This is a genomic window from Streptosporangium album (assembly GCF_014203795.1).
GTDB lineage: Bacteria > Actinomycetota > Actinomycetes > Streptosporangiales > Streptosporangiaceae > Streptosporangium > Streptosporangium album.
Map to the genome: position 1 here is coordinate 3130561 of NZ_JACHJU010000001.1, position 898971 is coordinate 4029531.

Consider the following 898971-nt stretch of genomic DNA (forward strand, 5'->3'; position numbering starts at 1 on the left):
CAAGGATGGCAAGTCATCGTGTTCGGGCGACTGCGCGGTGACGTGGCCGCCGTACATCACCGAAGGGAAACCCGAGGCCGGCGACGGCGTCAAGGCGGACCTGCTCGGCACCACCAAACGGGAGGACGGCACGTCACAGGTGACCTACAACCGTCATCCGCTCTACTACTACGTCAAAGACAAGAAGGCCGGCGACGTCACAGGCAACGACGTCAAGGATTTCGGCGCCGAATGGTACGCGGTGACCGCGGAGGGGAAGAAGGCCAAGGGGAAGAAGGCTGACTGAGATCCGGCACGTAACGCCGGGGGCCGCCCTCGTCCGGCGGCGCGGTAGGTGAAGCCCTCCGAGATCCTTGCCGGGCAGCGGCCCGCAAGGATCTCGGAGGGCTTCTCTGCCGTTCACGGTGATGAGTCCCCTCGCCCGTCTTCCGGCCATGAGAGGCCGGAAAAGACGTCCCGGCGGATACGTCGGCCTGCCCGTCGGCCGCCAGATGACCGGATCGACCACCCCACCCTCCATGTCCGGTCGCGGTGGAGGACAAAGCGACTGCCCGGAACTTTTTGTCAATGACAGACAGACCGCCTGCGAACTGACCCTGCGGGCGTCCCTCGCCAGGAGGGGGCGGCATCCGGCGCGATCGGCATCGTCACGAAAGGACACGTCGCGCGGTGAGACCCGCGCCGAGGCCGCCCGGTCGGTCTCCGAAGTGGTGTTATTCCACCTCACGGGGGGTATCGCCTGCGTTTGTAGGGAGGATCCGCCGCCGGCTGTGCTCGACCGCCGGTCGGACGAGGACCGCCGGGCGAACCCCACCATCAGGGGCGGCGGTCACTGTGGCGTGTGGGCCGTGCCAACGGCCCCACCAAGCCTCCGACAGACCAGGACCGGAAAGCAACCAGCCATGTGAGGACGACATGAGCGAACACCACGATCACACGACCGATCGGCTCGCCCGCGCGCTGGGCTGGGCCAGCCTCGGCCTGGGAACGGTGCAACTGGCCGCGCCGATGGTCGTAAGCCGGCTCAGCGGCGTCGACGACTCAGTCCGGGCCCGCCGCGCGGTGCCGCTGACGGGCGTGCGGGCACTGCTCCACGCGGGAGCCCTGCCGGGCGGCCGCCGACCCGCTCCCTGGGCGTGGAGCCGTGTCGTCGGCGACGCGGCGGACCTGACGATGCTGCGCCGGGCGGCGGCCAGACGCCGCGGACACAGGCGTCGCCGCGTCATGGCCGTCACGGCGGTGGTCGCCGGCATCACGGCCGTCGACCTGTACACCGCGGCGCGTGCCCGCCGGCAGCGGCTGAGCGGGACGGGCGAGCGCGGGATGGACCTGCACGCGGCCATCACGATCAACCGCCCCCGCCAGGAGCTGTATCTGTACTGGCGCGACTTCGAGAACCTTCCCCGCTTCATGGCGCACCTGGAGTCGGTGGAGACCAGAGGCGACGGACGCTCGCACTGGAAGGCGCGCGGTCCCGCGAAGACGGCCCCCGAATGGGACGTCGCGATCACCGAGGACCACCACGGCGAGCTGATCGTCTGGCGGTCCACGAGCGGCACCGTCGGCAGCCGCGGTCTGGTGAGTTTCACGGACGCGCCCGGCGGGCGCGGCACGGAGGTGCGGGTGAACCTCAAGTACGACCCGCCGGGCGGCAAGGTGGGCGCCGCCTTCGCCAAACTGCTGGGCGAGCACCCCGAGCAGCAGGCCCGAGACGACCTGCGCCGGTTCAAGCAGGTCGTGGAGACCGGCGAGGTGATCCGCTCCGATGGCAGCCCCGAGGGCACCCGTGCGCTGCGGCAGGCCAGGCAGCGTCCCGCTCAGCCCGTCAAGTCCCCTCAGCTCGTGAAGTGATGAGGAGAATTTCGTGAAAGCCAACTGCTGGATGGGCCGCAACACCGTCGAGGTTCAGGAGGTTCCGGATCCCCGGATCCTGAACGCCCGCGACGCCATCGTCCGCATCACCTCGACCGCGATCTGCGGATCCGACCTGCACCTCTACGACGGCTACATCCCGACCATGAAGAGGGGCGACATCCTCGGCCACGAGTTCATGGGCGAGGTGGTGGAGGTGGGCCCGGAGGTGACGAGACTGCGGGTCGGCGACCGGGTGGTCGTCCCCTTCCCCATCGCCTGCGGCAATTGCGCCGCCTGCGAGCACGGCCAGTTCTCGGTGTGCGAGAACTCCAACCCCAACGCGGGCATGGCGGAGAAGCTCATGGGCTACGCTCCCGCGGGCCTCTTCGGCTACTCCCACATGCTCGGCGGCTTCGCGGGAGGCCAGGCGGAGTACGCGCGCGTGCCGTTCGCGGACGTGGGGCCGATCAAGATCGAGGACGACCTGCCGGACGAGAAGGTGCTCTTCCTGTCCGACATCTTCCCCACCGCCTGGATGGGGGCGGAGATGTGCGACATCAAACCCGGTGACACGATCGCCGTCTGGGGGGCCGGTCCTGTCGGCCAGCTCACGGTCGCCTGCGCCTACCTGATGGGTGCCGAACAGGTCATCTCCATCGACCGCTTCCCCTACCGGCTGGAGAAGGCCAAGCGTGCGGGCGCGCAGACGCTCAACTACGAGGAGGTCGACATCCTCGACGCGCTCCGCGAGATAACCGCGGGCAGGGGCCCGGACGGGTGCATCGACGCGGTGGGCATGGAGGCCCACCACCCCACCACCGCCCTACACGCCTACGACCGCGCCAAGCAGGCGACGCGGATGGAGACCGACCGGCCGTACGCCCTGCGGGAGGCGATCCTGGCCTGCCGCAACGGCGGGACCGTCTCCGTGATCGGTGTCTACGGCGGCCTGATCGACAAGTTCCCGATGGGCTCGTTGATGAACCGGTCGTTGACGCTGCGGAGCGGCCAGTGCCACGTGCAGCGCTACCTCGAACCGCTGCTGGGCAGGATCCGCGACGGCGACATCGATCCCAGCTTCGTCATCAGTCACCGCATGCGGCTGTGGGACGCCCCGCGCGGCTACGAGATGTTCAAGAACAAGCAGGACGATTGCAACAAGGTCGTCCTCAGCCCTTAGCGCGGTGACCGACCCGGACAGGACCATCCGATACTGGCTAGGATCGCGTCATACGAGCCTGCTCTGATGGGGGATGGTGACCGAGCACACGCATCCGGACAGCCGCCCGCGTGATTCCTTCGCGGCGGCTGCGGCGGCGCTGTCCCGTCTGGGACGGCTGCGTGACCTGCCGGTCATCCTCATGCTGGCGTGGGTGGGCTGGCTGGCCATCCCGTGGCCGTTCAGTGGTCTCGCCCAGGCCCGCGGTACGGCCGACCAGTCTCTGAGCGCGGGCGCCTCGGCGGACCGGGTTCTGAGCGCGGGCGCCTCGGCGGACCGGGCTCTCGGCATCGGCGCGTCGACCGGCCAGGCCACGGGCACAGCCGTCTCGGCGGCCCGGGGCCCGGCTCGCCCCGCATTGCTGGTGAAGACGGCGCAGGCGGCTCTGAGCCCGCGGGAGCTGATCGCCTCGGAACGGGCACGCATCGCCGAGGAGGTGCACGACGCGGCCGGGCACGGCCTCGCGACCATCGCCATGCAGGCAGGGGTCGCCCTGCTCATGCTCGACGAGCGTCCCGACCAGGCCCGCGAGTCGCTGGAGGCGATCCGCTCGACCAGCATGAAGGCGCTCAGCCAGCTCCGCTCCGCACTGGACCTCATCGACCCCACGACCTCGGACCACGATCTGCCCGCACTGATCCACGGGGTGCGTGCGGCGGGGCTGCCCGTCGACGTCGAACCGGCCGAGCCACAGGTCCCGGCGCACCTCGAAGGTACGGTCTACCGGGTCGTGCGCGAGTCGTTGACCAACGTCCTGCGTCACGCCGGTCCGACCAGGGCCCTGGTCCGCGTCGCCAACGATCCGTGCGTGTTCGTCCTGGAGATCGCCGACCGGGGGAGCGGCCTCTCCGGAACGGCCGAGGGCCGGGGTCTGGCCGGGATGCGGACCCGGGTGACGGAGGCCGGTGGCCTGTTCAGCGCGGGCCCCCGCGAGGGCGGTGGCTTCCAGGTCATGGCACGCTTCCCGCGGGCATCGCGGGATTCGGGGAGTCCCGTGGCCGAGGGCGCCGCGTGAACCCTCCGACGGGCCCGATCCGTGTGGCGCTCGCCGATGATCAGGCTGTCGTGCGCATGGGGCTCAGGGTTCTCATCGACCGCGAGCCCGACCTGGAGTTCGCCGGTGAGGCCGCCGACGGCGTCGCCGCTCTCCGGCTGCTGGGCGACACCCGCCCCGATGTCCTCCTGCTCGACATCCGCATGTCCGGCATGGACGGCATCGACACGCTGCGGGCCATCGCCGCCGACCCGGCGCTCAGCGCCACCCGGGTGGTCGTCGTCACCACCTTCGAGCTCGACCAGTATGTCTTCGCCGCGCTCCAGGCCGGAGCCAGCGGGTTCCTCCTGAAGGACAGCGCCCCCGAGGAGCTCGCCCACGCGATCAGGGTCGTCGCCTCGGGCGAGGCCCTGCTCTCCCCCTCCGTCACCAGGAAGGTCATCGGCCGGTTCAGCCACCACGACGTCGCCCCGGTCGAGGGGCTCGACCATCTCACCCCCAGAGAGCGTGAGATGGTCGCCTGGGTCGCCACGGGCCGGTCGAACGACGAGATCGCCGCAGAGCTCGTCATCAGTCCCGACACCGTCCGCACCCACGTCAGCCGGGCCATGGTCAAGCTTCATGCCCGCGACCGGGCCCAGCTGGTCGTCTTCGCGGTCAGGGCCGGGCTGACGATCCCTTGAGGAAGCCCCGGTAGGTGCGCTGCTCCAGCTGCGACTCGATCTGCTTGACCGTGTCCAGCCCCACCCCGACCATGATGAGGATGGTCGTCCCGCCGAACGGGAAGTTCTGCTGGGTCCCCGGATCGCGCAGGATCACGAACGCGATGATCGGGATCAGCGACAGCGTGCCGAGATAGGCCGCTCCCGGCGCGGTCAGCCGTGAGAGCACGTGCCGCAGGTATTCCGCGGTGGGCCGCCCCGGCCGGATGCCGGGCACGAATCCGCCGAACCGTTTCATGTTGTCGGCCACCTCCACCGGGTTGACGGTGATCGACACGTAGAAGTAGGTGAAGGCCACGATCAGCAGGAGGTACGCCGTCACGTAGACCGGATGGTCACCCGAGACGAGATAGCGCGAGATCCACTCCGCGACCGGTCCCGTGCCGCCCATCAGCCCCGTCGCCAACTGCGGGAGGAAGAGCAGGGACGAGGTGAAGATGACGGGGACGATCCCGGCCTGGTTGACCTTCAGCGGGAGATAGGTCGAGGTCCCGCCGTACATCCTGCGCCCGACCATCCGCTTGGCGTACTGCACCGGGATCCGCCGCTGCGCCTGCTCCATGAACACCACCGCCGCCACCAGGAAGACACCCGCGGCCAGCATCACCACCAGCGCGAACGGGCTGAGCACGAAGATGTTCGACACGTAGGAGGGGAACACGGCGACCACCTGCGTGAAGACCAGGATGGACATGCCGTTCCCGATCCCCCGATCGGTGATCAGCTCTCCCAGCCACATGATCACGCATGTCCCCGCCACCATGGTGGCCACGATCACCACGACGGTCAGCGGGTCCTGACCGTGCAGCACCTGCCGGTTGCAGTTGGGGAAGATCCGGCCCGTACGGGCCAGTGACACGACCGTGGTGGCGTTGAGCACGGCCAGCGCCACCGTCAGGTATCTCGTGTACTGCGTGATCTTCGCCTGCCCCTGCTGTCCCTCCTTCCTGAGCGTCTCCAGACGCGGGATCATCACGGTGAGCAGCTGGACCACGATGCCGGCGGTGATGTACGGCATGACCCCGAGGGCGAACACCGACAGTTTCAGCATGGCTCCGCCGCTGAACAGCTGCAGCATGTCGACGAGCCCGCCGCGGGTCCCGCTCAGGCACTCCCGCACGGCGACCACGTTCACACCGGGTGCGGGCAGGATCTGCCCGCACCGGAACAGCACGATCATCGCCAGTGTGAAGAGCATCTTCCTGCGGAGGTCGGGCACGCGGAAAGCACGGATGAGCACGGTCAGCATGCGCCGAGTCTGGCCGCGTGGCGACGGCGGGACATCCGCTCACCGGCGGCTCCGCCGTACGTAGATCCGCGTACTCCCCACCAGGGCGGCCGGTGGTGTCAAGAACCCGCACGCGCCCGGGAAGCTCCTCCCCGTGCCGCCACGCGAGGCCCTCGATCCCCTCACATGCCGCGACCGACGCCCGGCTCGGTTGAGCCGGGCGTCGGGATGGGGGTGTCTCATGCGGCCATCGCGGGCTCTGCCTCCGCGGCGGGGATGGCGGGGGCGGCGTGGCGGCGCAGGACCACGGCCGTGACGACCGCCAGGGTCAGGAAGATCAGCGCGCCGACCGCGGCGACCGCGTGCAGGCCGCTGGTGAAGGCCGCACGGACCGCGTCGAGGTCCACGGCCGCGGCCACCGCGGAGGTGATGGAGTCGGCGTCGACGCCGGAGGGGAGCGCGCCGCGGAAGACGGCGGTGCCGAGGCTGCCCAGCGCGGCGATGCCCACCGCGACGCCGAACTCGCCGCTGGTCTCCGACAGTGACGCGGCCGATCCCGCCTTCTCCGCCGGCGCGGCGGTCATCATGATGCCGGTGCCGAGCCCCATGGGCAGTGCCATTCCCGCCGAGGCCAGCACCAGCCCGGCCACCAGCAGTGGGATCCCGCCGACCGCGGGCACCTGGGTGTGCAGGACCAGGCCGGCGGCGGCGAGCGCGAGTCCGGCGGCCATCACGTAGGCGGGGGCGACCCGGCGGGCCAGCGCGGGACCGGCCGACAGAGCCACGATCATCACCAGGTTCTGCGGCAGCAGCCACAGGCCGGCGGCGAGCGGCGACAGCCCGGAGACCGACTGCAGGTACATCGTGGACATCAGCGTGGTGCCCGCCATCACGATGCCGCCGAGCAGCCCGATCACCAGCGTCGCGGTGAAGGCCTTGTTGGCGAACAGCCGCAGGTCGAGCAGCGGGTCGGCGAGCCGGCGCTGACGGCGGACGAAGGTCACGCCCACGGCCAGACCGACGACGATGGCGGCGATGGGCAGCGGCTGCGAACCGTTCCTGGCGATCTCCTTGAGCCCGTAGATGACCGGCAGGATCGTGCTCAGGGACAGCGCGACGCTGGCCAGGTCCAGCCGTCCGGCCGACGGGTCACGGTACTCGGGCAGCAGCACCGGACCCGCCACCAGCACGGCCACCATGAACGGCACGCCCAGCAGGAACGCCGAACCCCACCAGAAGTGCTCCAGCAGCAGCCCGCCGACCAGCGGGCCGATGGCCATGCCGACCATGAAGCAGCTGAACCAGATCCCGATGGCCGCTCCCATCTGCTTGGGGTCGTCGAACATGTTGCGGATCAACGCCATCGAGGACGGCATCAGCGTGGCGCCCGCGATGCCGAGCAGCGCCCTGGCCACGATCAGCGTCTCCGCGCTGGTGGAGAAGGCGGCCACCACCGAGAGCACGCCGAACGCGGCGGCGCCGATGAGCAGGAGCCTGCGCCTGCCGATCCGGTCGCCCAGCGTGCCCATGGTCACCAGGAACCCGGCGAGCATGAACGAGTAGATGTCCATGATCCACAACTGTTGCGGGGCGGAGGCGCCGAGCGAGGCGCTCAGGTGCGGCAGCGCGAGATAGAGGACGCTGACGTCGACGGAGAGCAGCAGGGCGATGGAGGCGAGGACGCCGAGCCCGATCCAGTTCTTTGTCATGGCGCCTACGGTGTCGCAGGGCGCTTCAGGTCTTCTTTCCGTGGGCTTAAGGTCGGTCGTATGCGCTTTGGGGTGTTGGGGCCGCTGACGGTGTGGACCGATGCGGGGCAGAGCGTCCCGATCCCTGGTCTGAAGGTGCGCGCGTTGCTCGCCGACCTGCTGGCCCACGAGGGCCGGGCGGTCTCCACCGACCGGCTGGTGGACGACCTGTGGGGCGAGGACCTGCCGGGCAACGCGGTGGCCGCGCTCCAGGTACGGGTCTCGCAGCTGCGCCGCGCGCTGGAGGAGGCCGAGCCCGGCGGCAAGAACCTGATCGTTTCCCGGGCGCCCGGCTACCAGCTCCAGGTGGATCCCGATGCGATCGACGCCATGCGCTTCACCAGGTTGCTGGGCGAGTCGCGGCTGAAGGAGGCGCTGGAGCTGTGGCGGGGGGCGGCTTTCGCGGACTTCGCGGATTTCGAGTTCGTCCGTCCGGTGGTGGCCCGGCTGGAAGAGGCACGGCTGGGGGCGGTGGAAGAGTTCGCCGAGATACGGCTGGCGGCGGGCGAGCCCGTCGAGGTGTCCGAGCTCGTCGGCGAGCACCCGTTGCGCGAGCGGCTCCGGGCCGTACACATGAAGGCCCTGTATCGGGCAGGGCGGCAGAGTGAGGCGCTGGCCGTCTACGGCGAGCTGCGCGAGCGGCTCGCCACCGAGCTCGGACTGGATCCCTCACCCGAGCTGGCCGCGCTGTACGAGCAGATCCTGCGCCAGGATCCCGCGCTCAGCGGGCCGGAGCGGCGCTCCTCCGGCAACCTGCCCGCGGCCGTCAGCGAGCTGATCGGGCGCGAGGACGCGATGACCGACGTGCGCGCGCTGCTGGGGACGGGCAGGCTCGTCACGCTCACCGGTTCCGGCGGCGTGGGCAAGACCAGCCTCGCGTTGGAGACCGCGCGAAGGCTGGCCGGCGCGTTCACCGACGGCGCGTGGCTGGTGGAGCTGGCCTCCTATGACAGGCACACGCCGTCGCTGGCCGAGGCGGTGCTCGCGGCGCTGGACATCAGGGACGGCGCCGACGTCCCCGGCGCGCTCGACCGGCTGTCGGCCGCGCTGACCGCCAAGAACATGCTGCTGGTCCTCGACAACTGCGAGCACGTGGTGGACCAGGCGGCCAAGCTGGCGGAGCTGTTGCTGCGCGCCGCGCCGGGACTGCGGATCCTGGCCACCAGTAGGGAGCCGCTGGCCGTGGCCGGCGAGGCGCTGTGGAGCGTGCCCGTGCTGGAGGTGCCCGCCGGGGCGGGGCTCGACGAGGTGGCGGCGTCCGACGCGGTGCGGCTGTTCATGACGCGGGCCACCGCCTCCGCCCGGGGGTTCGCGCTCGACGCCGGCAACGCCGAGGCCGTGGCGCAGTTGTGCCGCAGGCTGGACGGCCTGCCGCTGGCGCTGGAGCTGGCGGCGACCCGGGTGCGCGCGCTGGGCGTGCACGAGCTGGTGGCCAGGCTGGACGACCGGTTCCGGGTGCTGGCCGGGTGGCAGCGGGGCGCGCCCGAACGGCAGCAGACGCTCATGGCGATGATCGACTGGAGCTGGACCCTGCTCACCGACGAGGAACGGATCGTGCTGCGGCGGCTGGCCGTGCACGCCGACGGCTGCACGCTGGAGGCCGCGGAGGCGGTGTGCGCCGAGCCGGGGCTGGACGTGCTCGACCTGCTGGTCAGGCTGGTGGACAGGTCGCTGGTGACGGCCGTCGACGGGCCTTCGGGGGTGCGGTATCGCCTGCTGGAGTCGGTGGCGGCCTACTGTCTGCGGCGGCTGGACGATGTGGGGGAGACCTCCCGGGTACGGCAGGCGCATGTCCGGTATTTCGTGAAGCTGGCCGTACAGGCCGAGCCGTACCTGCGGGGTGGTGAGCAGGCGCGGTGGATGCGACGGCTGGACGCCGAGGCCGCGAACCTGCGCGCCGCGCTCGACAACGCGCCCGCCGACAGCGCGTTGCGGCTGGTGAACGCGCTGGCCTGGTACTGGTTCCTGCGCGGCAGGCTGGGCGAGGGCAGACGGGCGCTGGCCAAGGCGCTGGCCGGGCGGGCTCACGGTGCCGAGTGGGACAGGGCACGGGCCTGGGAGGCCGGGTTCGCGCTGTTGCTCGGTGAGGACGTGGACTGGGCGGACGCGTTGCGCGTCCAGGATCCGGGCGACCTGGCCAGGGCGCGGTGGTTCATCGGGCTCGGGCTGGTCGACGAGACGTCCGCGCGTGCGCTGGTGGACAGCGCGCTGGCCACGTTCCGCGAGGTCGGCGACCGATGGGGCGTCGCGGCGGCGCTGAGCAGGCACGCCCGTGACGCCTTCACCCGGCGTGACCACGCCGCGCTGGAACGCGACGGCGGCGAGAGCGCCCGGCTGTTCGGCGAGCTGGGCGACCGCTGGGGGTGGTTGCAGGCCGACGAGTGGCTTGGTGGGCTGGCCGAGATGCGGCGCGACTACGAAGGCGCCGCCCGGCTGTTCACCGCGGACCTGAGCGCGGCCGAGGAGCTCGGGCTGTGGCCGGACGCCGTACGGCGGATGTGCTGGCTCGGCTGGATCGCCATGAACCAGGCCGACTACGACCGGGCCCTGGACTTCTGCGGGCGGGCCCTGCGGCTGGCCGCCGGTCAGGGCTACCGCGAGGGGCAGATCTTCGCCGAGATGGGGTACGGCTTCGCCGCCCGTCGCGCCGGTCGGCTGGAGCTGGCGGAGAAGCACCTGCGCCACCTCCTCGAAGGCGTTCCCCGCGACGGCGAGCCGGTGGTGTTCCTGTCCGACGTGCTGGTGGAGCTGGGCTTCGTCAGCGAGCTGCGCGGCGATCTCGACGCCGCCCGCGCGCTCTTCCTGGAGGCGCTCGCCGCGGCCAGGAAGACCGGCGACCCCTGGTCGACGGTGCTCACCGTCGAGGGGCTGGCGGCCGCCTCGCCCGGCGAGAGGGCCGCCGAGCTGCTGGGACTGGCGGCCGCGGCCAGGGTGGCGCATCAGGCGCCGCCCAGCGACTCCGGGCAGGCCGAGCTCGACCGGATCACCCGACGGGTCAGGTCCGAGCTGGGCGAGGACGTCTTCACCACCGCCTACGCGCGTGGTGGTGAGCTGACCCTCGACGACGCGGGCTAGCTGCTCGCCAGGTGCTCCGCCATGCGGTCGAAGAACTCGCTCCAGCCCGCCTTGGCCTGCTCGGCGTGCTCGGAGTCGGTGTTGACGCCGTACTGGTGGAAGCGCATGACCGTCGCGCCGTCCTGCTCCTCCAGCGTGAGCGTGACGACCGAGGCGGGGCCGTCGCCGGGGTTGTCGGGGTCGCCCGTGGTGAACACCAGCCGCCCGGGCGCGGCCACCTCGCGGTAGACGCCGTTCAACGTCACCTCGAAGCCCTCCTCGCCGACCATCGTGGCCTGCCAGGTCCCACCGGGCCTGGCGTCGAGAACGATCCGGTCGGCCGGGGTGGCGAAGATGCGCGGACCGAACCAGTGCGAGAAGCGCTTGGGCTCGGTCCAGGCCTCGTAGACCAGCTCACGGGGAGCGTCGAGGGTGCGGGTGATCTCGTACTCGGCGGTCGTCATCGCTCTGCCCTCACAGGGTCCATGGTCGGTTTCGACGAGACCTACGATGCCGGGGAGCTCTTACGATCGGCTTCCCATGTCCTTAAGACCGCTGTCCTTGAGGCCGCTGTCCTCAAGACCGCGTCGGTCCACTCCTTGAACTTCTCGGTGATCCAGGCCAGCTGCCCGACGGGGGAGTCGTGCAGCCCGTAGGCCAGGGTCTGCGGGCGAGTGGACTGGATGGTGACACCGTGTGGGGCGAGGCGCCACCGGACCAGGAGGGAACAGATCGCGGCCGGCTCGGCAACAACAGGTGTCCTGATCCAGAGCCGAGAGGCCACAGCATGAGCGAGACGAGCCGGGCAGAGGTCGATGACGCCTCTTTCATCGAACGGTCCCGGCACGATCCCGAGGTGTTCGCCGAGGTCTTCCGTCGGCACGCCCCGGATATCACGCGCTATGTCACCCGCAGGCTGGGGGACGACGCCGCCGAGGACGTGGTGGCCGAGACCTTCCTGGCGGCGTTCCGGCAGCGGGACGGCTACGACCTGTCACGCCGGAACGCGCGGCCGTGGCTGTACGGGATCGCGACCAACCTGATGCGCCAGCACCTGCGGACCGAGGTGCGGCAGCTACGTCTCGTGGAGCGCACCGGGGCCGACCCGGTGACGGCGTCGTTCACCGAGCGCAGCGACGAGCGGCTCAGCGCCGAGGCCTCCCGCCGGAGCCTGGCGGGCGCGCTGGCGGCGCTGCCCAAGGGGCACCGTGACGCGTTGCTGCTGGTGGCATGGGGCGGTCTCAGCTACTCGGAGACCTCCGAGGCACTGGGCATCCGCCTGGGAACCGTGCAGTCGCGCGTCAACCGAGCTCGAAAGAGACTCCGCAGGGAACTCGGCGGGATCAATCCCATGACCACCGTTAGCGAGGAATCCGTCCATGAATGAGATGACCCGGCTCGAGCGGTTCCGTTCCGAGATCCCACGGCCCGATCCGGCCGCCCTCCGGGCCCAGGAGGACCGGCTGCTGGCAGCCATCGCCGATCCGGCACCTGTCCGCCTCGAACGCGCCGGGATGCGCCCGCGCGCCGTACACCGCCTGAGGCTCAGCTTCGCGACGGGGCTGGCTGCCGCCGTGGTGACAGCCGGGGTCATGGTGGTCGCCGTCGATTCGGAGCCAGGCGCTCCGCCGGTTCTGCACACGATGCCGGTGAAGGTGGAGACGGTCCTCAACCGGGCTGCGGAGAATGTGAACATGTTCCCGGAGCTGTACCCGAAGCCCGGGCAGTTCCTGGTCTTCGAGTCACGGACGATGGATACCGTCGAGTCGAACGGCGCTGACGGCCACTCCCGTTTCCTGGCCCGGTCGAAGCGCAAAGTCTGGCTGCCCGTGGAAGGTGACTCGACGGGCGGGTTCATCGAGGGCGAAGGGCTTGCGCCCAGCGCTTACCCGGGCTGGCCGATTCCGCCCGAGGCGCGGGAGAACCTCGGCCGCAGCGGTCCGGAGAAGCTCGCCGACTTCGACGACCGCGCCGAGTACCTGCGTACGGACTACGCCTACCTGAGCCGTCTGCCCACCGAGCCGGCGAAGATGTACGAGCACCTCTACACCGGACTCACGCACGGTGCCGGTGCCGATGCCGATGCGTGGCAGCGGGTCGGGGGCATGCTCTCGGAGGCGTATATGCCGGCAGCGCAGCGTGCCGCGCTGTTCCGGGCGGCAGCGGCCATCCCCGGCGTCACGACCGTCGGCGAGGCCGCCGACGCGGCGGGCCGTACGGGCGTCGCCGCGGCGAGGGTCGACCCGCTGCTCGGCATCCGGGAAGAGTACATCTTCGACCGGGAGACCTACCGGTACCTCGGTGTGCGGAGAGTCGTCACGGACGCCGGCCAGGCCAAGGCGCCGGTGGGGAGCGTGCTGACCTCCTCGGCACTGCTGAAGGTCTCGGTCGCCGATCAGGCCCCGCGGTGAGCGGGCACTGACCGGCGCGGTCACGGATCAGCGACCCGGCGGGTCGGCCGAGTCCGTCCGGCAAGTGGCCGAGCGAGGCACGGGCCTCCTGCGGGGGCGTCCTTGCCTCCGGCCCGTCGGCGGCCGGCCGGTCACACCCCGGCCAGCACCAGGCTGAAGTCGCCGGTGGGGTCGGTGTAGTGGCGGAGCACCGCGAACCCGGCCGCGGCGAGCTCCCGCCGCAGGCCCTCGGGGCGGAACTTGGCGCTGATCTCGGTCCGCATCTCCTCCCCGTCGGCGAAGGAGACGGTCAGGCCGAGACCGTCGACCCGCACGTCCATGGCGCGGGTCGCGCGCAGCCGCATCTCGATCCAGTCGTTGCGCACGTCGTACAGCGCGATGTGCTCGAAGGCGTCCGGCTCGAAGTCGGCGTCCAGCTCCCGGTTGACCACGCGCAGGACGTTCCGGTTGAAGGCGGCGGTCACCCCGGCCGCGTCGTCGTAGGCCGCGACCAGCCGCCCGGTGTCCTTGACCAGGTCGGCCCCGAGCAGGAAGGTGTCACCGGGCCGCAGGGTGGCGCGCAGCTCCTTGAGGAACACCTCGCGTGCCGCCGGATCGAGGTTGCCGATCGTGCCGCCGAGGAAGGCCACCATCCGCCGTCCCTGGCGGGGCAGCAGGGCCAGGTGGCGCTCGAAGTCGGCGCAGACCGCCCGCACGGTCAGGCCGGGATAGCGGGTGGTGAGCCGCCGTGCGGCGTCGCCCAGGGTGACCGCGTCGACGTCCACCGGCGTGTAGGTGCGCAGCGTCCCCGTCGCGGAGAGGGCGTCCAGCAGCAGGACGGTCTTCTCACTGGTCCCCGAGCCGAGCTCGACCAGGGTGTCCGCGCCGCTGCGTGCCGCGATGTCCAGGGCCTCCCTGCGCAGGATGGCCAGCTCGCGGCGGGTCGGATAATACTCCGGCAGGCAGGTGATCTGTGAGAACAGGTCACTGCCCGCCGCGTCGTAGAACCACTTGGGCGGCAGCCACTTGGGCGTCGACGTCAGCCCGGTGCGGACGTCGTGTTCGAGGGCCTGACGCAGGTAGTCGTGATCGAGATGGTTGACCAGGTGTACGGCTGACTGGCTGACGGACACGGGTCCTCCTGGGTCGATGGGGCACGGGATCCTTCTCGCCCGGTGGCTCGCCGGCCCGTGCCCGGGGTGCTGTGTCTGCCGGTGATCTCGCTCCGCCCGCTCACAGCGGCTGGACGTGCACGCCGTCGGGCGAGGCGAGGACCAGGCTCCGCTCCGGTACGGCCTGCCAGCCGGACCGGTCGTCCAGCGGCTCGCTCGCCACGAGCACGCCGTCGTCGAGATGGAGAAAGAGCGTGTCGCCCCAGACGGTCGCCGCGATCGACGTGCCGTCACAGGCGAGCAGGTTCAGGCGGGCCTCGGGATCCTTCGTCCCGGCGTGGACGACGACCTCCGCCAGGGCGTCGCCGAGCGGATGGCCCGCGCGCCGCCGCGCGAACACCGCGGCGGCGACCCATGCCGAGTCGCAGGGACTCTCCGCCTCGTCGGCGAGTTCCCGCACCGCCTCCCGCGCGACGCGGCCGTTGTGGCTGAGCAGCCACGGCCCGTCGGCGAACGGAGCGGTCGCCGCCTCCTCGATCGGCATGCCGACGGTCGCCGACCGTACGGCGGCCAGCAGACAGCCCGAACGGGCGATCCGGGCGAGGCCTGGCAGGTTGGCGTCCGCCCAGATGGGGACCGTACGGCGGTAGCGGACGGGTTCCGCTCCGGTGGAGTCGTACCAGCCGACTCCGAAACCATCGGCGTTGACCGTGCCGTAACGCTGCAGGCGCGGGGCGTAGGACTGCCGGAGCAGGCCGTACTCGGGTTCCTGGATCAGTGAGGCGAGACTGCGGGGCGCGCCCAGCCAGGCTGCGTGACGGCACATCTATACCTCCTCCGGGGAGGCGGAGCGGGCGCAGCGGAAGCCGGAGAAGATCTGCCGGCGGATCGGGTGGTCCCAGTTCCTGAACGTCGTGCGGACCGCGGCCGGATCGGCCGCCCAGGACCCGCCCCGGAGCACCCGGTAGTCCTTGCCGAAGAAGACCTCGCTGTACTCGCGGTAGGGGAAGCTGCGGAAACCGGGATAGGGCAGGAACACCGAGTCGGTCCACTCCCACACGTCCCCGATCATCTGCTCGGCGCCGTAGGGGCTCGCCCCGGCGGGGAAGGCGCCGAGTGGAGCGGGCCGTGCCGCCCGGTGCCCGAGGTTCGCCAGGTCGGGCCGGGGCCCGTCGTCACCCCACGGGTACGTCCGCGACCGTCCGGTCGCCGCGTCCCACCCGCATGCCTTCTCCCACTCGGCCTCGGTGGGCAGCCGTCTGCCGGCCCAGCGGGCGTAGGCGTCGGCCTCGTACCAGCACACGTGCTGGACGGGCTCCTCCATGGGCACCGGTTCGGGCCGGCCGAAGCGGGTGCGCCACCAGGTCCCGCCCTCCCTGGTCCAGAACAGCGGGGCGGAGGCGTGGCTCTCCTGCCGCCACAGCCAGCCCTCCGGGGCCCACCAGTGTGGATCGTCGTAGCCGCCGTCCTCGACGAAGGCGGCGTAGGCGTCGTTGCCGACCGGGAACCGGTCGATCCAGTAGCCGGGCAGATGGACCCGGTAGGCGGGGCGCTCGTTGTCGTAGGCCCAGGGCTGAACGTCGGTGCCCATCAGGAAGGAACCCGCGGGGACGAACACCTCCTCGTCACCGGTGGCCCTGCCGGGAGGCAGGACGCCGTCGCGGACCAGGCCGGGCTCCTTCGACAGCTGCAGGGTGGCGAGCATCGTCTCGTCGTGCTGGTGCTCGTGCTGGATCACCAGGCCGAAGACGAAGCCGTCCCGATGGAGCGGGTCGGGGCCGTGCAGGTCGATCGTGTCGAGGACGTCCAGCGCCCGGCCGCGCACGCCCTCGATGTAGCGGCGTGCCTCGTCCGGGCCCAGTATGGGCAGGCTCGGGCGATTCTTGCGGGGGTGCTTGAACGCGTCGTACAGGTCGTCCATCTCGGGCCGGAGCGGGGTGATCCCGCCCGCCTCCCGCAGCACCCACAGCTCCTCGTAGTTGCCCACGTGCGCCAGATCCCACACCAGCGGTGACATCAGCGGCGAGTGCTGCCTGACCAGCAGGTCGTCCTCGGTGTCGGTGTAGGCCAGCGACCGGTTCCGCACCGCGACCAGCTCGGCGGCGATCTGCTCCTTGAAGTCGTTCATTCTTGTCCTTCCTCGGTCAACCAGGCCGACAGGCGCCGCGCCGGCCCTTTCACCAGATCCAGCAGGTCCAGGGCCGGAGGACGGCCGGACGTCACGTGACGGTCGGCGAACGCGGCCACCTCGCGGGCCAGGGCCGGAGGCATCCCCAGGCGGGGCATCGCGGTCAGGGCGGCCCGGAAGCAGGTCTCGGCGGCCCTCCGCAGCCGGGGGTCCGCCAGGCCGTGACGCGCCGCCTGCGGCCACATCGCCGCGCACGGTTCGACCGCGGCCATCGCCGCGTCCGCCGCACGGTCGTCCATCACGAGGGCGTGGGTCACCGCCACGCACACCGGCCAGCTCGCCGGGTGCTGGGCGTCGAGGTAACGGATCTCCAGCCAGCCGCGTGGCCGGACCGGAGGGAAGATCGTCGTGGCGTGGTAGGCCAGGTCCACCACGGTCAGCGGGCGCGCGGGCGCGGTCAGCCAGTCGCGGAAGGTCGAGCCGTCGCGGATGACACGGCACCGCTCCCCGTCCTCGCGCACGAGCATCAGCCGGGCGTCGAGCAGATACGCGGCCCAGGCCGCGGCCGGGTCTCCGGACGCCGGGATGGGCGCCGTCCGGGTGCGGTCGAGGTTCTCCCACACCGCCTGGCGGCCCGACATCCACCCGCACGGCCGGCCCTCGCTGAGCGACGAGTTGGCGAAGGCCGCCGTCAGGACGGGCCCCAGCAGGTGCGCGCGCTCCCACCGCACCGCGGGTTTCTCTCCCAGGTCCAGGTTGACCTGGATCGACGCCGTCGAGCACATCATCAGCGCCCCGTACGGCATGCCGAGGAACGCGGACATCGCCTCGTAGCGGGGCAGGCGTAGCTGCCGCCGCGCCGGCCGTAGCGGGTCGAGGCCCACCCCGGCCAGCACCAGGCCCGCCTTCCGCAGGGCCGTGCGCGCCGCCTCGACGTCGGCGGCGAGGAGGGCGATCGCGTCCGGCAGCGATCCGGCCGGACCGGAGAGTTCAAGCTGGCCGCCCGGCTCGAAGGTCACCCGGCTCCCGCCGGGCAGCGGTGGCAGGGCGTCGGCGGTCCTGGCCACCGGGACCTGACGGCCGGGATCCCCTCGGTCGAAGACCAGGAACTCCAACTCGACTCCCACCTGATCCCCGGTGGAGCCGAGGAAGCAGCCTCGGGCGAACTCCTCCACGTCCGAGGCGTCCCGGACCAGGGTCTCCTCGGCGGCCAGGTCGGTCATCGCGCCCCCTTCGCCCAGATGTGTACGGATCTATAGACCCGCGAGTCCCGCGAGCGTTACAGCGGGGGGCGGGTGTAACGGATCGATCCGCGGACGGCACTACGCCGTATGGGACACGGGTGGGGATGATGCGAGCCGGAGCGCGACGGGGGCGATCGGCCGGCTGTCATGAGGCTGTGGAGCTCGTCACGGACTACCTCGAAGGGGCGCTGCCCGCCGGTCGGCGGCGATGCCTCGAAGGCCATCTGGCCGCATGCGCCGGGTGCGCCGTCCATCTGGAACAGATCCGGGTGACGGTCTGGATCCTTGGCTGCCTCGGGGCCGGCGCCATACCGGATCGGGCCCTCAGCAGGCTGTGCGGGGCCTTCCTCGGCTCAGGGGTGTCGCCGTTCCCTGAAGGCGGTCAGTAGCCGCTCGCGCATGTCGCCGGGCAGGCCCTGGGGCCGCAGCTCGCCGAGGGCGACGACGGTGGTGCGGGACTGGGCGAGGTGGCGCGCGCAGCCCTCGCAGGCGACGAGGTGTTCCTCGAACCGGTCGCGGGTGAGCTCGTCGAGCTCGTCCTCCAGGTAGGCGGTGACGAGCTCCACCGACTCGTCGCAGCTGAACCGCTTCACGACGCTGACCGCCTTACCGTCTCGATCCTGCACTGATTCCACTACGCCGACCGCCTCGCCGTCTCGAAATATTCCTCCAGCCGCCCGCGTACCGACGCGCGGGCGCGGTGCAGCAGGACACGCTGGTTGGCCGCGGAGATCTCCATGATCTCGCAGACCTCCTCGGACGTGCACCCCTCGACATCGCGGAGGGTGATCACCGCCCGCTGCCTGGGCGGCAGCTCGGCCAGGGCCGCCGCGATCCGGCCGCGCACCTCCGCGGCGAGCACTTCGCCCTCCGGAGTCGGCCAGGCGGCGGGGAGCTCCTTCCAGTGCCCGGGAAGGGGGTCGCCCGCGCCCTGGAAGCGTGAACGGTCGACCGTCGGTCTCTCCTGCTCGAAGACGCTGCTCCACGGGACCGTGCGGTTCTCCCGCACGCCCTGCTTCTTGGCCGTGTTGACCAGGATCCGGTAGACCCAGGTCTTGACCGACGAGCGGCCCTCGAAGCCGTCGATCCCCCGGATCACCGCCAGCCAGGTGTCCTGGACGATCTCCTCCGCCGAGTCGTTGGTGGACACGTGCGAACGCGCCAGCCAGAGCATCCCCCGAGACCAGGTGTCCAGCAGCGCCGCGAACATCGTTTCGTCCCCGGCGCGCAGCGCCGCGACGACGACATCGTCCGGGGGCAGTCCACCGCCCGGCAAGGGCTCCACGATCGTCTCCTCCTGGTCGGGCCTCTGGAACCTGCTGAGAAGTGCTTGCGGAGCGAGGCCGGTACGCAGAAGAGAAGATTCCCGCCCGGAACCGGACCGACACCTCTCCCACCCGGCGGGTGGAGCCGGGTTGTTCGCACCGGTGTTCCAGGAGATTCCGGCGTGGTCGGGGGCATGCGCCATCCTTTTGTTTCCGCTATGGAAAGCTGTGTGTTGACGTATCGGAAAGTAAATGGCAGACTTTCCTACATGGAAACACACGATGGATCCGACGCCTCCGCCACCCGGCCGACCCCCGAAGAGGCGAGCGCGGCGCTCCGCGAAGTGGAGCAGGTCCGGTCCTCGCTCGACGTCGTCCCCGTACCGGGGTGGTACATGCCCCTCCTGGCCCTCCTGGCCGCCGGGTCCGCGCTGGCCCAGCTGCTGCCGACGGCCGTCACGGTCGTGGTGGTCCTGATCATGGTGGCGGGGATCGGGGCGACGGTGCGGCTGTATGTACAGAAGGTCGGGTTCCTCAGGCAGGTCAAGGGGCGTGAGGTGTGGCCCGCGGTAGTGCCTCTCGTGGTCATCTACCTTGCCGCCGCCGTGCTCGACCTGGCCTACGGCCAGGAGTGGGGGTGGATCGTGGCAGCCGTCCTGGGCGGCGGCACCATCCTCGGCATCGGCTACTACCACCAGCGGCGTGTTCGGAGGCAGGCATGACGGTCGTGCGCGAGCCCGCGGACGGCTTCGACGCGACGATCCACGCGCCGAACCGGCTGCGCGTCTGCGCCCTGCTGGACGCGGTGTCGGAGGTGGAGTTCGGCGTGGTCCAGGAACGGCTCGACGTCAGCGCCTCCGTGCTCAGCAAGCACGTGAGCGTGCTGGTCGAGGCCGGCTACGTCAAGCAGCGCAAGGCCACCCGCGACACCCGGCAGCGCGTGTGGCTCCAGTTGACCGGCGCCGGTCGTGCCGCCTACCGTGCCCATGTCGCCGCCCTGCGGGCGATCGTCGGGGAGTGAGCGGTATGGCAGGGCGTCCCCGTCGTGGCCGGCACCGCGGTTCAGCGGGTCTGGAGGCGGCGACGTGGGAGGTCACGGTGTCGAGGACCGCGACCTGTGAGCGTCACCAGCCATGGCCCGTACTTCTCGGGGACTTGACTTCCTCCCCACGGCTGAAGCCGGGGGATTCCCACCCTCGCAGGTCGGATTTCCTACTTCACCGCCAGTCGCCTGCCAGGAGGACTCTCCTTTTTGGAGGCCGAGCCGTGGCGCAGCGGGTGCCAGGCGCTCACCAGGGCGAAGGCCAGCAGCAGCTCGGCGATGTCCCCGCCGTAGTACATGATCTCCGCGGCCCCGCGGAGCTGGTCGGGAGGGACCGGCACATCGACCAGCAACCCGGCGTACATCAGCTGGGACAGCGTGGCGTGTACGGCGACCGCCACGCCCATCACGAGCAGCCGCATCGGCACCGACGGGCGTAGCGGCGCCGGATCGGGGCCGGCGATCACCCAGGCGAACAGGTAGCCCGCCAGCAGGAAGTGCAGATGGACCAGATGATGGGCCACCGGGCCGGTGGCGGTGATCCGGTACAGCGGCGTGCAGTACAGCACCGCCAGACCGCCCACGCTGAGCATCAGTGCCGTCCACGGGTTGGCGATCACATGTACGGCGCCGCTCCGCAGTATCCGGCCGACGCGGCGCCCCTGGGACGGCGGCAGGGAGCCCAGCAGCAGCCGCACCGGGGCGCCCAGCACCAGACCCAGCGGCGCCAGCATCCCGATGAGGAGATGCTGCAGCATGTGACCGCGGAAGTCCGCTCCGGCGAACGAGGCGACGGGTCCGGTCAGGGCGGCGGCGAGCAGGGCGGCGCCGGTGAGGAAGCTCGCCGTCCGCCACGGGCTCCACCCTCTGGTCTCATGGCGCCGGAGGGCCACCAGCGTCAGGTAGCCGGCCGCCAGGAGGACGGGCCCGATGACCGCGGGGAGCGTCCCGAGGTCGCCGCCATGGTGGTGCGCCGGGTGGGCGAGGAAGGTCATGGCGCCGGAGAGGCGGACGGGCGCCCGCTGTCCGAGCACAGGTCGACCGGTGTGCCGCTGCGCTGCAGCGCCCAGCCTCCCACCACCAGCACGGCGCCCAGCAGCAGGAAGCCCAGATCCCACCAGGTCTGGTAGGGGCCGGTCCGCACATGGTGGATGCCCAGGATGTGGTGGTCGATGAGACCTTCGACCAGGTTGAACGCCCCCCATCCGACCAGGATCCATCCCCACAGCATCCGTGATCCCCACACCCGGCCCCGGGACCGGCCGATGCGCGAGTACAGCAGGCCGAGGCCGAGCAGGACCGCCAGCCAGGTGAACGCGTGGAAGAGCCCGTCCCACAATGTGTTCATCCGGAGTCCGGCGACGGTGTTCGCCGGGTAGTACCGCAGGCCGATGTTGTCGGTGTCGGTGCTGCTCAGCATGTGATGCCACTGCAGGATCTGGTGGAGCAGGATGCCGTCGACGAACCCGCCCAGCCCGATGCCGAGAACCGTCCCGGGCAGGGCGATCCGCCGTCTCACGTCGGCTGGTCCTGCCGATCTGACCGCCATGTCGGCCGCCTTTCCGGGTCCGGCGCGTCGGTGCCGGTGCAGGCCTCGCGACTTCCGCCGGGCTCAACGGTGAATCTGCCCCGTAAGAAGAGATGAAATCGTGACATAGCGGTCAATTGTCTGATAAGCGGTCACGGTCTGCGGCGATCCTCGAGCGGGGATTCGACCGTCGCCCGTGGGCTGCGTGTTGCCATGCTACGTAGAACGAAATATAGTCTCCGGCATGCCAAGGGGATCATCAGAAGTCAGCGAGCCGATGTACTTCGTCCTCGCCGCCCTCCTGGACGGGCCGCTCCACGGATACGCGATCATCAAGGGTGTCGCCGAGCTCTCGGGAGGACGCGTCAAGCCGTCCGTGGGCACCCTCTACGGCGTCCTCGACCGGCTGGCCGCCAACGGTGTGATCGTTGTGGACCGGGAGGAGACCGTGGACGGGCGCAGGCGGCGCTACTTCCGGATCACCGACTCGGGCAGCGCGCTGGTCCGGGCGGAGGCCGAGCGCATGCACGAGGCCGCCTCGGTGGTCAGGGGCCGCGCCCTGGGGGCGTTCTTCGCATGACGGCACTGGAGCGGCGCTACCGCCAGCTGCTGCTGGCCTACCCCCGCGGTTACCGGTCCGCCTACGGCGACGAGCTCATCGGCCTCCTGCTCGACACCGCCGACCCCGGCAGCTCACTGCCGCCGCCCAAGGAGCGGGAGATCGGGCTGCGGGTGGAGCGTGAGTTCGGCGCGGTCCTGGGCTGAGGCCCCGTGCCCGCCGGGCTCGCCGGTGGTGGCCGAGCCGGGCGCGGTGATAGTTCGACAGGGAACGTAGGGTTTCCCCCCTAAAGTTCCACGTATGGAACAGACCATCACGGCAGAGCCCCAGGTGGATCGCCGGGCGCTCGTGGCGGCAGGCGTCACCGTGGTGCTGTGGGCCTCGGCATTCGTCGCCATCCGCAGCGCCGCACCGTACTTCTCCCCCGGTGCCCTGGCTCTGGGCCGGTTGCTGGCGGGCTCGGTGGTGCTCGGCACCATCTGGCTGGTGCGGCGTGAGGGCCTGCCGCCGCGCGCCGCGTGGCCCGGCATCCTGGGCTCCGGAATCCTGTGGTTCGGCCTCTACATGGTCGTCCTGAACTGGGGCGAGCAGGAAGTGGACGCGGGGACGGCGGCTATGGTCGTCAACGTCGGCCCGATCATGATCGCGCTCCTCGGCGGCTGGCTGCTCGGGGAAGGGTTCCCGCCCCGTCTGATGTCGGGGATGGCGGTGTCGTTCCTCGGCGCCGTCGTGGTGGGGGTGTCCATGTCCGACGGGGGCCGCGCGTCGGTCGTCGGGGTCCTGCTCTGCCTGCTCGCGGCGGTGACGTACGCCGGTGGCGTGGTCTGCCAGAAGCCCGCGCTGCGGCACGGCTCGGCGCTGCAGGTCACCACCTTCGGCTGCTTCGTCGGCACGGCGGCCTGCCTGCCGTTCGCGGGCCAGCTGGTGTCGCAGATGACGGATGCCCCGCTGTCTGCGACGCTGAACGTCCTCTACCTGGGGGTCTTTCCGACGGCTCTGGCGTTCACCACCTGGGCCTACGCGCTCGCCCGCACCACCGCGGGCAAGATGGGCGCCACGACCTATGTCGTTCCGACCATGGTGGTCCTGATGGCCTGGATGGTCCTCGGCGAGATCCCCGGCTGGCTGACCCTCGCCGGCGGCCTGCTCTGCCTCGCCGGCGTGGCCGTCTCCCGAGGGCGGCCCGCGAGGGCGTGAGCCCCGGACGGAACGGTCAGGCGGGTATCGAGACGCCGAGACCGCCGCGGGTCTGCGCGCCGTACCTCTCCTTCTCCCGGGCGATGTCGAGGGGCTTGATGCCGCTCCGCCCGCTCAGCACCTCCTCGGTGAGCAGGTCGGCCGGGACCAGCCAGGACACCTCGAACTCCAGTCCGTCGGGATCCTTGGCGTACAGGGCCTTGGTGGTGGAGTGGTCCGAGGCGCCGACCAGCGCGTCCAGCTCGCCGAGCTTGAGCGCGATCCGCTCCAGCTCCGCCAGGGTGTCCACCTCCCAGGCCAGGTGGTAGAGGCCGACGGTGGAGCGTCCGGCGCCGGAGGGGCCTGCCTGGGCGCCGAGCTCGAACAGGCCGAGGTCGTGGTCGTTGGTGGAGCCGGAGGCCTGCAGGAACGCGGCTCCCCGCATCTCCATGACGACCCGGAAGCCGAGGGCCTCCCGGTAGAAGGCCACGCTGCGCTCCACGTCGCGCACGAACAGGACCGCGTGGTTGAGCCGTTGGACCGGCATGGTTCCTCCCATAAAACTTGAACTCTCAAGCACTTTACCGCCAGATGTTTGAGAGTTCAAGTAAACTGAGACGGTGACGCGATGGCTGGACGATGACGAGCAGCACGCCTGGCGTGCGTTCCTGGCGGCCTCCCAGCTCGTCCAGGAGGAGCTGGACCGCCAGTTGCAGCGGGATTCCGGCATGCCGCACGCCTACTACGCGGTGCTGGTGAAGCTGTCGGAGGCGCCGGGCCGCACGCTGCGGATGAGCGAACTCGCGTCGGAGGTCAACTCCTCGCAGAGCCGGCTCTCCCACGCGGTGGCCCGGCTGGAGGAGCGCGGCTGGGTGCGGCGCGAGCCATGCGCGGCCGACAAGCGTGTGAGCTGGGCGGTCCTCACCGACGAGGGGTTCGCGGTGCTCGCCGCGGCGGCACCCGGTCACGTCGAGGCGGTACGGCAGAGCCTCTTCGACCTGCTCACCCCCGAGCAGGTCATCCAGCTCGCCGGGATCTGCGATGCGGTGCTGAGGAAGCCGGAGGCCTGAGCGGCCCCGGCGGCTCGCCGAGGAGATCAGCGTGGGCCGGGACCCGTCGGGTCTGTAAAACCGGTGGCGGTCAGCGCGGGGCGGGGGGCGTCCCGGCCGCGGCCAGGTGGGCTCCGGGGTCGGCGATGATCCGGTGGATGACCTGCCCGGCGGCGCCCAGGGTCGCGGCGTCGCCGCCGAGCCGGGAGACGGTGAGTTCGGGGACGGTGTGGCGCATCGTGCTCAGCCGGGCGGTCATCGTGTCGTGGGCCGGGCCGTGGATCCACGGGAACAGCGGGGCGAAGATGCCGCCCAGCACGATCGTCCCGGGATCCATCAGGTGGACCGTGGAGGTGAGCGCCACGCCGAGTGCCTGCCCGGCACGCTCGCAGGCGCGCAGCGCACCGGCCTCGCCCGCCCGCAGGCGCTCCACGAGCTCGGGGATGCCGCCCGCCGCCGAGCCGCCCGCCGCCCCTCCCGATCCGGTCGCTCCTCCCGATCCGCCCGCCGCCGATCCGGCCGTCCCGCCGAGGCCGGCCGCGCGCAGGAGAGCCTCCTGGCCCGCGTACTGTTCCAGACAGCCCCGGCCGCCGCAGCGGCAGGCGGGGCCGTCGGGGGAGACGATCACGTGGCCGAGCTCTCCGGCCAGTCCCCGGGTGCCGCGGAAGAGGGCGCCGCCGACCACCAGGCCCGCGCCGATACCGATCTCGCCGGACACATGGAGGAAGTCGCCGGTGCCGGAGCCGAACCAGAGCTCGCCCAGCGCCGCCAGGTTGGCCTCGTTCTCCACGTCCACGGGGAAGTCCAGCAGGTCGCCCACCCGGACGTCGTGCCAGCCGAGGTTCGGGGCGGAGTGGAGGAGCCCGTCGTCCACAGGGCCGGGGACGGCGAGGGTGGATCCGGCGATGGTGAGGCCTTGTGAACGGGCTTCATCCACAGCCTTGCGGGCAAGTTTCTGCAGGTGAGAAAGGGTTTCCGTAGGCGAGGTGACCTGGTTGTCCACAGCCTGTGCACAACGCAGCCGTACCGAGAGGGTGAGGTCCACGACGCACGCGGACAGGTAGTCGACGTTGATCTCGAGGCCGAGGGCCGCGACCCGGTCCCCGCTGAGGCCGACCGCCGTGCCCGGCCGTCCCCGCTCGCCGTCGCGCAGCGCGCCCGACTCGGTGACCATGCCGGCGTCGAGCAGGTCGCCGACCATCTTGGACACCGTGGTCTTGGTCAGTCCGGTGATCTCGGCCAGCGCCGCACGGGTGACGGGCCCGCTCCGGCGGACCTCGCCGAGGACCACGCCGAGGTTGCGGGCACGCATCGAGTCATGGCGTACGGCCTGCGTCATGGAACACCCCCTCTTGACGATCCCACCACCTCGCACCATATTAAGTCCATAAAGTGGATTAAATCGGAGGACCGCGCATGAGCGACTACACCCCCACACCCGAGGACCGCTTCACCTTCGGGCTGTGGACCGTCGGCTGGCAGGCCCGTGACCAGTTCGGAGACGCGAGCCGCGCCCCGCTCGACCCGGTGGAGAGCGTTCACCGGCTCGCCGAGCTCGGCGCCTACGGCGTCACCTTCCACGACGACGACCTGCTGGCCGTCGAGCCGGACCGGGACAGGGCCGTCGAGCGTTTCAAGAAGGCGCTGGCCGAGACGGGGCTGAAGGTCCCGATGGCCACCACCAACCTGTTCACCCACCCGGTCTTCAAGGACGGCGGGTTCACCAGCAACGACCGCGAGGTCCGCCGCTACGCCCTGCGCAAGGTGATGCGCAACGTCGACCTGGCCGCCGAGCTCGGCGCGACCACCTATGTCTGCTGGGGCGGCAGGGAGGGCGCCGAGTCCGGCGCCGCCAAGGACATCAGGGCCGCGCTCAGCCGTTACAAGGAGGGCATGGACCTGCTCACCTCCTACGTGATCGACAAGGGCTACGACATCAGGTTCGCCATCGAGCCCAAGCCGAACGAGCCGCGCGGCGACATCCTGCTCCCGACCGTCGGCCACGCGCTGGCGTTCATCAACGAGCTGGAGCACGCCGAGCGGGTGGGTCTCAACCCCGAGGTCGGCCACGAGGAGATGGCCGGGCTCAACTTCGCGCACGGCATCGCGCAGGCGCTCTGGCACGGCAAGCTGTTCCACATCGACCTGAACGGCCAGCACGGCACGCGGTACGACCAGGACCTGGTCTTCGGCCACGGGGACGTGAAGAACGCGTTCTTCCTGGTGGACCTGCTGGAGAACGGCGGCTACGACGGTCCCCGGCACTTCGACTACAAGCCGCTGCGCACCGAGGACGCCGAGGACGTCTGGGTCTCGGCCGCGGCCAACATGCGCACCTACCTGATCCTGAAGGAGAAGGTGAAGGCGTTCCGCGCCGACCCCGAGGTCGCCGAGGCGCTCGCCGCCAGCAGGGTCGCCGAGCTGTCGGAGCCCACGCTCGCCCCCGGCGAGACGCTGGAGGACCTGCACCGCGACGACTTCGACGTCGAGCGGGCCGCCGCACGCGGATTCCACTTCTCCCGCCTGAACCAACTGGCCATGGAGCACCTCCTCGGGGTCCGCGGATGACCCTCGTGGCCGGGGTCGACTCGTCGACCCAGAGCTGCAAGGTGATGATCAGGGACGCCGAGACCGGCGCCCTGGTCCGGCAGGGGCGCGCGGCCCACCCGGACGGGACCGAGGTCGACCCGGCCGCCTGGTGGTCGGCGCTCCAAGAGGCGATCGCGCAGGCGGGCGGGCTGGACGGCGTCGCGGCGATGAGCGTCGGCGCCCAGCAGCACGGCATGGTCTGCCTGGACTCCTCCGGCGCCGTCGTGCGGGACGCGCTGCTGTGGAACGACACCCGCTCGGCCGGGGCCGCCCGGGACCTGGTGGAGGAACTGGGCGGGCCGGCGGCGTGGGCGGAGGCGGTCGGCAGCGTGCCGGTCGCGTCGTTCACGGTGACCAAGCTCCGCTGGCTGGCCGAGCACGAGCCCGCGAACGCCCGCCGTACGGCCAGGGTCTGCCTGCCGCACGACTGGCTCACCTGGCGGCTGGGCGGGGAGTCGGTGACGGACCGGGGCGACGCGTCCGGGACCGGATACTGGTCGCCCGCGACCGGTTCCTACCGGACCGACCTCCTGAAGGCGGCCTTCGGTGCCGTCCCCGAGCTGCCGCGCGTGCTGGGTCCCCGCGACTCCGCGGGCGAGCTGCGCGCCCCCGGCGGCCGGCCGGTACGGCTCGCGGCCGGGACCGGGGACAACATGGCCGCGGCTCTCGGGGTGGGAGCCCTGCCGGGAGACGTGGTCGTGTCGATCGGTACCTCGGGGACGGCGTTCGCCGTCGCCGAGAGCCCGAGCGCCGACCCCGCCGGTGCCGTGGCCGGGTTCGCGGACGCCACCGGGCGGTTCCTGCCACTGGTGTGCACGCTCAACGCGGCCCGGGTGCTCGACGCCGCCGCCCGGCTGCTCGGGGTCGGCCTCGACCGGCTCGGGCAGCTCGCCCTCGACGCCCCCGCCGGGGCGGGCGGCCTCGTCTGCGTGCCGTACCTGGAGGGCGAGCGGACCCCGAACCTCCCGGACGCCACGGGATCGCTGCACGGACTGACCCTGGGCACCTCGACCCCCGCCCACCTGGCCAGGGCCGCGGTGGAGGGCATGCTCTGCCACATGGCCGACGCCTTCGACGCCCTCGGGCTGGACCCGGCCCGGGTGCTGCTCATCGGGGGCGGCGCCAGGTCGGAGGCCGTACGGCGGATCGCCCCGGCGGTCTTCGGGCGGCCGGTGATCGTCCCCCCGCCGGGGGAGTACGTCGCGGACGGGGCGGCGAGGCAGGCCGCCTGGCTGCTCGGCGGCGGTGACGAGCCCCCGGCATGGGAGGCGGCCGGAGCGGAGCGCTTCGAGGCCGACGCCACGCCCGCGGTGAGAGCTCGCTACGCCGAGGTCCGTGACGCCCAGATCCGCGACGGGAGCTGACGCCCCGCCTCTGCCCCGCCCCCCGCCGCCGGCTCGTCTCAGGGGTGGGTCAGGGTCGGATCAGGGGCGTCGCCGGATGTATGAACGGGGCCCCGTGGGACAGTCTTGGCGCATGCTCGCGTTGAAGAGGCTCTACCCGCTGGTCGCCTGCGCCGGGATCGTGATGGCCGCGGTGGCCACGGTCGTCGGTCAGATCGACCCGGATCCCCATCTGGACCCGCTCAATCTGACGATCGGCGAGTACGCGGCGCTGGACCGGGGAGGGGCCGTCGAGTTCGCCATGGCGTCCCTGGGGATCGGGTCCTTCGCGCTGGTCGCGGGCCTGCGGGCGGCCGGCGTGCCGGTCGGCGCGGTGGCGGAGCGGTTGATGCTGGCGTGGAGCACGGCGCTGGTCGTCATCGCGATCATGCCGGTCACCGCCCCGATGTACCCCTACGTCTCGGTCACCGCCTTCGCCACCGTGTTCGTCTCCATGCCGGTGGCGGGCGCGCTGATGGTGACGCGGTTCAGCCAGGACGAGGGGTGGCGGGCGGTCGCCCGGCCGATGGAGTGGCTGGCGCTGGCCGGCGGGTTCGGGCTGCTGGCGATCACCTATGTGGCGCTCCCCGGCGACCGGGTGCTGATCGGCCTCGCCGAGCGGGTGATGCTGGGCACGGAGATCGCACTGGTCGGTGTGCTGGCCGTACGGCTGTCGCAGCTGACCGTGGTACGGGCCATCCGGCTCTCGCCGCCGGCCTGGGTCCGGGCCACCACTCGCGCCTCACGCGCCGCTTTGAGTGGACTTGTCTCAGAACATGACTATTTCATGACAGGTCACAAATAGGATACGAATACCGCCATCAGTCAGTGCTATCCTCGGCGGCGATCTAGAGATCGTCCGGAGGCCTCCGCCACCGGCGCTCCGAGACCGGACCGTAGAGGTGACATGGCATCGAGCAAGTCCATCCGGTTCAAGATCTCGGTACTGGTGGCCATCCCCCTCACCTCGATGGTCGCCCTGTGGGGCTTCGCGGCGACCGTCACCATCGGCGACTCGGTGAGCCTGCTCGATGTCACCACGCTCTACGACTCCTTCGGCGGGCCCGGCGACACGCTGAACAGCGCCCTCCAGCGTGAGCACCTGCTGTCGGCCGAGTATCTGGCGAGCCGCTCGGACGCCGACCGCGCCACCCTCACCGGGCAACGCGTCGTCACCGACCAGGCCCGCGAACGCTTCCGGAAGGCGACCACCTCCGACCCGGCCCAGTCGGCCATGTCCGCGGAGACCAGGGCCCGCTTCGACGAGCTGATGAGCCGCGTGAACGCGCTCGACACGGTCCGGGCCAAGATCGACAGTGGCCGGATCGGGCCGGTCAGCCTCGCCAACGACTTCTCCACGGTGCCCGACGCCCTGAACCGGCTCTTCACCACCATGAGCCTCAGCAACGACCTGCCGCTCTACCGGCAGTCGCGCGGCCTTGCCACGATCATCTACGCCAAGGACTTCCTCGGCCGTGAGCGGGCGCTCGCGGCCGGGTCGCTGGCGCGCGGCCGCCCGCTGTCGGCCGGAGAGCTACGCCTGTTCACGCAGCTCTCCACCAAACGGCTCTTCCTCATGGACCAGGGGCTGCCGGAGCTGGAACCGGCGCTGCGCCAGCCCTTCGGCGAACTGACCGACTCGCGGCTGTACGGAAGGTTCACCAGGCTGGAGGAGCGCCTGCTGGCCGGTGCCCTCGTGTCACCCACCGACTGGCGGGCCGCCAGCGACGAACTGGAAACCGCCTACCAGAGATCGGTGACGGCGGCCGGCGTCGCCCTCTACGATCGCGCGACGCCGGACGCCGTGGCGACCTTCGCCAGAGCCGGAATCGCCGGTGTGCTCGGGCTCGTCGCGGTCGTCACGTCGCTGCTGGTCTCCTACCGGGTGGGCAGGGGACTCACCCGGGAGCTCGCCGGCCTGCGCCGGGCCGCCGCGGAGCTGGCGGAGGTGCGACTGCCCCAGGTCATGGAGAAGCTGCGCCGGGGCGAGCGGGTGGACGTGGCGGCCGAGGCCCCCTCGCTGGGACCGCTGGGCAGTACGGCCGAGGTCCACGACGTCGCCGCGGCCTTCGACAGCGTCCAGCACCGCGCCGTGGACGCGGCCGTGGAGCAGGCCAGGCTGCGTGAGGGTGTCGCCCAGTCCTTCCGCAACCTCGCCCGGCGGAGCCAGTCCCTCCTGCAGCGCCAGCTCAAGCTGCTCGACGGGATGCAGAAGCAGGCCGAGGATCCCGACGCGCTGGAGAACCTGTTCCGGCTGGATCACCTCACCACCCGCATGCGCCGTCACGCCGAGGGCCTGGTGATCCTCTCCGGCGGAGCCTCCGGCCGTAAGTGGCGCTCGTCGGTCCTGATGGAGGACGTGCTGCGCGGCGCCGCCGCCCAGGTCGAGGACTACGCACGCGTGCGGATCTATCCGATGCCCGGCACCACCCTGGTCGGCGGCGCGGTGGCGGACATGATGCACCTGTTCGCCGAGATCATCGAGAACGCAACGGTCTTCTCCCCGCCCGGGGGCGAGGTGTCGGTCCGGGGCGAACTCGTGGGGCGCGGCTTCACCATCGAGATCGAGGACAGGGGACTCGGCCTGACCGCTGAGAAACGTGTCGCGATCAACGAACGTCTGGCCGCCCCGCCGGAGCTCGACCCGGCCGAGACCGACCGGCTCGGGTTCGCGGTGGTCGGCATGCTGGCCGCGCGGTACGGGGTCGGCGTGACGCTGCGAACCTCGCCGTACGGCGGGACCGGCGTGGTCATCCTGCTGCCGGAGTCCCTGCTGGGTGATCCGGAGCCGGTCGAGCCGCCGGAGCCGGTGCTGCGGGAGATCACCAGGATCGCCGAGCCGGTGGGCCCCCTGAAAACCGTCGATTCGCAAGCGCCGGCGGAGCCCCTGGTGCCGGCCCCCGCGGGCCTGTGGAAGTCGTCGCAGCGGCGGGTCAACGGCGGGCTGCCCCGCCGGGTGAGCCAGATGAACATCTCGCCGCAGCTACGGCAGGAGCCCTCCCCGGTCGCCGAGGTGGAGACGCGGTCCCCCGAGGAGGCGCGGGCGCTGCTGAGCTCCCTGCAGGCGGGATGGCGGCGCGGGCGGGCGGACGGTGAAGACGGCGGTGGTGAGCCGTGAGCCGGGGCCGGGGCCGGGAGCGAGGCCGCCGGGTCGGATCGGCGGAATCGACGGAGACCGCAACGAGTGTGATCATCAGAGGGGAAGGGGTTTAACCACGTGCCGGGTGAGCTGTATTGGCTTCTGGATGACTTCGTCACAAGTGTGGCGGACGTCTCGCACGCGCTGATCCTGTCCAACGACGGGCTCATGGTGGCCTCGTCCCGGGGGCTGAGCAAGGAAGACGCCGACCATCTGTCGGCGGTGGCCTCCGGCTTCCAGAGCCTGGCCAAGGGGACCAGCCTGCAGTTCGGCGGAGGAGCCGTACGGCAGACGATGGTGGAGATGGACTCGGCGTTCCTCTTCGTCACCTCGGCCGGCCAGGGGAGCTGCCTGACGGTGATGACCACGGGAGCCGCCGATGTGGGCCTGATCGCCTACGAGATGGCCCGTCTGGTCACCCGCGTCGGACAGCACCTCGCCACCGAGCCCCGGGTGACCGGCCAATGAGCGATGACATCGAGTGGATCGACGAGGAGGCGGGGCCCGTCGTCCGCCCCTACGCGCTGACCGGTGGGCGGACCAGCACGTCCTCCGGCGCCTTCGACCTGCTGTCGATGGTGGTGGCGACGGGGTCGGCGGTCGCCGCGAGCTCGCATCTGGGCTCCGAGCACCGGAAGCTGCTCGGCCTCATGCGGCGGACCCGGCCGATCGTGGAGATCGCCTCGGACGCCAGGTTGCCGATCGGCGTGATCAGGGTGCTGCTGGGGGATCTGCTGGACCAGGGCCTGATCCTGGTGCGCTCGCCGCTCCCGGCCGCCACGGCGCCCGCGGAGAGCCTCCTGCAGGAAGTGATCAGCGGCCTCCGGGCGCTGTGAAACCCGGAGGCCATGACAGGCCGGCGGTCCGCGGTGAAGGCCGCGGACCGCCGGGTCCGGTCAGCGCTGGCTTGCCGTCAGCACCTTGAGGGAGTGCTCCACCAGCGTCACCAGCACGATCTTGGCCGATGCGCGACGCCGGACGTCACACAGCAGGACAGGCACGTCCGAGTCCAGGTCGAGGGCCACGCGCACGTCCTCGGCCTCGTAGCGTTCGGCTCCGTCGAAGCAGTTGACCGCCACGACGAACGGCGTGCCCCGCTGTTCGAAGTAGTCGATCGAGGGAAAGCAGTCGGTCAGCCGCCGGGTGTCGGCCAGCACGACCGCGCCCAGGGCGCCGTAGGACAGCTCGTCCCACATGAACCAGAACCGCTCCTGCCCGGGAGTGCCGAACAGGTACACGACCAGGCCCTCCCGGATCGTGATACGGCCGAAGTCCATGGCGACCGTGGTGGTGGTCTTGCCTTCCACGCCCTCGACGTCGTCGATGCCGATGCCGCGGTCGGAGAGCACCTCCTCGGTGCGGAGCGGACGGATCTCGCTGATCGCGCCGACGAGTGTGGTCTTGCCCACCCCGAAGCCGCCCGCGATGAGAATCTTGAGCGCGACGGGTTCGTCAGAGGGCCCGAAGTCCATTGATCACTTCCTTGAGAATGCGCTCGCTCGCCGAAGCGCGCCCGATCGAGATGAGCTGGTGGTCCTGCAGGTCGCCGAGGAGGACACGGACCACGCCGAGCGGCAGGTCGAGATCCGAGGCGATGTCGGCCACCGATGTCGCGGCGGTGACCAGGGAGAGGATGCGTTCCTGCTCCGGTCCGGGGACGAACCCCTCGGACGTGCCGGCACCGGTCGCGGTGACCATCGCGACCAGGTCCAGTTCGTCGCCGGAGGAGCGGGTACGCCCCCCGATGAGTGCGTAGGGCCGGACGATCGGTCCGGCCTCCTCGTCCACCCACTGCATCATCCGGCTCCCGCGTCTTCGGCTGGGGGACCGAACGACCGGTGTCCTCCGCGCGCGCCTGCCTCGTTCACGAGAGCCCTTGGCGTGGAAGGGTGGAGATATGCTGGCCGACCCGCTTGACCAGCATCGCCATCTCGTAGGCGATGTGGCCGACATCGGCGTCGGAACTGCTCAGTACGGCCAGGCAGGTTCCCTGGCCGGCTGCCGTGACGAACAGGAACGCCGACTCCATCTCCACGATCGTCTGGCGCACCTCGCCGCCGCCGAAGTGCCGCCCGGCTCCGCGCGCCAGACTCTGGAACCCCGCCGCGACCGCGGAGAGGTGTTCGGCGTCCTCCCGGTTGAGCCCCTTGGAGAAGCCGACGGCGAGCCCGTCGGTGGACAGGATCACCGCCTGGCGCACCGCGCCCACCCTGGTGGTCAGGTCATCGAGGAGCCAGTTCAGCTCGCCGGTGTTAGTCGCTTTCACGGTCATTAGTCCCCCTTGTCGCCTGTCGTCTGGTGTGCGAAGTCATTTCCCTGCTCCTCGCGCCCACGCCGTGCCCCCGCCTGGAAGGCGGAGAAGAGGGCGCGGACCTCGTCCGGCGAACGCTCGGGGGGTTCCGGCGCCTGCTCCGGCTCGACAGGCGCCGGTGGCTCTTGCCGTAGCTGTGGGGCCAGGTTCGCCTGCCGTACCCGGCGGGGCAGGTTCCCCGGCCCGGTGGTCTCTCGAGCCGGTTCGCCGGCCGTCTCGGAGACGGGGTCACGCGCAGGCTCCCGGGTGTGCTCCCGCGCGGGCGCACGGGTCCGCTCACGGTCAGGACGGTGAGCGGCCTCACGGTCCGGCATGTCCGCCACCACGACGAGGGCCGGGGCGGCCAGAGGCGGCGCGGGAGAACCCGCGGCGGGGGAGACCGTCCTCGTCCGGCGGGGCAGACCTGATTCGGAGCGGCCGGAGGTCAGGGCGGCGGGCGGTGCGGGCCTGAGGAACTCCGCCGGCCGTTCGGTGAGCCGCTCGGCGGTGAGAGTGAGTGGCGAGGGGGTGTCGGCGAGCACTGTGCGGGGGATGAGCACGATGGCCGTGGTGCCTCCGAACGGCGAGCCGCGCAGGAGGACCTGGATGCCGTGCCGAGAGGCGAGCTGGCCCACCACGAACAGGCCGAGCCGGTCGCTGTCGGCCAGGTCGAACTCCGGCGGGCTGGCCAGCCGCTCGTTGATCGCCTCGTACTCCGTGGCACTCAGGCCCAGGCCCCGGTCCTCCACCTCGACGGCGAATCCGTTGGCCACCACGTCACCGCGCACGGTCACCGTGGTCTGCGGCGGCGAGTAGATCGTGGCGTTCTCGATGAGCTCGGCTATCAGGTGGGCGATGTCGGCGACCGCGGCCCCGTCGATCGAGGCGTCGGGCATCGGCGGCACGCTGACCCGGGTGTAGTCCTCGACCTCGGCGACCGCGGCCCTGACGACGTCGACCACGGTCACCGGCGTGCGCCAGGCCCGGCCGGGCGCGGCGCCGGACAGGATGATCAGGCTCTCCGCGTGCCGCCGCATGCGGGTGGTCAGATGGTCCAGGCGGAACAGGTCGTCAAGGCTGTCGGGGTCGCTCGCCCGGCGCTGCATGCTGTCCAGCAGGGTGAGCTGGCGGTGGAGCAGGCCCTGCTTACGACGGGCCAGGTTCACGAAGACCTGGCTGACCCCGCGGCGCAGGTTGGCCTGGCCGACGGCGGCCTCGACGGCGGTGTGCTGCACCGAGCCGAACGCGTGGGCCAGGTCGCGGACCTCGAGCGAGCCGCTCGCGACGATCGGTGGCGCCTCGGCCTGCACGTCGACCTCCTCGCCGAGCCGGAGCCGTTCCACGACGCGCGGGAGCCGCTCCTCGGCCAGGTCCAGGGCCGCCGAGCGGAGCCCGGCCAGCTCGCCGGCGAGGCGGCGGCCGAAACGGACCGAGATGATGATCGACGCGACCACCGCGATCAGGCCGATGCCGCCGGCGACGGCGATCCGCACCATGATGCCGGTGGCCACCGACTGGGCCCGATCGGCCAGCGTGTCGGAGGAGGAGACGCCGAGCTGGTCGAGCCCGGTCGCGATCCTGTCCGTGGTCGCCTTCCAGCCACCCGCCTCGGCGGGCAACCGGCTGCCCGTGGCCCCTGTGACGGCCCTCTCCAGGGCGGCGAACTTCTCGAAGGCCGCGGAGTCGAAGGTTTCCCGGTACGGCTTGCTCAGTTGGGGGTCCAGCGCGGACAGACCGCGCGCGTGCAGGAAGCGCCGGGTGGAGGCGTACTCGCCGAAGGCGCTCCGCTCCTCCGCGGACATCCGGTAGTCGATCAGAGCCCCGCTCATCAGCGCGTTCTCTCTGGCGATCATCTCGCGGGCGTTGCCCATCGACTGCATGGCCGCGGCCTGCTGGAAGATCGACAGGTCGGGGACCGCGACCAGCTGGTCGTACAGCAGGAAGACCGCGTCCAGGATCTGGTTGTAGTTCGACAGCACCTCCAGCCGGGCGTTCTGGCCGCCGTCGATGCCGGCGCGGATGGCCGGCAGCCGGTCGAGCCGGTGGAGCAGCGCGTCCAGCGAGGCACTCAGCTCAGGACCGTGGGAGGTGTCGGCGAGCGCCGCGTCGCGGAACTTCTCGACCGCCCGGTCGGTACGGCCGCGCTGCTGGCCGACCTCGCTGGTCAGAACCCGGGAGCTGATCGCCACCGAGGACTGCGTCCGCTCGGCCTGAAGCTGGAGCCCTAGCTGGGTGGAGGTGATGCCGACGGTCTGGTAGAGGGAGTTCGCCCGGAGGAGGGCCGCTCCGTCGCCGACGGTCAGGTTGAGGACGAAACCCCAGAGCGCGCTGAGCGACAGCAGGGGTAGGAGCAGCAGCAAGAAGATCTTGAACCGAATCGACCGGTTTCCAGAGCCCATGCCCACTCGTCCCAACTTCTGAGCGTGTGGAGGCTTTCGCTGCTTTAGGGGTGAATACGCCTCCGGAAGATCGCACAGGAGACTAGCACCGATAAGGTCTTTACGCAGTGGAGGATCTGATGATTAGTGTGATTACCGGGGCTAGTGCCGGAATCGGCGAGGCCGCCGCCGTGGAGCTTGCCAGGCGCGGGCAGCAGGTCGTCCTGGTCGGCCGCGACCCCGCCAAGGTGGCCGGAGTGGCCGACCGGGTCAAGGCCGTCTCCGGGGCGGTGCCGGATACGTTCACCTGTGACTACACCTCGCTGGAGGATGTGCGCGGGCTCGGCGCGGAGTTGCTCTCCCGCTATCCGCGGATCGACGTTCTGGTCAACAACGCGGGTGTCATGACCACCGAGCGGACGCTCACGCGCGACGGTTTCGAGACGATGATTCAGGTGAATCACCTCGCGCCTTTTCTGCTGACGAACCTGTTGCTGGACCGGGTGGCCGGCCGGGTGATCACCACCTCGTCCAGGGCCGGCAAGACCGGGCGTCTGGACCCCTCCGACCTGAACCGGGAGCGGCGCCGGTGGAGCGGCTGGCTGCAGTACGGCGACTCCAAACAGGCGGGCGCGCTGTTCACGGTGGAGCTGGCCCGGAGGCTCACCGGGACGGGGGCGAGCGCCACCTGCTTCCACCCGGGTGTGATCAAAACGGAGTTCGCCGCGAAGACGTTCATGATGTGGATGGTGAAGAACATCCCCGGCATGGGCCAGACGGTCGAGCAGGGCGCGAGCACCATGGTCCATCTCGCCACCCACCCGGACGGCGTCGCCCACTCGGGCCGCTACTTCGCCAAGAGCGCCCCGGCGACCGTCCCCACGGGCATGAGCGACCCCACCCTGGCCCGCGCCCTCTGGGATGCCAGTGCGGCGGCCGTCGCCCTTCCCGGCGAGGCGTAGCGGGCGTCGGCGGGCAGGCCCGCAGGGCCCGGGGCGGGGCAGGGCGGGAGGGCGAAGGTGATCCAGGGCCGGGGAAGTTCCCCGGCCGGCCATCGGCCGTTCGCCGGGCGTTGGGCGGCCCTCGTTAGGGTCCCGGGGCTGTGAGCCTCGCAGCCCCTCTCCGGGTGTCCTTCCGTACCCCGGCCGGCAGGGATCCCTTCTTCGACAACGCCAAGTTCCTGGCGATCACCCTGGTGGTCTCCGGGCACCTGGTCGAAGGGCTGCGGGAGGTGCCCGCCGCGCACGCGGCCTACTTCTACGTGTACCTCTTCCACATGCCGCTGTTCATCGTGCTCAGCGGCTACCTGTCACGAAATTTCACCTTCTCATCGGGTAAGGCGCGCAAGCTGATCAGCACGCTCGCCGTGCCGTACGTGATCTTCGAGCTGGTCTACTCGCTGCCCCGCCTGATCCTGTACGGCAAGCTGGACATCAGCCTGCTCGATCCGTACTACCTGACCTGGTTCCTGATGTCGCTGTTCCTGTGGCGGCTGTCCACCCCGGTCTGGCAGCAGCTCAGATGGCCGCTGGCGGCCGCCGTCGCGCTGTCGCTGCTGTCGGGGACGAGCAGGCTGCCCGACGAGCTCTCGATGAACCGCACGCTCGGGCTGCTCCCGTTCTACGTGCTCGGTCTCATGCTCCGGCCGGAGCACTTCGCGTGGCTCCGGCGGCGCCCGGTCCGGGTCGCGGGGGCGCTCACCCTGGCCGCCGGGGCGGTCGTGGCGCTGGCCGTGCACACCCGGGTGAAGACCGAGTGGATCCGCTGGCGGCACGCCAACGACGCGATCGGGGTGGACGACCTCACCGGCAGCCTGATCCGGCTGGCCCTGCTGGCCGCCGGGGCTCTCCTGGTAGCCGCGTTCCTGGCCGTCACCCCGTCCCGGCGTACCTGGTACTCGGGGCTGGGCACGGCGACCATGTACGCCTACCTGCTCCACGGCCTGGTGGTGAAGGTCGCCGAGCGGTTCTACGGCGACTGGGCCACCACCCTGCCTGGTGTGGCCGCCGTGGCCGCCTTCGGGGTCGGGCTCGCCGCCGTGCTGTGCACCGGGCCGGTGAGGAGGGCGGCCCGGTGGGCGGTCGAACCCGGGATGAGCTGGGCCTTCACCCGGCTGAGAAGGCCCGGCTGAGAAGCGCGCCCGCCTTCTCGCATCCACAGCTCTCAGGCGCGCAACTCTCCGGCCGCTCTCAGGCTTGCAGTTCCCCGACCGCGCGATAGGCGGCGGTGATCGCCGCGTCGGCGTAGGCGGCCGGAACGGAGTCGGAGTTGGCGATCGCGATCCGGCCCGCCCGCCGGCGGGCCAGGGTCGCCGGGAACGGGCCCCGGGGGTAGAAGTCGAGATTCCACGGGGTGGCGTATTCGGGCGCGTAGCCGTGGCCCCACCGGTTGACCGTGATCGCCTGGATGTCGCGGCCCGGGTCGAAGCCGCCGGGGCCGAGCAGCCGGGTGAGCTGGTCGCGGATGCTGTACTCCATGTAGTAGTAGGGCGTCTTGATCAGCTCGTAGCGTCCGGCGACCGACCCGGCGGCGGGTGACATGCCCCGCACGGCGGGGGCGGAGATCATGTGCACGTTGATCGGCTGGTCCGGGGTCATCGGGGGCAGGTAGTCGCCGATGCTCACCGGGTAGTCGAGTTCGGCCACGGACCAGTAGGCGCCGGTGAAGCGGGTGCGGTTGACGCCCGTCTTCTGCCAGGCGCTCCAGTCGCGGAGCTGGACGGTCGCGTACAGCAACGGCACCTTGACCGCCTTGCGCAGCGCCTCCTTCTGCTCGGCCGGAAGCTCGCCGACCAGGTAGGGGATCACCATGTTCCAGCAGGCCATGATCACACTGGCTGCCCTGACGGTCCTGACCCCGTCCCCGTCGAAGTACCCCACGGTGGCGCTCGTGGCCGTGGCGGGATCGCCGTCGTTGGAAGCCGAGACCACCGGGCTGGACAGGCGGATGCGGATCTGGTTGCCCGGCAGGTCGAGCCTGCCGTAGTCGAACGTCGCGGTGCTGATGTCCTCCATGCCGGCGGCCGTGGTGAAGCCCGGGATCATCCGCCCGATCATCATCCGGACGATCGCCTGGTTCCCCTCGGGAAAGTGGTAGATGTACGGATCGTCCGCACCCCACCCTTTGATCATGCTCGGCGAGTTGTACGGGGACGGCGCGGTGCGGTCGAGAGCCAGACCCTGGAACCCGGGGTAGCCGTATTCATCGGCACTGCCCCAGGCGTCGATCGCGCCGAAGGCGTCGGAGCCGTAGCCCCACTCGTCGTCCGGCATGGTCTGCACGAACCGCACCACGTCCGGGTGGACCTTGCAGACGTCCTTGAGGAAACCCGCGTAGGTCAGCCGGGCCAGGCGTTCCTTCTTCTGCCCGTCGGACAGGCCGGGGAACCAGTCCGGCGGGTGCCCGTAGAGCATCAGCAGGTCCTTCCTGGCCTGCTCGGCGACCGGCAGTTCGGCGATCCACTGCGTGGCCTTCCTGCCCGGAGCGAGGACGACCAGTTTCTCCGTGTTGAAGGTCTCCCGGTCGCAGTAGACGCTGTCGTGCATCCCGAGGTCCGTGTAGAGCGTCTGGTTGAAGTACTTCTCGAACTTCTTGACCTTCACCCCGATCTTGTCGAGCAGGTCCTTGCCCTCGGGAGTCCACACCGAGGGCGCCTCGATCGACTGCGATCCCCCGTACCCGATCAGCAGTCCCCTGCGGTCCTTCGGATGGAACTCGTTGCGCCGGGCGTGCCCGCCGACCTCGTCGTGGTTGTCCAGGATCAGGATCCGCGCGTCCGGCGCGCGCTCCAGCCACCTGTGAGCCGCGCTGACGCCGCTGATCCCCGCGCCGACCACGACCAGGTCGTAGTGCTCGCCGGTGGGTTCGGGCACGCCCGCGTAGTCCCAGAACCGGTCGTCCCGCAGGGCGTGGGGCACGCTGAGCGACTGGGCGGTGTTGCCCCGCAGGCCCGTGAGGTCCGGCGGATAGTCGGTCTCCCGTGGGACCCTCAGCTCCTCCGGGCCGATGGCGTTGGGCAGTCCCGAGTCCCCGGCGCATCCCGTCAGGGAGCCCAGCGCCGCGACCCCCGCCACCGTGGCCACGCCGTCGAAGAAGTCCCGGCGGGTGATGGGCCGGCCCATGCCCAGCTCCCGGGCCCTGTCCGGAGTGACGTCCTGGGGATCGCTCATGGGGCGATCCTGACGATCGGGACCGAGGGCAGGAGCCGCCACGCGGTGCTCCCGGCAAGTCTTTGCCCGCCGTAGTGGAACAGCATCCGTGACGTCCGCCGGACGCGCGTCGCGGCGCGCGTCCGGCGGAGGCGGCCGGAGACGCCCCTTCCGCCCGCGCGGAGCGGGATGCAGGCCGAGCGTCAGCGTGACCCGTAACGCTCCCGGCGGACCGTCGCCTTCTTCCCCTTGACGGTGGCTCCCCGGAGGGCCGCGATCACATCGTCGGCCGCCGACTCCGGGACCTCCACGAGCGAGAAGCGGTCGGAGATCTCGATCGCCCCGACGTCGCGCCCGCTGAGACGCGTCTCGCCCGCTATCGCGCCGACCAGGTCCTGCGGCCGGATCCCGGAACTGCGCCCCGCGCCGATGAACAGACGCGTCATCCCGCCCGCCGGGCCACGGCCACGCCTTTCCTGGGGGCCGGTGCCCTCCCGGCGGCCGCGTCCCTCCCGCCCGGTCGCCGGGGCGACGTCCGGGATCTCCTCCTCGTCGTCCGCGGCCCCGCCGGCCTCGTGCGCCAGCTTCACCGCGGCCAGTGCCACCTCCATGATGTCGAACTCGTCGGTGAGCGTCTCGACCACGACGCGGAAGCGCTCCAGGTCGTCCTCCAGAAGGCTTTCGTGCAGCGCGGCACGCGTCAGCTCCAGCCGCCGGGCGTGCAGGTCGGCGATCGTCGGCACCTTCTCGACCGTGATCCGGCGTTTGGTCACCCGTTCGATGGTCTTGAGCATCCGGTGCTCCCGCGGCTCCGCCAGGGTGATGGCCACGCCCTCGCGGCCGGCCCGGCCGACCCGGCCGATCCGGTGCACGTAGGACTCCGGCGCGGAGGGGACGTCGTAGTTGACCACGTGGGTGAGCTGCTCGACGTCGAGCCCCCGCGCGGCCACATCGGTCGCGACGAGCAGTTCCGCCGTCCCGCTGCGCAGCCGTCCCATCACGCGGTCGCGCTGTTCCTGACCCATCCCCCCGTGCAGCGCCTCGGCGCGGTAACCGCGCCCGTTCAGCGTCTCGGTGAGCTGGTCCACCTCGTCGCGCGTGCGGCAGAAGACGATCGCGGCCGTGGGCGCCTCCACGTCCAGCACCCGCCCGAGCGCCGCGGGCTTGTGCGCGCGCGGGACGATGTAGGCGACCTGCCGTACGAGCGGGGCCTCACCCGGGGCCGTCGTGTCGCGCCCGATCTCGATCCGGACCGGGTCACTCAGGTGGCGGCGGGCTATCCCGTTGATGCGCGGCGGCATCGTCGCCGAGAAGAGCACCGTCTGCCGGTCCTCGGGCGTCTCCTGGAGGATCGCCTCGATCTCCTCGGCGAATCCCATGTCGAGCATCTCGTCCGCCTCGTCCAGAACGACCATCTTGAGATCGTCCAGGCGGAGCGTCCCGCGCCCGATGTGGTCGAGTGCGCGCCCGGGCGTCGCGACCACGACGTCGACCCCCTGCTGGAGCGCCCGCAGCTGCCGGCCGATCGGCTGCCCGCCGTAGATCGGCAGGATGCGCGCGCCCAGGTCGCGGCCGTAGTGGTGGAAGGCCTCCGAGACCTGTACGGCCAGCTCGCGCGTGGGCACGAGCACCAGCGCCATCGGCTGCCCGCCCTCGCCGTCCGGAGTCATCCGCTGGAGCACCGGGAGCGCGAACGCGGCCGTCTTGCCCGTCCCCGTCGCCGCCTGACCCAGCAGGTCGCGTCCCTCCATCAGGGGTGGGATCGCCTCGCGCTGGATCGGCGTGGGCTCCTCGTAGCCGAGGCGGGAGAGCGCGTTCAGGAGCTCGGGGCGGAGCGCCAGGTCGGCGAAGCTGCTCGTGTCGTCTGTCGTGTTCAGGGTCATGTCGGGCTCCTCGTTCCGGGACGGACGCGCACGGGACTCACGCCGGCTCCACGTTGCACTCCCTGCGGCGTGTTCCATCCGTGGGGCGATCCCGCCCGCCGGTTCCGGCGGCAGTGCGACTGCCGTGGCGGACAACCGGCCGCACGTGCCGTCAGGTCGGCCGACCGACCTTACCGGTGTGGGACCGGACGCTGCGAACCAGGCGGCCATCAGCAGGCCAAAGTGCGTATTACATGACATTCCCCACCACAGGCCAGACGAACAGCTCCGCCTGCCCTCGCGTCGGCCTCGCGCGGTGCGGAGGGCCGGGCGGGGTCAGATCATCACATGCGCCTCGGGGTGCCCCACGAAGGAGAACTGGGCTCCGCGGGTGAGCTTGTGGTCGTCGGGCTGCCAGGTGTGCATCGAGGGATCGCCGCTGCGCCAGTAGACGAAGTTGAACCGGTCCGCGGAGTAGATCTTGACCCGGTCCTCCTTCAGCCTCTTGACCAGCCGGGTGTCCTCACCCCGGGTGACGTCCTCGAAGCCGTAGTGGCGGAACATGCCGGCCTTGCCGAGGAAGGTGCCGCCCTGGACCAGCCAGCTGTAGCGGTGCTCCAGGCCGGGCATGCGCAGCATCGTGGTGTTGGTGCCCTCGAAGTAGGCGTAGTGCCCGCCCTTGCCGACGAGTTCGGCGTCGGAGTAGTCGAAGGCCCGGACCAGGTCGGACAGGTAGTGCTCGCCGTAGAGGTTGTCGTCGTCCATCTTGGCGATCAGCTCGCCCTCGGCGGCGGCGATGCCCAGGTTCATGCAGGCGCCCAGCGACAGCGACGGGTCGGCGGGGAGCACCACGACGTCGGAGATTCCCGCCATGCGGGCCTTGTCGGCGACGACGACCGGGTCGATGTCCAGGCCGTGCAGGACCATCACGAGCTGGAGCGGCCGGTGGATCTGCTTGGCCACCGAGGAGATGGCGTGCTCGATCTGCGAGGCGCGGTTGGTCGGCAGCACCACGGACACCGACCGGGACCGCGGCGCGACGGGCCGTCCGAGCAACTGGAGGATCTGGTCCACGCGGTGCGTGAACAGGTGCTTGTCGAAGACCTCGCGCATGGCCAGGTGGCCCTGGCGGGCACGGAGCTCGGGGCTGTTGATCAGGTGCAGGACCTGGTTGTAGGACTCCAGCTCGTCATGGGCGATCGGGATCAGCGGGCCGAAGGTCTCCTGGATGGCCCGGGACCAGCCGGAGACGACCGAGGTCGAGCAGGCCGACAGCTCGAAGACCCGGCGGGCGCACATGGTCGGCGAGTCGAGCACCGAGTTCACGTTCAGGAAGACCTTGTACATCTTGTACGCGGCCAGCATCTGGTCGTAGGGGAGCTCGCCCACGATGTGCGGGACGTACTCCGCCGGCCAGGCGTACTTCTCGTCGACCGTGCCGTTGCGGGCGAAGATGTGCAGGCCCAGCTCACGGACCGGGGCGAGGACGGTCTCCATCTGCTCACGGCGCTCGGGGTGCTTGTCCCGGAAGTACATGCCCGCGAAGACGACGTCGTGCAGGCGGCCGCGCCGCTCCTGGATCGGGTTGTGCACCCGGGGCTGGGCGGCGAACTGCAGGACGTCGACCCGGTCGTGCCCCAGCACCTCGCGGTACCGGGGAACCATGTCGCCGTCGCAGGTGAAGACGTAGTCGAACAGCTTGGCCGTGTCGATGAAGAAGTCGAAGTTCGGCGGGTCCTCCTTGTTCCAGAAGACCGTGGGGACGCCCTCTTCGCGGCACCAGTCGATCAGGGCGCGCAGCTCCGGCTTGGGGGCGTTGGAGCCGGTCATCTGGTAGCGCCAGCGGCCCTGGTTGCCGTGCCAGGCCGACTCCACGAACAACAGGTCGGGGCGGCGCTCGGCGAAGATCTCCGGCCAGTCGCGGAGCCCGAACTCGATCTGGTCCCACTCGTACTTGAACGCCATCCGGGAGAAGTCGTCCAGGATGACGGCGACCTTCAGATCCGGCCGGTTGATCGGCCCGGCGGGCCACTTCACCTGCGGCACGTCCACGACGGGCCCCTGGTGGTTCAGCTCCTCGACCACCTCGGCCACCGGCCGGGGCGCCGCGGGCCCCTTGCGGGGCCGCAGCGCCATGCGCAGCTTGCCCGGCAGCCGCACGACCCCGGACCCCTTGGCGCCCGTGATGGCCTCGGCCACCCGGTAGGGCCGCTGGACCTTGGTGGACTCCAGCTTCCACTGGGCGTAGTCGGCGCGCGCCTCGGCGATGGCGAGCCGCCGTTCCAGGTCCCGGACCCGCTCCTCGAAGCGCTCGACGACCTTGCGCTCCTCGGGCAGCCAGTTGACGGGTCCCAGGCGCCGGTATGCGGGCTCTTCGGGGGTCTGCTCACTCATGGGGGAACTCATGGAGGATCGCCTTTATCCGGGGTCGTGCCAGCGTACGGCTTACGCCGCGCCGAAATGGCCGTTTTGCAGGGATTTGGGCGGTACGGCTTGCGCCGCGGGGGAGAGGTTGCCGCCCTTGAGCCAGGAGTCGATCACCCGGGCGATCCGGGGGCCCGCCTTGCCGTCCCAGAGGGGAGGGAGCTCGCCCGCGGGGGTCGCCGCGCCGTCGGCCAGCGCCTTGTCGGCGGCGGCGGGCAGCAGCGCCGGGGTGACCAGGCGGTTGGTGCCGTGGGTGACGGTGATCGGCCGCTCGGTGTTGGGCCGGACGGTCAGGCAGGGGACGCCGAGCATGGTCGTCTCCTCCTGCACGCCGCCGGAGTCGGTGACGACCAGGGACGCGCCCCGGACCAGGGAGAGGAAGTCCACGTAGCCCAGCGGATCGACGATGAGCAGGTTCCCGCCGGTCACCAGCCCCGCCGCCGCCAGGCGCTCGCGGCCACGCGGGTGGATCGGCACCACGATCGGCAGGCGCTCACCGACCTGGAGAACGGCGTCGACGAGTTCCTTCGCCGAGGTGGGGTCGTCCACGTTGGCGGGCCGGTGCAGGGTGGCCACGCCGTACCGCTCCGGGAGGGCGAGCCGGGCGCGGACCGGGGCCGGGTCGAGGCGGTCCAGCGCCGAGAACAGGCTGTCGATCATCGGGTTGCCGACGAGGTGCACGCGCGCCGGGTCGACGCCCTCGTTGGCCAGGTGCGAGAGCGCGTCCGGCGAGGTGGCGAAGAGGATGTCGGACAGGGCGTCGGTGACGATCCGGTTGACCTCCTCGGGCATCCCCCGGTCGAAGGAGCGCAGACCCGCCTCGACGTGCGCGGTCGGGATGTGGAGCTTGGCGCAGACGAGGATCGCGGCCAGCGTCGAGTTCACGTCGCCGTAGACGACGACCAGCGTGGGCCGGTGCTCCAGCACGACCTCTTCGAGACCGGTCAGCAGGGCCGCCGTCTGGCGCGCGTGCGAGCCGGACCCGACACCCAGGTTGGCGACCGGCTCGGGGAGCCCGAGGTCCGCGAAGAACACGTCCGACATCAGCGCGTCGTAGTGCTGACCCGTGTGGACGATGCCCTGCCGCACCCCCAGTTCGGCGAGAGCGCGCACGACCGGAGCCGCCTTCACGAAGTTGGGCCGCGCGCCGAGCACGTGCAGGACGAGGGGATTTTCGGGCTCCGGGGTCGTCCCCCCGGGGGCGTTGTCCCTCATTGACCTCGCCTTTCATACGGGAGTATGGCAAACGTTGCCTATGGTACGGTCACGGCGTGGTATCCGATGCCAGCACGCCAGACTCCCCCAAGGTTTCCGCGAAGTCGGCCCGTGCCGGCCTGGGCGGGCTTATCCGCGGGTTCGTCAAGCACCCGGTGATCGTTTCCCGGGTCGTGGCGACCAAGGTCAAGTCCGATCCGGTCCGCGTGGCGCAGGCGGCCGCGGAGACGCTTCCCCCGAGTCTGCGCCCTGTCGTGGGACGGGTCGCATGGCCCGCCGCCCGCCGGGCCAGGATCGTCGTCCGCAAGTTCGGCATGCGCCTGGTCAAGGGGCCATGGAACGCGGCCAAGGAGCACTTCGACGCCGGGCGGATGACCGAGGCCGTCACGGTGCTCCAGCCGTACGTCAAATATCCCTTCATCAACCGCCGGGCCACCTACTACGCCGGCGAGCTGGCCGCCATCCAGCCGAACCCCATCCCGCCCAAGTCCAAGGTGATCGTGGGCGAGCGCGTCGAGGGCCGGGTGCTGCACTGCGTCACCAACGCCCTGCCGTACACGCAGGCCGGATACACCGTGCGCACGCACCGCATCGTCACCGCGCAGAAGGCGGCCGGGCTGGATCCGCACGTCGTGACCAGCTGGGGCTGGCCGATGATGCAGGGCCATGTCGACGTCACGCCGTACGAGGAGATCGACAAGATCCCCTACCACCGGCTGATCCCGAGCGGAGACGTGCCGTTCGAGAGCCACGGTCGCATGATCCGGGGCGTCGGCGAGGTGACCGAGCTGGTCAGGACGCTCCGGCCGCAGGTGCTGCACGCCGCGACCGACCACCGCAACGGCTCGGTGGCGCTGGCGGTGCGGGAACGGACCGGCACACCGATGGTCTACGAGGTCCGGGGCTTCCTGGAGGAGACCTGGGCGTCCCGCGACCCCAAGCGCGTCGGCAGCCAGCGGCACGTGCTCCAGCGCGACCGCGAGGCGTTCATCATGCGCTCCGCCGACGCCGTGGTCACCCTCGCGGAGACCATGGCAGGCGAGATCGTCGAGCGGGGCGTGCCGAGAGAGAAGATCTTCCTCGCGCCCAACGCGGTGGACGACTCGCTGCTGGTCGCGGACTACGACGGGGCGGCGTTCCGCTCCGCCTACGGCATCGAGCCCGGCGAGATCGTCATGGGCTCGGTGTCGAGCATCGTGGCCTACGAGGGCTTCGCGACCATGATCAGCGCTGCGGCCCTGCTGCGGGACCAGGGCGCCCCGATCAGGCTGCTCCTGGTCGGTGACGGCACGGAGCGCCCGGCGCTGCTGGAACAGGTCGAGGAGCTGGGGCTCGGAGACCTCGCGATCCTGCCCGGCCGGGTCGGCCCGGACGAGGCGCTGCAGGCACAGGCGGCCATCGACATCTTCGTCTGCCCCCGCGAGGACCTGCGGGTCTGCCGGCTGGTCACACCGTTGAAACCCGTCGAGGCCATGGCCCTCGGCAAGCCGGTCGTGCTGAGCGACCTGCCCGCCCTGTCGGAGCTCGTTGGTTCCGAGGGAGCCGGCCTGCTGGTCCCGGCCGGCGACCCCGAGGCGCTCGCCAAAGCGCTCTCCGGACTGCGTGACGATCCGGAGCGGCGGGACGCGATGGGCGAGGCGGGACGGGCCGAAGTGGCCGCGAAGCGCACGTGGAGCCGCGTCGCGGAGACCTACCGTGACATTTACCGATCACTTGCTGATTGATGGTCTGGTGTTGAGAATGAGTAACCCAGCCGTTTGTGATGCGTTCAAACGCATTAGGCGTGGGTTGCGCGGAGTTGAGATAGCCTTTGCCACCATGAAGTGTTGTTTCCGGCTTTCCAAGGTCACCCCGTGAGCGAGCGCAGCCAGCCGTCCAGCGGGCAGAGCGCCGTCGCGAACGCGGCCGAGGAAGGAGGCCGCGTGAGCGCCTATGACCTGGCCGTGATCGGTCTTGGCTACGTCGGCATGCCCCTGGCCAAGGAGGCCGTGGCGGCAGGACTGCGCGTCGTCGGGTTCGAGGTCGATCCGAGCAAGGTGGACGCCCTCAACTCGGGGCGGTCCTACATCGACGACCTGACCGACGCCGACCTCGAACACATGCTGGCGGGCGGATTCAGCGCCACCCTGGACGAGTCCGTGCTGGCCGACAGCCGCACCGTCGTCATCTGCGTGCCGACCCCGCTGGACGAGGACCACCGCCCCGATCTGTCCGCGGTGGAGGGCGCCACCGGCACCGTCGCCCGGAACCTGTCGGCGGGCACCCTCGTGGTCCTGGAGTCCACGACCTGGCCCGGCACCACCGACGAGGTCGCCCGTCCGATCCTGGAGGCCTCCGGCCTCGTCGGGGGCGTCGACTTCCACCTCGCCTTCTCGCCCGAGCGGATCGACCCGGGCAACCCCAAGTACGGCCTGCGCAACACCCCCAAGGTCGTCGGCGGCTACACGGCCGCCTGCCGGGACCGGGCGGTCGGGTTCTACTCCCAGTTCGTCGAGCAGGTCGTGCCGGTCAGCGGCACCCGCGAGGCCGAGATGGCCAAGCTCCTGGAGAACACCTACCGGCACGTCAACATCGCCCTCGTCAACGAGATGGCGATCTTCTGCGACGAGCTCGGGGTCAACCTCTGGGAGTCCATCGAGGCCGCGGCCACCAAGCCGTTCGGCTTCCAGAAATTCCTTCCGGGACCGGGCGTCGGCGGCCACTGCATCCCCGTCGACCCCTCCTACCTGTCTTACACGGTGCGCAAGCTGGGCTACCCGTTCCGGTTCGTCGAGCTGGCGCAGGAGATCAACGAGCGGATGCCGTCCTACGTGGTGGCCCGCGTCCAGCGGCTGCTCAACCGGCACAAGAAAGCCGTCAACGGCTCCAAGGTGCTGCTGCTCGGCGTCACCTACAAGCCCGACATCGCCGACGAACGCGAGACACCGGCCCTGCCGGTCGCGCGGGCGCTGCTGGAGCTCGGCGCGGAGCTGATCTTCGCCGATCCGTATGTCAAGGAATGGCACGTGGACGGCGATCCGGTGCCGCGTGAGGAAGACCTCTTCAGGGCGGTCGCCGAAGCCGATGTGACGCTGCTGCTGCAGCAGCACGCCGCCTTCGACCTGTCGATCGTCGAGGACCACGGCAGGCTCGTGCTCGACACCCGAGGCGTGCTCGCCGAGGGTGAACGCGTCGAGCGGCTCTAGCGACGGAGGGCTGCGCTCAGTGCACGTGCTCGTCATGACGGTGGTGCATCACCCCGAGGACGCCCGGATCCTGCACCGGCAGATCCGCGCGCTCGTGGATGCCGGTCATGAGGTCACGTATGCCGCCCCGTACACGGCACGGGGCGTCATGGCCCGGTCGTGGGTGAACGGCGTCGACCTCCCCCGGGCGGCCGAGCGCAAGCGGCTGTCGGCCGTGCGTGCCGCCCGCAAGGTATTCAAGCGCATGCGTGACCAGGTCGATCTGGTGGTCGTCCACGATCCCGAGCTGCTGCTCGCGGTCGTGGGCGTGCGCAAGCGGCCCCCGGTGGTCTGGGACGTGCACGAGGACACCCCGGCGACGCTGTCGCTGAAGCCGTGGCTGCCCGCGTTCCTGCGCCCGCCGGTCCGGTTCCTGGCCCGCATGCTCGAGGGCACGGCGGAGCGCCACCTGCATCTGCTCCTCGCCGAGACCGCGTACGCCGGCCGGTTCCACCAGGCCCACCTGGTGGTCCCGAACGAGACCTGGGTGCCCGACGACGTGACTCCGCCGGGGGACGACCGGATCGTCTACCTCGGCTGGCTGTCGGAGGCACGCGGAGTGCGCGACGCCATCGAGGTGGCCCGGCTGCTCCAGCCGTACCGGGTGGCGGTCGAGCTGATCGGCTACGCCGACCCCCAGTCCCGTCCCGCGCTGAACGCGGCGGTGGCCGAGGGCGTCCTGGAATGGCGTGACTTCATGCCGAACGACGAGGCGCTCAAGCGGCTGGACGGCGCGCTGGCCGGTCTCTCGCTGCTGCACGACGAGCCCAACTACCGGCACTCCATGCCCACGAAGATCGTGGAGTACATGGCCCACGGGATTCCGGTGATCACCACCCCGTCGCCGCGTGCGGTGGAGCTGGTCGAGCGCTACGACAGCGGCCTGGTCGTTCCCTGGGCGGACCCCAAGGCGGTGGCCCAGGCCGTGCTCTTCCTGAGGGACGACGTCCGCGAGCGGCATGCCCAGGGCGCCCGAGGGTATGCGGCGGCCCGTGCGAACCATCACTGGCCGAACTCGGCCCGCCGTTTCGTGTCTCAGCTTGAGGCCTGGGCAGGGGTCAAGAGCTGACTTCTTGTATGGCGATGCTGCTTATGTCCGCCTGATCGCAAGAACGGTAGTGTCCTGAACGTGCGCTGGTTCACCGCTTTCCTCGGCGTGGCGATCCTCGCGGCGGTGGCGGCGATCGTGCTCGTCCTCCCCCGGGGCGGAGACGCTCCGAAGAGCGAAAGGCCACCGATCGCGTCGCCCTCCACCACCTCCTCGGCGGCGTTGACCCCGGAGGCCAGTGCCTTCACCGACCCGTGTGGGACATTCGAGACCGAGACGCCCACGCCGTACGCGGTGACCGGCTACTGGCTCATCCCCACCGTCGACCACTGCACCTGGCGGCGGCAGCTCGCCGCCATCCACGAGGTGGGCGGCGACACCGTCATCCGGATCGGCTGGGGCCTGCAGGCCCGCCGCGTCGACGGCGAGGGCCGGGTGCTGGCCAACGAGGGTGACGAGGCGGACCCCCGCTACGAGCCGTGCGTCGAGGACGGGCTTCCCTGCGTGGCGGCGGCCGAGAGGGATCTCAAGGCGGCCAACCCGGGCAACCGGGTGAGCTGGACGTTCGTCTACCGGACCGACGAGGCCTTCGGCTCCGACCTGTTCCGCTGCCCCGAGTTCGAGCGGAAGATCACGATCGGCAAGACCGTTTTCTACCGGCTCGTCACGACAGAGGACGGCACCGACGACGCGAGCTGCGCGAACATCACGGCCAAGGGCCGCGGCTACCACGTGATCCTGATCGCGGCCGCGGAGAAGGACAGCCTCACCGAGTTGCTCGACCTCGGCGACCAGTTCGGAGTGCGGGTCTTCCCCGCGTTGCCGCTGGCCCCCCGTGACCCGGCGCAGAAGACCCGGGCCGCCAAGCAGGGGACCAACACCCTCATCACGCTCACCCGGCGCATCCTGCAGGACTACGGCGCCAGGTTCCAGGGCCGGGACTCGCTCGGCGGCTTCTACCAGCCGTTCGAGCTGCAGATGCGGGAGATGCGCTACACCGGGTCGGACGACCCGAAAGAGGTGGACAAGGACCATCCGACGCTGAGGGTCTACGCCGCGCAACACCAGATCGTCGAGCAGGAGATGCCGGGCAAGCCCATCCTGGTCAGCCCCTACCTGGACGCGAGGAAGGGGCGGCCGATCAGTGCCACCCCCAAGCAGGTGGCGGCGGGCTTCGAGGCGCTGGCCAGGACCGGGGTCGGGATCATCGCCCCCCAGGACAGCCGCGGGACCGGCAAGGTCGGGCTGTTCTGGCCGGACCAGCGTGACGAGCAGGTGGACGAGAGGCTCCGCCCGGTGGTCGGGAAGACGGCGACCAACGGCAGCGCCTACCACGGCTCCACCCGCGACTACTACCGGGAGATGGCCGCGGCGCGGGAACGGATGGTCGGACAGGGCTACAACGTGCAGCTCTGGGCCAACGTCGAGGCGTTCGAGCCGTCCCAGGGGGAGTTCTGCGAGGACAGGACGGGCGACCGGGGGCGCACCGACAAGAAGCGGCTCGACACGGCCGTGACCCAGGTCGGACGCTACGTCTCCAAGGTCGTCTCCTACATGTGGAGCGACTTCTTCACCTGCGGTTCGCCTTCGCTGTCGGAGGAGATCGTCCGCGACTACAACCGGCCGATCCCGGTGGACGCCGTCCGCAAGGAGCGCGACATCCAGGACGGCATGGAGATCCGGGGATACAACATGCCCCTGGGCTCCAAGGTGACGATCACCTGGGACGGTCAGGACGCCCCCAGGACCGTCGAGGTGGCCGGCGTGGACCTGACGGAGCCGCCGCCCGACCTGCCCGCCCGGATGGGGACGGCGTGGATCCCGTTCGACTGGACCCAGGTGCCCGGCGGCGCCTGGGTCCAGATCGAGGTCGCCGCCCCCGACGGACGGGCGGCCGCCGAGGCGCTGCACGTCCGTATAAGCGCCTGATCGGTGTAACGTGCCTGGCATGGTTCCGCGCATTCCCGTCAGCGTGGATCTGGTCGTCCTCACGGTGCGCTGCCAGGCGCTGAGTGCGCTCGTCTGGCGACGTGACAAACCCCCCTACGAGGGACGCTGGGCCCTGTCAGGCGGCTTCATCCAGCTTGACGAGGACCTGCCCGCCGCCGCGGCCAGGGTCCTCGCCGAACGGGCGGGCCTGCCCGGGGCGGCGGTCCATCTGGAGCAGCTCCAGACCTACGGCTACCCTGACCGCGACCCGCGCCAGCGCGTGCTGAGCGTCGCCTACCTCGGCCTCGCCCCCGACCTGCCGGCCTCCACGGAGGCCCACATGAGCTGGGAGCCGGTCTCCTCCCTGCGGGACATGGCCTTCGACCACCGGCGCATCATGGTCGACGGAATCGAACGCGCCCGCAGCAAGCTGGAGTACTCCCCGCTGGGGGCGGCCTTCTGCCCCCCGGAGTTCACCGTCGCCGACCTGCGCCGGGTCTACGAGATCGTCTGGGGGCGCACCCTGGACCCCCGCAACTTCCACCGCAAGGTCACCAAGGCCGAGGGCTTCCTGATGCCCACCGGCCACACCACCACCCGCGACGGCGGCCGCCCGGCCAAGCTCTACCGCCGCGGACCGGCCGTGCTGCTCCACCCCCCGATGCTCCGCTCCCTCAAGGAGTGACGGGGAAGGCGGTCAGAGGTCGTCGATCTCCGCCAGGTCGATGTCGACCCCGAAGGGGAGGTCGAGCTTCAGGCGGTCGTGGTGGATCCCGGTGAGCGCGTAGGACCCGGTCGCCGGGTCCAGTTCGTAGACGTAGACCGTCGGGTGGCCCTCGGTGTTCTCGATCCGCCAGAAATGGGGGATGCCCGCCGCCGCGTAGAGTTCGGGTTTGCGCTTGCGGTCACGGATCTCGGACTCGGCGGAGACCACTTCGACGGCCAGGACGACGTCCTCCGGCCGGTAGGTGGTCTGGCCAGGCCCCGTGACGGCTTCGACGTGGACCACCAGGATGTCCGGCTCGGGACGTTGCCGCTTTCCAAGGGTCACAGTCATCTCACGCTTGATCCGCAGATCGGCCGGGACCGCGCGCCGCAACTCGCTCTCCAGAAGGAAGAGCATCGACATGTGGAAATTGGTCTGGGGGCTCACGAAGACGAGAGTGCCATCGATCAGTTCGGTATGCGGGGGGATCCCCGGAAGCCGGTCGAGGTCTTCGGCGACGAATCCTTCTTTGGGGGGAATCGCCCATGCGGGCAGCGACTCCACCTCTGACAGCGGTGCGATGCTCATGTCGTCCTCCCGGTCGGGCACGCCTCTCACCTCCAGTCTTACAGGATGATGCCCCATCCGCCCGCTCCTCATAAAGTAAGGCCATGCCTCGTTTCCGCGCGATCCTGGACACAATGCCTCCCTACAAGGCGGGCAAGGCCGTGGTGTCAGCCGACGGCCGGTCCTACAAGCTGTCTTCGAACGAATCTCCCTACGCCCCGCTGCCCTCGGTGGTCGAGGCGATCGCGAAGGCCGCCTCCGAGATCCACCGCTATCCCGACCCCGCCGCGACCGGGCTCACCAACACCCTCGCCGAGCGGTACGGCGTGCCGCCCGAGCACGTCGCGCTCGGCGCGGGCTCGGTGACGGTGGCCCAGCAGCTCTTCGAGACCGTGAGCGAGCCGGGCGCCGAGGTGATCTACGCCTGGCGGTCGTTCGAGGCCTACCCGCTCCTGGCCGACGTGGCGGGGGCCACCTCGGTCCAGGTCCCGCTCCTGGCCGAGGCCCACGACCTGGACGCCATGGCCGGGGCGATCACCCCGCAGACGCGCATGATCTTCGTCTGCAACCCGAACAACCCGACCGGCACGGTCGTCCACGCGGCCGAGCTGGAGGCCTTCCTCGACCGGGTCCCCGAGAACGTGCTCGTCGTCCTCGACGAGGCCTACCGTGAGTACGTCAGGGACGCCGACGTCACCGACGGGCTCGCCGTCTACCGCGAGCGGCCGAACGTGGCCGTGCTGCGCACGTTCTCCAAGGCGTACGGCCTGGCCGGGCTCCGGGTGGGCTACCTGATCGCCGACGAGCCGGTGGCGGCCGCCGTACGGAAGACGATGGTGCCCTTCGCGGTCAACCATCTGGCCCAGGCCGCGGCCATCGCCTCCCTGGCGGCCGAGGACGAGCTGCTGGAGCGGGTGGACACGGTGGTCAAGGAGCGCACCCGGGTCCGTGAGGCCTTGATCGCCCAGGGATGGGTGGTGCCCGTCACCGAGGCCAACTTCGTCTGGCTCCGGCTGAAGGAGCGCACGACGGAGTTCGCCGAGGCCTGCGCGGCCGAAGGCGTCGCGGTGCGCCCCTTCGGCGGTGAGGGCGCCCGGATCTCCATCGGCTCCGCCGAGGCCAACGACACCTTCCTGGCCGCCGCCGCGGCCTTCAGAGGCGCCTGACGCTGCTTGACGGGTGGACCCGCGTCCGGTACGGGCGCGGGCTCCTACACGGACGCGGGCTCCCCCGCGGGTGAGGCCTGCGCCTTCCTGCGCCGCTCGGTGGAGACCACCAGGGCCACGCCGACGACGATCACCAGGCCGGCCGCGATCATCGAGGTCGTGACCGGCTCGCTCAGCACGAGCGCGCCGAGGACGACCGCCACGACGGGGTTGACGTAGGCGTAGGTGGAGACCAGGGAGATCGGGGCGTTGCCCAGCAGCCACACGTAGGCGGTGAAGGCGACGAGCGAGCCCATCACGACCAGATAGGCCAGCGCGGCCCAGGAGCGCCCGGAGACGGCACCGAGGTCGAGGTGTTCGCCGACGACCGTGCCGGTCAGCGTGAGGCCGACACCGCCCGCGGCCATCTCGATCGCGCTCGCGGTGAAGGGGCTGGCGGGCATCGGGATCCGGCCGGACAGGAACGAGCCCACCGACCACGACATCGACGCCAGCAGGATGACGGTGATCCCGGCGCCGTCCGATCCGCTGCCCCCGCCGGTCAGTGACAGCACCGCCACCCCGCCGAACCCGATGAGCACTCCGGCCAGCGTCAGCACCCCCGGCCTGTCCCTGGCGACGATCCTGAAGATCACCAGCCAGAGTGGCACCGAGGCCACCAGCAGCGCCGCCAGCCCGCTGGAGATGTGCTGTTCGGCCACCGCGACGAGGCCGTTGCCGCCGGTCAGCAGCAACAGCCCGACCAGGGCCGCCCCGCCCAGCTCCTTGCCGGTCATCCGGAAGGCCCGCCGTCCCCGGAGCAGGAACACCACGGCGCCGAGGACCAGCGAGGCCGTGGTGAAGCGCAGGGCTCCGCTGAGCAACGGGGGGAGGGTCTCGATGACGATCCTGATCGCCAGGTAGGTGGAGCCCCACACCACATAGACGATCGCCAGCGCTCCCCAGACGAGCAGCGGTGTGCGGCTGTCAGCAGTGTCATGATGCATGGCTCGTGACAATATCCCTTATGCCCGGCAGTTCGCTCGCGGGATCCGGACTGTGAGATGCCCCGCCGCACGGCCCTGATCCGAGGCCGCGCCACGTGGGACGGCCTCGGATCACGGAGACGGCTCTCAGCGGCTGCCGAGCTTCTCCACGATCAGACGGTAGAGCTGGCGGGGCCGACCCGGCTGCGGGGTACGGTTCGGCGGAAGCGGCCACGCGAGTCCCTCGTCGACCAACGTGCGCAGCAGTCGCCGTGCCGTACGCGGGGTGACGCCGAGCATCTTGCCCGCGCCCTCCGCGTCCACCACCGTGTCTCCCCCCTCCAGCTTGGCCGCCAGTCTGGCCAGCACCTCCACGCCCTTCGGCTTCAGCGGCCCGGCGCCCTGCGGCGACACCCTGGGCGCGGGGACCAGTGCCCGGCCCTCGCGATCCACCGCGAAGCCCTGCGCCTGCTTGCCCGCCTGCGTGCGCGCCAGGGCCGCCCGCGCGTGGGACTCGGCGTCGTGGGCGGTACGGCCCATGCCGACCCCGACCTCCACCGCCAGGCCGAGCTCGTCACGCACCCGCGCCGCGAACGGCAGCACCCGGAAGCCCTCGGTGGCCGTCGCCACCGAACCCCGGGTCGCGGTGACCATGTAGCTGTGGTCGTCGATCGAGGTCACCGACGCGTTGATCCGGTTCGCCTCCTGCACCAGAAGCCGGTGCAGGGACAGCCGGAGCTCGTCGCGCCAGTAGCGCGGCGCGGCCCTGCGGACCGGTTCGCGGAGCGTCGGCACCTCCACCAGAACCACGGTGAGCTGCGACTCCTCCAGCCGGTGGTGCGCGCCGAGCAGGGCCGCCGTGTGCAGCGCCGTACGGACCGCCGCGGAGGTCGGCCGGATCCTGACCACCGGGATCCCCGCCGTCTGCAGCCGCTCGGCCACGGCGGGCAGGCAGGTCAGTGCCCCGCTGGTGGCGCCCTGCCGGGCCAGCCGCTCGTGGAAGGCCGCGATCGTGCCGGTGGCTCCCGGCTCGTCGCGGCTGTGCACATCCGTGGCCGGCAGGTTCAGATCGGTATAGGCCTCCTCGACGTCCGTCCGGCTCAGCACGTCGACGCTGACCTTGCGCGGGTCGATCCGCTCGTCCAGCGCCGCCCTGGCCAGCGCGGCGATCAGTGCGGCACCGCCGAGCTGGACATACGTCGCGGGCATCGTCAGCACCCCCGAGCGCCGTGCCAGGTCGTAGGGGACCGGGCTGGCGAAGAGGCAGGCGTCCACCCCCGCCCCCAGACGGGTGACCTTGTCGGCGGCCTCCTGCTCGTCCCGGTAGGCGGCGGCCACCAGGCGGCAGGGCAGGGGAGCCGCAGCGTGTCCCATCAGCATTACTCGCTCCACGAGGTCATGGGGGCCCACCACACCGATAGTGAGGTCCGGTGTCATGGCACCCGGGCGTGACATTCGTGGAATTTCTTCGGCCCGCTCGACCAATGTTCGTCCCATCCTGCGTCCGTTTGTTTTCGGCTCTCTTTTGGAACGATCGCTTGTGGGGGCCGTAATGTCACGCCCGATTTGCCGTCAATTCCGGGGGGAACCTCCCGGCTAAACCCCTAACTGTAAGTGTTTACACAGGTCAGAGCGGTTTTTGGGAGACTGAAACCCGCTGATTATGAGGATGAAATCTCTCGCCGTACATCTGCTCCCAAGGCCTGCATGCGCTCGGCCAGATATGAGTGGCCGCGGTCGATGAGATAACCGGATTCGATGACGGTCTCCCCCTCGGCGGCGAGACCGGCAAGAACCAGGGCGATTCCGGAACGGAGATCGTGCGCGGTCACCTCGGTTCCGGTCAGTGGAGTTGCGCCACGGACGACGGCGCTGTTCTCCTTGACCTCGATGTCGGCGCCCATCTTGTTCAGCTCGGAGGCCAGGGCGAACCGGCCGTCGAAGATGCGCTCGTGGATGTAGCTGGCGCCGTCGGCGAGGCAGGCGACCGTCATGATCGGTGACTGCAGGTCGGTGGCGAAGCCGGGATAGGTGTCGGTGATGACGTTGATCGGGCGCAGCGGGCGATCCCGGCGCACGTGGAGCACCGCGCCGTGGTCGGCGAACTCGACCCCCATCTGCTCCAGCTTGTAGCGGACCACGCCGAGGTGGTCCAGGTCGGCGCCGACCAGGTTGACCTCGCCACCGGTGACCGCCGCGGCCATGGCGAACACGCCCGCGTCGAGACGGTCGGGCATCACGGTGTGTTCGACGGCCTGGAGCTCCTCCACGCCCTCCACGGTGATGAACCCGGTGCCCCCGCCGCTGATCTTCGCGCCCATCCGGGTCAGCATCTCGATCACGTCGAGGACCTCGGGCTCCAGCGCCGCGTTCTCGATCACGGTGGTGCCGCGCCCGATGGCGGCCGCCATGATCAGGTTCTCGGTGCCGGTGTGCGAGGGGGTGTCCAGGTACAGCGTGGCGCCGGTGAAGCCGGCGGTCTTGACGTGGATGACGGCGTCGCCCTCGTCCACGATCGCGCCGAGACGCTTGTAGCCCAGGTAGTGGAAGTCAAGGTTGCGGCTGCCCAGGTTGCAGCCGCCCACGCCCTCGATGATCGCCTCACCGAGGCGGTGCAGCAGTGCGGGCACGAAGAGCACGGAGCCGCGGAAGCGGCGGGCGATCTCGGCGGGCAGCACCGGGCTCTTCAACTGGGAGGCGTCGATCACCAAGGTGCGCTCGGACTCATGAAGCTCGACTCTGGCGCCGATCGCCTCGGCCAGCTCGACTGCGCGGCGCACGTCCTCGATGATCGGAACATTGCGCAGCACCGTGCGGCCCTTGGCCGCCAGGAGTGCCGCACCGATCATGGGCAGCACGGCGTTTTTGGCACCCTGGATGAAGGCGGTTCCACGGAGTGGGTTGCCACCGCGCACGCGGTAACGGACCATGCGTCATGCTCCTCGGGGAAGGGGAATCGGAGATTTGGGGTGACTCGAAAACGAGTGGCGGCAGCCAGAGGGGTTGTCGGCCAACAGTAGTCGCTGGGTGTCCCTGAACCGGCCACTTCGGGTGCCAATTACCCCATAGGTCACTGATCACTCTGAGGCTTGTGAGCCTCCACACAATGGTCCCGCACCGTTCGACGATCCGGCGCGAAGAGGCGGCGTTCTCACGCGGCCCGGATCCCTCTGTCCGCGGGGACGAGCGGTGAGGCGGCCGACAGGAGATTGTCGGCCCGTTGGTCGACGGAACGGGTGACGACCTGCTGGCCGTACCCGAAGGCCAGGGCCCACACCAGGATGGCGGGCTGGGAGCCGAGCCCCGGGAAACCGGGGACGGAGCCGGAGTTCAGGATCAGCGGTCCCAGCACGGAGGTGGCCACCACGCTCAGCACGATCAGGCTCAGCATGACCACTCCGCCTGTCGCCGATCCGTTCTGGGAATGCCGGCTGGTCGAGCGCCATCGTTCCTCCGTGGGGGCGGAGCGGCCGGGGACGGACGGAGACTGCCCCCGGCTTATCGCGGCATGCCGATCAGACGCTACGCGTCACGCGTTCCGTGTGACGCCGCGTGTGCGGCAGGGGAGTCTCCGGGGCCTGTCCCGGAGAGCATGGTGCCTCCTGCGATGTCCGTGCGGTGGTGCGAGCCGCGCATCCGGATGCGGCCGACTCCCTCGTAGGCGGCCGTGCGAGCCGCGGCCATGTCGGGGCCGGTGCCGACCACGCTGAGCACCCGCCCGCCGGCGGAGACGGTCCGATCGCCGTCGGACGCGGTCCCCGAATGCAGCACGTAGGCGTCGCCGCCGACCTCGGAGAGTCCCTCGATGACGTCGCCCTTGACGGGGTCGGCCGGGTAGTTCTCGGCCGCGACCACCACGGTCACCGCGGCGCCTGCGCGCCAGGACAGCGGCCCGAACCCGGCGAGCGCCCCGTCCGCGCAGGCCAGTAGCAGGCCCCCGAGCGGCGTCTCCAGCCGGTCCAGCACGACCTGGGTCTCCGGGTCGCCGAACCGCGCGTTGAACTCGATCACCTTCGGCCCCCGCGCGGTGAGGGCCAGTCCCACGAAGAGCACGCCGGTGTACGGCGTGCCGCGCCTGGCCAGCTCGGTCACGGTCGGGATGACGGTCTCGGCCATCACCCGGCGGGTGAGATCCTCGGGCGCCCACGGCAGCGGCGTGTAGGCGCCCATGCCGCCGGTGTTGGGGCCCTTGTCGCCGTCGTAGGCGCGCTTGTGGTCCTGGGCGGGCTGGAGCGGCACGGCCGTGGACCCGTCGCAGAGCGCGAACAGCGACACCTCGGGACCGTCGAGGAACTCCTCGATGACGACCCGCTCGCACGACGCGGCGTGTCTGAGCGCCTCATCCCGGTCGTCGGTCACCACCACGCCCTTGCCCGCGGCCAGTCCGTCGTCCTTGACCACGTACGGGGTGCCGAACTCCGCCAGCGCCGCGGTGGCCTCCTCGGGCGTGACACACGTGCGCGACCGTGCGGTGGGGACTCCCGCAGCGAGCATGACGTCCTTGGCGAACGCCTTGGAGCCCTCGATCCGGGACGCCTCCGCGGACGGCCCGAAGCATGGGATGCCCGCCGCCCTGACCGCGTCCGCGACCCCGGCGACCAGTGGCGCCTCGGGGCCGACCACGACCAGGTCGACCTCCAGCTCCGTGGCCAGCCGGCTGACCGCCACGGGGTCGGTCGGGATCACCGGATGCAAGGTCGCGACCTGTGCGATACCGGCGTTGCCGGGAGCACAGTGAACATCGGTGACCTGGGAGTCTGCTGCCAGTGACCGGCACAGGGCATGCTCACGCCCGCCGGATCCAATCACAAGAACGCGCACGTGCGAGAGCCTATCGGCCCTCGCCCCGCCGTCCGTCCACAGGCTGTGGACGGCGCTCCCTCGCGAGCCGCCCGCACGCCGGTGTGACGAGCGTTGCCGTAAAGGACGGGTGAATTCCGTCAGGTTCTGGATGATCCCTCATCGAAGGTGAGAGTAAGCTGGGGACATGCTAGATCTGTGCTAGGTTTGGTTGGCTATGCCTGTCTCTTGCTGATTGGAGGTGGTTGGGGATGTCCTCTGGCGATCCCAGCAGTACGTGCCGCGCACGCCTTCTGTGCGCACCCTCCCACCACTCCGGATCAGTGCCCGACCGGACTCCGCGCGCATTCCCCTTCGAACCGAGGTGACATCGCGTCGCGCGCGGACGCTGCCAGGCCGGGCGGGAAAGGCTCGCCATGCGCTCCTCGCTCCTTTTTCCTCGCATCAAGCACGCGCGGATCGTCCGTGCTCCGCACGCTCCCGCCGTCCCCGTCCGTGACCGTATGAACGGTGTCTGCGTCCCTCCGAGCGACTCGCTCGTCGAATACGCCGCCTACATCGACGGCAAGAAGATCGAGGCCATGGGCATCCCGGACGCCCTGGAGCTCGTCCGCGCGCACAATGCGGCAGAGGAGCAGGGCAACGCCTTCGTCTGGGTCGGCCTGCATGAACCCGACGCCCCCGAGGTCGAGTGGCTGGCGGAGGTCTTCGCCCTGCACCCGCTCGCCGTCGAGGACGCCGTCAAGGCTCACCAGCGACCCAAGGTCGAACGTTACGGCGACTCCCTGTTCATGGTCCTGAAGACCGTCGCCTACATCGACCACGACGTGCTGACCGCCACCAGCGAGATCATCGGAACCGGCGAGATCATGGTGTTCGTCGGGCCCGACTTCGTGGTGACCGTACGGCACGGCGAATACTGCCCGCTGTCGGAGGTGCGTGAGCGTCTGGAGGACAAGCCCGAGCTCCTGCGCCGGGGTCCGACCGGAGTGCTGCACGCGATCGCCGACCACGTCGTGGACAGATACCTCTGTGTGGCCGACCTGATGCAGACCGAGCTGGAGGACGTCGAGGCGATGGTCTTCGCCGACGTCAGCGCCCGTGACATCGGCCGGATCTACAATCTCAAGCGCGAGATGATCGAGATGAAGCGGTCCGTCACCCCGCTCCAGTCGCCCATGTCGACGCTGGCCCAGCGCCGGATGATCCCCTCGGAGATGCGCGAGTACTTCCGCGACGTCGTCGACCACCTGGCCCGGGTCTGCGAGCAGGTCGAGTCGTCCAACGAGCTCAGCAACTCCATCCTGCAGGCGGCGCTGGCCCGCTCCAACGCGCTCGCCAACGAGGACATGCGGAAGATCTCCTCGTGGGTCGCCATCATGGCCGTGCCCACGATGATCGCCGGGATCTACGGCATGAACTTCGAGCACATGCCCGAGCTCGACTCCATCTTCGGCTACCCCGTGGTGATCGGCGTGATGGTGATCGCCTGCTCGCTGCTCTACCGGGGTTTCCGCCGCAACGGCTGGATGTGACCGCCGGGCTCCGTGAGCCCGGACATCGACTTCTCCTCACCGCGTGCGGCGCCGACCACGCTCTCCAGCCGACCACGCTCTCCATGGGGAAAACGCCCTGTACCCGGGGCAGGTGGGCGGAGAGGCTCACGGAGACTCCGGGGCTGTTCCCCGTCCCGCGCTCAGCGCATGGGGGTGGCGGGCGCGGGGACGCGCATCCCCCGGTCGGCCCAGAGCGCGCGCATCCGGTCGGGGTAGTCGGTGACCACCCCGGCCACCCCGAGGTCCAGCAGCTCGGCGGCCCGCTCGGGCGCGTTGACGGTCCAGGGGACCAGCGGCAGCTCGGCCTTCTCGGCCCGGCGCGCCAGCTCCTCCTCCATCAGGACATGATCCGGAGACAGGGTGGTGCCCCCGGCCGCCACGGCGGCGGCGGGAAGGTCGCCGTCGAAGTCCTCAAGTCGCAGGCCGTTCAGCCACGCGCTGTCCATGGTGGCGCGCTCGATCAGGGCGTACCGCTGGGTCGCGGGGGACAGGGAGCGGGCGATGTCGAGAATCCGCCAGTCGAAGCTGAGGATCGCCGCCCCGCCGAGCCGGTGATGCCGGTCGAGCTCGGCGATCACCATCTCGGTGAACTCGCGCGGGTCGGCGCTGAGCTCCGGCCTCGTCGGATCGGACTTGAGCTCCACGTGCAGCCGCACGCCGTCGGCGCCGTAGGCGTCCACCAGCCCCAGCACCGCTCCGAGGGTGGGCATCCGGGTGTTGGGCATCGGCGTCTGGGTCCCGGCGAAACGGTCCTCGGGATGGCGCGGCAGCCGTATCCCGCACTCAAGGGTGCGCAACTGCGCCAGGGTGAGCTCACCGACGGGCCTGCCCACGTAAGGGAAGAGCGGATCGCCGTGACGGACCGGCCGGGTGTCGGCGCTCGTCACCGCCGACACCGTGAGGTCGTGGGTGAGGACCAGCCGGCGGTCGGCCGTCAGCGCGACATCGAGCTCCAGCGCGTCGACACCCAGTTCGAGGGCGTGGGCGAAGCCGGGCAGGGTGTTCTCCGGGCGGAGCCCGCGGGCTCCGCGGTGACCATGAATCTCGGCATGCACGGAAGGGACCTTACCGACCCGGTGTCCCGATCTCTCGGTACGGCTCGCCCCCGGAAGACAACAGACGCGAGCCGTACGGGGAGGAATCTAGATCATCGAGTGGATCTGGAGCGTCTGGGTGCGGCCGGGACCGACGCCGACGGCGGAGATCCGGGCGCCGCTCATCTCCTCCAGGGCCTTCACATACGCCCGCGCGTTGGCGGGCAGGTCCTCGAAGGACGTGGCGCCGGAGATGTCCTCCTGCCAGCCGGGGAACTCCTCGTACACCGGCTTGGCGTGGTGGAAGTCGGTCTGGGTCATCGGGATCTCGTCATGGCGGACGCCGTCCACCTCGTAGGCGACGCAGACCGGGATCTTCTCCAGACCGGACAGCACGTCGAGCTTGGTGAGGAAGAAGTCGGTGATGCCGTTGACCCGGCTGGCATAGCGGGCGATCACCGCGTCGAACCAGCCGCAACGGCGGTTGCGGCCGGTGGTCACGCCGTACTCACCACCGGTGGTGCGCAGCCAGTCGCCCATCTCGTCGGTGAGCTCGGTCGGGAACGGGCCGGAGCCGACACGGGTGGTGTAGGCCTTGAGGATGCCGATCACACCGGTCAGCCGGGTCGGCGGGATGCCGGAGCCGGAGCAGGCGCCGCCACTCGTCGGAGAGGAGGAGGTGACGAACGGGTAGGTGCCGTGGTCGATGTCGAGCAGGTTGCCCTGACCGCCCTCCAGCAGCACGACCTTGTCCGCGTCCAGGGCCTTGTTCAGGATCAGCGCGGTGTCGGCGATGTGCGGCGTGAGGCGCTCGGCGTAGCCGAGATACTCCTCCAGCACCTTCTCCGCCTCGATCGCCCGGCGGTTGTAGATCTTGGTGAGGATCTGGTTCTTCTCGTTGAGGGCGACCTCGATCTTCTTGCGCAGGATGCCCGGGTCCAGCAGGTCCTGGACGCGCACACCCATCCGGTAGATCTTGTCACCGTAGGCGGGGCCGATACCCCGGCCGGTGGTGCCGATCTTGGCCTTGCCGAGGTAGCGCTCGCTGACCTTGTCGAGGGCCTTGTGGTGGGGCATGATCAGGTGCGCGTTGGCCGAGATCAGCAGGCGCTCGGAGGAGACCCCGCGGGCCGCCAGGCCGTCGATCTCGCTCAGCAGCACGCCCGGGTCGATGACGACGCCGTTGCCGATCACCGGTACGACGTTCGGAGACAGCACGCCGGTCGGAAGCAGGTGCAACGCGTACTTCTGGTCGCCGATGACGACCGTGTGGCCCGCATTGTTTCCGCCCTGGTATCTGACGACGTAGTCGACCTTGTCGCCAAGTAGGTCGGTCGCCTTACCCTTGCCCTCATCGCCCCACTGGGCACCCACGAGAACGACAGCCGGCATCGTTAGTCTCCCACCACAAAAACGAAAACCCCTGACGCAATCGCGACAGGGGCTCTTGCGTGGAGAGAATACCCGACCGAGTGACATATGGGGGATCTCCCGCCCCCCGGGAGAGAGATCCCGGCAGTTCAGCGGCCGATCAGCTCCTCAGCGGCCTCGGCGCTGGAGTCCTTCAGGAACTGGAAGCAGCGTTCGGCCTCGTCCTTCTCCCCGATGGCCTGGGCGGCGCGGGCCAGTGCGTGGAGGCAGCGCAGGAAACCGCGGTTGGGCTCGTGTTCCCAGGGGATCGGGCCGTGTCCCTTCCATCCCGCACGGCGCAGCTGGTCGAGACCGCGGTGATAGCCGGTGCGGGCGAACGCGTACGACGTCACGGCGTGTCCGTTCGCGAAGTATTCGTCCGCGAGCGCGGCCCAGGCGGCGGGGTAGCCCGGGAAGCGTGCGGCGACATCGGATGCCTGGGCGCTGGATTCCAGTGCCTCTCGGGCCTCGGGAAGGTCAGGCAGCCGGGTGGGCGGCGGGCCGGCGAGGAGGTTCTCGTGCGATTCCGTCATGGCTAGTGAGCGTACTTGCTGAGTTTGCCCGGCAGGGGAGTCGCTCCGCTCTTATCGCCGGGCTGTTTCAGACGGTCAAGGTCTGGCCGCCGTCTCTCCCGCCGGGAGCGGCGAGATGACGGCGGCCGTTCCCGGCCGCCTGCCCCCGGAAGACGGTCCGGGGACAGGCGGCCGGGACTCGGATCAGGTGAGCCTGGTGCCGGCCGACTTCAGGTGCCGGCACGCCTCGACGACCCGGTCCGCCATCGAGGTCTCGGCGGCCTTGCCGTACGAGCGGGGGTCGTAGGCCTTCTTGTTGCCCACGTCGCCGTCCACCTTGAGCACGCCGTCGTAGTTCTTGAACATGTGGTCGGCGATCGGGCGGGTGAAGGCGTACTGCGTGTCGGTGTCGATGTTCATCTTCACCACGCCGTAGGAGATGGCCTCGTGGATCTCCTCCAGCAGCGAGCCGGAGCCGCCGTGGAAGACGAGGTCGAAGGGCTTCTCCTTGCCGTACTTCGCGCCCACCGCCTCCTGGATCTCCTTCAGCACACTCGGGCGGAGCTTGACGTGTCCCGGCTTGTAGACGCCGTGCACGTTGCCGAAGGTCGCCGCGAGCATGTAGCGGCCCCGCTCCCCGAGTCCCAGCGCCTCGGCGGTCGCGAGGGCGTCGTCGGCGGTGGTGTAGAGCTTCTCGTTGATCTCACCGACGACGCCGTCCTCCTCGCCGCCGACCACGCCGATCTCCACTTCCAGGATGATCTTGGCGCGGGCGCACTTCTCCAGGAGCTCCCCGGCGATCTGGAGGTTCTCCTCCAGAGGTACGGCGGAGCCGTCCCACATGTGCGACTGGAACAGCGGGTCCTGGCCGCGCGCCACCCGCTCAAGCGAGATGTCGATCAAAGGGCGGACGAAGCCGTCGAGCTTGTCCTTCGGACAGTGGTCGGTGTGCAGCGCGACCGTCACGGGGTATTTGGCCGCGACGACGCGGGCGTACTCCGCCAGAGCCGTCGCGCCGGTCACCATGTCCTTGACGGTGCTGCCGGACAGGAACTCGGCTCCGCCGGTCGACACCTGGACGATGCCGTCGCTCTCAGCCTCGGCGAACCCTCTTAGCGCGGCGTTGAGCGTCTGGGACGAGGTAACATTGATCGCCGGATAGGCGAATTCGTTCGCCTTGGCCCGATCGAGCATCTCGGCGTAGACCTCTGGGGTCGCGATAGGCATCGGTGTCATCTCCCTAGAGACGGCTGTGAGCGGCTGGCGCGGGACTCCTGACGACATAGCCCGTCGGCCAGTATTCCGGGTTCCTTCCCGGCCGGATAGCTCCGTCACCACTTCTGCCGGTGCAATCTCTCGGCCTGGGGTCCCCATCGCCGGTAGGCTTCACGCTGATGGACCTTCTGCACAATCTCCTCGACCCCAAGTGGTGGCTCGGCCTGCTCGGCCCGTTCGCCACTGTGGGTGTCCTCGGGATCATCTTCGCCGAGACCGGGCTGCTGCTCGGCTTCTTCCTGCCGGGTGACTCGCTGCTCGTCGCGGCGGGCATCTTCAGTACCGCCGAGGCGGCCGCGGCCATCCCCGGCCTCAGCCCGTTGTCGCTCCCGCTGCTGCTGGTCCTCGCCCCGATCTGCGCCATCGTCGGAGCCCAGCTGGGCCACCACCTGGGCGCCACCTATGGCCGCAAGTTGTTCGAGCGGCCCAACTCCAAGATCTTCAAGCAGGAGTACGTCGACAAGGCGGAGTACTACTTCGGCAGGTTCGGCCCCTCCAAGGCCGTGGTGCTCGCCCGGTTCATCCCGATCGTCCGCACGTTCCTCAACCCGGTCGCGGGCATGCTCGGCATGGACCGCAAGCGGTTCTTCCTGTGGAACTGCGTCGGAGGCATCATCTGGACCGACGGGATGCTGCTCTTCGGCCGCCTGGTCGGTTCGGCGGTGCCCGACATCGACAAATACATCCTGCCGGGCGCCCTCGTGATCATCTTGCTCTCGATCATCCCGATCATCAGGGAGTTCATGAAGAGCCGCAAGGGTGACGCCTCCACCACCGTTCCGCGGCCGCAGGGCAAGCACCACCGCGGCGCACCCACCGGCCCGTCAAGCGGCGACGGCCAGCTGTGATCGAACCCCGCCCCAGGTCGTAGGGCACCCTCACCGGCGGCTAACCTCCATTGTGTGGGACGCCACAGGTCCGACCCGATGGGTGTCGCCCGCCTCGTGCTCGCAGGGCTGGCGGTGCTCGTTCTGGTTGCCCTGATCGTGGTCGGCATCCTCTCGCTGGCCGGCGTGCTCGGCTCGGCCTCGGAGCCCACCGCGCCGCCCCCGTCTGCCTCCACCACCCCTTCCGCCGCGTCAAGGTGAACGGCGCCGTCCGCCCCCCGGGCAAGGCCGGGGAGCGTCAGGAGTTCACCGCCTCCCGCGGCTGACCGCCGCCGGAAGACCTCAGACCAGGCCGAGGTCCTGGAGGCTGTAGGCGGTCCGGTACGGCAGGCCGGCCGCGGCGATCGCGGAGGCCGCCCCCCGATCCACGATCGTGGCCACCGCCACGACCTCGGCGCCGGCCTCCCGCAGCGCCTCCACGGCGGTCAGCGGGGACCCGCCGGTCGTGGAGGTGTCCTCCACCGCCAGCACCCGCCGTCCCGTCACGTCCGGCCCTTCGATCCTGCGCTGCATCCCGTGAGCCTTCTGCGTCTTGCGGACCACGAACGCGTCGAGCTCCCGGCCCCGCGCCGCCGCCGCGTGCAGCATGGCGGTCGCCACCGGGTCGGCCCCCAGGGTGAGCCCGCCGACCGCCTCGTAGTCCAGGTCCTCGGTGAGGTCCAGCATGACCCGGCCCACCAGAGGCGCCGCCCGCCCGTCCAGGGTCACCCGGCGCAGGTCCACGTAGAAGTCCGCCTCCTTGCCGGAAGACAGCACCACCTTGCCGTGCACGACGCCCTTGCCCTTGATCTCCGCCAGCAGGTTCTCACGATCGCTCATGGCAACAAGATTAGGGCGGACGCGACAGCGCCCGGGGCCCGGCCGTCATCCGCCCTCTCTCGCCGTCGCCTTCGGAGGGCGCCCGGCCCCGGACGCGGAGAGGCCCGGAACGTCCCGGCCCGTGCCGTCGTGGCACCCTCCCGCGCCGGTCCGTCGGGCGCAAAGACGCGATCTCGGGTTAGTCATACCTCCGACTGTGGAATTATCCGGCAGGCAACTCTGGGTAATCGTGGGGTAACAATGGGTACGAAAACATCTCAAGGCGATGCTGAGCTGCTGGCCGAGGCCCGGTACGGAAGCACGGAGGCCTACGGCTGGCTGTACGAACGGCACGCACCGGCGGCTCGGATCCTCGCCCGCTGCCTCCTGCGGAGCGCCACCGAGGTCGAGGAGGTCGTGGCGGAGACGTTCAGCAGGATCCTCGCCCTCGTCAGGCATGGGGACGGTCCCACGGAGGCATTCCGGCCCTACCTGCTCACCATGCTCCGCCGTACCGTCCACGACTGGACGCAGGGAGAGGGCGGGCAGGCGGTCGCGGGAGAGACGGAGGTGCCCTTCGTCGACCCCGCGCTCACCGGTCTGGAGCGCTCACCGGTGGTCAGAGCCTTTCTGTCCCTGCCCGAGCGGTGGCAGCTCGTCCTGTGGCACACGGGAGTAGAGGGGGCCCGGCCCGCCGCGGTCGCCCCCCTGCTGGGCCTGACGACCAACGGGGTCGTCGCGCTGGCCTACATGGCCAGGGAAGGCTGGCGCCAGGCCTACCTGCGGATCCATCTTGAAGGGCTTCCCCGGAGAGGATGCCTCCCGGTGCTGGACAAGATGGCCGCCTACGCGCGGGGCGGCCTGACCAGGGAGGACGGCCAGGATCTGGACGAGCACATGGACGGCTGTGCCGACTGCCACAACGCCTTCCTGGAGCTCGTCGACGCCAACCAGGAGCTACGCGTCATCGTCGGTCCCCTCATCGCAGGCCCCGCGCTCACCGGTTATCTCGCGGGACTGGACAGGGCGGCCACGGCCGGCACGGGTGGGCTGTTCAACTGGTGGCGCCAGGCGCCCCAACCTCGTCGGCAGGCCCTCGTGACCGGTGCGGCGGTCGGCGCGGTCGTCCTGGCGGCCGCCCTCGTCCTGATCACGGCCCAGGAGATGCCGGCCACACCGGCTGCGCCGACCGCGCCGAGCGTGCCGAGTGCACCGACCGCGCCGGCCGCGCCGGCCGCGCCGAGCGTGCCGAGCGCGCCGAGCAGGCCGAGCGCACCGACCACGTCGACCGCGCCGGCCAGGTCGAGCAGGCCGAGCGCACCGACCGTGCCGACCGTGCAGGGCGCGTCGGATCCGGGGGCGGCGCCGATCGCCGCCGCCCTCGACCCCTCGTCACAGGATCCGCCGTCCCCGTATGCGGAGCCGGGACGGCCGCACAGGCCTCAGACCGTCGCGCCGATCCTCCGCCAGAGACAGAGCCCGGTGCCCGCGCCGCGCCTGATCGCCAGAATCGCCGCGCTCGGCGCGCTGGTCCGCTCCGAGGCTGGCATCGTCGCGGTACGGCTGCGCAATGCCGGGGACGGGGAGAGCGGGGAACTCGTCGCCGATGTCGACCTCCCGGACGGGGTGACGGTGCCCGCTGCGGCACACCGGGGGTGGGCGGTCGCCGAGGTCAAGCCGGTCGGCACGGTCGACGGCTGGGCATGCCGCGCCGGTACCGGAGGTGCGCGGTGCTCCCGGAGACCGCTGGCAGCCGGCCGGGCCACGGCGATCTTCCTCCGCGTCCTCGTCTCCCCGACAGCGGCTGAGGGGGCGGCGCCCTCGGTCCGTGTCTCCAGCGCGGGGGGTGGGGTGACGGCCAGGTCACGGACGGGGGTCCGGGCCGTCGGGGCTCCCGCCCGGTTCGCCACCGACGGACAAGTGATCACCGCCGCGATCGGGAACACCCTCCTGGACTGCGGGTCCACCGACCCCGCGTGTCAGGCCGCCCGGGCCCGCGAGGGCGACCGCCGCGACAACGACCTGTGGGAGATGAGCCCCCTCGACCAAGACCGGGATGCGTCGACGAGGAGTTCGAGCGCGGCACGGCTGACCCTGCCGAGGACGAGCAAAGTCGTCTGGGCCGGACTCTACTGGTCGGCCAGCGCGCCCGCCGACGGGCTGATCAGGTTCAAGGCGCCGGGAGATCAGGAATACCGGCAGGTGAAGGCTGAACGGGTGGTGGAGAGGGAACTGCCCGTCGGCGTGGGGTACCAGGCGTTCGCCGACGTGACGCGGCTGATGAGCACGCTCCACGGGACCTACTGGGCGGCTGACGCCTCGCTGACGCCCGGCCTCTCCCGGCACGCCGGATGGAGTCTGGTGGTCATCGCGGCCGATCCGCACCAGCCGTACAGCCATGCCGTCGTCGTCGACACCGTCACCGTGGTGGACCGCGAGCGCGGACCGGCGTGGATCCCCCTCGACGGGCTGACGCCCACCGCCGCACCCGCACGGATACACCTGGTGACCTGGGAGGGCGACGCCGCCGAGCGGGGGGACCAGGTCACACTCGGCGGCCACCCGCTCCGGCCGAGCGGCGGCGACCGGGACGCGGGCAACCCCTTTGACGGGTCCGCGGCAGGAGCGGAGGGCATGGGCATGACCTTCGGCACAGATGTGGACGATTTCCAGGCCGCCCTGGGCCGCGATCCGGTCCTCAAGGTGAGCACCGACCAGGACGTCCTGCTTTTCGGGGTGGCGGCGGTGCGGGTCGTGGCCCGTCTGTGAGTGGGATGTCGGTAAAGGCCCGGGGCCGGTACGGTCAAACCGTACGGCTTCAAGAACGGGACGAACTGGTACGGTCTGCGTGAACACTCCGGCGTATGGTCAGGCGCAGGTCGAATCGTCGGGATTCACCCTCGGACGATCAGTTGCTTGATTACCCTGAGGAAGGGCCGTCTGGCTGGTCTCTCAGGGGTCTTTCAGGCTTGTCTGAGCCGAAGGGGCGGGCCACGTAGGAAGGGCGGTGTCGCGTGGATCGCTGCGCGCTGTTCGTGGACGCAGGCTACCTGCTGGCCGACGGCGCGATGGCCGTACATGGGACTCGCCATCGTGAGGCGGTCTCCTGGGACTACCCGGGGTTGCTCAAACTGCTCAGCAACCTGTCCAAGGAGCGCACCGGGCTGCCGCTGCTGCGCTGCTACTGGTACGAGGCGAGTGTCGAGGGCCGCCGCACCGCCGAGCACGACGCGCTCGCCGACATCCCCGGTCTCAAGCTCAGGCTGTCACGCATCCGTCCGGGACGCCGCGAGGGGGTGGACGCCCAGGTCCACCGCGACCTCATGACGCTGGCCCGCAACAGCGCGGTCTGCGACGCGGTGGTGGTCAGTGGCGACGAGGACCTGGCACAGGTCGTCTGCGACGCCCAGGACCTCGGTATCCGCGTCACCGTCGTGCACATCGCCGCCGACGGCAGCTGGGCGGTGTCCCGTTCGCTCCGTCAGGAATGTGACGACCTGATCGAGATCGGCGGCGGCCACCTGCGCCCGTACGTCAGCCTGACCGGCGGGGCCGTGGACACGCCTCCCTCGGGCAACGGCCATCAGCCGACCGGCAACGGCCAGGTCGTGGCTTCTCCCGCCGTCAGCAACAATGGCGCCTCACACGTCGCCCCGCAGGCTCTGCGCGTCAATCCCGCGCCTTCCCAGCCTGCTCTGCCGTCCTATCCGAGCTACAACCACGAGCCCCCACCGGCACCGGCCCCGCAGCAACAGGCCCCGGCTCCGCAGCAGGCACCGGCTCCGCCACCCCCGACCCCCAACGGCCCGACCGGCCCGCTGCCGGCCACCCCGCAGTACACCCCGGGCAACACCGGCAGCATGCCCAGCTACCAGCCCGGCCAGCTCGGCGTCTACACCGGTCCACAGGCGGCTCCCGTGCCGGTTCAGAGCATGTCCAACAGCAGCACGACCACGCTCTCCGACGCCGTGAAGGCCGCTCACAAGGAGGGCTACGACTTCGGTGAGTCCGTTGCCAAGGACGCTCCCGCCCTGTGGCTGGAGGCCGTGCTCGCCCGTAAACCCCGCATGCCCTCCGATCTGGAGGCCCGCCTTCTCCAGGGCTCCTCTCTGCCGATCGACTTCCTCCTCCATGACGAGGTCCGCCACGCCCTCCGTCGAGGCTTCTGGGACGCCCTGGAGCGCGCTCGACGCTAGGTTGCCGCGCGGTCTGGCGGTCTCCGGGCCGGGACGGTGGGTGGGCGTCTCTGCGGGCTGGTCGGTGCTGCGGGTGTTCCGAGCTGTCGGTGTTCGCGCTGTGGATGTTCCGGGGTTTCGGTGTCCGTGCTGCGGGTGTTCCGGGGTTTTCGCTGTTCGCGCTGCGGTGGGTGGGTGTTCCGGCCGGCCGTCGCAGTCGCCGTCCGGTGTTTCAGGCCTCCGGCCTGGCGGGCGCGGTGGTCGCGCTTTTTTACAAGCCGGCCGGAACACCCACCCACCTCCGCGCCACTCCGTCTCGCCGTACGGCGTGCGGGCCGTAGCCGCTTGCTCTCGGGCCGTCCATCGATCTCGCTGACGCTGAAGCAATCCGTACGGGGCCGTTCAGGGCCGGTCGCCGCCGCTGAAGCCTCACTTTCGAAAGGAGCGCAGGGCCGGGCACAGTAGGAGTCCCCTCCATTCAGGGCTGCTCGTCATCCACCTGCTGGTCGATCCACTCCTCCAAGCGGCGGATCTGGCTGGTCATGAGGTCGGGATCGCGGAAGGTGTCGGTGAGTAGCGAGATGCCCTGGTAAGCGGCCACCAGCCGCTCCCGCTTGCCCGGCCGGGCCGCGATCGGACCACTGCGGCCGCTCTTCGTTGAGTCAGTCATCTCACTTAAAGTGTGTAGACAACCAGATCCTCGACCGGCTAAGGTCCTTTCTGAGTCAGTTGACTAACTAACTCGATCGAGTGATCGAGGGTCTGCTGACACGAATGGAGCAAGTCATGATCGTGGTAACGGGAGCAACCGGGAACGTGGGACGCTCGCTGGTGCAGGCGCTGGCTACGGCCGGTGAGCGGGTGACGGCCGTTTCCCGAACGGCTTCTCAGGTGCCGCAGGGTGTGACGCACCGGCAGGTCGACCTGAGCGAACCCGAGAGCCTCAAGCCGGTGCTCGACGGGGCCGACGCGCTGTTCCTCCTGGTCGCCGGGCAGGACCCGCAGGGCATCCTCGAGGTCGCCAAGGCCGGTGGGGTCGGGCGGGTGGTCCTGTTGTCGTCCCAGGGCGCCGGGACCCGGCCCGAGGCCTACGCTCACCCCCGAGCCTTCGAAGACGCCCTCCAGCAGGCGAGTGCGGACTGGACGATCCTGCGACCGGGAGGCTTCCACTCCAACGCGTTCGCGTGGGCGCAGACCGTCCGCTCGCAACGGATGATCGCCACGCCGTTCGGCGACGTCGCCCTGCCGTCCATCGATCCCTCCGACATCGCAGAGGTCGCGGCCGCCGTCCTGCGCGAGGACACTCACGCCGGCCACACGTACGAACTCACCGGCCCGGCCCCGATCACCCCGCGCCAGCGGGCTGCGGTGATCGGCGAGGCGCTGGGAGCGCCGGTGCGGTTCGTCGAGCAGAGCCGGGCCGAAGCGCGGGCGCAGATGCTGCAGTTCATGCCCGAGCCGGTGGTGGAGGGCACCCTCGCCATCCTGGGCGAGCCGATGCCCGCCGAGCAGGAGGTCAGCCCGCACGTCGAGCAGATCCTCGGTCGCGCGCCCCGTACCTTCGCCGCATGGGCGGCGCGCAACATCGCGGCCTTCCGGTGAGCCGTCCAGAACCGACCGCCACCGCCTGGGCAAGGAGGCAAGAGCGCGATGTTGTCAGCCTCGGCGGAGGCATTCCTGTCCGAGCCGCACCTGGCCACGCTGACCACCTTCCGGCCTGACGGCTCACCACACGTGGTGGCCGTGCGCTTCACCTGGGACGGCCAGGCCGGGATGGCCAGGGTCATGACGGTCGCCTCCTCGCGCAAGGCCCGCAATCTCCTGGCCGCCCCGGGCGGTCGCGCCGCGCTCTGCCAGGTGGCGGGCTTCCGCTGGATCACGCTGGAAGGCACCGCCACCGTCTCAGACGATCTACGGCGGATGGCCGAAGGGGTGCGCCGCTACACCAGGCGCTACTCCTCGCCGCCGCCCGATCCGCCCGGCCGGGTCGTCATCGAGATCGCGGTGGACCGCGTGATGAACCTCAACAGCTGATTCACCTTCGACACAGAAAGTCCTGCCATGCCTATCCAGCACGTTCTCGACTCGACGATCTTCTACCGGGAGGTCGGCACCGGAGTGCCGATGGTCTTCCTGCACGGTAACCCGACCTCGTCGTACTTGTGGCGGCACATCCTGCCCGCCGTAGGAGAACCCGGCAGGCGTCTGGCACCGGACCTGATCGGAATGGGCGAGTCGGGCAAGCCGGACATCGCCTATACCTTCGACGACCATGCCCGCTACCTGGACGCCTGGTTCGACGCGCTCGAACTCGATGACGTCGTGCTGATCGGACACGACTGGGGCGGCGCCCTCGCCTTCGACTGGGCCGCCCGCCATCCCGCGCGGGTGCGCGGCGTCGCCTTCACCGAGACGATCGTGAAGCCGATGTCCTGGCAGGAGTTCCCCGAAGGGGGTCGCTCCCTGTTCGAGGCGATCAAAACACCCGGGGTGGGTGAGGCCATGATCCTGGACGAGAACGCGTTCATCGAACAGGCGCTGCCCGGCACCGTCGCCACTCGCCTCAGCGAGGAGGACCTCGAAACCTACCGCAGGCCCTACCCAACCCGGGACAGCCGCAGACCGCTGCTGCGATGGCCGCAGGCGATGCCCCTGGGCGGGGAACCGGCCGACGTGGTGGCCAGGATCGAGTTCTATGACGAGTGGCTGGCGGCCAGCACCGAGGTGCCCAAGCTGCTCCTCACCTTCGAGCCCGGTCCCGGGACGATGATGGGTCCCGCAATCATCGACTGGTGCGCCGCCAGCATCGCCGGCCTCGAAATCGACAGGCACCCGCTGACCGCCGGCCACCACACTCCCGAGGATCAGCCCGAGGTTATCGCCGCCTCCATCGCGGCCTGGGCGGACAAGCACGCCCTGCGCTCGTATGGCCAGACCTGACAGGAGATGAGTCCGATCAGGATGAGGACCGCGGACTTGACGGCCCTCTACCCGGATCGGAGCGGCCAGGAACGCCGTACCCGGCGCGGTGCACCGCGCCGGCGCCCGCTACCCCGGTATCCGGGCACGCAAGGCCTGGATGAACCAGTCGAGCACCGGCGCCAGACTTTCCGGGGCCGGCCAGCCGTTGATCACTGCGAGCAGTTGAAGGTACAGCTCCCTGCGAGGGTCGTTCACGGTCTCCAGCCGCGTCAACAGCCGGCGCCGAAGACCGACGTCGTCGGGGCGGCCGACGACGTGCGCGTATTGAGCCATGACCGCCGCGACGACCGGTTCCGCCTGGGGCGAGGCCGGATCGATGCCGGCTGCCAGGGCCGGGCTGGCCTGGTCACGGACCATTGCGGCAGCGTCGCGGCGCGGGCCCGTGGTGTTGCCCTGGGCATGCTCGGCCGCGTGCTGCTCAGCCATGCGCCGCATGCCGGAGCGAAAACCCGGGTCCTGGGAGAGTTCGGCCAACTCCACCCACGCCTCGACCTGCTCGGCCTCGGGGTTGTCGGGCAGTTCGGGGGTCATCGAGCGCATGACCCCTACGAATCCGGCGTCGGAGCCCAGTCCGCCGAAGGCGGTGTCGAGGAAATCGCCGACCAGACGTCGGCGTTCGTCCTCGGAGAGCTTGGCCAGCTTGTGCATGAGATCCATCTCCTCAGGGGTGGACCCGCGCTTGACCACCGCCGTCAGCACCGCGCGTCGCAGGCGCAGCGTTCGGATCTGCACCGCCAGTGCTTCGGCGTGCGCTGCGGCGACCTCGGGAAGCGAGATCTCCCGGTCCACGACCTTCCGGATCGTGGGGAGGTCCAGTCCCAGGTCGCGCAGCGTCCGCACGAGGTCCAAGCGTGCGACGGCGTCGATGCCGTAGAGGCGGTAGCCGGCCGGGCTGCGGTCGGTCGGCGGCACGATCCCGCAGTCGGAGTAGAACCGGATGGCTTTGACCGTCAGTCCGGTCCGCCGGGCCAGATCACCGATCGAGTAGAGCGTGTCGCCGTCCATGTCCTCACCCTCGCGCCTCCCCTTACGGGAGACTCAAGCCCATCCCCCTGCCAGCGGCAAGCCACTCCTCATCCACAAGCCTTGACGGTTCCTCCTCGCGGACGGCGACCCTGGCAAGCCTGAAGCCTCACTCGAGAGGATCTCTGCTTGCCGATCCTCTGGTCAGGGCGGTCCTGCCACATCTGGTTCATTCACGACGAGTGATTTGACCTCAAGCTAAGTAGAGGTACGAGACTGATGCCCCAGATGGAGAGATCCGATGCAGCAGGGAGTGTCAGGGTGCGCGTGATACGGGTGACACGGTTCGGGGGCCCCGATGTGCTGATGGCGGGAGAGGCGCCGGATCCGGTCGCAGGGCCGGGCCAGGTCGTCGTAGGTGTTTCGGTCGCGGAAATCAACTTCATCGAGACGCAGCTCCGGCGGGGGATCACCCCTGGCCCCCCGCTGCCGGAGCCACCGTACGTCCCCGGCGGCGGGGTGTCCGGCCAGGTGCTCTCGACGGGGGAGGGCGTGGATCCCGCCTGGGCCGGCCGGCGCGTCGTCACCTCTACGGCGACCGGCGGCGGTGGCAACGCGGAACGGGTTGTGGCCGCGGCTGAGGACCTCATCCCGGTGCCGGAGGGCTTGGGGCTGCCCGAGGCGGCGGCGCTGCTGCACGACGGCAGTACGGCGGCGGGGCTGTTCGAGGGCGCCGGGATCCGTCCTGGGGAGTGGGTGTTGGTCGAGGCGGCCGGCGGCGGCCTCGGCAGTCTGCTGGTGCAGCTCGCGCATTCAGCCGGCGCACGGGTCATCGGCGCCGCCCGTGGTGAGCAGAAACTGCGCCTTGCCCGGGAACTGGGTGCCGAGGCCGTCGTCGACTACTCCCATGCGGGCTGGGCAGAGCGCGTGCTGAAGGCGAGCGGGGGCAACGGGGCCGACGTGGTCTTCGACGGGGTGGGCGGGGAGATCGGCCGGGCGGCGTTCGAGGTGACGGCGCGTGGCGGGCGGTTCTCCGTCCACGGCGCCTCCAGCGGTGAGGCCACCGTGATCGCCTCGGAAGACGCGGAGCGGCAGGGCGTGACCGTGTTCGGGCTCGAACAGCTGATGGGATTCAGGGCCGGCACGCGACAGCGGGCCATGCGGATGCTGTCGGAGGCGGCGGCGGGCCGGATCAGGCCGGTCATCGGGCAGACGTTCCCGCTGGAGCACGCCGCCGACGCACACGCCGCGATAGAGGCGCGGGCCGTCACCGGCAAGACCCTCCTGACGGTTTGACCGTCGGCGCGCTCGACGCTCCGCGTTACCGGTGAGCTGAACCGGAGATCCGTTCATCCGCCTTACGGTGCCCGGCCCTGCGCTCCTTTCGAAAGTGAGGCTTCAGCGACGGCGACCGGCTCTGAACGGTCCCGTACGGATTGCTTCAGCGTCAGCGGGATCGCTGGGCGGCCGGAAAGGGAGCGGCTACGGTCCGCCTGCCGTACGGCGAGACGGAGTGGCGCGGAGGTGGGTGGGTGTTCCGGCCGGCTTATAAAAAAGCGCGACCACCGCGCCCGCCAGGCCGGAGGCCTGAAACACCGGACGGCAACTGCGACGGCCGGCCGGAACACCCACCCACCGCAGCGCGAACAGCGAAAACCCCGGAACACCCGCAGCGCGAACAGCGAAAACCCCGGAACACCCGCAGCGCGAACAGTGAAATACCTCCTCACCTGACCCGGGCCCGGCCAAGACCACGCCGGACCCGGGTCAGGTGAGCGCGTCGAAGCCCGCCCGGAGGTGGCTGAGTTGGTGGGAGAGGTCGGACAGCGGGCCGGAGAGGTTCGGGTCGTTGTTCTTGCGAACCAGTTCACTGACCCGGAGAAGCTCGTCCTCGACCGCGCTGAGCCGCCTGGACAGCTCGGGGAGCACGGCTGCCTGGTCGGCCGCCTCGCCCGGGGGAAGCTCGGAGCCGAGGCGGTCGCGGAGCATGGACGCCTGTTCGGTCAGGCGGCGGTTCATGTTGTAGAGCTCGACGAACACCGCGACCTTGGCCCGGAGCACCCAGGGGTCGAACGGCTTGGTGAGGTAGTCGACGGCACCGGCGGCGTAGCTGCGGAAGGCGTAGTCGGGAGCGCTGTCGATGACGGTCAGAAAGATGATCGGGATGTTGCGTGTGCGTTCGCGGCGCTTGATGTGGGATGCGGTCTCGAAACCATCCATACCGGGCATGCGCACATCCAGCAGGATCAGCGCGAACTCGGTGTTCAGCAGCGCTTTGAGCGCCTCCTCACCCGACCTGGCCCGGACGGGGATCAGGTCGAGGGAGCTGAGAATGGCCTCGAGCGCGATCAGGTTCTCCTCGCGGTCGTCGACCAGGAGGATTTTCGCTCGGTCCGGCATCATCACGCCCCTTCGTCGGAGTCGCTCGCTGCCTTACCCCGGGTGAGCCAGCCGCGCAGGCGTTCCAGCAGGCGGTCTACGTCCACGGGCTTGGGCACATAGTCGGAGGCGCCGGACGCGATGCTCTTCTCCCGGTCGCCCTGCATGACCTTAGCGGTAAGCGCAATGATCGGCAGGTCGGCGAACTGGGGCATCCGGCGGATCGCGGAGGTGGTGGCCCAGCCGTCCATCTCGGGCATCATGATGTCCATCAGGACCAGGGCGACGTCCTCGTTGCGTTCGAGTTGCTCGATGCCCTCACGGCCGTTCTCGGCGTAGACCACGGTCGAGCCGTACCGTTCGAGCACGCTGGTCAGTGCGAACACGTTACGGATGTCGTCGTCCACGATCAGGATTTTGGCTCCGGCGAGCGGGTCGTCGCCGCCCTTCCACGGCGGGCCCCCGTTCTGGGGGAAGACCGTGTCGGGCAGGTTCTCCGGCATCGCGAGCTCCGGCAGGTCGTCGGGCTCCTCCAGCACCCCGATGAGCGTCTGGCTGCGAGGCGAGGAGTTCGGCGCGGACGCCCCGCCGTCACGGGAGGCCAGCGGCCCGGCGTAGGACGGCGGCAGGTAGAGGGTGAAGGTGCTCCCCTGGCCGACCTCGCTGAGCACATGGATCTCGCCGCCGAGCAGACGGGCGATCTCGCGGCAGATGGACAGGCCCAGTCCGGTCCCGCCGTACTTGCGGCTGGTGGTGCCGTCCGCCTGGCGGAACGCCTCGAAGATGACCTCCAGCTTGTCGGCGGCGATGCCGATGCCGGTGTCGACCACCTCGAAGGCCAGGATGCCGTCGGCACCGCGCAGAGTGTCGTCCACGAAGGCCACGGAGCGCTGGGCGTGGATCACGCGCAGCCGCACCTCGCCCTTGGGGGTGAATTTGATCGCGTTGGAGAGCAGGTTGCGCAGCACCTGCTGGAGGCGCTGCTCGTCGGTACGGAGCTCCTGCGGGATCGAGGGGTCCACCTCGACCGCGAACGACAGGCCCTTGTCCTGGGCCAGTGGCGCGAAGGTGGCCTCGAAGTAGTCGACGAGCTTGGGCAGGGAGATCTGCTGGGGGTGGATGTCCATCCGCCCGGCCTCGACCTTGGACAGGTCGAGGATGTCGTTGATCAGCTGGAGCAGCGCGGAGCCGGCGCCGTGGATGGTCCTGGCGAACTCCACCTGCTGGAGGGTGAGGTTGCCCTCGGCGTTCTCGGTGAGCAGTTTGGCCAGCACCAGCAGGCTGTTCAGCGGGGTGCGCAGCTCGTGGGACATGTTGGCCAGGAACTCGGACTTGTAGCGCGAGGAGACCGCGAGCTGCTCGGCACGCTCCTCCAACGTACGGCGGGCCTGCTCGATCTGGAAGTTCTGGATCTCGATGGCCCGGTTCTGCTTCGCCAGCAGCGCCGCCTTGTCCTCCAGTTCGGCGTTGGAGCGACGGAGCTCCTCCTGCTGGCGCTGGAGCTCGTCGGAGCGTTCCTGCAGCTCGGTGGTGAGGCGCTGCGACTCGGTCAGCAGGTCCTCGGTCCGGGAGTTGGCGATGATCGTGTTCATCGTGACGCCGATGGTCTCGACGAGCTGGGTCATGAAGTCGTGGTGGACCTCGCCGAACTGACTGAACGAGGCCAGCTCCACGACGCCCAGGACCTGGGCCTCGAACAGGATGGGCACCACGACGATCTGGGCGGGGGCGGAGGAGCTGAGACCACTGTCCACGGTGAGGTATTTCGCGGGGACGCTCTCCAGGATGATCCGCTTGCCCTCGAAGGCGGCCTGCCCGACGATCCCCTCGCCGACCGCGAAGCGCTGACGGATCTTCGAGCCGGGGCGTGCGCCGTACCCGGCGATCAGGTAGAGGTCGTGGTCGCCGGCGGGCTCGGCCAGGTAGAAGGCACCGTAGTGGGCGGAGACCAGCGGGGTCAGTTCGCTCATGATGAGCTTGGCGACCTCCATCAGGTCACGATGGCCCTGCATGAGGCGGGAGATCCGCGCCAGGTTGGACTTCAGCCAGTCCTGTTCCTGGTTGGCGGTGGTGGTGTCGCGGAGCACGGATACCATCGTGTTGATGTTGTCCTTGAGCTCGCCGATCTCACCCCCGGCGTCGACGGTGATCGAGCGGGTCAGGTCGCCGCGGGCGACGGCGGTGGTGACCTCGGCGATCGCCCGGACCTGGGTGGTGAGGCGGCCCGCCAGCTCGTTGACGTTCTCGGTGAGGCGCTTCCAGATGCCCTCGGCGCCCTCCACCCGGGCCTGGCCGCCCAGTTTGCCTTCGGAGCCGACCTCGCGGGCGACGCGGGTGACCTCGGAGGCGAAGGAGGACAGCTGGTCGACCATGGTGTTGATGGTGGTCTTCAGGGCGAGGATCTCGCCCTGCGCGTTCACGTCGATCTTGCGGGTCAGGTTGCCGTTGGCGACGGCGGTGGTGACCTCGGCGATGTTGCGGACCTGGTAGGTCAGGTTGTTGGCCATGGAGTTGACGTTGTCGGTCAGGTCCTTCCAGACGCCGGAGACGCCTCGGACGCGGGCCTGGCCGCCGAGCTGGCCTTCGGTGCCGACCTCGCGGGCGACGCGGGTGACCTCGTCGGCGAACATCGACAGCTGGTCGACCATGGTGTTGAGGGTGTCCTTGAGCTGGAGGATCTCCCCCTGCGCGTCCGCTGTGATCTTCTTGGACAGGTTGCCCTGGGCCACCGCGGTGGACACGGCCGCGATCTGGCGGACCTGGGTGGTCAGGTTGTTGGCCATGACGTTGACGTTGTCGGTCAGGTCCTTCCAGGTGCCGGAGACGCCGCGCACCTGGGCCTGACCGCCGAGCTGGCCCTCGGAGCCGACCTCGCGGGCCACCCGGCTCACCTCGGAGGCGAAGGAGGACAGCTGGTCGACCATGGTGTTGATGGTGGTCTTCAGGGCGAGGATCTCGCCCTGCGCGTCCACGTCGATCTTGCGGGTCAGGTCGCCCGTGGCGACGGCGGTGGTGACCTCGGCGATGTTGCGGACCTGGTAGGTCAGGTTGTTGGCCATGGAGTTGACGTTGTCGGTCAGGTCCTTCCAGACGCCGGAGACGCCTCGGACGCGGGCCTGGCCGCCGAGCTGGCCTTCGGTGCCGACCTCGCGGGCGACGCGGGTGACCTCGTCGGCGAACATCGACAGCTGGTCGACCATGGTGTTGAGGGTGTCCTTGAGCTGGAGGATCTCCCCCTGCGCGTCCGCTGTGATCTTCTTGGACAGGTCGCCCTGGGCCACCGCCGTCGACACCGCCGCGATCGCCCGGACCTGGGTGGTCAGGTTGCTCGCCATGACGTTGACGTTGTCGGTCAGGTCCTTCCAGACGCCGGAGACCCCGCGCACCTGGGCCTGACCGCCGAGCTCGCCCTCGGTGCCGACCTCGCGGGCGACGCGGGTGACCTCCTCGGCGAACGCCGACAGCTGATCGACCATCGTGTTGACGGTGTTCTTCAGCTCGAACATCTCACCGACCGCGTCGACGGTGACCTTGCGGCTCAGGTCGCCCCGGGCGACCGCCGTGGTGACCAGCGCGATGTCGCGGACCTGCGCGGAGACGCGGCTGGACATGGTGTTCACGGCCTCGGTGAGGTCGCGCCAGCTCCCCGACATGCCCCGCACGTTCGCCCGGCCGCCCAGACGGCCCTCGGTGCCGACCTCGCGCGCCACCCGCGTCACCTCGGAGGTGAACAGGGAGAGCTGGTCGACCATGCCGTTGATCGCCTTGCCGAGGCGGCGCACCTCGCCCCGCGCGCTCCGGTCGAGGTCGATCCGCCGGGACAGGTCTCCCTTGGCCACCGCGTCGATCACGTCCGCCGCACCGCTGACCGGTCCGACCAGGGCGTCGATCAGCGCGTTCACCGAGTCGACGCTCTCCGCCCAGGACCCTACGCCTGGCCCCGCGGTGAGGCGCTCACCGAACCGGCCCTCCTTCACCACCTCGCGGCGGACCCGGTGGAGCTCGTTGGCGAGGTGCTCGCGGCGGTCGGCGACCTCGTTGAGCAGCAGACGGATCTCGCTCAGGATCCCGGGAGGGGCATGCGGCACCCGGCGGCGGAAGTCACCGTCGCGCCAGGTGATGAGTGTCTGAAGAATCGGCTTCAGCTCCGATTCGCTGTAACGTCGCTCCTCGACGTCAGGCACGGTGTTGGCCGTGGTCATGTGACCTCCTTGACTCCCGGGGGGCGCAGCCGCGAGTCATCCCAGTCTGTCACGGTGCGCAACCCGCAGTCCCGCCTTCGATTTACCCCATGCCCGCAAGAAGTGTGGTAGGCACGGAACGATGACCAATGCTCCCCGAGCCGTCCTGGCTGCGACGTTCGCCCCAGGAGACACGGCCGTCCCCGCCGTCAGACGGTTCACCCGAGAGGTGATGACCGCCTGGGCCGCCATGCCCTTGTTCGCCCCGGCCGAGCAGCTGGCGGGGGAGTTCGCCGCGCAGGTGACCGAGGTGCCGTTCGAGGTCATCTGGAGCCATCTGGGAAACGGCGTCCAGATCGAGGTCCGCCGGAAGGGCGCTCCCGGGTTGTCCCTCGACGCTCCCAGCGTGCCGGTCGACGAGTGGGGTGTCACCTTCGCTGGAGAGTACCGCATTCACTGGGCGCGGCTGCATCTGCCCGGCTCCGCCGAGCGGGTGGCGGCGGAGTGGTCCACCGAGCGGCACAGCCGGGGGCCGGTCTGGCTGGGCTTCCTCGCCGACGCCAGTGATCTGCTGGCCGGCACCCTCGACCCTGACATGGTGCCCGCGATCATCTCGCAGATCGTCGTGCCCCGGCTGGCCACCTGGTGCGCCGTCTACACGTGGAGTGATGACGGCGGCCCGCAGCGGCCGGCCTACCTGTGGCACACCGACGAGCGGCGCATCGACGAGCTGCGCGAGGAGCTCGCCACGGCCCAGATCCCGCAGTCCGGCGGTTCCATGCAGCTCGGCGACTCGCAGATGCTCGTCATACCGCTGCTCGCGCGGGGGCGGGCGCTGGGGGCGATGTGCCTGGGGCGGCCGGACCGGTTCGCCGAGGACATCTTCCAGTACGCCGAGGACATCGGCCGTCGCGCGGCCCTTGCCATGGACAACGCCCGGCTCTACGCCACCCAGGCGGCCGCCAACCGGGCGCTGCAGCGCAGCCTGCTGCCCCCCAACGAGCCGGGCGAGATCCCCGGGCTCGATCCCGCCGTCGTCTACGAGCCCGCAGGGGAGACCAACGAGGTCGGCGGTGACTTCTACGACCTCTTCGCCGCCGGGGACGGCTCCTGGCGGTTCGCCGTCGGCGACGTCTGCGGCACCGGTCCCGAGGCGGCCGCGGTCACCGGCCTGGCCCGCCACACCCTGCGTCTGCTCGCCAGGGAGGGGTACGGCGTGGCGGCCGTCCTCGACCGTCTCAACCAGGCGATCCTGGACGAGGGGGAGCGAGCGCGCTTCCTGACCCTGCTGCACGGTGAGATCAAGCCCGTGCCGACCGGGTTGGACGTGTGGATGGTCTCGGCCGGTCATCCCGAGGCGATACGGCTGCGGCCCACCGGCGTCGTGGACACGGTCGTGACCTCCCAGTCGCTGCTGGGGGTCTTCCCCGAGGCGACCTTCAAGGCCGAGCTCGTCCACCTCGACCCGGGCGACGTGCTTCTCGCGGTGACCGACGGGGTGACCGAGCGGCGCCAGGACGGCCGGCTGCTCGACGACGACGGTGGGCTGGCCAAGCTGCTGGCCGAGTGCGTGGGACTGTCGGCGAGGGCGGTCGCCGAGCGGATCCGCCGGGCCGTGCAGGACTTCGCCTCCGAGCCGAGCGCTGACGACCTGGCGATCGTGGTCCTCCGCGCCCGGTAGCGGCGGAGTCGGTTACGCATCTCGTTCCCCAGCAGGCGACGGTGGATCGTTCGCTATGTCATCTGACGCCAGATCACCGGTCTCGCTATTGACAGAAAGTGTCAGTATTTGAGATTTAATAACCAATAAACTTGTTAGGCATGGTATCGGCCTATTTGCCCCTTTACTCTCCCGGGCATGCGTGTAACACTCCGGGCTCTTGCGACTCTTGTGACTGCCGGCATCACCGCCGGCTCGATCGTCGTACTCTCGTCAACCCCTGCCACCGCGGCACCGGGAACCATGGTCATCAGCCAGGTGTATGGCGGAGGCGGAAACTCCGGCGCCCCCTTCACCAACGACTACGTCGAACTTTTCAACCGCAGCGCCGCCCCCGTATCGGTGGACGGCTGGTCGGTGCAGTACACCAGCGCCGCCGGAACCGGAAACTTCTCCGCCAACAAGACCAACCTGACCGGCACTCTGGCCCCCGGCCAGTACCACCTGGTCCAGCTCGCCGCGGGTACCACCGCCAGTGGCTCGCTGCCCGAGCCCGACAGCGTCGGCACCACCAACCTGAGTGGCGCCGCGGGTAAGGTGGCGCTGGTCCGCTCCACCGATGGCCTGGCCTGCAACGGCTCCAGCACCCCCTGCGCCGACGAGCAGCTCGCGCTCATCGCCGACCTGGCCGGGTACGGCGCGACGAACTTCTCCGAGGGCACCCCCGCGCCCGCCCTCACCAACACCACCGCCGCGGTCCGCAAGAACGGCGGCTGCACCGACACCGACGACAACGGCGCCGACTTCGACGCCGCGGCCCCCGCCCCGCGCAACAGCGCCACTGCGCCGGCCCGGTGCGACGGTGGCGACCCGTCCCCGTCGCCCTCGGACACCCCCACACCCACACCCACCCCCACACCGACACCGACCGACACGTGCGACACCCCGATCACGCACCGGATCGCGCAGGTGCAGGGGAGCGGCGACGTCAGCCCGGTCGCCGGGCAGGACGTCCGGGTCGAGGGCATCGTCACCGGCACCTTCCAGGGAGCCGGCCAGTTCAACGGCTTCTACATCCAGGACCCCACGCCTGACAACGACCCGGCGACCTCCGAGGGCCTGTTCGTGCTCTCCTCCTCGCCGGTCAAGGTCGGTGACCGGGCGCTCGTCTCCGGCAAGGCGATCGAGTTCAGCGGTCTGACCGAGATCTCGCCGGCCACCGTGGTCAACGTCTGCGGCACCGGCACCATCAAGCCGGCCGAGGTGAAGCTGCCGCTCAAGAAGGGGATCACCTTTGAGCGTTACGAGGGCGTGCTCGTCACGTTCAAGGGCGACCTGACCGCCTCGGAGATCTACAACCTCGGCCGGTACGGCGAGGTCACCCTCGCGGAGGGCGGCCGGATGTGGCAGCCGACCGACCGCGAGGGCGTGAACACCGAAGAGGACGCGCGGCGGAAGATCCTGCTCGACGACGGCTCCAACGCGCAGAACATGCCGACCCTGCCGTACCACTCCAAGGGGGCGGACACCGTCCGGATCGGCGATGCGGCGAAGGACCTGACCGGGGTGCTCACTTACGGCTTCGGCGTCTACCGTGTTCAGCCGACCCAGCCGGTCGTCTTCAAGCCGGAGAACCCGCGTCCCGCCAAGCCCGCGAAGGTCGGCGGCAACATCCGGGTGGCGAGCCTCAACACGCTCAACTGGTTCACCACGCTCAAGTCCCGGGGTGCGACCACCGCCGTGGAGCGGGACCGTCAGCTCGCCAAGCTGGCCGCCAACATCCTGGGGCTCGACCCCGACGTGGCCGGGCTGATGGAGGTCGAGCGTAACTCCGACGTGGCGCTGAACACCCTGGTCGACGGGCTCAACGCCAAGGCCGGCGCGGGCACCTACAAGGCGATCACCCACCCCGACCCGGGCACCGACGCCATCCAGACCGCGCTGATCTACAAGCCGGCCAAGGTCACCCCGGTCGGCGCGGCGCAGTCCTCGTCCGACCCGATCTTCAGCCGGCCTCCGATGGTCCAGACGTTCCGCAAGGCCGACGGGAAGGGCCAGACCTTCACCGTGCTGGTCAACCACTTCAAGTCCAAGGGCTGCACCGACGCCGACGGCGCCGCCACCGGTGCCGACACCGACCAGGGTGACGGTCAGAGCTGCTACAACGCCAAGCGGATCAAGCAGGCCAAGGCTCTGCTGGCCCTGATCGACAGCCTCAAGCTGCAGAACACGCTCGTCCTCGGCGACATCAACGCCTACGGCGAGGAGGACCCGATCCACACCATGGAGAACGGTGGACTGACCAGCCTGAGCAAGAAGTACGTCTCGACCAAGGACCGCTATAGCTACGTCTTCGACGGTCTCTCCGGTGAGCTCGACCATGCCCTGGCCGACAAGAGCCTGAGCAAGCTGGTGACCGGTGCCACCATCTGGCACATCAACTCCGATGAGGGCCGGTTCATGGACTACAACACCGAGTTCAATCCGCCGTACCTGTACGCGCCGGACGCCTACCGCTCCTCCGACCACGACCCGTTGCTGGTCGGGCTGGATCTCTGAGAGAAGTGACCTTCCCTGTCCCGGCCCCTGCCGGGACAGGGAAGGTCACCAGGTACGGCATCCCCGTCATGATTCTCAGCTCGGTGACGGCCTGGACCCGCAGCCGCCCGCGTTACCTCACGACAGGCGTGTCAGATCTCTGTCCTGACGTACTTGCATGCGAATTCGAGCTGGGCCGCCATCTGCGCGACGCGCTCGGAGACGACGAGCGAGCCGTGGCCCGCGTCGTAGCGGTGGACGGTGTGCTCGTGGCCGCGCTCGGCGAGCCGGGACACGTAGGCGTCGATCTGCCCGATCGGGCAGCGGGGGTCGTTCTCCCCGGCCAGGATCAGCAGTGGCGCCTCGACCTGGTCGACGTAGGTGATCGGCGAACAGCTCGCGTACCGTTCCGGCTGCTCGGCGGGTGAACCGCCGAGCAGCGCGCGATGGTAGGCCCGCAGCGCCTCGGTCTCCTCCTCGTAGGCGGCCAGGTGGTCGGCGATGGGCGCCGTGGCGATGCCCGCCGCCCACACCTTGGGCTGACTGCCCAGTCCGAGCAGCGTCAGGTAGCCGCCCCAGGAGGCGCCGGACAGGACGAGCCGGTCGGGGTCGGCGATGCCGCGGCCGACCATGGCCTCCCTGACGGCGGCCACGTCGGACAGCTCGATGTGCCCGACCTCGCCGGTCAGGGCGTCCCGCCAGGCCGAGCCGTAGCCGGTCGAGCCCCGGTAGTTGACCCGGACGACCGCGAAGCCGAGGTCCACCCATGCGGCGACCTGTGGGATGAACGAGTCGTTGTCCTGCGAGCTCGGGCCGCCGTGCAGCAGGAACACCGTCGGGAACGGCCCTGGGCCGCGTTCGGGCCGTGACACCAGGGCGTGGATCCGCCCGCCGGGGCCCTCCACGTCGACGTCCTCGACCGGGACGGACGGCGGGGAGGTGGGGCCGCCGTGGTTCAGCACCATGGTGCCGTTGCTCGACCGGATCGCCGGCGGGTGGGCGCCGCTGGACCAGGAGTACTCCACGGAGCCGTCGGGGCGGGGCACGGCGGCGTCGATCACGCCGTGCTGGGTCTCGATCGGGAAGAGCCTGCCGCCGGGCAGGTCGTAGCGGTGCAGATGGGTGCGGCCGCGGTTGCCCCGGACGACGAGCAGCGAACGGCCGTCGTTGTACCAGTCCGCGGTGATCTCTCCGGGGTCGCGTATCCAGATCTCCCGCTGGTCGTCGCTCTCGGGATCCCAGACCAGCGGTTCGCGGCGGTCCCTGCGCTCGTGCAGGGTCAGCAGCCGGCGGTCACCCAGAATGGGCGCGAAGTGCAGGCCGAGGACGCCTCTGCCGGGGCCGTCGTGCAGGTCGCCGACGGTGTCGCCGTTCTGCCGGACCACTCTCAGCGAGGGGTGCCGGGAGTCGCCGTGCTCGCTGTGGCTGATCGCGATCAGTGAGCCGTCCAGGGACATGGCGGCCACCGAGGCGGCTTCGGCGTGCTCGTAGATCGTCTGTGTGGGCCGGCCGGGCCGTACGAGGTGGATCGTGAAACCCTCACCGGGCCGGGCGAGTCCGATCGCGGCCTCGCCCGTCGCGGACAGCGCGATGCCCGCCGGACAGCCGGGTCCGAGGTCGACGGGTTCGTCGGGGCCGCCGGTGAAGGGCTGGCGCATCCAGTGGCCCCACTCGTCGCCGTCGGTGTCGGAGAACCACCAGATCGACTGGCCGCCTGGGTCGATCGCGCCGTGCGCGGTGCCCTTGGGCCGGGCGGTCGCCTGGCGTGTGGATCCCGTCGTCCGGTCCCAGGCGTAGATCTCCCAGGCGCCGGAGGCGTTGCTGCGGTAGACAGCCCGGGCGGGAGCCCGACGCGCCCACACGGGCAGTGTCACGCGCGGCGCTCGGAACCTGGCCTGCCAGCGTTCCTCCGCCTTCATATGGCGCTTCCCTCCGTCAAGACATTCGCTTCAGGCGTCCAGGCGCGGTCTCGCCGATTGCCGTCCAGTATGTCGCTTCTCTCACCAATATGCTTGTGTAACGTGCCGGAATTTCGGGCTAAATGCCACGTCAGTAACATGCGCCCCGAAGGCAGCTGTCAAGCGCACGCCTTGATCAGGAGAGGTGTTGAAATGTAGACATGCGGAAAGAAGCGGTCACATAACTTGTTTTCGGTAGTTCCATTATTTTTCTTCGCATACCTTCTTGCTCGGTATGCCAGGCGCTCGGCCCCATCCCCACGACGGCCTCGACCGCCTGATGCCCCAGCGCCATCCCGAACTCGTGAACGCTCTGCCCGGTCTCGGCGAAGTGACCGCCCAGGCTCTCCGCCACCCGTCGTTCCTTCGACTCGTCCACCGAGAGCAGTCCCAGCCGCTCCACCAACGGTTCGAGATGCCGCGACGTGGGCGTGACCACGACCAGCACGCCGTCGTCGCGGAGCACCCGGGCGAACTCCGCACCGTTGCGGGGCGCGAACACGTTGAGGATCACATCCACCGTCCGGTCCCCGACGGGCAGGGGCCTCCACACATCGGCCACCACCGCCCCGAGCCGGGGATGCGCCCGCGCGGCCCGCCTGATCGCGTTTTTGGACACGTCGAGCGCGATCCCGACTGCTCCCGGGAGCCGGTCGAGCGTCCGGGCGAGGTAGTGCCCGGTCCCCGCGCCCGCGTCCGCGACCACCTTCGCGTCGGTACGGCAGGCGCCGGCGACCGCCTCCGCGAGGGGACCGAAATACCCCGCTCCCAGAAACGCCTCCCTCGCCGCCACCATCGCCGTGCTGTCCGCCGTACCGGGGGCCTGGGAACCGGTCAGGAGGCTGACATATCCCTGTTTGGCAACATCAAAGGCATGGCCCTGCGGGCATCGGAGAACCCGGTCGCCCAGGCTGAACTCATCACCGCAGACCGGACAGATGAGGAAGTCGACGACGTCAGCCAGCATCCCCCCATCATCCCGCTTTCCGGCGATGGCCGAACTACGGGTAGCCGGGAGTCACATGGCACTCGCATCGGGGTCGGACGGGGTGCCGAGTGCCGTGAGGATCGCTCGTGAGACCCCGGCGGGGTTCTCCAGCCAGGGGAAGTGGCCGCAGCCGGGCAGCCATTCGAGCGTGGCTCCGGGCAGCCAGCTCGCCCATACGGCCGGAGCCGCCAGTCCCACGCTCACATCGCGGTCCCCGGCCAGGACGGTCACCGGGGCGGTGATCGCGCTCAGGGAGGCCGGGTCGAACGGGGACGCGCCGAAGCCCGCCGCCGCTTCGGGGGCGGAGTCGCAGTCGTCCGGGCGGAAGGCGTGAGCCTGAGCGGCGGCGTCCCAGCGGCCGTAGAACACCGGGGTGAACTGCCTGGCCAGAGAGGGAAACTCGTCATCGGACGCGGTGGGGGCCTTCTCCAGGGCGGCGAGGGCGCCGTCGAGCCAGGGCTCGCCGTCGAAGAGCTCGCGGGCGAGGGCGGCACGGCCGGGCTCCCCGTCCTGGGGAGGGATCGGGCGGCGGGTCGGGGTGAGCAGGACCAGGCGTCGCACCCGTCCGGGACGGCGGGCGGCGTGGAGGACCGCGGGGAGCGCCCCTGCCGAGTGGCCCAGCAGGTCGAAGCCGTCGACGCCCAGGTGAAGGCGGAGCGCCTCCAGGTCCTCGGCCAGAGCGGCGAAGCCGTAGTCCTCGGCCGGATCCGAACCGCCGACACCGCGCGGGTCGAGCAGGAGCAGGGTGCGGTGTCGCTCCAGGCCGCCGAGGGTGTCCAGGTATGACGCCGGGCGGGCGGGGCCGCCGGGCTGGCAGACGAGCAGCGGGCCCTCGCCGCGCAGTTCGTAATGGAGGGAGGTTCCCGCAGCCGAGAAAAATTGTGTCATTCGATCAAATTAATAGGGAGATAACGGGATCTGCTATGGATTAAACGACCGACGGGATCTGCGGGAAAGCGAGGGACCCGGCAAGAGGACACAGAGATCACGCGGTCTGCTGGACCTGCTGGAGGAATGCGGCGTTGGAGGGAGTCTCCCGGAGCCTGTCGGTGAGGAGCTCCAGAGCCTGCTGCTTCTCCAGTCCGCCCAGGGTACGGCGGAGCCGCCAGGAGAGTTGGTGCTCACGCGGGTCGAGGAGGATCTCCTCGCGCCGGGTGCCGGAGGCGTCGAGATCGACGGCCGGGTAGAGGCGCTTGTCGGCGAGGGCGCGGCTGAGGCGCAGCTCCATGTTGCCGGTGCCCTTGAACTCCTCGAAGAGGGTGTCGTCCATCCGGGAGCCGGTCTCGACCAGGGCGGTGGCGAGGATGGTCAGCGAGCCGCCGTCGCGCAGGTTGCGGGCGGCGCCGAAGAAGCGGCGTGGGGGCAGCAGCGCGGCGGCGTCGATGCCGCCGGCGAGGGTGCGTCCGCCGCCGGGCGCGAGGTTGTTGTAGGCGCGGGCCAGGCGGGTCAGGGAGTCGAGCAGGACGACGACGTCGCGGCCGCTCTCGGCGAGGCGCTTGGCGCGTTCGACGGCGAGCTCGGCCAGCGCGGTGTGGTCGCGGTCGGGCCGGTCGAACGTGGACGCGGCCACCTCGCCGTGGATGGACTCGCGCATCTCGGTGACCTCCTCGGGGCGCTCGCCGACGAGCACGACCATGAGGTGGCAGCCGGGGTGGTTGCGCGTGACCGCGGCGGCCAGGTCCTGCAGGACCATGGTCTTGCCCGCCTTGGGCGGAGCGACGATCAGACCGCGCTGGCCCTTGCCGATCGGTGCGAACAGGTCGACGACCCGGGTGGTCATCGACTCGGTCTCCAGGCGGAGCCGCTCGCGCGGGTGGACCGGCGTCATGTCGGCGAAGTCGGGCCGCTGCCGCCAGCCGGCGGAGCCGTTCACGCTCTCGACCCCGTCCAGCCTGTCGTACGGCCTGCGGGCGGTGGCGACGACGTGGTCGCCGGGGCGCAGGCCGTACTGCCTGATCTGGGCGTGGGGGACGCGCACGTCGTCCGGGCCGGGCAGGTAACCGCGGGTGCGGATGTGGCCGGTCTTGTCGCGGACGTCGAGGAGGCCGGTCACGGTCTCGACGGGGGCGTCGTTCCCGCCCCTGGCCGGAGGGCCGCTCTCGTTCCCGGCGTAGGCGTCGCTCTCGCGAGGACGCGGAGGACGCGGGGTGCGCGAACGCTTTCTGGGGGTGGTGGTTTCTACGGTCATGGGCGACCTTTCACGGGGAAAGGCCATGGCAGGCCTTTCGCGGGGAAGCCGCATGCCCGGGTAGACGCGGTGCGGCCGGGTGCCCGGGTGGACACGGTGTGGCCGTACGTCTGGGAGGGCGCGGCAGAATAAGAGAGAAAACGGGGCGGATCATCGCACGCGGCTCGGCCGGCAGTACGTCACGCCCGCTATCACAGTAGCACCGTTAATCCGCACCGAACAGGAGACCGGATGCCACACCAGTCCATAACAGTCGCGGGGGTCGAGGTGTTCCCGCTGTGTGACGCCGTAGGGCCGATGGGTGACTCGATCCGGCGCCCGATGCCGGAGATGTTCCCCGGGGGCTGTCACGGTGAGTCCGACGAGTGGGTCCTGCACTTCCACTGCTATCTGCTCCGTGACGCGGTGGGCAGGACCGTGCTTGTGGACACCGGGATCGGCCCGGAGAGCTCGCCCGCGGCGAGCTGGGCGCCGGTCCCCGGGGCGCTCGGTGCCGAGCTCGCGCGGGTGGAGGTGGCCCCCGAGGAGGTGGACGTGGTGGTCATCACGCACCTGCACAGCGACCACGCGGGTGGCGCGGTGATCGACGGCGTGCCCGTCTTCGCCAACGCCAGGCACGTTCTCCAGCGGGCCGAGATCGACACGGCCGCCGAGGGGGTCCTCGGCCATGTCGTCCGGCCGCTGGGCGACCGCGTGCAGGTGGTGGACGGTCAGGCGGACGTGCTCCCCGGCGTCCGGGTGTTCCACACGCCCGGGCACACCCCGGGCCACCAGGTCGTCCAGGTGGGAGATCTGGTGCTGACCGGCGACGTGGTGCTGCACCCGGTGCAGCTGGCCGACCCGAAGGTCCCCTATCTCTACGACACCGATCCCGAGCTCGCCGCGGCGACCCGTGTCGAGCTATTGGAACGGGTCAGGGCCGAGCGGGGGATGATCGCCACCGCCCACTTCGAGGAGCCTTTCACCAGGCTCCGCTGATCATGATCTCCGTGGTTCCGTGAACCGGGTCACCTGCCGGGGCCGTCACGGCCCGCGTCTCCGCCGTGGCGGCGCGGGCGGCTCCCCCGCGCCCCCGTATGGCCGGCGCCCTCGCGGGCGACCTCTCCCGCGACGTGTCAGGCGCTCGTCTGGGCGGCCAGGAGCAGGCGCCGCGCCTTGCCCCGGTAGCGCAGGACCTGGACCGCGCCGAGCGCCCAGATGGGGTACTGCACGGCGAAGGCCCAGCGGAACGCGTCCAGGCCGGTCTCTCCGGCCAGGTCGAGGATGACCCCGACCAGGGCGATCACCGACATGGACGCGACGAAGCCGCCGCCGTTCACGATGCCGGTGGCCGCGCCGATCCGGGCGGCCGGGTTGAAGGTCCTGGCGTAGTCGAAGCCGATCATCGACCCCGGGCCGTTGGCCGCGAGCACCACCACGAGCAGGACGAGCAGCCAGAGCGGCGCCTGGCCGGGCCAGGCCAGCACGGCGGTCCACGCCGCGGCGGTGGTGCCGATCACGGTGAGGACCATCCGGGAGCGGTGGAACGGGAACCGTCCGGCGAGGTAGCCGAGCAGCGGTCCGCACGCCATGCCGCACAGGGTCAGGGTGGACAGCAGCACACCCGCCGTGGAGGGGTCCAGCCCCTGCCCCTGGACCAGGAACGGATAGCCCCACAGCAGCAGGAACGCGGCGGCCGAGCACTGGGTGGCGGCGTGGGTCCACATGCCCAGCCGGGTGCCGGGTTCGGCCCAGGCGGCCTTCAGCCCGGGAGGCTCTCCCGTCCGCTCCGGGCGCGAGTCCCGCAGCAACGTGATCAGTAGGAACGCCGACAGCACGCCCAGGCCGGCGGCGCCCAGGAAGGTGGGCGTCCAGCCGTAGGCGTGCAGGGACTGGATCAGGGGGACCGCGGAGGCGATCGCGCCCAGCTGCCCGATCAGTCCGGTGAGCTGGACCATCACCGGATTGCGGTGTGCGGGGAAGTGGAGGCTGACCAGCCGGATCACGCTGATGAACGTCATCGCGTCGCCGCAGCCGATCAGCGCCCGTCCCGCTATCCCGGGCAGCAGCCCCTCGGCCAGTGCGAAGACGAGTTCGCCGCAGGCCATCACGGTGGCTCCGGCGATGAGCATGCGCTTGGAGCCGAGCCGGTCGACGAACACGCCGACGGGCACCTGCATGGCCGCGTAGACCAGCAGTTGCAGCATGGCCAGGATGGAGAGCCCTGCCGCGCCCACGTCGAGCCGGGCGGCGGCCTCGATGCTGGAGACGCCGAGGGACTGGCGGTGGAAGACCGCGATGACGTAGGCGAATACACCGGTGGCCCAGAACAGCATTGCCATGGACCGTGATGTCATGGATTAGATATTACTTTTACCTTTTTTTGAAGATGTGGCCGGGCGGGGCGGTCCCGGACCTCCGGCGGCGCTCAGCGGTGTGGGTAGCGGATGAGCAGGCTGGCGTGGACGTCCTGGTCGCCGATCGCCGAGTAGGTGTGCGGGACGTCCGAGCGCCAGGTGAGGTGCTCACCCGGCCCGGCCCGGAGGGGCGCGTCGCGCGGGCCGGCGACCAGCGTCCCGGCGAAGACCGTGATGTGCTCGGTGACGCCCTCGTGATGGGCGGGGGAGACCTGCGTGGCCCCTGCGGGGATCACCAGCCGGTAGAGCTCGTAGGTGACGGCCTCGTCCTCGAAGATCTGGAGGAGCACGCCCTCGACGGCGGTGCCCCGGATGACGGGGTCGGTGCCCAGGACCAGCGCCAGGGGCACGCCGAGCTGGGCGGTGACCGCCCAGAGCGTCTCCAGGGTGGGGTTGCGGGTGCCGTTCTCCAGCCCGGAGAGCGTCGCCTTGCCGACGCCCGCGCGCCGCGCGAGTTCGGAGAGTGAGATGCTCCGTTCCTCCCTCAACCTGCGGATTCGCTGACCTACGTCCGATGTGCCGGTCTCCTGGGCGGGACGAGGACTTTGTGCGCCGGGCTCCATGAGGCTATGGTGCAGCATGACGATCGTTCCGTTTACGGAACGCCTGGGATGTGCGGCCCCGGAGACCCCGCGGAACGGGTTCCGGGCCGGATGAGCCGTGGACGGCCGGGGGAGATCGCAGGGGCTTCCAGAACGGGGAGGGGACGACAGGGATGACACGCCTTCTTCAGCCCGTGCTCGCGGGAGTGGTGACCGCGCTGGTCGGCTTTGCGAGCTCCTTCGCCGTGGTCCTGGCCGGGCTCCGGGCCGTGGGCGCCGACCAGCGGCAGGCGGCGTCCGGGCTGCTCGCGCTCTGTCTGGCCAACGGCGTGCTGGCGATCTGGCTGGGCCTGCGCCGGCGCATGCCGATCACCATCGCCTGGTCGACGCCGGGGGCGGCGCTGCTGGTCACGACCGGTGCCCTGGACGGCGGGTTCCCCGTCGCGGTCGGCGCGTTCGTGGTCTCCGGCCTGCTCATCGCCGCCGCGGGACTCTTCCCGCCGCTGGGGCGCTGGATCGCGGCCATTCCCACCCCGATCGCCTCCGCGATGCTCGCCGGAGTCCTGCTCAACCTGTGCATCGCACCGGCCCGAGCCCTCGGCGAGGTGCCGCAGATGGCCGGTCCCGTCGTGCTCGTCTGGGCGCTTCTCAGTCGTTTCGCCAGCAAGTGGGCGATCCCGGGTGCTCTCCTGGTCGCCGTCGTGGCCATCGCGCTGACCGGACCCAGCCTCGGGGCGGTGGACGTGCGCCCGGTGGTCGAGCTGACCGCCCCGGCCTGGAGCGCCACAGCCATGATCAGTATCGCGCTCCCGCTGTTCCTGGTCACCATGGCCTCGCAGAACGTGCCGGGCATGGCGGTCCTCGCCGGGTACGGCTACCGTCCCCCGCTGCGCGGCATTCTCGTCGGCACGGGTCTGGGCAGCACCCTCGGCGCGCCCCTGGGCGGGCACGCGGTGAACCTGGCGGCCATCACCGCGGCGCTGGCCGCCGGTCCGGACGCCGACCCCGACCCGGGCCGCCGCTGGATCGCCTCGGTCACCGCCGGAGGTTCGATGATCATCCTGGGCGTCGGCTCCGGGCTGGCCACCGCGCTGGTCCTGCTCTCCCCGCCCGTGCTGATCGAGGCCGTGGCGGGCCTTGCGCTGATCGGTGCGCTCGCCTCGGCGATCACCGCCGCCGTGGCCCGGCCCGAGGGCAGGGAAGCGGCGGTGGTCACCTTCGTGGTCACCGCGTCGGGGCTGACACTGTTCGGGGTGGGCGCGGCGTTCTGGGGGCTGGTGGCGGGAGGTCTCATGATGCTCCTGCAGCGCAGGAGGGTTCCCCCGGTCTCCTCTGAGCCGGAGCACGGGCAGGCCCGGCCCGCGGGCGACTCCGGGGAGCTCAGCCGGCAGTGAGCACCGGGCTCCTGCGCCGGTGGACCAGGAGGCCGGTGGTGGTCAGCCGCCCTCCACGCGCCCATGGCGGCCGGCGACGAGCTGGTCGGTGCTGTGCCGGCGGGGGACCTCCACCCTACGATCAAGAGGAGTCCCAGCACTATCATGTGACCTCATCTCGGGCAGCGTCTGTTGCAACCGCTGCTGCCCCGTGGCGGCGGGATTATTCACCGGGCCCGCGCGGTTGCCAGAAAACGTGGCAGAGATCGACGTCGTGGTCATCGGTGCGGGACAGGCCGGACTGTCCAGCGCCTACTTCCTGAGCAGGGCCGGGCTTGATTTCGTGGTTCTCGACCGCTCTCCGCGTCCCGGCGGCGCATGGCAGTTCCGCTGGCCCTCCCTGACCCTCGGCGCCACGCACCGCGTGCACGACCTCCCCGGCCTGCCGATGGGTGTGGCCGACACGACCCGGCCGTCGTCGGAGGTCGTCTCCGAATACTTCGCCGCCTACGAGCGGACCTTCGACCTGCCGATGCGCCGCCCGGTCGCGGTGCGAGCGGTCCGGGAGGGTGAGGGCGGGCGGCTGCTGGTGGAGACCACGGCCGGTGACTGGTCGGCCCGCGCGCTGGTCAACGCCACCGGCACCTGGGACCGCCCCTTCTGGCCGCGCTATCCGGGGCAGGAGACGTTCCTCGGCCGGCAGCTCCACACCGCCGACTACGTCACCCGGGAGGAGTTCGCCGGCAGGCACGTCGTGGTGGTCGGGGCGGGGGCCTCGGCCGTCCAGCTCCTGATGGAGATCGCCGAGATCACCACAACCACCTGGGTGACCCGCCGTCCTCCCGTCTTCCGTGAGGGTCCGTTCGACGAGGGGGCGGCCCGCGCGGCCGTCGCCCGGGTCGACGCCCGCGTCCGCGCGGGGCTCCCGCCGGGCAGCGTGGTCGGAGCCACCGGCTACCCGATGACGCCGCAGGTCAGGGCGGCCATGGCGGCCGGAGTCCTGGACCGTCTGCCGATGTTCGATCGGATCGTTCCCGAGGGGGTCGTCTGGGATGACGCCGTCGGGCAGAGGCGCCTGGTCACGGCCGACGTGATCCTGTGGGCGACCGGGTTCCGGCCGGTCGTCACCCACCTGGCCCCGCTGCGCCTGCGCGAGCCGGGCGGCGGCATCCGGGTCGAGGACACCCGGGCGGTCCTGGACCCCCGCGTCCATCTGGTCGGTTACGGCCCCTCGGCCAGCACCATCGGGGCCAACCGCGCGGGCCGTACCGCCGTCCAGCACATCCGCCGGCTCCTCGGCGAGCCCGTCGCGGCGTAGGGGGGCCAGTGGTAAGCGCGGCAAAAACAACGGACATGCAGGCCAACGCCCCTTGGCCGAGCTGTATGCGAAGTCCTTTGCTGAGGTTCTGGCCTGCATATCCGTCGAAAATTTCGCCGTTACCACTGGGACCCCTAGGTGGCGCGGGAGTCCTCGTCGATTGCCTTCCGAGTGGCGGTGTGGCTGCGGTCGATCGCGCGGCGGCGACCGTCACCGACGCCGCGCCAGGGGTTGCGTAAACGATTACAGAACGCGAAGATCACTGTGTTTGCGCCTTTGCCTTTGAAAGGAATACGGGTGCCCCAAACCCCCCACAGCGAATCGGGAACCCGAGGCCTGCTCCTGGCCCCGCTCGCGGCCCTGCTCACGTTCGTCATGTTCCTCGCGCTCACCCCGCCGGCGAGCGCCAACACCTTCGGGTGGTCGTACCTGCATCCGTCGGGGTGCTGCTCACAGGCGGACAACAGGGACCACTACTACAACTACTCGTCGCTGACCTCGTACATGAAGGTCGCCGGCAACTACGCCATGATCCACCTGGACTCCCAGACCGACATGGCCACGCACTACGACTCCTCCCCCGACATCCACACCGACGTGGAGATGTTCGACCAGTACTACGACGACTACTGGGGCCTGGACTGGGACGGGTCGAGCACCGGCAAGAACCTCCACGCCCGTGCCGAGTGCGTACGGATCATCAGCCCGGGGCTCATCAACGGCTGGTGGAAGTGCGACCAGTACGAGATCCGCTTCGATCTGGCCGACATGAGCGGTTTCTCGGAGAACGAGCGCAAGAAGACGGCCTGCCACGAGGTCGGGCACAGCGTCGGGCTCGGCCACTCCTCCGAAAGCAACTCCTGCATGAAGACGGGCCGCTCCACCGTGCGCAGCTACACCTCGCACGACGTCGCGCACATCAACGGCCGATTCTGAGGACGGGACACATGTCGAAGATGCTCCGATCCCGCACCGCGGGGGTGGGTCTCACCCTCGCCGTCGCACTCGGCCTGGCGACTGCCGCCGGAGTGGCCGCCTCCTGGCCGGGCGAGGCCGCTCCCCCGTTCTGGTCCATGATGCGCTCCGGCGTGGGCGAGTCGACCGGCACGTACCTGTACGACTCACTGGACGACCTGACGCCCGGCGCGCCCGCCTCCGGCGCCTTCACCCCCGCCGCGGCGCTGCTGGAGGGCACCGTCGTCGGCATCGAGCCGGGGATCGCCTTCGGCTCCGACGACAGCGCGGGCGCCGCGCCCGTCGTCGGATACGACACACCCGACGCGGCGATCCGCTACGCCAGTCTCGTCGTCAAGGTGGACCGCGTCCTGTCCGGAAAGCTCGGCCTGGGCCAGCAGAGCGGCCAGATCCGGCTGCAGATCGAGCAGCCGAAGCAGAGCACCCTGGCCGACCTGCGGGCCTCCATCAGCAGCGCGGGGCACGGCCTGTTCTACGTGCACAACGCCCTGGAGCGGTACCAGGCCGAGGGGCGGACGGTGCCCCAGGCGCTGGCCAGCTACCTGGCCTCGGTGCATGTGCCGATCGGCGAGGGCGTGTTCGTCGAGCAGGCACCGGGCCAGCCGGTCATCGCGCCGCTCATGGACGGCCCGGAACGGGTGGACCAGATACTCAACGGCGCCCCGGCGCCCGTGGAGGAGCCGCCGGACACGCCCTCCCCCAGGCCCCCCAAGCCCTCGGACTTCCCGCACGACGACAACCCAAACGGGACGCCGACGGCCGCCCCCGTCCCGGACCCCACGGACGACCCCGACGCCTCGGCGGTGGACGTCCCCGACCCGGTCACGACGGACACCGCCGGCCCCGTGGCAAGCGAGCCCGCGGTCGGCACCCCCACCTTGGACCAGCTGATGGGCCGCGCGGTGCGCGCGGCGTGCGTGGTCGGCACCAGCACCACGCTGACCACCTGCTGACCGAACCCCACGGGACCCCGTAGGGCGTCCGGTGGTCCGCCGCACCCTGTCACCACCCGCGAGCAGGCGTGGAGACGGTCATCCGTACCGCGCCGGACGGCGCCGCCTCCACGCCCGCCACACCTGATCAGGGTGTCTGGCCGGGCCCGTCGACGATCCCGGAGTCCAGCACGGACATGGCGGAGGTCTCACCGTCCCGCACGACCTTCGTACCGAGGTAGTGGTAGTCCCCGGGGTCGAGGATGTAGTAGCCCTTGCCGGCCTCCCCCACATCGAGAACGACGCCGATGCCCTTCCGCCCGTCCCCGTCCGTGGCGTTCTCCTCGATCGTGACATTCGGGATCTTCGCCAGGGCGCGGTACATCGCCGCGGACGTGTCCGGAGGGATCAGGGGCCCGTACTTCATGTACCACCCGATCGCCCCGAAGGCCCTGACGTCCGCTTCGGTTCCCTCCGGGCAGCCGGGCTGGCAGATCGACAGCGGTGCCCGCTCCTCCTTGAGATCGCGGAAGTGCTCCAGCAGCGCGTCCGGATCCGCGGGGAGGTCCTCCACCTCCCGCTGTGTCCGAGCGGGGTTGGTCCGCGCCCTCGGCTCGCCGTTGCCGAGCTTCAGCCTGCCGTCGACGCGGAGGGCGTCCTTGCGTCCGTCCAGCCGGCTCCAAAGCTCGAACGTCGGGAGGTCACCCCCCGCCATGTGCTGTGATTCCTTGATGTAGAACCACTGGTCCAGGCGGATGTCGACGGCCTTGGTCCGGGTGGCGACGAGCGCGGCGTTCTCCAGCACCAGCGCCGCGCTGGGCGGCCGCACCGCGGACGGCCGGCTCCCCGGTTCTGCGGTCCCCACGAGCTGGGGCACGAGCACGGCGGTGGCGGCGAGGGCTCCGGCTCCGGCCAGGGCAAGACCCCAGTGCAGGCGGGGCGCGGGCCGCGCCGGGCGTCGGCGGGGCACGGACGAACCCGCCCGGATCTCGGCGAGCAGCCGATGCTCTTCGGCCCGCAGATCGGACTGTGCCGGAACCTCGTCTCGCAGACTCTTGAGGAGCTCGATCTCGTTCATCTGTCCGTTCCTTCGTCTGTGGCGGTCGGATCGATGTCACCGAGCACCCGGCGTAGCTTGCTTCGAGCCCGATTGACCCGCGAACGCACCGTCCCCACCGGAACACCGAGTGCCTGGGCGGCCTGCTCGTACGTGAGGTCTGTCCACGTCACCAGCAGCAACGTGTCCCGGTGTCCCCGGGGCAGTCCCGCCAGCGCCGCGGCGAGCCGGCGCCGCGCTCCGCCCGCGGCCACCCTCTGATCGACCTCATCGGTGAACGGCTCGATCACCGAGTCCGCCCCCGTGCGGCTCAGTGCCCGATACAGGCCGATCTCGCGGCGGCGGTGCCGCCCGATGAGGTTGGTGGCGATGCCGTACAGCCATGGCCGCGCGTCGCCGTAGGCCAGGTCGTAGGACTCCCGGTGCTGGAATGCCGTCGCGAAGGTCTCGGCGACGATGTCCTCGGCGGGATCCAGGCCCAGCCGCCTGATGACGTAGCGCTTGAGCGCCGGTGCGTGGCGGGTGAACAGCGTGGCGAATCGTTCAGGCTCATGCCGGGATCGTTCGATCACCGTGGCGTCGTCGGCCGTCTCCACGCCCGCGGGCCGAGGCGGTGCGTCCGTCCGGCTCTTCTGTCGCATCTCTTGCCTCTCGGGTGTCTGCTGTGACACCGGTAATTACCGCCGGAGGGATCCGCGGTTCCCAGAAGTTCCGCGGTGAATACGGCGACCGTCCCGGACACCGGTGGCCGGGACGGCGCGCGGAAAGCCGTGGGTGCCGGAGCCGGCCTCCGCCGCACCCTTCCCCACCGGCTCGGCAGGCCTGTTCATCTCTTGACCACCCGGCTCCGGGTCTTAGTGTTGACGGGATGGAACGCACCCGTCTGTATCGCAACGGCGTCATGGAGGCCGAAGGTTTTCCCATCGACGACGTCTCCGATTACGTCGGAGACCCGTCCGCCGTGGTGTGGTTCGATCTGTGCTCGCCGACGCAGGCGGACCTGACGAAGATCAGCGAGGAGCTCGGCCTGCACCCGCTGGCGGTCGAGGACGCGCTCCAGAGCCACCAGCGTCCCAAGCTCGACACCTACGACAGCCATCTGTTCCTCAGCGTCTACGGCGCCAAGCTGGTGGACAAGCATCTCCAGCTCATCGAGATAGCTGCTTTCGTCACCAAGAACGCCCTGGTCACCGTCAGGGAGAGCCCTCAGTTCGACATCGACGAAGTGATCAGGCGCTGGGACGCCAATGCCGAGATGGCCAAGTACGGCGTGCCGTACCTGCTGCACGGCCTGCTCGACTACGTGGTGGACGGGCACTTCGAGGTGCTGCAGGCGATGGATGACCGGGTCGAGGCGCTGGAGGACGACCTCTTCGAGGAGAACGCCGGCGACCGGGCCTACATCCAGCGCCAGACCTTCGAGATGCGCAAGAAGCTGGTGCGGTTCCGGCGGCTGGCGGTTCCGGTGCGCGAGGTCGTGGGCAGCCTGCTCCGCAGGAGCGTGGAGCTGCTGGATCCGGTGCTGGACCCCTACTACCAGGACGTCTACGACCACACGCTGCGGGTCGCCGAATGGACCGACTCCCTGCGTGAGCTGGTGGGCAACGTCCGCGAGGCCCATATCAACCAGCAGGGATTCAAGCTCAACGACATCATGAAGAAGATCACGAGCTGGGCGGCCATCATCGCGGTGCCCACGATGATCACCGGATTCTACGGCCAGAACGTGCCGTATCCCGGCTTCAGCCAGCCGATCGGCTTCTGGACCTCCACCCTCGTCATCCTCGTGGCCTCGTCCATCCTCTACCTGATCTTCAAGAGGAGGGGCTGGCTGTAGTCGCCGCCGTGCCGGTCGCGCCGCCGGCGAGCGGGCGTCAGGGGCGCAGGCCGTGGAACATGACGGCCAGTGTCCTGGTCCGCAGCTCCTCGTCCCAGCCCTGGTGCTGCGCGGCCAGGCAGGCGGCGGTCAGGAGGGCCAGGAGCTCCGCCATCCCGACCTCCTCACGCACCGCGCCCGCCCGCTGGGCGCGGGTCAGCAGCGTCTCGACGGCGCCGCGGATGTCGTAGGTCCCCGCCGTGGCGGCCTTGACGTCGATTCCGGTGCCGGCGAGGGCGTCGGCGAAGACCTTCTTCACGGTGGCGTCCTCGACGATACGGGTGAAGAACGAGAAGAGGGCAGCGCCGGGGTCGGCGGCGGTGAACAGCGCCTGTGCCTCCTCGGCGAGCCGGCGTTGACGGTCCATGACGATCGCCTGGTAGAGGGCCTCCTTGGTGGGGAACTGGCGGTAGATCGTGCCGACGCCCACTCCGGCGTGCCCGGCGATCGTCCGCATCGACGCGGTCAGCCCGTCACGGGTCAGGACTTCTTCCGCCGCCGCCAGCACGCGGGCCAGGTTGCGTTGGGCGTCGGCGCGCATCTTCGTCCTCCGTGGGAAAGCCTCGGCAGCGTTGACAACCGGAACAAGTGTTCCGTATGTTTCAAGCGGAACGCTTGTTCCGATTCTACCGGAGGAGCGGCTTTGAACTACGTACGGCTCGGCGACTCGGGGCTGAAGGTCTCCCGGGCATGCCTCGGCACCATGAACTTCGGCACCGTCGGGGGGGTGGGCGGCTGCGACGAGGCGGAGGCCACCCGTGTCATCGACGCCTTTCTGGACGCGGGGAACAACTTCGTCGACACCGCCGACCTCTACCACGGCGGTGAGTCTGAGGAGATCCTCGGCCGGGCGCTGCGCGGCCGACGCGACTCGGTGGTCGTCGCCACCAAGGGCAGCCGTCCCCAGGGGCCGGGCCCCAACGACCAGGGCCTGTCGAGGGCCCATCTCACCAGGGCGCTGGAGGCCAGCCTGCGACGGCTGGGCACCGGCTACATCGACCTCTACCAGTGCCACATATGGGACGCGGAGACCCCGATCGAGGAGACGATGGCGACACTGGACGGGTTCGTCCGTTCCGGCAAGGTCCGCTACCTCGGCTGTTCCAACTTCACCGCCCCGCAGATCGTGCAGGCGCAGTGGGCCGCCGAACGCGTCGGGGGCACGCGGTTCGTCAGCCTCCAGCCGCAGTACTCGCTGGTGGCCCGTCTCATCGAGGTGGAGATCCTCCAGGTCTGCCGGGACCACGGCCTGGGCGCCGTCACCTACGCCCCGCTCGGCGGCGGCGTCCTGTCCGGCCGCTACCGTCGTGACACCGCCCCCGGCCCGGACAGCAGGATGGGCAGGATGATGTCGCTCGCGACACCGGCGGCCCGCCGCTGGGCGCGGGACATGCTCAGCGAACGGAGTCTCGGCATCGCCGACGAGGTCGCCAAGGTCGCCGCCGAGCTCGGCACGACGTCCACCGCGGTCGCCATCGCCTGGGTCGCGGCCCGCCCCGGTGTGACCTCGGTCGTCATCGGCCCCCGGAACCTGGAGCAGTACGGGCAGAACGCGGCCGGATTCGCCCTTGAGCTCCCCTCCGAGGTGGTGGCCCGGTTGGAGGAGGTCTCCCGTCCGGGCGACAGGCCGATCACCGGCGCGTCCTGGTGATCCCGTGTCAACCAAGGCGGTTGCGGGAATCAGTCATATCTGAACCTGTAATCCTCCGTGGAGGTATGGGTGGGCGCACGGGGAGTTGTCATCGTGGTTCTGGGCGCCGCGGTGATGTTCTCACTGGCGACCCAGGGCGATGGCCGGCCGAAGGACGAGACCAGGGTGAGAGTCGTCCCGCTCGCCAACCTGGACGGCGTGCGGCCGGGACTCGCCCCGGTCCGGTCAGCGGGTGACAGGTCCGAAGCGGTCGGGCTGATCAAAAGGCTGCGGGTCAAGGGGATGGGGCCGAAGACGGGTTACACGCGGACCCGCTTCGGCGGCAACTGGGCGGATACGGCCAAAGGCGTGCCGTACGCGCGCAACGGCTGCCGCACCCGCGACGACCTGCTCGCCCGGGACGGCGAGGACGTGAGATATCTCCGGGGATCGCGCTGTGTCGTCGTGTCGATGAGGCTGCGCGATCCCTACACCGGCAGGACGATCCGGTGGCGCAGGCAGCGGGCGGACGAGGTCCAGGTCGACCACGTGGTCCCGCTCTCCTACGAGTGGCGGATGGGCGCCTCCCGCTGGCCGATGGCCAAGCGGATGCGGATCGCCAACGACCCGCTCAACCTGATCCCCGTGTACGGCGACGCCAACGAGGCCAAGGGCGGCTCGGGCCCGGCCTCCTGGCTCCCGCCGGTGCGCCGGGTGCGCTGTGCCTATGTCGTACGCTTCGCGCAGGTCGCACTGAAATACGGCCTGCCGGTCACCCGGGCCGACAAGGCCACGATGCTGGCCCAGTGCCGGTAGGCCCCGGCTGTCTCAGAAGCGCCGTCGTCTCAGAAGCGCCGGAGCAGCGCCTGCTTGGCGGCGGTGAACTCCTCCTCGGTGAGCACGCCGTCACGGCGTAGCTCACCCAGCTCGCGCAGGCGGCGCAGGAGCGCGTCGGGGTCGTCGCCCTCTCCGGAGGGAGCGATCGCCTCCGGCGCGGGGGCCCCGAGGACGGACGGCTGGTCCGAGGGGTGCGGCAGCCGGGCGAGGAGAGCGGTGACGAACAGCGCCGCCGTCCTGGTCTCCTTGTCCAGGCCCCACAGGAGCAGGCAGTGCGGGTCGTGCTTGGGAGCCAGTTTGTGCGCCGAGCCCCTGACCTGGAATCGGAGGTGCCCGTTCTCCAGGCCGGCGGACGGGATCCACTCCACACCGGCCAGGTCCTTCAGCGGGAAACGCTGGGGACCGGCCGACTTCTTGGCCCCCTCGACCGCCCAGTTCCACTCGACGCGGACCGACTCGCCGTCGAAGGTCGCGGTGCCGTCACCTCCCGACACCGTCAGCGGCAGCCCGGGGCCGGGCATCAGGTAGCGGTCGCTGGGACCGTCGGGCACCTGCTCGATCACCAGGGCGTTGCGCACCTCGTCGACGAAATACTCGGCGACGCCCGTACGGTCGGGATCGATGGACAGCTGGTAAGGATCGGCCGCCTCGGAGATGCGCCCGCGAGCCGCCTGGGTGAACGGGTCGGCGCCCTCGCGGAGCCGGAGCCGGAGCCGCCCACCCTTCTTGCCGGGCTCGTAGGCGATGCCCGCGACCGCCGCGACCGGGACCTCCACCTCGCCGAGGAGCTGCCGCAGTTTGTTCACGCTCCGATCGCGGCCGGGCACGATCCTCAGGATCTCGCCGTCGAACGTCCACGTCCCGTCCCGAACCATGACCTCCGCCATACCGGGATCTTACGGCGACCGCCGCCGCCCGTGCCGACCTCCGGGAGGCCCGGGCCGGTTTCCGGTCACCGCCCCGGGCCTTCTATCCTCGAAGTCCACCCGCGATCCGCAGGCGAAGGAACCCCCGTGACCTTTTCGGCCCTGAACCTCGACGAGCTGACCGAGCAGCGTGACCGCGCTCTGCGTGACTACGACGCGCTCGTCCAGCGAGGACTCTCCCTCGACCTCACCCGGGGCAAGCCCTCGGGCCGGCAACTCGATCTGGCCTCGGCCATGTTGACCCTCCCCAGTGGCCACACCGCCGCCGACGGCACCGACTGCCGTAACTACGGGGGACTGCAGGGTCTCCCCGAGCTCCGGGAGATGTTCAGCGGCCTGCTGCAGGTCCCCGCCGGCCAGCTCGTCGCGGGGGGCAACTCCAGCCTCTCGCTGATGCACGACTCCATCGTCCACGCCATGCTCGGCCAGATGCCGGGCGCCGGGCGCCGGTGGGCGGACGAGCCGCGGATCGCCTTCCTGTGCCCGGTCCCCGGATACGACCGCCACTTCGCCCTGTCCGAGAGGTTCGGCATCGAGCTCATCTCCGTGCCGATGACCGCCGACGGCCCCGACATGGACGTCGTGGAGCGGCTCGTGGCCGAGGACGCCCAGGTCAAGGGGATCTGGTGCGTGCCCAAGTACAGCAACCCCACCGGCGTCTCCTACAGTGACGAGACGGTGCGCCGCCTGGCGGCCATGCCCGCCGCCGCGCCGGACTTCCGGATTTTCTGGGACAACGCCTACGCCGTCCACCACCTCACGGACACACCGGCGGAGATCGCCGACCTGCTGGCGCTGTGCGCCGAGAACGGCAACGCCGACCGCGCCTTCGTCTTCGCCTCCACCTCGAAGATCACTTTCAGTGGGAGCGGCATCGGTTTCTTCGGTTCGTCCCCGGCCAACGTGACGTGGCTGCTCGGCTCCATGGCCAAGGGGACCATCGGCCCCGACAAGATCAACCAGCTCCGTCATGTGGAGTTCCTCCGCGACGAGAACGGCATCCTCGCGCACATGCGCCGTCAGCGCGAGCTGATCCGGCCGAAGTTCGACACGGTGGACCTGATCCTCACCAAGGAGCTGGGCGGCACGGGCCTGGCGTCCTGGTCCGCTCCCGGCGGCGGTTACTTCATCGGTCTCGACGTGCTGGAGGGCTGCGCACGCCAGGTGGTGAGCCGGGCGGCCGACGCGGGCATCGCGCTGACCCCCGCGGGCGCCACCCACCCGTACGGGAACGACCCCCGCGACAGCACCATCCGCATCGCGCCCACCTACCCGGAGCTGGACGAGGTCGAGCTCGCCATCGCCGGCCTGGCCGTCTGCGTGCGTCTCGTCGGCACCGAGAAGCTGCTGGAGCAGGCCCGCTGAGCATTCTGGACCAACTGTTCTGACGGCTTTTGGACCTTATGGAGGAGGCGGCCCGCTCCCTACGGTGTGACCACACACCGCTCGGCGGGCGAGGGGGGACGCGGCGATCGGCGGCGGCGCGTACCACGTGTGCTCGGAACGGACCCGGGCGGCCTCCACGGCCGCCCTCCGGCCGGTGCCCTCTCCCTGATCCCTCAGGGGTGCAGTGCGAGTCCCTTGAGCACCTTGTCGACGGCGTTGCGCGGCCCGTGCACCGCGATGCCGACCAGACGGAGCTCGCCGGCGGGTACGGCGCGCACCGCAGCCCGGTTGTCCTCGTCGTGGTCGGTCTTGAAGAGCTCCTCGGTGTAGACGGCGACGTCGAGCCCGCGTGTCACCGCGCGGGCGTGCGCGCCCCGCAGACCGGCGGTGCCGGCCGCGTAGACGAGGACGGGCTGGCGGAACATCGCCAGGTAACGGTTGTCCGACCCGTCGGCGTACGGCTCGCCCATCACCTGCGGCCCGCCCCCCGCCACCCCGCTGGCCAGGAACGCGGTGACGTTGAGCTTCTGCCAGGCGGCGAGGTCCGCACGGACCACGATGCCGCTCTTCGTATCGAAACGCATGCGTCCCAGCCTGGCCGCCCGCGGCCCGCCGGTCTTGAACGCTCGTGCGGCGGGCACGGGCTGAGCGGCGGTGGGCACAATGGAGGTCATGGCAGGTGACTGGTCTCGCTACTGGAGGTCGCCCGGCAGGCGGCTGGAGGCGATGCACGCCCACTTCGAACGGCACGCCTACCACCGGCACAGCCATGAGACCTACTCCTTCGGCGTCACCGACGACGGGGCGCAGGCGTTCACCTGCCGGGGCGCCGGGCACACGAGCACGGCCGGGATGGTGATGGCGTTCAACCCGGAGGACCCGCACGACGGCAAGGCGGCGGACGCGTTCGGATTCACCTACCGCATGGTCCACATCGGGCCGGAGCTCGTCGCCGACGTGCTGACCCAGTCCGCGGGACGCCGGGCCGCGGGACGCCGGGCCGCGGGACGCCGGGCCGGGCTGCCGCTGTTCGCCGAGCCGGTCGTCCATGATCCGGTGCTCGCCGCCGGGCTGCGCCGCCTGCACGCGGCCCTTCTCGGCGGGGCCCCCGCGCTGCTCGGCGACGAGCTGCTCGACGCCGTCGTCCTGGCGGCGGTCCGCCGCGCGGCCATCGGCGGGCCCGGTCAACGGCGCGCGACCGCCGCACCGGCGGCGTCGGCCATCGCCAGGCGGGTGGCCGAACGGCTCCACGACGACTACCGGACCGATCTCACCGCCGACGCGCTGGCCGCCGTCTCCGGTTCCAGCCGTTTCGCCGTCTACCGGGCCTTCCGGGCGATGTACGGCATGGCGCCGAGCGACTATCAGCGGCAGGTCCGCCTGCGTGCCGCCCGCAGGCTCCTGGCGGGTGGCGCCCCGATCGCCGAGGCCGCGTCGGAGACCGGGTTCGCCGACCAGAGCCATCTGACCCGCTGGTTCGTCCGCTCCTACGGGATCACGCCGGGCACCTACCGCCGTGGTTCACCCTGACCGGCCGCCGGCCGTCCCCGGCGGTTCCGTGGCGGTCAGGGTGTCCGGGGGCGCTCCCGTGGCGCCGGCGGCGAGAGCGAGCTTGACCTCAAGTTAAGTTGAGATTTTAGGGTTCTTCCTGTGTCGCCAACCGGGAACGCCGGCGATGTCGTGGCCCCCAAGGGGGATCTGCCAGGACGGAGCGGAGCGTGACCCAGGTGTCCAGTGTGATCGCCACGGCCACGCGGCCGATTCCGCCGTCGCGCGGAGGCGGCCCGCGGCACCGGCTGCGAAGGATTCTGTCGGTGCCATGTGCGATCGTCATAGACCATTCCCCCGATCTCGGAGACAGCGCGATGGACATGGAAGTGACCGCGTGGACATCGCTCTACCACGCGATGAACGCGCAGGAGGATCGGCGGCCGTTCTCCATGGCCGCGCTGCGGCGCATCGGCGCCTTCGCACGGCCCCACCGGCGGCTGCTGACGTTCTACCTGCTGCTCAGCGTCGTGACGGCGGCACTGGCGGTCGCGACCCCCGTGCTCGCGGGCCGGGTGGTGACCGCGATCGTCAACGGCGCCGCGGCGGACGTCGTCATCGTGCTCGCGGTGCTCATCGCCGTCATCGCGGTGGCGGAGGCCGGGCTCGGGCTGATGACGCGGTGGCTGTCGGCGAGCATCGGTGAGGGCCTGATCCTCGACCTGCGCACCGCGGTCTTCGACCACGTGCAGCGCATGCCCATCGCCTTCTTCACCCGCACCCGCACCGGCGCGCTGGTCAGCAGGCTGAACAACGACGTCATCGGTGCGCAGCGGGCGTTCAGCGACACGCTCTCCGGTGTTGTGGGCAACATCGTGACGCTCGTGCTCACGCTCGCCGTGATGATCGGGACCTCCTGGCAGATCACCCTGCTCGCACTGCTGTTGCTGCCGGTGTTCGTCCTGCCCGCCCGGCGGATGGGCACCCGGCTGGCACACCTCGAACGCGAGTCGGCGAACCACAACGCGGCCATGAGCACCCAGATGACGGAGCGGTTCTCCGCGCCGGGCGCGACGCTCGTGAAACTCTTCGGCCGGCCCGGCAACGAGTCGGCCGAGTTCGCGGCAAGGGTCCGGCGGGTGCGCGACATCGGGGTGCGCACGGCGATGGTGCAGTCGGTGTTCGTCACCGCGCTGATGCTGGTCTCGGCTCTCGCCCTTGCTCTCGTCTACGGTCTCGGCGGCTTCTACGCCCTGCGGGGGCAGTTGGAGCCGGGGGCCGTCGTCGCGATGGCGCTGCTGCTCACCCGCCTCTACGCCCCGCTGACCGCCCTGGCCAGCGCGCGGGTCGAGGTGATGAGCGCGCTGGTGAGCTTCGAGAGGGTCTTCGAGGTGCTGGACCTCAAGCCGCTGATCACAGAGAAGCCGGACGCCCGGCGGGTGCCCGACGGGCCGGTGTCGGTGGAGTTCGACGGGGTGCGCTTCGGTTACCCGTCGGCGGACAAGGTGTCGCTCGCGTCGCTGGAGGAGGTGTCGACCCTCGACACGCGCGGCGGCGTCGAGGTCCTGCACGGGGTGTCGTTCCGCGCCGAGCCGGGACAGATGGTGGCCCTGGTCGGGTCCTCGGGCGCCGGGAAATCGACGATCGCACAGCTGCTACCGAGACTCTACGACGCGGAGGAGGGCGCCGTGCGCCTGTCCGGCGTGGACGTCCGGGACCTGTCGGCGGAGTCGATCCGCGAGACGCTCGGCATGGTGACGCAGGACGGACACCTGTTCCACGAGTCGATCCGGGCGAACCTGCTGCTGGCCCGGCCGGAGGCGGCGGAGGACGAGCTGTGGGAGGTGCTCCGCCGCGCCCGGCTCGCCGACCTCATCGAGGCGCTGCCCGACGGGCTGGACACCGTCGTCGGCGAGCGCGGATACCGGCTCTCCGGCGGTGAACGCCAGCGGTTGACGATCGCGCGGCTGCTGCTGGCGCGTCCGCGGGTGGTGATCCTCGACGAGGCCACCGCGCACCTGGACTCCACCTCGGAGGCGGCGGTGCAGGAGGCGCTGGGCGAGGCGCTGGCCGGGCGGACCTCGGTGGTGATCGCGCACCGGCTGTCCACCGTCCGGGCCGCCGACCTCATCCTGGTGATCGAGGACGGGCGGGTCGTGGAGCGCGGCACGCACACCGATCTCCTCGCGGCGGGTGGCCGTTACGAGGAGCTGTACCGGACCCAGTTCGACCAGCCGTCCGTCAGGGAGGCGATCCACTGACCGCATCACCGAGTGTGGTGCCCGACGCGTGGTCGGTGCAGCGGGCCGGGTGCCCCGGTTCCCAGCCCGTCGCCCCGCAGGTCCCTGCTCGCCGGGACAGCCGTGCGGTGAGCCGGGGTCTCGGCAGCACTGAGGACAGAGTCAATCCCTTACCCACGGGCCTGGTCGTGGGAATCGGCGGCCTACGGAGCCTTGAACCCCAGGGTGTAGGGGCCGGAGCCACTTGAGGCGACCACCTGGTAGCGGTAGTAGCCGGCCGTTCCGCTATAGGCGATCTTCTCGTCGCTGGTCGGGCCGGCGGAGGTGGCGACGGTCTGCCAGCTCGCGCCGCTCCACTTCTGCAGGTAAAGATCGAAGTCGGTGTCCTCGCCTGCGTTCAGGCAGCTGTAGTGGAGTCCTGTGACGCTTGACCTGTAGTACCGGTTGCCGGGCTGGTAGGCGGACTTGCCGCTGTCCAGGGTGCCGGTCGACGTCCGTGGGTAGCCGGTGCAGGTGCCCGTGGCCGGCGGTGGCGGATTGCCCGCGGTGGTCACCAGGGTCAGGCCGTAGGCCGACAAAACCGGGCCGATCGGTTGGAAGTAGGTGGTACCGCCGGAGCTGCAGTCGCCGGAGCCGCCGGAGGCGATGCCCTGGGCCTGGTCGACGGAGATGAAGGAGCCACCCGAATCACCGGGTTCGGCGCAGACGTTCGTGCGGGTCAGCCCGAAGACGTTGCCCTGGGGATAGGTGATGCTGGCGTCGCGCTGCTGGATGAGGCCGCAGTGCCAGTCGGTGGTGGAACCGGACCGGCAGACCGACGAGCCCTGGACGGCCGTCTTGGCGCCGGCGACGGACACGGTGCCGCCCTCCCCGTTGTCCACTGAAGGCCGGGGCGTCCAGTTGCCGTTCACCGCGATCCAGGAGTAGTCCCCAAGCGGGAAGGTCGACGCCTTGAAGACACCTTGAACGGTCCGGTTGAATCCGATGGTGGTCTCACCGGCCTTGCCGCAGTGCCCGGCGCTGACGAACCCGCTCTGGGTTCCGTGCATCACCGGGAAACCGATCGAGCAGCGGCTCGTGAGACCGATGTAGTAGGCCTGGCCGCCCACCAGGTCGTCGAAGGGCTGGGGTTGCTCGGTGGACGGCTGCACGACCACCACGGTCTTGTCCACGTCCGTGCCCTCGACGACGGTCTCGGCCTCGTCGGGTTTCTGGGCGAGGACGACGACCTTGTTGGTCTTCACGTCGATGTAGCGCACGCTCGCCACGAGCGGTCGCACGGGCAGGGCGTCGTCGAGTTTCTGTTTGATCGAGATGAGTTGTGCCAGAGACCTGCCGACGATCTCAGGCTGGGCGCCCGCGGCGATGATCTGGGGGATGTCGGCGGCGTCGGTGGTGGCCACCACGAGGGTTTGCGCAACGGTTCCTCTGAGCCAGGCGCCACCGAAGCGGTCACCGAGCCGCTGGCGTAGTCGTGCCTCGACCGGTACCAGCCGGGTCTCGTTGAGCAGGCGGGCCTGGGCTTGGGCCTCGCTGAGACCAAGATCGCGCTGGAGTGCCTCCAGCATGCCCGGTGGTGGTTTCCGGGCGAGCACGGCGGTTGAGGTACTCGCTGTCCGGCGTTCGGCCCCGGCAGGGATGGCGGTCAGGGTAAGTGCGGTGATCGCTAGGGCGCACGTGGTAGCGGCATGTCTGCGGGACATGGGTTTCTCCTCGACCTCGGCTTTCTGAACACGAGGGGAGGTCGCCCGCATCACGGATTGATCATGTGATGTGGGCGATGCCACTCTAATTCAGTTGTTGCCGGTCAATGCCGTGAACGCCGCGCGGCACGCGGGCGACGACGTGGAATGGGGCGGCCGGTACGCACCGATCCTCGCGGGGATCACGGTGGTCATCGCCAGAAGGGGCCCGGGTCGCCCGTGAAGCGCCGGTCAGCGATCGGAGATCCGGGCCTCGGCGTGTGCCCACGCCGGCTCCTCGCCACGGGGGTGGTAGGTGACGAGCCGCTCGCTCCGCCGTACGAGCGCCCGGATGTCGGAGACCACGCCCTGGGCGCGTGCCTGGACCAGGGCGTTGCCCAGGGTGGCGGCCTCCACCGGGCCCGCGACGACCGGCAGGCCGGTCGCGTCCGCGGTCATCTGGCAGAGCAGCGTGTTGCGGGCGCCGCCGCCGACCACGTGCACGACCTCCACGTCCTGGCCGCTGAGCCGTACGGCGGCGCGGATCGCCCTGCGGTACGCGAGGGCCAGGCTCTCCAGCACGCACCGGACGACCTGCGCCCGGCCGGCCGGGGGCCGCTGGCCGGTGCGCTCGCAGAAGGCGGTGATCCGGGCGGGCATGTCCCCGGGCGGCAGGAAGGCCGGGTCGTCGGGGTCGATCACCGCCTGGAACGGCGGGGCCTGCGCGGCGGCGGCGAGCAGTCCGGTCAGCCCGGTGTCACCCCATACGCGCACGCACTCCTGGAGGATCCACAGGCCCATCACGTTGCGCAGGTAGCGGATGGTGCCGTCCAGGCCGCCCTCGTTGGTGAAGTTGGCCAGGCGGCTCTCCTCGGTCAGGACAGGCCGGGGAAGTTCGAGCCCGACGAGCGACCAGGTGCCGGAGGAGATGTAGGCGAACCGTTCGGTGGCGGCGGGCACCGCCACGACCGCCGAGGCCGTGTCGTGCGAGGCCACCGCGGTGACCGGGGTCGAGCCGGGCAGTCCGGTCTCGGCGGCGACCTCGGCGCGGAGCGTCCCGGCGGCCGACCCCGGCTGCCGCAGCTCCGGGAGGATTCCGGCCGGCAGGCCCAGCCGGTCGGTCAGCTCCCGGGCCCAGCCGCCGGCCCGCACGTCGTACAGCCCGGTGGTGGAGGCGTTGGTGGTCTCCGCGCCGACGGAGCCGGTCAGCCAGTGGGTCAGCAGGTCGGGGATCAGCAACAGCGTCCCGGCGCGGCCGAGGTCGGGGTCGGCGAGCAGCTGGTAGACCGTGTTGAACGGCAGGAACTGCAGGCCGCCGACCTGGTAGAGCGCATCGGCCCCCACCTCACCGGTCACCCGCTCCATGATCCCGGCGGTCCGCCCGTCGCGGTAGTGCACCGGGTTGCCGATGAGCCGCCCGCCCCCGTCGAGCAGGCCGTAGTCGACCGCCCAGGAGTCGATGCCGATCGAGTCGACCGGGCCGGCCTCGCGCAGTCCGTCGAGCACCCCCCGGTACAGGGCGAGGATGTCCCAGTGCAGGGTTCCGCCGACCCGGACCGGCCGGTTGGCGAACCGGTGCGCCTCGGTGAGACGCACCCGCCCGTCCTTGATCCGTGCGGTCATCACCCGCCCGCTGGAGGCGCCCAGGTCGACTGCCGCGTAAACGCCCATTTCTCACTCCCCGTCCGTCGTCGGATGGTCGCCGCCGTCCTGTCGCGCGGGTCCGGTCGACTCGCGGACGACCAGCTCGGGCTGGAACACGATCTGCCGGTGGGCGTGCGTGCCGGGATCACCGCACTCCTCCAGCAGCAGCTGGGTGGCGATCTGCCCGAGCGTGTAGGTGGGCTGCCGGATCGAGCTGAGCGACACCGCCGAGGCCGCCGCGAAGTCGATGTCGTCGTATCCGATCAGGGCCACGTCGCCGGGCACCTTAACCCCGGCCTGCAGCAGGCCGCGGAGCATGCCGAGGGCGAGCAGGTCGTTGGCACAGAAGATCGCCTCCGGTAGCCGGCCGGAGCCGACGAGCCTCTCGGCCGCCTCCTGCCCCGCCCGTGCGGTCATCGCCGGCGCCTCCACCGTCTCCATGGCGCCCGAAGGGTCGAGACCCGCGGCGGCGAGGGCCTGGCCGGCGCCGTGCCCCCGGTCCAGGCACTGCCGGATGGTCTGCGGGCCGCTGAGATAGGAGATCCTCCGGGCGCCGCGGTCGAGCAGGTGGGCGACGGCCATCCGGCCGCCGGCCACGTCGTCGACGGTCACCGAGCACTGGTCGGGCCGGTGGGAGGGGTGGTCGACGAGCACCACGCTGATGCCGCGCTCGCGCAGCCTGTCGAGCTGGTGGGGGGCGTCGTCCGACGGGGTGATCAGCACACCGCGCACCCGATGCTCGGCGAAGACGGTCAGGTTGTGCTCCTCCTTGGACGGGGAACCGGCCGAGTTGCCCAGGATCACCGCGTAGCCGAGGTCGCTGGCGACGTCCTCGGCTCCGGCCGCCACGTCGGTGAAGAACGGGTTGCCGATGTCCATGACCGACAGCCCGATGGTCCGGCTGTGCCCGGCGCGCAGTGTCGACGCCGAGCCGTGCCGGACGAAACCGAGCTCGCGGATCGCGTCCTTGACGCGCTCCCGGGTCGCGGGGGCCACCCGCTCGGGCCGGTTGAGCACGTTCGAGACCGTGCCGGGGGAGACCCGCGCGAGCTGGGCGACCTCCTTGATGCTGACATCACCCAACGGTGCCTCTCCTCGGTCCGGCATAGATTAAAACGTGTTAGCAATCGTAGGCAAGACCCTACCCAAGTCTCTTCCTGCCTCGGCCGCGTCCCTGTCGGCGCGGGGCGCCGATGGTGCCGTAACGCATTGGAAACAGGACATTCATCCCCTATTGACAAGCCCTGATCCCCGGATTAGCGTCCCGGCAACTCTCTAAAACGTTTTTAGTCAGGGAAGGGTGTGGCCGGTGATCGAACCGGGCGAACGGGAGGCGCCGCCCCTCGAACGGATCCCTCCCGTGCTGGCGCTGGCCGGGGTGAGCAAGGCGTTCGGCGCCGTACAGGCGCTGCGCGAGGTCTCCCTCGAGCTGTACGCCGGGGAGGCGCACGCCCTGGCCGGGGAGAACGGGGCCGGGAAGTCCACCCTGGTGAAGACCCTCGCCGGCGTGCACCGCCCGGACACCGGACAGGTCCTCCTCGACGGGGAGCAGGTGGAGTTCCACAACCCCGCGGACGCCCAGCGGGCCGGGGTGGCGGTGATCTACCAGGAGCCCACGATGTTCCCCGACCTGTCGGTCGCCGAGAACATCTTCATCGGCCGCCAGCCCCGGGCCTCGCTCGGCCGTATCGACCGCGGCACGATGCGCGCCAGGGCCGCCGAGCTCTTCACCCGGCTCGGCGTCACTCTCGACCCCGAGCAGCCGGCCCGCGGCCTGTCCATCGCCGACCAGCAGCTCGTCGAGATCGCCAAGGCGCTCTCGCGGGACGCCCGGGTGCTCATCATGGACGAGCCCACCGCGGCGCTCTCCGGCAACGAGGTCGCGCGGCTCTTCAACGTGGTGAAGGCGCTCCGGGAGCAGGGCTGCGCGGTGCTGTTCATCTCCCACCGGCTCGACGAGATCTTCGAGCTCTGCCAGCGGGTCACCACGCTGCGCGACGGCACCTGGATCGCCAGCGAGCCGGTGGCCGGGCTGACCCATGACGGCCTGATCCGCCGGATGGTCGGCCGTGACCTCGACACCCTCTATCCCAAACAGGAGACCGAGGCCGGCGAGGTGGCGCTCAAGGTCGGCCGCCTCACCCGCGAGGGCGTGTTCACCGACGTCTCCTTCGAGGTCCGGCGGGGCGAGATCGTGGCGCTCGCCGGACTGGTGGGGGCGGGGCGCAGTGAGGTGGCCCGGGCCATCTTCGGCGTGGACCGGTGGGACGCGGGGACCGTCGAGGTGAACGGCAGGCGGCTGCCGGCCGCCTCCCCGACCGCCGCGATGGCCGCCGGCCTGGCCCTGGTCCCGGAGGACCGGCGGCAGCAGGGCCTGGTGATGGACCAGTCGATCGAGCGCAACATCGGCCTCACCGGCCTGAAGGCGCTGCGCCGCGGGCCGGTCATCTCCCGGGCCGCGGAGCGGGACCGTGCCCGTGACTGGGCGATCCGGCTCCAGCTCAAGTTCAACGGGCTGTCGGACGCGGTGAACGTGCTCTCCGGCGGCAACCAGCAGAAGGTCGTGCTGGGCAAGTGGCTGTCCACCCGGCCCGAGGTGCTCATCATCGACGAGCCCACCAGGGGCATCGACGTGGGCACCAAGGCCGAGGTCCACCGGCTGCTGTCCGAGCTCGCCGCCGACGGCCTCGCCGTACTGATGATCTCCTCCGACCTGCCCGAGGTGCTCGGCATGGCCGATCGGGTGCTGGTCATGCAGGAGGGGCGGCTGGTCGCCGAGATCCCGCGGGAGCGGGCCACCGAGGAGAGTGTGATGACCGCCGCCACAGGGAGGGCCTCGTGATCGGGGTAACGGAGAGATCCGGCGAGCGCGGCACCCCCGTCGCGCGTCCGGCGGTCTCATGGGATGAGGGTGGCCCGATGGCCGAGCGGAGCGAGGACACCGGCGAGCACGGCGGCCTGGTCATGTGGCCGGCGGAGGGGGCCGTATGAGCGCCGTCACCGCCGGGCGGAGCACCCGGGGTGTGGTGGACCTGGTCTTCCGGGCCCGCGAGCTCAGCATCGTGGCCGCGCTGGCCGTCCTGGTCGCGGTGACCGCGGGCGTCAACGGCAACTTCCTGTCCGGCCAGGGCATGAAGGACATCCTCCTCAACGCCTCCATCCTGGTGCTGCTAGCCGTCGGCCAGTCCGTGGTGGTCATCACCCGCAACATCGACCTGTCCGTCGGCTCGGTCGTCGGCCTGGTGGCCTTCACCGTCGGTGACTTCCTCGCCGCCGACCACGGGCGGGGCATCGTCTTCGCGGTCGTGCTGGGTGTGGCCGTCGGCGCGCTCTGCGGCCTGGTCAACGGCCTCCTGGTCAGCTTCGGCAGGGTCCCGGCCCTGGTGGTCACCCTGGGCACGCTGTACGTGATCCAGGGGCTCGACCACTTCATCGCGCACGGCCGGCAGATCAACGCCGTCGACCTGCCCCCCGCGCTGCTGTCGCTGGGCAACGGCACGGTGCTCGGCGTGCCGTACCTGCCGGTGATCGCCGTCGTGGCGATGCTGGCCGTCGGCTACTACCTGCGCTCCTACCCCTCGGGCCGGGACTTCTACGCGATCGGCTCCAGCCCGGAGGCCGCGGGCCTGGCCGGCATCCCGGTGCGACGGCGTGTGATGGGTGCCTACCTGTTCAGCGGCGCGCTCGCGGGTCTGGCCGGGGTGCTCTGGCTGTCCCGGTTCGGCACGGTGGTGGCCGATGCCGCCAACGGCTGGGAGCTCCAGGTGGTCAGCGCCGTCGTGGTCGGCGGCGTGGCGATCACCGGCGGCGTCGGCACCGTGTACGGCGCCGCGCTCGGCGCGCTGCTGCTCACCACGATCACCAGCGCGCTGGTCGTGCTCAAGGTCAACCCGTTCTGGCAGCAGGCCATCACCGGCGCGCTGCTGCTCCTGGCGATCAGCGTGGACCGGCTGCTCGCGCTGCGGGTCGCCCGGGTACTGCGGAGGAGGAACGCCCGTCATGGCTCCTGACGTGACGACCGCGGATCCCGCGGACGACGTGAAGGTCCCGGCGCCCGCCGGACGCGGCCGGAGTCCGTTCGGCCGGTTCCTCCGCTGGGACGTGCTGGTCGGCGTGCTGCTGGTGCTCGTCTTCATCGGAGGTTCGGCCGGGTCGCCCGGCTTCGCGAGCATCGACAACCTGTCCTTCGCCCTCGGCGACCTCGGCGAGATCGCGTTGATCGCGCTGGCGATGACCATGCTGGTGGTGGCCGCCGAGGTCGACCTGTCGGTGGCCTCGGTGCTCGGCCTGTCCAGCGCGCTGGTCGGCGCGCTCTGGGACGCGGGCTGGGCGATCGAGACGATCATCCCGCTGGTGATCGTGGTCGGCGCGGTGTGCGGCCTGGTCAACGGGCTGCTGGTGACCCGGCTGGGACTGCCCTCGCTGGCGGTGACGATCGGCACGCTGGCGCTCTACCGCGGCCTCGCCTATGTCGTGCTGGGCGACAGGGCGATCGCCGAGTTCCCGCAGCAGTACGCCGACCTCGCCGTCGGCGACGTGCCGGGCACGCCGATCCCGTACCCGGTCATGCTCTTCGTCGTGCTGGCGGCGGTCACCGGCGTGGTGCTGCACGCCACCGGCTTCGGCCGGTCGCTGTTCGCGATCGGCGCCCAGGAGGAGGCCGCGCTGTTCGCCGGCATCCGGGTCAAGCGGATCAAGCTCATCCTGTTCGTGCTGTCGGGCACCGTCGCCGCCTTCGCAGGTGTCGTCTACACCCTGCGGTACGGCAGTGCCCGCGCCGACAACGGCGTCGGGCTGGAACTGGCCGTGATCGCGGCCGTCCTGCTCGGCGGCGTCGACTTCGACGGCGGCAAGGGCACCCTCGGCGGCGTCATCGCCGGCGTGCTGCTGATCGGGTTGCTCCGCAACCTGCTCATGCTCAACGACGTGTCGACCGAGATCCAGTCCATCGTCACCGGCCTGCTCCTGATCATCTCCGTGATCACTCCGCGTCTCGTCGCCGCGGCGGGGCAGCGCCGGCGCAGCCCATCGCCCACCTCATCGTCCACACCCCCCGAATCCTGAGGAAACACCGATGTTCACTTTCCCCCGGAGGCTCGCCTCGACGGCGGCTCTGGTCAGCATGGTCACGCTCGGCCTGGCGGCCTGCGGCGGCACCACCAAGGACTCCGCCGCGCAGAGCACCGGAGCACCTGCCTCGGCCGCCGCCCCGGCCTCGGCCAACCCGAACGCCCCGCTCAAGGAAGGTCTGAAGATCGCCTTCCTGCCCAAGCAGATCAACAACCCGTACGAGACGATCGTCGACAAGGCGGGCATCGAGGCGGCCAAGGAGTTCAAGGGCGAGGCCAAGGAGGTCGGCCCGTCCGACGCCTCCGCCTCCTCGCAGGTCTCCTACATCAACACGCTGATCCAGCAGCAGCAGGACGCCATCCTGATCGCGGCCAACGACGCCAACGCCGTCTGCGGTCCGCTCAAGCAGGCCATGTCCAAGGGCGTCAAGATCGTCTCCTATGACTCCGACGCCGCCAAGGACTGCCGGAACCTGTTCATCAACCAGGCCGACTCCGAGGACATCGGCCGCAGCCAGGTCAAGATGCTGGCGGACATGATCGGCAACAAGGGCGAGATCGCGATCCTGTCGGCCACGGCCAACGCGACCAACCAGAACGCCTGGATCGGGTTCATGAAGGACGAGCTCACCAAGCCCGAGTACAAGGACATGAAGCTGGTCAAGGTCGCCTACGGCGACGACGACGACCAGAAGTCCTTCCAGGAGACCCAGGGGCTGCTCCAGGCCTACCCGGACCTCAAGGGCATCATCTCCCCGACCACGGTCGGCATCTCCGCCGCCGCCCGCTACATCTCCGGCTCCAAGTACAAGGGCAAGATCACGCTGACCGGTCTGGGCACCCCGAACCAGATGCGCGAGTTCGTCAAGGACGGCACCGTGCAGCAGTTCGCGCTCTGGAACCCCAAGGACCTGGGCTACCTGGCCGGCTACGCCGCCGCGGCGATCGCCTCGGGCCAGATCACCGGCGCCGAGGGCGAGAAGTTCACGGCGGGCAAGCTCGGTGAGTACACGGTCGGCAAGGACGGTGAGGTCATCCTCGGCAAGCCGTTCGTCTTCAAGGCCGACAACATCGACGAGTTCGACTTCTGACGGACCCCGCGGTCACGGCGTGCGCCCACCCGCGCGCGCCGTACCCCCTCAAGGAGCCTTATGAGTGACATCAGGGCCGCGCTGCGGGCGCAGGCCATCGAGACCCCCTCCTGGGCGTACGGCAACAGCGGCACCCGGTTCAAGGTGTTCGCCCAGCGGGGGGTGCCGAGGGATCCCTACGAGAAGCTGGCCGACGCGGCCCAGGTGCACGCCTTCACCGGGGTCGCGCCGACGGTGGCGCTGCACATCCCGTGGGACAGGGTCGACGACTACGCCGACCTGGCCCGGCACGCCTCCGAGCTGGGCGTGCGGATCGGCGCGATCAACTCCAACGTCTTCCAGGACGACGACTACCGGCTCGGCAGCGTCACCAACCCCGACCCCGCGGTGCGGCGCAAGGCGCTGGACCACCTGCTGGCATGCGTGGACGTCATGGACGCCACCGGGTCCGACACGCTGAAACTGTGGTTCTCCGACGGCACCAACTACCCCGGCCAGGACGACGTCCGCGCCCGGCAGGACCGGCTGGCCGAGGCGCTGTCCGCCGTCTACGACCGGCTGGGCGCCGGGCAGCGCTTCCTGCTGGAGTACAAGCTGTTCGAGCCCGCCTTCTACGTGACCGACGTGCCCGACTGGGGCACCGCCTACGCGCACTGCCTGCGGCTGGGTGAGCGGGCACAGGTGGTGGTGGACACCGGCCACCATGCGCCGGGCACCAACATCGAGTTCATCGTGGCGTTCCTGCTCCGCGAGGGCAAGCTCGGCGGGTTCGACTTCAACTCCCGCTTCTACGCCGACGACGACCTGATGGTGGGCGCGGCCGACCCGTTCCAGCTCTTCCGGATCATGTACGAGGTGATCCGCGGGGGCGCCCTCTCCGGCCGGTACGCCGGCGGGCCGGAGCAGGGAGTGGCGTTCATGCTCGACCAGTGCCACAACATCGAGCCGAAGATCCCCGGTCAGATCCGCTCGGTGATGAACATCCAGGAGGCCACGGCCAAGGCGCTCCGGGTCGACGCGGACGCGCTGGCGAAGGCCCAGGCCGAGGGCGACGTGCTGGCCGCCAACGCCGCGCTGATGGACGCCTACAACACCGACGTCCGGCCGATCCTCGCCGAGCTGCGCCAGGAGATGGGCCTCGATCCCGATCCGATGGCCGCCTACGCCCGCTCCGGCTACTTCGAGAAGATCGCCGCCGAGCGCGTCGGTGGTACCCAGGCGGGCTGGGGCGCCTGATCCCCGCGCCCCGTCTCGCCGGGTGCGTCCTGCGACGAGGCGGGGGACAGCACATCGTGAGATCACCGTTTATCCATTGGGGGGATATTTCATGACTTCGCCGGTTGAAGAACTGCTGCAGCGGTCACACGCGCTCGGCTCCGATCCGCGCAACACCAACTTCGCGGGCGGAAACACCTCGGCCAAGGGTGTGGCCGTCGATCCGGTGACCGGATCGGACGTGGAGCTGATGTGGGTGAAGGGCTCCGGCGGTGACCTCGGCACGCTGACCGAGGGCGGCCTGGCCGTCCTGCGGCTCGACCGGCTGCGGGCGCTCACCGAGGTCTACCCGGGGGTGGAACGCGAGGACGAGATGGTCGCCGCGTTCGACTTCTGCGCCTTCGGCAAGGGAGGGGCGGCGCCGTCGATCGACACCGCCATGCACGGCCTGGTCGAGGCCTCGCACGTGGATCACCTGCACCCGGACGCGGGCATCGCGATCGCCACCGCGGCCGACGGCCCGGAGCTGACGGCACGGATCTTCGGCGACCGGGTGGCCTGGGTGCCCTGGCGCCGTCCCGGCTTCCAGCTCGGGCTGGACATCGCCGCGATCAAGGACGCCAACCCGCAGGCCATCGGCTGCATCCTCGGCGGCCACGGCATCACCGCCTGGGGGCAGACCTCCGCCGAGTGCGAGGCCAACTCGCTGGACATCATCCGCACCGCGGAGGCCTACCTCGCCGAGCACGGCAGGCCCGAGCCGTTCGGCCCGGTGATCCACGAGCCGCTCGCCGGAGCCGTACGGCGGGACCGGGCGGCTGCGCTGTTCCCCCTCCTCCGCGGTCTGGCGAGCACCGACCTGCCGCAGGTCGGCCACTACACCGACACCCCCGAGGTCCTGGACTTCCTGTCCCGGGAGCGCCACCCCGGACTGGCCGCGCTCGGCACCTCCTGCCCGGACCACTTCCTGCGGACCAAGGTCGCCCCGCTCGTGCTCGACCTGCCCGGCGACGCGCCCCTGGCGGACGTGGCCGTACGGCTCCGCGAGCTGCACGCCGCCTACCGGGAGGAGTACGCGGCCTACTACCACCGCCACGCCACAGCGGACTCGCCCCCGATGCGCGGCGCGGACCCCGCGATCGTGCTGGTCCCCGGCGTCGGCATGTTCTCCTTCGGCAAGGACAAGCAGACCGCCCGGGTCGCGGGCGAGTTCTACGTCAACGCGATCAACGTGATGCGCGGCGCCGAGGCGGTGTCGTCCTACGCGCCGATCGAGGAGGCGGAGAAGTTCCGCATCGAGTACTGGGAGCTGGAGGAGGCCAAACTCCGCCGGATGCCCCCGGCCAGGCCGCTGGCCACCCGGGTCGCCCTGGTGACCGGCGGCGGGTCGGGCATCGGCGCGGCCACCGCCCGGAGGCTCGCGGCCGAGGGCGCCTGCGTGGTCGTCGCCGACCGTGACCTCGCCGCGGCCGAGAAGGTCGCCGCCGAGCTCGGCGCCAGGGCCTACCGGCCCGAGGACGTCGCGAAGGCCGTGGGGGTGGACGTCACCGACGAGGAGCAGGTCGTCGCCGCCGTACGGCAGGCGGTGCTGGCCTTCGGCGGGGTCGACCTGATCGTCAACAACGCCGGACTCTCACTGTCGCGGTCCCTGCTGGAGACCAGCGTCGCCGACTGGGACCTGCAGCACGACGTGATGGCCCGCGGCTCGTTCCTGGTCTCCAGGGAGAGCGCCCGTGTGATGATCGACCAGGGCATGGGCGGGGACATCGTCTACATCTCCTCCAAGAACGCGGTCTTCGCCGGGCCCAACAACGTCGCCTACGGCGCGTCCAAGGCCGACCAGGCGCACCAGGTCCGGCTGCTCGCCGCCGAGCTGGGCGGGCACGGCATCCGGGTCAACGGCGTCAACCCCGACGGCGTGGTCCGCGGCTCCGGGATCTTCGCCTCCGGGTGGGGCGCCAACCGGGCGGCGGTCTACGGGGTGCCGGAGGACAAGCTCGGCGAGTTCTACGCCCAGCGGACCCTGCTCAAGCGCGAGGTGCTGCCCGAGCACATCGCCGCCGCCGTCTTCGCCCTCACCGGCGGGGAGCTGTCGCTCACCACCGGACTGCACATCCCCGTCGACGCCGGTGTCGCCGCCGCCTTCCTGCGGTGATCTCGAAGTAGGCCCCGGAGCCCGGTATGGGCCGGCGCCCCCCAGAGAAGAAGAGAGGAAACGTCATGAGCACCGAGCTGGCTCGGATCGCCGCCCCCCGCACCAGGGTGGGCCTCGTCGCCGGAGGCCTCGGGGCCTACTGGCCGCAGTTCCCCGACCTGCTGCCACAGCTCCAGCGGTCGGCCGAGCGGGTCTCGGAGCGGATGCGCGAGCTCGGATGCGACGTGGTGGACGTCGGCTTCGTCTCCGACGCGCAGGAGGGGGCGGTCGCGGCCGAGAAGCTGCGCGTCGCCGGCTGCGACATCATCGTCGGCTTCCTCACCACCTACATGACCGCGACCATGCTCCTCCCGGTCGCGCAGCGCAGCGGCGCGCCGGTGCTGCTGATCAACCTGCAGCCGACCGAGTCGATGGACCACGCCACCTTCGACACCGGCCAGTGGCTGGCCTACTGCGGCGCCTGCCCGCTCCCGGAGATGGCCAACACCTTCATCCGCGCCGGCATCCCGTTCCGTTCGGTCTCCGGCTACCTGGAGGACGAGCGGGCCTGGGCGAAGATCGGGCGCTGGGTCAAGGCGGCCGGGGTGCGGGCCGCGCTCCGGCGCGGGCGGCACGGCCTGATGGGCCATCTCTACCCGGGCATGCTCGACGTGGCCACCGACCTCACCCTGGTCTCGGCGAACCTCGGCGGCCACGTCGAGGTGCTGGAGTTCGACGACCTGCGGGTGCGGGTGGAGAAGGTGACCGACGCCGAGGTCAAGGAGCGGATGGACCTGGCCCGGGGGGTCTTCGAGCTGGCAGACACGGTCAACGACGACGACTTCTCCTGGGCGGCACGGGTCTCGGTCGGCCTGGACCGGCTCGTCGACGACTTCGCGCTCGACAGTCTGGCCTACTACCACCGGGGTCTGGACGGCGAGATCCACGAGCGGCTCGGCGCCGGAATGATCCTCGGCGCGTCGCTGCTCACCGCCCGCGGCGTCCCGTCCGCCGGTGAGTACGAGCTGCGCACCTCGCTGGCCATGCTGATCATGGACCGTCTCGGCGGGGGCGGTTCGTTCACCGAGCTCCAGGCACTCGACTTCGCCCGGGGGCATGTCGAGATGGGCCATGACGGGCCCGCCCACCTGGCCATCAGCTCGCGACGGCCGCTCCTGCGCGGGCTGGGCGTCTACCACGGCAAGCGCGGCTGGGGCGTGTCCGTCGAGTTCGACGTCACGCACGGCCCCGTCACCGCGTTCGGTCTGCTGCACAGGCAGGACGGCCGGTTCGGCTTCGTCGTCTCCGAGGGCGAGGTCGTCGACGGACCGCTGCTGCGGATCGGCAACACCACCTCCCGGGTCGACTTCGGCTGCGACCCCGGTGAGTGGACCGACGCCTGGAGCGCCACCGGCATCTCCCACCACTGGGCCCTGGGCACCGGTCACCGCGTCGCCGAGCTGCGCGCGGTGGCCGACCTCCTCGGCGTCGACCTCATCGAGGTGAAGCCGTAGTCTCAGGCGCCGTTCAAGGGGGCACGTCCGGAGCACCGGGCGTGCCCCTCTTTTATGTCCGGGACGACAGGGGTCCACTTCTCTGTCCGGGACGACAAGGGGCCCACGCGGGAGCCGCGACTGCCGCCTGCCCGCCGCGGCATGGCTCTCTCGCATCCGCGTAGTGAGGGCGTCAAAGCTTGGTGTCCGGGCGTATGGAACCCGTCAAGAAGCGCATTTTGCCGCAAAAACCGCGATTTGCTTTTCTATGCGCCCCGACCATCCGGCGGTGGCGGGAACATTTCCGGATTTTGAGGAGTGGGGATGGCCGACGTCATCTTCGTCGTCCTGACGATCGCGATCTTCGTGATCTTCGGGCTCGTCGTGAAGGCGGTGGAGCGCCTGTGAGCGCTGTCAACGCCACCGGTCTCGTGGTGGTCGTCGGCCTGGTGATCTTCATGATCGCGGCCCTGCTCTTCCCGGAGCGTTTCTGATGAGTCCTACGCTCGCCGGGATCCTGTTCATCGGATCCCTCATCGTCGTGCTGGCCCTGGCGCACCGGCCGCTCGGCGACTACATGTACCGCGTCTACACCGGAACCCGGCACAACCCCGTCGAGCGGGTGATCTACCGCCTGCTCGGCGTCCAGCCCGGCGCCGAGCAGAGGTGGAGCGTCTACGCCCGGAGCGTGCTGGCGTTCTCGCTGATCTCGGTCCTGTTCCTGTACGGCCTGCAGCGCCTGCAGGACAAGCTGTTCCTCTCCCTGGGGATGGCCCCGGTCACCGACCACGTCGCGTGGAACACCGCGATCAGCTTCGTGACCAACACCAACTGGCAGGCCTACTCGGGCGAGTCCACGATGGGCCACCTGGTGCAGATGGCCGGCCTGGCCGTGCAGAACTTCGTCTCCGCCTCGGTGGGCATGGCCGTGGCGATCGCGCTGGTGCGCGGGTTCGCCAGGAGCCGGGCCGACGGCCTCGGCAACTTCTGGGTGGACCTGGTCCGCGGCACGATCCGCATCCTGCTGCCGATCGCGTTCGCCGGCGCGATCGTGCTGGTGGCCGGAGGACTGATCCAGAACTTCGCCGAGCCGCACACGGTGGCGACCCTGACCGGCGGCCAGCAGGCGATCACCGGCGGCCCGGTGGCCAGCCAGGAGGTCATCAAGGAGCTCGGCACCAACGGCGGCGGCTTCTACAACGTCAACGCCGCCCACCCGTTCGAGAACGCCACGGCGTGGACGAACTGGTTCGAGATCTTCCTGATCCTGCTCATCCCGTTCGCGCTGCCGCGCACCTTCGGCAAGATGGTCGGCCAGGTCAGGCAGGGCTACGCGATCGTCGCGGTGATGGCCACCCTCGCCCTCGCGAGCGTCGTGCTGACCAACGTCTTCGAACTGGTGGGCAACGCCACCGTCCCGCAGGCCGTCGGCGCCGCGATGGAGGGCAAGGAGGTCAGGTTCGGCGTGGCGAACTCCGCCACCTTCGCCGCCTCGACCACGCTCACGAGCACCGGCGCGGTCGACTCCTTCCACGACTCCTACACCCCGCTCGGCGGCATGATGACGATGGTCAACATGATGCTGGGCGAGGTCGCGCCGGGCGGCGTGGGCGCGGGCCTGTACGGCCTGCTCGTGCTGGCGGTGATCACGGTCTTCGTGGCCGGGCTCATGGTCGGCCGCACGCCGGAGTATCTCGGCAAGAAGATCGGCGCCCGCGAGATAAAGCTCGCGTCGATGTACTTCCTGGTCACGCCCGCCCTGGTGCTGGTCGGCACCGCATTCGCCATGAGCTCGGCCGAGCAGCGGGCGAGCATGCTCAACAGCGGGCCGCACGGCCTGTCGGAGGTGCTGTACGCCTTCACCAGCGCTTCCAACAACAACGGCTCCGCCTTCGCCGGCATCACCGTCAACACGCCCTGGTACGACGTCGCACTCGGCCTGTGCATGGCGTTCGGCCGCTTCCTGCCGATCATCTTCGTGCTCGCCCTGGCCGGATCGCTGGCCGGGCAGTCGCCGGTCCCGGCCTCCGCGGGCACGCTGCCCACGCACCGGCCGCAGTTCGTCGGCATGGTCGTCGGTGTGACGATCATCCTCGTCGCCCTGACCTTCCTCCCCGCCCTGGCGCTCGGGCCGCTCGCAGAAGGAATCCACTGATGTCCACTCCCGTGATCGAAGCGCCGGGCCGCGCCCCAGCTCCGCAGAAGAGGGTCGGCGGCGGTCTGCTCGATCCCCGGCAGCTCATCGCGTCACTGCCCGCCGCCCTGGCCAAGCTCAACCCCGTGCACATGTGGCACAACCCGGTCATGCTGATCGTCGAGATCGGCGCGGTGTTCTCCACCGTGCTCGCGGTCGCCGGTCCGTCGTTCTTCGCCTGGGCGATCGTCGTGTGGCTCTGGCTCACAGTGATCTTCGCCAACCTCGCCGAGGCCGTGGCCGAGGGCCGGGGCAAGGCGCAGGCCGCCACCCTGCGCGCCGCCAAGCGCGACACCACCGCCCGCAGGCTCGTGAACCGCGCCGACCCGGACCGCTGGGAGGGCGTCGGCGCGCCCGAACTCAGACAGGGCGACTTCGTGGTCGTCGAGGCCGGGGAGATCATCCCCGGTGACGGCGACGTGGTCGAAGGCATCGCCAGCGTCGACGAGTCGGCCATCACCGGCGAGTCCGCGCCGGTGATCCGCGAGTCCGGCGGTGACCGTTCGGCGGTCACCGGCGGCACCAAGGTGCTCTCCGACCGGATCATCGTCCAGATCACCCAGAAGCCGGGCGAGAGCTTCATCGACCGGATGATCGCCCTGGTCGAGGGCGCCAACCGGCAGAAGACGCCCAACGAGATCGCCCTCAACATCCTGCTGGCCGCGCTGACGATCATCTTCCTGGTCGCCACCGTCACCATGCAGCCGCTGGCCATCTACTCCAAGGCCGACAACCCCGGCATCCCCGACTCCCTCGCCCTGAACGGCAACGGCGTCACCGGCATCGTGCTGGTCTCGCTGCTGGTCTGCCTCATCCCGACCACGATCGGCGCGCTGCTGAGCGCGATCGGCATCGCGGGCATGGACCGCCTGGTCCAGCGCAACGTGCTGGCCATGAGCGGGCGCGCGGTCGAGGCCGCCGGTGACGTCAGCACGCTGCTGCTGGACAAGACCGGCACCATCACCCTGGGCAACCGGCAGGCCTCGGAGTTCGTCCCGACGCCGGGTGTGTCCGCCGACGAGCTGGCCACGGCCGCCCAGCTGGCCAGCCTCGCCGACGAGACCCCCGAGGGGCGCTCGATCGTGGTCTACGCCAAGCAGGCGTACGGCCTGCGCGAGCGGCAGCCGGGAGAGCTGGCCCACGCCGAGTGGGTCCAGTTCACCGCCCAGACCCGGATGTCGGGCGTCAACGTCGACGGACGCCGGGTCCGCAAGGGCGCGGCGACCGCGGTCATGAAATGGGTCCGCGACCACGGCGGCCACCCGACCGACGAGGTCGGCGCGATCGTGGACGCCATCTCCGGTTCCGGCGGCACCCCGCTGGTCGTGGGCGAGGCCGTCGACGGCAGAGCACGCGTGCTGGGCGTCATCCACCTCAAGGACGTCGTCAAGCAGGGCATGCGCGAGCGGTTCGACGAGATGCGCCGGATGGGCATCCGCACCGTCATGATCACTGGTGACAACCCGCTGACCGCCAAGGCCATCGCCGACGAGGCCGGGGTCGACGACTTCCTCGCCGAGGCCACCCCCGAGGACAAGCTCGCCCTGATCAAGAGCGAGCAGCAGGGGGGCCGGCTGGTCGCCATGACCGGTGACGGCACCAACGACGCGCCCGCGCTGGCCCAGGCGGACGTCGGGGTGGCGATGAACACCGGCACGTCGGCGGCGAAGGAGGCCGGCAACATGGTCGATCTCGACTCCAACCCCACCAAGCTCATCGAGATCGTCGAGATCGGCAAGCAGCTGCTCATCACGCGGGGAGCGCTGACGACCTTCTCGATCGCCAACGACATCGCCAAGTACTTCGCGATCATCCCCGCGATATTCGCCGCGGTCTACCCGGGACTGGACGCGCTGAACGTCATGCGCCTGGCCAGCCCGCAGTCGGCGATCCTGTCCGCGGTGATCTTCAACGCCCTGGTCATCGTGGCGCTGATCCCGCTGGCGCTGCGCGGTGTCCGCTACCGCCCCTCCAGTGCCTCGAAGCTGCTCAGCCGTAACCTCTACCTCTACGGCCTGGGCGGCGTCGTCGTCCCGTTCATCGGCATCAAGACCATCGATCTCCTCATTCAGTTCCTCCCGGGGATGGCATAAATGGAACGCCTGCCCAGCTGGATCCGCCAGCACCTCGCGGCGCTGCGCGCGCTGCTCGTCCTCACCCTGATCCTCGGCGGGGCCTACCCGCTGGTGGTCACCGGGGTCGCCCAGGCCGTCTTCAACGGCAAGGCCAACGGCTCGATCGTCCAGAAGGACGGCAGGGACGTCGGCAGCGCGATCGTCGGCCAGAACTTCACCGGCGCCGACGGCAAGGCGGTCGGAAGGTATTTCCAGAGCCGTCCGTCGGCGGCCGGTGACGGCTACGACATGCTCTCCACCTCTGCCAGCAACCTGGGCCCCGAGGACATCGTGGACGTCCTCGCCGTCCCGGGCGCCAAGGACGACAAGGGCAACCCCGACACCGGCCGGCAGAGCCTGCTCACCCAGGTCTGCGCCCGCAGCAAGGCCATCGGTGAGCTGGACGGTGTCAGTGGTGCCCGGCCGTACTGCACCCCCGACGGTGTCGGCGCCGTGCTGAAGGTCTTCCCCGCCGTCGGCGCCGTCACCCGCGCGGTCAGCGTCAACCAGGCCTGTCCCACCGCGCCGTTCATCGCCGACTACCAGGGTGTGAAGGTGGAGTGCGGCAAGCCCGGCGAGGACTACGCGGCCGGCCGTACCGTCCCGGTCCGCGGCACGCAGCGAGCGGTGGTGCCCGCCGACGCGGTCACCGCCAGCGGTTCCGGCCTCGACCCGGACATCTCACCCGCTTATGCGGAGCTACAGGCGCCCCGCGTGGCCAGGGAACGCGGCCTGCCCGTGGAGAAGGTCAGGCGGCTCATCGAGGAGAACACCACCGGACGCTCCCTCGGCTTCATGGGTGAGCCGGGTGTGAACGTCCTGAAGCTCAACCTGGCACTCGACAGGGGATGACCGGCATGCCACGCGGACGGCTACGGGTCTATCTGGGTGCGGCCCCCGGGGTCGGCAAGACCTTCGCGATGCTGGGTGAGGGACGCCGGAGACTGGAGCGTGGCAGGGACGTGGTCGTGGGTCTGGTCGAGACCCACGGCCGCCCCCGCACCGCCGAGCTGATCGGCGGTATGGAGATCGTCCCCCGCCGGACCCTGGTCCACCGGGGGACGAGCTTCACCGAGCTGGACGTGGCCGCGGTCATCGCGCGGGCTCCCCGGATCGCGCTGATCGACGAGCTGGCGCACACCAACGTGCCCGGCTCGAAGAACGCCAAGCGCTGGCAGGACATCGAGGAGATCCTCGACGCCGGGATCGACGTCGTCTCCACCGTCAACATCCAGCACCTCGAGTCGCTGAACGACGTGGTCGAGCAGATCACCGGGGTGGCGCAGCGCGAGACCGTCCCCGACGAGGTGGTACGGCGGGCCGACCAGGTCGAGCTGGTCGACATGTCACCCGACGCACTACGCCGCAGGATGGCCCACGGCAACGTCTACGCGCCGGAGAAGGTCGACGCAGCGCTGTCGAACTACTTCCGGATGGGCAACCTGACCGCGCTGCGGGAGCTGGCGCTGCTCTGGGTGGTCGGCAAGGTCGACGACCAGCTCGACCGCTACCGCGCCGAGCACGGCATCGCGGGGACCTGGGAGGCCCGCGAGCGCGTGGTGGTCGCGCTGACCGGCGGCCCCGAGGGAGAGACGCTGGTACGGCGGGCCGCCCGCATCGCGGACAGGACCAAGGGCGCCGACCTGCTGGCCGTCCACGTCACCCGGGCCGACGGGCTGGCCGGAGCGGATCCGGCGGGCCTGGCCCGGCAGCGCACGCTGGTGGAGGACGTGGGCGCCACCTACCACCAGGTCGTCGGCGACGACATCCCGCGCGCCCTGCTGGACTTCGCCCGGGGCGTCAACGCCACCCAGCTCGTGCTCGGCGCGTCCCGGCGCGGCCGGTTCGCCCAGCTCCTCTCGCGGGGGGTGGGGGTCACGGCGACCGCGATGTCCGGTTCCATCGACGTCCACATGATCACTCACGCCCATGCGCAGAAGGGGCGTCGTCCCACACGGTCCGGGGCGGCGCTCACCCGCACCCGCAGGCTGGCCGGATGGGCCGTCGCCGTCGCCGGGGTGCCGATCCTCACCGCCGTGCTGGTCCCGTTCAGGGATGCGCTGACACTGCCGAGCGAGATCCTGTTCTTCCTGCTCATGGTCGTCGGCGTCGCCCTCATCGGCGGCATGTGGCCGGCCGTCACCGCCGCTGTCGGCGGCTCCTTCCTGCTCAACTACTACTTCACGCCCCCGCTGCGCACCCTGACGATCTCCAATCCGGAGAACCTCTTCGCCCTCGTCGTCTTCGTCCTGGTCGCCGCCGCGGTGAGCGCCATCGTGGATGTGGCGGCGCGCCGTACGAGGGAGGCGGCGCGGGCGGGCGCGGACGCCGAGGTGCTGTCCACGCTGGCCGGGCACGTGCTACGCGGGGAGGCGGCGCTGCCGTCGCTGCTGGCCCGGCTGCGCGAGACCTTCGCGCTGGCCTCGGTCACGCTGCTGGAGCGGCTCGGCGCACCGGGTCCGGACGACCAGTGCGACCCGGAGTCCTGGCGGATCGTCGCGACCGCCGGGGCCGCTCCCTGTACCTGTCCGGGGGCGGCCGACACCGACGTGGTCATCGACGAGTACCTGGTGCTGGCCGTACGGGGCAGGCTGCTGGAGGCCTCCGACCGCCGCGTGCTGGAGGCGTTCGCCGCCGAGGCGGCCGTGGCGCTGCGACAGGACCGCCTGCGACAGGAGGCCGAGCAGGCCAGGCCGCTGGCCGAGGCCGACAAGATGCGCACCGCGCTGCTCGCCGCGGTCAGCCATGACCTGCGCACCCCGCTCGCCTCGGCCAAGGCCGCCGTCGACAGCCTGCGCAGCACCGACGTCCAGTGGAGCGAGGAGGACCGCGGCGAGCTGCTCGCCACCGCCGACGAGTCCCTGGTCAAGCTGGACCGGCTGGTCGCCAACCTGCTCGACATGAGCCGCCTGCAGGCCGGAGTGCTCGGGCTGATGCCGGAGCCGACGGCGTTGGAGGAGATCGTGCCACGTGCCGTCGACGACCTCGGACAGCTGTCCGAGAGGATCGACGGGCACATCTCGGTCGACCTCCCCGACATCCTCGCCGATCCGGCGTTGCTGGAACGGATCCTGGTCAACCTCATGTCCAACGCGGTCCGCTACAGTCCGGCCGGCGAGAAGGTCCTCATCACGGGAAGCCGGCACGGCGACCACGTCGAGATCCACATCGTCGACCGCGGTCCCGGCATCCCGCCCGAGGCGCACGACCGGGTCTTCATGCCCTTCCAGCGGCTCGGCGACCGTGACAACCACACCGGTGTCGGTCTCGGCCTCGCACTCTCCCGGGGGCTCGCGGAGGCCATGGGCGGCACCCTCGTACCGGAAGAGACACCAGGGGGAGGTCTCACCATGATCCTGACACTGCCCATCTCCTCACGTGCGCACGCCGCATCCGCCACCGTGGAGAGCGCATGACCCGCATCCTCGTCGTCGACGACGAGCCACAGATCCTGCGGGCGCTCCGGATCAACCTCCTCGCCCGGCACTACGAGGTCGCGGTGGCCGCCGACGGCGGCGCGGCACTGCGCGAGGCGGCGGACTGGCACCCCGACCTGGTCATCCTCGACCTCGGGTTGCCCGACATCGACGGGGTCGACGTCATCCACGGCCTGCGCGGCTGGACCTCGGTCCCCATCGTGGTGCTCTCCGGCCGGGTCGGCGGCGCGGACAAGGTGGACGCGCTCGACGCGGGCGCCGACGACTACATCACCAAGCCGTTCAACATCGACGAGCTGCTCGCCCGCGTCCGCGCGGTCACGCGACGGACCACCCTGCACGACGCCGAGCTCGCCCAGATCCACATCGGCGACCGTGTCGTCGACCTGGCCGGTAAGACCGTCTCCGGCGGCGTGCGGCTGACGCCCACGGAGTGGCACCTGCTGGAGATCCTGCTGCGCAACCCCGGCAAGCTGGTCAGCCAGCGCCAGCTGCTGACCGAGGTCTGGGGGGAGAAATACCTCAAGGAGACCCATTACCTGCGCCAGTACATGACCCAGCTGCGCAAGAAGCTGGAGCCCGACCCCGCCCACCCGGTGCACCTGCTGACCGAGCCGGGCATGGGCTACCGCTTCACCCCGTGAAGCCCGGGGACGGCGTCCCCGCGGAACGCGCCGGGCAGGGGCGCCGGAGCGAGCCTGATCGTCGACTACGTGCTCAACGTGGCGGTGTCGGTGGCCGCCGGAGTCGCGGCGCTCACCTCTGCCTTCCCCGGGTTGCTGCCCTTCACGCTCTGGCTGTGCCTGGCCGTGCTCGCCCTGGTCACCGCGGTCAACCTCAAGGGCATCGCGCACAGTGCCCGCGCCTTCATCGCCCCCACCGCCGTCTATGTCGGCGCCATCATGCTGGTGATCGTGGCCGGACTCGTCCGGGGTGAGCCCGCGACCGTCGCCGAACACGCCGCCCAGGCGGGGAACCTGCACACCGTGGGCGTCCTGCTGGTGCTCAAGGCGTTCGCCAACGGCTGTGCCTCACTTACCGGTGTCGAAGCCATCGCCAACGCCGTCCCCTCCTTCAGGAAGCCCCGGGTCAGGCGCGCGCAGAACGCCGAGCTCGCCCTCGGCGCCCTGCTCGGGATCATGCTGGTCGGCATCGCCGCGCTGATCGAGAAGTTCTCCATCGCCCCGGTCGGGGGAGTGACCGTGCTGGCCCAGGTCACCCGGGCCGCGCTCGGCGACGGACCGCTGTTCTACCTGGTCCAGTTCTCCACCGTGGTGCTGCTCGCGCTGGCGGCCAACACCTCCTTCGGCGGCCTGCCGGTGCTTGCCCGGCTCCTGGCCGCCGACAACAACCTGCCGCACCTGTTCGCGCTCCGCGCCGACCGGCACGTGCACCGCTACGGCATCGCCTTCCTGACGGTCGCCTCGGCCATGCTGCTGGTGATCTCGGATGGCGACATGAACCTGCTGGTGCCGCTCTTCGCGATCGGCGTCTTCGTCGGCTTCACCCTCTCTCAGGCCGGAATGGTCAGGCACTGGGTCGGGGCCCGACCCGCCGGCTGGCGGTGGCGCGCGGCGCTGAACGGATTCGGCGCGCTCCTCACCCTGGTGGCGGCCGTGGTGGTCACGGCCTCCAAGTTCGCCGAGGGCGGCTGGCTCATCGTGGTCGCCCTCCCCCTGATCGTGCTGGCCATGCAGTGGGTCAACCGCTCCTACGGCCGCATCGGCGAGCGCCTGGAGCTCGGCCGGACCCCCGCCCCGCCCCGGCCGCGCCGCTCCGTCGTGGTGGTCCCGGTGCACGCGGTCAACCGTCTGACGCGCGAGGCCCTGGCCGCCGCGCTCTCCCTCGGCGACCGGGTCGTGGCCGTCAACGTCACTCATCCGGGGAACGAGTCAGAGGCCCGCCGGTTCGTGGAGGACTGGGAGCGCTGGCACCCCGACGTCGATCTGGCACAGGTGTTCGACGCGCACTGGCGGCTGGACAGGCCCCTTCTGGATTACCTCAACGGCCTGCCCGAGGCGCACGTGTTCGTGCTCATCCCCGAGGTGGAGCCGGAACACGCCTGGCAGCGCATGCTGCAGAACCAGCGTGGTGCGGTGCTGGCCAGGGCACTGCGCCGCCGTACCGATACCGTGGTGTGCCGTATGCGTCTGCGCGTCGCGGACCATGCGACCGCCGCCCCATGAGCCTTCTCCAAGGCCGATGGCCCCATACGGGGCATGCCGTACAGAACCGAGGGGAGGGCGTCCTCCCCTCGGACGTGGATCACCTGGCCCTGGCGACACCGAGGACATGGTCGACGCGGTGGAAGGAGAGGCGGTCGAGGCGGTCGATCTGGAAACCCGCCCGGTCGATGACGGCGACGATGTCGCGGGCGGGATGGCAGCCGCCGCAGAGGCGCGCCCAGAGCGGGGTCGACACGGACTCGATCAGCGCGACGACCGGATTGCCGGAACGCCGGTGCTCGTAGAATCGGAGCTCGCCTCCCGGGCGGAGGACCCGCCTCACCTCCGACAGCGCCGTCTCGGGCCGGGCCGCGCAGCACAGGACCAGCGAGCAGACGACGGCGTCACAGGAGGCGTCCGGGACCGGAAGGCGCGTCAGGGCTCCGTCGCGTATGCGTACCGGCGTCGAGGTCGTCGCCGCCGCCAGCTGAGCCGCGGCACGGAGAAAGGGGTCCGGCTCGACGAGGACGATCTCGTCGACTCCGGAGGGGAAGCAGGTCAGCTTGACCCCGTCGCCGGCGCCGATCTCCAGAACGCGCCCGCTGAGACCCGCCAGCAACCGCTCGCGCTGCCAGGTCGGCCGGGACTCACTCCCCCGCCCGGTGCACACGGGCCGGGGGTGGTGGAACTGTTCCATCCCGCGCCCCAGGTCTTTCCGGGTATCCGGTGGTCCGCTGTGTTCCTGAACGCGCACCGTCATGTCTCCTCCTGAGATCGGTGCTTTCCATGGTGGACACGGCCCCTTCCGGAGGCGACCCCCTCATACGGGACTCATACGGGGGGAACGCTGATTCATATGGATTTCTGACGCCCGGTCAGCGACGGAACACGGCGTGGAGTCTCTCCATCGTCTCGGTGGCGGTCCGCAGGTTCTCCTGGAGCGTCCCGGCCGCGTCGCGCAACCGGTCTCCGATCACCTGCCGGTCGGTGACCAGCGAGTTGTCCGCATCCAGGACCTCGGCCGCCCGCGCCCGCGCCCGGGTCTCGGCGTCCCGCCTGGTCTGGTGGATGAGGTCCAGGATCGTCTCCGCGAGCTCGCCCGAGGCCATGCGCATCGCTCGGGGATCAATCTCGATCTTCTGGACGCCTCCGGTGGAGGAATACTCCACCGCGACGCGGCCGTCGCCGGACTCGGCCCGGACGGTGAGATCGGCGGCGGCCCTGTGCATCGCCTCCATCCGGTCGAACAGACGGCCCGCGTCACGCGCGACCTTCTCCGGATCGAAGCCCAGTGCCCGCGTGAAGTCGTCCATCGTCCTTCATTCCCATGGATACGTGTGGGAGCCGTCCGGATTCTGTTCCGGGACGTAAGGCCCAGTGACCGTCTGCTGGTTGCCGGAGATGTCGTTGGCACCCTTGACGGCCGCGGCCTGCGGGAGCCCGGGCGGGAGCGGCAGGCCCACGCGGGAGCCGGACCCGCGGCCCCAGAGGCCACCGGGGAACCGTCCGCCGATGCCGTGGGCGGTGAGATCACGCTCCACCCTGTTCAGGGTGCCCCAGACGAGCATGGGGCTCTGGGAGACGGTGGCCTGGACGGAGTCCGTCATCGCGCTGCGGTCGCCGGCCGCCGACTCGGCGAGGATGTCACCGGCGACGGCGGCCCCGAGGAGACCGGCGCACGTGTGGAGCAGGGTGTCGAATCCGGATTCGACCGCCTCGAATGTGCCGAAGAGCGTTCTCAACGCGTCCGTCGCCAGTATCCGCGCGTTCGCGGCGCTGAGCGGGGGGAGGGCGGCGAGGAGGACCCAGGCCGCGGTCGCCGCCATGGCCGACGCGACGGAACACATGAAAACGATCATTCCGGCCATCGCGGCTGCGGATACGTAGAGAACCGCGGCGATGAGAGACGCCCGGATCTCGATGCCCAGCAGGTCGTCGAGGAAGGCGTCCATGCGACGTTGGAAGGCCCTGCCGTCCTCGCTCCTCCAACCGTCCCGGGAGACGCCGGAGACGAGGTCACCGATCCGCTCCCTGGCGGCCCGCACATCCGTGACGACTCCGCGCCAGACCTCGGCCCCCTCCCAGAACGCCTCGGGGTCGTACTGGTGCACGTAGAACTTGCCGACGAACGGCCATCCCCCGGGCACTCCCAGTGCGGAAAGGGTGAGCGCGGCCCCGGTCCCCGTCTGCAGGCCCAGCCTGGCCAGCCCGGCGCCGCCGTCAAACATCGCGCCCGTTCACCGGCGCGTTCGCTGATGGGCCGGTCATCAGACCGCCCGGAGAGCGCCGGCGTGTTCGGCGTCCGCCCAGGTGGCGGCCGAGACTCCCGCCATCTCTCCCATCACCGCGATGTCCTCGGCCCGGTGACCCAGCTCCCGGAGGGTGAACGCCTCGATCTCGCCGTAGGCGACGGCCAGGGAGAAGGTGAAGGACGTGAACGCCGACTCTGCGACGGTGAGCCCGACGATGTTCCCGATCGCCCTGTCCAACGACCTGGCGGCCTCGGGGAGCCCCTTCCCGATCTCGCGCAGCCGTCCACGCTCGATGGTCACCTCGTGCGGGGACGCGGGAGGCGGTGGGGTGAAGGGGCCTCCGGGCCAGGGGAAGGGGGCGCTTTCCTGTGTCCCGGACCCTCCCCGTCCTTCCGGGGGCGGCCCTCCCGTCCACGGGCATGTCCCGTCGTCGCGAGCCGGGTCGCTCGGGTGCGCGTGAGAGGGCATGCCGCCGGTCTCCCCCATGATCGCCTTCCGTCAGCAGTCGTGCCGGGTGCACGTGATCACCTAAAACTAGGGATCTCTCCGCTGATCGGGCAATAATATTTACGCTTTTTTCACGCCTGTTCTCTCCGGAAAGAGTGGTCGTCAGGAAAACATCAATATCTTTCCGAGGGCTCGGCGATGAGAGCGGCGGTGCAGTCGGCGACGAGGTCCTCGGCGTACGCGGGGATCGGCTCATCGGACAGGTGATGGCGGCGCACCGTGGCATAGGGAAGGTCCACCGTGGCCAGGAAGAGCCGTTCCACCTCGTGCGGCTCGCGTTTCCCCAGGCGGGCGGCCAGATCGCGCAGGGCGCTCGCGACCCGGCCGTTGCTCTGTCTCAGGTGCTCGCGTGCTTCGTCGGGCCAGTTGGGTCTGTCGAAGTCGGCGGGGCCGTACAGCAGGATCCGTGTCTCCCGCGGGTGGGCGCGGCTCCAGCTCACGACGTGACGGGCCGCGTCCAGGGCCGCCTGTTCCGGCGGCCCGGTCTCCAGGGTGGCCAGAAACCCTTCCTGGAACCGGTCGACGGTGCGCAGCCAGAGGGCGGCGAGCATGGCGGAACGGCTGGGGAACCGGTGGTAGATCGAACCGCTCGGGGCGTGCGCCACCCGGGCGACCGCCGCCACGGTCACCGCGCTCGGGCCGCTCTCGGCCGCCAGTTCGGCGGCGGCGTCGAGCAGCCGGTCGATGTCGTGCTGAGCCGGTCTTCCCATGGGATCGAGGCTATCGGCTCCGGTCCGTATCAGAGAGAGGTCTCTTGAAGGGGGTTCCCCGCTCGTCCCGCGCGTTCAGTTCGTTCCACTTGTGCATCAGCCGGGGGACCTCGTCGCGGAGGAAGGCGAAGAAGCGCCGGGTCTCCTCCAGCCGAGCGCCCGCGGGCGTGTCCAGGCCGAACACCTCGACTCCGTCGCCGCGACCTCGGATGACCTGCGACGTGCCCGTGGGGCGGCGCGGAAGCCGAGCCCGGCGGCCGGAGCCGGGAGGCGGGGGAGCGCGACATGACCGCATGCCCAGGCGGAGCCGCCCCACCCCTTTTGGTAGAGAGCTTATTCTAGATTAAGCTCTCTAATACTGGCTGCGCTGTACGGGACCACCGGGAGGGCCGGGGTTCCCTGCGCCGCCGTCCGAGGAGGACCATGTCCGAGCTCATCGATCTGCCCGCGCTGCGCCCCGTGCTCGACGGCGCGGACCATGTGGACGTGCATACCGTCGAGGGGGAGGTGAGGTTGCGCAAGTTCGTCGCGGGCTCCACCGGATGGGCGCCCGGGTGGGTACGGGCGCTGTATCAGGTCAGGAGGATCTTCGCGCGTCTGTTGCGCCTGGCCCATGCCGATGTCAAGCCGGGATCCCACCTGCGGCCGGAGGAGATCCCGTTCACGCCGGGACGCAGGATCGGCTTCTTCACCGTCGTCGACGGGGAGGACGACCGTTTCCTGCTGCTGGAGGCGAGCGACTCCCATCTCGCGTCCTTCCTGGCGATCGTCGCCGAGAAGGCCGGGGGCGGCCGGAACCGGTTCCGCATGGTCACCGTCGTCAAGCATCGCCACTGGACGGGGCCGCTCTACTTCGCCGCCATCCGCCCGTTCCACTACCTGGTGATCCGCGGCATGGCCCGTGCCGGGACGAGCGGGGCCCATCCGTCCGGCCTGCGCGGGCCGGCACGGTGACGGGCGGAGCCGTGGGGCCACATGACGGCAGAAAGGCGCCGGATCGAGAGCGGACGGGCCGCCCGGCCGGGTTCGAGCGCGGCGACGGGGGCGGAGGCCGCGTCGGTGATGTCGCTCACCGGCGGAACTCCCCGCGTCGTCATCGCAGCGGAGACCGGACCGGCCGGTGACAGACTGGACGCCATGACCAAACTGGATCAGTTCGTGGCAAGTCGCCCCCGCTTGCTCGGGCTGGCCTACCGGATGCTCGGCGAGGCGGCCGAGGCCGACGACGTGGTGTCCTGGGCCGACGGCGGCGGCAAGACCACGGCGGCTCAGCGCCCGGTGATCGGCCGCGCCAGGATCATGCGCTACCTGAGCGGCCTGGCCAGGCACCCCAAGGTGACGCCCCTGGAGATGGTGATCGGTTCGGTGAACGGAGAACCCGCGCTGATCGCCCGGGACGCGGGGACGCCGACCTTCGTCACCGTCCTCGAACTCGACGGCGACCGGATCGTGGCGGTCCGTACGGCCCTCAACCCAGACAAGCTCGCCTTCCTCGCGGCGCAGTCGATGTGACGTAGCTCATAAGGGATCGCTGTCACGGACTCCCCCGGTCGCCGGTTCAAAGGGCGGACGAAGGGAGAAGGAAATGGCACATCACATGGTGGTCCTCGGCGCCGGCTACGCGGGGCTCCTCGCCGCGAAGCTCGCGGCCAAGCGGACGGGCGCCAGGATCACCCTGGTCAACGCCGGTGACCGGTTCGTCGAGCGCGTGCGGCTGCACCAGCTCGCCGCCGGTCAGCGGCTGCGGGACCTGCCGCTGAAGGACTCGCTCAGGGGCACGGGGATCGAGCTCGTCGTCGACAGGGTGACGGGGATCGACACGGCGGACCGGACCGTACGGCTGGCACGGACGCCGCAGGCGGTGGGCTACGACACGTTGGTCTACGCCCTGGGCAGCCGGGCCGATCTCGACTCCGTTCCCGGCGCCGCCGAGCACGCCTACGGCGTCGCCCTCGCGGAGCAGGCGTCACGCCTCCGGGATCGCGTGCGTGAAGGGGGAACGGTCACCGTGGCCGGTGGCGGGCTGACCGGCATCGAAGCCGCCACCGAACTGGCCGAGACCTACCCGGAACTGAAGGTCGGGCTGGTGACGGACGGGATGCTGGGCGGCGCGCTGTCGGAGCGCGCCCGGCGTTATCTCCGGCGGACGTTCGGCCGCCTGGGCATCGAGGTCCGGGAGAACGCGCGGGTGACCGAGGTCCGCGCGGACGGTCTGGTGCTGGAGGGAGGCGAGCACGTCGGCGCCGACACGGTCGTGTGGACCACGGGTTTCCGGGTGCCGGACCTGGCCCGTGAGGCCGGGATCGCCGTCGACGGTCATGGGCGCATGGTCGTCGACGAGACGCTGCGCTCGGTCTCGCATCCGGAGATCTACGGAGTCGGGGACGCGGCAGCCGTACGCAGACCGGGCGGGCAGGAACCGCGCATGGCCTGTGCGACCGGGTTGCCGTCCGCGCAGCAGGCGGTTCACGCCATCGCCGCCCGGATGGCCGGCCGCGAACCACGGCCGCTGCGGTTCCGCTACGTCAACCAGTGCATCAGCCTCGGCCGCCGGGACGGGCTCATCCAGTTCGTCCACGCCGACGACAGCCCACGCGAGGCCGTGCTCACCGGAAGGCCGGCGGCACTGTATAAGGAGAGCATCGTGAGGGGCACGATCCTCTCCCAGAGGTATCCGGCTCTGCCGACCTCCTTCTAGTCGCCGCTCCTGGCCGGAGGCGGCGGCGCTCATCACCCCACCGCGTGTCGTCGTCGACACGGAAGGTCTCACGTTCTGCGACTCCTCAGGGTTGAGCGTTCTCATAGGGGCGCTACGCGGCATGAGAGACGCCGGAGGACAGCTGGTGCTCAGCGGGGTCCGCGGGCGACGTCCACTCCCTCGGATGGCCCGACGCCTGAAACGGCACCCGGTTTCCGATGGTTCACCGCGTATGGCCGCACCGTGGCTGCGGTGACCGCCATGCCGTGCCCGTCCCCCTCATATGAGCGCATCGGCCTAAAATTCGCCAGAATCATTGGAATTCTTATCAGGAACCCATATGTCCGCTCATCTCGCGTCTGCTGTTACCGTATGCGCGATGTGCCGGAAGTCCGGACGGCAACGTCGTCCGGCGACGGCTCGGGCGGAGGCACCGGAGGCACCGGAGGTACGGCAGTCGGCTGATCGCCCGCCTGGCAGGGCCCGTCCGGGCACGGCTGCCGGGCGACTGACGGGCACTCCGCTGAGGGCTTCCGCCGGGGCCGGCGCGCCGGGCGCGTCCTGGACACGCCGCCGACGTCCGCCGGTTGGAGGGACCCGTTGACTCTGTTCTCCGCGCTCGCGCCGCGCGGGTGCATCCGTCGCCACGAGCCGCCCGAGGAGAGGACCATCATTGGCCGACCGTAGAAACGACCCCGTGGTGGTGATCGGGCTCGGCCGTTTCGGCAGTTCCCTCGCCCTGGAACTCGCCCACCGGGGCACCGAGGTGCTGGCCATCGACAGCCGGCCCAAGATCGTACAGAGCATGGCCGGCCGGCTCACCCACGTCGCCACCGCCGACTCCACCGACCTGGAAGCGCTGCGCCAGCTCGGGGTGCCGGACTTCTACCGGGCCGTCGTGGCCATCGGCACCGACCTCGAGGCCAGCATCCTGACCACCTCCCTGCTGGTGGAGCTGGAGGTCGACGACATCTGGGCCAAGGCCGTCAGCCGCGAGCACGGCCGCATCCTGCAGCGCGTCGGCGCCCATCATGTGATCTTGCCTGAGCATGACATGGGCGAGCGGGTGGCGCACCTGCTCAACGGGCGGATATTCGACTACATGGAGGTGGACCAGAACTACGCGCTGGTCAAGATCCGCCCACCGCGCGAATACATCGGCGTCCCGCTGGGCGAGTCCAACCTCCGCCGCAAGTACGGTGTGACCGTCGTCTGCGTCAAGGGGCAGGACGAGGAGTTCACCTATGCCGGAGCGGAGACCGTTCTGGCCTACGGCGACGTCATCGTCATCGCGGGAAAGGTCGACCAGGTGGAACGGTTCGCCGAGCTGCCCTGAGCCGTTCGTCCCCATCACTGGTCATACCGTCAATCGTGGGCGAAGGCGCAGGTGGAAGCCGTTAAAGGCCTGCCCGGCGACGACCATGAATACCTCTTGGCGACGCCGGGTCCCACGGTCAAATGACGGTCAGACGATGCCACCTGTGCAGCTCAGCGCGGGTCACCGGGTACGGCTGCGGGCGGTTCGTGTCCGACCAGGGCGGCGACGCGCAGAACGAGCAGAGCGGTGAGAACCGACAGTCCTCGTCTGACATCGCTGGAGCAGGCAGAGCTGCGGCGACGGCCGCGGCCATGGCCTCGCCCGCACCGAGCCCCGGGAAGTTAAGCACCGAGTTAACCTGGCGCTCAGGATGCCCTGATCTGCGCATTCCTAATGTGGGCGGCATGGACAGACGCGTCACCGCGGTGGTCTCGTCGCTTAAGGGCCCGCTGCCCCTGCTCCTCATCGTCGTCTCCGTCGGCATCGTTCTCGTGGTCGCGCAGGCGATCGCGCGCCTGTACCTCGGCGTCCATTACCCCACTGACGTGATCGGCTCGATGCTGGCCGCCACCGCCGGAACCTCGGCCGTAATCGCGCTGCGGGGCGGCATCGACCGCTGGATCGACCGGATACCGAGCACCGCCGGGCTCGGAACCCGGTAAATCGACAGGGAGGGCGCAGGATGTGGCCGACGGTGTCTGAGAGCACTCCGGACCATGCGGAAAGAGGGGCGTACGGCCGGCCTTCCAAAGACCCCGACCTGGTCTGCAGCGTGCCGGACCGGCCTTTACACAACCGGAACGCCTCCCGTCGTCGTCCGCGGGACCGCCGTAACCGCCGGAGTCGCCGCGACCGTCGCGGAGCGCATCCTGACCCCGCGGCTGGACAACGCCCGCCGCTGGTGATGCTCAGGTAGACGACCAGGCACAGGATCTTGATGATCCAGAAGTAGAGGGTGATCTCTGGAACCTTGTTGAGCATCCGGCCGCTCGGGGCATGGTGCCGAGGTTTTTCGTGTGAGGTGGTCATGACGCGTCAGCTTGGCACCGGCCACCTGAACATAACCTGATCGCGTCTTCCACCGGGGCACACCCGGGCGCCGGGTCCACTCCACGGACCTCCGCGGAGTCGCGATCAGCCGATCGCACTCACCGGCTGCTCCGCGTCGGGCAAGGTCTCCTTCCTCCGCTGCTGCCACATCGTGTGGACGATCAGCGCGGCCAGGACGGCCAGGAGCACCAGCGAGGAGCCGATCGTCCCGTAGCCGAGGCCGCCCTTGACGACGGGCTTGCTGAAAAAATCACCCACGGTAGCGCCGAGCGGGCGGGTGAGGACAAACGCTATCCAGAACAGCAGCGTGACGGAGACCCGGGTGAAGTACTTGGCGATGAGAATCAGCACCAGCAGGCCGCCGATCAGGAGTGCTCCTCCCGCGTAGCCAAGGCCGGAGTCGTCGGCCAGGAAGTCCCCGAGCGAGGTGCCCAGCGTGTTGGAGAACAGGATCGCCGTCCAGTACAGCAGCTCGCCGCCGAAAGTGCTGATCCGCTCGACGTGGAAGGAGTGACCGCTGAACTTCCAGAGAAGAAACACCGCGGCGAGGGCGGTGATGAGGACCAGGGCACCCCTCGCGTAGCCGAGCCCGGCGGTGCGGTTCATGAAGTCCGACATGGTCGTCCCGGCCGTGCTCGTCGAGAGGATGACGGTCCAGTAGAGCACCGGATGGAACTTCTCCGCCCTCAGCTGCGTCACGAGGCTGACCAGGAACAGCCCGACCAGGATCATCGAACTGACGGCATAACCGACGTTCAGCGTCTGGGCGAGAAGATCTCCACCTGTTTCTCCCAGGGTCGTCGCCGCGATCTTCATGATCCAGAAGGCCAAGGTGATCTGTGGAAGCTTCTTCATTTTCCCCCTGTCCCCGGGGTACGCACGCGGACATCACCAGGGTTTATGGGTGAATGCCACAGGTGTACGCCGGAGATGACTGCAATGTCTTGCTGGATCCGGCCCCTCGCATGGATCCGTCGTCCCGACCATAGGCTTGTGAAGCTGAAATCAACCTGAGCGGCTCGCGCAACTTCACGACGCGGTTCGTGCCCCCAACATCACTAAGACCCCTCTGGCCGTACCGCACCTACGGATCCAGGGCGATGGACAGAGCTTGGTCGAGGACCATGACCAAGCTCTGTATGAGGGGAAGCCCACCCAGCGCCGGCGGGCAAGACGGTTGTAGTGAAGCCGCTACGGCTGGGTGATCGAGTCGGACAGGGGGGTCATTGGTCGTCGGTGGCGTGCTGTGGGGGGTGGTTGGTGGTCGGATGTGGTGCGCCGGGTGCCGGCCAGGGCGGCCAGGGCGGTGGTGATGGGAACCGCGGCGATGAGTCCGATGGTGCCCACCACGCTGCGGACGATCTCCTGGGCGATGACCGGGTTGGTCAATACCTCGCCGATGGGTTGGTCGCCGACGCTGATGAGCAGCAGTAGCGGCAGGGAGGCGCCCGCGTAGGCGAGGATGATGGTGTTGATCACTGAGGCGATGTGGGCGCGGCCGACTCGGGCGGCGGCCCGGTACAGCTGGGCGAAGGTATAGCCGGGGTTGGCGTGGGCCAGTTCGGTGACGGTGACCGACTGGGTGACGGTGACGTCGTCGAGCACGCCCAGGGAGCCGATGATGATGCTGGCCAGCAGCAGGCCCTGAGTGTTGATCCGATAGTTCATGTCCAGGTAGAAGGAGCTTTCGTCAGTGATGCCGTTAAGGTCGGCCAGGCCGATGGCGGCCACCGACAGCGCGCCGGTGAGGCTGAGGCTGACCAAGGTGCCGACCACGGCCATCGAGGTGGGGATGGTGAAGCCGTGGGTCAGATACAGCACGGTGAGCATGATGGCCGCCGAGCCGACGATGGCGACCAGCAGCGGTGGCTGTCCGGCGAGGATGGCCGGGATGACGAACATCAGCAGCAGCACGAAGGTGATGGCCAGCCCGATGAGCGCGGTCACACCGCGCCAGCGGCCGAAGGCGATCACGGCCAGGGCGAAGGCGGCGCCGAGCAGTCCCAGGGGTGAGGACCGGTCGTGGTCGGAGATCTGGTAGGGCGGCACATCAAGAATGCCTTTCGGCGTGTAGATCAGCACCACGTCGTCGCCCGCGGTGAAGATCTGCGCGCCGGGGCCGCTGGGCAACTGGGTGGCGATACGTTGGCCGGCCTGCGGCCCGCTGGTCAGGTCGACTTTGGCCTCGCCGCAGGTGGCGGGGTCAGCCGGTGGCCGTTGGCCGCGGGGTTGGCCGTCTGCGGGAGGTTCCTCGATGCAGGGGGTGAGGGTGATGGAGGTGATCGTTCCCGTCATCTGCTGCAGGCTGGCCGATGGCTGGCCGGTGGAGGTGCGCTCAGTGGGCCACAGCCAGATCAGGGCGGTCAGCGTGGCCAGCGCCAGGGGAACGATGACGGCCAGCGTCGCCCACACCGTGCCGCGGGAGCTAGGGGCGGCTGGGCCGTGTGAATGGTTGGCACCCATGGTCGAGAAGGATCTCCTTAGCGGCGAGGAAAGGGGAAAGTACCGCACCGCTAAGGTGACCGTGTCGCCCTACGCCGGCGTGATGGAGGCCGCCGGGTCCCCGGTTCATGAGATGGGGCGTTGTCCGGCGAGCTGGGAGGAACCCTCCAGCGCACGGTTGGCGAGACGGTGCCAACAGTGCCTGCTCGGTGGCGGCGCCGCGACGGTGTCCCGCCCGGCCTCGACAACCTCGTGCGCATGATCAAGAAGTGGGAGGCGGGACGGCACCTTCCGGGTGAGCGATACCAGCTCCTCTACGGCAGGGTCTTCGGAATCTCGCGGGACCTCCTCTTCGGCACCCGTGCACAGCCTGTGGACAGCCCGCCGGAGCCGGTCTCCGCCGACGAGGTGACCCGGAGCGTGTTCGGGCTCGTCCAGAACGGCCGCCAGCGTCTCGGCCAGACACGGGAGCTGTACGTCGTGGCCGCCAGGGGCACGAGTGCTCGCCGAACGACACGATGAAGGTCTTTCTCGCCCGCCAGTTCAACTACACGATGACGGTCCGCCTGCGCGCCGCCGACGCACGGTCCGCGATCACCGCGGCCGAGCAGGCGCTCCTGACCTACCAGGAAGGGGCGATCGCGGCGGCGATCACGGTCCGGCCGGCGTCCATCGACCGCGACGAGCGCCTTTACCGCCGGCGAACGTACGCGACCACCCTTCTGGGAGGGGTCTCAGAAAAAAATGCATCTTATGGATAGCGTCAAAGCTGACTCTTCGCCAATCGACACCTCATTTCGGCAAGCTGACCGGTCCTTGTTTGAACTCGCGTCCCACTTTCCGCGCGTCGAGGCCGACCACGAACGGGCGGGGCTGGCAAACACCGAGGTTCAGGCCAACTGCTCGCCTCGCCTGGGGACAGCCTGGTCCTAAGCTGAGCGGCCTGATCTTTCGACGGCGGTAGACCGCGCGTGCCGCGTGGACCGGCCCGAAGGGCTTCGGCGGGCCGACGCCGTATGGAGAGTTCGCAGTTCCGTGGGCTTGCCGATCAGGACAGAATGGAGCCCTGAGGATCCTGCCCAGAGAAAGTGGCTCCGATGGACTTCCGCGATGACGTGGACCTCGACGCCTCCCAGGTGGAGGACATCGGTGGTGGAGGCGGCGGGTTCCCCGGTGGGGGCGTCGTGATCGGTGGTGGTGTCGTCGGCGTCATCGTGCTGGTTGTGGCGCTGTTCCTGGGGGGAAATCCGGCCGCGCTGCTGGGCGGTGGTGATGGTGGTGCTTCCCGGCCCGTCGGTGCGGCACCGACCTCGGATCTGGGCAGCAAGTGCCGCAAGGGTAGTGACGCCGACCAGTCGGACAAGTGCCGCGTAGTAGGCGTGGTCAACAGCGTCCAGAAATACTGGCAGGGCGCGTTCGCCGAGCGCGACAAGCAGCCGTACCGCACCGCCAGGACCATCCTGTTCACCGGGGCCGTGAACACCGGCTGCGGCCGGGCCAGCTCGGACGTCGGCCCCTTCTACTGTCCCGCCGACAGTCGTGTCTACCTCGACCTCGGCTTCTTCGACGAGCTCGAGAGCCGCTTCGGAGCCAAGGGAGGACCGTTCGCCCAGGCGTACGTCATAGCCCACGAGTACGGCCACCACGTGCAGAACCTGATCGGCACCTCCAAGCGGGCCGGCAACGACCGGCAGGGCGCGCAAAGCGCCTCGGTCCGGCTGGAGCTTCAGGCGGACTGCTACGCCGGGGTGTGGGCGAAGAACGCAGTCGACACGGGGTTCTATGAAAAGCCGTTCACCTCCGCCGACATCCAGGAAGCACTGGACGCCGCGGCGGCGGTCGGCGACGACAGGATCCAGCGGCGAGCCCAGGGCAGGGTTGACCCGGAGGGCTGGACGCACGGCAGCTCACAACAGCGGGTGAAGTGGTTCACCACCGGCTACGAGACCGGCGCCCCTGGTCGCTGCGACACCTTCTCCGGCGGTATTTGACAGCGCACGCCTCTTTACGGATCTGCGGATCGTTTCGGAACAGGATCCGGGCGGCGGAGACGGACGCCCCGCAGTCGGATGCGAAGCCGGTGCAGCCGCACGGCCGTTTCAAAGTCGGCCCATGATCGGTATCCGTGACTCTATGTAGAGATTAGGTGGAGGGCTCGCATCCGGTCGCGTCCGATGAACTGCACCGTTCGGGTGATCTCGGTGACGCCGGTACGGCGCAGCAGGCTCAGCGCGAGGTTGCGCAGGGTGGCCATGACCTGGCTCAGCGCCGTTCCGTCCAGGTCGAAGACATCACGGCGGATACAGGCGAGCTGCGCGGCGTGGGGTAGGTCGATCCCTTCCAGGGTGGTGGCGTCGGTGACCCAGGTACTCCACCGGCTGATTCGTCCGTGCCCACGCTCTTGAGCGACGTGGTCGGCCGCACGGCTGGTGATCATGGCGGTGCAGGCGGCGATGGCCGCCTTGAGCAGGTTCGCCCGGTTGCCCTTGATGGTGATCGGACATCAAGCGCTAGACGCCCCAACTAAGCGACCTTGAAATGGCCGTGCGCCCGCGTGGCAGCGCATCCACGCAGGTAAGCGGTGCGCGGCAGGGCCGGAGGGAACCCCGACTCGTTAGGGGCTGGATCCTATTCCCATTACTCCAGCCGCGGATCGTGATCTTCGTCGTTCTCCGGCGGCTTGCCGCTGGTAGCGGCATCTGCGGGTGAGGCTTGATCGCGTGGTAGGGACACACCCTTCACCTTGTGGTCCAGCGAGTTGGCCAGGTCGGCCGCCGCCGGTGCCGACCGCGTGCCCGATGGGGTACACGACCAGGGCGGCACCTCCGCCGACGAGGAGTTGGCGTGCGCCAGAGCGCAGAGGTGGCCTGCCGTTGAGCAGTCCGAGGGCAGAGCCGACCGTGAACAGGGCGACGGCGGCCAGGACGACCGCGGTGACCAGCGCGGTGGTGCCGGAGCCGAACAGGTGGGGAAGGACAACCACGACGGCGCCGAGGGCGAAGGCGATGAGGCTGGACACGGCCGCTGACCACGGCGAGCAGAGTTCCTCAGGGTCGAGTCCGAGTTCCTCGCGGAGTTCCTCGGCACCCCTGGAGAGGTTCAGGCACACGGCCAAATGATCAGGGGCCTGGTCGCTGTCTCCAGCGACCAGGCCCCTGAACTCGGGAATCAACGTCGGGGTGACAGGATTTGAACCTGCGACCTCTTCGTCCCGAACGAAGCGCGCTACCAAGCTGCGCCACACCCCGGTGCACGTCGGTCTTGCTCGTGCTTGGGAAAGTCTAGCGGACTTCGCGGGTGCTTGCGTCGCTTCGGCGGCGGGGTACGAGGGTGAGGAGGCTCGCCTCGGGGAAGCAGGCAAACCGGACGGGGGCATACGGACTGGTGCCCAGGCCGGCGGAGACGTGGAGGTAGGCGGAGTCGTGGCGGCTCAGGCCCTTGACCCGGGCCCGGTCGATGCCGCAGTTGGTGACCAGGGCACCGTAGAAGGGGACGCAGAGCTGGCCGCCGTGGGTGTGGCCGGCGAGCAGCAGCTGGTAGCCGTCTGAGGCGAAGCGGGTCATGTTGCGGGGCTCGGGGGAGTGCATGACGCCCAGGCGGAGGTCGGCCTCCGCGGGGGCGGGGCCGGCGATCAGGTCGTAGCGGTCCAGGTTGATGTGGGAGTCGTGGATGCCGCCCACGGCCACGTCGAGGTCGCCGACCTTGATCCGGGCGGTGGTGTTGTTCATGTCCAGCCAGCCCTCGACGGCCATGCCGGCGCCCAGCTCGTCCCAGGGGAGCGAGGGGATCTTCTGGCCGTGCTCACCCTTGGAGGTGCGCCAGAGATAGCGCACGGGGTTCTTCGGGCGCGGTGCGTACATGTCGTTGGAGCCGTAGACGAACAGGCCCGGCCGGGACAGCAGCGGTTCGAGGGCGTGCAGGAGCGGGCCGACCGCGTCGGGGTGGGCGATGGAGTCGCCGGTGTTGACCACCAGGTCGGGCTTGAGGTCGCCCAGCGAGCGGACCCAGTTGATGAGCATCCGCCTGCCTGGAGTGAGGTGCAGGTCGGACAGGTGCAGGATGCGCACCGGCCGCTGGCCGGGCTCCAGGACGGGCACGTCGAAACGCCGCAGGCGGAACGCGTTGCGCTCGACGACCGAGGCGTAGGCGAGGCCGGCCAGACCGGCGCCGAACAGGGACAGGGGAACCGCAGCTGCTTTCCTCACCTTCTCATCATGCCCGACATCACGCTCCCTGAAGGAAACTTGGGATACGGCGGAGCTGGTGAGACGGCAAGATGGACCGCATGAGCGCATTGAAAGACAGGCTGAAGGCCGATCTCACGGCTTCCATGAAGAGCAGGGACGAGGTCCGGACCCGCACGATCCGCATGGCCCTCGCGGCGGTGAACGTCGAGGAGGTCGCGGGCAAGTCGGCGCGCGAGCTCTCCGACGACGAGATCGTCAAGGTGCTGGCCAAGGAGGCAAAGAAGCGCCGCGAGGCGGCCGAGGCGTTCAGCGGCGCCGGCCGGACGGAGCAGGCGCAGGCCGAGGTGGACGAGCAGGCCGTGCTGGAGGCGTATCTCCCGGCCCAGCTCTCCGACGAGGAGCTCGGCAGGCTCGTGGACGAGGCCGTCGCCGAGAGCGGTGCCACCGGGCCTCAGGCCATGGGGCAGGTCATGAAGGTCCTGACCCCCAAGGTCGCGGGCCGGGCGGAGGGTGGTCGGGTGGCGCAGGCCGTACGTGCCCGCCTGACGGCCTGAGAGGGCCGCACGCCCGCCTGGCGCGGTCAGGTGGGGTAAAGGGATCGGAGCCCTCCCCGAGACTTCAGGGGAGGGCTCCGGCGTCTCTACTGGCCGGTGGGAGCGGGGGTGCCGTTGTTCGGGAAGCCACCGTTGCCGCCGTTGTCGTTGTTCACGGTGGTGTCGTCGGTGGAGGGCGGGCCGTCCCCGTTGTCGCGCGGCTTCCTGGCGGGCGGTGGCGCGCAGCCTCCGGAGCAACCGCCGAAGCGCTCCATGTTCACCGGGGTGAAGGGGGTCGGCTCGACGTTCTTCAGAGCGCTGGACATGGAGCTTCTCCAGATCTGACCGGAGATCGTGGCGCCGTACACGTAGCTGTAGTAGCGCCCGCCGATGGTCACGCCGACCAGGTCGTGTTCGAAGGCGCCGCGCGGGTCTCCGAGGCTGACCGCGGAGGCGAGGTCGGGGGTGAAACCGGCGAACCAGGCGGCGGTGTAGCCGTCGGTGGTGCCGGTCTTGCCTGCGGCCGGACGGCCGATGCCGCCGTATTCGCTCATCGTGCCCTTGGTGAACACCCCGGACATGATGTGGGTGGCCGCGTCGGCGACCTCCTCGTCCAGGACCTGGCTGCACTTCGGCTTGTACGATGCGGCCTTGCCGGTGCGGTCGCGGATCTCGGTGATGGCCATGGGCTTGCAGTAGGTGCCGCGGGCGGCGATCGTCGCGTAGGCGGCGGCCACCGTCACCGGGTCCATCTCGTTGACGCCGAGGGTGAAGGTCTCGACCTCCTGCAGCTTGTCGCCGTCGGCCCGCTTGATGCCCATCTTCTTGGCCGTCTTGACCACGTTGCAGAGGCCGACCTGCTCCTCCAGCTTCACGAAGAAGGTGTTCACCGAGCCCAGGGTGCCGGTGGTCAGGGTCTTGAAGCCGCCGCCGCCCTCGCTGGAGTTGCGGACGCCGTGGCTGGGGGCACCGACCCGGTTGCCCGCGCAGTCGCGGAACGAGCTGTAGCCCGGAGCCCTGTACTCCGCTCCGGTGCTGTTGCCGTCGTTGATCTTCATCCCCTTGTCCAGGGCGGTGAGCAGGGTGAAGGCCTTGAACGTGGAGCCGGCCTGGAAACCCCTGCCGCCGCCGTGCTGGACGTCGGCGGCGAGGTTGTAGCTCATCTCGTTCTTCTTCTTGTTCTGCCCGAACTTCCGGCTGGCGGCCATCGCCTTGATGGCGCCGGTGCCGGGCACGACCATCGCCTGCGAGGCGACCGGCTTGTCGCTGGTCTTCACGTACTGCTTGATGGCCTTCTCCGCCGCCTTCTGCGCCGTCGGGTCGAGCGTCGTCTGGATCGTCAGACCGCCCCGCTGGAGCTGCTTCTTGCGCTGCGTGGCCGTCTTGCCGAACTCCTCGTTGTTGAGCAGCTCGTACTGGGCGTAGAGGCAGAAGTAGGGAGAGGTGCTCTCGTCGCAGCCGCCGGGGACCGGGACGTCCTTGAACCCGAGCTTCTTGGCCTTGGCCTCCGTGGCCTCCTGCAAGGTGATCTTCTTGAGCTCGTACATCCGGTCCAGGACGGTGTTGCGCCGGTCCAGCAGCCGCTGACGGCTGGCCTTTCCCGCGTTCGGGTCGGTCCCACTGGGGTTCTGCACGGCTCCGGCCAGGGTGGCCGCCTCCCACAGGTTCAGCTTGGAGGCGGGCTTGTCGAAGAATCGCTTGGACGCGGCCTGGATCCCGTGGGCGCCCGCACCGAAGTAGGCGATGTTGAGATAGCGCTCAAGGATCTCCGACTTGGTGTATTTCTCCTCGACCGCCATCGCGTAACGCAGCTCGTTGAGCTTGCGGGAGTAGGACGTCTCGATGGCGGCTTGCTGCTCCTCCTTGGTCTCCGCGCTGTTGACCAACACCTGCTTGACGTACTGCTGGGTGATGGAGGAGCCGCCCTGGATGCCTCCGCCGCCGGAGAGGTTCTTCACCGCGGCGCGGAAGGTGCCCTCCAGGTCGATGGCCCCGTGCTGGTAGAACCGGTAGTCCTCGATGGAGACGATCGCGGTCTGCATGATGTCGGCGACCTGGTCGAGCTTCACCGACTCACGGTTCTCGTAGAAGAACTGCGCGAACTGCTTGCCGTCCGCGTCGAGCAGCGTGGTCTTCTCCGCGAGTGGAGGCTCGCTGAGCTCCTCGGGGAGCAGGTGCAGCTCCTCCGTGGCGGACTTCACGGTCATTCCCGCGCCGCCCACCGCCGGAAGCGCGACGGCAGCGACCAATACGCCTGTGGCAGCGGATGCGGCGACCAGCCGCAGAAGGTTCCCGACGACCGATCCCTGATCTTTGCCCTGAGCTTGCACGAGTCAAGGTTACGTCGTACGGATGCCCCAAACGGTAACGGAAGACTATTTCGCCGCGCGTCGAGCACGTAATCGATCAGGTGACTAGTCATTCCCGGCCACATGGCCGCTGATGACCATGCGAGAAATTGGTCCCGCCGGGGTCTGTCGGCCCGAACGTCTGGTTGCGTACGTTCTCTTTCTGCGGCAATTGAATACGGAGGCTCGACGCCCGCGCCCGTCGGCCCCAAGTCACGACTGACCACCTAAGGGGAGTGGGGTCGAATGTGGATCACGGATTGGACCTCCCGTGCGGCCTGTAAGGGTGCGGATCCTGATGCGTTGTTCGTTCAGGGTGCTGCCCAGAACCGAGCAAAGCTGATCTGCCGAGGATGCCCGGTCCGGACCGAGTGCCTCGCCGATGCGCTGGACAACCGCATCGAGTTCGGGGTGTGGGGCGGGATGACCGAGCGCGAACGCCGGGCGCTGCTGCGTCGGCGACCGGATGTCGACTCCTGGCGTGACCTGCTGGAGTTGGCCAAAGAAGAGTACGAGCGAACGAACGAGCTGATAGCGGGCTGAGTTCGCGCCGATCCCGTACGGCTGGCGCCGAGCGCCAGCCGTACATTCGCGTGTCCGCCCTATGGCAGGCTGCGCCCCGGTTCCGGGCGGTCCGGACGCCCAGGCCCGGGGATCACTGGGCGCCCAGGAGCCGCCCCACCTCGCGCAGCCCGTCCAGGTCGTGCACGTCCTCCGCCATGGCGGGGACCCGGGCCACCGGCACCGTGGGATGGGCGGAGGCGAAGTGTTCCTGCTCGCGGTGTTCACGGGCGGCCAGCTGCATCCGGCCGGCGTGCAACCGCAGGACGGCGGCGGTCAGCTCGTGCTCGCCCTTCGACTCCAGGTTCTCGGCCGCCGCGGTGCTCCGCGCCGCCGACAGGGCGGCCGCCGGTGAGAGGTGCACCCTGTTGACCACGAGCCCGGCCAGGGGCATGCGCTCCTCGGCGAGCCGCTCCACGAAGTAGGAGGCCTCACGCATCGCGTCCCGTTCGGGCGCGGCCACGACGACGAACGCGGTCCCGGGGGCCTGCAGGAGCTTGTAGGTCTGCTCGGCGCGTGCCCTGAACCCGCCGAAGACGGCGTCCAGCGCGGAGACGAACGTCTGCAGGTCCTTGAGCACATGCGCGCCCAGCAGCTTGGTCATGGCACCGGCGACGAAGCCGAACCCCGCGTTGAGGAGTTTGAACGCGCTGCGCCCGCCGGCCTTGGCGGGGGCCATCAGCACCCGGATCAGCCGCCCGTCGAGGAAGCGGCCCAGCCGTTCCGGCGCGTCGAGGAAGTCCAGCGCGGAGCGGGAGGGCGGGGTGTCCACGATGATCAGGTCCCAGTCGCCCGACCGGCGGAGCTGGCCGAGTTTCTCCATCGCCATGTATTCCTGTGTGCCGGAGAAACTGGACGACAGAGATTGATAAAAAGGATTCGTCAGAATCTGCCGGGCCCGTTCGGGGTCCGCGTGCGCCTCGATGATCTCATCGAAGGTCCGCTTCATGTCGAGCATCATGGCGTGCAGATGGCCGTCGCCCGCCACGCCCGCGACGGGCCGCGGGGTGTTGTCGAGCTCGGTGAGTCCCATGGACTGTGCCAGCCGCCGGGCCGGGTCCACGGTCAGCACCACGGCCGAACGGCCGCGCTCGGCCGCGCGCAGCCCCAGGGCGGCCGCGGTGGTGGTCTTGCCGACTCCGCCGGAGCCGCAGCAGACGATGATCCGGGTGCCCGGGTCGTCGATGATCGCGTCGAGGTCGAGAACCGGGACGGTCCGCTGCCTGCCGGACCGTTCGCTGCGCTCGCTCATGCTGCTCCCTGGGTGCGGATCGATTGGGCCAGCTCGTACAGCCCGGCCAGGTCCACCCCGTCGGCCAGCAGCGGCAGCTCGTAGCGGGGGCGTCCGGCTCTGTCCAGCGAGGCCCTCTCGCGGTGCTCCAGGCGCGTACGGCGGGCGTGGTCGACGATCTCCTCGCCGAGGGACTCGGCCACGGCGGTGGCGTCGGAGCTGCCGTCCGTAAGCCCGGACGCCTTGAGACCGAGTGCCAGCTCGGTCAGGTCGAACCGGTTCTCGCCCGCCTCGTCCAGGACGGATGCCGGTATCAGCGACTCCCTGACCATGTTCGTGAAGATCCCGCCGGGCGGCAGCCCGGCCGCACGGAGCTCGTCGAGCCCGTCCAGGGTCTCCTGGACCGGCATCTCCTCCAGGAGCGTGACGAAGTGCACCGCGGTCTCCGGAGAGGAGACGACGCCGTTCACCAGGTCGGCGTGGTTCTTGATGGGGCCCATCCTGGCCAGGTCGGCCACCTCGCTGGTGACGTTGAGGAAGCGGGCGATCCGGCCGGTCGGCGGCGCGTCGAGCACGACGGCGTCGTAGACCCGCCTGCCGTCCTTGGCCTTGCGGCGGACGGCCTCGGTGGTCTTGCCGGTGACCAGGACGTCGCGGAAGCCGGGAGCGATGGTGGTGGCGAAGTCGATGACCCCCATCTTCGTCAGGGCCTTGCCCGCCTGGCGCATGCCGTAGAACATCTCCAGGTAGTCGAGCATGGCCTCTTCGGCGTCGACGGCCAGAGCGTAGACGTCCCCGCCGTCGGGCGCGACGGCGATCTTCCTCTCCTCGTACGGCAGCGGCGGCAGGTCGAAGACCTGCGCTATTCCCTGCCGGCCCTCGACCTCCACCAGCAGGACCTTGCGGCCGTCCGCGGCGAGGGCGAGGGCGAGTGCGGCGGCTATCGTGGTCTTCCCCGTGCCGCCCTTGCCGGTGACGACGTGGAGGCGTACGCCGTCCCAATCGGTGTCGCGAGCTCTCACGTTCCGAAGGCTACCCAACAGTCACTCGACGATTCGCCGGAGCTGTCCACTGGTGGGACCGCAGGTGCGGATTGTCATAGTGATCCTGCCCACTCCGGTGCCGCGTGGGAGGCCGGCGGTCGCGCTCCACCCGCGGGGACGCCCGTAGGGAACGCTCAGCGGGAGCCGCCTCGCTAATGTGTCCCACATGACGAAATGGGAGTACTCGACGGTGCCTCTGCTGGTCCACGCGACCAAGCAGATTCTCGATAACTGGGGCCAGGACGGCTGGGAGCTCGTCCAGGTCGTGCCGGGGCCCAACCCCGAGCAGCTGGTCGCCTACCTGAAGCGGCCGAAGCAGTGACGCCGGAGGAGAAGCTGGCCGAGCTCGGGCTGACGCTGCCCGAGGTGGTGGCGCCGCTGGCGTCCTACGTGCCGGCGGTCCGCTCAGGCGACCACGTCTACACCTCGGGCCAGCTTCCGGTGGTGGACGGCAAGCTCGCGGCGACCGGCAAGGTCGGCGCCGAGGTGAGCCCCGAGGAGGCGCGCGAGCTCGCCAGGACCTGCGCGCTCAACGCCCTCGCGGCGGTGGCCTCGGTGGCCGGAGGCCTGTCGAACATCGTCCGGATCGTGAAGGTCGTCGGCTTCGTGGCCAGCGACCCCGCCTTCAGCGGCCAGCCCCAGGTCGTCAACGGCGCCAGCGAGCTGCTCGCAGAGGTCCTGGGAGAGGCGGGCAAGCACGCCCGCAGCGCGGTCGGCGTGGCCGTCCTGCCGCTGAACGCGCCGGTCGAGGTCGAGCTGATCGCCGAGGTCCGCTGACGATTGTCCGGTGCGGGAGCCGTGCCACATGATGGACCCTGAACCGAGTGTTGTTCTGGTGGAGGGTCTGAATGGGTGGGATTCCGCTTCCTGGTGAGTTCGGCGAGCGTGCGCGCGACATCCTGGCCGGGCGGGTGGAGCCCGTCCCGGCCAGGGACGCCGCCACCGTGGTCCTCCTGCGCGAGGGCGTCGAGGTCTACCTGCTGCGGCGGAAGGCGAGCATGGCCTTCGCGGCGGGGGCCTACGTCTTCCCCGGCGGTTCGGTGGACCCCCGCGACACCGACCACGCGATCTCCTGGGCCGGGCCCTCGCCCGCGGAGTGGGGAGCGGTCTTCCGCGCGGACGAGAGGACCGCGCGTGGCCTGGTCTGCGCCGCCGTGCGGGAGACATTCGAGGAGTCCGGGGTGCTGCTCGCCGGGACGTCCCCCGCCTCCGTCGTCGCCGACACCACCGGTGACGACTGGGAGGCCGACCGGCTCGCTCTGATCGACCGGAGCCTGTCGTTCGCCGACTTCCTGGCCAGGCGCGGCCTGGTTCTCCGTTCCGACCTGCTGCGTCCCTGGACCCACTGGATCACTCCCGAGGTCGAGCGCAGACGCTTCGACACCCGGTTCTTCGTCGCGGCGCTCCCGCCGGGCCAGCGCACCCGCGACGTCGGCGGCGAGGCGGACCAGGTCGCCTGGGTACGGCCCGCCGACGCGATCGACCAGGCCAAGAACGGCCAGATCTTCCTGATGCCCCCGACCTACCGCACGCTCGGCGAGCTGCGCGACTACCCGTCCGTGGCCGACGTGCTCGGCGCCGAGCGTGAGATGGTCACCTTCATGCCCGTGATCGTGGAGGTGGACGGGGAGATGCACATCGTGCTCGACGACGACTACCGGTCGGGGGCCGCATGAGTGGTCTGCGGATTCCTCTTGAGGGGCCCGACGGGTCCGGGACGGCTCACACTCTCAGCGTTCTCGCGCCCAACCCCTCCCCGATGACCCTGGACGGCACCAACACGTGGGTGATCGGCAGGGGGGAGGACGTGCTGGTCGTCGATCCGGGGCCGGACGATGGGCCGCACCTGCGGCGGGTCGCCGATCTCCTCCGGGAACGGAGGGTGACGACGATCCTGCTCACCCACGGGCACCATGATCACAGCGGTGGTGCGAGGAGGTTCGCCGAGCTGGTCCGCGCGCCGGTCAGAGCCCTGGATCCGGAGCACAGGCTCGGTGATGAGGGACTCGCCGACGGCGACGTGCTCACCGCCGGTGGGCTGGAACTCCACGTGGTCGGCACCCCCGGCCACTCGTTCGACTCACTCTGTTTCTGGCTGCCCGAGGATCGGGCGATGCTGACCGGGGACACCGTGCTCGGCCGGGGCACCACCGTCATCGCTCCGGACGGCGACCTGGCCGACTACCTGCGCTCCCTGGACCTGCTGCGCGCGAGGGCCGAGCGGGTCGGCGCCGAGGCGCTGCTCCCGGGGCACGGCCCGGTGCTGCCCGACCCGATCGGCGCCCTGGACGGCTACATCGCCCACCGGAGGCGGCGACTGGACCAGATCCGGGAGGCGCGAGAGCGAGGTGCGAGAACACCGGGGGAGATCGTCGAGATCGTCTACGCCGACGTCGACAGGTCGCTCTGGCCCGCCGCCGAGATGTCGGTCCGCGCCCAGCTCTCCTATCTCGAGGGTCGTGAAGGCGGTGCGGGCGGCGGCCGTTAGCGCGAGCGGTTGTGCAGCCGCTCCAGATCCATGATGACCACGGCCTTGGCCTCGATGCGCAGCCAGCCGCGCTGGGCGAAGTCGGCCAGGGCCTTGTTCACGGTCTCACGGGAGGCCCCGACAAGCTGGGCCAGCTCTTCCTGGGTGAGGTCGTGGTGGACCCGGACTCCGTCGTCGATCCGCTGGCCGAAGCGGTCGGCCAGGTCGAGCAGGGCCTTGGCGACGCGCCCGGGAACGTCGGTGAAGACCAGGTCGGCCAGCACGTCGTTGGTACGGCGCAGCCGCTGGGCCAGGGCGCGCAGCAGGTGCAGGGCGACCTCGGGGCGGCCCGTCAGCCAGGGACGGAGGTCGTCGTGGCCGAGTCCGGCCAGGCGGACATCGGTCAGCGCGGTGGCGGACGCCGTACGGGGACGGGGGTCGAACAGCGACAGCTCGCCGAACATCTCGCTCGGGCCGAGCACGCTGAGCAGATTCTCCCGGCCGTCAGGCGCGGTCCTGGACAGTTTGATCTTGCCCTCGAGCACCACGTACAGGCGGTCCCCGGTCTCGTTCTCGCTGAACAGGGTCTGCCCCTTGGACAGCTCGACCTCGGAGATGCTGGTGCGCAGCGCGGCGGCGCTCTCACGGTCGAGCGCCGAGAACAGAGGGGCCTTGCCCAGCACGTCGTCAGTGTTCACAGTGCCTCCTGTTTCACGGCTCACGCAGTCATTGTGACCCATCCCACCAAGCGACTCTCAAGGGGCCCATGCGCGTAGGCTTACCGGGTGCCTCGCAACGTCGGTCGTGCCGGTGAATCTCCGCTCGCCTTGGTCCGTCGCGCTCGCCGGATGGACCGCATTCTGGCGGAAACCTACCCGGACGCGCACTGCGAACTCGACTTTCGCACTCCCCTGGAACTGCTGGTCGCGACAATCCTATCTGCGCAGTGTACGGACAAAAGGGTCAACATCGTTACTCCAACGCTTTTTGCGAAATATCGGACAGTTGAGGATTACGCAGGTGCGGACCGGGCCGAGATGGAGGAGCTCATCCGGTCGACGGGCTTTTTCCGGGCCAAGACCACCAGCATCATCGGCATGGCCCAGGCCGTTTGCGACCGCTACGGCGGTGAGATCCCCGGCAGGCTCAAGGACCTGGTCACGCTGCCCGGCGTCGGCCGCAAGACCGCCAACGTGGTGCTCGGCAACGCCTTCGGCGTCCCCGGCATCACCGTGGACACGCATTTCCAGCGGCTCGTCCGGCGGTTCGGCTGGACCGGGGAGACCGATCCGGTGAGGATCGAGCATGTCGTCGCGGGGCTCATCCCGAAACGCGACTGGACGATGATGTCCCACCGCCTGATCTGGCACGGCCGCCGCATCTGCCACGCCCGCAGACCCGCCTGCGGCGTGTGCCCGCTCGCCGCGCTCTGCCCCTCCTACGGTCTCGGCCCCGTCGACCCCGTCCAGGCCGCCAAACTGGTACGTCCCGGCCCCTTCTCGTAACCGGCCATCCGATCGGGAAGCGCGGAGCGGGGTGCCGTGTTGCAGAGACCGGAGGTGTGCCCGTGGAAGTCCCCGGATGGTTGGAGACGCTGGCCGAGCGGGTCGCGAGGGCGCCGGTGCCTCCGGCCCTGCGTCCGCCGCGTTCGGGCGGACGCCCGGCCGCCGTGCTCATGCTTTTCGGCGAGGGGCCGCTCGGCCCCGACGTGCTGCTGATCCAGCGCAGCTCGCGCGGGCGCCGGCATGCGGGGCAGCCCGCCTTCCCCGGCGGCGGGGTCGATCCCGAGGACGACGGTCCGATCGCCGCCGCGCTGCGCGAGGCCCGGGAGGAGACCGGCCTCGATCCGGCCGGTGTACGGGTGGTCGGCACGATGCCCGAACTGTACGTCGGGCGCAGCGACAACCGGGTCACTCCGGTGCTGGGCTGGTGGCACACGCCCTGCGTGGTGCACGCGGCCTCGCCCGACGAGGTCGAGTCGGTGGAACGCGTCCCGATCTCCGAACTCGTCGACCCGGCCAACCGGCTCGGGCTGCGCCACCCGAGCGGTTACTCGGGCCCGGCCTTCCGGGTGCGCGGGCTGTTGGTGTGGGGCTTCACCGCGGGAGTGCTCGACGGGGTGCTCGCCGGCTCGGGCTTCGAGCTCCCCTGGGACCGGTCACGGATCGAGGATCTGCCGCCTGACGTCCTCAACCTCGCGTCCCGTTGACAGCGCCAGGCCGAGACAGGCCCAGTCGGCCACGTCGTCGTCGGGATCCTTGACCAGCCGCCGCAGAGCGGCCAGACCCATCGGGTCGGGCGGACTGCCCATGATGTTCGGCAGTGCGTAGGCCGCGCCGTACCGGACCCGGCGATCGGGGTGCTCACCCAGGGCGATCACCGAGGGCAGCGCGCGACGGTCCCTGAGATGGCCGAAGGCGATCAGCACCGAGTAGAGGACCATGCAGTCGTCCTCGCCGGCCGCCAGGAAACGCAGCACCGGCAGGCTGCGTTCGACGAACCCGAGCCTGCCCAGGATGTCCACTCCCAGCATCCGCTCGGAGGCGGTGTCGCCCGCGCACGGCCGCCGGGCCGCGATGAAGGTCTGCAGATCGCCTCGCGCGTGCAGCATGGTGATCGCGTGCCAGCGGGTCGTGCCGTCGTGGTCCTGGTCCCGCAGCGCGGTCTCGATGAGAGACTCCACGGCCGCCGGCCCCCCGATCGTTGCCATATGACCACGATAACCGCGTGGACCTACCGCAAGGGGTGCACGCGCGGGCCGGACGCTGGATACCGTAAAGGGGTGAGCGGTGATCTCCTTGATCTCATCCTGATCGCCCTGATGGTGGCCTTCGCTGTGTCGGGATACCGCCAGGGGTTCATCATCGGTGCCCTGAGCTTTGTCGGATTCGTCGGTGGCGGGCTGCTGGGCATGTTCATCGCCCCGCCGATCGCCGCCGCATTGGTCGACGGTGATACCGAGCGGGCGCTGCTCGCCATCGTCATCGTCTTCCTCACCGCCACGATCGGGCAGTTCGCCTCCTCGACCATCGGCGCGGTGGTCCGCAGCCATGTCACCTGGGAGCCCGCGAAGGTGGTCGACGCGGTCGGCGGCACCTTCGCGAGCGCGTTCTCCGTGCTGATCATCGCCTGGCTGATCGGGTCGCTGCTGACCTCCTCACAGTTCACCCTGCTCAGCGAGCAGGTCAGCAAGTCCCTGCTGATCGGCACCGTCGACCAGACGATGCCGAAGGCGGCCAAGGACCTGCAGAAGCCGTTCAAGGACTTCATCGACACCTCCGGCTTCCCCAGGGTGTTCGACGCCATCGGGGGCGGCCAGTTCGTCGAGGTCGCGCCGCCCGACCAGAGCGTGCCGAAGGGCGCCCAGCTCACACGGGCCCGCCGGGGCATCGTCAAGGTCCAGGGCGTGGCCACGAGCTGCCGCAGGCACATCGAGGGCACCGGGTTCGTCTACTCGCAGAACAAGATCATGACGAACGCCCACGTGGTCGCGGGGGTCGATCAGGACCTCCAGGTCACCGACTACCTGAACAACACCCACGCGGCCAAGGTCGTGCTCTACAACCCCGACAGGGACATCGCGATCCTCCATGTCCCCGGCCTGAACCTGCCGGTCCTGCGCTTCGACGGCAGCGCCAAGAGGGGCGACAACGCCATCGTCGCGGGCTTCCCGCACGACAAGGGGTTCACCATGGCACCGGCCCGCATCCGGTTGCAGCAGCGGGCGAAGGGGCCCGACATCTATGACCGCAAGACCGTGGTCCGCGGCATCTACTCGATCCGCGGCGATGTCAGGCAGGGCAACTCCGGCGGGCCGTTGCTCACCACCGACGGCCGGGTCTACGGCGTCGTCTTCGCGGCGGCCACCGACAGGGTGGAGACCGGTTTCGTGCTGACCGCGGCCGAGGTGGCGCCGGACGCCGAAGACGGCTCCAAGCTGTTCAACCAGGTGGGAACCCAGGACTGCGACCGAAACTAGCTAGAGCAGATCCCTGATCACGGCGATGGCCGTTCCGGCGTCCGGACCGTCCACCTCGGCCATCCCTCGCACCGCCACGGCGATCTCCTCGTACGGCATGCCGTACCGGATGATCCTGTCGGCGCCCCGCGCGAACAGCGCGGCCGCCCCGCGCCGGTTGCCCCGCTGGAGATGGGTGAGGCCCACGCAGATCTGCGCCAGTCCCTGCCAGAGCTCCCGCTCCTCCTCCGGGGCGGTCTTCCACCGGCCTTCGAGCACCTCGTGGGCGTGGAACGGCCGGCTCACACCGAGCAGCCGGCGTGCCTCCGAGAGCGCCTCGTCCGCACTCGGGGCGTAGTCGTCCGGGACGCGCTCCACGCCTTGCGCCCCATGCGGCAGGGGCCGTCCGAACGCGTCCCGGGGACGCTGGTTGCGGGGTCTTCCGTCGGGGTCACGGTCGCGGGCGGTCATCGGTCGGGCTCCGGGTCGGACAGCCAGCCGATGAGCTCGGCGTCGAACTCCTCCGGCCGCTCCTCGTGCGGGAAGTGCCCGGCGCCCTCGATCAGCCGCCACCGGTAGGGGGCCGCCACGTAGCGGCTGGAGCCCTGGGCGGTGCGGGGCAGGGCGTGCCTGTCGAGCGCGCCGTGCATCTGCAGCGTGGGCGTGCCGATCTCCTTCCGCATGGTCCTGGCATAACGCAGTCCGTCGGGACGGAGCTGGGAGCGGGCGAACCAGCGGTGATACTCCAGCGCGCAGTGCGACACGGTGGGGATGCGGAAGACGTCGCGGTAGGTCTTCGCCACCTCCTCCTCCGGCCAGTTCGGCCCGGACCACTCGTCCAGCAGCCGTCCCACCAGCGCGCCCTCGTTGGCGGTCAGGCGGCGCTCGGGCAGGAAGGGAAGCTGGAAGCCCAGTGCGTAGAGAGAGGCTCTGAGCTGGCCGGACCGATCGCCGAGCAGCGCGGAGCGGAGCCGGCGCGGGTGCGGGGCAGAGACCGGGACCAGCCGCAGGACCGTCTTGGGGTCCAGCACGGACATGGTCCAGGCCAGCAGACCGCCCCAGTCGTGGCCGACGACGATCGCCCCGGTCTCGCCCAGCGCCCGGACCAGCCCGGCCGCGTCGCCGGCCAGGGTGGGCAGGTCATAGCCGCGTGGTGGCTTGTCACTGGCCCCGTAACCCCTCAGGTCGACGGCGACGGCGCGGTAGCCGGCCGCGGGCAGCGAGACGAGCTGGTTGCGCCAGCTCCACCAGAACTGCGGGAACCCGTGCAGGAGCAGCACGAGAGGGCCCTTACCGGCCTCAACGATGTGGAAGCGGGTGCCGCCGGCATGCACGGAGCGGTGGGTCCACGGACCTTCGATCCTGACCAGGGACTCGTCGGGACGGCTCACTGGCCCGGTCTCACCGGTTCGCGGTGCGTGCCGATCTGGCCCGCGGTGGGCGAGGCCGACGGCGTGGCGACGAGCTTGTCCTCGCCGCCCTTGATGGTCTTCAGCGAGCGCAGGGTCCGCTTCATCCCGGGCAGGCCCTTGAACTTCCTGATGCCGATGAAGGCCAGCAGCCCGGCCACGACCAGATAGAACACGGTGACGATCGCGAAGGCCAGCCATGTCCACACGTGCAGCGCGACCAGGGCGTAGGCGAGGGTGAACGACGCCAGGATCAGGACCAGGTGGGCCATGAACGCGGCGGCGCCGAGGAGGCCCGCGGCCATGCCGACCCGTTTGGCGTTGAAACTGAGCTCCGACTTGGCCAGTTCGATCTCGGCGCGCACCAGGGTGGAGATCTGGTCGCTGGCCGCGGCGACGAGCGCGCCCAGCGACTCCTCCTGTGGCTCCGCGGGTGGAATCTGTGTCATGAGGGTCTCCTATCAAGCGCCGATATCACACATCATCCTGCGCGTTGAGGTGGTTGCGCACGCGCACCCGGAGCAGGAGCGCCGCGAGGACCGAGGCCGTGAGGCTCGCCGCGAGCACCCCGGTGGTCACCGCGTTCGCCCGTCCCGGATCATCGCCGTACGCCAGGTTGCCGATGAGCAGGGACACGGTGAAGCCGATCCCCGCCAGTATCGATACAGCGGCCATGTCCCGCCAGTGCAGTTCCTCCGACAGTTTTGCCAAGCCGAGCCGTACGGCCAGCCACGCCCCGCCGAAGACGCCCAGGAACTTACCGACGATCAGGCCGGCGATCACGCCGAGCACCACGCGGTCGGTGACCATCGTGCCGAGGCTCTCCGCGCTGAACACGACCCCCGCGGACATGAACGCGAACACGGGCACCGCGAAGCCCGCCGAGAAGGGACGGATGTAGTGGTCGGCCCGTTCGGCGGGGGAGCTCTCCTCGCCTGGACCGCTGTGCACGCGTGTCATCAGGCCCAGCGCTACCCCGGCGACGGTCGCGTGAACACCGCTGATCTCGATGGAATACCAGGAGAGGAGGGCGAGCGGCAGGTAGATCCACAGTCCGCGGACCCGCCTGGCCTGCAGCACGCCGTACAGGACGATGAGCGCCACCCCGGCCAGCAGGGCCAGGAGGTTGAGGTGCCGGGTGAAGAAGACGGCGATGACGGTGATCGCGCCGAGATCGTCCACCACGGCGCTGGTCAGCAGGAACGCCCGCAGCGCGGCGGGCATGGCGCTGGCCGTCACGGCCAGTACGGCGAGGGCGAAGGCGATGTCGGTGGCCATCGGGATGGCCCATCCACGGGACGCACCCGGTGCGCCGGCGCTCACCGCGAGGTAGATGAGAGCGGGGACGATCATGCCGGCGATCGCGGCGAGGATGGGCAGCGCGGCCTTGCGGAGGTTGGAGAGCTCCCCGTGGACGAACTCCTCCTTGACCTCGATGCCCGCGACGAAGAAGAAGACGGTGAGCAGGCCGTTCTGGACCCATCTGTAGAGCTCGAGGTCGAGATGGAGGGAGCCGGGACCGAATCTCACGGTGCGGAGCGCCTCGTAGGAGTCCGCGGAGACGTTGGCCCATACCAGCGCGGCGACCGTGGCCAGCAGCATGACGACACCGCCGACGGTCTCGGCGCGGAGTGCCTCGGCGAGCTGGCGGGTGTATCGGACGGTCGGCCGGAAGGGCCAGATCTCGACGGCGCGGGGCATGGAACCTCCGGGAAATGCAGAGAGGGTCGGTTCCCCCGCTGGCCGACCAGACTTCCCGGCACACCTGATGGCGAGCCTACCGAATCATCCCAAACGGGACGTCGGGCGGCTCCGCAGGCGGGAAGGCGCGGATTCCCCGTTGTCAGGGCCCCGCGCCTTCCCGCCCGGTGTTCAGTCGTCGCTCTTGGCGCTGGGAAGCTTCTCGGAGATGAGGTTCATCACCGTGCTGTCGGCCAGAGTGGTGACGTCGCCGACACTGCGGTTCTCCGCCACGTCGCGCAGGAGGCGTCGCATGATCTTGCCCGAGCGGGTCTTGGGCAGCTCAGGGACCACCAGGATCTGGCGCGGCTTGGCGATCGGGCCCAGGGCCTTGGCCACGTGGTTGCGGAGCTCGGCGGCGATGTCGGCGCCCTCCTCGGCGTTGCCGCGCAGGATCACGAAGGCCACGATGGCCTGGCCGGTCACCGGGTCGGTCGCGCCGACCACGGCCGCCTCGGCGACCTTCGGATGGGAGACCAGGGCCGACTCCACCTCGGTGGTGGAGATGTTGTGGCCGGAGACGAGCATGACGTCGTCCACGCGGCCGAGCAGCCACAGGTCGCCGTCGATGTCCTTCTTGGCGCCGTCACCGGCGAAGTACATGCCCTCGAAGCGGGACCAGTAGGTGTCGATGTAGCGCTGGTCGTCGCCCCAGATCGTGCGGAGCATGGACGGCCACGGCTCGCGGAGCACCAGGAAACCACCGCCGCCGTTGCCGACGGGCTGTGCCTGGTCGTCGACGACCTCGGCGCTGATGCCGGGCAGCGGGCGCATGGCCGCGCCGGGCTTGCCCGCGGTGACACCGGGCAGTGGGCTGATCATGATGCCGCCGGTCTCGGTCTGCCACCAGGTGTCCACGACCGGGCAGCGGCCGCCGCCGATGTGCTCGCGGTACCAGACATAGGCCTCGGGGTTGATCGGCTCACCGACGCTGCCCAGGATGCGCAGGGACGACATGTCGTACTTGGCGGGGATGTCGTCGCCCCACTTCATGAAGGTCCGGATCGCCGTCGGGGCGGTGTAGAGGATCGTGACCTTGTACTTCTGCACGATCTCCCAGAACCGCCCCCGGTGCGGGGTGTCCGGGGTGCCCTCGTAGAGGACGCTGGTCGCGCCGTTGGCCAGCGGGCCGTACACGATGTAGGAGTGGCCGGTCACCCAGCCGATGTCGGCGGTGCACCAGTAGACGTCGGTGTCCGGCTTGAGGTCGAACACCGCGTGGTGGGTGTAGGCGACCTGGGTCAGGTAGCCGCCGGTGGTGTGCAGGATGCCCTTGGGCCTGCCGGTCGTGCCACTGGTGTAGAGGATGAAGAGCGGGTCCTCGGCGTCGTGCGCCTGCGCCTCGTGAACGTCCGCCTGGCGGTCCACGATGTCGTGCCACCAGACGTCCTTGTCGGTCTGGGCCACGTCCTGCCCGGTCCTGCGCACGACTAGGACGTGCTCGATGCCGGGGCACTCCTTGACCGCCTCGTCCACGGTCGGTTTGAGCGCGCTGGGCGCGCCCCGGCGGTAGCCGCCGTCGGCGGTCACCACGACCTTGGCGTCGGCGTCCTGGATCCTGCCGCTGAGGGCGCTGGAGGAGAACCCGCCGAACACCACCGAGTGGACCGCGCCGATACGGGCGCAGGCGAGCATCGTGATCGGCAGCTCGGGGATCATCGGCATGTAGATGGCGACCCGGTCGCCCTTGCCGACGCCCAGCTCCTGCAGGGCGTTGCTGGCCTTGGCGACCTCGCGCTGCAGGTCCGCGTAGGTGAGGGTACGGCTGTCGCCCTCGGGCTCGCCCTCCCAGTGGTAGGCGACCTTGTCGCCGCGCCCGGCCTCGACATGTCGGTCGACGCAGTTGTAGGCGATGTTGATCTCTCCGCCGACGAACCACCTGGCGAAGGGCGGGTTCCACTCAAGGGTGGTGTCCCAGCGCCTGGACCAGGCCAGCCGGTCGGCCTGCTTCTCCCAGAACGCCAGGCGGTCCTGCTCCGCCTCGGCGTAGGCGTCGGCGGTCACGTTCGCGGCCGCGGCCAGGTCGGCAGGAGGCGCGAACCGCCGCGTCTCGTTCAGCAGGTTCGACAAGGTCTCCTGGGTCTCACGCGACTCGGAACCAGGGGTCTCCGGGGCCACTGCGCACTCCTCACGTACTGCTGGGCGACTGGTCGTGTCCCACTTCACCAGGCCAGAGGTCCCTCCCACAAGAGGTCTAGACAGGTCTGTACCAATCGGTGATAGGTGGTCATTACCGTTCACAACGGCCTTAACATCCGGTAACAATCGCAGCTAAACCGTTGTGTTTTCGACACCATAAGAATGTAGGAGACGTTATTCCGCAGGCATTAATCCGTTCCACTGGCTTTAGTACGGCGATGCGGTGGACGGCGGTATGTGTTCGCCCAACGGTCCACCGCCCCCTTTCGACGGCCGGGTCGGGGCTTGTTGACCGGCGGGTAAGGTCGGGGACCGTGAGTGACCCATTGGCTGTCATCGCCGAACTACCCGGAGTGCCCGAGGCGGTCATCGACGCGCGCAAGGCTGTGGACCGTCTCTACGGACATCGCGTGCTACGGCGCAAGAGCCCGGAGGTCTCGGCCAGGTCGGCCCTGCGCGGTGCCCGCGCGTCCGCCGCTCTGGAGGGTGTGGACATCCCGCTCGAGGCCATCCCGGAGGCCGTCGACCCCGTCGTCCAGGGCGCGCTGCGCGTGTCGGCCGAGTTGGGGCGCCTCGGCCCGACCTGGCGCGCGGCCCCGCGCCAGGTGCTGGCCAGGCTGCACACCCTCGCCGCCGCCGGCCTCACGGAGAATCTCGGCCGTCCCCGTGTCGGCGTCGAAGCGCCCGACCTCCTCGGCCTGGGCGCGGCTCCGGGGCCCGAGGAGACCGTGGCCCGCGTGGACGGGCTGGTCGATCTGGTGACGCGGGCCTCCACGGCGCCCGCGCTGGTGCTCGCCGCCATCGTGCACGCGGAGCTGGCGGTGCTCCGGCCGTTCGGGTCGGCGGACGGGATGGTCGCACGGGCGGCGGAACGGCTGACACTGGTGGAGTTCGGCCTGGATCCGAAGTCGCTGGCCGTCGTCGAGCTGGGCCATCTCGAACTCGGACCGGCATACGGCGAGAGCCTGAGGGCCTACCTGAACGGCACCCCGGAGGGGGTCGCGACGTGGGTGCGGCACTGCGCCTCGGCGGTCACGCTGGGTGTCCGAGAGGCCACCGCGATCTGTGAGGCCATGCAGCGCGGCTGATCGGGCCCGCCCCGGCCGCGGGGAGACCGGGTCGTCCTCGCCGTCCTGAGCCGTAGACCAGATGGGCCGGGGCTGCAGGGAGGGGCTGTAAGGGGGTGGGGCGCCGCTTGGGTGGACGCAGGGGGCCGTCTGGGCGGACGCAGGGGACGGAAAGATCCACAAAACGCGTCCTGGGCCGCAAGCAAACGGCGCCCCTGGTGTGGGGCGCCGTCGCTAGCACGTCCAGCCGGGTTACCAAGCGTGCACCAAATAATCCTCGGGACGGGACAAGCCCGGCCCGACGGTGCCTCCCGCGGCTCGGCGGCACGTGGGTGCCCGGCGGCCATGCCCGGACAACTGAGTCCGTGGGACCTTTCTATGCCGGATCCTGGCTGATGGGAACCCCTGAAACCAAGACCTTTACAGATCAAGGGACATTCGTCGACAAACTGGTACATGCATCACATAAGCCCCGTCAGGGGACGGGTGGGCACTTCGACCCCCACTCTGGTTACTCTCTGTGATCGGAGTGGGTCGGTTAAGCGGTATTTGATTGAACGATGCGTCGCGACTCAATCGTTACTTTAAAAAAGTTAGCAGAAATCGGGGATTACTCCTCGACGTAACTCAAGTTGATCGGGCAGCATGAGGTGGTATCTCCCTACTGGAGTGACTGTGCACGGGTTGGCACCGCTATCCCATGCCATACTCCGGGAGAACTGTTGAAGGCTTTCTTCTGAAACGGGTCCGGCTCTACCCCCCCAGAGCCGGACCGGCTGGCGACCCCCGCTACCCCCCCCAGCGGGGGTCGCCACTTTTCCAGGCCGGTCCGGCCACGCCCCGGTACAGCTCGCCATGGCGGGATCCGTCCGGCGGTTGTCCCCAGGCGACGACGGCCCTCTCCCGGTTCTCCACAGAACGTCGTTCGGCGACCTCGTCAAGGCGAGTCCTCCCGGAAAGTGGGCACTCCCCACCTCAGGGAGGCACCCTTGGACCGCCCGTTGGTCATCACCGAGGACCACGACCTGCTTGACGACCTGCTCCGCGTTGCCGCCGCGGCCGGAGCAGAGCTTGACGTCGCGCATGTGCCCGCACACGCCCGGCCCTACTGGAACCGAGCCCCCCTGGTCGTCGTCGGCAGTGACATGGCCGATGCCCTGGCCGCCACCGGGCCCCCGCCCAGGCATCGCGTCATCCTGGTCACCCGCACCCCCGAAGAGCCTGACACCTGGCGAAAATGCGTCACGGTCGGTGCCCAGGCCGTGCTGGAGTTGCCCTCGGAAGAGCGACGGCTCGTCGACGAGTTCGCCGACGTCGTGGAGCCGGCGGCCAGAGCGGGGCTTGTGGTGTGCGTCGCCGGTGGACGCGGGGGAGCCGGTGCCAGCGTCCTGGCCACCTCACTGGCACTGAGCGCCTCCCGGCAGCGCCTCCGCACCCTCCTCGTCGACGCCGATCCGCTCGGCGGCGGCCTGGATCTGCTTCTCGGCCAAGAGGAGGCCGACGGAGCACGCTGGTCCGACCTGGTCGCCCGTGAGGGCCGGGTCAGCTTCACCGCGCTTCAGGCCGCTCTGCCCACCATCGCCGAGTTGACCCTGCTCTCCTTCCACCGCGGCGAGGTCGAGCCCATTCCGGCCGAGGCGATGCGTTCGGTCCTCGAAGCCGGTCGACGAGGCTTTGACCTGGTGGTCGTCGATCTGCCACGCCACCCCGACAGCGCCGCTGCCGAGGCGCTGAGCAGGGCATCCATCACTTTGCTGGTCGTCACCGCCGACGTCCGCGGAGTGCTCGCCGCGGCGCAGGTGCTCGCCGGGCTGCGCAGGCACACCGGTGATGTGCGGGCCGTCGTGCGTAGCGGTGTCCTGGACGACGAGGTGGTCACGACCTCGCTCAACGTTTCGTACGCCGGCGCCCTCCCCGATCAGCCACGCCTCACCGCCGCTCTCAGCCGTGGCGACGTCCCTCCACTCGGACGCCGGACCCCCCTCGGCCGGTTCTGCGCCTCGTTCCTGCACTCGACGCTCGGGCCGGAGACATGAGGCAGCCTGCCATCGCGACCGCGGTCTCATCCGAACTGGTCGAAGCGGTCCGCGTACGGCTGGCCCGGGCCGGGGTCGAACCCAGCGCCGCGCACGTCGCGGTCGCGCTCCGGGCGGAGCGGGCGGTGCTCGGCGACGCGGAGATCCTGGCTGTGGCCCGTGTCCTGTGTGCCGATCTGATCGGCGCGGGCCCGCTGGAGCCGCTGCTCGCCGAGCCCGAGGTCACCGATGTGCTGGTGAACGGTCCGCGCGAGGTGTGGGTCGACGACGGTCATGGTCTGCGCCGGACCTCGGTCGCGTTCCCCGGGGAGGAGGCGGTCCGGCGGCTCGCCCAGCGCCTTGCCTCCGCGGCGGGCAGGCGTCTTGACGACGCTTCCCCCTACGTCGACGCACGGCTGGCCGGAGGCGTCCGGCTTCACGCCGTCCTGCCGCCGGTGGCGGCCGGTGGCACCTGCCTGTCCCTGCGGCTTCCTCCTCGCCGCACCTTCACCCTCCCCGACCTGGTCGGAGCCGGCACGATCAGGACCGACACCGTCCCCGTGCTCACCGCGGTCATCGAGTCACGGCTCGCCTTCCTCGTCACCGGTGGCACAGGCACAGGAAAGACGACCCTGCTGTCGGCCCTGCTCTCCCTGGCCGACCCCGGCGATCGGCTGCTGCTGGTCGAGGATTCGGCCGAGCTGAGACCGATCCACCCCCATGTCGTGCGCCTGGAGTCCCGTCCGGCCAACCTCGAGGGGGCGGGCGGCGTCTGTCTGCGTGATCTCGTCCGTCAGGCCCTGCGCATGCGCCCCGACCGTCTCGTCGTCGGAGAGGTCAGGGGAGCGGAAGTCGTCGATCTTCTCGCCGCTCTCAACACCGGCCACGAGGGAGGGTGTGGCACCCTTCACGCCAACACCGCGACCGACGTGCCACCCCGGCTGGAGGCCCTGGCCTGCGCCGCCGGTCTCAGCCGGGAGGCGGTTCACAGCCAGATCGCCGCGGCTCTGGACGCTGTCATCCACCTGACCCGCGACCATGCCGACGGCCGCCGCCGGGTCGCTGAGATCTGCATGATGACCCGCCGTCCCTCAGGTCTGGTCGAGGCCGAACCCGCCCTCGTCTTCTCCCCGGACGGCTGTGCGACCACCGGCCCGGGATTCGCCGCCCTGATGGCGCGAGCCCCCGGCCTCTCCGCCTTCTCCGGCTCTGTGCGTGGCCCATGCGGGCCCGCCCGGCCGGGCCGTCGCCACGAGCGCTCGGAAGGTTCCGCCACGACATGTTTGTCTCCGGGCAGTTCCTCCCCGGGTGTCGTCGGAGCACTGCCATGACGGCGGTGGCCGTGCTCCTCGCCACCCTGGCTGTCTGGCTGTGGGCCGGGCCCGATCCGGGAACGGCCCGGCTGCGGCGCATGCGGCACCGCTCTCGGGGCGGGTCCCGTCCGCTGAGAGCGAGGATCGCCGGCCGGTCGCGGCCTTCCAAACGTGCGGCCGCCTGGCGGGCCGCGTCGATCGAGCTGTGCCAGGGACTCGCGGCCGAGTTGGCCGCCGGCCGGACGGCAGGTGAGGCACTGGCCCGGGCGGTGTCGGCTGCGGGCTTTCCCGATCCGGTGGCGCTGAGGCCATTGATCGCCGCGGCGAGGGACGGCGGTGACGTCCCGGCCGCGCTGCTGGCAGCGGCGCCGGAGCAGGGAGGTGAGGCCTTCCGGCGGCTGGCCGCCTGCTGGCAGGTCAGTGTGACCGTCGGGGCGGCTCTGTCCGTTCTGGTCGATCGCGTGGCCGCTTCTCTCCGGGAAGCCCAGGCTCACCGTCAGGATGTCGCCGGGCAGCTCGCCGGTCCGCGCGCCACCGCCCGCCTGCTGGCCGGGCTGCCGGCGCTCGGCCTGTTGATGGCGGCGGGTCTGGGCATGCGCCCGCTGCACTTCCTGTTCGGCAGTCCGGTGGGTGCGGCCTGCCTGGCACTCGGCCTCGCACTCGACGGCTGTGGTCTGTGGTGGACGCATCACCTGGTCACCCGCGCGCGGCAGTCCTGATCGCTGTGCCCGGCCGGTGACCTGTTGATCGGAGGATGGAGCTAATGATCACTCTGCTTGCCGGTGCGCTCGCCGGACTCGCCGGATGGCTGTGGGCCTCACCGGTTGATCCTGCTCGGCGACTGCGGCGGGTTCGGCTGCTGCCGTCCCCTCCGGCCCCGGCGGTTCCGGCGATGCCGAAAGTACGGGAGCCCTCGTTCTTCCCCCATCTGAGGGGAGCCCGTGATTCACGGGAAAAGCGATGGCCGAGCCGGGGAGAGGCGATGCTCTCGATCGCCATCGGGCTGATGGCGTTCCTCGTTGTCGGTGGAGTGCCAGGCGTCTGCGTGGGAATGGTCGGCTCCGCCGTCACACTGATGGCCGTCCAGCGACGAGAGCCGCTCCGTTCGCGCAGGGAACACGGCCGGGTGGCGGCGGACCTCCCGCTGGCGGCCGACCTCATGGCCGCCTGCATGCGTGCCGGTCAGCCGGTCGCGGGGGCCATCGACGTCACCGTCGAGGCGATCGGCGGGCCACTCGGTGATCGGCTGGCCTGGGTGAGCGTGCAGCTCAGACTGGGCGCCGCGCCAGAGGACACCTGGCAGGCCCTTGCGGCCGACCGCGCATTGGCTCCGATGGCCCGCGCCATGAGCCGGGCCGCACTCAGCGGCGCCCCGGTGGCCGATGTTCTCACCAGGCTGTCCGACGACTCCCGGCACGCGGCACGCGCCATGTCGTCGGCGGCAGCCCGGCGGGTCGGGGTTCAGGCCGTCGCTCCGCTGGGGCTCTGTTTCCTGCCGGCCTTCGTCTTTCTCGGCATCGTCCCCGTGGTCGCCGGTCTCGCCGGTGACGTGCTGCTCCCCTGAGTTATCCACAGGATCTTCCCGGCTGTCCCCAGGTTGTCCACAAGGAAGCGCGGAGCCTGTGGACAGTGCGCCGGGAGTCTTCAGGAGGCCCCGATGGGAAGGGGCTGACCTCGTGACGGGCGCCGGCGGTGCGACATGTTGATGGACATGCTCCATGCGATGCAAATTTTCTGATGCTGCAAATTGTCAAAATCTGTCGTTGAGACTGTAGACATTCCTGAGTCGGGCGACTAATATTTGACTTATAGAACATGAAGACCAGCACGGCGGGGTGACCTGCCGTGGAAGACGAGCGACCCTGTCGGGCCTGACGGAGCCGGAGTGGTGAAAGGGCTCCGGCGGGGCGACGGGCCGTCGAGCGGCCATCAGGCCGCAGCAGGAAGAATGGCCGGCATTCGAATAAGAGGAAGGAGAGGTTCAGCGGTCATCAAGATCGCTCGCAGTGGATGCGCTGTCATCGCGCGAGTGCCTTGGCTGCCACGGAATGGAAGGTGATCTCCGGTTGCACATATGCGATCCAGACGCGCTGCCCATACGGAGGAGGCGACCGAAGCCGAAAAGCCGACGTGACAGTCGGTGGACGGTGTTGAAACTCTCTGGGCCCCGGTGCTTACAGGCATCGGGGCCCTTGTCCGTGTTCTTGCGATGTTCTCTCGGAAGGTGTGATGGGGCGGGTTCCTCCGGCTTCGGCCGACAAGTTCGACGACGATGACTATCCGGCTTACTCCATGGGCCGCGCCGCCGAAATCCTCGACGTCACTCCCGCGTTTCTGCGTAGCCTGGGCGCGGCGAAACTGATCGAGCCTCAGCGGTCGGGCGGCGGTCATCGCCGCTATTCCCGTTACCAGCTCCGCCTGGCCGCTCGCGCGCGCGAACTGGTCGATCAGGGCACCGCTCTGGAATCTGCCTGCCGCATCATCGTTTTGGAAGATCAATTGGCGGAGGCGCTGCGGCTCAACGCCGAGCTGACGGAACGCGACAGATCAGCGTGACCACGGTCGCCAGGATTTTCCCGGCAACCGCGGCCCATCGTTGTCCACAGGCGGCGGACTGAATCCACAGAATGCCGTTCGTGTCCACAGGGCCAGGGGTCCTTAAGGAAATCTCAACCAACAGATGCCGGGTGTCCGACCCGGCGGGATTTCCAGGAGGAAACGATGGCTCGATCGACCGGCGGCGTCCGACGTGACAGGTTGCGGTGGCTGCGTGCCCGTTGGGCGCTGCTGGCCGCAGAAACGGGCCGCGATCGGGGCATGTCCACCGCTGAATACGCGGTCGGCACGATCGCCGCCTGCGCCTTCGCCGCCCTGCTCTTCAAGGTGGTGACGAGTTCCGAGGTCCAGCAGATGATCTCAGGTCTGATCAACCGAGCACTGAATGTGGCCGGATGACCTCCACGGGGCCGGGCGACCCTGCCCGCCGATCGAGGGGGTCGGTCACCGCGGAGACCGCCGTGGTCCTGCCTGCGCTCGTGGTGATGCTGGCCGCCGCCCTGTGGGCGGTGGCGGCGGTCGGGGCCCAGCTGGAATGTGTGGACGCGGCCCGAGCGGGAGCTCGGGCCGCGTCACGAGGCGAGTCGCTGGAGCAGGTGCGGGGTGGTGTCCGCTCGGCCGCCCCGGCGGGTGCGCATGTCGTGGTGTCCCGGAGCGCGGAGACGACCCGGGTGGAGGTGTCCGCGCTTGTCAGGCCCCGCTGGGGCGTCTCGCTGCCGAGCGTCACCGTCCGCGCGACCGCGGTCTCCGCCACCGAGCCGGGAGCCGGACCATGAAGGGGGACCGGGGGTCGGCGACGATCTGGACAGCCGCACTCATCGCCCTGATCTTCGCGGTGGCCGTGGCGGTCGTGTTCACCGGCACGGCGAGGGTGGCCCGCCACCGGGCACAGAGTGCCGCCGACCTGAGCGCGCTCGCCGCTGCCCGATTGGCCCTCGCCGCCCCGGATCGTGGATGCACCGAGGCGGCCTCGCTGGCCGTCGGCAACGGAGCGCGGATCACGCGATGCACCGTTCACGGTGACGGCACCGCCGACGTCCAGGTGGCCGTGTGGCTCTCGCTGCCTGTGGTGGGTGCGCGGAAGATCACCGCCGAAGCACGTGCGGGACCCGTGCATATCGCCGATCCCGCGTCCTTCGATCCCGCGTCCTTCGATCCCGCGTCCTTCGATCCCGCGTCCTTCGATCACGTTTCGCGCGGGTCGGCGGAGAGCAGCACGGCGAGGAGGCGGAGGGCGCCCGCCTTGTCCAGCGGTTCGTTGCCGTTGCCGCACTTGGGTGACTGGATGCAGGAGGGGCAGCCGCGTTCGCACTCGCAGGAGGCGATGGCCTCACGGGTGGCCGTGAGCCAGTCGAGGGCGCGGGCATAGCCACGTTCGGCGAAGCCCGCGCCGCCCTCGTGGCCGTCGTAGACGAAGACGGTGAGCAGCCCGGTGTCGGGGTGCAGTTCGGTGGAGACGCCACCGATGTCCCAGCGGTCACAGGTCGCGAAGAGCGGCAGCAGGCCGATGGAGGCGTGCTCCGCCGCGTGCGCGGCCCCGCCCAGGTCCAGACCGTCCTCGACCAGAGAGGTGATCTCGGAGGTGGGCAACGTCCACCACACCGCGCGGGTGCGCAACGTGCGCGGGGGCAGATCGAGAGGCTCGTCGCCGAGGAGTTCGCCGCTCTGAGCGCGGCGCTTGATGTAGGACACGACCTGCCGGGTGACCTCCACCGAGCCGAAGTGGAGTTCTCCCGGGCCGAGCGGATGAGAGCGGAGGGACTCAAGGACCGAGACGTCGGTGACGTCTCTGGCGAAGGTCGTGTAGTCGGGGGTTTCGGCCTCGACGAGAGCGACACCCGCCTGCAGATCGAGCTCGACGACCAGATACGTCTCCCCCTGATGGACGTAGACGGCACCGGTGTGCACGCTCGTGTGGGCTGAGGGTTCGTCCACCGTGCCGAGCAGCCGACCGGTGGACACCTCCACGACCTGGACCGGCGCGCCGCCCGCCCCTCGGATGTCGGCTAGGTCGGTGGCCCGTTCCCGGCTGGTCCAGAACCAGCCGGCGGCACGCTCTCTGAGCAGGCCGTCTCTGACGAGGTCGGCGAGCACCTCCTTGATGGTCGGGCCGAAGATCTCCAGTTCGTCCCGGGAGAGCGGGATCTCGGAGGCGGCGGCGCACAGATGCGGACCCAGCACATAGGGATTGTCGGGATCGAGCACGATCGCCTCGACGGGCCGGCCGAACAGTGCCTCGGGATGGTGCACCAGATATGTGTCCAGCGGATCGTCCCTGGCGACCAACACCGCCAGGGCGTCCTGCCCGGCGCGTCCAGCCCGTCCTGCCTGCTGCCAGAGTGATGCCCGGGTTCCCGGCCAACCTGCGATGAGCACGGCGTCCAGCCCGGACACGTCGACGCCGAGTTCCAGCGCGTTCGTCGTCGCCAGTCCGAGCAGGTCGCCCGACCGGAACGCCTTCTCCAGCCCCCGGCGGTCCTCCGCCAGATACCCGGCGCGGTAGGCCGCCACCTTGTCCGGCAGGTCTCCCGGCGCCCCCACGTCGACCACGAGGTCCTGAAGTTTCGCCCGGGTGGTGAGGGCCACGGCCTCGGCGGCACGGCGGGAGCGGACGAATGCCAGGGTGCGGACGTCGGCGATCATCAGATCCGCGAGGAGGTCGGCACTCTCGGCTGTCGCGGGACGACGGACGGGGGCGCCGCCCTCGCCGCGCAGATCGGTCAGGGGAGGCTCCCACAGGGCGAAGGTGGTCGCTCCCCGGGGTGAGGCGTCCGCGGTCACCTCGGCCATCTGGAGGCCGGTCAGACGCGTCGCGAAGGTCCCGGGTTCGCTGGCCGTGGCAGAGGAGAGCAGGAAGGTCGGGCTGGATCCGTACCTCGTGCAGATCCGGCGCAGACGGCGCAGGATCTGGGCCACGTGGGAGCCGAACACACCCCGATAGCCATGACATTCGTCCACGACGACCATCCGCAGCCGTCGCCAGAAGGACGACCACTGAGAGTGACGAGGAAGGAGGGTGCGGTGGAGCATGTCCGGGTTGGTGAGGACGTAGTTGGCGTGCTTGCGGACCCAGGCCCGTTCCTCGAAGGAGGTGTCGCCGTCGAAGGTGGCCGCGCGGAGCTCGGGGACGTCCAACTCGTTCAGGGCGCGGAGCTGGTCGGCGGCCAGCGCCTTGGTAGGCGTGAGGTAAAGGATCGTGCCCCCTTCCAGCACCGTGGAGAGGGCCGGGACCAGGTAGGAAAGGGATTTGCCCGAGGCGGTCCCTGTGGCAATGATCACGTTTCGACCACGATGAAGGAGTTCGGCTGCTTCGGCCTGATGTGGCCACAGGCCCGAAATCCCGTGGTTCGCCCAGCGCGTAACCAGGCTCTCGTGAACCCAGTCCGGCCAGCGGACTTGACCCGCCTGACGTGCTGGAACGTGCTCCACGTGAGTCACGCGTTCGCGACGTGCGGAAACGCCGAGCAGGTAGGCGAGCGCGTCACCGGCCCGGATCGAGGAGGATGAGAGCGGAGTCACTGGTTTCCAGTCTGGCATCTGTGGGCAGAGTCGCCGGGAATCGTGATTTCGTATAGACACTGAGCGTACGCATGGTTGAATGCCGCGCGTCGGGGCTTGTCGTCTGGGGGCCACCCGGCCCCAGGAGTCACGCCTGAATCGGTACTTTCGCAGGCAAGGCGCTGGAGGATCTGTGGATCTGAAGTTGGACCACCATTCCGAGGACCGTCTCACCATCGTTGAGGTCGAGGGTGAGATCGATGTCTACACCGCGCCCAGATTGCGTGAGCTCCTGATCGATCTGGTCAACAAGGGGAACTTCCACCTCCTGGTCAACATGGAGAAGGTCGACTTCCTTGACTCAACGGGCCTTGGTGTCCTGGTCGGCGGGCTCAAGCGAGTTCGGGCGCACGACGGCTCACTGGAGCTGGTCTGCACCCAGGAGCGCATCCTGAAGATTTTCCGGATCACTGGGCTGACCAAGGTCTTCGGGATCTACGCCTCGGTGGATGAGGCCAAGGAAGCCCACGGTCGAGACAAGTAGTCGTGGCTACCGTCGAGCTGACGTTCAGCGCTCTCCCCGCGCACGTGCGCACGGCACGCCTGGTCGCCACGGCGATCGCCAGGCGCGCCGGTGTGGCGGAGTCGCTGCTGGACGAGGTGCGGCTCGCCGTCGGTGAGGCGTGCTCCCGAGCCGTCGAGGCGCACCGCCTCCACTGTCCGGGAGAGCCGATCCGCATCGAGCTACGTGATGATCTGGGGCGGTTCGAGGTGACTGTCACCGACTCCGCCCCGAGTGATGAGCTGGAGCAGGAACGCGAGCTGTCACGGATCGACGATCCGCTCGGACAGCTTCCCGATACGCTGATGTCCGGTTTCGGCATCGCGGTCATCGTGGGACTGGCCGACGACGTCCAGGTCTACCCGAGTCAGAAAGGCATGCGCATCCGCATGAGCTGGCCCGCGGCGACCAACGGCCTGTATCCGGGCTGACAGCAGAGAGCCCAGACGGCCGGGCGCGTCCACTGGACGCGCCCGGCCGTCCGCATGGGGGATGCGTATTTTCGGTCAAACATAAATTTGATATCTGCTGCCCGAAATCAAGGGGAAACGTGAGTTTAGGATCCGGGGCCTCCGTCCGAATGGCCTTGTAAGCGGGCTGTTCGAGACCGATTACCGGGCGGGGCGTTAATTGACCGCGTACAGAGGCTTCATATCCACGTCGTGGCTGCGTAGACTCCCGGAACCGGCCAAGGTTTGTCCCTCGGAACGGCCCATGAACGGGCTCGCCTCCGTGGGAAGTCTGCGGACGCAACCGGAAGCGGCACTGCCAATACCCGGAGTGCGCCGCTCTGTCAGCCGACCACATCCACCGTGCAGCGCACTCCGGGCAGGACGTGTTCCCGTCTTGCCGAGGAGAGTCGGATGTCTGTACTCCACCTAGCCGTTGCCGAAGAGCCAGCGGTATCCCTGAGCGGTTCCCATTTCACCATTGTGATCGTCGTGGCCGTTGTGGCCTTGCTCGCACTCGCCGTCGCGGCCGTGCTCGTGCGGGAGGTGCTCGCCGCCGACCAAGGCACCGAGCGTATGCAGAACATCGCGCGTGCCGTACAGGAAGGGGCCTCCGCGTACCTGGCGCGGCAGTTCCGGACGCTCGCGGTATTCGTCGTTCTGATCCCTTTCTTGCTCTATCTACTCCCTGCCGAGTCGACCGGTGTGGCCATCGGTCGATCGGTCTTCTTCGTGGTCGGCGCGGTTTTCTCCGCACTGACCGGCTTCATCGGCATGTGGCTCGCGGTCCGCGGAAACGTCCGCGTCGCCGCGGCCGCACGTGAGTCGGGCGAAAAGGTCGCGATGCGGATCGCCTTCCGCACCGGTGGCGTGGCCGGCATGATCACCGTCGGCCTCGGCCTGCTCGGCGCCGCCATCGTGGTGATCCTCTACGGTGGCGACGCCCCCGCGGTTCTGGAGGGCTTCGGTTTCGGCGCCGCTCTGCTCGCCATGTTCATGCGGGTCGGCGGCGGCATCTTCACCAAGGCCGCCGACGTCGGCGCCGACCTGGTCGGCAAGGTCGAGCAGGGCATCCCCGAAGACGACCCGCGCAACGCCGCCACCATCGCCGACAACGTGGGCGACAACGTCGGCGACTGCGCGGGCATGGCCGCCGACCTGTTCGAGTCCTACGCGGTCATGCTGGTGGCCAGCCTGATCCTGGGCAGGGTGGCGTTCGGCACCGAAGGCCTGGTGTTCCCGCTGATCGTGCCGATGATCGGTGTGATCACCGCCATCATCGGCATCTTCGCCACCGCTCCGCGCAGTGGCGACCGCTCCGGCATGGCCGCGATCAACCGCGGTTTCTTCATCTCCGCGGTGATCTCGGCGGTCCTCGTCGCCGGGGCCGCCTTCTTCTACCTGCCGAGCAGCTTCGCGGGCCTGACCGGGGTGAGCCCGGAGATCGCCGGGATCACCTCCGACCCGCGCCTGATCGCCGTCGGGGCGGTGCTCATCGGTTTGGTGCTGGCCAGTGTCATCCAGGTCCTCACCGGCTACTTCACCGAGACGAACCGCCGTCCGGTGCGGGACATCGGGGAGAGCGCCCGCACCGGCCCCGCCACGGTCATCCTGTCCGGCATCAGCGTCGGCCTGGAGTCGGCGGTCTACTCGGCGCTGGTCATCGGTGCGGCCGTCTACGGGGCGTTCCTGCTGGGCTTCGGCAACGTCACCATCGCCCTGTTCGCCGTCGCCCTGGCGGGCACCGGCCTGCTGACCACGGTCGGCGTGATCGTGTCGATGGACACCTTCGGCCCGGTCTCCGACAACGCCCAGGGCATCGCCGAGATGTCCGGGGACGTCGACGGGGAGGGTGCCCGGGTGCTCACGTCGCTGGACGCCGTGGGCAACACCACCAAGGCCATCACCAAGGGCATCGCGATCGCGACGGCCGTGCTCGCCGCGACGGCGCTGTTCGGCGCCTTCCGGACGGCGATCGAGACCCAGCTCGCCAAGGCGTCCGCGGGTGTCAAGGACGCGCTGGGCTCCTTCAGCACGTTCAGCCTGAGCGTCGACTCCCCGAACGTGCTGGTCGGGCTGATCGTCGGCGCGGCGGTGGTGTTCATGTTCTCCGGCCTGGCCATCATGGCGGTCGGCCGGGCGGCCGGGCGGGTGGTCTTCGAGGTGCGCGAGCAGTTCCGCACCAAGCCGGGGATCATGGCCGGCACGGAGCTGCCCGACTACGGCAGGGTCGTCGACATCTGCACCCGTGACTCGTTGCGGGAGCTGGCCACGCCGGGTCTGCTCGCCGTACTCACCCCGATCGCGGTCGGCTTCGCCCTTGGATACGCGCCGCTCGGGGCGTTCCTCGCCGGTGCCATCGCCTGCGGAACGCTGATGGCGGTCTTCCTGGCCAACTCCGGCGGCGCCTGGGACAACGCCAAGAAGCTGGTCGAGGACGGCCACCACGGAGGCAAGGGCTCATCGGCCCATGAGGCGACCATCATCGGTGACACCGTCGGTGACCCGTTCAAGGACACCGCGGGTCCGGCGATCAACCCGCTGCTGAAGGTGATGAACCTGGTGGCGCTGCTGATCGCTCCGGCCGTGGTGACCTACGCCGACAACGGGCTGCTGCGGATCGGCGTCACCGTGGTCGCGGTCGGCGTCGTCGTCGCCGCGGTGGTCATCTCCAAGCGTCGTTCGGCGAGCATCGCCCCGACGGAGGAGAACAACGCCGAGCGCGAGCGCGAGCCCGTCTCGAACTGAGCGAGAAACGGGCGCGAGCCCGTCTCGAGTTGAGTGAGGTCAGAGGGAGGGGTGCACGAGGCCGTGCACCCCTTTCGCGTGTGCGAGGCCCCCCGGTGGGAAACTGGGCCGTATGGAACAGCAGCCCTCCGGAGGCAAGACACTCGTACTCATCCTGCTGGCGATGGCCGCGGTGTTCGCGGTGATCGTGGGGCTCGCCATGTGGGCGGCGAGATGACGACCCGCACGCTGATCGTGCTGCGGCACGCCAAGGCGGTCCACGTGCCGGGTCTCGCCGACCGGGAACGCCCCCTCACCGCGAGGGGCGAGCACGACGCCCGCAGGGCCGGCGAGGCGCTCACCGGTATGGATCTCCGGCCTGACCTGGTGCTCTGCTCGCCGTCGACGCGGACCAGGCAGACCGCGGGCCTGGCGCTGCCCGACGCCGACATCGTGATCGAGCCGGGCATCTACGAGGCCTACCCCGACGAGCTCCTCGCGCTGATCCGGCAGAGCGCTCCGGAGGTCCGCACGCTGGCCCTGGTCGGCCACAATCCCGGGGTCCACGAGCTGGTCATGGGCCTCACCGCGAGGGACGGCGACTCAGGCTTCCCGCCCGGCGCGTTCGCCGTGATCGAGGCGGAGGGCGAGTGGGCCGAATTCGACGCCGGACGCGGCGTCTCCCGCTGGAGCCCGAAAGATGACTGAGCGCTCGAGGCGCGAGAAGCACTAAGCTTGCGATTTAACGTCACTCTCGGTGTTCGTTGCCGGTCGTTACGGTCTTTCGGTAGGGCGGACGCTTGTCCTTCGGCCGGTTCCTTGATCCTTTTGGGCGTCCGGGTCCGGGTCGGGTGAGTTTCGGCGAGCCGGCGGGCGTCCCCAATTTCGCACGGAGACGGCGAAAGCCGAGGCGGACCCGGTACGGGCTGAGCGGCCTTCCCGGTTCGGGGCGTGGATGCCAGGGGCGGCGCAGGTCATCGACGTGCGGGCTGGCCAGCCGGAGTTGGGCGTAGGCGGCCATGATCAGATGCATCCAGCGGTCGGTGGCCTGCGCGGAGGAAAGGTGGGCGCGGGCCATGCCCAGGTAGACCTTGGCGAACCGGTGGAAATGCTCTTGGTCGAAGCGACGCAGGTAGGCCTTCCACAGCAGATCCACCAGATCCAGATCGACCTCGACGGGCCCGGCATGCCACAGCCAGAGATCTTTGGTGGGCTTGCGGCCGTCGGGCAGCCGGTCCACGACGATCTGCAGGACGGTACCGCGCACGATGGGCAGCCGCTCATCGGCGGGGTGACCGGCCCAGCGACCGGTGCGGGTGAGCTTTTGATGCAGGCCCTTCCACGCGCGTACCCTCACGGTGCCGTACCGGGCCGATCCTGCGGCCAGGTCGATGTCCGGGGCATACCGCTTGGCCGCATCCGAGCAGGAGAACTCCTGGCCGTGACGCTTACCCGCGCCCATTTCGCCAGGTCGCCGGGGTTCGGGGTCGGCGTAGAAGACGCGGGTGGCGCGCAGCCGAACCAGGACCTGAACGTGCCGACCGGTCAGCGCGTGGGAGATGTCGGTGGCGTAGTTCCCGGCGTCCAGCATGATCAGCGGCGGCGGATCGCCCCCGGTGAGCCGGCCGGTCGACTCCAGGTCCGCCAGCAGGCCGGTGATCTGCTCGATGGTGACATCGGTGTGCTCCTGGCTCGGCCGCAGCCGGCGCGCCTCGATCGGGTCCACCCATGAGGAGTCTCCCCACTGCACACCCACCAGCAGGCTGTAGGGCCAGCCGGGCAGGAACTTGTCGCCGCCCTTGCCGCGTACCTGCACCATCACCCGCTCGTCGGCATATTCGGCGTCGGGCCGCGCGTCCGGCGTGATGTCCAGCGCGAACATCAACGGCTCGCCCGGCCGGGCCGCGGCAGACACCCCGAGCAGCAGGCGCCGCAGCCCGCCCGCGTCGATCCGGCCCTGATCCAAAGCGGCGTAGACCGAGCCGTGCCCGCGGCGGAACTCCGGCTCCATCGACAACTCCACCGGCGAGCGCACCGGCCCCTGCGCGCACAGCAACGCATCGGTGAGCTCGAACAACGCGTCCGCCCGGCGCCACAAGAGCCGGTGGAGGCCGGCCCGGAAATCGATCAGGGGACGAAGATGTGACCGACCGGATGCCCCAATGTGCTCCGTCACCTCGCGCGCTGCTGCGATAGTCGGCATCTGCGGCCACCTCTCGGGTCTCCGGCGTCTTGACAACACCGAAGATGGAGATGGTGGCCGCTCTCTTGGGCGCGACACGCCGTACCACGACGGTTACATTCCGGTGCATCCCGCCATGTCGCAATAGTCCTACTATCGGCCGCTATCTGCCCCAGACTGCACCAACACCCGGACCTGCTTAAATCGCAAGCTAAGTATTCCGAAGATGGGCAGAAAGGTGCCATCCCCGTCCTGACGACCTCGGAGGGTGGCATGCGGAAGATCACCGAGGCGCTGCGAGGCGACTTTGTGATCTCCCGACGCCCGGCCTGGGGGTACGGCCTGCTGTGCGCGCTGGGCATCTGTCTTCCGCTGCTGTTCGGAGTCGTGTCCGGCCACGTCCCCCAGGGCGCGGCGGTGGCGTTGGGGGGCTATCTCACGACCTTCGGGGACGCCCCCGGCCTGCCGTACGGCGAGCGCATCCGCAAGCTGCTCGTGGCCACGCTCCTGGTCACGTTGGGCTCCGGCCTCGGTGCGCTGATCCAGCCCTACCCCTGGCCGGCCGTCGCCGTGATGGGCCTGGTCGCCATGGCGAGCGCCTACTGGCCGGTGATCAGCATTTCCTCGGTGCTCGCCGTGGCCCTGAGCTACTTCTCCCCGGCGAGCATGAGCGCGCCGGCTCACATGGGGGTCACGGCGGCCGGCGGGCTGTTGATGACACTGCTCCTTGTCGGGCTCTGGCCGGTACGCCGTCTCCGGCCGCTCCGCGTGGCCTTCGAGGAGGCCGGTGAGGCACTCGCCGGCCTGCTGGAGGCCGCAGGCCGGGACCAGCTCTCCGACGAGAGCCGGGAGGCGCTGCGCCGCCGTGCGGTCACCGCGCGGGACGACGCGGCCAAGGCCTTCTCCCGCTACTGGATCTCGGAGGAGGACAGCCGGGCCCTGGAACGGCTGCTGGCCACGCTGACCCGCATCTTCCACGAGACCGTCGCCCTGCGGGTGCTGCGGGCGGCGGCCGTACAGACGGACATCCGCACGGAGTGGACCGCGGAGCTCGACGAGGCGACCGGCGCACTGGCCCGCGCACTGCGGGAGGCCGTGACGACCGGCTGCTCGACCGCGGTGCCCGCGGCACTGAGCGCCATGGGGCGGTTCACCGAGCGGGTCGAGGAGATCCGGCTGTCGGCTCACGCGGGCGGCGCGCCGCTGCCCGCGGCGGTGCTCCTCGGGCAGATCCGCCGATGTCTGGACCGGATCGGGATGGCGGTGCGGTCGGTGGCGCAGCAGGCGGCCGAGGGGGTCGAGATCGGACCGCGCCTGCCCCGGTTCGGCCGGCTGCGCAAGCCGGTGTTCTCGTCCGGTCCTCATCCGCTGCGGCTGGGCCTCGCGGTGACGCTGGCCATGGCACTGATGTTGCTGGCTCACGAGCACTACGCGAAGTGGTTCGTGGTGACCGTGATCGTCAGCCTCCGGCCGGCCTATCGCGACACCGTGGAGCGGGTGGTGCTGCGCGCGACCGGCACGGCGGTGGGTGCGACGGGCGCGGCGGTGGTGCTGGCGGTCGCGCCGGGTCAGTACTACCTGATCGTGTTCATCACGGCCTGCGCGGCGCTGGGGTTCGCGTTCCGGGGAGCCAGCTACGGCTACTGGACGATCTTCGCCACGCCGCTGTCGCTCATGCTGTCGGACTTCTCCCTGCGGCTCGACTGGGCCGCGGCGGCCCTACGGGTGGTCCTCACGATCGCGGGTGGGGCACTGGCGCTGCTCTTCGCCCGGCTGCTGTGGCCCAGGGGACAGCGGGCGGAGCTGAACGGCAGGATGGCGGAAATGCTCGAGGAGCACGCGGCCCTGGTGCGGTCTCTGGCCGACCAGGAGCCTGACGAGGTACGCGCCCGGACCTTCTCGGCGGCCGAGGCCGCCGACCGGTTCTCCGACTCCCTGGATCAGCTGGACAAGGAGCCGGGAGGCAGCGCGCCGCAGCGGCTCAGGGACGCCGTGCCCGTCGCCCGGCGGCTGCGTGACAACGTGCTCGCCCTGTCCGCCCTGCCGCCTCCGGGTGAGGAGTCCGGGCCCACGGCGACGATTCTCGACATGGTCGCCGACCGGCTGGAGAACGTCGCCGAAGCGGTCGGCACGGAGCGCCCGGCGGCGCCGGCCGACGATCTGGACGGCGTCCTGGACGAGCTCGGTGAGCACGTGGACGTGCTCTCCGCCCGACGCCTGGACGAGGTGGCCGAGGGGGCGGCCGACGAGATGACAGGGGTGCGTCGCGGGATCAGGCACGCGGCCGCCGCACAACCCGCCCTGAAGGGGCTCAGCGCCGAGGCGCTCCGGCTGGCCTCGCTCATCGCTCCACGACGGTGACGCCGTCCTCGGCGTCGGCGGCCTCGACCTCGGCGCGCGGTATGCCGAGCAGGTAGAGGATCGAGTCGAGGTAGGGCACGTTCACCGCGGTGTCCGCGGCCTGGCGGACCACCGGCTTGGCGTTGAACGCGATGCCCAGGCCGGCCGCCGCGATCATGTCCAGGTCGTTGGCGCCGTCGCCGATGGCGACGGTCTGGCTGATCGGGATGCCCGCCTGGAGGGCGAAGCGCTCCAGTGCCCGCGCCTTTCCTGGACGGTCGACGATCTCGCCGACGACCCGTCCGGTGAGCACGCCGTCCACGACCTCCAGGGTGTTGGCCGCGGAGTAGTCGATGCCGAGATCCTCGACGAGGGCGTCGGTGAGCTGGGTGAACCCGCCGCTGACGATCGCGAACCGGTAGTCGAGCCGCTTGAGCGTCCGCACCAGCGTGCGGGCGCCGGGGGTGAGCACCAGCTCCTTGCGGACCTTCTCGAAGATCTCCTCGGGGAGACCCTCCAGCAGCGCGACTCGGCGGCGCAGCGATTCGGCGAAGTCGAGCTCGCCGCGCATCGCCTCCTCGGTGACCCGGGCCACCTCGTCCAGGCAGCCGGCGTGCGCCGCCAGCAGCTCGATCACCTCGGCCTGGATGAGCGTGGAGTCCACGTCCATCACGATCAGCCGCTTGGCCCGGCGGTGCAGGCCGGCCCGCTGCACGGCCACGTCCACCTGCTGCGTGTGCGCCTCGGCGGCCAGCTCGGCCCTGAGCGTGTCAGGGTCGGCGCCGGAGACGGCCAGCTCGATGCAGGTGACCGGGTAGTTGGACAGTCGCTCGATCCGGTCGATGTTGGCACCGGCCGCCGCGATCCGGCCCGCGATGCCCGCCATCGCCGCGGGCTGCAGGGGCGCGCTGAGCACGGTGACGTGCAGTCGTCCGCGCCTCCGCTTCTCCTGCGGGTCGGAGCCGGTGGACAGCTCGACGTGCAGTCCCAGATCCTCGGCGGTCCGTTCGACGGCGGCCCACAGGGCGCCTATCGTGCTGCCCGTGCCGGTCGGGGTGTCGCCCGCGTATGCGACGAGGACGCCCAGGGTGAGCCGACCGCGGATGACGACCTGCTCGACATCGGCGACCACGACCGGGAAGCCGGACAGGACGGCGAAGAGCCTTGAGGTGACGCCCGGTCGGTCGGGGCCGGTCAACGTGATCAGAAGCGTGCGCTGGTTCATCGTTGTCTACGCTACTTGGCCCCGGAATAGAGCGTGAATGGGGTTCATCATCCGGACGCCTGAAGTTCGTGGTCCTCCCCCGTCCCGCGTCACCTGCGGCTGACTTCATGAAGTCATGACGACCATCCCCGTAGAGCCCCGTGTGGCTCGCTACACGGTCGGGCTGGCCAGTACCGCCGCCGAGCTGCGCGAGGCCCAGCGCCTGCGCCACCAGGTGTTCGCCGAGGAGATGGGCGTTCGGCTGGACACCCCCGTCACCGGTCTGGACGTCGACCCGCTCGACGCCTACTGTGATCACCTGCTGGTACGGCGCGGCGACACGGGCGAGGTCGTCGGCACCTACCGGTTGCTCGCTCCCCGCCGGGCCGACCGGCTCTACTCCGACTCCGAGTTCGATCTCGGCGCGCTGGCCCCGATCCGGCCGGACATGGTCGAGGCGGGCCGGGCCTGCGTGCACGCCGACCACCGGCGCGGCGCGGTGATCGGGCTGATGTGGGCGGGGATCGCACGCTACATGCTCACCGGAGGGTACGGCTGGCTGGCCGGGTGCTGCTCGGTGCCGGTGGCCGACGCGGCCGGGCTCATGGACCGTCTGCCGCTTTCCCCGCCTGAGTATCGCGTCATCCCGCACCGCCCCTGGCGCGACGGCCCGAGCCCCGAGCGGGCCACGGTGCCTTCTCTGCTGCGGGGCTATGTCCGCCTGGGCGCGTGGGTCTGCGGCCCTCCCGCCCACGACGCCGACTTCGGCACGGCCGACTTCTTCGTCCTGCTCTCGACGGCCGGCCTGGCACCTCGCCACCGGCGGCACTTCCTCGGAGCCCTCACATGAACCCGTGGCTCCCGGTGGCGCCGTGCATGCCCGCCACCTGCCTCACGCGCTCCGCTCCCGGGGTGTCCCGGCTCCGCCGTACCCTGCGGCTGGCGGCCGTCGTCTCCATGGTCCTCGCCGGGGCGGTGCTCGCGTTCACCGTTCGGGGGTGCGGTGTGGCGCGTCGGATCCGGTTGACGAGCGCCTGGTCCCGGCTGGTGCTGCGGGCTCTCGGTATCCGGGTGGAGGTGCGACGGGGCTTCATCTTTCTGGCCGGTTCCGCCGCTGGACTCCGTGTGGCCCCCTCCGTCGAGTCGGCACCGCTGATCGTGGCCAACCACGTGTCGTGGCTGGATCCGCTCGTCATGGCCGTCGTGCTGCCGTCCCGCCTGCTGGCCAAACGCGAGGTCCGGGGCTGGCCGGTGGTCGGTGGGCTGGTGGCGGGGGCGGGCGCGCTGTTCATCGACAGGGAAAGGCTTTCGGCGCTGCCCGAGGCGGTCGGCGGGGTGGCCGCGGCCCTCCGGGAGGGCCGGCCGGTGGCGGCCTTCCCCGAGGGCACCACCTGGTGCGGCCGGGAGATGGGCGCCTTCCGGCCGGCCGTGTTCCAGGCGGCACTGGACGCCGGTGCTCCGGTGCGACCGGTGGCACTCCGGTACCTGGACCGGGACGGTGCCCCGGCGTCCGCGGCGGCCTACGTCGGTGACGACACCCTGTGGTCCTCGATCTGCCGGGTGGTCGCGTTCCGGGGACTGACGGTGGAGGTGACGTTGCTCCCTCCGGTCCAGGCCGGCGACCGCCGCTCCCTGGCCTGGGCGGCGGAGTCCTCGATCGCCTCCGTGGTGGTGGCCCCGTCCGCGCACGGCATCCGGGTCGCCGCCTGAACGGAGGGACCGCCTGGCGGCAGGCGCGGTCGCGTCACCCGGGGTCGGGCCCCTTCCGCGGAGGGATCACCTGTCGCCGCGGCCCGAGGTAGGCGATGACGGCGGCGACCCTGCGGTGGGTGTCGGGGCTGTTCTCCAGCGCCAGTTTCAGGAAGATCGAGTTGACGTGTTTCTCGATCGCCGAGACCGACAGGTGCAGGGCGCGGGCGATACCGCCGTTGGACAGGCCGTGAGCCATCTCCCGAAGCACGTCAAGCTCCCTGGGGGTCAGCTCGGCGGGTGGCGGGTTGCCGCTCACCCCGCGCCTGGCCAGCAGGCCCTCCACCACCTTGGGGTCGATCACCGAGCCGCCCGCGGCCACCGACCGGATCGCGCCGAGCAGTTCGTCGATGTCCCCGACCCGGTCCTTGAGCAGGTAGGCGCGCCCCTCGGTGCCGTCCCTGAACAGGTCCAGCGCGAACATGGCGTCGGAGAACTGGGAGAGCACCACGACGCCGATGTCCGATGAGGCGTCCCTGATCCGGTGCGCGGCGTCGATCCCCTCCATGCCCGCACGTACGATCCCGGCCGAGCCGGGCATCCGGATGTCGGTCATCACCACGTCGGGCCGGAGCCGCCGGGCGGCGTCGAGCAGATCGTCGGCGGTGCCCACGGCGGCCACCACATCGATCTCCCCGGAGGCCTCCAGGAGCCGGCGGGTGCCCTCGCGCACCAGATAGTGGTCCTCGGCCAGGACGACCTTGAGCTCAGCCATGGGCCGTGTGATGTGCGGAGACGGTCATGGGGAGATCCTGCCCGCTCGACGGGCCCGGCGCATATGAGGCTGTCCGCACGTCTGGTGGCCCACCCGGGAGCCACCGGACGGCGGGACACCCCGCGCGGCCGGCTCCGGACGCCGGAAGCCCCCGTCCTGGGGCACAGGACGGGGGCTCCGGGTGAGCTGAGGCGCCGTACGGCTAGCGCGCGACGCGCGTGCTGTGCTGCTTGCCGAAGAACCAGCTCTTGACGCCGAGGCGCTCGAGCTCATCCCGGCTCAGCGTGTCCGCGCCCGTGGGTACGTCGTAGGCCAGCACGCCGAGGGCGGTCTTCAGCGTGCCCTTGGCGTCCTTCTTGACCTTGAACTCGAAACCGAACGAGACGGAGCCGCCCTTTTCGAGCTTCTTGTCGACCGCGCAGACCACGATCCGCTCCTCGGCGGCGCACTGGGCCTTCTTGGGCCCCCAGTAGGAGCCCCCCTTGGCGCTGATGTCGACGTTCTTGGGGACGTAGGCCACGACGAAGTAGGAGCCGGGGTCGGAGCTGTACGGGCCGGCGTTCGTCGCCTTGATGGTGTAGGTGATCTTCCCGCCGGGACGGACCTTCGTGGAGGCCGTCGCCTTGACGGTGAAGGTCGAGTAGGGGTTGTCGGCCTTCTTCGCGACCGCGGCGGGAGCCTTGGCGGAAGCAGCCGAGGCCGGTGAAGCGAGCATCATCGTGCCCGCGAGCGGAGCGACGAGAGCGAGAGCAGCGATCTTGTAGATCGGGTGGCGCATTAAACGTCTCCCAGTTGAGGGGGGCGGGGGTATTGCGATGATCCCCGTTTAAAGTTCGCAGATTTTTACCACATTCAACCGGGAAAACGGAAACAATATTTATATTGCCTCATTCTTCTCGGAGTGCCCGGTGTGGCGGACATACCGTGCCGACCGGAGTCCCCGCCGCCGGCGTGCCCGCGCTCGCGGACCCGGGGGTGAACAGCAGGCCTCCCGCCAGGGCGGCGGCGGTGAAGACGGTCAGATGCGGGCGTATTTCTCACTCCAGTCGGAATCCGGGGTTCCCGTCCATTGCTGCGGCCAGCTTGCGGCCGCCGGCTTGGAAACCCCTTGTGAATGACCGACCAGGACCGGGGCTAGGGGAGGATCAGATGGGTGTCGCCGAACTCGTGCCAGAGATAGCCCTCCCGGAGCGCCTCCGCGTAGGACCGGGAGAGCAGTTCGCCCCCGGCGATGGCGGACAGCATCAGCAGGTGGCTGGAGCGTGGCTCGTGCAGGCCGGTGACCAGCCCGTGCACCGCCCTCACCCCGGCTGCGGGGGTCACGATGCGGGAGGTCCAGCCCTGTGCCGCCCGGACGTGGCCGTCCGGCAGGGCGGCCGTCTCCAGCGCCCGCACCACGGTCGTGCCCACCGCGATCACCCGGCCGCCGGACTCGCGCGCGAGCTCGACCTGCCGCGCGGTGGCCTCGGGCACCTCGAACCGCTCGGGGTAGGGCGGCTCGTCCTTTTCCGGCGAAGCCACCCCGGTGTGCAGCGTGATCGGCGCGACGCCGACCCCACGTGAGACCAGCCGGGTCACCAGTCCGGTGGTGAACGGCCGCCCCGCGCTGGGCATCTCCGCGCTGCCGTGCCGGACCCCGAACACGGTCTGGTAGTCGGCCAGAGGCCAGTCCCGGTCCACGTAGGCGTAGCGGATCGGCACGCCGTACCGGCCCAGGTAGGAGGGGACCTCGCGGTCCAGCCGGGCGCGCCACAGGCGCGGGGTCTCCCGTTCCAGCAGATGCAGCGTGGCCCCGCCGGGCAGCGGCAGCCATTCTCCGGGCACACCCCCCGCGTAGGGCTCGCTGGCCAGGTCCGTGCCCGTGGCCGCCCCGGGCCTTTGCCGCTCTGCGCCGACGGCCACGCTCGCTCCGGGGGGCCGCCGATCCCGTGGGCCCTGTTCCGCGGCCGTGTCCCCGCCGGCGGATCCGGCTCGCCGCCCCATCCGGCGGCGCAGCTCCACCAGCCAGGTTCCGTCCTCGCGCTCGGTGGAGAAGTGCACCGCCAGCCGGTCGAGCCGGACCGCGGCCGGAAGCGTGGCCGAATTGTTGACCACCAGCAGGTCACCTGGGCGGAGCAGGCCCGGAAGATCGGCGAACGTGTGGTGGCCGATCTGCCCGGTGTCGCCGTGTGAGACCAGGAGCCGCACTCCGTCACGGGTCAACCCCCGCGCCTCCGGCGGCTCGTGTGCCTCCAGGCCGGGCGGGAGCACGAAGCCGGACGCCATGGCGTCCGGTGCGAGCGCGCTCACGAGTGGCTCACCCGGCCGCTCGCCGGGCGCTCCTCGATCAACTGCCGCAGGGTGGGCACGACCGTCTCGGGCCCGGGGGCGGCGGCCGCGTCATCGGGGCCGACCGCGTCGGCCAGCATGGTCGTGTTCATCTCGCCCGGGTCGACCCACCAGACCGCCACCTCGGGCTCCTCGACGGCCAGCACGTTGGAGAGCTGGTCGAGGGCGGCCTTGGTCGCGCCGTACCCACCCCAGCCCTCATAGGCCTCCACGGCCGCGTCCGAGGAGATGTTGACGACCGCCCCCCGCCGCTCCCTGAGCGTGGGCAGGAACGTCTGGACCAGCGCCAGCGGGGCCAGCACGTTGGCCCTGAACAGGTCCTCGAACACGTCGAGCGGGTAGCCGGCCAGGGGCGGAAGCGGGACCGCTCCCAGCCCGGAGGCGTTGTTGACCAGCAGGTCCAGCCCGCCGTGATCCCGTACGGCGTGCGCCAGCCGGTCCCGGTGGACCGGGTCGGCGACGTCCCCGGGGAGGGCGAGGGCGCCGAGCCCGTCGGCGACGGGCCTCAACGTGTCCGCACCCCGTGCGGTGAGGATGAGGCGCCAGCCGTCCGCGGCCAGGGAGCGCGCCAGCGCCAGGCCGAGCCCTCGGGAGGCGCCGGTGATGAGTGCTGTCTTCGTCATGCTCCCGACGGTAGGAATCAGGTGCCTCGCACACATCGGTCCCAGGGCCCGGCCGTGCCTGGGCTGATGGACCTAGGTCCCATGGTGGAACGCGCCCGGTGCGTACGGCGCCTAGAGTTTTTCCGTGAACGAAGACCGGGACGCCATCCTGCAGGCCGTGAGCTCGGCCGTTCTCGCGGTGACCAGGCATCTGTCGGTCCGGGAGGTGCTCCAGCTCATCGTGCGGTCGGCGGGCCAGCTGCTGGACGCCCGCTACGCCGCGCTCGGCGTGCCCGACGAGGAGGGGGCGTTCGCCGAGTTCGTCGCCGAGGGCATCTCGCCCGAGGAGTGGGACGCGATCGGGCCGACGCCCCGCCAGCACGGCATGCTCGGCGCGATGCTGCGCGAGGGCGCGCCGGTCCGGCTGCCCGACATCCGCAGGGATGCGAGGTTCGAATACTGGCCGCGCGCCCATCCGGTGCTCAAGGACTTCCTCGGAGTGCCCGTCCTCGACGGCGACGAGGTTCTCGGCATTCTCTTCCTGTCCAACAAGCGGGCCTCCGGCGGGTTCACCGAGGCCGACCAGCGGCTGCTCACCATGTTCGCCGCGCACGCCGCGATCGCGCTCACCAACGCCCGTCTCTACGAACGCGGCCGGGAGCTGGCGTTGGTCGAGGAGCGCACCCGCATGGCACGGGAGCTGCACGACGCGGTGACCCAGAAGCTGTTCTCGCTCCGGCTCACCGCGCAGGCCGCTGCCTCGCTGGTGCCCCGTGACCCCGCCCGGGCACTGGAGGAGATCGAGCGCGTGGAACGGCTGGCGGGGGAGGCGCTGGCCGAACTCCGTGCGGTGATCGTGGAGCTCCGCCCGGCCGAGCTCGGCCGCCACGGACTGGCCGAGACGCTCCGCAAGCACGTGCACCTGCTGGACCGGCTGCACCCGGCCGCGTTCACGTTCGACGAGGCCCCGGTGGGCGCGCTCCAACCGGCGACCGAGGTGGTCGTCCTGCGCGTGGCCCAGGAGGCGCTGCACAACGCCTCCCGGCACTCGGCGGCGCGGGCCGTCGGGGTGTGGCTGGGCTGCCGGGGAGGCCGGGTGGTCCTGGAGGTGCGCGACGACGGGCCGGGGTTCGACGTGACCGCCGCCGCCGGGCGGGGACTGGGCATCGCGTCGATGCGGGACAGGGCACAGGCCCTGGGCGGGAGCGTGACCGTGACCTCCGACCCGGGCCGTGGGACCCTGGTGCGGATGGAGGTGCCCGCGTGATCCGCGTGCTGATCGCCGACGACCATCCGATCGTCCGGCAGGGCCTGCGCACCTTCCTGGGCCTGCAGGACGATGTCGACGTGGTCGGGGAGGCGGGCGACGGCGCCGAAGCGGTCGACCTGGTCGCGTCGCTCGCTCCCGACGTGCTGTTGCTCGACCTGAAGATGCCGGTCCTCGACGGTCTGGGCACACTGGTCCGGCTGGGTGAACGCGGGCTCCGCCCTCGCGTGCTGGTGCTGACCTCGGTCAGCGACAGGGAGGACGTCGCCCCGGCGATGCGGGCCGGCGCGTCCGGATTCCTCTACAAGGACGTCGACCCGGCCGCGCTCGTCCAGGCCATCCGCGCGGTCCACGGGGGCCAGGTGCTGCTGGCCCCCGAGGCCGCCGAGGCGATGTTGGCCGCCCCCGCCTCCCCTCCTCCTGGGGCGGTGGAGAGGGTGGACAGGTATGTGGCGCCGCTGACCGACCGGGAGCGCGAGGTGCTCACACTGATCGCCTCGGGCCGGTCCAACCGTGAGATCGCCCGGGAGCTGGCGGTGGCGGAGAAGACCGTGAAGACCCATGTCTCCAACGTGCTGATGAAGCTGGGCGTGCAGGACAGGACCCAGGCGGCCCTCTATGCGGTGCGGCGCGGCCTGGCCTGAGCGGGATGTCACGCCGTCCGGGCCCTCGCGCGACTCCTGACGCCACAGGGTTCCCCGGGACGGCGGACGCCGGGGGCCGGCCCCACCGCGTCAGACGAACTCGGTGATGGCGTGGTGCGCGGCCACACGTGCCCGCCGTACCGCGCGGTCGAGATCGCGCAGGGCGTCGCTCCGGGTGGTGAGCTGGGCCGAGGTGAGGCCCCGGTCGTCGGCGATCCGGAGCACCGCGGAGAGCCGGGCGGCGAGGGCGGCGACCCGGTGGGCGCGGGCCGGGTAACCGGGGGCCAGACCGTCGTCGACGGCGCTCACCCGCCGGTGGCCCTGGGCCGGGCCCTCCACGCCGAGCAGGGCGTCGGTGGCCGAGCGCATCGTGAGGGTCAGGGTGTGTTCGGCCTCGGCCAGGGAGGGCACGTCCGGAGCGCTGGTACCGGCCTCCAGCACGCTCCAGCGCACCCCGGCGTACGATGACCCGCGGCGGTCCCGCATGGGGACCAGACCGAGGCACCTGCTGGGGAGTACGGCTATCGCCGCCTGTCCGGCCTCGATGGCCGCGGAGTTGAAGGGGGGCGGTCCGGTGAGTCCGAGCGGATCGCCCGGGACGGGAAGGGCCAGACGCAGGGATCTCATGCCCTCGACCCGCAGGTCGGCGAGGAAGGCGCGGAGGGGCAGGTCGCCGGTTTCCCCGGCGACGAGTTGCGGGCCGGCCAGCCGCTCCACCCGGTCGACGGCCTCGTCGAGGCCGGCCTGCCCGGTGAGCCAGGCGTTGCCCCAGCAGACCAGGGTGGCCGAGATCGGTGAATCAGGGTGCACCGATCCACGATATGCGCTTGTCCTGCAATAGGTTTTGTTCGAGCGATTAATGAGGAGGCGTAAGGGATGGGCGGTCAGGTGCTTCGGCTACAGGACGTCACCGTCCGCAGGGACGGGGCGGTCTTGCTGCGGGACATCGACTGGACCGTTCACGAGGACGAGCGGTGGGTCGTCATCGGCCCCAACGGCGCGGGGAAGACGACGCTGCTGCAGGTCGTCGGGGCGATGCTGTTCCCGACCGACGGCATCGTGGAGATCCTGGGCGAACGGCTCGGTCAGAGTGACGTGTTCGAGCTTCGGTCCCGCATCGGGCTCGCCAGTGCCGCGCTGGCCGAGAAGGTGCCGCCGGAGGAGAAGGTCATCGACCTGGTGCTCACCGCCTCCTACGCGATTCTGGGCCGCTGGACGGAGGAGTACGACTCAGGCGACGTCACCCGCGCCGTCGAGCTGATCGACCAGTTCGGCGCAGCCCACCTCATCCGGCGCCGGTTCAACACGCTGTCGGAGGGCGAGCGCAAGCGGGTGCAGATCGCCCGGGCGCTCATGCCCGATCCCGAGATGCTGCTGCTTGACGAGCCCGCCGCAGGGCTTGACCTGGGCGGCAGGGAGGATCTGGTCCGTCGCCTGTCGACGTTCGCCCACGATCCCAAGGCGCCGACGATGGTGCTGGTCACCCACCACGTGGAGGAGGTGCCCAGCGGGTTCACCCACGCGCTGCTGCTCCGGCACGGCTCGGTGGTCGCCCAGGGGCCGATCGACCAGACGATGACCGCCGAGAACCTGTCCCGGACCTTCAACCTCCCTCTCAACCTGGAGCGGGGGCTCGACAGCCGCTGGTACGCCCGGGCGCACCATTTCTGAGAGCTGAGGTCCGCCGGCCGCCCAGGCGGCGGCAACCGGGCACGTCGCGTCCCCCGGCCGCCGACGTCGGCGTCGGCGTCGGCCTGGAACGTTCGGCACGGGCGACGGGCGCCGGGGACACCCCCGCCGCCGGCCGAGGCGCGCTCCTCTCCTAGCATCCGGTGAGTGCCGTGCACCGTTGACGGGCGCGAGCCGTACGAGTGAGAGGGATGTCATGACGCCGTGGGAGATCGTTGCGATCTTTGTCGCCGGAGTCGCGGCCGGAGGTATCAACGCCGTCGTCGGTTCGGGATCGCTGATCACTTTCCCGACGATGGTGGCCCTGGGGATCCCGCCGATCGTCGCCAACGTCTCCAACAACATCGGGCTGGTGCCCGGGTCGCTGACCGGCGCGCTGGGCTACCGCGCGGAGCTCAGCGGCCAGCGTGACCGGTTGATCCGGCTGGGGGCCGCCTCGGTCGCGGGCTCTCTCATCGGCGGCGTGCTGCTGCTCTTCCTCCCTGTCGACACCTTCGACGTGGTGGTGCCGGTCCTCATCGGTCTGGCGTGTGTGCTGGTGGTGGTCCAGCCCCGCCTCAACAGATGGCTGAGCGCGCGTAGGGAGGACCCCCATCCGCATGGCGGACCGTGGCTGTGGGCCGGGGTGTTCGGCGCCGGGATCTACGGAGGCTACTTCGGCGCGGCCCAGGGCGTGCTGCTCATCGGGCTGCTCGGCAGCTTCCTCGACGACGACCTGCAGCGGGTCAACGCCGCCAAGAACGTGCTCTCGCTGCTCGTCAACGCCACCGCCGCGGTCCTGTTCATCGCGGTCGCGGAGGTGGACTGGCGGGCGGTGGCGTCGGTCGCGCTGGGAGCCATGATCGGCGGTTTCCTCGGTGCGAGGGTCGGCCGGAAGCTGCCCGCGCCCGTTCTGCGGGGCTTCATCGTCTGTATCGGCATCCTGGCGATCATCAAACTGGTGTACGGATGAAATCCACTGGTTTTGGGCATAAATCAGATATGAAGGGCGACAAGGTAGAGATCGTCATCGATGCGGGCGACAGCTCGCGTACCTACGAAGTCGTCGCCACCAAGGCGGGCCGCCGGGTCGAGGTGTCCAACCGCCGGGGTGGCGTGGTCGAGGTGAGCGAGGTCACTCGCAGTGGTACGGCCGTGCGCACCGCCCGGTTCATGTCCAGCCGCATCCTTGCCCTGGTCGAGCACCCGGCCGACGGCAAGCCCGACTAGAACTCACGGCCCCGACTGGAGCGCACGGCCCGGCCGGGGCATCCGGATGCCGAGCCCGCATGGTCGCGGGTCGAGGTGCCCGTCGCGGGTCGAGGTGCCCGGAGCCCTCTCAGCTCTGGGCGGGGCGGACCTGGAGCACGCCGTCGCCGCGCACCCGGGTCTCGAAGGACGGCTGCGGGGCCGTGGCGGGGCCGTGCGCGACCGTCCCGTCCGACAGCCGGAAGGTGCTCCCGTGCCAGGGGCACACCACGCATGCGGTGCCGTTCTCGTTGGTCAGGCGGCCCTGGTGCAGCGGTCCCGCCAGGTGGGAGCAGCCGTCGGCGAGCACGGTGACCTCCTCGCCGGTCCGCAGCACGAACAGGTCGATGTAGCCGAGCCGCCGGGTCACCGGGCGTCCGTCGGGCAGGCCGCCGATCTCGCACAGGTTGTGCCAGCCGAGCGGGACCAGGTGGGCGACCGACTCGGCGTGGTTGGCCCCGGCCGCCTGCCGGTATGCCAGGTGCCCGCCGAGGTAGCCGCCCAGGCCCGCGGCGCCCAGCCCGGCGTACGACAGCAGCCTGCCGCGCCGTTCGTCTCCGGCGAGCCGGAAGGCCAGCGAGCCGGTGTAGAGCCCGAAGGCGGCCAGGTTGGTGATCGCGTGCACGAACCCGACCCGCTGCTGCTCCCGGTGGAGCACCGACCAGTCGGTGATGCCCGCCGCCATCGCGGGCGTGGCGCTGGCGATCCCGCTGAAGAGCAACGCGCGCGAGGCCCGTGGATCGGCGCGGATCGTGTCGAGCACCGCCACCGCCGCCCAGAGACCCAGACTGATGTTGGCGATCGGCGGGTGCATGGGTTTACCGAGGGGAACTCCGTGCAGCAGGTCGCGTAGCCATCCCGGGCCTAACCGCCGGCGCACGGCCTTGGCCACCACCTGGATCGGCCGGTCCATACCGGTCGATCGTTCGATCTTGTCGGTGAGGTCCACCGGACCCACCAGGCGTCCGAAGGTCCGGCGTCCTGTTTTCACTGTTTCCTTCACCCTCGCCCCCTTTTCGACCAATAGGGACCTACCCGGTAACGGGGTTATGCACGCGCCAGATGTCCCCGGCTGACGGAGAGCTCGATGATCTCGGTGGCGTAGGCGCCCAGTGTCTCCGACCCCTCCTCGATGATTTTCACCTTCTCCAGCACCTGTTCGGCCGTCACCTTGTAGAGCGACCAGGTGCCGCCCTCGTTGTGATGGTTGGCCATGATCGGCGCGATTCTGTCGAGGGCCTTGGCGAATCTGGCCTCCGGAGTCGCACGCTCCTCGAACTCGTCCCACAGCGCGCGCAGCCGCGTCGCCTGGTCCTCCGGGAGCAGCCCGAAGATCCGATCGGCGGCCTTGCGCTCGATCCCGAGCTGGGCCTCGACGGCGTGGGCGTCGTAGATGAACGTGTCTCCGGCGTCGATCTCGACGATGTCGTGGACGAGCAGCATCGCGACGACCTTGTCCAGGTCGGTGTCCGGCGGGGCATGCTCGGCCAAGACCATCGCCAGCATGCCCACGTACCACGAATGCTCGGCGTCGTTCTCCCGCCGCGACCCGTCCATCAGGGTGTTGCGGCGGACGATGCGTCTGAGCTTGTCGATCTCCATGGCGAAAGCGAGCTGAGCGTGCAGACGGTCCTGTTCTGGAGGGGTGGTCACCTGCGCAAGCCTAATGCGCGCCGATCCCCATTTTCCGAACGATCATGTGATCACGCCGGACTGAGTGTGACCGGAACCCCGTTGAACACGGCGTTTCCGGAGGGGATATCGATCACCGGCTCATCCGTCGGCGTGTTCGCGTTCACCCCGGCGTGTCCCGCCGCGACCCGTTGGGCGGTCCCGGCGTGCCCCCACCCGTGGGGCAGGCTCACCACTCCCGGCATGATCGTTTCGGTGGGTTCCAGCGATCGGCACTCCTGAGTCCGTCGAATGAACTCATCATGGTCGTGGACCACGGCGTAGGGAAGCCGCGCGGAGAATCTCCGGAGCCCCCTCCGTCCGAGGAGACAGGCCACGTCCGGGCCTGCGCGGCCATGGGGCGCACCTCCGTGGCGGTGTGGGTGCCTGAGTGCCCTCGGCCACCCGGCCGGTCGCAGCGGACGGCGAGGAGGTTACGCGGCGACGCCGCCGCCCACCTCCTCCTCGGGAGTGGGGGCCAGGGCGAGCGCGGGTGCGGCGATCCGCTCGGCTCTGAGGAGGTCGAAGCGGGGTTCGCGGTAGTGCCGGGCCCCGAATCCGGTCCTGGTCACGGTCCAGCCGAGCCGATAGGCCCATTCGTCCTGGTCCATGCAGAGTTCCCGGTCGGCGGTGTAGGTCAGGTCGAGGATGACGGTCTTGAATCCATAGAGTCCCTTGGCGTCGTGGAACGACATAGGAGACTCCTTTCGCGGCTCTGATGCGGAGTTCTTGTGTCAACCGGTTCGGTGGCCGCCGGCCCGGTCTCTCTGCGCCCGATCGGGCGCCCCCTGATGCGCGTGACGTTGAAATGTCGCCGGCCGTTTCTCCGGCCCCCCGGTGGCCTTCCCGTTGTACTTCGACAGGTGGAAGATGGCGCCGTTGCCGATCAGGTGCGCGCCCGTGAACCCCGCGCGCGGTCCGTCGAGACTCCCTGGAATCACCCCCGGATGATCGCCGGTGGACTCCCCGATCTTCCGGGAACCTTCCTGTTCCGATAGTCGCTCAGTAGAGATTTCCCTGCAAGGCTTGCCGTAAGGAAAAAAGCAACGAACTTGCCCAGATGCACTGCAATGTTCCGTGTAATTTGCATTACCATTTGTGTGGTTCCTGGTGAGGCCACACCGGCCCGCTCGTCATGGTTGAGGAGGTCGTGATGCCGGAACGCGGCAGTCCAGCGCTCCGTCGGCGCCGACTGGGCATGGAGCTGCGCCGGCTGCGCGAAGGCCTGAACATGACGGGTGACGAGGTGTCCGACCGTCTCGGCTGGTCGACCGCCAAGATCAGCCGGATCGAGAACGCCAAGACACTGGCCGGTCAGGTCGACGTCGAGGCGCTCGCCGAGCTTTACGGAGTCGACGGAGCCTTTCGAGAGGTCCTGGTCGCACTGCGGAACGACGCCGCCCAGAAGGGGTGGTGGGAGAAATATCGCAATTCCATTCCCGGTGAATACATCACTCTCATCGGGATGGAGGCGGAGGCCACCGTGGTACGGAACTGGGAACCCCAGGTCGTGCCCGGTCTTCTGCAAACCGAGGGATATGTCCGGTCCGTCGTTCAGGCGAACCAGCATGCCAGCCAGGTCCCGCCGAGCTGGCTCCAGGACCTGGTCAAGATACGGATGACACGGCAGCACACGCTGCTGCACGGCTCCGGCCCGCTGACCCACGTAAGCGTGTTCCATGAATCCGTGCTGAGAAACCAGTACGGCGATGCCCGCGTCATGCGGGAGCAGCTCGTCTACCTGATCGAGGCCTCCGAGCTGGAGCACGTGGAGATGAGAATCCTTCCTCAGGATGTTCCGCCCCCGGTGTCCACGGGGGCGTTCGTGCACCTGAAGTTTCCCGACTTCCCCGATGTCGTCTACACGGAGTCTCTCTTCGGCGGGCGATTCGTGGAAGACGCGGAAATGGTCTACGGGTATGAACTGGCCTTCGGGCACCTGATGGAACGGGCGCTCGACGAAGTGGCGTCACAGGAACTGATCAGAGAGATGATCACATACTGGAACAAGTGACGACGGGCTGCCGCCCGTCGTCGTTACCGTCATTTTCGGAAAGAACGATGAACGCAAACAATCACAACGCTGTGATGTGGAAGAAGAGTGCGCGGAGCGCCACCAACGGCAACTGCGTAGAGGTGGCGACGCTGGACGGCGGGCAGGTAGGGGTCCGCGACAGCAAGCACCGCTCCGGCCCGGTCCTCGTCTTCACCCCCGACGAGTGGAACGCCTTCGTCGGGGGGGTGAAGGACGGGGAGTTCGACCTGTAGCAGAAGCGGCCCTGGCACTCACCCAAGAGGACAAGAGCCGCCCTGCCGGGATTGCTGCGTTTCATTGTCTCCTGCCCACCGGATGGATTGACGGCCTGCCGGTGGAACAGGCCAGAATCATTGCACATCGGGAGGTCGTGCAGGCTACGGTGTCCTATCCTGCCGTGCCTAATGTCTTGCACGTTTTCCGTCACCCCTTCATCCTTAAGGTGCCTTATGGTCCCCCGTGGGAGAAGGGGTGAGCTGTGTCGGATATCGACCTGTCCGGTGTGGTGTGGCGGAAGAGCCGGCGGAGTGCGGTCAACGGCAACTGCGTCGAGGTGGCCCGTCTGCCGGGGCAGCGGTTCGCCGTCAGGGACAGTAAGGACAGGACGGGGCCGGTGCTGATCTTCGAGGGTTCCGGATGGGCCGCGTTCGTCGCCTGGGTGAAGGGGGGAGACTTCGATCTCTGAGTGGCTGTCCTTCCAGGACGGGGGCTTGCCCGATGACGGGTCAGGCCCCTTTCGCGTCTGCCGGAGACAGCCGTACGGCCCGCACCTTCCGAGAAAGACGCGGGCCGTACGGGTGGGTATGACTATTCGGCGGCGACGCCGAGACCCTGGGCGACGCCCTGGCCCAGGTCCTTGTGGATGTCGGTCCAGTATTCCACGACGCGCTTCTTCATCTCGGCCGTGACCTCCGGGGCGGAGGCGTGCCCGACGACGTTGCTCACCAGGTGGGCGCGGTCGGTGTCGGACAGGACGTTCTCCCACAGGGCACGGGGCTGGCCGTAGTCGTCGTCCTCGCGGTGCAGGGTGTAGGCGGAGCGGATGATCTCGCCGCTCACCTGGTAGTTCTCACCCTCGTACAGCGACGCGTCGGCAACGGGGCCGCCCACGGTGTTCGGCGCGTAGACCGGGTCGGCGGGGTTGTTGAAGGCCATCTGGCCGTCCTTGTTGTAGCTGTGGACGGGCGACAGCGGAGCGTTGATCGGCAGCTGCAGGTAGTTGGTGCCGATGCGGTAGCGGTGGGCGTCGGGGTAGGAGAACAGGCGGCCCTGGAGCATCTTGTCCGGGGACGGCCCGATGCCCGGCACCAGGTTGGCGGGTTCGAACCCGGACTGCTCCACCTCGGCGAAGTAGTTGGCCGGGTTCCGGTTCAGGGTGAACTTGCCGATCGTGATCTCGGGGTAGTCGGAGTGCGGCCACACCTTGGTCAGGTCGAACGGGTTGAACCGGTAGTCGGCGGCGTCCTCGAACGGCATGATCTGCACGTTCACCGTCCAGGACGGGTGGTCGCCGTTCTCGATCGCGGTGTGCAGGTCGCGGATGTGGTAGTCCGCGTCCTGGGCGATGACCGCACCGGCCTCGGCGTCGGTGAAGTTCTGGACGCCCTGGTCGGTCTTGAAGTGGTATTTGACCCAGAACTTCGCGCCGGACGCGTTGTACCAGAGGAAGGTGTGCGAGCCGAAGCCGTGCATGTGGCGCCAGGACGCCGGGGTGCCGCGGTCGGTCATCAGGAAGGTGACCTGGTGGGCGCTCTCCGGCGAGTTCGTCCAGAAGTCCCACTGCATGTTGTGGTCACGCAGGTTGGTGTCGGCGCGGCGCTTCTGGCTGTGGATGAAGTCGGAGAACTTCTGCGGGTCGCGGATGAAGAAGATCGGTGTGTTGTTGCCGACGATGTCGTAGTTGCCCTGCTCGGTGTAGAACTTGATCGCGAAGCCACGCGGGTCACGCTGGGTGTCCGGGCTGCCGAGCTCACCGGCCACCGAGGAGAAGCGCAGGAAGAGCGGGGTCTCCTGGCCCTTCTGAAAAAGTCCGGCCTTGGTGAACTGGCTGACGTCCTCGGTGATCTGGAGGATGCCGTGCGCGCCGCCACCCTTGGCATGGACCACTCGCTCGGGCACGCGCTCCCGGTTGAAGTGGGCCATCTTCTGGATCAGGTAGTGGTCCTGCAGCAGCAGGGGCCCGTTGGGGCCGACCGACTGGGAGTGCTCGTCACTCGGGGCGGGGATTCCCGCGTCGGTCGTGGTGGTGGGCCTGGTGCTCATAGCGGTCCTCCAGGAGTTCTCTTCAGAGAGCGTCTTCGGAACGACAGTCGGGGCACATGCCCCAGTAGATGACGTCGGCCTCGTCGACCAGGTATCCGGCGTCCGACACGGGGTCGAGACAGGGAGCGTGCCCGACGGCGCAGTCGACGTCCGTGACCTTTCCGCACCGGCGGCAGGCGAGGTGGTGGTGGTTGTCACCGACCCGCGTCTCGTATCGGGCGGGACTGCCCGCGGGTTCGATCCGCCGGAGCAGTCCGCCGCGGTGCAGGGCGTGCAGGGAGTCGTAGACGGCCTGCAGGGAGACCTGACCGACCCGGTCGCGCACACCGCGATGGACGGCGTCCACATCCAGGTGGTCGCCCTCCCGCACGGTCTGCATGATCGCCAGGCGTGCCGCGGTCACCCGCAGGCCTGCTTCGCGGAGCCGGTCTTCGTCCTTCATGGCCACACGCTATGTCCTAGACCGGAATGATTCAAGTAAGCGAGTCATCCAAGTTTGGGAGAATCGGAGGTCCAACGGCCGGGTTATGCCACTTGTGGCGTTTCAGGTGTCATCCTCGGATACCGATGAACACGTATATCTCCCGCCGCCTCGGTGTGGCCGCCGCTGTCGCCCTCTCCTGCCTGCTCCTGGCGGCGTGCTCGGCGGCCGAATCCTCCGTCCCGAGCGCGACGCCGGACGTCGCGGAGAAGCCCACCACCTCCGGTAAGGCCACGCCCACCCCCGAACGTGAGCCGTACACCATCTCCTTCGGAGGCGACGTGCACTTCGAAGGGGTGCTCCGGGCCCGGCTGGACGCCAACCCGCGGACCGCGCTCGGCCCGATCGCCAAGGTGCTCAGCCGTTCCGACCTCGCGATGGTCAACCTGGAGACCGCGATCACCACGGGCGGCTCCCGCGCCCCCGGCAAGCAGTTCGCCTTCCGGGCTCCCGCCTCCGCGCTGACCGCGCTGAAGGCGGCCGGAGTGGACGTCGCCTCCATGGCCAACAACCACGGCATGGACTACATGGAGAGCGGGCTGGCCGACTCGCTGGCCGCGATCAAGCGCTCGAAGTTCCCCGTCGTGGGCGTGGGCGGGAACGAGGCCGAGGCCTACCGGCCGTGGCGGACGACCGTGAACGGCAACCGCGTCGCCATCATCGGCGCGACCCAGGTGATGGACGCCGAGTTCATCCAGCCCTGGACGGCCTCCGGCGACAAGGGAGGGCTGGCCTCGGCGAAGAACGAGGCGCGACTGATCCAGGAGGTGCGCAGGGCGCGCAGGAACTCCGACACGGTGATCGTCCACCTGCACTGGGGCACCGAGCTGCAGAAGTGCCCGAACGAGGCCCAGCGCGCCCTGGCACCCAAACTGGTCGCGGCCGGAGCCGACGTCGTCGTGGGCGGTCACGCGCACATCCTGCTCGGCAGCGGCTACCTGAAGAACGGCTACGTCAACTACGGCATGGGCAACTTCGCCTTCTACAACTGGGGCCCGGAGACCGGCAGGACCGGCGTGCTCACCCTGACGATCAACGGGCGCAAGGTGCTCAAGGACCAGTGGACCCCGGCCACCATCCAGGGCGGGGTGCCGGTCCCCCTCACCGGGACCGGCCGGCAGCAGGCCCTCGCCGGCTGGAAGGGACTGCGTGACTGCACCGGCCTGGCCGCCATGCCCGGCTAGGACGACCGCGCCCCGGCCGGTTATTTGACAGTCCGTCCGGCAGGAGGCCGTCATGCGATGGATCACGTCCGGTGACGTACGGCTGGCGCTGTCCGAGGAGGGCGACCCGGCCGCTCCGGCGCTCCGCGCGACGGGAGGGACTACACCTACGACCATCCGGCCGCCGACATGGCGGCCGTCCTCGACGCGGTGGGCAGGCCGGTCGTGCACCTTGTGGGGCACGACTGGGGGCTCCGTCCAGTCGTGGGAGCTGCTCGGCAGGCCGGAGATCAGGGAGCGGATCGCCTCCTTCACCTCCTTCGGCGGCCCCGGCTCTGACCAGACGGCCCACTTCATGCGGTACGGCAGGCGGAGTGAGGTCGCCGGGCAGCTCCTGCGGGCCGTCCACCGCAACCAGCCGGTCGTCGCCGTGAACGCCGAAGGAAAGGTCGGGTACGCGCTCTCGCGGATCTCCCCGGCGGCCCTGCGGCGTCTGGCCAGGATCTCCGGCGCGGGAGAAATCTCGCGATTGCTGAATAAGGACTGACCAGGAGGGGGTCAGGCGGGCAAGATGATGGGGTGTCCCCCCTATCTGTCGAGGAACCCGACGAGGTTGTGCTGCGGCGTCAGCCCACCCAGCGGCGGAGCGCGCGGCGCGTCGAGAAGATGCTCGACGCGTGCGCCGACCTACTGGACGAGGTCGGCTACGACGCGCTGTCCACCACCCGGATCGCCGAACGCGCCGGTGTCGCGATCGGTTCGGTCTACCAGTTCTTCCCGGACAAACGGGCCATCACCCAGGCGGTGACCCGGCGTCACGTGGAACGCTTCGTCTCCCGGATCGGAAGGCGTTTCCTCTGGGAGGACTACGCCGGCTGGTGGGACGCGGTCGACGCGATCATCGACGAGTACGTGGAGATGCACAGGACCGTCCCCGGGTTCCGGTCCCTGCACTTCGGCGACGTGGTCGACCTCAACCTGCTCGACGGGGTCTCCGACAACAACGCGGTGATCGCGGGCCGGTTGCGCGGGCTCCTTCTCCAGGAGTACGGCCTGACCGACAGCGAAGAGCTCGACCTGGCCATCCTCGTGGCGGTCGAGGCCGGAGACGCGGTGCTCAAACTGGCCTTCCGGCGGGATCCCGGCGGTGCTCCGGAGATCGTGGCGGAGGCCAAGCGCCTGATCCGGGGCTACCTGAACCGTCAGTTCGCCGGCGCCTCCGCCTGACCGGGCTCCACCTGGTCCGGCACCCGGCCGGTCCCGGGATCATCGCTCTCCGGCCCGATGCCGAGACGGGGGCCTGCTCCCTGGTCAGAGGCCGGATAGCCCGTTTCCTGGCCGAGATCGGAGCGGCCGGCCCTCGTGGGGATCCGCCGGAGAGGACCGATGGGAGTTGTCGTGTCCTGCTCGATCATGATCTGCCCGGAGCCGTTGGTCTGATCCAGGCGCTCCCGTTGAGTGTGCCCGCGTCCGTCCTCGGCCGGGGGGTAGCGGCCCCCGATCTTCCGCCGGCCCGGCCCGGCCGCCTCGGGGTCGGCCGGCAGAGGTTCGATCCGCAGGCCTTCGGTCGGCCGCGGGGTGGCTGGAAGGGCCTCGGGCGGCAGGGGCTGGACCGGCACGGGGATGAGCGCGGCGGGCATGCGTGCCTTCTTCCGCTTCGAAGAGGAGGACGGCGGGATCCGGCAGGGCAACGGTACGGCGACCATCCGGATCTGTGCCTCCTTGGAGGCCTGCGCGAGAAGCTGTTCATCGCGGAGCCGGCTCTCCAGAGAGACGAGATCGCGGTAGGCCCGCTGAACGGCGTCCATCCTGGCGGACAGGTATCCGGCCGACCCCGGAACAAGCACGGAGAGGCCCACCAGGAACGTCAATGTGAGGGTGGTCTGCTTGGACATACCCATCGCAGCCCCTCCGAACAGTAGCGTCCCGATAGCAGGAGTCGACTGCCATATGCCCGTTTTCCTGCAGAAACACGCGTAGCGTAGCCAACCATTTACGTGTGGTTGCGTAAGGAATACCTGCCGTTGTGCGGGCGGAGTCGAGCGCCGCTCGGTACCCTCGCGATGTGGCGCATGTGACACATGAGCAAGTTGAGCGGTTGCTTGAGCGGACACTTCTAGCTGACGATCATGAAGACCTCGCCCGGCGGCTGGAAACGCTGGCGGAGGCATACGTCTCCGGTGATATTTCACGGGCGGCGATCCTTGTGCTCGCCGCGGAGGAGTGGCGGCAGTCCGGACAGCCCGCCCACGCCCTTGACTGCTTCCAGCGCGCGGTGGACGACGGCGGCGAGGTGAGCGTCGATCCGCGGGCCGGCATCGCCGACACCCTCTTCGAGCTCGAACAGCCCGACGACGGGCGACAGGTCATCGAGGCGATCCGGGCCGATGGCGGGGTCGCTCCGGCCACCGCGCTCACACTCGCCGAGACCCTGGTCGCCTACGGAGACCTGCGGGAGGCCCACTACTGGGCCACCGAGGGAGCTCAGGGGGCGGTGAAGGGCGGCGGGGAGCACACCGCGCTGCTCCGCACCCGCTACCGGATCCGGGTGGACCTCGGCCTCCCGGAAGACGAGCTCGACGCCCAGCTCGACGCGTCCTACTGACCCCGGGGCTTCAGGAGGTCGGGCTCGACGCTCAGCCAGGGGTCAACCGGACGTCCCGTGTGCGGGGCCGCGCCGACCGGACAGGGCCGCGTCCCCTCCGGGACGCGGCCCTGTCCGCACCGGCGTGTCAGCCGAGCCCGAGATCACGGCCGGGAGTGGCCGGGGCGGCCGGCGGGGGCGGGACGGGCGTGCCGGTGCCCGCCGCGACGCCTGTCGTGTCCGCGAAGCCGACCACCGCCGAGGCTCTCGAGAGGCCCGGCAGCCCGGCGAGCCGTGCCAGCCGGTCCGCGGTGGCCGGAGCCGCGCGGCCGACCGTACGGCCGACCGCGCCGCCGGCCACATGGCCGGGGCGGGTCCTGTCGCAGACGGCCGTCACGGACGTGGGCGTCCGCGACGCGTCACGCGCGTGGCAGGGCGTCACGGAGGCGGACACCGGGGCGGTCACCACCCAGCTCACACCGGCAGCGAGCGCCGCCACCGCGAGAAGCCCCCGGATGTTCCGTGATGTGTCTGACATTCACGCCCCCTGTTGTTTTCGGTAGCTTGATGACTGCCGAACGTAACAGCGGGGGTCTGCCAGGGGGCAGGCTTAACCCAATGGTGGTCAAGCCCTTACCCGGGCGGCGGTCAGGCCCTCACCGGCCCGATCTCCAAGGTGTCGTTCGCCTTGTCGAGGTCCACCAGGACCTCGTCGCCGTCCCGGACCTCGCCGGAGAGCACCTCCTTGGCCAGCTTGTCGCCGATCGACGACTGGACCAGACGCCGGAGTGGCCGCGCGCCGTACATCGGGTCGTAGCCCGTCAGCGCCAGCCAGTCGCGTGCCGCCGGGGTCACGGTCAGCGTGAGCCGCCGGTCGGCCAGCCTCCTGGCCAGATGCGTCACCTGCAGGTCCACGATCCTGGACAGTTCCTCCACGCCGAGCGCGTCGAACAGGATCACGTCGTCGAGCCGGTTGAGGAACTCCGGCTTGAAGGAGGTTCTGACCGCGTCCATCACGGCTTTCTGCTGGGCGTCCCGCTCCAGCTTCGGGTCCACGAGGAACTGCGAGCCGATGTTGGAGGTGAGGATCAGGATCACGTTGCGGAAGTCGACGGTCCGGCCCTGCCCGTCGGTGAGCCGCCCGTCGTCCAGCACCTGGAGCAGGATGTCGAAGACCTCCGGATGGGCCTTCTCGACCTCGTCCAGCAGCACCACGGTGTACGGCCTGCGCCGCACGGCCTCGGTGAGCTGGCCGCCCTCCTCGTAGCCGATGTAGCCGGGCGGGGCGCCCACCAGGCGTGCCACGCTGTGCTTCTCGCCGTACTCGCTCATGTCGATGCGGACCATCGCCCGCTCGTCGTCGAACAGGAAGTCGGCCAGGGACTTGGCCAGCTCGGTCTTACCGACACCGGTGGGACCGAGGAACAGGAAGCTACCGGTCGGCCTGTCGGGGTCGGAGATGCCCGCGCGTGCTCGCCGTACGGCGTCGGAGACCGCCTGGACGGCCTGCCTCTGGCCGATCAGACGGGTGCCGAGCTCCTCCTCCATCCGCAGCAGCTTGGTGGTCTCGCCCTCGAGCAGGCGCCCGGCGGGGATGCCGGTCCACGAGGAGATGACCTGGGCGATGTCGTCCGGGCCGACCTCCTCCTTGACCATCGGGTCGTCGGGCTGGGCGGCGGTGCTGGCCTCGGCGAGCTCGGCCTCCAGCTTGGGCACCTCGGCGTACATCAGCCGTGAGGCCGCCTCGAAGTCGCCGTCACGCTGAGCCCGTTCGGCGGCGCCGCGCAGCTCGTCGAGCTTCTTCTTGAGGTCGCCGACCCGGTTGAGCCCCGCCTTCTCCCGCTCCCAGCGCCCGACCAGGCCGTTGAGATCCTCCTGACGGTCGGCGAGCTCCTTGCGGAGCCGCTCCAGCCGCTGGAGGCTGCCCTGGTCGGTCTCCTTGGAGAGCGCCAGCTCCTCCATCTTCATCCGGTCCACGTTCCGCTGGAGCTGGTCGATCTCCACAGGGCGGGAGTCGATCTCCATGCGGAGCCGGGAGGCGGCCTCGTCGACAAGGTCGATCGCCTTGTCCGGCAGGAACCGGGAGGTGATGTAGCGGTCGGAGAGGGCGGCGGCGGCCACGAGCGCGCTGTCGGCGATCTGGACCTGGTGGTGCGCCTCGTAGCGGCCCTTGAGGCCACGCAGGATCGCGATGGTGTCCTCGACCGTGGGCTCGCCCACGTAGACCTGCTGGAAGCGCCGCTCCAGGGCGGGGTCCTTCTCGATGCGCTCGCGGTATTCGTCCAGCGTCGTCGCGCCGATCATCCGCAGTTCGCCCCGGGCCAGCATGGGCTTGAGCATGTTGCCCGCGTCCATCGCGCCCTCGCCGGCTCCCGCCCCGACCATGGTGTGCAGCTCGTCGATGAAGGTGACGACCTGGCCGTCACTCTCCTTGATCTCGCCCAGCACGGCCTTGAGGCGCTCCTCGAACTCGCCCCGGTATTTCGCGCCGGCGACCATCGCGCTCAGGTCGAGCGCGACCAGGCGCTTGTCGCGCAGGCTGGAGGGCACGTCACCGGCGACGATCCGCTGCGCCAGTCCCTCCACCACGGCGGTCTTGCCGACACCGGGCTCGCCGATGAGCACCGGGTTGTTCTTGGTCCGGCGGCTGAGCACCTGGATGACCCTGCGGATCTCGGAGTCACGGCCGATCACCGGGTCCAGCTTGCCCGACCTGGCCCGTTCGGTCAGGTCGACGCCGTACTTCTCCAGCGCCTGGTAGGTGTCCTCGGGAGTCTCGCTGGTCACCCGGGCGTGCCCGCGCACCTTCTCGAAGGCGTCGAGCAGGGCACTGGGGGTGGCGCCGCGTGATCTGAGCAGCTCGGCGACCGGGCCGCCGTCCGCGGCGAGGCCGACCAGCAGGTGCTCGGTCGAGACGTATTCGTCCTCAAGCTGGCGGGCCCGCTGCGCCGCGGTGTTCAGCACGGTGAGCAGCTGCCGGGAGCTCGACGGGGCGCTGACCGTGGCACCCTGCGCCTTCGGCAGGGCCGCGAGCTGCTTCTCGGCCTCGGTGCGCACCTGCTTCCAGTCCGCGCCGACGGCCTCCAGGAGAGGCACGGCGGTACCGCCGGTCTGGCCGAGCAGCGAGGTGAACAGGTGTGCCGGGGCGACCTCCGGGTTGCCCTCGGCCGCGGCGCGCCTGATGGCGGAGGAGACCGCCTCCTGGCTCTTCTGGGTGAGCTTGTAATCCATGCTTGTCTGCCCTCACTGCGTTCAGCGGCTGGGGCGCCGGTGGCCGGTGCCCTCACTGGTCGCGGGTCGGCCCGGTTCCCGTGCCCCGCAAGTGAAGATCACTGGCGTGCCCCCGCATTCGACTGCGACGCTCCGCGTCGCGGATCGCCCCCCGGCCTCCGTGATGTCAGGCGGGTGGCAGTTGGTACTGGATCAGAGCGCGAATCATGGTCATCTCCGAGCGGAGGCGATGGTTCTCGTCGCGCAGGCGCAGGGCCTCGGTCTCCAGCATCAGGATGCGCTTGATACCCGCGAGGTTGATGCCCTCCTCCTGGGAGAGCCGCTGGACCTCGCGGAGCATCACGATGTCACGGGTGGAGTACAGCCGCCCGCGGCCCGACGTGCGCCCCGGGCTCACCAGCCCGAGGCGGTCGTACTGCCGGAGGGTCTGCGGGTGCAGACCCGACAGCTGGGCGGCCACCGAGATCACATAGACGGGAGTGTCGTCCGACAGATCGAAGTAGTTCGCTTCCATGGCTACTCGCCTCTGGCCTGTTGGATGAGGTTGGCCCGCGGGTCACCGCCAGCCGTGGCGTCGCGGAACTCCTCCAACGCGTTCCTCGCCTTGTCCTCGAGCTGCTGGGGCACCAGGACCTCGACCGTGGCGAGCAGATCGCCCTTGGTGCCGTCCTTGCGGGCCACACCCCTGCCCCGCACCCGGAAGGTGCGGCCGTTCGGGGTGCCTTCGGGGATGCGCAGCGTGACCGGCATCCCCTTGAGGATCGGCACCTTGATTTCGGCACCGAGCGTGGCCTCGGTGAAGGTGACCGGCACGGTGATCGTCAGGTTCTCGCCGGTCCGGCCGAAGACCGGATGCGGTTTCACGTGAATCTGGACGTACAGGTCACCGGCCGGGCCGCCGTTCTCGCCGGGCGCGCCCTTGGCCTTGAGCTTGATGCGCTGGCCGTCGCCGACCCCGGCCGGGATGCGCGCCTGGATCGTGCGGGTGCTCTTGCCCCGCCCGCTCCCCTCGCACACCGGGCACGGGTCGTCCACCAGCAGGCCGCGGCCCTTGCAGTCGCGGCACGGTTCGGAGAAGGCGAAGTTGCCCAGGTTGCGGCTGGCCGCGCCGGTGCCCTCGCAGGTCGGGCAGACCCTCGGGGTGGTCCCGGCCTTGGCACCGGTGCCGCCGCACGCCGTACACGCCGACGAGCTGGTGAGGCGGAGTGAGACGGTGGCGCCGTCCACGGCCTCACCGAACGAGAGTGTGACCTCCGACTCGATGTCCTGGCCACGCCGTGCCCTGGTGGTCGTCCCGCCGGTACGGCCCGTGCCGCCGCCGCGGTTGAACAGGCCGCCGAAGATGTCGCCGATGCGCTCCCCGGCGCCACCCTGATGATGCTGCTGCTGGGTGCCGCCGAACAGGTCCCCCAGGTCGAAGGGGAACCCGCCCCCGCGGGAAGCCCCCCCGCTTCCCGCGTAACCGCCGAGCCCCGGTCCGAACAGCGTCCGCGCCTCGTCGTACTCCTTACGGCGCTTGGTGTCGGACAGGACGTCGTAGGCCTCGGAGACGTCCTTGAACTTGGCCGTGTTGGCCGAAGTCGCCGAGTCTCCGGGGTTGGCGTCCGGGTGGTACTGCCTGGCCAGCTTCCGGTACGCCTTCTTGATCTCTTCGGCGGTGGCGGTCTTGGGCACACCAAGGACGGCGTAGTAGTCCTTCTCCAGGTAGTCCTTGGTGCTCATCTGTCTTCCTTCTCAGATATGGGGGGTATCAGTTGTCGTCCGACGCGGGCTCTTCGGGCTCGGCGACCGCGACCCGCGCGGGGCGGAGCACGCGCTCACCGATCCGGTAGCCGGACTGCAGGATCTCCACGCAGGTCGGTTCGGTGACGTCGGGGGAGTAGCTGTGCAGGAGCGCCTCGTGCACGGTCGGGTCGAAAGGCTCGCCCTTGGTGCCGAAGGCGCTCAGTCCCAGCTTCCCGGTGGCCGCCTCCAGAGACTCGCTCACCTTGGCGAAGCCGCCGGTGAGCTCTCCGTGGTCGCGGGCCCGGCCGATGTCGTCGAGAACCGGCAGCAGCTCGGCCAGCACGCCGGCCACCGCCTGTTCCTTGACCGCGGCCCGGTCCCGCTCGACCCGCTTGCGGTAGTTGGCGTATTCGGCCTGGAGACGCTGCAGGTCCGCGGTGCGCTCGGCGAGCTGGACGGCCAGCTCGACCGAGGCGAGGTCGTCGGCCGGAGCGGGCTGTCCGGCCTGCTCCGCCGGCTGCTCGCGCACCTTGCCGGTCTCCGGGTCGATTTTACGGTTGTCGCGGATCACCGGCTCCTCCCCGGAACCGTTCTCGCGCGTGTTCACGCTCGCGCTCCCCTCGGCTCTGCGGCCGTCACTTCTTGCCGTCTTCACGCTTCGGCTCGTCGTCGACGATCTCGGCGTCGACCACGTCCTCGTCGCCCTTCGCACCCGCCGTGCCCTCGGCACCGGGGGCGCCGGAGGCGTCGGCCGGGGCCTCGGAGCCCTGTGACTGGGCGTAGATCGCCGAACCCATCTTCTGGCTGACGGTGGCGAGCTTCTCGGCGCCGGTGCGGATCTCGGCCGAGTCGGTGCCTTCGAGCGCCTTCTTGAGCTCGGCCAGCGCCTCGTTGACCTCGGTCTTGATGTCGTCCGGGACCTTCTCGGCGTTCTCGCCGAGGAACTTCTCGGTCTGGTAGACGAGCGAGTCGGCGTTGTTGCGCGTCTCGGCGTCCTCGCGGCGCTGCTTGTCCTCCTCGGCGTAGGACTCGGCCTCGCGCATCATGCGCTCGATGTCGTCCTTCGGCAGCGCGGAGCCGCCGGTGATCGTCATCGTCTGCTCCTTGCCGGTGCCGAGGTCCTTGGCGGAGACGTTGACGATGCCGTTGGCGTCGATGTCGAAGGTGACCTCGATCTGCGGGATGCCGCGCGGCGCCGGGGCGATGCCGGTCAGCTCGAAGGTGGCCAGCTTCTTGTTGTAGGCCGCGATCTCGCGCTCGCCCTGGTAGACCTGGATCTGCACCGACGGCTGGTTGTCCTCGGCCGTGGTGAAGACCTCGGAGCGCTTGGTCGGGATCGTGGTGTTGCGCTCAATGATCTTGGTGAAGATGCCGCCCTTGGTCTCGATGCCCAGCGACAGCGGGGTCACGTCGAGCAGCAGGACGTCCTTGACCTCGCCCTTGAGCACACCGGCCTGGAGGGCGGCGCCGATGGCGACGACCTCGTCCGGGTTGACGCCCTTGTTGGGCTCCTTGCCGCCGGTCAGCTCTTTGACGAGCTCGGCGACCGCGGGCATGCGGGTCGAGCCGCCGACGAGCACCACGTGGGCGATGTCGGAGACCTTGATGCCGGCGTCCTTGATGACCTGGTTGAACGGGCCCTTGGCCCGCTCGAGCAGGTCGGCGGTGATCCGCTGGAACTCGGAGCGGGTGAGCTTCTCCTCCAGGTGGAGGGGGCCCTCGGCCGAGGCGGTGATGTAGGGGAGGTTGACGGAGGTCTCCGACTGGCTGGAGAGCTCGATCTTGGCCTTCTCCGCGGCCTCACGCAGGCGCTGGAGGGCCATCTTGTCCTTGGTCAGGTCCACGCCGTGGGCGTTCTTGAACCGGGTGGCGAGCTCGTCGACGACGCGCTGGTCCCAGTCGTCACCACCGAGGTGGTTGTCGCCGCTGGTGGCCTTGACCTCGACGAAGCCGTGGCCGTCTTCCTGGCCGACGTCGAGCAGGGACACGTCGAAGGTGCCGCCGCCGAGGTCGAAGACGAGGATGGTCTCGTCCTTCTCCTTGTCCAGGCCGTAGGCGAGCGCGGCCGCGGTGGGCTCGTTGATGATGCGCAGCACGTTGAGGCCGGCGATGGTGCCGGCTTCCTGGGTCGCCTGACGCTGGGCGTCGTTGAAGTAGGCCGGGACGGTGATCACCGCGTCGGTGATCTTCTCGCCCAGGTAGGCCTCGGCGTCCTGCTTGAGCTTCTGCAGGACGAAGGCGCTGATCTGCTGAGGGGAGAACTTCTTGCCGTCGATCTCGACGGACCAGTTGGTGCCCATCTCGCGCTTGACCGAGCGGATCGTGCGGTCCACGTTGGTGACGGCCTGCCGCTTGGCGACCTCACCGACGAGAACCTCGCCGTTCTTCGCGAAGGCGACCACGGACGGCGTGGTCCGCGAGCCCTGGGCGTTGGCGATGACGGTGGGCTCACCGCCCTCGAGGATCGAGACGACGGAGTTGGTCGTCCCCAGGTCGATACCTACCGCACGTGCCATGAGTACGTCCTTGTAGTCAAAGTTGAGTCGGTCGGACTCATATTGGAACCTCGCCTGACGTTTGTCAAACGACTTGAGCCTATGTCGCTCAACCCTCGGGTGCGTGAAAGCATTCCCGCCCTCCGGGGAACAGCGGGCGACCCCCGTCCCGCAACGAAAGAACCCGCATGCCCCCTCTCTCCGACCTCGGCCCGCGGGCCGGAACATGATCGCCCATCCTGATCTCAGCACGGACTCCGGAACCGGCGAGTGGTCGCCACGCGACGACTTCGACCGGATCTTCGACGCCCACTTCGCCGAGATTCACCGCTACATCGCCCGGCGCCTGGACACCCACGCCGCCGACGACCTCGCGGCCGACACCTTCCTCGCCGCCTTCCGCGACCGCGCCCGCCTGACCACCCAGGAGGTACGGCGCCGCCCGCGCGTCCGGCCCTGGGCGTGGACCACCCTCACCGCCGCCGCGACGGCGGCCGTGGTCCTGGCCGTCACGGTCGGCGTCGCCGATCTGGGCGACTGGTCCCCGACGGTGGCGACCTCGCCGATGGGCAAACAGGCGTTGCTGGATATCGCTGCCCGCGGAGACCGGCGCGTACCGGCGGCGCACGTCCGTTCTCGGATCGCTCGTCCAACTGGGGGAGGGCGCGACCCGCTACACGATGCTCTTCACCAGCAAGATCGACTCGTGGACACCCCGCGATTCCGAGGACCCCGGTTTCGCCCGCCTTCAGTGGACGGGGGGCCGCGGGGCCACCCCCGAGGGCGAGGCCAGGTGGCGCGCGCAGGGTTCTCCGAGCAGCTACGAGCCGGCTCCGGAGTGCGTCCAGGGCCAGAGTTGCACACGTCAGGTGATCACGACGGAGCCGGGGGCGTGCACGTACTCCTGGAAGGTCGATTCACGGGGAGTCCTCTACGACCGCAGGATGGCTGAACTGACCTTCGCCGATCTGGAGGCGCTGCCCAGGGACGCGGACGCGCTGTTCGAACGGTTCAAAGCGCCGGGCGGAAAGGGGGGCACCGGCCGTCGAATGACCAGAACTGGTCCTTCTATGCGATTTCGCTGCTGAACCTGCCGAGCCCGCCCGGCCTGCGGGCGGCGGCGCTCCGGATCCTCGCCGACCGGCCGGGTACCAGGTGGTCGGTGAGATCGTCGATCCGCTCGGCCGCCCGGAGATGGCGGTGAGGATCAACGCAGATCGGACTCCCGGCGAGTCGGGCATCGGCGACGTCATGGTTCCCATCGACTGTCAGATCGTTGTCGACCCCAGACGGGCGCGTTGATCGGTTCTGACGAGATGGTCCAGGCCACGGTCGCGCGCCTGCTGGACGCCGGCGTGCCACATGAGTACATCCACTTCGACGAGTTCACCACTGGCGAGGGTAAGGAGCCATGATGGGCGAGATGACGTGGGCGAACCACCCGTCGCGCGACTCTCAATCGCTCACACCGGACCGGGTGCGCAAGAAGGAGTTCTCGCGCGCCAAGCTCGCGCGCCGCGGCTACAGCGAAGAGGAGGTCCAGGCCTTCCTCTACCGCGTGGCGGACGACATGGCGGCCGGTGACAGGGAGAAGGCCGACCTGCGCGCGGAGATCGACCGCCTCAAGAACTGGTACAAGAACCAGGGCACAGACGTCTCCAACTCCGGTGCGGCGCAGCAGCCTCAGCTCAGTGTCGACGCGATCAACATCCTCTCCCGCGCCCAGCAGACCGCTGACGCCCAGATAGCCGAGGCCGAGGACTACGCCCGCCGGCTCGTCGGCCAGGCGCGCCAGCAGTACGAGCAGGTCCTTCAGGAGTCCCAGCAGCGAGCCGAAGAGGCGGCCAGTGAGGCCGTGAACGCCTACCGCTCCAGTGGTGCGGTCCCGTCGGCCGAGGCCGAGGAGCTGGAGAGCCGGATCGCCTACCTGCGAACCTTCGCGGAGGTCACCCAGGTCCAGCTGCGCGCGGTCCTCGAAGGGCTGGCGCATGAGGTCAACAAGATCGGCAGCGTGCCTGAGAGGAGCCACCAGGCCGTCACCGACTCCTTGCCGCGCTACAGCTGAGCGGAGGCCGCGGCCCATCCCTCCGATCGGCGCGGGCTCCCACCGCGGCGGCCGTCCGCACGGCGGGGCGTGCGGTCAGCGCCGGGCGCCGTCGACCACCTTGCGTTCGCCGAGGGGGGCCTTGAGCTTGACCGTCGTCACCTTCTTGATGGCGATGTCGATGCAGACGGCGTTCTTGACCTTGCTGCTCGGGCCCTCCCAGAGGGTGACGGTCACCCGATCCGCGGTCTCCCGCACGGTGACCCGGTCGAGGACGTGGCAGGGTTCCACCCCCGACCACCAGGTGATCCGGAGGCTCCGGCCGTCCTTGGACGGCTTCGCCGTCAGCCAGCTCACCTTGCGGGGGTTGTCGGTGTGACCCTGAGGTCTGGTCGGCTTGGGCGTGCCGCCCGTGGGCTCGGTCCGGGGGGCCACGGTGTGCCCCACCGGCTGGGAGGGATTACCGGTGCTCGCCGAGCCGGCGGTCGTGGCGCTGTGTCCGGCGCCGCAGCCCAGAGCCAGCAGCAGGGACCCGGTCAGAAGCGGAATCGCGATCATACGCATACCCCTGCAACGGATCGGAACCCCTGGAGGTTCAGCGCCGATCGGCGGGGGTCGCTCTTCCGTGGAGGTCAACCTGCCCCGCCTCCTTCCTCGGACGATGGACGATCTCGTGAGGGGAGGGCCAGTAAGCTGCGGGAAGCTTCTACCCTCATGACTTCGAGGTACTCACATGATCGCGATTCTGGGAACCGGCAAGATGGGCGAGGCCCTGCTGTCGGGGCTGCTCCGGGCCGGGTTCAGGCCGGGCGACGTGCTGGTGACCGCCCGGCGGGCCGAGCGGGCCGAGGCGCTCAGAGAGCAGTACGGCGTGCGGGCGGTCTCCAACGCCGAGGCCGCGAAGAGCGCCGACACGATCATCCTGGCGGTCAAGCCGCAGGACATGGGGTCCCTGCTGGCCGAGATCGCGGCGCACCTCCCGGCCGACCGCCTGGTGATCTCGGCGGCGGCGGGCATCACGACCTCGTTCGTGGAGTCGCGCCTGGGCGCGGACGTCCCGGTGGTCCGGGTCATGTCCAACACCCCGGTGCTGGTGGACGAGGCGATGAGCGTGATCTCGGCAGGCGCGCACGCCTCGGAGGAGCACCTCAAACACGCCGAGGACCTGCTCACGCCGGTCGGCAAGGTGCTGCGCATCCCCGAGTCGCAGCAGGACGCCGCCACGGCCCTGTCCGGCAGCGGCCCCGCCTACTTCTTCTACCTGGTCGAGGCCATGGTCGACGCCGGCATCCTGCTCGGCATGCCCCGCGCCGCCGCCCTCGACATGGTCACCCAGTCGATCGTCGGCGCGGCCATCATGCTCCGCGACTCCGGAGAGCACCCGGTGATCCTGCGCGAGGCCGTCACCTCTCCGGGCGGCACCACCATCGCGGCCATCGCCGAACTGGAGCGGCACAGCGTCCGCGCCGCCTTCCTGGCCGCCATCGAGGCCGCCCGGGACCGCAGCCGCCAGCTCGCCGGCGGCTGACCGCGCCGTCTCGGTGAGGCCGGCCAGTTCCAGGACCTCCCCGATCCGCGAGGTCGCGATCGAGTTCGCCTGCGCCAGGCAGAGCAGGTGGTCGCGGGCCGTCCGCATGGTCGTCGACTTGCCCGCGCCGTTGGGCCCGAGGAGGCGGGAATCCGGCATGCGCCCCGAACCTCGGCAGTCGCCGCAGGATTAATGCAAAGAAATTCGGATATTTCGCTCAGATGAAAACCGCCCCCTCCTCCGTGACGACCGTGTAAACCCTCTTCCGCATGCGTGCGGTAACGTCGGCCGAAGTGGGAGATCACCGGCGAGCGTGCCGCGATCAGACAGGGAGGACCCATGAGCCGGTCCGTGCGGGTTGTCTGGGACGACGCGCTCACCTCGTACGACTTCGGGCCGGGTCACCCGCTCGCCCCCGTGCGGGTCGCGCTGACCATGGAGCTCGCCAGAGAGCTCGGCGTGCTGGACGCGGTGGAGGTGGTCGGCTGCGCCCCCGCCTCCGACGACGAGCTGGCGCTGGTCCACAGCCGTGACTACATCGAGGCCGTCAAGCGGGTCTCCGCGAGCGGACGGCCCGACCTGGCTCACGGACTCGGCACCGAGGACAACCCCGCCTTCGCCGGGGTGCACGAGGCCTCCGCCCTCATCACCGGCGCGAGCATCGCCGCGGCCCGCGCGGTCTGGACGGGTGAGGCCGAGCACGCGGTGAACGTCGCGGGGGGCCTGCACCACGCGATGGCCGCCGCGGCGAGCGGGTTCTGCGTCTACAACGATCCCGCTGTCGCGATCGGCTGGCTGCTGTCCCAGGGGGCATCCAGGGTCGCGTACGTGGACGTGGACGTCCACCACGGCGACGGTGTGCAGGCGTTGTTCTACGACGATCCCAGAGTCCTCACCATCAGCCTGCACGAGAGCCCCCGAACGCTCTTCCCCGGCACGGGTTTCCCCGAGGAGTGGGGTGCGGAGGGCACCGCGGTCAATGTGGCGCTGCCCGCCGGATGCGGCGACAGCGGCTGGCTGAGGGCCTTCCACGCGGTGGTGCCGCCGCTGCTGCGGGAGTTCGCCCCGGAGGTCCTGGTCACCCAGCACGGCTGTGACAGCCACGCGCTGGACCCGCTGGCTCACCTGATGCTCAGCCTGGACGGCCAGCGCATCGCCTATGCCGCGCTGCACCGGCTGGCCCACGAGACCGCGGGCGGCCGGTGGGTGGTGACCGGGGGCGGAGGATACGAGCTGGTGCAGGTGGTGCCCCGGGCATGGACCCACCTGATCGCCGAGGTCTCCGGGCATCCGCTCGACCCGGCGACCGCCACCCCGAAGGAGTGGCGGCGGCTGGTCAGGGAGCGGACCGGGCAGACGCCGCCGCTGACGCTGACCGACGGAAGAGCTCCGGAATTTAGTGATTTCTCCGCCGGTTATGATCCAGCGGACCCGATCGACAGGGCGATCATGGCGACCAGGAAAGCCGTGTTCCCCTTCCATGGGCTGGACCCCCTCCCGTGATCTGGGAGACCGTGCCGGTGTGCCGGCACGGGGAGCGGCGGACGGGCTGACGAGTGGCGAGGGAGATCACAGGGTGGCAGTGCCGGAGCTGCGACGCGCGACGTCGCCGTTGACACGGGACGACCTCCGTGAGCACCTGGTCCGCACCCGGATCGCCGGCGAGGTGGCGACCAGCCGGGAGAACAACCTGGATCACTACAGGTCGCTGGCCAATCGGGACCCGCACCACATGTTCGGGCTGGTCCCGCAGGGCCGCTGGTCCTACCGCGACGTGCTGGAGCTGATGGCCAAGTCCGCCGGAGTCGTGGCCGATCCGGACCATCGCGAGGGCCAGGACACCATCGACCCGGACCGCACGGTCGACGCCGTCGAGGCGATGGGCGACACGATCGCCGGCGTGCTTGGCTCCGGCGGGGCACGGATCCTCTTCGCCACCGGGCATCCCACCGGTCTGCTCACCGTTCACATGGCCCTTGCCCGGCTCGTCCGCCGGCACGGCGCGATCCTGATGGCCCCCGCCGAGGGCTGGTCCTACTGGAGCGCCGGGTTCGGCCGTAAGCGTGAGATCCGTTACACGGACGACGTCGCCATGCTGGCCGACCGGGGCGCCTTCGTGCACACCCACGATCCGGCCCCGATGCGGGCCATGCTCGCGGAGCTCGGCGACGACCGGCCCGACCTGGTGATCGCCGACCACGGCTGGGCCGGTGCCGCCGGTGAGGCGGGCATCCTCACGGTCGGATTCGCCGACAGCAACGACCCGGCGCTCTTCGTCGGAGAGGCGGAAGGCAAGATCGCGGTGACCGTTCCGCTCGATGACAATGTGCTACCAAGACATTACGGTCCGCTGACGGACCATCTGGTCGAGAGGGTCGTGCGAGCCCTCTGAGACGGGGGATGCGCAAAATGGGTCATCCCTATACGGGCTTTTCGCGCCTGCATTCCATGGTGCGCGCCGACCGTTTGCCAACTTTTTGATGCTTGTGGGCGACTCTAATAAGAGACGGTTGGTCCGTTCCAAGATCAAGATGAGGGGCAGGTTCCGGCTGCTGGCCAGCGAGTTTCTCCGTTTCGCTGACATATAGCAACAGAGGCTGAGAAAGTAGGGGGTTTGCGCACTCGGAGTCCCGACTTACGCTGACGGCAGTACACGTGCGTGAGCAATGGCACCAGTGGGGATAACCCGGAAACACGTGCGGAAGAGGCGTCCGATGGGTGCAGGCGAAAGACCTCTCAGCGAGGTGAAGTTCCTGACGGTGGCAGAAGTGGCCACGGTCATGAGGGTGTCCAAGATGACTGTGTACCGACTCGTGCATTCGGGCGAGCTGCCGGCCATCCGGGTCGGTCGATCCTTCCGAGTGCCGGAACAGGCGGTGCACGACTATCTCAGAGATGCCTACATCGAGGCGGGTTGAAGCGATCGAGTCCGTCGCGATGAGCGGGCTGGACCGGTGAGAAACGAGTCGGCCGCGGGGCCAGCGCGGAGCGGCGAGTGACCGATGGGTCCGAGTTTCCCGGTCAGCCCGGCTGTGACGGGCTCCTGCTTCAGTGAGGTAGCGACGTGGTCCTCACGTCGTGAGTTCCAGTACCCGGGATCCCCCCAGGGGGCGATCTACCGTGGATCGCCGGTAGTCTGTTGAGCCGGTGTGTTGTTCGCGCACCGGTTTGACAATCTCGGCTACCAGCTACCTGGGGGTCCCGTGGGCTCTGTGATCAAGAAGCGCCGTAAGCGCATGGCGAAGAAGAAGCACCGTAAGCTTCTCAAGAAGACCCGTATCCAGCGGCGCAACAAGAAGTAGTAACGCGGATCTGCGAGGCGCCGATGACCCACACCGTGCTTGTCACCGGGGTCTCGCGCCACATCGGCGCCCGAGTGGCGAGCGTTCTCGCGGCTGACCCGGACATCGACCGGGTCATCGGAGTAGACACGGTGCCGCCGCCCTCGCTCTCACGTGATGGCGGCGTCCCTCTCGGCCGGACGGAGTTCGTCCGCGTCGATCTGCGCAGCCCCGACATCGCCCAGGTGATCGCGGCCGCCGACATCGACACAGTGGTTCATATGAGCCTGGTGAGCGCTCCCCCTCGGGGTGGCGGCCGGACCCTCATGAAAGAGCACAACGTCATCGGCACCATGCAACTGCTCGGTGCCTGTCAGCGGTCCGCGACGGTCCGCCGTGTCGTCGTCCGCTCCACCACCGCGGTGTACGGCTCGTCCCCCCGCGATCCTGCGGTCTTCGGCGAGGACTCCGAGCCGGGCGACTCACCGGCCCGGGGATACGCCAAGGACGCCTCGGAGGTCGAGGGCTACGTCCGCGGCTTCGCCAGGCGGCGCCGTGACGTGACCGTGTCGACGCTCAGATTCGCCAACTTCATGGGGCCCGGTGTCGACTCGCCGCTGACCCGCTACTTCACCCAGCCCATCCTGCCGACCGTGTTCGGCTTCGATCCCCGGCTGCAGTTCGTCCACGAGGACGACGCGGTCGAGGTGCTCAGGCGGATGGCGATGGAGGATCACCCCGGCACGTTCAACGTGGCCGGGGACGGGGTGCTTCTGCTCTCGCAGTGCGCCCGCAGGGCGGGCCTGCTCTCCCTGCCCGTGCCCTCCTCCGCGTTCCGTCTCCTGGGAGACCTCGCCCGCGGCGCCGGACTGGTCGACTTCTCTCCCGAGCAGCTCCGCCTGATGTGCCACGGGCGGGTGGTGGACACCACCCGGCTGGCCGGCCGTCTCGGCTGGATACCCGCCTTCTCGACCCCCGCCGCCTTCGAGGACTTCCTCCGGGCCCGGGACCTGGCCGGTGGGCTTCCCGTCGCCATGGTGGACCTGCTGTCCCACGGGGTGACGAGGTGACGGAGATCGCAGGCGATCCCACGGAGGCGGACGGAGCCCGGGTGATCCCCATCACCCGGGGGCGCCCCTCGCGCGATTCCGCGTCCGCCGGGCACGACCGGTGGCCCGAGGAGCCAGAGAAGTCCGGGGAGCGGCAGCCCCCGCCCGCCGAGAACGACGGACGGGGCCTCGCGGACCTGCTCGCCCTCCTGCGCCGCCGCGTCACGGGACGGTACGAGGTCGACGAGTTCGGCTTCGATCCCGAGCTCACCGACAAGGTGCTGCTCGAACTGATCCGCCCGCTGTATCGGCACTGGTTCCGTGTGGAGACCGTCGGCATGCACAACGTGCCCGGCGACTCCGGCGCCCTCGTCGTGGCCAACCATTCGGGCACCCTCCCGATGGACGGGCTCATGCTTCAGGTGGCGCTGCACGACGACCACCCCGAGCGCCGGGCGCTCCGTCTCCTGGGCGCCGATCTGGTCTACCGGCTCCCGCTGCTCGGGCACCTGTCCCGCAAGACCGGTCACACGCTGGCCTGCCGTGACGACGCCGACCGTCTGCTCCGCAAGGGCGAGCTCGTCGGCGTCTTCCCCGAGGGCTTCAAAGGCGTCGGCAAGCCGTTCTCCGAGCGCTACAAGCTGCAGCGCTTCGGGCGGGGAGGTTTCGTCGCCTCCGCCATCCGCGCCGGAGTCCCGATCGTCCCCTGCGCCATCGTGGGCGCCGAGGAGATCTATCCCAAGATCGGTGATCTGCGTCTCCTGGCCAGAGCACTCGGCCTGCCGTACCTGCCGATCACCCCGCTGTTCCCCTGGCTGGGCCCTCTCGGCCTGGTGCCGCTGCCGTCGAAGTGGATGATCGGCTTTGGTGAGCCCATCCGCACCGACCAGTTCGATCCCGCGGAGGCGGACGATCCCATGCTGGTCTTCAACCTCACCGACCAGGTCCGCGAGGTCATCCAGCAGCAGCTGAACGGCCTCCGCCTCCGGCGCGGCCACGCCTTCCCGCCCCTCTTCTGACCGGCGGTCCTCCTCCCTGGGCGGCTACCTGGAGCGGTAGAGGCGCCGGAGGGCGACGGCGGCCGCCACACCGCCGGCGACGGCACCGGCGCCCGCGGCGATGGGAAGCGCGATCATGGTGGCCTTACGGCCGGTGCGGAAATCCTTGATGTCCCACTTGCTCTCCCGGGCGTGGTCGCGCAGCTCGGCATCGGGGTTGATGGCGACGGCGTGGCCGACCAGGGAGAGCAGCGGCAGGTCGTTGGCCGAGTCGCTGTAGGCGGCGCAGCGGGAAAGATCGAGGCCCTCCCTGCGGGCCAGCGCCCGGACCGCCTCCGCCTTGGCGGGGCCGTGGAGCAGGTCGCCGACCAGGCGGCCGGTGTAGACGCCGTCCACGGTCTCGGAGACGGTGCCGAGCGCGCCGGTCAGGCCGAGGCGCTGGGCGATCACGCGGGCGAGCTCCACGGGGGTCGCGGTGACCAGCCAGACCCGTTGCCCGGCGTCCAGGTGGCTCTGGGCGAGGGCGCGGGTGCCGGGCCAGATCCGGTCGGCCATGGCCTCGTCGAAGATCTCCTCGCCGAGACGGACGATGTCCTCCACCCTGCTGCCCGCCACGAACGCCAGCGCGGTCTCCCTGGCCTGGGCGATGTGCTCGGGGTTCTCGTCGCCGCGGACCCGGAACACCGCCTGGCCGAGCGCGAACCTGACCAGGTCCTTGGTGGTGAACAGACCACGCGAGGCCAGGCCCCGGGCGAAGTGGTAGATCGAGGCTCCGCGCATCATGGTGTTGTCGACGTCGAAGAAGGCGGCCGCGGCCGGGTCGGGATCGGCCATCGGCATCGCGACGGCCGCCGCGGCCGCCACGTCTCCGGCTATCTCCGCGTCGTTCCGCCGTCGTATCAGCCGCCTCATAGCACCTCAGCTTAACCGGCGCAGGCGGATGAAATCGGGTTACATCGCGCTGGCGGGCGATGATGTCCCGGAAGCGGCGGGCGGCTTCTACCCGGGCGGGGCCAGGCCGTCGATGTAATTGAGGTAGTCGTGGGCCCGGCGTCGCTCCTCCACGTCCATCTTCGGGAGCATCCCCTCGATCTGGTGGCGCTGCTTCTGGACGAAGCGCTTGAGTTCGCCGGCGCTCTTCGCGTCACTTTTCGCGTCGCGGCGTCTCACCCGGGTGAGAGAGGTGACCGCGGAGCGGGTGGTGTCCTCCATGGCCTGGAGGGTCTCCTTGATCAGTCGATTCTCGCGCCGGGTGGCGCCGAGGAGCTCCTCGACCTCGTGGGCGCGGGTCTCCGCGTAGTTGAAGGAGCGGTCCGCGCGTTCGGCGTCGTCGGTGCTCAGGTGGAACAGCGTGCTCTCGGCGGCGCGCTTGAGCGGGTAGAGCGTGTCCCCGGGCGCCGACCGGTAGGTCGCCAGCCCCGCCATGACCATCGCGGCAGCCAGGATCAGGCTCAGGAACTGGGGCCACAGGCCAGGGCGGGATCTCGGTCGAGCCCGGGCGGCCTGTTCGGCCTGTTCGGCGGGAGAATCCTCATGCTCGGACGCGTCCATGAGGCGCTCACGGAGCCCGGCTCGGAACTCCGGACGGGGGCCGCCTCCCATCCGGATGCCGAGCATCGACACGCGATTCTGGATGCGCGCCTGCGATCTCCGTGAGATTCCGGGCAGCCACTTACCCATGAACGCTCCCTGCCGCCCCCAGATCATGATCCATCGGTGTCACCTGCCTAACGACGGCCCTGCGCGCCGGGTTACGCGCCAGGTCGTCGTCGGCATGCCGGTCGGGCTCAGCTGAGGTCCGCAGGGAGGGCGCGGGCGAGGGCCCGGATCGCCCGGAACTGCAGCGCCTTGATCGCTCCGCTCTTCTTGCCCATGATGAGCGCGGTCTCCGCCAGGGACATGCCGTGCAGGAAGCGCAGGACCACGCACTCCTGCTGCTCGGCGCCGAGATCCCGGACGGCGCTGAGAACCCGGTCGTTGACCATCGCTGTGACGACGGCGTTCTCCGGGATGTTCACGCCGTCGAGCGGCGTGTCGATCACCTCGGCCGTCGAGACTTCAAGGCGGTACCTACCGGATTTGAAGTGATCGGCGATCAGGTTCCTGGCAATGGTCACGAGCCAGGCTCCGAAATCACGGCCCTGCCAGGTGAAGTCGGCGATCCGGCGGAGCGCGCGGAGGAAGGTCTCACTCGTGAGGTCCTCGGCCAGCGGATGGGAACCGACCCGGAAGTAGACGTAGCGGTAGACGAGGTCGAGATAGCGATCATAGAGCGTGCCGAATGCGTCCGTGTCTCCGGTCTTGGCGCGGAGGACGAGCCTCCGGAGATCCTCCGAGGCGTCCTCGCGTGTGGCGAGCTCGTTTCTGCGGACAGGCTGGGCCACCCCTGAAGCGGGGGAGAGAGGCCCGGCGAATGGCCACGTGTCTGGCATCCGGTATCCCTGCGGGGGAGGGGGTGCAGCGTGCTCGATCACTCTAGAAATGAACCTGAAATTCCACAATCTACTTCGTAACGTCGTGACTAGGGGTAATCAATCGATACCGTATGAGGCCGGTCGTTTCTACCCGGTCGAGAGGCCGCCCACCAGTCCGGCTACCGGTTGAGGGGTAATGTCCGGCAGCATTGGAGGCACCATGGAAGTCCTCGTCGCTGTCATCGCGTTTGCCGGAGCGTTGCTCGCAGCCATAGCCACCGTCGCCCTCGTCCGCCGGCTCCGCGATGAGCCCAAGGGGTGGCTGATCGCCTGGAGTATTACGACGGCGGCGCTCTGCCTGTCACTCGCAGTAGTCGCCACCGGCTATTTAATCGGTTTTGGGTCAGTCACTTTCCGGATTTACCAGTTGACCGGCTCGTTGCTGGCCCCCTTATGGCTGGCCGTCGGGGTCGTCCAGCTCGTGGCGCACAAACCCGGCGCCAGGTTCGCCTCCTGGCTCCTGGGCATCGCGCTCACCGTCGTCGCCGCAGTGATCATGATGGTCGACCCGCTCCAGGACACGTCGTTCACCAAGGCCCTCCCCCGCGCCGGCGACTACTGGGGGCTGGTGCCGTCCTACGTGCTCTGGGCGGCTCACGCGACCGTCGCCCTCATCCTGCTGGGCGGCATCGCCTTCGCGGTCATGCGCTGGCGCGGTGGCGACGACTACGACGCCGACAACATGCACGCTCTCCTGGCGCTCGGCCCGACCGGTCTGGCCCTGCTCGGAGCCATGAGCTTCACGGTCCCGGGGATGTTCGCCGCGCTGCTTCTCTGCGTGACCGCCGCCGCGGTCTGGTACGTCGTGCTCCGCCCGCTCGCGCCCTACGAGGACGAGGACGAGGAGGAGGAGGAGGACGACTGGGAGGACGAGCGGAAGCCCGTGGGCCGTCGCGCGGCCGCCGAACCCCCCCGGGACGTGCAGGTCGCAGGCCGTCGCGTCCTGCCCGAGGAGTCTCCGCGCCGTTCGGGCCTCGGCGATCTGGTGGCCGAATATCGGGCGGGCGAGCGGGACGTCGACTACGCGGCGCGCATGCAGCAGCAGCCCGCCCCCCAGGGAGACCCGTTCGGCGGTCCCGCCACCGGCACCTTCATGGCGGGCGAGTACGGCATGCCGTCCCCCGACCAGCCCGCCGGCGGTAACGAATACACCCGGCAACCCCCCGCTACCGGCCAGTTCGGCATGCGGTCAGGCAACCAGCCGACCGGCGAATACGACGTCCCGGTCAACGAGTACGGCAGGGCCGCCGCTCCCGGTACAGGGGGGTACGGCAGGCCCACCGGTCCCGCCGGTCCCAGCACCGGAGAGTTCGCCCTGCCCGACGCGGCCTACGGTGGGCAGGGCGGCAGCCTCCAGCCCATGCCCGCCGACCAGGCGTTCGGTAGTCCGGCCGGATACGGCCAGACCGCAGCTCACGGGGCCGGCAGATCGCCCGGTCACGCGCAGGGGCCCTCCGGGCAAGGACACGGCGGCGCTCCGGGATACGGGCAGTCTCCGGACCGGGGTCTCGGTGGTCCCTCCGATTACGGTCAGGCTCCCGACCGGGGGTTCGGCGGCCCTCCCGCGACCGGTTCCCTGTATCCGGGTGCGGCGGAGCAGGGCGGATCCTCCCGCCCGTCACCGAGCATCTTCGGCCTGTTGACGGTCTTCACCCTGATCGACGGCACCGGAGAGGCGTTCGACCGGCTGGCCGAGGAGACGGTCGAGGCGGTCCGGCGCTCCGAGCCCGACACACTGGTCTACGTGTGCCACTCGGTGAAGTCGGCCCCGCTCCAGCGCATCGTCTACGAGCTCTATCGCGATGAGGTCGCCTACACCGACCACCAGCGCCAGCCGCACGTGGAGCGCTTCGTCGCCGAGCGGCAGACCCTGGTGCTCGCCACCAACGTGATCGAGCTCAACGTGAACGCCGCAAAGGTGGTGCCGCTCCCGATGGCCTTCAGGATCTGAGTGCGGAGCGGAGACGGTTCTCGTCGACGCGCCAGAAGTCGTGCTGGACCCCGTCGATGAGGGTGACCGGGATCATCTCCCCGTATGCGGCCTGGTCATCCTCTGAGACGGTGATGTCGCGCTCGTCCCAGGGGACGCCCAGCTCCGTGGCGACCCGGTCGATCACCTTCCGTGCGTCGTCGCACAGGTGACAGCCGGGCTTGCCGAGCAGTGTGATGTGGTGGTCCTGCGGTGCCATGCCCGTCACGGTAGCCGAGTCACGAGCATGCACAGGTGATCTCCCTCTCCACTGTCGGGGAGAAATCCATTGAGATCCGGACGAGTTACGCTCCTCATGACAGAGGAGCGGCCCCTCCGCAGGCCGGGCGGGGACCGCCACTCCCGTCGGCCCCACTTTGTGCACCGGTTCACAAAGGTACTAACCTGGAAGACCGTGGTCTCACCTCGTCATCCGTCGCGTCCGGGCCGCGCCGGCCGCCTGTCCCCCTGGAGCTTCGGCACGTGATTCGCCGTCTGTCCCAAGCTCGTGAACGTGGCATCCCCGAGGCGACCGTCGCCCGGCTGCCGCTCTATCTGCGCGCGCTGAACGGCATGGCCGAGCGGAGCTTGGCCACCGTGAGCTCGGAGGATCTGGCGGTAGCCGCCGGGGTCAACTCGGCCAAGCTCCGCAAAGACCTCTCCCACCTGGGTTCCTACGGCACCCGCGGGGTCGGCTACGACGTCGAATACCTCATCTACCAGATCTCCCGTGAGCTGGGTCTGACCCAGGACTGGGCCGTTGCCATCGTGGGAGTGGGTAACCTCGGTCGTGCACTGGCCAACTACGGCGGCTTCGTCTCCCGCGGATTCCGGGTCGCCGCTCTTCTCGATGCCGACCCCGAAGTGGTGGGCGACCATATCGCGGGATTGAATGTGGAGCACATCGACGGACTGGAAGCCGTGATAAAGCGGCGGGGAGTGTCGATCGTGGTGCTCGCGACGCCGGCGGCGGCGGCCCAGCAGGTGGCCGACCGGGTCATCGCCGTAGGGGTCACCAGCATCCTGAACTTCGCCCCCGTCGTACTCACGGTGCCAGAAGGCGTCGATATCCGTAAAGTCGACCTATCGATTGAATTGCAGATCCTTGCGTTCCATGAGCAGCGCAAAACGGATCGAATGACTGGGGGGCCCGCGATGGCCGAGGAGTGGCCCGAGGCGGTGGACCTGTGAGCGAGCACGAGCGAGCCCGAGGGCGCCGCGATTTCCGCAAGGGCGCGGAGGATCGGGCCTTTTCACGTCAGTGGAGAGCAGCAGAGGGGGGCCGATGAGCGTTCTCGTTGTCGGCCTCAGCCACCGCACGGCCCCGGTGGCCCTGCTGGAGCGGGTCTCCCTCTCCGGTGACGCGCTGGTCAAATTGCTCCACGACGTTCAGCAGGACGACTGCGTCGCCGAGGTCATGGCCGTCTCGACCTGCAACCGGGTCGAGGTCTACGCCGAGGTGGACCGCTTCCACGCGGCGGTGACCGCCGTCTCCGAACGGCTCAGCATCCACTCGGGCGTCCCTCTGGAACAGCTCTCGAACCACCTCTACGTGCACTACGAGGACCGGGCCGTCGAGCACCTGTTCTCGGTCGGTTCGGGACTCGACTCGATGGTCCTGGGCGAGGGACAGATCCTCGGCCAGGTCCGCTCCGCGCTCAAGCTCGCCCAGGAGCAGGGCACTCTCGGTCCGACGCTCAACGAGCTGGTCCAGCAGTCGCTGCGGGTGGGCAAACGCTCCCACACCGAGACCGGCATCGACCGGGCCGGAGCCTCCCTCGTGGGCGTGGGACTCACCCTCGCCGAGCGCGTCCTCGGCCCGATCCAGGGCAAGCGGGCCCTGGTGGTCGGCGCGGGCTCGATGAGCGCCCTGTCGGCCGCGACTCTGCAGCGGGCGGGCGTCACCGACATCGTGGTGGTCAACCGGACCCATGACCGCGCGGTACGGCTGGCCCAGACGGTGGGCGGCCGGGCCGCCGAGTTCGGCGACCTGGCACGTGAGCTGGCCGAGGCAGACCTGGTCATCTCGTGCACCGGTGCCACCGATGTGGTCGTCACGGCCGACATGGTGACGGCCAGGGAGATCTTCCTGCTGGATCTCGCCCTGCCGCATGATGTGGACCCCGCCGTACGGCGGTTGCCCGGCGTCACCCTCGTCGACCTGGAGTCGATGCAGGACGACGGGATCGACGCCGAAACCGACGACGGCGGGCGTGCCGAGGCGGTCGCCGCCGTGCGCGGGATCGTCGCCGAGGAGGTGGCGGCCTATCTGTCGGCCGAACGCGCCGCGCGGGTGACCCCGACCGTGGTCGCGTTGCGGAGCAAGGCGGCGGACGTGGTCGAGGCGGAGCTCGGGCGGCTCACCGCCCGGCTTCCGGAGCTCGACGGACGGGCTCGGGACGAGGTCACGCAGACAATCAGGCGTGTGGTCGACAAACTGCTCCATGAGCCCACCGTGCGTGTCAAACAGCTCGCTGAGTCTCCGGCAGGCGATCATTATGCGGAAGCATTGCGCGAGCTGTTCAACTTGGACCCGAAGGTCCCCCGTGCGGTGGGAAGTATCGAAAAGGTCGACATGGACACGGGCAAGGAGGTGGGCAGATGAGCAGCGTCTCCTCTCCGCTCAGGCTGGGCACGCGGCGGAGCCTCATGGCGACGACGCAGTCGGGGCTGGTCGCCCACCGGCTCACCGAGCTGACCGGCCGGGCCGTCGAGCTCGTCGGCGTCACCACCTTCGGAGACGTGACCAAGGCCAACCTCACCCAGCTCGGCGGGACAGGCGTCTTCGTCAGCGCACTGCGTGACAAGCTGATCGAGGGAGCGATCGACTTCGCCGTCCACTCGCTCAAGGACCTTCCCACCGTCCAGGATCCGCGCGTGGTCATCGCGGCGATCCCGGCGCGCGACGATCCCAGGGACGCGCTGGTGAGCACGGCGAAGCTGGTCGACCTTCCGGCCGGCGCGAAGGTCGGCACGGGATCCCCTCGCCGGATCGCCCAGCTCAGGATGCTCCGTCCCGACCTCGACTACGTCCCCATCCGCGGCAACGCGGACACCCGGATCGGCAAGGTCACCTCCGGTGAGCTGCAGGGCGTCGTGCTGGCCGCGGCCGGACTCGGACGGCTGGGTCGCGAGGCCGAGATCTCCCAGACCTTCGAGGTGGAGGAGATGCTTCCGGCCCCCGGCCAGGGCGCGCTGGCAGTGGAGTGCCGGGCCGACAGGGACGACCTCATCGCGTTCCTGAGCGTGCTCGACGACGCCCGGACACGCGCCGCGGTGACCGCCGAGCGCGCGGTGCTCAACGCCCTGGAGGCGGGGTGCGCGGCCCCGGTCGGTGCGTACTCGGCCGATGACGGGCAAAATCTTATTCTGACCGCCGCTGTCGTCGCCGTCGACGGCAGACGGGCGGTACGCAAGTCCACCGCCGGGTCCCTTTCGGCGCCCATGGATCTCGGCCGCGACCTCGCGGCCGAGATGATCGCCGAAGGGGCAGGCACGTTGATAGGGGAGCAAGCACATTGAGCTCCGGAAGTACCACCTTCGAGCGCCCCGCCGGGTCCGTCGCCTTCGTGGGCGCGGGCCCCGGTGACGAGGGTCTGCTCACGCTCCGTGGCGCCGAACTACTCTCAAGGGCCGATGTCGTCGTCCTCGACCGGGAGACGTACGGCGCGCTGCTGCGCCACTGCCGGCAGGACGTCGAAGTCGTCGAAGCGGCCGAGGAGGACACCGTCTCGCTGAGGGCTGTCACCGCGGCCAAGGGCGGGCGCGACGTCGTGCGGCTCTGCGCCGGCGATCCGATGTTCTTCTCCTCGATCACCGACGAGGTCGCGGCCTGCGCCAAGGCGGAAGTGGACTTCGAGATCGTGCCGGGTGTGCCCCCGGCGACCGCGGTTCTCACCTACGCGGGCATCCCCGCGGCGGTGGCGGTGCCGGAGTTCCGGGTCGTGGACGCGACCCAGGTGGACGACTGGGCCCCCCACGCGGCGGGCGCCGGCACCCTCGTGATCTACAACGGCGTCTCCTGTGCCGTCGCGATCGGCAAGGCGCTCATCGCCGCGGGCCGTCCGGACTCGACGCCGGTCGCGATCAGCAGCGCGGGAACCACCACCGAGCAGTACACCGTGGTGACCACGCTCGGCCGGATGGCGCCCGACCTCAAACACGCCGGGATGACCGAGCCCGCGCTGATCGTGGTCGGTGAGGCCGTCGGCATGCGTGACCGGCTGTCGTGGTTCGAGACCAAGCCGCTGTTCGGCTGGCGGGTGCTCGTGCCCAGGACCAAGGAGCAGTCGGCCAGCCTGGTCGAGCAGTTGCGCTCCTACGGAGCGGTGCCCGAGGAGGTTCCCACGATCTCCGTCGAGCCGCCGCGCACCCCGCAGCAGATGGACAGGGCGATCAAGGGCCTGGTCACCGGCCGCTACGAGTGGGTGGCGTTCACCAGCGCGAACGCGGTCAAGGCCGTGCGTGAGAAGTTCGAGGAGTACGGCCTGGACGCCCGTGCGTTCGCCGGGCTCAAGGTCGCCGCCGTGGGCGAGGCCACCGCGCGGGCGCTGGTGCAGTTCGGTGTCAAACCTGACCTGATGCCCTCGGACGAGCAGTCGTCCGAGGGACTGCTGGCCGAGTGGCCCCCGTACGACTCGATGCTCGACCCGATCAACCGGGTGCTGCTGCCCCGTGCCGACATCGCGACCGAGACGCTGGTCGCGGGGCTGACCGAACTCGGCTGGGAGTGCGACGACGTGACGGCCTACCGGACGGTCCGCGCGGCGCCGCCACCCGCACCGATCCGGGAGGCCATCAAAGGCGGCGGGTTCGACGCGGTGCTGTTCACCTCGTCGAGCACCGTGCGCAACCTGGTGGGCATCGCGGGCAAGCCTCACAATGTCACGGTCATCGCCGTCATCGGCCCGCAGACCGCCAAGACGGCCGAGGAGTTCGGGCTCCGTGTCGACGTGATGGCCGACAAGCCGTCGACTTCGGCCCTCGCGGTCGCGCTGGCGGAGTACGGTGCGAGGCAGCGACAGGCCGCGCTCGTGGCCGGCGACGTCCCCCGCAGGCCCTCCCAGACCCGGCGAGGAGCCCGGCGCCGCGCCAAGTAACCTGGAACCGTCGCGGACGCCCGGCGAACGAGGCGTCCACGATGGTTCCCGCGAGCTCAGCGAGCACATCCGAAGAGGTCCCCCGGTCTCCGATCCCCTATGGCCGGGGAGAGGGAGAGATCATGACCGCGCAGTTCCCTGTCGCCCGTCCACGCAGGCTCCGCCGTATGGCGACGATGCGCCGGATGGTCGCCGGCACCAGGCTGCATCCGGCGGAGCTGGTGCTGCCGATGTTCGTCAAGGAGGGCATCGACGAGCCGCACCCGATCGGCTCGATGCCCGGGGTGTTCCAGCACACCCGTGACTCGTTGCGCAAGGCCGCCCACGAGGCGGCCGAGGCCGGGGTCGGCGGGCTGATCCTGTTCGGCATCCCCGCGGTGAAGGACGCCCGCGGGTCGGCGGCCGACGCCCCGGACGGGATCGTCCAGCAGGCCGTCGCCGACCTGGTCTCCGACGTGGGTGACACGATGGTCGTGATGACCGACACCTGCCTGGACGAGTTCACCGACCACGGGCACTGTGGCATCCTGACGTCGGACGGCGAGGTCGACAACGATGCCACCCTGGAGCGCTACGCGGCCGCCGCGGTGGCCCAGGCCCGGGCCGGGTCACAGGTCATCGCGCCCAGCGGCATGATGGACGGTCAGGTCGCCGCGATCCGCGCGGCGCTGGACGGCGACGGCTTCGAGCAGATCCCGATCCTCGCCTACTCGGCGAAGTACGCCTCGGCCTTCTACGGGCCGTTCCGCGAGGCGGCCGAGTGCGCGCCGCAGTTCGGCGACCGCAACGCCTACCAGCAGGACGGGGCCGGACCGGTCGGCGAGGCGCTGCGCGAGGTCCGGCTGGATCTCGACGAGGGGGCCGACGCCGTGATGGTCAAGCCCGCGCTGGCCTACCTCGACATCCTGCGCCAGGTCCGTGACACGGTCGACGTGCCGGTGGCCGCCTATCAGGTCAGCGGCGAGTACGCCATGGTCGAGGCCGCGGCGGGACGCGGCTGGATCGACAGGGACAGGGTGATCATGGAGTCGCTGATCGCGATCCGCCGCGCCGGGGCCGACATGATTCTCACCTACTGGGCGACCGAGGTGGCCGGAAAACTCCAGTGAGACCAGCGGCACATGCCGAGAACTGGGGGTTTGCCGCTTACTTGAGCGGTCGGTGCGTTAGAGTGCGAAGACCGGTGCGGATGTGTCTCAGGTGACGTGAACCCTGGCTGTCTGACTTCTCTCGCTGACCAGAATGTGAATACGTCATCGCATCCGGGGTACCCGGGATGGGCAGACGACGGAGGACACAATGGTGGGGGTACCGCTGACTCGTCGTGGCAGACGACGCACTCACCCGAAGCAGACGATCGGCTCCGTGCTGGAGTACGCCGCCCTGGGCTGGGCGAGCTGTCCCGGCGCCCGGCCGCTGCAGGGCGGTTCCCGCGCCTGTTCCTGTGACCGTGTGGGCTGTCCCGACCCGGGTGCGCACCCGCTCTCACGGGCCTGGCAGATGCAGGCCACCACCGACCCCGCGGTGCTCACCCGCTGGTGGCAGCACGAGCCCGAGGCGAATGTGATCCTCCCCACCGGCCGCGTCTTCGACGTCTTCGACGTACCGGCCGCCGCGGGGCTCACCGCCCTCGCGAGCATGGACGCCGCCGGAGCGGCGACGGGCCCGGTCGCCGCCAACGGCGACCGGGTCCTGTTCTATGTGGCCACCCGTAACGTCGCCGAGGACGAGGACGAATGGTGGTCCTGCCCCCTCGACGTCGGCCCGTCGGCCATCGATGAGATGCCCGGCCTGCGCTGGCACTGCCGTGACAGCTACGTCCTCGCCCCGCCCTCGGTCCTGCCGTCCGGCCGGGCCGGCTCCTGGCTCCGCCCCCCGGACGGCCGCCCGCTGCCCGACCCGCTCCGTGTCCTCGATCTGCTCGCCGACGTCTGCGACTGACCGTCAGGAGAACGCGGCCATGATGATCTTGAGTGTCCTCGGCTTCTCGCCCTCGGACTTGGCGTCCACCGAGTTGTAGGAGTAGACGAGCGTGCGGGGCGGCTCGCCCGTGTCGGCCGCGTTCCGGACCCCGCCGATGCCGGTGAGATAGCCGTACCGGCCACCGGTCTTGCCCCACATGACCCCCACGCCGGGCAGTTCCAGCTTGGCCGGTCCGGCGCCGTAGTCGGCGGTGCGGTCGATGCGCCACATCTTCTGGTCAGGCAGGTCCGCCGGCTGCGGCGCGTACGCGAACCCGGCCAGGGTGAGCAGCCCGAACACGATGCCGGAGTACGAGGCGGTGTCCGTGACGATCATCTCCGGACGCTTTCCGCCGTCGCGGTCCTAGAGGACGTCCAGCACGTACAGTGAGTCACGCGGGGTACCGGCCACCACCTTCCCGTCCAGCCCGGCCGCCTGGTAGTCGATCAGCGTGGCGTTCGCCGCCCGGACCCGCTATCAGTCCGACAATCCGGTCAGCATGCGCTCGCCGGAGCCCTCCGTTTACATGGGGCCCGATGCCCCCCTGGGTCCTGCGCGTCCTCGTTGACGGAAGGCGCATCCCAGCCTCGTCGAAGATGAATGTCTGAGGGTCAAGAGGGGTTGCGCGCCCATGCCCTGAGAGCGTGAGCGATGGAACCGCCGTGGTCGTGTTCACGGGCCATACTCACGCCGAGTTTCCCCACCGTGAGTGTGCGATCGATCTTCGAGGCCAAGCGGTTCGTCAGATCCAGCCGTGCTCGGCGGCGATGCGCGCTGCCTCGTGCCTGTTCGAAGCGCCGAGCTTTGCGATGGCCGTGGCAAGGTAGTTGCGCACTGTCCCCGGTGACAGGGACACCCGCTGCGCGATCTCATCCACGGGCGCACCGTCGCGCGCGAGCGCGAGGACGTCGGCTTCGCGCGGAGTCAAGGGCGAGTCACCCGCACCGATCGCCTCGGCTGCGAGTTCTGGATCCACGTGCCGCCCGCCCGCGGCGATCTTCCTGACGACTTGTGCGAGATTGCGCGATGAGGTTGTTTTCGGCAGGAACCCGCGAACGCCTGCTGAGAGCGCGGATTTCAGGTACCCGGGTCGGCCGTGGGAGGTCACGATGATGCTGAGGCACTCCGGCAGCCTGCTGGAGAGCTGCCGGGCGACCTCGATACCGTCGGGTGAAGGCATCTGCAGGTCGAGCAGAGCCACGTCGGGGCGCAGGCGCAGCGCGGTCTTCAGCGCTTCGTCGCCTGAGGCGACCTGGCCGACGATTTCGAAGTCGTCCTCGAGTTCGAGCAGACCTGCGATCGCTTCGCGGATCAGGTGTTCGTCGTCGGCGATCAGGATGCGGATCATTCGCGTTCTTTCGGTAAGGGGACGGCGGCTTCCAGCAGGAACCAGTTCCCGTCCCGTCGGGTCTCGGCGCGCCCTCCGATTGCGCGGATTCGGCCGAACATCGCCCGAAGTCCTGTGCCGGCGTTTGGGGCCGAAGGTGCGGAATCGTCCGTGGTGGATTGGGCGGGTCTGCTGTCGCTGACTCCGTCGTTCGCGATCGTGAGGAGGACCTCGCCGGCGTCGATCGTTGTGGTGAGTGTCACCTGTGTCGCCGAGGAATGACGTAGGACGTTCGTGATGCCTTCGCGGACGACCCACGCAAGCGCCTCTGCGCAGGGCGTTGGTACTGCTTCGCCGGTGACCGTGCAGGTGATGCCGGCCGAACCCAGGAGTGCGCGGGCGCCAGAGACTTCGCCTTCCCACGTCGTCTGGAGGTCGCCTCGGACGACCCTGCGGACCTCCGTGCCCGCCTCGTCGGCTAGCCGTCGCACCTCCCTCAGTTCCGCGGCCGCGCGGTCGTCGCGGCCGCGGCGGATGAGCTCGGAGGCGAGCTCGCTCTTCACGGCGATCGCGGTGAGCGTGCGGCCGAACACGTCGTGGAGGTCGCGGGAGATGCGCAAGCGTTCCTCTGCGAGGCTGAGTGCGGCACGGTCCTCGTGCGCGTCCTGCAGTTCGCGGAGGACGCTCAGCATCCACACGCTGGACCAGCAGATCCACAGGACGGCGCTGACCAGCGTCATGCAGACCACGAGCAACGCGATCTGTAAGACGGCCACGAGGGGCATGGCGAGCAGGAGGATCGCGACGTTGAGAAGTAGCGTGCGGCGGGCGTTGAGGATGGGGACGATGCTCGCGGCCGCAGAGGCGATCGCAGCGGCCGCCGCCACCCGCATGGCCGGTATCGGGAGGACGACGGTCCCCGCTAGGACGGCGGCGAGCAGGAGCAGCCACGTGACGAGGAGAGCGATCGGGAGGCGCTTGCCGCGTCCTTCGAGGGTATTGAAGCTCCATCGGCTGACCGCGATGTCGCAACACACCAGTGCCAACGTGGCGACGGCCACAGCGCTCACCACGGCGACGTTCTCCGTGGTGAGCGGCTGGGCGCTGGCGAGGCCGCCGAGGAGAGTGGAGATCGGGGTGGAGACGACGGCGTATGTCGACCAGCGCACGTAGCTCTCGAACCGGCGTGCGCTCACCACCGGCCACTCGCCCATGCCTCTCATCGTGCCGCTGAAGCCTCGAGCGAGGGTGAGTCTGTAGGCGTCGGCGCGGGCCCGGTGCGGCGCGTGCGCAGAACACAGGGGATGAGCATGATGATCGAACCGGCAGGACGTGAGGAACCTGTTGGAGAATCGGGGCGATCGTGAGTCATGTCTCCACATTCCCGCCGCACGGGTTCGCTCCCCAGTGTCGTCCGTAACGACTTCGTCGGCGTTCCGCACGACTCACGCATGACAAGTGTCATACGGGCCACCGCAGCCGTCCTTCTCGTCTCCGTCAGGGCGCGGTACCGCACGGCCAGCCACACCACATGACCTGATCCGAGCAGCGGACCCCACCAAGCCTGCCGAACGGGCGCGGTGGTGAATGGTCAGAATGGGCGCGGTCCGACGGTCGGCACGGCAGCCGCGCTCCACGCCGGCCGTCAGCTGTTCTCGGGCGCGGCCCGGAAACGGACCTCGACGACGAGTCCGCCTCCGTCACGGGCCTGGACGATGAGGCGGGCATGGTGCGCCTCGGCCACGCTCCGTGCGAGGGTCAGGCCCAGGCCGTGTCCCTTGCCTGAGCCCGCCACGCGGCCTTGACCGCGGACGAACGGCTCGGTCAGCGTTGCGACGACGTCCTCGGACAGAGACGCACCGGTGTTCTCGATGCGGAGGACGACGTGAGCCGATGATGGTTCCACCATGATCCTGAGGTGACCGTCGCGTTCGTTGTGCCGCACCGCGTTCTGCACCAGATTGGCGACGGCCTGCCGGAGAAGTGCCGGATCGCCGGGCACAGGCGCCGGCGTGGCCGCGACCTCGACGGTGAGGCCGAGCCCATCCGATGCGGACCGCTCCATGAGCAGGGCGTCGTGGACGAGCTCGTCCACTCGGACCAGTTCTCGGCGGAGCTGTCCGCCGTCTGCGTCGGCCAGGGCCAAGAGCGCCTCGACGGTCTCCCGGTTGCGCCGGTTCATCTCGCGAACCCGTTCCGCCGTCAGCCGCAGAGTGGGCAGGTCGAGGTCTGGAGCGGCGAGCGCGACATCGAGCAGGGTCTGTGTGGTCGCGATCGGAGTGCGCAGTTCGTGGAGGCGGCAGCATCCTGCCCGCGATGATCCATCCTGCGATGGCCCCGATCACGGCGAGAACGACGAAGGCGCCGATCGAAACCGCGAGGAGCAGCGCGGAGACGTCGTTGGTGCTGCTGACCACGGGTGCTACGAATGCCGGACTGGTGTTCGCTACGACCGTAGAGACCGGATCAGGGGCCGCCGACGGTGGCGCGGCCGACCCTTCGAGGTTGTGGAGGCTCATGACCGGCGCGAAGGAGTAGGAGGGCACGTACCGCATGAACAGGTACACGACCCCGAGCATGAGCGCGCCGGTGACCGTGAGCAGCACCGCGTAGGCGACGGCGAGTCGCGCCCGGAGGGTGAACCGCCGCGTCCCCGCGCTCATACGCCGAACCGGTATCCGCTGCCGCGGACCGTCTGGATCACCGGCGGGGACCCCAGTCGCTTGCGGAGATTCGAGACCGTCACCCTGATCGAGTTGGTGAAGGGGTCCGCATTGGCGTCCCAGGCCTTCTCCAAGAGCGTTTCGGCGCTGACCACCCCGCCGTCGGCGCGCATCAGGACGTCGAGAACCGCGAACTCCTTGCGGGCCAACCGCACGAGCCGCCCGTCTCGGGACACCTCCCGCCGGAACGGGTCGAGTCGCACTCCGGCGCTCTCGATCACGGGCGGGCGGCCCTGCGCCGGGCGCCGCTCGAGCCGTCACGGCGAAGATCGGCGGCTCGGTGGGCAGTGGAGCGCCGGTGCTGTCGGTCACGAACCGCCAGAAGCGGGTGAACGTGAAGCTGCCCCTCGCGAATCAGCAGCTGGCGAAGGTCCGCGGCCGGGTGGAGATCACGCTTCCGGACGGGACGCGGACCAAGGGGAAGGTCGTCTCGGTCGGCACGCCCAAGCAGGAGAGCGACGGGAGCGTCAGCATCCCGGCCGTGGTGGCGCTTGACGACCCTGCTGCTGCCGGGGATCTGCAGCAGGCCAACGTGACGGTCAGCTTCCCTTCCGAGGTCCGCAAGAACGTGCTCTCCATCCCGGTCGTCGCGCTGATCGCACTGGACGACGAGCACTTCGGCGTCGAAGTCGTGGGCCCGAAAGGCTCGGTCCGCCGCGTCCCTGTCACGACGGGACTCTTCGCGGGCGACCGGGTCGAGATCTCCGGTGACGGACTGGAGGCAGGGCAGAAGGTGGTGATCCCGAAGCTATGACCGAGATCATCCGGCTCGACGGCGTCGAGCGCAGTTACGGTCAGCCGGCGGTCCTCGCCTGCGCGGGCGTGAGCCTGACCATCGATCAGGGCGAGCTTGTGGCCGTCGTGGGCCCGAGCGGGTCCGGGAAGTCCACCCTGCTGAACCTCATCGGCACCCTCGACCGGCCGACCGCCGGCTCGGCGACGATCGCCGGGATGGATGTGCAGCAGATGCCGGACGCGGAACTGTCCGCACTCCGGTCGTATCGCATCGGGTTCGTGTTCCAGCAGTTCCACCTCGCAGAGGGGGCGCCGGCGCTCGACATCGTGGCGGACGGAATGCTCTACGCGGGCGTCCCGCGCGCCGCGCGGTCACCGGCGTGCGGGCCCGGCCGCTGCGCGCCATCCTCTCCGCGCTCGGCATCGCCATCGGCATCGGCATCGCGGCGATGCTCGCAGTGGTCGGCATCTCCGCGTCGAGTCAGCAGCGCGTGAACGACCAGCTCGCCAGCCTCGGCACCAACCTCCTGCGCGTCGAGCCGGAGAAGAATCTCTTCGGCGAGCAGACCAAGCTGTCCCCCGAGACCATCGCCAAGGTCAGGTTCGTCGACGGGGTGGAGGCGGCCAGCGGAATCGCGGCGCTCCCCAGGCTTCACGTGTACCGGAACGAGCTGGTCGATCCCTCGGCGACCGGCGGCATCCAGGTGGCCGCGATCGACCTCGACCTGCTCGAGGTCACCCGCAGCAAGCTGAAAGCCGGAGCGTGGCTGAACCCCGCCACAGCGACGTTCCCCACCGTCGTCCTCGGCGCCACCGCCGCCGAACGGCTGGGCGTGGTGGAACCGGGTGCCCAGGTATGGCTGGGCGGCCGGTCCTTCACCGTCGTCGGCATCCTGGCCGCCTCGCCGCTGGCGCCCGAGCTGGACACCACCGCCCTGGTCGGCGGTCCGGCCGCGGCCACGTTGTTCGGCTGGCAGGGCAACCCCTCGACCGTCTACGCGCGGGCGGCGGAGAACGTGTTCGACCAGGTGCGCTCGCTGCTGCCCGCCACCGTCCAGCCGCAGTCCCCGAGCGACACCAGCGTCTCCCGGCCATCGGATGCTCTCGCGGCGAAGGCCGCGATCGATCAGGCCTTCACCGGACTGCTCGTCGGACTCGGCGGGATCGCCCTCCTCGTCGGCGGGATCGGCGTTGCCAACACGATGATCATCTCGGTCATCGAACGCCGGCGCGAGGTGGGGCTGCGGCGCGCCCTCGGCGCGACTCGCTCGCACATCCGCGTCCAATTCCTCGCCGAGGCGCTCGTCCTCTCCGCATTCGGCGGCATCATGGGCGCGGTGCTCGGCTCCGCCGTCACCACCGTGATCGCTCCGCTCAACGGCTGGCCCGTCGTCGTGCCTCCCCTCGCCCTGGCCGCGGGATTGGTCGCGACGCTCATGATCGGCGCCGTGGCCGGACTTTACCCGGCTGCGCGTGCGGCGCGGATCCCACCGACGATCGCACTGAACGGCTGAGGCGCGGTGACTCGGGGTCCCGCCGCCGCGGGGTGCGACGGCAGGACAGGAAGCGACCGGTCATTGCGGCAGGAGACATGGCGCACCCGTTTCGCCGGGATACGCGCATCGCGCGGGGATCACCCACATGATTCGCACCCGCACGCTGACGCACGGTGCGAGCCCGACCCGGAAGATCCGCTCGACCGAGCGATGCCTTTCCGACGCTGCACGAGTGATCGATGCCCGGGCTGGATCCGACCACAGACCACGCCTTGAGTAGTCAAATCGGCCTAGGCCGTGTCTTCAAAGTGATCTAGAGGTTGTGAGAACAAAGATCAGGGGCAAACCGGACGCGGTCCGGTGGGGGCCGCGGTCTCTCAGAACTACTCGTTTATGAGAATGGTGCCGCGTCACATCCAGAACGGGCAGGTGTGATGTGCCCGGCTGGATGCTTCATGTGGTGACCTTGGCGATGAGCGTGGCGAGGTTCGCGACGGTCCGCTGGATCTTCTCCTCCAGGGTGAGCGACTCGTGGAGCCGCGCACCGATGCCCGCATCCTTCTTGCCTCGCACGTACAGCGGGCAGGCGAGGTCGCTGCATATGTAGGCGCCCACGGAGTTGCCCTGCTGCCCGGCCTTGCCCGCCTTCGCGGCGACCATCAGCGAGACGCCCCCGGTGTGGGTGGTCATGCATAGCGAGCACATACTGCGCCGCGTCTGCCAGGAGGTGACACTGGGGCGGCGCAGCGCGAGTGCCACCAGGCGGCCGTCCAACTCGGTGGCGAGGTAGGCACGGTCGGGGGCCTGGGGGTCACGCCAGCCGAGGAAGTCCAGGTCGTCCCAGGGCCGCTCGGCCAGGTCGCGAGGGACGGACAGGCGCTTCGCCTCGCCCTTGGTGCAGTTCACGAACGCGGTGCGGATCTCTTGCTCGGTCAGCGGATTCATGAGTGGTAGGCTAATTTGCCTAAAGGCTTTAGGCAAATGCATAATGACTGTCGCTAGATGGGAGGAGAGTTATGGTTCGAGTAGGGCTGACCACGGAGCGTCTGACCCGGGCGGGGGCAGAACTGGCCGACGAGGTCGGCTTCGACCAGGTGACCGTCTCGGCGCTCGCCCGGCGGTTCGACGTCAAGGTCGCGAGTCTGTACTCGCACCTGAAGAGCTCCCAGGACCTCAAGACCAGGATCGCCCTGTTCGCTCTGGAGGAACTCGCCGACCGGGTCGCCGCCGCGCTGGCCGGCCGCGCCGGGAAGGACGCCCTGGCAGCCTTCGCGAACGTCTACCGCGACTACGCACGGGAGCACCCCGGCCGCTACGCCGCCGCCCAGCTCAGGCTCGACCCCGAGACGGCGGCCGCCAGCGCAGGCGTCAGGCACGCACAGATGACGCGGGCGATCCTGCGCGGCTACGACCTGACGGAGCCGGACCAGACGCACGCGGTCCGGATGCTGGGCAGCGTCTTCCACGGCTACGTCAGCCTGGAGATGGCCGGAGGCTTCGACCACACCGACGTCGACTCGCAGGAATCCTGGTCCTGGATCGTGGATTCCCTCGACTCCCTGCTGCGGAACTGGACCACACCTTGACCAGCAGGGGGCCGCACCGCCGTAGGCGGTCCGCCGCGCCGCGCACCGGCGCATCAGAACAGTACGGAAATCTAGATCAACAGGCTGAGGCAATGAACACTGAACACGACTGGATCACCACACCCGTCACCACGGACATCCTGCGTGGTTTCCTCGACGTGGAACGTACGGCGCACGGCCTGCTGCCGCATCGGCTGCCCGCCCGGGCCCGCCGGCAGATCCCTGACGACCAACTGGCCATAGCCGAGGCCCAGCCCTCCGGCGTGCGGTTGGCCTTCCGCACCCGGGCCACCACCATCGAACTGGACACGCTGCCCACCAAGCGGGTCTACCGAGGTTTCCCGGCCCCGGCGGACGGTGTATACGACCTGCTGGTCGATGGCCGTCTCGCTGCCCAGGCCACAGTGACCGGCGGTAACGTCCGCACGATTATCGACATGGTCACCCAGTCCGCCGAACTGCGCGAAGGGCCTGCCGGCACCGCCCGGTTCACCGATCTACCGGCGGATGACAAGGACGTCGAGATCTGGCTTCCGCATACGGAGATCACCGAGCTGATCGCCCTGCGCACCGACGCGCCGGTCGAGCCGGCGCCGGACAGCGGGCGCAAGGTGTGGCTACACCACGGCAGTTCCATCAGCCACGGCTCGAACGCCGCCCACCCGACCGCCATCTGGCCGGCCCTGGCCGCAGCCCAGGGCGGCGTGGAGCTGGTCAACCTGGGGTTCGGCGGCAGCGCGCTGCTCGACCCGTTCACCGCCCGTGCGATGCGGGACACCCCCGCGGACCTGATCAGCCTCAAGATCGGCATCAATATCGTCAACACCGACGCGATGCGCCTGCGCGCCTTCACCCCTGCGGTCCACGGCTTCCTCGACACCATCCGCGAGGGGCATCCGACCACACCGCTGCTGGTCGTGTCCCCCATCCTGTGCCCGGTCCAGGAGGACACCCCCGGCCCCCTCGCGCCAGACTTCGACGGCGGGACCTTGCGGTTCAAGGCCACGGGCGATCCAGCCGAACGCGCCGCCGGGCGCCTGACGCTCAACGTCATCCGCGACGAACTCGCCCGGGTCGTCAACCAGCGGGCGGCTGACGACCCGAACCTGCACCACCTCGACGGCCGTGACCTTTACGGCGAGACGGACTACGCCGAACTCCCGCTACCCGACGAGGTCCACCCTGACCCCGCAGGACACCGCCGCATCGGCGAGAACTTCACGCGGCACGCGTTCGGCGATGGCGGCCCCTTCGCCACCAAAACCGGCTGACCAGAATCGCGGTCACGCAGACCGCGATCGCGACGCGACCGTGCTGATGCTGGAGGAGTTCACGCCCGCGATGCACCCCTCACGCCGGCTCGCGCGTATCGTCTATGGCCGTCATGATGCCGACCCGGCCGCAGCCGGGTCAGGCGGCCTGGCCGAAGCCGGCGGTGGGCAGGTCCTGCTCACGGAGCGGGGTGAAGCCGGCGTCCAGCTCCGGGTCGTACGCCTCGGGCTGGATGCCGAGTTCGTGCGTGGAGTACTCGCCGAACCGGTTGATGCGCTCGGTCGGGTACGGCGAGACGTGAGCCGGTTCCTCCGGTGCGATCTCCCGGCTCTCCTCCAGCAGCTGCCGGACGATCTCCGCGATGTCCAGGGCATTGTGGAAGATGACCGCGTTCGTGAGCAGCGCGTTGAACTTCATCGCCTTCTCCTGCTCGATGGGGTCGTTGTCGGCGACGCCCCCGCGGTTGCCGAACCCGATCCACCGGCAGAACCGGTTGAACGACTCCACCTTGTTCGTCGCCGCGGTCACCCGCCGGCGCAGCGGCGCGTCCGAGAGGTAGCGCAACAGCTGCACGGTACGGATGACCCGGCCGACCTCGCGGAAGGCGGTGTAGGTGGCGTTCTTCCGCGACCCCGACCGCAGCCTTGAGCAGCGTGGATGAGGAGATCGCCCCCTCACGGACGGAGACGGCCACCCGCATCAGGTGGCGGAATCGGGACGCTGGATCTGCCGGAGGAGCTCGTCCGCAAGGCGATCTACCCGGTGGTGGGTACGGCCACGCTGGCCGACATCGTGGCCGAGGCCAAGGCGAACAAGAAGGCGTTTAACACCCGGGTGCGGACCAGGCTGCGCGGCCCCTATTCCCGCCGCTACCGGCGCGGCCTGCCCAAGCTGCCGCGCGCGCTGGCCTTCCGGTGCAACAACACCGCCTTCCAGCCGGTGATGGACGCGCTCAAGCTGCTGGACCGCTACGCCGACTCCGAGGCGGTCTTCTACGAGCGCACTGAGACGGTCCCCACCGTCACCGATCCGGCGGTGCTGCTGCGGCGGCGGCTGTTGCTGTGCCTGTACGGGCTGGGGACCAACGTCGGGATCAAGGGGACGTCGTGTGCGTCCGATTCGCGCAAGTTCGGGTCCTGGTCGGCGAACTTCATGACCGAGTGGCGTCAGAGCTATCACGGGCCGGGATCATGGTGTACTGGCACGTCGAGCGCCGGTCGGTGTGCATCTACAGCCAGGTGACGAGCACCTCGGCCGCACCATCAGGACGATCTTCATCGAGGCGCTGGCTGGCGAGATGAGTCGTCCTGATCAATAAGAGATGATGTCCGCAGCAGAGGTGATCACAGGAGGCAGGCGTGGGCGTGGGTCAGGAGCGGCACGCACACACGTTCCTGCTCATCTTCAGAGGCCCGGCCGGTGTCGGTAATACCACAACTGCGGGGAGGCCCGATTTGAGCGGACTGGCGGCCTGCGTACAGGTTGCCCTGGGCGTAGTCGAGTCAGTCAGATCGCGGTCGACGCGTGTCAGCTCGCAGCCTCTACGCTGACTGCATACGCGAGTTCCCACCGTACGACGAAGGGGTATCGCGGACCGGCCCGCGCGCGGCATATGACAAACGTCACGCCCGCGCCGTGCGAACCGCACCGGAACCGGTGATCCGTGGCACTGCCCCGCGCGGCCGCGTTCGAAGAGGCTGAAATCATGACTCAGAACCACACTCCCACCACGCCCGCCGCGTCGGTCTCGCAAAGCGCTGGCTCCGCAACGCAGCTGCGTCGCCGTGGCCCTCGTCCCGTCCCGCCGGGCGTCGAATACCACCGCGTGCTGCAGAGCGACAAGCGGCGCATCGGCCGCGGCATCCTGGCGATCGTGCTGCTGCTCGTCGGCCTGTTCGGCTTCGGCGGCATCATCGGCTACGTCGGCGGCCAGATCGACCTTCACGTGTTGGGCCGGCACAACGTCATCGCCGGCGGCACTGAGTTCACTCCGATCATGCAGCTGGGCAACGCCCTCTCGATCGCGATCCTCATCCCGTGGAGCATGTTCATCCAGCGTTGGCTGTACGGCGTGAAGGGCTCCTCGCTGAACTCCGTCGCCTCGACGCTACGCCCCGCGATCATCGGCCGCGCCGTGATGATCGTGTTCCCCGTCTGGGCCGTGTACATGGCGATCTTCACGGCCGTCTCGCCCTACCAGCTGGCCGACTGGGCTATCTCCGACCTGATCCTCCTATTCGTGATCACCGTCGTCGTCACGCCGTACCAGGCGGCCGGCGAGGAGTACGGCCTCCGCGGCCTGGTGTTCCGCGTCGCCGGGAGCTGGGGCCGCGGACCGCGCACCTCGCTCGTGCTGGGCATCACCGTCTCGGCGATCGTGTTCGCCGCGATCCACCTCTCCACCGACATATGGCTGAACGCCTACTACCTTGCGCTCGCCGTCGGCTGGGCCTTCATCACCTGGCGCACCGGGGGCCTGGAAACCTCGATCGTGATGCATGCCGCGAACAACACGCTCGCATTCCTACTGTCCCTGACGATGCACACCGACCCGGTCTCCGGCGGCGACCGCTCGGCGGGCGTTGGCTCGGCCGTCTTCCTGCTGCCGATCGCGCTGATCGCGATCTTCAGTGCGGTGATCTGGATCCGCACCCGCAAGACCGGCCCGGCGCGCACCCCCGCGCTCGAGCAGTCCGGGTTCGCGTCCTAGGAGGCACAGGCAGAATGGGGGTCGTGAGCGATTGGCCCGTGGTCAGCGCACGGAGGTTCGAAGCCTTCGTGCGCTGGTCCACGTATTGTGCGCCGGTCACGCCGACGCACTGCTTGGCCAGGTCAACCCTTATTGGAAGCAGTTGGACGCCACAACCACGCGGGAGATCTTCGCCGATTTCCTGCGGGCGTTGACCCTCGTGGCCAACCGAGGCGACCGATCGGCGGAGCAGCTCAGGGATGAGATCGCTGAGGTGAACCAGGTGAGCCCCGTGAGGCTCAGCTTGAGCACGCCCTTGCAGCCCGGAGAGGAGCGGGACCTTCAGGAGACCCTGCGCGCTGTGCAGGAGCTCCACAGCCGCAGCATGAGCGCGAACCTGGAGGTCATGACGATGCTGGTGACCTTGCTGGCCCAAGCGATCGCGCAAACCCCTTCCGAAGTCATCCAAAGAGTGGCTCTCACCATCGAGGCAGCCCTGCTGGAGAAAGGGACATAGGCCGAAGGGGGTCCGCCACGAACCGCGAGCGAGCATCATGGAGACAGCGATTGAACACCATGCATGGGTGATCGTTATGGGGATGGGTCATGAGGCTCCGCCGGTACCGTCGACTGCCGCGCCGCGGATCGTTGCCCAAGCGTTCCCTCGGGCGGTGGATCGTGGTCGCGGTCGGTCTGAGTATGGTCGTGGCGGCCCTCGCCGCCGCCGCCGACCCGTATCGGCAGACCCAGGAGTTTCGCGAGGTCGTGGCGTGCGGGCGGGGCGTCGGCGACTGTTTCGGCAACGAGCCGGGCTCCATTGCCGGCCGGCGCACCTATACCACGACGACGACGAACACCGATGCCAACGGCAACACGACCACGACCACGACCACCCACTATGAGGTCACCTGGCAGCGGGCCAACGGTTCCCGGCAGACCCGCGACGTGTCGTCGAGCTTCTACCGCAAGGCCCAGGAGGGACAACCGGCCACACTGCGGCTCTGGCGCGGGGAGGTCGTCGGCGTGGAGGTGATGGGTGGAACGCAGTGGTTCCTGCCGGAGTCCGGCGAAACGCTCGGCTACTGGCTGTCCCTGGCCTTTTTCGGCCTCGGGGTCCTGCTGTGGGGGCTGCTGTTCGGCTGGTGGGATGGGTTCTTCATGCTCGCCTTCCGCACGTTCGCCTGGATGTTCATGAGTATCGTGCCGGTGAGCATGACGACGGATGCCTTGGCCTACGGCCTGGACACCGGGGTTGGTTTCGTCATGGAGATCGTGTTCGGCGTCTTCTTCACCGGGATCGCTGGTTGGATGCTATTCGGCTCGCTCCACGACTGGTGACCGGCCGGTCCACCATGCCGGGACGGAGTCGCCAGGGCGTTTCCCGGTGGGAACTACTCGCCGCGTGACGGGCTGCCGGTGCGCGGCTCAGACCGTTGTTGCCCGGTCGTGGTCACCGCCGGTGGGCAGGTGAAAGTACAGCCGATCGTCGCGCTGGTGGATGAGCCGCCCGCCGTTCGCCTCGATCACTTTCCGGCCGGCGAGGGTGCGGAGACGGACCGTCGCCAGCGCCGGGCTGATCCCGAGTCCGCCCGCGACGGGCAATGCGGCGGCGAGCATCGCGGTGGCGTGGCCTTGCCTGCGGCCGGAGGGGCGGATGTCATAGCCGATCGTGTCGGAGGGCGGCGACGTGGTCAGCGAATGCATCCGGTTCGCGGACGTCGAGATGGTCGAAGTCGGGGTAGCCGCCCTCGTTGCGGTACTCCGCGATCCCTTTTAGGGAGGAAGCAGGCACTCGGGTGGCGGCTCCGGCACAGGCGGTGACCGTACCGGAGAGTCCTGAGAGGGCGCTCTGTCTGCCGAGACCAATCCTGGAGATCGCGGACTCTGAGGGGATCGCCGACGAGAGTGGTCTCGCGGCTCATCCGTGAGAGGGAGCCGCCTCCGGCGCGGGAGTGAGCCGCGGGTCGAAGGCGCAGCCGGGCAGGGCGCCTCGGTGGAGATCCGTGTCATGCCGGCCGGTTGGCCACCGGCGGCGGAGGCTGTCGTTGCCGTGACTACCCTGGAGGGCGTGAGCCGTACTGAGAACTCCGAGGACCTGTTCGCCCGCGCACGCGAGATCGTCCCGGGAGGCGTCAACTCCCCGGTCCGTGCCTTCGGCGCCGTCGGCGGCACCCCTCGCTTCATGGCGTCGGGCCAAGGGCCCTACATCACCGACGTGGACGGCAACCGCTACGTGGACCTGGTCTGCTCCTGGGGGCCGATGATCCTCGGTCACCGGCACCCGGCCGTCATCGAGGCACTGCAGGAGGCCCTCGCTGCGGGCACCTCGTTCGGTACGGCGACGCCCGGCGAGGTCGAGCTCGCCGAGGAGATCGTCGAGCGGGTGGACCCGGTGGAGAAGATCCGCCTGGTCAGCTCCGGCACCGAGGCCACCATGTCCGCCGTACGGCTGGCCCGCGGATTCACCGGCCGGTCCAAGGTCGTCAAGTTCGCCGGCTGCTACCACGGCCATGTGGACGCCCTGCTCGCCTCCGCCGGATCCGGCCTGGTCACCTTCGGCCTGCCCGACACCCCCGGCGTGACCGGTGCCTCGGCCGCCGACACCGTGGTCCTGCCGTACAACTCGATCGAGGCCGTGGCCGAGGCCTTTGAGACCTTCGGCGCCGAGATCGCATGTGTGATCACCGAGGCCTGCCCGGCCAACATGGGCGTCGTCCCGCCGCTGGACGGGTTCAACGCCAGGCTCCGCGAGCTCTGCACCGCGCACGGTGCACTGCTCATCGTCGACGAGGTGCTCACCGGCTTCCGAGTCTCGGAGTCCGGCTGGTACGGGCTCGACCCGGTGGACGCCGACCTGATGACCTTCGGAAAGGTCATGGGCGGCGGCCTGCCCGCCGCCGCCTTCGGCGGACGCGCCGACGTGATGGCCCACCTCGCTCCCGAGGGCCCGGTCTACCAGGCCGGTACCCTGTCCGGTAACCCGCTGGCATGCGCCGCCGGTCTGGCCACGCTGCGCGCCTGCGACGACGACGTCTACGACCGCGTCGACGCCGCCGCCCTGATCATCGGCCGCGCAGCCGCCGACGCCTTGGCCGCCGCCGGTGTGCCGCACCGCCTGCAGCGCGCGGGCAGCCTGTTCTCCATCTTCTTCACCGAGGACCAGGTCACCGACTTCGCCGGTGCCCAGAAGCAGGACACCGCCGCCTATCGGGCGTTCTTCCACGCCATGCTCGACCAGGGCGTCTACCTGCCCCCGTCGGCCTACGAGGCATGGTTCCTGTCGGCCGCGCACGACGACGAGGCCCTGTCCCGCGTCGCCGAGGCCCTCCCTCTCGCCGCCAAGGCCGCCGCCCAGGCGTCCTCCTAGCGGGTCAGCCCGTCCAGATCGATGTCGAGGGGGGAAGGGGACCGGGACGGTCAGCCGTCCGTTTCTTTCACTTCTGCCGTTGATGGCGAGGGGTGCGTCCCGTCCCTGCCCGAACAGCTCGCGATCTTCACATGAACAAGTTGTTCAACTCAATCTGTTGACAACAAATAATTCAAGCAATCATGATGGCTGTGTGAATACCGAATCCGATCCCTTCGCTCCTCCTGACCCCGGCAAGGCGCGAGCGCATCGGGTGTACGCGTCCCTCTTCCGGATTGCCGAAAGGCACGCGGCCACCGGGGCGCAGCGCTCCCGCCAGGTCCATCCCGACGTTCTCGGCCCGCACGAGGCCATCAGGCTCGTGTCGCTCCTCGCGGGAGGCGGCGCGCTCCTGGAGGACGGCGAGCCGGAGGTGGACAACGCCGACATCACCGCCGCCCTGACCCTCATCCCACTGGCGCGTGCGGAGATGGACCAGTTGGAGGCGGGCCTCCTGCTGATGGCGCGGGGGCGCGGGCTCACCTGGCAGGAGATCGCGTTCGGGCTGGGGCTGGGCACGTCCCAGGCCGCCCGGCAACGCTACGAACGGCTGGCGGGTCGTGTGGGGGCGGAGACGGAGTAGGTTCCGGGGCCGGGCGGCGGCCCGGTTGTCCGTGCTGTCGGTGTTCGCGCTGCGGGTGTTCCGGGGTTTTCGCTGTTCGCGCTGCGGTGGGTGGGTGTTCCGGCCGGCCGTCGCAGTCACCGTCCGGTGTTTCAGGCCTCCGGCCTGGCGGGCGCGGTGGTTACGCTTTTTTACAAGCCGGCCGGAACACCCACCCACCTCCGCGCCAGACCGTCTCGCCGTACGGCGTGCGGGCCGTAGCCGCTCGCTCTCGGGCCGCCCATCGATCTCGCTGACGCTGAAGCAATCCGCGCGGGACCGCTCAGGGTTGATCGCCGCCGCTGAAGCCTCCCTTTCGAAAGGAGCGCAGGGCCAAGCGCCGTAGAAAGTCGGTGCTCCGTCGCTCCCGTACCCATGGGCGCTCCTCTGGCGGCGCCGACGACGCGGTCCTGGACGCCGACTCCGCCACCTCCGGCCGGTCCAGGCGGGCTACGTCTTCGTGACTCCTCCGCTCCCTGAAGGACTCTGTTGGCCGATTGACATCAGGCTGCCAGGCCGAGATCGCAGGCGAGTCGGGTCAGGTGCGAGATGCGGGTACGGCCGCGTGTGGTGCCGGTCCACCAGGCATCCAGGCGGATGAGGTTGATCGCGGTGGCGGTGAAGACGTGCCCAAGTGCGGTCTTGGGCAGGCCGTGGTAACGAGTCCGACGGATCTGGGTGGCCCGGACAGCTTGGGAGATCGTTCCTTCCACCCCTGCCCGGACGGCATAGCGGTCCTTCCATTCCTGGGTCTGCTGGTCGTATCGGCGCTGCTCCAGCACCTGTTGCAGAGGCTGGGGTAACAGGGTCAGGGTGCGGCCGTACTTGCCGTGGGCAGCGCGTGTGCATGCCTGGCGTACCGGGCATGGACCGCAGTCGTCGTTGGAAAAACGGATCTGGGTGATCGGGGTTCCGTTGGATTTGCGCTGATCAGACCAGGAGACACTGACCGCGCCACGCGGGCAGGTGACCCGATGACGGTCCCATCGGTGGTGTGCCGGCGTCCAGGAACGCCACCAACTCGGCCGGGAGTGGGCGTTCGTCCGGCCGACGTCAGGAGCTCGTGAGGATGACGAGTTGCTGGGTCGCTCGGGTCATCGCGACATAGCGGTCGACCGCTCCTTCGATGCCCTTGCCGAACGCCTCTGGGTCGATGAGGACGACCAGGTCGAACTCGAGCCCCTTCGACAGCTCCGGGGTCAGCGACCGGACGCGGGACGTCTCCTGGAACGTGGGATCGCCGATGACGCAGGCGATCCCGTCGGCATGCGCGGCGAGCCAGGTGTCGAGGATCGAGCCCAGATCCGCAGCAGATCCGTGTACGACGGGAACGCCGCTGCTGCGGATGGAGGTCGGCACGTTGGCGTCCGGGAGCACGGCCCGGATGACCGGCTCGGCTTCCGCCATGATTTCTTCCGGCGTCCGGTAGTTGATGCTCAGGGAGGCCAGGTTGATCCGGTCGAGCCCGATCCGCTCGAGCCGTTCCTGCCACGACTCCGTGAACCCGTGCCTGGCCTGGGCACGATCACCGACGATGGTGAAGCTCCGGGACGGGCACCGGAGCAGCAACATCTGCCACTCCGCGTCGGTCAGCTCCTGAGCCTCGTCCACGACGATGTGCGCGAACGGGCCGGCGAGCAGGTCCGGGGCGATGCTGGGCAGTGCGGTCTCGTCGACCAGGGAGTTCTGTATGTCCTGTCCGCGCAGCATCGTCACCAAACCTTCACCGTCGTCATCGGCCTCGACCAGGTTGTCGACGACCTGCGCCATGCGCTCGCGTTGGGCGGCGACAGCGGCGTCATGCCGGCGCTTACGTCGTGACGCCTCCGGGTCGCCGAGCCGCTGCCGTGCCGCGTCCAGGAGCGGCAGGTCGGACACCGTCCAGGCCTGGGCGTCCTCGCGCTGCAGCGCCTGAACGTCATCGCGGCTGAGCCAGGGAGCGCACTTCCGCAGGTAGGCGGGTACCGACCACAGGTCTCCGACGAGGTCAGCCGCTTCGATCAGCGGCCACGCGCGGTTGAAGGTCGTGAGCAGCTCCCTGTTCTGCAGCAGCGACTTGCGAAGCAGGTGAGCCGGGGCGTCGTCGTCGTGCTTGTCCATCAGGATCGTGAGCAGCTCCTCCCAGATCTGGTCGCGCGCCTCGTTGTGCGGAGTGCCGGGGTCTGGTGTTTCGAACGCCTCGGCCCAATCGTCGACGCTCAGCCAGATGTCCGACCAGTGGGTGGTGACCGTCATCCCCTTGGTGGGCGGATTCTCATAGAACCTGACGGCCGGCTCGATCACCTTCACCAGGTCCGCGGACGACTTCAGGCGGGCCACGCCCGGGTCGGCCTCGATCGCTGCTACGGCTCCCTCGGCGACGAAGTCCCGCAGGGTGCAGGTCTGCACGCCCTCCTCTCCGAGGCTGGGGAGGACGTCGGCGACGTACGCCAGGTACGGCTGGTGCGGACCGACGAACAGCACGCCGCCCCGGTGATGACCGAGGCGAGGGTCGGAGTAGAGGAGGTAGGCGGAGCGGTGCAGAGCGACGACGGTCTTCCCCGTACCCGGACCGCCGTCGACGACGAGAGCGCCGCGGGATCCCGCGCGGATGATGGCGTCCTGGTCGGCCTGGATGGTGCCGAGCACGTCTCGCATCCGGGCCGACCGGTTGCTGCCCAGGCTGGCGATGAAGGCGGACTGGTCGTCGAGCGCGGCGTGCCCGACAAGTCCGTCCGAGGTGAACACCTCGTCCCAGTAGTCGCTGATCCGGCCGCGGGTCCAGCGATACCTGCGGCGGCTTGCCAGACCCATCGGGTTGGCGTGGGTGGCTCCGAAGAACGGCTCGGCCGCGGGGGAGCGCCAGTCGAGCAGCAGCCGACGACCCGCGCTGTCCGTAAGGCCAAGTCGTCCGACGTACACGGGCTCGGGGTTGTCTGCGCTGACCATGTGTCCGAGGCACAGGTCCAAACCGAAGCGACGCAGTGCGCGCAGGCGAGCGGTCAGCCGGTGGATCTCCATGTCCCGGTCCATCGCCTGCCGGCCTATGCCGCCGGGCGCCTTGCGCTCGGCATCGAGGCGGTCGGACAGTTCGGCGATCGACTGCTCGAGGCTCTCCGAGATGGCCGCGAAGTGCTGCTCATCGCCGGCGATCAGCGTCGGGTCGGCCTTGGGGGAGAGGTGGTCGGGAAGGTCAAACGCGCTGGTAGTCAGGGGGTTCATGTCATCGGCTCCGATCTGAGGTCGCTTGCGACCATTGCGCACCAAGGCGTCTGAACCGGCGTGACGAACCTGGTGGCCATGACGGGCAACGCTCCGCCTGACGTGGCCCCCGGCCGTTGTCGGTTCAGGTCGCCAGGGTTTGTAGGTTCTCGTGTTCCGGGTCCTGGCTCGACGATCCCGCGTGGTTCACGCGGACACTGGCGGCCTTTCTCGGCTGACCGCGTCGAGCAGCAGCCTCGCGGCCACCGTCGCCCCGTCGGTGCGGATCGTGCCGGCCACGGCTGTTGCTCGTGCGCGGGTCTCGGAGGCCAGGGCCGTTCTGAGCGCGGCCGACAGGGACTCGAAGGTCGGAGCCGGACCGTCGTGTGCCGCGCCGATGCCCAGGTCGGCCACCCGGCCGGCCCAGTACGGCTGGTCCGCCGCCTGGGGTACCACCACCTGGGGCGCGCCGACCCGGGCGGCCGTCGTCGTCGTGCCCGCGCCGCCGTGGTGCACGACGGCGGCCACCCGGCCGAACAGTGCCTGCTGGTTGACCTCGCCGACGACGAAGCAGTCGTCCCGGTCGTCGATCAGGGCCAGGTCGGCCCAGCCGCTGGCAGGCCGATCGACGCACGGTTCGTGTTGAGTGCCGCACCGAACAGCGCGTTGATGCTCTGGGCGTCCAAGTCCCACAGCACCCGGTTGTCGGTCACCTCCGGCGGGAACGGCCGGCCCGGATACGCCAGCGGCGGGTGGTGCGGCGACGGCAGGGTGAGCTGCTGGAAGGTCACGGACACGGAGCGGATGCCCAGTTTCTCGGCCACCGACCGCGCGCCGGCCGCGGCCGGCATCATGCCGGTCGCCACCAGCGCGTCACATCCCTCGGCCGCCGCGGTGACCGCGTCGAACTGGCTGGCGATCAACTCGGCCGCGCGCCGGGGCAGGTCCGCCGACGACGGCGGCGGCGCCGTAGTCGTCAGCGCGCGCGCCGACTGGCCGACCGGCACCAGCGGCACGCCGACACCGGCCAGCCGCTGCGCGAAGTCCTCGTCCGGCGGCGCGCACACCCGCACCTCCGCGCCGAGTTCCCGCAACCGCACCGCGAGTCCCACCAGCGGTTCGACGTCCCCGCGCGACCCATACGTCGACACCAACACCCGCATTTCGCATCCCCCATTTCCGCAGGTTCCGGCCTCGGCCGACGATTCTGCAGCACGACCCGGGTCTTGCCGCAAGCCCCCCGGTGCGCTATACGTTGAGAGTGGAAAGGAGTGGGCACTCTCCTTTGGGCCTACGGATGCAGCCGCGGAACGAGAAGTTCTCCACCCTCTTCACTCGCAACAACACAACGACATCGCCTGGCAACTGCTGCCGCCCGAGCTGGGGTTCGGCTCCGGACAGACCTGCTGGCGCCGCCTGGAGCGGTGGCAGCGGGCGGGGGTCTTCGACCGGCTGCACCGCCGGGTGCTGACGTTTCGCGCCACGGCGGATCGCTACCAGAACTCACCGCCATGCGCTGTCGCCTCCCCCCGACACGGCCAGCCCTGCGCTCCTTTCGAAAGGGAGGCTTCAGCGGCGGCGATCAACCCTGAGCGGTCCCGCGCGGATTGCTTCAGCGTCAGCGAGATCGATGGGCGGCCCGAGAGCGAGCGGCTACGGCCCGCCTGCCGTACGGCGAGGCGGTCTGGCGCGGAGGTGGGTGGGTGTTCCGGCCGGCTTGTAAAAAAGCGCGACCACCGCGCCCGCCAGGCCGGAGGCCTGAAATACCGGACGGTGACTGCGACGGCCGGCCGGAACACCCACCCACCGCAGCGCGAACAGCGAAAACCCCGGAACACCCGCAGCGCGAACACCGACAGCACGAACACCAACAAGCCGGAACGCGCACAATCACCGGCCAGCGCAGCGCGACCGTCAGAGGCGCTCGCCGGCCGGGGCTTCCTCCTGTGGCCCGGAGACTCGCGCGCTGGTCAGGGAGACGGGGACGCGAGGGACGGTCCACCGCCGAGGGCGCGGGGGAGCGGGGACGGCGTGGGCCGTACCGCGGGGGCGGGTGCTGGAGTAGAGGACGCCGGAGAGGATGAGTGCGGCGGCGGCGAGCTTCAGAGGGGAGACGGGTTCGCCGTCGAACAGCGCGGCCGACGACATGCCGAAGATGGGGACAAGCAGGCTGTAGGGGGCGACCACCGAGGCGTCGTAGCGTTTGAGCAGGAAGCCCCAGACGCCGAAGCCGCCGAGAGTGGAGACAAGCGCCACGTAGAGCACCGACAGGGTCCCCTCCGTGGAGAACTCCAGCCGGGGGACCCCCTCCGCCAGCAGGGACAGGGCCATCATCGGAACCGCAGCCACCGCGCTCAGCCAGACCATGAAGCGCAGCGAGTCCGGAGGAGACGCCTTCCTGACCGCGATGTTGCCCGCGCCCCAGCCGAGTGCCGCGCCGATGACCAGGACGAGCGCGCCGATCGGACCACCGCCGCCCAGGTCCAGGGCGACCATGGCCAGCCCCGCGAACGCGACGGCCATTCCGGTGATCCGGCGGGCGGTGACGCGTTCCCCGAGCAGGACCACCGCGAGGATCACGGTGAAGACGGCCTGGACCTGGACGACGAGCGAGGTGAGGCCGGCGGGCATGCCCGCCCGCATGCCCAGCAGGAGCAGGCCGTACTGGGTGACGCCGAGCGTGGCCCCGGCGGCCAGCACCCACCGCCAGGGCACCCGCGGGCCGCCGACGAACAGCAGCGCGGGGAAAGCTGCCAGGGTGAACCGCAGCGCCACGTAGAACAGCGGCGGGAAGTGCCTGAGTCCTGCTTCCATGACCACGAAGTTGAAACCCCAGACGGCGGCGAGGCCGATGGCCAGGAAGAGATGTCTGGTCCGCATCTCTTCATGCTTGTCCGCAGCGATAATTCAGCACAAGCGAGACTTTCTTACCCTACTCATTTAGAATCACTTACATGTTGGACCTCAACCGTCTCAAAGCCCTGCACGCCGTGTCCGTCTACGGGTCGGTCGGCGCGGCGGCCGACGCGCTCATGGTGACCCCGTCCGCGGTGTCGCAGCAGCTCGCCAAGCTGGAGCGGGAGACCGGAGCGACGCTGCTGGAGCGCAACGGGCGCGGAGTGCGGCTGACCGACGCGGCCGGGCTGCTCGCCGACCATGCCGAGCGCATTCTCGCGCTGGTGGAGACCGCCGAAGCCGACTTTGAGGCGCTGCGCGGAGAGGTCGTGGGACGGCTGAGCATCGGCGCCTTCCCCACGGCGGCCCGGGGGCTGCTGCCCGCGGCGCTGGTCCACCTGCGGGAGCGCCACCCCGATCTCCGGCTCCAGCTCATCGAACGCGAGCCCGAACGCCAGCTCCGTGAGGTGGCCAGAGGCGAGCTCGACCTCGCGGTGGTCCAGGACTGGGTGAACCGGCCGATGGCCATCCCCGAGGGGCTGTCGAGAGCGTCGCTCTTCGACGACATCGCGGACGTGATCCTGCCCGAAACCCACCCGCTGGCCGCGCGGTCGGAGATCGAGCTGGCCGAGCTGGCCGGGGAGCGGTGGATCAGCTCCTCGCCTGGCACCGTCTGCCACGACTGGCTGGTCTACACGCTGCGTTCTGCCGGGCTGGAGCCGGACATCGCCTGCATGGCCGACGAGTATCCGACCCATCTCGCCCTTGTCGCGGCCGGACAGGGGTGCGCCATCATCCCTCGACTCGGCCGTGACTTCATCCCCGCGGGAGTGCGGGTCGTCCCGATCCTGCCGCGTCCGATCCGCAAGATCTACGCGCTCTGGCGGAGCGACGCGGCCCGCCGCCCGGCGATCAGGGCCGCCGTCGACGCGCTCCGGGCGGCCTCGGCCGCCCACCAGCCGGTCGAGGAACCGCTTCTCTCGTAACGCATGGCACGCGGGGGCGTTCGGCGATGCCGGCCGTGCTCCAGGTCGCCGCCGCAGGCCAGGTGACGCCCGGGAAGCAAGGTCTATCGCCTAAAGTCGAGCAGATGCCCCCGACCCCCTCCCGGCTGGCCTGGCTGGACGCGCTGCGAGGACCCGCAGCGCTGGCCGTCGCGCTGCACCACTCCGCCTGGACCTTCCTGCCGGGCATCTGGGCCGAGGTGGACCGCAGGATCGACGTCGGCACCTGGGGCGTCTTCGTGTTCTTCCTGGTCAGCGGCTATATCATCCCCGCGTCTCTGGAGCGCCGCGGTGACCTGCGGGCTTTCTGGACCGGTAGGGCCTTCCGCCTCCTGCCTCTGCTGCTCACCGCGTTCTGTCTGGCGCTCCTCCTCGCGTACGGGGGCCTGTTCGCCCTCCATCCGGGCCTGAGCGTGCGCCCCCTCCCCCTCGTGGTTCTCGGGAACGTGACGATGCTGCAGGAACTGCTCGGCGTGCCCGCGGTCATCGACGTGATGTGGACGCTCTCGTACGAGATGGCGTTCTACCTGCTGGCGGTCGGGCTGTTCACCATGCGGCAGGCGCACCGGTCGGCCACGGCCGCGATCGCCCTGGCGCTGCCGGCCGTACCTCTCGGGCTCCTGCTGCCGGGGGCGACCATCAAGGGCCGCGCCGACCTGGTCGCCGCACTCCTGGGCATCGCGGTCGTCGTGGTCATCGCCGTGTCGGCGAGGGCACGCGGCGGGACGCGCTCGGCCGCCGCGGTGACGGGCGGCATCCTCGGCCTGGCACTGGTGGTCCTGGGCAGCCGGATCGGCGCGTGGCAGGGGCTGATCATCCTGGCCATGATGTTCGCCGGCACGGCCGTGTACCGGGCCGAGCAGGGGACGATCCGGTGGCGTACCGCCGTCGTCGCCGTGCTGACGGTCCTGGCCTGCGGGGTCTTCGCCAAGGACGACCCCGGCTGGGCACCGGCGATCCTGCTGGCCGCCGGCTTCTTCGCGGCCGCGTTCGCGCTGCGCCGCAGGCCGTTCCCCCGGTGGCTCGCCCACCTCGGGGTGATCAGCTTCTCCCTCTATCTGCTCCATCCGCTCCTGCTGCGGGTGAGCCCGAACCTTCCGGTGTTCTTCCTCGTCCTGGTGCCGCTCTGCTACCTGACCCACCGCCTGATCGAGCTCCCCGCCCAGCGCCTCGGCAGAAGGCTGGCCCGGCCTTCTCCCCGGGACCCCGCACCGGACGCCCTCCCAGGCGAGGTGCCGCGGATCCGATCCGGAGAAGGAAGGTGACGCCGCCTGACCCCGGACGAGCCTGTGCCCACCTCGGATCGTCACGGCCGCCGCCTTGACGATCCTGCTCCGTATCCGGTCCGGAAAACAGAACCCGGCGCCGGCCACCCCACCGCACGTGGCTCCATACCAGTCGGTAGGCTTGCGACACCATGGCTGAGACCACCGTCGTTCACCTCCTGCGTCACGGTGAGGTGCACAACCCCACGAACATCCTGTACGGCAGGCTGCCCGGCTACCACCTCTCGGAGACCGGCAGGCAGATGGCCGAGACGGTTGCCAAGTCGGTCGCGGGGCGCGACGTCGTCGCCCTGTTCTCCTCCCCGCTGGAGCGGGCGCAGGAGACCGCCGCCCCGCTCGCCGCGACCTTCGGTTTGGAGGTCACGCTCGACGAGCGCCTCATCGAGGCGGAGAACATCTTCGAGGGCGTCCCGGTCGGCAACGGCGACGGGGTCTTCCGCAGCCCGCGCCACTACCGCCACCTGTGGAACCCGATGCGCCCCTCCTGGGGCGAGCCCTATGTCGATCTGGTCCGGCGGATGAAGGGTGCGATCGACACCGCCCGCGACACGGCACGCGGCCACGAGGCGATCATGGTCAGCCACCAGCTGCCGATCTGGGTCATCCGGCTCGCGGCCGAGGGCAGATGGCTCCCGCACGACCCCCGTCGCAGGCAGTGCGGTCTCGCCAGTCTCACCAGCTTCTCCTTCGAGGGAGACCGGCTGACCAGCGTGGGGTACAGCGAGCCGGCGGGCGCGCTCGCCAAGCGCCCCACTGTGCCGGGCGCGTGACTCCGCCGGTAGAGTGACTGCTCTACCGGTTGTAGTACAGGGAGACCCTGCCTCACATGCGCGCACAATCCTTCGCCGCTGCCGTGCTGCTCCTGACCGTGGCCGGATGCGCCGGCAACCAGGGGACGCAGCCGCAGTCCGGGGACACCCGCTTCGTGGCCGGCGACGGCAGGATCACCCTGTTCGAGGCCGCCGACCGCAAGCCTGCTCCTCCGGTCGAGGGGGAGACCCTCGACGGGAGCACGGCGACGCTCGCCGCGCACAAGGGCAAGATCGTCGTACTCAACTTCTGGGCCTCCTGGTGCGCCCCCTGCCGGGCCGAGGCTCCGGTGCTCAAGGACATCGCCGCCAAGACCAAGGCCGACGGCGTGGAGTTCCTCGGCATCGACTTCAAGGACCGCAAGGCCGACGCGCTCGCCTTCGAGCGTAGCCAGCAGTCCGGCTATCCCAGCATCTTCGACCAGCCGGGCAAGGTCGCGCTCTCCTTCCAGGGGACGGTCCCCCCGGCGGCCATCCCGTCGACGCTGATCATCGACCGTCAGGGCCGGATCGCCGCGCGGGCGCTCGGCGCGGTCAAGTACACCGACCTGCTCAGCACGGTCACCAAGGTCGGCGATGAGCGCTGATCTGGTGAGCACGGTGGCGAGCGGGTCGCTCGTCCTCGCGCTGCCGATCGCGGTGGTGGCCGGCCTGGTCTCCTTCCTGTCGCCCTGCGTCCTGCCACTGGTCCCCGGCTACCTGTCATACGTGACCGGAATGAGCGCCGATCCCAGGCGTGGGCGCATGGTCGCGGGCATCGCGCTGTTCATCCTCGGCTTCGCCGTGGTGTTCGTGGCCGGAGGGGCGCTCTTCGGCGGGCTCGGCCGGGCGCTGGCCGGCAACGCCGAGGTCATCACGCGGGTGCTGGGCGCGCTGACCGTCGTCCTCGGACTGGCGTTCATGGGCGTCATCCCCGGCCTCCAACGAGACTTCCGCATCCACCGCGTCCCGGCCGCCGGTCTCGCGGGGGCGCCGCTGCTCGGCGTGGTGTTCGGCCTCGGCTGGACGCCCTGTATCGGCCCGACCCTCGGGGTCGTGCTCACCCTCGGTCTCACCGAGGGCAGTGCCGGACGCGGTGCGCTGCTGGCCTTCGCCTACGCGCTCGGTCTCGGCCTGCCGTTCCTTCTGGCCGGTCTGGCCTACCGCAAGGCACTGCAGACGTTCAAGGCGGTCCGCCGCCATTCGCAGCTGATCACCCGGGTGGGCGGGGCCATGCTGGTCGCGGTCGGCCTGCTGCTCGTCACCGGGCTCTGGGGAGAGCTCGTCGTGACGATGCAGGGATGGATCGGCGGATTCGAGCCGGTGATCTGATGGAGAGAATCGAGCAGGCCGCGGAGGAGCGAGCGGTGAGCGAAACCAGTCCGGAGTCGGTGAGCGACCAGGCGGGTGCCGCCGTGGACACGGCCTCGATCGAGGAGAAGCCCGCCGTACGGCCCGCGAAGCTCGGGCCCGTGGGGTGGGCGCGCTGGTTCTGGCGCACGCTGACCTCGATGAAGACCGCGCTGATCCTGCTGTTCCTGTTCGCGCTGGCCTCGGTCCCGGGGTCGATCTGGCCGCAGCGCGGCGTCTCCGACGGCAAGGTGGCACAGTACTTCGCCGACTACCCTCGGCTCGCCGAGTGGCTGGACCGGTTCTGGCTGTTCGACGTGTTCAGGGCGCCGTGGTTCGCCGCCATCTACCTGCTGCTGTTCGTCTCCCTCATCGGCTGTGTGCTTCCGCGCACCGCGGCCCACCTGCGCGAGCTGCGCAGGAAACCGCCCGCGCCGCCGCGCAACCTGGCCCGGCTGCCCCAGCACGCCGCGTTCGACGGTGACCTGACCGTCGAGGAGGTGGCGGCGCGGCTGCGTGCGAAACGGTTCCGGGTGACCACGGGCCCGGACTGGGTCGCGGCCGAGAAGGGATACCTGCGCGAGACCGGCAACCTGATGTTCCACGTCGCGCTGCTCGGGCTGCTGGTCGCGGTCGGGGCGGGCGCGCTGTTCGGCTACCGCGGCAACGTGCTGGTCGTGGAGGGGGACGGGTTCGCCAACACGGTCGCCGCCTACGACCGCTACATGCCCGGCCAGCAGGTGAGCGCCGAGTCGCTGGAGCCGTTCTCCTTCACCCTCGACGACTTCCAGGCCACCTACATCGCCCGGGGCGAGCGGCAGGGACAGCCCCTGGACTTCGGCGCGAAGCTGAAGGTCACCGACGCTCCCGGAGCGCGGGAGCGCGACTACGAGCTCAAGGTCAACGAGCCGCTGGACGTCAACGGCACGCTGACCTACCTGATCGACCACGGCTACGCGCCCACCTTCAAGATCACAGACGGCAAGGGGCAGGTCGCCTTCGACGGTCCGGTGCCCTGCCTGGTCGCCCAGCCGGCCACCTTCACCTCCGAATGCGTGATCAAGGTGCCGGACGCCCAGCCGGAGCAGCTCGGCCTTCTCGTGGCCTTCCTGCCGACAACCGTGCCGATGAACGGTCAATGGGTGTCGGTCTTCCCCGGTGCGGCCAACCCCACGGCCCAGGTGTACGGCGCTTTCGCCGGGGACCTGGGCATGAAGAGCGGTCGGCCCCAGTCGGTCTACGAGCTCGACCCGGCGAGCCTGAAGAAGATGAAGCCGCTGGTCATGAAGGCCGACCCGCTGGCCGTGGGCAAGAAACTCGACCTGCCGCAGGGCACGGGGTCGATCGAGTTCACCGGGGTCAAGGAGTGGATCGCCCTCCAGATCACCTACGATCCGGGCCGGATGCCCGCGTTCGTGGCCGCCAGCCTGGCCGTCCTCGGCCTCGTGCTCTCCCTGACCGTCCGCCGCCGCAGGGTGTGGGTACGTCTGAAGGACGTGGCCCGGGCGGTGGAGGAGCCGGACGGCTCCGCACCGCAGACGGAAGAACGTGACGAGCACGGCCGCCGGCACATCGAGGTGGGCGGCCTCACGCGTACCGAAGGTAACGATTTCAGCGAGGAGTTCGCCGAGATCGTCTCCGTTTTGAACCCAGGAGTGAAGGATGACCGCTGAGGTCAATGCCGGCCTCGCCACGCTGAGCGATCAGCTCACCTTGGCGACGGTGCTGCTCTACGTCTTCGCAATGATCGGTTACGCCCTCGACCTCGGCTTCGGCCGCTCGAAGGTCAGGGCGGGCGCGCAGGCCGGCCGTGTGCTGGTCACGGTCGGCGGTGGTACGGACGCCGCCCCGCCCGGTTCCGAGGAGGGCCAGAGCCCGTCTGAGAAGGCGACTCCGGCCTGGACGAGGTGGGCCGGTCCTGTCGCGGTCGGTCTGACCTGGGTCGGCTGGGCCGCGCATCTGACGTCCATCCTCACCCGCGGCCTGTCCGTGGGCCGGTGGCCGTGGGGCAACATGTACGAGTTCGTGGTCGCCATGTGCTTCGCGGCGGTGAGCGCGTTCCTGTTCATGACCGTCCGCTACGGGACCCGGTTCCTTGGCGCGTTCGTCACGGTCGCGGCCGCCCTGGGGCTCGGTTTCGCCGTACGGTACCTGCATGTGCAGGCCGGCCCGGTGGTGCCCGCACTCAACTCCTACTGGGTCGCGATCCACGTGACGGCGGCGATCATCGCCAGCGGCCTGTTCATCATGGCCGGCGTCTCCGGCATCCTCTACCTGGTCAGGAAAGACACCGCCGTCCGCCTGCCGTCGCGGGCGGACCTGGAGCGGGTCGCGCACCGGGCCATCGTGATCGGCTTCCCGATCTGGACCTTCGCCGTCATCGCCGGCGCGCTCTGGGCCGACAAGGCCTGGGGCCGCTACTGGGGCTGGGACCCCAAGGAGATCTGGGCCTTCATCACCTGGATCGCCTACGCCGGCTACCTGCACGCCCGGGCCACCGCGGGCTTCAAGGGCCGGGCCGCCATGATCGTGCAGCTCATCGCCTTCGGCTGCCTGCTGTTCAACCTGGTCGGCGTGAACATCCTCCTCGGCGGCCTGCACTCCTACGCCGAGGTCCCCTGAGCGCCGGGGGAACCTCCACGACGCGAGGCCCGCTCCCGCGGGCCCTCGCCTACTCCTCGTCGCGCAGCCGCCGGTCGAGGTCCTTCAGGAAGTCGGGATCGTCGTCCGGGCCCTTCGGCGCCTGGGGGCGGGGCCGCGCCCGGTTTTCCCCGGGCGGAAAGGCGCGGGCCTCGTAGGGGCCGGTGGGCCGCCCGAGCAGGAGCCAGAACAGGCCGCCGACCGGCGGCAGCAGCACAATGATGATCACCCACAGAAGTTTGGGCAGGTTCCTCGTCTGCTCGTCCGGCGTGGTTATGGCGTCGAACAAGCAGTAGAGCCAGAAGGCGAGCAGTGCCAGAGCGACAAGCAGGGGCATGCCCGAACTGTAAGCCATTCCAAGCGAGGGTGTGCCAAGGCCCCCGTTCCGGGTGACGGACGGAGGCCCGCGCCGTACGGTGGGACCTGTTGCCACTTCCCCCGGGGGCGTGATGGCGAGTTCAGCCGACAAGGGCCGTCATCGACGGCGCTGGTGGCAGCGTGGCCCGGCCCAGCACACGGAGAGTCCCGTCAGGGAGGCGCCGCGTGAGGTCCCGGTGGACCCCGAACGGCGGTCGGGCGCCGTGACGGCACCTGTGGTGGACCGCCCGCAGTACACCTGGCAGGACTTCGAGCTGGAGGACGAGCGTCCCCGGGCGCAGCCCAACGCTCCGGATCTCCCCTCCTTCGGCGACGGCCTGCGGCACTGCGGCAGCCTCGAGCGCATCCTGCACCGCCAGTGGGACTCCTGGCACGGGCCGCCGTCCCCCGAGGTCGTGCGGGCCGTGGAGAGTCTCGCCAGGCTGCCGGAGCGGCTGAAGGACAAGCTGGCCGAGGGCCTCGACGGCATCTACGTCGGCGAGGGCGGGGTGCCCGACCTGGACGACATGGCCTACCTGCGGGGGGCGCCGTTACCGTCGGGCCGGGCCACCTGGGACATCTGCGCCGGGGCGTACGGCGACCGCAAGGTCGTGGTGGGCGACCGCCCCTCGCCCACCCCCGATGTGATGATGCACGAGGTGGGGCACGCCCTGGACGACGTGGACGCGCCCCACGGCGACTGGGTCTCCGACTCACCGGAGTTCGCCGCCCTCTACGACCAGTGCGTCCCCGTCCTGGCCTCCTGTTTCCACCGGCAGCCGGGGGAACTGGGGCGCAGGGAGTTCTTTGCCGACGCGTTCGCCGCCATCGCCTCCCGGCAGCGCCCCGCCCTGGTGGACATGCTCGGCGGCGACACGCGGATGGCGCTCAATGTCATGCTGTTCTTCAACCGGCGTTACGGAATCTAGGTGATCTGGGATGTACGTCATCCGGCTCGCTGACGGGACTCTGCGTGTGCCACAGAGCCTGTCCAGCGATGACGGGCGTCTGATCGGCAACGCGTATGTGGAGCTCTCACCGGGGGATCCGGACTACGACCGCTGGTTGCCCGAGGCACTCACCGAGGAGGAGGCGGCACGGCGGCGGCGGCGATGGGCTGAGGAGAACGACGAGCTGGAGCGGGAGTTCCTGGCTTTCAAGGCCGAGCAGGACAGTTAGCGCCAGCGCGGCGACTCGGTTACGGGGGAGGTCACCGGTCGCGAAATCGACGTCCACATCGGAGTCCGCGGCTCACACGACTCCACGGTGACCCTGCGGCTTCCGGGTAAGGCGCGCAGGATCACCAGTGGTGTGACGTCATAAGTCGTCAGACGCGCGGGGACTCGCCTGCCGGCCGTTCGGCCGTCAAGACGTCCTCTCCACGCAGAAGGGCGTGCACTTCCGACTCGCGGAACCGCCGGTGCCCTCCGGGGGTACGGATGCTGCTGATACGGCCTGCCGCGGCCCAGCGTGTAACCGTTTTTGGGTCGACCCGGAAGAGGGCGGCAACCTCTCCGGGCGTCAGCAGACGCTCGCTGCTACTCTCCACAATCTCTCCCCCTCGCATCCCGCTTCCTGCCAGCGGGCGGACAGGTAACCAGTGTGCCGAGCGAAGCCTGATTTATCCGTGCTTTTGAACAAAGATCACGGGTTGTTATCGACTGACTGCCCGATTGTTATATGATAGAGCCTCTTTGGGACTCTCGTGGCTGTTTCTTTACGAAACTGATCTGTTGGGCACACTAGCATTGCTCGTGCTTGGTGCGAAGAGCGTCGGCTCCGCCTTCGTCCTCGCGCCCAAACAGGCGGAGTGACGTAACCTCGATGCTGTGCATCCCGTCTTCGTTTACACCGCGTCCCGGCTGGGCCTCCTGGCCGTGACCATCGGTGTGCTCTATCTTCTCGGCCTACGTCAGCCGTTGATCCTGCTGGTCGCGTCATTCCTGGTCAGCGGCGTGGCCAGTTACGTCCTACTGTCCAAGCAGCGTGACGCGGTGAGTGAGCGGATCGCCAAGAATCGGGAGTGATCACGGCATCGGGAACATGCCGACTCGGGCATGGTACTCGCGACCCAGCTGCGTTGTGTCACTACCAACAAGTAGGCCACCGGGGTGGGCCAGGAATGCTTTGACGCCGATTCCACGCTCTCTTGTCGGATTCCACTTCAGGGCCTTCCCCGTCTGAGGGTGGATCGCCCCGATGCCGGGCCGTTCCACCGCTCCCGGTCCGGCCGAATCGTGGCCGAGGGGATTGTCCAGCCAGCGCTGGTGGCCGCCCACGTAGACCGCCGCGCCGGTGACCGACACCGAGTAGAGGGAGTCGCCGCCGGTGTGGTTCACCCATGTCGGCGCCACCTCTCCCCTGGTGCGGGTCTCGAAGCGCGCGGCGGTGTCGCACATCTTTCCGCCCCGCGCGGGACCGCCGGTCGTCACGACCGCGAAGTAGTCGCCATCGGGGGCGAAATCCAGGCCCCTCACGTAGCTGGGGAAGACGTCCATGCACGGGCCCGCGTAGGCGTCCGTCCGCCAGTCGGCGACCGCCGCCGGCAGGGCGCCGACGTCGACGAGGCCGAGCTGGGGCCGCGACTGTCCGTTGAGGGTGGTGAAGTTGCCGTCGACCGCCAGCCGGTCCCGGGCGAGAGCCATCGCCTGGACCTTGACCCGGCTTCCCCGGGGGGCGCCCGGCTCGATGGTGAAGTCCGGGTCGACGGCGCCGGTGGTGGCGTCCAGCCGGGCGAGGGCCGTGCGGGAGACGCGGCCTACTCCGGTGAAGTCGCCACCCACATAGAGGTGGGAGTCACGCCGGACCAGGCTGGTGACGATGCCGCCCTGGACCTGGGCGTCGAAGCCGCTCACCTGAGCCCCGTCGGACAGCCGCAGCCGGGCCAGCCCGCGGGTCCTGGCATAGCCGGTCGTCGCGAACTCGCCGCCGGCGTAGACGGTGCCGTCGGCCCCCGCGGCCAGGGCGTTGACCGGGCGGTCGAGGGACGGCTCGAAGCCGGGCAGGATCCGCCCGGTGGCCAGGTCGTAGGCGAAGATGTTGTCGCGTTTCAGGGTCGTCGCGCTCCCGGCGTCACGGACCTCGCCGAACGATCCGCCGACCACCACCGTGCCGCCCACCAGGGCGATGGCGTTGACGATCCCATCGAGCACGTGCGGGGTGGTGTCCACCGGATCGGTCGAGACGACCTTGCTGTGCTTCGTGGTGCCGGCGGTTGCGACCCCGGTGGAGGCCACCATCAGGGCCGCGACCAGCACGGAAGTGGTTCTGGCAAACATTCGGCAATTTCTAGCAGACTCTTGGTAATCGAGAGACTACTTTCCGTGGATTGTCCAAGCAGGCCTAGGCTTGTCCCCATGACGCGCGCTTCGCTGGACAAGCAACCGCATGAGGTCGCCGCGATGTTCGATCGCACGGCCCGGCGATATGACCTGGTCAATGACGTGATCTCGCTCGGGCAGGTCCGACTGTGGCGTAAGGCGACGGCGGCGGCCGTCGACGCGGGCCCCGGTGAGCTGGTCCTCGACCTGGGGGCGGGCACCGGCACCTCCACCGACGCCTTCACCACGCTGGGCGCCCGTGCGATCGCCTCGGACTTCTCGCTGGGAATGCTGCGCACCGGCGTGCGCCGGCGGGGTGGCTCCGGCCTCTCCGGCCTCTCCGGCGGCGGTGTGCGCGGGGTCAGTTTCATCGCGGGTGACGCGCTGAGGCTGCCCTTCGCCGACGGGGTCTTCGACGCGGTGACGATCTCGACCGCGCTGCGCAACGTCCAGGACACCGATCAGGCGCTGCGTGAGATGCTCCGGGTCGCCAAGCCGGGGGCGCGCCTGGTGATCCTCGAGTTCTCCCATCCGACGTTCAGGTCCTTCGACCTCGTATACTCGCAGTACCTCATGAAGCTGATGCCGCAGGCCGCCAAGCTGGTCGGTTCCAACGACGACTCATACGAGTACCTGGCGGAGTCGATCAGGGCGTGGCCGGACCAGGCGGCGCTGGCGAAGATCATCCAGGGGGCGGGCTGGGAGCGGGTCGCCTGGCGCAACCTCGCCCTCGGGATTGTGGCGCTTCACCGTGCGTATAAGCCCTCATAGAAGATTCGCAGGCGATAGCCGTACCCGACTGACACTTCGCCTCTCAAAGGGGTTAGACTTCGGGCCGACAAGTTTGTGAAGACCTTCACAAAGGAACGAAGGGCCCCTTACCCCGAGGCCGTCAAAGCTTGTAGGACAGGACAGGTCCCGTGACCGTGCCAGCCGCCATGCAGCGGAACGTCGCTGAGGCTGACGCCGACGTCATCGTCGTCGGCGCCGGGCCCGCCGGTTCGACAACCGCTTTCCATCTCGCACAGGCCGGGCTCGACGTCCTGCTGCTTGAGAAGACCACATTCCCCCGTGAGAAGGTCTGCGGCGACGGGCTGACGCCCCGAGCGGTCAAGCAGCTCATCGCCATGGGGATCGACATCGACGCTCCCGGATGGGTCAGGAACAAGGGCCTGCGGGTGGTCGGCGGCGGGATGCGTTTCGAGCTCGACTGGCCCGAGCTGTCCAACTATCCGGACTTCGGGCTGGTCCGCACCCGGCAGGACTTCGACCAGATCCTCGCCGACAACGCGGTGCGCGGCGGGGTCCGCCTGCTGCAGGGCGTCAACGTCACCGCCCCGATCCTCGACGACCGCAGCGGCCACATCGTGGGCGTGGTCGCGAAGAAGGACGGCGAAGAGGTCTCCTACCGGTCCCGCCTGGTGGTCGCCGCCGACGGCAACTCCACCCGGATCTCCCTGGCGATGGGGTTGCACAAGCGCGAGGACCGCCCGATGGGCGTCGCCGTACGGACCTATTTCGAGAGTCCGCGGCACGACGACGACTACCTGGAGACCTGGCTGGAGCTGTGGGACGGCGACACCCTGCTGCCGGGCTACGGCTGGATCTTCGGCGTCGGCGACGGCACCTCCAACGTGGGTCTGGGGTTGCTGAACACCTCCGAGTCCTTCAAGGGAATGGACTACCGCGACCTGCTCAAGCGCTGGGTCAAGGGCATGCCCCCGGAGTGGGGCTACGTCGAGGAGAACATGACGGGCCCCATCAGGGGCGCGGCGCTGCCGATGGCCTTCAACCGTCAGCCGCACTACACACGGGGCCTGGTGCTGGTAGGCGACGCGGGTGGGATGATCAACCCGTTCAACGGGGAGGGCATCGCCTACGCGATGGAGACCGGCCACATCGCGGCCGAGAGCATCGTCCAGGCGCTGGCCAGGGCGACCCCCGCCCAGCGGGAGCGCGTGCTGCGCGCCTATCCTCAGACGTTGAAGGACGCCTATGGTGGCTATTTCACCCTGGGCAGGGGCTTCGTGGAGCTCATCGGGCATCGCGGCGTGATGGACTTCTTCACGCGTCACGCGCTGCCTCACCCCAGCCTGATGCGTTTCGCCCTCAAGCTTCTTGCCAACCTCACCGACCGGCGAGGCGACGCGTCAGACCGCATCATCAACGCTCTGTCGAAGGTCGCGCCACCGGCATGATCGCATCAGACGCCTTCGCACCTGGAACAGAGCGATGATCCCCCTGAATAAACTTGCACGACAAAACAATGTGATGAGCTACGCGCCGGCGCGCGTGGAGATGGGAGAGGAGGCGTAGCGATGGAGCTGTACGCACCCATCCTGGTGCTCGCCGTTCTCGCGGCGGGATTTGCGATCTTCTCAGTGACGATCGCGCCCTTCACCGGTCCCAGGCGCTGGAACCGCGCGAAACTCGACGCCTACGAATGCGGTATCGAGCCGACACCTCAACCTGTCGGCGGTGGTCGCTTCCCGCTGAAGTACATGATCACCGCGATGCTCTTCATCGTGTTCGACATCGAGATCATCTTCCTCTACCCGTGGGCGGTCGCGTTCGACCAGCTCGGCATGTTCGGGTTGGTCGAGATGGTGCTGTTCATCGTCACCGTGCTCGTGGCCTACGCGTACGTGTGGCGCCGCAAGGGTCTGGACTGGGACTAGATATGGGACTTGAAGAGAAACTTCCGAGCGGGTTCATGCTCAGCACGGTCGAGCAGGTCGCCGGCTGGGCGCGTAAGAACTCCGTCTGGCCGGCGACCTTCGGTCTCGCCTGCTGCGCCATCGAGCTGATGTCCACCGGTGGTCCCAAGCACGACCTGGCGCGCTTCGGTATGGAGCGCGCTTCGGCGTCTCCGCGCCAGGCGGACCTGATGATCGTGGCGGGCCGGCTGTCCCAGAAGATGGCCCCGGTGCTGCGCCAGATCTACGACCAGATGGCCGAGCCCAAGTGGGTCATCGCCATGGGCGTCTGCGCCTCCAGCGGCGGCATGTTCAACAACTACGCCATCGTGCAGGGCGTGGACCACGTCGTCCCCGTCGACATCTACCTCCCCGGCTGCCCGCCGCGGCCCGAGATGCTCATCGACGCGATCGTGAAGCTGCACGACAAGATCCAGAACATGAAGTTCGGCGCGCATCGTGCCAAGCAGATCGACGAGCTCGAACTGCAGGCACTGCGGACACTGCCGCTGATCGACCAGGGAACCGCCAAATGAGGAGCGGTGAGTAACTAATGACTGCGGACAATCTCCCCGAAGTCCCGGAGGAGCCGATCGCCCACCTGGGCATGTTCGGCGCCTCGGGGTCCGGTGACACCTCCGGTTACGGTGGCCTGGTCGTACGGCGCAAGCCCCAGCTGTCCTCCGTCCGCCCCTACGGCGGCTACTTCGACGTCATCGCCGACGAGCTGGAGCGGGCACTGGGCGGCGACCTCGGCGACGCGGTCGAGCGCGTGGTCGTGGACCGCGGCGAGCTGACCTTCCACGTCAAGCGCGAGCGCCTGCTGGAGGTCGCCAGGATCCTGCGCGACGACCCGGCCCTGCGCTTCGAGCTGTCGCTCGGCGTCTCCGGAGTGCACTATCCCCACCTGGAAGGTGAGGAGCTGCACGCGGTGATCCACCTGTGCTCGATCACGCACAACCGGCGCCTGCGCATCGAGGTGTCCTGCCCCGACTCCGACCCGCACATTCCCTCCACCGTTCCGGTCTACCCGACCCACGACTGGCACGAGCGGGAAACCTGGGACTTCTTCGGGATCGTCTTCGACGGCCACCCGGCGCTGACCCGCATCATGATGCCCGACGACTGGGACGGTCACCCCCAGCGCAAGGACTACCCGCTGGGCGGCATCCCGGTCGAATACCGCGGTGCCCAGGTTCCCGCGCCGGATGAGAGGAGGTCGTACAAGTGACCGTTCCCTATGAGGAAGCAACCGAGGGCAAGGTCTACACCGTCTCCGGCAACGACTGGACGGAGCTGGTCGAGACCCTCACCGGCCAGCAGGACGAGCAGCTCGTCATCAACATGGGGCCGCAGCACCCGTCCACGCACGGTGTGCTCCGCCTGGTGCTGAACCTGGACGGCGAGACGGTCACCGAGGCCCGCACGGTCATCGGCTACCTGCACACCGGCATCGAGAAGAACATCGAGTTCCGGACGTGGACCCAGGGGACGACGTTCGTCACCCGGATGGACTATCTCGCTCCGATCTTCAACGAGACCGCCTACTGCATGGGCGTCGAGAAGCTGCTCGGCATCACCGACCGGATCCCCGAGCGGGCCCAGGCCATCCGCGTGATGATGATGGAGCTCACCCGCATCTCCTCGCACATGGTGGCCATCGGCACCTTCGGCATGGAGCTGGGCGCCACCACGCCGTTCCTCTTCGGGTCCCGCGAGCGCGAGATGGTGCTCGACGTGATGGAGTACATCACCGGCCTGCGGATGAACATGGCCTACGTCCGGCCCGGCGGCGTCTCGGTCGACCTCCCGGCAGGCGCCGTGGACAAGGTCGGCGAGCTGCTCAAGGTCATGCCGGGGCGCATCAAGGACATGCGCAAGATGCTCGACGCGAACCCGGTCTACCTGGCCCGCACCAAGGACGTCGCCTACCTCGACCTCACCGGCTGCATGGCCCTGGGCGTCACCGGCCCGATGCTGCGGGCCGCGGGCCTGCCCTGGGACCTGCGCAAGTCGCAGCCCTACTGCGGGTACGAGACCTACGAGTTCGACGTCCCGACCGAGAAGACCGCCGACGTCTACGGCCGCTACCTCGTGCGCGTGGCCGAGATGGAGGAGTCGCTCAAGATCATCGAGCAGGCTCTGGACCGCCTGTCCGGGCCGCTCAAGGGCGGTCGCGTGATGGTGGACGACAAGAAGATCGGCTGGCCCGCGCAGCTCGCGCTCGGCCCCGACGGTCTCGGCAACTCGCCCGACCACATCGCGCACATCATGAGCGGCTCGATGGAAGCGCTGATCCACCACTTCAAGCTGGTGACCGAGGGCTTCCGGGTCCCGGCCGGGCAGGCCTTCGCCTCGGTCGAGTCGCCCCGCGGCGAGCTCGGCGCCCACGTGGTCAGCGACGGCGGCACCCGGCCCTACCGTGTGCACTTCCGCGACCCGTCATTCACGAACCTGCAGGCCATGCCCGTGACATGTGAGGGCGGCATGGTCGCCGACGTCATCTCGGCAGTGGCTTCGATCGACCCCGTCATGGGAGGTGTGGACCGGTGACGTATACACCGGAAGTCCGGGAGCGTCTGGAACGAGACGCCAAGGAGATCATCGGCCGCTATCCCAAGACCCGGTCGGCCCTGCTGCCCCTGCTGCACCTGGTGCAGTCGGAGGACGGTTACGTCTCCGACGACGGCCAGGAGTTCTGCGCCGAGATGCTCGGCCTGAGCAAGGCCGAGGTCGTGGGCGTGTCGACCTTCTACACGATGTACAAGCGCAAGCCGATGGGCGATTACCACGTCGGCGTGTGCATCAACACGCTGTGCGCGGTCATGGGCGGCGACCAGATCTGGGACGAGCTGTCGGAGCACGTCGGCGTCGGCCACGACGAGGCGACCCCGGACGGGAAGGTCTCGCTGGAGCGGATCGAGTGCAACGCCGCCTGTGACTTCGCCCCGGTCATGATGGTCAACTGGGAGTTCTTCGACAACCAGACCCCCGCCTCGGCCAAGCAGCTCGTCGACGACCTGAGGGACGGCAAGGAGATCTCGCCGACCCGAGGGCCCAAGAGGCTCTGCACCTTCAAGGAGGCCTCGCGGGTGCTGTCCGGTCTGCCCGACGGTCTGGCCGGCGACGGTCCCTCGGCGAACGGTCCCTCCCTCGAAGGGCTCAAGATCGCCAAGGCCAACGGATGGAAGGCCCCCGAGGCACCATGACGACTCTCACTCCGGTCCTCACCGCGAACTGGGACCAGCCCAACTCCTTCACCCTGGAGGGCTACGGCGACTACGCGGCGGCCAGGAAGGCGCTGGGCATGGACCCCGACGCCGTCATCCAGGCCGTCAAGGACTCCGGCCTGCGCGGCCGCGGCGGTGCGGGCTTCCCCACCGGCATGAAGTGGGGCTTCATCCCCCAGGGGGACGGCAAGCCGCACTACCTGGTGGTCAACGCCGACGAGTCCGAGCCGGGCACCTGCAAGGACATCCCGCTCATGATGGCCAACCCGCACGCGCTGGTCGAGGGCGTCATCATCACGTCGTACGCGATCCGCGCCAACCACGCCTTCATCTACGTCCGCGGCGAGGTGCTGCACGTCATCCGCCGCCTGCAGGCGGCGGTGGCCGAGGCCTACGAGGCGGGCCTGCTCGGCAAGGACCTCTTCGGCTCCGGCTTCGACCTGGAGCTCGTGGTCCACAGCGGAGCCGGCGCCTACATCTGCGGCGAGGAGACGGCGCTGCTGGACTCGCTGGAGGGGTATCGCGGCCAACCTCGGCTCAAGCCCCCCTTCCCGGCCGTGGCGGGCCTCTACGCCTCGCCCACCGTCGTGAACAACGTGGAGTCCGTGGCCAGTGTTCCCTCGATCATCTCCAACGGGGCCGACTGGTTCGCGGGGATGGGCACCGAGAAGTCCAAGGGCTTCGGCATCTTCTCGCTGAGCGGCCACGTCACCCGCCCCGGCCAGTACGAGGCCCCACTCGGCATCACGCTGCGCGAGCTGCTCGACATGGCGGGCGGCATCCGCGAGGGACACCAGATCAAGTTCTGGACCCCGGGCGGATCGAGCACCCCGATCTTCACCGACGAGCACCTGGACGTACCGCTCGACTTCGAGTCGGTCGGCGCCAAGGGCTCCATGCTCGGGACCCGGGCCCTGCAGATCTTCGACGAGACCACCTGCGTGGTCCGCGCCGTGCTGCGGTGGACCGAGTTCTACGCGCACGAGTCCTGCGGTAAGTGCACTCCCTGCCGGGAGGGCACCTACTGGCTCAAGCAGGTGCTCAAGCGGCTGGAGAAGGGTCAGGGCACCGAGGAGGACCTGACCACGATCACCGACATCGCCGACAACATCCTGGGACGTTCCTTCTGCGCCCTGGGCGACGGTGCCACCAGCCCCATCCACTCCTCGGTGAAGTACTTCCGCGACGAATACCTCAAGCACTTCGAGATCGGCGGCTGCCCGTTCGATCACGCTCCGTCCACGGTGTGGGGGGACAAGTGAGCGAGGCACCCAGCAAGCACAGCACCGTCTCGGTCCCGGGGCCGACGGAGGAGGCGCCATGACCGTCGAAGCGACGACACCGGCCCAGGCACCGGTAGATCTGGTGACCGTCACGATCGACGGTTTCCAGGTGAGCGTTCCGAAGGGCACGTTGATCATCCGGGCGGCCGAGCTGCTCGGAATCCAGATCCCCCGGTTCTGCGACCACCCGCTGCTGGAGCCGGCCGCCAACTGCCGCCAGTGCCTGGTGGACATCACCGACGCGGGCAACGGCCGGGGCTTCCCGAAGCCGCAGCCCTCCTGCGCCATCGAGGTCGCTCCGGGCATGGTCATCCAGACCCAGCTCACCTCCCCGGTCGCGGAGAAGGCTCAGCGCGGCGTGATGGAGCTGCTGCTCCTGAACCACCCGCTGGACTGCCCGGTCTGCGACAAGGGCGGCGAGTGCCCGCTGCAGAACCAGGCCATGTCCAACGGTCAGGGCGAGAGCCGCTTCGAGGAGAAGAAGCGCACTTTCGACAAGCCGGTCGCGCTCTCCACCGAGGTGCTGCTCGACCGCGAGCGCTGCGTCCAGTGCGCCCGATGCATCCGCTTCTCCGATGAGATCGCCGGTGACCCGCTCATCGACTTCTTCGAGCGCGGGGCCAAGGAGCAGGTCGGCGCCGCCGACGGACAGCCGTTCGAGTCCTACTTCTCGGGCAACACCATCCAGATCTGCCCGGTGGGCGCGCTGACCGGCGCCGCCTACCGGTTCCAGGCCCGCCCGTTCGACCTGGTCTCCACGCCCAGCGCGTGCGAACACTGCGCCAGCGGCTGCTCGCTCCGCACCGACCACCGCCGCGGCAAGGTCACCCGGCGGCTGGCCGGGGACGACCCGGAGGTCAACGAGGAGTGGAACTGCGACAAGGGCCGCTGGGCCTTCACCTACGCGACCCAGCCCGACCGGCTGAAGACCCCCCTCGTCCGTGACGAGGAGGGCCACCTGGTGCCGGCCTCCTGGCCCGAGGCGTTCGCCGCCGCGGCCAAGGGTCTGGCCGCCGCCCGCGGCAGCGCCGGGGTGCTCGTCGGCGGCCGTGTCACCGTCGAGGAGGCCTACGGCTACGCCAAGTTCGCCCGGATCGCGCTCGGCACCAACGACGTCGACTTCCGCTCCCGGCCCCACTCCGCGGAGGAGGCGCAGTTCCTCGCGCACGCCGTCGCGGGCAAGGGCATCGAGATCCGCTACCGCGACCTCGAGAAGGCCCCGGCCGTGCTCCTGGTGGGCTTCGAGCCCGAGGACGAGTCGCCGATCGTCTTCCTGCGCCTGCGCAAGGCGTGGCGGAAGAAGGGCCTGAAGGTCTTCTCGATCGCGCCGTTCGCCACCGAGTCGCTGGCCAAGATGGGCGGCACGCTGGTGCGCACGCTGCCCGGCGCCGAGGCCGCGGCCGTCGAGGACCTGATCTCCGGCGTCTCGCCGCTCTCCGAGGCGGTCAAGCAGCCGGGCACGATCATCCTCGCCGGTGAGCGGCTCGCCACCGCACCGGGCGCCCTGTCCGCGCTGGTACGGCTGGCCGAGGCCGGCGGCGCCCGCCTGGCCTGGGTCCCGCGCCGCGCCGGTGAGCGCGGCGCGATCGAGGCCGGAGCGCTGCCGAACCTGCTGCCGATCGGCCGTCCGGCCGACGACGAGACCGCCCGCGCCGAGGTGGCCAGGGCATGGAACGTCGCCTCGCTTCCCGAGGTCCCGGGCCGCGACACCTCCGCCATCCTGGCGGCGGCACTGAACGGGGAGCTCGACGCCCTCGTCGTCGCCGGTGTCGACCCTTACGACCTGGCCGACCCCGAGGCCGCCCTGGCGGCCCTGGAGAACACCCCGTTCATCGTGAGCCTGGAGCAGCGCGCCAGCGCGGTCACCGACCGCGCCGATGTGGTGCTGCCGGTCGCCGCGGTGACCGAGAAGTCCGGCACGTTCGTCAACTGGGAGGGGCGCGGCCGTACGTTCGAGGAGGCGCTCCCGGTCCCCGGGATCATGAGCGACCTGCGGGCCGTCTCCGCGATCGCCGACCACATGGACGTGCACCTCGGTCTCCCCGACCCCGCCGCCGCCCGCCGTGAGCTCAGCTCCATCGGCGCGTGGCGCGGCTCCCGGGCCTCGGCCCCGGCCGCGCGCGGCCGGGCGACCGCGGCTCCGAAGGCGGGGGAGGCCGTCCTCGCCACCTGGCACCTGCTGCTCGACGACGGCCGCCTGCAGGACGGCGAGCCGTACCTCGCGGGCACCTCCCGGACGTCCGAGGCCCTGGTCTCGGCGGCGACCGCGGCCGAGACCGGCGTCGCCGACGGCGACAAGATCACCGTCATCACGGAGCAGGGCTCGCTGAGCCTGCCGGTCCGGATCGCCGACCTGCCCGACAGGGTGGTCTGGCTGCCGGCGAACTCCGCCGGCCGCTCGGCGACCCGTGACCTGTGCGCCACGGCCGGTGACATCGTCAGGATCGGGAGTGCCCTCGCGAGCGGACCCGACGCAATGAGCGCAGTGGCCGGCGAGACGGCGCCTCCGGAGCGAGCCTCCGGCCCGGCGACCGCCCACGACGCGAACGAGGAGCGGTGAGCGACCAATGAATGCCCGGACTCTTCTAGCGGCGGCCGATCCGACCCTTGCCGACTTCGGCAAGGACCCTCTCTGGATCAGCATCATCAAGGCCGTCGTCATCTTCATCGTCTTGATGCTGGGCGTCCTGTTCGGCGTGTGGTTCGAGCGCAAGCTCATCTCCCGCATGCAGAACCGGTACGGTCCCAACCGGGCCGGCAAGTTCGGCCTGCTCCAGTCGGTGGCCGACGGCCTGAAGATGGGTCTCAAGGAAGACCTGATGCCGCGGACCGTGGACAAGGTGATCTACTTCATCGCCCCGGTCGTCCTCGCGGTCCCCGCCTTCCTGGCCTTCTCCGTCATCCCGATGGGGCCGATCGTCTCTATGTTCGGCGTCAAGACGCCGCTGCAGCTCACCGACCTGCCGGTCGCCGTGCTGCTGGTGCTGGCGATGGCCTCGATCGGCGTGTACGGCATCGTGCTCGCGGGCTGGGGATCGCGCTCCCCGTACACGATCCTGGGCGGCCTCCGGGCCAGCGCGCAGGTGGTCTCCTACGAGATCGCGATGGGCCTGTCGTTCGTGGGCGTGTTCCTGTACGCCGGGACGCTGTCCACCTCGGAGATCGTGGCCGCACAGGCGAACGGCAGCACGCTCACGCTGGGCGGCCTCAACGTCCCGATGCCCTCGTGGTACATGATCCTGCTGATCCCGTCCTTCCTGATCTACATCGTCACGATGCTGGGCGAGACCAACCGGGTCCCCTTCGACCTGCCCGAGGGCGAGGGCGAGCTGGTCGGCGGCTTCCAGACCGAGTACTCCAACTCGCTGAAGTTCGCGGTCATCATGCTCGCCGAGTACGTCAACGTCTTCGTGGTGTCCGCCGTGTCGATCACCCTGTTCATGGGTGGCTGGCGGGCCCCGTGGCCGATCTCCATGTGGGACGGGGCGAACGCCGGCTGGTGGCCGCTGCTGTGGTTCTTCCTGAAGATGGTGCTGGTCTTCTCCTTCTTCATCTGGTGCCGCGCCTCGCTGCCGCGCGTCCGCTACGACCAGCTCATGGCCCTCGGCTGGAAGGTCCTCATCCCGCTCAACCTGGGCTGGATCCTGCTGGTCGCCACCGTCCGGGCCCTGCAGACGGACGGCGCCAACCGGTCGCTGGTAATGATCATGGCTGCGCTCGTGCTCGTCGGCTGCATCGCCACCTGGTGGCGCTTCGACAGCGTGCTGCAGAGGCGCAAGGACGAAAAGGCCGCTCAGGTCCAGGCCGAGTTCGAGCGGCTCAACGCCGAGCCGGCCGCGGGTGGTTTCCCTGTGCCGCCGCTCGACCTGCCGCACTACCACGGGGTAGAGCGCAAGGAGGTTCCCAGTGGGACTAACTGATTGGCTGAACCCCGTCAAGGGGTTCGGCGTGACCTTCCACACCATGTTCAAGAAGGTCGAGACGGTCAACTACCCCGAGGAGAAGCGGCCCACGGCTCCGCGCTTCCACGGCCGGCACCAGCTCAACCGCTGGCCCGACGGCCTGGAGAAGTGCGTCGGCTGTGAGCTCTGCGCCTGGGCGTGTCCGGCCGACGCGATCTTCGTCGAGGGTGCGGACAACACCGACGAGGAGCGGTTCTCGCCGGGTGAGCGGTACGGGCGCACCTACCAGATCAACTATCTGCGGTGCATTCTGTGCGGCCTCTGCATCGAGGCCTGCCCGACCCGTGCGCTGACCATGACCAACGAGTACGAGCTCGCCGACTCGAGCCGCGAGAGCCTCATCTACACCAAGGAGATGCTCCTCGCGCCGCTCGGTCCCGGCATGGAGGTCCCCCCGCACGCGATGCGTCTGGGCGAGACCGAAGAGGACTACTACCGGCTGGGACGTAACAATGGGTGAGACCATCACGTTCTGGGTGCTGGCGGTCGTCTCGGTGTCGGCCGCCCTCGGGCTCGTCTTCAGCCGCAAGGCCGTCTACTCGGCACTCATGCTGGGCGTCGTCATGCTGTCCCTCGCGGTGCTCTACGCCGTCCAGGACGCCCCCTTCCTCGCCGCGGTGCAGATCATCGTCTACACCGGCGCGGTCATGATGCTCTTCCTGTTCGTCCTGATGCTCGTCGGCGTGGACTCCGCCGACTCGCTGGTCGAGACGATCAAGGGGCAGCGCTTCTGGGCGACCATCGCGGGCCTGAGCTTCGCCGCCCTGCTCGCCCTGGGGGTCGGCAACACGGTGTTCACCCCGGAGGTGGGCATCGCCGGCGCGATCAAGGAGTCGGGCGGCAACGTTCCGGCTCTGGCACAGCTCATCTTCACCCGGTACGTCTTCGCCTTCGAGGTCACCTCGGCGCTGCTGATCACCGCCGCGCTCGGTGCGATGGTCCTGGCCCACCGTGAGCGGATCCAGCCCAAGGCCACCCAGCGTGACCTGGCCCGCGCCCGGTTCACCGGCCCGCAGCCGTCGCCGCTGCCCGGTCCGGGCACCTACGCGCTGCACAACGCGATCGACATGCCGGCCCTGCTGCCCGACGGCTCGGTCTCGCCCAAGTCGATCAACCGGGTGCTCGCCAGGCACGAGATCGAGGACGGCTTCACGCCCACCGACCCGGCGAAGGCGGCACTCATCAGGCAGGTCCTGGACAAGGACGCCGCCCAGGATGAGGACCCCGACCTGGCCGACAGGCCCGTCCAGGCGAAGGACGCGCTTCAGCAGGAGGACAGCAAGTGACCACTCACTACCTGGTGCTCTCCGCGCTGCTGTTCGCGATCGGTGGTGTCGGCGTGCTGGTGCGGCGCAACGCGATCGTGGTGTTCATGTGCGTGGAGCTCATGCTCAACGCCTGCAACCTCGCGTTCGTCGCCTTCGCCAGGCAGCACGGCAACCTGGACGGCCAGCTCATCGCGTTCTTCGTGATGGTGGTGGCCGCGGCGGAGGTCGTGATCGGCCTTGCCATCATCGTGATGATCTTCCGAACCCGCAGGTCCGCGTCGGTGGACGACGCCAACCTGCTGAAGTACTAAGAGGTGGCCGTGGAACCCGCTGACATCATCCCGCATTCCGGGGGGGTGATCGGAGTCTCCTGGCTCATGATCGCGCTGCCGCTGCTCGGTGCCGCGATCCTGCTGCTGGGCGGACGCCGTACCGACCGCTGGGGCCACTTCCTCGGTGTCGCCATGGCGCTCGCCTCCTTCGTGGTGGCCGTCCTCTCCTTCATGGAGATGCTGGGCCTGCCCGAGGACCAGCGCCGCCAGGCCGTCCACCTCTACCGGTTCATCCCCGGCGTCGCCGACATGGGCCTGCTGATCGACCCGTTGTCGATCAGCTTCGCGCTGCTGATCACCGGTGTGGGTTCGCTGATCCACATCTACTCGATCGGCTACATGTCGCACGACCCCGACCGGCGCCGGTTCTTCGCCTACCTGAACCTGTTCGTCGCGGCGATGCTCCTGCTCGTGCTGTCGGACAACTACGTCGGCCTGTTCGTCGGCTGGGAGGGCGTGGGTCTCGCGTCCTACCTGCTGATCGGGTTCTGGCAGTTCAAGCCGACCGCGGCGGCGGCCGCCAAGAAGGCCTTCATCGTCAACCGCGTCGGCGACTTCGGCCTGCTGATCGCGATCTTCACGATCTGGACGACGTTCGGCTCGCTCGCCTTCAAGGAGGTCTTCCCGCTCGCGGGCGAGGCCCCCAGCGGCACGATGACCGCCATCGGCCTGCTGCTGCTTCTGGGCGCCTGCGGCAAGTCGGCCCAGCTCCCGCTGCAGTCGTGGCTGCTGGACGCGATGGAGGGTCCGACCCCGGTCTCGGCCCTCATCCACGCCGCGACCATGGTCACCGCAGGTGTCTACCTGGTCGTCCGCTCCGGCGCGTTCTTCGAGGTCGCCCCGACCGCGCAGCTCGTCGTGACGATCGTCGGCGTGGCCACGCTGCTCGCCGGTGCGATCATCGGTTGCGCCAAGGACGACATCAAGAAGGGCCTGGCCGGCTCCACGATGTCGCAGATCGGCTACATGATGCTCGCCGCGGGTATCGGCCCGGCGGGCTACGCCTTCGCCATCGCGCACCTGATCACGCACGGCTTCTTCAAGGCCAACATGTTCCTCGGCGCCGGCTCGGTCATGCACGCCATGAACGACGAGGTCGACATGCGCCGGTACGGCGGGCTGTTCTCGGTGATGAAGGTCACCGCGATCACCTTCATCATCGGCTACCTGGCGATCATCGGCTTCCCGCTGCTGTCCGGTTACTTCACCAAGGACGGCATCATCGAGACGGCCATGGAGCACAACGAGATCCTGGGCTGGCTCGCGGTCGTGGGCGCCGGCATCACCGGCTTCTACATGTCGCGCATGATCTTCATGACCTTCTTCGGCAAGAAGCGCTGGGCCGACGACGCCCATCCGCACGAGTCGCCCTCGGTCATGACCGTGCCGCTGGTCATCCTTTCCATCGGCTCGGTCTTCCTGGGCGCCTTCCTGATCCTGGGCAACCGGTTCATGACGTTCATCGGCCCGGCCGTCGGCCTGCCCGAGGAACTGCCCACGTTCCACGCCTTCAGCGTCCCCGGCCTGGCCACGCTGGCCCTGGTCGCGGTCGGCGTCATCATCGCCTGGTTCCGGTACGGCGCCGCCGAGGTGCCCCGGGTCGCCCCGCGCGGCTCGTTCCTCACCACGTTCGCCCGCCGCGACCTGTACGGCGACGCCCTGAACGAGACGCTGTTCATGCGCCCCGGCCAGTGGCTCGCCCGGATCGCGGTGTTCGTCGACAACCGCGGCATCGACGGTCTGGTCAACGGGCTGGCAGCCGGGATCGGCGGGACCTCCGGACGGCTGCGTCGCATCCAGACCGGCTACGTACGGTCCTACGCGTTGTCCATCCTCTTCGGTGCCGCCGTGGTCGTTGGCGCGCTGCTCTACGTAGGGAACATGTGATGCCCTGGCTCTCGATCCTGATGGCCGTGCCCGTGCTGGGCGCGGTCGGGGTCTCCCTCACCAAGAGTGACAAGCTCGCCAAGCAGGCGGCCCTCGTGGTCTCGCTGGTCGTGCTGGCGCTGACCGGTGTGGTGGCGGCCCAGTTCAACCCCTCCTCGACGACGCGGTTCCAGTTCGCCGAGGTCTACGACTGGATTCCCCGGTTCGGCGTGCACTACGGCGTCGGCGTGGACGGCATCGCCCTGGTGCTGATCGCGCTCTCGGCGGTGCTCGTGCCGATCGTGATCCTGGCCTCCTGGCACGACGCCGACGGCACCGGGGCCGCGGCCCCGCCCAAGCGGTCGGTGAAGACCTACTTCGCGCTGCTGCTGGTGCTGGAAGCGATGATGATCGGCGTCTTCGCGGCGACCGACGTCTTCCTCTTCTACGTCTTCTTCGAAGCCATGCTGATCCCGATGTACTTCATGATCGGATCGTACGGCGGCGCCCAGCGGTCCTACGCGGCCGTGAAGTTCCTGCTCTACTCGCTGTTCGGCGGCCTGCTCATGCTGGTCGCGGTGATCGCGCTCTACGTGATCGCCGCCAAGAGCACGTTCATGTTCCCCGAGCTGGTCGGGGTCATCAAGGACCCGAACACGCAGAAGTGGCTGTTCCTCGGCTTCTTCGTCGCGTTCGCGGTCAAGGCGCCGCTCTGGCCGTTCCACACCTGGCTGCCCGACGCGGCCGCGCAGGCCCCGGCCGGCGCCGCCGTGCTGCTGGTCGGCGTGCTGGACAAGGTCGGCACCTACGGCATGCTCCGCTTCTGCCTGGAGCTGTTCCCGGACGCGGCGAAGTTCTTCACCCCGCTGGTGATCGTCCTGTCGGTCGTGGGCATCGTCTACGGCGCGATCGTGGCGATCGGCCAGACCGACATCAAGCGCCTGATCGCCTACACCTCGATCTCGCACTTCGGCTTCATCGCGCTGGGCGTCTTCGCGATGACCGCGCACGGCGGCGCGGGTGCCACGCTCTACATGGTCAACCACGGCTTCTCGACCGGCGCGCTGTTCCTGATCGCCGGATTCCTGATCTACCGCCGGGGGTCCAGCCAGATCGCCGACTACGGCGGCGTGCAGAAGGTCGCCCCGCTCCTCGCGGGCACCTTCCTGATCGCCGGACTGTCGGGCCTCTCCCTGCCGGGCCTGTCCTCGTTCGTCAGCGAGTTCATGGTCCTGATGGGCACCTACGAGCGCTACGCGGTCCCGGCGATCATCGCCACGAGCGGTGTGGTCCTGGCGGCCGTCTACATCCTGTGGATGTACCAGCGCACGATGAACGGCCCGACAGCCGAGTCGGTCAAGGGCTTCACCGACCTGAACGTCCGGGAGCGGTGGGTGGTGGCACCGCTGATCGCGGTGATCATCGCCCTCGGTTTCTTCCCGGCGCCGGTGCTCAACGTGATCAACCCGGCGGTGGACCAGACGCTGTCCAACGTCCATGTGGTCCAGTTCACCCCAGCCGTCGCTGACAAGAAGGGGGCCGGGCAGTGAACGGCACCATCCAAGCTCCGACGATCGAATACGCGCTGCTCTCTCCGATGCTGGTCGTGTTCGGCGCGGCGATCATCGGTGTGCTGGTCGAGGCGTTCGCGCCCCGCTACCTGCGCAAGTCGATCCACGTGCCGCTCACGCTGCTGGCGTTGGTCGGCGCGTTCGCCACGACCATCCTGACGGCCCTGAACGGCCTGCCGGACAAGCCCGCCGCCATGGGCGCGGTCGCGGTCGACGGACCATCCCTGTTCATCTGGGGCATCATCCTCATCCTGGCCTTCGTCAGCGTGCTGCTGGTCAACGACGACGAGCAGTTCGTCGCGCAGGCGGCAGCCGTACCGGGGAGCGCCGACGAGGAGGAGGCGGTCCGCAGCGGGTTCGTCCAGACCGAGGTCTACCCGCTGCTGCTCTTCGCGGTCGGCGGCATGCTGCTCTTCGCCGCGGCCAACGACCTGCTGGTCATGTTCGTCGGCCTTGAGGTCATGTCCCTGCCGCTGTACCTGCTCTGTGGCCTGGCCCGCCGCCGCCGCCTGCTCTCGCAGGAGGCCTCGGTCAAATACTTCCTGCTCGGCGCGTTCTCCTCGGCCTTCTTCCTGTACGGCATGGCCCTGGTGTACGGCTACGCCGGCTCGGTCGACCTGAAGGCCATCTCCGCCGCGCTCGGCACGGTCTCCGGCCAGGACACGCTGCTGTTCATCGGCGTCGCGTTGCTCGGCGTCGGCCTGCTGTTCAAGATCGGTGCCGCCCCCTTCCAGGCGTGGAAGCCCGACGTCTACCAGGGCGCGCCCACCGCCGTCACCGCCCTGATGGCCTCCACCGTGCTGGTGGCGGCCTTCGGCGCCGTGCTGCGGGTCTTCTGGGTCGCCCTGGGCGGCCTGGAGTGGAACTGGCAGCCGGTCATGTGGGGAGTCGCGATCCTGACCATGATCGTCGGTGCGATCCTGGCCATCACCCAGACCGACATCAAGCGCATGCTGGCCTACTCCTCGGTCGCGCACGCGGGCTTCCTGCTCACCGGCGTGATCGCGATCGGCACCTTCGCGCAGAACACGCAGGCGCTGTCGGCCATCCTGTTCTACCTGGCCGCGTACGGCTTCACCACGGTCGGAGCCTTCGCGATCGTCACCATGGTCCGCGACGCGGGCGGCGAGGCCGGGCACCTGTCCCGGTGGGCCGGGCTCGGCAAGCGCTCCCCGGTGCTGGCCGGCATCTTCGCCTTCTTCCTGCTGGCCTTCGCGGGTATCCCGCTGACCAGCGGTTTCTTCGGCAAGTACGCCGTGTTCGCGGCTGCGGTCTCCGGTGGTGCGCTGCCGCTGGTCATCGTGGGTGTGGTGAGCTCGGCGATCGCCGCGTTCTTCTACGTCCGCGTGATCGTGCTGATGTTCTTCAGCGAGCCGGCCGCCGACGGACCGACCATCGCCACACCCACCGTGGGCACCTCGGCTGTGGTTGCCCTCGCGGCAGCGGCTACCGTAGTGCTGGGGGTATTTCCGCAGCCGGTGCTCGATCTGGCGGACCAGGCTGCGTCCGCGTTGTTCATTCGTTAGAGGAGTAGGGCTTCATGGCTGCGCCACCGGTTGTTGATCTGCCGTTCGTCGACGAGCGGTTGGCGCAGGACCTCGCTAGCGGACTGGCAGAGGTGGAGAAGCTCCTACGGACCTCGGTGGAGAGTGAGGACGCCTTCGTCACGGAGGCGTCCAAGCATCTCATCGAGGCAGGCGGCAAGCGGTTCCGCGCCATGCTCGTGCTGCTCGCCGCCCAGTTCGGCTCGCCGGACGCCGCCGGAGTGATCCCCGGGGCCGTGGTCATCGAACTGACCCACCTGGCGACGCTCTACCACGACGACGTCATGGACGAGGCTCCGGTGCGCCGGGGCTCCCCGTCGGCCAACGCCCGCTGGGACAACACCGTGGCCATCCTGACCGGCGACTACCTGTTCGCCCAGGCCTCGGAGATCCTCGCCGACCTCGGCGCCGACATCATCCGGATCCAGGCCCAGACGTTCTCCCGCCTGGTCCGAGGCCAGATCCGCGAGACCATCGGCCCTCGCCCCGACGAGGACCTCGTGGCCCACTACATCGACGTCCTGGCCGACAAGACCGGCTCGTTGATCGCCACCTCCGGCCGGTTCGGTGCCCTGCTGAGCGGCGCCTCGCCCGAGGTCGTCAGCAGGCTGACCCGCGCCTGCGAGGCCATCGGCGTCGGCTGGCAGCTCGGCGACGACCTGCTCGACGTCGCCTCCGATTCGGCCGAGTCCGGTAAGACGCCCGGCACTGACCTGCGTGAGGGCATCCGGACCCTGCCGGTGCTGTACGTCCTGTCGTCCGACACGCCGCAGGACGCCCGCCTGCGCGAGCTGCTGGCCGGGCCGGTGGCCGAGGACGACATCGACGAGGCCCTCCGGTTGCTGCGCGCGAACCCGGCCATGGAACGTGCCCGCGCCGAACTGGTCGCCTGGGTGGACCGTGCTCGCGAGGACCTGTCGGGCCTTCCCGACATTCCCGCCCGGGCTGCCTATCTCGCGCTCTGCGACTATGTCGTCGAGCGCTCCGGCTGAGTCTCGTCTCCCGCACCAACAGGTGCCCTGCTGACTTCCCGGCCCCGACCGAGTGGCTTCTCGTCTCCCCCCGCCAGGGGAGACGACAGCCCTGCTCCGGCGGGTCCGAACGGGTAAACCCTAACAGGACCGTGCCGCTCTCGCCCGGTGAATGTAACAGGCCGCATGCCCAGCGTGACGGCTAGGCGGTCATGGGCTCCAGTGCCGTACGGCGGGCCTGACGGGCGGCGCGGAGGCTGTCCCAGGTGAAGACCGCGAGGGCCAGCCAGACGATGGCGAATCCGGCCCAGCGGCTGGGCGGCATGACCTCATGGGCGACGAACACGCCGACGAGGAACTGCAATACCGGGGCGATGTACTGGAGCAGGCCGATCGTGGTGAGCGGCACCCGGATCGCGGCGGAGGTGAAGCAGAGCAGTGGAACAGCCGTGATCACTCCACCCCCGGCCAGCAGGAGGGCGTGCCCCGCGCCCATGCTCCCGAAGGTGCCGGTGCCCTGCCCCTGCAGGTAGAGCAGGTAACCGAGCGCGGGCAGCAGCAGCACCAGCGTCTCGATGGTCAGGCTCTCGGCGGCACCGACCTGCGCGATCTTCTTGACCAGGCCGTAGGTGCCGAAGCTGACCGCCAGGACCAGCGCGATCCACGGCAGCCGGCCGTAGTCGACGGTGAGGACGACGACGGCCAGGGCTCCCAGCCCGACTGCGCCCCACTGCCACGGCCGCAGGCGCTCCCTGAGAAGGAAGACGCCGAAGAGCACGCTGACCAGGGGGTTGATGAAGTAGCCGAGAGCGCTCTCGACCACGTGCCCGCTGTTCACGGCGTAGATGTACACACCCCAGTTGACCGTGATGACCATCGCGGCCAGGGCGAGGAGGCCGAGCTTCCTGGGGGTGCGCAGCAACTCGCGGAACCAGGACCAGTGACGTCGCACCACGAGGATCGCGACGACGGCGACAAGGGACCACGCGATGCGGTGGGCCAGGATCTCCAGGGCGGCTGAAGGCTTCAGGAGCGGCCAGTACAGCGGGAACAGGCCCCACATGGTGTAGGCGGCGATGCCGTACAGGACTCCACGGCGCGATTCAGGCATGTAGCCTATTTTGACTGCTTACCATTTTTAACACAAATTAGCAGTTCTTTCGTAACAGTTAAGAAGCGCTTACGGGAACACTGCAGCTCCTCGGATGGTTCTCTCTGGCAGAAAGCTCGCAGAGGAGGTCCGCAATGGGCTGGTTGTTCGGTAGGGACAAGACTTCCATGGTGTCTCCGGAGAGCGCGCTCCCGGGTCGCCCCGCACGCATGGTGGTGCCCGCTCGCCACGCGGTCCTCGACGCTCCGCTGGCTCCGCCGTACCCCGAGGGAAGTGAGACCGCCGACTTCGGCCTCGGCTGTTTCTGGGGCGCCGAGCGCATTTTCTGGCAGACCCCCGGCGTGGTGTCCACCTCGGTCGGTTACGAGGGCGGCTACACCCAGAACCCCACCTACGAAGAGGTCTGCACCGGCCAGACCGGCCACACCGAGGCCGTCCGAGTGGTGTTCGACCCGTCCAAGGTGTCCTACGAGGAGCTGCTCCGCGTCTTCTGGGAGGCCCACAACCCCACCCAGGGCATGCGCCAGGGCAACGACGTCGGCACCCAGTATCGTTCGGCGATCTACTTCCATTCGCCCGCGCAGGAGAAGTCCGCCCTGTCCTCGCGTGACGCCTACCAGAAGGTGCTCACCGAGGCCGGCCACGGCCAGATCACCACCGAGATCGCCCCTGCCGGGGACTACTTCTTCGCGGAGGAGTATCACCAGCAATACCTTCACCGCAACAAAAACGGCTACTGCGGGATAGGAGGGACCGGGGTCGCTTGCCCGGCAGGCATCGCGCCTGCTGGCGAGTGAACAAGGCGCTCTTCGACGAGGTCTCCGTGCTGTTCGCCGAGCAGCGCGGACTGACCTATCCCGACGATCTGATCAGTGTGGAGATCTACGGGCACTCCATGCTGTTGATCGACAGCGACATGGCGGGGTGCGTGACCAGCTACGTAGGTCACAAGCGAGGCGTGTTGGACGCTGATCAACTTCGCATTGTCCGGGAGTGCGCGCGTGACCTCGGAGCGTTGGTCCCACGACTTCGCCGACGTGAAGGCCGCACCTATGCCGCACGTTGGCTACGGATCGCCGAGCTGATCATGGGCGATTCCCAGGAAGGTGCCCGTTACGGCGAGTAACGACGGCGACAACTTTCTCTACAGGGCCAAGGGCCAAGGCCGCGTAGTTAGTGGTTGTGGTGCGGTGTCAAGGCAGGGTGTAGGTGGCGCGGCTGGTCTTGCGGATCAGTCCTTGGCGGGCCCATTGGGCCATCTGAACGCAGAAACTGTGCAGGTCGGGGACACCGAGGAGTTGGCCGACTTCCCGTCCGTTCCAGGAGGGGATTCCACGGTCGATCTCTTCGAGTCAGGTACGCTGCGGGCGCTGCTCGCCACCGCCTCCTCCATCGGCCCGCGCGCAGCTAAGGGCACCATCTATACCTCCAAGATCCCCGGCCGGCCTTTCGGCGGGCGGCCGGGACGCGGCGAGAAGGTCGCCTGGGCGCTCTGGTTCGATGCCAAGGGCAGGGTCACTCGCCTGACCACCACGACCTCTCAGCGGACGAACGACAACTACGAGCTGGGTCTCAGTTCCGACCTGCGCTTCACCGGCTGGGGCGCCCAGGTGACCATCGAGCCGCCGCCCGAGGATCTGGTCATCGAGGCCGAGGACCTTCCCGAGCCTGACGACTTGTTCGAGGAGCCGCCGGTGGCGATCGAAGCTCCTTCGAAGGGGGACTGAGCCCAGGGCTGCATGGTGAAGCCGTGAACGCAGACGTGCTGGCCGACCTGCCGGTGCCGGAGCGCCTGGCACATGCCTTGGCCGCGGATGCCGAGGTCCGTCCGACGCCGAAGGCTCCATCCGCTTGAGAAGTGCCCGAAGTGTTTCGTGGGAGCACGTTTCTCCAGGTCCATCAGTCACTGCGGGATCGGTGGCACCAACGTCAAGCTAGGTGACCCATCCGAGGGGGGTGTTTGCCAGACGGGCCTGGTTCCCACCGAGGATAGGCGGCAGATCTCGCTCCTACGGCTCATGCTTATCTTCCGGGCGGAAGGCGTATGTGCTCGATCGGTCTTGTCGCTGTGCTCCTGCCGGTGGTGAATCGTTGTCATCATCGTGTTGAGGCGAAAGCAAGGTGCGACAGAGGTACGGCTCATAGCATCAACGCTATGAGTTGGGGTACCGTAGAGCTGGAACCAGAAGTTCGGAAGTGGCTCGAAGATCTGCCTGCGGCGTCGTTCGCGAGGGTGGCTTTCTATGTCGATCTGCTGGCGGCGGAGGGCCCTCTGCTGGGGGAGCCCTACACGAAGCAACTTGACGGAAAGCTTCGCGAGCTCCGCTTTCACCTCGACGAGTTCGCTGTGCGAATCACTTACTGGATCGCGACCGGCCGCCGGATCGTGCTCTTGACCGTGTTCCACAAGACGCGGACGCGCGATGATCGTGAGGTTGAGCGGGCTCGGCGAGCCATGCGTCGCTGTGCCGAGCTGGCGCACACCGTCGACGAGGGAGAAGAAGCGGTATGAGCGGGCAAGGGAGCTGGCGAGAGCTCAGAGATCGCCGGATGGCCGAGCCGGGTGCGGCTGAGGCCTACGAGGCCACGCGTATCGCCTACGAGCTGGGTAAGACGGTCCGGGCGATGCGCGAGGGGCGAGGCTGGAGTCAGAACGACCTGGCGCGCGCGGCCGGCATGACCCAGTCGGCGGTGGCGCGATTCGAGGCAGGCGGAACGATCCCGACGTTGCCGGTGCTGGAGCGCCTGGCGCGTGCTTTGGATGCGGATGTCGAGGTCCGTCTGACGCCCCGGGCTCCCGCTGCTTGAGCTGAGATCCAATACGCCCGAAAACCACCGTCACGCTGTCGAGAGCCCTGACGGACACTGCGGGGTCGGTGGCACCAACGTCAAGCTAGGTGACCCATCCGAGTGGAGCGCCTGCCAGACGGGCCTGGTCCCGACCGAGGAGTAGCACTCCCGACTTCACCAAGACAGCTCACGATCATCTTCCGAGCGTGAGCTGTCTTGCTGCCAGGCATGGTCAAGTTGCTCATCTTCCGCATCCCGGACGAAACAACCGTCCTGATGTCGTCTTGCACCCCTTCATTACGAGTGAACGGCACGTCCCAGGTCGGCAAGCTCGTGCCCTGGTCGGGCGGTGGATGCGGGTCGGTGGCGTGTGATCGTGTAAGACGGTGTTGCTGTACGGGGCTGCTGTACGGCACTCCTCGCCGGACTGCGGCTTGGTCGCTCGATCACCGCTCGCTGTGCAGAATCTCCATGGCCTGAAGCACGTCGGTGGCGACATGATCCGCGCTGTGATCGTGGCCGACCCAAGTGCCTCGGTCGATCCAGATCGTACGTAGCCCGGCCGCCTGTCCCCCACCGATGTCGGCGACGAGGTTGTCACCGACCATCCATCCCCCGCCTTCGAGGGTCATACCCGATCGAGAGCGACCAGCCAATCAATCGTCTCACGGCCTAGATCGTGCTCTTCGGCGAACTTCTCAGCCCATATCTGGACAACACCCTCGTCTAGGTTGACGAGGGTGTTGTCCAGGTCGAAAAGCGCGAGCCGCTGCACGATGCCCCCTACGATGACGCTTTGTCGTGAGACACCCGCATTAGGAGAGCGATTGCGCTTGGATCGCCACTGTGCCCCTGATCTGCTGATACGGCCATCAAGGAAATCGTGTCTCTCTTGATCATTCCACGCATAGTCCGTTGGGCTGCGCTGCTCTGCCGCGTTCTCGGGCATCTGAACGAGACCTATCGTCGCCTTCCGCTGGTGGCGGCTGTCGGACATCGCAGACTACCGCGGTCCCGACCTGTTCTCACCGCGCGACCTGGCCACGCCGTTGGCGGCGCTGATCACCGGCGGGGTTCCGTCCAGACCTGTGTCGCTCGGACTCTGAGCCTGGGGCGCGAGCGCGGGCCGGGGTTCGACCGGAAGCGCAGATGAGGTCGGGGCGTGCCGAGCCCCGTACCAAGGCCATGGAAGAAGAAACGACCTTCGGGTGAACAGGAGAGGAAAGCGATCGATTTCTAATCTTGCGAGGGTCAATGACGTTGAGCAAGGGACTGGTGGCAGCGGTTCTGGCAGGCACGCTGGGCGTGGCCGCGACACCGGGGGCCGTCACAGCCGGGCATGGAAGCCAGGAGGGCCCCGGACGACCACGCTCCGGTACGGCGGGCAGTGTGACACTGCTGACCGGCGACCGTGTCGTGGTCGCGGGCAAGAGGTTCCGGGTGGAGCTGGCCGCGGACCGGGAGGTGCACTTCTCGTCCGGGTACCGGAACGGGCACCTGTACGTCGTTCCGTCCGACGCCGCGTCCCTGGTCGCCCAGGGGGTGCTGGACGAGCGGCTGTTCGATGTCACCCAGTTGCTCGAATGGCACTACGGCGACGCGGACACGGCCGACATCCCGCTGATCACACAGTCGCCGGAGGGCACGGCCCCCGCGCTGAAGGGCGCCGCGACGACACGGCGGCTGACCGGCCTGGGCATGACAGCGCAGCGGGTGGCCAAGAAGAGCACCGGCGAGGCGTGGCGGAACCTGCTCGGCGGGGTGTCCACGCTGGCCGCGGGCAAGAGCAAGATCTGGCTCGACGGCCGGCGTTCGTACACCCTGGACCGCAGCACCAGGCAGATCGGCGCGACCGAGGCGTGGCAGCAGGGCTTCACCGGGAAGGACGTCACGGTCGCCGTGCTCGACAGCGGGTACGACCCCACACATCCCGACCTGAAGGACGTGGTCACCCAGTCACGGAACTTCTCCGACGATCCTGACATCGTCGATCACCTCGGACACGGCACGCACGTCGCCTCGGTCATCGCCGGCGCCGGAGAGAAGTATCGCGGCGTGGCACCGGGCGCCCACATCGCCTTCGGCAAGGTGAGCGGAGTCGACGGGCTCTTCGACTCCGCGATCCTGGCCGGTATGGAGTGGGCCGCCACCGAGGTCAAGGCCAAGATCGTCAACATGAGTTTCGGCGGGACCGACGAACCCGGCCTCGACCCGGTCGAGCAGGCGGTGAACACCCTGTCGCAGGAGACGGGCACCCTGTTCGTGGTGGCCGCGGGCAACGACGGCGGCGAGGGCACCGTGCTGACTCCCGGCAGCGCGGACGCCGCGCTGACCGTCGGCGCGGTGGACCGTTCTGACCAGGTGGCCGCTTTCTCCAGCAAGGGGCCGAGAATCGGCGACCACGCGGTCAAGCCGGACGTCACCGCCCCCGGCGTGGACATCGTGGCCGCCGCCGCGGCGGGCACCGCCGACGGGACCCATGTGGCGAAGAGCGGCACGTCGATGGCCACTCCTCACGTGGCGGGAGCGGCGGCCATCCTCGCCCAGCGCCATCCCGACTGGAGCGGGCAGCAACTCAAGGCCGCGCTCATCGGCAGTGCCAGGCCGACCGACGGCGCCACGCCGTACCAGCAGGGCGCAGGGCGGGTGGACGTGCCCCGCTCGCTGGCCCAGGAGGTGATCGCCTCTCCCACCGGCGTGTGGGCCGCGTTCCCCTGGCAGCACCCGGGCGAGCGGCGGGCCACCGGGAAGATCGCTTACACCAACACCGGGGCCACACCCGTCACCCTGGACCTCGCGGCCGGCTCGGACGTGCTCACACTGTCGCCGCAGCGGCTGGAGGTGCCCGCAGGCGGGCAGGCGTCGGCCACGGTGACGATCGACGCCGAGGACAAGGGGCCCGGCGACTATCCCGGCGTCATCACCGCCACGGCCGGTGACACGGTGGTCCGCACCCCGGCCGGGGCCTACGTGGAACCGGAGTCCTATGACGCCACGGTGACCGTCCTGGGCAGGGACGGGGCCGCCACCGATTCGATGCAGAGCTACGTTTACGACCAGGCGACCGGCACCCGGCGCAACCTCGTCTTCCACGGCAACGTGGCCAGGATCAGGCTGCCGAAGGGACGCTGGAACCTCTACACCGAAATCTACGAGAGGAAGGACCGCAGCCTGACGATCGCGCACCAGCCGTTCGAGATCGCCGACGCCGACGTGCCGCTGACGGTCGACGGCCGCAAGGCGAAGCAGGTCACGTTCACGGTCGACGACCCCACCGCCGTCCCCGGCCGCCTGTTCGCCCTGTCCATGGTCAATGGTCCCTGGACGACCGGGATACTCGCGAACAACTACTCTGGCGGCTTCTACGTCATCCCGGTGCGGCAACCGGGATTCGCCTACCTGGCCCAGACCGCCTGGACCAAGAAGGACACGACGCCCACCCCGTACCGCTACGACCTCGTGGACTACCGCAAGGACGGCATCCCCGACGACCCCGGGTACGCCGCGCGGACCCGGGACATGGTCAAGGCGACCGAGACCTACCGCTCGTCCGTCCCGGGCGCCACCGGCGTGCTGTACTCGGGGCCGGTGCTGCCCGGCAGCGACCTCTCAGGGGGGGTGGACACCTCGGCCATCCCGCTGCCGAGCAGTCTGACGCGGTACCTCACCCCGGGGTTCGCGTGGAACGACGAATTCAGCACGGGCGGCCTGGTCGAGCTCGGCACCGGCCCGGTGCGCGACGAGGGCTTCACCCAGGTCTGGAACGCCGCGGTGGCCGGCCCTTCGTTCGCCGCCTCCGGCGGCAGCCGTACCGGCGACACACTGGACTTCCCCGCCAACGGGCTGTACACCAGCGGAACCGCCGGCCGTACCGGCATGGACGCGACCGCGACCGGCACCCTCACCCTCGCCGGGAACGGAAAGGAGATCGCCACGACCGACATCATCGGCTGCATCGCCTACCGGAGCGAGGAGTGTTCGCTCACCGCCACGTTGCCCGAGGCGGACACCGCCTACACGCTGACCGCCTCCTCCCGGCGGCCGGAAGCAGGGCTGTCCACGGGCGTCGACGCCGTCTGGACCTTCCACTCCGCCCGTACGGCGAAGCCCGAGTCCCTGCCGCTGATGGCCGTGCGCTACGCACCGCAGGACCTCGACGACGCCAACCACGCCAAGCCGGGGTCACGGACCACCGTGCCGATCTGGGTCGAGCGGGCTCCTGGCGCCCGCAGGACGGCCGTCTCTTCGATCAAGCTGGAGGCGTCCGCCGACGACGGGAAGACGTGGCGGCCGGTGCGCGTCCAGGCGACCCGATCGGGCTGGACGGCGCAGCTCGGCAACCCCACCGCTCCGGGGTACGTCTCGCTGCGCGCGACGGTCACCGACAAGGCGGGCAACGGCGTCACCCAGACCGTGACCCGCGCCTACGCCGTCGGGTGACACGTACGGTCGCACCGTGAGCCCGGGGGGCTGAGGGTGCCCTGCCCGAACGGCCTCGCCGTTAGCCGGGCACCCTGGCCGCGGGGTGAGCGTCTCCCCCCCCGGGGCCCGCGTTCCCGTCGAGTCGAGGCAGGGGGGCCGGCTCGTCCGCCCTCGGGCGTTCCATCCCGAGGGCGGATCCGGACCACTCCCGCAGCTCCGGCGTACGCCGGCCACCGTGGAAGAACCGGCCGAGGAGCCCCGCCCACTCGCCATGCCGCCCATGGTGCGCTACGCCCGCACGCGGATGGCGTTCCTCATCGCCCGCACCTTCGACAACAACACGACGCAGTGGTGGGGCAAGATCGCCCTGCCGCTCGGCGCTGACCCCAGGGATCTCGGCGGCCTTTTCACTCTCTCGGTTGTTCCCGGTTCGTGCGCCTCCGGGCGGGGCGGCCCCGTTTTCCGCACGTCGGGGTAATCGGAGATCGTCGGTTTTGCTGTGGTGATCGTCGTCGCGGTATGACCTGGCTGGTGAGACAGCGTGCGCAGTGGGGCCAGGCCAGGTCATCGAGGTGCTGGTGGCCAACCGGCTGACCTCGCCCGCCCCGCTGGTGCACGTGCGGGACCGGGCCAGGACGTGGGCGGCGGGCGAGGCGTTCGGCATCGACGTGGCCCGCCTGCACCGGGACATGACGTCGATCTCGCTGCACGGCGACTATGAGCAGACCGAGCCCGGCTTCGCCCGGCCCAGGTCCGGCCACCCGAAGGGCCGGCGGCCGGATCTGAAGCAGATCCAGGCCCGGATCGCGGTGACCGCCGATGGGTCGGTGCCGGTCTTTCACCGCGCCTACCACGGCGCGGCCGGCGAAGTCGGGCAGGTCATCGGCGCCATGCAGGCCTTGCCGAAGCCGGCCGGCCCGCAACAGATGCCGATGATCGTTGATTCCAAGCTGATCTCGTATGCCAACCTGGCCGCGATGGCCGCCGGGAGCGTGAGCTTCGTCGCCCCGGCCTCCAAGGTCTATGTCAGCGCCGAGACCATGGCCGGCCTGGAAGCGGCCGACGCGATCAAGGTGGACTACCTCGCCGCCCGCGATGCCGGCAAGAGCGCCGAGCGGCGCGGTGTCTGGCACGTGCGTTCTGCCTGATCGAACGCCAGGCCCGCCGTGCCCTGGCCACTCGCGGCGCGACCAAGGTCGACCGGTTGTACGCCGACCGTCCTGCCGTTCCCGCCGGGCGGCTCATCCTGGACGCACTGGCCGGCATCCGGCTGATCCCGGGCACCGGCCAGTCACCCCCCGACCATCCCGCAACCCACCGACCTCCAACTCCATCTCCTGGACCTCCTCGACATCGATCCACGAGACCTCCGCTGAAGATCACTCACATGCGGAAACGGGGCTAGCTCTTCTTCGCCGAAGGAAACTGGTCCGTCCACTCGGTGGTCACGGAGATGAACTTGTCGTTCCACGCCAGGTCGCCGTCGTCGACGACGACGAGGTTGGCGCGGGTCACCCGGGCCTTCTCGGGATCGACGACCAGCTCGATGTCCTTACCGCCATCGGGGTAAGGGAAGCGCAGTTGCTGGCCGCCTTCAACCGCGCCCGCGTTCTCGACTCCCGGCGTCGCGGCGAGCGCCCGGAACGCCGCTGAGCGGACCTCCGCGGGCGCCGGCAGCTCCGTGATCAGCGCGAGCAGGGTGAAGGTGGGATCGCCTTGGATTTCGGATGCGAACATGTCATTCTCGTTGCCCTTGCGCTCGGCGATCCACGCCTTCAGCGCCTCCGGGTCCGTCGGCAGCCTTTCGAGATCCTCGAAGCTCACCTTGGCGCCCTTGAGGCTGAGCGTTTTCCAGGCCGGTGCCGGTACGACGGCGTCGGGGGGATCCCCCGGCCCGCCCTTGGTCCAGCGCTTGCCGTCGCGCCTGGTCCAGCTCTCCATCGGCGGGCTGTCCGACTTGGGCCACTGACGCGTAACGTGCCAGTACGTCCCGGAACCTTGGGGCGTACGTTCCGCGCTGACGGCGGCCATGAGCAGGACCTCCTTGCCCGTGACCGGTGCGCCGTCGTTCGTGGGCGCCCCCGTGGCGAACACGACCGCGGCGGCCCCGGCGGCAACTAGGGCGACTCCCGGCATGAACCAGCCGACGCGCCGGCGCGCCCGGCCCGCCCGCATCCTTCGCTGGAGGCGGTCTCTGCCGCGCGCGACCGCCCCAGCGGACGGCTCCGGCTTGGTCAGCAGAGTGGCGATCTCTTCCAGGTCATCCATGGGTCGTCTCCTTGTCGATGAGGGCCTGGATCTTGGCGCGGGCCCGGCTGAGCCGCGAGCCCACTGTGCCGAGGGAAATGCCGAGCGCCTGGGCTATCTCGTTGTAACTGAGCTGGCCCAGCGCCAGGAGCAGCAGCACGTCACGCTCGCCGCCGTTCAGCGAGGCGAGCGCCATGGCCAGGTACGGCTGGGCGGTCACGGAGGTGACGACCCGGTTCTCGTGTCCTTCCACGACCGGCGCGGGGTCCAGCCGGGCCAGCGCCTTGTAGTGGCGGGCCTCCTTGCGGCGGTGCCTGGCCACCAGGTTCGTGGCGAAGCCGAACAGCCAGGGCCGCAACTCCCCTTTTTCCGGGTCGAACCGGTCGCGCCGGTCGAACGCCAGCAGGAACGTCTCCGCCGTGATGTCCTCGGCCGCCTGGGTGCCCAGGCGTCCCGCCACGTACCGGTAGATGTCGCGGAGATACCGGTCATACACGGCGGTGAACAGCTCGGGGTTCCGCTGGTAGCCGGCGACGAGGTCGGCGTCGGTCACCTGCTCGCTCACGTCGGCGGTCACGTGCCCGTCTCCGTCATGAGTGTGCCTTCCGGATGGTGATCATTACTTTCATCCATCCTTCGCCGCACGCCCGCATTTTCTTCCCGCCCCCGAAGGGCGGCCATTCAGCAGCCGGGCGCGTTTTCCGCGCATGCCAACTCGTCCCGCCACCAGGGTGATCGCCGCCTTCATTCTCCGGCCTTCTCCCAGAAGGACTCAGCCGAAAGTGCGGTGGGGAGTGGAGGAGCTTGGGGAGGGGTAGTGACGTGCGAAATACGGGGCTAGCCTGTAACGACCTACTTTCGACTGGTGGTCGCCGTGGTGTTCGGCGCGTGGGCGGCGCTGGCCGCGACCGGCCGAAGAGCCGCAGCGCGGCCAGCGACCGCCCGACGCGCGCGGGGCGCCACAGGCGGCACGCGCCTTGAAAGACGTAGAGAAAGTTCTCATTCAGTCGGGTGCTGACTGTGCTGAGCTGGCCTTATGTGGCGTTGTGGTTGAGGCCGGAGTACCGGATGATGCTTGACACTTCAGGCCGTGCGCCTTGCTCGTGGTCCTCGGGGCTGCTGGGCTATTCGGCGGTGTTCTGGTCGTCGTCGGGTCGGCCGGCGAAGCTGCCGAGCCCTCGGACGGTGTAGATGGAGCCCTCGGCGCGGAGCGCCTTCATCACCTTGTGGGCGGTCATGCGGGCGATGCCGAACTCTTGCATCAGGTCGTTCTCGCTGGGGACGCGTGAGCCGGGGCGGTAGGCGCCGGAGGCGATGCGTTCGCGGATGACCTCCGCCACCTGCTGCCACCTGGGCTGATCCTCGCGCCATTCGATCATGAGACCACTGTAGGAACCTCTGCACGACCATCGTTCTCTGGATGGCCCTACAGTGCCCTATAGGCATCCATGAACCACCATCTCTACGCTCGACCCATGACAACGACGGGATATGACCTCGATGCGCTCCGTGTGACGTTCCCCCGATGGGCGATCTTCCGCAGCGACGCAGGCGCGTTCTACGAACTCTGCCAGGCGGGCGGGCTGCTGTTCATCCGGCGCACGTATCGCTCCGATGCCGTGCTCATGCACGAGAGCGAGTGGCTGCGGACCGCCGATGGAGAGCGGCTGTGGCTACGGGTCCTGCTCGGCCAAGCGCGCTGATCAGTCCAAACGGCCATGACGTGGTTGGCTGAAGCGGCCGGATAGGCGTCGGGACGGGTCGTCGGTCGTCGGCTGACTCCGGTAACTCGTGTGTAAGCGCTCGTGTAGATCACGTTCAGACGGTGGTGTAAATGCCCGGCTAGATCAGCGTGATACCGAATCTTCTCTCCTCGCGGTGAACTTGCAGCATGCCGGTCCGGCCGTGACCGTGCGAACGGCTGAGGCGATGATCGCTCGTTGCTGGGAGACGTTCATCGCCTCCCAGCGGCTCAGCATCTCCTCGGCCGTGCCGATGAAGCTCAGCAGCGGCGATGTGCGCGACATACGGGCCAACTGGGCGCGGGACTTCTCCAACCGCGCGTCGATCGGGGCGCGGGCGGCCATCCACTCCTTACGGCTGATCTCCCGCGCCGCCCACGCCTGGGCCAGCTCCTCCAACTGCTCCTCATCCGCCCGCACCTCCTCGGCCAGGCCGTCATCGTCAGCGCTGCGGGGCGTGTGCTCGCGCCGCCCGCTGATCCGTGCTGAGGCCGGCAGCCGGCGCAACGTCGTCGGGGTCCAGTAACCCCCGGCCGGAGTCGTGATCTCACGCGTGCGGAAGTCCCGGCACACGCTCGACAGCGACTCTCCGGCGAGCATGCGCCGGGCGGCCTCCCGGATCACCTCGGCTTCCTCGTCGATAACCGTGATGCGGTCCTCGGCGTAGCCGTACGGGCGCATCCCGCCGCCGGAGACCTTCCCGGCCTCGGCGCTCTGGCGACGCTGGCGCTTCTGCCGTTCGGCCTTGTGCTCGGCCTCATGCCGAGCGGCGGTCCCGAGCATCCGGGCGATCAGACGCCCGGTCGGGGTGGCCAGGTCGATCTCCCCAGTGACGGTGGCCGGCTCCACGCCGCGTCGGTCGGCCAGGTCGATCACGTCTTCCAACTCGCGAGGGGAGCGGGTCAGCCGGTCCACATGCCAGCAGACGATGGCGTCGATGGTCCCGCCTTCAATGTCGGCCAGCAGACGCTTCCACGCGGGACGCGGGGCTCCCGAGTAGGCGCTGACGTCGTTGTCGGGGTAGACGTCCACGACAGTCCACCCTTTGCGTTCGACCAAGGCTCGGCAATCGGCCTCCTGGCGGGCGACGCCCAACCCTGCACCCTCGCGGTCCTGGCTGATCCGGCAGTAGATCGCGGCTCGTCGCATAGGTCACATAGATACACGTTGGTAGGCACCGGGGTTACGTGCCCTGTGGGCATCGCGCCTGCCGGTGAGTGAACCGGAGATCGTTAACGAGGTCCCGGTGTTGTGGGCGGAGCACAGGGGACTGCCTTCCCGCACGATCGGCAGGGGCGCTGACTGCATCGCGGCGTGAACTCGGCCGGATTCGCGAGCAGCGCCAGCGTCGGGAGGGACGGAGTCGATCTCTCCTACGCGAGGAGCCCGGCCCGTGACCGCAGATCGGGCTCCTTTGAAACAGCGCCGTTGGGATGGCTCAGTCGCGCTTCAGCACTCGCACGTGCGTGCAGCAGATAGTCGATCAACGGGTCAATCCGCCATAGACGCTGGACGAGCTGCGAAAATGGACCGTCATGAGGACGCTCTATCCACCGACCGAGCCGTACGACTCCGGTCTGCTCGACGTCGGCGACGGTAACCAGATCTATTGGGAAGTCTCTGGCAACCCCGACGGCAAGCCCGTGGTCATGGTGCACGGGGGACCCGGTGGCGGCTGCACCCCCAACCACCGCCGCCAGTTCGACCCGCAGGCGTACCGCATCGTGCTGTTCGATCAGCGCAACTGCGGGCGCAGCCGACCACATGCCAGCGACCCGACCGTATCGCTGGAGCACAACACGACGTGGCATCTCGTCGCCGATATGGAGCGGCTGCGTGAGCACCTGGACATCGACCGCTGGATGGTGTTCGGCGGGTCGTGGGGGAGCACGCTGTCGCTCGCGTACGCGCAGGCCCACCCTGACAGGGTTGCTGAACTCGTGCTGCGCGGCATCTTCATGCTGCGGCCCTTCGAGGTCCGGTGGTTCTACCAGGAAGGGGCGTCACTGATCTTCCCTGATGTCTGGGAGAGCTATGTCGCACCGATCCCGGAGGAGGAGCGCAAAGATCTGATCGCCGCGTTCCACGCTCGGCTCAACCATCCGGATCCGGAGGTACGGCTGCCCGCGGCACGCGCATGGAGCGTCTGGGAGGGCTCGACCATCACCCTGCGGCCAGACCCCGAGATCATTGCTGCGCATTCCGACGGTGATTACGCGGTCGCCTTCGCCAGGATCGAAAGCCACTACTTCCTCAACGGCGGGTTCTTCGAGGAGGAGCAGCTCATCCGGGACATCGGCAAGATCCGGCACATTCCCTGCGTCATCGTGCAGGGCCGGTACGACGTGTGTACTCCGGCCAGGACCGCCTGGGATCTTCATCGCGCTTGGCCGGAAGCCGAATTTCACATCGTCGACGATGCGGGGCACGCCTACTCAGAACCCGGCATCCTTGATCGCCTCATCGAGACAACCGATCGCTTCGCCCTTCGCCGGAACTGACGCGATCCGGATCAGCCATGTGCGGCTCCGGCCTCACCGTGGCATTCACGTTCGTGGCCTTCGGCGGCATCGTCTCGGCGACGGCTCCGCCGGAGCAAGATACGGCCTTCTCCCGTAGGCATCTGTGCGGCGTGCGACTGTGCTCGCATGCCGCAGGAATCGGACCGCCGAAAGGCCGTCAAGGTCGTCGGAGTCTGAGGCTCACCGGCCACTTGGCAGTGCACGGCGGCCGGCGTCCTGTGCGTGAGCACCGGCTGAACAGCGATGCGAGCGCCGGCTTTTCAGACACCCTCCAGTGCGCATGAAGCCGGGATCATCCGCAGACTTTCCGGTACGGCAGCGAGGGAACGTAGGTCTTCCACTCCTGCGGGGTCAGCGACCGTCCGGCCCGTGCGCAGACGGCGTTGACGACGGCCCATGCCGCAGCGGGGAAGCGTCTGACCGTCCCGTTCCTGTCCACGGTCAGGACATCGGTCCCGTCGGGGGTGAAGGAAACCGACAGCAGCTCGCCGGTCTCGGGGTCCAGGCCGCCGCCGGTGTCGGCGGACAGGCCGAGATCGTTTCCCGTGAGCGGATCGAACAACCGCACGCGGCCGTCTCCCTCGTTGACCGCGACGAGATCCTCGGTGGGTGAGTAGGCGGCGACCCCGGCGAAGGTGTCTCGGATGGGAGTGCCGATCATGCGCAGGGTAGCGGGGTCCCACAGAGTCACGCGTCCGCGCGAGTCGAACACGACGACGGCCTTGCCTGAGTGGGTGAAGTACACCCTGCTGCCGTAGGTGTCCTTGCCGCCGGCGCCGAAGGGTTCGCCGATCGCCTTCCCGCTGGTGGTGTCGAGAAGCCGATGCTCGGGGCCGACGACGGCCAGTCGCCGGCCGTCGGGGGAGAACGCCAGGTCCTGCTCCATGCCCGTGGGCGCCTGCCACAGCCTGCGACGGGCCTGCCAGTCCCAGAGCTCCACGGCGTGCCTGCGCGGGGAACGTCCGTTGAGGGGGGTGTCCAGGGTGAGCGCGAGTCTGGTCCCGTCGGGACCGAAGTGCACGGTCTGGGCTTTCAGGTCGTCTTTGCCGACGGCGAACTCGGCCACGACCTTCCTGGTGGCCGTGTCCAGGACCTTGATCCTGCCCCGGGACAGGAGGGCCATCCGCCGCCCGTCCCCGCTGAAGTCGATGCTCCCGGCAGCGGGCAGGGGGCCGATCGGCTTTCCGCTCGGGGCCGCGTGCAACGTCGTGACGCCCTCCGGATCCTCCTCCTCCACCACCAGGTGGCGCCCGTCCCGGCTGAACGCGGCCGCGTTCACCGACCCTGACTCCGTCTCGGTCATCAAGTCGGCGACGTCGACGGAGAAGACCTGATCTCCCATGAGATACCGGAACGCCGAGCCGTCGAAGGCGCCCACGGGCATGACGCCGATGTCCCCGTCACCCCGGACTGCGACCTCGCTGACCAACTGGGCGTCGGGCAGCCGCCAGAACTGGATGCTCTCGCGTGCCGCCGTCGCCAGCAGCCGCCCGTCCGCGTTGAAGACCGGATCGCCGTGGTTCCAGGTCTCCTCTATCCCGTCCTCGTCCTTCTCGCCGATCTCCGCCGCCCAGCCGCCCTTGATGCGGGTCAGCCTCAGCGTCCCGTAGCCGCGCCGCGCCAGCCACGCACCGTCGGGACTCAAGGTGCCTGTCCGGGCGGCCGGGTTCTCAGCGGTGATCACATCCCACTGGCTGTTCCCGGGCTTGACGATCACCCGTCGGCCCTCGTTCTCCATGACGGCCTCGACCCAGCCGTTGACCTGATCGGCCGTCCGGCGGAACGTCCAGGTTCTGATGACCTTCCCCGTGCGGGTGTCCCAGGCCCCCGCACGTTTGGCGGTCGCCGCGATGAGCGTACGGCCCGAGGGGGACAGGCCGACGTCCACCACCTGCCTGCCGTCAAGCCCCAGCCCGGAGATCAGGGCGGTCCGCCTGCCGGTGCGCACGTCCCACAGCCGTGCCTGGTGCTTGTCGATACTGACCAGCGTGCGCCCGTCCCGGCCGAACGCCCTCAGGGTGTCACTCGTTTTGGCCGGATCCCTGAACATCGCCCGCTCGCGCTGGGCGAGCGAGGCGGTCAGCGCCGCCCTGGCCTGCGGTGTGCCGCTCAGCCGCCAGGCGGCCACGCTGAACAGCATGGCCAGCCGCGGGTCGGTGTGCCTGGTCGTGTCCGCCAGCGTGGCCAGCCGTACCGACTCCGACCTGCTCAGCTGAGCCGACAGTTGCTCGGCCCGGGAATCGGCGACCCCGCCCTGATAGACCGCCAGGCCACCCGCGGCCAGTGCGATGACCAGCAAGCCTGCCAGGCTCAGCGAAGCCAGCCTGGCGCGCTTGGCCCTGCGCCTGCTCAGCCGCGCCGAGGACTCCAGGAAGTCGCGCTCGGCCGGGGACAGGGTGATGTTCTTGCGGGCGGTGGCCGCCCACTGCAGGCCGTTCTCCAGGCTGCTGCCATGGAACAGGTCCCCGTCCCTGCGTCCGGACGCCACCCACAGCTTCGCGGCGGTCAGGATCTGGCGGTGTGCGGCAAGGCCATCGCGGTTGGCGTCGATCCAGCGCCGCAGGCGGGGCCAGGCATGCGGCAGGGCAGGACGCGCCAGCCAGATCTGCTCGCCGTCCCTGCTCAGCAGGTAGCCGAACACCTTCAAGATCCGCGTGATCGCCGCCGCCTCGGGCAGCGGCCTGCCCTCCATCAGTTCGGCCAGATCCGCACGCCGTACCGAAAGCTCGCCGCGCTCGCTCACGGTGACCAGCCGCAGGAAGAACTCGGCCGCCAGCTCGCGCTCGGCCGGGCCGAGCAGCGCGTAGGACTCCTCCGCCAGCGTGCCGAGCGCGGGGTCGACATCGAGTACGGCCACGTCTGCCGCCGCACGGTTGCCCTGGGCCAGCAGCCGCCCGGTGTCGAGCCCGATGCCACCGCTGACCAGCGCGATCAGTAGTTGCCGCGCGGTGGGCCGCTCCTGCGGCTCCTTACTGAGTGCCGCAGCCACCAGCGGGCGCAACGCCTCCGGCAGCACCCCGAGGTCGGGGCTGGCGGACAGCACCCGATGCATCACCCCGCCCAGGCTCTCGGCCTCGAACGGATCGGTGCCCGTAGCCGCGTAGAGCATGATGCCGCCCCACGCGAACACGTCGGCGGGCGTGCCCGCCCGCTGCCCGGTGAACACCTCCGGCGCCATGTAGGTAGGGGTCCCGGTCACCAGCCCCGTCGCGGTCAGCGACATCTCCGCGGTCCTGGCGATGCCGAAATCGATGACCCGGGGACCGTCGGGACCCAGCAGAACGTTGTCCGGCTTGAGGTCCCGGTGGACCACGCCGGCCTCGTGGATCGCGGTCAGCGCCGTGGCCACCGCGGTGGCCAGCCGATGCAGGTCGCCGCCGACGAACCGGCGTCCCTCGTCGACCGCCTTGCGCAGGTTCGGTCCCGGCACGTACTCGCTGACGATGTAGGGTTGCGGCCCTTCCAACTCGGCGGCGATCACCCGCGCGGTGCAGAACGAGGCGACCCGCTGCGCGGCCGTGGCCTCCCTGGCCAGCTGCCCCGCCTGGCCACCGTGCAGGACCTTGATGGCCACCCGGACGCCGTCCTCGGCATAGGCCTCGTAGACCACACCCTGACCTCCCACGCCCAGTCTTCTGGACAACCAGTAACCGCCCAGATGCTGCGGATCCCCCGCTGTCAGCATGTCCACGGGAGATTGGATGTCCTAAATCGCCGTAAAGTTCCGAGGGAATTGCCGCCCCCGTCCCCGAGGGCCGCGGCGCCCAGCCCGCCGCCTCCGAAGAGGTCATCTCCACCGCCTTCGGCGGCGACCGGAAGTCGCGCGAGGTGCGCGCTCCCGGCGGTAGATCATCCCTCTGGATCTTCCGCGTTCCGTGCGGTAGCTTCTGACCCGCTGACGGGGTGAGGGGTAATAACGAAGACATTCATCAAGATCGCTGCCATGTCGATCTCGGGCATGGCGCTCATGGGAGCCGTCCAGCTGGCGGTGCGGCAGGCTGCAGGGCTCCCACGTGCGGAGCCCTGTGGCCTGCCCCGGGAGGCGGATCCTCCCATGCGTTTCACGGCAGTCCATCCCCGAGGGGACAGGCAGTGGCGGGTAATCGTAAAGGACCTGTGCGGGCAGAGTTCTCATCGACCGGCCAACTCCTTGAGATCGCCTGCGACGAGTCCGGTTCGGAGGGTGAGAAGCTCATCGGTGGGAATACCGATGTTTTCGCACATGCCGGCGTGCGGCTGAGTGCCGAATCGGCAGCGGAGTGCGTCCGGGAAATACGGGACAGAATTCGGTCTCCGGCGGTCGAATACAAAGCGAATCATCTGCTCCGTGAGAAGAATCGTCCGGTTCTTGAGTGGCTCCTCGGGTCGTTCTTCCGTGTGGTCGATGTTCTGCAACGTGCCGGTGCGCGAGGCCCGGTTGGCGAGATCATGGAGATGATCAGCCAGGCCAGGTCCCGCGCGGAATCTTTTCGGGCACAGCCTCTCGACGGCCAGGAGACGTTTCCGGCGCTGGACCCTCTGATCCCGGCCATCGTCCAGGCCGTCGTCCACTGGGGTGAGGGAAGAAAACCCGTTTCAATCGTTCACGACGAGAACAATGCGTTGACGGAAGAACGTATCGCCCAGCTCAAAGGGATGTTCGGCAGTCCGCACCCCGCTGCTCTCCGCTGTCCGCCAAGAGGTCGACTGGCCGATCTGAGGCTCGTCGACTCACGCTCGGATCCACGGGTTCAATCGGCGTCGTGCCGACCGGTCACGCTGCCGGCGCCGGTGTCCTGAGCACCTCGGTCAGGCGTGAGAAGCCGTCGGTGCCGTGGCCGGCGTCGATCGCCCGTCGCGCGACGGCCGTGGCGGCGCTCAGCACGCCGGTGTCGATGCCGGCGGCCTGCGATGCGTGGATGATGTGCTCCATCCCCGCCACGGCCGACAGGATGGTGGACGCGTCACCGGGGTGATCCTTGTCATCGATGTTCTGGGCGAACGCGTCGATGATGCCGGGCAGCAGGGCGCCGATCCCCTTGGCGAACGGGGCGAGGTCGGTGGCCGCGATGTTCTCCGCTGAGGCGAGGGCGAAGGCGTGGGCGACACCGCTCATGGACGTCCAGAAGAGGTCGAGCAGCGCCACGTCGTGCGCCGCCGCCCGCCCGGGGTCCGCGCCCAGATGGGCGGCGGTCCCGCCCAGGCTCGCCAGCGCCGGTCGATGTGCCTGGTAGGTCCCCTCCGGTCCGCTGTAGAGGACGACGGCCGCCGGCCCTCCGATGGTCGGCGTCGGGGTCATGATGGCACCGTCGAGGTAGTCGATGCCGTGTCCGGCCGCCCACGCGGCCGTCCGGCGCGCGCGTTCGGGGGTGTCGGCGGTGAGGTTGACCAGGGTCCGGCCTTTCAGGGCGCCGGCCACGGGTTCGGTGATCGCGTGCACGGCGTCGTAGTCGATCACGCAGGTGATCACCAGCGGGCTCGCGGCGACCGCGTCGGCGACGGTGTCCGCCCGGGTCGCGCCCTGGGCGACAAGCGGCTCGGCCTTGGTGGCCGTACGGTTCCAGACGGTCGTGGGGTGGCCGTTCCGGAGGAACGCGCCTGCCAGTGCCTGGCCCATCGGGCCCAGGCCGAGGACTGTCACCGGCGAGCGGTCGTCGGCAGTCATTTCTTCCCCCGTGCATTCGGTGTCGACATGTGAACGTCCCGCCGGAGGCCCCGCTGGAGAGGCCCGGCTGGGACGTTTCGATACTGGCGCTCTGCTGAATTTCCCTCAAGTACCTACTATTTTGTCAGGTACTTACCTTTTTGTAAGCGTGGAGGCGGGATGAAGAAGCGGACCTACTTGTGCGGGCTCGACGCGGCCGTCGACGTCGTGGGCGGCAAGTGGAAGGCGATGATCCTGTGGGCACTCCACGACAGGGCGCTCCGGTTCGGAGAGCTGCGACGGTCGGTGTCGGGCATCAGCGAGAAGATGCTCATCCAGATGCTCCGGGAGATGGAGGTCTACGGCCTGGTGCACCGCGAGGTCTACCACCAGGTCCCACCGAAGGTGGAGTATTCGCTGACCGAGTTCGGCCACTCGCTCAACACCGCGCTCATCCCTCTCGGCCTGTGGGGGGAGACGCACATGCAGACCATCGAGGCCATTCCCCGCGACTGAGGGTCCGTCGAGCGATGCCCCGGGCCACTGCTCAGCGAGGACGCCGGGTCAGGGGCAGGGCGAGTCCCAGCGGTAGTGCGGCGTAGGCCGCGCACACGGTGAAGGCCGCTCCCGTCGACAGAATCGGCTCCTGTTCTCCTGTCATTCACGGGCGCCGACGACCTCAGCGGGCTGGTCCCTGAGGGCGAAACGGGCCGGCAGGACGGTCGCCGCGAGGGCGAGTGCGCCAGCTGCGGCGATCACCGCGAGGTAGGTGAGCGGCGGGACGTACGGCCGGGCGGACCCCGTCATGCCGAGGCTGAACGCCGACAGCGTCACCAGGGAGATCACCGTGCCGAGGACCACGGCGATCAGCACGGCGGTCAGGGTCTCCAGCCGCAGCATCCGCAGGATCTGGCGCCGGGTGGTGCCGACGAGGCGGAGCAGGGCGAACTCACGGGAGCGGTCCGAGGTGGACATGGCCAGTGTGTTGACCACGGCGATCGCGGTGAACGCGATGATCAGGCCCATCGCCACGTAGTTCACCTCGGCGTTGGACGTGCTCACCTCGGCGGCCTGCGTCTGGTCGAGCACCGCGACGCCGGGGGCGGCCCGTCCGATGGTCTCGCGCGGCACGGAGGGGGCGGAGACGAGCAGGGTGCCGAGCGGGTCGTCCACGTGCCCGGCGACCAGGTCGTGGGGGAGGGTGAGCTCGCCGAACCCGAGTCCCCTGGTGTAGACCGCGGCCACCTTGACCGCGGCGGGAGTGCCGTCGCCGAGCGTGAGGTTCATCCGACCGCCCACCGAGACGTTCAGCCGGGCGGCCACCGTGTCGCTGACCGCGATCGACTGCCCGCCGAAGTCCCGGAACGAGCCCGAGGTGACCCCCAGATCGAGGGTGCGGTCGAGTCCTTCCGGGGTGACGGCCTGCGCGCCGTACTTCTCAAGCCCGATCCTGACGGAGGTGCGCAGCACCTCGGTCACCGCCGCCACGCCGGGCACCTTCCGCACGTCGGCGGCGGTGACACCGGAGACGCGCGGCCCGAGCACGTAGTCGGCCCTGCTACCCGCGGTCGCCTGCTGTCCGGCGGCGTACCCCATCGTGGTCTGCACGAACAGGATCGTGCAGGTCATCGCCACCATCAGGCTGAGCGGGGTGATGACGGAGGCGAGCCGCTGCACTCCGGCACGCAGGTTCGCGGCGGCCAGGTAGCCGCCCACCCGCGAAACACGCAGCGGCACGCTCAGCACCGCGATCGCCATCCGCGCGACGATCGGGCCGAGCAGGGCCACGGCGACCGTCCACACCAGCGCGGTCAGCATGGTGACCGGGCTGGACGCGGCCTCCGTCGACAGCGCCGACAGCACGAGGGTCAACGTGACGCCGCCGCCGGTGAAGACCAGCCCCGCGGCCAACCGCCCCCATGGCAGGCGCGCGGCCGGCAGCGCCGCGTCGCCGAGTGCCTCCACCGGCCGGATGCGTGCCGTACGGCGGGCCGAGACGCGCGCCGCCGCCCAGGCCGCCACCACGGTGGCCAGCAGGGCCGCGAAGATCGGGAAGGGGCTGACGACCAGCGCGAGGTTCTCCGGCATCGCGCCCAGAGCGACGAAGCGGGAGCGCAGCCAGAAGCCCAGGCCGATGCCCACGGCCGAGCCGATGACTCCGGCTGCCAGGCTGACCATGAGAGCCTCGCCGCCGAGCAGGTTGCGGATCTGCCGGGGCGTCGCCGCGACGGCCCGCAGCAGGGCGAGCTCGCGCTGGCGCTGCTGGATGGACAGGGCGAACGTCCCCACCACGACGAGGATGGCGACGAGCAGCGACGTGCCGCCCAGGGCGCCGCCGAGGCTGATCAGCTTCACCCGTGACTTCTCCGCGTCGAGGAACTCGATCGTGCCGCGCGCGTCGCCGCGGTAGGCGACCGCGCCCTCGACCGAGATGTCCACCTGGGGGAAGACCCCGATGGCGCTGACCATCCCGGGCCTGCCGGCCAGCCGCCGGGCCTCCCGTGTCGAGAAGAACAGGCTGCCCAGCGTCTTGTCGGTCACCCCGACCACCTGGTAGCGGCGCGGGGCGGCCGTGGACCGGACCGTGAGCCGTGCTCCCGGCTTCAGCCCGCTGCCCGTCTCGGCCACGACCTCGTCGTCGGCCCGGGGCGCACGCCCCTCGACCAGCGTGTAGGGGGTGAGCGCGGCCGACTCCCAGCCGTGGCCGGTGAGTTCGCCGTCCTCCGTGTAGGCGGGGAAGGTCACCTCGGTGACGACCTTCTCCACCCCGGGCGTCCGCCGGAGCCTCTCGGCGACGGACGTGCTGATCCAGGCGCGTTCCGACAGCGGTTTGGCCTTCGACTTGATCTTCTCCGCCGACGTGCGGACGGTCTGGCGGACGGACTGGTCACCCGCGACGATCACGGGGGCGCCCGCGTAGCGCTCGGGGGCCACGGTTCCGCGCAGCCCGGTCTCCAGCAGCATGCCGCAGGCGCACACCAGGGCGGCGGCGCAGAGCAGGGCGAGGAACGCGCCCGCGAACCCGGCCTTGCGGTGCCGCAACGTCTTCAGGGCGAGCCAGATCATCACACCCACGCTCCAAGCCTGGTCATCCGCTCGGCGACCTTCTCCGAGGTCGGTGCGGTCATCGAGTCCACGATCCGGCCGTCGGCCAGATACAGGACGGTGTCGGCGTAGGAGGCGGCCACCGGGTCGTGTGTCACCATCACGACCGTCTGGCCCATCCCGTCCACCACCTCGCGCAGCAGGGTCAGCACGTCGCGGGCGGTCATCGTGTCGAGCGCGCCGGTCGGCTCGTCGCCGAACACCACCTCGGGTCTGGTCACCAGGGCCCTGGCGATCGCCACGCGCTGCTGCTGGCCACCGGAGAGCTGAGCCGGGCGGTGCCCGGCGCGTCCTTCCAGGCCGACCCTGGACACGATCTCCGCCAGCCACGCCCGGTCCACGCCGGCGCCCGCCAGCCGCAGGGGCAGCGTGATGTTCTCGACGACCGTCAGCGACGACACCAGGTTGAACGCCTGGAACACGAACCCGATCCGCTGCCTGCGCAACTCCGTCAGCTGAGTCTCGTTCATGCCGTTCAGCGCGGTGCCGCCGAGCTGCACCGAGCCCGCCGAAGGCACGTCCAGCCCTGCCGCGCAGTGCAGGAAGGTGCTCTTCCCCGAGCCCGAGGGGCCCATCACGGCGGTGAAGCTCCCCCGGGGTATGCCGACCGTCACCTCGCGCAGGGCCGCCACCGCGCCCTGGCCCTTCCCGTACACCTTGCTCACCGCGTCCAAGCGCACCACGTCTGTCATGTCTTCGAGTCTGCTGACCTGCGGAGTCGTCGACCAGAGACGTGATCACCCGTCGGGTATGACGTCATCATGATTCGGACACTGGTAGACATGTCACCGTGATCCGCGTGCTTCTGGCTGAAGACCAGCACATCATCAGGGGCGCCCTCGTCGCGTTGCTCGGTCTCGAAGCGGACCTGGAGATCGTGGCCGCCGTGGAGTCCGGCGACGCCGTGGTGTCCGCCGCGCTGGCCGAGCACCCGGACGTGGCGGTGCTCGACATCGACATGCCCGGCACGCTCGACGGGCTCGCCGCCGCGGCCGAGCTCCGCGCACGCCTGCCCACCTGCCGCACGCTCATGCTGACCGGGTACGGCAAGCCGGGTCACCTGCGTCGCGCGCTCACCGCCGGAGTGGACGGATTCCTGCTGAAGACCGCGCCGCCCGACGACCTGATCGCGGCGATCCGCAAGGTGGCCGGGGGCGAGCGCGTTCTGGACCCGTCGCTGGCGGTCACCGCCTGGGATCTGGCGGACAACCCGCTGACGGCCCGCGAGATCGAGGTGTTGCGCCTCGCGGCCGAGGGGGCGGACGCGGCCGAGATCGCGGGCCGGCTGTTCGTGACGGCCGGGACGGTGCGCAACTACCTCACCGCCGTGGTCGCCAAGCTCAACGCCCGCAACCGGACGGACGCGGTGCGGATCGCCGCCGAAGCGGGCTGGATCTAGAGGCCGGTCACCGGACGGCCTCGGCGCCGGATCGGCGGGCCGGTGTGCCCGGTCCGCCGAGGCCCCCTCGCGGGACGTGGGCGTCGAGCTCGAACCAGCCGTCCTCCGCCCCGGCGCTCATCAGTCCGCCGAGGGACGTCAGCCGCGTGGTGAGGTTGCCGATGCCGGACGAGCCCCGGCGCCCCTCCGGCGAGCGCACGCCGTCGTTGCGTACGCGCAGCCGTACACCGCCCGACTCCGGCAGCGTCTCGATGACGCAGCGGCGGGCGGCGCTGTGCCGCAGGACGTTGGTCACAGCCTCCCTGAGTACGGCGCTCAGCGCGGTCTCGACCTCGGCGGGAAGCGCGCCGTGGGCCAGGCCCAGGGAGACCTCGATCCCCGCGGCGGTGAGCACCGAGCGGGCGGACCCGGCTTCGGCGGTGAGGGAGAGGTCGCGGTGCTCGCCGGAGACGGCCCGCAGGTCGGCCTCGGCCTGCGCGGTCATGGCGAGGACGTCGAGGAGTTCGGCGCGGGCGCGTTCCGGATCGAGGCGGCGGGCCAGTTCGCATTTGAGCAGGATCGCGGCGAGGCTGTGGCCGAGCAGGTCGTGCAGGTCCCGGGCCGCGCGCAGCCGTTCCTCCAGCACGGCCGAGCGGGCCAGCTCCTCCCTGGCGTTCTGGAGCTCCTTGACGAGCTGGGCCAGGCGGACGAGGCCGTAGACGACCAGCCCGGTGACCAGCGTGCTCACCGTGAAATTGACCGTGTCGGGAAGGGGCAGACCGAGGACGGAGCCGATCACGGCGACGCTTGTCATCACGCAGGCGACGAGCGGCCAGGCGATCGGCGCGGGGAAGGCGAGAAGGATCGGGCCCGCGAGAAAACCCGCGATTCCGAGCCACGCCCGGCCGAACGCGAGAACCGGCAGGTAGGTGAGGAGGGTCATCAGCGTCAGCGCCCACATGCGACGGCCGTTGACCGACCGCAGCTGCATGACGACGATGACCGCGAGACAGACGACCGCCGGCACGACGTTTCCCGGCACATACAGGAGGGCCTTGACGCTGAACCCCATGACGACGGAGGCCAGCACGGCGACGGAGACGGTGTAGGCGGCCTGGTCGCCGTGGAGGAGCGTCGGCCACCCCCACGCGCCGACCTGCCCGTCCGGTGGCGGAACGGGCGCGGGCCGTGTCTCCGGGGGGACGGGAAGGGTGACGGTGACCGTACGATGGCCGCCGGGAGTGAGGCCGGTGGTGAGGACGCCGCCGGCGTCGGACACCTGGCGGGGGAGGCCGCCCAGGCCGTCGTCGGCGGCCGTGCGTGCGCCGTCGTCCGTGACGCGCAGGCTCATCCGGCCGTCCGCCTCCTCCGTCTCGATCACGCAGGTCCTGGCCGTGCCTCGCCGTACGATCTCCGTCACCGACTCCCGCAGCACGGTGGCCAGCAGCGCGCCCGCGAGACCCAGTGGCTCGGTGTGGCCGACGCGCACCTCTGCCACGACCCCCGCACTCGACAGCATCGCGCGGGCGGTCGTGATCTCGGGGGCCAGCGACATCGCGCGATACCCCGCCGAGGCGGTGCGGGCGTCGGCCAGGGCGGCGCGGGCCGTGATGACGACCTCGCCGATCACCTCGGCGGTGCGCGGCGGCTCGGCGAGGGCAAGCTCTGTGCCCTGGGCGATCACGGTCAGTCCATGGCCGAGGCCGTCGTTCAGCTCGGCGGCGATCCGTAGCCGCTCCTCCGCGACGGCGGCCATCGCCAGCGCCAGCCGGGTGGTGTGCACCTCGTCGACGCGTTCGGTCAGGCGGGTCAGGCCGTAGATCACGAGCGAGCTCAGGACCATGCTGATCGTGACGTTCGCGGTGTCGAACACGTCGCCCTGGCGCACAGAATCGATCACCGCCGCACTGACCGCCACCACCGGCGCCAGCGTCCACAGGCGGCTGAGCAGCAGCGAGCCGGCCAGGAAGCCGAGGATGCCGACGGAGGTGTCATAGCAGAGCACCGCCGCGTAACCGGCGCAGGCCTGTACGGCGAGCAGCGGCATCCCCCTGAACCGTCTGAGGGAGGGCACCACCCAGACGAGCTGCAGCCCGAGTACCGGCACGCCCATCACGGAGCCGAGCGGCATGGCCAGCAGGTAGACGGCCATGAAAGCGGCGAACACCACGGCGACGATCCCCCGCGCGCGGCGAGGTATCGGGAAACGCGACAAATCCATCCCCCCGTCAGGATCAGGGAAAGTCTAGAAGCCCACGATGTCGTCCAGGTATGTCAGCAGTTCGCCGTGAGACGGTCCCGGGCCGGGTCCGGCCGGTACGGCGCGAGAGCCGTCCGGGCATCACGCTCTGCCGTACCAGGTGACGGTGGCGCCGTTGCCGAAGTGCCGGTTCGGCGCGTCGATGCCGAGGTGGGCGCGGACGTGGGTGGGGACGGTCTCCGGCTGCGCCGCGAAGCCGGGGAGGTCTGGAGACAGGCCCGCCACCTGCTCGCCCGGCACCGGGATCCCGACGTCCCCGGCCGTAGGGGGGAGGACCGGCCCGTCGTGATCTCCACCGGCGGGCCCCGGGTCCCCCGTCGGACCTCCGGTCAGTCCTCGTCGGCGGGGAAGGCGAAGAGCCGGACGTACATGGGGCGCGCGCCGGGGGGCGCGTCCTCGGCACGCGGGCTGTGCTTCCTCAGCAGGTCCATGTAGGCCTCGAAGAACTCCTCGAACTCCGCCTTGGTCATCCGGCCCAGACCGCGCGAGGCCTTGACCCATTCGGGATCGCGCTCGTAGACCGAGGGGAGCCGTTCGAACAGCTCACGATCCTCGTCCATGGCGAACTGGTGGAACGCGGCCAGCACGGGCCGATCCTCTGGGGCGAGCTGATCGGGCCGGGGCAGCCGGATGTCCCTGGTCGCCCCGGCCCTGCGCCACCAGCGCTCCCTGCCCACCGAGCGCTCGGGGATCTCCTCGACGAAGCCGTACTTCTCGAGCTGGCGCAGATGGTAGCTCGTCGTGCCGGTCTTGGCGCCGAGCAGCTCGCCGAGCGTCGTCGAGGTCGCGGGGCCGTGCATGCTCAGGTGGCGCAGCATGAGCCGCCGCATGGGATGGGTCAACGCCTTGAGCCTCGCGGGGTCGTCGAGCAGGAACGGCTCGTCATCCTTCATGATGAACAGCCTAGTCCTGCAGAACGATATCTGCAGACAACTCTATGCCGAGAAGTCTCTGCAGACTACTTTCGGCATGTGAGACGAATCCTCCCGGCACTGGCCGTCGCCCTCTGCCTGCTCGCCGCCCCCGCGGCCGCGGCAGCCACGCCCCCGCCCGCCGTACCCTCCGACGTGGCCGCGGCAGCCACGCCCCCGCCCGCCGTACCCTCCGATCTGCGTGCGACGGAGGTGAGCTTCCGCGGCAGCGGAGGCCTCACCCTGCACGGCACGGTCCTCTCCCCCGCACAGGGGAGATCCGCCCGGCCGGGCATGGTCCTGGTGCACGGCGCGGGCACGGGCACGCCCCGCACGAAGCTGATGGGCGAGGCCGTCGAGTTCGCCCGCCGGGGCTTGGCCGTCCTGGTCTACGACAAGCGGTCAGAGGGCTACTCGCTGTTCCAGCGGTCCTACACGCAGCTCGCCGACGACGCGCTCGGCGCCGTGGCCGCGCTCCATTCCCAGCCGGGCGTCGACCCGGCGAAGGTCGGCATCTGGGGGCTCAGCGAGGGCGGCTGGGTGGCCCCGATCGCGGCGGCCCGCTCGAAGGACATCGCCTTCGTCGTGCTCGTCGGCGCCAACGGTCTGCCGCCGCTGCGGCAGCAGACCTGGGCCGTGGCCGCCGGGCTGCGCAAGGCGGGGGCGTCGGGCCCGCTCGTCGACCGGGCCGTGCCCGCCATGTACCGGACGATCGCCGACGGCGGCATGTTCCCCGAGCCCTACTACGATCCCGGACCGACCATCGCCGCGGTACGTCAGCCGGTGCTCGGCATCTGGGGCACCCACGACCTGCTGACCCCACCCGAGGAGAGCCCGCCGGCGTTCGCCGGGGCACTGGAGAAGGGCGGCAACAGGCACTACACGTTCCACTTCTTCCCCGACGCCGACCACGCCGCCCACCGGACCCCCGACGGAGGCGTCACCCGGCTTCCCGAGCTTGCCCCCGGCTACGCCGACCTGGTCGGCACCTGGGTCGGAGACGTCACGGCGGGCAGGCTCCCCACGGCCCAGACCTCCGGCCCCGCCCCCGTGCAGGACGCGCCGACCGTGCCGATGGATCCCCCGGCCTGGTGGGAGTCGGCGTTCCTCCAGCTCGTGATGGTGCTGTTGTTCCTGGTCGCGTTCGCCGCCTATCCGGCGGTCGCGCTGGCGCGGCGCCTCCGCGGCGGCTCGCGGCCCCCGGTGACCGGGGCCGCGCGGCTGCTCAGCGCCGGAGGGATCGCGGTGGTCCTCGGGTCGCTGTCCTACCTCTTCTACCTGCTGATGACCGGAGGCAAGCTGGCCGCTCCCGGCCCCGTGCTGGCCGGTCGCCCGCTGATCTGGCTGGCGCTACAGGCCCTCGCGGTGGCCACCGTGGTCGCCACCGCTCTCACCGCACTGGCCTGGCGCCGTACCCGCGGCCCGGTGTCACCGGGTGAGCGGGTACGGCTCGGCCTCCTGCTCGCCGGCGGGGCGGTCTTCGTCCCCTGGGCTCTCTACTGGGGCCTGCTGCTTCCCTGAACAGGTGGGGCCCGGAAGGCGAGGATCTCACCCGGCGGCGGCGCCCTCGGTCACTCGGCCGCCGCGACCTCGTCCGGTGCCTCGGCGTCGAGCCAGATCGGGCGCCAGCCGTCCAGCTCGTGAAAGCGGCGCAGCTCGGCGAGGCCGCTGAGCCAGCCCATCCACGCCGCGTAGGGCGGCCGGCCGGTGTCGAACCCGCTCTGCACGAAGGTGAGCCGGGTCCTGCCGCCGGACTCCTCCAGCTCCCAGGTGGTGACGCCGGAGGGGCCCCAGTCGACGGCCAGCGCGCGGCCGGGGTCCAGGTCGATGATCTTCGCGGCGGGTCCCGCGTCGAGGCCGCCCACGGCGTAGCGCCCGCCGACGTGCGGTTCGATCCCGATGGGGGAGTTGAACCACAGGCTGACCTTCTCCGAGTCGACGAGTGAGTCGAACACCGCCTCGGACGAGGCGTCGATGACGAACTCGCTCTTCAGGTCCGGTGAGGTGAAGTCGGGCCTGGGGGTGAGCTCGCGGCCCTCAAGATGGTCGGCCAGATTGGCGATCGCCAGCGACCAGTACGTCTCCAGCACGCCGCGGACGCTGCTACCGGTGATCATCTCCTGGTAGTCGAAGTGGGACTGCGACAGCGTCAGGACGGTCGAGTCCGGGCCCTCCTCCTCAAGCCGGATCTCCACCGCGGTGTCCTCGCCGTCCAGCAGCCACGAGAAGCGCAGCGTCCGGTCGTCGACGTGCAGCGGGCGCTGGTGCGGCGCGTCTCCCTCGGGCACGTCGCGGCCCCAGAACGCGTAGCGGTGCGGCAGGTCGACCTCGGCGTGCTCGGCCAGCCAGGTCCGCAATGATCCGGCGTCGGTCAGGGCGTGGTGGACGGCCTTGATCGGTGCGGCCATGCGGGCGTGAAGCTTCAACGGTTCTCTCCCTTGGGGTAGCAGGCCACGGCGAGTTTGAAGGCGTCGCCCTCCGCACCGCCGTAGCGGGTGAAAAGGTCCTGCAGCACGGACTGGAGCTCGCTGAGGAACTCCTGGCGGCGCTCCGGTGACACGTGGATCTCGCCGGACACGCCCACCGAGGGCAGTTCGGGCGCTGTCCGGTCGAGCGCGGCGATGTCGGCCTGGACCTCCTCCATGAGGTCGAGCAGGTAACCGAGGCTCATCTCGTCCTGCGCCTTGCGCAGGCCGAGCCGGCCGACGAGGCGGGGCGACATCCAGTAGGCGCGGGCACTCGCCTGGTAGACGCCCTCGTGGATCCCCCGTACCTTGCGCTCCGACACCTGGTCCACCAGCCCCGCGTCCACCAGGCGTTTCACGTGGTAGTAGACCCGCTGGGAGGTCTGGCCGAGCAGGGCCGCCACCTCGGTGCACGACCGGGGTTCGGCGAGCTGTCGCAGCACCTCGATGCGCTGGGGCTTGAGCAGGGCTTCCGCCTGCTCGATCTCTTCTAGGTACAGGACGTCTCTCATCGCAAAATCAATTTTTTATATTCAACATAGTTTTGTCAATAGGGCGCGCTCTCCCTCGGGGATCGGCCGCCGCCGGTACGCCCACCGGGTGAAGGCCGGGCCTCCCGGCGCGGGGGAGGACGGCCGGGCGTCTCTCCGGGACCGGGGAGTGGTGGCCACCCCCGGTTAGGTCTCCGATCCGTCATTCATTATGGTCCGAACATGAGCACTCACTATGACGTCGTCGTCCTCGGTGCGGGCCCGGGCGGCTACGTGGCCGCCATCCGAGCCGCGCAGCTGGGACTCAGCACCGCGATCGTTGAGGAACGTTACTGGGGTGGCGTCTGCCTCAATGTGGGATGTATCCCCTCAAAAGCGCTGTTGCGCAATGCCGAACTCGCCCACCTGTTCACGCACGAGGCCAAGACGTACGGCATCCGCGTCGAGGGCCAGGTCACCTTCGACTACGGCGAGGCCTTCAAGCGCAGCCGCAAGGTCGCCGACGGGCGCGTCAAGGGCGTGCACTACCTGATGAAGAAGAACGGCATCACCGAGTACGACGGCCGGGGCACCTTCACCGACGCCAACACGCTCCAGGTGGCCGGCCGGGACGGCGGCACGGAGACGGTGACGTTCGACCACTGCATCATCGCGGCGGGCGCGACCACGAAGCTGCTGCCGGGGACGTCGCTGACCGAGCGGGTCGTGACGTACGAGGAGCAGATCCTGAGCGAGAAGCTCCCCGACAGCATCGTCATCGCGGGGGCGGGCGCGATCGGGGTCGAGTTCGCCTACGTGCTGCACAACTACGGCGTCAAGGTGACGATCGTGGAGTTCCTCGACCGCATCGTCCCCCTGGAGGACGAGGAGGTCTCGGCCGAGCTGGCGCGGCGCTACAAGCGGCTCGGCATCGAGGTGCTGACCTCGACCCGTGTGGAGTCCATCGACGACTCCGGCGAGCGGGTGCGGGTGACGGTCTCCCGCGATGGAGGGCAACAGGTCCTCGAGGCCGACAAGGTCATGCAGGCGATCGGCTTCCAGCCCCGCGTGGAGGGCTACGGCCTGGAGCGCACCGGGGTGGCCCTGACCGGCCGCGGCGCCATCGACATCGACGGCCGGGGCCGTACGAACGTGCCGCACATCTTCGCCATCGGCGACGTGACCGCCAAGCTGATGCTCGCGCACGCGGCCGAGTCCATGGGGATCATCGCCGCGGAGACCATCGCGGGCGCGGAGACGATGGAGCTCGACTATGTGATGATCCCGCGGGCGACGTACTGCCAGCCCCAGATCGCGAGCTTCGGCTTCACCGAGGCGCAGGCCCGCGAGCTGGGCTATGACGTGAAGGTGGCCAAGTTCCCGTTCACCGCCAACGGCAAGGCCCACGGCCTGGGCGACGTCACGGGGTTCGTCAAGATCCTCAGTGACGGTGAGCACGGAGAGCTGATCGGCGCCCATCTGATCGGACCCGAGGTCACCGAGCTGCTGCCCGAGCTGACGTTGGCCCAGCAGTGGGACCTGACGGTCCATGAGGTGGCGCGTAACGTGCACGCCCACCCCACGCTGGGTGAGGCGGTCAAGGAGGCGATCCACGGCCTGGCGGGTCACATGATCAACATGTGACCCGGTCCGGCCGGCGGGCACGGGTCAGGGATCCGTGTTCCGCCTGGCCGGGGTCCGCCGGTCCGCCTCGTCGGCGAGTTGATCCTCCACGATCGCGCACCAGCGATGCCGGCGCGCCAGATCACGGTCCGTTCCCCGGCCGAGGTAGGTGAGCGGGCCGGGATCGGCCACCTGGATCTCGTGGAAGCCGAGACGGTCGTAGAAGGCCCTGGCCGGGGTGTTGACGGTGACCATGCCGAGATGTACGGCCGATACCCCCTTGTGGTGCAGCGCGTCGAGGAAGGCGTTCATCAGCGCACGGCCGTGGCCCCTGCGCCGGTGGTCCGGGAGCAGGTCGATGTGCAGATGCGCCGGGTAGGCGGCCAGGTCGGGGTAGATGTGCCGGGAGTCGCCGCCGTCGTGCGCGGTCCGCACGCAGATGTCGTAGAGCGCGGCGCGGTCGTCGGGACGGTACGGCCGGACAGTGGTCATGGAGGCAGTCATGCCTTTCGTGGGAGCGCTCTCACAAGTTTTTCGGCAGGACGGGTGCCCCCTGGGCGGAGACGCCGGCCTTCCCGGACCTCGTGCCGGCGCACTAGCCTGCACGGCATGATCGAGGTGGAACTCCGGGGCTGGCGACCCGATGACGCGCCGATCCTGCTCGACGCGTTCAGCTCTCCGGACATGGCGCAGCAGGCGGCGCGGCGGATCGACACGCAGAGGGCGGCGCTGGAGTGGATGGGGGTGTGGGGGTTCCGGGAGGACGCCCAGGCCTTCGCCGTGGTGGTGGACGGTCAGGTCGTGGGGAACGTCGCGGTGAGCAACATCGACGCGCACGACACCGGCTGGGTGTCCTACTGGACGTCACCGCACGCCAGAGGGCGTGGAGTGGCCGTGGCCGCAGTACGGCTGCTGACGGACTGGGCGTTCCGGGAGCGGGGGCTGTTCCGTCTCGAGCTGGGGCACCGGCTCAACAATCCGGCCTCCTGCGCGGTGGCGACCAGGGCCGGCTTCCTGACCGAGGGGGTCGAGCGGGCCAAGCTGAGCTACGAGGGCGAGCGATACGACGTGGAGCGGCACGCCCGCCTGGCCACCGACTGATCCGCCGGGCGGAACGCGGAGGCGGTGGAGGGGGTGCGGGCCGGTCAGAGCGCCTCTGGCCCGCCGGGCGGGCACGGAAGGGGGGTCAGAGTGCCTTGAGCCCCGCGAGCACATCGCGGAGCACGCTCTCCTGGGGGAGGGCGACGACGGCGGGGATCCGCACAGTGATCATTCCAGACTCCCGCAGGTCGCCGAGGAGAACGCGGAGCACGCCGACCGGCATGCCGGTCTCCGATGCCAGCTCGGCGACCGAGACCGGCATGCGGCAGGCATTCATGATCGCTAAGTGTTCGGGCGGCAGGTCGTGGGGCGGGGTTCTGACCGTCCCCACGAGGGCGATCAGGTCGAACGGAGCTCCCGCGGTCCGGGTCCGGCCGCGGGTGAGCGTATAGGGGCGGACGATGGGGCCGGCGTCCTGGTCGAGCCAGCGTTCGGTCATCGCGTCCCGCCCTCCTGTTCCGCACGGCGCCATCCGTCGCGGAACGACGTCATCACGCTGCCCGTGACCGGGGCCGGCTGCGGCGCCTCGGCCGGTACGGCCCGCCGCTCGGGCACGGCCTGCCGTACACGCTTGGGAAGCCCGCTGCCGGTGGCGATCCACTCGACCTCGGCCGAGTGGGTGACCTGCGGCTCGGGTGCCTGGACCACCAGCTCGCCCGGCAGGAGGACGATCGCCGTGGTGCCGCCGAAGGGGGAGGGGCGCAGCGACACGCGGATGTCGTGCCGGGCGGCGAGCTGCGTCACGACGAACAGGCCGAGCCGGTCACTGCCCGCCAGGTCGAACTGCGGGGGGCCGGCCAGCAGCTCGTTGAGCCGGGCCATCTCGGTCGAGGTGATGCCGAGTCCACGGTCCTCCACCTCGATGACGTAGCCCCTGGCCACCATCTCGCCGTGGACGTTCACCATCGTGTGCGGGGGCGAGAACACGGCGGCGTTCTCCACCAGCTCGGCCACGAGGTGGATGACGTCGGTCACGACCGTGCCGGCCAGGCAGGGGCCCCGGGGCACGTTCACCGTCACGCGCTGGTAGTCCTCCACCTCCTCGACGGCGGCGCGGACCACGTCGTAGATCGTGACGGGTGTCCGCCAGCCCCGCCCGGGGACCGCGCCGGACAGGATGATCAGTCCCTCGGAGTGGCGTCGCATGCGGGTGGTCAGGTGGTCGAGGCCGAACAGGTCGTCGAGGGTCTCCGGGTCGCTGGCCCGCTGTTCCATCGCCTCGAGCATGGTGAGCTGGCGGTGCAGGAGCGACTGGCTGCGCCTGGCCAGGTTCACGAAGACCTTGTTGACGCTCTTGCGCATCTGGGCCTGGCCGGCGGCCGCCTCGACGGCGGTCCGCTGGACGGAGGTGAACGCCCTGCCGACGTTCACGATCTCGGTGATGGTGCCGTAGTTCAGCTCCTCGGCCTCGGAGCAGACGTCCTCGCCCCGGTGGAGCCGCTCGACGACGTCCGGCAGCCGTTCGTTCGCCAGGTGGAGGGCTACCTGCTCCAGGCCGACGAGCTCGGCGCTCATCCGGCGGCCGAACCGCACCGAGATGAAGATGGACACCGCGACCGCGAGCAGGCCGAGCCCGCCGGCGACGCCGATCCGGACCAGGATGCCGGTGGCGAGCGTCTCGGACCGTTCGGTGATGCCCTTGCTGACGTCTCCGCCGAACGTGTCGAAGGTGTCGGAGAGCTTCGCCGCGACCGTCGCCCAGGAGGGGTTCGGCCTGTCCGCGGTGGCGACGGCGTCTTCGATCCGCTCGAACGAGGCGTAGGCGGCGGAGCCCTGCAGACTCCGGTAGAGCCTCTGGAACTCCTCGTCGAACAGGTCGAACCCCATGGAGTAGAGCAGCCTGCGGCCGGTGACGAGCTCACCGAACCTGGTACGTTCCTCGATGCTCATGCTGCCCTCGGCCACGGCACCGGCGATCAGTGCGGCCTGCTGGCTGAGCATCTCCCGGCTGCGCCCCACCAGGACGACGGCGCGGGTCTGGTCGGTCTGGCTGCTGTCCGAATACGTCGGGATCTTGTCGTAGACCTTGAAGGCCGACTCGATCATCGTGGCGTAGCCGTCGAGGGTCTGTATCCGGTCGGCGGTGCGGGCGTCCACCCCGTTCCGCACCTCGGCCAGCCGTTCCGTTGCGCTCATCAACTGGTGCAGGCGGTTCCACACGGCCGGGGTCGTGCCGCCCTGGAGCAGGGAGGCCTTCCGCTCCAGCTCCGCTCGCGCGGTGTTCGTCCGGACCCGCTGGGCGCCGAGTTCGGCGCGCGAGGCGGTGGGGTCGCCCAGGACGGACAGGGACAGCAGCCGTTCGTGCTGGAGCGCGGTGGTCAGCGCCCGGGTGGGGACGATGCCGTGCTCGTAACCATCGCGGGCCCGGAGCAGTTCCTTGCCGCCCTGAAAGGTAAGGGATGCCGCAAATGCCCAAATTGCCACAAGGGAGACAATTGGCACCAATAGGAGGGTGAAGATTTTGACCCTGATCGCGTGTCTGCGGCCCGCCATCGTACCTCGCACTACGGATATGTGCGTTAACAGTGGCGAAACCCTAGCAACCTGGGACATCCGCGACCAGAGATGTGAGCGATTCATATCAAGAAACGATTTATAGCTTTTGAGTAACCACCAACCGCCGTCTCTCCGGGCACGTCTTCCTCGTGGGGGGCACCCGCCAGGAGGGAAGGCGCCCATGGGGACGATCGCGGAACTGGTCGGGCCGGAAATGGGCCGTGCGGCGCGGGCGGCGGTGACCCGTGGCGACGAACTGGAGCGGTCGGGCGCCGTGCAACTGGTCAGGTTCAGCCCGTCGCTGGTCACGGCGGAGGTGGACGACGGCGCCGCGCACGTGGAGCTCCGGGCCGTCGACGGGGTGATGCACTGGCGCTGCACCTGCGCCGAGGGCAGGGACGGAGCGTTCTGCGCCCACTGTGTGGCGACGGTCCGGTCCCTCACGAGAAGAGGGGAGGAGAGGGCCTCGCGGAGGGGGCCCGTGCGAGCGGTTGACGATATTGTCTAGTTGTCAGACAATCAAACGATGAAGCTCGCCGTCGTCGCAGCCGCCGTGCTCTGGGGCACCGCCGGCACCGCCGGACTGCTCGTCGCCGGTGTCGATCCCGTCTCCCTGGCCGCCGCCCGTCTGGTGATCGGCGGCCTGGTGATCGCGGTCGCCACCGGGCCGGCCATCAGGTCCCTGCCGCGCAAGGGCCTGCTCCTGCCGGCCGCGGTGGCCGTGGCCGCCTACCAGCTCTGCTTCTTCGCCTCGGTCGGCCGGACCGGGGTGGCCGTCGGCACCGTGGTCGCCATCGGCAGCGGTCCCGTCTTCACCGGCCTGCTCTCCTGGCTGCTCGACCGGGTGCCCCCCACCCGGCGCTGGGCCGGGGCGACCGCGGTGGCGATCACGGGCTGCGCCGCGCTGATCGGCGGGGGAGGTGAGGCACGGCTGGACGGGATCCTGCTCGCGCTGCTCGGCGGCCTGCTCTACGCGTTCTACGCGGTGACGGCGGCCCGGATGATCGGCGCGGGGGCTCCCTCCGACGCGGTGATGGGCGCGATGTTCGGCGGGGCCGGGATCGTGATGCTCCCCGTCCTGCTGTGGACGGGCACCGCCTGGCTCGCCGGTCCGCGCGGCCTGCTCACCGCCCTCTACCTCGGCTGCGCCACCACCGCGCTGGCCTACATCCTCTACGGCAGGGGCCTGCGCACCACCCCCGTCGCGACCGCCGCCACCCTCGCCCTGGCCGAGCCCGCGGTGGCCGCGCTACTCGGTGTCGTGGTGCTCGGCGAACGGCTCACGCCCACCTCGGTCGCGGGACTGGCGCTGCTGGGCGCGAGCCTGGCCGTGGTGGCCCTCCCCGAACGCCGCCGGAGCCGCCGGGCCGCGGCCGCGGCAATAGAGTCATCGGCGTGACCACTCCGCTCCGCCCGCTCTCCGCCGTCAACGCCCTCGCCGACGCCCTGCGCCGCCGGGTGCTCTCCGGCGAGATGGCCCCGGGCACCTCGCTGCCGGAACAGGAGCTCTCCGCCCAGTACGGCGTGGCCCGGCCGACCGTGCGAGAGGCGCTGGCCGTCCTCGTGAACGAGGGCCTGCTCAGGCGCGAACGGCACCGCAGCGCCCAGGTGGCCGAGGTGACCCCGGCCGATCTGGACGACCTCATGTTCGTACGGCGCCCGCTGGAGGACCTCATGGCCACCACCCTGGCCGGACGGCGGGTCGAGGAGGCCGACGGGGTGCTGGCGCGGATGGCCGCGCTGCCGGCTGACGCCCCCTGGTCCGACGCGGTCGCCGAGCACATGGCGCTGCACCAGGCGTTGATCGTCGCGGTCGGCAGCCCCCGCCTGGAGCGGCTCTACGCCACGCTGGCCGCCGAGACCCGCCTCGGCCTGGTGCGGCTGCGGACCGTCTACACCGACAGGGAGGTGCTGGTCGCCGAGCACCGGGACCTGCTCGACGCGATCGGCCAGGGGCCGGTCGAGACCGCGAGGCGGGCCGTCGCCGCCCATCTGGACCACGGCTGGGGCACAGGCTGACGGTCCCCGTGGGCCGGGGGGCCGTGCGGATTCCCGGCCGACCCCGGTCATATTGGTCGTCGAACTTGCACGCTTCTCTTGCACCCGAGGCCCTCAAGTGGTCACAATCGCGGCCATGCACGGCAATTCAGTGCCGGACTCCTACGTGTATGTCACCGAAGAGGGCGTGGCCCGCCACTACGCGGACGGCAGCGTCGACGCCCTCGCGTGGGAGGACGTCGTCGAGGTGCGCGTAGGAGGTGACCCGGACTCGGACATTCTGTACGTACTTCTCGATCGTGACGGTCAGGGGTGCGTGGTGCCCGAGTCGGCCACGGACACCGCCTTCCTCGCCCGCCTCCGCTACCTTCCGGACTTCGACCTCGACAGGCTGGGAGAGGTCGTGGGTGCCGCCTGCGGCGACTACGTCGTCGTCTGGCGCAGCCCCGAGCCTCCCTCTGCTCTGCCGAATTTCGAATACGACTAATCCCTCCTTGTCCAGTTAATACGGGCGGGCAAACCTACATATTTGGACCGTTCCGTCAAGATGGTGTGTCTGCCCCACTTAGGCCAGTAGTGGACAGGAAGCCGCTATTCCCGTCATCAATCTTGATCACTAGGATTTTCATGGGTATCCACGCTCCTGATGCATTAGCGAAAGCTGTCAACCATTGAAACGCGTTGAGCGTCCCATTACCTGTTAACGCTGGGGCGCCTGGGTGGGGTGGTATGAGGGTGGGGACAGAGGGGCCCGCTATCGCGCTCCTCAACAACAGATCGGTACGCACCGCTCCGAGCATCTGGACACGTTCCTATGCGCGGATCCTGCTGGCAGGAGACCTCGCGTGTGCGGTGATCGCCTGTGAGTCGGTCCTGGGAGTCCGGCTCTGGTTCGGTGCCTACATTCCGGGAACGGAGGCGTTGCTGGGGCTCGGTCTCGCCCTGGCGTGGCCGTTCTCGCTGGCGGTGGGAGGCGCTTATCGCAAGCGCGCCCACGGAGAGGGGACGGAGGAGTTCCGGGCGGTTTTCGACGGAGGGGTCGGTCTGACGGCCGCTGTCGCGATCGGGGCATACGCCACACAGACCACCATCGCTCGTAGTTTCGTGATGGCGATGTTCCCGCTGGCCCTCATTCTCACGGTCATCTTCCGATACCGGATGCGCAAGCGGCTGCACCGGCGCCGGTCCTCCGGCGAGTACATGCGCCAGGTGGTCGCCGTCGGGCACCGGGAGTCGGTGCTGGATCTGGTGATGCAGCTCCGGCGGCAGCCGCACCACGGCATGACGGTGGTCGCGGCATGCCTGCCGGCGGGGCCCGAGCTCGTCGACGTCGACGGAGTCCCGGTGCTCGGCGGCTTCGCCGATGTCGCCGACGTGGTGACCGAGGTCGGCGCCGACACCGTCGCCGTCCTGGCCTGCCCCGAGCTGGACGGCGCCGCGCTGCGCCGGATCGCCTGGGGGCTGGAGGACGCCCGCACCGACCTGTTCGTCGCGCCCGCGCTCATGGACGTGGCCGGTCCGCGCATCAGCATCCGGCCGGTGGCGGGAATGCCGCTGCTCCACGTCGAGCACCCCGAGTTCGACGGTGCCAAACACCTCGCCAAGAGCCTGTTCGACAGGGTCGGCGCGGGGCTGGCCCTGCTGGCGCTGGCCGTGCCCATGCTGGTCATCACCGTGCTGATCCGCCTGACCAGCTCGGGGCCGGCACTGTTCCGGCAGGTCAGAGTGGGCAAGGGCGGGCGGGAGTTCAAGGTCGTGAAGTTCCGCACCATGGTCAACGACGCGGAACGACTCAAGATCGGCCTTCAGCGGAGCAACGAGTTCGACGGCGTCCTCTTCAAAATGAGGAACGATCCAAGAATCACCCGCGTGGGCGCCTTCCTCCGCCGGTACTCCCTCGACGAGCTGCCACAGCTGCTCAACGTGCTCCACGGGGAGATGTCCCTCGTCGGGCCACGGCCACCGCTGCCCGAGGAGGTCAAGCAGTACGGCGAGGACGTGCGCCGCCGTCTGGTCGTCAGACCCGGCATGACCGGTCTGTGGCAGGTGAGCGGCCGCTCCGATCTGACCTGGGAGGAGTCGGTCCGCCTCGACCTGCGCTACGTCGAGAACTGGTCGCTCTTCCTGGACCTGCAGATCCTCTGGAAAACCTGGAGCGCCGTCACCGGCGGAGAAGGGGCTTACTAGCCGTGAAAGCACTCGTGCTCGCGGGGGGATCAGGCACCCGGCTCCGGCCGATCACCCACACCTCCGCGAAGCAGCTCGTCCCGGTGGCCAACAAGCCTGTGCTCTTCTACGGGCTCGAGGCCATCGCGGCCGCCGGGATCCGGGAGATCGGAATCGTCGTGGGCGACACGCAGGCCGAGATCGAGGCGGCCGTCGGCGACGGCTCCGCGTTCGGCCTGCAGGTCACCTATCTCCGCCAGCACGCCCCGCTCGGGCTCGCCCACGCGGTGCTGATCGCCCGCGACTACCTCGGCGACGACGACTTCGTCATGTATCTCGGCGACAACTTCATCGTCGGCGGCATCCGCGACATCGTCGGCCGGTTCGTCCATGACCGGCCGTCCGCCCAGATCATGCTCACCCAGGTCGGCGACCCCCGGCAGTTCGGCGTCGCCGAGCTCGACGCCGGAGGCCGCGTGGTCGGGCTGGAGGAGAAGCCCGCCCATCCCAAGAGCGATCTCGCACTCGTCGGCGTCTACCTGTTCACCCCCGCCGTCCACGAGGCGGTGGCCGAGCTCAAACCGTCGTGGCGGGGGGAGCTGGAGATCACCGACGCGATCCAGTGGCTGATCCAGGAAGGGCACGGGGTCGAGTCCACCGTCATATCCGGTTACTGGAAGGACACCGGGAATGTCACCGACATGCTTGAGGTCAACCGGCTGGTCCTGGAGTCCCTGGACGGCCGCGTCAACGGCCGGGTGGACGGCGCCAGCGAGCTGATCGGCCGGGTGGTCGTCGAGCCGGGCGCCGTGGTCGAGCGCTCCCGCATCGTCGGCCCGGCGATCATCGGCGCCGGAGCCCGGATCCTGGACAGCTACGTCGGCCCCTTCACCTCCATCGCGGCCGACTGCGTGATCAGCGCCAGTGAGATCGAATACTCGATCGTGCTGCCCCGGTCCTCGATCTCCGGAGTGTCCCGCATCGAGGCCTCGCTCATCGGCCACGACGTCGAGGTCACCCCCGCCCCCACCACCCCCAGAGCCCACCGCCTCGTGCTGGGCGATCACAGCAAGGTCCAGATAAGTTCATGAAGGTCCTGGTCATCGGGGGGGCTGGGTTCATCGGCTCCCACTACGTCCGCGCGCTCGGCGCCGACGGCACCGCCGTAACCGTTCTCGACAAGCTCACCTACGCCGGCAACCCGGCGAACCTGGAGGGCACCGCCCACGACTTCGTGCACGGCGACATCTGCGACGCGGGACTCCTGGCCGACCTGGTGCCCGGCCACGACGTCGTCGTCAACTTCGCGGCCGAGTCCCATGTGGATCGCTCCATCGACGGTGCCGGGGAGTTCGTGCGGACCAACGTGCTCGGCACGCAGACCCTGATGCAGGCGTGTCTCGACGCGGGCACCCCGAAGGTGGTGCAGGTGTCCACCGACGAGGTCTACGGGTCGATCGACGTCGGCTCCTGGAAGGAGGACGCGCCGATACGGCCGCGCTCGCCGTACTCGGCGGCCAAGGCGGGCGGCGACATGATCGCCCTCGCCTACGCGGTCACCCACGGCCTGCCGGTCTCCGTCACCCGCTGCGGCAACAACTACGGGCCCTACCAGTATCCGGAGAAGGTGATCCCGCTCTTCGTCACCAATCTCCTCCAGGGACGCAAGGTCCCGCTCTACGGCGACGGCGGCAACGTCAGGGACTGGATCCACGTCGACGACCACTGCGCGGGCATCCGGCTCGTCGCCGAGCGGGGTGAGCCCGGGGAGGTCTACCACATCGCCGGTACGGCGGAGCTGACCAACACCGAGCTCACCACCCGGCTGCTGGCGGCCTGCGACGCCGGCTGGGACATGGTCGAGTACGTCGAGGACCGCAAGGGGCACGACCGCCGCTACTCCCTGGACGACTCCCGGCTACGGGCCCTCGGCTACCGGCCGGCCATCTCGTTCGAGCGGGGTCTGGCGGACACGGTCCGCTGGTACACCGACAACCCGGACTGGTGGAAGGCGGCCACGGCTCAGCGAGGCGGGGAGAACGCATGAGCCGGTGGTTGGTCACCGGAGCCGCCGGCATGCTCGCGACCGAGCTGGTCGGCCGTCTGAGAGCCGCCGGAGAGCCCGTGCTGGCACTGTGCAGGGACGAGCTCGACCTCCGTGACGGGTCCGCCGTCCACCACCTGGTGTCGGCGTGCCGGCCGGACATCGTCGTCAACTGCGCGGCGTGGACAGGGGTGGACGACGCCGAGACCCGCGAGGCCGAGGCGCTCGCGGTCAACGGGCACGGGGTGCGGACGCTGGCCGAGGCGTGCGAGCGCCTCGGCGCGCGGATGATCCAGCCCTCCACGGACTACGTCTTCGACGGGACCGCGCTGGACCCCTATCCGGAGGACGCGCCGGCCTCCCCGGTCAACGCCTACGGGCGTACCAAACTGGCCGGCGAGCGCGCCGTGCTGGAGGTGCTCCCCGAGACCGGCTACGTCGTGCGGACCGCATGGCTGTACGGCGCCACCGGGAAGAACTTCGTCCGCACGATAGCCGCCATCGAGAGGAGCAGGCCGGTCCTGGACGTCGTCGACGATCAGATCGGCCCGCCCACCTGGGCAGGCGATCTGGCCACCGGGATCGTCGAGCTGGGGCGCACCGAGCCCCCACCGGGGATCTACCACGCCACCAACTCCGGCCAGACGAGCTGGTACGGCTTCGCGCGGGAGATCTTCACGCTGGTCGGCGCGGACCCCGGCAGGGTCACCCCCGTCTCCACCAAGGAGTTCGCACGCCCCGCGCCGCGGCCGGCCTACAGCGTGCTCGGGCACGAGCGCTGGAGCCGGGCGGGGCTGCCGCCGATGCGGGACTGGCGAGAGGCGTTGCAGGCGTCCGAGGTGCTCGTCAGTGGCTAGGCGCGGCGAGGTCCCGGCCGGCCGCGGTCAGGTCGTCGCAGTGGGCCACGCATGCGCGATGCTCCGGCAGCAGCCCCGCGTCCAGGGCTTCCCCGAGGGTGGGGGCCGCGGCGTCCTTGTCCGACAGGAGCGGCTCCAGGCCCGCTGGCCAGTCGATCCCGACGGCCGGGTCGAGGGGGTGGATCCCGTGCTCGCGCCCGGGGGCGTAGGGCTGCGAGCACAGGTAGACGACCGTGGCCTGCTCGCTGAGCGCCATGAACGCGTGGCCGAGCCCCTCGGCGATGTAGAGACCGCGCCGGGACTCGTCGTCCAGGCGCACGGCGTCCCACCGGCCGAAGGTGGGCGAGCCGACGCGGACGTCCACGACGACGTCGAGGACCGCGCCGGAGACGCAGGTGACGTACTTGGCCTGGCCGGGGGGCACGTCGGCGAAGTGGACGCCGCGCAGGACGCCACGGCTGGAGACCGAGCAGTTGACCTGGGCGAGATCCAGCCGGTGCCCGACGGACTCCTCCAGGTCGGCGGAGCGGTAGCTCTCCAGGAACGCGCCACGGGGATCGACGTGGACGCGGGGAGTGTGGCACCAGGCTCCGCCGATGCTGAGAGGTTCCATGGGCCGAAGCATGCCACAGCGGCCTGGTGTAACGCGGCCGAAGGAACGCGCGAAATCCTAGGGTTCGCGCTCGATTCATTGATCTTGAGAGAGACCGGTCGAGCCGCGTTCCGCGGCGAGGGAGCTTACTGATGACAACCTGCCGACTGTGCGGTTCGACGAGCCTTGCCGGCGTCGTCGACCTCGGAGCGACACCCCCCTGTGAGCGGTTCCTGACCGCCGGGCAGCTCGACGAGCCCGAGGTCACCTACCCGCTGCACCTGAGGGTGTGCACCGACTGCTGGCTGGCGCAGATCCCGCCGCTGATCACGCCGGAGGACACCTTCACCGAGTACGCCTACTTCTCGTCGTACTCGACCTCGTGGGTGGAGCACGCCCGGGAGTTCGTGAAGGAGTCGGCCGACCGGCTGGCACTGGACGACGGCTCGTTCGTGGTCGAGGTGGCCAGCAACGACGGATACCTGCTCCGGCACGTCGTCGAGCGGGGGATCCGGTGCCTGGGCATCGAGCCGTCGAAGAACGTCGGCCAGGCGGCCAGGGACAGCGGAGTCCCGACGGTCACGGCGTTCCTCGGCCCCGAGGTCGGCGCCACGGTGCGCGAGGAGCACGGGCCCGCCGACCTGGTGGTCGCCAACAACGTCTACGCCCACATCCCCGACGTCGTCGGGTTCACCAAGGGGCTGCGCGCGCTCGTGGCCGACGACGGCTGGGTCTCCATCGAGGTCCAGCACCTGCTGACCCTGATGGAGCACAACCAGTACGACACGATCTACCACGAGCACTTCCAGTACTACACGGTCGCCTCCGCGCAACGCGCCCTGGCCGCCGGTGGGCTGTCCCTCGTGGACGTCGAGCTGCTGCCGACCCACGGGGGCTCGATCCGCCTGTGGGCGCGACCTCAGGAGACGGCCGGCGAGCCGGGCGAGCGGGTGGGCCGGGTGCTCGCCGAGGAGAAGGCGGCGGGCCTGCACGAGCTGTCGGGATACACCGAGTTCGCCGCCCGGGTGGCCCGGGTCCGGCGGAACCTGCTGGCATTCCTCGTCGAGGCCGCCGAGCAGGGCAAGACGGTGGTCGGCTACGGCGCTCCCGGCAAGGGCAACACGCTGCTCAACCACTGCGGGATCCGGGCCGACCTGCTCCGATACACCGTGGACCGCAACCCCTACAAGCACGGCAGGTTCACCCCCGGTACGCGGATCCCGATCCTGCCGCCCGAGCGGATCGCCGAGGACCGGCCCGACTACGTGCTGGTCCTGCCGTGGAACCTCCGCCAGGAGCTCACCGGCCAGCTGTCCTTCGTGCGCGCCTGGGGAGGCCGGCTGGTCTTCCCCATCCCCACCCTGGAGATCGTGGAGGTGAGTCGGTGAAGGTCGTCCTCTTCTGCGGCGGGTACGGGACACGGATGCGCACCGGCACCCCCGGCGACGTGCCCAAGCCCATGCAGCTCGTGGGTCCCCGGCCGCTCATCTGGCATGTGATGCGCTACTACGCGCACTTCGGGCACACGGAGTTCATCCTCTGCCTCGGGTATGGAGCGCACCACATCAAGGACTTCTTCCTGAACTACCAGGAGACCATCTCCAACGACTTCGTCCTGCGCGGCGGCCAGGTCGAGCTGCTGTCGGCCGACATCTCCGAGTGGTCGATCTCCTTCGTGCAGACCGGGATCGAGTCGCCGATCGGCGAACGGCTGCGCCGGGTCCGCGACCACCTCGACGGCGAGGAGATGTTCCTGGCCAACTACGCCGACGTGCTCACCGACGCGCCGCTGCCGGAGATCATCGACCGTTTCACCGCGTCCGGCGCGGGCGCCTCCATGATGGTCGTCCCGCCGTCGGACACCTTCCACTGCGTCGAGCTCGGCGAGAGCGGGCTGGTCGGCGGGATCACCCCGGTCAGCCAGATGCCGCTCTGGGTCAACGGCGGCTACTTCGTGCTCCGCCAGGAGGTCTTCGACCACATCCCGCCGGGTGGTGACCTCGTCGCGGACGGCTGCGCCGAGCTCGCCAAGCGCGGCCGGATGCTCGCCTACCCCCACCGGGGCTACTGGCGGCCGACCGACACGGTCAAGGAGCGGGTCGCCCTCGACGAGGCCTACTCGCGCGGCGACCGGCCGTGGGCTCTGTGGGAACGAGAACCGGCGGGGCGGATCGCATGATCGGATTCAGGCCACCGGCGGTCGGCCGGGTCGCGCTGCTCGCCGCCCACTGCGACGACATCGCGATCGGCGCGGGCGGCAGCCTGCTGACCGTCTGCTCCGCCCGCCCCGGCACGCGGGTGGACGCGCTGGTGCTCTCCGGCGGCGGCACCGAGCGGGAGGACGAGGAGCACGCGGCGCTGGCCGCCTTCTGTCCCGGCGCGGACCTGCGGCTCACCGTGCTGAAGCTGCCCGACGGGCGGCTGCCCGCACACTGGGACGAGGCGAAGGGCGCCGTGGAGGAGCTGCGCGCGCGGACCGACCCGGACCTGCTGTTCGCGCCGCACCCCGGGGACGCCCACCAGGACCACCGCGGGCTGGCCCGGCTGGTGCCCACGGCCTTCCGCGACCACCAGGTGCTCGGCTACGAGATCGTCAAATGGGACGGCGACCTCGGGCGGCCGTCGGTCTACCAGCCGCTCACGCCCGAGGTGGCCGAGGCGAAGGTGGCCCTGCTCCAACAGCACTACCCCTCACAGCGGGCCCGTCCCTGGTACGACCGAGAGGCGTTCCTCGGACTGGCCCGCATCCGCGGCATCGAGTGCCATGCGCGCTACGCGGAGGCGTTCCACGTCAACAAGCTGACTCTCGACCTGGCTGGAGGATGAACCGGATGCGCGTGCTGCTGACCGGGCACCAGGGTTACCTGGGAAGTGTGATGGCCCCGGCGCTCGCCGAGGCGGGCCACGAGGTGATCGGCCTGGATTCCGGGCTGTTCGCCGACTGCGTCCTGGGCCCCGTGCCCGACGACCCCCGCGGTCACTCGGTCGACCTGCGGGACGTCACCGCCCGTGAGCTGGCGGGGGTGGACGCCGTGGTGCACCTCGCCGCCCTGTCCAACGATCCGCTCGGCTCGCTGGCACCTCAGCTCACCTACGACATCAACCACCACGCCTCGGTGCGGCTGGCCCGGCTGGCCCGCGAGGCGGGCGTGCGCCGGTTCCTGTACGCCTCCACCTGCTCGGTCTACGGCGCCTCCGGCGGCGACGGACTGGTCGGCGAGGACGCGCCGCTGCGCCCGGTGACCCCCTACGCGGAGTCCAAGGTCCGGGTCGAGGACGACCTGGTCACGCTGGCCGACGACGACTTCACCCCGGTGTTCCTGCGCAACGCCACCGCGTTCGGGTTCTCCCCGCGGCTGCGCGCGGACATCGTGCTGAACAACCTCGTCGGGCGCGCGCTGCTCTCCGGGGAGGTGCGGGTGCTGTCCGACGGCACCCCGTGGCGGCCGCTGGTGCACGCCGGGGACATCGCGGACGCCTTCGTCCTGGCCCTCGCCGCTCCCCGGGACGCCGTGCACGCCAGGGCGTTCAACGTGGGCACCGAGCGGAACAACGTGACCGTGGCGGAGATCGCCGCCGAGGTCGTCGAGACGGTGCCCGGGTCCACGCTGGTGGTCACCGGTGAGGCCGGTGCCGACCCGCGTTCCTACCGGGTGGACTTCTCCCGCATCCGCGCCGCGCTCCCCGGCTACGAGGCCCGCTGGACGGTCAAGGACGGCGCGGTCGAGCTGGCCGACGCGTACAGGCGGTTCGGCCTGACCGAGCAGGACTTCCAGCACCGCTTCACCAGGCTCGCCCGGCTGTCGGCCCGGCGCGCCGAGGGCACCGTCGACGACGCGCTGCGACCACACGGGGCGGTCGCCGGTGACGCCTGAGCCGGTGCCGGCCAGCACAGAGGGGCGTGAGATGCACGCCCTGGTCGAGCGGCTCTACCCGCTCTGCCGGAGCATCACCGGCGACGGGGTGCGCCGCACACTGGAGATCGTCGGTGAGTCCGTCCCGCTGCGGATCCACGAGGTGCCGACGGGGACCGAGGTCCTCGACTGGACGGTGCCCAAGGAGTGGAACATCCGCGACGCCTACATCAAGGACCCCTCGGGCGCCCGGGTGGTCGACTTCGCCGAGTCGAACCTCCACGTGGTCGGCTACAGCGTCCCGGTGTCGGCCACCATGCCCCTCGCGGAGCTCCGCCACCATCTGCACACCCTGCCCGAACAGCCCGACCTGATCCCGTACCGGACCAGCTACTATGCGGAGACCTGGGGTTTCTGCCTGCGGGAGAACACCCTGGCCGACCTCCCGGACGGCGACTACGAGGTCCGGATCGACTCCACCCTGGCCGACGGCCACCTCACCTACGGCGAGCACGTGGTGCCGGGCCGGGTCGCCGACGAGGTGCTCGTCTCCTGCCACGTCTGCCACCCCTCACTGGCGAACGACAACCTGGCGGGCATCGCCGTGGCGACCCGGCTCGCCCGGCGGCTGGCCGGGGCCGACCCGTGGTACACCTACCGCTTCCTGTTCATGCCGGGCACCATCGGCGCGATCACCTGGCTGGCGCGTAACCGTGAACGTGCCGCCCGGATCAGGCACGGGCTCGTGCTGGCCTGCGCGGGAGACAGCGGCGCGCTGACCTACAAGCGCAGCAGGCGCGGGGACGCGGAGATCGACCGGGCGGTGCGGCACGTCCTGCGGACCTCGGGACGCGATCACACGATCGTGGACTTCTCACCGTACGGCTACGACGAGCGGCAGTTCTGCTCACCCGGATTCAACCTGCCGGTCGGCTCTCTGACCCGCACGCCGTACGCCGGCTATCCGGAGTACCACACCTCGGCCGACAACCCGGGCTTCGTCTCGCCCGAGGCGATGACGGACACCCTGGAGACCTGCTGGGAGATCACGCGGGTGCTGGAGCGCGACCGTCGTTACCTCAACCTCAGCCCGTACGGCGAGCCGCAGCTGGGCAGGCGGGGGCTGTACGGATCGCTGGGCGGTCGCAGCGACACCAAGCAGGCGCAGATGGCGATGTTGTGGGTGCTGAACCTCTCCGACGGGGAGAACAGCCTGCTCGACATCGCGGAACGGTCCGACCTGCCCTTCGCCGTGGTGGCGGATGCGGCACAAGCCCTGCGTGGTGCAGGACTGGTCAAGGAGCAGCAGAGATGACACGGGTCCAGACCGCTGTGAACCCGGAGGCTCTCAATCTCCGGGTCGGCGAGATGGTGGAGGTGCTCAGCGAGGCCGAGATCCTGGCCACGCTGGATGAGAGGGGCGAGCTGGAGGAGCTGCCCTTCATGCCGGAGATGCTGGCCTTCTGCGGGCAGCGGCTCACCGTGCACAAGGTGGCGCACAAGCTCTGCGACACGATCAGTCGCACCGGCATGCGGCGGATGGAGCGCGCCGTACACCTGACCGGGGCGCGCTGCGACGGGCAGGCGCACGGGGGCTGCCAGACGGCCTGCCTGATCTACTGGAAGGAGGCGTGGCTCAGGCGGGTGGATCCCGGTGATCCCGCCCCCGCCGCGGCGGACGGCACGGCGCATGACCTCGCGGCGTCCGCCGGTCCGGCGGCGGGCCGGCGCCTCCTGCCGGTCGTCGAGGTCGCCGCCAGGAAGGAGCCGGGTCCGGCGGGGGAGGAGCGCTTCTCCTGCCAGGCCACCGAGCTGCTCCGGGCCGCGCCCACCTGCCTGCCGCTCAAGGACGTCCGGCAGTACGTCATGGACGTGCGCACCGGCAACGCGGGCATGTTCTTCACGCTCCGCGCCTTTCTCGTCGGGCTCTTCAACCGCTTCCAGGACCGCAGCGGGCGCGTGCTGCCACGCTGGCTGCGGATCAAGGGGGGCCTCCGGTGGGGGTTCGTCAAGGGCCGGCTCGTCGGCGCCACACCGAGCGTCACCCTGGACCTCCGGCCGGGAGAGCTCGTCCGGATCAAGTCCAAGGAGGAGATCGTCAAGACCCTCAACCAGGACCTGCTCAACCGGGGGATGGGGTTCGAGGAGGAGATGTCGCGTTACTGCGGCCAGACGGCACGGGTGCTCTCGCGGGTCGATCGGTGCATCGACGAGAAGACCGGCCGGATGCTCCAGATGAAGAGCCCGTGCATCGTCCTGGAAGGCGTCGTCTGCGCGGGCGCGTACACCGTCAGCTGCCCCAGGGAGTTCATCCCGTTCTGGCGGGAGATCTGGCTGGAGCGGGTCGAGGAGCCCGCCTGACCCGGCCCCGGCGCTGAGGCGGCGGCGGCACGGCAGGTGGGCTGTGAAAGGTAAGAGATGGAAGACAGACAGGGCGCGGACCCGGCAGCGGTGGACGAGGAGACCGGGCGGCCGGACGCGGCCGCCTCCCAGGTCGGGGAGATCGGCAGGCAGGCCGGCCGCGGGCTGCGCTGGAGCGTGCTGGGCAACCTGGTCATGAGGGCCGGGTCGTTCGCCGTGAGCCTGGTCCTCGCCCGGCTGCTGGTGCCGGAGGACTTCGGCGTCTACGCCATCGCGATGGCCGCCAGCCAGTTCGTCATCCATATCAACGACGCCGGCATCATCGCGGCGACGGTGCAGTGGCGGGGCAAACTGGAGGACATGGCGCCCACGGCGACGATCGTGGCCATCGCCTCCAGCACCGCCCTGTACGGGGTCTTCTGGGTCATCGCTCCCTACTTCGCGCACGCGTCCGGGAGCGAGGACGCCACCTGGGTGATCCGGGTGCTCAGCGCGACCAACCTCGTCTACGGCCTGACCGCGGTGCGCAGCGCGGCCCTGCTGCGCAGGTTCGAGCAGGACAAGCTCACCAAGGCCAACCTGGTGGGCTTCCTGGTGAACGCCCCGGTGTCCATCGTGCTCGCCGCCGGTGGTGCGGGGGCCTTCAGTTTCGCCTGGGGGCAGCTCTGCGGTGCCGCGGTCACCGCGGTGCTGGTGGTCGCCTACGCCAGGGTGCGCATCAAATTCGGCATGAACCGTGCGATCGCCAGGAAGCTGCTGGTGTTCGGGCTGCCGCTCTGCGTCAGCCTCGGTATCGAGGGGCTGCTGCTGAACGCCGACTACGTGATCGTCGGTGACGTCCTCGGCCTCACCCTGCTCGGTTTCTACCTGCTGGCCTTCAACATCTCCAGCTGGGTGCCCGGACTCATCGGCACCGCCGTCCGCTACGTGGCCCTGCCCAGCTTCTCCCGCCTGGCCGAGGAGAACGAGGAGTCGCTGTCCCTGGGAGTACAGCGCGCGGTGCCGCTGCTGTTCTCCATCGTGGTGCCGGTCGCCGTCCTGATGGGGACGCTCGCCCCCGCGGTGGTGGTGTTCCTGTACGGCGAGCGCTGGGCGCCCTCCGCCGAGGTGCTGCGTTTCCTGGCGATCCTGATGGTGGTGCGGATGCTGACCGCCCTGGCGTTCGACATCCTGGCCGCGATGGGCGCCACCAGGGCGACCGTCTGGCTCAACCTGGGCTGGGCGGTGGCCCTGGTGCCCGCGCTGATGGTCGGCGCGCGCGTGGACGGCATCCGCGGTGCGGCGGTCGGGCACGCGGTCGTCGCCGTCCTGGTCGCGTTGCCGCTGGCGACGCTGGCCCTGCACCGGGCGGGAGTGGTCCTGGCCCCGATCGCCGCCGCCCTGGCCCGCCCGGTGCTGGGCGGCGTGCTCGCGGCGGTCGTCATGACGGCGCTGGTCCAGGTCGTCGGTGGCGTTCCGCTGGTCCAGCTGTGCGTGGCGGGCGGCACGGGACTGCTCGGCTACGTCCTCGTCGTCGTGCCGCAGGCCGTACTCAAGCAGCTGGGCGGCCGGGTGACCGATCTGATCCCGGCCCGTTCCCGCTGACCCACGAAGGAGACCGGATGCTTGGAACCGACACGCTGGTGTCCGTCGGACTGCCGGTGCGCAACGGCGCGGCGCGGCTGGAGGGCGTGGTCAGCTCGGTGCTGGCACAGGACCACGAGAACATCGAACTGGTGATCTGCGACAACGCCTCGACCGACGACACCGAGGAGTTCTGCCGGGAGCTGGCGCGGTCCGACAGCCGGATCGCCTACCACCGGCAGCCGCGGAACGTGGGACTGCTCAACAACTTCATCCACGCGGGGCGGATCGCCCGGGGGACGTTCTTCCGCTGGGTCGGTGACGACGACTGGCTGGCGCCCGACTGCGTCTCCGCGTCCCTGCGCGCCTTCGAACAGGACGGACGGCTCATCCTGGTCACCACGCAGGTGGCCTACACCGATCCCGACGGCACGACCCGGACCGGCGTCTACGAGGGGACCGGACTGCGCTCCGACGACCCCGTCGAACGGTTCGCCGAGATGCTGCGCATGCTCAACGAGAGCCACCTGCTGATCGACCCCCTGTACGGCCTGATGCGCCGGGACCGCATGGTGGACATCCCCCGGCGCAACATGCTGCGCGAGGACGAGGTGTTCGCCGCCAAGCTCGCCCTGGCCGGGCCGTGGGGCCACGTGCCCGAGGTGCTCGCCCACCGCAACTGGAAGCACGAGCGCATCAGGGTGATCGGGCGCCGTCTCGGGGTGCCCGCCTGGCAGGCGCACTTCTCCTCCACCCTGCAGTACCTCGAACTTCTGAACTGGGTGCGTGAGTCCGGCCTCACCGGCGAGCAGAGCCGCCGCGCGCGCGCCGCCGCGCACCGGATGTACGCCCGGCGCCAGCGGCGTACGGCCTCCCACCGCGGACGCAAGCTGGTGCGGCTGGCCGGAGAGCTGGTCAGCGGCGGCCGGTTCTCCGAACGCTCCGCGACCGGCCGCTGAGCGCGGGCCGTTCCCGCCGGGAACGGCGACCGGCCGCCCGTGCACGACAGACCGCTGACCGCGGACACGGAACAACAGAACAACAGGAGAGGAGTCAGGATGACCACCGTCTTTTCCAACAGCGTGGTGGACGACGACACCCGGCGCGGCCTGCTCTACGAGGGGAAGGTGTTCACCTACTCCGCGACACCGGCCTCCAAGGAACTCGTCGGCCTCGCCCACCAGCTGATCGCCGAGGCGTTCGGCGGCCGCGATCCGGAGACCGCCCAGTTCGCCATGCCGGTCGAGGAGTTCGCGGCCCTGCTCGCCGAGCTGAAGCCGAGGTTCATCCACCATCCCCGGTGCAAGGAGCTTCTGCCCGCCGTCCTGGCGGATCTCGGCTGCGAGCTCGACCGGACCTACTTCGACGTCCCCCGGCTGCGCACCTCCACCTCCAACGACTACCTCACCTCCGGCATCTCCTACGCCTTCCACCCGCATCGTGACTGCTGGTACTCCGCGCCGTTCAACCAGCTCAACTGGTGGATCCCCATCTACCCGGTGGTGCCGGAGAACGTGATGGCCTTCCACCCCAGGTATTTCGACCGCCCGGTGCGCAACGGCAGCGCCCGCTACGACTACGCCGAGTGGAACCAGACCAGCCGGCTCAGCGCGGCCCAGCACGTGCGCAGCGACACCAGGGAGCAGCCGAGGCCCGAGGAACCGGTCGAGCTCGATCCGCAGGTCCGGGTGGTGCCCGAGCCGGGCGGGGTGATGCTGTTCTCCGGCGCGCAACTGCACTCGACGGTCCCCAACACCTCGGGCAGGACCCGCTTCAGCATCGACTTCCGGACCGTGAACATCGACGACGTGCGCGCACGCCGGGGCGCGGCGAACGTGGACGCGGCCTGTACTGGCACCACCCTGCGCGACTTCGTACGCTGCACGGACCTGGACCCGATGCCGGAGGAACTGGCGCTGGAGTACGAGGCCGAGGCCCTGGCCCGGCTGAGCTGACGGGCCCCGGCCGCCGGCCACGGCGGGCGGCGGCTACGGCGCGGGGCGTAGGGCCGCGCGCATCCGCGACATCCTGGCCCGGGCGGCCGCGCGCAGCGCAGGCCAGCTGCGGTGACGCTGGAAGGGGAGTTCGAAGACCGCGGCGAACGACCGGGCCGCCAGCAGGCTCACCGGTACGGCCAGCGCGAGGACGGTCAGGAACGACGGAAGGCCGGCCGGCAGGTGCGGGGCGACGACCGACTGGAACAGCACCACGACGATCGGGGCGTGGATCAGGTAGAGCGTGTAGGAGAAGGAACCCAGGCTCCGGATCGGCCGCAGGTCCAGCAGCCGTACCAGCGCCACCGGCCGGCCCGTGGACACCGCGGCCAGGAGCAGGCCGACGGCGGGGCCGAGCGCCATGTCGATCCAGAAGTAGTTTTCCACCGTCCACACCGAGCCCCGTACCACGATCACGACGGACACCGGGACCGCGGCGAGCAGCGCCATCCAGTGCCACGGCAGCCGCCGTACGTGCTCCTCGGCGGCGATGACACCCGTGGCGACCACCCCCACCGCGAACAGCACGGCGAACTGGGGGGTCAGCCGCATCAGCATGTCCACGAGGGGCACGCCGGGCGCCAGCAACCCGACGGCCGCCACGACCACGGTGACGGCCGCCAGCATCACGGCCGCGCCCGCCCGGCGGAGGACCAGCAGCAGGAGAGGGAAGACCAGATAGAGCTGGGCCTCGACGGCGATGGACCAGAAGGCCCCGTTGGGACTCGGCGCGCCGAACAGGTCCTGGAGCAGCAGGCCGTAGACGGCCACCGACTTCGCCGTGGGCGCCCCTTCCCCCGGCTGGGGGACCAAGGTCCAGGCGATCACCAGGCTGAACACCAGGGCGGCCCAGTACGGCGGGAGGATGCGCCAGGCACGTCGCCGGGCGAACCGGCGCACGCCTCCGAGCCGCCACGCCGACCGGGCGGGGGAGACGGCCAGCGAGAAGCCCGAAAGGACGATGAAGACGACCACCGCGAAGTGCCCGTAAAGGAGCCAGCCGAGCCAGGCCGGGCCGGTGTTGGCCGGATAGCCCGGAAAGGACAGCAGCCAGCAGTGGTGCACCATGACGAAAAGGGCCGCCACGCCACGGATCCCGTCGAGCCCCGCCAGACGGCCGCGTTCCGTGGAACCATGGACGGTGGTGCCGGTCGTTTCGTCCCGGATGCCCTCTTCGGAGGACGTCATCCGATCAGCCCCCGTCTCGGGCCGATGCGGGCCCTCGTATCCGCCCTTTTTTGGGCTATCCACGGGTCTATCGCTGTATGGTCGCCAGACGTAACATCCCATGAAGGGATGCGACCGGTCTGGTTCCCTGTCCGCCCGATGTAACGAGAAGCACATATTTCTCGATTGGTAACTGTATTGCCTCGGGGGTTGGCAGTGCCCCGGCACAAATAGGGGGCGGAGACCTATGGACTTCTGGAAAGCCGTTTTCGGCCTTGTCAGACGAAAACTCATCGGCCCTCCGCTGCTGGCGCTCTCGCTTGTCACCGCCGCCCTGGTCTTTTTCCTGATGCCGACGTACTACGTGTCGACCGCGTCCATGGTGCTGACCATTCCGGCCACCGGTGGAACGCTCTCATCCGACCCCACCCGGCCGATCGGGCTGACCAATCCGCTGCTCCAGTTCAGTGACGGACTTCGGGTCACCGCCGGCATCCTCATCCTGTCCATGAACACTCCGGAGGTCGCGGCCGACCTCGGCGTGGTGAAGGACGGGCCCACCCAGATCACGATCAACGACGGCCGTACCAACCCGGATCTGCTGGGCATCAGCACCAACGGCCCGTTCGTCTACGTCGAGGTCCAGAGCAGGTCCGCCGCAGCGGCCCAGGACGTGGTGCTCAAGGCCAAGCAGCGCATCCGCAGGGAGCTGACGAACCGTCAGCAGGCGCTCAGGGCCCCGCGCTCCACCTTCATATCGGTCGTCGACGTGGTGCCCTCGTCCACCCCCGAGGCCAAGATGACCGGCAAACTGACGGCGGGCGGCGGGGCGCTGTTCGCCGTCCTCTTCATCGGTCTGGGCATCGCGTACGGCGTGACGCAGATCCGGGCGGGACGTCGGCGGTCCGTCGCCGACGTCCACCCGTCCGTCCCGTCCGTCCCGGGCGCCTCGGCCGGGTCCGGCCGCCCGGACCACCGTGACGGGCCGGTGGCCGAGCAGCCCCCGAAGGCCGTCTCCCCGTCACCGGAGGCGGACGAGTCCGGGGAAGGACCGTTCCACGACGACTCCCTGCAGCTCGTCGTCGTGGTGGACGACGAGGAGGGGCCGTTCGCGCACCGCGAGGAGCAGAGCATGGACACCATCGTCTTCATGCGCGCCGGCGGCCGGGACGAGCACGACAAGTAGAGCACCGGCAACCACCGTTGGCAGGCTTCGGTCCGGTTGACCGCTGTCCGGTTCGGGGAGGAAGCGCATGGACTTCTGGGGGACGGTCCTCGTCCTGTTGCGGCGTTGGTACATCGTCATGCCGACGTTCGCGCTGTCCCTCGCCACCGCCGCGGGCATCTACTCGACGATTCCCACCACCTACATCTCCAGCGCGGTGCTCATCCTGACCACGCCGACCACCGGTGGCAGCCTGCCGAGCAACCCGAACGTCCCGAACGGCCTGACCAACCCCATGCTCAACTTCGACAACGGGCTCAACGTCTCCGCCTCGATTCTCATCGCGGTGATGGGGACGCCGGACATGGCGGTCGAGCTCGGTGCGGTGGAGGGCGGGGACACCTCCTTCAAGGTCACCAACGGCGGCAACAACCTGGAGTCGCTGGCCACCGGACCCTTCCTCTTCATCGAGGGGGAGAGCGCGTCGGCCCAGGGGGCACTGGACATCGTGACCCGGGTCATCGCCCGGGCGAGGCGCGAGCTGTTCGAGCGCCAGGAGGCGGTGAAAGCGCCCCGGGTCACCTACATCACCACCTATGAGGCGGTGCCGCCGACCACCCCGGAGGCGCAGCGCGGCCGGAAGCTACGCGCCGTCGCCGCCGCGGTGGGCGTCGGCGCCGTGGCGAGCCTGTGCGCCGCGTTCGCGGCCGAGAGCTTCGCCTGGACGCGCAGGGCACGGCGTCGCGACGACGGGCCGGCCGCCGCTGACCACACCGACGCGGAGGAAGCGGGCGGGGCGTCGCCGGGCGTGTCCGCGCTCAACGGCCGCCTGCCGGCCGGCGGCCCGGCGGTGAGGCGCTGATGACGGCCGTGCCGGCCGGCCTCACCCTGCCGGTCCGCCAGCGTGCCGACGGGGCGACCCTGGTCTGCTTCTTCGTCGCCGCCCTGATGATCGTCCCTGCCCGCCTGGTCTTCCGGGTGCTGCCGCTGTCGATCACCCCGGCCAACCTCGTCGCCCTCATCGCCACCCTCTGCTGGCTGTGCGCGCATTTCACGCTCACCCTGGGGATGGCGAAAGGCCGCACACCGGTGCGCACCGCGCTGTTCGTCTTCCTGACCGCGATGACGGCGACCTTCGGGTACGCCACCTACGGCTACCTCCCCGCCGACGAGCTCAAGCTCGCCGATCACGCCCTGATCCTGCTGGTGGCCGGTGCCGGCCTCGCGCTCATGGTCTGCGACGGGGTCCGCGGCCCCGAGCGCCTGGACTTCGTGCTCAAGGCCGTCGTGGTGGCGGGCGCGGTCATCGCGGTGATCGGAGCCTGCCAGTTCCTGTTCGACCTCGACCTCACCCGCTACCTGGAGCTTCCGGGACTCCGCTACACCTCCGAGGACGGGTTCGTCAGCGCGAGATCCGACTTCCGCCGGGTCGCCGCGACGACCGGCCATCCCATCGAGTTCGGCGTGGTGTGCGCGATGCTCCTCCCGATCGCCGCCCACTACGGGTTCCAGGCCCGCGAGCGCGGCGAACCGGCCCTGCGGTGGTGGGCGTGCTCGGCCCTGATCGGGATGGGCCTGATGTTCTCGGTCTCCCGGTCGGCGGTGCTGAGCCTGATGGGCGTCGCCTTCGTGATGTTCCTCGGCTGGCCGGGCCGGCGGCGGATCCAGGCGCTGCTCGTCGTGCTCGGCTTCCTGGTCGTGATGAGATTCATGGCTCCCGGGCTCATCAACACGTTCTACAACCTGTTCGCCAACGCCGGCACCGACGACAGCGTCCGCTACCGCACGCACGACTACGCGGTCGCCGGCTACGAGATCGCCAAACACCTCTGGCTGGGCCGGGGGGCGGGCACCTGGTACGCGCCCAAGCACCAGGTCTTCGACAACCAGTACCTTCTCTCCGCGGTGGAGACAGGGCTGATCGGCATCGCGACGGTCGTCGCGCTGTTCGTGTGCGGTATCTACTCGGCTCTGCGGGCCCGCCACCTGAGTGCCGATCCCGGTGCCCGCGACCTCGGTCTCACCCTCGCCGCCTGCCTGGTCGTCCCGCTGATCGGGGCGGCGACCTTCGACCTGCTGTCCTTCGCCACCGTCACCGGCCTGTCGTTCCTGCTGGTCGGCGCCGCGGGGGCGCTGCTCCGCAACGCGGTCGAGACGGCCAGGCGGGACCGCGAGTCCGCTGCCCCCTGGCGGGCCCGCGTCGGCGAGGCGGCCAGGGAGCTGATCCGCAGGCCGGGCAGGGTGGGCGGTTAGCGCGGGACCCAGCCGTCCTGGGCGATGGCTGTGGGTACGGTGCGGACCTCACGGGGTGTCGAAGCGGCGGGCCAGGAGCACGAGGCCCCCGGCCGTGACGGTCAGGACGGACGAGATGACGATCACGCCGGACCACCCTCCCGTCTGCCACAGGTAGACGGCCAGCGCCCCGAACGCCGAGCTCCCGGCATAGTAGGCGAGAAGGTAGAGCCCCGAGGCCTGCCCCACCCCCACGCCGACGCGGTGCGCACGGCCCGCCACCCAGCCGCTGACCAGCGAGTGCGTACCGAGGAAGGCGAAGGTCAGCACGCCGACCCCGGCGACGATCGCGGGCAGCCCCGGCGCGGCGGTGAGCAGGATCCCCGTGAGCAGCAGGGCCACGCCCAGCAGGGCCACCGGGCCGCGTCCCCGCCGCAGCGCCAGCCGCCCGGCGACGGGCGGTGCCGTGATGCCGAACGGGTAGGCCGCGTACACCAGCGTGGCGGCCTCGCCCATGAGGTACGGCGCCGCCTGCAGCCGGAAGGACAGCGCGTTGTAGAGCCCGGCGAACGCCCCCATCGTGGCCGCTCCGACCAGGCACAGCAGCACCAGGGCAGGATCGCGCAGGGTCAGCGCGGTATTGCGGGCCAGCCCACGCGGCCGGGAGCGCTCGAACCGCCGGGAGGGTGGCACCAGCACCCACAGACCGACCGCGCACAGCAGCGTGATGCCGCCGATGACGGCGCCGGCCCCGTGCCAGCCCCAGCGCGCTTCCAACGGTCCGGGCAGCAGCCGTCCCGCCGCCCCGCCGAGGGCCGTCCCCATGATGTAGGTGGCGTTCGCGCGCAGGTGCGCGGCCGGATGGATCTCCTCTCGCAGATAGGCCATCGCCACTGCGGGCAGCCCGGCCAGCGCCATGCCCTCCAGGCCGCGCAGGACCAGCAGGCTGTTCCACGTCGGTGCGAATGCGGCCGCCAGACCCAGCACGGCCGAGCCGACCAGGGAGATCCGCATGATCGGCACCCGGCCCACGGCGTCGGAGAGAGGGCCGATGAACAGCAGCGCCACGGCCATCGTGATCGTGGACAGCGACAGCACCGCGGTCGCCTCCGACGCCGACACCCGGTAGGCGACCGCTATGCCGGGGAGCAGCGGCTGGACGTGGTAGAGGGCGAGAAAGTTCGCCAGCCCGCCGAGCATCAGCCCGGTCGTGATCCGGCTGTAGGCGCGCTCGCCCGGCTGGTATTCGGACGCGACGGCCTGGCGTGTATGGATGGCGGTCACGCTCCGATCGTGGCCCGCCCACGCTGATGCTCCAAATGCAGCATTTGACAGTGCTGATGCGCGAATTGCATCATCCCTGTATGGACCTGCAGACCCTGCGCTGGTTCCTGTCGTTATGTGACACGGAGCACATGCGTGACACCGCGGCGATCGAGGGCGTCAACCAGTCCACGCTGTCGCGGGCGCTCGCCCGGATGGAGGCCGACCTGGGCGTCGAGCTGTTCCACCGGCGCGGGCGCCGGCTCGCCGTCAACCGGTTCGGCGCGCTGTTCCGCGAGCACGCCGTCCGGGCCGTCGCCGAGCTGGACGGCGCCCGCCGGCGCATCGACGCGCTGGTCAACCCCGACTCCGGGCTGATCAGGCTGGGGTTCCTGCACTCGGTGGGCCGCTGGCTGGTCCCTGAGATCCTCCGCGACCTCCGGGCCGTCGCCCCGGGAATCCGTTTCGAGCTGCACCAGGGCTTCGCCAGGGAGCTGTTCGCCTGGCTTCACCACGGCGACATCGACGTCGCCCTGGTCACCCCGCCGCCCGAGGGGGACGGCACGCGCTGGCATCCTCTGCGCGAGCAGCAGCTCTGCGTCGCCCTGCCGGCCGGTCACCCGCTCGCCCCGGTCGAGGGGCTGACGCTCGCGGACGTGCGCGAGGAGCCGTTCATCGCCTTCGCCCGCACCACGGACCTGCGGAAGGTCATCGACGGGCTGTGCCGGGAGGCCGGGTTCGAACCGGTCATCGCGTTCGAGAGCGAGGAGATCGCCACCGTGCGCGGCCTCATCGGGGCGGGGCTCGGGGTGGGGGTTCTGCCGCTACCGGCCGTGCTGGAACACGACGACCCCGTCTACCGCCCGCTCGCTTCGGGGCAGCGGCGTCCCATCGGGCTGGCGTGGAACGGGTCGCCGATCCCTACCGCGGCGACCGCGATGTTCGTGCGGCACCTCGTCGCGTCCGGCGGGCAGGGGGCATGCCCGTGATCTCCTTGCCGAGGGCGCGTCCCGCCGAGCCTTACCCGTCGCTGCCGATCCTGAGCCCGTGGACGCCGCCGTCCTCGATGTCTCAGCGCTCCGCGTGGCCGCCGGGCCGGGGCGCTGTGCCCAGGCTCGGCGGCGTGTGGTCGACGTCGGTCGCCCCGGCTTTCCCTGTCAGCTCATGCAGGGCAGGGGGCCGACGGTCGAGGTGATGCGGTAGTCGGCGTCGATGGTCACCAGTGAGTTGTCGGCCCACTTGATGGTGGCGCAGTCGGCCTCGACGGGCCCGTAGATCCAGGATCTGTCGACCAGCCTGTTGCCGCGCATGACCAGGTTCCCGCGCGCGTTCTTCAGCTGGATGCTGTAGGTGCCGCCCATGACGAGGTTGTCGGTGACGACGGCGTCGACGATCTGCTTGTCGACGAGGAAGATCGGTGCGGTGATGTCCTTGGCGTGGCGCTGGTCGACGGTGTTGTGGTCGAAGATCAGGCCCTTGCCGGTGTTGTAGGTCTGGATGCCGTCGGAGTGGTCGCCCGGGTTGGAGCACAGGTCGACGTAGGAGTCCCGGATCGTGACGTCGTCTCCGGCTGCGCGGAAGCCGTCGCCGTGACCGCGGATGAGCACCCGGGTGGCGGTGTATTTGTCCTGCCCGATGCCGGGGAGGGTCTGGCAGCGCTTCGCGGTCCCGACGGTGGAGTCGGTGATGGTGAACGAGAAGGTGTCGTCCCCGTCGGCGTTGATGACACGTCCGTCGATCTGGCTGTTGCTGACCCTGACATCGTCTGCGTTGATCAGCAGGTCACCGGGGATGTGCACGCCGTCCAGCACGGCGCCCCGCGTGGTCACCCGGTAGGCGGTGCCGTCCTCGTTGAGGGCGCTCATGGCCAGTTTGGTGCCGGGCGGCACGCCGGTGCAGGCCGGGGTCGGGTAGCCCGCGCAACCGCTGCCGCCCGGTTCGAGGGTCGGCGTCGGTCCGGCGGTCAGTGTCGGCTTCGGCGCAGGGGGCGTGGTCGGGGCGGGACCGGGATCATCGGTCCTGGTGGGGCTGGGGCTGTGTGTCCCGGTCGGTTTGGGAGTGTGTGTCCCGGTCGGCTCGGGGGCGGGAATGCCGGTCCTGGTGGGGCTGGGACCGGGAGTGCCGGTCGGGCTGGGCGTGGCGCTCGGCTCCGCCGTCTGGTCCGGGCCGGCGGTGGCGCTGGGGCTCGGCGTCCGGTCCGGGTCCTCGGTGGGCGTCGCCGACGGCGACGCGGGCGGGCCGGTGGGGACCGGTGTCGGGGGCCGGTGGCGCCAGCGGAAGATCACGTCCACCCAGTAGTTGTAGCCCTTGGGGTTCGACCGGCGGGGGAAGGCGCTGTGGCCGTACCCGAACACTCCCGCGTTGCGGGACGTTGTGGCCAGCGGACCCGACCGGGCGGTGTCGAAGCCCCTGCTGCCCACGTAGTTGCCGTCTTCGCTGTGGTAGGAGACCGTGTAGAGCTGTTTGGCCGCCAGCCGTACCGGCGAGGCGAAGCGGGCCTCCTGCCAGCCCGACCCGCTCTCTCCTGCGAAGGTGACGCCCGCCAGCCGTCTGCCGTCCGCGTTCCACAGGCTTCCGGTGTGCCTGCCCTTGTCGCCGCGGGCCTTGTAGAAGCGGACGCCCGTCACCACGCCGCTCTGGGCGGCGGTGAAGCGCATCCCCAGCTCGACGGGGGCGCGGTCGGCGTGTGATGCGGCCTTCACCTCGGTGCTCGGCGACCAGAAGCTCGTCTCCTTGGGCTCCTGCGGCTCGGCGGCGGGTGCGGGCCGGGCTGCGGCCGCCTGTTCAACGGTGACGTCGCCGCGGGTGATGAACCAGACAGTGGGTGCGGATACCGCCACAAGGGCCACGATCAGGGCTGTTGCCGGCCCCGAGCGCGACCGCCGGCGGCGGGGTAACCCGCCCTCGCTTTTTCCACCACGGCGTGGGGAGTGTGCACTGGCCATTTCTCTGACCTCCGCGCCGATTTGCGGTCGGCTTGACAATGTGTCCGTTTGGTCCTCGCGCAGAGGCCATTGTTGCGGTTGAGGTCATAGGGACGCATCAGTTTCGCGGGTATTGCCCAGAAGTGTTATCAACTAACGATTGTCTGGTATGTCGCTTACTGGCTCTTCGGTCACGGCGGGGCATGCAGGCCAATATGCCAACAACGGGATAAATCAATTATGCGGTCAGCCCGCGCAGGCCAGCGGGCCGACGGTCGAGGTGACACCGTAGTTCTCGTCGATCGTCACCAGCCAGTTGTCCGCCCAGTCGATCACCTTGCACTCAGAATCGACCGGACCGTAAACCCAGGATTTGTCGACCAGTTTATTGCCGCGCATGACGAGCTTTCCGCGTCCGTTTCTCAGCTGGATGCTGTAGGTGCCGCCCATGATCAGATTATTGGTGACGGCGGCGTCGACGATCTGCTTGTCGACGAGGAAGATCGGTGCGGTGATGTCCTTGGCGTGGCGCTGGTCGACGGTGTTGTGGTCGAAGATCAGGCCCTTGCCGGTGTTGTAGGTCTGGATGCCGTCGGAGTGGTCGCCCGGGTTGGAGCACAGGTCGACGTAGGAGTCCCGGATCGTGACGTCGTCTCCGGCTGCGCGGAAGCCGTCGCCGTGACCGCGGATGAGCACCCGGGTGGCGGTGTATTTGTCCTGCCCGATGCCGGGGAGGGTCTGGCAGCGCTTCGCGGTCCCGACGGTGGAGTCGGTGATGGTGAACCGGAAGGTCCTGGGCCCGTCGGCGTTGATCACGATCCCGTCGATCCGGCTGTTCCTGATCGTGACGTCGTCGGCGTGGACGAGCAGGTCACCGGGGATGTGCACGCCGTCCAGCACGGTGCCGGGAGTCCGCACCCGGTAGGCGGCGCCGCCCTCGTTGAGGGCCGTCACGGTCAGCTTGGTGCCGGGCGGCACTCCGGTGCAGGCCGGGGTCGGATATCCGGGACATCTGCCGGCTCCGACGGTGGGCTGACCGGGGGATCGGGTGGGCGTGCTCGTCGGGCCCCCGGCCGGAGAGGACGTGCATCCCGCCAGGAACGTCATGGTGACCACCGAGACGGCAGCGAGCAGACTGACCCATCGCATCGTCGTTCACTCCATCGCGTCGGGACGGCAGAGCCGATCCCGCAATTGTGCCCATGATCCAGCGGAAAGATCCCGCTCACTGATCGCTGAGACCGGAAGCGGCCAGTGGATTCCCAGCCCGGGATCGTCGTAACGGACGGAGAGGTCCTCGGCGGGGTCGTGCTCCCGGTCGATGCGGTAGCAGACGTCGGTCTGCTCGGTCAGGGCCTGGAATCCGTGCAACAGCCCCGGTGGCACGTAGAGGGTGACGAACGACTCGTCGTCGAGCAGGACGGAGGTCTGCTCGCCGAAGGTGGGCGAGCCGGGACGGGCGTCGACCAGCACGTCGTGCACCGCTCCACGCGCGCAGCGCACCAGCTTGGCCTCACCCCGTCCGGCGCGGCCGTGCATCCCGCGGACCGTCCCCCGCCGCGAGCGGGACTGGCTGTCCTGCACGAAGCGCGCGGGGTCCAGCCCGGACTCCTCCGCCGCGGCGGTGTCGAAGGTCCTGGTGAACAGTCCCCGGTCGTCACGGTGTGGCGTCGGTATGAACAACAGCACGCCGTCGATTTTGCTTCGTTCTACTCTCAACTCGTCAGCCTTTTCTCACGGTGGTCGGGAGGCGTTCGGCGTGAACGACGCTGCGGATGAGCACGTTCCACCGAAGTCCGGGCGGGCTGATGGGCGGCAGCCGATCGCCAGCGTCGTCGTGCCCGCGCACAACGAGGAAGCCGTCATCGCGGGCGGCCTGCGACGCCTGCTCGCGGGAACGGTCCCGGGCGAGTTCGACGTGGTGGTGGTGGCGAACGCCTGCTCCGACCGCACGGCGGAGGTCGCCAGGCAGGCCGGTGTCCGCGTCGTGGAGACGCCGGTGCCGGGTAAGGCCAACGCGCTGCGGCTCGGCGACGGGACCTGCCGGACCTTTCCCCGGGTGTATCTGGACGCAGACGTCGAGCTGGGCGCCGCCTCGGTGCGCGCGCTCGTCGCCGCCGCCGAGCGGCCCGGCGTGCTCGCCTGCGCCCCCGTCCCCGTCTGGGACCTGGACGGGGTCGGCTGGGTGGCCCGGCGCATGCACAAGGTGCACGACCAGCTGATCGCGCCGTTCCGGGCGCTGGCGGGGGTGGGGGTCTACGTCCTCACCGAGCGGGGCCACGCCAGGGTCTTCCCGCTGCCGGATGTGATCTCCGACGACGGCTGGGCGCACGGCGGCTTCGCTCCTCACGAGCGGGTGGTGGTGACCGGGGCACAGTCGCTGGTGCGTCCGGCGAGGACCATCTCGGCGCACCTGAACCGGCGGGTGAGGGTGCGCCTGGGCAACCGGCAGCTCGCCGAGCTGGGCCGGTCCGCCGCGGAGGGACGCCTGCGGCTGAGCTCCCTGGGCACCCTCGTGGCGAGGCGGAAGGTGAGCCCGCTCGACGCGGGCTGCTACCTCACCGTCCTGCTCATGGACCGGGCGTTGACCCGGATGCGTGCCTCGCGTGGTGGTCAGGTGGCGTGGGGCGCCGACACCGGCAGCCGGTCCCAGGCGGGCGGATAGTCCGTGCGGGCCCGCCGAAGGGCTGGTCCCGGCCACGACGGCCGCCCGGCCGGTACGGCGAGGCGGCCCGCCGCTCCCGCGGCCGGTGGGGTCAGGCACCGGCCCGCTCGGTGATCGCATACACCCGGACCGAGCCGAAGGGGCCGTCCTGCGCGGCCTTACGCCCCAGCGTCACCGTGCGCAGGTGCCGGAATCGGCCGGTGCCGAGCAGGAGCTCCTCCTCGACCGGGTTGAAGTAGATCACCGTGACCGCGCGCGGGTTCCGGTCCACGGTCGCGATCAGCCTCTCGATCGTGGCGGCGAAGGTGTCACCCCGGAAGGGGTTGTTGAGGAACACCACGCTCACATCGTCGGGGATCTCGTAGTCGAGCACATCCGACTGGACGAGGTGGACGTCCTCGCAGCGCAGGCGGAGGCGGGTGCCCGCGATGTTCTTCCGCGCGATGTCGTTGAGCTCCTCGGACAGCTCGACACCGATCACCTTCCTGAACGGATAGCGAGCCGCCGCCTCCAGCACCATGCGCCCCATGCCGGAGCCGAGGTCGATGAACACGTCGTGCTCGCCGACGTCGCGCCGGGGCAGCGCGCGTCGCAGGGTCTGCCAGTTCGCCGCCGAGTAGTAGACCCTGTCCTGCCGCGCGAGCCCGAACTCCGCGAGGCTCACGACCTCCGAGGTCCGTACTCCGTACCGGCGCTCGAACAGGAGCTGTCCGGTGGTACGGCGCAGCCATCTGTAGGACCGCCGCAGTCCCTCCGGCAGTCCGGCGGCGGCGGCCGTGACCGTGTCGGTGCAGCTCTCCAACAGGGAGGCGATCTCCGTGGTGACGGCGGTCTCGATGAGGACGCTCACGGTGTTCGCTCCTTTCTCGCTCGGACGTCAGGAACAGGCCGCCTCGTAGGCGGCCAGGAGTGCGACCCTGGAGCGTTCCCACGACAGCGGGCCGGTGACCCGGGCCTTGCCCGCCTCGCCCATCCTGCGGCGTTCCTGCGGATCGTCGAGCAGCCGGGCGATCAGCTTGGCGAACTCCGGCTCGTCGTTGGCCGGTGCGTACACCGCGGCGTCTCCGGCCGACACCCTCGCCTCCCGGAGATCGAAGGAGACGATCGGGCGGGCCATCGCCATGTACTCCATGATCTTGTTCATGGTGGACACGTCGTTGAGTGGGTTGAGCGGGTCCGGAGCCAGGCAGACGTCCGCGGCGGACAGGTAGCGCAGCAGGTCCTCGTCCGGGATCCGGCCGGTGAACTCGACCGAGTCCGACAGGCCCAGTTCGCGGGAGAACGCGACCATGTCCTCGAAGGTGTCGCCGCCCCCGACGAACACCGCGTGCCAGTCCGTGCGGCCCAGGTCGTCGCGGAGGCTGGCCAGCGACCGCAGCGCGTAGTCCACGCCGTCCTGCGGGCCCATCACCCCGAGGTAGCAGAGCAGGTGCGGCTTCCCCCGTTTGATCGACTCTTCGACGGGGACCCGGTGGAACCGCTCGACCGCCGGTGCGCTGCGCACCACGAACACCTCTCCGGGCCGCTTGCCGCCCCTGGTGATCGCGACCTCGCGGTAGCTCTCGTTGGTCGCGATGACCACGTCGGCCGCCCGGTAGGTGAGCCGCTCCAGCCGGCAGACGGCGCGGTAGAGGAAGTCCTCGCCGCGATCGAACCGGGACAGATAGAGCTCGGGCACCAGGTCGTGCTGGTCGAACACGAACCGCGCCCCGCGCCGTTTGAGCATTCTCGCCACGAGGAACAGCAGGTCCGGCGGGTTGCACGCGTGCACGACGTCCACCGGTCCGATCCGCCGGGCGAGCCGGAAGGTGTGCCACAGCGCCGAGCCGTACTCCTGCAGGTAGCCGAGCGGGCCACCGGTCGCCGCCCGGAGCGGGTAGCGGTGGATCTTCACCCCGTCTATCTCGACGTACGGCTCGGTGTCCCGCTTGGCTCCCCGGGGGCAGATGACGTGTACGTCCCAGCCGGCGTCACGCAGCGTGGTGCTCTCCTGCCACACCCGGCGGTCGAACGGTACGGAGAGGTTCTCGACGAGAATGAGTGCTTTACCAGCCAAGGCCCACGTATCCAGGATGTGCCCGGCGCGTGTCGGCGTCGGGAAGGCGGACGAGGTCGATGATCGTGCGGTCGCCCGCGCCGTCGAGCGCGCTCAGCACGGCCGGGTCCTTGCAGCCGACGACGCACACGTCGGCGTGCGCGAGCACGTCGTCGGCGGAGGTGCTCAGCAGGTCGCCCAGGTGCGGCAGCCTGCTCTCGATGTATTCGCGGTTCGCCCCCATCAGGCGTGACAGGGAGACGTTGGCGTCGTAGATGCGCAGGTCGTACCCCTTGCCGAGGAGACGTTCGGCCAGCTCCACCAGCGGGCTCTCCCGCAGGTCGTCGGTGCCCGGTTTGAACGACAGCCCGAACAGCCCGATCCGGCGGCTGCCGGCCGCCGCCACCAGCTCGAAGGCGCGTCGCAGGTGGTCCTCGTTGGAGGGCAGGACGTGCGAGAGCAGCGGCACCGACACGTCGGCCCGCCGGGCCGCGTACACCAGTCCCCGGAGGTCCTTGGGCAGGCACGAGCCGCCGAAGGCGAAGCCCGGCCGCAGGTAGGCCGGGCTGATGTTGAGCTTGCGGTCGGCGAGGAAGACGTCCATGACCCGGTGCGAGTCCAGCCCGATCGCCTGGCAGATCGCCCCGATCTCGTTGGCGAAGCTGATCTTCAGGCCGTGGAAGGCGTTGTCGGCGTACTTGGTCATCTCGGCGACCGCCACGGGGACCCGGAAGACCTCACCCGGAATGCCGTCGTACAGAGCGGCGACCGCGTCGCCGCTCGCGATGTCGAACTCGCCGATGACGGTCTTGGGCGGCTCGAAGAAGTCGCGCACGCTCGTGCCCTCGCGCAGGAACTCCGGGTTGACCGCCACGCCGAAGCCGGTCCCGGCCCGCAGCCCCGAGGCCCGCTCAAGGATCGGGATGAGCAGGTCGGCGCAGGTGCCGGGGAGCATGGTGCTGCGGAAGACGATCGTGTGCCGGTCGCTCTTGCCGGCCAGCACGTGGCCGATCTGCTCGGCCACCCGCTCCAGGTAGGTGGTGGACAGGCTGCCGTTCGGCGCGGACGGCGTGCCCACGCAGATCAGCGAGATGTCGGTCGAGTCGACCGCTTCGGCGACGTCGGTGGTGGCCCGCAGGGCTCCGCTCCGTACGACCTCGGCGGTCAGTTCGCCGATCCGCTCCTCGACGACCGGCGCCTGACCCCGGGAGATGAGGTCGATCTTGGTGGGATTGACGTCGACCCCGATCACCTCGTGGCCGCTGGCCGCGAGACAGGCCGCGGAGACGCAACCGACATAGCCGAGCCCGAACACACTGATTCTCACGTGCGCTGCCTCCATCGCATCACTTGCCGGCTGGTTGCGGGGTAGGAGGCGCTTTGCTAAGCCTCGCCCGACTCACCCGTTAGTCGGGTGATTTCTTTCGATCGTTACGATTTCGAGAAGTGCTCCCCCGGCGGGCCGGTCGCGATTATCGATTGAAGGTGCGGAATTTTCGTGCAATATGTCGCAAACTAGGGCCGAGTGCGGAGGATTTCGCCGTGGTGACCATGGAGTCCCGCGCCCGCCGCAACGCCTGCCGCGCCGAACTCCTGGTCACGATCCCCTGGCACACCTGGGTCTCACCGGTCTTGGCCCGCCGTTTGTACTCGTCGTCACCCCGCCCGAGGTCGATGCGCGTGATACCCAGGGCCGGAGCCGCGGTGGCGAGCTCGCGCAGCAACATCCATCCGGGGGCGAGCCCCGCGAAGGCCGGATCGTAGACCGGAAACCACCAATGCAGGACATTTTCCGACCGAATTCCGAAATGCGCCGCGACCAGATGGGGGCCGGCATGCAAAGTGGACAGAATTCCCCCGAATGAGGAGTCGCGGGTATGCAGCAGCCGGGTCAACAGATCATGGCGGTCCGGTTCGGCGAAGTAGTCTCTGGCGCCCGTGGCGGCGTACTGCGCGCGTTTGAGCTCGACCACCCGGCTCAGAAGCTCCGTGTCGACCGCGTCGGCGACGAACCGCACCGTGCCGTGGGTCCGCTCGGCCTTCGCGGCACGGCGGCGGGCCTGGCCCATGTTGTCCTTGCCGCTCCGCGACGCCCGGCCCAGATATCCCTCCAAGCCGCCGGAGACGTCCAGGAACGGTGACGGGCACCGGGACTCCACCCAGGGCTCGAAGTCCGCGCAGCCCTCGACCAGATGGTCGAACGCGAAGCCGCGCACCCCGCCGGTGAGCAGCGCCAGCGGAGGGAAGGAGGAGCCGGGGGCGAGTACGGGCCCCTGGAAGTCCGCAGCAGGCCAGCCCGCGGGCCTGGTCAGCGAACGCTCGCGGTGGTGGGGCAGCAGAGCGCGGACGCCGCCCGCCTGGTCCCTGCCCACGGCGACCCGCACCTCACGGCCGCCGGCGTGTACGGCCGCGGCGAAGCCGGGGTGGAAGTAGGGGCTGTCCAGCAGGGGGTTGGCCGCGCGGAGCAGGTGCCAGGCGTCCAGCTCCTCCGCGGTGAGCGCGCCGAACCCCACGGTCCGCACCGTCTGTACGGCCTGCGCCGTCTGTGTCCTCCGGGCCGTCACGGGCCGGGAGGGGATGGAGGCGCCAGGCTCGCCGGACTCCTCGTTGGCGGGCATGCTCATCGTCGTTCCCCTCATCGGCGGCCGGGTCAATCCGCGAGCTTCTGGAGCCGGCGCGACGGCCGCAGCAGCGCCACGACCGACGCCCTTGACGTACGGCGCCCAGCCAGCGCCCGCAGCCCCTCGCCGAGGACGACCGCCAGGTAGTAGACGAACGCCGCCGGTGTGCTCCGGCGACGGCGGAACAGCTTCACCTTGTTGACGATGAGCAGCGCGGCGAGAGTCGGGTTGACTCCCGAGTCGCCGCCGATGTGCTCGACCACGGATGCCGGTTCGTACCAGAGCGCCCAGCCGCGGTCGGCGGCACGGAGCGCGAATTCGGTCTCCTCGCTGTAGAGCAGGAAGGACTCGTCCCACGGGCCGATCTCCCTGATGACGTCGGTGGAGACGAGCATGGCCGCGCCCGTCGCCCATGCCGCGGCGCCCGGCCGTTCGTACTCCCGAGGGTCGGTGACCAGCTCGCCCAGGGTGCCGATCCGGCCGGCGAGATCTCCGCCGATCACCGCCTCCGCCAGCGCCCTGCGCACGGTGGGCGTCCTGCGCAGAGAGGGCTGCAGGCTGCCGTCCGGATTGGTCAGGCGGGGTACGGCGATGCCGCGCCCCGGCTGCCGCAGGGCGTCGGCGAGTGGGGCGAGCGCGCCCGGGTGCAACCTGCAGTCGGGGTTGATCACGAACACCGCATCGAGCTGCTGGATGTCCAGTGCCTCGACGCCCGCGTTGACCGCTGCCGCGTAACCGGCGTTCCGGCCGAGCTGGACGGTCTGGAGCGGCAGACCGGACGCCTTCTCGGCGATCCTGAGGGAGTCGTCCTTCGAGGCGTTGTCGGCCACGACGACGCCTTCGAGGCGCACGCCCCGCGAACCGTCGAGGAGGGAACGCAGACAGCCTCCGAGTACCTCCGCACTGTTGTACGTAACGATCACTACGGCGATCCGGGGGGTACCAGGCGTCATATATTCGTCATCGTCGGGTACGGGGATGTCGTTACCACGTTCCAAATCCCGCTCAGCCTCGGGCACGTTTGAACGCCCGTGCGGCGATCCGGCGGACGCGGAGCGGCAGTGGCGGGGTTCCGTCCATGACCTGTGCGGCCCAGGTGGCGTCGATGTCGTGGCGCAGGCTGTTGCGTGGCTGCAGCCAGGAGCCCGGCTGGGCGCGACCGCCGTCGCTGGTGTACGCGCGCGTCACCTCCGCCCGCCTCAGCCTGCCGAGCACATGCCTGTCGTAGGAGCCGAACGGGATGGCCACCCTCGACACCCGTCGTCCGGTCAGTTCGCTGAGGAGCCGGTGGGCGTCGGCGATCTCCTCCTCCGCCTGACCTCCGTCCAGCCGTCGCCAGTCGCGGTGCGCCCAGCCGTGCGAGCCGACCAGCATGCCCGCCGCCACCAGCTCCCGCACGCCGTCGGCGTCCAGCCTGCCCGGCTCGCCGAGAAGCCCGGCCAGTACGAAGAACTCCGCGGTGAGGCCGCGTTCGAGCAGCCGCGGGAGGGCGATCTCCACATCTGAGGCGTTGCCGTCGTCGAAGGTGATGCGGACGTCCTGACGGCCCACCGCCGCGTCGAGGACCCGTTCGAACTGCTCGACGCCGACCCAGGTCGTGTCTTCACCCGGGTCGAGCTCGCGGCCGGTCGGACCGATCCCGTGCACCGTGAGGTTGACGACCGAATCCACCAGCGTCCTCGTTTCCGGCCCGGCGCCCGGTCACGCGAGGGGCCCGGGCGCGATATCCGGCTCTTCCGTTGTTATCGGATCCCGCCGCGTCCCGTTACAGCAGCGCGTCGCGCCGCAGGCGGTCGGCGTACCAGGCCGCGGTCAGCCCGAGGCCCTCCTCCAGCCCGGTGACGGGACGCCACCCGAGCACCTCGGCGGCGGGAGCGATGTCGGCGATCCGGGCGCTGTCCAGCCGGCGGTCTTCGAGCGCGCCGTAGCGGGGGCGCAGCGAGCTGCCGATGACCCGGCCCAGCAGCTCCACGGTGTCCCGGATGGACGTCCGTGTGCCCGTGCCGATGTCGAGGCTCAGACCGGCCGCCTCGGCGGACCTGCCCACGGCGAGGAATGCCTCGACCACGTCGTCGACATACACCCAGTCGAGTTGGCGCGTTCCACTGCTGAGGCTGGGCGCCTCGCCTCGGAGCAGCGAGAGCGTCACGTAGGGCACCAGCTTCCTGGTGTCGCGCTGACCCGGTCCGTAGACCATCCCGATGCGCAGGGTCGTCACGGGGATGTCCCAGAGGTGATGGAACATCCGGGCGTAGCCGTTGGCGGCCCACTTGGCGACCGCGTAGGGCGAGGACGGCGCCGCCTCACCCTCGCCCGGCCGGGGCTCCTCAAGCGACCCGGCGAGCACCACCCGGGTGCCCGGGGTGTCGGCGACCGCGGCCAGCAGGTTGACCACGCTGGCGAGGTTGCTCTGCAGCATCGGCCGGACGAGCCGTGGCTCCCTGGCGCCGGCGACCTCGCTGGCGAGGTGGAACACGACGGCGGGGCGGGTGGAGCGGACGAGGTCCTCGATGGCGTCCGCGTCGCCGACATCGGCGACGTGCCAGTTCGCGCCCTGGCCGGTCCTCGCGTGAGGGCGCCGGCTGACGGCGTGCACCTGGGCTCCGAGCGAGCCCAGACGCCGCACCAGATGGGCTCCGATGAACCCGGTGGCACCTGTCACCAGCACACGAGAGCCGTGCCAGCGGGCATCTTCCTGTTCCGGGGCATGCGGGTCTTCGGGCGCAGGGACGGTGAGCACGGGCGTTCTCCTCGTGTGTCTACGAGTTGTTTCGGACGCTCTAGCCGGCATACCTGGCAGATAGGCCCATGCATTTCATACCTTGTCGCACGCGGCGAGGCAGCCGATATCCGGCTCCTCCCAGGAAAAAGCAACGGGGCCGCTCACACGAGCGGCCCCGTTGTCGTCGTCTCGGCCCGTCAGCCGATGCGCCAGGTGTCCCCGGCGAGCAGGAGGTCGTCCAGGTCGCCCGGACCGCGCTCACCGACGGCCTCCTCCAGCTGCGTGGCCATCAGCTCGTCGTAGGACGGGCGCTGCACGCTCCGGAAGACGCCGATCGGGACGTGCTCGAAGGCGGGCTCGTCGAGCCGCGACAGCGCGAACGCCAGCGACGGGTCGGCGCGGTGGGCGTCGTGGACGAGGATCTCGTCCTCGCTCACCGAGGACCTCGGAACGACCTCGATGCCGCCGTCGGCCGCGCGCCGTACCGCCTTGGAGGCCGAGACGATCGGCTGGCCGTGCTCCAGGCGCAGCGTGATGTCGTCACGCTGCTCGGGGTCCTTCAACTGCTCGAAGGCGTTGTCGTTGAAGATGTTGCAGTTCTGGTAGATCTCGACCAGCGAGGTGCCCCGGTGCTCGGCGGCCTCGCGCAGCACCGACTGCAGGTGCTTGCGGTCGGAGTCGATGGTCCGGGCCACGAAGGAGGCCTCGGCGCCGATCGCCAGCGAGATCGGGTTGAACGGCTTGTCCAGCGAGCCCATCGGGGTGGACTTGGTGATCTTGCCGACCTCGGAGGTGGGGGAGTACTGGCCCTTGGTCAGACCGTAGATCCTGTTGTTGAAGAGCAGGATGTTCAGGTTGACGTTGCGGCGCAGCGCGTGGATCAGGTGGTTGCCGCCGATGGACAGCGCGTCGCCGTCACCGGTGATCACCCAGACCGACAGGTCGGGACGCGAGGCGGCCAGGCCCGTCGCGATCGCCGGGGCACGGCCGTGGATCGAGTGGAACCCGTACGTGTCCATGTAGTAGGGGAACCGGGACGAGCAGCCGATGCCCGAGACGAACACCATGTTCTCGCGCCTGAGGCCGAGCTCGGGAACGAAGGACTGGACAGCGGCCAGGATCGCGTAGTCACCGCATCCCGGGCACCAGCGGACCTCCTGGTCGGACTTGAAGTCCTTCATCCCCAGCTTGACGTCGGACTTGGGGACCAGGGACAGGCCCCTGCCGTTGGTAAGCTCACTCACTGTCGATCACGTCCTGGATCACGCCGGCCAGCTCCTCGGCCTTGAACGGAAGCCCGCGCACGCGGTTGTAGCTGATGATGTCGACCAGGAACCGGGCGCGGAGCAGCAGCGCGAGCTGGCCGAGGTTGATCTCGGGGAGCAACACCTTGTCGTAGGCCCGCAGCACGTCGCCGGTGTTGGCCGGGAGCGGGTTGAGGTGCCGCAGGTGAGCCTGGGCGACCTTGCCGCCGGACTTTCTGATCCGCCGGGCCGCCGCCGCGATCGGACCGTAGGTCGAGCCCCAGCCGAGGACCAGCACGCGGGCGTCGCCGTCGGGGTCGTCGACTTCCAGTGGCGGGATGTCCTGGGCGATCCCGTCGATCTTGGCCTGGCGGAGCCGGACCATCCGGTCGTGGTTGTTGGGGTCGTAGGAGATGTTGCCGGTGTTCTCGGCCTTCTCGATGCCGCCGATCCGGTGTTCCAGTCCCGCGGTGCCCGGAATCGCCCAGGGACGGGCCAGGGTCTCGGCGTCACGCTTGAACGGCAGGAACGTCACCCCGTCCTCGTCGTTGGGATCTGTGGCGAACGCGACGGAGATGTCGGGCAGCTCGGCCGCGCCGGGCACCTTCCACGGCTCGGAGCCGTTGGCGAGATAACCGTCGGACAGCAGCATGACCGGCGTGCGGTACTTCACCGCGAGGCGTGCCGCCTCGATGGCCGCGTCGAAGCAGTCGGACGGGGTGGACGGCGCCACGATCGGCAGCGGCGACTCGCCGTTACGGCCGAACATGGCCATGAGGAGGTCAGTCTGCTCGGTCTTCGTGGGCATGCCGGTGCTCGGGCCCGCACGCTGCACGTCGACCACGATCAGCGGAAGCTCGGTGGTCACCGCCAGGCCGACGGTCTCGGCCTTCAGCGCCACACCGGGCCCGGAGGTCGTGGTGACGCCGAGCGCCCCGCCGAAGGCGGCGCCGAGCGCCGCGCCGACGCCGGCGATCTCGTCCTCGGCCTGGAAGGTGCGGATGCCGAACCGCTTGTGCTTGGACAGCTCGTGCAGGATGTCGCTGGCCGGGGTGATCGGGTAGGAACCGAGGAACAGCGGCAGCTTCGACTGCACGGAGGCGGCGATCAGGCCGTAGGCGAGCGCCTGGTTGCCGGAGATGTTGCGGTAGACGCCCGGGGGCAGCTTGGCCGGCTTGACCTCGTAGGAGACCGAGAAGGACTCGGTGGTCTCCCCGTAGTTCCAGCCCGCCTGGAAGGCCGCGATGTTGGCCTTGGCGATGTCGGGCTTCTTGGCGAACTTGTTCTCCAGGAACTGGATCGTCGCCTCGGTCGGCCGGTGGTAGAGCCAGCTCAGCAGCCCGAGGGCGAACATGTTCTTGGACCGCTCGGCGTCCTTCTTCGACAGCGCGAAGCCTTCGAGCGCCTTGACCGTCAGCGAGGTCAGCGGCACCGGATGGACGCGCCACTCGGCGAGCGAGTCGTCCTCCAGAGGGCTGCCGTCGTAGCCCACCTTCTGCAGGTTGCGCTTGGTGAACTCGTCGGTGTTGGCGATGATGTCGGCCCCGCGCGGCAGGTCGCCGAGGTTGGCCTTCAGCGCCGCGGGGTTCATCGCGACCAGCACGTTGGGGGCGTCGCCCGGCGTGAGGATGTCGTGGTCGGCGAAGTGGAGCTGGAAGCTCGACACACCCGGCAGGGTCCCTGCGGGGGCCCGGATCTCGGCGGGGAAGTTGGGAAGGGTCGACAGGTCGTTGCCGAACTCCGCGGTGCCGGCGGTGAAGCGGTCACCGGTGAGCTGCATGCCGTCGCCGGAGTCTCCGGCGAACCGGATGATCACGCGGTCGAGTTGCTGAACCTGCTTGGTCACAGCTCGGTCCTCCTCGACGCGATAGGGCGCCGTTGCTGGTTGCGCGTTGTTGGTTCCATGCTAGATCCCCTGGAGTGACGCGTAATCTCTCGCATCGCCGGATCCTTCGGAGTGACGCGTGACTTCCACGTCTCACGTGGTGTCTTGCGCGTTCCACCCGGCGGAGGAATGTGACGTATGTCGCACATTCTCGGTGGCCGCGGAGCGGGGCCCGGGCACGCGTTACGCGTGCGGCCGGAGGCCCGGCCTACGTGGGAGTCACGATCGTGAGTGGTTGGCCCGACACAGCCCGGCAGCGAGCCGGCACAGGTCAACGTGCAGGCGGCCGAAGAGGACAGTTGGCGTCACGATGCTCAATTATATGTCTCGTCCGGGATCCGGGCCCATAACCTGCGGCTATGGGCTCATAGTCGCAGGTTATGGCATCGCCTGCTTCTCCAGCGCGCGCGTGATGCTGCCGGCGGTGCCGGTGCTGGCGTCGGACGCGGCGGAATCGTAGGTCTTGCCGGGCTGCATGCCGCGCGAGCCGTACAGTTCGGGGACGGTGACGAGGGTGTACCCCTTCGCCTGCAGGCGCCGCAGGATCTCGGGGGTCGCGTCGACGGTCGCGCCGTGAACGTCGTGCATGAGGACGATCGCCCCCGGCCGGGCACTGGAGACGATCCGGTCGGCGATCGTCCCGGGGTCGGAGGTGCGCAGGTCCTCGGCGTCCACGTTCCACCGGACCACCGACAGACCCAGCCCGCGCGCCACAGCGGCGACCTTGGCGTCGCTCGCGCCGTACGGCGGGCGCATCAGTGTCGGGACCTGCCAGATCGCCTGGGTGACGGTGCACTGGCCGCGTTTGAGCTGATCCGCGATCTTGTTGATGGGCAGGGCGGTCAGATCGCGGTGGGACCAGGTGTGGTTGGCGACCAGATGGCCTTCCTGGCGCATCCGCCGGAGCAGTTCGGGGTGGGCCATGGCGTTGGTGCCAACGGTGAAGAAGGTCGCCCTGGCGCCCTTCTGAGCGAGGATGTCCAGTAGCCGTCCGGTGTCCGGTCCTGGTCCGTCGTCGTAGGTCAGCGCGAGACACTTGGCCTTCGCGCAGTCCACACTGCCGGCCTTGGAGCTCTGCGCCGGGAGCTTGGTCGTGTCCGCCGCCTTGAGGGACTCGAGGGACTCGGTGGATCCCATCGCCGGGGGGGTCTCCGGCGTCGCCGCGGCCGCCTGCTGCGCCCGCAACCCCGTCGCCGACAGCAGCGGCCCCGCCTCGGAGGCGGGTATGGCGACCGCCACCCGGCCGAGGGACCCTCCTGTCACCTGAGAGTCGTCGAACTCCACGACGAGCTCGCCGCGCGGGTTGAAGCTGAGGGAGTCGAACGTCTTCGGATCCGTTCCGACCGCATGTGGGCTCACCCGCGATCCCCACTCGCCCAGCCTCCCCTTGACGAGCCGGGACAGCTCGGCGAGCGCGGCGCCGTTCTTGAGAAGGGCGTCGGAGTCCAGGGCGCGCCTGTTCACCCGGTCGTACCAGACGGTGGTGCGCTCCTCGGACCAGCCGGTCGGGAGGAGCTCGCCGATGCGGAGCCGGACGCCGATCACCTGGTCGGACGCGGCGGCGAGCTGCCAGTCCACGTTGAACTCGGAGTGGGGGCGTGAGGTGTCGGCGGCGGAGGCCTTGTCGAACCGGTCGAGATGGGCGGCGACCGTCCGGCGGAGCTTCTCCGTGAGGAGGGGGGCGTCGGCGACCGACGGATAGACGGCGTGCACGCGCCGGGCGCTGTGCTCGTCGCCGTCCAGTTCCTGGACGCTCAGCCCGTGGACCCGTGACGGGTCCACGTAGTTGATCATCGTGGGATCAGAGGGCAGAGGGGGTTCCGCCAAGGGGGAAGGGGTGGTCATGCCGCAGCCTGTGGCGACGGCGGTGACCAGCGCGATTCCTCCGACGAATCGCAATTTGGGCATGCTTGAAACCTTAAACGTGAAAAGTGCCTATTTGCCGGTATTTGGGGCTAATCGGGAAGAGGTTTTGGCCGTGGTGGTGCAACCGCTTCACCGGGTGACGTGAATGCCGGATACTGCTGTAGGCGAGGGAGAGAGGCCCGTCCGGCGGGGCTCTCAGGGAGGATCCATCCATGAGCGGATATTTCGGCTCCTACGGGCTGGTCCTCGCGCTGCTGGCGATCGGTGTTCTGATCGTCGCGGGGGCGCTGTCCGTCAACCGGCTGCTCCGCCCCCGTCGCCCCACTCCCGAGAAGCTGCTGACCTACGAGTGCGGCGTCGACCCGGTCGGCGGCGACTGGGCCCAGTCCCAGATCCGTTACTACGTCTTCACCTATCTCTACGTGGTGTTCGCGGTGGACGCGGTCTTCCTCTTCCCGTGGGCGACGGTCTTCTCCGCCCCCGGCTTCGGGATGACCACCCTGGTGGAGATGCTCGTCTTCCTGGGCTTCATCGCGCTCGGGATCCTCTACGCCTGGCGCAAGCGCGTGCTGACCTGGACCTGAGAGACGGGACCGCTGACCGCAGGAGGAGAATGGGAGCCATGGCGGACCTTCCGATGCCCACGGTGGGGCCGGTCTCCCGGCTGGCTCCCAAACCCATGCGCTTCATCCTCAACTGGGGGCGCCGCTACTCGTTGTGGGCGTTCAACTTCGGCCTGGCCTGCTGCGCCATCGAGTTCATCGCGACCTCGATGAGCCGGCACGACTTCATCAGGTTCGGGGTCATCCCGTTCGCCAACGGCCCCCGGCAGGCCGACCTGATGATCGTCTCAGGCACGGTGACCGACAAGATGGCTCCCGCGGTCAAGCGGCTGTACGAGCAGATGCCCGACCCGAAGTACGTGATCTCCTTCGGTGCCTGCTCCAACTCCGGCGGGCCGTACTGGGACTCCTACTGCGTCACCAAGGGCGTCGACCAGATCATCCCGGTGGACGTCTACGTCCCCGGCTGCCCGCCCCGGCCCGAAGCGCTGCTCCACGGCATCATGATGCTCCAGGAGAAGATCGCCGCCGAGAACCTGAGCGACCGGTATGTCTGACCCCATGAGGAGCCGAGCGTATGGGTGGCGGTGAGGGGCGCGGCGATGTCGCCGCCATCCAGGAGCGGTACGGCACACGCGCCCAGGTGTCGGAGTCGTTCGGCGAGGTCACGGTCGACGTCGAGAGCACCGACTGGATCGACCTGCTGGAGTCCGCCCGCTCCGGGGGATACGAGTTCTTCGACTGGCTGACCGCGGTGGACGACCCGCCGGACGGATTCTTCGTGGTCGCCCACGTGTTCGACCTCGGCTCGCGCGGGCACCTGCTGCTGCGCACCCGGGTTCCGCGCGCCGACCCCCGCCTGCCCAGTGCGGTCGGCGTGTTCCGGGGCGCCGACTGGCACGAGCGTGAGACCTTCGAGATGTTCGGGGTGATCTTCGAAGGTCACCCCAACCTGGTCCCGCTGCTGCTGCCCGACGGCTTCGAGGGCTTCCCGCTCCGCAAGGACTTCGTGCTGGCCGCCCGGGTCGCCAAGGCATGGCCGGGGGCCAAGGAGCCCGGCGAGTCCGACCACGGCTCGCCGGGTCGCCGCAAGACCCTCCCGCCCGGCGTGCCCGCCGACTGGGGGCGTGATGGCTGAGGTGCTCGACGGTTGGAGGACGTGATGGCCGGGGTGCTCGACGTCGCCGTCCGGCTCGTCGCGATCGTCGTCGTCTTCCTCGTGCTGCCGCTGGTCGCCGGGCAGGCCGAGCACAAGGTCATGGCGCACATGCAGGCGCGGCTGGGGCCGATGTACGCCGGAGGCTTCCACGGCTGGGCCCAGCTGATCGCTGACGGAGTCAAGTTCGTCCAGAAAGAGGACGTGATCCCGGCCGCCGCCGACCGCCGGGTCTTCGCCCTGGCACCCGGGGTGGCGTTGATCCCCTACCTCGTGGTGATGGCCGTCATCCCGATCGGTCCCGGACTCGTCGGGGCGGACCTGGACGCCGGGCTGTTCTTCGTCCTGGCCGTGTTGGGGATCGGCGTGCTCGGCTCGATCATGGCCGGGTGGTCCTCGGGGAACAAATATTCCGTTCTGGGCGGGATCCGCTCGGCGGCCCAGCTCATGTCCTACGAGCTTCCGCTGGTCCTGGCGGCCTCCAGCGTCGCGATGGCGGCGGGCACCCTCTCCCTGCCGGGTATCGTGGAGGCCTGGCAGTGGTGGTGGCTGCCCTGGCAGGCCATCGGCGGTGTGATCTTCTTCATGGCCGGGCTCGCCGAGCTGCGCCGCCCGCCGTTCGACATGCCGATCGCGGACTCCGAGATCATCATGGGTCCGCTGACCGAATACACCGGGATCAGGTTCGCCCTGTTCATGCTGGCCGAGTACGCCGGGATCATCGTGATATCCGCGCTCACCAGCGTGCTGTTCCTGGGGGGCTGGCACGGGCCCCTGCTGCCGGGGCCCCTGTGGATGCTCGTCAAGGTGTCCGCCCTGGTGTTCGTGGTGATCTGGGTCCGGGTGAGCTTCCCGCGGCTCCGCGAGGATCAGCTCCAGAAGCTCGCCTGGGTGGTCCTGGTGCCGCTGGCGCTGGTCCAGCTCGCGCTGACGGGAGTCGTCAAGGTCCTCGTGGGCTGACCCGGTCCCGGCCGGTGACCTCCGGACGGGGCGGGCGGCGCTCCGCCGTACCGGACGGAACAGGGGCGAAGCGTGCGCGCCCGGCACGTTCGAAGCGCGCGCCAGGCAAGGGGGAATACCCATATGTGACATCACACGCCAAGGATGGAACGCATGACCCTCGCGCTCGCCGTGAAGAACGACGACCTGGTCGTCGAGGTGCCGGAGCATCCGCCGGTACGGCTGCCGCTCGCCGGCCGGGACCGGGTGGGCACCCTGCTCGTCTTCGGCTATCCGGGCAGGGGCAGGACGAGATACGGCCTGGCGGTGCTGGACGAGTCCGGCCTGGTGATGATGGAGGCGCCCGGTTCCCGCTCGCGTCGCGAGGTGGAGGCGTTCGCGCGGGAGAACGGCCTGCAGTTCGAGCTGCGGCGGTTCGCGACGGGGGAGGAGGCCCGGATCGCGCTCGCCCGCAGGTCGCCGGGGTGGCACGTGGTGACCTGGGGCAGGCCGCCCTCGCCGTTGCCCCGGCTCCGTGTGCCGGGCGTGCGGAGCCTGTGGCCCCCCATGGGTTCGCCGAGGATCTGGTGGCGCGAGCAGCTGCTCTACGCGCTCATGTGGCTGGTGCTCGCCTACGGCGTCGCCTTCGCGGCCCTGGTGGTCCTCAACCTGACGGATCCCGGCCGTGGCGTCACCTGGGGGATGAAGCTGCTCGGGATCGCGGCCCTGGTCCTGGCCGTGGTGACCGCCGTCGGTGCCGCCGTCGTCGTCGGGACCGGCCGGCGCCGGACGCGCAGGCAGATCGCCGATGCCCGAGTGCTGCGGCGGCGGGGGGATCCGCGCTGCCGCCTGGTGGCCGTCCACAGCCGGTTGCTGCTGGAGACCGAGCGCAGGACCCGCGAGATCGACGCGTCCCGGTTGACGCTCTATTCGGTGGAGTCCGGAGTGAGCGGGCTGGTCGTCGGGGAGAAGGCCCTCCACCTGCCCGGACGCTGGGATCCTGAGGAAGTGGAGCGCTTCGCCGCACGGAACGGCCTGGAGCTCGAAATCCGGAGGCTGAGCCGCGAGGAGTATCTCGACCTGACGGCCCAGGTCCGGGACGCGGTGCCCTAGTTCACGATCCTGAGCATGACGTCGGCGGCCGTGGGCCGGTTGCCGGGCTGTTTCTGCAGGCAGGCGGCCGCCAGCGGGCGCAGTGACTGAGGCAGGGCCGACAGGTCGGGGTGATGGTTGATCACCCTGTTGAGGATGGCGGGAATGGTGTCCTCGCCGAAGGCCGCCCGGCCGGAGGCGGCGAAGATCATGGTGGCCGCCCAGCTGAACACGTCGGACTCCGGGCCGACGGTGCTCCCGGCGAGCTGCTCGGGGGACATGTAGGCGGGGTGCCCATGATGGCGCCCGATGTCGCGGTGACCTGGTCGAGGGCGCGGGCGATGCCGAAGTCGATCACGCGCGGCCCGTCGGCGCCGATGAGCACGTTGGCCGGTTTGAAATCGCGGTGCACCACGCCTGCCCGGTGGATCGCGGCCAGCGCGCCCGCCGTGGCCAGCGCCAGCCGGGTCAGCCCGTCCTCGTTGCGCGGTCCCTGGTCGCGGACCAGCTGTTCAAGGGAGGTGCCGTCCACATACTCGCTGACGACATACGCCTGGTCGTCGTTGATGTTCACATCGAGCACCCGGGCGGTGGAGAATGTCGCCACCCTGCGCGTCGCCTCCACCTCCCGCAGGAACCGCTCCCGGACCGTCGGGTCCCCGTTGATGTGCTCGTGCAGGACCTTGACCGCGACCTTCTGCCCCTGCGGGGTGAGGGCGAGGTGGACTGTTCCCTGGCCGCCTCTTCCCAGGGTGCCGATGAGCCGGTACGGCCCCAGCCAGCCCTGAGGCGTCCGTTCGGCCTGGTTGCGATGGGTCTGGGGCCGGTATGCGGAGGCGCCGGGTCTGGTCTGATGCGACGGGGGGGGAGGGGGCGCCGAGGCCGGTCGCGTACGGCATGGGGGAGGGGGCGCCGGGGCCGGGTGAGTACGGCGGCGCCGGAACCCGGAACGGGGCCGGGGCCGGGGCCTGACCTGTCGCGTGGCTCGGATACCGGCCGGGAGCCGGAACCGGAGCCGAGGTGGGGGCAGGGCCCGGCCGCGGGTGCGGCCGGAACACCGCGGCTCTGATGATCAGGGCGTGGCCCAGGCCGCCGAGCCAGCTGCCGAACAGTCCGGTCGTCGTCGTGACTTCCAGCCAGGTCGGGATCAGTTCGGAGTCCCCGTAGGTCCCCGCGCTGACGATGAACACCCCGATGCCGAACCCGTAGAGCACGGTGGCGAGGACCAGTCCGGTGCTCCGCAGCCGGTACGCGGCGTGGCCCATGATGAACGGCGTGCCGACGCCGCAGGTGAACAGGGGCACCAGTGCCCACACCACGCTCAGCCCCGTGGTGGAACGCGGGGGCGGCTGGGGGTGCCAGGCAGAGCCGTACTGAGGGCCGTACTGGTGGGACATGTCGCGAACAATACGTATTTCTGAAGCGGGGTGTGGTCCTCTTCAATATCGGTTCCGCAGCCGGGACGCGATAATCGAACACACAGTCTGTGGATAACCTCTGTGGATAACCATGGGGCCGGGATCCGCTTATGTGGGACCACCGCATTCCCGAGCGCAGTCCCATGCGTCATGATGTTGAGTTGTGGCACGGATACCAGGAGTGGGACTGGCGAGGGGACTCTCCATCACCCTTCGCCACATGCTGAGCAGATCGGTGACCCAGCAGTACCCCGAGGTCAGGCCGGATCTTCCCCCCCGGAGCCGGGGGGTGATCGCCCTGGTCGAGGAGAACTGCACGGTGTGCATGCTCTGCGCCCGCGAGTGTCCCGACTGGTGCATCTACATCGACTCCCACAAGGAGACCCTCCCCGCCCCCGAAGGGGGCCGTCCCCGTGCCCGCAACATGCTCGACCGCTTCGCGATCGACTTCTCCCTGTGCATGTACTGCGGGATCTGCATCGAGGTCTGCCCGTTCGACGCCCTGTTCTGGTCTCCGGAGTTCGAGTACGCCGAGGGAGACATCCGCAACCTCGTCCACGAGAAGGACAAGCTGGCCGCCTGGGCCCAGACCGTCCCCCCGCCTCCGGCCCACGAGCCCAACGCCGACCCCCCGAAGGAGCTGGCCGCGGTCTCCCGCCCGGCCCGCCCCCGCCCCGGCGACCCCACCCCGGGGGCATCCCGCGCCGCGCCCGGTGCCGGACACGCCGGCGTCCGGGCCATCAGGCCGCCGGGTGCCCTTCCCAAGAAGGACGACTCGTCCACAGGCGGGCCGTCCGCCGGAAAGTTGTCCACAGGTGAGGGTGGCGCGCCCCCGGCCGCGGAACGTCCCGAGCAGACTTCTCGTGCGGATCCGAGCGGAGAGCCCGAGAAGGGGATTTCCGCGGATCCGAGCGGAGAGCCTGAGGAGGAGAAGTGACCGACGTGCCGTCCTATCTGTCGCCGACCGGGCAGGAGATCGTCTTCCTGCTGCTGGGCGCGGTGGCCGTCGGGTCGGCGCTGCTGGTGGTGACCACCAAACAGCTCGTCCACGCAGCCCTGTGGCTGGTCGTCTGTTTCGGCGCGCTCGCCGGGGGCTACCTGGTCCTGACGGCCGAGTTCGTCGCCTGGGTCCAAGTCCTGATCTACGTCGGCGCGATCGTGGCCCTGCTTCTGTTCGGCATCATGCTCACCCGTGCCCCGATCGGCGCGACCGCCGACCTCGACAGCCGTAACCGGCCGGCCGCGGCGCTCGTGGCGATCGCCACCGCCGTCGTGCTGGTCACCGTGGTCATCGACGGCTTCCGCACGGCCTACACGCCGTTGGAGCCCGGCGGCGGCTCGGCGAAGGAGCTCGGCTCCAGCATCTTCCGCACCTGGGTGCTCCCGTTCGAGGCGCTCTCGGTCCTCCTGCTCGCCGCCCTGATCGGTGCCATCGTCCTGTCCCGCACCGACATCCGTGGGAGGGACTGACGTTGCACGTCGTCTATCCGGCCGTCGTCTCCGCGCTGCTGTTCTCCATCGGGGTGTACGGCGTGCTCGCCCGCCGAAACACGATCCTCGTCCTGATGTCCGTCGAGCTCATGCTCAACGCGGTCAATCTCAACCTGGTCGCGTTCGACGTATGGCTCCGTGACCGGTTGCACGGCGGCCAGGTCCTCACGCTGTTCGTCATCGTGATCGCCGCCGCCGAGGTCGGCCTCGGCCTAGCGATCGTCCTCGCCCTCTACCGCAACCGCCAGACCGTGGACCTCGACCGTCTCCGCAGCCTCGCCGAGTCCACCGGCACCGGCGGCGACCAGGCCTCGTCCCGGGACTCCTCGCTCCCCGAGCCCCCCGGCGCCGCCACCGGCCCGGCCCGATCCGCCTCCGAGACGGCCACAGGGTCGGGTGACACGCCGTGATCACCGTCGCCGCGCTCGCCATTCTGCTGCCGTTCCTCGCAGCGGTCTGCGGGCTGCTGGGATCCCGACTCCCCCGGGGCCTGCGAGGCGGGGCCGCCGACGTGGCCGCCGGCCGCCGGGCCGCCTGGATCGCGGTAGTGCCCACCGCGATCTCCACAGCACTCGCGATCTGGCTGGCCTCCACCGGCTGGACCGGCACGGGCGCGGGGCCCGGCGGGCCGTTCACCCTTCCCGGCGCCACGGGCCTGCCAGGGGGCGCCGCCGTCACCGGAACGCTCGACGTCGTCGACACGGGCTCGGTGCCGATCTCGGTCGGGCTGCTCGTCGACGGTCTCTCCACCTTGATCGCGGTGCTGGTCACCGTGGTCGCGCTGGCCGTGCAGATCTACTCGATCGGCTACCTGGGCGACGACCGGCGCTACCCGTCCTACAGCGCGTTCATCAGCCTGTTCACCAGCGCCATGCTCCTCGTCGTCTACGCGTCCGACCTTCTCGTCCTCTACGTCGGATGGGAGATCATGGGCCTGTGCTCCTACCTGCTGATCGGGCACTGGTGGGAGGACCGGGCCAACTCGCGGGCGGCGGTCAAGGCGTTCCTGGTCACCCGGCTCGGCGACGTGGGGTTCCTGTTCGGCGTCTTCGTCCTCGGCACGGCGGCCGGCAGCTTCAGGATCGCCGACGTCATCACCAAAGTGCCCGAGATGTCCTCCGGCACGATCGTCGCCGCGACCATGCTGCTGCTCGCCGGGGTCGCCGGGAAGAGCGCCCAGGTGCCGCTGCACGTCTGGCTCCCCGACGCGATGGCGGGCCCGACTCCGATCAGCGCTCTCATCCACGCGGCCACCATGGTCGCGGCCGGAATCTTCGTCGTCGCCCGCCTCTACCCCGTCTTCCTCGGTGCCGGACCCACCCTGGACGTGCTCGCGGTCCTCGCCGCGCTCGGCATGCTGGGCGCCGCCCTGGCCGCTCTGGCACAGGACGACCTGAAACGCGTCCTCGCCTACTCCACGATCAGCCAGCTCGCCTACATGGCCGGTGCCCTGGCCGCCGGATCCGAGAGCGCGGCGATCTTCCACCTGATCACCCACGGCGCTTTCAAGGCCCTGCTCTTCCTCTGCGCCGGAGCGGTGATCCACGCCGTCGGCTCCAACCTGATGAGCGCGATGGGAGGGCTCCGCAGGGAGCTCCCCGTCACCTTCGTCACCATGACGATCGGGTTCGCGGCCCTGATGGGCCTACCGCCGGCGAGCGGCTTCTTCAGCAAGGACGAGGTGCTGGTGGCCATCGAGCGCGCCCTGTCCGCCGGGCCGCTCACCGACGCGGCAGCCCTGCTGCTCTACGGCTGCGCGCTGGCCACGGTCGCGGTGACCGGCGCCTACGCCACCCGCGCATGGCTGCGGACCTTCTTCGGGGAGCGTTCCGTCGCCGTCCTCCCCGGCCCCGGGCCGGGCACGGCCCACGCGGGCGACGTCCACGAGGCGCCGGCCGTCATGCGCTGGCCGATCATCGTGCTCGCCGTTCCCGCCCTGCTCCTGGGCTTCGTGGGCGTCGCCGACGTCCACTGGGGCACGGCCGCTCTCAGCGTCGTGGTGGCGCTGCTGGGCGCCGGCGTGGTCTACGCGATGTGGCGCAGCGATCCATTGGCTGATCCGGCCCGCGCGCTCGGCCCTCTGCGCGCCCCCTGCGAGCAGGCCTTCTACGTCGATTCCCTTTATGCCGCGCTGTTCGTCCGTCCCGTGCTCCTCCTCGCCCGGGTGGTCGCCCGCACCGACGACCGCGTGGTCGACGGCGCGGTGCGCGGCTCGGGCCGGGCGACCGTGGGACTGGCAGGCGTGGTCCGCCTGGCACAGAACGGCAATGCCCAGCTCTACATCACCGGTCTGCTCGCCGGCGTCCTCCTCCTCGCGGTCGGGGCGGTGATCTTCGGGTGAGTTCCCCGCCGCCGTTCCCGGCTGTCCTCGCCGTGCTGTCATTGATCCGCCCGGCGGTGGTACGGCGATGAGGGCGGTCCCGACCGCGCCGTCCGGGTGCGGCGGCCGGCTCACGACTCTGACCCCGGACGAGGTGGCCGGACCATGAACTGGGTGTTGATCGCACTTCTCGGAGTGCCGTTGGCAGGTGCGGCCGTGTTGCTCGCACCTTTCTGGCGGGACGACGCGGCCAGGGGGCGCCTGCTCCGGATACACGCCCTGACCGTCTCCGGGATCACGTTCGCACTGGCGGTGGCGCTGGCAGCCGGGTTCGACTACGGCGACGCGACCCGGATGCAGTTCTCGACCAACCTGGCCTGGGTCCCCGGGCTGGACCTCAGGTTCCACCTCGGAATGGACGGGATCTCGCTGCCGTTGGTCGTGCTGACCGCGCTGCTGAGCTTCCTGTGCTCCGTCTACCTGTGCTGGGGCAGCGCCGACGGTCCGGGACAGCTCCTGCGGCCCAAGCCGGGCGGCAACCGGCCCCGTGCCCTGGTGTTCACACTGCTCGTCCTCGAAGTAGGCATGATCGGCACGTTTCTCGCGCTCGACCTGCTGCTGTTCTTCGTGTTCTTCGAGGCCGTCCTCATCCCGATGTACTTCGTGATCGCCATCTGGGGCGGGCGCGGCAGGCGGGCGGCGGCGGGCAAGTTCATCCTCTACACGCTGCTCGGCTCCGTCGTGCTCCTGCTCGGCCTCCTTCTCATCTGGGCGCAGACCGGCACCCTGGACATGGCCGCCCTCGCCCGCGCCCGGGGGGCGGGGATGTCCCCGACGATCCAGATCCTCGCCTTCGTCGCCGTGGGCATCGGCCTGGCGGTCAAGACCCCCATGTGGCCGCTGCACACCTGGCTGCCCGCTGCCCACACCGAGGCGCCCACCGTCGGTTCGGTGCTCCTCGCGGGTGTTCTGCTCAAGATGGGCACCTATGGCTTCGCCCGTATCGCCATCCCGATCCTGCCCGGCGGCGCCTCGGCCGTGGCCCCCTGGCTCGGCGCCTTCGCGGTGATCGGCATCATCTACGGCTCTCTCGCCTGCCTGGCCCAACGCGACCTCAAGCGCATGATCGCCTACTCCTCAATCGGTCACATGGGCTTCGTCCTGCTGGGCTTCGCCACGCTCACCCCGGTCGGTGTCAACGGCGCCCTGTTCGGCAACGTCGCCCACGGCCTGATCACCGCCCTGCTGTTCTTCGTCGCCGGGGCGATCAAAGATCGCTACGGCACCACCGACATGCCCTCCCTCGGCGGTGGCATGCTGACGCGCCTGCCCCACCTCGGCTCCGTGCTCACCTTCGCCTGCGTCGCCTCCCTCGGGCTGCCCGGCCTGGCGGGTTTCTGGGGCGAGATGCTGGCCCTCCTCGGCGCCTTCGATCCCGCCACGGGGCTGTCTCGCCCGCTCTACCTGGTCTTCATGGCCGCGGGAGGCCTCGGCACCGTCCTGACCGCCGCCTACTTCCTCCTCATGCTCTCTCGCGTCACCCATGGCCGGCCCACCGAGACCATCCACGCCCCGGTGCTCGCGGCGGTGGGCGGGGGAGGCGGCAGCCGGCCGCGGCCCGCGGCGCGCACAGGGGGCGCGGGCATGCGAGACGCCATCGGCTACGAGCTGGTCACCTGGGTGCCCCTGATCGCGCTGATCCTGCTGTTCGGCCTCTGGCCGAAGACGCTTCTCCTCGTCACCGACCCGGTGGTCCAGAGCCTCCTGGGGGCGCCGTGATCCAGTCGATCGACTACTACGCGGTCGCGCCGCTGCTGGTTCTCGCGTTCACCGCCGGTCTCGTGCTGCTCCTCGACGCCTTCCTGCCCCGCGCGCCGTACGCACGGCCGCTGCTCGGTGCGGTCACCCTGGCCGGGGTGCTGGGAGCTTCGGGCATGGTGGCCGCCCAGGCCATGCGGGGCGGCGATCCGATGCGGACCTTCTGCGTGCCCGCCGGGCTGCCCGGCCCCGCCAGGGCCGGCATCGGCCCGCTGAACCTCGGAACCCTTGCGTCAGGGCCGGGTGGGCCGGCTGGAGACTCCTCGGCGCTGTGCTCGTTCGTGGTCGACGACTTCACGTTGATCTTCGCGGGTCTCGCGCTGGCGGCCGGGGTCGTCGTGGTGCTGCTGTCGATGGCGGAGCTCTCCTCCGGAGACATCCCCGTCGGAGAGTGGTACTTCCTGCTGCTCTGCACGCTGATCGGCGCGGTCGCCCTGCCCGCCTCCCGCGATCTGATCATGCTCGTGGTCGCACTGGAGCTGGTCTCGCTGCCGGTCTTCGCGCTCACGGCGCTGCGGCGCTATGACGGCCGGAGCTCGGAGGCGGCGGTCAAGCTCTTCCTGGTCTCCGTGGTCTCCACCGCGGTGATGCTCTTCGGGATCTCCCTGCTGTACGGCATGACCGGGACCGTTTACCTCAGCCGGCTGTCCCAGGTCCTGCGGGAGCCCAGGACGGTTGGTCCGGCCGGAGCCGCCGGGGCAGACACCTCCCTGCTCCAGATGGCCTACGACCTGCCGCCGGTGCTCACCGTGGCCGTGGTCCTGGTGCTCGCCGGGTTCGCCTTCAAGGTCGCGGCGGTCCCCTTCCACGCCTGGGCGGGCGACGTCTACCAGGGGGCTCCGGTTCCGGTCGCCGCCCTGCTCTCGGTGATCTCGAAGGCCGCCGGGTTCGCCGGGCTGATCCTCATCCTGGTCGCCGCCCTGGGCGGCCAGATCGCTGTCTGGGCCCCGCTGGTCGCGATCATCGCCGCGCTGACCATGACCGTCGGCAACCTGCTGGCTCTGCGCCAGCACCATGCCGTGCGCTTGCTCGCCTGGTCCTCGGTCGCCCAGTCGGGCTACATCCTGGCGCCTCTCGGAGTCCGCGACGACGAGGCGGTGAGCGCCTCGATCGCCTACCTGGTGTTCTACGCGGCGATGAACCTCGGGGCGTTCGCGGTGGTCATGCTGGTGTCGCGGCGCGGTGTCCGGGCCGAGCTGGACGACTACCGGGGTCTGGTGTTCCGAGATCCGGTGGCCGGGCTGGCACTGGCCTTCTTCCTGATCTGCCTGGCCGGCCTGCCGCCTGGGCTGGCCGGGCTGTTCGCCAAGATCACGGTGTTCCGCGAGATCGTCGACGGAGGTGGGGCCTGGCTGGCCGTGGTGATGGCCGTCAACACGGTCATCGGCCTCTACTACTACCTTGCCTGGGCCGTACGGATCTTCACCCCGGTTCCGCTGGCCGAGGGTGCCGGCCTTCCTCCCGCCGAGGGCGGCAGCCGTACCGGATGGGTGCCGGTAGGTGTGGCGATCGTGCTGACGGCAGTCGTCGCAGTGATCTTCTCAATCGCCCCCCAGGTGGTGCTCGGCCTCCTGCCCGGGGCGTTCGTCGCTTCCGGCTGAACACCCCCGGGAACGTTCAGCCTGGCCGGATACGTTGTCACTGGTGAATCGGCATCAACCGAAAGGGGGGTGCAGTGCACCACAACGGTCTGCGTACCGCAGTCCTTCTCGGCGCACTGTCCGCGGTGATCATCGCGGTGGGGGCATGGCTGGGAGGCGGGGCCGGGGTGCAGATCGCGGTTCTGATCGCGCTGGTGACCAATGGTGTCGCCTACTTCTTCTCCGACCGGATCGCCCTGTCCGCAATGCGTGCCCGGCCGGTAGGCGAGGTCGAGCAGCCCGCCCTCTACCGGATCGTGCGCGAGCTCTCCACCGAGGCACGCCAGCCCATGCCCAGGCTGTACATCTCGCCGACCATGCAGCCCAACGCCTTCGCGACCGGTCGTAACCCCCGCAACGCCGTGGTCTGCGTGACCTACGGCCTCACCCAGCTCCTCGACGAGCGTGAACTGCGCGGGGTCATCGGGCACGAGCTGTCCCATGTCTACAACCGGGACATCCTGGTCTCCTCGGTGGCGGGCGCACTTGCCACGATGATCACTTATCTCGGTTACGTCGGCCTGTTCTTCGGCGGCGGGGACGACGATGAGGGCCCAGGTTTCATCGGTGTCCTGCTCATGATGGTGCTCGGCCCGGTCGCCGCCGGGATGATCCAGATGGCCATCTCCCGATCCCGTGAGTACCAGGCGGACGAATCCGGGGCACGGCTGACCGGTGACCCGCTGGCGCTCGCCTCCGCGCTGAGGAAGATCGAGATGGGCACCCGGCAGCTGCCGCTCCCCGAGAACGGCCGCATCGCCTCCGCCTCTCATCTCATGATCGCCAGCCCCTTCCGCGGCGCTGGAATCGGCCGGATGTTCTCCACTCATCCGCCCACCTCCGAACGTGTCGCCCGGCTGGAGCGGATGGCCGGCTACCGCCGCTGATCGCCGTTCAGGGGCTGAGCCCGGCGACGATCGGGTTATAGACGGAACCGGGCACGGTGAAGGTGTCCACCGGCTGGGCAGCGCCCGACCCCAGGTCCAGCCGATACCAGCTGTAGACGGCGTCGACCCCGTTACCGACCTTGCCGGGGACGACCATCTGCAGGTCGAGGTGGCCGGGGCCGTCCCAGCGGAGCCGCACGGGGATCTTCGCGGCGGGAAGCGGGATCGGTTGCCGGCCACCCGATCTTCCGGCTGCCACGTCCCACAGGATGATGGCCGAGTCGTCGGAGGTGAAGTGGGCGACGGTCGTGCCGTCCGGGCTGAGTGCGCCCCCCACGGGGGCGTGACCCCTCTCGGTCAGGGTGGCCGTCGAGTAGATCTCCGCCCTGAACTCGTCGTCGACGGCGAGCATCAGCTTGGCGCCGGGGCTGAAGCTCCATGGCTGCAGCCCCGATGGCACCACCGTGCTCCTCCCGCTCCGCGCGTCGAGGACCCTGTCATCCTGCTCGCTGCCGAGAACCAGGTAACGCCCGGCAGGGGCGAGGTCGATCCGCGTGGCACGTAGCCGGCGCGACCACTGCACCCCGGGCACCTCGCGCACCCTTCCGGTGGACATTCCACGGATGACGAGCGCTCCGTCCTCGCGACGGAAGTAGGCGACGTACTCCCCGTCGGGAGACAGCGCCAGCGGCGCCCGCTGTTTACCCGCTTTTCCCGTGAACACCCGGGCGTCCGTGAGCCTGATCACCTGGCCGTCCCAGGTCCAGAGCGTCCAGGGGGCGCAGAAGCAGCCGTTCAGCCCCGCATAGCGGACCGAAGGCCCGATGGCCTCCGCCGCCATGTCCGCCTCCACCGGAGCCCCTGCCCCCATGATCACGAAGAGCACGCCGATGAGAAGGGCAGGTCTGCGGAACGCCTTCATCGTGAGACCCCCCTGAACTCGTCGGCAGGGGGATCGGTGCGTACCGGCCACTGTACGTGCCGTATAAGGCTTTCCACCGGTATAACCGCCGGTGTCATCAGGAAGTAGGCCAGGAGGCATTTCCGTGCCTTGATGAGATCATTCCGGGAATGATCATGTTCCTGGAGCCGACAGACGGGCGACGCACGGGCCTCCGGACGTTCACCGGGTGGGCGGCCGCGACGCCATGTGAAGGGGGACGGCCATCACTGGCCGGGCAGCCACAGGGTCCACGGGTCGGTCCTGACCTTGAAGGAGTCCAGTCTTCGAGTGGCTCCGGTGCCGGCGTCCACCGTCCGCTTCACCACCGAGAAGACGGTGCCCCCGTCGCCGCTACCGGTCCAGAGCGTCGGGGCGCCGGCCGTACCCCAGTAGAGAGTCTGCGCGCCCTCGTTCTTGGGAATGTCGAGCGGGACCGCGTCGGAGACGGTGTCCGAAGCCAGGTCGTAGGTGTGCAGGCGGGGCTTGTTCGACTGGCCTGTGATGATCAGCGCGATGGTGGTTCCGTCATCGGCCAGCGCGATCGGCGTGTTGTTCGAGACGATCTGCGGGACAACCTGGCTGAGAGTCTTCTGGCCGTCCGCGTCGAAGACCACGAACTCGGTGGTGTTGTCATCGGTGAGCCGGCCGGTCAGCAGATGCTGCCCGTCGGGGCTGAAACTCATCACGCTCTGGTCCCGAGGAAGACGGACCACCTTGCCGGTTTTCAGGTTGGCAACCAGGCTCGACGGTTTCCCGCCTTCGGCGAAGTACTCGACTACGGCGATCAAGCCGTCAGGGGAGAGCATGGTGTCCACATTGAACTCGCTGACTCCCTTGGGCAGAACGGCTGCCGTACCGGGGAGCGGACGGACCTTCCCGCTGCGCATGGTCAGCGTCCAGTCCCCGCAGGGAACTCTGTAGTCCTTCTTGGCGCAGCCCTTGAGCCATGCATACCGCACCGAGTCGTCGGACGGGGTTCGCGTCTTCGCGTCCGCCGGAGTCGCGATCATGGCAGCGACCGCTGCCGCGACGGCGAGCACGGCACATCTTCGTAAGGACTTCATCGGCGTTCCTCTCGTTATCTGGATAGGTGCCGTCCAGATACGAAAGGTTGCGTCACAGATCGGCCATATTCACGGGGAATGTCTCGGTCCGGACGAGGCCGGGGCTTCCCCAGGAGACCACTGGAACCGCCTTCCTCTACCGTGGGATTCAGGTTCCGTGCCGGTGCCGTTTCCGAGAGCAATCCAGCGTCCGGTCAGTCCGAGCATCGCCCAGGGCGCGGCGGAGGCCTGGGAAGGAGGCAGGGGCACAGGTGAAGGCGCGTGCCTTCAGCCATGTGCCCCTCGTGTGCCTCTGTAGCGGACTGAACCTTGAAGTCGCAGGCCCGGACCCTTGGACGGGTGTCCGCTAACGGTAGTTCGTGAACTGCAGGGCGATCTCCAGGTCCTTGCCCTTGAGCAGGGCGATGACCTCCTGCAGTTCGTCTCTCTTCTTGGAGCTCACCCGTAGTTCCTCACCCTGGATCTGGGCCTTGACCCCCTTGGGTCCCTCATCCCGGATGATCTTTGAGATCTTCCTGGCATGCTCCTGGTCGATGCCCTCCTTGAGGGTGACCATCAGACGGTATTCCTTGCCGGACAGCTTGGGCTCATCCGCGTCCAGCACCTTGAGCGAGAGCCCTCGCTTGATCAGCTTGTCCTTGAACACGTCAAGGACGGCATTGGCGCGCTCCTCGCTGTTGGCCTTGATCTCAACAGCCTTCTGGCCTCCCGACCAGGCGATGCTCGCGCCGGTGCCCTTGAAGTCGAATCGGTGCCCGACCTCCTTGACCGTCTGGTTCAGCGCGTTGTCGGCCTCCTGATGGTCGATCTTGCTGACGATGTCAAAACTGCTGTCGGCCATGCGTCGACTATCCTTTCTAGCTCTCATGCCGACCCTAGCGCTTCGCCTATCGGCTCACGATGAACGTGACCGTCAACGCTCAGACGACGGTGTTCAAGTAAGCGTGAAACGTCGGTGGACCGTGCTCGTCCGCCCACCTACCGGGATCCGCATCCACCGCTCCGGGCTTGCCCCCACCACGGAGGCGGAACCGGCCATCGCGCGGAGGCCCCCAACGACCAGCGGGGCCTTGGTCTCGCCGCCTCGGTGCGAGATAGCGCTATAAGGCGCGAAAGTCCTGGTCCGGCGGACCGCCGGCGGGGGCTCCCCGCCGATGTCACGTCGCGCGCTGAAGTCCGCTATTCTTCTTCATGTCACCGCTTCGCGCGGATGATGCGGCAGGTTGCCCGAGTGGTCAAAGGGAGCGGTCTGTAAAACCGTCGGCTCAGCCTACGCAGGTTCAAGTCCTGCACCTGCCACCAGAGATTTTCCCAGCTCAGAGCCCCGCGAGGGGCTCTTTTGCTTTTCCGGGACATGCAGCCGGACGCGGCCAGGAGCAGCCGCATGTCACCACTCCACCAATATGCGTGCAATGATCTTGGCCCTGTTTCCCCAGGTCGCGCCAGGCTTTCCGGCCGGTGCGGAGACGGCAATCGGCCTCCCCACGGCCTGCTGAGACGTGACAGGATGTGCCACATGCTGACTCAAAGGAACCGTGCCGCGTAGGCCGCCCGGCAATCTGCGCTCGGGGTGGTCTCGATCACCCGATCCCACCCCGCCCAGGCAGATACCTGGAATCTCTCGTAAAACTCATGGCGCGATACGACGGCTGGAAGCTGAGCGTCTGTGGCTGAACGCCCTGGCCGACGCCTTGGACCAGTACGCGGGGTTTCTCCGACACTCTGGCCGGTACCTCTACCTCCGTCCAGTCGGGTTGCCATGTTGCGACCCGGTGGAAGCCCGTGACCTTCTGGAAGAAGCTCTCCATGCCCTGCCTTCGTTCGCTCGATCTGAACTCTGGCGAATCGTGGAGCGGCTGGACACGGAGTTCCGCGACCGGACCCTGCCTGATCCGGGGACAGACGGCGGACGCTCGTCGATGTCAGGCGCATGGTGGCGACATCGCCTGGCCGAATGGTGATCATATGATGGCTCCACGGCGTGCAGAACAAGTGAAAGGGTCCCGGATGGCTTCCGGAACCCTCTTCGTGCGGTGAACACCTCAGACGACCAGCGCGTCACCGATCCGCTTGTTCGCCAGATCCTTCTGACCGTCGAGGCACTTGGCGTAGACCCGCAGCAGGACGTCCACGCTGTGCCCGGCCCGCTCCGCCACGTCAGGAGCCGAGACACCGGCGTTGAGCCAGAGTGACACCGCCGCGTGCCGCAGGTCGTACGGCCTGCGCGCCAGGGGAGAGGCCACCTGCGCGGGAGTGAAGGCCAGCTTCCGAGCCTCCTGCCAGACCTCGGTGTAGGCCGTTGAGCCGATCACGCCACCGCGCTCGCTGCGGAAGACGCGGCCGTCCTCACCGGTCCCGTACTCGTCGATGTGCTGCCGGAGGATCTTCACGAGTTCGGGAGGGATCGGCACCGGCCGCACGTCGTCGCGGCCCCGATGCTTGAGGCCCCGTTCCTCGTGGGCGTCTCCGCTGTCCGTCCATCGCGTGTTCACCTCGGGCCGGGACACGTCGATCGTCAATCGCCCCCAACCCCCGGCGGGCAGGTGGCAGTCCTGGAGTCGCAGGCCGAGCGCCTCAGCCGGGCGTAGCGCCGCGTAGTACATGCAGGCGAACAGCGCCATGAGCCGCTGGCCCCGTCCGCGCCCGCCCACGTAGGTGACCATGGTCAGGAGTTCCTGAGCCTGCCGCGGATTGACCGCCACGCGGGGGTCCACGGTCTCGGTGGTCTTGGGCGGCTTCCACTTGACCTTGTGCAGCGGGTTGGCGTCCAGCTCTTCCAGTTCCACTGCGTACTCAAGCACGGCATGGAGAACCGCCCGCTTACGGGCGATCGTGTTGGGAGCAGCCGCCTTGCCATCGAGACGCAGAGCGAGCGCATCGAGTGCCAGCCGTACTGTCTTGGCGTCGTTCAGAGCAGCCAGGTCGAGCGACGCGGACTGAAGCCAGCGGACCGCCTGCGCCATCTCCGGGGGAGTCGCCGGCCTCTTGCCCTCCGGGAGGAGGAGGTGCTTGCGGAGAGCCGTCCGCAGGGTTTCGGCATCGGGACGGCCGGGACGATCGATGGTCAGCGAGGGGAGGACCGTGGCGAGTGCGTCGGACATGCCGTCTCGGGTCTTGGCCGCCGCGTGAGGCCACTTCATCTCGATGAAGGCCGTGACGAATTCAAGGATGGTCCGGGCGTCCTTCGCCTTGATCATCGATTGGGGAAAGCCCGTCTCGATGTCGAACGCCTCGCCACGTTTGGCCGCCTGCCGCAGATCAGAGAGGAAGCTCTCGGCGAGAGCCTTGGTGCGGTAGGTCTTCGAGGAGCGCCTCCGGGCGACCGACCAGCGCACGACGTGCGACGGCGTCTTGCTGGACTTGTTCCGGCTGATCTCGAAGAACTTCACGTCGTACGAGGTGTTCACGCCGCCTCCCGGAGGGTTTCGAGCCATGCCTCGAACTCGCTGCGGTAGAGGCGGATCTCGTCGTTGGGCAGCCGCAGGCCACGGGGGAACTTGCCGATCTCACGCCAGCGGTAGAGGGTACGGACGGACACGCCGCCGAGTTCGTCGAGGATCTCGGGGACGGTCATCAACTTGTCGCTGTTCTTCTTCACGCCGCCTCCCTCATTGCCGAAAGATCTTGTCCGATGGCTCTGGCCTCCAGGGCCAGGAGGGTTGCTCGCCAGCGTTGGCGTTCGGCGACCATGCGCAGCAGCCGCAGAGCGAGGGACGGGATGTTGTCGTCGCCGGCCGGGACGGGTTTCCAGACGTAGCGGTGCGGGTCGGTGGGCTGATCGGCCAGGCCGAGGGCTTCCATGACCCAGGTACGGCGGTCGCGCTTGTGCTCAGTCAGGGTCTTGTTCGACCACTTGCGTGAGACCAGGACGCGCCGGCCCGCGTAGCCGAGGTGCTCGGGCTTGTGCGCCTTGCCCCGGCACCGGCCCGGAGCCATGCCCGCTTTCGCGTTCTTGGGCTGTACGCCGTACCGCAGCCAGTTCGGGCAGGCGGGGGAGCACGGTTCGTAGCGCAGCGCCTCCGTCATCCGGGCGGCATGCTGACGTTGGGCCGGGTTGTCGGCGTCGAGGGTGTCACCGAGGCTCTTGGTCAGGTACTTCGACAGGTAGCGGATGCATTGGTCGGCATCGGGGGTTCCGGACAGGACGCCCTGAACGTCGACCTGGGGGCCGAAGCGGACCACGTGCAAGGGTTCGGCATCCTCGTCGGTGTCGAGCCGGTTGAGTTCCTCGTGCCAGGTGGGCAGCAGTTCCCCGGTGGCCGGATCGAGGTAGTCGCCGTCTTGGCCGTCCGGGTACGGTTCCACGCGTTCAGGCCGCTCGGTCCAGACGGGCAGGTGCTCGCCCTCAAACCGCACTTCATCGACCGATGGCCACCACACCTGGTGATAGGTCGCCGCGGCGATGGCCTTGATCTCCGCGCGCGGCATGGTGCCCCGGACGGCCATGTGCAGGTGAGGCGCGAGCCGCTTCTGAGGTTCGACGGATGAGAAGTACTGCACGTCATAGCCCGCAACCCGGCGGAGGTTCTGCACGAACCGGTCGACGAGCTTGGAGAAGTGCAGCGCGTCCCGAGCGGCTCGCGGGTAGTCGTAGGTGCCCGGATCAACAGGCACGCCTTGGCCTGCCCGGATCTTGCCGTAGGAGGGCAGGGTGAGGGTGACGAACAGCGACGGCCGGTAGGTGGCCCCGTCCGAGCTGGTGAAGGTCCGGCCGAGCGTGGTGTTCTGCCGGACCCGCTTGGGCAGATCGGGGGCGTCCTGGCGGCGTCTCGTCGAGCGGTTGCGCTTGGCGGCGGTACGGCCGAGCAGGTTGCCCCGCATCCCCGCAGCGTTGATCTCCTCATCCAGCCCGACGAGCACCGCGTCCAGATCGGTGGTGTCGTCGCCGGCCTGTTCGGCGGCATCGCGCTGGGCCTGCATGTCGGCGCGGAACTCCACCAGCCAGCGCTGTTCCTCGGTCGGCTCATCCGGTGTGATGGAAGGTTCGGCCTCCAGATGCCAGCCTTCCCGGCACTGGGCCATCCGCAGGTAGCGGTTGCGCTTGGCACACGGCGGGCACTTGGCCTCCATCGTGGCCCCGCACGGGACATTGACGTCCTCGGTGGCGCCGGTGTGGGTGTCCAGCCGTCGCAGGACGACGGGACGGATGCACACGCCGTTGTGCTTGGCGATCTCCACCGCGACGTCCAGCGCCACCGGCATGGCCTGTCGTTCGGCGCGGGAGAGGGCGCGGTCGGTCGGGTTGGTCATGCGTCCTCCCATTCGTCGCCGGGGTCGATGAGTGCGCCCTGTCCACAGGCGCGGCACTCGACCAGGCCGCGGATCAGGTCCAGCCACAGCGTGTTGACCGCGTGGCAGGCCGCGCAGCGCAGCCCGTCGAGGATGTGAGCCAGCTCAGTCACGGGTGCTCCCCCTCCACCTCGGTCAGATCGGCCGCCAGGCGAAACAGCGACCCGTAGGGGTCGGTGGTGACGTGGACGTTGAACAGCTCGAAAGCCAGCACGGGCTGAACGCGGCGCGGTCCCAGGAGGGCCAGCACGGGCCGTTCACACAGCCGCGTGATCTCCTCATCGGTGCCGTAGAAGCAGATCCTCATCGGGTCACCTCCACCGCGGTCATGGGCGCGGTGTCCGAGCCGAGGGCGAAGCCGGCGGCCATGGCCCGGATGTCGGCGTCGCAGACGTAGGCGGCGCGGACCCGGATCGGATCGGGCGAGCACTCCAGACGCACGTAGGCGATGCCCGCGCCTTGGTCGGGGATTGGGGAGATGTGATCGGCCAGCGCGCCGCGATCCCGGGCGCCGTCGCCGAGGACCATGTCGACCTGTTCGGACTCGTCCAGCCGGAGTGCGATCTTGTCGGGGAACAGGTTGCGGATGTTCAGCACGTCTTTGCGCGGGTCCTGCAGAGCCGCCAGCACGCCGACCCCGACCGCCCGGCCCTGCGTGGTGAGCGTGGCCAGGGCGGCGGAGATGCGGATCTTGAGACCCTTGTCGGACTGGTAGGCGGTCAGGAACGCCACTTCGTCGACCACGACCAGGACGAACGGGTCATCGACGGTGGGAGTGTGGTTGCGCTGGAGTCCGGCGAACCGGTCGGCCCGTTCCTGCATGACCGCCACGGCCGCTTCCAGCAGGTCGGCGCAGTCGGCCGGGCTCGCGGCGTAGCGGTCGCCGAACAGGTCGCGGCCGAAGGACAGTTCCATCCGTTTGGGATCCAGCGCCCAGATCTCGACCAGGTCCGCGCGGACGGCGGGTAGCAGGCCGCGGATGGTCGACCAGATGACCGAGCCCTTGCCCGCCCCGGTGGCCCCGGCGACCAGGACGTGAGTGCCGTGAACCTTGAGAAGCCACGGCGTGCCGTCCTCACACGTGCCGATCTCCACCGGCCCCACCGACGCCGCATCAGGGATCGGCATGGCAGGCAGAGGTGTGGCGAGGGGATCGTGCCGGGGGAAGATGAGCAGCAGCCGGCCAGCCCGAGTGACGGAGACCCGGCAGGAGCGCGCCCCGAACCCATGCGCGAGGTGTTCGGTGCGGTCGGACCAGTCCTTGGCGGCCTGCCCGGTGAGCATCTTCACCGTGACCAGATCGGCCCACGAGGTGCAGCGGATGGAGACGAGGCGGGGTAAGTAGTCGCGGCCGCGTACGTGCCGCCCCAATCCGGAAATGATCATTACCGGTTGCCAGTGCCGCCGGTACACCCACACCAGTCGCCAGAAGGCCAGCAGCCGCCAGCCGATCCAGCGATTGAAGGAGAGGCGGCCGAGCAGCGCCCAGGAGGTGAGACCGACGAGCACCAGGGCGACGAGGCCGAGACCGTACTGCCAGCCGTACAGCCAGGCCAGGACACACGGGACGGTGACGACGGCCGAGGCGATCGGGTGCCGCCACAGCAACCGCACCAGGCCGGCCAGCAGCCGCCAGACGAAGATGACGATGGTGACGAACGCGGGGGTACGGAGCACAGCCGGGCGGAACACCACGGCGGTGTCCGGGGTGGTGGAGACGAGCTGTTGCGCCTCGTCGCCAGGCAGTTTTTTGAACATTAGGCTTGAGCCCTCTCTTGATTCGCGTTGGGGGAGAACCGAGGGGCCGCCGGAAGTTGCACCTTCCAGCGGCCCCGCTTCCATGTCAGGCCGGGATCTCATCCAGGCCCGGCAGCGTGGGGCCGGCCGCCTGTTCGGCGTGCAGGCGCTCGCAGTCAGTCAGGTAGCGCGCGGCGGCGTTGAAGATGTCCCGGGCGAGGGACACGTCCTGCTCGGTGACCGGACCGCCGCCCGTGGTCGAGACCGATACCTGGGCCTCAGGGGTGGCCAGGTCCAGGAACGGCCGCTTGTTGTCGGTCACCGCGGCCAGCACCCCGACCTCAGAGGTACTGAAGGCGACATCCAGCCGGATCACGCCGCCCCGCAGAACGGCCGTGACGTAGGTGTAGGGCTTGCGTGCACTCATGCCGCCACCTCCTTGGCGGCCGTAGCGGCGGTGTTCTTGACGGGAGCCGGAGCGGCAGCGGTGCGGGGAGCGCGCATGGCCCGTGCTCGGATGGACCAGGCCAGGCGGCCGGTGTTCTGGCCGACGTAGGCGGTGACGGTCATGGCGTCGAACTCGACCGGGATGAACGGCAGGCCCGGTAGCGGTGCCGGGGGGACCGGCTGGACGGGGGACAGGATCTTGACGGCGACGGTCTTCTGTCCGGCCTTGACGGTGGGGTCGGCGTCCATGACGGCGACCTGCCAGACGAGTTCGCCGGTGGTCTTGTCCTTGGCGTAGACGGTGCGGCCGTTGGTGGAGGCGTCGAAGTCCTTGACCTGCTCGACCTCGCCGACGATGTAGCAGCCGTGCGGGAAGACCTGGTCGAAGCTGATCGGGATGGGGCCTTGGATGGCCATGGTGGTTTCCTCTCGTGTTGGACAGCCCGATGTTCGGTTGTCCACTTGTCCGACTAAGCTGAGAGTAGCTTCTTCCACTCGTCCGCACAAGTGGTTAAGAGATGTGGCGAATGAGGGTCAGTGCCTGACAGCGTGCCTCAGCGGCTCAGTGGCAGCGGATGTCCAAGCCCGCGTCGGCGCTGTCGTTGAGCTCCACGATCACTGTATGGCTGCTGTAGGCCACGTGTTTCGATGGCTGCCGGGCCCACACGGTGAAGCTCGGCCGGCCGGCCTCGACGCCTGCAATGTCTGCCCGATCGTAATAGTCCGTGAGATCACTGACGGACAACTCCGTATTCAGCGTCAACCGAACACGGTAGTCGCAGTGGTTGCCGTTACCGCGAAGCGCGATGGAGCCCTCGGCGCCGCCATCGGCCCCATACGTCTTGGGCGGTCGGGGGTAGCTCTCAAACCGATCGATCAGAGCGTCGAGTTTCGCGTCGTTGACCCACATGGGGACCTTGAAGAGAAGAAACAGCCCGATCACCGGAAGGAGCGCCACCACCAGACAGCCGCGCCCTGCCCTACGCCAGAAAGACCGCCTGGTGGGCGGGTCTTCACTGGAAGTAACAGGAGCGCTCTGCATGGCACCACCCGGAGTCGGCCTATGTCATGGGATAGACATCCTGCAGCTCATGAAGATCACCTGGCAAGGCCACCTCCATCACCATGACCACGGCCCCCGCCGCGTCGTGAACGGTGGCCAGCACCCCGAGAACGGGCTTGGAACTGCCGAGCAGCTCGGCCTCTTCCTTCCGGGGACTGCGCGCCGTCAGCCGCTCGGTGATGTGGTCGAACCGCAGGTGCTTGACCGCCTGCAGGTGCTGGCGGATCCCGTGCCGCAGAGGCTCGGGCTTGTCCAGGTCGGTGCCGAGTGCGATCTCCAACGGGAACCACAGCGTCTCCACCGTGGAGGGCCGGCCATCCTGCTTAGCCACCCGTCGACGAGCGATCACGGGGGTCCGCTCCGCGACGCCCAGGAGACGGGCGATGTGACGAGGAGCCGCAACGCGCTCAACCTCGGTCACACTCTCGGCGCTCTCGGCCTGCTCAGCCACAGCCAGGCCCGGCCGGACGCGATCCGGTGGACTGTCCGGGCGCCCCTTCACGAACGAGCCACGCCCATGCTCCCGCTCAATCCAGCCCTGCATGGCAAGCGTCTGCAACGCTCGAACCACGGTCGTACGGCCCACGGCGAACTCGCGGACAAGCTGCGTCTCGGACGGCAGCATGTCACCCGGGGCGTACTCACCAGCCTCGATCCGCTGCTGAATCGCCTTCATCACCTGGGCATACTTCGGCGGAGCGAAGTCCATGCTCATGTTAACCGCCCGATCACTCTTCCACTTGTCTGCATAAGCACAGTACCGGCTGAGCAGGAGCCTGTCAGGACCTCCACCACCGGGAAGAACGGCTACCTCACCATTCCAGACAGTAGAGCGACCCACATAGCCTGAGCCTCTACGTGGCGCCACGCGTCGCTCTGCGAAACGACAGTTTTCCCCTTGTCGCTGACCGTCCGCTGGATGAAGGCCAGGCCGCCGGCCTCGCAGAATTCGTAAAACGTCACCCGATGCTCATGGCAGGTCCACGCCGTCACGCGAATTCGCTCGAATCGACGCGGACTGCCCCAAGACAGAGACCGGTGCCCGTCTCTCACCGGCGGGAGATGGAAGGCCGTGCAGGGCGTCGCCCATGCGACCGCCCGCGTGCTCACGGCGCGGTCCTCTCGAAGCGCACCGATCCCGCCGGGTCCACGGTCGCGCGGAAGATCACCCGCCGAGACCAGTCGTCGGGGACGGTGCCGAAGTCGTAGACCCGATGCGTGATCCGCCCCCAGACCGTCCCGGGCGACTCCATCCGGCGCAGCTCCGTGCGCAGCGTGTCCATCGCCGTCGCCTGACCTGAGCTGATCCCGCATGGCCCGATCTCGTCGATTCCGCCGGAGGTGACGAACACCTCCCACTCGAACATCTCGACGAGCTGCTCCAAGCCGCCGCAGTAGAGGCAGTCCTCCCGCGCCGAGAGTTCCATGTGCAGGCCCATGGCCACCACACATCCACGACGGGTAACGATCTTCCAGCCGCGCCCGTCGCATTCCGTGCACTTAACTGGTGTTGTCATGCCGGAAAGAATGTCCGGACGAACTTTTCAGCCCTATCCCACGCAGGTATACCGCCGAGAATATAGAGTCTCGATCTACAGCGATGCACCACTTCGGGACTGATGACCGGAGGACGGAATGCACGGGAACGCTTTCGATCCGATCGAGATTCCGCCATGGATCTGGGATCACGATGAAAGCAGCCAAATCCTCAAGAATCGTGACGTGGCGGGTCTTTTCAATCTCGCTGTCAAGTACAACGGGGCGAGCCAGACGCGCATCAGCGCAGCGACCGGAATAGCCCAGGGCCACGTAAGCCTGATCATCCGAGGGCAGCGCCAGGTCACCGACCTGGAGGTCTACGAACGGATCGCCACCGGGCTCGGCCTGCCCGACCACGCCCGCATGCTCTTCGGCCTGGCCCCACTCGACATCGCATCCCCCACCGGAGACCACGGTGACAACCACCAGGAGCAGGCCGACGAACTGACGGCTCGGATCGAAGCCGCCGCCGCCATCGACCCCACCATGGTCATGATCCTCACCACCGACACCAACAACCTGCGTCTCCTGGACCGCCGACTCGGCGGAGTCGCCATCGCCGACAAGATGCGCGCCCAGATCTCCCAGCTAGAACGCGCCCACCGGCACGCCGTACGGCCCGGCATCCGCGCCCAGCTCGCCCACGTCCTCGCCGAGACCTCATCTCTGGCCGGATGGCAGGCCATCAACACCGGCGCCCTGAACGACGCATGGAACCACTACGAACACGCCAAAGCCGCCGCCCGCGAAGCCGACGATCCTGCCGTGCTCGCCTACGTATCCGCCGAACAGGCCTACGTCCTCATGGAACTCGGCCGGCCGGCCGAAGCCACCGAGCTCCTCCAGCACATCCACACCACCCACCGCGAACGCATCCCCGGCCGGCTACGGACATGGCTGTCGGCAGCCGAGGCCGAAGCCGCCGCGATCCTCGGTGACGAGACCACCTGCCGTGCGGCTCTCGACCAGGCTGCCGCGCTTCTGCCGGAGGGAGCGGCCGACGTGAGCATGCCCTATCTCTCCTTGGACGCCCACCACCTCGCCCGCTGGCGCGGCAACTGCCTGGTGCGCTTCGGCGACCCAGGCACCGTCGAAGACCTCCGCTCAGCGTTGGCCGGGATGGACGGCACCTACAACCGCGCCGAATCCGGGGTCCGCTGCGACCTGGGCCACGCCCTTCTTGCCAGAGGAGAACCCGACGCGGCCCAACCTCACATCCAACGCGCCCAGCAACTCGCGACCATGACCGGCTCCCGCCGCCAGCGCCGGCGCATCGAGGAACTCGCCCGAGCGGTTACGCGCTCGCTCCGTTGAGCCGATCCCGCGCCGCATACAGACCGATCAACGTCCCCGACGTCCAGATGTCACCGCGGGCAATCATGTCTGGGATCTCCGACATCGGCACCCACTCGATGAGATCAGCCTCGATCTCCCCGGTCGGACTGCCGACCAGCTCGGCACCACGCACGAGGAACAGGTTGTGTTCGGAGTCGACCATGCCGGCCATCGGCTGATAGGTGATCAGGTGCTCAATCTCCTTGGGCCGATAGCCTGTCTCCTCCTCCACCTCACGAGCGGCCGTCGTCATGGCGTCCTCGCCCGCGTCGATCAGCCCGCCGGGCAGCTCCCAGCCCCACCGGTCGGCGAGGAAGCGGTGTCGCCACATCAGGAGCACCCGGTGCTGGTCATCGACCACCACAGCGATAGCCGCCCGGTCCAGATGCACCACGTGATGCTCGAACCGCTCCCCGTCCGGGATCGCGACGTCAACCAGGCCCAGCCGGATCCAGCGGTTGTCATAGATCAGTCGCTCGCCATGGACGATCCAGCGCGTCTGCTCCTCATTGGTAGCCACACAGCGAAGCTACAGCCCAACATCTCCGACGTACACGGGTAGCAGCAGACAGCGACTATCGAGCACTGCCGAATTGTTCAACACCGCTGCATTCGTATAGGGCACACGAGGAGGTCACCTCGGCATGCCCTCGTCAGACTGCGGGGCGAGGGGAGTGCCGTTGGGGGTGAACTGGTGCTTAGCCAGCAAGTCACGCCGAATCTGTCGGCGACTGGTAAAAGCGGTCAGACAGATGCCTAACAGCCAGCCAATCTTGATCCCCCAGGAACCGGGCTCGCCCATCAGTCTGAAGACGTCCGTCAGTGTGAACGGCAGGAAAACCAGGGATAGCCACGCCCCGAGGAGACGCACGAGGAAGAATCGGCCAAGGACGTCGTCTCGGACCCACCAGCGGTAGCGAAAGGGAAGCCGCTTACCGAACAGGCGGTAGCAGAGCCAGCGCCACAGGGGCGGGTGCTCCCGCAGACGCCAGACCACGCCGGCGCGCACGACGTCCAGCACGGTACGCAGGTCCGGCCGGGTCCTGCCGGGCTCGGCCAGATCGAGAAGGGTGCTCAGGAACTCCTCGCCTCGCGCCTGCATGAAGCGCGGCGGATACGCCACACGCAGCAGCAGGTGGCAGCGATCCGCGTATGCGTCGCTTCGGCGTTCGGCGGTGAGGCACTTGCGGCCGGTCATCGCGTTCCCCATCCCGGCTGCAGGGACAGGCGGTTCCGGGCGGTGGCGGCCAGCCGCGTCAGGCGGGAAGTTTCCTCGGCGAGGACGGTACGGCCATGGCCGGTCAGGTCGTAGTAGCGGCGGTGGCGGCCGGCGACGACCTCTTCCTTGACCACGGACACCAGGCCGTCGCCCGACAGCCGGTCGAGCGCGCCGTACAAGGTGCCCGCGCCAAGCCGTACTCGCTCCTCCGACAGTTCCTGGACGGCTTTGATCACGCCGTAGCCGTGGAGCGGGCCGTCGGCCAAGGCCAACAGGATGAGATAGCTCTGTTCGCGTAGCACCATATGCGATATATATCGTTGAGCGTTATATAGGTCAATGAGTGATCGCATTCGAACTGCTCAGCCTCGTCGAGGAGCAGACAACCGAGCCATCCATGTGTCCGGCCCTCGCCGTCTCTGCTGGCCTCGCCGAACCGGCTCATGCAATCCGGTTCTGTCTCTGATTTGCTCAGGAGCGTCCGGTACTCGGCAGAGTCATGCTCTGAACGAGTTGCCGAATTGTTCTTATGTAGATCAAGGCGGCGGCGCGGCGCGCCGCCGCACGGCCCGCCGCCCGCCCGCCGTCCGGGCATGCGGCCTGGGGGCCGGTCCCGAACGGCGCCGGGACTCAGGGCCGCGCGCCGCACCTCGCGCCCGCCGTACCTATCCAACCCGCCGTACCGGGGCCGCACCACCGCCATGAGATCTCTCGCTCTCTCTCTGACCACCGGGCCCAACCGCTTCGCTGTTCCTTCGGGTGCTTCACATTGGCGCAGGCCGCTCCGCTCTCCGCGGTTGCCACCCCTACGGTCAACTACGCCCGGAACGTTCACGGTCGTGCTTTAGAGCCAGGCGTACGGCGAAGTGGATGACAAGGAACTGAAAAAGAGCGCTAAGCAGCATGAGGAGCACGCTTACGCCTGAGATACCGAAATACATGATCTCTCTCTTATCTCCGCGTGACCAGCCTGTCCGCCCCGGCTTACTGAGTCTGAAAGCCGGGCGTCATGGTTGCCGGGGGTGATTGCCGATGCTGTTTGCGCAGGTGACAGCCTGGGAGTATGAGGTACTCCGACAGAAGCGGGGGGCTGTCTGGCGCGGAGCGAGAGCGGCGGCAGACACTGCGGCTTCAAGCGGCGGACATGTTCTCCGGAGGAATCAAACCACCGCGGGTGGCCCGCCTGCTGGGCGTGACGCGTAAGTCCGCCTGCGAGTGGCATCGGGCCTGGCTCAAGAACGGTAAGGCCGCGCTGGTCTCCAAAGGCGCCGCCGGGACCGGGTGCAAGCTCACCGACGAGCAACTGACCCGGCTGGAGGCATACCTGGACGAGGGCGCGCTCGCGCACGGGTGGAACGATCAACGCTGGACGGCCGCGCGCGTCACGGTGCTGATCGCCGAGAGGCTCCACGTCTCCTACACCGAGCGCGGGGTGGCCTATCTGCTGAAGCGGCTCGGCCGGTCGTTTCAGGTACCGGCGCACCGAGCCGTCCGGCGCGACGATGAACAGGTCGCCGATTGGGAACGGCGGGTGTGGCCGGCTTTAAAAGCACCCGGGCGGCCTGGGACTCCTGGCTCGTCTTCGCCGACGAGTCCGGCCAGGGCCTGAGGCCGCCCAAGGGCAGAACGTGGGCGCGCACCGGCCAGACTCCCATCCTGCCGGTGTCCTGCAGCGGGTCCGGCCGCGTCTCCATCGCCGCGCTGCTGTGTGTCAAGCCCGGTGAGCGGTCCCGGCTGATCTACCGCACGCTCACCTATCACCGTCGCAAGCACGAGCCCAAGGGGTTCAAAGAGGCGGCGTTCCAGGCTCTGCTGAACTCCGCGCACGCTCAGCTGGGCGGCCCGATCTCACTGGTATGGGACAGTCTGCCCGGCCACGTCTCGGCCCGGATGCGCGCCTGGATCACCGAGCAAAGAGACTGGCTGCTGGTCTACCGGTTCCCGCCGTATGCCCCTGACCTCAACCCCGCCGAGGGCATCTGGTCGGCCCTGCGCACCACGTTGTTCAACTTCGCCGTGGATGACATCGACCAGCTCACGACCCTGATCAAGAACAAGCTCAAGTCCATGCAGTACCGGCCTGGTCTCCTGGCTGGATTCATCGCCGAGACCGGCCTCGTCCTATCCACCCCACCTTAGTAACGCCCAGCTTTCAGACTCAGTACGTCGTCCACTGTTGATCCCACGACAGGCGCCTCTTTCAAGCCAGTGATGCGACATCCAAGCCGGTACCGCCCTCACGATCGCCTGATGAGGGTTAATCTCCGCACGGGGTTGGGGGCGATCGAAGGTCCGGGACTTCGTTCCTCAGCCCCGGCCCACCGAGCACCGGTGCGATGAAGAGGCAACTGTTCCGTGCTCGCTGCGTGCCCGTCAGGAGGGGGAGCAGGGGGAATCACGGAGACCTCGCGAGGAGAGCCGCACCCGCCTCGGCCTGGAACACAACAGGTCACCGGGCCGCGTACCGCAATCCTCTAACCCAGTGGCCAGTGACCACGAAAGGTTGTCCGTCCCGTAGGGCGCCCCGCCCTATCCTCGCTATCCCCGTGCTACTGGCTCGCTTCCCCTTCGGATGGGACGACGGCAAATGGGATGATCAGATCGCGTGGAGACGACGCAGTAGCGTCCGTCAAGAGATCTGCGCATCTCCCCACACAGCTCTATCCCCATCGCTCGGGCAGGTCTGATAATCGCTGCCAACCTTGTGGATGCGCGATAGGAGGACAAGTCGGAGACCGCCCTCAACATCAACATCAAGGCGCTTTGCTTGCCCGACTACGAGATCATGGTCGGCAATATTTTTCCCATCCAAGAATGCCATAAATCGTATGCCAATTCCCGACCTCGTCGTATCGGCGGGGCTAATTGTAGCTTGAAGGTGGCGATATTTTCGATCGAGATTGTAGCCTACTTGGAAATCTTCCGAGCAGTCATTGTATCCTAGAATGATGCTGTTTTTATACGTCTTCGCATTTGCCTTACTCTCGCCCGCTTTTGCCTCTCCTTCGACGGACTGTAGATCTGATAAATAAACCGCAGTCGATTTCGATTCGATGGAAGGTTTAATTGTGTTCCCGGGAGCTTCTGATGTGGCCACCGCGTGACTGGAGGTCGACGCGGTGGGGCCTATACTCTGAGGTGAGGTAGGGCTTGGACTCTGAGACGTCGAACTTTGGACCTGAAGCAATCCTGTAGCAAAGGCTCCGGTAGCTGCAATTACTGCCGCGGTTACGGTGGCGATAGCGGTAATGACTGCGGCCTTGGTTGCGGAAGAATCTCGAGCGGTCTCTTGATTTCTCTCTAATGGCATAGGTGCTCCATGTGGCGCGAGGGGCATCTCGTGAGCTATGTACTTTTCCATGGAACGGATCATGCGGGCAACGGTGAGGACGTTGCCGCCCGTCGTTTACGAACATTGCCCTCCGTTCGCCCCTGCCAGAACGGGGATGGAGTCACAGTCACCACGGGGACTCACGGGAACTCTCCGCCCAGCTCACGGCCCGTACGGCCTGTGATCGGATCGATTTGCAAGCAGGATGTCAGAAGTTCGAATCTCCTAAGCTTCACCAGCCAGAACACCTCTCAACGGGTCCTGGTGTGGGGCATCCGGGCCATTGGCCCCGGCTCACCGAGCACCGTATGATCTCGATGTCTCGGCCAAGATGGTGGCCGTGACATAGAAGTCCTGTGGGGCGATCTGCGTTATCACGTCAAGCTGTACTCGCCCCTCCACCAGGGTAATCATGTGAGCCTCGAAGTACCGGTAGCTGAGATCCTGTAGCCAGACCTGTTCGAGGCCGACCGCGATCTCCGCCTCCGAGCGTCCGCTGACGGATACGCAGGTGGCCGCGATCAGACTGTTCGTGGCACCGGTGCGGTGGACCTCCACTTCCCTGATCACAGGGGAGTGCCACAGGTAGCAGTCAAAATCCATCAGCATGCCGCCGAGGTCGGCTCCACTGCTGGGGGACGCCTCGCCCATCAGGCGCTGCTTCGCTGCGAGAAACTCGGAGGACTCCATCGGCACAGCTTGCCACCTCTGCGCCTCTGATGATCGTTAGATAGCGGCCTCAATTCTTAGTTGCAGTTCTAGTTACAATCCAGCGCCGTACAGCCCGGTTCCACGCGGACTGCTGAGCCCTATTGGTCCAGGTGGAACTGATCGGGACGGGCAAGATCAGAGCTGCTAATGCGGGTTTGAGTAGGGGCACTGGAGCCAACCCGCTGCGTGCCTGTCAGGAGGGTAAACAAGGGTTGCGAGGGCGCGAAAGCGCGAGCCGCCGAGGTGCTGGCCCGCATTCTTGCCGGTCATGATGATCAGTCCGCCGCAGAGGGTAGGTGATCAGAAGGGAGGATCGTCGTCGCAATCGGACGAAGCGCGGCGGTGCGGGAGCATTTCTAAGGAACCCGCAAGAGCTTGAAAGATATCCACTGCGCCTTCCAAGACAATGTATGCCCGGCGAAGATCCTCCTCCAGGTGCTGTTCCGAGATCTCTCCGTTATCGCCGTCCCACCCCCCGTCCTCTGGATTTCGAGCATTCTTGAGTAGAGGTGCAAGCTCCCACGGCACGTGGGCACCATTCTGCTGAATCTCGTCCAGTAGTACGATGACCGGCTCCCGCGACGCATACGGGCCGAGCGAGCTGTAGCCGACGTTCACAACGGCGTGGACTAGCTGATTTCGTCGGGCCAACAGCCAGGAAATTTGAGAGCAAGCAGTGGAAAGCTCGTCAGATTGTCCGGCCGCAGAAGCTATATCCCGAACAAGACTCAGCCTGAATCCACCGAGCGTCTTTGAATGATCGTTTCTAAGTTCGATTCCTCCATGAGGGCCGTTTCTCTCGGTGTTCGGCAGGTGGAGTCCTGTTTTCGGGCGTGATGGGGCCGCCGCTGGCGGGTTCTGCGGCTTGTCCGGGTCATGCGGTTCGGGGCGGTCGGTGGCGGTGTCGCCGGTGGCTGGGTAGGCCGTCAAGGTGCTGGCGGGGTGGTGCCTGTGAGATGGGATATCAAGCGGCTCGGGCGAGCGGTGGCGAGCGAAGCGCGTCGAAGAGGTTCATCCAGGCGGGCTGCCAGGGCCAGTGGCCGGGCAGGTGGAGGGTGATATGGCCGCGCCCGTGCCGGGCGAGGCGGGCGGGTACGGCGATGAGGTGGCGGCGCAGAGTGGCTCCACGTGCTCGTGCGCAGCGGGCTCCGGACAGGCAACCGGCGGCGCGGAGCAGGTTGTGGCTGATCGTGGCCAGTGCCAGCCAGGCGGCGTTGGCCGCGAAATTACCGGAGGGCAGGTGAGCCAGCGGCCCGGAGATCAGATCGGCGAAGATCTGCTCGATGATCGCGTGATCACGATGCTGTCCTTCGGCCTGGATCAGCTCATACGGAGTGTCGGTGAACACGGCGTGGTAGCGATAGCACGGGTGGTGGCCGGGGTCGGTCTGCTCACCCAGTCGTTTGACCCGGCGCACGATCAGGCGGGCGGTTACGGCCTGCCCCTTCTTGGAGGTGAACGCGGTGTAGCGGGTCTCGGCGACCTCGGCATCGGAGATCCACTGCCCGGATTCCTCGTCCAAGATGGCGTTGGGGTAGCTGATCGGGGTCCAGGCGCCCTGGGGGATCGCGGCGATCGCCGCCTTGATTTTGGGGTCCATCTTCGCGGTGAAGGAGAACCGGACATCGGCTCGCCGGCAGGCGCCGATGACCTTGGCGCTGTAGTAGGCCGCATCGCCTCGGCAGAGCAGGATGCCGGTGGCTCCGGCCTCCCGGGCCGTATTGATCGACTCGGTCACGAAGGTGTCTGCGCCGCGGGCGGAGTTGGCGGTGCCGCCGCGCAACCGACTGGCGGTGATGACCGGGGCGGCCAGTGGGGTGGACAGGGCCGAGGCGAGCACGTTGAGACCGCGGACCCGCAGGCTCTTGCCTTGAATCTTGGTGTGCCCGAACCCGGCGCCCTGTTTGGTCGGCCCGTAAATCCGTTTTTGCATCGAGTCCAGATCGAGGAACGCCAGCACGTCCACGCCGGGCAGCAGCGGTGTGTGCGCGGCCAGACGGGCCAGCAGGCGGCGGCCGACCTTCCCGATCTGCCGCACGTTGCCCCACGTCAGACAGCGCAGAAACGACCCGAGCGTGGAGGGGGCGCGGATCCCGGCAAACAACTTATCCATCCCGCCGTGGCGCAGCACGTCCAGATCATCGATGCTGTCGGCCCCGGCGATCATCCCGGCCACGATCGAGCCGATTTTCAGCGGGGCATTCACCCCGAGTCGGTCGGCGATGGTCACGTGCTCCTGAGCCAGACCGGCCAGGTCACAGCGCTCGGCCAGGCGCATCACCGGCAGCAGGCCTGCGTAGGCGACCGTGTGCTGGTCATCGAAGATCGCATGGGTGTGGGCGGGAGCGTGAGACAATCGCACTTACGACGTGCCCTCTTGATTCGGCGGCTGGAAGCGTAGAGAACTCCCATCCTGCCAGGTCAGAGGGCATCGTCATGTCTACGGTCCAGCCCTCACCTGATAACGCTCGGTGGATTCAGGCTCAGAGCCTTGCTTGCCGGAAGCTTCTTCAGCTTGGACTCCGGGATGGGAAGCCACTCACCGCGATGTTCTGCGACCAAGTTGATCAGGGTTTGGAGCAGGTCCTCGATCTCGGCGACCTGTGCCATGAATACTCCCCGGAGCTCATGGATCCTCCGGGCTTCTCTGCCTGCTTCAGCACGATCATATAGATCATCGGAGTAGTCGCGCTCCACTTCTGCTTCCCTGAAGTCCTGCACTCCCCGCCAGGACCGGACCGTTAACTCGGGCCACATCATGCCTCCTCGCCAGTCATCATCATCGATGTGTGGTGATCCACGCGATCTATTTTGAATACGACCTGCCAGTCAAGCGGAGCCTGTGTAGCTGGCCGATGGGGCTTGCGTGGAGCATCGAAATGCCGAGCGTGCGGGAGAGTAGTAGAGGCCGTCATCCCTCCGAAGGGCACCACGAAGATCTCCTTCAAGGCATCTTGATCGCCCGTTGCAACTGCGTGAGCATCCGATCTTGGTTACACCCGTAGGTGACATTACGGCTTCGTCGCATTGTCGGCGTTGACCTGCTGGGTTACGTTCGATCGGCGACCTATAGGTTCGAGGAGATCGGCGAGGTGCGAAGTGGCGCGAGGTTCTCGTTCGTCGGGGTCCTATCGCGATTGGGAAGCTGAGCGGCGTAGACAAGAGCGCGCCGCCGAGCAGGCCCGGCAGCAGCGAGAACGGGAACGCAAAGCGAGGGAGCGGGAGGGTCTCCAGGCTGAAGCTGCTGCGCGAGACGCCGAGGCCGCTGATCGCACTCGCCAGCTTGAAGCACGCGTCGAGGAGTTACAGGCGATCCTTCGCTCCTCTCTCCGCCGGGATCCACGAGTTCGTATTGCTTCACTGCGCCGTCGTCTGAGCAATTGTCAAATCCTGTGGATTGCGGGTGATTCACAGAGCTCGAAGCCATTGATCGAGGGCTGCGAAGTCTTCGTCGGCGAGTCCTCGGAATGACTCCACGTGGTGCAGGAGTGCCCGGCCGCTATGGTGCGTGGAGACCCAGTCTCGATCGGCGTCGGTGATCTCGTCGTCGACCCAGGCGAACGGGCGTCCGGCCGCCCAGTTCACCAGGGTCCGGGTCTTCCAGTGGAGCCCGAACCATTGGTCCTCGCGTTCATGCTCGTCGGATGGCTCCGGCCAGTTCACGACTGGCAGGCGTGGCAGCCCGATTCGGGGGGGCTATCTCGGCGTTCGCCTCGTCTTCCCAGGTTGTGGCCCAGACGAGATCGCAGGGCAGCGCCGCCAGTCGACGCCCCACCTCGGAGGGGAGCCGCGCCAAGTGCGAGTCCGGTGTAGTGACCCGCGGTGCGCGTTGCGGGTCCTCGCCGAACGGGAGAAGCGGCCCGTCGATGTCGAGGAAGAGCAGCGGGCGTTCCGTGTGGCCGGTCATGCGGCGGTGTCCTCGTCGCGCTCGACGAGGACACCGCGTTCGAAGCGGGCTCCGGCACGCACGAGAGCGACCAGGTGGGGCGCGTTGACCGAGCGCCAGCGTTGTTGGGCGGACTCGATGAGCTTGAACGTCATTGCCAGGGCCGCCGCGCGGGAACCGGCACCGCGGGTGACCTTGGTGCGCAGCCGGACGGTGGAGAATGTTGACTCAATCGGGTTCGTGGTGCGCAGGTGGATCCAGTGTTCGGCCGGGTAGTCGTAGAACGCCAGCAGCACGTCCGCGTCGTCGACGATCTTCTTGACGGCCTTGGGGAACTTCGCGCCGTACTGCCGCTCGAATGTCTTGATGGCCTTGGTGGCCTGGTCTTTGTCCTCGGCGTTGTAGATGTCTGCGATCGCGGCTTTGGCCGCCGGCTGCGCCGACTTCGGCATGGAATCCAAGACATTCGCAGTTTTGTGCACCCAGCAGCGCTGCTCCTTGGTCTCGGGGAACACCTCGCGCAGCGCCTTCCAGAAGCCCAGCGCCCCATCGCCGACGGCAAGGTGCGGGGCGCGCATCCCGCGCCGGGCGCAGTCACGCAGCAGATTCGCCCACGACTCCGACGACTCCCGATAACCCTCGTCCAGGGCTATCAGCTCCTTGCTGCCGTCAGCTCGGACGCCCACCAGGACCAGCACGCACGCCTTGGCCTGGTCCAACCTGACCTTCAGATGCACGCCGTCGGCCCAGACATAGACGAAGTCGGTCGCCGACAAGTCGCGCTTCTGGAACGCCTTGTGATCGTCGGTCCACTGCGACGTCAGCCTCGACACCGTCGCCGACGACAGCCCAGCGGCCGACCCGAGGAACTGCTCCAGGGCCGGGACGAAGTCGCCGGTGGACAGACCGTGCAGATACAGCAGCGGAAGCACCTCGGAGATCTTCGGGGTCTTGCGCGCCCAGGGTGGCAGGATCGCTGAAGAGAATCGCTTGCGCTCCCCGGTCTCGGCATCTACACGCTTGTCGTTCACCCGCGGTGCCTTGACCTGCACAGGCCCGGCCGAGGTTGCTATCGTCCGCTCGGCGTGGAACCCGTTGCGCACCACCAGACGGCGGCCGTCGGCGTCGCGAGCGTCGGCCAGTTCGGCCAAGTAGGAGTTGACCTCGGCCTCCAGCGCGGCGGCCAACATCCGCCGCGCTCCCTCCCGGACGATCTCATCGATCAAGGAACCATTCGACGTCGCGCCGTCGGCATTGACTACGGTAAGCATGGGCGTGCCCTCCCAGCCGACGCGCCAACGTCGGCCTACTCAGTGACCTTCGAATCGATCACTCGGGAGGGTACGCCCCCGAGCCGATCCACAGGTTCTGAGCATTGCTCATCGTCCGACCCCGTTGACATTATCTCTGACATCGATAAACGCCCCAACCTGCTCGATCTCCATCACAAGGAGTTTGAGGCGTTCATACAGAACCTGTTCGCCAAGATGGGCTTCGACACCAAGCTCTACCAGGCCAGCGGCGATGGCGGTGTCGACTGCGTGGCCTACGACCCACACCCAATCAAGGGCGGCAAGTTTATTGTCCAAGCCAAGCTCTACACCAAAACTGTGGAACCCACCCATGTCCGCGACCTGTATGGCACCGTCCAGCATGAAGGCGCCACCAAAGGGATCATGATCACGACGTCTGGATACGGGCCCGACAGCTACAAATTTGCCAACGGCAAACCTCTCAACCTTATAGATGGTGCAGGGCTACTCTCCCTCTGCCATCAGCACAATATTCCCGCACGCATCCTCAACCGCAGAAAGAAAAAGCCCTAACATTAGCGTGTCCCACGGCTACCGTACTTTCCGCTGGAACGGATCATCTCTGTCTCGCGGTCCACCGTCGGGGGATGCTCGGTAAGCGGCATACCGTCACCGTATCCAGCACTGTGATCGCCGCGTGGGATTCGGTTGAAGATCCTTCCGTCACCTTGCGGTTTAGGAGCTCCAGCGGCACTGTGCAATATGCGTGCAATGATCATGGTACTAAGAGCGCCGCAGGTACGTTACGCCGCAGGTCGGGAGTGATCTCACCGGAGAAAAGGTCACGGGCTGTAAAACCGTCGGCTCAGCCTACGCAGGTTCAAGTCCTGCACCTGCCACATCAGCGTAAAGAGGCCCCTCACCAGCAGAGATGCGGTGAGGGGCCTTCTTCGTTGCTCGCCCGTGAGTCCCCGTGATTCCCCCTGACTGACCCTGGCTTAGGGCACGCTCGGGGCACGTGATCAAGGATTAATCCCCGTGCGGACACGCACTTGTCCCCCTGCCTGATCTTCCCGTCTGCCTCATCCCACCCCGAAGGGGCAGCGGGCCGGCGACGGAGGATCAAGCTCGTCTTCGCGTGTCCCTCGACCTGGTGCCGTTCCTCGGACATCGGATGCCAACGGTCAGGGACGGGCTTGAGTCGGAGGATCCGGTCTGCTGGGCTCGCCTGGGTCGTGGCGGGCGGGACGATCAGGCACCCCTCGGCCACTTACGACTCCGCGGTCTCGTGTTGGTGATCATCTTGGATCCGAGCGTCCCTATCGCAGGCATGGCAGTTTTCAAGAGCGCTGCGTTTCACGTGGCGATAGGGCCTTTGCCCGCCTGGAGGGCGAAGCTGACGCGGCGCGTGTCGATGTTGATATCGACGACCTGGACGACAACCTCGTCACCGAGCTGCAGTACCTGCTCGGGGTCATCGATGTTGTGCGCTGTGAATTCGGAGAGGGGCACCAGTCCCTCCACACCCTCGTGGACGCCGACGAACACCCCGATCGGGGCGACCTTGGTGACGCGTCCAGAAAGGAAACGGCCGAGCTGGGTGCGGGCGAACTGCTGCAACGGGTCTGGTTGCAGGGCCTTCAGCGACAGCGAAACCTGCTCACGCTCCACATCCACCTGCAGAACCGTGACAGTGATCTCCTGCCCCACCCGCACAACCTCGGACGGATGGTCGAAGCGTCTCCAGGACAGGTTAGGGACGCTTACCAGCCCATCCACGCCACCAAGCTCTACGAACGCACCGAAGTCAACGACCGAGGACACGACGCCCTTGCGGACCTGACCATTCTGCAACGCGCAAAGGAAGGCTCGGCGGGCGTCGCTCCTAGCCTTCTCCCCCATGACAACGCCCTTCCCACCCCTGGCACTACGCCGGTGAGCATAGCGCTGGGAAACGATCCATTCCCGGAAGATCCGCCAGGCTCTTCTCATAGCCGATGGTTTTACAGACCTACCACGAAAGCTCTCTGATCAGCAGAAACGTATTTCCCGATAGGAGTTTCGGCACGTATTCGGCACCAGGCCCAGGGCGCGGGGCCATCTGGCCCGCTTCAGCGAATGAGGGGCCCTGCCGCACCCGCCCGGGTAGGCGGGTGCGGCAGTGTGCGGCAGCCGTCTATGCGATGGAGCCGGTCCAGAGGTTGACGGCGGCGGAGTAGACCGCGTACGTCTCGCTGTCGAAGTATGGGGAGACGCTGGTGTCGTAGCGGTTGTCGCCGTCGGTGTCGGAGACGCTGATCGTGATGCCGTTGAGGTAGCCGGTGCGGCTGTTGCTGCTGTAGCGGTACAGCCAGGAGGAGCCAAGGGAGCCTTCACCGGTGAACGGGGAGTCGACGCCGGTGAGCTCTTCGCCCTTGATGGCCGGAGCCAGGGCGGTGAAGGTCTTGCCGTAGCTCCATTCGAGGGTCTGGCCTGTGTAGGGCTGGGTTCCGTCGGGGTTGAGGCCGGCCGGGTAGCCGAAGACGTCGACCGAGGAGGCCGTCGTCTGGTTCCAGGTGAAGCCCTGCCCGCCGACGTTGTCGACCAGCCTCCCGGTGTCGGTCAGCACGTCGGAGGAAGACGAGACGACGCCGTTGTACACGTTCACGAAGGCGTAGTCGCGGTCGTAGTCCGCGTACGCGACGAAGTCGTAATGGGTGACGGCCTGCTTTCCGACGTACAGGCCCCACGGGGTGGTGCCCTCGGAGTAGCCGGGAACGAAGACCCACTTGTCGAGCGTGGCGCCGGCGCGCTGGGTGTCGTACACGCAGTGACTGGCCGTGGCGACGAGATTGCGGTAGGTCGACTGCATGGCGGTGCCTGTACACCAGTGGGGCTGACCGTCGGCACCGACGAAGAACACCTTGCCCGAGGTCGTGGGCAGTTTCCCCTTCGGCGAGAGCGGGCCCTGCGCCGGCGCGATTAGGCCGGGCTTGCCGTCCGGGACGACAGCGGTGGACAGGCGTTTCCCGTGGACCACGGTCTGCACGGCGTAGGGTGTGGCGTTCTTCAGGTTGGCGGCCCCGTTGGCGAGCCAGAACGCCGCGACCTGCTGAGCGGCAGGCACAGTGGAGGCCAGAGGGTCCGTCACCGCGCTCGCGGCCTGAGCCGGTGCAGAGACGACAGTGGAGCCCAGCAGACCCAAGCCGATGCCTAACGCGATCAGTGTGCGCCTCATAACAGATCTCCCGTCCAGTCGTAGGGCGTCCTTCATTGCCCCCGTCAGCATGGAAAATCGGCCCAGCTGATGAGCGCGGCCGACCCGAAGGAAGATCATAACGCTTGCAGGATATCCCGTGAAGAAACGATTGAGATCGTACGTCCGGTGTACGAAGAAATTAGGCATACATGTCTGGTTTGTGGCGAATTTGTGCATAGCAAAACGGCAGAGGGCATCGATTGATAGCTGTCAGAGAGGTGCATGCAAGGTCATCGGACTGTAACGTCCAAAAGTATGACAGAGGATGAGGCGTAGGAGGAGGAGGCGTAGGAGGCTGGTCACATAGGTGCTCGCCGTGCCAAGAAGTGGCTTGAAGCTACTGCAAGAGCGAGCACCCCATGGGTAAACCCAGTCGGTGCAGCCAAATTGAAGTTTTCATGGGGAAATACTAGTACATTTTCCTTTGACTTAGGCGGATTGTTTCGCGGTGAAGAACTAGTAGGGCTTGGTTACCTCGGGTAGGGGACGGTATGTCACCTGTTTGGGGGTGAGGGAAGATGACCCCTCAAGAACTCGAGGCCGTGCGGGCGCGGCTGGAGACGTTTGCCGCTGAGATGTTCTCCGGTTTCGCCCGTGCTGATCAGCGGCGGTGGGGCGAGCGGTATGTGCGCGGCCTGCTGACCGACGGGGCACGGAAATCGATGGAGCCGATGGCGGCCCGGCTGGGCGTGGATCGCCAAGGGCTGCAGCAGTTCTGCACCGATGCCCCCTGGTCGCATCAGCTGGTTTTGGCCGAGCTGGCCTGGCGGATGGAGGCGGCGATCAACCCGGTGGCATGGGTGGTCGATGATGTGTCCTTTGTCAAGGACGGCCAGGAGTCGCCGGGGGTGGCCGCGCAGTATTGCGGGGCGCTGGGCAAGACCGCGAACTGCCAGGTCGCGCCGAGCGTGCATCTGGTCACCGACGCCGCGTCGTGTCCGGTGAACTGGCGGCTGTTCGTGCCCGAGCAGTGGGATGCGGCCTCGCCGCGCACGGAGGATCCGGCCGCGGTGGCGGCACGCCGGCAGCGCTGCCGGATCCCTGCGGACATCGCTCATGTGCCCAAGTGGCAGCTGGCTCTGGACATGATCGACGAGCTGGAGAGTTGGGGGCTGGATCCGCCGTTGGTGGTCGCCGATGAGGGCTACGGTCAAGACGGGGCCTTTCGCCTGGGCCTGACCGAGCGCGATATTCCCTACGTGGTGGGGGTGCGTTCCGATACCGCGCTGCTGGAGGCCGAGGCCTGCCGCAGCGTCGCGCCGTATGCGGGGACCGGGCGGCGGCCGGTGCCCCGCTACCGGCAGCGGCGCATCAGCGCCCGGCAGTTGGTGCTGGAGGGCGGGCGGCGCGCGCTGCACGCGGTGCGCTGGCGGATGGGGTCCAAGGGGCCGTTGCGCTCGCGGTTCGCCGCGCTGCGGGTACGGCCGGCGGGGGTGCGGATCCGCCGCGCGTATGCGGGCGGGGAACTGCCGGTGTGCTGGCTGCTGGCCGAATGGCCGCCAGGCGAGCCGGAGCCGGTCAAATACTGGCTGTCCACCCTGCCCGGCGACATTCCGCTGCGGCGCCTGGTGCGCCTGGCGAAAATCCGCTGGCGCATCGAGCACGACTACCGCGAGCTGAAGACCGGGCTGGGCCTGGATCACTTCGAGGGCCGTACCTGGAGTGGCTGGCACCACCACGTCACTTTGGTCTCGGTCGCACACGCCTTTTGCACCCTGCAACGGCTCGACCCAAAAGTCCTAGCTGTGGCTTGAGCACCTACCAGGTCATCACCGAGCTGCAGCTCCTGCTGGCCTGCTGGGCCGGATCCTGCCCCACCTGCCGCCGCGCGTTACCCCGACATGCCCAGCCCGTCCCCACCTAACCAAGCCCTACTAGATGATTGAGTCCAAGGGCTTCGGTCACAGTTAGTGGTCGTAGGCGATCAGGGATCGCTTGATCGGTTGTCCAGTCTTGTCGTTGTGCCAGATTGCGGCGGTCAGTGCCAGGATCCGTGTCAGTACGCGGATGATGACGCCAGCAGGAGTACGGGCACCGTGTCGTTCCAGGTCGAGCTGGCCCTTGAAGGTCTGGTTGATCGACTCGATGGTCTGCCGCAACGGCTTGAACAAGCGTGCTCCGGCCCGCTCGGGCTCACCCTTGCGGGCTGGGCGCAGCAGCCTCAGGTCACGCTCGGTGAGGGCCTGCTCGAAGGCGCGGCCGTAGTAGTTCTTGTCCGCGATGATCGTCTGACCGGGACGGGCGGCCACCATCTCGGGTGCCGAATCCAGCATCCCGAGCAGGGTCTCGCGCTCGTCGGCCTTGGCGCCGGTGAGCGCGAACGCCATCGGCAGCCCGCCCAGGGTGCACAACAGGTGCAGCCGCAATCCCCAGAAGTACCGCGAGTGGGACGCGCAGTAGCCGTACTGCGCCCACCCGGCCAGATCGCTGCGCTTGGCCGTCTCCCGGGATCGGCCGCACTCCACCGGCGTGGAGTCGACCAGCCACACGTCGTCGCTCCACAGCGAGGTGTCGGCGGCCAGCATCCTGATCATGTGCAGGACCAGGCCGGACGCTTTGCGTAGCCGCTTTCCGTACCCGGACTGCCCGGGCAGGTAAGGAAACATGTCCCTCAGTTCGGTGTGGGCATAGCGCACCCAGCGCCGCTCGGAGGTGAAGCCCAGCAGAGCCGACATCACCGCCAGTGTCACGAGTTCGGCGTCGCTGAGGGCGGGTGCGATCCCCGTTTTCGGCCGCCATGGCAGCAGGTCCGGCGATGCCTTCACCGCGTCGTCGATCTTGACATAGAGTGCGGTTGCGAGGGTGTTCAGTTCTGTCGTCACAAACGGATCTTGAACGCCCTCGCCCTATTTTCGCAGGCGATCCCTTGGACTCAATCGTCTAGTAGGGCTTGGTTAGGTGGGGACGGGCTGGGCATGTCTGGGTAACGCGCGGCGGCAGGTGGGGCAGATACCGGACCAGCAGGCCAGCAGCAGCTGCAACTCGGCGATGACCCGGTAGGTGCTCAAGCCGCAGCCGGCGCTTTTGGGTTGAGTCGTTCAAGGGTGCAGAACGCGTGTGCGACCGAGACCAGGGTGACGTGATGATGCCAGCCGCTCCACGTGCGGCCCTCGAAGTGGTCCAGGCCCAGGCCGGTCTTCAGCTCGCGGTAGTCGTGCTCGACCCGCCAGCGGATCTTCGCCATTCTCACCAGGTGCCGTAGCGGGATGTCGCCGGGCAGGGTGGACAGCCAATACTTGACCGGCTCCGGCTCGCCCGGTGGCCATTCGGCCAAAAGCCAGCACTCCGGCAGCTCTTCACCGGCATGGGCACGGCGGATCATCCGGCCCGCGGGCCGTACCCGCAGCGCGGCGAACCGGGAGCGCAGCGGTCCCTTGGACCCGGGCCGCCAGGTCACCGTGTGCAGCGCGCGCCGCCCGGCGGTAGTAACGATCTGCTGGGCCGAGCACGGCTTGTCGCGGTAACGCAGCACCGGCCGCCGTCCGGTCCCCGCATACGGCGCGACGCTGCGGCAGGCCTCGGCCTCCAGCAGCGCGGTATCGGAACGCACCCCCACCACGTAGGGAATATCGCGCTCGGTCAGGCCCAGGCGAAAGGCCCCGTCTTGACCGTAGCCCTCATCGGCGACCACCAGCGGCGGATCCAGCCCCCAACTCTCCAGCTCGTCGATCATGTCCAGAGCCAGCTGCCACTTGGGCACATGAGCGACGTCCGCAGGGATTCGACAGCGCCGCCGGCGCGCCGTCACCGCGGCCGGATCCTCCGTGCGCGGCGAGGCCGCATCCCACTGCTCAGGCACGAACAGCCGCCAGTTCACCGGGCAGGAGGCGGCGTCGGTGACCAGATGCACGCTCGGCGCGACCTGGCAGTTCGCGGTTTTGCCCAGCGCCCCGCAGTACTGCGCGGCCACGCCCGGCGACTCATCGCCGTCCTTGACAAAGGACACATCATCGACCACCCAGGCGGCCGGGTTGATCGCCGCGTCCATCCGCCAGGCCAGCTCGGCCAGCACCAGTTGATGCGACCAGGGGGCATCGGTGAGGAACTGTTGCAGCCCTTGGCGGTCCACGCCCAGCCGGGCCGCCATCGGCTCCATCGATTTACGCGCTCCATCGGTCAGCAGGCCGCGCACATACCGCTCGCCCCACCGCCGCTGATCAGTACGGGCGAAACCGGAGAACACCTCAGCGGCAAACGTCTCCAGCCGCGCCCGCACGGCCTCGAGTTCTTGAGGGGTCATCTTCCCTCACCCCCAAAGCAGGTGACATACCGTCTCCTACCCGAGGTAACCAAGCCCTACTAGGTGGCTTGGAATTTTTGGCGAAATCCAAGTACTACCATAAAGCCTGCGATCAAAACGCCTTGTGCCGCGAATATCTAGCCAAATGCTATCGAGCGTTCACAATCTTGCCTCAGTGCTGCAATTTATTCTTATGGATCACCTGGTCTCCTTTCATGGTGACAAGATGGGACGAGATTCGAACTCCAGAGTTCGTGGCAGAATGCGTCCGCATGCATCAAGAAAAAGTCTTCGATATTGCAAGTAGCGACAATGTGCCGAAGATTGATGAGGAAGTTTGCAAGGAAGCATTAAAGAGGCTGTACGTACTGCTGAGCTTTAATCCGTGAAGTTACAGCGGCATGAGGACCAGGTCGGTCTCGGCCAGGCAGCCGTCGATCAGATGCGGCCGGTACTGGATCTTCTTCAGCCCTCGCTTGACCACCCGCACCACCCGCACCAGCTGGTCCAGGCCGGTCACCGCGAGGTTGGCCAGCCCCCCGCGGTAAGTAGCGACCAGATGCCCTCCGCCGGATCGAGGTCGGGAGCGTAGGTCGGCAGTTGGATGACGGCTCAACGAAGTTAGCGGGGGGTCGGCCGACTCGGCCTGCCGTCCCGAGTGGACCCTGATGCGAAGAGGCCCGTGGCCATCGGTGATCATATTGTTGCCGAGACAAAGTTGATCACAACAGAAGAGCCACGGCCATGGGTAACGATACGACCCGTCTGCTGAGACTTGACGGCCTGGCCGTCACCGCGGTTGCTGACGGGCCGGACGGCCCGATCGTGGACCTGGTCACCGCCGATGAGCATGCGCGGCGCTGTCCTGAGTGCGGGACTCCAGCGCGGCGCTCGAAGGGCCGGCGACGAATTCGCCTCCTTCCAGCTCCACCCCGCCCGGCAGCACCTTGACCACGCTAACTCCCGCCCGGACGGTGACGCCCAGCCGATCCAGTGCCGCCATGAGGTAGGCGCGGGCCTTGGTGCCCATCATCGCGGCGGGCTCGCCCCGGCTCAGCAGAAGCCGGGGTCGCGTTGTAGAGCGAGGCGTCGAACGCGGTCATCGGAGGTCACCTTTCGCGGGACGTCGGGCAGCCGCGGAAAACGAGGTCGGCCGATCTGACAGGCTGGCAGGAGGGGGACAGCAGAAGCGGCAGGACGGAGACGAGCGCGTGGCCGGTTGGAGCGCGATGGCGGGGATGCACGACTTCGTCGTGCCCGACGAGGCGGCCGCGCAGGCGTTCGCCGAGCAGCTCGCGGAGTACGGGTTCCCCTGCGTTTTCGCCCGTCCGCACCCGGACGGCGGCTGGCTGGTGATGGCGCTCGACGAGGGCCCCTACCCGGTCGACACCGTGGGTCACCGGCAGATCGAGGCGGTGAGCCGGGAAGCCGCGGCGATCGCGCGGACGTACGGCGGCCGGCCCAGCGGCGGCAGCCGGTTCGACGTCAGCCGGATGGCCGAGTATCGCAGCTGGACCGCCCCGATCGAGGTGAGGGGGACAAAGGCGCGTCCGCCGGTCCCGGAGGTCACCGTCGTCCCGGCGCCACCTCTGGAACCACTGGCGCTCACACCGGACTTCGCCACCCCGGGGATCGTGGAGCTGGCCGGTCTCGACGACGTGCCGTGGGGCGACCTGGAGCACGCGCACGGGTCCGCCGCCGACGTCCCCGACCTGCTGCGCGAGCTAGCGGACGGCACGGGGGAGTGGGACGAGGTCCTCGACGAACTGTTCGGCGACGACCTGCTGCACCAGGGCGACTGCTACGAGGCTACCGCCCCCGCGCTGCCGTTCCTCACCGAGCTGCTCGTCGCCGACGCGGTGCCCGCGCGGCAGCGCCGGGACCTCTACCTGTGGCTGATGGTCGCCGGTGGCCGCCGCAACGACAACCTGGTCGCGTTCGCCGACCTCCCGCTGGACGAGGAGGAGCCGCTCCAGCCGGGTGCGTGGGCCGAGGAGGTGTTCCGGACCGTCGGCGACCAGGTTCCGGTGCTGCTAGACCGGTGGGATGCCGAGCCGCCGGGGATCCGATTCGTGCTCGCCGTCCTTGCCGCGCAGCATCCCGGGCACGGCGTGCGGGCCGCCGACCGGATCGCTGCGTTGGCCGCCGAGCACGACGGGACGCAGCAGGGTGCGTACCTGCGGCTCGCCGTGGAACTCGTGCACGGCCGCAACGCGCAGGCGCTGGCCCTCGCCTCCGAGATCATCGACTGGGCGGACAGCCTGGAGCCGGAGTGGCTGGAGGCTCCGGGCGTGCCCGACGGCATCAAGGCGGCGCACGTGCTGGCCGAAGGCACGCTCTGCACGATCGAATAGCGGCATCACTCGGCCACCGGGACCACGATCCTGGTCACCAGCTCGTGCGGCTCGGTATCGCCTCGGGGTCGAGCTTGGCTGGTGGCCACTCGGCGTGGCCAGACCCACACTCCGGCCGGAGGAGTTCGCCGTTGCGTTACGGGAGCGCGATGGTGATCTTGTGGGTGCCGCTGTTCTTGGCGCTGGTGTCGACGCGGATCCGCAGGTCGATGCCGGTGCCCAGGACGGTGATGGTCGGTCGGCTGTCTCCACGGTGGTGACGGGGTTGTGCCAGGTGATGTCGAGGCTGGTGATGTTGCGCGTGGGGTTGACCACGCACATCGTGGTGGTGGAGCGATGCGACGGACCAGGACGCTGGCGGCGCCGGTGGAGCTCAGCGGCCCGGCGGTGCCGACCCTGTAGAAGTTCGCGGTGGTGTATCCGAGCGTGGGGACGCTGATGGCCTGGTAGGCGATGCTGTTGGCGTGGATGGTCAGCCAGCCGGTGTCGGCGGCGCGCGCGGCGGTGGCGACGTTGTCCACTCCGGGCATGAGGATGTGCGCGCTCATGATCCGGAATATGCTCGGAACGATCAACAGCGGGCGCGTACCATCGCGACGATGGTGAGGGCGTTGCGAACCGGGCTCATGGCCGCTGCGCCGAGATTCCAAGATCCGGGATATGCGCGGGATGATCTTGAGAGGTAGGTCCCAGTCAGTAGAACCTCCAGCAGGTCATACGTGTGATCGTCGCTGAGGTGCCGATCCGCTGTAAAACCGCCGGCAGTCCGGCCTCACGTCCGTTACGTGCCCGCTGGGAAGGAAACGAGGGGAGCAGCGGGGAAGGCGATCAGTGCGCTGCGCCGTGTCTTCGCTGGTCGAGCAAGACCGTGCCCGCTGTTGCATGGCCTGGATGTTCACGCCCTGCTCAATCAAAGGGCGCTCGTTGTATGCCGAGCGTCACGGGCAGTCCGGTTCCAGAGTCGAGCAGGATTCGGCTGCCCAGGGGTTTGCTGAGCGTAATGGTGGTCTGGGCGAAAAGGAGTATGTCCTGGCAAGACCCACCGCTAAATGTCACGTCCACGTCGACCACCACTATGTCGCGCGTCTCGTGGACGCGGGCGCCATGGATGTCGTCACATGCGCCATGACCGAACTGAAGAAGCAGGTCCCGGGGCTTCCCCGGGACGGGCTCGAAGGCCATCACCTCCCCGTACTCCCCTTCTTGCGGGGTGGGACGCGAGGTGGTGGCCGACGGGGGTATCGCCGCGTAGATGAACTTCTCTTCGACGCCCTTCACGGTGAAGTGCCAGGCAGGCACCTGAATCATCCCCCGGCTGGTGAGCAGCGGTACATCGCTGGGTTCGGCGCCGGTGACCCGGAGGGTGGTACAGCCATCCGGCGGGCAGTCCTCCTCAATGAAGTCGTCGGGCTTGCTCAGCTCCACGTATGCCGTCGCCGCCGTGATCAAGGGGACCGTCATGGTAGAGCCATCGGGCCAGCGCAGTTGTGTGCTGGTCGGGGATTCTGCGGGCAGGTCGACGTCAAGGGCCCACGCTCCGTTGGTCTTGCTCACGCCCACCCAGTCGGGTATGTGTAGCCACTCTGGCGCGATGTCGAGTCCCGCCAACGGTACAAAGCCGTCCCGCCAGGCACGGTCAATTTCGGAGCCACGCCAGCGGTCCATTACCTCACGGGCGCGATCCTGGAACTTTTCCGACGACGTATGACTGTCGCTGCCACCCGCAGAGAGCAGCAGCACCAATGAGAGGAACCAGATGAGCTTACGCAAGGCGGCACCTGAATCACGAGAAGAGAGGGTCCACCGGTCAGTGAGGGGTGGACCAGCGGGACAACCGGGCTTGGAGAGCTCACATCCTGCCGCATGAAACCCGCATTCATGGATGGGAGAATATGGCCCATACTCGGGTCGCGATCGACGCTGCTTAGTCGAGGCTAGATGTAGTCCCGGTCCAGCACGGGTGGCACGAGCATGATGTGCTCGTACTCGCCGTACTCAACTGTCTGGTGCGCCGGAAGCCGCTGCCAGAGATTGATCGAGGAACGACGGCCAGTGAACGGGCATGACGAAGACGGGCTTGCCCCCTCCGTCGCAGGCCCGCTGCTTCGTGGTGGGTCGAGACAGACAGGAAGATCAGGCGGAGGAAGTGTTCGTGTTCGCGCATGATCTGAGGGTTGATCGCGTGCCACAGGCGTGCCAGATCTCACGGGAAACGACGGGGAATCACGGGGACTCACGGATCAAGAACGAAGAAGGCCCCTCACCGCATCTCTGCTGGTGAGGGGCCTCTTTACGCTGATGTGGCAGGTGCAGGACTTGAACCTGCGTAGGCTGAGCCGACGGTTTTACAGCGAGCCGTGGTTTACCTAGCACCCCCCGCCGGTAGACCCGTACGACGGAGATGACCCGTTCTGGCGGGAGGTACGGGCGACCATGGAGCGGGCGCGCACGGCTTCCGGGGAAACGGACATGCTCCGGCTGAGCCGAGAGGGATACGAACGAGCGTGCGCCACGCTCGAACTGACCCCCATGAGCGACGAGGAGTGCGAGAGCCCGGAGATCTGCGATCGCACGTACGGACCTCCCAAAGACGGTTTCGTCGCGACGATCTCAAAGAAGCTCGCCTTCGGGCGCGACTGGGGCATCAGAGGCGAACGACGCAAGGAGCGGATGCGGCTCCGCCAGGAACTGGAACGGAGGTTCCCCCGCAGGATGTCGCGTGAGCAGTACGAGGAGTTCTGCACTGAGGCCGGACTTCAACCGCCCCCAGCCTTCAGCAGGCAGGTGGCAGTCCTGGAGTCGCAGGCCGAGCGCCTCAGCCGGGCGTAGGGCCGCGTAGTACATGCAGGCGAACAGCGCCATGAGCCGCCGGCCCGGAGCATCGCCTCGTCGTCCGCCAACAGCACTCGGATCATCGGCCGCTGCCTTCGCCTGTCTGCGAAAGCGGCACCCGAAGCCGGGTACCGCCCGGTCATGCAGGCACGCTACCCAACGGGAGAGGGACTGGCTGACGTTGACGCCGGTCCGCCCGGGAGCGGGGCGGGAGTGCCCGAACGGCGGGCAAGGATGGTGTGGACGAGACGGGAGACGACGACGGCGGCGGCGGCCAGCGCGCCGGTGCCGGCCCAGATGTACAGCGCGAGCCAGACATAGGTGATCTGGTCCAGCGTGCCCACCCGACGCATCAGGAAGCCGATCAGATCGGCGAGGCCGACGAAGATCGCGATCGGCAGCGTGTAGGGGACCAGCCGTACGATCAGGCGCCACACGGGGCGGCCTGCACGTCGGCGGGCCCATCTGCGGGCACGGTAGACCCCCACGAAGCCGAGCCCGAGGTTGAGCAGGGTCAGGCCGCCCAGCCAGGGGTCCGCGGTCGTGGCGAAGGGTACGGTGCCCGCGTCGGGGCGGCCCTCGATGATGTCGATCAGGCCGTCGGTGATGATGACCGCGTCGTCACCGGAGATCATCCCGGTGTTGGTGACAACGGCGATGCCGTATCCGCTTGCGGGCAGGAGGGTCTGCGCGGAGTTGTGGGTGAGCAGCCACCCGGTGTGCTGGAGCTGGGGCGCTCCCCCGGCGGTCTTCCCGGTCTCCCATCCCATGCCGTAGTTGCTGCCGCCCACGCCGGACGCGGTCTGAGCAATCTTGACGGTCTCCTTGGGGAAGACATGGCCGGTGCCGTTCTGCGTGATCAGCCACTTGGTCATGTCGTCGGCGGTGCTGACGACGCCGTAGGCGCCATTGATGAACCACTTCGGATGGGAGCGCTTGATGACCTGGCCGTAGGCGCGGATGTAACCCTCGCCCGTGCCGGGGAGGTCCATGGTGGTGTTCACCGTCCTGGTGGACGTCATGCCGATCGGATCGAAGGCGGTGGCGGCCATGTAGTCGGCGAACGGCACCCCGGCCACCACCTCGACCAGCCGCGCCGCGAGAGAGTAGTTGGGGTTGTGGTAGATCTTCTTGGTGCCCGGGTCGGTCGCGAGCGGGGCGGTCCGCAGCATCGCGACGGCGTCCTTGAGGGTCTCCGGCGCGGGGAGCGTCAGCTCGGGGAAGGTCTGGTCGCTCATCCCCGAGGTCTGCTGGAGCAGCTCCCGCACGGTGATCTTCCCGGCGCGGGGATCGGCCATGGTGAACTCGGGCAGGTATTTCCGGACGGGGTCGTCCAGGCTGAGCTTGCCCTGGTCGGCGAGGTGCAGCACCGCCAAGGCCGTGAACGACTTGGAGACCGAGGCGAGCGGCATCGGCGTGTCCTTCGTGATCGCCTCGCCACCGGCTGTGTGGCCGTAACCAGCGGCGTGCACGACCCGGTCGCCCTTGGTGACCGCGACCAGGGCACCGGGCAGTCGGGTCCGCTCGATGTAGTCGCGCATGTAGTGGTCGATCGCGGTCGCGCTCAGCTCGCCGGTCTCCGGCACTTCCGCCAAGGCACTCGCCGGCGTCACCCCCATCGCGAGCAACACGCCGGTCAGACCGGCGATCGCCGCGACCTTCCGTATCTTCATCGGGGGCCCTCCGTGGTCTCCATTTGCATGGGACGAACGTTAGAAGTCGGCGGGAGGGCCACACAGCGTACGATCGGATGGACCTCACCATGACTTTCGTCAGGTCCCGGATCGGGGTGCATCCTCTCCACCTTCGGATTGGTTGCCGTGTGATCCGCTCTAGTTGCGGTTTCCCGCTGTACACCCCTTGTCCGTGGCCATGCCAAAAAGTCGCCGCAGGTGGCCAATTCCAGGTCACCACTGGTGGCCGGATTAAGTCCCCACTCTGCTCGCGTGTCGTCGAGGGGTGCGTGCCCTGAGCGGTGATCGTGACGGTGTCAGCCAGTCACGAGATCACCGCTCAGGGGGTCTGTTCGGCCATGAAATCTTCGGGGGAAGTCATGGACATCATCGCCGCCTACCGCGAGGTAGGCACCTACCGCGGGGCCGCCGCCATGTGCGGCACCACCCACAAGACCGTCAAACGCATCATCGAGCGGGCGCTGGCCGGCGACAAGACGCCGGGCCGCAAGCATCGTGAGCACAACTACGACGCGGTCGCCGACCTGGTGACCGAGAAGGTGGCGGCCACGGCCGGGAAGATCTCGGCCAAACGGCTGCTGCCGCCGGCCCGGACGGCCGGCTATGCCGGCTCGGCCCGTAGCTCCCGCCGTCTGGTCGCAGCCACGAAGAAGGCCTGGCGGCGCGGGCACCACCGCGGGCGGCGCCCGGCACTCTGGACGCCGGGCGAGATGCTGGTCATCGACTGGGGCGACGCGGGCGGTGGCCTGCACGTGTTCTGCGCGGTGCCGGCCTGGTCACGCGTGCGGTTCGTCCGCTTCGCCGACAACCAGCGCGCCGCCCCGGCGTTCAGTACGGCTGCGCCGATGTCCGGTACGCGGTGGGAGATTTCCGCGACTGTACGGATCGAGGCGTTGTCGTCACTCACGTAGACGGTGGGAAGGTCCTGTCCCGACAGCACGAACCCGGTGACCTCGCAGTTGACGTTTCCATCCGCGGCGCGCTCGCCGTCCTCGGGACCGTGGACCGCAGGAACGGCCAGCACGGTCAGATCGCCGTTGCCGTCCGCGCGCGGTAGGGCATGGCTCGTCCAGAGGGAGAGACCGACCGCCGGGGAGCCGAGCCGGCTGGCGGAACGGGGACCGGTGAGGACCAGCGGGGCGGCCAGCGCGGAGGCGCGGCCGTGCTCGTCGAGGTTGTCCAGATGCAGATCGTGGCTGACCAGAACGAGGTCGACCGGGCCCAACTCATCCGCGCCGACAGCGGGTCCGGCCGTCTTGGTGAGGTATCCGTGGGGACCGGCGGCGTCGAAGGCCGGGTCGGTGACGATGCGCAGGCCGCCGATGTCGATGACGGCCGTAGGACCGCCCAGGACCATGACCGCGCATTCCTGTCGGGGCAGCAGCCCTGCTGCCGTCATCGCCGTCCTCGCCGAGTCGTCTCGATCGCTTCGTTCACGCCACCGAGGATAAGAACCTCACGCACGCGCGTGAGATGCCTGTCGTGATGCATCCATGTCCGGCAGACATGGATGCTGATCATCCCGCCCGGGACGTCGGCTCACTCGTGCTCCGCCCTTACGGCGGCGTCCAGGAACCGGCGGACCAGGGCCCGTTGAGCGTCGGGCAGATAGACAAGGCTGACCGGGCTGGGCGGCGCCTCGGTGAGCGGAATGAAACGGAGGGCGGGGTGCTGGGTGCGGCGCTGCGCCATCTCGGGGACGATGCCGATGCCACGGTTGGCGGCCACCGTCTCAAGCCATTCGTCGTAGTTGGCCGTCTCGATGATCTGCTCCGGGCACTGGTCCACGGACCAGGACCAGGGGCCGGTGGTGCCGCTGACCGTGTTGACGACCAGGGGCCAGTGCTGGACGTCCGCCCAGCCCAGGTGGCCGAGACGGACCAGATCGCAGTGCTCGGAGCAGACGGCGATGCGCGGTTCGTCGTACAGGTGCACGGTGCGCGCTGCCCTCGGCGGGTCGAAGTCGCCGCGGACCAGGGCGATGTCGACGGCGCGCTGCCGCAGAGCCTGAAGGGGATCGTCGGTGCGGGTCAGGGTGACCGAGGCTCCGGTGTCCTGCTCGAAGTGGCTCACCGCCTGCTGGGCCCAGGGGTCGGGCAGCAGCCAGCTGAAGCCGAGCCGGAGGGTGACCTTGTGGCGCACGACGGCCAGGGCCTGGTCGAGGGTGAAGAGGACACGCTCGGCGTGGAGGAGGAACTCGGCGCCGGTGGCCGTCAGCTCGACGTGCCGGGAGGAGCGGTCGAGGAGGCGGACGTTCAGGTTGCCCTCCAACTGCGCGATCGTACGGCTCAGAGCCGGCTGTGTGATCAGCAGTTCCTCGGCTGCCCGGGAGAAGGACCGGTGTCGTGCCACAGACGTGAAGGCCCGCAGGTGACGGAGTTCGACGTCCATGCTCATCGTGCCTTCTCCCCGGATCCATGCCTGCCGTGCATAGCAGCAGCTTAACCGGCATTTCACAAGCGTTCGCGGGCTGTCTAGCGTGGGTGGTGGCCGCTGAACGCCGAGGGAAAGTGATCATGACGCCAGAAGTAGCACGACCAACAGCCCCCACCCGCCCGCGCAGGGAGTCCCCCTGGACGATCGTGGCCCAGGCCGCGGCAGCGCTCGCCGCGGGTATGGGGATCGGCCGGTTCGTGTACACCCCCATCCTGCCGCTCATGCACGCCCAGGCAGGTCTGTCCTCGGGGCTCGGGGCGAGCCTGGCCACCGCGAACTTCATCGGCTACCTCGCGGGCGCCCTCGTCGGCATCGCCGTCCCGGCCGTCGTACGCTCGGCCGCGACCTTGCGCGGCTCGCTGGCCGTCATGGTCGCGACACTGGCGCTCATACCGGCCACGCACGACGGCACCGCCTGGTTCGCGCTGCGGCTGGTGGCCGGCGCCGCCAGCGCGCTGGTGTTCGTGATCGCCGTCAGCGCCGTGCTCTCCCGCCTGCAGGCGCACGCACACCACATGGTCGGATGGGCCTTCGGCGGTGTCGGCGCCGGAATCGCCCTGTTCGCCAGCTACACCTTCGAGGGCATCGGCTACATCATCGCTGGCACCTTCCTGGTCGCGGCGATCCAGCAAGGCGTCCAGGGCTGGCTCGGCAGCGGTGCCTGGATCGTGGTCGGACTCGCCGCCCTGCCCTCCTGCGCCCTGTGGACTCGCCTGGCACGCCGCTGGTCGCGACCGGCGCTACTGCTCACCTTGCTGAGCATCCAGGCTGTCGGCATCGCGCTGCCGGCTTTGCTCGGCGGCGCTGCCCCGGCGCTGGTCTCCGCCGTGCTGTTCGGCGCCACATTCATGGGCGTCAGCACGATCGCCCTGTCGATCGGCACTCATCTGCAAGTGCCGCGCGCCGTGGCCCTGCTGACCGCCGGATACAGCGCTGGCCAGATCCTCGGCCCGCTGCTGGCCGCACCCCTGCTGCGTCACGGTTACCACCAGGCCCTCCTGCTGGGCAGCACCATGGTCGCAATCGCCGGAGTCGCGGCCGCCGCCGTCTGCATCCGCTTTCCGCACCACCTCGCTCCCGTCGCCTCGACGGCCTGACACCCGCACCCCAGGAGGAGTTGTCATGAGCAGACTGCTGTCCGATCTCGGAATCGACCTCCCGGTCCTCGCCGCGCCGATGGCTGGCGGACCGAGCACACCCGCACTCGTCACGGCGGCCGCGCGCGTCGGCGGCCTGGGCTTTCTCGCCGGCGGGTACAAGACCGCGCAGGCGTTGGCCGGGCAGATCCACACCGTACGGGCGGACGGAGTGCCGTTCGGCGTCAACCTGTTCGTCCCCAACCCAGTCCCCATCTCCGCCGAGGCGTACCGGGGTTACGCCCAGGCGGTGCAGCCCGAGGCCGAGCTGTACGGGCTGAAGCTCACCGACGGGGACCCGGTGGAGGACGACGATCAGTGGACGGACAAGGTCGACCTGCTGACCGCGAGTCCCGTCCCCTGGGTGTCCTTCACCTTCGGTATCCCCGACCGCGCGGTCGGGGATGCCCTGCGCCGGGCCGACACCACCGTCCTGCAGAACGTCACCTCGACCGACGAGGCACGCCGGGCGGCGGAGATCGGAGTCGACGCACTGATCGTGCAGGCGTCCACGGCCGGCGGGCACTCGGCCACGCTCACCCCCGAGCGACCGCTCACGCCTGTGCCGCTGCCCGAGCTGGTAGGCCAAGTGCGTGACGCCGTCACCTTGCCGGTCATCGCCACCGGCGGAATCGCCACCCCGGCCGATGTGGCGGCCGCGCTGCATGCCGGTGCGGAAGCCGTTATGGTCGGCACCCTCCTACTGCGTACGGACGAGAGCGGAGCATCGGCGCCGCACAAGGCGGCTCTCGTGGACCCCGCCTTCGAGACGACCATCGTCACGCGCGCCTTCACGGGGCGGCCCGCCCGCGCCCTGCGCAACCACTTCACCGACCGCTTCGACGCGATCGCCCCCGCCGGCTACCCCGCCCTGCACCACCTCACCGGCCCGCTGCGCAAGGCGGCCACCGCGGCCGGAGACACCCGGCTGATCCACCTGTGGGCCGGAACGGGACACCGCGAGGCGAGGAGTGAGCCTGCTGAGCAGGCACTCGCTCGGCTTGCCAGTCGGCTCTAGCCCTGGGCGACCCGGAGAGTGGCCTGTGCTCGGCTTCCCTGCGAAGCCGAGCCCGACCAGTGCCACCACGGCGGACGTCCGCCAGACCGACTGTGGGCCTACCCAAGGCGCGGTCACGCCCGAGACCGCGCGGATTTAGTACGACGACGGGTCGGCAGGGATACGGGGTCACGGGTCTCGTCTCTTCCGGAGATGGGCTCCATCTCTATCGATCATTGGCGCTGAAATGCACACGAGCCTAGGCTCCTAATCGCCTGAAAGGGGCGCAAACAATGCCACTAGTGCGGATTGACATGGTCCGTGGACGTCGATCGGACGAGATCAAGGCGATCGCCGACGCGACACACGAGGCGATTGTGAAGGTGCTGCACATCCCCGAGCGCGACCGGTTTCAGATCATCACCGAGCACGATGCCGACCACCTGATCGCCCTGGACGCCGGGCTCGGTTTCGACCGCAGCTCCGGCGTGGTGATGATCCAGATCTTCACCCAGGCAGGCCGCACCACCGAGGTCAAGCAGGAGCTGTTCCGCACCATCGCCGACAGCCTGGGGTACGTCGGTGTTGCCGGCGAGGATGTCTTCATCGGCATCGCCGAGAACGGCCCTCAGGATTGGTCGTTCACCCACGGGCGCGCTCAGTACGTCGAAGGTGATCTCGCCGTCCCCGGTGGTTCGGGCACCTGAAGCGGGTGCCGCGATGAGCGTGAGCGTGCGCCTGATACCACGTCCCCTGAGCCTCTACGCGTGCCGCACGTCGGGATCGGGCTTCAGCGCGGCTTCAGCTCTGTCCGGAGTGATCTCAGCCCCTCAGACATCAGGGGCCGGTGAGGCGGCGGTCGCCACGGGTGGTAACCACGAACACCTGCCAGTTGTAGTAGGCGTAGTAGTTCCTGATGTCCCGCTTGATCTGGCGCGTGTACAGCAGCACCGCGTTGACGTAGGCCTGGGAGTGGTTGTAGGCGTACAGCGCGCGCCGGTAGTCGCGCGGTGCCCCCGACGCGTGCAGGTAGTTGGCCGCGGCGAGCAAGGCGTCGCGGGTGTCGTGGACGTCACCGCCCATCCCGTAGGCGTCCCACGTTCCCGGCATGAACTGCATGGGCCCCTTGGCGCCCGTGTAGCTCGGTGACCTCACGCGGCCGAACTTGGTCTCGACGAACATCACCGCCGCCAGCACCTCCCACTCGACGCCGAACCGGTGCCCGGCACGCCGGAAATGGCCGAGCAGGACATCGGCGGGCTCGGGCGGCTGGACGCGGAATTTCGCCGACCCGCTGATGGGGCGGACGAGGGAGAGCAGATCCCGGCCGGCCGTCACGTTGTCTTCCGCCTGCCCGGCCAGGGCCTTCGGCAACCTGGTGTAGGTGCGGGAGGCGACCTGTGGATTACGGACCAGGTAGCGGTAGATGCGCTGCTGGTGCAGGGCCAGCAGCACCACCGGCTCAGGGGGATTCCCCTTGGCGGGGTCCCCCTCGCGCACCCAGTCATCGATGGCCCGTCGTAGCTCTGCGGTGGTGCCGGCCAGGGAACGGGCCAGTTCCGCTGGGTCGGTGGTGATCGCCGCGTCCGGGGCGGGCAGGACGGGCGCCTGGCGTGCGGGCCCCTCCGCCGGTGGCGTCGCCGACCGCTCTGGAGCCGGCCTGTCGCCGTCTGGCTGGGAACGGTCGTGGAGGCGGTGCCTTGCGAGGCGGCGCCCTGCGAGGCGGCGCAGCCGGAGACCGCGATGGCCAGCGCGACGAGCGACGCGACCATCGGCCGCCCGCTCGATCGGCGGCCACGCTCCGGCCGTGCGACCCCCGCACGCTGATCCTTCACCGGCCCCACGGTAGCCGCATTTAGATGTGTTCCGAGTGGCGCAGGAGCATCGCGCCGAGCATGAGGGGGAACATGGCCAGATGCGCGAGGGCCATCAGCGCGCCGCCGTCGATCACACCCAGCCAGAGCAGAGGGAACAGCGGAACGGCCGGGGCGAACATGGCGGCGCACATCTCGAGGGTGTGCCGCCAGGCGTGGCCGCGGAAACGCATCCAGACGGCCATGCCGACGGACATGTTGAAGGCCATCACCAGGTAGCCGAGCTCGGGGTACTGCGCGTGGGAGAAAGCCAGGCCGACCGCGGACTGGAGGGACCCCAGGGCGAACATCCCGACGAACATCGCGACGATCATTTCGATGTAGTGGAGGGTGAACCTGAGCCATCCGCTGTGCGCTCTCGTCGCTGTCTGAGTCATGGTTCAACTATGTGAGGCGGGGAGGCCGCGCCCAAGGAATGCGGGCGGGGAGGTCTGGAATCTTGGGCAGTCGGTCTTTCCGGCCTACAGTCGGGTCATGAAGGAGCGGCATTTCGTGGTCGTCGGGTACGACGCCGCCGCGTTACTCGACATCGCCTGCGTGGTGGCGAGCTTGGAGAGCGCGAACTGGTACGGCGCGGCTCCCTACTACAAGGTCCGCCTGGTCACACCGGGAGCGCGACCCATCGACTGCGGCCCTACCGTGACGCTGCACACCAGCGAGAAGCTCGAACGGGTCACAGGCCCGATCGACACGCTGCTCGTGTCCGGTGGGATCGGCAGCCAGGACGCAGCGGCCAACCGGCTGATTCTCGCGCACATCCGTCGGCTGGCGCGAGAGAGCCGCCGGGTGGCGTCCGTGTGCACGGGAACGTGGATCCTGGCCGCCGCCGGGCTCCTCGACGGCCGGCGCGCCACCACCCACTGGAGCTGGGCGGACCAACTCGCCGCGCACCACCCGGAGGTCCACGTGGATCCCGACCCCATCTTCATCCGTGACGGAAACGTCTACACCTCGGCCGGCGTCACCAGCGCCCTTGACCTGACGCTCGCCCTCATCGAGGAGGACAACGGCGCCGAGCTCGCGCGGACCGTAGCCCGGCAGCTCGTGACCTACCTGCAGCGGCCGGGCAACCAGGCGCAGATGAGCATGTTCACCGCCGCCCCACCGCCGTCCAACAGCCTGGTCAAACGGGTGGTCGACCACATCACCGGCCACCTGGACGCAGACCTGACCGTCGCGGCGCTGGCCACCGACGCGGGCGTGAGCGAGCGGCACCTGACGCGGCTGTTCCTCCAACACCTCGGACAGACCCCGGGCAAGTTCGTACGGCAGGCCCGCGCGGAAGCGGCAGCCCACCTGCTGGTCTCCACTTCCCTGTGCATGGCTACCGTGGCCAGCCGCTGTGGATTCGGCACGGCCGAGACCCTGCGCCAAGCCTTCATCGACCGTTACGGCGTCCCGCCCTCGCACTACCGACTCACCCAGTCACGCATGGCGTCGCAGGCGCGCCATTGACCGATCTCGCCCAACACCCTGCGTGTACGGCGGACACCGGGAGGCGACAACCATCTTCTCCCCTCCAAGGGTCGATAAGTGCGGCTGGAATACCGATGGAGGTCGAGGAGTACGTCAGGGTCCCGGCAAAGTCGGTTGAGTGGCGATTGATCACCTGATCCCCAGGATCTGGGGGGGCGGCCAGCGCCCTGTCAGCCAGTCGCATCACCCGGGTCGTCGACACGCTTCAGGCTCGCAGGCAGGTGATCAAGCGGCGTTACGAAGGCGACGGCCGCGGCAATGTGGCCTCGCTGACTCCGGAAGGGCTGAAGCGCCTCCAGGCTGCGTACTCCGTTCATCTGACGAGTGCCCGTGAGCGTGTCCTCGACCAGCTCGACGGCCGGTCCCTGCATGCTCTGGTCAGTTCGAAGCCGTGGTGAAAAAGCTCGGCTGAGTCAGGCGACGGAGGGCCGCGTCTCGGTCCAGTCGACCATCAGTCTGCGTTCGGCGAACAGCCACCCGCTGTCCTGCTTGACGAGTTCGTCGAGATAGCGGATAGAGGCGATCATCAGCGTACGCTGTCCGTCCTCACCCACCGACAGGTGATGCGCCAGGCAATAGCTCTCAGCCGTTGCCCGGTCTCCGTCCAGCGAAACCGTGCTCTGCCCGTTGAAGTGAGTGGTGGTCTCGTAAGTGTTCAGATTGTCGAAGACCGGAGCCAGCGAGTCGCGGCCGTGCAGCTCCTGAGTCGGCTCGGCAGCCGTGGCATCCATGAACACGAGGAACCGGGTGTCGGCAGTGAAGAGCGCCATCTGACCCTTCGCGTCGCGGCGGTCCGCACAGTGGGCATAGGCGTCGATCAGTTCACGGATGGCCAGCCGGTCGGCGGCCTCCTGGGGTGAGATAGCGGAATGGGAAGCCATGTCGTTCTCCCTCGGGTAACTATTTGACGGATGTATACATCAGTCGCGTCGGCGCGATGGCAAGACATCGGGAAGGGTGTGGCCGCGCCGCCACACCCACCCGTGGATCACGTGAACGCCCCGGGCGCGAGCCGTTGATCGTGGAACTCGCGGCGCCCCAGGCGTCTCGCGGGGTCAGCGTCAGCGTCTCCGTAGACGTGAGGATCGAGGAGCCGGAGTCACTGGAGCGTTCGGCAGCAAGATCCGCCGGATCGTGGGTTTACGGCACCAGCGAAGCGGCGGTCGATCACCCCGTTTTCGTCGCGGCATCCCCGCTCCCGCCGCCCAGCCGGTTGATTTCCGGGCTGTACAGGATCCGCTGCTCGACCGCTCCGGGCCGGGTGACGGCGAGCATGGTGCGGCCGATGTGTTCGGTGGTTGTGGTGTGACGGGGAGCGAGGCGGTGCAGCAGGGGGTAGAGCCAGGAGGTGAGGGCGTAGAGCACCCGGTACGCCGGCGTCTTGGAGACTGCTCCGTGGCGGGGGTGGATATAGCCGGGGCGGAACATGTACGCGTCCATCGGCATGGCCAGCAGAGCGTTCTCGGTGCGGCCCTTAACGCGGGCCCACATGGTCCGGCCGCGTTCGCTGCTGTCGGTGCCCTCTCCTGAGACGTAGGTGAAGGTCAATCCGGGGTTGGGCGCGGACACGGCACGCGCGGCAGCGAGGGTGCAGTCGTAGGTGATGCGGGTGTACTCCGCCTCGCTGCGACCGGACGATGAGATGCCGAGACAGTAGAAGCAGGCATCGAGACCGACCAGCTGCCCGGAGATGGCGGACAGGTCGGTGAAGTCCTGGTGGATGACTTCCCGCAGCTTGGGATGGCTGATGCCAAGCGGGCTGCGGACCACCACCAGCACACGCGTGACGGCCGGGTCGAGGAGACAGGCGCGCAGTACGCCCTGTCCGATCATGCCGGACGCGCCGAAGATGACGACTTTCACGGGCAGACTCCAGGTAGAGGGTGAAGGTTCAGGTCCGCAACACCGCGGTGGCGGTCGCGACGACGGTGGCGCGCCGGCGCTCACGGTCAATGCTGGCGCCCACGGCGGGCGTGAGCGGAGTGTTGCTCAGGGAAAGCACGAGCATGAGGTCACGCAGTTCCCCAGCGGGCAGCGCATCGGAGACGAGGCCGTCTTGAGCTGCCCGACCTCCAGGTAGCCGGGGCGCGTCGTCCAGTCCGCACCAGGGAACAGGACATCCGGGTTGTGGGCCCCGAACCCATCGGGGAGAAAAGTGATCGACATATCCCCGATGGCAATACGGGACCGAGTGCCCGGCTGGGGCATGGGGGCCTTTCGAGACGTGTGGGTTTCTGTGTTACGAGGGTGTTGCCGCCCTGCGAGGAGTGGAGTGGGGCGCTGGTCGGGCCTCAGCCGTTGAGCGTGCCCATGAACTCGGGTGCGTAGCGGTCGCCGGTGACCACGCCGTGCGGGGCGACCGCCTCGATCGCGGCGAGGTCCTCGGCGGAGAGGGTCACCTCGGTCGCAGCGATGTTCTCCTTCAGGTAGCGGCGCCGCTTGGTGCCCGGGATGGCGACCGCGCCCTGGTGCTGGACCCAGGCGAGGGCCAGCTGGGAGGGCGTGACGTCCTTGGCGGAGGCGATGCGGCGCACCTCGCGGACGACGTCGAGGTTGCGGTCGAAGTTCTCGCTCTGGAAGCGGGGGTCCGTCCGGCGCCAGTCGTCCTCGGCGAAGTCGTCGGGGCTGGTGATGGCGCCAGAGAGGAAGCCGCGCCCCAGCGGGGAGTAGGCGACCAGTCCGATCTGCAGTTCCCGCAGGGTGTCGAGCACGCCGTTGTGTTCGATGTCGCGTTCGAAGAGCGAGTACTCGGTCTGGACAGCGGTGAGCGGGTGCACGGCGTGGGCACGCCGGATCGTCTGGGCGGACGCCTCGCACACGCCGATGTGGCGTACCTTGCCCTCGGCAACCAGCTCGGCCAGCGCGCCGATGGTCTCCTCGATCGGCACCTTGGGGTCGATGCGGTGCAGGTAGTACAGGTCGACGTGGTCGGTGCCCAAGTGCCGCAGCGAACGTTCGAGTGCCCGGCGCACGTACTCGGGCCGGCCGTTCAGGTCGAGTAGCCGGCCGTCGTCGGTGATCTCCACGCCGGTCTTGGTAGCAAGGACGGCGGCATCCCGGCGCCCTGCCAGCGCCTGGCCAAGGAGCTGCTCGTTGACGAAGGGGCCGTAGCTCTCGGCGGTGTCCAGCAGGGTGATGCCCAGCTCCAGGGCGCGGTCGATGGTGGCCAGCGACTCGGTCTCGTCGGTGGCGCCGTAGAAGACGCTCATGCCCATGCAGCCGAGACCCTGCACGCTGACGGTCAGCCCCTGGCGGCCCAGTGCGCGGTGTTCCATAGAGGTTCCTCCGATAAGTATCTAACTAGATAGATATATACGGTAGAGCGACTGCCTGCGAGTGTCAATAACTAGATAGTTACTTGCTACGGTGGCGGACATGCCACGGAACTCCAGCGCTACCAAGGCCAGGCTGCTCGACGCCGCCTTCACTGAATTCGCCACCTACGGCATCGCAGGCGCCCGAGTGGACCGGATCGCCGAGGCGGCAGGTGCGAACAAGCGGCTGATCTACGTCTACTTCGGCAACAAGGAGCAGCTGTTCGACGAGGTGCTGCACCGGGCGATGACAGAGGGCGCCGAGTCGGTCCCGTTCGACGTCGAGGACCTGCCCGGATACGCCGGCGCGATCTTCGACCACCTCGTCGCCCGGCCGGACCTGATGCGCCTGCGACTGTGGAGGCTACTGGAACGCCCCTCCGCCACCGGACTCGAACCGGACACCTTCCGGCGCAAAGTCGCGGAAGTGGCCGACGCGCAGCAGCGTGGCGATCTCGCCCCGGAGATACAGCCGGACGATCTCCTGACCATGGTCCTCGCCATGGCCCAGGCGTGGTTCTGGGCCGCCGAGGACGTCGATCCCGGACAGGTCAGCCAGTCCTGGCCGCCAGAGCGACTGGCCCTGCACCGCTCAGCAGTTGTCGAGGCCGCCCGCCGGATCAGTCAGAAAACTGCTGACGCTCAGGGCTCGTAACACGATCCGGCCGTTCACTGAGAACGCCGCCTAGATCTGCACGGCGCCGTAGTCGCCCAGGCCTGCTCACTGGTCTGCCGGCGCCAGCCCGTGTTCGGCCACGGGACGGCGTCAGCGGGCCCGCTAAACGGACACCACGCCACTATGCCGGGGCCCTGAGGAGTACGTGTCAGGCCCCGTCTTGCGTTACGAGGGGCCTCGCGGCGTTTTCCAGCTCGACGTCTCACCGAGCTTGACAACTTCCACCGGCAACCCCAAGTCATGCAACACCTGGACCGCCCCCGCAGGCAAGGTCGCGTAGCCCGTCCTGTCGTAGCCGATCGCGGAGTGTCCGCGCGACCTGTGCCATGAGCGCCTCGGCTCCGGGTTGGCTGATGGCCGGTACGCGGGACTCGGTCAGTACGGCGACGGCGAAGACCTGGCCGTCGGCGTGCTCGACGACGCCGACCTCGTGACGGAGGTTGAGCAGCGTCCCGGTCTTGGAGGACCACCTGGACGCGTCGGAGCTGAAATCGGGGGCCAGCCGCTGCCGCAGGAGGTTGTCGGCCATCAGGCCCCGTACCCGCTCGGCCACGCCAGGGTCGATCGGAGACGGGGTCCACAGCGCCTGCAGGAGTTCGACGAACGCCCGCGCGGATCCCGAGTTCGCGCGGGTCACGTCCAGTTGCGGTACCCGATGCCCCCGCCCGGCCGTTCCCGCCTCGATGGCGAGGAAGTGGGCGAGGTGGACCTCGCCGGGATCGAGACGTTCCGCCGGAGTCTCGATGAGCTCCTGGACGGTATGGCGGACCGCGATGCCGCGGAGCCCCAGCCCGTGCAGCATCGCGGAGACCTCGGTGGGCGGGGTGAGGGCGAAGAGCGCGTCCGCCGCCGTGCTGTCGCTCACCGCGATGCTGAGGTAGAGCAGGTCGTCGACGGCGACCCGGGCCGGATGCCGGAACCTGCCCAGCCCGGTCGGCCCCGGAACGGTGATCCCGGTCGGCTGAACCAGGATCTGAGTGGAGCCGTCGAGTTCCCCCTTCCGGATACGTTCGAGCGTCGCGACGGCGAGCGGGACCTTGACGAGCGAGGAGATCGGGAACTCGAGGTCCGGCTCGATACCGATCTCGTCACCGGAGTGCAGATCCCGGACCAGGAACGATCCGTTCAGCCCGGCATCGTCGAGCTCTCGCCGGAGCTGTCGCATCAGGTGCTCGACCTTGATGGTGTCCCTCCGTCCTGGTCGTGTGCGCCGACTTGGTGATGCGTGTCGTCCTGGTCGTGCTCGCTGTCTCGGTCGTGTGCGCCGAGGCAGCGGGCGATCGGGTGCCGGAGCCGGGTCCGGATGCGCTCCGCGTCGTCCCCGACGGCTGCCGACACCTCGAAGCCGCGGACGAGCTGGATCTCGCCGAGCGGGCGCCAGTGTAGCCCCAGTTCCTCGGCCTGCCCGACCGAGCAGAGCAGCAGATCCGTCGAGCCGAGGACCTCCGCCGCTGCAGTGGTGAGCGTGGTCGAGACGCCGACCTGCGCGGGCTGTAGACCGATGGCATCCCGGATCCGGAACATCCGGTCGCGGATGTGCGGGACGTCGTCCTCGGGCTGGATCCAGATCCGGCTCCGCCGCGACGACCGCGCGGTGCGGCCGGCCCGGAGCGTCTCGGCGTAGACGGTCTTCACCGGGAGATCCGCGGCGCCGGCGAGCCCGAGCCGTACGGACCAGGTCGCGTCGCCGGGCGGTACGGCGACAAGGGCGGCGCGGACCTCGCGAGACCGGACGAGTCCCGCCCGTTCGGCAGGCAGGGCAGCATGAAAATGCAGGTAGATGCCCTTTCGACGGGCCTCCACATCGAGCCGTGCCAGGTCACGGACCGTACAGATGTCGGGAACGGCAAGCCGGAGGGGACTGAGCTTGGCCTGCTCCGCCTCGTGTTCCATGTCGTCGGCCAGGCGGACGAGACGCTTCGCTGAGGGAAGCAGGTCCCGGCCGAACTGGGTGAGGATCGCCCCGCGCGACGACCGGTCGAACAGCCGCTCCCCGAGGTGCTTCTCCAGGGCGGCGATCCGGCGGCTCGCGACCGACTGCGGCACCCGGGTGGCAGCCGCGCCCTCGGTGAAGCTCCCTCGCTCGCTCACATTGACGAACGCTCGCCAGGCTCCAAGGACGTCCACGAGGTGAGCGTATGCCGTTCTGGCATAGAACCCGTCGTTTCAGTCTTTGACTGCATCAACCGACGACGTGAGACTGCCTGTCGCATCCACCCCACAACCGGAAGGCATCGCCATGCGTTTTCGACGCGCCACACTCTCGGTGCTGGCATCACTCGCACTCGTCCCGCTGACGGGTGTCACCGCGGCAGGTCACGCGTCCACCACTCCGTCCGTCACTCAGGTGGTGTCAGACGGAGCCCAGGCCAGGAGGGAGCTGCGCACGCTGGAGGCGTCCTTCAAGGGCCGCATCGGCGCGTACGCCATCGACACCGCCACCGGTAAGACGGTCGCCTACCGATCGGACGAGCGTTTCCCGATGCTCTCCACCTTCAAGGCGATCGCCGCGGCGGCCGTGCTGCACAAGGCCCGCACCGCAGAGCCCGGCCTGATGGACAAGGTCGTGCACTGGACGGACGCCGAGGTGAAGGAGAACTCCCCGGTCACCGAGAAGCATGTCAAGGACGGGATGACCGTCGCGCAGCTGTGCGAGGCGGCCATCACCCGGAGCGACAACACCGCGGGCAACATGCTGCTGAAGCAGCTCGGCGGTCCGGCCAGCCTGACCGGGTACTTCCGTACGCTGAAGGATCCGCTCTCCCGGCTGGACCGGTGGGAGACCGAGCTCAACAACTGGAGCCCCAAGGAGAGGCGCGACACCACGACGCCCGCGTCCATGGGCCGCGACCTGCGCGCGGTCACGGTGGGGAAGGCTCTCAACGCCAAGGACCGGGAGCAGCTGAACGCCTGGCTGATCGCGAACGAGACCGGCGACGCCCGCATCCGCGCGGGCCTGCCCAAGACCTGGAAGGTCGGCGACAAGACCGGCACGACCTCGCAGTACGCGGCCGCGAACGACGTCGCGATCGTCTGGCCCGGCAAGTCGGCCGCGCCCATCATCATGTCGATCTACACCAACGGCAAGACCGCGGACGCCGCCATCGACAACAAGGTCATCGCGGACACCGCGACGATCCTCGCCCGCGGCCTCGGCAAACTCTGAGATCGGGGGCCCCGGGGGGCCCGGACAGACCCCCCCGGGGATCGCGTGCGGGGGTGGCGCTGCGCGGGGCATGCTGGCCGGCCTGGCAGGGTTGATAACGGCGGCTTACGGCAGGCGCACCTCGGGCGTACGGCCCACGAAGCGTGCGTACCCTTCGAACGCCTGCTCGATCCTTGCCTGGTCGGCCTTGCCCAGCGGCACGAGTGGATGGACGACGATCTGCACTTTGGTCTTGGTGAGTGACCGCTTCCAGGTGCCGACGACCCGGCCGTCGCATACCACGGTCGCCTGGAACATGCCGTTGTTGCCGGGGATGATAGCTGGCTTGTGCTCGTCGGCGAGCATGAGTGAGCGGTTTTTGTAGCCCAGCAGGTACTCGTCGAACCCGGGCAGCACGAGAACCTCGTGGCCGTCCATTGCGGATGGTGTGGTGTCGAGCAGCGCCGGTTCCAGGTACATCTCGACGCCGTCGACGGTCACGCCGGCTAGCCGGTCGCCGGCCGCCATGATGCCGCGCTTGGCGTCGGCCGCGGTCAGCCCGGTCCAGCCGGCGAAATCCTGCCTCGTGGTCGGCCCGTGGCCGCGGAAGTACCGCAGTGCGATGGTGGCCAGCGCCTCGTCGCGGTCGGGCCGATGCGGGTCGGGGGCCCACTCGTCGAGCAGCACGAAGCTCTGCTCATTGCCGACGTTCGGGGCGATGCACAGCACGCCGCGCTGGCTGGCGTACCACAGTAGGTGGTAGCCGAACTGGCCGGCGGCTTCAATGCCCTTATCGGCCAGCACGGCCATGCACTGTGATCGGGTCAGCCGGCCACCGCCGGCCACCGCCGTGCCCAACACCTCCACCGCTCGATCGGCGACCTCCTCACTCAGCCCAAGGAACTCGCGCCGCCTTGCCGCGCCTGCCAGTGCCCGCGAACCCATCAGGTCGAGCATCCAGTGGGCGTCCCGCGACGGAACGAAATGGACGGTGCCGCGCATCGGCCAGGTGCGCAGTGCCTCGCGCCGCTCCAGCGCGGCGGTCACGTCGCCGGCGGTGTATCCGGGCAGGCGTACGCCGAACGACCACAGGCCGCTGGCCAGGTCCTGCGCTTGCATCGCACCTAGCCAGGTCACTACCCCGGCCACGTCAGGTGGCCGGTCCGTCCCGTGATGCCGGCCGCGCAACAGCAGGCCGGCCATCCGCAGGGTGAGCGCCTGCGCCCGGGTGATCTGCACCATTACCGCCTCCTCGCTGGCAGCGTACCGATGGCCTACGACAAGATCGGGCCGAGCGACAGCCCCTGATCATGGTGAGTCTCGCGTCGCCGGCCTCCGACTGGACCGACGCCGGACGATAGATCGCATCCGTCGGGTCGTCGCGTTCTCCCAGTTGGTGCCCTAGGAAGACGCGGCCGAGGCGAGCTCGGGGGTGGTCAGGGGCTCGGGGGTGGCCGTGCGGTGAGCGATCATCGGAGCCATGACCCCGACTCCGAGGGCGGCGGCGATGCCCGCGATGGCGCTGAACCACCAGACCACGGCGGGGCCTGCGGTGGCGTAGACGGCCGCGCCCACAGCCAGGGCGATGAATCGCGCGATGCCCCAGGTCCACTGGAAGCTGCCCTGGTAGCGGCCGCGGGCGTCCGCCGGGGCGAGGCTCGCGATGATCGCGCCCGAGATGCCGCCGACCATGGCCTCACCGAGCGACCAGAGCGCGACGGTCCCGGCGTACGACCAGACGTTGTCCGCAACCCCGGTCAGCGCGATGCCGATCGCGGTGATCACGCTGGCGACCACATAGACGGGGATCTGCCGGAACCGGGACAGGACGTTCGTGGCGATCGGTTGCAGCACCACCACCAGGATCGCGTTGAGCGTGGCCATCATGCCGAGCGTGGTAGGGGGCAGGCCGTGGTCGCGGATCGCCAGCGGCAGGCAGACCTCGGTGAACGAATAGATCACCAGTCCGATGCCGAACAGCGGGAGCAGTACACGCATCAGGGGATCCCGGAACACCACCCCGTAGCCCGTCCCGCTCGTGGAGCCGGCGGCCGGGGCAGCGCCGCCCCGCCCGCCGGGCAACATCGCCACCACGATGACCGCGTACGCCAGTGCGGTCGCCGCGTCCAGCGCGAACAGCAGCCAATAGCCGTGTGTCGCCAGGAATCCGCCGAGAATCCCGGCCACGGCGGTGCCGATGTTGATCGCCCAATGGAACAGCGAGAATGCGGCACGCCGCCGGTCGGCGGTCACCGCGTCGGTCAGCAGCGCGCCGGCGGCCGGGCCGACCATGGAGCCTGCCGCGCTGAGGAGCACGGCCGCGAGCGCCAGCGTGACCACGTTCGGCGCCGCGAACAACAAGCCCTGCGCGAGGGCCGTGCCGATCAGGCCGGTCAGCATCGTGGGACGTCGCCCCACCCGGTCAGCGAGCAGGCCGCCGACCGCCGGGCCGATCAGGTTGCCCGCGCCCAGCGCACCCAGGACATACGGTGTCTGCTCCGGGGTGACGCCGCGGGACCCGAGGTAGAACACGAGGAAAGGTGTGATCACGTAACCGAGCCGGTTCACCACAGTGCCGGCGAAGATGACCCAGGCGGCACGGGGCAGCCCGCTGAAGGTGGAGAGCATGCGGGAATCTTGCAGCCCACATAGACTCGTGAACCATTGATTAAGTTCAGGCTGAATCTATGGAGCTGCCATGCTGTCCGAACTGGCCTTCTCTGCCGACGATCTGGCGTTGACCCGGTTCGCGGTCTCGCCGATGTGGGAGGTCGTCACCAGTTTCCGGCTGCTGACATCGGGCTCCACACATCCGGTACACCGGACCTGGGTTGATCAGGTACGGCCGCGGGTGGCCGTCGCCGGGCTGGACGCGGGCTGGCTGGCCGAACTGATCCCATCCAACGGCTATCTCCCCGACTTCCTCACGCCACCCCCCGGGGAACTGGCCCCCACCCTCGCCACCGAACTCGCCGCCATCCGCGCCACCTCGGCCGATCACGTCCTGGCCGACCTCGATCTTCTCGGCCGTACTACTCCCCGCTGCCAGGCGTTGCGCAGGGACCCGGAAAGCCGGCTGGCCCAGATCACCGAGGAGATCGAGGCCTACTGGGAACTGGCGCTCGCCCCGTACTGGGCGAAGATCCACGCGGTGCTGGACGCCGATCTCTTCCACCGTGCCCGCCAGGTGGCCGAGTACGGCGTGGGCCACTTCTTCAACGACCTGCATTCCACGCTGAGCTGGGACGACAACACCCTCCGGATGGTCCGCAGTCATTGCGGCATCTCCCGGGAGACCACCGGGCCGGGGTTGCTGCTGGTGCCCAGCGTCTTCGCCGTGAACATGCTCACCTGGTCACGGTCGCCGCAGCCGCCCCAGCTCGCCTACCCTGCCCGAGGCATCGGCACGCTGTGGGAGCACCGCCCGGTGACGCGCATCGACGCGATCGCCGGCGTCCTCGGCCGCTCCCGGGCCGTCCTTCTGACCGAGTTGGAATCCCCGGCCTCCACGACCGAACTCGCCCGCCGCACCGGCGTCTCCGCGGCCGGAGTCTCCCAGCACCTGACCGCCCTACGCGATGCGGGTATGGTCAGCGCGCACCGCGCCGGCCGCTCGGTCCTCTACGCCCGTACGGCCGTCGCGGAATCCCTGCTCGCTGCGAGCGCCTGACCGGGAAGGTAGGCCTGAGCTGGGGAGGCACATTGTCGCCCGACGTTCCCTGTGAGCGTGTAGAGGGGTTCCAGCGTCACTCGGGATGAGTGTCTTCAGGGATCTTGAGGTTCTTGTTGATGGTCGCGGCGCGCGCCGACAGCGTGAGCATGTCGGTTCATAGCAACGGCCCTCCCTGACCTCGTAGCGGAGTTTCTCGGAGAGGGCCGTGAAGAACGGTGCTTGGAGGCACCGATGCTCACGGTAGGCAAGGACCCGCTCGTCGTCGAGCGGAAACTCACCGGGTGTCCGTGGCCATGCCAAAGTGGCTCAGGCGCTTGACCAGGGGAAGCGCCACGCGCAGCCGTTTGTTGTAGCCCGACTGCTGGGGCAGGTACGGGAACATGCCGGACAGGTGCGTGCGGGCGAAGCGCAGCCGACGGGCCTCGGAATGGTAGCCGAGCAGCGCCTGGGCCACCGTCAGGCAGACCAGCTCGGAGTCGCTGAGTAGCGGCGGCCTGCCCGTCCGCCGATTTCCTTCGATCTGGTCGTCGATCTCCATATATGGTGCGATCAAGAGGGTGTCCAGGTTTGTCGCCACAAACGGATCTTGGGCGCCTTCGCTGTGTCTGCGGGATCGGATGCCTGAAGGCAGCCCGACCGAGGGGAGATTGATCGGTGACGGGGTTGGGAACTGAGCGGCTGGTGCTGCGTCGCTGGCGCGAGGAGGATCTGGAGCCGCTGGCCGTGATCGACGGAGATCCGGAGGTTATGCGCTTCATCGGTGATGGCTCGGTCCGCACCAGGGAGCAGACCGCGGCCGCGCTCGCGTTCATGGAGCGGGGGTGGGATGAGCATGGCTTCGGAATATTCGCCGTGGAGCTGCGCGAGACCGGGGAACTGGCTGGCTGGGTGGGGCTGACGGTCCCCGGCTTCCTGCCCGAGGTGCTGCCGGCTGTGGAGATCGGTTGGCGGCTGGGACGGCATTTCTGGGGCCGGGGTATCGCCACTGAGGCAGCCGAAGAGGCACTGCGCTTCGGATTCGCCGAGGCGGGCCTGGATCGGATCATTAGCATCTGCCACGTCGATCATCACGCGTCCGCCCGCGTTATGACGAAGTTGGGCATGCGTCAAGAACGGGAGACGGTAGTCCCGGCCCACGGGCAGCCGGTGCGGGTCTTGGCGATCACCCGCAGTGAATTCGATGCCATCCACGGCGGCTGATCTACGAGTCGATGCTCGACGAAACACGGTTCACACGGTTCCCGCACTTCGGACTTACTCGTAGTACGGGCATGGCAATCCCCTCGAACCGTAGAGACTTCTGTTGTGGTGATCTCTCGCTTTAGGATCTTGCTAGTGCGCTGCGCGCCCTCGCTGGGGCAGGCCCTGGCCTGCCCGCACTCCTGCCGCCCGGGGCCGTAGAGGTCTCCGGGGTCAAGGGCGGCCGAAGGCCGTCGCGCAGCGATCGCGTCAGCGACCCTTGAGGCCGGAGCAGGCGGCCCCGGACACTGCGCGGCGCATCCCCCGGCCCGCACGAGGTATTCGATCAGGAGAACGTGGCGGCTCATGCCGCCTCCTTCCGGTCGTGCCGCGCAGCGGCCCTGCGTTTCCTCTTGTCCTCCTTCTTCTGCCGTGCCGCGGCCCGCAACCGCCGCTGAACCGACGGATCCAGCCGCTCGAACTCCACCGGCGAAAACATCGCGTTCGTCGAGTGCAGCCGCATCGTGTTGAAGTCGTCGATCCAGGCGGCGATCGCACGACGAGCCTGCTCACGGGTGGCGAACGGCTCGCGGCGCAGTAACTCGAACTCCACACTGGAAAAGAACGACTCGGCCGCGGCGTTGTCCAGCGCCGAACCAACCCGCCCCATCGACTGGACGATGCCCATCCGCTCACAGGCCTGCCGGAAGTCGGCCGCGGTGTACTCCGACCCTTGATCACTGTGAAACTTCACGCCCGCGACATCGCCGCCCCGCAGTGCGACCGCCATCTGCAGCGACGCGGTGGCCAGCGCGGCTCCCTTATGCGCGCTCATCGCGAACCCGAGCACCCGGCGGGAGAACAAGTCCTCGGTGGCCGCCAGATACAGCACGCCTTCAGCGGTGGGGATCTCAGTGCCGTCCCCGCACCAGGCCACGTCCGGCCCGGGGGCGGTGAAGTCCCGCCGCAGATGGTCATCGGCCCGCCACCGGCCCCGGCCCAGCCGGGTGGTGTTCTTGCGCTTGTTCCTGGGCCGGGCCACCAACGCACGTTCAGCCATGATCGCGGCCACGGTGTTCTCGCTCACCCGCCAGCCCAGCCGGCGCAGCCGGGCGGTGATCCGTGGTGATCCCTCAGCGCCTTTGCGCTGGTGAAACAGCGAGACGATGGCCTCGGTCAGCCGTATTCGGCGGCGTTCACGCTCACTCGGGCCCTCGCGCCCCCGCCGCGACCACTTATAAAACCAGGACTGCGGCACCTCCAGCGCCCGGCACGCAACCGCGTGCGCAACGCCGTGCTCGGCCCTCTGAGCGGCGATGAAGCCGGCCATGCTCACCGGCCCATCGCGTCCTTGACCCAGAGGGCCACCGAGCGCTTGAGCACATCACGCTCCATCGCCAGCTCCGCGACCTCCCGGCGCAGCCGGACCAACTCGGCCCGCTCGTCCTCGCCCAGGCCGTCGTTGCCGGCCCGGCGCCGCTGCCGGGCCATGTTCACCCAGTTGGCCAACGTGCCCGCGTTGACGCCCAACTCCCGGGCCACCCGCACGATCGGCCTGCCCGTCTCCTCCACGATCCGGACCGCACCGTCCCGGAAGTCCTGCTCGAACCTTCGCCGTGTCTCTGTCATCGCCGTCCCCCTTAAGGCGATATCTCTACGTTACGAGGGGAAGCCCAGCCAGCGCACCCGCTCGGTGCTGACCTTCTTCGCCCAAGACACCGCCACCCACACCCTGATGTATGCCAACGCCGACCTGACCAAGGCCGGCCAGCACGACGAGGTCCTGGCGTTCTGCGACTACTGGCGGGCCGTGACCGGCGCCGACCCCGCCCAGTTGGTGTTCGACGGGCGGCTCACCACCCAGGCCCAGCTCGCCGCACTCAACGAACGCGGCGTGCGGTTCTTGACCTTGCGGACCCGCTCGATCGCGGTCACCCGTCACCTCACCGAACTGAAGACCGCCCAGTGGCACACCGTCCGGCTGGATCGCGACGGCAACCACAAGACCCCCAAAGTGGTCGATGAGACCACCACCTTGTCGGCCTACCCGGTGCCGATCCGGCAACTGCTCATCACCGGCCTCGGCCACGACGAACCCACCGTGCTCATCACCAACGACTCCGACGCCACCCCGAAAAAGATCATCGAACGCTACGGGCGGCGGATGACCATCGAACAACGCCTGGGCGGGGCGATCCGCGCCTTCCATCTCGACGCGCTGTCTTCCGCCGTTCCGCTCAACGGCGACCCCGGCGCCGCCCGCCCGCGATGGATCCACGGTCGAGCTGTCTCCGGTCGCCGCGGCAGGCAAACCGCCGCTGGAGCTCCCATCGTCACGCGCGGAACCGTTCACCGGACACGGGCGGCACCCTCCAGCAGGATGGCGTCGGCTTCGGCCTGGACTGCGTTCAGGTCGTCGGCGATCTCAGCGCCCGCGACCGCGTCGGGCAGCGCGTCCTCCATGCGCCGCAGCGGCCGGTACCAGAGCCCCAGCGCGCCCCAGATCGCCAGTAGCGCGCCGCAGACGACCAGCAGCAGCCCGACGCCGCGCCCCGGCCCCACCCCGACGACGTCGCCGACGACCGTGTCCGCGAGAACGCCGCCCGGGACGAGCAGCGGGCCGAAGACGTCGTCGGCCAGCGCCGGCGCGGTGAGGAACGCCAGCGGCGTCATCGACACCGCCAGCATCTGGTTGGTGGCCAGCACCCGGCCCTGCAGCTCCAGGCCGACCTTGAGCTGGATGATTGAGAGCCAGTGCGCGTTCAGCACGCTGAGGGACGCCCACGACAGCAGTCCGCCGAAGGCCACCAGCGGCAGCGAGGGCCGCAGCCCGACCAGCAGCACCCCGGCACCGAGCCCGATCACGAAGCCGACCATGCCGACCGCGCGCCGCTCGGTACCGCCCCAGAACACCATGACCAGGGAGCCGAGGACCGCGCCCAGGCCCTGCATCGCGGTCACCGTGCCCACGCCCGCGACGTCGCTGAACGACAGCACCGCGGGGACGGTCACGGCCATGGCGAGCATGTTCAGGTAGTTCTGCACGACGAAGAACCCGATCATGATCATCAGGGGGCGGCGCCGGACGAGGAAGCGCCAGCCGCCGACGATGGCCTGCCCGAAGGACTCCTCCAGACGGTAGAACAGCCGCTCGGGGAAGCGGACCAGCAGCAGCGTGCCGAGCCCGGCGAGGAACGTGATGACGTCCACGGCCACCACGCCGTGCAGCCCGACCAGTGAGATGAGCGCGGCGCCGCCCAGCGGGCCGACGAGCATGCCCAGGCCGGTGCCGAGGTTCGCCAGCGCGTTGGCCTGCATGAGGTACGGCTTGGGCACCAGTTGCGCCACCGCCGCCAGGTAGGCGGGCCGGTGGAAGGCCGACACCAGCGACAGCAGCCCGGCGATGACGCCGACCTGCCATACCTCCAGCCGTCCCAGCCACAGCAGGATCACCAGGGCCGCGGTGGCCGCGGCGGAGACGCCGTCGCACACCAGCATGATCCGCCGCCGGTCCACCCGGTCGGCGAGCGCGCCGCCCAGCGGCGCCGCCAGCAGCGACGGCAGCAGGGCGAGCATGGTGACCAGGGCGTAGTCCAGCACCCGGCCGCTTTCCCGGTAGGCCCATACGCCCAGCGCGAAGGAGGTCAGTGCGGCGCCGAGCAGCGACATGGTCTGCCCGGCCGCGACGGTGTAGAAGCGGCGCAGGTCCCGGCGGGCGCTCCCGCCCGCCACCCCGACCTCCCCGACCTCCCCGACCTCCCCGACCGGCTCGGGCAGGTCGCCGCCGGCCCAGCGGTCCAGGCGCTCGGAGATCAGCCGGGCCAGGGTCTCGGCCTGGTGCTTGAGGAAGTAGTGGCCGGCCCGGGGGATCGTGGCCAGCTCCACGCGGTCGGCGAACGCCCCCCACTCGCGGTAGCGCTCCCGGTAGAGCTCGGTCGCGCGGTCCCGCTCGCCGATCACGCACAGCAGCGGCGCCTTGAGCCTGCGCTCCGGGGAGGCGGAGTCGAGGTGGCGGCTGAACCAGGCCTGCGCCTCCTCGACGTCGTGCCTCAGGCCGCGCAGCATGGTCCCGGTGTCGCCGAAGTCCTCGTCCAAGGCGCCCAGCGTGCGCAGGAAGTCGCGCTGGGTGCGGTCGGAGGACCAGCGGTGGGCGGGGAACCTCCGATTCCACCAGGCCGACAGCCGTCCGGGCAGCCGCGCGTCGGGGAAGCTGCCGCCGATGAAGACGCCGGCGACCGGTGTCCCGGACGCCTCCAGCCGCAGCGCCAGCTCGGTCGCGGCGGCCGAGCCGACGCAGTGGCCGTACAGCACGATCGGGCCGGCGGCGCCGGTCAGTTCGGCGGCGATCCGGTCGATCAGCTCCGGCATCGGCAGCGTGGCCTCGTCGGGGCGGGCCGGGTCGTGCCCGGGCAGCTCGACGGCGAGCACCGCCGTGCCGGGGGAGGTGCGGGCCAGCTCGGCGGCGAGTGGCCGGTAGGCGGCGGCCGAGCCGCCGCCGTAGGGCAGGCAGACGAGGGTACGGCTCGCCGCACGCGGACCGCCCAGGCGGTGCAGCAGCCCGGCCGGGGCCTCGGCGCCGCCGTCGAGGTGGGCGGCCAGCTCGCGGACGGTGGGCCGGGTGAACAGATCGATCACCCGCAGCGCCGGGTCGATCTCCCGGACCGCCCGCACCGCGCGGAAGGAGTCGCCGCCGAGGGCGAAGAAGTCGTCGTCGGCGCCGACATCCGTCACGCCCAGGATGCCCGCCCACACCGCCGCGATCCGCAGCTCGGCCGGCGTGCTCGGCGCGGCCCGCTCTCCGGCGGGCGCCGCCTCGGGGATCGGCAGGCGGGCCCGGTCGATCTTGCCCAGCGGGGTGAGCGGCAGGTCGTCGAGGAGGGCGATCGCGGACGGGACCATGTAGTCGGGCAGCCGTTCGCGCATCCCCGCCCGGACCGCGGCGAGATCCACGGACGCGGGCGCGATCCAGGCGGCCAGCCGCCGGGTGCGCCCCTCGCCGACCGGCAGCACCGCGGCCTCCCGGACCCCGGGCTGCTCCTGCAGGGCGGCCTTCACCTCGCCCAGCTCCACCCGGAATCCCCTGATCTTGACCTGGTCGTCGACCCGGCCGAGGAACTCCACGAGCCCGGCGGAGTTGAGCCGGACCCGGTCTCCGGTGCGGTAGCAGCGGGCGGTTCCGTTCACCGGGTCGGGGACGAACCGCTCGGCGGTCAGGTCGGGGCGGTTCAGGTAGCCGCGGGCCAGGCTGGGACCGGCCACCCACAGCTCGCCCGGCACCCCGGCGGGCAGCGGGCGACCCGCGGGGTCGACGATGTGGCACTCGACGTCGGCCAGCGGGCGGCCCAGCGGGACCGATCCCGAGCCCGTCGGCGAGTCGGGCACCCGGCCGCCGAGCACCGAGACCGTCGTCTCCGTCGGCCCGCAGTGGATCTGCACCTCCAGGTCGGGGCGGGCCGCGCGGATGCGCTCGGCCAGCTCCCACGACGTCGCCTCACCGGCGAGGATCAGCAGCCGGCGCGGCAGCATCTGGGCCAGGTCGCCGTGGGCGGCCAGCAGCTCCAGATGGCTGGGCACCATCTTGACCACGTCGACGCGGTGCGCCGAGAGGTAGGCGGCGTACGCCTCCGGGTCGGTGGCGGTCTCCTGGTCCACGAGGTGGACCGCTGCCCCCTGGAAGAGCGGGCCGTACAGGCAGGTCAGCACCAGGTCGGCGGCGATCGTGGAGACCACGCCGTAGGACTCGCAGCCCTCGGGCACCAGCTCGGCCAGGCCGTGCAGGTAGTGCAGCGCCGACCGGTGCTCGATCGCGACGCCCTTGGGCCGGCCGGTGGAACCGGACGTGAAGATCACATGCAGCAGGTGGCCGGGGGTGACGTCGACCTCCACGGGCCCGTCGGATCCGGCAGCCAGCAGGTCGGACAGGACCAGCGCGCCGGGGACCCGGCCGGCGTACTCGCGGTCGGCCAGCACGACACGCGCGCCGGCCGTCTCCAGGATGTAGGCGAGGCGGTCGTCGGGGTAGGTGGGATCCATCGGCATATAGGCGCCGCCCGCCCGCAGCACGCCGAGGAGCGCGGGGACCAGCCATCTGTGCCGGTCGATGAGTATGCCGACCGGCTCGTCCGGCCGTACCCCGGCCGCGACCAGGTGGCGGGCCAGGCGGTCGGCCAGCCGGTCCACCTCGCCGTAGGTGAGCGATCCCGCGGCGTCCACCGCGGCGGTCGCCTCCGGCGTGTGCCGTGCCCGGTCGCCGACCACCTCGTGCAGCGGCCGGGTCAGGTCCATCCGTATCCGCGCGCCCGCGACGGCGGGCCCGGTCACCGGCTCCAGCGGCACGGCCGCCGCGGGCGCGTCCAGGTCGGCGAGCATGCCCTCCAGCAGGTTCAGGTACCAGCTGGTCATGCGCCGCGCGGTCGGCTCGTCGAACAGGTCGGTGCGGTAGGCGAGCTCGCCGTCGTACTCCTCGCCCTCGTTGACGAAGGCGAGGTTGAGATCGTACTTGGTGGTGCGCAGCGAGGCCTGCGCGGGCTCCGCGGTCAGGCTGGGGAAGTCCAGCGCCCGGGGCGGGTCGTCGAGCACGTTGAGCAGCACCTGGAAGATCGGCGTGGTGGCGAGGCTGCGCTCGGGGTGCAGGTGCTCCACGATCCGCTCGAAGGGCACGTCACGGTGGGTGAGAGCGTCCAGCACGGCGTCCTTGGTCCGGGCCAGCAGCTCGCGGCCGGTCGGCTCGCCGGACCTGTCGCCGCGCAGGACGAGCGTGTTGACGAAGCAGCCGAGCATGCGCGCGGTGTCGGGATGGAGCCGGCCCGCCTCGGGCACGCCGACCGGCACGTCGTCGGTGCCGGAGATCCGGCCCAGCAGCTCCTGCCAGGCGGCCAATAGCACCATGAACGGCGTGCAGCCGGTCTCGGCGGCGACCTCGCGGATCCTGGCGGTCAGCGCGGGCGCCAGCCGTACCGGGACGGTGGCGCCCGACCAGTCGGCGACCGACGGCCGGGGCCGGTCCACCGGCAGGTCCAGGACCGGTTCGAGCCCGGCCAGCCGTCCGGTCCACCAGGCGAGGTCGCCCTCCGGCCGCCCGGCCAGCCACGCCGCGTAGTCGGCGTACTGCACCTGCGGCGGCGCGGGCGGCTCGGCCAAGCCGAGCCGCGCCGCGTACAGGGCGGCGAGCTCGGCCAGCGCCAGGTTCCGTGACCAGGCGTCGAAGGCGATGTGGTGCACGGTCAGCGCCAGGACGTGCTCGTCGGAGCCGGTGAGGCGGAGCAGCAGGGCGCGGGTGGGCGGCTCGGCGTCCAGCGCGAACGGGCGGGCCAGCTCCTGCTGCAGCCGCGCCTCCAGCAGGTCGTGGTCGTCGAGGTCCTCGACCGTGATCGGGACCCGGCCGGCGTCGACCGGGACGGCGCCCTCGTCGGTGACCAGGCTGCGCAACACCTCGTGCCGGTCCGCGAGGTCGCGCACGGCGCCCAGCAGCGCGGCGGTGTCCAGCGGGCCGCGCAGCCGTACGGCGGCGGGCACGTTGTAGGCGGCCAGGTCGTCGAGCTGGGCGAGGAACCACAGCCGGGCCTGGGCGGGGGACAGGGGAGCGGAGCCGCCGGTCGCCTCCCTGGCGGGGATCGCCGGGGCGGCCTGGGCGGCGGCGCGGCGCGCGGCCGACAGCCGGGCCGCGAGGGCGCTCCGTCGCTCGTCGCTGACGGTCATGAGACCTCCTCTGCCGGCCTCATGGCCGAGGCACCGTTTCCGTTGACGACCTCGACAGGCCCGGTCATGCCCCCGCCTCCAGGTCGGCCAGCAGCAGGGACTCAAGCCGCGCGGCGTAGTCGGCCAGCGTCCGCCGTTCGAACAGCAGGCGCACGGGCACCCGCAGGTCCAGGGCGTCGCTCAGCCGGGCCGCCACGAGGGCGGCGGTCGCGGAGTGACCGCCGAGGGCGAAGAAGTCGTCGTGCGCGCCGAGGTCGGAGCGGTCCAGCACGGCGGCCCACATCTCGGCGACCAGCAGTTCGGCCTCGGTGCTCGGCGGCACCCGCGGGGCTTCACTGCCGGGTTCGGGCAGAGCGGTGCGGTCCACCTTGCCGGAGGCCGTGACGGGCAGGGCGTCCAGGAGCACCCAGCGGCGGGGAACCATGTAGTCGGGGAGCCGGGAGCTCAGGCGCCGCTCCAGCTCGCCGGTGTCGGTCCCCGGTGGCGCGGCGAGGTAGCCGACCAGGTGGTCGCCGCCGTACACGGTCACGGCCGCGTCGGCGACGCTCTCGCGGAGCACGGTCTCGATCTCGCCCAGCTCGACCCGGTGGCCGCGGACCTTCACCTGCTGATCCCGGCGGCCGAGGAAGTCGAGCGTGCCGTCGGGCCGCCAGCGGGCCAGGTCACCGGTACGGTAGCGGCGCCCGCCCAGCGGGTCCTCGGTGAAGGCCGCGGCGGTCAGCTCCGGCCGGCCCCGGTAGCCCCTGGCCACGCCGGCGCCGCCGATCCACAGCTCGCCGGGTGTTCCGGCAGGCCGCATGCGGCCCGCCCGATCGAGCACGTAGGCCCGCTCCCCGGCCAACGGCGTGCCGATCGACACCTGGTCATCGGCCGGGGCCGTGACCTGGATCATGGTGGAGTAGATCGTGGTCTCGGTGGGGCCGTAGGCGTTCCACAGCTCGGCGACCCGCTCCAGCAGGTCACCGGCGAGGGCGGGGTCGAGCACCTCGCCGATGCCGACCACGCGCACGTCCCCGCCACGCCAGCCGGAGGCGGCCAGCATGCGCAGCGTCGTCGGGGTCGCGGTCATCAGCGTGACCCCCGCCTTCTCGATCCGCCGCGCGACGGCCCGCCCGTCAAGCGCGTCGTCACGGCCCAGCAGCTCCAGCCGCAGGCCGTGGCACAGGCTCACCCACAGGTCGAAGCCGAACACGTCGAACGAGAACGGCGTCAGGCCGAGCATCACGTCGTCGGGCCTGATCCCCGGGGCGATCGTCATCGAGGCGACGAACGCGGCGAGGTTGGCGTGGGTGACCTCGACGCCCTTAGGCCTGCCGGTGGAGCCGGAGGTGTAGAGGACGTAGGCGAGGTCGCCGGGTGCCACCTGTGCGAGGTCGTTGGCCTGTACGGCTTCCGCCGAGGACAACTCGGCCAGGTCGATGACGGTACCGCCCAGCTTCCCGGCCACCGCCAGCCCCTCGCCCGCCGCGATGATCACCTTGGTGCCGGAGTCGTCGACCTGGTGGCGGAGCCGCTGGAGCGGGTGGCCGGGGTCGAGCGGGACGTAGGCGGCACCGGCGAGCAGCACGCCCAGCAGTGCCGCGGGGAGGTATCGGTCGCGGGGCAGGCACACACCCACGCAGGCACCCGCGGCCGTCGGACCGAGCACCGCGGCCACCCGTCGCGACCAGCCGGCCAACTCTCCGTAGGTCAGGACACCGCCGGTGTCGACGACCGCCGGGGCGTGCGGGCGCCGTACGGCCTGCTCCAGCACCGCCTCCGCCACGGTCCGCGGCGCGTCGGCGGGCAGCGGCACACCGGTTCCTGCGGCCAGCAGTGCCGCCCGCTCCTCGGCGCCGACCACCTCGAACGCCGACAGCGGCCGGTCGGGGTAAGCCAGCGCGTCCACCAGCAAGCGGACCAGACGGTCGGCGAGGATCTCGGCCCCGGCCCGGTCCAGGTACTCCACGTCGTACTCGACCTGGAGCTCGGACCCGGTCGCTGTGGCGTTGACGTAGACGATCAGCGGCGCCTGGGCGCTGCCCGCGTCCAGCTCGCCGATCAGGTCCACGCCCACGCCCTCGCGCTCCAGTGAGAGGGGGACCTCCGATGGCTGGATCGAGAGCGTGACAGGCGTCAGCACCGCGCCGGGCGGGCGTTCGACGCGGCCGGCCTCGGACCGTTCCCGCGCGGGCAGCGCGCGGTGGTCCATCGCGCGGGCGGTCACGGCTCCCGCGTGCCGTACGGCCGCGCGCAGCGACAGCCCGTCCTCCAGGCGCAGCCGTACCGGCACCACATCGACCAGCAGGCCGACCACGGCCTCCAGGCCGGGGTCGGCGCGATCGGCCACGGCGGCGCCGAGGACGACGTCCCGCCGGTCGGTCAGCCCGGCGATCAGCATGCCGAGCACGGTCAGGTAGACGGCGAACGGGGTGGCGCCGCAGTCGGCCGTGAGCTCGCCGACCCGCGCGGTCGTCGCCGGGTCGATCCGGCGCACCAGGCGCTCGCCGCGCAGGCGGCTGGGACGGCCGCCCGGGTGGGGCAGCAGCTCGTACGGCGGGACCGCCCCGGCGAGTTCCTCGGCCCAGAAGGCCCGCAACGCCTCGGTGTCCAGAACCGTCGCCTGCTCGCGCAGCGCGACGTCGCCGATCTGGAGCGGCGGCTCCGGCTCCGGGACACCGCCGGGGTGGGTGAGCCCGTCGAGGAGCTCCTGCATGACGACCCCCAGCGACCAGCCGTCGAACGCGGTGTGGTCGGTGAGGAGCACCAGTTCCGCGCTGTCCGGCCCCGACCACAACAGGGTGGCCCGCAGCAGCGGCGACTCCCGGGAGATGTCGAAGTCATGGGTGACCGCGGTCCGCCGCAGCTCGTCGGCCTCCTCCGCCGAAGCCGGGCGGTGCTCGTCCAGTGGCACCGGCACCGGCGGCCTGACCTCGGCGGTCACGCCGCCCACGACAACGGCGCGCAGCGCCTCATGGCGGCGCACGATCGCGTCCAACGCGGCCCGCAGCGGCTCCGCCGAGGTGAGGCCGCGCAGCCCGAGCCGGAAGGCGATGACGGTGGCGCCGGGGTTGTGGCTGACCTCGCGCAGCAGGCACATGCCGCGCTGGGCTTCGGTCAGCGGATAGCTGGTCCGCCCGGCATGGCGGATCAGCGGCGTCACGGCGGCCGGGGCCGCCTCGGCGACATGCGACGCCAGCTCGGCGACCGTGGGCCGCGCCAGGAACGTCGTCAGCGGGACGTGGACCCCGAGCGCGTGCTCGATCCTGGCGCAGATCTTGGCGGCGGCCAGGGAGTGCCCGCCCAGGTCGAGGAAGTGGTCGTGGACGCCAACCCGCTCGGCGCCGAGCACCTCGGCGGTGAGGGCGGCGAGCCGCCGCTCGGTCTCGTCGCGGGGGGCCACATACTCGGTCTCGGTCTCGGCCGCGGCCATGGTGGCGGAGGAGTCCGGGGCGGAGGAGCCCTGGGCGGCGGAGAACGTCACCGCGGGCAGTCGGGAGCGGTCGGCCTTCCCCGTGGGACCCACGGGGATGGCGTCGAGGAACACGATCCTGGAAGGGATCATGTAGTCGGGCAGCCAGTCGCGCAGCCAGGACCGCAACTGCCCGTCGTCGAGGCCGGGACCGGCCGGTTCGACGTAGGCGACCAGCCGCCGGGTGCCCTCCTCATCGGTGGGGGCGAGCACAACGGCGTGGTTCACCAGCGGGTGGCGCACCAGCCTGCCCTGCACCTCGCCCAGCTCGACGCGGAAGCCCGCGACCTTCACCTGGTCGTCGATCCGTCCCTCGTAGAAGTAGACTCCGCCCTCCCCGCGGACCAGGTCGCCGGTGCGGTAGTGACGCACGCCCTCGGCGTCGGTCACGAACCGCTCGGCGGTCAGCTCGGGCCGGTTCAGGTAGCCTCGGCCGACCAGCGGACCGGCCACCCACAGCTCACCGAGTTCGCCGTCGCCGAGCGCCTCGCCGTCGGCACCGCGCACCGACAGCTCCGACCAGGCGTACGGCGTGCCGATCGGCGGTTCGCCCGTCTCGTCCCTGGAGATCTCGTGAGCGCAGCAGTGCACGGTGCACTCGGTCGGCCCGTACAGGTTCACCATGCGCCGCACGCCGGGGTTGGCGAAGACGTGGTCGGCCAGCGCTCGGCTCACCGGCTCGCCGCTGGAGAGCACCGTGCGCACACCCGGGGGCAGCGGCTCCCGCAGCAGCGCGGTCAGCGCCGAGGCCGCCGCACTGATCATCGTGACCTCGTCCCTGGCGGGCAGAGTGTGCAGCGCGAGGGGGTTCTCCGCCATGATCACCGTGCCGCCCAGCAGCAGGGGGAGGTAGAGCTGGGGGACAGACGGGTCGAAGCAGACCGAGGTCGAGGCGAGGAACCCGGCCAGCTCCTCGGCGGTGAAGTAGCCGGCGTCCCAGCGCAGTAGCGTCATCACGTTGCGGTGTTCGATCGCGACGCCTTTGGGGCGGCCGGTCGAGCCGGAGGTGTACATGATGTAGGCCAGGTCGGCCGGGTCGCTCGGCAGGTCCGGATCGCTGTGCGGGCGGTCACCGACCGTGTCCACCAGGATGAGGTCGCGCTCCGGCAGTCGCTCCGACAGCGCCGTGGAGGTCACCGTGTGTGACATCCCGGCGTCCTCGATGATGAACTCCAGGCGGTCGGCCGGATAGGCCGAGTCCAGCGGCACGTAGGCGGCGCCGGTCTTCCAGACGCCCAGGAGCGCCGCGATCAGCGTCTCGTCGCGGTTCAGGCACACGCCGACGGTCGAGCCTCGCCGTACTCCCCGGGAGACGAGTTCGTGGGCTATCCGGTTGGCCTGGGCGTTGAGGTCGGCGTAGGTCGTGCGGGTCGTCCCGGCGATGATTGCCGTGCGCTGAGGGGTCCGTCGCACCTGCTGCTCGAAGGCTTTGTGGACCGGTTCGAGCAGCGCAAGGTTGCCAAGCACCTCTGATCTCCTCTGATGTACGGAAAAGGGTGCATAGGTCGCACGCGGGCAAGGGTGACAAAAGGCGCCCGGCCGAGATAGGGAAAAGATCGCTTTGTTATCTTAACGATATGCAATCGGACATAACTGCCTCTGTGGAATATTTCGACTATCTTGTGATATGTGACACTCGGTAGCTATCGGTGGAGTAAAAGCGTTGTATTGCGACATGCCGGTCGTATGTAAGTAGCTACTTTCCTGCCGTCAAATCATTACATTGTGTAGTAAAGCCATCAATAGCAGCCGACATCCGGGCACCGCTGATGTCCTTTGCCGGTCGGGCAGAAGCCCGGCCACGGCGCGGATGGTGCCAGGTAGGTGATCGCGGTGGCGTGCCAGGGCCGCCGGTTCTCCAGGACGACCGCTCGTCCGAGTGTCCTCACCACGTCCGGCTCAACAAGCCGGCGTCGACGAGCCTTTCCAGGCAGCGGACAACGCGCCCCGCGGCAGGCCGCGCGGTCATCGAGGACAGCCGTCGGTAGGATCACCTTCCCATGGACGCGACCGCAGGAAACGAGATGATTTCCATCCCGTCGGGGCAGGTGACGCTGTCGGACCGGCGGACGCAGCGCAGCTGGTCGGTCGAGCTCGCGCCATATCGGCTCGCGGCGTTCCCGATCACCCAGACGCGGTACGCACAGGTCACCGGCCAGCGGCCGAGTACCGCACAAGGCGACCTGCTGCCCGTCGAGGGCGTTTCGTGGTTGGACGCGGTCCGGTTCTGCAACGCCCTGTCTCAACGCGAGGGGTTGGCACCCGCGTATCACCTTCATGCTGACGTCGAGGCTATCGAGTGGGACGCGTCTGCTGACGGGTACCGGCTACCGACCGAGGCCGAGTGGGAGCACGCATGTCGTTCTGGTACGACCGGCCCGCGGTACGGGCGGCTCGACGAGATCGCTTGGTATCGCGGCAACTCTCACGAGCGCATTCACGACGTGGGCGGCAAGCAGCCCAACGCGTGGGGTCTGTACGACATGCTGGGCAACGTGTGGGAGTGGTGCTGGGACATCTACGATGCCGAGGTCTACGGCACCTATCGGGTGCTACGTGGCGGCGGGTGGTCTGACGAGCGCTGGAGCTGCCGGGCCTCGGTGCGGCGCCGCAGCCACCCGACCTTCCAGATCGACGACGTGGGATTCCGCGTCACGCGTTCCACCTTGCACTGATACGCGCCGTTTGCGATGGCTGCTTCGATCGCAGGGCCGACATGGCGTCGCACCGGGTCGAGGAGCTGATCGCTCGCCTGATCGATCGGTTGGCGCCGCTCGGCAGGGGCGTCGATGGGCGCTCGGTAGACCACATCCGACAGATGTCGTTTGAGGACACGGAAGCTTCCCCTGCCGGTGTCCCGGGTGGTCTCCTGACGTCGTTTCAGCAGAGCGCGGTCGCAGCACTGAACGACAAGCCAGTAACCCATGTACTTGTGTCGTCGGGTAGTTGTGGACGGGTGCGGAGGCGCCAACAGTTGTGAGTGGGCGGGGGGAACGTGGAGCCGGAAGCGCAGTCCCAGGACCATGGGAAGCGGCGGGGGCGGCAGTCGAAACGGCCGGACCCGGATTCAGGTGCGGTGGGGGCCTTCGCGGACCGGCTCTGGCGGCTGAAGCAGGAGGCGGGCGACCCCTCATACGCGGAGATGTCTTCTCGACTCGGTGCGGCGGCCTCGAAGTCGTCGCTGGCCAAGCGCTGTCCAGGGGCGGAGGTTGCCGAGTTGACGGGCCTGTGGATGCGCTGTCAGCCGCCCCGGTAAAAGTGGTGATAGTCCCCGTGCGTTCACCGGAACTCACGCCGCGGAACCGTGTCCTCGTCAGCGTCATTGCCTCAGCCGCGGTCATCGCGGCCGGCCTGATATTTTTTTATCTGTGGATGAACACTGACAAGGGTAATCCTCAGGCTGCGCCGACGCCGACAGCGGGAAAAATCTCCGGTGACGACTCTGAATTCGTGGGTGACATCACGTACCCGGATGGCTCGAAGGTACGGCAGGGCTCTTCTTTCGAGAAAGTGTGGAGAATCCGCAACGCCGGGACGGTGTCCTGGGAGGGCAGGCGTCTGGCTCGCATGAATACCGGGCCATGCCGATCACCCGAAGCGGTGGACATACCGTCGACGGCGCCTGGTCAGACAGTGGACATCATGGTGCGGGTGCGAGCTCCGAACAGACCTGGAAACTGCCGCATCTACTGGAAGGTGATCGATGCGCGGGGACAGACGCTGTTCCCGCTCAAGCGCCCGGTTTTCCTGGACGTCCAGGTGGGTCCGTCTTGACCTGCGGATTCATTTGTCCAAAGTCCAAGCGGTAGCCTTGGACAGGCTTCGGATAAAGATCCCTTGGTTGGTCGGCGGGCCATGCGCCACCATGGTGGATATTCCGGAATTTCGTATCACCGGGATATGACCCGGCGCATTTCGTATCGCCGGTATATCACCTGGCGCGACACGGAGCGTTTTCTGGATCGCGAAGCGCCGCAATCCGCCATGAGCGCCGAAATCCGTCCACGAAGGGAAATCAACGATGACCAAGGTAATCCGTTCGCTGGCCGTCGCAGCAGGTGCGTTTGCCGTGCTGGTGCCGTTCGGCGGTGCTGCTCAGGCCGCAGAGGCGAGTGCATCCACGAGCAGGGCCGCGAAGGTGGTCTGCAATGCCCCCGGAACCGGAAACACCACCGTTTGGGGAAAGTGCAAGAACAAGGGCACCACGACCGGTAAGGCACGTCTGGTGTACTGGTGCGTCAACGGGATCGGCAACGGCTCGAAGCAGTACAACACCGGGTGGAAGAACATCGCACCTGGCAAGACGGTCAAGTTTGTGGGTGAGTGCACTTTCAAGGCACGCAACCCTTATATCCAGGTCGGCTGACTTCGCCCGGCCTCGCAGGGGCGCCCATCGCGGCGAAGCCCCGCAGGCCGGTTCCTCCGGGTGCCCGGTCGGACCCGCCGTGAGCGGGCCTGACCAACGGGGAGCCTCAAGGCTGGTCTGGTCCGATCAGTGCCGCGTGGGTGGAGTGCATTACGATCCACAGCCGTGGCCGAACTGGACTTCCTGCGCACCATCCGTACGGACTACGACGCGATCGCCGTCCGTTACGCCGAGTTCGTCAGCACGCACCTCCAGGCCAACCCGCTGGACCGTGCGATGCTCGCCGCGTTCGCCGAGCTCACTCAGGCCGCCGGCGCCGGACCGGTCGCCGATCTCGGCTGTGGCCCGGGCCATGTGACGGCATACCTGCACTCTCTCGGGTTGACCGCCTTCGGCGTCGACCTGTCACCGGAGATGATCGCGCTGGCCCGTCAGGCGCACCCGAGTCTGCGGTTCGACGAGGGATCGATGATCGCCCTCGACCTGACGGACGACGTTCTCTGCGGCATCCTCGCCCGATACTCGATCATCCACACCCCACCGGAGCGGCTACCGGAGGTGCTCGCCGAGTTCCACCGGGTGCTCGCCCCGGGCGGCCACCTGCTGCTCAGCTTTCAGGCTCATGACGAGCCTTCGGAGCTGGCGGAGGCCTTCGACCACACCGTGTCGCTCGCCTACCGGTGGTCACCTGACCGTGTCGCCGGCCTGTTGCGCGAGATCGGGCTCGTCGAGGTGGCCCGGCTGGTGATCGCCGGGGGCGAAGACGCCAAGCGGGGTTTCCCGCAGGCCCACCTGCTGGCCCGCAAGCCGGCCGACATCAGCCGATCATGATGCTCGGCGCTCCGTATGCCGGCAGTCCCCTATCCGGATCGCTGTGATCAAAGACTCGTCCCAACAGGCATGTGGGGCGTAGAGGCCGACCGGTCAAGAGCACCTGACACGGTGACCTGGTGTTCGTCCACACGCACTTCACCGTGGACGAGGGCGACCGCGGCATGGCCGGCGCGTCGTCAATCCTCCGGCTGAACCGTCTTCCCTGTCGTTATATGCCGATTTCGTGACATTTCACCTTTTCTAATATTTCGTGACTCCTGTTGCGCTAGATGTAGATGCTGCTTTTGGTGCTCATCTGGCGAAAAGTAGACAGGAGTTATGAAATGTCGTATTTGTCAACAAATGTGAAATTGAGTCGCAGGGGGGTTCTCCGGGTCGGAGCGGGGACCGTAGCGGCTCTCGGTCTCGGCGGCTCGCAGATTGCCCACGCAGCGGCGCCGGCACGCCGATTCGAGCTGACGTCATCCCCCGCCGCCCTGATGGTGAACAAGGCCCTCCACGACCAGACGGTCCTGCAGTCATTCGCCTTCGACAACGTCCACGGGCACATGTACACGGTGCAGGTGAAGAACGGTGCCGGATCGCCGGCCGCCGGGGACCTGTGCGTGACCAAGCTCAGTCTCACCGGCACGATCCTCGGTCACATGTATCTCATGGGTTTCGGGCACGGTGTCCAGATCGGTGTGGAACCATCCGGATCGTCGGCCTATCTCTGGACCGAGACCGACGGCGTGAGCGACGGCGTGAACGCGTGGGGCAGGAAGCTCGCCCGGTTCCCGTTCGTCAACGGCCAGACCCTCACCACGTCATCCTCGAGCCTGCGGAAATACGCGCCCATCGCCGGCGCCACCAGCACGACGTGTGCCATCGATCCCTCAACCAACCGGCTGGTCATGCGCCATCGGCGGGCAGGCGCGGCACGTTATGCGGTCTACGACCTGTCCACGATCAAGGCGGGCGGCTCCACCCCGCTGTTCGATATCGCCGAGCCCCCGGGTCTCGGTGTCTTCCAGGGCTACACCGCTCTCGGACAGCATCTCTACATGTTCGACGGGACCGCCTACAGCGCTTCCAACCCCACCGGTGACACCCATCTCACGAGTGTCGATCTCACCACGGGCAAGGTCGTGCAGCGTTCGTTCACCGCGGCGTGGAAGTCCCTGAACTATCGCGAGCCTGAGGGCATGGCCATCCAGCTCGCCGGTGGTAACCCCCGGCTGTGTTTCGGCTTCGCCTCAGGCGGGGCAGGCGCGAGGAGGACCAGCATCATCTACAAGAACGGGCTCGCCTGACCGTCCGGCGGGGGCCGCCTGAGCGATGAGCGGGGACTGCCGCCTCCTTCCTTCCCGCCCTCCGGGCCGGGCGTTCTGCGACCGTCTGCGGCGACCGTCCATGGGATGCGCACCTCCCACCGAGGTGTCCGGCCCACCGAGGTGCCCGGCCCGCGCTGGCCGCGGGCCAACGTGCTCTCCGCGCGGCAGTACCTCGGTCGGCTCGCCCATCTGCCCGGCAGCCTCCCTCGCTCCGTGTCGCCCTCCTCCACTGATCGGTCCGATAGCCGCCAGCGCCGACGGCCGGCCCGAACCACGATGAGAACATGGAATACCAGTTCAGGGCGATCGAGCCCGAGACGTTGAAGCGACTGCGTCACCTGGACGACGCCGGACGGCCGCCCCGGCCCTATCTCGACGTCGAGGGCGGCAGCCCGATGCGCTGCTGTCTGGGACGTGCCCGGCCGGCAGAGGAGATCGTGCTGGCGGCGTACGCGCCGTTGCGGGGCTGGGCGGCCCAGACGGGTGCGGATCCCGGCCCCTACGAGGAGCTGGGACCGGTCTACATCCACGCGGAGCCGTGTTCCGAACCGGCCCCCGGCTACCCCGCCGCACTGGGCGGCCCACTACGGGTCTTCCGCGCCTACACCGCCCAGGGGGACATCCACGGTGGCCGCCTGCTCGCCGACGGCCTGTCCGCCGATCCGGACGCCGCCCTCGCGGTCCTGGACGAGCTGTTCGCCGACCCGGAGGTCGCGCTGGTGCACGCCCGCGCGGTGGAGTTCGGCTGCTTCCTGTATGAGGTCCGCAGAAGCTGACCGCAGGTCCGTAGAAGCTGACCACGGGTGAGGAGATCGCCCGCTTCTTCGGCGACTTCGAGCTCATCCCTCCAGGTCTCGCCAACGGGCGGAAGGAGGAGAACGTGTGGCCGTTCTCCGACCCCGAGACGGCGATGTTCGTCGACGAGGGGATGGCCCGTATGGGGTACGTGGGGATCGGCCGCAAGCCCTGACGGCCTGGAAGTGCAGTTGCAGGCCAACTGCCGGGAACGGGACGTGTTTCTCATCCAGCCGCTCGTCCCGCCGGTCCAGGAGAACCTCGTCGAGCTGCTCCTCATGCTGGACGCCGCCAGAGGGGCATCGGCGGCCAGGACTACCGTGGTGATGCCCCACTACGCCTACGCGCGGTCGGACAAGAAGGACGCTCCACGCATCTCCATCGGGGCGCGACTGGTCGCCGATCTCCTGGTGGCCGCGGGAGCCAGCCGGGTGCTGACCATGACCCTGCACTCGCCCCAGGTGCACGGGTTCTTCAGCGTTCCGGTCGACCGCCTGCACGCCCTGCGCGAGCTGGCGGCCCACTTCCGCCGGTACGACCTCCAGCGCCGTCGTCGTCGCCCCCGACCTGGGCAACGCCAAGGCGGCCGCGGCCTTCGCGCGCCTGCTGGGGGTCGAGGTCGCGGTGGGGGCCAAGCAGCGGTTCAGCGACGCCCGGGTCGTCATCAGCTCGGTGATCGGCGACATCGCGGGCAAAGACGTCATCGCCCTGGACGACGAGATCGCCAAGGGCACGACGATGGTGGAGTTGCTCGACCGGCTCCGCGAACGCCGGGTCAACTCGGTGCGCATCGCCTGCACCCACGGCCTCTTCACCGACGGGTCCATCGACCGTCTGAGTGACCAGCCCGACGTCGAAGAGATCGTCTGCACCAACACGGTGCCGATCCCCGACTCCAAGCCCGACTCCAAGCTCCGGGTCCTGTCGATCGCCCCCCGCGCTCGCCGAGGCCATGCGCCGCATCCACGACGGCGAATCGGTCAGCGCCCTGTTCGACGCCTCCTGACCCGTTCCCCCAACACCACTACACGCCCGGCTCCGGGCGCCGTGTCGCGCATACCGGCCGACATGCGGTTTCCCCTGTCCACGGCCGGACGTCGGACGGCGAGGGGAGCACCCTCACCGGCTGATCGCCGCCCACAGGGTGTCGAACTCCTCCTCGGTCAGGGAGTTCAGGCCGAAGTCGTCCGGATAGATCGGGCCTTCGGCCAGGAAACCGTGCTCGTCCTGGAGATGCCGCCACGAATACCGGCGGGCGAGGCCGTCCGATCCCAGCTCGGCATGCCGGACCGGCCAGTACTCCCCGCCGTCGTCGATGACGGTCTCGAACAGCCAGATGCGGCCGTCGTCGTCCACCCCGTGCCAGTACAGGTGCGGCCTGTCGCTCTCGTCGAGCGCCCGAATGGCACCCTTGCGCCGGTCCTGCAGCATTGTGCTCCTCAATGTCAATCAAAAGGCAATCAAGGGCACATACGCTGCCCCTTGTCATGTTGCGTGTTCTCGGTCCGCTCCAGGCGGAGGTCGACGGTCGTGCGGTGGATCTGGGCACCTCCCGGCAGCGGGCGGTGGTGGCCAGGCTGGTCGCCGCGGGCGGATATGTGGTCTCCACCGATCGTTTCATCGATGACCTGTGGCGAGGGCAGCCCCCGCCCAAGGCGCTGGCCGCTCTTCACGTGTATGTGTCTAACCTGCGCCGGGCGCTCGAACCCGGACGGCCACCCCGGACTCCCGCCACCGTTCTGGTCAGCGCGGCTCCGGGCTATCGTCTCCGGCTGGAGCCGGAGCAGGTGGACGCCTGGCTGTTCCCCCGGCTGGTCGACTCCGCCGCGGCCGCGCTCGCCTCGGGCGACGGGGCACGAGCACTCGATCTGGCTGATCGGGCCCTCGCGCTGCGGCAGGAGCCGGCGTCCGCCGAACGCCGGACCCCGAGCCGGCCGCCCGGGCAGACGTCCAAGAAGTCCGAAAGGTCGGTAGACGGGCAGACCGGAGACCAGGGGCCCGATCGACGGTGAGTTCGAGCGGGCGGAACGGTCCTACTCGACCGTGGCCGAGTGGATGGCCGCGCCCGGTGGCGCCAACGCCACCGGGATCGGCATCGCCGGCCGGTTCGTGGCCCGGCTGGCCGGAGACCTGCCGCAGGACGTCCCGGAGCTGGCGGCCATGCACGGGTTCATCCCGCAGGATGTCTCCGAACTGCTGGTCCGCGCACTGGGCGCGCAGGGCGGCGCTGGCTCAGACGTCGGCGAGAGGGCCGAAGACGAGCCGCTGACGGCGCCGGCGGCCCGCTCGATGACGGGCCAGAGCACCTGGTCCTCCATCGTGTGGTGATGGTGGATGCCGTGGCAGAGGGCGGTGATGAATCCGGCGATGGCGATGGCGATGGCGATGGCGATGGCGGTGGCGCGGGCCGGGTCGGCCGGACGTCGGTCACTCCGGCACGGGCACCGCGTCGGCGGTGCGGCGGAGGCGTCGCCGCACGGGTCCGGACCGCCGGTATGGGCTGGTTTCCGGGGAGCTCCGACGGCGGAGGTGTGGTGATCCGGGTGGTCCTCGTTTGATTTCGCATCGCGCTGCCGAGGCGTGTATGGTTACACCTGTCCGCAGCGCGAAAGCGAAGCAGACAGGCCCCTTTAGCTCAGTCGGCAGAGCGTCTCCATGGTAAGGAGAAGGTCTACGGTTCGATTCCGTAAAGGGGCTCTATAGCCTAAAGGCCCTGACCATTCGGTTAGGGCTTTCGGCTTGGGTGGGTCCTGACGGCCGCCCAGAAAATGCTCAAGGTTCCCGCCGAGCGAACGGGCATACTGGGGAAACTCAGAAGCGATAGCCCTGACCTGCACAAGTACGTAGGCACTCAGCGCGTCGGGTATCCTTGCGGTGGCCGGTCTGTTCAGACGGCCCAAGGCGGAGTAGCTCAGTCAGGCAGAGCAAACGGCTCATAATCGTTGTGTCGCCGGTTCAAGTCCGGCCTCCGCTACTACCCTCCCGGGTTCCCCGTCAAAGGGGGAGTCGGCGTGGGTTGTCCCAGTCCCAAACGTAGAAAGGCACTCCCAAGTGGCTGCCACCGACGTTAGGCCGAAGATCACGCTGGCCTGCCAGGAGTGCAAGCACCGCAACTACATCACGCGGAAGAACCGGCGCAACGACCCGGATCGGCTTGAGCTGAAGAAGTACTGCCCCAACTGCAAGACGCACCAGGCGCACCGCGAGACCCGCTAAGTCTCTGCGAAGCCTCCCGGTTCTCGCCGGGAGATGGGTACTTCAGCAGCACTCACATACTCAACGCAGACCGGCGCCCCCGTTCGGGGCGCCGGTCTGTCGTATCTGTACAGCTTTCGCGCCCGGGTGTTGACCATGCTCGACAGCCGGTGCCGGACCCGGGGCGGGCTACGGTTTCCTGGTGGCCGATCCCGGGGACGTACGCCCCGGAATCTTGTTCTGTCAACGTCGGCCTCACCAGCTCGATATCCGTAAGGGAGCACGATGGCTCTGAACCGCGATTTCGTCGGGCGGGCGTCCGCGCCTTCCGCGCCCTACGAGGTCAGCCGCGTGAAGATCGCAGAATTCGCGACGGCGATCGGCGACGACAACCCGATCTACCGGGACAGGGAGGCCGCCCAGGCCGCCGGTCATCCGGATGTGATCGCACCGCCGACCTTCCCCATCGTGTTCAGCCTGGCCGGCGGGACGGTCCTGGCCGACCCCGAGCTCGGCCTGAACTTCGCCATGGTGGTCCACGGCGAGCAGCGCTTCGAATACCATCGGCCCGTCCACGCCGGGGACGAACTGGTCAGCGTCTTCACGGTGACCGACATCCGCAGCGTCGGCCGCAACGAGCTCATCACCGTCAAGAGCGACGTCACCACCGTTGACGGCGAACCCGTCTGCACGACCTACAACACCATCGTCGAGCGCGGAGGGGCGGCCTGAGATGGCAGCGACTGTGAAATACGACGAGGTCGAGACGGGCCAGCAGCTCCCGCCCGCCGACTACCCGGTCCGCCGCGCCAACCTGGTGATGTACGCCGGCGCCTCCGGGGACTTCAACCCCATCCACTGGAACGAGCGGTTCGCCAAGTCCGTCGGCCTCCCCGACGTCATCGCGCACGGCATGTTCACCATGGCCCAGGGGGGCCGGTACGTCACCGACTGGGCAGGCGACCCGGGCGCGGTCGTCGACTACGGCGTGCGGTTCTCCTCCATGGTGGTCGTCCCTGATGACGAGCAGGGCGCCGTCATCACGGTGAGCGGCGTCATCGAGGAGAAGCTCGAGGACAAGCGCGTGGTGGTCGCCCTGACCGCCAGGTCCGGCGACTCCCGGGTCCTGTCCAGGGCCCGTGCGGTGGTCCAGCTCTCCTAGCCCCTCGCCTCGCGGACCGGGGGCTGATTCTTCCCCCGGTCTGTGGGTAGCGTCCGGAGATGAGCGAAGTACCACCTCACGTGACCGGGCTCGCCGAGCGGCGGGCCGAGGCACGCAGCAACCGCGACTACGACGGGGCCGACGCGCTCCGCGGTGAGATCGAAGCCGAGGGCTGGGTCGTCCGCGACACCGGAGACGGCTTCGAGCTCACCCCCAGGCCGCCCTTCGAGGTGTGGCCCACGGTGAGTTCTCTCCCCATGTCGGCAGAAGGCGACCGGCCGGGTGGCCGGGCCGGTTCCGCGGGCTCCGAGCCCGCCGGCCGTGACGTCCCCCTTACGGACGCCGGACGGGTCGCCGAGACCCAGGCTGCGCCCCGGCAGAAGCCTGAGGGCGCGGAGCTCGTGGGCCGCTCGGAGGAGAACGAGGGCGATCCCGGACGGATGGTCTTCTCCCAGTTGCTGTGGGACGCGAGCCTGTCCGTTTCGCGGCTCGATGAGGCGATCACTCCGGCCGAGCACGAGGAGCCGGTCACACCGCCGACCGTGACGGTCGGGCTCGTGGTCGACGGCTGGCCCGACGACCTGCGTGACTGCGTCCGCTCCCTGGTCGCCCACACCGAGGCCACGATCCTCTGTCTGGACCTGGGAGACGTCGACGGCGCCGGTGCCGTCCTGGAGCAGCTGGTCGAGGAGTTCCCCCGCAGGGTGAAGAGCCGGCACGTGGCCGAGACCCCGCACTGGAGGGGAGGGTCGGCGGGCTGGGGCGAGAGCCGTGCGAAGTTGCTGGAGCTCGACACCTCCGACGTGCACGTCGTGATGGAGACCTCCACGATCCTGGACGGCGACGCGATCACCCCGCTGGTCAAGGTGCTGACCGATGATGTGGCCGCGGCGGGCTGGCAGGGCGTGAACCCCGGGGCGGACGGCCACGACTGGCATGAGGCGGAGCCCGGCGAGGTCCGCGGGCTGCTCGGCTATCTGTTCGCGGTCAGGCGTGACGCCGCGCTCGCGGCGGGTGGGTTCCCTGAGGACGCCCGCTACTACCGCAACGCCGACCTGGAGTTCTCCCTCAGGCTCCCCGGGACCCTCGTCGCCCTGGGCAAGGACCTGCCGGTCCATTCAGAACGGCACCGCGGCTATCACGACGTCGATCCCGATTACCGTGACAGGGAGTCCCGCAGGACCTATGACCGGGTGCTGAGGCTGCTCCGCGACACGTAGGCTGGTCCGGGATTTCGGCCGGGTGTGGGGAAGCGCATGACTGAGCGGGTTGCAGGGGTACGGCTGGCGCCGTACACGACGTTGGGGCTGGGCGGACCGGCCAGGGCGTTCGCGGTGGCGGCCTCGGCCGAGGAGATCGTCGAGCTGGTGGCCGCGGCGGATCGCACCGGGGAGCCGGTGCTCGTGCTCGGCGGCGGCAGCAACCTGGTCGTGTCGGACGAGGGCTTCGACGGGCTGGTCGTGCGGGTCGCCTCACGGGGGATCGAGATCGACGGGGACCGGATCACTGTGCAGGCGGGGGAGGACTGGGACGGTCTGGTCGCCCGTGCGGTCGCGGAGGGACGGGCGGGGATCGAGTGCCTGTCCGGGATTCCGGGAGTGGTCGGGTCCACACCGATCCAGAACGTCAGTGCCTACGGGCAGGAAGTGTCCCAGACGATCACCGGGGTCCGGGTCTACGACCGCAAGTCCGGCGAGGTGGGCGACCTGCCGGCCCGGGAGTGCGGGTTCGCCTACCGGCACAGCGTGTTCAAGGAGGAGTCCGGGCGGCACGTCATTCTGGCCGTCACCTACGAGCTGGCCGAGGACGGGCTGTCCGGCCCGGTCGCCTACAAGGAGCTGGCCACCCGGCTGGGCGTGGCCCTCGGCGAGCGGGTGCCGCTGGCGGAGGCCCGCGCGGCGGTGCTGGAGCTGCGCCGGGGCAAGGGGATGGTGCTCGATGCCGACGACCCGGACACCCGGAGCGCGGGCTCGTTCTTCACCAACCCGGTCCTCGCCGCGCCGGAGGCGGCCGAGTTGGAGCTGCGCGCCCCCGGTTTCCCCCGCTGGGACATGCCGGACGGCGGCGTGAAGGTCCCGGCGGCCTGGCTGATCGAGAACGCCGGGTTCCCCAAGGGCTACCGGCGTGGTCCGGCGCGCATCTCCACCAAGCACACCCTTGCAATGACAAATCCCGAAATGTCAGCGACGACCGCCGACCTTCTCGACCTGGCCCGTGAGGTCCGGGACGGGGTGCGGGAGAAGTTCGGCGTCACCCTCGTCAACGAGCCCGTGATGGTCGGCACCCACCTCCGGAACTAGACCCCCTTGAGGAACCCGGCGTCGACGGAGAATTCCGCGCCGGTCGTGCTCGCCGAGCGCGGCGAGGCGAGCAGGGCGATCACGTCGGCGACCTCCTGCGGATCGACGAGCCTCCCGGTGGTCAGCTTCATCATCTCCGGTGCGACGCTGTCCATCACGCTGTCACGGTCGGTGCCCGCCTGGGCGGCGATGATGTCGGCCGCGCCGCCCTCCTCGGTCCACCACGCCGTCCGCACGGGCCCAGGGGAGACGGTGTTCACCCGGATGCCCTGCGGCGCGAACTCCTCCGACAGCGCCTTGGTCAGGTTGTTCAGGCCCGCCTTGGCGGCGTTGTAGTCGACGTTCATCGGGGCGGGCTGCCGGGCGTTGCCCGAGGAGACGTTGACGATCGAACCGCCGCCCCGCCGGAGCATCTCCGGGATGGCGGCACGGACGGCACGGACGATCGAGAACAGGTTGAACTCGAACATCTCCCGCCAGTCGTCATCGGTGGGGGCCATGAACGAGAAGCGCGGCAGGGACACACCGGGCGGCGGCCCGCCGGCGTTGTTCACCAGGATGTCGAGTCCACCGAACTCCTCCACGGCCCGTGCCACGAGCCGGCCGGGCGCCTCGGGGTCCATCAGGTCGACCGGCACGTGGAGCAGACCGGTGCCGCCGAGCGCTTCCAACTCCGGAGTGCTCTTACGCGAGGCGGCCACGACACGGACCCCCTCGTCGAGCAGGGTGCGCGTGACAGCCAGCCCGATGCCCTTGGACGCGCCGGTGACGACCGCGACGCGGCCGGAAAGCTGCAGATCCATGGATGTCCTTCTCATTGCCGAGCCCCACCCGGCCGGGTGGGGAATTCATGGGGCAAAGCTAAGGCGGGCGTGAGGGCCGGGTCTGGCGAGATCCGGACCAGCAGTTTCAGCTGGATTCGGACCAGCAATCCGGTGTGAACATTCTGGGAATGAGTAGGTTCTTACAGCTGTTAAGGTCAGATGGAAACACCCGAAGGGGAGTAGTCCCAATCGCGTGATCGACATACTGGCGCCCCAGGGCGCCCGGTCACGTGGGCCTGGTATCCAGGCGGACGAGACCTTCGGTCCGGCAGTCATACATCGATGCTGCCGGGCCGAAGCGTGCCCGACTCCCCGGGTGCTCCCCTTCCGGCCCGGCCGCGTGCGCGGAAGGGCCCCCCTGTGGAAGCATTCTGGATCAGTCTCGCCGTGATCTTCGTCGCCGAGCTCGGTGACAAGAGCCAGCTCATGGCGATGACCTTCGCGACCCGATTCAAACCGTGGCCGGTCCTGGCCGGAATCACCCTGGCCACCGCCGTCGTCCACCTGGTCAGCGTCGGCCTGGGCAGCCTCGTCGGCGACCTGATCCCCACCACGGTCATCACCGTCATCGCGGGCATCGCGTTCCTCGGCTTCGCCCTGTGGACGCTGCGCGGTGACGAGCTGACCGACGAGGAGTCGCAGAAGGCGCAGCGCACCACCCGGTCGGCCATCATCGCCGTGACCGTCGCCTTCTTCCTCGCCGAACTCGGCGACAAGACCATGCTCGCCACCATCACCCTCGCCACCCAGCACGGCTGGTTCGGCACCTGGCTCGGTTCGACCGTCGGCATGGTCGCCGCCGACGCGCTGGCCATCGCGGTCGGCCGGATGCTCGGCAAGCACCTCCCCGAGAAGGTCATCCGCTACGGCGCCGCCGCCGCGTTCGCCGTCTTCGGCGTCGTCCTGCTGCTCGAAGCGCTGCTCGGCTGATCGGGGTACGGCGGATCGGCTGAAGCGTCCAGGTCGTCCACCCGCTGCCGCACGATCACTGAGTCGATGGCCATGGTCGGCGTCATCGTCCCCTCTGTCCGATGTGATGATTGCAGTCGCAGGGTTCAGCGGCTGGCTGCGAGGAGCTGGTGGGCGTATCCGCCGCGGAGGTCCTCCACGATCCGTCGTTGCCACGGGCGGCGGGTCACGGCGCGGGTGAGCCGACGGGAGGTGCGGGGTGCGGCGGCAATGGCCGACGCGATCTCTCTCGCGCGACTCATGACCTGCTCGGCCGGGAGCACCTCGTTGACCAGCCCCCACCGCAGGGCGGTCGCGGCGTCGATCTTCTGGCCGGTGTAGGCCAGGTAGGCGGCGCGTTTGGTTCCGAGGAGTTCCTGCAGGACGAGGTGCATGCCGTCGCCGGGAACCGACCCGGCCGCGAAGTTCCCGTCGGCGATGACGGTGTCGTCGGCGCACAGGGTGATGTCGCACATCAGGGCGATTTCCTGGCGCGGACCCGGTCCGTTCACGGCGGCGATGGTCGGGATGTCGATGTCGAAGGCGAGGCTCTCCAGCAGTTTCATCCCGTCGGAGTACTGCTCGTAGAGGACGTCGCCGGGCCACTGCGACGGTGGCTCGGAGAAGGATCGGGGGTCGAAGCCGGCGATCCATCGGCGACCGGTGCCGGTGATGATGAGCACCTCGTTGTCCCGGTCGGCGCCGATGTCCCTGAGCACCCGGCCCCAGGCGTTGAGCAACCCGCGCGAGAAGATCGCGGGTCCTCCGCCGGTGTGCATCCTGACTTCCACGATTCCGGCGTCCCTGCGGATGTCGAAGTGCTCGCCGTACCGGGCCGCGTACTGATCGAGGCGCGGGCGTTCGATGAAGCCACCGAGGCGTTCGTCGCGATCGTCCAGCGTGTCAGTCATGGAGTTCCCCTTAGAGCGGTTGGTGTCGCAGTCTGCCATAATATGTGGGGTTAGACCCCATTTAAGATAGGGAGGCACGCCCGGTGAAGTCCAGCCAAGGCCGCCGCACCCGTGCGGACGCCCAGGCGAACCGCGACCGCATCATCGCCGCCGCTCGCGTGACCTTCGCGGAGGAAGGGGTCGCGGCATCGCTGGAGAAGGTCGCCGAGCGGGCCGGAGTGGGGTCCGCGACGTTGCACCGCCACTTTCACGGCCGGGTCGCACTGGCCCAAGCGGTGCTGCATGACAGTGTTCAGGCGCTCTGCGCCCAGGCGCGGCACCTGTCAGCCGATCCCGATCCCGGCGCCGCCCTTCAGCTGTGGCTGCGGGCGGTCGTGGAGCACAGCAACTCTTTCCGCGGCCTGGCCGCCTTGCTGTCGGGGAACGCGACAGCGCACCATGACCGGATCCGATCGGCCGGAGCGGAGCTCCTGCTGAGAGCGCAGGACTCGGGCGACGCCAGAGGCGACGTCGTGATCTCCGACCTGCTCCAGCTCGCCAACGGGATCGCCGTCGCCACCGAACGGTCACAGGACCGTTCCGGCGACACCGACCGGCTGCTGAACCTGGTCATCACCGGCGTCAGACCTCAGATGCGGGCGGCCGAGGAACCTGACGCTCTCACGGGACATCGCGGCGATGAGAGCGGCCACGAGGATCGGGATGCGGATGGCGGGCGGAAAGAGCGCCACCTCGCGAAGTAACCGATGAGCCCCTCCCCGGCAGCGCTCCGGTGGAAGCTCCGGCGTTCAGGCTCTGCGGGTTCTCGAACCCGTGGCAGCCGATGACGTGGCCGCGTAGCCGAAGCCCCGGCGTGTCCGCGGAACCGGGGCGACTCCGCTGCTGGGCGAGGTCGTGACGGACGCCGTCGTCCACTCCGACTCCGGACGCGCCGATCAGCCGATCAGAGACAGACGGTGCGCCGCCGCGGCGGCCTCGCCCCGGGTGGAGGCCCCGAGCTTGCCCAGGATGTTCGAGACGTGCACGCTCACCGTCTTGGCGGAGATGAACAGCTCGGCGGCGATGTCGCGGTTCGACCGTCCCTGGGCGACCAGCCGGAGCACCTCCTGCTCGCGCGGTGTCAGTAGCGGGACCGGTGCGGAGGAGCCCCCCGGAGACGGCTCCTGCCTCAGAGAGGCCCCGACCCGGCGGGCCAGGGACTCGATCTCCGTGATCAGCGGCTGTGCCGACAGCGCGACCGCGAGGGGGTGGGCCGTGCGCAGCCGTACGGCGGCGCCTTCGCGGTCGCCGGCGCCGGCCGCCGCCCGCCCCGCGTGGAGCAGCGACTTGACGCGCATGAAGGGCCGGTCCAGCCGTTCCCAGGCGGCGGCCGCGGCGTCGTGGTCGCGGCGGCAGCAGAGGCGGTAGGCCTCGGCCACCGGGCTGTCCACGGTCATCGTGGCCCCGGCATCCTCGATCTGGCCGCGCAGCGCCGCCGCCCGCTCGGGTGCGATCGCCTCGGTGGCCTCGCAGACTCCGGACAGCAGGGCGAGCATCCGCCAGCCCAGCATGGGCTTGCTGAGGATCCGTGCCGTGCGGACGGTCTCCTCGGCCACTCCCAGGGCGGCGAGCGGCTCGCCGCTCAGCAGGTGCAGACCCATCTTGAGCCGGGCGTTGGCGGTCAGTTCCTGGGTGAACTCCTCCTGGACGGCGAAGGCGTCCACCTCGTTCAGGACGGATTTGACCACGTCGGTCTCGCCACGCGCGATCGCCACATCGGCACGGATGCGGCGCAGGTGGTAACGGTGACGCAGGTTCGGGTCCATGGTGAGCGCCTGTTCGGCCACCTCGGCCGCCTCGTCGAACCGGCCCAGCGCCTCCAGGGCCTCGGCCCGGTTGTTGGAGATGAACGCGCCCCAGGCGCGGTAGCGGCCGTACTTCCTGGCCAGCCGCTCGCCTTCGAGTGCCAGCTCGATCGCCTCGGCCGAGCGGCCCATGTTGTTCAGCGCGTCCACGTTGTTGGCGAGGGCGCGGAGGGTGATGCGGCCCGAGCCCACGCGCTCGCCGATCGCCTGGGCGGTCGCGTTGACGGCGATCGTGGTGTCGAGGCGTCCGGCGATCGAGTGACCCATGGCGAGGTTGAGCAGCAGGTCGGCCTCCAGGCACTCGTCACCGTGCTCGCGGGCGATCCGCAGCGCCTCCTCGGTGAGCGCCGTGCCCTCGGTCACCTCACCGCTGAACATCAGGCAGGAGCTCAGATGGGACAGCACATAGGCGCGGTCCGGCCCCGGCTCGGGGACGAGCCTTTCCGCATAGCGGAGGTCGTCGAGCACTCCGGGCTTCCGTTTGAACATCTTGAACTGCGACCGCCGTACGACCAGCTCGGCCACCCGTGCGGGCGCCGTCCGCTCGTCGAGCTCCTCCAGCGCGGCTTTGACGAACCTGGTGCCCCGCTCGACCTCGCCGCAGGCGTGGGCCGCCTCGGAAGCCTGCTCCAGAACCGTGGTGTGGTCCACGCCGATCCGCTCGGCGGCGTCGGGGACCTTGCTCCACAGGGTGAGCACCCGCTCCAGGAGTTGCAGCTTCTCGTTGTAGGCGAAGGTCTTCGCGGCCTTGCCCGCCGCCTCCCAGGCGGAGATGAGGGCCCAGAGGTCGTCGCGGGCGGAGTACCAGTGGTGGGCGATCTCGATGGCGGCACGGCCGCGCGGCACCAGCCCGCGATCCCTGCCGATCTCCTCGGCGAAGCGGGCGTGCATCCGTACGTGCTCGCCGGGCAGAAGTTCGTCGTGTACGGCCTCGCGGATCAGCGAGTGGCGGAAGGCGTAGGCGCGGCCGTCGGCGATCTGCAGCACGTTGGCGGAGATGGCGGGACGCAGCGCGTTCTCCAGGTCGACGTCGGACAGCCCGCTGACCGCGGCGAGCAGCTCGTGACCCACCCGGAGCCCGCCGGCGGCGGCGATGCGCAGCACCCGCTGGGTATCGTCGGGGAGCTGCTCGACGGAACCGATGATCAGGTCGTGCAGGGATTCGGGGAAGGAGCAGTCGCCCCCGCAGTCGACCAGTGCCTCGACGAACAGCGGGATGCCCTCGCTGCGCTGGAAAACCTTGTTGACCTGGGAGAACTCAGGGTTCGTGCCGAGGATGCCGGCCATCTGGGCGGCCACCTCGTCCTGGGTGAGCCGGGGCAGGTCCAGCCTGAGGACCCCGTCGACCCGGTTGAGCTCGGCGAGCACCGGCCGGAGCGGGTGCTGGCGGTGCAGGTCGTCGGAGCGGTAGGTGAGGATCATCAGGACCGGTGTGGTGCGCAGGTTCCGGCTGAGGAAGGCGATCAGGTCGCGGCTGGAACGGTCGGCCCAGTGGATGTCCTCGATGACGAGGATCACCGGGCGGCGTTCGGCCAGCCGCTCCAGCAGCGTGAGGATCTGTTCGAAGAGCCGGGCGCGGGCGGTGTCGCTCTCGATGTCGCCGCTGGGCTCGCCGAACTCGGGCAGCAGCCTGGCCAGGTCGCGTGCTCCGCCGTCCGGCAGCATCGCCGCGACCTTCTCGGCGCCGCACTCGCGGACGAGCTGACGGATGGCCGCGGTGAACGGAGCGTAGGCGAGACCTTCCGCGGACAGTTCCACGCAGCCGCCGATGAGCACATGAGCCCCGTCGGCGGCGGCCCGCTCGGCGAAGGACCCGATCAGCCGGGTCTTGCCGACCCCCGCCTCGCCGCCGAGCAGGACGGCTGCGGCCGCGTTGGCGCGCGCCTGCTCGAAGGCCTCGGCCAGGCCCGCGAGCTCCGTCTCCCGCCCCACGAAGACGGGGCTTACCGCCCGACCCATCATGTCGTCCAGCATGTCATGCCCTATGTGTGCTATCGCTCTATTTATCGTTCAGCGAAAAGGCCTACGGGGGCTGAGAGGCCCGGCCGGACGGGAGGGGGCGGCCGGGCTCTCGTGACAGGGTCATGCCGGGATGATTTTGCCGAAGAGGCTCCGGCGGTGTCCTCCCGTGGAGCGGCTCTTCCTGGCCGTCTCGGCCTGGCGGGCGCGGCGGTAGTCGGCCGCCTCCTTGCGGAGCTCGATGGCGCGGTTGTCGATCATCTGGAGGTGAAGCTCGGGACTCATGTCGAGTTCTCCTTGAGTGGTGCGATTCCCTTACACACTCAAGATTCGTCCTAAGGCCCCCACCCCCACATCGGGCGGATGCCTTATCTACGGGTCGACTTCCGCCGTAGGACTACCTAGGTCCCGCCGGACGCCGCCTTAGGCGTGCCGGGACGTGCTCTCCGGGGTCGCCGATGATCTTGCTGGGCCACCGCATCCGCGCCCGGTACGGGGGTCCGGGGGTCCGTGGGGGCGGCGTCCGGCCATGGCCGCCGCCCACGTCGGCGAATGTTGACGAAAATGATTGATGGGCCTGGGCGGTGTCCAGTTTGGAACTAATCACACCAGTCGGCATGCTGGAGAGGTGTCAACTATGACTACTCCGCTCGCCGACGTGGCCACGTCCAACGTCACGCTGCGAGCTTTCCTGCACGGCCTGCCCGGTGTCGACCGTGTGGGCGCCGACCAGCGGGCTGCGATGCTCGGCACCCGATCGATCAAGACGACTGCCAAGGCGGAGGCCGTCGACCTGGCGATCCGCATGGTGGACCTGACGACCTTGGAGGGCGCCGACACGCCGGGCAAGGTCCGGGCGATGTGTGCCAAGGCGGTCCGTCCCGACCCGAGTGACCCGGCCGTACCCTCGGTGGCCGCGGTCTGCGTCTACCCCGACCTGGTGGCCCAGGCCGTCGCCGCGCTCGGCGGTTCCGGCGTGAAGGTGGCCAGCGTGGCCACCGCGTTTCCCAGCGGACGCTCGTCCCTGGAGGTCAAGGTCGCCGACACCGCCTTCGCGGTGGCGGCCGGGGCCGACGAGATCGACATGGTGATCGACCGGGGCGCGTTCCTCGCGGGCGACTACCTGAAGGTCTTCGAGGAGATCGCCGCGATCAAGGCCGCGTGCGGCGACGCGCACCTGAAGGTGATCCTGGAGACCGGTGAGCTCGCGACCTACGACAACGTACGGCGTGCGTCCTGGCTGGCCATGCTGGCCGGCGGCGACTTCATCAAGACCTCCACGGGCAAGGTGCAGCCCGCCGCGACCCCGCCGGTGACGCTGGTCATGCTGGAGGCGGTCCGTGACTTCCTCGCCGCGACGGGCCGCAAGGTCGGCGTGAAGCCGGCGGGCGGTATCCGGACCACCAAGGACGCCGTCAAGATGCTCGTCCTGGTCAACGAGACCGCCGGCGAGGGATGGCTGGACCCCGACTGGTTCCGCCTCGGCGCGTCCAGCCTGCTCAACGACCTGCTCATGCAGCGTCAGAAGATGGCCACCGGCCGGTACGCGGGCCCCGACTACTTCACCCTGGACTGATCGATGTTCGAATACGCACCGGCCCCCGAATCCCGCGACGTCGTCGACATCAAGTCGTCCTACGGCCTGTTCATCGGCGGCGAGTTCGCCGACGGGACGGGCACGTCCCTCAAGACGATCAACCCCGCGTCCGAGGAGGTCCTGGCCGAGGTGGCCGTCGCCTCCGCCGACGACGTGGACCGGGCCGTCCGGGCCGCACGCGAGGCGTTCGGCACCTGGTCGGCGATGCCCGGTTCCGAGCGGGCGAAATACCTGTTCAGGATCGCCCGCATCATTCAGGAGCGTGCGCGCGAGCTGGCCGTGCTGGAGACCCTGGACAACGGAAAGCCGATCCGCGAGTCCCGCGACGTCGACCTGCCGCTGGTCGCGGCGCACTTCTTCTACTACGCGGGCTGGGCCGACAAACTCGGCTACGCCGGGTACGGCCCGGACCCGAGGCCGCTCGGCGTCGCCGGCCAGGTCATCCCGTGGAACTTCCCGCTGCTCATGCTCGCGTGGAAGATCGCTCCCGCACTGGCCGCCGGCAACACCGTCGTCCTCAAGCCGGCCGAGACCACCCCGCTGAGCGCGCTGCTGTTCGCGGAGATCTGCCGGCAGGCCGACCTCCCGCCGGGCGTGGTCAACATCGTGACCGGCGCGGGCGAGACCGGCGCGGCCCTGGTGAACCACCCGGACGTGAACAAGGTCGCCTTCACCGGTTCCACCGAGGTCGGCCGTCTGATCGCCCGCTCCGTCGCCGGGTCGGACAAGAAGGTCACCCTGGAACTCGGCGGCAAGGCCGCCAACATCGTGTTCGACGACGCCGCACTCGACCAGGCCGTCGAGGGCATCGTCAACGGGATCTTCTTCAACCAGGGGCACGTCTGCTGCGCCGGCTCCCGCCTGCTGGTCCAGGAGTCGATCGCGACGGAGCTGCTCGACGCGCTGAAGCGGCGCCTCGGCACGCTGCGCCTGGGCGACCCGCTGGACAAGAACACCGACATCGGGGCGATCAACTCCGCCGCCCAGCTCGCCAAGATCCGCGAGCTCTCCGACCTCGGCGAGGCGGAGGGCGCCGAGCGCTGGTCCCCGGTGTGCCCGCTGCCCGACAAGGGCTTCTGGTTCCCGCCGACGATCTTCACCGGCGTCGCCCAGTCGCACCGGATCGCCCGTGAGGAGGTCTTCGGCCCGGTCCTGTCCGTGCTGACCTTCCGCACCCCCGCCGAGGCTGTCGAGAAGGCCAACAACACCCCCTTCGGCCTGTCGGCGGGAGTGTGGACCGAGAAGGGCTCGCGCATCCTGTGGATGGCGGACAGGCTCCGCGCGGGCGTCGTCTGGGCCAACACCTTCAACAAGTTCGACCCCACCTCCCCGTTCGGCGGCTACAAGGAGTCCGGATACGGCAGGGAGGGCGGACGTCATGGGTTGGAGGCGTATCTCGATGTGTGACCATCGCGCGGCCGGACGCCGCGACCGCCGTGCCCAGAGCACCCGGGACCACGACTTCGCGCGCGCCGGACGTCCGGCGCCACGGGGCTGGTTCGCGCACCGGTGCGGGGTCAGCCGCTGCGGTCAGATCTTCGTGCCGGCACGGCTGGCACAGCAGGAGAGCACGTGGAGAGGGCGGGGAGATGAGTAAGGCGGAGCGGCCGAGTGGTCGCGAGCCCGTACGGCTGGCCGTACGCAAGACCTACAAGCTGTACATCGGCGGGGCGTTCCCGCGTTCGGAGAGCGGAAGGTCCTATGTCGTGACCTCCTCCAAGGGCGACTTCCTGGCCAACGCGTCGAAGGCCTCCCGCAAGGACGCCCGCGACGCCGTCTCCGCCGCGCGAAAGGCCTTCGGAGGCTGGTCGGGCGCGACCCCGTACAACCGGGGGCAGATCCTCTACCGCGTCGCAGAGATGCTGGAGAGCCGCCGGGCGCAGTTCGTCGCCGAGCTGACCGACACGGGCACCAAGAAGGCCGGGGACGTCGTGGACGCGGCCGTCGACCGGCTGGTCTGGTACGCCGGCTGGACCGACAAGATCGCCTCGGTGGTCGGGGCGACCAACCCGGTCGCCGGACCTTACTTCAACGTCTCCTCGCCGGAGCCGACCGGCGTGGTCGCGGTGGTCGCCCCGGACGAGCCCCTGCTCGGGCTCGTCTCGGTGATCGCCCCGGTGATCGCCACGGGCAACACCTGCGTCGTGATCGCCAGTGAGCGGGCACCGCTGCCCTCCATCACCCTGGCCGAGGTGCTCGCCACCTCCGACCTGCCCGGCGGCGTGGTCAACATCCTCACCGGCTCGGTCAGGGAGATCGCTCCATGGCTGGCCGCGCACATGGACGTCAACGCCGTCGACCTGACCGGCGTCACCGACCCGGAGCTGGCGGTCAGGTGCGAGCAGGAGGCGGCGGAGAACCTCAAGCGCGTCCTGCGTCCCGCCGTGACCGACTGGTCGGCCGACCCCGGCACCAGACGCCTGACGGCCTTCCTGGAGACCAAGACCGTCTGGCACCCCACCGGCGTCTGACGGGCCCGCCCGCCTCGGGCAGGGAGAGCCGGTAGCGGGCCGGGCGCCTCGTACGCCCGGCGGATCGTCTCCAGCGCCTCCTCGGCCACCTGGTCTTCGACGGCCTGTGGTCCGAGGGGGCGCACCCCCTGCCTCCGCCGGCATCGCCCGGGCGGTGAACATCTTCTGGACGACGGGGACCCTGCTCAAGGAGATACCGGGTGTTCCGGGGCGGGGCCCGGCTTCCCCGCGTCGGGCCGAGGTCCGTTCGCGCTGCGGTGGGCGGGTGTTCCGGCCGCAGGGGGACCGTCAGTCGAGCGGGGCGTGGCGGAGCCAGGGGTGGGCGCTCTCCAACTGGGCGGCCAGGGCCAGGAGCTGTGACTCGCCGCCCGGGGCGGCGACGAGCTGGACGCCGATGGGCATGCCGGTGGAGTGCCAGCCGTACGGGATCGTCATGGCGGGCCAGCCGGCCATGTTCCAGGCCGCGGTGGCGGGGGCGTACGTCAGGTTGGTGCGCATGTTGGCCAGCAACCCGCGCCGGCCCCAGCGCTCGGCGGGCGGGGGGACGGCGGCGAGCGTCGGGGTGACGAGCACGTCGGCGTTGCCGAACCACTGGTCGGCCCCGTAGGCGCGCCAGCGGTCGCGGCCCGCCGAGCCGTCCATCCCGATACGGGCGAGCAGCCCGCCCATCCTCGACAGGGACCTGGTGCGCTGCTCCAGCCTGCGCGGGTCGAGCCCCTCCACATCCTGCCGGGCGCATGCCAGCCAGGTGGCGATCGTGGCGGAGCCGAGCCAGCCGGGCATCCGGGTGTCGTGATCCACCACGGTGTGGCCCGCGGTGCCGAGCGTGTCCGCCGCCTCGACCACCGCCCGCTGGAACTCGGCGTCCACCGTGAACCCCGGCGGCAGCGGCGCGGGGGCCACCGCGATCCGCAGCTTCATCGGCTCCGACGGGGTGAGCCCGCCCGGGTAGTCGTCGATGGCGCTGCCGAATTCGAGGGACTCGCTCTCGCCGGGCGTCGCCAGGGACATGTCGCCGGCCATCACCGCCAGTGCCAGGGCGAGGTCGGTCACGGTCGTGGCCAGCGGGCCGTTCTCCGCCATCCCGTGCCAGTCGTGCTCGGGCGCGGGGACCACCTCCTGGCCCGGCTTGATCGAGACGAGCCCGCAGCAGGCGGCCGGGATGCGCAGCGAGCCGAGCCCGTCGTTGCCCTGGGCCAGCGGGACCATCCCCGCGGCCACGGCCGCCGCGCTCCCGCTCGACGACCCGCCCGGAGTGCGTCTCAGGTCCCAGGGATTGCGCGTCACGCCGTACACGCTGTCGGAGAACCCCGCCAGGCACAGCTCCGGCACGTTGGTGATCCCCACGACCACCGCGCCCGCCGCCCTGAGCCTGGTCACCACCGGATGATCCTCGGTGGCGGCGGCGTTCGACGTCGCCGCCGACCCGTTACGCGTCGCCTCACCCCGGACCGCGACGTTGTCCTTGATCGCGACGGGCACCCCGGCGAGCGGCAGCCCTGCCAGGTCGTCCCGCCCCTGTACGGCCCACGCCTCGGCGAGCGCCCGCTCGGCGCGGACCTTGCGGAACGCCCCGATGCGCCCGTCATACTTGGCGATCGTCTGAAGATGCTCCTCGACGACCGCCGGCGCGGTGGCCCTCCCCCGTCGTACGGCCTCCGCGATCTCCGCTGCGGACTTTCCCACCCACGACATGCACTGAGTGTCGTCTGGCGGATGCGTTAACGGAAGCTTCTCACATCTCAATCAGATGACTTGTCCGGCTCGTTGGCGTTATCCCGCTCTGTCACGTCGTCTCGCCCGGCCGGCTCCCGCTCGTCCCGCCTGATGTCGCGGCCGGCTCCCCGCAGGGCCAGGCGCAGCGCGTACTCGAGCTGGGCGTTGACGCTCCGCAGGTCGTCGGCCGCCCATCTGGCCACCGCATCGTAGACGGCGGGGTCGAGCCTGAGCAGGACCTTTTTGCGCTCAGGCATACAGACTGCCGGCGTTGACCACCGGCTGGATCGCCCGGTCGCCGCACAGGACGACCAGCAGATTGGACACCATCTGTGCCTTGCGCTCCTCGTCGAGATCCACGACGCCCTCCTCGGCCAGCCTGTTCAATGCGAGCTGCACCATTCCTACCGCGCCCGCGACGATCTGCGTGCGCGCCGCGACGACCTGGGTGGCCTGCTGGCGGACCAGCATCGCCTGGGCGATCTCCGGTGCGTAGGCGAGATGGGTGATCCGGGCCTCCAGCACCTCCACACCGGCCAGGTGGGTGCGCTCGCTCAGCTCGGCGGTGAGCTCGGCGGCCACCTCGGTGCCGTCACGCAGGCTGGTGCCGCCCTCCTCGTGGCCGTCATAGGGGTGGGTGGTGGCCAGGTGCCGGACGGCCGCCTCGGACTGGATCGCCACGTAGTTCTCGTAGTCGTCGACGGAGAAGGCGGCCGTGGCGGTGTCGACCACCTTGTAGACCACGACGGCCGCGATCTCCACGGGGTTGCCGTCGGCGTCGTTCACCTTGAGCTTGGCCGTCTCGAAGTTGCGCACCCGCAGGGTGATCCGCCGCTTGCTGGTGAACGGCAGCACCCACTGGAAGCCCGCGTCGTTCACCGACCCGACGTAGCGGCCCAGGAACTGCACCACCTTCGCCTCGTTCGGGTTGATCACCACGAAGCCGGTGCACACGATCATCGCGACGACCCCCCACAGGATCGCGGCGGCGGGTAGCAGTGTCGTGTCGGCCGCCTGGGTGGCCGCGGCCATGGCGATCCCGAGGACCACCAGCCCGGCCAGAACGGCGAATCCGTTGATCCGGAAGGCACGTCGTTCCATGAGTCCCGCCTCTGCTATCGAAGTGATATCACTAAGATAGCTCACCGGGTGCGGTCGTGCGCAAATCAATCGATCCGCGGACACGGAAGACGCGCCTTGCGAACCATGCCGATCAGCGGGAAGTCCGAGTCGTCAGGTTCAGCGGCGGGGGTTGGTCCGGCGGGTGGCGACGGCGGACAGGGGGTCCTCGGGCCAGGGGTGCTTGGGATAGCGGCCCCGCAGCTCGGCGCGGACCGAGCGGTAGCCGTCACCGCGCCAGAAGGAGGCCAGATCGGCGGTTACCGCCGCCGGGCGTCCCGCCGGGGAGAGCAGATGGACGACCAGGGGGACCCCGGCCACGCGCGGCGCCTCGTCCCAGCCGAACAGCTCCTGCACCTTGGCGGCCAGCACCGGCTGGTCGCCGGAGTAGTCGACCCTGATCCGCGACCCGCTCGGGACCTCGATCCGCTCGGGGGCCGTCTCCGCCAGGCGCGCGCTCCACGGGACCAGGCGGTGCAGCGCCGAGGTCACGTCGATCCGCTCCAGGTCGGACCGGCGGCGGGCGCGGGACAGCTCGGGCTCCAGCCACCGGTCGGCCGCCTCGATCAGGGCCTCGTCGTCCGTCGCGGGCCATGGATCGCCGAGCGTCCGGCGACAGAAGGCCAGGCGCTCGCGTAGCGCGACGGCCTCGGGCGTCCAGCGCAGGATCGCCAGGCCCTCGACGCGCAGCCCGTCCAGGACGGCGGGTCTGACATCGGCGTCGCGGAGCCGGGCCGAGGACAGCTCGATGGCGCCGAGGCGCTCCACCCGGCGCGCCGAGACGTCACCGCGCCGCTCCCCGGGCGGGATGTGCCACACCACCTCCTCGCCGGAGCGGTGCAGGGAGGCGGCGGCGAGCAGGGCGGTCTCCTCGTCGATCACGACCGCCTGCCTGATCCGGGCGGAGGCGGCTCCGGCGGGCCGGTCGGCCACCGCGACGGCCAGCCACTCCGCGCTCGCCAGCCGTGACCCCTGCGGGAGTTCCGCGGCCGTCCCCGACGCCATGAGGTAGGAACCGCCCCGCCGCCTGGCCACCCGCTCCGGATAGGCCAGCGCCACCACCAGCCCGGCCAGGGCGTCGTCGCCCGGCCCCTGCTCCTGGCCGCGCCGGGTCTGGGCGGCGGTCCGCCCGGATCCCGCGCCGTCTCCGGTCCGTGCGGGAGCCCGGCCGGCCTCCGCGTCCCGTACGGCCCGCGGCGGAGCCCCGTTCTCCCGGGGGACGGCCCGGGACAGACGCTTCGCCTCCTGGCGCCAGCGCGCGGAGAGACCGTCGCCGCCCCGCCGGACGGAACGCCAGACCGCGACCAGGTCGTCGTCCGCGTCCCGGGGGAGCTGCTCCGACAGCAGAGCCACCACCTCGGCGGCCCGGGGCCCGACGTCGATCAGGGCCCGGGCCAGGCGGGGATGGACCCCGGCGGCGACCATCCGCCGTCCCCGGGCGGTGACCCGGTCCTCAAGGGCGCCCAGCGCGTGCAGGGTCCGCCGCGCGGCCTCCATCGCCGCGGTCGGCGGCGGGTCGAGCAGGGCCAGGCCGACTGCGCCGGGATCACCCCAGCAGGCGGCCTGGAGGGCGAACCCGGTCAGGTCGGCCAGGGCGATCTCGGGCTGGGCGTGTTCGGGGAGCCGGTCGTGCTCGGCCTGCGACCAGCACCGGTACACGACCCCCGGCGCCTCGCGCCCCGCCCGGCCGGCGCGCTGGACGGCCGACGCCTTGGACGCGCGGACGGTGGTGAGCGAGCCGAGGCCGCGGGCGTGGTCGGTGCGGGGCTCGCGGGCGAGACCGGAGTCGACCACGATCCGGACACCGGGGACGGTCAGGCTCGACTCGGCGACCGAGGTGGCGAGCACCACCCGCCGGTTCTCGCCGGGCGAGAGGACGGCGTCCTGCACGCGGGCCGGGGCCTGGCCGTGGACCTGCAGGACGTCGACGCCGCCGAGCATCGCGGCCACCCTGCCGATCTCGCCGACCCCGGGCAGGAAGCACAGCACGTCCCCCTCGTGCTCGCTCAGCGCACGCCGTACGACGTCGGCGACGTGGGACAGGAACGCGGGGTCCACCCGCAGGCCGCGCGGGGGCGTCACCGCCCTGGGCGGCGGGGCCCAGACGGGCGTGACCGGGTGCATGGCGCCGGAGGCGTGCACGGCCGGCGCCGCCTCCGGGGCGTCCGGCCCGGGCACGGCGCTCGTGGGGGATCCGCCGGGCGCGCCGGGCTGGAGTGCGGAGCCCGCGGGGAGGCCGGCTGCGCCGGAGCCGAGCAGCCCGGCCCAGGACGCGGCGTCGGCGGTGGCGGAGGTGGCGATGATCCGCAGGTCGGGGCGGAGGGTGGCGCGGACGTCGAGGAGGAAGGCCAGGGCGGTGTCGGCGTCCAGGTGGCGTTCGTGGCACTCGTCCACCAGCACCACGTCCACGCCGCCGAGCTCGGCGTCACGCTGGAGCCGCTGGAGCAGGACCCCGGTGGTGACGACCTCGACGAGGGTGTCCGGACCCACTCTGCGCTCACCCCGGACCGAGAACCCGACCTCCGCGCCGACCTCCGACTCCAGCAGCCACGCCATCCGCCGGGCCGCCGCCCGCACCGCCATCCGGCGGGGTTCGGCCACGATCACCCGCCTCGGGGCCCGGCCGCCGAGGAGCCCGGCCAGCGCCAGCGGGACGAGCGTGGTCTTGCCCGTGCCGGGGGGCGCGGTGAGCACGGCGACGCCACGCTCGTCCAGGGCCGCGAGCAGCTCGGGCAGGACGTGCCGGACGGGAAGGCCTGACCAGTCGGAACGCATCCTGCCAGTCTCCCCGAGACCGGCGGCCCGCGTGTCCCCAGGACCGTACGCACCCGGCCACCACGCCGGCGGCAGGGACGACGATTGCAGGAGGTGGCGATATCCCTCAAGAAAAACCCTCTGAATGGGATGCTGGGACGTTTTCATTTATCATGAGTTGCGCATTTTTCTGCCGCTGAGATAGGGGTGGGATGCGCCCATCTCGGCGACCGGGATCTGGCGGGCGGTTCGTTCTCGATGTGGGAGGACATGATGGCGCAGGCGGAAGCGGCCGAGCAGTTCGCTGCCCGGCTTCGAATGCTCAAGAGCCGTGCCGGAAACAGTTTCGAGACGCTGGCCGGACGGACCGGGATCAGCCGTTCCAGCCTCCATCGCTACTGCTCGGGTGCCAAGCTCCCGGCCGACTTCGGTACGGTTCACGCGTTCGCCAGAGCGTGTGGTGCGAGCAACGACGAGTTGCGGGATCTGCACAGACTGTGGGCGCTTGCCGACGTCGCGCGCTCCTCTCCCCTGTCACCCGGGCGTGCCGCCGCAGATCAGCAGGCCGAGCGTGCGGAGACCGGCGAGCAGCCGACAGCGCAGGCCGAGCAGCCGACAGCGCGGAGGGGTGTGCTCGCGTCGTGGTCGAGCCCGCGCACCCGCCGTACGGCATCGGCCCTTGTGGCGGTCGTCCTGGTGGCGGCCACCGCAACCGTCGCCCTCATGCTGAGGACGGACCGCAAGGCCGAGGCGCCCACCGCCATGGAGAGCCGGTCGGGCACTTCCACGACCGCCCCGATGAGAGTCTTCAACATCGAGGGCGACTGTAAGAGCAGGGAGGGGCGGGTCCCCGCCTGCAGCATGGGGCTGGCCCGCGACCCTCGCTTGAAATACGACGCCGGCAACGTGGTCAGCCACCGCGTGTGGCACGACGACGTGTTGAACGCCGACTGTGTTCTCTACGACGGCGACCGGGTCGAGGACGAGAGGGGCGTCGGCACGACGCGCTGGTTCCGGGTCCGGCTCGACAACGTGGCCGGTGGTTTCGCCTGGCTTCCCGGCGTACGCACCCAGGACAGTCCGAAATTGCCCACCTGCGCCGTCTGAGGCGAGCCCGGCCGTCGCTCCGAGATCACTTGCGCGGACTGGGCCGGACGGACGGCACCGGCCCGGTCAAGCTGCTGCTGCTGCTCGGCCCGATCGGGCTCGTCTTCTTCGAGGTGATGACACACGAGGTCTGGTGGCGCCGCCGGTGGGGGGCCGTCCCCGGGAAGGGCGTCAGGCCATGGGGTCGAGGACGCCGGAGCTCACCAGGGCGATGATGGCGATGCCGAGGAGGATCCGGTAGATCACGAATCCGGTGAAGCGGTGGGTGCTGATGTACTTCAGGAACCACGCCACCGCGGCGTAGCCGACGACGAACGAGATCACGGTGGCCAGGATCGTCGGGCCCCAGGCGGGGGAGTCGGCATCGCCGATCTTGACCAGCTCCAGGAAGCCCGCGCCCAGCACGGCCGGGATGGCCAGCAGGAAGGAGTACTTCGCGGCCTCCTCACGGCGATAGTCGAGCAGCAGACCGGCGCTGACCGTGCCTCCGGAGCGGGAGACGCCCGGGATCAGGGCCAGCGACTGGGCGAAGCCGTACACCAGGGCGTGCGTGAAGCTGAGGTTCTTCTGCAGCGTGAGCTTGGTACGTGCGGTGCGGTCGGCCAGCCAGAGGATCAGGCCGAAGACGATCAGTGTGGTGCCGATCAGGCGCAGGTCGCGGAAGACGGTCTCGATGCTGTCCTTGAACAGCAGGCCGAGCACGACGATCGGCAGGGTGCCGACGATGATGTACCAGCCCATCCTCGCGGCGTGGTGCGAACGCAGCTCGCGGTTCCCCAGTGACCGGACCCAGGTGGAGATGATCTCCCAGATCTCCCTGCGGAAGTAGATGACCACCGCCGCCTCGGTGCCGATCTGGATCACCGCGGTGAACGCGGCACCCGGATCCTGCCAGCCGAAGAACGCCGACACGACTCTGATGTGGGCACTGGAGGAGATCGGCAGAAACTCTGTCAACCCCTGAACGAGCCCGAGGACCACCGCTTCGAACCAGCCGATCAACTTGGGCACCTTCCGTCCCAGCGTGTGCGTGACGTACGCGAGGCTAGCGGAGCCCAGGGGTTCCCGTGACCCGGCCGTCTTTCTGAAATCGCTGTCAACCGTACGGCGGGCCCCGGCGGTAGTCATCCGCGGAGCTTCACGTTGGAGGCAAAAGGGATGACTGAGTTCGCGGAATACGTCGCGCAGCGGCACGAACGGCTGCGAAGAACGGCGTATCTCCTCACCAGGGACTGGGCGACCGCCGAGGACCTGGTCCAGACGGCGCTGGCCAGGGCGTGGCTCGCCTGGCGGCGGATCGACGGCGACCCCGACCCGTACGTCTACCGGATCATCGCCAACACGCACGCCTCCTGGTGGCGGCGGCGCTGGCGGGGGGAGACCCCCACCGAGGTCCTGCCGGACCGGGCGGCCGCGGGGGACTTCACCGACGCCGTCGGTGACCGGGACGTGCTGTGGACGGCGATCGGCGCGCTGTCGGGCCGCCAGCGGGCGGTGGTCGTCCTGCACTACTTCGAGGGGATGACCCTGGCCCAGGTGGCCGAGGTGCTGAGGTGCTCGATCGGTGCGGTGAAGAGCCAGCTCGGCAGGGCGCTGGCCCGGCTACGGATCGACCAGGGGGTTCGGACGATGACGGAGGCGAAGCGATGACCCACACCGAGCACGATCTGAGGGAACTGCTCGCGGAGCGCAGCGAGGGCGGCAGCGGGGGCGCCGCCCACCTGGAGGAGATCCTCCGCAGGGGCAGGGCGGTCCGGCGGAGGCGGAGGGCGGTGCGCACGGCCCTCGCCGTGGGAGCGGTGGCGGTCGCGGTGACGGTGCCGTTGTCGCTTCTCGGGAGCGGGGGTGGGCGGTTCACGACGACCGTCGCCGCCGAGCCCACCGCACCCACCGTGTCCCGCGCGCCCGACCTCCCCCGGCCGGGCAAGGACCTGCCCGCCTCGGTGAAGGTTGCGCCGGGACAGAAAATGTCCCTGATCGAGGCGTACAGGTCGGAGACGACAGGGGCGCCGTACAGACTGACGTTCCAGCCGACCAGCCACTACACCGGGATCCGGGTCGCCTGCGCCGACCCCAAGTCGTGGGTGGTCATCATCAGCGGGGAGGGGGCCAGACGTTCGTCCTCGGTCGTCGACTCCTGCCCGTCCGACGTACGGCCCTCGCGGCGCGATGACTCCGACCGGCTGGCCGCGCAGCACAACGAGCGGTCGACCCCCGCCGACTGGACCCGGAAGGAGCAGACCGTCACCGTCTGGGTGCTCCCCTCTGACGCCCCTGTCATCAGCATGTCTGACATGTCACGTAAGGGATGCGAGGTGCCGGGCAGTAAGAGCAGTAAGTGCGACGGGAAGTACTCCATGAGAGCCCTCACGGATCCGAAGGTCGTCGACCGGCTGACCGCCGAGCTGGGGACCCGGCCGGGGCGCTGGGCGGTGGGGGTCTACGACCGGGCCGCGTCCTGACATCCGTGACCGGGGTACGGCTCCCGCCTCACGGGCGGGAGCGGGAGCCGTACGCGCGCCTATCGGGTGATCTTGACGTCGTCGACGCCCGCCTCGACGAGCGAGGCGGTGGAGGCGTCGGCGGCCTCGATCAGGACGCGGACGGTCTGCCCGGCGTAGGAGGAGATGTCCACGCTCGCGGCGGCCCAGGCGCCGTCGCGGTTGGCGGCCGCGCCGAGCTGCTGGAACACCTGGGTCGTGGTGGAGCCGACGACCTTGACGCGCAGGTAGTCGGCGCTGGAGGCGTTGGAGCCGTGCGCCAGATACCAGGAGAAGCCGAGGTTGAGCGTGCCGCCCGACGGCAGGGTTATGGCCGGTGACTGGATGGTCGTGGTGCCGCCGTCGACGTCGTGGTCCCCGGCGGCGGCGCCGGCCAGCGGTCCGGTGACCAGGTCGTTGACGCCGCTGACGGTGGTGCCGAGCTGCTTGGCGCCGCTGGAGGTGGTGGCCGCGGGGTCACCGCGCTCCCACCGGCCGAGGGTGGCGGTGTCGGTGCCGCCGGGGTTGGCGGTCCAGCCGGTCGCCGTCTCGAAGGTGTCCTGCCAGACGGTCACGGGTGGGGTGGCCGTGGCGGTCGTCCACACCGCGTAGGCGATCGCGTCGGCGTTGCGGTTCAGCGCGGTGTCGTCGATGTTCGCCGTGGTGTCGCACGACCGGTGGTAGCAGGAGTCGAACGCCTGCCCCGCCGTACCACCCCAGAGGGTGGCCTGGGCGCTGGACTTGATGCCCTCCGCCCCGGTGAACGTGCCGCCGGCGGGGATGCCGACGCTGATGAACGGCCCGTAGTCGGAGCGGCCGTCGAAGTCGGTGCCCCGGGTGGGCACGCCGATCGAGGAGAAGTAGGCCGCGAGCGTCGCCTCCAGCTGGGCGGAACCCGCCGGGCCGGGGTCCGAGCCGACGCCGTCGGAGTTGTCGCCGTCGTAGAGGAAGTAGCCGGCGTTGGGCGAGGCGACCATGTCGAAGTTCAGGTAGCCCTTGATCTTGGACCGCTCGGCGGCCGGCAGGTTGGTGACGTAGTACTGCGAGCCGCGCAGGCCCAGCTCCTCGGCTCCCCACCAGGCGAAGCGCAGGTGCTTGGTCGGTGCCAGGGACTGGCGGGAGACCTCCAGGGCGGTCTCCAGGATGGCGGCGCTGCCGGAGCCGTTGTCGTTGATGCCCGGTCCCGCGGTCACGCTGTCGAGGTGTCCGCCGACCATGAGGATGTCGTTGGGGTCACCCCCCGGCCAGTCGGCGATGACGTTGTAGCCGGTCGCGCCGTTGTAGGAGAACGACTGCAGGGCGGTGGTGAACCCGGCGCCGTCGAGCAGGCCCTTGACGTAGTTCGCCGAGGCGAGGTTGCCGGGGCGGCCGTGGGCGCGGTTGCCGCCGTTGGCGGTGGCGATGGACTGGAACTGGGCGAGGTGTGCCTTCACGTTGGTGAGCGAGATGTCCGGTGGGACGGCCGCCGACGCGGCCGGTGCGGTGAGCGCCAGGGGGATGGCCAGGATCGCCGTCATCCCGATGGTCCACAGGTTGCGCATCATGCTCCTCGGGTCGGAGGGTGTGAGGGGTCCCCGAGCGGCGCGCACTCCGGCCGGAGTGCGCGCCGTACAGCCTGGTGGTGCGCCTGATCCTGTCCTTGGACCCGCTGCCCGTCGCGGTCGGCCGGTGGGCGTCTCGCTACGGCGGGATCTGCGGCACAGGCCTAACGCGCCGCGCCGTCGAGCGTCCGCGCGGAGGTGGTGGCGGACTTCATGAGGGTCGTGGCGTCGCGGTCGGGAATGCCGGACAGGTCGTAGGCGTAGAACGCGGTGGCGTAGCCGATCGCCCGGGAGTTGCGGTCGAGGGCGGCGTCGTTGACGTTGGCGATGGTGTCGCAGGCGGCGTGGTAGCAGGCGTCGTAGGGGGCGTCCGCCGTCCCGCCGAACCTGGCGGCCTCCTCGGCGGTCTTGATGCGCTCGGCGCCGGTGAAGATGCCGCCGGCCGGGATGCCGTTGGCGATGAACGCGCCGTAGTCGGAGCGGCCGTCGAAGTCGGTGCCCTTGAAGCCCAGACCGCGCCTGCCGTAGAACTTCTCCAGCAGCTTCTCGATCGCGGCCGAGCCCGCCGGGCCGGCTCCGGCGCCCTCGGCGTCGGAGTCGTCGCCGTCGTAGAGGAAGGTGACGTCGTTCGGCGAGGCGACCATGTCGAAGTTCAGGTAGAGCCGGATCTTGTCCCGCTCGGCCTGCGACAGGCCCGCGACATACTGGTCGGAGCCGAGCAGACCGAGCTCCTCGGCGCTCCAGAAGGCGAACCGCACCTTGTTCTTCGTGGGCAGGTGGGCCAGCTTCAGCGCGGTCTCCAGGATGGCGGCGCTGCCGGAGCCGTTGTCGTTGATGCCGGGACCCTCGGTGACGCTGTCCAGGTGGGCTCCCGCCATCACGACCTCGTCCCGGTCACCCCAACGGGAGTCGGCGATGAGGTTCCTGCTCCGGCCGACCGTGGTCGCGGCGTCGACCTTCAGGCGGACGGTCGTGCCGGGGGTGTCGGCCAGGTCGAGGCCGACGGCGGTGCTCGCGATGACGATGGGGAAGCCGAAGCGCCACTCGCGGATGTCGAACACGAGCGGGTCGGTACGGCCCGGCTGGCCCTCGTTGAAGAAGATCACGCCGGCCGCGCCCGCCGCCTTGGCGTTCGTGGCCTTGTCGACGAACGGGCAGGTGCCGCGCTGGATGAGGGCGATCCGGCCGGGCACGAACCCGGCGAAGTCGGCGGCCTCGCAGCCCGCGGTGGAGGTGTTGGGGGTCGCGGGCACCGGGATCACCGCGTCGACCACCTGGACCTGCGCGGTGACGTCCCCGCCGCTGGAGGAGACGACGGTGACGAAGTCGGCGGGGTTGGCGTAGGTCCTGGCCTCCGGCGTGACCTGCTGCAGGACCGAGGGGGAGAACTCCTCCCACTTCACGGGGAACTCCACGTCGGTGGTGGAGACCTTGTATCCGGCCCGGCTCAGCTTGTCCTTCACGTAGGCGAGGGACGCGTCGTATCCGGGGGTGCCCACGGCGCGGGTGCCGCCGTTGGCGTCGGCGATCTGCTGGAACCTTTCGAGGTGCTTCTTGACGTTCTTGCCCTTGACCTGGGTGGACAGGGCAGTGGCCAGGATGTCGGGGATGCCGGTCGTGGCCGCGCTCGCGGGTGGGGTGAAGGCGAGCGGAAGGGCGATGGCCGTGACCAGGATGGTGGTCCGGACAAGGCTGCGTCGTAGGTGCAGGCGCATAACGCTCCTTGGGAGGGGAACTCGGGGGTCCCGTGCCGTGTCAGGGCTTCTGTGCTAAGGCGGAACGTACCGTGATCAAGCACCTTCGCCTAGACCCATTGACGCGGAGTCGCACGAATGGTTATGCGATGAGTCGGATCGGAGCGGCCGACCCTGACAGGGTTTTCTCAGGGGCGCCTCGGGAACGTGGATGTCTCCGCCCCTCGTTCAGACAGGTGAGAGACAACAATCCGGGGAGAAGAAATGCGTCGTTCGAGAAACCACAAGATAATCGCCGGGGTCTGCGGCGGGATCGCCGACAGCCTCGGCTGGTCGCCCACGGTCGTCCGGGTGCTGTGGCTGCTGCTCTCCCTCATCCCGGGGCCGCTCTGGGTCGCCTACGTGCTCATGTGGATCCTCATCCCCAAGGCTCCGGCGGTCCGTTACTGAAAATATGCTGGGGGCATGAGGCGACGCCCCCTGTCACTGGTCCAGAACGACCTGGTCGACTACGAGAAGGCCATGGAGCGGATGACCGACCTGGTCGGTCGGCGGCAACGGGACGAGTGTCCCGACATGCTCTGGCTGCTCAGCCATCCCCAGGTCTACACCGTCGGCAGGCGCACGCTTGAGCAGCATCTGCCCGACCCGTCCCACGGCATTCCGGTCGTGAGCACGGGCCGGGGCGGGCAGCTCACCTACCACGGCCCCGGCCAGCTGGTCGGCTACCTGATCGTCAAGCTCGGCGAGGACGAGGGGATCGTCGACTACGTCCGGGAGGTCGAGCTCCGGCTGGTCCGCGCGCTCGGCGCGCTGGGCGTCCCGGCCGAGCGCCGGGACACCCCGGCCGGCTCCGAGCTGCTCACGGGGGTGTGGACGACGGAGACCGGCCGGAAGATCGTCTCGATCGGCATGCGGCAGAGCCGGAGCGTGACCAGCCACGGATTCGCCCTCAACGTCGAGGGTGACCTGACCCCGTGGGACTGGGCGGTGCCCTGCGGCATGCCCGAGGTCGACATGACCTCGCTGAGCCGGGAGGCCCCCACGGCCGCGGACATGGAACGGGTCCGGGCCGCGGTGGCGGAGGCCTTCGAGGCGGGCTGACCTGGGGGACCGCCTCTGGGTGAGCCGGAGAGGCCGCCGGGACGGTCCCGCCGGCCGGACGGCCCCGTGATCCGGTCTTTCCGGAAGGACGGTCAGTCGACCGGCCCGTCCGCGTCGACCGTACGGCGTGGCCCGGTGAACCAGTGCCGGGCCGACAGCGCCCACCACAGGCCCACGCCGAGGACCATCAGCCCGACCACGATCGGCGCGTAGTTGACCGCCGTCCAGGTGAACGTCTCGTCTCCCGGCGTGGCCGGGTCGTCCGTGTTGAACGGCACCCCCGCCGGGGCCAGCGGCATGATGAAGTAGATCGAGACCACGGCGATCTCGACGACCGCGATCCAGCACATGACCTTGTACTTCGCGCCCAGCGTCCACGGGCCGGGCTCGAAGCGGTCACCCATCCTCAGCCGGAGCCAGATCGGGATGGCGAAGGCGATGTAGAGGCCGATGACGGCGACCGACACCACCGCGTAGAACGCCAGGGGAGTCCCGGTCGGGGCCTTGTAGAGGGCGGGAAGGGTCAGGACGAGCGCCGCGCCGCAGCCGAACATGATCGCGTTGACCGGGGTCCGGTTCCTGTCCACCTTCGACCAGAGCCGCCAGCCGGGGATGCCGCCGTCCCGGGAGAACGCGTAGGTCATCCGTGACATCGAGGTCACGCAGCTCATCCCGCAGAAGAACTGCCCGATCGTGGAGATGCCGAAGATCACCGTGGCCAGGACCGGGGTGAGCGACGAGGTGAAGACGGCCCCGACGAAGCCGAACTCCTTGTTGACCGCGTCCACGTCACTGGCCGCGAACAGGAACGCCAGCAGCAGCACCCAGCCGCCGATCGCCGAGTAGAAGATCGACTGCCAGAGCCCCCGCGCCGCCGCCGTCGAGGCGCCCTGGGTCTCCTCCGAGACGTGCGCGCAGGCGTCGAAGCCGGTGATCGTGTACTGGGTCAGCAGGAAGCCGAGCGGCAGCACGTAGAACCAGAACGACGTGTCGGAGAAGCCGGAGTTGTTGAAGCGCTCGGTGAACACGAACGACAGCGACTGGTGCCGCTCGGGGCCGAAGATCAGGATCGCCACCACCACGGCCGCCCCGAACACGTGCCACCACACCGAGACGTTCTGCAGCAGCGAGATCAGCCGGTGGCTGAAGATGTTGATCAGTGCGTGCAGCACCAGGATGACCACGAAGAGGATGAAGGTGTTGCCGAGGGAGACCTCGAAGCCTGCGGCGAACCGGTTGACGGTGATGTTCATGAACGTCGCGCAGCCGTAGTCCACCGAGGCGGTCACCGCGATCAGCCCGATGAGGTTGAACCAGCCGGTGAACCAGCCGTGCACCGGCCTGCCCAGCTTGGCCGCCCACCAGTAGATGCCGCCGGCGGTCGGGTAGGCCGACACCAGCTCCGACATGCACAGGCCGATGATCAGGATGAAGACCGAGATCAGCGGCCAGCCCAGCGAGATCGCGATCGGCCCGCCGTTGTTCCAGGCCTGGCCGAAGGTGGTGAAGCAGCCGGCCAGGATGGAGATGATTGAGAAGGAGATGGCGAAGTTGGAGAAGCCGCTCCAGGTGCGGGAGAGCTCCTGTCTGTAGCCGAGCTCGGCGAGCCTCTGGGTATCCGCGTCCACGGGTGGTACTGGCTTGGTCATGCAAGCCTCCTCGCGTCTTACATGGGGGGTCTTGTCCCGGGATCCGGGGGTGGGGAACCCGGGGCGGCCGGCGTGCGCCCGCCCCGGACGTCGTCGACGAGCCGGCCGAACCCCGGATCGTCCAGGTCCCGTACGGCCCGCTCGAACTTGCCGGCGGCCTCCGCGTCGTAGTCGAAGTCGGCCGCCGCCGCCTGCTCGCCCAGCAGCCCGTGGTGCACGGCGAACCAGAGGGACCAGGTGAGGTTGGACATGATCAGGTTGACCCGGACCCTGGCGATCAGCCGCGGATCGTCCCGGCCGAAGTAGGCGCGGGCGAGCCGGGCGGTCAGATCCGGGTCGTAGTCCGCCTCGGCGGCGATGTCGCCCAGTTCGAAGGCGGGGTCGTTGTTCCCGGAGAGCTGGTAGTCCACGATCCTGACCTCCGCGCCGCAGCGGATGAGGTTGCCCGGCAACAGGTCGTTGTGGCAGGGCACCGACGGCAGCGGGTCGGCGGCCAGTGCCCGCTCGATCTCGGCCACCACCGGCAACCTGTCCTCGTAGCCGTCGGGTACCGGCAGCGCGTGGGTATGGCAGAGGGCGAGGAACGCGTCCAGCTTGCGGAAGATGGAGAAGTCGTTGACGAACCGGGGCCCGGCGTGCAGGCGGCGGCAGGCGGCCGCGATCGGCCCGGGAAGCGTCCGCACGCCGTGCGCGTCCAGGGTGGCGCCGTCGAGATACTCCAGCAGCAGGGCGCCGGGCATCCGGTGCAGGACCCGGGGGCCGACCCCGGTCTCGGCCGCGCGGAGGGTGTTGGCGATCTCCTGGTCGAGCGGGATGCCGAGCCCCGCCGCCGCGACCCTCGGGTCGAGCACGCGCAACAGCCACCGCTGCCCGTCGGCCGTGTCCAGCCGGGCGATCCGGTGGCTGAGGCCACCCTTGATCGGCGTCGCGGTAACGGGCTGTCCGGCCCATTTTCGGACGTCTGCGAGAGCATCTGGCATGCCACACTCCTTTGGCCTACCTTCAGACCATTGATCCGATTTTGCGGGCGAGTTGTTACAGAGGGGTTGCCGACCTTGAAACTTCCCAACTCCGCGCGGGCCGTCGTGATCGGCGGCGGGGTGGCCGGATGCAGCGTGGCCTACCATCTGGCCAGGCTCGGCTGGAGCGAGGTGATCCTGGTGGAGCGGCACGAGCTGACCGAGGGCACCACCTGGCACTCGGCCGGATTCGTGGGCCAGCTCCGCTCGACCGTCACCCAGACAAAGATGATCATGTATTCGGCAGGTCTCTATCCCGAGCTGGCCGAGCTGACCGGAATGGACCCCGGCTGGCGCGGGGTGGGCGGCCTCCGCCTGGCGACCACGTCCGAGCGGGTGGAGGAGTCGCTGCGGCTGGCGGGGGCGGGGGAGACCTACGGACTGGACCTCTCGGTGCTCTCCGGCGCCGAGGCGGGAGAGATGCTGCCGCTGCTGGAGGTGCGCGACGTGCGGGCCGCGCTCTGGCTGCCCGGCGACGGCTGGCTCGACCCGGCGCTGCTGGCCAGGGCGCTGGCGGCCGGGGCTTCGATGCTGGGCGTGCAGATCTTCACCGGGACCCGGGTGACGGGGCTCGACGTGGTGGGCGGCGAGATCTCCGGGGTCCGCCTCACGTCGGGTGCCGAGGAGTGGTCGGTGCAGGCCGACACCGTGGTCATCGCGGCGGGCGCGGCCAGCGGACGGGTCGGGCGGCTGGCCGGAGTGGACATCCCGGTCGTGCCGATCAAGCATCAGTATGTCGTCACCGAACCTTTCGAGGTTCCCTCCTCTATGCCCACGGTCCGAGACCCGGACAACATCGTCTACTTCCGGGAGGAGGGCGGCGGCATCCTGGTCGGGGGATACATCCGGACCCCGGAGACCTGGGACACGGACCGTCCGCTGGCGGAGCCTCGGACGTTGTTCGACGCTGATATGCCGAAATTTCAGGAATCCTGGGAGTCGGCGGTGCGGCGGGTCCCCGCGCTGGGCCGTACCGGGATCGTGAAGGTCGTCCACGGGCCCGAGGCGTTCACCCCCGACGGTGAGTTCCTGCTCGGCGAGACCTCGGTCCGCGGGCTGTGGGCGGCGGCCGGGTTCTGCGTCCACGGCCTGGCCGCCGCGGGCGGCGTGGGCAAGATCATGTCCGAGTGGATCGTGGACGGCTCGCCCGAGTACGACGTGTTCGGCATGGACCTGCGCCGGTTCGGCGGGCACGCCCGGTCCGCTTCCTGGGCCCGTGCCAAGGCGCTCGACTCCTATTCGAAGTACTACGACATCGTCTACCCGGGCGAGGAGCGCGCCGCCGCCCGGCCACTGCGTCGCTCCCCGGCGTGGGTACGGCATGCGGAGCTGGGGGCGGTGTTCGGCGAAAAAGCAAGCTGGGAGCGGGTCAACTGGTTCGAGTCCGACGCGGACCCGTCTCCGGGGTCACCGGAGTCGGGGGACGCGCGGGAGGTCCGGCCGCTCGGATGGGCCGGGCGGATCTGGTCCCCGGCGATCCGGCAGGAGTGCCTGGCCACGCGGGACGCGGCGGGACTGTTCGACCAGACCTCGTTCTCAAAGCTTGAAATATCAGGGCATCAGGCCCTGGTGCGGCTGCAGCGCGTCTGCGCCGGGCAGCTCGACCGCCCCCCGGGCTCGGTCGTCTACACCCAGCTCCTGAACGAGCGCGGCGGCATCGAGGCCGACCTGACCGTCACCCGCCTGGCCGAGGACAGCTTCCGCCTGGTCACCGGCACCGCCTTCGGCGTCCACGACGCGGCCTGGCTCCGTGGTCACGGTCTCGACGTCCGGGACGTCACCTCCGCCCACGCCTGCTACTGCCTGTGGGGCCCGCGCGCCCTGGACATCCTCGGCACGCTGTCGGACGACGATCTGACCTTCGGATACATGAAGGCCAGGGAGATCAGCGTGGGGAACGTCCCGGTGCTGGCCCAGCGGGTGACGTTCGTGGGCGAGTTCGGCTGGGAACTCTACTGCCCGGTGGAGTACGGGCTGACGCTCTGGGACGCGCTCATGGAGGCGGGCGCGCCGTACGGCATGCGCCCGGCCGGCTACCGGGCGATCGACTCGATGCGCCTGGAGAAGGGCTACCGCGTCTGGGGCATGGACATCACCCCCGAGACCACCCCCGTCGAGGCGGGTCTGGGCTTCGCGGTGGCCCGGGACAAGGACTTCCTCGGCCGGTCCGCGCTGGAGACGGCCGCCCGGCCCTCCCGCCTGGACGCCTCCGACGGGAGCGGCGCACCCGTCCGCCTCGCCTGCCTCGTCCTGGACGACCCCCGGCAGGTGTGCCTGGGCGGCGAGCCGGTCCGCGCCGGCGGCGAGCCGGCCTCCCGGGTGACCAGCGGAGGATACGGCCATCGGGTGGAGCGCTCGATCGCCTACGCCTACCTGCCCGCCGGGACCGCCCCCGGTGACCGGGTCGAGGTCGGCGTCACCGGCACCTGGATCGGCGCCACCGTCACCGCCGAACCCCTCTACGACCCGGCCTCCGACCGCATCAGACGCCTGCCGGCCTGACCCCGCGCCGCCGGGCGAGGCCGCCCTTTTATCGCCTCCTTGGTGCCACTCATGCTACTTTTGGTAGCATGAGTGGTGGGACCAAGAAGTTCAGCGTCACGATTCCGGAGGAGCTTGCCGCGACGGTTCAGGCACGGATCGGCACGGCCAGCTTCTCCGCGTATGTTTCTCAGGCACTGGCACGCCAGGTGGAGCGGGACAACCTTCGCGAGCTCATCGCCGCAGCCGAATCTCAGCACGGGCCCGTGGACCGTGCGGAGGTCGACGCCAAGCGCGCCATCCTGCGGAGTGACCTCGGGCAGGGCAACGACCACACGTCAGCGGCGTGACACCGGGCACGCTCGTCCTCGACTGCGAGGGCCTGTCCAGAGCGATACTTCAGACTCCGGAGCTGACCGCATGGTTGGCGGCCGCGGAGGCGGAAGACCTCCGCGTCGTCGTCAGCGTGGCCACCCTCGTGGAAGTGTCGCATCCTCGGCTGAACCGAGCTCGCTATGAATGGACGCTGTCCCGTCTGAATGTCGAGCCCGTTACCCGGGAGATCGCCCGTGACGCCGCACAGCTGCTCGCCGCCGCAGGCTTACACGGCCATAAACACGCCATCGACGCCATGGTCTGCGCTACCGCACTGGGCCTTCCGGGGCCGGTGACCGTGCTGACCTCCGACGTCGGGGACATCGCAGCGATCAGCCAGAACCGCCTGCGCATCGTGAAGATCTGACGTCGGCCGGCCTGCCACGTCGGTGAGCCGGCGACCGATGCCCCTGACAAGTCACCACGGAGAGATGGGTCGCTAGAGGGTGCCGAGGCAGGTGACGGTCCGGTGGACGGGGATTCCGGGGGCGGGTGACGCCTCCGTACGGTTCACCCAGCAGAAGTCCACCCCGGCGGCCTGCGCGCAGCCGCCGTCGCTCGCCGGGGAGTCACCGACCATGAGCGCGTCACCGGCTCTGGCCTCCAGCAGATCCAGGGTGTGGTGGAGCAGCTCTCCGTCGGGTTTGCGCAGCCCCACCTCGGGTGCGATCACCACGTGTTCGAAGAACCCGCCGATCCGGGTACGGCGGAGCTTGGCCCGCTGCACGTGGGCGATGCCGTCGGTCACCAGGGCCAGCCTGAACCGCCGGGACAGCCGCCGCAGGGCGGCGCTGGCCTCGGGGAACAGCGTCACGTTCCGGCCGAGCGCTTCCTCGAACGCGACCGCGACCGCGGGAAGGGCGCCCATCCTGGCCCAGCGTTCCAGCCGCAGCTCGGCGAGGGTGATCCGATGCTCGCGGTAGGCGGCCCAGAGCGGCTCGTTCGCGGCGTGGAACCGCGCCAGGAACTCGGCGCGGCCCATCCGGAAGAAACGGTGGTGGACCTCATGAAGCGCGCCGCGCTCCGTCCGGGCGTAGTCGACCACAGTCCCGTCCAGATCGACCAGCAGGACCTGGTAACGATGCTCCCTCGCCGAGCCCATCGCGCTCCGACAGCCGGAGGATCTCCTCGACCGTCGCCGCGTCCACGGCATAGATGTGAGGAACGTCGACGAAGACCCTCATTGGTCCACAACCCACCCCGAGGTCGTCGGCGACCTCGCTCTGAATACTACGCAGCGGCACGTAGTTCAGATAGGACGTGAACACGTTCTGCGACCGGAAGGCGGCCGTCATCACCAGCCGCCCGTCGCGGAGCCGGAAGGCCAGGCTGGTGAGGCAGGGCACCGCGTCGGCGGGCTCGCCCGGGACGGTGAGGGAGATCCAGCCGCTCTTGCTGTACGGCTTGGCGCGCAGCACCTCGGCGATCCAGCGGAGCTGGTCGACGCCGAGAAGCCGGCGGAGCCGGCCGCCGTAGCTGTACTTGAAGGGCGGGACGATCGCGCACTCGCTGAACTTGCTGGCGTACAGCGGGATCTTCCCCGAGTCGCCGTAGGTCTCCAGGATCGGATCGTCCCAGCCGAGCTCGGTGATCTCGAACAGCACCGCCTGGGTTTCGACGATCGGGCCCCGGTCGTCCTCGGCGGGCCTGCCGTTGGTCCTTACGTGTCGCATCAGCCAGATCCACGTCTCCCCACAAGACGCGAATCTGAGGAGGTCGGGCATTCAGGTCTCCACGTTGGGGAAATGGAATGGGTTGTGTGGGAGTCGGCGCTGCCGGGAGACGTTGGCACGGACGTAGTAGACGAAGTAGTGCACCAGCGCGAGCAGTCCGATGATCACTAGGAGGAGGGCGACGTTGGGTGCGGATCCGACCACGCCGAGCACGCCGGCCGCGATGTAGGCGCTGTTGACCAGGGCCAGCATCATCACGTTGGTCCCCGGCCAGGCGAGCGGCGCGTAGGTCTCGGGATAGCGGGGATCCACCGGCAGGTTGGGGGTCCAGCCGAGGGCCGAAAAATGGTCCTTGAGCTGGACCACGTAGAGGAGGCGGAAGTTGTTGAGGGCGCGCGCCGTCCGCATGTGCGCGTTCACCGCCTCGATCAGCCGCAGGAACGGCAGGATGTTCAGCAGCCCGAACGCGGCGACCGTCGCGAACATGTACCACGGCACACCGTCCCAGGAGGTCAGTGCCGCCGGGTTGATCACTTTTGCGCTCGCCAGCGCGATGGCGGCGGCGAACGGGGCGGCCAGCAGGCTCATGGAGAGCCTGGTCATCTTGAGCCGTTCGTCCTTGGCGGCGAGGTAGACGTTGTAGGTCCCGGTGAAATCCACGGCCACGAGCTGGAGGAAGTCCTTCGGTTCCACGGGCAGGTTGTCGAGCCTCTCGGGCAGCGACTCCGCGGTCATACGCGGCGACATCTTCCGCATCGGAACCCACTCTCGGGGCTGGCGGACGTGCGCGGTAAGCCAATTTTGACGCACCTGTCAGCTCTTTGGGCGCGATTCACCAGATCTCTCACAACTTCTCGGAACTCACTCCCGCGGGGAACGGCTCGGGAGATGTTTCCGAGGCATGTGCGGGTGGACGGCGGTGCTCTGCGTAGGCTCCTGGTGTGGATGAGAGCCCGGAGTACATCAGGTATCGCCAGGACTCGGCGGTGCTCGCCGAGATCGGACGTTTCCTCGATCCCCAGGTCGCGCGCCTCACCGTCCGGCTGTCCGGGGACCTGGCACGGGCCGCCGCCGCCGCGTGGGACCGTGACGAGGAGGGGGAGGCGGGTGAGGAGACCGCGGAGCAGGCCCGTGTCCGTGACCGCGCGGCATCCCTGGCGCTGATCGGCCTCGCCGTGTCGGACCGCGGCGTCGCCTCGGGCGAGGAGATCGTCGTGGACCTGGACGTGACGGAGGTGGCGGCGGCCCTTCTGGCCGCCTACGACGAGGACGTCATCTCGCTGGAATCCCCCTGAACCGGTGACGTCCTGAGAGGGATACACGGCCGTCGCCTCCACCAGGGCGGGCCGCCAGGGCTACCGCGCCCTCCGCGTGCTGGCCGTGATGGAGAGCGCGCCCGCACTTTCGGTTGACATCGGAAACTCCTTCGACCCGCAGTTCACAGGGCGGGCGTTCCCTCCGTCCTGCCAGGTATGCGCGTCTGGTGACTTCCGATGGCTCGAAAACCACGAGAACTGACATGATTTCGATGCTTTAGGAAGGTTTTGGTGGCATTTAAAACGTGGTGTTCGCGGGTGCCGCCGGGAGGTCGGGCCTCCCGGCGACACCCTTGTGTCTCCCGCCGGTCCGGACTTCCTAGGGGTTGGTGGTGATGGTGAAGGTCGACGTCGTGTTCTTCACGTTCGTCGCGTTGTTGCTCAGCTTCAGGTTGTTGAACGTCACCGAACCGACCGCCGGTCCCTGACCGGGCTCCGGCAGCTCGTTGGCCCAGATGCCGTACCCGGACTTGGCGTCGAAGGCGTCACCGCTCCGCTGAGCACCCGAGATCGAGACGTTCGTGAAGACGGTGTCCTTGACCGGGAACTGCGGCTGGCCTCCGACGTAGTTCGTCTGGAACATGATGCCGCTGTAGGTCGGGTCCACGATGTCCACGTCACTGACGCGGATGCCCTGGAAGATCTTCGAGGCGGAGAAGACCCAGATCGCCGGGAAGACCTGCGAGCCCCAGAAGTGGCCGCCGGCCCGGACGATGGAGATGTTCTCGAACTTCGTCGGCGGGTCGGCGCCGAAGCCGTTCATCGGGTAGCCGAAGTCGAGCGAGCTGATCGTGATCCCGGAGTAGACCAGCGTGTCGGCGATGTAGATGTTCCGGAAGACGTTGTCGTATCCGCCGTAGACCGCGACACCGGCGGCGCGCCAGGTCAGGATGGACGTGAGGTTCTCGTAGACGTTGCCCTTCATGTCGGACCCGCCGGCGTCGATGGCCGAGAACAGCGCGAAGCTGTCGTCGCCCGTCGCACGGGCCTCGTTGTTGGTGACGTGGTTGTCCGTGCTGCCGTTCGTCATGTTGATGCCGTCGGCGAACAGGTTGCGGATGCGGGAGTTCTTGATCGTCACACGGTCGGTGTTCGCGCCCCAGTAGAGGCAGACCATGTGCTCGTTCCAGATGTTGTCGATCACCACGTCGGCGACGTTGGCGAAGTCGAACACCTTGCCCGGACCGTCGATGCGCGAGGTGTAGTTGCCGAAGTAGGCGAAGTTCGCGAACGAGGAGCCGTTGGCCGTCCCCTCGGCGCGGAACCCGATGTCGGTGTTGTCCTGGGTCGTCGGGGCGCGGAACTGGGTGTACCAAGGACCGGCGCCCACCACCTTGACCGCCTTGCCGTACACCTGGAACTTGCTCGCCGTCTGGTAGGTGCCGGGCGGCAGGTAGACGCCGACCAGGGTGCCCGTGTTGTCCATCCGCACCTTGTCGAGCGCGTTCTGCACGTCCTGGTGGGTGAAGCCCGCCGGCACCGTGTACTTGGCGGGGTCGGGGTTGGCGATGGGCGCGACCTGCTCGAGGTTGATGAAGTCGATCGCGTACGTCGTCGTGTTGGCGGGGTCCTTCTGCAGCCGGATCTTGCTGCCGGCCGGGACGGTCGTCCCGAGCATGACGCTGGCCTCGTCGTAGATGTGGCGCGGCCCGCCCGCTCCCGGCGAGTTGCCGGGGCTCGTCTCGTTCCCGTACAGCCAGGCGTACTTGGAGGTCAGGTTGACGGGCTTGAGGAAGGTGCCGTTGACGTAGATGTTGAGCGTCGAGTCGATCCCGCCGCCGCCCGCCGCGTCGGGGATGGAGAAGCGGGTGACCAGGGTGTTCGTGCTGGCCTTGGTCGTGAACTCGACGTAGCTGCCGCTGGAGTTCAGCGTCACCGCCCTGCGGCCGGAGGCCTCGCCCGCCGGGTCGCCGATGTCCCTGTTCGGGCCGACGACGGCCGCGCCGCCGCCGACGACGGCGTCCTCGGCCTCGTACATGTCGTAGGGCATGTTGGCGCCGCGCCCGACGAAGAACGACTGCGTGCCGGTGTTGTTCTGCCGCTTCACCGGCAGTTCGTTGGCGTCGTCGGCCAGCACCGTCTTCACGGTGTACTTGCCGTTGGCGGCCGTCCACGTGCCCAGGTTGACGGGGCTCGCGGTGGCGCCGGCCGCGATGACGCCGCTGGAGGAGCCGGTCAGGGTGCGGACGACGGTGCCCGCGTCGTTGAGAACCGTCAGCGTGATGCCGTGCGTGCCACCCGCGGAGGCCACGGTGCCCTGGTTCCTGATCACCGTGGAGAAGGTGACGACGTTGCCGTTCGCCGGGTTGCTCGGCGTCCAGCTGGTCGTCGCGACGAGGTCCGAGCTGTCGACGGGCTTGACGACGAGCGGGGACGGGGCCGTGTAGCCGTTGTTCGTCTCGTTCTGCTCGATGACGCTGTTGGCCTCGTCGACCTTGGCGCTCAACGGATAGGTGCCCGCGTCACGGGGGCCGATGGCGGCGGAGACGGTAGAGGACGCTCCGGCCGCCAGCGCACCGACGGAGGCGGTGCCGACCTTGGCGGTGCCCAGGTAGAAGTTCACGTTCGTCACGCCGGAGGCCGCCGTCCCGGCGTTCTTGACCGTGGCCGACAGGGTGACGGAGTCGGTCTCGACCGGAGCCGCGGGAGATGACGACATGCCCGTGATCGTCAGGTCCGGGTTCGGGGCCGGCGTGCCGATGACCTGGAACTCGGCGACCTGGCCGGCGGGCGCCCCGGAGTTCGTGGTGATCTTGAGCTGGACGTCGGCGACCGTGGCGCCGACCGGGATCGTCACGGTGTTACCGGAGGCGGGGTTGAAGGTGTAGACCGCCGCCGACGACAGGCTGGTGAAGGAGGACGAGCTCTGCTCGCGTCCGAGCACCTGGATGGTCTGCGTGCGCGTCGCCCAGGCGCTGTCGGGGTTCAGCTTCAGCACGACCGAGTCGACGGAGGCGTTCGAGCCCAGCTGCACGGTCAGCGTGTTGGGGTAGCTGCCGCCGTTGCCCTCCCAGTAGGTCGTCACGCTGTTGTCGTTGGCGTTCGCGGCCACGAAGGTGAAGACCGAGGAGGACGCGGTGATCGGCTTGCCCACGGCCAGGTTGGAGCCGCCACCGCCGCTGCCGGTACGCGTGACGGTGTTGCTGCCCGAGGACTGGTTGCCGGCGGCGTCTTTCGCCTTGACGTAGTACGACACGGTCGCGGTGTCCGGCTGGGTGTCGGTGTAGGTCAGGACGTTGCCCGCCACGCTGCCGCGCAGGGCGTTGTTGGCGTAGACGTCGTAGCCGGTCACGCCCACGTTGTCGGTCGAGGCGTTCCAGGTCAGCTTGATCTGGCCCGAGGTGGGCTCGGTGTAGGCCAGGTTCGACGGCGCGGTCGGTGCCTGCGTGTCGCCGCCGGTGCCGCCGGGGCCGTACACCTCGAACTCGGAGAGCTGACCGGCCGGCCAGCCCGTGTTGGCGGTGATGTTCAGCCGCACGTACCGGAGGGCGGTCGCGGTGAAGTCGATCGTCACCGTGTTGCCGGTCGCCGGGTTGAAGCTGTAGCCCGCGGACGCCACGATGACGGAGGAGGGCGAGGGGTCGTTCGTGCTTCCCAGCACCGTGAGGGTCTGCGTCCTGGTGGCCCAGTCCGTCGCCGGCGGCAGCTTCAGGACGATCCTGTTGACGCCGGCCGGGGCACCGAGGTCCACCTGGGCCCACTGCGGGAAGGCGTTGTTGGCGCTCTCCCAGTAGGTGGACGCGTTCCCGTCGTTGAGGTTGCCGGCCGTGTAGGGGTTGTTGGCGCTGCCGGCCGAGGCCGGTTTGCCCGCCGCCAGGTTGGTGTCGGCCGAGGCCGGGGAGACCGCCCCGAACAGGGCGAGCAGGCTGGCCGCGAGCACTGCCGCCGTCAGCCGTAACAGCGCCACGTTCCTATTTCTCATCGCGTTCCTCTTGCTTCTCGTCTGGAACGGCAGGCGCGGCGAGGAGGCTGCGACCTCCGCCGCGCGGCGTGCTCGCCATCGGCGGGTACGCCCGTGCCCCTGGGCCGCCCTCCGGCGGTGGGGTCAGATGCTCCCGGTCGGCTGTGGTCGCCGCGCCGGGGGCGTTGCGGAGATCGTTTCGGAGAAGTCGTTCATGCTGTCGCCGTCTGGCGATCGTGGTCGTCGCGGCGGTGACCGCACGCGCAATGCCGTAGCCGACATCACCTGGGTCCTCTCCGTGGGGGGTCGGAGCGGTGCATGGACATGGTGCGCCCTCGCGAGAAGTTGCGAGGAACGGCGAGAAAGTAACAGGGCTTTGCAAAAATTTTGCATCGCGATGGCCAAATGTTAACTACGTGCTACAGCCACGTCAACGGCTGGAAAAGATTGTTTGTTGCGGCATGCCGCGCTTGCGTTAGACCTGGCCGCCGCCGGGACGTCCGCACTCTCCTGGCGGGCGTCGGTGTGCCCACCCTTGTTCTCCCAGGTGTCCTGCCCCGCGTCCTGGTCGGTCCAGGTCCAGGTCCGGGTCCGGGTGCGGGGGCGCGGGACCGGGGAAGGGGCCCGGGTGATGCTCCGGCCGGCGACGGGGACGCCCGCGGACGGCGCGCCGTCCATGCCCGCGACGGCCACGATCAGGCCGGGGAGCTCCGCCGCCGCGTCTCCCCGGCTGGCTGCGGGCCGGAGATGTAAACGGAAGGTACAGCCGAGGCCTGCGGAAACGGGTCCGGTAATTGGCCTGATTCAGGCGTATGCCGGTAATGAGGCCGGCCGGGAAGGGCATTATTCGCGGCAGGGTTCATGCGTCGCCGATATCGCGGAACAATCGAATACCGTGGCCGGGTTCCGCGCCGTGGCCGCCACCGAGGTCCAGCTCGGGCAGGACGACCCCATGGGTGTCCCGGATGCGGGCGAGCTTCTCGATCATGGTCCGAGCCGCCTGCCGGTACGGTTCCGCGCTGTAGATCTGGGAGCCGAGTGGCAGGAGGGCCGGGACGCCGGTCACGGGACCTCGGCCGTCGCGGCCGCGCGGCCGAGGAAGAGAGCCCGCTCGCGCTCGTTGCGGGTGAGCCCGGCGGCCCGGCCGAACTCCTCGCGTGCCTCGTCGTGGCGGCCCAGCTTCGCGAGCAGATCGCCCCGTACGGCGGGCAGTTGCGGATAGCCCTTGAGCGCCCGCTCCGCCACCAGCCCGTCCACGATCTCCAGGCCGCGTGCCGGGCCGTACGCCATGCCCACCGCGACCGCGCGGTTCAGCTCCACGACGGGGGAGGGGGAGACGTGGGCGAGCACCCGGTAGAGGGCGGCCATCCGTTCCCAGTCGGTGTCTCCGGCGGAGCTCGCGCGGGCGTGACAGGCGGCGATCGCGGCCTGCAGGCCGTACGGGCCCAGCGTGCCGAGGGCCTCGGCCCGTCCGAGCGCGTCCAGTCCACGACGGATGAGCAGCCGGTCCCACAGCCCGCGGTCCTGGTCGAGGAGCAGGACGGGGCCGCCGTCCGGGCCCGTCCTCGCGCGGGTGCGGGACGCCTGGAGTTCCATCAGGGCGACGAGGCCGTGCACCTCGGCCTCCCCCGGCATGAGACCCACCAGGATCCGGCCCAGGCGCAGTGCCTCCTCGGAGAGTGACGGGCGCATCCAGTCGTCACCGGCGGTCGCCGAGTAGCCCTCGTTGAAGATGAGATAGATCACCTCCAGGACCGACGAGAGCCGGTCGCCCAGCTCGGCCGGTGCGGGCATCTCGATCCGCACCCGCTTCTCGGTGAGGGTGCGCTTGGCCCGGAAGATCCGCTGTCCGACGGTCGGCTCGGGCACCAGGAAGGCCCGTGCGATCTCCTCCGTCGTCAGGCCGCCGAGCAGGCGGAGGGTGAGCGCCAGGCGTCCTTCGACGGGCAGCACGGGGTGGCAGGCCGTGAAGAGAAGGCGCAGCACGTCGTCGCCGATGTGGTCGTCGAGGGCGTCGTCCAGCTCGGCCTCGGCCGCCTCCTGGCGGATCTCCATGTCACGGCCGACCTCTTCGAGCTTCTGCTCGTAACGGGTTCTGCGGCGCAGCAGGTCGATCGCCCGGTGTTTGGCGGTGAGCATGAGCCATGCGCCTGGATTGTCGGGCACACCCGACCGTGGCCACTGCTCCAGCGCGATGACCAGGGCATCCTGCGCCAGCTCCTCGGCCAGACCGACATCATGCACCATCCGGGCGAGCCCCGCGATCACCCGTGCGGACTCGATCCGCCAGACCGCCTCGACCACCCGATGAGGATCACCAACCGTCATGACCACCGATCCAAGCACCCCGTCCCCGCCCGCGACACCTCCAACCCGTCACGCGTCCGTACGGGGACCGGCGAAGGGGCCGGAACACGCGTGCGCCCCGGCCGGGACTCTGGAGGAGTCCCGGCCGGGGCGTGACGGAGGTCCCGGTCGGTGGCGTGGCTACGCGGGGGCGGCGAAGTCCTCGGGGCCGAAGACACGAAGGACGTCGGCCTCGCCCTCCCAGCCCTCCCAGTGGTCGCGGTGGACCTTCAGGAAACGGGAGGTCCACTCGGTGGCCTCCTCCTTCGACCGGACCTGGTAGAGGGCGTAGCTGATCAGCTCCTTCGCCTCGGCGAACGGGCCGTCGGTGACGCTCAGCCTGCCTCCGGCGAGTTCGATCCGAACGCCCTCGGCGCTGGGAGCCAGGCCGGCCGTGTCGAGCAGGGCACCGGCTCCGGTGGCCTCCTCCCCGAGCTTGGCGATGGCCTCCATCAGCTCGGCGGGCGGCGGGGTGGCGGGCAGGCTGGTGGCTCTGAGAATGACCATGTACCGCATCGCTGTCTCCTTGATTCTTTTCCGTGGGTGGTGGTGTGGCCGGGCAGGTCTATGCGTGCTGGGGCGCGGTGCGCCGGTAGAGGTGGAGCGACAGGGCCGAGAGCCAGGTCCAGATGATCAGGATCCCGGCGACGAAGCTCAGGTTGGCCCAGACGGCGCCCGCGCCGGTCGCGACGGCGGCGAAGGCCGCGAGGAACAGGACGCCGGTGAGCCGGCTGGAGAAGGCCCATCCCGTACGGCCTTCGGCGGAGAACCGGCGGCCGATGAGGAAGCAGGCCGCGATCACGCAGAGGAAGCCGACCGCGCCGCAGGCGAAGTGGAGCATCCCGTGCCAGCTGATCGCCCCTGGCCCCTCCGGCGTCCCCGCGGGGAAGCCCATCGCCGGGTCCGCCCGGAAGATCCCCGCACCGATCATGCTCACACCGTAGGCGCCGACGAGCCGGGAAATCCAGATCGCGCTGCGCCCCGGGGTGAGAGCCCGGCGCAGGCCGGCCGCGCAGGCGATGGTCGTCAGCCCGGCGAGTATGAGGTTGGCGATCTGGATCCAGCCGAGGTCGCCGTTGGCGAGCATGCTCCACTGGTGGCGGGCGAGGTCGAAGCCGTCCCGGGTCAGGGCCTGGGCGAGGGACACCACGACGTACACCGGTCCGGCGACGACGCCATAGCCCAGGAGTGACCTGGTGACGCTCGTCCGCGGGTCGCAGGTCACGGGGGCCGCGGTCTGGGTCGTCTGCTGGGTCATGGCCGTTCTCCTTACGGGTCCGAGGCCGGTTCTCGGGTTCCTTCCGGCCCTTCGACTACGCTTCGAACGGGGTCACGCCGATTCGACAGCTCGGCCGGATCTTTTTCAAGATTTTTTCGGGGCCGTGTTCTCGCAGGTCAGCGCCGGATCGGCAGGCCGGCCCACCGGGTGGCGGTCGGATGCGCGCACGGCGACGAGAGACTCGCCACAGGCAGCGGATCATTCGGTCCCGCGCCCTCGGTGCTTCGGACGCGGACGTACGCCAACTCGATGCGCCGACCGGTACGCGCGTCGTGATCCGGCCGGATGTGAGGTCGTAGGCGACGACGGTCACCTGGCCGCCTGCCGGACGTCCCTCCTGCACTCCCGGCATGGATGTGCGGCAGCTCACGGACCAGGTCGAAGCGGTATCGCGTGCCTACGCCCGCAGGCACGGGATCACCCGGGACGACACGTGGTTCCTGCTGAAGCTTCAGGAGGAGGTCGGCGAGCTGACACAGGTCTTTCTCATGCGCTCCGGACAGGCCAGGGACAAGGGGCACCGGTCGCGCGACAGAGATCGCCTCTCCTCAAAAGTGGCACAGGTCACTACGCTGTCCAGAGGTTTCGTCTGTTGCGGCCGTTGGAGAAGTTCATGTCTTTCGCTGGGTCATCGGCAACCTCCAAGCCGGCGCGGGTGGATGTCGCCCTCGCCCGTAGCCAGTCTCTCGCCGACCTGCTGCGGCGGTCCGCCAGACGCCATCCCGGCCGGCTCGCCGTGGCGGACGGGAGGAGCAGCCGTACCTTCGCCCAGCTCGACGAGGACGCGTCCCGGGTCGCCGGCGCGCTCGCCGCGAGAGGGGTGTGCCCGGGCGAGCGGGTGGGGGTGCTCTCGCGGAACAGCGTGGACTACGTCCAGACCATCTTCGGGGTCGCCCGCGCGGGCGCCGTCCTCGTGCCGATCAACTTCATGCTCGGGCCCGACGAGATCGGTTACGTGCTCGCCCACTCCTCGGCGGTCGCCCTGCTCGCGCAGGACGCTCTCCTGCCGGTGGCGCGGGACGCGGCCAAGGCGGCCGGACAGCTCCGGATCCGGGTGGTGTACGGCGAGGCGCCCGAGGGCGTCATGAGGGACGAGGGGTGGGAACCGTTCGCGTCGCTGCTCGGTCACGAGGACACGGGCGACCCGGCTCCGCTCATCGCCGCGGACGACCCGGCGCAGATCCTCTACACCTCCGGCACCGAATCGCGCCCCAAGGGCGCCGTGCTGTCCCATGCCGCGCTGATCGCCCAGTACGGCAGCTGTGTCATCGACGGCGGCATGGACAGGCACGACACCGAACTGCACGCCATGCCGCTGTTCCACTGCGCCCAGCAGCACTGCTTCCTGGTTCCCGACATCCAGCTCGGCGCCTCCAGCCATATCCTGTCCGGCCCCGATCCCGCCGCGGTGCTGGAGGCGCTGGAGCGTCACCGGGTGACGAAGTTCTTCGCCCCGCCCACGGTGTGGATCTCACTCCTGCGCCATCCGGACTTCGACCGGCGGGATCTCTCCTCGCTCCGGAAGGGCTACTACGGCGCGGCGATCATGCCGGTCGAGGTGCTCCGCGAGATCGGCGAGCGGCTGCCCGGCGTGCGTCTGTGGAACTTCTACGGCCAGACGGAGATGGCGCCGGTCGCCGTCATGCTCCAGCCGGAGGACCAGCTCCGCAAGGCGGGATCGGCAGGGCAGGCCGCCCTGAACGTCGAGACCCGTGTCGTGGACTCCCGGGGTGACGATGTGGCACCGGGCGAGATCGGCGAGATCGTCCACCGCAGCCCGCACGCCATCCTCGGCTACCTGGACGACCCCGAGAAGACGGCCGAGGCCTTCCGCGGCGGCTGGTTCCACTCGGGTGACCTGGGAGTGATGGACGAGGAGGGCTACCTCACGGTCGTCGACCGGATCAAAGACATGATCAAGACCGGTGGTGAGAACGTCGCCAGCCGGGAGGTCGAGGAGATCATCTACGAGCACCCCGCCGTCGCGGAGGTGGCGGTCGTCGGGGTCCGGCATCCGAGCTGGATCGAGGCGGTCGTCGCGATCGTGGCGACCAAGCCGGGTGTGGCCGTCACCGAGGAGGAGCTGCGCGCGCACACTCGCGCGCGGCTGGCCCCCTTCAAGGTGCCCAAGGCGGTCGCCTTCGTCGACGCTCTCCCGAAGAACCCAAGCGGCAAGATCCTCAAGCGTGAGCTGCGGGAGCGGCACGCCGACCTCGCCGAGCGGATCCCCGGCGCGAGCCCCGGCCGCTGACGGCCCCGGACCGGCGAGATGAGGGGGCCGGCATGTCCGAGGTGCCGGTCCGCCGCCGACGACGGGCCGCCCCCTGCCAGGCGCCCGCGGTGGGGAGGGCGGTGGCTTGGCGCCGTGTCACCGGTTCGGAAGAGAGCTTGACGGTCGTCGTGCACGGTGGAGACTGGTGCAATGATCAAGACGCTGTGTCCCCGGGACTATAACGAGGCACTCTACGTGGGGCATTTCTTCCGTACGGGCACCCCCGTGGTGATGGACCTCACCAAGCTGCCGGACAGCGAGGCCAAGCAGTTCGTGGACTTCGCCGCCGGCCTGGTGTTCGGCAGGGGCGGGGACATGGACAGGCTGTCGCCCAAGGTGTTCCTGCTGATGCCCCGCGGAATGACCGAGCGGTCGTCGGCTGCCGACGAGGCGCGGTAGAGGCGGGTGACCGGCCGGCGGCTACCGGCTCGGTGCGGGCGCCGCCATGCCACCGCTGCTGCTGGACGACGAGGAGGCCGTCGCCGTGGCGATCGGCCTGCGTACCGCGAACACGGTGACCGGGATCGAGGAGACCTCGGTGCGCGCCCTGGCCAAGCTGGAACAGGTGCTCCCCGCCCGGCTGCGCCACCGTCTCAACGCCCTGCACGCCTCCACCGTCCAGGTGCCCGGTGATACCGGCCCGCGCGTCGACGCGGCGGTCCTGACCGCGTTGGCGAGCACCTGCCGCGCCTGCGAGCGGCTCCGTTTCGACTACCGCGGTCACGACGGCACGACGAGCGTGCGCATGGTCGAACCGCACCGTCTGGTCAACTGGGGCCGCCGCTGGTATCTGGTGGCCTTCGACATCGACAGACAGGACTGGCGGACCTTCCGTGCCGACCGGATCACCCCGCGCACGCCCAACGGCCCCCGCTTCGTCCCGCGCGAGCTGCCCGGAGGCGACGCCGCCGCCTACGTGTCCAAGGGCGTGTCGTCGGCCGCCTGGCGCCACCGCGCGCGGGTGGTCGTGCACGCCCCGGTCGAGGCCGTCGCCGACCGGGTCCCCCCGGCGGTCGGCGTGCTGGAGGCCGTCGACGAGCACAGTTGCCTGCTCGACACCGGCGCCGACACCGTTGAGACCCTCGCCCTCTACCTGGGTGCGCTGGGCGCGGATTTCACGGTGGACGGTCCGCCCGAACTCCTGACCCATCTGCGCGAGCTGTCAGAGCGCTACCTGCGAGCCACTCGATGAGCCCGACGACCCCAGGCGGCAGTGTCCGAGTTCGTCCAGAAATGATCCCCGTCTGCGACCGAGCGGACATCGCCTGCCCGATCCCCGTCATCTCACGTGGTCCGCACCGGAGTCAGGCCGCTTCACCTGGTGAGTTCTAGGAATTGTCGACCTCGCGGCCGAAGGCCGACAGCGGTCCAGATCGGCAACGGCGGGCTGTTGCTGGTGCTGACCCAGTACCTGCAGTTCGTGCTCGGCTACACCCCACCCAGGCGGGCGTGGCCTTCATCCCGATGGCGGTGGCCTCACTCATGTTCAACACCCTCGGTGCCACCCTCGGCAATCGGCCTCCTGAACCCTGTGTGGACAAGCTGGTCGAGCGGCTTGGCATCGAGCGCGGTCACATGGTGGTCGCGTCGATGATGGTGACTCCAGCGGCGAGCAGGCGGCTGGGCCGGAGCCCGAACATGCGGTGAAAGGCCTCGCTGAAGTGGGAAGGGCTGGCGAATCCGGCATCGGTTGCGGCGGTGGTGAGGTCGTGCCGTCCGGCCAGCAGTTCGGCGACGCGCAACATCCGGGTCCACAGCCGGTAGCGGCGGAAGGTCGTGCCGGTGTGGGCCGGGAACAGGTGCAGGAACCGTGAGGTGGACAGGCCGCAGCCGATGGCGAGTTCCTCTGCTGAGACGGTGCGGTGCACCTCGGTGCGCAGGCGCGCGGCGGCTTCCTGGATGCGGGCGTCGATCTGAGCGGGCTCGCGGGGCGCGGCCAGGTCCAGCCAGTCCGGCGCCGAGGGGACCGAGCCTGGCCAGGGGGCGTGCCGGATCAGCAGCCGCTCCTCGCGGTGGCCGAGTCTGAGACCGGAATCGCCTGAGGTCATCTGCCGTTCGCAGGCCAGACGCCTGGAGGAGCCCGGATCCAGGTAGCAGAAGAGCATCCGGTCGCCGTGGGCGACCAGTCGGTGTGTGAGGCGGGGCGCGATCAGGGCGCTGCGCGCTGTCTGCGCGGGCTGTCCCCGCGTCCGCACCGTGAAGACGTCGTCGAGCCCGATCGCCAGGCAGGCGACCGAGCCAGAGTGCGCTTCCAGGTCCAGCGCCGGTCCGGTGTAGATGGCCTGACCTGGCCACAGCCAGAGCATCGCGCCAGGGTCACAGCAGGTTTGTGGAAGCGGTGATCTGCTCACAGCGGCATCATCTCCCGCGAACGACTCTTTCGAGACATGGAGCGCGAGCTTATGGCCACTGTGGTCACCATCGTTGTGGCGGTCTTCTTCCTCGGGATGGGCGTGTACGGACTCATCGCGCCTGCCGCGCTGATCGGGCCGTTCGGGATGGTCGCGGACTCCGCTGAGGCGCGGGCGGAGATACGCGCCGTGTACGGGGGATTCGGCGTGGGCATCGCCGTACTGCTGGCCCTGGCGGTCGCCGATGTCGGCGGAATTCGGCGCGGTGCCGTGGTGGCCGTCGCGGCGGCGCTGCTGGGCATGGCGTTCGGGCGGCTGACGGCTCATGTCGTCGAGCGTCCTTCGGCGTTCTACCCGTCCTGACTCTACTTCTGGGTTGAGGTGACCGGCGGTGGTCTCCTCCTCGCCACCGGCCGGTGAGCGCGGAGGCCTCTCACGGAGCGCCTTTCTCCCGCCCCGCGCGGTCAGTTCGGGAATCGCAGGGAACATGCCTGGTCGGGGCGCCGGGCCGGGCCGGCCGTGAGTAGCCGCGGCTGACCCCCTCACAGCCCATCGTCCCGGAGCCGGAGGGCCGGCCCCATCAACCGTTCGGTGGATTTCGAAGGCGCCGCTCATCGGTGATTCTCGAAACATGCCAGTCATCGAGATCGACGGCCTGAGTAAAAACTACAAGGCCCGCAAGGCGGTAGACGGCGTCTCCCTGAAGGTGGAGCAAGGCGAGATCTTCGGAATCGCCGGCCCCAACGGAGCGGGGAAGACCACGATCGTGGAGTGTGCGTCGGGGTTGCGGCGGCGAGACGGCGGCACCCTACGGGTGCTGGGCCTGGACCCGCAGAGCGACCGGCGCACGCTGCTGCAGCGCGTCGGCGTCCAACTGCAGGAGGCGGCCCTGCCCGACGCGATCAAGGTCGGTGAGGCATTACGGATGTATGCCTCCTTATATGACAATCCCGGTAACTGGCGGGAGCTCATGGACGAGTGGGGGCTGGCGGACAAGGAGCGTACCGGCTTCGCAGCCCTGTCCGGCGGCTGGAAGCAGCGGCTGTTCATCGCACTCGCCCTGGTCGGCAACCCGGAAGTCGTCTTCCTCGACGAGCTCACCACGGGCCTGGACCCCTCTGCCCGCCGTATGACCTGGGGCCTGATCCGCACCATGCGCGAGCGCGGGGTCACCGTCGTGCTGGTCACCCATTTCATGGACGAGGCCGAGGCGCTGTGCGACCGCATCGCGATCATCGACCACGGCCGTGTCGTCGCCGAGGGCAGTCCGCGAGAGCTGATCACAGAGGGACGGTCCGATTCGCTGGAGGACGCGTACTTCGCGCTGACCGGAGGAGAAGTGGCATGAAGGGTCTCATGCGGGTCACCGCGGTCGAGCTCAAACTGATCATTCGTGATCCGATGTCGGCGTTCTTCGCCCTGGCCTTCCCGGCGATCATGCTGTGGGTCAAGATGCGCAACGGCACACCCCTGCCGGGCGGGCTGCCGGTCATCGACGCCACGGTGCCGATGCTGAGCATCTTCGTCATCGGTCTGGCCGCGCTGGTCATCCTCCCGGCCACGCTGGCCCAGTACAGAGAACGCCGGGTGCTGAAGCGGCTGCGCGCCACTCCCGCCTCGCCCACCATGCTGTTCGGCGCCCAGTGGGCCGCTCACATGCTGCTGGCCGCGCTCGGAACGGTGCTGTTGATCGTCGTCGGTCTGGCCGTCTACAGGCTGACGGCGCCCGCGAACGCGGCGAGCGTCGTCCTGGCGTGGATCCTCAGCGCGCTGAGCCTCAGCTCCATCGGCCTGCTCATCGGCGCACTCGTCCCCAGCGGCCGCACCGCGACCGTGATCGGGCTGAGCGTCTTCTTCCCGATGGTCTTCCTGTCCGGTGCCATGATCCCCCGTGAGACCCTGTCCGGCTCGATGCGCGCCATCGGCGACCTGACCCCCATGGCCCCCGCGGTCCAGGCAGTCCGCGACGGCTGGGCCGGCAATGCGACCTCCCCGATTACCCTGAGCGTCATGGTCGCGATATTCATCGTTGCCGGCGGCATCGCCGTCAGGACGTTCCGGTGGTAGCCCTCACCGACCTCGACGTCTCGCGCTGGGATCGCGCCTGGCCCCCCCTGCCATACCTGTTCATCCTGCTTCCGGCGGCCTTCGCCTTGCTGCGGGACTGGCGGCCGGAGGTACTGGCGCTGGCGTTACTCGCCGGAGCCTGGCACTGGTTCATGGTCACCTCGCACCCCGGCTGGACCGAGCGGCCGGCGGTAAAGATCATCTACTTCGTCGTGATGCTGGCCGTCATCGGGGCACTGGTCAGAACCGACACGCTGTTCACGGTGACAGGACTGGGAGCGTTCTTCCAGTCCTTCACCCTGCTGCCCGGGCGGTGGGCCTACGCGGGGGTGGCCGCGACAGCCGGCGTGCTGGTCGCCGCTCGGCCCGGACTCGGGCGCCCCCTGAGCGAGATGCTCTACTCCTTCCTCGTCGCGGTGCTGATCGCCTCTACGGTCGGCCTGTTGATCCGGACCGTCTCCGATCAGAACGACAACCGCAAGGTGATGATCGCGCAGTTGAAGGAGACCGGCGCCAAGCTGGCCGCGCTCGCGGAGGACAACGCGATTCTGCAGGCCCAGCTACTGACCCGCGCTCGTGAGGCCGGTGCGCTCGGGGAGCGGCAGCGGATGGCCCGGGAGATCCACGACACCATCGCACAGGGTCTGACCGCCGTCCTCACCCAGCTCGAAGCCGCCGACAGCATGGTCGAGGACGTACCTGCCGTGCGCTCCCGGCTGAACACGGTGCGCACCCTGGCCAGAGACAGTCTGAACGAAGCCCGCCGATCGGTTCAGGCGTTGCGTCCGGCGCCGTTGGACGATGCCCAGCTCGCCGCCGCCCTTCACGACATCGCCACGAAATGGTCGCAGACCACCGGCACGCCCGCCTCCGTGTCGGTCACCGGCGACCCCCGGCCGCTGCACGTGGAGGTGGAGATCACCTTGCTGCGGGTGGCGCAGGAGGCGCTGACCAACGTCGGCAAGCACGCCTCGGCCACCCGGGTCGGCCTCACCCTGTCATACATGGAGGACGTCGTGGCGCTGGACGTGCGTGACGATGGATCCGGCTTCACCCCTGAGGCGACGGGCTCCTCGAACGCGGGCGGTTTCGGCCTCATCGCGATGCGTCAGCGGGTCACCCGGCTGGCCGGTGCCTTCGCGATCGAGACGGCCCCTGGCCAGGGAACCGGGATCTCTGCCACCGTTCCGGCCATCCCCGCCACCTCGGATTCGGGATCATCCAACCACTCCAGAAACGCACTGTGAGACATGCCGATCCGTATGATCATCGTGGACGACCATCCAGTCGTCCGTGACGGGCTGCGCGGGATCTTCACCGCCGACGATGCCTTCGAGGTCGTCGGTGAGGCGGCCGACGGGCCGGAAGCGCTTGCCGTAGCCATGCAGACCAACCCCGATGTCGTGCTCATGGATCTGCGCATGCCGAAGATGAGCGGCGCAGAGGTCATCCGCCGGCTACGCGAGCAGACGCCCGGCATCCACGTGCTGGTCCTGACCACCTTCGACGACGACGCCGACGTCCTGCCCGCGATCGAACAGGGCGCCACCGGCTATCTGCTCAAGGACACCCCGCGCGCCGAGCTGCGCCGCGCCGTGCGGGCGGCGGCCCGCGGTGAGACGGTGCTGTCCCCCTCCGTGGTCGGCGTGCTGACGCACAGGGTGCGCACGCCGGAACAGCAGACACTGAGCCGCCGGGAGTTCGAGGTGCTCGGGCTCATCGCGCGTGGCGCGACCAACCGTGAGATCGCCGCGAAACTGTTCATTACCGAGGCGACGGTGAAGACGCATCTGCTGCATATCTTCGCCAAACTCAAGGTGAATGACCGGGCGGCTGCGGTCGCGGCGGCGTATGAGACCGGTCTGCTCAAGCCGGCCGCCGGCAGCTGATCTGAGAGCGTCAGGAGAGCTCGGCCTTGTGGCCGGCCACGGAGCTCTCGCTCCGCGGCGAGGGCCGGCATTCAAGGTGTCACACCTCGAGGGAGGACCCGGGGCGCGTGAGCGTTTCTCTCGGCATATGAGTTGACAGGCGCGTCCCGAACCGGTCCGATGAACGTCGGCCGGCATACGGCAGGAGACGTCGCCCAGTCGCGTCGTCTGTGTCGTGCGGTGATTTCGCTCCAGGTCAAAGAGGTGTTCATGCGTGCCAGCACGATGCATGCGGATGAGATGGACCACGACGTCCCTCTCGTACGCCGATTGGTCGCTGCGCAGTTCCCCCGGTGGGCAGACCTTCCCGTCGAGCCATTCGACTCCTCCGGCACGGACAACGCCATCTATCGGCTCGGCGGCGACATGGCCGTGCGTCTACCTCGCAGGCCCGGTTCCGCCGCGCAGGTAGAGAAGGATCTGCGGTGGCTACCGAGGCTCGCTCCTCTCCTCCCGGTGCCCATTCCCGTCCCGCTCGGCGAGGGGGAGCCCGCTGAGGGCTATCCCCTGCCCTGGTCCGTCTACCGCTGGCTCGACGGCGAGAACCCGTCCGCCGACCGCCTGACCGAGCCGAGCCTGCTCGCGAAGGATCTGGCGGAGTTCGTCGCCGCGTTCCGCCGAATCGATCTTCCAGACGGACCGCCTGCCTACCGAGGTGGGCCGTTGTCGATGCTGGATGCTCCGACGCGCGCGGCGATTGACGAACTGCGCGGAGTGGTCGACACCGACGCGGCGGCCGCGGCGTGGGAGACCGCCCTGAAGGCTCCCGGGTGGGCGGGCCCACCCGTCTGGATCCACTCCGACCTGATGCCCGGGAATCTGCTGGTCGTCCAGGGACGGCTCAGCGCCGTCATCGACTTCGGCACCGTAGGCGTAGGAGACCCCGCCTGCGACCTGATCGTCGCATGGAACCTCCTCCCAGCCGGCGTGCGCAACGACTTCCGTACGGTCCTCCAGATCGACGACGCGACCTGGGCCCGCGGACGAGGCCGGGCCCTGTCCATCGCACTCATCGCGCTCCCGTACTACAAGGACACGAATCCGGTGTTCGCGGCGAACGCGCGGCACGTGATCCATGAAGTCCTCGCCGATCACGAGAACGCTGCGTGACAAGGCCCTCGGACGGGCGCGCCAAGCCATCACCGTGCCACGACTCGGCGGCCGGTGACGACGGCGGAACCGAGCAGACCTGTTTCACCTGTTGACGGGCGGCGCGGCGTTTCTTATGTTCCGCGTAGGCCGTCTCCTGGGCGCTCCGGACCCGAAGGGGTTGCGATGACCACCGAGCTGGATCCGGACGGAACGTGGCCGGACATCGTGCCGGGACCACTTGCCACGCCGCCACCGGAGTTCGCCCACAGGCGCGATTCAGGGCCGCTGGAGCCGGCGACCGTGCCCAGCGGCGACCGCGTCCCGGTGGACGCGGCATCCCGTGGACGTCCGCGCCCTGCCGGCTCACCCACCTCCACCGAGCAGGCGCGTTACGAGGGCTACACCGACTTCATGGCCTACACCCCGGCCAGTGGACCGCTGCCTGGCCGCCAGCCTTGTCGCCAGGGTCGGTGACCTGGACCGATGGCTTGGTCTACCGGCCGGCGGCCATGCACGTCACCGTGGGTGGATGACGTGCACGACGGTGACTGCCGGTGCCGATGGTTTCATCTCAGCCGCGATGCAACCACGGATGGCTCCAGACCTGCTCGGCTTGTCCCGGGTTGATGATGGTGAGGGGCGTACGCGTCCCCAGGTTTTGAAAGTGTGACGACGTGCTGCTCCAGTGAGCGGAGCATCGCAGCCGGTGGGGCGGAAGGACTTGTCCCCACTCGTCCAAGCGGACACCTGGAGGAAGGTCTGCACGTCCGCGGGCAAGGGGATCGGCATCCCGGTCTACAGCGGCTTGTTCCTCGCCGAGGGCGCTCGGAGGTCTTCCACCCGCCAGTCGCGTCACCAACCTGCCTGGGCAGTACAGCTAGTGGAAGGATGCCGACCGCGGCCACACTGATTCCGGCCTCCGGTGGCGTGATCCGTGGCAAAGCCGCCTTGCGCGAATACTGGTTCAGCGTCGACACAAGGGTTGACCTGGGCTTTCGTTGTCGAAGTGGGTGACGGGAATCGAACCCGGGCTGTCAGCTTGGCGATCGGCTACTGATCTTGGTCTCTGAGCCGGGAGACGCCGACCCGCGGGGAGCACTCCGGCTACCCGTGAGTCCTCCACGGCGGTGACGGGGGGCTGATCTTCGCGGGGCCGGATGACGGGCTGCTCCGCAACACCAACTTCAAACCGGCGCGTCCGGGCTCAGCCTCTCAGGTCAGAAGAGGGTGAGCGGCTCGGTCGGCATGGGCTCGGGCAGCGGCTCGATCTCGGGCAACCGGGCTCGCACGTCGTCGTGAAAACGACGGGCGAGCATCAGCGCATCGGCGTTGTCGGGGGTGTGGATGAACACGGTCGGTGAGCGGCCTTCGCGCAGCCATTCGGTGACCGTGCCGATCCACTGCTGCCAGCCCTCGATCGTGCGCGCGTTGGCGTCCCGGCCGAGGTAGCGAATGATCGGACGGTCGGTGAGAGCGGACGACCGGCGCGGCATGCGCGGTTTCTTCGTCCACGCCTCTCGTTCGGCGTCGCTGGTCGGAGGGCTCTGGAAGAGGGCGGTGGTGTCGAACGGGATCCATTCGGCATCAGCGCCCGCGAGAACCCTTTCGAGAAGCCGTTCAGATCGTGCGTCGTCGAAGAACGCGCGATGGCGGACTTCGACGGCGTATCTGTACGAGCGGGGGAGCCGGCGAAGAAAGCCCGCCAGGATGCCGAGGTTGGTCGGAGCGAACGATCCCGGCAGTTGGATCCAGAGGGTGTGGGTCCGCGGCCCGAGCGGTTCGATCGCCTCCAGGAACGACCGAAGCTCCTCGTCGACGCCGGTGAGGCGGCGCTCGTGTGTGATCGACTTGGGCAGCTTGACCACGAAGCGGAAGTCGGAGGTGGTCTGCCGCGCCCATGACTCCACCGTGCTCCTCGCCGGTGTCGCGTAGAACGTCGTGTTGCCCTCCACCGCGTTGCACCAGGTCGCATAGGATCGCAGCCGCTCCCCGGGAGGGAGCGGATGAGGCAGGAAGCGCCCCTGCCATGGCGCGTGCGTCCACATCGCGCATCCCACATGAAGCCGCATGACCTCGACGCTATCCAAAGTCGGCAGGAGAAAAGACCGAGACCGTCTTCGGGCGGACACTTCGCCGCGCATATCGAGCAGGCTGCTGTCGCACGCCCGCCTCATGGCCTCTTTCCGCGATCCGATCGCCCGGTCAGATGCCGGGGCATTGATCGCGAATCACCGCCTGTCCAGCTAGGTGATCGCCTCCGAGGGGTTCGGCGATCGTAGACGATCAGCGGTCGCATGACCGGCTGGATGGTGTGGACGTTGTGCCAGATCGCGGCGGAGATCGGTGCCAAGCCGCACTTGATTCTCCAGCGGCTGGAAGGTCCACACTCCTCGTGTGAACGACGAAGGCCGTGAGCTGCTCACCATCGGGCAGCTCTCCCACCGCACCGGATTGTCGGTGCGCACCATCCGCTACTGGTCCGATATCGGGGTGCTGCCCCCGGACTGCCGCACCGGCGCCGGCTTCCGGCTCTACGGCACCGAATCCGTCGCCCGGCTCCAGCTTGTGCGCACCCTGCGCGAGCTGGGGCTGGGTCACGCGGAGGTGCGGCGGGTGATGCAGCGGGAGACGACCGTCGCGGCTGTCGCTGCCGCTCATGTGCGGGCCCTGGATGCACAGATCCGGGCCCTGCGACTGAGCCGGGCCGTGCTGAGCACGGTGGCCAGGCGGCAATCCGATACCGAGGAGACGGCACTGATGAATAAGTTGGCGAGGCTCTCCGCCCAGGAGCGCAGCGCAATCATCGAGGACTTCGTGGACGAGGTCTTCAGCGGGCTGGACGCCGACCCGCAGCTGTACGAGCGGATGCGCAGCACCATGCCGGAGTTGCCCGACGATCCCACGCCAGAGCAGGTCGACGCATGGATCGAACTCGCGGAACTGATCACCGACCCGGACTTCCGCCGACGCCTACGCCGCACGATGCAGCACAATGCCACGGGCCGCGCTCAGGCGGGCCCTGGCCCTGGCCGGCAGCCCGGCGCCTTCATGTTCTTCGCCAAGAAGGTCGCGCTGCTCGCCGGTGCGGCCCGGGAGCGCGGCGTCGCTCCTGAGTCGGCCGAGGCCGCGGAGGTCCTCGACGAACTCCTCGGCACGGCCGCCGGCGCACCTCGCCGCGCCGAGGTTTTGGAGCGTATCGAGGCGGGCTTGGACGCGCAGGCCGAGCGCTACTGGCAGCTGATGGCGCTCATCCGCGGCGAGCAGCCACACCCGACGACGACGCCGGACTATCAGTGGCTGGTACAGGCTCTGCGAGCGCACGGCTGAACCGGCGTGGGTCCCGGCCCACCGTGGTGCCCCCTCCCGGCGACTCGCACCGCCGGGACGGGATACCGCCTCATGGCCGGTGGATGTCGATCCGGGCTCCCTTGGGCCGCCCTCCATTCAAAGGCCGACGACTTGCTGAAGGATTCGCCGCACCTCGTCCCCCGGCGGCTGACAGCAGGTATCGCACCGCAGCTCGGCGACGCGGAGCTGGTGACCCCGGCAATGACGCAGGCGATGCTCGGCTTCACCTCCGACACGGTGCGTTCGCCCTTCTTACGACCGACCTCATCCACCACCACCGCGGTGTGGGTGCGCTTGTGCGGATCGATACCGATCACCATCCTGGACGTTGTCTCCTTCATGCAGGGGAACGACATCCGGGCTGGTCGGCGGACATATCCCAGTTGAGGGGACTGCCAGGCTCCTGACTTGTTGAATGAGGCCCGGCCCGGTCTATGCCGAGCTCCAGGCCGCCATGGACAGGTCAGGCGCAAGCCATACAAAGTCCGAAGGCAGATCGTCCCTGAGTCACCCAGCGACCTGGACCCGCACCAGGCGGGCACTACAAGGGGGACACCGAGATCATCCCGAAGCCAGAGCGCCTCCGCCGGAGACCGGGCTCTCGATTGCTTCACGCCTGAGGCTGAGTCTCCGATATCCGGCGCGTGACTTCGGTGTCTGCCCAGCGGTCGTGAAGAGTTCGGCCATCGGGATCGAAGAGTGCCCATAGCCCGTCCACGATGAGGATGACCGGTCCGGCGACCGGTACGAGGACGAGGAGCGGGAAGATTAGCGCACGGAGCGCCGTCTTCTTTGCCCTTGGCGGGTCCGTCGTCCCTGCGGAGACGACGCGGATGCGCAGTAGCCGCTTACCGAGCGTTTGCCCCCATCGGGTGTGCTGGACCCAGGAATACAGGAACAGCGCGGGCAAGATGGCCAGTCGCCCGGGGTCGGTGTTTGCCTCGAACAGGGAGATCCAGTTCAGGAGCCCGTACTCCAGGCGGATGGAGGGGAAGAAGGTGTCGATGTCGACCAGGAACAAGATCGGTTGTACGACGAAAATGAGAACTACGACAATGATGAGGTAGTCGACCAGGACCGCCAGCAGTCGACGCCATGCCGTACCCGGCTGCGGAACTGCACCCGGGCGTTCATGGTCGGCGTACCGCATGGTCCATGACGCGAGAAGCACCAGTCCGGCCGCGACCATGATGCAGAGCTGGGTGCTTCCCCAACCGCCAAGCACCGTGGCGAACCAGTCTGCGCTGAGAAGCGGGATGGTGCCGCCGCAGGTGTCGGGGTCTGAGTATGCGGGAGTGATGGGTTCGACAACCGCGATCAAGCCTAGGACGCTCGCCACTTGCCGTCCTGTGCTTCGGGGGTCGCGATGGCCCAGGCAGGCCAGGAAGCCGAGGAAGACCAGGAGCGCGGGGACGGCCCATATCTCTACGCTTTCCAGGATGTCGTTGAGATCGCCGCGAAGCGGGGCCAGCGGCGATACCTCCCGGTTGAGAGAACCTATGCATGAGCTGATCTCGTACTCGCCGGGCTGCAGCCGGAACCGCCACTCCTCCCATGTCGGGAAGGCCGCGACGGCGACCGCCGCCATCCACATCAGCAACGCCAACCTTGACAACCGGGGGGAGTTCGGCAAGGTGATCCCTTCGCACATGAGTGCGGGACACCTTACCGACGTCGGAGGGGAGCACAGATGCGGCAGGTGCCGAATCGACCATGAAGCGGCGGTGCGTCGCTGGGCCGACGGGTTCGTTGGGTACGACGGGTGCGCGGTACGGCTACGGCCCGGGTCGCCGCCGCTTGACACCCGCACGCGCTGGGGATGTGGTCAGGGAGATGGGCCTGCCCGGCCTGTACTTCCATGATCCGCGTCACACGGGCAACAGCTCGCCGCCCAGTGAGCTAGTTCCATCCTGTCCTCGCAGGTCGGAGGGGGTGGCCTGGCGGTGTTGAGTGTGCTCTCTCCTGGTAGACGGCTGGGATCATGGGTCTCGATCGTCCGCCGGGGGCAAATGTGGATCTTCCGGCTTTCGTCTGCGCTGCCCGGCCTGGGGTCGTTATCGTCCGTGTCCTGGTGATCTCGCCAGGTAATCGTTGTCTTGTCGGCCGGGGGAAGCCATGTCGTCACCGCTGCTGGAGCGCATCACCATGCGCCTGGTCGCGCTGGGCACGCACGCCGATCGGTTGCGCGAGCAACTGGCCGAGACCGAAGACGAGATGGACCGGCTGCGTGTGGCCGAGCAGGTGGTCAAGGAACTCCTCGCCGACGATCCCGCCGAGCAGCTCAACGCACCCGGCGAGCCCGGCGGTGAGCCGACGCCGTTCTACCAGGTGATGCTCACCCCAGCCCAGGCAGCAGAGCAGGCCTCCCAGGGGATAGAGCTGCGCCCCATACCCGTACCCGTACCCGCGTCCGTGCCCGTGCCCGGCGGTTTGCTGATCCCGCACCGTCACCACGCTGCCGGCACTGATGAGCTGCCCGCCGACTACCAGGCGCTACTGGCCGCGGTACGCGCCGCCGACGGCCCCCTCATCTGCAAGGCGATCTGCGCCCAGCTCAGCCTTTCCACCGAATCGGGGCAGGTCGAAGGCGTGCGGGCCAAGCTGAACCGGCTGGCCGAGCGGGGCTGGCTGCGCAAGACCCCCAGCGGCGCGTTCGCCCCCTGACCTCGGGCGGCCCACTGCGCCCACTGCCGCTTCCCGCAGCCCCTGGCCAGGCCCTGCCCGGGTGAAACATCCCGAGCGTGTCCCCGGCGGGGGCCTGGCGGCGTGTGACCACAACCAAAACCACGACATCGACAACGTCGAAGGCTTCGACGTCCGCCGAAGACACGCCCTCGCCTGTCTACTCCTGCATGCTGCCGCTGTCCACCCAAACCCTCACCTTCCTGGCCGACCTGCTGCGCGCTCATCTCAAGACCATCGGCTCGCGCTGGCGGAAACTGCCCGCCGGGAAGATCGCCACCATCGTGCTGGCCGTCTTACGCCATGACCAGCGCCTGGCCGACATGGCCGGCGCCAACAACGTCTCGGCCTCCACCGTGCGACGCTGGATGCTGGAGACCGTCGAACTGCTCGCCGCCCGCGCACCCCGCCTGGACCGCGCCCTGAAGAAGATCGCCAAAGCCGGTGGTGAGGTCGTCCTGCTGGATGGCACCCTGATCCGCACCCGCCGCCGCACCGGAGCCGACAACCGCAGGAACTACTCGGGCAAGCACAAGGCCCACGGGCTGCTCGTGGTGGCGCTCACCGACACCCGCGGCAACCTGCTGTGGGTCTCCGCCGTCCGGCCTGGTCGCGCATCGGAGATCACCACCGCCCGGCACAACCGCCTCACCGCCCGCCTGCGCGAGGCCGGGCTGGGCGCTATCGCCGACCTCGGCTTCGTCGGCCTGGACGACGATGACGACAATCCGGTCATCATCACCGGCCGCAAAGCCACCCGCGGCAGGCCCCTCACCCCCGCGCAAAAGCAGGTCAACCGGCTCATCAGCGCCGAACGCGCCCCCGTCGAGCACGGCTTCGCCACGTTGAAGGCCTGGCGCATCCTCACCAAGCTCCGCCTGGACGCCATCCACGTCACCAAGCTGCTCCGCGCGCTGATGGTCCTGGCCATCACCGAACACACCCGCTGACCGATGATCACCCACCATGATCAGTACCCACCACCAGCCAGAGCATGCCCTCAACGGATCACACCAGGCCCCTGACCAGCAACTTCAAGTTGGAACGATCTCAATCGGGCGCGGGTCCCAAGGACCTGATGGTCCGGATGGGGCATGACAACGTGCGCGCCGCGATGATCTATCAGACCGATCACGTTGCAGACGGCGCTGCGTTCCGGCGGTTGACATCTGTCGCGGCACGCACGAACTCGCGCACCCGCGCAGTCGTGTTGGTTTCCAGCCAGACCAGTCCTCGTTCGATCGGCGCCGCGTCGTGGATCGGCACGTACGCGACATCCGGGCGGGGGTAGTACCACCGGCTGTGATCGCCCACTGGCAGGACGCCCTTGCCCATCGCGACGTGGGACAGCATCTCGGAGAACGTTTTGCCCGTCGGTCCTTTCGGAACGGGTCTACCCGACGGGGTGTACTCGGGTGTGCGGTCGCGTTTGAACTCCGCCGACGTGACCTCTGGGTACTGCACCACGGGGTGGTTGGCGAGGACTTCGAGGGATACCGACTTCTCGCAAGCCAGCGGATGACCGGCCGCCACAGCCAGCGAGCGGCCCTCCGTCAGTAAGGCCGGCCCGCAAGCCATGCCGTCGAAGGGATACGCGGCGATGAGGACGTCGATGGAACCGTCGAGCAGGCTCGATCGTGAGTTGGACAGCTGCACTTCGTGGACGCCAACCTCGCAGTCGGGGTGGCGTTCGGTGAACAGACTGACGGCCTTGAGCAGAGCCGGCGCGGTCCACTCGCCGAGGAACGCCACGCGCAAGTTTCCGGTGATGCCGCGGCCGGCGTCGATGGCCCTGCGAATCGCCTCGTCCATCTGGGCTGCCAACGGCGTAAGGTCCTCGGCCAGTTGCCGCCCGATCGGGGTGAGACGGACGATGCGGCTGGTGCGCTCGAACAGCGGAGCGCCGACGCGGCGTTCCAGTTTCTTGATCACGTGGCTGATCCGCCCGGTTGTCACCTTCAGACGCTCGGCCGTATGACCGAAGTGCAGTTCCTCGGCCAGCGTCAGGAAGGTCTCGATCTCGTGGCGTTCGAGCACGTGTCTCTCCGTCGTTGAATCTGAGTCAACGATCGTAGCCACATCATGGCTTGATGGCCGTCATCGTCCGAGGCATCGTAGAGAGCGTCATCCGGTCACACGGTAAGCATCCCGGGACCGGTCCCGACCCCACGCCACACGGAGTAACCGCATGCTCAGCACCACCGTGCCCCGCAGGGTCGTCGCCGGACTGTTCATTGCGCTGGACGGCGTAGTGGAGGCACCCGAGACCTGACACTTCCCGTACATGAACGATGAGATGGGCGCGGTCGTCGGCGGACTCACGACCGGCGCGGACACGCTTCTACTGGGCCGGACAACATACGAATCGTTCGCCGCAGCCTGGCCACACCAGACCGGCGACATGGCCGAGGCGTTGAAGGCGATGCCCAAACTGGTCGCGTCCAACACCATGGAGACGGCCGAGTGGAACAACACGACCATCCTCGGCGGGGACGCCGTGGCCGAGTTGACCGCGCTCAAGAAACGGCGGTGAAGGGACATCGGCATCTCTGGGAGTATCACCATCCCCCGCGCCCTGCTGCGCGCCGGGCTCGTCGATGACCTTCACCTGCTCGTCCACCCGATCACCCTGGGCACCGGACAGCGTCTGTTCACCAGTGACCGCATCCCCCTGACCCTGGCCGCCTCGGCCACCTTCAGTACCGGCGTGGTCCACCTGCACTACCAGCCGGCCTGACACCTTCGGCAACCGAGACAGGATTTTTCATGAGCTCAACGAACATCACCGACTATCTGACGGGGCTCGACGGCGCGCTGCGGGAGATCGGCGAGAAGCTGCGTCCCGTCATCGACGCGGCCCTGCCCGGTGGGAGCGGTGCGATGTGGCACGGTCACCCGACCTGGAACCTCGGTGACAAGCCGGGGAAGAACCCCATCTGCCTGGTGAAGGCGTACGGGTCATACGTCACTTTCGGGTTGTGGCGAGGTCAGGAACTCGTCGATTCGTCTGGGCGCCTTATCGCGGGTGCCCGCCAGATGGCCTCGGTGAAGCTCCGCACCGTCGACGACATCGACCCGGACCTGTTCACCGACTGGCTGCGTCAGGCCTGCGACCTGGAAACGAGGTGACAGGCATGCGCGTGAAAGCCTTCGATCACCTGGTGCTCAATGTCGAGGATGTCGAGCGCGCACTGGGGTTCTACTGCGGGCTTCTCGGTCTGGAGCCGGTACGCGTCTCGGAGTGGCGGGCCGGCAACGTCGGATTCCCCTCCGTGAGGGTCGCTCCGGAAACCATCATCGATCTGGTCCGCCGCCCTCGGAATGAGTCGAACGTCGACCATATCTGCCTGGTTGTGGAACCGCTGGACTGGCAAGAGGTCATCGAGTCGGGTGTCTTCACCGTCCTCGAGGGGCCTGTGGGCCGGTTCGGCGCGCGCGGCAGCGCGACCTCGATCTACGTGCAGGACCCTGACGGCAACACCGTCGAACTCCGCTGGTATCCGCAGGACGCCGAAGAGTAAGCGCGGGGTGGCCGTGCCGCATACCCGCTCGATGACACCGGGTGGTGACCCTCAGAGTTGCCACCCGGATGTTCGGCTGAAACGCAGCCAGCGAGACTCGAACCCCTGCCTCCCCGTGAGTGTGGAAAACGCTGACTTGGGCCTTCGTGTGTGGAGCGGGTGACGGGAATCGAACCCGCGCTGTCAGCTTGGGAATCATCTACTGATCTAGCTGCTCTGAGCTGGGGAAACAGGGGTGCAGGTTAGGGCAGGTCGAGTCCCCGTGACTCCCCGCTTGTTCTGGCACGCATCTGGCACGCGATCAAGTCTGCATTCCACCAGAGGTGGCCGCTCTACGATCATGAGGTGCCCGGTCTTGCGGGTTGGAACGGCAAGGTCCTACCGTTTCCGAGCCTCTGCCTCGCGCTTGCTTGAAGGGATTCGGTCGTTATGGCCCTTGTGTGGTACCCCATCAGTCCTGCGCTGGTCCAATCCATGATCAGCCTTGCCAACTCCGGTTGGGATCAAGAATCGCTGGACGCCGCCTGGGAACGTACAGGATGGCCGGCCGCTCCCGGTGGCTCGATCGCTCGCTACCTTAGTGATGTTCGAAATACGCCCGTGCTGACCGCTGGTGACTGGGACGTCACTGTCCCCTGGGGCGGCGGTGTAGATGGCGGCCGCGTGAAGATGTTCGATGTAGCGTTCGCTCTCTATTACGGACCAGACGACGATGAGGACCCCGACGAAGATCAGGATCTGCTGGACTTGCCGGAGAGCGCGCCGTCCAAGCGGTGGCATTTTGACACGTCGGCAACCCGGGAGCAGTTCGGCACTGCTTGGCAAGCGGGCTTCGAGGTGGTGTCGGATCTGTTGGGGCGGGCAGAGATCGTAGGCCGGCACGGGGACACTGACGGCGATTGGCATCACGCGGTCTGGCGGGTCGGCTCCCGGCTGATGATCCTTGCCCAAGGTGAGGACTTCATGTCGTACAGCCTCTATGACAGAGCCGCCTTGCACGTGGTCGACTTCTCCGCCACCAAGAGGGTCCCGCAGGGTGATGACCTTTATGACCTTCTGGTGGGCGGCGTCGAAGAGTGAGGGTGTCCGCTCACGAGATCGGGGCGGATGAATCTCGTCTGTCCTAGTCTCGTCGGGAAGAGGATGGAATCGGACGCTGCCAGCTTGGGAAGTGCATAGATCACGGCTTGTAGGGTGGCTGACCTGTGGTTAGGGACGGTCGTGAGTGACCGTGGTTGACCCCTCGTTACCGCAGGGCCCCGGCGTTGATTCGCTATGTCCAGTTCCGGCATGTTGATCAGATGTTGTAGACGGCGAAGGCCGCGTTGTGGTCGAGGAGGTCGCGGCGGGCGTGGGCGATGTTGTCTCGATCGGCCAGGCGCATGGTGCTGATCGCCAGGTCCCACTGTGTCAGGCTCTACTGAGACATACGGGATGAATGAGCTAGTTCCATCCTGTCCTCGCAGGTCGGAGGGGGTGGCCTGGCGGTGTTGAGTGTGCTCTCTCCTGGTAGACGGCTGGGATCATGGGTCTCGATCGTCCGCCGGGGGCAAATGTGGATCTTCCGGCTTTCGTCTGCGCTGCCCGGCCTGGGGTCGTTATCGTCCGTGTCCTGGTGATCTCGCCAGGTAATCGTTGTCTTGTCGGCCGGGGGAAGCCATGTCGTCACCGCTGCTGGAGCGCATCACCATGCGCCTGGTCGCGCTGGGCACGCACGCCGATCGGTTGCGCGAGCAACTGGCCGAGACCGAAGACGAGATGGACCGGCTGCGTGTGGCCGAGCAGGTGGTCAAGGAACTCCTCGCCGACGATCCCGCCGAGCAGCTCAACGCACCCGGCGAGCCCGGCGGTGAGCCGACGCCGTTCTACCAGGTGATGCTCACCCCAGCCCAGGCAGCAGAGCAGGCCTCCCAGGGGATAGAGCTGCGCCCCATACCCGTACCCGTACCCGCGTCCGTGCCCGTGCCCGGCGGTTTGCTGATCCCGCACCGTCACCACGCTGCCGGCACTGATGAGCTGCCCGCCGACTACCAGGCGCTACTGGCCGCGGTACGCGCCGCCGACGGCCCCCTCATCTGCAAGGCGATCTGCGCCCAGCTCAGCCTTTCCACCGAATCGGGGCAGGTCGAAGGCGTGCGGGCCAAGCTGAACCGGCTGGCCGAGCGGGGCTGGCTGCGCAAGACCCCCAGCGGCGCGTTCGCCCCCTGACCTCGGGCGGCCCACTGCGCCCACTGCCGCTTCCCGCAGCCCCTGGCCAGGCCCTGCCCGGGTGAAACATCCCGAGCGTGTCCCCGGCGGGGGCCTGGCGGCGTGTGACCACAACCAAAACCACGACATCGACAACGTCGAAGGCTTCGACGTCCGCCGAAGACACGCCCTCGCCTGTCTACTCCTGCATGCTGCCGCTGTCCACCCAAACCCTCACCTTCCTGGCCGACCTGCTGCGCGCTCATCTCAAGACCATCGGCTCGCGCTGGCGGAAACTGCCCGCCGGGAAGATCGCCACCATCGTGCTGGCCGTCTTACGCCATGACCAGCGCCTGGCCGACATGGCCGGCGCCAACAACGTCTCGGCCTCCACCGTGCGACGCTGGATGCTGGAGACCGTCGAACTGCTCGCCGCCCGCGCACCCCGCCTGGACCGCGCCCTGAAGAAGATCGCCAAAGCCGGTGGTGAGGTCGTCCTGCTGGATGGCACCCTGATCCGCACCCGCCGCCGCACCGGAGCCGACAACCGCAGGAACTACTCGGGCAAGCACAAGGCCCACGGGCTGCTCGTGGTGGCGCTCACCGACACCCGCGGCAACCTGCTGTGGGTCTCCGCCGTCCGGCCTGGTCGCGCATCGGAGATCACCACCGCCCGGCACAACCGCCTCACCGCCCGCCTGCGCGAGGCCGGGCTGGGCGCTATCGCCGACCTCGGCTTCGTCGGCCTGGACGACGATGACGACAATCCGGTCATCATCACCGGCCGCAAAGCCACCCGCGGCAGGCCCCTCACCCCCGCGCAAAAGCAGGTCAACCGGCTCATCAGCGCCGAACGCGCCCCCGTCGAGCACGGCTTCGCCACGTTGAAGGCCTGGCGCATCCTCACCAAGCTCCGCCTGGACGCCATCCACGTCACCAAGCTGCTCCGCGCGCTGATGGTCCTGGCCATCACCGAACACACCCGCTGACCGATGATCACCCACCATGATCAGTACCCACCACCAGCCAGAGCATGCCCTCAACGGATCACACCAGGCCCCTGACCAGCAACTTCAAGTTGGAACGATCTCAATGCACCAAACTGGCAGCAGTAGGGCGAGAACGGGTACGACACGTAGTGATCATGACCGAGCATGACCTGCAGTACAGCGACGCCGACGGCCCAGGCCCGCGAGCCGACCGGCCCAAGCGGTGCACGTTCACCGCCGCATACAAGGCGCGGATTATCGCGGAATATGAGGCAGCCGAACACGGCGGTAAGGGCGAGATCTGCCGTCGCGAAGGCCTGTATGACACCACCGTTAATCGGTGGCGCCGACAGCGGGATGAAGCCGCCCAGCGGGCACTGGCGGGCGAGCGGATGGTTCCAGTAACCGAGATGGCGCGGGAGAAGGCTGCGGAGAAGACCGCCTTGGCGCGTGCTGAACGGCTGGAGCGGGAGAATGCGAGATTGGCCGACAAGCTCGCGCGGACCGAGGCCGCCCTGGAGGTTATGGGAAAATTGCAGGCGCTCTTGGAGATGGTCTCCGAGAGCGCGGATTCGGACCGTTCGTAGCCGAGGCTCGCGCGGAAGCGCAGGAACAGCTGGAGCCACTCATCGGCATCACCAAGTCATGCGCAACAACCGGAATCTCATGTGCGACGCTGCATCGGCACCGCAACCCCCGGCCGAAAAGCGATGATTCATCGGCGTCATACCGGTCGGGTGGCCGGAGGGTGAGATTCCCTCCGGCCACCCGACCGTATTCTCAGGTGGACTGGGCCACGAAGTGGCCGAGATTCTGCCGGGGCAGGCCCAGCCGACCGGCCATCGGCTCCACCGACTTTCGCTTTCCGTCGAGCATCAGCCCGCGCAGGTACTGCTGGCCGTAGTCGCGTTGGCCTCGATGGGCGAGGTACTTGAAGATGTCACCGGCGAACTTCGCGAGGTCATCGTTCAGAGCCTCGACAGCTTGTAGGTCCATGACACCACGGTGACTCCGTTGGACAAGGTCGTTCAACTACACCGCTGAACAGGTCGAGGACCATGACCAAGCTCTGTGAAACCGTGGGGACTTTTCTATGCGGCGACGACCAGTTGAATCCGCCCTCGCTGCCGCGGTCGGTATGGAAGATCACCCCGTCGCCGTGCCTGCGCTTGCCGCCATCCACGGAGCCGCCCGCTTGGCGCGTCCGATCCTTCACGATCATCTTGGTCACAACAGGTTCGATGGCGCGTGTCCCAAAAAAGTTCGCAACAAATCCACTCCTTCGTGCATCTCACTTTTGGGTGCTGCTCGGGGTTTGACGGCGGGTTTTTATCCCTTAGGATCGCCGCCATGATCACAACTCTGGCGCTGAGCGCCGCACTTGTATTCACTGGATCGCCTGCTCAGGCACCTGCTCAGGCGCCTGTTAACGCGTCTGCCAAGACCGTGTCGTACCGGGGGATGACCCTCCAGGTTCCCGCTACCTGGATGGTCGCGAAAGAGGGGAGCGGGTTGCATGTCTCGACCGGTACGTGCTCCAGGGCGGCCGTCGAATGCGAAGGTTTCAGGATTGGTGGACCCATTGCCGTCAAGTACGGCCACGAGGGCGGCCAGTACAGCGTGAATCAGCCATACGAGCCCAGCAGCGGCGTTACCAAGTGCGTCACCGACAAGAAGTACACCACGGGCGCCGCCAAACGCCTGTACTCCGGGTATCGGTACATCGGCTCCAAGAAGGCGCACTACACCACCTGGGAGATCGCATGTAACACGGCGTCCGGCAAGCCAGTGCCGGGAAGCTCCTACAACCAGGTCGTCTGGTACTTGCCGTCCTCAAAGATGATCGTGGTGGACGAGTTCGGCACCGAGGGACTTGAGGACATCCTCGCAGAGGCCCACTGGAGGTAGTCGCCGGTAACCGTGCCTTCGGCCACATCGGTCCGGAGACGCACCCCCGCTTTTGTGTTTCGGCCGCCGGCACGGGTCGCGTTCTGGCTCGACTCAGCGGTCATGCCCACGCGGCCTTCCAGCAGGCCGCCGCGTATCCCGCGCTCGGCTCCGGGATGATCCCCCGCAGGAAGCCGAAGTCCGTAGGTGGCTGAGGTGAAGGCCTGATCTTCCCGCCCGCCACGCTCAGCAGGTCGGCTCCTACGGGTCAAACCCGTCTGTGACCGTTGGCATCCGATGATCGGGAACGGTGACCGGTCAACGTACACGCGAAGACGGGCTTGCCCCTCCGGCACCGGCCCGCTGCCGCTCTGCGGCGGGTCGAGGCGGACGCGAAGATCAGGCAGGGGGAAACATGCGCGTCCGCGGGTTGCGTCCGCGCGAGAATCGGAGCTTGATCGCGTGCCACACGCGTGCCGGATCCCGTGGGAAACGACGGGGAATCACGGTCACTTAGCCTGGATCCACGTGCGCCGTGAAGCGCTGATTGATTCGAGTGGAGGTGAGAGACCTTCACCGCTGTCCCTGTCGCAGCAGGGCGGTGGAGCTGGCGGCAGTCTGACCCGGGAGGTGCCGGGGAGGGCGGGAGCAGCCGCGACAAAGCCGGGACGGGCCAGTACAGCCAGATGGCGTGGGTCCGGCGAGCGTGACGGAAAGGAGTACGCGAGGAACCAGCGTGAATACGTCCCTTAAAGGCTCACCGGCTCAAATCTGGCGGATATGGGCCGGGTGCGGTGTGTCTCTGATCCTTGCCCAGGGATCGGGGAACTTCCGGGTTGGCACGTGGATGTCTGTCTGGGAGGCCATGAGGAAGGTCTGCGGCGTACTCATGGCGATGCCGCAGGGGTAGAGCTGGGCTCCTCCTTCGTCGAGCGAATCACAGTGAACACGGGAACCGTCTCGGTTCTGCCCGTTTGGCGTGCATCCAGCACGGGGGACGGGCTGGGCTCATCGTCGGCCGAACGGGCCGGGACGGGGCGGAGCCGCCGTAGTAGTCCGAGTCCGGGAGAGCCGGTCACATGGCGAAGGGCGGCAGCGGTATCGAGAAAGGCGGATGCTGTAATGCCGAAAGACGCGCCGGTGAATGTCGGCGCCTGGCCGGAGCAGGTCCCGATGGGGCCGCTCCGGAGGGTATCGGAGATGCAGGCCAAGCTTCACCGTTGGGCGGCGGCCGATCCTGGCCGCAGGTTCGACGACCTGTTCAATCTCGTGCATGACCCGGCGACGCTGATCGTGGCGTTCGACCAGGTCGCGGACAATACCGGGGCACGCACTGCGGGCGTGGACGGCCTGACGGTCGCCGACGTCGAAGAGCAGATCGGTGTCCCCGGGTTCCTGGACGACTTACGTGCCCAGCTCAAGATGGGCACGTTCCGGCCGCTACCGGTGCGGGAACGCAAGATCCCCAAGCCGGGCGGGTCGGGAAAGGTCAGGCGCCTCGGCATCCCTGTCGCGGCCGATCGCGTCGTCCAGGCCCCGGCGGTATCAATCAGTGGAATGAATTTCAGCGGCGATTAGCTCGGCCAGAACTTCGGCTGGCGTTTTATAGTTTAACACCCGACGCGGTCGCGAATTGAGAGAATCCGCAATGTCGTTGAGGATTTGCTCATTACTCGGAATTTCTGTACTCTTCGGAATGTATTCGCGAATCAGGCCGTTGGTGTTTTCGTTCGTACCGCGTTCCCAAGGGGAATGAGGGTGGGCAAAATAGACATCGATCTCGGTGGCCAGGGTGAACGCGGCATGCTTGGCCATCTCGATACCCTGATCCCAGGTGATCGACTTGAGGAAGCGTTCTGGCAGGTCAGCCACCTTGGTGATCAAGGCGTCACAGGCCGCGTCGGAGGTGCGGTCATCAGGAAGAGCCACGATCGCGGTGAACCGGCTGACCCGCTCGACCAGCGTGCCGGCGGCCGTTTTACCCGCTTTGCCGATAATGAGATCACCCTCCCAGTGCCCGGGGACTTGGCGGCCGGCGACCTCCTCGGGCCGGTCGTCGATGGACCGCATGCCCACGATCCGGGCACCCGGGGACTTTTTGCGCCCCCGCGGTTTACGCTCAGTGCCGCCTTTGCGTAGTTCGATGCCGCGCGCGGCCAACTCGCCCTTGGGCAAAGCGTAGATCCAGGTATAAATCGCCTCGTGGGAAATCACCTTCCCAGGGTCGGTGTATCCGTGCTCGTGGCGCAAGCGTCCGGCGATCTGGTCGGGCGACCAGCCGATCTTCAGCCCGTCCTCGACCCGGGCGCGAAGCCTGGGGTTATCGTCGAGTTTCCGGCATTTCGGGCGCGACCGCGAGGTGGCCGCGTGCGCGTCGGCCCGATGTGCCCGGTATCCGTCGCGTCCCCCGTGTCGGCTGATCTCTTGAGACACCAACGACGGAGTACGGCCGATGTGCGCCGCTATGTCCGTTTCGGACATCTCCGCCACCAGGCATCGCGAGATCTCCTCGCGATCTTCAAGTGTGAGCGGTCTGCGCGTACCCATCGACCCTCCATGGTCACCGTGTGTCACGAGGGCCGAGCCTGTCACGCTTCAAGATCTACTTCAGGAAGATCAATTCATTCGACCGATTGTGATCAAGGTGTTCGTCGAGATGCTCTCCGAACTTGCTTCCACCGCTTGATACCGCCCTATCCCACCCGTGATCAGAGGTGCGCACCTCGACCTCTCGTCGTGCTGCAAAAGCTATAAGGATCGCAATAGGCAAAGGTGTCCAGCGTCCATCATCGCGGATCCACACGGCTTTGGGATGGCCGCCAAAGTGCTGTCGAACCCACCGGCACCGGGTCCATAAGTGTTTCTCCTCCGACCCTATTCGGCGCCACCTATCTGGCGAAGACACCCCGCAGGTCGGGGCTCTCCTGGGGTTTTCTCAGGGGTACCCCCGATGCGTGGCCGCCCGGGTGGGCAGGATGATCTCCATCGTGAAGACGAAGAGCATGATCGCCGCCGGAGCGTTGCTGGCCTCCTGCGTGTTGTTGACCGGATGTGGCCTGCAGGACCTCGGGAAGGCTTCCGAGCGGGACGAAGTCTCCTATGACGTCGGGGACCAGGTGGCTAAGCTGGACGTTCGGGGCCGGACGGGGAACATCACGGTCGTCGAGAAGGACAGGACCGGGATCCGGGTCGTCGAGACTCTTCACTGGCGCGGGGACAAGCCGAAGACGGAGCACCGGGTGGAGGGCGACGCGCTGGTCGTGTCCTACCTGTGTGAGTCGGACTGGGGCTCGTGTGGCGTCGACTACCAGGTGGAGGTGCCCATGGGGTTGCACGTGAAGGTGGACAACCGGTCGGGCGACGTCACGCTCCGCGCCCTGTCCGGGGTGGTCGAGGCGGCGACCAGCTCCGGCGCCATCGTCGCCACCGAACTGGGCGGCAAGAAGTTTCTCGGCGAGACGGTGTCGGGTGACATCGAGCTGAAGTACACGGCTGAACCCGACGACGTCGAGATGGAGACCGGCAGTGGCAACGGCACCGTTTACGTCCCCGACGGGGTCTACGACGTGACCACGGACGCGGTCACGGGCGACGTGGCGGTGAAGGTCGCCGACAACTCGGCTTCGAAGCATCGGATCTCGATCACTACCGTTACGGGTGACGCGAAGGTCCTGCCCTCCTAGTCGGTGGTTTGTTGACATGGGGTCGATGTCGCGGTAAGCCGGTGGATAGGGGTAGTTGGTGCTGTTCGGGGGTGGTCGTGGTGGTGACCGCGCGGCGTCCGTGTCCACCGGCGCCGGGTCCGTTGGAGGAGTACGCGGCCCGGTTCGATGATCTGTGGTGCTCGCTCGCGCAGCGCCGGGGGTTTCGCGAATATCTGGCCGGGCTGTTGTTGCCGCGGGACCGGAACAAGACGCTGACGGCCCTGGCCGGTGCGGAGCCGGTGGTCGGGGCCCAGAATGCGGCGGTGCAGCGGCTGCAGTTCTTCTGAGTCGGAGTCGCCGTGGGATCACGAGAAAGTCAACGCCCGGCGCCTTGAGCTGCTGCGGGCCGATCCGGTGACCGCGCCGCATGCGGGCGGGGTGCCGGTGGTCGATGACAGGAGGGGACCGCAAGGACGGCACCGCCACCGCGCACACCGCCCACCAGTATCTGGGCTCGGTCGGGAAGATCGAGAACGGGATCGTGGCAGTGACCACACTCTGGGCCGACGAGCGGGTCTACCACCCGCTGCACGCGGTGCCCTACACCCCCGCCGCTCGGCTGCCTCGCGGCCGCAGCGATCCGGCATTTCGCACCAAGCCGCAGCTCGCGGCCGCTCTGGCAGGTCGGGCTCAGGCCGCCGCCGTGCCGTTTCGGGCGCTGGTGGCCGACTGCGCCTACGGCGACAATGCGGCCTTCACCGCTGAACTGTGGGCCGCTGGATTGGCCGTTCGTGCTCGCGCTCAAGCCGCACCAGGGCTCCTGGGCTCCGGTGGATGAGGCGCACACGCCGATCGACGCCGCCCGTGAGCTTGCCTGGGGAGGTCCCCAAGCGCCGGGCGCCTGGACCAAGGTCGTGCGGCGGTTTCGCGATGGCCGTAGCACCGTGTGGTGGGCCGCGGACGCGGTCTTGGGCGGCTACGGCCCGCACCAGGCGGTCCGGCTGATCGTCGCGACCGCCGACCCGGCGACGCTGCCGGCCAAGGCGACCTGGTATCTGGCCACCAACCTGCCCCGCCCTGGCAGCGTCCGTGCGGCCTGGAGCCCGCATCCGGCCGCCGGCCTGGCCGAGATCGTGCGCCTCTACGGCCTGCGGACGTGGATCGAACAGGGCTACAAGCAGGTCAAGGACGAACTCGGGTGGGCCGATTTCCAGGTCCGCTCCGATGCCGCGATCCGCCGCCACTGGGCCCTGGTGGCCTGCGCGTTCACCTTCTGCCGGCATGCCCGGCCCGCCGATCCGGTCCCGCCACCACACCTCCCGCCCGCCCCGGCCGACACCGACGGCGGAGAGAGGGGGGCCCACCGCCACAGTGCCACCCGTGCCACTGTGCTGGCCCCGCGCCGCCCGCCACGTCCGCGGTTGGCTGACCCCCTGCGCACTGCTGCAACGCTGGTGGCGCAACTGGTCGAGCAGGCCCCCGCCCGCTGAACTACAGGCCCTGGTCACAGCCGTCACCGCGGGGCGATCCCTCAACCTCTACGCCCCGCCTTAACAAACCACCGACTAGTAGGGCTTGGTTAGGTGGGGACGGGCTGGGCATGTCTGGGTAACGCGCGGCGGCAGGTGGGGCAGATACCGGCCCAGCAGGCCAGAAGCAGCTGCAACTCGGCGATGACCCGGTAGGTGCTCAAGCCGCAGCCGGCGCTTTTGGGTTGAGCCTTTCAAGGGTGCAGAACGCGTGAGCGACCGAGACCAGGGTGACGTGATGATGCCAACCGCTCCACGTGCGACCCTCGAAGTGGTCCAGGCCCAGGCCGGTCTTCAGCTCACGGTAGTCGTGCTCGATGCGCCAGCGGATCTTCGCCAGACCCACCAGACGCCGCAATGGAACATCGGCCTCCAGCGTGGACAACCAGTACTTGACCGGCTCCGGCTCACCGGGCGGCCATTCGGCCAGCAGCCAGCACACCGGCAACTCCCCGCCCGCATACGCGCGGCGGATCCGCACGCCCGCCGGCCGTACCCGCAGCGCGGCAAAGCGCGAGCGCAACGGCCCCTTGGACCCCATCCGCCACCGCACTGTGTGCAGCGCGCGCCGCCCGCCCTCCAGCACCAACTGCCGGGCGCTGATGCGCCGCTGCCGGTAGCGGGGCACCGGCCGCCGCCCGGTCCCCGCATACGGCGCGACGCTGCGGCAGGCCTCGGCCTCCAGCAGCGCGGTATCGGAACGCACCCCCACCACGTAGGGAATATCGCGCTCGGTCAGGCCCAGGCGAAAGGCCCCGTCTTGACCGTAGCCCTCATCGGCGACCACCAACGGCGGATCCAGCCCCCAACTCTCCAGCTCGTCGATCATGTCCAGAGCCAGCTGCCACTTGGGCACATGACCGACGTCGGCGGGGATTCGGCAGCGCTGCCGGCGTGCCGCCACCGCGGCCGGATCCTCCGTGCGCGGCGAGGCCGCATCCCACTGCTCGGGCACGAACAACCGCCAGTTCACCGGGCAGGAGGCGGCGTCGGTGACCAGATGCACGCTCGGCGCGACCTGGCAGTTCGCGGTCTTGCCCAGCGCCCCGCAATACTGCGCGGCCACGCCCGGCGACTCCTGGCCGTCCTTGACAAAGGACACATCATCGACCACCCATGCCACCGGGCCGATCGCCGCATCCATCCGCCAGGCCAGCTCGGCCAAAACCAGCTGATGCGACCAGGGGGCATCGGTGCAGAACTGCTGCAGCCCTTGGCGATCCACGCCCAGCCGGGCCGCCATCGGCTCCATCGATTTCCGTGCCCCGTCGGTCAGCAGGCCGCGCACATACCGCTCGCCCCACCGCCGCTGATCAGCACGGGCGAAACCGGAGAACATCTCAGCGGCAAACGTCTCCAGCCGCGCCCGCACGGCCTCGAGTTCTTGAGGGGTCATCTTCCCTCACCCCCAAACAGGTGACATACCGTCCCCTACCCGAGGTAACCAAGCCCTACTAGCGCAGCCACCGCAGAGCTGCGTCGGCGCAGTCCTCGGGGCTGCTGTTGAAGGCGATGGCTGCGTCGGGCGCGTGCTGCCGGACCAGGTTGACCACCTTCTCGAAAAATTCGAGCAACGGCTCGTGCTTGCGGATGCCGCCCCCGATCACCACGCAGACGTAGTCTTTGCGGGTCAGCGCCTCCACGATCGCTCCTTCCGGGTTCTCGTCGAGTGCCACCAGGCACCAGTCGGCCTCGATACCATGATCGTCGAAACGGGCCTGACCGCGTGCTATCGCCGCCTGGACCGGCTCCGGGTCCCAGCTCTGGATCTTGGCGGGATCGAGACCGACCACCAGTACTCGTGCCACTGTCACGCGTCCTCCTTCTCGCAGAACGTTTCCACGCCAGCGCGATGGTTGAAGGTGGTGCCTTGGTCCATCGACATTGTCGATCTCCTCCAGAGGGCGCCACGTTATCCCGATCTTGCCACGCGCGCTTCTCGACGTGCTCTCGTCAGAGTGACAGGACGTTGCGCTAACCGAGGCCGAGGACTGGGCCAGCGCGACCGAGGACAGCCACGGACAGGACCTTCCCGCGAACCAAATGCGAGGACACCCAGTTGGCCACGACGGCCAACCGTCGACCTCGACGTCTCCAGGTCCCCGTGAGCCGCTGACTAACAGGAGAAGTCGAAATGACACCCCGAGCGCCCAGCCAGTCAAAGTGCAGATAAGTGTGAAAAGCGGAAGAGAGTTCAGCCCGAGGCGTGACACACTGGGGTGTTTCGGTCGTGGACCGCCGACGCCGGTCGGATGTGCTCTTGAGATGCCTCCGGCGGGGGCGCTCCAGCTCCAGGATGATCGCCCGCACATTGCCGAAGACCGTAGGGGGCTGAGGTAGAGGCTGATCATCCCGTCGCCATCGACCCGGGACAAGCCGAGCAGACCAGGGCCAGGGCACGGGCTGATCGTCGTGCAATTGGCGTGCAATCAGACAGGGTGACGAGGGGTCAACCACGGTCGCTCCTGACCGGACCCACGCCCAGGTCAGCGCCCCTAACGGCCGTGATCCATGCGATTCCCAAGCTGACAGCGCGGGTTCGATTCCCGTCACCCGCTCCAAGTAAGAAAAGCCAGGTCAGGGATTGTTTCCCGACATGGCTTCCGTTCTCTCCGGGGCTCATTTCGATCTTCCGTGCCCGTTACGTGCCCGATCCCTCTTGATCTTCGTTCTTCCGTAGTGCCTCCTCGGCGAGCCTGCCCATGCTGTCGGCGATCATCTTGTCTCGCTCGTTCTCGGTGTGCAGATAGATCAGCGCCGCCCGCGTGGTCGAGTGCCCCATCCGGTTCATCAGCTCCCGGAGCGTCGCGCCCGACCGGGAGGCGAACTTGTTGCCCGTGTGGCGGAGATCGTGGAAGTGGACGCCCGAGATCTTCGCGTCCCTGAGCGCCTTGGCCCAGATGCGGGTGAAGGCGGGCCGCCGCAGCATGGCCCCCTTCGCGCCCAGGAAGACATACGCCTCTTCGTGATCATCGGTGTACCTGTCCAGGTGCACACGGAGCTCGGAGATCACCATTTCGGGCAGGGCCACGGTGCGCCTGCCCGCCGCGGACTTGGGTGGGCCGACGGTCACCGATCCGTCCTTGAGCTCGGTGGTGGAGGCCACGACCTTGACCGTCCGGGCGTCCAGGTCGAGGTTCTTGCGCTGGAGTGCCGCCAGCTCGCCCCACCGCAGACTGCCGAACGTCGCCAGGAGCACCAGCGCCCGAAACCGTGGTTCGATCGCGCCGGCCAGGATGAAGAGCTGTTCCATGGTCAGCGTCGGCCGCTCGGGGGAGTCCTCCTTGCCGCCGCTCTTGATCTGGCACGGGTTGGATTTGATCATCTTGTCCTCCACCGCCGTGTTCATGACCGCTTTGAGCAGCCGGTATGCCTTGGCGACGGTGACCGGCCCGACTTCTCCGTCCAGGAGCGTCTTGCGCCACTTGCGCACGTGAGCCGCCTTGATCTCGCTCACGGCCAGGTTGCCGAAAGTCGGGACCAGGTGCAGGCGGAACAGGCCCTCGTAGAGCTGGACCGTCTTGGGCCGCAGGCCGGGGCGCTCGTCCACCCAGTCGGAGCCGTACTCCTTGAAGGACACCTTGCCGAGGTCCGGATTGCTCCAGTCCTCCGCGAGGATCTCGGCCTCCTTCTTGGTCAGCCAGACCTCTGCGTCGCGCTTGGTCGCGAAGGTCTCCGGGGCCGCCCGATCGATGTCATCCGGTCCCCTGTAGCGAGCCTGCCACCGGCCCGACGGGAGTTGCCGAACGCGCCCGAAGCGCCTCTTGACCGTCTTCCTTGCACCCGACCGCCGGGGCTCTTCCTCGGGGGTGGAAACAGCGGTCTTGGCCATCACGCGGCCCTCCTGCGTCGTGTGGTGGTGATCGGTTCGACAAGCCCCGCCGCGATGAACGCCTCAAGTGCCGCTTCGGGGATGCGGACGTTGCGTCCGACGTGGATGAAGGTGATCCGGCGTTCCTCGATCAGGCGGCGAGGGAAGCGGACCGAGGTGTTCAGCCGTTCGGCGGCCTCTTCGACGGTGAGCAACCGGCCCTGCGCCAGTTCGGGAAGGAGCGAGACGGGCTCTTCATTGATCTTCCTGGTCATGCGGCCACCCCCGGCGGTGAAGTTGCCGAAAGATCTTCGATGGGTCGTCCGTCCGCTCTGGCTTGGAGTTCGAGGAGGCGTTTCCGGGTGCGGTGCCGGTTGGCGACGCCCCGGAGGAGGCGCTTGGCCAGCGGAGTGCGGGTCGGGTCCTTGGTGGAGACCGGTCGCCACACGTAGCGGTGCGGGTCGGTGGCCGTCTCGTCGGGCAGGCCGAGCGCATCCAGCACCCAGGCCCGGCGGTCCTGCCTGTGTTCGCGGAGGGTCTTGTTCGACCACTTGCGCGAGACCAGGACCCGACGACCGGCGTAGCCGAGGTGTTCGGGCTTGTGCGCCTTGCTGCGGCACCGGCCCGGCACCATGCCCGCCTTGGCGCCCTTAGGCTGCACGCCGTAGCGCAGCCAGTTCGCACACGTCGGCGAGCACGGTTCGTAGCGCAGTGCCTCGACCATCCGGGCAGCGTGATCACGCCGTGCGTGGTAGCCGATGTCGTCGGGGTCGAGGGTGTCGCCCAGGCTCTTGGTGAGGTACTTGGTCAGGTAGCCGATGCGTTTGTGGGCGTCCGGCGACCCGGCGACGATGCCCTGAACATCGACCTGATCACCGAAGCGGACCACATGCAACGGTTCCGCCGCCTCGTCCCGGTCCAGCTCGTCGAGCGCCTCATCCCAGGTGGGCAGCAGCTCCCCCGTGACCGGGTCGAGGTAGTCGCCGCTCTGCCCGTCCGGGTACGGCTCAGCGCGCTCATCCCGCGCGGTCCACACCGGCAGGTGGTCACCGTCGAAGCGGACCTCATCCACCGACGGCCACCACACCTGGTGGTAGGTCGCGGCGGCAATCTGCTTGATCTCCGCACGGGGCAGCGTCCCGCGGATGGCCATGTGCAGGTGGGGGCGAGCCGTTTTTGTGGTTCGACGGTCGCGAAGTACTGCACGTCGTAGCCGGCCACCCGGCGGAGGTTCTGCACGAACCGGTCGACCAGCTTGGAGAAGTGCAGCGCGTCCCGAGCCGCCCGCGCGTAGTCGTACGTGGCCGGGTCGACCGGCACGCCATGGCCGGATCGGATCTTGCCGTAGGAGGGCAGGGTGAGGGTGACGAACAGCGACGGACGGTAGACCCTGCCATCGGAGGCGACGAAGGTCCGGCCGAGGGTGGTGTCCTGCTTGGCCCGCTTGGGCAGGTCCGGGGCATCCTGGCGTCGCTTGGTCGAGCGCGAGCGCTTGGGAGCCGTCCGGCCGCCTAGTGCTGGGTTCCTCAAAGGGTGTTGAGCTGAGCGGTGGCCAGCCATCCTGATCAGGGGCATCGTGGATGACAGGGAGGTGGTGTCATCATGCCGAAACTGCTGCACGCTCGAGCGCCGCGAGACGGCGAGGAGGAACGCCAGATCCGTAAACTCGCCGGTGCCCGGCACGCCCCGGCCGACTGGATCCAGCGCGCCCAGATCGTCGTGTTGAGCTGGGAGGAGATGCGCGGCCCGGCCATCGCCGCGATGCTGGGCTGTCATCCGGAGACCGTGCGCCGCCGGTTGCGCCGCTTCAACGCCGAAGGCATCGACGGGCTTGGTGACCGGCCCGGGCCCGGTCGCAGACCGCGGATCACCCAAGCCGAACGATCGCGGCTCATCGCGCTGGTCAAGACGATACCGCCCGGGCGGCTGCGCTGGGAGCCCTGGGGTGAGCTGGAGGCCGACGACGAGGATGGGCCGGCGGTGTGGACCCTGGATGCCCTCACCGCCGCCGCCCGTGAGCAGGGCATCGACATTCACCGTTCCCAGGTGCGCCGGATCCTTCTGAAAGAGGGGGTGAGATGGCGCCGCACCCGGTCCTGGACCACCAGCAAGGACCCGGACTTCGCCGCAAAAGAACGCAGGTCGTCGGCCTGTACACCGACCCGCCGGACGGCGCGGTCGTCGTCTGCGCCGACGAGCTGGGGCCGGTGACCCCGCGTACCTTCGGCCCCGCGCCCGCCTGGTCCGCCGACGGCCACCGGATCAAAGCGCCGCTGGAATACTTCCGCGGCCCCGACAAGACCTGGGTGTACGGTGCGCTGCGCGTCGCCGACGGCGCCGCGGTCACCATGACCGCCGCCTCCCGCAACAGCGACTGCTACCAGCGGTTCCTGCAACGGGTCGAGGACGCCAACCCCGGCCACGGTGACATCTGGGTGATCGCCGACAACCTGTCCGGTCACAACAGCCTCGCCACCCGCACATGGCCGGCCGACCATCCCCGCATCCAGCACGCGTTCATCCCGGTCGGCGCCTGCTGGCTCAATCTGCAGGAGGCGTGGTGGCGGATCTTCCGCCACCATGCCCTGGCCGGAGTGTCCTTCGCTGATAGCAAGGACATCGACCACGCCACCCGCATCGCCACCGCCCAGCTCAACCAGCGGGCCAAACCCTGGGTCTGGGGACGGCCACCACCGGCCCCCAGACACCTACGCCGCCAGTTCGTCTACAGCCTTTGAGGAACGGAGCACTAGTAGGGCTTGGTTACCTCGGGTAGGGGACGGTATGTCACCTGTTTGGGGGTGAGGGAAGATGACCCCTCAAGAACTCGAGGCCGTGCGGGCGCGGCTGGAGACGTTTGCCGCTGAGATGTTCTCCGGTTTCGCCCGTGCTGATCAGCGGCGGTGGGGCGAGCGGTATGTGCGCGGCCTGCTGACCGACGGGGCACGGAAATCGATGGAGCCGATGGCGGCCCGGCTGGGCGTGGATCGCCAAGGGCTGCAGCAGTTCTGCACCGATGCCCCCTGGGCGCATCAGCTGGTTTTGGCCGAGCTGGCCTGGCGGATGGATGCGGCGATCAACCCGGTGGCATGGGTGGTCGATGATGTGTCCTTTGTCAAGGACGGCCAGGAGTCGCCGGGGGTGGCCGCGCAGTATTGCGGGGCGCTGGGCAAGACCGCGAACTGCCAGGTCGCGCCGAGCGTGCATCTGGTCACCGACGCCGCCTCCTGCCCGGTGAACTGGCGGTTGTTCGTGCCCGAGCAGTGGGATGCGGCCTCGCCGCGCACGGAGGATCCGGCCGCGGTGGCGGCACGCCGGCAGCGCTGCCGGATCCCCGCCGACGTCGGTCATGTGCCCAAGTGGCAGCTGGCTCTGGACATGATCGACGAACTGGAGAGTTGGGGGCTGGATCCGCCGTTGGTGGTCGCCGATGAGGGCTACGGTCAAGACGGGGCCTTTCGCCTGGGCCTGACCGAGCGCGATATTCCCCTACGTGGTGGGGGTGCGTTCCGATACCGCGCTGCTGGAGGCCGAGGCCTGCCGCAGCGTCGCGCCGTATGCGGGGACCGGGCGGCGGCCGGTGCCCCGCTACCGGCAGCGGCGCATCAGCGCCCGGCAGTTGGTGCTGGAGGGCGGGCGGCGCGCGCTGCACACAGTGCGGTGGCGGACCGGGTCCAAGGGGCCGTTGCGCTCGCGCTTTGCCGCGCTGCGGGTACGGCCGGCGGGGGTGCGGATCCGCCGCGCGTATGCGGGCGGGGAACTGCCGGTGTGCTGGCTGCTGGCCGAATGGCCGCCAGGCGAGCCGGAGCCGACCAAATACTGGCTGTCCACCCTGCCCGGCGACATTCCGCTGCGGCGTCTGGTGGGTCTGGCGAAGATCCGCTGGCGCATCGAGCACGACTACCGTGAGCTGAAGACCGGCCTGGGCCTGGACCACTTCGAGGGTCGCACGTGGAGCGGTTGGCATCATCACGTCACCCTGGTCTCGGTCGCTCACGCGTTCTGCACCCTTGAAAGGCTCAACCCAAAAGCGCCGGCTGCGGCTTGAGCACCTACCGGGTCATCGCCGAGTTGCAGCTGCTTCTGGCCTGCTGGGCCGGTATCTGCCCCACCTGCCGCCGCGCGTTACCCAGACATGCCCAGCCCGTCCCCACCTAACCAAGCCCTACTAGACGATTGAGTCCAAGGGATCGCCTGCGAAAATAGGGCGAGGGCGTTCAAGATCCGTTTGTGACGACAGAACTGAACACCCTCGCAACCGCACTCTATGTCAAGATCGACGACGCGGTGAAGGCATCGCCGGACCTGCTGCCATGGCGGCCGAAAACGGGGATCGCACCCGCCCTCAGCGACGCCGAACTCGTGACACTGGCGGTGATGTCGGCTCTGCTGGGCTTCACCTCCGAGCGGCGCTGGGTGCGCTATGCCCACACCGAACTGAGGGACATGTTTCCTTACCTGCCCGGGCAGTCCGGGTACGGAAAGCGGCTACGCAAAGCGTCCGGCCTGGTCCTGCACATGATCAGGATGCTGGCCGCCGACACCTCGCTGTGGAGCGACGACGTGTGGCTGGTCGACTCCACGCCGGTGGAGTGCGGCCGATCCCGGGAGACGGCCAAGCGCAGCGATCTGGCCGGGTGGGCGCAGTACGGCTACTGCGCGTCCCACTCGCGGTACTTCTGGGGATTGCGGCTGCACCTGTTGTGCACCCTGGGCGGGCTGCCGATGGCGTTCGCGCTCACCGGCGCCAAGGCCGACGAGCGCGAGACCCTGCTCGGGATGCTGGATTCGGCACCCGAGATGGTGGCCGCCCGTCCCGGTCAGACGATCATCGCGGACAAGAACTACTACGGCCGCGCCTTCGAGCAGGCCCTCACCGAGCGTGACCTGAGGCTGCTGCGCCCAGCCCGCAAGGGTGAGCCCGAGCGGGCCGGAGCACGCTTGTTCAAGCCGTTGCGGCAGACCATCGAGTCGATCAACCAGACCTTCAAGGGCCAGCTCGACCTGGAACGACACGGTGCCCGTACTCCTGCTGGCGTCATCATCCGCGTACTGACACGGATCCTGGCACTGACCGCCGCAATCTGGCACAACGACAAGACTGGACAACCGATCAAGCGATCCCTGATCGCCTACGACCACTAACTGTGACCGAAGCCCTTGGACTCAATCATCTAGACGATTGAGTCCAAGGGATCGCCTGCGAAAATAGGGCGAGGGCGTTCAAGATCCGTTTGTGACGACAGAACTGAACACCCTCGCAACCGCACTCTATGTCAAGATCGACGACGCGGTGAAGGCATCGCCGGACCTGCTGCCATGGCGGCCGAAAACGGGGATCGCACCCGCCCTCAGCGACGCCGAACTCGTGACACTGGCGGTGATGTCGGCTCTGCTGGGCTTCACCTCCGAGCGGCGCTGGGTGCGCTATGCCCACACCGAACTGAGGGACATGTTTCCTTACCTGCCCGGGCAGTCCGGGTACGGAAAGCGGCTACGCAAAGCGTCCGGCCTGGTCCTGCACATGATCAGGATGCTGGCCGCCGACACCTCGCTGTGGAGCGACGACGTGTGGCTGGTCGACTCCACGCCGGTGGAGTGCGGCCGATCCCGGGAGACGGCCAAGCGCAGCGATCTGGCCGGGTGGGCGCAGTACGGCTACTGCGCGTCCCACTCGCGGTACTTCTGGGGATTGCGGCTGCACCTGTTGTGCACCCTGGGCGGGCTGCCGATGGCGTTCGCGCTCACCGGCGCCAAGGCCGACGAGCGCGAGACCCTGCTCGGGATGCTGGATTCGGCACCCGAGATGGTGGCCGCCCGTCCCGGTCAGACGATCATCGCGGACAAGAACTACTACGGCCGCGCCTTCGAGCAGGCCCTCACCGAGCGTGACCTGAGGCTGCTGCGCCCAGCCCGCAAGGGTGAGCCCGAGCGGGCCGGAGCACGCTTGTTCAAGCCGTTGCGGCAGACCATCGAGTCGATCAACCAGACCTTCAAGGGCCAGCTCGACCTGGAACGACACGGTGCCCGTACTCCTGCTGGCGTCATCATCCGCGTACTGACACGGATCCTGGCACTGACCGCCGCAATCTGGCACAACGACAAGACTGGACAACCGATCAAGCGATCCCTGATCGCCTACGACCACTAACTGTGACCGAAGCCCTTGGACTCAATCATCTAGTGCTCCGTTCCTCAAAGGCTGTAGACGAACTGGCGGCGTAGGTGTCTGGGGGCCGGTGGTGGCCGTCCCCAGACCCAGGGTTTGGCCCGCTGGTTGAGCTGGGCGGTGGCGATGCGGGTGGCGTGGTCGATGTCCTTGCTATCAGCGAAGGACACTCCGGCCAGGGCATGGTGGCGGAAGATCCGCCACCACGCCTCCTGCAGATTGAGATCGTTCCAACTTGAAGTTGCTGGTCAGGGGCCTGGTGTGATCCGTTGAGGGCATGCTCTGGCTGGTGGTGGGTACTGATCATGGTGGGTGATCATCGGTCAGCGGGTGTGTTCGGTGATGGCCAGGACCATCAGCGCGCGGAGCAGCTTGGTGACGTGGATGGCGTCCAGGCGGAGCTTGGTGAGGATGCGCCAGGCCTTCAACGTGGCGAAGCCGTGCTCGACGGGGGCGCGTTCGGCGCTGATGAGCCGGTTGACCTGCTTTTGCGCGGGGGTGAGGGGCCTGCCGCGGGTGGCTTTGCGGCCGGTGATGATGACCGGATTGTCGTCATCGTCGTCCAGGCCGACGAAGCCGAGGTCGGCGATAGCGCCCAGCCCGGCCTCGCGCAGGCGGGCGGTGAGGCGGTTGTGCCGGGCGGTGGTGATCTCCGATGCGCGACCAGGCCGGACGGCGGAGACCCACAGCAGGTTGCCGCGGGTGTCGGTGAGCGCCACCACGAGCAGCCCGTGGGCCTTGTGCTTGCCCGAGTAGTTCCTGCGGTTGTCGGCTCCGGTGCGGCGGCGGGTGCGGATCAGGGTGCCATCCAGCAGGACGACCTCACCACCGGCTTTGGCGATCTTCTTCAGGGCGCGGTCCAGGCGGGGTGCGCGGGCGGCGAGCAGTTCGACGGTCTCCAGCATCCAGCGTCGCACGGTGGAGGCCGAGACGTTGTTGGCGCCGGCCATGTCGGCCAGGCGCTGGTCATGGCGTAAGACGGCCAGCACGATGGTGGCGATCTTCCCGGCGGGCAGTTTCCGCCAGCGCGAGCCGATGGTCTTGAGATGAGCGCGCAGCAGGTCGGCCAGGAAGGTGAGGGTTTGGGTGGACAGCGGCAGCATGCAGGAGTAGACAGGCGAGGGCGTGTCTTCGGCGGACGTCGAAGCCTTCGACGTTGTCGATGTCGTGGTTTTGGTTGTGGTCACACGCCGCCAGGCCCCCGCCGGGGACACGCTCGGGATGTTTCACCCGGGCAGGGCCTGGCCAGGGGCTGCGGGAAGCGGCAGTGGGCGCAGTGGGCTGCCCGAGGTCAGGGGGCGAACGCGCCGCTGGGGGTCTTGCGCAGCCAGCCCCGCTCGGCCAGCCGGTTCAGCTTGGCCCGCACGCCTTCGACCTGCCCCGATTCGGTGGAAAGGCTGAGCTGGGCGCAGATCGCCTTGCAGATGAGGGGGCCGTCGGCGGCGCGTACCGCGGCCAGTAGCGCCTGGTAGTCGGCGGGCAGCTCATCAGTGCCGGCAGCGTGGTGACGGTGCGGGATCAGCAAACCGCCGGGCACGGGCACGGACGCGGGTACGGGTACGGGTATGGGGCGCAGCTCTATCCCCTGGGAGGCCTGCTCTGCTGCCTGGGCTGGGGTGAGCATCACCTGGTAGAACGGCGTCGGCTCACCGCCGGGCTCGCCGGGTGCGTTGAGCTGCTCGGCGGGATCGTCGGCGAGGAGTTCCTTGACCACCTGCTCGGCCACACGCAGCCGGTCCATCTCGTCTTCGGTCTCGGCCAGTTGCTCGCGCAACCGATCGGCGTGCGTGCCCAGCGCGACCAGGCGCATGGTGATGCGCTCCAGCAGCGGTGACGACATGGCTTCCCCCGGCCGACAAGACAACGATTACCTGGCGAGATCACCAGGACACGGACGATAACGACCCCAGGCCGGGCAGCGCAGACGAAAGCCGGAAGATCCACATTTGCCCCCGGCGGACGATCGAGACCCATGATCCCAGCCGTCTACCAGGAGAGAGCACACTCAACACCGCCAGGCCACCCCCTCCGACCTGCGAGGACAGGATGGAACTAGCTCACTGGGGGCCGTTCTCGCGCGCGCCCGCCACTCGGGCCGCGTCAGCAGCGCTCCTCAAAAAGCAGCAGCCTTCCACTGCCTGGCCGCGACCACTCCGTCATCTCGATATCCAGGTCCGGATCCGTCTCCGCATCCATGTAGCGAGCCCACACCTGCTCCCGCTCCGCCGGTGATTCTGCCCAAAGGACTGTTCCTCTGGGCGCTCCCCAGAGTCCAACACGTGTCGCACTGTCGGCGAAAAGCTCTGACGCACGTTGGGTGCTGATGCCGTACGTATTTCCCCGAACTCGTGTCCATTGCTCACCCATGTCGTCCCACAACTGATTGTTGCTCCGGTAGTTGCGGTAACCACGGGTTTGCTTCGCCACATCACGAGCTTACTTTTACGATCCTCCGCCTCCGGCGGGAGCACTCAGACTCCGGGGTAATCACCTCATGACGTCTCTTTCGGCTCAAACACCCGGTTCTCCATCCACTGCCACCCGCACCAGTGGGACACGGCCTTCCAGGTCTCGGTAGCCGTCACCGCATGGGCTATCCAACCCCGCAACTCTGGCAGGACGGCCTTGCGTAGCGCCTCCCGGATCTCAGCACGATCCGCGGACCGAACAGGGTGAACCGACAGCGCGATCCCGTAGACATCCGGATGGATACCGCCCGCACGACCAGGACGCCACCTGACCGTCAGGACCCAGTCCTGCGGCGTCTCACCCAAGAACTCCAACTCCTGAACGTGCGGGAAGTCCTCCCCGAGCACCTCACCCAGATCCGACCGGGTCAACGGCCAAGACGTCCCCCGGGCCAACCTGCGATCACGAGCAGACACATCCACCCCATACGACTCGCCCTCGCTCGATCTGGCGAGCATAACCACCAGTCTCCGGCGGGGGCATTTCGGCTCCGGGTTGCACCCTTACGATCGCCTCATCGTGGCTGAAGTCCGCTCTGGCTAGGGGCGATCGACGAGTCAGGGTTCGTTCCTCACCCTGACTCACTGAGTATCGGGGTTGGCCACAGTCGTAGATCAGAGCGCTTCCAGATCAAAACTTTGAAGCGCCAGACGTTCGGCCGCACCAACTTCGATCTTCTACGAATCCGCGTCTGCGTTACTGTTGATCCTCGTTGTAATGAGGAGGAGGACGGATTGTCACAGCCCGAGCCCCAGATGCCGGCAGAGGAAACCGCTCCGATACCGCCTCGGCGAAGGGTAGCCCGCCCCAAGCTGGTTGCCACGGTCGCGGCCGTACTCGTCGCGGTGGCGGCAGGCTCGGCCTATGTCGTCACCTCACAGCCCGCTCAAATCGCCGCCAGCACCCCCGCCGCGGGCACCCCTGCCCTCAAGGTCGATGGGGTTGAAGTACATTACCTGCCTGATGGCCTCAGCCAGCCGGAAGCCGTGCCCGCAACGGCCGCTGTGACGAGCCCCGCATTTTCCGGACACCGGAGTAAATGAATCATATCACGCCGCCGTGCTATTCGTCAGCCATTCATCGAGCACTTCGACGGGAGGTCTGTATCCCAACGCGGAGTGCAGCCTCCTGGAGTTGTAGAAGCCCTCGATGTACCGAATGACGGCACGACGCGCTTCCGCGCGGGTGGCGAACGACCGATGGTGCACCAGCTCGGTCTTCAGCTTTCCAAAGAACGATTCAGCCATCGCGTTGTCGAAACATATCCCGGTTCTCCCCACCGACCTCCGAATCCCGCGCCTTTCGAGTACCTGCCCGAACTCAGCCGAGGTGTACTGGCTTCCCCTATCAGAATGGAATATCGCATCCACCGGAAGAGGAATGCGCTGCGCGGCCATCTCGATCGCCGCGCACACCAAACTCGCCGGATAGCGCATATCGATCGACCACCCGATAACCGACTTGGAGAAACAATCGACGACCGTGGCCAAGAACAGCGGCCCCTCGCCGGTGTCGATCTGTGTGATGTCGCCGACCATCTTGGCGCCGGGCGCCGACGCGGTGAAGTCCCGCCCGACCAGGTCAGCGATCGGATCGGCCTGCGCGTCGGCCACGGTGAGCCCACGACGCCGCTTGACCTGCACCGGAACCAGCCCCATCTGCCGCATGAGCCGGCGCACCAGCTCGTCGTCGACCACCTGGCCCGAGCGCAGCAGCTCAGCGTGCACCCGCCGGTAGCCGTAGGTACGGCCCGATTCGTCGAAGATTTCCTGAATTCTTTCCGCGAGCTCGCGTCGGCGTTGTTCGGTGACCGACGGCGGGCGATCCTTCCATTCGTAGTATCCCGAGGTCGACACATGGAGAAGACGGCACATCATGGCCACGGGAAAGTCGGCCTCCTCCGCACGGACGAGCGTGTACCGCTCGCTTACCGCTGCTCTTTCGCGAAGAAGGCGGCACATTTTTTTAGGAAGGCGTTCTCTTGTTCGAGCTCGGCGATCCGACGTTCCATCTCACGGACCCGCGCTCGCTCCGCGGCATCCCGCGCCTGCTCGGTGTTCCCCGACCGGCGACGCTTTTCCTTGCTCACCCAGTTCCGTACGGTCTCCCGTGAAACCCCGAAATCCTTCGCGGCCTGCCCGATCGTCACCTGATCGTCCAAGACAGCTTTGACGACTTCGTCCTTAAACTCCTGGGCGTAGTTCTTTCCTGCCACGTACCCGTTCCTTCCAGATCAGTCAGCACCCTACTGGGCACCGTGTCCGGAAGACTGGGGGCTCCTCACTGAGACGTTGTCAGCAACGGTCGATGACCGTGTGTAGCCGATCACGGCGGGCGTGGGAGTGATCAAGTAGAGAAAAGCGTGAAGCCCCTGGTAGGGGTGGGTCTTGTCGAAGGATCCACCGCACCGCACACAAGGGCTTCACGTGACCTCCAGTATCACCTACACAGCCGAGTTGGACATGCCGCGCGAGGTTGTGCTGTTTCTGGCCGGGCTGTTGCGCGCCGAGCGGGTACGGCGCCGCACCCGCGCGGGCACTCGGGCGCTGGGCGAGTTCAAGCAGGCCGTTCTGATCATCCGCTGGCTGGTGGACGGCGCTCGGATCGCCCGGCCGGCCGCCGATAACGCCATCTCGCACGCGACCTGTGATCGGTACGTCGAAGAAGGGGTCACCGTATTGAAGGCCCAGGCGCCGACGCTACAGGAGGCGCTCACGGCGGCGAAGGCCGCCGGCTACACCCGCCTGCATCTGGATGGCACGCTGATCGAAACCGACCGCTGCCGCGCCCTGGGCCCGAACGGCGCCGACCTGTGGTGGAGTGGAAAACACAAGCAGCACGGCGGCAACATTCAGGTCCTGTCCAGCCCCGGCGGCGACCCGCTGTGGACTTCTGAGGTACGGCCCGGTCGTGAACACGATCTCACCTGTGCCCGCCTGCACGGCCTCCTCGACCCGCTGGCCAAGGCCGCCGAGGACGGGCTGATCACGTTGGCCGACCTCGGCTACGTCGATGCGGGTATGGGGTTTCGCCTGCCGTACAAGAGGTCTCGGGGTGGCACACTCACCGACGATCAGATCCAGTACAACAAGGTCCACGGTGCGCTCCGAGCCCTCGCCGAACGAGCGAACGCCCAGCTCAAGATGCGGTTCAAGGCACTGCGGAACGTCAGCAAGTGCCCTTGGAAGATCGGCGGTATCGTCGCCGCGGCGCTCGTCCTCTTCCACCGGGAGCAAGCTCACAAGCAGCTGTCACCCAGCGTGAACGCCGGTTGCTGACAATGACTCACTGACCTGAGCGGAACGGCGCTTCGCTGGCGAGGCGACGGTGGTCGAATGGTGCAGGTGTCCGTCTACCGCCCACAGCACAAGATGAGCGATGCTCTGGACATCCTTGCCCTGAATGTCATGCGGCATCCCGTCGAGCCCAAGAAGGCCACCGATCCAGTGGTCTCCGGGGATCGCACAGACATGATGTGGGTGGCGGATCACGGATTGGTGCTCAGGGTCACCACGTCCGAGTCGGCGAAGGACGCGCTCGACGCGGTCGTCCGGGGGCTTCACGTTTCACAGGCCCCTGCCTAGAGCGTAGGCGCGTTGGTCCATGTGCGACTGATCAGAGCGGCCATGCCCGGAACTGCTGATGCAGTTCGGGTAGGCGTACTGGCGTCGTGCCCGTTGCGTGCCCGTCAGGAAGGCGATCAAGGGGGACTCACGGGGAATGACGGGTATTCGAAGCGCTCCCCCGCAGGTCAGCGTTCCCCCAGCTCAACACCCAGCCTCGCCAGAGACTTCCCAAGCTGACAGCGCGGGTTCGATTCCCGTCACCCGCTCCACGATTTCTCAGACAAGCACATCTGGCAACAGTCTGAACGCCGACACATGCCGAGGCCGGATCAGCGTGAAGTCACGGCGGTCGATCGTGGCAATCTGCGTGACGCCTAGACGCTCCGCGATGGCAACCACGGACACATCAGCCGGGTCGAGACGAGCGTCCTTGTAAAGCCGGACGAGTTCAGCCATGCGCCGTACATCGGCAGCAAGCAGATCGACCAACTCGAACTCTTCGGTCACGAGATCAAGAAACTGTGCATGTACGGCAGGCCCCATGTGCCTGTTGATCGTCCAACCAGCTTCAATCAAGACCGTCGAGGGCAGGAGGAGTGGTCCCTCCAGCTCCTCCAGGAGCCGCACACATGAGGCATGGTGCTTGTCATCTCGATCGACGACAGCTATCAGGGGGCCGGTGTCCAGGAGCGTGGCGGTCATACTGACCGATTGAACCGCTCCGCCAGCAGATCTTCGACCCGTTCCGACAGATCGCCTTCGCCGGATGCGCCAATTCCAGCGATCGACAGACGACGACGTCGAACCGGCTCAGACAGTTCTTCGTCCGCCGTCTCAGCCAGTTCTGGATCTGTCTTCACCAAGCGCAGGAGACGACGCGCCTGGTCCGGCGAAAGCCGGTCCACCAGGTGATGAAGCTCCTCATGCGCATGTCCGGCGCTCATGACCACGAGTCTACGCAAGCGGTTCCGCTTGCGACAGCGACACCGCTACACCCAACGGCCTGGTACGGGCCGACCCGCTGTCCTCCGAATCGCCAGGAGATCTCTCGACGTCGAGACTTCGCGCCAGATGCGTGCTAGAACAGGCGGGGAACCACGGTCACTCACGGGGACTCACGGTCAACCGACCCGCCTTGGCCTGCACCCCCGTTTTCCCAGCTCAGAGCACCAAGTCAGTAGATGATTCCCAAGCTGATAGCGCGGGTTCGATTCCCGTCACCCGCTCCATGCTTCAAGACCCACAGGAAGAGACTCGCCACTCGGGCCTTGATCTTTTCTGAGCCTGCTCTCGCTCGCGCGTCAGATCAGTTGATCTTGGCCCCAGCGAAGGGCGGATCATCGCACTCACGACTGACCTGAAGCCCAGCTCAACCAGTTCCGAAGGGTTGAGCTCGTGGCTTTGAGCACGGCGGAGTCGTGCGGTGGCGCAGGCCAGATCTGCAGGAGATAGTGATCGACCGCTACGTCCGAGGTGTCCGCCTCGTACGCCTCATCCATCCCTCGTCCGTGGTATCTCAGGCGGTACGTTCCGGGACCGGCAGGCAGCGGCGGGAGATGATAGGTCGCCTCATCTCCCCACTCCACCAGCGAGAACCGGCCGGTCAAGGACTCAAAACTGATCTCCGCCACATCCTCGTAACCCTCAAGATCTGCTATTGGATCACGGTCCGCAACGGCCACCGTGAAGTCCACGACACCCGTATGGAGACCAGGGCCCCGGCGTTCCCGGGTTCTGATGCGGTATGGCGACGTTGAGCGTTTGGCCAGGTGGAAGACGAAAGAGCGCGACTTCTGCTGATCTTTCAGGTCTCAAATCCGAAGATCACCGCAGGAGTCGCGCTCGTGTCCCCATCTTCCCTGACCAGCTCTCCTCCCGCCGCTACTCTTGACCAGCTCACCGACCTGGCATTGTGGGAATCCGAACTGACGGCTGATCCGGTCGTGGTGGAATCAGCGTTGATGCGCCGGTTGGCGGCCGTACCTGAGCGGCGCTCAGCCTGCGGGCTGCGGCATCCGCTGGTGGTCATCTTGACGTTGACGGCGTGCGCAACGCTCGTGGTCGGCGGCGACAGCGTCGCGGCGATCCGGCAGTGGGCCGCCAGGACCTCGCAAGCAGTGCTGGAGCGGCTGGGCGCCTACCACGATCCGTTCACCGGCCTGTTCATCGTGCCCAGCGAGCGGACCTTCCGTCGGGTCCTCGCCGACCTGGACGCCGACGCGCTGGACACGGCGATCAGCGGTTATGTGGCCGAGGTGGTCCGTCAAGTGGCGCCGGTGCCGCCGATTCCCGACACCCCGGGCCGGTCGAGCGCGAGCAGCGGCGCGCAGCCCAGCGACAGGACACCCATCCCGCCCCGGCCGGGCTACTGCCCGGCGCCGCCCTCGATGGCAAGGCCTGTCGCGGCGCCCGGACCGAGCAGGGCGGGCGGGTCTTCCTGATCGGGGCGATCAGCCACGAGCACGGCGTAATCCTGGGCCAATGCCAGGTCGCCGACAAACGTGGGGAGGGACCCGCCGCCCGTGCCCTGCTGGCCCGGCTGGACGCGGCCGGGATGGTGCTGACCCTGGACGCGCTGCACACCACCAAGGCCACCGCCCGCCTGATCACCCAGCATCTGGACGCCCACTACATCCTCATTTTGAAGGGCAATCAGCCGCTGGCCCGCGCCGCCGCCCAAGCCCTGTTGACCGGCCCGGACACCGACTGGACCGCGACCACCGCCACTGACGACGACCATGGGCACAACCGCACCGAACGCCGTACCATCCGCACCGCCGAAGCAGACGACGCCCTGTTCCCCGGTGCCCGCCAAGCCTTCCGGCTCCGCCAAGCCTTCCGGCTCCGCCGCGACGTCGGCGACCTGGACGGCGTCTGGACCAGCAAGGAGATCGTGTACGGCATCACCGGCATGCCCACCACGCTGGCCGGGCCCGCCCAGCTCAACCATTACGAACGCGCGCACTGGGGAGTGGAGATATGTCAAGCAGTCTGCGCCTACGGAAGGTGGAACTTCGGGTTGTCGGCGAATCGTGGGTGGACGCGGGTGGTCCGGCCGCAGGCTCGGTCGAACCGGTCACGTAGTTGTGCGAGGGTGGCGGGGTCGGCGTGGACGATCCAGCGGTGGGGCGGCCGGGTCTCCTGACGGCCGGTGATGTGGCCGAGGGTGATCCAACGGCGCAGCGTGCTGTGGGCCATGCTCAGCTCGGCGGCCAGGTCGGGCAACCACCATTCATACTCGCGCGGGGCGTCGTCGGGGTGGACGGGCCGGGGCTCGCGGCGGTAGGCGATCGGGTGGCCGCTGCGCCGGAGAATCTCCATCACAGTGATGTGGCCAATCCGGCCGTGATCCTTGGCCGGGTGAAACCCCTCGGCGTTGAGCGTTTCGGCGATGGTGGCGGGGTGCAGGCCGCAATCGGCCAGTTCACGGACACGAGCGGCGAGTTGAGGGTAGTAGCTCAGATCGTCGAACCGGCGGATCGGGCGACGGATAACGGCCTGGGTGGTGCGCCCACCGGCCCAGGTGAGGGTGACATCGACCAGTTCGCTGCGGCCGCGCACCTCGACGGTGACCTCCTCGACGACCGCGCGAATGATCTCCTTGCGGTCGGCGTCGGTGGTCGTCGCAGCTCGCCACAGCGCCGGCAGATCGGCGGCCAGAGCGGTGATGGTGGCCTGTTCGGCCGGGGTGAGAACGGCCGGAGTGCTCTGGGCGAACCGGTGGTAGTCCTCGCTCAGTTGCTGCCGGGCCGCCAGCGCCTGCTCCCACTCCTTCTCCAGCTGGCGCACTACCAGGCGTTTTTCGGGTTCGGCCAGGCGGTAGCAGCGCCGAGCGCGCTGCACGTTGATCTCGGCGCGTTCCAGGCGTTGACGCCAGATCCGCTCCAGCGCGGCCCGGTTGGCGACGATCTGCTCGGCGGCCCGCAACGAGACCTGGAGGGCGGCCGGGGCCAGCGCGGCCAGGACCTCACCGGCGACGAAGTCGTCCAGGCATCTGCCGCGCAGATGCTGGCACAGCGGGCCGCCCCACTCGGCTCGCGCGCCGGCGCAGTCGTAGTTCGCCCGCGGCGTCGAGCCGCCGCCGACGCGGTTGACGTGGTAGGCCACCGTCATCCGCCGCCGGCACCGGCCACAGCGCACCAGCCCGGCCAACAGAGCAGGACCCTCACGGGCTGGGCCTGGAGCCGCGGGCTGAGGCCGGTTGGCCGCCAGCCGTTCCAGATTACGGTGGTAGTGCTCGACGCTGATGTAGGCCGGCAGCGCTCCTTCGATCATCGCCAGCCACTGATCCGGCTTTTGGACGGTCCGGCCGCTCTTGGGCCGGCCGGGGACCTGCCGGAAAGAGTCGACCCGGCGGCGGCCGTAGACGTAGATTCCAGCGTAGATCGGGCTGTTGAGCAGGCAGGTCAGCGTGGCGCGGGCCGGACGACGCCAGACGACCTCGCCCTTGTCCAGCCCTGAGCGTGCCCGCATGCCGATCTCGATGCCGTGCTCGACGAGGTAGCGGGTCACGCCTTGAATCGTGCCGATCCGGTCGAACATAGCGAAGATCAACCGTACGACGGCCTGCACCTGCTCGTCGGGGTCCAAGACCACCTCACCAGACGGGCGGCGCCAATACCCCAGCGGCAGCGCGATGGCCAACTCCCCACGGCGGGCCTTGTTGACCCGCCCGGCCTGCATCCGCTGTTTGATCAGGTGAAGTTCAGCCTCCGACATCGTCCCTTTCAGCCCCAGCAGCAGCCGATCGTTGTAGTCCGCCGGGTCGTACACCCCGTCGGTATCGGCCAGCAACGCACCCGACAACGCGCACAATTCCAGCAGCTGATACCAGTCTCTCCCTGATCGCGCCAGGCGCGACATATCGATGCCCAGCACCAGCCCGACATGGCCCAAGCTAATCTCGGCTACCAGCTGCTGAAACCCCACACGATCCACCGCGCTTGTCCCGGACTTGCCCAGATCGTCGTCGATCACCATCACCCGGCAGGCCGCCCACCCGAGTGCGACCGCCCGATCTACCAGGGGGCTTGTTCGTGAATAACTGTCAGAGTTGATCTGCGGGACCGGGTCGACGGTGAGACGCTGGAGCATGACCGCCTCTTCGAAGGAAGATGTACCCGCAGCCGAGCTGCGGGCCAAGTTCGAGCAGATCCTGCCGCACCTTGACGAGCGGTGCCGTCGCCTCTACCTGGCCAGCGAGGCCGCCGTGCTCGGCCATGGCGGGATTGCCCTGGTGGCCGCAGCCTCCGGCATCAGTACCGCCACCATCGCGCGTGGCATCATCGAGCTGGAGACGCACCCCGCGCCGACCCGCCGCATCCGGGCCTCGGGCGCCGGGCGCAAACCGCTGACAGTCACCGACCCCGGCCTGCTACCGGCCCTTGAGTCACTGATCGAGCCGCACACTCGCGGCGACCCCGTCTCCCCACTGCGCTGGACCACGCTGTCGCTGCGCAGCCTGGCCCATGCCCTTTCCGCGCAGAAGCATCCGATCGGTGCCACAACCGTCGGCCACCTGCTGCACGGCCTGGGCTACAGCCTGCAGGGCACGGCCAAGACCACCGAAGGCACCCGGCATCCGGATCGCGACGCCCAGTTTGCCCATCTCAACGCCACCGCCGCCGCCTTCCTCGACGACGACCAGCCGGTGATCAGCATCGACACCAAAGCCAAAGAGTGGCTCGGCAACCGCGACCGGCCTGGACGTACCTGGCAACCGGGAAAGAACCCGATCAAGGTGGACAGCCACACCCTCGTCACCAGCGACCAGCCAGTGGCCATCCCCTACGGAATCTACGACCTCGCCACCAACAGCGGCTGGGTCAACGTCGGAACCGATCACGACACCGCCGAGTTCGCGGTGGAGTCCGTCCGCCGCTGGTGGCGACGCCGCGGTTGTCTCGACCACCCGCACGCCACCCGGCTGTTGATCACCGCGGACGCCGGTGGCTCCAACAACCCCCGCTACTGGACATGGAAGAAGCAACTACACGACTTCGCCCGCGAGAGCGGCCTTGAGATCACGGTCTGCCACTTTCCTCCCGGCACTTCGAAGTGGAACAAGATCGAGCACCGGATGTTCTGCCACATCACCGCCAACTGGCGTGGCCGCCCGCTGACCAGCTACCAGGTCGTCATCGAGACGATCGCCGCGACGACAACAGAGGCCGGACTGAGAGTCAGCGCCGAACTGGACACCGGCAACTACCCACTGGGCACCGCCGTCACGCCCGCCGAGTTCCATGCCCTGCCGATCACACCCGATGCATTCCACGGCGACTGGAACTACACCCTGGCCCCCACCCCTCCCAGACTTTCCGAAGAAGCCGAGACCAACCAACCGATCGATCCGGACGTGACCTGGATGCTCACCGATCCGGCCCTGACCGGCATGCCGCGCTCGGACTTCGCCCGCCTGGTGCAGATCTCGGAGCCCTACTGGGACGCGCTGGCAGAGGCGGCCTTTCAACGCCGTTTCCACCGCCCGCGCCGCTACCTCCATCCGCAGACCAGCAGCCTAGATCACTTCCACCGGCTCCTGACCGCTTTACTCCGTCGCCGCAAGGCCGCGACCAGCACCCTCCTAGCCCGCCTGCTGGGCGTCACCCGCACCAACCTGTCCAACCAGTTCCAAGATGGCCACCGGATCCTCGACCTGCACAAAATCTCCGTCACGCCGATCCCCGGATCGCCCGCACGTACGCTCGAGCAACTGCAAGATCGTATTACGTCCGCCGATGACTGCCCCGCAGATCAACTCTGACAGTTATTCACGAACAAGCCCCCGGCCAGATCGAGAACTGCCAGGTGATGCCGATGCTCACCTACGCCTCCTCAGCCGGACACGCCTTCGTCAACCGGCGGCTGTACCTTCCCCGAAGCTGGGCCGGTGACGGTGCCCGGCGTGCGGTGGCAGGCGTCCCCGAGCAGGTCGTCTTCGCCACCAAACCGCAGCAGGTGATCGACATGCTCACCGAGGAGATGGCCGCCGGCACCCCGTTCCGCTACTTCGCCGCCGACTCCGGTTACGGCCGCGACCCGGGCTTGCGCGCGTTCTGCCATACCCGGCAGATCGCCTACGTGATGGCCGTTCCCGTCGACCTGCCCGTCCTGAAGCTGCGAGGCGGCACCGAACCGGTCGGTCATGTACTGGACCGGCTCCTGGCCCAGGCGAACCCGGGCCGGTGGGAGCGCCGCTCGTGCGGCAACGGCACCAAGGGGGTGCGCGCCTACGACTGGACGGCCGTGTCCGCGACGTTGGCCGAGCAGCGGCCCGCTGACGGCCACGCCCACACGATCGTGATCCGTCGCAGCATCAGCGACCCGGCCGAGGTCGAGTTCTTCCTGGCCCATGCCCCCACCGGCACCCCCGTCACCGAACTCATCGGCGTCGCCGGAGCGCGGTGGAAGATCGAAGAGAACAACGAGACCGGCAAGGACTTGCTCGGTCTGACCCAGTATCAGGTCCGTAAATGGGATGGCTGGCACCGGCACGTCAGCACCGTCATGCTCGCCTTGGCCTTCCTCGCCGTCAGCCATGCCCACCTCGATGACCACCGGTCCTGCCCCGAGCAGGCGTTCCCTGTCATCGGCGCCGGGTCTGAGCAGGGAAAAGGCCATCGTCTCCGGGAGCGTCCGAGCTGATGCCGATCCGGCTGATCCGGCCCTCTGTCGCCGAGATCCGCCGCGTCCTGGCCCGGATCCTCATCCCCGCAGCCAATGCCATCGGCCATGTCCTGGCCTGGTCTTTCTTCCGGCAGGCCCATCAGACCCGTGCCCTGGTCAACCACTACCGCCGACGAGGAGATCCACTCCCTCAAAATCTACGGATGTAGTACTCGTCTCGACCCGGCTGATGTGTCCGTGGTTGCCATCGCGGAGCGTCTAGGCGTCACGCAGATTGCCACGATCGACCGCCGTGACTTCACGCTGATCCGGCCTCGGCATGTGTCGGCGTTCAGACTGTTGCCAGATGTGCTTGTCTGAGAAATCGTGGAGCGGGTGACGGGAATCGAACCCGCGCTGTCAGCTTGGGAAGCTGATGTTCTGCCATTGAACTACACCCGCAGCGGTCTGCCGCGCCCACTACTGTAGCGGAACTTCGGGCAACTCTCGCAGTCCGCCGGCAGGGTTTCTTGGTCTGCCCGGGACGCGGCGTTGGTAGGTTGCCTCACGTGCTGCTTTCCGATCGTGACATCGCCGCCGAGATCGAGTCCGGCAGGGTCAAGCTTGACCCTTTCCAGCCGGAGATGATCCAGCCGTCCAGTGTCGACGTGCGTCTGGACCGTTACTTCAGGGTCTTCGAGAACCACCGGTATCCGCACATCGACCCGGCGGTCGAGCAGCCCGACCTCACGCGGATGGTCGAGCCCGATGGAGACGAGCCGTTCATCCTGCATCCCGGTGAGTTCGTGCTGGCCAGCACCTACGAGGTCATCAGCCTTCCGGACGACATCGCCTCGCGGCTGGAGGGGAAGAGCTCGCTGGGGAGGCTCGGCCTGCTCACCCACTCCACCGCGGGTTTCATCGACCCCGGCTTCAACGGGCACGTGACCCTTGAGCTCTCCAACGTCGCGACGCTGCCCATCAAGCTCTGGCCTGGGATGAAGATCGGCCAGTTGTGCATGTTCCGGCTCAGTTCGCCCGCCGAACACCCCTACGGCTCGCAGAAGTACGGCTCGCGGTACCAGGGGCAGCGGGGGCCGACGCCGAGCCGTTCCTATCTGAACTTCCACCGGACCCGCGTCTGAGAGGTGCGGAGGCGGACGATCACGACGGCGGCTCATGGGACTGCCGTGACCGAAATCACTGCGCCTGCGGCGTTCCCGGGCCGCATGAGGTTCCCGGCGCTCCGGAGCCCCGCGAAACCGGCCGTGACGGGGCGGCGGTGCAGAGGATGGCAGGCCGGTCATCCCTCCGGGGAAGAACCACGTCTATGCTCAGTTTCCGCATAACATGGCCCAAAACCAGCAAAACGGTCATCGGAAAGATGCCGCCAACGCTGCCTCAAGCCGGGTGTCGCCAGGTATACGTCGGGTAGCGACAGCTGGAAGAGTAGGCGTCTAGCGGGCGAAGTTCGTATTTCCGCTGGTAACCCGTACCCTTCTCTGCGGACTATCCCCGCACATCTGGAGAACGACGTGCGCCTGCGTCTCACGCCTAGTGAGGACAGCTACTACGACTTGTTCGCCGACTCGGCGAACAACCTCGTCACAGCGTCCCGTCTGTTGGTAGAGATCATCAGCGACGGATCGGACAGGGAAGCCCTGGCCGAGAAGATGCGCGCCTGCGAGCACGCCGGTGACGAACGCACCCATGCGATCATGAACCGGCTGAACGAAAGCTTCATCACCCCTTTCGACCGGGAGGACATCTACCGCCTCGCGTCGAACCTCGACGACGTGATGGACTACATGGAGGCCGCTGCCGACCTCATCGTCCTGTACCAGATCGACCACCTCCCCAAGGAGGTCGTCCGTCAGGTCGAGGTCCTGGAGCGCGCCGCCGAACTGACCGCCGAGGCCATGCCCCGGCTGCGCTCGATGAGAAACCTGAACGAGTACTGGATCGAGATCAACCGGCTGGAGAACCAGGCTGACCAGGTTTACCGGCGCCTTCTCGCCAAGCTCTTCGGCGGGGAGTACGACGCGTTGACCGTCCTCAAGATGAAGGAGGTCATCGATCAGCTTGAGATGGCCGCCGACGCCTTCGAGCACGTGGCCAACACGATCGAGTCGATCGCGGTCAAGGAAAGCTGAGTGGACCTCACGCTCGCACTCGTCATCGGCGTGGTGGTCGTGGCGTTGGCGTTCGACTACACCAACGGCTTCCACGACGCAGCCAACGCGATCGCCACCTCGGTCTCGACGCGTGCGCTGACGCCGAGGGCCGCCTTGTTCATGGCCGCGGCGATGAACTTCCTGGGTGCCCATCTGGGCACTCAGGTGGCGGCGACCGTCGGTAAGGGCATCATCGACGCCCCACAGGGCAGCCACGGTCTGGTGATCGTGGGGGCCGCCCTGGTCGGCGCGATCACCTGGAACCTCATCACCTGGTACTTCGGCCTGCCGTCCTCCAGCAGCCACGCCCTGATCGGTGGTCTGGTCGGCTCGGCGCTCGCCTCGTCCAGCAACGTCCACTGGGACGGGGTGGTGGACAAGGTCGTCATTCCGATGATCCTCTCCCCGGTGCTCGGCTTCCTCCTGGCCGCGATCATCATGATCGCCATCCTGTGGGGCTTCCGTCACTCCCAGCCGGCGAAGACCAATCGGGGCTTCCGCCACGCGCAGACCATCTCGGCCGCTGCCATGGCTCTCGGCCACGGCCTGCAGGACGCGCAGAAGACCATGGGTGTGATCTTCCTGGCACTCGTGGTCGGGGGATACCAGAACGACGGCGACCCGATCCCCCAGTGGGTCATCCTGTCCGCCGCGACGGCCATCTCCCTGGGCACCTACGCGGGTGGCTGGCGGATCATGCGGACGCTCGGCCGCCGGATCATCGCGCTCACCCCTCCGCAGGGATTCGCAGCCGAGGCGGCCGCCGCCACCGTCCTCTACACCGCCGCCATCGGTTTCGGCGCACCCATCTCCACGACGCACACGATCACCAGTGCGATCATGGGCGTGGGGGCGACCAAACGGCTGTCCGCGGTGCGCTGGGGCGTCGCGGGCAACATCGTGACCGGCTGGATTCTGACGATCCCGGCCGCCGCGCTGGTCGCCGCGCTGACCTACTACGCGCTCCACTGGATGGTCGAGTAGCCATCATCACCGAACGCCGGCCGGGGGTTCCCGGCCGGCGTTCTCCCGTTCCGGCGCACGACCGCTCCGCCGTAGGGGGTCGCCTCCGGTGTTATCTCCGGTACATGACGTCGACGTCCCACCGGGTGAAACCCAGCTTCTCGTAGAGATGGATCGCCGCGGGGTTGCTCTCGTCCACGTACAGCATGACCTGGGCCAGGCCCCGTGACCTGAGATGGGACAGGCCCGCCAGGGTCAGCGATCTGCCCAGCCCGCCACCCTGCTCGGCGGGATCCACGCCGACCACGTAGACCTCGCCGATCGGCTCGTGCCCATGGCCGCCGTCGCCGTGCACCTTGGTCCAGTGGAAGCCGACCAGCCGCCCGCCGCCCGCCGTGCCGTCCCCATCCGCCGTGCCGCCGCCCGCCGTGCCGTCACCGCCGCTCTCCGCCTCCGTGTCGCCGCCGCCGTCTCCGCTCCCGCCCGGCCGCTCCGCCAGGAAGAAACCCGCCGGGTCGAACCACGGCTCCTGCTCGCGTCGTTTCAGGTCGTCCAGCGTCCACGCGCCCTGCTCGGGGTGGTGGGCGAAGGCCTTGGCGTTGAGCGCCACCCAGGCCTCCTCGTCGGAGGACCCGGGCACGAAGGCGCGCAGCCGTACGCCCTCGGGCAGTTCGAAGGCGGGGATCGCCGCGAACAGCGAGCGGCGCATCTGCCAGAGTGACCTGATCTTGGTGAACCCCGTCGACAAGGCGAGGGCCTCGGCTCCCGGGTGCCCGCCGTGCGCCCACAGGCGCAGCCGCCCCCCTGTCTGCTCCAGTACGGCCTGCAGCAGGTGCCGTCCGTGGCCCTGCCCGCGGAACGCGGGGTGGACCACCAACTCCCCGCTGGGTCCTTCGACCGGATCGGTCGGATCCACGTGGGCGTAGCCGGCCAGGTCGTCTCCGACGTACAGGAGCACGGCTCCCGCCCGGTCGTCGCCGCCGTAGCGCAGGTGCAGCATCACGTGTTCGTTGAGCGGCCTGACGCCGTCGGCCTCCGTGGCGGCCTCGACCACCGCGAGAACGGCGGCCACCTCCCGCTCGTCCAGTCGTCCTCGGTGTTCCACGTGCGCGTTCATGTTCTGGACTCTAGGCGGACCCGGACGTCACCGGATCGTCGGGTGCTGGCAAAAAGCGCCATCTTCTCGTCAGGTGAATCGTTACCTCTCGGACATTCCCTGCATAGATTGTCGCCCTAATGTCGTGTTCCATGATGTCTCGTTCCCTCCAGAGGCTGGTCCTTGCCGGTGCCCTCGCCGGCGTCGGTCTCGCGCTCGCGACGGTCCCGGCCGAGGCCGGCGGCAAGCCCGCCGAACCTGTCGCCAAGACCGTTCCGGTCCGTCTTCTCTCCCTGAACGACTTCCACGGCAACCTGGAGCCGCCGACCGGCTCGTCCGGCCGCATGGTCGACGAGAACGGTGCCACGGTGGACGCCGGTGGAGCCGCCTACATCGCCACGCACCTCAAGCAGCTCTCCGACAAGAACACGCTCAAGGTCGCCCAGGGCGACCTGATCGGCGCCAGCCCCCTGCTCTCCGCGGCCTACCACGACGAGCCGTCCGTCGAGTTCCTCGGCAAGATCGGCATCACCGCCTCCGCCGTGGGCAACCATGAGTTCGACGAGGGCTACTCCGAGCTCAGGCGCATCATGCACGGCGGCTGCCACCCGGTGGACGGCTGCTCGCCCGCAGGTGAGTGGAAGGGCGCGGACTACAGCTACCTCGGCGCCAACGTGATCTTCAAGCGGCCGGGCGCGGCCTCCGCGCAGGCGGAGAAGGAGACGCTCGCCGCGCTCGGCGGCCAGAACACGGCCGCGTTGCGCGGCCTGCTGAAGAACTATGGCATCCCCGCGCTGCCCCCGGTCGCCATCCGCTGGATGAACGGCGTGCCGATCGGCTTCATCGGCCTGGTCACCCAGACCACCCCCAACATCGTCACCGCCGAGGGCATCAAGGACCTGGAGTTCATCGACGAGGTCAAGGCCGCCAACGTCGCCTCCAAGCTGCTCAAGCTGGTCGGTGTCAAGGCCCAGGTCGTGCTGGTGCACGAGGGCGACCAGGTCACCGCGGGCCAGTCGCCCGACGCCTGCGCCACCCAGCCGGGCGCGGGCAACCGGATCGCCACCCAGGTGGACGCCGAGATCGACATGATCCTCAGCGGCCACTCCCACCAGGCCTACCTGTGCAAGGTGTCCGACCCCAAGGGCGGCACGCGCCTGTACAGCCAGGGCGGCTCGTTCGGCCGGGTGATCACCAAGGTCGACTTCCAGGTGGACGTCAGGACCCGCGACGTCGTGCGCTCCTCGGTCGTGGCCGACAACCAGATCGTGACCCGGACGGTCACCCCCGACAAGGAGATCTCGGACTTCGTCGTGGAGCGGCAGAAGGATGTCGCTTCGGTGGCCGACAAGCCGATCGGCAGGATCACCGCCGAGATCACCAACGCCGCGTCCGCCTCCGGTGAGTCCCCTCTGGGCAACCTCATCGCCGACGGCCAGCTCGCCGCCACCAGGACCGGCGGAAACGCCCAGGTCGCCCTGATGAACCCGGGCGGCGTGCGCGCCCCCCTCACCTACCCGGGTTCGCCCGCCAAGGAGGGCGACGGCGTGGTGACCTACGGCGAGGCCTTCACGGTGCAGCCGTTCAACAACCTCGTGCAGGTCGTCACGCTCACCGGCGCGCAGCTCAAGACCGTTCTGGAGCAGCAGTTCACCGGCGGGCCCAACAACCAGGCCTTCACCAAGATCCTCCAGCCGTCGTCGAACCTGACCTACACCTACAGCACAGGTGCGGCGTGGGGTTCGAAGGTCTCCAACCTGAAGATCGACGGTGCCGACGTCACGGACACCCAGACCATCCGGGTCGCCGCCAACAACTTCCTCGTCGGCGGCGGTGACGCCTTCCTGGGGTTCAAGGACGGCACGGACCTGTGGAGCGGCCCGCTCGACATCGACGCCTTCGCCGCCTACTTCGCCGCGAACCCGTCGATCACGCCCCCGGCCCCCACCCACATCACCGTCACCCCGTAGCCCCACCTCTCTGGGGCCACGGGAAAGGCCCACCGGACTCGTCCGGTGGGCCTTTCCCACGCGCTGGTACGGCCGGCACCGGGACGGCCCGTGAACGGGTGCGGTCAGCGGCGGGCGGGCTCGCGCTCCTCGGCGGCCTCGTTGCCGCGCTCGGGGACGAACCGGTAGCCGACGTTGCGCACGGTGCCGATCAGCGATTCGTACTCGGCGCCGAGCTTGGCGCGCAGCCGCCGGACGTGGACGTCCACGGTCCGGGTGCCGCCGAAGTAGTCGTAGCCCCAGACCTCTTGCAGGAGCTGGGCGCGGGTGAAGACCCGGCCGGGATGCTGCGCCAGGTACTTCAGGAGCTCGAACTCCTTGAAGGTCAGGTCCAGCGCGCGGCCGCGCAGCCGGGCGGTGTAGGTGGCCTCGTCGATCGACAGGTCGCCGCTGCGGATCTCGTCCGGGACCTCCTCGGTGGCCGACAGGTTCAGCCGGCCCACGGCCAGCCTGAGCCGCGCCTCGACCTCGGCGGGACCGGAGCTGTCGAGGATCACGTCGTCGGCGCCCCACTCGGCGGTCATCGCCGCCAGGCCGCCCTCGGTGACGATCACGAAGAGGGGACAGGAGACGCCCGTGGTCCGCAGCAGCCTGCACAGGCTCTTGGCGTGGACGAGTTCGCGGCGCGCGTCCACCAGGATGGCGTCGGCCGGTGGGGTGTCGATCAGCGCGGACGCCTCAGCGGGGGCGACCCGGACCGAGTGCAGCAGCAGCCCCAACGCCGGGAGCACCTCGGTTGAGGGCTCAAGGGCGTTGGTGAGCAGCAGGAGATTGCTCACTATGCTCCTTCCCGCGTCATGCCGGCGATAGCCGTACAAACACGTAAGGACCCGGGGGCTACGTCGCCCAGGTCCCGTAGTAGGTGAGGATAGCCCACAAGGCTGAAGCGTCCACTGAGCGTCCATCTGGTGAACACCGGTTTTCCCTGTGAATTCATAGTAATGGTGCGGTAACCGTAAGTGTGTTGGAGGGGTAGGTCCACGGATGGCAAGGGGCATGGTTCGCTACTGGGCGGCCGCGAAAGACGCGGCGGGCGTCTCCGAAGAGCCGTTCGAGGCGGTGACGCTGGCCGAGTTGATGACGAAAATCACAGCGGGCCGAGACGAACTGGCCCGCGTCGTCCGGCGGTCATCCTTCCTGGTGAACGGGGATCCGGTGGGCAGGCGGGCGCACGACACCGTCACTCTGGCCGACGGGGCGACGGTCGAGGTGCTTCCTCCCTTCGCGGGAGGCTGATCATCGCGGTGGCCGGAGTCGGCGAAGGGCGCGACGGCCGAGGACCGGTCCCCGAGTGGACGATCTTTGGTGCCGCGTTTTGGAAAAAATTACCGGGGAATGTGCTGCGAGGGCAGGCTGGCCCACCCACTCCAGAGAATGAACGGGGGGCCGGATGCGCAAACTGGCCGCTTTTCTGATTCTGCTGCTCGTTCTTCTCGCGATCCTGGACAGGGTCGCGGTCGCCGGGGTGCAGCGGGAGATCGCGACACGGGTGACCGCCCGGTACGATCTCGCGAACCCGCCCGAGGTGACCATCGACGGCATCCCGTTCCTGACCCAGGCGGTCGCCGGGCGGTACGACGAGGTCAAGGTCGCCGCCGGCGCCATGAGCATCGCCGGGCTCCGGTTGTCCAGCGTGGACTTCGTCCTCTACGGCGTCACCGCACCGCTGAACGACCTGGTGCTCCACGCCGAGCGGGTGGAGGTACGCGCCGAGCGGGTGGCGGGTACCGTGGTGGTGCCGGTGGAGACGCTGAACCAGAAGGCCCCGGAAGGGATCAAGGCCAAGGTCGACGGCGACGGCTTCAACGTCAGCGGAGAGATCACCGTGCTCGGCCGGAAGGTGCCGGTGAAGGCCAAGATGAAGATCGATCTGGTCAAGGACGGGGTGCGGTTCGTCCCCGAGCAGGTCACCTTGGCGGGCGGCGTCACGGTGCCCCGGCCGGAGCGGTTCCTCTCCTACCAGATTCCGATCAAGAATCTGCCGTTCAACCTCAAGGTGACCGATGTGAAGACCGTCCCGGGCGGGCTCCAGGTCTCCGGCGAGGCGTCCAACGTGCCCCTCCAAGGCTGACGGCAGCCCACATGGCCGGACCCGCTCTGGACCCGCTTCCACGCCCGGACCCGCTTCCATGTCCGAGCGGATCCCGTGATCGGGCCGCTCCCGTCGCAGGGCCGATCCCGTGACTGAACCGATCCGCCCCGCCGTACGTCATGGGGAGGTGAGTCAAGCCGGAACCGCCGACGAGCAGCTTGTCAGAGCGCTCTTCGACGAACACGGCGGGCCACTCTACGGCTACGTTCTGCGGCTGACGGGCGACTCGGGGAGAGCGGAGGACATCGTGCAGGAGACGCTGCTGCGGGCCTGGCGCCATCCTGACGCTCTCAGCGGGCGCCCCATCCGGGCATGGCTGTTCAGGGTGGCCCGCAACCTCGTCGTCGACCAGCACCGGGCACGCAAGGCGCGCCCCCCGGAGACGGGCGCGGAGGCGCTCGCCGTGCTGCCCGCCGATGACGAGCTCGAACGGGCCGTGGACTCCTGGGCGATCGCCGAGGCGCTGGCCACGCTGCGGCCCGAGCACCGCGAGGTGCTCGCCGAGGTCTACTACCAGGGGAAGTCGGTCAAGGAGGCATCCGAGGCGCTCGGCATCCCGGCGGGAACAGTGAAGTCGCGCACGTATTACGCGCTCCGGGCGCTCAAACTGGCGCTGGAGGAGCGGGGGCTCGCGCCATGATGATGACGACATGTGATGAAGTACGGATATCGCTGGGGGCGTACGTGCTCGGGGCCCTGGAGCCCGAGGAGTGCGTGCTCGTCGAGGCGCATCTCGCCGAGTGCGCCGGCTGCCAGGCGGAGTTCGACGAGCTGACCGGAGTGGCCGCGTTCCTCGGACGGGTGTCCGAGGCGGACGTGGCGCAGGTGGCCAGCCCGCCCCAGGCGGTGCTGGACCGGCTGCTCAGCGCCAAGGTCAAGCGGCGCCGGATGACGCGGGCGCTGCTCTCGCTGGCCGCGTCCGTCCTCCTGGTCGGGCTCGGCGGCACGTGGTGGGTCACCCAGTCCGCCCCGCCCGCGCGGGACGCCGCGGTGTCCGCGCCCCGGTCGGCCGCCACCGGGAGTGACGAGCCACTTCTGACGAAGGAGAGGGCCGCCCCCACACCGGCTCCCAGGTCTTCCCGTTCGCCGGCGCAGGACGCCAACCCGCAGCTCATGCTGGAGCAGGGCGACGGCGAGCGGACGGTCCAGGGCGGCAACGACGGGGTCCACGCCACGGTGACCGTGGCGCCGGGCGCGGAGGCGACCAAGATCAAGGTCATGCTCTCCGGGGTCGCCCAGGGCACCCGCTGCCGGCTGGACGTGGTCGCGGTCGGCGGGGGCCGGGAGACGGCCGGGAACTGGATCGTGGACAGGGCCGCCTACGTCAGCTCGGGCGCCTTCGCGGGCACCACCACGATCCCTCCGGCGAGCATCTCCAGGTTCGAGATCGTCACCTCCGGAGGCCGGCTGCTGGTCAGCGTCCGCTTCCCCTGAGCGGGGACCGCTCGGAGGAGGCTCCCGCTTTGAGCGGTGACCCGCCGGGAGAGAGCCCTCTTCCCGCAGGATGGGGGTTCCCGGGGGAATGGCGTGGTGTGACCGGGTGTTGTCGTGCTCTGTGACCGGATTGGCAGTGGTGCTCGTCACGCTCGGCGTGGCCACGCTGGTGGGTGTGGTGATGCGCCGGCGCAGCGGCGTGCCGCGTGAGGTTGGGGGAGACGTGGAGCGGCTGACATCCGGTGACCTGGAGGCCGAGCTGGGACGGCGGGCCACGCTCGTCCAGTTCTCCAGCGCCTTCTGCCAGCCGTGCCGGGCGACCCGCCGGGTCCTCGCCGAGGTGACGGAGATGGTGCCGGGGGTGGCACACGTGGAGATCGACGCGGAGTCCCGCCTCGATCTGGTCCGCTCGCTGAACATCCTGCGCACCCCGACCGTGCTGATCCTCGACGCGTCGGGGCAGGTGGTGAAACGCGCCTCCGGCCAGCCGCGGAAGGCCGACGTGATCGGGGCCCTGGGCCTCGCGGTCGGCGAGTGAGCCGCGAACCCTATCGCCCGTAAAACAACCTTGTCTCAGGAACTGGACGAGGATGTGACAGATCCCGGAACGTCGGGGTAATGTCATCGACATGATGCCTACGACAGAGCTGCTGACGAAGCGGCGCGCGGTGGATTTCTGCCGTGTGACCACCGCGCTCTGTCGCGTTTCCTAAAGGGCGATCTCAAGCGGCCTCTGAGCCGCACCGATCTGCACGACCCTTCAGGAGCATCGAGTGATGCAGGCTGATCCCAGGGCTCTCCGCTTCGCGGCAACGGTGACGACCATCGTCCTCGCGCTCGTCCTGGTCACAGGGAGCGCGTGGCTGCTGGCCGCGCAGGCGGCGGTGTTCGCACTGAGCGTCTTCGGCGCCTCGCCGTACGGGATGATTTTCAAAGGGATAGTGAAGAGCCCTCCCAAGGAGTTGGAGGACGCCGCCCCGCCGCGCTTCGCGCAGGGGGTCGGCCTCGCCTTCGCCCTGGTGGGCTTGGTCGGGTACGTCACGCAGATCACGCCGCTGGCCCTCGGCGCCACCGCCGCGGCTCTCTTCGCCGCCTTCCTCAACGCAGCTTTCGGCTTCTGTCTGGGCTGCGAGATGTTCCTTGTCATTCGCCGTTTACTGCCCGCCGCAAGATAATCCCGGAGGATTCCATGAGCCGCTCCGCCGTCCTGGTGGACGCTGACTGGGTCGAGGCCAACCTCGACACCGATGGCATCGTCCTCGTCGAAGTCGACGAAGACGCCAGTGCCTTTGACAAGGGCCACATCCGTGGCGCCGTGAAGGTCGACTGGAGGCAGGACCTCCAGGACCCGGTCCGCCGTGACTTCGTGGACCGTGAGGGCTTCCAGGCGCTGCTCTCCTCCCGGGGCATCGCCAACGACGACACCGTGATCCTCTACGGCGGCAACAACAACTGGTTCGCCGCCTACGCCTACTGGTACTTCAAGCTCTACGGCCACGAGAACGTCAAGCTGCTCGACGGTGGCCGCAAGAAGTGGGAGCTCGACTCCCGCGAGCTGGTCAGGGACGTCCCCAACCGTCCCACCACCGCCTACCAGGCCAAGGACCAGGACCTGTCCATCCGCGCCTTCCGTGACGACATCGTCGCCGCGATCGGCAAGCTCAACCTGGTCGACGTGCGCTCGCCCGACGAGTTCACCGGCAAGCTGCTCGCTCCCGCGCACCTCCCGCAGGAGGCGGCGCAGCGCGGCGGTCACGTGCCGACCGCCCGCAACATCCCGTGGTCCAAGGCTGCCAACGACGACGGCACCTTCAAATCCGACGAGGACCTGAAGTCCCTCTACGAGGGCGAGGGTGTCGACTTCGGCAAGGACACCATCGCCTACTGCCGAATCGGTGAGCGCTCGGCCCACTCCTGGTTCGTGCTGCACGAGCTTCTGGGCCAGGCCAGCGTCAAGAACTACGACGGTTCATGGACAGAGTACGGCTCGCTCGTGGGCGTGCCGATCGAACTGGGAGAGGCCCGATAATGACCGACGGTTGCGCAGCTCCGGAACAGACGATCGCCCTCCCGGCCGGGGTCGACCTTTCGACCCAGGCCGTCATCCAGGGAGTGGTGTCCGGCGCGGGTACGGCATACGCCCGCCTGCTGGACCACTCCGGCGAGTTCACCGGCGAGGTCGTGGTGTCCGACGAGGGCATCTTCCGCTTCTTCGCCGCCCCCGGTGACTGGACCGTCCGCATCATCGCGGGCGGCGGCGTCACCAAGGACATCAAGGCCCAGGCCCGCCTGGGTGAGGTCACCCAGCTCGCCGTGGCTGTCTGATCCGAAAGTAACGGCCGAGGGCCGGCATCCCGTTTCGCGGGTGCCGGCCCTCAGTCGTCTCCGAGAGGTTCCTACGGGACCCGGCTCTCGACGCGGCGGAGCGCGTCGGCGTAGCCGGGGTCGGCGGACATGGCCGCCGCCAGCCGGAGGTGCGGCAATGCCTCGGCGTGACGGTTGGCCCGCTCCAGGGTCCTGCCGAGCAGGAACCTGACGTAGTGGTCGCCGGGCGCCCGGTCGAGCAGTGACTCCAGGGTCTCCCGCGCCCGGCCGAGCTGGGCCGAGCCGAAGTAGGCGCGGGCGGCCAGCAGCCGGACGGCGGGGTCGTCGCCGTGGTCGGCCAGCAGCGGCTCCAGCGTCCGCAGCGCGCCGAGGGGGTCCCGGACGTCCAGCAGAGACTCGGCCTGACGCAGCAGTCTGACCTCGTCGGGGAGCTCGCGCTCGGGCGCGGCCTGCCGCAGGAGGTCCGCCAGGACCTCCGGCGACTGCGCGCCCGCGACCGCCGTGCCGCCTGCGACATAGGTCGGCGAGGTGGCCACGCCGATGGCCTTGCCGCGCAGGAGCTGGGAACGGACCTCGCCCACTCCCTCCCCGGCGTCGAGCGCCTCGGCCATGCCGTCCAGCCCCGCCTCGGCGGCGAGCGCCACCAGGGTGGCCCGGTCGCCGATGTCGGAGGCCTCGACGAAGTGGGCGCGCAGGATCCGCTCCACGACGGCGTCCTGCAGGGCAGAACCGCCCCGCTGGTGGGCGAGGGCGATCACCCGATGGGCGTCGAACGTGTTGGGACGCCAGACGGCGCCCCAGGGCGGGCCGAGTCCCTCCTCGGCCGCGATGGCGGAGACGCGGACCCGGTTCTCCGCCGGGGTCAGGTCGGGGTGGCAGGCCTGCAGGGCTCCGTCGGCGATCGGGCCGCGCAGCGCCTCGTACAGCGGCTCGGCCGGGGCCGGAGCCATCGGGTCGATCTGGAAGGGGCGCCAGACGATCTCCACGTCCTCGCCGAACCCGGCCTTCTCCAGGCGTCGCTTGCCGATGTAGGCCCAGGCGCAGACCATGTCGGCCCAGACTTCGATGCGCTTCATGACCGATGCAACAAACGACACCTGTCGTTTATTCGACGGATGTCGCTTAATCTTGGCCGTATGACCGAAGACGATCCGCGAGTACGCCGGACCCGCACCCGGCTGCGCACCGCCGTCCTGGAGCTCGCCGCCGAGCGCGACCCCGATTCGATCACGGTCGCCGAGATCGCCCAGCGGGCCGAGGTCAACCGGGCCACGGTCTACGTCCACTACCGCGACCGCGACGACCTGGTGCTGGACGCGATGGAGGCCGCCATCGGCGAGCTGGCCGCCGAGGCCGCCCGCTGCCCCTACCGGGAGGCCGGTCCGGTCCCGGCGTCGCTGGTCGCCCTGTTCGAGCACGTCGGCGCACGGGCTCCGCTGTACCGGCGGATGCTCGGGCCGTACGGCAGCGCCCGCTTCTGCGCCCGCCTGCGCGAGGCGCTGGTCGCGGAGCTACGCGGCCCGTTCGCGGCGGGCTCCCGGCCCCCGGGCCACGACGGCGTGCCGCCGGAGGTCCACGCCCACTACCTGGCGGGTGCGCTCGTCGGGGTGGTCACCTGCTGGCTGGAGGAGCACCCGCCCCGCCCGGCCGGGGAGATCGCGGCGTTCACCTGGAGCCTGATCCGCTGAGCCCGGCCGTGGTGTTCCGCTGTGACCGGTGGTGGTCGATCGCTACGATTCATCGAGTGTCCGGAACGTCTGTTATGCCGCCGCCCCCGTCCTTGCCGCCCGCCGCCGGCCGGACGCCGGCCACGCCCACCGCGTACGCGCTGCCGCTGCACGCGCTCAGGATCTTCGGCGCCTGCGCGATCTCGCTGGTGCTCTGGTTCTCCGCGGGCCGGGCGATCCGCGCCGCGCTGATGTGGGCGGGCGCCGAGGTCTCTCACGGTGACTACCGCCAGGTGCGGCTGGTCGTCACCATGCTGATCTTCACGTTGATCGTGCTGAACGAGCTCGTGGTCATGGTCGGCATGCTGCACTCCGTACGCGGTGCGCTCCGGGAGATCCAGGCGCGGCGGGCCGGAGAGGAGGCGGACGAGGGCCTGTTCGGCGCCCTCAACCGCGCCACCCTGATCTTCGCCGCGATCTACATGGCCTGGAGCTTCCACGTGGAGGACGCCAGGGAGTTCACCGCGCTCGACCGCACGCACCATGCCGGCGAGGACATCTTCTCCAAGGCGTTCGCCGGTGAGGAGACCACGACCGGCACCGGCCTCGTCGGACTCGACGTCCGGCTCTCGATCGCCATCGCGGTCGTGGCCTACCTTCTCAAGGTGCTGTTCGGCTGGTGGCACGCGAACGGCAAGGTGAAGGGGAGCGGCATGGCGACCACCTTCTTCGAGTTGGCCTTCGCCTTCTACGGCCTCAACGCGATGGGCACTCTCGTCTCCGCGAGATCGGACTGGCTGTCCAGCCGGACGGCCCTGGCCATGGCCGGCGACTGGATCCAGCAGGCCGAGGACGGCATCCCCGGGTGGAAGGCGTTCTGGACGGCGGTCGGGGAGGTATGGCCCTATGTCGTCTCCGCGCTGATCGAGCCCCTGACCTGGCTGACGGTCGCCGCGCTGGTTTACGGTGCCTTCGCCGAGGACACCCGGGCGGTCGTGCGCGGCACCCGGTTGGACGCCGTGGCCGACCGGATGGAGCAGACCCACTCGCTCACCCGTTCCACCATGACCCGGGCCACGACCGGGTTCCAGGAGCGCTGGGTTCCGCCCGCCAACGCGTTCCGGCTGGCCGTCCGCGGCGGCGCCGCGCTGTTCGGCATGTTCTGCCTCTGCTACGTGCTCGTGCAGGTGGGCGCCGACTATGCCAGCCAGGGCGTCAAGATGCTGATCGGCAACGAGGAGCCCTACATCTGGGTGGCCCTCGGCGCGCCGGCCGGGGTCGTCAGGGACCTCCTGGTGAAGACGTTGACGGTCTGTCTCCTGGCGGCGACGTTCGACATCGCGGCCACCCGGAGCCGCGAGGCCGGAGAGGTGCTCAGCGCCTGAAGCACAGCACGTTGTCGCTCAGCTCCTTCTCCTTCGCGGCACGTTTGAACATGTCCTCCACAGACTCGTTCTCGATCATCCGCGCAGGACTGGGGCGCACGCAGACCTCCAGCCGGGCAGCGAGCGCCCGGGGCACCAGGCTGATCACGTTGTAGTGGTAGGGCGTGTTGATCTGGTGATCCTTCGCCTCCGCGGGCAGGTCGTTGTCGAGGCTCTCCGCCTTCCACGATTGGCCGCCGGAGTCCTTGACCTCGAACTCGGGATCGTTTCTCCGGATCACCCCTTCGGGGTCGAGGGAGATCCGAGTGGCCCTGATTCTCAGCCACTGCTGGTCCGCCGCCGGCGGGCGGCTGCCGGGCATGCCGTCGACCTGCTCCACGTCGATCTTCCAGGACACGTGCCGGAAAGGCACGGTCTCGCCCACCGCGTGGGAATGGATCTGATCGGGCGGCCGCGCGCCACGATAGGTGGTGTAGCCGTCCCAGGTGGGGACGGCGATGGCGGCCGCCAGCGCCAGCACGGCCGCGGCGGCCCGCAGGGCCGTACGGCCTCGCGGGGCCGGCCCGGCCGCAGTGGGCGGAGGCCGCTCCTGCGGTGCCGCGGGGCCGGCCGCCGCGGCGGGCGCGGCGAACATGGCGCGGGGGAGCGAGGGCGCCTGGACAGCCGGGAACGGCTGGGTCGAGACCTCGGGCTGCTCGTGCGCGGGTCCCGACGGCGGCCACACCTGCTGGTCGGAGAAGGTGCGCGGGGCACCGGACAGCCAGGGAGCGCCGGTCGGGGCCGGAGCCGCCCTGCGGCCGGGGCGGCGCAGCGGGGGCGGCGCGGACGCGGGTTCAGGCCCCGGCTGTCCGGCGGGAGGCGCCGGGTGCGTCTGAGGGGGTGCGGGCGGGGGTGCCGGGTGCGTCTGAGGGGGTGCGGGCGGAGGGGGCCACGCCTCACCGGAGGCGGGCCACGTGGCTCCCTGGTACGGGGGCTCGGAGGCTGCCGGTGGCTGGTTCTCCTGCGGGGTGAACCAGCTGCGGCCGGCACCCTCGTCCTCGGGATGCTGGGTGCCCGTCACTTCTTCTTCTCCAGCGTGTAGACGTCCTTCGCCTCGGACACCAGGCGTGCCGCGGTGCTCTCGTCCAGTCCCAGGTCGATCTCCACCTCCGGAGCGGAGGGTTCGATGAGGATTCCGCGCTCGGGGTGGACCACGATGCGGGCTCCGGCCAGCTCCGCGACCGGCAGTTCGAAGACGGCGACCCCCGAGACCCACCAGGCGGGCTGGACGAAGAACTGGGTGATGGTCAGAGTCTCGTCGACTTTGTCGGTGGCGACGTAGCGGCGCCCGTCCTCCGTGAGCAGCTCGGGTGCGGCGAGGCGCTGCGGTTCCCAGGTGGCCTGCGCGGCCAGATCGACGACAAGGAAGATCCCTGACGTCGTGGCCCTCTTCGGCCCCTCCCCCGCGAGGCCCGGAGTCTCGACCGCCCTGGCGGCGTGCACCGCCTTCGCCTGTACGGAGATCCGCGAGGCGGCCACCTGCTCCCCGAGATCGCCGGTCCAGGTGAGCGGGCCGTTGCGATCGTCACGCGTGTAGGCGAAGGTCTGCGCGCCCACCGCCGCGGCGGCGAGCGCGACCCCGGCGAGCAGGCCGCCCAGCCTGCGCCACCTGCCCGGCGGCGAGGAGGCGCGGCGGTCGCCGGACGTCTGCGTCCGCTCCGGGGTGGAGATCCCCATCAGCCGGTTCCCTTCTGCCTGACCGGAAGGGTGACCTGGGCGGCGACCGCGGGTGGTCCGTCGTCGTCCTTTTGGACGGGGAGCCAGCCGAGATCCTGGGTGAAGCCTTTGTTGTACTCGAACGTGCCGACGTCGAGTTTCACCTGCCGCGGAGGGCGCTGCCGCTCGGGCAGCTCGTATCTGACCACGACGGTGGAGGTGATCCCCGGGTGCAGCTGGGTGCTCGGGACGCCCTGGTCGACGATGGAGGCGGTGGGGCCGTACGGGGTTTTTATCTCCGGCGTCAACTTGAGCAGGCCGGCGCCGAAGAGGCGCCCGCGGTTCTTCTGGTCCCAGGGAGATCCCACGCCGGTGGTCTCGTCCCCCTTGTTCACGACCTTCAGCACGACCTCAAGGAAGCGCTTGCTCGGACCGCCGAACGAGCCGGGCTCGGCGGTCGTGCGGGACTCCACGAACGTGGTCATGAACTCGCCCTGGTCCAGGCTCGCCCCCGGGCCGAGCTGTTTGGGCGGTTCCTCGGGGGCCTTCCCGAAGCCGCCGAGGGCCGCGACGACTCCCAGGCCGGTGGCTGCGAAGAGGGCGGCGATCGGCACTGCGACCGGGCGCCGGGGCCGGGTTTCGCCACCGGGGGGAGACGTCATGACAAAGGATGGTAATAGCTAGCCTCCACACCATCCGACTCATTCATCCCATAAGTGGCGTTGAACCTGTGGAAAATACAGCAGATTGGCGGGAACGCTGCCCGAATAGGAGGTCTAACTCTTACGCTGTCACGGAGGCGGCGAGAGCCCAATGGCGGAGGTTCCGTGGCGGACGTGCATCCCGAGCATGCGCAGCTCCAGGCGGACCGGATCTACCTGGGCTGGCAGTATGCCCTGCGGCAACCTGATCCGGGTCCGGCCCCCCGACGGCCCTCCCCCGTCGAGGAGACCACCGAGCAGGTCGACCCCGAGTGGGTGCGCAGGGAACGGCTCAACGAGGCCATGCTGAACCGCCCGGTGAAGATCTTCAGGGTGTTCATGACCGGGCTCGTCGTGCTGATCCTCCTCCTCGGTCTCACCGAGATGCTGAGCTGGTCGTTCGCCGCCCTGGGGCTGGCCGCCACCGGAGGGGTGGCCGGCTACTGCACCTACGCGATCTACCAGGGCAACCGGGCGGTCCGTCACCGGATCCGGGAGCGCCAGGCGGTCGGCGACCGGCAGCGGCGGGAGCGCGACAGGGACCTCTTCCTGGCCCAGGAGGAGCACGCCGTCCGCTACCGGGAGTGGGCCGAGAAGAAGGAGCTCTACGACCGCCAGCTCACCTGGTACGCGGTCACCGTGCCGGACGAGCTCGACCGGATCGACGTCGCCGGGGGCACGCTGCCGGGCTGGTCGGCGCTGATCACCCTGCTCGGCGCGACCCGCCTCTACAGCGGAGGCCACCTGACCGTGCTCGACCTGTCCGAGGGGGCGATCGCCAAGGACCTGATCGAGCTGGCGCGTAGAGGCGGCGACGAGCCACTGGTCTGGGTGCTGCCGGTGGACCTCCCCAAACTCGACCTGGGCGCCACACTGCCCCCCGAGGCCTTCGCCGACGTGCTCGCCCACGTGGTGAGCGTCAGCGAGGAGCACCGCACCACCAGGGACCTGTCGTTCGACAACGCGATCCTGGAACGTGTCCTGGAAGTCCTCGGCGAGAACGCCACGATCAACCAGGTCACCGCGGCCCTGCGAGCACTGGCCCAGGTCGGCGACCCGCGCGACGACCTCAGGTTCGGCCTGCTCAGCGCGGCCCAGCTGGAACGGATCGGCACGCTGTTCGGCCGGGGTGTCAGCGACCGGGTGGTGATCGAGCGCGCCTGGGCACTGGAGTCGCAACTGCGCAAGCTGGAGACCCTCGGCTCGGAGGCCGTACGGCTGCCGCCCGCGCGCCTGCGGGTCGTGTCCATGGACCGCCAAGCCGGCGTGTTCGGCAACCGGGTCCTCGGCACCTACGTGACCACCGCGCTCACCCACATCCTGCGTCAGTCACCCGCGTCCGAGCGGCCCTGGTATCACACGATCATCGTCGCGGGCGCGGACAAGCTCCGCGGAGACGTGCTCGACCGGCTGATGGACGCCTGCGAGACGTCCCGGACGGGGCTGGTGCTCACCTACCGGTCGCTCACCCCCACCGTGCGGGAGCGGCTCGGCCGGGGGCACGCGGCGGTGACGTTCATGCGGCTGGGCAACGCCGAGGACGCCCGGATCGCCAGCGAGCACGTCGGCACCGAGCACCGTCTGGAGCTCGCCCAGCTCACCGAGACGATCAGCGCGGCCGGGGCGGGGCTGGACGGCGGCTACGTCTCCACCGTCGGCCAGGCCGAGGAGGACGGGGACGGGCGGGATGTGAGCCGCCCGGACCTCAGAGAGGACATCACCTCCTCCACCGAGTGGGGCCGTCGCGCGACCAAGGCGATGGGGGAGACCGAACGGGTGCTCCACCGGTCCCGGGAGTTCCTCGTCGAGCCCCACCAGCTCCAGCAGCTCCCCACCACCTCGGTGATCGTCACCGATGCCACCGCCCAGGGCCGCCGGGTCCGCCTCGCCGACGCCAACCCGGCGATACTGACCTTCCCGAAGACCACGCTGGGGGAGTTCGACGAGATCAAGGAGACCGCTCTGGAGTGTGCCGAGGAGGAGGAGCCCCGTGCGCCCGGCATCTTCGAGGACGCGCCGCCGAACCTCGGCCCGCCGCCACCCCGACTGGACTGGCGCAGACGCCAATGAAACGTCCGTTTGTGGCAATGGCCTGGTCAATGCGGATGTGCGTCCCCCTCGGAAGGTTCGATCTTGGTTGCTGGGGTGACCCGTCTCCGGGCCCCCGCCGGCCTGTACGGCGGAGCGATCCGTGAAGCGTCAACCCCCCGGCCTCGGGCCGGGACCCCTGGGTGGAGACCAAATGCAGCCAAGCGTGTCCCGTCCTCCGGCCCCCCTGACCGGCCCCTGGTACCGGATCCAGGCGATCACCGCGCCCTCGCGCAGTTCCTCGGCGGAGTGGGACTTCGTCACCGTCCTGCCGGCCGTGCTCTCCGCGGCCCAGCGCAACCGGCCCTTCGTCACCGGCTGGCTCTCCCGGGGCTCGGGCGCCCCGCTGGAGCTCATCACCAACGCCGGGCCGCTGACCCCGCCCCGCCCGCCCCGCCGGGCCGCCGCCGAGAGCGGAACGGTCCCCGCCGGTCCCGAGCCGCTCCTGTTCCCCGGCGGCGCCCGGGGCGTCCGGATCGGCGACGAATGGCTCCGTGACCTGTCCGACCTGGCCTGGACGACCTGCCCGGGGCGGCAGGCCCCGCCGCTCGGAGGCCGCCGCGAACCGGACGCCGACGAGGTCAAGCGGCCCACGCTCTTCGAGTCCACCCTGGTCACGCTCATGTCCCGGCCGTTCGCCTGGCTGGTCGTCGCCGAGCAGACCGACCTGCTGGACGCCGAGGTGGCGCACCTGCGGACCCAGCTCAACGTGCTGAGGCAGTACGGCGACGCCTCCGAACGCTCCCGCTACGACGCCGAGCGGGCCGAACGGCGCATGCAGGAGCTGGACGCCTTCCGCGAGGCCGGGCTCTGGAGCGTGCGGGTGCTGGCCGGCGCCGCCGGTCCGGAGGAGCTACGCCAGATCGCCCCCGTGCTGGTCGGCTCGGCCGAGATGAGCCACCACCCCTACCGCCTGCGCAGCGCGCTGTCCGGCCCGGTGTACGGCTTCGCCGACGCGCTCTCGGTGACCCTGCAGGATCCCTCCGACGGCGCCGCCGCCCCGTTCGCGGCCACCGCCGGGGCGCTCGCCGCGCTCGCCGGGCTGCCCCGCCGTGAGGTGCCGGGGGTCCGGGTGCTGGACGCCGGCTTCTTCGACGTGACCAGCGAGGCCGACGTCCCTCCCGGAGCCCTGACCGTCGACCTCGGGTCGATCCTGGACGGGCAGGACAGGGCGGTCGGTTCCTTCAAAGTCCCCCTCGCCACCCTGAACCGGCACGCCTTCGTCACCGGCGCCACCGGCTCGGGCAAGTCCCAGACCGTCAGGCACCTGCTGGAGCAGCTCACCGGCGCGGGCATCCCCTGGCTGGCCATCGAGCCGGCCAAGTCCGAGTACGCCGCGATGGGCGGCCGGATCGAGCACCTCGCCCCGGTGACCGTGATCAACCCGTCGGCCCCGGACAGCGTGCCGTTCAGCGTCAACCCGCTCGCTCCGGAGCCCGGCTACCCGGTCCAGGCCCACATCGACATGGTGCGGGCGCTGTTCATGGCGGCCTTCGACGCCGAGGAACCGTTCCCGCAGATCATGTCGCTGGCCCTGCAGCGGGTCTACGAGGCCAACGGCTGGGACGTGGTCACCGGCTGGGCCGCCCCCGGTGCCGCCGTGCGGCCCGCCGTACCGACCCTTGAGCAGCTGCAGCGGCACGCGATGGACGTGATCAAGGAGATCGGCTACGGCAGGGAGGTCCAGGCCGACGTCGAGGGCTTCATCTCGCTGCGGTTGCGTTCGCTGCGGGTCGGCTCGGCGGGCCGGTTCTTCGAAGGGGGTCACCCCGCCGACATCGGCGACCTGCTCCAGCGCAACGTGGTGTTCGCGATCGAGGACGTGGCCAACGACGAGGACAAGGCGTTCCTGATGGGCACGCTGATCATCCGGATCGTGGAGCACCTGCGGATGCGGGCAAGAAAGGAACGGAGCAGCGGGCTCCGGCATGTCATCGTGATCGAGGAGGCGCACCGGCTGCTCCGCGACCGCGGCGCCGGGCGGGCCAGCACGCACGCGGTGGAGCTCCTCGCGGGCATGCTCGCGGAGATCCGCGCGTACGGCGAGGGCATCGTGGTGGCAGAGCAGATCCCCACCAAACTGGTCTCCGACGTCGTGAAGAACACCGCGCTGAAGGTCGTGCACCGGCTCCCCGCCGAGGACGACCGGCAGCTCGTCGGCGCCGCGATGAATCTGAGCGAGGAGCAGTCCCGGCAGGTCGTCTCGTTGCAGCCGGGCGCCGCCGCGGTCTTCGCCGACGGGATGGACCGGCCGCTCCGGGTCCAGGTGCCGCTGGGAGAGGACCGCGAGCATCTGATCCTCGGCCACACGCCACCGATCTGCGGCCGCCGTTCCGCGGCGTGCGGTCAGGAGTGCAGGACCGGCCGGGCGTGCACGCTCGTCGAGCTCCGCGAGGCCGACCTCCTCGCCGACGCGCCCGAATGGGCCTGGCTGCGCATCTGGACCGACACCCTGGTGCTGGCGTTCTGCACCAACCGGCCCGTCCCCGGTGCCCCCCGGGTGCTGACCGACCTGTGGGCCGAGCTTCCGCTGCGGCGGCGCGAATGCCTGCTGGCCACGACGGTGGAACGCGGTGTGGGCCGCCGGGCATGGTCGCTGCGGACCGTCAGCGATCCGGCGAAGCTGACCGAGCAGGTCGCCGGGACCGCGTCCCGGCTGCTGGGACCCGACCGGGAGGTCGCCGACCGGCCCGGTCCCGCCTGGGTCATCCCGCAGATCCGCTGGCTGCACGAGGTGGACAGGCTGTTCCCCCACGGTCAGCCCGCGCCCAACCCGCGCGGTCCCGCCCCGGTCATGGACTACACGCTGTTCGACCGCCCGTCCGGCACCACCGAGCTGCTCGGGCATCGCGCCAAGGCGCTGCGCCACCACCCGCTCTCCATGGAGGTGGACCGCAACCGGGCGCTGGCCTGGCGGGTGATCCTCGGCGACGACGAGCACGAGGGCGTGGAACAGGACATCCTCACGGTGACGATCGGCGTCGACCCGGCCGAGCGGCTCCGGCACGTGGCCCAGATGATGGGGGCGGGCTGGATGGAGAGCGTGCTGTCCTGGCCGCACCGGTTCGTGCGGCCGTTCGAGGCCACCTCGCCGGAGCCCGCAGAGCTCGTCTTCAGCGAGTAGCCCGGCCATCACCGTGGCGGTGCGTCACCGGTGCGTCTCCGCCGCACCGGTGACGCACCGCGCCCTTGGGCCGTCGACAGACGGGGACAGGACCCGGCGACGGCTAGGATCTGCGGCATGAACGATTCGGCGAACCAGGCCCGGCTGCGGCTCGGCGGACCAGGCTCGGCCGCTGATCCGTCCTGTGACAGGTCGCCAGGCGAGGAGACGGCATGACTCAGCTTCCGCTGCGGGCGCAGCTCGCGAGCGCTCTCGGCCGTACGGCCGCGACCCTTTCCAGGGCGACCGGTCGCGGTGACGGATCGGTGATCGGCGGCCGGATCGGCCTGGCGCTGGAGCCCGACCTGCTGCGCAAGCTCGCGCAGGACCGCAAGCTGGCGCTGGTGAGCGCGACCAACGGCAAGACCACCACGACCCGGCTGATCACCTCCGCACTGCAGGAACTCGGCGACGTCGCCACCAACGCCTTCGGCGCCAACATGCCCGCCGGGCACGTCTCGGCGCTGTCGACGGCCAAGCACGCCCCGTACGGCGTGCTGGAGGTCGACGAGAAATACCTGCCCGAGGTGATCAACACCACCGGTGCCGGCGTGATCGTCCTGATGAACCTCAGCCGTGACCAGATGGACCGGGCGGGGGAGATCTGGCTGCTGGCCCAGAAGTGGCGCCGGGCGCTCGCGGGGAAGAACACCCACGTGATCGCCAATGCCGACGACCCGCTGGTGGCCTGGGGTGCGTCCACGGCCACCAGGGTCACCTGGGTCTCGGCGGGGCAGCCGTGGAAAGAGGACTCCTGGTGCTGCCCCGAGTGCGGCGGCCCGCTGGACCGCAAGGGCATGGACTACACCCCGCCCGGCGGTCACGTCTCGGGCATGGTCCCCCCTCGCACGGCCGACAACGACTGGGCCTGCCGCGAGTGCGCCTTCCGGCGTCCACAGCCGTCCTGGGCCCTCGACGACGACGCGGCGATCGACCCGCGCGGGCAGCGCTGGGTGCTGGACATCCAGCTCCCCGGCCGGGCCAACCGGGCCAACGCCGTGATGGCACTGGCCACCGCGGAGACGTTCGGCCTGCCGGTCCAGCGGGCACTGCCCCGGCTGCGTGAGGTCAGATCCGTCGCCGGCCGCTACACCACGGTGGAGCGCGACGGGCGGCAGGCCCGGCTGTTGCTCGCCAAGAACCCGGCGGGCTGGCTGGAGGCGTTCGACGTGCTCGACCGCTCGCTCCCGGTGATCCTGTCGGTGAACGCCCAGGGGCCCGACGGCCGCGACACCTCCTGGCTCTGGGACGTCGACTACCGCGTCCTGCGCGGCAGGCCGGTCTACGTGGCCGGGGAGCGGCGGCTCGACCTCGCGCTCCGGCTCGACGTGGCGGGGGTGCCGTTCCAGCTTGCGGACTCCTTCGGACAGGCGCTCGCCGCCCAACCACCCGGCAAGGTCGACGTGATCGCCAACTACACCGCCTTCCAGCAGATCCGATCGGAGTTCGGTCGTGCAGTCTGACAGCGCCCTGCGACTCGTCTGGATCTATCCGGACCTGTTGAGCACCTACGGGGACCAGGGCAACGTCCTGGTCCTGGAACAGCGCGCCCAGCGCCGTGGCATCCCAGTACAGACCGTCCATGTGCGTTCGGCCGATCCGGTGCCGGAGGGCGGTGACATCTACCTGATCGGCGGCGGTGAGGACCGGCCGCAGATCCTGGCGGCCGAGCGGCTGCGCCGCGACGGCGGCCTGCACCGGGCCATCGCGCGTGGCGCCTCCCTGCTGGCCGTCTGCGCGGGCTACCAGATCATGGGAACCACGTTCGGCGGGGAGGAGGGGCAGCCGGTCGACGGCATCGGCCTGATCGACATCTCCAGCGGCCGGGGCGCGGGCCGCGCGGTCGGCGAGCTGGCCGGTGAGGCCGATCCGGCGCTCGGCATCCCGACGCTGACCGGCTTCGAGAACCACATGGGCGTCACCCGGCTGGGCCCCGGCGTCCGGCCGCTGGCCCGTACGGCGGTCGGAACCGGCAACGGCGACGGCACCGAGGGCTGCTACGTCGGCAAGATCGTCGGTACCTACCTGCACGGTCCCGCGCTCGCCCGCAACCCCGGACTCGCCGACCTCCTGCTGACCTGGGCGGTCGGCGCCCAGCTCCCGCCGATCGACGACTCCTGGTTCGAACGGCTCCGCCGGGAGCGGCTGGCCGCGGTGCTGCCCGGCTGAGGGCAGGACGTCCCCGCCGAGGGCGGGGAGCATCGCACGCCGACGGTCAGGGCCCGCACTCCCAGGTGGAGGGTGTCCCCGACCGGCGGCGGACGGCTGTCCGGCTCCGGTGGCGGAGAGCATCCGCGCAGACGGACACCCCGCGCGGACAGGTGCCCCCGCGCGGGGTGTCCGGCCCCGTCAGTAGACGAGCGCCTGGACCCCTTCGCCGAGGACCTCCTCGACGAAGGTGGGGGCGCCCGCGATGCGCACTCCCTCGATCATGTCGTCCACCGTGATGCCGCGCCGGGCCGCGCACTGCGTGCACAGCGTCACCCGGCCCGCGGCCAGCACGGCCTCAAGCAGGTCGCCGAGTTGGGCGGCATACGGCAGTGTGAACTCCTTCGCCCGGCCGGGCAGGGCGAACCACGCTGACTCGCCGGTCAGCCAGAGAGAGACGGGAACCCCGCTCGCCAACGCCGACGCGGCCACCGTGAACGCCTGGTTGCAGCGCTCGGGTGCGTCCTCGCCGGCGGTCACCTTGATCACCAGTGATCGTGCCATGCCTGAAGCCTATGCGGGTCCGTACCACCGGCGCGAGCCGTACCGGGGCGGCTTTAGGCTCGGATCTATGGACGTTCCCGAGCTGCACCCCGACCTTGAGCCGATCGCCTTCCTCGTGGGCCGGTGGGAAGGCGCCGGAGTGGGTGGTTACCCGACGATCGAAAGCTTCAACTTCGGTCAGGAGATCATCTTCGGCCACAACGGCAAGCCCTTCCTGACCTACACCAGCCGCACCTGGCTGCTCGACGAGACGGGCGGCAAGGTCCGCCCGCTGTCCACCGAGACCGGGTTCTGGCGCCAGCTGCCCGACCGCCAGCTTGAGGTGTGCCTGTCGCATCCGACCGGGATCGTGGAGATCTACGTCGGCGAGGTGGTCTTCAACAAGATCGAACTCCACACCGACGTGGTCGCCCGGACCGCCACCGCCAAGGAGTACACCGGCGGCCACCGCCTCTACGGTCTGGTCAACGGCAATCTGATGTGGGCCTATGACATGGCGGCCATGGGACAGCCGCTCCAGTCGCACATCTCCGCCGAGCTCAAGCGGGTGGGCGACTTCGTGCCGGGAGTGGACTAACTATCATTTGGTGGTTAATCACCTTTTGCGCCCAATGTGGTTGATGCCATCATTGGACACTTTATCTGCGTCTATCTGTCTAGCAGTTCCGTGCCGCTGAGATCCGTACGTATTTCATGTGACGAACATGACGGTGCCGATCAGTGAGGTCGGAAGGAATGGCGCATCATCGGCAATGAGCCTGAACTGAGCAATACTAAAATAAAAGGACAAAATTATGATAAACGCCGGTCGTCCTCGCGTCGTGCCGCGAAATATCGTCCGCTCCTGGCTGACAGGAGCTCTCACCACCATGGTCGCGATGGGGACCGTACTCGCGACACCACATGCCGCGAGCTCGGCGACACCGGTATCGCTCGGTACGGCCGGGCTCCGGCGGATCTCGGGGATCGTCAGCACGACGAGGTGGTCATCGAATCTCCGCGCACCTCCGGCGAGGACGACAAGGATCGCTAGGCGACTGAGTGGGTGATGATGCCGGTGTAGGTTCCGGCGACGACACCGGCGGGCAAGGTCACGGTGATCGTCGGGTTCCAGGTGGCGGAGTTGCTGCCCGTGCCGTCGGAGGCGGAGAAGGCGGTGCGCGCGGAGCCGAGGTCGTCAGGGGTGCCGGGGGTGAACGTCGCGTCGCCGGTCGTGGTGGTGGCCGAGCCGGGCGAGTAGGTGATGTATTCCTTCGGGATGGTCTCGGGTGGGGTGGCGTCACCGGTGGTGAAGTCCGTCGAGCCGACGGTCGCGGTCCAGGCGGCGGCCGGGGCGCCACGGGTGTCGGTCACGGTGACGTCACCGAGGTGAGCTGACACGGTGGCGGTCGCCGCAGATCCCAGGTTCGCGGGTGCGGGCATGGTGATGGAGAGGGCGCCGCCGGGTCTGGCGTGGAGTTTGGGGCTGGGTCTGACGCCGGTGTCCGCGGTGTGGGCGCCGTCGCCGGCCGTGGTGAGATCCTTCACCCGCGCGCCGGCGGTCACGGTGACATCGCCGAGGTGGGCCGACGCGGTGGTGGTGCCGGGCGTCGCGGATCCCAGATCTGCGGTCGCGGGCGCGCTGACGGAGAGGGTGCCGGCGGGTCTGGTGATGGTGTCGGTGTCGAGGGTGACGGCGCCGTTGCGGGCCAGGACACGGCCGTCCACACTCACGCCGGTGGTCACGGTGATCGAGGTCAGCGCGAGGACGTTCCCGGCGAGACTGGAACCGGTCCCCAGCGTGGCCGAGCTGCCGACCTGCCAGAAGACATTGCGCGCCTGGGCCCCACCGGTAAGGGCCACCGTACTGGCAGACGCGGTGATCAGGGTGGAAGCGGTCTGGAAGACGAAGAGCGCGTTTGGGTCTCCCTGCCCGTCGAGCGTCAGATTCCCGGTGATGCCGAAGGTGCCCGAGGCGGAGGTGTAGACGCCCGGTGTCACGGTGGTCCCACCAAGCTCCGTCGCCACGGTGGCGGCAGGAGTCCGGGAAGCGGCGTCGTCGTAGGCGGCGGTCAGATCGCTCTGGGCCTGCGCGGCGGTGGCATCGGCCGCGTGGACGGCACCGTTCACCGTACCGGGCGGAAAACCGGTCACCGCCGTGCCCGGGCTCAGCCCGAGATCCCCGGTGACGACGGAAAGGCCGGTGTTGGTGACGGTACTCCCGGCCAGAACCGCGAAGCTCGCAGCTGCACCGAGCGGCACCGGCAATTGCAGGGTGCTCGCACTGGACTGTGTGGCGATGACCACGGCCATGGCCGGGACGAGCGTGAGACCCACCGCCATCCGGGAGAACCCGGGCGAGCCTGCTTGCGGCGGGGCGACCTCCTACTGAGAAGCGCCTTCATCCCCGGTGTTGGCGCCCCGTCCTGTCTCGAAACCCCAGCACGCCGCAGCACAGCCGACACAGAATGCCTCATGAGTCCCTCACCAATAGACAGAGTTGAGGCAGGAGGGAGGCCTCGACGACCGCAGGACCTGATGGCGGCCCACGGACAGACAGTGATCTTTTTTGTAGCACTCGATCGGAACGATACGGCGGGGACATGCCGCTTTGATGACAGATCGTTTGAGCATGGTTGGCTGGGGTGAACAGCGCCGTTGGTCCGGTGGATCCGGCTGGAGTGAACGGAGTCGACGGCGCCGCTGGTCCGGCAGGTCCCATAGGGGCGACCGGTGCCACTGGCCTGGCAGGACCGGCGTCCCCTCACGCCTGGCGCGGGGTCGTCCCCCTTCTGGCACGGGGTGCACGCCGTCGACCTGCCTGGCCTGGGCAATTCCGGGCGTCATCCTCCGGCGCGCCATCACATTCAAGCGACCGATCCGTCCGCGATGAGCGGGGAATGGCCCGGAAAAGGGAAGAACCCCGGGCCTGCTCCTCCTGCCGTGCAGGAGGGCCAGATGGACCAAAGGCGAGATGACCCGCCCTCTGGCAGCCCGGGGTTCCGGTGATTGTATGGATTCGCCGAACGTCGCCAGACGTCCGGACAGAGTCCGGAGTCGCGGCGTCCTAGCGGACAGCCACCTCGCTAGCCCAATTATGATCAACCATTATTCGGACCACCTCCTTTCGGCGTGCCTGTACGTTACGAAATTCCCGGCGGCCGGAGCAAATGAATATTCGCGCCGTGGTCCCCGCCCTCGCCTGACCTCTCTGAACGGTGCCGGAAGGCGTGCCGGCGCGGCAGGCGCATCCTGTTCCTCTGCACGGCCCCCACATCCGATCCGGAGGAGGCGGCCAGGCCCCGGCGCGCGCGTCATCATCTGCCGGGTGGACGGTGCGCGCGTGTGAGCCCCGTCATCCCGGGATGCTCCTAGACTCTGGACATGACCGAGACGTCGTGGCATGAGCAACTGCGGGCGCGTGGTTACCGGGTCACCCCGCAACGCCAGCTGGTGCTTGAGGCGATCAAGGCCGCGGAGCATGCCACTCCCGAGGAGATCTGCGCCCGGGTGCAGGAGACCGCCCGCGGGGTGAACATCTCGACCGTCTACCGGACCCTCGAACTCCTCGAGGAGCTCGGCATGGTCACCCACACCCATCTCGGGCACGGTGCCCCCACCTACCACCTGGCGGCCGACTCCGATCACGTGCATCTGGTCTGCCACCAGTGCGGGGAGATCAACGAGGTCCGTCCGGAGGTGGTGAGCGATTTCGCGGCCAAGCTCGACCAGGAGCTCGGGTTCGCCGTCGACGTGCACCATCTGACGGTCTTCGGCCGTTGCCGTAAGTGCCGCTGAGGCCTCGTAGGCTGGGGTCCATGCGAAGCCCTCTGCTGGACACTCCCGGCGCGGTCGCGGCCGAGACCCCTGACACCGGCGTCGCCGGGCACTACGGTGACCCGTTCGCCGAGCAGCGTGCGTTCCTCGCCGGTGAGGCGATGGTCGACCGGAGCAACCGCGAGGTCGTCCGGGTCTCCGGGCCCGACCGGCTGAGCTGGCTCAACAGCCTGAGCTCGCAGAAGCTCGACGACCTGAAACCGGGGCAGGTCACCCAGACGCTGTTCCTGGACGCCCAGGGCAGGGTCGAGCACCACCTCACGCTCGTCGACGACGGTGAGGCCGTCTGGGCGCACGTGGAACCGGGCACGTCGGCCGAGCTCATCGCGTTCCTGGACAAGATGCGGTTCATGCTCCGGGTCGAGGTCGCCGACGTGACGGCCGATTACGCGGTGGTCTCCGTGGCCGGCGCCGCGCGGCTCACCCCACCCCCGGGAGCGATCCTCGTCGGGGACGACGTGCTGCTCCCGCGCGACCTGCTGGCCGATCGGCTCGGCGGTCTGAAGCTCGCCGGGCTCTGGGCCTACGAGGCGCTGCGGATCGAGGGGCACCGCCCCCGGCTGGGCTTCGAGACCGACCACAAGACGATCCCGCACGAGGTGGGCTGGATCGGTCCGGCCCTCCATCTGAGCAAGGGCTGCTACAAGGGCCAGGAGACCGTGGCGCGGGTGCACAACCTCGGCCACCCCCCGCGGCGCCTGGTCTTCCTGCACCTGGACGGCAGCGTCGACACCCTGCCCAAGCACGGTGCCCCCGTGGTCTGCGACGGTGTGGAGGTCGGCTCCGTCGGCAGCTCCGCCCGGCACCACGAGCTAGGTCCGGTCGCCCTGGCCGTGGTCAAACGGACCGTGCCGGTGGACGCCACGCTCCAGGCCGGGGAGGTGGCGGCGACCCAGGAGGTCATCGTGCCGCCGGATGCCGGGCGCAACGTCTCCATCGACCCGGCCCTGCGCCGCCGCATCCGCTGAGATCACGCCGCCCGCGCCTCCCCACCGGATGACGGGTGGGAGGCGCGGGCGGGATCCGCGGCCGCCACACCGGCATGTCGGCCGATCTGTCCTCCTGGTGCCGCTCGGCCTCATCGACCTCATGGGGGTACGGCAACAACATGTACTCCGGCATCACACCTCCTCGCTCGCGTTCTCCGCGGTATGCGGTCGTCACCGGTACGACGCAGCACGGCACGGGATTTGGACAACTCCAGCGTGAAGTCGGTCACCTGACGTATGCAGCAGGCTCTCGGGATGCACGCCGTGGGTCATCCCGGCGAACGGCGGGTGGCGGGTGGCGGAGGGAGAGCGGCGGCCCCAGCGGCCGAGGTGCACGTCGCCCTGAGTCTCACGTACGTCTGGAGGCCCACCGGGCATTCGACGTGGAGCCCACGAGCTTCGCCGAGTTCGCCCGCCGCAACGCCAAGGCGTTCCTCGGCCAGGGCCTGTCCCCTGACTCATGAGGGCCGGCCAAGGATGGCGATGAGCAGGATCTGAGAGCGGTTGATGAGGGCCGGAGCCGTCTCAGATATCCAGGACCAACGTGATCGGGCCGTCGTTGGTCAGTCCGACCTTCATGTCGGCGCCGAACACCCCGGTCTCCACACGTGCTCCCAGCGCGCGTAGCTCGGTGCACACGGCCTCCACCAGCGGTTCGGCGACCGGCCCGGGCGCCGCCGCCTGCCAGGTGGGGCGGCGGCCCTTGCGCGCGTCGCCGTACAGGGTGAACTGGCTGACCACGAGCAGGGGCGCGCCGATGTCCGAGCAGGACTTCTCGCCGGACAGGATCCGCAGGCCCCAGAGCTTGGCGGCGAGCCTGGCCGCCTCCGCCGGGGTGTCGGTGTGGGTCACCCCGACCAGCACCAGAAGTCCGGGCTCGTCGATCGCCCCGACCGTCGCACCGTCCACCGTCACCGAAGCGGAACTCACCCGCTGAACAACCGCACGCATGCCCCCCATCATCCCGTGATCCCCGGCCTCCCTAGAATCCTGACGAAAGGAGACAAAGGTGTCTGCTGAGTCATTGGTTGTTGAGGTCGTCCGTTCGGGGTTCGTGGAATCCACCCATCGGGCACGGATGCTGGCCGTCGGTGCCGACGGTTCCCCGGTGCGCGTGCATGGGGCGGTGGACGCCCTGGTCTCTCCCCGTTCGTCGATGAAACCGCTGCAGGCGCTCGGCATGGTGCGCTCCGGGCTCGCCCTGGAAGGGGAACTGCTCGCACTGTCGTGTGCCAGTCACGCGGGGGAGACGTTCCACGTCGAGGGGGCGCGGAGGATCCTTTCCGGCGCGGGGCTGGACGAGGGCGTCCTACGCTGTCCCGAGGATCTGCCCGAGCACGTCGCCTCCCGTGACGAGGTGCTGCGCTCGGGCGGTGGACGGGCCAGGATCTACATGAACTGCTCGGGGAAGCATTCGGCGATGCTCGCCACCTGCGCGACCAACGACTGGCCGCTGGAGACCTACCTCGACCCGGCGCACCCGCTGCAGAGGGCCATCCGCCACACGGTCGAGGAACTGACCGGCGAGCGCGTCGCCGCCACGGGGGTGGACGGCTGCGGGGCCCCGCTGTTCTTCGTGTCGATGGTGGGCGTCACCCGGGCGTTCCGTTCTCTCGTCCTGGCCGAGCCCGGCACCCCCGAGCGCCGCATCGCCGACGCCTTCCGCGCCCACCCCGAGTGGACGTCCGGCACGACCCGCCCCGAGGCCCGGTTGATGCGCGCGGTCCCCGGCCTGATGGTCAAGGCGGGTGCCGAGGCGTTCGACGCCTTCGCCTTCGCCGACGGCCGCGCCGGCACCGTCAAGATCGAGGACGGTGGCCAGCGGGCCCGGGTCCCGGTCACCGTCGCGGCCCTGCGCGCCCTCGGTCTGGAGGCCGCGGGGTCCGCGGGGCTCGCGGAGCTCGACGAACTGGCGACCGGTGTGCTGCTCGGCGGCGGCCGTCCGGTCGGCGAGGTCCGCCTGCGCCGGGGCGAGAGCGACTGAGGCGGGAGGGGGCCCGGCGGCCCGCTCCGCGGTGGCGGGGAGCGGGCCGGAGGGTCCGAGCCAGGACGGCTTCCGCTGGATAATCCGGCACGGACCGGCGGGCGCGCCAGCGGGCAAACTGGGCCCGCAAAGGATTATCTACTAAAAAACTATCTGCTACGGTTTCTCCTGTTGTCCCTCGACAGGAGTCGCCCGTATGTCCTCCACCTCCGCCCCCCGGTCCCGCCGGCTCGCGCTCACCGTGCTCTGCGCCGGAATGCTGATGATCATTCTGGACGGCGGCATCGTCACCGTGGCGCTGCCGGCCATCCAGCAGGACCTGCGCTTCTCCTCCTCCAGCCTGACCTGGACCGTCAACGCCTACATGATCGCCTTCGGCGGCCTGCTGCTCCTGGCCGGGCGGCTCGGCGACCTGCTCGGCCGCAGGCGCATGTTCGTCACGGGCCTTGCCGTCTTCACCGTCGCCTCGATCGGCCAGGTCCTCGGCGGCGTGCTCACCGATGCGCTCAGCTGGCACTGGGTGTTCCTCATCAACCTGCCGATCGGCGTGGCCGCCGTACTGCTGGCCGTACTCGTCCTGGAGAACGACCGCGGGATCGGGCTCGGCAAGGGAGCCGACGCCCTCGGTGCCCTCCTGGTCACCGGCGGCGTGATGCTCGGCGTCTACGCCATCGTCCAGACCGAGCAGTACGGCTGGACGTCGGGACGCACCCTCGGTTTCGCCGCCCTCGCCCTCGCGCTGATCGCCGGGTTCGCCGCCCGCCAGGCCACCGCGGCACGCCCGCTGCTGCCGCTGCGCGTGTTCCGCTCCCGCAACGTCTGGGGAGCCAACCTGATCCAGATGCTGATGCTGGCCGCCATGTTCAGCTTCCAGATCCTCATCGCCCTCTACATGCAGAACGTGCTCGGCTACGGGGCGTCCGCGACCGGCCTGGCGATGCTCCCGGCCGCCCTTGCCATCGGCGTGCTCTCGCTCGGCTTCTCGGCGCGCCTGGTCACCCGCTTCGGCGAGCGGACGATCCTGCTGGCCGGCTTGGTGCTGCTGCTGGCGGGACGCCTGCTGCTCGTCCGCGTGCCGGTGGACGGCGCGTACGCCGTGGACCTGCTGCCGGCGATGCTGCTGGCCGGCGGGTTCGGCCTGGCGATGCCCGCGCTCACCGCGCTGGGCATGTCGGGCACCCGGCCCGGGGACGCCGGGGTCGCATCCGGCCTGTTCAACACCACCCAGCAGATCGGCGCGGCCCTCGGCGTGGCGGCCCTGTCCACCCTGGCCGCCTCCCGGACGGAGCACCTGGCAGCCGGGGGACAGCACGCGGCATCCGCACTGACCGGCGGTTTCCAGCTGGCGTTCGGCATCGGCGCCGGGCTCTTGACCGCCGCGATCGTCCTCACTGTGCTGGTGCTCAGAAAGCCCGCGACCGGAGGCGAGAGCGCGGAGACGACGGCACCGGCCGCCGAGGCGGCCGTGGTCGCCTGAGCCTCCCCGAGACCAGAGACCAGAGACCAGAGACCAGAGACCAGAGACCAGAGACCAGAGAAAGGTTGATCCCCATGACCGCGACCACCGAGACGGAACCGGGATCCGGGCCTGCCCCCCGCGCCCTCACCGAGACCGAACTCTCCGATCTGCTGAGCGGTCAGCGGTTCGGCGCGCTGGCGAGCGTCAGGCGCAGCGGTCACCCGCACCTGTCCACCGTGCTCTACGGCTGGGACCCCGGAGAGCGGGTCATCCGGATCTCCACCACGGCCGACCGGCTCAAGGCGCGCCAGTTCCGGCGCGATCCGCACGCCGCCCTGCACGTGCAGGGTCCGGACGTGTGGTCGTTCGCCGTCGCCGAGGGCGAGGCGGAGCTGTCGGAGGTGACGACCGTGCCGGGCGACGCGGCCGGACGGGAACTGCTGGCCCTGACCCCGGGGTTCGACGACCCGGCGGATGAGGCGGCCTTCCTCCGGCAGATGGTGGAAGACCGGCGGATCGTGATCCGCATCCGGGTGACCAGACTGTACGGAACGGCCCTGGACATCCCGTCCGCCGGGTGACCCTGCCTCCTGATCTCCGCCGTCGTCCGCGGTGGCGTGCTGAAGGCCGGCGCGGATGTGAGAAGGCTCAGGGTCCAGGCGGTCGTCCTCGTGATGATCGGTCTGTTCTGGACGATCACCGCGGCTCTGACCTGGGTGATCAAAGACATCTCCTTCGCCTGGCTGCTGACCCCGGTGGTCGGGACCGCGGCCGCCAGGACCACGCGGCGGGTCCTTCCCGCGGCCCAGGACCTCGCCGCCTGAACGGACCCGGGGAACCGCCTACCTAACTTGCCCGCTGGCGCGCCCGCCGGACCGGCTGCGGGTTCTCGGCCGGAGTGGCCAGATGCCCGGTGACCAGTCGGTTCATCGCACGGAGGAGGATCTCGCGCTCGTCCTCGGGGAGCGCCGACAGCGCCTCCCGGTGCACGCGGTCCACGATCTTCTGGCTCTGCTCGGCCATCCGGGCGCCGTCCTCGGTGACCGCGATGATCCGGGCCCGCCGGTCCGTGCCGGAGGGGCGGCGCTGGGCGAGGCCGGCCTTCTCCAGGGCGTCGACCGTCACCACCATCGTGGTCTTGTCCATGTCGCCGATCTCGGCGAGCTGGATCTGGGTGCGCTCCTCCTGCATGGCGTGGACCAGCACGCAGTGCATGCGCGCCGTGAGCCCGATCTCGGCGAGCGCCGCCGACATCCTGGTCCTCAGGACGTGGCCGGTGTGGTCCAGCAGGAACGACAGGTCCGGCTCGGTGCGCGAGGGTGCCATGGCGGTCATACCGGCCAGGATAGCAATTCGATCCGTGACGGATTATCCAGCGGAAGCCGGATGCGGGCACTACCGCCGACGACCGAACGGTCGGACAGGGCCGGTAAGCACATGATCATGATGTTGACCTGCGGGGGAATGGGCGGGTTGAGGATTTTGTGAAAGATTTCACAAAATAGCCGTTCGTTGAGGAGGCTGCCAGATGAAGGCGTCCGACGAGTTTCAGGCTCCAGGTCTCGATCTCTTCTCGTTTCCACCGCTCTGGCCGGGCGCACCGTACTGGCTGACCAAACCGACCCTGATGGCCGTGGTCGGGGCCGTCCTGATCTGCGTTCTGATGTGGGCCGCGTTCGCCAAGCCCAAGCTGGTGCCGCGCGGCCTGCAGAACATCGCGGAACTGGGCTACGTGTTCATCCGCGAGCACGCGGCCAGGCCTTTCCTCGGCAAGGATGCCGACAGCTGGATGGGCCTGTTGCTCAGCATCTTCTTCCTGACCTGGATCTGGAACCTGATGGGCGTGCTCCCGTTCGTCCAGCTCCCTGTCTCCTCCTTCCTGGCCTTCCCCGCGGTAATCGCCTTCTCGGTCTATGTCATCAAGATCTATGTAGGTGTCCGCGAGCAGGGAGCAAGGGACTACGTCGGCAACCTCATCCCTCGCGGCCTGCCCAAGGTCGCCTATGTCCTGCTGGTCCCGCTGGAACTGCTGCAGAACTTCGTGACCTCGCTGTTCACCCACATGCTCCGGCTGGCCGCCAACATGTTCGCGGGGCACCTGATCCTGGCGTTCTTCAGCGCGGTGGGTTTCTGGTTCCTGTTCGAGCGGCCCACCCTGCTGGGCGTTCCGGTGGGGGTGCTCGGCGTGGTCATGGCGATCGTGATGACGGGGTTCGAGATGTTCATTCAGTTTCTGCAGGCATACCTCTTCGTGCTGCTCACCGCCATGTTCATCGGCGCATCGCTCAACCCGAAGCACTGAGAGGGCGCACCCTGACCGCACCGCGCCCAGGCCGTCGGCGTTCCGCTCGGTCTCCTGTCGGAGGCCGTTTCCCGCAGGGAGGGCGCCGGGGCTTTCCGGGCGCCCTCCCGGCACTCTTCGAGAGCTTCAGAGGGAGCGGAACTGGCGGGTGGAGGAGATCGCGCCCGAGGTCGTCATGGTGAAGGTCCGCATCGAGTCGGCGAACTTGGACAGGTCCCATTCGGCCGGGCCGTGGTACCAGTACAGGTTGTCGGCCTGCTGGCCGTTGCCGTTGACCGAGGAGACCACACGCGCCCAGCGCTCGACGTTGTCGAAGATCACGGCATAGGGCAGGTAGCGGGAGAACAGCTCCACCCGCTGGGCCGGGGGGATGTTCCCGCCGACGTCGCCGGAGGCCAGATACTCCCGGAACCCGAGGGTGTGGGCGAGCGCTCCCGCGCCCTTGGAGGTCTTGGCGGGCATGTACTGGCCGCCGACGGCCATGGCGGCGCCCGCGATGATCAGGGCCAGGCCGAGCAGGCCGTACGTGGTGAACCAGGCCAGTGCGACGGTGGCGAGGACTCCGGCCACGGTGAGCACCACGCCGATGGTCGTCCAGCGGGTGCGCACGGTGTCGGGGCGGCGGGCGAACCAGCCCTGGGTGACCACGTCGCGGTAGAGCGCGTCGCGGACCTTGCCGAGGTTGGTCGCGAACGAGCCCTGGAGGTGGGAGAGCAGGACCGCGTCTCGACCGTCGAAGATGGCGTCGTAGAGGGCGCGCTCATACGACAACAGCGAGCTGGTCGGGGCACTGGGCAGCCGGACCAGAGTCCAGTCAGGCGAGTCGTAGGCCTGCCGGGGCTGCTCGTCGATCCGGATGTAGCCCCGGACGGCCAGGTCCACGATCGTGGCGGTCACGTCGATCACATCGGCCTGCTCGTCCATGAGCGTGCCGATCTGACCGGGGCGCACACCGTCCGGCGGGGCGAAGTGGCCGTTCTCGACCGCGCTGAGCGAGCCGGACTCGTGGCCGACCACGCGGGCGTCGCGGCCTCGCGTCCAGTAGACCAGGCCGAGGCCGCCGAGCATCAGGACCAGCAGACCCGCCAGCGCCCCGCCGGTGACGGCGTTCAGAGTGAAGGCGTTGGACAGCTCGAAGCGGCGCTCCAGGATCGGGCCGCCCTTGGTGGCGCCCGACGGGTAGCCGATGACCACGGTGAGCACCTCGCCGGCGCCCAGCTCCTGCTGCTCGAACTCCGCGGTGGCCCCGGTGTGGTCGGGTGACGCGGTGGTGCAGCCGATCGCGGAGGACAGCACGCCCGCGAAGCAGGACAGGCTCTGGAGCTGGCCCGGGCCGGTAACCGTGACCTTGGCCTGGGTGACCGGGACGGACCAGGCTCCCACGGCGTACCACCGCAGCTCCTGGGCGTCGGCCAGCGGGGTCACCGCGCCCTTGACGTCGTATTCCAGCTTGGCGGTGCCCGAGCCCTTCAGCGTGATCGAGTCGCCTTGCAGCGTGGCGTCGCCCTTGAGGTTGACGACCTGGTAGAGGCGGTCGCTGCCGTCGTCGTAGCGCGTGCGGTCGACCAGCGTCCGCGTCGGCGGGGTGCCTTCGAAGGTGACGCTCTCGGTGACGTGCAGTGTGCCGTCCTGCCGTAGTTCGAGGGTGACCGTGTCGTCGGCTACTTTGCCCGCCTGGATGGACGCCGTGCCCGCCGTGCCGGCCGCGAGGGCCGGAGAGGCGCTCAGGGCCAGCGCAAGTGTGGCAACCGCGGCCATACTCCCGGCCGCTCGGTGCAAAACAGATCCCGCCATGGCTCGGGAGCCTATCGAGAACCACGCGCCACTGACTGCCACCCCCGATCCCTATTTTTCGGTCAATAAACCTACGTAGGCTGATATCCGCTAGATTGCCGCCCGGAGATCCCCACCCTGGAGAAGGCGGACACATGCGCCCACGCGGATCGAGCCCTCTGGCCTTTGGTGTCTTCGGTGTCCTGGCCATGACGTTCGCCGCTGTCGTGGTGATCGCCGGGCTGGCCGGGGGGGACGAGGCGGAGGTTCCGGCCACGCCGGGAGCCGGTCCCATAGCGACCAGAAATGCCGGGATCCCGCCGGCTGAGGACGCGGAGGTCACCCCGCCGAGGTTCGGGCCGCCGCCCACGCTGAAACTCGGGTCGATGGGCGACACCGAGATCACGCTGGCCGCCCAGCAGAGAATGGCCGTCGATCTCCGCGCCATGCGACGCTCCGACACCTCCGCCCGGCTCAAGCGCAACCCGCTGTACGGCACCGGCACCATGCGCCCCACCACCTGCCGCGCTCCCCGGCCCTCGACCAGGCCCGCCGACATGCTGAACTACCTCAACGCGGTCACCGGCTGCCTGGACCGGGCCTGGTCGGGGAAGTTCTCCCAGGCCGGAGCGGTCTTCCTGCAGCCACGCCGGGTCTACTGGTCCCGTCCGGGCCGGGGCCCCTGCGGCACCTACCCCAATCCCCGGTTCGCCGCCTACTACTGCCCGTCCAACCGGGGTATGTACATCGGCCTGACCCATCTCATCGAGCAGACCGGCCAGACCGACCCGGCCAGCAACCACGTCCCGTATCTGGCCGTGCTCGCCCACGAGTACGGCCATCACGTGCAGACGATGGCGGGGATCGGCGGCGCCTGGTGGTGGGAGGTCGCGGACAAGTCCAAGACCGCCCAGAACGCGTACTCCCGTCGCAACGAGCTTCAGGCCCAGTGCATGGCGGGGGTCTTCGTCCGTACCGTCCGGACCTCGCTCGGCGTCACCGGCGCCCGCTGGAACGAGGTGCTGCAGACGGAGTACAGTCGCGGCGACGACCAGGGCGGAGGGGGCATCCGCGACCACGGCACCGGCGACCACTACGCCGGATGGCTCCAGCAGGGCTGGAAGTACGCCAGGATCGGCTACTGCAACACCTGGGCCGTCCCCGCCTCACAGGTCAGCTGACTCCCGCCTCCGAGCGCCGGCGCGTCCGCCGAGGCGGACGCTGAGCGCGGTCACGGGATACACCACCAATTCACCACTTCGGCGAGTAAGAGCCGACTCCGGCGATCTCGGCTGGATACAATGCCGACCTGCTCAAAATGATCCCGCCGGGCATCGCGCCCGACGGGGCCAGTACCCATGTCGGCAGCCTAGAGCCTCCCGAGGTGGCATGCGCGGGCCTGTGCGTGGACGACCCCGAGCAGGCATAGCTGCGGTTCTTGTGGTGATTTGTTGCCTTATATCGGCATGCACCGCGACGGTCGGCGGGTCTCCGCCGGCGAGCGACGCCGTGGCGGTCCGCGGAACCCGGGCCCCGGCACCGCTGGTCATGATCGTTGGAGACAGCTTCACCGTGGGATCGGGCCCGGTCGAGCGGTGGGACACCTACGCCGCGAAGGCCGCGCGCGAGCTGGGCTGGCAGCTCGTCACCGCGGGGGCGGCGGGGACGGGCTTCGTCAACCGCGGCCCGGTGAAGCGGACCTTCCAGGAGTCCTTCACCGAGGAGCTCTCCTGGCGCCCGGCCCCCGACCTGCTGATCATCTCCGGCGGGCACAACGACCGCCGCACCGGTTTCGACAAGGTGCACGCGGCCGCCCGGCGTCTGCTCGAACTCGTCCGCACCAGCTGGCCGCAGACCAGGGTCGTCGTCATCGGCCCTCTCTGGATGGCCAGGGCTCCCCGGTGGGCCTATGGCGTCAGGGACGCCGTGGCGATCGCCGCCGACGAGGAGGGGGCGACCTTCCTGGACCCGCTCGGCGAGCACTGGAGCCACGAACTGATCCTGCCCGACGGCGTCCACCCCACCCTCGCCGGACACGTACGGCTCGCACACTGGCTGGTCACGGCACTACACGAGGATGGGTTCGGGCCGGCGCCCCGGTGACCCTCCCGTTCACCCCGGTGCTCCGAGTCGCCGCTCTCGCCGAGCGGGCGAGGCCCCGGCGCGGTGAGCACGTCGGTGACCTCGCCCGCACGCTCTCAGGAGAGGGTGGGGGTGGGTGGGGTGCCGGAGCCGTTCCAGGTGCCGATGAAGCCGTAGGTGGTGGAGCCTCCTGCGGGGATGGTGCCGTTCCAGGCGGCGTTGGTGAAGGTGAAGGTGGTGCCGGAGGCGGTGTAGGCGGAGTTCCAGGACTGGGTGACGTTCACGCCTGCGGGGTAGGTGAGCACGCTCTTCCAGTTGGTGACGGCGGTGGTGCATTTGACGGTGACGTCGCCCTGGAAGCCGCCCTGCCAGGAGTTGACGGTTTTGTAGGTGGAGGTGCAGCCGGAGCCGCTCTGGCCGGTGGTGGTGAAGGTGGTGGTGGCCGAGGCGGTGGGCTTGCCCGGCGTCGTCGGGGCCTGGGTGTCGGGGGTGTCGCCCCCGCCGTAGATCGTGGCCTGCACGGAGGTCTGGGCGATGCCGTTCGCGCCGTTGAAGAGCCGCTGGCCCCAGCTGGTCAGGCTGGAGGCGTTGAAGTTGGTCACCTGGTCGAGGTATTCGACGCCACCGCCGTTGCCGCTCCAGGACCAGCCGAGGTAGCCGACGCCCTTGGCCTGCGACTGGGCCATGATCGTGTCCTCGTCCGGGTTGCCGTCGGAGTGGTTGAACCCGAACTCGCCGATCACCAGGGGCAGCCCGGCGGTCTGGAACCGCTGGATGTAGTCGGTGACCTCGGCGGCCGTGTCGAACACGCCGTACATGTGGATGGAGAAGACGGTGTTGCGCTGCGGGTCGGCGGCGAACACCGTGCTCGCGTTGTCGCGCATGGTGAAGCCCCAGTCCTGGCCCCAGTTGGGCGCGTCCACCATGATCAGGTTCTGGAAGCCGTTGCTGCGCAGCCGGGTGATCGCGGCGGAGGTGGCCTGGGTCCAGCCGGGGGTGGTGGCGGTGTTGCCGAAGGGCTCGTTGCCGATGTCGAGGACGACGTAGTCCTCCTGGCCGACGAGCGCGCTCTTCACGCTGATCCAGTAGTCGACGGCCTGGTCAAGGGTGCGGGCGTCGCTCGCCTCGCCGTACCCGGTGGTGTCGTGGTCCTCCAGCACGCAGATGAGCTTGTTCTGCTTGCACAGCGACACGACGTTGGCCACGTCGGAGACGCTGTTGGCGGTCCAGCGGCCGCCGCTCAGCACCACGCGCACCGTGTTCGCGCCGAGGGACTTGATGTCCGCGAAGGAGGCGGTCTGGGTCGGGTACCAGGTATGCGCGTGGCTGGTGCCGCGCATGACGAACGGGGTGTCGTTCGCCTCAAGGATCTTCGTGCCGCTCACGTGCAGGCCGGTGGCGGCGTGGGCGGCGGGCATCGAGATGAAGAACGACAGGAAGAGCGCGGCGAGCATCGCCACTCGTGTTCTCATGATCTACCTCGGTTGGGTGGGGAGGGCCGGCCGGGTGGACGCCGTCCAGGTCGGAGCCGCCGCAGGAGGCATCGATGCCTCGCCGTAGCTGAACTGCGGCGCCGCGGCGGCCTGGGCGACCGGCACCGGCACGGCCACCAGGGCCGGCAGGGCGAGTGCCGCCGGGGAGTTCTTCATGGGGTGCCTCTCGGAGGTGGTGCTCGGGGCATGGCGGCAGGTCAGGGGTGCCGCCACGCCCCGAGGTCTCAGGGGAGGGTTGAGCTGGTCAGCGACCGGTCGGACCGGCCTGTTCGCCCGGTCAGGGGAAGAGCCGGCCGTACTCGGCCAGGGCGACGGCCACGTCGACCTGGGCCCAGAACCGGTGGTAGTTGAAGGTCGGCGCGGGGCCGGTGCCCTTCAGATACGCGTCGACCTTCGGCCAGTCCGGGTCGTTCTTGTAGAAGGACCGGATCGACATGAAGGTGGAGTTCGAGTCGATCACGTCGCCGTTGGGCATCTTGCCGGTCCAGCCCGGCGGGACGTAGACCGGGTCGTTGAGACGGTTGTAGTCGGCCTTGGTCTCGGGCACCGAGACGCCCTTGGCGTCCTGGTTGTTCTTCCAGATGCCGTCGAGCAGGCCCTTGGCGATGGCCTTGGCCGTGGCGTTACCGGACTTGGCGGCGTAGTAGGTGAGCACCTTGGCGTAGGAGCCCGCCACGCCGACGTCGCTGGTGTAGTCCCGGATGCTGACGTGCAGCCCGGCGTTGGCGCCCGGGTTGCTCGCGTTCCAGGTGTCCGGCTGGCCGGTCCACACCAGGGTCGAGGGGATCTGGAAGGTCCCGTCGGCGTTGACCGTGGTGTTGTCGGTCGCCCACTTGACCCACTTGTCCAGCACCTGTTTGGCGGCGGTGTTGCCGGTCGTGTAGTAGAGCTCCGCGACCCGCTCCATCGACCAGGCCTGGAAGCCGAACCACTGGTTCGACGGCGGGTCGTGGTAGACCGGCTGCCAGTCGTAGGCCATGCCGTAGAAGGTGGGCAGTGTGGACGGCGGGGCCGCGTAGTGGCCCTGCCAGCTGTTGGTCGCGCCGCCGGCGATCGCGCCCTCGCTCGACTGCAGCCAGCGGTAGAACTCCAGCTGCCGCGTCAGGCTGGTGCCCCAGTCCTGTACGGCGGTCGCGCCCTTGGGCTTGAGCACGTCCACGGTGGACAGGGCCCAGGCCGCCATCGGGTTCTGGTAGCCGGAGTGGTTGTGGCTGGCGCCGATCCGCCAGGCCCAGCCCGCGGAGGTGTCGTTGGCGCCGCCCCAGGCGTAGTACCAGCTCAGCAGGTAGGCCGAGCTGTCCTTGCCGGTGCCGGCCGCGCACGATGTGCTGGTGCAGCCCTGTTTCTTGAAGTACTTGTCGTACATCGCGTAGCGCAGGTAGTCACCCATCTTCGCGGCCTTGGAGACCGAGGAGGCGACCTGCGTCTCCTTGCCCTGCTCCTTGGCCCAGGTGTACGCCCAGTAGGCGGCCTGGACGGCGCGGGCGTCGGCGTCGGGGGCGTTGGTGTACTTCCACTGCTTGGCGTAGCTGCTGTCCCCGGTGAACAGGTCCAGGTAGCCGTTCTTGCCGCCGTGCTTGAAGGTGTCACAGGACGGCTGGGGGATGGTCTCGAAGACCGACTCCTCCGGGCCGCGCTGGTAGGTGTTGATGTAGGCGGGCTTGGTGGTGCCGTCGCCGCAGCGGCCGTAGCCGTAGGTGTTGTCCACGTCGAGCAGCCAGTGCATGCCGTACACGTCGCTGGTGCCGTAGGCGCTCTTCAGCTCGTTCGCGATCGGGTCGCTGCCGACGCTGACGCCGTTGTCCAGCTTGGAGGGGTACTGCTTGACGTCGTCCCACTCACCGGCGTAGGTGGCGGGCTTGGACGGGTTGTAGAAGGAGTTGGTCGGCTGGTCCGCGGCGGAGGGGATGATGTACTTCTCCATCGAGGCCCAGGCGTCGTTGAACTTGCTCCAGTCGCCGGTCACCTTGCCGTAGGCCGCCTCCAGCCACAGGTAGTAGCTGTAGGCCTCGGAGGTGGTCTCGTGCCCGTGGTCGGGAGCCTCCACCATGAAGGTCTCCACCGAGTGGTACGGCACGCCCTGCGGTGAGAAGTAGCCGTTCGCCGGATCCTTGAGCTTGTTGTACATCGTGGTGAAGCGCTTGATGTACTCGTTGTCGCCGCCCGCGCTGTCGTTGTCCACCTCGGTGGCGGTCGCCTTGGCCGAGGTGTGACCGGGGGCGGTCGAGGTGAACTCCGCGCTGCCCGAGGCCTGGTCGGCGTCCTCGGCGGCGGCGATCCTCACCGTCTGCGCGGTGTTCCAGTTGGCCGTGGTGAAGGTCAGCGAGCCGCCGGAGGAGACGGTCAGGTCGGCGTCGCCGCTCGTCCTGGCGGTCGTCACGGTGACGTTCGCGGCCGGGGCCTTGGAGAGCTTGACCGAGAGGTCCGCGCTGCCGCCCTCGGGGACGGCGATCGTGGCCGGGGTGAGGAGCACCGCGGGGGCGGCGTTGGCCTGAACGCTGATCCCGACCGGGGAGGAGGTCGTGCTCGCGCCCTTGTCGTCGGTCGCCTTCGCGGTGAGCGAGTAGTCGCCGGCCGCCACGTTCGCCCAGCTGTAGGCGTACGGCGCGGTGGTGTCGGTGCCCAGCAGGGTCGTGCCGTTGAAGAACTCGACCTTGGCGACCGTGCCGTCGCTGTCGGCGGCGTTGGCGGTGATGTCCACCGTGGCGGGCGCGGTGAAGGTGGCACCCGCGAGCGGCTTGGTGATGCTCGCGGTGGGGGCCTGGTTGACGGGGCCGGTCCCGCCGCAGGCGACGCCGTTGATCGTGAAGCTGGTCGGCTTGGGGTTGGACCCGGACCAGCTTCCGTTGAAGCCGATGCTGGTCGAGGCCCCGGTGGCCAGGTTGCCGTTCCAGTCCAGGTTCTTGGCGGTGACGTTCTGGCCGCTCTGCGACCAGGTGGCGCTCCAGCCCTGGGTGACCTTCTGCGAGGCGTCGGGGAAGGCGAACCCGAGGGTCCAGCCGTTCAGCGGGTCACCCAGGTTCTTGATCGACACGTTGGCGGTGAAGCCACCCTGCCAGTCGTTGGTCGCGTAGGTGACATCGCAGGAGACCGCGGCGAATGCGGGTGAGGCTGCCAGCGCGGTGGTCGTTCCGGCCGCCAGGCTGAGCAGCGCCAGCGCGGCGACCCGTCTCCGGAAGTGTGGGAGCGCTCCCGTTTTGGCAGGAAATTGAGGCATCGAAAAGGTCCTCCAGGGATGGTTCCGATGCAAAGCCCCTGGTGGGGGGCTCACGTCGGGTGGAGCGGGGGAGAAGAGAGGTGGGAGCGCTCCCAAGCAAGATTCTGGAGACGGTCCTCGGGATGTCAATGGCATGTGTCCTGCGTTACGTCCAGGTTTCAGGGGACATGCCGTCAGGCTGCTGCGATCCGCGCGGGCGAGTTTCCCGACCGTGAAACTTTCAGACCTCCGCGCCTTACGGTGCCGAGCGCTTGCTCCGTAAGCCGTCCCTCGGTTCGCGGCACGTCCCGACCCCCGCCAGCCGCCGGTAGGGGCCGGAAAACAAGGGGGAAACCCGGATGTTTCTCGCGGGATCACCACCGCTGGGCTCGGTTTGGAGTGTGATATATCCCGCTATGAATAGGGATGACTGGTTCGCTGAGTGGGTAGAAGCTGGAGCCATGAACAGAGCCGACCCGAGAAACCTGAGCGTGCGAGATCTGCGCGATGAGCTTGACCAGCTCGAGGAGACCTGGTTGGAGACCATCCTGACCGGTTCCGAGGATGCCCTCGACGACCACGCGTCGCGCACGCATGAGCTGGAAGAAGAGGTTGACCGCCGCGAGAGAGGCGATGACCCGCCCGTCCCGGAGGAGACGGCCCGCCGCTGAGGGCGGAGATCACGGATCCATCCCGGGGGCAGGGGAGCCGGGTCACATCAACGGCCGGCCGATGAGCACCCGGCCGGTGGGCGGCCGCCCCGTCGAGCGGCCGTCTGCCGGCACCGTCCGGTGCCTCCCCGGACGGGATCGGGACCTTCGAACGGAAAAGGATCTGCTCCGCGAGCTCTCAGAGCCGCTCGGTACGTCCGTGGGAGCCGACCGGCACTCCCTGCCGGAGCGGGGCCCGCCTGAACGGAACAGGCGGGCCCCACGAGCGGTCAGGCGGCCGGTTCCGGTGACACGGGCGCACGGCCCGGTGCGATCTTCCCTATGGTCACCTGTCTGGATTCACCGTCGTCCGCACAGGTTCACAGCCAGTGGTACGAATGATTTTTCGCGTGTTCCGCGCGCTGCCTGCTCGCGTGTTCCGCGGTGGGCCTGCTCTCATGCCCGGCGTTGTGTCTGGCGACGACGCGCGGATCACGACGGATGGTCACCGCGGGGCCGCCCGCGTCCGTCCGCTCCGGCCTGGTCCTGGCGATTTTGACCGGTCGCGAGCCGTCGTGCGCCGGCCGTGAGCCGTCGTGCGCCGGCCGTGAGCCGTCGTGCTTTCTCGGGAGGTTGGTGCGGCCTTCCTCCTGACGCTCCCGGCCCCCGCTGTTCCCGGGCTTCGCGGGACAGAGTCCGTTGGGGCTGACCCGCTGGGTCAGCATGGGTGAGGTGCTGGCCTTCAGCCGGTTGGTGCCCGGATATTTGGCGACGACCTGGTGCACGCCCTTGGAGAGGATGGGAGCGGTCAGGACCGCATGGCCGGCGGTGTCGAGCCGGTCCCTGCCCAGCCTGCCCCTGTCGGAGATGAATCCGACCGTGCCGGTGGGAATGGTGCGCCCCGAGGCCGTGACCGCCGCGAAGAAGATGACCGGACCCGTCTGCCCCATGGCGCAGGACGAGGTCAGTGTCGTGGCGGTCGTCTCAGGCGCGATCCGGCGATCGGACCGTGCCGCAGTGCCCGTGGCCCCGGCCGGAACCGTGGAGTTCGCGGCCGTGCCGAGTGCCGCCGACGTCGATGCCGCGGCACTCGCGATGTGCGGCATCGCGACGATGCCTCCTGTCGCGACCGTGGCGATGAGTCCTCCCACCAGCCAGGAACGGGCGATATGTCGCGACACGATGTGAGAATGACTGGCTTTTATCATAAAGCTGCCCTTTTCTTTTAGTGCTACTCCGTTCGGGCGCATTGCCGATGATGCGCAATTATCTCTGAGTCTACTGATCGCTGGAGGCGCCCTTGCCGTACGACATGCAGGGCATTTAATTGTGACGGCTATTTCCAGAAATAAAGGTAATCCGGCTGGGCTGTCGAATGGGGCGGACCATTTCGGCGCTTTCGGGCCGAGGCCGCGGCATGCCGCGGCCTCTCGATTCCGCCCCTGTCAGCCATGCGAGGGCGTGCCGCGTGCGGCACGCCCTCGGTGGTGTCGGCGGGTAGGTCCGCCCGTCGTGAGGATCCGGCTCAGGAGCAGGTGACGGCGGCCGGGCCGGGGGCGGAGGGACCGTTGGCGGTGAAGCCGATGGTGACCGACTGCCCGGCGGGAAGATTCCTCGCCCAGTCGGGTCCCTTCGCCGTCCAGGTCGTCCCGCTGGCCGTGACGGTGGCGTTCCAGGCGCTGGCGAGCGTCACACCCGACGGCATCGACCAGGTGGCCGTCCAGTCGCTGAGCGCCGAACCGCCGGTGTTCTTGACCGTCAGCTCGCCCTGGAAGCCGCCCTGCCAGGAGTTCACGAGCTTGTACGACGAGGTGCACGAGCCCGAGCCCGAGCCCGGGGTCGGGGTCGGGGTGGGCGTCGGGGTGCCCCCTCCGTTCCCTCCACCACCGACCGGCGGGATCAGATAGGGCTGCAGGATATCCTGTTTGTCCTGGTTAATTGTGGTCCAGTCATCCTTGGCGATGCCGCCGGTGTCACCGGAGTTGGGGTTCCACGACCAGTAGGTGAACGACATGCCGTTCACTCCGGTACCCGTGTACTTCATCAGCTCCTGGAGCCAGATTTTGTCCACAGACGCCTGAAGCGTGGTGCCGAACTCGCCCATCATGATCGGGGCGATGTTCTGCTTGTACAGATAGCCCCAGTATTTGTCCCAGATTGCAGGCATATTAGCCGGGTAATTTGGCGCGTCGAACCACGTCTGGTGGTAAACCGAAGTGGCATATTCATGGGGAGAATAGACCAGCCGGTTGGGCACGCTGAGCCGCACGGGGAACTGGCCGGCCTTGGACAGGTTGCCGCCCCACCAGCCGCAGTCCTCGTCGTTGCTGGGATCGTTGTCCCAGACGTTGGACAGGCCGCCGCTCGGGCAGCTCACGCCCTCGACGAAGATCAGCCAGTTGGGGTTCACCGACAGCACCGCGTTGCCCGCCCGCTCGGCGGCCAGCCGCCAGTCGCGTGTGGTGTCGCCACAGCCCCAGCAGGCGCCGGTGGCGGCCGGGTTGGTGCCCTCGGCGTGCGGCTCGTTGTGCAGGTCGGCGCCGATGACGGTGGTGTTGCCGGCGTAGCGCTGGGCGAGCGTCTTCCAGTCGTTGATCCACGTGCTCTCCGGCGTCGCGGCGGCGTACCAGAGGGCCGACTGCCCGGCGGCGGTCGGGCGGTGACGGTCCAGGATGATCCGCATGCCCTTGCTGCCGGCGTAGTCGACGACCTTGTCCAGGATCTGCAGCGGGGTGTTGCCGACCAGGTCGGGATTCACGTAGTCGTTCACGCCGCTGGCGACCGCGCCCGGCTTGAGCGCGTCGTTGGAGAACGGCACCCGCAGCGTGTTGTAGCCGAGCGAGGCCATCTTGTCGATCTGCCCCTTCCACGGGTTGCTCGACCACAGCCCGTGGAACGTCTTGTTGTCGGTCTCCATGCCGAACCAGTTGATGCCGGTCAGCCGGACGGTCGCCCCCGTGCTGTCGATGATCTTGTTGCCGGAGGTGTGCAGGTAGCCGGTGCCGGTTCCGCCCGCCGCAGCCGCGGGGGAGGAGCCGAGCGCGACCGCCAGCGCCGAGGTGGTCACGAGCGCCGCGAGCGCCGCCGACCACCTGCGAACACGCAGGACTTTCATCAAGGTCCCTTCGGGGATGGGATCTGTTCGCGGGGTGGGGCCCCGAGATCGAAAGTTGCGGCCGGTCGCGTTCGTTATCGTTCGGTGCCGACCCGGCGCCCGTCAACCGCTGGCCGGAGCGTTCCGCGTCCGGGGAAGGCGCGCGACCCCCTCTAGCTCGCAGGGTACGGCTCCCGCCTCGGTGGCCGTATCGTGAAAGTTTCATGGATCCCACGTCACCGGCGCGGGCGGGGCTTTCCGTGCCGGCGCGGTGCCTGCCGGCCGAATGGACTTAATCCTCCAAGCCGGGTGTTTGCCGTTAATGGCTAGTAGGCTGATAAATACAGATATACGTGCTGCCCGCGCCGATCTGAAAGAATGATGTTTGTCCGGTGTTCGGTGGGAAATGGCGAATGCCACGCCCCGGTAACGCGGGGCGCGGCATTCGTCGTAATCCTTCCGAACCGGGTGTCGCTCAGTAAGGCGGAGTGTGGTTGACGAAACCCGTGCAGTTCTTCGGCCACGCGGGATTGCCGCCGGTGCCCGGCTGGGGCTGGACCGTGCAGGAGGTCGCGGCGATCGCGCCGGTCGAGCTGAGCACGGTGAAGCGAAGGCTGTTGCCCATGGGCGCCACGGTGACGCCCACCGCCTTCCCGGGATAGTTCGCCAGCGAGCTGAGGTCGTTCCAGCGCGGGACCGGCTGCCGCAGGTCCCGGATCAGCGTCGCGCCGTTGCCCGGGGCGTACGCGGTGAACTCGGTGCCGCCCTGGAACGTCGAGGCGATGCTCATGACCGGCCCGGGGGGTCCAAGTGGACCCTGCGGGCCGGTCGGCCCCTTCGGTCCCATGGGGCCGGCGGGGCCCCGGGCGCCGGCCTGACCCCGCGATCCGGGAGCTCCGTCGGGTCCGGCGGGTCCGATGGGTCCGGGGCGCCCGATGGGTCCGATGGGTCCGGGGCGCCCGATGGGACCGCGAGGGCCGTTCTTGCCCTGGGGTCCTAGGGGTCCGGCGGGGCCGGTGGGTCCGGCCGCTCCGACGGGCCCGACGGGCCCGACAGGCCCGAGGGGGCCGGCCGGACCGCCGGCGGGTCCCGGGAGGCCCTGCGGCCCGCGCGGACCGGCGATGCCCCTCAGCTTGCCCTGCGCCCCGCGCGGACCCGGCGAGTCACGCGAGCATTCGCGGGTGCTGGCGGCCCGGCACTTCGTCCTGCGCTCGGAGGCGCCGAACATGCCGGAGCCGAGGTGGCGCCCCATGGTCTCGCTGAGGTCGTGGGTCGCCGGGCGGGAACTGAGGAGTTCCGCCTGTGCGGTGGCGGCGTTCGCCTGCGTCTGAGGTGACGCCATCAGAAGACCGCTGGTTATCGTTGCGATGGCCAGAGCCCCGGCTCTCTTGCCGGGTTGGATGCTTTGAAGCCATATGTGCTTGCGAACGAGCACTTATTCCCCCATATCGTTTAAATCCGGGTTCCGCCTAAGAGCGGCAAGAACGGCGGTAGCTGAGAGATACCCCACAAGTAACAGAATGACGCACGAGTGTCGGTGGAGAATGGCAAATGAATGGCACGCTGAAGGGAAAACGCCGCCGCACTCTGTCTTATTGTTTATCGCTAAATGGGTGTCCGGGTTTAGAAAAGTTGATTTATGTCCGCAGTGTGGTCGAAAAGGCCATCAGGGCGATTTATCGCCCGTGCCCCGGACCGTGTGTCCGGATCGTGTGGCCTGCCCGCCGGGGTCCGGTCCGGCCGTGCGCGCTCGGGGTCGCCGGCCGCCTTCGCCGCCAGGGGCGCAGGCGAACCGGTGGACCGGCCGCGTGCCTCGCGCCCCACGTGTTCGGTGAAAGTTTCACGGTCCGCACCGCCGGAACCGGTTACACCGTCGTCACCGGTGGGCAGCAGCGAAGTCGCTCACGGCCGACGAGACCTATCCCTGGTCTGACGTGCTGCAACAGAGCAATACTCGTAAAGGGGAGGCCAACCGCTCCGAGCTGCTGGAGATCTATCCAGATCGGGCGAGCGTGTCGCGTGAGCTGTGGCTACGTCTTCTCACCGAGGCCCAGGAGCACGTAGACGTGCTGGCCTTCTCCGGGACGTTCTACGCCCAGGCACAGCCGAAGGTCGCCCGCATGATCACCGAGGCGGCTCAACGCGGCGTGGCGGTTCGCCTGTGCTTCGGCGATCCTCACTCCCAGGCCGTAGAGATCCGCGATCGAGAGGAGGGGTTGGGCGGCACACCGGCGGCCAAGATCCGTTCGTCTCTCACCTACTACCGGGGTCTCGCCGATCTCGATGGGTGTGAGGTACGGCTGCACGGGACGACGCTGTACGCCTCCCTGTTCCGCTACGACGACGAGATCCTCGTCAACCCGCACGCGTACGGCGAGCCCGCATCGGCCAATGCGACCTTTCACTTCCGCCGACTCGACGGGGGAACGCTCGCTGATCACTACACGACATCATTCGATTATTCGCCCCGTTTAGCTTCAGAGCGATTTTTCGAGCAGTAGCGATGCGTTGCCGAGCGAGTTCGGCCCAGAAGGATTCGCCGTGTCGATGACCGCTCCAGGCGTAACGCCAGTCCTGCACAGTCATCGTTTCCCGGTCATCCGGCTCCGGGAGACCGAGGCGGCCCAGAGCGGAGCCGACGTGACCGCCGGGAACCTCTCCTGGAACGGGAACCTGGCCCCGGGCCAGTCGACGAACTTCGGCTTCAACGGGACCCACAGCGGGGTCAACCCGTCCCCGTCGGCCTTCACCTCGGGCTGAGCCACGCGGGCGGCGGCCGCCGGATCCCGGCGACCGCCGCCTGTGCGTTGTCCGGCGTCCAGCCGGTCCGTTCATCCGGCGAGCGCGACCGCCACGAGCCGGAGCTGCGACTCCAGCGCCTCGCGGAACTCGTCGGACAGGGAACCCTCCCGGTGCCGGTCGGCGATCTTCCCCCGGATCGGGGTGAGATCGTGGGAACAGCAGACGCTGCCGGCCAGCACCTGCCGCAGGTCCAACGCCACGTCGGGACGGATCCCGCCTGCGGTCTCGCCCTCGGCCAGCAGCGCGTTGAAGCGCCGCACGCTCTGGCTGAGACTCGGCGTCGAGGACCGGACCGTCTCCACCAGGGGAGGTGACGGCAGGGCGTTCTCCGTGCGGACGGTCCGTGAATCGGGCAGGTCGTGACCGCTTCCGGTGGTCGCTCGCGGGCTGGGGCGCCCGGTGCGACCGGGAGCCGTGCTGGGCGCGGTCGCCGGAGCCGTGCCCAGGGTCGCACCGGGCACGGTCGCCGGGGCCGTACCCGAGGCGTCGGGCGGGGCCGTGCCGGAGACGGTCACCGGAGGCCTGCCGGACGCGGCGGCCGAGGGCGTGGCAGGACCGGCTCTCTGGCCCTGGGCGGCGCTGAAACCCGGCCGCTGATCCGGACCGGCGGCGAACTGGTTCCAGGTGAGGGCCCCCAGGACCAGCACCGCGACCGCGGTCACCGTCCAGCGCATGAGGAGGGGGCCGGTGGTCCCGGGGACACCGGCCAGTGCCGCGGTGAGACCGTCGGCCACATCCTGCGCCTTCGGCCGCGCCTCCGGTGCCTGCGACAGGCAGCTCCGGCAGAGCGCGGCCACCGCGGGAGGCAGTCCCGGAGCGCAGACGGCGGGCGGAGGTCCGACCCGCCGGACGTTCTCGATCTCCTCCCAGGTCCGCTCCGGGTACGGCGTGCCGCCGGTGAGCATCTCGAAGAGCAGCACGCCGAGCGCGTAGACGTCGCTCGCCGGGTCGGCCGTCACGCCGGTCAGCCGCTCGGGCGCGAGGTAGGGGGGTGTGCCGTAGTCGCAGGCGTGGTCGTCGCCGTCCTCCCCGATGAACGCCGCGATGCCGAAGTCGAGCAGCTTGGCGCCGGCCGCGGTCAGCAGCACGTTCTCGGCGGTGACGTCCCGGTGGACGATGCCCCGCTCGTGGGCGGCGGCCAGCACGGTGGCCAGCCGGGCGGCGATCAGCGCCGCCTCCGCCCAGGGCAGCGGCCCCTCGGAGATCCGGTCGGACAGCGGGCGCCCCTCCAGCAGGCGCATGACCACGTAGGCGGCGAGGCGGCCGTGGGAGGTCACGGCCTCCCCGTAGTCGTACACCTCGATCGTGTCGGGATGGATGAGCCGTGCGGTGGCGCGGGCCTCCCGGCGGATGAGCTCGCGCCCTCCCCGGTCGGCGCCGATCTCGCCGTCCAGCAGTTTGACCGCGACCATCCGCTGCAGCGACTGGTCGAAGGCCCGCCAGATGACGCTCATGCCGCCCCACGCGATCGGCTCCAGCAACAGGTATCGGCGGGTGAGCACGTCTCCCGCGCGGAGTCCGCCATGCTCAGGCGGACTCACGGACCACCAGCTCAGTGGGGAGCATCGGATTGTTCCTCGGGAGGTCGGCGGAGGTCATCGAGAGCAGGAGCAACCGGGTGGCCAGCGCGGCGAACTCCTCCACGGGCTGGCGGACGGTGGTGAGCGTGGGAGAGGTCCGGCGGGCGATGGGGGCGTCGTCGAAGCCGATCACGGCCACGTCGTCGGGCACCCGGCGGCCGGTGCGGCGCAGGGTCTGTATGGCGGCCGCGGCCATCACGTCGGAGGCGGCGAACACGGCGTCGACGTGCGGCATACGGCGGAGCAGCCACTGCATGCCGTGCACCCCGGAGGAGTGGGTGAAGTCGCCGTAGGCCACCGGCACTCCGGTCATCCCGGCCAGGGCGAGCGTCTGGACGAAGCCGTCGAGCCGGTCCCGCGACGCGGGCAGCCCGGGCGGTCCCGCGATGACGCCGATGGCCCGCCGGCCACCGAGGAGGAAGTGCTCGGCGGCCTGCCTGCCGCCGTCGCGGTTGTCCATGTCGACATGAGGGAGGTCGATGCCGTCCGGCGGGCGGCCCGCGCTCCGCACGGGAATGCCGGACGCGGCTAGGGTCACCGCGAGCGGGTGCCGATCTCGCGCGCTGATCAGCAGGACGCCGTCGACTCCTCCGGCGACGAGTGGTGGTGCGGCGATGGTGGAGGTGGCGGCGGTGGCCGTCATCACGGCGAGCGGTACGCCGTGGCCGGTGAGCACCTCCTCCGCCGCAGTGATCATTCTCGCGTAGAAGGGCTCGGTGAACAGCCGGTGCGCGGGTTCGCAGACCACGATGGCCACGACCTGGTCGGATCGGCGTCCGGCCCCGCCACGGGGCGCGCGGTGCCGTACGTAACCGAGACGCGAGATCGCGTCATGCACCTGCCTGCGGGTCGATGTGCTGACCCTGACTGAACCGGTGATTACCCGGGATGCGGTCGCAGGAGAGACTCCTGCTTCTGCCGCGACCTGGGCAAGTGTGGGTAGATCAGACATAACTTCCTCCACACCAAGATTCCGCACAGGTGGGAGCGCTCCCAGTGAACGTAGCATTGTTTCGAAAGTGTCAAAAGATGTTTCCGGAAAATCACTACATGTAAGTCAAATTCATCTGACAGCCCAGTCAGGGGCGAGGACAGACATGATGATCGAATCGTGCCACCGGCCGTCCTGGCGGAGGGCGTCCCGGCGCACGCCCTCCTCGACGAAGCCCACCTTGCGGTACACGTGAACGGCCCGGTCGTTGAAATCGAACACCTCCAGGCCGACCCGGTGCAGCTCGGTGGTGGTGAAGACGTGGTCGAGCACCAGGCGGATCGCCTCGGTGCCGTACCCCCTGCCGAACGCGCGAGGGCCGAGCAGGGCGATGCGCAGGTTGCAGGAGAGGTTGTAGGTGTCGAGCTCGTTGAGCACGACCTCGCCGACGTAGGCGTCGTGGTCGGCGGCGCAGATCGCCAGATCCAGCCGGTCGTCGTGGTCACCACGCGAGCCGTACCAGATCCTGGCCGCCTCGTAGTCGATCTTCCCGTGCGAGCCGGTCAGCCGGATGGTCTCCGGATCGTTGACGAGCTCCCAGAGACCTTCGACGTGCTCGGGGCCGACGGGACGGAGCGTCACGCGCTCCCCGGGCAGGGTGGGCTTGCTGGCGAACATCACCCGGAGTGTCTATCCGGGCCGGCCGCGCGCGGGCAAGCCCATCGGCTCACCAGGGACCGTAGGGGCCCTGGTTGCCGCCCTTGCCGACCTCGCTGACGGCCGGCTTCACATCCGCCAGGTAGATGCCGGCGGCGATGACGGAGGCGATGGCGAAGAGGTTGAGCTGGCCCAGCCCGATCCCGAAGTAGCCCACCGCCGTGGTGAAGGAGAACAGCGCGGCCAGCCCCAGGATGATCAGCCAGAGCTTCTTGCTCTGCTTTCCGGTGATCGCGAACGCGCGCGCCGGAGTCCGCACGGCGTGGAAGAGGGCCCACGCCGACATGATGAACGCGGCGATCGACAGGATCCAGAAGATCAGATCCAGAACACCGTGGATCTCAAGCATCGTCTCTCCAAAACGCTCGCCTCGCTGGTGTGCTGTCAGCCTAATGCCGGAAACCACCTCCGTGTCGTCTTCGACCCCGGGCGTGCCCGCCGTACGGGCGGCATCCGGCAGATCCGGCTCCGCGGCCGGCGCGAGACGCGTCCGTCCGGTACGGGGGCGCGCGTGTCACGACGTCGGACGGGGCCGAGACCGGCGGCCCCCGTCGCAGGATCCTGATCATGGAATCCTGCGATCATGTCGGTATGACACAGAATGCTCCGGACGCAGGTGAAAGACCGGGCCGCCGGGAGATCTCCGACGCGGTCGGCGATCTGGGATGGCGCTACATCCTGGGGGTCGTGCGCGGGTCGGTGCCCGTGGCGTCGCTGGCGCAGGCGGTCGACGTCGCCGCCCGCGCGGCGGCCGCGACCCGCGGTCGGCCCAGCTCGTCGAGATCGCCATCGACGCGCTCGACATCGCCGCCGTCCGCCCGTTCTGGAAGGCCGTGATGGGCTACGGCGACGAGGCCGGCGCGTCGGGTCCCCAGGATCCGCTCATCGACCCCGCAGGTCAGGGCCCGGCGATCTGGTTCCAGCAGATGCACGCGCCGCGGCCGCAGCGCAACCGGATCCACTTCGACGTCTCGGTCCCGCACGACGAGGCACCCCACCGCATCACGGCCGCGCTGGCCGCGGGCGGGGTGCTGCTGTCCGACGCCAAAGCCCCCGCCTTCTGGGTGCTGGCGGACGTGGAGGGCAACGAGGCCTGCGTGACGACCTGGCAGGGCAGGGACTGACCCCGGCGGAGGACCGGGGGCCGCATCGGTCCCCGCCGGGAACACCGCGACCGTCCGCCCGGGCCTTCGCACACGGAGGTCCGGGCGGACGGCGCCGGAATACGGTGTTTCCCGGAACGGCCGTGGTGAGCCTCAGGCCTTAGGGGCGGAGGTGTTCTTCGGGGCGCGGTTGTTCTTCCTGGTGGTCTGGGTGGCGACGGCGGGATCGGCCGTCTCCGAGACCTCCTCCAGCTCCAGGGCCGCCTCGCCGCTGGCCTTGGAGACGACCTTGCGGCCGCGGCTGGCGAACTCCTCGTAGAGCGCGACGGCCCTGCCGGTGAACTGGTCGGCGTAGCCGCGGGCCTTCCCGGGGAAGTCCTTGGCGTAGCCTTCGGCCTTGCCGCTGAAGTCCTTGGCGTAGACCTCGGCCTTGCCGGCGAACTCCCTGGCCTTCTCGGGCAGGTCCTTGGCGGCCTCGCGGATCTCCTCACGGCGGCCCTGCAGCCTCTGGAGCTGCTCCGGAAGCTCGCGGAGCTTCTCGGCGGCGAAGTCGCCGACGCCGGCCACGGCGTAGAACGGCTTGGAGTCGGCGAGCTTCTTGACTTCGGTGGCGAGAGTCATTGTCTTAACCTTCCTTGGTTTCGGGTGTGACGTTGCCGTTGGCAGAGGGGGCCGCGTATGGCTTCAGGGCGGCGAGATATCCCTCGGGCAGCGGCGCCTCGTCGTTCGGCGATGAGCCGGCTTCCCCTCCGTGGGGCGCCGGCGCGGGAGGTGCTCCCTGGGAGGTCTGCGCGTCCTCGTCCAAGGCTCCGGCCCGGTTCTCCTTGCGGAACGACTCGTAGATGTCGATCAGCACCTGGCGCTGGCGCTCCGTGATGAGGTGGTCGGTCCTGATCGCGGTCAGCACGTCGTTGTCCGGCTCGCGCTCCTCGATGAGACCGGCCTGGACGTACAGCGCCTGTGAGGAGATGTGCAGCCCCTTGGCGATCTGGTTCAGGATCTCCGCGCTGGGTTTGCGCAACCCTCGCTCGATCTGGCTGAGATAGGGGTTGGAGACCCCCGCCGCGCTGGCGAGCTGACGCAGGGAGATCTTCGCCTGCGTGCGCTGCTCGCGGATGTACTCGCCGATCGAGCCGACCTTGGGTAATGCCATGTCTTCAGTCTGCCCGATGCTGCTTGCAATTGCAAACACCTTGGTTAACAGTTGCAAGCAAAAAAAGGGTCAGTGTGGGATCAACCAGAGCAAAGGGGCAGAGGCGGTCAGGGTGACGGAGAAGGCGACGATGCTGTAGCGGACCCGGCGGGGCAGGCACGGGCCGGGGGTGACGAGGCGCTCGACCCGGGCCATCACCGCCGAGGAGGAGCCGGCCGCTCCCAGCGCTCCGTTCGGGGTCGGCACCGCGCCCGCCGTACCGAAGCGGAGCAGTGCGGTGGCCAGGCGGCGCGGGGAGCAGTAGCGGCGGGCGACGTCGTCGGCGGCCATCTCCACCAGCAGGCTGACCTCGTCCTGCACGGTCGCGATAAACCGCGACCAGGGCAGCGCCCGGCGCAGCGCGGCGAAGGGGAGCAGCACCAGGTCGTGGCGCTCGCGGACGTGCGCGCTCTCGTGGGCGAGCACCGCGGTCAGCTCGTCGGCGGACAGCAGCTTCAGGGTGCCCGCGCTGACGACGACCTGGGAGCGGAGACCGGGCACGCAGTAGGCGGTGGCCCCCGGGTGGTCGACCACCCGCACGCCGGGGACTCCGGGGTCCTCGCGGGCGACGAGGGTGAGCAGGACACGGTGGCGGTGCCGGGCGCGGAGCGTCTGCACGCCCGCGGTCAGCAGCACCATGACCAGCACGGCGAGTGCGGTCAGCCCGGCGACGAGGGCCAGGATCCGCGGCAGGTCGTAGGGTTCGAGCGGGCCGTCCCCGTCGCCGAGCGCGGCGGCGGCGAAGGCGGCCAGGCCGTGCAGCACGCCCTGGCCGTAGGGCTCCAGGGCATAGGCGAGCAGCGCGCCGGTTCCGGCAAGGCCCCAGGTTACGCCGAGCGCCTGCCACAGGACGATGGCGACATGCGGGGCACGGTAGGTCCACCGCGCCCGGGCGAACCGCCAGGCGCCAACCGCGCAGACCAGGGCGAGTGTCGCCAGGACTGCCGCGGTTATCACTCGTCCTCCAGCTCCGTCAGTGCTCTGCGCAGGATCTCCGCCTCGTTGCCGGAGACGGCCTGGGCGAATCGGGTAAGGGCGGCCGACCGGTCTCCGGTCAGGTCGAGTGCTTCAAGCATAAGCTCTGCGATGTACGCGTCGCGGCTCTCCGCGGGTTCGTACCGCCACGCGCGCCCGTCGCGGGTGCGGTGCAGGAACCCCTTGCGGGTGAGCCGGTCGAGCACGGTCATCACGGTGGTGGGCGCGAGATCCCGGTCGGCGATGAGACGCCCGACCTCGCGCGCGGTCACCGCGGTTGGCTGTGCCCAGATGATGTCCATGATGCTGCGTTCCAGCTCGCCGAGACCCTTCACGAGGACAAGCCTAACTCCTGCACCACGAGGGGTAGTACTACGGGTTGTCGAGTTTCCTGGATCGGCGGGAAACCCCGGGCTGACGGTGTCCCGACGTTCGGCGTCCGGCGCCGGAGCCGCGTCCGGCGGGCGGAGCCTGTGACGGTCGTCAGGGGTGAAGTCACGATCAACGGCACTTACCTGCGAAAACGCAGATTTCTATGGTTGGGCCATGGAGAAAACGGCGGTTGAGTTCCGCGAGGTGAGCAGGCGGTACGGCCAGACGCAGGCGCTGGACGCGGCGGGCTTCACGGTCACGCGCGGGGAGACGGTGGCCCTGCTGGGGCACAACGGGGCGGGCAAGTCCACGGCGGTGGCGCTGATGCTCGGGCTGGCCCGGCCGGACGGCGGACGGATCCGGATCCTGGGCGACTCCCCGGCGCGGGCGGTCGCCGGGGGCCGGGTCGGCGCGATGCTGCAGAGCGGCGGGCTGCCCGACGGCGCCTCGATCCGCGACATAGTCCGGCTGGCCTGCGGGCTGTACGGCAACCGGCGGACGGTCGCCGAGGTCCTGGCGCTGGCCGGGCTGACCGGGCTGGCGGGGCGCCGGGCGGACGCGCTGTCGGGCGGGCAGGCGCAGCGGGTCCGCTTCGCGATCGCGGTCGCGGGCCGCCCGGAGCTGCTCTTCCTGGACGAACCGACCGTGGCGATGGACGCGCAGGCCCGTCGTGATTTCTGGCAGGTCGTTCACACCCTCCGGCACGACGAGGGCGTGACCGTCGTGTTCGCCACCCACTACCTGGAGGAGGCCGACCAGTTCGCCGACCGGATCGTGGTGCTCGGCCACGGCCGGGTGGTCGCGGACGCCGCCCCCGCAACGATCAAGGCCCTGGCGGGCGGGCGGATCATCCGCTGCGTGCTGCCCGCGCCCGAGCCGCGGCGGTTGCTGGCCCTGCCGGGCGTGGTGGACGTGACCGTCCGCGGCGAGCAGGTGGAGCTGCGGACCGACGACGCCGACCAGACGGTGGGCGCCCTCTACAGCGTGATCGGCGGAGTGCGCGACCTGGAAGTGACCGGCGCCGGTCTCGACGAAGCACTGATCCTTCTGTCTTCCGGAAAGGCGGCGTAATGTTTTCTCTCGTGCGGTTCGAGATCGTTCGCGCTCTGCGCAACGTGAAGTACCTGGTGTTCCTGGTGGCCGTCCCGATCGGCTTCTACCTGATGTGGGGACGCGGCTCGGATGCGGCCCTGGTGGCGATGGCGGTCTACGCCGCGACCGGCGGGGCGCTGATGGCCGCGGGCGGCGGGGTCGCCGACGACCGCGCCCAGGGCTGGCTGCGGCAGCTACGGGTCACCCCGCTGTCGGGCGCGCAGTGGCTGGCCGGGCGGGTCGTGCTCGGCGTCGTGATGACCCTGCCCGGCATCGCCGGCGTCTGCCTGGCGGCGATCCTGGTCGGCCACGCCGACCTGCCGCCCGCTCGATGGGCCGCGCTGGCGGGAGTCCTGCTCGCCGGGTCGCTGCCGTTCTGCCTGCTGGGGCTGTTCCTCGGGCTGACCCTGCGCGGCAAGACCGCCCAGCTCGGCATCGTGGTGGTCTTCTTCGCCCTGGCCGCGCTCGGTGGCGTGATCGGCCAGGGCGACCTGCCCGGCATCTGGCAGCGGATCCGCGAGCTCACCCCCTCCCACAGCCTGCTGCTGTACGGCGGCGCGGCGGCGGACGGGCAGGCGGTGAGCCTCACCCCCGCCGGAGTCCTGGTGGCCTGGGCGGTGCTGGCCGGTGCGGCGGTGCTGGCGCGGCGGCGCTGGAGCTCCGGCACGTGACCACCGCCGGAACGGACCACGAGACCCGGCAGGCCGAGCCTGCCGGGTCCTCCGGCATGGAGGACGAGAGCAGGATCGCCCGCATATGGTCGGCCCGTGACCGGTCCCGGTCCCTGCTGCTGGTGGCCGCCACCGTCTGGGCCTCGGCCGCTCAGGCGGCCGGCGGCGCGCCTCTGTGGCTGACGGTCTCCGCGATCGTCCTGGGGATCCTGATCTGCGTCCTGGGCCTGATGGTCCGGCTCACCACCGAGCCGCGGGCGTGGTGGCCGCGGTTCGCCGTCCTCGTCGCGGCCACGCTCCTCCTCACCGTCGTGGCCGGTCCTCCGTGGGCGGTGACCACCGCCTGGGCCACCACCGCCGCCGGATGGGGACCTGTCCGGCGGGCGCGGCCGTACATCGCCGGCCTGGGCCTGTCCGCGGGCCTGCTCGCCTTCGCCGGGGGCGCGGACGCCGGGCTCGCCCTGGTGTTGTGCGGGTTCGTCACGCTCGTGGGCGTGTTCGCCCTCCAGGCCAGACGCGCCGCCGAGCTGATGACCGAGCTGCGGGAGACCAAGCAGGCGCTGGCCCGGCTGGCGGTCGTCGAGGAACGCAACCGGATCGCGCGCGACCTGCACGACCTGGTCGGCCACAGCCTGTCGGTGGTGGCGGTGAAGACCGAGCTGGCCCGCCGCCTGCTCCCGATCGACGCCGGCCGTACCGACGGCGAGCTGAAGGACATCGACGCCATCGTGCGCCGCGCCCTGTCGGAGGTACGGCAGGCGGTCACGGGCTACCGGCAGCCGGCGCTCGCGGCCGAGCTGTCGTCCGCCGTTCAGGCGGCCCTGGCGGCCGGCGTCCACTGTGAGATCTCCTGCCCGGACTCCTGGGAGCTGCCGGTGGCCGTCGAGGGGCTGCTGGCCTGGACGGTCCGCGAGGGGATCACCAACGTGCTGCGGCACAGCGGCGGCTCCCGCTGCTGGATCACGGTGACCGAGGGGGCCGTCGAGATCGCCGACGACGGCACGGCCGTACGGATCGACGAGGACCGGCCGGGCAACGGCCTGACCGGACTGAGCGAGCGTGCCCGTGCTCTGGGCGGATCCCTGTCCGCAGGCAGGCGTGAGGTGGGCGGTTTCCGGCTACGGGTGGAGGTACCGAGGTGATCCGGTTGTTCCTGGCCGAGGACCAGAACATGTTCCGCGGCGCGATGGCCACCCTGCTGGGCCTGGAGGAGGACTTCGAGGTGGTCGGCGACGTCGCCCGAGGCGACGAGGTCGTCGCCGCGTGCGAGCGACTCCGGCCCGACGTGGCCCTGCTCGACATCGAGATGCCCGGACTGGACGGCCTGGAGGCCGCCAGAAGGCTCCGTACGGCGGCGCCGGAGACGAAGGTCGTGATCGTGACCACCTTCGGCAGGCCCGGCTACCTGCACGCGGCGATGGCCGCCGGAGCCCGCGGCTTCCTCATCAAGGACACCCCGGTCACCGAGCTGGCCGTGGCCATCCGGAAGGTCGCCGCGGGCGCCCAGGTCGTCGACCCGGCACTGGCCGTCGCGGCTCTGAGCGAGGGCGCCAGCCCGCTCACCCCGCGAGAGAAGGACGTCCTGGCGGCCGCCCGCGGCCATGGCACCATCGCCGACATCGGACGCGACCTGTACCTCTCGCCCGGGACCGTCCGCAACCATCTGTCGGCGGCCATCCAGAAGCTCGGCGCGCGGACCAGGACCGAGGCCATCGACATCGCCTCGTCGAAGGGATGGCTGTGACGACCGTCCTGGGTGAGGTCACGACTCATGACACTTATCAGGCGATCTGCGAATTCGTAACGTAAAGAGCATGACGGACACCACCTGGAAGATCTCCCTCCTCGGCGGCCTGAAGCGGCGCGGCCTGAAGCGGATACCCGAGCACACGATCGTCATCACCGGTGTCGGCGGAGCCGACCTCGACCTCACCGGTGCCACCCCGCCCGGTGACCGGTTCACCCTGACCAAGGTGTCCCTCGCCGGAGGCGTCAAACTCGCCGTTCCCGCGGGCGTCCGCGTCGAGGTCAAAGGCTTCCACCCGTTCGGCCGCCACGTCGAACGCGGCACAGAGGACTCCGGCGCCCCTGTGTTCAAGGTCCGCGCCTACACCCTGTTCGGCGGCGTCCGGATCCGCCGGACCGTCTGAGGGCCGCCGTCCGGCCACGCCGGGCGGCGGCACCGGCGACCTCTCCCGGTCGCGCCGGTGTCCTGAGGAGGTCAGTGCCGGTCGGGCCCGCCGGTGAGTCCTGGGGCGACGGCCGCCCAGGGGAGCGTGAGCTCGCCGAGCCTCCAGCGGGCGGGGCCGCCGAGCGGGGGGCGCTCCACCACGGGCCAGGTTCTCGACAGCATCCGCACGGCGGAGATCCACCGCTGGCGGGAGCCGTACGGGCTCAGGGGGGCGTTGACCGCCCACGCGTGATCGAAGTCGCGCAGGAAGGCGTGGATGGGCTCGCCGGGGACGTTGCGGTGGATCAGCGCCTTGGGCAGGCGTTCGGCCAGGTCGGAGGGGCGTTCGAAGCCGCCGAACCGGGTGGAGAAGGTCAGGGTCCGGGGGCCGGAGCCGTCGAGCCCGGCCCAGACCGCGCGGTGGCCCACCTCCGAGCAGGTGCCCTCGACGATCACCCCGCCCGGGGCGACCCCCCCGCGGAGCATCGTCCAGTGGTCCCACGCCTCGGCCTCGCCGTACTGCCGCAGCACGTTGAACGCCCGGACCAGCAGGGGCGGACGGCTCACCGGCAGTTCGAAGCCGCCCAGCGCGAAGGACAGCCCCGGGCGTTCGTACGGCTTGGCCGCCGCCACCCTGGCCGGGTCGATCTCGATGCCGACGACCTCGACCGGCGGGCAGACCCTCCGCAGCCGCAGGAACAGCTCCAGGGTCGTGGTGTGCGAGGCCCCGTAGCCGAGATCGACCACCAGCGGGCGGTCCGCCGAGCGCAGGAGGCGGCCGTGGACGGCGGCGATCCACCGGTCGGCCCGCCGCAGCCGGTTGTGTCCCGTCGTCCCCCTGGTGATCGCCCCGATCGGTCTCCCCATGTCAGACGCGGTGGATCTTGTACTGGGCGGCTTGGGCGCGGGGACGGATGACCAGGCGGTCGATGTTCACGTGGGCGGGACGGGTGACGCACCACGCCACGGCGTCGGCCACGTCGTCGGCCGACAGCGGGCCGGGGACGCCCTGGTAGACGCGGTCGGCGGCGGCGGAGTCGCCGCGGAAGCGGTTGAGGGCGAACTCCTCGGTGTGGACCATGCCGGGGGCGATCTCGATGATCCGGACCGGTTCGCCGCACAGCTCCAGCCGGAGCACCTCGGCCATCGAGCTCTGGGCGTGCTTGGCCGCGTTGTAGCCGCCGCCCCCCTCGTAGGAGACCAGCCCGGCGACCGAGGTCAGCATCACCAGCACCCCGTCGCCCGACTCGACGAGGCGGGGCAGCAGCGCCTGCGTGACGCGGAGCGAGCCCAGCACGTTGATGTCGTACATCCTCTGCCAGTCGGCCACGTCCCCGCTCGCCACCGGCTCCAGGCCGACCGCGCCGCCCGCGTTGTTGACCAGCACGTCGCAACGGTCCAGGGAGGCGGCGAGTTCGTCGACGGACTCCTGGGAGGTCACGTCCAGGGTCACCGCGCGGATCCCGGGCACCTCGGCGGCCAGCTTGTCCAGCCGGTCCCGGCGTCGCGCGGCGGCCACCACGTCGAAACCCTCGGCGGCCAGGCGGCGGGCCGTCGCCTCACCGATCCCGCTGCTGGCACCTGTCACCACTGCTGTCCTGTTCATGGCTCTCCATCCTGCCAGGGGCGGTACCCTGCCCGGCCTGGTGTGTCCATATGACGGGAATATTACGAAGTAGTGGAGGGTTAGATCCCTCTCGGAGGTGATGTCGGTGAGGCGACGACGGGTCAACCGAGTCGCGACGATCAGCATGCACACGTCTCCCCTGGACCAACCGGGGACCGGAGACGCGGGCGGCATGAACGTCTACATCGTGGAGGTGGCCAAACGTCTGGCCAAGCTGGGCGTGGAGGTCGAGATCTTCACCCGGCAGACATCCCGAGACCTGCCGCCGGTCGCCGAACTCGCCCCGGGCGTCTCGGTCCGTCACGTCACCGCCGGGCCGTACGAGGAGCTCGACAAGGGCGACCTGCCCGGCCAGCTCTGCGGTTTCCTGTCGGGCGTGCTGCGCACCGAGGCCATGTACGACCCGGGCCGCTACGACGTGATCCACTCCCACTACTGGCTCTCCGGCCAGGTGGGCTGGCTGGCCAAGGAGCGCTGGGGCGTGCCGCTGGTGCACACCATGCACACCATGGCCAAGGTCAAGAACCTCCTGCTCGCCGAGGACGACCGGCCCGAGCCGACCGCCCGCGTGCTGGGCGAGGAACAGGTCGTCCAGGTGGCCGACCGGCTGGTGGCCAACACACCGACCGAGGCCCAGGAGCTCATCGACCTCTACGGCGCCGCCCCCGGCCGTGTCGAGGTCGTCAACCCCGGGGTGAACCTCACGGTCTTCCAGCCCGCGTCCAAGGGCGCGGCCCGCCATCGGCTCGCGCTGCCACAGGACGCCCACGTGCTGCTGTTCGTGGGCCGCGTGCAGCCGCTCAAGGGCCCCGACGTGCTGCTGCGCGCCGCGGCCCGGATGCTCGTCGACGACCCCTCGCTCCGCTCCACGCTCCTCGTCGCCTGCGTCGGCGGTCCCAGCGGCAACGGGCGGGCCCGGCCCTCCTATCTCACCGACCTCGCCGTCTCCCTGGGCATCTCCGACGTGGTCAGGATCGTCCCCCCGGCGCCCCAGTACGAACTGGCCGACTGGTACCGCGCGGCCGACGTGACGGTGGTCCCCTCGCACAACGAGTCGTTCGGCCTGGTCGCCCTGGAATCCCAGGCCTGCGGCACGCCGGTCGCCGCGGCGTCCGTGGGCGGCCTGCGCACCGCCGTACGCGACGGTGTCTCCGGCGTGCTCGTCGAGGGCCACGACCCGCATGACTGGGCGCGGGTGCTCGGCCGGTTCGTGCACCGGCCGGCCTGGCGGGACACGCTCTCGACGGGGGCGGTGACCCAGGCCGCGACCTTCGGCTGGTCGGCCACCGCGGCCCGGCTCGCGGACGTCTACGCGGGCGCGATGGCGAACCTGCACCGCACGCCGGTCGCGGTCAACTGCTCGTAGGCTTGGGCGTATGCGTGAAGTGATCGAGGCGGCGCTGAAAGGCGCGGAGGTCTCCTACGAGGAGCCCCGGCCCGGGGCCTTCCTGGCGAAACTCCCCGGCCAGCACAAGCTCGCGACCATGACGTGGCTGATCGTGGGGGACCAGGCCCTGCACGTGGAGGCGTTCTTCTGCCGCCAGCCCGACGAGAACCACGCCGACTTCTACCGCTGGCTGCTGACCAAGAACGGCTCCACGTACGGCGTGCACTTCGCCCTCGACGCGGTCGGCGACGTCTATCTCGTCGGCCGGATCCCGCTGGCGGCGGTCTCCGAAGACGAGATCGACCGGCTGCTCGGCTGCGTGCTCACCTACTCCGACGAAGGCTTCGACCGGGCGCTGGAACTGGGCTTCGCCTCCTCGATCCGGCGCGAGTGGGAGTGGCGCGCCAAGCGCGGCGAGTCGCTCGCCAACCTCCAGGCGTTCGCCCGGTTCGCCGATCCAGAGCGCTGAGCCCCCTCCGGGCCGGGCCGCCGGGGTCCCTCCCGGCCCCCGGGCACGGGGCGGATGGCCCACTAAGCTTGTCCGTATGGCGACTTTGGTGCTGCTGCGGCACGGTGAGAGCGAGTGGAACGCTAAGGGTCTGTTCACCGGGTGGGTGGACGCGGGGCTCTCGGCCGCGGGCGAGGAGGAGGCGCGGCGCGGCGGCCGGCTGCTGCTGGAGGCCGGAGTGCGGCCCGACGTGGTCCACACCTCGGTGCTGACCCGGGCCATCCAGACGGCCAACCTCGCGCTGGGCGCCGCCGACCTGCTCTGGCTGCCCGTCACTCGCTCCTGGCGGCTCAACGAGCGTCACTACGGCGCGCTGCAGGGCAAGGACAAGGCGCAGACCCGCGCTGAGTTCGGCGACGAGCAGTTCATGCTCTGGCGCAGGTCCTACGACACCCCGCCGCCCCCGATCGCCGACGACGACGAGTTCTCGCAGATCGGCGACGCGCGCTACGCGTCACTGCCGGACGAGCTGCTGCCGAGGACCGAGTGCCTCAAGGACGTCGTCGACCGCATGCTGCCCTACTGGTACGACCAGATCGTGCCGGACCTGTCGGCGGGCAGGACCGTCCTGGTCGTCGCGCACGGCAACTCGCTGCGCGCGCTGGTCAAGCACCTCGACGGGATCGGCGACGACGAGATCGCCGGGCTCAACATCCCCACCGGCATCCCGCTCCGCTACGAGCTGGACGACGACTTCCGCCCCGTGACCAAGGGCGGCCTGTATCTCGACCCCGAGGCCGCCGAGGCCGCCATCAAGGCCGTGGCCAACCAGGGCAAGTAGTTCCGGGGACGGGCCGGCCGGAAACCATGACGGGGAAGGACCCGGTGGGTCCTTCCCCGTTCTCAGGCCGTCCGCCGCCACGGGGCGGGGCCGCCGGACCTCACCGGAGGTCGGCGTCCTGCGTCCGGGATCCGGTCACCAGGTAGACCACGTCCTGGGCGACGCGGACCGCGTGGTCGGCATAGCGCTCGTAGTAACGGCCGATCAGCGTCACGTCGATGGCCGGCTCGACGCCGTACTTCCAGTCGTCGGCCATCAGCACCTTGAACAGCTTGCGGTGCAGCTTGTCCATCGCGTCGTCGTCGGCCTCCAGCTCCAGGGCGGACTCCACGTCGCGCGAGGCGATGCAGCTGCCCGTCTTGGTGATCAGACGCTCGGCGATCTGTCCCATCTCCAGGATGGTGGAGCGGATCTCCGGCGGGATCGCCGACTCCGGATGACGCAACCGGGCGACCTTGGCCACATGCTCGGCCAGGTCACCCATCCGCTCCAGGTCGGTGCCCATCCGCAGGGCCACGACGATCGTCCGGAGGTCCACGGCCACCGGCTGCTGCCGGGCCATCAGATCGAAGATCGACGCCTCGATCTCCGCGAAGATCCGGTCGACCTCCTCGTCCTGGGAGATGACGGTCTCCGCGAGCTGGAGGTCGGAGTCGAGCAGGGCCGTGGTGGCCCTGGAGATCGCCGACCTCACCAGGCGGGTCATTTCGACCAGCCGGTCAGTGAGGGCATCGAGTTCTTCGTGGTAGGCGTCGCGCATGGCCCTCAACGTACGCGCGCGACGGTGAACGAACCTCGACCGTAAAGTGAACTTTGTGGGAAAGGCAATGGTCATGCCCTCATGAGCAGCCTGAACGGCAAAACCCCCGCCTACCATCGAGGGCGTGAAGCCGACAGGAGGATCACGTGAGTGAGCTGATGGCGAGTCTGGCCGCGCTGGCCGGTTTCGTCGTGGGAGCGCTGGCCGTGATGGTCGTCCGCCATAACACGGGCCAGCAGAGGATGACGACGCCGGTGGACGACGTCGAACCCGGCGCGTTGCCCCAGGGGGTCGCCTCCGTGCTGGCCGTACTGCCGTCATCGGCGGTCGTGCTGGACAAGGAGGACCGGGTGCTGCGGGCCAGTTCGGCCGCGCGGGCGTTCGGCCTGGTCAAGGGGGATCACCTGATGGCAGCCGAGCTGCTCGCGCTGGCCAGGCAGGTGCGCAGGGACGGCGAGATCCGCGAGAGCGAGATCGAGGTGGCCGGATTCAAGTTCGGCCAGGACTCGACCAACTTCGCGGTCAGGGTCGCCCCTCTGGGCTCCTACGGCCAGGTGCTCGTGCTCGCCGAGGACCAGACCGAGCACCGGCGCGTCGAGGCGGTCCGCCGTGACTTCGTCGCCAACGTGAGCCACGAGCTCAAGACGCCGGTGGGCGCGCTGTCGCTGCTGGCGGAGACCATCCAGGACGCGGCCGACGACCCCGAGGCGGTCACCCGCTTCGCCGGGCGCATGCAGCACGAGGCCGCCCGCCTCACCTATCTGGTTCAGGACCTCATCACGCTCTCCCGGATCCAGGGAGCCGAGCCCATCCCCACTCCCGGCCCGGTCCCGATAGACGAGGCCGTGCACGAGGCCATCGACCGCTGCAACACCACGGCGGCGGCCAAGGACATCGCGCTCGTCGCCGGCGGCGCGGAGGGCCTGCAGATCTGGGGCGACGACGAGCTCCTCGTCACCGCGCTCCGCAACCTCATCGACAACGCGGTGGCCTACAGTCCCGAGCACACCAGAGTCGTGGTCAGCGCGCGACCGGCGGGCCCGCACACCGAGTCCGTCGAGATCAGCGTGAGCGACCAGGGCATCGGCATCCCCGAGAGCGCCCAGGAACGGATCTTCGAGCGGTTCTTCCGCGTCGACGCCGCCCGCTCGCGCGCGACCGGTGGCACGGGCCTCGGCCTGGCCATCGTCAAGCACGTCGCCGCCGCCCACAACGGCGCGGTCACCGTGTGGAGCAAGGAGGGCTCCGGCTCCACCTTCACCCTCCGCCTGCCCGCCTTCGGCGGCATGGCGGTAGCCGTACCCGGTACCACCACCATCCCCATGGAGGCCGCGCAGTGACTCGCGTGCTTGTCGTCGAGGACGAGGAGTCGTTCTCCGACGCCCTGTCCTACATGCTGCGCAAGGAGGGCTTCGAGGTCGCGGTCGCGGCCACCGGCCCCGAGGCGCTGGAGACGTTCGACCGCAATGGCGCCGACCTGGTGCTGCTCGACCTGATGCTGCCGGGCCTGCCCGGCACCGAGGTCTGCCGCTCTCTCCGCCAGCGTTCCAGCGTTCCCGTGATCATGCTCACCGCCAAGGACAGCGAGATCGACAAGGTCGTCGGACTCGAGCTCGGCGCGGACGACTACGTGACCAAGCCGTTCTCGTCGCGGGAGCTGGTGGCACGCATCCGCGCGGTGCTGCGCCGCCAGGGCGACGTGGAGGAGGTGGAGACGGCCGTGCTGAGCGCCGGGCCGGTCCGGATGGACGTGGACCGCCACATCGTCGCGGTCCGCGGCGCTCAGGTGCAGCTCCCCCTGAAGGAGTTCGAGCTGCTGGAGGTGCTGCTGCGCAACGCCGGCCGGGTGCTCACCCGCGGACAGCTCATCGACCGCGTCTGGGGCGCCGACTACGTGGGCGACACCAAAACCCTGGACGTGCACGTCAAGCGGCTGCGCGCCAAGGTGGAGTCCGACCCCTCCAACCCACGCTGCATCCTCACCGTCCGAGGGCTGGGATACAAGTTCGACCCCGCCGAGGGCTGAGGGATCCCGGAGGCTTTCCGGGCGCCGTCCCGGAGGCGTTCCGGGGCGTGAAGGGCTTTCCAGGAGGCTTTCCTGGAGGTGCGGAGGGGGTGTACGGCCCGCGGGCCGTACACCCCCTCCTGGGCGCGTTCCCAGAGGTTCTAGTGGTCACCCTCGGCGTGCTCCGCGGTGGAGGACGGCGTCGCCGTCGGCGTCGGGGCCGCGGTGGCACCCGGAGCCTGCGGGAGCTGGGTGAACTCACGGCTGCGGGTGATGACCGGGACCGTGAGCGGGATGACGCCCGCGTTGGCGAACTGCAGCTGCACCGGGATGCTCTCGCCGCCGCTGAGGGGCTTCTTGAGCCCTTCGATAAGGATCGTGGTCGTGGGCTTGCCGACGTTCACCCGCTGCCCGGCGGGGAGGTCGACCGGGGCGGTGACCTTGGCGGTGCCGACGGCCGGGTCGACGCCGACCCCGAGGAGCCGGTCGGCCCCCTGGTTGGTGTTCACCATCGACAGGTAGAGCGGCGTCGATCCGCCGGCGGGCAGGGCCGCGCCGGAGTCCGGGCCCAGGAAGAACCCCTGGGAGACGTCGATCCCCTTGACCTTGGCGACGAGGGCCTCGGTGGGCGCGTAGGGCTTGTTGGTGTTCGCGTCGGATCCGGCGCCACAGCCGGCCAGGACCGGGGCGGCTGCGAGGAACGCGGCGGCGGCGATCGCCCAGTGACGGCGGTTGCGGGTCACGGCGTGCATTCTCCTTGTCACACAAGAGGTAGGGCAGAGCCAACCCTATCCGTGAGCTTTGCCGGGTTTTCCGGCGGCCCGCCTGATCATCGGGGAGCGGGTAACGCAGGTCATGAACCCTTTTCTCCCCCTTGATTCATAGAGTCCGGCTCTTGTCAAGCCCTTAAATGCCGCTTTGACCTGCAGTTATGGTGATTTCACTGTTCCGGGAGGCTGTGGATACGTGGTACTCTTGAGTACAGCGGAAGGGGTACTTGTCACATGACTTTCCAGGTCGGCGACACTGTCGTCTACCCCCACCACGGGGCTGCTCGGATCGAGGCAATCACGACCCGAACCATCAAAGGTGAGGAAAGGACCTACCTGGTTCTCAAGGTCGACAAGGGCGACCTTACCGTCCAGGTGCCGGCTGACAACGCAGAACTCGTGGGTGTTCGCGATGTCGTCGGTCAAGAGGGCCTTGAGCGCGTTTTCGACGTGCTTCGCATGCCTCACACCGAAGAGCCCACGAACTGGTCCCGCCGCTACAAGGCCAACCTGGAGAAGCTGGCGTCCGGTGACGTCAACAAGGTGGCCGAGGTCGTCCGCGACCTGTGGCGACGAGACAAGGAGCGCGGACTCTCCGCAGGAGAGAAGCGAATGCTGGCCAAGGCCCGGCAGATCCTGGTCAGCGAGCTCGCGCTCGCCGAGAAGACCAACGAGGACAAGGCCGAGGCCCTGCTCGACGAGGTTCTCAACTCCTGAACACGACATTTCCGCGGGTGGGCGTCGGAGTCGACGTCCACCCGTTCGCATCCGGGCGCGAGCTGCACCTCGCCGGCCTGCACTGGCCGGGTGAGACCGGCCTCGACGGGCACTCCGACGGCGACGCCGCCGCCCACGCCGCCTGTGACGCGCTGCTGTCCGCGGCGGGTCTCGGCGACCTCGGCGGCCTGTTCGGCACCTCCGACCCCCGCTGGGCAGGCGCCTCCGGCGCCTCCCTGCTGGAGGAGGCCGCCCGTAAGGTGCGCGCCGCCGGCTTCGAGATCGGCAACGTGGCCATCCAGGTCATCGGGAACCGGCCGAAGCTGGCTCCCCGCCGTGCGGAGGCCGAGAAGGCCCTCAGCGACGCCGTAGGGGCGCCCGTGAGCGTCAGCGCCACCACGACCGACGGCCTGGGACTCACCGGGCGTGGCGAGGGCGTGGCGGCCATGGCGACCGCGATCGTGGTGAACCGGAACCCGGGTTCACGCGTCTCCTGATACGGAACGCGCAAGCGCTCCGACGGGCGAGGTGAAATGCCCGTCGACACATTCGAGGCGGTGGCCCGTCACTGGCGCGGTACGGGCCACCTCCTTTTTTGAATGATCTGTGAATGTCCTGGGTAGCTCCCTGTTGACCATGTCTCGTCACCGGGGGGAGCAGGGCATGATCGGCTCGATTGTTTCCGCGATCGTCATCGGAGCCATCGTCGGAGCATTGGCACGGCTTCTCATTCCTGGGCGGCAGAAGCTCTCGATAGGCATGACCCTCAGCGTGGGCATCGTCGCCGCACTCGTCGGCACGCTCATCGCGGGTCTCCTCGGTTTCGCCAACACGCCCGGAATCGACTGGTGGGAACACCTCCTGCAACTGGTGCTGGCGGTGGCCGCAGTGCTGGTCGTGGTCCAAATGCGCGCGAACAAGGCGCGCTGACCGGGAAATTTACCGTTTCCAGGGATATTCTTTACCTGGTGGGTATCCATCTTCCTGTGAGAGTGAAGGTCACCTCACTGGGAGGTTGATGATATGACCATCGCATCCATTCTGGGGGCCATCGTCATCGGCGCCGTCATCGGCGTCCTCGGCCGTCTCCTGCTTCCCGGTAGGCAACCGATCGGATGGATCCTGACCATCCTGGTCGGCATCGTCGCCGCCCTCATCGGTACCGCGATCGCCCAGGTTCTCGGCGTCGCCACCACCAACGGCATCGACTGGATCGAGCTCGTCATGCAGGTCGTCCTGGCCATGGTCGGCGTCGGCCTCGTCGCCGGTCTCAAGCGGTCCAGGGGCTAGACAGCGGCTAGACAGCGGCTAGACAGCAGGGTGAACCACCCCGGCGACTTCACCGAGGGCCGGTCCGTTGTCGGACGGAGAACGGCGGCTGTGACACGCCTGGCCGCTCCGGCTCCTCCCGCCCCCGGTCTGACCTCCGGGCCCCGCCACCCCGGCCTTCAGACCGGGGAGTGACTGTCCGGATCCCGCGGTCCCGAGCCTCTCAGACCGAGGGGGCGGGGCCTGGAAACAGGCCGAGAGCGGGCGGGCCCTGGACGGACGGTCGCGCGGCGGCTCACTCCTCCGGCGGGGTGGGCGTGCTGCGCACACGCGTCGAGGGCGGGGGCGTCGTGTCCTCGCCGCCCGGCTCGGACTCGCCGTCCGTCTCCCCGGCCGACTCGACCTGGGGCTCCGAACCGGCGGTCGCCTGTGCGAGGCTCTCCTCGCGATCGGCGGCCTCGGCACCGTGTGCCGGGTCCGGAGACGCCCCCTCCGGCGTCTGCTCCGACATCGTCGGGATCGGCTGGGTGTCGACGTCGCGATCGCCGACCTCGCCCCTCCGGCTCCGATCCCCGTCCCCCTGCTTCCGCGAGGGCTCCGAGCGCTTCTGTGAGGCCTCCGTGCCCGCGTCCCAGGTCTCCACCCGCTCGCTGACCCGGCCCTCGGGCCGTTCCTCCTGCGCTGTCCCCTCCTGTACGGCGGCGCGGGGTGGATGGACGAGCAGATCACCCTGACGGGGCCGGACCAGATCCCCCCAGCGCACAGGCTTCTCCGGGAGCGGAGGGGGTTGGGGAGCGGATTCGGGAGCGGCTCCGGGGGCGGCTCCGGGGGCGGCGAGGTGCTCGGTGGTCGCGGGGCGCTCTGAGGACGCGGGGCGCTTGGGAAGCTCCTCGATCTCGGGCGTCTCCGGAGCGGCCGTAGGGCCGACCACCGGGTTGCCGGACGGCAGGTCGTGGTGCGGCGCCGACTCCAGTGGAGGGGCGGCCTGCGGGTCGAGCACGACCTCGGCGTGAGAGAGCGGGACGGGCTGGACAGACTCTGCCGCCGGAGTCGCGGGCTGGACGGCCGGGGCCGGCTGTGCCGCCGGAGTCGCGGGCCGGCCGCGGTGGGCGGGGTCTGTCGCCGGAGTCGCGGCTTGGTCCCGATGGGCCGGATACTCCGCGGTCGGCACATCGGCGTCCGAGAACGGCACGATGTCGCGGCCATGGCCCGCCGTCGCCGCGTCTGCGGCGGTCCGCCGGGCGGCGGCATGTTTGATCAGCAGGAGCCAGAGCCACAGGGCCATGGCCAGCATCGCCCACGGGGCCACGGCCACCACGACGGCCGCCTGCCGTACGTCCACCGTGGTCCGGGTGGCGGTGGTCACCTCGGCGGCGGCCGCGACGACGAACAGCAGCGTCAGGACCACTCCCGCCTGCAGGCGGACCGGCCACCGCCCGCCCCGCAGCAGCAGGACGCCGATCATCGCGACGGCGAGCAGCGCGTCGAAGGCCGCCGGGTAGAGGTAGGCGAGTCTCTGGCCGGCCTCACCGGCGAGGGCGAAGACGCGCAGGTCTTCGAAGGACAGCACGCACGCGGCGGCGGTGAGCGCGGCCACGCAGACTCCGGCGACGGCGATCCCGGCACCGCGCAGGGTGCGGGCGAGCCGGTCCGGCTTGGCGGGCGGGGGCAGGGGCGAGGACGGGCGGGAGACCAGGTCTGCCGCCGCGGGGGATTTGGCGTCCATGGCGTCCTGAGCCTACAGAATCGGCACCTGACATGATCGAGGGAGGCGCGTCCGATCGTGCGCATCACCCCGGGGCGGTTCTACCTGCGCGGTTGATCCCTGGAAGGGCGTCGCGACACGCCCCACCCACGGATGATCACTAGCGGCATTCGCCGTTAATGACTACAAAAGACATCCCTGGGCAACTTCAACGTCTGGCAACCCGGCTTGTGAGGTGGGGTAAGGCGTTAGCCTTTCCTACGTGAGCCTGCACCTATACGACACCAGCGTACGTACGGTCCGTGAATTCGTTCCGGTCGAACCCGGCCGGGCGTCGATCTACCTGTGTGGCGCCACCGTGCAGGCTCCCCCGCATATCGGGCATATCCGCTCGGGCGTCAATTTCGACGTGCTGCGCCGCTGGATGACCCGCTCGGGTTACCGGGTGACCTTCTGCCGGAACGTTACCGACATCGACGACAAGATCATCCGAGTTGCGGCAGTCGAGGGTGTGCCGTGGTTCGTCGTCGCCGAGCGTAACCAGCGCGCCTTCACCTGGGCCTACGAGGTGCTCGGCTGCCTCCCGCCGACCGTGGAGCCGAGGGCCACCGGTCACGTGCCCGAGATGATCGAGCTGATGGAGCGGTTGATCGAGGCCGGCCACGCCTACGCCGCCGACGGTGACGTCTACTTCGACGTCATGTCCTACGCCGACCGGTACGGCTCGCTGTCCAACCAGAGACCCGAGAACATGCGGGCCGCCGGAGACACCGACACCGATTCCTGCAAGCGGGACCCGCGCGACTTCGCCCTGTGGAAGGGCGAGAAGCCCGGCGAGCCCACCTGGCCCACTCCCTGGGGGCGTGGCCGTCCCGGCTGGCACCTGGAGTGCTCGGCCATGGCGACCAAGTATCTCGGGCCGACCTTCGACATCCACGGCGGCGGCGTCGACCTGATCTTCCCGCACCACGAGAACGAGCTGACCCAGTCGCAGGCCGCCGGTGACGGCTTCGCGCGCTACTGGATGCACAACGGCATGCTCAAGATCGGCGCGGAGAAGATGAGCAAGTCGCTCGGCAACTCCCTGCTGATCCCCGAGGTGACCAAGAAGGTCCGCCCCGTCGAGCTCCGCTACTACCTCGCGGCCCCGCACTACCGCTCGGCGATCGAATACTCCGAGGAGGCGCTGTTCGAGGCCGCCTCGGCCTACCAGCGCATCGAGGGCTTCGTCATCCGGGCGGCCGAGGTCATCCACGACGTGGACGCGCACGCGCCGCTGCCCCAGGCGTTCGTGGACGCGCTCGACGACGACCTGGGCACCCCGCAGGCGCTCGCCGTGGTGCACGAGGTGGTCCGCGAGGGCAACGTCGCCCTGGCGGACGGCAACAAGGAGCAGGTCGCCAGGTTGCTGGCCGAAACGCAGAACATGCTCGACGTGCTCGGGCTGGACCCGCGTTCGGAGCAGTGGCGCTCCTCCGGCGGCGACGCGGGAGGCCTGCGCTCGACCGTCGACGCGCTGGTCAGCGTGGCTCTGGAACAGCGTCAGGCGGCCCGTGCCCGCAAGGACTTCGCGGCGGCCGACGGCATCCGTGACCAGCTCGCCGGAGCCGGGATCCTTGTGGAGGACACCCCCCAAGGTCCTCGTTGGGAACTGTCGCGGTAAAAGCAGGCCGTACCCTAGACAGCATGGCTGGTGGGGGTAGAGGGTCCGGGCGACCCGCGAAGAAGAAGAGTCCGACCAAGGGCACCGGCGGCAACGTCCGCCGTGGTCTGGAGGGCAAGGGGGCGACCCCGCCGGCGCACATGCGGCACTGGCACAAGGACAAGGCACGCACGGAGCGGATCGAGCGCGAGGACAGGACCGGCGGCCGGTCCTCCTCGCCGCGCACCCCGGTCCGCGCCAGGCGGGGCGAGGACGCACCCGAATACATCGGCGGCCGTAACCCCGTCGTGGAGGCGCTGCGGGCCGGTGTGCCCGCCAGCACCCTCTACGTCGCCATGCGCATCGACAACGACGACAGGGTCAAGGAGTCCGTCCGGATCGCCGCCGACCGTGGCATCGCGATGCTGGAGGTCGGCAGGGAGAAGCTCGACCGCCTCACCGAAGGGGCGATCCACCAGGGCATGGCCCTGCAGATCCCGGCGTACGAATACGCTCACCCCGAGGACCTGGTCACCATCGCCCAGGACGCCGCCGAGGTGCCGCTGATCGTGGCCCTCGACAGCGTCACCGACCCGCGTAACCTCGGCGCCATCGCCCGCTCCGCCACCGCCTTCGGCGCGCACGGGCTGCTCATCCCCTCACGCCGTTCGGCCGGGGTGACGGGCGGCGCCTGGAAGACCTCCGCGGGCACGCTGGCCACCATGACGGTCGCTCGTGCCGCCAACCTGACCGCGGCCCTGCGTGACTACCGCGAGGCCGGTCTGTTCGTGATCGGTCTCGACGGCGAGGGCACGGTCGAGATCGGCGACGCCAATCTCCTCGACGGCCCGCTGGTCGTCGTCGTGGGCTCCGAGGGCAAGGGCCTGTCCCGCCTGGTCCGCGAAGCCTGCGACCTGGTCGTCCGCATCCCCATGAACGCAGCGGCCGAGTCCCTCAACGCCGGCGTCGCCGCCGGCATCGCCCTTTACGAGGTCTCCCGCCACCGCAAGCGCTGAGGCGGGCTCTGTGGATCCCCGTCTCCGGCTGTGGAGGCGGGGAGCCGGTGTGAACGTCAGTGGCGATCCGTCCCGGTGCGGAACCGACGGCCGGGGTGTTCCAGCTCCGGCGTGAAGTCAGCGACCGGGGCGTTTCAGTGTGGACACGCCCCACAGTTCGGCGATGCGTCCGTCCCGCACCCGGAAGATCTCCAGCATCGTGGGGGGACGCTTTTCCCCGGCATCTGCCGGGATCCCGTGCAGGACCGTACGGACGGCGGCCCTGTCGCCCTCGACGAGCATGTCCTCGACGACCACCCGGACGTCGGGGAACATCGTATGGAGACCCGTCCACGCCTTCCTGACGCTCTCGGCGCCGGTGGTCCCCAGCGCGTGGCTGACGAAATCCACAGAGAAGATCGTCTCGGTGGCGGCCATGTCACGGGCGTTGAACGCCTCGTACATGCGCCGCCCAACAGCTCTCACGTCGTCTGCCATCTACCTGTCCTGCCTCCGTTTCAGGTTCTTGCGGGATTCCCAGAAGGCAAGATCGCCGCCGGGGCTATCGACCTTGCGGGTCACGCTCGATGCGGTCCACGTTGGCGCACACGCGTGTCAGGGCGCGGAGGACGGTTTCCTGCTCTTCCGCGGTCACGCCGTCGAGCAGCCGTACCTGGTAGGCCTGATGAGATCGGGCGAGTTCGGCGGCGGCCTGCGCGCCCGCAGGCGTCAGGTTGGCCAGCGTGTAGCGATTGTCCGCCGGGTCGATGCGGCGGCTGACCAGCCCTTCGGCCTCGAACTCCTTGATCAGGCGCGTGACGCTCGCACCGTCGAGGGACAGGATCCGACGCAGGTCGCTGTGACTGGTCTCTCCGTCCCTCCAGAGCCGCATCAGCACCCGGAGCCGGGGCGCGCTCATCCCCACATGCCGCGCGAACGCCTGGCGTATCTCAGCGTAGGCACCGCCCAGTTCACCGAAGAACCTGTCCTCGGGGGTCTCCATGCTCGATCTCCCCACCGTCGATGCCTCATCCCGTCGGCGAGGGGGACTCGCCGCTAACTCTTACTTCCGCTAACTGTTGATATTATCAAGAGTATGGAGTGTCAAGGAATCGAGGATGGGGCGATGTCCGGCCGACCCGGAGCGGAGAGCCGGCCGGTCCACGGCAACTGCGGATGAGTAAGGATGGCGAACCTTGCTCGATGAGGTACTCGCTCGGTGACGTCTAGGGCGTAAGCCGACTACACTCATCAGACGACCACGCCGACGTAGCTCAATCGGCAGAGCATCTGTCTTGTAAACAGAAGGTCAGGGGTTCGATTCCCCTCGTCGGCTCGCAGCTCAGAGGCCCCTTGCGATCATCGCGGGGGGCCTTTTTGATCTCCGTACAGCAACGAAATACAGCAACGGGGTCTAACGATCCGCTGAGACCCTGACTGTTTTCGTGGCGGCGAAATCTGATCTTGCGAGTGGTCGTCGCCGGGTAAGAGGATGCCTGCATGGTCAGAGAGCGACAGATCTTGGCGTGTTCGGGGGTGCTGTATCCGCCCGAGGGTTTTCCCCTGGAGCGAGTGGGCGCCCAAATTTGGCAGGCGCTTCGGCTCGCCGATGTACAGAAGCCGCGGGTCTGTCTGATCGCCACCGCGGTGGGCGACGCGCGCGCCTCCATCGACCGCTGGTATGAGCGGGCCAGCTTCTTCGGGGCTGGGGAGACATCGCACCTGGAGTTGTTCGTCCGGCCGAATGTCGCGGACGTCCGGGCTCATCTTCTGGCACAGGATGTGATCTTCGTATCGGGTGGCAGTGTGGTGAACCTGCTGGCGGTCTGGCGCGCGCACCGGCTAGACGCCGTTTTACGAGAGTGCTGGGAGGCGGGGGTGGTGCTGGCCGGGCAGAGTGCGGGCAGCCTGTGCTGGCATCTGGGCGGGGTGACCGACTCCTTCGGTGACTCCCTCGACGCCATCGATAACGGGTTGGGCTTCCTGCCGTACAGCAACGGAGTCCACGATGACCTGGGCGACCAACCCCGGCGCCAGCGCTTTCGCGAACTCATCGGCGTGGGAGACCTTCCGGCGGGCTACGCGACAGAAGACGGTGTCGCCCTCCACTACGTAGGTGACCAACTCCATGAGGTCCTGGGTGTCCTCCCTGACCGGAGCGCATGGTTCGTTGAGTCCAATGGCACGGGAGGGTACCGCCAGCAGGCTCTTCCTGCTCGGCACTGGCTACCGTCGAAATCAGAACCGATATTAGGTAAGCACTGAGGCCCTCCAAGATCGCTTGGAGGGCCTCATGGTCTCGTGTACGCGGTGCCAATGATCAGCTTCCGCAGTCCAGACTTTTGTTCAACCGATCGAGCGCCTTACGGGTCTCCGGTGAGGGGATCTGCGTGTAGACGTTCATGGTCATGGAGATCTGAGAGTGGCGGAGGATGCGCATCGCGACCCGGGGGTGAACGTCGAGGGCGGCCAGGAGCGAGGCGCAGGTGTGCCGAGTGTCGTGAACGCGGATGCGAGGGACACCGGCCTTACGGCAGTGCGCGTCGAACGCGCGGTTCAGGTTGCGCGGTTCGATAGGGGTGCCGTTCCGCGTGGTGAAGACGAGATCTGAGTCCTGCCACCTTTCGCCTGCGGCCCCCCAGGCTTCCCGCTGGGCGTTCCGCCGATGGTTGAGCGCGGTCACGCAGAGCCCGAGCAGCGGCAGGGATGCCGTCGAGTCGTCCGTCTTCGTTCTGTCGCGGTGGAGAAGCTGCCCGCCCACCCGGGTGAGCTGGTGGGAGATGTGCAACTCCTCGCCGTCCAGGTCGACGCAGTCCCAGGTCAGGCCGAGCACTTCGCCGCGGCGTAGGCCGAGGCTGAGAATCAACACGTAGGCCGCATACAGGGGGTCGTCGACCGCTCGCAGGTGTTCGAGGAATCGCCGGGCCTCGTCGACACTCCAGACCGGATACTGCCGCTTCTTCTTCGTCTTGCTCGCACTGGGCAGGGTGGTCAACGCCGCCACGTTCTTGGAGATCATCTCTTCCTTGATCGCCTGGTTGAGCGCGGCGCGGAGCGTACGGCGGATACTCGCGATCGTGCTCCGGGACGGGTAGCCCTTGCAGCACTCTCCCTTGGAGCAGCACCGCCGCTTGGCTTCCGGCCGCTGGTGGTCTTTCTTCTGGTCACAGCAAGTGCACAGAGTCGGCAAGGTGTTCAGCCAGGTCTGAACGTCTCGGACCGTAAGCTTGTCGAGCCGCTTCTTGCCCAGGCCGGGGATGATGTAGAGCCGGATGAGCGGCTCATAGGCAACGTAGGTCGTCGGCTCCCGGTTGGGCTCGACCACCTCGGCGAGCCACTGCGCCAGGTACGTGGCGAGCGTCGGGTGTTTGGTCGGTACCGGCCCTTTGCTTGTCAGTTCGTGAAGCTTGAGCCACTTCTCATGGGTCTCCTCGCGGGTCTTGCCGTAGGCCCATTTCCGGGTCTTCTTGCCCTCGGGGGTGACGACCCATACGTAGCCGGCCCAGCCGTCTTTGTAGGGAAAGACCGAGCCCTCACCGTTCGAGCGCTTACCCATCAGGCGACCTTTCCACAAAGTCTGATTACGTAGTCGTTCAGGGCGGATTCCGGGATGCGACGGCAGCGGACATTGACCATGACCGAGTCGAGTTCACCGGAGCGGATAAGGGCGTAGAGCGTCCACCGGCTGACCTGAAGAGCGGCCATGGCCTGCGGGACAGTGAGCAACTTAGGACTCATGGCAGCCTCCCGGATCAACGAGGCAGTTTCCGGTAAGGGCACTTACCAGAAGGGCGTCACCGGCTGAGTAGCCCTGTCCGGCGTACTCCCAGTGAGAGATCACGAGAACGGTGTCCTCGTCGAAGAGAGGCAGGCGGCCGGTGGTGATCGCTTCGCCGCGCATGTGCTCAGCACGGGCGGCGCGGAGTTTGCCGAGGGTGGTGGAGTAGCGGCGGCTCTTGGTGGAGAAGTGGCCGCGGAATCCCAGCATGTGCGCCCATTGGATGAGGCGGAGGTCGGCCAGCTCGTCGAGCGCCCCGAGTCGCAGGCATTCGGCGATGAGCCGCCGGGCGTGATCGCGGAGGTTGAGCGCAGTCAGGTCGTCGAGAGGGTTGATGCGCCGGTCGAGGGTGCCGACGCATTCGGCGGCCTTGGTGGCGTATTTGGCGATGTAGGCGGCTACGGCCTGCTCAGTGAGGTCGCCGGTCATGGTGATCTCGCGGATGTCGAGCTGAGTGCCCCAGCGCAGGAGGCGCGCGGGTTCGTCGCCCGCGACTGGGACGGTGACCGCCACGGCTGAGACAGCATGCCGTACCGCGTCCGTCAAGGCGTCAGCTGTCGCCCAGGCCGGGGGAGGCGAGGCGGGTCCGTCCGGGCCGTCCAGACGGATCACAGCGTGGAAGTGGACGACGCCGCGCCGCTGGTATTCGGCGACCTTGGCGAAGGAGATCGTGAGTTGTTCGCGGAGCTCTTTCAGGGTCAGCCCGGCAGTCTTGGCGACGCGTCGGCGCAGGGCCTCGGTGAAGCGCCGCCACAGCTCTGGGGACATCGCGTTAAAGAGCACCGAGCCCGTGTAGTCATAGCAGTCCGGGCAGAGCGGTTCGCCGAGGCTTCCCTCATCGACCCCGTGTCGGGCCGTGCAGGACATGACCCGCCCGTGCGGGCAAGTGGCCGCATCCCGTCGGGCGTGGCACGGCAGGACGGTGCCGTTCTTCTCTCGGCGGGTGTGGACGGTTCCGAAGGACGGGGCGGTGAGGGTGACGAACAGGCACGGGTGAGCAGTGACCGAGTCCGGGACGCCCTTGCCGCCGACGAGGCCGGCGCGGATGAGTTGGTAGGTGTCGGAGCGGTAAGTCTCGGCGCAGGCCGGGCAGCGCGAGGCGCGGCGGGTCTTGCAGGGGACGCGCAGGATGCCGTCCGGTTCGCCTGCGGTGCTGTAAGTGTGGAGGCGTTGGCCGGTGGCGGGGTCGAGGTGGTGGACGTGGCCGCGGAGGTGGATGGGCTGTCGGCAGCCGCCGGTGGCGCGGATCTGGGAGGCCCAGCGGGCGTATTGGGGGTCGTGGAGCCGGGTGATGAGCCCGGCTACGGCGTAGGTGCTTGGCATGATGGGTGGGTCCCTTCCGGGCTTTGGAGGTTCGGTGCGGGATGGCCCCCGACGTGGCGGACGTCTTGGCGGATGTGTGGTCACGCCGGGGGCACCGAAGACTCTCAGCAGAAGCCGAGGCCCTCGCAGTGCGGGCAGGTGGGGCCCGTAGCTGTCGACGCCGGTTCCTCCGCAGCGGCAGCACAGCCAGCGCTTGGGCTCGATGGCGACGAGCAGGGCGTCTTGGTCGTCGTTCACGTGATCCATCTCCTTGCGTGGGGTTTGGGGGCGGTGTCGATGAACACGCGCCAGGTGTAGGGGCGTCTGCGGCGGGGCCGGATCGGCGAGATGGAGCCGATCGGGAGGATCGTGCGGATCTTGTTGACGGTGTAGGCGAGTTCGGCGTAGGTGCCGTCGATGCGGATGCGCATGGGGGGCTCCAGGTCAGGCGGGTTCGGGGTTGTCGCGTAGGGCGTGCAGGAGATCGGAGGCGAGTTGGCTGGACACCCCGAGTCGGGCGCGCAGGGTGTCGCGGGTGATGGGTCTGCCGTGCCGGGCGTGGTGTTCGTCGGCGATGCGGCGCGCGTAGTCGACGAGCGCGCCCGCCGGCCCGGCGTCGTTCTGACCGTTCTCGGTACCGTGCTGCGGTCCGTTCTGGCCAGGTACGGCGAGGCCGGGTAGCGGAACGGCGGTGACGGGTTCCGAAGTGATCTCTGGTACGGCGTCCGGAACGGGGACGAGTGCCGGGGACGGCTCAGGACGGGCTTCGGAGGCGCGGCGCTCCAGCATGGAGACCGCGATCAGGAACGCGCCGGCCGGGGTCGCGGCGGTGATCCAGCCCCAGGCGGAGGGTTCGGCCTGGGCGAGGTTCGCGGCCAGCGACAGGACGATCCCGCCGACGAGAACGAGAGTCGGCCAGGAGATCCAGCCGTCCCGCTGGCGGCCGTTCTTCTTGTCGCGTTGCCGTTCCCGGGCGGCCATGACGCAGGTGAGGTCGACGCAGATGGCCACGGCCCAGGCCATCCAGCCGGATTGCCCGTGTTCGGTGGCGGTGTCGCGGATGTGGGTGAAGCTGCCCGCCCCGGCGATGAGCGCGAGGATCAGCATCGGTGTGGAGTCGGCCAGCCGTACGGCCAGGCGGGGCGCGGTCGTGGTCACGGTGGGGTCCTCCTTCCAAGGGGCCGCGCGGGGTGTTCAGGCGGCGAGTTCGGGAGTGTCGTCGGGAGAGGGCAGTTCGTGGCCGAGGCCGGAGGCGGCGACCTGGTTCCAGGAAGGGGTGACGCCTGCGTAGGTGTCGGCGGCGTGTTCGGCGGTGGTGGTGGAGACGTAGCCGGATCGGGCGCGGTACCAACGGCCGTCGCTTCCGGTGATCACGGCGACGCCGGGTAGTTCGGGGGCGATGGAGCGGGCGGCTACCAGGGCGTCGGGGTCGAGGTCGCCGAGCGTCATCACTGCGGTTTCGGGGTCGTTGACCCGGTGGCAGACGCGCCCGCCGATCTGGGCGCGCAGCGCGGTGACGCCGGGGCCGAGGTCGGAGCCGATGCGTTGGTCGGACAGCACCAGGTGGATGCCGAAGGCGCGGCCGAGCTGGGCGATGCGTAGCAGCGCGGTGGCGGTTCGGGTGACCTGATCCTTTTCGGCTTTGTCGGCGGTCAGGTACAGCTCGGCCAACTCATCCACCAAGACCACGACCGGGATCGGCCGCGCGGCGTCGGGGAGTTGCCAGATGTCGCGCACCCCGGAGCGGCGGCAGGCGAGCATCCGCGCGCCCATCACCGCGATCAGGTCACTGAGCAGGTCGAGGCATTCGTCGCGGCTGGTGGCCAGCGCGGTCAACCGGGCGGCATAGGCCGACAGCTCTACCCCGCCTTTGAGGTCGAAGCCGACCAGGGCGACCGGTTGCGGGGCCAGGCCGACGATGAGCGCGTTGATCAGGTTGGACTTGCCGGATTGGGTGGCGCCGGCGTTCATCCAGTGCGGAATCAGTCGTAGGTCCATCCGCCAGGCCGCGCCGGTCTCCAGCACCCCGACGATGGGCCGCAGCAGGTCATCGGCCCGCCAGCCGTCGCGCGGCTCAGCCGGAGGCGTGGCGGGTGCGACGTGGGTTAGAGGGTCGCGGGTGATCCCTTGCAGGGTGACACGGCCGGGCCGGGAGCCGACCACGCGGACCGCTTCGATCCGCCAGGCGTGCGCGAGCCGTTCGCAAACCTTGGCGTAGTCGTCGGGCACCTGGCCGTCGAGCAGATGGAAGGTAATGCGGAAGCCGTACCGCACCGGCCGGGGCAGCCCCATCCACGGCTTGGTGTCGACCGCGACCCGCTGGAAGCGCCGCTTGACCTGCACGACGCCGGTCGAGGCGACCAGACCGGGGACGGTGGTGAACCACCAGCGGTGCCGCTTCTTGGTCAGCCCGCAGCCGGAGGCGACATGCCGCCAGGTCCAGCGCAACCAGACGGCTTTGCGCGGGAAGACGAGGACGTACCAGTAGGAGAGCGGAGCCCAGCGCCGCCAGACGATCAGCATCAGCAGGGCGGCGAGGACCTTGAGCAGGGGGTGGCCGAGGTCGATCACAGGTCCGCCCCCGTTCTGGCCGAGGGGGCGGAGGTGGTGGAGCCGGCGGGGAGGAAGGAGGCGGCCCGGTAGGAGATGCCCCAGCGTCCGCCCTGTTCCCAGACGTAGCCGACCAGGCCGACCGGGACGATCTCCTCTCCGGCGATGACCTGGGGTTCGGGGGTGGTGCTGACCTTGACGAGTTCCATGCGGCCGAAGTCGTCTTCGAACAGCAGGGTGAGTTCGTACATGACGTTGCCGTCCTTGTCGCGCTTGATCTCGCCGGTGTCCTTGTTGACGAGGCGGGGCTTGGCGGGCTTGACGCAGGTGATCTGGAGCTTGGTGACGTCGACGGGGATGGGGATGGTGCGCATGGTCGTGTCCTCTGCTAGATAGAAGCCTTGGAGTACATGGAACACTTGGTATTCTAAGCTGTCAATGGGTTCTTCGGCGGCTTGGTTGGTTTCTTTACCGGGGTGTGCTCAACTGGAAGCGAAACAAAGTGGAGCAAGACGAAGCATCATGAAGCACGACGAAGCGAGACAAAGCAGATGATGGTGGAGAAGACCGGCCGACCGGCCTACCTGCAAATCGTCGACGAGCTACACGGCCAGATCCGCGCTGGCACGCTCACCCCCGGCACGGCCCTGCCGTCCATCGCCCAACTGTGCGAGCGCTTCGACGTCTCCGCCAGCGTCGTCAAAGCCGCGATCAGCGTGCTCCGCACAGAGGGCCTCGTAATCGGCCAGCAAGGCAAGGGCGTCTTCGTCCGCGACACCCCCGCCGAGACCACCGAACCGGAGCCCTCCGGCGCGACCGCGGAGATCTTGGACCAGCTGGCCCTGATGCGCCAGGGCATCAAGGAACTGGGGGATCGGCTCGTCGCTCTGGAGGCGGCAGTCTTCGAAGAACAACGGTGATCTCACCGAGCCGGCACGCCAACTCGTCCAGCTCTGCCCGGATCGCGGTCAATTCCCAGATGATCCGCTGGGGGTCCACGTTCATCGCCTACTCCCTTGCCCTGCGGTGTCTTTCGCCTTTCGGCGTTGCCTAATTCCACCGTGAGCTGCGGGTTTCCGGTATCACGCTGAGCTGGTTAAGCTTCTGCAGTTGCTTTCAACGACCAATTACATAAGCGTTTTCACATGCACGACCGCACACCGCGCACCACCCCCACAGCGTGAAGGCGAAGGTATGCAATGAAGACGACCCAGCGCCCCGGCTGGACCCCCTCCCGCCTGCGGGAACACCGCGAAGCCCACGGTCTGACCCTGGAGGCCGCCGGCGAACGGCTCCGCCAGGCCGCCGCCCGCCACGGCCTGAGCGTCCCGGCGGGCAGTCTCCAAACCTTATGGGGACACGAGCACGGAACGACGTTCCCCGGCCCGCATTACCGGCGCGCTTACTGCCTGCTCTATGAGACCACCGAGCCCGAACTCGGCTTTCGTCCCGCTCTGCCCGGTGAATCACAGAAAGCGGAAATCGTGATTTCCGATTTGCCTGCGCCCGCTGATCCCGACGCCGACAACGCCGCCGCCCAGGTCATCGAAGCAGCCTTCACCAAGGTCTCCATCGGCGGCATCACCTCAGGCGACTCACCGCCGGCTTTGTTGCGCGGCCGGGTGGTCGACGCCTGGCGCCGACGCCACGGCGGAGGCAGCCCCAAACCCATCCTCGTCCTCGTCGGCGGATACGCCGGATCCGGCAAGACCGAGTTCTCCCGCTTCCTGTCCGACATCACCGGCTGGGCGTTCCTGGACAAAGACTCCCTCACCCGGTGCATCGTCGAACGGCTACTCGTCTCCCTCGGTGGCGACCCCCACGACCGCCACACCGACCTGTATCTCAAAGAGGTCCGCCCCTTCGAGTATCGGTGCCTGATGGAGACCGCGTGGGACAATCTCAAGGTCGGGACCTCGGCCATCTTGTCGGCGCCGTTCATCGCGGAACTGAAGGATGAGGCGTGGTTCACCCGGCTGGAGAACCGGTGCGCGGCCAAGGGCGTTGACGTGGCGGCGATCTGGGTGCGCTGCGACACCGAGTCCATGCGCGAGTACATCGAGTTCCGCGGAGCCGCCCGGGACGCGTGGAAGCTGGACAACTGGGAGCAGTACGCCGAAGGCTTGCAGGTCGAGGTCAGCCCGCCCACCGCGCACGTGACGGTGGACAACCGGCTCGGTGCGGCGATCAGCTTGGCCGACCAGACCCGCGAAGCCCTCAAGCGGATCCTGACGTGAGCGGTCTGCAAGGGATTATTCTGTATGGCCCGCCGGCCAGCGGTAAGGACACCGTCACCGCCGCCCTCGGTCGGCTGGACTCGCGGTTCGTGCTGCTGCCCAAGCTCAAGGTCGGCACCGGCCGGGCGCACGGGTATGAGTTCGTCAGCGCCGAGCACTTGGACAAGCTTCGCGACGCCGGGCGTCTGCTGGTCGAGACCCGCCGCTACGGCAACGTCTACGCCGTCGACCGCCAGGTGATCGAAGACCGGCACGCCGCCGGCTACGTCCCCGTCGCGCACATGGGCAACATCCGTGACCTGCGCCATCTCATCGGCACGGTTCCGGACGGATGGCTTCGCGTACTGCTGTGGGTTCCCCGCGAAGTGACCGAACAGCGCTCCCACGCCCGCGGCGACGCCGACACCGGCAATCGCCTGACCGCGTGGGACGAGACCCTCGCCGACCTGGAGGCCAACACCGACACCGGCTTCTTTCATCTGCGCATCCACACCGACCGGCTCAGCGTGAATGCAGCCGCGGACGAGATCATGAACGCCTACGACCGGCTACGGATGGCCGCGTGTCCTCACGGGCAGGAGTGCCATCCGTGAGCCGTGCCGCGACCTCAGCCGGGATCAGATCGAGCCGCCACCAGGTCCCGCAGTCCCAGCACTGGGCACCATCCGGCAGAGGACGCTGATAGGTCCACTCGACATCCTCATGAGCGCAGCGCTCAGCCGTAACTGACGACTCATCCATCGTGACGAGGCTCGGCGCGTTTCCCGAGCCTCGCCCGCAGTCCCGAGTTCCGCGTAATTAGCGGTCACTAGAGACTCCGACCGGGTAAACTTGCAGGTCAGAATGGTGTGACTAGAGCTGCGGCCTGAAATCGCCTAGAGAAACGCCTGGGCAGATTGCCCCGTTAGCTCCGGGTTTGGGTGGGTATCGTCTAGAGACGATGTATGTGAAGACCACCAGCCGGAAGACCAAGAACGGCACGGCAGTCCGCTACCTGCACCTGGCCCACAACGAGTGGGACCCGGTCGCAGGTCGCTCCGTGCCCAAAATCTTGCACAGCTTCGGCCGGGAAGACCAACTCGACCGCACCGCGATCACCCGGCTGGTCGCCTCTCTATCCAAGCTGCTGGACCCGGCCGAAGCACTGGCCGCCACCACGGCCCCCGGCCTGGCGTTCCTAGAATCACGCCCTTACGGCGGCACCTACGCACTGGACCAGATATGGCGCCGGCTGGGCATCGACCAGATCCTCATCCAGCTCCTGCAGGGCCGCCGCGGCCGGCCCCGTGACGTCTCGGCCGAGCGGGTGCTGTTCGCTCTGGTCGCCAACCGCGCCCTGGCTCCGTCGTCCAAACTGGCTGCCGCCGACTGGATCAGCAACGATGCCCACATCGACGGCCTGGCCGCCACCAGCGACGACGCCTGCTACCGGGCCATGGACTGGCTACACGACGTCCGCGAACGACTGGAGGCCGAGATCTACAACCAGGTCGCCAACCAGCTCAATCTGGAGGTGGACCTGCTGTTCTTCGACACCACCAGCACCTACTTCGAACTCGACGAGGCCGACGAGCCGATCGCTCGCGACGAGCACGGACTGCCGGTCTCCCCATCCGCATCCGCATCCGCATCCGCATCCGACGGCGACGGCGACGGCGACGGCGACGGCGAGCAGGACAGGGCCGGATTTCGCACCTACGGCAAGTCCAAGGACTCCCGCGACGACCTGCCGCAGATCGTCATCGGCATGGCCGTCACCCGCTCCGGCATCCCGGTCCGGGTATGGTCCTGGCCGGGCAACACCTCCGATTCAGCGTTGATCCGGCAGGTCAAGGACGACATGCGGGACTGGACCCTGTCCAAGATCGTGTGGGTGGCCGACCGCGGGTTCGCCTCCGCGGCCAACCGCCGCTACCTGCGCAGGGGCGATCATCACTACATCATCGGCGAGAAGCTGCGCTCCGACAGCCCCGAGATCACCACCGCGCTGTCGCGGCAGGGCCGCTACGCCGACATCACCGCGAACATGCGCATCAAAGAGGTCAAGGTCAGCGAGCACGAACGGTTCGTGATCTGCCACAACCCCGAGGCGGCCGCCCGCGACGCCCACGTCCGCGAGCAACTCATCACCCAACTGCGCGAGCTGATCGACGGCTCCGACACGCTGAGCGTGATCAAACGGGCCGAGCTACGCGGGAAGATCAGCGCCAGGCCCGCGCTGAACCGCTATCTGCGCACCACCCCCGGCGGGCGCTTACGGATCAACGCCCGCGCGATCAACGCTGAGGCCAACCTGGACGGCAAATACCTGCTGCGCTGCTCGGACCCGCATCTACCGGCCGCCGACATCGCCGTCGGCTACAAGCAGCTTTTGCAGGTCGAGCGCGGCTGGCGCGACATGAAGTCGATCATCGATCTGCGGCCCGTCTACCACCGCCGCGAGGAACGTATCCGCGCCCATGTCATCTTGTGCTGGCTGGCCCTGCTGCTGGTCCGCATCATCGAAAACACCGTCGGCGACACCTGGGTGAGCATTCGCCGTCACCTCAACCGTCTGCAGATCGGTACCTTCCATGGCCCCGCGGGCCGCTTCCGTCAGCGCACCGAGCCCACCAAGGTCCACCGCGACCTGCTGACCAAACTCGGTATCGCTGCGCCCCAGCAGATCATCGAGCTCGCTGCTCTCTCCTGATCCTTCCTAAGCTCGGACCTGTGCGCGGACTAGAGAAACGCCCATCCGGTGTGTCTCCACGCGTTTCCCCAGGTCAAGCACCGGTTTCGAGCTCTAGCCGCTCCGAATTACGCGGAACGCAGGGCAGTGGGAACACATCACCGGCAGCGAACGCCCGTTGAGCCGTTCCTCGATGCGGCGCTGTTCTTCGGCTAGGCGGATGAGCTCAGTAGAGGTATACGCGACGAGGTAGCGGGTGAGCCCGGCGAGCACCTCATGCCGGGCCAACGCCCGCTCAGGGTTGCGGCGCGCGTAGAAGACACCCCGCCCGCTCATCTCCGTCTGCCATCGGTCGATCACCGGCCCCTCATCCGCCAGCGACCATATGCAAGCGGTCGAAGAACTCCTAGACATGGGTTCTCCCTTCCTTGTCGAAGCCGTCGTCATACGGTTGTTCACCGGGCGAACCCACGCAGGATCGAATCCCACAGGCTCAAGCCCTCGGCTGCCCGTCGCCATGGGCTCTCCCACACCGTGGTCGTGCCGTTCTTCCGGTAGTGCTTGCGGACGAAGACCAGTCCGCTGGTTGCGCACAACTCGTAGATGACCGTCCGGCACTCACAGGTGTGCTCTCGGACGCGAATACGGTCGGCGCGTGGGATCGGCCTCTGCCAGTCGACCGGTTCGCAGTTGGCTTGAGCTGCGGCGAGGTGGGTGCCGTGGTAAGGGGCAGGCAGCGAAGGAGACGCGGCCACGGCCTCACTCCGTGAATGTGGCAGGGGTGAGCCGGGTGCCGATCTCGCCCTGCTCTCGTAGCTGGGTGAGGAGTTCGGTGGCGTCACCGCCGCTGATGGTCTCGGCCATGCCCCTGCTCAGTTCTTCCTCGCTCAACGAGGCGCCCCGCCGGGTGGCGTACCACCCTTCAGGCCCGGTGGAGGTCCTCCCGCGCCAAATCACCCAGTTGGGGAAGTCCTGGGCGAGCTCTTCGAGGGTCATAAGCTTCACTCCGTCTGTCTACGTTCATGAACCCGTTCGGCGACGCGGACGACATCCGATCGGGGCGGCCTCTTTCTATACTGCATCACTCTGGTACACACTGCCACCCGCTAGTATCTACTGCAGCACACTGCAACCCGAAGTTTTGATGTCTTCCCAGCTCATCTACGGTCTAGAGCATGGACTGGGACACCGGTGAATACGTGTGGAAGCAGGTTGCCGACGTGATCCGGCAGCGCATCAAGGACGGTCAGTACCGCCCGCGCACTCCTATCCCCTCCGAGATCCGCTTGGCCGAAGAGCTCGGTGTTGCCAAGGGAACCATCCGCAAGGCAGTAGGTCGGAGCCCTCTACACGCTCCCGCAGAAAGGCACCTTCGTTAGCGCCTCCGGCGGCCAAGCCGACCCTGACGGAGACAGCGCAGCCGAGTAGCCGGCTCTCCCAGCGCTACAGCTCATCCGCAGGTCAGCCAGTCAAGGCCCTGCCGGATGAGAACTTTCTTTACGTCTTTAAAGGGTGCGCCGTGCGGCGCACCGGTTCGCGAGGAGGTGAAAGACCCTCTCCTTCGTCCTGTCGTAGCAGGGTGGGGTAGCTGAGGGCAGTCTGACCCGGGTGGTGCCGGGGAGGGCGGGAGCAGCCCTGACAAAGCCGGGACGTGCCAGTACTGCCAGATGGTGCGGGTCCGGCGAGCGAGGTGGAAAGGAGTACGCGAGGAACCGGCGTCTTTACGTCCTTCAACACGTAGTACCGGCTCAAATCTGGTGGATATGGGCCGGGCGCGGTGCGTCCCGTCGTCTGCTTGAGCGGCGGGAACTTCCGGGAAGGGATCCTTAACCAGTCCCGGGAGGTCATGGGGAAGGACTGCGGCGTACCCATGACGAGGCCGCTGGGACAGAGTCGGGCTCCTCCTCCACCCAACGAATCGGTGTGAACACGGGAACCGCCTGGTCGCGACTCCCGAAGGGCAGACAGCCAGTCCGCCTATCGGGATAGATGCACCGACCGTCGAACGGGCCGGGCGGGGCGGAGCCGTCGTAGTAGTCCGAGGCCGGGAGAGCCGGTCACATGGCGAAGGACGGCAGCGGTTTTGTGAAGGGATGGAGGCTGTAATGCCGAAAGACGCACCGCCGAATGGTGGTGCCTGGCCGGATGAGGTCCCCAAGGGGCCCCGACGGCAGGTATCGGAGATGCAGGCCAAGCTTCACCGTTGGGCAACGGCCGATTCTGGCCGCCGTTTCGACGATCTGTTCAACCTCGTGCACGACCCGGCGACGCTGCTGATGGCGTTCGAGCGGGTCGCGGGCAACATGGGAGCCCGCACTCCCGGCGTGGATGGCCTGACGGTCGCCCAGGTCGAGGAGTACATCGGAGTTTCCGGGTTCCTGGATGACCTGCGTGCTCAACTCAAGACGGGCACGTTCCGTCCGCTACCGGTACGGGAACGTCTGATCCCCAAGCCCGGTGGAGCTGGAAAACTCCGCCGTCTGGGGATTCCCACGGTGGCCGACCGGGTCGTCCAGGCCGCGCTGAAGTTGGTGCTGGAACCCATCTTCGAGGCCGGCTTCTTGCCGGTCTCCTACGGGTTTCGGCCCCGGCGACGCGCGCAGGACGCGATCGCTGAGATCCACTACTTCGGCACCCGCGGCTACCGCTGGGTGCTGGACGCGGACATCGAGGCGGCCTTCGACAACGTCGCGCATCCACCGGTGATGGACCGGATACGCGCCCGCGTGAAGGACAAACGCGTACTGGCGCTGGTCAAGGCGTTCCTCAAAGCCGGGATTTTGACCGAACTCGGCGAACACAGGGACACCCCGACCCACGGCCCCGGCATGTTGAGGATTTGAGTGTGGCTGGTCCGATTGATACCGCGTTCACAGGGTGAACAGCGTGAGGAGTCGTTGTGGGACGTGGGTGTAATGCCTGCGGGCGTGCGCGATGTTGACATGACCGCGTTGACGAAACGTACTGATGACCAGGTTGCGTAGGGTGGCCAGGACGTGAGGCAGCTGTCCGGTTCTGGCCTGGCAGTCGTCCTCGTGGAAGGTGCGATCTCGGACGTAGTGCTCGGAATTTTCCACGCTCCAGTGCTGGCGAACGTAGGTGCTCAGATGCGCGGGACCGGCCACGTCCGGGGGCGCGTTGGTGATCCCGTAGGCCACCTCTTTGCTGGTGCCGTGGCCGTCCAGGTCGGCGACGTGTCGCACGATCCGGAAGAGCTGTGCGGCGTGCGGGAAGTCCAGACCGATGGCGAGCGCGGTGCGGATGGTGCGGCTTTCGATGCGGCCGTGGCCTCGGTCGGCCTCGGTGTGCCCGGTGCCGGCCCGCTCGTGGTCTGCATCCGTTCCAGGGGCGAGCCGGGCCTGGGCCGCGGCCAGGAGACTGGGCTGGTTCTCCTTGAGGACAAGCACGTAGTAGCAGCCGAAGTCCTCGCTGATCTGCCGGGCGCTTTCGCGGGCGGTGTGCAACGCATCCGCGGTGATAACGGCCACGTCGCTGCCGCACAAGGCGTCGGCCAGCAGGGGCGCGAGCTCGGGCACCTCGTTGGTTTTGTCGGCGATCTGCCGCTGACCCAGCACCACGCCACGGCGGTGATGCAGCAACGACAGCAGTTGCGGTGCGCTCGCCTGCCCATGGCCCGCGCCGCGCACGGTCTTGCCGTCAGCCGCGCCTGCCTCCAGCATCCCCGCAGGCCGAGGACGCTCCCGCGTCCGCTGAGCGGCCCGGCGCCCCTCACGCTCACAGCCCTGACCGACGCGGAGCTCGGCGGGAATTTCCCGGCCATCGCCCCCGTCCCGCTCTCCGGCCCGTTCCCCGTGGCCCGGTGCCGACAGATCGCGGACGTCGTGGCCGCCGGCCAGGTAGGAGCAGGTCTGCCGGTCCAGCTCGTCCCCGTCGGTCTGGGCCAGGACCCGGCGCAGGGTGCGTTCGCTGGGCGGATAGTGCCGACCGGTGAACGGATCGCGCCTGCACCCCAGCCCGGCCAAGATCTCCTGCGGGGCATCATCGGCCCAGTGGCTGATCGCGGTCACCGTGTCCCCTCCCACCGTCGCCGTACCGAACGCGGCCACCGCCAAAATCGACTCCAGGGAATGCAGCGTGTTGTAGACGGCCCGTTTGTCACAGATAACCCGGAATCGCGCCCTCAGCCCGCCCTCACCACCACGACCGGATGGCACGTCATGACCCAAGCCGGCACCTCGGGCGGGGCTGGTCGGCGATGATAGGGCGGCAGCGGGCACGATTCCCCCTGGAGATCGGTTGGTGTGAGAACCCCGATCTTGGGGAGTCGTGCCCCCTCTCATGCCCGGATTGGGGCAGAGATTACCGGCCGCGAAGGTCGGCACCGGTCACACGCAAAGAATCAAACCCGATCAAATCCTCAACATGCCGGGGCCGTGCACCCCGACCGGCACCCCGCAAGGGGGCATCCTCTCACCGCTGATCTTCAACATCGCCATGTCGGCGCTCGATGAGCACCTGCACGGTCCTTGGAAAGACGGCGGGACGATGAGCACCCTTGGCCGACGGGCCTACCGTCGTCGCCATGCCATGCCGAACTGGCGTCTCGTCCGCTACGCGGACGACTGTGCGCCACGAACGCTGATGGAGGTTGTGATGTAGAAGATCGCGAGCTTCGGATGCGGTGCTGTGCTGGTGATGGAGGTAGGTCCTCCGGGATCGCTCACGCAGGGGGAGGTCCCAAACCACCGCGAGTTGCTGCGGCTCAATGGCCGTGGTGGTGAGCGTCGCGGAAAAGGCGCACGAGATGCGTCAGGTGTGAGCCGAGAAGGCGAACGAGAGTGAACCACTGATGAAACGTCGAAAGCGTAGCGGCGTCATCGAAACCGGGGTCCAGTTGTTGCCCCGGGATGAGCCTGGCGGGTGCCTGCTTGCTGGCCAGGTGGTGACCGGCGTCAAGGTGGCGCGAGTTCGGCTTGGGCGCCAGTACGGAACGTGGGAACCTGCCGTCTCAGCGGTGTCGGGCGCGTGTTGGAGCGTCCGGCCGAAGGGAGTACCCCAAGCAGCGGACACTGCAAGGGGCCGAGTACCGGGGCGAGGCGGAGGGACGGACCGGCTCGTAGTAGTGCAGAAGCGCCGTAATGGGCGTGGAGCGAAGGGGCCGGGTCGCCCGGAGTCGCTTGGTGGTCAACCGGCTGGTCATCCGATCGGGCCGGGAGGAGCCAGGTGAGCGAACTCAGGCAGCAGGACAAGCCGTTTCAGATCGACAAGTGGAAGGTCTGGGAAGCGTTTCAGAGAGTCAAGGCCAACAAGGGGGCGGCGGGGGTCGATGAGGAGTCGATCGCGCAGTTCGAGGCCGATCGGGACCGGAATCTGTATCGGATCTGGAACCGGTTGTCCTCAGGCTCGTACTTCCCGCCGCCGGTGAAAGCGGTGGAGATCCCCAAGCCGCAAGGGCGAGGGGTGCGGGTGCTGGGCGTGCCGACCGTGGCCGACCGGGTGGCCCAGACGGTGGTGCGGATGTATCTGGAGCCGAAGGTCGAACCGATCTTCCATCCGGATTCCTACGGCTATCGGCCGGGCAAGTCGGCGCTGGATGCGGTTGGGGCGTGCCGGGTGCGGTGCTGGCGGAAGGATTGGGTGATCGACATGGACATCCGGGCCTTCTTCGACACCGTGCCGCATGACCTGGTGCTCAAGGCCGTCGCCAAGCACCTTTCACCGGATCAGCGGTGGATCCTGTTGTATGTCCAGCGGTGGTTGACCGCTCCGATGCAACGGCAGGATGGCACCCTGGTCGCCCGAGATCGCGGGACCCCGCAGGGGTCGGCGATTTCACCTTTGCTGGCTAACCTGTTCATGCATTACGCGTTCGACGCCTGGCTGGCCCGGGAATTTCCGGCGCTTGGTTTCGAGCGTTACTGCGATGACGCGGTGGTGCACTGCGGCAGCCGCCGGCAGGCCGAATACGTGCGAGACGCGATTGCAATGCGTCTGGCGCAGGTCGGCCCGGAAGCTGTCAAACTGATTGAGACATCAGGCTACTTGCGGTGTTTGTACTGAGGTCTCGGTCTGGAGGGTCGTGGATGACTTGTTGATCCACACTCGGGTGGGCAGCGGCGGCGGGCAGGGCCGACGACCGCGGAACCGCTCGGGGTGGGCCAGGAAGGCCGCGTTCAAGGTGGCGACCCGTTTGGCGTGGATCTCGGCCGCGGAGCCGTCGTGCACGGACGCCGGGGTGTGCATTCCGATACCGGAATGGCGGTGTTCGTTATTGTAATATCGGAAGAACTGGCCGCAAAAGACGTTGGCATCTTCGATGGACCCGAACGTTCCAGGAAACGCGGGACAATATTTGAGCGTCTTGAACTGCGCTTCCGAGTACGGGTTGTCGTTGGACACGCGCGGCCGTGAATGGGACTGATCGATCCCCAGCAACGCGAGCAGGCCGGAGACGGTATTCGACGTCATCGACGTGCCGCGGTCGGCGTGAATCGCGCCCGGGGCAATCCCACCATTGGCCTCAATGGCGTGCTCGATGAACTCTCTGGCAAGGGTTCCTGTTTCCGTCGGCCAGATCTCCCACCAGACGGTTTTACGGGAGAAGATATCGATGATGACGTACAGGAGATAGTAGACGCCGCGCGAAGGTCCTTTCAGTTTCGTGATATCCCAGGACCACACCTGGTTCGGCCCGTCGGCTTCCAGTTCGGGTTTCTTCTTCGCCGGATGGACGGCCTGGGCGCGGCGCTCGCCGGAGGAGCCGCGTTCGCGAAGGAGCCGGTACATGGTGGCCTGCGAGCACAGGTAGGTGCCCTCGTCCAGCAGGATCGCCCACACCTGGCCCGGGGACCGGTCGACGAACCGGGGCGAGTCCAGCACCGCCAGCACGTGCGCGCGTTCTTCCTGCGACAACTCGGCCGGATGATGAAACGGCGTGCGCTCACGCGCCACGCGCGGCCGGGGATGGCGTTTCCGATACACGCCGGCGCGGGATCTCCCGAGGATCCGGCACGCGTGCTGCGTGCCGACGGCGGCTTCCAGGCCGGGGAAATACTCATCGAGGGCCTGGTTCAGCTCTCGTCGGAGTCCGCGCTGCTTGAGATGTTCTCCAGCAGCGCGAATGCTTTTCCCGCGATGTCCAGCGCTGTCCTGGTCTTTCCGAGTTCACCGGCGAGTTTGTCGTTTCGCGCCGCGAGTTTGGCCGCGTCCGCCTTGAGCTTCTTGTTCTCGGCCCGCAGCCGGGCCAACTCCTCCGATTCGGCGTCCTTCTTCGGTTTGCCGGTCGACGCGGCCAGGGTTCCGTTGTCTTGCTGCTTGCGCCAGTGCTCGATATGCGAGTGGTACAGCTTCTCGGTGCGCAGCAGGGCACCGCGTTCGGGGCTGCCCTCGGGCAGCGCGTCGTAGGCCGCGAGGATCCGCGTCTTGTAGGCCGCGGTGAACGTCCGGCGCACCGGCCGGCTCGGCCGCTTATCGGTCACGTGACCATTTTGCCCCGTCATGGCGGTCTGATCAGCGAAGGTCATTGTCACTGTCTTGGTGGTCCCGTCTCGCCCTGCTTCACATCAAAAGGACTCATACGTCTATGTCTCACAGCAGTCTGACAGAGAGGGGCCTGGAGTTGCATCCGGACAAGACATGCATCATCTACTGCAAGGACGCCGACCGGACGGGCTCGCACGAGCACACCCGGTTCACGTTCTTGGGCTATGAGTTCCGGCCCCGGCTGGCCAAGAACAAGCACGGCAAGCACTTCGTGTCGTTCTTGCCCGCGGTCAGCACGCAGGCGATGAAGGCGATGGGAGCGGTGATCCGCTCCTGGCATCTGTCCCGGCGCAGTGACAAGTCTCTGGACGACCTTGCCCGCATGTTCAACAGCATCGTGCAGGGGTGGATCAACTATTACGGGCGCTTCTACCGGTCCCGGTTGCTCTCCTTCCTCCGGCATCTCAACAAGCTCCTGGTGGGCTGGGCGTGCCGGAAATACAAACGGCTCAAACGCCGGGAACGGCGCGCGATGGCCTGGCTGGCCGAGATCGCCCGGCGATCTCCCCGCCTGTTCGCGCACTGGCGTCTCGGCGCTCGTCCTGACGGCTGGGCGATGGGAGCCGGATAAGCCGAGAGGTTTAAGTCCGGTTCTGCGAGAGGCCGGGGGTGCGATTCCCCCGGCCTACTCTCCTCGTCGTACTCGTTTTCGGCGCCCGCGAGGACGTCCAGGCCCTACACGAGGAAATCACCCACGTGCTCGCCTTCCTGGGACTACGGCTCTCACCAGCCAAAACCAGGATCGTGCACATGAGCGAGGCGTTCGACTTCTTGGGATTCCGCCTCCAGTGGCGTCGCAAGCAAGGCACCAACAAGTGGTACGTCTACACCTTCGTCTCCCACCAGGCCATCCGGACGGTCAGAGCGAAGATCCGTGCCCTCACGCCCAGAACGTCGCAGCAGGACCTGCAATCAGTGTTGAGGAGACTCAACGCGATCACCCACGGGTGGGCCTCCTACTTCAAGCACGCCGTCGCCCAACGCACCTTCGACAGTCTGGACCACTTCACCTGGTGCAGAGTGATCAGGATGCTCTGGAAACGACACCGCTGGACGTGGAGCGACATCCGCCGTCGATACACCACACCCATTGGGCAGTGGCTACCCATCACGGCGGGCGGGACCGAATTGAAACGAGTCGCGGCAATACCGATCACCCGGTACCGCTACCGAGGCAACAAGATCCCCAACCCCTGGACTCCTGCCCACACCTAACGGCAAAGACCGTGGAGAGCCCGGTGCGATGAAAGTCGCACGCCGGGTTCGGCGAGCGGCCTGGGGAAACGGACCGAAGGCAACTTCGACACCGCGCCCCAGGCCGACTCAACCGATCCGCCTGCGGCGTCTCGCCGCGCGTCGGGCGGTCGCTGGCCGCGCTGCGGCTCTTCGGCCGGTCGCGGCCAGCGCCACCCACGCGGGAGGCTGCAGGGCGATACGCTATGTCGCAAGTCACTGTATAGTGCCGCACAGGCCTCGGATCTAGGCCTCAATTGTGCTTGCCCGTAGAGCCGAGTGATCTCGGAGCAGTAGGAGCGCGATAGGTGCCGAGCCCGTTCCCTTCCCTGAAGGCCCGACAGATGCTGAGGATCTTGCTTGGCTTGGGCTATGAGGAAGTTGACCGTGAGGGCTCGCATAGGAAACTTGTCTGCGAGGGAAGACCTCGACTGACGTTCGCGTTCCATGACAGGGATGAGCTTGCGCCGGGAGTGGTGAGGGACATCCTTGTTAAGCAAGTAGGTATGGGGAAGGACGATGCGCTGAAGGTGGTGCAGGGTGACAGCTGAAACTATTCACCTCATCATCCGTGCAGGCGAAAACGACCTTGATCTTTATGCCACCTCGCCGCAAGCTCCAGGTCTTATTTATGGGCGTAAAACTTATAAAGAGCTGCGAGCCGATCTCGAGAGCGTTCTAAGCTTTCATTTTGAGCGACCGGGCCCGTTTAATGTAATTGAACATAATGAGCGGCATTACGGCCAGCTGGGAAGCGAAGATGAACTCGTTACAAGGTTGGCCATTGACGAACACCGTGATGAGCGCCAGGAAGTATATACACGGATAGGTCGCGCTCTCGGGATTCCTAGTCAGGCAAAGAGTCTGACGGCTGCCCCAACTAATGCTGTTGGTGAGACGGTTTTCTTGTGTGCAGTCTTTACTGACACAATCGAATGGGTGCTTTCGCAGCTTGATCCTGGTGGGGATGTGATCAATGTTGCCGTCGCAACAGCTGATGAACTTCTTGTCACTATCCCATTCGCATATGCTGCGGAGGTTGAAGGCACAGTATCCATGAAAAAGAAAGCGTATGCCATGAATACGACAATGGCCGAAATTGTTCGAGACATTGAGATTGAGCATTCTAGCGCTGATTTGCGCCCCGTTTTCGTGGAGACCAAGGTTCTGGCTGTGCATTAATAAGCCCACTTTGGCTATAGCGGCGGCGCCGGTGGCGGCCATGCAGCCTGGCCGCTCACATCAGCCGGGCCACCTGCCGACGACCGCACCGCTTGGCCGGGCGATCGACTGCCGCGGCCCTCTTTCGTTGGACTTGCCGCCGGATGCTCGTAGCCGAGGTGACAGCAGCGCTGACCAGCAACGCCCCCACTCGCGAGCACATCCGGGCCACCATCCACATCCCGCTGATCGTAGTCTTCACTACCCGACCAGGGTGATTGGTCCGTCTGAAAAGCGAAAGGTCAGGCTGCCGCGGGGCTTCCGTTCCTCGGGCCTTGGCGGCCCTGTGGTACGGGTCCCCTTGCCATCGGATGACTCGGGCTAGCACGCCAGCGGGGGTCCGGTGGACAGGGGCGGCGGTGTCTGGAGTGGTGAGGTCTGGGGCGTCGTCCGGGGCTCCTCGTAGGAGTGGGCGACGCTTTCATATGGGGACTTCTAGGGCGATCGAGAGGCTACTGCTCTCTGACCACCACGTCCTGGAGATCGCCAAAGTGATGCACAATTCCACACCAACTCCGAGATACTTCTCTGAAGTTCGTCCGGGATCAACCAGTCGACGTTAGGCTCCGTGACGCAGCACTAGCGGCAGCCCATTCGCGAGGGCGGCCGAGCATCGTAATAGAGACGTCAGTTCGGACATCGTCTGACTGGTCGAACGTTCTGTTGCGGCGGACCATTTTAGGTCCGCCGCAACGGAACATATTGGACGATCCATAAAAGGCGTCCTATTCGGCTTTGGCATTTTGTCGGGCCTCCGTCCTATAGTCCCGAGATGACTCTTCGTTAACGGCCTGGATCGGACTGTGATGACGGAATTGTGGGCGCACAGCGTGAATAACGCTGGTCACCGGCATGCGCTTAGTGATCACTTGCGGGATACGGCGGTCCTGGCGGGTGATTTCGCGGAGGTGTTCGGAGCTCGGGGTTTGGCGGCGTATCTCGGCTTGGTCCACGACGTGGGCAAGGGCGGATGCGCATGGCAGGAAGGTCTGCTCAAGGCGGAGGCCACAAGTGGAAGGGTTGTCGACGCCCAGGGTCGAAGCATCGATCACAAGGCGGCTGGGACGTGGTTGGCGGCGCGTAAGGCGAAGCTGGGCTTTTTCAGCATGGCAGTGCTGGGTCACCATGGCGGGCTTCCGGACACCCAAGATCTGAAGCGCTGCCTCGCATCGGCTGAGGTGGACGCCCAAGAGCAGGTGCAAGAGGCCATCGCCCGCATCGCGGTCCTGGTGCCGGAGATCAGCTCGGGGCCGATGCCTGACCTGCCCGCATGGGTGAAATCCGCCAAGGATCCCCATGCGGTCGAGCTGCTGCTGCGGATGGTGTTCAGCGCTCTGGTCGATGCCGACTATCTCGACACCGCCCGGCATTTCACGGGTGAGCCACGACCGGTGCCGGCTTCCCTGGCGACGATGGTGGAGGCTTTCGAGCAGGCGCGGGAGGACTTTCTGACCGAGGCACGGGCCTCCCCGTTGCCGGTGGATGGTATCCGGGCCGAGGTGTACGACCAGGCGGTCAAGGCCGCCTCTCAGCCGCGAGGGATCTTCCCCTTCCCTGCGCCGACGGGGGCCGGGAAGACGATCGCGGCGGGTGGTTTCGCGGCCCATCACGCGGCCGAGCATGGTCTGCGACGGGTGATCATCGCGGTGCCGTACATGTCGATCACTGAGCAGAACGCGAAGATCTATCGCACCCTTTTTGGTGATGCCAATGTGCTGGAGCACCACAGCAGCGTTGATTTGCACCGGCTTCCCGCGACGAAGAAATGGCAGCGGCTCGCGGCGGAGAACTGGGACGCCCCGGTCGTCGTCACGACCACCGTGCAGCTCTTTCAGTCGCTTTTCAGTCGCAGGTCAACGGCGATGCGGAAGATCCACCGCCTGGCAGGTTCGGTGATCGTGCTGGATGAAGTCCAGTCTCTGCCAGATGCGATGCTCTTGCCGATCTTGTCAGCGCTGCGGCATCTGACCGAGTATTTCGGAACCAGTGTGCTACTGGCGTCGGCGACCCAGCCAGCGTTCTTCGACCTGGAGATCTTTCGTGGTCTGAAGGCGCGGGAGGTGATCGCGCAGCCGCAGCCGTTGTATGAGCGGTTGCGCCGGGTCCGCTACATCTGGAAGTGCGACCCGAAACCCACCTTCAAGCAGATCGCCGCCGAGGCGGCTGGAGAGTCCCAGGTGTTGCTGATCGTCAACACCACCGCAGACGCGGCTACGCTGCACGAAGAACTCGCCGCCGCCTGGAAGCACGACGGACCGGTATTGCACCTGTCGACGCGGATGGCCGGAGCGCATCGCCGCGAGGTCCTGGAGACGGTCCGAGACCGGCTTGATCGTGATCTGCCGGTGGCGGTGGTCAGTACCCAGCTGGTCGAGGCGGGCGTCGATCTGGATTTTCCGGTGGTCTACCGGGCGATGGCCCCGGCGGAGGCGTTGCAGCAGGCGGCGGGACGGTCAAACCGCAACGGTCGGCTCGCCGAGGGCAGGGTCATCGTGTTCGATCCAGCCGATGGGAGCGTCCGGGGCACCCAATTGGTGTATGGCGCCGCCCTGAACACCAGCCGCGCCTACATCGGACCCGAGGGAAAGGATCCCGACGACCTGACGGCGTTGCGGACCTACTACCAGGCCCGGTACGCGGTGAAGAACGTCGAGGGCAGCGGCGCGGGAAAGCAGATCCAAGACCGCCGTGCGGATCTCGACTTCCCGATAGTGGCCAAGCAGTTCAAGATGATCGACGAGCAGTCGGTTCCCGTGCTCGTCCGCTACGGCGATGACAAAGAACGCGACGGCTTGAGGAATCGGCTGCGCGGTTCGGAGCGCGTCGAGGCGTGGGTGTTTCGCCGTCTTCAGCCCTACCTGGCCACGCTGCCTACCCGCCTGGCTCAGCACGCCGTCGCCGAAGGGCGCGCCACCGAACTGCTCGGTGACCTGTATGAGTGGATCGACCCCTATCACCCGCACCGCGGAATTGAGTTCACCTACCCGAAGCCGGAGGACTACACCAGGTGAGCACGCATCAGCATCCGCCCTACCCCCACCCCCCTCTGGTCGTCGAGGTGAGCGGTGACTTCGCCTGCTTCACCCGGCCAGAACTCAAATCCGAGCGCTTCAGCTACGAGGTCATGACCCCCTCAGCCGCCCGCGGCATCCTTGAGGCGATCTTCTGGAAGCCCGAGTTCGACTACGTCATCTGCCGCATCGAGGTCCTTGAGCCGATTAGCTGGTTTTCCATCCGCCGCAACGAGGTCAAGTCGCTGATCTCCGAGGACTGGGTCCGACGGGCCATGGCCGACGCGACGGTTCGCTATGACGTGGAAGGTGACCGCGACCAGCGCAACACCGTAGCCCTGCGAAAGGTCGCCTACCGCATCTATGCCCAGGTGCAGCTGAAGCCGCACGCCAATGAGCACGAGGCGAAGTACCGCGAGCAGTTTCGCCGGCGGGTGGCCAAGGGCGCCTGCTATTCCCAGCCGTTCCTCGGCACCCGGGAGTTCTCGGCCCGATTCGGAGAACCCACGATCGCCAAGCCGATCGATGAGTGCCGTGACCTGGGCGTCATGCTGCACAGCATCGGTTATGAGACCAGCGGCGAGACCTGCCGCTGGTTTCGCGCTTACCTGGAAGACGGGGTCATGCAGGTCCCGCCGAACGGCCTTGAACTCCCCTCCGCCGCGCCGGCGAAGACTCGGACGTGATCACATGCTGATTCAACGGCTCATCGAACACACCGAAAACTCGGGACAGGAGAAGACGCCGCGCTACTACCGGAATCGAACCGTCCGGTGGGCGATCATGCTCGACCGCGATGGAAAAGCCTCCCTGATCAGCCGGGCCGATGCCGACAACAAGGCAGGCTCGTCGTTGCCGACGCCGTACCTGACCCGCACCAGCGGAGTGGCGGCGATGCTCTTGGCGGACACGCTGGAGTACGTGTTCGCGATTGCCAAGGACGGTACTGACAAGGCCCAGGCCGGTGCGGAGCGCCGTAACGACGCCTACCTTGCGTTGCTCAAGGAATGGAAAGATGCCAACGCCGATCCGGTCGCCGACCTGGTGTGGGAAACCTTCGAGGCCGAACGTCATCTGGACCTGCTGACCGGACTTCCGGCTGACGCCAAGTCCTCCGACATGGTCGCCATCGTGGTGGAGGGTGAATGGGCGCATGTTCGACCCTCGGCGGTCAGCTTCTGGGCTCGGATCGCTCGCGATCGCAAGAGCTCCGGCAACGACGGACTCTGCCTGGTCTGCGGGCACGTCAATGCGCTGCTGAAGACGATCCCGGAGATGGTCAAAAGCACCCTCATCCCGGTCGGTCTCGATGCGGCTGGCCGGCCGAAACGTGGTCGAGACGCCGCGCTGATATCGGTGAACACCGCAGCCCAGGGTCGGACGGGAACGATCCAGCTGGCCAACACCCCGATCTGCGAAGAATGCGGCGGCTCGGCGATGGCCGCGCTCAACGACCTGCTCTCCAACGACAGACATCGACGGCGCGGCGACGACAACGTGCTTATCTGGTGGCTGCGCGAACCCGCTGACTTCGACCCACTGGTTATTGACGCCCCGCACCTCAAAGACGTTCAGCGGCTCCTGCGGGAGGTCCGGGATAGCCAGCCCGGCACGCTGGTTGAAGACAACGCCTTCTACGCCCTGACCCTGTCGGCCAACCAGAGCCGGGTCGTTGTCCGCGACTGGCTGGACGTTCCGCTCCCAGAGATCAAAAGACGGTTCGCCGCCTGGTTCCTCGACCATGCCTCCACCGACCGGTGGAGCGACGGCGTCAAGTACGTGCCGCTGTGGCAGATGGTGGCAGCCAGTGGCCGCTGGAACCGGGCCCGCAAGGTGTATCAGCCGGGCAGCGCCGCCCACGGCCTGGAGCGCAACCTCCTGCACGCCGCACTGCACGGCACCCCGCTACCGCCCAGTCTGGTGCCGCAGCTTCTCCACCGGATCCGCAACGACCACCACATCGACCTGCCCAGGGTCGCGATGCTCCGCCTCGCGCTCACCCGTCCCCCTTATAAGGAGAACGTCATGCCAGGCCTCAACGAAACGGCCACCGACCCCCCCTACGTGTGGGGGCGGCTGTTCGCCCTGTTGGAGGCGATCCAGCGCCGCGCCCTGCCCGAGGCCAACGCCACCATCCGCGACCGCTACTTCGGCCTGGCCATGACCCAGCCCGCCGCGACCATGCGGATGCTGCGCACCAACGCCAACGGGCACCTGAAGAAGCTCATCGGCAAAGAAGCAACCCGCCCGGCCGGCCGAGCTCTCGATGGCCGTCTGGCCTCCATCAGCCTGCTCATCGATCACAAAGTTGGGCTCCCGGCCCACCTGGATGCCCGCGGACAGGTCCAGTTCATCCTCGGCTACGACCACCAGCGTGCCTTCGACATGGCTGCCGCCCGGGCCGCGAAAGCAGCCAAGAACACCTCCGACACCGTTGACGCCTGACCCGACCTAGGAAGAGAACGCCATGACCCAAGCGGCCCATCTTGACCCCACTCGCAAACACGACTTCGTGTTCCTCTTCGACATCCATGACGGCAACCCCAACGGCGACCCCGATGCCGCGGGAATGCCCCGCACCGACCCTGAAACCATGCAGGGCCTGGTCACCGACGTTGCGATCAAACGGAAAATCCGCAACATGATCACCCTCCTGGGTGAGGGCAAACCCGGCTACGACATCTACGTCGAAGCCGGCGTCTCCCTCAACTCCCAGCACGAACGCGCCTACAAAGAACTCGATCTCGCCGACGGCAAGACAGCCCAGACCTCAGCCCAGCAGTGGATGTGCCAGACATTCTTCGACGTCCGTATGTTCGGCGCCGTCATGACCACTGGCAAGAAGACCGCCGGACGGGTCCAGGGACCACTCCAGCTCACCTTCTCCCGGTCCATCGACCCGGTCTTCCCCCAAGAACACGGCATTACCCGGGTGACCCGCACCCGAGAAGACGACACCAAAGAGACCGAGATGGGCGGCAAACACGCCATCGCCTACGGCCTCTACCGCGGAATTGGCCACTTCAGCGCCCCCCTGGCCGCCCGAACCGGCGTCACCTCCGAAGACCTGTCCATGCTGTGGCGAGCCCTCACCTTGATGTTCGAGCATGACCGAGCATCAGGCCGCGCAGAAATGGCCCTACGCGGTCTCTACGTTTTCACCCACGCCGACGCCTTCGGCACCGCCCCCGCCCACACCCTCACCGACGCAGTGAAGAACAAGCTCATCATCCCCGAAGGCCAACCGGTGCGTGACTTCGCCAACTACAAAATCACTATCGACGAAACAGCTATCCCCGAAGGCGTAACACTCACCCGCGTCATCGGCTGAACAAGGGGATACAGCACAATCTGTTACTTGATAAGTAAATTGAACAACCTCGATGGTCAGGCCTCTATGGCATAGTGCCGTGATTGCCTACCTGGACGATCAAGAATCGCAGCGCCGGCTTCTCCAGCACCGGCCCTTCGGGGTCGGTGAGGATCGCAACGTCTGTGAGACTCGGGGGAAAGACGGGGAGACGCTGCCAGCACCGGCCCTTCGGGGTCGGTGAGGATCGCAACCTCCGTACGGCCTGACAGGGGGACGACATGACCACCCCAGCACCGGCCCTTTGGGGTCGGTGAGGATCGCAACCCGAACCAAGGGAAACGACCAGGCCACCGCGTATACCAGCACCGGCCCTTCGGGGTCGGTGAGGATCGCAACGTGATCGCGGGAACGATAGCTGGCGGGCTGGGCCTGCCCAGCACCGGCTCCTCGGGGTCGGTGAGGATCGCAACACCCAGCCGAACGATGAGCTGCTGCATGGCCTCGTCCCAGCACCGGCCCTTCGGGGTCGGTGAGGATCGCAACCACGGCGACGCCGCCGCTCAGAGCGGCCACGTCCTCCAGCACCGGCCCTTCGGGGTCGGTGAGGATCGCAACACGAAGCACGGCGCCTTCCAGGCAAAGGAGTATCAGCCAGCACCGGCCCTTCGGGGTCGGTGAGGATCGCAACATCGAGTGCAACCCCAACGGGCAATGGGCGTGGCTGCCAGCACCGGCCCTTCGGGGTCGGTGAGGATCGCAACCACTCCTCACGCTCGCTCTGGAGAAGCTGCCGTACCAGCACCGGCCCTTCGGGGTCGGTGAGGATCGCAACCTGGGCGGCGCCTGGGCATCGGCGCGATGACCGCGGCCAGCACCGGCCCTTCGGGGTCGGTGAGGATCGCAACGCCTACGGCATGTTCGACCGCGACGGCCACGGCTCCACCTAGCACCGGCCCTTCGGGGTCGGTGAGGATCGCAACGCCTACGGCATGTTCGACCGCGACGGCCACGGCTCCACCTAGCACCGGCCCTTCGGGGTCGGTGAGGATCGCAACGAGTACGGCGGGATCGTCCCGGCGGACCGGTCACACCAGCACCGGCCCTTCGGGGTCGGTGAGGATCGCAACGTTGACTCCGGCGCTTACGACGTCGGGTTAGACGCCCCAGCACCGGCCCTTCGGGGTCGGTGAGGATCGCAACCGCGGTTCGGTCAGCAAGCTGCGCGATAAGAGCATCAACCAGCACCGGCCCTTCGGGGTCGGTGAGGATCGCAACCTTGACGTGCGCGGTCAGGAAGGTGAGCATGCTGATCGCCAGCACCGGCCCTTCGGGGTCGGTGAGGATCGCAACTTGCGGGCCTCGTTCGGGCGGACCACCACCTCGACCACCAGCACCGGCCCTTCGGGGTCGGTGAGGATCGCAACAGGAGCTTGCGCAGCTCCACGACGTGCTCGCTGGTGTCCAGCACCGGCCCTTCGGGGTCGGTGAGGATCGCAACACCGACAAGCTCTCCGGCAAGAACACCAACCGGCCCAGCACCGGCCCTTCGGGGTCGGTGAGGATCGCAACGACGTCTTGGGTGTCGGTTTCCGGGGTGACGGCGGCGACCAGCACCGGCCCTTCGGGGTCGGTGAGGATCGCAACCATCGGGTGATGGGCACGCCCGCCCGCAGACTGTTGGCCAGCACCGGCCCTTCGGGGTCGGTGAGGATCGCAACTGTGGCACCCCTGGGTCAGGCAGACGGGATGATCACGCCAGCACCGGCCTTTCGGGGTCGGTGAGGATCGCAACATGATCGGCGTCACCGGTATCGTCCGTGACTCTGACGCTAGCACCGGCCCTTCGGGGTCGGTGAGGATCGCAACCTTGGGAAGGGCGCCACCCCGGGGGTAGTCGCCGCCCAGCACCGGCCCTTCGGGGTCGGTGAGGATCGCAACTTCGGGCTGCGGGCATCCCAAGCAGACCTTGGCATGCCAGCACCGGCCCTTCGGGGTCGGTGAGGATCGCAACATGGCGGTGCGGTGGGGTGAGGCGCTCGCGTTCGGCCCCCAGCACCGGCCCTTCGGGGTCGGTGAGGATCGCAACACGACGGACGCTCGCTCAGGTTGACCAGCTCGCCCCCAGCACCGGCCCTTCGGAGTCGGTGAGGATCGCAACTACGCTCAGCAAGCCCGCCCTCCCCAGCCGGCGAACAACCAGCACCGGCCCTTCGGGGTCGGTGAGGATCGCAACAAGTCCGGCGTCACCCGCACGCTAGCCGGCCTGGACCCAGCACCGGCCCTTCGGGGTCGGTGAGGATCGCAACGGACTGATTGCCGCAATCGTCGTCCACCACCTGAACCAGCACCGGCCCTTCGGGGTCGGTGAGGATCGCAACCGGGGCGGCAAGTCGTCCGGGCAGCAGGGGTACGCCCGGCCAGCACCGGCCCTTCGGGGTCGGTGAGGATCGCAACATTCGTCGTTCGGTCTCCATGGCCACGATGCGGATCCCAGCACCGGCCCTTCGGGGTCGGTGAGGATCGCAACAAACGGGGCCTGGAGCAGAACGTCGTCGGTTTCCTCCCAGCACCGGCCCTTCGGGGTCGGTGAGGATCGCAACCCAAGTCGGCCGGCGCCCCGGCCAGAACCCGAAACCAGCACCGGCCCTTCGGGGTCGGTGAGGATCGCAACCGCAAAGTCGCCTCCACATGGTCGGCCGCCCCGGACCCAGCACCGGCCCTTCGGGGTCGGTGAGGATCGCAACTCCGTGCTGACGTGCGCGGTGCGTGCCCGGCGCAACCCAGCACCGGCCCTTCGGGGTCGGTGAGGATCGCAACCGCAAAGTCGCCTCCACATGGTCGGCCGCCCCGGACCCAGCACCGGCCCTTCGGGGTCGGTGAGGATCGCAACTCCGTGCTGACGTGCGCGGTGCGTGCCCGGCGCAACCCAGCACCGGCCCTTCGGGGTCGGTGAGGATCGCAACCATGTGATCAGAACCTCTTGATCGTGTACGTAGTGCCAGCACCGGCCCTTCGGGGTCGGTGAGGATCGCAACGATCTGCCGGTAGAGGCCAGGACCACAGATCAACTGCCAGCACCGGCCCTTCGGGGTCGGTGAGGATCGCAACGATCTGCCGGTAGAGGCCAGGACCACAGATCAACTGCCAGCACCGGCCCTTCGGGGTCGATGAGGATCGCAACATGACCGTGAAGCGGATCGCTGAGGAGGAGCCGACCCAGCACCGGCCCTTCGGGGTCGGTGAGGATCGCAACGGGTACGAGGACGATGGCATCACGCCGCGGCCGAGCCCAGCACCGGCCCTTCGGGGTCGGTGAGGATCGCAACACGGGCCTCACGCTCCAGGCGCTCGGCCCGTTCCTCCAGCACCGGCCCTTCGGGGTCGGTGAGGATCGCAACTCCCGGTGGCCGTCCTCGGGCGGCGCCTGGTCCCACCAGCACCGGCCCTTCGGGGTCGGTGAGGATCGCAACATGTAGAGCCCCGGCAACTGGTGGAACAGTCCCGGGGCCAGCACCGGCCCTTCGGGGTCGGTGAGGATCGCAACGTCGACCCGGGCCGAACTTCACCTACGTGCGGACCGCCAGCACCGGCTCTTCGGGGTCGGTGAGGATCGCAACATCTCGGTCAACAACGGTGCGACGTTCGCTCTCCACCAGCACCGGCCCTTCGGGGTCGGTGAGGATCGCAACTGGGGCTACTGGAACATCGAGCGCGTGACGGCTCAGCCAGCACCGGCCCTTCGGGGCCGGTGAGGATCGCAACTCCCCGCCGGCCCCGGCCAACCCGGACAACCCGACCGCCCAGCACCGGCCCTTCGGGGCCGGTGAGGATCGCAACTATGCGGCCACCCTCGATCCGGAACGCATCCGGGCCAGCACCGGCCCCCTGGGGTCGGTGAGGTGGGCGTTGATCGAGCCGGTATGAGCGTGCAGGCGGCCGAGAAGAGTGCGCTGCATGGCATGCTCTCTGTCTCAGGGGCCGGGGCATGTTGCTGTACAGCAGTCGCATACAGCAACGCCGCCTTACACGATCACACGCCACCGACCTGCATCTACCGCTTGACCAGCACATGAGCCCTGTGACGTGCATACTGCCCTTGGCTTGTAAACAGAAGGTCAGGGGTTCGATTCCCCTCGTCGGCTCGCAATGAGAAAGGCCCCTGAACAGGCGTTACGCCGTCAGGGGCTTTCCCTTTGTCGAGGCGATTTCGCGATCTTGCTAACACCTTTGCTAACAGTGGGAGGACCGGCGGCTTTGAAGTGGCATCCAGGCATGTGGACCTACGATCCGGAAGCCGAAGGCACCTACGTCTACCTGCACGGCCCGACCCCTCCGGGGAGTGCGGTGAAGACGGTCACGGTGGACGACGCGATGGTGAACTTCGACCTTGACAAGGACGGCAAGGTGATCGGCATCGAGATCCTCGCCGCCTGGCCGGGAGAGCAGAGCCCCGAACACAAACAAGGGCTCTCCGACGAGGGAGAGTCCTTGGGGGAGAACGAGGTCTCGGGCTGAGCTCTTGACAGCCTGGGCGAAGATGTCCGCGGCTGTGGCGGCCTGCTCGTGGATGACGTGGGCGTAGACGCGGAGGGTGATGGCCGGGCCGGCGTGTCCGAGTCGGGCCGCCACGACGCGGACGGGGACGCCGGCCAGGAGGAGCGTGGTCGCGTGGACATGGCGGAGGTCGTGAAGCCGCGCGTGGGGGAGCGGGACATCAGGCTTCGTCTTGTTGTGTGCGTTGATCAGCTTTGGCATGAGGGCACTCACCGTGTCGGGGTAGATCGGCTTGGGCCTTCCCCCCGGAGTGTGGACACGGGGTTCATGCTGCTTTGAGCACTCTATCGGAGCGCTGTTCGTAGTCGATCGGGCTGCGCTGTCCGAGGGCGGAATGTCTCCTTCGGGTGTTGTAGCGAGTGATCTACTTGAAGACGGCCAGTCGGGCGGCACGGGCCGTCGGCCAGCGCTTGGCACCCTGCAGCGTCTCGCGCTTGAGGGTGGCGTTGAACGCCTCGGCGGCGCTGTTGTCGGCGCTCGATCCGACGGCGCCCATCGACTGGCGCACGCCAAGCTCGTTGCATTTTCCGACCTCGCACGCTGATTCGCTCGATGGGGCGCGGGTGCCCACGTTGCGAACATGCCCGCCACGTGATGGCAGGGATCGGGCAGGCGGACATCTCGGGGTGCCGGTGGCGGTGGTCAGATCTCTGCCGTGGCGTTCGTGGGCCGAAGCCGGTGACCTGTCGGGGTGTATGTGAGTGTCTCGGCGAGTTGGCCGAGCCCGAGGCGGATCGCAATCAGTAGCGGTTCGGGGTGGGCAGATGGCCAGGTGGTATCAGTCCCGGGCTCGGGGCCGTTCCAGAGATGGAACGCGACCATCGGTTCATTGGGCTCGTTGCTCATGTAGCCCAAGGTCTTGCTGTAGAGGGGGTTGGTTCCTCCGAACAGCATTGAGGGCTGGCCGTACTCACTGGTGACGTCGGTCCAGGTGCGGTCGGATGCGACCCAATCGATCATGGTTCGGCGCAGGTTGGCGTACTCATCAGTAGTGAGGACTCGATCAGGTCGGAGCCAGCCTCGTGGCTGCGCGAGCTCGGCATAGACGGAGGCGGTTTCTTCGACGTGTCCTGTCGCGCCGTGTGCTGGAAGCAGGTGGGCGAACGCCCCAGTCACTCCGCGGGCGGACCACACTCCTCGCCTTGCGAGGTCGCGCTGCATCGCAGGCCATCCTTCCGGCTGGCGTTCGGCCACGAATAGCGGGTCCATCAGGAGGGTGATGCCGATCTCCCCACCCATCATCCCCGGCCGTCGCAGCGCCAGATTCAGGCGGTCGGCCAGGTAGGCATGGATGTCCTCGGCGGAAGCGAGAGTCATTCCGCCAGTCTTCCGCACGAGCCGGCGAGAGCTCGGTTCCGATCCCACCTGGCGGCAGAGCGCCTCGGCGCCTCGGGCGAGCCGAGCACCGATGCCAGTGCATCATGTGGTTTTGTTCGCGAGAAGTGGCCGCGAATGTTCGTGAGTTCTGACCGCGCTTGGGAACGGGAACCATGATCGATGTTCGCGAGAAGTGACCGCACCTGGCGCGGGCGTTTGCCGGTGCGCTGGGCCGCGGCGCTGGCGGCCGGTGTCAGCGCTGGCCGAAGAGGTCCTCTTCGTCACTGCCTCCGAGGAGGAAGGTGAAGCGTTCCAGGTCGGCGCGGAGGGCGTCCAGGCCGTAGGTGGGGTGGCCGACGTGGGCCAGGAGCGCGGCCCTCGCCCAGTCGTCCGCGTTCAACCGCCCCGCCGGCCCAGCCCTTCACATGCCGACCACTTTCCTGTGGGGAAAATAGATGGTATTTTCCTCACAGGAAAGTAGTAGTCGACTTCGGAGGGATGGTCCCATGAACCAACACGACGCCCAGACTTCGCTCGACGACATCCACCGCCTCCAGGACAGGACCCGGGAGCAGATCGTCCGCCAGAGCTTCGCGCTTCCGCGCGTGGTCATCTCCGCGCTCGGCCTCTTCATCGCCTTCGCGGCCCTCGACCTCCCGCGCCCCTGGAACTTCGTCGTCCTGGCGCTCGGGATGGTCCTGTACGCGGGCGTGGGGATTGTCTACGAGCACCGGGCCTCGGTCCGCCGGAAGGCCACCCGCCAGGAGGCCCTGTTCCACAGCGGGCTGCTGGCCTGCATCATGGTGGCCTTCAGCATCGGCCGGATTGCCGCCTTCGCGCTGTTCGACCTGCCGCCTCAGGGGCTGCTGTCACAGGCCGCCGCGGGCGCGATCGTGGCGGCCGTGGCGTACGTCGCGGCCACGCCCGTGAACCGCTCCATCATGAAGTCGATCGTCCAGCAGGGCGGCGGGGCCGCCTGATGGATCCGATCTTCGACGAGTTCCTGCACGTCCCGGCGCGTCTGTCGGTCGTGGCGCTGCTGGCGCCGGCCGAGTGGGTGGACTTCGGCTTTCTCAGAGACTCGGTCGGCACCAGCGACTCGGCGCTGTCCAAGCAGGTCTCCGCGCTGGCCGCCGCCGGATACGTCATCGTCCGCAAGGACCAGGACAAGCGGGCGCGGCGGACGTACGTGCAGCTCACCCCACAGGGACGGCTGGCCTTCCAGCGGCACGCGGCGGCCCTGGAGCGGATCGTCGCCCTCGCTCGCGATTCCGCCGGCCAGCCCACCACCGACTAGATCCTTGCTGACGAGGACTTTGGTAGTTGGGCAGCGTTAGAGTTCCGCCATGACGATCGCTGTGATCCCGCAGGCCCGTTGAGGAGAGTTCTCGATGACGTTCCGGCGGCACATGGAGCAGGTGGCTGTGCGCACCTTGGCAGAGTTTCCAGAAGAGTCGGCGTCCGAGATCTACACCGTCACGTTCCGGATCGACAGCGTCGACCAAGACCCCCGGTTCCCGTACCTGGCGATCGGCTACAACACCGAAACCGAGGTAGCCCGGCTGCTGGCGGAGCCGAGCCCGCCGGAGGCATGGGAGGCCCGCTGGAGTTACGCCTATTTCCCGCAGTCCGGGCTGGAGGGGGTCCGCATCGTTGGCCACGATCCCGAACACGACCCAGCCGGTGCTGAGTTGCATCGGCGGGAGGCGGTGGCGCAGGGCCTCTGGTACGAGGACGAGGACGGGCTCTCCGAACAAGAGCAGGACGAGCGTGGCGAACGGCTTGACGGGCAGTTCCACGAACTCTGCGTCGATCTGGCGCGGCGGCTCCACGCCGATGGCCGGATCGTCGAGACCCTGGGGCGGCCGCTGCCGGTGGTCCTTTATGACATGTTCAACCCCGACGAGATGTTCGCTTTGACCAGAGCTGCCAACCCGGCGGAACTGGTCACAGCGTTCCTGACGGAGGCCCCGGAGGGGCACTGAAGAAGAGGAGCCTGGGCAACCTGGCGCTGTGCAGCACAGACGAGCTCTTACCGACCGCGCTTCCGAGCCTGCTCGGACAGGCCGTTGCGGAACGGGAGTTGTTCCGGTTCTTCATCCTCGCACCGATCGATGTCACGTTCGTCGATCCTGGTCGGGGCTGAGGTACAGCCGACCGACTGGGCTTGGTCGTAGCGCGGCCGTGCGGTTCACGCAGATCGGCCAGTGGACCACCTGCCCGCCGGCGGCGGTCGAGGTAGCCGGCGGTGCGCTGACCGCATGCGAACGCGAGATACTCGTCCTGATCGCGCGCGGCCGGTCCAGCGGCGAAATCGTGCAGGAACTGCACCTGTCCGACGGCACGGTACGCACACACGTCGGACGTATCTTCACGGAACTCCAGCTACGCGATCGGGTCCAGGCGGTGATCCTCGGATACGAGTGCGGCCTCGTCCCGCGTGGTCCCGGATAGGTCAGCTCGAACGGCCAGGGTCCGTCGTCCCAGTGCATGCCGCCGTCTCCGGGCTGCGGCAGGATACGGTCGTCGTGACTGGCATCGTCGAGTACCAGTGCACCGCAACCGGCGCGGCCCGAGAACAAGACATCACGGTCAAGGTCGAGCTTGGGAGCCAACGGGCCGTACGGCCCCGGACCGAACTGGACTGATCTGAACAGGATGCTCGTGCGCGACCTGCACGGCGAACTGGTCTGAACGCCCATGGCGAGCGTTTGGGAACCTGGTAACAGAGGGGCAGAGGTTCGATTGCCCTCGTCGGCTCTGCATATGAAGCCCCTGAACAGGGATCTTGTCCAGGGGCTTCTCGTTTGTCAGGACATAGCTGACCGCAAGGACGGTGTCCTCCTTGAAGAGGGGAGTCGACCGGTGGTGAACTCAAACGCCTCTGGACCAGCAGGTACCGCGTGCCCACCGCGCGGTACCGGCGCCGCGAGCGCCTCTCAGTACAACTTGTCGGTGGGCATCGTGAGGAAGCGTTTGTCCCACGCATCGCCGAACTGCTGCGGATAGGGGGAGTGGCGCATTTGCTTGGCTATCTCCGCCTGCCCGCTCTGTTCCCCGATCCGCTGCCTCTCGCTCGCGGTCAGTGGCGCCTCCCCGGCGTTCCGGCGGTCGGTTTCGGCCTGCTTGACCGCGTTCTCGTAGCTGTCGTGGTAGTCGTACTCGTACTGGCTCCACGACCCCTGGCTACCGTGAGCCTTCTCGTACTGGCCACCGAACTTGATGCTGAGCACCTCGCCCGCCGCTTCCTCGTCGATCGCGGCGGCGATGTACTCCTCGCGGCTCATCAGGAGAGGGTCTGGTGTCCCGTCCCGGCGCGCGTGATTGACCTCGTGCACCACGGCGGCGGCCATGTCTGCGGGTGTGGTGGTGGACCCGGAGGTGTCCACCTGGATTATGTTGAGCCAGTCGGTGTATACTCCGGCCGCCCAGGTGTCTCCGAGGTTCTGGTACAGGATGGCCACGCCGTGCTCCCGCGCCCAGGCGAGTGCCTCCCGCCCCATAGGCGTGGCGTTGAGCACCTGCTCCGTCTCACGCCGGGCCTGTTCGTCGGACTTGAACATGCCGGCGCTCTTGATCATTATGGGGAGTGGTGTGAGGGAGTAGCCGGCGGTGACGAAGGCGGCCGTGGACAGCAGGCCCCTTGCCTGCCGTACGGTGTTGATCGTGATCTGCCCGATGTTGAGCTTCAGCCGCTCCAGCAGATAGCGGAGCGAGCGGCGGGAGTAGGCCACCCGTAAGGCGGCCCAGATCCCTCCGGACGGGCCGCTCAGCGCCGCACGCATCAGCGCGAGCAGCAGCATGGCCAGGGAGTAGATGACGATGCCCTTCCAGACGACCCGGAAGAGCACCACGGCCAGCGTTCCCAGCCCGGTCAGGTTAGCGGCGGCTCCGCCCTTGGCCAGCGTCTGCCGCAGCCCCTCCTCGTCGTTGTACTCGCTGTCGAAGGCGTCGACGTCGTCTCCGCTGTTGCGCGCCGACACCAGCTCCGCTACGTGGTCCAGCTGGGCAGAGGCCGCTTTCACCTCTTCCCCCAGATCGAACCAGGCACGGGCTGACCGCAGGCGCTCGTCCTCGTCGGGATCCGGCCACGGCGCGTCATCCCCCAGCAAGCCGTGCAGCGACGCCAGCCCAGCGGGCAGCTCCAGGCTCATGGTCGCTCACCTGTCCGCGATGCGCTGGACGGTGTTGCCCGCGCTCTGCTCGGCCGCGGCATGCGTGGCGGCCGCCTTGAAGAGGCGGGCCGCTTGATCGGCCGCCCGGTCGGTCAGCGAGCTCAGCGCCTGGGGCGCGTGCTCCATGAGCCGGGCGTACTCCTCGTCGAATTCCGCTCCCGGGTGCCGCGGGTCTCCCGATGCCCGACCACCGGTCCCGGTCAGCGCTCGGCGCAGTGCCGACGCGAGTCGGTGGGCCGCATCCTCCGTCTGGCCCTGGGCGTCGGCCAGCGACGTCGGGTCAACTCGCATCGCCTGTTGCTCCTTTTCCGGCATGTCCGTCGACAATGTACCGGGCAGGGTAGCAATCTAGATCACCAGTTGGAGTGCTCCCGGGCTGGCGGCCTTTACGGGCTCGCGGCCGGACCGGTCATGTGCGGACGCCCTCCCGGACACCTGGCGAAGGCCCGCTCCCGCACGCCGAGGACGAGGCGGCTGCCCTTGCCTTGTAAACAGAAGGTCAGGGGTTCGACTCCCCTCGTCGGCTCGCAGCGAAGAAGGCCCCTGAACAGGCATTACGCCGTCAGGGGCCTTCCCGTTTCCGGTGCTCAACCGGTGTCTTCGGAGCCTTTGGGAGCCAACCTGCGGGGAGGCATGGACCGCGCGGCGACGTTCCGTCCGAGCAGGCCCTCACGTTCGGCGCTGCCCTCGGGCATCGCGTCGTAGGCCGCCAGGATCCGCGCCTTGTAAGCCGCGGTGAGCGTCCGGCGCACCGGCCGGCTCGGCCGTTTGTCTGCCACCTGACCGTCCTGCCCCGTCATGGCGGCCTGATCAGCGAAGGTCATCGTCACTGTCTCGATCGTCCCGTCTCGCCATTCTTAACATCAAAAGGACTCATACGTCCGTGTCTCACAGCAGTCTGACAGAGAGGGCTTCGATCGGGCCGGAGGAACGGAGAGCCACCGCCCTCTTGTAACCCTTTGGACGGTTCTGACCAAGCAGGGGTGTTAATCGACGAAGGGAGCATGCCGGTGCGTCGCAAACAGGCGGAGATCGCCACAGATCACGTGTCGTTCGAAGCCTTCTACCGGCGGCACGTCGACGCGGTCACCCGCTTCCTCGCTCGGCGCGTCGACGACCCGCACACGGTCGCCGACCTGGTGGCAGAGGTGTTCATGGCGGTGCTTGACTCCGCCCACACCTACCGGGCCGGGCTGGGGACCGAGATCGCGTGGCTGTACGGCGTGGCACGCAACACGCTCTCGACCGAGCGGCGCCGGGCGTTCAAGGAGTCGCGGCTGACGAGCCGGGTGAGCGGGCGACGACCGTTGGACACCGACGACGTTGCCAGGCTCGAAGAGCGCATTGATGCGGAGCGGCCCGCCAGGCGGGCCTTCAAGGCCATGGCCGACCTGCCCGAGGGGGAGCGCGCCGTACTGGAACTGGTCGTCATCGACCAGCTCACGGTCACCGAAGCGGCGACGGCCCTCGGCATCCGGCCGGGGACCGCCAAGGTGCGGTTGCACCGCGCTCGCCGCACGCTGCAGGGACTGCCCCTCGTCATGGAAGGAACACCGGGATGAGTTTCGAGGAGCGGATACTGATGGAACTGAAGGCCGAAATCACCGCGCGCGCCGAACGACGTCGTCGCACCGGCCGCCGCCTGTTCACGGGGGCGGCGGTGGCCGGGCTGGCTGCGGCGGCGGCAATCGCGGTGCCGCTGCTGACCGGGGCGGAGCAGTCCGCGTACGCGGTGACCAAGAACGCCGACGGCACGATCAACGTCAAACTCAACGAGTTCAGGGACGCCGACAAGCTGGAACAGGATCTGACGAGGATGGGGGTGCCCGCCGACATCACCTACCTCAAGCCCGGCAAGTCATGCAAGGGGGAGAGGGGCGAGATCGTCGGGGGCGGCTCCCCGAAGGAGTGGAAGGACTCCGCGTCCGACAAGGCCGCTCGCCTGCTTCTCACGGGGCTGGAGATCGATCCCCGGTACGTCGGGAAGGGGCAGACCTTGGTGATGGCGTTCAGCGAGAGGAAGGACCAGACCTCTGCGTCGAAGAAGCCGGAGGTGAAGTGGCAGTTCTCCGCGTATGTGGTCAATGGCCAGGTCAAGCCATGCGTCGTCGTCGCAGACCCGCTCTGGAACGACGTCGACGGCCCCGGCCGGCCCCCCGCAGGAAATTGATCTTCGTAGGGAGCTGATCCGCCCGTCAAGGTGAGACCACCCGAAGGTGATCTATCAGGGGTCCCGTTCGATCAGCTTGATCGGGCGGGATCCCGCCATCTTTCTCTCCTGTCAACGGTCGTCATTGCTGGACGCCGAGGGCGGTGGTGGCAAGCGATCACGGAGCCGGTTCCGGAGACGCGCGTAACGGTTCCGGGACGCGTAACCGGAAGTCCATGGCCTCAGGGCGCGGCTGGGGCGGGTAGCCGATAGCTGTCGGCGCGCTGCAGATAACGTTCAGACCAGTGCGGCTCGATCCGTGATTCGAGCCATTCAGGTGCCGCGGCGGCCAGCGTGTTGAGCGCATACCGCATGGTCTCGCTGACCTGCTCCAGCCGATTCACCGTACGGACCGCCGCCAGCACGTGAGTGGCGATCGAAAGCGGCGTCTTCGAACAGCACGCCCAGCTCATCCCTGATCCTCATGGGCAAACTGCCCTTGGGGAACGCGGCACGCGCGATCTGCCGGGTGACCGGCGGGACTTCCGCCAACAGGCTCGGCCGCATCGACACCAAACTCATACCCTCCGATATACCGATCACCGGTTCAGGGCACGGTCCCATCTGAATCATGATCAATAACGTCGTTCACTGAAATTGCCGGCAGAGTCCTTCAGGCCGGGGATCGCGTCAATCCTCCCGCTCGCGAAGCGGCTGTTCGACAGCCTCCTGGACGCGGAGCTTGGTCTGACGGCGGCGCCGGGAAGCCAGAGCCGCGACGACGAGCCCGCAAAGGACGATGAGGAAAAGCAGCAGTGCCCAGGGGATGGTCCAGGCGTGCGTGGTGCTCTCAATGTTGGCGAGCGGGGCGACCGAGCCCGACACGTCGGTGAGTAGCGGGACGAGGGCGACCATCCCCGTCAGTCTCAGCGCGGGAGCCACTCCGTGTACCGGCACGGAGACCTTCCAGGTGTCGCCTGGGAGCAGCTGAGGCGAGTCGTCGATCTGCCCCGCGTGGACGCCCAAGCGCCCGAGGGGGCCGGATATGGACACCGCTTGCCGAGCGGTGAGGATGGCGTTGCCCGTGTTGTGGATCGTGTACGTGACGGTGGCGTCACCCTTCCCGAAGGGATTGGGCGTGCCCGAGTAGCGCACGCGCAGGTCCTCTACCGACATGCTCGGTTTGAGCTCTCCACCCACGCGCAGAAGGATCCGGATGCCGAGACGCCGGTCCCCATCGATCCCGTCCGCTTCGCCGGCCTGCGTCAGCGAGGTGACGATGCCGCCCATGTATTCGCCGGGCGCGGCGTTGTCCGGAAGAGCGACCGTGAACGGCACCTCGACCGACTTGCCGGGCGGAACCGTCACGTCGGACCGGTCCGTGTGGACCCACGCACCCACCCCGGTCGACTTCGCGTCCTTGGCGACCAGGTCGAGCCGGCCCTGCTTGGTGGTGAACCCGTCGGCGGCGTACACGGCCAGGTGGAGCGGCGTCGTGCCGTGGTTGACGACCACGAGACCATCCTGGAGCTGCCCGCCCGGGTCGAGGGCGTAGCTGTAGTTCTGCCGGCCGTACCCGAAGTCGTTGGAGGCCGTCGTGACCGCCCAGGAGACCTCGCCGTCCGTCGCCGCAGCAGGTCCCGTCCCCACTCCGAGGAAGCCGAGCGCGGCGAGCAGCACCACGACGGTGGCCTGGGTGAGGGATCCGGCTGCTGTGGTCGTACGCGGTCTGGACGGGTGCATCTGATGGTCCTCGGGCAGTTCTGGGAGCGGCGGGATGGAAGACACGCGGTGGGTGGAAGACGTGTGGTGGGGTGGGCACTCGACGGTGCACACCCCACCAGGTTGAGCGGGCCGGATCAGCTCAGCACGGTGAGCGTGAGGGGCCCGGCACCACCCTCGGTCGTCTACTGAAGCCAGTCGGACTCAGCTGCGGCCGGCGTGTGCTCGTTGGCCTTGTTGTTCTGCGTGTGGATCACTACCTTGTCGACGGTGGAGCCGACCGGCTGAGCAGCGCCGGCGCCGTTGTTCGGGCCGCACCACGACTCCTGGCCCAGCTCCACCGCGGCGTTGGGGGCAGCGCAGGTGCCGCTGCGGATGTTCTCGACGACGAGCTTGTTGCCGCGCACCTGGACCTTCACGTAGGTGCGGACGTGCTCCTGGTTCTCGACCGAGTTGGCCCAGTGGCTCTTGGGGTTCAGCGGGTCGGGGCCGTAGTTCGGGTCCTTGGTCGTGTTCGGAGCGGTGAGGTCGTAGTACTTCGAACCCGAGGCGGAGTTCGCCGTCACATAGATGACGCCGCCCGGACCCTTGACCACCTCGGCGGCACCGGGCTGCTCGTCCTTGTTCGCCTTCTGACCGTTCTTGATCACGTAGCTGCGGGAGTAGCTGTGGTCGTGACCCTGCAGGACCAGGTCGACGCCGAGCTTCGAAAAGGCGGTCGGGAAGTCCTGACGACGCTGCTGGTTGTCGCTGTCGTTCGCGTGGCTGGCCGGCGAGTAAATCGCGTGGTGGTAGATGAGCACCGTGTGCTTGGCGTCGGCGCCGTGCTCCTTGACGACGTTGGTGATGTAGTTGATATGCGCGGCGTCGGCGCCGTTGGCGTAGGCGTTGCTGTTGATGTCGATGAACAGGACGTTCTTGTACATGAACCAGTAGTCGCCGCCCGACCGGGTCGTCGCGCTGCCGTTGTAGTACGGCGCGGAACGGTCGGTGTTCGGCGTCCAGAAGTGCTGCTCGTACGCCTTGCCGCCGACGTCGTGGTTACCGATGGTGGCGGCCCACGGGTACTGGCGCAGCTTGTCGGGTGCGAGGAAGGCGGTCCACTGCGTCTCGGTGTTGGCGGTCTCGACCTGGTCACCGCCCGAGACCAGCAGCTCGGCCTTCGGGTCGGCGGCGAGGGCGACGTCCAGGGTGTCCTGCCAACCGGCCTGGTCCTTCGCCACATTGCCGGACGAGCCGATCTGCGGGTCGCCGAAGAACAGGAAATCGAGGTTGTTGCCCTTGAAGTCCTGGGTCGTGAAGGAGTACGTCGGGGACCAAGCGCCCTCGGCACCCGCACGGTAGGAGTACGCGGTGTTCTGCTTCAGGCTGTCGATCGTGACGTGAGCGTTGTAGCCGCCGTTGACGCTGTTGGCGGTGACCGTGGCCGGGAAGGTGACGGCGCTTGCGGGGAACTGGCCGTTGACGATCTTGGAAGTCGGCGCGACCTGGACCACCTGCGCGGTGTCGGTCGAGGAGTACCACGACACGACCCGCTGCGTTTCGTTGGCGCCCACGCCGAGGATGATGCCGGTGAGCATCGCGCTGTCAGCGCGGGCCGCGGTCGTCAGGCCGCTGCCGAACACTGCGGTGACGCCGATGGCCGCCGCGGTGGCGCTCATGGCGACCCGGCGCAGAACAAGCCCGAGGCCCTGTGTCCCCTTGTCGAGCTTCATTGGTTTCCATCCATTTGGGGGTATTGAGGAGGTTTGTCAAGCTTCCGGAAAGCAGTGTCTTGGAGGTGAACGTGGGGCGGGCGGACTGTTGCGCTTGCCAGAAGTTGTGACGTGATCTCAGATTCCGAGAACTCGTTGCACGAACCACACCAGGCCCATCACGGACACACCCGCTGCGATCGCCCCGGTCGTCCACAGCCCCGCGGCCGGTTGGCGGTGGCGCACCAGGGCGAGCAGCGGGAAGACGACGATGATGATCGCCAGCTGGACGACCTCGATGCCCACGTTGAAGACGAGCAGCGACCACAGAAGCGTCCACGACCAGGCCTGGTCGATCCCCAGTGCCGCGGCGAAGCCGAGACCGTGTACGAGGCCGAAGCAGAAGACCACCGCGAGCCGCGTCCAGCCCGCGCGGTCCAGTCTGAGGTGACCGTGACCGACCGTCTCGAGATCTGTGGCGTGCGATCGGCGTCGCCAGATCCGCCACAGATGCCAGCCCGCCACGACCGCGATCGAGAGGGCGATGACCGGCTCGACGAACGACGCGGGCACCTGCACGAGGCCGAGAGCGGCGAGGATGAAGGTCACCGAGTGGGCCAGCGTGAAGGTCGTCGCCGCCAGCACGATCTCGCGCAGGCGGCGTGATCCCGCGATGAGTGCCAGCAGGAACAGGATGTGGTCGAGTCCGCTGAGCAGGTGCTCGGCTCCGAGCCGGAAGAACTGCCAGAACCGCTCGATCCAGGACTGTTGCGTGGAGAACGACCGATGCTGAGCGTCGAGGGCGGTGCTTCCGGACTTCAGGTCGAGGTCGTAGGTGACGATCGTCTTGCTGTCGCGTACATAGCCCTCGGAGCCCGGGAACAGCCCGCTGCGCACCTCGTGCGCTTCAGCGGACTCCGGGCACCGGTAGTCGAGGAACAGCAGCGCGTACGGGACACCCTCGCGTTGCCCGATCGTGAAGTCGCCGTCCCGGACCGGGGTGCACGCCTTGCCCCCGGCCGTGACGCCGAAGCGCTCGGTCACGTACACGACGACCGAGTCGGCGTGGGCGTCGAGCGCGGCGGCCTGCTCCGCCGCGTCACCGGCCTCGAACGCCGCGGTGCCCGCCCGGAAGAGTGGATCATCCTTCTCGTAGTCGGCGGCGGAGACGACGAGCAGGTCGTACTCCAGCTGGAGCTCGGTGCGGACGTGCCCGGTCTCGGGCGAGGTGAGGTCGGCGTACACGGTCGAGGTGAACCCGTGGGCAAGAGCGGGCACGGCACTGAGCAGGACGGCCACGGCTACGGCGGCGATGACAGCACCGGCACGACGCCGAGCGGCGGGGGACATATGACTCCTTTTCGGGTTTGGCGTACGAAATCTGCTCGACTCAGATGAACGAATGGCATCTCGCGCGCAAACCGGCGACGAACCAAGTCCGGCGGAGACAGCCCCCGCACCGAAGGCCGCAAGCAATGAGGTAGGAAGTAGGCGCACTTCCCGCCGCCCCCGGAGGACGATCTCTATGCGCTCTCGACTTCTGCCTACCAGCACACTGGTCGCGGCAGTCGCGACCGCCCTACTGGTCAGCGGATGCAGCTCCGGCGACGACTGGTCCCGGCCGCACGCTAAGCCCACCGCCGTCGGCACCCCCGGCCCGGGGTTCTTCCCGGCCGCATCGCCCGCCCCGGAGGCGACGATCACGCCGCGACCCGGCTCCTGGAACGGAGTCCGTCCGTCGGAGGGCTACCGGGTGGTGCTGCTCACCGCGGGGGACGACCCCCAGACCAAAACGCTGGTGAGTGCCGTGACGGAGTGGGCCAAGGAGGAGCACGTCAGCCTCAAGACCCTCACGGCCATGGAGCCGGACCAGTTCATTCCGCGCATCAGCAGGGCGATCGCCATGAAGCCCGACCTCATCATCAGCGCCGGCAACGACCTCATCGACCCCCTGGCCATGGTCACTCCCAACCACCTCGACCAGCAGTTCCTCGTGGTCGGCGCCGAGCTGGCCGAGCCCACGGCGAACGTCACCGCCGCCGACTGGGCCGGTGCGTCGTTCCGCGGTGAGGGTCTCGGCATGTCCTCGACGTACGATCCCGCCACCTTCACCCCCGAGCGCGCCGGGCGCGCCGTCCGGGCCGGTGCCGCGGCCGTGCTCAACGGCTTAACCGGCATCGTGATCTGGCTCGACTAGGCTCGACTCGACTCCCAGGTCAGACCCTTCCGTCGTCCGTCATCTCATGATCCGAGAACGCTTCGGCCCTGGTCGTGGACGGCTGTAGACATTCCTGATCCCTGCTATGGATCAGGAGACAGCCGTGGACAGTCCTGGACGTTCGTGTTCTAACTCGTAATGAAGTGTTCGAGTTGCGGCCGTGACGATCGCTGACTTCGCTACTCGTCGTAAGTGGCCGGGGCGATCTGGTCGGTCGCGCCGCGCAGCGCGTCCATGTGTGCGAAGGCGGCGTCGGCGAGCGGCTCGGGTTGGCCTGACACCAGCCGCAGCCGGAAGCGCGCGGCCTCGGCGAGTGCAAGGTGGGTCCGTCCCCAGCGGTAGCCGCGGCGACGCTGTGAACCCGGAACCTTCCGAGACCTCATGGTGTAGGAGGATTCGTGAGGTATCGGTTCCCCTTCCTGGTCGTTGCGCTGGCTCTCGTGATGGTCAGCTGCAGCGCAAGTCCCGCTCCACCGGCCGAAAGCAGGCATGGAAATGCCGGACCGGATCCCGTAGCGCAACTACGTCGCCCTTGGACGGTTGAGCGTCATCAACCGGGAACGCGATGTCCGGTCACCACCAATGCCACGCGACCGGACAAGGCCCTGGGGCCGGTTCAGTGCGGATGGCTGGTCGGGCCAATAGGGCTGGGAGACGGCCGCCTGGATTACCTTGCACCCGGTCCCGCAGACGGGTGGGCAGACCCTACCTGGGCTGGTCAGAAAGTGGCGTGGGCGGTGAATCCCGCGCTGACCACACCGGTTCTGATCCGCGGCCGGCAACTCGACGGGCCTGGCGACGTCAGGTTCGACGACCCAGCCGTCGAAGAATTTTTACTCGATCCGACCAAGGATGCACTGCCCGGCGGCTGGCGAGACTATCCATCCTTGACCCGATTACGAACTCCTGGCTGTTACGCCTACCAAATCGACGCGGCAGTGGGCTCTTTCACGATCGTCTTCCGTGCCGTCGGCCCGGTGGTGGCTTCCACACATAGCTGAACCTCAGGCCAACACCACAGGCCCGGTGGTCGAGGCCACGACCTTCGATGACGGCCGCCCTGCGTCGCGTGTCAAGGTCGTTGGCACATGAAGGGGCTGACTCAGGGAACTGCCGCAAACGCTGGATCACGCGGTGGAAGGCCGCCTTGAACGCCTTCGCCATCACCTTCGAAGGCCGTCTGACCCCGACTTCCCGATAACCAATGAAGATCGAGTTACACCGTTTACTGGGCTCTGTCTCTCTTTCGGTGGTGACGGAGCGTCAGGCCAGGAGGATGCGGTGGCGGAGCAGCGTGAAACCGGCGCGGCCGTGCATCTGGCGCATGATGCGCTTGGTCTTGGTGTCCACGCCTTCGGTGCCGCCGTTGTGATAGGGCAAGGTCAGGGCCGCGCGGACGGCATCGCGGTCCTGGTCGAGGCCGCGGGTGAAAGCGTGCAGGTGAGGTAGATCGGCGGCACGGGCGGTGGTGATCCGGGCATTGAGGCGGTCGGCGTTGCCGTCACGCGGCTGGAGCAGGTCGGCGAAGCCGCGGACGAGCCCGGCCAACTCGATCATCTCCGGGCAGGCGGTGGTGAGGTCGTCCAGCAGGCGCCGGCGGGTGTCGGTCAGATTGCCGGGCCGGGTGAGCAAGAGCCGGGCCAGGCGGCGCGATGAAAAGCGAAGTCGTCCACCCCCAGCAGCCGGGGCACCGGTGGCTGTGGCAAGGGCAGGCGCAGCAGGATGCGCAGGGCGGTATGCCGGGACAGGCGCATGGCCAGGACGGACAAGGCCCGCGTGCCGGCGCGTCCGGCCAGCTCGCGGACCACCGCGCCGATCTGGCAGGTCAGACGGGGTGTGCGCCGCTGGTAGCGCTCCAGCACCCCGGGGAGCTGTTCGCGGAAGGTCTGGCGGCAGCCGCGTGTCGGGCAGACCAGGCGGCGGACCCGTACCACCACCAGCACGCGGCGTGCGTCGACCGGCACATCGGCCACGCTCCGCTCGTGATAGCCGTGCACGCGCGTCGTCTGGGCCCCGCACCCCGGACAGGCGACCGACCCGTCCGGGGTTCGCGCCCGCACCCGGATCCGCTCGCCTTCGTCCGCCACGTCCTGCACTACCAGCGGCGATAACCCCGAAAACACCGTACTCACCAGTTCGTTGACATCACGCACAACTCACCGTGACGCAGCAGGACGTTCGGTCACCACCGAATCTGCGACAGAGCCGTTTACTGGACAGACCCAGCCCTCGTTCGCGCGCTTCCCCATTGCTCAAGTGTCTATTTGGCCAGGGAGGGGTGCGCGAGAACTACGGAAGCAGTGTGAAGGCGCTGACATGCTTGGGCTTCACGACGTGGAAATGGCGGAGGTCCAGGGTGGCGATCTCATGGACGTTGAGGCGTTCGGCTACAGCGACCACGGAGGCGTCGGCGGCGCCCAATGGGAAGTCGGCGTAGGCTCGGACGAGATCGGCCATCCGGGCGATGTCCGCGCTGATGACGGCTTCGAGGGTGAGAACGCCGTCGACGATTGACTGGAGGAACTGGGCTTCGACCTCGGGGCCGACGCGGGATTCGATGAGCCAGCAAACCTCGGTGAGTACTGGGCCGGGGATGACCAGTGGGCCGGGGTGACGTTCGAGGAAGTCGAGACAGCGTTTATGGTCGTTATCGTCCGCGTTGAACAGCGCGACGAGGGGGCCGGTGTCACAGATGATCATGCAGTGAACCGGCCGAGTTCGTTGCGGATGATGTCTTCCGAGCGTGCGGCCAGGTCGTGTTCAGCGTGCATGGTCTTGGCGAAGGGGAAACGCCGATAGCGGCCGTCTTCGAGCAGGGGAGTCCCCTGATGTTCTTCAGCCGGGACGAGCTGAAGGACAACGGCACGTACGGCCCGCGCCTGATCCGGGGTCAGCCGGTCGACCAGGCGATGGAGGTCCTCGTACTCTTCATGCGCCGCGCTCATGCTGTCGAGTCTACGCCGCCGCACCCGGCCGTCGCTTGCTAACGGATCTCCTAACAACGGCTCTGGACGATCATGGGCAGAGGCGGCACCCCGAAGTGGCAAACCCGCCTGAGCGAGCGCAGATTGATCTTCCTGAAGTAGATCTTGAAGCGTGACAGGCTCGGCCCTCGTGACACACGGTGACTATGGAGGGTCGATGGGTACGCGCAGGCCGCTCACACTTGAAGATCGCGAGGAGATCTCGCGATGCCTGGTGGCGAAGATGTCCGGAACGGACATAGCGGCGCACATCGGCCGTACTCCGTCGTTGGTGTCTCAAGAGATCAGCCGACACGGGGGACGCGACGGATACCGGGCACATCGGGCCGACGCGAACGCGGCCACCTCGCGGTCGCGCCCGAAATGCCGGAAACTCCAGGAGGACGGCGATCTGCGGAAACACGTCGTGCACGGTCTCCAGGTGGGTTGGTCGCCTGATCAGATCGCTGGCCGGTTGCGTCGCGAGCGCGGATACGGGGACCCTGGAAAGGTGGTGTCTCACGAGCCCGAGTTCCGCGTAATTAGCGGTCACTAGAGACTCCGACCGGGTAAACTTGCAGGTCAGAATGGTGTGACTAGAGCTGCGGCCTGAAATCGCCTAGAGAAACGCCTGGGCAGATTGCCCCGTTAGCTCCGGGTTTGGGTGGGTATCGTCTAGAGACGATGTATGTGAAGACCACCAGCCGGAAGACCAAGAACGGCACGGCAGTCCGCTACCTGCACCTGGCCCACAACGAGTGGGACCCGGTCGCAGGTCGCTCCGTGCCCAAAATCTTGCACAGCTTCGGCCGGGAAGACCAACTCGACCGCACCGCGATCACCCGGCTGGTCGCCTCTCTATCCAAGCTGCTGGACCCGGCCGAAGCACTGGCCGCCACCACGGCCCCCGGCCTGGCGTTCCTAGAATCACGCCCTTACGGCGGCACCTACGCACTGGACCAGATATGGCGCCGGCTGGGCATCGACCAGATCCTCATCCAGCTCCTGCAGGGCCGCCGCGGCCGGCCCCGTGACGTCTCGGCCGAGCGGGTGCTGTTCGCTCTGGTCGCCAACCGCGCCCTGGCTCCGTCGTCCAAACTGGCTGCCGCCGACTGGATCAGCAACGATGCCCACATCGACGGCCTGGCCGCCACCAGCGACGACGCCTGCTACCGGGCCATGGACTGGCTACACGACGTCCGCGAACGACTGGAGGCCGAGATCTACAACCAGGTCGCCAACCAGCTCAATCTGGAGGTGGACCTGCTGTTCTTCGACACCACCAGCACCTACTTCGAACTCGACGAGGCCGACGAGCCGATCGCTCGCGACGAGCACGGACTGCCGGTCTCCCCATCCGCATCCGCATCCGCATCCGCATCCGACGGCGACGGCGACGGCGACGGCGACGGCGAGCAGGACAGGGCCGGATTTCGCACCTACGGCAAGTCCAAGGACTCCCGCGACGACCTGCCGCAGATCGTCATCGGCATGGCCGTCACCCGCTCCGGCATCCCGGTCCGGGTATGGTCCTGGCCGGGCAACACCTCCGATTCAGCGTTGATCCGGCAGGTCAAGGACGACATGCGGGACTGGACCCTGTCCAAGATCGTGTGGGTGGCCGACCGCGGGTTCGCCTCCGCGGCCAACCGCCGCTACCTGCGCAGGGGCGATCATCACTACATCATCGGCGAGAAGCTGCGCTCCGACAGCCCCGAGATCACCACCGCGCTGTCGCGGCAGGGCCGCTACGCCGACATCACCGCGAACATGCGCATCAAAGAGGTCAAGGTCAGCGAGCACGAACGGTTCGTGATCTGCCACAACCCCGAGGCGGCCGCCCGCGACGCCCACGTCCGCGAGCAACTCATCACCCAACTGCGCGAGCTGATCGACGGCTCCGACACGCTGAGCGTGATCAAACGGGCCGAGCTACGCGGGAAGATCAGCGCCAGGCCCGCGCTGAACCGCTATCTGCGCACCACCCCCGGCGGGCGCTTACGGATCAACGCCCGCGCGATCAACGCTGAGGCCAACCTGGACGGCAAATACCTGCTGCGCTGCTCGGACCCGCATCTACCGGCCGCCGACATCGCCGTCGGCTACAAGCAGCTTTTGCAGGTCGAGCGCGGCTGGCGCGACATGAAGTCGATCATCGATCTGCGGCCCGTCTACCACCGCCGCGAGGAACGTATCCGCGCCCATGTCATCTTGTGCTGGCTGGCCCTGCTGCTGGTCCGCATCATCGAAAACACCGTCGGCGACACCTGGGTGAGCATTCGCCGTCACCTCAACCGTCTGCAGATCGGTACCTTCCATGGCCCCGCGGGCCGCTTCCGTCAGCGCACCGAGCCCACCAAGGTCCACCGCGACCTGCTGACCAAACTCGGTATCGCTGCGCCCCAGCAGATCATCGAGCTCGCTGCTCTCTCCTGATCCTTCCTAAGCTCGGACCTGTGCGCGGACTAGAGAAACGCCCATCCGGTGTGTCTCCACGCGTTTCCCCAGGTCAAGCACCGGTTTCGAGCTCTAGCCGCTCCGAATTACGCGGAACGCAGGACGAGGCGATTTACACCTGGATGTACGCGTTGCCCAAGGGTGAGCCGGCCGTTCAAGGCATTCAGCTGCGCTCGGGACGCACCGAACGCAAGCCGCGGGGCCACACCAAGGTGCCGGGCGCCCGGATTGTGGGGATGCGTTCCATCGACGACCGTCCCGAGGAGGTCGCTGGACGGCAGGTCCCCGGCCACTGGGAAGGCGACCTCATCATCGGCAAAGCCGGCAAAACGGCCGCCGGCGCCCTGGTCGAGCGAACCAGTCGCTTCACCGCGATCATCGCGCTGCCCGACGGCCGCACCTCCGACGCGGTCTGCAACGCCTTGATCGACAAGGTGTCCGACTTGCCCGACCGTTTCCTCAAATCGATCACCTGGGATCAGGGAAGCGAGATGGCCAAGCACGCCGCCCTCACCGTGGACACCGAGCTCGATGTCTATTTCGCCCATCCTCATTCCCCTTGGGAGCGAGGAATCAACGAGAAAACAAACGGGCTTATTCGCGAATATCTCCCCAAGGGAACGGTCATTCCCGATGACTCTAGAATCCTCAACGAAATTGCCGATTCGCTCAATTCTCGCCCGCGAAGAGTGTTAGGATATGAAACGCCAGCTGAAGTTATGGCTGAGCTGATCGCCGCTGAAATTCACTCCACCGATTGATGCCGCCGGAGAACACGGACTGGGGTGCAACGTATACCATTGCAGGGCTCGGTCGCTTCTATGTGAACGACAGAATCCTGCACGGCGAGGACTTCATTCTCCATCTCTACAACGCCAGCGGCCAACGCATTAATTAGCGAGGGAGCCCCCGGGGGGAAAGCATCGTCCGGGGGCTCGTCACGCTCACGCCTCGCGCGCGTTCACCGGCCAGAACTGGAACAGGAATTCCTCCAGTCCCTCCATTCTCAGTCCGAGATCATCGTCGTCGTCCTCGTCGAAGTCCTCTACGTCGGCAAAGGGATCCGCCTTCGCGATGCGATGCCCGCGCACCAGCCATGAGGCCTCTGGCACTCTCAGGTCAAGCAGCGGCCCCGCTTCTCCCACGGAATTTGTCGGCCTCAGCTTGCCCGAGCTGCTGAAGAGCTCAACGGTACGCCTGTCCACCCCGCCCTCCTCCTTGGTGGGAGGCTCTGCCTCCCACAGTTCCAGGGTGATGCGGGCGCGGTGGTGGTAACCTGCGCGGCTTCGCGCGATCGCCATATTCGCAGTGGCGGCGAGCCAGATCTCATCCTCGTCGGTAAGGGAGAACAGCTTCTCCGGATCGAGCGCGGCGGGCGATCGCGACAATCCGTCCACATCCACGATCGAGAATGATCCGTAGTCGATCCGAAACGCGTCCGAGATACGCTCGACCAGATTTGCCATCCAACCCTCCATAACATGACAAGCCAGCAGATCACCGAGCAGAGATTATTCGAGAGATCCACAACGAGGGATGGAAACCTGCCCAAGCCCTTGATATCAACCAATCGGCCAGTGGCGACGGCAGGCAAGCGCGGACGTTGCCGCCCCCCAGCGTTCCGAGGCGGATGGGCTTGCCCGGAGGCTACGTGAAGACGCACTTGACAACTTCGGCCTGCTCAGCGCTTCCGGGGTTGAGGAACAGCGAAACAGCCGTTGGCAGTGAGAAAGATCTTGTTTCTCGTTGTGGCGGTGAGCTGGTCGAATGCGAAAGGACCAGGCGGTCAGGGCCCGATGAGGTGAGGGCGGAGTCCTGGAGAACTCCGCTCCGACGCCCTGCACAGCCTTCCGCGACCTGCGACGCGGCGGCTTACCGCCAATGGCTGTTCCGCTGTTCCTCAACCCCGCCGCCGCCGCCGGAGTCGCTCGGGGCCAGGGCCTCGCGCACCACCGACAGGACATCACCAAGGCCGCCCAGCAGCCGTTCGGACTCGGCGCGGTGCACCTTGCGCAGGGCCTCCAGGTGATCACGGCCCTTCTTGTGGAGAGCGGCCATCCGCTTGCAGAACATGGTCACCACGTCGTCGCGGACCCCGGTCGCGACCGTGTGCACCAGGCTCACCATCAAGGTGAGCCGCCTGTCCTCCGACACTTTGCGCATGTCGGCGGCATCGGTGACCCGGGCCTCGCCCGCGAAGTGCGCGACCTTCCCGGGCGGTACGCCCTCCAGCCACGCCCCGGTCGGCCCGATCGCCTCGATGTCGGCCAGCAGCGCCAACCGCTCCTTGAACTTGCTCAGCGACGCCGCCTTCGCCGCGTCCTTCAACCGGTCGAATTCGCTGCGCCGACTGACCGGGTCGACCACCAGCAGCCGCGCCAGCCGGCACCGCGCGGCCACGTCCAGCCGCCCGGCGACCGTCTGGAAGAACCCGGTGTTCACCTCGGCCCGGATCGCCGAGGCCATCGCGTCCAGCGTGATGTAACCCGGCAGCTCACACCGGGCGCGGACCAGCTCCTCCAATGCCACGTTGATCAAGTCGGCCGGATTATCCTTGGACTGCACGGCCTTCCGGATCGCGTCCTCGGCGACCTGCCGGATCCGGGCCGCCTCATAGGTCACCCCCAGCCGCTTGCGGACGAACTCGCGATGCCGCTTGGCCGACCGGGCCGCCCGCTCCAGCTCCAGTTCCACATCCTCAGCCAGCCCCAGCGCCCCGCGAACATGCCCGACCACGACCAGCGGCACATCCTCGACCTTCGGGAAGTAGCCGAGCCGCTGGTAGGACTTCAGCCACACCACCAACGCCAACAGATGATGCTCATCCTGGGTACGGCCACGCGCCCATCCGATCTCGGCATCGGTCGGCGTGAACGCCTCCGCAAGCTCCCGCGCCGACACCACCCTGGCAAACCCGAGATACGCAGTCCGATCGACCGAGGTCACCCGTAACCCCCGAGACCGCCTGACCCCGACTTCCCGATAACCAATGAAGATCGAGTTACACGTTTACTGGACAGACCCGAATACGAGTTCCAGGGAGTTCATGATCCGGTGCTTCCGCGGTTGAGTGTCGGCGCGCGAGCGTACAGCGCCTTCTGGAACGTCAATGCCAACAACCGCATCAGCTTCGCCGCCGACGGACAGATGATTCTGTCGTTCAACACCACGTTCTTCGTCGAAGACTGGATCGATGCGCCGGGACTGGCGCGATGGCCCGAGTTGCGAACCATGGTGCCCTACTTCGATCGGCAGAACGGGAAGAGCTGGCGGGCGGCGATGCTGGCGGCGATTGAGCTGGCCACCGGGGCACGGTTGACGGAGGAGTGGATCGAGGAAGAGCGGTCGTATCTGACCTCGCAGGAACCTACGGCGGACTGATCGCAGGGCTGAAGCTTGCCAGTCGTGACAAAGAGCCCGTAACACGATCTTGTGGGTGTGGGCTGGTGGGTCGTGTCCGGTGTGACGATTCGTCCGTTGGTGGTGCTGTGAGTGCGCCATGGATGGTCGATGACGAGTTGTGGACGCTGATCGAGCCGGTGCTGCCGCCGTGGCCGGAGCGGGCGCCGGGTCCTCGGCCGGGGTAACGCACGTGATCCTAAAACGGGATGGCGAGCACGACGGGCGTTCGGCGTGACGCTCTGACCGGAGCAGGTCCGGCTTCCGGTGCCAGGCTGTGCCCGTCCTGCCCCGTGGCTGCTTGACGGCTGCGCCAACGCCGGCGAGGCCGTGCCTGGGGAGTGATGGACCCGCGAGTGTTCGGCGAGCGCTGCGCCTGTGAGAAGGACCGCCTCAGCTCACGGCCTTCTTGATGAGCGCGCCGATCCGTGCCCCGTCGGCGGCGGTCAACTCCGTCAGAGCGAAGGCGGTCGGCCACATGGTGCCTTCATCGAGGTTCGCCTGGTCGCTGAAGCCGAGCGTGGCATACCTCGTCTTGAACTTCTGCGCGCTCTGGAAGAAGCAGACGACCTTGCCGTTCCTGGCATACGCGGGCATCCCGTACCAGAGCTTCGGCGAGAGGGTCGGCGCGTTGGCTTTGACGATGTCATGGAGCCGCTCGGCGAGGACGCGGTCCGCCTCCTCCATCTCGGCGATCTTCGCGAGCACTTCGCTCTCCGCGTCCGCCTTGGCCGCGCGCGGGCCGCGCCGCGCGGACGCCTTCAGCTCCTGGGCGCGCTCCTTCATCGCGCCCCGTTCCTCATCCGTGAATCCGTCGAACTTCTCGTCGACTGCGCCGGTGTTCTTGGCGGACGTCTGCGTGCCCTTCATGGCAGGTTTCCTCTCTTGCAAGGCTTGATCGGGACAATCTCATGCTAGTGCTGCGTTCCTGAATGGAGTCAAAGATCCCTGCTGACCTGGGGTGATGATGGTCTCAGGGGGGATTGTCATGCCGAAACTGCTGCATGCGCGTCCACCGATGGACGCCGAAGAGAAACGACAGATCTGCAAGCTGGCCGGGGCCCGTCATGCCCCGGCCGACTGGATCATGAGAGCGCAGATCATCGTGTTCAGCTGGCAGGGGCTGCGCACCAGCGCCATTGCCGCCAAGCTGGGCTGTCACATGCAGACCGTACGCGAGCGGATCGAGCGCTTCAACGCCGAAGGCCTGGCCGGCCTGGGCGACCGACCCGGGGCAGGCCGCAAACCACGCATCACCGAGCTCGAACGCGGACAGCTCATCGCGCTAGCGCGCTCGACTCCGCCCGGACGGCTGGTCCGCGACGAGGCCGGGGACCTGGCCGCGGCCGATGAGGGCGGCCCGCCGCAGTGGACGCTGGACAGCCTGACCGCCGCCGCCCGCGCGCAGGGCATCGTCATCGCGCGCAGCCAGGTCCGCCGGATCCTGCTCAAAGAGAAGGTCCGCTGGCGCCATCCCCGCTCTTGGACCACCTCGACCGATCCGGACTTCGCCCCAAAAGGGCCGAGGTCATCGGCTGCTACACCGACCCGCCGCCCGGTACCACGGTCATCTGCGCCGACGAGCTGGGACCGGTGACCCCGCGCACCTTCCCGCCCGCGCCCGGCTGGTCGGTCGACGGACACCGGATTAAAGCGCCGCTGACCTACTCCCGCGGCACCGACAAGAGCTGGGTATACGGCGGCCTGCGCATCCGCGATGGCATCGAGCTCACCTTCTGCGCGCCCTCACGCGACAGCGACGGCTGGATCGGGCTGCTTCAGCAGATCGCCAGGGCCAACCGACGCGGCCCGATCGTGGTCATCACCGACAACCTGTCCAGCCATTCCAGCTGGAAGGTCCGCCAGTGGTTGCTGCGGCATCCACGTATTCGCCAGGTGTTCATCCCGGTCAAGGCCTGCTGGCTGAACCTGGCCGAGGGTTGGTGGCGGCTGCTGCGCCGGGCCGCGTTCGCCGGGCAGACCTTCGCCGACGCCACCGAGATCGCCCACGCGGTCACCCTCGCTACCGCCCAGCTCAACGCCCACGCCCATCCCTGGATCTGGGGACGACCGCCCCCGCAGCCCCGAGCCCTGCGCCGCAAGTTCGTCTATTTGCTATGAGGAACGAAGCACTAGGGATCCGCCGCGGTGGCGGCTTCTCTGAAACTGATCGGTTGTTGCCCGGGTGAGAACAGCGACGGTGTCGAGGCGGAGGCCGACCACCTGACACCCTGTCAACGACACGCCCAAGGAGTGGCGGAGATCGCGCTCGGCTAACGAGGCAACGGGCTCAGCACATCCTGCAGGGGCTGTGGGACACGGGGATTCTGCGGCGCGGCATCAGCCTGGGAGCGCTGGCGGCCCGAGGCGTCTCCGATCGTGCGGTGCGGAACCTGGACAAGCCGATCGCCACACTGAACCGTCACTGAGTCACGGTGACCAGCCGCCCGCCCTGCCGAGCGCTTGGGGCGCCACCCGCGGGCTGGCCGTTCTGGCCGGAAACGCCGACCAAGTCGCAGACACACTCCAGATCCAAGCCGATGCTGAGACTCCGCGCCCTCATCAGCAACGGCGACCTCGACGCCTACTGGCACCACGCCCTCGGCGGTGTGAACGAGTGAGCAGAACGCTCGCCGCCCAGGCACGCTCGATCACGGCGTGTTCTGCAAGAACGAGCCAGGTCGGAGGTACGGAGTCCCTGCTGGAAGTCCACGTTCTTACCCGCACTGCTCGCCGGATGGGGCGGGTGTGTTCCCATGCGACGGCCAGCCGAGCCAGCGGCCGTCGCGCGTCGGCCCGAGGCCGAGTCGCACCCGGTCGTCCGCCAGCAGGTTGCGGCCGGTGACCGAGGCACGCGGCGTCGAGATACAGCAGCGGCAAGTCAGGGCGTGGTTGTCAGCGATGCGGCCTCCCACGCAAACCCGTCCGGGTCGGTGAAAGACCCGGCAACGCTGCCGAGCATGAGCCGGTGCGATCCGGTGCCGTCCATAGGGACGCCGACATCCTTGGCAAGGGCACGGCGCCCGTACAGCGCCAGCTTGACCGGACTCGACGCAGTGGCGAACTCGACGTACTTGCGGCCAAAGCTCTTCGTCACGACGAGGCCGCGGTCAACGTAGAACCGCTTGCTCGCGGCCACGTCCGCGGCTCCCAGCAGGAGCACGATCTCGTCGAACTGCTGGGTGGCCGGCCCGGTGTCCTTCTTCGCCGACGTCGCGACCTTCCAGATCGTCCCGTCCGGGGCCTGTACGACGCCGCCGTAGCCCCAGAACGACTTCGCGGCAGGCTTCAGCGGCGTGGCACCGGCGTCGAGGGCGGCGCCGATGAAGCCGTTGACGGTGGCCGGCTGGGACACCGTGAGCGACAGCGCGAAGCCACGGAAGCCGGTCGTCGGCGCCCCCGAGGCCCGCAGGCGCACCTGAGCGCCCAGACCGAAGGCGGTGTAGAAGCGGTTGGCGGCCGCGGTGTCGGCCACCTCGAGGGTGAGGGATTCGATGGAAGTCATAGCCGTCACGCTAGTTGCGGCTCGGTGACCGGCGCTTCTCGATTCCTGACCGGTCTCGTCACCTGTTTCGCCACGCACGACGGCATCCCCGCCGCAGCGCCCGCCGCGCGGCGCTGGTAGGCGCTGGGCGGCATGCCGACCAGCTCGGTGAAGCGGGTGCTGAAGGTACCCAGCGACGAGCAGCCGACCGCGAAGCAGACCTCGGTGACGCTGAGGTCGCCACGACGCAGCAGCGCCATCGCGCGCTCGATGCGCCGTGTCATCAGATAGGCGTACGGCGACTCGCCGTAGGCGAGCCGGAACTGGCGGCTGAGGTGCCCGGCCGACATGTTCACGCCACGGGCGAGCGCCTCGACGTTCAGCGGCTGCGCGTACTCCCGGTCGATCCGATCGCGGACGCGGCGCAGTCGCGCAAGGTCGTTCAGGCGCTGTGCTGCGGTAAGTGCGCGCCCCCATGCGGGATGACACATGAGAGAACTCCTTTCATCGATGTCTGCGAGCACCTGGGCTACATGGCGAGGTGCTCGCCGGTGAGGGTGGAGCCGGCGGCGGCGAGGCGAGGCCGGTGGTCGGCTCGCCCGGGACGTAGACGCCGCCCGTCTCCGCCATGTGAACGGCTCAGCGAAGCTCCTGGATGCGGACCAGGTTGCCCGCGGGATCGCGGAAGGCGCAGTCGCGGATGCCGTACGGCTGCTCCGTCGGCTCCTGGACGACCTCGGCGTCGCCGGCCTGCAGCTTCTCGAAGGTGCCGTTGAGGTCCCGGGTGGCCAGCAGAATCCAGCCGTAGGTGCCCTTGGCCATCATCTCGATGATGGTGCGGCGCTCGTCCTCGGTGATGCCGGGGTCGGCGGCCGGCGGCGCCAGGAGGATGGACGTGCCGGGCTGGCCGGCGGGGCCGACCGTGATCCAGCGCATCTTGCCGTGTCCGACGTCGCTGCGGACCTCGAAGCCGAGGGTGTCGCGGTAGAAGGCCAGGGCGGCGTCCGGGTCGTCATGCGGGAGGAAGCTCGTGTGAATGGTGATGTCCATGGCCGTCACGTTATCTGCGGCTCGGTGACCGGTGCTTCTCGAATCCTGATCGGTTCGGCCACCTGTTCACCCAGGATCTCCACGACCGCCTCCCAGGTGATCGCAGGCCGGGACAGCGCCTCGGAAGAGCTACACCCAACCGGTGCTGCATTCCTCAAAGACTGTAGACGAACTGGCGGCGTAGGTGTCTGGGGGCCGGCGGTGGCCGCCCCCAGATCCAGGGTTTGGCCCGCTGGTTGAGCTGGGCGGTGGCGATGCGGGTGGCGCGGTCGATGTCGGCGCGGCCGGCGAAGGACACTCCGGCCAGGGCGTGGTGGCGGAAGATCCGCCACCAGGCCTCCTGCAGGTTGAGCCGGCAGGCGCCGACCGGGATGAACGCGTGCCGGATACGCGGGTGGTCGGCCGGCCAGGTCCGGGTGGCCGGACTGGCATGGCTGGACAGGTTGTCGGCGATCACCCAGATGTCGCCCTCGCCGGGGTCGGCGTCCTCGACCTGCTGCAGAAATCGCTGGTAGGAGACGCTGTTGCGGGACGGGCCGGTCACCGAGCCCGTCGATGCCTTCGGCGTTGAAGCGGCGCAACCGGCGGCGCACGGTCTCGAGATGGCAGCCCAGCGTGGCGGCGATGGCCGCGCATCCCATCCCAGCTCAACACGGCGATCCGGGCGCGCTGGATCCAGTCGGCAGGGGCGTGCCGGGCACCGGCGAGCTTACGGATCCGGCGTTCCTCCTCGCCGTCTCGCGGCGCCCGGGCGTGCAGCAGTTTCGGCATGATGACACCACCTCCCTGTCATCCACGATGCCCCTGGCCAGGACGGCTTACCAGAGACAAACGCAACACCTCTTGAGGAACGCAGCACCGGGGTGGGGATCTGGGAGCAGACGTCCATGGTCATGGAGATCTGAGAGTGGCGGAGGATGCGCATCGCCACCCGAGGGTGGACATCTAGGGTGACCAGGAGCGAGGCGCCGGTGTGCCGGGTGTCGTGGACCCGGATACGCGGGACGCCCGCCTTCCGGCAGTGCGCCCCGAGGGCCCGGCTGAAGTTTCGCGGCCCGATCGGGGTGCCGGGGCTGCTCAACCGCACCGCCTTCGCCGAGGGAACCCGCGGGACCCGCGATGACTTCGGCAACCCGTTGATTGCGCTCGGTGTCACGATGTGAGAACTCCGTCAGCCCTGGGATCTATCTCGAAAGGCTCTGAATTACTTTTGAGCGAAATGGATCTTCACTTGGCATACCAGTATGCCTTCTTCTCTTGCATGAAACTTTAGCGGGAGAATAGCCGATATGGCCGGTCGGCTCTCCGGTCCGTACGTGCCGAGGATCCAGGAGGATTGGCGCGCACTGTCGAGAGCGACGCCTGTGTTTATCGATCGCAGGCGCGGGGATAGCTGTTGTCGTAATCGCCCATTCCGGGCGAATCGACAGATCCGGGAGGCTGACATGAACGGATACCTACCGTATCGTGATTCCACTCCGGCGGCCCGCATTGGGGCCGTACGCGGCTGGCAGGCGGACATTCTTCGCGGCGAGTCGTAGCTGAGTTAACAGAGGTACTGCGGTGCGTATAGGCCGCAGTGCCTCGACTTGTGGCAGGCGGGGCGATGAATCAGGGGGCGTTTATGGCGCAATTCTTTTACCCTGCCGCTGGGCGCAGCGATGTGGTGGAGGATCTGTTCGGATTCCTGGTTTCCGATCCCTACCGGTGGTTGGAAGACGGCAATGGTTCGCGTGTGCGGGACTGGACGGCGGCCCAGGATCGTCTCTTCCACGCGTATCGCGCCGGATGGCGTGAGAAGCAATCGTGGGCGTCTTTGGTGGATCAGGTGTCATCCTTCGGCGTGTCGGAGCCTCCGATGGTGCGTGGTTCGGTCATGTTCCTTGCCGAGCAGCTCCGTGGGGATGAGCAACGGCGCCTGCTCGTCGTTGACGCCGAGGGGAACAGGCGGGTGCTGGTCGATCCGGTAGAGATCGATCCGTCCGGCCATACCGGGCTGTATGCCTGGTGGCCATCGCGCGAGGGCGAACGTGTGGCTGTCCAAATGGAGGTCGCCGAGCAGCCCGGCAGCGACATCATGGTGCTGGACGTGCGTACCGGTGAGGCGGTGGACGGGCCGTTGCCACGCGCCCGTAACACCTCGCTTACCTGGCTGCCGGGAGGGGACGCGTTCTACTACGTCAGCCGTGTTCCTGATGAGGAACTGGCCCCCGGCGACATGCGTTTGCAGCGGCGGGTGAGGTTGCATCGGATCGGTTCGCCCTGGCAGACCGACGCGGTGGTGCTCGGCGGCGACGATGCCCCGGACCACTATTACGGGCTCACGGTCAGCGTCGACGGCCGTTATCTGGCGATCACTGCGATGGTTGGGCCCGCCTCACACAACGATGTGTACGTGGCCGAGCTCATCGATCCGGAAGCCCCGCATTTCATCAAGATCGTGGACGGACGCACCATACGCGCCCGTGTTCTCCCACGCTTCCTCGCGGACGGCAATCTGCTGCTGGTCACCGACTACCAAGCCCCGTGTGGCCGCATCTGTATGGCGCACCGGCACGATACCGACCCGGCTGCTTGGCGCACGCTGGTAGCCGAGGATCCCCAGGCCCCCTTGGACGAGTGTCTGGTCCTGGACGACCCGGCACTTCCGCGGCCCCTCCTGCTGGTGGCACGCACCCGCCACGGCACCTCCACCCTGACACTGCACGACCTGGCCAGTGGCCGGCTGCTCACCGGTCTGCCCCTTCCCGGCGCGGGCGTCGTGTCATCCCTGCGCACGAACATCCCACACGGACATCACGCATGGTTCAGCTACTGCGACGCAACCACACCCCCCACCATCTATCGCTACGACGCCACCAGCGGGAAGACGGAACAAGAAACCGGCACCACAATAGCCGGACATACTCCAGAAATCCGCAGCCGCAGCGTTCGCTATCACGCCGGCGACGGTACCGAGATCACGCTGTTCCTGTTCACTCCAGCTGAAGAACATCAGAGCCCCCGCCCCACCCTCCTTTACGGCTACGGCAGCTTCGGCATGCCGATGCGCCCATGGTTCTTCCCCATGGCAGCCGCGTGGGTCAGCGCCGGCGGCACCTACGCGGTCGCCTGTGTACGCGGAGGCGGCGAAGAAGGCCAACGCTGGCACGACGCCGGCCGCGGACCACACAAACACCGCGCGGTCAGCGACTTCAACGACGCCGCGACCTGGCTCATCAACACCGGTCGAACCACCCGCGACCAACTGGCGATCTTTGGCCAATCCGCTGGCGGACTACTGGTCACCGCCGCCGCCACACAGCGACCAGACCTGTACGCCGCGGTTATCGCCGAAGGCCCGCTATGTGACATGGTGCGCTACGAACACTTCGGCCTGGGATGCACATGGACGGACGAATTCGGTACCGCCTCCCAACCCGAACAACTCCAATGGCTACTCACATACTCCCCCTACCACAACATCACGCCCGGAGGCTCCTATCCCGCATTCCTCCTCACCGGCGCGGTAACCGATCTGCAGACCGGAGAGGCCCACGTCACCAAAATGTGCGCGGCCCTTCAACACGCCACCAGCAGTGACCGACCGATCCTCATGCGTCGAGAACCCGACACCGCCCACGCCGCCTTCCCCGCGAGCAAAGAACGCGCCCTGATCGCGGACATCCTGGCCTTCGCTGGAAAATACACCGGTCTATCACCGGAAAAGACAACCATGCGTCTTCACGAGACTGCCGCGGAATCACACTGAGATGGGCTCGTCTGCGAACCCTCACCAGCTTCTTGAGATCGCCGCCGAGCTCCTGCCCGGAATGTCTCTCGATGGTGCCAGGCTGGCGAGCGGGCAGTTCCACGATGTTGTGCTTGTTCCGGGCGTCGCCGCAGTACGTGTCGCGCGGCGGGAGATCGCTGCTGCTGACTTGCCTCGGCGTACCGAGCTCTTATAAGATCAGGGGTTCGATTCCCCTCGTCGGCTCGCAGCGAAGAAGGCCCCTGGACAGGCGATATCTTGTCAGGGGCCTCGTTGCTTCTGAGGTTCAGCCTGTCTTCCCAGTACGACACCTTCCCCGCGGCTATCCTCACGGTATGAGTGCTCAGCCTGTCCACCCGCACGTTCCCGGTGAGCCTCGGGTGCCGCGCACCGTCGATGGGATCGCCACCGCCCTTCAAGGCGGTCGACGGATGGAGTTCTACCGCGAGCTCGGTCGGGCGCCTTTGGACCAGGCCGAGGCGATCCTGCGCCGTTGGTGGTGTGAGGCGATGCTCGACACTGATCCCGAGGCGGATCGGATTCGCGAGGCCGCACTGGAGGGCACCCTGCCTGTCGCCACTCTCGCAGATGTCCTTGCCCGCCGAGAGCGGCAGGGCCTGCCCGTTGAGTGAGCCCGCAGAGGAGGGGTGGCCCTGCTATTTCTCCGAGGGAGTCGCGGAGCTTCTGGCTGATCCTCAGATCAGCCCGACGCTGTTCTCGGCGGTCGCCGCACTGTCCGTCGAGATCAACGAGACGAGAGGTGACGTCTCCGGCCATACCGCTTCTGCCCGGTGGCCTCAACAACGCAGGGTCCCGCTCGGTGAGAACGGGATGTTGGGCGTCGCTGAGTATGTCGTCGTCGCAGACACCGTCGAGCCGCACTGTGTCATCACCCGTGCCCAGCTGTATTAGATGACGGCGTCCGTCGCCAGCGCCACCGCGTGATCTTGCTAACGGATTTGCTGACGGCGGCTCTGGACGACCACAGACGCCTGACGTTCGGGAGGAGGAGGTCGACTTCGTCCGGCGGGCGGTGGAGCTGCCGGAGGGCCCGCTCGCTGACGTCACCTCCCTCAACGAGGCGGCGGCCCGCGCCCACGGCAACCCTGACTTCTCGTCGGCAAGCGGAAGTTGCGAAGATCCCGGCATGGAATTCGACGACCCCGCCAGCATGCACCGAGTATGCGCCGAGCGGCTCGGTGAGAAGGCCGGCCAGCAGTTCGCGGCCATGGCCCGCCGCGGTTTCCGGCTGGACCCTCTGACGGACGACGCCCAGGCCACCGGCCGATGCCGGCTCGGCGGCCCCGCCCTGCTCGAACCGGGCACCCCCTGGCCCGAACTCGGGGGCTTCCCGCTGTCCCTGCACGCCGTACTCGACACCGACGCCCTCGCCCCCTGGCTCGGGGACGAACTGCCCACGCGGTCGGGCCTGCTCAACTTCTTCTATCTCGATCTGGACGTGCCGTACGAGGAGTACCGGAAGCTGGACACGTCCGGGCCCGAGGTGTGCCGCGTGATTCCCGCCGATCCTGCAAGGGCGGTCGAGACAGCCGCACCCGGACCGGCGAGGAGCTATCCGGCCACACCCGTCCACGCGGCCGAGGTGACCATGCTCCCGGACTGCTGGGACGTCGAGGACGGCGACGTCGAGTTCGACACGGACGAGTACTGGGGCGCGACGTCGCTCATCCTCAACGAGATGGGCGGCCTCGACGGGAACACCGCCGGCAGTCACTGCGCCTTCGGCTGGCCCGACACCTCGTATGCGTCCAAGGTGACCTACCGCGACGCCGACGGCCCCGCAATCCATCTGCTCCAGCTCGCAGAGGACGCGGAGCTCGGATGGGGCTGGGGCGACGCCGGAACGATGTACTTCACGATCCCGGCGAAGGCGTTCGCGGCGGGGGACTTCACCAAGGCCGAGGCGGACATGCGCTGCTGCTGAGTCCGTACCTGACCAAGCACATCAACCGGTTCGGCGAGTACTCCACGCATGAGCTCGGCATCCAGGGGTGCCGCCGGGCCGCTACGTTCCGGGGCCACGGCAATCCCTGATCAGCACTCCCATCACCTATGTGGAGCGGATCACGCTCTGACAAGCTGATTCGGTCGAGGACGCCATCGTGCTGGCCGAGCAAGAGGCGGAGGAGTACAGCGAGGGGCAGAACTTCGAGTATCTCGGCCTCGCCCAGTCCTACCGGCTGGTGGAAGGCGAGATCGGGCAGGGTACAGAAGTTTTCTCTCTCCTCAGAGATAGTGATCTTGAGTCGAGCGAGTACCTTGACACCTTCTTCGACACAGGTTCGGAGCGGCAGGAGGTGGCTGACACGGCCGGTGCTTCCGACGAGGTTGTTTCCTGACTCTGGCCGCCAATGAACGATCAAGGCGGTCTCTCACTTTGTCGGCTCATGGAAGCGCGGAGCACGGTCGTCCCGCATGCTTGCATCACCCTCCGTGCCTTGCATATCGCCGTCGCCGGCGGGGAATGACTGGTATGGGTGGAACCATGATCTTCTTGAGGCGGACGTTCCGAGTCGCCGTACTCACTCTTTTGGTCATCCCGATCACCGCTGTCACCGCTACCCCGCAGGCGGCAGCCGACCCGCGCAAGCGGCCACAGGCCGATGCCGGGGCGCTGGCCCGCCGCATGCTGGCCCAGCTGAAAATCGCCAGGCCATTGTCAATCCGTGATTACAGCCACCGGCGGTTCCAGCCCCGATGGGCGCACCACAGGGGCAGGTGCGACGCACGAGAGGTGGTCCTGGCCCGCGACGGGCGACGCGTGCGCAGAAATGCGGCCTGCCACCCGGTCAAGGGCGTCTGGTACAGCCCGTACGACGGCAAGTGGCTGAGAAGCGAGAAGCAGGTCGACGTCGACCATGTCGTGCCGCTGGCGCACGCCTGGCGCTCTGGCGCCAGCAAATGGAGCCAGGCGCGGCGGCGCGCCTTCGCCAACGACCTCACCCGCCCCGAGCTGATAGTGGTCAGCCACTCCGTCAACATCGCCAAGGGCGCCCAGGGGCCGCAGAGCTGGCGTCCGCCGCGCCGCAGCTATTGGTGCCGCTATGCAACCTCATGGATCACCGTGAAGTATCACTACCGGCTCTCCGCGACCGGGAGGGAGAAGGTGGCCTTGCTCAACATGCTCCGCACCTGCTGAGGGCAATGATTCACACGCGGGCCAGGACCTCTGCGAAGTGAACCGGACCGAGCACTTGAGCCTGACGTCCTCAAGAACGAAAAGAAACCCTGGAACCAGAGCCGTAGGTTCGAGGGTTTCCGATTCCCCTCGTCGGCTCGCAGTTCAAAGGCCCCTGAACAGGTGTTACGCCGTCAGGGGCCTTTCTGTTTCCAACGCTCAACCGGTGTCTTCGGAGCCTTGGGGAGCCAGACCGGGAGCCACGGGCGTCTGCCCGCCCGGCAGAGCCCCGGAGATCGCCTCCGTCGCGGTGCGCTTGTCGCCCTCCATCAGGTGTAACGGCACCATCGGATATCAGAACTGTCCGAATGCCTGCTCTGTCGGCCTGTTCTGGTAGCGAAGGTGGACGACGTGCAGCGGCGTGCCCTGGGCGAGCATGAGTGAGGTGCCGGAGTGCCGTAGCTCGTGCGGGTGCCAGTGGCCGAGGCCGGCCTTCTGCGCCGGCCTGGAGAACAGGTGCGAGAAGGTGCCGGGGTCCGACGGGTTGCCGAAGGAGCCGCCTACGCTCACCGCGACGATCTGCGGCACCTCATAGGAGTGCAGTCCTCGCACACACCGGGCGAGCTCCTCGAAGCGCTACACGGTGGTCTTCACCGGTCAGCCTCCTCGCGGCTGCTGGCAGTGACACGGTCAAGGCGTCCGCCGTACTTTTAGGAGGCGGATACGGCGGGCGCCCTTTAGTTCCGGTTACAGCCGGACGGGCAGCACAGTTACTGAGGTTGAACTTGTGATGTCGTGTGCGTGGTTGCGTCGGTCAGAAGCGGCAACTCCCGCGTGGTCACCGAATGCTCGGTCGTGGCTCCAGCGCGGGAGGCGCGGATGGCATGCTGGGAGGCCGGCGATCGTAAGGAGATCAGCGATGACCCACCCTCTTGGCACGCAGCCCGCGCCCCGGCGCACCCCTCTCAGCGCGGAGGAGAAGGTCCGGGCCGAGGCGGGCTTCGCCCCCTACGTCGCCCAGCAGCTCGTCGCCAACGGGCGGTTCAGGGTGAGCGCCGACACCCCGGAGATGGTGGAGCTGTTCCAGGCGGTCGCCCACACGGTGGGCGAGATGCTCCAGCGGCCTGTGGTCAGCTATGCCAACGGCAGGTACATCGTGATCACCTTCGGCCAGGAGGAGGCCCCGGCCTCACGGGCCGAGGCACCCGCTCAGCACAGGAGTGACTGCCAGGCGTCGTCCATGTACGGCCTCGGGGAACAACGGACCAGCCGTTAGCGCTAAGAAACGATCCTGATGGCGAAGAGGCCCCGACCGCCGTGTCGGGGCCCTGCGGGATCTCGGAAGAGAGTTTTTCCGCTGCGAGGCGTCGAGGGTCAGCCGCAGTGCTCGAAGGGGCTCTCGTACCACTGGTTGCCGTAGGAGCCGCCCCACATGATGCACTTGCCCGGCGCCTTGACCTTGACCGGGCCGGCGTAATAGCGATAGTTGTCCGCGTCCACCACCCCCGGCGAGCCGTACGCCTGCACCACCGCACGCAGCCAGGCGCTGTTGCCCACGTAGGAGCCCTGCTTCCAGGTGACCACGCAGTTGGTGGACCCGTTGTAGAGCAGATAGATGGTGGCGTACGAACCCAGCGCCTTGCTGTCGATGACGTGGTAGCTGCCGCCGCCGCAGGCCTCCACCGGCGACGACGCCGCCATGGCCGGACTGCTCAAAGCGACGGACGCCGCCAGTGTGGCCGCCATGCCGAGCGCGAGGGTCGCACTTCGCTTGATATCGCCCATTCGGGGATGCCTCCTCATTACCTTCACTGTGGCGATCAAGAATAGGCGAAACGCCCAGACAGCGCCGAGCGATCAGCGCGTGGATGCCTGTCACCGATCCGGAGGGCAACCATGGAGGCCCTCCGCTCGGGTCCGTCGGTTCGCCACCTGGCACGTGCTCCATCGTCTGCGGCGGTTCGCCGAACGCGGGCCGCTCACCGAGCAACAGACCCAGCAGGCCCGAGGCGAGGTTCGTCAAACCGTCGAGTCCTCTGCCTTCGTGGTTTCCCGATGGGAAAATTGTCCGCGGACCCGGTTGAGCTGCTGGGAGATCCACCGCTGCTCGCCGGAAAACGCCCTAGCCATCCCGGCCAGGGCATCCGTCGTGTGGCTCACCTATCCGTACGTGGGGTGCTGCGGCCAGCCGGGCGGGGAGTCCTCCCAGTCCTCCTGCCGGCCGTACGGGGTGAGGTCGAGGATGCTGTTGACGAAGACGAGCCGGTCCACGCCGCGGGAGGTGGTGTTGTAGGTCCGGTAGACGTCCTCGCCGTCGCGCGGGAACACACTCAGCATGAAGCCGCCACCGGCGCCGCAGTCGTCCGCGAACGACGTGCCGTGTGACGACACGAACGGCACCGTCCAGCCCATCCGCGCCTTGTACGCCTCGATCTGGGCGAGCGGCATGTTCGAACTTGACCATCGGGAGACGGCGACGCCGCGCTGCGAGCGCGTCCTGAGTGCGGGTGGCCTCTTTCTCGGCCTTGAGCAGCTCGTCGCGGGCCTGCTGCCACTCCCCGACCGAAACGATCTTCGGTTGCTCCATCCGTCGACTGTGCCCCGCAGGACCGACAAAATCCCGCATCGTCTTCATCCCGGATGCCCGCAACGTGATCGCCCACCCCTGGAACCCGCGCCATCTCCTCCAGGTCTCGCTGCGGTAGTGGTCGGTAGGGGATGATGGCACGCGAACGTGGCCCCTGTTCTTGATCGACTGGCTTAGACAACCGACGATCATCGGGGGTTGCGTTTGTCGTCTGTGCGGCTGGGGGCCTCTCAGCCCTGTACCCCGGTCCGATTCACGCGCGTCTCACCAGCCGAGAACGCTTCGGACCTGCGTGCCACACTGCCTGCTCAGCGGCGCCAGTAGCGCCAATGGAGCGAGAGGGAATGACTCGGATGGGCCTGGAGGTCGAGAGTCGATCGTCCGATTCGCCGTACATCGAGCGGGTGTGGCGGAGCAGCAGCTATGACGTCAACCGGATGACGTCGATTGCGACAGCGCATTGGGATCTGGTCTTCTGGGAGCACCGCGGTCAGGTCAACGTGGCTGTTCAAGGGCCGGAGTCGAGGGCAAGTCCGGCCCCTGTTCCCGAAGACGCCACGTTCTTCGGGATCAGCTTCTCACTCGGCACTTCGATGCCACATCTTTCGACCAATCGGCTCGTCGACGGTTTTGCAGAGATTCCCGATGCGACGCGCAGATCGTTCTGGCTGAAGGGTTCCGCCTGGCGCCTTCCCGACCACGACAATGCCGAGGTGTTCGTAGGGCGGATGGTGCGTGAGGGTGTTCTGGTCCGCGACCCGATCGTTGCCGCGGTGCTTCGTGGCGCGCCGCCGAACGTGTCCGAACGCACCATCCAGCGGCGCTTCGTGGCGGCAAGCGGACTCACCCGCGGTGCCATCCGGCAGATTAACCGTGCCAGGCAAGCGGCGGTCCTGATCCAGGAGGGTGTGCCAACCCACGATGTGATCCACCGACTCGGATACTTCGACCAACCGCACCTGGCGCGGTCGCTGACCCGTTATATCGGGCGGACCGCCACGCAGTTGAGCAATCGGGATCCGTCGGAGCCGCTGTCGCTTCTGTACAAGACCTGAGCACTCGTTCCCGCCTAACCTCCCAGCCGCAGCCATCGGGCCAGGCTCGAGCCAGGCACCGCCCTGGAACATGACGGAGAGCGCGCCGACCGGCTCGCTACTTCTCCACTCTCGGTACTCAACAAGGAGGTCGTCGTGAGGAAGCTGGTCGTGTCTGAGTTCGTCTCACTCGACGGAGTGATGCAGGCTCCGGGTGGCGAGCCGGGTTTCCGGCATGCCGGCTGGGTGCTGGAGCACTTCGCCCCCGAGCACGACACCCACCGGTACGAGGAGCTGCTGGAGACCTCGGCCCTGCTGCTCGGCCGTGTCACCTACGAGGGATTCTCCGCCGCCTGGCCCGAAGTGACGGGCGAGTTCGCCGACCGGATGAACGCGCTGCCCAAGTACGTGGTGTCCAGCACGCTGCACGAGCCGCTGGAGTGGAACGCCTCCCTCCTCAAGAGTGACCTGACCAGCGAGGTCGAGGCGCTCAAGCGCCAGGACGGCGACGGGCACATCTTCGTCCACGGTAGCCGCTCGCTCACCCAGGAGCTTCTGAAGCGGGGCCTTGTGGACGAGCTACGGCTCATGGTCTTCCCGGTGGTGCTGGGGTCGGGTGGGCGCCTGTTCCCCGGATCACCCGACAAGACCTCGCTGGCGCTGGTCGAGAGCCGCACCTTCGACTCCGGCGTGGTCGCGCTGACCTACGCCCGCAAGTAGACCGTAAGTGGTCCGCATCACCGAGAGAACCTAGAGATCAGCCATGACCACCGTCACCTCCAAGGACGGCACCCCCATCGCCTTCGAACGCCACGGCCCCGGCTGAGAGTGGAAGACCTCGGTACCGAACTTCGCGGGGAACTCGTCATGCCCGGACACCGCTGTGTGGGCGGGGACGGCGGAGTCGGCGGACGGCCAAGAGCATTCCGCCGATCACAAGGGTGATCAGCACGGCGGCGAACACTGCGAATTCCGACGGGTCACGTTCGTTGCAGCCGTCCACTTGGATGTATCCGTGCCCCCATTTTTCCTTTACGCGCCAGTCAGGCGAATCCGTGGGCATCACAGGAACAACCCCCAAGGCCCGATCTGGGAATTTTTATCCCATTCGAGCCTGGCTCTGCCAGATGCTGGTACGGCGGTACACCAATGGACCCGCTAGGTGAAATGCCGTTCAGCCGATGCCAACGGGATGTAGGGTCGGGATCTGGCGCGGTGGCGTCTCCTGGCGGTAGGACCTGAGGCCTTCGATTCCGCCGGTTTCCCGGACGGGTGTGCCACCTCAGTGACCATGACCAGGTTCGTGACTCCGTTTCCAGCTCCCGCCACCTCGAACCGTGCATGCGGTTCTCCCGCACACGGCTCACCGACGTCGTTCACCACCGGCATCCGGCCTCACCCGCCAGTCCTTAAAGGGTCTGAGCGGGACGACGATTCCATACATGCCGATCAGGCCGAGTTCGTTCGGAGACAAGACGACCAGCGCCCGCCATCCGAATCCTCTGCTGGCGCGGTGCTTCTTGCTGATGTATCTCGCCAGACGCATCCGCGCGTATTGCCTGATCTTGCTGAAGCGCTGGGCGGAGTGCCCATACCGGAAGTAGGCGATCCAGCCCCGCAGGAACAGGTTCACCTCTTCGGCGATCGCTTCTGGCCGCAACTTCCTGCGTCGGTCCGTCAACTCCCGGATCCGGTCGCGGGCATGCTGCATGGCCTTGTTCGCGGGCCAGCGAGCGAGGAACACGAAAGGTCGTTTCCCGTTGAACCCGGTCGATCGCACCAGCCGGTGGTGAAAGCCGAGGAAGTCGAAGCCTTCCCCGCCCACCTCCAGATGGACGATGCGGGTCTTGGCGGCCTTGGGCTCCAGCCCGAGTTCCGCCAGCAGCTCAGTTAAACGGGCCAAGGCCCGTTCGGCTTGGCTGCGTGACCAGCACATCACGGTGAGATCGTCGGCATAGCGGGTCAGGACCCCATCGGCCTCATCCCATGCCCGGTCGAGCCGGTGCAGGTAGACGTTGCACATGACGGGTGAAACCACCCCGCCTTGCGGAGTCCCGAGATCCTCGGTGCGCACCTGACCGCCCTCCATAACCCCCGCGCGCAGGATCACCCGCAGGAGGCCAAGCAGGGACTGGTCGCAGATGCGTTCCTCGATCGCGTGTATCAACTTGTCGTGCGGAATCGCCGAGAAGCAGTCGGCGATGTCCGTCTCGACCACCCACCGGCGACCTCGTCCGTACTCGTTCATGAGCACCTGCAAGGCGTCGTGGGCCGAGCGCTTCGGGCGGAACCCGAACGAGCAGTCGGCCATATCCGCCTCGAAGACCGGTTCGAACACAATCTTCACGGCGGCCTGCACGACCCGGTCCCGAACCGCAGGAATCGATAACGGCCGGTACTCGTCCTTCAACCCGGGCTTGGGGATCATGACCCGTCGCGCGGGCAAGGGACGGTAACGACCTTCCCGAAGTTCGGCGGCCACCTCATCGAGCAGCCGGGGTACCCCGTACTCCTCGACCTCGGCCAGGGTGATGTTGTCGATACCCGGTGCGCCGTTGTTGCTGCGCACCATCAGCCACACCCGCGCCAGGACGTCTCTGCGGTAGACCTTGTCCATCAGCGCGTGGAATCGACGTCCGGGGTCAGCCTTGGCCGCCCGGTACAGCGTGTGCTGCAAGGCTCGGACCGGATCTCGCGGAGAACGTCCACCAGACCTGCCAGCGGCGGGGATAGCCGAAACGGCACTCACCGGGCCCCTCCTCAACAGTCGCACGCATCGACGAAGTAGTGGCCCTTCCCATCACCGCCGGTTATGTTGTCCGTTCGGCTCAAGCGGTACTACGGCCACCTCCGACGCCCACCCGGCCGGCCATCCACTTCCCGAGGTCATCGGTTATAGGACGCCACGCTCCGATGACACATATCCGCAGGTCATCGGGCCGGGGAGGGCCTCCCCGGTTCCCGCCGCCACTATCGATACGTTCCGTGCCCCATACGCCGGGGAGTTCATGACGGCTGCGCTTCCAGGCTCTTGGCCGCTTCCATGGCCTTCACCCCGATTTCGAGGGGCTCGGCTCTCCCTTGTCCCACCCCGAAGGGCGGCTGAGTAACGACGCCGCAGGCTTCGCTTCATGCTACGGACCGCATCCTCGCTCCCCCTCTTACAGGGCCTATGACGCTGGGCTTCGACCCCGCCCGTTTCCAGACGAAACCGCCAGCCTGCTACCGGGCCTCCTGGCAGCTACCCGGACCGGACTCCCACCGGCAAGCGACGACGAGCTTACGAACAACAAGATCAACCGCTACGTCACGGCTTCACCTCCTGTTCTGCTGGGCGCACGAAAAGGGCTCAGCGGTGTCAACCGGATGCCCTCGCACCCCGTCTCTCCTGTGCCCCATCTGTCACAACAGGAGTTGCCTTGCGCATCCGCTCGATTCTCTCGGTCGCCGCCTTGGCCGGCAGCCTGACCTTGTTCTGTCAACCAGCGTATGCCGCCGTCTCCGAGGCGCCGCGGGGCTCGATCGTCGTCACCGACATTGTCGAGTACCAATGCACCACGACCGGCGTGGCCGAGAAACAAGACATCAAGGTCAAGGTCGAGCTGACGATGCCGGCCGGTGCCACGACGGGCAAGCAGATGATCATCGACTGGCACGGGACCTATCTCGACGACACCACTGCGTTGAGGGTGCCCACCGCGGGCCTGGCCGGCGGCACGAAGCTGTACGCCTACGCGTCCATCAGCGGGCTCACCGGGTTGACCTCCGCCACCGGGGTGGGCGAGCTCACGCTCAGCGCGGGTCAGATCGTTCCCCTGCCGTCGGCCGTGGTCTCCATGAGGGCCACCCCGTCCAACGCGGGCACCGCGACAGTACGGCCGGCCGCCATCAACTTCGGGACCAAGACCAGCGAACCGTCGATCCAGTGCAAGGTGCAGAACGCCGCCGCCCTGACGACCTCCACCCTCACCGTCGCTTCTGCAGACGGCCAGCCAACCGACTCTGTCCCGGTGCCCCCGAGCCCGCAGCCGACCCCTACCGTCACGACAACCGCAGACGGCCAGCCGACCGATTCCGTACCGGTGACCCCGAGATCGCAGCCGACCCCTACCGTCACGGCAACCGTGACTCAGGCCTCAGCGGCCGGGAACGGCAAGGTGATCAAGACTCCGTCAGGGGGAGCCGCGACCGGAGGCGGCGGTGAGTCCGGCCCCGACGGGCGAGCGCTCATAGCGACCGGCTTCCTGCTCACCCTCGCCGCCGCCATCGGACTCCTGCTACGCCGTCGTAGCCTCCCCGGAGGATGACCACTCAGCGCTCGCCTCTGGCCGGCCGCGCACACTGCAGACAGGTCTCCTTCGCCGATCCCGTAGACCTGGTGCTCAATGAACACCTCAAGCCCTGCCTGGGGAACCGGCCATTGGCTCTGCAGGTGAGAAGCAGCACCGCTTGTTGATGAGTTCGGGCACCACGTGCCGATCTGGGGCCAGCAGAATGTCTCTGAGTTCTGACACCGCCTCACGGCTGACCGGGCCGCAGATCTCCGGAACGACCATTGCCGAGAGGAACGCGATCATGACGCACCCGCTGCCCAATTCCCTCCACACTCAAGGCGCGGGTGGACCGGGTGACGCTCAAGGAGCACATGGTCGACGGCGCCGACGCCTTGGCTACCGTTCGCCGGCTCACCCCGTACTGTGCTCCATGGCCCGCCCGGACCTGCCCGCTCCCGCACGCCTGGGCTGCGACGGGTTCGCGACATGCTCCGGCCGCGTAGCGGCAACTGCCGGTAGGGCCTTCTCTGCCTCGGATCAGGGGATGGACGGGCGCGGGCCTGCGCAAGACCATCGCTGACAGGGGCATCCGCGGCTGGAGCGTTGGACCCTGCGATGATCACCGCATGCGTGTCATGTCAGGTCATACGCTCATACTGAACCTCTACCTCGGTGGTCACTTGAGCGTGTCGAGCGCGGCACGGGTGGTCGGCCGCTCGAACGAGGGCACGATGGTGTGGCTGTCGGCGGGCACGCCCACGTGGCAGGTGGAACTTCCCGAGGGCTCACATCTGCGGGACATCCCACCCGAGGAGCGTCCTGAGGACGGTTACCCGCTGAGGACGGGTCGGTGGCGTCCGCGTAACAACCTGGTGTATCTGCCTGTGGGCGCAGCCCATGCGGTTTGGTGGCTCTTCTCCGCCGATCTGGTCTTCGAGGGCTGGTACGTCAACCTGGAGCAGCGCCGGCAGAGGGGCGATGCTGTCGATGTGATCGACCATGAGCTCGACATCACCGTCGCCCCGGACCGGGTGTGGCAGTGGAAGGACGAGGAATCCTTCGCAGAGAAGATCGGGCATCCGGCTTACTGGTCGGCGGAGGAGGCGTCCGCTGTCCGCGCCGAAGGCGAGCGGGTGACGGGCTTGATCGAGGCGGGGGCCTTTCCCTTCGACGGGAGCTGGTGCGACTTCACCCCTCCGGCGACCTGGGGACTGCCTGGCCTCCCTACTGAGCCGCCGAGGATGATTCCGTGTCCGCCTTCGGTTGACGTTTTCCGCCGGGGCTCGACCCCGTAGTCGATGCGGCCGGTTGACCTTCTCGACCACCTTGCGTGGATGCACGACAGTTTTTCCGGGCTGACGCTGCGAGCTGAAACGCTGTCACGGCGATGATTCCGACGGGCACGATACAGCCATGGATCTAGGTTTTCGCGGTGAAGTGGCCGACTTCTATCACCGGTACCGACGCGGATATCCCCAAGCCGTTATCGATGCGCTGGTGGACGCGTTCAAGCTGACCAGGGATGACATCGTGGTCGATGTCGGTTGCGGAACCGGCCAGCTGACCTTGCCGATCGCCGATCGGGTGCGTGCGGTCGTCGGTGTGGATCCGGAACCGGACATGCTTCTCCGTGCTCGCCGCGCCGCGGGCGAGCAGGGCGTGGCCAACGCGGGCTGGATCGTCGGAGCCGACACCGACATTCCGATGCTGGGCGCGCTGCTCGGCAACCGGACCGTGGGCGCGGTGACCATCGGCCAGGCCTTGCACTGGATGAATCACGAGGAGTTGTTCCGCGCGCTGGTTCCGCTGGTACGCCCCGGCGGAGGTGTGGCCGTGGTGACCAACGGAGCGCCGCTGTGGCTGCAGGACACCGCCTGGTCGCAGGCGCTGCGCGGTTGTCTGGAGCAATGGCTGGGCCTCAGGCTCACCCGCACCTGCGGCACTGATGACGCCAGCGGGCGGCGGTACCGCGGCGGCCTGACCGCCGCGGGGTTCGACCTGAGCGAAACCAGCGTCGACTACGTCGACGAACTGGACCTCGACCAGATCGTCGGCGGCGTCTACTCGGCGCTTCCCGTTGACAGACTGCCCGCGCCAGATCAGCGACCGCTGTTCGCCGAACAGATCCGCCGCGCACTGGAGCAGCAGGCGCCGTTCACCGAGCACGTTCACGTGACGATGCTGATCGGCCGGATCGGAACCGGAGCCGGACTGTAGAGCGTCAGCCGGAGCCGTGGTGTCGACCGTCGAATCCAGGTGCGTGGTGTGGTGCTTGCGGATGTGCGCGGCACGTCGCCCGGGCGGCAGGTGCCGTCCGAATCGGTGACGCTCCCCGCCTCGACCGTGAAGGACACATCATCGGGTGCCTTCACCTCTCCGTCGCCCCAGACTTGGACCTGGGGCGGTCCGGGTATCGACCCAGGGCGTAGAAGATCAGTACGGTCAGCCGCTCCTGACTGTCCCGCAGGTCTTTCTGTGCCACGGCGATCAGCTCTGGCCAGACGAAATGGGAGGGGACGAGCAGGATCTGGTCATGCTCGGTCAGGGTGAGGTCGATCGGACGGGCGTCCTTCCGTAACCCCGGCGGCCGGATCACCACGTCGCCGGTGCTCTGGTCGACCCGCACGTGAGGCGAGAGCTCTTCCAACATCCGCGGCAGGCCGATGCCGGCCTGGGCGTCGATGAGGGGGCGTTGGCGGCCTTGTAGGTAGCCAGCCGCAGGTAGGTCTGATCGACATGGGACAGCCGATCGCGCCTCAGCGCCTTGGCGCCGCCGATGACCGGGGCCATCCCGACGTTGCAGCCGTGCGCCACCAGCAGTGCGGCGATCGAGATCGGTAGGTCGGCCGGCCGGCCCGCCGCCTCCACCGGGGTAGGGTGCGGCGGCGTCGTTCATGAGCGTGAGGGTGCTGCCGAAGGGCACCGAGGCGAAGTCGATGACGATGTCGGCCCGGTCCGCCGGGGCCATCAGCAGGTCCGTGCAGCGCAAGGCGTGATCGCGCAGGCCGCCGCCGATCCCGATGAGCCAGAACGGCAGCCGGGTCCGGCCGTCGCCGAACCACAGGTGGTAGAAGCGCGAGTTCGACGCGTTGAGCACACGCAGCCGGTAGCGGCGTGGCTCGACCGCCAGGAACGGGTAGGCCTTGCCGTTCACGATGGGCGTGTCTCCGAAGACCTCCGGGGACCAGATGGGGTGGTACGGGGTCACTCCCTTGGCGGGGTAGAAGAGCGAGCCGTCCCGGTTGAACGTGCGGTCCTGCACGATCAAGGGGACCTCGAAGCGTCCCTGCGGCAGGCCGAGCGTGTCCTCGGCCTGCTCCCGGATCACATAAACCCCGGCCAGTCCGGCGTAGTTGTTGAGCCGGGTGAGGTCCATCCCGTGGTCGTGGTACCAGAGCATGGTCGCCCGCTGGCGGTTGCCGTAGGCGTAGATCGCCTCGTTGGGCGCGGCTCCGGGCAGCGTGGCGTACAGGGGGCCGTGCAGCCCGTGGGGGGTGAACCACGCGGCCGGGTTGCCGTCCGACTGCGGGGGGTTCCATCCGCCGTGCAGGTGGACGACGTTCCACACGGTCACGTCGTGGGGCATGTCCAGGTGCCGGCCGCCAGGCGGATCCGGGGGAACGCCGCGTACCTGCCGCCAGAGGGTCTGATCGATCGAGCGCTGCAGCAGGTGCCTGGCCGGCAACTGGTTGCGGTAGCGGACGATCGACGGCCGGTCCCGCCGCGCCACCAGGGTCGGCCCCAGGCAGCCGAGCCCGGCGGCCCCGCTCCGGCCCGGCAGATCCGACGCCCAGAAACCCCAGGCGACAGTCACGCCGAGATTCGACACTGGACGGCGGCCGGTCAACCTCCCGCAAAGCCCGCCGCGCCGACCACACCGAGCGCCCGGCCCGCTGTTCCGAAGACGTCGCCCGCCACCGGCAGGCGACCCCCAGGGGCATGTCCGCCGATGCGTCAGGTGACGAGCAGTCCGCCGTCGACGAACAGGTCGTGGGCGTTGACGCCGGTGTTGCGGAGAAGGAAGTCAGTGGCGTCGACCACCTCCGACGTCGCCACGAGGCGCCCGATCGGGGTACGCGGTATGTGCGGGTGGTCGGGTACGTCGCGCCACTTCGGGGTGTCTCCGACCACGCCTGGGTGGATCGCGTTGACGCGGTGGGGTGCGATCTCCACGGCCAGGGTTTTCACCAGACCGGTGATACCTCCGTTGACGGCGGTCACCATGGTGGAACCGGGGTAGGGGCGTTCCTTGGCCAGGCCGCCGAAGAGCACGACCGACGCGCCGGGGGTGAAGCGGTCACGCAGGGTTCGCACTGTCTCGGTGCAGCCCACGAGTTTGATGGTCACAGTCTTGATGGCCTCGGCGATATCGAAGTCCGCGAGGGAGTTGACGCCCTGTTCGATGGCGGTGATCACCAGGTTGTCGACCGTGCGCACATCGACGAGTGCGGCGGCGATCGTCTCCGGCCGCGACAGGTCGACGGCCAGGCCTCGGGTCGTGCCGCCGATTTCGGCGGCCACGGTGTCGGCGCGCGCCGCGGTGCGGCTGGTGATGATGACGGTGTCGCCGCGGTCGGCGAATCGCTGCGCTACGGCGCGGCCCAGTCCGCTGCTTCCTCCGACGATGATTGAGGCGGTCATGATCCAGTGGTCCCTTCGGATCGGCAGGTCAGCCGACGGCTTCGTACGCCTTCCAGCATGCCCTTCCGGCCGGCTGTCCTCCAGGTCCATCTCCGTCGATGCCTGGATCACCGTACTCATCAGGGGTGTCCTCCTTGATCAGGAGTTACACCGAAAACCGGGCTCTGTCGCAGATTCGGTGGTGACGGAGCGTCAGCCCAAGAGGATCCGGTGACGGCCAGAAGCAGGTCCTAGAACTCAGCACGCTTCCGGGTGTCGAGAATGTGGCGCTGGCTCCGTCCCAGGGACACCAGCGGCCACGACGGGCCGCGCGACGGAGAAGGAGAACCACCATGATCGAACGGATGGACCACATGGGCATCGTCGTTGATGATCTCGCGGCCGCGGCTGAGTTCTTCGTCGAGCTCGGACTCGAGCTGCAGGGCGAGGGGCCGGTCGAGGGCCGGTGGGTGGATCGCGTCGTGGGGCTCGACGGCGTCCGGGCAGAAATCGCGGTCGTGCAGACCCCGGACGGCCATGGACGACTCGAGCTAACGACAACGGAGGGATAACCGTGCAACCGAACGAGATCACCGAGGTTCTGAACCGACCGATCAGCCGAGAACTGTTGGCCCGCGACCTGACCCGCTTGGCCTACGTCGCCAAGGACGGCACACCCCGCAATGTCCCGATCGGGTTCACCTGGAACGGCTCGGAGATCGTCATGTGCACTGCGAAGAACGCCCCGAAGCTCCCGGCCCTGCGCAAGAACCCGACGGTTGCCCTGACGATCGACACCGGTGCGTTCGCCCTACGACTCGAGAAGCGGCGATCCGACGCGGCTGGGTCTGGCTCACCACCGTGCCCTTCGCGCCTCGGACGCGAAGCGGCTCCCTGTGCCCATCTGTGGCGCCTCGGAGTGCGCGGAGTCTTTGAAGTCCGCCAGGAAATGTCGCGGTGGGATGTCGAGAACCCGCGCGCGGCTTCGTCCCCACAGTGAACACGGCCACAATGGGCCGTACCGCACTAAGGAGAACATGATGGCCAAGTACCTGCTGCTCAAGCACTACCGGGGTGCGCCGGCATCGGTCAACGACGTGCCGATGGACCAGTGGACGCCGGAGGAGCTTTCGGCCCACGTGCAGTACATGCAGGACTTCGCCGCTCGGCTCGAGGGCACCGGCGAGTTCGTCGACAGTCAGGCGCTCTCCCCGGAGGGCACGTTCGTCCGCCACGACGGCGAGGGGCGGCCGCCGGTCACCGACGGCCCGTTCGCGGAGACCAAGGACCTGATCGCCGGCTGGATGGTGATCGACGTCGAGACCTACGAGCGGGCGCTCGAGCTGGCCGGCGAGTTGTCCGCGGCTCCGGGTGCGGGTGGGAAGCCGATCCATGAGTGGCTCGAGGTGCGCCCGTTCCTGGCCGCGCCCCCGACCATCACGGAGTGACGCACGGTGGACGAGGCCCTGCTGCGGACCCTCACTCCCACCGTGATCGGCATCCTCGTCCGTCGCGGAGCCGACTTCGCGGCGGCCGAGGATGCCGTGCAGGACGCCCTGGTCGAGGCCGTGCGCGTGTGGCCGGACGACCCGCCGCGGGACCCCAAGGGCTGGCTGGTCACCGTGGCCTGGCGTAAGTTCCTCGACGCCGCCCGCGCCGATACCTCCCGACGGCACCGCGAGGTACGCGTCGAGGGCGAGCCCATGCCCGGCCCGGGCGAGGTGGTGGACGACACGCTCCAGCTGTACTTCCTGTGCGCGCGCCCGTCCCTGACACCGGCTTCGGCCGTCTCGCTCACGCTGCGCGCGGTCGGCGGCCTGACCACGCGTCAGATCGCGCAGGCCTACCTCGTGCCGGAGGCGACCATGGCCCAGCGGATCAGCAGGGCCAAGCGGACCGTCTCGGGCGTCCGGTTCAACCAGCCCGGTGACGTCGCCACAGTGCTGCGCGTGCTCTACCTGGTCTTCAACGAGGGCTACTCCGGCGACGTCGACCTCGCCGGCGAGGCGATCCGGCTCACTCGCCAGCTGGCGGCCAAGACCAACCATGAGGAGGTCGCGGGCCTGCTCGCGCTCATGCTGCTCCACCACGCACGGCGCCCGGCACGGACCGGCCCCGACGGCAGGCTCGTGCCTCTTGCCGAGCAGGACCGCAGCCTGTGGAACACCCGCCTGATCGGCGAGGCCGACGGCCCGCGGGCCGGCCTGGCGGGGCTCGACCCCGCCCTGCCCCGCCACGCCGCCGTCGCGGCGTACCTACACGAGCGTGACGGTGACCCAGTGACCGCAGCACGGCTCTACGCCGAAGCTGCCCGATCGGCGCCCAGCCTCCCCGAACGCGACCACCTCACGCGACAGGCCGCACGGCTCAACGCGCAACTGCGCAGTTGAGCGGCGGGCGGCAGGCATGCACCGACCCGATAGGGACGGTCTGCTCACCCTGTTGGCTGGCCGGACCGCGTCACTTGCCGTTCAAGTCTCACTTGTCGAAGTCTCCGCCCTTGAGATCCCCGTGTTCTCAGGGCTTCTTGCGTCGACTGAAACGCTCATGGCTTCGCCGTCCCGGACCACAGCAAAACGATCGTGGCCTGACAGGCAGCCCGGTCGCCCCGCTTCGCCGGCACCGCGGAAATGAGAAACCCTTGCCGGGAAGGGCTTCTCGACATCGCCGACAAGATCGAAGTAGCTCCGATTGGGGCGAGTTACGCTTCGCGAAAATCGGCGCTAACTTGGCTTCCGTGGCTCATTCGCATTGGACCATATCTCCTCTTTCCTACTGAAAGCAGTCAATGTGCATCAGAACGGGCAGCGCGTCGGTGACATGCTGGCTGAGAGCATCCGGTCGCTCTCCGAACCGGAGAGTCCGTTGGAATCGGCGGAGGAGACGCTGGGGGGAAGCGGCCAGGCGGCGGGCGGGCATGTGAGCGTCCTGGTCGGTCCGGACGGACGGCTGCGTGAGCTGAACCTCAATCCGCGGGTGATGCGGATGGCGTCGGAGGACCTCGCACGGGAGGTCCTCATGGCGGTGAACGCGGCCATCGACGACCTCCGTGCGGGCATCCCCGGCCTGGAGCCGGCGGTGATCCCGGATCTCCGGAAGCTCGCGGAGAGCCTGGACGGCGTTCACGCCGACGTGCTGAGCCGCCTGGACGAGTTCGCGTCGGGGATCGAGTCGACCGTACGACGGCTGGAGGAGCGGTGACCGCGAGCTACGGGATGGACGTCTCGCACGCCGACTTTCGGAGCACGGGCACGGGTCTCTCCGAGACCGGCGCGAGCCGCCTGGAAGAGGTGCGGGCCCTGCGCGCCTATTTGGAGGGAGAGGGCGATCCCTGGGGTGACGACGACGAGATGGGGGGCATGGTCGGCGCGGCCTATCGCGCGGTGACCCAGCACGCGCTGGACGTCTATGAGGCGCTGGCGGAGCGTCATGTGACGACGGGCGGTGGCGTGGAGCTCATGGCCGCGGACTACCGGTCGGCGGAGTGGCGGAGCGCGGAGGAGGCCGACCGGATCATGCGAGCCGCCCAGCGGCTGTGACGCCGGCTACCGCCGGAGATCGGCGGGTGGCAGGATCACGCCGACCGGCCCGGAAGGGTTGATCGCGATGCCGACGTCGGCGGGCAGCAGTGCGACCAGATCGCCGCCGTGGATCCGTTGCCAGCCCGTGGAACTCTCCGGGAGCTCGTCCGGCAGGTGGACCTGCGTCGTGTAGGCGAACGCCGCCCGGCCCTCACCCGTGTCGAACACGGGAATGCCGCCACCCGGGCCTGCGGCGACGATCACGTCGGCCTCCAGGAGGAGCGGGGTGATGTCCTGCCCGGTGGCGTAGCCGGTCAGGCTGAGCTGGACGGCCCTGTCGACGGGGTCGGTCGGTTCGGGATAGCCGAGCGCCACCGGCGAGGGCCGGTGGTTCGGATTACGGCGGAACTCACCGGTGATCTCGCCCGCCGCGTCGACCTGCCACGCGCCGACGATGCCGTACGGCGGGACCTCGCCGTCGGGGTCGAAGAAGGGATCGACCGCGTAGAGCCAGGCTCCGGGGCTGCGTCGGGCCTGTTCCCGCAGCTCGTCCGTGAGAGGCGGAGGTGGTGGGGCATCGTTCACGGAGATCCTCCTGATCACGCCTGAGGGTAGCCGGGTCACGGGTCGAAGCGGGGGTTGGGGATGAAGTTCTCCGGTGTTTTGGGCACCCCCTCCGGCCAGGCGCCGGAGATGTATCGCCGATGCACACCGCCGGGGAAGGCGACCTCCTGCTCGTGGCCCAGCCGGGCGGTCGCCTCCGGAAGAGTCCGCTGGATGTCGATCCCGCCGGGGGCGTCCACCTCATAGACGTGGCGCCGCACGAAGACGTTGTCGATGTCCCTGCGGGAGCTGGTCGCCACGAAGGCGGAGGGGGTGGACTTGTTCACGTGGTCGTACAGGTTGGTGGCGGACGGATCCTGCGGGTGCAGTCCGTGCTCGAACACCTCGTCCGGCGCCCTGTTGTCGGCACGGTAGAGCAGCTCGCGCTCCCTGCGCCACATCGGATAAGGAGTGATCTTCTTCACGTCGACGCTCTTGTCGGCGGCCGACTCCAGGTAGTTGTCCGGACCGCGGACGGGCATGGGCGGACGCTTCGGGGGCCGGGGCGCCCCGGACCCTCCCCGCACGGGAGGTTTTCGCAGGAGGGCCGAGGCCCGGTTGAAGAGGCGGACCACGCTCCGTTGCAGCAGGTCGACCACCTTGCGGATGATCTGCCGTACGGCCAGGCGGGCGTTGCCCACGACGGCGGGAACGGCCGTGAGGGAGACTCCGGCCGTGGGGCCCGAGGCCGCGGCGAGCCGGCACAGGTTCTGCGCGAGCCGTATCAGGACGACGATCAGCGCCACCTTCATGGCGAGCACGGCCATGGCCGAGATCTGCTGGGCGCAGCCGATGAGCAGTGCGGCGGCGATCGCGTCGCCGGACCGGCTCGAGGTGTCTCGCCAGTCCTCGTCGAATGCCCTGACGCCGTCGCCGTCGTTTCGGGACGTGGTCCGGGCGGCATGCGTGTCGGCGGCCGACGAACTGCGGCTCAGCGCTGTCGCGAACGTGATCCACCGCTGTCCGGACTCGTACAACGTGTCCTCGTTGACCGGTGACCAGAATCCGACAAGGTTGAGAACGGTGGCGAGCTCGGCCGGAGGCTGCAGTGCCACGGCGATCTATGAACTCAGCGGCCGGCGGTGCGGTTGACAGGGCCGGACTCGCCTGTCGCACTCTCGAAGATCCGGCTGAGGACCGCCTCCGTATTCCTGGCCCGCCGTACCGTCGCACCGGGACCGTCGACATGCTGCATGAGGCAGGCCTCCTCGCCGAGTGCCCTTCTCCGTGACGTCGCCGATTCAGGATGGAGGTCCTGGGCCACGTGGGGGCAACTTCCGTGATCTTATCGGTAGGTTCCCCCGAGCTCAGGCCTGTCGCCTCCGGGCCGGCCCGGTTCGGGTCGCCGCCGTCACCGATGCCCGGGTCAGTCGCGGACGGCGCAGAGGAGGCGGTTGTTGCCGCGCTGCCAGAGGGTGCCGATCTCGGCGAATCCGGTATTGCGGAGGGCGTCGACATGTGCGGAGAGCAGGGGGGACTCCGAGCCGTGGTGGTCGGCGCCCGCGGTGGTGCGTGCGGCGTTGAGCTCGGCGAAGGCGGGATCGGCGGCGACCGCGTCCCACCACTGGCTCCAGTCTTCGGGGCGTCCGCCGGCGAACGCGCGCTCGGTCTCCCGATCGTGCACGGCGCGTTCGAGGCGGGCGATGGCCGGGGCGGTGTCGTCGGTCTCCATGTGGTCACCGTTGAGCAGGAGCCCGCCCGGACGGAGCACGGTCGCCAGCTCGGCGTACACCTTCGCGAGATCCGGTCCGGAGATCCAGTGCAGCGCGGTGGTGCTCACCGCGACGTCGGCCGGCCGCTCCAGGCCCAGGGACTCGGTCCACCCGGGTGTGCGCAGGTCGAGGGAGACGAACCTGAGATGAGGGTAGGCGGCCCGGCCGAGGCCGAGCAGCAGCGGGTCCGCGTCGACCGAGACCACCGTCGTCTCGGGCAGCCGCTCCAGGAGGCGGGCGGACAGTGAGCCCGGTCCGCAGCCGAGGTCGATGACCAGCGGGTCGGGGCGGCCCGCCGCTTCGACGGCGTCGATCAACGCGGTGAATCGCTCCTCGCGGTCGGGCAGATAGCCCTCCTGCTGGCGGTCCCAGCGTGCGATCCACTCGAGTGCGGCATCGTGGGTGAGCACAATCGTCTCCTTGTGACTGTCGTCTAAGCTTGTGGCAGTCACAAACTAAAACACGAGAATGTAACTGGTCAAGTGGATTTCAACAGTCACGCCGATGCGATCGTCCGGATGGCGGTGGGGTTGGTCAACGAGCTGACCCCGGGAGAGCGGCGAGGCCGAGCCTTCCCGCCGCCGCGCGATCTCGCCGCCGCCGCCACCGAGGGCCTGCGGACCGGCTACCCGAGCCACCGGGAGGTCGCCGAGGGGGAGGCCTGTGACCTCGTCGAGATCGCGGCGCGGTTGCGCATGGTCTTCGACGCCGTCGCAACGGGAGACATCGACACGGCGGCCCTGCAGGTCAACGGACTCCTTGAGGAGACCCGCGCCCGGCCGCTGCTCGAACGGCACGACGGGGAGCCGTGGCACCTGCACTTTCACGGTTCCGGCGGCACCATGGCCGGCGACTTGGCGGCGAGCTGCGCCACCGGGCTGGCGATCGTGCTGGGGAGCGAGTTCCACGACCGTCTCGGTGTGTGCACGGCACCGCACTGCGACCGGGTCTACGTGGACGTCTCCCGCAACGGCACCCGCCGGTTCTGCGGCACCGCCTGCCAGAACCGCGTCAAGACCGCGGCCTTCCGTGCCAGAGGCAGAGTCCCGTGAGGTCACTCATGGCGGCCCTCCGGCTAGCCGAGCCTCAGCTCTGGGCTATGTCGATGTCCCCCGTGGCGCTGGTGACCCGGACCGAGCGCGGGGCGGCGGGGTCGTCGACGATGCCGATCCGCTCGCTCCCCGTGACGGTGCCGGTCACGACGTGGTAGGCACCCCGCGGCAGCCGTACCACGCCGTCGCCGGTGCCGGTCCGCACCTCGACCGCATCGGGCGGGCCGCTGAAGACGAGTCTCACCTCGCCGGTGCCGGACGAGGCGGTGACCCGCCTGCCCGACAGGTTGTCGGCTTCGACGGGGCCGGCTCCCGCCCGCGCCTCCACCGTGCCCGACAGCGCGTGCAACGTGACCGCCCCCGCTCCGGCGTCGGCCCTGACCTCAAGGCCGTGCGGGATCTCCACCCGGTAGTCCACCACGCACATCCGGTCGTGCCACGTGTCGTCGCCGGACGGGCAGGTGTAGTCCAGCGTCAGCGTGCCGCCGTCCACGGGGTGCCTGGTGACGGGCTTGTGGCCTTTCCACCGGAGGCTTTCGGTGACCCGGACGCCTGACCTGGCGCTCTCCGTCATCTCGATGTTTCCGGCCCCGGTCGCCACCCGCAGTGCGGTCAGCTCGCCGGTCACGTCGTAGGAGACGGTCTCATGCCGCTCCGCGCCGGCGCCCACCTCCGCCGGGCCTTCGAAACCACCCACCTGCACCGGGTCGCAACCCACCAGCACCAGACCGGATGCGAGCAGTGCTACTGCGATGGCTGTCATTTTCCCGTCCTCGCGGTATCGATCTTCCGCCGGGCCGTACGGCCGCCGCCTACGGGAAGTCCCCCAGGTGCCTCGAAGGTATTCCGGGCCGGCCGGTCGAGGACGGGGTTCCGGAGTGTGGCAAGGAACGTTTTACCTACTCGGGGGCCGGCCGGGACAGCCCCGGGCCCGGGAGAGGAGTCATCACCAGCACATGCGCGGGAGATCGCCGCTGTGGCGCCGTGATCTCCACATCCGTCCCTCTCTGGGTCCATGCCAGTTCCGTGCGTCCGTCCGCGCCGAGAAGTTCGACAGGGGTGCCCGGAGAGAGCGTCAGGTCACGGATGACGAGAGTCCCGGGGAGGCCGTCGGCGAGCACGGTGGCGTAGACGGTGGTGTCCTTGCAGGTGAAGTGGACGGGGTGGCCGTCCGGAGTGGCCGTCCGGGTCCGGGTCCACGGGCGCGTCGCGAAGATCGCCTGACCGTTGGTCTCCAGCCACGCGCCGAGCTCGCGGAGTGGCTGCTGCTGCATCTCGGGGATGCGGCCGTGTCCGTCGGGGCCGACGTTGATGAGCAGGTTGCCGCCCTTGCTGACCACGTCGACCAGCAGGCGGACGAGTGCGGTGCCGGTGAGCATGTCGGCGGCGCTCTCCTGGGCGTTGTAGCCGAAGGAGGTGCCCAGGCCCCGGGTCAGCTCCCAGGCATGGGGGAGAGCGGTCTCGGGGGAGCTGTACTCGTGGGTCTGGACGTCGTAGTGGAAGGTCGGAACCGGGGTGGGCAGCTGCCTGCCGCCGCGGGCCAGAAGCTTCAGCGTCGTGGCGATGAAGCGGAGGTAGAGGCGGCGAGCGAGGCGGTTGCGCGGCATCTTCACCTGGGTCCAGCGGTCGTTGACCACCCCCTCGGCGACGGAGTCGTAGTAGTGGGCGAAGAGTTCGTGCGGGTCCTGCTCCGCGGGCCAGCCCATGTCGTTCCAGAGGATGGACGGCTGGTAGGCGTCGATCAGCTCCCGCCACTGCGCCGTGGCGTATCGCGCGTACTCCTCACCGAGCGCCTGATGCTCCATGAGGTCGGTCATGGTGCGGATCGGCCTGTCGGTGAAGGTCCAGTCGATGCCGCCCGCGTAGTAGAGCCCCATCCGGAGTCCCTGTGCTCTGACGGCGCTGGTGAGATCGCCGACGAGGTCCCGCCGCACCCGGTAGTCGGCGGGCATGCGGGGGTTGGGCACCTTGGTGGGCCACAGGGGGTATCCGTCCAGGTGTCTGGTGACCATGACCACGTACTGGGCGCCCGTGCCGGCGAAGAACCGGGCCCAGTCGCCGAGGTCGGTCTCTGCGGCGACGGTGTCGAACCGGTCACGGAAGCGGGTGTAGGGGAAGTCGTCGCCGTACGTCGCTCTGTGGTGCCGGGCGGTCGGTGAGCCGGGCACGCGCAGCGCGTTGAGGTACCACTCGGCGTAGGGGATGTTGCCCCGGGTGTCCTTCATCGCGGTCAGGTCGCGCATGAAGGAGGTGAAGTCGCCGGCCGCCGGATCGGCGAAGGCGGGGACCGAGTAGAGGCCCCAGTGGAGGAAGATGCCCAGCTTCGCGTCCTGATACCAGCCGGGGATCGGGCGGGCGCCGAGCGAGGCTCTGTCCGGCAGGTGGGTCACGGTGCTTCTCCCGGGGTGTGAACGGCTGTCATGAGGCGGACCAGGGTGCGCAGTTCCTTTCCGTAGGCATCCAGGTCGAGCCCGGGATCCACGGTGAGCGCGCCGAGGATCCCGTCGCGCAGGGAGCGGATCGCGATCGCGACGGACCTGGGGTCGAACTGCCGGAACTGCCCCTGCCGCTGGCCCCGGGCCAGGAGGTCCTCAAGCGCGTCGAGGTCCGCGCGCGCGACCGCGGCGGAGGCGGCCGCCCCGTTCTCGGTGGCGCGGGAGCCGGCGGCGATGTCCAGTACGGCCAGCAGGTGTTTGCGGTGCGACCGGATGAAACCGACGTTGGCGCCGACGAAGGCGTCCAGTGCGTCGGCGGGGGTCGGCTGGGCGTCCACGAGCGGGCCGACGTGACCGGCGAACGCGGCCATGACCTCCCCGACGACGGAGTTGATCAGATCCTGCCGGTTGGCGAAGTGGTAGGTGATCAATCCGGTGCTGCTCAGCCCGGCCTGCTTGGCGATCTTGGCGAAGGACGCCCCCGCGGAGCCGACCTCGGCGATCACCTCGACGGCCGCCTCGATGATCTGGGCACGCCGCGCCTGCTCGGTGAACGTCCGTTGCTCACCTGGACGAAAATTAGCTTGCATGAGCAAAGTCTAGGGTGTGACGGATGCGGACCTTCCCTCAGGACGGCACCGGTCCGCACCGGACAGCCCTGCCGATCCCGTCGGCTCCCTGGCCGCTCTGGAGCATGGGGGACAATCGGCGTCATGCAGTTCGGCATCCTCGGACCCCTGGACGTACGGTCCCCCACCGGTGAGGCGGTCTCCGTGGGCGGACCGCGGCCGCGTGCCCTGCTGGTGATGCTGCTGCTGAACGCGGGCCGGGTGGTCGGCGTGGAACAGCTGATCGACGGCCAGTACGGCGACGACCCTCCCGCCGGCGCCGCCAACGCGCTGCAGGCCCAGGTGTCCCGGCTCCGCCGTAACCTGCCCGCCGAGACGGTCGAGTTCCACGGGTCCGGATACCGGCTCGCGATCGACCCCGACGACGTCGACGCCCACCGGTTCGAGCGGCTCGCCCGTGAGGGACGTCGGCAGCTGGCGGCGGGCCTTCCCAGGGCCGCCGTCGGCCCGCTGCGGGAGGCGCTCGGCCTGTGGCGGGGGCCGGCCCTGGCCGACCTGCCTTTCGGGCAGGCACAGGCGGCACGGCTGGAGGAGCTCCGGCTGGCGGCGGAGGAGGATCTCGCCGAGGCGGAGCTCGCCCTTCCCGAGGGCGCCTCCATCGCCGACCTGCAGCGGCTGGCGGACGCGCACCCCCTGCGGGAGAGGCTCAGAGGGCAGCTGATGCGCGCCCTGCACGCGGCGGGACGGCAGGCCGAGGCACTGGCGGTGTTCGAGGAGACCCGGAGCCTGCTCGCCGAGGAGCTCGGCGCCGACCCTTCGCCCGAGCTCGCCGAGGTCCACCTGGCCGTCCTGCGCGCCGAGAAGCCCCGGCCGGTGCCGCGGCGGCTCGCGGCGCAGCTCAGCAGCTTCGTGGGGCGCGAACAGGAGCTCGCACGGATCGACGCGCTGCGCGACTCCCGGCTGATCACGATCATCGGGCCGGGCGGCACCGGCAAGACCCGGCTGGCGATCGAGGCGGCCGGGCGCGGGCGGCGTGAGGTGTGCTTCGCCGATCTCTCCCCGCTCCGCGGCGGCGCCTCCCTGCCCGGCGGCACCACCCCGTTCAACGGCGGCGACCAGGTGCCCCAGGCGGTGCTCGACGCATTCGGGTTGCGCGAGGCCGGGTTCCAGCCGCTGCGCCCGTCGGACCCCACCGAGCGCCTGGTGTCGGCGCTCGCCGGGCAGGAGCTGCTGCTCATCCTCGACAACTGCGAGCACGTCGTCACCGCCGTCGCCACGCTGGCCCGCAGCCTGCTGGGCGAGTGCCCGGGGCTGAGCGTCCTGGCCACCAGCCGCGAGCCCCTCGGCATCACCGGCGAGACACTGGTGCCACTGGCGCCGCTGGCCACCCCGCCGCAGGGCTCCCTGCCGTCCGCCGTGCTGTCCTACCCCGCCGTGCGGCTCTTCGCCGACCGGGCGGCCGCCGTACAGCAGGCGTTCGAGGTACGGCAGGACAACGCGGAGACGGTCGCCCGGATCTGCGCGACGCTGGACGGACTGCCCCTGGCCATCGAGCTGGCGGCGGCGCGGCTGCGGTCGTTCACCGTCGAGGAGATCGCCGCGCGCCTGGCCGAGCACGGCCGGTTCCGGCTACTGTCGCGCGGCGACCGTACGGCGGCGGCCCGGCACCGGACCCTGCGCGCGGTGGTGGAATGGAGCTGGGACCTTCTCACCCCGGACGAGCAGGCGCTGGCCAGGCGGTTCACCGTGTTCGCGGGGAGTGCGTCCCTGGAGGCGGTCGAAGAGGTCTGCGGCATGGAGGACGCCGCCGAGCTGCTGGCCGACCTGGTGGACAAGTCGCTGATCGAGACGGACGGCGACCGCTACCGGATGCTCGACACGATCCTGCTGTTCTGCGCGGAGAAGCTGGCCGAGGCCGGAGAGCAGGAGCGTCTGCGAGGCGCCCACGCCCGCTTCTTCCTGGACCTGGCGCAGCGCGCGGATCCCCACCTGCGCCGGGCCGAGCAGCTCCGGTGGCTGGACCTGCTCTCCGCCGAGCACGGCAACCTGATGGCCGCGCTGCGCCGGGCCGTACGCGACGACCGGGAGACGGCGCTGCGGCTGATCGCCGCGCTGGCGGCGTACTGGTGGCTGAGCGGACGGCGCAGCCAGGCCGGTGAGGCGGCCGCCGAACTCCTCGACGCGATCGGCCGGCCTCCCGAGGGGCTGGAGGAGGAGTACGTCATGTGCGTGACGCACGCCGTACCCCGGGCAGGGCCCGAGCACTGGGAACAGGCCGGGGCGATCATGGGGGCGCTGGACCGTCCGGCACGGCACCCCTTCACCCTGCCCATGTGGGGCATGATCGCGGGGCCGTCGGGTCCGATCGGACCCGAGGCCGGACGGCTGCTCGGCTCCGATCCGTGGAACCAGACGCTGGGACGGCTCAGCCTGGCCCTGCTGACGATGCTCGACGGTGAGCATGCCCGGGCCGAGCGGGGGTTCGAGGAGGTGCTGCTCGGCTTCCGTTCCCTGGGCGAGCGCTGGGGAACGGCTCAGGGGCTTGACGGGCTGGCGCTGGTCGCGAGCCTGCGCGGGGAGTGGGGGCGGGCCCGTGAGCTGTGGGGGGAGGCGCTCGCGCTGCTGGAGGAGCTCGGCGCCCTGGAGGAGAGCACGGATGTGCTGGCGCACCGGGCGGCGGCCCTGGTGCGCCAGGGGGATCTCGCCGCCGCTGCCGCCGACTACCGGCACGCCGAGGAACTCGTCCGTAAGGCGGGCTGGCCGGATGTGTCCGCAGAGATCCACCTGGGCATGGGCGAGATCGCGCGGTCCGACGACGATCTCGCCGAGGCCCGGCGCCGGTTCGACGCGGCGCTGCGGGCCTCGGAGACCGGGCCCTTCGTCGACGGGGTGCGGGCGCGGGCGCTCACCGCGCTGGGACGGCTGGCCGAGGCCGAGGGCGACCCGGCCGAGGCCCGGCTCCGCCATCGCCAGGCGCTGGCCGCGGCGCGGAGGTCGCCGCTGACGACGGACTTCGCCATCGCCGCCGAGGGACAGGCCGGAGCCGCCCTGCTGGAAGGAGCGGAAACGTCGCGGGAGGGCGCCGGAGAACGGGCGGCGCTGCTGCTCGGCGTGGCCGTGGCGTTGCGTGGGATGGCCGTGGCCGGTGACCGCGACGTCGCCCGGATCGCCGAGGACGCCCGTGCCCTGGCAGGTGTGGAGGCTTTCGCGTCGGCATTCGCCCAGGGGGCCGCGATGCGCCGTGACGAGGCGCTGAACGTACTGAACCTGCTTGACGGCGAAGGCGGCGAGCCGGGGGAGGACCGGGAGACGGGAAGGCGCTGACAGTGCTCGACGACGGGGACGCGTGACTGTCAGCTGACGGTCGGTGAGCTGTCAGCGCCCCTCGCGAAGCTTCCGGACATGAAGAACACCACGGTCCTCATCTCCGGCGCGAGCATCGCCGGACCCGCACTCGCCTACTGGCTGAACCACTACGGCTGCACCGTCACCGTCGTCGAGAAGGCACCCGCGCTCCGTCCCGGCGGCCAGGCCGTCGACTTCAAGGGCGCGACCCATCTCACCGTGCTGGAGCGGATGGGAATCCTGGCGGAGGTACGGCGGCGCCAGACCGGCGGGACCGACCAGGTCATCGTCGACGCGGACGGCAGGCGGCTGACGGTCATGCCGGGCGAGTTCAGCGGCGGCGACATCGAGATCCTCCGCGGCGACCTCGCCGCCCTGCTGTACGAGAGGACCGCGGAGAGCTGCGAGTACGTCTTCGGTGACTCCATCACCTCGCTGACCGAGACGACGGGTGGCGTGCACGTCACCTTCGAGCGCGGCGCGCCGCGCACCTTCGACCTCGTCGTGGGCGCGGACGGCATCCACTCCAACGTCCGGCGGCTGGCCTTCGGCCCCGAGTCGGAGTATGTGAAATTCCTCGGCCATTACTACGCGCTGGCCGACCTCGACGCCGGTTTCAGCGGCGCGATGTACAACGAGCCGGGCAGGATGGTGTCGGTCGGCGGCCCCAAGGCGCCCGCGTTTTTCGTCTTCGCCTCCGAGCAGCTCGACTACGACCGCTACGACACCGGCCAGCAGAAGCGGATCCTCATCGACGCCTACCGGAACGGGGGCTGGAAGATCCCCGGGCTCATGGCCAAGGTGCTGGACGCGCGCGAGCTCTACCTCGACTCGATCAGCCAGGTCCACATCGACCGGTACGCCAAGGGCCGGGTGGTGCTGCTCGGCGACGCCGCCTACGGCAACACCCTGGGCGGCTTCGGCACCGGGCTGGCCGTCGTGGGCGCGTACGTGCTGGCCGGGGAACTGGCGGCGGCCGGAGGCGACCACCGGACGGCGTTCCAGAAGTACGACGAGGTGTTCCGCGGCTACGCCAAGGTGGCCAGGCAGGGCAGCGCCGGTCCCTTCCTCGCCCCGGCGACCCCGGCGAAGATCAGGATGCGGAACTGGATGTTCAAGCGCAGGTTCCTGCTGAAGGCGATGCTGAAGACGACGGACTGGTTCGCCACGGACATCGAGCTCAAGGACTACGCGAAGCTCGCCCGCACCTCCGTCCCGAGGTGACTCCCGAGAGGGACACGGCCGGGAGCCGCTCTCCCCGGTGCGGGGACCCCACGGCTCCGGCAACCCTCGGGCAGCCGGGGAGTTCGTGCGTCGTGGTCATGCCTTGTTCAGCCGTCGGATGCGGTCCGGCCGAGCTGGCGGCGCAGGGAGTCCAGGTCACCGAGGACCCACGCCTCAGTCAGTCGCCCGGTGGCGGCGGTGAAGAACCTGGTTCCGCTGTAGCCGTTGGGTCGGCCGGTGCCGGTGATTCCGAGCAGCGTGCCGTGGTGATGGCCGGTCAGTTCCTGCCGGTAGGCCGGTAGGCAGGACCCCGCCAGGCGTAGTTGACGTCCTTCTCCTGCCCGACGACCTGGCCCGCCTCGTCGTAGGCGGTCACGGTGACCGAGGGGGTGTCGAGGATTTTCCTGGGTTCGCCCAATGCGTCTACGCCGCCTTGAGGATCCGAGACCGATTCCCCGAGCACCCGCCCGACGAAGAAGCCGTTGGCCACCTGCGCATCGGTGAGCCGCCCGTCCGCCCAGTCGATCTCTACTCGCCGCACGCCGGGTGCGACGCGTCCGGCCACGACCCGGTAGCTGCCACCGCTCTGGTCGTCGTCCCGCATGCCGTGTGAGTCCGTCTGATCCTCGTAGGCATCCACGGTGAGGCTTCCGGACAGTCCGGCCGCCAGATCACCGGGGGACTTGTAGCCCCAATAGGTGAACACCGCGCGCTCGGCGAACGCCTCGTATTTCTGCGGCGTGCAGAACACGAACCCGGCGGTGCTGCCGACAAGCGCCGTCGACCCCACCGCGTCCCGGTACTCCACCAGCACGCGGAAGTCCTCGGCCTTGCCGTGTCCGGGAATCCGCTGCTTGCCGTTCATGTCGTGCACCGGGCCTCCCATGGGCATGCACTCACGTACCGCCCGCAGCTGCTCGGGGGTGTTCTGCGGCAGTTCGAAGACCTGCGCGGCGATGTTCTGGCCTCCGGAGAAGGGGATCACGACGAGTACGCCGACCACGGAGGCCGCGGCGACCGCGAGTCCGGCGAGCGACCACGACAGGCGGCGGCGCCTCGATGATCCGGTGGCCGCCCGGGAGGCGTAGGCGAGCGCGTTGACCGGCTGGGCCTCGCCCGCGATCAGCCGCAGTTCCTCGGCGATCTTCTGTCCGTTGACGGTCATGTCAGGCCTCCAGGGTGACGGGTTCGCCGACCAGCTCGCGGAGCCGGACGATCGCCTGATGGGTCTGGCTGCGGACGGTTCCCACCGAACAGCCCATGATCTTCGCGACCTCCGATTCGCTGAGGTCTTCGTAGTAGCGCAGCACGAGCACCGCGCGTTTGCGCACCGGCAGGGCGCGCAACGCCTGCCGAAGGGTGAGACGGTTCTCGACTTCGCCGGTGCGGTCGAGAACCGGCTGCTCGGGAGGTGTCCGGACCACTCGTTCGCGGCCCCAGCGGGGACTTCGCCAGCGGCCGACCTGCTCGTGGTACATCACCCGCCGCACGTAGGCCTCGGGATTGCCGCGGATTTTCCGCCAGTGACCGGCGGTCTTCATCAGCGCTGTCTGTAGCAGGTCCTCGGCGGCGTGCTGGTCGTTGGTCAGGACGTAGGCGAGCCTGATCAGGCTGTCCGATCGGCTGGCCACGAATTCGGCGAAGTCGCGTTGTTGGTCGGGATGCAAGGCTCTCCTCGGGTCTCATCCGTCTAGATGCGACCGAGGCCGTGCATCTATGGTGTCCTGCCGGCGATTCAGTCTGCTGACTTTCCGGAGGTCGGCGTCGGTCCGAGATCGCTGCGCACCGCTTGGCGGGCTACTCCGGTCCGGTCGGAGAGGCGTCGGAGTGAATCACCTCCCATGCTGGGACGGTGGGGTGCGGCGCCGCAGGACTCCGGCCGGCGGGGGATCAGTGCTGGGCGCCCCAGTCCCAGAGCGACTGGAGGACGGGGCCGAGGCGCTGTCCGTGTGAGGTGAGCGTGTAGTGCACCCGGGGCGGCCAGCCGGGCTGGCGGCGGCGATCGAGCACACCGGCCTGGGTGAGGTGCGCCAGCCGGTCGGACAGGACCTTGTCCGACAGCGCGGGCAGTGGCAGCTTGCCGAACGTCCCGAGGACGTGCCCGCGACGTTCGCCGAACGGTTCAACAGCGGCGATGCGGAGGCGGTGGCAGAGGTATACGAGAGCGGGGCGGTGTTCGTCCCCGAGCCGGGCACATCGCTGACGGGGCAGGACCTTCACGCCGCCAACGGCCGGTTCATGGGCCTCGGGCTGCCGATCACCGTCCGTCCCCGGCACGTCTACACCGCGGGCGACATCGCCCTGCTGATCGTCGACTGGGTCATCGACGGCGTCGACCGCGACGGGCGGCCCGTGCACATCGAGGGCACCGCCACCGACGTCGCCCGGCGCGGGCAGGACGGACGCTGGCGGTATGCCGTCGACAGCCCTTGCGGCGTCCACGCAGATACGCCGACCGGATAAGACGACGGGCAGGGTGGCCCCGTAGCGTGGGGGCGTTCACCAGGATCGCCGTACGGCACCGCGGATTCACCGGCATGGCGGCGGCGCTCCCCGAAACGTCTGGAGTCGTCGCGTGAGCCGTACCGGCAAGGTCCTCTACGTGATCGTGTGCGCGGCCGGGACCGCCGCCGGGGTCGGCCGCCTCGTCGCGATGGCCCAAGAGAGAGGCTGGACCGTCCAGGTCGTCGTCACCCCGTCCGCACTGGGCTTCGTCGACATCGACGGGCTGGAGAAGCAGACCGGCCGCCCTGTCCGGAGCCGGTATCGCAGGCCGGACGAGCCGAAGCCGCCCCGGGCCGACGCGATCATCGTGGCCCCCGCCACCTACAACACGGTCAACAAGTTCGCCCTGGGCATCTCCGACACCTACGCCCTGGGTCTCCTGGCCGAGGCCCCCGGCCTGGGGATCCCCGTGGTGGTGTTGCCGTCCGTGAACGGCGGCCTCGCCACCCGGGTCCCGTTCCGCCGCAGCGTCGAACAGCTACGGGCCGAAGGCGTGCGTGTCCTTCTCGGACATGAGGCGTCCGAGTCAGGTCCTCCCGGCTCTGACGACTATCCCTGGAAGCTCGCCATCGCGGAGATGGACCGGCTCACCGACCCGTCCTGACCCCGGTGCTCTCGACCATGCCGGCAATCTAGTGGGCGCCCCTGCGGAACCTCGCCGCGATGGCGGCGACCGCTCCGGTGCCCAGCGACGTCCCGGCCAGCACCAGCAGCGCGCCCACCGCCCACAGGCCGCTGTCGTCCGAGGTGGCGGCGTCGACCGACCAGCACGCCGTCATCGTGAGCGAGACGGCGGCGGCGCCGATCACCGGGTGGCCCCGTCGTCCCGCGACGGCGGCCAGGACTCCCAGGCCCAGTGCCACGCCGGCCACCTGCCAGGGCTGGTAGGGGCCGGTGGCGCTGCCGTCGGGGAGCACGTCCTTCTTCTGGTCCCACCCCAGCCAGGCCATGTAGTTGGCGACGGTCACCACCGCCAGCAGTCCGGCCGTCCCGGCGGCGGACGCAAGATCCGGGCGCCGCGTGGGAACGGACTTCCTGTCCTCAGGCACCGCAACCTCCCCTACCTGTGATCACAATGAGTCCACTGTTCAGGGGCGATCCGGCTCCCGTCAACATCTCCGTCCGCGGTGACACTCGTCCATATTTTTCGCCGCATCACCGATGAGTTTCCGCGAGGGGTGAGGTTTCACCTGACAGAACGTCGATGACCTGACCGATCACACCAAGGAGACTGCATCGTGGACTGGACGCTCGAACTCATCGTGGTCCCCGTCGCGGACGTCGACCGCGCCAAGGCCTTCTACAGCGAACGGCTCGGTTTCGTCGTGGACGTCGACCACAGCGCCGGCGAGGACTTCCGGGTGGTGCAACTGACGCCGCAGGGCTCGGCGTGCTCGATCAGCATCATGAAGAACAAGGAGACGGCGGGCAATGTCCAGGGCCTGCACCTGGTCGTCTCCGACATCGACGCCGCGCGTGCCGAGATCGTCGGACGCGGGGTGGAGGCCGGCGAGATCTTCCACTTCGAGGAGGGCGGTCAGGTGCCGGGGCCCGATCCCGAGCGCCGCGACTACGGTTCGTTCCTGGCCTTCAACGACCCCGACGGCAACGGCTGGCTGATTCAGGAGGTCAAGCGGACCAAGATCCGGGATTGATCGCGACGCGCGGGCCGGTGTCCGACGGGGTCGAGCGGTGTCAGCGGGCACGGGGACAGGCGGCCGGACCGGCGGAGGGGATCACGCTGAGCGGAGGGCCTCCCGGGTGGACTCGGCCAGCTCCAGCACCCAGCGGAAGGACGCCTCCGCCTGGGCCACGTCCCGGTGCATGATCCACGGTGCGCAGGTAGCCGCGGCGTACGCGTCGCGGGCTACCTGCGGCACCCGCCGCCATGCCGCCTCGGCGTCGGCGAAGTCGCCGCGCCGCATCACCATCACGCCGAAGCGGAACCACGCCCGGGGCTCCAGCGCGCCGTGTCCGACCTCGGTGAGCCTGCCTGAGTACGGCGATGGCGTGATCGCCGCTCGCGCCTCGCCTTCCGGATGCATTGATCAAGATCAGGGTGCGTTTCTACCAAACGGTATGTCCGGATAGGTGCTATTTGCCGGAATTTTCTCCTGATTATTTGTGCTGATCTACCGGCCATTCGGCTCTCATGGGACCTCGAAGACCGGCGCGCCCGGGAAGATCGCCCGGGCGTGCGCCGGCGTCAGGCTGAACGGCCGGGTCCGGGCAGGATGCGTTCGACCACGTCGGTGACCAGATCGTGGATCTGGTCCTCGGGGAAGATGTCGGGCAGCGTGAGCCGCTCCAGGATCAGCCAGTTCAGTGCCAGGTAGAGCAGGACCACGGTGGTCGCGTCGCCGGGCAGGCCGGACTGCGTGTGGTAGCTGATGTTGGCGTCGACGTCGGCGCGGATGCGCTCGGTGAGCAGGCGGCGCAGCTCCGGGCGGCGGGTGGCCTCCAGGCGCAGTTCCAGCAGTGCCAGGTATCCGGAGCGGAAGTGGCTGACCCGGTCCACCAGGTCGTGCATGAGCTCGGTGACCCTGTCGCGGTCGCGCGGACCCTCCAGCGCGGCGGCCATCATGCCCGGCTCGGGCTCCAGCCGCTCGTAGAAGCGGTGGCCGACCTGGGTGAGCAGGTCATCACGGTTGTTGAAGTAGTTGGAGGCCGTGCCGTTGGGCACCTGCGCCTCGATGTCGACGGCGCGGAAGGTCAGTCCGCGCGCCCCTTCGCGGGCCAGGACCTCGATGGCCGCGTCGAGGAGTGCCGCCCGTCGTGCGGGGTTCTGCCGCATCGCAATCTCTCCTGGGGTCGATGTTGACATCACTCTAAATGTAGTACTACGGTTTAACCACTCCAAACAGAGTACTACGTCTAAAGTACTAGTTGACAGGAAACACAGATGCGAGTCCAGCTCAACGCCCCGATCGTTCTCACCGGGCCCGCCATCGCCGGTCCGGCCGCGCGCTCCTTCCCTCAGCCCAAGCCGGGCCGCCGGCGGCAGGACCCCAAGCCGTCCTCGGTGCCGCGGCCCAGGCCCCTGCCCAAGCCCGGTGGTAACCGATGACCCGGCGCCGTCCGGTTCCAGGACGCCGCCGCTTCACCCTGCCCCGCTCAGTAGCCACCTGAAAACCGCGATAGGACCACAGATGCGAAAGCTCGTTTACTACATCGGAATGACCATCGACGGCTTCATCGCCGCCCCCGACGGGAGCGTCGACTTCTTCCCGCTGACGCAGGACGTCATCGACTTCATCGTCGCGGACTATCCCGACGCCCTGCCGACGCACGCGCGTGAGCAACTCGGCGTGCACGTCCCGAACCGGAACTTCGACGTCGGCGTGCAGGGGCGCGTCACCTACGAGCCCGCCCTGGAGATCGGGGTCACCAGCCCGTACGCCCACCTGCGCCAGTACGTGGTCTCCGAAAGCATGAAAGAGACCCTGGACCCGGCAGTCGAGATCATCTCCGCCGACGTGGCCGGCAGGATCCGGGAGTTGAAGACCGGAGACGGCAAGGACATCTACCTGATGGGCGGCGCCCGACTGGCGGGCACCCTGCTCCCGGAGATCGACGCGCTCGTCATCAAGCTCTACCCGGTGGTCGGCGGCGCCGGAATCCCCCTGTTCACCGCTGACTTCGCCCCCACGTACTTCACGCTCACGGGCACCCGCGCGCTCGAGAGCGGCACGGTCATCCTCACCTACGACAAGAAGTGACCGCCGTGGCGGCCTACGGCCCCGGTGCGCGTCCGTACCGGGGCCGTTCAGCCGGCGTCGGCGAGACGCACGGCGGGTGCTGACCGGCTGGGCCTCACACAGCGCCTTCCGACTAGACGAGTAAGTCCGATGTGATCAGTGGTCGTAGGCGATCAGCGAGCGGGTGACCGGGGCTCCGGTCTTGTTGTTGTGCCAGATCGCCGCGGCCATCGCGAGGATGCGCTGGGCGACGCGTACGGCGACGCCCTCGAAGGTCCGTCCGCCGTGTTGTTCCAGGTCGAGTTGCCCTTTGAGGGTGTCGTCGACCGACTCGATGAGCCGGCGGACCTTCTTGAGTATCGGTTCGCCGTAGCGGGCCTTCTCGCGTTTGCGTGAGGGACGCAGCAGTTCGATGCCCTGTTCGGCGAGGTCGGTTTCGAACGGCTTGGAGGCGAAACCCTTGTCGGAGATGAGCACGATGCCCTCGCGTGCGGCGACCAGGCCTGCGTCGACCTCCAGCATCGCGGCCAGCACCTCGCGCTCGCCGATCTTCGGGTTGGCCAGCGCCCACATGATGGGCATCCCCGCCGGCGTACAGACCAGGTACAACCGCAGGCCCCGGAAGAACTGCGAGTGCGAGGCGCAGTAGCCGTACCCGGCCCAGCCGGCCAGGTTCGAACGCTGCACGGTCGGACGTGACATCCCGCACGGCACCGGCGTGGAATCGGTGATCCAGTGGTTGTCGAACCAGAAGTCGCTGTCGGTGGCCAGTTCCCGGATTATCCGCTTGACCAGTGGCAACGCCGCGCGCAGGCGTTTGTTGTAGCCCGACTGCTGGGGCAGGTACGGGAACATGCCGGACAGGTGCGTGCGGGCGAAGCGCAGCCGGCGGGCCTCGGAGTGGTGGCCGAGCAGGGCCTGGGCCACCGCGAGGCAGATGAGTTCGGAGTCGCTGAGCAGCGGCGGTCTGCCCATCCACCGGGTTCCTCCGATCTCGTCGTCGATCTTCACATATAGTGCGGTCAGGAGGGTGTTCAGGTCTTGCGTCACAACATGATCTTGGACGCCCTCTCTTCATGCCCGCTCACCGGCCCCCCAGACATCGGACTTACTCGTCTAGTAGGGCTTGGTTAGGTGGGGACGGGCTGGGCATGTCTGGGTAACGCGCGGCGGCAGGTGGGGCAGATACCGGACCAGCAGGCCAGAAGCAGCTGCAACTCGGCGATGACCCGGTAGGTGCTCAAGCCGCAGCCGGCGCTTTTGGGTTGAGTCGTTCAAGGGTGCAGAACGCGTGTGCGACCGAGACCAGGGTGACGTGATGATGCCAGCCGCTCCACGTGCGGCCCTCGAAGTGGTCCAGGCCCAGGCCGGTCTTCAGCTCGCGGTAGTCGTGCTCGACCCGCCAGCGGATCTTCGCCATTCTCACCAGGTGCCGTAGCGGGATGTCGCCGGGCAGGGTGGACAGCCAATATTTGACCGGCTCCGGCTCGCCCGGTGGCCATTCGGCCAAAAGCCAGCACTCCGGCAGCTCTTCACCGGCATGGGCACGGCGGATCATCCGGCCCGCGGGCCGCACCCGCAGCGCGGCGAACCGGGAGCGCAGCGGTCCCTTGGACCCGGGCCGCCAGGTCACCGCGTGCAGCGCGCGCCGCCCGCCCTCCAGCACCAACTGCCGGGCGCTGATGCGCCGCTGCCGGTAGCGGGGCACCGGCCGCCGCCCGGTCCCCGCATACGGCGCGACGCTGCGGCAGGCCTCGGCCTCCAGCAGCGCGGTATCGGAACGCACCCCCACCACGTAGGGAATATCGCGCTCGGTCAGGCCCAGGCGAAAGGCCCCGTCTTGACCGTAGCCCTCATCGGCGACCACCAGCGGCGGATCCAGCCCCCAACTCTCCAGCTCGTCGATCATGTCCAGAGCCAGCTGCCACTTGGGCACGTGAGCGATGTCCGCAGGGATCCGGCAGCGCTGCCGGCGTGCGGCCACCGCGGCGACATCCTCTGTGCGCGGTGCGGCCGGATCCCACTGCTCGGGCACGAACAGCCGCCAGTTCACCGGACACGACGCGGCGTCGGTGACCAGATGCACGCTCGGCGCGACCTGGCAGTTCGCGGTCTTGCCCAGCGCCCCGCAATACTGCGCGGCCACGCCCGGCGACTCATCGCCGTCCTTGACAAAGGACACATCATCGACCACCCATGCCACCGGGTTGATCGCCGCATCCATCCGCCAGGCCAGCTCGGCCAAAACCAGCTGATGCGACCAGGGGGCATCGGTTGAGGAGCCCCCAGTCTTCCGGACACGGTGCCCAGTAGGGTGCTGACTGATCTGGAAGGAACGGGTACGTGGCAGGAAAGAACTACGCCCAGGAGTTTAAGGACGAAGTCGTCAAAGCTGTCTTGGACGATCAGGTGACGATCGGGCAGGCCGCGAAGGATTTCGGGGTTTCACGGGAGACCGTACGGAACTGGGTGAGCAAGGAAAAGCGTCGCCGGTCGGGGAACACCGAGCAGGCGCGGGATGCCGCGGAGCGAGCGCGGGTCCGTGAGATGGAACGTCGGATCGCCGAGCTCGAACAAGAGAACGCCTTCCTAAAAAAATGTGCCGCCTTCTTCGCGAAAGAGCAGCGGTAAGCGAGCGGTACACGCTCGTCCGTGCGGAGGAGGCCGACTTTCCCGTGGCCATGATGTGCCGTCTTCTCCATGTGTCGACCTCGGGATACTACGAATGGAAGGATCGCCCGCCGTCGGTCACCGAACAACGCCGACGCGAGCTCGCGGAAAGAATTCAGGAAATCTTCGACGAATCGGGCCGTACCTACGGCTACCGGCGGGTGCACGCTGAGCTGCTGCGCTCGGGCCAGGTGGTCGACGACGAGCTGGTGCGCCGGCTCATGCGGCAGATGGGGCTGGTTCCGGTGCAGGTCAAGCGGCGTCGTGGGCTCACCGTGGCCGACGCGCAGGCCGATCCGATCGCTGACCTGGTCGGGCGGGACTTCACCGCGTCGGCGCCCGGCGCCAAGATGGTCGGCGACATCACACAGATCGACACCGGCGAGGGGCCGCTGTTCTTGGCCACGGTCGTCGATTGTTTCTCCAAGTCGGTTATCGGGTGGTCGATCGATATGCGCTATCCGGCGAGTTTGGTGTGCGCGGCGATCGAGATGGCCGCGCAGCGCATTCCTCTTCCGGTGGATGCGATATTCCATTCTGATAGGGGAAGCCAGTACACCTCGGCTGAGTTCGGGCAGGTACTCGAAAGGCGCGGGATTCGGAGGTCGGTGGGGAGAACCGGGATATGTTTCGACAACGCGATGGCTGAATCGTTCTTTGGAAAGCTGAAGACCGAGCTGGTGCACCATCGGTCGTTCGCCACCCGCGCGGAAGCGCGTCGTGCCGTCATTCGGTACATCGAGGGCTTCTACAACTCCAGGAGGCTGCACTCCGCGTTGGGATACAGACCTCCCGTCGAAGTGCTCGATGAATGGCTGACGAATAGCACGGCGGCGTGATATGATTCATTTACTCCGGTGTCCGGAAAATGCGGGGCTCGTCAGGTGCAGAACTGCTGCAGCCCTTGGCGATCCACGCCCAGCCGGGCCGCCATCGGCTCCATCGATTTACGCGCTCCATCGGTCAGCAGGCCGCGCACATACCGCTCGCCCCACCGCCGCTGATCAGCACGGGCGAAACCGGAGAACATCTCAGCGGCAAACGTCTCCAGCCGCGCCCGCACGGCCTCGAGTTCTTGAGGGGTCATCTTCCCTCACCCCCAAAGCAGGTGACATACCGTCTCCTACCCGAGGTAACCAAGCCCTACTAGTGCTCCGTTCCTCAAAGGCTGTAGACGAACTGGCGGCGTAGGTGTCTGGGGGCCGGTGGTGGCCGTCCCCAGACCCAGGGTTTGGCCCGCTGGTTGAGCTGGGCGGTGGCGATGCGGGTGGCGTGGTCGATGTCCTTGCTATCAGCGAAGGACACTCCGGCCAGGGCATGGTGGCGGAAGATCCGCCACCACGCCTCCTGCAGATTGAGCCAGCAGGCGCCGACCGGGATGAACGCGTGCTGGATGCGGGGATGGTCGGCCGGCCATGTGCGGGTGGCGAGGCTGTTGTGACCGGACAGGTTGTCGGCGATCACCCAGATGTCACCGTGGCCGGGGTTGGCGTCCTCGAGTCGTTGCAGGAACCGCTGGTAGCAGTCGCTGTTGCGGGAGGCGGCGGTCATGGTGACCGCGGCGCCGTCGGCGACGCGCAGCGCACCGTACACCCAGGTCTTGTCGGGGCCGCGGAAGTATTCCAGCGGCGCTTTGATCCGGTGGCCGTCGGCGGACCAGGCGGGCGCGGGGCCGAAGGTACGCGGGGTCACCGGCCCCAGCTCGTCGGCGCAGACGACGACCGCGCCGTCCGGCGGGTCGGTGTACAGGCCGACGACCTGCGTTCTTTTGCGGCGAAGTCCGGGTCCTTGCTGGTGGTCCAGGACCGGGTGCGGCGCCATCTCACCCCCTCTTTCAGAAGGATCCGGCGCACCTGGGAACGGTGAATGTCGATGCCCTGCTCACGGGCGGCGGCGGTGAGGGCATCCAGGGTCCACACCGCCGGCCCATCCTCGTCGTCGGCCTCCAGCTCACCCCAGGGCTCCCAGCGCAGCCGCCCGGGCGGTATCGTCTTGACCAGCGCGATGAGCCGCGATCGTTCGGCTTGGGTGATCCGCGGTCTGCGACCGGGCCCGGGCCGGTCACCAAGCCCGTCGATGCCTTCGGCGTTGAAGCGGCGCAACCGGCGGCGCACGGTCTCCGGATGACAGCCCAGCATCGCGGCGATGGCCGGGCCGCGCATCTCCTCCCAGCTCAACACGACGATCTGGGCGCGCTGGATCCAGTCGGCCGGGGCGTGCCGGGCACCGGCGAGTTTACGGATCTGGCGTTCCTCCTCGCCGTCTCGCGGCGCTCGAGCGTGCAGCAGTTTCGGCATGATGACACCACCTCCCTGTCATCCACGATGCCCCTGATCAGGATGGCTGGCCACCGCTCAGCTCAACACCCTTTGAGGAACCCAGCACTAGGGCTGGGTGACGGGCCGCTAACCGATGCCCATGACCGTCATCGCCACCGACAGGCCCAGCGCGCCGGTCCCGCCGATCGCACCGGCGATCACGGCGCCCCTGCGGCCGGGCAGGCCGCGCAGGTGGATCCGGGCGGCCGCGATGAACAGGAGGCCGCCGGCCATGAACCACGGGCCCCACAGGTAGGTGTACCAGCGGAGCACCTGCAGGATCTCCGCGGTCATCCCGGGGTCGCCGGGCTTTACGAGCAGCCCGTTCGCGACGAACAGGCCACCGTGCCACAGGAGCAGCACTCCGGCGCCCCAGGCCGCGAACTGCAGGAGCCGGTCCATGCCGGTGCCCCGGCCGCGGCGCACCAGGGCGAGTCCCAGCACCCCGCCGACGACCTTGAGCGCGCCGGTGACCCACAGGGTCACCAGGAACCAGGTGACCCTGTTCTCCACCAGTGCGACGAGGGAAGGGGAGATCGTCGTGGCGGCGCCCGCCGTACCGCCCAGCGCCCAGTAGAAGCTCGGCAGGGCGAACAAGAACCCCCACGCCGCCGCGCCGTACCCCGCCCATGCCGTGCGGTCTGACCGCGGTGCCGTCCCGTCCGCCTGAGAAGCCGTCATGCCCCCATGGTTCCGGTGCCGCCGGCCCGGGGCCTCCCACCGAGGGGTGGTCTTCATCCCCCTGTAGAGGGAGGCGGAGGTCGGGAGAAGACGGCCACGGGGCTGCGATGCTTCTACGGGATGGCGGACGGCTGATGTCAGGCGGGGACCAGGCGGGCCACCAGGGTGTAGGAGAAGCCCTTGCCCGCCGGGGTGGTGACGTCGATGTACTGGGTCCCGCCCGTGGCGGTCACCGGGACGCGCAGCAGCAGGTCGTCGCCGATGTGGTCGTCCTCCCACACCTCGATCGTGAACGAGGCCCCGGAGGTGACGGTCAGATGGCTGTACGGCCCGGCGGAGCGCTGCGTGTAGCCGTAGGAGCACGACGCGGCGTCGCTCGTCCACACCCAGCAGGTCCCGGCCCTGGTGTCGGCCTCGTCGCCGTTGGTGGGCCAGATGTAGTACTTGTCGCCGTTCGGCTCCTTGAGCTCGACGCGGATCTCGTCCTCGCCGCTCTCCTCCAGGTCGTTGGCCTGGAGCGAACCGAACACGAGCTTCAGGGAGCCCTCGGCCCTCGCGGCGGCGTGGGCGGCGGGTGCGAGGGCGGCGGCCAGCGCCAGCGCGGCGGCTGCGGCGACGGCCTTGGACAGGATGGTTCTCATGTGATGCCGATCCTCGGTCAGTAGGCGGGTTCGAGGCGGAAGTTGAACGCGTAGTGATAGCCGTTGATGTCGGCGTCCTCGCGGAAGTACTGGTTCTCGCTGATCGGCTGGGGCCAGATCGGCACGTTGACCAGCGCGTCGTCCCCCGACAGGTCGTCGTCGTAGAGGGTCACCATCAGCAGCTTGCCGTTGGCCTCGTAAAGGGGGCGGATGGAGGAGTAGTAGCCCCGATAGTTGGTGCCGGAGGGGCAGCCGTCGCCGCTGATGTAGACACAGTCGTTGCGGGCGACCGACAGGGCGCCGGTGGTCGGGAAGAGCCGGCGGGACTTCCCGTCGCGCTGGGCCTCCACATAGATCTCGTCGTGCCCGTTCTCCTCCAGGTCGTAGGCCACGAAGCTCTCCAGGACGACCCTGACCAGCGGCGCCGGCTCGGCGTGTGCGGTGCCCCCGGCCAGCAGCGACTCCGCGATGAGCGCGGCGCCGAGCGACGCGCGGGTGAGTAGGCGATACATGCTTGTCCCCGTCCACGGTGATGATGTTCGACGGACAGCGTGGCCGGGGCACCTTGTCGATCTCTTGGAACCCACTGGTGAGGAGCGGGGGAGACTCAGCGCAGCACGACGCAGCCGCGCAGGCTCAGCCGGTGCAGGACCTCCGGGTCGCCGTCGAGCTTGTTCCAGCGGAGGTCGAGTTTCTCCAGTGCGGGCAGGTCGGCCAGGGTGTCGGGCACGTCCCTGAGGCGGTTGTTGCGCAGATCCAGGTGGGTGAGGCTGCTCAGCCCGGTGACGGAGCCGGGCAGGGAGGTGATCGCGTTGTTTCTGAGATCGAGCTGCCGGAGCCGCGACAGGTCGCCGATCGAGGAGGGAAGGCTGGTGAGGGCGTTGTTCATCAGGTGGAGTTCGCGCAGGTCGCCGAGCCGCCCGATGGTCTCGGGGAGCTCGCGGAGCCGGTTGCCGTAGAGCCGCAGCTCGCGCAGGGCGGTGAGGCCGCCGAGGGCGTCGGGGAGCTCGGTGAGCCGGTTGTCGGTCAGGTTCAGGTAGGTGAGCCGGGTGAGCCTGCCCAGGGAGGCGGGGACCGAGGTGAAGCGGTTGTCGCTCAGGTAGAGGTAGTCGGTGAGGTCGTGCAGGTCGCCGATCGCCTCGGGGATGCCGGTCAGCTTGTTGTGTCCCAGGTCCAGCATGCGCAGCCCGGTCAGCCCGCCGATCGTCTCCGGCACCTCGGTGATCGCGTTCTCCGCGAGGTTGAGGGAGACGAGCCCGGTCAGCCGCCACAGGGCGTCGGGGACGGTGGTCAGGGCGTTGCCCCCGGCGGCCAGATGGCGCAGGTTCCGGAGCCGCCCGATGTCCTCGGGTAGTTCGCCGAGCGCGTTGCCGTACAGGAAGAGCGTCCGCAGCCCGGGCAGGTCCAGGACGCTCCGCGGGAAGTGGGTCAGCGCGTTGCCGTCGAGGTGCAGGGTGCGCAGCGCGGTGAGGCCGCGCAGGTCCGGGAGGTCCCGGAGCCGGTTGCCGTCCAGCCAGAGGTCCTCAAGCAGGGGGAGCCGTCCGATCCACGGCGGCAGCTCGGTCAGCTCGTTCCAGGCCAGGTCGATACGGTGCAGCCGGGCCGGGTCACCGGTGGGGAGCGGGAGTTCGGTGAGCCCGGCACCGGGGGCGTTCAGTTCGTGCGGCATGGCTCTCATTTTCCCGGCGTCCACGGCATGTGTGCTCTCGCATTCCGGGTGGGCCGATGGGGCAAAACGTACGGACCGGCTGCTTTTCACCAAGCACGGCAACCTCAGTGTGGAGATGGGGCAACCAAGACTCCGGATCCGCCGCGCGCGGACGGCTCTCCATCACATACTGGAACGCCATGTAAGCAAAAAGTGACCGACGAGGGGCACGGCGGTGACGGGGACGATCCTTCCGCGAGTTCGCATGGGGCACGGCGGCGATGCCGACGGGGAGGGCGCGGGCCGTTGCGTGACATCCGGGTCATCCGAGATAGACGTCAGCGTGATCGTGGCCGTCCACAACTGCCGTCCCTATCTCGACAGATGCCTCACCTCCCTGCTGATCCAGCGGGTCAGCAGGGAGATCGTCGTGGTGGACGACGGGTCCACCGACGGCAGCACCGAGCTGCTCGACCTCTACGCCTCCCACCACCGCGGCGTCATCCGGGTCATCCGGCAGGAGCACTCCGGCGGCGCCGGCCGTCCCCGTAACGTCGGGATCTCACACGCGCGCGGCAGATACGTCTTCTTCTGCGACGCCGACGACTACCTCGGTCCCGAGGCGCTGGAGCGGATGCTCGCGATGGCCGACCGCAACGACTCCGACATCGTCCTCGGGAAGATCGTCGGTCATGACCGCAGGGCGCCGGTCTCGATGTTCCGTCAGAGCGCCGAGCGGGCGCCCCTCGGGGGGAGCGCGGTCTACAACAGCCTGAGCTGCTTCAAGCTGTTCCGCCGGGAGATGCTGGAGCGCCACGCCATCCGCTTCGACGAGACGCTGCTGGTGGGCGAGGACGTGGTCTTCACCGCCCACGCCTACTGCCACGCCGGTGTGATCTCGGTGGTCGCCGACTACGACTGCTACCACCTGGTCGACCGGCCCGACGGCAGCAGCATCATGCAGCAGGACGGCAGCCGCGACCCGGTCTCCTGGCTACGGATGATCAGGCGGCCGATCGAGCTGGTCGTCGCCCACGTGCGTCCCGGCGCGCTCCGCGACCACCTCCTCCGCCGCCACTTCCGGCTGGACGCCTTCGGCGCCCTCGGCGTGCCCTTCCTCACGGCGGGTGAGCTCCAGCGCAGGGAGATCGTCGCCGAGGTGGCGGACTTGTGCGACCGATGGCTGACCGACGGCGTCCGCGCCCGGCTCACCGTCATCGACCGGAACCGGATCGCCGCGCTCCAGGACATCGACCGTCTGGTACGGCTGGCGCACATCGAGTCGGCCGTGGTGCGCCGGGAGCTCACCGAGCTCCGCTGGGACGGGGAGAACCGGCTGGTCGTCTCCGGCAGGGTCGAGCTGAGCGCGCTGGAGCAGGAGGGCCGCCCGAAGCTCGTCGCCGGTGGCCTGGCCCTGGTGCTGCGGCTGCGGCACAGCGGCACCGAGCCGCCCCCCGACGTCGTGGTCCCCGTGACCGGCGACTGCGACGGCTTCACCGGCCTCATAGACGTCGCGGGGCTGCGTTCGGGCGTCTGGGACGTCCAGGTGACCGTCGAGTGCGAGGGGATCACCCGGCTCGCGCGGTTCGGCGCCGATCGGGACGGGCGGGTCGCCCAGCCGGTGCCCCGCATGGTCGGCGGTGCCGTCGCCCTGCCCTACTTCACCCGGCCGCACGGAAATCTCAGCCTCGACGTCGGGGGGCACGTGATGAGCGTGCCCGCCAGCGTGCGGCTGACCCGGACACGCTGGGCGGCCGGCCCACGGCTGATGATCGACGGGGAGATCGTCGTCGGCACCGGCACGCCGGGGGCGCACGCCGTACGCCATCTGGTCTGGCGGGAACGCTGGTCGGGGCTGGAGCGGCACGAACCGGTCGCGGTCGGGGCCGGAGGCGCGTTCGCGACCCAGCAGATGGTGGGCCGGCTGAGTCCGGGCACCTGGGACGCCTACCTGGAGCTGGATCTCGGGGGCCCGCCCGCGCGGTTCCGGATCGAGGCGGAGGCGGTGGCGATCGTGCCGCAGCGCACGTGGTGGCGGGGTCTGGTCAGGCGGAGCGTGCGGCCGTACGCCACGGCGGGGAAGGGCCGGCTCAGCACGGTGGTCCGCACCGCCACGCCCAGGACGTTCGTCAGACGCATTCTCCGTTAATGCCACTTTATTGCAACTACAAGCTAATGGCCTAAAGTAGGGGGCGATTCCGCACTTCGGAGGCTTGTCGTGCACGTACCCGATGGTTTCTTCAACGCTGCCGTCTCGATCTCAGCCGGGGCCGTCGCGGCGGCCGGCGTCGCGGTATGCCTGCGCGGCGCCCGCCGCGAGCTCGACGACCGGACCGCCCCCATGGCGGGTCTGGTGGCCGCCTTCATCTTCGCCGTCCAGATGCTCAACTTCCCGGTCGCCGCGGGCACCAGCGGGCATCTCCTCGGCGGCACGCTCGCCGCGATCCTCGTCGGGCCGTACACAGCCGTGTTGTGCGTGGCCGTGGTCCTGCTCGTGCAGGGCTTCTTCTTCGCCGACGGCGGCCTGACCGCGCTGGGCATCAACATCACGCTCATGGGCATCGTCGCCATCGTGGTCGGCTGGGCCGCCTTCCGCCTGATCACCCGGGCGGTGAGGAGCAGGGGCGCCGTCGTCGCGGCCTCGTTCGTCGCGGCCCTGATCTCGGTGCCCGCCGCGGCGCTGGCCTTCACGCTGCTGTTCTGGATCGGGGGCACCGCACCCATCGAGGTCGGCACGGTCGCCGCCGCGATGGGCGGCGTGCACGTGCTCATCGGCATCGGTGAGGGCCTGATCACCGCGGTCACCGTCAGCACCGTGCTCGCGATCCGCCCTGACCTGGTGTACGGCGCGCGGGGACTGGCCACCCCGCTGGTGCTGCGCGGTCCCGGCGGCGACACCGAGGTGACCCCGGAGGCCCCGGCTCCGATCGCCCCGCGGCGCCTCGGCTGGTTCCTGCCGGCCGGCATCGTGGTGGCGGCCCTGCTGGCGGGGATCGTCAGCTTCTACGCCTCCTCCTCGCCCGACGGCCTGGAGCGGGTCGCGACGGACAAGGGCTTCAGCGGCCAGGCCACCGACCACGCCCTGGGCGAGCAGCCGCTCGCCGACTACGGCGACGCGGGCGGCATCCCGGTCGGCGTGGCCGGCCTGATCGGGGTCGGGGTGACCCTCGGGGTCGGCGGCGGGCTGTTCTTCTCGGTGCGCCGTCGCACCAGGGGCAGGGACGAGGTCACGGTCTAGTGGGTTCGGGTCACCACCACCAGCTCTACCGGCCGGGCGACACACCCGTCCACCGGCTGCCGCCCCAGTGCAAGCTGGTGGCGGTGGCCTGCTTCGCCCTGGTGGTCGTGGCCACCCCCCGCGAGTGGTTCTGGGCGTTCGGGCTCTACGCCCTGCTCCTGGCGGCCGCGGCGTCCTCCGCACGGCTCCCTCCGGCGTTCCTGCTCCGCCGGATGGCGGTCGAGATCCCATTCGTGATCTTCGCCGTGGCGCTGCCGTTCATCGGGTCCGGCGAGCGCGTGCCGTTCCTGGGACTGTCGTTCAGCGTCGCGGGCCTGTGGGCCGCCTGGAACATCCTGGCCAAGGCCACTCTGGGGGTGCTCGCTAGCGTCCTGCTGGCGGCCACCACCGAGCCCCGCCTGATGCTGCTGGGCGCGCAGCGGCTCAGGCTGCCGCCGCTGCTGGTGCAGATCGCGATGTTCATGCTCCGCTACATGGACGTGATCATGGATGAGATGCGCCGGATGCGGGTGGCCAGAGAGTCGCGGGGGTTCGTGGCCAGGGACGTCCGGCACATCCCGGTGATCGCACAATCGGCGGGCGCGCTGTTCATCCGCTCCTACGAGCGGGGCGAGCGGGTGCACCTGGCGATGCTCAGCCGTGGCTACACCGGCTCGATGCCGGTCATCCAGGACCTGTCCGCCTCGTCGCGCCAGTGGCTGGTCGCCGGTATGTTGCCGGGCGCGGCGCTCGTGGTGCTGCTCGGAACCTGGGGGTTGGCATGACGACACCGTCTCTTGAGGTGCGCCGTCTGGCGTATGCCTATCCGGACGGCACGCAGGCGCTGTTCGGCGTGGACTTCACGATCGGGCGAGGGGAACGGGTGGCGCTGCTCGGGCCGAACGGCGCGGGCAAGACGACACTGGTGATGCATCTCAACGGCATCCTGGCCGCCGGGCACGGGACGGTCGCGGTGGCCGGGCTGCCGGTGGCGAAGGACTCGCTCAGGGAGATCCGCAGGCGGGTCGGGCTCGTCTTCCAGGACCCCGACGACCAGCTCTTCATGCCGACGGTCCGGGAGGACGTGGCCTTCGGCCCGGCCAACCTCGGGATCGGGGGAGAGGAGCTCCAGCGCCGGGTCAAGGACGCGCTGGACCAGGTGGGCATGCTGGAGGCGGTCGACCGGCCCCCGCACCACCTGTCCTTCGGCCAGCGCCGCCGGGTGGCGGTGGCGACCGTGCTGGCCATGGAGCCGGAGATCCTGGTGCTGGACGAGCCCTCGTCGAACCTGGACCCCGCCTCCCGCCGCGAGCTCGCCGACATCCTGCGGAGCCTCGACGTGACCGTGCTGATGGTCACCCACGACCTGCCCTACGCCCTGGAGCTGTGCGACCGCGCGCTCGTCCTCTCCGGAGGCGTGATCGCCGCCGACGGGCCGACCCGGGACATCCTCGCCGACGCCGACCTTCTCGCCGCCCACCGGCTCGAACTGCCGTACGGCTTCGCCCTGCCGTGACGGGGCCCGCCCCCCGGAGCGCGCGACGCGGCGGGGCCGGGTGGGCCCATCGGGGATTTGCCGCACTTCTGACACACCCTCCCGATCCAGATAAATGATCGTCGGCCACATGACCTCACATACGGGAATGGACAAGTAAAGTAGGGCTGCCTCATGGGCGCGAGGAGGACTGATGAAGCTACGGCTGGCTCGCCGCGCCGTTGGTGACGCCGTGGTGGTCGCCGTCGAAGGCGAGCTCGATCTGTTCACCGCCCCGTTCCTCCGCGATGAGGTCCGTGACGCGATCAAGCTCGACAGCGCCAGGCTGGTCCTCGACCTCACCGCCCTGTCGTTCATGGACTCCAGCGGCCTGTCCGTGCTGATCGAGGCATGGCGGCTGGCCACGGCGGAGGGCGGCGGGGTCTGCCTGGCCGCACCCCAGGGGCCGGTGGCCCGGATCCTGCGCACGACCGGGCTGGACCGGCGGATAAAGGTCTACCCCGACGTCGGCAGCGCCGTCGGGGAGATCTGACCCCCAGCCGTGGGGCAGATTTGGCCCACCCGAGTAGAACTTCATTCGGTGTCCGCGTTAAAGTCCGCTCATGGACCTGAACGGAGCAGCAGCAATCATCTCGGGCGGTGCCAGTGGTCTCGGTGAGGCCACGGCCCGCGACCTCGCCGCCCACGGCGTCACCGTGGTCATCGCCGACCTCAACGAGGAGCGCGGCAAGTCAATCGCCGACGAGCTCGGCGGCGTCTTCGTCAAGACCGACGTCTCCGACGAGGAGCAGGTGCAGGCGGCCGTGGACGCGGCCGTGGCGACAGGCAAGCCGCTGCGCGTCGTGGTGAACAGCGCGGGCATCGGCTGGGCCACCCGCACGGTGAACCGCGACGGCTCGCCGCACGACCTGGCCTCCTACCGCAAGGTCATCGAGATCAACCTGATCGGCACCTTCAACCTCATGCGCATCGGCGCCGCGGCGGTCGCCAAGACCGAGCCGGTCGACGCGGACGGCCAGCGCGGCGTGGTCATCAACACCGCCTCCGTGGCGGCGCTGGAGGGCCAGATCGGCCAGGTCGCCTACTCGGCGTCCAAGGGCGGCATCGTCGGCATGACCGTCCCGGCCGCCCGTGACCTGGCGGCCGTCGGCATCCGCGTCAACACGGTCTGCCCGGGCATCATCGACACCCCCATCTACGGCTTCTCGCCCAACGCCGAGGAGTTCAAGGCCAAGCTGGTGGCGCCGGTGGTCTTCCCCAAGCGCATGGGACAGGCCGCGGAGTTCGCCCACCTGGTCCGGTCGCTGATCGAGAACGACTACATGAACGCCGAGACCGTCCGTTTCGACGGCGGCATCCGCTTCCAGCCCAAGTAGGAGTCATCGGTGTCTGACGAGGTTCTGGTCGAAGTCGACGACGGTGTCGCCGTCATCACGATCAACCGCCCCCAGGCGAGAAACGCCGTCAACGGCGCGGTCGCCCGGGGCATCGCCGCGGCGCTGGACGAGCTGGAGGAGCGAAAGGACGTCTCGGCCTACGTCCTCACCGGCGCCGGCGGCACCTTCTGCGCCGGCATGGATCTGAAGGGCTTCCTGACCGGCGACTTCCCCGTCGTCGAGGGAAGGGGCTTCGGCGGCATCGTCGAGGCGCCCCCGAAGAAGCCGATCATCGCCGCGATCGAGGGCTATGCCCTGGCCGGCGGCTGCGAGCTGGCGCTGGCCTGCGACATCATCGTCGCCTCCGAGTCGGCCACGTTCGGGCTGCCCGAGCCCAAGCGGGGCCTGGTCGCGGGGGCGGGCGGCATCATGCGGCTGCCGCAGCGCATCCCGTACCACATCGCGATGGAGATCGCCCTGACCGGTGACCACTTCCCGGCCTCCCGGCTGCACGAGGTGGGCCTGGTCAACCACGTCACGCCCGCGGGCGAGGCGCTGGCCAGGGCGCTCGAACTCGCGAAGAGGATCGCGGCGAACGCCCCGCTGGCGCTCGCCGCGACCAAGCGCGTGATCGTCGAGTCCGCCGACTGGAGCAGGGACGAGATGTTCGCCAGGCAGGGCGAGATCATCAACCCGGTGTTCGGTTCCAAGGACGCCATGGAGGGGGCGGCGGCCTTCGCCGAGAAGCGCGCCCCGCAGTGGAGGGGCGAGTAGCCGTTCCTTGAGCGGGAGCCGTTCCTTGAGCGGGAGCCGTTCCTTGAGCGGGAGCCGTTCCTTGAGCGGGATCGCCCCGGCGGCCCCGGTGGTAACAGGTTGGGTGCCGGACGTGATTCCGTAAGGACACGTCCGGCACATTCATGGCCAAGAGTGCGTACGGTAAAGGTGTGGACGAGTGCGGCGGGGGCACTTGCCGTCCACGCGACCGCTCCGAGGGCCAGGAGATTCGATGAACGACTACGCGACCCGGACCACTCCGACGAAGCGGTCCGTCGGCGCGCTTTTCAAACGCAGGGCCGGCAACCTGGCGGCCGGTGCCGCGGGGGCCGCGATGCTCATCATCGTCCTGGTCGCCGGCATGTGGGTCATCGAGGTCGCCGACTACGTGCTGCCCGCCGACTTCGACTCCTACGGCATCAGGTCGTGGAACCCCGAAGGCCTGACCGGCATCTTCCTCGCCCCGTTCCTGCACGCGGGCTTCGGCCACCTGATGGCCAACTCGCTGCCGCTGCTGATCCTCGGCTTCCTCGCCGCGCTGCGCGGGATCGGCCGCTTCCTGGCCGCCAGCCTGATCATCATCGTCGTCAGCGGCCTGGGTGTCTGGTTCACCAGTTCGCCGACCACCGTCACGGTCGGCGCGAGCGGGCTGGTGTTCGGCTACTTCGGCTTCGTTGTCGCCCGGGGCCTGTTCGACCGCCGGGCCCTGGACATCGTGATCGGTATCGGTGTCGCGGTGGCGTACTACTCGATCATCTGGGGTGTGCTTCCGGGTGAGGCCGGCATCTCCTGGCAGGGGCACCTGTTCGGGCTGGTCGGCGGGATCGTGGCGGCCTGGGTGCTGCGCCGCAGGCGTCAGGCCGCCGTCCCCGCGTCACCGTCTCCGATGTGACACAGCCGATGGAGTCGTCGCCGGTCGCCGTCTGGGTGTAGGGGTCGTTGCCCATCTGGTCGTCATGATCCCCTTACGGCCGACCGGCGCGCGCCCGTCGTGCCCGTCTCGCGTTGAGCCTCCTCAGCGACCACTGAGCCGCGTTCCTGACCAGCTCGTGGATCTGCTCCGTCAGGTGAAAGTCCCCGTTCTGGTGGTGTGCTCCTCCCAAGCCGCGATCTCGGGGCTTCCCCGGCCCGGGATCGCGGCTGCCCCTTGATGGGAGGGCGTGGACCGATGGCTACGGGAGAGCGGGGACCGATGGCTTGTCGTCGGTCCAGCCGACCTGGAGCACGGTCGTGGTCGTGGTCCTGCTCGGGAACGGCTTGCCGTTGAGCGTGGTCGTCAGGTCGCTGGCCAGCAGCACCATCGCGTCGGTGTCGACGATCACCTCGGTCTTGTCCGTGTAGGTGTCCTTCTTCTGGCGGGTCTGCCCGTGGTCGATGGACAGGCCCTCGCCGGTCCTGCCCCGGGCGTCCTTGACCTTCCCCAGCGAACGGACGCCGGGCATCGTCGACAGCGCCTGGTACGCCGCGGTACGGACCTCCTTCGGCACCGGAAGCTTGTGCAGCAGTGAGGACAACGTGTACGTCAGGTAGCCGTCGACGGCGCCGTCGGGAGTCTTCGCGACTCGCGCGGCCTCCCCGAGCCAGGTCTTCAACCTGGCCGGGTCCGCGGGCAGCCGCTGCAGCTCCTCATACGTCAGCCGCTGTTCGTCCAGGAAGAACGTGGTGACCGGGAGGCCCTTCGCGCCCCTCACGGGGCCGACCCTGCCCTTGTCCGGTTCGGTGGACAGGGACACGACCGTGCCCTCCGCCGTGCGGTTCCACTTGGCCGGGGAGCCGTCGCGGCGCCACGCCTTCTCATCCGCCGGGCTCTTCGGGCGCACCCCCAGCGGGCGATAGCCGAACCAGGCCCTGCCGTCGGGCGAGGCCCACTCCTCCACGAGCTCCTGCTCCTCCATCCAGTAGCGGTTCGCGCCGTGCCCGAGCTGCCGGGGATGGGTCGTCTTCGACAGCGTCCTCGTGTGCCAGTAAGCGCCTTCCGCCGGAGCCGTCACCGACCGGGTGGCGGCCACGAGCCTCAGATCCGGCATGTCCGGCGGGCCCGACAGGGTGATGACACCCGCCGCGGCCAGCCCGAGCGCGATCAGCGGCCGGAGCGGTGTGGTCACGAATTTCATCTGCTTCCTCCAGATGTCCCGTTTCATGACCCCAAATACGCCTGGGCCGTCCGAAAGGTTGCCCGCGGGCGGCCGGTGATCCGAGCAGTGTGAGAGTTTCGCGGCCTTCATCGCGAATTGGCTGATTCAACCGAATCTCCAGCGGTTCGCGGATGCGGGCAACGCTCGGCGCGGCTCAGGCGTATTAGGGGTCATGAAATTGGACGGACAGGCGTGAGCGGCGCAGAAGGCGACGGGTTCGCCGCGTTCGTGGCCGCACGCGGCACGAGTCTGCTGCGGTTCGCCTACCTCGCGTGCGGCGACGAGGGGGAGGCGGAAGACCTGCTGCAGACGGCACTGGAGCGCACGTACCGGAGCTGGGACCGGGTGCGATACGACAACCCCGAGCCCTATGTCCGCCGCGTCATCGTCAACACATCCATCAGCCGTGCCCGGCGCCGGGCGATCCTGCGGATCATCCCGATGCACACCCCTCCCGAGCTGCCGGCGCGAGGGACCGACGTCGACCTGCGCCACGTGCTCATGGACACGCTGCGAGCCCTGCCTCCCCGGCAGCGCGCGGTGGTCGTCCTGCGCTACTGGGAGGACCTCAGCGAGACGCAGACCGCGGAGGTCCTCGGCTGCTCGGCGGGCACGGTGAAAAGTCAGGCTTCGAAGGCGATCGCCAAGCTCCGCCTGGCGATCGGCGGGGAATCAGCGAAAGGAGTGATCAGGAATGTCCATGCTTGAGGACGACCTTCGCCGGCTCATGGCGGACGAGACCGAGACGTTGCACGCCGCGCCCGATCTGGTGGACCGGGTCATCCGGTCCTCGCGGAAGAAGAAGACGACGCGGGTCAGGCTCACCGCACTGGTCACCGCGGTGGCCGTCGCGGGCGTCATGGCCCCCGCCTACCTGATCCTCGGATCTGGCTCCGCGCCCGTACCGGGGACCGGGGCCGGCGGCCCGGTCGCGGCCGCGGAGACATCGCAGCCGGGCGTCACCGGCCAGGCCGTGCCGGAGCCCCCCGCCATCGACGACTTCCCGCCCACCCCCTCGCCGACTCCCGATCTCGGGGACCTGGGCGACGGAAAGGCCTTCGGCAGCGTCAAGGTGGGTTACCTGCCCGACGGCCTGCAGTGGTCCCACCGGTCCATGGACTTCGGTGACAGCTACACGACCTCGTGGAACTACGACGGTGACAAGACCGGTTTCTACTGTGTCCAGATCTACGTCTACGAAGGCCAGGCCGTCCAGGAGGTCGACGAGCGGGTGCGGGCATACCGCGACGAGGGGCAGGGCGCGGATGTGACCATCGGTGACCGGACCGGCTACCAGATCCGTCAGTGGGTCGGTGAGGACGGTATGGCGGGCACCCCGACCATCATCCTGAACATGGGCGAGGCACGGCGGATCGAGGTGATGTTCAGTCCTGTCTACGCCAAGAAGCTCAACGGCGACACGGCGATCGGCCGCGAGCTGAAGAAGATCGCCGAAGGGCTCACCGTCGACGACTGAACCCGCGCGCCGCCGGTGCCCGGGGGTTTCCCCCTTCGACCGCCGGGCCCTGGACATCGTGATCGGTATCGGCGTCACGGTGGCGTACTACTCGATCATCTGGGGTGTGCTTCCGGGTGAGGCCGGCATCTCCTGGCAGGGGCACCTGTTCGGACTGGTCGGCGGGATCGTGGCGGCCTGGGTGCTGCGCCGCAGGCGTCGGGCCGCCGTCCCCGCTCTTTGAGCCGTCGGACGCGGCTAGCGTCTCAGGGTGAACACGCGGACGCCCCTGGAGGCACTCTCCCTGCGCCCACCGGCCTTCCTGCGCTCCTCGTGGCCATGGAGGTCGCTGGCGTATCTGGCGGGGAGCGCCCTGCCCGGCGCCTTCCTCGGACTGGTCGCGATGGCTGTCTCCCTCCTGGAACCGGTGCCGGCCCGGGTGATCGCCGGGCTGGCCGCCCTCATCGCGGTGCTCTCGCCGGCAGCCGGGTTCGAGCGGTGGCGGTTACGGCTGGTGGACGCCGTTCCGGTCTCTGAGACGCCTGACGGGCGGTGGCGGGGGATCGGCCTGGCCGCCGCGTCGCTCCTGGCGCTGTGGTGGATCGACCTGATGATGGTCGGCCTCACCGTCGGCGGCCCCGTCCTGCTGATCCTGTCGCCCGTCGTGCAGCCGGCGGCGGCGGAGACGCCGCTCCAGACGCTGGCCGTCTCCGCCGGGGGCGTGCTCCTGCTCCCGGTGGCCGTCTACATCTTCACCGCCTGGGCGGGTGCGCGCGGGGTGATGGTCAGGAGCCTGCTCGCCTCCCGTGACACGGAACTGGATGAGGTGGTGCGGTCGCGGGCCAGGCTCGTGGACGCGTTCGAGATGGAACGGCGCAGGATCGAGCGGGACCTGCACGACGGCGCCCAGCAGCGGCTCGTCGCGCTCTCCATGAAGCTGGGGCTGGTCAGGCTCGACCTGCCGCCCGGCTCACCTGCCGGAGAGCGGCTGGCGCAGGCCCACGAGGAGGCCATGCGGGCGCTGACCGAGCTGCGGGAGCTGGTCCGCGGCGTGCACGCGCAGGTGCTCACCGACCGCGGCCTCTCCGCCGCCGTCCGTGACGTGGCGGGGCGGTCTCCGGTCGCCGTGGAGGTGGACGTCTCCCTGGACGACCGGCTGCCCACGGCCGTGGAGGTGGCCGCCTTCTACGTCGTCTCCGAGGCGTTGGCGAACGTCGCCAAGCACAGCCGGGCGAGCCGGGCCCTGGTGCGTGGCCGGGTCACCGGCCGGACACTGCTCCTGGAGATCCGTGACGACGGTGAAGGCGGCGCGGATCCGTCGAAGGGCACGGGACTGACCGGGCTGGCCGACCGGCTCGCGGTGGTGGACGGCAGAATGTCGCTGTCCAGTCCGGCAGGTGGGCCGACGTCGATGCGAGTGGAGATCCCGTGCGCGTAGTGATCGCCGAGGACGCCGTGCTCCTGCGGGAGGGGCTCGTCGGCCTGGTCGAACGGTTCGGGCACACGGTCGCGGCTTCGGTGGGCGACGCCGGCGCCCTCGTCGCCGCGGTGGAGGAGCACGCGCCCGACATCGTGGTGACCGACGTGCGGATGCCGCCCGGCTTCAGCGACGAGGGGCTGCGTGCCGCGCTCGCGCTGCGCGGGGCGCATCCCGGCCTCGCCGTGCTGGTGCTGAGCCAGTATGTCGAGCAGACCTACGCCACCGAGCTGCTGGACTCCGGACGCGGTGCGGGCATCGGCTACCTGCTGAAGGACCGGGTCGGGGCCGTGACCGAGTTCGCCGACGCGCTGACGCGGGTCGCCGGGGGCGGCATGGTCGTCGACCCCGAGGTGGTGCGCCAGCTGCTGAGCCGGCGCCGCGACCCGCTGGAGCGGCTCACGCCCAGGGAGCGTGAGGTGCTGGCGCTCATCGCGGAGGGCCGGTCCAACGCCTCGATCGCCCGTGAGATCGTCGTCACCGAGGCGGCGGTCGCCAAGCACATCGCGAACATCTTCGCCAAACTCGACCTGCCGCCCGCCGTCGACGGGCACCGCCGGGTCCTCGCCGTCCTCGCCTACCTACGTGGCTGAGGCCCGAACCGCCGGGTCCTCGCCGTCCTCGTCTGCCTGCGTGGCTGAGGTCCGGACCGCCGGCCTCCCGGCGCGGCATTAGTGCCAGGTCTACCTCGCATTCTCGCGCCAGCGCCCCTGCGCCGGCTGTGCCGCGCCGGTTGGATCGAAGGCATGACGACGACTGAGCGCACATCGCCCGCCTTCCGTTTTCCCGGCCGCCTGGCGGAGGGGGCCGGACTGGTCCTGGGCCCGGCACTGATCCTCGCGGGGGTGCTGCTGCGGGTGGAGTTCGGGGACTTCTTCCCCGAGCAGCTCGCGGCCTTCGCCGGGAGCCCCGTCCTGATGACCGCCTCCTACAGTGCCTTCGTCGCCGGAGTCGTCCTGCTCTGGCCCGCGGTCGCAGCCGTGACCAGGCGGATCGGGGCGTCGCGCCCCGGCTGGGCCATGTGGGGCGGGGGACTGGTCACGGCGGGGCTGTTCGCCCGCGTCTTCCACGCGGGCGTGAACCACCTGGCCTTCCAGCTGGTGGACGTGGAGGGGCTGGAGGCCGCGCGGCGGGCGGTGCGCGATCAGTACGGTGCCTTTCACGTCTTCCAGCCGCTCAACCTCGCCGTCTTCTCCGGCTGGACCGTCCTGGCCCTGGGTGCCTGGCGGGCCGGTGTGTTCGGCGCCGGTGTGACGGGGACGGCGCGGTGCGTCGCGCTCGGGCTCATGTCGGCCATGCCGCTCGGCGTCCTCAAGGGCACGGGCCCGATGTCGATCGTCGCCGCGGCCGGCCTGTGCGTCGCGCTGGTGCCGCTCGGCGTCACGGTGCTGAAGGCCGGACCCGCGCCCAGGTGGTGGACCTACCCGCTGGCCGTGGCACTGGGGGTGGGAGCCGTGCTCCTCGGCACCGCGGGCTGAGAGCCGGAGACGCCGCTCCGCCCGTGCGCGACCGCCCCGCGTGACTGTTCCGCGCGGCCGTCACAGGCCGGGGAAGACCCGGCGCAGGTCGTCCAGGGTGACGCCGCCGGTGACGGTCACGGAGCCGGGGGTGTGCTGGGGAGCCAGTCTGCCGGTGAGCAGGCGCAGCCACGCCTCGGCGGGAGCGGACAGGACGATGTCGGCCGGCTCTGCCACCTTGCTGAAGCCGAGGGTCTCCCCGAGGGTGAGGCCGAGGGTCCGCTCCGGCTCGCTCGTCTCGACACGGAGCGTGATCTGCCGGGGGTCGAGGGCGTCGGGCTGGCCGATGAAGCCGACGAGGAAGTCGAGCGGCCCGGGATAGAGGTCGGTCAGCGCCTCGACCGCGTCGGGGGCGACGGTGGCCCTCGGGTCGAAGGCGACCTTCACGTCCCACGTGTGCAGGGCGGCCTCGTTCAGGCGCATCCCGGCGACCAGTGCGACGTCGGCGGGTTTCGGCAGGAAGCCCAGCCTGATCTCCAGCCGCTCACGGGTGCCGGCGTCCAGGCTCTCGTAGGCGGTGACCAGCTCGGCGTCGGCCCTGACGAAATCCCCGGCCTGCTCCGCGGGGCTCTTGGCGTTCCAGCGGTTCCACACCGACTCGTTGAACTCCTGGCCGGGCGCGTCGTCCCCGGCCAGCGCGGCCCGCAGCGCCGCCAGGCCGATCTCGGCGCCGCTGCCGAGGTGGCTGAGCACCTGGGCGACGGTCCACTCCGGCGACCCCGAGGGCCGGGCGAGGTCGTCGGCGTCCAGACCGGCCACGAAAGCGGTCAGGTCATCGTGGTTGGTACGCAGGGCCGCGATGGTCCTGTCGGTGAGCGTGTTCATCAACTGCCTCCAGCAGGAAGGTCTCTCGGCCCTACGGCCGGGCGGAACCGCCTGTCCGGCATCCTCTCCCAGAACTACCCGTCGCCACCTCCCGTATCACCATTGTCGATTACTCTCCGTTACCTTCTCCACCGGTGTCGCGCGGTGGGGGCGGGCCGTTAGAGTCGGCCGGGACGACCGCTTGACAGGGGGCAGGGACGGGTGGACGAGAAGACGCTGAAGGACATCGCCGCGATCGGGGCGCTGCCGGAGGCCGACCCGGGCCGGGGGGATCAGACGGGGTCAGCGGGCGCCACAGGCGCCGCGGGCGGCCTCGCGGAGCCGCCCCGGAGACCACCTCGGGTGACGGTCCGGCGGGCGCTGCCCACCGAGCCCGCCGTACGTGGTTCGGCGTCGCTGTTCGTGACCGAGGCCGAGCGGCAGGGTATCCGCGCGGGCCGCCGCATGCTCCACGTCGGCCCCGAGACGGCCGCCGACCACGTCGCCGCCGCCCTGCGCGTCGAACCCGGTACCGAGGTGCTGGCCCGTCGCAAGCTGCTGCTCGCCGACGACGTGCCGGTGCGGATCGCCACCAGCTACTTCCGCCTGGACGTCTTCGGCGGCACCCCTCTGGCCGCCCCCGACTTCGTACGGCCCAGCCTGCAGGCGGGGATCGAAGCGCTCGGCCACCGCTTCGGCCACGCGGAGGAATACCTCGTCGCCCGCCCGCCCACCGGCTTCGAGGCGGTGACCCTGGAGCTCGATCCCGGTGAGTGGGTGGTGCAGGTCCTGCGGGCCGGCTACGGCGACGACGGCACCCCGGTCCACACGCTGGAGACCATCTGCGCGGCCTCCCGCCACGTCTTCCCCGTCACCCAGGTGACCGGGGCCGACGAATTCTGACCCGTTGCCCCCGGGGACGGCTCCCCGGGGGTCCGGCGACGGGCTAGAGCCGCTCGACCACGTGGTCGATGCAGTGCGTCAGAGCCTCGATGTCGTCCGGGTCGATGGCCGGGAACATCGCGACGCGCAGCTGGTTGCGGCCGAGCTTGCGGTAGGGCTCGGTGTCGACGATGCCGTTGGCGCGCAGGACCTTGGCGATCTCGGCGGCGTCGACGCCGTCGGCGAAGTCGATGGTGCCGACCACGTTGGAGCGGAACTCCGGACCGGCGAACGGCGTGGTGTAGGAGGTCTTCTCCGCCCAGGTGTAGAGGCGCCGCGCGGACTCGGCGCTGCGCGCGGTCGTCCAGGCCAGGCCGCCGTTGCCGTTCATCCACTCGATCTGCTCGGCGAGCAGGAACAGCGTGGAGACCGACGGGGTGTTGTAGGTCTGGTCCTTGCTGGAGTTGTCGACCGCCACCGGCAGGCTGAAGAACTCGGGGACGTAGCGGCCGCTGCCGGCGATCTCCTCGACGCGGGCGAGCGCGGCCGGGGACATCAGGGCGATCCACAGGCCGCCGTCGGAGGCGAAGCTCTTCTGCGGGGCGAAGTAGTAGACGTCGGTCTCGCTGATGTCGACGGGCAGGCCGCCGGCGCCGGAGGTGGCGTCGACCAGGACGAGCGAGCCCTCCTCGCCCACGCGCCTGATCGGCATCGCGACACCGGTCGAGGTCTCGTTGTGGGTGAGCGCGTAGACGTCCACGCCCTCCTCCAGCCGGGCCTCGGGGTGGCGGCCGACCTCCGACTTGATCACGGTCGGGTCGCCCAGCCACGGGGCCTTCGCCACGACGGAGGCGAACTTGGAGGAGAACTCGCCGAACTGCAGGTGCTGCGACTTCTCGCGGACGAGCCCGAAGGCGGCGATGTCCCAGAACGCGGTGGTGCCGCCGTTGCCGAGGACGACCTCATATCCCTCGGGGAGGGAGAACAGCTCCGACAGGCCCGCGCGGACGCGCCCGACGAGAGACTTGACCGGCTTCTGGCGGTGCGAGGTGCCCAGCACGCTGGACCCCGAGGCCGCGAGAGCCGACAGCTGCTCGGGGCGCACCTTCGAGGGCCCGCAGCCGAAACGGCCGTCGGCGGGCTTGATGTCTGAGGGAATCACGATGTCAGCCACCTGAACAGCCTACTGAGCCTTCCGGTTACTCCAGGCCGAAGTCCGGATTCTGAGATGGGCGAGTCTGGAATGCGAAACGGCTGTCGCGCGAGACGATCGCGCGACAGCCGTACAGGACATCGGTCAGAGGGATCCGAGAACCTCGGCGGCGCCGGGGACGTCGTTGACCGAACGCTGCGCCGGGCCCACGTAGTCGGCGCTGGGGCGGACGAGCCTGCCCGTGCGCTTCTGCTCCAGAATGTGGGCGGCCCAGCCCGCGGTGCGAGCGCAGGTGAACATGGAGGTGAACATGGAGGAGGGGACCTGGGCGAAATCCAGGATGACCGCCGCCCAGTACTCGACGTTGGTGGCGAGCACCCGGTCGGGCTTGCGGGCGTGCAGCTCTTCCAGGGCGGCCTTCTCCAGGGCCGCGGCGACCTCGTAACGCGGTGCGTCGAGCTCCTTGGCCGTGCGCCGGAGCACCCGGGCGCGGGGGTCTTCCGCCCGGTAGACGCGGTGGCCGAAGCCCATGAGGCGCTGACCCTTGTCCAGCTCGCTCTGGACGTACTTCTTGGCGTCGCCGACCTGCTCGACGCCCTCGATCATGTGCAGCACGCGGGCGGGGGCGCCACCGTGCAGCGGACCGGACATGGCGCCGACCGCGCCGCTCAGCGCCGCGGCCACGTCGGCGCCGGTGGAGGCGATGACGCGGGCGGTGAAGGTGGAGGCGTTCATGCCGTGCTCGGCCGCGGACGTCCAGTAGGCGTCAATGGCCTTCACGTGCTTGGGGTCGGGGTCGCCCTGCCAGCGGATCATGAACCGCTCGACGATGCCGTCGCCCTTGTCGACCTCGCTCTGGGGGACCATCGGCTTGCCGAGGCCGCGAGAGGACTGGGCGACGAAGCTGAGCGCGGTCACGCTGGCGCGGGCCAGGTCGTTGCGGGCCTGCTCCTCGTCGATGTCGAGCAGCGGCTTGAAGCCGTACACGGGGGCCAGCATGGCCAGCGCGCTCTGCACGTCGACGCGGATGTCACCGGAATGGACAGGAACGGGGTACGGCTCTGCCGGGGGGAGACCCGGCTGGAACGTGTTGTCGACCAGCAGGCCCCACACGTTCCCGAAGGGAACGCGTCCGACCAGCTCTTCGATGTCGACGCCCCGATAACGAAGGGCGCCCCCTTCTTTGTCCGGTTCCGCGATCTCCGTCTCGAAAGCTACTACGCCTTCGAGCCCGGGTTTGAAGTCGGACATTCTCGGCCGCCTCCCTTTCTTGAAGTCAAAGCCTTGATGTCGAGATACCGGCGGGTCATATTCAACCCCCTGGGGTTCGGTGGTGTGCCGCCGGACCCGCCGGAACGCGATCGTCCCAGGTGGGGGCGGTGCGCATCTTTTCCGTCAAGCACGGGAGAATACCTTCCCGTGGACGACACATCGCGCCCGCCATCCCTCGCGGGGCTTCGCCGTACCTATCAGGGCCTGCCGTTGCTGGAGGCCGAAGTCGCACCCGATCCCGTGTCGCAGTTCGCCGCCTGGTTCGGCGAGGCCGTGGACGCCGGGCTTCCCGAGCCGAACGCGATGGTGGTCGCGACCGCCTCCGCGGGAGGCCGGCCGACGGCCAGAACCGTGCTGCTCAAGGGCTACGACGAGAACGGGTTCGTCTTCTACACCAACTACGAGTCGCGCAAGGGCCGGGACCTCACCGAGAACCCCCGGGCCGGCCTGCTGTTCCCCTGGCACGCCATCCGCCGCCAGGTGCGGGTGGAGGGGCCGGTGGTACGGCTGCCGCGCGAGGAGTCGGACGCCTACTACCGGTCCCGCCCCTACGGCTCGCGCATCGGAGCCTGGGCGTCCCGGCAGTCGGCCGTCGTGCACTCCAGGGAGGAGCTGGACGCCCGCTACGAGGAGCTGACGGAGCGATGGCCGGCGGATCCGCCCGTGCCGGACTTCTGGGGCGGGTTCCGGGTCGTGCCCGCGGAGGTGGAGTTCTGGCAGGGCCGGACCGACCGCATGCACGACCGCCTCCGGTACCGCCGTTCGGGGGACTCCTGGATCGTCGAGCGCCTGGCCCCGTGACGCACTTGCCCACCTTTTACTGATATATCCGCATATGTCTGGCGGACATTGGGGGACAACGTGGGGTTCGGGGATTTCGTCCAACGGCTTGCGGTGGACACTCGTCCGCTGAGTGTCCCCGCATACCGGCGGCTCTGGGCCGGCCAGGGCGTGTCGTTCATCGGCTTCCAGCTCACCTCGGTGGCGGTCAGCGCCCAGATCTACGCCATCACCGGCTCGTCCTTCTGGGTCGGCATGCTCGGCCCGGCCAACCTGATCCCCCTGGTGGTCTTCGGCCTCTGGGGCGGGGCCGTCGCCGACGCGGTCGACCGGCGCAGGCTGCTCCTGGTCGGCGCGCTGATCGCCTGGACCGCCACGCTCGCGCTGCTCGTCCAGGCCGCCCTGGGGACGACCAACGTCGGCCTGCTGCTGGCGACCGTGGCCGTGCACGCCACCGGGTTCGCCATCACCGGGCCGACCCGGGGCGCGATCATCCCCAGGCTGGTGCCGGCCGAGCTGGTCCCGGCGGCCAACACGCTCAACTACCTGGCGGGCGGGTCCGGCAGTGTCATCGGCCCGCTGATCGGCGGGGTCGTGCTCGCCCAGGGCGGGTTCGCCACCGCCTACCTGATCGACGCGCTGCTGTTCGGCGCGGGCTTCTACGCCGCCCTGCGGCTGCCGCAGCTCAAGCCGGTCGGTGAGATCACCCGCCCCGGCCTGCGGTCGGTCGTGGACGGCCTGCGCTACGTGTCGGGGCACCCGATCGTGATGATGTCCTTCGTCGTGGACATCATCGCCATGGCGTTCGCGCTGCCCAGGGCGCTGTTCCCGGAGGTCGTGGCCGAGCGGTTCGGCGGCTCGCCGACCGCGTTCGGCTGGCTGTCGGCGAGCATGGCCATCGGTTCGGTGATCGGCGGACTGATGTCGGGCTGGGTGGGCCGGGTCCGGCGCCAGGGCCTGGCGCTCACGTTCGTGATCGCGGCCTGGGGGCTCAGCGTCGCCGCAGCCGGGCTCGTGGGACAGCTCTGGCTGATGGTCGCGCTGCTGGCCTTCGGCGGGGCCGCCGACCTGGTCTCCTCGGTGTGGCGGCAGACGATCCTGCAGACCCACGCACCCGACGACATGCGCGGGCGGATGCAGGGCGTGTTCATGGTGGTGGTCGCCGGAGGCCCCCGGCTGGGGGACCTGCGCGCCGGAGCCACGGCGACCTGGTTCGGCGCCCCCGGGGCGTGGATCGGCGGCGGGATCGCCTGCGCGGTCACGGTGCTCGTGGTGGGGCTGGCCGTACCGGCCTTCAGGGGCTACCGGCCCGCCGTGCAGAGCCGGTGAACGGTTCCGGCGGGCGGGGTTTCACCGGTCCGCTGTACGGGGCCGGTGAACGGATTGGGAAGGATTCGGCAACTGCCGGTGTTTGTGCCCTTGTCATCGGGGACGGATCTCACAATAGGGTCGGGGTCTGAGACTTCCCGGTCCCGCGCGGCTCGACGGCACCAGCGCGCGATGGACGGGGCACCGAGATAGGACGGGAGGAGCCTTGACCGCACACGGCCTGATCGACACCACGGAGATGTATCTCCGCACGATCTTCGAGTTGGAGGAGGAGGGGATCGTCCCTCTGCGTGCGCGCATCGCCGAACGGCTGCAGCAGAGTGGTCCCACCGTCAGCCAGACCGTCGCCCGCATGGAGCGCGACGGCCTGGTCAGGGTCGAGGGCGACCGGCATCTGACCATGACCGACCTGGGGCGCACGCTCGCGACCCGGGTCATGCGCAAGCACCGCCTCGCCGAGTGCCTGCTCACCCAGGTGATCGGCCTCCCCTGGGAGGAGGTGCACATCGAGGCGTGCCGCTGGGAGCACGTCATGTCCGAATCCGTGGAGGCCCGGCTGGTCAGCCTGCTGAACAACCCCACCGAGGACCCGCACGGAAACCCCATCCCGGGCCTGGACGAGCTCGGTGTCGAGGGCCTCGCGGGAGGCGGCTGGGAGTCCCTGCCGTCGATGGCCGCCTTGGCCGGACCCAGAGATATACCCGTTGTGGTGCGGCGAATTAGCGAACAAGTGCAAAGTGATCCGGCTGTGATGCTTAAACTCAAGCAAGTTGGGATACAACCCGGACGCGAGGTGACGCTCGCGGCGAGCGACGACGGTGTGCGGGTGACAGGTGACGACGGAGCGGAGAACAGACTTGCGGACCTTCCGCGAGACGTTGCCGCACATGTTTTCGTCTCCACACGCTGACCAAGGCCCCTCTGCTTGGTTGGATTCCCCTCGGGAGACCCTTCACTCCCCGGCCGAGACTGCAGCAGGAGCAACCGTGGTTCGCTTTGCGCACACCCGTCCCCGAGGGGTGGTCACCGGATGAAGCGGTGGGGGGATGTCACCCAGGACACCGCCGACCACCTTTCGGCCGGTTCCGTTCTTGATCACGCTGAGATGGCGGTGGTCGTCACCGACCGGTTCAGCAACCTTCTCTACTGGAATCCCTTCGCGGAGAAGCTGTTCGGCCGTCCCGGAGCGCCGGGCACCCGAGAACAGTCGCTCTCCCTGGGGATCATGGAGAAGGACCACCCGCTCGCCGTCGAGCTCGCCAAGCACGTGCTCAAGGGCGGCGTCTGGGAGGGCACCTTCGACGTCAGGCGAGGGGACGGGACGATCGTCTACGTCCGCGCCCAGGCCGTGCCGTTGCGACACGTCTCGGGATCGGTGACGGGCATCGTCATCACCGCCCGCGAGGCGATGCGCAGCAACGAGCGGGAGAAGGACCGGTTCGGCCTGCTGGAGCGGATCGGCGAGCGGCTCGCCGGCTCGCTGTACGTCGAGGAGACGCTCAAACGCGTCGCCGAGATGCTCGTCCCGCAGTTCGCCGACCACTGCTTCATCGAGCTGATGGAGGGGGAGCGGCTCACCCGCAGGGTCTCCACCCACGTTCCCGGCTGGAGCCCGCCGCCCGGCACCTGGGCACCGCTCGGCGCCGAGATCCGTTATCCGACGGGGCACTACGCCGACATCGCGCTGCGCCGCCAGGAGACGATCCTGGTCGAGGACTTCTCCCAGACGAACTATCCCAGCCCCGGTGAGGGCAGCACCCGCCTGGCGGCCGAGATCGGGATGACCTCGGCCATCGTGGCACCGCTGTGCGTGCGCGGCGAGACCCTCGGGCTGATGTACCTGGGCCTGTCCAACCTGACCGACCGGCGCAGCCCGCACTACGACGCCTTCGACCGCGACTTCGTGGGGGCCATCGCCACCCGGGTCGCCCTGGCCGTGGACAACGCCCTGCTGTTCGAGGAGGAGCGGCACACCGCCGAGTCCTTCCAGAAATACCTGCTCCCCCGCGAGCTGCCCCAGCTCGACGGCCTGGAGATCGCGGTCCGCTACTACCCGGCGGCACCGCTCGCCTCGCACGGGCAGGGCATCCAGACCCAGGTCGGCGGCGACTGGTACGACGTCATCCCGCTGTCGGCGGGCCGGGTCGGCATCGTCATCGGCGACGTCGAGGGCCGGGGGGCCAAGGCCGCCGCCGTCATGGGCCAGCTCCGGGCCGCGCTGCGGGCCTTCGCCCAGGACGACAAGCCGCCCGCGGAGATCCTCGCCCGGCTCGACGAGTGGACGCGGATCATCGCCACCCCCGAGCAGGACGACAGCGGTGAGGACATCAGCATCCCGCCCATCGTCACGTGCCAGTACCTCGTCTACGACGCCTGGTCGCGGCAGCTGTCGTTCGCCAACGCCGGTCACGCCCCGCCGCTGCTGCTCAAGGACGGCACCTGCGCCGAGCTCGACATCAAGGAGGTCGGCCAGCCCCTCGGCGTCCGCGCCAAGGGGGTCCACGCCGACCTGGTCTACAAGGAGGAGACGCGGACGCTGCCCCCCGGGGCCGCGCTGCTGCTCTACACCGACGGCCTCGTCGACCGCCGTCCCGTCCGTGACGCCGACGGCAGGCCGCCCAACGACGAGGAGACTCTCGCGCTGCTCTGCGCGAAGCTCGTCAAGATATCCGACGCCTCGGTGGAGGGCATCGCGCACGCCGCGACGACCGCCGTGCCGGGTGAGATCGACGACGACATGGCCATCCTGGTGGTCCGGTCCGCCCCGCACGACCTCGAGGTCGAGGAGCGCACCTTCCCGGCCCAGCCGATCATGGTCGGTGAGGCCCGCCGGATGGCGGCGGAGGCGTTCACCGGCTGGAGTGTGCCCGAGGAGCGCGCCGAGCTCGCCTGCCTGCTGGTCTCCGAGGTGGTGACGAACGTGGTGCTGCACGCCGCGACCACCAGCGTCCCGCGCCGCGAGCTGATGATGGACGCCCCGATCTCCTTCGACGAGACCTGGGACGACCTGCCGGACTTCGACGACGAGATCGTCAACGAGAAGGAGTTCACGCTCCGGCTCCGCAGGGGCAGGGAGTCGGTCTGGGTCGAGGTCTTCGACCAGGACCTGAGGCTTCCCCGCATCCGTAGCGCGGGGGAGAACGACGAGGGCGGCCGGGGACTCTATCTCGTCGACCAGCTCGCCAAGCGCTGGGGTTCACGCCCCACCAAGGAGGGCAAGGCCGTCTGGTTCGAGATCCCCACCAAGTCCCGCTGAGCGCGGAGCGGCCCGGCCGGTGATCGCCGCCGCTCCCCCGCGGGGCAGGCGGTGGGGGATGACCTCGGCGGTCATGGAAGGCGGCGGCCGGGGCGGGCCTCAGTAGTTCTTGAGGGTGATGGCCCGGGCCGCCTTCTGGATCGGCTCCATGACCTTGGCCATCATGCGCTCCTTGCCCGGCAGGTATTTCATCAGCGAGAGCATCTTCATCTGGAACCAGACCTGGGTCTTGCTCCGCAGCACCATGTGCCTGATGTTGCCCGGCCCGAGCTTCTGGTTCTGCTCGGCGAAGTGCCGCATCGCCTGCTCGTAGCCGCCGAAACCGGCCTCGTGGTCGTCACCGGCGGCGGCCAGCTCGCCGGCCAGGACGTAGGCGCCGACCAGGGCCAGACTCGTGCCCTGCCCCGAGGCGGGGGAGGCGCAGTAGGCGGCGTCCCCGACCAGTGCCACCCGCCCCTTCGACCAGCGGTCCATGTGGACCTGGCTCAGTGAGTCGAAGTAGAAGTCGGGTGCGTCGGCCATGCCGTCGAGCAGGCGGGGGATCTCCCATCCCTCCCCGGCGTAGGTGCCGGTCAGGAGCTTCTGCTGCCGGTCACGGTCGCGGTGGTCGTCATCCGGCGACACGGAGGCGAACAGGAACATCGCCTTGGCCCCGGTGTCCTTGGCCGTGCTGTACGTCAGCGCCGTCCTGCCGGGAGAGACGTAGGTGAGCTCCCACCGGTCGAGGCCCAGGTGGTTGGGGACGCTGAAGATCGAGATGTGGTAGCCGAGGTCGCGGACATACTCGGACTCGGGGCCGAAGGCCAGCGCGCGGGTGGTGGAGTGCAGCCCGTCGGCACCCACCACGAGGTCGAAGGTGCGCGTCTCGCCGCTCTCGAAGGCGACCTTCACCCCGTCGCCGTCGTCGGTGAGGGAGGCGATGGAGTCGTCGAAGAGATATTCGACCTCGTTCGCGGTCAGTTCATAAAGGATGCGGTTCAGGTCGCCACGCAGGATCTCGGCGTCCTCGCCCTCGCGCCCGCCGAACGTGTCGCCGCCCATGCTGGCCAGCCGCTTGCCGGCCGCGTTGACGACCGACGCGCCCCGCACGTCGGTGCGCTCCCGCCGGATCTCGTCCATGACACCCATGCGCGTGACCACGTCGAGGGCCGCGCCGCGGATATCGATCTTGTAGCCGCCCTGCCGGAGCGCGGGCGCCCGTTCCACCACCGTGGGAGTGAAACCGTGGCGGCGCAGCCAGTAGGCCAGCGTGACGCCCGCGATGCCGGCTCCGGAGATCAGAACGCTCGTGTTCCTCATGGGGGTGCTCCTTGGTCGGTTCCTCGTCTACGGCTGACAGTACACTTGTGTGACACATTTGTTCAAGACGTTTGTTCCAGCCCTGTGTAGACTGCCGGACATGGGAAATCGCGAAGATCTTCTGGTCGGGGCCAAGCGCTGCCTCTACGAGAAGGGGTACTCCCGCACCACCGCCCGCGACATCGCGGCGGCCTCGGGCGTCAGCCTCTCCGCCATCGGCTACCACTACGGGACCAAGGAAGCGCTGCTGAACGCGGCTCTCTACCAGGCCCTGGAGGAGTGGGGCGACGATCTGGCGGACATCCTGAACGCCGAGGCCGGTCCCGATGCCACACCCGCGGACCGGTTCGAGGCGGCGTGGGAGGGGGTGATCGCGTCGTTCGCCGCCAACCGGCCGCTCTGGGCCATCCAGTTCGAGCTCATCGCGCACATCGACCAGCTGCCGGAGCTGCGCCGTACCTTCTCCGAAGCCGGCCGCCAGGCACGTCTGGGCCTCGCCGAGCTGTTCGGGAGTCTGGGCCTCGCCGGGGACGGGGAGAGGGTGGCGCTCGGCTCGTTCTATCAGGCCCTGCTCAGCGGGGTGGTGGCGCAGTGGCTGGTGGATCCCGAGGGCGCGCCGTCGGGGCACGACCTGCTCGGCGCGGTGCGGACCGTCGCGGCGATCGTCGGCCCGGGAGCGCGGCCCGATCCCGAAGTGTCACCGGAGAAGAGTTAGGAGATGCCCGCGGTCGGTGCTTGACTGCGAGCATGGAACTGGCCTTCGAACGGCGCGGGGCCGGACCGCCCCTGGTCCTGCTGCACGGAATCGGACACCACTGGCAGGCATGGCTGCCGGTGGTCGACCGGCTCGCCGCCGAGCGTGACGTGATCGCCGTGGACTTCCCCGGCTTCGGCGTCTCCCCGCCGCTGCCGCCCGGCTCGCCGTACACGGCGGAGAGCCTGGCCGACGCGGTCGAGTCGTTCTGCGCGATGCTGGGTCTGGACGAACCCCATGTGGCGGGCAACTCCCTGGGCGGCTACGTCGCCCTCGAACTGGCCTCGCGGGGTGTGGTCCGTACGGCCACCGCACTCTCCCCGGCCGGGTTCTGGAGCCGCGGAGAGTTCCTCTACGCGCGGACGGTGCTGCGGGCGGTCAGGGCCTCGGCCCAGGCGACACCGCCGGAGCGGGCCCCGGCCGTCGCGGAGAACCCGCTGGGCCGGATGGCGATGGTGGGACTGATGGTGGCCCACCCCTCCAGGCTCTCCACCGAGGCGCTGCTCGCGGCCGGTCAGTCACTCGGCAACGCCCCGGGATTCGACGACACCCTGGACTCGTTCGCCTGGATGATGCCCCCCGCACCGCCCAAGGTGCCGATCACGATCGCCTGGGGCGAGCACGACCGCCTCCTGCTCCGGCGGCAGGCCGTACGGGCCGCTCGGTGGTCGGGCCGCCGGGTGAAGCTGCTGCGGGGCTGCGGGCATCTGCCGATGAGCGACGATCCCGAGCTGGTCGCCAGGGTCCTCCTGGAGGGGGCGGCGTAGCCGGCGAGGGCGTCAGCGGAATGTCTGTCCCCAGATCGCGAGCATCACCAGGATGAACACCACCATGACGCCCGCATAGGCGACAGGGCCGAGCCGTACGGCTCGCCGGACCCGGTTGAGTCCCCAGGCGAACAGGAACGCCAGGAAGATCAGCAGGATCAGTCCGCTGTCCATCAACACCGCCTCTGGGAGTCCTCGCTGACAAGTATGCGTCGGCTGAGCCGATCATGCGGGAATTAAGCGTGACGCCGTAGCTCATGAGATCGTTGCGCCTTGTGAACAGAACGTCGAAGGTAACGCGCGTCCTGCTGGTGTCCGCCCTCGCCGCGGGACTCTCCGCCTGTTCGGGTGGGAGTGACCCGTCGGCCGCCCCGGCGACGCCCACCTCTTCGGTGACCGCCCCCGAACCGGCCCCCTCCGAGGAGCTCACCCTCCCCTCCGAGATCCCCTCCGCCTCGACCTCCACGGTGCCCGAGGCGTCCGCGTCCGCGTCGGCCTCGGCTTCGGCTTCGGCGAGCTCGAAGCCCGTGGCGCCGGCAGCCGACGGCGCGCTGCTGGGAGACGTCCAACCGCTGGGAACGGGCTGGATCACGGTGGCGCCCGAGGGCAAGGCGGCCCAGAAGACCGAGCTCACGCCGTTCACGGTGGTGCTCGACGTGCAGGGGTCGATCTGCAAGCAGGGCGCGGTCCCGCACAAGTGCACGGTGGAGCAGCTGAAGAAGGCGCTCAAGGCGGGCGTCTCCCTCTATGCCAAGGTGACGGTCAGGGGCGGGACGGCCGCGCAGATCGAGGAGATCGTCCCGGAATGACGGCTCCGGCGGCCGGTCACGGGGTGGCCGTGCCCGGCGCGTTCATCGGGTCCGCCGCCGCACCGGCCGTATCCGCCGTATCCGCCGCGTCCGGCGGCGGACGCGGCGGGCCCGTGGCCAGGGGGCCCCGGAGACCGGAGCCGGAGGTTCAAAAACCGAAGGAACGGCCGATGATCTCCTTCATGATCTCCGTGGTGCCGCCGTAGATGGTCTGGACGCGGCTGTCGATCCAGGCCTTGGCGACGGGATACTCCATCATGTAGCCGTAGCCGCCGTGCAGCTGGAGGCAGCGGTCGATCACCTTGATCTGCAGCTCGGTGGTCCACCACTTGGCCTTGGCGGCGTCCACCGCACTGAGCTCCCCGGCGTTCAGGGCCAGGATGCACTTGTCCACGTAGTGACGGGCGATCTCCACCTCGGTGTCCAGCTCCGCCAGGACGAAGCGGGTGTTCTGGAAGCTGCCGATGGTGCGGCCGAAGGCCTTGCGGTTCTTGCAGTATTCGATCGTCGCCCGCAGGACGGTCTCGGCCGCCGCCACGGCCATCACGGCGATCGACAGCCGCTCCTGCGGGAGGTTGCCCATGAGCTGGAAGAAGCCCTGGCCCTCCTCCTCGCCCAGCAGGTTGGCGGCGGGGACCCGGACGTTCTCGAAGAACAGCTCCGCGGTGTCCTGGGCGTGCATCCCGATCTTCTCCAGGTTGCGGCCCCGGCTGAAGCCCTCCATGCCCCGCTCGACGACGAGCAGAGAGGTCCCCCGGGCACCCGCGGCCGGGTCGGTCTTGGCGACCACGACGACCAGGTCGGAGTTGATGCCGTTGGTGATGAAGGTCTTCTGGCCGTTGACGACGTAGTGGTCGCCCTCGCGCACCGCCGTCGTCCTGATGCCCTGCAGGTCGCTGCCCGCTCCCGGCTCGGTCATCCCGATGGCCGTGATCAGCTCACCGCTGACGAACCCGGGCAGCCAGCGGGCCTTCTGCTCGTCGTTGGTGAGTTTCACGAAGTACGGTGCCATCACGTCGTTGTGCAGCGAGTAGCCCAGACCGCTCGCGCCGACCCCGACGACCTCCTCGACGATCACGGCGTTGTAGCGGAAATCCGTGATCCCGGCCCCGCCGAACTCCTCAGGCACCCCGAAACCGAACATCCCGAGCTCGCCGGCCTTCTTCCACACCTCGCGGGGGACGATGCCGTCCTTCTCCCACTGGTCGTGGTGGGGAACGACCTCGCGGGCCAGGAACTCGCGCACGGTCTCACGGAAGAGCTGGTGCTCCTCCTCGAAGAGGTCTCGCTTCATTGACTGCCTCCTAGGGGGTTCCGTGGCCCAGAATACGATTCTGTTACCTGCAGGTACACCCGCTCTGAGGGGTGAGGTGGTTGTCGTCCCTCCAGTCGACCAGATCACAAGTCCGCCACAGTCCCCTGGGGGTCTTGTCATCCTCCTGCGTCGGGAGATCGGGGGGCGGTACGATCCGGGCCTAGTTGTGATTAGATGACCAGTTTTGCGACCAGTCCTCGTGAGCGGAGTGTCCAGTGGTGCGATGGGGAGCGGGACTCCGGAGGTCTGTCCTCATCGTGGGAGTCGGAGTACTGGCAGGTGCGGGAACGGCGCTGCCTGCAGAGGCGGACTTCATCAGTCCCGAGCACCAGAATGTTAATTACTCCTGCGAGATCGGCAAGCTCGTCCCTAGCGCTGGTTCCGGGATCTTGGATGCCCGTGTATCGATTCCGACTGTGGGCTATGTCGGTCGTGCACTGGAGATGAAATGGCTCATCACAAACTCCACTTTGGTCTCCCCTGCCGTCTATGCTTTCGGTGGTCGAGTAAATGTCACCGGAACGGTAGAGATGCGTGGTGCAATTAAGGGGCAGGCGTACTCTCTTGGTGTCAGCGACCAAGGTGAGTTGGCGGAAAATGGGCCACTGAAAATGCCTACAGAACTACTGGGTCAAGGAAGTTCTCCGGATGACGGTGATGTCGAAATCACGCCTGGAGAAGTTTGGGTGGACTTCACTCCCCCGATAAAGAAAAAGACCCTGCTGGACACCGAGGGCTCCGTGGTAGCTCCTTCCCCTGCTTCCCCGAAGACTGACGCTCTTTATTACATTGGAGCTGACTGGCTCGCTTCCAGCGATCGTACGGCCGAGTGGAACGACCATAATCGCGATGTGCACTATGCGAATAGCGGTACCGCAGAGGTTCACTTCGAAGGTACGGGGATCAAGTTCTTCTCTGAGAAGTACAGTGAATGGGGAGAGCTTAGTGCTGAAATTGATGGCAAAGAATATAAAATAAGCGCTGGCGTTTCCAAGAATCCTGATGGTACTCCTAGTGCAGTGCTAGGGCAGCAACTTCTTTGGTCTGTTGACAATTTGAATTATGGTAAACATATTCTCAGGCTGAAGAAGATTTCAGGAAAATATCTAGTTATCGACACATTTGAAGTGCTTAACGGGGCGCTCAATAGCCCCCCACCTTATTTTCGCACTATATGTAAGCCAAAGAACGCAACCCCAGTCAAAGTGAAGGTGGAGAAGGCGCCCACGCCGACTCCCACCCCCACGCCTACTACCCCTCGTCCCACCGTCACGGTCACGGCCACCCCGCCGAACGGCTCGTCCACGACCACCTCGACGCCCAAGCCCACCCTGACCGTCACCGCCACCGTCACCCCCACCAGGGCCACGCCGACCACTCCGCAGGTCGCCGTGACGCCCTCCGGTGGCGCGCAGACCGGTGAGGCCCCCGACGGGCCCTCGTCCGGTGCGGGGCTGATCGGAGCCGGAGCCGTCATGGTCTTCGGAAGCGCGTGGGGCGGAGTGGCGTTGAAGAGGCGGCGGGCGGCGTATGTGCGTGGCCAGGGTTAGGTAAGGGGGCGCGCCGGATGTATCCAGGACCTTCGCAGGGCGGTCCCGATCCCTACGGCCACGATCCCCACGGCGCCGGCCGTCCCCCCAAGCCGAAGGGGAGCCTGATGCTCCCGGCGCTACTCGTGGCCGGTTCACTCGGCGGGGTGGCCGCGATCATGGCGGGGATGCTCACCTACCTGACCCCGGTGGCCAGCGATGAGCCCTACGGGGCCCCGGCCCCGGGACCGGCGGACACCATGATGCTGGAGAGCAACGCGGGGCCGACGGAGCAGCCGACACAGCAGGATCAGAGCGCACAGCAGCAGGACCCGGCGCCGGCACTGCCGTCGGCGGTGGGACCGGGCGGGCTGGATGCGCCGTTGACGGCCGCCGCGCCCACGGCGGCGCCGCCGCTGCCCGTCGTCCAGCCGCCGGAGCCGCTCAAGAGCAACGGCGTGAAGCCGTACCGGATCGCCATTTCGAAGATCGGCCTGCTGGCTCCGCTGATGGCGCTGGGCGTGGACGCGAAGAAGACGATCCAGACTCCTCCGTTGAGCAAGCCGAACCAGGCCGGTTGGTACAAGTACGGGCCGATCCCCGGCCAGCAGGGGCCCTCGGTGGTGCTCGGGCACGTGAACACCAAGAGCGGGGCCGCTGTCTTCAGCCGCCTGAAGGAGATCAAGCGCGGGGACACGATCAAGGTGTCCCGGTCGGACAAGTACATCGTGGAGTTCACGGTCGACGGGGTGGAGCAGGTCAGCAAGACCGCGTTCCCGTCGAAGCGGGTCTACGGCAACACCGGTGAGGCCACCCTGCGGCTGATCACCTGCGGCGGCGTCTACAACCGCAAGACCGGCCACTACACCGACAACATCATCGTCTACGCGACCCTGTCGAAGACCCGCCGAGCCTGATCGCGGTCTGTGGCCCGGTATGGCCGGTGTGAAGGTCGCCAGGCTGATCCGCCGATGCTCCGCGGAGCCGTCCGACGGCGCCGAAGGAGTGGCGGTCATCGGCACCGTCCTGCGAGGACTGTCCTGACGGCGGACCCCGGCCGAGGACCGCCGAGAGGCGGGGCCGGCAGGCGACCGGCCGTACGAGGGCCGGTCGGCGGGCTGCCACCGGTGCCATTGATCATTTTGGGATAATCTGACGCCTCCTTTGAAGTGATCGAAGAAAGGTGACTGTCTGATGCACAAGCTCAAGCGGAGCACAGTGGTCGCACTCGGCATGGCGGCCGCGCTCGCCGCGTCCGTGGTCACGAGCACCCCGGCCATGGCGGCGTCCTCTCCGGTCGAGGCCTGTGGCGGTGGCAGCTACCACGTCATCGACAGCCACGCCCTGGGCAGCTACGCCACCGTCTACCTGCTCTACAACGGCTCCACCAACTGCGTGGTCACCTGGAAGAAGGCGCCGTACGCGGGCAACACCAAGCGCGTTGACGCCAACCTGACCCGCAGCGACTTGAACTACGTGAAAATCGACGGAGGCAAGTTCAAGTACTACGCCGGTCCGCTGAAGATCAGTGCCGCAGGGAAATGCGTCCAGTGGGGCGGCGGCTACGACCTGCTGAACTGGACCAGCGGTTGGGGGCACTGCGGCTGATCAGTCCAGCCCGGCTCGGCCTGGACCCCTCGGCAGCCCGGCGCTCCCGTGCCCCAAGGGCCGACGCCGGGCTGTGGGTTCACGGGCGCTTGTACGGCCTGACCGACGTGGGCCAGGGGGCGACGAGGAGCCGTACCGTGTTCCTGTCATGGCCGCCGAACGCCTCGTGCACGTACCAGGTGCCGGGGACGCTTTCCGGCTGCAGGACGTGTTCGCTGGGCTGCCAGCCGCGCCCGGCGCCGGGAGGGTTCTCGGGGGCGTCGTGGTAGTACTCCTGGACCGTGGCGTGCCGCTGCCGCAGCATGAGGCGGACCTCGGCGACCGTCCGGTTCCGCAGGGTCAGCCCCTCCAGAACCTCGCCGCGAGCGGTCGGGTCGCCCGAGTGCTCGTACCGTTCACCGGGCCGGGCGGCTCGGCCAAAGATGATCTCGATGGGGCTGCGCAGATCGGAGGGGATGCGCACCCCGGCCTTGCAAAACATGTTTCCGCAGTCGGGTCCGCCGTCGATCCCCTCGATCCTGGTGCTTCCGTTCTCATCCTTGATCTCGAAGCTTCTGCCCGCGTGGTGGATCGTCATCCCCTTGAGGGAGGAGATCGAGATCATCTTGCCGACGAGGCTCGGTGACGCGGGCTCCATCTTCAGGTCGACGTCCATGCCGTGCGCGGCGAAATCCGTGCGATAGCGCGCTGGATCGGCGTCCGGGTCCAGGATCCGGACGTCGAGATAGTCGCCGTTCTCGCTGAACGCCAGCGCCTTGGCCGGTCCCACATGGAAGGGGCCGGCCTCGCCGGGCTGTACGACGACGTTCAGGACGAGCGCCGCGCCCGTCAGAACGGCGGCGATGGGAACGGCGATGAGCCACCGCCGCCGGGACCGTCGCCGCGTGGCCGCCGGAGGCGTCCGGCCGGTGTCATCGATGATCTTCTTCAGGGCCGCGGACATCACCGGTGGATCCGCACGTACCTGCCTGGCCGGATCGTGCGCTTCGACCATGTTCCTGAGCTGCTTGAGATCGTTGTTCATCGGGCGCTCCTCCCATAGGACGGCCTGCGGTCGGTGAGCTGGGGCTGGTCCGCGAGCAGGTGCTGCAGCCGTTTACGTGCGCGGTGCAGCCGCATCGCGGCCGCTGGTCTGGAACAGCCGACGATCGCTGCCGCCTGGCGGAGGTCGAGCCCCTCCCAGCACACCAGGAGGACCAGTTCCCGGTCCCCGTCGCTCAGGTCGTTCAGCGCCGCCAGGGCCGTCTGACGGGCGGCGACGGTGGCGGCGTGGTCGTCTTCGGGACCGTGGCGCGTCACGTCCTCGCTCAGCGAACCGGCGAGTCCGTCTCGTCGCTGCTCTCTTCTGAGCAGGTTCGACGTGAGATTCCGGGCGGTGACGTACAGCCAGGGCAACGGCTGGTCGCGGGGGAACCGGTCATACTTCTCCCAAGCGATCTTGAACGTCTCGGCGGCTATGTCCGGGGCGTCCGCGGGGCCGACCCGCCGCCACGCATATCGCAGGACCGCCTCGTAATGCTCTTGGAACATGTGGGTGAAATCGGCCTCATCGTTCAAGCTCCTTCTCCTGTCCAGCAGCTCGGCGCCTCGCACCGTCTACTGGACAGATGTCGCGAGTCCTCCGGGTATCACTGCATCTACGACATTTTGTGTGGCAGTCGATCGACCCGGACGGGCACGAGGCGGGGCGGCTTCTCCGGAACGGGGCCCGTCCCATGCGTTTCTCGGGACGCAGGGCGCCGTCCACCTCGCTGGATGGACGGGTACGGGTGCCCGCCCGGCGGTTGGTGGCGGAGTTCGACCTCCTCCATCAGGGTCAGCAGGTCGTGGGGCCGGGCGGCTTCGACGGGCTCGGGGTCGGCGGCGATCCAGCAGGGGAAGGCCCAGAAGCGGCGGGCCCAGCAGCGCCAGAGGACGACCCATCCGGGGTGGTCGGCCTCCAGGCCGGAGGCCGTCTCGGCGGGATCGGGAAGAGCCGTCACCGGCTCCGGGCCGCCGGGGTCAGGACGTGGCGGATCCGTCTGGCGGCGTCGTCCGCTTCGGCGACGGGCGCGATCTTCTCGTTCCAGGACCACCAGAACCACCAGGTTCCTTCCTCGGGTGCCGCGTGGACGTTCTCGGACAGGGCGGGGGTGTCGGGGTTGACGACGGCCGGTTCCGGAGGGCGCCGGGAGGCCACCCGGACCCGCAGGCCGTGTTCCCTGAGGCGTTCGGTCAGGTGAGTCAGGTGGGTGATCGCGGTCTGCGCTGTGCCGGTGTCGTCGGTGACGGCCATGGGCGGTCTCCAGTGTTGTCTGTGGGTGGGCTTGCCGTACTCCACCTGTCGTGATGCGGGTGTGAAGCGTCCGCGCGCGGCGGATCGACGCAGGTGGGATGGCTCCCGACGGACGTGGGGAAGCACGCCGGGAGCCCGGGTCCGGCCGGGGCACGGGGGCGGTCCCCGGCCGGATGTCTGCGGGGTGGCTCCACCGTCACTTTTCCAAGAAACGGTGGAGCCACCTGCCCTCGACATCACTGGCGCCTGTGCGTTGCCGAGGGGTCCGTGTCACTGATTGTCAGCCGTGCTCCGGAGGCCGTATCGGATGGAGGGAATTCCTCGATCACGCTCCGTAGAACGGTTACGATCCGATCGTGACGTTCAAACAAGTCGCTGTAAAGAAGTTCTGCTGGAACAGTTCCGAAAATTCTTGTTCCGACGCTGCGCAAATCAACGCGCGAGGGGTGGAATATGGCGAATAGGATCAGCCCCACGGTGCGCCGTCGGCGACTGGCGGCAGAGCTGCGACGACTTCGGCAAGAGTCCGGAAAGAATCGTGATGAAGTGGCGGTATTCGTCGGTTGTGCGCCTGCCACCATCACCAAAATCGAGAACGCCTCTTCAACGGCCCGTCCTGCCGATGTCGCCCTGTTGTTGGAGTTGTACGGAGTCACCGGGCGGCGACGTGAGGTTCTGATGGCGCTCGCCCGCGAGGCTCGTCAGCGTGGTTGGTGGCAGCAGTACAGCGGAGCGATCCCGCAGTGGTTCGAGGTGTATGTGGGGCTGGAGGAGGAGGCCTCAGAGATCAGGTCCTTCCAGCCCGAGGTGATCGATGGCCGCCTTCAGACAGAGGGATACATCAGGGCTCTCATCCAGGCTGAGGTGAACGTCCCTCCGGCGGAGGAGATCGACCGTCGTGTCGCCATCCGCCTCAAACGGCAGGAAAAGCTGACCTTCCCCGATGCTCCCGAACTATGGGTCGTCGTGGGCGAAGCAGCATTACGCCGGGCGGTCGGCGGGGTCGAGACCATGCGTGAGCAACTTCAGAGGCTCAACGAGGTCTCCCGCCTGAACAACATCACGTTGCAAGTGCTCCCGTTTCAGGCGGGGGCCCATCCGGGCATGCAGGGCGGTTTCCATCTGCTCGGATTCCCGGGAGAGACTGATCAAGATGTCGTGTACGTTGAATATCGGCAGGGTGCCCTTTATCTGGAACGACAACCGGATGTGGATGCCTATGCCAAGCTCTTTGATCATCTGCGTGCGAGGGCGCTGGGGCCTGATGAGTCACGTGCTCTGATCACGCGTATGGCCGAGGAGGCCCTCTAGGCGATCACAAGTAGGAAGGTGCGGGTGTCCACGATGGACTCTTCCCGCGTCATCTGGCGCAAGAGCAGCTTCAGCGGTAACGGCGGGGCTGACTGCGTCGAAGTCGCGGTCGTTCCCGGCGACCCGATCTTGGCGGGGCACAAGCCCGATGCCGACGAGCTTTACCTCGTCCGTGACTCCAAAGATCCCGATGGCCCGACACTCTCCTTCACCCGTTCCGAGTGGGACGCGTTCGTCAAGGGTGTGAAGGCCGATGAGTTCGACGGCTGACGAGCCGAGGGCAGGCTCCGTGCGACAGCGATGAGGCTTCCACCGCCGTTGCGGCTCCTTCACGGATATCCCGCGAAGGAGCCGCAACGGTGCGAGCCCCACCGAGAGGCAGGACACCTTCCTGAGGGACGGACTCCGGCCGGTGGTGGGCGTCTCCGGACTACTTGATCGTGGCCAGATCCAGGACGTACATCTCGTTCTTGATCGGGTAGGTCATCAACCGGTCGAGACCTCCGTCGGGAATCCGTCTGACTCCTTCCGCGTCCCGTCTTATCCCGAGATCGGCGAACTGACCGGTGTCCGCGTCGTAGAGGCTCAGAACGCTCAGGTTCCCCGGTCCCATCAAATTGACCTTGAAGAAGCGCTCAAGGCCGGCGTCGTCCCCGAGCTGGAAATTTGCCGGCAGCTCGCGTTCTCGGGAGCCGTCGCGATCGCGGACGAACCTGCGCAGGATGGTCTCGACCCGCATCGTCTTCGGGCACGGGCGGGTGCCGCACTTGACCTCTTTTCCGGAGCGGTTGCGGACGGGTTCGCGCCTGACGACCTGGGACCGCACCTTCATTCCGGCGCACCGGTCGACGCCGCACCTGACTTCCTCGTCGGCCGTGAGCACGGCGTCGCGCCGTTCACCGGTCTCGGCGTTGAACAGCTTGGCGAAGATGTTCTTCCCCTGATGGGTGCCCACCCACGGCCACTGCAGGATGTGCTGCCGCTCGGCGCCCTTCACCGGTTGCATCTGGCCCCCGCTCAGCGGCACCCGGTAGACACCTCCCTTCTCATAGGCGAAGATCACGTCCTGGCCCGCGACGGTCAGCCCGTTGATGTGGCCCTGCTTCATGACGTTCCCCAGGGGGACGTCGGTCACCGGCCGTGGCGTGCCGCCGCGGACCGGCACCGTCCAGATCCGGGCGACCCGGTCCTTGCCCGGCTCCTTGTACGACGCCCACCAGACGATGTTCCCGCCGCCCGCCGCGACGCCGTCGGCGAAGATCGCTGAGCCTTTCGTCGGGGGGATCTCGGCGACCCGGGTGGGGCTGCCGCTGTCCAGGTCGTAGCGCCACAGGAACTGGCGGCTCCCGTCCATGACCCCCGTCATGACCAGCAGGGTGCGGTCGTCCAGGAGCAACTGCGGGTAGTAGTCGCGGCCGTCGGGCAGCTTGGCCGGGATCGTGCGTACGGCCTGCGGCCACACCTTCTCGATGGGCGGCGGGATCACGTCCGCCGGCGGCTCGGCCCGGCCCGTCGCCTTGTCCGTCGCGCGGTCCGTCGCGCGGTCCGTCGCGCCGACCGCGGGCTGCGGCGCGGCCGACGTCCGCACGGCGTTCACCGCCGCGCCCGCCCCGCCGATCACCACGACCACGGCCGCGGCCGCGAGGAGGGCGGTCGTCCGTGCCCGCCGCCGGCGGTGGCGCGTCTCGACCGTCGCGGCCAGTCCCGCCGACGCCCGCGGTGCCCGGTCCGCCGCGTCGGTGAGGACGCGGCCCAGCCTGTCTTCGAGTTCACTCATCGCATGCTCCCGTGGGTCGCCGGTGAGGGGGAAAGGGAGGATCTCAGCTTGTCCAGGCCCCGCGAGGCCTGGCTGCGCACGGTTCCCGAGGAGATGCCGAGCACCTTGGCGATCTCGGCGTCGGTGAGCTGCTCGTAGTAGCGCAGCACCAGTACGGCCCGCTGCCTGCGGGGCAGCGCGGACAGCTCCTCCCAGAGCCCCTGCTCCTCATCGGAGGGGAAGACCTCGTGACCGGCCCGCTCCGGAGGCTCTCCGGTGAGGTGTTCGCGCCTGCGCCGCCGCCAGACGCTGATGTGCAGCCGCGCCATCGTGGTCCGCGCGTAGCTCTGCGGGCTGTCCTTGCGGCGAACCCTAGGCCAGGCGCCGCGCAGCCGTAAGAGGGCCTCCTGGACGAGGTCGGCGGCGTCGTGGGGGTTTCCGGTCAGCACGTACCCGTAGCGGAGCAGCGCGTCCGCGTGCTCGGCCACGAAGCTGTCGAAGCCGGGTTCGTCGTCCACCTGTCATCCCTTCTCGATCGTCAAGACCCAGACGACTTCGGGGGCGGAAGTGTTGCATCACATGGAGGAATGTTTTCCCGGGCTCTCGGAGGCCCGGCTCGCTCCAGAGCGGTGTCCGGCGCCGATCTGTCGGCTACCGTTGCCGGATTTTCCCCCGGACCATCCCGTACCTCTCAACGGTGATCAACCTCGGATGCGCCCCGAACCCTTGTGAACCGCCTGCGCGCAGGCGACCGCGCCCGTTTCGATCGTTAGCCGCCTGCCGAATTCGGGTAGGGAACCACCTGTACAGGTGAGCCCCCCGAAAGATCAGACAACGGGGGTGTGCTCAGGTGAGTGTTGTACGGGCCGGCGTGATGGCCCTGCTCATAGGGGTTGCGGCGGTTGGCGCGACCCAGCACTCGAAGCCGGCGTCCGACCGACCCGGGAGCTGGGTGGTCAAGCGGCACAAGAGCTCGGTTCACCAGCGACCCGCACGGTGGTCGACCGGCCGGTCCAACGATCGGCCTTCGGCCTGGTTCGCCAAGTGGCGTAAAGGGTGGGGATCCGATCAGCCCGAGGGGTCCGGGTACGGGCGCTACCGGAACCGGTCGTTCAGCGAGCCCATTGGGTCGGGTGCCGGGCGGCACCGGGGATGGCCGTCCGACGGGCCCGGAGGGACGGAGGGCAGGCGGTATCGGAGCCGGTCGTTCGACGGGACCGAGGGGCCGGGTGCCGGGCGGCGTAAGGGGTGGGGATCCGATCAGCCTGAGGGGTACGGGCGTTACCGGAATCGGTCGTTCGACGGGCCCAGGGGGTTCGGCGCCGGGCGTCGTAAGGGGTGGGGATCCGATCAGCCTGAGGGGTACGGGCGTTACCGGAATCGGTCGTTCGACGGGCCCGGGGGGTTCGGTGCCGGGCGGCACCGGGGATGGCTGCCCGACGGGCCCCGAGGGACGGAGGGCAGGCGGTATCGGAGCCGGTCGTTCGACGGGACCGAGGGGCCGGGTGCCGGGCGGCGTAAGGGGTGGGCGTCCGAGCGGCCTGAGGGGTCCGATGCCAGATGGCGCAGGAACCGGTCGTTCAAGCGGTCTGATGGCCGGAACCCCGGCAGGCAGAGAGACCCGTCCTCATCGGCGGACGACGGCGCACGGCCCTTCCGGGCCGGGACGGAGGCGGATCAGCCCGGCTGGTCGCCCGAAGAGCCGGATCTCTGATCCGGCAGGATGAGACCGATCCGCTTTCCTCCACGACGGAGTGGGCCCCCAGCGGGCATCGTTGAGGGCCCTTGCGATGAGCGGAAGCTCACCATCCGCCGGGTGCCTGCCTGCCGGTTGCCTGCCCGGCCATATGGGCGACGTCCTCGGTGCCCTCCCTCATCAGCTTGCCGGCCAGGTCGGCCAGCGCGCGGCCCGCCGCGAGCTCGTCGCCGATCGACGGAACAGGCTGGTCGATCGGATTGCGCCGGGCATATGCGACGCTCTCTCTTCTCTTGCCGTCAGGCGTCATCAGGACGGCCTTGGCCGTGGTGACATCGTCCTTGTCGTCCTCGCTGATGTATATCTGCACATCCCACTGCTTCGATTCCATCACCAACACCTCCTCGTTCCAGCCTCCTCCTCCGCAGGCATCGCCGGAAGGGCCATCGGACCTGCATGAACAGGGTTTTGCCGTCCCCGGTGTCCGGAGGCCGGTCTCCCGGCCAGGGCCGGGAGACGAGGGAGGGAGCCCCGGAGGGGATCAGGGGCCGTCCGGCTATGTCGTTCAGGTGGCCGTCTTCGGTGTCAGGGCCGGCGACCGCCCCGTGAACCTGGGCGGAGCCCCGCCGGACCCGCCGGCGTCCGGCTGTCCCCGGCGGGCGGGCACGGGGCCGGAGCCCAGCGCGTCACGCAGCGTGGGATGGACCGTGAGGCAGCGTTCCAGACCGGTGACGCGCAGCAGTTCGACCGTGGGAGGCCGGGGTGAGGCGAGGCGGACCGCGACGCCGCGCGGCCGGGCGCGGCGTTGGACGCCGATCAGCACAGCCAGCCCGGAGACGTCGCGGAACGACACCTCCGACAGGTCGAAGACAAGGAGGTCCGTGCTGCGGCGGAGCGCGATGAGCAGGTATTCGCGCAGCGCCGGGCTGGTGGTGACGTCGATGTCGCCGCACAGCCCGACGACGGTGTGGGCCGGCCGGTGGGTGGCCGGGAGGCTCGTGCCGGCGGGTGCCCCGGCCGGAACCACGAGCGTGAATCCTTGCTCCAAGAAGAGGGCGGGCCATGCGGGCGCGGCCGGCGGGGTGCCGGCGGGTGTAGCTGGAATGATCCGGGAGAGCGGCTTCGTCGTCATGATCGACCGGTCTGTCTCGGTCCCGGGGGACCGGATAGCGAATCGCCTTGGGCGACGCTGACCTGGCTGCCAACGCACGGGATGTCCTCGGTAAACCCCCATTCTACCTCCTGGCACCCGCACCCGGCTGATCCGCGGGAGAAAACGGAAAGCCCGCCACCTGCCGTATGAGGCACGTGCCCCCGCCTCGGCGGAGGGCGGTTGACGGGACTTCCCGTTCTCTGCCGTCCGGGTTTCCGGATGGAGCGGCTACGCCTCCCCGCCGCCGCACGGGCGGTGCCGCCGCCCGTGCCCGCCGTACGGCCTCACCGGGTCAGGGCTTGTTGATCTGGGCGGGCGGCTCGCCTTCGGGCTTGGGAACGCGAATGGTCTCGGAGGGCTTGTCGCCCTTGTTGCGTGCGTATGCGGTGGGGTAGCAGTCGTAGTAGCAGTAGTAGTCGTCGCAGTAGCGCAGGAAGCAGATCCAGCCCGCGGCCGTGGCCGTCTGCGTGCAGCCGGCCGCCGGCGCGGCCTTGGGCGCCGCGGCGTGGGCGCTGGCCGCGGGAAGTGCGACGAACAGGCTGGTGCCGGCCAGGACGGCGCCTGCCACGATGGTGCCGGCGTTACGGATGAAGGTGTGCATGATCCTCCTCGTTCGCGTACGGAACACAACGAGGCTAAATGTAACGGAGCGATTACGCAGAGTCACTGACCCGATGTCGGCGTGACGGGCGTGGTGGCGCGTTCGACCGTCGTCCCGGCCGTGCCCACGGCATGCACCGCCGCCGTGCACCGCCGCCGCCGTGCACCGCCGCCGGCCGGTCGCTCGCGACGGCCCGCGTCGAAGGGGCGGGCGGCCGGGCCGTGCGTGTCGCGATCCGGATTCTGCTCCTGAAACGGGACTGAATGATGTCGATATACAACCCTGCGATAGCCGTAGAGGAGCCGCGAGTATGATTCACCGCATGACCGGGCGCCGCAGTTACGACGATCCGTGCGGAGTCGCTCGCGGCCTCGACGTGCTCGGTGAGCGGTGGGCGTTGCTGGTGGTGCGCGAGCTGCTGTTCGGCCCGAAGCGGTTCACCCAGCTACGCGACGGCCTTCACGGTGCGAGCCAGAACGTGCTGTCCCAGCGGCTGCGCGAGCTCCAGGAGGCCGGGGTCGTACGGCGCCGCAAGCTCGGTCCGCCGACGGGCACCTGGGCCTACGAGCTGACCGAGCGGGGCCGCGACCTCGAACCCGTCCTTCTCCAGCTCGGCCGCTGGGGGAGCCGCGTCCCGATGACCTCCGAGTCCGAGCTCGGCGTCGACGCGCTGGTCCTCGCGCTGAAGACGACGTTCGACCCGGACGCCGCCGGTGGGCTGCGAGCCCGCTACGAGCTGCGGCTCGGTGCGGATCGCTTCGACGCCAGGGTCGCCGACGGCCGCCTCGACCTGGTCCGAGGCGCTGCCGACCGGCCGGACGCCGCCATCGAGGCCGACGCGGCCACGCTCAGGTCCGTCGTCTTCGGCGGCCGTCACCTCGACGACGCGCTCGGCTCCGGCGACCTGAGGATCGAGGGTGACCGCCGGGCGGCGACGCGCTTCGTCGGCCTCTTCCCGCGTCCCATGCCCGTCCCGGCCGGCGCGGAGTAGCGGGCGACCCCTGCCGGCGGCCTGGTCAGGGCCCTCCCGTCACGACCATGCCGCTCTCGAACGTGCGGGTCACGGTCGGCGTGACGTCGTGGCGGGGCAGCAGTCCCTTCTCGGCCGCCTCCCACCCGGTGTAGGTGAGCGACCACAGCACCTGCTGGATCCACTCCGCGCTGAGCTGCGGGTCGAACACCCCTTCTGCCTGGCCGCGCTCGATGAGGCCGATCGTGGTCGGCACCGAGTAGTCCGGCTCGAAGCAGACCGTGAACTCCTCCAGCACGCGCGGGTCGCCGAACAGGAACGCCAGCCGGTCGCCGACGTCCACCATGGCTGAGATCAGCCTGCGCATGGCCGCAAGCGGCGGTCCCTGGTCGACCGCCGCTTCCCGCACCGAGTTCTCGACCGCCCGGAACGAGTCGTCGACGGCCGCCCTGACGAGCTCCTGGCGGTCGGGGAAGTAGCGGTGCAGCGTGCTGCGGCCGACCTCGGCCGCCGCGGCGACGTCCGCCAGCGTGGCGGTGCGGTCGCGGGCGAGGACAGAGGCCGCCGCGCTGAGGATGGCGCGACGCGTGCGGCTGCGGGTGCCGGATTCCGGGCTGTCACTCACTCTTCAAAGGGTAGCCGCACCCGTTCATAAAGAAATATTCGTGTTTGATTTTGGGACACTGATGTCCCAAAATGGGCGCATGGCATCCTTTGCAGTCGTCGCCGAAGGGCTGCGCAAGCGGTACGGCGACGCCAACGCTCTCGACGGGTTCGACCTGGCCGTGCCGGAGGGAACGGTGTGCGGCCTGCTCGGGCCGAACGGCGCGGGCAAGACCACGGCCGTCCGCGTCCTGGCCACGCTGGTGCGAGCGGACGCGGGCCGCGCCCTCGTCGCCGGATTCGACGTGACCGCCCAGCCCGCGCAGGTGCGCCACCGGATCGGCCTGGCCGGCCAGCAGCCGGCCGTGGACGAGATCCTCACCGGCAGGGAGAACCTGGAGATGTGGGGGCGGCTCTACCACCTGGACGCGGCCACCGCCCGTCACCGGGCAGCGGAGCTGCTGGAACGGTTCAGGCTGACCGAGGCGGCCGGCAAGCGGGTCAAGCACTACTCCGGCGGCATGCGCCGCCGCCTGGACCTGGCCGCCTCCTTCATCCTGGCCCCGCGTGTGCTGTTCCTCGACGAACCCACCACCGGCCTGGACCCACGCAACCGCAACGAGGTCTGGCAGGCCATCCGCGACCTGGCCGCGGCCGGCAGCACGGTGCTGATGACCACGCAGTACCTGTTCGAGGCCGACCAACTCGCCGACCGGATCGCGGTGATCGACGCAGGCCGGGTGATCGCCGACGACACCCCCGAGCGGCTCAAGTCGGCGATCGGCGGCGACCAGCTCGATCTGGTCCTCCGTGACGCCGCCGACCTGGCCGAGGCCGTGGGCGTCCTGGCCGGGGTCGCCGGTGCCGAACCGGTGGCCGACGCCGACGCCCGCCGGCTGACCGTCCCGGTGCGCGACAGGATCGGCGCCCTGACCGAGACCATGCGCGAACTGCAGCGGCGCGGCATCGCAGTGGAGGACGTCGCTCTGCGCCGCCCGACCCTGGACGAGGTGTTTCTGAGCCTGACCGAGGAGAACGAAGAGAAGAGGACGGTCGCATGACCACACCCATCGCCTCCGCCGTCCCCCGCACCCATGCCGAGCGGCTGCGCTGGACGCTGGCGGACGGGTGGACCATCACGCGTGCCAACCTCATCCACTGGGCGCGCAACCCGACCGGGTTCGTCGGCCTGGTGATGTTCCCGATCGTGATGGTGCTGCTGTTCGGCTACGTGTTCGGCAGCGCGATGAGCGTGGCCGGGGGCGGCGACTACCGCGAGTTCCTGATGCCCGGGATGTTCGCGCAGACGATGGCGAGCGGCGTGATGACCACCATGATCGTCGTCACCGTCAGCACCGCCCGCGGGGTCACCGACCGGTACCGCTCGATGCCGATCTCGCAGTCCGGGGTGGTGCTCGGCCGTGCCCTCGCCGACATGGTCAACTCCGTGCTGGAGCTGGCCGTCCTGCTCGCCTGCGGCCTGGTGGTCGGCTGGAGCTGGCACAGGGGCATCGGCAACGCCCTGGCCGCCGTCGGCCTGCTCCTGCTCCTGCGTTCCGCGCTCATCTGGGTCGGCATCTACCTCGGTCTGATGCTCGCTCCGGAGTCGGCGAGCGCGGCGTGGATGCCGCTGCTGCCACTCACCATGCTCGCCAACACCTTCGTCTCTCCCTCGCTGATGCCCGGCTGGCTGGGGACGATCGCCGAGTGGAACCCGCTGTCGGCCACGGTGGCCGCCTGCCGGGAGCTGTTCGGGAACCCGGGCTGGGGCGGCACTTCCTGGGCCGCCGAAAACGCGCTCCTCCTGGCGATCGGCTGGCCGGTGCTGGTCACGCTGATCTTCCTGCCGCTGTCCGCCCGCCGTTACCGGCGGCTGGACCGCTGAACGCGACCCCGCGGCCCATACTCACCGTTGCCCCGCGGGCCGCGGGGCAACGGGACAGGGGATACGGTGATCACCGACCGGCGAGAGCACTGGCTCGATCATCGCCGGCCCGTGGCCGGTTGCGCCCGCGTTAGCCGTTGGGCCACTTCGGGTAGGGGTGTTTGTACCAGTGTGCCCCCCACGGGTGGAAAAGTGGGGGTGTGCCCGGGTGGTCGGGAGAATGTTGTCGTTCGGCGTGCTTGTCGTACTCACGGGAGGGGCGACCATCCTCACGGTCCATCCGGCGAACTCGGCCCGTTCCGTGAGCTCGGCCCGTTTAGTGAGCTCGGCCCGTTCCGTGAGCGCGGTCCAGCACGTGCGCCCGGCCCGGCCGGTGAGTCCGGCTCGATCGCCAGGTCCGACCCAACCGGCGAGCACGGCCCGGCCCCCGGCTCCGGCGGGGACCGCCGGTCCGGCGGCCGCAGGGACCGAGCACGGCGTCCGCGCGCCGATCGTCATCGCGCATCGTGGAGCCAGCGCCTTCCGGCCCGAGCACACGCTTCTCGCCTACGAGGTCGCCATCCAGATGGGCGCCGACTACATCGAGCCGGACCTGGTCTCCACCAAGGACCACGTGCTGGTCGCCCGCCATGAGAACGAGCTCTCGGAGACCACCGACGTCAGGGGCCATCCCGAGTTCGCCGGCCGCAGGACAACCAAGATCATCAATGGTGCCCGGGTGACCGGCTGGTTCGCCGAGGACTTCACGCTCGACGAGTTGCGCACCCTCCGCGCCCGCGAGCGTTTCCCCCACTGGCGGCCGGGCAGCAGGGCGTATGACGGCCAAGCGCAGATCCCGACGCTGGAGGAGGTCGTCGAGCTCGCGCAGAAGCACGGCGTGGGCGTCTACCCCGAGATCAAGTATTCGAGCTACTTCGCCTCGATCGGGCTGCCGATCGAGGAACCACTGCTGGAGACCCTGCGACGACACGGCTGGGACGACGCGTGTGACCCGGTGTTCATCCAGTCCTTCGAGACCGGCAACCTCAAGCGGCTGCACTCTCTCACCCGGCTCCGGCTCATCCAGCTCATCGGGTCGGGGAACGGCTCGCCGTACGACATGGTGAAGAGCGGCGACCCGCGCACCTGCAACGACCTCCTCGCCCCGGACGGCCTGCGGCAGATCGCCGAGTACGCCGACGGCATCGGCGTGACCAGCACGCGGGTCGTGCCGATCGGGCCCGACGGGAGGTCGCAACCCGCCACCTCGCTCGTCGAGGACGCCCATCGGCAGGGCCTCCGGGTGCACGTCTCGACCATCCGCGACGAGAACGGGAAGCTTCCGGCGGACTACCGGCTGGGCAACCCCGCCGACCCGGCCTACTCGCATGCCGCGGGGAACGTGGCGGGCTGGCTCGAACGGCTGTATCGGCTCCACGTGGACGGAGTGCTCGCCGACAACCCCGGTAGCGCGCGTGCCATCCGGGACCGTCTCTTCCCCGGTCACCGACAAGCGTGACCGGCCGGCCGCCGAGGCGGCGGCCCGCCCGCTGGCCGGCCGGGACGCACGGGCTCGGCCCGTATTCCGCCAGTCACGCGGAATACGGCTGGTCCGGCCGGTCCGGCCAGGGGTAGGGTCGGCCCATGACCTGGCGACATTGATCCATCACCAGAGGCCGACGCGGAACACGCTGTCGCGGGCCGCCGGAGATGCCCAGCATCCCGAGCCCGCACGGTTCCCCCGCGACAAGGACCTCACGATGATGCCTTCTCCGCGTGCGCCCTGCGGCCTGCTCGCGGCCACCGGACGTGGGTTCACCAATCGGGGGCTCGCCGGAATCCTCGGTGCGGGGGCGCTGGCACTCGGCGCCGGAGCGATCAGCGGTGTCGCGGCGGGTTTCGTCGCGATCGCGGTGGCCTTCTGTCTCTTCCAGCTGGCGACCGTACTGGCCGACGCGCGGCTCCAGGACCGCATCGCGGGCCCGGCCCGGGCCACGGTGACCTCGCTGGCCGGGCTGGGCACCGAGGTGGCGGGCATCGGTGTCTACGGCGTCTACGCCGCTGCCTCGACGGTGACCGGACACGGAGTGATCTTCGCTGCCTTCGCCGTGCCGTACGTGGTCATCGCCTCCGCTCTGACCATGGGCGGCCGTCCACGTTCCGGCGGCGGGCGGCGGTCATCCGGCGGGGAGCTCGCCTCACCGGATTCCGGGCCCCCCGCCGGGCGGTCCGCGTGCTGCGCGGCTGACGCGCGGCCACCGGAGGGTGGGAGCCGCCGCAGGTGAGCGGTGCCGGTAAGGGGCGGGGCGAAAGGGAATTTATGCCCGTTTTGCCGAGTTGCGCGCATTTCACGGTCGCTGTTCATAAGATCTATGCCTGACCGTGACCATCGGCTGGAATCGTAGACAACCGCCTAAAGCGCTCAACCGCTCCAAAAAGGGAGAGACACTGTGCTGAAGTCCAAGACGCGTCGCCGCGTCGCGGTCAAGACAGCCGCCATCGCAGCAGCATGTGGTGGCATCTTCTTCGGCGCTGTCCCGGCGATCGCCTCCATGGTGGCGACCCCGAAAACGGTCACCTACAGCTGCACCGGCTCGGGTACGACCGCCGCCTACAAGGTCCAGGTGGACATCACAGGTCCGCTGACACCGACGCCGAACTCGACCGTCGTGGCGACCTGGGCGGTTCAGCAGCCCACCGCCTCGCCGTTCTTCACCGCGGCCTCGGCCATCCCCGCCACCGAGCGCCTCGTGATCGACGGGGACGCGCTCGTCACCAGCAGCCCGTCGATCGTCCCCTCCGAGCTCCGGACGGCCGCGGCCACCGCCGCCGCCGCTTCCGTGCCGGCCGGCGCCACGTTGCAGCCGCTCCCCATGTTGATCACGATGACCCCCACCGGGACCGGCGTCATCGCGGTCCAGCCGGGCTCGTTCAGCCTCTACCTGGAGCCCGCGTCCGGGACGGGGAGCGCAAGCGGGGGCGACCTGTACGTGTGTGACGTCGCGGCTACGGCCGAGGCGAGCGCCGCGGCGCTGCTGATCACGGTCAAGCCGTCGGGCACCTCCACCGGGACGGGCACGCCCACCCCCACCACCACGGGCACGGGCACGTCGACCCCGACGACCACCCCCACCACCCCGGCCCCCACGGTCACCGTCACCACCACCACGACGGCCGAGCCCACCAAGACCCGGCAGATCGGCAAGACCCCCGGCGGCGGCGCCTCCACGGGCGGTGGCGGGGACGCCGGGCCGGACGCTCGGATGATCATGCTCAGTGGTGCGCTGATGGTGGCGGGCGCGGCGATCGGCGGCCTGGTGCTGCGACGCCGTACCGCGACCAGAGGCTGACCGGGCGGCCGGGTGACGACTCCTGAGAACCGGCCGCCGAGGCCTCCCGTACAGCACGGGAGGCCCCTCGGGCATCCCCGCGGACCCGTGCCCCCGTACGGGACCCCCGGGACGCCCTACCCGCACCCGGGATACGCGCCGTACGGCCCGCCGTACGAGGAGTGGCCCGAGGAGCAGGCCGACGGCGGCCGGGTGATGCGGTCGGTGCTTATCCTGGCGGGGGCCGCCGGAGTGATCACCGTGCTGGTGGGTCTGATCCTCGTGGTGGCGTCGCCCGGGCAGTACGGCCTGGCCGACCAGCGCACCACGCTGCCGCCCCGCAGCCAGGCGAACGCCACCGCGTCGGCGGACCCCTACTTCCAGGCGGCCCCCACGGTCCCGCCGCCCCTGCCGACCGTCCCGCCCGCCCCCGCCATGCAGCCCTCGACCCCGGTGCGTCTGGTCATCCCCAGGCTCGGCGTCAATGCGCCGATCAGGTCGGTGGGGCTCGACCGGCAGGGCGCGATCGAGGTGCCGCCGGTCGGTAACCCGAACCTGGTCGGCTGGTACCGCTCGGGCCCGACAGCGGGGGAGGCCGGGCCGGCGATCATGCTGGGGCACAAGGACACGAAGTCGGGGAGCGCGGTCTTCAGCCGTCTCGGCGAGATCCGCAACGGCGACGTCATCGAGGTGCACCGCAAGGACGGCATCATCGCGGTGTTCACCGTGGGCGGGCTCGAACAGGCGGACAAGACGGTCTTCCCGACGCAGCGGGTGTACGGCGAGTCGTCCACCCCCCAGCTTCACCTGATCACATGCGGCGGCACCTACAACCACGTGACCGGGCACTACACCGACAACGTCATCGCCTACGCGACGATGACGAGCACGCGGAAGGCATGACCACGGCCGCCTCTCCCGGAATCGCGGCCCTGAAGGCTCTCGACGTTCCGGGAGTCATGCGGCGGCGTCGGCACGGGCTGACGCTGGGCGGGCTCGTGGTGCTGGCCTCCGCGGTCTACTCGCTGCTCGGCCTGGTCAAGTTCGCGACGTACCGCAACAGCATCTTCGACCTGGTCATCTTCGACCAGGCGGTGCGCGGCTACGCGAGCTTCGGGGCGCCCGCCACACCGGCGGTCGGCATGCAGTACGGCCTGGGGATGGGATTCCTCCAGCTCGCCGACCACTTCTCGCCGATCCTGGCCCTGCTGGCCCCGCTGTACTGGCTGCACGACGGCCCGCAGACGCTGATCGTCGCCCAGGCGGTGCTGTTCGCGCTGGCCGCCGTCCCGATCTGGCACTACGCCGAGCGCCGCGTCGGCGCGACCCCGGCCCACCTGGTCGCCGTGGCCTACCTGGTGTCGTGGCCGGTCGCCCAGGCCGCGGGGTTCGACTTCCACGAGGTGGCGTTCGTCCCGCTGCTGAGCGCGATCATGATCGAGCGGTTCGACGCCGACCGTCCGGCCGCCGGAGTGCTCGCCGCCGCCGGCCTGCTCCTGGTCAAGGAGGACATGGGCCTGCTGCTCGCCGGGTTCGGGGTGTACCTGTTCCTCACCCGGCGGCGGCTGGAGGGGGCCGCGTTCATATTCTTCGCGCTGGGCGCGCTCGTGATGATCCGCAACGTGCTGATGCCGATGGCGGGGTCGGGACCGGCGGGGTTCCACTGGGCCTACGGCAACTGGGGCGCGGATCTAGGAGAGGTGGCGCTGGCCGTCCTCCGGAACCCGCCGGCCGCGCTGGCGCAGTTCGTCAGCCCGATGGTCAAGGTGAACACCCTGGCCTTCCTGCTGTGGCCGATGGCGCTGACCGCGTTGTTCTCGCCGCTGACCCTCGTGGCGGTCCCGCTGGTCGCGGAGCGGTTCCTGGCGGACCGCTCGCAGTGGTGGGGACCGGATTTCCAGTACAACGCCTTCGTCGTGGCCATCCTCGTCTGCGCCGGGGTGGATGGGGCCGCGCGGCTCGCGGAACGTCTCCGGGGACGGTTCGGGGGACGGAGCATGGTCACCCACTGGGCGGTCGCGGTCTGCGTGATCGGCCTCACCCTCGTCCCGCGCTTCGAGCTCGGCAAGCTCCTGGACCCGGCCTTCTACCAGAGCGAGCCGTACGTCGCGGCGGCGCGTGAGGCGGTGGCCGCCGTGCCGGACGGGGTGGTCGTCGAGGCCGCCAACGGCATCGGTCCCGCGCTCACCGCGCGGACGACGGTGCTGCTCTGGGGGCCGCAGAGCTACGGCGCGCCCTGGATCGTGGCCGACGTGGCACGGTGGAGCTACCCGTTCGGCGAGTTCGACGCGCAGCGGCGGCGGGTCGACGAGGCGCTGGGGAGCGGCTACCGCAAGGTGTTCGAGCGCGACGGCTACATCGTGCTCAACCGGCCCTCCTGAGCACGACACGGACAAAGGTTCTGCTGTAATCTGCCAATAACCGAACAATGCTCGGTTTCACCAGCAGGAGGCACTGTGGCAGAGGCGTACATCGTCGGGGCGGTCCGCACCCCGGTCGGTAAGAAGAAGGGCGGCCTGTCCACCGTCCACCCCACCGACCTGGCCGCGCACACCCTCAAGGCGCTCATCGACCGCACGGGCGTCGACCCGGCCGCGGTGGAGGACGTCATCATGGGCTGCGTCATGCAGTTCGGCCCGCAGAGCATGGACATCGCGCGCAACGCGTGGCTCTCGGCCGGTCTGCCGGAGAGCGTGGCCGGCGTGACCATCGACCGCCAGTGCGGCTCCTCCCAGCAGTCGATCCACTTCGCGGCCCAGGGCGTGCTGTCCGGCACCCAGGACCTCGTGGTGGCCGCCGGGGTGGAATCGATGAGCATCGTGCCGATGGGGTCCTCGATCACCGCCGCGCTGGAGAAGGGCATGCCCTTCCCGTTCGGCGAGGGATGGGTCGAGCGGTACGGCAAGCAGGAGATCTCCCAGTTCCGCGGCGCCGAGCTCATGTGCGAGAAGTGGGGCCTCTCCCGCGAGGAGCTCGAGCGGTTCGCCTACGAGAGCCACCAGCGGGCGGCCAAGGCCGTCGCGAACGGCTACTTCAGGGACCAGATCGCCCCGATCAACGGCGTCGAGGACGACGAGGGCCCGCGCCCGGACACCACGCTGGAGAAGATGGCGTCGCTGAAGACCCTCAAGGAGGACGGCCGGATCACGGCGGCGACCTCCTCGCAGATCTCCGACGGCTCCGGGGCGCTCCTGATCGCCTCCGAGCAGGCGGTCCGCGACCACGGCCTGACCCCCCGGGCGCGCATCGTCACCCTGGCGCTCACCGGGGACGACCCGGTCTACATGCTGACCGCGCCGATCCCGGCGACCCAGAAGGCGCTGAAGAGGTCCGGCCTGTCCATCGACGACATCGACGTCACCGAGATCAACGAGGCGTTCGCCCCGGTGCCGCTGGCGTGGATCAAGGACATCGGCGCCGACCCGGCCAAGGTCAACCCGAACGGCGGCGCGATCGCCCTGGGCCACCCGCTGGGCGGGACCGGCGCGATCCTGATGACCAAGCTCCTCCACGAGCTGGAGCGCACCGGCGGCAGGTACGGCCTGCAGACGATGTGCGAGGGCGGCGGCCAGGCCAACGTCACGATCATCGAGCGGCTTTAGGCGGGACGCCCGGCGGGGGGCGGCGGAACCACCGCGGTCGCCGGGCGGATCCGAGTGGGCCGCCCGGCGGGGGGCGGCGGAACCACCGCGGTCGCCGGGCGGATCCGAGTGGGCCGCCCGGCGAGATGGTCATCCCGCCGGGTGGCCGGCCGGTCCCGGTTCGGCGGAGAACACGAGGCCGGATCCGCCGAGTGTCACCGGCGGATGCGCGGCCGGGACGAAGGCGGAGTCTCCGGCCCGCAGGTCGAGGGCGTCCGCCCGCACCTCGCCCTCGACGCAGAGCAGGATGCGGGGCAGCCCGCCGTCCAGCCGTACGTCGCCGTCCACGGCCACGCGCCGGAGCCGGAACTCCGGCGACGGTGTGGCGTACACGCCGTCGCGCGCCTCGACCGGCAGCGGGCCCGCGTCCGGGTCGGTGACGCGCAGGAGCTCCTCCACGTCGACCGGTTTGGCGGTGAGACCTGCCCGCACGACGTTGTCGGAGCTGCCCATGATCTCCACGCCGAACCCGTCGAGGTAGCAGTGGAGCACGCCCGCGCCCAGGAAGAGCGCCTGTCCCGGGGCCAGCTTGTGCCGCCGCAGCAGGAGCGGTGCCAGGCAGGCGGGGTCGCCGGGATAGCGGCGCGCCAGCCGTACGACCAGGTCGTAGTCGGGGTGGTGCACGGCTGAGGCGGCCCAGACGGCCTGCTCGATCGCGTCCCGCCGTCCGAGGAGCGCGTGCAGGGCATCCAGGAGGGAACCCGCCTCCAGCAGCGTCACGACATCCTTCAACGCCGGAACGTTCAGCCGGGAGAGGAGCATTGCGGCCTGCTCGGGGGAGCGGAAACCGGCCAGCGCGTCGAACGGGGTGAGCGCGCACACCAGCTCGGGCTTCGGCCAGGGGTCGCCGTAGACGCCCCTGGAGTGACCGTCGACGGCCTGCTCGGCGGACGGGTGCACCTGGAGGGAGAGCGGCTGGGCGACGGCGATGAGTTTCATCAGGTACGGCAGGCGCTCACCGTGCCGGGCGACGGTCGCCGGGCCGAGCTGCCCGAGCGGGTCCGCACCGACGACGTCGGCCAGCGAGCGGCCGTCCGCGGCGAGCAGCGAAGGCCCGGCGGGATGGGTACCGAACCATATCTCGGCCTCGGGGCCCGGCGAGGGGACGGGCCTGCCGGTGAGGGCGGCGATGTCGGTACGGGACCCCCAGGCGTAGTCCTTGACGGGATTGGTCAGAGGCTGCACGTGGGTTCCTTGTCCGGATGTCGCCGCCGGTGTGGCGCTCACATCCTCGATCATTCGAATCCTTCCGGCGCGGAGATCCCGGGCTTCAGCCCTGGGTGGGGACACTGCCCGGTGCTCCGCGTTCCGGCACCAGTGTTCCAGCCTCTCCGCTGTTCTGGTGCAGGACCAGGGCGGCGGCGCCGAGCAGGCCGGCGTCGCGTCCGAGGGAGGTGGGGGTGACGCGCAGGCGCCGCAGGAAGCCGAGCCCGGCGTTCGCCGCGATCGCCTCCCTGAGCGGGTCGAACAGGACCGTCCCCGCGGCGGCCACGCCCCCTCCGACGACGACGTGGTCGAGGTCGAACAGGGCGGACGTGGTGAGGACGGCGGCGGCCAGCGTGCCGGCGGCGCGCTGGAAGGCCTGGCGGGCGACGGGGTCACCGGAGTGGGCGTCCGCGGCCAGCGCTCTGGCGTCGTCGCCGGTCCAGCCGTTCGTGTGGGCCCAGCGGACCATGCTCGGGCCGCTGGCCACGGTCTCGACGCACCCGACGGCGCCGCAGGGGCACCGATCACCGCCCACGTCGGCGACGATGTGGCCGATATGCCCGGCGTTGCCGGTCGGGCCGAGGTAGGGCATGCCGTCGAGGACGAGGCCGCCGCCCACGCCGGTGGAGACGACCACGCCCAGCACCGCCCCGGACGGCTGTCCCTCCGGCAGCCCGAGCCACCACTCGCCCAGCGCCATGCACTGGGCGTCGCCCGCCAGCCGGACGGGCCGCCCGGGCAGTATCTGCTCAAGGGCTTCGACGAGCGGGAAGTCCCGCCAGCTCGGGATGTTGACCGGGCTGACCGTCCCCGCGCACGGGTCCAGCGGGCCCGCCGACCCTATCCCGACGCCGGCCAGGTGGTCGCCGCCCACCTGGTCGATGATCCGGCCGACCACCTCCGCCAGCGTCTCCTCCACGGGCCCCCGCCCGTGCAGCGGCACCTCGGCGCGGGCCAGCACCGTCCCGTCGGTCTCGACGGCCGCGGCCGCGAACTTGGTGCCGCCGACGTCCACGGCCAGCACGGTCACGGCCGCGCCTCGTTGACGCACCGCAGCACCGGGGCGCTGACCAGGGCGGACGGGTCGAGCTCCCGGTCCGTCGCGACGTGGAACGTGGCGCTCTGCCCGGGGAGCAGGGTGAGCAACATGTCGTCGACCGAGGCGGCAGGGTCGAGTCTGTCAGGGAAGAGCGCGAGTTCGCGCACGACGGTTGTGGCAGTCACGGTGACACGGTATCCGCCCGGGACGGCCTCGGCGCGGGCGGCATGACCCGCGAGGGGGAAGAGGACCCGGGTGTCCTCCTCGAAGAAGGAGACGACCTGCTGCTCACCCAGCTGGACGGCCAGCAGTCGTTGAGCTGCCAGACGATCGTGCCACTCCCTCAGCGGCCACCCTTGCCGGGGATCCGGCGCGGCTGCCGGGTGGGCCTCACCGGCATGGACGGCATCGGCACGTGCCGGGGCGCGGCCGGAGGCAGGTTCCGCTCGGGCAGCGGGGTGTGGTGGTGGTCTTAACGTTTCGCTTCTGACCAGCGTGAATTCGCATATGGGCTCCTTGGGAATGATGACGACGCGGTCGAATGCCGTGCCGGAGACTCAGCTGCCGCGTCAGATGGACAGGGCCAGAGGGCTGAGTGCGCGGGCGGATCAGTCACAACTGATCGACGCCGGCTCCTAGGAGTTAATCCACATGTGATCACCGTATGGCGGCCGCGCCGGACGCCGCAACCCATTTGTTCCGGGCGCCCGCTCACACCGGAGGCGAGGTCGCCGGATCCTCTCCGATAGAGCTCGGCGTATCCCCGAGGCTTCCCAACGGGGGCACCGGTCAGACAACCGCCCCGCGCTGGGATCATCGGAGGAGAACCCTGGGAATTCCATGAGGGCCACCGGTCGTGGCGGGCCGCACGCGACTACCGCGGAACGCGGGCCACGCAGAAGACGGTCTGGCCGAAGGGCGGGCGGATGAATCGCTCGATGAAGCGGGTGGTGGGGACCACCGTGCGGTCGTAGATCTTGACCAGGCGGGGGTCGGGGTAGCCGACGCCGCCGCGGCGGACGGCGGCCCACCACGCGATCCCACCGAGGAAGTTGATCGGCTTGAGCACGTCGATGTCCAGGCCCGCCTTGGAGACCGTGCTGCGCAGGGTGGCGGGGGTGTAGCGGGTGACGTGACCGACCTTGCGGTCGAAGTCTCCGTAGAGCTGCATGTATCCGGGGACCCAGATGACGATCCGCCCGCCCGGGGCGGTGACCTTGGCGAGGGAGCGCAGCGCCTCGACGTCCTCCTCGATGTGCTCCAGGACGTTCATCATCACGACGGTGTCGACCTTCTCACCGATTGGGATGTCGGTCGGCAGGCCGAACTGCAGCACGTCGATGTCATCGCGGCCGGTGAAGCGCTTCTTGAGCTGCTCCACGCAGTAGGGGTCGAAGTCGCTGACCACCAGCCGGTCCAGGCGAGGCAGGAACGCCTCGGCGAAGTGGCCCAGGCCGGAGCCGATCTCCAGCATGGAGCGGCCCACGTGCGGGGCGACCATGTCGAGCTCGTACTGCCGGTAGTTCTTGGCCTCGTCCCCACCGAGGTGGTTCTCCAGGGCCTCGTCGCCGGCCGCGGGTTGCACTACGCGGTCATACCCAGACATGCGGTTCCGTCCAGATCGCTAACAGAAAGCCGTGGCGCGAGGCCACGGCTGCGGACAGCCAGAGTCTAGTGGCCGTTCCCCGGGAGCGGCCCCCGAACAAGGCGCCGCGGCCTACCATGGGCACCTCCATGGAAACTACCTTCGTCGGCCGGCACGCGGAGATCGCACAGGTGGCCCGCCTGATGCGGGAGTCTCGCCTGGTCACGCTCACCGGGCTGGGCGGCGTCGGGAAGACGCGGCTGGCACGCCGGGTGGCCGAGGAGATCGTGGAGGAGTTTCCCGACGGCTTCTGGACGGTCGAACTCGCCTGCCTGACCGACCCGCACCTCCTCGCCGAGACCGTGGCCGGCAGCATGGGCCTGGCCGACCAGTCCGCCCGCCGGCAGGAGGAGGCACTGGCGGAGTGGCTGGCCCCACGTAGAGCGCTGCTCATGCTCGACACCTGCGAGCACCTGGTGGAGGCGGTGGCCTCGCTGGTGGACACCCTGTTGCGCGGGGCGCCCCATCTCCGGGTGCTGACCGCCGGCCGCCAGCCGCTCGGCGTGCCGGGTGAGCACGTCTACTCCGTGCCGCCGCTCCCGGTCGAGGACGCGGTGGTCCTGCTCCGTGACCGCGCGGGCCCGGCGTCCGCTCCGGACGGTCCGGTCGAGACCCGCGGCGGGGGAGGGGACGGCGCGGCGGACATGGCGGAGCTCTGCCGCAGGCTCGACTGCATCCCACTGGCGATCGAGATGGCGGCCGTGCACCTGCGCACCCTGCCGCCCACGCTGCTGCTCCGGCGTCTGGACGACCGCTACCACCTGCTGACCGGGGGCGGCGGGCCGGTCCGGCACGAGTCGCTGCGCGCGGCGATGGGCTGGAGCCACGAGCTGTGCACCCCGGCCGAGCGTCTGCTGTGGGCGCGGCTGTCGGTGTTCGCCGCGGGATTCGACCTGGAGGCGGCCGAGCACGTCTGCGCGGGCGGGCCGCTCCCCGCCGGGCAGGTGCTCGAAGCGCTGACCGGGCTGGCCGACAAGTCCCTCGTGCAGCGGGAGGAGCATCCCACCGGCGTACGGCTGCGCATGCTGGACACCGTCAGGGAGTTCGGCGCCGAGTGGCTGTTGCGGCTGGGTGAGGACGACGCGGTCCGGGGACGCCACCGTGACCACTATCTCCGGCTGGCGAGGCGGTGCGCCACCGAGTGGCCCGGCAGGCAGGCGGAGTGGTACGGGCGGATCCGTGCCGAACGACGCAACCTCCGTAAGGTGGTGGACCTGTGCCTGGCCGACCCCGAGTGGTCCCGGGCGGCCCTGGACCTGACGGGGACGCTGTGGTTCCTCTGGATCTGCTGCGGCATGCCGGGTGAAGGCCGCCACTATCTGGAGGCCGCACTGCGGACGGACACCGAGCCCGGTCCGGAGCGGCTGCGGGCGCTGTGGGTCTGCGCGTGGGTGGCCGCGCTCCAGGGGGACCTCGACGTCGCGCGCGAACGGCTCGACCGCTGTCGCGCCGAGGACACCGAGGGGAGCGCCACCGGTCACGTCGCCCAGGTGGAGGGCATGCTCTCCCTCCTGCGGGGGGACCACCCCCGTGCCATCGAGCTGCTGGACGAGGCCATGGCCTGGCACATGGCCAAGGGCAGTGTGCTGTCCGGGCTGCTGCCCTGTCACACGCTGGTGGCGCTCGCCCTGCTGGCGGAGGGCAGGCCGGAGGAGGCCGTGGAGACGCTGTCGGAGGGACAGGCGCTCTGCGAGGTCCACGGGGAGGAATGGAGCCGCGCCCAGATGGAGTACGTCTTCGCCTGGGCCGGACACGTCAGGGGCGAGACCCCGGAGGCGCTCCGCCACGCCAGGTCGGCCCTCGTCTCGGCGCTCCTCTTCGAGGACCTGTCCCTGAGCGTCGCCTGCGTCGAGATGATCGCCTGGGCGGTGGCGGAGGAGGGGCACGCGGGCGGAGGGGCGTGGCTGCTGGGCGCGGCCCAGGCCGTCAGGGAATCCTCCGGGCTGTCGAGATCCGGATCGACGATCTTCGCCTCGATCCGGGCCCGGGCCGCGACCCGGGCCGCGAAGGCACTCGGCGGTGCAGGATTCGACACCCTCTTCGCCGAAGGGCAGGGCTCTGACCTGGGCATCGCTGTGAAATATGCGCTGGGGGAGAAGTTTTCGTAACCGAGGGTGCCGACTCTAATCCGTTCCGTTACCGATTCCGTGATTGGCTTGCCATCTGACGCGGAGAGGCTGGAACGGTGGCGGAGACGCGGACGCACCGGGGAAACGTCCCGGCGGAGACGAGCAGCCTCGTCGGGCGACGGGCGGAGCTCGACGAGATCGCGGTGTTGATCGGCCGGTCACCGCTGGTGACGCTCACCGGTGTGGCCGGCGTGGGCAAGACGAGGCTGGCGGTCAGGACGGCCGACCGGCACCGCGACTCGTTCGCCGACGGAGTATGGGTCGTCGAGCTCTCCGCCCAGCAGAACGGCGACCTGCTCGGCCATGAGATCGCCGCCGTGCTCGGCCTCCGCGAGCAGGCGGTGCGTCCCCAGGCCGAGGTGCTGGCCGACTTCCTCGCGGACAAGCGTCTGCTGCTGGTCCTGGACACCTGTGACCATCTGGTCGACGCCGCCGCGGCGCTGCTGCGCCGGGTGCTGCCGGAGGCCCCGCACGTGCGGGTGCTCGCCACCAGCCGCCGGCCGCTCGGCCTGCCCGGGGAACGGGTCCTGCCGATCGAGCCGCTGGCGGCACCCGGCCCCGGGGCCACCGGGGCGGCGGTCCGGCTGTTCACCGAGCGGGCCCACGCGCTGGTGCCCGGGCTCACCCTCGACCCGGTGGCGGTGGCACAGGTCTGCCGGCTGCTGGACGGCATCCCGCTGGCCATCGAGCTCGCCGTACGGCGGCTGCGGGCGCTGTCGGTGCAGCAGATCGCCGAGCGGCTGGACGACCGCTTCGCGCTCCTCGTCGGCGGGAGCCGTACCCCGCTGGGCCGCCACCAGACCCTGCGCACCGCGGTCGGCTGGAGCCACGAGCTCTGCACCGCGCAGGAGCGCCTGCTCTGGGCGCGGCTGTCGGTCTTCACCGGGGTGTTCGACGCCGGCGACGCGAGGGCGGTCTGCGCCGACGGACGGCTGACCGGTCTCCCGCTGTGCGGTCTCGTGGACAAGTCCATCCTGATCGCCGAGGGATCGCGCTACCGGATGCTCGGCACGATCCGCGACTACGGCAGGGAATGGCTGCGCCGCCTGGGCGAGGAGGACGTCCTGGTCCGCCGCCACCGTGACCACGGCCGTGCTCCGTGAACCGGCCGGCCGAGTTCCACGAGGCGGCCGTACGGCTGCGCACGACGGCTTCAGCCGTCTCCGCCTCCCTCAACTGTTCAACGCCTCAAAACGGAGCGATTCGGAAATTTCTCCGCGTACGGGGGAAAGTTCGGCCTCGAAACAGCGGTGAACTTTGCACAGGGAGAGAAGGAAACCCCCCGGAACGAGGGGGGCTGACCGGTCCGTGACCCTGATGGGGTGCTATTTCCGCAGAGTGGAAGGAGCGCAAACCGGTGGAACAGATCCCATGGTGGCGCGGGAACCTCACCGCGGAGAAGAACGGCTGCACCGGCCGTGAGAGCGAGGTCCGGGAGCTGCTGAAGCTCCTGGACGAGGCACCTCCGGTCACACTCACCGGCCCGCCCGCCGGGACGGAGCCCGGTACCGAATCCGCCGGTGGCTCCTTCGGCGGGACCGGCGTCACGACCGCCGGTGAGCCGCTCACCCTGGTGACCGTGGCGATGGCGGCCACCTGGCGCGGCGAGTTCACCAGAGCCGTCTCCTTGATCCAGGAGATGCGACGGCTCTGCGACGACCGGACCGAGCACCCGGCCCACGCGAGCGGAGACTACGTGCTCTCCATCGCCCAGCTCGGCCTCGGACGGATGGCGGAGGCGGCGACCGCGGCCCGGCGGTCGCTCGACGTCACGTGGCGGCTCCGCGACGCCATCGGCGTGGCGCTGGCCGTGGACCAGCTCGCGGTGATCGCCGCGGTCCAGGGAGACGGCTACCGCACAGCCCACCTCCAGGGCGCGGGAGCACGGCTGCGGGCCGTGTTCGGACTGCGGGAGTTCGGTTCGGAGAGCATGTCGGGGCCAAGGGCCGTCGCCGAGCGCACGGCACGGCAGCTGCTCGGCGACGACACCTACGAGGCGGTCTTCGCCGAGGGGCACCACGACGATCCCGACGCGGCGGTGGCCTACGCGCTCGGTTGAAGATCCGTGCGCGAGGTCTTCCCCCGGGCGTCTCCATGCGGTGGAATCTTTCACGACATACGCGAAGGAGCCCCCGACGGACGACGACGAGGCGATCGCCCGTTCCCTGACGGGCGACCTGGCCGCCTACGAGGTGCTGGTCACGCGCTACAGCGCGCTCGCACACCGCACCGCGGCGATGCTCGGCGCCGCCGACGAGGCCGAGGACGTGGTCCAGGAGGCGTTCGTCAAGGCATACCGCCACCTGGCCACCTTCCGCCAGGACGCGCCGTTCCGCCCCTGGCTGCTGCGGATCGTGGCCAACGAGACCCACGACCTGACCCGCTCGCGGGGCCGCCGGGCCGAACTGGCCGTCAAGCTGACCGAGTCGCGCCTCCCGGAGACGGAGAGCCCGGAGGACGCGGCCGTCGCCGTCGACCGCCGCACCCGGCTCCTCGACGTGGTGCGTACGCTTCCCGAGCGGGAACGCGAGGTCGTCGTCTGCCGATACTTCCTCCAGCTGTCGGAGGCCGAGACCGCCCAGGTGCTCGACCTCCCGGCCGGCACCGTCAAGTCACGGACCTTCCGCGGCCTGAAGCGCCTGCGTGAGGAGGTGGGCCGTGACCTCGCCTGACGATCTCGAAGCCCGGCTCCTCGCCCTCGGAGAGTCCCTCGACATCCCGGCCCCCCAGCCCGACGAGGTGGCGCACGCCGTACGGGCACGCCTGGAATCCCTCCCCGCCGCGGACCGGCGCCCCGCGCGCCGCCTGGGCGGCCTCCCCCGCCTGCCGGTCCGGCGGGCGCCGCGAGGGTCTGGGTGGCTGCGACCCGCCACCCGACGGCGGGGGATCGTCTCCGTCGTCGCGATCCTCGTCGCCCTCCTCCTCGGCGGGACCCCGGTGGGACGGGCCGCGGTGACGGAGGTCCTGCGGTTCGCGGGGATCGAGCTGGAGATCGGCGGCCCCGGGCCGCTGCCGGCCGGGCTGCCCGAGCCGCTGCCGGGGGAACACCGGGTCACCCTGGAACAGGCCCGGGAACAGGTGGCGTTCCCCGTCTCCGTCCCCACCGCGCTGAGTGATCCGCGTGACGTCAGGGTGAGCGACGGCGGCCGGGTGGTCTCGCTGTTCTGGCCGGGTCTCAGGCTGGACGAGTATGACGGCATGCTCCTGGGCGTCTTCCGCAAGGAGCTGGGGACCTGGCCGCAGGAGGTCGCCCTGGGCACCGCACAGGCCTGGTGGATCCCGGCCCGCCACGGGCTGAGCTACCTGCCCCGTGGCGGCGGCGAGGCTCCCGTCCGCGCCCGCCCGGCCGCCCCCACCCTCATCTGGCAGCGGGGACAGGTCGGCCTGCGTCTGGAGGGCACGGGCGACCTCCGGCGGGCGCTGGAGATCGCCCGCTCAGCCCGCTGACGCCAGCCAGTCGTCGATCTCCTTGAGCAGGTCCTTACGCACCTGATCCGGGGCCGCCGACACCCGGATCGACTGCCGGGCCAGCTCGGCCAGCTCCGCGTCGCGGAAGCCGTACACCTGCCTGGCCAGCTCGTACTGCGGCAGCAACCGCGCGCCGAACAGCAGCGGGTCGTCGGCGCCCAGCGCGATCGGCACCCCGGCGTCGAACAGCCGCCGCAGCGGCACGTCCTCGGCCCGCTCGGCCACGCCGAGACCGACGTTGGAGGTGGGACAGACCTCGCACGCGATCTGCCGGTCGGCCAGGCGCTCCATCAGCCGCGGCGACTCGGCCGCCCGCACACCGTGCCCCAGCCGGTCGGCGCCCAGCACGTCCACGCACTCGGCCACGCTGGCGGCGCCCAGCAGCTCCCCGCCGTGGGGCACGGCCAGCAGCCCGGCCCGCTTGGCGAGCCGGAACGCCCCGTCGAAGTCCCGGGCCCGGCCGCGGCGCTCGTCGTTGGACAGCCCGAACCCGACCACACCCTGGTCCATGTACTGCGTGGCGAGGCGGGCCAGCGTCTTGGCGTCCAGCGGATGCCTGGTCCGGTTGGCGGCAACCACGACCGCGATCCCTATCCCCGTGTGGCCCGCCGCCCTGTGCGCGGCGTCGAGCATCAGCTCCAGGGTCGGGGTGAGCCCCCCGAACCGGTGGGCGTATCCGGACGGATCCACCTGGATCTCCAGCCAGCGCGACCCCTCCGCCGCCTCGTCCTCGGCGGCCTCGCGCACCAGCCGGTAGACGTCGTCCTTCCGCCGCAGGACCGTCCGCGCGATGTCGTACAGCCGCTGGAACCGGAACCACCCCCGCTCGTCGGTCGCCCGCAGCCTGGGCGGCCAGTCCTCCTTCAGCGCGTCCGGCAGGTGCAGGCCCTGCTCCTGGGCGAGTTCGATCAGGGTGGAGTGCCGCATCGAGCCGGTGAAGTGCAGATGCAGGTGAGCCTTTGGCAGTTCGCTGAGGGGACGGGGCATTTCCATATGGTGCCGTACGGCCGGCACTCTCCGGTCACTGTTGGTCCCAACTCGTGAACCACCGGCGTCCCCGAGAGGCCCGTCTCACCCGTGCGGGCCGTACCTGTGCGACATCACGGCCCGCCGATACCCCCTTTCGGATCCGCGGTCCCCGGGCGGCCTGACATAGTTGAAAAACGGCCGTGTTCCCTACCACGGCATATGTCATTGACTCAAGCCATGACTCAGGAAAAACACCGAACGGGGGTTCAGTTGACTGCTCCGTCGTGCGACCGTAGGGGCACATGTAGTCAGTACGAGGCTGGGGCTGCAATGAGAGCGGATGTATTCGTCGGCAGAGAGAAGGAGCTGACCGAAGTCTCCGCCCTGCTCGAAAAGGCCCGCCACGTCACCCTGACCGGCGCCGCCGGCGTGGGCAAGTCCCGTTTGGCGCTGCACCTGGTCCGGACCCTCGAAGGCGAGTTCGCCGGAGGCCTCCACGTCGTCGACCTGTCCGACGCCTCCGGAGACCTCGCCTCCCTGGCCGAGACGGTCCTCGGCGCGATCGGCGCGGGCAGACGGCCCGGCGTGCTCCCCCTGCAGGCCCTGATCGAGGCGCTGTCCTCCCGCCAGACCCTGCTCGTCCTGGACACCTGCGACCGCGTCATCGGCACGGTGGGCACCCTGGTCGAGGAGCTGCGGCCCATCGACGGCCTGCGGATCCTGGCCACCAGCAGGCAGCGGCTGGGCCTTCCCGACGAGCATCTCTACCCGGTCCGCGGCCTCCTGCCGGCCGACGCCGTCTACCTGCTCACCGCCCTCGCCGACAGAAGACTCGACGGCATGGACCCGGCGGAGCTGTGCGAACGGCTCGACTACCTGCCTCTGGCGATCGAACTCGCCGCCGCCAGCCCCGACCCGGGCCGCGCCGACGTGTTCACGGCCTCCTCCGGCACCTGGCGGCACAGTTCCATGCGTGCCGCCCACGGCTGGAGCCACGAGCTGTGCGACCCGAGGGAGCGCGTCCTCTGGGCCAGGGCGTCGGTCTTCTCCGGCACGTTCGGCCTGGAAGCCGTCAAGGAGGTCTGCGTCGCGGAGGGACTCACCGCCGACGAGATCCCCGACGCCGTGCTCGGCCTGCTCGACAAGTCCGTTCTCACCGGCGAGGAGGGGGAGTGCGGCCCCCGCTACCGCCTGCCGGCCACCGCCCGCGAGTTCGGCGCGGTCTGGCTGGACCTCCTCGGCGAGACCGGCGAGATGCGGCGGCGCCACCGCGACCACTTCCTCGACCTGTCCGCCCGGGCCGAGGTCGGCTGGCAGCGCCAGCAGCTCGACTGGTACCGCAGGCTGGTGCTCGAATGCGCCAACGTCCGCCAGGCCATCGAATACTGCTACGCCAGGCCCGACGAGCGCCGCAAGGGCCTCGAACTGGTCGGCAACCTGTGGTTCCTGTGGGCCTGCTGCGGCATGCACGCCCCCGGCGACAACCTGCTCCAGCGCGGCCTGGACCTGGAGCGCACCCCCGGCCCCGAGCGGACCAAGGCGCTCTGGGTGCACGCCTGGGTGTCGATCCAGCGCGGCGACCTCGAACGCGCGGAGCGCACCCTCGCCGAGTGCGTCGCCGAAGACCCCGAGGAACACGCCACGGCCTACGTCAGCCAGTTCCAGGCCCACCTGGCGGTCCTGAGGGGCGACGTGGGCACGGCGCTGCACCTGATCAAAAACGCCCGGGTACGGCACCGCTCGGCCGGCAACATCTTCCCCGGCTTCCTGCCCACCTACACGGTCGTGGCCACCGCCATGATGCTCGCGGGCAGCTTCCAGCAGGCCGTGTCCGTCCTGCATGAGGGCCGCGACCTCTGCGCCTCCTGCGGCGACCGGTGGACCCTCATCCGGCTGGATCTCCTCCTGGCCCAGGCCGAGCACCTTCTCGGAGGCACCGACGCGGCCGCCGCGTCCGTCCGCGACTCACTCCGCGGCGCCCGCCTGTTCGGTGACACCTTCTCCCTGCTGGAGGGCCTGGAGGTGGCCGCCGTCGTCGCCGAGGCCACTGCGGACGACGCGCTCGCCGCCCTGCTCCTCGGCGCGTCCGAGGCCGCCCAGACCGGCACCGGAGTGCCACCCAGCCGCTCGCCCATCCTCACGAGCCTGCTGCGCACGGCCGAGCTGAGGCTGCGCGGCCGCATGGGCCGGGGGAGGTTCGACGGGCTGACCGAGCAGGGCTCCTCCATCGACCTGCGGACCGCGGTGGAACACGCGCTCCGGGGAACCATCTCCTGACCCGCGCAGGCGGCCGTGCCCTGCACGGAAGAAGACCCGTGGTGTGGGGCCGGGGTCTCCTTCCGTCCGCACGCGCATGGCCTAGCGGGCGTCGCCCAGGAACTTGGCCACCCGGCTGACCCCCTCGACGAGGTCGGAGTCGCCCAGGGCGTAGGAGAGGCGGAAGTAGCCCGGGGTGCCGAAGGCCTCGCCGGGGACGAGGGCGACCTCGGCCTCCTCCAGGATGAGCTCGGCCAGCTCGGCGGAGGTCTGCGGGCGCCGTCCGCCGAAGTCCTTGCCCAGCAGTTCCTTGATCGAGGGGTAGGCGTAGAAAGCGCCCTTCGGCTCGGGGCACAACACGCCCGGGATCTCGTTCAGCATGCGCACCATGGTCTGGCGGCGGCGGTCGAAGGCCTCACGCATCTCCGCCACGGCCGACAGGTCGCCGCTGACGGCGGCCAGGGCCGCTGCCTGGGCGACGTTGGAGACGTTGGAGGTGGCGTGCGACTGCAGGTTGGTCGCGGCCTTGACCACGTCCTTCGGGCCGATCAGCCAGCCCACCCGCCAACCGGTCATGGCGTAGGTCTTGGCGACGCCGTTGAGGACCACGACCTTGTCGCCCAGCTCGGGGACGACGGTGGCGATGCTCGCGAAGGTCGCGTCGCCGTACGTGAGGTGCTCGTAGATCTCGTCCGTGACGACCCACAGGTCGTGCTCGGCGGCCCATCGGCCGATCTCCTCGACCTGCTCGGGGGTGTAGACCGCACCGGTCGGGTTGGACGGTGAGACGAACAGCAGGACCTTGGTGCGGTCGGTGCGAGCTGCTTCGAGCCGCTCGACACCGGCGAGGTAACCGGTGGTCTCGTCGGTCACGACATCGACCTGGACGCCGCCGGCCAGCTTGATCGCCTCGGGATAGGTCGTCCAGTAGGGGGCGATGACCAGGACCTCGTCACCCGGGTCGAGCAGTGTTGCGAACGCCTCGTAGACGGCCTGCTTGCCGCCGTTGGTGATCAGCACCTGGGCCGCGTCGACCCGGTAGCCGGAGTCGCGGAGCGTCTTGTCGGCGACGGCCTGCTTCAGCTCGGGGAGGCCGCCGGCCGGTGTGTACTTGTGGAACCTGGGGTTCCGGCATGCCTCGACAGCCGCCTCGACGATGTAATCGGGAGTCGGGAAGTCGGGCTCGCCGGCGCCGAAGCCGATGACCGGGCGGCCCGCCGCCTTCATCGCCTTGGCCTTGGCGTCCACGGCGAGCGTGGCGGACTCGGAGATCGCGGAGATGCGCGCGGAGATGCGAGGACGGGTCATGCCTCCATGGTTACAGACCCGTGGCGTTGTTTCCGTCGCTTATCCAGGATGTGGACGGGTTATGAGCCGGCCTTACAGACCGGCTTCACCTGGGCATGAGCAGGGGGACCCATGGCCGGTTCGACGTAGAGGCCGTTCACCCGTAGACTCCGCATGGTCTTATCGCCGTATGCGTGAACCGGCGGTCAAGACTGTGAGCCACGGACAAACTTCGGCCCAACCGATGTATGGTGGTTCATGTCTTAGGGCACTAGCGCAATTGGTAGCGCACCGGTCTCCAAAACCGGCGGTTGGGGGTTCGAGTCCCTCGTGCCCTGCGAGGAGCGGTCCGCGCATCAGGGCGTCTAGCGCGCCGCAGATATGCGTTGGATACGACGGATCAGGTGAGGACTGTGGCGATCGACACGCGCGGCGAAACCGCAGACAAGCCGAGCGGTGAGAAGAAGGCCAAGCGCACTTCTCCCGCCCTCTTCTATCGACAGGTTGTCGCTGAGCTTCGCAAGGTCATCTGGCCTACGCGCAAGGATCTTATCTCCTACACCACCATCGTCCTGATCTTTGTTCTGGTCATGGTCGGGATCGTGGCCGGACTCGACGCGGTGCTCACCGAGGGCGTGCTGCGGATCTTCGGCGGAGCCTGAGCCGACATCCGGCGTATCGTTCCGCGGTAAGTCCATCAGCCCATCGACGGAAAGAGAATGAGTCACCGTGTCCGAGTCTTCAGAGCCGGTCGGCGAGTCCCGCGAAGAGCGGACGGGCGAGCCGGAAGAGGCCGTCGACTTTGCGACGGGCTCGCCTGACGAGTCCGTCGACGCCGGAACCGAGGCCGACGAGGCCCCGGCCGACGCCGTCGACGACGAGGTTCCGGCCGATGAGGCCGACGCCGCCGACGAGGCTGACGAGGCCCCGGCCGGCGAGGTGGACGAGGACGGTGACGTCCTTCCCGACGTCGACCCGGTCGAGGAGTTCAAGCGCCTCCTGCGCAGCCAGTTCGGTGAGTGGTATGTCATCCATTCCTACGCCGGCTACGAGAACCGCGTGAAGTCCAACATCGAGACCCGTACGCAGTCCCTCAACATGGAGGACTACATCTTCCAGGTCGAGGTGCCCACTCACCACGTGACCGAGGTGAAGAGCGGCAAGCGCCAGCTCGTCAAGGAGCGCGTGCTGCCCGGCTACGTGCTGGTCCGGATGGAGCTCACCGACGAGTCCTGGTCCGCGGTGCGCAACACGCCCGGTGTGACCGGCTTCGTCGGCCTGTCGAACAAGCCGAGCCCGCTGAGCCTCGAAGAGGTCGCCAAGCTGCTCGCGCCGGAGCCGTCCGAGGAAGTGAAGAAGTCGACGGCCAAGGCCACCGCCGCGACGGTCGACTTCGAGGTGGGCGAGTCCGTCACGGTCATGGACGGCCCGTTCGCCACGCTGCCCGCCACGGTCAGCGAGATCAGCGCCGAGTCGCAGAAGCTCAAGGTGCTGGTGTCGATCTTCGGTCGTGAGACCCCGGTTGAGCTCTCGTTCAACCAGGTCTCGAAGATCTGACCGGATCGCTTAAACTAAGTCGTTCGGCGGCCGTGCTTCGCGAAGCACGGCCTGTCGACATGCTCCCCGTGTCTGCGTGGGAGCCGCATCACCCCGATTAGGACCCGGAGAGAACCATGCCTCCTAAGAAGAAGATTGCGGCACTGGTGAAGGTCCAGCTTCCCGCTGGCCAGGCCACGCCCGCTCCGCCGGTCGGTACCGCCCTCGGTCCGCACGGCGTCAACATCATGGACTTCGTGAAGCAGTACAACGCTGCCACCGAGGCCCAGCGCGGCAACATCATCCCCGTTGAGATCACCATCTTCGAGGACCGCACCTTCACCTTCATCACGAAGACGCCCCCGGCGCCTGAGCTGATCAAGAAGGCTGCCGGTGTGGCGAAGGGCTCGCCGGTCCCGCAGAAGGACAAGGTGGGCAAGCTCACCAAGGAGCAGCTGCGCCAGATCGCCGAGACCAAGATGCAGGACCTCAACGCCAACGACATCGCGGCGGCCGAGAAGATCATTGCCGGCACCGCCCGGTCGATGGGCATCACGATCGCGGACTAGCCGGAAACGGCGAGCCGGGCACGGCAGCGTGGATGCAGGACACGATCCGCGTCACCGCTCAGGGGCCCGACGGCGGACACAGGCAGTGAGCCTGTCCGTCACCATACTTTCGAAGTAAGTGGAGGGGCCAGGCGCTGGCCCGCACCACGAACACTCGGATCCACAGGAGTGATCAAGTGAAGCGCAGCAAGGCTTTCCGCAGCGCAGCGGAGAAGATCGACAGCGAGAGCCTCTACAGCCCGGCCGCAGCGGCCAAGCTGGCCAAGGACACCTCGGTCGCCAAGTTCGACGCCACCGTCGAGGTCGCTCTGCGGCTCGGTGTCGACCCCCGCAAGGCGGACCAGATGGTGCGCGGCACCGTCAACCTCCCGCACGGCACCGGTAAGACCGCCCGGGTCCTGGTCTTCGCGACCGGCGACCGTGCCGAGGAGGCCCGCGCGGCGGGCGCCGACATCGTCGGTGCCGACGAACTCATCGACGAGGTCGCCAAGGGCCGCCTCGACTTCGACGCCGTCGTCGCCACCCCTGACCTCATGGGCAAGGTCGGCCGTCTGGGCCGCGTCCTCGGCCCGCGTGGTCTGATGCCGAACCCCAAGACCGGCACCGTGACCCCGGCCGTCGGCAAGGCCGTCACGGACATCAAGGGCGGCAAGATCGAGTTCCGTGTCGACCGGCACGCGAACCTGCACTTCATCATCGGCAAGGTGTCGTTCGGTGAGCGCCAGCTCATCGAGAACTACGCCGCCGCCCTCGACGAGGTGCTGCGTCTCAAGCCGTCCGCGGCCAAGGGGCGTTACGTCAAGAAGGTCGTCTTCTCCACGTCCATGGGCCCCGGCATCCCGGTCGACCCGAACGTGACGCGGGCGATGACCGCCGAGCTCGACGCCTGATATCAGACGTCCTCCCAAGAGGGCCTCCACCGAATGGCCATTCGGTGGAGGCCCTCTTTCGTTCTCCCGTAGGACGCGCGCCCGCTCCCCGCCGCGTAGGGTCGAAAGGCAGGTTCGACGGGGGATACAAAAATTCATCGGGGGATGAGGAAGGGGTGAGGCGGATGCGCCGATTGGCTCCCGCACTGGCATTGGGAGCGGCCGCTCTGGTCGCGGTCACGGGATGCGGTGCGCAGGGCACCAGTTCCCTCGGAAACATCAAGCTCGCCGCCGCGGAGGCGGTGCAGCAGAGCGCGCAGCGCGCTGGAGAGGTCACCTCCTATTCGGCTGACCTGGTGCTCGACGCCACCGGCGGGGACAGGGGCGCGAGCAAGGTCCAGGGCCGGTTGCTCTACCAGAGCAAGCCTGCGCTGGCGACCGACATCACACTGGACACGATCACTTTCGGCGGGCAGAACGTGCCCGGTGGGGCGCGGGCCGTCCTGGTCGGCGACACGGTCTACGTGAAGTCCGAGATGCTCAGCAAGTTCGCGGGCGTGACCAAGCCGTGGGCCAAGGTGACTCTCAGCGAGCTCGCCGCCGGTGACCAGGCCAGGGTCAAGGACTTCATGGCCCAGGCCCAGCAGTTCGACCTGGCGGGGACCGTCAAGATGCTGACGGCGTCGAAGGACGTCAAGGCGGTCGGCACCGAGACGGTCGACGGAGTGGAGACGACCCACTACAGCGGCACCTTCCCGGTGGCCGAGGCCGCACAGGCGATGGACCCGGCCAAGCGAGAGCAGCTCCAGAAGCAGCTCTCGCGGGTGAAGGACGTGAAGTTCGACCTGTGGTCCGATGCCGGGAGTCTGCCCCGCAAGGTGACGCTGAGCGGCTCCGAGCAGGGGGCCACGTTCAACCTGGCGGCGTTCTTCAAGGGCTTCAACGAGCCGGTTCAGATCGCGGCCCCGCCCGCCGAGCAGGTGGGCGAGCTGCCGAAGGGCACCGGCGGAAACTGACGTCCGCCACGGCTCGCGCCCCCGGTCACCTGGCCGAGGACGCGGGCCGTTCTGCTCGATTTGGCATGTGGCCTGATAGGACGTAAGCTGCCAACGCCGAAGACCGCCGGTCGTCGTCAGGCCTCATGGCCTGGGGACCCAAGGATCCACATGAGTGGACGGCCCGCGTAGGTGTGATGTGAGTTTTCGTGAGGATTAACCTCCTTATGTAAGCCCCGTGCGCCTGCGCCGGGGCTTGTTCTCTTTTATGAGCCTTTGCCGGCGGCACATCTGGAAGGAGGCCCATGGCGAAGGCGGAAAAGGCAACGGCTGTAGCCGAGCTCAAGAGCAGCTTCGAAGGCTCTAGCGCTGCCGTTCTGACCGAGTACCGCGGTCTCACCGTCGCTCAGCTCAAGCAGCTGCGCGTTTCTCTCGGTGAGAATGCGAAGTTCGCCGTGGTGAAGAACACGCTGACCAAGATCGCGGCCAACGAGGCCGGGATCAACCAGCTCGACGGCCTGCTCGCGGGTCCGTCGGCGATCGCGTTCGTCAACGGCGACGTGGTCGAGGCTGCCAAGAGTCTGCGTGACTTCGCCAAGGCCAATCCCCTCCTGGTCATCAAGGGTGGTGTCGTCGACGGTAAGTCGATGTCCCCGGCCGAGATCAGCAAGCTTGCCGACCTTGAGTCGCGTGAGGTTCTCCTCGCGAAGCTGGCCGGTGCTCTGAAGGCGAAGCAGGGCCACGCGGCCGCCGTCTTCAACGCGCTGCCCACCAACATGGCTCAGCTGGCCGAGGCTCTGCGCGCCAAGCGCGAAGAGGCCGGCGAGTAGGTCCGCGCAAGCGGTCGCAGGGGATTAGCGCATACATACCGCGGTCCCAATTCTTAGTTTGTCAGATTTATACGGAGGAACCATCATGGCGAAGCTCAGCACCGACGAGCTGCTCGGCGCTTTCAAGGAGATGACCCTCCTTGAGCTGTCCGACTTCGTGAAGCTCTTCGAGGACACCTTCGACGTCAAGGCCGCCGCGCCGGTCGCCGCTGTTGCCGCTCCGGCTGCCGGTGGCGCCGCCGCCGAGGAGGCTGAGGAGCAGGACGAGTTCGACGTCGTCCTCGAGGCCGCCGGCGACAAGAAGATCCAGGTCATCAAGGAGATCCGGGCCCTGACGAGCCTGGGCCTCAAGGAGGCCAAGGACCTCGTGGACGGCGCTCCCAAGCCCGTCTTCGACGGCAAGGTCAACAAGGAGCAGGCGGAGAAGGCCAAGGCCGCCCTCGAGGCCGCCGGCGCGACTGTCACCGTCAAGTAAGTCTTTTCACCAGAAAGAGCGGGTCCACCAGGTGCCGGTGGCCCGCTCTTTCTGCATTTCCAGGGGCCCTCGCCGTCGGCGCGCGTTCCTCGGGCGCCCCCGCGCCGGCGCCGGGGCGCGAACGGTTCCGGAAAGCCTCCTGTGGCGGTCCGCACGGCGGGTTATGATCCGGCAACCAGGGGCATACGGGCCCCGACGGTCGGCGGCGCGCGGTCACCGGCTGGTGTGCCGGGGGACCGTGCGACGGGAGACAACGCATGGCGGTCAACGCTGCTCGGTCCTCTCGCCCGATGAGGATCGCCGGACCGGTGCTGGGTGTGCTGATCGCGGCGCTGCTGGCCGCCGCCGTCTGGGTCGGTGGGGACCTGCGTGACGCCCAGGCCGCGGACGACGACCGCAGGGCCGCCGTCCGGGCGGCTGGGGTGCACGCGGTGGCGCTGCTCTCGGTGAGTCATCGCAGCGTCGACGCGGACCTCAAACGTGTCCTGGACACCTCGACGGGGGCGGCCAGGGTGGCGTATGCCAGGCAACTCGGGACGCTCAAAGCGGACGCGATCCGTGGCAAGTTTCTCAGAACGGGCGCGCTGCGTGCCTCCGGGCTTGTCTCACTGAAGGGGAACACGGCCCAGGTGATGGTGGTGGGCGACGCCGTGATACGCCAGGACAGGAGCAAGAAGGCCCCGCAGGAACAGTTCTCCCGGTGGAACATGGAAGTGACCAGAGCCGGAGGGGTCTGGCTCGTGTCGAAGGCGGAGTTGGTCTGGTGACGCGCCTCTCCCTGCTGGTGACCGGGGTGCTGACCGCCGTGGCGTTCGCGCTCGCTGCCGCCGTCTGGGTCATGTCCGCCGATCTGAGCCGGCTGCGGGGCGACGAGCGAGCGGGGCGGGAGGCGCTGGCGGCGGCGCGCCTGGTCGCCCCCGACATGCTGTCATACGACTATCGCACACTCGAACAGGATTTCGCACGGGCCGGGGGATACACGACCGGCTCCCTCACGGAGCACTACAGACGGCTCGCCGTGTCCCTGGCGCCGTCGCTCAAGGAACAACATACGGTGCGGCAGGTGACGGTGGCCGGGGCGGCTGTGGAGTCGGCGGAGCCCGGCCGGGTCGAGGTGCTGCTGTTCATGAACACGGACACCCTGAAGACTCTCGCCGGGGAGGAACCGCGGCGCCAGATCAGCCAGAACCGGGCCCGTCTGCTCATGGTCAAGAAAGACACGCGTTGGCTGGTGGCGGAGCTCTCCACGCTGCTCGGAGACCCTCCGCCGGTCTAGTCGGCGTGGCGGTTCACCCAATTGTTGGCAAAGAGAGCGTTTGGGGTTGGCACGCCCATGGGTATATCAGCCACGGCAACGTCGATCGTCGGCCGGACCTCGGCTAGCGTTCGATCTGCCAGGTGACTGAGCGTTAGCCACCCCAGGTCGCGGGTATCGTCTTGGAGCCAGTGGTCTGCGCGGGTCATCCGGTGGGAAACTCCCAGCGTCACGGCTGTTTCTCGGCCGAAATGTCAGGCTGCGGGCTTGACGTTTCGGCGCTGACGGGCGATGCTGCGACCAACGTGGAGCATGCAGCGAGACTGAAGTGGACAGGCGTGTGCCGTTCGGCTACACTGCCCCTTTGCGCTGCCCTTTGACGACCCGCTTCTTTTGGTGCTCTGATGCATGGTCGTCTGGCGTGCGTGTAGTCAGTCCGCCGCGAGCCCTCGGAAGGACATCTGTTGGCAGCCTCGCGCAACGCCTTCGCCGTACCCGCTGGTCCCCGTCGTGTGTCTTTCGCACGAATTCAGGAGCCGCTCGAAGTTCCTGATCTTCTCGCTCTCCAGACCGAGTCCTTCGACTGGTTGCTCGGCAACGAGAAGTGGAAGGGGCGGGTCGAGGCGGCTCGCCAGGCCGGGCGCAAGGACGTTCCGGCCCAGTCGGGTCTCGAAGAGATCTTCGAAGAGATCAGTCCCATTGAGGACTTCTCCGGGACTATGTCCCTGTCGTTCCGCGATCACCGGTTCGAGCCGCCCAAGTACTCAGTCGATGAGTGCAAAGACAAGGACATGACCTACTCCGCCCCGATGTTCGTCACGGCGGAGTTCATCAATAACACCACTGGTGAGATCAAGAGCCAGACCGTCTTCATGGGCGATTTCCCGCTCATGACCGGCAAGGGCACTTTCATCATCAACGGCACCGAGCGTGTCGTGGTCTCCCAGCTGGTCCGGTCCCCGGGCGTCTACTTCGACCGCAGTGTCGACAAGACCTCCGACAAGGACCTCTACGGCTGCAAGGTGATCCCCTCCCGGGGCGCCTGGCTCGAGTTCGAGATCGACAAGCGTGACAGTGTCGGCGTCCGCATCGACCGCAAGCGCAAGCAGGCCGTCACGGTCCTGCTGAAGGCGCTCGGGTGGACCACCGACCAGATCCTTGAGCGTTTCGGACAGTACGAGTCCATGCGCGCCACCCTGGAGAAGGACCACACGGCCGGCCAGGACGACGCCCTGCTGGACATCTACCGCAAGCTGCGTCCGGGCGAGCCGCCGACCAAGGAGTCGGCGCAGACGCTTCTGGAGAACCTGTACTTCAACCACAAGCGTTACGACCTCGCCAAGGTTGGCCGCTACAAGATCAACAAGAAGCTCGGTGTCGACAGCGACATCACGCAGGGGACGCTGACCGAAGAGGACATCGTCGCCACGATCGAGTACATCGTCAAGCTGCACGCCGGCGAGGTCTCGATGTCGGGCACGAACGGTGAGATCGTCGTCGAGACCGACGACATCGACCACTTCGGAAACCGTCGCCTGCGTACGGTCGGCGAGCTCATCCAGAACCAGGTCCGCCTGGGCCTGGCCCGCATGGAGCGCGTCGTCCGCGAGCGGATGACCACCCAGGACGTCGAGGCCATCACGCCGCAGACCCTGATCAACATCCGCCCGGTCGTCGCGTCGATCAAGGAGTTCTTCGGAACCTCCCAGCTCTCGCAGTTCATGGACCAGACCAACCCGCTGGCCGGGCTGACGCACAAGAGGCGTCTGTCCGCGCTGGGTCCCGGTGGTCTGTCCCGTGAGCGGGCCGGCTTCGAGGTCCGTGACGTCCACCCCTCGCACTATGGCCGGATGTGCCCGATCGAGACGCCGGAAGGACCGAACATCGGTCTGATCGGCTCGCTGGCCTCCTTCGGCCGGGTCAACTCCTTCGGTTTCGTCGAGACGCCGTACCGCAAGGTCGTCGAAGGCCGGGTCACCGACCAGGTCGACTACCTCACCGCGGACGAGGAGGACCGTCACGTCATCGCCCAGGCGAACACGCCGATCGGCCCCGATGGCACGTTCCTCGAGGACCGCGTGCTCGTCCGCCGTAAGGGCGGCGAGTTCGAGTCCCTGCGGGCGAACGAGGTCGACTACATGGACGTGTCGGCACGCCAGATGGTGTCCGTGGCGACCGCGATGATCCCGTTCCTTGAGCACGACGACGCCAACCGCGCGCTCATGGGCTCCAACATGCAGCGCCAGTCGGTGCCGCTGCTCAAGAGCGAGGCGCCGCTGGTCGGCACCGGCATGGAATACCGTGCCGCGACCGACGCCGGCGACGTCATCACCGCCGACAAGGCGGGCGTGGTCGAGGAGGTCTCCGCCGACTACGTGACCGTGATGAACGACGACGGCACCCGTACGACCTACCGTGTCGCCAAGTTCAAGCGCTCCAACCAGGGCACCTGCTTCAACCAGAAGCCGATCGTCGCCGAAGGCGACCGGATCGAGGTGAACCAGGTCGTCGCCGACGGTCCCTGCACCGACACCGGCGAGATGGCGCTCGGCAAGAACCTGCTCGTGGCGTTCATGCCGTGGGAGGGCCACAACTACGAAGACGCGATCATCCTGTCCCAGCGCCTGGTCCAGGACGACGTCCTCTCCTCGATCCACATCGAGGAGCACGAGGTCGACGCCCGCGACACCAAGCTGGGGCCCGAGGAGATCACCCGGGACATCCCGAACGTCTCCGAAGAGGTCCTGGCCGACCTCGACGAGCGCGGCATCATCCGCATCGGCGCCGAGGTCGTCCCCGGCGACATCCTCGTCGGCAAGGTCACGCCCAAGGGCGAGACCGAGCTGACCCCCGAGGAGCGCCTGCTCCGCGCGATCTTCGGTGAGAAGGCCCGCGAGGTCCGTGACACCTCCCTGAAGGTGCCGCACGGCGAGCAGGGCAAGGTCATCGGCGTCCGCGTGTTCAGCCGGGAGGAGGGCGACGAGCTCCCGCCCGGTGTCAACGAGCTGGTCCGCGTCTACGTGGCCCAGAAGCGCAAGATCACCGATGGCGACAAGCTGGCCGGCCGCCACGGCAACAAGGGCGTCATCTCCAAGATCCTTCCGGTCGAGGACATGCCGTTCCTCGAGGACGGCACCCCGGTCGACATCATCCTCAACCCGCTGGGCGTGCCCGGCCGAATGAACGTCGGCCAGGTGCTGGAGACCCACCTCGGCTGGATCGCGGCCAGGGGCTGGGACATCTCGGGTGTCCAGGAGGCGTGGGCCGAGCGGCTGCGCGACAAGGGCTTCGCCGAGGTCGACCCCCGCACCAACATGGCCACGCCGGTCTTCGACGGCGCCAACGAGGAAGAGATCGTCGGCCTGCTCGACAACACCCTGGCCAACAGGGACGGCGGGCGCATGGTCGGCGCGAACGGAAAGGCCCAGCTGTTCGACGGCCGTTCCGGCGAGCCGTTCCCGCACCCGATCTCGGTCGGCTACATCTATATCCTGAAACTGCTCCACCTGGTCGACGACAAGATCCACGCACGTTCGACCGGCCCGTACTCCATGATCACCCAGCAGCCGCTCGGCGGTAAGGCCCAGTTCGGCGGCCAGCGATTCGGTGAGATGGAGGTGTGGGCGCTGGAGGCCTACGGCGCCGCCTACGCCCTGCAGGAGCTGCTGACCATCAAGTCCGACGACGTTCTCGGCCGGGTGAAGGTCTACGAGGCCATCGTCAAGGGCGAGAACATCCCAGAGCCGGGCATCCCGGAGTCGTTCAAGGTGCTCATCAAGGAAATGCAGTCGCTGTGCCTGAACGTCGAGGTGCTCTCCAGCGACGGCATGTCCATCGAGATGCGAGACACCGACGAGGACGTCTTCCGCGCCGCGGAAGAGCTCGGCATCGACCTGTCCCGGCGTGAGCCGAGCAGCGTCGAAGAGGTCTGATCGAGAAGCTGAGGAGGGGAATACAAGTGCTGGACGTCAACTTCTTCGACGAGCTTCGGATCGGCCTCGCGACGGCTGACGATATCCGCCAGTGGTCGCACGGCGAGGTCAAGAAGCCCGAGACCATCAACTACCGAACCCTCAAGCCCGAGAAGGACGGACTCTTCTGCGAGAAGATCTTCGGTCCGACCCGGGACTGGGAGTGCTACTGCGGTAAGTACAAGCGCGTCCGCTTCAAGGGCATCATCTGTGAGCGCTGTGGCGTCGAGGTGACCCGCGCCAAGGTGCGTCGTGAGCGGATGGGCCACATCGAGCTGGCCGCACCCGTCACGCACATCTGGTACTTCAAGGGCGTTCCGTCCCGTCTGGGATACCTGCTCGACCTGGCTCCGAAGGACCTTGAGAAGGTCATCTACTTCGCGGCCTACATGATCACGCATGTCGACAAGGAAATGCGTGAGCGTGACCTGCCCTCGCTTGAGGCGAAGATCTCCGTCGAGCGGCAGCACATCGAGCAGCGCCGTGACGCTGACATCGAGGCCCGGCAGAAGAAGCTCGAGAACGACCTGACCGAGCTGGAGGCCGCCGGCGCCAAGGGCGACCAGCGCCGCAAGGTCCGTGAGGGGGCTGAGCGCGAGATGCGCCAGCTCCGCGATCGGGCCCAGCGCGAGCTGGACCGTCTGGACGAGGTCTGGAGCCGCTTCAAGAACCTCAAGGTCCAGGACCTTGAGGGCGACGAGCTGCTCTACCGCGAGATGCGCGACCGCTTCGGCCGTTACTTCCGCGGTGGCATGGGTGCCCAGGCCATTCAGGAGCGTCTGACCAACTTCGACCTCGACCTCGAGGCCGAGAACCTGCGCGAGACGATCCGCAGCGGCAAGGGCCAGAAGAAGGCCCGCGCGCTCAAGCGTCTCAAGGTCGTGTCCGCGTTCCTGAACACGCGTAACTCGCCCAACGGCATGGTCCTGGACTGCATCCCGGTCATCCCGCCGGACCTGCGCCCGATGGTGCAGCTCGACGGTGGCCGGTTCGCGACCTCGGACCTGAACGACCTGTACCGCCGTGTGATCAACCGGAACAACCGCCTCAAGCGTCTCCTCGACCTCGGCGCGCCCGAGATCATCGTGAACAACGAGAAGCGGATGCTCCAGGAGGCCGTCGACGCACTGTTCGACAACGGCCGCCGTGGCCGTCCGGTCACAGGCCCCGGCAACCGCCCCCTGAAGTCCCTCAGCGACATGCTGAAGGGCAAGCAGGGCCGGTTCCGCCAGAACCTGCTGGGCAAGCGAGTCGACTACTCCGGCCGTTCGGTCATCGTCGTCGGCCCGCAGCTGAAGCTGCACCAGTGTGGCCTGCCCAAGCAGATGGCGCTGGAGCTGTTCAAGCCGTTCGTGATGAAGCGCCTGGTGGACCTGAACCACGCGCAGAACATCAAGTCGGCCAAGCGGATGGTCGAGCGTGCCCGTCCGGTCGTGTGGGACGTCCTCGAAGAGGTCATCACCGAGCACCCGGTGCTGCTCAACCGTGCGCCGACCCTGCACCGCCTGGGCATCCAGGCCTTCGAGCCGCAGCTGGTCGAGGGCAAGGCCATCCAGATCCACCCGCTCGTCTGCACCGCGTTCAACGCGGACTTCGACGGTGACCAGATGGCCGTGCACCTGCCGCTGTCGGCCGAGGCGCAGGCCGAGGCCCGCATCCTGATGCTGTCCACCAACAACATCCTGAAGCCGGCCGACGGCAAGCCGGTGACCATGCCCACCCAGGACATGATCATCGGTCTCTACTCGCTGACCACGCTCAAGGACGACGACCAGGACGGGGCCGGTCAGGGCCGGGTCTTCGGCTCGGTGCCCGAGGCGCTCATGGCGTACGACCGGCATGAGCTGGACATCCAGTCCAAGATCCAGATCCGGTTGAAGGGCGATGTCCCGCCGCCTCGCGGCTGGACGGCTCCCGAGGGCTGGGAGCCGGGCGACAGCTACCGCCTGGAGACCACGCTCGGCCGCTGCCTGTTCAACCAGACGCTGCCGGCGAACTACCCGTACGTGAACTCCCAGGTCGGCAAGAAGCAGCTCTCGGCGATCGTCAACGAGCTGGCCGAGAAGTACCCCAAGGTCGAGGTCGCGACCGCGCTCGACGCGCTCAAGGACGCCGGTTTCTACTGGGCGACCCGCGCGGGTGTGACGATCTCCATCGAGGACGTCATCTCGCCGCCCAACAAGGCCGCGATCATGGAGACGTACGAGCGCAGGGCCGACAAGGTCCAGCGTGAGTACGAGCGTGGTCTCATCACGGACGAGGAGCGCCGTCAGGAGCTCATCGAGATCTGGACGCACGCGACCAGTGACGTGACCGATGACATGCAGAAGGCGTTCCCGAAGACCAACCCGGTCTGGATGATGGTCCAGTCGGGCGCCCGAGGAAACCTGATGCAGGTCCGGCAGATCTCCGGTATCCGTGGTCTGGTGTCCAACACCAAGGGTGAGACGATCCCGCGTCCGATCAAGGCCTCGTTCCGCGAGGGCCTGTCGGTGCTGGAGTACTTCATCTCCACCCACGGACAGCGGAAGGGCCTGGCGGACACCGCGCTGCGGACCGCCGACTCGGGTTACCTGACCCGTCGTCTGGTGGACGTCGCTCAGGACGTCATCGTCCGTGAGATCGACTGCGGCACCGACCGCGGGGTCCCGCTGCACGTCGGTGAGCGCGACGCCCAGGGCAACCTGGTCAAGGCGGAGAACGCCGAGAGCAACGTGCACGGCCGCATCCTGGCCGAGGACGTCGAAGTGGACGGCAAGATCATCGCGGCTGCGGGTGTCGACATCAACGACATCCACGTCACCGCGCTGGTCGACGCCGGAGTGGAGACCGTCCGGACCCGCAGCGCTCTCGTCTGCGAGGCCAAGATCGGTGTCTGCGCCACCTGCTACGGCCGCTCGCTCGCGACCGGCAAGCTCGTGGACGTCGGTGAGGCGGTCGGCATCATCGCCGCCCAGTCGATCGGTGAGCCCGGCACCCAGCTGACGATGCGTACCTTCCACACCGGTGGTGTGGCGGGCGCGGACATCACCCACGGTCTGCCCCGTGTCCAGGAGCTCTTCGAGGCGCGCGTCCCCAAGGGCGTCGCCCCGATCAGCGAGGCCGAGGGCCGGGTCCGCATCGACGAGACCGACAAGACCCGCAAGATCGTGATCGTGCCGGACGACGGTTCGGAGGAGATCGCGTACCCGGTGTCCATGCGGTCGCGTCTGCTGGTCTCCGACGGGCAGCGCGTCACGGTCGGTCAGCAGCTGATCGCCGGTGCCGTCAACCCCAACGAGGTGCTGCGCATCCTCGGCCCGCGGGCCGTGCAGCTCCACCTGGTGGCCGAGGTTCAGCAGGTCTACCGCTCGCAGGGTGTGTCGATCCACGACAAGCACATCGAGATCATCGTCCGTCAGATGCTCAAGCGCGTGAACGTGCTTGAGTCGGGCGACGCGGACATGCTGCCCGGTGAGCTCGTCGAGCGGCCGCGCTTCGAGCGGATCAACCGCGAGTGCGTGGCCGAGGGCGGTACGCCGGCCTCGGGACGTCCGGTGCTGATGGGTATCACCAAGGCCTCGCTCGCCACCGAGTCCTGGCTGTCGGCGGCATCCTTCCAGGAGACGACCCGAGTGCTCACCGACGCGGCGATCCACGCCAAGTCGGACTCGCTGCTCGGTCTCAAGGAGAACGTCATCATCGGCAAGCTCATCCCGGCCGGTACCGGCATGCCGCAGTACCGCAACATCCGGGTCGAGCCCACCGAGGAGGCCAAGGCCGCGATGTACACGGTCGGTGGCTACGACGGTTCCGCCGCGGACTACACCTTCGGTTCGGGCTCCGGTGAGGCCGTGCCGCTGGAGGAGTACGACTTCGGTCAGTACAACCGTTAAGTGATCACGGGCGGCGCCCGGTCCCTCCATGAGGGGCCGGGCGCCGTCGTCTGTCCGGCGTCCGGGTCGGGGGGATCTTCTTGACCGGAACGTTGCGGTGAAAGCCGTGCCTTAATGAAGAGAACGGCCGGAGAAGTCCCCTGCGGCAGGTAAACTCATTACGGACCCAACGGCGGTCGGCCGGAAACCGATCGCGGGAGTCATGGCGCGGACGCGGTGCCCACAAAGGGCGCCCGGTGGGCGCAACCGTTTTGACGTGTTGCGTTGGACTAGGTAGTCTTTTCCTTCGTGCCCATGGCTTCGTGGGCTCTCATGCGTGCGCGTCGACAGATCTCCCTAGGGGGAGTCGGCAGAGGTGCCGTATGGCCTCCTCCGTTGGCCTGGCCGAGGATGTGGCGCGATATTTGCGCGACACGCCCGACCGCGTGGGTCGGAGGAGATGAAAAAACCGCAGGTCATGACACCGGCAGTGCCTGCAAAGCATCAACATTCGAATCACCGGCAAGCACGAACGGAGACGCGGTGCCCACGATTCAGCAGCTGGTCCGCAAGGGCCGCCAGGACAAGGTCACCAAGACCAAGACCCCGGCGCTCAAGGCCAGCCCTCAGCGACGCGGCACTTGCATGCGCGTTTACACCACGACCCCCAAGAAGCCGAACTCCGCCCTCCGCAAGGTCGCGCGTGTCCGGCTCACCAACGGCATCGAGGTCACGGCCTACATCCCGGGTGTCGGTCACAACCTCCAGGAGCACTCCATCGTGCTCGTCCGTGGCGGTCGTGTGAAGGACCTGCCGGGTGTTCGCTACAAGATCATCCGCGGCTCGCTGGACACCCAGGGTGTCCGCAACCGCAAGCAGGCCCGTAGCCGTTACGGCGCGAAGAAGGAGAAGTAAGAATGCCTCGCAAGGGTTCTCCTGGCCGTCGTCAGCTCATGGCTGACCCGGTCCACAACTCGCCGCTGGTCACCGCGCTCATCAACAAGGTGCTCCTGGACGGCAAGCGCTCCATCGCGCAGTCCATCGTCTACGGCGCCCTTGAGGGTGCCAAGGAGAAGACCGGCAACGACCCGGTCGTCACCCTGAAGCGCGCGCTGGACAACGTCAAGCCCACCCTAGAGGTCCGCAGCCGCCGTGTCGGTGGCGCGACCTACCAGGTCCCGGTCGAGGTGCGCGCCGCGCGCAGCACCACCCTGGCCCTGCGCTGGCTGGTGCAGTACTCCCGCGCCCGCCGCGAGAAGACCATGACCGAGCGCCTCATGAACGAACTGCTCGACGCCAGCAACGGCCTCGGCGCAAGCGTCAAGAAGCGCGAGGACACCCACAAGATGGCCGAGTCCAACAAGGCCTTCGCCCACTACCGCTGGTAACAGCGGGTTCGACGAGACGACGAGGACGCGAGAGAAGTGGCCACCACGACCGCTCTTGACCTGGCCAAGGTCCGTAACATCGGGATCATGGCCCACATCGACGCGGGCAAGACCACGACGACCGAGCGCATCCTGTTCTACACCGGTATCAATTACAAGATCGGTGAAGTTCACGAGGGCGCAGCCACGATGGACTGGATGGAGCAGGAGCAGGAGCGTGGTATCACCATCACCTCCGCTGCTACGACCTGCGAGTGGCTCGGCCACACGATCAACATCATCGACACGCCGGGTCACGTGGACTTCACGATCGAGGTGGAGCGTTCGCTCCGCGTCCTCGACGGTGCCGTCGCCGTGTTCGACGGCGTCGCCGGTGTCGAGCCGCAGTCCGAGACGGTCTGGCGTCAGGCCGACCGCTACGAGGTTCCCCGGATCTGCTTCGTCAACAAGATGGACCGCGTCGGCGCGGAGTTCCACCGCTGCGTCGACATGATGATCAGCCGCCTGAACGCGACCCCCGCGGTCATCCAGCTTCCCTGGGGCGTCGAGGCTGACTTCAAGGGCATCATCGACCTGGTGAAGATGAAGGGCCTGCTCTGGAGCGCCGAGGCGGCCAAGGGCGAGATGTACGAGACCGTGGACATCCCGGCGGAGCACGCCGAGACCGCCCGCGAGTGGCGTGACAAGCTCATCGAGACCGTCGCCGAGAACGACGACGAGCTGATGGAGCTCTTCCTCGAGGGTGTCGAGCCCACCGAGGAGCAGCTGGTCGCGGCCATCCGCCGCGCCACGCTGTCCAGCGCCATCAACCCGGTCCTGACCGGCACCGCGTTCAAGAACAAGGGCGTCCAGCCCCTGCTCGACGCGATCGTCGCCTACCTCCCCGCCCCGATCGACATCCCGGCCTTCAAGGGTCACGCGGTCGGCAACGAGGACGAGGTCATCGAGCGTCACGCGGACGTGACCGAGCCGTTCTCCGCGCTCGCCTTCAAGATCGCTGCCGACCAGCACCTGGGCCGTCTCACCTACATCCGCATCTACTCGGGCACGCTCGAGACCGGCACCGCCGTGGTCAACTCGGTGAAGGGCCGCAAGGAGCGGATCGGCAAGATCTACCAGATGCACGCCAACAAGCGCGAAGAGCGCCCGTCGGCCGTCGCCGGTCAGATCGTCGCCGTCATGGGCCTGAAGGACACCACCACCGGTGACACCCTGTCCGACCCGGCCAACCCCGTGGTCCTGGAGTCGATGAACTTCCCGGCGCCGGTCATCAGCGTCGCCATCGAGCCCAAGACCAAGAGCGACCAGGAGAAGCTGGGCACCGCCATCCAGCGTCTGGCCGAGGAGGACCCGTCCTTCCAGGTCCGGCGTGACGAGGAGACCGGGCAGACGGTCATCTGGGGTATGGGCGAGCTCCACCTGGAGATCCTCGTCGACCGGATGCGCCGCGAGTTCAAGGTCGAGGCCAACATCGGCCGGCCTCAGGTGGCGTACCGGGAGACCATCCGCCGCAAGGTGGAGAAGGTCGACTACGTCCACAAGAAGCAGACCGGTGGTTCCGGCCAGTTCGCCAAGGTCATCATCGACCTTGAGCCGCTGGGCGACGGCAACGACGGCTACGAGTTCTCCAACAAGGTCTCCGGTGGCCGCATCCCGCGGGAGTACATCCCCTCGGTCGACGCGGGCGCCCAGGAGGCCGCCGAGTTCGGCGTTCTCGCCGGCTACCCCATGGTCGGGGTCAAGGTCACCCTGCAGGACGGTGCCTACCACGAGGTGGACTCGTCCGAAATGGCCTTCAAGATCGCCGGCTCGATGGCCTTCAAGGAGGCCGCGCGCAAGGCGGACGCAGTAATCCTGGAGCCGATGATGGCCGTCGAGGTCACCACGCCCGAGGACTACATGGGTGACGTCATCGGTGACCTCAACGGTCGCCGCGGGCAGATCCAGGCGATGGACGAGCGCTCCGGCGCCCGCATCGTCAAGGCGCTCGTGCCGCTCTCCGAGATGTTCGGCTACGTGGGTGACCTCCGTAGCAAGACGCAGGGACGTGCGAGTTACAGCATGCAGTTCGACTCCTATGCGGAAGTGCCTGCGCACATCGCCAAGGAGATCGTCGCGAAGGTGCGGGGCGAGTAAGTCCGGCATTCATTCCGGTACAGGTGGCGAGGAGATCGTCGCCCGCTACCGGAGGGGTGCGGGGCGAGTAAGTCCGGCATTCATTCCGGTACAGGTGGCGAGGAGATCGTCGCCCGCTACCGGAGGGGTGCGGGGCGAGAGGTCTCTCGTCGGCCCGTCCTGAGAAGGACGGGCTTCCCCAAGCCCGAATACGAAGACGCAAGTCAAGTCAGAATCTCTAAGGAGACAGAGCAGTGGCCAAGGCCAAGTTCGAGCGGACCAAGCCGCACGTAAACATCGGCACCATTGGACACATCGACCACGGCAAGACCACTCTGACCGCGGCGATCACCAAGGTGCTCCACGAGCGTTTCCCGAACCTCAACGAGGCGACCCCGTTCGACAAGATCGACAAGGCGCCCGAGGAGAAGGCTCGTGGTATCACGATCTCCATCGCGCACGTCGAGTACCAGACCGAGCAGCGCCACTACGCTCACGTGGACTGCCCCGGTCACGCCGACTACGTGAAGAACATGATCACCGGTGCGGCTCAGATGGACGGCGCGATCCTCGTGGTCGCCGCCACCGACGGTCCGATGCCGCAGACCAAGGAGCACGTCCTCCTGGCCCGCCAGGTCGGCGTCCCCTACATCGTCGTCGCCCTGAACAAGGCTGACATGGTGGACGACGAGGAGATCCTGGAGCTCGTCGAGCTCGAGGTCCGCGAGCTCCTCTCCGCCCAGGAGTTCCCCGGCGACGACCTGCCGGTCATCCGCGTCTCGGCGCTGAAGGCGCTCGAGGGCGACGAGAAGTGGGGCGACAGCATCATCGAGCTCATGACCGCTGTGGACGAGAACGTCCCGCAGCCGACTCGTGAGACCGACAAGCCGTTCCTCATGCCGATCGAGGACGTCTTCTCGATCACCGGTCGCGGCACCGTCGTCACCGGCCGTATCGAGCGTGGCATCGTCAAGGTCAACGAGACCGTCGACATCATCGGTATCAAGGACACCAAGACCACCACCACGGTCACCGGTGTCGAGATGTTCCGCAAGCTGCTCGACGAGGGCCAGGCGGGCGACAACGTCGGTCTGCTCCTCCGCGGCATCAAGCGCGAGGACGTCGAGCGCGGCCAGTGCATCATCAAGCCGGGCACGACCACCCCGCACACCGAGTTCGAGGCTCAGGTCTACATCCTGTCGAAGGACGAGGGCGGCCGCCACACCCCGTTCTTCAACAACTACCGTCCGCAGTTCTACTTCCGTACGACTGACGTGACCGGTGTTGTGAACCTGCCCGAGGGCACCGAGATGGTCATGCCCGGTGACAACACCGAGATGAGCGTCTCGCTGATCCAGCCCATCGCGATGGAGGACGGTCTCAAGTTCGCCATCCGTGAGGGTGGCCGCACCGTCGGTGCGGGTCGGGTGACCAAGATCATCAAGTAGTATCATCGCGGAGTGGCGGCCGGCCCTCATCCGAAGGACCGGCCGCCGCACCACGAGGGGGGCGCATGCCGTACGGCATGCACCTCCGGCACCACCCCACGAACCGTGATCTCGCAGTTGGTTCGGCCGTAAGGTGACCGAAGTAACTGCCAGATCACGGAAGAAAGCGCAGACGGACAACGTCTGCTACGTGGGGCACGGAAGAGAAAGTCAAGCCTGTGACCGGCGGGGACGTCCATGACGGATCCGCAGGGCACACGGTGGGACGGACTCGACCACCACATAGCGGCAACAGGCCGCACGTAACTTTTTCAGACGACAGCGAAGGACACCGAGGCCATTATGGCGGGACAGAAGATCCGCATCCGGCTCAAGGCCTATGACCACGAGGTCATCGACAGCTCGGCCAAGAAGATCGTCGAGACGGTGACGAGGACTGGCGCTAAGGTCGCAGGCCCGGTGCCGCTGCCGACCGAGAAGAACGTGTACTGCGTCATCCGCTCGCCGCACAAGTACAAGGACAGCCGCGAGCACTTTGAGATGCGCACGCACAAGCGGCTGATTGACATCATCGATCCGACGCCGAAGACGGTCGACTCGCTCATGCGACTCGACCTCCCCGCCGGTGTTGACATCTCGATCAAGCTCTGAGGGAACGCACTGACATGGCTAAGCAGATCAAGGGCGTCCTGGGCAAGAAGCTCGGCATGACCCAGGTCTTCGACGCGGACAACCGGATGGTCCCGGTGACCGTCGTCGAGGCCGGTCCGTGCGTCGTGACCCGCGTCCGCACCCCCGAGAAGGACGGCTACTCCGCCGTGCAGCTCGGCTTCGGGCAGGTCGACCCGCGGAAGGTCAACAAGCCGCTCGGCGACTACCTGCGCAAGCACGACATCACCCCGCGCCGTTACTTCACGGAGATCCGTACCGACGACGCGAGCGATTACACCCTGGGCCAGGAGCTCCTCGCCGACACCTTCGAGGCCGGCCAGTTCGTCGATGTGACGGGCAAGAGCAAGGGCAAGGGTTTCGCCGGTGTCATGAAGCGTCACGGCTTCAAGGGCCTGGGCGCCGGACACGGCGTGCAGCGCAAGCACCGTTCGCCGGGTTCCATCGGTGGCTGCGCCACCCCGGGCCGTGTTTTCAAGGGCATGCGCATGGCCGGTCGGATGGGTAACGTCCGCACCACCATCCAGAGCCTCAAGGTCCACGCCGTCGACGCCGAGAAGGGTCTCATCCTGATCAAGGGTGCGATCCCCGGCGCCAACGGCAGCCTGGTTCTCGTCCGTACCGCTGCCAAGAAGGGGGCTGCCAAGTGAGCACCATTGACGTCCTCGACGTGAGCGGAGCGAAGACCGGCACCGTCGACCTGCCCGGCGACGTCTTCGGCGCCAAGGTCAACATTCCGCTGATCCACCAGGTCGTCGTGGCCCAGCTCGCCGCTCGCCGGCAGGGCACCCACAAGGCCAAGACCCGTGGTGAGGTCAGGGGCGGCGGCAAGAAGCCGTACCGCCAGAAGGGCACCGGCCGCGCCCGTCAGGGTTCGACCCGCGCTCCGCAGTTCGCCGGCGGTGGCACCGTCCACGGTCCGCTTCCCCGGGACTACGCCCAGAAGACCCCCAAGAAGATGAAGGCCGCCGCCCTGCGTGGCGCCCTCTCCGACCGGGCAGCCGGTGGCCGCGTTCACGTGGTCAGCGCTCTGGTCCAGGGTGAGACCCCGAAGACCAAGGCGGCTCTCGAGTCGCTGCGGAAGATCACGGAGACCCGCAGCGTCCTCGTCGTCGTCGACGAGGGCGACGAGCTCACCTGGCTGAGCCTGCGTAACGCTCCTGAGGTCCACCTGCTGGACGCCGGTCAGCTGAACACCTACGACGTGCTCTGCTACGACCACGTCGTTTTCACTCAGGAGGCGTACGACCAGGTCGTCGCGCGTCTGAGCAAGAGCGGGAAGGAAGACGCCTGATGGAGAAGATCGCCGACCCGCGCGACATCATCATCAAGCCGGTTGTCTCCGAGAAGAGCTACGGCCTGATCGACGAGCACAACAAGTACACGTTCCTGGTGCGGAAGACGGCCAACAAGACGCAGGTCAAGATTGCCATCGAGAAGATCTTCGGTGTCAAGGTGGCCAGCGTCAACACCATCAACCGCCAGGGCAAGCGCAAGCGGACCCGGGCCGGCTACGGTCAGCGTCCCAGCACCAAGCGCGCGATCGTGAGCCTGGTTGAGGGCGACCGGATCGACATTTTCGGCCAGGTCGGCTGACCCGCTCGCCAAGTAACAGGGAGAACGCCCCTCGCCGGGAGGCGAGGGGCATTCGACCGGATTAACCGACGAAGGATGAACGAAAAAGATGGGCATCCGTAAACTCAAGCCGACGACCCCGGGTCGCCGCGGCGCCAGTGTCTCGGACTTCTCCGAGATCACGCGCAGCACGCCCGAGAAGTCGCTGCTTGCACCCCTGCACAGCAAGGGTGGCCGTAACGTCCACGGCCGGGTCACCACCCGCCACCAGGGTGGCGGGCACAAGCGTGCTTACCGGATCATCGACTTCCGGCGCCACGACAAGGACGGGGTTCCGGCGAAGGTCGCTCACATCGAGTACGACCCGAACCGCACATCCCGTATCGCTCTGCTGCACTACGCCGATGGGGAGAAGCGCTACATCCTCTGCCCGACCGGCCTCAAGCAGGGCGACCTGATCGAAAACGGCCCCACGGCCGACATCAAGCCGGGTAACTGCCTCCCGCTGCGCAACATCCCGACCGGTACCTTCATCCACGCGGTGGAGCTCCGTCCGGGCGGCGGCGCCAAGCTGGGCCGGTCCGCCGGTGCGCAGATCCAGCTGCTCGCCAAGGAGGGCCAGTACGCCACGCTGCGTATGCCGTCCGGCGAAATGCGCCAGGTCGACGTCCGCTGCCGGGCCTCCATCGGCCAGGTCGGCAACGCCGAGCAGGCCAACATCAACTGGGGTAAGGCCGGCCGTATGCGGTGGAAGGGCAAGCGCCCCACCGTCCGCGGTGTCGCGATGAACCCGGTCGACCACCCGCACGGTGGTGGTGAGGGTAAGACCTCCGGTGGTCGTCACCCCGTCAACCCCAAGGGCAAGCCCGAGGGACGTACTCGTGCGGCGAACAAGGCCAGCGACCGGCTGATCATCCGTCGTCGGACCAAGCGGAAGAAGCGGTAGGAGCAGCCAAAATGCCACGTAGCCTTAAGAAGGGTCCCTTCGTGGACGACCACCTTCAGAAGAAGGTGGATGTCCAGAACGAGAAGGGCACCAAGAACGTCATCAAGACGTGGTCGCGGCGCTCCATGATCGTTCCCGACATGCTCGGTCACACGATCGCCGTTCACGACGGCCGCAAGCACGTCCCGGTGTTCGTCACCGAGTCGATGATCGGTCACAAGCTCGGAGAGTTCGCGCCGACGCGGACGTTCCGCAGCCACGTCAAGGAAGACCGCCGCAGCCGGCGGTAAGCGCCTGTCGAAGAAGGTAAGAGGAGTAAGCGATGGAAGCCAGGGCTCAGGTGCGGTTCGCGCGCCACACGCCCATGAAGGCCCGCCGTGTGGTGGACCTCATTCGCGGGCTGCCCGCTTCGGAGGCGCAGGCCGTGCTGCAGTTCGCTCCCCAGTCGGCGAGCGAGACCGTGTACAAGGTGCTGTCCAGCGCCATTGCCAACGCGGAGCACAACTTCAAGCTCGACCGCGGCACGCTCTTCGTGAGCCGTGCGTGGGTCGATGAGGGCCCGACGCTGAAGCGGTTCCGTCCCCGCGCTCAGGGTCGTGCCTATCGGATCAACAAGCGGACGAGCCACATCACTGTGATCGTGGAGTCCCGCGAGCCGAAGGGGAGGACCCGCTAGTGGGTCAGAAGGTTAACCCGCACGGGTTCCGCCTCGGCATCACGACCGACTTCAAGAGCCGGTGGTATGCCGACAAGCTCTACAAGTCGTACGTTGCCGAGGATGTGGCGATCCGCCGCATGCTCAAGAAGGGCATGGAGCGGGCCGGCATCTCCAAGGTGGAGATCGAGCGGACCACCGACCGGGTTCAGGTCGACATTCACACCGCCCGTCCGGGCATCGTCATCGGCCGCCGCGGCGCCGAGGCCGACCGGATCCGTGGCGACCTCGAGAAGCTGACCAAGAAGCAGGTCCAGCTGAACATCCTTGAGGTCAAGAACCCCGAGATCGACGCGCAGCTCGTCGCTCAGGGTGTGGCCGAGCAGCTGTCCAGCCGTGTCTCGTTCCGTCGGGCCATGCGCAAGGCGATGCAGTCGGCCATGAAGAGCGGCGCCAAGGGCATCCGGGTGCAGTGCTCCGGCCGTCTGGGCGGTGCTGAGATGTCTCGTTCGGAGTTCTACCGCGAGGGCCGCGTGCCCCTGCACACCCTCCGTGCGGACATCGACTACGGCCTCTACGAGGCCCGTACCACCTTCGGCCGCATCGGCGTGAAGGTGTGGATCTACAAGGGTGAGGCTCCGACCAGCCGCGCCGAGCGCGAGGCGGCTGCCGCCGGTGCTCGTGCGGGCCAGCGTCGGGACCGTGACGACCGTCGCGGCCCCGGTGCCGGTGGCGACCGTCCCCGTCGTGGTGGTGGCGCCGGTGGCGACCGTCCCCGTCGTGGTGGTGCCGCCCGTGGCGACCGTGCCCCCAGGACTGAGGCGGCCTCCCAGGCTGCCCCCGAGACCGGCCCGGCTGCGCAGCCGGGTGCTGAAGGGAGCTGACCATGCTGATCCCTCGCAGGGTCAAGCACCGCAAGCAGCACCGGCCTGACCGTCACGGTGCCGCCAAGGGTGGCACCAGGGTCGTGTTCGGCGAGTTCGGCATTCAGGCGCTTGAGCACTCCTATGTGACCAACCGCCAGATCGAGTCGGCTCGTATCGCCATGACCCGCCACATCAAGCGTGGCGGCAAGGTCTGGATCAACATCTACCCGGACCGTCCGCTCACCAAGAAGCCCGCCGAGACCCGCATGGGTTCCGGTAAGGGTTCGCCGGAGTGGTGGATCGCCAACGTCAAGCCCGGTCGCGTCATGTTCGAGCTGTCGGGTGTCGCCGAGCCGGTGGCTCGCGAAGCCCTGCGTCGTGCGATGCACAAGCTCCCGATGAAGTGCCGGTTCGTTAAGCGTGAAGTGGGTGAGGCGTGATGGCTAAGGGCCTGACCGCCGGTGAGCTGCGGGTGGAGGACCAGGACACCCTGGTTCAGAAGCTGAAGGAAGCCAAGGAGGAGCTGTTCAACCTCCGCTTCCAGGCCGCGACCGGCCAGTTGGAGAGCCACGGGCGGCTGCGTGCTGTCCGCCGCGAGATCGCCCGTATCTACACCGTGATGCGCGAGCGGGAGCTCGGCATTGTTACGGTTGAGAAGGAGTCGATCGATGGCTGAGACAGCTGAGAGCACAACTGAGACGCGGAACTACCGCAAGACCCGTGAGGGTCTGGTCGTCAGCGACAAGATGGACAAGACCGTCGTCGTCGCTGTCGAGGACCGCGTCAAGCACCCCTTGTACGGCAAGGTCATCCGTCGGACGACCAAGTACAAGGCGCACGACGAGGCCAACGCCTGCGGCGTCGGCGACCGTGTTCTCCTGATGGAGACCCGGCCGCTGTCGGCCAGCAAGCGCTGGCGGGTCATCGAGATTCTCGAGAAGGCCAAGTAAGGAACGCGCCTCGTGGGGGGTGACCTGGTCACCCCCCATGCTGGCGTCCAAGGGGGCGAAGTCGATCTTCGCCCCGCCTGCGGCGGCGGCTCGTCTGTCGCCGGGGGAACAAGACCACATCAGTTCCGCAAGGCTCGCCATCGGGTGAGAACCAGCGAGACAAACAGGAGTACAAGTGATCCAGCAGGAGTCGCGACTCAAGGTCGCCGACAACACGGGTGCGAAGGAAGTCCTTTGCATCCGTGTGCTCGGTGGCTCGGGTCGGCGCTACGCGGGAATCGGCGACATCATCGTCGCCACGGTCAAGGACGCCATTCCTGGCGGCACCGTGAAGAAGGGCGACGTCGTCAAGGCGGTCATCGTCCGTACTGTCAAGGAGCGCCGCCGGCCCGACGGCTCCTACATCCGCTTCGACGAGAACGCCGCCGTCATCATCAAGGACAGCGGTGACCCTCGTGGCACGCGTATCTTCGGTCCCGTCGGACGTGAGCTGCGTGACAAGAAGTTCATGCGCATCATCTCGCTCGCGCCGGAGGTGTTGTAAATGCCGAAGCTTCATGTGAAGAAGGGTGACCTGGTCCAGGTCATCGCCGGCAAGGACAAGGGTGCCAAGGGTCGTGTGCTCGCCGCCCACCCGCGCGAAGAGCGCGTGGTGGTCGAAGGCGTCAACATGATCAAGAAGCACTCCAAGGAGACCAACCAGGGTCCGCGTGGCGCCAAGACCGGCGGCGTGCAGACCATGGAGGCTCCCATCCACGTGAGCAACGTCAAGAAGCTCAAGGATGACGAGAAGCCTGCCAAGAAGGAGTCGGCCAAGGCCGCCTCTGACGAGTCGGGTGAGGACAACTGATGACCGCGAACACTACTGAGACCGTCCAGACCGGACGGCCGCTTCCGCGCCTCAAGCAGCGCTACCGCGAAGAGATCATCGCGAAGCTGAACGAGGAGTTCGGGTTCGAGAACATCATGCTGGTGCCCACGATCACCAAGATCAAGGTGAACATGGGTGTCGGCGAGGCCGCGCGCGACTCGAAGCTGATCGATGGCGCCGTCCGCGACCTCACCGTGATCACCGGTCAGAAGCCGGCGGTCGTCCGGGCCCGCAAGTCCATCGCCCAGTTCAAGCTGCGTGAGGGCATGCCGATCGGTGCGCACGTCACGCTGCGCGGCGACCGCATGTGGGAGTTCCTGGACCGGCTGCTCTCGCTGGCCCTGCCCCGTATCCGTGACTTCCGTGGCCTGTCGCCCAAGCAGTTCGACGGCAACGGCAACTACACCTTCGGTCTGACCGAGCAGGTCATGTTCCACGAGATCGACCAGGACAAGGTCGACCGCCAGCGTGGTATGGACATCACCGTCGTGACCACTGCTAAGACCGACGACCAGGGCCGGGCGCTGCTCAAGCTTCTCGGCTTCCCCTTCAAGGAGGCCTGATCATGGCGAAGACGTCGCTCAAGGTCAAGGCCGCTCGTAAGGCCAAGTTCGAGGTCCGGGCGTACACTCGGTGCTCGCGCTGTGGTCGTCCCCGCGCCGTCTACAGGAAGTTCGGCCTGTGCCGCATCTGCTTCCGTGAGATGGCGCACCGGGGCGAGCTGCCTGGCATCACCAAGTCCAGCTGGTAGCCGCCCGCGCGGCCTGTGATCATCGCAGGCTGCGCGGTCATCCCCAGCCGTACATAGAAGTCGTATTCACCGGGCGCTGCCTCAAGCGCCCATGACCGCACCGCAGGTCCCTTGTGGAAACCGCGGTGAGGAAGGCCACCGGCCATGACGATGACCGACCCGATCGCAGACATGCTGACGCGTCTGCGAAACGCGAACTCGGCGTACCACGACACTGTGGCGATGCCGTACTCGAAGATCAAGGCGCACATCGCCGAGATCCTCCAGCAGGAGGGTTACATTCAGGCCTGGAGCGTCGAGGACGCCAAGGTCGGAAAGAACCTCGTGGTGGAGCTCAAGTTCGGGCCGAGCCGTGAGCGGTCGCTCGCGGGCCTGCGCCGGGTTTCCAAGCCCGGCCTGCGGGTCTATGCAAAGAAGGACAACCTGCCTCGAGTCCTGGGGGGACTGGGTGTCGCGATCATCTCGACGTCCGGTGGCCTCATGACCGACAAGCAGGCCGGCAAGCGTGGAGTGGGCGGGGAAGTCCTCGCCTTCGTTTGGTAGAAGGGAGAAATCACAGCATGTCACGTATCGGACGGCTGCCCATCCCTGTACCGAACGGCGTGGACGTCGCCATCGACGGCCGGGATGTCACGGTCAAGGGCCCCAAGGGCACGCTTTCTCACACGGTCGCGGAGCCGATCGTCGTCGCCAAGGGCGACGACGGAGCCGTCACCGTCACTCGTCCCAACGACGAGAACAAGGTCCGTGCGCTGCACGGCCTGTCCCGCACGCTGATCGCCAACATGGTGACCGGTGTGACCCAGGGATACTCCAAGACTCTGGAGATCGTGGGTGTCGGTTACCGCGTGCAGGCCAAGAGCCCGACTCAGCTCGAGTTCGCTCTCGGCTTCAGCCACTCGGTGATCGTCGACGCCCCCGAGGGTGTCTCCTTCCGCGTCGAGAAGCCGACCCTGTTCCACGTGGACGGCATCGACAAGCAGAAGGTCGGCGAGATCGCCGCGAACATCCGCAAGCTGCGCAAGCCCGACCCGTACAAGGGCAAGGGCGTGCGCTACCAGGGTGAAGTTGTCCGCCGCAAGGTCGGAAAGGCTGGTAAGTAGGCATGGCTGGCAAGACTGCGTTCGGCAAGCACACGGCCGCCCGCGCCGTCTCGCGGGCCCGCCGCCACGGCCGAGTCCGCAAGAAGGTGGTCGGTACGGCCGCGCGTCCGCGCCTGGTCGTCAATCGTTCCACGCGACACCTGTTCGTGCAGATCGTCGACGATGCCCAGGGCCACACGCTGGTGAGCGCCTCCACCATGGACGCCTCCCTGCGCACGGCACCGGGTGCCAAGACCGACAAGGCGAAGCAGGTCGGCGAGCTTCTCGCTCAGCGGGCCAAGGCTGCCGGGATCACCGCGGTCGTGTTCGACCGTGGCGGGAACCGCTACGCGGGTCGCCTGGCGGCCCTCGCGGACAGCGCCCGCGAAGGCGGGCTGGAGTTCTGATGGCCCGTTCTAACAAGAGCAACGAGAAGAGGAACCACTGATGGCTGGAGCTCCGCGTCGCGGTGGCGCCGCCGGTGGCGAGCGGCGTGACGGTCGTCGTGACGATCGCCGCGGTGGCAACGCTGACAAGGGCGTCTCGTACATCGAGCGCGTTGTAAAGATCAACCGAGTGGCCAAGGTCGTGAAGGGTGGTCGTCGCTTCAGCTTCACCGCCCTCGTCATCGTCGGTGACGGCAACGGCATGGTCGGCGTCGGCTACGGCAAGGCCAAGGAAGTGCCCGCGGCCATCGCCAAGGGTGTCGAAGAGGCCAAGAAGCACTTCTTCCGGGTGCCCCGCATTCAGGGCACCATCCCGCACATCGTGCAGGGTGAAGAGGCCGCCGGCGTCGTCTTCCTCCGTCCGGCCTCGCCCGGTACCGGCGTCATCGCCGGTGGCCCGGTGCGCGCCGTGCTGGAGTGCGCCGGCATTCACGACGTGCTGTCCAAGTCGCTCGGCTCGGACAACCCGATCAACATCGTGCACGCCACCGTGGCCGCTCTGAAGGGCCTCAGCCGCCCCGAGGAGATCGCGGCCCGTCGTGGCCTGCCGATCGAGGACGTCGCGCCCAAGGCCATGCTCAAGGCTCGCGCCGAGGGTATCGCCGAGGCTGCGGCGGCTAAGGCGGTGAGCTAGCCGATGGCACGCCTGAAGATCACTCAGGTCCGCTCCAAGATCGGCGGCAAGCAGAACCAGCGTGACTCGCTGCGTTCGCTCGGTCTGAAGCGAATCGGTGACGTCGTCGTCAAGGAGGACCGCCCGGAGATCCGTGGCATGGTCACCGTGGTGACGCACCTGGTCACCGTGGAAGAGGTCGACTAGACATGGCAGAGAACACTCCGCTCCGTATCCACCACCTGCGTCCGGCTCCCGGCGCCAACAAGTCGAAGGTCCGCAAGGGCCGCGGCGAGGCGTCCAAGGGCAAGACCGCGGGTCGTGGCACCAAGGGCACGAGGGCGCGGAACAACGTTCCTCTCGGTTTCGAGGGTGGACAGGTTCCGCTCCAGCGCCGTCTGCCCAAGTACAAGGGCTTCTCCAACGCCCTGTTCAAGACGACCTACCAGGTCGTCAACCTGGACAAGCTCAGCGAGCTGTTCCCCGAGGGTGGCGATGTCACCGTCGAGACGCTGGTCGCGAAGGGTGCGGTCCGTAAGAGGCAGCTCGTCAAGGTTCTCGGAACCGGCGACATCTCCGTGGCGTTGAACGTGCAGGCGCACGCCTTCTCCGCCAGTGCCAAGGAGAAGATCGCCGCTGCCGGGGGCTCTGTCTCCGAGCTGTAGGCATAATGACGTGGCGCGGGGGCTCATAATGGGCCCCCGCGCCCGTAGTGCGTTAGAGTTCGCTGGATAGTGGGCCTCAACTCATTTCCGTCGGCTCGCTGACTTGAGATGGCAAAGATGGACCACCCCCGCACCATCGCTGACCGACCTCGCCTTTCAGGCGCGCAGGAGGGACCGTGCTGACCGCGTTTACCCGAGCGTTCCGTACGCCGGACCTGCGCAACAAGTTGCTCTTCACACTGGGCATCATCGCGCTGTTCCGGCTCGGCTCGGTTCTTCCGACTCCGGGTGTCAACAACGAAAACATCGCCCGATGCCTCCAGCAGGCACAGTCAGGCGATGCCGGCAACATCTACGGCATGGTGCAGCTGTTCAGCGGTGGCGCCTTGCTCAAGCTGTCGGTGTTCGCGCTCGGCATCATGCCGTACATCACCGCGAGCATCATCCTTCAGCTTCTGGTGGTGGTGATTCCCCGCCTGGAGGCCCTCAAGAAGGAGGGACAGGCCGGGCAGACCAAGATCACGCAGTATACGCGTTATCTGACGATCGGCCTGGCGATCCTCCAGTCGACCGCCTTCATCGCGCTCGCGCGTACCGGGCAGCTCTTCCCGCAGTGCCGGGAAGAGATCCTGCTGGACAAGAACAACGTCTTCACCATCCTCACGATGGTGCTCACCATGACCGCCGGCACCGCCGTCATCATGTGGCTGGGCGAGCTCGTCACCGACCGCGGCGTCGGCAACGGCATGTCCATCCTGATCTTCACGCAGGTCATCGCGGTCTTCCCGGCCGAGCTGCTGAACATCGCCCGCACCAAGGGCCTCTTCGTCTTCGCGGTGGTCATCGTGACCGGTATCGCGATGATCGCCCTGGTGGTCATGGTCGAGCAGGCTCAGCGCCGGGTCCCCGTGCAGTACGCCAAGCGCATGGTCGGCCGACGGATGTACGGCGGGACCTCGACCTACATCCCGCTGAAGGTGAACCAGGCGGGCATCATCCCGGTCATCTTCGCCTCCTCGCTGCTCTACCTTCCGCAGCTGGTCACGACGCTCTTCAGCAATGCTCAGCAGGAGCCGAACGCGGTCGTCCAGTGGATCCAGCGGAACCTGGTCACGGGTGACACCCCGGCCTACATGATCACTTTCTTCGTGCTCATCGTCTTCTTCACCTACTTCTATGTCTCCATCACCTTCAACCCCGTTGAAGTGGCCGACAACATGAAGAAGTACGGTGGGTTCATCCCGGGCATCCGCCCGGGCCGGCCGACGGCTGAGTACCTGAACTACGTGCTCACGCGACTCACCGCTCCTGGTGCGCTCTACCTGGGCCTGATCGCCATGGTGCCGATCATCGCACTGGCGGTCGTCGGTGCGAGTCAGAACTTCCCGTTCGGAGGAACGAGCATTCTGATCATGGTTGGTGTCGGCCTTGACACCGTGAAGCAGATCGAGAGCCAGCTCCAGCAGCGCAACTACGAAGGCTTCCTGAAGTAGTGCGTCTCGTCCTGGTTGGGCCCCCCGGAGCGGGTAAGGGGACACAGGCCCAGTTCATCGCATCGAACCTGTCCATCCCGAAGATCTCGACAGGGGACATCTTCCGTGCCAACGTTTCGGGTGGTACGGATCTCGGCAAGCTTGCCAAGGAATACATGGACCGCGGTGATCTCGTGCCCGATGAGGTCACCATAGCGATGGTCCGCGACCGCCTTTTGGAGAGCGACGCGCAGGACGGCTTCCTGCTCGACGGCTTCCCCAGGAATGTGCCCCAGGCCGAGATCCTGAAGAAGATGCTCGAGGAGTTCGGGACTGCCCTGGACATCGTCCTGGAGCTCGTGGTCGACGACGAGGAGGTCGTGCGCCGGCTGGCCGGCCGCCGGACCTGCAGCCAGTGCGGCCGCATCTGGCACGTCGACTTCGACGACAAGAAGGACGACGTCTGCGACGCCTGCGGCGGGCGGCTCTACCAGCGGGACGACGACAAGGAAGACACCGTCCGGCACCGGCTGGAGGTCTACCAGGAGCAGACCGCTCCGCTCGTCTCCTTCTACGCCGACGAGCGCATCCTCGTCGGGGTGGACGCGACCGGCCCGGTGGAAGAGGTCACCCAACGCGCGATGGAGGCCCTGAGTCCTTTTGCGGACTGAGAACATCCATTCAGCACGCCACCCATGGGTTCCCATGGGTGGCGTGCTGTCGTTTAGGGCACAATCGGGGGAATTGGGCTCCCGGATTGCCCGTTGAACCACCCCAGGGGGTGCGCACGTGTTCAAAAAGAACAAGCACGGTATTCAGGTAAAAACGCCCGAACAGCTGGAGAAGATGCGGGCGGCGGGTCTGGTGGTCGGACGGACGCTGCAGTTGCTCCGCGAGAGCGTGCGGCCCGGACTGACACCGCTGGACCTTGACGTGATCGCGGAGAAGGCGATCCGGGACGAAGGGGCGATCCCCTCCTTCAAGGGCTACCAGGGCTTCCCCGCGTCGATCTGCGCGTCGGTGAACAACGAGGTCGTCCACGGCATCCCGAGCAGCCGGCGCCCGTTGCAGGAGGGCGACGTCATCTCCATCGACTGCGGCGCCATTGTGGAGGGCTGGCATGGCGACTCGGCCATCACGGTCCCCGTCGGTGACGTCGACCCCAAACTGACCGAGCTGATGCGGGTGACCGAGGAGGCCATGTGGCGTGGCATAGCCGCGCTCACCGAGGGCCGCCATCTGTCCGACATCGGTCACGAGGTGGAGAAGTACGTCCGCTCCCAGGGCCGCTACGGCATCCCCCAGGAGTACGGCGGGCACGGCATCGGCACGGAGATGCACATGGACCCCTGGGTCGCCAACCACGGCAAGCCCGGCAGGGGGCCGCGCTTCGAAGCGGGCATGTGCTTCGCCGTCGAGCCGATGGTCAACCTCGGCACCGACCGGACCAAGGTGCTGGCCGACGACTGGACCGTCGTCACCGTTGACGGAAAGGCGTCGGCACACTTCGAGCACAGCGTCGCGGTGACACATAATGGACCATGGGTATTGACCGCGCTTGACGGGGGGAAAGAGCGGCTTGCCGACCTGTTGGGAGACGCGGGTTAGGCTGAACGCCGCCCGCCGGTGAGCGGATGTGGTTGATGATGGCGACTGGTCCGGAGATGCGGGCGTCGGATGGAGACCGCGACAAGGTCGCCTCGGTCCTGCGGGAGCACTACGCGCAGGGCCGGCTCACCGGCGAGGAGTTCGACCAGCGGTTGGAACAGCTCTACACGAGCAAGACCTACGGCGAGCTCGCCACGCTTACCTCCGATCTTCCCGACGTCGACCTGCGCGAGCTGCCGCGAGCCTCCACCCGACGCCCAGAGCGGCGCGAGGGGCGTGACGTCCGCCGGGCGCAGAGCAAGGGCCTGGCGGCGGCGTGGAGCGCCTGGGCGGTGGCGAGCAGCGTCAACTGGGTGATCTGGTTCATCATCGGAGCGACCGATGGGCTCCACTTCCCCTATCCCTGGCCACTGTGGGTGATGGGCCCGTGGGGGGCGGTGTTGCTGGTCACCACCCTCTCTACCGGCCTGGGCAACAGGGGAAACCGGTAATAGTCCACCCTCGGGGTTGAATGTGTATTCCTCCACATAAGTCCGAGTTCATCTGCGGTGGCCGGACGCCTTCTAGACACGCCGACTCTGCGGACCCTCCGATGACCATGGTCATCGGAGGGTTTTTCGCGTTGTGTCAGAGCTTTACCACCCTCTGTAGTTGACCTTGGTGGAGACGGGTAGATGATCGTTGTCGGGCAGGCCATGAGGTGGGGGTGGGTGATGGGCCTCGCACGAGACCCTGTGATGACGGTCAGAGCCGTGGTGGGCAGTGCGGTGGCCCTGGTGTTCGCGGGTGGTATGACCGGGGTCGGTGGTGTGGAGGTCACGCCGTCAACCGCCCGGCCAGGGCAGAGCGTCAGCATCGCCGCCGGTCCGTGCGGCACTCCGGCTACCGCCTATTCGGCGGCCTTCGGCGCCACCATGGCGCGGCTCCGCCGGCACGACCGCGAGATGCAGGGGGCCGCGCGCATCAGTCCCCATGCTGCACCCGGCACCTATGCGGTCACCGTCCGCTGCGTCGAGGGCGGGCCCTACAACGGGACCCTCGTCGTGGGCGACGATCATCCGGTCGACGTCCCGGCCACCGGTGGCGGCGATCTCGCGATGACCGGCGCCGATCACACCGCCCGTACCTTCTGGCTCTTCGGATCGTTGATCGCGGTCGTGACGATGGTGGGCGCCGGCTTCGCGTTGGTGCGCGGACGCCACGCGCACAGCGATCACTAGAACTCCGTGCCCGTCCGGGACTGTTTATGCTGCTTATCGGCGGGGCCGCGTTCCGGGCGGGCACGGATCCAGCCGCGCCACCCGTGGCCGGGGCGTACGGTCCGATACGTAAGGGTGACCCGCGGTGGTAGCTTCGACCAGGCCAGACGTTCCGGCAACGGCAACGTAATCGTTCACGCGATGGGCTTCGCCGGGTGTCTCATCTCAGATCTGGGGTATCCTGAGTAGCGGTTGTGTCAAGGTGCCGGCCGTGTGTTTCGCATTTCCTTGCCCGGTGCCGTACACTCCTTCTTCGGTTCACTATGACCATTGCGCGTCGGCGGTGTCGCAACCGCCGCTCTCATCGAAGCGCTGGGTCGCGGCTGCTTAGTGTTCCGAAGCCTCAGACGACCGATCAGTGAAACGCGAGGGACATGGCCAAGAAAGACGGCGCCATCGAGATCGAGGGCACTGTGGTTGAGTCGCTCCCGAACGCGATGTTCCGGGTGCAGCTCGACAACGGCCATAAGGTCCTGGCCCACATCAGCGGGCGGATGCGGATGCACTACATCCGGATCCTTCCTGACGACAGGGTTGTCGTCGAACTGAGCCCCTACGACCTCAGTCGTGGGCGGATCGTCTACCGATACAAGTAAGCGTCTGAGGGACGAATAAGGACTATGAAGGTCAAGCCGAGCGTCAAGAAGATCTGCGACAAGTGCAAGGTGATCCGCCGGCACGGTCGCGTCATGGTGATCTGCGACAACCTGCGCCACAAGCAGCGTCAGGGCTAGTCGTAGCAGACAGGTCTTACAGGAGTCCGCTCACTGGTGGCGGGCTCAACCCATGTGAGGCCACCAAGTAATCGCGCTTCACACCTGCGTAGGCGGCCGTCGGCCGTACCCCGCAGGAGACCCCCGGTCGGAGGCCGGGGCCCTCACCCCGGGCATGGGGAGGGGAAGTGAGGTGTAGGACCTCCGCCACAAAGAAGGAGAATGCCCGACCATGGCTCGCCTGGTTGGCGTCGACCTCCCCCGCGACAAGCGGCTGGAGATCGCTCTCACCTACATTTTCGGAATCGGCCGCACCCGTGCGCTCGAGACCCTCAAGGCCACCGGCGTCAACGGTGACCTCCGCGTCCACCAGCTCACGGACGAAGAGCTCGTCCCGCTGCGTGACTACATCGAGGCGAACTACAAGATCGAGGGTGACCTCCGTCGCGAAGTTCAGGCCGACATCCGTCGCAAGATCGAGATTCAGTGCTACCAGGGCATCCGGCACCGCCGTGGCCTTCCCGTGCACGGTCAGCGTACGCAGACCAACGCGCGCACCCGTAAGGGCAAGAAGAAGACCGTGGCCGGTAAGAAGAAGCCCGGTAAGAAGTAGTCCGCGCAGCCGCAGGACCGAAGACCTCAGGAGTGAAGGCAAAGAATGCCTCCTAAGAGCCGCCAGGGTGCCCCGAAGAAGGTGCGCCGCAAGGAAAAGAAGAACGTCGCTCATGGGCACGCCCACATCAAGAGCACGTTCAACAACACGATCGTTTCGATCACCGACCCGAACGGGAACGTGATCTCCTGGGCCAGCGCCGGCCACGTCGGGTTCAAGGGCTCCCGTAAGTCCACCCCGTTCGCCGCGCAGATGGCCGCCGAGAACGCCGCTCGCCGTGCCATGGAGCACGGCATGCGCAAGGTCGACGTCTTCGTCAAGGGCCCCGGTTCCGGCCGTGAGACCGCAATCCGTTCGCTGCAGGCGACCGGCCTCGAGGTTGGCTCCATCCAGGACGTCACCCCCGTGCCGCACAACGGCTGCCGTCCGCCCAAGCGCCGTCGCGTCTGACGCCCAGGAGAAGATAGAAAATGGCTCGTTACACGGGTGCGGACTGCAAGCTCTGCCGCAGGGAGAAGACCAAGCTTTTCCTCAAGGGCAAGAAGTGCGAGTCCGCGAAGTGCCCCATCGAGATCCGCCCTTACCCGCCGGGTGAGCACGGTCGCGGTCGGCCGAAGGAGTCTGAGTACCAGCTCCAGCTCCGCGAGAAGCAGAAGACCCGCCGCATCTACGGCATCCTCGAGAAGCAGTTCCGCAACTACTACGAGGAAGCCAACCGCAAGGGTGGCAAGACCGGCGAGAACCTCCTCCAGATCCTGGAGAGCCGTCTCGACAACGTGGTCTACCGCGCCGGTTTCGCCGAGTCCCGCGACGCCGCTCGCCAGCAGGTCCGTCACGGACACATCCTGGTGAACGGCAAGAAGGTCGACATCCCGTCGTACCGCGTCCGCGAGCACGACATCGTCGAGGTCCGTGAGCGTTCGCGCAACCTTCTGCCCTACGAGGTGGCGCGGGCCACCTCCGGTGACAAGACGTTCCCGGCCTGGCTGGGCGTCGCTCCGGAGGCCATGCGCGTCCTGATCCACCAGCTCCCGGTCCGTCAGCAGATTGACACCCAGGTCCAGGAGCAGCTGATCGTCGAGCTCTACTCCAAGTAGTAGCTCACGCGGGTGCCGTGCGGTCCGCCGTACGGCACCTATGCTGTTGTTCGAGCGACGTCAAATAGCGGGCGTCGCCATGCAAGGGGAGATCCCACATGCTGATCGCTCAGCGTCCGACCCTTCTCGAGGAGTCCCTCGAGGAGACCCGGTCAAAGTTCATCATCGAGCCGCTGGAGCCGGGTTTCGGCTACACCATCGGCAACTCGCTGCGTCGCACGTTGCTGTCGTCCATTCCGGGCGCGGCCGTGACCAGCATCCGCATCGAGGGCGTGCTGCACGAGTTCTCGACTGTTCCGGGCGTCAAAGAGGATGTCACCGACATCATCCTGAACCTCAAGGAACTGGTGGTCTCCTCCGAGCATGACGAGCCCGTGGTGATGTACCTGCGCAAGCAGGGCCCCGGTGACGTCACCGCCGCCGACATCGCGCCTCCGGCCGGTGTCGAGGTGCACAACCCCGAGCTCCGCATCGCCACGCTGAACGGCAAGGCGAAGCTGGAGATGGAGCTGACCGTCGAGCGCGGTCGCGGCTACGTCTCCGCGGCGCAGAACAAGCAGCCGGGCCAGGAGATCGGTCGCATCCCGATCGACTCCATCTACTCCCCGGTGCTCAAGGTCACCTACAAGGTCGAGGCGACCCGTGTCGAGCAGCGGACCGACTTCGACCGTCTGATCCTGGACGTCGAGACCAAGCCGTCCATGAAGCCCCGTGACGCGGTGGCCTCGGCCGGCAAGACCCTCGTCGAGCTGTTCGGTCTCGCCCGCGAGCTGAACGTCGAGGCCGAGGGCATCGACATCGGCCCGTCGCCGACGGACGCGGCCCTGGCCGCCGATCTGGCGCTGCCGATCGAGGAGCTGAACCTCACGGTCCGTTCCTACAACTGCCTCAAGCGCGAGGGCATCCACACCGTGGGTGAACTCGTCGCCCGCAGCGAGCAGGACCTGCTGGACATACGGAACTTCGGTGCGAAGTCCATCGAAGAGGTCAAGCAGAAGCTGCACGAGATGACGCTCGCGCTGAAGGACTCCCCGCCCGGGTTCGACCCCAGCGCGGTGGCCGGCGGCGGCTACGACGACGACGACAGCGCGTACGTCGAGACCGAGCAGTACTGAGTTTGCACATCGGGAGCCCTAGCGCCCCCGGCCTGACCCCGGTACCTCATACGGCCGGGGCAGGTTCACTCTCAAGGAGAACGACATGCCTCAGCCCGCAAAGGGTGCCCGTCTCGGCGGAAGCCCGGCTCACGAGCGGCTGATCCTGGCCAACCTCGCCACCCAGCTGTTCCAGCACGGTCGGATCAAGACCACGGTGGCCAAGGCCAAGCGCCTGCGCCCGCTGGCGGAGCGGCTGATCACCAAGGCGAAGAAGGGCGACATGCACAACCGTCGCCAGGTGCTGACCGTCGTCCGTGACAAGGGTGTCGTCCACCACCTGTTCACGGAGATCGCACCGACCTTCGCCGAGCGTCCGGGCGGCTACACCCGCATCACGAAGATCGGCCTCCGTAAGGGCGACGCCGCCCCCATGGCCGTCATCGAACTGGTGTCCGAGCCGCTGAACACGGTCCGCACCGCCAAGGCCCCGGCCGCCACCGAGGCCCCCAAGGTCGAGGAGCCCAAGGCCGAGGAGGTCACCGAGGAGCCGAAGGCCGCCGAGGCCACTGAGGCTCCCGCCGAGGAGACCGAGGCCAAGAAGGACGACGCCTGATCTTTCAGGTCCCGTGAACGGGCCCGGCATCCCCTTCAGGGGTGCCGGGCCCGTCCCGTTTTCCGGGAGGAACATCGTGGTACGGCTGCGCCTGGACCTCGCATATGACGGCACCGACTTCTCCGGTTGGGCGAAGCAGCCCCAACGGCGGACGGTTCAGGGGGAGATCGAAGAGGCACTCGGCACGATCTTCCGGCTTCCCGAGCCGCCGGGGCTGACCGTGGCCGGGCGGACCGACGCAGGGGTGCACGCCCGAGGCCAGGTGGCCCATGTGGATCTGGGAGTCGAGGCGTTCGACGCGCTGGAGAGCCGGCACGGCCGGCGGACGCCCGTCGTCGACGTCTCCACCGGGGCCGGCGCCTCCGCCTCCACCTCCGTCGGGTCCTCCGCCGGTATCGGAGCACCCGTCCCTTCTGGGACCGATGCCGCTCTCCCCGGTGACATCGATGAGCGCCTCTCCAGCCTCCGTAGAAGGCTGGCCGGAGTTCTACCCGCAGATGTCAGGGTTTATCGCGTTACAGTGGCTCCTGGGGGCTTTGACGCGCGGTTCTCTGCGATGTCCCGCCGATACGCCTACCGGATCTCTGACGCTCCGGGCGGTGTGGATCCGCTCCGCCGCCGCGAGGTCGCCTGGTACAGCCGGCCGCTCGACGTCGACAGGCTGAACGCGGCCGCAGCCGCCCTGCTGGGCGAGCACGACTTCGCCGCCTTCTGCAAGAAGCGCGAGGGGGCGACCACGATCCGTGAACTGCAGCGGCTCGACTGGGCCAGGGAAGACGACATCCTCGTCGCGACGGTGGTGGCCGACGCGTTCTGTCACTCGATGGTCCGGGCACTCGTCGGATCGCTGCTGCCCGTGGGAGAGGGGCGCCTTCCGGTGGATTGGCCTGGGCAGGTGCTGACGCGCGCCGTACGGGATTCCGGGGTGCACGTCGCGCCGGCACACGGCCTCTGCCTTGAGGAAGTCCGTTATCCGGAGCCCGAGGAGCTGGCCCGGCGGGCAGGGGAGACCCGCCGGGTGCGCACGCTCAGCGTGTGAGGGAGGCGCCGGCCTGCCTGGCCGAGTCCGACTCGCCTTGCGTGCTCCGGTACGGTCGAGGCCTTCCGCCCGTGCCCGGCTCGGATTCCTCTCCCATCAGCTCCTCGCCCGGCGCTCGACGACCCGGGCGGTCTGGTCGCGGAACGCACCGCTGACCTTTCCGAGACTCTTCTCCTTCGCCGTCGGGGTGTGGCCGTCGCTGAAGGTGGCGTAGCTGAACACGATGTAGCGCCCCCACACCAGCCCGGCCGCGTAACCGCCCGCGATGTGGACGCGCTCGGCGCCGGTGCCCGGGGTGCCCGGTAGACCTCGGAACCACAGGTTGCTGTTCAGGTTCTTGGCCTTGTCGACCTCGACGGCGGACTCCCGGGTGGGAAGCACCGCGATCCCCGTGGTCACGGCGTACTTCCGCTTGCTGTCCACGTAGGTGGCCCGCAACACCCGGCGGCAGTCCTTGCTGCGCAACGCACTGGCGAACTTGCCGGCAGCCGCCTCCTGGCACTGCTGGGTGATGTCGGTCTTGACCCTGACGAAGGTCTTTCCCGCGATGATCACCTTCTTGGTGAAGGTCCCGGCCACGGTCATCGTGCCCGGGTCGGTCTTCTCGGAGTCGAGCATCGCGGTGTTGACCGGATCGGGCTCGGACGGAGTCGGATCCTCTGTGGGTTCGATCTCCTCGGAACTGGGGATCGGAACAGCCGCGCTGGCCTCCTTCTTGGCGTTGAACGACTGGTAGGCGAAGAAGGCGCCGGCGCCGATGCCGCCCACCACGACCGTCACCACGGCCGCGACCAGCAGGGTGTTGGCCTTCTTGGTGCGGGCCGGAGGCGCTGGCGGGGAGGCCGCGACCTCGGGCACGGCCGCGGAAGGCGGGGTGAACGGGCCGCGCACCTCGACCACCCCGGTCGACGGAGCCGGCTGCTGGGCCGGCGGCACCGGAACAAGTGGGAACGGCGGCGCGATCACCGGGATGCCGCCCGGCGGGGTCGCCTGGTCCCCGGGGGGCAACGCCGGCCTTCCGGGCTTGGGAGGCTGCGGCGGCGGTACCGGGGACGGCACGGGGGCGCCGGCGATGGACTCAGGGGACGGCGGGGGCACCTGTGGCATCAGCTCCGATGAGGATGTCGGGCTCTGCGCGATGGGCACAGGGATAGGGGGCAGGGTGCCCGGTCCGGATGGAGGCGCCTGATCCGGAGGAGCCGCGCCGAAGGGACGGGCGTCCGCTCCGGGCGGCACCGGACCTGAGGCATGCCCCGGATCGGTGGCATGGTCGTCCGGCCCGGGCGACGGAGTGGAGCCCGGGGGCTCTCCATGACCTGGTGCGGCGGGCATGGAGGGGCGGACGTTGACGGTGGTCTCATCCGGATCGTCGAAGGATGCCGTGGAAGGCGGCCAGACGGCGACGTCGCCGGGCTGGGCTGCCCCACCTTCGGGATCGGGCCAGCCCGGCTCTCCGGCGGCCGGAGGCTGCGGAGGGGTGCCCTGGGAGGCAGGAGGCCACTCCTGCTGGGCTCCGCCGGTGGCGGCGGTGAAGGCCGGCGGCGGCTCCCACGGCGGTGCTCCGGGGACGATCGGCGCGGTGGGCAGCGGCGGGTTGTTCAGCGGACCGGTGCCGGGATGGGCCGAGGGCTCTCCGGCGACGGTCTGACCGTGCCACGCCGGTGGTCCCGACGCTCCCGGAGAGCCTGGCGATCCCGGTGGAAAGGGCGGACCGGCCCATGGCAGGGCGGGAAGCTCGCCGGGAGCGGGTGGCCCGGCCCACGGCGGGACGGGCGGACCTCCCGGTGGGGGCGTCGTCACCCATGGCGGAGCGGACGGTCCCGGAGGTGGGGGAGAGATCGCCCATGGCGGGATGTGGGGTTCGGGGCGGGCCTGTCCCCGCGGCTCCGGAGGAACGGAGGCATCCGGACGCGGCGCGGGTTGCGGGGCGCCGGGCCGTGGGGCGGGGAGGTCGTCCTCGGGGTCGGCGAACCAGTCGTAGGGAGCACCGCCGTGGCCGGGAACCGTCCATGGCTGGGCTGTCCCGGGCGCCGGCTCCGGCCACGCCGGGGTGTCGTAGGGCTGCTCGTCACCTGCGAGATCGGTCTGAGGCACGTGCGGCGAAGGCTGGCCGAAACTCGGCGGAGGCGTCGCCGGTGCGGCCGAACCTTCGGCTTCGCGTTCGTGCTCGGACCCGGATTCCTGGCCACGCATATGTCGAAGCGTAGCGATAGCCAGAGATCGTCATGCGGGTATGGGCGTTCCCAGCCGTATCGCCCGCTGGTTTTGCGATGAAAATCGACCCGACACCCCACCGCTCACGGTCGTTTCCCGGTCAGCGAACGGGACTCCAGAGCGGGCGTGACGGTCGCGTCGGTGGCTCCGAAAGCCGCCTGATTGAGCTTCTTGACCTCGGACTTCTTCGGCAGGTGGCCGTCTTTGTACTGGAACCAGACCATTACGGCGTAGTGTCCGTGGCTCCACCCGCCCGCGAACGCCTCGCCCGTCCCAAGAAATTTGGTGACTTTGTCCTTGCCCGGGAGCGCCTTGAGGTATTCCTCGCGAGACTTACCGGCTCCGGCAGAGATGACCTTGGAGGCTGCCGCCGACGTCTTGAGGTTGGCGACCCCCACGGTGCCGATGATCGTCCCCGAGGCGTCGCGGAAGCTCGCCCGCAGGAGCTGGGTGCACTTGCCCGCGGTGAGTGCCTTCTGCAGCTTGTCGCCCACCACGGCGTCATTGCACTTCTTGTCGGACCTGCGGGTGGTCATCTCGTATCTCCGGCCGCCCAGCGCCACCTTCTTGTGCTTGAACAGCTCGTTCAGCTTGAGCGCGTAGGGGTCGGTGGAGCGGGAGGCGGCGAACCCGAACTTGTCGCCCGGGTTGTTGGGGACCGGCGCGTTGGAGTCCCGGGGCGGGGGGCTCGCCGTACGGGATGCCGCGGGGGTGTCGGAGTTGGCGAGCATGGCCAGGCCGATGCCCCCGGCGATCAGCAGGCCCAGGGCGCCGACCGCGATGAAGATCGGCATTCGGGAACGTGGGCCCTCGTCGTAGGGGCTCCACATCGCCTGCCGCTGCTGTTCCGGCTGCACGGGCCTCGCGGTGTCCGTAGGATCCGCGGTGCGTGGGCTGTCGCCGTACGGCGCGGATCCGGGGTCGCGGAGGCCGTGAGCGTTCGGTGCCGGCTCGGAACCGCCGGGGCCGTGGCCCGGCGCCGGCTCGGAGCCGTGAGGATTGTGGCCGCGCGGTGCGGGCTCGAACCAGCGCTCGCCCTGTGCGGGCGGCGACGCGTCAGGCTGGATGTACGGCTGGCGGCGTGGCGGTTCTCCGGGAAAACCCATGCGCCGAGACTAGCCGTGTATAAGCGCCGATTGGCTCAGGAGTAGCCGAAGTCCTGTGTCCACCAGGGGCCGCCCGGGCCTTCCATGGTCCCGACGCCGGTGGCGGTCAGCTTGCAGTTGAGGATGTTGGCCCGGTGGCTGCTGGTCGCCATCCAGCTCCGCACCGTCTCGGCGGCCGTGGGGTAGCCGCGGCCGATGTTCTCCGCACCGCCGTCGCGGTAGCCGGCGGCCTCCATCCGGTGCCAGGGTGACGCGCCGTCGGGGGAGTTGTGGGAGAAGGTGCCGCTCTTGGCCATCTCCTCCGAATGGATCCGGGCCGAGACGATCAGCCGCCTGTCGATCCGGAGGGGGGCGCAGCCGTGTCGCTTGCGCTGGATGTTGGTGAGCCGGATGATCCCCCTCTCCATCGAGGTCAGGGGAGTGGAGACGGTGGGGGTGTCCTCCCCCTCCCGCCCGTTGAGGACGTATCGGGATTCGCCCTCATCGGTGTATTCGTCGCCCGAGCCCCTGGAGTTCTTTACGGTGCGCGGCGTGCGATGCTGCCGCGTCGCCGCAGGGGTGGGGGTGGGGCGGGTGACCCGGGCGAGCGGAGGGTGCCAGCCGGACTGGCCGGCGGCGACTCCGGCGTCGACCCCGGTCTTCGACGGTGTGGGCTTGTTCAGGTAGATCTGGTCGGGGCCCTCCTCGCCGCGGCTCTGCCTGCCGATGAGGAACCCGAGCAACAGCACCGTCATCAGGCACGTGAACAGCCCCATACGGCGCAGGCTGGTCCGCTGGGTGGGCCGGGGGTGAGGAAGCTGCCACATACCGCTGTCAAAGATAGAGATGTTTGCAGTGGGGAAGAAGAGAATGTCGAGAACGTGTCGGAACCGTTCTGTGGAAGCCGAGTGCGCCGATTCCCGGGCAGTCTCATGTCCCAGGTAGACTGCTCACGGACACCGGCGAAGAGTCGCGTCGTTTTGACCCATGCTCATCTCCGTCGGTATCCTGCTAGTTCGTTGTGTGCGAATTGGTCTCCTCCGCAGACCGATACGCGGCGCGTCCGGCGTCATCTCCTGAATTCAGGGAGACGGAAGGTCCGGGCTGTCGTGTGCCCGCACCTACCGACCACGTTGCTGTCAGTTCCGACAGCGCCGAAGACGCGAGCAAAGAAGGCATACGACCGTGCGCACGTACACACCCAAGCCTGCCGAAGTCGAGCGTCAGTGGCACATCATCGACGCCACCGACATCGTGCTTGGCCGGCTGGCCAGCCACGTCGCGATCCTGCTTCGCGGTAAGCACAAGCCGACCTTCGCCAACCATGTCGACACCGGTGACTTCGTCATCGTCATCAACGCCGACAAGGTCGCGCTGACCGGTAACAAGCTCGAGCAGAAGAAGGCGTACCGTCACTCGGGCTACCCCGGTGGTCTGCGTTCGGTGACCTATGGCGAGCTCATGGAGAAGCGCCCTGACCGTGCCGTCGAGAAGGCCGTCAAGGGCATGCTGCCCAAGAATGCTCTCGGTCGGAAGATGATCAAGAAGCTCAAGGTCTACGCCGGCTCCGAGCACCCGCACCAGGCGCAGCAGCCGGTGCCCTTCGAGCTGACCCAGATCGCCCAGTAGTCGCTAGCTGCTTATCGCCAGCAGCGTTGGCCGATGGCCGACGCCGAGTAGGAAAGTTAGAGGAGAACCGTGGCTGAGCCCACCGGTGTCGAGACGCCCGTCGAGGGCGAGCAGGAGTACTCCCCGGAGGAGTTCCCCTCCGAGTACACCTCCGAGTCCACTGCCAGCGGCGAGGCCGCCGTCCGTAAGCCCATCACCACGGGCAACTCGTACGGCACGGGCCGCCGCAAGGAGTCCGTCGCCCGTGTCCGCATCGTGCCGGGCACCGGCAAGTGGACGATCAACGGTCGCCCGCTTGACGGCTATTTCCCGAACAAGGTCCACCAGCAGATCGTCAACGAGCCCTTCGTGGTCCTCGGTGCCGAGGACCAGTTCGACGTCATCGCCCGCATCAACGGTGGCGGCGTGACCGGCCAGGCCGGTGCCCTGCGCATGGGCCTCGCCCGCGCGCTGACCGTCCTGGACGTCGAGGTCAACCGCGCCCCGCTGAAGAAGGCCGGCTTCCTGACCCGTGACGCCCGCGCCACCGAGCGCAAGAAGTACGGTCTCAAGAAGGCCCGCAAGGCTCCGCAGTACAGCAAGCGTTAAGTTGGGGCGCCTTTTCGGCACCGACGGGGTACGTGGGGTCGCGGGGAGCGACCTCACGGCCGAGCTCGCCATGGACCTGTCCGTGGCCGCGGCTCATGTCCTCGGCGATGCCGGGGCGTTCAACGCCAGCGTCGGGCGGCTAGGCCGCCCGATCGCCGTCGTGGGCCGGGACCCGCGGGCTTCAGGAGAATTCCTGGAGGCCGCTGTGGTCGCCGGCCTTGCGTCGTCTGGCGTGGACGTCCTCCGGCTCGGCGTGCTGCCCACCCCGGCGGTCGCTTACCTCACCACGGCTCTCGGAGCCGACATGGGCGTGATGATCTCCGCCTCCCACAACCCGGCCCCGGACAACGGGATCAAGTTCCTCACCCGTGGCGGCTACAAGCTGCCCGACGCGGTGGAGAGCGAGATCGAGCAGCGGCTCGGCGAGAAGTGGGAGCGCCCTGTCGGCGCTTCGGTCGGCCGCGTGCGCGAAGCGTACGGCGAAGCCGACCGTTACGTGTCCCATGTGCTGTCCACCGTGTCCGACCGCCTGGACGGACTGAACGTGGTCCTCGACTGCGCCCACGGCGCCGCCCACATGGTGGCCCCCGAGGCGTTGCGGAGGGCCGGGGCGACGGTGGAGACCATCGGGGCCCGCCCCGACGGCCTCAACATCAACGCCGAGGTGGGCTCCACCCATCTGGACAAGCTCCAGCAGATCGTCGTCTCCCGCAACGCGGACGTCGGGATCGCCTACGACGGTGACGCCGACCGCTGCCTGGCGGTCTCGCACACCGGCGAGGTGGTCGACGGCGACCAGATCATGGCCGTGCTCGCCGCGGCGATGCACGCCGAGGGGAAGCTGGCGGGGGACACCGTGGTCGCCACCATCATGTCCAACCTGGGTTTCAAGATCGCCATGAAGAACGCGGGCATCGACGTGGTCGAGACCGCCGTCGGTGACCGCTACGTGCTGGAGGCCATGAAGGCCGGCGGCTACAACCTCGGTGGTGAGCAGTCCGGCCATGTCCTCATGCTCGACCACGCCACCACCGGAGACGGTCTGCTGACCTCGCTGCAGTTGCTGGCGGTCATGGCCCGTGCGGGCCGGTCGCTGGCGGAGCTGGCATCGGTGATGACCCGGCTGCCGCAGGTCCTGGTCAACGTCAAGGGCGTTGATCGGGCGAAGGCCTCGGTTCCGGAGCTGTCGGCCGCGGTCGCGGTGGCGGAGGCGGAGCTCGGGGAGACCGGCCGGGTGCTGATCCGGCCGAGCGGCACCGAGCCGATGATCCGCGTCATGGTCGAGGCCGCCTCCGGCGAGCAGGCCGAACTGATGGCCGGGCGTCTGGCGGACGTCGTCCGTAAGGCCTGTATCTGAACGCGGCCGTCCTGCCCCTGTCCGTCGTGCTCCGCACGTCGGATGAGGGCAGGGCGGCCGCGGTTCATCGATCGGTCAAAATACGGGTCTGCTGACCCTCCGCAGGATCAGGCGCCGTGCCGACTCCGGCCGGGTGCTCTGCCCCGAGGTGCCGCCGCCCGTCCCGGTGACCTGTTGACGTCTGGTCCGGTCACTCGTCGCCGGTGAGGGAGAAGCTCCGCAGCCGCTGACCCGCCCAGACGACCGCACCGACGGTGACGATGATCAGGGCGGGTACGGCGAAGCCGAGGGCGATCTCGGTGGACAGGAACGGCGAGGACGACAGCTGGTCGGCGACCGACTGGGCCCACTGCTGGATGGAGAACTTGCGGGCTCCGGGGACGAAGTTGCCGACCACGCCCTCCCAGACGAGCGCGTAGACGATGCCGACGGTGACCGCGTGCCGGGTCAGGATGCCCAGCAGCATGAACACCGCCGCGTAGGCGACCCCTCCGACCAGGGCGCCGAGGGCGAAGCCGTACGCGATTCCGGACTGGAGACCGACCAGGAGGTAGGCCGCGACGAAGGTCGGCACGGCGGAGAACAGCGCGAGTATCGAGGCGGCGACCAGGAACTTGGTCTGCGCGATGACCGGGCGGGAGATCGGCTTGGCCAGCATGTGGATGATGGTTCCGTCGTCGATCTCGGGAGCGATCACACCGGTCCCCGCGATCATGCCCAGCAGCGGCAGCATGGTGCCGACGGCGAAGGTCCGCAGGAGTGTGACCGTGGCGCTCTCGCCTCCGCTGCCGATCATCCGTAGCAGCACGGCCAGCCCGATCAGCACCAGCGGAAGAATGATCAGCAGCCAGATCCGCCGACGGCCGAGCAGCGCCCGATAGGAGATTCCGGCGATGACACCGTTCATGGTCAGCTACTCCTGTTGATCAGATAGGAGAAGACGCTCTCCAGGTCTTCGTCGGCCGGGGAGATCTGCCAGACCCGTACTCCGGCGTCCTTGGCGACCCGGGGCAGCAGCCAGGTGAATCGCCGGAAGTCGACGGCCCGCACCTCCAGGCCCGTCTCGGTGAGCGCGACCGAGCCGGAGGAGGCGTCGGCGATCAGCGCGGAGGCCAGGCGGCGGTCGTCGCTGGAGCGGACCTGGAACACGTGGGGCCGGTCGGTCATCCTGCGCCTGATCTCGCGGAAGTCACCGGAGGCGGCGTGGCGGCCGGCGACCAGGACCTCGATGTGCTGGGCGACGCGCTCCACCTCCTCCAGGATGTGCGAGCTGAACAGGATGGTCTTGCCCGCGGTGCCCATGGCGCGGATCAGATCCATCAGATGCATGCGCTGGCGCGGGTCCATGCCGTTGAACGGCTCGTCGAGCAGGAGCACCTCCGGGTCGTGCACGAGGGCCGCGGCGACCTTGACGCGCTGGCGCATCCCCTTGGAGTAGGTCTCCACCCTGCGGTCCTTGGCGGACTCCATGTCGACCATGGCGAGTGCCTTGCGCGCTGCGTCGTCGGGATTGGGCAGGCGGTGGAGCCTGGCGCTGGACAGCACGTACTGCCAGCCGGTGAGGAAGCCGTAGACGGCCTCGCGTTCGGGTACCAGGCCGATCGAGCGGTAGATCTCGTGGTTGCGCCAGATCTTCGCGCCGTCCAGGGCCACCGTGCCGCCGGAGGGGGCCAGGAATCCGGCCATCATGTGCAGCAGAGTGGACTTGCCCGCGCCGTTGGGGCCGAGCAGGCCGGTGACGCCGGGGCCGATGGTCATGCTGACGTCGTTGACGGCGACCACGTTGCCGTACCAGCGTGAGACCTGGGCCAGTTCGATTCTCATCGTGCGGCGGCCTTCCGGTAGCGCAGGACCAGGGCGGTCATCGACAGGGCGATCAGCGCGAGCATCAGCAGGATCGTCACCGCGACACCCGTCCCCGACGGGTAGACGGTGGGCGCCGAGGGTTTCGCGCCGAAGAGTCCCACCTGCACCGCGGCGTCGACGAGGAAGAACGGGTTGATCATCCAGGCCCAGGCCGCGGCGGTGTAGTCGTTCACCGACTCCAGCGTGGCCGCGATGACGGTCGAGACGGCCGAGGTGAGCAGGTAGAAGGCGATGACCGAGGCCACCCCCAGGCCGCGCCTGGGGGTGAAGGAGGAGATCGCCACGCCGAGGCAGGCCAGCAGCACCGCGTAGCCGACGGCTCCGGCCATGCTGATCAGGTAGTCGGCGGTGTGCGTGGGCCCGGGGAGGTCGACGACCACTTCGCCGAGGAACAGCACGGTGAGCGGGACCGCCAGCAGCAGGAACATCGCCGCGATCATCGCCGCGAGCTTCGCTCCCACATAGTCGACCAGGGTCACCGGGCGTGACAGGTAGAGCGGCAGCACGCGGAATCGCAGGTCGGGCGCCACCGTGTAGGGGGACTGCGAGGCCAGGAAGATCGCCAGTACGGCCTGCATGGTGACCGCGTACGTGGTGTAGCCCATCGCCTCCCGCTTGACCAGTGCCATGATTGCGATGGAGACGACCGCGGGGAGCAGCATGACACCCGCGAGCAGGAACGGGATGATCTTCGCGCGGGCCGTACGGCCCAGCCCGAAGACCCCGCGCAGGCTGTGCACGGTGAGTGCCACGGCCGCGTGGGCGCGGCCGAGCCGTACGCCGTCGTAGTGGCGGTATCCGATGTCGTGGATGACACCTGTGGGCTCAGACATTGACCGGCTCCCTGAAGACGTCCTCGATGCGCTGGCGGCCCTGCTCCATGCGGACGAGGCAGAGGTCGAGCTCGCAGACGGCGTCGCGGAGGGTGTCGAAGGTCTCCGGTGCCCGGACGTGGACCAGGAGCATCCGCCCGTGGGCGGTGACGGTCTCGCCCAGCTCGGTGAGGCGGGTGGCCAGCGCGTCCTGGCCCTCCTCGACCTCCACGGTGACGGTCTGGGTGGTCTGGGTGAACTCGCCGATGGGCGACGAACGCAGCAGCCTGCCGCCGTCGATCACGATGACGTGGTCGCAGACCCGCTCCAGCTCGCCCAGGAGGTGGGAGGTGACCAGCACGCTGATGCCGAACTCGGCGCCGATCTTGCGGATCAGCGTGAGCATCTCGTCGCGCCCCTGCGGGTCGAGGCCGTTGGTGGGCTCGTCCAGGAGCACCAGGCGCGGGTCGTGCACCAGGGCCTGGGCCAGTTTGACCCGCTGTTTCATGCCGGTGGAGTAGCCGCCCATCGCGCGGTAGCGCTCTTCGTAGAGGCCCACATGGCGCAGCACGTCGGCGGCGCGTTCCCGGGCCGCGGTGCGCGGCAGGCCCGACATCCGGGCCATGTGCACGGTGAACTCGGTGGCGGACAGGTCCGGTGGCAGGCAGTCGTGCTCGGGCATGTAACCCACGATCCGGCGGATCTCGGCGCCCTGGGCCGTCGCGTCCATGCCGAGCACGTGGGCGCTGCCGGCGGAGGGAGGGAGCAGGCCCAGCAGGATCTTTATCAGCGTGGACTTGCCCGCGCCGTTGGCGCCGACCAGGCCGGTCACGCCGGAACCGACGGTGACGGTGAGCCGGTCGAGTGCCGTCACTCGGGGGAAACGTCTGGTCAGTCCCTCGGTGGCGAGGATTGTCATGCTCGGACACTACCTACCGGGTGGCGGGAATTCCTCCGCCCCACGGAGGAACCGTCCCTCCTCCGTGAGGGCGGACAGGCCTCCTACCGGTGTCCGGAACCGCGTGGACGCCGCGCCGGGAGGCGCACGCCGAACCTGGACCAGTAGGCCTTCTGGACGGTCAGCGTCAGGGTGCCCGCGATGACCATGCCAGCGATGTTCACCCCGAGCTGGGTGACCGATGCCGCCACGTCGCCCCAGAGGGTCAGTGCCGCGGCGAGGGCGAAGTAGCCGGCGGCGGGGACCGTGGTCACCGAGATGAAGACGCCCACCAGGGCGGAGGACTTGCCCGCGGTGACCGAGAGCACGCCTGCCGCGCCGGCGAGCAGCGCCACGATGAAGGACCACCTGTCGGGCTTGACGATGAACTCGATCTCCTTGTGGCCGTTCAGGCTCGACGGTCCTATCCAGCCCAGCCCGCGCAGGGCCAGGGCGCAGGCGAAGGTGATCGTGATGGCGGCCACGAAGCCGATGGCCAGGGTGCGCAGGGCACGTCCGATCAGCTGTGGGTCACGGCGGAGCAGGCCGAAGCAGACCGCGGCGATCGCCCCGAACTCCGGACCCAGCACCATCGCGCCGACGATGAGGATGGGGGAGTTGACGATCACACCGATCGCGGCGATCTGCGTGGCGATCGTCAGGAACGCCAGGAAGGCCCAGGTGAGCCGGGAGTCGTCGCCGACCTTCCGGGCGAACTCCGCCCAGACCACGGCGTCGTCCCCCTCGCCGGGCGCCTCCTCCTCGGCGCGGTCGGCCGCGTCCGAGATCGACAGGTCGACCTGCTCGGCGGCGATGGAGCCCTCCGCGCACAGGCCGAGCTGCTGGAGCCGCTCGATCACCTCGTTGGCGGCCTCCCGGGCGATGTCGAGCTGGATCAGATCCCCCTTGGGGGAGCGGGCCGCGCCGGGGAGCACGACGAGATTGGTCACGCCGACGGCGTCGTCGAGCAGCCCCAGGACGTCGTCCGTCAGCTCCGGCGGGCTGATCACACGTAGATGCAGCACGGGCCAACCTTAGGACCCGGGTGCCGGGTCACCGGAGTCAGGGGCCGGTCCGTGACCGGTGGCGGGGGTCAGATGCGGCGGAGCCGTACGCGCCGGATGGAGTGGTTGGCGCCCTTGTGCAGCACGAGGCCGGCCCTGCCCCTGGTGGGGGCGATGTTCTCCACGAGGTTGCGCTCGTTGATGTCGCGCCACACGTTCCTGGCGAACGCGGTCGCCTCGTCGTCCGAGAGCTCGGCGAGGTATTTGAAGTAGGACTTGGGGTCTTCGAAGGCCGTGCGCCGGAGCTTGTGGAAGCGGTCCACGTACCAGTCGCGGATGTGCTCGGTCTTGGCGTCCACGTAGATGGAGAAGTCGAAGTAGTCGTTGACCGCGAGCGCGGTGGGCGGCGCGGGCTGCAGGACGTTGAGGCCCTCGACGATGAGGATGTCGGGCCGGCGCACGACCTGGGTCGCGCCGGGCACGATGTCGTACTCCAGGTGGCTGTAGACGGGAGCGCTCACCTCGGGCAGCCCGGCCTTGACGTCGGCGACGAACCTCACCAGGGCCCGCCGGTCGTAGCTCTCCGGGAAGCCCTTCCTGTGCATGATGTCCCTGGCGGTGAGGACCTCGTTCGGGTAGAGGAAGCTGTCGGTGGTGACCAGGTCCACCCGGGGGTGCTCGGGCCAGCGGGCCAGCAGGGTGTGCAGCAGCCGGGCGGTGGTGGACTTGCCGACCGCGACGCTGCCGGCGATGCCCAGGACGTACGGCGCGGGCCGCGGGCTGGTCCCCAGGAAGGTGTTGAGCGCCGCGCTGCGCTGCCTGGCCCCGGTGAAGTGGAGGTTGAGCAGCCGGGTCAGCGGCAGGTAGATGTCGGTGACCTCGGCGAGGTCGATCGGGTCGTCGATCCCGCGCAACTCCTCGAGCTCGTCCTCGGTGAGCGTCAGGGGCGTGTTCTTGCGGAGGTCGCCCCACTGCTCCCGGCTCAGCTCGACGTACGGCGTCGCGTCCCACCCGTTGGTCATGGTCCCGAAGCCTACTGACCAGCCGGAGGCGGTCGCCTGCGGGGACGGCTCTGCCTGATGCCGGGCAGGATTCTTGGGACCCCGGGGGGGTTCTCCATAGGCTCAACGGTCCATCCTTCCCATGACAGAGGGGGTTGCCATGTGTGGAATCGTGGGATACGTCGGCCGTCGGCAGGCGGTCGAGGTCGCGATCGAAGGGCTCGGGCGCCTTGAGTACCGGGGGTATGACTCGTCCGGGATCGCGCTGGTCGGGGCCGACGGCGCGCTGACCGTGGAGAAACGGGCCGGGAAGCTGGTCAACCTGCGTTCCGTGCTCGCCGCGCGCCCCGCGCCGCCGTCGACGGTGGGGATCGGGCACACCCGGTGGGCCACCCACGGTGCGCCGACCGACCGCAACGCCCACCCGCACACCGACTGCGAGGCGCGGATCGCGGTCATCCACAACGGCATCATCGAGAACTTCGCCACGCTCCGGACCGAGCTGGAGAACGACGGGCACAAGCTCGCCTCCGAGACCGACACCGAGGTGGTGGCGCACCTGCTGGAACGGTTCGCCGGGGACGGCCTGGCCGAGGCGATGCGCCGGGCGTGCCGGCGGCTGGAGGGGGCGTTCACGCTGCTGGCGGTCTCGGTGGACGAGCCCGACGTGGTCGTCGGCGCGCGGCGCAACTCACCGCTGGTGGTCGGGCGCGGGGAGGGGGAGAACTTCCTGGGCTCGGACGTGGCGGCGTTCATCGCCTACACGCGGGAGGCGGTCGAGCTCGGCCAGGACCAGGTGGTCGAGCTGCGCAGGTCGGGGGTCACGGTCACCGACTTCCACGGAGCCTCCGCACTGACGCGTGACTACCACGTGGACTGGGACGCCTCCGCCGCGGAGAAGGGCGGCCACGACTACTTCATGCTCAAGGAGATCGCCGAGCAGCCGCGGGCGGTCGCCGACACGCTGCTCGGCCGGGTCGGGGCCGACGGGCAGCTGGTGCTGGACGAGATGCGGCTGTCGGACCAGGAGCTGCGGGACATCAACAAGATCATCGTTGTCGCGTGCGGGACCTCCTACCACGCGGGGCTCATCGCGAAGTACGCCATCGAGCACTGGGCCGGGGTGCCGTGTGAGGTCGAGCTGGCCAGCGAGTTCCGCTATCGCGACCCGATCCTCAACCGGGACACGCTGGTCGTCGTGATCACCCAGTCCGGAGAGACGATGGACACGCTGATGGCCGTACGGCACGCCCGCGAGCAGCGGTCCCGGGTGCTGGCCATCTGCAACGTGAACGGTTCCACGATCCCGCGCGAGTCCGACGCCGTCCTCTACACCCACGCGGGTCCGGAGATCGCCGTCGCCTCCACCAAGGCCTTCCTCACCCAGCTCGTGGCCTGCTACCTCGTGGCCCTCTACCTGGCCCAGATCCGGGGCACCAAGTTCGGTGACGAGATCTCCCAGGTCATCGAGTGGCTGGCTCAGATACCGGCCAGGGTCGAGGAGGTGCTCCGGACCGTGGAACCGGTCCGCGCGCTGGCCCGCTCGCTGGCCGACGAGCGCTGCGTGCTCTTCCTCGGCCGCCACGTGGGCTTCCCCGTCGCGCTGGAGGGAGCGCTGAAACTCAAGGAGCTGGCCTACATGCACGCCGAGGGCTTCGCGGCGGGCGAGCTCAAGCACGGCCCGATCGCACTGATCGAGGAAGGGCTGCCGGTGGTGGTCGTCGTCCCCTCGCCGATCGGCCAGCGCGTGCTCCACGACAAGATCGTATCGAACATCCAGGAGATCCGGGCCAGGGGCGCCATGACCATCGTCATCGCGGAGGAGGGCGACAGCGCGGTCGCGCCCTATGCCGACACGCTGATCAGCATCCCCGCCGTGCCGACGCTGCTCCAGCCGCTGGTCGCCACGGTGCCGCTGCAGGTCTTCGCCTGCGAGCTGGCCGCCGCCAAGGGCCACGACGTCGACCAGCCCCGTAACCTGGCCAAGTCCGTCACCGTGGAGTAGGCGGCCGCCCGCGGTCGCGTTGTCCACAGCCTGTGGACAGCGTCTCTGGATTACCGGCCCAAATGATGGGGAACAGGCTCAGATCACGTATCGGCCCGGCATTCCCGGCGGATAACTGGGAAACGGTCACGGTCTACGGGTTTCGCTACCCTGAAGCCGTGATCGTGGGCATCGGCGTGGACGTCGTGGACGTGGCCCGGTTCGAGAAGACGCTGGAGCGGAGCCCCGGACTGCGGGCGAGGCTGTTCACCGAGGGTGAGCGGATCCTGGCCGTGCAGTCCCTGGCCGCGCGGTTCGCGGCCAAGGAGGCGGTGGCCAAGGCGCTCGGCGCGCCTCCGGGCCTGGCCCACCTGGACGCCGAGGTCCGGACCGGTGAGTACGGCCGGCCGGAGCTCCACGTGAGCGGCCGGGTCGCCGAGGTCGCGGCCGCGCTCGGTGTGACGCGGTGGCACGTGTCGCTGACGCACGACGGGGGCGTGGCCGTCGCCTATGTGATCGCCGAAGGCTGAACGCACCGGAAGGCACGCGGGAGGAAGCCGGGCGCGCGGATCGCGGCCGCAGACCGGGCCGCGCCGGAGCATGCGCCGGTGATCGACGCGAGATAGCGTCGAGATCATGCTCACCGCTTATACCACCGATCAGATCAGGGCGGCCGAATCGGCGCTGATGGCGGGGCTGCCCGAAGGCACGCTCATGGAACGGGCCGCCACCGGGCTGGCCGTGGTCTGCGCCCGGACGCTCGGCCAGGTGTACGGCTCCCGCGTCGTGCTGCTGGTCGGCGGTGGCGACAACGGTGGCGACGCCCTCTACGCCGGGGCGCGGCTCGCCTCCAGAGGGGCGAGGGTGGACGCGATCCTCGCCGGGACGCGGGTCCACCCGGCCGGGCTGGCCGCCCTGCGGCGGTCGGGAGGGCGTGTGACGGACCTCGGCGGCGCCGCCTCCGGAGACGGACCCGCGGGGGACGCGCCGCGGGGCGGTGAGGCGTCCGTGCGAGCGGCGGCGGGCGAGCTCGTCCGGGCGGCGGACCTGGTCGTGGACGGGCTGGCCGGGATCGGCGGGACGGGGGCCCTGCGCGAGCCGTACGCGACCCTCGCGGGGCTGGCAGGCGAGACGCCCGGCGCGGTGGTCGCGGTGGACGTGCCGAGCGGGGTGGACGCCGGCAGCGGGCGGATCGACGGGCCCGCGGTCCGGGCCGACGTCACGGTGACGTTCGGGGCCTACAAGATCGGCTTGCTGGTCGACCCGGGCGCGGGGAACGCGGGCAGGGTGGAGCTCGTCGACATCGGGCTCGGGCCGTACCTGCCGGACCCCGAGGCGACCGCGCTGACCGGCGCCGACATGGCGACGATGCTGCCCAGGCCGGACGCGGGTTCCGACAAGTACAGCAGGGGGGTCGTGGGCGTCGCGGCCGGCAGCCACGAGTACACCGGGGCCGCGGTGCTGGCCGTCGGCGGGGCGATCCGGGCGGGGGCGGGCATGGTCCGCTACGCGGGCGTCGCCGAGCCGGTGGCCCAGGTGCGGGCCCGCTGGTCCGAGGCCGTGATCACTCCGCTGGAGCCGGGCGAGGGCGTCGACAGGGTGGGCCGGGTGCAGGCGTGGGTCCTGGGCCCCGGGCTCGGCACCGGGCCCGAGTCGCTCGCCATCGCCCGTTCGGTGCTGGCGAGCGACGTCCCGGTCCTCGTGGACGCCGACGCCCTCACCCTGGCCGCCCAGGACAGGTCGCTGCTCCGGCGGGCCGCGCCGGTGCTGATCACCCCGCACGCGGGGGAGCTGTCCCGCCTGCTGGACGTGCCGCGGGCGCGGATCGAGGCCCGGCGGCTGGAGCACGTACGGTGGGCCGCGTCGGAACTGGGCGTGACCGTCCTGCTGAAGGGATCGACCACGCTCGTCGCGCAGGAGGACCGGCCGGTCAGGGTCAACCTCACCGGCAGCCCCTGGCTGGCCACCGGCGGGACCGGTGACGTGCTGGCCGGTCTCGCGGGCGCGCTGCTGGCCGGCGGGCTCAGCGGATACGACGCCGCCTCCTGCGCCGCCTATCTGCACGGGATCGCCGGCCGGCACGGCCCGCTCGCCGCCTGGGACGTCCTCGAAGCCATCCCCGGGATGATCAGGTCGCTCATCGATCGGCGCCGGGAGGGCGGCCGACCTGCCAGACTGGAAGGATGAGTTTCCCGATGACCCCGGCCGAGGCGCGGGTGGACCTGTCGGCGATCCGCGACAACGTCGCCCTGCTCAGGGGGCACGCTCCCGGCGCCGAGACGATGGTCGCGGTCAAGGCCGACGGCTACGGGCATGGGCTGGTCGCCTGCGGGCGGGCCTCGCTGGAGGGCGGGGCCACCCGGCTCGGCGCCGCCTACGTCCGCGAGGCCCTGGAGCTGCGGGCCGCGGGGATCACCGCGCCGATCCTGGCGTGGATCATCCCGCCCGGCGAGCCGCTGGAGAAGGCGATCGAGCAGGACGTGGAGCTGTCGGCCGCCATCCCCGCGCTGGTGGACGAGATCGCCGAGGCGGCCGGCCGTGCGGGCAGGGCCGCCAGGGTGCACCTGAAGGCCGACACCGGCCTCTCGCGAGGTGGTGCGGCGCCCGCGGACTGGTCCGCGCTGGTGGATCGGGCGATGGCACGGCAGGCCGACGGGACGGTCGAGGTCGTCGGGCTCTGGTCGCACTTCGCCTGCGCCGACATCCCGGGTCATCCGTCCATCGAGGCCCAGCTCACCGCCTTCGACGACGCGCTGGCGGTCGCGGAGAAGGCGGGCGCGGGAGGCTCCCACGTGATCCGGCACATCGCCAACTCGGCGGCGGCGCTGACGTTGCCGCAGGCACGCCACGACATGATCCGGACGGGCATCGCGGCCTACGGCCTGAGCCCCGTGCCCGAGCTCGGGGATTTCGGTCTCCGCCCCGCGATGACCCTGGTGGCGCGGATCGCGCTGGCCAAGCGGGTTCCGGCTGGTTCCGGTGTGTCCTATGGGCACCTTTATGTGACAGATAGTGAAACCACGCTCGGCCTCGTCCCCCTCGGGTACGCGGACGGAATCCTGCGGCATGCCACCAACCAGGCGGAGGTGCTGGCGGGCGGCCGCCGGCGGCGGATCGCCGGGCGGGTCTGCATGGACCAGTTCATGATCGATATGGGAGACGATCCGCTGGCGGAGGGGGACGAGGTGATCCTGTTCGGCGACGGTTCGCGGGGCGAACCGACCGCACAGGAATGGGCGGATTCCCTCGGCACGATCACGCATGAGATCGTGACCAGGATCGGTTCGCGGGTTCCACGCGTTTACCGGTGAAAGGCATCTCAGGGGGTCGCATGAGCATTACCACACGGCGCAAGGTCGGCATCGCGGGCGCGGTCGTCGGTGTGGCATCAGCCGGAGTGGCCGCCGCGGCCCTCGCCAAGCGGTATGCCGTCGGCCGCATCAGGCTCCGGCCCGACCTCGAGGCGAACGAGCCGCTGGGCGAGCTGCGGGGCCGGCCCACCACGGTCGCCACCTCCGACGGCGTGTCCCTCTACGCCGAGGTGGACGGTCCCGAGGACGCCCCGCTGACGGTGGTGTTCTGCCACGGCTACACCCTCAACCTGGACTCCTGGCACTACCAGCGGCGCGACCTGTGCGACTCCTACCGCCTGGTCCTGTGGGACCAGCGCTCCCACGGCCGCTCGCCGCGCACCACGGCCGAGGACTCCACCATCGACCGGCTCGGCGACGACCTGGCCGAGGTGATCGACGCGCTCGTGCCCGGGCCGTGCGTGCTGGTGGGGCACTCCATGGGCGGCATGACGATCATGGCACTGGCCGACCGGCACCCCGAGCTGTTCGGCGACCGGATCAAGGGTGTCACGCTGATCTCCACCTCCTCGGGCAAGCTGGCCGAGGTCTCCCTGGGTCTGCCCGCGCTGCTGGCCAAGGCGGTGCACAAGGTCACGCCGGGCACGGTGTCGATGCTGAGCCGGGGTGGCGCCCTGGTCGACAGGGGCCGCGAGGCGGGCAACGACGTCGCCTTCCTGGCCCTGCGCTACCTGGGTTTCGGCGATCCCAAGAACGTCAGCCCCACGGTGGTCGACTTCGCCGAGTCGATGATCCGCTCCACCCCGTTCGAGGTGATCGCCGACTTCTACCCCGCGCTGATGTCGCACGACAAGCTGAGCGCGCTGCCGGTCCTGGACGGTGTGCCCACCTCGATCATGGTCGGCGACAAGGACTGGCTGACGCCCGTGGACCACAGCAAGGCGATGGCGGCGGCACTGCCCCGCGCCCAGTTCACCGAGGTCCCCGACAGCTCGCACCTGGTCCAGCTGGAGCGGCCGACCGTCGTCAACGACGCGCTACGCGACCTGATCAAGCGGGCGATCGCCGACAGCGCCGCGGACGGCACGGACCGATGAGCGGGGCCATGGGACGTGACCGCCGCCGGGGACCGCGACCGTCAAGGGGAGTGAGCGAGCAGTGAGGATCGTGGCGACCACCGGAGAGATGCGGGAGCTGGGCGTGGAGCTGGCAGGGCTGCTCCGTCCGGGCGACCTGGTGCTGCTGTCCGGGCCGCTCGGCGCGGGCAAGACGACCCTGGTCCAGGGGATCGCCGAAGGGCTCAAGGTGCGTGGGCCGATCACCTCGCCGACCTTCGTCGTCGCGCGGGTGCACCCCTCGCTGTCGGGCGGTCCCGCACTGGTGCACGCCGACGCCTACCGGCTGGGCGGTGCCCTGGAGGTCGACGACCTCGACCTGGACGCCTCGCTGGAGGAGTCGGTGACGGTCGTGGAGTGGGGCGAGGGCCTCGTCGAGGGGCTCGCCGACGACCGGCTGGAGATCTCCATCGGACGGAGCGACTCCGGCGAGGAACGGACCGTACGGTTCCGTGGGATCGGTGCCCGTTGGGAGGACATCATCTGATCCGTCCCCGTCGGCGGGGGAATCCTGGCACGCTGGCACTACGCCCCACTTGATATAGATCAACAGGGCCGAAGATCGACTCTGGCGCTTTTGCCCATGTTTAATGGGGAAGTGGCGGGAAGTTGTGCCGGGCGAGGGTCGTCGGCCGGACTGCGAAGTGGAGTGCGACGGTGCCAAGGGTCAAACGTGTCGCGGTTCTGGGAGCCATCACCCTTTTCGGGATGGCGGGGATGATCGGATGCACGGCTGAGGCGAACTCGGGCAGTCCCACGGGGACGGCCTCGCCCACCGCGTCGGGGAGCAGCAGGGAGGACATCGAGGTCCAGCTGCAGCCGGCCCGCGTCAAGGCCGGACAGAAGGTGTGGGTGCTGGCGAACTGCCCGATCCCCGAGGGAGGTCCCGAGCATCGCGGCACCGCCTCGTCCCAGATCTTCCGCACGCCGGTCGCCCTCGATCCGATCCTCACGACGCCCAGTCCGGTCCCCTCGGCGAGTGCCACCCCCGTGGCGAAGCCGTGGGTCCGTGGCCAGGCCACCGTCGCCACCGGCAGCGTGGCCGGCGTCTACGTCGTCAACGCCAGGTGCGAGGGGACCAACGACACCGGCAAGGCCAGCCTCCGGGTCGTGGCGGACGCCAAGCCGACCCCGAAGGACACGCCCACGTCCAAGCCCACCCGGACCGTCATCAGCACCCACGCGCCCGGCACGGGCGGCGGGGGGACCGCGGCCGGCGCCCCCCAGGACTCGGGCATGCCCTTCGGCGCGACCGGAGCCCTGCTGGCGGTGGTCCTCGCCGGCGGCGTCGGCTACGCGGTCGTACGCCGCCGCCGCTCGTAGTCCCCCATGGCAGCATCCCCCCGCTGGTCCCGGATCATCGTGGCCGGAGTCATCACGGGCATCGTCATGGTCGCGTTCAACAAGGGCGGCGGCGTGGACACGCCGCCCATCCGGAGTTCGATCGTGCCCAGCCGCATCGACATCCCGTCGCTGGGCATCAAGGCGCCCCTGATGAAGCTCGGCGTGACGGACGGCCAGGTCGAGCTTCCGCCGTACGAGAAGCCGGACACGGCGGGCTGGGTGAAGGACAGCGCCGTCCCCGGTGACCAGGGGCCCGCGGTGATCCTCGGGCATGTGGACACCAAGACCGCCCCGGCGGTCTTCTACAAGCTGAAGGAGATGCGCGAGGGGCAGGTCGTCAAGGTCGTGCGCAGTGACGGCAAGGTCGCCCAGTATCGCGTGGACTCCGTCGAACGGGTGAGCAAGGACAGGTTCCCGGCCGACAAGGTCTACCTGGAGGACGGCCTCCGGCTGATCACCTGCGGCGGGAACTTCGACTGGGACAAGCACGAGTACCGCGACAACGTGATCGTCTACGCGACCCTGGTCAAGCCGGCCGGCTCCACGACCTGACCGCGAAAGAGCGGAAAACCGCCGCGGAATCACCCGTCCCGCGGTGGTCGCCGACGGAGGCGGAGAGGGGCGCCCACCCCTTGCCCACCATGGGACCGGGCGGAACCCTGCGCCGGGCCGGTGGAGTGGGCGCGGGCGTCACCCGACCGACTAGGCTAGCTGTCCGTGCTGGTCCTGGCCTTTGATACCGCGACCCCCGCCGTCACCGCAGCGCTGCACGACGGTGAGAGGGTCCTCTCCGAATCGACGACCGTTGACGCGCGTCGTCACGGTGAGCTGCTCGTGCCCACGATCGAGACGGTCCTGCGGGAGGCGGGAGCCTCGCTCGGCGACGTCACCACCGTCGTCGCGGGTTCCGGCCCGGGACCCTACACCGGTCTGAGGGTCGGTCTGATGACCGCCCAGGCCCTCGCGACGTCGCTGGGCGTCCCGGCCTACGCCGTGTGCACGCTCGACGCCGTCGCCTACGGCAGCGGACTGTCCGAGCCGTTCCTGGTGGCCACCGACGCGCGCCGAAAAGAGGTGTTCTGGGGCCACTACGAGGAGATGAGGGTCCGGCTGTCCGGCCCCTCGGTGGACAGGCCGCAGGACCTGCCCGGGGAGCTTCCGCTCGTCGGGGCCGGCGCGCGGCTGTACGCCGAGGTCGTCGGAGCCTCCCGCCTGGTGGACGCGCCGGAGTATCCCTTCGCGGGAGCCCTGGCGGCGCTGGCCGCCGAGCAGCTCGGCGAGCCGGACGTCCGGGAGGTCGTGGAGAGCGGCACGCACCCCGTGCTGAGCCTGCCCCGCCCGATCTACCTGCGCCGTCCCGACGCCCAGGTGCCCTCGGCGCCGAAGAAGGTCTCCACATGACCGCGGTGCTGCGCCAGATGACCGCCGACGACCTGCCCACCGTGATGAGGGTCGAGCGGGAGACCTTTCCCCGTGACGCGTGGAGCGAGGGCATGCTCCGCGGCGAGCTCGCCGATCAGCCCAGGACCCGGCACTACGTGGTGGCCCTGGTGGACGGAGAGATCGTCGGCTACGCCGGGCTTTTCGCCGCGGGGGACCAGGCGGACGTGCAGACCATCGCCGTCCTGGCCGCCCGGCGGCGGAACGGGATCGGCGCGGCCCTGCTGACCGAGCTGCTGGCCGAGGCCGTACGGCGGGGCGCACAGTCGATCTTCCTTGAGGTGCGCGCCGACAACCCGGACGCGCAGGCGATGTACGACCGGTTCGGATTCGAGCGGATCGGCCTGCGCCGCCGCTACTACGAGGACGGCACCGACGCGATCACGATGAAGAAGGATCTCAATGCGTGACGAACCCCTGGTCCTGGGCATCGAGACCTCCTGTGACGAGACCGGAGTGGGCATCGTCCGAGGGCACACCCTGCTGGCCAACACGATCGCGTCCAGCGTCGAGGAGCACGCCCGGTTCGGTGGCGTGGTGCCCGAGGTCGCCTCCCGGGCGCATCTGGAGGCGATGACGCCGACCATCGAACGGGCGCTGGAGCAGGCCGGTCTGCGCTTCACCGACATCGACGCGATCGCGGTGACCGCGGGTCCGGGCCTCGCCGGCGCGCTGCTCGTCGGCGTGGCCGCCGCCAAGGCATACTCGCTCGGTCTGGGCGTGCCGCTGTACGGCGTGAACCACCTGGCCGCCCACGTGGCCGTGGACCAGCTCGAACACGGCGCTCTGCCCAAGCCGTGCATCGCCATGCTGGTCTCGGGCGGGCATTCCTCCCTGTTGCTGGTGCCCGATGTCGCCAGGGAGGTCATCCCCCTGGGATCCACGGTCGACGACGCCGCCGGTGAGGCCTTCGACAAGGTGGCCCGTGTGCTCGGCCTGCCCTTCCCCGGTGGCCCCTACATCGACCGGGCGGCCCAGGACGGTTCCGGCACGGCCATCGCGTTCCCGCGTGGCAAATACGACGACGGGACGCTCGACTTCTCCTTCTCGGGGCTGAAGACCGCCGTGGCCCGCTGGGTGGAGGCCCGGCAGAGGGCCGGTGAGCGGATCCACGTGCCCGACGTGGCGGCGTCCTTCCAGGAGGCCGTGGTCGACGTGCTGACCCGCAAGGCCCTGCGGGCGTGTCGCGAGCACGGCGTCCAGGACCTGCTCATCGGCGGTGGCGTGGCCGCCAACTCCCGGCTGCGCGCCCTCGCTCAGGAGCGTTGCGACGCGGCCGGTGTACGGCTCCGCGTTCCTCGCCCGGGACTGTGCACCGACAACGGGGCCATGGTGGCCACGCTCGGCTCCGACCTGGTGGCGGCCGGTGTCACCCCGTCCCTTCTGGACATCCCCGCCGACTCCTCGCTCCCGATCACCACGGTCCACGTCTGAGCGGCCGCTTTACGCGGGGTGGAGGGCAAGCGCCGGATAGTCGGTGTAGCCGCGGTAGTCGCCGCCGAAGGCCGTGGTGAAGTCGGGCTCGTTGAGCGGCGCGCCGAGGCGGAGGCGGAGCGGCAGGTCGGGATTCGCCAGGAAGGACTTGCCCAGCGCGACCAGGTCGGCGCCCCGGCCCAGCCAGTGGGCCACGGTGGCGGCCGGGTCGCCGAGCGAGGAGTCGTTGACGATGAACGTGTTCGGCCACAGCGAGCGGATCCGCTCGTTGAGCTCGTCAGAGCCGCTCGCCACGAGGTGCAGGTAGGCGAGATCCGCCTCGGCGAGCGCGGAGAGCAGCGCCGGGTAGACCTCCTGCGCGTCGTCCTCCCTCAGGTCCTGCGAGCCGCTGGCGGGAGAGAGCCGGATGCCGACCCGGGACGCGCCGATCGCCGCCACGACCGCCCGGGCGGTCTCCACGGCGAAGCGGATCCGGCCGTCCACGGACCCGCCGAAGCGGTCGTCGCGCAGGTTGGCGTTCTGTGACAGGAACTGGTGGATGAGGTAGCCGTTCGCGCCGTGCAGCTCGACCCCGTCGAAGCCGGCCTCGACGGCGCGGACGGCGGCGTCGGCGAAGTCCCGGACGGTCGCCTCGATCTCGGCGGTGGACAGCTCCATGGGGGTGGGGAGGTCCTGCATGCCGTTCGGCGTGAAGATCTGGGCCTCGGGCCGCACAGCGGACGGCCCGACGGGCAGTGCGCCGGTGTTGTCGGGATGACCGACCCGGCCGGCGTGCATGAGCTGGGCGAAGATCCGGCCGCCCGACGCGTGGACCGCGTCGGTGACCTCACGCCACCCTGCCACCTGCTCGTCGGTGTGCAGCCCCGGCGTGTTCATGTATCCCTTGCCGGACAGGCTCGGCTGCACCCCCTCGGTGATGATCAGGCCGGCCGAGGCGCGCTGGGCGTAGTAGAGGGCGGTCAGCGATGAGGGAACCCCGTCGACGTAGGAGCGCGAGCGCGTCATGGGGGCCATCACGAGACGGTTGGGCAACTGCAGCGAGCCGAGCTGGAACGGTGTGAACGGCATGACAGATCCTTCCTTGGCCGACCAACTTGGCCGGCCAATTGACAGTTCTACAACTTGGTCGGCCAACTTGCAAGCGGTAGGCTCGCAATCGGAAAGAGGAGGCCTGCCATGATGGAGTCGGCGCTCGGGGAGGGTGTGAAGGAGGCCTGTGTCTCCGGGGATTCCGGCGACAGCCTGAACTGCCTGATGGCCCAGACGACACGCGGCCATCGCGTGCTGCTCGCCGCGCTTCTCGCTGAGATCGATCTCTACCCGGGCCAGGAGCGCGTGTTGACCGCGATCTGGGAGCACGGCCCCCGGTCGCAGAACGCCTTGGCCAGGATTGTCGGCATCGACGTGTCCACGATGACCAAGTCTCTGCAGCGTCTCGAACGGAGCGGGTTCGTCAGCCGCACTCCCTGCCCGTCCAACCGGCGCATCAGCATCGTGAGCACCACGCCGAGGGGGGACGCGTTACGTCCCGAGCTTGATCGTGTGATGGCCGAGGTCCATGCGCGGATGACCTGGGGGCTGACCGCCGAGCAGGCCGACCTGCTCTCCTCGCTGCTGATCGTGGTCCGGGCCAACCTGTGCCGTGAGGTGGCGCTGGACGCAGATCCGGCGGGGTCGGCCTGCTGACCGCGACCGGCCTCCGAGGACGCTCCGCACCGGCGTCGGATGACTCCCGGGAGGGGGCGGCGGCCGTGCCGGTTCAGTCCTTGTCGCCCCGGGTGGGGCGGAGGAGGGCTTCGGCGAGGGTCAGCATGGTCTCCTCAAGGGCACTCAGACTGCGGCTGAGCTCGGTGCGGGCGGGCTCCATCGTCTCGCTGAGCGCCTCGGTGAGCTGCTCGCGGTCGGGCTGGGCGCGGAGCATGCCGGCCAGGTGGGCGAGGGCGGCCTGGGCCTGGCTGACGCGCTCGTCCAGGGAGTCGAAGCGCCTGGCGTGATCACCTGCCTGGTCGCCGACGACCTCGCGGATGTTCAGGACGGCGGGTAGCCGGCCGACACGCTGGTCGACGGCCTCCACCCGATCGTCGAGGTCCTGCAGGCGCAGCCCGAGCTTCTCCGTGTGACCGTCCAGCGTGGACAGACGGGAGTCGACGGCGTCGACACGGCCGGCGATGCGGCCCTCGACGTCGTAGAGCCGCTCGTCGAGCGTGTCGAAACGGTCGTCGTGGCGGTCCGTGATCTCCCTCAGGTGGGGTCCCACGCCGGTCATCCGCTCACCCAGGGCGGCGAGGTGCCCGTCGATCCCGCTCAGCCGGCCGTCCAGTCCGTCGATCCGGCCCTCGACACCGTCGGCCCTGCCGTCCGTCCGGGACACGAGCAGGCTGACCCTGCCGTTGACCTGTTCGACGGCGGCGAGCAGCCGGTCGGTCGCGTCGCTGACGGTCTTCCGCACGGTCGTCGAGAGGTCGAGCATCCCGGACTCAAGGCGCTCGGCACGCTGGACGAGGTCGGCCAGCGACCTGTCCAGCCGGGTGAACCGGGTGGCCGCCGCCTCCATGCCGGCCTGTAACCGGCCGAGGCGCTGGGCCAGCTCGCTCACACCGTCACCGACGCCCCGGGTGTCGTCCGCGATCGACCGGAGACGGATGAGGGCCTCGTCCACGTTCTCGCCGACGGCGCCGACATCGGCCCACAGGCTCGGCAGCTCGCCGAGGGGCGTGACCCGGTCATGGACGGAGCTGACGCGCTCTCCCATGGCGTCCACCCGGTCGCGGACCACCTCGACGTGCTGGGCGAGACCTTCGGCCCACGCCGGTGGGCGGACGGCGATGTCATCCAGCAGGCCGTGGACGGACTCCAGCGAGCCGCCCAGCCCGCCGAGCTCGCGCTCCCTGACCTCGCGCAGCGACCACTCCATGCCCTCCAGGCGTTGGCGGATCTCGTCCAGCACGGTGTCCTGGGTGTGCTGCTCGGACACGTGATCCTGGGTGGCGCGGGCGAGGAGCTCGCGCATCCGGTCGGAGATGGCGGCCTGGCTGCCTGTCTGGAGCGGGGTGGGGGAAGAGTGATCCACCGAGAACTCCTTCACCCGCCGACGTTCAGCCGTGCGGTGGGATTGGTCCGGTCTGCTGAAGAACGCGGTTGAACCGCACGCGGAGAAAGAACTCCCGCGCGACAACCCTAGCCTCTGGATCAAGGTTTTCAGTGGGGAGTTTAAAAGAACGTGATTGCCGGTGCATTGTCCAAGTTAATCGTTTTTGCAGGTCAGGAAGGAGTGCAAATGAGGGCAAACGGCTTCTCTATAATTCGCGTGAGAATAACCACGGCCGACTTTTCGCCGGAAAGTCGCAGGTCTTTCCGCAGGCGGTCGACGTCGACCGCGGAGCCGCGCTTTTTGATCGTCGCATTGCCGACCCCGCGCTCGCGGAGCGCGGCCCGCAGCCGTTTGAGTGAGAACGGCAACACCTCGTGGACCTCGTACCGGGACGCCCATGGGGTCCGCGACGCGACGTCTCCGGTGATGTAGGCGATGTGCGGGTCGAGCAGGTGGCCGCCGACCATCGCGGCGATCTCCGCGACGAGGTGGGCACGGATCGCCGCGCCGTCCGGCTCGTACACGTAACGGCCGACGGGGCCGTGTCCGGCGGGGCCGAGCCCGGGATCGGGCGTCAGCGTCACGCCCGCGGGCAGGATCGTCGCCCTGCGTTCCACGTCGCCCGCCGACTCCCCGCACCAGATCACGGCCTCCTTGACGTCACCCTTGTAGGAGACCCATTCGGTCTCGGCGCCGGCGGGGAGGAACGCGTAGGGGATGCCCGGGGCGACCTTCAGGCAGGCGGCCTCCGCCTTCGCCACCATCTCCAGCACGTCGGGCCACGGCGGCGAGTAGGCCATCGGGTCGAAGGTCCTGCCCCGCGCGGTGCGGCGGGCGGGGTCGGCGAACAGGACGTCGAAGGCGGCCGGGTCCAGCGTGGCGGCGTCGGCCGCACGGACCGAGACCAGCTCTCCGAAGCCGAGGGCGTCGGCGTTGGCCTGGGCGATCGCGGCGGTGAGCGGGTCGGCGTCCACGGCCTCCACCTCGCATCCCGCCCTGGCCAGCGCGAGGAGGTCGCCTCCGATGCCGCAGCACACGTCGGCGACCCGGGAGCCCGGCGGGATGCGGCGTGCCCGGTGGTCGGCGACCTCGCGGCGGGTGGCCTGTTCCAGGCCGCCCGATGTGAAATACATGACATCGGCGTCGGCGCCGAACTTCTCCGCGGCGCGTCGCCGGAGCATGGCCTGGGTGAGCGCGGCGGAGGTCAGGCCCGCGTCGTAGGTCTTCCTGAGGCGCGTCACCGCCGCCACCGGATCGTCGCCGACGATCTCGGCCGCCGCTCCCAGGGCCTCCTGGCCGCGCGGCGTCAGCAGCTCACGGAATGCGTCAAGGTCCACGTCGTCCGACGTTACCGCCTCAGCTCAGCAGGTCGGCGAGGTCGTCCGCCGTCCACCGTGGCGTTGTCGCCGTCACCATGCGTGGTCATCGACTCACATTCCGCCAGATCTCGCCCTAATCCTCCCGCATGTTCCCCGAAAGCGGGAGGTCGTGACCTCCGGAAAGGGGAGGGGGCGATGTTCGCCGGAAGCACACACGGGCGGTTCGTGTTGACTGTCAAGCCCTCCTTGCATACTGTTCCGTATTGGCACTCTCCCCTTGAGAGTGCCAAATCATATGCGACGAGGCAGGTCTGACACCCGCGACGGCAGACCGCTGGTCGCCTCTTCTAGATCATTCAAATCTGAAGGGGAGGTCCGACGTGACGACCGCCACCAAGGTTCCCGTTAAGCCGCTCGGCGACCGCATCGTGGTCCAGCCGCTTGAGGCCGAGCAGACCACCGCTTCCGGCCTTGTTATCCCGGACACCGCCAAGGAGAAGCCGCAGGAGGGCAAGGTCCTCGCGGTGGGCCCCGGCAACTGGGACGAGGACGGCGACAAGCGGATTCCGCTCGACGTCAAGGAGGGCGACATCGTCCTCTACAGCAAGTACGGCGGCACCGAGGTGAAGTACGGAGGCGAGGAGTACCTGGTGCTCTCCGCCCGCGACGTGCTCGCCATCATCGAGAAGTAGTTCACGCTTCATAAAGATGACGTATCGAGCCCCGGGCCGCGTGAGCGCCCGGGGCTTTGATACGCCGACGTACTTCAGAGAGGATTGACATGCCGAAGATCCTGTCGTTCGAGGAGGACGCACGCCGCGCTCTTGAGCGTGGTGTGAACGCCCTCGCGGACGCCGTGAAGGTGACTCTCGGCCCGCGGGGCCGCAACGTCGTCATCGACAAGAAGTTCGGTGCGCCGACCATCACCAATGACGGTGTCACCATCGCTCGCGAGGTCGAGTTGGAGGCGCCGTACGAGAACCTCGGCGCCCAGCTCGCCAAGGAAGTCGCCACCAAGACCAACGACGTCGCCGGTGACGGCACCACCACCGCGACCGTCCTCGCTCAGGCGATGGTCCGCGAGGGCCTGCGCAACGTCGCCGCCGGGGCCCAGCCCCTGTCGCTCAAGCGGGGCATCGACATCGCGGCCCGGGCCGTCAGCGACAAGCTGATCGAGTCCGCCCGTCCGGTCGAGGACAAGAAGGAGATCGCGAACGTAGCGACGATCTCCGCGCAGGACGCCAAGATCGGTGAGCTGATCGCCGAGGCGTTCGACAAGGTGGGCAAGGACGGTGTCATCACCGTCGAAGAGTCCAACACCATGGGCCTGGACCTGGAGTTCACCGAGGGTCTCCAGTTCGACAAGGGCTACCTGTCGCCCTACATGGTCACCGACCAGGAGCGCATGGAAGCGGTCCTGGAGGACCCCTACATCCTGATCACCCAGGGCAAGATCGCCTCTGTCGCGGACTTCCTGCCGCTGCTGGAGAAGATCGCGCAGACCAAGAAGGCGCTGCTCGTCATCGCCGAGGACGTCGAGGGTGAGGCCCTGGCCGTCCTGGTCACGAACAAGATCCGCGGCACCTTCACCTCCGTCGCCGTCAAGGCGCCGGGCTTCGGTGACCGTCGCAAGGCGATGCTGCAGGACATCGCGGTCCTCACCGGTGGCCAGGTGGTCAGCGAGGAGGTCGGTCTCAAGCTGGAGAACGTCGGCCTCGAGGTGCTCGGCACCGCCCGCCGCGTCGTGATCACCAAGGACGCCACCACCGTCGTGGACGGTGCCGGCGACGAGCAGGCGATCTCCGACCGGGTCAGGGAGATCAGGCACGCCATCGAGCAGTCCGACTCCGACTGGGACCGCGAGAAGCTTCAGGAGCGCCTCGCCAAGCTCGCCGGCGGCGTCTCCGTGCTGAAGGTCGGCGCGGCCACCGAGGTGGAGCTCAAGGAGAAGAAGCACCGCCTTGAGGACGCCATCTCCGCGACCCGTGCGGCGATCGAGGAGGGCATCGTCTCCGGCGGCGGCTCCGCGCTCATCCACGTGGCCAAGGTCCTGGACGACCTCGGCCTGTCCGGTGACGAGGCGACCGGTGTCGCCGTGGTCCGCAAGGCGCTCATCGAGCCGGCTCGCTGGATCGCCGAGAACGCCGGCCGCGAGGGCTACGTCGTGACGACCAAGGTCGCGGAGCTCGCCGTCGGCCAGGGCTTCAACGCCGCCACCGGCGAGTACGGCGACCTGATCGCCCAGGGGGTCATCGACCCGGTCAAGGTCACCCGCTCGGCCGTCCAGAACGCCGCCTCCATCGCCGGCATGCTGCTGACGACCGAGGCCCTCGTGGTGGACAAGCCCGAGGAGGAGGCCCCGGCCGCCGGTGGTCACGGCCACGGCCACGGCCACGGTCACTGATCTTCATCGGATCCGGTACGGCCCGCGCCCCTCGGGGGGGACGCGGGCCGTTCTGTTTTCCGGTAAACCGAAAGGGGTCCCAAAGCGTCACCATGCTTCCCTCGGAAGACCAAACACTTCTCTAACAAATAATCGACATATTCGGCTATCCAATGAAATATTAAGGCACACCAAGGCCACCACTGTCATCGTTTGATTACCCTCCGTTATCTCCGCCTCAATGTGACCAATCCGTAGCCGTTTGCTATGACGACAGGCCGGATCAGGGCGGGCATCATGCCTAACGTGACCGAGGGATGCGTCGCCGACGCCAAAAGTGGGGTAAGGCTTGCGACGAGATCTGAAGGGGTCGCCCATAGGGATGATCTCAAGGATCTGACGAGCCTCGCCGTTCAGGGGGATCGCAGCGCGATCGAAAGCCTGATCGCGCAGTTACGGCCAATGGTCGTCCGTTACTGCCGTGCTCGTCTCGGCCGGGTTTCCGGCCAATATCACATCGCGGACGACGTGGCCCAGGAGGTGTGCATCGCGGTCCTGTCCGCTCTGCCCCGCTACCGTGACATGGGACGCCCGTTCGCGTCCTTCGTCTTCGGTATCGCCTCCCACAAGGTGGCCGACGCGCTGCGCAGCTCCGTACGCTCCGCCGTACCCACCCAGGACCTCCCGGACGGGCCTGACGAGGGCCCGGGACCGGAGGAGACCGTGGTCCGCTACATCGAGGCCGAGCACGCCCGCAGGCTGCTCGAAAGGCTCCCGGACAATCAGCGCCAGCTGCTGATGCTCAGGGTGGTGGCGGGCCTCTCCGCGGAGGAGACGGGTAATGTACTGGGCATGTCAGCAGGTGCGGTCCGTGTCGCCCAGCATCGGGCGCTGGCCCGGCTACGGGCGATGGCGGAGCTGGAGTCGATAGCTTGACCGGGGAGCAACCGGCCCGGCACGGGCGCGCAGCGCGGGGTGGGGCTCACGGTGCCGGCGAGGGCCCTGAGCGGGCGCTGCCATGACGACGGTCCATCCACGGCGTCCGGCCCGGCGATACGGGCCGGAGGAGGATCCGGCCGTCGCCGAGACCGACGCCGTCCTGGAGGCGCTCTCCCACAGGGAGCCCCTCCCCACCTCCGACGTCGCCGTCAGGCTGCTGTCCGCGCTGATCGACGACGTCGATCAGCGGTGCTCCTCGGTGTCGATCACACCGTCCACGTAGCCACGGGCGTAGTCCCAGGTGACATAGTCCGCGGGCTTGGGCCGGCAGGCGGGTTCGTGCACCTGCGGACGGCCCTTCTCGATCATCTGGCGGAGATTGCCGCGCAACAGCTCCCAGTCGAAGTAGTGCTGCTCGCCGCATTCCGGGCAGTCGAGGACCAGGCCGAGCACCCCCTGGGGCTCCAGCAGCGAACGGAAGACCTCCACGTCGGCCAGGTCGGTCATGGCCTCGTCGCGTTCGGCTGAGGTCAGCGGCTCGGGGTCGTCGGGCTCTCCCAGCGCCGCCGCCGGGTCGTCGGGGTCATCCGCGAACGGGTCGCGGGGGACATCGTCGAGCACTATCCCACCTTATGGCCTTGACCCGGCCAACAGGCCCCGAACTAGGCCGGTTACCCATGACCTGGCTTTTTCCCCCGGTGTCCTCCAGGTTTGGAGCCAGACTCTAAACTACGAACTGGGGGCCGGCGCCTTTCCCCACAAATGAGAGCGCCGCGGCAGGAGGGTTGCAGATGGCCAAGTTCACCGAACCGGGGCTCACGTTCGACGATGTGCTCCTGGTGCCCGCGTATTCCGATCTGCAGCCAGGTGAGGCTGACACCGGAACGCGGCTGTCGCGGGGGATCACCCTGCGCATTCCGCTGGTCTCAGCGGCGATGGACACGGTCACCGAGGCCCGCATGGCGGTGGCGATGGCCCGTCAGGGCGGCATCGGCATCCTGCACCGCAATCTCTCCATCGAGGACCAGGCTCAGCAGGCCGACCTCGTCAAGCGTTCCGAGGCCGGGATGGTCACCAACCCGGTCACCTGCGCGCCGGACGACACTCTCGCCGACGTCGAGCGTCTCTGCGCCACCTACCGGATCTCCGGTGTCCCGGTGACCGACCCGACCGGCGTGCTCGTCGGCATCGTCACCAACCGCGACATGCGCTTCGAGAACGACCAGAGCCGTCCCGTGCGCGAGGTCATGACCCCGATGCCGCTCGTCACCGCTCCCGTGGGGGTCTCCAGGGACGGCGCGTTCGAGCTGCTCAGGAAGAACAAGATCGAGAAGCTCCCGCTGGTCGATGCCGACGGGCGTCTCCGCGGGCTCATCACCGTCAAGGACTTCACCAAGAGCGAGCAGTACCCCCTCGCCACCAAGGACGCCGGCGGCCGGCTGGTCGTGGGGGCGGCCGTCGGCGTCGGGGGTGACGCCGAGCAGCGGGCGATGGCCCTGGTCGAGGCCGGGGTCGATGTGATCATCGTGGATGTCGCCCACGGGCACTCCAAGGGACTCGCCGACATGATCTCCAAGCTCAAGGCGAACAGCCGGGTCGAGGTGATCGGCGGCAACATCGCCACGCGCGCGGGCGCCCAGATGCTGATCGACGCCGGGGCCGACGCGGTCAAGGTCGGGGTCGGGCCGGGCTCCATCTGCACCACCCGGGTGGTCGCCGGCGTCGGCGCCCCCCAGGTGACGGCCATCCACGAGGCCTCCCTGGCCGCCGGTCCCGCCGGGGTGCCGGTGATCGGCGACGGCGGCCTCCAATACTCCGGCGACATCGTCAAGGCCATCGCCGCGGGAGCGGACACGGTGATGCTGGGCTCACTCCTGGCGGGCTGTGAGGAGTCGCCGGGCGAACTGATCTTCATCAACGGCAAGCAGTTCAAGTCCTACCGGGGAATGGGGTCGCTCGGCGCGGTCCGCAACCGCGAGCGCGGCGGCGCCTCCTTCAGCAAGGACCGCTACGCCCAGGCCGACGTCGCCGGCGAGGACAGGTTCATTCCCGAGGGCATCGAGGGCCAGGTGCCCTACCGGGGCCCGGTCGCCGCGGTCGCCCACCAGCTCGTCGGCGGCCTGCGCCAGGGCATGTGGTACGCCGGGTGTCGCACGATCTCGGAGATGCACACCAGGTGCGAGCTCATGCCGATCACGGCGGCCGGTCTCAAGGAGAGCCACCCGCACGACATCCAGATGACGGTCGAGGCTCCGAACTACCACCGTCGTTGAGGTCCTGTCGCGGATGCCGAACGGACGACAAGGGCTCCGCGCCGGACTTCTGCGAGCAGGCGGGTCACAACGGCACGGTACGGCTTACGCCCGCTGGCGTGAGCCGTACACGCATGGAATGGGAAAGACAGACATATGACTCAGGTGGAGATCGGGCGCGGCAAGAACGGCCGTCGTGCCTACGCGCTCGACGAGATCGGCATCGTTCCCTCCCGTCGCACCCGCGACCCGGAAGAGGTCTCGATCGCCTGGCAGATCGACGCCTACCGGTTCGATCTGCCCGTTGTGGTGAGCCCGATGGACAGTGTGGTCTCGCCGAAGACCGCGATCGAGGTCGGCCGGCTCGGCGGTCTCGCGGTGCTGGACCTCGAAGGACTGTGGACCCGCTACGAGGACCCGACGCCCCTGCTGGCGGAGGTGGCCGAGCTCAAGGGTGAGGCGGCCACGAGGCGGCTCCAGGAGATCTACGACGCGCCGATCAGGGACGAGCTGATCGGCCGGCGCATCGAGGAGATCCGTGCGGCCGGGGTGACCACGGCCGTCCGCCTGTCCCCGCAGCGCACGGTCCAGCACCACAAGGCCGTCATCGACGCGGGCGTGGACATCTTCGTGATCCGCGGCACCACGGTATCCGCCGAGCACGTCTCCAGCCGGGCCGAGCCGCTGAACCTCAAGCAGTTCATCTACGAGCTCGACGTCCCGGTGATCGTCGGCGGCTGCGCCACCTACACCGCGGCGCTGCACCTGATGCGGACCGGCGCGGCCGGCGTGCTCGTCGGTTTCGGCGGCGGCGCCTCGCACACCACCCGCACGGTGCTGGGCGTGGTGGTGCCGATGGCCACCGCCATCTCCGATGTGGCCGCGGCCCGCCGCGACTACATGGACGAGTCCGGCGGCCGTTACGTCCACGTCATCGCCGACGGTGGCATGGGCACCTCCGGCGACATCGCCAAGGCGATCGCCTGCGGCGCCGACGCGGTCATGGTCGGCTCGCCGCTGGCCAGGGCCGTCGAGGCCCCCGGCCGCGGCTTCCACTGGGGCTCGGAGGCGCAGCACCCCGAGCTCCCCCGGGGCAAGCGGGTCGAGTTCGGCACGGTCGGCACGCTGGAGCAGATCCTGCACGGTCCGTCCTCGGTGGCCGACGGCTCGATGAACCTGATGGGCGCGCTCAAGCGCACGATGGCCACCGCCGGATACTCCGACCTGAAGGAGTTCCAGCGGGTCGAGGTCGTCGTCGCGCCGCACACCAGCTGACGCCCGCCGACGTTCCGTGCGGACGCCCGGCCCGGCGGGCCGGGCGTCCGTCGTTCTGGCGGTATGTCCTGGGGACGCGGCATCCACTGAAATGCCAGGGGCCGCGAAAGTGACGTATGGGGGAAAATCTGTGAACATGCCCATGTGTCGGATGATCCCGAGCTCCAGGTCGCCCTCAGCGAGGGCCCGTTCCACGTCGCGCTCCGCGCGGCGGTGGAGGCGCGTGGCCTGACCCTGGACCGGCTCCGCCAGCGTCTTGAGGAGCGCGGCCTGCGGGTCGGGATGACGAGCCTGAGCTACTGGCAGCAGGGCCTGCGCCGTCCCGAGCGGCCCGAGTCGCTGCGTGCCGTGCGCGCGCTGGAGGAGATCCTCATCCTGCCGCCCCGCTCGCTGATGGGCCTGCTCGGCCCGCCCCGGCCTCGGGGCCGGGGGCAGAGCGCCGGGCCGCAGCCGGCTGTGGCGCCCTGCTCCTCGGTCCTGGGCCCCACACGTGCCCTGTCGACCCTGCTGGACGAGCTGGACGGGGTGGCCGACGACCGGCGGCTGCACATCGCCGGGATGTACGAGTCGCTGCGGATCGGGGCGGACCGCAGCACCGTCCGGCGCGAGACGCTCCAGGTGGTGCAGGCGCACGAGGACGCGGCCGATCGCTACATCATGGTCTACCGGGGCGACATCGGGTGCGATGTGGAGCGCGTGCGGATCCGGGCACTGGAGGACTGCAGGGTCGGCCGGGTCCGCCGCGACGGGCCGACCGCCCTGGTGGTGGCCGAGCTGCTGTTCGACCGGGCGCTCCGGACCGGGGACACCCAGGTGATCCGCTACGAGCTCGCCGACCCGAGCGGTGTGGAGACCACCGAGTACGAGCGGGGTTTCCGCTTCCCGGCGGGCCAGTACATGCTCCGGGTGAGCTTCGACCCCGGCGCCCTCCCCGTCGGCGTCCGCCGCTTCGCCCGCCACGACTCCGCCGCGGGTGAGCACGACCAGGCCGCGCTCACCCTCAACGCCCACCACGCGGTCCACCTGGTGACGGGTTCGCTCCAGCCCGGCCTGATCGGCATCCGCTGGAAGTGGTCGTGACGGTCAGGAGGGTTCGACGATCCAGCTCCCGCGCTTCATGACCCCGCAGACTTCCAGGTCGCCGGTGAGCACCACCAGGTCGGCCTGCTTGCCGACGGAGACGGAGCCGAGGAGGTCGGCGAGGCCGAGGACCCGGGCGGGGGTGAGCGAGGCGATCTCGGCGGCCTCGGACAGCGACAGTCCGACATCCTGGACGCTGCGCCGGAAGGCGACGTCCATGGTGAGGGTGCTGCCCGCGATGGAGCCGCCCTCGGCCAGCCGGGCGACGCCGTCGGCGACGTTCACCTCCATCGGGCCGAGCCGGTAGACGCCGTCGCCCATGCCCGCCGCCGCCATCGCGTCGGTGATCAGCGCGGTCCGGCCGGGGCCCGCGACGTCATAGGCCAGGCGCATCATCGCCGGATGCAGGTGCACGCCGTCGTTGATCAGCTCGATCGTGACGCGGTCGTCCTCCAGCAGCGCGGCGATCGGACCGGGGGCGCGGTGATGCAGCGGCGGCATCGCGTTGTAGAGGTGGGTCGCGACGCTGCCGCCGGCGTCGATGCCCGCGAGTGTCTGCTCGTAGGTGGCGTCGCTGTGCCCGAGGGCGGCGATCACGTTGTTCGCGACCGCCTCCCTGATGGTGTCCAGCGCACCGGGCAGTTCGGCGGCGATGGTGAGCATCCGCACATGGCCGCGTCCGGCCTTGAGCAGATCGGTGAGCTCCCGGGGGGAGGGGTCACGCAGCAGCGCCGGGTCGTGCGCTCCGCAGCGGGCCAGGGAGATGTAGGGACCCTCGAAGTGGATCCCGGCCAGCAGGCCGTTCTCGCACAGGTCGGCCAGGGCGGCGGTCGCCCTGGCCAGATCGTCCGGCGCCGCGGTGACCAGGCTGGCCATGAGCGTGGTGGTGCCGTGCCTGGCGTGCAGGGCGGCGATCCGGACCGCCTCGTCCGGATCACCCGTGGGGAAGGAGCCCCCCGCCCCGCCGTGGTTGTGGATGTCGACGAACCCCGGTACGACGTATCGGCCCGAGAGGTCATGACCCGGGCCGGGGGCGGAGCCCTGGCCCACGTGGGTGATGCGGCCGTCTTCGATGGTGAGCCAGCCTCCGTGGACACCTTCGGGGGTCACGATGCGGGCGCCGGCGAGTGTGATGCTCATGCGACCATCCTCTCCGGTTCCCGGAGGGCCGGTCGACGGTGGTGGTGGTGATGTCGTGCGGACCTGCATACGGAACTCGTAGCGCAGGGTCGCGATCATGGGGAATCGCCGACGACAGGCGTTTGCGGGGAGCTCTCCCGCTGTTCACGGGAGGTGTGGCACGAATCTCGTCCCACGGTTCCCTACCGATCAGTAGTGGTGCCTAGGGTAGATGGGTAGATACCCGACGCCATATGACAACCCGTACCCCAGGGGGATGCAGCATGACGGCGCGAATGGGCACGGCACGCCTCGGTCCTGCCGAGCGGGCCGCCGCACTGACGCAGATGGGCGCCCAGGAACTCGACGTGGTGGTGATCGGCGGCGGCGTCGTCGGTGCCGGAGTCGCGCTGGACGCGGCCACCCGGGGGCTGAGCGTCGGGCTGCTGGAGGCGCGCGACTTCGCCTCCGGCACCTCGTCCAGATCATCGAAACTGATCCACGGCGGGCTGCGGTATCTGGAGCAGCTCAACTTCGACCTGGTCAGGGAGGCGCTCAGGGAGCGGGCCCTGCTGTTGCAGCGGATCGCCCCGCACCTCGTGCGGCCCGTGCCGTTCCTGCTCCCGCTCACGCACGTCGGGTGGGAACGGCCGTACATCGGGGCGGGTCTGGTGATGTACGACTCGCTGGGCTTCTCCTTCGGCTCCACCCGTGGCGTGCCCGGGCACCGGCACCTGTCGCGCAGGAGGGCGCTGCGGCTCGCGCCCTCGCTGCGGCGGACGGCGTTCTCCGGCGCGGTGCAGTACTGGGACGCCCAGGTCGACGACGCCCGTTACGTGATGACCATGCTGCGGACCGCCGCCTCCTACGGGGCGCACGTGGCCTCGCGGACCCAGGTGGTGGGTTTCCTGCGGGAGGGCGAGCGGGTCACCGGGGTCCGGGTGCGCGACCTGGAGGCCGGGACCGAGATGGACGTGCGGGCCCGGCAGGTGGTCAACGCCACGGGCGTGTGGACCGACGACATCCAGGAGCTGGTCGGCGGCCGGGGACAGATCCACGTCCGCGCGTCCAAGGGCATCCACCTGGTCGTCCCGCGCGACCGGATCCACTCCCTGACCGGGATCATCCTGCGCACCGAGAAGTCGGTGCTGTTCGTGATCCCCTGGGGGCGTCACTGGATCATCGGGACCACCGACACCCGCTGGGACCTGAACCGGGCGCACCCGGCGGCCTCCCGCTCCGACATCGACTACGTCCTCGAGCACGTGAACGAGGTGCTCTCGGTGCCGCTCACCCGCGACGACGTCGAGGGCGTCTACGCCGGGCTGCGGCCGTTGCTGTCGGGGGAGTCGGAGGAGACGTCCAAGCTCTCCCGCGAGCACATCGTGACCCACCCGGTGCCCGGACTGGTCATGGTGGCCGGGGGCAAGTACACGACCTACCGGGTCATGGCGCAGGACGCGGTGAACGCGGTGGCGCACGGACTGGACCAGCGGGTCCCGCCGTCGTGCACGGACCGGATCCCGCTGGCCGGCGCCGAGGGCTATCAGGCCCTGTGGAACGCCCGGCAGCGGCTGGCCCACTCGTCCGGGCTGCACGTGGCGCGGATCGAACACCTGCTGCAGCGCTACGGGTCGATGGTCGACGAGGTTCTCGCGCTGATCGAGAAGGACCCGTCGCTGGCGCTTCCGCTGAGCGGCGCGGACGACTACCTGCGCGCGGAGATCGTCTACGCGGCCACCCACGAGGGCGCCCGCCACCTGAACGACGTGCTGGCCCGGCGCACGCACATCTCGATCGAGACCTTCCACCGGGGGCTGGGCGTGGTGCAGGAGGCGGCCGAGCTGCTCGCCGGGCCGCTGGAGTGGGACGCCGAGCGGATCAAGCGCGAGGTGGAGTACTACACCAAACGGGTCGAGGCCGAGCGGCTCTCCCAGGAGCAGGACACCGACCAGGAGGCCGACGCGATCCGCCTCGGCGCCCCCGACGTGGTCCCCGTCGCGACCCCGGAGATCGCCTGAGCGGTGCAGGCCCGGCAGACACGGGTGTACGGCTCCCGCCGCGAGGGCGGGAGCCGTACCCGGCCTGGTGTGAGCTAGTGCGAGAACGCCTGGAACTCGGCGGCGCGGAGCTGCTCCCCGGCCGGGCTGGCGGTGGCGCAGTCGGTCGCGGAGTTGGGGTCGTTGTCCTGTTCACCGGCGTAGAGCGGGTTACCGGTGCACTGGGTGGAAACGGCCCGCAGGGCCAGGTGGGTCGCCTTGGTGGTCGGGATCTTGAAGGACTTGATCAGCAGGTCGGCGCCGCGCGGGCGCGGCAGGCTGGTCTGGAACGCCTTGTCGGAGCTGGTGTAGACGACGGAGTACGACGCCGGGGATGAGCAGTCCTTCTTCGTGGCGTCGCAGGCCAGGACCTCGAAGGCGCGCAGGGCGCTGAAGCGGTTCTGGCCACCGGGGTCGGCCGGGTCGTTGACGTTGGGCCGGAGCATGGCGCTGACCTGGACCCTGCGGACCGGGACGGGGGCGGTCCCGGCGAGGTCGACGGTGACCGCCTTGCCGGTGACCGGACCGGTGAGCGAGGCCCAGTTCGTGGCCTCGGTCTCGTCGATCAGCTTGGCGTGGTTGACCCCGTCGCCCGCAGCCGTCGCGCCCAGCGCCGCGGAGGCGTGGTTCCGCGACAGGGGCAGCGGCAGCGGCAGCTTCACGCCGGGCAGTACCGCGAACTTCACCCGGGTGTGCCCGAACCCGTTGCCGGCGACCACGAAGTCGTACAGGCCCGGGGCCATCTCGACGGTGTCGTCCAGCTCGGTCGCCGGGTCGGTGTCGGCCACCGGCACCACGCGGCCCTCGTAGTCGCCGACGTAGAGCCTGAGCGCCGCGTCCTTGGCGTCGAGCAGCGGCTTGAGCTGCAGGCTGCCGTTCCTGCCGGCCGGGTCGACGAAGCTCGGAGTCGGGTCCGGGTCGTTCGGGCCCTTGCTCGCCGCGCCCTCGCCGAGGCCGTGCTGGGCGAACGCCCGCCACATGATGTCCTGGTTCTTACCGCCGAACCGGATGGTGTCGGCCGCGAGCAGCGCGTCGCGGTGGTCGACGTAACTGACCGCTCCGGAGGACATCAGCAGCAGCGCGTCGAAGGAGACCTGCGCCCAGCGGCGGTTGCCGGGGCACTGGTCGAGCGGGGTCGTCCCCTCGGCGCACGCCTTCTGCCTGGCCGGGGTGCCCTGGCCGTACCGCTGGAGGAAGGCCTTGCGCACGTCGTACTGGGTGGCCGACCAGATCTCTCCGTCCGCGTGCACCTGCTGGCCGACGATGTCGTAGGCGATGTCGCTGTAGTTCAGCGGAGAGCGGGACATGTCGTAGTTGCGGATGCCCGCCTTCTTGTCACCGGTGACGTAGCCGCCGGTCACGTACGGCGTCTCGCCCGAGGGGCGGAAGCCGTTCTCGAAGAGGTACTCCATGGCGAACAGGTCGGAGGTGCTCTCGTTCATGGCCCCGGCCTGGGAGCCGCTCCATCCGGCGTTCGGACCGGCGATCATCCGGCCGGAGATCGCGTGGGTGTACTCGTGCCCGATCACCGACATGTCGTAGTCGCCGTCCGCGCACGGCGAGTAGAAGGCGCCCGCGAGTGGCTGCCAGAGGTACATGTTGGTGATCGGCGCGACCCCGTCGGGGCCGGTGATCTGGTTGGCGTTGTTGCGTACGCTGAGCACCCGGGCGCCCGCCTGGGCGTTGCCCTGCTCGGGGTCGGCGCCGAGGCCGCCGCGAGAGCCGTTGTCCTTCTGCATGTTCCACGCGGACTCGGTGAAGCCGAGATGGTAGGACCAGTCGTGCATCCGGTTGTGCATGGCGTGCAGGTTCGCCATCGCGGCTTCGAGGTCGGCCTCACCCGGCTGGTCGAAGGCGGCCGGGTCGCACTTGGCCGTGTGCCACCGGTTGGTCCACGGGTAGGTGTAGTTCCGGCTCGGCGTGGCCACGTTGCCCCGGGTGCCGACGGTGAACGCGTCGCCGCTGGCGCGGTTCTCGGTGGTCCGGGTGGCGTTGCTGACGCTGGTGCCGGTCGGCGTGCCCGTCGAGTGGTCGATGTCCCAGGCCTTGCCCGTCGCCGGGTCGCCGCCGATGACCTGCTCGCAGCCGGGCCCGCCGGTGAAGCACCAGGTCACGCGGGCGTCGGTCGAGGAGTAGTCGTCGGGTGGGTTGGCCGGGAAGACGTCCCAGCGCGGGTTGTCCGGTTCGAAGTGGTGATCCACCAGGTTCTCGCGGGTCAGGATCTCGCCGCTGACCGCGTCGACGTGGGTGGTGTACCCGGCGGCCTCGCCCTCCGCACCGCCGACCAGGACGACCTGGAAGGCGTTGTGCGTCCCGTCGGGCGCGGGCACCGCCACCGGGGTGACCTTCTTCGTGCTCGCCGTGGCCAGGTCGATCCCGCCGTCCCCGGCCGCGATCTCCAGCGCCTGCTGCCCGGTGATCGCGGCGGCCGGAGGCGCCGCGGTGGAGCGTGACAGCGTCGAGGTGACGTGGACGACCTTGCCGCCCGTCACGCCGATCGCCACCTGCCCGTCCACGCCGGCCGGAAGGTCGCCGAACCTCTGCCTGAGCAGTACGGCGTGGCCGTTCCCGATGGGGTTGACCGCGACCTTCTCCAGTGCGTCCACGGCCTCACCGGAGAGGCCGAAGAGGTTCTCGTTGGCCTTGAGGTAGGCCCGTGCGGCCTGCTCGGGGTCGGCGCCCAGGCCTTCGGCGAGCGGTGCGGAGCCGGTGACGACGGCCGGCGTGCCGAGGGTGTTCCACCGGATCGTCGCCGCGTTCGCGGTCCTGGCGAACGAGGCCGGGGGCGCGACGCTGCCGCGACGGTTGTCCAGATCGGGCTTGCCGTGTTCCTCGGCCTGGAAGTCATGGACGGTGGGGGCTTGCACGCCGGGTTCGCTTTCGGCGACTCCCGGGAGGGGAAGGGCGAGCGCCGCGGTAGCGGCTGCGATGACGGTGATGCGTAACCAGGGTCTGGTCGACACCAATCCTCCTGCGCAGAGACGGCCGTCGTTGGCCATGCCACACGTGGATCACGTGCGTTCCGCAAGAGCTAACACTGGCTTAAGTACTCTGACAAGATCTTGTAAAGGGCCATATGTCGGTGTAATAGGGGCGCCCCCGGCGGTGCAGCCGGGGGCGCAGGCCGTACTCGACGGTCTAAGCGAAGGGGATCCAGGCCTGGTCGGCGAGGCCGTTCATGTCGCTGACCTTGAGACCCAGGTCGGAGACCGTCCAAAGGCTGTCGCCGATGACGACCGAGCGGCGGATGCCCGGGTCGTAGGCGATGAGACGGCTGTTGCCCTGGACCTTGGGCGCGGGGTGGGTGACGGTGCCGGTCCGGGTCACGGCGGACCCGCCGATGGTGAGGACGAGGGCGGCGGCGCCTCCCTGCTCGTCACCGCCCCAGCTGGTCAGCGGCAGCACCGCCATGCCCGTCTTGGCCCAGTAGAGGAAGGCGTGCGGGTCCCACTCGGCCTCGGTGCCGGAGTCCTTCTGGAACATCTGCGACAGGCGGCGCGGATTGGCCGGGTCGCTGACGTCGAACAGCGAGACCTGCGTGCCGAGCGTGCGACCCTTCTCACTCGCCTCCTGACCGACGCCGATCAGCCGCCCGTCGCCCGCCGGATGCAGGTAGGCGGAGTAACCGGTGATCTTCAGCTCGCCCGTCTTCCTGGGGTCCGCCGGATCGCGCAGGTCGAGGATGTAGAGCGGGTCCACCTGCTTGAACGTCACCACGTAGCCGACCGGGCCGATGAACCGGACCGAGTAGATCCGTTCGCCGTCGCCCAGGCCGCCGACCTCGCCCACCTTGTTCAGGGTGTCGGTCTTGAGTACGTAGACGGCGCTGGAGCTGGTCTGCCCGGCGGTCGAGGTGGTGGCGACCCGCAGGTGCCCCTCGTGTTCGGACAGGGAGTACTGGTTGAGCAGCCGTCCGGGCACCCTGCCCGAGGCGACGTAGCGCGGCGCGCCCGGTGCGGTGATGTCGAACCGGTGGATCTCGGTCTCCTCGGGCGGCTCGACAGATGTCGCCGTGGTGTCGGGAGCCGGCTCGGTGGTCGCGGTGGGGGTCACCGGGGGCTCTGCCGGGGTCGGTTCGACCTCCGGGGCCTGTGCGGTGGAGGACGGGGTGTCCTCGATGTCCGGGGGTTGCGCGGTGGAGTACGGGGTGTCCGTGATCTTCGGGGGCTGAGCCGTGGACGACGGCGTGTCCTCGACCGCCGGCGGTTCGATCGGCCGGGGCCACCACCAGCGCGGGTTGCTGGTGACGTACAGGCTGGAGCCGGTGCCGTAGACGGTGTCGCCGTCGGCCGCCACACTGATCGGCGAGGTCTCGGTGAGCCCGCGCGACAGGTCGAAACTGTGCACGGTCAGCATCGACGTGCCGCTGTACTCCGCGGGGTGGCTGACCTGGTCACAGGTGACCTTGCCGGTCGAGGTGGCGCCCTTGTCGTCCGTCGTCTCGAACGTCGGCAGCCACGCCTCGATCGGCGCCTTGGCGATGGTCTCCGCATTGCGGCGGGTCCGCTCGTTCTCCGAGACGTCGGGGCCGGGATCGGGGAAGTCGATCTTGGGCTGGCTGCGGACCACCACCCGGACCGTCGAGCCGACCATCCTGGCGTCCACGTGGGAGCCGTCCGGAGTGAGCGAGCCGATCACCTTCGGCTTCCCGGACAGGTCGACGAGAACGTAGCGCGGACCCGGGCTCGCCGCCCGCTTGGCCATCGCGCCGAACGGGATGATCCCGCCGCCGGAGAACAGCACCAGTGCCCGGTCCCCGCTGACCAGCAGGTCGGCCGGGGCCCACGCCTGTTCGGGGTTGACCAGCTTGAGCGTGCCGGTGACCTTCCTGGTGGCGGTGTCCACCACCCGCAGCACGCCGCGGTTGACGGTGATCACCCGGTTGCCGTCGGTCTTCACCAGGTCCGGCTCGTCGACCCCGGCCTCGTGCGTGTTCGTGGTCGAGTGCTCGGGTGCCGCGACCTTGGACCGGGCCGTGGCGACATCCGAGCGCGCCTCCATGTACATGATCTGCGGGCCCCCCAGGCCCCACGGCCCGACCTTCTCGGCCGCCGCCGCCCGCAACCCGGCCAGCATGTCGTCGCAGCCGTTGTAGGAAACCAGCTTGATGTTTCCCAGGTCGACCGGGGCCGTACGGCTCGCGCCGGTCTCTGTCCCCACCTGTTCGCACCCCGTGGCAAGCAGGGCGGCGGCAAGGGTGACGGCGCCGGCCGTACGAATCGATGTCCTCATGCCCCCTACGACGGATCGGCACCGCGCCGGGTTCATCGAATCTCCTTGAGCGTGGAGACTCCGGGCTCGGCCGTGGGGAGGAAGTCAAGCCATTACCGACCGGTAGCCACAGACGGCCACCCCAGAATATTCTTCGAGCATGGCTGTCACTTTCGGAACTGCCCGGACCCTCGACCAGAGCATGATCGAACGCGTCGTCCGGCAGGTGACCTCCAGCGGGAAGACGCAGGCGATCACCGCGCCCTTCACCGGCGAGCCCCTCGCCGAACTGCCGCTCTCCACCGCCGAGGACGTCCGCGTCGCCCATGCCAAGGCGCATGAGGCTCAGCGGGCGTGGGCGGCCCTGCCCGTGCAGGAGAGGGCCGAGCCCTTCCTCCGGCTGCACGACGCCCTCCTCGACCGGCGCGAGGAGATCCTCGACGTGGTCCAGTGGGAGACCGGCAAGGCCCGCAGGCACGCCTTCGAAGAGGTTCTCGACGTGGCGGGCTGCACGCTCCACTACGTACGGCGGGCGCCCGGCCTCCTGGCGCCCAGGCGCCGCGCGGGCATCTTCCCCATCGCGACGAAGACGTTCGAGGTGCGCCACCCCAAGGGCACCGTGGCGCTGATCTCCCCGTGGAACTACCCGCTCTCGCTCGGCGTCACCGACGTCGTCCCGGCCCTGCTCGCCGGCAACACCGTGGTCCACAAACCCGACACCCAGACCGCGCTGTCCACGCTGTGGACGATCGACCTGCTGGTCTCCCTCGGCATGCCCCGCGAGATCTGGCAGGTCGTCCTCGGCGACCCCGCCGAGATCGGTGACCCGCTGATCGAGGGCGCCGACTACGTGGCGTTCACCGGCTCGACCCGGGGCGGCCGGAAGATCGCCGAGGCGGCGGCCAGCCGGCTGATCGGCTGCTCGCTGGAGCTCGGCGGCAAGAACCCGATGATCGTCCTCGACGACGCCGACCTGGACGTGGCGGCGCAGGGCGCGCTGCGCGCCTGTTTCACCAACGCCGGGCAGCTCTGCATCTCCGTCGAGCGGCTCTACGTGCACGACGCCGTGCACGACGCGTTCGTGGAGAGGTTCGTCCGCCAGACCCGCAACATGAAGCTCGGCGCGGGACTCGACTGGAACGTGCAGATGGGCTCGCTCACCTCCCGGCGCCAGCTCGACGCGGTCAGTGCCCACGTGGACGACGCCGTCGCCAAGGGCGCCGAGGTCCTCACGGGCGGGAAGGCGCGCCCCGACGTCGGCCCGCTGTTCTACGAGCCCACGATCCTGGCCGGGGTGGACGAGAGCATGGGTCTGTGCCGCGACGAGACCTTCGGCCCGGTCGTGTCGGTCTACCGGTTCGCCGACGAGGACGAGGCGGTCGAGAAGGCCAACGACAGCGACTACGGCCTCAACGCCTCCATCTGGACCCGCGACCTGTCCCGGGGGCGCGCGCTGGCCACCCGGATCAAGGCCGGGACCGTCAACATCAACGAGGGGTACGGCTCGGCCTACGCCTCCTACGACGCTCCCATGGGCGGCATGAAGTCCTCCGGCCTGGGGCGCAGGCACGGGGCCGAGGGGCTGCTGAAGTACACCGAGACGCAGACCGTCTCCAGCCAGGCCTCCTGGCTGGGCTTCGAGCCGATCCTCGGCATGACCTACGACAAGTATGCCGACACCCTGTCGGGCCTGCTCAAGACCATGAAGAAGCTCCACGTGAAGTGAGGCTCACCTCTCCGCGGGTGACCGCCGGTCGGTCGCGGGGATCGGCGGAGCGGCTCGGGCCGAGGGCCCGCGCCGAGGCCGGCTCATGGTTCGAAGGGAACGGTGGATGTTCAACTACGACGTGCTGGTGATCGGCTCGGGGTTCGGCGGCAGCGTCTCGGCGCTCCGGCTGACGGAGAAGGGCTACAAGGTCGCCGTGCTGGAGGCCGGACGGCGGTTCGACGACAGCACGCTGCCCGCGACCTCCTGGCGGGCCCGTGACTTCCTGTGGGCGCCGGCGCTCGGTCTGAAGGGCATCCAGCGCATCCACGTGCTGCGCGGCCAGAAGGGCACCGGCGTCATGGTCCTCGCGGGCGCCGGGGTCGGCGGCGGCTCGCTGGTCTACGCCAACACCCTCTACGAACCCCTCGACCCGTTCTTCAGCGACGCCCAGTGGGCGGGCATCACCGACTGGAAGGCGGAGCTCGCCCCCTCCTACGACCAGGCCAGGCGGATGCTGGGTGTGATGGTCAACCCGACCGTCACCCGCGCCGACGAGGTGGTGCGGAAGGTCGCCGACCAGATGGGCGTGGGCGGCACCTTCCATCTGGCCCCGGTCGGCGTCTTCTTCGGCGAGCCGGGCGTCGAGGTCGACGACCCCTACTTCGGCGGCGCCGGGCCACGCCGCAGGGGCTGCGTCGAGTGCGGCGAGTGCATGACCGGCTGCCGGCACGGCGCCAAGAACACGCTCGTCAAGAACTACCTCCACCTCGCCGAGAAGGCCGGCGCCACGGTCCACCCGGAGACCACGGTCACCTCGGTCCGCCCGGTGGACGGCGGCTACGAGGTCGAGGTGAGCAGGACGGGCGCGCCCTGGCGCCGCCGTACCCTCACCGCCGAACAAGTGATCTTCGCGGCCGGGACGTACGGCACGCAGCGCCTGCTGCACCGCCTCAAGTCCGACGGTCTCCTGCCCCGGCTGTCCGACCGGCTCGGCGCTCTGACCAGGACGAACTCCGAAGCGCTGCTCGGCTTCGAGCGGCCGTCCGTCGAGGGTGAGAAGCTCAACCGCGGTGTGGCGATCACCTCCTCCATCCACCCCGACGCCCACACCCACATCGAGCCCGTCCGCTACGGCGACGGCTCCAACGCGATGGGCATGCTCCGCACCCTGCTCATCGACGGCGGCGGACCTCCCCGCTGGCGCGTGTTCCTCGCCGAGGCGGCGCGCCGGCCCCACCGGGTGCTGCGGATGTTCAACCACCGCCGGTGGTCCGAGCGCGGGCTCATCGCCCTGGTCATGCAGGCGAAGGACAACTCGATCACCCTGTCCGCGAGGAAGGGCGTGTTCGGCTGGAGACTCCGCTCCCGGCGGGGACACGGCGAGCCCAACCCCACCTGGCTCCCGGTCGGCCACGAGTTCGTCCGGCACGCCGCCGAGGAGGTCGGCGGCATGGCCGGAGGTTCCTGGCTGGATCTGTTCGACATCCCCGCCACCGCGCACTTCCTGGGCGGCTGCGCGATCGGCGCGGACCGGGACAGCGGGGTGATCGACGCCTACCACCGGGTGTACGGGCACAAGGGACTGCACGTCGTCGACGGCTCCGCCGTCTCCGCCAACCTCGGCGTCAACCCCTCCCTCACCATCACCGCCCAGGCCGAGCGCGCCATGTCGCTCTGGCCCAACAAGGGAGAGGCCGACCCCCGTCCCGCGCCGGGCTCTCCCTACGTCCGGCTGCCGCCGATCGCCCCCAGGAACCCGGCCGTCCCCGCCGCCGCTCCCGGCGCCCTCCGCCTGCCCATCGTCGGCATCACGTAGTTTCTCCGCCCGTCGAGTTCCGTGCGACCCGCCTCCGGGCCAGGAGCGCCGGGGCATGGCCCGGAGGTCATGGCCTCTCCGCCGGGCGAGGTCAGGCCATGGCGTGACAGAGGCGCTCACGGTCCTCGGCCGGGAGCCGGCGCTGGAGACGGTGAGCGCGGATCAGGGAGTCGGCGACCTCGCACACCCGTGCGATCTCCACCTCCATCAGTGACACCTCGGCCAGGCGGTTCTCGTGCAGCCAGGTCACCACCTCGGCCCACGACCAGAGACTCACCCGGGGCCGGCGCACCTTCGGCGCCGGAAACCCCCCGGGTCCCCGGCGGCCCACGGCCCAGTGGTCGGCTGTGGCGAAGGTCCGTCCGGTCCGTTCGGCGATCTCGGTAAGCGTCACAAGGTCCTCGTTGACGCCGGTCACCTCAACACCGGCTGCCCGGCCCTGGGTGATCGCGGAGGCGATCGCCTCCACCGCCGTGGCGGCTTCCCGGTCGAACGCGGCGACGCCGGGCCCACCCGTGCCGGGATCGAGCGACACCGTGGCATCGTCCCATCCCGCCTCGTGCAGAGCGTCGATCACCGCTTCGCCGGCCAAGGCCACGAAGTGCAGCTCGAAGCTGTAAACGGTCATCCGATCTGCTCTCCTTCCGTCGGATCGTCTTCGGGTGCGTGCGGACATTGGTCAACGAGACGGCGCAGGCGCTTCGCGTGCGCCTCCGGAGAGCGCGGTGTCGACCATATGGACGTCGGCGGTCTGCATCCTTGTTGTCCGCCAGGACATGAACCGCGTCCCGATGCGTGACCTCCGGCCTTCTCGACGGTCCATCTGGCGGCGATCATGTAATCGATCGCCGCCCTTATCTCCTTGTTGGGATGCCGATCCGTGTAGAGGTAATACTACATCATGTTGAGTTAACTCTACGATATGCGAGAATCGAGGTGTCTCCAGGGCAGGGACGGCGGGCCGTTCTGAGGTGACGGTGGTGGCGGGGGAGACATCTCCTCCGCCACCACCGTGCTCATCGTTCAGGCGACAGCCTGGAACAACTTCTCCGCCTCGGCGATCGCCCGTGTCAGGGCCTCGGGCTCCGGCCGCAGCCCGGCCACGATCGCGTCGATGCCGCGTAGGCCCGCCTGCTGCAGAAGCCGCTTCTCGTTGGTGGCCCACTCGCCACGCGCCGCCAGCACCGCGTGCGCCGTCTGCATGGCGACGGTGGCCAACGCGCCCGCGACCTCGGTGGCCTGTCCGCGCGGGACGTACGCGCCCTTGGCGTACTGGAGCGTCAGGGCCGCCCGGCCGCGCCACTCCGGCGGGGCCGCTGCGCGCAGCGCCTCCGGGTACGTGGGATGCGGCAGGGTGCCGCGTAGCACCTGGTTGACGGCGAGTTCGGCGACCACCAGGTAGCTGGGGACGCCCGCGAGGTGGAACATCAGCGGCTCCCAGCGGAAGCGGCCCTGCTGGGCCTCGGCGAGTTCGTGTTCGACGACGTCGAGGTCGCGGTAGTGGACATCGACGGGCCGGCCGTAGACGGTGAGCCAAGCTCCGCCGTTGAAGACGCCGCCGCCCCAGTCGCCGATCTCGGAGACCTCGCCGTCCCAGCCGACGGCACGCAGGTCGGCCGGATCGAAGCCGCCCCGGTAATAGACGGCGAAGTCCCAGTCGCTGTCCGGGGTGTGGGTGCCCTGAGCACGCGAGCCGCCCAGGGTGACGGCGTGTACGGCGGGCAGGGCGGCCAGCTGGTCGGCGACATGGTCGAGGAACATTTCGTCGGTCATAAGAATCCGATCGAGTGAAGTGAATGATGGGCGATGTGTGCGCACCGGATAGACGCCGGAGCGGGAGCTCGGACAGCGTCATGTGGATCGATGCGTCGGGACCGTGTCATCACTTCATGATCACGACTATACCGCCCCCCGCTTGCCGAAGCGAGCCTGCGCGGTCATTCGTCGGCGGCGGCGTCCGAGGCGTGCGGCGGCCTGAGCCCGCCGGGCAGCTCCGGGAGCCGGCAGGGGGAGCGGCCGAGCATGTTGACGTGGTGCCGGACGCCCCGGCTGGCGGTTTGTCGGGTATTCGACCAGTATCCCGGTGTGATCTGGAACGTTGAGGAGTTCGTACGCGCCGCCACCGTGACAGTCGAGGGGCTGGCCGCCTACGTGGACGAGAGCCAGCGTGGCGGCTCGCCCGTTCTGGGCCGTCGCCCGCCGCGTGAGCTGGCCGAGAAGCTGGGACTCGTCCGGTGGATCCGCGAGGGCGGGATGACGCCGGAGAGCTACGCCGAATTCCTGGCCGCCTATTTGGACGAGGGGACCCGGCTCCATCACCCCGCCCACCTGGGCCACCAGGTCGCCGCCCCCGACTTCCCCGCCGCGCTCGCCGACTTCGTGCACGGCGCCGCCAACAACCCCATGGCGATCTACGAGATGGGCGCCTCGGCCGCGACCGTCGAGTTCGAGGTCCTGCGCTGGATGCTGGACACGGTGGGTTTCGGCGACACCGGCGGCGGGGTGCTCACCCACGGCGGTTCGCTGGCCAATCTCACCGCGCTGCTGGCCGCGCGGGCGGCCGCCGCACCGGACGCGTGGACCGACGGTGTCCCCGCCGACCTCGCGCTGCTCGCGCCCGCGTCGGCGCACTACTCGCTCACCCGCGCCGCGGCGATCCTCGGGCTGGGGGAACGGGCCGTCATGCCGCTGGACGTCGACGCGCTGGGCAGGATCGAGGTCACCCGCCTGCCCGACGCCCTGGACCGGGTACGGCGGGCGGGACGGCGGCCGATGGCCCTGGTGGCCGGTGCCTGCGCGACGGGGACCGGGCTCCACGACGACCTGCGTGGCATCGGGGAGTTCTGCGCCGAAACCGGCGTCTGGTTCCACGTGGACGGGGCCCACGGGGCGTCGGCACTGCTCAGCGAGGAGCACCGGCACCTGCTCGACGGGATCGAGCTGGCCGACTCCCTCATCTGGGACGCGCACAAGATGCTGCGGACCTCCAGCCTGGCGGCGGCCGTACTGACCAGGCGGGAGAGCGACCTGGACGCGGCCTTCCAGCAACGGGCGAGCTACCTGTTCTACGGCGACCAGGGCTCCGACCTGATCGGCAGGACCGTGGAGTGCAGCAAGGCCGAGCTGGGCCTGAAGGTCTTCCTCAACCTGGCCTGGCGGGGCGAGCGGGGCCTGGGTGACCACGTCGCGCGGCAGTACGCCACCGCCCGCCGTTTCTGGGAGCTGGCCCGGCAGCGCCCCGGCTTCACCTGCCCCTACGAGCCGGAGAGCAACATCGTCTGTTTCCGGTACGGCACCGGCGACCAGGTGGAGATCCGCGAGCGGCTGATGGAGGACGGCGCCTTCCAGCTCACCTCGGCCGAGATCGACGGCGTCCGCCACCTGCGGATCGCCGTGATGGCCCCCGCCACGGACGACAAGACGCTGGAGGCGCTGCTCGACCGGATCGGTGAGGAGGGGCGTCAGACCAGCCGGTGACGGACCCGGACTAGACGGCGTGGTCCTGGTCGAGGTCGCAGTGGACAGGGCTCTGGTCACCTCTACCGGGCCGCTCTCGTCGAAGGGCTGGCCGGTCCACTTCTCCCGCTCGGCGAGCGTGCCGTCTGCGGTGCCGTGGTCGCGACTGGTTTCAGTGGATGTCGGAGTCGGGGTTGGCCGTGTCCCAGGCACGTCGGGACGCGGCGATGCCGTCACGGTGTTCGGCCGACCAGTCGGCCAGGGCCTTCACCAGGTGGGTGAGGCTGTGGCCGGTCTCCGTCAGCTCGTACTCGACCTGCGGCGGGACCGTGGGATGGACGGTCCTGGAGACCAGGCCGTCGCGTTCCAGGCGCCGGACGGTCAGGGTGAGCATCCGCTGGGAGATGCCGGGGACCGCCCGCTGGAGCTGCCGGAACCGGTGCATGCCCTGGGCCAGCTCGACGACGACCAGCACCGACCATTTGTCGCCGATCCGGTCGAGAACCTCGCGGATGCCGCAGTCCTCGTGCTCTCCTCCGCAGGAGACGACCGGTTCGGTGGTTACCGCGATGTGCCCAACTGACATGAAAGTGCCTCCTTATGCCGTACGCCGTGGTTATCGATGATGGTCCCGGTTACCGGAAAGAACCAGTCAATCGGGGGAGATCTCCATGATTCTCATCACCGGCGCCACGGGCGCCCTCGGCGGACTCGTCGCCGCACGGCTCTCCGGACGCGACGACGTCGTGCTCGGCACCCGTGATCCCCGGCAGGCCCCGGGAGGGCTCCCGGTCCGCCGTGTCGACTTCGACGACCCCGACTCCCTGTCGGACGGCTTCGCCGGGGTGGACACGCTGCTGCTCGTCTCGGCCGGCTACGGCGAGGACGACGTGGTCGTCGCCCGGCACGGCGCGGCGATCGAGGCCGCGGAGAAAGCCGGGATCGGGCACATCGTCTACACCAGCCTGAGCGCCGCCGGTGACCACCTGACCTACGCCCTCGCCCACCGCTGGACCGAGCGCAGGCTCCGGGAGGGAGACGCGACCTGGACGGTCCTGCGCAACGGCCTCTACGCCGAACTGCTCGCCACGCTCACCCCCGTCGTGGACGGGAGGGTCACCGCACCCCTGGGACAGGGCAGGCTGGCCGCGGTCGCCAGGGAGGACCTCGCCGACGTCGCGGCCCGCGTGGTCGTCGACGCCCGGGCGCACGCGGGCCGGACCTACGAGCTCGTCGGCGAGGAGGCCGTCGGCGGCGCCGATCTCGCCCGCGCCCTCACCGCCGCCACCGGGAGCGCCGTCTCCTATGAGCCCGGTACCCTCGCCGAGGCCCGTGCGGCCTTCGCGGTCTCCGGCCTGGAGCCGCTCCAGGTCCCGATGCTGGTGACCACGTATTCCAGCATCGCGAACGGGTTCATGGCGGAGACGGAGAGCGACCTGCGGGCCCTGCTCGGCCGGGCTCCCCGCTCCGCCCTGACGGTCGTCACCGGGAGTGCCTCCCGGTGACGACCGGAGATCCTCAGCCAGGATCAGGCTGAGCGGAGATCGTACTCGTCGTCGGTCGGGGGTGGTGCGGCCCGGTCGCCCCGCTTCGGGCTCACTCGGTGATCCGGGGCATGGGGGCGGGGCCGAGGTCACCGTCGGGCTCGCGGGTGAGAAGGGCGAGCAGCGCCGGGTCCGCATAGATTTCGGCACTGTGCCGCCACTGGGCCAGCAGGAGCGCGATCGGAGCGAGGTTCTCCAAGGCCACCGCGCCGCGCGCGATGTCCACCAACTCGGCGAGCATCGTGTCCACGTCCTCCGGGGGGAGAAACGTGCTCCAGGGCAGAGCCTCAGGCAGGGCCTGGCGCAGGGCCGCGATGTTCTCGGTGCGCACGAGCCCGGCGAGGAGGCGGGAGGTGAAATCGACGACCGTGGTGTCCCGCTCCAACTGGTCGACGCGCATCAGCGCGAGATCTCCGGCGTCGCGGCGCCGGAGACGCAGCGCCCGGACGGTGTCCAGCCTTCTCGTGGTCGCGGCCGGATGATGGAGCAGCTCGCTGAAGGGCACGTCCTCATAGGCCATCGTCATAATATCCACAGTAGCTCGGATGTTAACCGAAAGGCAGAGGCTGCTCACGGTCAACCCAGATTTCGAGGAAAAGGATCATCGCCAGGCGGGTTGCCCGTCGTGCGAGGCGCTTGTCGAGGACGGGTATCCACCCGGGGTGGATACCCGTCCTGGGATAGCTTCACAACCATGAGCGAACTGGACGGTCGCCTGCGGGCGGTGTGTGACATGGCCATGGCCGACTCCCGGGAGATGGCCGGGCGGCACGAGTACGACGGGATGATCCAAGACCTGTCACCCGAGGGTGTGCGTGCCGGATTGGCCGCGCTCGGGAAGGGGGCGCTGCCGGACGATCCGCACGACGCCGCCCATCTGGAGATCTTCGAGGTGGCCACCCGGGTCAGGTTCGGCGAGCTGGAGCTGCACCGGCGCAGCCCGCTGGAGCATCTGAGCAACCTCGACCTGGCCACCTACGACCGGGAGTACGCCCCGGTGGCCGAGCGGTCCGCCGCCAGGCTGGCCCATCTCGCGCGCTGGCCCGAGGCCGTGGACAACGCGATCGCCTCGCTCGACCTGCTCAGCGCGCCGGTCGCCACCGCGCTGCTGGGGGCCGTACGGGGACTGGCGGCCGGGGTGCCGAAGGACGCGGAGGGGTCTGCGCGCGAGGCGGCGCTGAAGGCGCACGCCCGCCTGCTGGAGCACGTCGAGGAGGCCTCGCGCTCCGGGGACCCGGACGCCTCCCTCGGCGCCGAGGGCCTGTCCCTGCTGATGGGCGCCGGTGACGGGCTCCCGGTGGACCTCGGTGCCCTCGCCGCGCGGGCCGACGCCGAGCGCGACCGGCTCATGGCGCGGCTCACCGAGTCGTGCGCGAAGCTGGGCATGGTTGACCGGCCGCCGCTGGACGTCTCGCGCGAGCTGGTCCGCGACCACCCGGGCATCGACGGCGTGCTCGACGCGGCGCGGGTGGGGGCCGAGCGCGCGATCGCCTTCACCAGGGAGAAGGACCTGGTCCCCTACCACGACGGGGAGTGCCGGGTCGGCCTGGCCCCCGAGTCGCGCCGCTGGGCGATGGCGATGATGAGCTGGGCCGCGCCCGGCGAGCCCGAGGGCCCGTCGTGGTACCACGTCACCCCGCCCGCCCCCTCCTGGCCGGAGCGTGACATCGAGGAGTGGCTGAAGGTCTTCAGCGCCACCACGCTGCCCGCGATCAACGTGCACGAGGTCGCCCCGGGGCACTTCTCGCACGGCCGCGCTCTGCGCCACGCCCCCTCCGACGTGCGGCGGACGCTGATGTCCATGGCGTTCGCCGAGGGATGGGCGCACTACGCCGAGGAGCTCTGTGTCGAGGAGGGCTTCGCGCCCGACGACCCGCGCTTCGAGATCGGCGTGTGGCTGGAGGCGCTGATCCGGGTGACCCGGCTGGCCTGCGCCATCGGCGTGCACACCGGCTCGATGACCGTCGAGGAGGGCGCCCGCCGCTTCGAGGCCGACACCCACATCGCCGGTCCCGCCGCGATGTCGGAGGCGGCACGGGCCACCTTCGATCCGACCTACGGCCGCTACACCTGGGGCAAGCTGGAGATCCTCGCCCTGCGCGAGCGGGCCAGGACCGAGTGGGGCGCCTCCTTCACGCTCAAGCGTTTCCACACCGCGATGCTCGACCTCGGCTCCCCGCCCCTCGGCCTCCTCGCCCGCGCACTCTAGGTGCGTGAGCGCGGGGCATCCGCCACGGTCTCCCCCGATGGGTGAGCCTCTCCGGACACGTGAGCGCAGGGCGCCCGCCACCGTCTCTCCGGGCATGAGCGTGGGCCGCCCCTTGCGGACCCGCACTCCGCCCAACCGGCCGGGCGGCGGGCGGCCAGTGCGATCACGTCGGCGATCTCGGCGAGCTCGTCCGGGTCCTCGGTGAGCTGGGCGATCGCCATCCGCAGGTGCGGCGGCCCCTGGCGTACGCGGTAGCGGCTGCCCGGCGCCGCCGCGACGCCGTGCGCGGCCAGGGTGGCCAGGGCTTCGGACTCGTCGTGGACCGGGACCCACAGCACGAGGCCATGGCTGTCACCCTGTATCGCGAGGGTCGACATGCGTTCGGGCGCGGACGATGGGAGGACTTTCTCGAGTCGTTCAATGACCTGATGCGCGCCAAGACGTCCGTCGAATCGTTCTTCCGTGTGGTCGATGTCCTGCAACGTGCCGGTGCGCGAGGCCCGGTTGGCGAGATCATGGAGATGATCAGCCAGGCCAGGCCCCGCGCGGAATCTTTTCGGGCACAGCCTCCCGACGGCCAGGAGACGTTTCCGGCGCTGAACCCTCTGATCCCGGCCATCGTCCACTGGGGTGAGGGAAGAAAACCCGACTTCCTTGCCGGAGTGGCGCGGAAGGTGGCGTCGGACGAACTCAACGACCGAGGTGACGCGGAGATCGTTTCATCGAAAACCTCCAGCGTGGAGACCCCGGGCTTTGGCCCTGGGGAGGAAACGCGGCACGGTGCCGCACGGTTTAAATCGAACATGCGCGCGATTTTTAGCTGATCGTTCGGTACGATGCGAGGCGTGGCGCAGATCGTGAAGCGGGCGTTCAAGTTCCGCTTCTACCCGACCCCCGAGCAGGCTGATGAGCTTGCCCGGACGTTCGGCTGCGTCCGCCTCGTCTACAACAAGGCCCTGCAGGAGCGGACCCGCGCCTACCGGTCGGAAGGCCGCAAGGTCTCCTACGTGGAATCGTCGGCCGCGCTGACGGAGTGGAAACGCACCGAGGAGCTGGATTTCCTGGCCGAGGTGTCGTCGGTGCCGTTGCAGCAGGCGTTGCGGCACCTGCAGACGGCGTTTGCGAACTTCTTCGCCCAGCGGGCCGGGTACCCGGCGTTCAAGTCCCGGAAGAAGTCCCGGCTGTCGGCCGAGTACACCCGCTCGGCGTTCCGCTACCACGACGGGCGGCTCACCCTGGCGAAGATGGACGCCCCGCTGAACATCGTGTGGTCGCGCCCGCTGCCCGAGGGGGCCGATCCGTCCACGGTGACCGTGTCGAAGGACGCGGCCGGGCGCTGGTCGGTGTCGATCCTGTGTGAGGACACCGTCCGGCCTCTGGACCCGACCTCGGACATGGTCGGGGTGGACGCCGGGATCACCGCGCTGGTCACCCTGTCGCGTCCGATTCCGGGCGTGACCGACGACGACGGCAAGGTCACCAACCCCCGCCACGAACGCGCCGACCGCAGGAGACTCGCCCGCGCGCAGCGGATACCGGCCCGCAAGGAGAAGGGGTCGGCGAATCGGGGCAGGGCGAGGGTGAAGGTCGCCCGGGTGCATGCCCGGATCACCGACCGTCGCCGCGATGTCCTGCACAAGCTCACCACCGCGATCGTCCGCGAGAACCAAGTGGTCGTGATCGAGGATCTCACCGTGCGTAACCTGGTGAAAAACCACAGCCTGGCCCGCGCGATCTCCGATGCGAGCTGGCGGCAGATGCGCACCATGCTGGAGTACAAGGCGCAGTGGTACGGGCGGGAGCTGCTGGTGGTGGACCGGTGGTTTCCCTCCTCGAAGCTGTGCTCGGCGTGCGGCGCGCTCCAGCGGTTCATGCCGCTGAACGTCCGCGACTGGGTGTGCGCCTGTGGCGTGGTCCATGACCGTGATGTGAACGCCGCGAAGAACATCCTCGCCGCCGGGCTGGCGGAGAGGTGAAACGCCTGTGGAGCCGGTGTAAGACCTCAAGGGCGCAGGCCCGGCGGGCGACTGGCGGTGAAGCAGGAAACTCCACCCGTGAGGGTGGGAATCCTCCGGCTTCAGCCGTGGGGAGGAAGTCAACGAGCGCCACTACGCACGCGGGGCGACCCGCAACGCCCCGCAGAGTTTCTGGAGCTTCCTTCTGTTCCGGCGACGCCGGCCTCCGGCGGCCCCGACATCCACGGAGACACCATCGTGACCACACCCATGGTCCACGCCAGGGCCGTACGTAAGAGCTTCGGCCACCTGGAGGTGCTCAAGGGCATCGACCTGGACGTCCAGCGGGGCGAGGTCGTCGTCATCCTCGGCCCCTCCGGGTCCGGGAAGTCGACGTTCCTGCGCTGCGTCAACCACCTGGAGACCATCGACGGCGGCGCGATCCACGTCGACGGCGAGCTGATGGGCTTCGACGCCTCCGGCGGGCGCGTACGGCATCTGCGGACCCGTGAGATCACCCGTCAGCGCCGGGAGATCGGCATGGTCTTCCAGCAGTTCAACCTCTTTCCGCACTTCACCGTGGTGCGGAACATCATCGAGGCGCCTGTGGGCGTGCGCGGCGAATCCCGCGGCAAGGCGCGGGAGCGGGCCTTCGCCCTGCTGAAACGGGTCGGCCTGGAGGACAAGGCGCACAGCTACCCCCGCCAGCTCTCCGGCGGTCAGCAGCAGCGCGTCGCCATCGCCCGGGCACTGGCGATGGAGCCCAAGCTGATGCTCTTCGACGAGCCGACCAGCGCGCTGGACCCCGAGCTCGTGGGCGAGGTGCTCGCCACCATGAAGGATCTCGCCAACGACGGTCTCACCATGATCGTCGTCACGCACGAGGTCGGGTTCGCCCGTGAGGTGGCCGACCGGGTGGTCTTCATGGACGGCGGGGTCGTGGTCGAGGCCGGTGCGCCCGCCGAGGTGCTGGACAA

892 protein-coding genes, 7 tRNA genes, 31 pseudogenes and 1 CRISPR repeat array (2 of these 931 cut by a window edge) are annotated in these 898971 nt (G+C 69.0%); of the genes and pseudogenes, 542 read left to right on the forward strand and 388 right to left on the reverse strand.

The annotated features are described in order from the left end of the window. From FHR32_RS14970 to FHR32_RS14990, 5 genes are all read left to right on the forward strand, one after another. A protein-coding gene (locus tag FHR32_RS14970) for a COG4315 family predicted lipoprotein (RefSeq protein ID WP_221465417.1) crosses the window boundary here: on the forward strand, nt 1-286 show its 3' portion. 248 nt of this gene lie to the left of the window's left edge; only the last 286 of its 534 coding nucleotides appear in the window; its start codon lies beyond the left edge, outside the window; it ends in the stop codon at nt 284-286. Between the two features lie 629 nt (nt 287-915). Continuing rightward, complete coding sequence (locus tag FHR32_RS14975) at nt 916-1851, forward strand: SRPBCC family protein (RefSeq protein WP_184754863.1); 936 nt, start codon at nt 916-918, stop codon at nt 1849-1851. A 13-nt stretch (nt 1852-1864) separates the two neighbouring features. Further along, nucleotides 1865-3034: a zinc-dependent alcohol dehydrogenase gene (locus FHR32_RS46685; RefSeq protein ID WP_184754864.1), complete on the forward strand. Its 1170-nt coding sequence runs from the start codon at nt 1865-1867 to the stop codon at nt 3032-3034. A gap of 73 nt (nt 3035-3107) precedes the next feature. Next, nucleotides 3108-4088 carry a sensor histidine kinase gene (locus tag FHR32_RS14985; protein ID WP_184754865.1) on the forward strand — a complete coding sequence of 327 codons (981 nt, stop codon included), beginning with the start codon at nt 3108-3110 and terminating at the stop codon, nt 4086-4088. Next, nucleotides 4085-4750 (forward strand): response regulator, encoded by a 666-nt coding sequence (locus FHR32_RS14990; RefSeq protein ID WP_312882358.1) that lies wholly within the window; start codon nt 4085-4087, stop codon nt 4748-4750. The genes FHR32_RS14985 and FHR32_RS14990 overlap by 4 nt, the downstream gene beginning before the upstream one ends. Here FHR32_RS14990 and secY (FHR32_RS14995) read toward each other — a convergent pair. Continuing rightward, nucleotides 4725-6038 (reverse strand): preprotein translocase subunit SecY, encoded by a 1314-nt coding sequence (secY, locus tag FHR32_RS14995; protein ID WP_184754866.1) that lies wholly within the window; start codon nt 6036-6038, stop codon nt 4725-4727. The two genes, FHR32_RS14990 and secY (FHR32_RS14995), sit on opposite strands and share 26 nt — an antisense overlap. 218 nt (nt 6039-6256) lie before the next feature. Then, nucleotides 6257-7726, reverse strand: a complete 1470-nt coding sequence (locus FHR32_RS15000) for an MFS transporter (protein WP_184754867.1) — start codon at nt 7724-7726, stop codon at nt 6257-6259. 60 nt (nt 7727-7786) lie between these two features. Between FHR32_RS15000 and FHR32_RS15005 the strand changes: the two genes are divergently transcribed. Beyond that, a complete protein-coding gene (locus FHR32_RS15005) occupies nt 7787-10840 on the forward strand; it encodes an AfsR/SARP family transcriptional regulator (protein WP_184754868.1) in 3054 nt (1017 codons plus the stop codon). Here FHR32_RS15005 and FHR32_RS15010 read toward each other — a convergent pair. Continuing rightward, the gene (locus FHR32_RS15010; RefSeq protein ID WP_184754869.1) at nt 10837-11283 is read right to left on the reverse strand and encodes an SRPBCC family protein; all 447 of its coding nucleotides are present in this window, start codon (nt 11281-11283) and stop codon (nt 10837-10839) included. The two genes, FHR32_RS15005 and FHR32_RS15010, sit on opposite strands and share 4 nt — an antisense overlap. A 323-nt stretch (nt 11284-11606) precedes the next feature. Between FHR32_RS15010 and FHR32_RS15015 the strand changes: the two genes are divergently transcribed. Together FHR32_RS15015 and FHR32_RS15020 are read left to right on the forward strand one after the other, a co-directional pair. Continuing rightward, nucleotides 11607-12206, forward strand: a complete 600-nt coding sequence (locus tag FHR32_RS15015) for an RNA polymerase sigma factor (protein ID WP_184754870.1) — start codon at nt 11607-11609, stop codon at nt 12204-12206. Next, on the forward strand, nt 12199-13230 hold the full coding sequence (locus FHR32_RS15020; RefSeq protein WP_246466154.1) for a CU044_5270 family protein: 1032 nt from the start codon (nt 12199-12201) through the stop codon (nt 13228-13230). Before FHR32_RS15015 ends, FHR32_RS15020 begins: the two co-directional genes overlap by 8 nt. Before the next feature lie 131 nt (nt 13231-13361). On the opposite strand, the gene egtD is transcribed toward FHR32_RS15020, so the two are convergent. From egtD to egtA, 4 genes are all read right to left on the reverse strand, one after another. Beyond that, on the reverse strand, nt 13362-14342 hold the full coding sequence (gene egtD / locus FHR32_RS15025) for an L-histidine N(alpha)-methyltransferase (protein ID WP_184754871.1): 981 nt from the start codon (nt 14340-14342) through the stop codon (nt 13362-13364). Nucleotides 14343-14442: 100 nt separating this feature from the next. Next, nucleotides 14443-15147, reverse strand: a complete 705-nt coding sequence (egtC, locus tag FHR32_RS15030; RefSeq protein ID WP_184754872.1) for an ergothioneine biosynthesis protein EgtC — start codon at nt 15145-15147, stop codon at nt 14443-14445. After that, complete coding sequence (egtB, locus tag FHR32_RS15035) at nt 15148-16449, reverse strand: ergothioneine biosynthesis protein EgtB (RefSeq protein ID WP_184754873.1); 1302 nt, start codon at nt 16447-16449, stop codon at nt 15148-15150. Continuing rightward, nucleotides 16446-17672, reverse strand: coding sequence for an ergothioneine biosynthesis glutamate--cysteine ligase EgtA (egtA, locus tag FHR32_RS15040; protein ID WP_184754874.1), 1227 nt, complete (start codon nt 17670-17672; stop codon nt 16446-16448). The genes egtB and egtA overlap by 4 nt, the downstream gene beginning before the upstream one ends. A gap of 128 nt (nt 17673-17800) precedes the next feature. On the opposite strand from egtA, the gene FHR32_RS47250 reads away from it, so the two are divergent. Next, nucleotides 17801-18082, forward strand: coding sequence for an anti-sigma factor family protein (locus FHR32_RS47250; protein ID WP_184756535.1), 282 nt, complete (start codon nt 17801-17803; stop codon nt 18080-18082). Here the strand turns inward: FHR32_RS47250 and FHR32_RS46690 are convergent. Then, nucleotides 18047-18286 (reverse strand): anti-sigma factor family protein, encoded by a 240-nt coding sequence (locus tag FHR32_RS46690; RefSeq protein WP_184754875.1) that lies wholly within the window; start codon nt 18284-18286, stop codon nt 18047-18049. The genes FHR32_RS47250 and FHR32_RS46690 overlap by 36 nt on opposite strands. Nucleotides 18287-18327: 41 nt before the next feature. Further along, nucleotides 18328-18978, reverse strand: coding sequence for an RNA polymerase sigma factor (locus FHR32_RS15055; protein ID WP_184754876.1), 651 nt, complete (start codon nt 18976-18978; stop codon nt 18328-18330). Between the two features lie 249 nt (nt 18979-19227). Between FHR32_RS15055 and FHR32_RS15060 the strand changes: the two genes are divergently transcribed. Then, entirely contained in the window at nt 19228-19680 is a 453-nt protein-coding gene (locus FHR32_RS15060; protein ID WP_184754877.1) for a hypothetical protein, read from the forward strand. After that, entirely contained in the window at nt 19677-19979 is a 303-nt protein-coding gene (locus tag FHR32_RS15065) for a transcriptional regulator (protein WP_184754878.1), read from the forward strand. Before FHR32_RS15060 ends, FHR32_RS15065 begins: the two co-directional genes overlap by 4 nt. 191 nt (nt 19980-20170) lie before the next feature. Here the strand turns inward: FHR32_RS15065 and FHR32_RS15070 are convergent, their stop codons facing one another. Continuing rightward, nucleotides 20171-21034: a cytochrome c oxidase assembly protein gene (locus tag FHR32_RS15070; RefSeq protein WP_312882361.1), complete on the reverse strand. Its 864-nt coding sequence runs from the start codon at nt 21032-21034 to the stop codon at nt 20171-20173. Continuing rightward, on the reverse strand, nt 20992-21549 hold the full coding sequence (locus FHR32_RS15075) for a DUF2243 domain-containing protein (RefSeq protein WP_184754879.1): 558 nt from the start codon (nt 21547-21549) through the stop codon (nt 20992-20994). Before FHR32_RS15075 ends, FHR32_RS15070 begins: the two co-directional genes overlap by 43 nt. Nucleotides 21550-21772: 223 nt before the next feature. Here FHR32_RS15075 and FHR32_RS15080 point away from each other — a divergent pair, with 223 nt between their 5' ends. From FHR32_RS15080 to FHR32_RS15090, 3 genes are all read left to right on the forward strand, one after another. Then, nucleotides 21773-22108, forward strand: coding sequence for a PadR family transcriptional regulator (locus FHR32_RS15080; protein WP_184754880.1), 336 nt, complete (start codon nt 21773-21775; stop codon nt 22106-22108). Beyond that, nucleotides 22105-22293, forward strand: a complete 189-nt coding sequence (locus FHR32_RS15085; protein WP_184754881.1) for a hypothetical protein — start codon at nt 22105-22107, stop codon at nt 22291-22293. The genes FHR32_RS15080 and FHR32_RS15085 overlap by 4 nt, the downstream gene beginning before the upstream one ends. 94 nt (nt 22294-22387) lie before the next feature. After that, nucleotides 22388-23284: a DMT family transporter gene (locus FHR32_RS15090; protein WP_184754882.1), complete on the forward strand. Its 897-nt coding sequence runs from the start codon at nt 22388-22390 to the stop codon at nt 23282-23284. 16 nt (nt 23285-23300) lie between these two features. On the opposite strand, the gene FHR32_RS15095 is transcribed toward FHR32_RS15090, so the two are convergent. Next, nucleotides 23301-23810 (reverse strand): VOC family protein, encoded by a 510-nt coding sequence (locus FHR32_RS15095; protein ID WP_184754883.1) that lies wholly within the window; start codon nt 23808-23810, stop codon nt 23301-23303. 73 nt (nt 23811-23883) lie between these two features. Between FHR32_RS15095 and FHR32_RS15100 the strand changes: the two genes are divergently transcribed. After that, nucleotides 23884-24333 carry a MarR family winged helix-turn-helix transcriptional regulator gene (locus tag FHR32_RS15100; RefSeq protein ID WP_184754884.1) on the forward strand — a complete coding sequence of 150 codons (450 nt, stop codon included), beginning with the start codon at nt 23884-23886 and terminating at the stop codon, nt 24331-24333. Between the two features lie 70 nt (nt 24334-24403). On the opposite strand, the gene FHR32_RS15105 is transcribed toward FHR32_RS15100, so the two are convergent. Next, nucleotides 24404-25651 (reverse strand): ROK family transcriptional regulator, encoded by a 1248-nt coding sequence (locus tag FHR32_RS15105; protein ID WP_184754885.1) that lies wholly within the window; start codon nt 25649-25651, stop codon nt 24404-24406. Nucleotides 25652-25728: 77 nt separating this feature from the next. Between FHR32_RS15105 and xylA the strand changes: the two genes are divergently transcribed. The 6 genes from xylA (at nt 25729) to FHR32_RS15135 (ending at nt 32258) form a co-directional block, all read left to right on the forward strand. Next, nucleotides 25729-26880, forward strand: a complete 1152-nt coding sequence (xylA, locus tag FHR32_RS15110; RefSeq protein WP_184754886.1) for a xylose isomerase — start codon at nt 25729-25731, stop codon at nt 26878-26880. Continuing rightward, nucleotides 26877-28265 carry a xylulokinase gene (gene xylB / locus FHR32_RS15115; RefSeq protein ID WP_184754887.1) on the forward strand — a complete coding sequence of 463 codons (1389 nt, stop codon included), beginning with the start codon at nt 26877-26879 and terminating at the stop codon, nt 28263-28265. Before xylA ends, xylB begins: the two co-directional genes overlap by 4 nt. 112 nt (nt 28266-28377) lie before the next feature. Beyond that, complete coding sequence (locus FHR32_RS15120; RefSeq protein ID WP_184754888.1) at nt 28378-29088, forward strand: DUF998 domain-containing protein; 711 nt, start codon at nt 28378-28380, stop codon at nt 29086-29088. Between the two features lie 102 nt (nt 29089-29190). Further along, a complete protein-coding gene (locus FHR32_RS15125; protein ID WP_184754889.1) occupies nt 29191-31401 on the forward strand; it encodes a sensor histidine kinase in 2211 nt (736 codons plus the stop codon). Nucleotides 31402-31500: 99 nt separating this feature from the next. After that, nucleotides 31501-31890 (forward strand): roadblock/LC7 domain-containing protein, encoded by a 390-nt coding sequence (locus FHR32_RS15130; RefSeq protein WP_184754890.1) that lies wholly within the window; start codon nt 31501-31503, stop codon nt 31888-31890. Beyond that, nucleotides 31887-32258, forward strand: a complete 372-nt coding sequence (locus FHR32_RS15135) for a DUF742 domain-containing protein (RefSeq protein ID WP_184754891.1) — start codon at nt 31887-31889, stop codon at nt 32256-32258. Before FHR32_RS15130 ends, FHR32_RS15135 begins: the two co-directional genes overlap by 4 nt. A 60-nt stretch (nt 32259-32318) precedes the next feature. On the opposite strand, the gene FHR32_RS15140 is transcribed toward FHR32_RS15135, so the two are convergent. From FHR32_RS15140 to FHR32_RS15155, 4 genes are all read right to left on the reverse strand, one after another. Continuing rightward, nucleotides 32319-32894 carry a GTP-binding protein gene (locus FHR32_RS15140; RefSeq protein ID WP_184754892.1) on the reverse strand — a complete coding sequence of 192 codons (576 nt, stop codon included), beginning with the start codon at nt 32892-32894 and terminating at the stop codon, nt 32319-32321. After that, nucleotides 32875-33222 (reverse strand): DUF742 domain-containing protein, encoded by a 348-nt coding sequence (locus FHR32_RS15145; protein WP_184754893.1) that lies wholly within the window; start codon nt 33220-33222, stop codon nt 32875-32877. Before FHR32_RS15145 ends, FHR32_RS15140 begins: the two co-directional genes overlap by 20 nt. A 64-nt stretch (nt 33223-33286) precedes the next feature. Then, nucleotides 33287-33694 carry a roadblock/LC7 domain-containing protein gene (locus tag FHR32_RS15150; RefSeq protein WP_184754894.1) on the reverse strand — a complete coding sequence of 136 codons (408 nt, stop codon included), beginning with the start codon at nt 33692-33694 and terminating at the stop codon, nt 33287-33289. Continuing rightward, nucleotides 33694-36111 (reverse strand): sensor histidine kinase, encoded by a 2418-nt coding sequence (locus FHR32_RS15155; RefSeq protein WP_184754895.1) that lies wholly within the window; start codon nt 36109-36111, stop codon nt 33694-33696. The genes FHR32_RS15150 and FHR32_RS15155 overlap by 1 nt, the downstream gene beginning before the upstream one ends. 119 nt (nt 36112-36230) lie before the next feature. Between FHR32_RS15155 and FHR32_RS15160 the strand changes: the two genes are divergently transcribed. After that, nucleotides 36231-37052: an SDR family NAD(P)-dependent oxidoreductase gene (locus FHR32_RS15160; protein WP_184754896.1), complete on the forward strand. Its 822-nt coding sequence runs from the start codon at nt 36231-36233 to the stop codon at nt 37050-37052. Nucleotides 37053-37192: 140 nt separating this feature from the next. Next, nucleotides 37193-38221, forward strand: a complete 1029-nt coding sequence (locus FHR32_RS15165) for an acyltransferase family protein (RefSeq protein WP_184754897.1) — start codon at nt 37193-37195, stop codon at nt 38219-38221. A gap of 58 nt (nt 38222-38279) precedes the next feature. Here FHR32_RS15165 and FHR32_RS15170 read toward each other — a convergent pair whose 3' ends face one another. From FHR32_RS15170 to wecB, 4 genes are all read right to left on the reverse strand, one after another. Beyond that, nucleotides 38280-40259: an NAD(P)-binding protein gene (locus FHR32_RS15170; protein WP_246466155.1), complete on the reverse strand. Its 1980-nt coding sequence runs from the start codon at nt 40257-40259 to the stop codon at nt 38280-38282. Nucleotides 40260-40441: 182 nt separating this feature from the next. Continuing rightward, nucleotides 40442-42121 (reverse strand): DEAD/DEAH box helicase, encoded by a 1680-nt coding sequence (locus FHR32_RS15175; protein ID WP_184754898.1) that lies wholly within the window; start codon nt 42119-42121, stop codon nt 40442-40444. Nucleotides 42122-42436: 315 nt separating this feature from the next. Next, a complete protein-coding gene (locus tag FHR32_RS15180) occupies nt 42437-44494 on the reverse strand; it encodes a glycosyltransferase family protein (RefSeq protein WP_184754899.1) in 2058 nt (685 codons plus the stop codon). A gap of 51 nt (nt 44495-44545) precedes the next feature. Continuing rightward, nucleotides 44546-45739, reverse strand: coding sequence for a non-hydrolyzing UDP-N-acetylglucosamine 2-epimerase (wecB, locus tag FHR32_RS15185; RefSeq protein WP_184754900.1), 1194 nt, complete (start codon nt 45737-45739; stop codon nt 44546-44548). A gap of 56 nt (nt 45740-45795) precedes the next feature. Here wecB and FHR32_RS15190 point away from each other — a divergent pair, with 56 nt between their 5' ends. The 5 genes from FHR32_RS15190 (at nt 45796) to FHR32_RS15210 (ending at nt 52625) form a co-directional block, all read left to right on the forward strand. Then, entirely contained in the window at nt 45796-47463 is a 1668-nt protein-coding gene (locus tag FHR32_RS15190; RefSeq protein WP_184754901.1) for a glycosyltransferase family 4 protein, read from the forward strand. A 198-nt stretch (nt 47464-47661) separates the two neighbouring features. Beyond that, nucleotides 47662-48924, forward strand: a complete 1263-nt coding sequence (locus FHR32_RS15195; RefSeq protein WP_184756538.1) for a nucleotide sugar dehydrogenase — start codon at nt 47662-47664, stop codon at nt 48922-48924. 19 nt (nt 48925-48943) lie between these two features. Further along, a complete protein-coding gene (locus FHR32_RS15200) occupies nt 48944-50032 on the forward strand; it encodes a glycosyltransferase (RefSeq protein WP_184754902.1) in 1089 nt (362 codons plus the stop codon). A 60-nt stretch (nt 50033-50092) separates the two neighbouring features. Beyond that, nucleotides 50093-51940 (forward strand): DUF4434 domain-containing protein, encoded by a 1848-nt coding sequence (locus FHR32_RS15205; protein WP_184754903.1) that lies wholly within the window; start codon nt 50093-50095, stop codon nt 51938-51940. Between the two features lie 19 nt (nt 51941-51959). Further along, nucleotides 51960-52625: an NUDIX hydrolase gene (locus FHR32_RS15210; RefSeq protein ID WP_184754904.1), complete on the forward strand. Its 666-nt coding sequence runs from the start codon at nt 51960-51962 to the stop codon at nt 52623-52625. A gap of 12 nt (nt 52626-52637) precedes the next feature. Here FHR32_RS15210 and FHR32_RS15215 read toward each other — a convergent pair whose 3' ends face one another. After that, entirely contained in the window at nt 52638-53234 is a 597-nt protein-coding gene (locus tag FHR32_RS15215) for a Uma2 family endonuclease (RefSeq protein WP_184756539.1), read from the reverse strand. 83 nt (nt 53235-53317) lie between these two features. Between FHR32_RS15215 and hisC the strand changes: the two genes are divergently transcribed. Next, entirely contained in the window at nt 53318-54379 is a 1062-nt protein-coding gene (gene hisC / locus FHR32_RS15220) for a histidinol-phosphate transaminase (RefSeq protein WP_184754905.1), read from the forward strand. A 44-nt stretch (nt 54380-54423) separates the two neighbouring features. Here the strand turns inward: hisC and FHR32_RS15225 are convergent, their stop codons facing one another. The 5 genes from FHR32_RS15225 to purD form a co-directional block, all read right to left on the reverse strand. Continuing rightward, nucleotides 54424-55365: an EamA family transporter gene (locus FHR32_RS15225; RefSeq protein WP_184754906.1), complete on the reverse strand. Its 942-nt coding sequence runs from the start codon at nt 55363-55365 to the stop codon at nt 54424-54426. Nucleotides 55366-55491: 126 nt separating this feature from the next. After that, nucleotides 55492-56781 (reverse strand): GTP cyclohydrolase IIa, encoded by a 1290-nt coding sequence (locus FHR32_RS15230; RefSeq protein ID WP_184756540.1) that lies wholly within the window; start codon nt 56779-56781, stop codon nt 55492-55494. Nucleotides 56782-57005: 224 nt separating this feature from the next. Further along, nucleotides 57006-58274, reverse strand: coding sequence for a UDP-N-acetylglucosamine 1-carboxyvinyltransferase (gene murA / locus FHR32_RS15235; RefSeq protein ID WP_184754907.1), 1269 nt, complete (start codon nt 58272-58274; stop codon nt 57006-57008). A gap of 221 nt (nt 58275-58495) precedes the next feature. Beyond that, entirely contained in the window at nt 58496-58735 is a 240-nt protein-coding gene (locus FHR32_RS15240) for a hypothetical protein (protein ID WP_184754908.1), read from the reverse strand. A gap of 131 nt (nt 58736-58866) precedes the next feature. Then, on the reverse strand, nt 58867-60165 hold the full coding sequence (gene purD, locus FHR32_RS15245; protein WP_312882364.1) for a phosphoribosylamine--glycine ligase: 1299 nt from the start codon (nt 60163-60165) through the stop codon (nt 58867-58869). A gap of 395 nt (nt 60166-60560) precedes the next feature. Here purD and corA point away from each other — a divergent pair, with 395 nt between their 5' ends. After that, nucleotides 60561-61679: a magnesium/cobalt transporter CorA gene (gene corA / locus FHR32_RS15250; protein WP_184754909.1), complete on the forward strand. Its 1119-nt coding sequence runs from the start codon at nt 60561-60563 to the stop codon at nt 61677-61679. Nucleotides 61680-61840: 161 nt separating this feature from the next. Here the strand turns inward: corA and FHR32_RS15255 are convergent, their stop codons facing one another. The 4 genes from FHR32_RS15255 to fbaA form a co-directional block, all read right to left on the reverse strand. Beyond that, the gene (locus FHR32_RS15255) at nt 61841-62755 is read right to left on the reverse strand and encodes a glycerophosphodiester phosphodiesterase family protein (protein ID WP_184754910.1); all 915 of its coding nucleotides are present in this window, start codon (nt 62753-62755) and stop codon (nt 61841-61843) included. An 87-nt stretch (nt 62756-62842) separates the two neighbouring features. Further along, nucleotides 62843-64126 (reverse strand): adenylosuccinate synthase, encoded by a 1284-nt coding sequence (locus tag FHR32_RS15260; protein ID WP_184754911.1) that lies wholly within the window; start codon nt 64124-64126, stop codon nt 62843-62845. Nucleotides 64127-64254: 128 nt separating this feature from the next. Continuing rightward, nucleotides 64255-64677, reverse strand: coding sequence for a DUF3151 domain-containing protein (locus FHR32_RS15265; RefSeq protein ID WP_184754912.1), 423 nt, complete (start codon nt 64675-64677; stop codon nt 64255-64257). Between the two features lie 183 nt (nt 64678-64860). Further along, nucleotides 64861-65883, reverse strand: coding sequence for a class II fructose-bisphosphate aldolase (gene fbaA, locus FHR32_RS15270; RefSeq protein ID WP_184754913.1), 1023 nt, complete (start codon nt 65881-65883; stop codon nt 64861-64863). Between the two features lie 167 nt (nt 65884-66050). Here fbaA and FHR32_RS15275 point away from each other — a divergent pair, with 167 nt between their 5' ends. Next, nucleotides 66051-66779: a DedA family protein gene (locus FHR32_RS15275; protein WP_184754914.1), complete on the forward strand. Its 729-nt coding sequence runs from the start codon at nt 66051-66053 to the stop codon at nt 66777-66779. Nucleotides 66780-66833: 54 nt separating this feature from the next. Beyond that, nucleotides 66834-67019: a hypothetical protein gene (locus FHR32_RS15280; RefSeq protein WP_184754915.1), complete on the forward strand. Its 186-nt coding sequence runs from the start codon at nt 66834-66836 to the stop codon at nt 67017-67019. Between the two features lie 81 nt (nt 67020-67100). Here the strand turns inward: FHR32_RS15280 and pyrE are convergent, their stop codons facing one another. Beyond that, nucleotides 67101-67637 (reverse strand): orotate phosphoribosyltransferase, encoded by a 537-nt coding sequence (gene pyrE / locus FHR32_RS15285; RefSeq protein ID WP_184754916.1) that lies wholly within the window; start codon nt 67635-67637, stop codon nt 67101-67103. A gap of 240 nt (nt 67638-67877) precedes the next feature. Here pyrE and FHR32_RS15290 point away from each other — a divergent pair, with 240 nt between their 5' ends. Beyond that, entirely contained in the window at nt 67878-70385 is a 2508-nt protein-coding gene (locus tag FHR32_RS15290) for a sigma-70 family RNA polymerase sigma factor (RefSeq protein WP_184754917.1), read from the forward strand. A 245-nt stretch (nt 70386-70630) separates the two neighbouring features. Further along, a complete protein-coding gene (locus tag FHR32_RS15295; protein ID WP_184754918.1) occupies nt 70631-71812 on the forward strand; it encodes an NYN domain-containing protein in 1182 nt (393 codons plus the stop codon). A 457-nt stretch (nt 71813-72269) separates the two neighbouring features. On the opposite strand, the gene FHR32_RS15300 is transcribed toward FHR32_RS15295, so the two are convergent. Then, complete coding sequence (locus FHR32_RS15300; RefSeq protein ID WP_246466156.1) at nt 72270-72461, reverse strand: hypothetical protein; 192 nt, start codon at nt 72459-72461, stop codon at nt 72270-72272. Between the two features lie 116 nt (nt 72462-72577). Here FHR32_RS15300 and FHR32_RS15305 point away from each other — a divergent pair, with 116 nt between their 5' ends. Genes FHR32_RS15305 through FHR32_RS15315 form a run of 3 tightly spaced genes read left to right on the forward strand, consistent with a single transcriptional unit; the run spans nt 72578 to nt 74731 of the window. After that, nucleotides 72578-73393, forward strand: a complete 816-nt coding sequence (locus FHR32_RS15305) for an SDR family oxidoreductase (RefSeq protein ID WP_184754919.1) — start codon at nt 72578-72580, stop codon at nt 73391-73393. Between the two features lie 48 nt (nt 73394-73441). Beyond that, complete coding sequence (locus FHR32_RS15310) at nt 73442-73825, forward strand: pyridoxamine 5'-phosphate oxidase family protein (protein ID WP_184754920.1); 384 nt, start codon at nt 73442-73444, stop codon at nt 73823-73825. A gap of 27 nt (nt 73826-73852) precedes the next feature. After that, nucleotides 73853-74731 carry a haloalkane dehalogenase gene (locus tag FHR32_RS15315; protein ID WP_184754921.1) on the forward strand — a complete coding sequence of 293 codons (879 nt, stop codon included), beginning with the start codon at nt 73853-73855 and terminating at the stop codon, nt 74729-74731. A gap of 108 nt (nt 74732-74839) precedes the next feature. On the opposite strand, the gene FHR32_RS15320 is transcribed toward FHR32_RS15315, so the two are convergent. Continuing rightward, the gene (locus FHR32_RS15320; protein WP_184754922.1) at nt 74840-75778 is read right to left on the reverse strand and encodes a MerR family transcriptional regulator; all 939 of its coding nucleotides are present in this window, start codon (nt 75776-75778) and stop codon (nt 74840-74842) included. Between the two features lie 279 nt (nt 75779-76057). On the opposite strand from FHR32_RS15320, the gene FHR32_RS15325 reads away from it, so the two are divergent. Next, nucleotides 76058-77032 carry a zinc-binding dehydrogenase gene (locus tag FHR32_RS15325; protein ID WP_312882366.1) on the forward strand — a complete coding sequence of 325 codons (975 nt, stop codon included), beginning with the start codon at nt 76058-76060 and terminating at the stop codon, nt 77030-77032. A 471-nt stretch (nt 77033-77503) separates the two neighbouring features. Here FHR32_RS15325 and FHR32_RS15330 read toward each other — a convergent pair whose 3' ends face one another. Together FHR32_RS15330 and FHR32_RS15335 are read right to left on the reverse strand one after the other, a co-directional pair. After that, entirely contained in the window at nt 77504-78136 is a 633-nt protein-coding gene (locus tag FHR32_RS15330; RefSeq protein WP_184756541.1) for a response regulator, read from the reverse strand. Nucleotides 78137-78138: 2 nt separating this feature from the next. Further along, complete coding sequence (locus FHR32_RS15335; protein WP_184754924.1) at nt 78139-82317, reverse strand: HAMP domain-containing protein; 4179 nt, start codon at nt 82315-82317, stop codon at nt 78139-78141. Between the two features lie 121 nt (nt 82318-82438). On the opposite strand from FHR32_RS15335, the gene FHR32_RS15340 reads away from it, so the two are divergent. Together FHR32_RS15340 and FHR32_RS15345 are read left to right on the forward strand one after the other, a co-directional pair. Further along, nucleotides 82439-83977, forward strand: a complete 1539-nt coding sequence (locus tag FHR32_RS15340; RefSeq protein WP_184754925.1) for a PP2C family protein-serine/threonine phosphatase — start codon at nt 82439-82441, stop codon at nt 83975-83977. A gap of 177 nt (nt 83978-84154) precedes the next feature. Then, nucleotides 84155-86515 (forward strand): ExeM/NucH family extracellular endonuclease, encoded by a 2361-nt coding sequence (locus tag FHR32_RS15345; RefSeq protein ID WP_184754926.1) that lies wholly within the window; start codon nt 84155-84157, stop codon nt 86513-86515. 131 nt (nt 86516-86646) lie between these two features. On the opposite strand, the gene FHR32_RS15350 is transcribed toward FHR32_RS15345, so the two are convergent. The 4 genes from FHR32_RS15350 to rho form a co-directional block, all read right to left on the reverse strand. Then, nucleotides 86647-88413: a S9 family peptidase gene (locus FHR32_RS15350; RefSeq protein WP_184754927.1), complete on the reverse strand. Its 1767-nt coding sequence runs from the start codon at nt 88411-88413 to the stop codon at nt 86647-86649. A 175-nt stretch (nt 88414-88588) separates the two neighbouring features. Beyond that, on the reverse strand, nt 88589-89419 hold the full coding sequence (locus FHR32_RS15355) for a putative RNA methyltransferase (RefSeq protein ID WP_184754928.1): 831 nt from the start codon (nt 89417-89419) through the stop codon (nt 88589-88591). 51 nt (nt 89420-89470) lie between these two features. After that, the gene (locus FHR32_RS15360; RefSeq protein WP_184754929.1) at nt 89471-90328 is read right to left on the reverse strand and encodes an alpha/beta fold hydrolase; all 858 of its coding nucleotides are present in this window, start codon (nt 90326-90328) and stop codon (nt 89471-89473) included. Nucleotides 90329-90425: 97 nt separating this feature from the next. Further along, the gene (gene rho / locus FHR32_RS15365) at nt 90426-91628 is read right to left on the reverse strand and encodes a transcription termination factor Rho (RefSeq protein ID WP_184754930.1); all 1203 of its coding nucleotides are present in this window, start codon (nt 91626-91628) and stop codon (nt 90426-90428) included. Between the two features lie 231 nt (nt 91629-91859). On the opposite strand from rho, the gene FHR32_RS15370 reads away from it, so the two are divergent. Beyond that, the gene (locus FHR32_RS15370) at nt 91860-92606 is read left to right on the forward strand and encodes an MBL fold metallo-hydrolase (protein WP_184754931.1); all 747 of its coding nucleotides are present in this window, start codon (nt 91860-91862) and stop codon (nt 92604-92606) included. A 137-nt stretch (nt 92607-92743) separates the two neighbouring features. Here the strand turns inward: FHR32_RS15370 and FHR32_RS15375 are convergent, their stop codons facing one another. Then, entirely contained in the window at nt 92744-93949 is a 1206-nt protein-coding gene (locus FHR32_RS15375) for an MFS transporter (RefSeq protein ID WP_246466157.1), read from the reverse strand. 86 nt (nt 93950-94035) lie between these two features. Beyond that, nucleotides 94036-94605 (reverse strand): helix-turn-helix domain-containing protein, encoded by a 570-nt coding sequence (locus FHR32_RS15380; protein ID WP_184754932.1) that lies wholly within the window; start codon nt 94603-94605, stop codon nt 94036-94038. A 134-nt stretch (nt 94606-94739) separates the two neighbouring features. Between FHR32_RS15380 and FHR32_RS15385 the strand changes: the two genes are divergently transcribed. From FHR32_RS15385 to FHR32_RS15400, 4 genes are all read left to right on the forward strand, one after another. Further along, nucleotides 94740-95960 carry a benzoate/H(+) symporter BenE family transporter gene (locus FHR32_RS15385; protein WP_184754933.1) on the forward strand — a complete coding sequence of 407 codons (1221 nt, stop codon included), beginning with the start codon at nt 94740-94742 and terminating at the stop codon, nt 95958-95960. A gap of 244 nt (nt 95961-96204) precedes the next feature. After that, complete coding sequence (locus tag FHR32_RS15390) at nt 96205-97257, forward strand: FAD-dependent oxidoreductase (RefSeq protein WP_376773368.1); 1053 nt, start codon at nt 96205-96207, stop codon at nt 97255-97257. Between the two features lie 297 nt (nt 97258-97554). After that, nucleotides 97555-98193: a matrixin family metalloprotease gene (locus FHR32_RS15395; RefSeq protein WP_184754935.1), complete on the forward strand. Its 639-nt coding sequence runs from the start codon at nt 97555-97557 to the stop codon at nt 98191-98193. A gap of 11 nt (nt 98194-98204) precedes the next feature. Further along, nucleotides 98205-99185, forward strand: coding sequence for a hypothetical protein (locus FHR32_RS15400; RefSeq protein WP_184754936.1), 981 nt, complete (start codon nt 98205-98207; stop codon nt 99183-99185). Nucleotides 99186-99312: 127 nt separating this feature from the next. Here FHR32_RS15400 and FHR32_RS15405 read toward each other — a convergent pair whose 3' ends face one another. Together FHR32_RS15405 and FHR32_RS15410 are read right to left on the reverse strand one after the other, a co-directional pair. Continuing rightward, the gene (locus FHR32_RS15405) at nt 99313-100242 is read right to left on the reverse strand and encodes a CU044_5270 family protein (RefSeq protein WP_184754937.1); all 930 of its coding nucleotides are present in this window, start codon (nt 100240-100242) and stop codon (nt 99313-99315) included. Next, on the reverse strand, nt 100239-100862 hold the full coding sequence (locus tag FHR32_RS15410) for an RNA polymerase sigma factor (RefSeq protein WP_184754938.1): 624 nt from the start codon (nt 100860-100862) through the stop codon (nt 100239-100241). Before FHR32_RS15410 ends, FHR32_RS15405 begins: the two co-directional genes overlap by 4 nt. Nucleotides 100863-101089: 227 nt before the next feature. Between FHR32_RS15410 and FHR32_RS15415 the strand changes: the two genes are divergently transcribed. Continuing rightward, entirely contained in the window at nt 101090-102058 is a 969-nt protein-coding gene (locus FHR32_RS15415) for a magnesium transporter CorA family protein (protein WP_184754939.1), read from the forward strand. A gap of 37 nt (nt 102059-102095) precedes the next feature. Here FHR32_RS15415 and FHR32_RS15420 read toward each other — a convergent pair whose 3' ends face one another. Then, a complete protein-coding gene (locus FHR32_RS15420; protein WP_184754940.1) occupies nt 102096-102638 on the reverse strand; it encodes a TetR/AcrR family transcriptional regulator in 543 nt (180 codons plus the stop codon). Nucleotides 102639-102740: 102 nt separating this feature from the next. Between FHR32_RS15420 and FHR32_RS15425 the strand changes: the two genes are divergently transcribed. Together FHR32_RS15425 and FHR32_RS15430 are read left to right on the forward strand one after the other, a co-directional pair. Beyond that, nucleotides 102741-103748, forward strand: coding sequence for an aldo/keto reductase (locus FHR32_RS15425; RefSeq protein WP_184754941.1), 1008 nt, complete (start codon nt 102741-102743; stop codon nt 103746-103748). Between the two features lie 69 nt (nt 103749-103817). Then, the gene (locus FHR32_RS15430) at nt 103818-104543 is read left to right on the forward strand and encodes an HNH endonuclease family protein (RefSeq protein WP_312882371.1); all 726 of its coding nucleotides are present in this window, start codon (nt 103818-103820) and stop codon (nt 104541-104543) included. A 29-nt stretch (nt 104544-104572) separates the two neighbouring features. Here the strand turns inward: FHR32_RS15430 and FHR32_RS15435 are convergent, their stop codons facing one another. Further along, complete coding sequence (locus tag FHR32_RS15435) at nt 104573-105451, reverse strand: DUF4429 domain-containing protein (protein WP_184754942.1); 879 nt, start codon at nt 105449-105451, stop codon at nt 104573-104575. A gap of 126 nt (nt 105452-105577) precedes the next feature. On the opposite strand from FHR32_RS15435, the gene FHR32_RS15440 reads away from it, so the two are divergent. After that, nucleotides 105578-106855, forward strand: a complete 1278-nt coding sequence (locus tag FHR32_RS15440; RefSeq protein ID WP_184754943.1) for an aspartate aminotransferase type Ic — start codon at nt 105578-105580, stop codon at nt 106853-106855. Nucleotides 106856-107049: 194 nt separating this feature from the next. On the opposite strand, the gene FHR32_RS15445 is transcribed toward FHR32_RS15440, so the two are convergent. Next, nucleotides 107050-107550: a DUF2000 family protein gene (locus FHR32_RS15445; protein WP_345003530.1), complete on the reverse strand. Its 501-nt coding sequence runs from the start codon at nt 107548-107550 to the stop codon at nt 107050-107052. Between FHR32_RS15445 and FHR32_RS15450 the strand changes: the two genes are divergently transcribed. After that, nucleotides 107549-108406, forward strand: a complete 858-nt coding sequence (locus FHR32_RS15450; protein ID WP_246466159.1) for an AraC family transcriptional regulator — start codon at nt 107549-107551, stop codon at nt 108404-108406. The two genes, FHR32_RS15445 and FHR32_RS15450, sit on opposite strands and share 2 nt — an antisense overlap. A 335-nt stretch (nt 108407-108741) precedes the next feature. After that, a complete protein-coding gene (locus FHR32_RS15455; protein ID WP_184754945.1) occupies nt 108742-110625 on the forward strand; it encodes an ABC transporter ATP-binding protein in 1884 nt (627 codons plus the stop codon). A gap of 182 nt (nt 110626-110807) precedes the next feature. Here FHR32_RS15455 and FHR32_RS15460 read toward each other — a convergent pair whose 3' ends face one another. From FHR32_RS15460 to FHR32_RS15470, 3 genes are all read right to left on the reverse strand, one after another. Beyond that, nucleotides 110808-112307 (reverse strand): S1 family peptidase, encoded by a 1500-nt coding sequence (locus FHR32_RS15460; protein WP_184754946.1) that lies wholly within the window; start codon nt 112305-112307, stop codon nt 110808-110810. 231 nt (nt 112308-112538) lie between these two features. Further along, on the reverse strand, nt 112539-113957 hold the full coding sequence (locus FHR32_RS15465; protein ID WP_184754947.1) for a rhamnulokinase: 1419 nt from the start codon (nt 113955-113957) through the stop codon (nt 112539-112541). Nucleotides 113958-113960: 3 nt separating this feature from the next. Then, nucleotides 113961-115013 carry a LacI family DNA-binding transcriptional regulator gene (locus tag FHR32_RS15470; RefSeq protein ID WP_246466160.1) on the reverse strand — a complete coding sequence of 351 codons (1053 nt, stop codon included), beginning with the start codon at nt 115011-115013 and terminating at the stop codon, nt 113961-113963. A 295-nt stretch (nt 115014-115308) separates the two neighbouring features. Here FHR32_RS15470 and FHR32_RS15475 point away from each other — a divergent pair, with 295 nt between their 5' ends. From FHR32_RS15475 to FHR32_RS15550, 15 genes are all read left to right on the forward strand, one after another. Then, nucleotides 115309-116772: a sugar ABC transporter ATP-binding protein gene (locus FHR32_RS15475; RefSeq protein ID WP_184756545.1), complete on the forward strand. Its 1464-nt coding sequence runs from the start codon at nt 115309-115311 to the stop codon at nt 116770-116772. Beyond that, a complete protein-coding gene (locus FHR32_RS15480) occupies nt 116769-116921 on the forward strand; it encodes a hypothetical protein (protein WP_184754949.1) in 153 nt (50 codons plus the stop codon). Before FHR32_RS15475 ends, FHR32_RS15480 begins: the two co-directional genes overlap by 4 nt. Beyond that, the gene (locus tag FHR32_RS15485) at nt 116918-117940 is read left to right on the forward strand and encodes an ABC transporter permease (RefSeq protein WP_184754950.1); all 1023 of its coding nucleotides are present in this window, start codon (nt 116918-116920) and stop codon (nt 117938-117940) included. The genes FHR32_RS15480 and FHR32_RS15485 overlap by 4 nt, the downstream gene beginning before the upstream one ends. Then, nucleotides 117930-118994: an ABC transporter permease gene (locus FHR32_RS15490; protein WP_184754951.1), complete on the forward strand. Its 1065-nt coding sequence runs from the start codon at nt 117930-117932 to the stop codon at nt 118992-118994. Before FHR32_RS15485 ends, FHR32_RS15490 begins: the two co-directional genes overlap by 11 nt. Before the next feature lie 10 nt (nt 118995-119004). Continuing rightward, nucleotides 119005-120090: a rhamnose ABC transporter substrate-binding protein gene (rhaS, locus tag FHR32_RS15495; RefSeq protein WP_184754952.1), complete on the forward strand. Its 1086-nt coding sequence runs from the start codon at nt 119005-119007 to the stop codon at nt 120088-120090. A 60-nt stretch (nt 120091-120150) separates the two neighbouring features. After that, entirely contained in the window at nt 120151-121326 is a 1176-nt protein-coding gene (gene rhaI, locus FHR32_RS15500) for an L-rhamnose isomerase (RefSeq protein WP_184754953.1), read from the forward strand. A gap of 91 nt (nt 121327-121417) precedes the next feature. Then, nucleotides 121418-123460 carry a bifunctional aldolase/short-chain dehydrogenase gene (locus tag FHR32_RS15505; RefSeq protein WP_184754954.1) on the forward strand — a complete coding sequence of 681 codons (2043 nt, stop codon included), beginning with the start codon at nt 121418-121420 and terminating at the stop codon, nt 123458-123460. A gap of 65 nt (nt 123461-123525) precedes the next feature. Next, entirely contained in the window at nt 123526-124953 is a 1428-nt protein-coding gene (locus FHR32_RS15510; RefSeq protein WP_184754955.1) for an L-fucose/L-arabinose isomerase family protein, read from the forward strand. Nucleotides 124954-125336: 383 nt separating this feature from the next. Then, nucleotides 125337-125426, forward strand: a complete 90-nt coding sequence (kdpF, locus tag FHR32_RS44395; protein WP_184754956.1) for a K(+)-transporting ATPase subunit F — start codon at nt 125337-125339, stop codon at nt 125424-125426. Further along, nucleotides 125426-127087: a potassium-transporting ATPase subunit KdpA gene (gene kdpA, locus FHR32_RS15525; RefSeq protein WP_184754957.1), complete on the forward strand. Its 1662-nt coding sequence runs from the start codon at nt 125426-125428 to the stop codon at nt 127085-127087. The genes kdpF and kdpA overlap by 1 nt, the downstream gene beginning before the upstream one ends. Next, nucleotides 127087-129219: a potassium-transporting ATPase subunit KdpB gene (kdpB, locus tag FHR32_RS15530; RefSeq protein ID WP_184754958.1), complete on the forward strand. Its 2133-nt coding sequence runs from the start codon at nt 127087-127089 to the stop codon at nt 129217-129219. Before kdpA ends, kdpB begins: the two co-directional genes overlap by 1 nt. Continuing rightward, entirely contained in the window at nt 129220-130092 is an 873-nt protein-coding gene (locus FHR32_RS15535) for a potassium-transporting ATPase subunit C (protein ID WP_184754959.1), read from the forward strand. It abuts the gene before it with no gap. A 5-nt stretch (nt 130093-130097) separates the two neighbouring features. Continuing rightward, a complete protein-coding gene (locus FHR32_RS15540; protein WP_184754960.1) occupies nt 130098-132656 on the forward strand; it encodes a DUF4118 domain-containing protein in 2559 nt (852 codons plus the stop codon). Then, entirely contained in the window at nt 132653-133321 is a 669-nt protein-coding gene (locus tag FHR32_RS15545; protein WP_184754961.1) for a response regulator, read from the forward strand. Before FHR32_RS15540 ends, FHR32_RS15545 begins: the two co-directional genes overlap by 4 nt. Before the next feature lie 54 nt (nt 133322-133375). Then, nucleotides 133376-134863: an APC family permease gene (locus FHR32_RS15550; RefSeq protein WP_184756547.1), complete on the forward strand. Its 1488-nt coding sequence runs from the start codon at nt 133376-133378 to the stop codon at nt 134861-134863. Between the two features lie 79 nt (nt 134864-134942). Here FHR32_RS15550 and FHR32_RS15555 read toward each other — a convergent pair whose 3' ends face one another. The 6 genes from FHR32_RS15555 to FHR32_RS15580 all read right to left on the reverse strand — a co-directional run bounded on the left by FHR32_RS15555 (nt 134943) and on the right by FHR32_RS15580 (nt 138495). Then, complete coding sequence (locus FHR32_RS15555; protein ID WP_184754962.1) at nt 134943-135602, reverse strand: class I SAM-dependent methyltransferase; 660 nt, start codon at nt 135600-135602, stop codon at nt 134943-134945. 115 nt (nt 135603-135717) lie between these two features. After that, nucleotides 135718-136155: a YbaB/EbfC family nucleoid-associated protein gene (locus FHR32_RS15560; RefSeq protein ID WP_184754963.1), complete on the reverse strand. Its 438-nt coding sequence runs from the start codon at nt 136153-136155 to the stop codon at nt 135718-135720. Nucleotides 136156-136161: 6 nt separating this feature from the next. After that, nucleotides 136162-137070, reverse strand: a complete 909-nt coding sequence (locus tag FHR32_RS15565) for a hypothetical protein (protein WP_184754964.1) — start codon at nt 137068-137070, stop codon at nt 136162-136164. A 39-nt stretch (nt 137071-137109) separates the two neighbouring features. Next, nucleotides 137110-137394 carry a hypothetical protein gene (locus tag FHR32_RS15570; RefSeq protein WP_184754965.1) on the reverse strand — a complete coding sequence of 95 codons (285 nt, stop codon included), beginning with the start codon at nt 137392-137394 and terminating at the stop codon, nt 137110-137112. Between the two features lie 320 nt (nt 137395-137714). Next, entirely contained in the window at nt 137715-138311 is a 597-nt protein-coding gene (locus tag FHR32_RS15575) for a TetR/AcrR family transcriptional regulator (RefSeq protein ID WP_184754966.1), read from the reverse strand. A gap of 10 nt (nt 138312-138321) precedes the next feature. Next, nucleotides 138322-138495 carry a hypothetical protein gene (locus FHR32_RS15580; protein WP_184754967.1) on the reverse strand — a complete coding sequence of 58 codons (174 nt, stop codon included), beginning with the start codon at nt 138493-138495 and terminating at the stop codon, nt 138322-138324. Between the two features lie 239 nt (nt 138496-138734). Between FHR32_RS15580 and FHR32_RS15585 the strand changes: the two genes are divergently transcribed. From FHR32_RS15585 to FHR32_RS15610, 6 genes are all read left to right on the forward strand, one after another. Next, nucleotides 138735-139265 carry a DUF2867 domain-containing protein gene (locus FHR32_RS15585; RefSeq protein ID WP_184754968.1) on the forward strand — a complete coding sequence of 177 codons (531 nt, stop codon included), beginning with the start codon at nt 138735-138737 and terminating at the stop codon, nt 139263-139265. Between the two features lie 21 nt (nt 139266-139286). Next, nucleotides 139287-139823, forward strand: coding sequence for a sigma-70 family RNA polymerase sigma factor family protein (locus FHR32_RS15590; protein WP_184754969.1), 537 nt, complete (start codon nt 139287-139289; stop codon nt 139821-139823). A 73-nt stretch (nt 139824-139896) separates the two neighbouring features. Next, nucleotides 139897-141009, forward strand: coding sequence for an NAD(P)/FAD-dependent oxidoreductase (locus tag FHR32_RS15595; protein WP_184754970.1), 1113 nt, complete (start codon nt 139897-139899; stop codon nt 141007-141009). 31 nt (nt 141010-141040) lie between these two features. Next, the gene (locus FHR32_RS47255) at nt 141041-141265 is read left to right on the forward strand and encodes an STAS domain-containing protein (protein ID WP_376773369.1); all 225 of its coding nucleotides are present in this window, start codon (nt 141041-141043) and stop codon (nt 141263-141265) included. 417 nt (nt 141266-141682) lie between these two features. Then, nucleotides 141683-142345: a potassium channel family protein gene (locus FHR32_RS15605; protein ID WP_184754971.1), complete on the forward strand. Its 663-nt coding sequence runs from the start codon at nt 141683-141685 to the stop codon at nt 142343-142345. A 386-nt stretch (nt 142346-142731) separates the two neighbouring features. Beyond that, on the forward strand, nt 142732-142989 hold the full coding sequence (locus tag FHR32_RS15610) for a phosphatase PAP2 family protein (RefSeq protein ID WP_184754972.1): 258 nt from the start codon (nt 142732-142734) through the stop codon (nt 142987-142989). A 472-nt stretch (nt 142990-143461) separates the two neighbouring features. On the opposite strand, the gene FHR32_RS15615 is transcribed toward FHR32_RS15610, so the two are convergent. Continuing rightward, nucleotides 143462-144232 carry a COG4705 family protein gene (locus FHR32_RS15615; RefSeq protein ID WP_184754973.1) on the reverse strand — a complete coding sequence of 257 codons (771 nt, stop codon included), beginning with the start codon at nt 144230-144232 and terminating at the stop codon, nt 143462-143464. Nucleotides 144233-144568: 336 nt separating this feature from the next. Beyond that, a complete protein-coding gene (locus FHR32_RS15620; RefSeq protein WP_184754974.1) occupies nt 144569-145840 on the reverse strand; it encodes a YibE/F family protein in 1272 nt (423 codons plus the stop codon). A gap of 177 nt (nt 145841-146017) precedes the next feature. Here FHR32_RS15620 and FHR32_RS15625 point away from each other — a divergent pair, with 177 nt between their 5' ends. From FHR32_RS15625 to ypfJ, 3 genes are all read left to right on the forward strand, one after another. Beyond that, a complete protein-coding gene (locus tag FHR32_RS15625; protein ID WP_184754975.1) occupies nt 146018-146341 on the forward strand; it encodes a hypothetical protein in 324 nt (107 codons plus the stop codon). Further along, on the forward strand, nt 146338-146580 hold the full coding sequence (locus FHR32_RS15630; RefSeq protein ID WP_184754976.1) for a hypothetical protein: 243 nt from the start codon (nt 146338-146340) through the stop codon (nt 146578-146580). The genes FHR32_RS15625 and FHR32_RS15630 overlap by 4 nt, the downstream gene beginning before the upstream one ends. 336 nt (nt 146581-146916) lie before the next feature. Then, nucleotides 146917-147810: a KPN_02809 family neutral zinc metallopeptidase gene (gene ypfJ / locus FHR32_RS15635; RefSeq protein ID WP_184754977.1), complete on the forward strand. Its 894-nt coding sequence runs from the start codon at nt 146917-146919 to the stop codon at nt 147808-147810. 140 nt (nt 147811-147950) lie between these two features. On the opposite strand, the gene FHR32_RS15640 is transcribed toward ypfJ, so the two are convergent. The 4 genes from FHR32_RS15640 to FHR32_RS15655 all read right to left on the reverse strand — a co-directional run bounded on the left by FHR32_RS15640 (nt 147951) and on the right by FHR32_RS15655 (nt 150024). Beyond that, on the reverse strand, nt 147951-148256 hold the full coding sequence (locus tag FHR32_RS15640) for a hypothetical protein (RefSeq protein ID WP_184754978.1): 306 nt from the start codon (nt 148254-148256) through the stop codon (nt 147951-147953). 177 nt (nt 148257-148433) lie between these two features. Beyond that, nucleotides 148434-148928 (reverse strand): VIT1/CCC1 transporter family protein, encoded by a 495-nt coding sequence (locus FHR32_RS47260; RefSeq protein ID WP_376773319.1) that lies wholly within the window; start codon nt 148926-148928, stop codon nt 148434-148436. 65 nt (nt 148929-148993) lie between these two features. Next, nucleotides 148994-149067 (reverse strand) — tRNA-Pro (locus FHR32_RS15650). A 33-nt stretch (nt 149068-149100) separates the two neighbouring features. After that, nucleotides 149101-150024 (reverse strand): metallophosphoesterase, encoded by a 924-nt coding sequence (locus tag FHR32_RS15655; protein ID WP_184754980.1) that lies wholly within the window; start codon nt 150022-150024, stop codon nt 149101-149103. An 80-nt stretch (nt 150025-150104) separates the two neighbouring features. On the opposite strand from FHR32_RS15655, the gene FHR32_RS15660 reads away from it, so the two are divergent. Next, nucleotides 150105-150560, forward strand: coding sequence for a GatB/YqeY domain-containing protein (locus tag FHR32_RS15660; RefSeq protein ID WP_184754981.1), 456 nt, complete (start codon nt 150105-150107; stop codon nt 150558-150560). Between the two features lie 86 nt (nt 150561-150646). On the opposite strand, the gene FHR32_RS15665 is transcribed toward FHR32_RS15660, so the two are convergent. Next, entirely contained in the window at nt 150647-152746 is a 2100-nt protein-coding gene (locus FHR32_RS15665; protein WP_246466982.1) for a transglycosylase domain-containing protein, read from the reverse strand. Nucleotides 152747-153133: 387 nt separating this feature from the next. On the opposite strand from FHR32_RS15665, the gene FHR32_RS15670 reads away from it, so the two are divergent. Beyond that, nucleotides 153134-153430, forward strand: a complete 297-nt coding sequence (locus FHR32_RS15670; RefSeq protein ID WP_012887233.1) for a WhiB family transcriptional regulator — start codon at nt 153134-153136, stop codon at nt 153428-153430. Nucleotides 153431-153542: 112 nt separating this feature from the next. Here FHR32_RS15670 and bagB read toward each other — a convergent pair whose 3' ends face one another. Together bagB and bagA are read right to left on the reverse strand one after the other, a co-directional pair. Further along, a complete protein-coding gene (gene bagB, locus FHR32_RS15675) occupies nt 153543-154700 on the reverse strand; it encodes an ATPase BagB (RefSeq protein ID WP_184754983.1) in 1158 nt (385 codons plus the stop codon). After that, nucleotides 154697-155701, reverse strand: a complete 1005-nt coding sequence (gene bagA, locus FHR32_RS15680; protein ID WP_184754984.1) for an ATPase BagA — start codon at nt 155699-155701, stop codon at nt 154697-154699. The genes bagB and bagA overlap by 4 nt, the downstream gene beginning before the upstream one ends. A gap of 187 nt (nt 155702-155888) precedes the next feature. Here bagA and sp36 point away from each other — a divergent pair, with 187 nt between their 5' ends. The 4 genes from sp36 (at nt 155889) to FHR32_RS15700 (ending at nt 158210) form a co-directional block, all read left to right on the forward strand. Next, a complete protein-coding gene (gene sp36 / locus FHR32_RS15685; RefSeq protein WP_012887236.1) occupies nt 155889-156044 on the forward strand; it encodes a Sp36 family protein in 156 nt (51 codons plus the stop codon). Further along, on the forward strand, nt 156041-156499 hold the full coding sequence (locus tag FHR32_RS15690; RefSeq protein ID WP_184754985.1) for a RidA family protein: 459 nt from the start codon (nt 156041-156043) through the stop codon (nt 156497-156499). The genes sp36 and FHR32_RS15690 overlap by 4 nt, the downstream gene beginning before the upstream one ends. Nucleotides 156500-156570: 71 nt before the next feature. After that, nucleotides 156571-157398 (forward strand): NUDIX hydrolase, encoded by an 828-nt coding sequence (locus FHR32_RS15695; protein ID WP_184754986.1) that lies wholly within the window; start codon nt 156571-156573, stop codon nt 157396-157398. After that, on the forward strand, nt 157395-158210 hold the full coding sequence (locus tag FHR32_RS15700; RefSeq protein WP_184754987.1) for an MBL fold metallo-hydrolase: 816 nt from the start codon (nt 157395-157397) through the stop codon (nt 158208-158210). Before FHR32_RS15695 ends, FHR32_RS15700 begins: the two co-directional genes overlap by 4 nt. Here the strand turns inward: FHR32_RS15700 and FHR32_RS15705 are convergent. Then, the gene (locus FHR32_RS15705) at nt 158207-158887 is read right to left on the reverse strand and encodes a Crp/Fnr family transcriptional regulator (protein WP_312882374.1); all 681 of its coding nucleotides are present in this window, start codon (nt 158885-158887) and stop codon (nt 158207-158209) included. The two genes, FHR32_RS15700 and FHR32_RS15705, sit on opposite strands and share 4 nt — an antisense overlap. An 87-nt stretch (nt 158888-158974) precedes the next feature. On the opposite strand from FHR32_RS15705, the gene nth reads away from it, so the two are divergent. Both nth and FHR32_RS15715 read left to right on the forward strand, forming a co-directional pair. Then, complete coding sequence (nth, locus tag FHR32_RS15710) at nt 158975-159694, forward strand: endonuclease III (protein ID WP_184754989.1); 720 nt, start codon at nt 158975-158977, stop codon at nt 159692-159694. 62 nt (nt 159695-159756) lie between these two features. Continuing rightward, nucleotides 159757-160398 carry an NUDIX hydrolase gene (locus tag FHR32_RS15715; RefSeq protein WP_184754990.1) on the forward strand — a complete coding sequence of 214 codons (642 nt, stop codon included), beginning with the start codon at nt 159757-159759 and terminating at the stop codon, nt 160396-160398. Here FHR32_RS15715 and FHR32_RS15720 read toward each other — a convergent pair. Further along, entirely contained in the window at nt 160348-160899 is a 552-nt protein-coding gene (locus FHR32_RS15720) for a HEAT repeat domain-containing protein (RefSeq protein WP_184754991.1), read from the reverse strand. The genes FHR32_RS15715 and FHR32_RS15720 overlap by 51 nt on opposite strands. On the opposite strand from FHR32_RS15720, the gene FHR32_RS15725 reads away from it, so the two are divergent. After that, on the forward strand, nt 160900-162168 hold the full coding sequence (locus FHR32_RS15725) for a MarP family serine protease (protein WP_221465423.1): 1269 nt from the start codon (nt 160900-160902) through the stop codon (nt 162166-162168). On the opposite strand, the gene FHR32_RS15730 is transcribed toward FHR32_RS15725, so the two are convergent. From FHR32_RS15730 to acs, 5 genes are all read right to left on the reverse strand, one after another. Further along, complete coding sequence (locus FHR32_RS15730; protein WP_184754992.1) at nt 162169-162618, reverse strand: DUF309 domain-containing protein; 450 nt, start codon at nt 162616-162618, stop codon at nt 162169-162171. Beyond that, on the reverse strand, nt 162615-163538 hold the full coding sequence (locus FHR32_RS15735; RefSeq protein ID WP_184754993.1) for an alpha/beta fold hydrolase: 924 nt from the start codon (nt 163536-163538) through the stop codon (nt 162615-162617). Before FHR32_RS15735 ends, FHR32_RS15730 begins: the two co-directional genes overlap by 4 nt. Beyond that, complete coding sequence (locus FHR32_RS15740) at nt 163535-164005, reverse strand: phage holin family protein (protein ID WP_184754994.1); 471 nt, start codon at nt 164003-164005, stop codon at nt 163535-163537. Before FHR32_RS15740 ends, FHR32_RS15735 begins: the two co-directional genes overlap by 4 nt. A 25-nt stretch (nt 164006-164030) precedes the next feature. Next, nucleotides 164031-165257: a Na+/H+ antiporter NhaA gene (nhaA, locus tag FHR32_RS15745; RefSeq protein WP_184754995.1), complete on the reverse strand. Its 1227-nt coding sequence runs from the start codon at nt 165255-165257 to the stop codon at nt 164031-164033. Nucleotides 165258-165428: 171 nt separating this feature from the next. Next, a complete protein-coding gene (acs, locus tag FHR32_RS15750) occupies nt 165429-167414 on the reverse strand; it encodes an acetate--CoA ligase (RefSeq protein ID WP_184754996.1) in 1986 nt (661 codons plus the stop codon). A gap of 335 nt (nt 167415-167749) precedes the next feature. On the opposite strand from acs, the gene FHR32_RS15755 reads away from it, so the two are divergent. The 9 genes and pseudogenes from FHR32_RS15755 to FHR32_RS15795 all read left to right on the forward strand — a co-directional run. Beyond that, nucleotides 167750-168523 carry a Fic family protein gene (locus tag FHR32_RS15755; protein WP_184754997.1) on the forward strand — a complete coding sequence of 258 codons (774 nt, stop codon included), beginning with the start codon at nt 167750-167752 and terminating at the stop codon, nt 168521-168523. A gap of 968 nt (nt 168524-169491) precedes the next feature. Then, complete coding sequence (gene ssd / locus FHR32_RS15760; RefSeq protein ID WP_184754998.1) at nt 169492-170538, forward strand: septum site-determining protein Ssd; 1047 nt, start codon at nt 169492-169494, stop codon at nt 170536-170538. Next, nucleotides 170535-171848 (forward strand): TadA family conjugal transfer-associated ATPase, encoded by a 1314-nt coding sequence (locus FHR32_RS15765; RefSeq protein WP_246466162.1) that lies wholly within the window; start codon nt 170535-170537, stop codon nt 171846-171848. The genes ssd and FHR32_RS15765 overlap by 4 nt, the downstream gene beginning before the upstream one ends. After that, nucleotides 171845-172549 carry a type II secretion system F family protein gene (locus FHR32_RS15770; RefSeq protein ID WP_184754999.1) on the forward strand — a complete coding sequence of 235 codons (705 nt, stop codon included), beginning with the start codon at nt 171845-171847 and terminating at the stop codon, nt 172547-172549. The genes FHR32_RS15765 and FHR32_RS15770 overlap by 4 nt, the downstream gene beginning before the upstream one ends. A gap of 44 nt (nt 172550-172593) precedes the next feature. Further along, on the forward strand, nt 172594-173394 hold the full coding sequence (locus FHR32_RS15775) for a type II secretion system F family protein (RefSeq protein ID WP_246466163.1): 801 nt from the start codon (nt 172594-172596) through the stop codon (nt 173392-173394). A 665-nt stretch (nt 173395-174059) separates the two neighbouring features. Continuing rightward, entirely contained in the window at nt 174060-174386 is a 327-nt protein-coding gene (locus FHR32_RS15780) for a MerR family transcriptional regulator (protein ID WP_184755000.1), read from the forward strand. A 165-nt stretch (nt 174387-174551) separates the two neighbouring features. After that, the gene (locus FHR32_RS15785; RefSeq protein WP_184755001.1) at nt 174552-174785 is read left to right on the forward strand and encodes a DUF4244 domain-containing protein; all 234 of its coding nucleotides are present in this window, start codon (nt 174552-174554) and stop codon (nt 174783-174785) included. Beyond that, nucleotides 174782-175162 (forward strand): TadE family type IV pilus minor pilin, encoded by a 381-nt coding sequence (locus tag FHR32_RS15790; protein ID WP_184755002.1) that lies wholly within the window; start codon nt 174782-174784, stop codon nt 175160-175162. Before FHR32_RS15785 ends, FHR32_RS15790 begins: the two co-directional genes overlap by 4 nt. Then, nucleotides 175159-175485 (forward strand): annotated as a pseudogene (locus FHR32_RS15795) (Rv3654c family TadE-like protein); the annotation flags it as partial. The gene FHR32_RS15790 and the pseudogene FHR32_RS15795, both read left to right, overlap by 4 nt. Before the next feature lie 86 nt (nt 175486-175571). Here the strand turns inward: FHR32_RS15795 and FHR32_RS15800 are convergent. Then, a complete protein-coding gene (locus FHR32_RS15800; protein ID WP_221465424.1) occupies nt 175572-177923 on the reverse strand; it encodes a DNA 3'-5' helicase SftH in 2352 nt (783 codons plus the stop codon). Between the two features lie 154 nt (nt 177924-178077). Here FHR32_RS15800 and FHR32_RS15805 point away from each other — a divergent pair, with 154 nt between their 5' ends. The 4 genes from FHR32_RS15805 (at nt 178078) to FHR32_RS15820 (ending at nt 182330) form a co-directional block, all read left to right on the forward strand. Further along, nucleotides 178078-178428 (forward strand): STAS domain-containing protein, encoded by a 351-nt coding sequence (locus FHR32_RS15805; RefSeq protein ID WP_030916965.1) that lies wholly within the window; start codon nt 178078-178080, stop codon nt 178426-178428. 2 nt (nt 178429-178430) lie between these two features. Beyond that, on the forward strand, nt 178431-178877 hold the full coding sequence (locus tag FHR32_RS15810; RefSeq protein WP_184755004.1) for an ATP-binding protein: 447 nt from the start codon (nt 178431-178433) through the stop codon (nt 178875-178877). Nucleotides 178878-179309: 432 nt separating this feature from the next. Then, a complete protein-coding gene (locus FHR32_RS15815) occupies nt 179310-181643 on the forward strand; it encodes a sodium-translocating pyrophosphatase (RefSeq protein WP_184755005.1) in 2334 nt (777 codons plus the stop codon). 213 nt (nt 181644-181856) lie between these two features. Next, nucleotides 181857-182330 carry a SixA phosphatase family protein gene (locus tag FHR32_RS15820; protein WP_221465425.1) on the forward strand — a complete coding sequence of 158 codons (474 nt, stop codon included), beginning with the start codon at nt 181857-181859 and terminating at the stop codon, nt 182328-182330. A gap of 40 nt (nt 182331-182370) precedes the next feature. Here FHR32_RS15820 and FHR32_RS15825 read toward each other — a convergent pair whose 3' ends face one another. Then, the gene (locus FHR32_RS15825) at nt 182371-183825 is read right to left on the reverse strand and encodes a transposase (protein ID WP_184758753.1); all 1455 of its coding nucleotides are present in this window, start codon (nt 183823-183825) and stop codon (nt 182371-182373) included. Between the two features lie 252 nt (nt 183826-184077). On the opposite strand from FHR32_RS15825, the gene FHR32_RS15830 reads away from it, so the two are divergent. Then, nucleotides 184078-186165 carry an FUSC family protein gene (locus FHR32_RS15830; protein ID WP_184755008.1) on the forward strand — a complete coding sequence of 696 codons (2088 nt, stop codon included), beginning with the start codon at nt 184078-184080 and terminating at the stop codon, nt 186163-186165. Here the strand turns inward: FHR32_RS15830 and serB are convergent. Continuing rightward, nucleotides 186146-187369, reverse strand: coding sequence for a phosphoserine phosphatase SerB (serB, locus tag FHR32_RS15835; RefSeq protein WP_184755009.1), 1224 nt, complete (start codon nt 187367-187369; stop codon nt 186146-186148). The two genes, FHR32_RS15830 and serB, sit on opposite strands and share 20 nt — an antisense overlap. A gap of 115 nt (nt 187370-187484) precedes the next feature. Here serB and FHR32_RS15840 point away from each other — a divergent pair, with 115 nt between their 5' ends. After that, nucleotides 187485-188198, forward strand: coding sequence for a GNAT family N-acetyltransferase (locus FHR32_RS15840; RefSeq protein ID WP_184755010.1), 714 nt, complete (start codon nt 187485-187487; stop codon nt 188196-188198). Beyond that, on the forward strand, nt 188195-189058 hold the full coding sequence (locus tag FHR32_RS15845) for a lysophospholipid acyltransferase family protein (RefSeq protein WP_184755011.1): 864 nt from the start codon (nt 188195-188197) through the stop codon (nt 189056-189058). Before FHR32_RS15840 ends, FHR32_RS15845 begins: the two co-directional genes overlap by 4 nt. A gap of 34 nt (nt 189059-189092) precedes the next feature. Here the strand turns inward: FHR32_RS15845 and FHR32_RS15850 are convergent, their stop codons facing one another. From FHR32_RS15850 to FHR32_RS15865, 4 genes are all read right to left on the reverse strand, one after another. Further along, a complete protein-coding gene (locus tag FHR32_RS15850) occupies nt 189093-189812 on the reverse strand; it encodes a response regulator transcription factor (RefSeq protein WP_184755012.1) in 720 nt (239 codons plus the stop codon). Between the two features lie 202 nt (nt 189813-190014). Continuing rightward, nucleotides 190015-190590 (reverse strand): DUF11 domain-containing protein, encoded by a 576-nt coding sequence (locus tag FHR32_RS15855; protein WP_184755013.1) that lies wholly within the window; start codon nt 190588-190590, stop codon nt 190015-190017. 356 nt (nt 190591-190946) lie between these two features. Further along, a complete protein-coding gene (locus FHR32_RS15860; protein ID WP_312882379.1) occupies nt 190947-192101 on the reverse strand; it encodes an S-adenosylmethionine:tRNA ribosyltransferase-isomerase in 1155 nt (384 codons plus the stop codon). Continuing rightward, on the reverse strand, nt 192098-192763 hold the full coding sequence (locus FHR32_RS15865; protein WP_184755014.1) for an SDR family NAD(P)-dependent oxidoreductase: 666 nt from the start codon (nt 192761-192763) through the stop codon (nt 192098-192100). The genes FHR32_RS15860 and FHR32_RS15865 overlap by 4 nt, the downstream gene beginning before the upstream one ends. A 124-nt stretch (nt 192764-192887) precedes the next feature. On the opposite strand from FHR32_RS15865, the gene FHR32_RS15870 reads away from it, so the two are divergent. Beyond that, entirely contained in the window at nt 192888-194009 is a 1122-nt protein-coding gene (locus tag FHR32_RS15870) for a GAF domain-containing sensor histidine kinase (protein ID WP_184755015.1), read from the forward strand. Beyond that, nucleotides 194006-194653 carry a response regulator gene (locus tag FHR32_RS15875; protein WP_184755016.1) on the forward strand — a complete coding sequence of 216 codons (648 nt, stop codon included), beginning with the start codon at nt 194006-194008 and terminating at the stop codon, nt 194651-194653. Before FHR32_RS15870 ends, FHR32_RS15875 begins: the two co-directional genes overlap by 4 nt. A 90-nt stretch (nt 194654-194743) precedes the next feature. On the opposite strand, the gene FHR32_RS15880 is transcribed toward FHR32_RS15875, so the two are convergent. After that, nucleotides 194744-195463, reverse strand: a complete 720-nt coding sequence (locus tag FHR32_RS15880; RefSeq protein WP_184755017.1) for an Rv1486c family protein — start codon at nt 195461-195463, stop codon at nt 194744-194746. Nucleotides 195464-195529: 66 nt separating this feature from the next. On the opposite strand from FHR32_RS15880, the gene FHR32_RS15885 reads away from it, so the two are divergent. The 3 genes from FHR32_RS15885 to FHR32_RS15895 all read left to right on the forward strand — a co-directional run bounded on the left by FHR32_RS15885 (nt 195530) and on the right by FHR32_RS15895 (nt 197551). Then, the gene (locus FHR32_RS15885) at nt 195530-196324 is read left to right on the forward strand and encodes an ABC transporter ATP-binding protein (protein WP_184755018.1); all 795 of its coding nucleotides are present in this window, start codon (nt 195530-195532) and stop codon (nt 196322-196324) included. A gap of 214 nt (nt 196325-196538) precedes the next feature. Beyond that, complete coding sequence (locus tag FHR32_RS15890) at nt 196539-197294, forward strand: sulfite exporter TauE/SafE family protein (RefSeq protein ID WP_184755019.1); 756 nt, start codon at nt 196539-196541, stop codon at nt 197292-197294. 29 nt (nt 197295-197323) lie between these two features. Continuing rightward, nucleotides 197324-197551, forward strand: coding sequence for a DUF8836 family protein (locus tag FHR32_RS15895; protein WP_012887282.1), 228 nt, complete (start codon nt 197324-197326; stop codon nt 197549-197551). Between the two features lie 109 nt (nt 197552-197660). Here FHR32_RS15895 and FHR32_RS15900 read toward each other — a convergent pair whose 3' ends face one another. The 3 genes from FHR32_RS15900 to FHR32_RS15910 form a co-directional block, all read right to left on the reverse strand. Next, complete coding sequence (locus FHR32_RS15900) at nt 197661-198572, reverse strand: Rieske (2Fe-2S) protein (protein ID WP_184755020.1); 912 nt, start codon at nt 198570-198572, stop codon at nt 197661-197663. A gap of 44 nt (nt 198573-198616) precedes the next feature. Further along, entirely contained in the window at nt 198617-199171 is a 555-nt protein-coding gene (locus tag FHR32_RS15905) for an HD domain-containing protein (protein WP_246466989.1), read from the reverse strand. A gap of 503 nt (nt 199172-199674) precedes the next feature. After that, nucleotides 199675-199935: a hypothetical protein gene (locus FHR32_RS15910; protein ID WP_184755022.1), complete on the reverse strand. Its 261-nt coding sequence runs from the start codon at nt 199933-199935 to the stop codon at nt 199675-199677. A 458-nt stretch (nt 199936-200393) separates the two neighbouring features. Between FHR32_RS15910 and FHR32_RS15915 the strand changes: the two genes are divergently transcribed. The 3 genes from FHR32_RS15915 (at nt 200394) to FHR32_RS15925 (ending at nt 201960) form a co-directional block, all read left to right on the forward strand. Then, nucleotides 200394-201254, forward strand: coding sequence for a helix-turn-helix domain-containing protein (locus FHR32_RS15915; RefSeq protein ID WP_184755023.1), 861 nt, complete (start codon nt 200394-200396; stop codon nt 201252-201254). A gap of 74 nt (nt 201255-201328) precedes the next feature. Further along, nucleotides 201329-201508, forward strand: a complete 180-nt coding sequence (locus FHR32_RS15920; protein WP_312882382.1) for a DUF397 domain-containing protein — start codon at nt 201329-201331, stop codon at nt 201506-201508. A gap of 245 nt (nt 201509-201753) precedes the next feature. Further along, a complete protein-coding gene (locus FHR32_RS15925) occupies nt 201754-201960 on the forward strand; it encodes a DUF397 domain-containing protein (RefSeq protein WP_312882383.1) in 207 nt (68 codons plus the stop codon). Between the two features lie 122 nt (nt 201961-202082). On the opposite strand, the gene FHR32_RS15930 is transcribed toward FHR32_RS15925, so the two are convergent. Both FHR32_RS15930 and FHR32_RS15935 read right to left on the reverse strand, forming a co-directional pair. Beyond that, a complete protein-coding gene (locus tag FHR32_RS15930) occupies nt 202083-203537 on the reverse strand; it encodes a catalase (RefSeq protein ID WP_184755025.1) in 1455 nt (484 codons plus the stop codon). 22 nt (nt 203538-203559) lie between these two features. Next, on the reverse strand, nt 203560-203979 hold the full coding sequence (locus FHR32_RS15935; RefSeq protein WP_184755026.1) for a Fur family transcriptional regulator: 420 nt from the start codon (nt 203977-203979) through the stop codon (nt 203560-203562). Nucleotides 203980-204104: 125 nt separating this feature from the next. Here FHR32_RS15935 and FHR32_RS15940 point away from each other — a divergent pair, with 125 nt between their 5' ends. From FHR32_RS15940 to FHR32_RS15950, 3 genes are read left to right on the forward strand one after another with little or no spacing between them, the layout of a single operon-like run. Further along, on the forward strand, nt 204105-205202 hold the full coding sequence (locus FHR32_RS15940) for a CapA family protein (RefSeq protein ID WP_184755027.1): 1098 nt from the start codon (nt 204105-204107) through the stop codon (nt 205200-205202). Between the two features lie 52 nt (nt 205203-205254). Then, nucleotides 205255-205728: an alpha/beta hydrolase gene (locus FHR32_RS15945; protein ID WP_184755028.1), complete on the forward strand. Its 474-nt coding sequence runs from the start codon at nt 205255-205257 to the stop codon at nt 205726-205728. A 32-nt stretch (nt 205729-205760) separates the two neighbouring features. Beyond that, nucleotides 205761-206408, forward strand: coding sequence for a TetR/AcrR family transcriptional regulator (locus FHR32_RS15950; protein ID WP_184755029.1), 648 nt, complete (start codon nt 205761-205763; stop codon nt 206406-206408). Here the strand turns inward: FHR32_RS15950 and FHR32_RS15955 are convergent. Continuing rightward, entirely contained in the window at nt 206384-207082 is a 699-nt protein-coding gene (locus tag FHR32_RS15955; RefSeq protein WP_184755030.1) for a hypothetical protein, read from the reverse strand. The two genes, FHR32_RS15950 and FHR32_RS15955, sit on opposite strands and share 25 nt — an antisense overlap. Before the next feature lie 173 nt (nt 207083-207255). Here FHR32_RS15955 and FHR32_RS15960 point away from each other — a divergent pair, with 173 nt between their 5' ends. Continuing rightward, complete coding sequence (locus FHR32_RS15960) at nt 207256-207786, forward strand: hypothetical protein (RefSeq protein ID WP_312882385.1); 531 nt, start codon at nt 207256-207258, stop codon at nt 207784-207786. Nucleotides 207787-207913: 127 nt separating this feature from the next. Here FHR32_RS15960 and FHR32_RS15965 read toward each other — a convergent pair whose 3' ends face one another. The 6 genes and pseudogenes from FHR32_RS15965 to dnaK all read right to left on the reverse strand — a co-directional run bounded on the left by FHR32_RS15965 (nt 207914) and on the right by dnaK (nt 215237). Next, nucleotides 207914-208303, reverse strand: coding sequence for a hypothetical protein (locus FHR32_RS15965; protein WP_184755032.1), 390 nt, complete (start codon nt 208301-208303; stop codon nt 207914-207916). Nucleotides 208304-208413: 110 nt separating this feature from the next. Then, entirely contained in the window at nt 208414-210996 is a 2583-nt protein-coding gene (clpB, locus tag FHR32_RS15970; protein ID WP_184755033.1) for an ATP-dependent chaperone ClpB, read from the reverse strand. Nucleotides 210997-211257: 261 nt separating this feature from the next. Then, nucleotides 211258-211510: pseudogene (locus FHR32_RS15975) on the reverse strand (heat shock protein transcriptional repressor HspR); the annotation flags it as partial. Between the two features lie 2 nt (nt 211511-211512). Further along, complete coding sequence (gene dnaJ, locus FHR32_RS15980) at nt 211513-212718, reverse strand: molecular chaperone DnaJ (RefSeq protein ID WP_184755035.1); 1206 nt, start codon at nt 212716-212718, stop codon at nt 211513-211515. 28 nt (nt 212719-212746) lie between these two features. Beyond that, nucleotides 212747-213328, reverse strand: coding sequence for a nucleotide exchange factor GrpE (gene grpE / locus FHR32_RS15985; protein ID WP_184755036.1), 582 nt, complete (start codon nt 213326-213328; stop codon nt 212747-212749). Nucleotides 213329-213356: 28 nt separating this feature from the next. Next, complete coding sequence (gene dnaK / locus FHR32_RS15990; protein ID WP_184755037.1) at nt 213357-215237, reverse strand: molecular chaperone DnaK; 1881 nt, start codon at nt 215235-215237, stop codon at nt 213357-213359. Nucleotides 215238-215442: 205 nt separating this feature from the next. On the opposite strand from dnaK, the gene FHR32_RS44410 reads away from it, so the two are divergent. Then, nucleotides 215443-216168: an RNA polymerase sigma factor gene (locus FHR32_RS44410; RefSeq protein ID WP_246466164.1), complete on the forward strand. Its 726-nt coding sequence runs from the start codon at nt 215443-215445 to the stop codon at nt 216166-216168. 471 nt (nt 216169-216639) lie between these two features. Beyond that, the gene (locus tag FHR32_RS16000) at nt 216640-217281 is read left to right on the forward strand and encodes a DivIVA domain-containing protein (RefSeq protein ID WP_184755038.1); all 642 of its coding nucleotides are present in this window, start codon (nt 216640-216642) and stop codon (nt 217279-217281) included. A 75-nt stretch (nt 217282-217356) separates the two neighbouring features. Here FHR32_RS16000 and FHR32_RS16005 read toward each other — a convergent pair whose 3' ends face one another. Beyond that, the gene (locus FHR32_RS16005; protein WP_184755039.1) at nt 217357-217818 is read right to left on the reverse strand and encodes a hypothetical protein; all 462 of its coding nucleotides are present in this window, start codon (nt 217816-217818) and stop codon (nt 217357-217359) included. Nucleotides 217819-217993: 175 nt separating this feature from the next. Here FHR32_RS16005 and proC point away from each other — a divergent pair, with 175 nt between their 5' ends. The 7 genes from proC to FHR32_RS16040 all read left to right on the forward strand — a co-directional run bounded on the left by proC (nt 217994) and on the right by FHR32_RS16040 (nt 224137). After that, nucleotides 217994-218788, forward strand: a complete 795-nt coding sequence (gene proC / locus FHR32_RS16010) for a pyrroline-5-carboxylate reductase (RefSeq protein WP_184755040.1) — start codon at nt 217994-217996, stop codon at nt 218786-218788. 339 nt (nt 218789-219127) lie between these two features. Continuing rightward, nucleotides 219128-220291: an acetoin utilization protein AcuC gene (locus FHR32_RS16015; protein ID WP_184755041.1), complete on the forward strand. Its 1164-nt coding sequence runs from the start codon at nt 219128-219130 to the stop codon at nt 220289-220291. Between the two features lie 73 nt (nt 220292-220364). Next, nucleotides 220365-221180 carry a phosphatase gene (locus FHR32_RS16020; RefSeq protein WP_312882386.1) on the forward strand — a complete coding sequence of 272 codons (816 nt, stop codon included), beginning with the start codon at nt 220365-220367 and terminating at the stop codon, nt 221178-221180. Nucleotides 221181-221502: 322 nt separating this feature from the next. Continuing rightward, nucleotides 221503-221706, forward strand: a complete 204-nt coding sequence (locus FHR32_RS16025) for a helix-turn-helix domain-containing protein (protein ID WP_012887307.1) — start codon at nt 221503-221505, stop codon at nt 221704-221706. Nucleotides 221707-221991: 285 nt separating this feature from the next. Beyond that, entirely contained in the window at nt 221992-222090 is a 99-nt protein-coding gene (locus FHR32_RS16030; RefSeq protein ID WP_018654693.1) for a 30S ribosomal protein bS22, read from the forward strand. Nucleotides 222091-222113: 23 nt separating this feature from the next. Further along, on the forward strand, nt 222114-223139 hold the full coding sequence (locus FHR32_RS16035; RefSeq protein WP_184755043.1) for an NAD-dependent epimerase/dehydratase family protein: 1026 nt from the start codon (nt 222114-222116) through the stop codon (nt 223137-223139). A gap of 176 nt (nt 223140-223315) precedes the next feature. Then, a complete protein-coding gene (locus FHR32_RS16040; protein ID WP_221465966.1) occupies nt 223316-224137 on the forward strand; it encodes a lysophospholipid acyltransferase family protein in 822 nt (273 codons plus the stop codon). 24 nt (nt 224138-224161) lie between these two features. On the opposite strand, the gene FHR32_RS16045 is transcribed toward FHR32_RS16040, so the two are convergent. From FHR32_RS16045 to FHR32_RS16055, 3 genes are all read right to left on the reverse strand, one after another. Next, entirely contained in the window at nt 224162-225028 is an 867-nt protein-coding gene (locus FHR32_RS16045; protein WP_184755044.1) for an HAD family hydrolase, read from the reverse strand. A gap of 87 nt (nt 225029-225115) precedes the next feature. Beyond that, on the reverse strand, nt 225116-225796 hold the full coding sequence (locus tag FHR32_RS16050; RefSeq protein ID WP_184755045.1) for a DUF5667 domain-containing protein: 681 nt from the start codon (nt 225794-225796) through the stop codon (nt 225116-225118). 107 nt (nt 225797-225903) lie between these two features. Continuing rightward, nucleotides 225904-226500: a sigma-70 family RNA polymerase sigma factor gene (locus tag FHR32_RS16055; protein WP_312882387.1), complete on the reverse strand. Its 597-nt coding sequence runs from the start codon at nt 226498-226500 to the stop codon at nt 225904-225906. A 250-nt stretch (nt 226501-226750) separates the two neighbouring features. On the opposite strand from FHR32_RS16055, the gene FHR32_RS16060 reads away from it, so the two are divergent. Next, the gene (locus FHR32_RS16060; protein ID WP_184755047.1) at nt 226751-228541 is read left to right on the forward strand and encodes an antibiotic biosynthesis monooxygenase; all 1791 of its coding nucleotides are present in this window, start codon (nt 226751-226753) and stop codon (nt 228539-228541) included. Here the strand turns inward: FHR32_RS16060 and FHR32_RS16065 are convergent. Continuing rightward, nucleotides 228531-228779 carry a glutaredoxin family protein gene (locus FHR32_RS16065; RefSeq protein WP_184755048.1) on the reverse strand — a complete coding sequence of 83 codons (249 nt, stop codon included), beginning with the start codon at nt 228777-228779 and terminating at the stop codon, nt 228531-228533. The genes FHR32_RS16060 and FHR32_RS16065 overlap by 11 nt on opposite strands. Before the next feature lie 263 nt (nt 228780-229042). Between FHR32_RS16065 and FHR32_RS16070 the strand changes: the two genes are divergently transcribed. From FHR32_RS16070 to FHR32_RS16095, 6 genes are all read left to right on the forward strand, one after another. Next, nucleotides 229043-229750: a redox-sensing transcriptional repressor Rex gene (locus FHR32_RS16070; RefSeq protein ID WP_184755049.1), complete on the forward strand. Its 708-nt coding sequence runs from the start codon at nt 229043-229045 to the stop codon at nt 229748-229750. Between the two features lie 94 nt (nt 229751-229844). Further along, on the forward strand, nt 229845-231164 hold the full coding sequence (locus FHR32_RS16075; protein ID WP_184755050.1) for a glutamyl-tRNA reductase: 1320 nt from the start codon (nt 229845-229847) through the stop codon (nt 231162-231164). Further along, on the forward strand, nt 231161-232081 hold the full coding sequence (hemC, locus tag FHR32_RS16080) for a hydroxymethylbilane synthase (RefSeq protein ID WP_184755051.1): 921 nt from the start codon (nt 231161-231163) through the stop codon (nt 232079-232081). The genes FHR32_RS16075 and hemC overlap by 4 nt, the downstream gene beginning before the upstream one ends. After that, entirely contained in the window at nt 232078-233658 is a 1581-nt protein-coding gene (locus tag FHR32_RS16085; protein WP_184755052.1) for a bifunctional uroporphyrinogen-III C-methyltransferase/uroporphyrinogen-III synthase, read from the forward strand. Before hemC ends, FHR32_RS16085 begins: the two co-directional genes overlap by 4 nt. 122 nt (nt 233659-233780) lie before the next feature. Then, the gene (gene hemB, locus FHR32_RS16090; RefSeq protein ID WP_184755053.1) at nt 233781-234767 is read left to right on the forward strand and encodes a porphobilinogen synthase; all 987 of its coding nucleotides are present in this window, start codon (nt 233781-233783) and stop codon (nt 234765-234767) included. A 190-nt stretch (nt 234768-234957) separates the two neighbouring features. Further along, on the forward strand, nt 234958-235599 hold the full coding sequence (locus FHR32_RS16095; protein WP_184755054.1) for a bifunctional DNA primase/polymerase: 642 nt from the start codon (nt 234958-234960) through the stop codon (nt 235597-235599). Nucleotides 235600-235602: 3 nt separating this feature from the next. Here FHR32_RS16095 and FHR32_RS42970 read toward each other — a convergent pair whose 3' ends face one another. The 5 genes and pseudogenes from FHR32_RS42970 to FHR32_RS16120 form a co-directional block, all read right to left on the reverse strand. Continuing rightward, on the reverse strand, nt 235603-235956 hold the full coding sequence (locus tag FHR32_RS42970; protein ID WP_221465426.1) for a Tn3 family transposase: 354 nt from the start codon (nt 235954-235956) through the stop codon (nt 235603-235605). A 406-nt stretch (nt 235957-236362) separates the two neighbouring features. Continuing rightward, nucleotides 236363-236968 (reverse strand): response regulator transcription factor, encoded by a 606-nt coding sequence (locus FHR32_RS16105; protein WP_184755055.1) that lies wholly within the window; start codon nt 236966-236968, stop codon nt 236363-236365. Next, nucleotides 236965-238161, reverse strand: a complete 1197-nt coding sequence (locus tag FHR32_RS16110) for a sensor histidine kinase (RefSeq protein ID WP_184755056.1) — start codon at nt 238159-238161, stop codon at nt 236965-236967. Before FHR32_RS16110 ends, FHR32_RS16105 begins: the two co-directional genes overlap by 4 nt. 431 nt (nt 238162-238592) lie before the next feature. After that, nucleotides 238593-239129, reverse strand: coding sequence for a sensor histidine kinase (locus FHR32_RS16115; RefSeq protein WP_184755057.1), 537 nt, complete (start codon nt 239127-239129; stop codon nt 238593-238595). A 477-nt stretch (nt 239130-239606) separates the two neighbouring features. Further along, a pseudogene (locus FHR32_RS16120) lies at nt 239607-239924 on the reverse strand (winged helix-turn-helix domain-containing protein); the annotation flags it as partial. 44 nt (nt 239925-239968) lie between these two features. Between FHR32_RS16120 and FHR32_RS16125 the strand changes: the two are divergent. The 3 genes from FHR32_RS16125 to FHR32_RS16135 are packed head-to-tail and all read left to right on the forward strand — an operon-like array spanning nt 239969 to nt 241919. Continuing rightward, on the forward strand, nt 239969-240424 hold the full coding sequence (locus tag FHR32_RS16125; RefSeq protein ID WP_184755059.1) for a permuted SH3 domain-containing protein: 456 nt from the start codon (nt 239969-239971) through the stop codon (nt 240422-240424). Next, entirely contained in the window at nt 240421-240900 is a 480-nt protein-coding gene (locus FHR32_RS16130) for an ABC transporter ATP-binding protein (protein ID WP_184755060.1), read from the forward strand. The genes FHR32_RS16125 and FHR32_RS16130 overlap by 4 nt, the downstream gene beginning before the upstream one ends. Continuing rightward, entirely contained in the window at nt 240786-241919 is a 1134-nt protein-coding gene (locus tag FHR32_RS16135; RefSeq protein ID WP_312882389.1) for an ABC transporter permease, read from the forward strand. Before FHR32_RS16130 ends, FHR32_RS16135 begins: the two co-directional genes overlap by 115 nt. Nucleotides 241920-242354: 435 nt before the next feature. On the opposite strand, the gene FHR32_RS16140 is transcribed toward FHR32_RS16135, so the two are convergent. Beyond that, nucleotides 242355-242846, reverse strand: a complete 492-nt coding sequence (locus tag FHR32_RS16140; RefSeq protein WP_184755061.1) for an FBP domain-containing protein — start codon at nt 242844-242846, stop codon at nt 242355-242357. 71 nt (nt 242847-242917) lie between these two features. On the opposite strand from FHR32_RS16140, the gene FHR32_RS16145 reads away from it, so the two are divergent. Continuing rightward, nucleotides 242918-243487 (forward strand): TetR/AcrR family transcriptional regulator, encoded by a 570-nt coding sequence (locus FHR32_RS16145; protein ID WP_184755062.1) that lies wholly within the window; start codon nt 242918-242920, stop codon nt 243485-243487. A gap of 92 nt (nt 243488-243579) precedes the next feature. After that, nucleotides 243580-244758 (forward strand): GDSL-type esterase/lipase family protein, encoded by a 1179-nt coding sequence (locus FHR32_RS16150; protein ID WP_184755063.1) that lies wholly within the window; start codon nt 243580-243582, stop codon nt 244756-244758. A 139-nt stretch (nt 244759-244897) separates the two neighbouring features. Here the strand turns inward: FHR32_RS16150 and FHR32_RS16155 are convergent, their stop codons facing one another. Then, on the reverse strand, nt 244898-245437 hold the full coding sequence (locus FHR32_RS16155; protein ID WP_184755064.1) for a Tn3 family transposase: 540 nt from the start codon (nt 245435-245437) through the stop codon (nt 244898-244900). A 363-nt stretch (nt 245438-245800) separates the two neighbouring features. Between FHR32_RS16155 and FHR32_RS47675 the strand changes: the two are divergent. The 4 genes and pseudogenes from FHR32_RS47675 to FHR32_RS16175 form a co-directional block, all read left to right on the forward strand. After that, a pseudogene (locus tag FHR32_RS47675) lies at nt 245801-246018 on the forward strand (Tn3 family transposase); the annotation flags it as partial. 404 nt (nt 246019-246422) lie between these two features. Then, on the forward strand, nt 246423-247469 hold the full coding sequence (locus FHR32_RS16165) for a CPBP family intramembrane glutamic endopeptidase (protein ID WP_312882391.1): 1047 nt from the start codon (nt 246423-246425) through the stop codon (nt 247467-247469). A 142-nt stretch (nt 247470-247611) separates the two neighbouring features. After that, nucleotides 247612-247965 (forward strand): hypothetical protein, encoded by a 354-nt coding sequence (locus FHR32_RS16170; RefSeq protein ID WP_184755066.1) that lies wholly within the window; start codon nt 247612-247614, stop codon nt 247963-247965. An 89-nt stretch (nt 247966-248054) separates the two neighbouring features. Continuing rightward, entirely contained in the window at nt 248055-248786 is a 732-nt protein-coding gene (locus FHR32_RS16175) for a hypothetical protein (protein ID WP_184755067.1), read from the forward strand. 87 nt (nt 248787-248873) lie between these two features. Here the strand turns inward: FHR32_RS16175 and FHR32_RS16180 are convergent, their stop codons facing one another. Continuing rightward, entirely contained in the window at nt 248874-249152 is a 279-nt protein-coding gene (locus FHR32_RS16180) for a GNAT family N-acetyltransferase (protein WP_184755068.1), read from the reverse strand. 364 nt (nt 249153-249516) lie between these two features. On the opposite strand from FHR32_RS16180, the gene hemL reads away from it, so the two are divergent. Together hemL and FHR32_RS16190 are read left to right on the forward strand one after the other, a co-directional pair. Further along, on the forward strand, nt 249517-250815 hold the full coding sequence (hemL, locus tag FHR32_RS16185; protein ID WP_184755069.1) for a glutamate-1-semialdehyde 2,1-aminomutase: 1299 nt from the start codon (nt 249517-249519) through the stop codon (nt 250813-250815). Between the two features lie 193 nt (nt 250816-251008). Further along, nucleotides 251009-251437: a DNA-binding protein gene (locus FHR32_RS16190; RefSeq protein WP_312882392.1), complete on the forward strand. Its 429-nt coding sequence runs from the start codon at nt 251009-251011 to the stop codon at nt 251435-251437. Between the two features lie 521 nt (nt 251438-251958). Here FHR32_RS16190 and FHR32_RS16195 read toward each other — a convergent pair. The 4 genes and pseudogenes from FHR32_RS16195 to FHR32_RS44420 form a co-directional block, all read right to left on the reverse strand. After that, nucleotides 251959-252363: pseudogene (locus FHR32_RS16195) on the reverse strand (transposase); the annotation flags it as partial. 145 nt (nt 252364-252508) lie between these two features. Beyond that, nucleotides 252509-254656 (reverse strand): RNA polymerase recycling motor ATPase HelR, encoded by a 2148-nt coding sequence (helR, locus tag FHR32_RS16200; RefSeq protein ID WP_184755071.1) that lies wholly within the window; start codon nt 254654-254656, stop codon nt 252509-252511. Nucleotides 254657-254842: 186 nt separating this feature from the next. After that, complete coding sequence (locus tag FHR32_RS44415) at nt 254843-255328, reverse strand: glycosyltransferase (protein ID WP_312882393.1); 486 nt, start codon at nt 255326-255328, stop codon at nt 254843-254845. Next, nucleotides 255226-255798: a glycosyltransferase gene (locus FHR32_RS44420; protein WP_246466165.1), complete on the reverse strand. Its 573-nt coding sequence runs from the start codon at nt 255796-255798 to the stop codon at nt 255226-255228. The genes FHR32_RS44415 and FHR32_RS44420 overlap by 103 nt, the downstream gene beginning before the upstream one ends. On the opposite strand from FHR32_RS44420, the pseudogene FHR32_RS46695 reads away from it, so the two are divergent. After that, a pseudogene (locus tag FHR32_RS46695) lies at nt 255797-256105 on the forward strand (transposase); the annotation flags it as partial. The gene FHR32_RS44420 and the pseudogene FHR32_RS46695 sit on opposite strands and share 2 nt — an antisense overlap. 444 nt (nt 256106-256549) lie before the next feature. Here the strand turns inward: FHR32_RS46695 and FHR32_RS16215 are convergent. Next, entirely contained in the window at nt 256550-257515 is a 966-nt protein-coding gene (locus FHR32_RS16215) for an EamA family transporter (RefSeq protein ID WP_184755072.1), read from the reverse strand. Between the two features lie 74 nt (nt 257516-257589). On the opposite strand from FHR32_RS16215, the gene FHR32_RS16220 reads away from it, so the two are divergent. The 7 genes from FHR32_RS16220 to ccsB all read left to right on the forward strand — a co-directional run bounded on the left by FHR32_RS16220 (nt 257590) and on the right by ccsB (nt 264580). Continuing rightward, complete coding sequence (locus FHR32_RS16220) at nt 257590-258516, forward strand: LysR family transcriptional regulator (RefSeq protein ID WP_184755073.1); 927 nt, start codon at nt 257590-257592, stop codon at nt 258514-258516. Nucleotides 258517-258620: 104 nt separating this feature from the next. Continuing rightward, a complete protein-coding gene (locus FHR32_RS16225; RefSeq protein WP_246466166.1) occupies nt 258621-259799 on the forward strand; it encodes an acyltransferase family protein in 1179 nt (392 codons plus the stop codon). A gap of 152 nt (nt 259800-259951) precedes the next feature. Beyond that, nucleotides 259952-260590 carry a histidine phosphatase family protein gene (locus tag FHR32_RS16230; protein WP_184755074.1) on the forward strand — a complete coding sequence of 213 codons (639 nt, stop codon included), beginning with the start codon at nt 259952-259954 and terminating at the stop codon, nt 260588-260590. Between the two features lie 56 nt (nt 260591-260646). After that, nucleotides 260647-261216 (forward strand): TlpA family protein disulfide reductase, encoded by a 570-nt coding sequence (locus tag FHR32_RS16235; protein ID WP_184755075.1) that lies wholly within the window; start codon nt 260647-260649, stop codon nt 261214-261216. After that, the gene (locus tag FHR32_RS16240) at nt 261206-261940 is read left to right on the forward strand and encodes a cytochrome c biogenesis CcdA family protein (RefSeq protein ID WP_184755076.1); all 735 of its coding nucleotides are present in this window, start codon (nt 261206-261208) and stop codon (nt 261938-261940) included. Before FHR32_RS16235 ends, FHR32_RS16240 begins: the two co-directional genes overlap by 11 nt. 35 nt (nt 261941-261975) lie before the next feature. Continuing rightward, nucleotides 261976-263631, forward strand: a complete 1656-nt coding sequence (gene resB / locus FHR32_RS16245; protein WP_312882394.1) for a cytochrome c biogenesis protein ResB — start codon at nt 261976-261978, stop codon at nt 263629-263631. After that, nucleotides 263621-264580, forward strand: coding sequence for a c-type cytochrome biogenesis protein CcsB (gene ccsB, locus FHR32_RS16250; protein ID WP_184755078.1), 960 nt, complete (start codon nt 263621-263623; stop codon nt 264578-264580). Before resB ends, ccsB begins: the two co-directional genes overlap by 11 nt. Nucleotides 264581-264629: 49 nt before the next feature. Here the strand turns inward: ccsB and FHR32_RS16255 are convergent, their stop codons facing one another. Next, nucleotides 264630-264935 (reverse strand): PLD nuclease N-terminal domain-containing protein, encoded by a 306-nt coding sequence (locus FHR32_RS16255; RefSeq protein WP_246466167.1) that lies wholly within the window; start codon nt 264933-264935, stop codon nt 264630-264632. 112 nt (nt 264936-265047) lie between these two features. Between FHR32_RS16255 and FHR32_RS16260 the strand changes: the two genes are divergently transcribed. Together FHR32_RS16260 and FHR32_RS16265 are read left to right on the forward strand one after the other, a co-directional pair. After that, nucleotides 265048-265884 (forward strand): hypothetical protein, encoded by an 837-nt coding sequence (locus FHR32_RS16260; RefSeq protein WP_184755080.1) that lies wholly within the window; start codon nt 265048-265050, stop codon nt 265882-265884. Between the two features lie 10 nt (nt 265885-265894). Beyond that, nucleotides 265895-266134 carry a hypothetical protein gene (locus tag FHR32_RS16265; protein ID WP_184755081.1) on the forward strand — a complete coding sequence of 80 codons (240 nt, stop codon included), beginning with the start codon at nt 265895-265897 and terminating at the stop codon, nt 266132-266134. A 148-nt stretch (nt 266135-266282) separates the two neighbouring features. Here FHR32_RS16265 and FHR32_RS16270 read toward each other — a convergent pair whose 3' ends face one another. Beyond that, complete coding sequence (locus tag FHR32_RS16270) at nt 266283-266522, reverse strand: BldC family transcriptional regulator (RefSeq protein ID WP_012887349.1); 240 nt, start codon at nt 266520-266522, stop codon at nt 266283-266285. A gap of 262 nt (nt 266523-266784) precedes the next feature. Between FHR32_RS16270 and FHR32_RS16275 the strand changes: the two genes are divergently transcribed. Then, nucleotides 266785-266982, forward strand: coding sequence for a DUF4229 domain-containing protein (locus tag FHR32_RS16275; RefSeq protein ID WP_184755082.1), 198 nt, complete (start codon nt 266785-266787; stop codon nt 266980-266982). Here FHR32_RS16275 and FHR32_RS16280 read toward each other — a convergent pair whose 3' ends face one another. After that, nucleotides 266983-268233, reverse strand: a complete 1251-nt coding sequence (locus tag FHR32_RS16280) for a delta-60 repeat domain-containing protein (protein ID WP_246466168.1) — start codon at nt 268231-268233, stop codon at nt 266983-266985. Nucleotides 268234-268311: 78 nt separating this feature from the next. Here FHR32_RS16280 and FHR32_RS16285 point away from each other — a divergent pair, with 78 nt between their 5' ends. The 17 genes from FHR32_RS16285 to FHR32_RS16365 all read left to right on the forward strand — a co-directional run bounded on the left by FHR32_RS16285 (nt 268312) and on the right by FHR32_RS16365 (nt 287019). Continuing rightward, nucleotides 268312-269046 carry a demethylmenaquinone methyltransferase gene (locus FHR32_RS16285; protein WP_184755083.1) on the forward strand — a complete coding sequence of 245 codons (735 nt, stop codon included), beginning with the start codon at nt 268312-268314 and terminating at the stop codon, nt 269044-269046. Nucleotides 269047-269213: 167 nt separating this feature from the next. Beyond that, on the forward strand, nt 269214-270473 hold the full coding sequence (locus FHR32_RS16290) for a geranylgeranyl reductase family protein (RefSeq protein WP_184756557.1): 1260 nt from the start codon (nt 269214-269216) through the stop codon (nt 270471-270473). A gap of 120 nt (nt 270474-270593) precedes the next feature. Then, a complete protein-coding gene (locus tag FHR32_RS16295) occupies nt 270594-270953 on the forward strand; it encodes an NADH-quinone oxidoreductase subunit A (RefSeq protein WP_031169666.1) in 360 nt (119 codons plus the stop codon). A gap of 2 nt (nt 270954-270955) precedes the next feature. Next, nucleotides 270956-271507, forward strand: coding sequence for a NuoB/complex I 20 kDa subunit family protein (locus FHR32_RS16300; protein ID WP_184755084.1), 552 nt, complete (start codon nt 270956-270958; stop codon nt 271505-271507). A 17-nt stretch (nt 271508-271524) separates the two neighbouring features. Continuing rightward, nucleotides 271525-272202, forward strand: a complete 678-nt coding sequence (locus FHR32_RS16305; protein WP_184755085.1) for an NADH-quinone oxidoreductase subunit C — start codon at nt 271525-271527, stop codon at nt 272200-272202. Continuing rightward, nucleotides 272199-273524 carry an NADH-quinone oxidoreductase subunit D gene (locus tag FHR32_RS16310; protein ID WP_184755086.1) on the forward strand — a complete coding sequence of 442 codons (1326 nt, stop codon included), beginning with the start codon at nt 272199-272201 and terminating at the stop codon, nt 273522-273524. The genes FHR32_RS16305 and FHR32_RS16310 overlap by 4 nt, the downstream gene beginning before the upstream one ends. Next, nucleotides 273521-274180 (forward strand): NADH-quinone oxidoreductase subunit NuoE, encoded by a 660-nt coding sequence (gene nuoE / locus FHR32_RS16315; RefSeq protein WP_184755087.1) that lies wholly within the window; start codon nt 273521-273523, stop codon nt 274178-274180. The genes FHR32_RS16310 and nuoE overlap by 4 nt, the downstream gene beginning before the upstream one ends. After that, entirely contained in the window at nt 274177-275463 is a 1287-nt protein-coding gene (nuoF, locus tag FHR32_RS16320) for an NADH-quinone oxidoreductase subunit NuoF (protein WP_184755088.1), read from the forward strand. Before nuoE ends, nuoF begins: the two co-directional genes overlap by 4 nt. Nucleotides 275464-275521: 58 nt before the next feature. Continuing rightward, nucleotides 275522-278044, forward strand: coding sequence for an NADH-quinone oxidoreductase subunit G (locus tag FHR32_RS16325; protein WP_246466169.1), 2523 nt, complete (start codon nt 275522-275524; stop codon nt 278042-278044). A gap of 7 nt (nt 278045-278051) precedes the next feature. Next, complete coding sequence (nuoH, locus tag FHR32_RS16330) at nt 278052-279404, forward strand: NADH-quinone oxidoreductase subunit NuoH (protein WP_184755089.1); 1353 nt, start codon at nt 278052-278054, stop codon at nt 279402-279404. Further along, nucleotides 279391-279906 carry an NADH-quinone oxidoreductase subunit NuoI gene (gene nuoI / locus FHR32_RS16335; RefSeq protein WP_184755090.1) on the forward strand — a complete coding sequence of 172 codons (516 nt, stop codon included), beginning with the start codon at nt 279391-279393 and terminating at the stop codon, nt 279904-279906. The genes nuoH (FHR32_RS16330) and nuoI overlap by 14 nt, the downstream gene beginning before the upstream one ends. Then, a complete protein-coding gene (locus tag FHR32_RS16340; protein ID WP_246466170.1) occupies nt 279899-280732 on the forward strand; it encodes an NADH-quinone oxidoreductase subunit J in 834 nt (277 codons plus the stop codon). Before nuoI ends, FHR32_RS16340 begins: the two co-directional genes overlap by 8 nt. Next, nucleotides 280729-281025, forward strand: coding sequence for an NADH-quinone oxidoreductase subunit NuoK (gene nuoK / locus FHR32_RS16345; RefSeq protein ID WP_184755091.1), 297 nt, complete (start codon nt 280729-280731; stop codon nt 281023-281025). Before FHR32_RS16340 ends, nuoK (FHR32_RS16345) begins: the two co-directional genes overlap by 4 nt. Before the next feature lie 66 nt (nt 281026-281091). Continuing rightward, nucleotides 281092-282933, forward strand: coding sequence for an NADH-quinone oxidoreductase subunit L (nuoL, locus tag FHR32_RS16350; protein ID WP_221465975.1), 1842 nt, complete (start codon nt 281092-281094; stop codon nt 282931-282933). After that, nucleotides 282933-284462: an NADH-quinone oxidoreductase subunit M gene (locus FHR32_RS16355; protein ID WP_184755092.1), complete on the forward strand. Its 1530-nt coding sequence runs from the start codon at nt 282933-282935 to the stop codon at nt 284460-284462. Before nuoL ends, FHR32_RS16355 begins: the two co-directional genes overlap by 1 nt. After that, nucleotides 284459-286009, forward strand: coding sequence for an NADH-quinone oxidoreductase subunit NuoN (nuoN, locus tag FHR32_RS16360; protein ID WP_184755093.1), 1551 nt, complete (start codon nt 284459-284461; stop codon nt 286007-286009). Before FHR32_RS16355 ends, nuoN begins: the two co-directional genes overlap by 4 nt. Before the next feature lie 14 nt (nt 286010-286023). After that, nucleotides 286024-287019 (forward strand): polyprenyl synthetase family protein, encoded by a 996-nt coding sequence (locus FHR32_RS16365; protein WP_184755094.1) that lies wholly within the window; start codon nt 286024-286026, stop codon nt 287017-287019. Nucleotides 287020-287200: 181 nt separating this feature from the next. On the opposite strand, the gene rarD is transcribed toward FHR32_RS16365, so the two are convergent. After that, nucleotides 287201-288109 (reverse strand): EamA family transporter RarD, encoded by a 909-nt coding sequence (rarD, locus tag FHR32_RS16370; RefSeq protein WP_184755095.1) that lies wholly within the window; start codon nt 288107-288109, stop codon nt 287201-287203. A 134-nt stretch (nt 288110-288243) separates the two neighbouring features. On the opposite strand from rarD, the gene msrA reads away from it, so the two are divergent. The 5 genes from msrA to FHR32_RS16395 all read left to right on the forward strand — a co-directional run bounded on the left by msrA (nt 288244) and on the right by FHR32_RS16395 (nt 290917). Continuing rightward, on the forward strand, nt 288244-288906 hold the full coding sequence (msrA, locus tag FHR32_RS16375; protein WP_184755096.1) for a peptide-methionine (S)-S-oxide reductase MsrA: 663 nt from the start codon (nt 288244-288246) through the stop codon (nt 288904-288906). Next, the gene (locus tag FHR32_RS16380) at nt 288903-289235 is read left to right on the forward strand and encodes a hypothetical protein (protein ID WP_184755097.1); all 333 of its coding nucleotides are present in this window, start codon (nt 288903-288905) and stop codon (nt 289233-289235) included. Before msrA ends, FHR32_RS16380 begins: the two co-directional genes overlap by 4 nt. A 148-nt stretch (nt 289236-289383) precedes the next feature. Next, a complete protein-coding gene (locus FHR32_RS16385) occupies nt 289384-289836 on the forward strand; it encodes a hypothetical protein (protein WP_184755098.1) in 453 nt (150 codons plus the stop codon). Nucleotides 289837-290264: 428 nt separating this feature from the next. Beyond that, nucleotides 290265-290621 carry a type II toxin-antitoxin system RelE/ParE family toxin gene (locus tag FHR32_RS16390; protein WP_184755099.1) on the forward strand — a complete coding sequence of 119 codons (357 nt, stop codon included), beginning with the start codon at nt 290265-290267 and terminating at the stop codon, nt 290619-290621. Beyond that, nucleotides 290618-290917: a helix-turn-helix domain-containing protein gene (locus FHR32_RS16395; RefSeq protein ID WP_184755100.1), complete on the forward strand. Its 300-nt coding sequence runs from the start codon at nt 290618-290620 to the stop codon at nt 290915-290917. Before FHR32_RS16390 ends, FHR32_RS16395 begins: the two co-directional genes overlap by 4 nt. A gap of 428 nt (nt 290918-291345) precedes the next feature. Here FHR32_RS16395 and FHR32_RS44425 read toward each other — a convergent pair whose 3' ends face one another. After that, complete coding sequence (locus tag FHR32_RS44425) at nt 291346-291507, reverse strand: HAD hydrolase-like protein (RefSeq protein WP_246466171.1); 162 nt, start codon at nt 291505-291507, stop codon at nt 291346-291348. 20 nt (nt 291508-291527) lie between these two features. Continuing rightward, entirely contained in the window at nt 291528-291848 is a 321-nt protein-coding gene (locus tag FHR32_RS44430; protein WP_246466172.1) for a hypothetical protein, read from the reverse strand. A 311-nt stretch (nt 291849-292159) separates the two neighbouring features. Here FHR32_RS44430 and FHR32_RS16405 point away from each other — a divergent pair, with 311 nt between their 5' ends. The 3 genes from FHR32_RS16405 to FHR32_RS42975 all read left to right on the forward strand — a co-directional run bounded on the left by FHR32_RS16405 (nt 292160) and on the right by FHR32_RS42975 (nt 296469). Continuing rightward, entirely contained in the window at nt 292160-295339 is a 3180-nt protein-coding gene (locus tag FHR32_RS16405; protein WP_184755101.1) for a S8 family serine peptidase, read from the forward strand. Nucleotides 295340-295556: 217 nt separating this feature from the next. Continuing rightward, nucleotides 295557-295799: a hypothetical protein gene (locus tag FHR32_RS16410; protein WP_184755102.1), complete on the forward strand. Its 243-nt coding sequence runs from the start codon at nt 295557-295559 to the stop codon at nt 295797-295799. 70 nt (nt 295800-295869) lie between these two features. Further along, nucleotides 295870-296469, forward strand: coding sequence for a hypothetical protein (locus tag FHR32_RS42975; protein ID WP_221465427.1), 600 nt, complete (start codon nt 295870-295872; stop codon nt 296467-296469). Between the two features lie 253 nt (nt 296470-296722). Here FHR32_RS42975 and FHR32_RS16420 read toward each other — a convergent pair whose 3' ends face one another. From FHR32_RS16420 to FHR32_RS16430, 3 genes are all read right to left on the reverse strand, one after another. Next, entirely contained in the window at nt 296723-297589 is an 867-nt protein-coding gene (locus FHR32_RS16420; RefSeq protein WP_184755103.1) for a CU044_5270 family protein, read from the reverse strand. Continuing rightward, on the reverse strand, nt 297582-298145 hold the full coding sequence (locus FHR32_RS16425; RefSeq protein WP_184755104.1) for an RNA polymerase sigma factor: 564 nt from the start codon (nt 298143-298145) through the stop codon (nt 297582-297584). The genes FHR32_RS16420 and FHR32_RS16425 overlap by 8 nt, the downstream gene beginning before the upstream one ends. Before the next feature lie 547 nt (nt 298146-298692). After that, the gene (locus FHR32_RS16430) at nt 298693-298947 is read right to left on the reverse strand and encodes a GntR family transcriptional regulator (RefSeq protein WP_184755105.1); all 255 of its coding nucleotides are present in this window, start codon (nt 298945-298947) and stop codon (nt 298693-298695) included. Nucleotides 298948-299043: 96 nt separating this feature from the next. On the opposite strand from FHR32_RS16430, the gene FHR32_RS16435 reads away from it, so the two are divergent. After that, a complete protein-coding gene (locus tag FHR32_RS16435) occupies nt 299044-299271 on the forward strand; it encodes a hypothetical protein (protein ID WP_184755106.1) in 228 nt (75 codons plus the stop codon). Between the two features lie 144 nt (nt 299272-299415). Here the strand turns inward: FHR32_RS16435 and FHR32_RS16440 are convergent, their stop codons facing one another. After that, on the reverse strand, nt 299416-300459 hold the full coding sequence (locus tag FHR32_RS16440; RefSeq protein WP_184755107.1) for a recombinase family protein: 1044 nt from the start codon (nt 300457-300459) through the stop codon (nt 299416-299418). A 386-nt stretch (nt 300460-300845) separates the two neighbouring features. Between FHR32_RS16440 and pip the strand changes: the two genes are divergently transcribed. Beyond that, nucleotides 300846-301811, forward strand: coding sequence for a prolyl aminopeptidase (gene pip / locus FHR32_RS16445; protein WP_184755108.1), 966 nt, complete (start codon nt 300846-300848; stop codon nt 301809-301811). Between the two features lie 313 nt (nt 301812-302124). On the opposite strand, the gene FHR32_RS16450 is transcribed toward pip, so the two are convergent. Further along, nucleotides 302125-305517 (reverse strand): WD40 repeat domain-containing serine/threonine protein kinase, encoded by a 3393-nt coding sequence (locus FHR32_RS16450; protein WP_246467004.1) that lies wholly within the window; start codon nt 305515-305517, stop codon nt 302125-302127. A gap of 431 nt (nt 305518-305948) precedes the next feature. Here FHR32_RS16450 and FHR32_RS16455 point away from each other — a divergent pair, with 431 nt between their 5' ends. Further along, complete coding sequence (locus tag FHR32_RS16455; RefSeq protein WP_184755110.1) at nt 305949-306611, forward strand: NAD-dependent protein deacetylase of SIR2 family; 663 nt, start codon at nt 305949-305951, stop codon at nt 306609-306611. On the opposite strand, the gene FHR32_RS16460 is transcribed toward FHR32_RS16455, so the two are convergent. Then, nucleotides 306586-307476, reverse strand: coding sequence for an NAD(P)-dependent oxidoreductase (locus tag FHR32_RS16460; RefSeq protein WP_184755111.1), 891 nt, complete (start codon nt 307474-307476; stop codon nt 306586-306588). The two genes, FHR32_RS16455 and FHR32_RS16460, sit on opposite strands and share 26 nt — an antisense overlap. Before the next feature lie 159 nt (nt 307477-307635). Here FHR32_RS16460 and FHR32_RS16465 point away from each other — a divergent pair, with 159 nt between their 5' ends. After that, on the forward strand, nt 307636-307971 hold the full coding sequence (locus tag FHR32_RS16465) for a winged helix-turn-helix transcriptional regulator (RefSeq protein WP_184755112.1): 336 nt from the start codon (nt 307636-307638) through the stop codon (nt 307969-307971). 141 nt (nt 307972-308112) lie between these two features. On the opposite strand, the gene FHR32_RS16470 is transcribed toward FHR32_RS16465, so the two are convergent. Beyond that, nucleotides 308113-310521: an ABC transporter permease gene (locus FHR32_RS16470; RefSeq protein ID WP_184756559.1), complete on the reverse strand. Its 2409-nt coding sequence runs from the start codon at nt 310519-310521 to the stop codon at nt 308113-308115. After that, the gene (locus FHR32_RS16475; protein ID WP_184755113.1) at nt 310521-311252 is read right to left on the reverse strand and encodes an ABC transporter ATP-binding protein; all 732 of its coding nucleotides are present in this window, start codon (nt 311250-311252) and stop codon (nt 310521-310523) included. The genes FHR32_RS16470 and FHR32_RS16475 overlap by 1 nt, the downstream gene beginning before the upstream one ends. A gap of 98 nt (nt 311253-311350) precedes the next feature. On the opposite strand from FHR32_RS16475, the gene FHR32_RS16480 reads away from it, so the two are divergent. Further along, nucleotides 311351-311959: a response regulator transcription factor gene (locus tag FHR32_RS16480; protein WP_184755114.1), complete on the forward strand. Its 609-nt coding sequence runs from the start codon at nt 311351-311353 to the stop codon at nt 311957-311959. Between the two features lie 7 nt (nt 311960-311966). On the opposite strand, the gene FHR32_RS16485 is transcribed toward FHR32_RS16480, so the two are convergent. The 3 genes from FHR32_RS16485 to FHR32_RS16495 all read right to left on the reverse strand — a co-directional run bounded on the left by FHR32_RS16485 (nt 311967) and on the right by FHR32_RS16495 (nt 315091). Continuing rightward, a complete protein-coding gene (locus tag FHR32_RS16485; protein ID WP_221465428.1) occupies nt 311967-314105 on the reverse strand; it encodes a sensor histidine kinase in 2139 nt (712 codons plus the stop codon). A gap of 174 nt (nt 314106-314279) precedes the next feature. Beyond that, the gene (locus FHR32_RS16490; protein WP_184755116.1) at nt 314280-314438 is read right to left on the reverse strand and encodes a hypothetical protein; all 159 of its coding nucleotides are present in this window, start codon (nt 314436-314438) and stop codon (nt 314280-314282) included. Nucleotides 314439-314527: 89 nt separating this feature from the next. Continuing rightward, nucleotides 314528-315091, reverse strand: a complete 564-nt coding sequence (locus tag FHR32_RS16495; RefSeq protein WP_184755117.1) for an ArsR/SmtB family transcription factor — start codon at nt 315089-315091, stop codon at nt 314528-314530. Between the two features lie 78 nt (nt 315092-315169). Here FHR32_RS16495 and FHR32_RS16500 point away from each other — a divergent pair, with 78 nt between their 5' ends. Continuing rightward, nucleotides 315170-316630, forward strand: coding sequence for an alpha/beta hydrolase family protein (locus tag FHR32_RS16500; RefSeq protein ID WP_221465429.1), 1461 nt, complete (start codon nt 315170-315172; stop codon nt 316628-316630). A 50-nt stretch (nt 316631-316680) separates the two neighbouring features. Here the strand turns inward: FHR32_RS16500 and FHR32_RS16505 are convergent, their stop codons facing one another. Both FHR32_RS16505 and FHR32_RS16510 read right to left on the reverse strand, forming a co-directional pair. Beyond that, complete coding sequence (locus tag FHR32_RS16505; RefSeq protein WP_221465430.1) at nt 316681-317535, reverse strand: SRPBCC family protein; 855 nt, start codon at nt 317533-317535, stop codon at nt 316681-316683. Further along, a complete protein-coding gene (locus tag FHR32_RS16510; protein WP_184755119.1) occupies nt 317532-318086 on the reverse strand; it encodes a helix-turn-helix domain-containing protein in 555 nt (184 codons plus the stop codon). Before FHR32_RS16510 ends, FHR32_RS16505 begins: the two co-directional genes overlap by 4 nt. A gap of 201 nt (nt 318087-318287) precedes the next feature. Here FHR32_RS16510 and lpdA point away from each other — a divergent pair, with 201 nt between their 5' ends. After that, nucleotides 318288-319688, forward strand: coding sequence for a dihydrolipoyl dehydrogenase (gene lpdA / locus FHR32_RS16515; protein WP_184755120.1), 1401 nt, complete (start codon nt 318288-318290; stop codon nt 319686-319688). A 24-nt stretch (nt 319689-319712) separates the two neighbouring features. On the opposite strand, the gene FHR32_RS16520 is transcribed toward lpdA, so the two are convergent. Beyond that, a complete protein-coding gene (locus FHR32_RS16520) occupies nt 319713-320159 on the reverse strand; it encodes a GNAT family N-acetyltransferase (RefSeq protein ID WP_246466173.1) in 447 nt (148 codons plus the stop codon). A gap of 117 nt (nt 320160-320276) precedes the next feature. On the opposite strand from FHR32_RS16520, the gene FHR32_RS16525 reads away from it, so the two are divergent. Then, complete coding sequence (locus FHR32_RS16525) at nt 320277-320768, forward strand: GNAT family N-acetyltransferase (protein ID WP_184755121.1); 492 nt, start codon at nt 320277-320279, stop codon at nt 320766-320768. Nucleotides 320769-320853: 85 nt separating this feature from the next. On the opposite strand, the gene FHR32_RS16530 is transcribed toward FHR32_RS16525, so the two are convergent. Then, complete coding sequence (locus FHR32_RS16530) at nt 320854-321207, reverse strand: DUF742 domain-containing protein (RefSeq protein ID WP_184755122.1); 354 nt, start codon at nt 321205-321207, stop codon at nt 320854-320856. After that, complete coding sequence (locus tag FHR32_RS16535; RefSeq protein ID WP_184755123.1) at nt 321204-323192, reverse strand: sensor histidine kinase; 1989 nt, start codon at nt 323190-323192, stop codon at nt 321204-321206. The genes FHR32_RS16530 and FHR32_RS16535 overlap by 4 nt, the downstream gene beginning before the upstream one ends. A gap of 253 nt (nt 323193-323445) precedes the next feature. Between FHR32_RS16535 and FHR32_RS16540 the strand changes: the two genes are divergently transcribed. The 8 genes from FHR32_RS16540 to rfbD all read left to right on the forward strand — a co-directional run bounded on the left by FHR32_RS16540 (nt 323446) and on the right by rfbD (nt 330329). Next, nucleotides 323446-323772: a hypothetical protein gene (locus FHR32_RS16540; RefSeq protein WP_184755124.1), complete on the forward strand. Its 327-nt coding sequence runs from the start codon at nt 323446-323448 to the stop codon at nt 323770-323772. Nucleotides 323773-323790: 18 nt separating this feature from the next. Then, on the forward strand, nt 323791-324663 hold the full coding sequence (locus FHR32_RS16545) for a DMT family transporter (protein ID WP_184755125.1): 873 nt from the start codon (nt 323791-323793) through the stop codon (nt 324661-324663). Continuing rightward, nucleotides 324660-325283, forward strand: a complete 624-nt coding sequence (locus FHR32_RS46700) for a GntR family transcriptional regulator (protein ID WP_184755126.1) — start codon at nt 324660-324662, stop codon at nt 325281-325283. The genes FHR32_RS16545 and FHR32_RS46700 overlap by 4 nt, the downstream gene beginning before the upstream one ends. Before the next feature lie 115 nt (nt 325284-325398). Then, entirely contained in the window at nt 325399-325749 is a 351-nt protein-coding gene (locus FHR32_RS16555; protein ID WP_184755127.1) for a hypothetical protein, read from the forward strand. A 242-nt stretch (nt 325750-325991) separates the two neighbouring features. Further along, nucleotides 325992-327449 carry a sugar transferase gene (locus tag FHR32_RS16560; RefSeq protein ID WP_184755128.1) on the forward strand — a complete coding sequence of 486 codons (1458 nt, stop codon included), beginning with the start codon at nt 325992-325994 and terminating at the stop codon, nt 327447-327449. 2 nt (nt 327450-327451) lie between these two features. Further along, nucleotides 327452-328519 carry a glucose-1-phosphate thymidylyltransferase gene (locus FHR32_RS16565; protein ID WP_184755129.1) on the forward strand — a complete coding sequence of 356 codons (1068 nt, stop codon included), beginning with the start codon at nt 327452-327454 and terminating at the stop codon, nt 328517-328519. Beyond that, nucleotides 328516-329475 (forward strand): dTDP-glucose 4,6-dehydratase, encoded by a 960-nt coding sequence (rfbB, locus tag FHR32_RS16570; RefSeq protein WP_184755130.1) that lies wholly within the window; start codon nt 328516-328518, stop codon nt 329473-329475. Before FHR32_RS16565 ends, rfbB begins: the two co-directional genes overlap by 4 nt. Beyond that, on the forward strand, nt 329472-330329 hold the full coding sequence (rfbD, locus tag FHR32_RS16575; protein ID WP_184755131.1) for a dTDP-4-dehydrorhamnose reductase: 858 nt from the start codon (nt 329472-329474) through the stop codon (nt 330327-330329). The genes rfbB and rfbD overlap by 4 nt, the downstream gene beginning before the upstream one ends. Here rfbD and rfbC read toward each other — a convergent pair. Further along, complete coding sequence (rfbC, locus tag FHR32_RS16580; RefSeq protein WP_184755132.1) at nt 330319-330942, reverse strand: dTDP-4-dehydrorhamnose 3,5-epimerase; 624 nt, start codon at nt 330940-330942, stop codon at nt 330319-330321. The two genes, rfbD and rfbC, sit on opposite strands and share 11 nt — an antisense overlap. A gap of 131 nt (nt 330943-331073) precedes the next feature. Between rfbC and FHR32_RS16585 the strand changes: the two genes are divergently transcribed. The 9 genes from FHR32_RS16585 to FHR32_RS16625 all read left to right on the forward strand — a co-directional run bounded on the left by FHR32_RS16585 (nt 331074) and on the right by FHR32_RS16625 (nt 340654). Continuing rightward, entirely contained in the window at nt 331074-332309 is a 1236-nt protein-coding gene (locus FHR32_RS16585; RefSeq protein ID WP_184755133.1) for a class I SAM-dependent methyltransferase, read from the forward strand. Further along, the gene (locus FHR32_RS16590) at nt 332306-333100 is read left to right on the forward strand and encodes a sugar phosphate nucleotidyltransferase (protein ID WP_184755134.1); all 795 of its coding nucleotides are present in this window, start codon (nt 332306-332308) and stop codon (nt 333098-333100) included. The genes FHR32_RS16585 and FHR32_RS16590 overlap by 4 nt, the downstream gene beginning before the upstream one ends. Further along, on the forward strand, nt 333097-333747 hold the full coding sequence (locus tag FHR32_RS16595) for a PIG-L deacetylase family protein (RefSeq protein WP_184755135.1): 651 nt from the start codon (nt 333097-333099) through the stop codon (nt 333745-333747). Before FHR32_RS16590 ends, FHR32_RS16595 begins: the two co-directional genes overlap by 4 nt. Nucleotides 333748-333752: 5 nt before the next feature. Further along, nucleotides 333753-334796, forward strand: coding sequence for an NAD-dependent epimerase/dehydratase family protein (locus FHR32_RS16600; protein WP_184755136.1), 1044 nt, complete (start codon nt 333753-333755; stop codon nt 334794-334796). Between the two features lie 4 nt (nt 334797-334800). Then, nucleotides 334801-336090, forward strand: coding sequence for a DUF4910 domain-containing protein (locus tag FHR32_RS16605; RefSeq protein ID WP_312882400.1), 1290 nt, complete (start codon nt 334801-334803; stop codon nt 336088-336090). Next, entirely contained in the window at nt 336087-337136 is a 1050-nt protein-coding gene (locus FHR32_RS16610; protein ID WP_184755137.1) for a hypothetical protein, read from the forward strand. Before FHR32_RS16605 ends, FHR32_RS16610 begins: the two co-directional genes overlap by 4 nt. A 57-nt stretch (nt 337137-337193) precedes the next feature. Continuing rightward, complete coding sequence (locus tag FHR32_RS16615; RefSeq protein ID WP_184755138.1) at nt 337194-338720, forward strand: oligosaccharide flippase family protein; 1527 nt, start codon at nt 337194-337196, stop codon at nt 338718-338720. A gap of 17 nt (nt 338721-338737) precedes the next feature. Next, nucleotides 338738-339658: a glycosyltransferase family 2 protein gene (locus tag FHR32_RS16620; RefSeq protein ID WP_184755139.1), complete on the forward strand. Its 921-nt coding sequence runs from the start codon at nt 338738-338740 to the stop codon at nt 339656-339658. Between the two features lie 99 nt (nt 339659-339757). Further along, nucleotides 339758-340654: a phytanoyl-CoA dioxygenase family protein gene (locus FHR32_RS16625; RefSeq protein WP_184755140.1), complete on the forward strand. Its 897-nt coding sequence runs from the start codon at nt 339758-339760 to the stop codon at nt 340652-340654. A 33-nt stretch (nt 340655-340687) separates the two neighbouring features. On the opposite strand, the gene FHR32_RS16630 is transcribed toward FHR32_RS16625, so the two are convergent. Further along, a complete protein-coding gene (locus tag FHR32_RS16630; RefSeq protein WP_184755141.1) occupies nt 340688-341881 on the reverse strand; it encodes an acyltransferase family protein in 1194 nt (397 codons plus the stop codon). Nucleotides 341882-342107: 226 nt separating this feature from the next. On the opposite strand from FHR32_RS16630, the gene FHR32_RS16635 reads away from it, so the two are divergent. From FHR32_RS16635 to FHR32_RS16645, 3 genes are all read left to right on the forward strand, one after another. Further along, the gene (locus FHR32_RS16635; protein ID WP_184755142.1) at nt 342108-343046 is read left to right on the forward strand and encodes a hypothetical protein; all 939 of its coding nucleotides are present in this window, start codon (nt 342108-342110) and stop codon (nt 343044-343046) included. Nucleotides 343047-343113: 67 nt separating this feature from the next. Continuing rightward, complete coding sequence (locus FHR32_RS16640) at nt 343114-343887, forward strand: hypothetical protein (RefSeq protein WP_184755143.1); 774 nt, start codon at nt 343114-343116, stop codon at nt 343885-343887. Next, nucleotides 343887-345278 carry an O-antigen ligase family protein gene (locus FHR32_RS16645; RefSeq protein ID WP_221465431.1) on the forward strand — a complete coding sequence of 464 codons (1392 nt, stop codon included), beginning with the start codon at nt 343887-343889 and terminating at the stop codon, nt 345276-345278. The genes FHR32_RS16640 and FHR32_RS16645 overlap by 1 nt, the downstream gene beginning before the upstream one ends. A gap of 48 nt (nt 345279-345326) precedes the next feature. Here the strand turns inward: FHR32_RS16645 and FHR32_RS16650 are convergent, their stop codons facing one another. Next, a complete protein-coding gene (locus tag FHR32_RS16650; RefSeq protein WP_184755144.1) occupies nt 345327-346541 on the reverse strand; it encodes an MFS transporter in 1215 nt (404 codons plus the stop codon). 80 nt (nt 346542-346621) lie between these two features. On the opposite strand from FHR32_RS16650, the gene FHR32_RS16655 reads away from it, so the two are divergent. After that, nucleotides 346622-347509: a LysR family transcriptional regulator gene (locus FHR32_RS16655; protein WP_184755145.1), complete on the forward strand. Its 888-nt coding sequence runs from the start codon at nt 346622-346624 to the stop codon at nt 347507-347509. A gap of 168 nt (nt 347510-347677) precedes the next feature. Here the strand turns inward: FHR32_RS16655 and FHR32_RS16660 are convergent, their stop codons facing one another. From FHR32_RS16660 to FHR32_RS16670, 3 genes are all read right to left on the reverse strand, one after another. Further along, nucleotides 347678-349360 carry a DUF4082 domain-containing protein gene (locus FHR32_RS16660; RefSeq protein WP_184755146.1) on the reverse strand — a complete coding sequence of 561 codons (1683 nt, stop codon included), beginning with the start codon at nt 349358-349360 and terminating at the stop codon, nt 347678-347680. 330 nt (nt 349361-349690) lie between these two features. Next, nucleotides 349691-350593: a right-handed parallel beta-helix repeat-containing protein gene (locus tag FHR32_RS16665; protein WP_184755147.1), complete on the reverse strand. Its 903-nt coding sequence runs from the start codon at nt 350591-350593 to the stop codon at nt 349691-349693. Nucleotides 350594-350599: 6 nt separating this feature from the next. Beyond that, nucleotides 350600-351163 (reverse strand): dTDP-4-dehydrorhamnose 3,5-epimerase family protein, encoded by a 564-nt coding sequence (locus FHR32_RS16670; protein ID WP_184755148.1) that lies wholly within the window; start codon nt 351161-351163, stop codon nt 350600-350602. Nucleotides 351164-351203: 40 nt separating this feature from the next. On the opposite strand from FHR32_RS16670, the gene FHR32_RS16675 reads away from it, so the two are divergent. Next, nucleotides 351204-352109 carry a glycosyltransferase family 2 protein gene (locus tag FHR32_RS16675; protein WP_184755149.1) on the forward strand — a complete coding sequence of 302 codons (906 nt, stop codon included), beginning with the start codon at nt 351204-351206 and terminating at the stop codon, nt 352107-352109. Between the two features lie 91 nt (nt 352110-352200). Here FHR32_RS16675 and FHR32_RS16680 read toward each other — a convergent pair whose 3' ends face one another. From FHR32_RS16680 to FHR32_RS16725, 11 genes are all read right to left on the reverse strand, one after another. Continuing rightward, a complete protein-coding gene (locus tag FHR32_RS16680; protein WP_184755150.1) occupies nt 352201-352959 on the reverse strand; it encodes a methyltransferase domain-containing protein in 759 nt (252 codons plus the stop codon). A 27-nt stretch (nt 352960-352986) separates the two neighbouring features. Next, complete coding sequence (locus tag FHR32_RS16685; RefSeq protein ID WP_184755151.1) at nt 352987-354165, reverse strand: glycosyltransferase family 4 protein; 1179 nt, start codon at nt 354163-354165, stop codon at nt 352987-352989. After that, a complete protein-coding gene (locus FHR32_RS16690) occupies nt 354155-355471 on the reverse strand; it encodes a nucleotide sugar dehydrogenase (RefSeq protein ID WP_184755152.1) in 1317 nt (438 codons plus the stop codon). Before FHR32_RS16690 ends, FHR32_RS16685 begins: the two co-directional genes overlap by 11 nt. 145 nt (nt 355472-355616) lie before the next feature. Beyond that, on the reverse strand, nt 355617-356768 hold the full coding sequence (locus tag FHR32_RS16695) for a GNAT family N-acetyltransferase (protein ID WP_246466176.1): 1152 nt from the start codon (nt 356766-356768) through the stop codon (nt 355617-355619). 26 nt (nt 356769-356794) lie between these two features. Next, nucleotides 356795-357718, reverse strand: a complete 924-nt coding sequence (locus tag FHR32_RS16700) for a glycosyltransferase family 2 protein (RefSeq protein ID WP_184755153.1) — start codon at nt 357716-357718, stop codon at nt 356795-356797. 52 nt (nt 357719-357770) lie between these two features. After that, the gene (locus FHR32_RS16705) at nt 357771-358436 is read right to left on the reverse strand and encodes a polysaccharide deacetylase family protein (protein WP_184755154.1); all 666 of its coding nucleotides are present in this window, start codon (nt 358434-358436) and stop codon (nt 357771-357773) included. A 94-nt stretch (nt 358437-358530) separates the two neighbouring features. Further along, on the reverse strand, nt 358531-359505 hold the full coding sequence (locus FHR32_RS16710; RefSeq protein ID WP_184755155.1) for an NAD-dependent epimerase/dehydratase family protein: 975 nt from the start codon (nt 359503-359505) through the stop codon (nt 358531-358533). A gap of 179 nt (nt 359506-359684) precedes the next feature. Continuing rightward, nucleotides 359685-360731, reverse strand: a complete 1047-nt coding sequence (locus FHR32_RS16715) for a 2-oxoacid:ferredoxin oxidoreductase subunit beta (RefSeq protein ID WP_184755156.1) — start codon at nt 360729-360731, stop codon at nt 359685-359687. Continuing rightward, nucleotides 360724-362577 (reverse strand): 2-oxoacid:acceptor oxidoreductase subunit alpha, encoded by a 1854-nt coding sequence (locus FHR32_RS16720; RefSeq protein ID WP_184755157.1) that lies wholly within the window; start codon nt 362575-362577, stop codon nt 360724-360726. Before FHR32_RS16720 ends, FHR32_RS16715 begins: the two co-directional genes overlap by 8 nt. 258 nt (nt 362578-362835) lie before the next feature. Further along, on the reverse strand, nt 362836-362925 hold the full coding sequence (locus FHR32_RS47265) for a putative leader peptide (RefSeq protein WP_376773329.1): 90 nt from the start codon (nt 362923-362925) through the stop codon (nt 362836-362838). A gap of 69 nt (nt 362926-362994) precedes the next feature. Then, nucleotides 362995-364410: a polysaccharide deacetylase family protein gene (locus FHR32_RS16725; RefSeq protein ID WP_184755158.1), complete on the reverse strand. Its 1416-nt coding sequence runs from the start codon at nt 364408-364410 to the stop codon at nt 362995-362997. A 49-nt stretch (nt 364411-364459) separates the two neighbouring features. Between FHR32_RS16725 and FHR32_RS16730 the strand changes: the two genes are divergently transcribed. The 6 genes from FHR32_RS16730 (at nt 364460) to FHR32_RS16755 (ending at nt 368253) form a co-directional block, all read left to right on the forward strand. Continuing rightward, nucleotides 364460-364627, forward strand: coding sequence for a hypothetical protein (locus tag FHR32_RS16730; RefSeq protein WP_184755159.1), 168 nt, complete (start codon nt 364460-364462; stop codon nt 364625-364627). Nucleotides 364628-364694: 67 nt separating this feature from the next. Further along, nucleotides 364695-365066: an NADH-quinone oxidoreductase subunit A gene (locus tag FHR32_RS16735; RefSeq protein ID WP_184755160.1), complete on the forward strand. Its 372-nt coding sequence runs from the start codon at nt 364695-364697 to the stop codon at nt 365064-365066. 38 nt (nt 365067-365104) lie between these two features. Continuing rightward, complete coding sequence (locus tag FHR32_RS16740) at nt 365105-365602, forward strand: NADH-quinone oxidoreductase subunit B (protein ID WP_184755161.1); 498 nt, start codon at nt 365105-365107, stop codon at nt 365600-365602. Between the two features lie 20 nt (nt 365603-365622). After that, on the forward strand, nt 365623-366183 hold the full coding sequence (locus tag FHR32_RS16745; protein WP_184755162.1) for an NADH-quinone oxidoreductase subunit C: 561 nt from the start codon (nt 365623-365625) through the stop codon (nt 366181-366183). 21 nt (nt 366184-366204) lie between these two features. Continuing rightward, nucleotides 366205-367161: an NADH-quinone oxidoreductase subunit NuoH gene (gene nuoH, locus FHR32_RS16750; protein ID WP_376773370.1), complete on the forward strand. Its 957-nt coding sequence runs from the start codon at nt 366205-366207 to the stop codon at nt 367159-367161. Between the two features lie 153 nt (nt 367162-367314). Next, complete coding sequence (locus FHR32_RS16755; protein WP_184755163.1) at nt 367315-368253, forward strand: hypothetical protein; 939 nt, start codon at nt 367315-367317, stop codon at nt 368251-368253. On the opposite strand, the pseudogene FHR32_RS44435 reads toward FHR32_RS16755, so the two are convergent. Further along, a pseudogene (locus tag FHR32_RS44435) lies at nt 368250-369262 on the reverse strand (serine/threonine-protein kinase). The gene FHR32_RS16755 and the pseudogene FHR32_RS44435 sit on opposite strands and share 4 nt — an antisense overlap. A 203-nt stretch (nt 369263-369465) precedes the next feature. On the opposite strand from FHR32_RS44435, the gene FHR32_RS16770 reads away from it, so the two are divergent. The 8 genes and pseudogenes from FHR32_RS16770 to htpX all read left to right on the forward strand — a co-directional run bounded on the left by FHR32_RS16770 (nt 369466) and on the right by htpX (nt 377806). Continuing rightward, entirely contained in the window at nt 369466-369609 is a 144-nt protein-coding gene (locus FHR32_RS16770; protein ID WP_184755165.1) for a hypothetical protein, read from the forward strand. A 261-nt stretch (nt 369610-369870) separates the two neighbouring features. Beyond that, nucleotides 369871-370587 (forward strand): NuoI/complex I 23 kDa subunit family protein, encoded by a 717-nt coding sequence (locus FHR32_RS16775; protein WP_184755166.1) that lies wholly within the window; start codon nt 369871-369873, stop codon nt 370585-370587. Continuing rightward, complete coding sequence (locus FHR32_RS16780; RefSeq protein WP_184755167.1) at nt 370584-371120, forward strand: NADH-quinone oxidoreductase subunit J family protein; 537 nt, start codon at nt 370584-370586, stop codon at nt 371118-371120. The genes FHR32_RS16775 and FHR32_RS16780 overlap by 4 nt, the downstream gene beginning before the upstream one ends. Before the next feature lie 2 nt (nt 371121-371122). Then, a pseudogene (nuoK, locus tag FHR32_RS16785) lies at nt 371123-371425 on the forward strand (NADH-quinone oxidoreductase subunit NuoK); the annotation flags it as partial. Nucleotides 371426-371547: 122 nt separating this feature from the next. Beyond that, nucleotides 371548-373482: an NADH-quinone oxidoreductase subunit 5 family protein gene (locus FHR32_RS16790; RefSeq protein ID WP_184755169.1), complete on the forward strand. Its 1935-nt coding sequence runs from the start codon at nt 371548-371550 to the stop codon at nt 373480-373482. 144 nt (nt 373483-373626) lie between these two features. Continuing rightward, complete coding sequence (locus tag FHR32_RS16795; RefSeq protein WP_184755170.1) at nt 373627-375240, forward strand: complex I subunit 4 family protein; 1614 nt, start codon at nt 373627-373629, stop codon at nt 375238-375240. Continuing rightward, nucleotides 375237-376880 carry an NADH-quinone oxidoreductase subunit N gene (locus tag FHR32_RS16800; protein ID WP_184755171.1) on the forward strand — a complete coding sequence of 548 codons (1644 nt, stop codon included), beginning with the start codon at nt 375237-375239 and terminating at the stop codon, nt 376878-376880. The genes FHR32_RS16795 and FHR32_RS16800 overlap by 4 nt, the downstream gene beginning before the upstream one ends. A gap of 74 nt (nt 376881-376954) precedes the next feature. Continuing rightward, on the forward strand, nt 376955-377806 hold the full coding sequence (gene htpX / locus FHR32_RS16805) for a zinc metalloprotease HtpX (protein ID WP_184755172.1): 852 nt from the start codon (nt 376955-376957) through the stop codon (nt 377804-377806). Between the two features lie 7 nt (nt 377807-377813). Here the strand turns inward: htpX and FHR32_RS16810 are convergent, their stop codons facing one another. From FHR32_RS16810 to FHR32_RS16820, 3 genes are all read right to left on the reverse strand, one after another. After that, complete coding sequence (locus FHR32_RS16810) at nt 377814-378728, reverse strand: WD40 repeat domain-containing protein (RefSeq protein WP_184755173.1); 915 nt, start codon at nt 378726-378728, stop codon at nt 377814-377816. A 245-nt stretch (nt 378729-378973) separates the two neighbouring features. Next, nucleotides 378974-379813, reverse strand: a complete 840-nt coding sequence (locus FHR32_RS16815; RefSeq protein WP_184755174.1) for a hypothetical protein — start codon at nt 379811-379813, stop codon at nt 378974-378976. Nucleotides 379814-380159: 346 nt separating this feature from the next. Continuing rightward, complete coding sequence (locus FHR32_RS16820) at nt 380160-380654, reverse strand: YajQ family cyclic di-GMP-binding protein (protein WP_184755175.1); 495 nt, start codon at nt 380652-380654, stop codon at nt 380160-380162. 376 nt (nt 380655-381030) lie between these two features. Between FHR32_RS16820 and FHR32_RS16825 the strand changes: the two genes are divergently transcribed. Further along, a tRNA-Tyr gene (locus FHR32_RS16825) sits at nt 381031-381115 on the forward strand. A 740-nt stretch (nt 381116-381855) separates the two neighbouring features. Here the strand turns inward: FHR32_RS16825 and FHR32_RS16830 are convergent. From FHR32_RS16830 to FHR32_RS16880, 11 genes are all read right to left on the reverse strand, one after another. After that, a complete protein-coding gene (locus FHR32_RS16830) occupies nt 381856-383220 on the reverse strand; it encodes a tyrosine-type recombinase/integrase (protein ID WP_184755176.1) in 1365 nt (454 codons plus the stop codon). Continuing rightward, on the reverse strand, nt 383217-383411 hold the full coding sequence (locus tag FHR32_RS16835; RefSeq protein ID WP_012887461.1) for a helix-turn-helix transcriptional regulator: 195 nt from the start codon (nt 383409-383411) through the stop codon (nt 383217-383219). Before FHR32_RS16835 ends, FHR32_RS16830 begins: the two co-directional genes overlap by 4 nt. Then, nucleotides 383408-385063 (reverse strand): replication initiator, encoded by a 1656-nt coding sequence (locus FHR32_RS16840; protein WP_184755177.1) that lies wholly within the window; start codon nt 385061-385063, stop codon nt 383408-383410. Before FHR32_RS16840 ends, FHR32_RS16835 begins: the two co-directional genes overlap by 4 nt. Further along, nucleotides 385060-385215 carry a hypothetical protein gene (locus tag FHR32_RS16845; RefSeq protein WP_184755178.1) on the reverse strand — a complete coding sequence of 52 codons (156 nt, stop codon included), beginning with the start codon at nt 385213-385215 and terminating at the stop codon, nt 385060-385062. The genes FHR32_RS16840 and FHR32_RS16845 overlap by 4 nt, the downstream gene beginning before the upstream one ends. Further along, entirely contained in the window at nt 385212-385409 is a 198-nt protein-coding gene (locus tag FHR32_RS16850; RefSeq protein WP_184755179.1) for a hypothetical protein, read from the reverse strand. The genes FHR32_RS16845 and FHR32_RS16850 overlap by 4 nt, the downstream gene beginning before the upstream one ends. After that, the gene (locus tag FHR32_RS16855) at nt 385406-386860 is read right to left on the reverse strand and encodes an FtsK/SpoIIIE domain-containing protein (RefSeq protein ID WP_184755180.1); all 1455 of its coding nucleotides are present in this window, start codon (nt 386858-386860) and stop codon (nt 385406-385408) included. Before FHR32_RS16855 ends, FHR32_RS16850 begins: the two co-directional genes overlap by 4 nt. Before the next feature lie 85 nt (nt 386861-386945). Beyond that, a complete protein-coding gene (locus FHR32_RS16860; RefSeq protein WP_012887466.1) occupies nt 386946-387266 on the reverse strand; it encodes a hypothetical protein in 321 nt (106 codons plus the stop codon). Then, nucleotides 387263-387703, reverse strand: a complete 441-nt coding sequence (locus FHR32_RS16865) for a plasmid replication, integration and excision activator (protein WP_184755181.1) — start codon at nt 387701-387703, stop codon at nt 387263-387265. The genes FHR32_RS16860 and FHR32_RS16865 overlap by 4 nt, the downstream gene beginning before the upstream one ends. Nucleotides 387704-387848: 145 nt before the next feature. After that, nucleotides 387849-388229: a hypothetical protein gene (locus FHR32_RS16870; protein WP_312882407.1), complete on the reverse strand. Its 381-nt coding sequence runs from the start codon at nt 388227-388229 to the stop codon at nt 387849-387851. A gap of 118 nt (nt 388230-388347) precedes the next feature. Beyond that, nucleotides 388348-389064 (reverse strand): GntR family transcriptional regulator, encoded by a 717-nt coding sequence (locus FHR32_RS16875; protein ID WP_184755183.1) that lies wholly within the window; start codon nt 389062-389064, stop codon nt 388348-388350. 391 nt (nt 389065-389455) lie between these two features. Beyond that, nucleotides 389456-389866, reverse strand: coding sequence for a hypothetical protein (locus tag FHR32_RS16880; RefSeq protein WP_246466178.1), 411 nt, complete (start codon nt 389864-389866; stop codon nt 389456-389458). Between the two features lie 205 nt (nt 389867-390071). Here FHR32_RS16880 and FHR32_RS16885 point away from each other — a divergent pair, with 205 nt between their 5' ends. Next, a complete protein-coding gene (locus tag FHR32_RS16885; RefSeq protein WP_312882408.1) occupies nt 390072-391202 on the forward strand; it encodes an NsdA family TPR-like regulatory protein in 1131 nt (376 codons plus the stop codon). Here the strand turns inward: FHR32_RS16885 and FHR32_RS16890 are convergent. From FHR32_RS16890 to FHR32_RS16900, 3 genes are all read right to left on the reverse strand, one after another. Continuing rightward, the gene (locus tag FHR32_RS16890) at nt 391183-391743 is read right to left on the reverse strand and encodes an NUDIX hydrolase (RefSeq protein WP_184755185.1); all 561 of its coding nucleotides are present in this window, start codon (nt 391741-391743) and stop codon (nt 391183-391185) included. The genes FHR32_RS16885 and FHR32_RS16890 overlap by 20 nt on opposite strands. 114 nt (nt 391744-391857) lie before the next feature. Then, nucleotides 391858-392421, reverse strand: coding sequence for a DUF5313 family protein (locus FHR32_RS16895; RefSeq protein ID WP_184755186.1), 564 nt, complete (start codon nt 392419-392421; stop codon nt 391858-391860). Beyond that, nucleotides 392418-392747 (reverse strand): PadR family transcriptional regulator, encoded by a 330-nt coding sequence (locus FHR32_RS16900; protein ID WP_184755187.1) that lies wholly within the window; start codon nt 392745-392747, stop codon nt 392418-392420. The genes FHR32_RS16895 and FHR32_RS16900 overlap by 4 nt, the downstream gene beginning before the upstream one ends. 758 nt (nt 392748-393505) lie before the next feature. Here FHR32_RS16900 and FHR32_RS47680 point away from each other — a divergent pair. Further along, a protein-coding gene (locus FHR32_RS47680; protein ID WP_425584211.1) for an IS630 family transposase occupies nt 393506-394581 on the forward strand; the annotation gives its coding sequence in 2 pieces (ribosomal slippage) (nt 393506-394049 and nt 394049-394581; 1077 coding nt in all). 490 nt (nt 394582-395071) lie between these two features. Here FHR32_RS47680 and FHR32_RS16915 read toward each other — a convergent pair. The 7 genes from FHR32_RS16915 to FHR32_RS16945 all read right to left on the reverse strand — a co-directional run bounded on the left by FHR32_RS16915 (nt 395072) and on the right by FHR32_RS16945 (nt 401641). Continuing rightward, nucleotides 395072-395539 (reverse strand): NPCBM/NEW2 domain-containing protein, encoded by a 468-nt coding sequence (locus FHR32_RS16915; RefSeq protein ID WP_184755190.1) that lies wholly within the window; start codon nt 395537-395539, stop codon nt 395072-395074. Between the two features lie 528 nt (nt 395540-396067). Beyond that, nucleotides 396068-396463: a hypothetical protein gene (locus FHR32_RS16920; RefSeq protein WP_184755191.1), complete on the reverse strand. Its 396-nt coding sequence runs from the start codon at nt 396461-396463 to the stop codon at nt 396068-396070. A 321-nt stretch (nt 396464-396784) separates the two neighbouring features. Next, a complete protein-coding gene (locus FHR32_RS16925) occupies nt 396785-397102 on the reverse strand; it encodes a hypothetical protein (RefSeq protein WP_184755192.1) in 318 nt (105 codons plus the stop codon). 346 nt (nt 397103-397448) lie between these two features. Continuing rightward, nucleotides 397449-398846, reverse strand: coding sequence for an IS1380 family transposase (locus FHR32_RS16930; RefSeq protein WP_184751892.1), 1398 nt, complete (start codon nt 398844-398846; stop codon nt 397449-397451). Between the two features lie 92 nt (nt 398847-398938). Beyond that, a complete protein-coding gene (locus FHR32_RS16935) occupies nt 398939-399181 on the reverse strand; it encodes a hypothetical protein (RefSeq protein WP_184755193.1) in 243 nt (80 codons plus the stop codon). A gap of 711 nt (nt 399182-399892) precedes the next feature. Beyond that, complete coding sequence (locus tag FHR32_RS16940; RefSeq protein WP_246466180.1) at nt 399893-400147, reverse strand: hypothetical protein; 255 nt, start codon at nt 400145-400147, stop codon at nt 399893-399895. Between the two features lie 240 nt (nt 400148-400387). Then, nucleotides 400388-401641: an IS256 family transposase gene (locus tag FHR32_RS16945; protein WP_184755194.1), complete on the reverse strand. Its 1254-nt coding sequence runs from the start codon at nt 401639-401641 to the stop codon at nt 400388-400390. 42 nt (nt 401642-401683) lie between these two features. On the opposite strand from FHR32_RS16945, the gene FHR32_RS16950 reads away from it, so the two are divergent. After that, on the forward strand, nt 401684-402196 hold the full coding sequence (locus FHR32_RS16950) for a restriction endonuclease (RefSeq protein WP_221465434.1): 513 nt from the start codon (nt 401684-401686) through the stop codon (nt 402194-402196). Nucleotides 402197-403006: 810 nt separating this feature from the next. On the opposite strand, the pseudogene FHR32_RS16955 reads toward FHR32_RS16950, so the two are convergent. Further along, nucleotides 403007-403519, reverse strand: a pseudogene (locus tag FHR32_RS16955) (S1 RNA-binding domain-containing protein); the annotation flags it as partial. A 280-nt stretch (nt 403520-403799) separates the two neighbouring features. After that, complete coding sequence (locus FHR32_RS16960; protein WP_184755196.1) at nt 403800-404840, reverse strand: trypsin-like serine peptidase; 1041 nt, start codon at nt 404838-404840, stop codon at nt 403800-403802. Nucleotides 404841-405379: 539 nt separating this feature from the next. Between FHR32_RS16960 and FHR32_RS16965 the strand changes: the two genes are divergently transcribed. Next, nucleotides 405380-406615 (forward strand): IS701 family transposase, encoded by a 1236-nt coding sequence (locus tag FHR32_RS16965; RefSeq protein ID WP_184755197.1) that lies wholly within the window; start codon nt 405380-405382, stop codon nt 406613-406615. Nucleotides 406616-406768: 153 nt separating this feature from the next. Here the strand turns inward: FHR32_RS16965 and FHR32_RS16970 are convergent, their stop codons facing one another. The 4 genes and pseudogenes from FHR32_RS16970 to FHR32_RS16980 form a co-directional block, all read right to left on the reverse strand. Then, nucleotides 406769-407683 (reverse strand): IS982 family transposase, encoded by a 915-nt coding sequence (locus FHR32_RS16970; protein WP_184752293.1) that lies wholly within the window; start codon nt 407681-407683, stop codon nt 406769-406771. Nucleotides 407684-407865: 182 nt separating this feature from the next. Beyond that, nucleotides 407866-409101, reverse strand: a complete 1236-nt coding sequence (locus FHR32_RS16975; RefSeq protein ID WP_184755198.1) for an IS701 family transposase — start codon at nt 409099-409101, stop codon at nt 407866-407868. A gap of 391 nt (nt 409102-409492) precedes the next feature. Then, nucleotides 409493-409710, reverse strand: a pseudogene (locus FHR32_RS47685) (IS630 family transposase); the annotation flags it as partial. Between the two features lie 226 nt (nt 409711-409936). After that, complete coding sequence (locus tag FHR32_RS16980; RefSeq protein WP_184755199.1) at nt 409937-410134, reverse strand: hypothetical protein; 198 nt, start codon at nt 410132-410134, stop codon at nt 409937-409939. A gap of 178 nt (nt 410135-410312) precedes the next feature. On the opposite strand from FHR32_RS16980, the gene FHR32_RS16985 reads away from it, so the two are divergent. Then, a complete protein-coding gene (locus FHR32_RS16985) occupies nt 410313-411455 on the forward strand; it encodes a hypothetical protein (protein WP_184755200.1) in 1143 nt (380 codons plus the stop codon). Nucleotides 411456-411591: 136 nt separating this feature from the next. Here the strand turns inward: FHR32_RS16985 and FHR32_RS44440 are convergent, their stop codons facing one another. From FHR32_RS44440 to FHR32_RS16995, 3 genes and pseudogenes are all read right to left on the reverse strand, one after another. After that, entirely contained in the window at nt 411592-411774 is a 183-nt protein-coding gene (locus tag FHR32_RS44440; protein WP_246466181.1) for a hypothetical protein, read from the reverse strand. A 25-nt stretch (nt 411775-411799) separates the two neighbouring features. Then, nucleotides 411800-412003 (reverse strand): annotated as a pseudogene (locus FHR32_RS47270) (polysaccharide lyase beta-sandwich domain-containing protein); the annotation flags it as partial. A gap of 358 nt (nt 412004-412361) precedes the next feature. Further along, nucleotides 412362-413225 carry a hypothetical protein gene (locus tag FHR32_RS16995; RefSeq protein ID WP_184755202.1) on the reverse strand — a complete coding sequence of 288 codons (864 nt, stop codon included), beginning with the start codon at nt 413223-413225 and terminating at the stop codon, nt 412362-412364. Nucleotides 413226-413924: 699 nt separating this feature from the next. Here FHR32_RS16995 and FHR32_RS17000 point away from each other — a divergent pair. Then, a complete protein-coding gene (locus FHR32_RS17000) occupies nt 413925-414284 on the forward strand; it encodes a hypothetical protein (RefSeq protein WP_184755203.1) in 360 nt (119 codons plus the stop codon). A gap of 155 nt (nt 414285-414439) precedes the next feature. On the opposite strand, the gene FHR32_RS17005 is transcribed toward FHR32_RS17000, so the two are convergent. The 3 genes from FHR32_RS17005 to FHR32_RS17020 all read right to left on the reverse strand — a co-directional run bounded on the left by FHR32_RS17005 (nt 414440) and on the right by FHR32_RS17020 (nt 418378). Beyond that, entirely contained in the window at nt 414440-415960 is a 1521-nt protein-coding gene (locus FHR32_RS17005) for a serine hydrolase domain-containing protein (RefSeq protein WP_184755204.1), read from the reverse strand. Between the two features lie 622 nt (nt 415961-416582). Next, entirely contained in the window at nt 416583-417380 is a 798-nt protein-coding gene (locus FHR32_RS47275; RefSeq protein ID WP_221465435.1) for an MBL fold metallo-hydrolase, read from the reverse strand. Between the two features lie 140 nt (nt 417381-417520). Continuing rightward, nucleotides 417521-418378, reverse strand: a complete 858-nt coding sequence (locus FHR32_RS17020) for a LysR family transcriptional regulator (protein WP_221465436.1) — start codon at nt 418376-418378, stop codon at nt 417521-417523. Between the two features lie 119 nt (nt 418379-418497). Between FHR32_RS17020 and FHR32_RS17025 the strand changes: the two genes are divergently transcribed. The 3 genes from FHR32_RS17025 (at nt 418498) to FHR32_RS17035 (ending at nt 421257) form a co-directional block, all read left to right on the forward strand. Next, complete coding sequence (locus FHR32_RS17025) at nt 418498-419514, forward strand: YbfB/YjiJ family MFS transporter (RefSeq protein ID WP_184755205.1); 1017 nt, start codon at nt 418498-418500, stop codon at nt 419512-419514. Nucleotides 419515-419539: 25 nt separating this feature from the next. Continuing rightward, a complete protein-coding gene (locus FHR32_RS17030; RefSeq protein WP_184755206.1) occupies nt 419540-420571 on the forward strand; it encodes an NAD(P)H-dependent flavin oxidoreductase in 1032 nt (343 codons plus the stop codon). A gap of 281 nt (nt 420572-420852) precedes the next feature. After that, nucleotides 420853-421257, forward strand: coding sequence for a tautomerase family protein (locus tag FHR32_RS17035; protein WP_221465437.1), 405 nt, complete (start codon nt 420853-420855; stop codon nt 421255-421257). Between the two features lie 130 nt (nt 421258-421387). Here FHR32_RS17035 and FHR32_RS45995 read toward each other — a convergent pair whose 3' ends face one another. Continuing rightward, nucleotides 421388-422050 carry a lytic transglycosylase domain-containing protein gene (locus FHR32_RS45995; protein ID WP_184755208.1) on the reverse strand — a complete coding sequence of 221 codons (663 nt, stop codon included), beginning with the start codon at nt 422048-422050 and terminating at the stop codon, nt 421388-421390. Nucleotides 422051-422405: 355 nt separating this feature from the next. Then, the gene (locus tag FHR32_RS17045) at nt 422406-422801 is read right to left on the reverse strand and encodes a hypothetical protein (RefSeq protein WP_184755209.1); all 396 of its coding nucleotides are present in this window, start codon (nt 422799-422801) and stop codon (nt 422406-422408) included. Between the two features lie 97 nt (nt 422802-422898). Between FHR32_RS17045 and FHR32_RS17050 the strand changes: the two genes are divergently transcribed. Then, nucleotides 422899-423879, forward strand: coding sequence for a GlxA family transcriptional regulator (locus tag FHR32_RS17050; protein ID WP_184755210.1), 981 nt, complete (start codon nt 422899-422901; stop codon nt 423877-423879). Between the two features lie 434 nt (nt 423880-424313). Here FHR32_RS17050 and FHR32_RS17055 read toward each other — a convergent pair whose 3' ends face one another. From FHR32_RS17055 to FHR32_RS17065, 3 genes are all read right to left on the reverse strand, one after another. Next, nucleotides 424314-424781 (reverse strand): nuclear transport factor 2 family protein, encoded by a 468-nt coding sequence (locus tag FHR32_RS17055; RefSeq protein WP_184755211.1) that lies wholly within the window; start codon nt 424779-424781, stop codon nt 424314-424316. Nucleotides 424782-425067: 286 nt separating this feature from the next. After that, the gene (locus FHR32_RS17060; protein ID WP_184755212.1) at nt 425068-425763 is read right to left on the reverse strand and encodes a Rossmann-fold NAD(P)-binding domain-containing protein; all 696 of its coding nucleotides are present in this window, start codon (nt 425761-425763) and stop codon (nt 425068-425070) included. Nucleotides 425764-426191: 428 nt separating this feature from the next. Further along, nucleotides 426192-427175 carry an aldo/keto reductase gene (locus FHR32_RS17065; RefSeq protein ID WP_184755213.1) on the reverse strand — a complete coding sequence of 328 codons (984 nt, stop codon included), beginning with the start codon at nt 427173-427175 and terminating at the stop codon, nt 426192-426194. Between the two features lie 100 nt (nt 427176-427275). Here FHR32_RS17065 and FHR32_RS17070 point away from each other — a divergent pair, with 100 nt between their 5' ends. Then, entirely contained in the window at nt 427276-427869 is a 594-nt protein-coding gene (locus FHR32_RS17070; protein ID WP_184755214.1) for a TetR/AcrR family transcriptional regulator, read from the forward strand. A gap of 259 nt (nt 427870-428128) precedes the next feature. On the opposite strand, the gene FHR32_RS17075 is transcribed toward FHR32_RS17070, so the two are convergent. Continuing rightward, nucleotides 428129-429055 (reverse strand): serine hydrolase, encoded by a 927-nt coding sequence (locus FHR32_RS17075; RefSeq protein ID WP_184755215.1) that lies wholly within the window; start codon nt 429053-429055, stop codon nt 428129-428131. Then, entirely contained in the window at nt 429055-430017 is a 963-nt protein-coding gene (locus FHR32_RS17080) for a LysR family transcriptional regulator (RefSeq protein WP_184755216.1), read from the reverse strand. Before FHR32_RS17080 ends, FHR32_RS17075 begins: the two co-directional genes overlap by 1 nt. 112 nt (nt 430018-430129) lie before the next feature. Between FHR32_RS17080 and bla the strand changes: the two genes are divergently transcribed. Then, nucleotides 430130-431056, forward strand: a complete 927-nt coding sequence (gene bla / locus FHR32_RS17085; RefSeq protein ID WP_184755217.1) for a class A beta-lactamase — start codon at nt 430130-430132, stop codon at nt 431054-431056. 105 nt (nt 431057-431161) lie between these two features. Here the strand turns inward: bla and FHR32_RS17090 are convergent, their stop codons facing one another. Both FHR32_RS17090 and FHR32_RS17095 read right to left on the reverse strand, forming a co-directional pair. Then, nucleotides 431162-432277, reverse strand: a complete 1116-nt coding sequence (locus FHR32_RS17090) for a winged helix DNA-binding domain-containing protein (RefSeq protein WP_184755218.1) — start codon at nt 432275-432277, stop codon at nt 431162-431164. 159 nt (nt 432278-432436) lie between these two features. After that, the gene (locus tag FHR32_RS17095; RefSeq protein ID WP_184755219.1) at nt 432437-433663 is read right to left on the reverse strand and encodes an MFS transporter; all 1227 of its coding nucleotides are present in this window, start codon (nt 433661-433663) and stop codon (nt 432437-432439) included. A gap of 70 nt (nt 433664-433733) precedes the next feature. Between FHR32_RS17095 and FHR32_RS17100 the strand changes: the two genes are divergently transcribed. Continuing rightward, the gene (locus FHR32_RS17100) at nt 433734-434705 is read left to right on the forward strand and encodes an ArsR/SmtB family transcription factor (RefSeq protein ID WP_184755220.1); all 972 of its coding nucleotides are present in this window, start codon (nt 433734-433736) and stop codon (nt 434703-434705) included. Nucleotides 434706-434988: 283 nt separating this feature from the next. Here FHR32_RS17100 and FHR32_RS17105 read toward each other — a convergent pair. After that, nucleotides 434989-435285: pseudogene (locus tag FHR32_RS17105) on the reverse strand (IS982 family transposase); the annotation flags it as partial. Nucleotides 435286-435362: 77 nt separating this feature from the next. On the opposite strand from FHR32_RS17105, the gene FHR32_RS17110 reads away from it, so the two are divergent. Then, nucleotides 435363-435908, forward strand: a complete 546-nt coding sequence (locus FHR32_RS17110) for a GNAT family N-acetyltransferase (RefSeq protein ID WP_184755222.1) — start codon at nt 435363-435365, stop codon at nt 435906-435908. A gap of 343 nt (nt 435909-436251) precedes the next feature. On the opposite strand, the gene FHR32_RS17115 is transcribed toward FHR32_RS17110, so the two are convergent. From FHR32_RS17115 to FHR32_RS17135, 5 genes are all read right to left on the reverse strand, one after another. After that, nucleotides 436252-437217 (reverse strand): IS3 family transposase, encoded by a 966-nt coding sequence (locus FHR32_RS17115; protein WP_246467032.1) that lies wholly within the window; start codon nt 437215-437217, stop codon nt 436252-436254. Between the two features lie 2 nt (nt 437218-437219). After that, nucleotides 437220-437516, reverse strand: a complete 297-nt coding sequence (locus tag FHR32_RS17120) for a transposase (RefSeq protein WP_184755223.1) — start codon at nt 437514-437516, stop codon at nt 437220-437222. A 25-nt stretch (nt 437517-437541) separates the two neighbouring features. Then, on the reverse strand, nt 437542-438240 hold the full coding sequence (locus tag FHR32_RS17125; protein ID WP_184755224.1) for a hypothetical protein: 699 nt from the start codon (nt 438238-438240) through the stop codon (nt 437542-437544). Continuing rightward, on the reverse strand, nt 438237-443585 hold the full coding sequence (locus FHR32_RS17130; RefSeq protein ID WP_184755225.1) for a non-ribosomal peptide synthetase/MFS transporter: 5349 nt from the start codon (nt 443583-443585) through the stop codon (nt 438237-438239). Before FHR32_RS17130 ends, FHR32_RS17125 begins: the two co-directional genes overlap by 4 nt. Before the next feature lie 64 nt (nt 443586-443649). After that, a complete protein-coding gene (locus FHR32_RS17135; RefSeq protein WP_184755226.1) occupies nt 443650-448503 on the reverse strand; it encodes a non-ribosomal peptide synthetase in 4854 nt (1617 codons plus the stop codon). A 533-nt stretch (nt 448504-449036) separates the two neighbouring features. Here FHR32_RS17135 and FHR32_RS17140 point away from each other — a divergent pair. The 8 genes and pseudogenes from FHR32_RS17140 to FHR32_RS44465 all read left to right on the forward strand — a co-directional run. Beyond that, nucleotides 449037-449711: a formylglycine-generating enzyme family protein gene (locus FHR32_RS17140; protein ID WP_184755227.1), complete on the forward strand. Its 675-nt coding sequence runs from the start codon at nt 449037-449039 to the stop codon at nt 449709-449711. Between the two features lie 553 nt (nt 449712-450264). Beyond that, nucleotides 450265-450810 carry an NBR1-Ig-like domain-containing protein gene (locus tag FHR32_RS17145; protein ID WP_184755228.1) on the forward strand — a complete coding sequence of 182 codons (546 nt, stop codon included), beginning with the start codon at nt 450265-450267 and terminating at the stop codon, nt 450808-450810. Between the two features lie 247 nt (nt 450811-451057). Continuing rightward, nucleotides 451058-451402: a hypothetical protein gene (locus tag FHR32_RS17150; RefSeq protein WP_184755229.1), complete on the forward strand. Its 345-nt coding sequence runs from the start codon at nt 451058-451060 to the stop codon at nt 451400-451402. A gap of 165 nt (nt 451403-451567) precedes the next feature. After that, entirely contained in the window at nt 451568-452233 is a 666-nt protein-coding gene (locus FHR32_RS17155) for a class I SAM-dependent DNA methyltransferase (RefSeq protein WP_312882412.1), read from the forward strand. A 482-nt stretch (nt 452234-452715) separates the two neighbouring features. Further along, a complete protein-coding gene (locus FHR32_RS17160; RefSeq protein WP_221465439.1) occupies nt 452716-453528 on the forward strand; it encodes a phage baseplate protein in 813 nt (270 codons plus the stop codon). A gap of 305 nt (nt 453529-453833) precedes the next feature. Continuing rightward, complete coding sequence (locus tag FHR32_RS17165) at nt 453834-454325, forward strand: DUF1203 domain-containing protein (RefSeq protein WP_184755231.1); 492 nt, start codon at nt 453834-453836, stop codon at nt 454323-454325. 237 nt (nt 454326-454562) lie between these two features. Further along, nucleotides 454563-454817: pseudogene (locus tag FHR32_RS44460) on the forward strand (ribose-phosphate pyrophosphokinase-like domain-containing protein); the annotation flags it as partial. Between the two features lie 94 nt (nt 454818-454911). Then, nucleotides 454912-455175, forward strand: a pseudogene (locus FHR32_RS44465) (phosphoribosyltransferase family protein); the annotation flags it as partial. Between the two features lie 288 nt (nt 455176-455463). Here the strand turns inward: FHR32_RS44465 and FHR32_RS17175 are convergent. Beyond that, a complete protein-coding gene (locus tag FHR32_RS17175; protein WP_184755232.1) occupies nt 455464-455775 on the reverse strand; it encodes a hypothetical protein in 312 nt (103 codons plus the stop codon). A 56-nt stretch (nt 455776-455831) separates the two neighbouring features. Here FHR32_RS17175 and FHR32_RS17180 point away from each other — a divergent pair, with 56 nt between their 5' ends. The 9 genes from FHR32_RS17180 (at nt 455832) to FHR32_RS17220 (ending at nt 461001) form a co-directional block, all read left to right on the forward strand. Then, nucleotides 455832-456356: an AfsR/SARP family transcriptional regulator gene (locus FHR32_RS17180; protein WP_246466183.1), complete on the forward strand. Its 525-nt coding sequence runs from the start codon at nt 455832-455834 to the stop codon at nt 456354-456356. Nucleotides 456357-456387: 31 nt separating this feature from the next. Next, a complete protein-coding gene (locus tag FHR32_RS17185; RefSeq protein ID WP_184755233.1) occupies nt 456388-456672 on the forward strand; it encodes a hypothetical protein in 285 nt (94 codons plus the stop codon). Nucleotides 456673-456968: 296 nt separating this feature from the next. After that, nucleotides 456969-457041 (forward strand) — tRNA-Thr (locus FHR32_RS17190). Nucleotides 457042-457244: 203 nt separating this feature from the next. Further along, nucleotides 457245-457318 (forward strand) — tRNA-Met (locus FHR32_RS17195). Between the two features lie 77 nt (nt 457319-457395). Next, entirely contained in the window at nt 457396-457560 is a 165-nt protein-coding gene (gene rpmG / locus FHR32_RS17200) for a 50S ribosomal protein L33 (RefSeq protein WP_030921771.1), read from the forward strand. A gap of 264 nt (nt 457561-457824) precedes the next feature. Beyond that, a complete protein-coding gene (locus tag FHR32_RS17205) occupies nt 457825-458271 on the forward strand; it encodes a MaoC family dehydratase N-terminal domain-containing protein (protein WP_184755234.1) in 447 nt (148 codons plus the stop codon). 1 nt (nt 458272) lies between these two features. Continuing rightward, nucleotides 458273-458701 (forward strand): MaoC family dehydratase, encoded by a 429-nt coding sequence (locus tag FHR32_RS17210; RefSeq protein ID WP_184755235.1) that lies wholly within the window; start codon nt 458273-458275, stop codon nt 458699-458701. 59 nt (nt 458702-458760) lie between these two features. After that, nucleotides 458761-459921: a glycosyltransferase family 2 protein gene (locus tag FHR32_RS17215; RefSeq protein ID WP_184755236.1), complete on the forward strand. Its 1161-nt coding sequence runs from the start codon at nt 458761-458763 to the stop codon at nt 459919-459921. 36 nt (nt 459922-459957) lie between these two features. Continuing rightward, entirely contained in the window at nt 459958-461001 is a 1044-nt protein-coding gene (locus FHR32_RS17220; RefSeq protein ID WP_184755237.1) for a UDP-N-acetylmuramate dehydrogenase, read from the forward strand. Here FHR32_RS17220 and FHR32_RS17225 read toward each other — a convergent pair. Next, complete coding sequence (locus tag FHR32_RS17225; RefSeq protein WP_184755238.1) at nt 460998-461804, reverse strand: SDR family NAD(P)-dependent oxidoreductase; 807 nt, start codon at nt 461802-461804, stop codon at nt 460998-461000. The two genes, FHR32_RS17220 and FHR32_RS17225, sit on opposite strands and share 4 nt — an antisense overlap. Before the next feature lie 381 nt (nt 461805-462185). On the opposite strand from FHR32_RS17225, the gene FHR32_RS17230 reads away from it, so the two are divergent. After that, nucleotides 462186-462755, forward strand: coding sequence for a TMEM165/GDT1 family protein (locus FHR32_RS17230; protein WP_184755239.1), 570 nt, complete (start codon nt 462186-462188; stop codon nt 462753-462755). A gap of 125 nt (nt 462756-462880) precedes the next feature. On the opposite strand, the gene FHR32_RS17235 is transcribed toward FHR32_RS17230, so the two are convergent. After that, complete coding sequence (locus tag FHR32_RS17235; protein WP_184755240.1) at nt 462881-463684, reverse strand: enoyl-CoA hydratase/isomerase family protein; 804 nt, start codon at nt 463682-463684, stop codon at nt 462881-462883. Between the two features lie 83 nt (nt 463685-463767). Between FHR32_RS17235 and FHR32_RS17240 the strand changes: the two genes are divergently transcribed. Further along, entirely contained in the window at nt 463768-464427 is a 660-nt protein-coding gene (locus FHR32_RS17240) for a TetR/AcrR family transcriptional regulator (protein WP_184755241.1), read from the forward strand. A 192-nt stretch (nt 464428-464619) separates the two neighbouring features. Here FHR32_RS17240 and FHR32_RS46000 read toward each other — a convergent pair whose 3' ends face one another. Continuing rightward, complete coding sequence (locus FHR32_RS46000) at nt 464620-467502, reverse strand: ATP-binding protein (protein WP_184755242.1); 2883 nt, start codon at nt 467500-467502, stop codon at nt 464620-464622. A gap of 108 nt (nt 467503-467610) precedes the next feature. After that, nucleotides 467611-467772: a hypothetical protein gene (locus tag FHR32_RS17250; RefSeq protein WP_184755243.1), complete on the reverse strand. Its 162-nt coding sequence runs from the start codon at nt 467770-467772 to the stop codon at nt 467611-467613. A gap of 352 nt (nt 467773-468124) precedes the next feature. Between FHR32_RS17250 and deoC the strand changes: the two genes are divergently transcribed. The 3 genes from deoC to FHR32_RS17265 all read left to right on the forward strand — a co-directional run bounded on the left by deoC (nt 468125) and on the right by FHR32_RS17265 (nt 471555). Continuing rightward, the gene (gene deoC / locus FHR32_RS17255) at nt 468125-469063 is read left to right on the forward strand and encodes a deoxyribose-phosphate aldolase (RefSeq protein ID WP_184755244.1); all 939 of its coding nucleotides are present in this window, start codon (nt 468125-468127) and stop codon (nt 469061-469063) included. A 3-nt stretch (nt 469064-469066) separates the two neighbouring features. After that, complete coding sequence (locus tag FHR32_RS17260; protein ID WP_184755245.1) at nt 469067-470491, forward strand: aldehyde dehydrogenase family protein; 1425 nt, start codon at nt 469067-469069, stop codon at nt 470489-470491. A gap of 182 nt (nt 470492-470673) precedes the next feature. After that, nucleotides 470674-471555 (forward strand): aldehyde dehydrogenase family protein, encoded by an 882-nt coding sequence (locus FHR32_RS17265; RefSeq protein ID WP_184755246.1) that lies wholly within the window; start codon nt 470674-470676, stop codon nt 471553-471555. A 288-nt stretch (nt 471556-471843) separates the two neighbouring features. Here the strand turns inward: FHR32_RS17265 and FHR32_RS17270 are convergent, their stop codons facing one another. The 4 genes from FHR32_RS17270 to FHR32_RS17285 form a co-directional block, all read right to left on the reverse strand. Further along, nucleotides 471844-473250, reverse strand: a complete 1407-nt coding sequence (locus tag FHR32_RS17270) for an amidase (protein ID WP_184755247.1) — start codon at nt 473248-473250, stop codon at nt 471844-471846. A 47-nt stretch (nt 473251-473297) separates the two neighbouring features. Further along, entirely contained in the window at nt 473298-473528 is a 231-nt protein-coding gene (locus tag FHR32_RS17275) for a type II toxin-antitoxin system antitoxin (RefSeq protein ID WP_184755248.1), read from the reverse strand. Then, nucleotides 473521-474372 carry an SPFH domain-containing protein gene (locus tag FHR32_RS17280; RefSeq protein WP_184755249.1) on the reverse strand — a complete coding sequence of 284 codons (852 nt, stop codon included), beginning with the start codon at nt 474370-474372 and terminating at the stop codon, nt 473521-473523. Before FHR32_RS17280 ends, FHR32_RS17275 begins: the two co-directional genes overlap by 8 nt. 138 nt (nt 474373-474510) lie before the next feature. After that, nucleotides 474511-477165 (reverse strand): ATP-dependent RNA helicase, encoded by a 2655-nt coding sequence (locus tag FHR32_RS17285; RefSeq protein ID WP_184755250.1) that lies wholly within the window; start codon nt 477163-477165, stop codon nt 474511-474513. A gap of 186 nt (nt 477166-477351) precedes the next feature. Here FHR32_RS17285 and FHR32_RS17290 point away from each other — a divergent pair, with 186 nt between their 5' ends. After that, on the forward strand, nt 477352-478251 hold the full coding sequence (locus FHR32_RS17290) for a helix-turn-helix domain-containing protein (RefSeq protein WP_221465440.1): 900 nt from the start codon (nt 477352-477354) through the stop codon (nt 478249-478251). Between the two features lie 171 nt (nt 478252-478422). On the opposite strand, the gene FHR32_RS17295 is transcribed toward FHR32_RS17290, so the two are convergent. Further along, nucleotides 478423-479262 carry an undecaprenyl-diphosphate phosphatase gene (locus tag FHR32_RS17295; RefSeq protein WP_312882415.1) on the reverse strand — a complete coding sequence of 280 codons (840 nt, stop codon included), beginning with the start codon at nt 479260-479262 and terminating at the stop codon, nt 478423-478425. 147 nt (nt 479263-479409) lie between these two features. Here FHR32_RS17295 and FHR32_RS17300 point away from each other — a divergent pair, with 147 nt between their 5' ends. Together FHR32_RS17300 and FHR32_RS17305 are read left to right on the forward strand one after the other, a co-directional pair. Continuing rightward, on the forward strand, nt 479410-479901 hold the full coding sequence (locus tag FHR32_RS17300; RefSeq protein WP_184755251.1) for a SigE family RNA polymerase sigma factor: 492 nt from the start codon (nt 479410-479412) through the stop codon (nt 479899-479901). Next, on the forward strand, nt 479898-480713 hold the full coding sequence (locus FHR32_RS17305) for a hypothetical protein (RefSeq protein WP_184755252.1): 816 nt from the start codon (nt 479898-479900) through the stop codon (nt 480711-480713). Before FHR32_RS17300 ends, FHR32_RS17305 begins: the two co-directional genes overlap by 4 nt. A 59-nt stretch (nt 480714-480772) precedes the next feature. Here the strand turns inward: FHR32_RS17305 and FHR32_RS17310 are convergent, their stop codons facing one another. Further along, nucleotides 480773-482275, reverse strand: coding sequence for a M28 family peptidase (locus tag FHR32_RS17310; RefSeq protein ID WP_246466184.1), 1503 nt, complete (start codon nt 482273-482275; stop codon nt 480773-480775). A 161-nt stretch (nt 482276-482436) separates the two neighbouring features. Continuing rightward, nucleotides 482437-483987, reverse strand: coding sequence for a M28 family metallopeptidase (locus FHR32_RS17315; RefSeq protein WP_246466185.1), 1551 nt, complete (start codon nt 483985-483987; stop codon nt 482437-482439). A 243-nt stretch (nt 483988-484230) separates the two neighbouring features. Between FHR32_RS17315 and FHR32_RS17320 the strand changes: the two genes are divergently transcribed. Beyond that, nucleotides 484231-484416 carry a PspC domain-containing protein gene (locus tag FHR32_RS17320; RefSeq protein WP_184755253.1) on the forward strand — a complete coding sequence of 62 codons (186 nt, stop codon included), beginning with the start codon at nt 484231-484233 and terminating at the stop codon, nt 484414-484416. Nucleotides 484417-484431: 15 nt separating this feature from the next. After that, nucleotides 484432-485070: a lipoyl(octanoyl) transferase LipB gene (gene lipB, locus FHR32_RS17325; protein ID WP_184755254.1), complete on the forward strand. Its 639-nt coding sequence runs from the start codon at nt 484432-484434 to the stop codon at nt 485068-485070. A gap of 92 nt (nt 485071-485162) precedes the next feature. Here lipB and FHR32_RS17330 read toward each other — a convergent pair whose 3' ends face one another. Both FHR32_RS17330 and FHR32_RS17335 read right to left on the reverse strand, forming a co-directional pair. Next, complete coding sequence (locus FHR32_RS17330) at nt 485163-486719, reverse strand: amino acid permease (RefSeq protein ID WP_184755255.1); 1557 nt, start codon at nt 486717-486719, stop codon at nt 485163-485165. 17 nt (nt 486720-486736) lie between these two features. Beyond that, nucleotides 486737-487699 (reverse strand): phosphotransferase family protein, encoded by a 963-nt coding sequence (locus tag FHR32_RS17335; protein WP_184755256.1) that lies wholly within the window; start codon nt 487697-487699, stop codon nt 486737-486739. Nucleotides 487700-487774: 75 nt separating this feature from the next. Between FHR32_RS17335 and FHR32_RS17340 the strand changes: the two genes are divergently transcribed. The 3 genes from FHR32_RS17340 to FHR32_RS17350 all read left to right on the forward strand — a co-directional run bounded on the left by FHR32_RS17340 (nt 487775) and on the right by FHR32_RS17350 (nt 490961). After that, a complete protein-coding gene (locus tag FHR32_RS17340; protein ID WP_184755257.1) occupies nt 487775-490240 on the forward strand; it encodes a GcvT family protein in 2466 nt (821 codons plus the stop codon). A 68-nt stretch (nt 490241-490308) separates the two neighbouring features. After that, nucleotides 490309-490569 (forward strand): CopG family transcriptional regulator, encoded by a 261-nt coding sequence (locus FHR32_RS17345; RefSeq protein ID WP_184755258.1) that lies wholly within the window; start codon nt 490309-490311, stop codon nt 490567-490569. After that, nucleotides 490566-490961, forward strand: a complete 396-nt coding sequence (locus tag FHR32_RS17350; protein ID WP_184755259.1) for a type II toxin-antitoxin system VapC family toxin — start codon at nt 490566-490568, stop codon at nt 490959-490961. Before FHR32_RS17345 ends, FHR32_RS17350 begins: the two co-directional genes overlap by 4 nt. Before the next feature lie 72 nt (nt 490962-491033). Here the strand turns inward: FHR32_RS17350 and FHR32_RS17355 are convergent, their stop codons facing one another. Genes FHR32_RS17355 through FHR32_RS17365 form a run of 3 tightly spaced genes read right to left on the reverse strand, consistent with a single transcriptional unit; the run spans nt 491034 to nt 493014 of the window. Beyond that, complete coding sequence (locus tag FHR32_RS17355) at nt 491034-491639, reverse strand: HAD-IA family hydrolase (RefSeq protein ID WP_184755260.1); 606 nt, start codon at nt 491637-491639, stop codon at nt 491034-491036. After that, entirely contained in the window at nt 491599-492267 is a 669-nt protein-coding gene (locus FHR32_RS17360) for a thymidylate synthase (RefSeq protein ID WP_184755261.1), read from the reverse strand. Before FHR32_RS17360 ends, FHR32_RS17355 begins: the two co-directional genes overlap by 41 nt. A gap of 51 nt (nt 492268-492318) precedes the next feature. Further along, nucleotides 492319-493014 carry a hypothetical protein gene (locus tag FHR32_RS17365; protein ID WP_184755262.1) on the reverse strand — a complete coding sequence of 232 codons (696 nt, stop codon included), beginning with the start codon at nt 493012-493014 and terminating at the stop codon, nt 492319-492321. A 194-nt stretch (nt 493015-493208) separates the two neighbouring features. Here FHR32_RS17365 and FHR32_RS17370 point away from each other — a divergent pair, with 194 nt between their 5' ends. After that, entirely contained in the window at nt 493209-493562 is a 354-nt protein-coding gene (locus FHR32_RS17370) for a hypothetical protein (RefSeq protein ID WP_184755263.1), read from the forward strand. 340 nt (nt 493563-493902) lie between these two features. On the opposite strand, the gene FHR32_RS17375 is transcribed toward FHR32_RS17370, so the two are convergent. From FHR32_RS17375 to FHR32_RS17390, 5 genes are all read right to left on the reverse strand, one after another. Then, entirely contained in the window at nt 493903-497505 is a 3603-nt protein-coding gene (locus FHR32_RS17375; protein ID WP_184755264.1) for a galactose-binding domain-containing protein, read from the reverse strand. An 838-nt stretch (nt 497506-498343) separates the two neighbouring features. Continuing rightward, on the reverse strand, nt 498344-498472 hold the full coding sequence (locus FHR32_RS46005; protein WP_281390876.1) for a hypothetical protein: 129 nt from the start codon (nt 498470-498472) through the stop codon (nt 498344-498346). A 74-nt stretch (nt 498473-498546) separates the two neighbouring features. Beyond that, nucleotides 498547-499812 carry an RNA polymerase sigma factor gene (locus FHR32_RS17380; protein ID WP_184755265.1) on the reverse strand — a complete coding sequence of 422 codons (1266 nt, stop codon included), beginning with the start codon at nt 499810-499812 and terminating at the stop codon, nt 498547-498549. 159 nt (nt 499813-499971) lie between these two features. After that, nucleotides 499972-500346: a YciI family protein gene (locus FHR32_RS17385; RefSeq protein WP_184755266.1), complete on the reverse strand. Its 375-nt coding sequence runs from the start codon at nt 500344-500346 to the stop codon at nt 499972-499974. Nucleotides 500347-500395: 49 nt separating this feature from the next. Continuing rightward, nucleotides 500396-501088: a DUF998 domain-containing protein gene (locus tag FHR32_RS17390; RefSeq protein WP_184755267.1), complete on the reverse strand. Its 693-nt coding sequence runs from the start codon at nt 501086-501088 to the stop codon at nt 500396-500398. A gap of 634 nt (nt 501089-501722) precedes the next feature. Here FHR32_RS17390 and FHR32_RS17395 point away from each other — a divergent pair. From FHR32_RS17395 to FHR32_RS17405, 3 genes and pseudogenes are all read left to right on the forward strand, one after another. Further along, a complete protein-coding gene (locus FHR32_RS17395) occupies nt 501723-503360 on the forward strand; it encodes a fatty acyl-CoA synthetase (protein WP_184755268.1) in 1638 nt (545 codons plus the stop codon). Between the two features lie 171 nt (nt 503361-503531). Next, nucleotides 503532-503780, forward strand: a complete 249-nt coding sequence (locus tag FHR32_RS17400) for a cell division protein SepF (RefSeq protein ID WP_184755269.1) — start codon at nt 503532-503534, stop codon at nt 503778-503780. Nucleotides 503781-503793: 13 nt separating this feature from the next. After that, nucleotides 503794-504573: pseudogene (locus FHR32_RS17405) on the forward strand (helix-turn-helix transcriptional regulator); the annotation flags it as partial. 379 nt (nt 504574-504952) lie between these two features. Here the strand turns inward: FHR32_RS17405 and FHR32_RS17410 are convergent. Further along, complete coding sequence (locus FHR32_RS17410; RefSeq protein ID WP_184755271.1) at nt 504953-505687, reverse strand: helix-turn-helix domain-containing protein; 735 nt, start codon at nt 505685-505687, stop codon at nt 504953-504955. An 81-nt stretch (nt 505688-505768) separates the two neighbouring features. On the opposite strand from FHR32_RS17410, the gene FHR32_RS17415 reads away from it, so the two are divergent. From FHR32_RS17415 to FHR32_RS17445, 7 genes are all read left to right on the forward strand, one after another. Next, the gene (locus tag FHR32_RS17415; RefSeq protein ID WP_221465442.1) at nt 505769-506095 is read left to right on the forward strand and encodes a DUF4345 family protein; all 327 of its coding nucleotides are present in this window, start codon (nt 505769-505771) and stop codon (nt 506093-506095) included. Nucleotides 506096-506363: 268 nt separating this feature from the next. Continuing rightward, nucleotides 506364-507080, forward strand: coding sequence for an ABC transporter ATP-binding protein (locus FHR32_RS17420; protein WP_184755272.1), 717 nt, complete (start codon nt 506364-506366; stop codon nt 507078-507080). Next, the gene (locus tag FHR32_RS17425; RefSeq protein ID WP_184755273.1) at nt 507077-507799 is read left to right on the forward strand and encodes an ABC transporter permease; all 723 of its coding nucleotides are present in this window, start codon (nt 507077-507079) and stop codon (nt 507797-507799) included. The genes FHR32_RS17420 and FHR32_RS17425 overlap by 4 nt, the downstream gene beginning before the upstream one ends. Then, nucleotides 507793-509046: a sensor histidine kinase gene (locus tag FHR32_RS46705; RefSeq protein WP_184755274.1), complete on the forward strand. Its 1254-nt coding sequence runs from the start codon at nt 507793-507795 to the stop codon at nt 509044-509046. The genes FHR32_RS17425 and FHR32_RS46705 overlap by 7 nt, the downstream gene beginning before the upstream one ends. Nucleotides 509047-509049: 3 nt before the next feature. Next, complete coding sequence (locus FHR32_RS17435; protein ID WP_221465443.1) at nt 509050-509688, forward strand: response regulator; 639 nt, start codon at nt 509050-509052, stop codon at nt 509686-509688. A gap of 249 nt (nt 509689-509937) precedes the next feature. Further along, nucleotides 509938-510837 carry an aminoglycoside phosphotransferase family protein gene (locus FHR32_RS17440; protein WP_184755275.1) on the forward strand — a complete coding sequence of 300 codons (900 nt, stop codon included), beginning with the start codon at nt 509938-509940 and terminating at the stop codon, nt 510835-510837. A gap of 165 nt (nt 510838-511002) precedes the next feature. Beyond that, on the forward strand, nt 511003-511293 hold the full coding sequence (locus FHR32_RS17445; RefSeq protein ID WP_184755276.1) for a hypothetical protein: 291 nt from the start codon (nt 511003-511005) through the stop codon (nt 511291-511293). A gap of 743 nt (nt 511294-512036) precedes the next feature. Here the strand turns inward: FHR32_RS17445 and FHR32_RS17450 are convergent. Continuing rightward, complete coding sequence (locus FHR32_RS17450) at nt 512037-512888, reverse strand: DUF72 domain-containing protein (protein WP_184755277.1); 852 nt, start codon at nt 512886-512888, stop codon at nt 512037-512039. Nucleotides 512889-513213: 325 nt separating this feature from the next. Here FHR32_RS17450 and FHR32_RS17455 point away from each other — a divergent pair, with 325 nt between their 5' ends. Beyond that, nucleotides 513214-514146 (forward strand): MerR family transcriptional regulator, encoded by a 933-nt coding sequence (locus FHR32_RS17455; RefSeq protein ID WP_184755278.1) that lies wholly within the window; start codon nt 513214-513216, stop codon nt 514144-514146. A gap of 72 nt (nt 514147-514218) precedes the next feature. After that, nucleotides 514219-514401: pseudogene (locus FHR32_RS47690) on the forward strand (hypothetical protein); the annotation flags it as partial. A gap of 376 nt (nt 514402-514777) precedes the next feature. Here the strand turns inward: FHR32_RS47690 and FHR32_RS17465 are convergent. Continuing rightward, nucleotides 514778-515761 carry an RDD family protein gene (locus FHR32_RS17465; protein WP_246467048.1) on the reverse strand — a complete coding sequence of 328 codons (984 nt, stop codon included), beginning with the start codon at nt 515759-515761 and terminating at the stop codon, nt 514778-514780. 521 nt (nt 515762-516282) lie between these two features. Between FHR32_RS17465 and FHR32_RS17470 the strand changes: the two genes are divergently transcribed. Next, nucleotides 516283-516831, forward strand: a complete 549-nt coding sequence (locus FHR32_RS17470) for a hypothetical protein (protein ID WP_184753076.1) — start codon at nt 516283-516285, stop codon at nt 516829-516831. Nucleotides 516832-517019: 188 nt separating this feature from the next. Further along, nucleotides 517020-517799: a transposase family protein gene (locus tag FHR32_RS17475; RefSeq protein ID WP_184753075.1), complete on the forward strand. Its 780-nt coding sequence runs from the start codon at nt 517020-517022 to the stop codon at nt 517797-517799. Nucleotides 517800-517980: 181 nt separating this feature from the next. Here the strand turns inward: FHR32_RS17475 and FHR32_RS17480 are convergent, their stop codons facing one another. Further along, on the reverse strand, nt 517981-518886 hold the full coding sequence (locus FHR32_RS17480; RefSeq protein ID WP_184755281.1) for a LysR family transcriptional regulator: 906 nt from the start codon (nt 518884-518886) through the stop codon (nt 517981-517983). A gap of 247 nt (nt 518887-519133) precedes the next feature. Here FHR32_RS17480 and FHR32_RS44485 point away from each other — a divergent pair, with 247 nt between their 5' ends. The 8 genes from FHR32_RS44485 to FHR32_RS17515 all read left to right on the forward strand — a co-directional run bounded on the left by FHR32_RS44485 (nt 519134) and on the right by FHR32_RS17515 (nt 524133). After that, a complete protein-coding gene (locus tag FHR32_RS44485) occupies nt 519134-519382 on the forward strand; it encodes a dihydrofolate reductase family protein (protein ID WP_246466187.1) in 249 nt (82 codons plus the stop codon). Between the two features lie 12 nt (nt 519383-519394). Then, a complete protein-coding gene (locus tag FHR32_RS44490; RefSeq protein WP_312882663.1) occupies nt 519395-519586 on the forward strand; it encodes a dihydrofolate reductase family protein in 192 nt (63 codons plus the stop codon). Nucleotides 519587-519615: 29 nt separating this feature from the next. After that, nucleotides 519616-519978 (forward strand): DUF1801 domain-containing protein, encoded by a 363-nt coding sequence (locus FHR32_RS17490; protein ID WP_184755282.1) that lies wholly within the window; start codon nt 519616-519618, stop codon nt 519976-519978. A gap of 5 nt (nt 519979-519983) precedes the next feature. Next, complete coding sequence (locus FHR32_RS17495) at nt 519984-520370, forward strand: VOC family protein (RefSeq protein WP_184755283.1); 387 nt, start codon at nt 519984-519986, stop codon at nt 520368-520370. A gap of 474 nt (nt 520371-520844) precedes the next feature. Beyond that, nucleotides 520845-521450 (forward strand): hypothetical protein, encoded by a 606-nt coding sequence (locus tag FHR32_RS17500; RefSeq protein ID WP_184755284.1) that lies wholly within the window; start codon nt 520845-520847, stop codon nt 521448-521450. Nucleotides 521451-522029: 579 nt separating this feature from the next. Then, complete coding sequence (locus FHR32_RS17505; RefSeq protein ID WP_184753076.1) at nt 522030-522578, forward strand: hypothetical protein; 549 nt, start codon at nt 522030-522032, stop codon at nt 522576-522578. Nucleotides 522579-522766: 188 nt separating this feature from the next. Further along, nucleotides 522767-523546 (forward strand): transposase family protein, encoded by a 780-nt coding sequence (locus FHR32_RS17510; RefSeq protein WP_184753075.1) that lies wholly within the window; start codon nt 522767-522769, stop codon nt 523544-523546. 155 nt (nt 523547-523701) lie between these two features. Then, complete coding sequence (locus tag FHR32_RS17515; protein ID WP_184755285.1) at nt 523702-524133, forward strand: transposase; 432 nt, start codon at nt 523702-523704, stop codon at nt 524131-524133. Between the two features lie 196 nt (nt 524134-524329). Here FHR32_RS17515 and FHR32_RS46015 read toward each other — a convergent pair. Further along, nucleotides 524330-524542: pseudogene (locus FHR32_RS46015) on the reverse strand (transposase); the annotation flags it as partial. 354 nt (nt 524543-524896) lie between these two features. Here FHR32_RS46015 and FHR32_RS17525 point away from each other — a divergent pair. Both FHR32_RS17525 and FHR32_RS17530 read left to right on the forward strand, forming a co-directional pair. Then, on the forward strand, nt 524897-525454 hold the full coding sequence (locus FHR32_RS17525) for a hypothetical protein (protein ID WP_184755287.1): 558 nt from the start codon (nt 524897-524899) through the stop codon (nt 525452-525454). A gap of 1179 nt (nt 525455-526633) precedes the next feature. Further along, nucleotides 526634-527011, forward strand: a complete 378-nt coding sequence (locus FHR32_RS17530) for a reverse transcriptase family protein (protein ID WP_221465444.1) — start codon at nt 526634-526636, stop codon at nt 527009-527011. Here FHR32_RS17530 and FHR32_RS17535 read toward each other — a convergent pair. Beyond that, on the reverse strand, nt 526979-527980 hold the full coding sequence (locus FHR32_RS17535) for an IS30 family transposase (protein WP_184755288.1): 1002 nt from the start codon (nt 527978-527980) through the stop codon (nt 526979-526981). The two genes, FHR32_RS17530 and FHR32_RS17535, sit on opposite strands and share 33 nt — an antisense overlap. A 428-nt stretch (nt 527981-528408) precedes the next feature. Here FHR32_RS17535 and FHR32_RS17540 point away from each other — a divergent pair, with 428 nt between their 5' ends. The 4 genes from FHR32_RS17540 to FHR32_RS42990 all read left to right on the forward strand — a co-directional run bounded on the left by FHR32_RS17540 (nt 528409) and on the right by FHR32_RS42990 (nt 530567). Continuing rightward, a complete protein-coding gene (locus FHR32_RS17540; protein WP_184755289.1) occupies nt 528409-529116 on the forward strand; it encodes a DUF4097 family beta strand repeat-containing protein in 708 nt (235 codons plus the stop codon). Nucleotides 529117-529157: 41 nt separating this feature from the next. Beyond that, nucleotides 529158-529424, forward strand: a complete 267-nt coding sequence (locus FHR32_RS42980) for a hypothetical protein (protein ID WP_221465275.1) — start codon at nt 529158-529160, stop codon at nt 529422-529424. Between the two features lie 104 nt (nt 529425-529528). Continuing rightward, nucleotides 529529-529915 carry a transposase gene (locus FHR32_RS42985; protein WP_221465445.1) on the forward strand — a complete coding sequence of 129 codons (387 nt, stop codon included), beginning with the start codon at nt 529529-529531 and terminating at the stop codon, nt 529913-529915. Further along, nucleotides 529869-530567 carry a hypothetical protein gene (locus FHR32_RS42990; protein WP_221465446.1) on the forward strand — a complete coding sequence of 233 codons (699 nt, stop codon included), beginning with the start codon at nt 529869-529871 and terminating at the stop codon, nt 530565-530567. The genes FHR32_RS42985 and FHR32_RS42990 overlap by 47 nt, the downstream gene beginning before the upstream one ends. Before the next feature lie 199 nt (nt 530568-530766). Here the strand turns inward: FHR32_RS42990 and FHR32_RS17550 are convergent, their stop codons facing one another. From FHR32_RS17550 to FHR32_RS17570, 5 genes and pseudogenes are all read right to left on the reverse strand, one after another. Continuing rightward, on the reverse strand, nt 530767-532002 hold the full coding sequence (locus FHR32_RS17550) for an IS701 family transposase (RefSeq protein WP_184755290.1): 1236 nt from the start codon (nt 532000-532002) through the stop codon (nt 530767-530769). A 58-nt stretch (nt 532003-532060) separates the two neighbouring features. After that, on the reverse strand, nt 532061-532420 hold the full coding sequence (locus tag FHR32_RS17555; protein WP_184755291.1) for a hypothetical protein: 360 nt from the start codon (nt 532418-532420) through the stop codon (nt 532061-532063). 827 nt (nt 532421-533247) lie between these two features. Beyond that, a complete protein-coding gene (locus FHR32_RS17560; protein ID WP_184756576.1) occupies nt 533248-534438 on the reverse strand; it encodes a tyrosine-type recombinase/integrase in 1191 nt (396 codons plus the stop codon). Next, complete coding sequence (locus tag FHR32_RS17565; RefSeq protein WP_184755292.1) at nt 534438-534692, reverse strand: excisionase family DNA-binding protein; 255 nt, start codon at nt 534690-534692, stop codon at nt 534438-534440. Before FHR32_RS17565 ends, FHR32_RS17560 begins: the two co-directional genes overlap by 1 nt. Next, nucleotides 534689-535992 (reverse strand): annotated as a pseudogene (locus FHR32_RS17570) (replication initiator). The gene FHR32_RS17565 and the pseudogene FHR32_RS17570 overlap by 4 nt, the downstream one beginning before the upstream one ends. A 27-nt stretch (nt 535993-536019) precedes the next feature. On the opposite strand from FHR32_RS17570, the gene FHR32_RS17575 reads away from it, so the two are divergent. From FHR32_RS17575 to FHR32_RS17595, 5 genes and pseudogenes are all read left to right on the forward strand, one after another. After that, nucleotides 536020-536628: a helix-turn-helix domain-containing protein gene (locus FHR32_RS17575; RefSeq protein WP_184752715.1), complete on the forward strand. Its 609-nt coding sequence runs from the start codon at nt 536020-536022 to the stop codon at nt 536626-536628. Continuing rightward, on the forward strand, nt 536514-537155 hold the full coding sequence (locus FHR32_RS17580; RefSeq protein WP_221466002.1) for an IS630 family transposase: 642 nt from the start codon (nt 536514-536516) through the stop codon (nt 537153-537155). The genes FHR32_RS17575 and FHR32_RS17580 overlap by 115 nt, the downstream gene beginning before the upstream one ends. A 73-nt stretch (nt 537156-537228) precedes the next feature. Continuing rightward, nucleotides 537229-538465: pseudogene (locus FHR32_RS17585) on the forward strand (IS701 family transposase). A 182-nt stretch (nt 538466-538647) separates the two neighbouring features. After that, nucleotides 538648-539562, forward strand: coding sequence for an IS982 family transposase (locus tag FHR32_RS17590; protein ID WP_184752293.1), 915 nt, complete (start codon nt 538648-538650; stop codon nt 539560-539562). Between the two features lie 91 nt (nt 539563-539653). Next, nucleotides 539654-540568, forward strand: coding sequence for an IS982 family transposase (locus FHR32_RS17595; protein WP_184752293.1), 915 nt, complete (start codon nt 539654-539656; stop codon nt 540566-540568). Nucleotides 540569-540612: 44 nt separating this feature from the next. Here FHR32_RS17595 and FHR32_RS17600 read toward each other — a convergent pair whose 3' ends face one another. The 3 genes from FHR32_RS17600 to FHR32_RS17610 form a co-directional block, all read right to left on the reverse strand. Further along, nucleotides 540613-540756 carry a hypothetical protein gene (locus FHR32_RS17600; RefSeq protein ID WP_184755293.1) on the reverse strand — a complete coding sequence of 48 codons (144 nt, stop codon included), beginning with the start codon at nt 540754-540756 and terminating at the stop codon, nt 540613-540615. A 153-nt stretch (nt 540757-540909) separates the two neighbouring features. Then, a complete protein-coding gene (locus FHR32_RS17605) occupies nt 540910-541689 on the reverse strand; it encodes a transposase family protein (RefSeq protein ID WP_184753075.1) in 780 nt (259 codons plus the stop codon). Nucleotides 541690-541877: 188 nt separating this feature from the next. Beyond that, entirely contained in the window at nt 541878-542426 is a 549-nt protein-coding gene (locus FHR32_RS17610; protein ID WP_184753076.1) for a hypothetical protein, read from the reverse strand. Between the two features lie 1267 nt (nt 542427-543693). Between FHR32_RS17610 and FHR32_RS17615 the strand changes: the two genes are divergently transcribed. Continuing rightward, complete coding sequence (locus FHR32_RS17615; RefSeq protein ID WP_184755294.1) at nt 543694-544098, forward strand: hypothetical protein; 405 nt, start codon at nt 543694-543696, stop codon at nt 544096-544098. Between the two features lie 6 nt (nt 544099-544104). Here the strand turns inward: FHR32_RS17615 and FHR32_RS17620 are convergent, their stop codons facing one another. Both FHR32_RS17620 and FHR32_RS17625 read right to left on the reverse strand, forming a co-directional pair. Continuing rightward, nucleotides 544105-545016, reverse strand: a complete 912-nt coding sequence (locus FHR32_RS17620) for an IS3 family transposase (protein WP_184755295.1) — start codon at nt 545014-545016, stop codon at nt 544105-544107. Continuing rightward, nucleotides 544983-545270, reverse strand: coding sequence for a transposase (locus tag FHR32_RS17625; protein WP_184755296.1), 288 nt, complete (start codon nt 545268-545270; stop codon nt 544983-544985). The genes FHR32_RS17620 and FHR32_RS17625 overlap by 34 nt, the downstream gene beginning before the upstream one ends. 247 nt (nt 545271-545517) lie before the next feature. Between FHR32_RS17625 and FHR32_RS17630 the strand changes: the two genes are divergently transcribed. Beyond that, a complete protein-coding gene (locus FHR32_RS17630) occupies nt 545518-546333 on the forward strand; it encodes an HARBI1 family protein (RefSeq protein WP_184756530.1) in 816 nt (271 codons plus the stop codon). A 57-nt stretch (nt 546334-546390) separates the two neighbouring features. Further along, nucleotides 546391-546639 carry a hypothetical protein gene (locus tag FHR32_RS17635; protein WP_184755297.1) on the forward strand — a complete coding sequence of 83 codons (249 nt, stop codon included), beginning with the start codon at nt 546391-546393 and terminating at the stop codon, nt 546637-546639. 258 nt (nt 546640-546897) lie between these two features. On the opposite strand, the gene FHR32_RS17640 is transcribed toward FHR32_RS17635, so the two are convergent. The 3 genes from FHR32_RS17640 to FHR32_RS17650 all read right to left on the reverse strand — a co-directional run bounded on the left by FHR32_RS17640 (nt 546898) and on the right by FHR32_RS17650 (nt 548315). Next, a complete protein-coding gene (locus FHR32_RS17640) occupies nt 546898-547323 on the reverse strand; it encodes a type II toxin-antitoxin system VapC family toxin (RefSeq protein WP_184755298.1) in 426 nt (141 codons plus the stop codon). Continuing rightward, nucleotides 547320-547565: a hypothetical protein gene (locus FHR32_RS17645; protein ID WP_184755299.1), complete on the reverse strand. Its 246-nt coding sequence runs from the start codon at nt 547563-547565 to the stop codon at nt 547320-547322. Before FHR32_RS17645 ends, FHR32_RS17640 begins: the two co-directional genes overlap by 4 nt. A 402-nt stretch (nt 547566-547967) precedes the next feature. Beyond that, entirely contained in the window at nt 547968-548315 is a 348-nt protein-coding gene (locus tag FHR32_RS17650) for a hypothetical protein (RefSeq protein WP_184755300.1), read from the reverse strand. Nucleotides 548316-548465: 150 nt separating this feature from the next. On the opposite strand from FHR32_RS17650, the gene FHR32_RS17655 reads away from it, so the two are divergent. Next, nucleotides 548466-549062, forward strand: a complete 597-nt coding sequence (locus FHR32_RS17655; RefSeq protein WP_184754538.1) for a transposase family protein — start codon at nt 548466-548468, stop codon at nt 549060-549062. Continuing rightward, nucleotides 549059-549538: pseudogene (locus tag FHR32_RS44500) on the forward strand (ISAs1 family transposase); the annotation flags it as partial. The gene FHR32_RS17655 and the pseudogene FHR32_RS44500, both read left to right, overlap by 4 nt. A gap of 80 nt (nt 549539-549618) precedes the next feature. Here FHR32_RS44500 and FHR32_RS17660 read toward each other — a convergent pair. Beyond that, on the reverse strand, nt 549619-551715 hold the full coding sequence (locus tag FHR32_RS17660) for a recombinase family protein (RefSeq protein ID WP_184755301.1): 2097 nt from the start codon (nt 551713-551715) through the stop codon (nt 549619-549621). Here FHR32_RS17660 and FHR32_RS17665 point away from each other — a divergent pair. Further along, nucleotides 551714-553365, forward strand: a pseudogene (locus FHR32_RS17665) (ISAzo13 family transposase). The gene FHR32_RS17660 and the pseudogene FHR32_RS17665 sit on opposite strands and share 2 nt — an antisense overlap. 45 nt (nt 553366-553410) lie before the next feature. Next, nucleotides 553411-554268, forward strand: a pseudogene (locus FHR32_RS17670) (IS701 family transposase); the annotation flags it as partial. Nucleotides 554269-554617: 349 nt separating this feature from the next. Here the strand turns inward: FHR32_RS17670 and FHR32_RS17675 are convergent. Then, a tRNA-Gly gene (locus tag FHR32_RS17675) sits at nt 554618-554691 on the reverse strand. 107 nt (nt 554692-554798) lie between these two features. On the opposite strand from FHR32_RS17675, the gene dcd reads away from it, so the two are divergent. The 3 genes from dcd to FHR32_RS17690 all read left to right on the forward strand — a co-directional run bounded on the left by dcd (nt 554799) and on the right by FHR32_RS17690 (nt 557387). After that, on the forward strand, nt 554799-555374 hold the full coding sequence (dcd, locus tag FHR32_RS17680) for a dCTP deaminase (RefSeq protein WP_184755302.1): 576 nt from the start codon (nt 554799-554801) through the stop codon (nt 555372-555374). Between the two features lie 390 nt (nt 555375-555764). Beyond that, on the forward strand, nt 555765-556382 hold the full coding sequence (locus tag FHR32_RS17685) for a DUF47 domain-containing protein (protein WP_012887642.1): 618 nt from the start codon (nt 555765-555767) through the stop codon (nt 556380-556382). Beyond that, complete coding sequence (locus FHR32_RS17690; RefSeq protein ID WP_184755303.1) at nt 556383-557387, forward strand: inorganic phosphate transporter; 1005 nt, start codon at nt 556383-556385, stop codon at nt 557385-557387. A gap of 91 nt (nt 557388-557478) precedes the next feature. On the opposite strand, the gene mshD is transcribed toward FHR32_RS17690, so the two are convergent. Continuing rightward, complete coding sequence (mshD, locus tag FHR32_RS17695; RefSeq protein WP_184755304.1) at nt 557479-558483, reverse strand: mycothiol synthase; 1005 nt, start codon at nt 558481-558483, stop codon at nt 557479-557481. Nucleotides 558484-558614: 131 nt separating this feature from the next. Between mshD and FHR32_RS17700 the strand changes: the two genes are divergently transcribed. Then, nucleotides 558615-560432, forward strand: coding sequence for a bifunctional metallophosphatase/5'-nucleotidase (locus tag FHR32_RS17700; RefSeq protein WP_246466190.1), 1818 nt, complete (start codon nt 558615-558617; stop codon nt 560430-560432). A gap of 104 nt (nt 560433-560536) precedes the next feature. Here FHR32_RS17700 and FHR32_RS17705 read toward each other — a convergent pair whose 3' ends face one another. Further along, entirely contained in the window at nt 560537-561250 is a 714-nt protein-coding gene (locus FHR32_RS17705; protein WP_184755306.1) for a response regulator transcription factor, read from the reverse strand. Between the two features lie 205 nt (nt 561251-561455). Here FHR32_RS17705 and FHR32_RS17710 point away from each other — a divergent pair, with 205 nt between their 5' ends. The 9 genes from FHR32_RS17710 (at nt 561456) to FHR32_RS17745 (ending at nt 566322) form a co-directional block, all read left to right on the forward strand. After that, on the forward strand, nt 561456-561707 hold the full coding sequence (locus FHR32_RS17710) for a MoaD/ThiS family protein (protein WP_184755307.1): 252 nt from the start codon (nt 561456-561458) through the stop codon (nt 561705-561707). A 154-nt stretch (nt 561708-561861) separates the two neighbouring features. Next, a complete protein-coding gene (locus FHR32_RS17715) occupies nt 561862-562542 on the forward strand; it encodes an LmeA family phospholipid-binding protein (RefSeq protein ID WP_184755308.1) in 681 nt (226 codons plus the stop codon). Nucleotides 562543-562690: 148 nt separating this feature from the next. Then, a complete protein-coding gene (locus FHR32_RS17720; protein ID WP_184755309.1) occupies nt 562691-563203 on the forward strand; it encodes a sigma-70 family RNA polymerase sigma factor in 513 nt (170 codons plus the stop codon). Beyond that, nucleotides 563200-563997, forward strand: a complete 798-nt coding sequence (locus FHR32_RS17725) for an anti-sigma factor family protein (protein ID WP_184755310.1) — start codon at nt 563200-563202, stop codon at nt 563995-563997. Before FHR32_RS17720 ends, FHR32_RS17725 begins: the two co-directional genes overlap by 4 nt. Before the next feature lie 121 nt (nt 563998-564118). Next, nucleotides 564119-564535 carry a thioredoxin family protein gene (locus tag FHR32_RS17730; protein WP_184755311.1) on the forward strand — a complete coding sequence of 139 codons (417 nt, stop codon included), beginning with the start codon at nt 564119-564121 and terminating at the stop codon, nt 564533-564535. Nucleotides 564536-564629: 94 nt separating this feature from the next. Then, nucleotides 564630-564710, forward strand: coding sequence for a putative leader peptide (locus FHR32_RS47280; protein WP_376773371.1), 81 nt, complete (start codon nt 564630-564632; stop codon nt 564708-564710). Between the two features lie 63 nt (nt 564711-564773). Beyond that, complete coding sequence (locus tag FHR32_RS17735; protein WP_184756578.1) at nt 564774-565172, forward strand: DUF4395 domain-containing protein; 399 nt, start codon at nt 564774-564776, stop codon at nt 565170-565172. Nucleotides 565173-565186: 14 nt separating this feature from the next. Continuing rightward, a complete protein-coding gene (locus FHR32_RS17740) occupies nt 565187-566026 on the forward strand; it encodes a sulfurtransferase (RefSeq protein WP_184755312.1) in 840 nt (279 codons plus the stop codon). Further along, complete coding sequence (locus FHR32_RS17745) at nt 566026-566322, forward strand: DUF1416 domain-containing protein (RefSeq protein WP_184755313.1); 297 nt, start codon at nt 566026-566028, stop codon at nt 566320-566322. The genes FHR32_RS17740 and FHR32_RS17745 overlap by 1 nt, the downstream gene beginning before the upstream one ends. Before the next feature lie 71 nt (nt 566323-566393). Here the strand turns inward: FHR32_RS17745 and FHR32_RS17750 are convergent, their stop codons facing one another. After that, nucleotides 566394-567398, reverse strand: coding sequence for a DsbA family oxidoreductase (locus FHR32_RS17750; RefSeq protein WP_184755314.1), 1005 nt, complete (start codon nt 567396-567398; stop codon nt 566394-566396). Between the two features lie 60 nt (nt 567399-567458). On the opposite strand from FHR32_RS17750, the gene FHR32_RS17755 reads away from it, so the two are divergent. Together FHR32_RS17755 and FHR32_RS17760 are read left to right on the forward strand one after the other, a co-directional pair. Then, complete coding sequence (locus FHR32_RS17755; RefSeq protein ID WP_184755315.1) at nt 567459-568010, forward strand: TetR/AcrR family transcriptional regulator; 552 nt, start codon at nt 567459-567461, stop codon at nt 568008-568010. Nucleotides 568011-568066: 56 nt separating this feature from the next. Then, a complete protein-coding gene (locus FHR32_RS17760; protein WP_184755316.1) occupies nt 568067-569374 on the forward strand; it encodes a hypothetical protein in 1308 nt (435 codons plus the stop codon). Here the strand turns inward: FHR32_RS17760 and FHR32_RS17765 are convergent. From FHR32_RS17765 to FHR32_RS17775, 3 genes are read right to left on the reverse strand one after another with little or no spacing between them, the layout of a single operon-like run. Further along, complete coding sequence (locus FHR32_RS17765; RefSeq protein WP_184755317.1) at nt 569364-570434, reverse strand: hypothetical protein; 1071 nt, start codon at nt 570432-570434, stop codon at nt 569364-569366. The genes FHR32_RS17760 and FHR32_RS17765 overlap by 11 nt on opposite strands. After that, entirely contained in the window at nt 570431-571090 is a 660-nt protein-coding gene (locus FHR32_RS17770; protein WP_184755318.1) for a hypothetical protein, read from the reverse strand. Before FHR32_RS17770 ends, FHR32_RS17765 begins: the two co-directional genes overlap by 4 nt. Next, nucleotides 571090-571731 (reverse strand): hypothetical protein, encoded by a 642-nt coding sequence (locus FHR32_RS17775; RefSeq protein WP_184755319.1) that lies wholly within the window; start codon nt 571729-571731, stop codon nt 571090-571092. The genes FHR32_RS17770 and FHR32_RS17775 overlap by 1 nt, the downstream gene beginning before the upstream one ends. A 165-nt stretch (nt 571732-571896) precedes the next feature. On the opposite strand from FHR32_RS17775, the gene FHR32_RS17780 reads away from it, so the two are divergent. The 4 genes from FHR32_RS17780 to FHR32_RS17795 all read left to right on the forward strand — a co-directional run bounded on the left by FHR32_RS17780 (nt 571897) and on the right by FHR32_RS17795 (nt 579190). After that, nucleotides 571897-573840, forward strand: coding sequence for a hypothetical protein (locus tag FHR32_RS17780; RefSeq protein WP_184755320.1), 1944 nt, complete (start codon nt 571897-571899; stop codon nt 573838-573840). Nucleotides 573841-574012: 172 nt separating this feature from the next. Further along, nucleotides 574013-576982, forward strand: coding sequence for an ATP-binding protein (locus FHR32_RS17785; RefSeq protein WP_184755321.1), 2970 nt, complete (start codon nt 574013-574015; stop codon nt 576980-576982). 212 nt (nt 576983-577194) lie between these two features. Continuing rightward, nucleotides 577195-578484, forward strand: coding sequence for a MurT ligase domain-containing protein (locus tag FHR32_RS17790; RefSeq protein ID WP_184755322.1), 1290 nt, complete (start codon nt 577195-577197; stop codon nt 578482-578484). Further along, nucleotides 578474-579190 carry a type 1 glutamine amidotransferase gene (locus tag FHR32_RS17795; RefSeq protein ID WP_184755323.1) on the forward strand — a complete coding sequence of 239 codons (717 nt, stop codon included), beginning with the start codon at nt 578474-578476 and terminating at the stop codon, nt 579188-579190. The genes FHR32_RS17790 and FHR32_RS17795 overlap by 11 nt, the downstream gene beginning before the upstream one ends. Nucleotides 579191-579370: 180 nt before the next feature. Here the strand turns inward: FHR32_RS17795 and FHR32_RS17800 are convergent, their stop codons facing one another. Continuing rightward, the gene (locus FHR32_RS17800; protein WP_184755324.1) at nt 579371-579733 is read right to left on the reverse strand and encodes a DsrE family protein; all 363 of its coding nucleotides are present in this window, start codon (nt 579731-579733) and stop codon (nt 579371-579373) included. A gap of 67 nt (nt 579734-579800) precedes the next feature. Between FHR32_RS17800 and FHR32_RS17805 the strand changes: the two genes are divergently transcribed. Further along, nucleotides 579801-580310 (forward strand): heme-binding beta-barrel domain-containing protein, encoded by a 510-nt coding sequence (locus tag FHR32_RS17805; protein WP_184755325.1) that lies wholly within the window; start codon nt 579801-579803, stop codon nt 580308-580310. A gap of 114 nt (nt 580311-580424) precedes the next feature. Here FHR32_RS17805 and FHR32_RS17810 read toward each other — a convergent pair whose 3' ends face one another. Together FHR32_RS17810 and FHR32_RS17815 are read right to left on the reverse strand one after the other, a co-directional pair. Continuing rightward, nucleotides 580425-580709 carry a hypothetical protein gene (locus tag FHR32_RS17810; protein WP_184755326.1) on the reverse strand — a complete coding sequence of 95 codons (285 nt, stop codon included), beginning with the start codon at nt 580707-580709 and terminating at the stop codon, nt 580425-580427. A 53-nt stretch (nt 580710-580762) separates the two neighbouring features. Further along, nucleotides 580763-582055 carry an ice-binding family protein gene (locus FHR32_RS17815; protein WP_184755327.1) on the reverse strand — a complete coding sequence of 431 codons (1293 nt, stop codon included), beginning with the start codon at nt 582053-582055 and terminating at the stop codon, nt 580763-580765. A gap of 1041 nt (nt 582056-583096) precedes the next feature. Between FHR32_RS17815 and FHR32_RS17820 the strand changes: the two genes are divergently transcribed. Both FHR32_RS17820 and ygfZ read left to right on the forward strand, forming a co-directional pair. Further along, nucleotides 583097-583510 (forward strand): Fur family transcriptional regulator, encoded by a 414-nt coding sequence (locus FHR32_RS17820; protein ID WP_184755328.1) that lies wholly within the window; start codon nt 583097-583099, stop codon nt 583508-583510. A gap of 20 nt (nt 583511-583530) precedes the next feature. Further along, nucleotides 583531-584517 carry a CAF17-like 4Fe-4S cluster assembly/insertion protein YgfZ gene (ygfZ, locus tag FHR32_RS17825; protein ID WP_184755329.1) on the forward strand — a complete coding sequence of 329 codons (987 nt, stop codon included), beginning with the start codon at nt 583531-583533 and terminating at the stop codon, nt 584515-584517. 546 nt (nt 584518-585063) lie between these two features. On the opposite strand, the gene dtd is transcribed toward ygfZ, so the two are convergent. After that, nucleotides 585064-585489 (reverse strand): D-aminoacyl-tRNA deacylase, encoded by a 426-nt coding sequence (gene dtd, locus FHR32_RS17830; RefSeq protein WP_184755330.1) that lies wholly within the window; start codon nt 585487-585489, stop codon nt 585064-585066. 58 nt (nt 585490-585547) lie between these two features. Here dtd and FHR32_RS17835 point away from each other — a divergent pair, with 58 nt between their 5' ends. From FHR32_RS17835 to FHR32_RS17850, 4 genes are all read left to right on the forward strand, one after another. Continuing rightward, a complete protein-coding gene (locus FHR32_RS17835; protein ID WP_184755331.1) occupies nt 585548-586522 on the forward strand; it encodes an asparaginase in 975 nt (324 codons plus the stop codon). A gap of 196 nt (nt 586523-586718) precedes the next feature. Continuing rightward, nucleotides 586719-587999 (forward strand): MFS transporter, encoded by a 1281-nt coding sequence (locus FHR32_RS17840; protein WP_184755332.1) that lies wholly within the window; start codon nt 586719-586721, stop codon nt 587997-587999. A gap of 74 nt (nt 588000-588073) precedes the next feature. Then, nucleotides 588074-588562, forward strand: coding sequence for a PPOX class F420-dependent oxidoreductase (locus FHR32_RS17845; RefSeq protein ID WP_184755333.1), 489 nt, complete (start codon nt 588074-588076; stop codon nt 588560-588562). A 57-nt stretch (nt 588563-588619) separates the two neighbouring features. Continuing rightward, nucleotides 588620-588805 (forward strand): hypothetical protein, encoded by a 186-nt coding sequence (locus tag FHR32_RS17850; protein WP_184755334.1) that lies wholly within the window; start codon nt 588620-588622, stop codon nt 588803-588805. 22 nt (nt 588806-588827) lie between these two features. Here the strand turns inward: FHR32_RS17850 and FHR32_RS17855 are convergent, their stop codons facing one another. Next, nucleotides 588828-589316, reverse strand: coding sequence for a MarR family winged helix-turn-helix transcriptional regulator (locus FHR32_RS17855; protein ID WP_184755335.1), 489 nt, complete (start codon nt 589314-589316; stop codon nt 588828-588830). Between the two features lie 193 nt (nt 589317-589509). On the opposite strand from FHR32_RS17855, the gene atpB reads away from it, so the two are divergent. After that, nucleotides 589510-590283 carry a F0F1 ATP synthase subunit A gene (gene atpB / locus FHR32_RS17860; protein ID WP_184755336.1) on the forward strand — a complete coding sequence of 258 codons (774 nt, stop codon included), beginning with the start codon at nt 589510-589512 and terminating at the stop codon, nt 590281-590283. A 126-nt stretch (nt 590284-590409) separates the two neighbouring features. On the opposite strand, the gene FHR32_RS17865 is transcribed toward atpB, so the two are convergent. Beyond that, nucleotides 590410-592041: a DUF2207 domain-containing protein gene (locus FHR32_RS17865; protein WP_184755337.1), complete on the reverse strand. Its 1632-nt coding sequence runs from the start codon at nt 592039-592041 to the stop codon at nt 590410-590412. Between the two features lie 170 nt (nt 592042-592211). Between FHR32_RS17865 and FHR32_RS17870 the strand changes: the two genes are divergently transcribed. Continuing rightward, entirely contained in the window at nt 592212-593237 is a 1026-nt protein-coding gene (locus tag FHR32_RS17870; RefSeq protein WP_184755338.1) for a neutral zinc metallopeptidase, read from the forward strand. 367 nt (nt 593238-593604) lie between these two features. Next, nucleotides 593605-594159, forward strand: a complete 555-nt coding sequence (locus FHR32_RS17875) for an SGNH/GDSL hydrolase family protein (protein ID WP_184755339.1) — start codon at nt 593605-593607, stop codon at nt 594157-594159. 95 nt (nt 594160-594254) lie between these two features. Here FHR32_RS17875 and FHR32_RS17880 read toward each other — a convergent pair whose 3' ends face one another. From FHR32_RS17880 to FHR32_RS17890, 3 genes are all read right to left on the reverse strand, one after another. Beyond that, a complete protein-coding gene (locus FHR32_RS17880) occupies nt 594255-595610 on the reverse strand; it encodes a cellulase family glycosylhydrolase (protein ID WP_184755340.1) in 1356 nt (451 codons plus the stop codon). Between the two features lie 3 nt (nt 595611-595613). Further along, nucleotides 595614-595787, reverse strand: coding sequence for a hypothetical protein (locus tag FHR32_RS17885; RefSeq protein WP_184755341.1), 174 nt, complete (start codon nt 595785-595787; stop codon nt 595614-595616). Nucleotides 595788-595908: 121 nt separating this feature from the next. Next, on the reverse strand, nt 595909-598848 hold the full coding sequence (locus tag FHR32_RS17890; protein ID WP_184755342.1) for a glycoside hydrolase family 48 protein: 2940 nt from the start codon (nt 598846-598848) through the stop codon (nt 595909-595911). A 440-nt stretch (nt 598849-599288) separates the two neighbouring features. On the opposite strand from FHR32_RS17890, the gene FHR32_RS17895 reads away from it, so the two are divergent. After that, complete coding sequence (locus tag FHR32_RS17895; RefSeq protein WP_184755343.1) at nt 599289-599498, forward strand: DUF6158 family protein; 210 nt, start codon at nt 599289-599291, stop codon at nt 599496-599498. Nucleotides 599499-599857: 359 nt separating this feature from the next. On the opposite strand, the gene FHR32_RS17900 is transcribed toward FHR32_RS17895, so the two are convergent. The 3 genes from FHR32_RS17900 to FHR32_RS43000 all read right to left on the reverse strand — a co-directional run bounded on the left by FHR32_RS17900 (nt 599858) and on the right by FHR32_RS43000 (nt 603361). Beyond that, nucleotides 599858-600658 (reverse strand): Ig-like domain-containing protein, encoded by an 801-nt coding sequence (locus FHR32_RS17900; RefSeq protein ID WP_184755344.1) that lies wholly within the window; start codon nt 600656-600658, stop codon nt 599858-599860. 344 nt (nt 600659-601002) lie between these two features. Then, nucleotides 601003-602592, reverse strand: coding sequence for a cellulase family glycosylhydrolase (locus FHR32_RS44505; RefSeq protein ID WP_184755345.1), 1590 nt, complete (start codon nt 602590-602592; stop codon nt 601003-601005). A gap of 454 nt (nt 602593-603046) precedes the next feature. Next, nucleotides 603047-603361: a hypothetical protein gene (locus FHR32_RS43000; protein ID WP_221465449.1), complete on the reverse strand. Its 315-nt coding sequence runs from the start codon at nt 603359-603361 to the stop codon at nt 603047-603049. A gap of 331 nt (nt 603362-603692) precedes the next feature. Between FHR32_RS43000 and FHR32_RS43005 the strand changes: the two genes are divergently transcribed. From FHR32_RS43005 to FHR32_RS17920, 3 genes are all read left to right on the forward strand, one after another. Then, the gene (locus FHR32_RS43005) at nt 603693-603902 is read left to right on the forward strand and encodes a hypothetical protein (RefSeq protein WP_221465450.1); all 210 of its coding nucleotides are present in this window, start codon (nt 603693-603695) and stop codon (nt 603900-603902) included. 603 nt (nt 603903-604505) lie between these two features. Beyond that, nucleotides 604506-605072 (forward strand): DUF5919 domain-containing protein, encoded by a 567-nt coding sequence (locus FHR32_RS17915; protein ID WP_184755347.1) that lies wholly within the window; start codon nt 604506-604508, stop codon nt 605070-605072. A gap of 46 nt (nt 605073-605118) precedes the next feature. Beyond that, nucleotides 605119-605331: a cellulose binding domain-containing protein gene (locus FHR32_RS17920; RefSeq protein WP_184755348.1), complete on the forward strand. Its 213-nt coding sequence runs from the start codon at nt 605119-605121 to the stop codon at nt 605329-605331. Nucleotides 605332-605402: 71 nt separating this feature from the next. Here the strand turns inward: FHR32_RS17920 and FHR32_RS17925 are convergent, their stop codons facing one another. The 4 genes from FHR32_RS17925 to FHR32_RS17940 are packed head-to-tail and all read right to left on the reverse strand — an operon-like array spanning nt 605403 to nt 608950. Then, nucleotides 605403-606914 (reverse strand): serine/threonine-protein kinase, encoded by a 1512-nt coding sequence (locus FHR32_RS17925; protein WP_184755349.1) that lies wholly within the window; start codon nt 606912-606914, stop codon nt 605403-605405. Then, nucleotides 606901-607962, reverse strand: a complete 1062-nt coding sequence (locus FHR32_RS17930; RefSeq protein ID WP_312882436.1) for a LacI family DNA-binding transcriptional regulator — start codon at nt 607960-607962, stop codon at nt 606901-606903. The genes FHR32_RS17925 and FHR32_RS17930 overlap by 14 nt, the downstream gene beginning before the upstream one ends. A gap of 54 nt (nt 607963-608016) precedes the next feature. Further along, the gene (locus FHR32_RS17935) at nt 608017-608562 is read right to left on the reverse strand and encodes a GNAT family N-acetyltransferase (protein WP_184755351.1); all 546 of its coding nucleotides are present in this window, start codon (nt 608560-608562) and stop codon (nt 608017-608019) included. Between the two features lie 49 nt (nt 608563-608611). Next, nucleotides 608612-608950, reverse strand: coding sequence for a DUF2516 family protein (locus tag FHR32_RS17940; protein WP_184755352.1), 339 nt, complete (start codon nt 608948-608950; stop codon nt 608612-608614). A gap of 316 nt (nt 608951-609266) precedes the next feature. On the opposite strand from FHR32_RS17940, the gene FHR32_RS17945 reads away from it, so the two are divergent. Next, a complete protein-coding gene (locus tag FHR32_RS17945) occupies nt 609267-609725 on the forward strand; it encodes a VOC family protein (RefSeq protein WP_221465451.1) in 459 nt (152 codons plus the stop codon). Nucleotides 609726-609857: 132 nt separating this feature from the next. Here FHR32_RS17945 and FHR32_RS17950 read toward each other — a convergent pair whose 3' ends face one another. The 4 genes from FHR32_RS17950 to FHR32_RS17965 form a co-directional block, all read right to left on the reverse strand. Continuing rightward, on the reverse strand, nt 609858-610325 hold the full coding sequence (locus tag FHR32_RS17950; RefSeq protein WP_184755353.1) for a hypothetical protein: 468 nt from the start codon (nt 610323-610325) through the stop codon (nt 609858-609860). A gap of 4 nt (nt 610326-610329) precedes the next feature. After that, entirely contained in the window at nt 610330-610857 is a 528-nt protein-coding gene (locus FHR32_RS46020) for a helix-turn-helix domain-containing protein (protein ID WP_184755354.1), read from the reverse strand. Between the two features lie 69 nt (nt 610858-610926). Beyond that, on the reverse strand, nt 610927-611853 hold the full coding sequence (locus tag FHR32_RS17960; RefSeq protein WP_184755355.1) for a M56 family metallopeptidase: 927 nt from the start codon (nt 611851-611853) through the stop codon (nt 610927-610929). Continuing rightward, entirely contained in the window at nt 611850-612206 is a 357-nt protein-coding gene (locus FHR32_RS17965) for a BlaI/MecI/CopY family transcriptional regulator (RefSeq protein ID WP_184755356.1), read from the reverse strand. The genes FHR32_RS17960 and FHR32_RS17965 overlap by 4 nt, the downstream gene beginning before the upstream one ends. Before the next feature lie 211 nt (nt 612207-612417). On the opposite strand from FHR32_RS17965, the gene FHR32_RS17970 reads away from it, so the two are divergent. The 5 genes from FHR32_RS17970 (at nt 612418) to FHR32_RS17990 (ending at nt 616156) form a co-directional block, all read left to right on the forward strand. Next, a complete protein-coding gene (locus tag FHR32_RS17970) occupies nt 612418-613314 on the forward strand; it encodes an ABC transporter ATP-binding protein (protein ID WP_184755357.1) in 897 nt (298 codons plus the stop codon). Between the two features lie 11 nt (nt 613315-613325). Beyond that, nucleotides 613326-614006: an ABC transporter permease gene (locus tag FHR32_RS17975; protein ID WP_184755358.1), complete on the forward strand. Its 681-nt coding sequence runs from the start codon at nt 613326-613328 to the stop codon at nt 614004-614006. Continuing rightward, a complete protein-coding gene (locus tag FHR32_RS46710) occupies nt 614003-615148 on the forward strand; it encodes a sensor histidine kinase (protein ID WP_184755359.1) in 1146 nt (381 codons plus the stop codon). The genes FHR32_RS17975 and FHR32_RS46710 overlap by 4 nt, the downstream gene beginning before the upstream one ends. Further along, nucleotides 615145-615750: a response regulator transcription factor gene (locus FHR32_RS17985; protein ID WP_184755360.1), complete on the forward strand. Its 606-nt coding sequence runs from the start codon at nt 615145-615147 to the stop codon at nt 615748-615750. The genes FHR32_RS46710 and FHR32_RS17985 overlap by 4 nt, the downstream gene beginning before the upstream one ends. 70 nt (nt 615751-615820) lie before the next feature. Next, nucleotides 615821-616156 carry a hypothetical protein gene (locus tag FHR32_RS17990; protein WP_184755361.1) on the forward strand — a complete coding sequence of 112 codons (336 nt, stop codon included), beginning with the start codon at nt 615821-615823 and terminating at the stop codon, nt 616154-616156. Nucleotides 616157-616227: 71 nt separating this feature from the next. Here the strand turns inward: FHR32_RS17990 and FHR32_RS17995 are convergent, their stop codons facing one another. After that, entirely contained in the window at nt 616228-617043 is an 816-nt protein-coding gene (locus FHR32_RS17995) for a class I SAM-dependent methyltransferase (protein ID WP_184755362.1), read from the reverse strand. 1 nt (nt 617044) lies between these two features. Continuing rightward, on the reverse strand, nt 617045-617782 hold the full coding sequence (locus FHR32_RS18000; RefSeq protein ID WP_184755363.1) for an SDR family oxidoreductase: 738 nt from the start codon (nt 617780-617782) through the stop codon (nt 617045-617047). A gap of 100 nt (nt 617783-617882) precedes the next feature. On the opposite strand from FHR32_RS18000, the gene mshA reads away from it, so the two are divergent. From mshA to FHR32_RS18015, 3 genes are all read left to right on the forward strand, one after another. Beyond that, nucleotides 617883-619169, forward strand: coding sequence for a D-inositol-3-phosphate glycosyltransferase (gene mshA / locus FHR32_RS18005; protein ID WP_184755364.1), 1287 nt, complete (start codon nt 617883-617885; stop codon nt 619167-619169). A gap of 10 nt (nt 619170-619179) precedes the next feature. Then, nucleotides 619180-619659: a type III secretion system chaperone family protein gene (locus FHR32_RS18010; protein ID WP_184755365.1), complete on the forward strand. Its 480-nt coding sequence runs from the start codon at nt 619180-619182 to the stop codon at nt 619657-619659. A 76-nt stretch (nt 619660-619735) separates the two neighbouring features. Continuing rightward, entirely contained in the window at nt 619736-620479 is a 744-nt protein-coding gene (locus FHR32_RS18015) for a phosphoglyceromutase (protein ID WP_184755366.1), read from the forward strand. Nucleotides 620480-620579: 100 nt separating this feature from the next. Here the strand turns inward: FHR32_RS18015 and phoU are convergent, their stop codons facing one another. Beyond that, complete coding sequence (gene phoU / locus FHR32_RS18020; RefSeq protein WP_184755367.1) at nt 620580-621239, reverse strand: phosphate signaling complex protein PhoU; 660 nt, start codon at nt 621237-621239, stop codon at nt 620580-620582. 158 nt (nt 621240-621397) lie between these two features. Between phoU and FHR32_RS18025 the strand changes: the two genes are divergently transcribed. Together FHR32_RS18025 and FHR32_RS18030 are read left to right on the forward strand one after the other, a co-directional pair. Then, nucleotides 621398-622579 carry a sensor histidine kinase gene (locus FHR32_RS18025; RefSeq protein WP_184756579.1) on the forward strand — a complete coding sequence of 394 codons (1182 nt, stop codon included), beginning with the start codon at nt 621398-621400 and terminating at the stop codon, nt 622577-622579. Further along, complete coding sequence (locus FHR32_RS18030; protein WP_184755368.1) at nt 622576-623265, forward strand: response regulator; 690 nt, start codon at nt 622576-622578, stop codon at nt 623263-623265. The genes FHR32_RS18025 and FHR32_RS18030 overlap by 4 nt, the downstream gene beginning before the upstream one ends. Before the next feature lie 140 nt (nt 623266-623405). Here the strand turns inward: FHR32_RS18030 and FHR32_RS18035 are convergent, their stop codons facing one another. Continuing rightward, nucleotides 623406-623987, reverse strand: a complete 582-nt coding sequence (locus FHR32_RS18035; protein ID WP_184755369.1) for a copper chaperone PCu(A)C domain-containing protein — start codon at nt 623985-623987, stop codon at nt 623406-623408. 261 nt (nt 623988-624248) lie between these two features. Between FHR32_RS18035 and FHR32_RS18040 the strand changes: the two genes are divergently transcribed. The 4 genes from FHR32_RS18040 to FHR32_RS18055 all read left to right on the forward strand — a co-directional run bounded on the left by FHR32_RS18040 (nt 624249) and on the right by FHR32_RS18055 (nt 626021). Then, on the forward strand, nt 624249-624731 hold the full coding sequence (locus FHR32_RS18040) for a CarD family transcriptional regulator (RefSeq protein ID WP_012887713.1): 483 nt from the start codon (nt 624249-624251) through the stop codon (nt 624729-624731). 17 nt (nt 624732-624748) lie between these two features. Further along, complete coding sequence (ispF, locus tag FHR32_RS18045) at nt 624749-625228, forward strand: 2-C-methyl-D-erythritol 2,4-cyclodiphosphate synthase (protein ID WP_184755370.1); 480 nt, start codon at nt 624749-624751, stop codon at nt 625226-625228. 166 nt (nt 625229-625394) lie between these two features. Next, nucleotides 625395-625661 carry a GlsB/YeaQ/YmgE family stress response membrane protein gene (locus FHR32_RS18050; RefSeq protein ID WP_184755371.1) on the forward strand — a complete coding sequence of 89 codons (267 nt, stop codon included), beginning with the start codon at nt 625395-625397 and terminating at the stop codon, nt 625659-625661. 93 nt (nt 625662-625754) lie between these two features. Beyond that, nucleotides 625755-626021 (forward strand): GlsB/YeaQ/YmgE family stress response membrane protein, encoded by a 267-nt coding sequence (locus FHR32_RS18055; protein ID WP_184755372.1) that lies wholly within the window; start codon nt 625755-625757, stop codon nt 626019-626021. A gap of 274 nt (nt 626022-626295) precedes the next feature. On the opposite strand, the gene FHR32_RS18060 is transcribed toward FHR32_RS18055, so the two are convergent. Beyond that, nucleotides 626296-627726, reverse strand: a complete 1431-nt coding sequence (locus FHR32_RS18060; protein ID WP_184755373.1) for a DUF2637 domain-containing protein — start codon at nt 627724-627726, stop codon at nt 626296-626298. A gap of 241 nt (nt 627727-627967) precedes the next feature. Between FHR32_RS18060 and cysS the strand changes: the two genes are divergently transcribed. Then, entirely contained in the window at nt 627968-629368 is a 1401-nt protein-coding gene (gene cysS, locus FHR32_RS18065; RefSeq protein ID WP_184755374.1) for a cysteine--tRNA ligase, read from the forward strand. Between the two features lie 23 nt (nt 629369-629391). Then, nucleotides 629392-630363 carry a 23S rRNA (guanosine(2251)-2'-O)-methyltransferase RlmB gene (rlmB, locus tag FHR32_RS18070; protein ID WP_184755375.1) on the forward strand — a complete coding sequence of 324 codons (972 nt, stop codon included), beginning with the start codon at nt 629392-629394 and terminating at the stop codon, nt 630361-630363. A 117-nt stretch (nt 630364-630480) separates the two neighbouring features. On the opposite strand, the gene FHR32_RS18075 is transcribed toward rlmB, so the two are convergent. Next, nucleotides 630481-630840, reverse strand: a complete 360-nt coding sequence (locus FHR32_RS18075; RefSeq protein ID WP_184755376.1) for an ester cyclase — start codon at nt 630838-630840, stop codon at nt 630481-630483. A gap of 64 nt (nt 630841-630904) precedes the next feature. Next, nucleotides 630905-631345 (reverse strand): MarR family winged helix-turn-helix transcriptional regulator, encoded by a 441-nt coding sequence (locus tag FHR32_RS18080; RefSeq protein WP_184755377.1) that lies wholly within the window; start codon nt 631343-631345, stop codon nt 630905-630907. A gap of 260 nt (nt 631346-631605) precedes the next feature. Here FHR32_RS18080 and FHR32_RS18085 point away from each other — a divergent pair. Then, a tRNA-Thr gene (locus FHR32_RS18085) sits at nt 631606-631678 on the forward strand. Nucleotides 631679-631842: 164 nt separating this feature from the next. After that, nucleotides 631843-632607: a Type 1 glutamine amidotransferase-like domain-containing protein gene (locus FHR32_RS18090; RefSeq protein ID WP_184755378.1), complete on the forward strand. Its 765-nt coding sequence runs from the start codon at nt 631843-631845 to the stop codon at nt 632605-632607. Nucleotides 632608-632662: 55 nt separating this feature from the next. On the opposite strand, the gene FHR32_RS18095 is transcribed toward FHR32_RS18090, so the two are convergent. The 7 genes from FHR32_RS18095 to FHR32_RS18125 form a co-directional block, all read right to left on the reverse strand. Continuing rightward, a complete protein-coding gene (locus tag FHR32_RS18095) occupies nt 632663-633898 on the reverse strand; it encodes a site-specific integrase (RefSeq protein WP_221465453.1) in 1236 nt (411 codons plus the stop codon). Beyond that, a complete protein-coding gene (locus tag FHR32_RS18100; protein ID WP_184755379.1) occupies nt 633898-634080 on the reverse strand; it encodes a helix-turn-helix domain-containing protein in 183 nt (60 codons plus the stop codon). Before FHR32_RS18100 ends, FHR32_RS18095 begins: the two co-directional genes overlap by 1 nt. Continuing rightward, entirely contained in the window at nt 634070-635443 is a 1374-nt protein-coding gene (locus FHR32_RS18105) for a replication initiator (RefSeq protein ID WP_184755380.1), read from the reverse strand. Before FHR32_RS18105 ends, FHR32_RS18100 begins: the two co-directional genes overlap by 11 nt. A 233-nt stretch (nt 635444-635676) precedes the next feature. Then, entirely contained in the window at nt 635677-635853 is a 177-nt protein-coding gene (locus FHR32_RS18110; RefSeq protein ID WP_184755381.1) for a hypothetical protein, read from the reverse strand. A gap of 13 nt (nt 635854-635866) precedes the next feature. After that, nucleotides 635867-636529 (reverse strand): DUF2637 domain-containing protein, encoded by a 663-nt coding sequence (locus FHR32_RS18115; RefSeq protein WP_184756581.1) that lies wholly within the window; start codon nt 636527-636529, stop codon nt 635867-635869. Nucleotides 636530-636616: 87 nt separating this feature from the next. After that, nucleotides 636617-637993: an FtsK/SpoIIIE domain-containing protein gene (locus FHR32_RS18120; protein WP_312882439.1), complete on the reverse strand. Its 1377-nt coding sequence runs from the start codon at nt 637991-637993 to the stop codon at nt 636617-636619. Next, nucleotides 637990-638346: an SCO3933 family regulatory protein gene (locus FHR32_RS18125; protein WP_184755382.1), complete on the reverse strand. Its 357-nt coding sequence runs from the start codon at nt 638344-638346 to the stop codon at nt 637990-637992. Before FHR32_RS18125 ends, FHR32_RS18120 begins: the two co-directional genes overlap by 4 nt. A 177-nt stretch (nt 638347-638523) precedes the next feature. On the opposite strand from FHR32_RS18125, the gene FHR32_RS18130 reads away from it, so the two are divergent. The 4 genes from FHR32_RS18130 to FHR32_RS18145 all read left to right on the forward strand — a co-directional run bounded on the left by FHR32_RS18130 (nt 638524) and on the right by FHR32_RS18145 (nt 642901). Continuing rightward, nucleotides 638524-638892, forward strand: a complete 369-nt coding sequence (locus tag FHR32_RS18130; RefSeq protein WP_246466192.1) for a winged helix-turn-helix domain-containing protein — start codon at nt 638524-638526, stop codon at nt 638890-638892. 279 nt (nt 638893-639171) lie between these two features. Then, nucleotides 639172-640209 (forward strand): AAA family ATPase, encoded by a 1038-nt coding sequence (locus FHR32_RS18135; protein ID WP_184755383.1) that lies wholly within the window; start codon nt 639172-639174, stop codon nt 640207-640209. Beyond that, nucleotides 640206-640802, forward strand: coding sequence for an ATP-binding protein (locus FHR32_RS18140; RefSeq protein WP_184755384.1), 597 nt, complete (start codon nt 640206-640208; stop codon nt 640800-640802). The genes FHR32_RS18135 and FHR32_RS18140 overlap by 4 nt, the downstream gene beginning before the upstream one ends. A gap of 347 nt (nt 640803-641149) precedes the next feature. Further along, nucleotides 641150-642901, forward strand: a complete 1752-nt coding sequence (locus FHR32_RS18145; RefSeq protein WP_184755385.1) for an IS1634 family transposase — start codon at nt 641150-641152, stop codon at nt 642899-642901. Between the two features lie 93 nt (nt 642902-642994). On the opposite strand, the gene FHR32_RS18150 is transcribed toward FHR32_RS18145, so the two are convergent. The 3 genes from FHR32_RS18150 to FHR32_RS18160 form a co-directional block, all read right to left on the reverse strand. Further along, nucleotides 642995-643240, reverse strand: coding sequence for a hypothetical protein (locus FHR32_RS18150; RefSeq protein ID WP_184755386.1), 246 nt, complete (start codon nt 643238-643240; stop codon nt 642995-642997). A 95-nt stretch (nt 643241-643335) separates the two neighbouring features. Continuing rightward, nucleotides 643336-643635, reverse strand: coding sequence for a hypothetical protein (locus tag FHR32_RS18155; protein WP_184755387.1), 300 nt, complete (start codon nt 643633-643635; stop codon nt 643336-643338). 4 nt (nt 643636-643639) lie between these two features. Continuing rightward, complete coding sequence (locus FHR32_RS18160; protein ID WP_184755388.1) at nt 643640-643876, reverse strand: hypothetical protein; 237 nt, start codon at nt 643874-643876, stop codon at nt 643640-643642. A gap of 179 nt (nt 643877-644055) precedes the next feature. Between FHR32_RS18160 and FHR32_RS18165 the strand changes: the two genes are divergently transcribed. Both FHR32_RS18165 and FHR32_RS18170 read left to right on the forward strand, forming a co-directional pair. After that, nucleotides 644056-644259, forward strand: coding sequence for a GntR family transcriptional regulator (locus tag FHR32_RS18165; protein ID WP_184755389.1), 204 nt, complete (start codon nt 644056-644058; stop codon nt 644257-644259). Between the two features lie 804 nt (nt 644260-645063). Beyond that, entirely contained in the window at nt 645064-645723 is a 660-nt protein-coding gene (locus FHR32_RS18170; RefSeq protein WP_221465454.1) for a reverse transcriptase domain-containing protein, read from the forward strand. A 27-nt stretch (nt 645724-645750) separates the two neighbouring features. Here the strand turns inward: FHR32_RS18170 and FHR32_RS18175 are convergent, their stop codons facing one another. Then, nucleotides 645751-647055 carry an ISAs1 family transposase gene (locus FHR32_RS18175; protein WP_184752030.1) on the reverse strand — a complete coding sequence of 435 codons (1305 nt, stop codon included), beginning with the start codon at nt 647053-647055 and terminating at the stop codon, nt 645751-645753. Between the two features lie 208 nt (nt 647056-647263). On the opposite strand from FHR32_RS18175, the gene FHR32_RS18180 reads away from it, so the two are divergent. Together FHR32_RS18180 and ltrA (FHR32_RS18185) are read left to right on the forward strand one after the other, a co-directional pair. Beyond that, a complete protein-coding gene (locus FHR32_RS18180) occupies nt 647264-647500 on the forward strand; it encodes a reverse transcriptase domain-containing protein (protein ID WP_221465455.1) in 237 nt (78 codons plus the stop codon). 564 nt (nt 647501-648064) lie between these two features. Next, a complete protein-coding gene (ltrA, locus tag FHR32_RS18185; RefSeq protein WP_184755391.1) occupies nt 648065-648901 on the forward strand; it encodes a group II intron reverse transcriptase/maturase in 837 nt (278 codons plus the stop codon). On the opposite strand, the gene FHR32_RS18190 is transcribed toward ltrA (FHR32_RS18185), so the two are convergent. Together FHR32_RS18190 and FHR32_RS18195 are read right to left on the reverse strand one after the other, a co-directional pair. Continuing rightward, nucleotides 648875-649882, reverse strand: coding sequence for an IS3 family transposase (locus FHR32_RS18190; RefSeq protein ID WP_184756584.1), 1008 nt, complete (start codon nt 649880-649882; stop codon nt 648875-648877). The two genes, ltrA (FHR32_RS18185) and FHR32_RS18190, sit on opposite strands and share 27 nt — an antisense overlap. Nucleotides 649883-649911: 29 nt before the next feature. Continuing rightward, on the reverse strand, nt 649912-650319 hold the full coding sequence (locus FHR32_RS18195; protein WP_184754033.1) for a transposase: 408 nt from the start codon (nt 650317-650319) through the stop codon (nt 649912-649914). Nucleotides 650320-650423: 104 nt separating this feature from the next. On the opposite strand from FHR32_RS18195, the gene FHR32_RS18200 reads away from it, so the two are divergent. From FHR32_RS18200 to FHR32_RS18240, 9 genes are all read left to right on the forward strand, one after another. Next, the gene (locus FHR32_RS18200; protein ID WP_184755392.1) at nt 650424-650954 is read left to right on the forward strand and encodes a group II intron maturase-specific domain-containing protein; all 531 of its coding nucleotides are present in this window, start codon (nt 650424-650426) and stop codon (nt 650952-650954) included. Nucleotides 650955-650992: 38 nt separating this feature from the next. Next, nucleotides 650993-651598: a group II intron maturase-specific domain-containing protein gene (locus FHR32_RS18205; RefSeq protein ID WP_184754509.1), complete on the forward strand. Its 606-nt coding sequence runs from the start codon at nt 650993-650995 to the stop codon at nt 651596-651598. Nucleotides 651599-651924: 326 nt separating this feature from the next. After that, nucleotides 651925-652167 (forward strand): type II toxin-antitoxin system HicA family toxin, encoded by a 243-nt coding sequence (locus tag FHR32_RS18210; RefSeq protein ID WP_184755393.1) that lies wholly within the window; start codon nt 651925-651927, stop codon nt 652165-652167. After that, entirely contained in the window at nt 652157-652798 is a 642-nt protein-coding gene (locus tag FHR32_RS18215) for a hypothetical protein (RefSeq protein WP_184755394.1), read from the forward strand. Before FHR32_RS18210 ends, FHR32_RS18215 begins: the two co-directional genes overlap by 11 nt. 845 nt (nt 652799-653643) lie before the next feature. Then, entirely contained in the window at nt 653644-655848 is a 2205-nt protein-coding gene (cas3, locus tag FHR32_RS18220; protein WP_184755395.1) for a CRISPR-associated helicase Cas3', read from the forward strand. After that, nucleotides 655845-656534, forward strand: coding sequence for a type I-C CRISPR-associated protein Cas5c (gene cas5c / locus FHR32_RS18225; RefSeq protein WP_312882440.1), 690 nt, complete (start codon nt 655845-655847; stop codon nt 656532-656534). The genes cas3 and cas5c overlap by 4 nt, the downstream gene beginning before the upstream one ends. Before the next feature lie 4 nt (nt 656535-656538). Next, on the forward strand, nt 656539-658293 hold the full coding sequence (gene cas8c / locus FHR32_RS18230; protein ID WP_184755396.1) for a type I-C CRISPR-associated protein Cas8c/Csd1: 1755 nt from the start codon (nt 656539-656541) through the stop codon (nt 658291-658293). Nucleotides 658294-658315: 22 nt separating this feature from the next. Beyond that, nucleotides 658316-659179 (forward strand): type I-C CRISPR-associated protein Cas7/Csd2, encoded by an 864-nt coding sequence (gene cas7c, locus FHR32_RS18235; protein WP_184755397.1) that lies wholly within the window; start codon nt 658316-658318, stop codon nt 659177-659179. Nucleotides 659180-659302: 123 nt separating this feature from the next. Continuing rightward, a CRISPR array of direct repeats spans nt 659303-662998; the repeat unit is 37 nt; unit sequence CCAGCACCGGCCCTTCGGGGTCGGTGAGGATCGCAAC. A 435-nt stretch (nt 662999-663433) separates the two neighbouring features. After that, nucleotides 663434-663676, forward strand: a complete 243-nt coding sequence (locus FHR32_RS18240; protein ID WP_184755398.1) for a DUF2283 domain-containing protein — start codon at nt 663434-663436, stop codon at nt 663674-663676. A 66-nt stretch (nt 663677-663742) separates the two neighbouring features. Here FHR32_RS18240 and FHR32_RS46025 read toward each other — a convergent pair. From FHR32_RS46025 to FHR32_RS18260, 4 genes and pseudogenes are all read right to left on the reverse strand, one after another. Next, nucleotides 663743-664051 (reverse strand): annotated as a pseudogene (locus FHR32_RS46025) (tyrosine-type recombinase/integrase); the annotation flags it as partial. Next, nucleotides 663981-664238 (reverse strand): annotated as a pseudogene (locus tag FHR32_RS43010) (integrase core domain-containing protein); the annotation flags it as partial. The pseudogenes FHR32_RS46025 and FHR32_RS43010, both read right to left, overlap by 71 nt. 119 nt (nt 664239-664357) lie before the next feature. After that, nucleotides 664358-665032 (reverse strand): hypothetical protein, encoded by a 675-nt coding sequence (locus FHR32_RS18255; protein ID WP_184755399.1) that lies wholly within the window; start codon nt 665030-665032, stop codon nt 664358-664360. A 253-nt stretch (nt 665033-665285) separates the two neighbouring features. Further along, nucleotides 665286-665432, reverse strand: coding sequence for a hypothetical protein (locus tag FHR32_RS18260; RefSeq protein WP_184755400.1), 147 nt, complete (start codon nt 665430-665432; stop codon nt 665286-665288). Nucleotides 665433-665538: 106 nt separating this feature from the next. Between FHR32_RS18260 and FHR32_RS18265 the strand changes: the two genes are divergently transcribed. The 4 genes from FHR32_RS18265 to FHR32_RS44525 all read left to right on the forward strand — a co-directional run bounded on the left by FHR32_RS18265 (nt 665539) and on the right by FHR32_RS44525 (nt 667486). Continuing rightward, a complete protein-coding gene (locus FHR32_RS18265) occupies nt 665539-666012 on the forward strand; it encodes a hypothetical protein (protein ID WP_184755401.1) in 474 nt (157 codons plus the stop codon). Then, nucleotides 666012-666329, forward strand: a complete 318-nt coding sequence (locus FHR32_RS18270; RefSeq protein WP_184755402.1) for a winged helix-turn-helix domain-containing protein — start codon at nt 666012-666014, stop codon at nt 666327-666329. The genes FHR32_RS18265 and FHR32_RS18270 overlap by 1 nt, the downstream gene beginning before the upstream one ends. 94 nt (nt 666330-666423) lie before the next feature. Continuing rightward, nucleotides 666424-667017 carry a hypothetical protein gene (locus FHR32_RS18275; protein ID WP_221465456.1) on the forward strand — a complete coding sequence of 198 codons (594 nt, stop codon included), beginning with the start codon at nt 666424-666426 and terminating at the stop codon, nt 667015-667017. A gap of 199 nt (nt 667018-667216) precedes the next feature. Further along, entirely contained in the window at nt 667217-667486 is a 270-nt protein-coding gene (locus FHR32_RS44525; protein ID WP_312882443.1) for a response regulator transcription factor, read from the forward strand. Between the two features lie 485 nt (nt 667487-667971). Here FHR32_RS44525 and FHR32_RS18285 read toward each other — a convergent pair whose 3' ends face one another. From FHR32_RS18285 to FHR32_RS18295, 3 genes are all read right to left on the reverse strand, one after another. Beyond that, nucleotides 667972-669186, reverse strand: coding sequence for a hypothetical protein (locus tag FHR32_RS18285; protein WP_184755404.1), 1215 nt, complete (start codon nt 669184-669186; stop codon nt 667972-667974). Between the two features lie 6 nt (nt 669187-669192). Beyond that, a complete protein-coding gene (locus tag FHR32_RS18290; protein ID WP_184755405.1) occupies nt 669193-669498 on the reverse strand; it encodes a hypothetical protein in 306 nt (101 codons plus the stop codon). A gap of 296 nt (nt 669499-669794) precedes the next feature. After that, nucleotides 669795-670031: a hypothetical protein gene (locus FHR32_RS18295; protein ID WP_184755406.1), complete on the reverse strand. Its 237-nt coding sequence runs from the start codon at nt 670029-670031 to the stop codon at nt 669795-669797. A gap of 186 nt (nt 670032-670217) precedes the next feature. Here FHR32_RS18295 and FHR32_RS18300 point away from each other — a divergent pair, with 186 nt between their 5' ends. Both FHR32_RS18300 and FHR32_RS18305 read left to right on the forward strand, forming a co-directional pair. Continuing rightward, nucleotides 670218-670769: an RNA polymerase sigma factor gene (locus FHR32_RS18300; RefSeq protein ID WP_312882444.1), complete on the forward strand. Its 552-nt coding sequence runs from the start codon at nt 670218-670220 to the stop codon at nt 670767-670769. Continuing rightward, the gene (locus FHR32_RS18305; RefSeq protein ID WP_184755408.1) at nt 670766-671377 is read left to right on the forward strand and encodes a hypothetical protein; all 612 of its coding nucleotides are present in this window, start codon (nt 670766-670768) and stop codon (nt 671375-671377) included. The genes FHR32_RS18300 and FHR32_RS18305 overlap by 4 nt, the downstream gene beginning before the upstream one ends. A 221-nt stretch (nt 671378-671598) precedes the next feature. Here FHR32_RS18305 and FHR32_RS18310 read toward each other — a convergent pair whose 3' ends face one another. From FHR32_RS18310 to FHR32_RS18325, 4 genes are all read right to left on the reverse strand, one after another. Next, nucleotides 671599-671829 carry a hypothetical protein gene (locus FHR32_RS18310; protein ID WP_184755409.1) on the reverse strand — a complete coding sequence of 77 codons (231 nt, stop codon included), beginning with the start codon at nt 671827-671829 and terminating at the stop codon, nt 671599-671601. 217 nt (nt 671830-672046) lie between these two features. After that, nucleotides 672047-673099, reverse strand: a complete 1053-nt coding sequence (locus FHR32_RS18315) for a COG1470 family protein (protein ID WP_184755410.1) — start codon at nt 673097-673099, stop codon at nt 672047-672049. Between the two features lie 164 nt (nt 673100-673263). Further along, complete coding sequence (locus tag FHR32_RS18320) at nt 673264-674793, reverse strand: purple acid phosphatase family protein (protein ID WP_184755411.1); 1530 nt, start codon at nt 674791-674793, stop codon at nt 673264-673266. Between the two features lie 117 nt (nt 674794-674910). Then, on the reverse strand, nt 674911-676122 hold the full coding sequence (locus tag FHR32_RS18325; RefSeq protein ID WP_184755412.1) for a HupE/UreJ family protein: 1212 nt from the start codon (nt 676120-676122) through the stop codon (nt 674911-674913). Between the two features lie 175 nt (nt 676123-676297). Here FHR32_RS18325 and FHR32_RS18330 point away from each other — a divergent pair, with 175 nt between their 5' ends. After that, nucleotides 676298-676969, forward strand: a complete 672-nt coding sequence (locus FHR32_RS18330; protein WP_184755413.1) for a type 1 periplasmic-binding domain-containing protein — start codon at nt 676298-676300, stop codon at nt 676967-676969. 200 nt (nt 676970-677169) lie between these two features. On the opposite strand, the gene FHR32_RS18335 is transcribed toward FHR32_RS18330, so the two are convergent. Then, complete coding sequence (locus tag FHR32_RS18335; RefSeq protein WP_184755414.1) at nt 677170-677373, reverse strand: hypothetical protein; 204 nt, start codon at nt 677371-677373, stop codon at nt 677170-677172. 354 nt (nt 677374-677727) lie between these two features. Here FHR32_RS18335 and FHR32_RS18340 point away from each other — a divergent pair, with 354 nt between their 5' ends. Continuing rightward, on the forward strand, nt 677728-677991 hold the full coding sequence (locus FHR32_RS18340; RefSeq protein ID WP_184755415.1) for a hypothetical protein: 264 nt from the start codon (nt 677728-677730) through the stop codon (nt 677989-677991). A 262-nt stretch (nt 677992-678253) separates the two neighbouring features. Here the strand turns inward: FHR32_RS18340 and FHR32_RS18345 are convergent. From FHR32_RS18345 to FHR32_RS18355, 3 genes and pseudogenes are all read right to left on the reverse strand, one after another. Then, nucleotides 678254-679143, reverse strand: a pseudogene (locus FHR32_RS18345) (transposase family protein). Nucleotides 679144-679279: 136 nt separating this feature from the next. Further along, nucleotides 679280-679690, reverse strand: coding sequence for a type II toxin-antitoxin system VapC family toxin (locus tag FHR32_RS18350; RefSeq protein ID WP_184755416.1), 411 nt, complete (start codon nt 679688-679690; stop codon nt 679280-679282). Further along, nucleotides 679687-679935: a hypothetical protein gene (locus FHR32_RS18355; protein ID WP_184755417.1), complete on the reverse strand. Its 249-nt coding sequence runs from the start codon at nt 679933-679935 to the stop codon at nt 679687-679689. Before FHR32_RS18355 ends, FHR32_RS18350 begins: the two co-directional genes overlap by 4 nt. A gap of 196 nt (nt 679936-680131) precedes the next feature. On the opposite strand from FHR32_RS18355, the gene FHR32_RS47285 reads away from it, so the two are divergent. From FHR32_RS47285 to FHR32_RS18370, 3 genes are all read left to right on the forward strand, one after another. Continuing rightward, nucleotides 680132-680509 (forward strand): helix-turn-helix domain-containing protein, encoded by a 378-nt coding sequence (locus tag FHR32_RS47285; RefSeq protein ID WP_184755418.1) that lies wholly within the window; start codon nt 680132-680134, stop codon nt 680507-680509. A 128-nt stretch (nt 680510-680637) separates the two neighbouring features. Then, a complete protein-coding gene (locus FHR32_RS18365; RefSeq protein WP_184755385.1) occupies nt 680638-682389 on the forward strand; it encodes an IS1634 family transposase in 1752 nt (583 codons plus the stop codon). Between the two features lie 50 nt (nt 682390-682439). After that, complete coding sequence (locus FHR32_RS18370) at nt 682440-683171, forward strand: IS30 family transposase (RefSeq protein WP_312882665.1); 732 nt, start codon at nt 682440-682442, stop codon at nt 683169-683171. Between the two features lie 183 nt (nt 683172-683354). Here FHR32_RS18370 and FHR32_RS18375 read toward each other — a convergent pair whose 3' ends face one another. Together FHR32_RS18375 and FHR32_RS18380 are read right to left on the reverse strand one after the other, a co-directional pair. Then, nucleotides 683355-683876 carry a hypothetical protein gene (locus FHR32_RS18375; protein WP_184755420.1) on the reverse strand — a complete coding sequence of 174 codons (522 nt, stop codon included), beginning with the start codon at nt 683874-683876 and terminating at the stop codon, nt 683355-683357. Between the two features lie 406 nt (nt 683877-684282). Continuing rightward, a complete protein-coding gene (locus tag FHR32_RS18380) occupies nt 684283-685356 on the reverse strand; it encodes a DUF4158 domain-containing protein (protein WP_184755421.1) in 1074 nt (357 codons plus the stop codon). Between the two features lie 108 nt (nt 685357-685464). Here FHR32_RS18380 and FHR32_RS18385 point away from each other — a divergent pair, with 108 nt between their 5' ends. Beyond that, entirely contained in the window at nt 685465-685791 is a 327-nt protein-coding gene (locus FHR32_RS18385) for a hypothetical protein (protein WP_184755422.1), read from the forward strand. Nucleotides 685792-686202: 411 nt separating this feature from the next. Here FHR32_RS18385 and FHR32_RS18390 read toward each other — a convergent pair whose 3' ends face one another. Continuing rightward, complete coding sequence (locus FHR32_RS18390; RefSeq protein WP_184755423.1) at nt 686203-686679, reverse strand: iron chaperone; 477 nt, start codon at nt 686677-686679, stop codon at nt 686203-686205. A gap of 118 nt (nt 686680-686797) precedes the next feature. Here FHR32_RS18390 and FHR32_RS18395 point away from each other — a divergent pair, with 118 nt between their 5' ends. From FHR32_RS18395 to FHR32_RS18405, 3 genes are all read left to right on the forward strand, one after another. Further along, entirely contained in the window at nt 686798-687406 is a 609-nt protein-coding gene (locus FHR32_RS18395; protein ID WP_184753818.1) for a helix-turn-helix domain-containing protein, read from the forward strand. After that, complete coding sequence (locus FHR32_RS18400; RefSeq protein WP_184756427.1) at nt 687379-687930, forward strand: transposase; 552 nt, start codon at nt 687379-687381, stop codon at nt 687928-687930. The genes FHR32_RS18395 and FHR32_RS18400 overlap by 28 nt, the downstream gene beginning before the upstream one ends. Before the next feature lie 314 nt (nt 687931-688244). Next, nucleotides 688245-688430 (forward strand): hypothetical protein, encoded by a 186-nt coding sequence (locus tag FHR32_RS18405; protein WP_184755424.1) that lies wholly within the window; start codon nt 688245-688247, stop codon nt 688428-688430. A 260-nt stretch (nt 688431-688690) separates the two neighbouring features. Here the strand turns inward: FHR32_RS18405 and FHR32_RS18410 are convergent, their stop codons facing one another. The 6 genes and pseudogenes from FHR32_RS18410 to FHR32_RS46030 all read right to left on the reverse strand — a co-directional run bounded on the left by FHR32_RS18410 (nt 688691) and on the right by FHR32_RS46030 (nt 691499). Then, a complete protein-coding gene (locus FHR32_RS18410) occupies nt 688691-689314 on the reverse strand; it encodes a VOC family protein (RefSeq protein ID WP_184755425.1) in 624 nt (207 codons plus the stop codon). Between the two features lie 5 nt (nt 689315-689319). After that, nucleotides 689320-689784, reverse strand: a complete 465-nt coding sequence (locus FHR32_RS18415; protein WP_184755426.1) for a helix-turn-helix transcriptional regulator — start codon at nt 689782-689784, stop codon at nt 689320-689322. Nucleotides 689785-689932: 148 nt separating this feature from the next. Further along, nucleotides 689933-690343 (reverse strand): VOC family protein, encoded by a 411-nt coding sequence (locus FHR32_RS18420; RefSeq protein WP_184755427.1) that lies wholly within the window; start codon nt 690341-690343, stop codon nt 689933-689935. A gap of 154 nt (nt 690344-690497) precedes the next feature. Next, the gene (locus FHR32_RS44530; RefSeq protein WP_312882447.1) at nt 690498-690887 is read right to left on the reverse strand and encodes a transposase; all 390 of its coding nucleotides are present in this window, start codon (nt 690885-690887) and stop codon (nt 690498-690500) included. Between the two features lie 13 nt (nt 690888-690900). After that, nucleotides 690901-690984, reverse strand: a pseudogene (locus tag FHR32_RS47290) (helix-turn-helix domain-containing protein); the annotation flags it as partial. 68 nt (nt 690985-691052) lie between these two features. Further along, nucleotides 691053-691499 carry a tyrosine-type recombinase/integrase gene (locus FHR32_RS46030; RefSeq protein ID WP_221465457.1) on the reverse strand — a complete coding sequence of 149 codons (447 nt, stop codon included), beginning with the start codon at nt 691497-691499 and terminating at the stop codon, nt 691053-691055. 468 nt (nt 691500-691967) lie between these two features. Here FHR32_RS46030 and FHR32_RS18435 point away from each other — a divergent pair, with 468 nt between their 5' ends. The 6 genes from FHR32_RS18435 (at nt 691968) to FHR32_RS18460 (ending at nt 697254) form a co-directional block, all read left to right on the forward strand. Then, on the forward strand, nt 691968-694094 hold the full coding sequence (locus FHR32_RS18435; RefSeq protein ID WP_184755428.1) for a prolyl oligopeptidase family serine peptidase: 2127 nt from the start codon (nt 691968-691970) through the stop codon (nt 694092-694094). A 335-nt stretch (nt 694095-694429) separates the two neighbouring features. Then, nucleotides 694430-694726, forward strand: coding sequence for a hypothetical protein (locus FHR32_RS18440; RefSeq protein WP_184755429.1), 297 nt, complete (start codon nt 694430-694432; stop codon nt 694724-694726). Further along, nucleotides 694719-695006 carry a hypothetical protein gene (locus tag FHR32_RS18445; protein WP_221465458.1) on the forward strand — a complete coding sequence of 96 codons (288 nt, stop codon included), beginning with the start codon at nt 694719-694721 and terminating at the stop codon, nt 695004-695006. Before FHR32_RS18440 ends, FHR32_RS18445 begins: the two co-directional genes overlap by 8 nt. A gap of 235 nt (nt 695007-695241) precedes the next feature. Beyond that, nucleotides 695242-696039, forward strand: coding sequence for a DUF1963 domain-containing protein (locus FHR32_RS18450; RefSeq protein WP_184755431.1), 798 nt, complete (start codon nt 695242-695244; stop codon nt 696037-696039). 178 nt (nt 696040-696217) lie between these two features. Continuing rightward, complete coding sequence (locus FHR32_RS18455; RefSeq protein WP_184755432.1) at nt 696218-696454, forward strand: hypothetical protein; 237 nt, start codon at nt 696218-696220, stop codon at nt 696452-696454. Between the two features lie 146 nt (nt 696455-696600). Next, entirely contained in the window at nt 696601-697254 is a 654-nt protein-coding gene (locus FHR32_RS18460; protein ID WP_184755433.1) for an HNH endonuclease family protein, read from the forward strand. Between the two features lie 333 nt (nt 697255-697587). Here the strand turns inward: FHR32_RS18460 and FHR32_RS44540 are convergent, their stop codons facing one another. Next, nucleotides 697588-697845: a tyrosine-type recombinase/integrase gene (locus FHR32_RS44540; protein ID WP_312882450.1), complete on the reverse strand. Its 258-nt coding sequence runs from the start codon at nt 697843-697845 to the stop codon at nt 697588-697590. 307 nt (nt 697846-698152) lie between these two features. Between FHR32_RS44540 and FHR32_RS18470 the strand changes: the two genes are divergently transcribed. After that, nucleotides 698153-698509: a hypothetical protein gene (locus tag FHR32_RS18470; RefSeq protein ID WP_184755434.1), complete on the forward strand. Its 357-nt coding sequence runs from the start codon at nt 698153-698155 to the stop codon at nt 698507-698509. Between the two features lie 98 nt (nt 698510-698607). Here the strand turns inward: FHR32_RS18470 and FHR32_RS18475 are convergent, their stop codons facing one another. From FHR32_RS18475 to FHR32_RS46720, 3 genes and pseudogenes are all read right to left on the reverse strand, one after another. After that, on the reverse strand, nt 698608-699018 hold the full coding sequence (locus tag FHR32_RS18475) for a hypothetical protein (RefSeq protein WP_184755435.1): 411 nt from the start codon (nt 699016-699018) through the stop codon (nt 698608-698610). A 375-nt stretch (nt 699019-699393) separates the two neighbouring features. After that, nucleotides 699394-699681 (reverse strand): DUF899 family protein, encoded by a 288-nt coding sequence (locus tag FHR32_RS18480; RefSeq protein WP_246466195.1) that lies wholly within the window; start codon nt 699679-699681, stop codon nt 699394-699396. Between the two features lie 55 nt (nt 699682-699736). Further along, a pseudogene (locus FHR32_RS46720) lies at nt 699737-700012 on the reverse strand (hypothetical protein); the annotation flags it as partial. Nucleotides 700013-700173: 161 nt separating this feature from the next. Between FHR32_RS46720 and FHR32_RS18485 the strand changes: the two are divergent. Then, a complete protein-coding gene (locus tag FHR32_RS18485) occupies nt 700174-700875 on the forward strand; it encodes a helix-turn-helix domain-containing protein (RefSeq protein WP_184755436.1) in 702 nt (233 codons plus the stop codon). Nucleotides 700876-701010: 135 nt separating this feature from the next. After that, nucleotides 701011-701574 carry a dihydrofolate reductase family protein gene (locus FHR32_RS18490; RefSeq protein ID WP_184755437.1) on the forward strand — a complete coding sequence of 188 codons (564 nt, stop codon included), beginning with the start codon at nt 701011-701013 and terminating at the stop codon, nt 701572-701574. Between the two features lie 643 nt (nt 701575-702217). Here FHR32_RS18490 and ltrA (FHR32_RS18495) read toward each other — a convergent pair. After that, entirely contained in the window at nt 702218-703531 is a 1314-nt protein-coding gene (gene ltrA / locus FHR32_RS18495; protein ID WP_221465459.1) for a group II intron reverse transcriptase/maturase, read from the reverse strand. A 742-nt stretch (nt 703532-704273) separates the two neighbouring features. Here ltrA (FHR32_RS18495) and FHR32_RS18500 point away from each other — a divergent pair. The 3 genes from FHR32_RS18500 (at nt 704274) to FHR32_RS18510 (ending at nt 707345) form a co-directional block, all read left to right on the forward strand. Continuing rightward, nucleotides 704274-705161 (forward strand): hypothetical protein, encoded by an 888-nt coding sequence (locus tag FHR32_RS18500; protein WP_184755439.1) that lies wholly within the window; start codon nt 704274-704276, stop codon nt 705159-705161. A gap of 593 nt (nt 705162-705754) precedes the next feature. Next, nucleotides 705755-706423 carry a ribonuclease FAU-1 family protein gene (locus tag FHR32_RS18505; RefSeq protein WP_184755440.1) on the forward strand — a complete coding sequence of 223 codons (669 nt, stop codon included), beginning with the start codon at nt 705755-705757 and terminating at the stop codon, nt 706421-706423. Between the two features lie 118 nt (nt 706424-706541). Continuing rightward, nucleotides 706542-707345 carry a class I SAM-dependent methyltransferase gene (locus tag FHR32_RS18510; RefSeq protein WP_184755441.1) on the forward strand — a complete coding sequence of 268 codons (804 nt, stop codon included), beginning with the start codon at nt 706542-706544 and terminating at the stop codon, nt 707343-707345. A 151-nt stretch (nt 707346-707496) separates the two neighbouring features. Here the strand turns inward: FHR32_RS18510 and FHR32_RS47695 are convergent, their stop codons facing one another. Next, nucleotides 707497-708942 (reverse strand): cupredoxin domain-containing protein, encoded by a 1446-nt coding sequence (locus FHR32_RS47695; protein WP_246466197.1) that lies wholly within the window; start codon nt 708940-708942, stop codon nt 707497-707499. 140 nt (nt 708943-709082) lie between these two features. After that, on the reverse strand, nt 709083-709769 hold the full coding sequence (locus FHR32_RS18520) for an SDR family oxidoreductase (protein ID WP_184755442.1): 687 nt from the start codon (nt 709767-709769) through the stop codon (nt 709083-709085). Nucleotides 709770-710101: 332 nt separating this feature from the next. On the opposite strand from FHR32_RS18520, the gene FHR32_RS18525 reads away from it, so the two are divergent. The 6 genes from FHR32_RS18525 to FHR32_RS18550 all read left to right on the forward strand — a co-directional run bounded on the left by FHR32_RS18525 (nt 710102) and on the right by FHR32_RS18550 (nt 713287). Next, nucleotides 710102-710320, forward strand: a complete 219-nt coding sequence (locus tag FHR32_RS18525; RefSeq protein WP_246466198.1) for a VOC family protein — start codon at nt 710102-710104, stop codon at nt 710318-710320. Between the two features lie 2 nt (nt 710321-710322). Then, nucleotides 710323-710748: a pyridoxamine 5'-phosphate oxidase family protein gene (locus tag FHR32_RS43020; protein WP_312882452.1), complete on the forward strand. Its 426-nt coding sequence runs from the start codon at nt 710323-710325 to the stop codon at nt 710746-710748. Between the two features lie 40 nt (nt 710749-710788). Next, entirely contained in the window at nt 710789-711196 is a 408-nt protein-coding gene (locus FHR32_RS18535; protein ID WP_184756588.1) for a YciI family protein, read from the forward strand. Nucleotides 711197-711202: 6 nt separating this feature from the next. Further along, entirely contained in the window at nt 711203-712138 is a 936-nt protein-coding gene (locus FHR32_RS18540; protein WP_184755443.1) for an RNA polymerase sigma factor, read from the forward strand. 400 nt (nt 712139-712538) lie between these two features. Continuing rightward, nucleotides 712539-712949 carry a YbaB/EbfC family nucleoid-associated protein gene (locus tag FHR32_RS18545; protein WP_184755444.1) on the forward strand — a complete coding sequence of 137 codons (411 nt, stop codon included), beginning with the start codon at nt 712539-712541 and terminating at the stop codon, nt 712947-712949. Then, nucleotides 712946-713287 carry a hypothetical protein gene (locus FHR32_RS18550; RefSeq protein ID WP_184755445.1) on the forward strand — a complete coding sequence of 114 codons (342 nt, stop codon included), beginning with the start codon at nt 712946-712948 and terminating at the stop codon, nt 713285-713287. Before FHR32_RS18545 ends, FHR32_RS18550 begins: the two co-directional genes overlap by 4 nt. A 6-nt stretch (nt 713288-713293) precedes the next feature. Here FHR32_RS18550 and FHR32_RS18555 read toward each other — a convergent pair whose 3' ends face one another. The 4 genes from FHR32_RS18555 to FHR32_RS18565 all read right to left on the reverse strand — a co-directional run bounded on the left by FHR32_RS18555 (nt 713294) and on the right by FHR32_RS18565 (nt 715994). Then, nucleotides 713294-713854, reverse strand: a complete 561-nt coding sequence (locus FHR32_RS18555) for a type VII secretion system-associated protein (RefSeq protein WP_184755446.1) — start codon at nt 713852-713854, stop codon at nt 713294-713296. Between the two features lie 35 nt (nt 713855-713889). Beyond that, a complete protein-coding gene (locus tag FHR32_RS18560; RefSeq protein WP_184755447.1) occupies nt 713890-714927 on the reverse strand; it encodes a scabin-related ADP-ribosyltransferase in 1038 nt (345 codons plus the stop codon). Nucleotides 714928-714941: 14 nt separating this feature from the next. Continuing rightward, nucleotides 714942-715067 carry a hypothetical protein gene (locus FHR32_RS46035; protein WP_281390877.1) on the reverse strand — a complete coding sequence of 42 codons (126 nt, stop codon included), beginning with the start codon at nt 715065-715067 and terminating at the stop codon, nt 714942-714944. Nucleotides 715068-715238: 171 nt separating this feature from the next. Then, nucleotides 715239-715994 carry a class I SAM-dependent methyltransferase gene (locus tag FHR32_RS18565; RefSeq protein WP_184755448.1) on the reverse strand — a complete coding sequence of 252 codons (756 nt, stop codon included), beginning with the start codon at nt 715992-715994 and terminating at the stop codon, nt 715239-715241. A gap of 72 nt (nt 715995-716066) precedes the next feature. Between FHR32_RS18565 and FHR32_RS18570 the strand changes: the two genes are divergently transcribed. After that, nucleotides 716067-716636, forward strand: coding sequence for a CGNR zinc finger domain-containing protein (locus FHR32_RS18570; RefSeq protein WP_184755449.1), 570 nt, complete (start codon nt 716067-716069; stop codon nt 716634-716636). Between the two features lie 34 nt (nt 716637-716670). Here FHR32_RS18570 and FHR32_RS18575 read toward each other — a convergent pair whose 3' ends face one another. From FHR32_RS18575 to FHR32_RS18585, 3 genes are all read right to left on the reverse strand, one after another. After that, nucleotides 716671-717399 carry a DUF4097 family beta strand repeat-containing protein gene (locus tag FHR32_RS18575; protein WP_184755450.1) on the reverse strand — a complete coding sequence of 243 codons (729 nt, stop codon included), beginning with the start codon at nt 717397-717399 and terminating at the stop codon, nt 716671-716673. A 136-nt stretch (nt 717400-717535) separates the two neighbouring features. Next, the gene (locus FHR32_RS18580) at nt 717536-719026 is read right to left on the reverse strand and encodes an alpha-L-fucosidase (protein ID WP_184755451.1); all 1491 of its coding nucleotides are present in this window, start codon (nt 719024-719026) and stop codon (nt 717536-717538) included. Further along, nucleotides 719023-719661, reverse strand: a complete 639-nt coding sequence (locus tag FHR32_RS18585) for a TetR/AcrR family transcriptional regulator (RefSeq protein WP_184755452.1) — start codon at nt 719659-719661, stop codon at nt 719023-719025. The genes FHR32_RS18580 and FHR32_RS18585 overlap by 4 nt, the downstream gene beginning before the upstream one ends. A 123-nt stretch (nt 719662-719784) precedes the next feature. Between FHR32_RS18585 and FHR32_RS18590 the strand changes: the two genes are divergently transcribed. Together FHR32_RS18590 and FHR32_RS18595 are read left to right on the forward strand one after the other, a co-directional pair. Continuing rightward, entirely contained in the window at nt 719785-722964 is a 3180-nt protein-coding gene (locus tag FHR32_RS18590) for an AfsR/SARP family transcriptional regulator (protein ID WP_184755453.1), read from the forward strand. A gap of 78 nt (nt 722965-723042) precedes the next feature. After that, nucleotides 723043-724209, forward strand: coding sequence for an FAD-dependent monooxygenase (locus FHR32_RS18595; protein WP_184755454.1), 1167 nt, complete (start codon nt 723043-723045; stop codon nt 724207-724209). Between the two features lie 107 nt (nt 724210-724316). Here the strand turns inward: FHR32_RS18595 and FHR32_RS47305 are convergent, their stop codons facing one another. The 4 genes from FHR32_RS47305 to FHR32_RS18610 form a co-directional block, all read right to left on the reverse strand. Beyond that, nucleotides 724317-724526 carry an ester cyclase gene (locus FHR32_RS47305; RefSeq protein WP_376773373.1) on the reverse strand — a complete coding sequence of 70 codons (210 nt, stop codon included), beginning with the start codon at nt 724524-724526 and terminating at the stop codon, nt 724317-724319. Further along, the gene (locus FHR32_RS44555; protein ID WP_246466200.1) at nt 724487-725374 is read right to left on the reverse strand and encodes a hypothetical protein; all 888 of its coding nucleotides are present in this window, start codon (nt 725372-725374) and stop codon (nt 724487-724489) included. Before FHR32_RS44555 ends, FHR32_RS47305 begins: the two co-directional genes overlap by 40 nt. Nucleotide 725375: 1 nt before the next feature. Continuing rightward, on the reverse strand, nt 725376-725876 hold the full coding sequence (locus tag FHR32_RS18605) for a SigE family RNA polymerase sigma factor (RefSeq protein WP_184755455.1): 501 nt from the start codon (nt 725874-725876) through the stop codon (nt 725376-725378). A gap of 223 nt (nt 725877-726099) precedes the next feature. Then, nucleotides 726100-726219 (reverse strand): winged helix-turn-helix transcriptional regulator, encoded by a 120-nt coding sequence (locus tag FHR32_RS18610; protein ID WP_312882454.1) that lies wholly within the window; start codon nt 726217-726219, stop codon nt 726100-726102. On the opposite strand from FHR32_RS18610, the gene FHR32_RS18615 reads away from it, so the two are divergent. Both FHR32_RS18615 and FHR32_RS18620 read left to right on the forward strand, forming a co-directional pair. Next, nucleotides 726175-726672 (forward strand): YybH family protein, encoded by a 498-nt coding sequence (locus FHR32_RS18615; protein ID WP_312882455.1) that lies wholly within the window; start codon nt 726175-726177, stop codon nt 726670-726672. The two genes, FHR32_RS18610 and FHR32_RS18615, sit on opposite strands and share 45 nt — an antisense overlap. Before the next feature lie 112 nt (nt 726673-726784). Beyond that, nucleotides 726785-727318 carry a flavoprotein gene (locus FHR32_RS18620; RefSeq protein WP_184755457.1) on the forward strand — a complete coding sequence of 178 codons (534 nt, stop codon included), beginning with the start codon at nt 726785-726787 and terminating at the stop codon, nt 727316-727318. A gap of 28 nt (nt 727319-727346) precedes the next feature. On the opposite strand, the gene FHR32_RS18625 is transcribed toward FHR32_RS18620, so the two are convergent. After that, nucleotides 727347-727763 (reverse strand): hypothetical protein, encoded by a 417-nt coding sequence (locus FHR32_RS18625; RefSeq protein ID WP_184755458.1) that lies wholly within the window; start codon nt 727761-727763, stop codon nt 727347-727349. 189 nt (nt 727764-727952) lie between these two features. Here FHR32_RS18625 and FHR32_RS18630 point away from each other — a divergent pair, with 189 nt between their 5' ends. After that, a complete protein-coding gene (locus tag FHR32_RS18630; protein WP_184755459.1) occupies nt 727953-728369 on the forward strand; it encodes a glyoxalase superfamily protein in 417 nt (138 codons plus the stop codon). An 81-nt stretch (nt 728370-728450) separates the two neighbouring features. Here the strand turns inward: FHR32_RS18630 and FHR32_RS18635 are convergent, their stop codons facing one another. Together FHR32_RS18635 and FHR32_RS18640 are read right to left on the reverse strand one after the other, a co-directional pair. Next, nucleotides 728451-728759, reverse strand: a complete 309-nt coding sequence (locus FHR32_RS18635) for a hypothetical protein (protein ID WP_184755460.1) — start codon at nt 728757-728759, stop codon at nt 728451-728453. 161 nt (nt 728760-728920) lie between these two features. Beyond that, nucleotides 728921-729508 carry a TetR/AcrR family transcriptional regulator gene (locus tag FHR32_RS18640; protein WP_184755461.1) on the reverse strand — a complete coding sequence of 196 codons (588 nt, stop codon included), beginning with the start codon at nt 729506-729508 and terminating at the stop codon, nt 728921-728923. A 108-nt stretch (nt 729509-729616) separates the two neighbouring features. On the opposite strand from FHR32_RS18640, the gene FHR32_RS18645 reads away from it, so the two are divergent. Both FHR32_RS18645 and FHR32_RS18650 read left to right on the forward strand, forming a co-directional pair. Next, nucleotides 729617-729781 carry a hypothetical protein gene (locus FHR32_RS18645; protein ID WP_184756686.1) on the forward strand — a complete coding sequence of 55 codons (165 nt, stop codon included), beginning with the start codon at nt 729617-729619 and terminating at the stop codon, nt 729779-729781. 82 nt (nt 729782-729863) lie between these two features. Continuing rightward, nucleotides 729864-730433 carry a dihydrofolate reductase family protein gene (locus tag FHR32_RS18650; RefSeq protein WP_184755462.1) on the forward strand — a complete coding sequence of 190 codons (570 nt, stop codon included), beginning with the start codon at nt 729864-729866 and terminating at the stop codon, nt 730431-730433. Nucleotides 730434-730568: 135 nt separating this feature from the next. Here FHR32_RS18650 and FHR32_RS18655 read toward each other — a convergent pair whose 3' ends face one another. After that, a complete protein-coding gene (locus FHR32_RS18655) occupies nt 730569-731462 on the reverse strand; it encodes an IS982 family transposase (RefSeq protein ID WP_184755463.1) in 894 nt (297 codons plus the stop codon). Nucleotides 731463-731652: 190 nt separating this feature from the next. Next, a complete protein-coding gene (locus tag FHR32_RS18660; protein ID WP_281391010.1) occupies nt 731653-732762 on the reverse strand; it encodes an IS701 family transposase in 1110 nt (369 codons plus the stop codon). Here FHR32_RS18660 and FHR32_RS18665 point away from each other — a divergent pair. Both FHR32_RS18665 and FHR32_RS18670 read left to right on the forward strand, forming a co-directional pair. Further along, the gene (locus FHR32_RS18665) at nt 732756-733043 is read left to right on the forward strand and encodes a transposase (RefSeq protein WP_184755296.1); all 288 of its coding nucleotides are present in this window, start codon (nt 732756-732758) and stop codon (nt 733041-733043) included. The two genes, FHR32_RS18660 and FHR32_RS18665, sit on opposite strands and share 7 nt — an antisense overlap. Continuing rightward, on the forward strand, nt 733010-733921 hold the full coding sequence (locus FHR32_RS18670) for an IS3 family transposase (RefSeq protein ID WP_184755295.1): 912 nt from the start codon (nt 733010-733012) through the stop codon (nt 733919-733921). Before FHR32_RS18665 ends, FHR32_RS18670 begins: the two co-directional genes overlap by 34 nt. Before the next feature lie 44 nt (nt 733922-733965). On the opposite strand, the pseudogene FHR32_RS18675 reads toward FHR32_RS18670, so the two are convergent. The 7 genes and pseudogenes from FHR32_RS18675 to FHR32_RS18705 all read right to left on the reverse strand — a co-directional run. Beyond that, nucleotides 733966-734169: pseudogene (locus FHR32_RS18675) on the reverse strand (transposase); the annotation flags it as partial. A gap of 74 nt (nt 734170-734243) precedes the next feature. Beyond that, the gene (locus tag FHR32_RS18680) at nt 734244-734885 is read right to left on the reverse strand and encodes an IS630 family transposase (RefSeq protein ID WP_221465620.1); all 642 of its coding nucleotides are present in this window, start codon (nt 734883-734885) and stop codon (nt 734244-734246) included. Then, on the reverse strand, nt 734771-735379 hold the full coding sequence (locus FHR32_RS18685) for a helix-turn-helix domain-containing protein (RefSeq protein WP_184752715.1): 609 nt from the start codon (nt 735377-735379) through the stop codon (nt 734771-734773). The genes FHR32_RS18680 and FHR32_RS18685 overlap by 115 nt, the downstream gene beginning before the upstream one ends. 108 nt (nt 735380-735487) lie before the next feature. Next, on the reverse strand, nt 735488-736081 hold the full coding sequence (locus FHR32_RS18690; RefSeq protein WP_184755464.1) for a DUF3995 domain-containing protein: 594 nt from the start codon (nt 736079-736081) through the stop codon (nt 735488-735490). Between the two features lie 137 nt (nt 736082-736218). After that, nucleotides 736219-736722 carry a hypothetical protein gene (locus FHR32_RS18695; protein ID WP_184755465.1) on the reverse strand — a complete coding sequence of 168 codons (504 nt, stop codon included), beginning with the start codon at nt 736720-736722 and terminating at the stop codon, nt 736219-736221. A gap of 17 nt (nt 736723-736739) precedes the next feature. Next, entirely contained in the window at nt 736740-737234 is a 495-nt protein-coding gene (locus FHR32_RS18700) for a hypothetical protein (protein WP_184755466.1), read from the reverse strand. 95 nt (nt 737235-737329) lie between these two features. Beyond that, nucleotides 737330-738391, reverse strand: coding sequence for a leucine-rich repeat domain-containing protein (locus tag FHR32_RS18705; RefSeq protein ID WP_184755467.1), 1062 nt, complete (start codon nt 738389-738391; stop codon nt 737330-737332). A 322-nt stretch (nt 738392-738713) separates the two neighbouring features. Here FHR32_RS18705 and FHR32_RS18710 point away from each other — a divergent pair, with 322 nt between their 5' ends. The 8 genes from FHR32_RS18710 (at nt 738714) to FHR32_RS18745 (ending at nt 746124) form a co-directional block, all read left to right on the forward strand. Beyond that, complete coding sequence (locus tag FHR32_RS18710) at nt 738714-740519, forward strand: glycosyltransferase family 2 protein (RefSeq protein ID WP_184755468.1); 1806 nt, start codon at nt 738714-738716, stop codon at nt 740517-740519. A gap of 69 nt (nt 740520-740588) precedes the next feature. Next, nucleotides 740589-741608 carry an energy-coupling factor ABC transporter permease gene (locus tag FHR32_RS46725; RefSeq protein ID WP_184755469.1) on the forward strand — a complete coding sequence of 340 codons (1020 nt, stop codon included), beginning with the start codon at nt 740589-740591 and terminating at the stop codon, nt 741606-741608. Further along, nucleotides 741608-742372 carry a cobalt ECF transporter T component CbiQ gene (gene cbiQ / locus FHR32_RS18720; protein ID WP_184755470.1) on the forward strand — a complete coding sequence of 255 codons (765 nt, stop codon included), beginning with the start codon at nt 741608-741610 and terminating at the stop codon, nt 742370-742372. Before FHR32_RS46725 ends, cbiQ begins: the two co-directional genes overlap by 1 nt. Then, nucleotides 742369-743103, forward strand: coding sequence for an energy-coupling factor ABC transporter ATP-binding protein (locus tag FHR32_RS18725; RefSeq protein WP_184755471.1), 735 nt, complete (start codon nt 742369-742371; stop codon nt 743101-743103). Before cbiQ ends, FHR32_RS18725 begins: the two co-directional genes overlap by 4 nt. 172 nt (nt 743104-743275) lie before the next feature. Next, a complete protein-coding gene (locus FHR32_RS18730) occupies nt 743276-743614 on the forward strand; it encodes an STAS domain-containing protein (RefSeq protein ID WP_184755472.1) in 339 nt (112 codons plus the stop codon). A 70-nt stretch (nt 743615-743684) separates the two neighbouring features. Further along, nucleotides 743685-744458 (forward strand): SDR family NAD(P)-dependent oxidoreductase, encoded by a 774-nt coding sequence (locus FHR32_RS18735; RefSeq protein WP_184755473.1) that lies wholly within the window; start codon nt 743685-743687, stop codon nt 744456-744458. Nucleotides 744459-744467: 9 nt separating this feature from the next. After that, nucleotides 744468-745232 (forward strand): crotonase/enoyl-CoA hydratase family protein, encoded by a 765-nt coding sequence (locus FHR32_RS18740; RefSeq protein ID WP_184755474.1) that lies wholly within the window; start codon nt 744468-744470, stop codon nt 745230-745232. A gap of 232 nt (nt 745233-745464) precedes the next feature. Further along, entirely contained in the window at nt 745465-746124 is a 660-nt protein-coding gene (locus FHR32_RS18745; protein ID WP_184755475.1) for a rhomboid family intramembrane serine protease, read from the forward strand. Between the two features lie 280 nt (nt 746125-746404). On the opposite strand, the gene FHR32_RS18750 is transcribed toward FHR32_RS18745, so the two are convergent. Continuing rightward, nucleotides 746405-747346 carry a hypothetical protein gene (locus FHR32_RS18750; protein WP_184755476.1) on the reverse strand — a complete coding sequence of 314 codons (942 nt, stop codon included), beginning with the start codon at nt 747344-747346 and terminating at the stop codon, nt 746405-746407. Nucleotides 747347-747559: 213 nt separating this feature from the next. Between FHR32_RS18750 and FHR32_RS18755 the strand changes: the two genes are divergently transcribed. From FHR32_RS18755 to FHR32_RS43025, 6 genes and pseudogenes are all read left to right on the forward strand, one after another. Continuing rightward, nucleotides 747560-748075: a SigE family RNA polymerase sigma factor gene (locus tag FHR32_RS18755; RefSeq protein ID WP_184755477.1), complete on the forward strand. Its 516-nt coding sequence runs from the start codon at nt 747560-747562 to the stop codon at nt 748073-748075. After that, a complete protein-coding gene (locus FHR32_RS18760; protein ID WP_184755478.1) occupies nt 748062-748844 on the forward strand; it encodes a hypothetical protein in 783 nt (260 codons plus the stop codon). Before FHR32_RS18755 ends, FHR32_RS18760 begins: the two co-directional genes overlap by 14 nt. A gap of 43 nt (nt 748845-748887) precedes the next feature. Continuing rightward, nucleotides 748888-749067: pseudogene (locus tag FHR32_RS18765) on the forward strand (rhomboid family intramembrane serine protease); the annotation flags it as partial. A 27-nt stretch (nt 749068-749094) separates the two neighbouring features. After that, nucleotides 749095-750261 carry a sensor histidine kinase gene (locus FHR32_RS18770; protein WP_184755479.1) on the forward strand — a complete coding sequence of 389 codons (1167 nt, stop codon included), beginning with the start codon at nt 749095-749097 and terminating at the stop codon, nt 750259-750261. Next, nucleotides 750252-750893, forward strand: a complete 642-nt coding sequence (locus FHR32_RS18775; RefSeq protein WP_312882459.1) for a response regulator — start codon at nt 750252-750254, stop codon at nt 750891-750893. Before FHR32_RS18770 ends, FHR32_RS18775 begins: the two co-directional genes overlap by 10 nt. 153 nt (nt 750894-751046) lie before the next feature. Then, the gene (locus tag FHR32_RS43025) at nt 751047-751778 is read left to right on the forward strand and encodes a hypothetical protein (RefSeq protein WP_221465465.1); all 732 of its coding nucleotides are present in this window, start codon (nt 751047-751049) and stop codon (nt 751776-751778) included. Between the two features lie 60 nt (nt 751779-751838). Here the strand turns inward: FHR32_RS43025 and FHR32_RS18785 are convergent, their stop codons facing one another. Continuing rightward, nucleotides 751839-752642 (reverse strand): maleylpyruvate isomerase N-terminal domain-containing protein, encoded by an 804-nt coding sequence (locus FHR32_RS18785; protein ID WP_184755480.1) that lies wholly within the window; start codon nt 752640-752642, stop codon nt 751839-751841. Between the two features lie 201 nt (nt 752643-752843). Between FHR32_RS18785 and FHR32_RS18790 the strand changes: the two genes are divergently transcribed. Next, nucleotides 752844-753524 carry a GntR family transcriptional regulator gene (locus FHR32_RS18790; RefSeq protein WP_312882460.1) on the forward strand — a complete coding sequence of 227 codons (681 nt, stop codon included), beginning with the start codon at nt 752844-752846 and terminating at the stop codon, nt 753522-753524. Nucleotides 753525-753567: 43 nt separating this feature from the next. On the opposite strand, the gene serC is transcribed toward FHR32_RS18790, so the two are convergent. Both serC and FHR32_RS18800 read right to left on the reverse strand, forming a co-directional pair. Then, complete coding sequence (gene serC, locus FHR32_RS18795) at nt 753568-754677, reverse strand: phosphoserine transaminase (RefSeq protein WP_184755481.1); 1110 nt, start codon at nt 754675-754677, stop codon at nt 753568-753570. Nucleotides 754678-754800: 123 nt separating this feature from the next. After that, the gene (locus FHR32_RS18800) at nt 754801-755907 is read right to left on the reverse strand and encodes a citrate synthase 2 (protein WP_184755482.1); all 1107 of its coding nucleotides are present in this window, start codon (nt 755905-755907) and stop codon (nt 754801-754803) included. Between the two features lie 168 nt (nt 755908-756075). On the opposite strand from FHR32_RS18800, the gene pdxH reads away from it, so the two are divergent. The 4 genes from pdxH to FHR32_RS18820 all read left to right on the forward strand — a co-directional run bounded on the left by pdxH (nt 756076) and on the right by FHR32_RS18820 (nt 761293). After that, nucleotides 756076-756729 carry a pyridoxamine 5'-phosphate oxidase gene (gene pdxH, locus FHR32_RS18805; RefSeq protein WP_184755483.1) on the forward strand — a complete coding sequence of 218 codons (654 nt, stop codon included), beginning with the start codon at nt 756076-756078 and terminating at the stop codon, nt 756727-756729. Nucleotides 756730-756822: 93 nt separating this feature from the next. Continuing rightward, on the forward strand, nt 756823-758037 hold the full coding sequence (locus FHR32_RS18810) for an MFS transporter (protein WP_312882461.1): 1215 nt from the start codon (nt 756823-756825) through the stop codon (nt 758035-758037). 205 nt (nt 758038-758242) lie between these two features. Beyond that, complete coding sequence (locus FHR32_RS18815; protein ID WP_184755485.1) at nt 758243-758947, forward strand: iron-dependent transcriptional repressor DtxR; 705 nt, start codon at nt 758243-758245, stop codon at nt 758945-758947. A 120-nt stretch (nt 758948-759067) separates the two neighbouring features. Beyond that, nucleotides 759068-761293 (forward strand): ATP-binding SpoIIE family protein phosphatase, encoded by a 2226-nt coding sequence (locus tag FHR32_RS18820; RefSeq protein ID WP_184755486.1) that lies wholly within the window; start codon nt 759068-759070, stop codon nt 761291-761293. A gap of 99 nt (nt 761294-761392) precedes the next feature. Here FHR32_RS18820 and FHR32_RS18825 read toward each other — a convergent pair whose 3' ends face one another. Then, nucleotides 761393-762592 carry an FAD-dependent monooxygenase gene (locus tag FHR32_RS18825; RefSeq protein ID WP_184755487.1) on the reverse strand — a complete coding sequence of 400 codons (1200 nt, stop codon included), beginning with the start codon at nt 762590-762592 and terminating at the stop codon, nt 761393-761395. A gap of 100 nt (nt 762593-762692) precedes the next feature. On the opposite strand from FHR32_RS18825, the gene FHR32_RS18830 reads away from it, so the two are divergent. Beyond that, nucleotides 762693-763307 (forward strand): TetR/AcrR family transcriptional regulator, encoded by a 615-nt coding sequence (locus tag FHR32_RS18830; protein ID WP_184755488.1) that lies wholly within the window; start codon nt 762693-762695, stop codon nt 763305-763307. Nucleotides 763308-763339: 32 nt separating this feature from the next. Continuing rightward, nucleotides 763340-764113 carry an alpha/beta fold hydrolase gene (locus FHR32_RS18835; RefSeq protein WP_184755489.1) on the forward strand — a complete coding sequence of 258 codons (774 nt, stop codon included), beginning with the start codon at nt 763340-763342 and terminating at the stop codon, nt 764111-764113. Between the two features lie 12 nt (nt 764114-764125). On the opposite strand, the gene FHR32_RS18840 is transcribed toward FHR32_RS18835, so the two are convergent. Next, nucleotides 764126-764287 carry a hypothetical protein gene (locus tag FHR32_RS18840; protein ID WP_184755490.1) on the reverse strand — a complete coding sequence of 54 codons (162 nt, stop codon included), beginning with the start codon at nt 764285-764287 and terminating at the stop codon, nt 764126-764128. A gap of 101 nt (nt 764288-764388) precedes the next feature. On the opposite strand from FHR32_RS18840, the gene FHR32_RS18845 reads away from it, so the two are divergent. Beyond that, nucleotides 764389-764922 carry a hypothetical protein gene (locus FHR32_RS18845; RefSeq protein WP_184755491.1) on the forward strand — a complete coding sequence of 178 codons (534 nt, stop codon included), beginning with the start codon at nt 764389-764391 and terminating at the stop codon, nt 764920-764922. 148 nt (nt 764923-765070) lie between these two features. Here FHR32_RS18845 and FHR32_RS18850 read toward each other — a convergent pair whose 3' ends face one another. Beyond that, the gene (locus tag FHR32_RS18850) at nt 765071-766216 is read right to left on the reverse strand and encodes an acyl-CoA dehydrogenase family protein (protein ID WP_184755492.1); all 1146 of its coding nucleotides are present in this window, start codon (nt 766214-766216) and stop codon (nt 765071-765073) included. Between the two features lie 278 nt (nt 766217-766494). Between FHR32_RS18850 and FHR32_RS18855 the strand changes: the two genes are divergently transcribed. The 3 genes from FHR32_RS18855 (at nt 766495) to FHR32_RS18865 (ending at nt 769374) form a co-directional block, all read left to right on the forward strand. Continuing rightward, nucleotides 766495-767787 (forward strand): hypothetical protein, encoded by a 1293-nt coding sequence (locus FHR32_RS18855; RefSeq protein ID WP_184756687.1) that lies wholly within the window; start codon nt 766495-766497, stop codon nt 767785-767787. Between the two features lie 17 nt (nt 767788-767804). Then, the gene (locus tag FHR32_RS18860) at nt 767805-768683 is read left to right on the forward strand and encodes a class F sortase (protein WP_184755493.1); all 879 of its coding nucleotides are present in this window, start codon (nt 767805-767807) and stop codon (nt 768681-768683) included. A 277-nt stretch (nt 768684-768960) separates the two neighbouring features. Beyond that, nucleotides 768961-769374 carry a hypothetical protein gene (locus FHR32_RS18865; protein ID WP_184755494.1) on the forward strand — a complete coding sequence of 138 codons (414 nt, stop codon included), beginning with the start codon at nt 768961-768963 and terminating at the stop codon, nt 769372-769374. Nucleotides 769375-769453: 79 nt separating this feature from the next. Here FHR32_RS18865 and FHR32_RS18870 read toward each other — a convergent pair whose 3' ends face one another. The 4 genes from FHR32_RS18870 to FHR32_RS18885 form a co-directional block, all read right to left on the reverse strand. Beyond that, nucleotides 769454-770398, reverse strand: coding sequence for a hypothetical protein (locus tag FHR32_RS18870; RefSeq protein WP_184755495.1), 945 nt, complete (start codon nt 770396-770398; stop codon nt 769454-769456). Continuing rightward, nucleotides 770395-770931: an RNA polymerase sigma factor gene (locus tag FHR32_RS18875; RefSeq protein WP_246466202.1), complete on the reverse strand. Its 537-nt coding sequence runs from the start codon at nt 770929-770931 to the stop codon at nt 770395-770397. The genes FHR32_RS18870 and FHR32_RS18875 overlap by 4 nt, the downstream gene beginning before the upstream one ends. 80 nt (nt 770932-771011) lie before the next feature. Then, entirely contained in the window at nt 771012-771356 is a 345-nt protein-coding gene (locus FHR32_RS18880; RefSeq protein ID WP_184755496.1) for a hypothetical protein, read from the reverse strand. After that, the gene (locus FHR32_RS18885; protein ID WP_184755497.1) at nt 771353-771649 is read right to left on the reverse strand and encodes a hypothetical protein; all 297 of its coding nucleotides are present in this window, start codon (nt 771647-771649) and stop codon (nt 771353-771355) included. The genes FHR32_RS18880 and FHR32_RS18885 overlap by 4 nt, the downstream gene beginning before the upstream one ends. Nucleotides 771650-772102: 453 nt before the next feature. Between FHR32_RS18885 and FHR32_RS18890 the strand changes: the two genes are divergently transcribed. Then, nucleotides 772103-772960: a helix-turn-helix domain-containing protein gene (locus FHR32_RS18890; RefSeq protein ID WP_184755498.1), complete on the forward strand. Its 858-nt coding sequence runs from the start codon at nt 772103-772105 to the stop codon at nt 772958-772960. Nucleotides 772961-772993: 33 nt separating this feature from the next. Continuing rightward, complete coding sequence (locus FHR32_RS18895; protein ID WP_184755499.1) at nt 772994-773230, forward strand: DUF397 domain-containing protein; 237 nt, start codon at nt 772994-772996, stop codon at nt 773228-773230. 160 nt (nt 773231-773390) lie between these two features. On the opposite strand, the gene FHR32_RS18900 is transcribed toward FHR32_RS18895, so the two are convergent. From FHR32_RS18900 to FHR32_RS18920, 5 genes are all read right to left on the reverse strand, one after another. Then, nucleotides 773391-774737, reverse strand: a complete 1347-nt coding sequence (locus FHR32_RS18900; protein WP_184755500.1) for a TolB family protein — start codon at nt 774735-774737, stop codon at nt 773391-773393. Next, complete coding sequence (locus tag FHR32_RS18905; protein WP_184755501.1) at nt 774734-775234, reverse strand: SigE family RNA polymerase sigma factor; 501 nt, start codon at nt 775232-775234, stop codon at nt 774734-774736. Before FHR32_RS18905 ends, FHR32_RS18900 begins: the two co-directional genes overlap by 4 nt. 1284 nt (nt 775235-776518) lie before the next feature. Next, nucleotides 776519-776803: a DUF1876 domain-containing protein gene (locus FHR32_RS18910; RefSeq protein WP_184755502.1), complete on the reverse strand. Its 285-nt coding sequence runs from the start codon at nt 776801-776803 to the stop codon at nt 776519-776521. Between the two features lie 174 nt (nt 776804-776977). Further along, complete coding sequence (locus FHR32_RS18915) at nt 776978-777544, reverse strand: STAS domain-containing protein (RefSeq protein WP_184755503.1); 567 nt, start codon at nt 777542-777544, stop codon at nt 776978-776980. Nucleotides 777545-777857: 313 nt separating this feature from the next. Continuing rightward, nucleotides 777858-778166, reverse strand: coding sequence for a hypothetical protein (locus FHR32_RS18920; protein WP_184755504.1), 309 nt, complete (start codon nt 778164-778166; stop codon nt 777858-777860). Between the two features lie 322 nt (nt 778167-778488). On the opposite strand from FHR32_RS18920, the gene FHR32_RS18925 reads away from it, so the two are divergent. Next, entirely contained in the window at nt 778489-779157 is a 669-nt protein-coding gene (locus FHR32_RS18925) for a winged helix-turn-helix transcriptional regulator (protein WP_184755505.1), read from the forward strand. 25 nt (nt 779158-779182) lie between these two features. Here the strand turns inward: FHR32_RS18925 and FHR32_RS18930 are convergent, their stop codons facing one another. Next, the gene (locus tag FHR32_RS18930; RefSeq protein WP_184755506.1) at nt 779183-779761 is read right to left on the reverse strand and encodes a TetR/AcrR family transcriptional regulator; all 579 of its coding nucleotides are present in this window, start codon (nt 779759-779761) and stop codon (nt 779183-779185) included. A gap of 79 nt (nt 779762-779840) precedes the next feature. Here FHR32_RS18930 and FHR32_RS18935 point away from each other — a divergent pair, with 79 nt between their 5' ends. The 8 genes from FHR32_RS18935 (at nt 779841) to FHR32_RS18970 (ending at nt 788534) form a co-directional block, all read left to right on the forward strand. Then, nucleotides 779841-780800: an ATP-binding cassette domain-containing protein gene (locus tag FHR32_RS18935; RefSeq protein WP_221465467.1), complete on the forward strand. Its 960-nt coding sequence runs from the start codon at nt 779841-779843 to the stop codon at nt 780798-780800. Continuing rightward, the gene (locus FHR32_RS18940) at nt 780797-781624 is read left to right on the forward strand and encodes an ABC transporter permease (RefSeq protein ID WP_184755508.1); all 828 of its coding nucleotides are present in this window, start codon (nt 780797-780799) and stop codon (nt 781622-781624) included. Before FHR32_RS18935 ends, FHR32_RS18940 begins: the two co-directional genes overlap by 4 nt. Nucleotides 781625-781961: 337 nt before the next feature. Next, nucleotides 781962-783122: a glycerophosphodiester phosphodiesterase family protein gene (locus tag FHR32_RS18945; protein ID WP_312882464.1), complete on the forward strand. Its 1161-nt coding sequence runs from the start codon at nt 781962-781964 to the stop codon at nt 783120-783122. Nucleotides 783123-783363: 241 nt separating this feature from the next. After that, the gene (locus FHR32_RS18950; protein WP_184755509.1) at nt 783364-783888 is read left to right on the forward strand and encodes a hypothetical protein; all 525 of its coding nucleotides are present in this window, start codon (nt 783364-783366) and stop codon (nt 783886-783888) included. A gap of 165 nt (nt 783889-784053) precedes the next feature. After that, nucleotides 784054-784953, forward strand: coding sequence for a hypothetical protein (locus tag FHR32_RS18955; RefSeq protein WP_184755510.1), 900 nt, complete (start codon nt 784054-784056; stop codon nt 784951-784953). Nucleotides 784954-785040: 87 nt separating this feature from the next. Next, nucleotides 785041-785835, forward strand: a complete 795-nt coding sequence (locus FHR32_RS46730) for a class F sortase (protein WP_312882465.1) — start codon at nt 785041-785043, stop codon at nt 785833-785835. Then, the gene (locus FHR32_RS18965) at nt 785832-787313 is read left to right on the forward strand and encodes a DUF2079 domain-containing protein (RefSeq protein WP_184755512.1); all 1482 of its coding nucleotides are present in this window, start codon (nt 785832-785834) and stop codon (nt 787311-787313) included. The genes FHR32_RS46730 and FHR32_RS18965 overlap by 4 nt, the downstream gene beginning before the upstream one ends. Before the next feature lie 75 nt (nt 787314-787388). Then, nucleotides 787389-788534, forward strand: coding sequence for an acetyl-CoA C-acetyltransferase (locus FHR32_RS18970; RefSeq protein WP_184755513.1), 1146 nt, complete (start codon nt 787389-787391; stop codon nt 788532-788534). Nucleotides 788535-788663: 129 nt separating this feature from the next. On the opposite strand, the gene manA is transcribed toward FHR32_RS18970, so the two are convergent. From manA to FHR32_RS18985, 3 genes are all read right to left on the reverse strand, one after another. Then, nucleotides 788664-789758, reverse strand: a complete 1095-nt coding sequence (manA, locus tag FHR32_RS18975; protein WP_184755514.1) for a mannose-6-phosphate isomerase, class I — start codon at nt 789756-789758, stop codon at nt 788664-788666. 85 nt (nt 789759-789843) lie between these two features. Next, the gene (locus FHR32_RS18980) at nt 789844-790809 is read right to left on the reverse strand and encodes an ROK family protein (protein WP_184755515.1); all 966 of its coding nucleotides are present in this window, start codon (nt 790807-790809) and stop codon (nt 789844-789846) included. Next, nucleotides 790806-791003, reverse strand: coding sequence for a hypothetical protein (locus FHR32_RS18985; RefSeq protein WP_221465469.1), 198 nt, complete (start codon nt 791001-791003; stop codon nt 790806-790808). The genes FHR32_RS18980 and FHR32_RS18985 overlap by 4 nt, the downstream gene beginning before the upstream one ends. 42 nt (nt 791004-791045) lie before the next feature. Between FHR32_RS18985 and FHR32_RS18990 the strand changes: the two genes are divergently transcribed. Further along, entirely contained in the window at nt 791046-791294 is a 249-nt protein-coding gene (locus FHR32_RS18990; RefSeq protein ID WP_184755516.1) for a hypothetical protein, read from the forward strand. 398 nt (nt 791295-791692) lie between these two features. On the opposite strand, the gene FHR32_RS18995 is transcribed toward FHR32_RS18990, so the two are convergent. Continuing rightward, complete coding sequence (locus FHR32_RS18995; RefSeq protein WP_312882467.1) at nt 791693-792403, reverse strand: class I SAM-dependent methyltransferase; 711 nt, start codon at nt 792401-792403, stop codon at nt 791693-791695. A 149-nt stretch (nt 792404-792552) separates the two neighbouring features. Here FHR32_RS18995 and FHR32_RS19000 point away from each other — a divergent pair, with 149 nt between their 5' ends. The 5 genes from FHR32_RS19000 (at nt 792553) to FHR32_RS19020 (ending at nt 798039) form a co-directional block, all read left to right on the forward strand. Beyond that, nucleotides 792553-794571, forward strand: coding sequence for an ATP-binding protein (locus FHR32_RS19000; protein ID WP_184755518.1), 2019 nt, complete (start codon nt 792553-792555; stop codon nt 794569-794571). A 77-nt stretch (nt 794572-794648) separates the two neighbouring features. Continuing rightward, nucleotides 794649-795695: an ATP-binding protein gene (locus tag FHR32_RS19005; RefSeq protein WP_184755519.1), complete on the forward strand. Its 1047-nt coding sequence runs from the start codon at nt 794649-794651 to the stop codon at nt 795693-795695. A gap of 254 nt (nt 795696-795949) precedes the next feature. Next, on the forward strand, nt 795950-796651 hold the full coding sequence (locus FHR32_RS19010) for a hypothetical protein (protein WP_184755520.1): 702 nt from the start codon (nt 795950-795952) through the stop codon (nt 796649-796651). 40 nt (nt 796652-796691) lie between these two features. Then, complete coding sequence (locus FHR32_RS19015) at nt 796692-797264, forward strand: RNA polymerase sigma factor (RefSeq protein WP_184755521.1); 573 nt, start codon at nt 796692-796694, stop codon at nt 797262-797264. Beyond that, nucleotides 797251-798039: a hypothetical protein gene (locus tag FHR32_RS19020; RefSeq protein ID WP_184755522.1), complete on the forward strand. Its 789-nt coding sequence runs from the start codon at nt 797251-797253 to the stop codon at nt 798037-798039. The genes FHR32_RS19015 and FHR32_RS19020 overlap by 14 nt, the downstream gene beginning before the upstream one ends. Here the strand turns inward: FHR32_RS19020 and FHR32_RS19025 are convergent. Then, nucleotides 798028-799053, reverse strand: a complete 1026-nt coding sequence (locus tag FHR32_RS19025; protein ID WP_376773334.1) for an adenosine deaminase — start codon at nt 799051-799053, stop codon at nt 798028-798030. The genes FHR32_RS19020 and FHR32_RS19025 overlap by 12 nt on opposite strands. A gap of 306 nt (nt 799054-799359) precedes the next feature. Here FHR32_RS19025 and FHR32_RS19030 point away from each other — a divergent pair, with 306 nt between their 5' ends. Then, nucleotides 799360-801306: an ATP-binding protein gene (locus tag FHR32_RS19030; RefSeq protein WP_184755524.1), complete on the forward strand. Its 1947-nt coding sequence runs from the start codon at nt 799360-799362 to the stop codon at nt 801304-801306. A gap of 81 nt (nt 801307-801387) precedes the next feature. Here the strand turns inward: FHR32_RS19030 and FHR32_RS19035 are convergent, their stop codons facing one another. After that, nucleotides 801388-802593, reverse strand: a complete 1206-nt coding sequence (locus tag FHR32_RS19035; RefSeq protein ID WP_184755525.1) for a pyridoxal phosphate-dependent aminotransferase — start codon at nt 802591-802593, stop codon at nt 801388-801390. Between the two features lie 244 nt (nt 802594-802837). On the opposite strand from FHR32_RS19035, the gene FHR32_RS19040 reads away from it, so the two are divergent. The 50 genes from FHR32_RS19040 (at nt 802838) to truA (ending at nt 841477) form a co-directional block, all read left to right on the forward strand. Then, nucleotides 802838-802910, forward strand: a tRNA-Trp gene (locus FHR32_RS19040). Nucleotides 802911-802985: 75 nt separating this feature from the next. Continuing rightward, the gene (secE, locus tag FHR32_RS19045) at nt 802986-803234 is read left to right on the forward strand and encodes a preprotein translocase subunit SecE (RefSeq protein ID WP_184755526.1); all 249 of its coding nucleotides are present in this window, start codon (nt 802986-802988) and stop codon (nt 803232-803234) included. A gap of 67 nt (nt 803235-803301) precedes the next feature. Then, the gene (gene nusG / locus FHR32_RS19050) at nt 803302-804129 is read left to right on the forward strand and encodes a transcription termination/antitermination protein NusG (protein ID WP_184755527.1); all 828 of its coding nucleotides are present in this window, start codon (nt 803302-803304) and stop codon (nt 804127-804129) included. Nucleotides 804130-804245: 116 nt separating this feature from the next. Further along, the gene (gene rplK / locus FHR32_RS19055; protein WP_184755528.1) at nt 804246-804677 is read left to right on the forward strand and encodes a 50S ribosomal protein L11; all 432 of its coding nucleotides are present in this window, start codon (nt 804246-804248) and stop codon (nt 804675-804677) included. A 176-nt stretch (nt 804678-804853) separates the two neighbouring features. Then, nucleotides 804854-805567 carry a 50S ribosomal protein L1 gene (gene rplA, locus FHR32_RS19060; RefSeq protein WP_184755529.1) on the forward strand — a complete coding sequence of 238 codons (714 nt, stop codon included), beginning with the start codon at nt 804854-804856 and terminating at the stop codon, nt 805565-805567. Between the two features lie 164 nt (nt 805568-805731). Then, the gene (locus FHR32_RS19065; RefSeq protein WP_184755530.1) at nt 805732-806562 is read left to right on the forward strand and encodes an SCO4651 family lipoprotein; all 831 of its coding nucleotides are present in this window, start codon (nt 805732-805734) and stop codon (nt 806560-806562) included. 284 nt (nt 806563-806846) lie between these two features. Next, nucleotides 806847-807371 carry a 50S ribosomal protein L10 gene (gene rplJ, locus FHR32_RS19070; RefSeq protein WP_184755531.1) on the forward strand — a complete coding sequence of 175 codons (525 nt, stop codon included), beginning with the start codon at nt 806847-806849 and terminating at the stop codon, nt 807369-807371. An 85-nt stretch (nt 807372-807456) separates the two neighbouring features. Next, a complete protein-coding gene (gene rplL / locus FHR32_RS19075; protein WP_184755532.1) occupies nt 807457-807846 on the forward strand; it encodes a 50S ribosomal protein L7/L12 in 390 nt (129 codons plus the stop codon). A 290-nt stretch (nt 807847-808136) separates the two neighbouring features. After that, nucleotides 808137-808613, forward strand: a complete 477-nt coding sequence (locus tag FHR32_RS19080; RefSeq protein WP_184755533.1) for an Rv1363c family protein — start codon at nt 808137-808139, stop codon at nt 808611-808613. Beyond that, nucleotides 808610-809122 carry a hypothetical protein gene (locus FHR32_RS19085; RefSeq protein ID WP_184755534.1) on the forward strand — a complete coding sequence of 171 codons (513 nt, stop codon included), beginning with the start codon at nt 808610-808612 and terminating at the stop codon, nt 809120-809122. Before FHR32_RS19080 ends, FHR32_RS19085 begins: the two co-directional genes overlap by 4 nt. 443 nt (nt 809123-809565) lie before the next feature. Beyond that, on the forward strand, nt 809566-813033 hold the full coding sequence (gene rpoB / locus FHR32_RS19090; RefSeq protein WP_184755535.1) for a DNA-directed RNA polymerase subunit beta: 3468 nt from the start codon (nt 809566-809568) through the stop codon (nt 813031-813033). Between the two features lie 26 nt (nt 813034-813059). Beyond that, complete coding sequence (locus FHR32_RS19095; RefSeq protein WP_184755536.1) at nt 813060-816947, forward strand: DNA-directed RNA polymerase subunit beta'; 3888 nt, start codon at nt 813060-813062, stop codon at nt 816945-816947. 522 nt (nt 816948-817469) lie between these two features. Next, complete coding sequence (gene rpsL / locus FHR32_RS19100; RefSeq protein WP_012887826.1) at nt 817470-817841, forward strand: 30S ribosomal protein S12; 372 nt, start codon at nt 817470-817472, stop codon at nt 817839-817841. A gap of 2 nt (nt 817842-817843) precedes the next feature. Next, a complete protein-coding gene (rpsG, locus tag FHR32_RS19105; protein ID WP_012887827.1) occupies nt 817844-818314 on the forward strand; it encodes a 30S ribosomal protein S7 in 471 nt (156 codons plus the stop codon). A gap of 87 nt (nt 818315-818401) precedes the next feature. Beyond that, entirely contained in the window at nt 818402-820450 is a 2049-nt protein-coding gene (gene fusA / locus FHR32_RS19110) for an elongation factor G (RefSeq protein WP_221466037.1), read from the forward strand. Nucleotides 820451-820683: 233 nt separating this feature from the next. Next, complete coding sequence (tuf, locus tag FHR32_RS19115) at nt 820684-821877, forward strand: elongation factor Tu (protein WP_184755538.1); 1194 nt, start codon at nt 820684-820686, stop codon at nt 821875-821877. Between the two features lie 342 nt (nt 821878-822219). Next, nucleotides 822220-822528, forward strand: a complete 309-nt coding sequence (gene rpsJ / locus FHR32_RS19120; RefSeq protein WP_012887830.1) for a 30S ribosomal protein S10 — start codon at nt 822220-822222, stop codon at nt 822526-822528. Between the two features lie 14 nt (nt 822529-822542). After that, the gene (gene rplC, locus FHR32_RS19125) at nt 822543-823196 is read left to right on the forward strand and encodes a 50S ribosomal protein L3 (protein ID WP_184755539.1); all 654 of its coding nucleotides are present in this window, start codon (nt 822543-822545) and stop codon (nt 823194-823196) included. Further along, a complete protein-coding gene (gene rplD, locus FHR32_RS19130) occupies nt 823193-823840 on the forward strand; it encodes a 50S ribosomal protein L4 (protein WP_184755540.1) in 648 nt (215 codons plus the stop codon). The genes rplC and rplD overlap by 4 nt, the downstream gene beginning before the upstream one ends. Continuing rightward, nucleotides 823840-824142, forward strand: a complete 303-nt coding sequence (gene rplW, locus FHR32_RS19135) for a 50S ribosomal protein L23 (protein WP_184755541.1) — start codon at nt 823840-823842, stop codon at nt 824140-824142. The genes rplD and rplW overlap by 1 nt, the downstream gene beginning before the upstream one ends. An 88-nt stretch (nt 824143-824230) precedes the next feature. Beyond that, complete coding sequence (gene rplB, locus FHR32_RS19140; protein ID WP_184755542.1) at nt 824231-825067, forward strand: 50S ribosomal protein L2; 837 nt, start codon at nt 824231-824233, stop codon at nt 825065-825067. A gap of 11 nt (nt 825068-825078) precedes the next feature. Continuing rightward, complete coding sequence (gene rpsS / locus FHR32_RS19145; RefSeq protein WP_012887835.1) at nt 825079-825357, forward strand: 30S ribosomal protein S19; 279 nt, start codon at nt 825079-825081, stop codon at nt 825355-825357. A gap of 32 nt (nt 825358-825389) precedes the next feature. Next, nucleotides 825390-825743, forward strand: coding sequence for a 50S ribosomal protein L22 (gene rplV / locus FHR32_RS19150; protein ID WP_089210179.1), 354 nt, complete (start codon nt 825390-825392; stop codon nt 825741-825743). Beyond that, complete coding sequence (gene rpsC / locus FHR32_RS19155; protein ID WP_184755543.1) at nt 825743-826606, forward strand: 30S ribosomal protein S3; 864 nt, start codon at nt 825743-825745, stop codon at nt 826604-826606. Before rplV ends, rpsC begins: the two co-directional genes overlap by 1 nt. Before the next feature lie 2 nt (nt 826607-826608). Next, nucleotides 826609-827028 (forward strand): 50S ribosomal protein L16, encoded by a 420-nt coding sequence (gene rplP, locus FHR32_RS19160; protein WP_012887838.1) that lies wholly within the window; start codon nt 826609-826611, stop codon nt 827026-827028. Then, nucleotides 827028-827264, forward strand: a complete 237-nt coding sequence (gene rpmC / locus FHR32_RS19165) for a 50S ribosomal protein L29 (protein WP_012887839.1) — start codon at nt 827028-827030, stop codon at nt 827262-827264. The genes rplP and rpmC overlap by 1 nt, the downstream gene beginning before the upstream one ends. Next, nucleotides 827257-827538, forward strand: coding sequence for a 30S ribosomal protein S17 (gene rpsQ / locus FHR32_RS19170; RefSeq protein ID WP_012887840.1), 282 nt, complete (start codon nt 827257-827259; stop codon nt 827536-827538). The genes rpmC and rpsQ overlap by 8 nt, the downstream gene beginning before the upstream one ends. Nucleotides 827539-827713: 175 nt before the next feature. Further along, nucleotides 827714-828082, forward strand: coding sequence for a 50S ribosomal protein L14 (gene rplN / locus FHR32_RS19175; RefSeq protein ID WP_012887841.1), 369 nt, complete (start codon nt 827714-827716; stop codon nt 828080-828082). Next, entirely contained in the window at nt 828083-828388 is a 306-nt protein-coding gene (gene rplX, locus FHR32_RS19180) for a 50S ribosomal protein L24 (protein WP_031171164.1), read from the forward strand. Further along, on the forward strand, nt 828388-828972 hold the full coding sequence (gene rplE, locus FHR32_RS19185) for a 50S ribosomal protein L5 (protein ID WP_184755544.1): 585 nt from the start codon (nt 828388-828390) through the stop codon (nt 828970-828972). Before rplX ends, rplE begins: the two co-directional genes overlap by 1 nt. 2 nt (nt 828973-828974) lie before the next feature. Further along, a complete protein-coding gene (locus FHR32_RS19190) occupies nt 828975-829160 on the forward strand; it encodes a type Z 30S ribosomal protein S14 (RefSeq protein WP_012887844.1) in 186 nt (61 codons plus the stop codon). A 144-nt stretch (nt 829161-829304) separates the two neighbouring features. Next, nucleotides 829305-829703, forward strand: a complete 399-nt coding sequence (gene rpsH / locus FHR32_RS19195; protein ID WP_012887845.1) for a 30S ribosomal protein S8 — start codon at nt 829305-829307, stop codon at nt 829701-829703. Between the two features lie 17 nt (nt 829704-829720). Further along, nucleotides 829721-830263: a 50S ribosomal protein L6 gene (rplF, locus tag FHR32_RS19200; protein ID WP_184755545.1), complete on the forward strand. Its 543-nt coding sequence runs from the start codon at nt 829721-829723 to the stop codon at nt 830261-830263. A gap of 2 nt (nt 830264-830265) precedes the next feature. Continuing rightward, nucleotides 830266-830649: a 50S ribosomal protein L18 gene (rplR, locus tag FHR32_RS19205; protein WP_184755546.1), complete on the forward strand. Its 384-nt coding sequence runs from the start codon at nt 830266-830268 to the stop codon at nt 830647-830649. Nucleotides 830650-830689: 40 nt separating this feature from the next. Beyond that, nucleotides 830690-831322 carry a 30S ribosomal protein S5 gene (gene rpsE / locus FHR32_RS19210; RefSeq protein ID WP_012887848.1) on the forward strand — a complete coding sequence of 211 codons (633 nt, stop codon included), beginning with the start codon at nt 830690-830692 and terminating at the stop codon, nt 831320-831322. 3 nt (nt 831323-831325) lie between these two features. Next, on the forward strand, nt 831326-831508 hold the full coding sequence (rpmD, locus tag FHR32_RS19215) for a 50S ribosomal protein L30 (protein ID WP_012887849.1): 183 nt from the start codon (nt 831326-831328) through the stop codon (nt 831506-831508). Nucleotides 831509-831510: 2 nt separating this feature from the next. Beyond that, nucleotides 831511-831966, forward strand: coding sequence for a 50S ribosomal protein L15 (rplO, locus tag FHR32_RS19220; RefSeq protein WP_184755547.1), 456 nt, complete (start codon nt 831511-831513; stop codon nt 831964-831966). 176 nt (nt 831967-832142) lie between these two features. Further along, nucleotides 832143-833459 (forward strand): preprotein translocase subunit SecY, encoded by a 1317-nt coding sequence (gene secY / locus FHR32_RS19225; protein ID WP_184755548.1) that lies wholly within the window; start codon nt 832143-832145, stop codon nt 833457-833459. Next, nucleotides 833459-834109, forward strand: coding sequence for an adenylate kinase (locus tag FHR32_RS19230; RefSeq protein ID WP_184755549.1), 651 nt, complete (start codon nt 833459-833461; stop codon nt 834107-834109). The genes secY (FHR32_RS19225) and FHR32_RS19230 overlap by 1 nt, the downstream gene beginning before the upstream one ends. A gap of 118 nt (nt 834110-834227) precedes the next feature. Beyond that, nucleotides 834228-835046 (forward strand): type I methionyl aminopeptidase, encoded by an 819-nt coding sequence (gene map / locus FHR32_RS19235; protein WP_184755550.1) that lies wholly within the window; start codon nt 834228-834230, stop codon nt 835044-835046. 35 nt (nt 835047-835081) lie between these two features. Then, complete coding sequence (locus FHR32_RS19240) at nt 835082-835537, forward strand: DUF1707 SHOCT-like domain-containing protein (protein WP_184755551.1); 456 nt, start codon at nt 835082-835084, stop codon at nt 835535-835537. A gap of 183 nt (nt 835538-835720) precedes the next feature. After that, on the forward strand, nt 835721-836266 hold the full coding sequence (locus FHR32_RS19245; protein ID WP_184755552.1) for a hypothetical protein: 546 nt from the start codon (nt 835721-835723) through the stop codon (nt 836264-836266). Between the two features lie 413 nt (nt 836267-836679). Then, complete coding sequence (gene infA / locus FHR32_RS19250) at nt 836680-836901, forward strand: translation initiation factor IF-1 (protein ID WP_012887858.1); 222 nt, start codon at nt 836680-836682, stop codon at nt 836899-836901. A 24-nt stretch (nt 836902-836925) separates the two neighbouring features. After that, nucleotides 836926-837039, forward strand: a complete 114-nt coding sequence (gene rpmJ / locus FHR32_RS19255) for a 50S ribosomal protein L36 (protein ID WP_003956441.1) — start codon at nt 836926-836928, stop codon at nt 837037-837039. Nucleotides 837040-837250: 211 nt separating this feature from the next. Next, complete coding sequence (gene rpsM / locus FHR32_RS19260) at nt 837251-837631, forward strand: 30S ribosomal protein S13 (protein ID WP_012887859.1); 381 nt, start codon at nt 837251-837253, stop codon at nt 837629-837631. Nucleotides 837632-837676: 45 nt separating this feature from the next. Continuing rightward, nucleotides 837677-838081: a 30S ribosomal protein S11 gene (gene rpsK / locus FHR32_RS19265; RefSeq protein ID WP_020542285.1), complete on the forward strand. Its 405-nt coding sequence runs from the start codon at nt 837677-837679 to the stop codon at nt 838079-838081. A 20-nt stretch (nt 838082-838101) separates the two neighbouring features. Continuing rightward, nucleotides 838102-838728, forward strand: a complete 627-nt coding sequence (gene rpsD, locus FHR32_RS19270) for a 30S ribosomal protein S4 (protein ID WP_012887861.1) — start codon at nt 838102-838104, stop codon at nt 838726-838728. Between the two features lie 98 nt (nt 838729-838826). After that, entirely contained in the window at nt 838827-839843 is a 1017-nt protein-coding gene (locus FHR32_RS19275) for a DNA-directed RNA polymerase subunit alpha (protein WP_184755553.1), read from the forward strand. Between the two features lie 85 nt (nt 839844-839928). Next, entirely contained in the window at nt 839929-840438 is a 510-nt protein-coding gene (rplQ, locus tag FHR32_RS19280) for a 50S ribosomal protein L17 (RefSeq protein WP_184755554.1), read from the forward strand. Between the two features lie 76 nt (nt 840439-840514). Beyond that, nucleotides 840515-841477 carry a tRNA pseudouridine(38-40) synthase TruA gene (gene truA, locus FHR32_RS19285; protein ID WP_184755555.1) on the forward strand — a complete coding sequence of 321 codons (963 nt, stop codon included), beginning with the start codon at nt 840515-840517 and terminating at the stop codon, nt 841475-841477. Nucleotides 841478-841573: 96 nt separating this feature from the next. Here the strand turns inward: truA and FHR32_RS19290 are convergent, their stop codons facing one another. Further along, nucleotides 841574-842485 carry a hypothetical protein gene (locus FHR32_RS19290; RefSeq protein ID WP_184755556.1) on the reverse strand — a complete coding sequence of 304 codons (912 nt, stop codon included), beginning with the start codon at nt 842483-842485 and terminating at the stop codon, nt 841574-841576. Nucleotides 842486-842954: 469 nt separating this feature from the next. Between FHR32_RS19290 and FHR32_RS19295 the strand changes: the two genes are divergently transcribed. Then, nucleotides 842955-843125: a hypothetical protein gene (locus FHR32_RS19295; protein ID WP_184755557.1), complete on the forward strand. Its 171-nt coding sequence runs from the start codon at nt 842955-842957 to the stop codon at nt 843123-843125. A 649-nt stretch (nt 843126-843774) separates the two neighbouring features. On the opposite strand, the gene FHR32_RS19300 is transcribed toward FHR32_RS19295, so the two are convergent. Next, nucleotides 843775-844548, reverse strand: coding sequence for a hypothetical protein (locus tag FHR32_RS19300; protein WP_184755558.1), 774 nt, complete (start codon nt 844546-844548; stop codon nt 843775-843777). Nucleotides 844549-844832: 284 nt separating this feature from the next. Then, nucleotides 844833-845603: a CAP domain-containing protein gene (locus tag FHR32_RS43030; RefSeq protein WP_221465471.1), complete on the reverse strand. Its 771-nt coding sequence runs from the start codon at nt 845601-845603 to the stop codon at nt 844833-844835. 358 nt (nt 845604-845961) lie between these two features. Here FHR32_RS43030 and rplM point away from each other — a divergent pair, with 358 nt between their 5' ends. The 3 genes from rplM (at nt 845962) to glmM (ending at nt 848350) form a co-directional block, all read left to right on the forward strand. Next, on the forward strand, nt 845962-846405 hold the full coding sequence (rplM, locus tag FHR32_RS19310) for a 50S ribosomal protein L13 (protein ID WP_184755559.1): 444 nt from the start codon (nt 845962-845964) through the stop codon (nt 846403-846405). Nucleotides 846406-846474: 69 nt separating this feature from the next. Further along, nucleotides 846475-846993: a 30S ribosomal protein S9 gene (gene rpsI, locus FHR32_RS19315; RefSeq protein ID WP_184755560.1), complete on the forward strand. Its 519-nt coding sequence runs from the start codon at nt 846475-846477 to the stop codon at nt 846991-846993. 1 nt (nt 846994) lies between these two features. Further along, nucleotides 846995-848350, forward strand: a complete 1356-nt coding sequence (gene glmM, locus FHR32_RS19320; RefSeq protein ID WP_184755561.1) for a phosphoglucosamine mutase — start codon at nt 846995-846997, stop codon at nt 848348-848350. Between the two features lie 190 nt (nt 848351-848540). On the opposite strand, the gene FHR32_RS19325 is transcribed toward glmM, so the two are convergent. From FHR32_RS19325 to coaA, 6 genes and pseudogenes are all read right to left on the reverse strand, one after another. Further along, nucleotides 848541-849257 carry an ABC transporter permease gene (locus FHR32_RS19325; RefSeq protein WP_184755562.1) on the reverse strand — a complete coding sequence of 239 codons (717 nt, stop codon included), beginning with the start codon at nt 849255-849257 and terminating at the stop codon, nt 848541-848543. Between the two features lie 2 nt (nt 849258-849259). After that, a pseudogene (locus tag FHR32_RS19330) lies at nt 849260-850111 on the reverse strand (ABC transporter ATP-binding protein); the annotation flags it as partial. A gap of 59 nt (nt 850112-850170) precedes the next feature. Then, complete coding sequence (locus FHR32_RS19335; RefSeq protein ID WP_184755564.1) at nt 850171-851049, reverse strand: ABC transporter permease; 879 nt, start codon at nt 851047-851049, stop codon at nt 850171-850173. Continuing rightward, complete coding sequence (locus FHR32_RS19340) at nt 851042-851947, reverse strand: ABC transporter ATP-binding protein (RefSeq protein ID WP_184755565.1); 906 nt, start codon at nt 851945-851947, stop codon at nt 851042-851044. Before FHR32_RS19340 ends, FHR32_RS19335 begins: the two co-directional genes overlap by 8 nt. An 83-nt stretch (nt 851948-852030) precedes the next feature. Beyond that, on the reverse strand, nt 852031-852990 hold the full coding sequence (locus tag FHR32_RS19345) for a DUF389 domain-containing protein (RefSeq protein ID WP_184755566.1): 960 nt from the start codon (nt 852988-852990) through the stop codon (nt 852031-852033). Nucleotides 852991-853058: 68 nt separating this feature from the next. Beyond that, the gene (gene coaA, locus FHR32_RS19350; protein ID WP_184755567.1) at nt 853059-853991 is read right to left on the reverse strand and encodes a type I pantothenate kinase; all 933 of its coding nucleotides are present in this window, start codon (nt 853989-853991) and stop codon (nt 853059-853061) included. A 139-nt stretch (nt 853992-854130) separates the two neighbouring features. On the opposite strand from coaA, the gene glmS reads away from it, so the two are divergent. The 11 genes from glmS (at nt 854131) to tsaD (ending at nt 864598) form a co-directional block, all read left to right on the forward strand. Then, nucleotides 854131-855975 (forward strand): glutamine--fructose-6-phosphate transaminase (isomerizing), encoded by a 1845-nt coding sequence (glmS, locus tag FHR32_RS19355; protein ID WP_184755568.1) that lies wholly within the window; start codon nt 854131-854133, stop codon nt 855973-855975. A 158-nt stretch (nt 855976-856133) separates the two neighbouring features. Beyond that, nucleotides 856134-856484 carry a holo-ACP synthase gene (locus FHR32_RS19360; RefSeq protein WP_184755569.1) on the forward strand — a complete coding sequence of 117 codons (351 nt, stop codon included), beginning with the start codon at nt 856134-856136 and terminating at the stop codon, nt 856482-856484. A 106-nt stretch (nt 856485-856590) separates the two neighbouring features. Then, nucleotides 856591-858141, forward strand: a complete 1551-nt coding sequence (locus tag FHR32_RS19365) for an NAD(P)H-hydrate dehydratase (protein WP_184755570.1) — start codon at nt 856591-856593, stop codon at nt 858139-858141. Then, the gene (gene alr / locus FHR32_RS19370; RefSeq protein WP_376773339.1) at nt 858138-859265 is read left to right on the forward strand and encodes an alanine racemase; all 1128 of its coding nucleotides are present in this window, start codon (nt 858138-858140) and stop codon (nt 859263-859265) included. The genes FHR32_RS19365 and alr overlap by 4 nt, the downstream gene beginning before the upstream one ends. A gap of 20 nt (nt 859266-859285) precedes the next feature. Beyond that, nucleotides 859286-860362 (forward strand): alpha/beta fold hydrolase, encoded by a 1077-nt coding sequence (locus tag FHR32_RS19375; protein WP_184755571.1) that lies wholly within the window; start codon nt 859286-859288, stop codon nt 860360-860362. A gap of 88 nt (nt 860363-860450) precedes the next feature. Further along, nucleotides 860451-860867 carry a tRNA (adenosine(37)-N6)-threonylcarbamoyltransferase complex ATPase subunit type 1 TsaE gene (gene tsaE / locus FHR32_RS19380; protein WP_221466045.1) on the forward strand — a complete coding sequence of 139 codons (417 nt, stop codon included), beginning with the start codon at nt 860451-860453 and terminating at the stop codon, nt 860865-860867. Nucleotides 860868-861037: 170 nt separating this feature from the next. Continuing rightward, nucleotides 861038-861703: a hypothetical protein gene (locus FHR32_RS19385; RefSeq protein WP_184755573.1), complete on the forward strand. Its 666-nt coding sequence runs from the start codon at nt 861038-861040 to the stop codon at nt 861701-861703. Nucleotides 861704-861709: 6 nt separating this feature from the next. Further along, nucleotides 861710-862276, forward strand: coding sequence for a class F sortase (locus FHR32_RS19390; protein ID WP_184755574.1), 567 nt, complete (start codon nt 861710-861712; stop codon nt 862274-862276). 165 nt (nt 862277-862441) lie between these two features. Continuing rightward, the gene (gene tsaB, locus FHR32_RS19395; protein ID WP_184755575.1) at nt 862442-863125 is read left to right on the forward strand and encodes a tRNA (adenosine(37)-N6)-threonylcarbamoyltransferase complex dimerization subunit type 1 TsaB; all 684 of its coding nucleotides are present in this window, start codon (nt 862442-862444) and stop codon (nt 863123-863125) included. Continuing rightward, nucleotides 863122-863574: a ribosomal protein S18-alanine N-acetyltransferase gene (gene rimI, locus FHR32_RS19400; RefSeq protein ID WP_184755576.1), complete on the forward strand. Its 453-nt coding sequence runs from the start codon at nt 863122-863124 to the stop codon at nt 863572-863574. Before tsaB ends, rimI begins: the two co-directional genes overlap by 4 nt. After that, complete coding sequence (gene tsaD / locus FHR32_RS19405; protein ID WP_184755577.1) at nt 863567-864598, forward strand: tRNA (adenosine(37)-N6)-threonylcarbamoyltransferase complex transferase subunit TsaD; 1032 nt, start codon at nt 863567-863569, stop codon at nt 864596-864598. The genes rimI and tsaD overlap by 8 nt, the downstream gene beginning before the upstream one ends. Nucleotides 864599-864607: 9 nt before the next feature. On the opposite strand, the gene FHR32_RS19410 is transcribed toward tsaD, so the two are convergent. Next, complete coding sequence (locus FHR32_RS19410; protein ID WP_184755578.1) at nt 864608-865666, reverse strand: alkene reductase; 1059 nt, start codon at nt 865664-865666, stop codon at nt 864608-864610. A 108-nt stretch (nt 865667-865774) separates the two neighbouring features. On the opposite strand from FHR32_RS19410, the gene FHR32_RS19415 reads away from it, so the two are divergent. Beyond that, nucleotides 865775-866284: a MarR family winged helix-turn-helix transcriptional regulator gene (locus FHR32_RS19415; protein WP_184755579.1), complete on the forward strand. Its 510-nt coding sequence runs from the start codon at nt 865775-865777 to the stop codon at nt 866282-866284. Nucleotides 866285-866357: 73 nt separating this feature from the next. Here FHR32_RS19415 and FHR32_RS19420 read toward each other — a convergent pair whose 3' ends face one another. Both FHR32_RS19420 and FHR32_RS19425 read right to left on the reverse strand, forming a co-directional pair. Then, the gene (locus FHR32_RS19420) at nt 866358-867668 is read right to left on the reverse strand and encodes a coiled-coil domain-containing protein (RefSeq protein ID WP_184755580.1); all 1311 of its coding nucleotides are present in this window, start codon (nt 867666-867668) and stop codon (nt 866358-866360) included. 191 nt (nt 867669-867859) lie between these two features. Continuing rightward, the gene (locus tag FHR32_RS19425) at nt 867860-869026 is read right to left on the reverse strand and encodes a class I SAM-dependent methyltransferase (protein ID WP_184755581.1); all 1167 of its coding nucleotides are present in this window, start codon (nt 869024-869026) and stop codon (nt 867860-867862) included. A 362-nt stretch (nt 869027-869388) separates the two neighbouring features. Here FHR32_RS19425 and groES point away from each other — a divergent pair, with 362 nt between their 5' ends. From groES to FHR32_RS19445, 4 genes are all read left to right on the forward strand, one after another. Continuing rightward, on the forward strand, nt 869389-869700 hold the full coding sequence (gene groES / locus FHR32_RS19430; protein ID WP_012887898.1) for a co-chaperone GroES: 312 nt from the start codon (nt 869389-869391) through the stop codon (nt 869698-869700). A gap of 89 nt (nt 869701-869789) precedes the next feature. Next, on the forward strand, nt 869790-871412 hold the full coding sequence (gene groL, locus FHR32_RS19435) for a chaperonin GroEL (RefSeq protein ID WP_184755582.1): 1623 nt from the start codon (nt 869790-869792) through the stop codon (nt 871410-871412). Between the two features lie 276 nt (nt 871413-871688). After that, complete coding sequence (locus FHR32_RS19440) at nt 871689-872327, forward strand: sigma-70 family RNA polymerase sigma factor (protein ID WP_184755583.1); 639 nt, start codon at nt 871689-871691, stop codon at nt 872325-872327. Between the two features lie 82 nt (nt 872328-872409). Beyond that, nucleotides 872410-872613 carry a hypothetical protein gene (locus FHR32_RS19445; protein ID WP_184755584.1) on the forward strand — a complete coding sequence of 68 codons (204 nt, stop codon included), beginning with the start codon at nt 872410-872412 and terminating at the stop codon, nt 872611-872613. Here the strand turns inward: FHR32_RS19445 and FHR32_RS19450 are convergent. Beyond that, nucleotides 872574-872951: a DUF5319 family protein gene (locus tag FHR32_RS19450; RefSeq protein ID WP_184755585.1), complete on the reverse strand. Its 378-nt coding sequence runs from the start codon at nt 872949-872951 to the stop codon at nt 872574-872576. The genes FHR32_RS19445 and FHR32_RS19450 overlap by 40 nt on opposite strands. Before the next feature lie 170 nt (nt 872952-873121). Between FHR32_RS19450 and guaB the strand changes: the two genes are divergently transcribed. From guaB to FHR32_RS19465, 3 genes are all read left to right on the forward strand, one after another. Further along, complete coding sequence (gene guaB / locus FHR32_RS19455) at nt 873122-874603, forward strand: IMP dehydrogenase (protein ID WP_184755586.1); 1482 nt, start codon at nt 873122-873124, stop codon at nt 874601-874603. A 135-nt stretch (nt 874604-874738) separates the two neighbouring features. Then, nucleotides 874739-875857, forward strand: coding sequence for a GuaB3 family IMP dehydrogenase-related protein (locus FHR32_RS19460; RefSeq protein WP_184755587.1), 1119 nt, complete (start codon nt 874739-874741; stop codon nt 875855-875857). Nucleotides 875858-876001: 144 nt separating this feature from the next. Continuing rightward, nucleotides 876002-876937 carry a hypothetical protein gene (locus FHR32_RS19465; protein WP_184755588.1) on the forward strand — a complete coding sequence of 312 codons (936 nt, stop codon included), beginning with the start codon at nt 876002-876004 and terminating at the stop codon, nt 876935-876937. A gap of 3 nt (nt 876938-876940) precedes the next feature. Here FHR32_RS19465 and nagA read toward each other — a convergent pair whose 3' ends face one another. Continuing rightward, complete coding sequence (gene nagA / locus FHR32_RS19470) at nt 876941-878077, reverse strand: N-acetylglucosamine-6-phosphate deacetylase (protein WP_184755589.1); 1137 nt, start codon at nt 878075-878077, stop codon at nt 876941-876943. A gap of 263 nt (nt 878078-878340) precedes the next feature. Between nagA and FHR32_RS19475 the strand changes: the two genes are divergently transcribed. Continuing rightward, entirely contained in the window at nt 878341-880077 is a 1737-nt protein-coding gene (locus tag FHR32_RS19475; RefSeq protein WP_184755590.1) for a glycerol-3-phosphate dehydrogenase/oxidase, read from the forward strand. 74 nt (nt 880078-880151) lie between these two features. Here the strand turns inward: FHR32_RS19475 and FHR32_RS19480 are convergent, their stop codons facing one another. After that, a complete protein-coding gene (locus FHR32_RS19480) occupies nt 880152-883058 on the reverse strand; it encodes a M36 family metallopeptidase (RefSeq protein WP_312882475.1) in 2907 nt (968 codons plus the stop codon). A 175-nt stretch (nt 883059-883233) separates the two neighbouring features. Next, nucleotides 883234-885327, reverse strand: a complete 2094-nt coding sequence (locus tag FHR32_RS19485) for a beta-propeller domain-containing protein (protein WP_184755592.1) — start codon at nt 885325-885327, stop codon at nt 883234-883236. Between the two features lie 139 nt (nt 885328-885466). On the opposite strand from FHR32_RS19485, the gene FHR32_RS19490 reads away from it, so the two are divergent. Continuing rightward, nucleotides 885467-887032: a succinic semialdehyde dehydrogenase gene (locus tag FHR32_RS19490; RefSeq protein WP_184755593.1), complete on the forward strand. Its 1566-nt coding sequence runs from the start codon at nt 885467-885469 to the stop codon at nt 887030-887032. A 106-nt stretch (nt 887033-887138) separates the two neighbouring features. After that, nucleotides 887139-888830 (forward strand): FAD-dependent oxidoreductase, encoded by a 1692-nt coding sequence (locus tag FHR32_RS19495; RefSeq protein ID WP_184755594.1) that lies wholly within the window; start codon nt 887139-887141, stop codon nt 888828-888830. A 91-nt stretch (nt 888831-888921) separates the two neighbouring features. Here the strand turns inward: FHR32_RS19495 and FHR32_RS19500 are convergent, their stop codons facing one another. Further along, nucleotides 888922-889458 carry a hypothetical protein gene (locus tag FHR32_RS19500; protein WP_184755595.1) on the reverse strand — a complete coding sequence of 179 codons (537 nt, stop codon included), beginning with the start codon at nt 889456-889458 and terminating at the stop codon, nt 888922-888924. Nucleotides 889459-889853: 395 nt separating this feature from the next. Beyond that, on the reverse strand, nt 889854-890603 hold the full coding sequence (locus tag FHR32_RS19505) for a nucleotidyltransferase family protein (RefSeq protein WP_184755596.1): 750 nt from the start codon (nt 890601-890603) through the stop codon (nt 889854-889856). 312 nt (nt 890604-890915) lie between these two features. Here FHR32_RS19505 and FHR32_RS19510 point away from each other — a divergent pair, with 312 nt between their 5' ends. Then, nucleotides 890916-892307: a pyridoxal phosphate-dependent decarboxylase family protein gene (locus tag FHR32_RS19510; protein ID WP_184755597.1), complete on the forward strand. Its 1392-nt coding sequence runs from the start codon at nt 890916-890918 to the stop codon at nt 892305-892307. Nucleotides 892308-892458: 151 nt separating this feature from the next. Here FHR32_RS19510 and FHR32_RS19515 read toward each other — a convergent pair whose 3' ends face one another. Continuing rightward, nucleotides 892459-892872 carry a winged helix-turn-helix transcriptional regulator gene (locus tag FHR32_RS19515; RefSeq protein WP_184755598.1) on the reverse strand — a complete coding sequence of 138 codons (414 nt, stop codon included), beginning with the start codon at nt 892870-892872 and terminating at the stop codon, nt 892459-892461. Between the two features lie 85 nt (nt 892873-892957). Here FHR32_RS19515 and FHR32_RS19520 point away from each other — a divergent pair, with 85 nt between their 5' ends. After that, entirely contained in the window at nt 892958-893791 is an 834-nt protein-coding gene (locus tag FHR32_RS19520) for an NAD(P)H-binding protein (protein WP_184755599.1), read from the forward strand. 91 nt (nt 893792-893882) lie between these two features. On the opposite strand, the gene FHR32_RS19525 is transcribed toward FHR32_RS19520, so the two are convergent. Continuing rightward, nucleotides 893883-894356 (reverse strand): hypothetical protein, encoded by a 474-nt coding sequence (locus FHR32_RS19525; RefSeq protein WP_184755600.1) that lies wholly within the window; start codon nt 894354-894356, stop codon nt 893883-893885. A gap of 168 nt (nt 894357-894524) precedes the next feature. On the opposite strand from FHR32_RS19525, the gene FHR32_RS19530 reads away from it, so the two are divergent. After that, on the forward strand, nt 894525-896039 hold the full coding sequence (locus FHR32_RS19530) for a DUF885 family protein (RefSeq protein ID WP_184755601.1): 1515 nt from the start codon (nt 894525-894527) through the stop codon (nt 896037-896039). On the opposite strand, the gene FHR32_RS19535 is transcribed toward FHR32_RS19530, so the two are convergent. After that, the gene (locus FHR32_RS19535; protein WP_184755602.1) at nt 896036-896377 is read right to left on the reverse strand and encodes a hypothetical protein; all 342 of its coding nucleotides are present in this window, start codon (nt 896375-896377) and stop codon (nt 896036-896038) included. The two genes, FHR32_RS19530 and FHR32_RS19535, sit on opposite strands and share 4 nt — an antisense overlap. A gap of 6 nt (nt 896378-896383) precedes the next feature. Here FHR32_RS19535 and FHR32_RS19540 point away from each other — a divergent pair, with 6 nt between their 5' ends. The 3 genes and pseudogenes from FHR32_RS19540 to FHR32_RS19550 form a co-directional block, all read left to right on the forward strand. Then, the gene (locus FHR32_RS19540) at nt 896384-896863 is read left to right on the forward strand and encodes a hypothetical protein (RefSeq protein ID WP_184755603.1); all 480 of its coding nucleotides are present in this window, start codon (nt 896384-896386) and stop codon (nt 896861-896863) included. A 12-nt stretch (nt 896864-896875) separates the two neighbouring features. Continuing rightward, nucleotides 896876-898084: pseudogene (locus FHR32_RS19545) on the forward strand (RNA-guided endonuclease InsQ/TnpB family protein); the annotation flags it as partial. Between the two features lie 180 nt (nt 898085-898264). Beyond that, on the forward strand, nt 898265-898971 hold the 5' portion of the coding sequence (locus tag FHR32_RS19550; protein ID WP_184756596.1) for an amino acid ABC transporter ATP-binding protein. Its footprint extends 46 nt past the window's final position; 707 of the gene's 753 nt are visible here — the first part of the coding sequence; it begins with the start codon at nt 898265-898267; its stop codon lies off the right edge, out of view.

Coding starts and splice junctions, on each gene's coding strand:
- FHR32_RS14975 (WP_184754863.1), top strand. CDS start 916: ATGAGCGAACACCACGATCACACGACCGATCGGCTCGCCCGCGCGCTG.
- FHR32_RS14985 (WP_184754865.1), top strand. CDS start 3,108: ATGGTGACCGAGCACACGCATCCGGACAGCCGCCCGCGTGATTCCTTC.
- secY (WP_184754866.1), bottom strand. CDS start 6,038: ATGCTGACCGTGCTCATCCGTGCTTTCCGCGTGCCCGACCTCCGCAGG.
- FHR32_RS15000 (WP_184754867.1), bottom strand. CDS start 7,726: ATGACAAAGAACTGGATCGGGCTCGGCGTCCTCGCCTCCATCGCCCTG.
- FHR32_RS15005 (WP_184754868.1), top strand. CDS start 7,787: ATGCGCTTTGGGGTGTTGGGGCCGCTGACGGTGTGGACCGATGCGGGG.
- FHR32_RS15010 (WP_184754869.1), bottom strand. CDS start 11,283: ATGACGACCGCCGAGTACGAGATCACCCGCACCCTCGACGCTCCCCGT.
- FHR32_RS15015 (WP_184754870.1), top strand. CDS start 11,607: ATGAGCGAGACGAGCCGGGCAGAGGTCGATGACGCCTCTTTCATCGAA.
- FHR32_RS15020 (WP_246466154.1), top strand. CDS start 12,199: ATGAATGAGATGACCCGGCTCGAGCGGTTCCGTTCCGAGATCCCACGG.
- egtC (WP_184754872.1), bottom strand. CDS start 15,147: ATGTGCCGTCACGCAGCCTGGCTGGGCGCGCCCCGCAGTCTCGCCTCA.
- egtB (WP_184754873.1), bottom strand. CDS start 16,449: ATGAACGACTTCAAGGAGCAGATCGCCGCCGAGCTGGTCGCGGTGCGG.
- egtA (WP_184754874.1), bottom strand. CDS start 17,672: ATGACCGACCTGGCCGCCGAGGAGACCCTGGTCCGGGACGCCTCGGAC.
- FHR32_RS47250 (WP_184756535.1), top strand. CDS start 17,801: ATGCGAGCCGGAGCGCGACGGGGGCGATCGGCCGGCTGTCATGAGGCT.
- FHR32_RS15060 (WP_184754877.1), top strand. CDS start 19,228: ATGGAAACACACGATGGATCCGACGCCTCCGCCACCCGGCCGACCCCC.
- FHR32_RS15065 (WP_184754878.1), top strand. CDS start 19,677: ATGACGGTCGTGCGCGAGCCCGCGGACGGCTTCGACGCGACGATCCAC.
- FHR32_RS15075 (WP_184754879.1), bottom strand. CDS start 21,549: ATGGCGGTCAGATCGGCAGGACCAGCCGACGTGAGACGGCGGATCGCC.
- FHR32_RS15080 (WP_184754880.1), top strand. CDS start 21,773: ATGCCAAGGGGATCATCAGAAGTCAGCGAGCCGATGTACTTCGTCCTC.
- FHR32_RS15085 (WP_184754881.1), top strand. CDS start 22,105: ATGACGGCACTGGAGCGGCGCTACCGCCAGCTGCTGCTGGCCTACCCC.
- FHR32_RS15090 (WP_184754882.1), top strand. CDS start 22,388: ATGGAACAGACCATCACGGCAGAGCCCCAGGTGGATCGCCGGGCGCTC.
- FHR32_RS15095 (WP_184754883.1), bottom strand. CDS start 23,810: ATGCCGGTCCAACGGCTCAACCACGCGGTCCTGTTCGTGCGCGACGTG.
- FHR32_RS15105 (WP_184754885.1), bottom strand. CDS start 25,651: ATGACGCAGGCCGTACGCCATGACTCGATGCGTGCCCGCAACCTCGGC.
- xylA (WP_184754886.1), top strand. CDS start 25,729: ATGAGCGACTACACCCCCACACCCGAGGACCGCTTCACCTTCGGGCTG.
- xylB (WP_184754887.1), top strand. CDS start 26,877: ATGACCCTCGTGGCCGGGGTCGACTCGTCGACCCAGAGCTGCAAGGTG.
- FHR32_RS15120 (WP_184754888.1), top strand. CDS start 28,378: ATGCTCGCGTTGAAGAGGCTCTACCCGCTGGTCGCCTGCGCCGGGATC.
- FHR32_RS15125 (WP_184754889.1), top strand. CDS start 29,191: ATGGCATCGAGCAAGTCCATCCGGTTCAAGATCTCGGTACTGGTGGCC.
- FHR32_RS15135 (WP_184754891.1), top strand. CDS start 31,887: ATGAGCGATGACATCGAGTGGATCGACGAGGAGGCGGGGCCCGTCGTC.
- FHR32_RS15140 (WP_184754892.1), bottom strand. CDS start 32,894: ATGGACTTCGGGCCCTCTGACGAACCCGTCGCGCTCAAGATTCTCATC.
- FHR32_RS15145 (WP_184754893.1), bottom strand. CDS start 33,222: ATGATGCAGTGGGTGGACGAGGAGGCCGGACCGATCGTCCGGCCCTAC.
- FHR32_RS15150 (WP_184754894.1), bottom strand. CDS start 33,694: ATGACCGTGAAAGCGACTAACACCGGCGAGCTGAACTGGCTCCTCGAT.
- FHR32_RS15155 (WP_184754895.1), bottom strand. CDS start 36,111: ATGGGCTCTGGAAACCGGTCGATTCGGTTCAAGATCTTCTTGCTGCTG.
- FHR32_RS15160 (WP_184754896.1), top strand. CDS start 36,231: ATGATTAGTGTGATTACCGGGGCTAGTGCCGGAATCGGCGAGGCCGCC.
- FHR32_RS15170 (WP_246466155.1), bottom strand. CDS start 40,259: ATGAGCGATCCCCAGGACGTCACTCCGGACAGGGCCCGGGAGCTGGGC.
- FHR32_RS15175 (WP_184754898.1), bottom strand. CDS start 42,121: ATGACCCTGAACACGACAGACGACACGAGCAGCTTCGCCGACCTGGCG.
- FHR32_RS15180 (WP_184754899.1), bottom strand. CDS start 44,494: ATGAGTGAGCAGACCCCCGAAGAGCCCGCATACCGGCGCCTGGGACCC.
- wecB (WP_184754900.1), bottom strand. CDS start 45,739: ATGAGGGACAACGCCCCCGGGGGGACGACCCCGGAGCCCGAAAATCCC.
- FHR32_RS15210 (WP_184754904.1), top strand. CDS start 51,960: ATGGTTCCGCGCATTCCCGTCAGCGTGGATCTGGTCGTCCTCACGGTG.
- FHR32_RS15215 (WP_184756539.1), bottom strand. CDS start 53,234: ATGAGCATCGCACCGCTGTCAGAGGTGGAGTCGCTGCCCGCATGGGCG.
- hisC (WP_184754905.1), top strand. CDS start 53,318: ATGCCTCGTTTCCGCGCGATCCTGGACACAATGCCTCCCTACAAGGCG.
- FHR32_RS15225 (WP_184754906.1), bottom strand. CDS start 55,365: ATGCATCATGACACTGCTGACAGCCGCACACCGCTGCTCGTCTGGGGA.
- FHR32_RS15230 (WP_184756540.1), bottom strand. CDS start 56,781: ATGACACCGGACCTCACTATCGGTGTGGTGGGCCCCCATGACCTCGTG.
- murA (WP_184754907.1), bottom strand. CDS start 58,274: ATGGTCCGTTACCGCGTGCGCGGTGGCAACCCACTCCGTGGAACCGCC.
- FHR32_RS15240 (WP_184754908.1), bottom strand. CDS start 58,735: ATGCTGAGCCTGATCGTGCTGAGCGTGGTGGCCACCTCCGTGCTGGGA.
- corA (WP_184754909.1), top strand. CDS start 60,561: ATGCGCTCCTCGCTCCTTTTTCCTCGCATCAAGCACGCGCGGATCGTC.
- FHR32_RS15260 (WP_184754911.1), bottom strand. CDS start 64,126: ATGCCGGCTGTCGTTCTCGTGGGTGCCCAGTGGGGCGATGAGGGCAAG.
- FHR32_RS15265 (WP_184754912.1), bottom strand. CDS start 64,677: ATGACGGAATCGCACGAGAACCTCCTCGCCGGCCCGCCGCCCACCCGG.
- fbaA (WP_184754913.1), bottom strand. CDS start 65,883: ATGCCTATCGCGACCCCAGAGGTCTACGCCGAGATGCTCGATCGGGCC.
- FHR32_RS15275 (WP_184754914.1), top strand. CDS start 66,051: ATGGACCTTCTGCACAATCTCCTCGACCCCAAGTGGTGGCTCGGCCTG.
- pyrE (WP_184754916.1), bottom strand. CDS start 67,637: ATGAGCGATCGTGAGAACCTGCTGGCGGAGATCAAGGGCAAGGGCGTC.
- FHR32_RS15290 (WP_184754917.1), top strand. CDS start 67,878: ATGGGTACGAAAACATCTCAAGGCGATGCTGAGCTGCTGGCCGAGGCC.
- FHR32_RS15300 (WP_246466156.1), bottom strand. CDS start 72,461: ATGACTGACTCAACGAAGAGCGGCCGCAGTGGTCCGATCGCGGCCCGG.
- FHR32_RS15305 (WP_184754919.1), top strand. CDS start 72,578: ATGATCGTGGTAACGGGAGCAACCGGGAACGTGGGACGCTCGCTGGTG.
- FHR32_RS15310 (WP_184754920.1), top strand. CDS start 73,442: ATGTTGTCAGCCTCGGCGGAGGCATTCCTGTCCGAGCCGCACCTGGCC.
- FHR32_RS15315 (WP_184754921.1), top strand. CDS start 73,853: ATGCCTATCCAGCACGTTCTCGACTCGACGATCTTCTACCGGGAGGTC.
- FHR32_RS15320 (WP_184754922.1), bottom strand. CDS start 75,778: ATGGACGGCGACACGCTCTACTCGATCGGTGATCTGGCCCGGCGGACC.
- FHR32_RS15330 (WP_184756541.1), bottom strand. CDS start 78,136: ATGCCGGACCGAGCGAAAATCCTCCTGGTCGACGACCGCGAGGAGAAC.
- FHR32_RS15335 (WP_184754924.1), bottom strand. CDS start 82,317: ATGACCACGGCCAACACCGTGCCTGACGTCGAGGAGCGACGTTACAGC.
- FHR32_RS15340 (WP_184754925.1), top strand. CDS start 82,439: ATGACCAATGCTCCCCGAGCCGTCCTGGCTGCGACGTTCGCCCCAGGA.
- FHR32_RS15345 (WP_184754926.1), top strand. CDS start 84,155: ATGCGTGTAACACTCCGGGCTCTTGCGACTCTTGTGACTGCCGGCATC.
- FHR32_RS15350 (WP_184754927.1), bottom strand. CDS start 88,413: ATGAAGGCGGAGGAACGCTGGCAGGCCAGGTTCCGAGCGCCGCGCGTG.
- FHR32_RS15355 (WP_184754928.1), bottom strand. CDS start 89,419: ATGCTGGCTGACGTCGTCGACTTCCTCATCTGTCCGGTCTGCGGTGAT.
- FHR32_RS15360 (WP_184754929.1), bottom strand. CDS start 90,328: ATGACACAATTTTTCTCGGCTGCGGGAACCTCCCTCCATTACGAACTG.
- rho (WP_184754930.1), bottom strand. CDS start 91,628: ATGACCGTAGAAACCACCACCCCCAGAAAGCGTTCGCGCACCCCGCGT.
- FHR32_RS15370 (WP_184754931.1), top strand. CDS start 91,860: ATGCCACACCAGTCCATAACAGTCGCGGGGGTCGAGGTGTTCCCGCTG.
- FHR32_RS15375 (WP_246466157.1), bottom strand. CDS start 93,949: ATGGCAATGCTGTTCTGGGCCACCGGTGTATTCGCCTACGTCATCGCG.
- FHR32_RS15380 (WP_184754932.1), bottom strand. CDS start 94,605: ATGCTGCACCATAGCCTCATGGAGCCCGGCGCACAAAGTCCTCGTCCC.
- FHR32_RS15385 (WP_184754933.1), top strand. CDS start 94,740: ATGACACGCCTTCTTCAGCCCGTGCTCGCGGGAGTGGTGACCGCGCTG.
- FHR32_RS15400 (WP_184754936.1), top strand. CDS start 98,205: ATGTCGAAGATGCTCCGATCCCGCACCGCGGGGGTGGGTCTCACCCTC.
- FHR32_RS15405 (WP_184754937.1), bottom strand. CDS start 100,242: ATGAACGAGATCGAGCTCCTCAAGAGTCTGCGAGACGAGGTTCCGGCA.
- FHR32_RS15410 (WP_184754938.1), bottom strand. CDS start 100,862: ATGCGACAGAAGAGCCGGACGGACGCACCGCCTCGGCCCGCGGGCGTG.
- FHR32_RS15415 (WP_184754939.1), top strand. CDS start 101,090: ATGGAACGCACCCGTCTGTATCGCAACGGCGTCATGGAGGCCGAAGGT.
- FHR32_RS15420 (WP_184754940.1), bottom strand. CDS start 102,638: ATGCGCGCCGACGCCCAACGCAACCTGGCCCGCGTGCTGGCGGCGGCG.
- FHR32_RS15435 (WP_184754942.1), bottom strand. CDS start 105,451: ATGGCGGAGGTCATGGTTCGGGACGGGACGTGGACGTTCGACGGCGAG.
- FHR32_RS15450 (WP_246466159.1), top strand. CDS start 107,549: ATGGCAGGTGACTGGTCTCGCTACTGGAGGTCGCCCGGCAGGCGGCTG.
- FHR32_RS15445 (WP_345003530.1), bottom strand. CDS start 107,550: ATGACCTCCATTGTGCCCACCGCCGCTCAGCCCGTGCCCGCCGCACGA.
- FHR32_RS15455 (WP_184754945.1), top strand. CDS start 108,742: ATGGACATGGAAGTGACCGCGTGGACATCGCTCTACCACGCGATGAAC.
- FHR32_RS15460 (WP_184754946.1), bottom strand. CDS start 112,307: ATGTCCCGCAGACATGCCGCTACCACGTGCGCCCTAGCGATCACCGCA.
- FHR32_RS15465 (WP_184754947.1), bottom strand. CDS start 113,957: ATGGGCGTTTACGCGGCAGTCGACCTGGGCGCCTCCAGCGGGCGGGTG.
- FHR32_RS15485 (WP_184754950.1), top strand. CDS start 116,918: ATGAGCGCCGTCACCGCCGGGCGGAGCACCCGGGGTGTGGTGGACCTG.
- FHR32_RS15490 (WP_184754951.1), top strand. CDS start 117,930: ATGGCTCCTGACGTGACGACCGCGGATCCCGCGGACGACGTGAAGGTC.
- rhaS (WP_184754952.1), top strand. CDS start 119,005: ATGTTCACTTTCCCCCGGAGGCTCGCCTCGACGGCGGCTCTGGTCAGC.
- rhaI (WP_184754953.1), top strand. CDS start 120,151: ATGAGTGACATCAGGGCCGCGCTGCGGGCGCAGGCCATCGAGACCCCC.
- FHR32_RS15505 (WP_184754954.1), top strand. CDS start 121,418: ATGACTTCGCCGGTTGAAGAACTGCTGCAGCGGTCACACGCGCTCGGC.
- FHR32_RS15510 (WP_184754955.1), top strand. CDS start 123,526: ATGAGCACCGAGCTGGCTCGGATCGCCGCCCCCCGCACCAGGGTGGGC.
- kdpA (WP_184754957.1), top strand. CDS start 125,426: ATGAGTCCTACGCTCGCCGGGATCCTGTTCATCGGATCCCTCATCGTC.
- kdpB (WP_184754958.1), top strand. CDS start 127,087: ATGTCCACTCCCGTGATCGAAGCGCCGGGCCGCGCCCCAGCTCCGCAG.
- FHR32_RS15535 (WP_184754959.1), top strand. CDS start 129,220: ATGGAACGCCTGCCCAGCTGGATCCGCCAGCACCTCGCGGCGCTGCGC.
- FHR32_RS15540 (WP_184754960.1), top strand. CDS start 130,098: ATGCCACGCGGACGGCTACGGGTCTATCTGGGTGCGGCCCCCGGGGTC.
- FHR32_RS15545 (WP_184754961.1), top strand. CDS start 132,653: ATGACCCGCATCCTCGTCGTCGACGACGAGCCACAGATCCTGCGGGCG.
- FHR32_RS15555 (WP_184754962.1), bottom strand. CDS start 135,602: ATGACGGTGCGCGTTCAGGAACACAGCGGACCACCGGATACCCGGAAA.
- FHR32_RS15560 (WP_184754963.1), bottom strand. CDS start 136,155: ATGGACGACTTCACGCGGGCACTGGGCTTCGATCCGGAGAAGGTCGCG.
- FHR32_RS15565 (WP_184754964.1), bottom strand. CDS start 137,070: ATGTTTGACGGCGGCGCCGGGCTGGCCAGGCTGGGCCTGCAGACGGGG.
- FHR32_RS15575 (WP_184754966.1), bottom strand. CDS start 138,311: ATGGGAAGACCGGCTCAGCACGACATCGACCGGCTGCTCGACGCCGCC.
- FHR32_RS15585 (WP_184754968.1), top strand. CDS start 138,735: ATGTCCGAGCTCATCGATCTGCCCGCGCTGCGCCCCGTGCTCGACGGC.
- FHR32_RS15590 (WP_184754969.1), top strand. CDS start 139,287: ATGACGGCAGAAAGGCGCCGGATCGAGAGCGGACGGGCCGCCCGGCCG.
- FHR32_RS15595 (WP_184754970.1), top strand. CDS start 139,897: ATGGCACATCACATGGTGGTCCTCGGCGCCGGCTACGCGGGGCTCCTC.
- FHR32_RS15610 (WP_184754972.1), top strand. CDS start 142,732: ATGGACAGACGCGTCACCGCGGTGGTCTCGTCGCTTAAGGGCCCGCTG.
- FHR32_RS15615 (WP_184754973.1), bottom strand. CDS start 144,232: ATGAAGAAGCTTCCACAGATCACCTTGGCCTTCTGGATCATGAAGATC.
- FHR32_RS15620 (WP_184754974.1), bottom strand. CDS start 145,840: ATGGGTGCCAACCATTCACACGGCCCAGCCGCCCCTAGCTCCCGCGGC.
- FHR32_RS15630 (WP_184754976.1), top strand. CDS start 146,338: ATGAAGGTCTTTCTCGCCCGCCAGTTCAACTACACGATGACGGTCCGC.
- ypfJ (WP_184754977.1), top strand. CDS start 146,917: ATGGACTTCCGCGATGACGTGGACCTCGACGCCTCCCAGGTGGAGGAC.
- FHR32_RS15640 (WP_184754978.1), bottom strand. CDS start 148,256: ATGATCACCAGCCGTGCGGCCGACCACGTCGCTCAAGAGCGTGGGCAC.
- FHR32_RS15660 (WP_184754981.1), top strand. CDS start 150,105: ATGAGCGCATTGAAAGACAGGCTGAAGGCCGATCTCACGGCTTCCATG.
- FHR32_RS15665 (WP_246466982.1), bottom strand. CDS start 152,746: ATGACCGTGAAGTCCGCCACGGAGGAGCTGCACCTGCTCCCCGAGGAG.
- FHR32_RS15670 (WP_012887233.1), top strand. CDS start 153,134: ATGTGGATCACGGATTGGACCTCCCGTGCGGCCTGTAAGGGTGCGGAT.
- bagB (WP_184754983.1), bottom strand. CDS start 154,700: ATGAGCGAGCGCAGCGAACGGTCCGGCAGGCAGCGGACCGTCCCGGTT.
- sp36 (WP_012887236.1), top strand. CDS start 155,889: ATGACGAAATGGGAGTACTCGACGGTGCCTCTGCTGGTCCACGCGACC.
- FHR32_RS15695 (WP_184754986.1), top strand. CDS start 156,571: ATGGGTGGGATTCCGCTTCCTGGTGAGTTCGGCGAGCGTGCGCGCGAC.
- FHR32_RS15700 (WP_184754987.1), top strand. CDS start 157,395: ATGAGTGGTCTGCGGATTCCTCTTGAGGGGCCCGACGGGTCCGGGACG.
- FHR32_RS15720 (WP_184754991.1), bottom strand. CDS start 160,899: ATGGCAACGATCGGGGGGCCGGCGGCCGTGGAGTCTCTCATCGAGACC.
- FHR32_RS15725 (WP_221465423.1), top strand. CDS start 160,900: ATGACCACGATAACCGCGTGGACCTACCGCAAGGGGTGCACGCGCGGG.
- FHR32_RS15730 (WP_184754992.1), bottom strand. CDS start 162,618: ATGACCGCCCGCGACCGTGACCCCGACGGAAGACCCCGCAACCAGCGT.
- FHR32_RS15740 (WP_184754994.1), bottom strand. CDS start 164,005: ATGACACAGATTCCACCCGCGGAGCCACAGGAGGAGTCGCTGGGCGCG.
- nhaA (WP_184754995.1), bottom strand. CDS start 165,257: ATGCCCCGCGCCGTCGAGATCTGGCCCTTCCGGCCGACCGTCCGATAC.
- FHR32_RS15765 (WP_246466162.1), top strand. CDS start 170,535: ATGAGGCAGCCTGCCATCGCGACCGCGGTCTCATCCGAACTGGTCGAA.
- FHR32_RS15770 (WP_184754999.1), top strand. CDS start 171,845: ATGACGGCGGTGGCCGTGCTCCTCGCCACCCTGGCTGTCTGGCTGTGG.
- FHR32_RS15775 (WP_246466163.1), top strand. CDS start 172,594: ATGATCACTCTGCTTGCCGGTGCGCTCGCCGGACTCGCCGGATGGCTG.
- FHR32_RS15780 (WP_184755000.1), top strand. CDS start 174,060: ATGGGGCGGGTTCCTCCGGCTTCGGCCGACAAGTTCGACGACGATGAC.
- FHR32_RS15785 (WP_184755001.1), top strand. CDS start 174,552: ATGGCTCGATCGACCGGCGGCGTCCGACGTGACAGGTTGCGGTGGCTG.
- FHR32_RS15790 (WP_184755002.1), top strand. CDS start 174,782: ATGACCTCCACGGGGCCGGGCGACCCTGCCCGCCGATCGAGGGGGTCG.
- FHR32_RS15800 (WP_221465424.1), bottom strand. CDS start 177,923: ATGCCAGACTGGAAACCAGTGACTCCGCTCTCATCCTCCTCGATCCGG.
- FHR32_RS15815 (WP_184755005.1), top strand. CDS start 179,310: ATGTCTGTACTCCACCTAGCCGTTGCCGAAGAGCCAGCGGTATCCCTG.
- FHR32_RS15820 (WP_221465425.1), top strand. CDS start 181,857: ATGACGACCCGCACGCTGATCGTGCTGCGGCACGCCAAGGCGGTCCAC.
- FHR32_RS15825 (WP_184758753.1), bottom strand. CDS start 183,825: ATGCCGACTATCGCAGCAGCGCGCGAGGTGACGGAGCACATTGGGGCA.
- FHR32_RS15830 (WP_184755008.1), top strand. CDS start 184,078: ATGCGGAAGATCACCGAGGCGCTGCGAGGCGACTTTGTGATCTCCCGA.
- serB (WP_184755009.1), bottom strand. CDS start 187,369: ATGAACCAGCGCACGCTTCTGATCACGTTGACCGGCCCCGACCGACCG.
- FHR32_RS15840 (WP_184755010.1), top strand. CDS start 187,485: ATGACGACCATCCCCGTAGAGCCCCGTGTGGCTCGCTACACGGTCGGG.
- FHR32_RS15845 (WP_184755011.1), top strand. CDS start 188,195: ATGAACCCGTGGCTCCCGGTGGCGCCGTGCATGCCCGCCACCTGCCTC.
- FHR32_RS15850 (WP_184755012.1), bottom strand. CDS start 189,812: ATGGCTGAGCTCAAGGTCGTCCTGGCCGAGGACCACTATCTGGTGCGC.
- FHR32_RS15855 (WP_184755013.1), bottom strand. CDS start 190,590: ATGCGCCACCCGATCTACAAGATCGCTGCTCTCGCTCTCGTCGCTCCG.
- FHR32_RS15865 (WP_184755014.1), bottom strand. CDS start 192,763: ATGACGAAGACAGCACTCATCACCGGCGCCTCCCGAGGGCTCGGCCTG.
- FHR32_RS15885 (WP_184755018.1), top strand. CDS start 195,530: ATGGGCGGTCAGGTGCTTCGGCTACAGGACGTCACCGTCCGCAGGGAC.
- FHR32_RS15890 (WP_184755019.1), top strand. CDS start 196,539: ATGACGCCGTGGGAGATCGTTGCGATCTTTGTCGCCGGAGTCGCGGCC.
- FHR32_RS15895 (WP_012887282.1), top strand. CDS start 197,324: ATGAAGGGCGACAAGGTAGAGATCGTCATCGATGCGGGCGACAGCTCG.
- FHR32_RS15905 (WP_246466989.1), bottom strand. CDS start 199,171: ATGGAGATCGACAAGCTCAGACGCATCGTCCGCCGCAACACCCTGATG.
- FHR32_RS15910 (WP_184755022.1), bottom strand. CDS start 199,935: ATGTCGTTCCACGACGCCAAGGGACTCTATGGATTCAAGACCGTCATC.
- FHR32_RS15915 (WP_184755023.1), top strand. CDS start 200,394: ATGCCGGAACGCGGCAGTCCAGCGCTCCGTCGGCGCCGACTGGGCATG.
- FHR32_RS15920 (WP_312882382.1), top strand. CDS start 201,329: ATGTGGAAGAAGAGTGCGCGGAGCGCCACCAACGGCAACTGCGTAGAG.
- FHR32_RS15930 (WP_184755025.1), bottom strand. CDS start 203,537: ATGAGCACCAGGCCCACCACCACGACCGACGCGGGAATCCCCGCCCCG.
- FHR32_RS15935 (WP_184755026.1), bottom strand. CDS start 203,979: ATGAAGGACGAAGACCGGCTCCGCGAAGCAGGCCTGCGGGTGACCGCG.
- FHR32_RS15940 (WP_184755027.1), top strand. CDS start 204,105: ATGAACACGTATATCTCCCGCCGCCTCGGTGTGGCCGCCGCTGTCGCC.
- FHR32_RS15945 (WP_184755028.1), top strand. CDS start 205,255: ATGCGATGGATCACGTCCGGTGACGTACGGCTGGCGCTGTCCGAGGAG.
- FHR32_RS15955 (WP_184755030.1), bottom strand. CDS start 207,082: ATGGGTATGTCCAAGCAGACCACCCTCACATTGACGTTCCTGGTGGGC.
- FHR32_RS15965 (WP_184755032.1), bottom strand. CDS start 208,303: ATGTCAGACACATCACGGAACATCCGGGGGCTTCTCGCGGTGGCGGCG.
- clpB (WP_184755033.1), bottom strand. CDS start 210,996: ATGGATTACAAGCTCACCCAGAAGAGCCAGGAGGCGGTCTCCTCCGCC.
- dnaJ (WP_184755035.1), bottom strand. CDS start 212,718: ATGAGCACCAAGGACTACCTGGAGAAGGACTACTACGCCGTCCTTGGT.
- dnaK (WP_184755037.1), bottom strand. CDS start 215,237: ATGGCACGTGCGGTAGGTATCGACCTGGGGACGACCAACTCCGTCGTC.
- FHR32_RS44410 (WP_246466164.1), top strand. CDS start 215,443: ATGATCGCCCATCCTGATCTCAGCACGGACTCCGGAACCGGCGAGTGG.
- FHR32_RS16000 (WP_184755038.1), top strand. CDS start 216,640: ATGACGTGGGCGAACCACCCGTCGCGCGACTCTCAATCGCTCACACCG.
- FHR32_RS16005 (WP_184755039.1), bottom strand. CDS start 217,818: ATGATCGCGATTCCGCTTCTGACCGGGTCCCTGCTGCTGGCTCTGGGC.
- proC (WP_184755040.1), top strand. CDS start 217,994: ATGATCGCGATTCTGGGAACCGGCAAGATGGGCGAGGCCCTGCTGTCG.
- FHR32_RS16015 (WP_184755041.1), top strand. CDS start 219,128: ATGAGCCGGTCCGTGCGGGTTGTCTGGGACGACGCGCTCACCTCGTAC.
- FHR32_RS16025 (WP_012887307.1), top strand. CDS start 221,503: ATGGGTGCAGGCGAAAGACCTCTCAGCGAGGTGAAGTTCCTGACGGTG.
- FHR32_RS16035 (WP_184755043.1), top strand. CDS start 222,114: ATGACCCACACCGTGCTTGTCACCGGGGTCTCGCGCCACATCGGCGCC.
- FHR32_RS16045 (WP_184755044.1), bottom strand. CDS start 225,028: ATGAGGCGGCTGATACGACGGCGGAACGACGCGGAGATAGCCGGAGAC.
- FHR32_RS16050 (WP_184755045.1), bottom strand. CDS start 225,796: ATGGGTAAGTGGCTGCCCGGAATCTCACGGAGATCGCAGGCGCGCATC.
- FHR32_RS16060 (WP_184755047.1), top strand. CDS start 226,751: ATGGAAGTCCTCGTCGCTGTCATCGCGTTTGCCGGAGCGTTGCTCGCA.
- FHR32_RS16065 (WP_184755048.1), bottom strand. CDS start 228,779: ATGGCACCGCAGGACCACCACATCACACTGCTCGGCAAGCCCGGCTGT.
- FHR32_RS16075 (WP_184755050.1), top strand. CDS start 229,845: ATGAGCGTTCTCGTTGTCGGCCTCAGCCACCGCACGGCCCCGGTGGCC.
- hemC (WP_184755051.1), top strand. CDS start 231,161: ATGAGCAGCGTCTCCTCTCCGCTCAGGCTGGGCACGCGGCGGAGCCTC.
- hemB (WP_184755053.1), top strand. CDS start 233,781: ATGACCGCGCAGTTCCCTGTCGCCCGTCCACGCAGGCTCCGCCGTATG.
- FHR32_RS16095 (WP_184755054.1), top strand. CDS start 234,958: ATGGTGGGGGTACCGCTGACTCGTCGTGGCAGACGACGCACTCACCCG.
- FHR32_RS42970 (WP_221465426.1), bottom strand. CDS start 235,956: ATGATCGTCACGGACACCGCCTCGTACTCCGGCATCGTGTTCGGGCTG.
- FHR32_RS16105 (WP_184755055.1), bottom strand. CDS start 236,968: ATGATCCGCATCCTGATCGCCGACGACGAACACCTGATCCGCGAAGCG.
- FHR32_RS16110 (WP_184755056.1), bottom strand. CDS start 238,161: ATGGGCGAGTGGCCGGTGGTGAGCGCACGCCGGTTCGAGAGCTACGTG.
- FHR32_RS16115 (WP_184755057.1), bottom strand. CDS start 239,129: ATGAACCGGCGCAACCGGGAGACCGTCGAGGCGCTCTTGGCCCTGGCC.
- FHR32_RS16130 (WP_184755060.1), top strand. CDS start 240,421: ATGACCGAGATCATCCGGCTCGACGGCGTCGAGCGCAGTTACGGTCAG.
- FHR32_RS16140 (WP_184755061.1), bottom strand. CDS start 242,846: ATGAATCCGCTGACCGAGCAAGAGATCCGCACCGCGTTCGTGAACTGC.
- FHR32_RS16145 (WP_184755062.1), top strand. CDS start 242,918: ATGGTTCGAGTAGGGCTGACCACGGAGCGTCTGACCCGGGCGGGGGCA.
- FHR32_RS16150 (WP_184755063.1), top strand. CDS start 243,580: ATGAACACTGAACACGACTGGATCACCACACCCGTCACCACGGACATC.
- FHR32_RS16175 (WP_184755067.1), top strand. CDS start 248,055: ATGAGGCTCCGCCGGTACCGTCGACTGCCGCGCCGCGGATCGTTGCCC.
- FHR32_RS16180 (WP_184755068.1), bottom strand. CDS start 249,152: ATGCATTCGCTGACCACGTCGCCGCCCTCCGACACGATCGGCTATGAC.
- helR (WP_184755071.1), bottom strand. CDS start 254,656: ATGAACCCCCTGACTACCAGCGCGTTTGACCTTCCCGACCACCTCTCC.
- FHR32_RS44420 (WP_246466165.1), bottom strand. CDS start 255,798: ATGCGGGTGTTGGTGTCGACGTATGGGTCGCGCGGGGACGTCGAACCG.
- FHR32_RS16215 (WP_184755072.1), bottom strand. CDS start 257,515: ATGCGGACCAGACATCTCTTCCTGGCCATCGGCCTCGCCGCCGTCTGG.
- FHR32_RS16220 (WP_184755073.1), top strand. CDS start 257,590: ATGTTGGACCTCAACCGTCTCAAAGCCCTGCACGCCGTGTCCGTCTAC.
- FHR32_RS16225 (WP_246466166.1), top strand. CDS start 258,621: ATGCCCCCGACCCCCTCCCGGCTGGCCTGGCTGGACGCGCTGCGAGGA.
- FHR32_RS16230 (WP_184755074.1), top strand. CDS start 259,952: ATGGCTGAGACCACCGTCGTTCACCTCCTGCGTCACGGTGAGGTGCAC.
- FHR32_RS16235 (WP_184755075.1), top strand. CDS start 260,647: ATGCGCGCACAATCCTTCGCCGCTGCCGTGCTGCTCCTGACCGTGGCC.
- FHR32_RS16240 (WP_184755076.1), top strand. CDS start 261,206: ATGAGCGCTGATCTGGTGAGCACGGTGGCGAGCGGGTCGCTCGTCCTC.
- ccsB (WP_184755078.1), top strand. CDS start 263,621: ATGACCGCTGAGGTCAATGCCGGCCTCGCCACGCTGAGCGATCAGCTC.
- FHR32_RS16255 (WP_246466167.1), bottom strand. CDS start 264,935: ATGCCCCTGCTTGTCGCTCTGGCACTGCTCGCCTTCTGGCTCTACTGC.
- FHR32_RS16260 (WP_184755080.1), top strand. CDS start 265,048: ATGGCGAGTTCAGCCGACAAGGGCCGTCATCGACGGCGCTGGTGGCAG.
- FHR32_RS16265 (WP_184755081.1), top strand. CDS start 265,895: ATGTACGTCATCCGGCTCGCTGACGGGACTCTGCGTGTGCCACAGAGC.
- FHR32_RS16270 (WP_012887349.1), bottom strand. CDS start 266,522: ATGCGAGGGGGAGAGATTGTGGAGAGTAGCAGCGAGCGTCTGCTGACG.
- FHR32_RS16280 (WP_246466168.1), bottom strand. CDS start 268,233: ATGTTTGCCAGAACCACTTCCGTGCTGGTCGCGGCCCTGATGGTGGCC.
- FHR32_RS16285 (WP_184755083.1), top strand. CDS start 268,312: ATGACGCGCGCTTCGCTGGACAAGCAACCGCATGAGGTCGCCGCGATG.
- FHR32_RS16290 (WP_184756557.1), top strand. CDS start 269,214: ATGCAGCGGAACGTCGCTGAGGCTGACGCCGACGTCATCGTCGTCGGC.
- FHR32_RS16295 (WP_031169666.1), top strand. CDS start 270,594: ATGGAGCTGTACGCACCCATCCTGGTGCTCGCCGTTCTCGCGGCGGGA.
- FHR32_RS16300 (WP_184755084.1), top strand. CDS start 270,956: ATGGGACTTGAAGAGAAACTTCCGAGCGGGTTCATGCTCAGCACGGTC.
- FHR32_RS16305 (WP_184755085.1), top strand. CDS start 271,525: ATGACTGCGGACAATCTCCCCGAAGTCCCGGAGGAGCCGATCGCCCAC.
- nuoF (WP_184755088.1), top strand. CDS start 274,177: ATGACGACTCTCACTCCGGTCCTCACCGCGAACTGGGACCAGCCCAAC.
- FHR32_RS16325 (WP_246466169.1), top strand. CDS start 275,522: ATGACCGTCGAAGCGACGACACCGGCCCAGGCACCGGTAGATCTGGTG.
- nuoH (WP_184755089.1), top strand. CDS start 278,052: ATGAATGCCCGGACTCTTCTAGCGGCGGCCGATCCGACCCTTGCCGAC.
- FHR32_RS16340 (WP_246466170.1), top strand. CDS start 279,899: ATGGGTGAGACCATCACGTTCTGGGTGCTGGCGGTCGTCTCGGTGTCG.
- nuoL (WP_221465975.1), top strand. CDS start 281,092: ATGATCGCGCTGCCGCTGCTCGGTGCCGCGATCCTGCTGCTGGGCGGA.
- FHR32_RS16355 (WP_184755092.1), top strand. CDS start 282,933: ATGCCCTGGCTCTCGATCCTGATGGCCGTGCCCGTGCTGGGCGCGGTC.
- FHR32_RS16365 (WP_184755094.1), top strand. CDS start 286,024: ATGGCTGCGCCACCGGTTGTTGATCTGCCGTTCGTCGACGAGCGGTTG.
- rarD (WP_184755095.1), bottom strand. CDS start 288,109: ATGCCTGAATCGCGCCGTGGAGTCCTGTACGGCATCGCCGCCTACACC.
- msrA (WP_184755096.1), top strand. CDS start 288,244: ATGGGCTGGTTGTTCGGTAGGGACAAGACTTCCATGGTGTCTCCGGAG.
- FHR32_RS16390 (WP_184755099.1), top strand. CDS start 290,265: ATGAGTTGGGGTACCGTAGAGCTGGAACCAGAAGTTCGGAAGTGGCTC.
- FHR32_RS16395 (WP_184755100.1), top strand. CDS start 290,618: ATGAGCGGGCAAGGGAGCTGGCGAGAGCTCAGAGATCGCCGGATGGCC.
- FHR32_RS44425 (WP_246466171.1), bottom strand. CDS start 291,507: ATGGTCGGTGACAACCTCGTCGCCGACATCGGTGGGGGACAGGCGGCC.
- FHR32_RS44430 (WP_246466172.1), bottom strand. CDS start 291,848: ATGCCCGAGAACGCGGCAGAGCAGCGCAGCCCAACGGACTATGCGTGG.
- FHR32_RS16420 (WP_184755103.1), bottom strand. CDS start 297,589: ATGGATGACCTGGAAGAGATCGCCACTCTGCTGACCAAGCCGGAGCCG.
- FHR32_RS16430 (WP_184755105.1), bottom strand. CDS start 298,947: ATGATCGAATGGCGCGAGGATCAGCCCAGGTGGCAGCAGGTGGCGGAG.
- FHR32_RS16435 (WP_184755106.1), top strand. CDS start 299,044: ATGACAACGACGGGATATGACCTCGATGCGCTCCGTGTGACGTTCCCC.
- FHR32_RS16440 (WP_184755107.1), bottom strand. CDS start 300,459: ATGCGACGAGCCGCGATCTACTGCCGGATCAGCCAGGACCGCGAGGGT.
- pip (WP_184755108.1), top strand. CDS start 300,846: ATGAGGACGCTCTATCCACCGACCGAGCCGTACGACTCCGGTCTGCTC.
- FHR32_RS16450 (WP_246467004.1), bottom strand. CDS start 305,517: ATGCTGACAGCGGGGGATCCGCAGCATCTGGGCGGTTACTGGTTGTCC.
- FHR32_RS16460 (WP_184755111.1), bottom strand. CDS start 307,476: ATGACTGCCGACGACCGCTCGCCGGTGACAGTCCTCGGCCTGGGCCCG.
- FHR32_RS16465 (WP_184755112.1), top strand. CDS start 307,636: ATGAAGAAGCGGACCTACTTGTGCGGGCTCGACGCGGCCGTCGACGTC.
- FHR32_RS16470 (WP_184756559.1), bottom strand. CDS start 310,521: ATGATCTGGCTCGCCCTGAAGACGTTGCGGCACCGCAAGGCCGGGTTC.
- FHR32_RS16475 (WP_184755113.1), bottom strand. CDS start 311,252: ATGACAGACGTGGTGCGCTTGGACGCGGTGAGCAAGGTGTACGGGAAG.
- FHR32_RS16495 (WP_184755117.1), bottom strand. CDS start 315,091: ATGAAGGATGACGAGCCGTTCCTGCTCGACGACCCCGCGAGGCTCAAG.
- FHR32_RS16510 (WP_184755119.1), bottom strand. CDS start 318,086: ATGAGAGACGTCCTGTACCTAGAAGAGATCGAGCAGGCGGAAGCCCTG.
- lpdA (WP_184755120.1), top strand. CDS start 318,288: ATGAGCACTCACTATGACGTCGTCGTCCTCGGTGCGGGCCCGGGCGGC.
- FHR32_RS16520 (WP_246466173.1), bottom strand. CDS start 320,159: ATGACCACTGTCCGGCCGTACCGTCCCGACGACCGCGCCGCGCTCTAC.
- FHR32_RS16525 (WP_184755121.1), top strand. CDS start 320,277: ATGATCGAGGTGGAACTCCGGGGCTGGCGACCCGATGACGCGCCGATC.
- FHR32_RS16530 (WP_184755122.1), bottom strand. CDS start 321,207: ATGACCGAACGCTGGCTCGACCAGGACGCCGGCCCCATCGTCCGCCCC.
- FHR32_RS16540 (WP_184755124.1), top strand. CDS start 323,446: ATGGGGACGATCGCGGAACTGGTCGGGCCGGAAATGGGCCGTGCGGCG.
- FHR32_RS16545 (WP_184755125.1), top strand. CDS start 323,791: ATGAAGCTCGCCGTCGTCGCAGCCGCCGTGCTCTGGGGCACCGCCGGC.
- FHR32_RS16555 (WP_184755127.1), top strand. CDS start 325,399: ATGCACGGCAATTCAGTGCCGGACTCCTACGTGTATGTCACCGAAGAG.
- FHR32_RS16560 (WP_184755128.1), top strand. CDS start 325,992: ATGAGGGTGGGGACAGAGGGGCCCGCTATCGCGCTCCTCAACAACAGA.
- rfbB (WP_184755130.1), top strand. CDS start 328,516: ATGAAGGTCCTGGTCATCGGGGGGGCTGGGTTCATCGGCTCCCACTAC.
- rfbD (WP_184755131.1), top strand. CDS start 329,472: ATGAGCCGGTGGTTGGTCACCGGAGCCGCCGGCATGCTCGCGACCGAG.
- rfbC (WP_184755132.1), bottom strand. CDS start 330,942: ATGGAACCTCTCAGCATCGGCGGAGCCTGGTGCCACACTCCCCGCGTC.
- FHR32_RS16585 (WP_184755133.1), top strand. CDS start 331,074: ATGACAACCTGCCGACTGTGCGGTTCGACGAGCCTTGCCGGCGTCGTC.
- FHR32_RS16595 (WP_184755135.1), top strand. CDS start 333,097: ATGATCGGATTCAGGCCACCGGCGGTCGGCCGGGTCGCGCTGCTCGCC.
- FHR32_RS16600 (WP_184755136.1), top strand. CDS start 333,753: ATGCGCGTGCTGCTGACCGGGCACCAGGGTTACCTGGGAAGTGTGATG.
- FHR32_RS16610 (WP_184755137.1), top strand. CDS start 336,087: ATGACACGGGTCCAGACCGCTGTGAACCCGGAGGCTCTCAATCTCCGG.
- FHR32_RS16615 (WP_184755138.1), top strand. CDS start 337,194: ATGGAAGACAGACAGGGCGCGGACCCGGCAGCGGTGGACGAGGAGACC.
- FHR32_RS16620 (WP_184755139.1), top strand. CDS start 338,738: ATGCTTGGAACCGACACGCTGGTGTCCGTCGGACTGCCGGTGCGCAAC.
- FHR32_RS16625 (WP_184755140.1), top strand. CDS start 339,758: ATGACCACCGTCTTTTCCAACAGCGTGGTGGACGACGACACCCGGCGC.
- FHR32_RS16630 (WP_184755141.1), bottom strand. CDS start 341,881: ATGACGTCCTCCGAAGAGGGCATCCGGGACGAAACGACCGGCACCACC.
- FHR32_RS16635 (WP_184755142.1), top strand. CDS start 342,108: ATGGACTTCTGGAAAGCCGTTTTCGGCCTTGTCAGACGAAAACTCATC.
- FHR32_RS16640 (WP_184755143.1), top strand. CDS start 343,114: ATGGACTTCTGGGGGACGGTCCTCGTCCTGTTGCGGCGTTGGTACATC.
- FHR32_RS16645 (WP_221465431.1), top strand. CDS start 343,887: ATGACGGCCGTGCCGGCCGGCCTCACCCTGCCGGTCCGCCAGCGTGCC.
- FHR32_RS16655 (WP_184755145.1), top strand. CDS start 346,622: ATGGACCTGCAGACCCTGCGCTGGTTCCTGTCGTTATGTGACACGGAG.
- FHR32_RS16665 (WP_184755147.1), bottom strand. CDS start 350,593: ATGCGATGGGTCAGTCTGCTCGCTGCCGTCTCGGTGGTCACCATGACG.
- FHR32_RS16695 (WP_246466176.1), bottom strand. CDS start 356,768: ATGAGCATGCCCGCCAACGAGGAGTCCGGCGAGCCTGGCGCCTCCATC.
- FHR32_RS16700 (WP_184755153.1), bottom strand. CDS start 357,718: ATGACGCCTGGTACCCCCCGGATCGCCGTAGTGATCGTTACGTACAAC.
- FHR32_RS16725 (WP_184755158.1), bottom strand. CDS start 364,410: ATGATCAACTACGTGGACCCGTCACGGGTCCACGGGCTGAGCGTCCAG.
- FHR32_RS16730 (WP_184755159.1), top strand. CDS start 364,460: ATGCCGCAGCCTGTGGCGACGGCGGTGACCAGCGCGATTCCTCCGACG.
- FHR32_RS16735 (WP_184755160.1), top strand. CDS start 364,695: ATGAGCGGATATTTCGGCTCCTACGGGCTGGTCCTCGCGCTGCTGGCG.
- FHR32_RS16740 (WP_184755161.1), top strand. CDS start 365,105: ATGGCGGACCTTCCGATGCCCACGGTGGGGCCGGTCTCCCGGCTGGCT.
- FHR32_RS16745 (WP_184755162.1), top strand. CDS start 365,623: ATGGGTGGCGGTGAGGGGCGCGGCGATGTCGCCGCCATCCAGGAGCGG.
- FHR32_RS16755 (WP_184755163.1), top strand. CDS start 367,315: ATGACCCTCGCGCTCGCCGTGAAGAACGACGACCTGGTCGTCGAGGTG.
- FHR32_RS16775 (WP_184755166.1), top strand. CDS start 369,871: ATGCTGAGCAGATCGGTGACCCAGCAGTACCCCGAGGTCAGGCCGGAT.
- FHR32_RS16795 (WP_184755170.1), top strand. CDS start 373,627: ATGAACTGGGTGTTGATCGCACTTCTCGGAGTGCCGTTGGCAGGTGCG.
- FHR32_RS16810 (WP_184755173.1), bottom strand. CDS start 378,728: ATGAAGGCGTTCCGCAGACCTGCCCTTCTCATCGGCGTGCTCTTCGTG.
- FHR32_RS16815 (WP_184755174.1), bottom strand. CDS start 379,813: ATGAAGTCCTTACGAAGATGTGCCGTGCTCGCCGTCGCGGCAGCGGTC.
- FHR32_RS16820 (WP_184755175.1), bottom strand. CDS start 380,654: ATGGCCGACAGCAGTTTTGACATCGTCAGCAAGATCGACCATCAGGAG.
- FHR32_RS16840 (WP_184755177.1), bottom strand. CDS start 385,063: ATGACCAACCCGACCGACCGCGCCCTCTCCCGCGCCGAACGACAGGCC.
- FHR32_RS16850 (WP_184755179.1), bottom strand. CDS start 385,409: ATGAGGATCTGCTTCTACGGCACCGATGAGGAGATCACGCGGCTGTGT.
- FHR32_RS16855 (WP_184755180.1), bottom strand. CDS start 386,860: ATGTTCAAAAAACTGCCTGGCGACGAGGCGCAACAGCTCGTCTCCACC.
- FHR32_RS16860 (WP_012887466.1), bottom strand. CDS start 387,266: ATGAGTGCACGCAAGCCCTACACCTACGTCACGGCCGTTCTGCGGGGC.
- FHR32_RS16865 (WP_184755181.1), bottom strand. CDS start 387,703: ATGGCCATCCAAGGCCCCATCCCGATCAGCTTCGACCAGGTCTTCCCG.
- FHR32_RS16875 (WP_184755183.1), bottom strand. CDS start 389,064: ATGAGCATGGACTTCGCTCCGCCGAAGTATGCCCAGGTGATGAAGGCG.
- FHR32_RS16880 (WP_246466178.1), bottom strand. CDS start 389,866: ATGACAACACCAGTTAAGTGCACGGAATGCGACGGGCGCGGCTGGAAG.
- FHR32_RS16895 (WP_184755186.1), bottom strand. CDS start 392,421: ATGACCGGCCGCAAGTGCCTCACCGCCGAACGCCGAAGCGACGCATAC.
- FHR32_RS16900 (WP_184755187.1), bottom strand. CDS start 392,747: ATGGTGCTACGCGAACAGAGCTATCTCATCCTGTTGGCCTTGGCCGAC.
- FHR32_RS16920 (WP_184755191.1), bottom strand. CDS start 396,463: ATGGAGTCCTCCGAGTTTCTCGCAGCGAAGCAGCGCCTGATGGGCGAG.
- FHR32_RS16945 (WP_184755194.1), bottom strand. CDS start 401,641: ATGCTTACCGTAGTCAATGCCGACGGCGCGACGTCGAATGGTTCCTTG.
- FHR32_RS16960 (WP_184755196.1), bottom strand. CDS start 404,840: ATGAGGCGCACACTGATCGCGTTAGGCATCGGCTTGGGTCTGCTGGGC.
- FHR32_RS16965 (WP_184755197.1), top strand. CDS start 405,380: ATGACCCCTCAAGAACTCGAGGCCGTGCGGGCGCGGCTGGAGACGTTT.
- FHR32_RS16975 (WP_184755198.1), bottom strand. CDS start 409,101: ATGACCCCTCAAGAACTCGAGGCCGTGCGGGCGCGGCTGGAGACGTTT.
- FHR32_RS16980 (WP_184755199.1), bottom strand. CDS start 410,134: ATGATGGGCACCAAGGCCCGCGCCTACCTCATGGCGGCACTGGATCGG.
- FHR32_RS17000 (WP_184755203.1), top strand. CDS start 413,925: ATGCTCCGGCTGAGCCGAGAGGGATACGAACGAGCGTGCGCCACGCTC.
- FHR32_RS17005 (WP_184755204.1), bottom strand. CDS start 415,960: ATGAAGATACGGAAGGTCGCGGCGATCGCCGGTCTGACCGGCGTGTTG.
- FHR32_RS47275 (WP_221465435.1), bottom strand. CDS start 417,380: ATGACGGCAGCAGGGCTGCTGCCCCGACAGGAATGCGCGGTCATGGTC.
- FHR32_RS17020 (WP_221465436.1), bottom strand. CDS start 418,378: ATGAGCATGGACGTCGAACTCCGTCACCTGCGGGCCTTCACGTCTGTG.
- FHR32_RS17025 (WP_184755205.1), top strand. CDS start 418,498: ATGACGCCAGAAGTAGCACGACCAACAGCCCCCACCCGCCCGCGCAGG.
- FHR32_RS17030 (WP_184755206.1), top strand. CDS start 419,540: ATGAGCAGACTGCTGTCCGATCTCGGAATCGACCTCCCGGTCCTCGCC.
- FHR32_RS17045 (WP_184755209.1), bottom strand. CDS start 422,801: ATGACTCAGACAGCGACGAGAGCGCACAGCGGATGGCTCAGGTTCACC.
- FHR32_RS17050 (WP_184755210.1), top strand. CDS start 422,899: ATGAAGGAGCGGCATTTCGTGGTCGTCGGGTACGACGCCGCCGCGTTA.
- FHR32_RS17055 (WP_184755211.1), bottom strand. CDS start 424,781: ATGGCTTCCCATTCCGCTATCTCACCCCAGGAGGCCGCCGACCGGCTG.
- FHR32_RS17065 (WP_184755213.1), bottom strand. CDS start 427,175: ATGGAACACCGCGCACTGGGCCGCCAGGGGCTGACCGTCAGCGTGCAG.
- FHR32_RS17070 (WP_184755214.1), top strand. CDS start 427,276: ATGCCACGGAACTCCAGCGCTACCAAGGCCAGGCTGCTCGACGCCGCC.
- FHR32_RS17075 (WP_184755215.1), bottom strand. CDS start 429,055: ATGCGACAGCTCCGGCGAGAGCTCGACGATGCCGGGCTGAACGGATCG.
- bla (WP_184755217.1), top strand. CDS start 430,130: ATGCGTTTTCGACGCGCCACACTCTCGGTGCTGGCATCACTCGCACTC.
- FHR32_RS17090 (WP_184755218.1), bottom strand. CDS start 432,277: ATGGTGCAGATCACCCGGGCGCAGGCGCTCACCCTGCGGATGGCCGGC.
- FHR32_RS17095 (WP_184755219.1), bottom strand. CDS start 433,663: ATGCTCTCCACCTTCAGCGGGCTGCCCCGTGCCGCCTGGGTCATCTTC.
- FHR32_RS17100 (WP_184755220.1), top strand. CDS start 433,734: ATGCTGTCCGAACTGGCCTTCTCTGCCGACGATCTGGCGTTGACCCGG.
- FHR32_RS17115 (WP_246467032.1), bottom strand. CDS start 437,217: ATGGCCGGCTTCATCGCCGCTCAGAGGGCCGAGCACGGCGTTGCGCAC.
- FHR32_RS17120 (WP_184755223.1), bottom strand. CDS start 437,516: ATGACAGAGACACGGCGAAGGTTCGAGCAGGACTTCCGGGACGGTGCG.
- FHR32_RS17130 (WP_184755225.1), bottom strand. CDS start 443,585: ATGACCGTCAGCGACGAGCGACGGAGCGCCCTCGCGGCCCGGCTGTCG.
- FHR32_RS17140 (WP_184755227.1), top strand. CDS start 449,037: ATGGACGCGACCGCAGGAAACGAGATGATTTCCATCCCGTCGGGGCAG.
- FHR32_RS17150 (WP_184755229.1), top strand. CDS start 451,058: ATGACCAAGGTAATCCGTTCGCTGGCCGTCGCAGCAGGTGCGTTTGCC.
- FHR32_RS17160 (WP_221465439.1), top strand. CDS start 452,716: ATGGTGAACAAGGCCCTCCACGACCAGACGGTCCTGCAGTCATTCGCC.
- FHR32_RS17165 (WP_184755231.1), top strand. CDS start 453,834: ATGGAATACCAGTTCAGGGCGATCGAGCCCGAGACGTTGAAGCGACTG.
- FHR32_RS17175 (WP_184755232.1), bottom strand. CDS start 455,775: ATGCTGCAGGACCGGCGCAAGGGTGCCATTCGGGCGCTCGACGAGAGC.
- FHR32_RS17180 (WP_246466183.1), top strand. CDS start 455,832: ATGTTGCGTGTTCTCGGTCCGCTCCAGGCGGAGGTCGACGGTCGTGCG.
- FHR32_RS17205 (WP_184755234.1), top strand. CDS start 457,825: ATGGCTCTGAACCGCGATTTCGTCGGGCGGGCGTCCGCGCCTTCCGCG.
- FHR32_RS17210 (WP_184755235.1), top strand. CDS start 458,273: ATGGCAGCGACTGTGAAATACGACGAGGTCGAGACGGGCCAGCAGCTC.
- FHR32_RS17215 (WP_184755236.1), top strand. CDS start 458,761: ATGAGCGAAGTACCACCTCACGTGACCGGGCTCGCCGAGCGGCGGGCC.
- FHR32_RS17220 (WP_184755237.1), top strand. CDS start 459,958: ATGACTGAGCGGGTTGCAGGGGTACGGCTGGCGCCGTACACGACGTTG.
- FHR32_RS17225 (WP_184755238.1), bottom strand. CDS start 461,804: ATGGATCTGCAGCTTTCCGGCCGCGTCGCGGTCGTCACCGGCGCGTCC.
- FHR32_RS17235 (WP_184755240.1), bottom strand. CDS start 463,684: ATGACTGACACGCTGGACGATCGCGACGAACGCCTCGGTGGCTTCATC.
- FHR32_RS46000 (WP_184755242.1), bottom strand. CDS start 467,502: ATGCTGGACGACATGATGGGTCGGGCGGTAAGCCCCGTCTTCGTGGGG.
- FHR32_RS17250 (WP_184755243.1), bottom strand. CDS start 467,772: ATGAGTCCCGAGCTTCACCTCCAGATGATCGACAACCGCGCCATCGAG.
- deoC (WP_184755244.1), top strand. CDS start 468,125: ATGACTACTCCGCTCGCCGACGTGGCCACGTCCAACGTCACGCTGCGA.
- FHR32_RS17260 (WP_184755245.1), top strand. CDS start 469,067: ATGTTCGAATACGCACCGGCCCCCGAATCCCGCGACGTCGTCGACATC.
- FHR32_RS17265 (WP_184755246.1), top strand. CDS start 470,674: ATGAGTAAGGCGGAGCGGCCGAGTGGTCGCGAGCCCGTACGGCTGGCC.
- FHR32_RS17270 (WP_184755247.1), bottom strand. CDS start 473,250: ATGTCGTGGGTGGGAAAGTCCGCAGCGGAGATCGCGGAGGCCGTACGA.
- FHR32_RS17275 (WP_184755248.1), bottom strand. CDS start 473,528: ATGCCTGAGCGCAAAAAGGTCCTGCTCAGGCTCGACCCCGCCGTCTAC.
- FHR32_RS17280 (WP_184755249.1), bottom strand. CDS start 474,372: ATGGAACGACGTGCCTTCCGGATCAACGGATTCGCCGTTCTGGCCGGG.
- FHR32_RS17285 (WP_184755250.1), bottom strand. CDS start 477,165: ATGCGTTCCGACTGGTCAGGCCTTCCCGTCCGGCACGTCCTGCCCGAG.
- FHR32_RS17300 (WP_184755251.1), top strand. CDS start 479,410: ATGACTGAGTTCGCGGAATACGTCGCGCAGCGGCACGAACGGCTGCGA.
- FHR32_RS17305 (WP_184755252.1), top strand. CDS start 479,898: ATGACCCACACCGAGCACGATCTGAGGGAACTGCTCGCGGAGCGCAGC.
- FHR32_RS17310 (WP_246466184.1), bottom strand. CDS start 482,275: ATGATGCGCAACCTGTGGACCATCGGGATGACGGCGATCCTGGCCATC.
- FHR32_RS17315 (WP_246466185.1), bottom strand. CDS start 483,987: ATGCGCCTGCACCTACGACGCAGCCTTGTCCGGACCACCATCCTGGTC.
- FHR32_RS17320 (WP_184755253.1), top strand. CDS start 484,231: ATGCGTCGTTCGAGAAACCACAAGATAATCGCCGGGGTCTGCGGCGGG.
- lipB (WP_184755254.1), top strand. CDS start 484,432: ATGAGGCGACGCCCCCTGTCACTGGTCCAGAACGACCTGGTCGACTAC.
- FHR32_RS17330 (WP_184755255.1), bottom strand. CDS start 486,719: ATGACCAAGCCAGTACCACCCGTGGACGCGGATACCCAGAGGCTCGCC.
- FHR32_RS17335 (WP_184755256.1), bottom strand. CDS start 487,699: ATGCCAGATGCTCTCGCAGACGTCCGAAAATGGGCCGGACAGCCCGTT.
- FHR32_RS17345 (WP_184755258.1), top strand. CDS start 490,309: ATGAGTGGTGGGACCAAGAAGTTCAGCGTCACGATTCCGGAGGAGCTT.
- FHR32_RS17360 (WP_184755261.1), bottom strand. CDS start 492,267: ATGCGACACGTAAGGACCAACGGCAGGCCCGCCGAGGACGACCGGGGC.
- FHR32_RS17365 (WP_184755262.1), bottom strand. CDS start 493,014: ATGTCGCCGCGTATGACCGCGGAGTCGCTGCCCGAGAGGCTCGACAAC.
- FHR32_RS17375 (WP_184755264.1), bottom strand. CDS start 497,505: ATGAGAAATAGGAACGTGGCGCTGTTACGGCTGACGGCGGCAGTGCTC.
- FHR32_RS46005 (WP_281390876.1), bottom strand. CDS start 498,472: ATGATCGAGAAGCTCGCCCGCATCCGGGACACCCATGGGGTCGTCCTG.
- FHR32_RS17380 (WP_184755265.1), bottom strand. CDS start 499,812: ATGACGGTTGGTGATCCTCATCGGGTGGTCGAGGCGGTCTGGCGGATC.
- FHR32_RS17385 (WP_184755266.1), bottom strand. CDS start 500,346: ATGCGGTACATGGTCATTCTCAGAGCCACCAGCCTGCCCGCCACCCCG.
- FHR32_RS17390 (WP_184755267.1), bottom strand. CDS start 501,088: ATGACCCAGCAGACGACCCAGACCGCGGCCCCCGTGACCTGCGACCCG.
- FHR32_RS17395 (WP_184755268.1), top strand. CDS start 501,723: ATGTCTTTCGCTGGGTCATCGGCAACCTCCAAGCCGGCGCGGGTGGAT.
- FHR32_RS17400 (WP_184755269.1), top strand. CDS start 503,532: ATGATCAAGACGCTGTGTCCCCGGGACTATAACGAGGCACTCTACGTG.
- FHR32_RS17410 (WP_184755271.1), bottom strand. CDS start 505,687: ATGCTCTGGCTGTGGCCAGGTCAGGCCATCTACACCGGACCGGCGCTG.
- FHR32_RS17415 (WP_221465442.1), top strand. CDS start 505,769: ATGGAGCGCGAGCTTATGGCCACTGTGGTCACCATCGTTGTGGCGGTC.
- FHR32_RS17420 (WP_184755272.1), top strand. CDS start 506,364: ATGCCAGTCATCGAGATCGACGGCCTGAGTAAAAACTACAAGGCCCGC.
- FHR32_RS17425 (WP_184755273.1), top strand. CDS start 507,077: ATGAAGGGTCTCATGCGGGTCACCGCGGTCGAGCTCAAACTGATCATT.
- FHR32_RS17435 (WP_221465443.1), top strand. CDS start 509,050: ATGCCGATCCGTATGATCATCGTGGACGACCATCCAGTCGTCCGTGAC.
- FHR32_RS17440 (WP_184755275.1), top strand. CDS start 509,938: ATGCGTGCCAGCACGATGCATGCGGATGAGATGGACCACGACGTCCCT.
- FHR32_RS17445 (WP_184755276.1), top strand. CDS start 511,003: ATGACCACCGAGCTGGATCCGGACGGAACGTGGCCGGACATCGTGCCG.
- FHR32_RS17450 (WP_184755277.1), bottom strand. CDS start 512,888: ATGCGGCTTCATGTGGGATGCGCGATGTGGACGCACGCGCCATGGCAG.
- FHR32_RS17465 (WP_246467048.1), bottom strand. CDS start 515,761: ATGTGGATGGCGGCGGTCGCCGTCGCGGCCTTCCCGACATGGGAGGAG.
- FHR32_RS17470 (WP_184753076.1), top strand. CDS start 516,283: ATGTCGTCACCGCTGCTGGAGCGCATCACCATGCGCCTGGTCGCGCTG.
- FHR32_RS17475 (WP_184753075.1), top strand. CDS start 517,020: ATGCTGCCGCTGTCCACCCAAACCCTCACCTTCCTGGCCGACCTGCTG.
- FHR32_RS44485 (WP_246466187.1), top strand. CDS start 519,134: ATGAACGATGAGATGGGCGCGGTCGTCGGCGGACTCACGACCGGCGCG.
- FHR32_RS17490 (WP_184755282.1), top strand. CDS start 519,616: ATGAGCTCAACGAACATCACCGACTATCTGACGGGGCTCGACGGCGCG.
- FHR32_RS17495 (WP_184755283.1), top strand. CDS start 519,984: ATGCGCGTGAAAGCCTTCGATCACCTGGTGCTCAATGTCGAGGATGTC.
- FHR32_RS17500 (WP_184755284.1), top strand. CDS start 520,845: ATGATCAGCCTTGCCAACTCCGGTTGGGATCAAGAATCGCTGGACGCC.
- FHR32_RS17505 (WP_184753076.1), top strand. CDS start 522,030: ATGTCGTCACCGCTGCTGGAGCGCATCACCATGCGCCTGGTCGCGCTG.
- FHR32_RS17510 (WP_184753075.1), top strand. CDS start 522,767: ATGCTGCCGCTGTCCACCCAAACCCTCACCTTCCTGGCCGACCTGCTG.
- FHR32_RS17515 (WP_184755285.1), top strand. CDS start 523,702: ATGACCGAGCATGACCTGCAGTACAGCGACGCCGACGGCCCAGGCCCG.
- FHR32_RS17525 (WP_184755287.1), top strand. CDS start 524,897: ATGATCACAACTCTGGCGCTGAGCGCCGCACTTGTATTCACTGGATCG.
- FHR32_RS17530 (WP_221465444.1), top strand. CDS start 526,634: ATGCAGGCCAAGCTTCACCGTTGGGCGGCGGCCGATCCTGGCCGCAGG.
- FHR32_RS17535 (WP_184755288.1), bottom strand. CDS start 527,980: ATGGGTACGCGCAGACCGCTCACACTTGAAGATCGCGAGGAGATCTCG.
- FHR32_RS17540 (WP_184755289.1), top strand. CDS start 528,409: ATGATCTCCATCGTGAAGACGAAGAGCATGATCGCCGCCGGAGCGTTG.
- FHR32_RS42985 (WP_221465445.1), top strand. CDS start 529,529: ATGACAGGAGGGGACCGCAAGGACGGCACCGCCACCGCGCACACCGCC.
- FHR32_RS17550 (WP_184755290.1), bottom strand. CDS start 532,002: ATGACCCCTCAAGAACTCGAGGCCGTGCGGGCGCGGCTGGAGACGTTT.
- FHR32_RS17560 (WP_184756576.1), bottom strand. CDS start 534,438: ATGGCCAAGACCGCTGTTTCCACCCCCGAGGAAGAGCCCCGGCGGTCG.
- FHR32_RS17565 (WP_184755292.1), bottom strand. CDS start 534,692: ATGACCAGGAAGATCAATGAAGAGCCCGTCTCGCTCCTTCCCGAACTG.
- FHR32_RS17575 (WP_184752715.1), top strand. CDS start 536,020: ATGCCGAAACTGCTGCACGCTCGAGCGCCGCGAGACGGCGAGGAGGAA.
- FHR32_RS17605 (WP_184753075.1), bottom strand. CDS start 541,689: ATGCTGCCGCTGTCCACCCAAACCCTCACCTTCCTGGCCGACCTGCTG.
- FHR32_RS17610 (WP_184753076.1), bottom strand. CDS start 542,426: ATGTCGTCACCGCTGCTGGAGCGCATCACCATGCGCCTGGTCGCGCTG.
- FHR32_RS17620 (WP_184755295.1), bottom strand. CDS start 545,016: ATGTGCCGCCTTCTTCGCGAAAGAGCAGCGGTAAGCGAGCGGTACACG.
- FHR32_RS17630 (WP_184756530.1), top strand. CDS start 545,518: ATGCCGCGCGAGGTTGTGCTGTTTCTGGCCGGGCTGTTGCGCGCCGAG.
- FHR32_RS17635 (WP_184755297.1), top strand. CDS start 546,391: ATGGTGCAGGTGTCCGTCTACCGCCCACAGCACAAGATGAGCGATGCT.
- FHR32_RS17640 (WP_184755298.1), bottom strand. CDS start 547,323: ATGACCGCCACGCTCCTGGACACCGGCCCCCTGATAGCTGTCGTCGAT.
- FHR32_RS17645 (WP_184755299.1), bottom strand. CDS start 547,565: ATGAGCGCCGGACATGCGCATGAGGAGCTTCATCACCTGGTGGACCGG.
- FHR32_RS17660 (WP_184755301.1), bottom strand. CDS start 551,715: ATGCTCCAGCGTCTCACCGTCGACCCGGTCCCGCAGATCAACTCTGAC.
- mshD (WP_184755304.1), bottom strand. CDS start 558,483: ATGAACGCGCACGTGGAACACCGAGGACGACTGGACGAGCGGGAGGTG.
- FHR32_RS17700 (WP_246466190.1), top strand. CDS start 558,615: ATGATGTCTCGTTCCCTCCAGAGGCTGGTCCTTGCCGGTGCCCTCGCC.
- FHR32_RS17710 (WP_184755307.1), top strand. CDS start 561,456: ATGGCAAGGGGCATGGTTCGCTACTGGGCGGCCGCGAAAGACGCGGCG.
- FHR32_RS17715 (WP_184755308.1), top strand. CDS start 561,862: ATGCGCAAACTGGCCGCTTTTCTGATTCTGCTGCTCGTTCTTCTCGCG.
- FHR32_RS17725 (WP_184755310.1), top strand. CDS start 563,200: ATGATGATGACGACATGTGATGAAGTACGGATATCGCTGGGGGCGTAC.
- FHR32_RS47280 (WP_376773371.1), top strand. CDS start 564,630: ATGCCTACGACAGAGCTGCTGACGAAGCGGCGCGCGGTGGATTTCTGC.
- FHR32_RS17735 (WP_184756578.1), top strand. CDS start 564,774: ATGCAGGCTGATCCCAGGGCTCTCCGCTTCGCGGCAACGGTGACGACC.
- FHR32_RS17740 (WP_184755312.1), top strand. CDS start 565,187: ATGAGCCGCTCCGCCGTCCTGGTGGACGCTGACTGGGTCGAGGCCAAC.
- FHR32_RS17745 (WP_184755313.1), top strand. CDS start 566,026: ATGACCGACGGTTGCGCAGCTCCGGAACAGACGATCGCCCTCCCGGCC.
- FHR32_RS17750 (WP_184755314.1), bottom strand. CDS start 567,398: ATGAAGCGCATCGAAGTCTGGGCCGACATGGTCTGCGCCTGGGCCTAC.
- FHR32_RS17755 (WP_184755315.1), top strand. CDS start 567,459: ATGACCGAAGACGATCCGCGAGTACGCCGGACCCGCACCCGGCTGCGC.
- FHR32_RS17770 (WP_184755318.1), bottom strand. CDS start 571,090: ATGGGGATCTCCACCCCGGAGCGGACGCAGACGTCCGGCGACCGCCGC.
- FHR32_RS17775 (WP_184755319.1), bottom strand. CDS start 571,731: ATGACGTCTCCCCCCGGTGGCGAAACCCGGCCCCGGCGCCCGGTCGCA.
- FHR32_RS17785 (WP_184755321.1), top strand. CDS start 574,013: ATGCAGCCAAGCGTGTCCCGTCCTCCGGCCCCCCTGACCGGCCCCTGG.
- FHR32_RS17790 (WP_184755322.1), top strand. CDS start 577,195: ATGACTCAGCTTCCGCTGCGGGCGCAGCTCGCGAGCGCTCTCGGCCGT.
- FHR32_RS17800 (WP_184755324.1), bottom strand. CDS start 579,733: ATGGCACGATCACTGGTGATCAAGGTGACCGCCGGCGAGGACGCACCC.
- FHR32_RS17805 (WP_184755325.1), top strand. CDS start 579,801: ATGGACGTTCCCGAGCTGCACCCCGACCTTGAGCCGATCGCCTTCCTC.
- FHR32_RS17815 (WP_184755327.1), bottom strand. CDS start 582,055: ATGGCGGTGGGTCTCACGCTCGTCCCGGCCATGGCCGTGGTCATCGCC.
- FHR32_RS17820 (WP_184755328.1), top strand. CDS start 583,097: ATGACCGAGACGTCGTGGCATGAGCAACTGCGGGCGCGTGGTTACCGG.
- ygfZ (WP_184755329.1), top strand. CDS start 583,531: ATGCGAAGCCCTCTGCTGGACACTCCCGGCGCGGTCGCGGCCGAGACC.
- dtd (WP_184755330.1), bottom strand. CDS start 585,489: ATGCGTGCGGTTGTTCAGCGGGTGAGTTCCGCTTCGGTGACGGTGGAC.
- FHR32_RS17840 (WP_184755332.1), top strand. CDS start 586,719: ATGTCCTCCACCTCCGCCCCCCGGTCCCGCCGGCTCGCGCTCACCGTG.
- FHR32_RS17845 (WP_184755333.1), top strand. CDS start 588,074: ATGACCGCGACCACCGAGACGGAACCGGGATCCGGGCCTGCCCCCCGC.
- FHR32_RS17855 (WP_184755335.1), bottom strand. CDS start 589,316: ATGACCGCCATGGCACCCTCGCGCACCGAGCCGGACCTGTCGTTCCTG.
- atpB (WP_184755336.1), top strand. CDS start 589,510: ATGAAGGCGTCCGACGAGTTTCAGGCTCCAGGTCTCGATCTCTTCTCG.
- FHR32_RS17865 (WP_184755337.1), bottom strand. CDS start 592,041: ATGGCCGCGGTTGCCACACTTGCGCTGGCCCTGAGCGCCTCTCCGGCC.
- FHR32_RS17870 (WP_184755338.1), top strand. CDS start 592,212: ATGCGCCCACGCGGATCGAGCCCTCTGGCCTTTGGTGTCTTCGGTGTC.
- FHR32_RS17875 (WP_184755339.1), top strand. CDS start 593,605: ATGATCGTTGGAGACAGCTTCACCGTGGGATCGGGCCCGGTCGAGCGG.
- FHR32_RS17880 (WP_184755340.1), bottom strand. CDS start 595,610: ATGAGAACACGAGTGGCGATGCTCGCCGCGCTCTTCCTGTCGTTCTTC.
- FHR32_RS17885 (WP_184755341.1), bottom strand. CDS start 595,787: ATGAAGAACTCCCCGGCGGCACTCGCCCTGCCGGCCCTGGTGGCCGTG.
- FHR32_RS17890 (WP_184755342.1), bottom strand. CDS start 598,848: ATGCCTCAATTTCCTGCCAAAACGGGAGCGCTCCCACACTTCCGGAGA.
- FHR32_RS17895 (WP_184755343.1), top strand. CDS start 599,289: ATGAACAGAGCCGACCCGAGAAACCTGAGCGTGCGAGATCTGCGCGAT.
- FHR32_RS44505 (WP_184755345.1), bottom strand. CDS start 602,592: ATGAAAGTCCTGCGTGTTCGCAGGTGGTCGGCGGCGCTCGCGGCGCTC.
- FHR32_RS43000 (WP_221465449.1), bottom strand. CDS start 603,361: ATGAGCATCGCCTCGACGTTCCAGGGCGGCACCGAGTTCACCGCGTAC.
- FHR32_RS43005 (WP_221465450.1), top strand. CDS start 603,693: ATGCCCCTCAGCTTGCCCTGCGCCCCGCGCGGACCCGGCGAGTCACGC.
- FHR32_RS17920 (WP_184755348.1), top strand. CDS start 605,119: ATGACCGCTCCAGGCGTAACGCCAGTCCTGCACAGTCATCGTTTCCCG.
- FHR32_RS17930 (WP_312882436.1), bottom strand. CDS start 607,962: ATGCTACGTTCACTGGGAGCGCTCCCACCTGTGCGGAATCTTGGTGTG.
- FHR32_RS17935 (WP_184755351.1), bottom strand. CDS start 608,562: ATGTTCGCCAGCAAGCCCACCCTGCCCGGGGAGCGCGTGACGCTCCGT.
- FHR32_RS17940 (WP_184755352.1), bottom strand. CDS start 608,950: ATGCTTGAGATCCACGGTGTTCTGGATCTGATCTTCTGGATCCTGTCG.
- FHR32_RS17945 (WP_221465451.1), top strand. CDS start 609,267: ATGGCGCTACATCCTGGGGGTCGTGCGCGGGTCGGTGCCCGTGGCGTC.
- FHR32_RS17950 (WP_184755353.1), bottom strand. CDS start 610,325: ATGACTCTCGCCACCGAAGTCAAGAAGCTCGCCGACTCCAAGCCGTTC.
- FHR32_RS46020 (WP_184755354.1), bottom strand. CDS start 610,857: ATGGCATTACCCAAGGTCGGCTCGATCGGCGAGTACATCCGCGAGCAG.
- FHR32_RS17970 (WP_184755357.1), top strand. CDS start 612,418: ATGGAGAAAACGGCGGTTGAGTTCCGCGAGGTGAGCAGGCGGTACGGC.
- FHR32_RS17990 (WP_184755361.1), top strand. CDS start 615,821: ATGACGGACACCACCTGGAAGATCTCCCTCCTCGGCGGCCTGAAGCGG.
- FHR32_RS17995 (WP_184755362.1), bottom strand. CDS start 617,043: ATGGGGAGACCGATCGGGGCGATCACCAGGGGGACGACGGGACACAAC.
- FHR32_RS18000 (WP_184755363.1), bottom strand. CDS start 617,782: ATGAACAGGACAGCAGTGGTGACAGGTGCCAGCAGCGGGATCGGTGAG.
- mshA (WP_184755364.1), top strand. CDS start 617,883: ATGTCGGTGAGGCGACGACGGGTCAACCGAGTCGCGACGATCAGCATG.
- FHR32_RS18010 (WP_184755365.1), top strand. CDS start 619,180: ATGCGTGAAGTGATCGAGGCGGCGCTGAAAGGCGCGGAGGTCTCCTAC.
- FHR32_RS18015 (WP_184755366.1), top strand. CDS start 619,736: ATGGCGACTTTGGTGCTGCTGCGGCACGGTGAGAGCGAGTGGAACGCT.
- phoU (WP_184755367.1), bottom strand. CDS start 621,239: ATGCGCGACGCCTACCACGAAGAACTCGATGCCCTCACTGACCGGCTG.
- FHR32_RS18025 (WP_184756579.1), top strand. CDS start 621,398: ATGGCGAGTCTGGCCGCGCTGGCCGGTTTCGTCGTGGGAGCGCTGGCC.
- FHR32_RS18040 (WP_012887713.1), top strand. CDS start 624,249: ATGACTTTCCAGGTCGGCGACACTGTCGTCTACCCCCACCACGGGGCT.
- FHR32_RS18050 (WP_184755371.1), top strand. CDS start 625,395: ATGATCGGCTCGATTGTTTCCGCGATCGTCATCGGAGCCATCGTCGGA.
- FHR32_RS18055 (WP_184755372.1), top strand. CDS start 625,755: ATGACCATCGCATCCATTCTGGGGGCCATCGTCATCGGCGCCGTCATC.
- FHR32_RS18060 (WP_184755373.1), bottom strand. CDS start 627,726: ATGGACGCCAAATCCCCCGCGGCGGCAGACCTGGTCTCCCGCCCGTCC.
- rlmB (WP_184755375.1), top strand. CDS start 629,392: ATGGCTGGTGGGGGTAGAGGGTCCGGGCGACCCGCGAAGAAGAAGAGT.
- FHR32_RS18075 (WP_184755376.1), bottom strand. CDS start 630,840: ATGGCAGACGACGTGAGAGCTGTTGGGCGGCGCATGTACGAGGCGTTC.
- FHR32_RS18080 (WP_184755377.1), bottom strand. CDS start 631,345: ATGGAGACCCCCGAGGACAGGTTCTTCGGTGAACTGGGCGGTGCCTAC.
- FHR32_RS18090 (WP_184755378.1), top strand. CDS start 631,843: ATGGTCAGAGAGCGACAGATCTTGGCGTGTTCGGGGGTGCTGTATCCG.
- FHR32_RS18095 (WP_221465453.1), bottom strand. CDS start 633,898: ATGGGTAAGCGCTCGAACGGTGAGGGCTCGGTCTTTCCCTACAAAGAC.
- FHR32_RS18100 (WP_184755379.1), bottom strand. CDS start 634,080: ATGAGTCCTAAGTTGCTCACTGTCCCGCAGGCCATGGCCGCTCTTCAG.
- FHR32_RS18105 (WP_184755380.1), bottom strand. CDS start 635,443: ATGCCAAGCACCTACGCCGTAGCCGGGCTCATCACCCGGCTCCACGAC.
- FHR32_RS18110 (WP_184755381.1), bottom strand. CDS start 635,853: ATGCGCATCCGCATCGACGGCACCTACGCCGAACTCGCCTACACCGTC.
- FHR32_RS18115 (WP_184756581.1), bottom strand. CDS start 636,529: ATGCTGATCCTCGCGCTCATCGCCGGGGCGGGCAGCTTCACCCACATC.
- FHR32_RS18125 (WP_184755382.1), bottom strand. CDS start 638,346: ATGCGCACCATCCCCATCCCCGTCGACGTCACCAAGCTCCAGATCACC.
- FHR32_RS18130 (WP_246466192.1), top strand. CDS start 638,524: ATGATGGTGGAGAAGACCGGCCGACCGGCCTACCTGCAAATCGTCGAC.
- FHR32_RS18135 (WP_184755383.1), top strand. CDS start 639,172: ATGAAGACGACCCAGCGCCCCGGCTGGACCCCCTCCCGCCTGCGGGAA.
- FHR32_RS18145 (WP_184755385.1), top strand. CDS start 641,150: ATGTATGTGAAGACCACCAGCCGGAAGACCAAGAACGGCACGGCAGTC.
- FHR32_RS18160 (WP_184755388.1), bottom strand. CDS start 643,876: ATGACCCTCGAAGAGCTCGCCCAGGACTTCCCCAACTGGGTGATTTGG.
- FHR32_RS18165 (WP_184755389.1), top strand. CDS start 644,056: ATGGACTGGGACACCGGTGAATACGTGTGGAAGCAGGTTGCCGACGTG.
- FHR32_RS18170 (WP_221465454.1), top strand. CDS start 645,064: ATGCAGGCCAAGCTTCACCGTTGGGCAACGGCCGATTCTGGCCGCCGT.
- FHR32_RS18180 (WP_221465455.1), top strand. CDS start 647,264: ATGCCGGGGCCGTGCACCCCGACCGGCACCCCGCAAGGGGGCATCCTC.
- FHR32_RS18200 (WP_184755392.1), top strand. CDS start 650,424: ATGTCTCACAGCAGTCTGACAGAGAGGGGCCTGGAGTTGCATCCGGAC.
- cas3 (WP_184755395.1), top strand. CDS start 653,644: ATGACGGAATTGTGGGCGCACAGCGTGAATAACGCTGGTCACCGGCAT.
- cas8c (WP_184755396.1), top strand. CDS start 656,539: ATGCTGATTCAACGGCTCATCGAACACACCGAAAACTCGGGACAGGAG.
- cas7c (WP_184755397.1), top strand. CDS start 658,316: ATGACCCAAGCGGCCCATCTTGACCCCACTCGCAAACACGACTTCGTG.
- FHR32_RS18240 (WP_184755398.1), top strand. CDS start 663,434: ATGTGGACCTACGATCCGGAAGCCGAAGGCACCTACGTCTACCTGCAC.
- FHR32_RS18255 (WP_184755399.1), bottom strand. CDS start 665,032: ATGACTCTCGCTTCCGCCGAGGACATCCATGCCTACCTGGCCGACCGC.
- FHR32_RS18265 (WP_184755401.1), top strand. CDS start 665,539: ATGAACCAACACGACGCCCAGACTTCGCTCGACGACATCCACCGCCTC.
- FHR32_RS18270 (WP_184755402.1), top strand. CDS start 666,012: ATGGATCCGATCTTCGACGAGTTCCTGCACGTCCCGGCGCGTCTGTCG.
- FHR32_RS18275 (WP_221465456.1), top strand. CDS start 666,424: ATGACGTTCCGGCGGCACATGGAGCAGGTGGCTGTGCGCACCTTGGCA.
- FHR32_RS18285 (WP_184755404.1), bottom strand. CDS start 669,186: ATGAGCCTGGAGCTGCCCGCTGGGCTGGCGTCGCTGCACGGCTTGCTG.
- FHR32_RS18290 (WP_184755405.1), bottom strand. CDS start 669,498: ATGCGAGTTGACCCGACGTCGCTGGCCGACGCCCAGGGCCAGACGGAG.
- FHR32_RS18295 (WP_184755406.1), bottom strand. CDS start 670,031: ATGACCTTCGCTGATCAGGCCGCCATGACGGGGCAGGACGGTCAGGTG.
- FHR32_RS18305 (WP_184755408.1), top strand. CDS start 670,766: ATGAGTTTCGAGGAGCGGATACTGATGGAACTGAAGGCCGAAATCACC.
- FHR32_RS18310 (WP_184755409.1), bottom strand. CDS start 671,829: ATGAGCTGGGCGTGCTGTTCGAAGACGCCGCTTTCGATCGCCACTCAC.
- FHR32_RS18315 (WP_184755410.1), bottom strand. CDS start 673,099: ATGCACCCGTCCAGACCGCGTACGACCACAGCAGCCGGATCCCTCACC.
- FHR32_RS18320 (WP_184755411.1), bottom strand. CDS start 674,793: ATGAAGCTCGACAAGGGGACACAGGGCCTCGGGCTTGTTCTGCGCCGG.
- FHR32_RS18325 (WP_184755412.1), bottom strand. CDS start 676,122: ATGTCCCCCGCCGCTCGGCGTCGTGCCGGTGCTGTCATCGCCGCCGTA.
- FHR32_RS18330 (WP_184755413.1), top strand. CDS start 676,298: ATGCGCTCTCGACTTCTGCCTACCAGCACACTGGTCGCGGCAGTCGCG.
- FHR32_RS18335 (WP_184755414.1), bottom strand. CDS start 677,373: ATGAGGTCTCGGAAGGTTCCGGGTTCACAGCGTCGCCGCGGCTACCGC.
- FHR32_RS18350 (WP_184755416.1), bottom strand. CDS start 679,690: ATGATCATCTGTGACACCGGCCCCCTCGTCGCGCTGTTCAACGCGGAC.
- FHR32_RS18355 (WP_184755417.1), bottom strand. CDS start 679,935: ATGAGCGCGGCGCATGAAGAGTACGAGGACCTCCATCGCCTGGTCGAC.
- FHR32_RS47285 (WP_184755418.1), top strand. CDS start 680,132: ATGGGTACGCGCAGGCCGCTCACACTTGAAGATCGCGAGGAGATCTCG.
- FHR32_RS18365 (WP_184755385.1), top strand. CDS start 680,638: ATGTATGTGAAGACCACCAGCCGGAAGACCAAGAACGGCACGGCAGTC.
- FHR32_RS18375 (WP_184755420.1), bottom strand. CDS start 683,876: ATGGCAAATCTGGTCGAGCGTATCTCGGACGCGTTTCGGATCGACTAC.
- FHR32_RS18390 (WP_184755423.1), bottom strand. CDS start 686,679: ATGAAGGGCACGCAGACGTCCGCCAAGAACACCGGCGCAGTCGACGAG.
- FHR32_RS18395 (WP_184753818.1), top strand. CDS start 686,798: ATGCCGAAACTGCTGCATGCGCGTCCACCGATGGACGCCGAAGAGAAA.
- FHR32_RS18410 (WP_184755425.1), bottom strand. CDS start 689,314: ATGACTTCCATCGAATCCCTCACCCTCGAGGTGGCCGACACCGCGGCC.
- FHR32_RS18415 (WP_184755426.1), bottom strand. CDS start 689,784: ATGTGTCATCCCGCATGGGGGCGCGCACTTACCGCAGCACAGCGCCTG.
- FHR32_RS18420 (WP_184755427.1), bottom strand. CDS start 690,343: ATGGACATCACCATTCACACGAGCTTCCTCCCGCATGACGACCCGGAC.
- FHR32_RS18435 (WP_184755428.1), top strand. CDS start 691,968: ATGGCGCAATTCTTTTACCCTGCCGCTGGGCGCAGCGATGTGGTGGAG.
- FHR32_RS18440 (WP_184755429.1), top strand. CDS start 694,430: ATGAGTGCTCAGCCTGTCCACCCGCACGTTCCCGGTGAGCCTCGGGTG.
- FHR32_RS18450 (WP_184755431.1), top strand. CDS start 695,242: ATGGAATTCGACGACCCCGCCAGCATGCACCGAGTATGCGCCGAGCGG.
- FHR32_RS18460 (WP_184755433.1), top strand. CDS start 696,601: ATGATCTTCTTGAGGCGGACGTTCCGAGTCGCCGTACTCACTCTTTTG.
- FHR32_RS18470 (WP_184755434.1), top strand. CDS start 698,153: ATGACCCACCCTCTTGGCACGCAGCCCGCGCCCCGGCGCACCCCTCTC.
- FHR32_RS18475 (WP_184755435.1), bottom strand. CDS start 699,018: ATGGGCGATATCAAGCGAAGTGCGACCCTCGCGCTCGGCATGGCGGCC.
- FHR32_RS18480 (WP_246466195.1), bottom strand. CDS start 699,681: ATGCCGCTCGCCCAGATCGAGGCGTACAAGGCGCGGATGGGCTGGACG.
- FHR32_RS18485 (WP_184755436.1), top strand. CDS start 700,174: ATGGGCCTGGAGGTCGAGAGTCGATCGTCCGATTCGCCGTACATCGAG.
- FHR32_RS18505 (WP_184755440.1), top strand. CDS start 705,755: ATGCGTGTCATGTCAGGTCATACGCTCATACTGAACCTCTACCTCGGT.
- FHR32_RS18510 (WP_184755441.1), top strand. CDS start 706,542: ATGGATCTAGGTTTTCGCGGTGAAGTGGCCGACTTCTATCACCGGTAC.
- FHR32_RS18520 (WP_184755442.1), bottom strand. CDS start 709,769: ATGACCGCCTCAATCATCGTCGGAGGAAGCAGCGGACTGGGCCGCGCC.
- FHR32_RS18525 (WP_246466198.1), top strand. CDS start 710,102: ATGATCGAACGGATGGACCACATGGGCATCGTCGTTGATGATCTCGCG.
- FHR32_RS18535 (WP_184756588.1), top strand. CDS start 710,789: ATGGCCAAGTACCTGCTGCTCAAGCACTACCGGGGTGCGCCGGCATCG.
- FHR32_RS46035 (WP_281390877.1), bottom strand. CDS start 715,067: ATGCAGCATGTCGACGGTCCCGGTGCGACGGTACGGCGGGCCAGGAAT.
- FHR32_RS18575 (WP_184755450.1), bottom strand. CDS start 717,399: ATGACAGCCATCGCAGTAGCACTGCTCGCATCCGGTCTGGTGCTGGTG.
- FHR32_RS18585 (WP_184755452.1), bottom strand. CDS start 719,661: ATGCAAGCTAATTTTCGTCCAGGTGAGCAACGGACGTTCACCGAGCAG.
- FHR32_RS18590 (WP_184755453.1), top strand. CDS start 719,785: ATGCAGTTCGGCATCCTCGGACCCCTGGACGTACGGTCCCCCACCGGT.
- FHR32_RS18595 (WP_184755454.1), top strand. CDS start 723,043: ATGAAGAACACCACGGTCCTCATCTCCGGCGCGAGCATCGCCGGACCC.
- FHR32_RS44555 (WP_246466200.1), bottom strand. CDS start 725,374: ATGACCGTCAACGGACAGAAGATCGCCGAGGAACTGCGGCTGATCGCG.
- FHR32_RS18635 (WP_184755460.1), bottom strand. CDS start 728,759: ATGCATCCGGAAGGCGAGGCGCGAGCGGCGATCACGCCATCGCCGTAC.
- FHR32_RS18640 (WP_184755461.1), bottom strand. CDS start 729,508: ATGCGGCAGAACCCCGCACGACGGGCGGCACTCCTCGACGCGGCCATC.
- FHR32_RS18645 (WP_184756686.1), top strand. CDS start 729,617: ATGCGAGTCCAGCTCAACGCCCCGATCGTTCTCACCGGGCCCGCCATC.
- FHR32_RS18650 (WP_184755462.1), top strand. CDS start 729,864: ATGCGAAAGCTCGTTTACTACATCGGAATGACCATCGACGGCTTCATC.
- FHR32_RS18670 (WP_184755295.1), top strand. CDS start 733,010: ATGTGCCGCCTTCTTCGCGAAAGAGCAGCGGTAAGCGAGCGGTACACG.
- FHR32_RS18685 (WP_184752715.1), bottom strand. CDS start 735,379: ATGCCGAAACTGCTGCACGCTCGAGCGCCGCGAGACGGCGAGGAGGAA.
- FHR32_RS18690 (WP_184755464.1), bottom strand. CDS start 736,081: ATGACGGCTTCTCAGGCGGACGGGACGGCACCGCGGTCAGACCGCACG.
- FHR32_RS18695 (WP_184755465.1), bottom strand. CDS start 736,722: ATGAGAACCATCCTGTCCAAGGCCGTCGCCGCAGCCGCCGCGCTGGCG.
- FHR32_RS18700 (WP_184755466.1), bottom strand. CDS start 737,234: ATGTATCGCCTACTCACCCGCGCGTCGCTCGGCGCCGCGCTCATCGCG.
- FHR32_RS18705 (WP_184755467.1), bottom strand. CDS start 738,391: ATGCCGCACGAACTGAACGCCCCCGGTGCCGGGCTCACCGAACTCCCG.
- FHR32_RS18725 (WP_184755471.1), top strand. CDS start 742,369: ATGACGACACCGTCTCTTGAGGTGCGCCGTCTGGCGTATGCCTATCCG.
- FHR32_RS18730 (WP_184755472.1), top strand. CDS start 743,276: ATGAAGCTACGGCTGGCTCGCCGCGCCGTTGGTGACGCCGTGGTGGTC.
- FHR32_RS18735 (WP_184755473.1), top strand. CDS start 743,685: ATGGACCTGAACGGAGCAGCAGCAATCATCTCGGGCGGTGCCAGTGGT.
- FHR32_RS18745 (WP_184755475.1), top strand. CDS start 745,465: ATGAACGACTACGCGACCCGGACCACTCCGACGAAGCGGTCCGTCGGC.
- FHR32_RS18750 (WP_184755476.1), bottom strand. CDS start 747,346: ATGAAATTCGTGACCACACCGCTCCGGCCGCTGATCGCGCTCGGGCTG.
- FHR32_RS18760 (WP_184755478.1), top strand. CDS start 748,062: ATGTCCATGCTTGAGGACGACCTTCGCCGGCTCATGGCGGACGAGACC.
- FHR32_RS43025 (WP_221465465.1), top strand. CDS start 751,047: ATGACGACGACTGAGCGCACATCGCCCGCCTTCCGTTTTCCCGGCCGC.
- FHR32_RS18785 (WP_184755480.1), bottom strand. CDS start 752,642: ATGAACACGCTCACCGACAGGACCATCGCGGCCCTGCGTACCAACCAC.
- FHR32_RS18800 (WP_184755482.1), bottom strand. CDS start 755,907: ATGTCCGACTTCAAACCCGGGCTCGAAGGCGTAGTAGCTTTCGAGACG.
- FHR32_RS18820 (WP_184755486.1), top strand. CDS start 759,068: ATGAAGCGGTGGGGGGATGTCACCCAGGACACCGCCGACCACCTTTCG.
- FHR32_RS18825 (WP_184755487.1), bottom strand. CDS start 762,592: ATGAGGAACACGAGCGTTCTGATCTCCGGAGCCGGCATCGCGGGCGTC.
- FHR32_RS18830 (WP_184755488.1), top strand. CDS start 762,693: ATGGGAAATCGCGAAGATCTTCTGGTCGGGGCCAAGCGCTGCCTCTAC.
- FHR32_RS18835 (WP_184755489.1), top strand. CDS start 763,340: ATGGAACTGGCCTTCGAACGGCGCGGGGCCGGACCGCCCCTGGTCCTG.
- FHR32_RS18840 (WP_184755490.1), bottom strand. CDS start 764,287: ATGGACAGCGGACTGATCCTGCTGATCTTCCTGGCGTTCCTGTTCGCC.
- FHR32_RS18850 (WP_184755492.1), bottom strand. CDS start 766,216: ATGAAGCGAGACCTCTTCGAGGAGGAGCACCAGCTCTTCCGTGAGACC.
- FHR32_RS18860 (WP_184755493.1), top strand. CDS start 767,805: ATGTATCCAGGACCTTCGCAGGGCGGTCCCGATCCCTACGGCCACGAT.
- FHR32_RS18865 (WP_184755494.1), top strand. CDS start 768,961: ATGCACAAGCTCAAGCGGAGCACAGTGGTCGCACTCGGCATGGCGGCC.
- FHR32_RS18870 (WP_184755495.1), bottom strand. CDS start 770,398: ATGAACAACGATCTCAAGCAGCTCAGGAACATGGTCGAAGCGCACGAT.
- FHR32_RS18885 (WP_184755497.1), bottom strand. CDS start 771,649: ATGGCCGTCACCGACGACACCGGCACAGCGCAGACCGCGATCACCCAC.
- FHR32_RS18890 (WP_184755498.1), top strand. CDS start 772,103: ATGGCGAATAGGATCAGCCCCACGGTGCGCCGTCGGCGACTGGCGGCA.
- FHR32_RS18895 (WP_184755499.1), top strand. CDS start 772,994: ATGGACTCTTCCCGCGTCATCTGGCGCAAGAGCAGCTTCAGCGGTAAC.
- FHR32_RS18900 (WP_184755500.1), bottom strand. CDS start 774,737: ATGAGTGAACTCGAAGACAGGCTGGGCCGCGTCCTCACCGACGCGGCG.
- FHR32_RS18910 (WP_184755502.1), bottom strand. CDS start 776,803: ATGGAATCGAAGCAGTGGGATGTGCAGATATACATCAGCGAGGACGAC.
- FHR32_RS18915 (WP_184755503.1), bottom strand. CDS start 777,544: ATGACGACGAAGCCGCTCTCCCGGATCATTCCAGCTACACCCGCCGGC.
- FHR32_RS18920 (WP_184755504.1), bottom strand. CDS start 778,166: ATGCACACCTTCATCCGTAACGCCGGCACCATCGTGGCAGGCGCCGTC.
- FHR32_RS18925 (WP_184755505.1), top strand. CDS start 778,489: ATGACCGGGCGCCGCAGTTACGACGATCCGTGCGGAGTCGCTCGCGGC.
- FHR32_RS18935 (WP_221465467.1), top strand. CDS start 779,841: ATGGCATCCTTTGCAGTCGTCGCCGAAGGGCTGCGCAAGCGGTACGGC.
- FHR32_RS18940 (WP_184755508.1), top strand. CDS start 780,797: ATGACCACACCCATCGCCTCCGCCGTCCCCCGCACCCATGCCGAGCGG.
- FHR32_RS18950 (WP_184755509.1), top strand. CDS start 783,364: ATGATGCCTTCTCCGCGTGCGCCCTGCGGCCTGCTCGCGGCCACCGGA.
- FHR32_RS18965 (WP_184755512.1), top strand. CDS start 785,832: ATGACCACGGCCGCCTCTCCCGGAATCGCGGCCCTGAAGGCTCTCGAC.
- FHR32_RS18990 (WP_184755516.1), top strand. CDS start 791,046: ATGACCCGCGAGGGGGAAGAGGACCCGGGTGTCCTCCTCGAAGAAGGA.
- FHR32_RS19000 (WP_184755518.1), top strand. CDS start 792,553: ATGGAAACTACCTTCGTCGGCCGGCACGCGGAGATCGCACAGGTGGCC.
- FHR32_RS19025 (WP_376773334.1), bottom strand. CDS start 799,053: ATGGAAATGCCCCGTCCCCTCAGCGAACTGCCAAAGGCTCACCTGCAT.
- FHR32_RS19030 (WP_184755524.1), top strand. CDS start 799,360: ATGAGAGCGGATGTATTCGTCGGCAGAGAGAAGGAGCTGACCGAAGTC.
- FHR32_RS19035 (WP_184755525.1), bottom strand. CDS start 802,593: ATGACCCGTCCTCGCATCTCCGCGCGCATCTCCGCGATCTCCGAGTCC.
- rplK (WP_184755528.1), top strand. CDS start 804,246: ATGCCTCCTAAGAAGAAGATTGCGGCACTGGTGAAGGTCCAGCTTCCC.
- FHR32_RS19065 (WP_184755530.1), top strand. CDS start 805,732: ATGCGCCGATTGGCTCCCGCACTGGCATTGGGAGCGGCCGCTCTGGTC.
- rplJ (WP_184755531.1), top strand. CDS start 806,847: ATGGCGAAGGCGGAAAAGGCAACGGCTGTAGCCGAGCTCAAGAGCAGC.
- rplL (WP_184755532.1), top strand. CDS start 807,457: ATGGCGAAGCTCAGCACCGACGAGCTGCTCGGCGCTTTCAAGGAGATG.
- FHR32_RS19080 (WP_184755533.1), top strand. CDS start 808,137: ATGAGGATCGCCGGACCGGTGCTGGGTGTGCTGATCGCGGCGCTGCTG.
- rpsG (WP_012887827.1), top strand. CDS start 817,844: ATGCCTCGCAAGGGTTCTCCTGGCCGTCGTCAGCTCATGGCTGACCCG.
- fusA (WP_221466037.1), top strand. CDS start 818,402: ATGGCCCACATCGACGCGGGCAAGACCACGACGACCGAGCGCATCCTG.
- rpsJ (WP_012887830.1), top strand. CDS start 822,220: ATGGCGGGACAGAAGATCCGCATCCGGCTCAAGGCCTATGACCACGAG.
- rplC (WP_184755539.1), top strand. CDS start 822,543: ATGGCTAAGCAGATCAAGGGCGTCCTGGGCAAGAAGCTCGGCATGACC.
- rplW (WP_184755541.1), top strand. CDS start 823,840: ATGGAGAAGATCGCCGACCCGCGCGACATCATCATCAAGCCGGTTGTC.
- rplB (WP_184755542.1), top strand. CDS start 824,231: ATGGGCATCCGTAAACTCAAGCCGACGACCCCGGGTCGCCGCGGCGCC.
- rpsS (WP_012887835.1), top strand. CDS start 825,079: ATGCCACGTAGCCTTAAGAAGGGTCCCTTCGTGGACGACCACCTTCAG.
- rplV (WP_089210179.1), top strand. CDS start 825,390: ATGGAAGCCAGGGCTCAGGTGCGGTTCGCGCGCCACACGCCCATGAAG.
- rplP (WP_012887838.1), top strand. CDS start 826,609: ATGCTGATCCCTCGCAGGGTCAAGCACCGCAAGCAGCACCGGCCTGAC.
- rpmC (WP_012887839.1), top strand. CDS start 827,028: ATGGCTAAGGGCCTGACCGCCGGTGAGCTGCGGGTGGAGGACCAGGAC.
- rpsQ (WP_012887840.1), top strand. CDS start 827,257: ATGGCTGAGACAGCTGAGAGCACAACTGAGACGCGGAACTACCGCAAG.
- rplX (WP_031171164.1), top strand. CDS start 828,083: ATGCCGAAGCTTCATGTGAAGAAGGGTGACCTGGTCCAGGTCATCGCC.
- rplE (WP_184755544.1), top strand. CDS start 828,388: ATGACCGCGAACACTACTGAGACCGTCCAGACCGGACGGCCGCTTCCG.
- FHR32_RS19190 (WP_012887844.1), top strand. CDS start 828,975: ATGGCGAAGACGTCGCTCAAGGTCAAGGCCGCTCGTAAGGCCAAGTTC.
- rpsH (WP_012887845.1), top strand. CDS start 829,305: ATGACGATGACCGACCCGATCGCAGACATGCTGACGCGTCTGCGAAAC.
- rplF (WP_184755545.1), top strand. CDS start 829,721: ATGTCACGTATCGGACGGCTGCCCATCCCTGTACCGAACGGCGTGGAC.
- rplR (WP_184755546.1), top strand. CDS start 830,266: ATGGCTGGCAAGACTGCGTTCGGCAAGCACACGGCCGCCCGCGCCGTC.
- rpsE (WP_012887848.1), top strand. CDS start 830,690: ATGGCTGGAGCTCCGCGTCGCGGTGGCGCCGCCGGTGGCGAGCGGCGT.
- rpmD (WP_012887849.1), top strand. CDS start 831,326: ATGGCACGCCTGAAGATCACTCAGGTCCGCTCCAAGATCGGCGGCAAG.
- rplO (WP_184755547.1), top strand. CDS start 831,511: ATGGCAGAGAACACTCCGCTCCGTATCCACCACCTGCGTCCGGCTCCC.
- FHR32_RS19240 (WP_184755551.1), top strand. CDS start 835,082: ATGATGGCGACTGGTCCGGAGATGCGGGCGTCGGATGGAGACCGCGAC.
- FHR32_RS19245 (WP_184755552.1), top strand. CDS start 835,721: ATGATCGTTGTCGGGCAGGCCATGAGGTGGGGGTGGGTGATGGGCCTC.
- infA (WP_012887858.1), top strand. CDS start 836,680: ATGGCCAAGAAAGACGGCGCCATCGAGATCGAGGGCACTGTGGTTGAG.
- rpmJ (WP_003956441.1), top strand. CDS start 836,926: ATGAAGGTCAAGCCGAGCGTCAAGAAGATCTGCGACAAGTGCAAGGTG.
- rpsM (WP_012887859.1), top strand. CDS start 837,251: ATGGCTCGCCTGGTTGGCGTCGACCTCCCCCGCGACAAGCGGCTGGAG.
- rpsK (WP_020542285.1), top strand. CDS start 837,677: ATGCCTCCTAAGAGCCGCCAGGGTGCCCCGAAGAAGGTGCGCCGCAAG.
- rpsD (WP_012887861.1), top strand. CDS start 838,102: ATGGCTCGTTACACGGGTGCGGACTGCAAGCTCTGCCGCAGGGAGAAG.
- FHR32_RS19275 (WP_184755553.1), top strand. CDS start 838,827: ATGCTGATCGCTCAGCGTCCGACCCTTCTCGAGGAGTCCCTCGAGGAG.
- rplQ (WP_184755554.1), top strand. CDS start 839,929: ATGCCTCAGCCCGCAAAGGGTGCCCGTCTCGGCGGAAGCCCGGCTCAC.
- FHR32_RS43030 (WP_221465471.1), bottom strand. CDS start 845,603: ATGTGGCAGCTTCCTCACCCCCGGCCCACCCAGCGGACCAGCCTGCGC.
- FHR32_RS19325 (WP_184755562.1), bottom strand. CDS start 849,257: ATGAACGGTGTCATCGCCGGAATCTCCTATCGGGCGCTGCTCGGCCGT.
- FHR32_RS19335 (WP_184755564.1), bottom strand. CDS start 851,049: ATGTCTGAGCCCACAGGTGTCATCCACGACATCGGATACCGCCACTAC.
- FHR32_RS19340 (WP_184755565.1), bottom strand. CDS start 851,947: ATGACAATCCTCGCCACCGAGGGACTGACCAGACGTTTCCCCCGAGTG.
- coaA (WP_184755567.1), bottom strand. CDS start 853,991: ATGACCAACGGGTGGGACGCGACGCCGTACGTCGAGCTGAGCCGGGAG.
- glmS (WP_184755568.1), top strand. CDS start 854,131: ATGTGTGGAATCGTGGGATACGTCGGCCGTCGGCAGGCGGTCGAGGTC.
- FHR32_RS19365 (WP_184755570.1), top strand. CDS start 856,591: ATGCTCACCGCTTATACCACCGATCAGATCAGGGCGGCCGAATCGGCG.
- alr (WP_376773339.1), top strand. CDS start 858,138: ATGAGTTTCCCGATGACCCCGGCCGAGGCGCGGGTGGACCTGTCGGCG.
- FHR32_RS19375 (WP_184755571.1), top strand. CDS start 859,286: ATGAGCATTACCACACGGCGCAAGGTCGGCATCGCGGGCGCGGTCGTC.
- tsaE (WP_221466045.1), top strand. CDS start 860,451: ATGCGGGAGCTGGGCGTGGAGCTGGCAGGGCTGCTCCGTCCGGGCGAC.
- FHR32_RS19390 (WP_184755574.1), top strand. CDS start 861,710: ATGGCAGCATCCCCCCGCTGGTCCCGGATCATCGTGGCCGGAGTCATC.
- rimI (WP_184755576.1), top strand. CDS start 863,122: ATGACCGCGGTGCTGCGCCAGATGACCGCCGACGACCTGCCCACCGTG.
- tsaD (WP_184755577.1), top strand. CDS start 863,567: ATGCGTGACGAACCCCTGGTCCTGGGCATCGAGACCTCCTGTGACGAG.
- FHR32_RS19410 (WP_184755578.1), bottom strand. CDS start 865,666: ATGCCGTTCACACCGTTCCAGCTCGGCTCGCTGCAGTTGCCCAACCGT.
- FHR32_RS19415 (WP_184755579.1), top strand. CDS start 865,775: ATGATGGAGTCGGCGCTCGGGGAGGGTGTGAAGGAGGCCTGTGTCTCC.
- groL (WP_184755582.1), top strand. CDS start 869,790: ATGCCGAAGATCCTGTCGTTCGAGGAGGACGCACGCCGCGCTCTTGAG.
- FHR32_RS19440 (WP_184755583.1), top strand. CDS start 871,689: ATGCCTAACGTGACCGAGGGATGCGTCGCCGACGCCAAAAGTGGGGTA.
- FHR32_RS19445 (WP_184755584.1), top strand. CDS start 872,410: ATGACGACGGTCCATCCACGGCGTCCGGCCCGGCGATACGGGCCGGAG.
- guaB (WP_184755586.1), top strand. CDS start 873,122: ATGGCCAAGTTCACCGAACCGGGGCTCACGTTCGACGATGTGCTCCTG.
- FHR32_RS19460 (WP_184755587.1), top strand. CDS start 874,739: ATGACTCAGGTGGAGATCGGGCGCGGCAAGAACGGCCGTCGTGCCTAC.
- nagA (WP_184755589.1), bottom strand. CDS start 878,077: ATGAGCATCACACTCGCCGGCGCCCGCATCGTGACCCCCGAAGGTGTC.
- FHR32_RS19475 (WP_184755590.1), top strand. CDS start 878,341: ATGACGGCGCGAATGGGCACGGCACGCCTCGGTCCTGCCGAGCGGGCC.
- FHR32_RS19485 (WP_184755592.1), bottom strand. CDS start 885,327: ATGAGGACATCGATTCGTACGGCCGGCGCCGTCACCCTTGCCGCCGCC.
- FHR32_RS19490 (WP_184755593.1), top strand. CDS start 885,467: ATGGCTGTCACTTTCGGAACTGCCCGGACCCTCGACCAGAGCATGATC.
- FHR32_RS19495 (WP_184755594.1), top strand. CDS start 887,139: ATGTTCAACTACGACGTGCTGGTGATCGGCTCGGGGTTCGGCGGCAGC.
- FHR32_RS19500 (WP_184755595.1), bottom strand. CDS start 889,458: ATGACCGTTTACAGCTTCGAGCTGCACTTCGTGGCCTTGGCCGGCGAA.
- FHR32_RS19505 (WP_184755596.1), bottom strand. CDS start 890,603: ATGACCGACGAAATGTTCCTCGACCATGTCGCCGACCAGCTGGCCGCC.
- FHR32_RS19515 (WP_184755598.1), bottom strand. CDS start 892,872: ATGTCAGTTGGGCACATCGCGGTAACCACCGAACCGGTCGTCTCCTGC.
- FHR32_RS19520 (WP_184755599.1), top strand. CDS start 892,958: ATGATTCTCATCACCGGCGCCACGGGCGCCCTCGGCGGACTCGTCGCC.
- FHR32_RS19525 (WP_184755600.1), bottom strand. CDS start 894,356: ATGACGATGGCCTATGAGGACGTGCCCTTCAGCGAGCTGCTCCATCAT.
- FHR32_RS19530 (WP_184755601.1), top strand. CDS start 894,525: ATGAGCGAACTGGACGGTCGCCTGCGGGCGGTGTGTGACATGGCCATG.
- FHR32_RS19540 (WP_184755603.1), top strand. CDS start 896,384: ATGGCTGTCACCCTGTATCGCGAGGGTCGACATGCGTTCGGGCGCGGA.